This is a genomic window from Stenotrophomonas sp. Steno-Z1 (assembly GCF_056393175.1).
Map to the genome: position 1 here is coordinate 56,817 of NZ_JBWJPB010000001.1, position 917,915 is coordinate 974,731.

At 68.0% G+C, this 917,915-nt stretch carries 774 protein-coding genes, 11 tRNA genes, 1 other RNA gene, 9 pseudogenes and 2 riboswitches (2 of these 797 cut by a window edge); of the genes and pseudogenes, 468 read left to right on the forward strand and 327 right to left on the reverse strand.

All coding sequences use genetic code 11. From position 1 onward, the window contains the following. Nucleotides 1-333, reverse strand: the 5' portion of a protein-coding gene (thiE, locus tag AC06FD_RS00245; protein WP_449336481.1) for a thiamine phosphate synthase. The gene continues 303 nt to the left of window position 1, outside the view; the window shows 333 of its 636 coding nt (coding positions 1-333); its start codon is at nt 331-333; its stop codon lies beyond the left edge, outside the window. A 72-nt stretch (nt 334-405) separates the two neighbouring features. On the opposite strand from thiE, the gene AC06FD_RS00250 reads away from it, so the two are divergent. Continuing rightward, complete coding sequence (locus AC06FD_RS00250; RefSeq protein ID WP_037553342.1) at nt 406-597, forward strand: rubredoxin; 192 nt, start codon at nt 406-408, stop codon at nt 595-597. Nucleotides 598-808: 211 nt separating this feature from the next. Here the strand turns inward: AC06FD_RS00250 and AC06FD_RS00255 are convergent, their stop codons facing one another. The 8 genes from AC06FD_RS00255 to AC06FD_RS00290 all read right to left on the reverse strand — a co-directional run bounded on the left by AC06FD_RS00255 (nt 809) and on the right by AC06FD_RS00290 (nt 4,976). After that, nucleotides 809-1,654 carry a SirB1 family protein gene (locus AC06FD_RS00255; protein WP_259207482.1) on the reverse strand — a complete coding sequence of 282 codons (846 nt, stop codon included), beginning with the start codon at nt 1,652-1,654 and terminating at the stop codon, nt 809-811. A gap of 88 nt (nt 1,655-1,742) precedes the next feature. Beyond that, the gene (locus tag AC06FD_RS00260; RefSeq protein WP_259207800.1) at nt 1,743-2,192 is read right to left on the reverse strand and encodes a DUF192 domain-containing protein; all 450 of its coding nucleotides are present in this window, start codon (nt 2,190-2,192) and stop codon (nt 1,743-1,745) included. 51 nt (nt 2,193-2,243) lie between these two features. Continuing rightward, nucleotides 2,244-2,891, reverse strand: a complete 648-nt coding sequence (rpiA, locus tag AC06FD_RS00265) for a ribose-5-phosphate isomerase RpiA (protein WP_259207480.1) — start codon at nt 2,889-2,891, stop codon at nt 2,244-2,246. 28 nt (nt 2,892-2,919) lie between these two features. Next, nucleotides 2,920-3,396 (reverse strand): EVE domain-containing protein, encoded by a 477-nt coding sequence (locus tag AC06FD_RS00270; RefSeq protein WP_394164565.1) that lies wholly within the window; start codon nt 3,394-3,396, stop codon nt 2,920-2,922. A gap of 8 nt (nt 3,397-3,404) precedes the next feature. Then, on the reverse strand, nt 3,405-4,007 hold the full coding sequence (locus tag AC06FD_RS00275) for a 5-formyltetrahydrofolate cyclo-ligase (RefSeq protein ID WP_478076709.1): 603 nt from the start codon (nt 4,005-4,007) through the stop codon (nt 3,405-3,407). Nucleotides 4,008-4,086: 79 nt separating this feature from the next. Then, a non-coding RNA gene (gene ssrS, locus AC06FD_RS00280) (6S RNA) lies at nt 4,087-4,271 on the reverse strand. 190 nt (nt 4,272-4,461) lie between these two features. Beyond that, nucleotides 4,462-4,758, reverse strand: coding sequence for a cell division protein ZapA (locus AC06FD_RS00285; RefSeq protein WP_259207475.1), 297 nt, complete (start codon nt 4,756-4,758; stop codon nt 4,462-4,464). Next, the gene (locus AC06FD_RS00290; protein ID WP_038686482.1) at nt 4,755-4,976 is read right to left on the reverse strand and encodes a TIGR02449 family protein; all 222 of its coding nucleotides are present in this window, start codon (nt 4,974-4,976) and stop codon (nt 4,755-4,757) included. The genes AC06FD_RS00285 and AC06FD_RS00290 overlap by 4 nt, the downstream gene beginning before the upstream one ends. Before the next feature lie 187 nt (nt 4,977-5,163). Between AC06FD_RS00290 and AC06FD_RS00295 the strand changes: the two genes are divergently transcribed. After that, nucleotides 5,164-5,712: a UPF0149 family protein gene (locus tag AC06FD_RS00295; RefSeq protein ID WP_259207474.1), complete on the forward strand. Its 549-nt coding sequence runs from the start codon at nt 5,164-5,166 to the stop codon at nt 5,710-5,712. Between the two features lie 7 nt (nt 5,713-5,719). Beyond that, nucleotides 5,720-7,045: an aminopeptidase P N-terminal domain-containing protein gene (locus AC06FD_RS00300; protein ID WP_478077348.1), complete on the forward strand. Its 1,326-nt coding sequence runs from the start codon at nt 5,720-5,722 to the stop codon at nt 7,043-7,045. 297 nt (nt 7,046-7,342) lie between these two features. On the opposite strand, the gene pepQ is transcribed toward AC06FD_RS00300, so the two are convergent. From pepQ to rph, 7 genes are all read right to left on the reverse strand, one after another. Next, nucleotides 7,343-8,671 (reverse strand): Xaa-Pro dipeptidase, encoded by a 1,329-nt coding sequence (gene pepQ, locus AC06FD_RS00305; RefSeq protein WP_478076710.1) that lies wholly within the window; start codon nt 8,669-8,671, stop codon nt 7,343-7,345. Between the two features lie 82 nt (nt 8,672-8,753). Beyond that, entirely contained in the window at nt 8,754-9,107 is a 354-nt protein-coding gene (locus AC06FD_RS00310; protein ID WP_259207472.1) for a PilZ domain-containing protein, read from the reverse strand. Next, the gene (locus AC06FD_RS00315; RefSeq protein WP_478076711.1) at nt 9,104-11,581 is read right to left on the reverse strand and encodes a DUF1631 domain-containing protein; all 2,478 of its coding nucleotides are present in this window, start codon (nt 11,579-11,581) and stop codon (nt 9,104-9,106) included. The genes AC06FD_RS00310 and AC06FD_RS00315 overlap by 4 nt, the downstream gene beginning before the upstream one ends. Nucleotides 11,582-11,867: 286 nt before the next feature. After that, nucleotides 11,868-13,091 (reverse strand): radical SAM family heme chaperone HemW, encoded by a 1,224-nt coding sequence (hemW, locus tag AC06FD_RS00320; protein ID WP_394164562.1) that lies wholly within the window; start codon nt 13,089-13,091, stop codon nt 11,868-11,870. A gap of 58 nt (nt 13,092-13,149) precedes the next feature. Then, nucleotides 13,150-13,746, reverse strand: coding sequence for an RdgB/HAM1 family non-canonical purine NTP pyrophosphatase (gene rdgB, locus AC06FD_RS00325; protein ID WP_478076712.1), 597 nt, complete (start codon nt 13,744-13,746; stop codon nt 13,150-13,152). Continuing rightward, nucleotides 13,743-14,129, reverse strand: coding sequence for a VOC family protein (locus AC06FD_RS00330; RefSeq protein ID WP_394164560.1), 387 nt, complete (start codon nt 14,127-14,129; stop codon nt 13,743-13,745). Before AC06FD_RS00330 ends, rdgB begins: the two co-directional genes overlap by 4 nt. Then, nucleotides 14,126-14,854, reverse strand: a complete 729-nt coding sequence (rph, locus tag AC06FD_RS00335) for a ribonuclease PH (RefSeq protein ID WP_259207464.1) — start codon at nt 14,852-14,854, stop codon at nt 14,126-14,128. Before rph ends, AC06FD_RS00330 begins: the two co-directional genes overlap by 4 nt. A gap of 119 nt (nt 14,855-14,973) precedes the next feature. Between rph and AC06FD_RS00340 the strand changes: the two genes are divergently transcribed. The 4 genes from AC06FD_RS00340 (at nt 14,974) to AC06FD_RS00355 (ending at nt 19,285) form a co-directional block, all read left to right on the forward strand. Further along, nucleotides 14,974-15,834, forward strand: coding sequence for a YicC/YloC family endoribonuclease (locus AC06FD_RS00340; protein ID WP_259207463.1), 861 nt, complete (start codon nt 14,974-14,976; stop codon nt 15,832-15,834). Beyond that, complete coding sequence (gmk, locus tag AC06FD_RS00345) at nt 15,831-16,487, forward strand: guanylate kinase (protein ID WP_259207462.1); 657 nt, start codon at nt 15,831-15,833, stop codon at nt 16,485-16,487. The genes AC06FD_RS00340 and gmk overlap by 4 nt, the downstream gene beginning before the upstream one ends. A 120-nt stretch (nt 16,488-16,607) precedes the next feature. Beyond that, nucleotides 16,608-16,907 (forward strand): DNA-directed RNA polymerase subunit omega, encoded by a 300-nt coding sequence (rpoZ, locus tag AC06FD_RS00350; protein WP_005410877.1) that lies wholly within the window; start codon nt 16,608-16,610, stop codon nt 16,905-16,907. A 218-nt stretch (nt 16,908-17,125) separates the two neighbouring features. Continuing rightward, the gene (locus tag AC06FD_RS00355) at nt 17,126-19,285 is read left to right on the forward strand and encodes a RelA/SpoT family protein (RefSeq protein ID WP_259207450.1); all 2,160 of its coding nucleotides are present in this window, start codon (nt 17,126-17,128) and stop codon (nt 19,283-19,285) included. Between the two features lie 214 nt (nt 19,286-19,499). Here AC06FD_RS00355 and AC06FD_RS00360 read toward each other — a convergent pair whose 3' ends face one another. Then, a complete protein-coding gene (locus AC06FD_RS00360) occupies nt 19,500-19,745 on the reverse strand; it encodes a hypothetical protein (RefSeq protein WP_478076713.1) in 246 nt (81 codons plus the stop codon). A 97-nt stretch (nt 19,746-19,842) separates the two neighbouring features. Here AC06FD_RS00360 and AC06FD_RS00365 point away from each other — a divergent pair, with 97 nt between their 5' ends. The 12 genes from AC06FD_RS00365 (at nt 19,843) to AC06FD_RS00420 (ending at nt 38,634) form a co-directional block, all read left to right on the forward strand. Continuing rightward, the gene (locus AC06FD_RS00365) at nt 19,843-20,235 is read left to right on the forward strand and encodes a RidA family protein (protein WP_259207448.1); all 393 of its coding nucleotides are present in this window, start codon (nt 19,843-19,845) and stop codon (nt 20,233-20,235) included. Between the two features lies 1 nt (nt 20,236). Next, a complete protein-coding gene (recG, locus tag AC06FD_RS00370) occupies nt 20,237-22,348 on the forward strand; it encodes an ATP-dependent DNA helicase RecG (protein ID WP_259207446.1) in 2,112 nt (703 codons plus the stop codon). A gap of 165 nt (nt 22,349-22,513) precedes the next feature. After that, complete coding sequence (locus AC06FD_RS00375; RefSeq protein ID WP_259207443.1) at nt 22,514-23,449, forward strand: nucleoside hydrolase; 936 nt, start codon at nt 22,514-22,516, stop codon at nt 23,447-23,449. A 112-nt stretch (nt 23,450-23,561) separates the two neighbouring features. Beyond that, nucleotides 23,562-23,822: a type B 50S ribosomal protein L31 gene (locus tag AC06FD_RS00380; RefSeq protein WP_259207440.1), complete on the forward strand. Its 261-nt coding sequence runs from the start codon at nt 23,562-23,564 to the stop codon at nt 23,820-23,822. 354 nt (nt 23,823-24,176) lie between these two features. Further along, nucleotides 24,177-25,454, forward strand: coding sequence for a citrate synthase (locus AC06FD_RS00385; protein WP_088432680.1), 1,278 nt, complete (start codon nt 24,177-24,179; stop codon nt 25,452-25,454). 733 nt (nt 25,455-26,187) lie between these two features. Further along, the gene (locus AC06FD_RS00390; RefSeq protein ID WP_478076714.1) at nt 26,188-26,706 is read left to right on the forward strand and encodes a CS1 type fimbrial major subunit; all 519 of its coding nucleotides are present in this window, start codon (nt 26,188-26,190) and stop codon (nt 26,704-26,706) included. Nucleotides 26,707-26,765: 59 nt separating this feature from the next. Then, nucleotides 26,766-29,480: a TcfC E-set like domain-containing protein gene (locus AC06FD_RS00395; protein ID WP_478076715.1), complete on the forward strand. Its 2,715-nt coding sequence runs from the start codon at nt 26,766-26,768 to the stop codon at nt 29,478-29,480. Nucleotides 29,481-29,605: 125 nt separating this feature from the next. Further along, nucleotides 29,606-30,607, forward strand: a complete 1,002-nt coding sequence (locus tag AC06FD_RS00400; protein ID WP_478076716.1) for a CfaE/CblD family pilus tip adhesin — start codon at nt 29,606-29,608, stop codon at nt 30,605-30,607. A 23-nt stretch (nt 30,608-30,630) separates the two neighbouring features. After that, a complete protein-coding gene (locus tag AC06FD_RS00405) occupies nt 30,631-31,347 on the forward strand; it encodes a pilus assembly protein (RefSeq protein WP_478076717.1) in 717 nt (238 codons plus the stop codon). 131 nt (nt 31,348-31,478) lie between these two features. Continuing rightward, nucleotides 31,479-37,277, forward strand: coding sequence for an ESPR-type extended signal peptide-containing protein (locus tag AC06FD_RS00410; RefSeq protein ID WP_478076718.1), 5,799 nt, complete (start codon nt 31,479-31,481; stop codon nt 37,275-37,277). A 92-nt stretch (nt 37,278-37,369) separates the two neighbouring features. Beyond that, entirely contained in the window at nt 37,370-37,801 is a 432-nt protein-coding gene (locus AC06FD_RS00415) for a hypothetical protein (RefSeq protein WP_478076719.1), read from the forward strand. Then, a complete protein-coding gene (locus AC06FD_RS00420) occupies nt 37,801-38,634 on the forward strand; it encodes a hypothetical protein (RefSeq protein ID WP_478076720.1) in 834 nt (277 codons plus the stop codon). The genes AC06FD_RS00415 and AC06FD_RS00420 overlap by 1 nt, the downstream gene beginning before the upstream one ends. Nucleotides 38,635-38,728: 94 nt before the next feature. Here AC06FD_RS00420 and AC06FD_RS00425 read toward each other — a convergent pair whose 3' ends face one another. Together AC06FD_RS00425 and AC06FD_RS00430 are read right to left on the reverse strand one after the other, a co-directional pair. After that, nucleotides 38,729-39,373 carry a hypothetical protein gene (locus tag AC06FD_RS00425; protein WP_478076721.1) on the reverse strand — a complete coding sequence of 215 codons (645 nt, stop codon included), beginning with the start codon at nt 39,371-39,373 and terminating at the stop codon, nt 38,729-38,731. A gap of 280 nt (nt 39,374-39,653) precedes the next feature. Further along, nucleotides 39,654-42,080: a penicillin-binding protein 1A gene (locus AC06FD_RS00430; protein ID WP_394161287.1), complete on the reverse strand. Its 2,427-nt coding sequence runs from the start codon at nt 42,078-42,080 to the stop codon at nt 39,654-39,656. A gap of 223 nt (nt 42,081-42,303) precedes the next feature. On the opposite strand from AC06FD_RS00430, the gene AC06FD_RS00435 reads away from it, so the two are divergent. The 13 genes from AC06FD_RS00435 (at nt 42,304) to tkt (ending at nt 57,963) form a co-directional block, all read left to right on the forward strand. Continuing rightward, the gene (locus AC06FD_RS00435; RefSeq protein ID WP_345780465.1) at nt 42,304-43,362 is read left to right on the forward strand and encodes a pilus assembly protein PilM; all 1,059 of its coding nucleotides are present in this window, start codon (nt 42,304-42,306) and stop codon (nt 43,360-43,362) included. Further along, nucleotides 43,362-44,186, forward strand: coding sequence for a PilN domain-containing protein (locus AC06FD_RS00440; RefSeq protein WP_259206499.1), 825 nt, complete (start codon nt 43,362-43,364; stop codon nt 44,184-44,186). The genes AC06FD_RS00435 and AC06FD_RS00440 overlap by 1 nt, the downstream gene beginning before the upstream one ends. Beyond that, nucleotides 44,183-44,869 carry a type IV pilus inner membrane component PilO gene (locus AC06FD_RS00445; protein WP_259206498.1) on the forward strand — a complete coding sequence of 229 codons (687 nt, stop codon included), beginning with the start codon at nt 44,183-44,185 and terminating at the stop codon, nt 44,867-44,869. Before AC06FD_RS00440 ends, AC06FD_RS00445 begins: the two co-directional genes overlap by 4 nt. After that, a complete protein-coding gene (locus AC06FD_RS00450; protein WP_259206497.1) occupies nt 44,866-45,399 on the forward strand; it encodes a pilus assembly protein PilP in 534 nt (177 codons plus the stop codon). The genes AC06FD_RS00445 and AC06FD_RS00450 overlap by 4 nt, the downstream gene beginning before the upstream one ends. Before the next feature lie 20 nt (nt 45,400-45,419). Further along, nucleotides 45,420-47,387 (forward strand): type IV pilus secretin PilQ, encoded by a 1,968-nt coding sequence (locus AC06FD_RS00455; RefSeq protein WP_259206496.1) that lies wholly within the window; start codon nt 45,420-45,422, stop codon nt 47,385-47,387. A gap of 139 nt (nt 47,388-47,526) precedes the next feature. After that, nucleotides 47,527-48,561 (forward strand): AAA family ATPase, encoded by a 1,035-nt coding sequence (locus tag AC06FD_RS00460; protein ID WP_394161284.1) that lies wholly within the window; start codon nt 47,527-47,529, stop codon nt 48,559-48,561. Nucleotides 48,562-48,566: 5 nt separating this feature from the next. Next, nucleotides 48,567-49,493 carry a DUF58 domain-containing protein gene (locus AC06FD_RS00465; protein ID WP_478076722.1) on the forward strand — a complete coding sequence of 309 codons (927 nt, stop codon included), beginning with the start codon at nt 48,567-48,569 and terminating at the stop codon, nt 49,491-49,493. Beyond that, the gene (locus AC06FD_RS00470; RefSeq protein WP_478076723.1) at nt 49,490-49,951 is read left to right on the forward strand and encodes a DUF4381 domain-containing protein; all 462 of its coding nucleotides are present in this window, start codon (nt 49,490-49,492) and stop codon (nt 49,949-49,951) included. The genes AC06FD_RS00465 and AC06FD_RS00470 overlap by 4 nt, the downstream gene beginning before the upstream one ends. An 80-nt stretch (nt 49,952-50,031) precedes the next feature. Beyond that, on the forward strand, nt 50,032-50,979 hold the full coding sequence (locus AC06FD_RS00475) for a vWA domain-containing protein (protein WP_478077349.1): 948 nt from the start codon (nt 50,032-50,034) through the stop codon (nt 50,977-50,979). Continuing rightward, on the forward strand, nt 50,976-52,715 hold the full coding sequence (locus AC06FD_RS00480) for a VWA domain-containing protein (RefSeq protein ID WP_478077350.1): 1,740 nt from the start codon (nt 50,976-50,978) through the stop codon (nt 52,713-52,715). The genes AC06FD_RS00475 and AC06FD_RS00480 overlap by 4 nt, the downstream gene beginning before the upstream one ends. After that, complete coding sequence (locus AC06FD_RS00485) at nt 52,712-54,412, forward strand: BatD family protein (RefSeq protein WP_478076724.1); 1,701 nt, start codon at nt 52,712-52,714, stop codon at nt 54,410-54,412. The genes AC06FD_RS00480 and AC06FD_RS00485 overlap by 4 nt, the downstream gene beginning before the upstream one ends. A 66-nt stretch (nt 54,413-54,478) precedes the next feature. After that, nucleotides 54,479-55,801, forward strand: a complete 1,323-nt coding sequence (locus AC06FD_RS00490; RefSeq protein WP_478076725.1) for a dicarboxylate/amino acid:cation symporter — start codon at nt 54,479-54,481, stop codon at nt 55,799-55,801. A 161-nt stretch (nt 55,802-55,962) separates the two neighbouring features. Further along, nucleotides 55,963-57,963, forward strand: coding sequence for a transketolase (gene tkt / locus AC06FD_RS00495; protein WP_478076726.1), 2,001 nt, complete (start codon nt 55,963-55,965; stop codon nt 57,961-57,963). 601 nt (nt 57,964-58,564) lie between these two features. Here the strand turns inward: tkt and AC06FD_RS00500 are convergent. Together AC06FD_RS00500 and AC06FD_RS00505 are read right to left on the reverse strand one after the other, a co-directional pair. Then, entirely contained in the window at nt 58,565-60,523 is a 1,959-nt protein-coding gene (locus tag AC06FD_RS00500; RefSeq protein WP_478076727.1) for an acetyl-CoA hydrolase/transferase C-terminal domain-containing protein, read from the reverse strand. Nucleotides 60,524-60,554: 31 nt separating this feature from the next. Continuing rightward, the gene (locus AC06FD_RS00505; protein ID WP_478076728.1) at nt 60,555-61,112 is read right to left on the reverse strand and encodes a flavin reductase family protein; all 558 of its coding nucleotides are present in this window, start codon (nt 61,110-61,112) and stop codon (nt 60,555-60,557) included. 118 nt (nt 61,113-61,230) lie between these two features. Between AC06FD_RS00505 and AC06FD_RS00510 the strand changes: the two genes are divergently transcribed. The 3 genes from AC06FD_RS00510 to AC06FD_RS00520 are packed head-to-tail and all read left to right on the forward strand — an operon-like array spanning nt 61,231 to nt 63,387. Beyond that, nucleotides 61,231-61,596 carry a BlaI/MecI/CopY family transcriptional regulator gene (locus AC06FD_RS00510; protein ID WP_478076729.1) on the forward strand — a complete coding sequence of 122 codons (366 nt, stop codon included), beginning with the start codon at nt 61,231-61,233 and terminating at the stop codon, nt 61,594-61,596. Continuing rightward, a complete protein-coding gene (locus tag AC06FD_RS00515; RefSeq protein ID WP_478076730.1) occupies nt 61,589-62,824 on the forward strand; it encodes a M56 family metallopeptidase in 1,236 nt (411 codons plus the stop codon). Before AC06FD_RS00510 ends, AC06FD_RS00515 begins: the two co-directional genes overlap by 8 nt. Before the next feature lie 14 nt (nt 62,825-62,838). Then, a complete protein-coding gene (locus AC06FD_RS00520; RefSeq protein ID WP_478076731.1) occupies nt 62,839-63,387 on the forward strand; it encodes a hypothetical protein in 549 nt (182 codons plus the stop codon). A 73-nt stretch (nt 63,388-63,460) separates the two neighbouring features. Here the strand turns inward: AC06FD_RS00520 and AC06FD_RS00525 are convergent, their stop codons facing one another. Together AC06FD_RS00525 and AC06FD_RS00530 are read right to left on the reverse strand one after the other, a co-directional pair. Then, the gene (locus AC06FD_RS00525) at nt 63,461-64,270 is read right to left on the reverse strand and encodes an MBL fold metallo-hydrolase (RefSeq protein WP_259206475.1); all 810 of its coding nucleotides are present in this window, start codon (nt 64,268-64,270) and stop codon (nt 63,461-63,463) included. A 10-nt stretch (nt 64,271-64,280) separates the two neighbouring features. Then, nucleotides 64,281-65,096, reverse strand: a complete 816-nt coding sequence (locus AC06FD_RS00530; protein WP_394161263.1) for a S1/P1 nuclease — start codon at nt 65,094-65,096, stop codon at nt 64,281-64,283. Nucleotides 65,097-65,202: 106 nt separating this feature from the next. On the opposite strand from AC06FD_RS00530, the gene AC06FD_RS00535 reads away from it, so the two are divergent. Continuing rightward, nucleotides 65,203-65,904: an aspartate/glutamate racemase family protein gene (locus AC06FD_RS00535; RefSeq protein WP_478077351.1), complete on the forward strand. Its 702-nt coding sequence runs from the start codon at nt 65,203-65,205 to the stop codon at nt 65,902-65,904. 571 nt (nt 65,905-66,475) lie between these two features. On the opposite strand, the gene AC06FD_RS00540 is transcribed toward AC06FD_RS00535, so the two are convergent. Continuing rightward, nucleotides 66,476-67,105: an OmpW/AlkL family protein gene (locus tag AC06FD_RS00540; RefSeq protein WP_449334668.1), complete on the reverse strand. Its 630-nt coding sequence runs from the start codon at nt 67,103-67,105 to the stop codon at nt 66,476-66,478. Between the two features lie 199 nt (nt 67,106-67,304). Between AC06FD_RS00540 and gap the strand changes: the two genes are divergently transcribed. The 8 genes from gap (at nt 67,305) to AC06FD_RS00580 (ending at nt 79,001) form a co-directional block, all read left to right on the forward strand. Further along, a complete protein-coding gene (gene gap, locus AC06FD_RS00545) occupies nt 67,305-68,309 on the forward strand; it encodes a type I glyceraldehyde-3-phosphate dehydrogenase (RefSeq protein WP_478076732.1) in 1,005 nt (334 codons plus the stop codon). A 186-nt stretch (nt 68,310-68,495) separates the two neighbouring features. Continuing rightward, nucleotides 68,496-71,162: a DUF2339 domain-containing protein gene (locus AC06FD_RS00550; RefSeq protein ID WP_478076733.1), complete on the forward strand. Its 2,667-nt coding sequence runs from the start codon at nt 68,496-68,498 to the stop codon at nt 71,160-71,162. Nucleotides 71,163-71,167: 5 nt separating this feature from the next. Further along, nucleotides 71,168-72,526 carry a DUF3999 domain-containing protein gene (locus AC06FD_RS00555; protein WP_478077352.1) on the forward strand — a complete coding sequence of 453 codons (1,359 nt, stop codon included), beginning with the start codon at nt 71,168-71,170 and terminating at the stop codon, nt 72,524-72,526. Between the two features lie 232 nt (nt 72,527-72,758). Continuing rightward, nucleotides 72,759-73,934 (forward strand): phosphoglycerate kinase, encoded by a 1,176-nt coding sequence (locus AC06FD_RS00560; RefSeq protein ID WP_478076734.1) that lies wholly within the window; start codon nt 72,759-72,761, stop codon nt 73,932-73,934. Continuing rightward, complete coding sequence (locus tag AC06FD_RS00565) at nt 73,934-74,602, forward strand: HAD hydrolase-like protein (RefSeq protein ID WP_394161256.1); 669 nt, start codon at nt 73,934-73,936, stop codon at nt 74,600-74,602. The genes AC06FD_RS00560 and AC06FD_RS00565 overlap by 1 nt, the downstream gene beginning before the upstream one ends. Before the next feature lie 213 nt (nt 74,603-74,815). Further along, nucleotides 74,816-76,282, forward strand: coding sequence for a pyruvate kinase (gene pyk, locus AC06FD_RS00570; RefSeq protein ID WP_259206466.1), 1,467 nt, complete (start codon nt 74,816-74,818; stop codon nt 76,280-76,282). Nucleotides 76,283-76,448: 166 nt separating this feature from the next. Further along, the gene (locus tag AC06FD_RS00575; protein ID WP_259206465.1) at nt 76,449-77,453 is read left to right on the forward strand and encodes a class I fructose-bisphosphate aldolase; all 1,005 of its coding nucleotides are present in this window, start codon (nt 76,449-76,451) and stop codon (nt 77,451-77,453) included. A 219-nt stretch (nt 77,454-77,672) separates the two neighbouring features. Continuing rightward, the gene (locus tag AC06FD_RS00580) at nt 77,673-79,001 is read left to right on the forward strand and encodes a M1 family metallopeptidase (protein WP_478076735.1); all 1,329 of its coding nucleotides are present in this window, start codon (nt 77,673-77,675) and stop codon (nt 78,999-79,001) included. A 190-nt stretch (nt 79,002-79,191) separates the two neighbouring features. Here AC06FD_RS00580 and AC06FD_RS00585 read toward each other — a convergent pair. Beyond that, nucleotides 79,192-79,713, reverse strand: a pseudogene (locus AC06FD_RS00585) (O-acetyl-ADP-ribose deacetylase); the annotation flags it as partial. Between the two features lie 245 nt (nt 79,714-79,958). Continuing rightward, nucleotides 79,959-80,918, reverse strand: a complete 960-nt coding sequence (gene cysK, locus AC06FD_RS00590; protein ID WP_259206461.1) for a cysteine synthase A — start codon at nt 80,916-80,918, stop codon at nt 79,959-79,961. Nucleotides 80,919-81,167: 249 nt separating this feature from the next. On the opposite strand from cysK, the gene AC06FD_RS00595 reads away from it, so the two are divergent. From AC06FD_RS00595 to AC06FD_RS00630, 8 genes are all read left to right on the forward strand, one after another. Continuing rightward, on the forward strand, nt 81,168-82,151 hold the full coding sequence (locus tag AC06FD_RS00595; RefSeq protein ID WP_478076736.1) for a LysR family transcriptional regulator: 984 nt from the start codon (nt 81,168-81,170) through the stop codon (nt 82,149-82,151). A 248-nt stretch (nt 82,152-82,399) separates the two neighbouring features. Continuing rightward, the gene (locus AC06FD_RS00600) at nt 82,400-82,849 is read left to right on the forward strand and encodes a hypothetical protein (protein WP_478077353.1); all 450 of its coding nucleotides are present in this window, start codon (nt 82,400-82,402) and stop codon (nt 82,847-82,849) included. A gap of 71 nt (nt 82,850-82,920) precedes the next feature. Next, a complete protein-coding gene (locus AC06FD_RS00605; RefSeq protein WP_478076737.1) occupies nt 82,921-84,978 on the forward strand; it encodes a TonB-dependent copper receptor in 2,058 nt (685 codons plus the stop codon). Nucleotides 84,979-85,291: 313 nt separating this feature from the next. Continuing rightward, nucleotides 85,292-86,362 carry an efflux RND transporter periplasmic adaptor subunit gene (locus tag AC06FD_RS00610; RefSeq protein WP_478076738.1) on the forward strand — a complete coding sequence of 357 codons (1,071 nt, stop codon included), beginning with the start codon at nt 85,292-85,294 and terminating at the stop codon, nt 86,360-86,362. Further along, the gene (locus AC06FD_RS00615) at nt 86,359-89,484 is read left to right on the forward strand and encodes an efflux RND transporter permease subunit (RefSeq protein WP_478076739.1); all 3,126 of its coding nucleotides are present in this window, start codon (nt 86,359-86,361) and stop codon (nt 89,482-89,484) included. Before AC06FD_RS00610 ends, AC06FD_RS00615 begins: the two co-directional genes overlap by 4 nt. Beyond that, nucleotides 89,477-90,019 carry a GNAT family N-acetyltransferase gene (locus tag AC06FD_RS00620; protein WP_478076740.1) on the forward strand — a complete coding sequence of 181 codons (543 nt, stop codon included), beginning with the start codon at nt 89,477-89,479 and terminating at the stop codon, nt 90,017-90,019. Before AC06FD_RS00615 ends, AC06FD_RS00620 begins: the two co-directional genes overlap by 8 nt. A gap of 144 nt (nt 90,020-90,163) precedes the next feature. Next, nucleotides 90,164-91,681 carry an alanine/glycine:cation symporter family protein gene (locus tag AC06FD_RS00625; protein ID WP_478076741.1) on the forward strand — a complete coding sequence of 506 codons (1,518 nt, stop codon included), beginning with the start codon at nt 90,164-90,166 and terminating at the stop codon, nt 91,679-91,681. Further along, nucleotides 91,674-92,513 (forward strand): TrmH family RNA methyltransferase, encoded by an 840-nt coding sequence (locus AC06FD_RS00630; protein ID WP_394161242.1) that lies wholly within the window; start codon nt 91,674-91,676, stop codon nt 92,511-92,513. The genes AC06FD_RS00625 and AC06FD_RS00630 overlap by 8 nt, the downstream gene beginning before the upstream one ends. Nucleotides 92,514-93,089: 576 nt before the next feature. Here the strand turns inward: AC06FD_RS00630 and AC06FD_RS00635 are convergent. The 4 genes from AC06FD_RS00635 to AC06FD_RS00650 form a co-directional block, all read right to left on the reverse strand. Next, a complete protein-coding gene (locus tag AC06FD_RS00635; protein WP_259206453.1) occupies nt 93,090-94,511 on the reverse strand; it encodes a M28 family peptidase in 1,422 nt (473 codons plus the stop codon). 232 nt (nt 94,512-94,743) lie between these two features. After that, nucleotides 94,744-95,148: a large-conductance mechanosensitive channel protein MscL gene (gene mscL / locus AC06FD_RS00640; protein WP_259206452.1), complete on the reverse strand. Its 405-nt coding sequence runs from the start codon at nt 95,146-95,148 to the stop codon at nt 94,744-94,746. A gap of 55 nt (nt 95,149-95,203) precedes the next feature. Beyond that, nucleotides 95,204-95,911: a fumarylacetoacetate hydrolase family protein gene (locus AC06FD_RS00645; protein ID WP_259206451.1), complete on the reverse strand. Its 708-nt coding sequence runs from the start codon at nt 95,909-95,911 to the stop codon at nt 95,204-95,206. Between the two features lie 128 nt (nt 95,912-96,039). Next, complete coding sequence (locus tag AC06FD_RS00650; RefSeq protein ID WP_259206450.1) at nt 96,040-96,318, reverse strand: hypothetical protein; 279 nt, start codon at nt 96,316-96,318, stop codon at nt 96,040-96,042. A 182-nt stretch (nt 96,319-96,500) separates the two neighbouring features. On the opposite strand from AC06FD_RS00650, the gene AC06FD_RS00655 reads away from it, so the two are divergent. Next, nucleotides 96,501-96,842, forward strand: a complete 342-nt coding sequence (locus AC06FD_RS00655; RefSeq protein ID WP_259206448.1) for a Rieske (2Fe-2S) protein — start codon at nt 96,501-96,503, stop codon at nt 96,840-96,842. Nucleotides 96,843-96,952: 110 nt separating this feature from the next. On the opposite strand, the gene AC06FD_RS00660 is transcribed toward AC06FD_RS00655, so the two are convergent. Genes AC06FD_RS00660 through thiS form a run of 4 tightly spaced genes read right to left on the reverse strand, consistent with a single transcriptional unit; the run spans nt 96,953 to nt 100,599 of the window. Continuing rightward, a complete protein-coding gene (locus tag AC06FD_RS00660; RefSeq protein WP_478076742.1) occupies nt 96,953-98,800 on the reverse strand; it encodes an SLC13 family permease in 1,848 nt (615 codons plus the stop codon). A gap of 27 nt (nt 98,801-98,827) precedes the next feature. Next, complete coding sequence (gene trmB, locus AC06FD_RS00665; protein WP_259206444.1) at nt 98,828-99,562, reverse strand: tRNA (guanosine(46)-N7)-methyltransferase TrmB; 735 nt, start codon at nt 99,560-99,562, stop codon at nt 98,828-98,830. Next, nucleotides 99,562-100,356, reverse strand: a complete 795-nt coding sequence (locus AC06FD_RS00670; RefSeq protein ID WP_259206443.1) for a thiazole synthase — start codon at nt 100,354-100,356, stop codon at nt 99,562-99,564. Before AC06FD_RS00670 ends, trmB begins: the two co-directional genes overlap by 1 nt. A 42-nt stretch (nt 100,357-100,398) precedes the next feature. Beyond that, complete coding sequence (gene thiS, locus AC06FD_RS00675) at nt 100,399-100,599, reverse strand: sulfur carrier protein ThiS (protein ID WP_259206441.1); 201 nt, start codon at nt 100,597-100,599, stop codon at nt 100,399-100,401. Nucleotides 100,600-100,832: 233 nt separating this feature from the next. Here thiS and AC06FD_RS00680 point away from each other — a divergent pair, with 233 nt between their 5' ends. The 7 genes from AC06FD_RS00680 to AC06FD_RS00710 all read left to right on the forward strand — a co-directional run bounded on the left by AC06FD_RS00680 (nt 100,833) and on the right by AC06FD_RS00710 (nt 110,786). Beyond that, entirely contained in the window at nt 100,833-102,641 is a 1,809-nt protein-coding gene (locus AC06FD_RS00680; protein WP_478077354.1) for an autotransporter outer membrane beta-barrel domain-containing protein, read from the forward strand. Nucleotides 102,642-102,767: 126 nt separating this feature from the next. Then, nucleotides 102,768-102,841: transfer RNA gene (locus AC06FD_RS00685), tRNA-Gly, on the forward strand. Between the two features lie 610 nt (nt 102,842-103,451). Then, nucleotides 103,452-104,024: a hypothetical protein gene (locus AC06FD_RS00690; protein ID WP_478076743.1), complete on the forward strand. Its 573-nt coding sequence runs from the start codon at nt 103,452-103,454 to the stop codon at nt 104,022-104,024. A 265-nt stretch (nt 104,025-104,289) separates the two neighbouring features. After that, nucleotides 104,290-108,957 (forward strand): RHS repeat-associated core domain-containing protein, encoded by a 4,668-nt coding sequence (locus tag AC06FD_RS00695; protein ID WP_478076744.1) that lies wholly within the window; start codon nt 104,290-104,292, stop codon nt 108,955-108,957. A 2-nt stretch (nt 108,958-108,959) separates the two neighbouring features. Continuing rightward, nucleotides 108,960-109,172, forward strand: a complete 213-nt coding sequence (locus AC06FD_RS00700) for a hypothetical protein (protein ID WP_478076745.1) — start codon at nt 108,960-108,962, stop codon at nt 109,170-109,172. 248 nt (nt 109,173-109,420) lie between these two features. Further along, nucleotides 109,421-109,969 (forward strand): MobA/MobL family protein, encoded by a 549-nt coding sequence (locus AC06FD_RS00705; RefSeq protein ID WP_478076746.1) that lies wholly within the window; start codon nt 109,421-109,423, stop codon nt 109,967-109,969. 133 nt (nt 109,970-110,102) lie between these two features. Then, nucleotides 110,103-110,786, forward strand: a complete 684-nt coding sequence (locus AC06FD_RS00710) for a hypothetical protein (RefSeq protein ID WP_478076747.1) — start codon at nt 110,103-110,105, stop codon at nt 110,784-110,786. Between the two features lie 393 nt (nt 110,787-111,179). Here AC06FD_RS00710 and AC06FD_RS00715 read toward each other — a convergent pair whose 3' ends face one another. From AC06FD_RS00715 to AC06FD_RS00735, 5 genes and pseudogenes are all read right to left on the reverse strand, one after another. Then, a complete protein-coding gene (locus AC06FD_RS00715; protein WP_478076748.1) occupies nt 111,180-113,168 on the reverse strand; it encodes an ATP-dependent nuclease in 1,989 nt (662 codons plus the stop codon). Nucleotides 113,169-113,229: 61 nt separating this feature from the next. Then, nucleotides 113,230-113,595 (reverse strand): hypothetical protein, encoded by a 366-nt coding sequence (locus AC06FD_RS00720; protein WP_478076749.1) that lies wholly within the window; start codon nt 113,593-113,595, stop codon nt 113,230-113,232. Between the two features lie 660 nt (nt 113,596-114,255). Beyond that, nucleotides 114,256-115,276: pseudogene (locus tag AC06FD_RS00725) on the reverse strand (tyrosine-type recombinase/integrase). Beyond that, nucleotides 115,200-115,688 (reverse strand): hypothetical protein, encoded by a 489-nt coding sequence (locus AC06FD_RS00730; RefSeq protein WP_478076750.1) that lies wholly within the window; start codon nt 115,686-115,688, stop codon nt 115,200-115,202. The pseudogene AC06FD_RS00725 and the gene AC06FD_RS00730 overlap by 77 nt, the downstream one beginning before the upstream one ends. Next, nucleotides 115,685-116,104: a hypothetical protein gene (locus tag AC06FD_RS00735; protein WP_478076751.1), complete on the reverse strand. Its 420-nt coding sequence runs from the start codon at nt 116,102-116,104 to the stop codon at nt 115,685-115,687. The genes AC06FD_RS00730 and AC06FD_RS00735 overlap by 4 nt, the downstream gene beginning before the upstream one ends. Before the next feature lie 568 nt (nt 116,105-116,672). Here AC06FD_RS00735 and AC06FD_RS00740 point away from each other — a divergent pair. From AC06FD_RS00740 to AC06FD_RS00755, 4 genes and pseudogenes are all read left to right on the forward strand, one after another. Then, nucleotides 116,673-117,032, forward strand: a pseudogene (locus AC06FD_RS00740) (competence protein CoiA family protein); the annotation flags it as partial. Nucleotides 117,033-117,100: 68 nt separating this feature from the next. Then, nucleotides 117,101-117,964, forward strand: a complete 864-nt coding sequence (locus tag AC06FD_RS00745) for a hypothetical protein (protein WP_478077383.1) — start codon at nt 117,101-117,103, stop codon at nt 117,962-117,964. Nucleotides 117,965-118,282: 318 nt separating this feature from the next. After that, the gene (locus AC06FD_RS00750) at nt 118,283-119,038 is read left to right on the forward strand and encodes a hypothetical protein (protein ID WP_478076752.1); all 756 of its coding nucleotides are present in this window, start codon (nt 118,283-118,285) and stop codon (nt 119,036-119,038) included. Beyond that, complete coding sequence (locus AC06FD_RS00755) at nt 119,035-119,565, forward strand: hypothetical protein (RefSeq protein ID WP_478076753.1); 531 nt, start codon at nt 119,035-119,037, stop codon at nt 119,563-119,565. Before AC06FD_RS00750 ends, AC06FD_RS00755 begins: the two co-directional genes overlap by 4 nt. A gap of 615 nt (nt 119,566-120,180) precedes the next feature. Here the strand turns inward: AC06FD_RS00755 and AC06FD_RS00760 are convergent. The 4 genes from AC06FD_RS00760 to AC06FD_RS00775 form a co-directional block, all read right to left on the reverse strand. After that, nucleotides 120,181-120,876: a hypothetical protein gene (locus AC06FD_RS00760; RefSeq protein WP_478076754.1), complete on the reverse strand. Its 696-nt coding sequence runs from the start codon at nt 120,874-120,876 to the stop codon at nt 120,181-120,183. Nucleotides 120,877-121,138: 262 nt separating this feature from the next. Further along, nucleotides 121,139-121,873 carry a hypothetical protein gene (locus AC06FD_RS00765; protein ID WP_478076755.1) on the reverse strand — a complete coding sequence of 245 codons (735 nt, stop codon included), beginning with the start codon at nt 121,871-121,873 and terminating at the stop codon, nt 121,139-121,141. Beyond that, on the reverse strand, nt 121,870-122,331 hold the full coding sequence (locus AC06FD_RS00770; protein ID WP_478076756.1) for a hypothetical protein: 462 nt from the start codon (nt 122,329-122,331) through the stop codon (nt 121,870-121,872). Before AC06FD_RS00770 ends, AC06FD_RS00765 begins: the two co-directional genes overlap by 4 nt. Nucleotides 122,332-122,508: 177 nt before the next feature. Further along, nucleotides 122,509-123,246, reverse strand: coding sequence for a hypothetical protein (locus tag AC06FD_RS00775; RefSeq protein WP_478076757.1), 738 nt, complete (start codon nt 123,244-123,246; stop codon nt 122,509-122,511). A gap of 290 nt (nt 123,247-123,536) precedes the next feature. Between AC06FD_RS00775 and rimK the strand changes: the two genes are divergently transcribed. The 4 genes from rimK (at nt 123,537) to AC06FD_RS00795 (ending at nt 127,311) form a co-directional block, all read left to right on the forward strand. Continuing rightward, nucleotides 123,537-124,430 carry a 30S ribosomal protein S6--L-glutamate ligase gene (rimK, locus tag AC06FD_RS00780; RefSeq protein WP_478076758.1) on the forward strand — a complete coding sequence of 298 codons (894 nt, stop codon included), beginning with the start codon at nt 123,537-123,539 and terminating at the stop codon, nt 124,428-124,430. Between the two features lie 261 nt (nt 124,431-124,691). After that, entirely contained in the window at nt 124,692-125,162 is a 471-nt protein-coding gene (locus AC06FD_RS00785) for a protein kinase family protein (RefSeq protein WP_259206437.1), read from the forward strand. A gap of 144 nt (nt 125,163-125,306) precedes the next feature. Next, a complete protein-coding gene (locus tag AC06FD_RS00790) occupies nt 125,307-125,984 on the forward strand; it encodes a response regulator transcription factor (RefSeq protein WP_017356179.1) in 678 nt (225 codons plus the stop codon). Then, nucleotides 125,947-127,311, forward strand: a complete 1,365-nt coding sequence (locus AC06FD_RS00795; protein ID WP_259206435.1) for a sensor histidine kinase — start codon at nt 125,947-125,949, stop codon at nt 127,309-127,311. Before AC06FD_RS00790 ends, AC06FD_RS00795 begins: the two co-directional genes overlap by 38 nt. A 66-nt stretch (nt 127,312-127,377) precedes the next feature. Here AC06FD_RS00795 and coaE read toward each other — a convergent pair whose 3' ends face one another. From coaE to AC06FD_RS00810, 3 genes are read right to left on the reverse strand one after another with little or no spacing between them, the layout of a single operon-like run. Continuing rightward, the gene (gene coaE / locus AC06FD_RS00800; RefSeq protein WP_259206433.1) at nt 127,378-127,998 is read right to left on the reverse strand and encodes a dephospho-CoA kinase; all 621 of its coding nucleotides are present in this window, start codon (nt 127,996-127,998) and stop codon (nt 127,378-127,380) included. 10 nt (nt 127,999-128,008) lie between these two features. Continuing rightward, on the reverse strand, nt 128,009-128,872 hold the full coding sequence (locus tag AC06FD_RS00805) for a prepilin peptidase (protein WP_259206432.1): 864 nt from the start codon (nt 128,870-128,872) through the stop codon (nt 128,009-128,011). A gap of 7 nt (nt 128,873-128,879) precedes the next feature. Continuing rightward, nucleotides 128,880-130,136 carry a type II secretion system F family protein gene (locus AC06FD_RS00810; RefSeq protein ID WP_259206431.1) on the reverse strand — a complete coding sequence of 419 codons (1,257 nt, stop codon included), beginning with the start codon at nt 130,134-130,136 and terminating at the stop codon, nt 128,880-128,882. A gap of 358 nt (nt 130,137-130,494) precedes the next feature. On the opposite strand from AC06FD_RS00810, the gene AC06FD_RS00815 reads away from it, so the two are divergent. From AC06FD_RS00815 to AC06FD_RS00825, 3 genes are all read left to right on the forward strand, one after another. Further along, nucleotides 130,495-130,908: a pilin gene (locus tag AC06FD_RS00815; protein ID WP_394161220.1), complete on the forward strand. Its 414-nt coding sequence runs from the start codon at nt 130,495-130,497 to the stop codon at nt 130,906-130,908. Between the two features lie 91 nt (nt 130,909-130,999). After that, the gene (locus AC06FD_RS00820) at nt 131,000-131,404 is read left to right on the forward strand and encodes a pilin (protein WP_259206429.1); all 405 of its coding nucleotides are present in this window, start codon (nt 131,000-131,002) and stop codon (nt 131,402-131,404) included. A 27-nt stretch (nt 131,405-131,431) separates the two neighbouring features. Next, on the forward strand, nt 131,432-133,333 hold the full coding sequence (locus AC06FD_RS00825) for a hypothetical protein (protein WP_478076759.1): 1,902 nt from the start codon (nt 131,432-131,434) through the stop codon (nt 133,331-133,333). A 23-nt stretch (nt 133,334-133,356) separates the two neighbouring features. Here AC06FD_RS00825 and AC06FD_RS00830 read toward each other — a convergent pair whose 3' ends face one another. Next, nucleotides 133,357-134,469 (reverse strand): glycosyltransferase family 4 protein, encoded by a 1,113-nt coding sequence (locus tag AC06FD_RS00830; RefSeq protein ID WP_478076760.1) that lies wholly within the window; start codon nt 134,467-134,469, stop codon nt 133,357-133,359. Nucleotides 134,470-134,601: 132 nt separating this feature from the next. Between AC06FD_RS00830 and AC06FD_RS00835 the strand changes: the two genes are divergently transcribed. Together AC06FD_RS00835 and AC06FD_RS00840 are read left to right on the forward strand one after the other, a co-directional pair. Then, nucleotides 134,602-135,453, forward strand: a complete 852-nt coding sequence (locus AC06FD_RS00835) for an FkbM family methyltransferase (protein WP_478076761.1) — start codon at nt 134,602-134,604, stop codon at nt 135,451-135,453. Beyond that, nucleotides 135,450-136,577 (forward strand): glycosyltransferase, encoded by a 1,128-nt coding sequence (locus AC06FD_RS00840; protein WP_478076762.1) that lies wholly within the window; start codon nt 135,450-135,452, stop codon nt 136,575-136,577. The genes AC06FD_RS00835 and AC06FD_RS00840 overlap by 4 nt, the downstream gene beginning before the upstream one ends. Here the strand turns inward: AC06FD_RS00840 and AC06FD_RS00845 are convergent. The 3 genes from AC06FD_RS00845 to AC06FD_RS00855 form a co-directional block, all read right to left on the reverse strand. Then, on the reverse strand, nt 136,534-137,697 hold the full coding sequence (locus AC06FD_RS00845) for a lipopolysaccharide biosynthesis protein (RefSeq protein WP_478076763.1): 1,164 nt from the start codon (nt 137,695-137,697) through the stop codon (nt 136,534-136,536). The two genes, AC06FD_RS00840 and AC06FD_RS00845, sit on opposite strands and share 44 nt — an antisense overlap. Before the next feature lie 92 nt (nt 137,698-137,789). Then, nucleotides 137,790-139,055 carry a glycosyltransferase family 4 protein gene (locus AC06FD_RS00850; RefSeq protein WP_449334650.1) on the reverse strand — a complete coding sequence of 422 codons (1,266 nt, stop codon included), beginning with the start codon at nt 139,053-139,055 and terminating at the stop codon, nt 137,790-137,792. After that, the gene (locus AC06FD_RS00855) at nt 139,052-139,927 is read right to left on the reverse strand and encodes a glycosyltransferase family 2 protein (protein ID WP_449334649.1); all 876 of its coding nucleotides are present in this window, start codon (nt 139,925-139,927) and stop codon (nt 139,052-139,054) included. The genes AC06FD_RS00850 and AC06FD_RS00855 overlap by 4 nt, the downstream gene beginning before the upstream one ends. Nucleotides 139,928-140,084: 157 nt before the next feature. Here AC06FD_RS00855 and pilB point away from each other — a divergent pair, with 157 nt between their 5' ends. Continuing rightward, nucleotides 140,085-141,812, forward strand: coding sequence for a type IV-A pilus assembly ATPase PilB (gene pilB, locus AC06FD_RS00860; protein ID WP_259206419.1), 1,728 nt, complete (start codon nt 140,085-140,087; stop codon nt 141,810-141,812). Nucleotides 141,813-141,915: 103 nt separating this feature from the next. On the opposite strand, the gene AC06FD_RS00865 is transcribed toward pilB, so the two are convergent. Next, nucleotides 141,916-143,298 (reverse strand): sigma-54-dependent transcriptional regulator, encoded by a 1,383-nt coding sequence (locus AC06FD_RS00865; RefSeq protein WP_259206418.1) that lies wholly within the window; start codon nt 143,296-143,298, stop codon nt 141,916-141,918. Nucleotides 143,299-143,371: 73 nt separating this feature from the next. Continuing rightward, nucleotides 143,372-144,985 (reverse strand): sensor histidine kinase, encoded by a 1,614-nt coding sequence (locus AC06FD_RS00870; RefSeq protein ID WP_259206526.1) that lies wholly within the window; start codon nt 144,983-144,985, stop codon nt 143,372-143,374. 352 nt (nt 144,986-145,337) lie between these two features. Between AC06FD_RS00870 and sucC the strand changes: the two genes are divergently transcribed. The 4 genes from sucC to AC06FD_RS00890 all read left to right on the forward strand — a co-directional run bounded on the left by sucC (nt 145,338) and on the right by AC06FD_RS00890 (nt 151,293). Continuing rightward, nucleotides 145,338-146,507 (forward strand): ADP-forming succinate--CoA ligase subunit beta, encoded by a 1,170-nt coding sequence (sucC, locus tag AC06FD_RS00875; protein ID WP_259206417.1) that lies wholly within the window; start codon nt 145,338-145,340, stop codon nt 146,505-146,507. 175 nt (nt 146,508-146,682) lie between these two features. After that, a complete protein-coding gene (gene sucD / locus AC06FD_RS00880) occupies nt 146,683-147,558 on the forward strand; it encodes a succinate--CoA ligase subunit alpha (protein ID WP_128097080.1) in 876 nt (291 codons plus the stop codon). Between the two features lie 81 nt (nt 147,559-147,639). After that, on the forward strand, nt 147,640-149,559 hold the full coding sequence (locus tag AC06FD_RS00885; protein WP_478076764.1) for an acyltransferase family protein: 1,920 nt from the start codon (nt 147,640-147,642) through the stop codon (nt 149,557-149,559). Nucleotides 149,560-149,658: 99 nt separating this feature from the next. Continuing rightward, nucleotides 149,659-151,293, forward strand: coding sequence for an NAD+ synthase (locus tag AC06FD_RS00890; RefSeq protein WP_259206414.1), 1,635 nt, complete (start codon nt 149,659-149,661; stop codon nt 151,291-151,293). A gap of 626 nt (nt 151,294-151,919) precedes the next feature. Here the strand turns inward: AC06FD_RS00890 and AC06FD_RS00895 are convergent. Next, entirely contained in the window at nt 151,920-152,804 is an 885-nt protein-coding gene (locus tag AC06FD_RS00895) for an outer membrane protein assembly factor BamD (protein ID WP_259206413.1), read from the reverse strand. A 116-nt stretch (nt 152,805-152,920) separates the two neighbouring features. Here AC06FD_RS00895 and rluD point away from each other — a divergent pair, with 116 nt between their 5' ends. The 3 genes from rluD to AC06FD_RS00910 are packed head-to-tail and all read left to right on the forward strand — an operon-like array spanning nt 152,921 to nt 155,119. Then, nucleotides 152,921-153,916, forward strand: a complete 996-nt coding sequence (gene rluD / locus AC06FD_RS00900) for a 23S rRNA pseudouridine(1911/1915/1917) synthase RluD (RefSeq protein WP_478076765.1) — start codon at nt 152,921-152,923, stop codon at nt 153,914-153,916. Further along, nucleotides 153,916-154,695, forward strand: coding sequence for a peptidoglycan editing factor PgeF (gene pgeF, locus AC06FD_RS00905; RefSeq protein ID WP_478076766.1), 780 nt, complete (start codon nt 153,916-153,918; stop codon nt 154,693-154,695). The genes rluD and pgeF overlap by 1 nt, the downstream gene beginning before the upstream one ends. Before the next feature lie 4 nt (nt 154,696-154,699). Beyond that, on the forward strand, nt 154,700-155,119 hold the full coding sequence (locus AC06FD_RS00910) for a thiol-disulfide oxidoreductase DCC family protein (RefSeq protein WP_478076767.1): 420 nt from the start codon (nt 154,700-154,702) through the stop codon (nt 155,117-155,119). A gap of 125 nt (nt 155,120-155,244) precedes the next feature. Here the strand turns inward: AC06FD_RS00910 and otsA are convergent, their stop codons facing one another. From otsA to AC06FD_RS00930, 4 genes are all read right to left on the reverse strand, one after another. Next, complete coding sequence (gene otsA, locus AC06FD_RS00915) at nt 155,245-156,609, reverse strand: alpha,alpha-trehalose-phosphate synthase (UDP-forming) (RefSeq protein WP_259206406.1); 1,365 nt, start codon at nt 156,607-156,609, stop codon at nt 155,245-155,247. Continuing rightward, entirely contained in the window at nt 156,606-158,387 is a 1,782-nt protein-coding gene (locus tag AC06FD_RS00920) for a glycoside hydrolase family 15 protein (protein ID WP_259206403.1), read from the reverse strand. The genes otsA and AC06FD_RS00920 overlap by 4 nt, the downstream gene beginning before the upstream one ends. A 68-nt stretch (nt 158,388-158,455) precedes the next feature. Then, entirely contained in the window at nt 158,456-159,214 is a 759-nt protein-coding gene (gene otsB, locus AC06FD_RS00925) for a trehalose-phosphatase (RefSeq protein WP_478076768.1), read from the reverse strand. A 677-nt stretch (nt 159,215-159,891) separates the two neighbouring features. Then, nucleotides 159,892-162,342: a TonB-dependent receptor plug domain-containing protein gene (locus AC06FD_RS00930; protein WP_478076769.1), complete on the reverse strand. Its 2,451-nt coding sequence runs from the start codon at nt 162,340-162,342 to the stop codon at nt 159,892-159,894. A gap of 238 nt (nt 162,343-162,580) precedes the next feature. On the opposite strand from AC06FD_RS00930, the gene AC06FD_RS00935 reads away from it, so the two are divergent. The 4 genes from AC06FD_RS00935 to AC06FD_RS00950 all read left to right on the forward strand — a co-directional run bounded on the left by AC06FD_RS00935 (nt 162,581) and on the right by AC06FD_RS00950 (nt 167,596). Continuing rightward, entirely contained in the window at nt 162,581-163,063 is a 483-nt protein-coding gene (locus tag AC06FD_RS00935; protein WP_478076770.1) for a DUF3574 domain-containing protein, read from the forward strand. A 35-nt stretch (nt 163,064-163,098) separates the two neighbouring features. Further along, nucleotides 163,099-163,959 carry an XAC2610-related protein gene (locus tag AC06FD_RS00940; protein WP_478076771.1) on the forward strand — a complete coding sequence of 287 codons (861 nt, stop codon included), beginning with the start codon at nt 163,099-163,101 and terminating at the stop codon, nt 163,957-163,959. Nucleotides 163,960-164,066: 107 nt separating this feature from the next. Then, nucleotides 164,067-165,788 (forward strand): thiamine pyrophosphate-dependent enzyme, encoded by a 1,722-nt coding sequence (locus AC06FD_RS00945; RefSeq protein WP_259206393.1) that lies wholly within the window; start codon nt 164,067-164,069, stop codon nt 165,786-165,788. 218 nt (nt 165,789-166,006) lie between these two features. Continuing rightward, nucleotides 166,007-167,596 (forward strand): SulP family inorganic anion transporter, encoded by a 1,590-nt coding sequence (locus tag AC06FD_RS00950; protein ID WP_259206392.1) that lies wholly within the window; start codon nt 166,007-166,009, stop codon nt 167,594-167,596. A gap of 106 nt (nt 167,597-167,702) precedes the next feature. Here the strand turns inward: AC06FD_RS00950 and AC06FD_RS00955 are convergent, their stop codons facing one another. After that, on the reverse strand, nt 167,703-168,413 hold the full coding sequence (locus AC06FD_RS00955; protein WP_394161194.1) for a glutathione S-transferase: 711 nt from the start codon (nt 168,411-168,413) through the stop codon (nt 167,703-167,705). Nucleotides 168,414-168,533: 120 nt separating this feature from the next. Between AC06FD_RS00955 and AC06FD_RS00960 the strand changes: the two genes are divergently transcribed. Next, a complete protein-coding gene (locus AC06FD_RS00960; protein ID WP_478076772.1) occupies nt 168,534-169,874 on the forward strand; it encodes a retropepsin-like aspartic protease in 1,341 nt (446 codons plus the stop codon). Here the strand turns inward: AC06FD_RS00960 and AC06FD_RS00965 are convergent. The 4 genes from AC06FD_RS00965 to AC06FD_RS00980 form a co-directional block, all read right to left on the reverse strand. Further along, nucleotides 169,869-170,981: a cytochrome-c peroxidase gene (locus tag AC06FD_RS00965; protein WP_478076773.1), complete on the reverse strand. Its 1,113-nt coding sequence runs from the start codon at nt 170,979-170,981 to the stop codon at nt 169,869-169,871. The two genes, AC06FD_RS00960 and AC06FD_RS00965, sit on opposite strands and share 6 nt — an antisense overlap. Nucleotides 170,982-171,030: 49 nt before the next feature. Then, nucleotides 171,031-173,799, reverse strand: coding sequence for a secretin and TonB N-terminal domain-containing protein (locus AC06FD_RS00970; protein WP_478076774.1), 2,769 nt, complete (start codon nt 173,797-173,799; stop codon nt 171,031-171,033). Between the two features lie 87 nt (nt 173,800-173,886). After that, complete coding sequence (locus tag AC06FD_RS00975; RefSeq protein ID WP_478076775.1) at nt 173,887-174,858, reverse strand: FecR domain-containing protein; 972 nt, start codon at nt 174,856-174,858, stop codon at nt 173,887-173,889. Further along, nucleotides 174,848-175,342, reverse strand: a complete 495-nt coding sequence (locus AC06FD_RS00980) for a sigma-70 family RNA polymerase sigma factor (RefSeq protein ID WP_478076776.1) — start codon at nt 175,340-175,342, stop codon at nt 174,848-174,850. The genes AC06FD_RS00975 and AC06FD_RS00980 overlap by 11 nt, the downstream gene beginning before the upstream one ends. Before the next feature lie 182 nt (nt 175,343-175,524). On the opposite strand from AC06FD_RS00980, the gene clpB reads away from it, so the two are divergent. Further along, complete coding sequence (gene clpB, locus AC06FD_RS00985) at nt 175,525-178,110, forward strand: ATP-dependent chaperone ClpB (protein ID WP_259206383.1); 2,586 nt, start codon at nt 175,525-175,527, stop codon at nt 178,108-178,110. A gap of 267 nt (nt 178,111-178,377) precedes the next feature. On the opposite strand, the gene AC06FD_RS00990 is transcribed toward clpB, so the two are convergent. Next, nucleotides 178,378-179,028 carry a hypothetical protein gene (locus tag AC06FD_RS00990; protein ID WP_478076777.1) on the reverse strand — a complete coding sequence of 217 codons (651 nt, stop codon included), beginning with the start codon at nt 179,026-179,028 and terminating at the stop codon, nt 178,378-178,380. 229 nt (nt 179,029-179,257) lie between these two features. Between AC06FD_RS00990 and AC06FD_RS00995 the strand changes: the two genes are divergently transcribed. Further along, complete coding sequence (locus AC06FD_RS00995) at nt 179,258-179,830, forward strand: hypothetical protein (protein ID WP_478076778.1); 573 nt, start codon at nt 179,258-179,260, stop codon at nt 179,828-179,830. 123 nt (nt 179,831-179,953) lie between these two features. Continuing rightward, nucleotides 179,954-181,267, forward strand: coding sequence for an O-acetylhomoserine aminocarboxypropyltransferase/cysteine synthase family protein (locus AC06FD_RS01000; protein WP_259206380.1), 1,314 nt, complete (start codon nt 179,954-179,956; stop codon nt 181,265-181,267). 104 nt (nt 181,268-181,371) lie between these two features. On the opposite strand, the gene ybaL is transcribed toward AC06FD_RS01000, so the two are convergent. Then, on the reverse strand, nt 181,372-183,072 hold the full coding sequence (gene ybaL, locus AC06FD_RS01005) for a YbaL family putative K(+) efflux transporter (protein WP_478076779.1): 1,701 nt from the start codon (nt 183,070-183,072) through the stop codon (nt 181,372-181,374). Nucleotides 183,073-183,290: 218 nt separating this feature from the next. Further along, nucleotides 183,291-185,684, reverse strand: coding sequence for a TonB-dependent receptor plug domain-containing protein (locus tag AC06FD_RS01010; protein WP_259206377.1), 2,394 nt, complete (start codon nt 185,682-185,684; stop codon nt 183,291-183,293). 356 nt (nt 185,685-186,040) lie between these two features. On the opposite strand from AC06FD_RS01010, the gene AC06FD_RS01015 reads away from it, so the two are divergent. Continuing rightward, nucleotides 186,041-187,897 carry an ABC-F family ATP-binding cassette domain-containing protein gene (locus AC06FD_RS01015; protein WP_478076780.1) on the forward strand — a complete coding sequence of 619 codons (1,857 nt, stop codon included), beginning with the start codon at nt 186,041-186,043 and terminating at the stop codon, nt 187,895-187,897. A 117-nt stretch (nt 187,898-188,014) separates the two neighbouring features. On the opposite strand, the gene AC06FD_RS01020 is transcribed toward AC06FD_RS01015, so the two are convergent. Further along, on the reverse strand, nt 188,015-188,887 hold the full coding sequence (locus tag AC06FD_RS01020) for a LysR family transcriptional regulator (RefSeq protein ID WP_478047254.1): 873 nt from the start codon (nt 188,885-188,887) through the stop codon (nt 188,015-188,017). Nucleotides 188,888-189,093: 206 nt separating this feature from the next. Here AC06FD_RS01020 and blaL2 point away from each other — a divergent pair, with 206 nt between their 5' ends. After that, a complete protein-coding gene (blaL2, locus tag AC06FD_RS01025) occupies nt 189,094-189,996 on the forward strand; it encodes a L2 family extended-spectrum class A beta-lactamase (protein ID WP_449334631.1) in 903 nt (300 codons plus the stop codon). A 39-nt stretch (nt 189,997-190,035) separates the two neighbouring features. Here the strand turns inward: blaL2 and ggpS are convergent, their stop codons facing one another. Together ggpS and AC06FD_RS01035 are read right to left on the reverse strand one after the other, a co-directional pair. Then, the gene (gene ggpS, locus AC06FD_RS01030) at nt 190,036-192,321 is read right to left on the reverse strand and encodes a glucosylglycerol-phosphate synthase (RefSeq protein WP_478077355.1); all 2,286 of its coding nucleotides are present in this window, start codon (nt 192,319-192,321) and stop codon (nt 190,036-190,038) included. Nucleotides 192,322-192,344: 23 nt separating this feature from the next. Then, nucleotides 192,345-193,610, reverse strand: coding sequence for an MFS transporter (locus AC06FD_RS01035; RefSeq protein WP_478047252.1), 1,266 nt, complete (start codon nt 193,608-193,610; stop codon nt 192,345-192,347). A 222-nt stretch (nt 193,611-193,832) separates the two neighbouring features. On the opposite strand from AC06FD_RS01035, the gene AC06FD_RS01040 reads away from it, so the two are divergent. Both AC06FD_RS01040 and AC06FD_RS01045 read left to right on the forward strand, forming a co-directional pair. Then, nucleotides 193,833-195,404: an ArnT family glycosyltransferase gene (locus AC06FD_RS01040; protein ID WP_478076781.1), complete on the forward strand. Its 1,572-nt coding sequence runs from the start codon at nt 193,833-193,835 to the stop codon at nt 195,402-195,404. 61 nt (nt 195,405-195,465) lie between these two features. Then, nucleotides 195,466-196,095: a hypothetical protein gene (locus AC06FD_RS01045; protein ID WP_478076782.1), complete on the forward strand. Its 630-nt coding sequence runs from the start codon at nt 195,466-195,468 to the stop codon at nt 196,093-196,095. Nucleotides 196,096-196,164: 69 nt separating this feature from the next. Here the strand turns inward: AC06FD_RS01045 and AC06FD_RS01050 are convergent, their stop codons facing one another. Next, nucleotides 196,165-196,860, reverse strand: coding sequence for a DUF3011 domain-containing protein (locus AC06FD_RS01050; RefSeq protein WP_394161301.1), 696 nt, complete (start codon nt 196,858-196,860; stop codon nt 196,165-196,167). Between the two features lie 468 nt (nt 196,861-197,328). Between AC06FD_RS01050 and aspS the strand changes: the two genes are divergently transcribed. The 25 genes and pseudogenes from aspS (at nt 197,329) to AC06FD_RS01175 (ending at nt 218,897) form a co-directional block, all read left to right on the forward strand. Then, nucleotides 197,329-199,080 carry an aspartate--tRNA ligase gene (aspS, locus tag AC06FD_RS01055; protein ID WP_394161165.1) on the forward strand — a complete coding sequence of 584 codons (1,752 nt, stop codon included), beginning with the start codon at nt 197,329-197,331 and terminating at the stop codon, nt 199,078-199,080. Nucleotides 199,081-199,110: 30 nt separating this feature from the next. Continuing rightward, the gene (locus AC06FD_RS01060) at nt 199,111-199,446 is read left to right on the forward strand and encodes a DNA primase (protein WP_259206364.1); all 336 of its coding nucleotides are present in this window, start codon (nt 199,111-199,113) and stop codon (nt 199,444-199,446) included. A 19-nt stretch (nt 199,447-199,465) separates the two neighbouring features. Then, nucleotides 199,466-199,990, forward strand: coding sequence for a GNAT family N-acetyltransferase (locus AC06FD_RS01065; protein ID WP_259206363.1), 525 nt, complete (start codon nt 199,466-199,468; stop codon nt 199,988-199,990). A gap of 142 nt (nt 199,991-200,132) precedes the next feature. After that, entirely contained in the window at nt 200,133-200,765 is a 633-nt protein-coding gene (locus AC06FD_RS01070; protein WP_259206361.1) for an esterase/lipase family protein, read from the forward strand. Nucleotides 200,766-200,847: 82 nt separating this feature from the next. Continuing rightward, nucleotides 200,848-201,579, forward strand: coding sequence for a YebC/PmpR family DNA-binding transcriptional regulator (locus AC06FD_RS01075; RefSeq protein ID WP_259206359.1), 732 nt, complete (start codon nt 200,848-200,850; stop codon nt 201,577-201,579). 129 nt (nt 201,580-201,708) lie between these two features. Beyond that, on the forward strand, nt 201,709-202,230 hold the full coding sequence (gene ruvC, locus AC06FD_RS01080) for a crossover junction endodeoxyribonuclease RuvC (RefSeq protein WP_259206357.1): 522 nt from the start codon (nt 201,709-201,711) through the stop codon (nt 202,228-202,230). Between the two features lie 10 nt (nt 202,231-202,240). Continuing rightward, nucleotides 202,241-202,831 carry a Holliday junction branch migration protein RuvA gene (ruvA, locus tag AC06FD_RS01085; RefSeq protein ID WP_259206356.1) on the forward strand — a complete coding sequence of 197 codons (591 nt, stop codon included), beginning with the start codon at nt 202,241-202,243 and terminating at the stop codon, nt 202,829-202,831. Between the two features lie 49 nt (nt 202,832-202,880). Beyond that, entirely contained in the window at nt 202,881-204,800 is a 1,920-nt protein-coding gene (locus tag AC06FD_RS01090; protein WP_449334629.1) for a potassium transporter Kup, read from the forward strand. A gap of 540 nt (nt 204,801-205,340) precedes the next feature. Beyond that, on the forward strand, nt 205,341-206,381 hold the full coding sequence (gene ruvB, locus AC06FD_RS01095; RefSeq protein ID WP_259206352.1) for a Holliday junction branch migration DNA helicase RuvB: 1,041 nt from the start codon (nt 205,341-205,343) through the stop codon (nt 206,379-206,381). Further along, nucleotides 206,371-206,802 carry a tol-pal system-associated acyl-CoA thioesterase gene (gene ybgC / locus AC06FD_RS01100; RefSeq protein ID WP_478076783.1) on the forward strand — a complete coding sequence of 144 codons (432 nt, stop codon included), beginning with the start codon at nt 206,371-206,373 and terminating at the stop codon, nt 206,800-206,802. The genes ruvB and ybgC overlap by 11 nt, the downstream gene beginning before the upstream one ends. 10 nt (nt 206,803-206,812) lie before the next feature. Next, nucleotides 206,813-207,592 carry a protein TolQ gene (gene tolQ, locus AC06FD_RS01105; protein WP_259206347.1) on the forward strand — a complete coding sequence of 260 codons (780 nt, stop codon included), beginning with the start codon at nt 206,813-206,815 and terminating at the stop codon, nt 207,590-207,592. 24 nt (nt 207,593-207,616) lie between these two features. Then, a complete protein-coding gene (tolR, locus tag AC06FD_RS01110) occupies nt 207,617-208,045 on the forward strand; it encodes a protein TolR (RefSeq protein ID WP_259206344.1) in 429 nt (142 codons plus the stop codon). Beyond that, nucleotides 208,035-209,096: a cell envelope integrity protein TolA gene (tolA, locus tag AC06FD_RS01115; protein ID WP_394161152.1), complete on the forward strand. Its 1,062-nt coding sequence runs from the start codon at nt 208,035-208,037 to the stop codon at nt 209,094-209,096. The genes tolR and tolA overlap by 11 nt, the downstream gene beginning before the upstream one ends. A gap of 45 nt (nt 209,097-209,141) precedes the next feature. Then, nucleotides 209,142-209,564 (forward strand): hypothetical protein, encoded by a 423-nt coding sequence (locus AC06FD_RS01120; protein ID WP_478076784.1) that lies wholly within the window; start codon nt 209,142-209,144, stop codon nt 209,562-209,564. A 120-nt stretch (nt 209,565-209,684) separates the two neighbouring features. After that, nucleotides 209,685-211,004: a Tol-Pal system beta propeller repeat protein TolB gene (gene tolB, locus AC06FD_RS01125; RefSeq protein ID WP_259206339.1), complete on the forward strand. Its 1,320-nt coding sequence runs from the start codon at nt 209,685-209,687 to the stop codon at nt 211,002-211,004. Between the two features lie 65 nt (nt 211,005-211,069). Further along, nucleotides 211,070-211,588: a peptidoglycan-associated lipoprotein Pal gene (gene pal, locus AC06FD_RS01130; RefSeq protein ID WP_259206338.1), complete on the forward strand. Its 519-nt coding sequence runs from the start codon at nt 211,070-211,072 to the stop codon at nt 211,586-211,588. A gap of 3 nt (nt 211,589-211,591) precedes the next feature. Then, complete coding sequence (ybgF, locus tag AC06FD_RS01135) at nt 211,592-212,401, forward strand: tol-pal system protein YbgF (protein ID WP_259206337.1); 810 nt, start codon at nt 211,592-211,594, stop codon at nt 212,399-212,401. Between the two features lie 132 nt (nt 212,402-212,533). After that, complete coding sequence (gene queE / locus AC06FD_RS01140; protein WP_259206336.1) at nt 212,534-213,232, forward strand: 7-carboxy-7-deazaguanine synthase QueE; 699 nt, start codon at nt 212,534-212,536, stop codon at nt 213,230-213,232. Between the two features lie 96 nt (nt 213,233-213,328). Beyond that, nucleotides 213,329-213,994, forward strand: a complete 666-nt coding sequence (gene queC, locus AC06FD_RS01145; RefSeq protein WP_259206335.1) for a 7-cyano-7-deazaguanine synthase QueC — start codon at nt 213,329-213,331, stop codon at nt 213,992-213,994. Between the two features lie 75 nt (nt 213,995-214,069). Further along, nucleotides 214,070-214,145, forward strand: a tRNA-Lys gene (locus AC06FD_RS01150). 261 nt (nt 214,146-214,406) lie between these two features. After that, a pseudogene (locus tag AC06FD_RS01155) lies at nt 214,407-215,012 on the forward strand (phage portal protein); the annotation flags it as partial. 334 nt (nt 215,013-215,346) lie between these two features. Then, nucleotides 215,347-216,183 carry a hypothetical protein gene (locus AC06FD_RS01160; protein ID WP_157804813.1) on the forward strand — a complete coding sequence of 279 codons (837 nt, stop codon included), beginning with the start codon at nt 215,347-215,349 and terminating at the stop codon, nt 216,181-216,183. Nucleotides 216,184-216,197: 14 nt separating this feature from the next. Beyond that, nucleotides 216,198-217,199 carry a zinc metalloprotease gene (locus AC06FD_RS01165; protein WP_478076785.1) on the forward strand — a complete coding sequence of 334 codons (1,002 nt, stop codon included), beginning with the start codon at nt 216,198-216,200 and terminating at the stop codon, nt 217,197-217,199. 1,375 nt (nt 217,200-218,574) lie between these two features. Continuing rightward, nucleotides 218,575-218,706, forward strand: a complete 132-nt coding sequence (locus AC06FD_RS01170) for a hypothetical protein (RefSeq protein ID WP_478076786.1) — start codon at nt 218,575-218,577, stop codon at nt 218,704-218,706. Between the two features lie 11 nt (nt 218,707-218,717). After that, on the forward strand, nt 218,718-218,897 hold the full coding sequence (locus tag AC06FD_RS01175) for a DNA methyltransferase (protein ID WP_478076787.1): 180 nt from the start codon (nt 218,718-218,720) through the stop codon (nt 218,895-218,897). A 17-nt stretch (nt 218,898-218,914) separates the two neighbouring features. Here the strand turns inward: AC06FD_RS01175 and AC06FD_RS01180 are convergent, their stop codons facing one another. The 3 genes from AC06FD_RS01180 to AC06FD_RS01190 form a co-directional block, all read right to left on the reverse strand. Next, on the reverse strand, nt 218,915-219,985 hold the full coding sequence (locus tag AC06FD_RS01180) for an acyltransferase family protein (protein WP_478076788.1): 1,071 nt from the start codon (nt 219,983-219,985) through the stop codon (nt 218,915-218,917). Between the two features lie 581 nt (nt 219,986-220,566). After that, nucleotides 220,567-221,394: a hypothetical protein gene (locus AC06FD_RS01185; protein ID WP_478076789.1), complete on the reverse strand. Its 828-nt coding sequence runs from the start codon at nt 221,392-221,394 to the stop codon at nt 220,567-220,569. A gap of 281 nt (nt 221,395-221,675) precedes the next feature. Beyond that, nucleotides 221,676-222,548, reverse strand: coding sequence for a hypothetical protein (locus AC06FD_RS01190; RefSeq protein ID WP_478076790.1), 873 nt, complete (start codon nt 222,546-222,548; stop codon nt 221,676-221,678). Nucleotides 222,549-222,686: 138 nt separating this feature from the next. Between AC06FD_RS01190 and AC06FD_RS01195 the strand changes: the two genes are divergently transcribed. Both AC06FD_RS01195 and AC06FD_RS01200 read left to right on the forward strand, forming a co-directional pair. Next, complete coding sequence (locus AC06FD_RS01195) at nt 222,687-223,124, forward strand: hypothetical protein (protein ID WP_478076791.1); 438 nt, start codon at nt 222,687-222,689, stop codon at nt 223,122-223,124. A gap of 94 nt (nt 223,125-223,218) precedes the next feature. Then, nucleotides 223,219-224,109 carry an NAD-dependent epimerase/dehydratase family protein gene (locus AC06FD_RS01200; protein ID WP_478076792.1) on the forward strand — a complete coding sequence of 297 codons (891 nt, stop codon included), beginning with the start codon at nt 223,219-223,221 and terminating at the stop codon, nt 224,107-224,109. Nucleotides 224,110-224,120: 11 nt separating this feature from the next. On the opposite strand, the gene AC06FD_RS01205 is transcribed toward AC06FD_RS01200, so the two are convergent. After that, complete coding sequence (locus tag AC06FD_RS01205) at nt 224,121-225,563, reverse strand: S41 family peptidase (RefSeq protein WP_478076793.1); 1,443 nt, start codon at nt 225,561-225,563, stop codon at nt 224,121-224,123. A gap of 293 nt (nt 225,564-225,856) precedes the next feature. Beyond that, entirely contained in the window at nt 225,857-226,012 is a 156-nt protein-coding gene (locus AC06FD_RS01210; RefSeq protein ID WP_259206320.1) for a hypothetical protein, read from the reverse strand. A 279-nt stretch (nt 226,013-226,291) separates the two neighbouring features. Here AC06FD_RS01210 and AC06FD_RS01215 point away from each other — a divergent pair, with 279 nt between their 5' ends. Then, complete coding sequence (locus tag AC06FD_RS01215; RefSeq protein ID WP_478076794.1) at nt 226,292-226,966, forward strand: MliC family protein; 675 nt, start codon at nt 226,292-226,294, stop codon at nt 226,964-226,966. Between the two features lie 28 nt (nt 226,967-226,994). On the opposite strand, the gene AC06FD_RS01220 is transcribed toward AC06FD_RS01215, so the two are convergent. The 3 genes from AC06FD_RS01220 to AC06FD_RS01230 form a co-directional block, all read right to left on the reverse strand. Continuing rightward, nucleotides 226,995-227,657, reverse strand: a complete 663-nt coding sequence (locus AC06FD_RS01220) for a DUF3011 domain-containing protein (protein WP_478076795.1) — start codon at nt 227,655-227,657, stop codon at nt 226,995-226,997. A gap of 462 nt (nt 227,658-228,119) precedes the next feature. After that, nucleotides 228,120-228,521: a response regulator gene (locus AC06FD_RS01225; RefSeq protein WP_394161131.1), complete on the reverse strand. Its 402-nt coding sequence runs from the start codon at nt 228,519-228,521 to the stop codon at nt 228,120-228,122. Between the two features lie 85 nt (nt 228,522-228,606). Beyond that, nucleotides 228,607-229,371 (reverse strand): CPBP family glutamic-type intramembrane protease, encoded by a 765-nt coding sequence (locus AC06FD_RS01230; RefSeq protein WP_478076796.1) that lies wholly within the window; start codon nt 229,369-229,371, stop codon nt 228,607-228,609. A gap of 162 nt (nt 229,372-229,533) precedes the next feature. Between AC06FD_RS01230 and AC06FD_RS01235 the strand changes: the two genes are divergently transcribed. Next, nucleotides 229,534-229,833, forward strand: a complete 300-nt coding sequence (locus AC06FD_RS01235) for a TFIIB-type zinc ribbon-containing protein (protein WP_259206312.1) — start codon at nt 229,534-229,536, stop codon at nt 229,831-229,833. A 21-nt stretch (nt 229,834-229,854) separates the two neighbouring features. On the opposite strand, the gene AC06FD_RS01240 is transcribed toward AC06FD_RS01235, so the two are convergent. From AC06FD_RS01240 to AC06FD_RS01265, 6 genes are all read right to left on the reverse strand, one after another. Next, a complete protein-coding gene (locus AC06FD_RS01240; RefSeq protein ID WP_478076797.1) occupies nt 229,855-230,367 on the reverse strand; it encodes an N-acetyltransferase family protein in 513 nt (170 codons plus the stop codon). A gap of 268 nt (nt 230,368-230,635) precedes the next feature. Further along, nucleotides 230,636-231,760 (reverse strand): copper resistance protein B, encoded by a 1,125-nt coding sequence (locus AC06FD_RS01245; RefSeq protein WP_478076798.1) that lies wholly within the window; start codon nt 231,758-231,760, stop codon nt 230,636-230,638. Beyond that, a complete protein-coding gene (locus tag AC06FD_RS01250; RefSeq protein WP_394161125.1) occupies nt 231,757-233,556 on the reverse strand; it encodes a copper resistance system multicopper oxidase in 1,800 nt (599 codons plus the stop codon). The genes AC06FD_RS01245 and AC06FD_RS01250 overlap by 4 nt, the downstream gene beginning before the upstream one ends. Nucleotides 233,557-233,652: 96 nt before the next feature. Further along, entirely contained in the window at nt 233,653-234,045 is a 393-nt protein-coding gene (locus AC06FD_RS01255) for a CopL family metal-binding regulatory protein (protein ID WP_449334618.1), read from the reverse strand. 95 nt (nt 234,046-234,140) lie between these two features. After that, nucleotides 234,141-235,943 (reverse strand): DNA helicase RecQ, encoded by a 1,803-nt coding sequence (gene recQ, locus AC06FD_RS01260; RefSeq protein ID WP_259206307.1) that lies wholly within the window; start codon nt 235,941-235,943, stop codon nt 234,141-234,143. A gap of 763 nt (nt 235,944-236,706) precedes the next feature. Then, nucleotides 236,707-237,258: a Dps family protein gene (locus AC06FD_RS01265; protein WP_478076799.1), complete on the reverse strand. Its 552-nt coding sequence runs from the start codon at nt 237,256-237,258 to the stop codon at nt 236,707-236,709. A gap of 89 nt (nt 237,259-237,347) precedes the next feature. On the opposite strand from AC06FD_RS01265, the gene hrpA reads away from it, so the two are divergent. Continuing rightward, nucleotides 237,348-241,445: an ATP-dependent RNA helicase HrpA gene (gene hrpA, locus AC06FD_RS01270; RefSeq protein ID WP_478076800.1), complete on the forward strand. Its 4,098-nt coding sequence runs from the start codon at nt 237,348-237,350 to the stop codon at nt 241,443-241,445. 51 nt (nt 241,446-241,496) lie between these two features. On the opposite strand, the gene AC06FD_RS01275 is transcribed toward hrpA, so the two are convergent. Then, complete coding sequence (locus AC06FD_RS01275; RefSeq protein WP_259206304.1) at nt 241,497-242,021, reverse strand: hypothetical protein; 525 nt, start codon at nt 242,019-242,021, stop codon at nt 241,497-241,499. Between the two features lie 170 nt (nt 242,022-242,191). On the opposite strand from AC06FD_RS01275, the gene AC06FD_RS01280 reads away from it, so the two are divergent. Beyond that, the gene (locus tag AC06FD_RS01280; RefSeq protein ID WP_478076801.1) at nt 242,192-244,372 is read left to right on the forward strand and encodes a RelA/SpoT family protein; all 2,181 of its coding nucleotides are present in this window, start codon (nt 242,192-242,194) and stop codon (nt 244,370-244,372) included. A gap of 29 nt (nt 244,373-244,401) precedes the next feature. Next, nucleotides 244,402-245,958 (forward strand): tetratricopeptide repeat protein, encoded by a 1,557-nt coding sequence (locus AC06FD_RS01285; protein ID WP_478076802.1) that lies wholly within the window; start codon nt 244,402-244,404, stop codon nt 245,956-245,958. A gap of 4 nt (nt 245,959-245,962) precedes the next feature. On the opposite strand, the gene AC06FD_RS01290 is transcribed toward AC06FD_RS01285, so the two are convergent. Next, nucleotides 245,963-248,062: a glycosyltransferase gene (locus tag AC06FD_RS01290; RefSeq protein ID WP_478076803.1), complete on the reverse strand. Its 2,100-nt coding sequence runs from the start codon at nt 248,060-248,062 to the stop codon at nt 245,963-245,965. Between the two features lie 104 nt (nt 248,063-248,166). On the opposite strand from AC06FD_RS01290, the gene mrcB reads away from it, so the two are divergent. From mrcB to tsaB, 4 genes are read left to right on the forward strand one after another with little or no spacing between them, the layout of a single operon-like run. Then, a complete protein-coding gene (mrcB, locus tag AC06FD_RS01295; protein ID WP_259206297.1) occupies nt 248,167-250,605 on the forward strand; it encodes a penicillin-binding protein 1B in 2,439 nt (812 codons plus the stop codon). 22 nt (nt 250,606-250,627) lie between these two features. Further along, nucleotides 250,628-251,158 carry a tetratricopeptide repeat protein gene (locus AC06FD_RS01300; protein ID WP_259206295.1) on the forward strand — a complete coding sequence of 177 codons (531 nt, stop codon included), beginning with the start codon at nt 250,628-250,630 and terminating at the stop codon, nt 251,156-251,158. Nucleotides 251,159-251,195: 37 nt separating this feature from the next. Further along, complete coding sequence (locus tag AC06FD_RS01305; RefSeq protein ID WP_259206294.1) at nt 251,196-253,259, forward strand: DNA repair helicase YoaA; 2,064 nt, start codon at nt 251,196-251,198, stop codon at nt 253,257-253,259. Between the two features lie 5 nt (nt 253,260-253,264). After that, nucleotides 253,265-253,972: a tRNA (adenosine(37)-N6)-threonylcarbamoyltransferase complex dimerization subunit type 1 TsaB gene (tsaB, locus tag AC06FD_RS01310; RefSeq protein ID WP_259206292.1), complete on the forward strand. Its 708-nt coding sequence runs from the start codon at nt 253,265-253,267 to the stop codon at nt 253,970-253,972. Between the two features lie 98 nt (nt 253,973-254,070). Here tsaB and AC06FD_RS01315 read toward each other — a convergent pair whose 3' ends face one another. Continuing rightward, nucleotides 254,071-254,958, reverse strand: coding sequence for an energy transducer TonB family protein (locus tag AC06FD_RS01315; protein ID WP_259206290.1), 888 nt, complete (start codon nt 254,956-254,958; stop codon nt 254,071-254,073). Next, on the reverse strand, nt 254,955-255,905 hold the full coding sequence (gshB, locus tag AC06FD_RS01320) for a glutathione synthase (protein ID WP_259206289.1): 951 nt from the start codon (nt 255,903-255,905) through the stop codon (nt 254,955-254,957). The genes AC06FD_RS01315 and gshB overlap by 4 nt, the downstream gene beginning before the upstream one ends. A gap of 250 nt (nt 255,906-256,155) precedes the next feature. Between gshB and pilG the strand changes: the two genes are divergently transcribed. From pilG to AC06FD_RS01355, 7 genes are all read left to right on the forward strand, one after another. Then, nucleotides 256,156-256,557, forward strand: coding sequence for a twitching motility response regulator PilG (gene pilG, locus AC06FD_RS01325; protein ID WP_017356958.1), 402 nt, complete (start codon nt 256,156-256,158; stop codon nt 256,555-256,557). An 18-nt stretch (nt 256,558-256,575) separates the two neighbouring features. Beyond that, the gene (locus AC06FD_RS01330) at nt 256,576-256,938 is read left to right on the forward strand and encodes a response regulator transcription factor (protein ID WP_259206287.1); all 363 of its coding nucleotides are present in this window, start codon (nt 256,576-256,578) and stop codon (nt 256,936-256,938) included. After that, a complete protein-coding gene (locus AC06FD_RS01335) occupies nt 256,938-257,468 on the forward strand; it encodes a chemotaxis protein CheW (protein WP_259206286.1) in 531 nt (176 codons plus the stop codon). The genes AC06FD_RS01330 and AC06FD_RS01335 overlap by 1 nt, the downstream gene beginning before the upstream one ends. Nucleotides 257,469-257,511: 43 nt before the next feature. After that, entirely contained in the window at nt 257,512-259,548 is a 2,037-nt protein-coding gene (locus AC06FD_RS01340) for a methyl-accepting chemotaxis protein (RefSeq protein ID WP_259206284.1), read from the forward strand. Between the two features lie 94 nt (nt 259,549-259,642). Then, nucleotides 259,643-266,680 (forward strand): hybrid sensor histidine kinase/response regulator, encoded by a 7,038-nt coding sequence (locus tag AC06FD_RS01345; RefSeq protein ID WP_478076804.1) that lies wholly within the window; start codon nt 259,643-259,645, stop codon nt 266,678-266,680. Further along, the gene (locus tag AC06FD_RS01350) at nt 266,667-267,977 is read left to right on the forward strand and encodes a chemotaxis protein CheB (protein ID WP_478076805.1); all 1,311 of its coding nucleotides are present in this window, start codon (nt 266,667-266,669) and stop codon (nt 267,975-267,977) included. The genes AC06FD_RS01345 and AC06FD_RS01350 overlap by 14 nt, the downstream gene beginning before the upstream one ends. A gap of 34 nt (nt 267,978-268,011) precedes the next feature. Further along, nucleotides 268,012-268,485: a chemotaxis protein CheW gene (locus AC06FD_RS01355; RefSeq protein ID WP_259206278.1), complete on the forward strand. Its 474-nt coding sequence runs from the start codon at nt 268,012-268,014 to the stop codon at nt 268,483-268,485. A 288-nt stretch (nt 268,486-268,773) separates the two neighbouring features. On the opposite strand, the gene AC06FD_RS01360 is transcribed toward AC06FD_RS01355, so the two are convergent. Further along, nucleotides 268,774-269,508 (reverse strand): 16S rRNA (uracil(1498)-N(3))-methyltransferase, encoded by a 735-nt coding sequence (locus AC06FD_RS01360; protein WP_478076806.1) that lies wholly within the window; start codon nt 269,506-269,508, stop codon nt 268,774-268,776. Next, complete coding sequence (gene bioA, locus AC06FD_RS01365) at nt 269,499-270,890, reverse strand: adenosylmethionine--8-amino-7-oxononanoate transaminase (protein WP_478076807.1); 1,392 nt, start codon at nt 270,888-270,890, stop codon at nt 269,499-269,501. The genes AC06FD_RS01360 and bioA overlap by 10 nt, the downstream gene beginning before the upstream one ends. 50 nt (nt 270,891-270,940) lie before the next feature. On the opposite strand from bioA, the gene nudE reads away from it, so the two are divergent. The 11 genes from nudE to AC06FD_RS01420 all read left to right on the forward strand — a co-directional run bounded on the left by nudE (nt 270,941) and on the right by AC06FD_RS01420 (nt 278,484). Continuing rightward, nucleotides 270,941-271,489 carry an ADP compounds hydrolase NudE gene (gene nudE / locus AC06FD_RS01370; protein ID WP_259206275.1) on the forward strand — a complete coding sequence of 183 codons (549 nt, stop codon included), beginning with the start codon at nt 270,941-270,943 and terminating at the stop codon, nt 271,487-271,489. After that, entirely contained in the window at nt 271,486-272,289 is an 804-nt protein-coding gene (gene cysQ / locus AC06FD_RS01375; RefSeq protein ID WP_259206274.1) for a 3'(2'),5'-bisphosphate nucleotidase CysQ, read from the forward strand. Before nudE ends, cysQ begins: the two co-directional genes overlap by 4 nt. A gap of 20 nt (nt 272,290-272,309) precedes the next feature. After that, complete coding sequence (mazG, locus tag AC06FD_RS01380; RefSeq protein ID WP_478076808.1) at nt 272,310-273,122, forward strand: nucleoside triphosphate pyrophosphohydrolase; 813 nt, start codon at nt 272,310-272,312, stop codon at nt 273,120-273,122. Next, complete coding sequence (locus AC06FD_RS01385; protein ID WP_259206272.1) at nt 273,119-273,442, forward strand: YnfA family protein; 324 nt, start codon at nt 273,119-273,121, stop codon at nt 273,440-273,442. The genes mazG and AC06FD_RS01385 overlap by 4 nt, the downstream gene beginning before the upstream one ends. Before the next feature lie 109 nt (nt 273,443-273,551). Continuing rightward, on the forward strand, nt 273,552-273,854 hold the full coding sequence (locus AC06FD_RS01390) for an Mpo1-like protein (RefSeq protein WP_478076809.1): 303 nt from the start codon (nt 273,552-273,554) through the stop codon (nt 273,852-273,854). A 50-nt stretch (nt 273,855-273,904) separates the two neighbouring features. Next, on the forward strand, nt 273,905-274,867 hold the full coding sequence (locus AC06FD_RS01395; protein ID WP_259206269.1) for an SPFH domain-containing protein: 963 nt from the start codon (nt 273,905-273,907) through the stop codon (nt 274,865-274,867). A gap of 1 nt (nt 274,868) precedes the next feature. Beyond that, complete coding sequence (locus AC06FD_RS01400; protein WP_259206267.1) at nt 274,869-275,300, forward strand: NfeD family protein; 432 nt, start codon at nt 274,869-274,871, stop codon at nt 275,298-275,300. Nucleotides 275,301-275,375: 75 nt separating this feature from the next. Further along, a complete protein-coding gene (gene gcvT / locus AC06FD_RS01405) occupies nt 275,376-276,488 on the forward strand; it encodes a glycine cleavage system aminomethyltransferase GcvT (RefSeq protein WP_259206264.1) in 1,113 nt (370 codons plus the stop codon). An 89-nt stretch (nt 276,489-276,577) separates the two neighbouring features. Then, nucleotides 276,578-276,973, forward strand: a complete 396-nt coding sequence (gene gcvH / locus AC06FD_RS01410) for a glycine cleavage system protein GcvH (RefSeq protein WP_259206262.1) — start codon at nt 276,578-276,580, stop codon at nt 276,971-276,973. 216 nt (nt 276,974-277,189) lie between these two features. Beyond that, the gene (locus tag AC06FD_RS01415; protein WP_478076810.1) at nt 277,190-277,549 is read left to right on the forward strand and encodes a hypothetical protein; all 360 of its coding nucleotides are present in this window, start codon (nt 277,190-277,192) and stop codon (nt 277,547-277,549) included. Between the two features lie 383 nt (nt 277,550-277,932). Continuing rightward, a complete protein-coding gene (locus AC06FD_RS01420; RefSeq protein ID WP_128097885.1) occupies nt 277,933-278,484 on the forward strand; it encodes a histone in 552 nt (183 codons plus the stop codon). Nucleotides 278,485-278,934: 450 nt separating this feature from the next. Here AC06FD_RS01420 and AC06FD_RS01425 read toward each other — a convergent pair whose 3' ends face one another. Further along, nucleotides 278,935-280,308, reverse strand: a complete 1,374-nt coding sequence (locus tag AC06FD_RS01425; RefSeq protein WP_478076811.1) for a serine hydrolase domain-containing protein — start codon at nt 280,306-280,308, stop codon at nt 278,935-278,937. A 154-nt stretch (nt 280,309-280,462) separates the two neighbouring features. Continuing rightward, nucleotides 280,463-282,055 carry a GMC family oxidoreductase gene (locus AC06FD_RS01430; protein ID WP_478076812.1) on the reverse strand — a complete coding sequence of 531 codons (1,593 nt, stop codon included), beginning with the start codon at nt 282,053-282,055 and terminating at the stop codon, nt 280,463-280,465. Nucleotides 282,056-282,270: 215 nt separating this feature from the next. On the opposite strand from AC06FD_RS01430, the gene AC06FD_RS01435 reads away from it, so the two are divergent. Both AC06FD_RS01435 and AC06FD_RS01440 read left to right on the forward strand, forming a co-directional pair. After that, nucleotides 282,271-283,605 carry an NTP/NDP exchange transporter gene (locus AC06FD_RS01435; protein WP_478076813.1) on the forward strand — a complete coding sequence of 445 codons (1,335 nt, stop codon included), beginning with the start codon at nt 282,271-282,273 and terminating at the stop codon, nt 283,603-283,605. Nucleotides 283,606-283,633: 28 nt separating this feature from the next. Continuing rightward, a complete protein-coding gene (locus AC06FD_RS01440) occupies nt 283,634-283,990 on the forward strand; it encodes a DUF1304 domain-containing protein (protein ID WP_394161084.1) in 357 nt (118 codons plus the stop codon). Between the two features lie 42 nt (nt 283,991-284,032). Here the strand turns inward: AC06FD_RS01440 and AC06FD_RS01445 are convergent, their stop codons facing one another. The 3 genes from AC06FD_RS01445 to AC06FD_RS01455 form a co-directional block, all read right to left on the reverse strand. Next, nucleotides 284,033-284,503 carry a hotdog fold domain-containing protein gene (locus AC06FD_RS01445; protein ID WP_394161082.1) on the reverse strand — a complete coding sequence of 157 codons (471 nt, stop codon included), beginning with the start codon at nt 284,501-284,503 and terminating at the stop codon, nt 284,033-284,035. A 62-nt stretch (nt 284,504-284,565) separates the two neighbouring features. After that, nucleotides 284,566-287,046 carry an acyl-CoA dehydrogenase gene (locus AC06FD_RS01450; RefSeq protein ID WP_259206249.1) on the reverse strand — a complete coding sequence of 827 codons (2,481 nt, stop codon included), beginning with the start codon at nt 287,044-287,046 and terminating at the stop codon, nt 284,566-284,568. After that, complete coding sequence (locus AC06FD_RS01455) at nt 287,043-287,963, reverse strand: alpha/beta fold hydrolase (protein WP_259206248.1); 921 nt, start codon at nt 287,961-287,963, stop codon at nt 287,043-287,045. Before AC06FD_RS01455 ends, AC06FD_RS01450 begins: the two co-directional genes overlap by 4 nt. 165 nt (nt 287,964-288,128) lie before the next feature. Here AC06FD_RS01455 and AC06FD_RS01460 point away from each other — a divergent pair, with 165 nt between their 5' ends. Further along, nucleotides 288,129-288,731: a TetR/AcrR family transcriptional regulator gene (locus tag AC06FD_RS01460; RefSeq protein ID WP_259206247.1), complete on the forward strand. Its 603-nt coding sequence runs from the start codon at nt 288,129-288,131 to the stop codon at nt 288,729-288,731. 145 nt (nt 288,732-288,876) lie between these two features. Here the strand turns inward: AC06FD_RS01460 and AC06FD_RS01465 are convergent, their stop codons facing one another. From AC06FD_RS01465 to hslO, 3 genes are all read right to left on the reverse strand, one after another. After that, complete coding sequence (locus tag AC06FD_RS01465) at nt 288,877-291,837, reverse strand: TonB-dependent receptor plug domain-containing protein (protein WP_478076814.1); 2,961 nt, start codon at nt 291,835-291,837, stop codon at nt 288,877-288,879. 540 nt (nt 291,838-292,377) lie between these two features. Next, on the reverse strand, nt 292,378-293,238 hold the full coding sequence (locus AC06FD_RS01470) for an XOO1806 family protein (protein WP_478076815.1): 861 nt from the start codon (nt 293,236-293,238) through the stop codon (nt 292,378-292,380). Nucleotides 293,239-293,357: 119 nt separating this feature from the next. Further along, on the reverse strand, nt 293,358-294,254 hold the full coding sequence (gene hslO, locus AC06FD_RS01475) for an Hsp33 family molecular chaperone HslO (protein WP_478076816.1): 897 nt from the start codon (nt 294,252-294,254) through the stop codon (nt 293,358-293,360). A gap of 79 nt (nt 294,255-294,333) precedes the next feature. On the opposite strand from hslO, the gene mtgA reads away from it, so the two are divergent. From mtgA to AC06FD_RS01490, 3 genes are read left to right on the forward strand one after another with little or no spacing between them, the layout of a single operon-like run. Beyond that, nucleotides 294,334-295,083 carry a monofunctional biosynthetic peptidoglycan transglycosylase gene (gene mtgA / locus AC06FD_RS01480; protein WP_259206242.1) on the forward strand — a complete coding sequence of 250 codons (750 nt, stop codon included), beginning with the start codon at nt 294,334-294,336 and terminating at the stop codon, nt 295,081-295,083. A 39-nt stretch (nt 295,084-295,122) separates the two neighbouring features. Next, nucleotides 295,123-296,142: a glycosyltransferase family 2 protein gene (locus AC06FD_RS01485; RefSeq protein ID WP_394161076.1), complete on the forward strand. Its 1,020-nt coding sequence runs from the start codon at nt 295,123-295,125 to the stop codon at nt 296,140-296,142. After that, nucleotides 296,102-296,533, forward strand: coding sequence for a CBS domain-containing protein (locus AC06FD_RS01490; protein WP_259206239.1), 432 nt, complete (start codon nt 296,102-296,104; stop codon nt 296,531-296,533). Before AC06FD_RS01485 ends, AC06FD_RS01490 begins: the two co-directional genes overlap by 41 nt. 84 nt (nt 296,534-296,617) lie before the next feature. Here AC06FD_RS01490 and AC06FD_RS01495 read toward each other — a convergent pair whose 3' ends face one another. The 4 genes from AC06FD_RS01495 to AC06FD_RS01510 form a co-directional block, all read right to left on the reverse strand. Beyond that, complete coding sequence (locus AC06FD_RS01495) at nt 296,618-298,603, reverse strand: AsmA family protein (protein ID WP_478076817.1); 1,986 nt, start codon at nt 298,601-298,603, stop codon at nt 296,618-296,620. 96 nt (nt 298,604-298,699) lie between these two features. Then, nucleotides 298,700-299,335 carry a PAQR family membrane homeostasis protein TrhA gene (gene trhA, locus AC06FD_RS01500; RefSeq protein ID WP_449335887.1) on the reverse strand — a complete coding sequence of 212 codons (636 nt, stop codon included), beginning with the start codon at nt 299,333-299,335 and terminating at the stop codon, nt 298,700-298,702. Nucleotides 299,336-299,427: 92 nt separating this feature from the next. Next, complete coding sequence (locus tag AC06FD_RS01505) at nt 299,428-301,032, reverse strand: peptide chain release factor 3 (RefSeq protein ID WP_259206237.1); 1,605 nt, start codon at nt 301,030-301,032, stop codon at nt 299,428-299,430. A gap of 76 nt (nt 301,033-301,108) precedes the next feature. Then, entirely contained in the window at nt 301,109-302,014 is a 906-nt protein-coding gene (locus tag AC06FD_RS01510; protein ID WP_478076818.1) for a M23 family metallopeptidase, read from the reverse strand. 291 nt (nt 302,015-302,305) lie between these two features. Between AC06FD_RS01510 and AC06FD_RS01515 the strand changes: the two genes are divergently transcribed. The 4 genes from AC06FD_RS01515 to AC06FD_RS01530 all read left to right on the forward strand — a co-directional run bounded on the left by AC06FD_RS01515 (nt 302,306) and on the right by AC06FD_RS01530 (nt 308,883). Continuing rightward, nucleotides 302,306-305,248: an autotransporter family protein gene (locus AC06FD_RS01515; RefSeq protein WP_478076819.1), complete on the forward strand. Its 2,943-nt coding sequence runs from the start codon at nt 302,306-302,308 to the stop codon at nt 305,246-305,248. Between the two features lie 93 nt (nt 305,249-305,341). Further along, nucleotides 305,342-305,462: riboswitch (SAM riboswitch) on the forward strand. 78 nt (nt 305,463-305,540) lie between these two features. Then, the gene (metX, locus tag AC06FD_RS01520) at nt 305,541-306,572 is read left to right on the forward strand and encodes a homoserine O-succinyltransferase MetX (protein WP_259206235.1); all 1,032 of its coding nucleotides are present in this window, start codon (nt 305,541-305,543) and stop codon (nt 306,570-306,572) included. Continuing rightward, nucleotides 306,569-307,813: an O-succinylhomoserine (thiol)-lyase gene (locus AC06FD_RS01525; protein WP_478076820.1), complete on the forward strand. Its 1,245-nt coding sequence runs from the start codon at nt 306,569-306,571 to the stop codon at nt 307,811-307,813. The genes metX (AC06FD_RS01520) and AC06FD_RS01525 overlap by 4 nt, the downstream gene beginning before the upstream one ends. Beyond that, a complete protein-coding gene (locus AC06FD_RS01530) occupies nt 307,810-308,883 on the forward strand; it encodes a homoserine dehydrogenase family protein (protein ID WP_478047218.1) in 1,074 nt (357 codons plus the stop codon). Before AC06FD_RS01525 ends, AC06FD_RS01530 begins: the two co-directional genes overlap by 4 nt. 492 nt (nt 308,884-309,375) lie before the next feature. Here AC06FD_RS01530 and AC06FD_RS01535 read toward each other — a convergent pair whose 3' ends face one another. Both AC06FD_RS01535 and AC06FD_RS01540 read right to left on the reverse strand, forming a co-directional pair. Further along, nucleotides 309,376-310,377 (reverse strand): alpha/beta fold hydrolase, encoded by a 1,002-nt coding sequence (locus tag AC06FD_RS01535; RefSeq protein ID WP_478076821.1) that lies wholly within the window; start codon nt 310,375-310,377, stop codon nt 309,376-309,378. Nucleotides 310,378-310,588: 211 nt separating this feature from the next. Further along, nucleotides 310,589-311,971, reverse strand: coding sequence for an L-serine ammonia-lyase (locus tag AC06FD_RS01540; RefSeq protein WP_259206231.1), 1,383 nt, complete (start codon nt 311,969-311,971; stop codon nt 310,589-310,591). Nucleotides 311,972-312,068: 97 nt separating this feature from the next. Between AC06FD_RS01540 and AC06FD_RS01545 the strand changes: the two genes are divergently transcribed. Then, a complete protein-coding gene (locus tag AC06FD_RS01545; RefSeq protein WP_394161059.1) occupies nt 312,069-312,296 on the forward strand; it encodes a glutaredoxin family protein in 228 nt (75 codons plus the stop codon). Nucleotides 312,297-312,510: 214 nt separating this feature from the next. Here AC06FD_RS01545 and AC06FD_RS01550 read toward each other — a convergent pair whose 3' ends face one another. Genes AC06FD_RS01550 through AC06FD_RS01560 form a run of 3 tightly spaced genes read right to left on the reverse strand, consistent with a single transcriptional unit; the run spans nt 312,511 to nt 314,368 of the window. Continuing rightward, a complete protein-coding gene (locus tag AC06FD_RS01550; protein ID WP_394161057.1) occupies nt 312,511-313,077 on the reverse strand; it encodes a YceI family protein in 567 nt (188 codons plus the stop codon). Between the two features lie 2 nt (nt 313,078-313,079). Next, on the reverse strand, nt 313,080-313,652 hold the full coding sequence (locus AC06FD_RS01555) for a cytochrome b (protein WP_259206228.1): 573 nt from the start codon (nt 313,650-313,652) through the stop codon (nt 313,080-313,082). Next, entirely contained in the window at nt 313,649-314,368 is a 720-nt protein-coding gene (locus tag AC06FD_RS01560; protein ID WP_259206227.1) for a YceI family protein, read from the reverse strand. Before AC06FD_RS01560 ends, AC06FD_RS01555 begins: the two co-directional genes overlap by 4 nt. A 225-nt stretch (nt 314,369-314,593) precedes the next feature. On the opposite strand from AC06FD_RS01560, the gene AC06FD_RS01565 reads away from it, so the two are divergent. The 4 genes from AC06FD_RS01565 (at nt 314,594) to AC06FD_RS01580 (ending at nt 328,623) form a co-directional block, all read left to right on the forward strand. Then, nucleotides 314,594-318,157, forward strand: a complete 3,564-nt coding sequence (locus tag AC06FD_RS01565) for a sensor histidine kinase (RefSeq protein ID WP_478076822.1) — start codon at nt 314,594-314,596, stop codon at nt 318,155-318,157. A 162-nt stretch (nt 318,158-318,319) separates the two neighbouring features. Continuing rightward, on the forward strand, nt 318,320-321,793 hold the full coding sequence (locus tag AC06FD_RS01570; RefSeq protein WP_478076823.1) for a sensor histidine kinase: 3,474 nt from the start codon (nt 318,320-318,322) through the stop codon (nt 321,791-321,793). Beyond that, on the forward strand, nt 321,790-324,960 hold the full coding sequence (locus tag AC06FD_RS01575) for a hybrid sensor histidine kinase/response regulator (protein ID WP_478076824.1): 3,171 nt from the start codon (nt 321,790-321,792) through the stop codon (nt 324,958-324,960). Before AC06FD_RS01570 ends, AC06FD_RS01575 begins: the two co-directional genes overlap by 4 nt. Before the next feature lie 123 nt (nt 324,961-325,083). Continuing rightward, nucleotides 325,084-328,623: a hybrid sensor histidine kinase/response regulator gene (locus tag AC06FD_RS01580; protein WP_394161047.1), complete on the forward strand. Its 3,540-nt coding sequence runs from the start codon at nt 325,084-325,086 to the stop codon at nt 328,621-328,623. Nucleotides 328,624-328,677: 54 nt separating this feature from the next. Here AC06FD_RS01580 and mdtD read toward each other — a convergent pair whose 3' ends face one another. From mdtD to AC06FD_RS01605, 5 genes are all read right to left on the reverse strand, one after another. Beyond that, a complete protein-coding gene (gene mdtD, locus AC06FD_RS01585) occupies nt 328,678-330,081 on the reverse strand; it encodes a multidrug transporter subunit MdtD (RefSeq protein WP_259206224.1) in 1,404 nt (467 codons plus the stop codon). Nucleotides 330,082-330,874: 793 nt separating this feature from the next. Further along, nucleotides 330,875-331,951 (reverse strand): uroporphyrinogen decarboxylase, encoded by a 1,077-nt coding sequence (gene hemE, locus AC06FD_RS01590; RefSeq protein WP_259206222.1) that lies wholly within the window; start codon nt 331,949-331,951, stop codon nt 330,875-330,877. A gap of 61 nt (nt 331,952-332,012) precedes the next feature. Continuing rightward, nucleotides 332,013-332,264: a WGR domain-containing protein gene (locus AC06FD_RS01595; protein ID WP_259206221.1), complete on the reverse strand. Its 252-nt coding sequence runs from the start codon at nt 332,262-332,264 to the stop codon at nt 332,013-332,015. 71 nt (nt 332,265-332,335) lie between these two features. After that, on the reverse strand, nt 332,336-333,442 hold the full coding sequence (gene aroB, locus AC06FD_RS01600; RefSeq protein WP_478076825.1) for a 3-dehydroquinate synthase: 1,107 nt from the start codon (nt 333,440-333,442) through the stop codon (nt 332,336-332,338). Then, entirely contained in the window at nt 333,439-333,981 is a 543-nt protein-coding gene (locus AC06FD_RS01605) for a shikimate kinase (RefSeq protein WP_259206218.1), read from the reverse strand. The genes aroB and AC06FD_RS01605 overlap by 4 nt, the downstream gene beginning before the upstream one ends. Nucleotides 333,982-334,076: 95 nt before the next feature. On the opposite strand from AC06FD_RS01605, the gene AC06FD_RS01610 reads away from it, so the two are divergent. Beyond that, complete coding sequence (locus AC06FD_RS01610) at nt 334,077-334,280, forward strand: dodecin family protein (protein WP_019186071.1); 204 nt, start codon at nt 334,077-334,079, stop codon at nt 334,278-334,280. Here AC06FD_RS01610 and AC06FD_RS01615 read toward each other — a convergent pair. After that, the gene (locus tag AC06FD_RS01615) at nt 334,273-335,100 is read right to left on the reverse strand and encodes a kinase (protein ID WP_478076826.1); all 828 of its coding nucleotides are present in this window, start codon (nt 335,098-335,100) and stop codon (nt 334,273-334,275) included. The two genes, AC06FD_RS01610 and AC06FD_RS01615, sit on opposite strands and share 8 nt — an antisense overlap. A 41-nt stretch (nt 335,101-335,141) precedes the next feature. Here AC06FD_RS01615 and pdxH point away from each other — a divergent pair, with 41 nt between their 5' ends. Beyond that, nucleotides 335,142-335,741: a pyridoxamine 5'-phosphate oxidase gene (pdxH, locus tag AC06FD_RS01620; protein WP_478076827.1), complete on the forward strand. Its 600-nt coding sequence runs from the start codon at nt 335,142-335,144 to the stop codon at nt 335,739-335,741. 211 nt (nt 335,742-335,952) lie between these two features. Here pdxH and prpR read toward each other — a convergent pair whose 3' ends face one another. After that, on the reverse strand, nt 335,953-337,545 hold the full coding sequence (gene prpR, locus AC06FD_RS01625; RefSeq protein WP_478077356.1) for a propionate catabolism operon regulatory protein PrpR: 1,593 nt from the start codon (nt 337,543-337,545) through the stop codon (nt 335,953-335,955). Nucleotides 337,546-337,708: 163 nt separating this feature from the next. On the opposite strand from prpR, the gene prpB reads away from it, so the two are divergent. From prpB to pbpC, 7 genes are all read left to right on the forward strand, one after another. Beyond that, a complete protein-coding gene (gene prpB, locus AC06FD_RS01630) occupies nt 337,709-338,599 on the forward strand; it encodes a methylisocitrate lyase (RefSeq protein ID WP_259206207.1) in 891 nt (296 codons plus the stop codon). Nucleotides 338,600-338,628: 29 nt separating this feature from the next. Beyond that, a complete protein-coding gene (gene prpC, locus AC06FD_RS01635; RefSeq protein WP_259206206.1) occupies nt 338,629-339,786 on the forward strand; it encodes a bifunctional 2-methylcitrate synthase/citrate synthase in 1,158 nt (385 codons plus the stop codon). Nucleotides 339,787-339,925: 139 nt separating this feature from the next. Further along, nucleotides 339,926-342,541 (forward strand): Fe/S-dependent 2-methylisocitrate dehydratase AcnD, encoded by a 2,616-nt coding sequence (gene acnD / locus AC06FD_RS01640; protein WP_394161035.1) that lies wholly within the window; start codon nt 339,926-339,928, stop codon nt 342,539-342,541. 56 nt (nt 342,542-342,597) lie between these two features. After that, complete coding sequence (gene prpF / locus AC06FD_RS01645; protein ID WP_478076828.1) at nt 342,598-343,788, forward strand: 2-methylaconitate cis-trans isomerase PrpF; 1,191 nt, start codon at nt 342,598-342,600, stop codon at nt 343,786-343,788. A gap of 18 nt (nt 343,789-343,806) precedes the next feature. Then, nucleotides 343,807-345,264 (forward strand): bifunctional 2-methylcitrate dehydratase/aconitate hydratase, encoded by a 1,458-nt coding sequence (locus AC06FD_RS01650; RefSeq protein WP_478076829.1) that lies wholly within the window; start codon nt 343,807-343,809, stop codon nt 345,262-345,264. Nucleotides 345,265-346,982: 1,718 nt separating this feature from the next. Next, nucleotides 346,983-351,902 carry an alpha-2-macroglobulin family protein gene (locus AC06FD_RS01655; RefSeq protein WP_478076830.1) on the forward strand — a complete coding sequence of 1,640 codons (4,920 nt, stop codon included), beginning with the start codon at nt 346,983-346,985 and terminating at the stop codon, nt 351,900-351,902. A 55-nt stretch (nt 351,903-351,957) separates the two neighbouring features. Continuing rightward, nucleotides 351,958-354,333 (forward strand): penicillin-binding protein 1C, encoded by a 2,376-nt coding sequence (gene pbpC / locus AC06FD_RS01660; protein ID WP_478076831.1) that lies wholly within the window; start codon nt 351,958-351,960, stop codon nt 354,331-354,333. Between the two features lie 83 nt (nt 354,334-354,416). Here pbpC and AC06FD_RS01665 read toward each other — a convergent pair whose 3' ends face one another. After that, on the reverse strand, nt 354,417-355,019 hold the full coding sequence (locus AC06FD_RS01665) for a ferritin-like domain-containing protein (RefSeq protein ID WP_259206194.1): 603 nt from the start codon (nt 355,017-355,019) through the stop codon (nt 354,417-354,419). A gap of 29 nt (nt 355,020-355,048) precedes the next feature. Then, complete coding sequence (locus AC06FD_RS01670) at nt 355,049-355,531, reverse strand: redoxin family protein (RefSeq protein ID WP_478076832.1); 483 nt, start codon at nt 355,529-355,531, stop codon at nt 355,049-355,051. 247 nt (nt 355,532-355,778) lie between these two features. Between AC06FD_RS01670 and AC06FD_RS01675 the strand changes: the two genes are divergently transcribed. Beyond that, the gene (locus tag AC06FD_RS01675) at nt 355,779-356,672 is read left to right on the forward strand and encodes a DnaJ C-terminal domain-containing protein (protein ID WP_259206188.1); all 894 of its coding nucleotides are present in this window, start codon (nt 355,779-355,781) and stop codon (nt 356,670-356,672) included. Between the two features lie 115 nt (nt 356,673-356,787). Here the strand turns inward: AC06FD_RS01675 and pilH are convergent, their stop codons facing one another. Both pilH and AC06FD_RS01685 read right to left on the reverse strand, forming a co-directional pair. Then, nucleotides 356,788-357,171: a twitching motility response regulator PilH gene (gene pilH, locus AC06FD_RS01680; protein ID WP_259206187.1), complete on the reverse strand. Its 384-nt coding sequence runs from the start codon at nt 357,169-357,171 to the stop codon at nt 356,788-356,790. 90 nt (nt 357,172-357,261) lie between these two features. Beyond that, complete coding sequence (locus AC06FD_RS01685) at nt 357,262-358,257, reverse strand: YhdH/YhfP family quinone oxidoreductase (protein WP_478076833.1); 996 nt, start codon at nt 358,255-358,257, stop codon at nt 357,262-357,264. Nucleotides 358,258-358,450: 193 nt separating this feature from the next. Here AC06FD_RS01685 and hflK point away from each other — a divergent pair, with 193 nt between their 5' ends. The 7 genes from hflK to AC06FD_RS01720 all read left to right on the forward strand — a co-directional run bounded on the left by hflK (nt 358,451) and on the right by AC06FD_RS01720 (nt 365,739). Beyond that, entirely contained in the window at nt 358,451-359,575 is a 1,125-nt protein-coding gene (hflK, locus tag AC06FD_RS01690) for an FtsH protease activity modulator HflK (RefSeq protein ID WP_259206185.1), read from the forward strand. After that, on the forward strand, nt 359,572-360,435 hold the full coding sequence (hflC, locus tag AC06FD_RS01695) for a protease modulator HflC (RefSeq protein ID WP_259206182.1): 864 nt from the start codon (nt 359,572-359,574) through the stop codon (nt 360,433-360,435). Before hflK ends, hflC begins: the two co-directional genes overlap by 4 nt. Nucleotides 360,436-360,526: 91 nt before the next feature. Then, nucleotides 360,527-360,712 (forward strand): DUF2065 domain-containing protein, encoded by a 186-nt coding sequence (locus AC06FD_RS01700; protein ID WP_449336233.1) that lies wholly within the window; start codon nt 360,527-360,529, stop codon nt 360,710-360,712. A gap of 279 nt (nt 360,713-360,991) precedes the next feature. Beyond that, nucleotides 360,992-362,284, forward strand: a complete 1,293-nt coding sequence (locus tag AC06FD_RS01705) for an adenylosuccinate synthase (RefSeq protein WP_259206180.1) — start codon at nt 360,992-360,994, stop codon at nt 362,282-362,284. Between the two features lie 211 nt (nt 362,285-362,495). After that, the gene (locus AC06FD_RS01710; RefSeq protein ID WP_478076834.1) at nt 362,496-363,095 is read left to right on the forward strand and encodes a transcriptional regulator; all 600 of its coding nucleotides are present in this window, start codon (nt 362,496-362,498) and stop codon (nt 363,093-363,095) included. After that, on the forward strand, nt 363,058-363,471 hold the full coding sequence (locus AC06FD_RS01715) for a hypothetical protein (protein ID WP_259206176.1): 414 nt from the start codon (nt 363,058-363,060) through the stop codon (nt 363,469-363,471). The genes AC06FD_RS01710 and AC06FD_RS01715 overlap by 38 nt, the downstream gene beginning before the upstream one ends. 141 nt (nt 363,472-363,612) lie before the next feature. Further along, on the forward strand, nt 363,613-365,739 hold the full coding sequence (locus tag AC06FD_RS01720) for a methyl-accepting chemotaxis protein (RefSeq protein ID WP_478076835.1): 2,127 nt from the start codon (nt 363,613-363,615) through the stop codon (nt 365,737-365,739). Between the two features lie 399 nt (nt 365,740-366,138). On the opposite strand, the gene AC06FD_RS01725 is transcribed toward AC06FD_RS01720, so the two are convergent. Together AC06FD_RS01725 and AC06FD_RS01730 are read right to left on the reverse strand one after the other, a co-directional pair. Next, nucleotides 366,139-366,504 (reverse strand): hypothetical protein, encoded by a 366-nt coding sequence (locus tag AC06FD_RS01725; RefSeq protein ID WP_259206172.1) that lies wholly within the window; start codon nt 366,502-366,504, stop codon nt 366,139-366,141. 69 nt (nt 366,505-366,573) lie between these two features. Next, nucleotides 366,574-367,113, reverse strand: a complete 540-nt coding sequence (locus tag AC06FD_RS01730; protein ID WP_478076836.1) for a hypothetical protein — start codon at nt 367,111-367,113, stop codon at nt 366,574-366,576. A 145-nt stretch (nt 367,114-367,258) separates the two neighbouring features. On the opposite strand from AC06FD_RS01730, the gene AC06FD_RS01735 reads away from it, so the two are divergent. After that, on the forward strand, nt 367,259-368,071 hold the full coding sequence (locus AC06FD_RS01735; RefSeq protein WP_478076837.1) for a hypothetical protein: 813 nt from the start codon (nt 367,259-367,261) through the stop codon (nt 368,069-368,071). Nucleotides 368,072-368,152: 81 nt separating this feature from the next. Here the strand turns inward: AC06FD_RS01735 and AC06FD_RS01740 are convergent. Together AC06FD_RS01740 and AC06FD_RS01745 are read right to left on the reverse strand one after the other, a co-directional pair. Further along, a pseudogene (locus AC06FD_RS01740) lies at nt 368,153-368,383 on the reverse strand (HupB); the annotation flags it as partial. A 29-nt stretch (nt 368,384-368,412) separates the two neighbouring features. Beyond that, entirely contained in the window at nt 368,413-370,497 is a 2,085-nt protein-coding gene (locus tag AC06FD_RS01745; RefSeq protein ID WP_478076838.1) for a catalase, read from the reverse strand. Between the two features lie 178 nt (nt 370,498-370,675). Here AC06FD_RS01745 and AC06FD_RS01750 point away from each other — a divergent pair, with 178 nt between their 5' ends. Together AC06FD_RS01750 and AC06FD_RS01755 are read left to right on the forward strand one after the other, a co-directional pair. After that, the gene (locus AC06FD_RS01750) at nt 370,676-371,386 is read left to right on the forward strand and encodes an AraC family transcriptional regulator (RefSeq protein ID WP_259206164.1); all 711 of its coding nucleotides are present in this window, start codon (nt 370,676-370,678) and stop codon (nt 371,384-371,386) included. A gap of 81 nt (nt 371,387-371,467) precedes the next feature. Further along, the gene (locus AC06FD_RS01755; protein ID WP_478076839.1) at nt 371,468-372,862 is read left to right on the forward strand and encodes an amino acid permease; all 1,395 of its coding nucleotides are present in this window, start codon (nt 371,468-371,470) and stop codon (nt 372,860-372,862) included. A 1,444-nt stretch (nt 372,863-374,306) separates the two neighbouring features. On the opposite strand, the gene gcvP is transcribed toward AC06FD_RS01755, so the two are convergent. Further along, a complete protein-coding gene (gcvP, locus tag AC06FD_RS01760; protein WP_478076840.1) occupies nt 374,307-377,201 on the reverse strand; it encodes an aminomethyl-transferring glycine dehydrogenase in 2,895 nt (964 codons plus the stop codon). An 88-nt stretch (nt 377,202-377,289) separates the two neighbouring features. Continuing rightward, nucleotides 377,290-377,391, reverse strand: a riboswitch (glycine riboswitch). A 279-nt stretch (nt 377,392-377,670) separates the two neighbouring features. Here gcvP and AC06FD_RS01765 point away from each other — a divergent pair. The 3 genes from AC06FD_RS01765 to AC06FD_RS01775 all read left to right on the forward strand — a co-directional run bounded on the left by AC06FD_RS01765 (nt 377,671) and on the right by AC06FD_RS01775 (nt 380,423). Next, nucleotides 377,671-378,894, forward strand: coding sequence for a multidrug effflux MFS transporter (locus AC06FD_RS01765; RefSeq protein ID WP_259206155.1), 1,224 nt, complete (start codon nt 377,671-377,673; stop codon nt 378,892-378,894). A 163-nt stretch (nt 378,895-379,057) separates the two neighbouring features. Continuing rightward, entirely contained in the window at nt 379,058-379,951 is an 894-nt protein-coding gene (locus tag AC06FD_RS01770; protein WP_478076841.1) for a siderophore-interacting protein, read from the forward strand. A 79-nt stretch (nt 379,952-380,030) separates the two neighbouring features. Next, on the forward strand, nt 380,031-380,423 hold the full coding sequence (locus AC06FD_RS01775) for a hypothetical protein (protein ID WP_259206151.1): 393 nt from the start codon (nt 380,031-380,033) through the stop codon (nt 380,421-380,423). Nucleotides 380,424-380,954: 531 nt separating this feature from the next. On the opposite strand, the gene AC06FD_RS01780 is transcribed toward AC06FD_RS01775, so the two are convergent. From AC06FD_RS01780 to AC06FD_RS01795, 4 genes are all read right to left on the reverse strand, one after another. Then, on the reverse strand, nt 380,955-382,949 hold the full coding sequence (locus tag AC06FD_RS01780; protein WP_478076842.1) for a M2 family metallopeptidase: 1,995 nt from the start codon (nt 382,947-382,949) through the stop codon (nt 380,955-380,957). Nucleotides 382,950-383,564: 615 nt separating this feature from the next. Continuing rightward, the gene (locus AC06FD_RS01785) at nt 383,565-385,217 is read right to left on the reverse strand and encodes a phosphoethanolamine transferase (protein ID WP_478076843.1); all 1,653 of its coding nucleotides are present in this window, start codon (nt 385,215-385,217) and stop codon (nt 383,565-383,567) included. Continuing rightward, nucleotides 385,214-385,987: a phosphatase PAP2 family protein gene (locus tag AC06FD_RS01790; protein WP_478076844.1), complete on the reverse strand. Its 774-nt coding sequence runs from the start codon at nt 385,985-385,987 to the stop codon at nt 385,214-385,216. Before AC06FD_RS01790 ends, AC06FD_RS01785 begins: the two co-directional genes overlap by 4 nt. Nucleotides 385,988-386,098: 111 nt before the next feature. Beyond that, nucleotides 386,099-387,808, reverse strand: coding sequence for an ArnT family glycosyltransferase (locus tag AC06FD_RS01795; protein ID WP_478076845.1), 1,710 nt, complete (start codon nt 387,806-387,808; stop codon nt 386,099-386,101). Between the two features lie 129 nt (nt 387,809-387,937). Here AC06FD_RS01795 and AC06FD_RS01800 point away from each other — a divergent pair, with 129 nt between their 5' ends. From AC06FD_RS01800 to AC06FD_RS01815, 4 genes are all read left to right on the forward strand, one after another. Next, the gene (locus AC06FD_RS01800; RefSeq protein WP_394160990.1) at nt 387,938-388,639 is read left to right on the forward strand and encodes a response regulator transcription factor; all 702 of its coding nucleotides are present in this window, start codon (nt 387,938-387,940) and stop codon (nt 388,637-388,639) included. Next, complete coding sequence (locus tag AC06FD_RS01805) at nt 388,626-389,933, forward strand: sensor histidine kinase (protein ID WP_478076846.1); 1,308 nt, start codon at nt 388,626-388,628, stop codon at nt 389,931-389,933. Before AC06FD_RS01800 ends, AC06FD_RS01805 begins: the two co-directional genes overlap by 14 nt. A gap of 110 nt (nt 389,934-390,043) precedes the next feature. Next, entirely contained in the window at nt 390,044-391,294 is a 1,251-nt protein-coding gene (locus tag AC06FD_RS01810; RefSeq protein ID WP_478076847.1) for a DUF819 family protein, read from the forward strand. A gap of 180 nt (nt 391,295-391,474) precedes the next feature. After that, complete coding sequence (locus tag AC06FD_RS01815; protein WP_478076848.1) at nt 391,475-392,614, forward strand: DUF3103 family protein; 1,140 nt, start codon at nt 391,475-391,477, stop codon at nt 392,612-392,614. A gap of 98 nt (nt 392,615-392,712) precedes the next feature. Here the strand turns inward: AC06FD_RS01815 and AC06FD_RS01820 are convergent, their stop codons facing one another. Both AC06FD_RS01820 and AC06FD_RS01825 read right to left on the reverse strand, forming a co-directional pair. Beyond that, a complete protein-coding gene (locus AC06FD_RS01820) occupies nt 392,713-392,937 on the reverse strand; it encodes a YbdD/YjiX family protein (protein ID WP_256775765.1) in 225 nt (74 codons plus the stop codon). Further along, on the reverse strand, nt 392,937-395,018 hold the full coding sequence (locus tag AC06FD_RS01825) for a carbon starvation CstA family protein (RefSeq protein ID WP_259206123.1): 2,082 nt from the start codon (nt 395,016-395,018) through the stop codon (nt 392,937-392,939). Before AC06FD_RS01825 ends, AC06FD_RS01820 begins: the two co-directional genes overlap by 1 nt. A 263-nt stretch (nt 395,019-395,281) precedes the next feature. On the opposite strand from AC06FD_RS01825, the gene AC06FD_RS01830 reads away from it, so the two are divergent. Continuing rightward, the gene (locus tag AC06FD_RS01830; RefSeq protein WP_449336311.1) at nt 395,282-396,133 is read left to right on the forward strand and encodes a pirin family protein; all 852 of its coding nucleotides are present in this window, start codon (nt 395,282-395,284) and stop codon (nt 396,131-396,133) included. 185 nt (nt 396,134-396,318) lie between these two features. On the opposite strand, the gene AC06FD_RS01835 is transcribed toward AC06FD_RS01830, so the two are convergent. The 4 genes from AC06FD_RS01835 to AC06FD_RS01850 form a co-directional block, all read right to left on the reverse strand. Continuing rightward, the gene (locus tag AC06FD_RS01835) at nt 396,319-396,780 is read right to left on the reverse strand and encodes a hypothetical protein (RefSeq protein WP_259206120.1); all 462 of its coding nucleotides are present in this window, start codon (nt 396,778-396,780) and stop codon (nt 396,319-396,321) included. A 231-nt stretch (nt 396,781-397,011) separates the two neighbouring features. Then, nucleotides 397,012-397,734 (reverse strand): aquaporin Z, encoded by a 723-nt coding sequence (aqpZ, locus tag AC06FD_RS01840; protein ID WP_478076850.1) that lies wholly within the window; start codon nt 397,732-397,734, stop codon nt 397,012-397,014. A gap of 104 nt (nt 397,735-397,838) precedes the next feature. Further along, entirely contained in the window at nt 397,839-398,702 is an 864-nt protein-coding gene (locus AC06FD_RS01845) for a pirin family protein (RefSeq protein WP_478076851.1), read from the reverse strand. A gap of 710 nt (nt 398,703-399,412) precedes the next feature. Then, complete coding sequence (locus tag AC06FD_RS01850; protein ID WP_478076852.1) at nt 399,413-401,476, reverse strand: 3-hydroxyacyl-CoA dehydrogenase NAD-binding domain-containing protein; 2,064 nt, start codon at nt 401,474-401,476, stop codon at nt 399,413-399,415. 237 nt (nt 401,477-401,713) lie between these two features. Here AC06FD_RS01850 and rpoE point away from each other — a divergent pair, with 237 nt between their 5' ends. From rpoE to recO, 9 genes are all read left to right on the forward strand, one after another. Continuing rightward, nucleotides 401,714-402,334, forward strand: a complete 621-nt coding sequence (rpoE, locus tag AC06FD_RS01855) for an RNA polymerase sigma factor RpoE (protein ID WP_259206109.1) — start codon at nt 401,714-401,716, stop codon at nt 402,332-402,334. A gap of 8 nt (nt 402,335-402,342) precedes the next feature. Continuing rightward, on the forward strand, nt 402,343-403,245 hold the full coding sequence (locus AC06FD_RS01860; protein WP_478076853.1) for a sigma-E factor negative regulatory protein: 903 nt from the start codon (nt 402,343-402,345) through the stop codon (nt 403,243-403,245). 97 nt (nt 403,246-403,342) lie between these two features. Continuing rightward, a complete protein-coding gene (locus tag AC06FD_RS01865; protein WP_478076854.1) occupies nt 403,343-404,869 on the forward strand; it encodes a DegQ family serine endoprotease in 1,527 nt (508 codons plus the stop codon). Between the two features lie 168 nt (nt 404,870-405,037). Beyond that, nucleotides 405,038-406,828 (forward strand): translation elongation factor 4, encoded by a 1,791-nt coding sequence (gene lepA / locus AC06FD_RS01870; protein ID WP_259206518.1) that lies wholly within the window; start codon nt 405,038-405,040, stop codon nt 406,826-406,828. Between the two features lie 99 nt (nt 406,829-406,927). Then, nucleotides 406,928-407,722, forward strand: coding sequence for a signal peptidase I (gene lepB, locus AC06FD_RS01875; RefSeq protein ID WP_259206103.1), 795 nt, complete (start codon nt 406,928-406,930; stop codon nt 407,720-407,722). Between the two features lie 32 nt (nt 407,723-407,754). Next, nucleotides 407,755-408,138 carry a DUF4845 domain-containing protein gene (locus tag AC06FD_RS01880; RefSeq protein WP_478076855.1) on the forward strand — a complete coding sequence of 128 codons (384 nt, stop codon included), beginning with the start codon at nt 407,755-407,757 and terminating at the stop codon, nt 408,136-408,138. Then, complete coding sequence (gene rnc / locus AC06FD_RS01885) at nt 408,128-408,808, forward strand: ribonuclease III (RefSeq protein ID WP_259206094.1); 681 nt, start codon at nt 408,128-408,130, stop codon at nt 408,806-408,808. Before AC06FD_RS01880 ends, rnc begins: the two co-directional genes overlap by 11 nt. After that, nucleotides 408,805-409,701: a GTPase Era gene (gene era, locus AC06FD_RS01890; RefSeq protein ID WP_259206089.1), complete on the forward strand. Its 897-nt coding sequence runs from the start codon at nt 408,805-408,807 to the stop codon at nt 409,699-409,701. Before rnc ends, era begins: the two co-directional genes overlap by 4 nt. A 67-nt stretch (nt 409,702-409,768) precedes the next feature. Beyond that, complete coding sequence (gene recO, locus AC06FD_RS01895; protein WP_259206087.1) at nt 409,769-410,491, forward strand: DNA repair protein RecO; 723 nt, start codon at nt 409,769-409,771, stop codon at nt 410,489-410,491. A 363-nt stretch (nt 410,492-410,854) separates the two neighbouring features. Here recO and AC06FD_RS01900 read toward each other — a convergent pair whose 3' ends face one another. Continuing rightward, complete coding sequence (locus AC06FD_RS01900; protein ID WP_259206084.1) at nt 410,855-411,580, reverse strand: response regulator; 726 nt, start codon at nt 411,578-411,580, stop codon at nt 410,855-410,857. Nucleotides 411,581-411,718: 138 nt separating this feature from the next. Between AC06FD_RS01900 and rlmD the strand changes: the two genes are divergently transcribed. After that, nucleotides 411,719-413,053 carry a 23S rRNA (uracil(1939)-C(5))-methyltransferase RlmD gene (rlmD, locus tag AC06FD_RS01905; protein WP_394160969.1) on the forward strand — a complete coding sequence of 445 codons (1,335 nt, stop codon included), beginning with the start codon at nt 411,719-411,721 and terminating at the stop codon, nt 413,051-413,053. Between the two features lie 58 nt (nt 413,054-413,111). Here rlmD and AC06FD_RS01910 read toward each other — a convergent pair whose 3' ends face one another. Beyond that, nucleotides 413,112-413,744: a hypothetical protein gene (locus tag AC06FD_RS01910; protein ID WP_478076856.1), complete on the reverse strand. Its 633-nt coding sequence runs from the start codon at nt 413,742-413,744 to the stop codon at nt 413,112-413,114. 60 nt (nt 413,745-413,804) lie between these two features. Here AC06FD_RS01910 and AC06FD_RS01915 point away from each other — a divergent pair, with 60 nt between their 5' ends. The 8 genes from AC06FD_RS01915 (at nt 413,805) to AC06FD_RS01950 (ending at nt 419,639) form a co-directional block, all read left to right on the forward strand. Then, complete coding sequence (locus AC06FD_RS01915) at nt 413,805-414,308, forward strand: CYTH domain-containing protein (RefSeq protein WP_259206071.1); 504 nt, start codon at nt 413,805-413,807, stop codon at nt 414,306-414,308. Nucleotides 414,309-414,351: 43 nt separating this feature from the next. After that, complete coding sequence (locus AC06FD_RS01920; protein ID WP_478076857.1) at nt 414,352-415,041, forward strand: DsbA family oxidoreductase; 690 nt, start codon at nt 414,352-414,354, stop codon at nt 415,039-415,041. 97 nt (nt 415,042-415,138) lie between these two features. Then, nucleotides 415,139-416,146: a beta-N-acetylhexosaminidase gene (nagZ, locus tag AC06FD_RS01925; protein ID WP_259206067.1), complete on the forward strand. Its 1,008-nt coding sequence runs from the start codon at nt 415,139-415,141 to the stop codon at nt 416,144-416,146. Further along, nucleotides 416,146-416,700: a hypoxanthine-guanine phosphoribosyltransferase gene (locus AC06FD_RS01930; RefSeq protein ID WP_259206064.1), complete on the forward strand. Its 555-nt coding sequence runs from the start codon at nt 416,146-416,148 to the stop codon at nt 416,698-416,700. Before nagZ ends, AC06FD_RS01930 begins: the two co-directional genes overlap by 1 nt. Continuing rightward, nucleotides 416,700-417,446, forward strand: a complete 747-nt coding sequence (locus AC06FD_RS01935) for an S-methyl-5'-thioinosine phosphorylase (RefSeq protein WP_259206061.1) — start codon at nt 416,700-416,702, stop codon at nt 417,444-417,446. Before AC06FD_RS01930 ends, AC06FD_RS01935 begins: the two co-directional genes overlap by 1 nt. Nucleotides 417,447-417,534: 88 nt before the next feature. Then, nucleotides 417,535-417,744: a transcription antiterminator/RNA stability regulator CspE gene (gene cspE, locus AC06FD_RS01940; RefSeq protein ID WP_259206060.1), complete on the forward strand. Its 210-nt coding sequence runs from the start codon at nt 417,535-417,537 to the stop codon at nt 417,742-417,744. Between the two features lie 118 nt (nt 417,745-417,862). After that, complete coding sequence (locus AC06FD_RS01945) at nt 417,863-419,110, forward strand: FAD-dependent oxidoreductase (protein ID WP_478076858.1); 1,248 nt, start codon at nt 417,863-417,865, stop codon at nt 419,108-419,110. Between the two features lie 259 nt (nt 419,111-419,369). After that, on the forward strand, nt 419,370-419,639 hold the full coding sequence (locus tag AC06FD_RS01950; protein ID WP_394160959.1) for a hypothetical protein: 270 nt from the start codon (nt 419,370-419,372) through the stop codon (nt 419,637-419,639). A gap of 1 nt (nt 419,640) precedes the next feature. Here AC06FD_RS01950 and pdeM read toward each other — a convergent pair whose 3' ends face one another. From pdeM to AC06FD_RS01970, 4 genes are read right to left on the reverse strand one after another with little or no spacing between them, the layout of a single operon-like run. Then, on the reverse strand, nt 419,641-420,291 hold the full coding sequence (gene pdeM, locus AC06FD_RS01955) for a ligase-associated DNA damage response endonuclease PdeM (protein ID WP_259206047.1): 651 nt from the start codon (nt 420,289-420,291) through the stop codon (nt 419,641-419,643). Then, complete coding sequence (locus AC06FD_RS01960; protein ID WP_478077357.1) at nt 420,281-422,728, reverse strand: ligase-associated DNA damage response DEXH box helicase; 2,448 nt, start codon at nt 422,726-422,728, stop codon at nt 420,281-420,283. Before AC06FD_RS01960 ends, pdeM begins: the two co-directional genes overlap by 11 nt. A 14-nt stretch (nt 422,729-422,742) precedes the next feature. Continuing rightward, on the reverse strand, nt 422,743-424,347 hold the full coding sequence (locus AC06FD_RS01965; protein WP_478076859.1) for an ATP-dependent DNA ligase: 1,605 nt from the start codon (nt 424,345-424,347) through the stop codon (nt 422,743-422,745). Further along, nucleotides 424,344-425,351, reverse strand: coding sequence for a ligase-associated DNA damage response exonuclease (locus AC06FD_RS01970; protein WP_259206041.1), 1,008 nt, complete (start codon nt 425,349-425,351; stop codon nt 424,344-424,346). Before AC06FD_RS01970 ends, AC06FD_RS01965 begins: the two co-directional genes overlap by 4 nt. A 110-nt stretch (nt 425,352-425,461) precedes the next feature. Here AC06FD_RS01970 and AC06FD_RS01975 point away from each other — a divergent pair, with 110 nt between their 5' ends. Further along, nucleotides 425,462-427,093: an isovaleryl-CoA dehydrogenase gene (locus tag AC06FD_RS01975; protein WP_394160951.1), complete on the forward strand. Its 1,632-nt coding sequence runs from the start codon at nt 425,462-425,464 to the stop codon at nt 427,091-427,093. A 119-nt stretch (nt 427,094-427,212) separates the two neighbouring features. Here the strand turns inward: AC06FD_RS01975 and AC06FD_RS01980 are convergent, their stop codons facing one another. From AC06FD_RS01980 to AC06FD_RS01990, 3 genes are all read right to left on the reverse strand, one after another. Further along, nucleotides 427,213-427,617, reverse strand: a complete 405-nt coding sequence (locus AC06FD_RS01980) for a hypothetical protein (RefSeq protein WP_259206035.1) — start codon at nt 427,615-427,617, stop codon at nt 427,213-427,215. A 227-nt stretch (nt 427,618-427,844) separates the two neighbouring features. After that, nucleotides 427,845-428,186 (reverse strand): hypothetical protein, encoded by a 342-nt coding sequence (locus tag AC06FD_RS01985; protein ID WP_259206034.1) that lies wholly within the window; start codon nt 428,184-428,186, stop codon nt 427,845-427,847. Between the two features lie 124 nt (nt 428,187-428,310). Continuing rightward, nucleotides 428,311-429,486 carry a thiolase family protein gene (locus tag AC06FD_RS01990; RefSeq protein ID WP_259206033.1) on the reverse strand — a complete coding sequence of 392 codons (1,176 nt, stop codon included), beginning with the start codon at nt 429,484-429,486 and terminating at the stop codon, nt 428,311-428,313. A 303-nt stretch (nt 429,487-429,789) separates the two neighbouring features. Here AC06FD_RS01990 and AC06FD_RS01995 point away from each other — a divergent pair, with 303 nt between their 5' ends. After that, nucleotides 429,790-432,636, forward strand: coding sequence for a S8 family serine peptidase (locus AC06FD_RS01995; protein WP_478076860.1), 2,847 nt, complete (start codon nt 429,790-429,792; stop codon nt 432,634-432,636). Between the two features lie 117 nt (nt 432,637-432,753). Here the strand turns inward: AC06FD_RS01995 and AC06FD_RS02000 are convergent, their stop codons facing one another. After that, nucleotides 432,754-433,851 carry a Glu/Leu/Phe/Val dehydrogenase dimerization domain-containing protein gene (locus AC06FD_RS02000; protein ID WP_259206029.1) on the reverse strand — a complete coding sequence of 366 codons (1,098 nt, stop codon included), beginning with the start codon at nt 433,849-433,851 and terminating at the stop codon, nt 432,754-432,756. Nucleotides 433,852-434,195: 344 nt separating this feature from the next. On the opposite strand from AC06FD_RS02000, the gene AC06FD_RS02005 reads away from it, so the two are divergent. Then, a complete protein-coding gene (locus AC06FD_RS02005) occupies nt 434,196-435,275 on the forward strand; it encodes an HDOD domain-containing protein (protein ID WP_478077358.1) in 1,080 nt (359 codons plus the stop codon). A gap of 39 nt (nt 435,276-435,314) precedes the next feature. On the opposite strand, the gene AC06FD_RS02010 is transcribed toward AC06FD_RS02005, so the two are convergent. The 3 genes from AC06FD_RS02010 to AC06FD_RS02020 form a co-directional block, all read right to left on the reverse strand. After that, a complete protein-coding gene (locus AC06FD_RS02010) occupies nt 435,315-436,892 on the reverse strand; it encodes a phospholipase D family protein (protein WP_478076861.1) in 1,578 nt (525 codons plus the stop codon). Nucleotides 436,893-436,947: 55 nt separating this feature from the next. After that, the gene (locus tag AC06FD_RS02015) at nt 436,948-437,658 is read right to left on the reverse strand and encodes an rRNA pseudouridine synthase (RefSeq protein WP_449336010.1); all 711 of its coding nucleotides are present in this window, start codon (nt 437,656-437,658) and stop codon (nt 436,948-436,950) included. Nucleotides 437,659-438,431: 773 nt separating this feature from the next. Further along, nucleotides 438,432-438,929, reverse strand: a complete 498-nt coding sequence (locus AC06FD_RS02020; RefSeq protein ID WP_478076862.1) for a YgjP-like metallopeptidase domain-containing protein — start codon at nt 438,927-438,929, stop codon at nt 438,432-438,434. Nucleotides 438,930-439,002: 73 nt separating this feature from the next. Here AC06FD_RS02020 and AC06FD_RS02025 point away from each other — a divergent pair, with 73 nt between their 5' ends. Together AC06FD_RS02025 and AC06FD_RS02030 are read left to right on the forward strand one after the other, a co-directional pair. Then, a complete protein-coding gene (locus tag AC06FD_RS02025; RefSeq protein WP_259206023.1) occupies nt 439,003-439,554 on the forward strand; it encodes a DUF2058 domain-containing protein in 552 nt (183 codons plus the stop codon). 109 nt (nt 439,555-439,663) lie between these two features. Further along, the gene (locus AC06FD_RS02030) at nt 439,664-439,930 is read left to right on the forward strand and encodes a DksA/TraR family C4-type zinc finger protein (protein WP_259206020.1); all 267 of its coding nucleotides are present in this window, start codon (nt 439,664-439,666) and stop codon (nt 439,928-439,930) included. A 51-nt stretch (nt 439,931-439,981) separates the two neighbouring features. On the opposite strand, the gene AC06FD_RS02035 is transcribed toward AC06FD_RS02030, so the two are convergent. Together AC06FD_RS02035 and AC06FD_RS02040 are read right to left on the reverse strand one after the other, a co-directional pair. Beyond that, on the reverse strand, nt 439,982-440,563 hold the full coding sequence (locus AC06FD_RS02035) for a mechanosensitive ion channel family protein (protein ID WP_259206014.1): 582 nt from the start codon (nt 440,561-440,563) through the stop codon (nt 439,982-439,984). An 84-nt stretch (nt 440,564-440,647) separates the two neighbouring features. Further along, nucleotides 440,648-440,824 carry a hypothetical protein gene (locus AC06FD_RS02040; protein ID WP_478076863.1) on the reverse strand — a complete coding sequence of 59 codons (177 nt, stop codon included), beginning with the start codon at nt 440,822-440,824 and terminating at the stop codon, nt 440,648-440,650. Nucleotides 440,825-440,959: 135 nt separating this feature from the next. Between AC06FD_RS02040 and AC06FD_RS02045 the strand changes: the two genes are divergently transcribed. From AC06FD_RS02045 to AC06FD_RS02055, 3 genes are read left to right on the forward strand one after another with little or no spacing between them, the layout of a single operon-like run. After that, on the forward strand, nt 440,960-441,544 hold the full coding sequence (locus tag AC06FD_RS02045) for an RNA polymerase sigma factor (RefSeq protein WP_478076864.1): 585 nt from the start codon (nt 440,960-440,962) through the stop codon (nt 441,542-441,544). Further along, on the forward strand, nt 441,541-442,074 hold the full coding sequence (locus AC06FD_RS02050) for a hypothetical protein (protein ID WP_478076865.1): 534 nt from the start codon (nt 441,541-441,543) through the stop codon (nt 442,072-442,074). Before AC06FD_RS02045 ends, AC06FD_RS02050 begins: the two co-directional genes overlap by 4 nt. Before the next feature lie 15 nt (nt 442,075-442,089). Then, nucleotides 442,090-442,971: a DUF4097 family beta strand repeat-containing protein gene (locus AC06FD_RS02055; protein WP_478076866.1), complete on the forward strand. Its 882-nt coding sequence runs from the start codon at nt 442,090-442,092 to the stop codon at nt 442,969-442,971. Between the two features lie 48 nt (nt 442,972-443,019). Here AC06FD_RS02055 and AC06FD_RS02060 read toward each other — a convergent pair whose 3' ends face one another. From AC06FD_RS02060 to AC06FD_RS02070, 3 genes are all read right to left on the reverse strand, one after another. Next, on the reverse strand, nt 443,020-443,199 hold the full coding sequence (locus tag AC06FD_RS02060; protein WP_259206007.1) for a hypothetical protein: 180 nt from the start codon (nt 443,197-443,199) through the stop codon (nt 443,020-443,022). Between the two features lie 17 nt (nt 443,200-443,216). Continuing rightward, nucleotides 443,217-443,510 (reverse strand): YkgJ family cysteine cluster protein, encoded by a 294-nt coding sequence (locus tag AC06FD_RS02065; protein WP_310439728.1) that lies wholly within the window; start codon nt 443,508-443,510, stop codon nt 443,217-443,219. Nucleotides 443,511-443,918: 408 nt separating this feature from the next. Continuing rightward, complete coding sequence (locus AC06FD_RS02070) at nt 443,919-445,274, reverse strand: Hsp70 family protein (protein WP_394160932.1); 1,356 nt, start codon at nt 445,272-445,274, stop codon at nt 443,919-443,921. Between the two features lie 115 nt (nt 445,275-445,389). Between AC06FD_RS02070 and AC06FD_RS02075 the strand changes: the two genes are divergently transcribed. Next, nucleotides 445,390-445,725, forward strand: coding sequence for a zinc ribbon domain-containing protein YjdM (locus AC06FD_RS02075; RefSeq protein ID WP_259205999.1), 336 nt, complete (start codon nt 445,390-445,392; stop codon nt 445,723-445,725). 7 nt (nt 445,726-445,732) lie between these two features. Here the strand turns inward: AC06FD_RS02075 and AC06FD_RS02080 are convergent, their stop codons facing one another. Further along, a complete protein-coding gene (locus AC06FD_RS02080) occupies nt 445,733-446,899 on the reverse strand; it encodes a tetratricopeptide repeat protein (RefSeq protein WP_478076867.1) in 1,167 nt (388 codons plus the stop codon). Between the two features lie 234 nt (nt 446,900-447,133). On the opposite strand from AC06FD_RS02080, the gene AC06FD_RS02085 reads away from it, so the two are divergent. The 4 genes from AC06FD_RS02085 to AC06FD_RS02100 all read left to right on the forward strand — a co-directional run bounded on the left by AC06FD_RS02085 (nt 447,134) and on the right by AC06FD_RS02100 (nt 450,052). After that, entirely contained in the window at nt 447,134-447,733 is a 600-nt protein-coding gene (locus tag AC06FD_RS02085; protein ID WP_478076868.1) for an HD domain-containing protein, read from the forward strand. A 38-nt stretch (nt 447,734-447,771) separates the two neighbouring features. Continuing rightward, nucleotides 447,772-447,954: an oxidoreductase-like domain-containing protein gene (locus AC06FD_RS02090; RefSeq protein WP_259205991.1), complete on the forward strand. Its 183-nt coding sequence runs from the start codon at nt 447,772-447,774 to the stop codon at nt 447,952-447,954. 36 nt (nt 447,955-447,990) lie between these two features. Then, nucleotides 447,991-448,620, forward strand: coding sequence for a DUF998 domain-containing protein (locus AC06FD_RS02095; RefSeq protein ID WP_259205988.1), 630 nt, complete (start codon nt 447,991-447,993; stop codon nt 448,618-448,620). 88 nt (nt 448,621-448,708) lie between these two features. Next, nucleotides 448,709-450,052, forward strand: coding sequence for a virulence factor family protein (locus AC06FD_RS02100; RefSeq protein ID WP_394160925.1), 1,344 nt, complete (start codon nt 448,709-448,711; stop codon nt 450,050-450,052). 369 nt (nt 450,053-450,421) lie between these two features. Here the strand turns inward: AC06FD_RS02100 and mprF are convergent, their stop codons facing one another. Beyond that, nucleotides 450,422-452,980 carry a bifunctional lysylphosphatidylglycerol flippase/synthetase MprF gene (mprF, locus tag AC06FD_RS02105; RefSeq protein WP_449334750.1) on the reverse strand — a complete coding sequence of 853 codons (2,559 nt, stop codon included), beginning with the start codon at nt 452,978-452,980 and terminating at the stop codon, nt 450,422-450,424. A gap of 193 nt (nt 452,981-453,173) precedes the next feature. Between mprF and AC06FD_RS02110 the strand changes: the two genes are divergently transcribed. Continuing rightward, nucleotides 453,174-453,521, forward strand: a complete 348-nt coding sequence (locus AC06FD_RS02110) for a RidA family protein (RefSeq protein WP_259205980.1) — start codon at nt 453,174-453,176, stop codon at nt 453,519-453,521. 70 nt (nt 453,522-453,591) lie between these two features. Here AC06FD_RS02110 and rnfB read toward each other — a convergent pair whose 3' ends face one another. The 8 genes from rnfB to AC06FD_RS02150 form a co-directional block, all read right to left on the reverse strand. After that, nucleotides 453,592-454,011, reverse strand: coding sequence for an Rnf electron transport complex subunit RnfB (rnfB, locus tag AC06FD_RS02115; protein ID WP_478076869.1), 420 nt, complete (start codon nt 454,009-454,011; stop codon nt 453,592-453,594). Nucleotides 454,012-454,036: 25 nt separating this feature from the next. Further along, nucleotides 454,037-454,630, reverse strand: a complete 594-nt coding sequence (locus AC06FD_RS02120) for an HAD family hydrolase (RefSeq protein ID WP_478047174.1) — start codon at nt 454,628-454,630, stop codon at nt 454,037-454,039. A gap of 61 nt (nt 454,631-454,691) precedes the next feature. Further along, nucleotides 454,692-456,758: a methionine--tRNA ligase gene (gene metG, locus AC06FD_RS02125; RefSeq protein ID WP_259205972.1), complete on the reverse strand. Its 2,067-nt coding sequence runs from the start codon at nt 456,756-456,758 to the stop codon at nt 454,692-454,694. Nucleotides 456,759-457,307: 549 nt separating this feature from the next. Continuing rightward, on the reverse strand, nt 457,308-457,751 hold the full coding sequence (locus tag AC06FD_RS02130; protein WP_259205970.1) for a DUF2147 domain-containing protein: 444 nt from the start codon (nt 457,749-457,751) through the stop codon (nt 457,308-457,310). 98 nt (nt 457,752-457,849) lie between these two features. After that, nucleotides 457,850-458,269 carry an SMU1112c/YaeR family gloxylase I-like metalloprotein gene (gene gloA2, locus AC06FD_RS02135; RefSeq protein ID WP_478076870.1) on the reverse strand — a complete coding sequence of 140 codons (420 nt, stop codon included), beginning with the start codon at nt 458,267-458,269 and terminating at the stop codon, nt 457,850-457,852. Next, nucleotides 458,266-459,354 (reverse strand): serine hydrolase domain-containing protein, encoded by a 1,089-nt coding sequence (locus AC06FD_RS02140; protein ID WP_478076871.1) that lies wholly within the window; start codon nt 459,352-459,354, stop codon nt 458,266-458,268. Before AC06FD_RS02140 ends, gloA2 begins: the two co-directional genes overlap by 4 nt. Nucleotides 459,355-459,374: 20 nt before the next feature. Next, complete coding sequence (locus tag AC06FD_RS02145) at nt 459,375-461,300, reverse strand: DUF885 domain-containing protein (RefSeq protein ID WP_478047171.1); 1,926 nt, start codon at nt 461,298-461,300, stop codon at nt 459,375-459,377. A 133-nt stretch (nt 461,301-461,433) separates the two neighbouring features. Next, nucleotides 461,434-462,111, reverse strand: coding sequence for a DUF502 domain-containing protein (locus AC06FD_RS02150; RefSeq protein WP_478076872.1), 678 nt, complete (start codon nt 462,109-462,111; stop codon nt 461,434-461,436). A 78-nt stretch (nt 462,112-462,189) separates the two neighbouring features. On the opposite strand from AC06FD_RS02150, the gene AC06FD_RS02155 reads away from it, so the two are divergent. Then, nucleotides 462,190-463,497, forward strand: coding sequence for a hypothetical protein (locus tag AC06FD_RS02155; RefSeq protein ID WP_478076873.1), 1,308 nt, complete (start codon nt 462,190-462,192; stop codon nt 463,495-463,497). 64 nt (nt 463,498-463,561) lie between these two features. Here AC06FD_RS02155 and AC06FD_RS02160 read toward each other — a convergent pair whose 3' ends face one another. The 4 genes from AC06FD_RS02160 to trxA all read right to left on the reverse strand — a co-directional run bounded on the left by AC06FD_RS02160 (nt 463,562) and on the right by trxA (nt 468,474). Further along, complete coding sequence (locus AC06FD_RS02160; RefSeq protein WP_478076874.1) at nt 463,562-464,041, reverse strand: DUF4442 domain-containing protein; 480 nt, start codon at nt 464,039-464,041, stop codon at nt 463,562-463,564. Between the two features lie 69 nt (nt 464,042-464,110). Continuing rightward, the gene (locus tag AC06FD_RS02165) at nt 464,111-465,748 is read right to left on the reverse strand and encodes a CHASE2 domain-containing protein (protein ID WP_478076875.1); all 1,638 of its coding nucleotides are present in this window, start codon (nt 465,746-465,748) and stop codon (nt 464,111-464,113) included. After that, nucleotides 465,745-467,403, reverse strand: coding sequence for a FecR family protein (locus AC06FD_RS02170; protein ID WP_478076876.1), 1,659 nt, complete (start codon nt 467,401-467,403; stop codon nt 465,745-465,747). Before AC06FD_RS02170 ends, AC06FD_RS02165 begins: the two co-directional genes overlap by 4 nt. 213 nt (nt 467,404-467,616) lie before the next feature. Beyond that, the gene (gene trxA / locus AC06FD_RS02175) at nt 467,617-468,474 is read right to left on the reverse strand and encodes a thioredoxin (protein WP_478076877.1); all 858 of its coding nucleotides are present in this window, start codon (nt 468,472-468,474) and stop codon (nt 467,617-467,619) included. A 127-nt stretch (nt 468,475-468,601) separates the two neighbouring features. Between trxA and AC06FD_RS02180 the strand changes: the two genes are divergently transcribed. The 8 genes from AC06FD_RS02180 (at nt 468,602) to AC06FD_RS02215 (ending at nt 475,638) form a co-directional block, all read left to right on the forward strand. Then, nucleotides 468,602-469,207, forward strand: a complete 606-nt coding sequence (locus AC06FD_RS02180) for a DUF998 domain-containing protein (RefSeq protein WP_478076878.1) — start codon at nt 468,602-468,604, stop codon at nt 469,205-469,207. Between the two features lie 160 nt (nt 469,208-469,367). After that, complete coding sequence (leuS, locus tag AC06FD_RS02185; RefSeq protein WP_259205892.1) at nt 469,368-472,007, forward strand: leucine--tRNA ligase; 2,640 nt, start codon at nt 469,368-469,370, stop codon at nt 472,005-472,007. A 91-nt stretch (nt 472,008-472,098) separates the two neighbouring features. Next, a complete protein-coding gene (locus AC06FD_RS02190) occupies nt 472,099-472,686 on the forward strand; it encodes an LPS-assembly lipoprotein LptE (protein WP_259205872.1) in 588 nt (195 codons plus the stop codon). Between the two features lie 30 nt (nt 472,687-472,716). Continuing rightward, nucleotides 472,717-473,754 (forward strand): DNA polymerase III subunit delta, encoded by a 1,038-nt coding sequence (gene holA / locus AC06FD_RS02195; RefSeq protein ID WP_259205865.1) that lies wholly within the window; start codon nt 472,717-472,719, stop codon nt 473,752-473,754. A 5-nt stretch (nt 473,755-473,759) separates the two neighbouring features. Next, nucleotides 473,760-474,425: a nicotinate-nucleotide adenylyltransferase gene (nadD, locus tag AC06FD_RS02200; RefSeq protein ID WP_478076879.1), complete on the forward strand. Its 666-nt coding sequence runs from the start codon at nt 473,760-473,762 to the stop codon at nt 474,423-474,425. A 97-nt stretch (nt 474,426-474,522) separates the two neighbouring features. Continuing rightward, a complete protein-coding gene (rsfS, locus tag AC06FD_RS02205) occupies nt 474,523-474,924 on the forward strand; it encodes a ribosome silencing factor (RefSeq protein ID WP_259205851.1) in 402 nt (133 codons plus the stop codon). 85 nt (nt 474,925-475,009) lie between these two features. Then, nucleotides 475,010-475,480, forward strand: a complete 471-nt coding sequence (gene rlmH, locus AC06FD_RS02210; protein WP_394160896.1) for a 23S rRNA (pseudouridine(1915)-N(3))-methyltransferase RlmH — start codon at nt 475,010-475,012, stop codon at nt 475,478-475,480. Nucleotides 475,481-475,561: 81 nt separating this feature from the next. Continuing rightward, nucleotides 475,562-475,638: transfer RNA gene (locus tag AC06FD_RS02215), tRNA-Asn, on the forward strand. Nucleotides 475,639-475,800: 162 nt separating this feature from the next. On the opposite strand, the gene AC06FD_RS02220 is transcribed toward AC06FD_RS02215, so the two are convergent. From AC06FD_RS02220 to AC06FD_RS02230, 3 genes are all read right to left on the reverse strand, one after another. Further along, nucleotides 475,801-478,593, reverse strand: coding sequence for a TonB-dependent receptor (locus AC06FD_RS02220; protein ID WP_478076880.1), 2,793 nt, complete (start codon nt 478,591-478,593; stop codon nt 475,801-475,803). A 183-nt stretch (nt 478,594-478,776) separates the two neighbouring features. Further along, a complete protein-coding gene (locus AC06FD_RS02225; protein WP_259205824.1) occupies nt 478,777-479,439 on the reverse strand; it encodes an energy transducer TonB in 663 nt (220 codons plus the stop codon). Nucleotides 479,440-479,663: 224 nt separating this feature from the next. Beyond that, nucleotides 479,664-480,398 (reverse strand): SIMPL domain-containing protein, encoded by a 735-nt coding sequence (locus AC06FD_RS02230; protein WP_259205823.1) that lies wholly within the window; start codon nt 480,396-480,398, stop codon nt 479,664-479,666. A 129-nt stretch (nt 480,399-480,527) separates the two neighbouring features. On the opposite strand from AC06FD_RS02230, the gene AC06FD_RS02235 reads away from it, so the two are divergent. Genes AC06FD_RS02235 through tldD form a run of 4 tightly spaced genes read left to right on the forward strand, consistent with a single transcriptional unit; the run spans nt 480,528 to nt 488,010 of the window. Next, entirely contained in the window at nt 480,528-481,112 is a 585-nt protein-coding gene (locus AC06FD_RS02235) for a Maf-like protein (RefSeq protein ID WP_394160891.1), read from the forward strand. Then, entirely contained in the window at nt 481,105-482,592 is a 1,488-nt protein-coding gene (gene rng, locus AC06FD_RS02240; protein WP_259205821.1) for a ribonuclease G, read from the forward strand. Before AC06FD_RS02235 ends, rng begins: the two co-directional genes overlap by 8 nt. 45 nt (nt 482,593-482,637) lie before the next feature. Beyond that, on the forward strand, nt 482,638-486,510 hold the full coding sequence (locus tag AC06FD_RS02245) for a YhdP family protein (protein ID WP_478076881.1): 3,873 nt from the start codon (nt 482,638-482,640) through the stop codon (nt 486,508-486,510). 54 nt (nt 486,511-486,564) lie between these two features. Beyond that, complete coding sequence (gene tldD / locus AC06FD_RS02250; RefSeq protein WP_259205814.1) at nt 486,565-488,010, forward strand: metalloprotease TldD; 1,446 nt, start codon at nt 486,565-486,567, stop codon at nt 488,008-488,010. Nucleotides 488,011-488,090: 80 nt separating this feature from the next. Here tldD and yjgA read toward each other — a convergent pair whose 3' ends face one another. After that, nucleotides 488,091-488,696: a ribosome biogenesis factor YjgA gene (gene yjgA / locus AC06FD_RS02255; protein ID WP_394160886.1), complete on the reverse strand. Its 606-nt coding sequence runs from the start codon at nt 488,694-488,696 to the stop codon at nt 488,091-488,093. A 68-nt stretch (nt 488,697-488,764) separates the two neighbouring features. Between yjgA and pmbA the strand changes: the two genes are divergently transcribed. Together pmbA and AC06FD_RS02265 are read left to right on the forward strand one after the other, a co-directional pair. Next, on the forward strand, nt 488,765-490,132 hold the full coding sequence (gene pmbA, locus AC06FD_RS02260; RefSeq protein WP_259205811.1) for a metalloprotease PmbA: 1,368 nt from the start codon (nt 488,765-488,767) through the stop codon (nt 490,130-490,132). A gap of 76 nt (nt 490,133-490,208) precedes the next feature. Beyond that, entirely contained in the window at nt 490,209-490,586 is a 378-nt protein-coding gene (locus AC06FD_RS02265; RefSeq protein WP_478076882.1) for a DUF4870 domain-containing protein, read from the forward strand. Nucleotides 490,587-490,751: 165 nt separating this feature from the next. Here the strand turns inward: AC06FD_RS02265 and AC06FD_RS02270 are convergent, their stop codons facing one another. From AC06FD_RS02270 to AC06FD_RS02290, 5 genes are all read right to left on the reverse strand, one after another. Continuing rightward, nucleotides 490,752-491,630 (reverse strand): polyprenyl synthetase family protein, encoded by an 879-nt coding sequence (locus AC06FD_RS02270; protein ID WP_478076883.1) that lies wholly within the window; start codon nt 491,628-491,630, stop codon nt 490,752-490,754. Then, on the reverse strand, nt 491,620-491,880 hold the full coding sequence (locus tag AC06FD_RS02275; protein ID WP_259205806.1) for an exodeoxyribonuclease VII small subunit: 261 nt from the start codon (nt 491,878-491,880) through the stop codon (nt 491,620-491,622). Before AC06FD_RS02275 ends, AC06FD_RS02270 begins: the two co-directional genes overlap by 11 nt. A gap of 36 nt (nt 491,881-491,916) precedes the next feature. Continuing rightward, nucleotides 491,917-493,203 carry a tRNA lysidine(34) synthetase TilS gene (gene tilS / locus AC06FD_RS02280; protein ID WP_478076884.1) on the reverse strand — a complete coding sequence of 429 codons (1,287 nt, stop codon included), beginning with the start codon at nt 493,201-493,203 and terminating at the stop codon, nt 491,917-491,919. Nucleotides 493,204-493,270: 67 nt separating this feature from the next. Continuing rightward, nucleotides 493,271-493,831 carry a WG repeat-containing protein gene (locus AC06FD_RS02285; RefSeq protein ID WP_478076885.1) on the reverse strand — a complete coding sequence of 187 codons (561 nt, stop codon included), beginning with the start codon at nt 493,829-493,831 and terminating at the stop codon, nt 493,271-493,273. Further along, the gene (locus AC06FD_RS02290) at nt 493,831-495,540 is read right to left on the reverse strand and encodes an alkaline phosphatase (RefSeq protein WP_478076886.1); all 1,710 of its coding nucleotides are present in this window, start codon (nt 495,538-495,540) and stop codon (nt 493,831-493,833) included. Before AC06FD_RS02290 ends, AC06FD_RS02285 begins: the two co-directional genes overlap by 1 nt. Nucleotides 495,541-495,689: 149 nt before the next feature. Between AC06FD_RS02290 and AC06FD_RS02295 the strand changes: the two genes are divergently transcribed. The 7 genes from AC06FD_RS02295 (at nt 495,690) to AC06FD_RS02325 (ending at nt 502,975) form a co-directional block, all read left to right on the forward strand. Beyond that, complete coding sequence (locus tag AC06FD_RS02295) at nt 495,690-497,018, forward strand: dicarboxylate/amino acid:cation symporter (protein ID WP_259205796.1); 1,329 nt, start codon at nt 495,690-495,692, stop codon at nt 497,016-497,018. A gap of 320 nt (nt 497,019-497,338) precedes the next feature. After that, nucleotides 497,339-497,869: a hypothetical protein gene (locus AC06FD_RS02300; RefSeq protein ID WP_478076887.1), complete on the forward strand. Its 531-nt coding sequence runs from the start codon at nt 497,339-497,341 to the stop codon at nt 497,867-497,869. Next, nucleotides 497,866-498,498, forward strand: coding sequence for a hypothetical protein (locus tag AC06FD_RS02305; protein ID WP_259205794.1), 633 nt, complete (start codon nt 497,866-497,868; stop codon nt 498,496-498,498). Before AC06FD_RS02300 ends, AC06FD_RS02305 begins: the two co-directional genes overlap by 4 nt. Before the next feature lie 44 nt (nt 498,499-498,542). Then, a complete protein-coding gene (locus AC06FD_RS02310; RefSeq protein WP_394160875.1) occupies nt 498,543-500,021 on the forward strand; it encodes an adhesin in 1,479 nt (492 codons plus the stop codon). A gap of 137 nt (nt 500,022-500,158) precedes the next feature. Continuing rightward, on the forward strand, nt 500,159-500,857 hold the full coding sequence (locus tag AC06FD_RS02315; protein ID WP_259205791.1) for a C39 family peptidase: 699 nt from the start codon (nt 500,159-500,161) through the stop codon (nt 500,855-500,857). Between the two features lie 8 nt (nt 500,858-500,865). Beyond that, nucleotides 500,866-501,624, forward strand: a complete 759-nt coding sequence (locus AC06FD_RS02320) for a hypothetical protein (protein WP_259205790.1) — start codon at nt 500,866-500,868, stop codon at nt 501,622-501,624. A gap of 46 nt (nt 501,625-501,670) precedes the next feature. Further along, the gene (locus tag AC06FD_RS02325; protein WP_478076888.1) at nt 501,671-502,975 is read left to right on the forward strand and encodes a hypothetical protein; all 1,305 of its coding nucleotides are present in this window, start codon (nt 501,671-501,673) and stop codon (nt 502,973-502,975) included. A gap of 222 nt (nt 502,976-503,197) precedes the next feature. Here AC06FD_RS02325 and AC06FD_RS02330 read toward each other — a convergent pair whose 3' ends face one another. The 3 genes from AC06FD_RS02330 to AC06FD_RS02340 form a co-directional block, all read right to left on the reverse strand. Beyond that, a complete protein-coding gene (locus tag AC06FD_RS02330) occupies nt 503,198-504,535 on the reverse strand; it encodes a sigma-54 interaction domain-containing protein (protein WP_478076889.1) in 1,338 nt (445 codons plus the stop codon). Between the two features lie 262 nt (nt 504,536-504,797). Further along, a complete protein-coding gene (locus AC06FD_RS02335; RefSeq protein WP_478076890.1) occupies nt 504,798-505,574 on the reverse strand; it encodes a C40 family peptidase in 777 nt (258 codons plus the stop codon). Between the two features lie 131 nt (nt 505,575-505,705). After that, complete coding sequence (locus tag AC06FD_RS02340) at nt 505,706-506,245, reverse strand: C40 family peptidase (RefSeq protein WP_478076891.1); 540 nt, start codon at nt 506,243-506,245, stop codon at nt 505,706-505,708. Nucleotides 506,246-506,355: 110 nt separating this feature from the next. On the opposite strand from AC06FD_RS02340, the gene AC06FD_RS02345 reads away from it, so the two are divergent. From AC06FD_RS02345 to AC06FD_RS02375, 7 genes are all read left to right on the forward strand, one after another. Further along, nucleotides 506,356-506,835: an FKBP-type peptidyl-prolyl cis-trans isomerase gene (locus AC06FD_RS02345; RefSeq protein WP_259205787.1), complete on the forward strand. Its 480-nt coding sequence runs from the start codon at nt 506,356-506,358 to the stop codon at nt 506,833-506,835. Between the two features lie 148 nt (nt 506,836-506,983). Further along, complete coding sequence (locus AC06FD_RS02350) at nt 506,984-508,213, forward strand: DUF418 domain-containing protein (RefSeq protein ID WP_394160864.1); 1,230 nt, start codon at nt 506,984-506,986, stop codon at nt 508,211-508,213. A 141-nt stretch (nt 508,214-508,354) separates the two neighbouring features. After that, the gene (gene gorA / locus AC06FD_RS02355; protein ID WP_478076892.1) at nt 508,355-509,710 is read left to right on the forward strand and encodes a glutathione-disulfide reductase; all 1,356 of its coding nucleotides are present in this window, start codon (nt 508,355-508,357) and stop codon (nt 509,708-509,710) included. Nucleotides 509,711-509,828: 118 nt separating this feature from the next. Then, complete coding sequence (locus tag AC06FD_RS02360; RefSeq protein WP_478076893.1) at nt 509,829-510,749, forward strand: DMT family transporter; 921 nt, start codon at nt 509,829-509,831, stop codon at nt 510,747-510,749. Next, entirely contained in the window at nt 510,656-511,111 is a 456-nt protein-coding gene (locus AC06FD_RS02365; protein ID WP_394160858.1) for an MGMT family protein, read from the forward strand. Before AC06FD_RS02360 ends, AC06FD_RS02365 begins: the two co-directional genes overlap by 94 nt. Nucleotides 511,112-511,154: 43 nt before the next feature. Then, nucleotides 511,155-511,826 carry a rhomboid family intramembrane serine protease gene (locus AC06FD_RS02370; protein ID WP_259205779.1) on the forward strand — a complete coding sequence of 224 codons (672 nt, stop codon included), beginning with the start codon at nt 511,155-511,157 and terminating at the stop codon, nt 511,824-511,826. Nucleotides 511,827-511,873: 47 nt separating this feature from the next. Continuing rightward, a complete protein-coding gene (locus AC06FD_RS02375; RefSeq protein ID WP_478076894.1) occupies nt 511,874-513,535 on the forward strand; it encodes an SDR family oxidoreductase in 1,662 nt (553 codons plus the stop codon). Between the two features lie 88 nt (nt 513,536-513,623). Here AC06FD_RS02375 and AC06FD_RS02380 read toward each other — a convergent pair whose 3' ends face one another. Continuing rightward, entirely contained in the window at nt 513,624-515,633 is a 2,010-nt protein-coding gene (locus tag AC06FD_RS02380) for a M13 family metallopeptidase (RefSeq protein WP_259205776.1), read from the reverse strand. A gap of 141 nt (nt 515,634-515,774) precedes the next feature. Next, nucleotides 515,775-517,886: a M13 family metallopeptidase gene (locus tag AC06FD_RS02385; protein WP_449334774.1), complete on the reverse strand. Its 2,112-nt coding sequence runs from the start codon at nt 517,884-517,886 to the stop codon at nt 515,775-515,777. Between the two features lie 231 nt (nt 517,887-518,117). On the opposite strand from AC06FD_RS02385, the gene AC06FD_RS02390 reads away from it, so the two are divergent. After that, on the forward strand, nt 518,118-519,716 hold the full coding sequence (locus AC06FD_RS02390; RefSeq protein ID WP_478076895.1) for a phytoene desaturase family protein: 1,599 nt from the start codon (nt 518,118-518,120) through the stop codon (nt 519,714-519,716). Nucleotides 519,717-519,742: 26 nt separating this feature from the next. On the opposite strand, the gene AC06FD_RS02395 is transcribed toward AC06FD_RS02390, so the two are convergent. The 4 genes from AC06FD_RS02395 to AC06FD_RS02410 all read right to left on the reverse strand — a co-directional run bounded on the left by AC06FD_RS02395 (nt 519,743) and on the right by AC06FD_RS02410 (nt 528,934). Then, the gene (locus AC06FD_RS02395; RefSeq protein ID WP_478076896.1) at nt 519,743-520,564 is read right to left on the reverse strand and encodes an SEL1-like repeat protein; all 822 of its coding nucleotides are present in this window, start codon (nt 520,562-520,564) and stop codon (nt 519,743-519,745) included. A 142-nt stretch (nt 520,565-520,706) separates the two neighbouring features. Further along, nucleotides 520,707-522,686, reverse strand: a complete 1,980-nt coding sequence (locus AC06FD_RS02400) for an alpha/beta hydrolase family protein (protein WP_478076897.1) — start codon at nt 522,684-522,686, stop codon at nt 520,707-520,709. 114 nt (nt 522,687-522,800) lie between these two features. Continuing rightward, entirely contained in the window at nt 522,801-525,653 is a 2,853-nt protein-coding gene (locus AC06FD_RS02405) for a TonB-dependent receptor domain-containing protein (protein WP_478076898.1), read from the reverse strand. A gap of 479 nt (nt 525,654-526,132) precedes the next feature. Continuing rightward, the gene (locus AC06FD_RS02410) at nt 526,133-528,934 is read right to left on the reverse strand and encodes a TonB-dependent receptor plug domain-containing protein (RefSeq protein ID WP_259205766.1); all 2,802 of its coding nucleotides are present in this window, start codon (nt 528,932-528,934) and stop codon (nt 526,133-526,135) included. 207 nt (nt 528,935-529,141) lie between these two features. Between AC06FD_RS02410 and apbC the strand changes: the two genes are divergently transcribed. After that, nucleotides 529,142-529,999, forward strand: coding sequence for an iron-sulfur cluster carrier protein ApbC (gene apbC / locus AC06FD_RS02415; RefSeq protein WP_259205763.1), 858 nt, complete (start codon nt 529,142-529,144; stop codon nt 529,997-529,999). 164 nt (nt 530,000-530,163) lie between these two features. Beyond that, the gene (gene dcd / locus AC06FD_RS02420; protein WP_088433273.1) at nt 530,164-530,736 is read left to right on the forward strand and encodes a dCTP deaminase; all 573 of its coding nucleotides are present in this window, start codon (nt 530,164-530,166) and stop codon (nt 530,734-530,736) included. A gap of 229 nt (nt 530,737-530,965) precedes the next feature. Here dcd and AC06FD_RS02425 read toward each other — a convergent pair whose 3' ends face one another. Genes AC06FD_RS02425 through AC06FD_RS02435 form a run of 3 tightly spaced genes read right to left on the reverse strand, consistent with a single transcriptional unit; the run spans nt 530,966 to nt 532,239 of the window. Continuing rightward, a complete protein-coding gene (locus tag AC06FD_RS02425) occupies nt 530,966-531,133 on the reverse strand; it encodes a LiaI-LiaF-like domain-containing protein (RefSeq protein ID WP_259205760.1) in 168 nt (55 codons plus the stop codon). A 15-nt stretch (nt 531,134-531,148) separates the two neighbouring features. Then, on the reverse strand, nt 531,149-531,571 hold the full coding sequence (locus AC06FD_RS02430) for an HIT domain-containing protein (protein ID WP_259205759.1): 423 nt from the start codon (nt 531,569-531,571) through the stop codon (nt 531,149-531,151). Next, nucleotides 531,568-532,239 carry a dienelactone hydrolase family protein gene (locus AC06FD_RS02435; protein ID WP_478076899.1) on the reverse strand — a complete coding sequence of 224 codons (672 nt, stop codon included), beginning with the start codon at nt 532,237-532,239 and terminating at the stop codon, nt 531,568-531,570. The genes AC06FD_RS02430 and AC06FD_RS02435 overlap by 4 nt, the downstream gene beginning before the upstream one ends. A gap of 204 nt (nt 532,240-532,443) precedes the next feature. Between AC06FD_RS02435 and rimO the strand changes: the two genes are divergently transcribed. Together rimO and AC06FD_RS02445 are read left to right on the forward strand one after the other, a co-directional pair. Then, a complete protein-coding gene (rimO, locus tag AC06FD_RS02440; protein ID WP_259205751.1) occupies nt 532,444-533,808 on the forward strand; it encodes a 30S ribosomal protein S12 methylthiotransferase RimO in 1,365 nt (454 codons plus the stop codon). Beyond that, nucleotides 533,805-534,653 carry a DUF3025 domain-containing protein gene (locus AC06FD_RS02445; protein WP_478076900.1) on the forward strand — a complete coding sequence of 283 codons (849 nt, stop codon included), beginning with the start codon at nt 533,805-533,807 and terminating at the stop codon, nt 534,651-534,653. The genes rimO and AC06FD_RS02445 overlap by 4 nt, the downstream gene beginning before the upstream one ends. Nucleotides 534,654-534,741: 88 nt before the next feature. Here AC06FD_RS02445 and greB read toward each other — a convergent pair whose 3' ends face one another. Continuing rightward, nucleotides 534,742-535,248: a transcription elongation factor GreB gene (gene greB / locus AC06FD_RS02450; protein WP_478076901.1), complete on the reverse strand. Its 507-nt coding sequence runs from the start codon at nt 535,246-535,248 to the stop codon at nt 534,742-534,744. 55 nt (nt 535,249-535,303) lie between these two features. After that, nucleotides 535,304-536,809: a helicase HerA-like domain-containing protein gene (locus AC06FD_RS02455; RefSeq protein WP_478076902.1), complete on the reverse strand. Its 1,506-nt coding sequence runs from the start codon at nt 536,807-536,809 to the stop codon at nt 535,304-535,306. A 147-nt stretch (nt 536,810-536,956) separates the two neighbouring features. Here AC06FD_RS02455 and AC06FD_RS02460 point away from each other — a divergent pair, with 147 nt between their 5' ends. Together AC06FD_RS02460 and AC06FD_RS02465 are read left to right on the forward strand one after the other, a co-directional pair. Beyond that, the gene (locus AC06FD_RS02460) at nt 536,957-538,567 is read left to right on the forward strand and encodes a transglycosylase SLT domain-containing protein (RefSeq protein ID WP_394160835.1); all 1,611 of its coding nucleotides are present in this window, start codon (nt 536,957-536,959) and stop codon (nt 538,565-538,567) included. A gap of 120 nt (nt 538,568-538,687) precedes the next feature. Then, a complete protein-coding gene (locus AC06FD_RS02465; RefSeq protein ID WP_394160833.1) occupies nt 538,688-539,029 on the forward strand; it encodes a ribonuclease E inhibitor RraB in 342 nt (113 codons plus the stop codon). Nucleotides 539,030-539,123: 94 nt separating this feature from the next. On the opposite strand, the gene asd is transcribed toward AC06FD_RS02465, so the two are convergent. Together asd and AC06FD_RS02475 are read right to left on the reverse strand one after the other, a co-directional pair. Further along, a complete protein-coding gene (asd, locus tag AC06FD_RS02470; RefSeq protein WP_259205734.1) occupies nt 539,124-539,966 on the reverse strand; it encodes an archaetidylserine decarboxylase in 843 nt (280 codons plus the stop codon). Then, nucleotides 539,963-540,613 (reverse strand): SCO family protein, encoded by a 651-nt coding sequence (locus tag AC06FD_RS02475; RefSeq protein WP_259205722.1) that lies wholly within the window; start codon nt 540,611-540,613, stop codon nt 539,963-539,965. The genes asd and AC06FD_RS02475 overlap by 4 nt, the downstream gene beginning before the upstream one ends. Nucleotides 540,614-540,837: 224 nt before the next feature. Here AC06FD_RS02475 and prmB point away from each other — a divergent pair, with 224 nt between their 5' ends. The 14 genes from prmB to AC06FD_RS02545 all read left to right on the forward strand — a co-directional run bounded on the left by prmB (nt 540,838) and on the right by AC06FD_RS02545 (nt 560,616). After that, nucleotides 540,838-541,767 carry a 50S ribosomal protein L3 N(5)-glutamine methyltransferase gene (prmB, locus tag AC06FD_RS02480; RefSeq protein WP_394160830.1) on the forward strand — a complete coding sequence of 310 codons (930 nt, stop codon included), beginning with the start codon at nt 540,838-540,840 and terminating at the stop codon, nt 541,765-541,767. Further along, nucleotides 541,764-542,867, forward strand: a complete 1,104-nt coding sequence (gene aroC / locus AC06FD_RS02485; protein ID WP_478047147.1) for a chorismate synthase — start codon at nt 541,764-541,766, stop codon at nt 542,865-542,867. The genes prmB and aroC overlap by 4 nt, the downstream gene beginning before the upstream one ends. After that, a complete protein-coding gene (locus AC06FD_RS02490) occupies nt 542,860-543,915 on the forward strand; it encodes a 2-hydroxyacid dehydrogenase (RefSeq protein WP_478076903.1) in 1,056 nt (351 codons plus the stop codon). The genes aroC and AC06FD_RS02490 overlap by 8 nt, the downstream gene beginning before the upstream one ends. 206 nt (nt 543,916-544,121) lie before the next feature. Then, nucleotides 544,122-545,147, forward strand: coding sequence for an aspartate-semialdehyde dehydrogenase (locus tag AC06FD_RS02495; protein WP_478076904.1), 1,026 nt, complete (start codon nt 544,122-544,124; stop codon nt 545,145-545,147). An 88-nt stretch (nt 545,148-545,235) separates the two neighbouring features. After that, complete coding sequence (locus AC06FD_RS02500; protein ID WP_478076905.1) at nt 545,236-547,218, forward strand: motility hub landmark protein FimV; 1,983 nt, start codon at nt 545,236-545,238, stop codon at nt 547,216-547,218. Then, nucleotides 547,215-547,595 (forward strand): VOC family protein, encoded by a 381-nt coding sequence (locus AC06FD_RS02505; protein WP_259205674.1) that lies wholly within the window; start codon nt 547,215-547,217, stop codon nt 547,593-547,595. Before AC06FD_RS02500 ends, AC06FD_RS02505 begins: the two co-directional genes overlap by 4 nt. A gap of 48 nt (nt 547,596-547,643) precedes the next feature. Next, nucleotides 547,644-548,417, forward strand: a complete 774-nt coding sequence (gene truA, locus AC06FD_RS02510) for a tRNA pseudouridine(38-40) synthase TruA (protein ID WP_449334783.1) — start codon at nt 547,644-547,646, stop codon at nt 548,415-548,417. Beyond that, complete coding sequence (locus AC06FD_RS02515) at nt 548,414-549,070, forward strand: phosphoribosylanthranilate isomerase (RefSeq protein WP_259205657.1); 657 nt, start codon at nt 548,414-548,416, stop codon at nt 549,068-549,070. The genes truA and AC06FD_RS02515 overlap by 4 nt, the downstream gene beginning before the upstream one ends. Nucleotides 549,071-549,295: 225 nt before the next feature. Beyond that, nucleotides 549,296-549,976, forward strand: coding sequence for a hypothetical protein (locus AC06FD_RS02520; RefSeq protein ID WP_478076906.1), 681 nt, complete (start codon nt 549,296-549,298; stop codon nt 549,974-549,976). Beyond that, a complete protein-coding gene (locus tag AC06FD_RS02525) occupies nt 549,973-551,991 on the forward strand; it encodes a hypothetical protein (protein WP_394160816.1) in 2,019 nt (672 codons plus the stop codon). Before AC06FD_RS02520 ends, AC06FD_RS02525 begins: the two co-directional genes overlap by 4 nt. Nucleotides 551,992-552,109: 118 nt before the next feature. Beyond that, complete coding sequence (locus AC06FD_RS02530; protein ID WP_478076907.1) at nt 552,110-557,467, forward strand: DNA repair ATPase; 5,358 nt, start codon at nt 552,110-552,112, stop codon at nt 557,465-557,467. After that, nucleotides 557,464-558,186, forward strand: coding sequence for a hypothetical protein (locus AC06FD_RS02535; protein ID WP_478076908.1), 723 nt, complete (start codon nt 557,464-557,466; stop codon nt 558,184-558,186). Before AC06FD_RS02530 ends, AC06FD_RS02535 begins: the two co-directional genes overlap by 4 nt. A gap of 58 nt (nt 558,187-558,244) precedes the next feature. Further along, the gene (locus tag AC06FD_RS02540) at nt 558,245-559,345 is read left to right on the forward strand and encodes a toxic anion resistance protein (protein ID WP_478076909.1); all 1,101 of its coding nucleotides are present in this window, start codon (nt 558,245-558,247) and stop codon (nt 559,343-559,345) included. 824 nt (nt 559,346-560,169) lie between these two features. After that, nucleotides 560,170-560,616 carry an REP-associated tyrosine transposase gene (locus AC06FD_RS02545; RefSeq protein WP_449334787.1) on the forward strand — a complete coding sequence of 149 codons (447 nt, stop codon included), beginning with the start codon at nt 560,170-560,172 and terminating at the stop codon, nt 560,614-560,616. A 594-nt stretch (nt 560,617-561,210) separates the two neighbouring features. Here AC06FD_RS02545 and AC06FD_RS02550 read toward each other — a convergent pair. Further along, on the reverse strand, nt 561,211-562,104 hold the full coding sequence (locus AC06FD_RS02550) for a LysR family transcriptional regulator (RefSeq protein WP_394160806.1): 894 nt from the start codon (nt 562,102-562,104) through the stop codon (nt 561,211-561,213). 95 nt (nt 562,105-562,199) lie between these two features. Here AC06FD_RS02550 and trpB point away from each other — a divergent pair, with 95 nt between their 5' ends. From trpB to glmM, 5 genes are all read left to right on the forward strand, one after another. Continuing rightward, nucleotides 562,200-563,417, forward strand: coding sequence for a tryptophan synthase subunit beta (trpB, locus tag AC06FD_RS02555; protein ID WP_259205629.1), 1,218 nt, complete (start codon nt 562,200-562,202; stop codon nt 563,415-563,417). Further along, nucleotides 563,414-564,106 (forward strand): hypothetical protein, encoded by a 693-nt coding sequence (locus AC06FD_RS02560; protein WP_478076910.1) that lies wholly within the window; start codon nt 563,414-563,416, stop codon nt 564,104-564,106. The genes trpB and AC06FD_RS02560 overlap by 4 nt, the downstream gene beginning before the upstream one ends. 1 nt (nt 564,107) lies before the next feature. After that, complete coding sequence (trpA, locus tag AC06FD_RS02565) at nt 564,108-564,920, forward strand: tryptophan synthase subunit alpha (RefSeq protein WP_478076911.1); 813 nt, start codon at nt 564,108-564,110, stop codon at nt 564,918-564,920. Nucleotides 564,921-565,058: 138 nt separating this feature from the next. After that, on the forward strand, nt 565,059-565,943 hold the full coding sequence (accD, locus tag AC06FD_RS02570; RefSeq protein WP_259205613.1) for an acetyl-CoA carboxylase, carboxyltransferase subunit beta: 885 nt from the start codon (nt 565,059-565,061) through the stop codon (nt 565,941-565,943). Continuing rightward, nucleotides 565,943-567,310, forward strand: coding sequence for a phosphoglucosamine mutase (gene glmM / locus AC06FD_RS02575; RefSeq protein ID WP_259205603.1), 1,368 nt, complete (start codon nt 565,943-565,945; stop codon nt 567,308-567,310). Before accD ends, glmM begins: the two co-directional genes overlap by 1 nt. Nucleotides 567,311-567,417: 107 nt before the next feature. On the opposite strand, the gene AC06FD_RS02580 is transcribed toward glmM, so the two are convergent. Continuing rightward, the gene (locus AC06FD_RS02580; protein ID WP_478076912.1) at nt 567,418-568,272 is read right to left on the reverse strand and encodes a polysaccharide deacetylase family protein; all 855 of its coding nucleotides are present in this window, start codon (nt 568,270-568,272) and stop codon (nt 567,418-567,420) included. After that, nucleotides 568,259-569,551, reverse strand: a complete 1,293-nt coding sequence (locus AC06FD_RS02585; RefSeq protein WP_478076913.1) for a glycosyltransferase family 4 protein — start codon at nt 569,549-569,551, stop codon at nt 568,259-568,261. The genes AC06FD_RS02580 and AC06FD_RS02585 overlap by 14 nt, the downstream gene beginning before the upstream one ends. Nucleotides 569,552-569,744: 193 nt before the next feature. Between AC06FD_RS02585 and AC06FD_RS02590 the strand changes: the two genes are divergently transcribed. The 28 genes from AC06FD_RS02590 (at nt 569,745) to pnp (ending at nt 598,923) form a co-directional block, all read left to right on the forward strand. Next, entirely contained in the window at nt 569,745-570,680 is a 936-nt protein-coding gene (locus AC06FD_RS02590; protein ID WP_259205595.1) for an isopenicillin N synthase family dioxygenase, read from the forward strand. Between the two features lie 667 nt (nt 570,681-571,347). Continuing rightward, complete coding sequence (gene tpiA, locus AC06FD_RS02595) at nt 571,348-572,103, forward strand: triose-phosphate isomerase (protein ID WP_478076914.1); 756 nt, start codon at nt 571,348-571,350, stop codon at nt 572,101-572,103. Nucleotides 572,104-572,157: 54 nt separating this feature from the next. Then, entirely contained in the window at nt 572,158-572,598 is a 441-nt protein-coding gene (gene secG / locus AC06FD_RS02600) for a preprotein translocase subunit SecG (protein ID WP_394160791.1), read from the forward strand. A 63-nt stretch (nt 572,599-572,661) separates the two neighbouring features. Then, nucleotides 572,662-572,746 (forward strand) — tRNA-Leu (locus AC06FD_RS02605). A gap of 113 nt (nt 572,747-572,859) precedes the next feature. Then, entirely contained in the window at nt 572,860-573,216 is a 357-nt protein-coding gene (locus tag AC06FD_RS02610) for an NADH-quinone oxidoreductase subunit A (RefSeq protein WP_038691968.1), read from the forward strand. After that, nucleotides 573,207-573,761 (forward strand): NuoB/complex I 20 kDa subunit family protein, encoded by a 555-nt coding sequence (locus AC06FD_RS02615; RefSeq protein WP_259205588.1) that lies wholly within the window; start codon nt 573,207-573,209, stop codon nt 573,759-573,761. Before AC06FD_RS02610 ends, AC06FD_RS02615 begins: the two co-directional genes overlap by 10 nt. A 32-nt stretch (nt 573,762-573,793) precedes the next feature. Next, the gene (locus tag AC06FD_RS02620; RefSeq protein ID WP_478076915.1) at nt 573,794-574,546 is read left to right on the forward strand and encodes an NADH-quinone oxidoreductase subunit C; all 753 of its coding nucleotides are present in this window, start codon (nt 573,794-573,796) and stop codon (nt 574,544-574,546) included. Nucleotides 574,547-574,635: 89 nt separating this feature from the next. Next, nucleotides 574,636-575,865: an NADH-quinone oxidoreductase subunit D gene (locus AC06FD_RS02625; RefSeq protein ID WP_259206509.1), complete on the forward strand. Its 1,230-nt coding sequence runs from the start codon at nt 574,636-574,638 to the stop codon at nt 575,863-575,865. A gap of 94 nt (nt 575,866-575,959) precedes the next feature. Further along, nucleotides 575,960-576,487 (forward strand): NADH-quinone oxidoreductase subunit NuoE, encoded by a 528-nt coding sequence (nuoE, locus tag AC06FD_RS02630; RefSeq protein ID WP_121038421.1) that lies wholly within the window; start codon nt 575,960-575,962, stop codon nt 576,485-576,487. Between the two features lie 3 nt (nt 576,488-576,490). Beyond that, on the forward strand, nt 576,491-577,831 hold the full coding sequence (nuoF, locus tag AC06FD_RS02635; protein ID WP_259205581.1) for an NADH-quinone oxidoreductase subunit NuoF: 1,341 nt from the start codon (nt 576,491-576,493) through the stop codon (nt 577,829-577,831). Then, on the forward strand, nt 577,828-580,062 hold the full coding sequence (nuoG, locus tag AC06FD_RS02640) for an NADH-quinone oxidoreductase subunit NuoG (RefSeq protein ID WP_478076916.1): 2,235 nt from the start codon (nt 577,828-577,830) through the stop codon (nt 580,060-580,062). Before nuoF ends, nuoG begins: the two co-directional genes overlap by 4 nt. Continuing rightward, nucleotides 580,059-581,150 (forward strand): NADH-quinone oxidoreductase subunit NuoH, encoded by a 1,092-nt coding sequence (nuoH, locus tag AC06FD_RS02645; protein ID WP_394160785.1) that lies wholly within the window; start codon nt 580,059-580,061, stop codon nt 581,148-581,150. Before nuoG ends, nuoH begins: the two co-directional genes overlap by 4 nt. A gap of 3 nt (nt 581,151-581,153) precedes the next feature. Then, complete coding sequence (nuoI, locus tag AC06FD_RS02650; protein ID WP_038687244.1) at nt 581,154-581,642, forward strand: NADH-quinone oxidoreductase subunit NuoI; 489 nt, start codon at nt 581,154-581,156, stop codon at nt 581,640-581,642. A 6-nt stretch (nt 581,643-581,648) separates the two neighbouring features. Further along, the gene (locus tag AC06FD_RS02655) at nt 581,649-582,308 is read left to right on the forward strand and encodes an NADH-quinone oxidoreductase subunit J (RefSeq protein WP_259205557.1); all 660 of its coding nucleotides are present in this window, start codon (nt 581,649-581,651) and stop codon (nt 582,306-582,308) included. After that, nucleotides 582,305-582,610 carry an NADH-quinone oxidoreductase subunit NuoK gene (nuoK, locus tag AC06FD_RS02660; RefSeq protein WP_017355932.1) on the forward strand — a complete coding sequence of 102 codons (306 nt, stop codon included), beginning with the start codon at nt 582,305-582,307 and terminating at the stop codon, nt 582,608-582,610. The genes AC06FD_RS02655 and nuoK overlap by 4 nt, the downstream gene beginning before the upstream one ends. 7 nt (nt 582,611-582,617) lie before the next feature. Next, nucleotides 582,618-584,813, forward strand: a complete 2,196-nt coding sequence (gene nuoL / locus AC06FD_RS02665; RefSeq protein WP_478076917.1) for an NADH-quinone oxidoreductase subunit L — start codon at nt 582,618-582,620, stop codon at nt 584,811-584,813. Nucleotides 584,814-584,836: 23 nt separating this feature from the next. Further along, a complete protein-coding gene (locus AC06FD_RS02670; RefSeq protein ID WP_478076918.1) occupies nt 584,837-586,345 on the forward strand; it encodes an NADH-quinone oxidoreductase subunit M in 1,509 nt (502 codons plus the stop codon). A 36-nt stretch (nt 586,346-586,381) separates the two neighbouring features. After that, the gene (gene nuoN / locus AC06FD_RS02675; protein ID WP_259205511.1) at nt 586,382-587,842 is read left to right on the forward strand and encodes an NADH-quinone oxidoreductase subunit NuoN; all 1,461 of its coding nucleotides are present in this window, start codon (nt 586,382-586,384) and stop codon (nt 587,840-587,842) included. Between the two features lie 121 nt (nt 587,843-587,963). After that, nucleotides 587,964-588,040 (forward strand) — tRNA-Met (locus AC06FD_RS02680). A 188-nt stretch (nt 588,041-588,228) separates the two neighbouring features. Further along, nucleotides 588,229-588,597: a hypothetical protein gene (locus tag AC06FD_RS02685; RefSeq protein WP_478076919.1), complete on the forward strand. Its 369-nt coding sequence runs from the start codon at nt 588,229-588,231 to the stop codon at nt 588,595-588,597. Nucleotides 588,598-588,730: 133 nt separating this feature from the next. Next, a tRNA-Met gene (locus AC06FD_RS02690) sits at nt 588,731-588,807 on the forward strand. 1,048 nt (nt 588,808-589,855) lie between these two features. Beyond that, nucleotides 589,856-590,446 carry a ribosome maturation factor RimP gene (rimP, locus tag AC06FD_RS02695; RefSeq protein ID WP_259205485.1) on the forward strand — a complete coding sequence of 197 codons (591 nt, stop codon included), beginning with the start codon at nt 589,856-589,858 and terminating at the stop codon, nt 590,444-590,446. A 4-nt stretch (nt 590,447-590,450) separates the two neighbouring features. Further along, nucleotides 590,451-591,962 (forward strand): transcription termination factor NusA, encoded by a 1,512-nt coding sequence (nusA, locus tag AC06FD_RS02700; protein WP_259205483.1) that lies wholly within the window; start codon nt 590,451-590,453, stop codon nt 591,960-591,962. A gap of 95 nt (nt 591,963-592,057) precedes the next feature. Continuing rightward, entirely contained in the window at nt 592,058-594,697 is a 2,640-nt protein-coding gene (gene infB / locus AC06FD_RS02705) for a translation initiation factor IF-2 (RefSeq protein ID WP_259205476.1), read from the forward strand. 78 nt (nt 594,698-594,775) lie between these two features. Continuing rightward, nucleotides 594,776-595,198 (forward strand): 30S ribosome-binding factor RbfA, encoded by a 423-nt coding sequence (rbfA, locus tag AC06FD_RS02710; protein WP_259205468.1) that lies wholly within the window; start codon nt 594,776-594,778, stop codon nt 595,196-595,198. Between the two features lie 119 nt (nt 595,199-595,317). Then, nucleotides 595,318-596,229: a tRNA pseudouridine(55) synthase TruB gene (gene truB, locus AC06FD_RS02715; protein ID WP_478076920.1), complete on the forward strand. Its 912-nt coding sequence runs from the start codon at nt 595,318-595,320 to the stop codon at nt 596,227-596,229. Between the two features lie 174 nt (nt 596,230-596,403). After that, nucleotides 596,404-596,664 (forward strand): 30S ribosomal protein S15, encoded by a 261-nt coding sequence (rpsO, locus tag AC06FD_RS02720; protein ID WP_038687260.1) that lies wholly within the window; start codon nt 596,404-596,406, stop codon nt 596,662-596,664. A 150-nt stretch (nt 596,665-596,814) separates the two neighbouring features. Beyond that, nucleotides 596,815-598,923 (forward strand): polyribonucleotide nucleotidyltransferase, encoded by a 2,109-nt coding sequence (gene pnp / locus AC06FD_RS02725; RefSeq protein WP_259205453.1) that lies wholly within the window; start codon nt 596,815-596,817, stop codon nt 598,921-598,923. A gap of 111 nt (nt 598,924-599,034) precedes the next feature. On the opposite strand, the gene AC06FD_RS02730 is transcribed toward pnp, so the two are convergent. After that, entirely contained in the window at nt 599,035-600,069 is a 1,035-nt protein-coding gene (locus AC06FD_RS02730) for a tetratricopeptide repeat protein (protein WP_478076921.1), read from the reverse strand. Nucleotides 600,070-600,320: 251 nt separating this feature from the next. On the opposite strand from AC06FD_RS02730, the gene AC06FD_RS02735 reads away from it, so the two are divergent. After that, complete coding sequence (locus AC06FD_RS02735) at nt 600,321-601,496, forward strand: glycoside hydrolase family 18 protein (protein WP_478076922.1); 1,176 nt, start codon at nt 600,321-600,323, stop codon at nt 601,494-601,496. Here the strand turns inward: AC06FD_RS02735 and AC06FD_RS02740 are convergent. After that, nucleotides 601,493-601,876 (reverse strand): VOC family protein, encoded by a 384-nt coding sequence (locus tag AC06FD_RS02740; RefSeq protein WP_478077359.1) that lies wholly within the window; start codon nt 601,874-601,876, stop codon nt 601,493-601,495. The genes AC06FD_RS02735 and AC06FD_RS02740 overlap by 4 nt on opposite strands. A gap of 142 nt (nt 601,877-602,018) precedes the next feature. Here AC06FD_RS02740 and AC06FD_RS02745 point away from each other — a divergent pair, with 142 nt between their 5' ends. After that, nucleotides 602,019-603,590 carry a winged helix-turn-helix domain-containing protein gene (locus AC06FD_RS02745; protein ID WP_478076923.1) on the forward strand — a complete coding sequence of 524 codons (1,572 nt, stop codon included), beginning with the start codon at nt 602,019-602,021 and terminating at the stop codon, nt 603,588-603,590. Here AC06FD_RS02745 and AC06FD_RS02750 read toward each other — a convergent pair. The 4 genes from AC06FD_RS02750 to AC06FD_RS02765 form a co-directional block, all read right to left on the reverse strand. Continuing rightward, a complete protein-coding gene (locus AC06FD_RS02750) occupies nt 603,559-604,635 on the reverse strand; it encodes a serine hydrolase domain-containing protein (protein ID WP_259205427.1) in 1,077 nt (358 codons plus the stop codon). The genes AC06FD_RS02745 and AC06FD_RS02750 overlap by 32 nt on opposite strands. An 85-nt stretch (nt 604,636-604,720) precedes the next feature. Further along, on the reverse strand, nt 604,721-606,304 hold the full coding sequence (locus tag AC06FD_RS02755; RefSeq protein ID WP_478076924.1) for a PepSY-associated TM helix domain-containing protein: 1,584 nt from the start codon (nt 606,302-606,304) through the stop codon (nt 604,721-604,723). 10 nt (nt 606,305-606,314) lie between these two features. After that, a complete protein-coding gene (locus tag AC06FD_RS02760) occupies nt 606,315-606,578 on the reverse strand; it encodes a hypothetical protein (protein WP_394162389.1) in 264 nt (87 codons plus the stop codon). Further along, nucleotides 606,578-606,886 carry a hypothetical protein gene (locus AC06FD_RS02765; RefSeq protein WP_259205417.1) on the reverse strand — a complete coding sequence of 103 codons (309 nt, stop codon included), beginning with the start codon at nt 606,884-606,886 and terminating at the stop codon, nt 606,578-606,580. The genes AC06FD_RS02760 and AC06FD_RS02765 overlap by 1 nt, the downstream gene beginning before the upstream one ends. Nucleotides 606,887-607,274: 388 nt before the next feature. Here AC06FD_RS02765 and thrS point away from each other — a divergent pair, with 388 nt between their 5' ends. The 9 genes from thrS to AC06FD_RS02810 all read left to right on the forward strand — a co-directional run bounded on the left by thrS (nt 607,275) and on the right by AC06FD_RS02810 (nt 615,249). Continuing rightward, complete coding sequence (thrS, locus tag AC06FD_RS02770; protein ID WP_259205415.1) at nt 607,275-609,179, forward strand: threonine--tRNA ligase; 1,905 nt, start codon at nt 607,275-607,277, stop codon at nt 609,177-609,179. A gap of 48 nt (nt 609,180-609,227) precedes the next feature. Continuing rightward, nucleotides 609,228-609,767 carry a translation initiation factor IF-3 gene (infC, locus tag AC06FD_RS02775; RefSeq protein WP_172407481.1) on the forward strand — a complete coding sequence of 180 codons (540 nt, stop codon included), beginning with the start codon at nt 609,228-609,230 and terminating at the stop codon, nt 609,765-609,767. A gap of 441 nt (nt 609,768-610,208) precedes the next feature. Further along, nucleotides 610,209-610,406, forward strand: a complete 198-nt coding sequence (gene rpmI / locus AC06FD_RS02780; protein ID WP_017355265.1) for a 50S ribosomal protein L35 — start codon at nt 610,209-610,211, stop codon at nt 610,404-610,406. Nucleotides 610,407-610,416: 10 nt separating this feature from the next. Continuing rightward, complete coding sequence (gene rplT, locus AC06FD_RS02785; protein WP_017355264.1) at nt 610,417-610,776, forward strand: 50S ribosomal protein L20; 360 nt, start codon at nt 610,417-610,419, stop codon at nt 610,774-610,776. Nucleotides 610,777-610,971: 195 nt separating this feature from the next. Then, nucleotides 610,972-611,967: a phenylalanine--tRNA ligase subunit alpha gene (gene pheS / locus AC06FD_RS02790; RefSeq protein WP_259205411.1), complete on the forward strand. Its 996-nt coding sequence runs from the start codon at nt 610,972-610,974 to the stop codon at nt 611,965-611,967. 93 nt (nt 611,968-612,060) lie between these two features. Continuing rightward, nucleotides 612,061-614,442, forward strand: coding sequence for a phenylalanine--tRNA ligase subunit beta (pheT, locus tag AC06FD_RS02795; protein ID WP_478076925.1), 2,382 nt, complete (start codon nt 612,061-612,063; stop codon nt 614,440-614,442). 26 nt (nt 614,443-614,468) lie between these two features. After that, the gene (locus AC06FD_RS02800) at nt 614,469-614,768 is read left to right on the forward strand and encodes an integration host factor subunit alpha (RefSeq protein WP_005410432.1); all 300 of its coding nucleotides are present in this window, start codon (nt 614,469-614,471) and stop codon (nt 614,766-614,768) included. Next, nucleotides 614,749-615,105 carry a MerR family transcriptional regulator gene (locus AC06FD_RS02805; protein ID WP_068853353.1) on the forward strand — a complete coding sequence of 119 codons (357 nt, stop codon included), beginning with the start codon at nt 614,749-614,751 and terminating at the stop codon, nt 615,103-615,105. The genes AC06FD_RS02800 and AC06FD_RS02805 overlap by 20 nt, the downstream gene beginning before the upstream one ends. Before the next feature lie 67 nt (nt 615,106-615,172). Next, a tRNA-Pro gene (locus tag AC06FD_RS02810) sits at nt 615,173-615,249 on the forward strand. Nucleotides 615,250-615,353: 104 nt separating this feature from the next. Here the strand turns inward: AC06FD_RS02810 and AC06FD_RS02815 are convergent. Continuing rightward, entirely contained in the window at nt 615,354-615,938 is a 585-nt protein-coding gene (locus AC06FD_RS02815) for a TetR/AcrR family transcriptional regulator (protein ID WP_478076926.1), read from the reverse strand. Continuing rightward, complete coding sequence (locus AC06FD_RS02820; RefSeq protein WP_345780464.1) at nt 615,938-616,282, reverse strand: DMT family transporter; 345 nt, start codon at nt 616,280-616,282, stop codon at nt 615,938-615,940. The genes AC06FD_RS02815 and AC06FD_RS02820 overlap by 1 nt, the downstream gene beginning before the upstream one ends. A 185-nt stretch (nt 616,283-616,467) precedes the next feature. Here AC06FD_RS02820 and AC06FD_RS02825 point away from each other — a divergent pair, with 185 nt between their 5' ends. Together AC06FD_RS02825 and panB are read left to right on the forward strand one after the other, a co-directional pair. After that, complete coding sequence (locus AC06FD_RS02825) at nt 616,468-616,779, forward strand: hypothetical protein (RefSeq protein WP_394162398.1); 312 nt, start codon at nt 616,468-616,470, stop codon at nt 616,777-616,779. Between the two features lie 106 nt (nt 616,780-616,885). Further along, entirely contained in the window at nt 616,886-617,737 is an 852-nt protein-coding gene (gene panB / locus AC06FD_RS02830; RefSeq protein WP_259205155.1) for a 3-methyl-2-oxobutanoate hydroxymethyltransferase, read from the forward strand. A gap of 337 nt (nt 617,738-618,074) precedes the next feature. Here the strand turns inward: panB and AC06FD_RS02835 are convergent, their stop codons facing one another. Further along, entirely contained in the window at nt 618,075-618,548 is a 474-nt protein-coding gene (locus AC06FD_RS02835) for a hypothetical protein (RefSeq protein ID WP_478076927.1), read from the reverse strand. Between the two features lie 124 nt (nt 618,549-618,672). Between AC06FD_RS02835 and AC06FD_RS02840 the strand changes: the two genes are divergently transcribed. Both AC06FD_RS02840 and AC06FD_RS02845 read left to right on the forward strand, forming a co-directional pair. Next, nucleotides 618,673-619,128, forward strand: a complete 456-nt coding sequence (locus AC06FD_RS02840; protein ID WP_478076928.1) for a GNAT family N-acetyltransferase — start codon at nt 618,673-618,675, stop codon at nt 619,126-619,128. A gap of 108 nt (nt 619,129-619,236) precedes the next feature. Next, a complete protein-coding gene (locus tag AC06FD_RS02845) occupies nt 619,237-619,410 on the forward strand; it encodes a DUF1328 domain-containing protein (RefSeq protein ID WP_259205127.1) in 174 nt (57 codons plus the stop codon). Nucleotides 619,411-619,489: 79 nt separating this feature from the next. Here the strand turns inward: AC06FD_RS02845 and AC06FD_RS02850 are convergent, their stop codons facing one another. From AC06FD_RS02850 to AC06FD_RS02865, 4 genes are all read right to left on the reverse strand, one after another. After that, on the reverse strand, nt 619,490-620,260 hold the full coding sequence (locus tag AC06FD_RS02850; RefSeq protein ID WP_478076929.1) for a transporter: 771 nt from the start codon (nt 620,258-620,260) through the stop codon (nt 619,490-619,492). Between the two features lie 75 nt (nt 620,261-620,335). Beyond that, entirely contained in the window at nt 620,336-620,761 is a 426-nt protein-coding gene (locus AC06FD_RS02855) for a hypothetical protein (protein WP_478076930.1), read from the reverse strand. Nucleotides 620,762-620,802: 41 nt separating this feature from the next. Continuing rightward, nucleotides 620,803-621,042 carry a hypothetical protein gene (locus AC06FD_RS02860; protein WP_478076931.1) on the reverse strand — a complete coding sequence of 80 codons (240 nt, stop codon included), beginning with the start codon at nt 621,040-621,042 and terminating at the stop codon, nt 620,803-620,805. 1 nt (nt 621,043) lies between these two features. Further along, complete coding sequence (locus AC06FD_RS02865; RefSeq protein ID WP_449335403.1) at nt 621,044-621,880, reverse strand: MipA/OmpV family protein; 837 nt, start codon at nt 621,878-621,880, stop codon at nt 621,044-621,046. A gap of 119 nt (nt 621,881-621,999) precedes the next feature. Between AC06FD_RS02865 and AC06FD_RS02870 the strand changes: the two genes are divergently transcribed. Then, a complete protein-coding gene (locus tag AC06FD_RS02870) occupies nt 622,000-622,674 on the forward strand; it encodes a response regulator transcription factor (RefSeq protein WP_259205093.1) in 675 nt (224 codons plus the stop codon). Next, complete coding sequence (locus tag AC06FD_RS02875; RefSeq protein WP_394162412.1) at nt 622,671-624,026, forward strand: sensor histidine kinase; 1,356 nt, start codon at nt 622,671-622,673, stop codon at nt 624,024-624,026. The genes AC06FD_RS02870 and AC06FD_RS02875 overlap by 4 nt, the downstream gene beginning before the upstream one ends. Nucleotides 624,027-624,077: 51 nt before the next feature. Here AC06FD_RS02875 and AC06FD_RS02880 read toward each other — a convergent pair whose 3' ends face one another. Beyond that, the gene (locus AC06FD_RS02880) at nt 624,078-624,359 is read right to left on the reverse strand and encodes a peptidase (protein ID WP_478076932.1); all 282 of its coding nucleotides are present in this window, start codon (nt 624,357-624,359) and stop codon (nt 624,078-624,080) included. Between the two features lie 125 nt (nt 624,360-624,484). On the opposite strand from AC06FD_RS02880, the gene AC06FD_RS02885 reads away from it, so the two are divergent. Further along, complete coding sequence (locus AC06FD_RS02885) at nt 624,485-625,549, forward strand: linear amide C-N hydrolase (RefSeq protein ID WP_478076933.1); 1,065 nt, start codon at nt 624,485-624,487, stop codon at nt 625,547-625,549. 323 nt (nt 625,550-625,872) lie between these two features. Here the strand turns inward: AC06FD_RS02885 and AC06FD_RS02890 are convergent, their stop codons facing one another. Beyond that, complete coding sequence (locus tag AC06FD_RS02890) at nt 625,873-626,310, reverse strand: MarR family winged helix-turn-helix transcriptional regulator (RefSeq protein WP_259205081.1); 438 nt, start codon at nt 626,308-626,310, stop codon at nt 625,873-625,875. A gap of 78 nt (nt 626,311-626,388) precedes the next feature. Here AC06FD_RS02890 and AC06FD_RS02895 point away from each other — a divergent pair, with 78 nt between their 5' ends. The 3 genes from AC06FD_RS02895 (at nt 626,389) to AC06FD_RS02905 (ending at nt 628,596) form a co-directional block, all read left to right on the forward strand. After that, nucleotides 626,389-627,492, forward strand: coding sequence for an FAD-dependent oxidoreductase (locus AC06FD_RS02895; protein ID WP_478076934.1), 1,104 nt, complete (start codon nt 626,389-626,391; stop codon nt 627,490-627,492). A gap of 184 nt (nt 627,493-627,676) precedes the next feature. Then, nucleotides 627,677-628,219 carry a DUF3011 domain-containing protein gene (locus tag AC06FD_RS02900; protein ID WP_259205071.1) on the forward strand — a complete coding sequence of 181 codons (543 nt, stop codon included), beginning with the start codon at nt 627,677-627,679 and terminating at the stop codon, nt 628,217-628,219. Nucleotides 628,220-628,392: 173 nt separating this feature from the next. Next, entirely contained in the window at nt 628,393-628,596 is a 204-nt protein-coding gene (locus AC06FD_RS02905; protein WP_259205065.1) for a hypothetical protein, read from the forward strand. 102 nt (nt 628,597-628,698) lie between these two features. On the opposite strand, the gene dxs is transcribed toward AC06FD_RS02905, so the two are convergent. From dxs to AC06FD_RS02925, 4 genes are all read right to left on the reverse strand, one after another. Next, complete coding sequence (gene dxs, locus AC06FD_RS02910) at nt 628,699-630,609, reverse strand: 1-deoxy-D-xylulose-5-phosphate synthase (protein WP_394162420.1); 1,911 nt, start codon at nt 630,607-630,609, stop codon at nt 628,699-628,701. A gap of 114 nt (nt 630,610-630,723) precedes the next feature. Then, nucleotides 630,724-631,383, reverse strand: coding sequence for an HNH endonuclease (locus tag AC06FD_RS02915; RefSeq protein ID WP_478076935.1), 660 nt, complete (start codon nt 631,381-631,383; stop codon nt 630,724-630,726). 281 nt (nt 631,384-631,664) lie between these two features. After that, entirely contained in the window at nt 631,665-633,458 is a 1,794-nt protein-coding gene (locus tag AC06FD_RS02920) for an acyl-CoA dehydrogenase C-terminal domain-containing protein (RefSeq protein ID WP_478076936.1), read from the reverse strand. A 44-nt stretch (nt 633,459-633,502) separates the two neighbouring features. Further along, entirely contained in the window at nt 633,503-633,991 is a 489-nt protein-coding gene (locus tag AC06FD_RS02925; RefSeq protein WP_259205050.1) for an LEA/WHy family protein, read from the reverse strand. 1,097 nt (nt 633,992-635,088) lie between these two features. On the opposite strand from AC06FD_RS02925, the gene AC06FD_RS02930 reads away from it, so the two are divergent. The 5 genes from AC06FD_RS02930 (at nt 635,089) to AC06FD_RS02950 (ending at nt 643,349) form a co-directional block, all read left to right on the forward strand. Beyond that, nucleotides 635,089-638,448 carry a TonB-dependent receptor gene (locus AC06FD_RS02930; RefSeq protein WP_478076937.1) on the forward strand — a complete coding sequence of 1,120 codons (3,360 nt, stop codon included), beginning with the start codon at nt 635,089-635,091 and terminating at the stop codon, nt 638,446-638,448. A 61-nt stretch (nt 638,449-638,509) separates the two neighbouring features. Next, nucleotides 638,510-639,094, forward strand: coding sequence for an RNA polymerase sigma factor (locus tag AC06FD_RS02935; RefSeq protein WP_394162428.1), 585 nt, complete (start codon nt 638,510-638,512; stop codon nt 639,092-639,094). Further along, on the forward strand, nt 639,078-640,079 hold the full coding sequence (locus tag AC06FD_RS02940; RefSeq protein ID WP_449335396.1) for a FecR family protein: 1,002 nt from the start codon (nt 639,078-639,080) through the stop codon (nt 640,077-640,079). Before AC06FD_RS02935 ends, AC06FD_RS02940 begins: the two co-directional genes overlap by 17 nt. A gap of 14 nt (nt 640,080-640,093) precedes the next feature. Continuing rightward, the gene (locus AC06FD_RS02945) at nt 640,094-641,896 is read left to right on the forward strand and encodes an amidohydrolase family protein (protein WP_478047116.1); all 1,803 of its coding nucleotides are present in this window, start codon (nt 640,094-640,096) and stop codon (nt 641,894-641,896) included. A 1-nt stretch (nt 641,897) separates the two neighbouring features. Next, nucleotides 641,898-643,349: an amidohydrolase gene (locus AC06FD_RS02950; protein ID WP_478076938.1), complete on the forward strand. Its 1,452-nt coding sequence runs from the start codon at nt 641,898-641,900 to the stop codon at nt 643,347-643,349. Between the two features lie 16 nt (nt 643,350-643,365). Here AC06FD_RS02950 and AC06FD_RS02955 read toward each other — a convergent pair whose 3' ends face one another. The 3 genes from AC06FD_RS02955 to AC06FD_RS02965 form a co-directional block, all read right to left on the reverse strand. Then, the gene (locus AC06FD_RS02955) at nt 643,366-643,914 is read right to left on the reverse strand and encodes a lipocalin family protein (RefSeq protein WP_478076939.1); all 549 of its coding nucleotides are present in this window, start codon (nt 643,912-643,914) and stop codon (nt 643,366-643,368) included. A gap of 317 nt (nt 643,915-644,231) precedes the next feature. Further along, nucleotides 644,232-644,307: transfer RNA gene (locus AC06FD_RS02960), tRNA-Phe, on the reverse strand. 194 nt (nt 644,308-644,501) lie between these two features. Further along, a complete protein-coding gene (locus AC06FD_RS02965) occupies nt 644,502-645,677 on the reverse strand; it encodes a YbfB/YjiJ family MFS transporter (RefSeq protein ID WP_394162438.1) in 1,176 nt (391 codons plus the stop codon). Between the two features lie 82 nt (nt 645,678-645,759). Between AC06FD_RS02965 and AC06FD_RS02970 the strand changes: the two genes are divergently transcribed. Beyond that, nucleotides 645,760-646,566, forward strand: a complete 807-nt coding sequence (locus tag AC06FD_RS02970) for an AraC family transcriptional regulator (protein ID WP_478076940.1) — start codon at nt 645,760-645,762, stop codon at nt 646,564-646,566. A 48-nt stretch (nt 646,567-646,614) separates the two neighbouring features. Further along, the gene (locus tag AC06FD_RS02975; protein ID WP_394162440.1) at nt 646,615-647,352 is read left to right on the forward strand and encodes a hypothetical protein; all 738 of its coding nucleotides are present in this window, start codon (nt 646,615-646,617) and stop codon (nt 647,350-647,352) included. An 18-nt stretch (nt 647,353-647,370) separates the two neighbouring features. Here the strand turns inward: AC06FD_RS02975 and AC06FD_RS02980 are convergent, their stop codons facing one another. Further along, nucleotides 647,371-647,790, reverse strand: coding sequence for a hypothetical protein (locus tag AC06FD_RS02980; RefSeq protein WP_478076941.1), 420 nt, complete (start codon nt 647,788-647,790; stop codon nt 647,371-647,373). A 221-nt stretch (nt 647,791-648,011) separates the two neighbouring features. Here AC06FD_RS02980 and AC06FD_RS02985 point away from each other — a divergent pair, with 221 nt between their 5' ends. Both AC06FD_RS02985 and AC06FD_RS02990 read left to right on the forward strand, forming a co-directional pair. Then, nucleotides 648,012-649,034 carry an NADP-dependent oxidoreductase gene (locus AC06FD_RS02985; protein WP_478076942.1) on the forward strand — a complete coding sequence of 341 codons (1,023 nt, stop codon included), beginning with the start codon at nt 648,012-648,014 and terminating at the stop codon, nt 649,032-649,034. 85 nt (nt 649,035-649,119) lie between these two features. Continuing rightward, nucleotides 649,120-649,284, forward strand: a complete 165-nt coding sequence (locus AC06FD_RS02990) for a hypothetical protein (RefSeq protein WP_259203491.1) — start codon at nt 649,120-649,122, stop codon at nt 649,282-649,284. A gap of 84 nt (nt 649,285-649,368) precedes the next feature. Here the strand turns inward: AC06FD_RS02990 and AC06FD_RS02995 are convergent. Then, a tRNA-Ala gene (locus AC06FD_RS02995) sits at nt 649,369-649,444 on the reverse strand. Between the two features lie 337 nt (nt 649,445-649,781). Between AC06FD_RS02995 and AC06FD_RS03000 the strand changes: the two genes are divergently transcribed. The 3 genes from AC06FD_RS03000 to AC06FD_RS03010 all read left to right on the forward strand — a co-directional run bounded on the left by AC06FD_RS03000 (nt 649,782) and on the right by AC06FD_RS03010 (nt 656,272). Beyond that, on the forward strand, nt 649,782-652,331 hold the full coding sequence (locus AC06FD_RS03000; RefSeq protein WP_478076943.1) for a Cache 3/Cache 2 fusion domain-containing protein: 2,550 nt from the start codon (nt 649,782-649,784) through the stop codon (nt 652,329-652,331). Between the two features lie 318 nt (nt 652,332-652,649). Beyond that, entirely contained in the window at nt 652,650-654,947 is a 2,298-nt protein-coding gene (locus AC06FD_RS03005) for a TonB-dependent receptor (RefSeq protein WP_394162682.1), read from the forward strand. A gap of 191 nt (nt 654,948-655,138) precedes the next feature. Then, on the forward strand, nt 655,139-656,272 hold the full coding sequence (locus AC06FD_RS03010) for a hypothetical protein (protein ID WP_478076944.1): 1,134 nt from the start codon (nt 655,139-655,141) through the stop codon (nt 656,270-656,272). A gap of 121 nt (nt 656,273-656,393) precedes the next feature. On the opposite strand, the gene rnd is transcribed toward AC06FD_RS03010, so the two are convergent. Then, nucleotides 656,394-657,470 carry a ribonuclease D gene (rnd, locus tag AC06FD_RS03015; protein WP_478076945.1) on the reverse strand — a complete coding sequence of 359 codons (1,077 nt, stop codon included), beginning with the start codon at nt 657,468-657,470 and terminating at the stop codon, nt 656,394-656,396. Between the two features lie 149 nt (nt 657,471-657,619). Here rnd and AC06FD_RS03020 point away from each other — a divergent pair, with 149 nt between their 5' ends. Both AC06FD_RS03020 and AC06FD_RS03025 read left to right on the forward strand, forming a co-directional pair. Continuing rightward, the gene (locus tag AC06FD_RS03020; protein ID WP_259203484.1) at nt 657,620-659,500 is read left to right on the forward strand and encodes a formylglycine-generating enzyme family protein; all 1,881 of its coding nucleotides are present in this window, start codon (nt 657,620-657,622) and stop codon (nt 659,498-659,500) included. A 95-nt stretch (nt 659,501-659,595) separates the two neighbouring features. After that, the gene (locus tag AC06FD_RS03025; protein WP_478076946.1) at nt 659,596-660,498 is read left to right on the forward strand and encodes a M48 family metallopeptidase; all 903 of its coding nucleotides are present in this window, start codon (nt 659,596-659,598) and stop codon (nt 660,496-660,498) included. Nucleotides 660,499-660,517: 19 nt separating this feature from the next. On the opposite strand, the gene xseA is transcribed toward AC06FD_RS03025, so the two are convergent. Together xseA and queG are read right to left on the reverse strand one after the other, a co-directional pair. Continuing rightward, nucleotides 660,518-661,858, reverse strand: a complete 1,341-nt coding sequence (xseA, locus tag AC06FD_RS03030) for an exodeoxyribonuclease VII large subunit (protein ID WP_259203480.1) — start codon at nt 661,856-661,858, stop codon at nt 660,518-660,520. Nucleotides 661,859-661,903: 45 nt separating this feature from the next. Continuing rightward, a complete protein-coding gene (gene queG, locus AC06FD_RS03035; RefSeq protein ID WP_259203478.1) occupies nt 661,904-662,992 on the reverse strand; it encodes a tRNA epoxyqueuosine(34) reductase QueG in 1,089 nt (362 codons plus the stop codon). A 23-nt stretch (nt 662,993-663,015) separates the two neighbouring features. Here queG and AC06FD_RS03040 point away from each other — a divergent pair, with 23 nt between their 5' ends. The 6 genes from AC06FD_RS03040 (at nt 663,016) to AC06FD_RS03065 (ending at nt 670,660) form a co-directional block, all read left to right on the forward strand. After that, nucleotides 663,016-664,503 (forward strand): NAD(P)H-hydrate dehydratase, encoded by a 1,488-nt coding sequence (locus AC06FD_RS03040; RefSeq protein ID WP_478076947.1) that lies wholly within the window; start codon nt 663,016-663,018, stop codon nt 664,501-664,503. Continuing rightward, a complete protein-coding gene (gene tsaE, locus AC06FD_RS03045; protein WP_394162458.1) occupies nt 664,500-664,982 on the forward strand; it encodes a tRNA (adenosine(37)-N6)-threonylcarbamoyltransferase complex ATPase subunit type 1 TsaE in 483 nt (160 codons plus the stop codon). The genes AC06FD_RS03040 and tsaE overlap by 4 nt, the downstream gene beginning before the upstream one ends. A gap of 88 nt (nt 664,983-665,070) precedes the next feature. Continuing rightward, the gene (locus AC06FD_RS03050; protein ID WP_478076948.1) at nt 665,071-666,642 is read left to right on the forward strand and encodes an N-acetylmuramoyl-L-alanine amidase; all 1,572 of its coding nucleotides are present in this window, start codon (nt 665,071-665,073) and stop codon (nt 666,640-666,642) included. 248 nt (nt 666,643-666,890) lie between these two features. After that, a complete protein-coding gene (mutL, locus tag AC06FD_RS03055) occupies nt 666,891-668,759 on the forward strand; it encodes a DNA mismatch repair endonuclease MutL (protein WP_478076949.1) in 1,869 nt (622 codons plus the stop codon). Between the two features lie 17 nt (nt 668,760-668,776). After that, nucleotides 668,777-669,706 (forward strand): DUF1684 domain-containing protein, encoded by a 930-nt coding sequence (locus AC06FD_RS03060; RefSeq protein WP_449336492.1) that lies wholly within the window; start codon nt 668,777-668,779, stop codon nt 669,704-669,706. Between the two features lie 3 nt (nt 669,707-669,709). Then, nucleotides 669,710-670,660, forward strand: coding sequence for a TraB/GumN family protein (locus AC06FD_RS03065; protein WP_478076950.1), 951 nt, complete (start codon nt 669,710-669,712; stop codon nt 670,658-670,660). A gap of 74 nt (nt 670,661-670,734) precedes the next feature. Here AC06FD_RS03065 and phaR read toward each other — a convergent pair whose 3' ends face one another. The 3 genes from phaR to gluQRS form a co-directional block, all read right to left on the reverse strand. Further along, a complete protein-coding gene (phaR, locus tag AC06FD_RS03070; RefSeq protein ID WP_259203470.1) occupies nt 670,735-671,256 on the reverse strand; it encodes a polyhydroxyalkanoate synthesis repressor PhaR in 522 nt (173 codons plus the stop codon). 361 nt (nt 671,257-671,617) lie between these two features. Continuing rightward, on the reverse strand, nt 671,618-672,358 hold the full coding sequence (phbB, locus tag AC06FD_RS03075; RefSeq protein WP_159497296.1) for an acetoacetyl-CoA reductase: 741 nt from the start codon (nt 672,356-672,358) through the stop codon (nt 671,618-671,620). A gap of 71 nt (nt 672,359-672,429) precedes the next feature. Further along, nucleotides 672,430-673,314, reverse strand: a complete 885-nt coding sequence (gluQRS, locus tag AC06FD_RS03080) for a tRNA glutamyl-Q(34) synthetase GluQRS (protein WP_259203469.1) — start codon at nt 673,312-673,314, stop codon at nt 672,430-672,432. Nucleotides 673,315-673,407: 93 nt separating this feature from the next. Between gluQRS and htpX the strand changes: the two genes are divergently transcribed. Then, entirely contained in the window at nt 673,408-674,280 is an 873-nt protein-coding gene (gene htpX, locus AC06FD_RS03085; RefSeq protein ID WP_449336494.1) for a protease HtpX, read from the forward strand. Nucleotides 674,281-674,736: 456 nt separating this feature from the next. Here htpX and AC06FD_RS03090 read toward each other — a convergent pair whose 3' ends face one another. Beyond that, entirely contained in the window at nt 674,737-675,564 is an 828-nt protein-coding gene (locus AC06FD_RS03090) for an inositol monophosphatase family protein (RefSeq protein WP_259203467.1), read from the reverse strand. A gap of 121 nt (nt 675,565-675,685) precedes the next feature. Between AC06FD_RS03090 and AC06FD_RS03095 the strand changes: the two genes are divergently transcribed. The 3 genes from AC06FD_RS03095 to AC06FD_RS03105 all read left to right on the forward strand — a co-directional run bounded on the left by AC06FD_RS03095 (nt 675,686) and on the right by AC06FD_RS03105 (nt 679,566). Further along, complete coding sequence (locus tag AC06FD_RS03095; RefSeq protein ID WP_478076951.1) at nt 675,686-676,456, forward strand: RNA methyltransferase; 771 nt, start codon at nt 675,686-675,688, stop codon at nt 676,454-676,456. A 63-nt stretch (nt 676,457-676,519) separates the two neighbouring features. Continuing rightward, nucleotides 676,520-677,443 (forward strand): phosphate/phosphite/phosphonate ABC transporter substrate-binding protein, encoded by a 924-nt coding sequence (locus tag AC06FD_RS03100; protein ID WP_449336158.1) that lies wholly within the window; start codon nt 676,520-676,522, stop codon nt 677,441-677,443. After that, nucleotides 677,440-679,566 carry a putative bifunctional diguanylate cyclase/phosphodiesterase gene (locus AC06FD_RS03105; protein ID WP_259203464.1) on the forward strand — a complete coding sequence of 709 codons (2,127 nt, stop codon included), beginning with the start codon at nt 677,440-677,442 and terminating at the stop codon, nt 679,564-679,566. The genes AC06FD_RS03100 and AC06FD_RS03105 overlap by 4 nt, the downstream gene beginning before the upstream one ends. A 55-nt stretch (nt 679,567-679,621) precedes the next feature. Here the strand turns inward: AC06FD_RS03105 and epmB are convergent, their stop codons facing one another. After that, nucleotides 679,622-680,650, reverse strand: a complete 1,029-nt coding sequence (epmB, locus tag AC06FD_RS03110; RefSeq protein ID WP_259203463.1) for an EF-P beta-lysylation protein EpmB — start codon at nt 680,648-680,650, stop codon at nt 679,622-679,624. 100 nt (nt 680,651-680,750) lie between these two features. On the opposite strand from epmB, the gene efp reads away from it, so the two are divergent. The 5 genes from efp (at nt 680,751) to AC06FD_RS03135 (ending at nt 685,235) form a co-directional block, all read left to right on the forward strand. Further along, on the forward strand, nt 680,751-681,320 hold the full coding sequence (gene efp, locus AC06FD_RS03115) for an elongation factor P (RefSeq protein WP_259203462.1): 570 nt from the start codon (nt 680,751-680,753) through the stop codon (nt 681,318-681,320). A gap of 318 nt (nt 681,321-681,638) precedes the next feature. Continuing rightward, on the forward strand, nt 681,639-682,982 hold the full coding sequence (locus AC06FD_RS03120; protein WP_259203461.1) for a TRZ/ATZ family hydrolase: 1,344 nt from the start codon (nt 681,639-681,641) through the stop codon (nt 682,980-682,982). 16 nt (nt 682,983-682,998) lie between these two features. Beyond that, nucleotides 682,999-683,727, forward strand: a complete 729-nt coding sequence (gene ubiG / locus AC06FD_RS03125; RefSeq protein ID WP_394162474.1) for a bifunctional 2-polyprenyl-6-hydroxyphenol methylase/3-demethylubiquinol 3-O-methyltransferase UbiG — start codon at nt 682,999-683,001, stop codon at nt 683,725-683,727. Then, nucleotides 683,720-684,400, forward strand: a complete 681-nt coding sequence (locus AC06FD_RS03130) for a phosphoglycolate phosphatase (protein ID WP_478076952.1) — start codon at nt 683,720-683,722, stop codon at nt 684,398-684,400. The genes ubiG and AC06FD_RS03130 overlap by 8 nt, the downstream gene beginning before the upstream one ends. Nucleotides 684,401-684,527: 127 nt before the next feature. Continuing rightward, nucleotides 684,528-685,235 (forward strand): squalene/phytoene synthase family protein, encoded by a 708-nt coding sequence (locus AC06FD_RS03135; RefSeq protein WP_449336149.1) that lies wholly within the window; start codon nt 684,528-684,530, stop codon nt 685,233-685,235. 251 nt (nt 685,236-685,486) lie between these two features. Here the strand turns inward: AC06FD_RS03135 and AC06FD_RS03140 are convergent, their stop codons facing one another. Genes AC06FD_RS03140 through yidD form a run of 3 tightly spaced genes read right to left on the reverse strand, consistent with a single transcriptional unit; the run spans nt 685,487 to nt 687,937 of the window. After that, a complete protein-coding gene (locus AC06FD_RS03140) occupies nt 685,487-686,332 on the reverse strand; it encodes a M23 family metallopeptidase (protein ID WP_478076953.1) in 846 nt (281 codons plus the stop codon). Next, the gene (locus tag AC06FD_RS03145) at nt 686,332-687,678 is read right to left on the reverse strand and encodes a dihydroorotase (RefSeq protein WP_259203455.1); all 1,347 of its coding nucleotides are present in this window, start codon (nt 687,676-687,678) and stop codon (nt 686,332-686,334) included. Before AC06FD_RS03145 ends, AC06FD_RS03140 begins: the two co-directional genes overlap by 1 nt. Nucleotide 687,679: 1 nt before the next feature. Continuing rightward, nucleotides 687,680-687,937 (reverse strand): membrane protein insertion efficiency factor YidD, encoded by a 258-nt coding sequence (yidD, locus tag AC06FD_RS03150; protein WP_121038212.1) that lies wholly within the window; start codon nt 687,935-687,937, stop codon nt 687,680-687,682. A 271-nt stretch (nt 687,938-688,208) separates the two neighbouring features. On the opposite strand from yidD, the gene dksA reads away from it, so the two are divergent. After that, nucleotides 688,209-689,468 (forward strand): RNA polymerase-binding protein DksA, encoded by a 1,260-nt coding sequence (gene dksA / locus AC06FD_RS03155; RefSeq protein WP_394162481.1) that lies wholly within the window; start codon nt 688,209-688,211, stop codon nt 689,466-689,468. 363 nt (nt 689,469-689,831) lie between these two features. On the opposite strand, the gene AC06FD_RS03160 is transcribed toward dksA, so the two are convergent. From AC06FD_RS03160 to cysS, 3 genes are all read right to left on the reverse strand, one after another. Beyond that, entirely contained in the window at nt 689,832-691,082 is a 1,251-nt protein-coding gene (locus AC06FD_RS03160; protein ID WP_478076954.1) for an MFS transporter, read from the reverse strand. Beyond that, nucleotides 691,079-691,528, reverse strand: a complete 450-nt coding sequence (locus AC06FD_RS03165; RefSeq protein WP_259203449.1) for a SufE family protein — start codon at nt 691,526-691,528, stop codon at nt 691,079-691,081. The genes AC06FD_RS03160 and AC06FD_RS03165 overlap by 4 nt, the downstream gene beginning before the upstream one ends. A 121-nt stretch (nt 691,529-691,649) precedes the next feature. Further along, on the reverse strand, nt 691,650-693,020 hold the full coding sequence (cysS, locus tag AC06FD_RS03170; protein WP_478076955.1) for a cysteine--tRNA ligase: 1,371 nt from the start codon (nt 693,018-693,020) through the stop codon (nt 691,650-691,652). Nucleotides 693,021-693,209: 189 nt separating this feature from the next. Here cysS and AC06FD_RS03175 point away from each other — a divergent pair, with 189 nt between their 5' ends. The 11 genes from AC06FD_RS03175 (at nt 693,210) to AC06FD_RS03225 (ending at nt 704,807) form a co-directional block, all read left to right on the forward strand. Then, nucleotides 693,210-693,773 (forward strand): hypothetical protein, encoded by a 564-nt coding sequence (locus AC06FD_RS03175; protein WP_394162487.1) that lies wholly within the window; start codon nt 693,210-693,212, stop codon nt 693,771-693,773. Nucleotides 693,774-694,110: 337 nt separating this feature from the next. Further along, nucleotides 694,111-695,121: an N-acetylornithine carbamoyltransferase gene (locus tag AC06FD_RS03180; RefSeq protein WP_478076956.1), complete on the forward strand. Its 1,011-nt coding sequence runs from the start codon at nt 694,111-694,113 to the stop codon at nt 695,119-695,121. 120 nt (nt 695,122-695,241) lie between these two features. Continuing rightward, nucleotides 695,242-696,435 (forward strand): argininosuccinate synthase, encoded by a 1,194-nt coding sequence (locus tag AC06FD_RS03185; protein ID WP_259203443.1) that lies wholly within the window; start codon nt 695,242-695,244, stop codon nt 696,433-696,435. 91 nt (nt 696,436-696,526) lie between these two features. Continuing rightward, on the forward strand, nt 696,527-697,615 hold the full coding sequence (locus AC06FD_RS03190) for an acetylornithine deacetylase (RefSeq protein WP_394162491.1): 1,089 nt from the start codon (nt 696,527-696,529) through the stop codon (nt 697,613-697,615). Between the two features lie 73 nt (nt 697,616-697,688). Next, a complete protein-coding gene (locus AC06FD_RS03195; protein WP_259203441.1) occupies nt 697,689-699,014 on the forward strand; it encodes an acetylglutamate kinase in 1,326 nt (441 codons plus the stop codon). A gap of 5 nt (nt 699,015-699,019) precedes the next feature. After that, on the forward strand, nt 699,020-699,619 hold the full coding sequence (locus tag AC06FD_RS03200) for a GNAT family N-acetyltransferase (RefSeq protein WP_478076957.1): 600 nt from the start codon (nt 699,020-699,022) through the stop codon (nt 699,617-699,619). Beyond that, nucleotides 699,616-700,569: an N-acetyl-gamma-glutamyl-phosphate reductase gene (gene argC / locus AC06FD_RS03205; protein WP_394162495.1), complete on the forward strand. Its 954-nt coding sequence runs from the start codon at nt 699,616-699,618 to the stop codon at nt 700,567-700,569. Before AC06FD_RS03200 ends, argC begins: the two co-directional genes overlap by 4 nt. A 74-nt stretch (nt 700,570-700,643) precedes the next feature. Then, the gene (argH, locus tag AC06FD_RS03210; protein WP_449336155.1) at nt 700,644-701,939 is read left to right on the forward strand and encodes an argininosuccinate lyase; all 1,296 of its coding nucleotides are present in this window, start codon (nt 700,644-700,646) and stop codon (nt 701,937-701,939) included. 70 nt (nt 701,940-702,009) lie between these two features. Beyond that, nucleotides 702,010-702,270, forward strand: coding sequence for a YciI family protein (locus AC06FD_RS03215; RefSeq protein WP_394162499.1), 261 nt, complete (start codon nt 702,010-702,012; stop codon nt 702,268-702,270). An 11-nt stretch (nt 702,271-702,281) separates the two neighbouring features. After that, nucleotides 702,282-703,430, forward strand: a complete 1,149-nt coding sequence (proB, locus tag AC06FD_RS03220; protein WP_478076958.1) for a glutamate 5-kinase — start codon at nt 702,282-702,284, stop codon at nt 703,428-703,430. Nucleotides 703,431-703,544: 114 nt separating this feature from the next. After that, nucleotides 703,545-704,807: a glutamate-5-semialdehyde dehydrogenase gene (locus AC06FD_RS03225; protein WP_478076959.1), complete on the forward strand. Its 1,263-nt coding sequence runs from the start codon at nt 703,545-703,547 to the stop codon at nt 704,805-704,807. Nucleotides 704,808-704,889: 82 nt separating this feature from the next. Here the strand turns inward: AC06FD_RS03225 and AC06FD_RS03230 are convergent, their stop codons facing one another. From AC06FD_RS03230 to AC06FD_RS03255, 6 genes are all read right to left on the reverse strand, one after another. Then, a complete protein-coding gene (locus AC06FD_RS03230; RefSeq protein WP_478076960.1) occupies nt 704,890-706,101 on the reverse strand; it encodes a CynX/NimT family MFS transporter in 1,212 nt (403 codons plus the stop codon). A gap of 378 nt (nt 706,102-706,479) precedes the next feature. Continuing rightward, nucleotides 706,480-706,556: transfer RNA gene (locus tag AC06FD_RS03235), tRNA-Pro, on the reverse strand. Between the two features lie 139 nt (nt 706,557-706,695). Beyond that, a tRNA-Pro gene (locus tag AC06FD_RS03240) sits at nt 706,696-706,772 on the reverse strand. Nucleotides 706,773-706,828: 56 nt separating this feature from the next. Then, nucleotides 706,829-706,942: a cytochrome bd-I oxidase subunit CydX gene (cydX, locus tag AC06FD_RS03245; RefSeq protein ID WP_259203427.1), complete on the reverse strand. Its 114-nt coding sequence runs from the start codon at nt 706,940-706,942 to the stop codon at nt 706,829-706,831. A gap of 53 nt (nt 706,943-706,995) precedes the next feature. Further along, complete coding sequence (gene cydB / locus AC06FD_RS03250) at nt 706,996-708,150, reverse strand: cytochrome d ubiquinol oxidase subunit II (protein ID WP_478076961.1); 1,155 nt, start codon at nt 708,148-708,150, stop codon at nt 706,996-706,998. Between the two features lie 15 nt (nt 708,151-708,165). After that, a complete protein-coding gene (locus tag AC06FD_RS03255; protein ID WP_259203425.1) occupies nt 708,166-709,749 on the reverse strand; it encodes a cytochrome ubiquinol oxidase subunit I in 1,584 nt (527 codons plus the stop codon). A gap of 228 nt (nt 709,750-709,977) precedes the next feature. Here AC06FD_RS03255 and cydD point away from each other — a divergent pair, with 228 nt between their 5' ends. The 3 genes from cydD to AC06FD_RS03270 all read left to right on the forward strand — a co-directional run bounded on the left by cydD (nt 709,978) and on the right by AC06FD_RS03270 (nt 715,073). After that, a complete protein-coding gene (gene cydD, locus AC06FD_RS03260; RefSeq protein WP_478076962.1) occupies nt 709,978-711,708 on the forward strand; it encodes a thiol reductant ABC exporter subunit CydD in 1,731 nt (576 codons plus the stop codon). After that, on the forward strand, nt 711,705-713,390 hold the full coding sequence (cydC, locus tag AC06FD_RS03265) for a thiol reductant ABC exporter subunit CydC (protein WP_478076963.1): 1,686 nt from the start codon (nt 711,705-711,707) through the stop codon (nt 713,388-713,390). The genes cydD and cydC overlap by 4 nt, the downstream gene beginning before the upstream one ends. Nucleotides 713,391-713,741: 351 nt before the next feature. Further along, the gene (locus AC06FD_RS03270) at nt 713,742-715,073 is read left to right on the forward strand and encodes a S41 family peptidase (RefSeq protein WP_478076964.1); all 1,332 of its coding nucleotides are present in this window, start codon (nt 713,742-713,744) and stop codon (nt 715,071-715,073) included. Nucleotides 715,074-715,159: 86 nt separating this feature from the next. Here the strand turns inward: AC06FD_RS03270 and AC06FD_RS03275 are convergent, their stop codons facing one another. Then, nucleotides 715,160-715,564, reverse strand: coding sequence for a hypothetical protein (locus AC06FD_RS03275; protein ID WP_478076965.1), 405 nt, complete (start codon nt 715,562-715,564; stop codon nt 715,160-715,162). A 272-nt stretch (nt 715,565-715,836) separates the two neighbouring features. Between AC06FD_RS03275 and AC06FD_RS03280 the strand changes: the two genes are divergently transcribed. Next, nucleotides 715,837-716,106 carry a hypothetical protein gene (locus tag AC06FD_RS03280; RefSeq protein ID WP_259203414.1) on the forward strand — a complete coding sequence of 90 codons (270 nt, stop codon included), beginning with the start codon at nt 715,837-715,839 and terminating at the stop codon, nt 716,104-716,106. A gap of 147 nt (nt 716,107-716,253) precedes the next feature. Further along, nucleotides 716,254-716,934, forward strand: coding sequence for a L,D-transpeptidase family protein (locus tag AC06FD_RS03285; RefSeq protein WP_394162686.1), 681 nt, complete (start codon nt 716,254-716,256; stop codon nt 716,932-716,934). Nucleotides 716,935-716,999: 65 nt separating this feature from the next. Here the strand turns inward: AC06FD_RS03285 and AC06FD_RS03290 are convergent, their stop codons facing one another. Next, the gene (locus AC06FD_RS03290) at nt 717,000-717,905 is read right to left on the reverse strand and encodes a LysR substrate-binding domain-containing protein (protein WP_259203413.1); all 906 of its coding nucleotides are present in this window, start codon (nt 717,903-717,905) and stop codon (nt 717,000-717,002) included. Between the two features lie 132 nt (nt 717,906-718,037). On the opposite strand from AC06FD_RS03290, the gene AC06FD_RS03295 reads away from it, so the two are divergent. The 5 genes and pseudogenes from AC06FD_RS03295 (at nt 718,038) to AC06FD_RS03315 (ending at nt 721,385) form a co-directional block, all read left to right on the forward strand. After that, nucleotides 718,038-718,589, forward strand: a complete 552-nt coding sequence (locus AC06FD_RS03295) for a hypothetical protein (RefSeq protein WP_478076966.1) — start codon at nt 718,038-718,040, stop codon at nt 718,587-718,589. A 1-nt stretch (nt 718,590) separates the two neighbouring features. Further along, a complete protein-coding gene (locus tag AC06FD_RS03300) occupies nt 718,591-718,920 on the forward strand; it encodes a hypothetical protein (protein ID WP_478076967.1) in 330 nt (109 codons plus the stop codon). Between the two features lie 6 nt (nt 718,921-718,926). Beyond that, on the forward strand, nt 718,927-719,784 hold the full coding sequence (locus AC06FD_RS03305; protein ID WP_478076968.1) for an MBL fold metallo-hydrolase: 858 nt from the start codon (nt 718,927-718,929) through the stop codon (nt 719,782-719,784). A 7-nt stretch (nt 719,785-719,791) separates the two neighbouring features. After that, nucleotides 719,792-720,097: pseudogene (locus AC06FD_RS03310) on the forward strand (transcriptional regulator). Nucleotides 720,098-720,188: 91 nt separating this feature from the next. Further along, nucleotides 720,189-721,385: a sensor histidine kinase gene (locus AC06FD_RS03315; protein WP_478076969.1), complete on the forward strand. Its 1,197-nt coding sequence runs from the start codon at nt 720,189-720,191 to the stop codon at nt 721,383-721,385. A 302-nt stretch (nt 721,386-721,687) separates the two neighbouring features. On the opposite strand, the gene AC06FD_RS03320 is transcribed toward AC06FD_RS03315, so the two are convergent. From AC06FD_RS03320 to ccmA, 11 genes are all read right to left on the reverse strand, one after another. Further along, nucleotides 721,688-722,290 (reverse strand): DUF1294 domain-containing protein, encoded by a 603-nt coding sequence (locus AC06FD_RS03320; RefSeq protein WP_449335908.1) that lies wholly within the window; start codon nt 722,288-722,290, stop codon nt 721,688-721,690. Nucleotides 722,291-722,298: 8 nt separating this feature from the next. Continuing rightward, nucleotides 722,299-723,411: a homoserine O-acetyltransferase MetX gene (gene metX / locus AC06FD_RS03325; RefSeq protein WP_394162534.1), complete on the reverse strand. Its 1,113-nt coding sequence runs from the start codon at nt 723,409-723,411 to the stop codon at nt 722,299-722,301. A 67-nt stretch (nt 723,412-723,478) separates the two neighbouring features. Then, nucleotides 723,479-724,471: a tetratricopeptide repeat protein gene (locus tag AC06FD_RS03330; protein WP_478077360.1), complete on the reverse strand. Its 993-nt coding sequence runs from the start codon at nt 724,469-724,471 to the stop codon at nt 723,479-723,481. 11 nt (nt 724,472-724,482) lie between these two features. Further along, on the reverse strand, nt 724,483-724,968 hold the full coding sequence (locus AC06FD_RS03335) for a cytochrome c-type biogenesis protein (RefSeq protein ID WP_394162538.1): 486 nt from the start codon (nt 724,966-724,968) through the stop codon (nt 724,483-724,485). Further along, nucleotides 724,931-725,455 carry a DsbE family thiol:disulfide interchange protein gene (locus AC06FD_RS03340; protein WP_394162692.1) on the reverse strand — a complete coding sequence of 175 codons (525 nt, stop codon included), beginning with the start codon at nt 725,453-725,455 and terminating at the stop codon, nt 724,931-724,933. Before AC06FD_RS03340 ends, AC06FD_RS03335 begins: the two co-directional genes overlap by 38 nt. Before the next feature lie 102 nt (nt 725,456-725,557). Beyond that, the gene (locus AC06FD_RS03345; RefSeq protein ID WP_478076970.1) at nt 725,558-727,471 is read right to left on the reverse strand and encodes a heme lyase CcmF/NrfE family subunit; all 1,914 of its coding nucleotides are present in this window, start codon (nt 727,469-727,471) and stop codon (nt 725,558-725,560) included. Continuing rightward, nucleotides 727,472-727,933: a cytochrome c maturation protein CcmE gene (gene ccmE, locus AC06FD_RS03350; RefSeq protein ID WP_259203385.1), complete on the reverse strand. Its 462-nt coding sequence runs from the start codon at nt 727,931-727,933 to the stop codon at nt 727,472-727,474. After that, nucleotides 727,930-728,115, reverse strand: a complete 186-nt coding sequence (locus AC06FD_RS03355; RefSeq protein WP_394162543.1) for a heme exporter protein CcmD — start codon at nt 728,113-728,115, stop codon at nt 727,930-727,932. The genes ccmE and AC06FD_RS03355 overlap by 4 nt, the downstream gene beginning before the upstream one ends. Then, nucleotides 728,112-728,888 (reverse strand): heme ABC transporter permease CcmC, encoded by a 777-nt coding sequence (gene ccmC / locus AC06FD_RS03360; protein WP_394162545.1) that lies wholly within the window; start codon nt 728,886-728,888, stop codon nt 728,112-728,114. The genes AC06FD_RS03355 and ccmC overlap by 4 nt, the downstream gene beginning before the upstream one ends. A 96-nt stretch (nt 728,889-728,984) precedes the next feature. Continuing rightward, on the reverse strand, nt 728,985-729,680 hold the full coding sequence (gene ccmB / locus AC06FD_RS03365; RefSeq protein ID WP_478076971.1) for a heme exporter protein CcmB: 696 nt from the start codon (nt 729,678-729,680) through the stop codon (nt 728,985-728,987). After that, nucleotides 729,677-730,339 (reverse strand): heme ABC exporter ATP-binding protein CcmA, encoded by a 663-nt coding sequence (ccmA, locus tag AC06FD_RS03370; protein ID WP_394162547.1) that lies wholly within the window; start codon nt 730,337-730,339, stop codon nt 729,677-729,679. Before ccmA ends, ccmB begins: the two co-directional genes overlap by 4 nt. A 54-nt stretch (nt 730,340-730,393) precedes the next feature. Here ccmA and AC06FD_RS03375 point away from each other — a divergent pair, with 54 nt between their 5' ends. The 3 genes from AC06FD_RS03375 to AC06FD_RS03385 all read left to right on the forward strand — a co-directional run bounded on the left by AC06FD_RS03375 (nt 730,394) and on the right by AC06FD_RS03385 (nt 732,902). After that, nucleotides 730,394-731,542, forward strand: a complete 1,149-nt coding sequence (locus AC06FD_RS03375) for a pyridoxal phosphate-dependent aminotransferase (RefSeq protein ID WP_478076972.1) — start codon at nt 730,394-730,396, stop codon at nt 731,540-731,542. Further along, nucleotides 731,542-732,375, forward strand: a complete 834-nt coding sequence (locus AC06FD_RS03380; RefSeq protein ID WP_478076973.1) for an amidohydrolase — start codon at nt 731,542-731,544, stop codon at nt 732,373-732,375. The genes AC06FD_RS03375 and AC06FD_RS03380 overlap by 1 nt, the downstream gene beginning before the upstream one ends. A gap of 92 nt (nt 732,376-732,467) precedes the next feature. Next, nucleotides 732,468-732,902 carry a hypothetical protein gene (locus AC06FD_RS03385; protein ID WP_259203378.1) on the forward strand — a complete coding sequence of 145 codons (435 nt, stop codon included), beginning with the start codon at nt 732,468-732,470 and terminating at the stop codon, nt 732,900-732,902. A gap of 186 nt (nt 732,903-733,088) precedes the next feature. Here AC06FD_RS03385 and AC06FD_RS03390 read toward each other — a convergent pair whose 3' ends face one another. The 3 genes from AC06FD_RS03390 to AC06FD_RS03400 are packed head-to-tail and all read right to left on the reverse strand — an operon-like array spanning nt 733,089 to nt 736,860. Continuing rightward, on the reverse strand, nt 733,089-734,909 hold the full coding sequence (locus AC06FD_RS03390) for a pseudouridine synthase (protein ID WP_478076974.1): 1,821 nt from the start codon (nt 734,907-734,909) through the stop codon (nt 733,089-733,091). After that, nucleotides 734,902-735,939, reverse strand: coding sequence for an SMC-Scp complex subunit ScpB (scpB, locus tag AC06FD_RS03395; RefSeq protein WP_478076975.1), 1,038 nt, complete (start codon nt 735,937-735,939; stop codon nt 734,902-734,904). Before scpB ends, AC06FD_RS03390 begins: the two co-directional genes overlap by 8 nt. A gap of 15 nt (nt 735,940-735,954) precedes the next feature. Continuing rightward, on the reverse strand, nt 735,955-736,860 hold the full coding sequence (locus AC06FD_RS03400; RefSeq protein WP_259203373.1) for a segregation and condensation protein A: 906 nt from the start codon (nt 736,858-736,860) through the stop codon (nt 735,955-735,957). A gap of 349 nt (nt 736,861-737,209) precedes the next feature. Here AC06FD_RS03400 and AC06FD_RS03405 point away from each other — a divergent pair, with 349 nt between their 5' ends. The 10 genes from AC06FD_RS03405 (at nt 737,210) to AC06FD_RS03450 (ending at nt 751,129) form a co-directional block, all read left to right on the forward strand. After that, nucleotides 737,210-737,509, forward strand: coding sequence for a YciI family protein (locus AC06FD_RS03405; RefSeq protein WP_259203371.1), 300 nt, complete (start codon nt 737,210-737,212; stop codon nt 737,507-737,509). After that, on the forward strand, nt 737,506-737,775 hold the full coding sequence (locus AC06FD_RS03410) for a BolA family protein (RefSeq protein ID WP_259203369.1): 270 nt from the start codon (nt 737,506-737,508) through the stop codon (nt 737,773-737,775). Before AC06FD_RS03405 ends, AC06FD_RS03410 begins: the two co-directional genes overlap by 4 nt. Before the next feature lie 149 nt (nt 737,776-737,924). Next, complete coding sequence (locus tag AC06FD_RS03415) at nt 737,925-738,962, forward strand: LacI family DNA-binding transcriptional regulator (protein ID WP_259203368.1); 1,038 nt, start codon at nt 737,925-737,927, stop codon at nt 738,960-738,962. Between the two features lie 90 nt (nt 738,963-739,052). Next, a complete protein-coding gene (locus tag AC06FD_RS03420; RefSeq protein ID WP_259203367.1) occupies nt 739,053-742,112 on the forward strand; it encodes a TonB-dependent receptor in 3,060 nt (1,019 codons plus the stop codon). Nucleotides 742,113-742,346: 234 nt separating this feature from the next. Next, complete coding sequence (locus tag AC06FD_RS03425) at nt 742,347-743,960, forward strand: glucoamylase family protein (RefSeq protein WP_394162555.1); 1,614 nt, start codon at nt 742,347-742,349, stop codon at nt 743,958-743,960. 27 nt (nt 743,961-743,987) lie between these two features. Then, nucleotides 743,988-745,307, forward strand: coding sequence for a sugar ABC transporter substrate-binding protein (locus AC06FD_RS03430; RefSeq protein ID WP_478077361.1), 1,320 nt, complete (start codon nt 743,988-743,990; stop codon nt 745,305-745,307). Further along, a complete protein-coding gene (locus AC06FD_RS03435; RefSeq protein WP_259203365.1) occupies nt 745,304-746,185 on the forward strand; it encodes a carbohydrate ABC transporter permease in 882 nt (293 codons plus the stop codon). Before AC06FD_RS03430 ends, AC06FD_RS03435 begins: the two co-directional genes overlap by 4 nt. Further along, entirely contained in the window at nt 746,182-747,018 is an 837-nt protein-coding gene (locus AC06FD_RS03440; RefSeq protein ID WP_259203364.1) for a carbohydrate ABC transporter permease, read from the forward strand. The genes AC06FD_RS03435 and AC06FD_RS03440 overlap by 4 nt, the downstream gene beginning before the upstream one ends. Nucleotides 747,019-747,065: 47 nt before the next feature. Next, nucleotides 747,066-750,200 carry a discoidin domain-containing protein gene (locus tag AC06FD_RS03445; RefSeq protein WP_478077362.1) on the forward strand — a complete coding sequence of 1,045 codons (3,135 nt, stop codon included), beginning with the start codon at nt 747,066-747,068 and terminating at the stop codon, nt 750,198-750,200. 53 nt (nt 750,201-750,253) lie between these two features. Continuing rightward, the gene (locus AC06FD_RS03450; RefSeq protein WP_478077363.1) at nt 750,254-751,129 is read left to right on the forward strand and encodes an endonuclease/exonuclease/phosphatase family protein; all 876 of its coding nucleotides are present in this window, start codon (nt 750,254-750,256) and stop codon (nt 751,127-751,129) included. A gap of 72 nt (nt 751,130-751,201) precedes the next feature. Here the strand turns inward: AC06FD_RS03450 and AC06FD_RS03455 are convergent, their stop codons facing one another. Both AC06FD_RS03455 and AC06FD_RS03460 read right to left on the reverse strand, forming a co-directional pair. Further along, nucleotides 751,202-751,648: a hypothetical protein gene (locus tag AC06FD_RS03455; protein ID WP_478076976.1), complete on the reverse strand. Its 447-nt coding sequence runs from the start codon at nt 751,646-751,648 to the stop codon at nt 751,202-751,204. A gap of 60 nt (nt 751,649-751,708) precedes the next feature. Continuing rightward, entirely contained in the window at nt 751,709-755,152 is a 3,444-nt protein-coding gene (locus AC06FD_RS03460; protein ID WP_478076977.1) for an Rne/Rng family ribonuclease, read from the reverse strand. 407 nt (nt 755,153-755,559) lie between these two features. Here AC06FD_RS03460 and AC06FD_RS03465 point away from each other — a divergent pair, with 407 nt between their 5' ends. Then, nucleotides 755,560-756,537, forward strand: a complete 978-nt coding sequence (locus AC06FD_RS03465) for an RluA family pseudouridine synthase (protein ID WP_478047073.1) — start codon at nt 755,560-755,562, stop codon at nt 756,535-756,537. Nucleotides 756,538-756,579: 42 nt separating this feature from the next. On the opposite strand, the gene zupT is transcribed toward AC06FD_RS03465, so the two are convergent. The 3 genes from zupT to AC06FD_RS03480 all read right to left on the reverse strand — a co-directional run bounded on the left by zupT (nt 756,580) and on the right by AC06FD_RS03480 (nt 758,241). Then, nucleotides 756,580-757,389 (reverse strand): zinc transporter ZupT, encoded by an 810-nt coding sequence (gene zupT / locus AC06FD_RS03470; RefSeq protein WP_259203357.1) that lies wholly within the window; start codon nt 757,387-757,389, stop codon nt 756,580-756,582. Between the two features lie 89 nt (nt 757,390-757,478). Further along, nucleotides 757,479-757,895 (reverse strand): energy transducer TonB, encoded by a 417-nt coding sequence (locus AC06FD_RS03475; RefSeq protein WP_259203356.1) that lies wholly within the window; start codon nt 757,893-757,895, stop codon nt 757,479-757,481. A gap of 4 nt (nt 757,896-757,899) precedes the next feature. Continuing rightward, on the reverse strand, nt 757,900-758,241 hold the full coding sequence (locus tag AC06FD_RS03480; RefSeq protein WP_259203355.1) for a 4a-hydroxytetrahydrobiopterin dehydratase: 342 nt from the start codon (nt 758,239-758,241) through the stop codon (nt 757,900-757,902). A gap of 102 nt (nt 758,242-758,343) precedes the next feature. Here AC06FD_RS03480 and AC06FD_RS03485 point away from each other — a divergent pair, with 102 nt between their 5' ends. Continuing rightward, nucleotides 758,344-758,943: an NfuA family Fe-S biogenesis protein gene (locus tag AC06FD_RS03485; RefSeq protein ID WP_259203354.1), complete on the forward strand. Its 600-nt coding sequence runs from the start codon at nt 758,344-758,346 to the stop codon at nt 758,941-758,943. Nucleotides 758,944-758,952: 9 nt separating this feature from the next. Beyond that, nucleotides 758,953-760,668 carry a hypothetical protein gene (locus AC06FD_RS03490; protein ID WP_478076978.1) on the forward strand — a complete coding sequence of 572 codons (1,716 nt, stop codon included), beginning with the start codon at nt 758,953-758,955 and terminating at the stop codon, nt 760,666-760,668. 22 nt (nt 760,669-760,690) lie between these two features. On the opposite strand, the gene AC06FD_RS03495 is transcribed toward AC06FD_RS03490, so the two are convergent. Both AC06FD_RS03495 and AC06FD_RS03500 read right to left on the reverse strand, forming a co-directional pair. Next, nucleotides 760,691-761,131: a barstar family protein gene (locus AC06FD_RS03495; protein ID WP_394162565.1), complete on the reverse strand. Its 441-nt coding sequence runs from the start codon at nt 761,129-761,131 to the stop codon at nt 760,691-760,693. Further along, a complete protein-coding gene (locus AC06FD_RS03500) occupies nt 761,128-761,589 on the reverse strand; it encodes a guanyl-specific ribonuclease (RefSeq protein ID WP_478076979.1) in 462 nt (153 codons plus the stop codon). Before AC06FD_RS03500 ends, AC06FD_RS03495 begins: the two co-directional genes overlap by 4 nt. Before the next feature lie 246 nt (nt 761,590-761,835). On the opposite strand from AC06FD_RS03500, the gene AC06FD_RS03505 reads away from it, so the two are divergent. After that, on the forward strand, nt 761,836-762,447 hold the full coding sequence (locus AC06FD_RS03505) for a superoxide dismutase (protein WP_259203346.1): 612 nt from the start codon (nt 761,836-761,838) through the stop codon (nt 762,445-762,447). A gap of 103 nt (nt 762,448-762,550) precedes the next feature. Here AC06FD_RS03505 and AC06FD_RS03510 read toward each other — a convergent pair whose 3' ends face one another. Beyond that, on the reverse strand, nt 762,551-763,402 hold the full coding sequence (locus tag AC06FD_RS03510; RefSeq protein WP_394162569.1) for an endonuclease/exonuclease/phosphatase family protein: 852 nt from the start codon (nt 763,400-763,402) through the stop codon (nt 762,551-762,553). Between the two features lie 174 nt (nt 763,403-763,576). On the opposite strand from AC06FD_RS03510, the gene AC06FD_RS03515 reads away from it, so the two are divergent. Further along, the gene (locus AC06FD_RS03515; RefSeq protein ID WP_259203341.1) at nt 763,577-765,139 is read left to right on the forward strand and encodes a POT-type proton-dependent oligopeptide transporter; all 1,563 of its coding nucleotides are present in this window, start codon (nt 763,577-763,579) and stop codon (nt 765,137-765,139) included. Between the two features lie 8 nt (nt 765,140-765,147). Beyond that, nucleotides 765,148-765,771 carry a rhomboid family intramembrane serine protease gene (locus tag AC06FD_RS03520; protein WP_259203338.1) on the forward strand — a complete coding sequence of 208 codons (624 nt, stop codon included), beginning with the start codon at nt 765,148-765,150 and terminating at the stop codon, nt 765,769-765,771. 162 nt (nt 765,772-765,933) lie between these two features. Here AC06FD_RS03520 and AC06FD_RS03525 read toward each other — a convergent pair whose 3' ends face one another. Continuing rightward, nucleotides 765,934-766,110 (reverse strand): hypothetical protein, encoded by a 177-nt coding sequence (locus AC06FD_RS03525; RefSeq protein WP_478076980.1) that lies wholly within the window; start codon nt 766,108-766,110, stop codon nt 765,934-765,936. Nucleotides 766,111-766,323: 213 nt separating this feature from the next. On the opposite strand from AC06FD_RS03525, the gene AC06FD_RS03530 reads away from it, so the two are divergent. The 8 genes and pseudogenes from AC06FD_RS03530 to AC06FD_RS03565 all read left to right on the forward strand — a co-directional run bounded on the left by AC06FD_RS03530 (nt 766,324) and on the right by AC06FD_RS03565 (nt 773,791). Next, nucleotides 766,324-766,626, forward strand: coding sequence for a GNAT family N-acetyltransferase (locus AC06FD_RS03530; RefSeq protein ID WP_259203336.1), 303 nt, complete (start codon nt 766,324-766,326; stop codon nt 766,624-766,626). 63 nt (nt 766,627-766,689) lie between these two features. After that, nucleotides 766,690-767,553: a DUF3298 and DUF4163 domain-containing protein gene (locus tag AC06FD_RS03535; protein WP_449335731.1), complete on the forward strand. Its 864-nt coding sequence runs from the start codon at nt 766,690-766,692 to the stop codon at nt 767,551-767,553. Nucleotides 767,554-767,567: 14 nt separating this feature from the next. Further along, complete coding sequence (cfa, locus tag AC06FD_RS03540; protein ID WP_478076981.1) at nt 767,568-768,686, forward strand: cyclopropane fatty acyl phospholipid synthase; 1,119 nt, start codon at nt 767,568-767,570, stop codon at nt 768,684-768,686. Nucleotides 768,687-768,883: 197 nt separating this feature from the next. Further along, entirely contained in the window at nt 768,884-769,699 is an 816-nt protein-coding gene (locus AC06FD_RS03545) for a DUF6869 domain-containing protein (protein WP_478076982.1), read from the forward strand. Nucleotides 769,700-771,390: 1,691 nt separating this feature from the next. Further along, nucleotides 771,391-771,567 (forward strand): annotated as a pseudogene (locus AC06FD_RS03550) (integrase core domain-containing protein); the annotation flags it as partial. Between the two features lie 46 nt (nt 771,568-771,613). Continuing rightward, on the forward strand, nt 771,614-772,552 hold the full coding sequence (locus AC06FD_RS03555; RefSeq protein WP_478076983.1) for an RHS repeat domain-containing protein: 939 nt from the start codon (nt 771,614-771,616) through the stop codon (nt 772,550-772,552). A gap of 1 nt (nt 772,553) precedes the next feature. Continuing rightward, nucleotides 772,554-773,024 (forward strand): hypothetical protein, encoded by a 471-nt coding sequence (locus AC06FD_RS03560; protein WP_478076984.1) that lies wholly within the window; start codon nt 772,554-772,556, stop codon nt 773,022-773,024. 431 nt (nt 773,025-773,455) lie between these two features. Further along, on the forward strand, nt 773,456-773,791 hold the full coding sequence (locus AC06FD_RS03565; RefSeq protein WP_259203330.1) for a hypothetical protein: 336 nt from the start codon (nt 773,456-773,458) through the stop codon (nt 773,789-773,791). Between the two features lie 102 nt (nt 773,792-773,893). On the opposite strand, the gene AC06FD_RS03570 is transcribed toward AC06FD_RS03565, so the two are convergent. The 4 genes and pseudogenes from AC06FD_RS03570 to AC06FD_RS03585 form a co-directional block, all read right to left on the reverse strand. Continuing rightward, nucleotides 773,894-774,148, reverse strand: a complete 255-nt coding sequence (locus tag AC06FD_RS03570; protein ID WP_478076985.1) for a hypothetical protein — start codon at nt 774,146-774,148, stop codon at nt 773,894-773,896. A 198-nt stretch (nt 774,149-774,346) separates the two neighbouring features. Next, nucleotides 774,347-774,608, reverse strand: a pseudogene (locus tag AC06FD_RS03575) (transposase); the annotation flags it as partial. Nucleotides 774,609-774,746: 138 nt separating this feature from the next. Beyond that, entirely contained in the window at nt 774,747-775,478 is a 732-nt protein-coding gene (locus AC06FD_RS03580) for a hypothetical protein (RefSeq protein WP_478076986.1), read from the reverse strand. A 317-nt stretch (nt 775,479-775,795) separates the two neighbouring features. Beyond that, the gene (locus AC06FD_RS03585) at nt 775,796-777,967 is read right to left on the reverse strand and encodes a M3 family metallopeptidase (RefSeq protein WP_449335723.1); all 2,172 of its coding nucleotides are present in this window, start codon (nt 777,965-777,967) and stop codon (nt 775,796-775,798) included. A 165-nt stretch (nt 777,968-778,132) separates the two neighbouring features. On the opposite strand from AC06FD_RS03585, the gene AC06FD_RS03590 reads away from it, so the two are divergent. Then, nucleotides 778,133-778,618 (forward strand): glutathione peroxidase, encoded by a 486-nt coding sequence (locus tag AC06FD_RS03590; protein WP_259203322.1) that lies wholly within the window; start codon nt 778,133-778,135, stop codon nt 778,616-778,618. Nucleotides 778,619-778,697: 79 nt separating this feature from the next. Here the strand turns inward: AC06FD_RS03590 and AC06FD_RS03595 are convergent, their stop codons facing one another. The 5 genes from AC06FD_RS03595 to AC06FD_RS03615 all read right to left on the reverse strand — a co-directional run bounded on the left by AC06FD_RS03595 (nt 778,698) and on the right by AC06FD_RS03615 (nt 783,691). Next, nucleotides 778,698-779,243 (reverse strand): TlpA family protein disulfide reductase, encoded by a 546-nt coding sequence (locus AC06FD_RS03595; protein ID WP_478076987.1) that lies wholly within the window; start codon nt 779,241-779,243, stop codon nt 778,698-778,700. Nucleotides 779,244-779,400: 157 nt separating this feature from the next. Then, nucleotides 779,401-780,180 carry a ferredoxin--NADP reductase gene (locus tag AC06FD_RS03600; protein WP_019185907.1) on the reverse strand — a complete coding sequence of 260 codons (780 nt, stop codon included), beginning with the start codon at nt 780,178-780,180 and terminating at the stop codon, nt 779,401-779,403. Nucleotides 780,181-780,274: 94 nt separating this feature from the next. Beyond that, nucleotides 780,275-782,146, reverse strand: coding sequence for an ABC transporter ATP-binding protein (locus AC06FD_RS03605; protein WP_478076988.1), 1,872 nt, complete (start codon nt 782,144-782,146; stop codon nt 780,275-780,277). A gap of 169 nt (nt 782,147-782,315) precedes the next feature. Continuing rightward, nucleotides 782,316-782,759 (reverse strand): carboxymuconolactone decarboxylase family protein, encoded by a 444-nt coding sequence (locus tag AC06FD_RS03610; protein WP_256775565.1) that lies wholly within the window; start codon nt 782,757-782,759, stop codon nt 782,316-782,318. Between the two features lie 35 nt (nt 782,760-782,794). Beyond that, nucleotides 782,795-783,691: an RNA polymerase sigma-70 factor gene (locus tag AC06FD_RS03615; protein WP_478076989.1), complete on the reverse strand. Its 897-nt coding sequence runs from the start codon at nt 783,689-783,691 to the stop codon at nt 782,795-782,797. Nucleotides 783,692-783,863: 172 nt separating this feature from the next. On the opposite strand from AC06FD_RS03615, the gene AC06FD_RS03620 reads away from it, so the two are divergent. Next, the gene (locus AC06FD_RS03620) at nt 783,864-785,381 is read left to right on the forward strand and encodes a fumarate hydratase (protein WP_259203312.1); all 1,518 of its coding nucleotides are present in this window, start codon (nt 783,864-783,866) and stop codon (nt 785,379-785,381) included. Nucleotides 785,382-785,540: 159 nt separating this feature from the next. Here the strand turns inward: AC06FD_RS03620 and AC06FD_RS03625 are convergent, their stop codons facing one another. Next, nucleotides 785,541-786,176: a LysE family translocator gene (locus AC06FD_RS03625; RefSeq protein ID WP_478076990.1), complete on the reverse strand. Its 636-nt coding sequence runs from the start codon at nt 786,174-786,176 to the stop codon at nt 785,541-785,543. A gap of 153 nt (nt 786,177-786,329) precedes the next feature. On the opposite strand from AC06FD_RS03625, the gene AC06FD_RS03630 reads away from it, so the two are divergent. Together AC06FD_RS03630 and AC06FD_RS03635 are read left to right on the forward strand one after the other, a co-directional pair. After that, the gene (locus AC06FD_RS03630; protein ID WP_259203310.1) at nt 786,330-786,965 is read left to right on the forward strand and encodes a glutathione S-transferase family protein; all 636 of its coding nucleotides are present in this window, start codon (nt 786,330-786,332) and stop codon (nt 786,963-786,965) included. Between the two features lie 67 nt (nt 786,966-787,032). After that, nucleotides 787,033-787,380, forward strand: coding sequence for a hypothetical protein (locus tag AC06FD_RS03635; protein ID WP_478076991.1), 348 nt, complete (start codon nt 787,033-787,035; stop codon nt 787,378-787,380). Nucleotides 787,381-787,388: 8 nt separating this feature from the next. Here AC06FD_RS03635 and arsC read toward each other — a convergent pair whose 3' ends face one another. From arsC to AC06FD_RS03650, 3 genes are all read right to left on the reverse strand, one after another. Then, nucleotides 787,389-787,742 (reverse strand): arsenate reductase (glutaredoxin), encoded by a 354-nt coding sequence (gene arsC / locus AC06FD_RS03640; RefSeq protein ID WP_449335717.1) that lies wholly within the window; start codon nt 787,740-787,742, stop codon nt 787,389-787,391. Next, nucleotides 787,742-788,905, reverse strand: a complete 1,164-nt coding sequence (locus AC06FD_RS03645; protein ID WP_478076992.1) for a phospholipase A — start codon at nt 788,903-788,905, stop codon at nt 787,742-787,744. Before AC06FD_RS03645 ends, arsC begins: the two co-directional genes overlap by 1 nt. Before the next feature lie 158 nt (nt 788,906-789,063). Then, nucleotides 789,064-789,549, reverse strand: a complete 486-nt coding sequence (locus AC06FD_RS03650) for a DUF456 domain-containing protein (RefSeq protein ID WP_478076993.1) — start codon at nt 789,547-789,549, stop codon at nt 789,064-789,066. 232 nt (nt 789,550-789,781) lie between these two features. Here AC06FD_RS03650 and AC06FD_RS03655 point away from each other — a divergent pair, with 232 nt between their 5' ends. Continuing rightward, nucleotides 789,782-789,985: a cold-shock protein gene (locus AC06FD_RS03655; protein WP_019185917.1), complete on the forward strand. Its 204-nt coding sequence runs from the start codon at nt 789,782-789,784 to the stop codon at nt 789,983-789,985. Nucleotides 789,986-790,076: 91 nt separating this feature from the next. Here AC06FD_RS03655 and AC06FD_RS03660 read toward each other — a convergent pair whose 3' ends face one another. Further along, nucleotides 790,077-790,559 carry a glycine zipper 2TM domain-containing protein gene (locus AC06FD_RS03660; protein ID WP_259203303.1) on the reverse strand — a complete coding sequence of 161 codons (483 nt, stop codon included), beginning with the start codon at nt 790,557-790,559 and terminating at the stop codon, nt 790,077-790,079. Nucleotides 790,560-790,677: 118 nt separating this feature from the next. After that, nucleotides 790,678-791,115: a hypothetical protein gene (locus tag AC06FD_RS03665; protein WP_259203301.1), complete on the reverse strand. Its 438-nt coding sequence runs from the start codon at nt 791,113-791,115 to the stop codon at nt 790,678-790,680. A gap of 94 nt (nt 791,116-791,209) precedes the next feature. Between AC06FD_RS03665 and AC06FD_RS03670 the strand changes: the two genes are divergently transcribed. Further along, on the forward strand, nt 791,210-792,019 hold the full coding sequence (locus tag AC06FD_RS03670) for a tRNA threonylcarbamoyladenosine dehydratase (RefSeq protein WP_259203300.1): 810 nt from the start codon (nt 791,210-791,212) through the stop codon (nt 792,017-792,019). A 96-nt stretch (nt 792,020-792,115) separates the two neighbouring features. Here the strand turns inward: AC06FD_RS03670 and AC06FD_RS03675 are convergent, their stop codons facing one another. Beyond that, a complete protein-coding gene (locus AC06FD_RS03675) occupies nt 792,116-792,883 on the reverse strand; it encodes a TatD family hydrolase (RefSeq protein WP_478076994.1) in 768 nt (255 codons plus the stop codon). Beyond that, a complete protein-coding gene (locus AC06FD_RS03680; RefSeq protein WP_259203294.1) occupies nt 792,880-793,104 on the reverse strand; it encodes a DUF6116 family protein in 225 nt (74 codons plus the stop codon). The genes AC06FD_RS03675 and AC06FD_RS03680 overlap by 4 nt, the downstream gene beginning before the upstream one ends. 161 nt (nt 793,105-793,265) lie before the next feature. Between AC06FD_RS03680 and AC06FD_RS03685 the strand changes: the two genes are divergently transcribed. The 9 genes from AC06FD_RS03685 to AC06FD_RS03725 all read left to right on the forward strand — a co-directional run bounded on the left by AC06FD_RS03685 (nt 793,266) and on the right by AC06FD_RS03725 (nt 804,398). Continuing rightward, on the forward strand, nt 793,266-794,096 hold the full coding sequence (locus AC06FD_RS03685; RefSeq protein ID WP_478076995.1) for a glycine zipper 2TM domain-containing protein: 831 nt from the start codon (nt 793,266-793,268) through the stop codon (nt 794,094-794,096). A 163-nt stretch (nt 794,097-794,259) separates the two neighbouring features. Further along, nucleotides 794,260-794,805: a GNAT family N-acetyltransferase gene (locus AC06FD_RS03690; protein ID WP_449335714.1), complete on the forward strand. Its 546-nt coding sequence runs from the start codon at nt 794,260-794,262 to the stop codon at nt 794,803-794,805. A gap of 92 nt (nt 794,806-794,897) precedes the next feature. Then, nucleotides 794,898-797,177 carry a transketolase C-terminal domain-containing protein gene (locus tag AC06FD_RS03695; RefSeq protein ID WP_478076996.1) on the forward strand — a complete coding sequence of 760 codons (2,280 nt, stop codon included), beginning with the start codon at nt 794,898-794,900 and terminating at the stop codon, nt 797,175-797,177. Between the two features lie 3 nt (nt 797,178-797,180). Next, nucleotides 797,181-799,124, forward strand: a complete 1,944-nt coding sequence (gene asnB / locus AC06FD_RS03700; protein WP_478076997.1) for an asparagine synthase (glutamine-hydrolyzing) — start codon at nt 797,181-797,183, stop codon at nt 799,122-799,124. A gap of 884 nt (nt 799,125-800,008) precedes the next feature. After that, nucleotides 800,009-800,569, forward strand: a complete 561-nt coding sequence (locus AC06FD_RS03705) for an NADPH-dependent FMN reductase (RefSeq protein ID WP_478076998.1) — start codon at nt 800,009-800,011, stop codon at nt 800,567-800,569. A gap of 204 nt (nt 800,570-800,773) precedes the next feature. Then, the gene (locus AC06FD_RS03710) at nt 800,774-802,198 is read left to right on the forward strand and encodes a replicative DNA helicase (RefSeq protein ID WP_259203287.1); all 1,425 of its coding nucleotides are present in this window, start codon (nt 800,774-800,776) and stop codon (nt 802,196-802,198) included. 728 nt (nt 802,199-802,926) lie between these two features. Beyond that, nucleotides 802,927-803,139 carry a hypothetical protein gene (locus AC06FD_RS03715; RefSeq protein ID WP_478076999.1) on the forward strand — a complete coding sequence of 71 codons (213 nt, stop codon included), beginning with the start codon at nt 802,927-802,929 and terminating at the stop codon, nt 803,137-803,139. Further along, the gene (locus AC06FD_RS03720; RefSeq protein WP_478077000.1) at nt 803,136-803,399 is read left to right on the forward strand and encodes a hypothetical protein; all 264 of its coding nucleotides are present in this window, start codon (nt 803,136-803,138) and stop codon (nt 803,397-803,399) included. Before AC06FD_RS03715 ends, AC06FD_RS03720 begins: the two co-directional genes overlap by 4 nt. A gap of 123 nt (nt 803,400-803,522) precedes the next feature. Then, nucleotides 803,523-804,398, forward strand: a complete 876-nt coding sequence (locus tag AC06FD_RS03725; protein ID WP_478077001.1) for a YwqG family protein — start codon at nt 803,523-803,525, stop codon at nt 804,396-804,398. Between the two features lie 160 nt (nt 804,399-804,558). On the opposite strand, the gene lpdA is transcribed toward AC06FD_RS03725, so the two are convergent. The 7 genes from lpdA to AC06FD_RS03760 form a co-directional block, all read right to left on the reverse strand. After that, nucleotides 804,559-805,995, reverse strand: coding sequence for a dihydrolipoyl dehydrogenase (gene lpdA / locus AC06FD_RS03730; RefSeq protein ID WP_259203284.1), 1,437 nt, complete (start codon nt 805,993-805,995; stop codon nt 804,559-804,561). Between the two features lie 129 nt (nt 805,996-806,124). Further along, on the reverse strand, nt 806,125-807,333 hold the full coding sequence (gene sucB, locus AC06FD_RS03735; RefSeq protein WP_259203283.1) for a dihydrolipoyllysine-residue succinyltransferase: 1,209 nt from the start codon (nt 807,331-807,333) through the stop codon (nt 806,125-806,127). Nucleotides 807,334-807,376: 43 nt separating this feature from the next. Further along, a complete protein-coding gene (locus AC06FD_RS03740; RefSeq protein WP_478077002.1) occupies nt 807,377-810,208 on the reverse strand; it encodes a 2-oxoglutarate dehydrogenase E1 component in 2,832 nt (943 codons plus the stop codon). Nucleotides 810,209-810,393: 185 nt separating this feature from the next. Then, entirely contained in the window at nt 810,394-811,299 is a 906-nt protein-coding gene (locus AC06FD_RS03745; protein ID WP_478077003.1) for a GNAT family N-acetyltransferase, read from the reverse strand. Between the two features lie 2 nt (nt 811,300-811,301). Then, complete coding sequence (locus AC06FD_RS03750; RefSeq protein ID WP_259203277.1) at nt 811,302-812,717, reverse strand: ribosomal protein uL16 3-hydroxylase; 1,416 nt, start codon at nt 812,715-812,717, stop codon at nt 811,302-811,304. Nucleotides 812,718-813,036: 319 nt separating this feature from the next. Continuing rightward, nucleotides 813,037-814,404 carry an adenylosuccinate lyase gene (purB, locus tag AC06FD_RS03755; protein WP_394162630.1) on the reverse strand — a complete coding sequence of 456 codons (1,368 nt, stop codon included), beginning with the start codon at nt 814,402-814,404 and terminating at the stop codon, nt 813,037-813,039. 36 nt (nt 814,405-814,440) lie between these two features. Next, nucleotides 814,441-815,763: a hemolysin family protein gene (locus AC06FD_RS03760; RefSeq protein WP_478077004.1), complete on the reverse strand. Its 1,323-nt coding sequence runs from the start codon at nt 815,761-815,763 to the stop codon at nt 814,441-814,443. A 270-nt stretch (nt 815,764-816,033) separates the two neighbouring features. On the opposite strand from AC06FD_RS03760, the gene AC06FD_RS03765 reads away from it, so the two are divergent. After that, nucleotides 816,034-817,446 (forward strand): class II fumarate hydratase, encoded by a 1,413-nt coding sequence (locus AC06FD_RS03765; protein WP_478077005.1) that lies wholly within the window; start codon nt 816,034-816,036, stop codon nt 817,444-817,446. Nucleotides 817,447-817,910: 464 nt separating this feature from the next. Here AC06FD_RS03765 and AC06FD_RS03770 read toward each other — a convergent pair whose 3' ends face one another. The 7 genes from AC06FD_RS03770 to AC06FD_RS03800 form a co-directional block, all read right to left on the reverse strand. Continuing rightward, the gene (locus AC06FD_RS03770; RefSeq protein ID WP_259203272.1) at nt 817,911-818,336 is read right to left on the reverse strand and encodes a hypothetical protein; all 426 of its coding nucleotides are present in this window, start codon (nt 818,334-818,336) and stop codon (nt 817,911-817,913) included. A gap of 94 nt (nt 818,337-818,430) precedes the next feature. Then, nucleotides 818,431-819,027 carry a DUF2884 family protein gene (locus AC06FD_RS03775; protein WP_449335655.1) on the reverse strand — a complete coding sequence of 199 codons (597 nt, stop codon included), beginning with the start codon at nt 819,025-819,027 and terminating at the stop codon, nt 818,431-818,433. A 29-nt stretch (nt 819,028-819,056) separates the two neighbouring features. Further along, a complete protein-coding gene (locus AC06FD_RS03780) occupies nt 819,057-819,938 on the reverse strand; it encodes a GIN domain-containing protein (RefSeq protein WP_449335654.1) in 882 nt (293 codons plus the stop codon). A gap of 38 nt (nt 819,939-819,976) precedes the next feature. Beyond that, nucleotides 819,977-821,005, reverse strand: a complete 1,029-nt coding sequence (locus tag AC06FD_RS03785) for an ABC-2 transporter permease (RefSeq protein WP_259203267.1) — start codon at nt 821,003-821,005, stop codon at nt 819,977-819,979. Next, entirely contained in the window at nt 821,002-821,877 is an 876-nt protein-coding gene (locus AC06FD_RS03790; protein ID WP_259203266.1) for an ABC transporter ATP-binding protein, read from the reverse strand. Before AC06FD_RS03790 ends, AC06FD_RS03785 begins: the two co-directional genes overlap by 4 nt. After that, nucleotides 821,874-822,236 (reverse strand): GntR family transcriptional regulator, encoded by a 363-nt coding sequence (locus AC06FD_RS03795; protein WP_019185943.1) that lies wholly within the window; start codon nt 822,234-822,236, stop codon nt 821,874-821,876. Before AC06FD_RS03795 ends, AC06FD_RS03790 begins: the two co-directional genes overlap by 4 nt. A 2-nt stretch (nt 822,237-822,238) precedes the next feature. Then, the gene (locus AC06FD_RS03800) at nt 822,239-822,493 is read right to left on the reverse strand and encodes a hypothetical protein (protein ID WP_259203265.1); all 255 of its coding nucleotides are present in this window, start codon (nt 822,491-822,493) and stop codon (nt 822,239-822,241) included. Nucleotides 822,494-823,030: 537 nt separating this feature from the next. Here AC06FD_RS03800 and AC06FD_RS03805 point away from each other — a divergent pair. The 6 genes from AC06FD_RS03805 to AC06FD_RS03830 all read left to right on the forward strand — a co-directional run bounded on the left by AC06FD_RS03805 (nt 823,031) and on the right by AC06FD_RS03830 (nt 829,073). Next, nucleotides 823,031-823,567, forward strand: coding sequence for a glutathione peroxidase (locus tag AC06FD_RS03805; RefSeq protein ID WP_394162700.1), 537 nt, complete (start codon nt 823,031-823,033; stop codon nt 823,565-823,567). A gap of 84 nt (nt 823,568-823,651) precedes the next feature. Continuing rightward, complete coding sequence (locus tag AC06FD_RS03810) at nt 823,652-824,632, forward strand: FKBP-type peptidyl-prolyl cis-trans isomerase N-terminal domain-containing protein (RefSeq protein WP_259203260.1); 981 nt, start codon at nt 823,652-823,654, stop codon at nt 824,630-824,632. 23 nt (nt 824,633-824,655) lie between these two features. Further along, nucleotides 824,656-826,005 carry a UDP-glucose dehydrogenase family protein gene (locus AC06FD_RS03815; protein WP_259203257.1) on the forward strand — a complete coding sequence of 450 codons (1,350 nt, stop codon included), beginning with the start codon at nt 824,656-824,658 and terminating at the stop codon, nt 826,003-826,005. Then, nucleotides 825,998-826,237 (forward strand): SlyX family protein, encoded by a 240-nt coding sequence (locus tag AC06FD_RS03820; protein ID WP_259203255.1) that lies wholly within the window; start codon nt 825,998-826,000, stop codon nt 826,235-826,237. Before AC06FD_RS03815 ends, AC06FD_RS03820 begins: the two co-directional genes overlap by 8 nt. Before the next feature lie 13 nt (nt 826,238-826,250). Continuing rightward, a complete protein-coding gene (locus AC06FD_RS03825) occupies nt 826,251-826,949 on the forward strand; it encodes a DUF2058 domain-containing protein (RefSeq protein ID WP_259203254.1) in 699 nt (232 codons plus the stop codon). 48 nt (nt 826,950-826,997) lie between these two features. Further along, on the forward strand, nt 826,998-829,073 hold the full coding sequence (locus tag AC06FD_RS03830; RefSeq protein WP_478077006.1) for an acyltransferase family protein: 2,076 nt from the start codon (nt 826,998-827,000) through the stop codon (nt 829,071-829,073). A gap of 55 nt (nt 829,074-829,128) precedes the next feature. On the opposite strand, the gene AC06FD_RS03835 is transcribed toward AC06FD_RS03830, so the two are convergent. The 5 genes from AC06FD_RS03835 to AC06FD_RS03855 all read right to left on the reverse strand — a co-directional run bounded on the left by AC06FD_RS03835 (nt 829,129) and on the right by AC06FD_RS03855 (nt 836,618). Further along, on the reverse strand, nt 829,129-830,463 hold the full coding sequence (locus tag AC06FD_RS03835) for an amidohydrolase family protein (protein WP_478077007.1): 1,335 nt from the start codon (nt 830,461-830,463) through the stop codon (nt 829,129-829,131). A gap of 89 nt (nt 830,464-830,552) precedes the next feature. Then, nucleotides 830,553-831,743: an MFS transporter gene (locus AC06FD_RS03840; RefSeq protein ID WP_478047042.1), complete on the reverse strand. Its 1,191-nt coding sequence runs from the start codon at nt 831,741-831,743 to the stop codon at nt 830,553-830,555. Between the two features lie 91 nt (nt 831,744-831,834). Further along, nucleotides 831,835-834,519, reverse strand: coding sequence for a methionine synthase (gene metH / locus AC06FD_RS03845; protein WP_259203247.1), 2,685 nt, complete (start codon nt 834,517-834,519; stop codon nt 831,835-831,837). A 57-nt stretch (nt 834,520-834,576) separates the two neighbouring features. Continuing rightward, on the reverse strand, nt 834,577-835,680 hold the full coding sequence (locus AC06FD_RS03850; RefSeq protein WP_478077008.1) for a homocysteine S-methyltransferase family protein: 1,104 nt from the start codon (nt 835,678-835,680) through the stop codon (nt 834,577-834,579). 8 nt (nt 835,681-835,688) lie between these two features. Beyond that, on the reverse strand, nt 835,689-836,618 hold the full coding sequence (locus tag AC06FD_RS03855; RefSeq protein ID WP_070208802.1) for an ArsR/SmtB family transcription factor: 930 nt from the start codon (nt 836,616-836,618) through the stop codon (nt 835,689-835,691). Between the two features lie 148 nt (nt 836,619-836,766). Here AC06FD_RS03855 and AC06FD_RS03860 point away from each other — a divergent pair, with 148 nt between their 5' ends. Further along, a complete protein-coding gene (locus tag AC06FD_RS03860) occupies nt 836,767-837,915 on the forward strand; it encodes an acyl-CoA dehydrogenase family protein (protein WP_259203242.1) in 1,149 nt (382 codons plus the stop codon). A gap of 81 nt (nt 837,916-837,996) precedes the next feature. Here AC06FD_RS03860 and AC06FD_RS03865 read toward each other — a convergent pair whose 3' ends face one another. After that, nucleotides 837,997-838,899: a hypothetical protein gene (locus tag AC06FD_RS03865; protein WP_478077009.1), complete on the reverse strand. Its 903-nt coding sequence runs from the start codon at nt 838,897-838,899 to the stop codon at nt 837,997-837,999. Between the two features lie 238 nt (nt 838,900-839,137). Here AC06FD_RS03865 and AC06FD_RS03870 point away from each other — a divergent pair, with 238 nt between their 5' ends. Then, nucleotides 839,138-839,431 carry a hypothetical protein gene (locus AC06FD_RS03870; RefSeq protein WP_478047040.1) on the forward strand — a complete coding sequence of 98 codons (294 nt, stop codon included), beginning with the start codon at nt 839,138-839,140 and terminating at the stop codon, nt 839,429-839,431. A 720-nt stretch (nt 839,432-840,151) separates the two neighbouring features. On the opposite strand, the gene AC06FD_RS03875 is transcribed toward AC06FD_RS03870, so the two are convergent. Genes AC06FD_RS03875 through AC06FD_RS03885 form a run of 3 tightly spaced genes read right to left on the reverse strand, consistent with a single transcriptional unit; the run spans nt 840,152 to nt 845,265 of the window. After that, nucleotides 840,152-843,325, reverse strand: coding sequence for a multidrug efflux RND transporter permease subunit (locus AC06FD_RS03875; protein ID WP_259203238.1), 3,174 nt, complete (start codon nt 843,323-843,325; stop codon nt 840,152-840,154). 15 nt (nt 843,326-843,340) lie between these two features. Next, nucleotides 843,341-844,606, reverse strand: coding sequence for an efflux RND transporter periplasmic adaptor subunit (locus AC06FD_RS03880; RefSeq protein ID WP_259203237.1), 1,266 nt, complete (start codon nt 844,604-844,606; stop codon nt 843,341-843,343). Next, nucleotides 844,606-845,265 carry a TetR/AcrR family transcriptional regulator gene (locus AC06FD_RS03885; RefSeq protein WP_259203235.1) on the reverse strand — a complete coding sequence of 220 codons (660 nt, stop codon included), beginning with the start codon at nt 845,263-845,265 and terminating at the stop codon, nt 844,606-844,608. The genes AC06FD_RS03880 and AC06FD_RS03885 overlap by 1 nt, the downstream gene beginning before the upstream one ends. A gap of 344 nt (nt 845,266-845,609) precedes the next feature. On the opposite strand from AC06FD_RS03885, the pseudogene AC06FD_RS03890 reads away from it, so the two are divergent. From AC06FD_RS03890 to AC06FD_RS03900, 3 genes and pseudogenes are all read left to right on the forward strand, one after another. Continuing rightward, nucleotides 845,610-850,505, forward strand: a pseudogene (locus AC06FD_RS03890) (NAD-glutamate dehydrogenase); the annotation flags it as partial. 192 nt (nt 850,506-850,697) lie between these two features. Then, the gene (locus AC06FD_RS03895; RefSeq protein ID WP_478047038.1) at nt 850,698-851,468 is read left to right on the forward strand and encodes an NAD kinase; all 771 of its coding nucleotides are present in this window, start codon (nt 850,698-850,700) and stop codon (nt 851,466-851,468) included. Between the two features lie 79 nt (nt 851,469-851,547). Next, a complete protein-coding gene (locus tag AC06FD_RS03900; protein ID WP_259203230.1) occupies nt 851,548-852,495 on the forward strand; it encodes a 5'-nucleotidase in 948 nt (315 codons plus the stop codon). A gap of 29 nt (nt 852,496-852,524) precedes the next feature. Here the strand turns inward: AC06FD_RS03900 and AC06FD_RS03905 are convergent, their stop codons facing one another. From AC06FD_RS03905 to asnS, 12 genes are all read right to left on the reverse strand, one after another. Continuing rightward, nucleotides 852,525-853,100 (reverse strand): DUF2939 domain-containing protein, encoded by a 576-nt coding sequence (locus tag AC06FD_RS03905; protein ID WP_478077010.1) that lies wholly within the window; start codon nt 853,098-853,100, stop codon nt 852,525-852,527. Nucleotides 853,101-853,165: 65 nt separating this feature from the next. Then, nucleotides 853,166-854,149, reverse strand: coding sequence for an aldo/keto reductase (locus AC06FD_RS03910; RefSeq protein WP_478047036.1), 984 nt, complete (start codon nt 854,147-854,149; stop codon nt 853,166-853,168). Nucleotides 854,150-854,154: 5 nt separating this feature from the next. Next, the gene (locus AC06FD_RS03915; protein WP_478077011.1) at nt 854,155-854,841 is read right to left on the reverse strand and encodes a DUF2461 domain-containing protein; all 687 of its coding nucleotides are present in this window, start codon (nt 854,839-854,841) and stop codon (nt 854,155-854,157) included. After that, a complete protein-coding gene (gene sbcB / locus AC06FD_RS03920) occupies nt 854,838-856,277 on the reverse strand; it encodes an exodeoxyribonuclease I (protein ID WP_394162660.1) in 1,440 nt (479 codons plus the stop codon). The genes AC06FD_RS03915 and sbcB overlap by 4 nt, the downstream gene beginning before the upstream one ends. Then, nucleotides 856,277-857,644, reverse strand: coding sequence for an FAD-dependent oxidoreductase (locus AC06FD_RS03925; protein ID WP_394162661.1), 1,368 nt, complete (start codon nt 857,642-857,644; stop codon nt 856,277-856,279). Before AC06FD_RS03925 ends, sbcB begins: the two co-directional genes overlap by 1 nt. 31 nt (nt 857,645-857,675) lie before the next feature. Beyond that, nucleotides 857,676-858,953: a kynureninase gene (gene kynU, locus AC06FD_RS03930; protein WP_478077012.1), complete on the reverse strand. Its 1,278-nt coding sequence runs from the start codon at nt 858,951-858,953 to the stop codon at nt 857,676-857,678. A gap of 884 nt (nt 858,954-859,837) precedes the next feature. Continuing rightward, complete coding sequence (locus AC06FD_RS03935) at nt 859,838-860,368, reverse strand: 3-hydroxyanthranilate 3,4-dioxygenase (protein ID WP_259203215.1); 531 nt, start codon at nt 860,366-860,368, stop codon at nt 859,838-859,840. A 25-nt stretch (nt 860,369-860,393) separates the two neighbouring features. Beyond that, on the reverse strand, nt 860,394-861,056 hold the full coding sequence (gene can / locus AC06FD_RS03940; protein WP_259203213.1) for a carbonate dehydratase: 663 nt from the start codon (nt 861,054-861,056) through the stop codon (nt 860,394-860,396). A 73-nt stretch (nt 861,057-861,129) separates the two neighbouring features. Then, on the reverse strand, nt 861,130-861,840 hold the full coding sequence (locus tag AC06FD_RS03945; RefSeq protein ID WP_478077013.1) for an FMN-binding negative transcriptional regulator: 711 nt from the start codon (nt 861,838-861,840) through the stop codon (nt 861,130-861,132). A 6-nt stretch (nt 861,841-861,846) separates the two neighbouring features. Continuing rightward, nucleotides 861,847-862,161 (reverse strand): hypothetical protein, encoded by a 315-nt coding sequence (locus tag AC06FD_RS03950; protein ID WP_259203211.1) that lies wholly within the window; start codon nt 862,159-862,161, stop codon nt 861,847-861,849. Beyond that, complete coding sequence (locus AC06FD_RS03955) at nt 862,158-862,463, reverse strand: hypothetical protein (protein WP_259203208.1); 306 nt, start codon at nt 862,461-862,463, stop codon at nt 862,158-862,160. Before AC06FD_RS03955 ends, AC06FD_RS03950 begins: the two co-directional genes overlap by 4 nt. Before the next feature lie 37 nt (nt 862,464-862,500). Further along, a complete protein-coding gene (asnS, locus tag AC06FD_RS03960) occupies nt 862,501-863,895 on the reverse strand; it encodes an asparagine--tRNA ligase (RefSeq protein ID WP_259203206.1) in 1,395 nt (464 codons plus the stop codon). A 186-nt stretch (nt 863,896-864,081) separates the two neighbouring features. On the opposite strand from asnS, the gene AC06FD_RS03965 reads away from it, so the two are divergent. The 7 genes from AC06FD_RS03965 to zipA all read left to right on the forward strand — a co-directional run bounded on the left by AC06FD_RS03965 (nt 864,082) and on the right by zipA (nt 871,596). Beyond that, nucleotides 864,082-864,420, forward strand: a complete 339-nt coding sequence (locus tag AC06FD_RS03965) for a HesB/IscA family protein (RefSeq protein WP_394162670.1) — start codon at nt 864,082-864,084, stop codon at nt 864,418-864,420. 58 nt (nt 864,421-864,478) lie between these two features. Continuing rightward, nucleotides 864,479-865,027, forward strand: a complete 549-nt coding sequence (locus AC06FD_RS03970) for a CbrC family protein (protein ID WP_478077014.1) — start codon at nt 864,479-864,481, stop codon at nt 865,025-865,027. Nucleotides 865,028-865,240: 213 nt separating this feature from the next. Beyond that, a complete protein-coding gene (gene rpsF, locus AC06FD_RS03975) occupies nt 865,241-865,678 on the forward strand; it encodes a 30S ribosomal protein S6 (protein WP_259203201.1) in 438 nt (145 codons plus the stop codon). An 11-nt stretch (nt 865,679-865,689) separates the two neighbouring features. Then, nucleotides 865,690-865,920, forward strand: coding sequence for a 30S ribosomal protein S18 (gene rpsR, locus AC06FD_RS03980; RefSeq protein ID WP_002804494.1), 231 nt, complete (start codon nt 865,690-865,692; stop codon nt 865,918-865,920). A gap of 152 nt (nt 865,921-866,072) precedes the next feature. After that, nucleotides 866,073-866,525: a 50S ribosomal protein L9 gene (gene rplI / locus AC06FD_RS03985; RefSeq protein ID WP_259203194.1), complete on the forward strand. Its 453-nt coding sequence runs from the start codon at nt 866,073-866,075 to the stop codon at nt 866,523-866,525. A 784-nt stretch (nt 866,526-867,309) separates the two neighbouring features. Further along, a complete protein-coding gene (smc, locus tag AC06FD_RS03990; protein ID WP_394162675.1) occupies nt 867,310-870,813 on the forward strand; it encodes a chromosome segregation protein SMC in 3,504 nt (1,167 codons plus the stop codon). Nucleotides 870,814-870,858: 45 nt separating this feature from the next. After that, nucleotides 870,859-871,596: a cell division protein ZipA gene (gene zipA / locus AC06FD_RS03995; RefSeq protein WP_449335346.1), complete on the forward strand. Its 738-nt coding sequence runs from the start codon at nt 870,859-870,861 to the stop codon at nt 871,594-871,596. Nucleotides 871,597-871,761: 165 nt separating this feature from the next. Here the strand turns inward: zipA and AC06FD_RS04000 are convergent, their stop codons facing one another. Together AC06FD_RS04000 and AC06FD_RS04005 are read right to left on the reverse strand one after the other, a co-directional pair. Further along, complete coding sequence (locus AC06FD_RS04000; protein WP_478077016.1) at nt 871,762-872,217, reverse strand: REP-associated tyrosine transposase; 456 nt, start codon at nt 872,215-872,217, stop codon at nt 871,762-871,764. Nucleotides 872,218-872,849: 632 nt separating this feature from the next. Next, nucleotides 872,850-873,956 (reverse strand): pyridoxal phosphate-dependent aminotransferase, encoded by a 1,107-nt coding sequence (locus AC06FD_RS04005; RefSeq protein WP_478077017.1) that lies wholly within the window; start codon nt 873,954-873,956, stop codon nt 872,850-872,852. 143 nt (nt 873,957-874,099) lie between these two features. On the opposite strand from AC06FD_RS04005, the gene ligA reads away from it, so the two are divergent. From ligA to AC06FD_RS04050, 9 genes are all read left to right on the forward strand, one after another. Continuing rightward, nucleotides 874,100-876,562 carry an NAD-dependent DNA ligase LigA gene (ligA, locus tag AC06FD_RS04010; RefSeq protein ID WP_478077018.1) on the forward strand — a complete coding sequence of 821 codons (2,463 nt, stop codon included), beginning with the start codon at nt 874,100-874,102 and terminating at the stop codon, nt 876,560-876,562. A gap of 9 nt (nt 876,563-876,571) precedes the next feature. Beyond that, the gene (locus AC06FD_RS04015) at nt 876,572-877,057 is read left to right on the forward strand and encodes a GNAT family N-acetyltransferase (protein WP_259203186.1); all 486 of its coding nucleotides are present in this window, start codon (nt 876,572-876,574) and stop codon (nt 877,055-877,057) included. Beyond that, nucleotides 877,054-877,998, forward strand: coding sequence for an EF-P lysine aminoacylase EpmA (gene epmA, locus AC06FD_RS04020; RefSeq protein ID WP_449335342.1), 945 nt, complete (start codon nt 877,054-877,056; stop codon nt 877,996-877,998). The genes AC06FD_RS04015 and epmA overlap by 4 nt, the downstream gene beginning before the upstream one ends. Nucleotides 877,999-878,130: 132 nt before the next feature. Beyond that, nucleotides 878,131-878,874: a DUF3011 domain-containing protein gene (locus AC06FD_RS04025; protein WP_259203183.1), complete on the forward strand. Its 744-nt coding sequence runs from the start codon at nt 878,131-878,133 to the stop codon at nt 878,872-878,874. Between the two features lie 43 nt (nt 878,875-878,917). Next, a complete protein-coding gene (mtnA, locus tag AC06FD_RS04030) occupies nt 878,918-879,979 on the forward strand; it encodes an S-methyl-5-thioribose-1-phosphate isomerase (protein ID WP_478077019.1) in 1,062 nt (353 codons plus the stop codon). A 349-nt stretch (nt 879,980-880,328) separates the two neighbouring features. Next, the gene (gene gyrA / locus AC06FD_RS04035) at nt 880,329-883,046 is read left to right on the forward strand and encodes a DNA gyrase subunit A (protein ID WP_478077020.1); all 2,718 of its coding nucleotides are present in this window, start codon (nt 880,329-880,331) and stop codon (nt 883,044-883,046) included. 228 nt (nt 883,047-883,274) lie between these two features. Beyond that, nucleotides 883,275-885,794, forward strand: a complete 2,520-nt coding sequence (locus AC06FD_RS04040) for a membrane-bound PQQ-dependent dehydrogenase, glucose/quinate/shikimate family (protein ID WP_478077021.1) — start codon at nt 883,275-883,277, stop codon at nt 885,792-885,794. Between the two features lie 60 nt (nt 885,795-885,854). Next, the gene (locus AC06FD_RS04045) at nt 885,855-886,361 is read left to right on the forward strand and encodes a DUF4952 domain-containing protein (RefSeq protein ID WP_478077022.1); all 507 of its coding nucleotides are present in this window, start codon (nt 885,855-885,857) and stop codon (nt 886,359-886,361) included. A gap of 61 nt (nt 886,362-886,422) precedes the next feature. Further along, the gene (locus AC06FD_RS04050) at nt 886,423-886,812 is read left to right on the forward strand and encodes an energy transducer TonB family protein (RefSeq protein WP_259203175.1); all 390 of its coding nucleotides are present in this window, start codon (nt 886,423-886,425) and stop codon (nt 886,810-886,812) included. 15 nt (nt 886,813-886,827) lie between these two features. Here AC06FD_RS04050 and AC06FD_RS04055 read toward each other — a convergent pair whose 3' ends face one another. Both AC06FD_RS04055 and AC06FD_RS04060 read right to left on the reverse strand, forming a co-directional pair. After that, nucleotides 886,828-887,220, reverse strand: coding sequence for a DUF3037 domain-containing protein (locus AC06FD_RS04055; protein WP_478077023.1), 393 nt, complete (start codon nt 887,218-887,220; stop codon nt 886,828-886,830). Beyond that, a complete protein-coding gene (locus AC06FD_RS04060) occupies nt 887,198-887,974 on the reverse strand; it encodes a HipA family kinase (RefSeq protein ID WP_259203173.1) in 777 nt (258 codons plus the stop codon). The genes AC06FD_RS04055 and AC06FD_RS04060 overlap by 23 nt, the downstream gene beginning before the upstream one ends. A 628-nt stretch (nt 887,975-888,602) precedes the next feature. Between AC06FD_RS04060 and AC06FD_RS04065 the strand changes: the two genes are divergently transcribed. From AC06FD_RS04065 to AC06FD_RS04075, 3 genes are all read left to right on the forward strand, one after another. After that, nucleotides 888,603-889,835: a cytochrome P450 gene (locus tag AC06FD_RS04065; protein WP_478077024.1), complete on the forward strand. Its 1,233-nt coding sequence runs from the start codon at nt 888,603-888,605 to the stop codon at nt 889,833-889,835. 145 nt (nt 889,836-889,980) lie between these two features. Further along, nucleotides 889,981-890,463 (forward strand): LuxR family transcriptional regulator, encoded by a 483-nt coding sequence (locus AC06FD_RS04070; protein WP_259203170.1) that lies wholly within the window; start codon nt 889,981-889,983, stop codon nt 890,461-890,463. Nucleotides 890,464-890,566: 103 nt separating this feature from the next. Next, the gene (locus AC06FD_RS04075) at nt 890,567-890,935 is read left to right on the forward strand and encodes a hypothetical protein (RefSeq protein ID WP_478077025.1); all 369 of its coding nucleotides are present in this window, start codon (nt 890,567-890,569) and stop codon (nt 890,933-890,935) included. 344 nt (nt 890,936-891,279) lie between these two features. On the opposite strand, the gene AC06FD_RS04080 is transcribed toward AC06FD_RS04075, so the two are convergent. After that, the gene (locus AC06FD_RS04080; RefSeq protein ID WP_394163320.1) at nt 891,280-891,408 is read right to left on the reverse strand and encodes a hypothetical protein; all 129 of its coding nucleotides are present in this window, start codon (nt 891,406-891,408) and stop codon (nt 891,280-891,282) included. A gap of 322 nt (nt 891,409-891,730) precedes the next feature. On the opposite strand from AC06FD_RS04080, the gene AC06FD_RS04085 reads away from it, so the two are divergent. The 4 genes from AC06FD_RS04085 to AC06FD_RS04100 all read left to right on the forward strand — a co-directional run bounded on the left by AC06FD_RS04085 (nt 891,731) and on the right by AC06FD_RS04100 (nt 897,070). Further along, a complete protein-coding gene (locus AC06FD_RS04085) occupies nt 891,731-892,036 on the forward strand; it encodes a hypothetical protein (protein WP_394163602.1) in 306 nt (101 codons plus the stop codon). Nucleotides 892,037-892,181: 145 nt separating this feature from the next. Continuing rightward, nucleotides 892,182-894,644, forward strand: a complete 2,463-nt coding sequence (locus AC06FD_RS04090) for a S9 family peptidase (RefSeq protein ID WP_478077026.1) — start codon at nt 892,182-892,184, stop codon at nt 894,642-894,644. Nucleotides 894,645-894,908: 264 nt separating this feature from the next. Next, nucleotides 894,909-896,141: a patatin-like phospholipase family protein gene (locus tag AC06FD_RS04095; protein WP_478077027.1), complete on the forward strand. Its 1,233-nt coding sequence runs from the start codon at nt 894,909-894,911 to the stop codon at nt 896,139-896,141. Nucleotides 896,142-896,362: 221 nt separating this feature from the next. Next, on the forward strand, nt 896,363-897,070 hold the full coding sequence (locus tag AC06FD_RS04100) for a hypothetical protein (RefSeq protein ID WP_478077028.1): 708 nt from the start codon (nt 896,363-896,365) through the stop codon (nt 897,068-897,070). A gap of 15 nt (nt 897,071-897,085) precedes the next feature. On the opposite strand, the gene AC06FD_RS04105 is transcribed toward AC06FD_RS04100, so the two are convergent. Further along, complete coding sequence (locus tag AC06FD_RS04105) at nt 897,086-898,063, reverse strand: hypothetical protein (protein WP_449335334.1); 978 nt, start codon at nt 898,061-898,063, stop codon at nt 897,086-897,088. A 143-nt stretch (nt 898,064-898,206) separates the two neighbouring features. Here AC06FD_RS04105 and AC06FD_RS04110 point away from each other — a divergent pair, with 143 nt between their 5' ends. The 5 genes from AC06FD_RS04110 (at nt 898,207) to AC06FD_RS04130 (ending at nt 902,752) form a co-directional block, all read left to right on the forward strand. Then, nucleotides 898,207-898,890 (forward strand): HAD family hydrolase, encoded by a 684-nt coding sequence (locus tag AC06FD_RS04110; RefSeq protein WP_478077029.1) that lies wholly within the window; start codon nt 898,207-898,209, stop codon nt 898,888-898,890. Between the two features lie 98 nt (nt 898,891-898,988). Next, nucleotides 898,989-900,011, forward strand: a complete 1,023-nt coding sequence (locus AC06FD_RS04115) for a glycosyltransferase (protein ID WP_478077030.1) — start codon at nt 898,989-898,991, stop codon at nt 900,009-900,011. Between the two features lie 22 nt (nt 900,012-900,033). Beyond that, nucleotides 900,034-901,137, forward strand: coding sequence for a CDP-glycerol glycerophosphotransferase family protein (locus AC06FD_RS04120; protein ID WP_478077031.1), 1,104 nt, complete (start codon nt 900,034-900,036; stop codon nt 901,135-901,137). Nucleotides 901,138-901,168: 31 nt separating this feature from the next. Further along, complete coding sequence (locus AC06FD_RS04125; RefSeq protein ID WP_478077032.1) at nt 901,169-901,954, forward strand: SGNH/GDSL hydrolase family protein; 786 nt, start codon at nt 901,169-901,171, stop codon at nt 901,952-901,954. Nucleotides 901,955-902,020: 66 nt separating this feature from the next. Then, nucleotides 902,021-902,752, forward strand: a complete 732-nt coding sequence (locus AC06FD_RS04130; RefSeq protein ID WP_478077033.1) for a hypothetical protein — start codon at nt 902,021-902,023, stop codon at nt 902,750-902,752. Between the two features lie 12 nt (nt 902,753-902,764). Here the strand turns inward: AC06FD_RS04130 and AC06FD_RS04135 are convergent, their stop codons facing one another. Continuing rightward, nucleotides 902,765-903,307, reverse strand: a complete 543-nt coding sequence (locus AC06FD_RS04135) for a thioesterase family protein (protein ID WP_478077034.1) — start codon at nt 903,305-903,307, stop codon at nt 902,765-902,767. A 68-nt stretch (nt 903,308-903,375) separates the two neighbouring features. Here AC06FD_RS04135 and AC06FD_RS04140 point away from each other — a divergent pair, with 68 nt between their 5' ends. Then, nucleotides 903,376-903,960 (forward strand): TetR/AcrR family transcriptional regulator, encoded by a 585-nt coding sequence (locus AC06FD_RS04140; RefSeq protein ID WP_478077035.1) that lies wholly within the window; start codon nt 903,376-903,378, stop codon nt 903,958-903,960. A 20-nt stretch (nt 903,961-903,980) separates the two neighbouring features. Here the strand turns inward: AC06FD_RS04140 and AC06FD_RS04145 are convergent, their stop codons facing one another. Continuing rightward, nucleotides 903,981-904,658, reverse strand: a complete 678-nt coding sequence (locus AC06FD_RS04145) for a MarC family protein (protein WP_478077036.1) — start codon at nt 904,656-904,658, stop codon at nt 903,981-903,983. 249 nt (nt 904,659-904,907) lie between these two features. Between AC06FD_RS04145 and AC06FD_RS04150 the strand changes: the two genes are divergently transcribed. From AC06FD_RS04150 to AC06FD_RS04165, 4 genes are read left to right on the forward strand one after another with little or no spacing between them, the layout of a single operon-like run. After that, nucleotides 904,908-905,270 carry a hypothetical protein gene (locus AC06FD_RS04150; protein ID WP_259203154.1) on the forward strand — a complete coding sequence of 121 codons (363 nt, stop codon included), beginning with the start codon at nt 904,908-904,910 and terminating at the stop codon, nt 905,268-905,270. A 36-nt stretch (nt 905,271-905,306) separates the two neighbouring features. Further along, complete coding sequence (locus tag AC06FD_RS04155; protein ID WP_478077037.1) at nt 905,307-906,887, forward strand: multicopper oxidase family protein; 1,581 nt, start codon at nt 905,307-905,309, stop codon at nt 906,885-906,887. Next, on the forward strand, nt 906,887-908,032 hold the full coding sequence (locus AC06FD_RS04160) for a hypothetical protein (protein ID WP_478077038.1): 1,146 nt from the start codon (nt 906,887-906,889) through the stop codon (nt 908,030-908,032). Before AC06FD_RS04155 ends, AC06FD_RS04160 begins: the two co-directional genes overlap by 1 nt. A 1-nt stretch (nt 908,033) precedes the next feature. Then, a complete protein-coding gene (locus tag AC06FD_RS04165; protein ID WP_478077039.1) occupies nt 908,034-908,645 on the forward strand; it encodes an SCO family protein in 612 nt (203 codons plus the stop codon). Between the two features lie 66 nt (nt 908,646-908,711). On the opposite strand, the gene AC06FD_RS04170 is transcribed toward AC06FD_RS04165, so the two are convergent. Next, entirely contained in the window at nt 908,712-908,990 is a 279-nt protein-coding gene (locus AC06FD_RS04170) for a hypothetical protein (RefSeq protein ID WP_259203149.1), read from the reverse strand. 311 nt (nt 908,991-909,301) lie between these two features. Between AC06FD_RS04170 and AC06FD_RS04175 the strand changes: the two genes are divergently transcribed. The 4 genes from AC06FD_RS04175 (at nt 909,302) to AC06FD_RS04190 (ending at nt 911,671) form a co-directional block, all read left to right on the forward strand. Then, nucleotides 909,302-910,057: a cyclic nucleotide-binding domain-containing protein gene (locus AC06FD_RS04175; RefSeq protein WP_478077040.1), complete on the forward strand. Its 756-nt coding sequence runs from the start codon at nt 909,302-909,304 to the stop codon at nt 910,055-910,057. Between the two features lie 92 nt (nt 910,058-910,149). Further along, nucleotides 910,150-910,530, forward strand: a complete 381-nt coding sequence (locus AC06FD_RS04180; protein ID WP_478077364.1) for a VOC family protein — start codon at nt 910,150-910,152, stop codon at nt 910,528-910,530. Beyond that, nucleotides 910,527-911,306, forward strand: a complete 780-nt coding sequence (locus tag AC06FD_RS04185; protein ID WP_478077041.1) for a hypothetical protein — start codon at nt 910,527-910,529, stop codon at nt 911,304-911,306. Before AC06FD_RS04180 ends, AC06FD_RS04185 begins: the two co-directional genes overlap by 4 nt. A 20-nt stretch (nt 911,307-911,326) precedes the next feature. Continuing rightward, on the forward strand, nt 911,327-911,671 hold the full coding sequence (locus AC06FD_RS04190; RefSeq protein WP_478077042.1) for a hypothetical protein: 345 nt from the start codon (nt 911,327-911,329) through the stop codon (nt 911,669-911,671). Here AC06FD_RS04190 and AC06FD_RS04195 read toward each other — a convergent pair whose 3' ends face one another. From AC06FD_RS04195 to hutG, 5 genes are all read right to left on the reverse strand, one after another. Continuing rightward, a complete protein-coding gene (locus AC06FD_RS04195; protein ID WP_478077043.1) occupies nt 911,672-912,058 on the reverse strand; it encodes an EF-hand domain-containing protein in 387 nt (128 codons plus the stop codon). A gap of 155 nt (nt 912,059-912,213) precedes the next feature. Next, entirely contained in the window at nt 912,214-913,122 is a 909-nt protein-coding gene (locus AC06FD_RS04200; RefSeq protein ID WP_478077044.1) for a hypothetical protein, read from the reverse strand. 65 nt (nt 913,123-913,187) lie between these two features. Continuing rightward, entirely contained in the window at nt 913,188-915,296 is a 2,109-nt protein-coding gene (locus AC06FD_RS04205) for a TonB-dependent receptor family protein (protein ID WP_478077045.1), read from the reverse strand. Nucleotides 915,297-916,200: 904 nt separating this feature from the next. Further along, nucleotides 916,201-917,868 (reverse strand): urocanate hydratase, encoded by a 1,668-nt coding sequence (gene hutU / locus AC06FD_RS04210; protein WP_478047008.1) that lies wholly within the window; start codon nt 917,866-917,868, stop codon nt 916,201-916,203. After that, on the reverse strand, nt 917,865-917,915 hold the 3' end of the coding sequence (hutG, locus tag AC06FD_RS04215) for an N-formylglutamate deformylase (protein WP_478077046.1). The gene runs 804 nt beyond the window's last position; the window shows 51 of its 855 coding nt (coding positions 805-855); its start codon lies off the right edge, out of view; the stop codon is at nt 917,865-917,867. Before hutG ends, hutU begins: the two co-directional genes overlap by 4 nt.

Below are 917,915 nucleotides of genomic sequence, written 5' to 3' on the forward strand. Positions count from 1 at the left end.
GATGATGGCATCCGGCCCGAGCAGCGCCCGTGCGGCGCCGATGTCGCCATCGGTGCCGCCCAGGTGCACGCCGGCAGCGCCCACGGCCTGGGCCAGCAGGGGATCGTCGTTGATGATCAGCGGCACGCCGTGTTCGGCGCACAGCGCCTGCAGGGCGGTGGCCTGCGCCCGCTTCAGTGCGGCGTCGGCGCTCTTGTTGCGGTACTGCAGCCAGGTGGCGCCAGCGGCCAGCAGCGGCGCGGTGCGCGCCAGCAGGCGCGCGGTGTCGGCATCGTCCGGGGTGATCAGGTAAACGCCGCGTGCGCGGGGCGTGGAGGCTGAAGCTGGAGTCATCGGTGGCTACCGGTAGTACGACGGGAGTGGGACAATGGCCTTCGCCAGTTCTTGCCCAGCCGTGATTATCCAATGACCGATGCCACCGCCACCACCTTCCGCACCTGGATGTGCGTTGTCTGCGGGTTCCTGTACAGGGAAGAGGACGGCCTGCCCGAAGAAGGCATCGCGCCGGGCACGCGCTGGGAAGACATTCCCGATACCTGGACCTGCCCGGACTGCGGCGTGACCAAGGACGATTTCGAGATGGTCGAGGTCGATTGAGGGCAGCGGCCTGGTTCCTTGGCCTGCGGGGGAAAGCAGCCGAGCATGGCTCGGCTCTACCCGGTCGCAGCCAATGTTCCGTTCGGCCGGTAATGCCGAGCATGGCTCGGCTCTACCCGGTCGCAGCCAATGTTGCCTTCCCCAGGTAGTGCCGAGCCATGCTCGGCAACCCGGCAACCCGGCAACCCGGCAACCCGGCAACCGACGTCCCTCAATGCAGGCGCGGTGCCCGCCCGCCGATCTCCACCAGCTTCTCGCGCACCCACTGGGCATCGCTGGCCTGGCCGTTGCGCTGCAGGTACAGGCCCAGATCGCGGTGGGCGCCGGCCTGGTAGTCCAGGTGCAGGTAGGCCAGGCCACGATCGCGCAGGGCGTCGTCCTGTTCCGGGGCCAGCTTGAGCAGGCGGTCGGCGCTGCGCGCGGCGCGGTCCCATTCACCGCGTTCGACGTAGACGCCATGCAGGTTGCGCAGCATCCGCATCAGGATCGCGCGCGCGGGCGCGGCGTCCAGGATCTGGGCCAGCACGTGGTCGTCCGGGGTTTCCCCGCCGAGGTGCGAGCGGGCGCGTTCGCGCAGTTCCTCCACGTCCAGCGGGCGCCCGCCATTGAAGGGGTCCATCACCAGCATGCCGTCATCCACCGGCAGCCGCACCAGGAAATGCCCGGGGAAGGACACCCCGTCCAGCGGGATGCCCAGTCGGCGCGCGACTTCCATCTGCACCAGCGCCAGTGAGATCGGGTTGCCGAGGCGGCGCTCGAACACCTGGTTGAGGTAGCTGTTGCGCGGGTCGTAGTACTCGCCGTGGTCGCCGCCGTAGCCCAGTTCGTCGAACAGGTGGCGGTTGACCGCGGCGATCTTCAGCGGCCAGTGCTCGATGGTGTCCACTTCGGTGCGCAGGTGGTCGGCATGGCTCTGCAGCACCGCGTCGTAGACCTTCGGGTCCAGGTCCGGGTACTCGTCACGCGCGATCAGCAGCGCGGTGGGCAACAGCGGCAGCGCCTCGTCGTCCAGTTCGGCCAGCGAATCCCACGTCGGCAATGTGATCTGCCCCTGCATGGCGACAGACTGGCGTCAAACGCGGCCGGATTCAAGCGTCCCGGCGTGAAAGCGCCGGGCGCGCCTGTCTTCCACGCAGCGCGTGGATCTAGCGGTCGGAGATGCCCGGGCCGAAGGTGATCTGGGTCCCATCCTGCAGTCCCAGCTTTTCCGCCTGGCCGGCGTTGAGCTCGAGCACGTAACGCGCCGGGCCGCTGCTCGGGTAGGGCGGGCAACGATCGCCCGCCGAGCACGGCGGCACGTCGCGCTGCTGGCTGACCAGGCGGCGCTGGTCGTCGAAGTACAGGATGTCCAGCGCGATCTTGGTGTTCTTCATCCAGTACGCCTGCAGTTCTTCGCGCTCGTGCAGGAACAGCATGCCGTGGTCGGCCGGCATCTGGTCGCGGAACATCAGCCCGCGTGCGCGGCTGGCGTCATCCACGGCCAGCTCCACCTGGTAGCGGGCACCGCCCAGTTCCACCCAGTGGCGGGCGCCGCTGCTGGCGCAGCCGGTCAAGGTCATCAGGAGCAGCAGCGACAGCAGGCGGGTCAGCGACATCGGGTCTACCTCGAAGTTGGGGAAGCCGGCCATCGCGGGCCGGCCGCCGGATCAGAACACCTTGGGCGGCTGCCCACCGACGATCACCACGTCGGCCGGGCGCCGCGCGAACAGCCCCACGCAGACCACGCCGGGCAGCTGGTTGAGCTCGCGCTCGAGCTTGACCGGGTCGGTGATCTGCAGGTGGTGGATGTCCAGGATCGCGTTGCCGTTGTCGGTAACCACGCCTTCGCGCCAGGCCGGCTGGCCGCCGGTCATGTCCATGATGCGGCGGGCGACCAGGCTGCGGGCCATCGGGATCACTTCCACCGGCAGCGGGAAACGCCCCAGCACCGGCACCTGCTTGCTCGGGTCGACGATGCAGACGAAGCGCTCGCTGGCTTCGGCGATGATCTTCTCGCGGGTCAGCGCGGCGCCACCGCCCTTGATCAGGCACTTGTTGCCGTCGCATTCGTCGGCCCCGTCCACGTACAGCGACAGGTTGCCGGTGTGGTTGAGCTCCATCACCTCGATGCCGTGCTCGCGCAGGCGCGCGGTGCTCTGCTCCGAGCTGGACACGGTGCCCTTGATACGGTGCTGGATGCGGGCCAGGCCATCGATGAAATAGGCAACGGTGGAGCCGGTGCCGACCCCGACGATCATGCCGTCTTCGACGTATTCCAGGGCTTTTTCGGCAGCCAGGCGCTTGGCTTCGGACATGGCGGGCAACTCTTGAGGGAAAGGGGGATCAGTGCTTTTCCAGCGACAGCAGCAGCTTCCACTGCGCTGCGGTCACCGGCAGGATCGAGAGGCGGTTGCCGCGCGCGGTCAGCGGGAAACCTTCGCCCAGCGCATCGGCATGCAGCTTGATCTCGTCCAGGGAAATGGTGTCGCGCAGTTTGCGCTCGAAGGCCACGTCCACCAGCATCCAGCGCGGTTCTTCGCGGGTGGCCTTGGGGTCGTAGTAATCGGATTTCGGGTTGAACTGGGTGTCGTCCGGGTAGGCTTCGCTGGCAACCGTGGCCAGGCCCACGATGCCCGGCACCTTGGTGTTGGAGTGGTAGAACAGGACCCCATCGCCGACCTTCATGCCATCGCGCATGAAATTGCGCGCCTGGTAGTTGCGCACGCCGTTCCAGGGCTCACGGCCCACGCGTTGCAGATCATCGATGGAAAAGGCGTCCGGTTCGGACTTCATCAGCCAGTAGCGCTTGCGTGCGGTCATCCGTCTTTCTATCGCGAGGGGTAGCGGCCAGCGGCCGATACGGGAACAAGGGTGGACGCGTCGGTGCAGATCGCATCCACCGCGACATCCCAGGGCTGTACCGGCAGGTCATCGACCTGCTGCACCGAGAAGCCGACCCCGACCAGCCACGGCGGGGCCGGGCGCTGGTGGCGGAATGCGAAGCTGCGATCATACCAGCCGCCTCCCATGCCCAGGCGTCGGCCCAGCGCATCGAAACCCACCAGCGGTGCGACCACCAACGCCATCTGTTCCGGGGCGAGGGTAGCCTCGGCGGCGACGTCGGGCTCGGGAATGCCATAGCGGTTGGCGCCCAGCGGCTGGCCAGGGCGCCACGGTGCAAAGCGCAGGGTGTCGCCGGCGAGGACCGGCAGGCAGTAGGTCAGCGATGGCGGCAGTTGCATCTGCCAGCGGTGCAGGGCGATCTCGCCATCCATCGCCCAGTAGCCCGCAACGAAGCCTTCGGCCGGGGCGAACGGTAGCTGCAACAGGGAATCGGCCAGGTGCTCGGCCGCGGCCAGGCGCTGGGTGGCGGGGATGTCGCGGCGGCGTTGACGCAGCTGCTGGCGCAGTGCGGAGCGCGGGTCGGTCATGCCTGGGTCCGGGGCGTGGTGCGGGCGCGGATAAAACAAGAGCGACGCCCCGGTGGGACGTCGCTCTTGCAGGAATACTGCATTCTCCGCGGTGACGATGCGTGCGAAACGACCTTGAACCCGGGGTTCAAGTGGGTACGCTGGGACTCCTTCGGGCTTCCCGCTACAAGGCGGACTTGCACTCCCGGCGCCGTCGCGCACCCGTGGTCGTAATTAAGGGACAAGGCGAATGTTTGCACACGCCGTCGTTCACAGCAGAGAACGCGTCGCCATTATAGCCAAGCACGCGCCGAGGGGGAGGCCGTTCGTCGGTCGAATTACACCTGAATTCAGATCGATGATGGCCATGCGATGGTCTTGTGCAATGGAACATCGCGTGGAACACCGCAGCGCCGACGGTGGGTCGGCTTGCCCATGCCAGTGATCCCGGTACAGCCGACCGTTGGGCGGCTGCTCACGCCCCGTCGATCGCCCGATCCAGCCGCCGGTTCAGATCGGCCAGGGTCTGCTGCAGGGCCACGGCCTGGCGGGCGTGTTCATCGCGCAGCTGCTGCAGTTCATGGGCCAGGTTGAGCGCGGCCAGCACGGCGACGCGGTCCACGGCGGCCATGCGGTTGCTGCCGCGGATCTCGCGCATCTTGGCGTCCAGCAGGCGCGCGGCAGCCGTGAGGATCTCGCGCTCTTCGGCGCCCACGCCCACGGTGTACTCGCGGTCGAGGATGCGGACACTGACCGGCTCGGTCTGGCTCATGTGTGCTGCTCCAGGGACTTGAGGCGGGTGATCATCGCTTCGACCCGGGAGCGGGCCTGCTCGTTCTTGGCCAACAGCTGCGAGCGCTCGGCCACCAGCTGTTCCTGCTGGTGGCGCAGGCTGCGGTTTTCCTCGGCCAGGCGCTGGTTGCGCTCCAGCAACGCCTCCACCCGGGCGGCGAAGGCCTGCAATTGGGTGATGGCGTCGGAAGGTTCCATGTTCGGCACGATAGGCAAGGGCGGTGGAGCCGGTCAAGCGAATAATGACGGGGCGGGCGGGCACCGCCGCCCGGGCGCCCGGCAGCGGCGATCACGCCCCGGAGCGTACGGTCGGATTGCTACACTGTGAAGCTGCCAGAGCCCCGCCCGCGGTGGCCTTGGCGCCTTTTTCCGATCGAGCCCCAAGATGACCGAACTACCGAGTGTCAATGACGTGAACCTGGCCAGCCAGGCATTGGGCCTGGGCGCCAATGCCGCTGAACTGCACGGCGGCCTGTGCGGCTGGCTGTCCGCCGGCGGCGCGCCAGTGCGCGAATGGCCGGCCCGGGTGCTGGCCGATGACAACCTGCCGCTGCCGGCCGAGGGCGATGCGCTCTCGCAGCTGCTGCAGGCCAGCGTGGCCCAGCTGGAAGACCGCGATTTCGCCTTCGAACTGCTGCTGAGCGATGCCAATGACACCGCCGCGCAGGCCGATGCCCTGTTCACCTGGGCGCGTGCCTTCCTGGGCGGCTTCGGGCTGGGCTCGGGCGGGCGCCGACCGGCGCTGTCGGAGGAGGGCGAGGAAGCCCTGAACGACCTGGCCAAGCTGGCCCAGGCCTCCAGCGAGGATTTCGAGAGCGGCAACGACGATGATGAAGACGCGTTGGCCGAGATCGAGGAGTTCATCCGCGTGGCGGTGCTGTTGCTGCACGGCGACTGCGTGATGGCGGCGCGCCATCGGCAGCGCCTGAACTGAGATGGATATCCGGCAGCTGACCGGCATCTCCGCCGCCGAATACCGTCGTCGTCGCCAGCAGTTGATGGAGATGGCCGGCGACGATGCCATCCTGGTCCTGCCCGCCGCATCCGAGCGGGTGCGCAGCCTGGATACGCATTACCCGTTCCGCCAGGATTCGGACTTCTGGTACCTGAGCGGCTTCCCGGAACCGGAGGCCGTGCTGGTGCTGATTCCGGGCCGGCGCCACGGTGAGGTGATCCTGTTCTGCCGCGAGCGCGACCCCGACCGCGAAGCCTGGGATGGCGCGCGCGCCGGCCAGGAAGGGGCGGTGTCGCAGTACGGGATGGACGATGCGTATCCGATCGACGATCTGGACGACATCCTGCCCGGCCTGCTGGAAGGGCGCTCGCGGGTGTACTACCACTTCGGTCGCGATGCCGAGTTCGATCTCAAGCTGATCGGCTGGGTCAACCGGGTGCGCTCGCAGGTGCGCCACGGTGCGCAGCCACCGCACGAATTCCTCGAGCTGGGCCACCTGCTGCATGAGCAGCGGCTGTTCAAGTCCAGTGCGGAGATCGCGCTGATGCAGCGCGCCGCCGACATCAGCGTACAGGCGCATCGGGTGGCGATGCGGGTGGCCCGGCCCGGCATCCACGAGTACGAACTGCAGGCCGACCTGGAGCGCGAGTTCCGCGCCCACGATGCGTGCGCGGCCTATTCGAGCATCGTCGGTGCCGGTGCCAACGGCTGCATCCTGCACTACCGCGACAACGCGGCGCGCTCACGCGATGGCGACCTGGTGCTGATCGATGCCGGTGCCGAGTATCGCGGCTACGCCAGCGACATCACCCGGACCTTCCCGGTCAACGGCCGCTTCAGTGCCGAGCAGCGCGCGCTGCACGATCTGGTCGGCGCGGCGCAGGCGGCCGCGCTGGCCGAAGCCAGGCCGGGCAATGCCTATGAGGCGGGGCATCTGGCCGCGGTGCAGACCCTGACCGAGGGCCTGCTGCAGTTGGGGCTGCTCAAGGGAACGCTGGAAGAGAACATTGCCGAGGGCCATTACCAGCGTTTCTACCGGCACAAGACCGGGCATTGGCTGGGCCTGGACGTGCATGACGTGGGCGATTACCGCCTGGCTGGCGACTCGCGCATGCTCGAGCCGGGCATGGTGTTCACCATCGAACCGGGCCTGTACGTTTCTGCGGACGATCGCAGCGTGGAGGCGCGCTGGCGCGGCATCGGCATCCGTACCGAAGACGACGTACTGATCACCGACGACGGCCACCAGGTGCTGACCGCGGCATTGGCGCGCAGCGCCGATGAGATCGAAGCAGTGATGGCGGATCGCTGACGCGGGGAGCGGGTGTTGCGCGCAGCCACCCATGGGGTGGCTCTACGGTGGGTGTGCGTGCAGCCACCCATGGGGTGGCTCTACGGGTTGGGTGTGCGTGTAGCCACCCATGGGGTGGCTCTACGGGTTGGGTGTGCGTGCAGCCACCCATGGGGTGGCTCTACGGGTTGGGTGTGCGTGCAGCCACCCATGGGGTGGCTCTACGGGTTGGGTGTGCGTGCAGCCACCCATGGGGTGGCTCTACGGATTGGGTGTGCGTGTAGCCACCCATGGGGTGGCTCTAGGCGCCGGCCCGCTTCAATCGGCGGCTGCGAAAGCCGGGCGGGTCAGGTTGTCCGCGTCGGCCTCGGTGCACAGCACTTCGTCCTCGATGCGGATGCCCCCATACGGGCGGAAGAAATCGACCCGTGCCCAGTCGATGCTGTCGCCATGGCCGGCCTGCTTCACTTCGTCCAGCAGCATATCGATGAAGTACACGCCCGGCTCGATGGTGACCACCATGCCCGGCTCCAGCACGCGGGTCAGGCGCAGGTAGGGGTGGCCCTGCGGGCGCTCGATGCGACCACCGCGGTCGCTGGCGGCGAAGCCGGCCACGTCGTGTACCTGCAAGCCGATCAGGTGGCCCAGGCCATGCGGGAAGAAGGCCGCGCTGACGCCGGTGGCCAGGGCCGCTTCCGGCGACACCTTGAGCACGCCGAAGTCCTTCAGGATGCCCATCAGCGACAGGTGCGCGTCCACGTGCAGCTGCTTGTAATCGACGCCGGCGCGCACACCGGCGGCCATCTGCTGCTGGGCCGCGTCGACCGCGTCGATCATCGCCTGGAATTCGTCGTGGCCACCGGCCGCGTAGGTGCGGGTGATGTCGCTGGCGTAGCCGTGCGCGCTGGCGCCGGCATCGATCAGGAAGCTGCGCAGCGGGGACGGCGCGCTGCGGCCCAGGTCGGTGTAATGCAGGACCGCGGCATGTTCATTGAGGCCGATGATGTTGCCGTACGGCAGTTCATTGGCGTCCTGGCCGACAGCACTGCAGTAGGCCATGTGGATGTCGAACTCGCTGGCGCCGGCGCGGAAGGCGGTCTCGGCGGCACGGTGGCCACGCACGCCCAGGCGCTGGGCCTGGCGCATCAGCGCGATCTCGTAAGGCGTCTTGTAGCCGCGCTGCCAGTCCAGGTAGTGCAGCACCGGCTCGGGATTGTTCGGCGCGAAAGCGCCCAGCGTGCTCTGCGGTTCGCCCAGGATCGCGCAGCGCGCCGGGTCCTTGGGCAGCAGTGCCAGCGCCTGCTCGGCGCTGCGGATGATGTGGATGTCGACGTGCTCCACCCACCAGCCGTTGGGTGCATCCGGCACCACGTGCCAGTAGTCGAACGGTTGGAAGAAGATCAGCGCCGGGCGCTGGCCGGGGGTGTAGACCAGCCAGCTGTTGGGCAGCTTGGTCAGCGGCAGCCAGGCCTTGAAGTTCGGGTTGACCGCATAGGGGTAATCGCGGTCATCGAACACCTGGTAATGCTGGGTGCCGCTGGGAATCACCAGATGGTCGAAACCGCCGCGCGCCAGCGCTTCGTCGGCGCGCTGGCGAAGCACGCTGACGTGATGGGAATACAGGGCGCCGAGGTCTGGCTGGTTCATCGCGGGGGCTCGTTCGACAGTGCGGAGTGCAGCCCCTGATTCTGCCGCAATCGCGGCCATCGCGCTGTGCCGGAACCGGCACTCAGACCGCCGAAGTTTCCTGTGCGATCCAGTCCCGCAGGCGTTCGCGATGGTCGCGGCTGAGGGTCAGGAAACGGAAGCCCACCCAGGCCTGGCCGGGGGCGTGGGTCTGTTCGCTCCACAGCAGGTGCGCGCCCACGTCCAGCGCCAGCGGTTGGCCCTGCGGGCCGGGGATGGCGAACTGCAACTGGTACAGCGCGTCCTCGTGCATCGGGACCGAGGCCAGCATCAGCATGCCGGTCTCGGACACATTGCCCAGGCGCCCGATCACGGCCTCGGCCAGCATGTCGGTGACGGGGACCAGTTCGGCGACCTGGCGGCGCGGCGCCCGGCGGGTATCGGTATCGGTGCTCACTGCGCGCTCTCCACGGTGGGGGCGTTGCCGGCCAGCGAACGCAGCGTGCGCAGCGTGGCCTGCCAGGCCCGGTCGATCAGGCGGCTCTTGTCTTCGCTGACGAGCCGGACCTGGCCATGCGCCATCAGCCTGGCCAGCGCGTCCAGCGAATGTTCGCCGACCTTCTGCCCGCGCGGATTGACGAACAACGCGTTGTCGGTGACCAGGCTGTACCAGGACAGGCGCTGGCGGCGCAGGTCGCCCTGCTGGTTGGTGGTGAACTCGAACCAGGTGCCGAACGGCAGCGTACGCAGCTGCCGGTAGCAGTCTTCTTCGGCCATGTTGCGCGCCAGCGGCGCGACCTTGCGCGCTTCGTTGCCTTCGGCCTGCTCACCCAGCCGGGTGCGCGCGCGGATCCGTGCCGTCAATTCGGTGCGCGAACTGCTGTCGTCTTCGCCGCCGGGGGTGGACAGCCGGCGAGCGATCGCCGCCGCCTCGTCCTGGTGGTAGCCGACCTGGGTCAGCGCGGTTTCCACCTGGCTGCCCAGTTCGCCGTCGCTGGGCGCGCTGCCCGGCGCCTGGCAGGTGACGTCGGCGATGCGTGCGGTTTCCTGCTCGCGCTGCTGCCATTGCTCGGAATCGTCGCCGTGGCGCAGCAGGGTCAGGGTCAACACGTCCGACCAGGCCTGCTTGAGCAGCGACTGCACGAAGCGCGGCGGCTCGGCGCGGGCGCACAGGTGCTCGATGCTGGCCCCGGCCTGTTGCTTGGCGGCCTCCAGGCGTTCCTTGCCGCGCGCGGCCTCCACGTGGCGCCGCTCGGCCAGTTCGGCCTTGTGCGCCAAGGCGCGGAAATGCTGCTGGACATCCTCGTTGGCGGTCTCAAACACCGCTGCGTCGCCCTGGTAGTCGCTGACCACCTGGTCGACCGCGCGGCCCAGCTTCTGCACCAGTTGCGGGTCGACGTCTTCCTCGCCCAGCCAGTTGGCGCCCGCCTCGGCCACGGCATTGAGCAGCTCGCGTGCCGGGTGCTGGTCGCGCACGAAGAAGGCCGGGTCGGACAGGGCCGCGCGGGCCACCGGCACCTGCAGCCGCGCCAGCAGGTCGGCGGCCACGGCGTCCGGGCGGACCTCGCGCTGAATCTGCCCGTACAGCATGTCCAGCAGGTCGAAGGTGTCGTTGTCCTTGACCGTCAGCGCGGCCTGCGGGCCATGGTCGGCGCGCATCTGGGCCAGCAGCGCGTTGTGCAGGTCGGCCATGCTGCGCCGCGCGCCGCCGCTGCCCACGCTCTGCGCCTGCAGCTTGGCCAGGGTGGCATGCACGGCCTCGCTGGCCACGGCGACCGGCGGCGGGGCCGGGGCGGGCGCGGGGGCGCTGGACGGGCCGGGGGCAGGCGCGGTCGCGCCGATCTCGGCCGGACCGCCGGCCGCGCCGGCACCGGTCTGGCCAGCGACGCCGGGCGTGCCGCCGGCACTGGCGTGACGGGCGGCATCCAGCAACTGGTGGAGTGCGGACATGGCCGGCGCGGACAGGTCCTGTGCAGCGGCGCCCACGGCGTCCGCGCCGGACGAAGGGGATGCGGTCGCCGCTGCGGCCACCGGCTCGGCGGCGGCCGGCCGCAGTGACGCAGGCAGGTCGCCCATCGCTTCGCTGGTCATGGCTGCCCAACTGCCGCTTTGGGCCGAGCCGCTCCAGCCGGTCAGCGGGCGGGTCACCTTGCCGCCTTCACGCGGGGTGGCCGTGCGCTCGGGGCCGGTGACGATCCGGCGGGTGGTGGCCGAGCGCGCCAGGTACGGGGTGTAGACCAGCCCGGGCAGGATGCCTTCGTGGCCGAGCAGGATGTTGGCGCGCTCCAGCAGCTCGCCCAGGCGCTCGATCAACTGGCGGTCGAACACGCGGTAAAGCGCCAGTTGGGTTTCCAGCCCAAGCTCGAACTGCTCGCCGAGGCCGCGCACAATCCGGCACAGCACTTGCGGACCGAACGGCATGTCCTCGACGTCGAATTCGGGCCCGGCGGCGAGCACGCCGAAGCGCTGCCCCAGCAGCTGCAGCGCGCTGGCAGAGCGCTGCGATTCGCGGCGGATGATGTCCACCAGCACGATGTCGCGATCGATGTCGGTGTCTGCCACCAGGGTGAGGGTGGTCGCCGACATCGCGGCAGGGGAGACGGCCGGCACGTGGCGCACGCGTGGCTGGCGCAGGTTGGCCAGGGTCTCGGCAAGTTCCTCCAGGAAGCGCGGCGCGAACTGGGCGTTGACCTCGTGCAGGCGCCGGGTCTGGGCGTAGATGTCGGCCTGGATCTGGCTGTTGCGCGCCCGTTCGGCGTCGCGGAACAGCTCGCGTTCCAGTTCCACGATGGTCAGCTTGAGCGGGTTGGCCAGGGTCTGCGCCGCCAGCGCATGCAGGGCTGCCAGCAGCCGGCGCACGCGCGGCGGCGCGGCCACGTGGGCGAAACGGGCCGGATCGGCGTGGGACGATGAAGGTGCGGACGCAGACATCCGTTGTAGTTCCAGCTCCCCTGAGAGCACAGAATCTAACGTTTTCGCCCGGTCACCGCCAGAAGGGATACCCCGACCGTAGCGCCGACCGTTGGTCGGCTGCGTTGCGTGGTCTTGCCGGGCCGGATCACGTCGGCGGATCCGGGGCCGCCGACGGGAGTCGAGGGGCGGAGACGATCAACTCAGGGGATCGGGCGCAGGGATCTGGAGCAGGGGATCTGGAGCAGGGGATCTGGAGCAGGGGATCAGGAGCAGACGATCAAGAGCAGCCGACCAACGGTCGGCTCTACGGGAGGAAGAGTTCGACGACGTCGTTGGTGAAGCGTCGGCCGAGCTCGGTGGGCCGGGCGTGGTCGCCGTCCAGGGTCATCCAGCCGCGCGCGATGGCCGCCTGCAGCGGTGTGGCGATGGCCGCCCGTTCCAGGCCGGTGCGCGATTCGAAATCCTTCAGGGTGAAGCCTTCATGCAGCCGCAGCAGGTTGAGCATGTACTCGAACGGAAGGCGCGGCGCATCGATCACGTCGTCGCCGCCGATCGAGGCTGCGCTGCCGGCAGTGTCCATGAAGGTCTGGGGATGCTTGTGCTTCCAGCGGCGCAGCACGTGTTCTTCGGCACCGCTGCTGATCTTGCCGTGAGCGCCGGCGCCGATCCCCAGGTAATCGCCGAAGCGCCAGTAATTGAGGTTGTGCTGGCTCTGCCGGCCGGGTTTTGCGTACGCGCTGACCTCGTACTGCGCATAGCCGGCCTCGGCCAGCATCCGCTGGCAGTGTTCCTGGATGTCCCACGCCGAATCCTCGTCGGGGATGCCCTGCGGCGGCTTTGCGAAGAACACCGTGTTCGGCTCCAGGGTGAGCTGGTAGTGCGACAGGTGCGTGGGCTGCAGCGCGAAGGCGCGCTCCAGGTCATGCTCGGCCTGCGCAAGCGTCTGCTGCGGCAGCGCGTACATCAGGTCGATGTTGAAGTTGTCGTAGCCGGCGTCCTGCGCCAGCTTCACCGCGCGCTCGGCCTCGCCACTGTCGTGGATGCGGCCCAGGCGCTTGAGCGCTTCGTCGTTGAAGGTCTGGATGCCGAAGCTGATCCGGTTCACCCCGGCGGCGCGGTAGCGGTCGAAGCGGCCGTGCTCGGCGGTGCCCGGGTTGGTCTCCAGGGTCACCTCCAGGTTGGGCGCGAAACGCAGCCGGGCCGAGGCGGCCTGCAGGAAGCGGTCGATCGCCTCGGGCGGGAACAGGCTGGGGGTGCCGCCCCCAAAGAACACGCTGCTGACCACCCGGCCCCAGACCAGCGGCAGGTCCTGGTCCAGGTCGCGGATCAGCGCGTCGATGTACGCCTCGAACGGCAGCTCGCCCTTGGCCGCGTGCGAGTTGAAGTCGCAGTACGGGCACTTGCGCACGCACCACGGCAGGTGCACGTACAGCGACAGCGGCGGCGGGACCAGCCGCGGCGCGTGATCGTGGTCGCCCGGGCAGTGTTCGCCGGGCAGGTGGTCGCAGTGGTCGTGTGGCTGTGGCATGGAATTCAACGGTCGTGCCGGCCGCGGGCCGGCTCTCCAGGCATCATCAGGGAGGGCATTACAGCAAGGCGGGCAATGCCTGCTTGAGCAGCTGCAGGGCGATGGCGCGGTGACTGATGGCGTTCTTCTGGGCCGGCTCCATCTCCGCCGCGGTCAGGCCATGCGCCGGGTCCAGGAACACCGGGTTGTAGCCGAAGCCGTGGCTGCCGCGCAGCTCGTCCACGATCACCCCTTCCCAGCTGCCTTCACAGATCAGCGGCTGCGGGTCGTCGGCGTGGCGCAGCAGCACGATCACCGCGTAGAAGCGCGCGGTGCGGCGTTCGGCCGGGACCCCGCGCAGCGCCTCCAGCAGCTTGGCGTTGTTGGCGGCATCGTTGGTGGGGCTACCGGCATAGCGCGCGCTGTACAGGCCGGGCGCGCCATCGAGCGCATCCACGATCAGGCCCGAGTCGTCGGCCAGCGCCGGCAGCCCGGTGCTCTGGCAGGCATGGCGCGCCTTGATCAGCGCATTCTCGACGAAGGTCAGGCCGGTTTCGGGCACGTCGCTGACGCCCAGCTCGCCCTGCGCGACGATCTGCAGTGGCAGGTCGCCGAGCATGGCCTGCAGTTCCTTCAGCTTGCCGGCGTTGCCGCTGGCCAATACCAGTTTCATCATTTCGGCTCCAGCAGGTCCCAGGTGTTGCCGTAGAGGTCGCGGAACACCGCCACGGTGGCGTACACCTCTTCGCGCGGGGTTTCCAGGAATTCCACGCCCTGGGCGGTCATGGCCGCATGGTCGCGCTGGAAATCATCGGTGTTCAGGAAGAAGCCGACCCGGCCGCCGGTCTGGTTGCCGATCCGCGCACGCTGCTCGTCGGTGCTGGCGCGCGCCAGCAGCAGTGCCGCGGCGCTGCCGTCGGTCGGTCCGACCACCACCCAGCGCTTGTCGCCCTGGTCGATGTCCTCGATCAGGGCGAAACCGAGCTTGCCGGTGTACCAGGCGATTGCCTCGTCATAGTCGGCCACCACCAGGGTGGTCAGGGCGATGCGACGGTTCATGCAGACGCCAGGGCGGCCTGCTGCGCCGCGAACAGATCCTTGATGCCCTTCTCGGCCAGCAGCAGCAGCGCGTCCAGTTCATCGCGACGGAAGGCATGGCCTTCGGCGGTGCCCTGCAGTTCGATGAAGCCGCCGCCATCGTTCATGACCACGTTCATGTCGGTATCGCAGTCGCTGTCCTCGGCGTAGTCCAGGTCCAGCACCGGGGTGCCGCGGTACACGCCCACCGACACGGCCGCGACCGCGCCGAAGATCGGGTTGCGCTTGATGTCGCCGCGCTTGAGCAGGAAGTTGACCGCGTCGACCAGGGCCACGTAGGCGCCGGTGATGGCGGCGGTGCGGGTGCCGCCGTCGGCCTGCAGCACGTCGCAGTCCAGGGTGATGGTGCGCTCGCCGAGCGCGCCGCGGTCGATGCAGGCGCGCAGGGTGCGGCCGATCAGGCGCTGGATCTCCAGGGTGCGGCCGCCCTGCTTGCCACGGGCCGCCTCGCGGTCGTTGCGGGTGTGGGTGGAGCGCGGCAGCATGCCGTACTCGGCGGTGACCCAGCCTTCGCCCTTGCCGCGCAGGAAGCCCGGCACGCGGTTTTCCACGCTGGCGGTGCACAGCACGCGGGTTTCACCGAAGCTGACCAGCACCGAGCCCTCGGCGTGACGGGTGAAGGCGCGCTCGATGCGCACTTCGCGCAGCTGGTCGGCCTGGCGGCCGCTGGGACGGGGATCGGACATGCTTGGCTTCCGTAAGTCAGGGGATGCAGGGCCGCGCCCGGACCGGGGACCGGCAGGCGAGGAGGCTCTGAGAAGACCGCTAGGGTACCATTTGCACTTTGAGAGCACCGGAAACCCGCATGATTCGAAGCATGACCGCCTATGCCGGCGGCGAGCGCGCCACGCGCTGGGGCACGCTGGCCTGTGAGCTGCGCTCGGTCAACCACCGGTTCCTGGAGGTGGGCGTGCGCCTGCCCGAGGAACTGCGTGCGCTGGAGCCGCAACTGCGCGAGCGGGTCGCCGCGCGCTGCAGCCGCGGCAAGATCGACCTGGTCATGCGCCTGCGCGCGCCGGAGGTCACCGGCGCGCTGGTGGTCAACGATGCGCTGCTGGGCCAGCTCGGGGAGCTGGCCACGCGGCTGGCGGCCGGGTTCCCCAGCCTGCAGGTGAGCTTCACCGAACTGCTGCAGGTGCCGGGCGTGATGCAGGGCGAGGCGGTGGACGCCGCCGCACTGCAGGCCGAGGCACTGGCCCTGCTCGAGAGCACCCTGGATGGCTTCGTGGCCGCGCGCGAGCGTGAAGGCGACAAGCTGGCCGCGGCCATCCAGGAGCGCGTGGACGGGGTGGAGCGCATCGCTGCCGAGGTCACCACGCTGATTCCGCTGATCCGCGAAGGCCAGCGCACCAAGCTGGCCGCGCGCCTGGCCGACCTGCCGCACCCGGTCGACCCCGGCCGCGCCGAGCAGGAACTGGTGATGTGGCTGCAGAAGCTGGACGTGGATGAGGAGCTGGACCGGCTCGGCAGCCATATCGTCGAAATCCGCCGGGTGTTCACCCAGCGCGAGCCGGTCGGGCGCCGCCTGGACTTCCTGCTCCAGGAATTCAATCGAGAGGCCAACACGCTCGGGTCCAAGTCGGTGGACAGCCGCACGTCCAACGCCGCGGTCGAACTGAAGGTGCTGATCGACCAGATCCGCGAACAGGTGCAGAACATCGAATGAGCAGCCAGCCCACGCCCGTCGGTGCGCCCGCGCGCGGCACCCTGTACATCGTGGCCGCGCCCTCCGGGGCCGGCAAGAGCAGCATCGTCAATGCCACCCTGGCGCGCGATCCGCAGATCGCGCTGTCGATCTCGTTCACCTCGCGCGCCACGCGCCCGGGTGAGGTCAACGGCGAGCATTACCACTTCGTCAGCGCCGAGGAGTTCGAGCAGATGATCGCCGCCGGCGACTTCTTCGAGCATGCCTGGGTGCACGGCGACTGGAAGGGCACCGCGCGGCAGTCGGTCGAGCCGCAGCTGGCCGCCGGCCAGGACGTCCTGCTGGAGATCGACTGGCAGGGCGCCCAGCAGGTCCGTCAGCTGGTGCCGGGCACGGTCACCGTGTTCATCCTGCCGCCGTCGAAGCAGGCGCTGCAGGACCGCATGCGCAAGCGCGGGCAGGACAGCGAGACGGTGATCGCCCAGCGCCTGGCCGCCGCGCGTGAAGAGATGCTGCACTTCAACGACTTCGACTACGTGATCGTCAACGAGGTCTTCGAGACGGCGGTGGACGAACTGTGCGCCATCTTCACCGCCAGCCGCCTGCGCCGGGAGGCCCAGAAGGTCCGCCACGCGGGCCTGATCCAGGCCCTGTTGACCCAGGATCAGCCCTAACTGACTGATTCCCAAGAGGGTGCTAGCGGGTTGGCTTGATTTTGTCCAGCCCCCGCGAGTACAATCCGTCCCCTTTCCCTCATTCGATTGAGCAACCGTCACTGGTTGCCGGGAGCCCGCATGGCCCGCATCACCGTAGAAGATTGTCTGGAAGTCGTGAACAACCGTTTCGAACTGGTCATGATGGCGTCCAAGCGCGCCCGTCAGCTGGCCAATGGCGTCCAGGCCACCCTGGACAACAGCGAAACCGAAGACAAGCCGACCGTGCTGGCGCTGCGCGAAATTGCCGCCCGCAAGATCGACAACGCCCTGATCGACGAAGTCGAGAAGGCCGAGCGCGAGCGTGCCGAGCGTGAAGCACTGGAATGGGCCGCTGCCGAAGTCGTCGCCGACGAAGACATGTCCAAGAACGACGACTGATCGCCCTGATCGTGCGTTGTTGCCAGAACAGCCCGCCTTGGCGGGCTGTTCTGCGTTTGGGCGCGGCACATCAGGGTGACGCCGCGTCGCGATCGCGGTCGCTCGCCGCAGCGCGCCTCGCGATCACCGGCGGGCGATGACCATGGGGCGACGCATCGGGGGCGATTCCCCTGTTCAGATGTTTGCCGTTATCCCGCCGCTGGCATAGTCTTCCAGCCATGAACCCAGGCCCCACTGCCAAGGTCGCCACGCCCCCCGGCGCGGCCGTACCCGACTATGTCCTCCAGCTCGAACGCGCAGCGCATTACCTGCCGCCCGAGCAGCTGCCGTTGCTGCGCCGTGCCTGGGAAGTGGGTGCCTCCGCGCATGCCGGGCAGACCCGCAAGTCCGGCGAGCCCTACATCACCCATCCGGTCGCCGTGGCGCAGGTGCTGGCCGAGCTCGGCCTGGACGTGGAGGCGCTGATCGCCGCGATCCTGCACGACACCATCGAAGACACGCCGCTGACCCGCGAAGAACTGGCCGCCGAGTTCGGCGAAGCCGTGGCCGAGCTGGTCGACGGGGTCACCAAGCTGGACAAGCTGAAGTTCCGCGACCGCCAGGAAGCGGCCGCCGAGAGCTTCCGCAAGATGCTGCTGGCGATGTCGCGCGACCTGCGCGTGATCATGATCAAGCTGGCCGACCGCCTGCACAACATGCGCACCCTCGGCGCGCAGAGCCGCGAAGCGCGCGGCCGCATCGCCCGCGAAACCCTGGAAATCTACGCCCCGATCGCGCAGCGGCTGGGCATGAGCCTGGTCAAGAGCGAACTGCAGAACCTGGGCTTCAAGGCGCTGTACCCCTGGCGCCACGCGATCCTGGAAAAACACATCCGCAGCCAGCCGGTGGTCCGCCGCGAGGCGATGGCGCAGGTGGAAGTGCAGCTGAGCCAGCGCCTGGCCAAGGAAGGGCTGGAACACCGCCTGGTCAGCCGCATCAAGACCCCGTGGAGCATCTACAACAAGATGCACGACGAGAACAAATCCTTCGACCAGGTCATGGATGTGTTCGGTTTCCGCCTGGTCGTCCGCAACGTGCCCAGCGCTTACCACGCGCTCGGCGCGGTGCACGCCACCTTCAAGCCGCTGGACGGGCGCTTCCGCGACTTCATCGCCATCCCCAAGGCCAACGGCTACCAGTCGCTGCACACGGTGCTGTTCGGGCCGTATGGGTCGCCGATCGAGGTGCAGATCCGCACCGAGGAGATGGACCTGATCGCCGAGCGCGGCGTGGCCGCGCACTGGACCTACAAATTCGGCGGCGACTCGCCCAACAGCGCGCAGAGCCGCGCGCATGCGTGGATCGTGGAACTGATCGACTCGCAGCGCGCCGCCGGCTCGTCGCTGGAGTTCCTGGACAACGTCAAGGTCGACCTGTTCCCGGACGAGGTCTACCTGTTCACCCCGAAGGGCAAGATCCTGGCCCTGCCGCGCAATTCCACCGCGCTGGACTTTGCCTACGCGGTGCACACCGACGTGGGCAACATGGCCGTGGCCTCGCGCGTGGACAAGAAGCTGGTGCCGCTGCGTACCAAGCTGGTCAGTGGACAGACGGTGGAGGTGATCACCGCGCGTTCGGCCACGCCCAAGCCGCAGTGGCTGGAGTTCGTGGTCAGCTCCAAGGCACGCACCGCGATCCGCCACCAGCTCAAACAGCTGGAGCACGAAGACGCGGTGCAGCTGGGCCACCGCATGCTCGACCGCGCGCTGGAGGCGATGGACAGCTCGCTGGAGCGCCTGCCGAAGGGGCGCCTGGATGCGTTCCTGGCCGAACACCGGTATCCCCGCCTGGAGGCCCTGCTGGCCGAAGTGGCGCTGGGCAACTGGATGCCCAACCAGGCCGCGCAGGCACTGATGGCCTATGCCGAATTGCGTGGCGGCGCGCATTCGCGCCATTCGCAGGAAAAGATTCTGATCAACGGCAGCGAGCGTGGCGTGGTCAGTTTCGCCAACTGCTGCCAGCCGATCCCCGGCGACGACATCATGGGCTACCACACCGCCGGCAAGGGCATCGTGGTGCACCGCATGGATTGCCCCAACCTGGCCGAGTTGCGCAAGTCGCCCGAACGTTGGGTGCCGATCGGCTGGGACACCACCGTGTCCGGCGATTACGACACCGCGCTGGTGGTGGAGGTGGAGAACGGCACCGGCGTGCTGGCCCAGCTGGCGGCGGCGATCGCGCAGAGCCACTCCAACATCGAGCGGGTGGACTACCTGGATCGCGATTTCAACGCGGCGGTGCTGGCGTTCAACATCCAGGTCCGCGACCGCAACCATCTGGCCGAGGTCATGCGCAGGCTACGGCGGTTGTCGGTCGTGCAATCGGTCCGCAGGCAATAAGCCGCGTCCCGTGAGACGACGGTCGGTAGAGCCGACCGCCGGTCGGCTGCCCGCACGCCCTGCGGCGATGATCGCCCCACGGTAGAGCCGACCGCCGGTCGGCTACCCGCACACCCCGCGGCAATGCTCGCCCCACGGTAGAGCCGACCGTTGGTCGGCTGCCCGCACACCATGCGGCGATGATCGCCCCACGGTAGAGCCGACCGTTGGTCGGCTACCCGCGCACCCCGCGGCGATGATCGCCAGGGCCGGCCTGCCGGCCAACCGTCTTCGTCATTCTCCAGTCAGCCGACCAACGGTCGGCTCTACCGTGGATCGCGGCGTTGATCGTGGCGTCGATCGCGGGTCGATCGCGCGTCGATCGCGGGTCGATCGTGGCATTGATCGCGGCGTCGATCGTGGCGTTGATCGCGGCGTCGATCGTGGCGTTGATCTCGGCTCTGATCTCGGCTCTGATCACGGCTCTGATCACGGCTCTGATCGCGGCGTTGGATCGCGGCCCCGATCGCGGCTTCGGCGCTACAATTGCGCTCCCCCTTTTGAACCGTGGAGCGTCCATGTCCCGCCAGATCATCACCAGCGCCAAGGCCCCGGCCGCGATCGGCCCGTATTCGCAGGCCGTGCGTGCCGGCAATACCGTGTACTTCTCCGGCCAGATCCCGCTGGACCCGGCCACCGGTGAGATCGTCGGTGCCGGCGACGTTGAAGCCCAGGCGCGCCGCGCCTTCGACAACCTCAAGGCCGTGGCCGAAGAAGCCGGCGGCTCGCTGGACAAGATCGTGCGCCTCGGCCTGTACCTGACCGACCTGGCCGAGTTCGCCAAGGTCAATGCGGTCATGCAGGACTACTTCCAGGCCCCGTTCCCGGCCCGTTCCACCATCGAAGTGTCCGGCCTGCCGAAGGCCGCCAACTTCGAGGTCGATGCGGTGATGGTGCTCGACCAGGCCTGACGTGGCGCGGTCACGGGCTCCTGCACCGGCACTGGCCGCGGCCGGGGAAGCGTCGTTGTCGATGCTTTCCGGGATCGGCCCGGCGGTGGCCACCAAGCTGGAGGCCCGTGGCCTGTCCTCGTTGCAGGACCTGTGGCTGCATCTGCCGCTGCGCTATGAAGACCGCACCCGGCTGACCACCATTGCCCGGTTGCAGCCGGGCGTGGCGGCGCAGGTGGAAGGGCGGGTGAGCGCGGTCGAGCGGGGTTTCCGCGGTCGGCCGGTGCTCAAGGTCGCCCTCGAAGACGATTCCTACGGCACCCTGGTGCTGCGCTTCTTCCACTTCCGCGCCCAGCAGGTATCGCAATTCGCCGTCGGCACGCGCATCCGCTGCTACGGCACCGCCAAGCCCGGGCATCTCGGGCTGGAAATCGTCCATCCCAGCTATCGGGTGATGGGCAGCAACGACGACGACGAACTCGGCGACAGCCTCGATCCGGTTTACCCGGCCATCGAAGGGGTCGGCCCGGCCACGCTGCGCCGGTTCATCGGGCTCGCACTGGACCGGCTGCCGGAGGAGTCCACGCTGGAGCTGCTGCCACCCGACTGGCTGTCCGGGCTGGGCCTGCCCTCGCTGCGCAGCGCGTTGCTGACCGTGCACCGCCCGCCGCCGGACGCCGACCTGGGCGCGCTGGCCGCGGGGCGGCACCCCGCGCAACGCCGCCTGGCGATCGAAGAACTGCTGGCCCACCACCTCAGCCTGCGCCGCCAGCGCATGGCGTTGCAGGCGCACCACGCACCGTCGTTGCGCGGGCAGGGCGCGCTGGTCCGGCAACTGCGCGACAGCCTGCCGTTCCAGCTCACCGGCGCGCAGCAGCGCGTGTTCGAGCAGATCCGCAAGGACCTGGGCAAGGCGCATCCGATGCTGCGCCTGGTGCAGGGCGACGTCGGCTCGGGCAAGACCGTGGTCGCCGCGTTGGCCGCGATGCTGGCGGTGGAGCGCGGCAAGCAGGTCGCCTTGGCGGCGCCGACCGAACTGCTTGCCGAGCAGCATCTGAACAACCTGCGCGCCTGGCTCGAGCCGCTGGGCGTGCGCACCGCGTGGCTGGCCGGCAAGGTCACCGGCAAGGCGCGCAGCAAAGTGCTGGCCGAGGTCGCCTCGGGCGAGGCGCAGGTGGTGGTCGGTACGCACGCATTGATGCAGGACAGCGTGGTATTCAAGGACCTGGCCCTGGCCATCGTCGACGAGCAGCACCGCTTCGGCGTGCATCAGCGTCTTGCGCTGCGCGACAAGGGTGCCGACGGGCGCAGCGTGCCGCACCAGCTGGTGATGACGGCGACGCCCATTCCGCGCACGCTGGCGATGTCCGAGTACGCCGACCTGGATGTCTCGGCCATCGATGAACTGCCGCCGGGCCGCACCCCGGTGCAGACGGTCGCGCTCAACAACGACCGCCGCCCGGAACTGATCCAGCGCATCGCCCTGGCCTGCCGCGAAGGGCAGCAGGTGTACTGGGTATGCACGCTGATCGAGGAGAGCGAGGAACTGGACGCCACGCCCGCCCAGGCCACCTTCGAATCGCTGCAGGCGTTGCTGCCGGGCGTGCGCGTGGGGCTGGTGCACGGGCGGCTGAAGGCCAGCGAGAAACTGGCCACGATGGTGGCGTTCAAGGCCGGCCAGATCGACCTGCTGGTGGCCACCACCGTCATCGAAGTGGGCGTGGACGTGCCCAATGCCTCGTTGATGATCATCGAAAACGCCGAGCGGCTCGGCCTGGCCCAGTTGCACCAGTTGCGCGGGCGGGTAGGGCGGGGCTCGGCGGTATCGCGCTGCGTGCTGCTGTACCAGGCGCCGCTGTCGGCGATGGCGCGCGAGCGCCTGGAAACCATGCGCCAGACCAACGACGGGTTCCTGATCGCCGAAAAGGACCTGGAACTGCGCGGCCCCGGCGAGCTGCTGGGCACCCGCCAGACCGGCCTGGCCGGCTTCCGCATGGCCGACCTGGCCCGCGACGCGGACCTGCTGCCGGGCGTGCATGACCTGGCCGAGCGATTGCTGGCCGAAGCCCCGGACGTGGCCGACAAGATCGTGCGCCGCTGGATCGGCACGGCGGTACGCTACGCCTCGGCATAGCGCCCGCCGCCTGGCTCCCTGCCGGCCGCGAAGCGGGCCCGCCGGTCGCGGCCATGGCAAACCAAGCAGCCGCCCTGCACAGCGCCCCCGGCACCCGATCACCCCCGCCTTGTATTTGTCATGACAGGGTGCGAAAGTCCCTTGCCGATTATCAAGACGGCAACGATGAGCAAGAAGATTCCGCTGTTGATCGACACCGACCCGGGTGTCGATGATGCCCTGGCCCTGTTGATGGCCTTCGCCGATGAGCGCCACGACATCGTCGGCCTGACCATCGCCGCCGGCAACGTTGGCCTGGACCACACGGTCCGCAACGCCCTGAAACTGTGCGAAGTGGCTGGCCGCGAAGACGTGCCGGTCTATGCCGGCACCCCCGATCCGCTCCTGCACCCGTCGGTCGATGCCGCCCACGTGCACGGCGCCGACGGCTTCGGCGATGTGAACCTGCCGGCCGCCAAGCGCCAGGCCGAGGCCGAACACGCCGCCCTGGCGATCCTGCGCCTGTCGCACCAGTACGCCGGCGAGCTGTTCCTGGTCGCGCTCGGTCCGCTGACCAACCTGGCCCTGGCGCTCAAGCTGGACCCGACCCTGCCGCAGCGCGTGAAGCGCTTCCTGGTCATGGGCGGTGCGGTCACCTGCCACGGCAACATCACCCCGGCGGCCGAGTTCAACATCGCCTTCGATCCGGAAGCCGCGCACGTGGTGTTCACCGGCTTCCCGCACATCGAAGTGGCCGACTGGGAAGCCACCGTCGCCCACGGCCTGCTGCACGCCGACGTGGAAAAGTGGCTGGCCGCCGATACCGACAAGGCCCGCTTCTACGAGCTGATCTCGCGCCAGACCCGGTTGTGGTCCGAAGACAGCCGCGGCGAGCGCTGGTTTGCCGCCGATGCCCTGGCCATGGCCTGGGCGCTGCAGCCGGAAGGCGCGCTGCGGGTCGAATCGCGCCCGCTGAACGTGGAACTGGCCGGCGTGCACAGCCGAGGTGCTACCATTGTCGACTGGAACCGCCAGACCGGGCAGCCGGACAACACCCAGCTGCTGATGGCCTACGACCAAGGGCGTTTTGAAGCCCAGGTCCGGGCGGCACTCGGCGCCTGACGGCGCCGCTGCGGCGGACCTTTCGCACGGCTGATGGTCCCGGCTTGCCCTTGGTGGCATCCGGGGCTATAATGCCGCTCTTGACCACCAGCCCTTATTACGGTGCGCGCCCATGAAGGCCGATATTCATCCGAACTACCGCGACGTGGTTTTCCACGACGTTACCTCTGATTTCAAGATTCTGACCCGTTCCACCATGGCCACCAAGGAAACGGTGAAGTGGGAAGACGGCAACGAGTACCCGCTCGTCAAGGTTGAAATTTCCTCGGCTTCGCACCCGTTCTACACGGGCAAGCACAAGGTCATCGACACCAGCGGCCGTATCGACAAGTTCCAGAAGCGTTTCGGCAAGCCGGCGCCGACCGCAGCCTGAGTTGTCGCTGCAGTTGCATGAAAACAACGGTCGCCTCGGCGGCCGTTGTTTTTTGCTGTCTGGCGTATGGAGCGGCCGCGTCGCTCCGCCTCTGTATCTGAACGCCAGCTGGCGACGTCGCCAGGCCGGTGCAACGGTGTGTCCGGACAAAAACGTCCTGATCCGCCGCAGCCCTTGCGCTGCCTGGTGGCATGCACCCGACGCGGGCGCGTACCCGCGTCTACGACTTCCGTCCTAGGGCGGCAGAAATGTTGCTGTGCGATAATGGCGGGATCCACGATAACGATCGTGGACTTCCTTCACGTGCCTGCCCCATGCGCTTGGGCGGGCGCCTTCCCTCGAGGAGCGCACACAGTGTCCGATCTTGATCAGGTCACGCTCAACGCCGGCGACAAGTCGGTTGTTCTGCCAGTCATCAAACCCACGCTCGGCAACGATTGCGTCGATATCTCGAAGCTGACCAAGGAAACCGGTCTCTTCACGTACGACTCCGGCTTCACCGCCACCGCCAGCTGCAAGTCCGCCATCACCTATATCGACGGTGACAAGGGCGTGCTGCTGTATCGCGGCTATCCCATCGAGCAGCTGTCTGAAAAGTCGAGCTACGTCGAAGTGGCCTACCTGCTGATCAATGGCGAGCGTCCGAGCGCCGAGCAGCTGAAGGCCTTCACCGACGAGCTGGCCGCCGAAGCCGATGTGGATCCGTCGATCAACACGCTGATCGGCAGCTTCGCCAAGGATGCCCATCCGATGGCCATCCTGACCGCCGCCATCGCGCAGCTGTCGGGTATCTACCACGCCTCGCTGGACCTGTCCGACGCCGAACAGCGTCGCCACGCCGCGGTGCGCCTGATCGCCAAGGTGCCGACCCTGTCGGCCCTGATCTACCGCCACGGCAAGGGCCTGCCGGCCAACAAGCCGGACACCTCGCTGGATTACGTCAGCCGCTTCCTGAAGCAGACCTTCGAGTCCGCCGATGGCCAGTACGAACTGAACCAGGACGTGGTCAAGGCGCTGGACCTGCTGTTCATCCTGCACGCCGACCACGAGCAGAACGCCTCGACCTCGACCGTGCGCCTGGTCGGTTCGACCGGTGCCAACCCGTATGCGTCGGTTGCCGCGGGCGTCACCGCGCTGTGGGGTCCGGCCCACGGCGGTGCCAACGAAGCCGTGCTGAAGATGCTGGAAGAAATCGGCTCGGCCGACAACGTCGAGTCCGCCGTGCTCAAGGCCAAGGACAAGACCTCCGGCTTCCGCCTGATGGGCTTCGGCCACCGCGTGTACAAGAACTTCGATCCGCGCGCCAAGGTCATCGGTGAGATGACCGGCAAGGTGCTCAAGCAGCTGGGCGTGCAGGATCCGCTGCTGGACGTGGCCGTCAAGCTGGAACAGGCCGCGCTGCAGGACGACTACTTCGTCGCCCGCAAGCTGTACCCGAACGTCGATTTCTACAGCGGCATCATCTACAAGGCGCTGCAGATCCCGACCGAAATGTTCACCGTCATGTTCGCCCTGGGCCGTACCTCCGGCTGGGTCGCGCATTGGCTGGAACAGCAGGTCGATCCGGAAATGAAGATCGGCCGTCCGCGCCAGGTCTACACCGGCAGCGACGTGCGTGACTACCAGGGCTGATCGCCCCGGTTGATCCGCCGATGAAAAACGCCCCCGCAAGGGGGCGTTTTTTTTGGATGACGCGGACTCACCGTCGTCCGCGTCGGGGGCGGGAGCGGCATTGGGATGGGATGCAGATCGACACGGACGATCTCCCCAGGCGCTCCATGGCGGCATACACGCCGGTTGAACGGCATGGCACGGTCGATACCCATCGGATAGCGCCGCGATAGCGACCTGCAGCACGTCCGCGGCCTCGCGCCGCGCTGAGAGTGGCACGTGCACTGGCACGCGGTCGGCAGGAAACCTGATACCCAACGCACCCCGTGTCGGGCGAGGCTATGCGTTGCCGTCTCCGCGGCCTGCATGGCACGGGCGCGCTAGCGCAGATCCGGCGCTGCTGCACTGATTCTGCGCACTTTGCCGGAATGCACTTCAATAGCCTTCGCATACTGAAATGGAGATCGGCTGAAAGACGTCATCCCGCGACGTAATCAGCGGTCATGCCTGCGCTGCAAAACAGCGCCATTCTACGAGCGCCCCCGCAACGCCGTCCCGAAAATGCCGCATCGGATTCATTGCAGTGGCGCTGAACTCCAAAGCCGGTTCCAGAACGACATATCCCATTGATTTTTAAGAATGGTTGAATGGGGCCTGCACGAACTGATTACTAACATGAATGCGCTCTCATCGTCGGCCGCCGGCGGCGAAAGCGCCTCCTGAGTGGAGGCTCCCCAATCCCCAAGGAGCGATCATGTTCAATCATTTCAAGAAGGCCGCCTTGGCTCTGGCGTTGGCCAGTGCCTCGATGTCCGCCCATGCCGTGCAGGCCGATATCACCGTGTGGGCCGACGTCGACCCGACGCTGGCGCTGCTCAAGGCTGACGGCACCCCGCTGACCGACGTGGTCGAGATGTCCTACCGCCCGGGCACCGCCGCTACGGCTGGCCTGACCCCGTGGACCGAGCGCGTGCGCGTGTTCTCCAACGACATCGCCAAGGACATCACCGTCAGCCTGGGCAGCGAAGCCGCCCTGCTGCCGGAATCCACCGGTGGCGCCGCGGCCAAGGTGGACCTGACGGTGAGCCTCAACGGTATCGAACTGGGCACCGCCGGCAAGGATTTCACCGCAGCCACGCTGTACCCGGGTTCGGACATGCCGGGCGCCTCCAAGGCGATGGATCTGCGCATCGAGCAGAAGACCCCGGGCATCATCGCCACCGGCGGCAAGTACAAGGGCATCGTCAGCGTCATCATGGTGCTGAAGTCGTAATCCAGGCTTGAGCGGTGCAGTCGCCGCCCTGGGCGGCGGCTGCGTTGCGGGCAACTGCCATGCACACACACCCACTCTCCCACTCACGCCTTGCGATCGCGCTGTCGCTGGCGCTGGTCTGTGCACCGGTGTGCGCACGGCCGGTGCCGGCCGGCTTCGAAGAGCTTGCGGCCGGACAGATCGAACGCCTGGATGTGCGCTTGATGGGGCGCTCGGCAGGGGTGTGGCCGGTGTTCGTGACGCCGGAAGGCGTGCGTCTGATGGACCCTGAGCCGGTGCTTGCCGCGCTGGAGCTCAGCGAGGACGCCAAGGCCGTTCTTGCGCCTGCGTTGAGTCACACGCTGCCGCGCAATGGCCACCTGGCCTGCCAGAACACGGCACCGGAAGCGGGCTGTGGCTATCTCGCACCGCCGGAAGATCCGGGCACCGTCGGCGTGATCCACGACGAAAGCGAAGGCGTGCTCAATCTCTTCCCGGCGCGGCAGTGGCTGCCGGCGGCAGGACCGGAGCGCGAGCGCTACCACCGCCCCAACGAGCGCGCGCAGAACGCTTTCATCCACCAGCAGATGCTCAACGTCAGCGGTGGCAGCGGCTACATGAGCCTCTCGGCGCTGGGCAACGGTACGGTCGGCGTGCTGCGTAACGCGTACGTCGGCGTGGACTGGAACTACAACCGCCAGCAGAACCGTGGCTATGGCAGCCGCGATGATTTTTCGTTCAACGATTTCTATCTGCGCCATGACGTCGCGCGTACCCATTACGTGCAGGTCGGCCGTATGGATCGACGCAACCTGTCCAGCTCGCAGGGCGGCAACTTCGCCTTCGGCATGCTCCCGCTCGACCGCTTCGAAGGCGCGCGCCTCGGCACGACACAGGCGTATCTCGACCAGGCCGTGGTCGGGCAGGGTAGCCCGCTGACGGTGTTGCTCAGCCGCAACGCCCGGGTGGATGCCTATGACGGCGAGCGCCTGCTGCAGACGTTCTACCTGGAAAGTGGCATCAACGATCTCGATACCACGCGGTTCCCTGCGGGCAGCTACATCGTCAGCCTGCGCATCTTCGAAGATGGCACCCTGGTGCGTACCGAAGATGCGCCCTTCAACAAATCCGGCGTTACCTGGGATGACACCAGCGTGCAGTGGTTCGTGCAGGGCGGCCGCCTGATCACGCGCGATGCGCGCCACCACGAGGGTGCCGTCCAGGCCGGCCTGCGCATGCCGCTGCGGCCCAACCTCGCCATGACGGTCGGCTCGGCCATCGTCGACAAGGTCGCCTATGGCGAGCTCCGCCTGGAGGGCCGCAAGGCCTTCGGCACCCATGAATTCACCGGCAGCAGCGCCATGCTGCGCGGCGATGACGGCAGCCGCGGTCTGCAGCAGCAGGCCAGCTACCGCCACCGCGTGTCCGGCACGGTCTACCACCAGCGCATGCGCGGCGGGGCCTGCACCGGCGACTACCTCAACCCCGAATCGCTGGGCTGCAGCGATGCGTTGAGCGCCTCGCTGTCCGTACCGCTGGCCGGCGGCAACCTCTACTTCGGCTTCACCCGGCGTACCACCTATACCTTGGGCCGCGAGCGCAATGACGTGCCGTGGTTCGATGGCAGCCTGCCGCCCGGCGCGCCGTGGCAACCCGGCGATCGCCAGGGCCAGCTCAGCCGTACCCTGCAGGCCAGCTACAGCCGCACCTCCCAATGGCGTGAGATGAGCATCGCCACGCGCGCCGGCGCATTCACCCAGCACACCGGTGCCACCGAAGGGCCCCGCCGCGATGCCGGCGTGTACTTCAATGTGGCCGTCTCGCGCGTAGTGCGTACGCCCATGACCACCCGCCAGGACCGTGTCGGGGTGGACCTGCAGCACGGGCGCGACGAACAGCCGGAGATCGGCTACCGCATCGGCCGCACCCGCCGCTGGGAATGGGGCACCGGCTATCGGGAGCTGGGCGGCGAGTTCAGCGGGTACAACACGGATCAGAAGAGCGCCAGCGGCAGCCTGCGTCAGCAGGACGACTACGGCGCCACCGCCGCCGCGGTGTCGCATTACCGCAGCCGCCAGCATTCGGACACGGCGTACACCGCCACGCAGACCTCCTCCTTTGCGTGGGGGCGTTCGGGCCTGTTCTGGGGCAGCGAATACGGCAGCGGTGCCGGTGTCGCGGTGCAGGTGCAGAGCCCGGAAGACCTGCAACTGCGCGGCCACGCTGCCGAAGTACGCGTGGCCGGCGCCCGCCGCCAACTGCTGCGCTTCGGCCAGCGCCGCCTGCTGCCGCTGAGCACCTACACCCTCACCCGTGCCGAAGTGCAGGACGTCAGTGCGCACGATGTCGCCGCCGCCGTCCGCGTGGACGGCCAGGGCAGCGGCCAGAACCTGTTCCTGCCCCCTGGAAAGATCTGGATGATGCCGATCGAACTTGACCTCACCTACACCTTCATCGGCAGCGCGCACGACGACGAGGGCATCGCCCTGCAGGGTGCCCGGATTCTCAACGCGCCGCTGCCCACGCTTGGCAACGATGGCGGCTTCATCGCCGATTTCCCGCAGCGCGAACGCACGCTGTATCTGTTGCAGGACAGCCGCCTGATGGAATGTCCGCTGCAGGTGCGCGAGCAGCGCAGCGTGGTGTTGCTGGTGGGCGCGGTGCGCTGCCAGCCCCTGGCGGTGGATCGCCTGCCGGCGAAGATCCAGCAGCAGGTACGCGTGCAGCGGCTGTTGCGCGAGCAGAAGCTGGGTGAGCAGATGCCGTCGGTGGCTGGACGGGGGGCGCAGCTGTGAGCAGGTGGTCACTAACGCTGCTTCTCATCTGCGGACTGTTGCGGTTTGCTTATGCGGAAGCGCAAACAGTCGTTCATCCCGCTGATCGGGTTGAGCGCATAACTCTAAGTTATGACAGGTCGACGATGCCCGCTGATCAGATATTAGTGGCGGAACGAACCATCGTTGGGTACAGCACTGACTACGCACTTAAGTACGGGAACATTCACCTCACGTGTAGATCCGATTCCGACGCATCGACAGGCCGTTGCCCCACGACGGGCACCACGGAGCTTGGTCGTAATCATGGAAGGATTCCCCTTCGCTTTACTGAGCGAAGGAGTGGTCTGCAGGTTGATCTCAGTGTTGATGGCTGGACAGAAAGGCGCTTTGCGACGCCGTCCTGCTATCCCAGTCGTTGGGAGGGCGAGGAACGGAATCTGTGGAGCGCAGGATCTACGGTGTGCGGGCGTGACGGGCCCGCAGGAACCGGCATCTACCTTGGACTGAGTGCAAACGAACTGGGAAAGCTGGTGGCAGGACGTTGGAGCGCCTCACTGGAGATGACACTGCATACCGCGATCGGTATGCCTTCGGTAGCCTCATACGCGTTCACATTTGATCTGACCATCACCGATCACGACCGCGTCAGCATCTACTTCCCCGAGTACGACCAGGCCACGCCGCACGTTGGCTTGAACGTGAAGTACAGCCCATACCCGACGCCCACCATCGCGGGCAAGCGCGAGCTGGAGATGTGCCTCTATGACGGCTTGGGCTCGCAGAGCAGCTATCTGGAAGTAACGATCAGCGATTCCGGGCGGGCAGCACCTGGCCGGCCACCGGACAGGTTCTCTGTCTGGAATGAGGCCGGCGGCGGCGATGAGCGCGAGCGATTGGATTACAAAATCAATCTGCAGCACGCCGGCGTACCGATTTCGATGGAAAACGGCCGCCTGCAGCCGTTGAGCGGCATCGATACCGCTGACCTGCGCCTGGTGGTGCTGCCGGGCATGTCCCAGCCGGTGTACTGCGTGCCCACGCCCTTGACGCTGGAGATGCCGCCTGTGGATGCCTCCACCAAGGCCAGCGGCTACTACTCGGGCAACCTGCGAATCCTGATGAACGTTCCCACCACCACGCCATGACGATCTCCAACCGAGACACCGCAATGAACAGTTTCAACAATCGGTTGAGGGCGCTTTTCCTCCTGCTGGCCGCTGCAGCCGTCGCGCCCGCGCAGGCCAATCTCACCGTGCACCCGATGCGGCTGCCGGTCCACGACGGCCGCGCGGGCCAGATCCGGGTGTACTCGCAGACCAGCAAAGTGCAGTACGTGCAGACGCGCGTACTCCGTCTGGACCAGCCGGGCACGCCGGAGGAGAACGAGGTTGAACTGCGCCCCGGCAACCAGGATGGCGTGGTGGTCACCCCGGGCAAGTTCGTGCTGGCCAGCGGCGGCAACCGCCTGGTGCGGGTGATCCCGCTGGAATCGGTCCGCCAGGAAACGCCCTACCGGGTCTACTTCGAGGGTGTCCCGCCGCCGCAGGATGAGATGACCGACGAGGCGAGTGAAACGCCGACGGCCAACGTGGGCGTGAGCCTGATCTGGGGTGCGCTGGTGCATGTGATCCCCGCGCAACCGGTGCCGGACATGCAGCTGGACGGGGCAGACCTGCACAACAACGGCAATGTCCGCCTGGGCGTGACCAGCATCAAGGCCTGCACCGCACCGACGCAATGCACCGAGCACCCCTTGGAGCGCAGCCTGTATCCGGGCGCGCGGATGGCGCTGCCGTTTGATCCCGCCGGCGTCACGCAGATGATCGTCTCGTACCGCCTCAGCTACCAGGGCTACAAAAACTACACCCGATCCTTGACCCCATGACCCGCTGATCGCACGTCGCCGGCGCACCGCGCGCGACGTCGTCCCATCCCCCGCACCTGCAGCTACGGCAACCGCCGTGGGCGGCAGCGCTTTGCCTGATGTTTCCCCTTCCTCTCCATGGAGCTCCTGCCGTGAATCGAATCTACCGACTGATCTGGAATACCGCCCTGGGCTGCTGGACGGTTGCCAGCGAACACACCAAAGGCCGCGGCAAGCGTGCCAGTGCGGTGCGTCTGGCCGGTGCCGTCGCGGCCGCGGTGCTGGCGCTTCCCGCATACGCGTCAGAGGCCGATGCAGACGCCGATGCCGAGGCGGCGTGGGCGCTGGCGCGCAGCATGCCCCTGGCGTTGCCGATGGCCTTCGCGATGGATGCCGCCGACACCCGAGACCAGCACAGGCAGTATGCGCTGGTCACCGATACCGCGTATCGGGATGCGACACTCAACGGCAACAACCTCGTCGTGGTGGGCTCGCGCTCCAACCTTACCGGCAGCAACTCGGTGGGGTACGGCAATGGGGTCACCCTTGCTGGCAGCTACGCTGTCGCGGTGGGCAACAACGCTTATGTCTCGTCGGATTACGCCACGGCGGTAGGTGCGAGTGCCCGTGCGTACTCCATGTTCAGCACCGCGCTGGGTGCCTATGCCCGCGCCGACGCCATGTCGGCGATCGCGCTTGGCTACGATGCCTACGCGGGCGGTCAATCCAGCATAGCGCTGGGCACTACCGCCAGGGCCACTGGCTTTGATTCCGTGGCGATCGGCTGGGGAACCAATGCAGCGTCCCGGGGCGGCATCGCGATCGGTATCAGCGCGGGCATGGAGAGCAGCGCCACCAATGCCATCTCGCTGGGCAATGCGGCACAGGCAAACGGCTCGCATGCCAGCGCCATTGGCTACGCCGCCAAAGCCGCCGGCGGGAATGCCGTCGCGGCAGGCACGCTGGCGACGGCATCCTCCGAGGGCGCCGTCGCCATCGGTAACCGCGCCGCCGTGGATGCGACCTCGACCAACAGCATGGCGCTGGGCGCCAATGCCAAGGTCGCTGCCAACACGACCGGCGCGGTGGCACTGGGCAACGGTTCGGTGGCCACGGCCACGAACACCGTATCCGTGGGCACCACGTCGTTTCACCGCAAGATCGTCAATGTGGCGGACGGCACGCTCAGCGCGTCCAGCACCGACGCGGTGACCGGCAAGCAGTTGTATGTGACCGATCAGAAGGTCGCTGCGGTGGATGGTCTGATCCGCCAGACGTCGGCAAGCGCCAACGTGCGCATCGGCGCTGAGAACACCGGCACCATCATCGATGTGCGCAACAAAGGCGGTGCAGGCCGCAAGCTGAGCGGCGTCGCCGATGGCGCACTGGCCGATACCAGCTCCGAGGCGGTGAACGGCAAGCAGCTGCTGGCCACCGACCGGAAGGCGGCCACGGCCACGACCACGGCCAACCTGGCCCTCGCCAAGCTGACCAGTGTGCAGACCGCACTGGGCAAGGACAGCGTGGCCACCGGTAATGCGGCCCTCGCACTGGGCAATGAAGCCAAGGCCACCAAGGCCAACGCCACCGCGCTCGGCTATCAGGCCCAGGCGAGCGAACAATACGCGTATGCCTTGGGCTATCAAAGCAAGGCGAGCGGCGGCAGTTCGATCGCAATGGGCTCGCTGGCCAATGCGGCAGCGTCGGCGTCGCTGTCCTTCGGTGACCGATCCAGCGTGAACGCGACAGCGGCCGGCAGTGTCGCGCTGGGCCAGAACGCGAACGTCCAGGCAAATGCGACCAACGCCGTCGCGCTGGGCGCAGGCTCGGCGGCGACCGCCGCAGGCACGGTGTCGGTGGGCAGCGCGGCGCTGAAGCGCAAGATCGTCAACGTTGGCGACGGCCTGGTCGCGGCGGGCAGCACGGAGGCGGTGACCGGCAACCAGCTCAGTACCACCAATGCCAATGTCACCCGCGCGGCCGAGGCCGCCGCCGCGGCCGACACCAAGGCCGCGGCCGCGCTGCTGCGGTTTGCCGGCGACAATGCGTTCATCGGCAAGGATGCCGTGGCCGGGAACAAGGCCACCGCGGTGGGTGCCGGGGCGAAGGCCCGCGGCTCGCACAGCAATGCGATCGGCTTCGAGGCCACCAGCGCCGGCAACAACGCGGTTGCGGTGGGCGTGATGGCCAATGCGACAGCCGCCAATGCCATTGCCATCGGTAATGGCGCCAGCGTGGATGTGTCGTCAGCTGCCGGCACCACGCTGGGGGCATGGTCCAAAGTGGAAGCGGGGGCCAGCAACAGCGTTGCCCTGGGCGCCAACTCGATCGCCAACGCCGCAGACACCGTGTCGGTCGGCAGTTCCAGCATCAAGCGCAAGATCGTCAATGTCGGCGACGGCCTGGTGGCTGACGGCAGTGCCGAGGTGGTGACCGGCCACCAGCTGCACGCGACCAATCAGTCGCTGGTCAAGGTACATGGGCTGATCACCGAAGCATCGACCGCCGGCACCGTGCGCCTGGGCATCTCCAATTCAGGCAACCGTCTGGATGTACGCAATCAGGCCAATGCCAACCGCGTGCTCACTGGACTGGTGGATGGCACGTTGAATGCCAGCAGTACCGAAGCGGTAACGGGCAAGCAGCTGTTCAACACCAATGCCACGGTCAAGGTGGCCGACGACAAGGCGGTGGCCGCGCAGGGGACGGCGGACAAGGCCAAAGGGGACGCTGCAGCGGCACTTGAGCGGATCGCCAGCGCCAAGGCCATCATCGGCACCAAGGCGACCGCGGCGGGCAGCAATGCCAACGCGATGGGCTACGAAGCACAGGCGGCGGGCTCGCACAGCAATGCCGTTGGCTTCCGGGCCAAGACGGCCGGTGCCAATGCCGTCGGCCTCGGCACCCTGGTCGATGCCGCGGCGGACGACGCCATCGCCATGGGTAACCGGACCGTCGTGGATACCGGTGCCAAGGGCGGCATCGCGCTGGGTGCCGGGGCCAAGGTAGAGGCGGGTGCCAGCAATGGCGTCGCCCTCGGCCAGGGTTCGATCGCCACGTCGGGCAATGCGGTATCGGTGGGCAACGCCACCACCAGGCGCAAGATCGTCAATGTGGCCGACGGCCTGGTGGCCGCCAACAGCAATGAAGTCGTGACCGGCGGCCAGCTGAAGACCACCAACGATCTGGTTGCCGCCCAGGCTGCCGCCGTGGCGGCCAATGCCGAGAAGATCGATGGCAACCGCAGCAGCATCGAAGGCAACCTCGCCGGGATCGGAACCAATCGCACGGGGATCGAAACCAATCGCACCGGGATCGAAACCAATCGCACCAGCATCGATACCAACCGCGCCAACATCGGCGTGAACCGCGACGACATTGCCGCGCTGCGCAGTGACCTTGAGGGCTTTGTGCCGGACTTGGAAGGCGCGGTGACGTTCAATGAAGATCGCACGATCGTGGATCTGGATAACGCGCGGATCAGCGGGCTGTCGGCTGGGGATATCAGCCATGCTGGAAGCAAGGATGCGGTGAATGGGGGGCAGTTGTTTGCGACCAACGCACGCGTGGGTGCCATTGAGCAGAAGAACAGGTTGATTGCTATCGGGTTGAGCTCAGAGAGCGAGATAGCGACTGCCGGGGAATATGGGGTCGCGATCGGCGATGCCGCCGAGGCCTCGGGAAATGGAGCACTTGCGCTAGGTAGCTTCTCGATCGCAGCTGCAACTAGCTCAGTTGCGCTGGGACGTGGAGCATACGTGGATGAGTCGGGGTTAGAAGGTTTTGCTCTAGGCACTGGCACTCGAGTTTCCGCCGATTCGGGGCTTGCCGTGGGCGCCAAGAGCATCGTCGAAAGCGGCGCAGAGAACAGCGTTGCGCTTGGCAATAGGTCGGTTGTGACGGAGGTGGACGCCGTTTCAGTCGGTAACGAAACGCTCAAGCGACGAATCGTTAATATCGCCTCGGGCACAGGTGATGATCATGCGACAACGGTGCGGCAACTCAGGTCTGCGTTGGATGGACTCGGCGGAGGAGCCGCGGTAGGCCCAGATGGCGCCGTTACTAAACCGGAGTACGCGCTTGGCACAGGGACCTACAACAACGTAGGCTCCGCGCTTCTGGCGCTCGATTCCGCAATCACCACTACCACCTCCAACATCGACGCGCTGGGCAACCATGTCAACCGACTGTTCCGGGAAGAAGCCAGCACGCGCACAGATGGCGCAGGCCGTCTGGCGCTGGGCGGTGCACAGGGCATGGTGCTGGGCAACGTGGCCGACGGCCGGATTGATGCAGGCAGCCGTGACGCCGTGAATGGTGGGCAGCTGCATGCCACGAACCAGAAGGTGGGCGAGAACCGGAGTGAGATTTCCGATCTGCGCGCAGCACTGGATGGGATGCAGCCGCGCACCGCACGTAGCTTGATGACGGAGGGCGGACCGGTGTTCGACTTCGGTGGCACGCGCCTTTCCGGTGTGGGGGCGGGCGATATCTCGTCGGCGGAGAGCAAGGACGCGGTGAATGGTGGACAGTTGTTTGCCACCAATAAGCGCCTCGAAAAAGTCGCGGAGGGTGCGCGGTACGTCAGTGTTGGCTACGACGAGGAATCTGTCGCGGCGCAGGCTGGCTTCCTGGCGGTTGCAATGGGTGATGGTGCAGAGGCTTCGGTCAACACCGAGGGCGGAACCGCAATCGGAAGTTACGCCAAGGCTCGCGGAAAGAACTCAGTTGCTCTTGGCAGGGCGGCGTCGGTGACAGCCAACGCGGAGGACGCGTTTGCCTTGGGTGGCCGCTCAGAGGTACATGTTGAGAATGGAATTGCATTGGGTGCCGCTAGTCAGGTGCTGGCGGCTGCAAGGGGCAGTGTGGCCCTTGGCTACGGCTCCATTGCGTCTGAAACGAACACGGTGTCAGTAGGCAATTCCCTCACTCAGCGCCGCATCGTCAACGTAGCCAACGGCACCGCAAACCAGGATGCCGCCACCGTCGGCCAGCTCAAGCGCATCGCGTCGGTCTTTGGTGGCAGCGTGGATGCCGACGGCAACCCGGTCACGCCGTCGTTCAACGTGCAGGGTGGCGCGTACCGCACCGTCGGCGATGCGCTCACCGCGCTGGATACCTCGGTGGCGGACAACGAGAAGTCGCTGGCCTCGCTGGATCGCAACTTCAACCGCCTGTTCCAGGAAGACCCCACCCCCCGTACCGACGGCCCCGGTCGCCTGAACCTGGGCGGCGCCCACGGCATGGTCCTGGGCAACGTGGCCAACGGCCTGATCGCCTCCGGCAGCCGCGATGCGGTCAACGGCGGGCAGCTGTATGAGGTGCAGAAGAACCTGCAGGGGCAGATCGACACCCTGGAAGGGCGCGGCGCCGAGCCGGTCGCGATGATGAGCCGGATGGGCGCAGCGGTGGCGATGTCCGCCGATGCACCGGTGACCACCAGCGAGACTGCGCCGGCGCCGTCCCCGGCCCCGGTGGACACCCCGGTCGCCAAGGTCGAAACGCCCGAGCCGGTGGTCAAGGCGGAGGGGGACAGTGCCGTGGCCGTGGGCAGCGAGGGCAAGGAGCGCAGCGTTCGGCACGTGGCCAAGGGCACGGCCGATACCGATGCGGTGAATGTCCGTCAGCTCAACGAGGTGCTCGACCGTGCCAACGAGTACACCGATCTGGCCGTGGACGGCTTGAACAAGCGCCTGGACGGCATGGACAAGCGCTTCAACCGCATGGCGGCGATGAGCAGTGCACAGAGTGCGATGGCGATGAACACCGCCGGCCTGAATACCTACAACCGCCTCGGCGCGGGCGTGGGCCATTCCGATGGCGAATCGGCACTGGCGGTGGGCTACCAGCGGGTGATGAACGAGCGTGGCTCGGCCACCTTCAGCCTCAATGGGGCGTTCACCAACAGCGGCGAGAAGACCGTTGGCGTGGGCGTGGGCATCGGCTGGTAATGCGGGGGAGGGCGGGGCCGCACCACGCGGCGGCCCTGCCTTTGTGTCGCTACACGGCGTGGCGGCGGCATGCCGCCACGCGGAGGGTTTTCATGCAGACCGTGTCCGATCAGATTGCGTTACGCCTGGGCTATCTCAACGTGCTGCAGGGCGTGATCACGCGCCTGGCCAACGGCGCCCTGGCGATCAAGGGCGGCAGCATCGCGGTGATGACGGCGGTGCTGGCCTGTGCGCTGGGCGAGAACGTGCGGTTCCACTGGGCGCTGTTCCTGGCGCCGGCCGCGTTGTTCATGGGTTTCCACGCGTACTTCCTGCAGCAGGAGCGAGCGTTCATCGCGTTGTACAACCACGCCGCGGACCGTCCGCTGGCGGACGTGCTGGGGCTGCGTATCGATGCCGCGCGGCTGCAGGCCGTGCGCGAACCGTTTTTCCAGGTCCTGCGCCGCCCAGCGGTGGTGGGTTTCCATGTCGTTCTGGCTACCTGTTGCGTGGCCATTTTCCTGCTCGCCAACGGAGCGTGCTGATGTTGCTCGACCTGAAAATCAAAAACTTCGCCACGCCGCCGATGGCCGTGGATGCCGCGGCCGTTGCCGCGTTCGAACAGCGCACGCCGTCGCCGCTCGTGGCGTTGGGGTCCTACCTGAAGGGCAAGGACACCCTGCTCGATGCCGACACCGTGCAGAAACACCTGTTTCCCAGCGTGAAGGCCGATGTGTTCCTGTCGCACGCGTCCGGCGATCGCCAGCAGGTGATGCAGCTGGCGGTGGCACTGGAGCGGCTGGGACTTACAGTGTTCGTGGATTCGTGCGTCTGGGGCAACGTGTACGCGCTGCTCAACGACGTGGACGATCATTTCTCCCGCAAGAAGGACGAGCCGGGCAGCTATCACTACCGCAAGGTCACCCGCACCGCTGCCAACGTCTACATGATCCTCAACGCGGCCTTGCAGCGGATGATCGACGGCTGCGAGTTGTTCCTGTACCTGGACAGCCCTGCCGTGCGGATCAAGGACTATGTGGACGGTGGCGACTACATCGGCTCGCCCTGGGTGTTTTCCGAGCTGATGTTCGCGCGCCACGTCGCGCGACGCGGGCGGCCACGACCGTCCTTGGAGGTCTACAACGAAGGGGCGGGCATCAAGGCCGCCGACAGCACCGAGCGGATGGCACGTTTTCTACCGCCGGCGTCGACGCATGCGCTGGAGTGGAAAGTGCTGGCGCGCGCCATGGAAGACATGGCGGGGTTGCCGGCCTCGGCGCGCTGGCGGGATGGCCCATGGTTCCTGGATCACCTGTATCGCAAGTTGTCGTTGAGCGCGCAGGAAAGGCAGTTGCTGGGATGGCCGCCGGCATCGTGATCGATGGCGTGCCGGCCAGCACTCGGTAGACTCGCCCGTCGGGGAGCCTAGTGCCTGCATCCGCGGACCGCGCCTTCGTGCACGGTGGACCGCCTCAACCGGCGAGATAGCCCTCGATTTCAGCTTCGGCCAGCAGCTCGCGCAGCTGCACGGCCGATGCCCGCCGCATCGGCTTCTCATCGATCGCCGATAGCGGTGGTTGGCGCAAGGCGTCGTAGGGCAGCACGGCGATATCGAAGGTCAGCTCTTCGGCGCTGAACACCCATACCGGCACGTCCAGTACGCGCTCGCGGTCCAGCCGCAGGCGGCGCGTACGCGATTCGGCCGGGATGCCGTGTTCGTCGAAGTAACGCTGCACCGCATCGGCGTCGTCGCTGTGCACCTGCAGCTGCACGGGGCTGTTGGCGTCGGCGGTGCCGTCCAGCACCGGGCCGCACAGCCGCGGCGCGAACCCGCGCAGGAACTCCATCGCGCGCAGGGCGGCTTCGCGGCGCTGGCGCAGCTGGCTGCCATGGTCGGCTCCGGCGAACAGACGCTGGTACTCGCGTAGCGCATCTTCGATCTCCGCGTTGCGCGGCAGCGAGGCATCGTCGTGGATGTCCAGCCGGGCGGCGGCCTTGAGTTTGGCCTGGTGGTAGTCGCGGATGCCGCCTTCGGCCATCAGCCGGGCCGCTTCGTGGGCGAGCCGGTGGCGACGCTCGCGGGTCTGGGTGGCTGCATGCTGACGGGCTCGATGCATGACCGGAACTCCTGGGCGACCTGCACGGCAATGTACACCGGCGATGTGACAACGGGGTAGAGCCACCGCATGGCTGCGCCTGCGATAAGGATCACGTGCAGCCACCCATGGGGTGGCTCTACGCTGCGGTCGGGGATTGCGTGCAGCCACCCATGGGGTGGCTCTACGGTGCGTCGGGGATTGCGTGCAGCGGCGATGGCTTGGTCGGCGAAGCAAAAAGGCCGGGCATTGCCCGGCCTGTGCTCGTTCCGGGTGCCGGGGCGTACCCGGCACGGGGGAATCAGAAGATGTCGAAGGCGGCGTCGTCGGCCTGCTGCACATGGGTGTCGAAGCTGAAGTCCTCGATCTTGTCCATGTCTTCCACCTTGACCCATTCGGTGGCTCCGTTGAGGGTGGCCTGGACCATGCCCGACGGCGGGTCGTTCTTGGCGACCGGGGTGTCCTTCAACGCCACGCGCATGTAGTCGATCCAGATCGGCAGCGCTGCCTTGCCGCCGTATTCGCGGTAGCCCAGCGAGCGGAAGTCGTCGCGGCCCACCCAGACGGTGGTGGCGTAGGGCCCGCCGAAGCCGGAGAACCAGGCATCGCGGTGGTCGTTGGTGGAGCCGGTCTTGCCGCCCACGTCCTCGCGGCCAAGCACCTTGGCGGCCGTACCGGTGCCGCGCTGGACCACGTCGCGCATCATCGACACCAGCTGGTAGGCGGTGCGGGCATCGATCGCGCGCGGGGCCACCTTGGCATCCGGGTTGACCGGCTTGGGCGCCTCTACCGGCTGCTGCGGCTTGGCCGCCGCGGTCGCCGCCGGCGCCGGCGCCGCAGCCGCACCGAAGTTGAAGCCGTCCACGACCTGGCTGACCGGGGCGCCGCCGCTGGAACCGGCGCACTCGCGGCAGGCCATGGCCGGGTTTTCCTTGAACACCAGGTTGCCGTCACGGTCGGTGACCTGGTCGATCACCCAGGTATCCACGCGCGAGCCGCCGTTGGCGAACACCGCATAGCCGCGGGCCACCGACAGCGGCGTCAGCGAGGCGGTGCCGAGGGACATCGACAGGTTGGGCGGCAGCTCGGCCTCGGCGAAGCCGAACTCGCTGATGTACTTGCGCGCGTAGTCCACGCCCATGCCATCGAGCAGGCGCACCGAGACCAGGTTGCGCGACTGCACCAGCGCTTCACGCAGGCGCATCGGGCCGCGGAAGCCGCCGCCATCGTTCTGCGGCGACCAGGTCTTGCCGCGACGGTCGCGGAACACCACCGGCGCGTCGAGCACGATCGAGGCCGGGTTGAAGCCCTTGTCGAACGCGGCCGCGTAGATGAAGGGCTTGAAGCTGGAGCCCGGCTGGCGGCGCGCCTGGGTGGCGCGGTTGAACTTGTTGCCGGAGAAGCTGAAGCCGCCGACCAGCGCCTTCAGCGCGCCGCTTTCGGCATCCAGCGAGACCAGCGCGGACTGGCCGCGCGGGATCTGGTCGATCAGCCACTCGCCTTCCTTCTCGCCGGCGCGCACGCGGACCAGGTCGCCGCGGGTCAGCAGCTTGGCCGGGGCCTTGTTGACCCAGCGACTGGCCGCGACCGGCAGCACCAGTTCGCTGCGGTTGGCCAGCACGACCGTGGCGCTGCCGTCGGCAGCGGTGGAGGCCACGATCGCCGGCAGCAGCCCGGACTGGGACGGGATCCCGACCAGCTTGGCGGCCAGGGCCTTGGCGTCGGCGTCGGCGGGCACGTCGAAATGCTGCTCCACCCCGTGCCAGCCATGGCGGTGGTCATACACGCGCAGGCCATCGCGCACGGCGATGTTGGCGGCCGTCTGCAGCTCGGCGTTGATCGTGGTGGTGACGTGGTAGCCCTTGTTGACCACGTCGCCGCCGAAGCGGGCGATCATTTCCTGGCGGACCAGCTCGGCCACGTACGGCGCGTCGACCTGCACCGGCGGCTCGTGCGCGCTGGCGTGCATCGGCACCGCCTTGGCCGCGTCGGCCTCGGCCTGGGAGATGAAGCCCAGGCTGGCCATGCGCTGCAGTACGTAGAAGTCGCGGCGCTCACGGGCGCGCTCGGGGTTGCTGATCGGGTTGCCCGAGGAGGGGAACTTGGGGATGCCGGCCAGCGAGGCCATCTCGTCCAGGTCCAGTTCGCCCAGCTTCTTGCCGTAGTAGAACTCGGCCGCAGCGGCCACGCCGTAGGCGCGGTTGCCGAAGAAACTCTTGTTCAGGTACAGCTCGAAGATCTCGTCCTTGCTCAGCTCGGACTCGATCTTGCGCGCCAGCAGGATCTCGGCCAGCTTGCGGGTGTAGCTGTACTCCGAGCTCAGGAAGAACTGCCGGGCGACCTGCTGGGTGATGGTGGACCCACCCGGCACGCGCTTGTCGTTGGTGGTGGCCAGCAGCCACACCGCGCGCCCGATGCCCTTGTAATCCACGCCCCCGTGCTCGTAGAAGCGGGCGTCCTCGGTGGCCAGGAAGGCCTGCTTGAGGCGCTCGGGGACCTCCTTCATGGTGATCGGGGTGCGCCGGGACTCGCCGAACACCGCCATCAGCTTGCCATCGCTAGCATAGACGTACATGGGCTCCTGCATCTCGATGTCGCGCAGGCTCTGCACGTCCGGAAGCTTGGAGGAAACAGCGTAATAGAGGCCACCTGCGACGGCGGCGCCGATCAGGCCCAGGACCAGGAAGGCGACCAGCAACCAGCGCAGCCAGCGGCGAAAGCGTGTCATCAGTGACAGATTCCGATTGCGAATTTCGTGGCCGCAGAGTATAGATTACGCAAGGGAACGGCTGGGGCCGTTCCTGGGGAGAGCAGGTCGATCATCGTTTGGGGACGTGTGAAACGTGTCGTAGTGCACGTTTTGCCGCGAACGGTTGCGCTTTGCTAAAAAAACGTTATTAATGCGCGGGCGCAGGTTCTGCGTCCAAGTGCCCGTCGGCAGGGGAGAAACCGTGGGGCTTATCCCAAAAAGCCAGTCGCCGCTTATTGGCGTCGACATCAGCTCGACTGCAGTAAAGCTTTTGCAGCTTTCCCGCAGTGGCAATCGTTTCCGCGTGGAACATTACGCTGTGGAACCACTACCGCCGAATGCGGTGGTGGAGAAGAACATCGTTGAGGTCGAGGCTGTCGGAGAGGCTATCCGGCGCGCCGTGAACCGTTCCGGTACCAAGGCCCGGCACGCCGCCGCGGCCGTGGCCGGTTCGGCGGTGATCACCAAATTGATCCCGATGCCGGCCGACCTGGACGAGAACGACATGGAAGCCCAGGTCGAGCTCGAAGCGGTCAACTACATCCCGTACCCGATCGAGGAAGTGAACCTCGACTTCGAAGTGCTGGGCGCCATCCCCAACAACCCGGAGATGGTCCAGGTGCTGTTGGCGGCGTCGCGGTCGGAGAACGTGGAGCTGCGCCAGTCGGCGCTGGAACTGGGCGGCCTGACCGCCAGGGTCATGGACGTGGAGGCCTTCGCGGTCGAAAACGCCTTTGCCCTGGTCGCCAGCGAGCTGCCGATCGCCAGCGACGGCGTGGTGGCCCTGGTGGACATCGGCGCCACCATGACCACCCTGAACGTCCTGCGCGGCGGGCGGAGCCTGTATAGCCGCGAACAGGTGTTCGGTGGCAAGCAGCTCACCGACGAGGTGATGCGCCGCTATGGCCTCACCTACGAGGAGGCTGGCCTGGCCAAGCGCCAGGGCGGGTTGCCGGAAAGCTACGAAATGGAAGTGCTGGAGCCGTTCAAGGAAGCCACGGTCCAGCAGATCAGCCGTCTGCTGCAGTTCTTCTACGCCGGTAGTGAATTCAACCGCGTGGACTACATCGTGCTGGCCGGCGGTTGCGCGGCGCTGGCCGGGCTGCCGGAGATGGTGGAAGAACAGCTGGGCGTGGCCACCGTGGTGGCCAATCCGCTGGCACAGATGACGCTGGGTCCGAAGGTGCAGGCGCATGCCCTGGCCCAGGACGCCCCGGCGCTGATGATTGCCACCGGTCTGGCCCTGAGGAGCTTTGACTGATGGCAAGAATCAATCTATTGCCTTGGCGCGCCGAGCGGCGCAAGCAACGCCAGCGCGACTTCTACGGCATGCTCGGCTTCGCCGCCATCGGCGGGGTCCTGCTGTCGTTGATGATCTGGTTCTACTACGACCGCCAGGTCAGCGGCCAGGCCGAGCGCAACAGCTTCCTCACCGCCGAGATCGCCAAGGTCAAGGACCAGAACAAGGAGATCGACCGGCTTGACCGCCAGAAGGATCGCCTGCTGGCGCGCAAGAAGGTGATCGAGGAGCTGCAGGCCAAGCGCTCGCAGATGGTCCACCTGTTCGACGCGCTGGTGCGCACGATCCCGGACGGGGTGGTGCTGACCGCGCTCAAGCAGGAAGGCGACATCCTCACCCTGGAAGGCCGCACCCAGTCCAACGCCCGGGTCAGCGCGTACATGCGCAACCTGGAAAGCTCGGGCTGGATGAGCAAGCCGGAACTGTCGGTGATCGAAGCCAAGAAGCCTGACCAGAAGGCGGGCACCGTGGGTCCTGTCACCGACATCAGCGCCTTGCCGTACATGTTCGTGGTCAAGGTGACGCTGCCGGCACAGAGCGCACCGGTCGATGGCGTGGCGCCTGATGGCAGCGTGATCGTTCCTGCGGAGACGGCCGACCCGGCCGCCAATCCCGCCGCAGCGCCGGTGGCGCCGTTGTCGCCGGGCACCGCGCCCGCTCCGGCCACCGCACCTGCGACCGATCCGGCCGCTCCGCCCGGCAAGCCCGGCGGCAGCCGTCTCGCTCCGACCGCCGCACCCGCACAACCGGCGGCGTCCAGTACGCCGCAGAAGGGGGCCGCATGAGCCAGAAGATCAACCTCAAAGAGCTGGACTTCAACAACATCGGCAATTGGCCGCAGAAGGCCAAGGTGGTGTTCTGCGTGCTGCTGTCGGCCCTGATCGTGCTGCTGGCCTGGTTCGCCCTGATCAGCGGCAAGCGTGAAGAGCTGGCCGGCCTGGAGCGTACCGAATCCGGCCTGCGCGCCGAGTTCGAGAAGGAGCAGGGGCGTGCGGTCAACCTGGAGCCGCTCAAGCAGCAGCTGAGCCAGATGGAGCAGGTGCTGCAGCAGATGCTGCGCCAGCTGCCCAGCAAGACCGAAATGCCGGACCTGATCATCGACATCTCCCAGACTGCGTTGTCCAGCGGACTGGTCAATGAACTGTTCCAGCCCGGTGCCGAGCAGCCCAAGGAGTTCTACGCCGAGAAGCCGATCGCCCTGCGCATGGTGGGCAGCTACCACCAGTTCGGTGCGTTCGTCAGTGGCGTGGCCTCGCTGCCGCGCGTGGTCATCCTGACCATGCACGACATCAACCTGAAGCCCAAGGACCCCAAGACCGGCATCACCGCGCGCAGCGGTGCGCTGGAGCTGTCCGGCACGGTCAAGACCTACCGTTACCTGGACGAGCTGGAAATGGAAGCGCAGGAAAAGGCAGCCGCCGCCAAAGACGCCAAAGACAAGAAGTCCAAGTCCGGAGGCCGGAAATGAGCCTGGCGATGACCGCACGGATCTGTGGACTGCTGGCGCTGGCCTTGCTGGCCGGCTGCGCGCGCGGGGTGAGCAGTACCCCGGGCGATGCACCGAACCTGGCCAAGTGGGTGGAGGACGTGCGTGCACGTCCGGCGCCGCCGCTGGAGCCCCTGCCGGTGATGCAGCAGTTCGAAACGTTTGAATACTCCGCCCAGGGGATGCGCGATCCGTTCACGGATGCCTGGACCAATCCACAGGGCGGCTCGGGGCTGCGTCCCGATCCGAACCGTCGCAAGGAGCCGCTGGAAGTCTTCCCGCTGGATGCCTTGGACATGGTGGGTTCGATCGGCAACGGGGGCGGGCTGGTCGCGCTGGTGATGGCGCCGGACAAGGTCACCTATCGGGTGCGTCCAGGCGTGTACATGGGGCAGAGCGACGGCCGCGTGACCGGGGTCTTCGAAGACCGGATCGAACTGATTGAACTGGTGCCGGATGGCGCGGGCGGCTGGCTGGAACGGCCTGCATCGCTTGCGCTTGAAGATCAATGATTGATTATGGGGATAGCACGATGACCTTTTCCAATGCCATGCGGCAGCGTCCCAACCGGCGCCCGAAGCTGATCCACCTGTGCGCGCTGGGAGTCGCGCTCATGGTGGCCAATGGCACGCTGCTGGCGGCAACGCCAGTGGCAGCACCCACGCCGGCAGCGGCTGCGCCGGCGATCGCGCCGGCCTCGCTGGCGGTATCCAAGATCGACTTCAAGCGCGGTGAAGACGGCGCCGGCCGCCTGATCCTGAAGTTCGACGGCCAGGGCGCCAGCCCGGACCTGCGGACCCAGGGCAACAACGTCGTCATCGACGTCGGCAACGTGCGCCTGCCGGAGAACCTGCAGAAGTCGATCAACGTGACCGACTTCGCCACGCCGGTGCAGCGCATCGATCCCAAGCCCTATGGCGGCGGTACCCAGCTGGTGCTCAGCACCAACACCGCCTTCGAGTCGCTGGCCTACCAGTCCGGCAACGAGTACGTGGTGGAGATCAGCGCGCGCAAGGAGGCCCCGGCCACCGGTGCGATCAATGCCACCACCGTGAGCCAGGCAGCGGCAGCGGTCGGCCAGCGCGGTTACAGCGGCAAGCCGGTGACCTTCAACTTCCAGGACGTGCCGGTGCGCACCGTGCTGCAGTTGATCGCCGAGGAGTCGAACCTGAATGTCGTTGCCTCCGACAGCGTCGAAGGCAACGTCACCCTGCGCCTGGTCAATGTGCCGTGGGACCAGGCACTGGACATCGTGCTGCGGGCCAAGGGCCTGGACAAGCGTCGCGAAGGCGGCGTGGTGTGGGTTGCCCCGCAGCCGGAACTGGCCAAGTTCGAGCAGGACAAGGAAGACGCCCGCATCGCGATCGAAAACCGCGAAGACCTGGTGACCGATTACATCCAGATCAACTACCACAACGCAGTGCAGATCTTCAAAGCACTGACCGAGGCCAAGGGCATCGGCGGCGGCGGTGGTGGTGGCGGTGGTGGTGGCAGCAGCTCGCAGGAAGACAGTGGCTTCCTGTCCTCGCGCGGTCGCATCGTGGCCGACGAGCGCACCAACACGCTGATGATCAGCGACATCCCGAAGAAGCTGGCGCGCATGCGCGAGCTGATCAACGTCATCGACCGCCCGGTCGACCAGGTGTTGATCGAAAGCCGCATCGTCATCGCCACCGATACCTTCGCGCGCGAACTGGGTGCCAAGTTCGGCATCAGCGGCAGCCGCGACAACGTGTACTTCAGCGGCGACCTGGCGGCGAATGCGGCCACCCGCAGCTCGCAGGTCAATTCGCAGACCGAGTACAACAAGGCGGTCAACGAATGGCTGGCGGGCGGCGGCACGGGCCCGGCACCGGTCAGGACGCCGTCCACGATCACCCGTGGCTTGAACTGGAACCTGCCGGTGGCCGCGGCCAGCAACCCGGGCTCGCTGGCATTGTCGATCCTCAACGCCGGCTACCTGCTGGACGTGGAACTGTCGGCCATGCAGCAGGAGTCGCGTGGTGAAGTGATCTCCAACCCGCGTGTGGTCACCACCAACCAGCGCGAAGCCACGATCAAGCAGGGTAAGGAAATCGGCTACGTCACCATCAGTGGCGGCGGCGGTGTGGGCACGGTTGCCACCCCGAACGTGCAGTTCAAGGAAGTGCTGCTGGAGCTGAAGGTCACCCCGACCATCACCAACGACAACCGCGTGTTCCTGAACATGGCGGTCAAGAAGGATGAAGTCGAGAGCTACATCGTGCTGGAAGGCTACGGCCAGGTGCCGACCATCAACCGCCGCGAAGTGAACACCGCGGTGCTGGTGGAAGACGGCCAGACGGTGGTGATCGGTGGCGTGTACGAGTTCACCGACCGCAACAGCGTGAACAAGGTGCCGTTCCTGGGCGATGTGCCCTTCCTGGGCAACCTGTTCAAGAAGCGCAGCCGCAACAAGGACAAGGCCGAACTGCTGGTCTTCGTCACCCCGAAGGTGCTGCGCGTGGCCAAGACCAACTAAGGCCGCCGCACTACCTGCAGCGAAAGGGCCGCCTCGTGCGGCCCTTTTCGCGTTCAGGCAATCTTGATCCCGCTCCGGGGCCAGCCCTGCCATCATGTCGGCGGAACCTTGCGCACCTCGCGTGGGTCACATGGACGCCATGAACCTGCCTCCCCCGATGCCCGACACCCAGACCGATACCCCCGCCGCCGCCGACGCGTCCCTTGGCCGCCTCCACGATGGCTTCCGCGCGCTGCGCGATGCGCTGTCCAGCGAGATCGTGGGCCAGGCCGCGCTGGTCGACCGCCTGCTGATCGCCCTGCTTGCCGATGGCCACCTGTTGGTGGAAGGCGCGCCGGGGCTGGCCAAGACCACGGCGATCCGCGCACTGGCTGCCCGCCTGGAAGCGGACTTCTCGCGCGTGCAGTTCACCCCGGACCTGCTGCCGGCCGACCTGACCGGCACCGAGATCTGGCGGCCGCAGGAAGGGCGCTTCGAGTTCGTGCCCGGTCCGATCTTCCACCCGATCCTGCTGGCCGACGAGATCAACCGCGCGCCGGCCAAGGTGCAGTCGGCGCTGCTGGAGGCGATGGGCGAGCGCCAGGTCACGGTGGGCCGCCACACCTATGCGCTGCCGGCGCTGTTCCTGGTGATGGCCACGCAGAACCCGATCGAACAGGAAGGCACCTTCCCGCTGCCCGAAGCGCAGTTGGACCGCTTCCTGATGCACGTGCGCATCGGTTATCCGGATTCGGACGCCGAGGCGGAGATCCTGCGGTTGGCGCGCGACCGCGCGCGCGACGCGCTGGGCACGCCGCCGCCGATGCCGGCGCGGATGCCATTGGAGGATGTCTTCGCCGCCCGCAAGGCGGTGCTGTCGCTGCACATGGCGCCGGCGCTGGAACGCTACCTGATCGAGATCGTGCTGGCCTCGCGCGATGCCAGCCGCTACGACCCGGCGCTGGGCCGTCGCATCGCCTGGGGCGCCAGTCCGCGCGGCTCGATCGCGCTGGAGCGCTGCGCCCGCGCCCGCGCCTGGCTTGCCGGCCGCGACTTCGTCACCCCCGATGACGTCCGCAGCGTGGCCCCCGACGTGCTGCGCCACCGCGTGCTGCCCAGCTACGAGGCGACCGCCGAAGGCTGGGATGGCGACCGCCTGGTCGCCGAGCTGCTGGCACGCGTGCCGGCGCCCTGACCCCGATGGGCTCGAACGTGGACGACCCCGCAGGCGCCAGCCAGGGCGACGGCCTGCGCCCCAGCCTGGCCGAACTGGTCGCGCTGCGCCGCAATGCGCATCGCCTCGCACCGGCCCGGCGCGGGCGGCTCGGGCATGCCGGCAGCGCGCCGGCGCCGATGCGCGGCCGCGGCATGGAGTACGCCGAATCGCGTGAGTACGTGGCCGGCGACGATGCGCGGCATATCGACTGGCGCGTTACCGCGCGCACCGGGCGGGCGCATACCAAGCTGTTCCAGGCCGAGCGCGAGCGCTTGACCCTGCTGGTGGCCGACACCGATCCGGTGCTGTATTTCGGCACCCGCGTGCGCTTCAAGTCGGTGCAGGCGGCCCGCGTGGGGGCGATCGCGGCGTGGCTGGCGCAACGCCAGGGCGACCGGCTGGGCGCACTGCGCGGCAGTGCGGTGGAGGCCCCGCTGCCGCCCGCGGGCGGCACCCGCGGCGTGTTGCGCGTGCTCGATGCATTGACCCGCTGGTACGCGCAGCCTCCCGCCGAGGACGCCGGGCTGGACCGGGCGCTCGAACAGGCCTCACGCCTGCTGCGCCCCGGCGCACGCGTGGTGGTGCTGGCCGACCCGGGCCAGGCCGCGGCGATCAGCGTCTCGCGCTGGACCGCCCTGGCGATGCACCACGAAGTCCTGGTGATGCTGCTGGTGGACCCGCTGGAACTCGCCCCGCCGTCGGCGCCGCTGGCCTTCCTGTCGGAGGGCCGCCGCGTGCTGCTCGACCTGGACCGGGCCAGCGTGCGCGAGCACTGGCGCGAACGCTTCGTGGCGCCGCTGGAGGCGCTGCAGAAACAGCTCGCATCACGCCGCATCCAGGTGCATGTGGTGGCCAGCGATGACGCCAGCGACTGCTGGCTGACCCCGATGCCGTCGGCGGTGGTGGCATGAGTACGCCATCGTCACTCCCGCTGCGCGACGTGCACCTGCCGGCGGCGCCGTCGTTGTGGCCGCCGGCCCCGGGCTGGTGGCTGCTGGCGGCCGCGCTGCTCGCCCTGTGCCTGCTGGCCGGCGGGTGGCGGCTGCATCGCCAGCGTCGCCAGCAGCGGTGGGAACGCAGTTTCGACGAGGCGGTGGCGCAGGCCGGCACGCCGGTGGAAACCGTCGCCACGATCGCCGCCCTGTTGCGCCGCGCCGCGCGCCTGCGCCAACCCGGCGCCGAACTGCTGCAGGGTCAGGCGTGGCTGGAATTCCTCGATGCACCGGGCAGCCGCGCCTTCTCCGATGGCGACGGGCGCCTGCTGCTGGACGGCGGCTATCGCCCCCACGTCGATGCCGAGGCAGTGCGCCGGTTGCAGGTGCTGGCCCGCATGCGCTTCCTGGCGCTGGTCTCGGGGCGACGCCGATGATCGCGTTGAACGTGCCGCAGGACCTGGCCGGCGCGTTGCCCGGCTGGCTGTCATGGCTGGACGTGCTGGCCTGGCCATGGATGCTGGCGGCGTTGCCGCTGCCGGTGCTGATGCACTGGTGGCCACAGCGCAATGCCACCGCCGCGGCGCTGCGCGTGCCGTATGCAGCGGCGCAGTTGCAGGCACTGGGCGCGGGCGTGGGCGGGCGCGCGTTCGGGGTCGGTCGCGTGCTGTTGTGGTTGGCGTGGGCATGCCTGTGCGTGGCCGCATCGCGGCCACAGCAACTCGGCGAGGCGGTCACTCCGCCGCAGCAGGGCCGGCAGATGATGCTGGCGGTGGACGTGTCCGGCAGCATGAGCGAGGCGGACATGCTGCTCGGCAACCGGGTCGTGGAGCGCCTGACGGCGGCCAAGGCCGTGTTGGCCGACTTCCTCGACCGCCGGGCCGGCGACCGCGTGGGCCTGCTGATCTTCGGCGAACGCGCCTACACGCTGACCCCGCTGACCAGCGACCTGGCCAGCGTGCGCCAGCAGTTGGGTGACAGCGTGGTCGGCCTTGCCGGGCGCGAGACCGCGATCGGCGATGCGATCGCGCTGGCGGTCAAGCGCCTGCGCGAGCAACCGCAGGGCCAGCGCGTGCTGATCCTGCTCACCGACGGGGTCAGCAACGCTGGCGTCCTCGAGCCGCTGCGCGCGGCCGAGCTGGCCAAGGCCGAAGGCGTGCGCGTGTACACGGTGGCCTTCGGCGGGGATGGGGGCTTCAGCCTGTTCGGGATGACCATCGCCCCCGGCGAGGATCCCGTGGATGAAGCGACCCTGCAGAAAATAGCCGCGCAGACCGGCGGGCGTTCCTTCCGCGCGCGCAACACCGATGAGCTGGCCGGCATCTATGCCGAGCTGCAGCGCCTGGAGCCGGTGGCCTCGGCGGGGCCGGCGGTGCGGCCGCGGATCGAACGCTACGCCTGGCCATTGGCGCTGGCGCTGTTGTTGGGATCATTGGCGTGGCTGTTGCCCAGGCGGTGGGCATGAACATCGACTGGACTGCGCTGCACCTGGTGCGCCCGCAGGCGCTGTGGGCCCTGTTGGCGCTGCCGCTGATCGCGGCGCTGTGGTACTGGCGCCGCCGCCGTGGCAGCGCCTGGCATGGCGCGGTCGATGCGCACCTGCTGCGCCACCTGCTGGTGGCCGGCGGGCAGCGCGCCTGGGGCGGACTGGTGCTGCTGCTGCTCGGCTGGACGCTGGCGGTGTTGGCCCTGGCCGGCCCGAGCTGGCGCCAGGTGGCGCAGCCACTGTGGCAGTCGCCTTCGCCGCTGGTGGTGGCGCTGGACCTGTCCACGCGGATCACCGCGACCGACCTGCCACCCTCGCGCCTGCTGCAGGCGCGCGCCAAGCTGGCCACGCTGCTGCGCGAGCGCCAGGGTGGTGAGGTGGCGCTGCTGGCGTATGCCGACGATGCGTACACCGTGGCGCCGCTGACCGCCGACGCTGCCAACGTGGCGCTGTACCTGGACGCGCTTGGCCCGGACGTGATGCCGCGCGATGGCCAGCGCGCCGAGCGCGCGCTGGATGCCGCGGTCCTGCTGCTGCAGCAGTCCGGCGCACATGACGGCGACATCCTGCTGCTCACCGACCGCGCCGACGCTGCGGCCACCCCGGCGGCCGCGGCGGCACGCCGGCAGGGTATCCGCGTGTCGGTGCTTGGCCTGGGGACACCGGCCGGCGCGGCGTACCGCAGCGGCGATGGCCAGATTGCCCAGGCCAGGCTGGAGGAGGCGTCCCTGCAGGCGATCGCCAGCGCGGGCGGAGGGCGCTACGTGCGCATTGCAAGCGACGATGCCGACCTGAAGCAGCTCGGCGTGCTCACGCCGACGCTCAGCCAGGCCGATCGCCGTGACGGCGATGGGCTGGCCTGGCGCGATGAAGGATTCTGGCTGTTGCCGCCGCTGATGCTGCTCGCGCTGTGGGCGTTCCGTCGTCGCGGGCTGGCGATGGCGCTGGTGCTGTGCACCGCGCTGCCGCTGGCCGCGCCGGCGCCGGTGTACGCCGCCGAGGGCACCTGGTGGCAACGCGCGGACCAGGCCACCCAGGAGCGCCTTGGCGCCGGCGTGGACGCGTACCGGAAGGGCGACTTCAAGGCCGCCCAGCAGCAGTTCGACGGGATCGACACCGCGACCGGCTGGTACAACCTGGGCAACGCGCTGGCGCGCCAGGGCCAATACGACGCGGCTATCGCGGCCTACGACAAGGCCCTGCAGCGGTCGCCGGGGATGGCCGATGCCGTGGCCAACCGCGCCGCGGTGGAGGCCGCGCGCAGGCGCAAGCCGCCGTCGCCGCCGCAGGGCAAGGACGGACAGCCCGCGAAGACCCCGCCGTCGTCGGGGCAGGGCGGACAACCCGGGCAGGATCGGGCACCGCCCAAGCAGCAGGGCAAGCAGGACCCGGGCCAGGTGCCGCCCACGCCAGGGCAGTCACCCGGCACCCCGCAGGAGGCCAAGGGCGAATCCGGGCAGCCGAACCCGGCCGCGCAGGCGCAGGCCGATGCCGCCCAGCGCCAGCGCATGCAGCAGGCGCTGCAGCGGCAGGACACGCCCGGCAAGGCCGGGCAGGACACGGCGGCCCAGCGCCAGGCCGCCGAGACCCCGCAACAGCGCGAACAGCGCCAGGCCGTCGAGGCGTGGATGCGGCGCGTGCCGGACGATCCGGGCAGCCTGTTGCGGGCCAAGTTCCAGCTGGAAAACGAACGCAGGAAACGGGAAGGACGATGAGCATCCACTCCACCACGCGGCGCTGGATGCAGGCCGGTTGCTGGCTGCTGCTGGTGCTGTGCGCCACGGCGCAGGCGCAGACACGGGCCTGGCTTGACCGGCAGGACATCAGCGACACCGATACGGTCACCCTCACTATCGAGAGCGATGCCGCCGGCGCGCCGGATTACGCACCGCTGCGCGCCGATTTCGACCTGAGCGCCCAGACCAGCAGCCGCCAGGTGCAGTGGAGCAATGGCGGGGCCAGCACGCGCAATCTGTTTGCCGTGGTGCTGGCGCCGCGCCGCACGGGCACCCTGCAGATTCCGAGCCTGCAGGTCGGCTCCCAGCGCACCGCGCCGTTGCAGCTGCAGGTGGCTGCCCGGGCCGGGGCCGGGGCGTCGGCGGCGGTGCCGGGCAATGCCGCGGTGTTCATGGAGACCGAGGTCGATGACGCCACGCCGTATGTGCAGCAGAGCGTGGGCGTGGTGGTGCGGCTGTTCTACGTGGCCCAACTGGTGTCCGGCGAACTGGTGCTGGATACCCCCGACGGCGCCTCCATGCAGCGCGTGGGCGAGGACCGCAGCCTGGTGCGCGAGGTCAATGGCCGCCGCTACAACCTGGTCGAGCGCCGCTTCCTGCTGATCCCCGAGCGCAGCGGGCCGTTGCAGGTGCCGGCGGCCCAGTTCAACGGACGTGCGGCCGGGGGGTTCTTCGATGACATGTTCGGTGGCGACGGGCGGCTGCGCGCGAGTGCGCCGGCGCGCACGTTGCAGGTGCAGCCGCAGCCGGCGAGTGCGCCGCAGCCGTGGCTGCCGCTGCACGACCTGCGCCTGCGCTACACCGCCGCGCCCGACAGCGGGCGGGCCGGCGAAGCGGCCACGGTGGTGGTGGAAGCCGTCGCCGTGGGTGCCACCCGTGCGCAGTTCCCGGAGCTGCCCTCGCTGGACGTGGGCCCGGATGCGCAGGTGTTTGCCGAGCCTGCCCAATACGATGAGACCTTCAACGGTGGCACCCCACAGCTCAAACTGACCCGACGCTATTCGATCGTGCCGCGCGGCCCCGGCACCCTGCGCGTACCTGGTCCGCGCATGGCCTGGTGGGACGTGCAGGCGGGCGAGGCACGCGTGACGGCCCTGCCGGACCTGACCCTGGCCGTGGCGGCGGGTGGCGCGGGCGGCTCGGCACCCGCGCCGCTCCCGGTGGATACGCGCTCGGCGCTTCCCGGGCAGGCGCCGGCGGCGTCCAATGCGCTGCCGTTGGCGGCGCTGCCGGCGCCCACCCGGCCCTGGGGCTGGATCGCGGCGGCCTGCTTCGCGTTGCTGTGGCTGCTCACGCTGGCGTGGGGCTGGCGCCGGAGGCGGCATGACGGCCGTCGCGCGCCCGCGCCGGTCGGCGTAGCGGCCGCGCCGGTTGCGCCGGTGTCGCGGGCCGAACTGCGCCGGGCCATGGAAAGCCAGGGCCTGGACGAGATCATCGCGTTGTTGGCGGCGATGGGCCGGGTGCAGGGGCTGGAGGGCGTGATCGGGCGGCTGGCCGACCCCGTCCAGCGTGAGGCCCTGCTGGCCATGCAGCAGGCGCGCTGGTCCGGCCAGGGCGGCGATGTGGCCGCCGCCCGCCAGGCCCTGCGCCGGGCGTTCCATGACGGACCGCACTGGCAGCCGGTCACGGTGGCGGAAAACAATGGGCTGGCGCCTCTATATCCTTCAGGACCTTGATGCGCCGCCGGGCCTGCGGGACCGGCTTTGCTAAGCTGATTCACTTCTTTACAGGAAAGCCGCTACATGACTGAGGCCGCAACGACCCGGAAGAAACTGCCCTTGCACTGGAAAATGGGCATTGGCTTCGCGCTGGGCCTGGTGCTCGGCCTGATCATGCATGCCGCCGGCCCGGGCGTCCCCGGCCTGACCGATGCCGCCAGGGGCGTAATGGCCTGGGTGACCACGCCGCTGTCGGGCCTGTTCCTCAACCTGATCTTCATGCTCATCGTGCCGCTGATCTTCTCGGCGTTGATCATGGGCGTGTCGGAGATGGGCGATATCCGCGCGCTCGGCCGGATCGGCTGGAAGACCCTGGCCTACACGGTGCTGCTGTCGGGCATCGCGGTGGGCATCGGCCTGGTGCTGGTCAACGTGCTCAAGCCCGGCGCCGGCATGGACCCGCAGGTGGCGGCGCAGATGCTGTCGGAGAACGCCGAGCGCAGCAAGGAAATCGTCGCCGGCATCCATGAAACCCCCAAGGGCATGGACATGCTGCTGTCGATCGTGCCCAGCAACGTGCTGCAGGCCGCATCGGACAACGGCGCGATCCTGTCGCTGATGTTCTTCGCGCTGATGTTCGGCATCGGCATGGTGCTGAGCCCGGAAGAAAAGGTCGCGCCGCTGCGCCGCGCCATCGAAGGCGTGTTCGAAGTCTCGATGACCCTGATCAACCTGGTCATCCGCCTGGCGCCGTATGCGGTGGCCTGCTTCATGTTCAACCTGGCCGCGCTGTTCGGCTTCGACCTGATCATCCGCCTGGGCGCATACGTGGGCGTGGTGGTGCTGGCGCTGGGCCTGCACATGGTGGTGACCTACGGCACGGCGGTGTGGCTGTCCGGGCGTTCGCCGCTGTCGTTCTTCCGCGATACCCAGGAAGCGACGGTGATGGCCTTCTCCACCGCCTCCAGCAACGCCACCCTGCCGACCGCGCTGCGCGTGGCCGACCAGATGGGCCTGCCGCAGAAGGTCTCGCGCTTCGTGCTGACGGTGGGCGCCACCGCCAACCAGAACGGCACCGCGTTGTTCGAGGGCGTGACGGTGATCTTCCTGGCGCAGTTCTTCGGCGTGGACCTGAGCATCGGCCAGCAGGTGATGGTGATGGCGGTCTGCATCCTCGGCGGCATCGGCACGGCCGGCGTGCCGTCCGGCTCGCTGCCGGTGGTGGCGATGATCTGCGCCATGGTCGGCGTGAACCCGCTGGGCATCGGCCTGATCCTGGGCGTGAACCACTTCCTGGATATGTGCCGTACCGCCCTCAACGTCACCGGTGACCTGGCCCTGACCACGCTGGTGGCCAAGGGCGAGACCGACGACAGCCCGGTCCCGGTGCAGGTCGGCCGCGACTGACTCCCCGCGGGGCACCGCCGCCGCGCCAGCCCGATCAACGCCCCGCCCCGAGCGGGGCGTTTTTTGTTCAGGAAGCAGACGCACGGCCTGACCCCGCTGGACGTCTGTGGGACAATGGCGCGCCCGCACGTTCGCGGCCGCCTCCCGATTCCGACAGAACCATGACGCAGCCTACCCGCCGCCAGTTGGCCAATGCCATCCGCTTCCTCGCCGCTGATGCGGTAGAAACCGCCAAGTCCGGGCATCCCGGCATGCCGATGGGCATGGCCGATATCGCCGAGGTCCTCTGGAACGACTATCTCCGTCACAACCCGAACAATCCGAAGTGGTTCAACCGCGACCGCTTCGTGTTGTCCAACGGCCACGGCTCGATGCTGCAGTACGCGCTGCTGCACCTGAGCGGTTACGACCTGCCGATCGAACAGCTCAAGCAGTTCCGCCAGCTGGGCAGCAAGACCGCCGGCCACCCGGAACACCATGAAACCCCCGGCGTGGAGACCACCACCGGTCCGCTCGGCCAGGGCCTGGCCAACGCCGTGGGCTTCGCGCTCGCCGAGAAGTTGCTGGCACAGCGGTACAACCGCCCCGAGCACGAGATCGTCGACCACCGCACTTGGGTGTTCCTGGGCGACGGCTGCCTGATGGAAGGCATCTCGCACGAAGCCGCCTCGCTGGCCGGCACCTGGGGCCTGGGCAAGCTGGTCTGCTTCTGGGATGACAACCACATCTCCATCGACGGCAACACCGAGGGCTGGTTCACCGACAACACCCCCGAGCGTTTCGAAGCCTATGGCTGGAACGTGGTGCGCGGCGTCGATGGCCACGATCCGGAGAGCATCAAGGCCGCCATCGACAGCGCCCTGGCCCAGTTCGACAAGCCGACCCTGATCTGCTGCCGCACCACCATCGGCTTCGGTTCGCCGGGCAAGGGCGGCAAGGAATCCAGCCACGGCGCGCCGCTGGGCAAGGACGAGCTGGAGGCCACCCGCAAGCAGCTGGGCTGGAACTACGGTCCGTTCGAGATTCCCGAAGAGATCTACGCCGGCTGGCGTGCCGGCGGTACCGGCACCCTGCGCCAGGCCGAATGGGAACTGCAGTTCGACAAGTACGCCGCGCAGTTCCCGGCCGAAGCCGAAGAGCTGACCCGTCGTTCGCACGGTGAGCTGCCGGCCGATTTCATCGCCAAGGCCGATGCCTACATCGCCAAGGTCCAGGAAGAAGGCCAGACCATCGCCTCGCGCAAGGCCTCGCAGCTGGCGATCGAAGCGTTCGCGCCGCTGCTGCCGGAGCTGGTGGGCGGCTCGGCCGACCTGGCCCACTCCAACCTGACCCTGTGGAAGGCCAGCAAGTCGGTCGCCACCGATGACCCGAACGCCAACTACGTGTATTACGGCGTGCGCGAATTCGGCATGACCGCCATTGCCAATGGCCTGGCCCTGCATGGCGGGTTCATTCCCTTCGACGCCACCTTCCTGGTGTTCAGCGACTACGCCCGCAACGGCGTGCGCATGAGCGCGCTGATCCCGGCGCACGCCATCCACGTCTATACCCACGACTCGATCGGCCTGGGCGAAGACGGCCCGACCCACCAGCCGGTGGAGCACCTGGCCTCGCTGCGCTACATCCCCAACAACGATGTGTGGCGCCCGTGCGATGCGGTCGAGTCGGCGGTCAGCTGGAAGTCGGCGATCACCCGCACCGACGGCCCGAGCTGCCTGGTGTTCAGCCGCCAGAACCTGCCGCACCAGCCGCGCAGCACCGAGCAGGTCGCGCAGATCGCGCGCGGTGGCTACGTGCTGGCCGACGCCGAAGGCGGCGTGCCCGACGTGATCCTGATCGGTACCGGTTCGGAAGTGGGCCTGGCCGTGGCCGCCAAGGCCGAGCTGGATGCTGCGGGGATCAAGACCCGCGTGGTGTCCATGCCGTCCACCGACGTGTTCGATCGCCAGGACGCGGCGTATCGCGAGTCGGTGCTGCCCAACGCGGTGCGCAAGCGCGTGGCGGTGGAAGCCGGCGTCACCGGTTTCTGGCGCCAGTACGTGGGCCTGGACGGTGCGGTGGTCGGTATCGACACCTTCGGTGCCTCGGCCCCGGCCGAAGCGTTGTACAAGCACTTCGGCATCACCACCGACCACGTGGTGGCCGCTGCCAAGGCGCTCTGATGCACTGAGTGCCGTTGCAGGGTTTGCAGCAGAAGGCCGGGGATTTCCCCGGCCTTCTGCGTTTCCGGGAGAGCAGCCGAGCATGGCTCGGCTCTACCACCCCCCGATCGATGCACGGCCCGGGGTAGAGCCGAGCCATGCTCGGCTGCTCCAGACGACGCGCCTTGTCACCCTGGGGACGATGCGCGGCTCGCCGGTAGAGCCGAGCCATGCTCGGCTGCGCCAGACGACGCGCGTTGTCACCCTTGGGACGATGCGCGGATCGCCGGTAGAGCCGAGCCATGCCCGGCTGCGCCAGACGATGCGCCTTGTCACCCTGGGGACGATGCGCGGATCGCCGGTAGAGCCGAGCCATGCTCGGCTGCGCCAGACGATGCGCCTTGTCACCCTGGGGACGATGCGCGGATCGCCGGTAGAGCCGAGCCATGCTCGGCTGCGCCAGACGATGCGCCTTGTCACCCTGGGGACGATGCGTGGCTCGGCGGTAGAGCCGAGCCACGCTCGGCTGCTCCAGACGACGCGCCTTGTCACCCTGGGACGATGCGTGGCTCGCCGGTAGAGCCGAGCCATGCTCGGCTGCGCCAGACGACGCGCCCCGCGCTCAGGCGGCTGCCGTCCGCGCCAACGCCAACCGCACCAACCGCGCTTCGATCCGCTCGCCAAAACTCGTCGGTGCATCCAGTCCCATCCGCTGCAGGTACACCGCATCGCCATCGCCGGCCGGCTGGGTCAAGGCGGCCAGGACCGTGCGCAGCTTGCTGCCGCGCGTCTGCGTGTTCTGCTTCAACCAGCCCAAGGCCTTGACCAGGTGCTGTTCGACCTCGGTGAAGTCGCTGCCCAGCGGGTAGTCGGGCAACAGGCCCGATTGGCGGAACGGGGCCAACGCGGCACTGACGGCCGTGGCACTGTTGCGCCGTTGCCAGTGCTCGGGCGCGGCGAAGGCGGCGTCCAGCTTCTTCGATGCCTTGGCCGTCTGCAGCAGCTCCGCCTGGAAGGCCGCATCGGTGATCCCGGCCATGCCGATCACGCAGTCCTCGTCGGTGAGGTTGCGCAGGTCGGCAATGCCGTACTCGTTGATGTAGATGTCGCGCAGGTGCCGCGGGATGGTGGTGTGGCCGTAATTCCAGCGCACGTTGGACTGCAGCCGGCCCTTGTCCTCGCGCACGGCGCGGAACATCAACGCGCTGCGTGCCTCCGGCAGCGCGTGCGCCATCGCCACGAAGTTGTACTGGCCGCCCACGCCGGACACCACGCGGCCGTCTTCCAGGGCGTCGGATACTGCCGCGCCCAATGCGGTGGCGATCATGCACGAGTTGAAGAAGCGGGCATGGCGGCGCTGCAGGCGTTCGAGCACTTCATCGCCGCCGTAGAGCTGGTTGATCTCGCTGATCCGGCGCATGCCGATGGCCCGGCGTTCGTCGTCGGGCAGGTCGCGCAGCCACTGGTAGAACTCCGGCGAGCCCAGGTAGAACGCACCATGCAGGTACTCGCCCTCGGCGGCGAGGGTGGCGTGGTCGATGGTCAGGGTGCTGCCGTTCTCGATGCGCTGCATCAGGGCCACGTCATCGTGCACCTTGCGCCGGATCACGCCGGTCTGGACGAGGCGGCGGAAACCTTCGTTGAGCATTTCGCTGCAGCCGTACAGGCCGATCTCGAACGGCTCCAGGCCACCGCATTCGCGCACGGTGGGGTGGCTGGACAGGGTCGGGTCGAGCGCGTGCAGCAGCTGCCGGTAGCGCGCGTTGTCGGTATGCCGCAGCACCAGCGCATGGCTGATCGCATCGGCGAGGGTGCCGATGCCGATCTGCAGCGTGCCACCGTCGCGGACCAGCGCGCTGGCGTACAGGCCGATGGCGTAGTCGGCGTCGCTCACCGGCTGCCGCGGCAGGCCGAACAGGTCGGGGTAGGGCGGTGGCGGGCTGATCACCAGGTCGAAGAAGCTCACATCCACCGTGGCCGAGCCGGCCAGGTACGGCAGCTGCGGGTCGATCTCGGCGATCATCAACGGGCGCGGCAGGCCGCGCGCGACCATCGCATCGAGCGTGTCCTGGGTGATGTCGTTGTTGCACGACAGCGACAGCCGCCGGTCATCCGGGCGCACCGCCACCTTCTGCATGATCGCGTGCGGCGCGCGCTGGGCCACCGCATCGGCCGCGTGGGTGTAATTGAGGCTGGTGTAGCTGCGCTGGGCCTGCGAGGAAGTGAGCAGCGCGCCGGACTGCATGTAGAACTCCTCCACCTGCACGTGCGCGGGCAGGCGGTCGCGGGCAACGGCGTCGGCATAGGCCAGGCGCGGGAAATCCTCACCGAAGTGGCGCGCGGCGAACGGCGCCAGGAAGCGCGCCTCCAGCCCGGTGCCGCTGGGCTTGGGCGGGTTCAACGACAGCGCGGTGTAGATCTGCAGCGGGCGCGACGGATCGTTCTCCACCCGCGCATACAGCGCGTTGAGCAACCGGTGCGGCTTGCCCAGCGCCAGCGGCGCGCCGATGCGCAACGGGCCCTCCACGCGCTGCAGCAGCCAGTCGGTCGCCGCGTCGAGGTCGGTGAGGTGTTCGGTCATCCAGCGCCATCCTGCAGGTATATGCGGGCCATTACAGCATCTCGGGCTTGAACAGACGGCGACGCGAGACTTCATCGCCGGACAGCATGAACTGGCCATCGCCCCGGTAGTGCACGGTGCGAGGCACCTTCGGCGTGCGCGCGACGTGCGCCTTGACCACCTCCCAGATGAACATGCCATGCCGCGAGACCTGGCTGCGGTCGGCCAGCCGGCACTCGAAGCTGGCATGGCACTGGGCCAAGAGCGGTGCCGCCACCGCGCTGGCGGCGACGGTCTCCAGGCCGAAGTGCTCGAACTTGTCGATCGCCGCGCCGCTGCTGTTGCCGATGCCCACGACGGTGTCGAGCATGGCGGCCGTGGGAACATTGATGACGCATTCGCCACTGCGGCGGATCAGCTCGAAGCTGTGGTTGCCGCTGGAAATCATGGTCGCCACCCGCGAGGGAGTGAATGCCAGCACCATGTGCCAGCCGAGCGTCATGACGTTGCGCTGGTCTTTCCAGGCCGAGGTGACCAGCACGATCGGGCCGGGTTCAAGGAAGCGGCGCACGTCCTCGACCGGGTAGTCGAATTTTCGGTAGCGTCTCATCGAGGGCTCCGTGGGGCGTCGCCCGATGCTGGCAGCGAGGGGATGAACCGGCTGTCGAAGGGGTTGACACGGGGTTCGATTACGTGCGTAATCGGTTCATCGATTACGGATGTAAATGATGAGCCAGATCAGCGAAGCAGAAGCCGTGGTGATGGATGTGCTCTGGAGCGAGCATCCGTTGGGCGCCGATGAGGTCGTGGCCGCGCTGGCCGGGCGTGGCTGGGCCGAACCCACCATCAAGACCTTGCTCAACAGGCTGCTCACCAAGGGCGCGATCAGTGCCAGCCGCGATGGGCGCCGCTACCTCTATTCGCCGGTACTGCAGCGCCAGGCCTGGGTGGCCGAGCAGAGCAGCGGCCTGCTGGACAAGCTGTTCGATGGCCGCGTGGCGCCGCTGGTCGCCCATTTCAGCCAGCGCGGGGAACTCAGTGCGCAGGACATCGCCGAGCTGAAGGCGCTCATCGAGGGACTGGACCATGACTGAGCTGCTCACCGAACTGATGCAGGCCAGCGTGTGGCTGGCGATCGCGGTGCTGCTGCTGGCCGCGTCGCGCCCGTTGCTGCTGGCCTTGGGCGGGGCGGCGCTGGTCTATCGCAGCTGGTGGTGCGTGCCGGTGCTGCTGCTGACCTTGCACCTGCCGTTGCCGGTGGCGCCGTTGGCCGATGCGCTGCCGATGCTTGCTGCCGCCGCGGCCTGGAGCGCGCCGGTCGTGGCCCCGGCCGCGCCTGCCTGGCCGTGGCTGCTGCTGGTGGCGTGGGCACTCGGCGCGCTGGGCAACGGCGCCATCGCCTGGCGCGCGCAACGCCGCTTCGAGCGCGCCCTGGGCACGCTGCGGCCGCGTGCCGACGGCAGTTGGCAGGCCAGCGCCGATCCCGGCTTGCCCGCCCTGGTCGGCCTGTGGGCACCGCGCATCGTGGTGGGCCCGGGGTTCGAGGCGGATTTCAGCGCGGCCGAACAGGCCCTGATCCTGCAGCACGAGCGCAGCCATCGCCGCCATGGTGACCCGTGGGCCAACCTCGCACTCCTCGTGTTGCGCTGCGTGTTCTGGTTCCACCCGCTGTTGCCCTGGGCCGCGCGTCGTTTCCTGCGCGACCAGGAGCTGGCCTGCGATGCACGCACCATCGATCCACACCCGGCCCAGCGCCGGCTTTACGCCAACGCGCTGCTGAAGGCGCAGTTGGTCCACCCGGTTGCGCCGATGGCCTGCCACTGGCGCAGCCAACCGATGTTGAAGGAGCGTATTGCCATGTTGAAGGAACACAAGCGGAAGGCACTGCCGTGGATGACCGGGCAGGTGCTGGTGGTGGGGATGAGCCTGGGTCTGGCGGCGGTGGCGTGGGCCAGCAAGGGCGGGATCGACACCGCGTCGATCGAAGCGGACCCGGCGGCGCTGGCCAACCAGGCCGATACGGCCGCAGCCGTCGACGTGCCGGCCAAGACCCGCGACATGGCGCCGCCGAGCTATCCCAGCGCTGCGTTCGAGCAGGGTCTGTCGGGCAAGGTGGTGCTGCGGGTGGAGGTGGATGCCGAGGGCAAGGCCGGCGAGGTGCGCGTGCTCAGTTCCACGCCGGCCGGCGTGTTCGACGCGGCCTCGATCGCCGCGGCGAAAAAATGGACCTTCGAGCCGGCGCGCCGGGACGGCAAGGCGGTGGCCTCCGCGCTGAAGATCCCGATGACCTTCCAGATGAACGAGACGGGGCCGGCGCCGTGAGGCAGGCGCTCCCCTTGCTGGCCGTTGCGTGCCTGCTGGTCGGCTGCGCAAGCCGACCGTCGGTCACCACGGTGGACACCCGCAGCGAGAACGTGGCGCTACAGCGGCTGCACGCCGATGGCGGCGACGGTGCAGGCCAGGTGCAGCCGTATCGGCTGCTGCCCAGCCAGGGCTACCGCATGCCGCAGTTGTACGCGGCGCAGGACCCGGTGGTCGGGGCACGCGACCCACGTCGCGAGCTGCCGCCCACCGTGGTGTGCCTGCAGGTGGTGGTGACGGCGGAAGGCAAGGTGGACCGCAGCGTGGCCCTGGCCGATCGCCCCGAATGCACCGCCGGCACCGCAGCGGAAAATGCGCCGTTGCTGCAGGCAGCGCAGGAGGCGGTGGCGCACTGGCTGTTTTCCCCGGCGGCGGTCTGTCACTACGCTGCCGGCGTCGTCCCCGACAACAAAGGGCATTGCGACGGCGCGCAGCGGATCGAGCCGGTGCCGGTAAGCCTGCTGTACGCCTTCACGTTTGAAATCGTGCACGGCCAGCACACGGTGCATAGCCAGGGGCGCTGATCACCGTCGTGGCGGCCGGTGGCCGGCAACCGCATCAACCGATCATCGCTTGGTTGCCGGCCAGCGGCCGACACTAGGATCGGCCGGGGCCGCCTTGGATATTGGCTTTCACCGAGGGATGCATCAGTTTCGGCTCGGCCAGCGTTGCATCACGGGCCCGCCGCGTGGCGACGAAGTCGGCTTCGCTGACGCCCTCAGCCAGGTGGATGTTGCGCGCGCGCTGTGCACCGATGGTGGTTTCGTTGGCGACCTCGCGACCACCCGGGCCGTAGTCGTGGCAGATGAACACGCGGGTGGCGTCGGGCAGGGCCAGCAGGCGCTGGATCGAGCGGTACAACTGTGCGGCATCGCCGCCCGGGAAGTCGCAGCGGGCGGTGCCGCCATCAGGCATGAACAGCGAGTCGCCGGTGAACAGCGCATCGCCGATGCGATAGGCCACGCTGTCGCTGGTGTGGCCAGGCACGGCGATCACCTCTGCATCCACCGCGCCGAGCGCGAAGCGTTCGCCATCGGCGAACAGGTGGTCGAACTGCGAGCCGTCGGTGGGCACGTCCAGCGCATAGCGGGGGGCGAACGTGCGCTGTACCTGCACGATGCCGTTGCCCATCGCCAGCGTGGCCGCCGGCCAGTGCTGCTTGAGCCAGCGGCCGGCACTGACGTGGTCGGCGTGGGCGTGGGTTTCCAGCAGCCAGCGCACCTGCAGGCCGCCGTCACGGACATGCGCGAGCAGCGGTTGCAGGGGCCCGGCGCCGAGTGCGTCGGTGTCCGGGTCGTAGTCCAGCACGGGGTCGATCACCGCCGCCTGCAGGGTCGCCGGATCGTGCACCACGTAGCTGAAGGTATGGCTGTCGGGGTGGAAGAAACTGGCGACGTGCAGTGACATGGGGGTGGCCTCAGCGTTTGCCCAGCGTGGCGTTGAGCAGCACCGCCAGGCGTTCGCCGGCCAGGCGCAGCTCCTGTTCCGCGATCGGGCGATAGGTCGCGGTGTATTCGGGACCCAGCGTACGCCTGGTCGGGTAAACGCCAGGTGCAATGGCGATACGGCAGCTGGCTTCGGCCCACTCGACCGCGTCGGTGGCGATGCTGGAGCGCTTGCCCACCTTGGGCGCGGGCAGGGCCATCAGGCGCTTGAAATACTGGTCGTCGTCCAGCTTCTGCTCGTTGAGCATGCCGCTGTCCCACAGCGAATGCAGGTTGGTGCCCCGGTTGTTGAACTGCACCTGGAAGTCGTTGCCGCCCTTGTCATGGCCGTACCCGGCGTGCATCGGCTGGTGGATGTCACCGGCGAAATGGACGACGAACTTCAGCGCCTGGGCGCGTTCGGCATCGGACTTGCTGCGGTCGCCGAGGATGGCGGTCTGGGCCTTGAGCGCCTCGACCACGCAGTTGCCATCGGTGCAGTGCTTCTGCACCTGGTAGTGGCAGTCGTCCTCGCCGATGTTGACGTAGTGCCAGCCCGCCGAGCGCTTGCCCAGGCCCGGGTCCTTGGCGCGCAGCTGGTCGGCCCATGGGGCGATGGCATGCAGGGTGGGGTCCGGCTCGCCGGCCAGCAGGCGATCCACGTCGGCCTGGGCCTGTGGGGTGAGCCGGGTTTCGGCGATGCGGGCGACCAGCCGGTGGCCTTGCGCACCCCAGGCCAGGGCGTCGGTGGAGACGAAGGTGAGGGCCAGCGCGAGGGCAGTGGCGGGGAGCAGGGAGGCAATTTTCATCGCCCGCATTCTAGCGGGCTGCCCGCGGGCGCGGCTTGGCCGGATCTGGCCGGCGGCGTGCTGGCGGGGGTACGCTGGGCGCTGGATCGACGGCGGGAGCAGCGGGATGCAGAAGGTCTTGGGGCTGATCGGCGGGATGAGCTGGGAGAGTTCGGCGCACTACTACCGGATGATCAACGAGCAGGTGCGCGATGCGCTGGGCGGCATGCATTCGGCGCGGTTGCTGCTGTGGTCGTTCGATTTCGCCGACATCGAGGCCATGCAGCGCGCCGGGGACTGGACGGCGGCGACGCAGGCGATGGTGGAGGTGGCACGGCGGCTGGAGGGCGCGGGCGCGACGGCGGTGGTGATCTGCACCAACACGATGCACCGGATGGCCGAGGAGGTGCAGGCGGCGATCGACGTGCCGCTGCTGCACATCGCCGATCCGGTGGGTGAGGCGATCCGGGCGTTGGGGCTGACGCGGGTGGGCCTGCTCGGAACGGCTTTCACGATGGAGCAGGATTTCTACCGGGTGCGGTTGGCGCAGCGGTATGGGCTGGAGGTGCTCATACCGGAGGCGGACGACCGCGCACAGGTGCATCGGATCATCTACGAGGAACTGGTGCAGGGGCAGGTGCTGGATGCATCGCGCGAGGTGTACCGGGCGGTGATGCAGCGTGTGGTGGATAACGGCGCGCAGGCGGTTATCCTCGGCTGCACGGAGATCATGCTGCTGGTGGGCGATGACGATGCAACCGTGCCGTTGTTCGATACGGCGGCCCTGCATGCGCAGGCGGCGGCACAGCACCTGCTCTCCTCCCCGTAGAGCCACCCCATGGGTGGCTGCTCGCAGCGCCGGATCGAACAAAGGTGCTCCACCCATCCGCATGGCGCGCTGTGGACCCTTGCTGGCGCGCGGCGGTCGGTGGGTCGGGGGCTGGGGCCCTATGCCCTTTCCGGCGAATGTCCTCCGGCGTCGGCCTGCGGCCGCCCCCTCCTCCTTTATTTCGCCTCCAAGGGCATAGGGCCCCAGCCCCCGACCCACCGACGGCCATCAAAAAAGCCGGGCGCCTCACCTGCGCCGCAAGCCGAGCCCCGTAGCGGTCGGTAGGCTCCTGGGCAAAATAAAGGAGGAGGCCGCTTGGCGGCCGGCGGACATTTGCACCAGGAGCCTACCGGCCGCTACGGGGCCCTCATGCTCGCGACAACGCCGATCGGAGACGCCAGCCGATCACTCTGCACACCCGGCAACACGCGTAGCGCCTCAAGTCATCTGCCACGCCCTGTGGAACAGAACGCAACTTCCCTTGCGAGAAGCGCAAAAAAAATCCCCGGCCGAAGCCGGGGAAAAACGCTTGCTGCGAGGGGTGTTGCGCTGTTGGGTTCCGATCCGCCGATCAGAACTTGAACACGTAGGACACGCCGTAAGCCAGCGGGTCGATGTTGACCGTACCGATCTTTTCGCCGTTGAGCTTGACCTTGCTGTCGATGTCCATCCAGCGCACATCGACGCGCAGCGCGCCCTTGTCGCTGATCGCGACGTCCAGGCCCGCATGCGCGGCCAGGCCCCAGGAGTCGTCCAGCTTCAGTTTGTTGCCGGCCAGCGCGCCGCCGGTCTTCTCGCTGAAGAACGTCGTGTAGTTGATACCCGCGCCAACGAACGGGGACACCTTGCCCTTGCTGTTGAAGTGGTACTGCAGCGAGATCACCGGCGGCAGGTGCTTGGTGCTGCCCACGTTGCCCAGGCCGGCGATGTTGATGTCGTGCTTGAACGGCAGCGCGGCCAGCAGCTCGATGCCCAGGTTGTCGGCGATGAAGTATTCACCGGTGATGGTCGGCTTGATGTCGTTGTCGACGTCCACCTTCAGGGTGCCACCGGCCAGCGAGCCGTTGTTGGACTTCGGGGCGACCTGGTGCACGCCGGCACTGATGGTCCAGTCGCCCTTGGACTGGGCCATGGCCGGCGCGGCGGCCAGGGCGAGCGCGGCGGCCAGGCTGGCCAGCAGGAGGGGGGAGGTATTGCGCATGAGGGTGTCTCGTTGCGGGTGGAATGGGGCAAGTTTTCCCTTGCCGGGCCGGGCGCGCCTTGATCCGGATCAATCCACGGGCCGGGCCGTGTAACCGCTTCCGATTTATCGCCCGGGGGCCTGCCCCGGTTCGGCCCTGCTAGAATGGGTATCCCTTTCCATCGGCGCCGCACCGTCGCGGCTGCAGGAGCGTGTGAACATGGCAATCAAGGTTGGCATCAACGGTTTCGGTCGCATCGGTCGCAACGTGCTGCGTTCGGCCGTGCTGAATTTCGGCAATGACATCGAAATCGTCGCCATCAACGATCTGCTGGAGCCGGACTACCTGGCCTACATGCTGAAGTACGACTCCGTGCACGGCCGCTTCAAGGCCGACGTCGAGGTGTCCGGCAGCGACCTGCTGGTCAACGGCAAGAAGATCCGCCTGACCCAGGAGCGCGACCCGGCCAACCTGAAGTGGGACGAGGTCGGCGTGGACGTCGTCATCGAATCCACCGGCCTGTTCCTGACCAAGGACACCGCGCAGAAGCACATCGACGCGGGCGCCAAGAAGGTGATCCTGTCGGCGCCGTCCAAGGACGACACCCCCATGTTCGTGTTCGGCGTGAACGACAAGACCTACGCCGGCCAGGCCATCGTCTCCAACGCCTCGTGCACCACCAACTGCCTGGCCCCGCTGGCCAAGGTCATCAATGACAAGTGGGGCATCAAGCGCGGCCTGATGACCACCGTGCATGCGGCCACCGCCACCCAGAAGACCGTCGATGGCCCGTCCAACAAGGACTGGCGCGGCGGCCGTGGCATCCTGGAGAACATCATTCCGTCCTCCACCGGCGCAGCCAAGGCCGTCGGCGTGGTGATCCCGGAATTGAACAAGAAGCTCACCGGCATGAGCTTCCGCGTGCCGACCTCGGACGTGTCGGTGGTCGACCTCACCGTCGAGCTGGAAAAGGAAGCCACCTACGCCGAGATCTGCGCCGAAGTGAAGGCACAGAGCGAAGGCGCGCTGAAGGGCATCCTGGGCTACACCGAAGACAAGGTCGTGGCCACCGACTTCCGTGGCGAGACCCACACCTCGGTGTTCGATGCCGACGCCGGCATCGCCCTGGACAGCACCTTCGTCAAGCTGGTGTCCTGGTACGACAACGAGTGGGGCTACTCCAACAAGTGCCTGGAAATGGCCAAGGTTGTCGCCGGCAAGTAAGCGCGGCACGCCAGCGCTGAACACCGCGAACCCCGGCCCCGTGCCGGGGTTCGTCGTTTGTGGGCCCTGGCATGCCGGGCAGGGGGGGGCACCCCGCAGCCGCCGCCGATCCATTAGCATGGCCGCGTGCCACCGGCATGGCGTCGGCAGGATGCCGCCGGGGCTCCCCTTTGAGGATGGCGTGGAATGGAAGCTCTGATTGTCCTGCTGGCGGTGGTGGTACTGCTGATCCCGGTGTTGCTGGTGGTGGCGTTGGTGATGATCGCCGGCCTGCGCCGGCGCGTGTCCGCGCTGGAAAGCCAGCAGTTCCCCGCCAGTGCGCGGCCATCGGCCGAAGTGCCGGTCAGCACGCCGCTGGGCTGGGCCGAGACTCCCTATCGCGCGCCGCCGCCAGCGGCCGCCGAACCGCCACCCGAACCGGCGGTGATGGCCGCGCCATTGGCCGCGGCCCCGGCGCCGCCCCGTCGTCCGCCGCCGTTGCCGGCGTCCGCACCCATACCGGTGGCGGCCAGTGCCCCCGTCCCGCCTGCACCGCCACAGGGCCCGGGCATCGGCGAACGGATCATCGGTGCGATCAAACACTGGTTCACCGAGGGCAACGTGCCGGTCAAGATCGGCATGCTGGTGCTGCTGGCCGGCGTTGCCGCGCTGCTCAAGTACGCCAGCGACCAGGGCTGGTTGAACGCGCCCATCGAGCTGCGCCTGGCTGCGATCGCCGCGGGTGCGCTGGCGGGGCTGGTGTTCGGCTGGATCCAGCGCGATCGCCGGCGCCTGTTCGCGCTGGCCCTGCAGGGCGGGGCGATCGGCATCCTGCTGCTGACGATCTTCGCCGCGTTCAAGCGCTACGACCTGATCGAGGCGCTGCCCGCGTTTGCGATGAGCGTGCTGCTGATCGCCGGCATGGGCGTGCTGGCGGTGGTGCAGAACTCGCGCACGCTGGCGGTACTGGGCATCCTGGCCGGCTTCATGGCGCCGATCTGGCTGTCCACCGGCAGTGGCAACCATGTCGCGCTGTTCTCCTATTACGCCGTGCTCAACGCCGCGATCCTGGCCATTGCCTGGTGGCGTCCGTGGCGGGTGCTCAACCTGCTCGGGTTTGCCTTCACCTTCGGCATCGGCACCGCCTGGGGCGTGCTGCAGTACAACGCCGACAAGTTCAGCAGTACCGAGCCGTTCCTGCTGTTGTTCTTCGCCTTCTACCTGCTGATTCCGATCCTGTACGCGCGGCGCCAGCCGGCGGAGAAGCGCGATCTCGTCGATGGCAGCCTGGTGTTCGGCACGCCCCTGATCGCGTTCTCGCTGCAGGCCGGCATGCTGCACGATGACCGCCTGCTGCTGGCGCTGTGCGCGCTGGGGCTGGCCGCGTTGTATGCGGTGCTCGGCTGGGCGCTGATCCGCCGCGCGCGCTATGCCGCGCTCGGCCAGTCGCACGCGGTATTGGCGGTGGGCTTTGCCACGCTGGCGGTGCCGCTGGCGCTGTCGGCGCGTGCCACCGCCAGCGTGTTCGCGCTGGAAGGTGCCGGGCTGGTGTGGCTGGGCCTGCGCCAGAAGCGCTGGCTGCCGCAGATCGCCGGCGCACTGCTGCAGCTGGGCGCGGCCTTCGGGTTCGTGGTGGGCGCCGACTACTGGCACGCCGATGCCACCGCGATCGCCAACCCGACCTTCATGAGCGGGCTGCTGCTGGCACTGGCCGGCTTCGCCTCGGCCGCCTGCTACCGAAGGGCGCGCCAGGATTCGCCGGCCGTCGTCTACTACCTGTGGGGCCTGGTGTGGTGGCTGGGCGGTATCGCCCACGAGGTCGGTCGCTTCGTGGCACGCGACAGCCGTCCCGACGCGCTGCTGATCGCGGTCGCGGTCACCGCGTGGCTTGCCGCCGAGTGGCATCGCCGCGCGCCGGCCCGCGCGCTGGTGCTGACCACGCTGGCCATGCTGCTCAGCGCCTTCCCGCTGGTGCTGTGGCAGGGTGAGGCGCACCAGCAGCCCTTCGCCGGCTATGGCGCGCTGGCCTGGGCGGTGTTCGCCGTGCTCGGCGTGCGCAGCCTGTGGTGCCTGCGTGGCGGCCAGGACCGCACCGCGCTCGCGGCGCAGTTCACCTGGTGGCTGCTGTGGCCGACGGTGGTCTCGCTGGCCTGCATGTGGCTGGCCGACCGCTTCGCGCTGGCGCAGGGCTGGTCGGTGGCGCTGGCGCTGCTGCCCTGGCTGCTGGTCACCGCCACCGCGCTGCTGCGCTGGCCGTGGCTGGCGCTGCCGCTGGGGGCGCGCTTCGACCCACTGCGCACCGCGCTGGGCACCACGCTGTTCGCGGTGCTGGGCGTGAGCTGGGTGTGCCTGCTGGCCGCGCGTGGCGCCGCCGCCCCATTGCCGTGGGTGCCGCTGCTCAACCCGATGGAACTGGCGCAGCTGGCCGTGCTGGCGCTGGCCGCGCGCTGGCTATGGGTGGGGCCAGCGCCGTCGGGCGTGCGCAGCATGCGCGTGCCGTTGCTGGCGATCGCCGGCTTCATCCTGCTCACCAGCACCACCCTGCATACCGTGCACCACTGGGGCGCGGTGCCGTGGAACGACGCGCTGTGGTCCTCCACGCTGGCCCAGACCAGCCTGACCGTGGTCTGGAGCGTGCTGGGCGTGATCAGCTGGGTATGGGGCTCGCGCCGCGGCCAGCGCATCCTGTGGCTGGTCGGTGCGGTGTTGATGGGCGTGGTACTGGCCAAGCTGGTGCTGATCGACCGCCAGCACCTGGGCAACCTGCTGGGCATTTCCTCCTTCATCGCCTACGGCCTGCTGTGCACGGTCGTGGGTTACCTCGCGCCGGCGCCGCCGCGCGCACTGGAACCCTCCGTGGAGCCACATCCGTGAACCGAATGCGCATCCTGATCGCGGCGCTGTCGCTGGCCGTTCTTCCGTCCCTGGCACTGGCCGCCGACGCGCGGCAGGCGTATCGCCAACAGTGGCCATTGCAGTTGTCGCAGCCGCAGGCCGGTGCGTACCGGGTCCTGCTGGACGAGGCGGTGTACCGCAGTGCGGTGTCGCCCCAGCTGGCCGACGTGCAGGTGTTCAATGCCCAGGGCCAGGCACTGCCGACGACCCTGCTGGCGGCCGACCAGCCGCTGGCACGCGAGGCGCACTGGCAGACGCTGACGTGGTTCCCGTTGCCGGCGCTGGCGGGCGCGGCCGCCGATGACCTGCAGCTGCTGACCGAGCGCAATACCGATGGCAGCGTGCGCCGGGTGGAAGCGCGCCTGGGGCGCAGCGGCGCGGCCAGCACGCAGGCGGCCGGTTGGCTGGTCGATGCCAGTGCGTTGCAGGTGGGCGTGCAGGCGCTGCGGTTGGACTGGCAGACGCAGACGGCGTTGCAGGCGCGGGTGCGGGTGGAGGCCAGCGACGACCTGCGGCAGTGGCAGCGCATCACCGACGAGGTGCCGCTGGTGGATTTGCAGCACGATGGGAAGCGCCTGCAGCAGCGGCGCATTGAGATCGGGCACCAGGCAAAGTACTTCCGGATCCTGCCGATGGGCGCCGACGCGCTGCCGGCATTGTCGGCGGTACAGGCCGAGCTGGTGCCGGCGGCGCAGTCGGTCGACTGGCGCTGGCAGTCGCTGACGGGCACGGCGGGCAAGCCGGGTGAGTTCGAGTACCGCCTGGAGGGTCGCTTTCCCATTGCCCAGGTGGACATCGCCACGGCCGACAACAGCGTGGTGCAGTGGACGTTGCTGAGTCGCGATGATGCCAACCAGCCGTGGCAGGTGCGCGCCGGTCCGTGGGTGGCCTATCAGGTGCAGGATGCGGCGCAGCGGCGTCAGTCGCAGACGCAGTCGTTGCCGGTGCCCAGTCGTGATCGTTACTGGAAGCTGGTGGCGGGGCAGGCGCAGCCGAGCGTGGCACCGACGTTGAAGCTGGGCTATCAGCCGGAAGCGCTGGTGTTCCTGAGCCAGGGCGCGGGGCCGTACAGCGTGGCAGCGGGCAGTGTGCGCGCGGCGCGCAGCGATGCGCCGGTGGGCACGGTGATCGCGCAGTTGCGTGAGCAGCAGGGGGCGCAGTGGCAGCCGGCACTGGCGACGTTGCAGGGGCCGGCGCAGGTGCTGGCCGGCGACGCGGCGGTGGCAGCGCAGCGCGACTGGAAGCGCTGGCTGCTGTGGGGGTTGCTGGTGCTGGGCGTGCTGGTGGTGGGTGGTTTTGCGGTGAGCGTGCTGCGGCAGAAGCCGGGCGGTGCTGCGGGGTGACCGATCGGCCGGTTCCTGCGGCAAAGGCAGTGAAACGGCTTGGGAGCAGCGCCTTGGTGTCGTACCGTCCGGCGCGCTCGGCCTCCGGCTCCGGTCTCAATGTTGCTTCGGTATTGGCGTGCGCAATCCTGAAGAAAAAAGACCGGAAATTTGCGATGCGCCCGCGCAGCCGGGACAATGGGCGTCTGCGCCGTGCGCGGCGCCCTTTCCTTTTCCAGCCAAAGAGTTGCCCATGTCCATCGTTCGCATGACCGACCTCGATCTCTCCGGCAAGCGCGTGCTGATCCGCCAGGACCTCAACGTGCCGATCGAGAATGGCAGCATCACCTCCGAACAGCGCATCACTGCATCGCTGCCGACGCTGAAGCTGGCGCTGGAGAAGGGCGCGGCGGTGATGGTCATGTCGCACTTGGGGCGGCCGAAGGAAGGCGTGTGGAGCGAGGCCGATTCGCTGGCGCCGGTGGCGCTGCGCCTGTCCAGCCTGCTTGGCGTGGACGTGCCGCTGGTGCGCGACTGGGTCGACGGCGTCGACGTCGCGCCGGGCTCGATCGTGCTGCTGGAAAACTGCCGCATGAATGTCGGCGAAGGCAAGGACGACGAAGCGCTGGCGAAGAAGTATGCCGCGCTGTGCGATGTGTTCGTGATGGATGCCTTCGGTACCGCGCACCGCGCGCAGGCCTCCACCCACGGCGTGATCCGCTTCGCCCCGGTCGCCGCTGGCGGCCCGCTGCTGATGGCCGAGCTGGATGCACTGGCCAAGGCCCTGCATGCCCCGGCAACGCCGCTGCTGGCGATCGTGGCCGGCAGCAAGGTCAGCACCAAGCTTGAGCTGCTCTCCAGCCTGGTCGGCAAGGTCGACCAGCTGATCGTCGGTGGCGGCATCGCCAACACCTTCATTGCGGCCGCCGGGCATCCGGTCGGCAAGTCGCTGTACGAGCCGGACCTGCTGGAGACGGCGAAGAAGATCGTCGCCGATGCCAAGGCGCGCGGCGCCGAGATCCCGCTGCCGACCGACGTGGTGGTGGCCAAGCAGTTCCTGCCCGATGCCGAGGCCACGGTGAAGGCGCTGGCCGATGTCGCCGAGGATGACCTGATCCTGGACATCGGCCCGGACACCGCCCGGCACTATGCCGGGTTGATCGCCAAGGCGGGCACCGTGGTCTGGAACGGCCCGGTCGGTGTGTTCGAGTTCGAGGCCTTCAGCCACGGCACCCAGGCACTGGCGCAGGCGATTGCCGCCTCGCAGGCGTTCTCCATTGCCGGCGGCGGCGACACCCTGGCCGCGGTGGACAAGTACGACATCGCCGATCAGATCAGCTACATCTCCACCGGCGGCGGCGCGTTCCTGGAGTTCCTGGAAGGCAAGACCCTGCCGGCCGTGGCCGCGCTCGACGCACGGGGCGCCTGATGGGCACGCTGGGACGTTTCGCCGATCCCGGCCGGGACGTCCTGTTCTTCGACCTCGACGGCACGCTGATCGATTCGGCCGTCGGCATCACCCAGTGCGTGGCGCATGCGCTCACGCAGATGGGCCAGCCGGTGCCGCCGCAGGACGCGCTGCGGCGCTGGATCGGCCCGTCGCTGCGCACCAGCTTCGCGCCGCTGTTCGCCGATCCGGCCGATGTCGAGCAGGCGGTGACGTATTACCGCGAGCGTTTCGACGTGGTCGGCTGGCGTGAACACGCGGTCTACCCGCGCATCGGCGAGGTCGTGCAGGCGCTGCACGGCCGCGGCCACCGCATGGCCATCGTCACCGCCAAGAACGAGCCGCATGCGCGGCGCATCATCGACCACCTGCCGTTCGGCAGCTGCTTCGAGGACGTGATCGGGGCCACCCTCGACGGCAGCCGCAGCGAGAAGCCGCAGCTGGTGGCCGAGGCGCTGCAGCGGCTGTCGCTGGTCCCGCAGCAGTGCTGGATGATCGGCGACCGGCGCATGGATATCGCCGGTGCGCGTCATCACGCCATGCGCAATATCGGCGTGTTGTGGGGTTTTGGCGGGGCTGAAGAGCTGCAGGAAGCCGGTGCGCAGCATCTGGCCAACACGCCGGATGACCTGCTGACCGTGCTCGCCTGAGGCAGTCGGCGGCGTCCCGTACGCCGCCGCATGTCCTGCGCAAAGCCAATCGTGCCGGGGCTTGTCGCCATTCGCGCGTCAGCCGGTGTCCGCGCGGCAGTCCGATGCTGTCTGCGGGACATCGGACAAACCCAGACACCGCAAGGCTGTAAACGTATTCATGGGACGTGAAGGGTGTGCTAATTTCGATCCTTTCCCGGGAGCCCATTTACCATGATTGAGCGTCAGCGCCGTACCAAGATCCTTGCCACCCTCGGACCGGCAACCGACCCGCCGGGCGTGCTGGAGGATCTCTTCCGCGCCGGCGTGAACGTGGTTCGCCTCAACTTCAGCCACGGTGATCCGTCCGGCCAGGCCAAGCGCGCGGCCGACGTGCGCGCCGCCGCCCAGCGGGTGGGCGTGGAAGTGGGCATCCTGGCCGACCTGCCGGGCCCGAAGATCCGCATCGAACGGTTTGCCGAAGGCAAGATCCACCTCAAGGCGGGCGATCGCTTCGACCTGGTGGCCTCGCCCAACGCACCGGCCGGTGACACCACCCAGGTGGGGGTGAGCTACCTCGGCCTGCCGCAGGACGTGGTGGCCGGTGACGTGCTGCTGCTCGACGACGGCCTGATGCAGCTGCAGGTGATCGAGGTGCAGGGCGAGCGCATCATCAACACCGTGCTCAACGATGGCGTGCTGTCCGACCGCAAGGGCCTGAACAAGCAGGGCGGTGGCCTGTCGCTGGGCGCGCTGACCGAGCGCGACAAGGAACTGATCGGCATCGTGGCCAAGATTGGCGTGGACTTCATCGCCGTCTCGTTCTGCCGCAATGCGCAGGACATGAACGATGCGCGCGCCATCGCCGAATCGCACGGCTGCTACGCCGCGCTGGTGTCCAAGATCGAGCGCACCGAAGCCATCGAGAACCTGGAAGAGATCGTCGACGCCAGCGATGTGGTGATGGTGGCCCGTGGCGACCTCGGCGTGGAAATCGGCGATGCCGAACTGCCGGGGCTGCAGAAAAAGATCATCAAGGCCTCGCTGGCCCAGAACAAGGTGGTGATCACCGCCACGCAGATGCTGCAGTCGATGGTCGAAAGCCCGATCCCGACCCGTGCCGAAGTGCTGGACGTGGCCAACTCGGTCATCGACGGCACCGATGCGGTGATGCTGTCGGCCGAAACCGCCGCCGGCGCCTATCCGGTCAAGGCGGTCGAAGCGATGGCCCGCATCTGCCTGGGTGCCGAACGCCAGTTCCAGACCGAGACCGACTTCGGCGCCTCGCCGCGCAACCTCGAACGTGCCGACCAGGCCATCGCCATGGCGACCATGTTCCTGTCCCAGCACGTGGGCGTGCGCGCGATCGTGGCGATGACCGAATCCGGCGGCACCGCGCGCTACCTGTCGCGCTTCCGTGCCTCGGCGCCGGTGTTCGCGGTGACCCGCCATGACGGCGCCCGCCGCCAGATGGCGCTGATGCGCGATGTGTTCCCGATCAACTTCGACAGCCGCGGTTTCACCCCGCGCGAAGCCGCCCGCGGCAGCATCCGCCTGCTGGTGGAAGCCAACCAGCTGCAGGCCGGCGACCGCGTGGTGTTCACCAGCGGTGAGCACATGGAAACCCATGGCGCCACCAACACGCTGCGCCTGCTGGAAGTGGGCGAAGACGGGCGCGCCAGCGGCCTGGGCGACCTGTAACGGAACGGCCGGGCGACGCCCGGCGGTGCAGCACGCGGCGGCGCGGCGGAAACGTCGCGCCGTCCTGCATTGGGAAACTGAAAGCGGTTCCAGACTCCGTGGACGGCCAGTTCACGGGAGGGGCGGTCTATAATCAGCGTTTTCCCGCACCCGCCACAGGAAATACATGAGCATCGAACAGCTGGCCGAAACCGCCCAGGCCATGGTCGCCCCGGGCAAGGGCATCATCGCGATCGACGAATCCACCGGCACCATCGGCAAGCGCTTCGCCAGCGTCGGCCTGGAAAACACCGAAGAGAACCGTCGCGCCTACCGCGAAATGCTGCTGACCACGCCGAAGCTGAACGAGCATGTCTCCGGCGCGATCCTGTACGACGAAACCATCCGCCAGTCGACCAAGGATGGCGTGCCGTTCGCCAAGTACATGGCCGACAACGGCATCATCCCGGGCATCAAGGTCGACAAGGGCGCCCACGCGCTGGCCGGCTGCCCCGGTGAGCTGGTGACCGAAGGCCTGGACGGCCTGCGCGAGCGCCTGCAGGAGTACTACAAGCTGGGTGCGCGCTTTGCCAAGTGGCGTGCGGTGATCAACATCGGCGAGAGCATTCCGTCGGGCACCTGCATCGAGTCCAACGCGCACGCGCTGGCCCGCTACGCCGCGCTGTGCCAGGAATGCGGCCTGGTGCCGATGGTCGAGCCGGAAGTGATCATGGACGGCGACCACGACATCGAGACCTGCTACGAAGTCACCGAAGCGACCCTGCGTTCGCTGTTCGACGCGCTGTACCAGCAGAACGTGCTGCTGGAAGGCACCATCCTGAAGGCCTCGATGGTCATCTCGGGCAAGGGCTGCGAAGAGCAGGCCGACGTCGAGGAAGTGGCCGAGTCGACCGTGATGTGCCTCAAGAGCACCGTGCCGGCGATCCTGCCGGGCGTGGTGTTCCTGTCCGGTGGCCAGAGCGACGAGCAGTCCACTGCGCATCTGAATGCCATGAACCAGATGGGCAACCTGCCGTGGCCGCTGAGCTTCTCCTACGGCCGCGCCATGCAGCAGGCCGCGCTGAAGCTGTGGGCCAAGGACACCAAGGCCAACATCGCCAAGGCGCAGCAGACGGTCTACGACCGTGCCAAGGAAAATGGCCAGGCGGCACTGGGCAAGTGGAACGGCTGATACCGGCCTGACCGCGCACGAAGAAACGCCGGCCTCGCGCCGGCGTTTTTTTGGGCGTAGAGCCACCCCATGGGTGGCTTCGCGCGGTGCCTGGGAGGCCGCGTGCAGTCCCAAGCCGGCTGCGCGGTGCCTGATCGCCAACAGGAAGCAGCCACGCACGGCGTGGCTCTACCCGTCGCGGTCTGGCACGATGCGATCCACATTGCCGGGATGGATGCCATGTTCGTGCGACGCTGCGTTGGGGTGTTGGCGTTACCGCTGCTGTTGGGTTGCTGCGTGGTGCACGCTGCGCCGCCACGCGGTTTCGACGTACTGCACTACAGCGTGGCGCTGGTGCCTGATATCGCGGCCAAGCGCGTGCAAGGGCAGCAGACCGTCCGGTTCAAGGCGGAGCAGGTGCTGTCCACGCTCACCCTCGACGCGGGCACACTCGAGGTCACGTCGGTGACGCAGGACGGTCGTGCCCTTGCCTTTGCGCAGGCCGGCCAGCAGCTGCACATCACCTTGGCCACGCCGCTGCAGCGCGGTGCGTCGGCCGAGCTGCAGATTCGCTACCACGGGGCCCCGGCATTCGGCCTGACGTTCGCCCCGGAGCGCGAGGAGGTCTACACGCTCTTCTCCACCAGCCAGTGGATGCCGTCGGTGGATGCGCCCGACGAGCGTGCCACGCTCGATCTCGCGGTGACCCTGCCGCCGGCGCTGCTGGCCGCCGGCACCGGGCGCGCGCTGCCCACCCGCACGCTGGCCGACGGACGCATCGAGCATCGCTGGCGGCTGGACACACCGATGCCCGGTTATGTGTACGGTTTCGCGGCAGGCCGCTACCAGCAGGCCACGCAGCAGCATGGCCCGGTGCAACTGCGCTACCTGTCGGTGGAGCGCTCGCCGGCGCAGCTGCGCACGGTATTCGCGCGCACCGGCGACATGCTCGATTTCTTCGCCGAGCGCGCGGGCCTGCCGTATCGCGGTGATTACCAGCAGGCCCTGGTGGCCAGCACCATCGGGCAGGAGATGGCCGGCCTGTCGCTGATGTCCGAAGCGTATGGCCAGGACGTGCTCGACGATGCCGACCAGATCGCGTTGATGGCGCACGAGGCCGCGCACCAATGGTGGGGCAACCGGGTCACCTGTGCCGGCTGGGAGCATTTCTGGCTCAATGAGGGCATGGCCAACTTCATGACCGCTGCCTACCTGCAGCAGGCGCAGGGCGAGGCCGCGTACCAGGCGCAGGTGGACGGCTGGCGCACGCGCCTGGACGCGCTGCGGGCCAAGGGCGCGGACCACGCGCTGGTGTATGCCGATTGGGATGCACCGACGGCCGATGACCGCGCGGTGGTCTACCGCAAGGGCGCCTATGTGCTGCACCTGTTGCGCGGCGAGCTCGGCGATGCAGTGTTCTGGCGCGGGCTGCGCGCGTATACCGTGGCCAACGACGGGCGCTCGGTGGTCACCGCCGATTTCCAGCGGGCGATGGAGGCGGCTGCAGGACATTCACTGCAGCCGTTCTTCGACGAATGGGTCTACACCGCTGGAAAAGTGGCTCAGTAACGGAGCTGCAGCGCCGATAAGCCCCGCGGGCGGCAGAGCGCGGCCAGGCGCGGATTCACACACGGGGACGCGGCCCCTGCATCGGCATCCAGTAACGGCCCAGCCGTTTCCTCAGTGCGCCGCCGCCGGCGGCAGCCCCAGATCCAGCGAGGGCAGCAACGGTGAGGGGGGGCGGTTCGATCGGCTGGCCCTGTGCGGCCAGCGCCGACTGGTAGGCCTTGTACGTGGCCGCGTTGTAGGCCACCAGGATGATCCGGCGCGGTTCGCGGTGCGAACGCTGCCAAGCCACGGTCTCGGTGGCGGCGATCTGCGCGGCCTGGTGCAGCGGGTAGCCGAACACCCCGCAGCTGATCGCCGGGAAGGCAATGGAATGCAGGCCCAGCTTCTCGGCCAGTTGCAGGGATTTCCAGTAGCAGTTGGCCAGCAGCGCGGGCTCATCGCGCTGGCCGTCCTGCCAGACCGGGCCCACGGTATGGATGACGTGCCGAGCGGGCAGGTCATGGCCGGCAGTGGCGCGCACTTCGCCGGTAGGGCAGCGCACGCCCAGCCGGATCTGCGGCAGCGCCTCGCACTCGGCCAGCAGGCGCGGGCCGGCCGCACGATGGATCGCGCCGTCCACACCGCCCCCGCCGAGCAGGGATTCGTTGGCCGCATTGACGATCGCATCCACCGCCAGGGTCGTGATGTCGCCCTGCCACACTTCGATCTTCATGCGTACCACTCCTGACTGAAACCGGGTCCATGCAACGGGATGTCGCCTTGTTACTGCACCGTACCGGGCAGCAGGTAGACAGTGCGTCATCGTCGTCTCAGGCAGTGCGACCCGGCATGCACCGCCCTGCATTCACACCATGCGGGGCACCGGCTTCACCGTAGATGAAGCCGATGGCGACACCTGAATACGAAGACGCCCACCGGAGGGTGGGCGTCCGAGCGTGCCTGGTAACAACGCGGCGGTCAGGGCAGACCGGCCAGCCAGTCGTCGTCGGAGCCTTCGTTGATGTCGGCGAACAGCGGGGTGGAGAAGTAGCGTTCGCCGGTGTCCGGCAACATCGCCAGGATGACGCTGCCTTTCTCGGCGCGGGCGGCGATGTCCAATGCGCTGGCCACCGTGGCACCCGCGGAAATGCCGACGAAGATCCCTTCCTCGGCCGCCAGCCGCCGCGAGGTCTCGATCGCGCGGGCGTCGTCGATGCTCAGCAGCTCATCATAGACGCCACGGTTGAGCACCTCCGGCACGAAGTCCGGGGTCCAGCCCTGGATCTTGTGCGGCTTCCATTCCTCGCCCTTGAGCAGGGCCGCGCCGGCCGGCTCGGTGGCGACGATCCGGGTCTCCGGCCGGGCCACCTTGAGCACCTCGCCGACGCCGGTCAGGGTGCCGCCGGTGCCCCAACCGGTGACGAAGTAATCCAGCCGCTTGCCGGCGAAGTCGCGCAGGATCTCCGGCGCGGTGGTGTTGCGGTGGTAGGCCGGGTTGGCCGGGTTGGCGAACTGGCTGGCGAGGAACCAGCCATGCTCGTCGGCCAGTTCCTTCGCGCGGCGCACCATGCCCGAGCCGCGCTCGGCGGCCGGGGTCAGGATCACCTTCGCGCCGTAGGCGCGCATCAGCTTGCGGCGTTCGATGGAGAAGGTCTCCACCATCGTGGCCACGAACTTGTAGCCGCGGGCGGCGGCCACCATGGCCAGCGCCACCCCGGTGTTGCCCGAGGTGGCCTCCACGATGGTGTCGCCGGGCTTGAGCACGCCGCGCGCCTCGGCGTCGAGGATGATCGCCAGCGCCAGGCGGTCCTTGACCGAGCCGCCGGGGTTGAACGACTCGACCTTGGCGTAGAGGCTGACGTGGTCGGGGGCGATGCGGTTCAGGCGGACCACCGGGGTGTTGCCGATGGTGTCCAGGATCGAGTTGTAGAGGGCCATGGGATGCTCCGAAGAAGACCGTTCACCGCGGCCGGCGCGGCAGGGGGGAGGGCAGGCCGGCGGCGGCAGCGCCGCGCGGTCTCCGGGACGGCGGGCGCCGGCCCCGGGTGCTCCGGCAGACCGTAGCCCCGGCATATGCCCCCGGGAAATGACCTGATACCCTTCATAAACAACATTTGGTTATAAGCTGGTGACGGCAATTGCCCTACAGTCGGATTGCCCTTCCTTCGCCTGCCGTGCCGCACGCCCATGACGCTGACCCAACTCCGTTATCTGGTGGCCATCGCCGACGCCGAGCTCAACATCACGCTGGCGGCCTCGCGCGTGCATGCCACCCAGCCTGGCCTGTCCAAGCAGCTCAAGCAGCTGGAGGATGAGCTGGGTTTCCTGTTGTTCGTGCGCAAGGGGCGCAGCCTCGAAGCGGTGACGCCGGCCGGGGTGGAAGTGATCGGCCGTGCCCGCGCGGTGCTCTCCGAAGCCAACAACATCCGCACCTACGCGGCCAACCAGCGCCGCGAGAGCCAGGGCCAGTTGATCCTCACCACCACCCACACCCAGGCGCGCTTCGTGCTGCCGCCGGCCGTGGCGAAGATCAAGCAGGCCTATCCGCAGGTCAGCGTGCACCTGCAGCAGGCCGCCGAAAGCGATGCGCTGGACCTGCTCAGCCAGGGCGATGCGGATATCGCGATCATCTCCACGGCGGGCGCCGAACCGACCGCGGGCCTGGCCATTCCGCTGTACCGCTGGCGCCGGCTGGTGCTGGTCCCGCGTGGCCATGCACTGGATCGCCCGGGCCCGGCGCCGGACCTGCAGGCGCTGGCCACCCAGCCGCTGATCAGCTACGAATCCTCCACCCGCGGCAGCTCGTCGCTGCAGCGGGCCTTCGCCAGTGCCGGCCTGACCCCGGACATCGCGCTGACCGCGCTGGATGCCGACCTGATCAAGACCTACGTGCGGACCGGGCTGGGCGTCGGCCTGCTGGCGGAAATGGCGGTCAACGCCAGCGACGAGGACCTGCGTGCCTGGCCGGCGCCGGCCCCGATCGATGAATGCATCGCCTGGGCGGTGCTGCCGCGCGACCGCGTGCTGCGCGATTACGCGCTGGAACTGGTGCACGTGCTGGCCCCGCAGATCGACACGCGCGACCTGCGCCGGGTGATCGACGGCAACCAGGAGGCCAACTGGCCGCTGCCACCGACCTGGGAATCGCTGACGCAGACCATCACCGTCTGAGAAGCGACGGTGATGGCCGCGCATGCTTCCTCTCCCCCGCGCCGTTGGCGCGCCGCCCTTCAGCAGAAGGGGGCTTTTCTCCAGAGGGGGTGAGGGGTTCGGTGGGCGCTTCGAACGCGCCGCTGCGACGGTTGGTCGCAGGGCGCCGGGCTGCCCGGCCTAGGGTCGGGCGCTACCATGAGGGGGTGAACGTCCGCCGTCGCCCGTATGCCGTCTTTCTTCAGCTTGCCTTCGTGGCGACGCTGCTGATGGTGCTGGCGCCGCTGGTCAGCCGCTGGCAGCAGGCGCACGCCGACGCGCCGGTGATGCGCATGCCAACCGGGATGACCCACGCGATGCCGGTGCCGTTGGATGTCCACGCCGGGCACGTCATGGCGCATCAGGACATGCAGCATGACGGCACGCAGCACGACGGCGCGCAGCACCATCACATGCCGACGCAGCCGATGCCGGTGCACGCGATGCAGGGCGCTCACGAGCAAGCGGCACCGTCGCCGCCGATGAGCGAGCACGCCGGGCATGGCGACGCCTGCGAGTACTGCATGATGGCCTCGCGGCTGATGCCGTGGCTGGCGGTGCTGATCCTGCTGTTGCCGGCGATGCCGGTCATCGCACCGCGCGTGCGGCGCGCGGTGCCCACGCCACGCAGCCTGCGCTGGCCCGCCCACGCCGCGCGCGGCCCGCCCGCGCGCTCCTGAAAACCACCGCCCTTCCTGCCCGTGTCGCCGTGATGGCGGCGCGCGCCTGCGTGCTTTTCTGGAGTTTCACCATGACTGTTGCTTCCCGCAGCGCGGGCGCACTGACGCGCCTGTCTGTTTCCCTGTCGCTGGCCCTGGCGGCGCTGCCGCTGCATGCCGCCAATGACGACGCCCGCACCCTCGATGCGCTGGTGGTCACGGCCACGGCGCCGTCCTCGCCGCTGCACTGGGTCACCGATCCCCGCCTGCCGCGCCAGCCGGTGCCGGCCAGCGATGGTGCCGACTACCTCAAGACCGTGCCCGGCTTCGCGGCCATCCGCAATGGCGGCACCAACGGCGACCCGGTGCTGCGCGGCATGTTCGGCTCACGCCTGAACATCGTCAGCAACGAAGGCAACCTGATCGGCGCGTGTCCGTCGCGCATGGATAACCCGCTGTCCTACATCGCCCCGGAAACGTTCGACCGGCTGACCATCATCAAGGGGCCGCAGAGCGTGCGCTGGGGCGCAGGCGCGTCGGCCGGCACGGTGCGCTTCGAACGCGATACCCCGCGCTTCGATGCCCCGGGCATCGACCTCGACGCCAGTGCGCTGGTCGGCGCGCGCAACCGCAACGACCAGGTGCTGGATCTCACCGCCGGGGCCTCGCAAGGCTATGTGCGGGTCAACGGCAACCGCTCCGAAGCGGGCGACTACAAGGACGGCAACAGCGAGGTGGTGCCGTCGAAGTGGCGCAAGTGGAACAGCGACGTCGCCGTCGGCTGGACCCCCGATGCCGACACCGTGCTGGAACTGTCGGCCGGCACCGGCGACGCGCTCGCCCGCTATGCCGGCCGCGGCATGGATGGCGCCGCGTTCAAGCGCACCAGCTATGCGGCGCGGTTCGAGAAGGACAACCTGCCCGGCGCGTGGGACACGCTGCTGGCCAATGTCTATTACAACGACGCCGACCACCTGATGGACAACTACACGCTGCGCACGCCCAACCCGGACAGCAGCATGCCGATGCCGATGGCGGCCAATGTCGATCGACGCACGACGGGCGGCCGCATCGCCTCGGAGTGGCGCTGGCAGGACGTCGCCGTCGTGGCCGGTATCGATGCGCAGGACAGCCGCCACCGCAGCCGCAGCGGCATGGGCCGCAACAGCTATCGCCAGCAGCCCTGGAGCACCGACGCGCGCTTCGCGAACCTCGGCGCCTTCACTGAAATCACCCTCGGCGAGGGCACCGCGCAGCGCTGGGTCGGCGGCCTGCGCATCGACCGCGCCGAGGTCACCGACGAGCGCGGTAGCGCCGGGATGATGGCCCTGCCCAATCCGACCGGGGGGCAGCAGCGCCGCGAAAACCTGGGCAGTGGTTTCCTGCGCATCGAGCGTGATCTCGCCCCGGCACTGACCTGGTATGCCGGCATCGGTCACAGCGAACGCATGCCCGACTACTGGGAGCTGTTTTCCCCGGACAGCGGGCCGATGGGCGCGGCCAACGCGTTCGCCGGCATCCAGCCGGAGAAAACCACCCAGCTCGACCTCGGCCTGCAGTACCGCAGCGACCGCGTCGACGCATGGGTATCGGCCTATGCCGGCCGCCTGCAGGACTACATCCTGTTCACCTACCTCGACGGCGGCATGATGGGCAGTATGACCCGGGCCGACAACGTGGATGCCCGCATCGCCGGTGCCGAAGCGGGTGCTCAGTTCCTGCTCGGCCGGCAGTGGACGCTCGGTGGCACGCTCGCCTATGCCTGGGGGGAGAACCGCAGTGACGGCCGGCCGCTGCCGCAGATGCCCCCGCTCGAAGCCCGGCTCAGCGCGAGCTGGGAAGGCACGCGCTGGCGCCTGGGGGCGCTCGCCCGCGCCGTCAGCCACCAGCATCGTGTCGCCGACAACCAGGGCAATGTCGTCGCCCGCGACCTCGGGCCCAGCGCTGGCTTCGCCACGCTGGCGCTCAACGCCGGCTACCGCATCAGCGACGCCCTGCAGCTCAGCGCCGGCGTCGACAATCTGTTCGACCGCGCCTACAGCGAGCACCTCAACCTGGCCGGCAGCGCCGATTTCGGCTTCCCGGCCGACCCGGTCCGGATCAATGAGCCGGGCAGGTCGATGTGGATGAAGGTGAACGTCCGGTATTGAGCAGCGGCGGGTGTCGGCTGTTGGGCGGTACCCGTGTGCCCGGTTTTGCGTGCAGCCGACCAACGGTCGGCTCTACGGGGTGCAGCCGACCAACGGTCGGCTCTACGGGCGCAGCCGACCAACGGTCGGCTCTACGAGGGGGTCAATCGACATGCTCTGACACACGCCGACATATCCGTCGGGCCCCCCAGCACGAAAGGCATTGCCTCCGTCACCGGTCGTTGCGCGGCCGCCGGTAAACGCTTGGCACATATGCCCGGGCAGCCCCGGCCCTTACACTCGGCGGTCGTGGGATTTAACGGGATTTTTCCAAATGTTGGGACGCATCACAGCGCGCATCGCCGCTGGCCTCACCCTCGCCGTCCTGGCCGGGTGCAGCAGCAAGGACGACACCGCGCGCCGGCAGGCAGACGCCGTACCGGTCACCACCCAGGTGGTGCAGACCTCCGCATGGAACGACACCCTCCAGGCCCTGGGCACCGCCAAGGCCCGCGAATCGGTCACGATCACCGCCAAAGTCAGCGAGATCATCGAAACCGTCCATTTCGACAGCGGCCAGCAGGTCAACGCCGGTACGCCGCTGGTGACCCTGCGCGGCCAGGCCCAGGAAGCGGCCCTGCTGCAGGCCCAGGCCACCTTCGCCGAGGCCGACCAGCTGTACAAGCGCCAGCGCGAGCTGGCCGCCCAGCAACTGGTGGCCAGCGCCACCCTGGACACCCAGCGCGCCATCCGCGATGCCGCCGAGGCGCGCGTGCGTGAAATGCAGTCGGACATCGGCGACCGCCGCGTGCGCGCGCCGTTCGCCGGCGTGCTGGGCATCCGCCAGGTCAGTGCCGGCTCGCTGGTCACCCCCAGCACCACCATCGCCACGCTCGACGACATCGAACGCATGCACGTCGACTTCCAGGTGCCCGAGGCCGAACTGGCCAGCCTTGGCAACGGCGACAAGGTCACCGCCACCAGCGTCGCCTACCCGGGCCGCAGCTTTGAAGGCGTGGTGGCCACCATCGACACCCGCGTCGACCCCGGCACCCGCGCGGTCACGGTCCGCGCCGACTTCATCAACGCCGACCACGCCCTGCGCCCGGGCATGCTGCTGGACATCCGCATGTTCCGCCCCGAACGCCAGGCGCTGGTCATTCCCGAGATCGCCGTGGTCCAGGTCGGTCGCGACTCGTTCGTCTACCGGGTCAAGGCCGACCACAGCGTCGAGCGCATCGACGTCAGCAGCGGCGCCCGCCGTGCCGGCGTGGTCGAAATCCGCAGCGGCCTCAAGCCCGGCGACCGCATCGTCGTGGACGGCACCGGCAAGCTGCGCCCCGGCCTGAAGGTCGATGACCGTCCCGCCACCGCGCCTGCCACGCCTGCGGACCGCGCCGGATGAAGCTCTCCGACGTTTCCATCCAGCGCCCGGTATTCGCCGTGGTGATGAGCCTGCTGCTCGTCGTGCTGGGCATCATGTCCTTTACCCGCCTGACCCTGCGCGAACTGCCCGCGATCGACCCGCCGATCGTCTCGGTCTCGGTCGACTACACCGGCGCGTCGGCAGCGGTCATCGAGAGCCGCATCACCCAGGTGCTGGAAGACGCGCTGGCCGGCATCGAGGGCATCGACACCATCAACGCGCGCAGCTCCAACGGGCGCGCGCAGGTCAGCATCGAGTTCACCTCCAACCGCGACATCGAAGCGGCGGCCAACGATGTCCGCGACGCGGTCAGCCGCGTCGCCGACCGCATGCCCGAAGAGGCGCGCCCACCGGAAATCGCCAAGGTCGAGAGCGACGCCGATCCGATCATCTGGTTCAACATGACCTCTTCCAGCATGGACACGCTGGAATTGAGCGACTATGCCGACCGCTACGTGGTCGACCGCTTCTCCAGCCTGGATGGCGTCGCCCAGGTCCGCATCGGCGGGCGCCAGCGCTATGCCATGCGCATCTGGCTCGACCGCGACCAGCTCGCCGCGCGTGGCCTCACCGTCGGCGATGTCGAAACCGCGTTGCGCAACGAGAACGTCGAACTGCCGGCCGGCCGGATCGAATCGACCGACCGCGATTTCACCCTGCGCGTGGAGCGCAACTACGTCAAACCCGAGGATTTCGCCACCATCCCGCTGGGCAAGGGCAGCGATGGCTACGTGGTCCGAATGGGCGACGTGGCGAAGATCGAGCTGGCCTCGTCCGAGCGCCGGGCCTACTACCGCAGCAACGGCGAGCCGGGCATCGGCCTGGGCATCGTCAAGACCTCCACCGCCAACTCGCTGGACGTGGCGCGCACCGCACGCGCCGAGGCCGAGCGGGTCGGGCAGACGCTGCCCGAGGGCACCCACATCTTCGTGGCCTTCGACAACACCACCTTCATCGAGGCGGCCGTCGACCGGGTGTACGCCACCCTGGTGGAAGCCATGCTGCTGGTGCTGGCGGTGATCTGGCTGTTCCTCGGCAGCTTCCGCGCCGCGCTGATTCCCGCGGTGACGGTGCCGGTGTGCCTGGTAGCGGCGTTCATCGCGCTGTATGCCTTCGGTTTCTCGATCAACCTGCTCACCCTGCTGGCGCTGGTGCTGTGCATCGGCCTGGTGGTCGATGACGCCATCGTGGTGGTGGAAAACGTGCAACGCCGCATCGACCTGGGCGAACCCCCGCTGGTGGCCTCCAAGCGCGGTACCGCGCAGGTCGCCTTCGCGGTGATCGCCACCACCGCCGTGCTGGTCGCGGTGTTCCTGCCGGTCGGCTTCCTGGAAGGCAACACCGGGCGCCTGTTCCGCGAACTGGCCGTCGCCCTCGCGGCCGCCGTGGCGTTGTCGGCGTTCGTCTCGCTCACTCTGACCCCGATGATGGCCTCCAAGCTGCTCAAGCCGCATACCGGCCAGCCGCCCCGGGGCCTGCACGGGCTGATCAACCGCAACCTGGACCGCGTCTCGGCGGCCTACGGGCGCGTGCTCGACGCGCACGTCGGGCGCACCTGGCTCTACGTGGTGGTCATGCTGCTGTCGCTGCTGGCCAGCGCCCTGCTGCTCAGGATACTGCCCTCCGAGCTGGCCCCGGCCGAAGACCGCGGCTCGTTCCAGATCATGATCGATGGCCCGGAAGGTGCCGGCTACGATTACACCGTGGCCCAGGTGCAGGAAGTGGAAAAGGTGGTCGCCGGCTTCGTCGGCGAGGACAAGCCGATCGTGCGCGCCAACCCGCGCGTGCCCGGCGGCTTCGGTGCCAGCGAGGAAATGCATACCGGCCGCATCAGCGTGTTCCTGCAGCCGTGGCGCGAACGCCAGTCGGCCACGCCGGACGTGGCTGCCGAGCTGCAGAAGCACCTGGACGGCATGCGCGGCGTGCGCGTGCGCACCCAGGTCGGTGGCGGCCTGGTGCGCAGCCAGGGCCAGCCGTTCCAGATCGTGCTGGGGGGGCCGGAGTACGCCGAGATCGCGCAGTGGCGTGATCGCATGCTCCAGCGCATGGCCGACAACCCGGGCCTGGTCGGCCCGGACTCGGATTACAAGGAAACCCGGCCGCAGATGCGGGTCAACATCGACCGTCAACGTGCGGCAGACCTGGGCGTGTCGGTCACCGCGATCGGCAGCGCGCTGGAAACCATGATGGGCTCGCGCCGGGTCACCACCTTCGTCGACAACGGCGAGGAGTACGACGTGCTGGTCCAGGCCGGCCGAGACGGCCGCGCTTCGCCGGCCGACCTGGCCGCCATCCGGGTGCGTGCCAGCAGCGGCGAGCTGGTGCCGTTGTCGAACCTGGTCACCCTCAGCGAAGTGGCCGAAGCCGGCAACCTCAACCGCTTCAACCGGCTGCGCTCGATCACCATCACCGCTGGCCTGGCCCCGGGGTATCCGCTTGGCGAGGCGATCGCCTGGGCCCAGCAGACCGCGCGCGAGGAGCTTCCGCAGCACGCCCAGCTGGACTGGAAGGGCGAATCGCGGGAATACCAGAATGCCGGCAGCGCGGTGCTGCTCACCTTCGCCATGGCCCTGCTGGTGGTGTACTTGGTGCTGGCCGCGCAGTTCGAGAGCTTCATCCACCCGCTGGTGATCATGCTGACCGTGCCACTGGGCGTGCTCGGCGCACTGCTCGGGCTGTACGTCAGCGGCGGCAGCATCAACCTGTTCAGCCAGATCGGCATCGTCATGCTGGTCGGCCTGGCGGCCAAGAACGGCATCCTGATCGTGGAATTCGCCAACCAGTTGCGCGACGAAGGCCGCGACGTGCACAAGGCCATCGTCGAATCGGCGATGGTGCGGCTGCGCCCCATCCTGATGACCTCCATCGCCACGGTGGTCGGCGCGATCCCGCTGGTGGTGGCCGGTGGCCCGGGTTCGGCCAGCCGCGGCACCATCGGCATCGTGGTGATCTTCGGCGTTACCGTGTCCACGTTCCTGTCGCTGTTCGTGGTGCCGGCGTTCTATTCGCTGCTGGCCCCGTATACGCGATCGCCCGAAGCGGTGGCGCGCGAGCTGGAAAAGCAGGAGGCGGAAACGCCGTCGGTGGGGGGGCATGCCTGAGCTGGCGGCCCCGCGTATCGTCGGTGGGGGCTTCGTGCTGCGCCCGTGGCGCGGCGACGACCTGGAGTCCCTGCTGCGGCACGCCAATGACGAGGCGGTCTCGCGCGGCCTGCGCGACCGCTTCCCGTACCCGTACACCCGCGCTGACGGCGAGGCGTTCCTGTCCGGCCGGGTGCTGGACCTGGATGGCCCGACCCTGGCCATCGAGATCGACGGCCACGCCTGCGGGGGCATCGGTGCCGGCCTGGGCAGCGACACACGCCGGCACAGCGCCGAGATCGGCTACTGGCTCGGGCGCGCGCTGTGGGGGCAGGGCGTCATGCGCCGGGTGGTGGCGGCCTATGTGCCGTGGCTGATGGATCGGTACGATCTGTACCGGCTGCAGGCCGAGGTGCTGGATACCAATGCGGCCTCGGCGCGGGTGCTGCTGGCCAGCGGTTTCGTCGAGGAGGGCACCGCGCGCGGTGCCGTGTTCAAGCGGGGCCGGTTCCACGACCTGCGCCGCTTCGCCCTGCTGCGGGCCCCCGCCAGCTGACGCCCGGCGACGCGTTCATCTTTCATCGCGCCGCACCGGCGTCGGGCGTGGCGCTACCCGTGGCGGCCGTGATCATGGAGAATCGACCCGGTCCCTTCCAGCCGACGGGACGTCCTTCATTTTTCCGCCGACTGGAGAGAGCGCGTGGAAGCAGCCGTACATTTCATCAACAGCATCATCTGGAGCAAGGCGCTGATCGCCGTGTGCCTGGGCGCTGGCCTGTTTTTCAGCGTCCGCACCCGGTTCATGCAGATCCGCGGCTTCTTCGAGATGTGTCGCCTGACCGTCCAGGGTGAGAAATCCGAGGCCGGCGTGTCCTCGTTCCAGGCCCTGGCCATGTCGATGGCCGGGCGCATGGGCATCGGCAACATCGCCGGCGTGGCCACCGCGATCGCCTTCGGCGGCCCCGGTGCGATCTTCTGGATGTGGGTGATGGGCTTCCTGGGCGCGTCCACCTCGTACGTGGAATGCACCCTGGCGCAGATCTACAAGACCAAGGATGCCGAAGGCCGCTACCGAGGCGGCCCGGCGTACTACATCGAAAAAGCGATGGGCATGAAGTGGTACGCCCTGGCCTTCGCCGTGGCCACGATCATCGCCGCCGGCTTCCTGATGCCGGGCGTACAGGCCAACGCGATCGCCGACAGCATCATCAACGCCTGCCGCGGCGGCGCACTGTGCGGCCCGCTGGATGGCCAGGTCATGGGCATGGACGCGGTGCAGGCGCTGAAGCTGGGCATCGGCATCGTGGTCGCGCTGCTGCTGGGCGTGGTCATCTTCGGCGGGGTCAAGCGCATCGCCAACTTCGCCGAAGTGGTGGTGCCGTTCATGGCCGCCGCGTTCATCCTGATGGCCATCGTCATCATGATCATCAACTACGACCGCGTGCCGGAGATGTTCGGCATCATCTTCGACAGCGCCTTCGGCACCCACGCCGCGTTCGGCGCGATGATGGGCCTGGCCGTGGAGTGGGGCATCAAGCGCGGCATCTATGCCAATGAAGCCGGGCAGGGCTCGGGCCCGCACGCCGCCGCCGCCTCGGAGGTCTCGCACCCGGCCAAGCAGGGCTACGTGCAGGCCTTCGCGATCTACTTCGACACCATGATGGTGTGCACCGCCACGGCCTTCCTGATCCTGGCCAGCGGCACCTACAACGTGTATTCGCCGGTGGCAGGCGCCGCGCCGCTGTTCCAGGGCCTGGCCGGCATCCCCGAAGGCGCCGGGTACGCGCAGGCCGGCGTGGAAGCCGTGCTGCCCGGTTGGGGCGCCTCGTTCGTGTCGCTGGCGATCTTCTTCTTCGCCTTCACCACGATCATGGCCTATTACTACATGGCCGAGACCAACCTCAGCTACATCAACCACAACCGCAAGCGGCCGCTGACCGTACTGGTGCTGCGCCTGGGCATCATCGGCATGGTGGTGTTCGGCGCGTTCCACAACGCCACGCTGGCCTGGGCGCTGGGCGACATCGGCGTGGGCCTGATGGCGTGGCTGAACATCATCGCCATCCTGATCGTGCAGAAGCCGGCGATGCTGGCGCTGCGCGATTACGAACGACAGAAGAAGCTCGGCCTGGATCCGACCTTCGACCCCGATGCCTTGGGCATCAAGAACGCCGACTTCTGGCGTCAACGCAAGCTGGAGCTGTCCCGTAGTGAATGATCCCTGGAAAAATGCCCGCCGCCCGTCCTCGCGGCCGCCGCGGGCAACCCCGTTGCCCCCGCGCGAGGGCGGCACGCCGCCACCGCCGGGCCGCGGCAACGACGAGCTGCGCCTGTACGGCTGGAATGCCGTGCAGGCACTGTTCGCCTCGCGCCCGCAGGCGCTGCGCAAGCTGTACCTGGTCGAGGCACTGATCCCGCGCATGCAGCCGGTGCTGAAGTGGTGCGTGGCCAACCGCGTCGGCTATCGCGTCGTGGAGGAGGGAGACCTCAACAAGCTCGCCGCCACCACCCATCACGAAGGGGTCGTGGCCGACGTGCTGCGTGCGCCGATGCTCGAGCTGGGCGAGTGGCTGCAGGCGCTGCCGGCCGGCAAGCCGGTGCTGGCGCTGTGGCTGGACGGGGTGGGCAACCCGCACAACTTCGGCGCGATCCTGCGTTCGGCCGCGCACTTCGGCGTGGCCGGGCTGCTGTTGCCGCCCGGTGCCACGTTGGCGTTGTCCGGCGCGGCCGCGCGCGTGGCCGAGGGCGGTGCCGAGGCGGTGCCGCTGGTGCGGCTGCCGGCCGTGCCGCAGGCCATGTCGCAGTTGCGCGAGGCCGGCTTCGGGCTGGCCGCCACGCTGGTCGACGGTGGCAGTGACCTGTTCGCCAGCGAGGTGCCGGCACGCCTGGTGTATGTGATGGGCGCCGAAGGCGAGGGCATGGACCGCGAGCTGGCGCAGGCATGCGACCAGCAGGTGTCCATTCCCGGTACCGGTGCGGTGGAGAGTCTCAACGTGGCATCGGCGACCGCGGTGCTGCTGTCGCACTGGTACGCGCGTCAGTCGCGCTGATCCGGTGCTGTTTTTCGGGTAGCGCGCGTGCGCGCTCGCCCAACGCGGTGTGAACCACGTCACCGATAACTCGGTGACTACAAGGGATTCGGACTTTTCGCATGGTGAGCGGCTGTAGCGCTGCGTCACAGTGCAAGGCGGTGCTGTGTTGGGTTGGTGAGGAGAGACACCCACCCAGCGCGGCGCTGTTGTCCGGATCGCAGCAAGTCTGTGGCGCTCACCGCGTGGGGTGTGACGAGTCCCGGTAGCCCGGTCGCTTTTGCGGCCGGGCTTTTTTTATTCTTCTGCCATCCGCGGGCAAGCAGAAGCGCGCTCTGGATCTTTTTCCGCGCGGCGGTCGGTGGGTTGGGCGCTGGGCCCCCATGCCCTTGGAGGCGAACGCGCTCGCGACAGACCCGAGCGGACAATCCCCCCGTTCCACTCAGCCCAAGGACTACCCGACCACGCGCTCATGGCCGTGAACCATCCGCCACAACGCGTTGGAACAACGCTCCCCGCGATTGCAGGAAGCGCCTTTTTCAGGACATCGCGATCAACACACGCAAGGCGACGACGCCACGCCGTGGCGCGCGGCGATCATTCGTTGGGCGGGGTGGTCGGCTTGGCTTCGCTGCCGAAGCTGCCGTCGGCTTCCGCGGCCAGGTAGGCGAACACCGTGTACGCGGCCACGTTCTGCGCCAGTGCGGCCGGGTCGATCTTGTCCAGGGTGTCGTCGGCGGTGTGGTGCAGGTTGAAGTAGTCGGTGCCGTCCTGCGCCAGCCACGCCCACGCGCCGCCCTTGGCAGCCAGCGGGCCCACGTCCGGCCCGGGGCCGCCCTTGTCGGGCGCGTACTCGATGCCCAACGGCTTGAGCACGTCGGCGATCTGCCGGGTCGCCTCGCGCGAGTGTTCCGGGTTCGGCGAGCCGGTGTTGAAGGCATAGATGCGGCCGGCGCCGAAGTCGCTTTCGGCGGCGAGCTGGTGCAGCACCACGTCCTTGGCATGCGCTTCGGCGTAGGCCTTGCCGCCATACAGGCCCTGTTCCTCGTTGGCGAAGGCAACCACACGGATGGTGCGCTTGGGCGCCTGCTTGAGCTGGCCGATCAGGTGGCCGGCGGCCATGGTGATGCCTACGCCTGCGCCATCATCGATCGCCCCGGTGCCCAGGTCCCACGAATCCAGGTGACCGCCGATCACCACCACTTCCTTGGGCAGGCTGCGCCCGGTGATCTCGCCGATTACGTTGTAGGAGGTGGCCTTGCCATCCCAGCCGCAATCCAGGCTCAGCTTCAGCGTGGTCCTGCCGCGTGCGACCAGGCGCGCCAACTGGTTGGCATCGGGCACCGACAGCGCGGCCGACGGCACCGGGGTCAGGCCATCGTCGAAACGGGTGATGCCGGTGTGGGGCACGCGATGCGAGTCGGTACCGGCCGAGCGCATCACAAAGCCCACCGCGCCCTTGCGGATCGCTTCGGACGGGCCCTTGCTGCGCACCGCGCCGCCGTTGCCGTAGTCGCGGCCATCGCGGTAGGCGGTCATCTGGTAATCAACGAAGGCGATCTTGCCGGTCAGCGAGCCGGCGGGCGCCGCCTGCAACGCGGCGAGATCGGCGAAGCGCACCACCTCGGCCTCGACCGTGCCGCCCGGGCTGCCGCCCAGCGCGGTGATGGTCAGCGGCTGCGCATGCGTGCCGGTGACCTGCGCGTGCTCGCTGCGGCGCTCCCACTTGGGAAAGGTGACCGGCTCGGTCCATACCTTGTCAAAGCCCAGCGCCTTGAACTTGGCCACGGCCCAGGCCACCGCGCGCGCGTCGGCTTCACCGCCGGCGATGCGCGGGCCGATCTCGGTGGTCAGCGATTCGACCACCTTCCAGCCGGTGTCATCCTTGAGCGCCTGCTCGCGCAGTTCGGCCGCGGTGGCCAGCGACCTGGGCGGCAGGGTGGTGGTGCCGGTCGCCGCGAATGCAGGCGCAGCCAGCAGGGCGAGGGAGGATGCGATGGCAAGGACGCGGCGACGCATGGACAACTCCGGGAAACAGGGGCGGAAGCCTTGGAGCTTAGCAGCCTGCCCGGACCGCACATGGGCGGTAGGTCATGGTTGCGCGGACGCTGTTTTCCATACGCGAAAGCCCCGCCAGGGCGGGGCTTTCGACTGTGCCTCCGACACGCGCCGGAGCGCGGTCCAAGGGCCGGCGCCAGACGATGCCGGGTGGCGGTAGCGCCGGCCAACGGCCGGCACTGCCCGGATCGCCTCAGCGCTTGAGGTTGTCGCGGATCTCGCGCAGCAGCAGCACTTCTTCGGCCGGTGCGGCGGGGGCGGCTTCCTTCTTGCGGGCCAGGCGGTTGATCACCTTGACCACCAGGAAGATGGCGAATGCCACGATCACGAACTGCACCAGCGTGTTGAGGAAGTCACCGTAGCCGATCACCACCGCCGGGATCTCCTTGCCGTCGGCGGCCAGCCGGGCCGGGGCCAGGGTCCAGGCCAGCTGCGAGAAGTCCACGCGTCCGATCAACCAGCCCAGCGGCGGCATGATGATCTTGTCCACCAGCGCGGTGACGATCTTGCCGAACGCCGCACCGATGACGACACCGACCGCCAGGTCGATGACGTTGCCACGCATGGCGAATTCCTTGAACTCGGTAATCATTCCCATCGGGATCTCCTGTGGCGGGTTTATCAAAAGACGGCGCAGGGTAGCGCAGCCGATGTCATCCAGCGATGACGCCGTGGCGCTCGGCCACGTTTTCCAGGCGCGCGCTGAAACGGTCGCCCGGCTTCAATGCCGCCACGCCCGCCGGGGTGCCCATGAACACCAGGTCGCCGGCCTTCAACGCCCACAGCTTGGACAGCTCGTGCAGGATCTCCGGCACGGTCCAGATCATCTGGTCCAGCAGCGACTGCTGGCGCACCTCGCCGTTGATTTCCAGCGACAGGTTGAGTGCGGCGAGGTCGCCCACTTCGCCGGCCGGGACCAGCTCGCTGACCGGTGCGGACTGGTCGAAGCCCTTGGCCGGGTCCCACGGATGGCCCTTGGCCTTGGCGGCGGCCTGCAGATCGCGCCGGGTCAGGTCCAGGCCGACGCCGTAACCGAACACCAGTGCCTCTGCCTGCTCCACCGGCAGTTCGCCGGCCGGCGCATCACGACCGATCGCCACCACCAGTTCCACCTCGTGGTGCAGGTCGGCGGTCGCCGAGGGGTAGGGGATCACATCGTCGTGCCCGACCACGATCGCATCGGCGGGCTTGCTGAAGAACATCGGACGGCCACGGTCGTCGGCAGCCGGCACCGCCGCGCCCATTTCGCGCGCATGGTCGGCAAAGTTGCGCCCGACGCAGTAGATGCGGCGCACCGGGAAGGTGCCGCCACCGGCCACGGGAATGCGCGGTTGTTCGGGCGTGGGGATTACATCGGTCATGCTCGCGTCCTGTCACGAAGGGTCACGGGCAGTCTAGAACGAGCGTGCGCGAGGTGCCACGCCAAACGTGGTGTCATGCGTTGCGCGACAGTATCCGGGGAGGGGCCGCGCAGCCGCGCGGCGCGACCTCAACGCGACAGCGGCAAGGCCTGCTTGCGGACCACGCGGTATTCGGCATCGACCACCTGCGGGTCGCTCTGGCGGCTGGCCTGCTTGCGCTGGGCCAGCAGCTTCCACGCCAGCCCGGCAATGATCATCGCCGCGCCCACGAACACCCCGACAAACACCAGTGCCGCCAGGATCGCCAGGCCCAGCAGGCCCACCGCAACGCGCACCAGCGGATGGCGCGGCTTGCGCGGCGCGAACAGGGTGCGCAACGTGTTGAACTGGAAGAAGCGGTTGTACATGGCGTTTCTTTGGCTGAAGTCAGCGAACCCCGAGTATCCGGGCTGCCCTCTGTCATTGAGTGAAAAACTCGTTAAACGCAGTTCGCGTTCATTTCAAATCAATGACTTGTGTTCATCGCCGAGCCAGCCACATGACGGCGTGAGAGAATGCGCCTCCCTTGTCGCCACCGCCGAACCTGCCCGTGTCCGAGACTGCCGCCGCCCCCTTGATCGCCTTGCAGGCCATTGCCGACGAGGGCTTCGCCGAGGTCGATGCCTGCGTCGACGGCGACAGCGAATCGCTGGTGCTGTATCGCCAGGGCGATCAGGTGCGTGGCTGGCTGAACATCTGCCCGCACGCCGGGCGCCGCCTGGACTGGGCACCGGGCCAGTTCCTCAAGAGCCGCGAGGGCCATCTGGTCTGCGCCGCGCATGGGGCCTCGTTCTCGCTGGACGACGGCAACTGCGTGGCCGGCCCGTGCAAGGGGGATCGCCTGCGTGCGGTGCCGCTGCAGCTGCGCGACGGCCAGGTGTGGCTGGGCTGATGGCGTGCGACAAGTACGGCGCCGGGCACCGATCCGCGCATGGCGTGGCTCCAGCAGCGTGCAGCCACCACGGGCGATGACGTAGATCCACGCCATGCGTGGAGGCCGCCTCAGAACATCAGGTTGATCATTAACACCACCACGATGGTGTAGATCAGCGACAGCGGCGCGCCCACCCGCCACAGTTCGCGCGGGGTGTAGTTGGCCGGGCCAGTGATCATCGAGATCACCGGGTTGGAGGCGGTCATCAGGTTGTTGGACGCCGACAACGCCACGATCAACGCGAATGCGGTCGGGTTGCCGCCGGCCGCCAGGGCCAGGTTGACCGCGATCGGCACCATCACGATGGTCGCCCCCACGTGGCTGATCACCAGCGAGAACATCGTGGTCAGCAGCGCCAGCGCGATTTCCAGCACCCACACCGGAATGCCGGTCGGCAGGCGATCGATGGTGTGGCCGGCGATCCAGGCCGCCGCGCCACTGCTGTCCATCGCCCAGCCCAGCGGGATCAGCCCGGCCATCATGAAGATGGTCTTCCAGTTGATCGAGGCGTAGGCCTCGTCCATGCGCAGCACCCCGGTGAGCAGCATGCCGGCCACCCCCGTCATCAGGGTCAGCGCCACCGGCAGCTTGGAGGTCAGCGCGATCAGGATGGTGATGGCGAAGATGCTCATCGCGATCTTGAACTTGTGCGGGCGCTGCTCGCCCTTGGGGTAGTCGGTGACCACCACGAAGTCGCGGCTCTTGGCCGCCTGCGCCAGGTCGGTCCAGATGCTGTGGAAGACCAGCATGTCGCCGGCGCGCAGCGCCACGTTGCGCACGTCCTCGCGGATCACCTGCTTGTCGCGGTTGATCGCCAGCAGGCTGATGCCACGCTGCTTGCGCAGGCGCAGTTCCGAGGCGGTCTTGCCGATCACATCCGAGGTCGGCGGGATCACCGCTTCGGAAATACCGGCGCGGCTGGGATTGAACAGGTCGCCCAGGTGCTTCAGCCGCGAGGACATGCGCAGGAACTGGTTCTGCGCGAAATCGCCCACCTGCTGGCGCGCGCCCATCACCCCGAGCACGCTGCCCACCCAGATGCGCATCTCCGCCGGCGGCGCAAGGCGGGTGTCGTTGCCGGTCTTCAGGGCCAGCAGCAGCGGTGCATCGTGCACGTTCTCGGCCTCGCCCAGGGTCATGCCGACCAGCGGGCTTTCGGCGGTGACCACCAGCTCGAACACGTCGCCTTCGATGCCGTAGGTCTTGGCGAAGTAGCTCTCGGTGCGCGCGGGGGTGACCCCGTCGTTGGCCAGGGTCTCCTCTTCGACCAGCTTGCGGTCGCCGAAGTGGCGGAAGTACAGCAGCGAGGCGATCAGCAGCGCCACGCCGATCGGCAGCGGCGCGAACATGCGCAGCGGCTCGATGGTGGCAAGGCCCGAGGGCAGGTTGTTGTTGGCCGAGGCCAGTAGATCGTTCAACAGGATCAGCGGCGAGTTGCCGACCATGGTCAGCGCGCCGCCCATCACGATCGCCGCGGCGATCGGCAGCAGCAGGCGCTGCAGGGTCAGCCCGGTACGCGCGGCCAGCCGCGAGGCGACCGGCAGGTACAGCGCCATCACTGAGGGATTCTGCATGAACGACGAGTTCAAGCCGGCGATCGCGGTGGTCATCATCAGCAGGCGGGTTTCCACGCCATGCCCGCGCCGCAGCAGCCACGCCGCCAGCCGGTTCAGCGCGCCGGTGCGGTCCAGGCCCGCACCGAGGATGGTGGTGGCGATGATGCTCATCACCGCGTTACCGGAGAAGCCGCCGAAGATTTCCTCCGGTGCGATCAGTCCGGTCACGCCCAGCACCACCAGCACCACCAGCGCCACCACATCGGCGCGGATGCGCTCGAACAGGAACATCGCCATCGTGAAGCCGACCAGCCCCAGGACGAGCTTCATGTCGGTGGTCAGCGTCAGCGCGGTATCCATGGGGTGGCGCGGTTCCTTGGGCCAGGATCAGGTGCGGTCGTACAGCAGGTCCCACACGCCATGGCCGAGCTTCTGGCCACGGGTCTCGAAGTGCGTCTGCGGACGCCATGCCGGGCGCTCGACCTGGCCGCGCGGGCCGGCGCGGTTGCTCAGCCCGGCGGTGGCATCGAGCACGTCCCACATCTGCTCGGCGTAGTCTTCCCAGTCGGTGGCACAGTGCAGGCGGCCACCGACGCGCAGCTTGCGCACCAGCAGGTCGGCAAAGCCGGGCTGGATCAGGCGGCGCTTGTTGTGGCGCTTCTTGTGCCACGGATCGGGGAAGTAGATGCGTACTTCATCCAGCGCGCCATCGGCGATCTCCTTTTCCAGTACCTCCACCGCATCGTGGTGGTACAGGCGCACGTGGTCGGCGTTGTCGTCGGCCAGGGCATTGAGCAGGCGGCCCACGCCCGGGGCGTGCACTTCCAGGCCGATGTAGTCGCGGCTCGGGTCCTGCTGCGCGGCGAAGCGCAACGCGGCGCCGTTGCCGAAGCCGATCTCCAGCACCTTGTGCGCATCGCGCCCGAAGGTGGCGTCCAGGTCGCGCGGCTCGCCGGTGAAGTCCAGGCCGAAGCGCGGCCAGCGGTCATCGAACGCGCGCTGCTGGGCCGGGGTGAAGCGACCCTGGCGCAGGACGAAGCTGCGCACCTCGCGGCGGCCTTCGGTAATGGTGAAGGGCTTGGCCGGGGCCTTGGCGCCGGCGCTGTCGAAAGGATTGGTCATCAGCCGATCAACCCGTCCACCGGCGAGGACGCACTCGCGTAGCGCTTGCGCGGAATGCGCCCGGCCAGGAAGGCCTCGCGGCCCGCTTCCACGGCCTTGCGCATCGCGCTGGCCATCAGGATCGGGTTGCGGGCGCCGGCGATGGCGGTGTTCATCAGCACGCCGTCACAGCCCAGTTCCATCGCGATCGCCGCGTCGGAGGCGGTGCCCACGCCGGCGTCCACGATGATCGGCACCTTGGCGTCTTCGATGATCTGCAGCAGGTTGTACTTGTTCTGGATGCCCAGGCCCGAGCCGATCGGCGCGGCCAGCGGCATCACCGCGGCGCAGCCGATCTCTTCCAGGCGCTTGGCCAGGATCGGGTCGTCGGAGGTGTAGACCATCACCTCGAAGCCATCCTTCACCAATTGCTCGGCGGCCTTCAGGGTCTGCACCACGTCCGGGTACAGCGTCTTCTGGTCGCCCAGCACTTCCAGCTTGGTCAGGTTGTGCCCGTCCAGCAGCTCACGCGCCAGGCGGCAGGTGCGCACCGCGTCGTCGGCGGTGTAGCAGCCGGCGGTATTGGGCAGGATCGTGTAGCGATCCGGCGGCAGCACATCGAGCAGGTTGGGCTCGCCCGGGTTCTGCCCGATGTTGGTGCGGCGGATCGCCACGGTCACGATCCGGGCCCCGGCGGCATCGGTGGCCAGGCGGGTTTCTTCCAGGTCCTTGAACTTGCCGGTGCCGGTCAGCAGCCGGGAACCGTAGGTCTTGCCGGCGATCACCAGCGAATCAATGGGGGCATTTGCATTCATGCGCGCAATTATCGCCTATCGCGCGGCGCGATGCTGCCTCGCTCAACCGCCACCGAGTGCGTGTACGATCTCGACCCGGTCGCCATCCTGCAACGCGTGCCCGGCATGCCGGCTGCGGGTGACGATCTCGCCATTGACCTCCACCGCGACGCGGCGCTCGAGCAGGTTCTCGACCTGCAACAGGTCCAGGACGGTGGCGGTTTGCGGAAGCTGGCGGGTCTCGCCGTTGAGCACGATGTTCATGACGCCATTGTCCCTCAATGGCGCTGGACTGCGTACCCTTGCAGCCCCCTCCCGGGGCCGCGGAGGCGGCCCCGCCGGGGGCTGGCCGGTCCCCGGGGCATTTCATGCGGCAACGCAGCGTGAATTGGCCCGGGTGCAGTGAAACCATTACACCGTGCGCCGGCGTACGTCGGTGGTTCTCCCACTTCAAGGAGCTTTACATGCTGATCAGCAAGCGTCCCCTGCGTTCCCTCTTGGCCGTGGCCATCGCCCTGGCGGCGGCGCCGGCCATGGCCCAGTCGCCGTACACCAAAACCGTGTTCATCGGCGACAGCCTGACCGACGCAGGGTACTTCCGTCCGCTGCTGCCGGCAGGCGTGCAGCCGGTCACCGGTCAGTTCACCACCAACCCGGGCTGGACCTACGCCCAGTACGTGGCCAACTACTACGGTACCAACGGGTCGGCGCACGGCAACGGGCAGGGCGGTGACAACTATGCCATCGGTGGCGCTCGCGTCGGCGTGGATACCAGCCAGGTGCTGGCCGCGGGCACCCCGGCGGTGCCGGTGTACTCGCTCAAGACCCAGACCGCGCAGTACCTGGCCGCCAACGGCGGCAAGGCAGACCCGAATGCGCTGTACACCGTGTTCGGCGGCGCCAATGACCTGTTCGCCATCCAGGCCGGCGCCCCGCTGGTGTCCACCCTGACCAACGCGGTCACCGACCAGGTCGGCATCGTCGCCACCCTGAAGGGTGCCGGCGCCGAATACATCGTGGTCCCGACCATCCCCGACGTCGGCCTGACCCCGGGCGCGCGCGCCGGTGGCCCCGCCGCGATGGCGGCCGGCACCGCGCTGGCCAAGGCCTACAACGACGCCCTGTTCGGTGGCCTGAAGGCCGCCGGCCTGCAGGTGATCCCGGTGGACACCTTCCACGTGCTGCAGGAAATCGTCGCCAACCCGGGCCAGTACGGCTTCGTCAATGTCACCAACCCGGCCTGCACCACGGCCTCGTCGCTGACCTGCAACCCGACCAGCTACGCCACCCCGACCGCCGCCAGCACCTACGTGTTCGCCGACGGCGTGCACCCCACCAGCGCCACCCATGAGATGCTCGGCCAGTACACCCTGTCGATCCTGGAAGCCCCGCGCAACCAGCAGATCCTGACCCACTCGGCGCAGACCATCGGCCGCTCGCGCGCCGACCAGGTCAGCCTGCACCTGGGTGGCCGTCCGGACGACGGCATGTCCTGGTGGGGCAGCGTGCGTGGCGACATGCAGCGTTACTCGCACGGCGACCTGTACGACGGCATGGCGCCGGCCGGCCTGTTCGGCGTGGATTGGGCGCGTGACGGCCTGGTGCTCGGCGGCTTCGCCGGTTACGGCCGCATGGATGCCGACTTCGGCAACAACAAGGGCGACTTCACCCAGTCCGACACCTCGCTGGGCCTGTTCGCCGGCTGGTACGGCCAGCACGCCTGGGTCAACGGCCAGGTCAGCTACAGCTGGCTGGACTACGACGTCACCCGCAAGGTCCAGCTTGGGCCGGCTACCCGCACCCATGAAGGGTCGCCGGAAGGCAGCAACCTGACCGTGGCACTGAACGCCGGCTACGATTTCGGCGGCCAGTCGCACTTCGAAGGCGGCTTCCGCCACGGCCCGATCGCCGCGGTGATCTGGCAGAAGGTCAAGCTGGACGGCTACGCCGAAAGCAACCCCAGCGCCACCGCGCTGGGCTATGCCAACCAGGACGTCGACTCCACCGTCGGACGCCTCGGCTGGCAGGCGCGCTTCGAAGGCAGCACCGTCACCCCGTACGTGCAGGTCACCTACGACCACGAGTTCGAAGACGGCCAGCAGGCCAGCGCGTGGCTGCAGTCGATGCCGGACGTGGGCATGTACAAGGTGCCGGGCCTGGAGTTCGACAAGGACTACGTGACCGCCGTGATGGGCGCACGCGTCAAGCTGGGCGGCCTGCAGAGCAACATCGGCATGAGCGCCACCACGCTGCAGAAGCGTGCGCGCGACGTGTCGCTGTTCGCCAGCTTCAGCGGCAGCTTCTGATCCACCCTTGCGCAGCGCCCCTTGCCGGGGTGCCGCGCAGGGCCGGCGAAAGCCGGACGCAGCGGGCGGCCCAGTGCCGCCCGTTGCCTTTTGACCACTCCGCCGCATAGACTTGTCCGGCACCGCGCGGGTGTAGCTCAATGGTAGAGCTGTAGCTTCCCAAGCTACTGACGAGGGTTCGATTCCCTTCACCCGCTCCAGTCCAACCGCTCATGCAGCTAAGTGCATGAACGCTAAGGGGCTGAGTCAATAACGCTGCCGTCAAACGACCCTCCCGCAGGTATCGTTTGAGGTATCGCTCCATGCGAAAGTCGCTTCTTCCTTAGCGCCCATCAGGGCGCTACGCCCGCTTGCTTGTTCCGCTTGAGCTGCGATCCCACCTGTGGGGTGTCGCTCCATCTTCCGTGCGTTGGGTTTGCCCGCTGGTGATCGCGCACGACTGACGGCGACCTGCATGCGCGTGGCACGCTCCGATGCCTTCAGGGCGATGCGTGCAGGACGACTCGTGGACAAGAGGGAGCTGGATGAGCCGCTGCGTAGAGCCGTTTTGGGGGCAGCCGCGTGAGCTCACCTTGGAGACCAACTCGCTTCCCAACGGAGAGCGAATTGGGCGGCCCCAGGTTGATACGCCCCATGATGCGGCGCTGCTTGCCAGCGTCTTGGGACTGTGTCCTCCATCGTCAAATGAACGGAGCCAGTGGATCAAACAGCGGGATTAGGCTGGCATAACGAGGTCATGAAAGGCCAGGTGAGTCAGGTCGTAGCGCCCCAAAGGGAGGAGTAACGCTGTCTCAAGCCATTGACTAGCATTTGGATGATCTGCGACGTACCAAGCGCGATCCCAAGCCCATCATTGAAAGCCGCCAGACGCTTCGCATCCTGCTGGGACTCGTTGGGAATCTGCTAGCGGCTTGGCTGACGGTGGATAATCTCAGGGCGCTATTGGACGGCGTGCAGCGCAGGCCGAAGAACGCGACCCAGCGCGCCGAATACCGCACATTGAGCGTCAAGCAGACGGTCGCGCTTTCTAATGCGAACGGGGAGCCTCCGCCTAAGGCATGGGCGTTGAGCAAGCATTGGGATCGAATGGCCGTGTTCTTTCGCCATCTGCACGCTGCCGGAGTGCTGGACCGCGATCTCACGGCCGCAATCGTTCGCCATTCGGCGAAGACCGAAGCGGTAACGGGGCGACCTTTCTTGCATGCAGAGCTCCGAACCTTTCTCGGCGCTAAAGTAAGATTTATATCTCAATGTGAAAATGCGCGCGGAGTAAATGAGTGCGCTGTCGCCTGTAGTAAAAATATTAGGAAGGCTTTTGGGCAATCTCCTAACCCCTCGCGCGGTCCATTTTGTCGCGGCGGCGTTCAATGCCGATATTTATGAAATAACCAGTTTTAGTGATGCAGGGGTTAAGGCCAAGCCGCTAGGTAGATATGTTCCGGCGCTACCTAGCCTTCGTTGAACTTTCGATCTCCGTAATGTGATCAAGTTCTAGGCAGGGCTTGAATATTTCATTGAGTTCGTGGATAAGGGAGGTGCGGCTCGGCCGCATTCCGGACCAAGGACGATCCGAGGTATGACGTGGAAGGCCTTGCCCTCGCGTTCTCGTTCCCTGCCGGCGCGGTGCTCGTCCAGCAAGGAGAACAGGATGTTTTTACGACTGAAGGACCTATCGTGTGCCGCGCTGGCGATCATCGCCCTCGGCTCCATTACCCCCTCTGTGGGGCTGGCTCAGGAAAGCAGAATTGCTTGGCGCATTTCCCAGCCCGCCGGCAACGCATCTGAATTCGAGACACAGCAGGAAGCCGTGGAGGCCATCAAAACGTTGCCCGTGCCTCCGGGAGTGCCGGTTGAGCTCCAGCACTTTTGGGGGGCTGTCAAGACAATCAAGTCCAAGTCAGTGCGCTTCGGGGGTTCGGTATCGATCACGTACTGGATGGGCCTGTTTTCGCCTACCGATCCAGAGTGGTCATACAATTCCCTCTTCGAGACAGAAGCTGAGGCTATCGCAGATTACACGCAGAACGACACCAATCCGTTCTGCCCGGGAGAGTCTTTCGTTCCAACAGGGCCTTGGAGGGATTTTTATCCAGGCATGGAAGGGCGCGTACAAGTGCGTCCTTATCTCTCGACAACAATGTGGGGCGAGAATACGGATGATTCCCCATGTGAGCCCTTCCAGGAAGAATACGAATTTACGAGAACGCGGCGGCAATTCTGTCCCAACGAAATGACGTATTGGTCGGACAAGTACGAGGCCTGTGTCAATGAGGAATTTGTCGCCACCCTCACCTCAAAGACCGTGGAGTGCGACAGCAGCGGGGGTAGCGGTATGTGTGGTGCCGGTAGCGGCCGGGCGAGGTGTGACGGGAGCGTCGGCAACCCCTGCGACGTAAAGACCGGCGAGAAGTATGAGATTGCCGAGGACTTCGACCTCGGATGGATTGCCTTGACACGCCATTATCATTCCGGTGTGTCCACCAGCATCGGTGGCTTCGGTCATGGTTGGACACACTCGCTGGGGGCGCAGTTGACCTTGGATGGGGACGATAGCGTCGGCCTCATCGAGGGTACAGGGTTCCAGCGGCCCTTTAAGAAGGTGGGCCAGGTCTACGAGGCTGCTGACAGTAGCGGTGACCGCCTTGTTCACAACGGCAACTGGAGCCTGTACTCCGCTGGCTCCATCAGCAATTTCGATGTCGATGGGCGCCTGACGGCCCAGCGCTTCCCCGATGGTACCTCGCTGACTTACGTCTACGATGAAAGCGATCGTCTCGCTGCGGTGGCGCATAGCAGCGGGCGCACGCTGGAGTTCGTCTATCAGTCCAATGACTATGAGGCCTTGATCAGCTCGGTCCTGGTCGCGGGTGTCCCCCAAGCGAGCTACACCTATACCGCGCAAGGCCAAGTGGCTACGGTGACCTACGCTGGTGGCGGCGTGCGCACCTATCACTACGAAAACCTTAGCTTCCCCCAGCATCTGACCGGGATCACCGCAGAGGACGGCCAGCGATACAGTACGTTTACCTATGACGCCATCGGTCGCGTCATTTCGAGTCAGCATGCAGGGGGCGCGGACGGAGTGACGCTGGCGTACAGCCCCAATGGCGGCGCGGTGGTCACGGATGCACTTGGCCATCAAACCGACTACTCCCTGACGCCCGGCGGCGATACCGCGCCGCCGCGTAAGGTGTTGGGCACCACCGATTCCCAGGGATCGATAAGTCGTACCTATTACGATGTCAGCGTCGACTTCCGTCGGCGATTGGATACCTACACGGATCGTCGTGGCGTCCAGACCAAGCACACATACGGCGAAGGCACCGATGCGGTGACCGGTCGGCTGGTCGCTACCCACACCGTTACCGAGGCGGTGGGCCTGCCCGAGCAGCGTGTGGTGCAGAGCACGCGTGACAAGGAGACCAACGCCGTTCTCGTTACGACGATAGGTCAACAAGAGACCCGAACCGCTTACAACGCCCGCCGACAGCCAGTGAGCATAACGCTTAAGGATTTGGCTTCCGGGCAGACGCGCGCCACAACCTATGCCTATTGTGAGGCCGCCGACGTGGCCGCAGCGGGCGGCTGCCCGATCGAGGGACTACTGAAAAGCGTCGATGGGCCACGTACGGATGTAGCCGATGTAACCATCTATGCGTATTACGCAGCCGACGACGCCGGTTGCGCCTCCAATGGCACCTGCGCTTACCGCAAGGGCGATCTGCACAGCGTTACCAATGCGCTGGGGCAGACGGTAGAAACCCTGGCCTACGACGCATTTGGTCGTCCGCTTTCGGCAAAGGACGTCAATGGAGTGGTCACGGACTACACCTATCATGCTCGCGGCTGGCCGACCTCGGTAAACGTACGTGGCGCCTCCGCCGCAGCAGATCGGGTGACCCAGCTGAGCTACTGGCCGACCGGGCTTGTGCAGCAGGTTACCGAGCCCGATGGGAGCAGCGTGTCCTATGTCTACGACGCTGCGCAGCGGCTGACCGACATCGAAGACAGCGCGGGGAACACCATCCACTACACGCTGGATAACGTCGGCAAGCGCGTCAAGGAAGACACGCTGGACTCCGGCGGCACGTTGCGGCGCACCCTTGCCCGCGTCCACAACACGCTGGGACAGCTCACCACGCTGAAGGACGCAGGCAATCACGCCACCGCCTTCACCTACGATGCGGATGGCAACCCGCAAACGGCCACGGATGCACTAAGCCGGGTGAGCAGCCAGCAGTACGATCCGCTGAACCGCCTTGCGCGGACATTGCAGGACGTCGGCGGCGTAGCTGCGGAGATCCGCTCGCAGTACAACGCGCTGGACCAAGTTACCCAGGTCACCGACCCAAAGGGCCTCCACACCACTTACGCTTACAACGGTTTCGGTGACCTCACCGGCCAAGTCAGCCCGGATAGTGGTGGGAGCAGCTTCACCTCGGACTCAGCCGGCAATCGCAAAACCGCCACCGACGCGCGGGGAGTGACCACGACCTATCACTACGACGTGCTCAACCGTCTGACCGGTGTCGCCTACCCAGACCCGAGTCTTGACGTGGGCTATAGCTATGACGTGGCCCCGGCGGTTTGCGCGGCCGATGAGCAGTTCGCCAAGGGTCGATTGGGGCAGGTGCTTCACGCCAATGGCAGCACCCTCTACTGCCATGATCGCTTCGGCCAGATCACCCGTAAGGTGCAGACGCTCAATGGTGTGGCGAGCACGCTGCGCTATGCCTACAACAAGTCGGGTCGGTTGACTGCATTGACCTATCCCGATGGCAGCGTGGCTGACTACGTCCGCGACGCACAGGGCCGCATCAGCCAGATCGGCCTGACCCGCCCCAGTCAGGCGCGCCAAGTTGTGGTGAGCAACGTGACATATGCGGCCTTCGGCCCGGCTACTGGCTGGACCTACGGCAACGGACGCCAGTTACAGCGCCCGCTGGACCTCGACTATCGCTCGCAGGCGGTTCACGACCCGGCTGTGGGTGGACTGTCACTAAGCTATGGCTATGATCCAGTGGGTTCGATCACTGAACTGAGGAACGGCGCCAATTCCACCGTACTGGCCAAGTATGCGCACGACACGCTGGGCCGCCTGACCCAGACCCAGGACGGCGCGACCGGCACGCCGATAGAAACCTATGCGTACGACGCCACCGGCAATCGCACGTCGTTAACCACCTCGGCAGGTGCCGTAAGCTACACCTATCCGGCCACCAGTCATCAGCTGACCGCTGTGGACGGCGAAGCTCGCAACCATGATGCTGCGGGCAACACGACCAGCATCGGCGGCAATGCCTTCGCTTACAACGATGCCAACCGCATGAGCGCGGTGAAGCAGGGCAGCGCGGTTCTGGAGAGCTACGCCTACAACCACCGGGGCGAACGAGTGTTGCGCACCGCGACCGGTGGAGGTGTACAGGTAACCCTGTATGGTGAGGCCGGGCAGTGGCTCGGCAACTACTCGGCGACAGGGCAGGCGCAGCAGCAGGCGATCTGGCTGGACAACTACCCGGTGGCGCTTATCAATGCGCCCATAACAGGTGTGCCGGAACTGGCCTACATCCAGCCGGATCACCTTGGCACCCCCCGTGTGGTGATCGACCCGGTACGTAATGTTTCGATCTGGGAGTGGAGCAACAAGAGCGAGGTGTTCGGCAACCAGATCCCGAACTCCGACCGTGACGGGGACGGCGTGGTTTTTAATTTAGCACTGCGGTTCCCGGGGCAACAGGCTACGGAAGCGAGTGGGTTGTTCTACAACAATCAGCGTGAGTACGACCCAACGGTGGGGCGGTACTCGCAGAGTGATCCGATTGGACTGAAAGGGGGAGTTAACACTTTTGCATATGTTGACTCGAATCCGACGATGTTTACTGACGCCAAGGGTTTGGTGAAGAGCAATACTTGTATCACCGCATACATCGCAGGTGGAGCGGTTTGTGGTGGTGTTGCGGGCTACTACGGAGGTGGCGCCCTGGGCGGCGTCGGCGGCGCTGCAGCTTGCATTCCATCAGGTCCTGGCGCTGCGGCCTGTGCTGTCGGGGGCGCCGTTGGTGGAAGCTCAATAGGCGGCGGTGCAGGTTCGGTAGTCGGAGGGTTCCTAGGAGGCCTTGCGGGGCAAGTAATGTGCCCGGATGATGGTGAGGAGGATTGTGAGGCGCTGCTGCGGACTGACACAGATACCTGCAACGGAATCTCTAGGGTGCGTAGCGCAAGAGCTGGTGCCGTTTGTCACGCGTCGGCGACTCAGAGGTACGCTGCATGTCTCAGAGGAAGCCCCATTCCGCCCTTGAATACCTGGAACAACTAGCTATGAATATTTACGATCATCTCGTTTGTGTCGATGAAGATGCCAAGGAATTGGTTGTGTTTCGAGTGGGGGCAGATGGAAGGAGGACCTTGTTCACCAAGGTCCCGCTTCCGAAGGTTGAGGGATGGTCTGCCGAGTGGCAGGATCTTGCGAAAAAGCTTGGTGAGAATCTGCTGATCGACTCTCCGGTGATTCGGCGAATTCTCAATGTCTGAGGCATGAAATCGGTGTGTCTAGAGAATCAGTTGCGCATAGAACGCTTGCGGCGGGCGATACATTTCTAACGGGCGGTGGCGAAGTCTCCCCACACTGAGTGGTCGTCGGGGGGCTGAATTTGTGAGGCTGATCGATTGCGAGTGTGAACCATAACAGGCAGCAAAAGTGCTATAAATAAGGTGTTTTCGAGCTATTGCGCTTCTCAAATCTTGAGCCATAACCAATGGACTAAGACACTGGAAGCCTTATGACTATCGAACACACACGCATCAAAACTTACAGCCGAGCTAAGGGTCATTCCGCCCTCGCCGCCGCCGCCTACCGTGGCGGATTTCTGTTCACTGACCCCACATCCGGTGTCAAATATGACTACCGGGGCAGGGCTGGAATCATCCAGGCCTGCTGCTTGGCACCGTCAGGGTCGCCTGCCTGGGTCAACGATCCTCAGCGTCTCTGGGCCGCAGCAGAGGCAGCAGAGCGTCGTCGCAACAGTACAGTCTGCCGTGACTTCACCATTGCATTGCCGCATGAGCTCAATGAACGAGAGCGTTGGGAACTTGTTCTCGACATGTCGCATGCGCTGATCAAGCGAAATGGCTTTGCGCTACAAGCGAGCCATCACCGGCCAACCAAGGACGATCCTCGCTACTTCTACGCTCACCTATTGGCAACGACTAGGCGCATGGAGGCCTCTGGGCTGGCAGCCAAGACGCGAGTCCTGGACGGGCGTATCAACGGCCAAGGTGAGATTGAGTGGATCCGCGCCATGATCTCCGACCGCATCCATTCCCATTAGCAAGCAGGGAACTGGGAGCTGACGATCAGGCGTCCCCGTTTCGCCCCATGACTCTCTTCCACCTGCCGCAGGTATGAGAAGCATCATCGTTATTTGGATATGCTGCGTTGACGACTACAAGGAAGGGGCAGAAATGGAGTTCGAGAAGATCCGGTCAGCGGTCAGGCTCGCCGAATACGCGGTCGTCAATCGGCGACCGCTTCGAACGAAGGAAGACGCACTACGTGCCCTCTCAGAGGAGATCTTAGTCGGCCCGTGGTTGATCATGAGTGGCCTCGGCATCATTTGGAAGCGTTTGCTCTGGGTCTTCGTCCTGACGTCGATCATCGTGGCCGGTCTTTGCCTTGTCGAGCAGACTTTCAATCCCGTCATGATCCTCGCCGCGCTGACGCTGGGCGTGATCAGCGTCTACTTTGGCCTTCCTACTCGCACAGTCCTTGCTGGTGTCACCGCAAAGTCCATTGGAGAGCTTGCAGGCGCCATTGAAGGACTGGTGAGAGATCAGGGGGAGTTGGAACTCTTGTCGTCTGGGGTGCAGCTCGTAAAGACGCAAACGACCGAACGAATGGCGCGGTTCAACGTCTTCATTGGCATCGTCTGGGGCGCCTTGTTCTGGCTTGCCACGGCACGCGTGCTTTCCCCGACCGTTGCCCCGGATATTTTGCAGACGAGTCTCTTCCCAACCATTGCTGCCGCAAGCTCATTCATCGGGCTGTTTGGGGTCGCAGTTGGCTACGCAGCTGCTGTCCGTGTCGTCTATCAGACGTTGGACTTTGCTCTGTTGGAAGTCAAAGCGACGCTTGGCTTGCGGGTGTAGTGTTGTGCATTTGAGCTGAGCGGTGGTGTGGAAGAGGGGGCGTCCTTTGGATAAGTCCGGAATCGGTCCCCAAGGGAGAATCGCTATTCGTGGTCCTTCGGTGCTCACCGTGCTCGCCGTCCTCCCGGGGTTCTCCAAGGGGGGGGGGGGGCGGCCGAAGGCATCTGCTCTCATCTGGGCCACGGGTCATGGCTCTGCAACGACTAGTGGCCCCATCCGAACCAGCATCGGCAGCGGCAACACCTGGGCGCTTTCGAGCCGTCTATTGATTGACGGGAGGGGAAACGCCCTCTCGCGCCCATCGTGTTCGACGCGTTGGGATGAAGGCTCAGCCTGCCTAGCTGACTATGACGATCCTGCGCCCCTCGTGGGTGCCATCGGCTGACGTGGCGGTCAGGTCATCTGAGGCCCCGCACAAGCCTCAGTGTCCTCAGGGGCGAGGTGCGACCAAATCGCTTGGACAAGGGCTTCCAACGTGGGGGAGCTAACTCCTTTGCCTTTCGCACATGCCAACACCTGATGCATCACTTCCGGAACCTTGTGTGTGTCCTTGCTGGGGGTGAGCCCAAACGGTTCACATGCCTCTGCCAAACACTGCTGATGCAGCTCGGTGCCGAGCTCTGAGATCAGTACTGTTTCAAGGGTGTCGTCAAAATAGGCATAGTTCTTGGCTATCCTGGTTGAGAGCGGCTCATCGTAAGTAGCGTTAGCGTCCGCTAGATGTAGCAGCGCTGGGTTAGCGCCTGCTTCCTTCTTGTTCAGGTCGCAGTCCCATAGGATGAACGTCGGAATTTCTAGCTCGGTGAATACAGCATAGGGCCGATCAAGGTTCAGCTTCCCCTCTACGGGGAGAATTGCGATGCCCGCAGCATGAAAGTCAAGGCCGAGCAGCCGCGCGCATGCTTGAAGCGCAGAACGGTCGCTTCTTCCTTCAACCAGGACGACGCCGTTCGCAAAGAAGCCCTCTGCAAGCTCAGTCCCAAGGATGTGCAATCTCGGGATCAGAGTTGATGCTGTCCAAGATCCAGTTGGCTGGTTTTTTGACTTCTCTAGACGCGCAGCGACATTGGCAAGGCTCAATGACGTGAGCTGCGCCTGCTTAAACTTGCTGTCAGTCGACTTTACTCGCCGCGTAAGCCGCACTTCATTGGCTCGTTCCATTGCAACGAACATCGGTGAGTGAGAGCCAAAGATGATCTGTGGGGGGCCGGTCGCACCAGGTAGGCTCCCGGTGCTCAAACCCCTCAAGACACTTGCTAGGTGACGCTGCTTAGTCGGATGTTGGTATAGCTCCGGTTCCTCAATTGCCAGGATGAGGCTCGGCGCCGCTGGCGGTGTTGTCGAGGGCGCTTCCTCCTCCGATTTTCCGTCGGCAACGGGAGTTTGATGGCTAGTCTTGGCCAGGTGCTGTAGAAGCGTGAAGACAAATGCGCGTTGAAGACCGTGGCCCTGGCGATCCACGGGGCCGCCGAAGCCTTCATCACTCAATGAGACATCTGCGGCAGGCAAGGGCACAGCGATGTCAGCGACTTCGCGCCAAGTTAGCCCCACCGCAGCGTCCCGATACAGGCTTTTAAGGTCGCCAGTTAAGCGGGTTGCGAGCTCGCCAAGTTCAGGCATGTTTGCAGGTTCAACTAGAGCGCGATAGCGCGTCGTCACCTCCTCCTGGAAGGCTCGAACATCCTGTCTTTGAAGGATGGCACTGCGAACAACAATCTCTAGCAACCTTCCAATGGCACTTGCTTTGCCATCAGCAGCATCAAGCGAGGCTTCTCGCACAGCCGGGACGAAGACGAAGCTGGTATGACGCTGAAGCGCGCCTCGCCCCGCGTTCTTGAACCCGAAGAACTGACCATCGTCCCTCAACAGGGCCAAGGCATCGGGATGTTCTTGCTCCCATTGGAGGAGATACCCTTCAATCTGTGCGGCATTGGTTGCATTGGGAAGGTCAGCATAAATAGCGTTCTCTTCCTTGAGAGCCCTGTAAGCGGTCCGCTTCTCAGTCGCAGCACTGATGGCGCGGATGGGAGAGAAGTCCGGATTTTGGAGTGTTGAGCCATAGTATCGCCCTGAGGATGACGTTCCATCGAAGATCCTGGATACAGTCAACGTGCCATCCCGAACTCTACTTTCGAAAGTCTCCTGTTCGGCGCTACTCAGCTCCCCGAAGGTCAGCTCGATCTCTACTTGTAAGGTGGTATCACGGCCAAAGTAGTCATCTGGATCCAGCGCTTTGCTGGTCGAGTAGAACTTCTCAAGAGCTTTCAGGATGCTGGACTTTCCGGCGCCATTGCCCCCGATCAATGCCGTGTGCGCCTCAAAGCTGATGGAGATGTCGCGCAGAGATCGGAAATTCTTGATACGTGCATTTAGCAGTTGCATAGCGCAGGGCATCCTATCCGTGTGTGGTCTCGGCTTGTCGTCTCTAAGGGCGATGGCGAGGCTAAACCTCGCTGTAGATCGTCAGCATGTCCCGATCCCCTCTTTTGTAGCCAGCCTTGGGCGCGGCTGACCGGATTGTTGAGACATGTGCCGAGAAGCTCTTGTCGATGAGCATCAGCTTCCAGCCTGCTCTTTCGCCGCTTACCGAACCGCCGCTCAATTGGTAGACACGCATGCAGAGTTGACCGGTCTTGCTCGTGCCCACCGCATGGACCTCCACCAATCGCGAGAATCCGTCATATCGAAGCTCAAGACAAAGCCCTTGCTCGATTGCCAACAGTGCGGCGTCCTTGGACATGGTTGCTTCCCCCCATTTATATTTCAGGCCGTGGGCGAGAGATGCGGCCGCCAAAATACCGACAGTCATCTGGGCTCTTTTCGCTGCCACTTAATCAATTGCACCACATTTGGGCGGCTGAGTGCGGGCTTGTGCGGGCACCCAGCACGGCGTAGGCTTGGGTATCGTTTGAGGTATCGTTTTTGCCCCGCTTCTTCTGCGTAACTTGAGGCGAGACAGTGACTTAGCGTTGGGTTGGGTATCATCCCTTCACCCGCTCCATGTCCCCCAGTGCTTTAGGGGATTCTGGCCGCTCAGGAGTATCCCAGCCGCTCCGCAATTCCACGTCTTGGATGGCAGATTTCTAGTCCAAGGAGTCGAGGTGGCGCTGCCCGATCCGCGCATCCTCTTCGCTCTCTGCCTCGAACGTCCATAGCCTGGTGACGTCGACAGGCTTGAAATGCTGGAAGTCAACCGAGCCGGACACAGTGCCGTCTTCGTAAGTCCACCGACCAACACAGCCTGATCTATCAAGCTCTAGAGCAACCGCTAGCTTCTGTGCGTCATCGATCGCAGGAAGAAACTTGCCGCCGAACTCCAAGAGCAACGTAGGGAATCCGTATCGCAACATCAGGCGTGCCTCGATTGGGTTGTGGCACGAACGATACCGGACAAAAATCAGTGAATGTGCTTGTAACGGTGCCGTAAGTTCAGCCACCGGCGTGCATTCGTTACGCTCTTGTTCCGCGCCTATCTCGTGGGCGTTGCTTTCGAACCCCTCTCCTTTCGCACGTAAATCTCGGTTGTCGTGACCGATGAGTGCACCAGCTGGGCCTGCGCTTCGCGAATGTCATTGGCCGAATCGGCCTTGTCCGTGCATGCCTTCGCGCGCAGGTCGCGGAACTGAAACTCCCCCTTTGCAATACCGGCGTCGTCGCGAGCCTTGTCAAACCGGTAGCGCAGCGCCGCGCGGCCGAGTGCCAGCCCGCTGTCGTCTACGATCAAGCGCGTGCTGTATGGCTTCGACCTACCGTTGGGCAGCTTCTCGCTCTTCCGCCTGGCGATCCGGTCCAGCAACGTCGCCAGTTCGCCAGTGATCTCCATGAGAACCGTGTTCGTGGACTTCGCCTGCGTGATAGCCAGGCCACGGGGCTTGACCTGCCGCAGATCCATCGACCAGACGTCGCCGACGCGCTGGCCGGTGAGGTATGCAAGGTCCATGGCATCCCGCAGGGAGGCGTCGGCGTGCTGGTAGACCGCCTGAAACACCTCGTCCTCCACGTACACGCCACGGCCGGATTCCTTTTTACGCCGAATGCCCTCACACGGGTTCGGCAGGTCCGTGACCTTTGCCGCGTGCCCAGTTCCAAATGTGCGAGAACAGGGATACTTCCCGGTTGGCGATGACCTTCGATGGGCGCCAGTCCAGGTACTGCCTGATGTTGATCGGTCGGATTGCTTCGAATGGCGCAGGTGGCGCATCGAAGAAGCTGAGCAGCGCGGTGATGCAGCGATTGTTGAGGCGCTGGGTGGTCACTGCCTTGATGGGCACGACCTCGGCCTGGTAGCGCTGCGTGACGTGGCGGAAGGTCACGACGGCGGCAGTGTTCGCATGTTCGAACTCCGCCCACTTCTTGATGGCTACGCCGTAGTCGCTCCCGAGGGGAGTCTCCTTCCGTGGCCCGCCGCCGTGATCATAGTGGTAGTGCACCACGCCGGACTTCTGCCGGCGAGCGCGGAACCGGGGTGGGTGCGCACTGGTGTTGGTCATCAGGTGTGCGGTGACCAGCTGCTGACTGCTGCTGGCTGCCGCTGGCTGTGATCGTGCTGACCGGATTTCGCGCGTCGCGGCCACCACCCTCGTAGAAGCCGCCGTTGGCCTGTTCAAGGAAGGCAGCCATCACGCCTTGGCCGCCGCCACTGGCGACGATGGTTCCGAGCGGTCCCTGGATATCGTTGATGCCGTGGCTGAAGCGCTTACCTGGTGTCTTCCCTTCGCCATGCCCCATCTGCACCAGGCACGGCGCAGCGAGCCCGGGAGCATGCGCAGCGCCGGCCGGGCGCGCTGCGCCTGCACCCGACGTGATGGTCGGCACAGGAGCGGTGGCTGGCGTGCCGATGCTGTCGCCACGGAATTTGACTAGGTGCCGGGCGACCAACGCGGTATCCGCCTTTGCGGTCATCGTGTAGAGCGGATCGGCGCCCGAGCGGGCTCGGACTGCCCGGCCCGGCCGCCCACACCGGCGAGGATGGGGGTGACCACGGAGAAGTGTCCGCCCTTCACCCCGGCGCAAACCGTGCGAAGCGGCTCGTTGCCCGCCATCGTGCGCTGGTTGCTGGCGTTGGCATGCTCCGCAATGAATGCCGCGGCAGGTGCGCTGTTATCCGCGCAGCTAGCCGGCACAGGCACCACGACGGGATCAGCGGTCTGCAGCACATGCCGCATCACGCCCTTGGCGACGCGGCGCATGGTGGCGTCCGCGAGGTCACGTTTCCGCCTGAAGATGGACGGGCAGGGGATGCTGAAGTCCAGGCAGTCGGCGGCGGATACGCGCGGCTTCTGGCCCGGGGCGGTGCCATGACTGGCTTCCAGCCACACGATCGGCTGCCCGTCGATTGATGGCTGGAGGATCGAGACGGCTCTGCGGAGGAGGCCAAAGACGACATAAAGCTATTGGCGTGAATCTAGGTTGGGTGCGACGACCTCTCTCAAGCCCATCGCAAGCTGTCACGCACGCCGTCGCGCGCCGAGGATCCTCTGGATGTCCGAATGGGTTGCCGCATGTGCGGCGCCCTGCAGGGCGAACACTATTTCTTTGGGATGAATGGCCCCCACGGGCTGCAAATCGAACAGCGGCTGATGGCGTTGAAGCGAGTCGATGGGGGGGGGCGGCTGGAAGCGGTGGTCGTCGCAGTCCGATAGCGGCGTCTCAACCAGCGCGACGGGGGCCGGCTAAAGTGGCGGCATGGAGAACATCGTTTACGTGCCCGCCGCAAAGCGGTCCCATGATTTGGTCTGGGATCGGGCGACTGGTGAGTGCCTATCCCTGGAGACCTTCATGGAGGGCCGGGACTATGGGGAGGTCGTTCGGGATGGGCGGCTGGCTGTGGAGTTGGAGGTGCTGGACGGCACCCCGCGGTTCGAATGCCCGCATTGCCACGATGCAATGGGCGTTCGCTCCAAAGCCATCCGCGCACGAAGCGAGGTCCGCTTCTACTTCGATCATCGCACGGCCCGCCACCGGGAAACGTGCACTGGGCTCAAGGGCCATTCACGCCAATCCATCTTGGCGCGCAAGTTCGGACTGTGCAAAGAAGGCGCTTTCCACAAAACACTCAAGCAATGGGTGCGCGACAGCTTGGATGCTGATCCGTCGTTTAGCCAGACGGATTTGGAAAAGCGTTGGTGGGACATCGACGGAGTTCAATGGCGCCAGCCCGACGTCCAGAAGCATCGGGACGGTCAGAAGTGGGCCATTGAGATTCAGCTTTCCACCACGTTTGTCCATGTCATCGCCGAACGAATGAAGTTCTACCGGGAGAACACTGGGCGGATGCTCTGGCTCTTCAAGGACTTGGACACCAAAACTTCCGTTTGTCGGAAGACGACCTGTTCTTCGCCAACAACCGAAACGCGTTTCGGGTCACCCCTGCCACCGTGGCCCGTTCCCAACGTGAGGGCCGTTTCTACCTCGAAGCGGCATGGTTCGAGCCCCGCTTCGAGGACGGAACGATCCAGAATGTGGAGGTGCATCGGGAGGTCCCGTTTGACGACTTGGTGTTCGACACCTGCAGCCGAGGCATCCCCCGGGCTTATGCCTTCGACTACGAAGGGCGCAAAGCCCAGGTAGAGGAGGAGCGGGTGGCTTGGCAGGAGGAGCAAATCTGGGGCCTCCGCCGAGAGGCTTTCGAAACGTTCTGTGTGGCCATGCTCCGGGGCGAGCTCGCTGACCACAAGGAGCGGGATCGCCGATGGGGGGAGCTCCGCCGCTCATTTGCTCAAGTGGGAATCGCGCTGCCGCTGTATGCCAAGGGGAGCGCTGATTTGGAGCGCTTGTTGGTGATCGGTTACTCGATCAAGCACGGTCAGGGACGGCCCATTGGCATCGGCTTTGAGACGCTGGCTGAGTTAGGGCACCACGCCCACAAGGTTTGGCCTAAAAGCCTATGGTTCTACCGCTGCATGCTTCGGGCGCATGGTCAGTTGAAGACTGTATTGCCTCAGGATCGAACCGCAGAGCTACAGGGCAAAATGAGAAGCGTACTCGCCAGCCTAGCCATGGGCGAGAACACGTTCGCGCCCGACCGATCCTGGGACGCGCTCTTGGTTCGCCTGTTCCCCGAAGTCGCATGCTTGTGGGCCGCGGAACCTGGGCAGGTGGCGAAGGCCGCATTGACTAAAACCAAGCAGGATCTGAAGACCGAGGAGACTCCATCATGGAAGACAACGCATCGTTGAAATGGAAGATTGGCCAGACGAGGTAGCCTTCGTGCCTTCGTAGGAAGCCTCTATCTAAAGAGATTTGGGGGCGCCGTGTGCTGCTGTTGGGCGAGTTCAACTACCGCGAAGACGGGTGGGCGTGCGACCCCGGCCTTAGCCACCTCGATTGGTCGGGTGATCGGACCGTTTCACGCCGCACAAGGGGCTAACTTTCTCATCCAATTTCGGCCAGGGAGCAGGGCTGTTGCATCTCAATTTGCTGGGGCTCTTCTTGACACGCTGCGGAGGCTGCATCAGCATTGCTCAAGGAATTTTTAGTGTGATGTAAAGGACTGCATGAATTTCAAAGTCATCGGCATTGCTGCCGTTGCCGTGGTTGGCTTGGCCGCTGTGGGTTGGACGCAGCTGGGGGATAGCGTGAGACCCGTCAAGCGAAGCGAAGCAAGCGCTTCAAGTCCTGCGCCTGGACAAGCTGATGCCACGCCCCAAGCTGCCGACTCAAAATCAGCCGCAGGATCCCAGCGCCAAACCCTGTCCGCTCCTCATCATCCATTCCCGGAAGTGCCGCTTACGCGCGCAGGCATGGATTTCGAGGATGACCCGGGCTTTGCGGAGAGCAAGGCAGAGCAGGAGTGGCTCGACTTGCACGGGTATCCGAACATCAGGCAGTGGGAGACATACACCGCGGCACCCGATGAAAGGCTGCGAGAGGCGGCCGCTGCGGGCGATGCAGTTGCTGGGGTGATGCTCGATGGGAGGCTTTTGCGCACGGACCCCAAGGCCCAACAGCGGCTGGTTGAAGCCGGCGTAGATGGCAACTTGTTCGCGCTGCAGTTGCTTGCGTCCTATCAAGCGGGGAGCCGAAACGGTGATCCTGTGGCTGCCTACGCTGTGTCGCGAGTCAGCGAAATGCGCGGGGACTTGCGTGCCGCCATAGGGCGAGAGGTGATGATGACCACTCCGCTGACGACGGAGCAGCGCATGCTTGGGGAGGCAGAAGCCTTGCGGTTGAATGAAACAATGAACAAGCTCTATTTTGACAAATACGGCGCACCTGCGGAGTTCGTCCCGCGGCCGATAGGTCACTCTTGAAGAGCATATGGATCAACACAGAAGAGAATGGATTCATGAAAATAAGTAAAAAGATTTCGCTTTCCGTCATCGGCCTCGGTGCGGTTGTCGGGGTGGCGTTCGCCTGTGAAGTACTTCCGATGCCGCCTATGGCGCCGCTGAAGGTCACCATGGTTGATATGCCTAAGGCCAGCGATTACAGCAATCCCGCCAATGCGGCGTTCATGAAGAAGCTGGATGGCGCAGCCGAGAAGCTGGTCGGTGCGGCGAACTGGCGGGCAAACGCCTTCCACGGTCACGTCGCGTATTCGTTCAAGATGATGATGATGACCGGCTCCGCCCTTATCTACATCGAGAAGCCCTGCGATAGCTCGGCCGAAGAAATGGCGCAGAAGGCGGCCCAGTCCGTTGGTTCGAACGGCGGTGGCGGTGGTAGTGGTGGCAGCGGTGGTGGTGGCGGTGGCGTGCTGATCGGCGGCGGTTGTTACGGAAGTTGCGGCGGCAAGATGCCTATCGTTGACGTGGGCCCGCCGCAGCAGATCAGCTGAGGGCAGCCTCCCGTGGCGCCCCTGACTGCCCTTTGAGGTGTCAGGGGTGCAGGTGACTTGGAATCGGGCTTAGAGGTCGGGCAGCCAATACGGATGTATACGCCGGCATCCCCGCTGCTGCGATCTAGTCGGTCTTTCAAGAGGTTGTGACTCTACATGCTTCATATGGGCGTCGGTCCACTATTGCTCGACTCTCACTGCTTGTCCCCTGCACGGGGCTTCTGACGTCTCCGTCCCGGCATCATCAAATGCTCGTGGCCACCTCGGGGGCGCGAACCCCCATGTGGAGAGCGAGCAGAGGTGCCCATCAAAGCAGCGGGTCGGTGGTCCATTGGCCGTAAGTGGGCAAAGCAAACATTTGTTCGAGATCGTCCTTGCGCGTCGTGCTCCACTTGTCCACTTCGGGAAGTGACCCCTGCGACGGTGATGGCTTTGACTTCCTTTTTGGAAGCTCGCCTAGTGGACGAATTGGATCGAGAGGGGCGATGTCGGCGGGGGTGTTGAAGACAGTGGGAGGAGGGCGTCGCCCATCGCCTTGCGCATGATCTGGGCAAGAAACGCGTATGCCTCAGTGCCGTCGCGCAGTCTGCGTCCGGGATGCCCTCCATGCGCGGATCAAGTCTCGCTCTGCGCAATTTCCATATTCACGACCGAGGCACAGGTGGGAGCATGGCGCACGTCCACTTTCATGGCCACATAGAGTGTCAACGAAGGACTGACACTCTTATAGAAGGTAATGCGTTGATCGTCGCCAAACGCTGGGACATGCATTCGAAAACCATCATCCACGAGGGGTGACTTGAGTAGCTGGAAGTCCAGACAAACTTCAGCGGGCGCGACGGTCAACTCGATAGCTTGGCCACCGCCATCTGGCGAGAACTTCCAGACCGCCCACGCGTAGGTTCCGGCCCCGACATTTCCCGTTACCCCTCGACGGCGTCCCTCGCTGTCCGGCGGCAGAGCCGTACCCAGAATCTCTTCGACCCGTTGGGGCTCCGAGTCGGCATAGGAGCGAAGGGAAGCTGCGAGCCTGTGGACCTGCTCAATCAGGCTCTGCGGGGTCTGCTCCGCCCCGGGCTCCATGGGAGGATACCCATCCCAGCTCACTGCGGGCCCCGTTTCTGCTGGAATGGCGGCATCTACGATCGCCACTGCATTGTCCTGTTCGCGCTGAATGTCAGCGGCCATGGCATCCTGCATGGATTTTTCCTGGTTGGCTTTCGAAGGCTGCGCACACGCCACGGCCCCCAGCATCAGGGTCCCGGCGATCAGTGCGATGGGAATGCAGCCTCCATTACAAACACTGTCCATTGTCTGCTCACACGCGAAAGGGGTCACTGCCAGTTTAGCCCCGCCCGCCATTCTTCTATTGCGATTTTGAGCGCGCCCCGCTCATTGCCCCAAGAAGCCTTCGCATCCGAGGTACTGGCTGCGCGCAGCTGCGCTTCTTGGATGGGAGATACGTCGGATCGTAGCCCGAACTGGATAAGGACAGCTTCAAGCTGTGCATCAGGCCGCGGCTGCCATATAGAGGCTCCATTATGCTCGATTAACGACGCTATCTCATGCGCGCTCATGGGTGTCCGGGTATGTGATTGGGAACGAACAGCCCAATTTTTCGAACGCATGCAGGATGGGCTTTCCCCTCTGTGGATTGCCTTACTTCAGGGACTATTTGAACGTAAAAGTCATCCTTGTCGTATTCATTTATTCCAGGGAATTTCCCATCTCCGCCGCGCCTGTAGCGAAAGCCCATTCGCGTCAATGCGATGTGGTAGTCGTCATAACTCACGTTGCAAAATGGGAACCTCTGCGGGAATGGGTCTGTCTCGTTCTCGAAGGCGAGTTCAACCCCCCGGCTTTGCCCCGGCATTTCAATCGCATAGCGAATGCTATAGAACCAATCATCTCCTAACGATTGAGTGTAAGACGGATAGATGGGGTCTGAGTCAAGCGTCAGCCCCAGGACCTCCTGGACGTGTTCAACGGTTATGTCGCTCTTTGAACTTACGGCTCCAAGCAGCTTCAAAAAACCCTGCCCAATCTCTTCCGCACTTTTTGCTGGGTTGAGCGCGGCATCAGCTCCCGCGATGGCCATCACTGGCTTCTCCTGAGATGCTCCGGGCAGGGGGGCGGCGTTGTGATTGGCGGCTGGGCTTGCTGGTGTCGAGGCATGTGGTTCCTCGGAATGGGTGGCCGATACCCCCGGCGATCGCCCTTGCGCCACGGTATTGTGAAGAGAGGAAGCGCAAGCGGTGAGCGCGACTGCATGCAGCAGCATGAGCGTATGGCGAACAAATCTGATCATGATGTGTGTAATCCCTCAACGCATTGTGTGTCGCTCCGCAGCTCATCTGGTCGATTCTTCTGCGATTTTGCGTGTTCCGTCTCTGGCAACTGCGCGAACGCCGGAATTGTCCGCCCTCGCATCGTCATCGTCGAAACTAAACGAGACTGGAACATCGAGGTTATCGTAACCTTGGCGTTCTTTATGTCGTAAAGAGAGAGCTGCTGTTCGTAGCGGTTGATGCGCGTGCTGCCCACGGCCTTATCCAACGCCAGCATGTCGCCCAACTGGCGCTGGGAGCCGCCACGCACTGAGCACGCTGGTTTGACCCGGGGTGATGCGTGTCTGGTTGAACTGGCAAGCCGCTGCCTCAATGGCCGGGTTGGCGCCATAAGGGCGTAGGCCGTTTTGTGAGATGACCCAATCGCCACTGCGCTGTCCTGTTCGCGCTGAACGTCAGCGGTGATGGTCTCCCGCATGGATGTCTCCTGCCTGGCGTTCGAAGCCTGCGCACACCTCCCCAGGCGGCTTGATCACCGCGACCAATCGGCTACACCGCATGTCGATGGCCGGCTCGCCGTGGCCGATGTCGCGCGTGTGGCTTCTGACCGCCCCGCAGCGTTGGTACGCACCGGGTCGTTGGAGCTGCTCACGCCCTAGTCGCCAATGACCTCGAAGGCAAACGGATTGTCCGGGTCGGGAAAACGCAGCAGATAGCGCGCAATGCGCGTGCGGCCATCTGGCAGCAGGTAGTCCACCTGCAAGCCGCGCGGGCTGTCTTCCATTCCGGCCCCCAGGTAGGTATTGCTCGGGTAGCTGAAACGGTGGTGCGGCGCGGTCCGAATGGCGGCACACGTGCCAAACAGCGGGGGCAGAATGTATAGGCGCTCCCCATGCAGCAACAGCACCTTGGTGTAACGATCGCCCTTGCCGCTGCTGACGTAGCGCATGTCCAGGCACACCGACGTGCCGTGCTGCCACGCCGTGACGTCCGCCAGGTTCTCCGGGCGGATGGAAGCACCGGTGCGCCATGCCGGCGGGGCGAGGTCGACGGCGCTGCGCAGTGGCCAGCGCCGCGCACCCACAAACATCGTCTGGCCATCGAAAACAACGTCGGGTAGGCCGTCCGTGGGCTCCAGTGCCAGACTGCCTGGCACGGTCCACTGTGCGTCTGCATGGCGACGCATCGCCTGGATCGCCGAGGTGGCCCACAGGCAGTGCCGCGGCGATTCGGTGCAGGGCATGCCCAGTTCGGTTCCCGGGCCCAAGAACAGGTTGCCACCCAACGATCGGTAGAAATCGTCGTAGCCGGTGAACTGCACCGGCCCGGCACCGGTCGTGCCCGACAGGAGAACACTCAACAGGGCCACTGGAGCGAGCGTTGCGGGTTTCATTGGCATGCGTCTGCGGCGGTCGCCGGTCGGGCGTCGAGGGTATCGGTTCGAGGGGGCCAGCGGAACACCGTTACGCCCACACAGCGTGGGCAGCCGCCGACGCACCGCACGGGCGTCTGTTGGAAAGTGAGGCTGTCTTGCCCCCAGGTCGATGAGGGGCCTCCTCCAGGGGGATCGCTCACGCTTTCGTTTCCATGAAACCTTGGCGGCGCCGAGCCTCGCCGATCCTCATCGCAGCGTACCCCGCGCAGGCTATGCTTCGCGTTTTCCGGCCCCGTGCGCCCATCGCGATGAAACTCGCCATCCTGTCCCGCAACAGCAAGCTGTACTCCACGCGCCGGCTGGTGGAAGCCGCGCGCGCGCGCGGCCACACCGTGCGCATCCTCGACCCGCTGCGCTGCTACATGCGGATCGCCGCCGACGGTTTCACCATGCACTACAAGGGGCGGCCGATCACCGGCGTGGATGCGGTCATCCCGCGCATCGGCGCGTCGGTGACCCGTTACGGCACCGCCGTGCTGCGCCAGTTCGAGATGATGGGCGCGCGCACGCCCAATCCGTCCGATGCCATCCTGCGGGCCCGCGACAAGCTGCGCGCGCACCAGATCCTGGCCTCCAAGGGCATCGACATGCCGGTGACCGTGTTCGGCGACAACCCCGACGACACCGTCGACCTGCTGTCCATGCTGGGCCCACCGCCGCACGTGGTGAAGCTCAACGAAGGCACCCAGGGCAGGGGGGTGATCCTGACCGAGAAGGCCAGCGCCTCGCGCGGCATCGTGGAGGCGCTGCGCGGGCTGTATGCCAACTTCCTGATGCAGGAATTCATCGGCGAGGCGCAGGGCGCGGACCTGCGTTGCCTGGTGGTCGGCGACCAGGTGGTGGGGGCGATGCAGCGCCAGGCCCCGGACGGGGACTTCCGCTCCAACCTGCATGCCGGCGGCAGCGCCCGGGCGGCGAAGGCCAGCCGGGCCGAACAGCAGGTCGCGGTGCGGTCGGCCAAGGCGTTGGGGTTGGGCGTGGCGGGCGTGGACCTGATCCGCTCCAGCCGTGGTCCGCTGGTGCTGGAGGTCAACTCCACGCCGGGCCTGGAGGGGATCGAAGCGATCTGCCAGACCGATCTGGCCGGGCGTATCATCGACCACGTTGCCAGCATGAAAAAGCCAACAAATTCAAAGCCTTGAGGGTTTTACGGAAAGCTTCGGCGGATTTAACGAGGCTTTAATCGCCCCCGGCGTAGGCTTCGACGAACCGCAGCTCTGCCCTCCTCAGCAGGATCGGTAATCGGGAACACACTTCAGGCCCAGGCGGTTTCCGTCTGGGCCTTTTTACAGGCCGGCGGCGCCGACCGGGCGCGCCTTTGGACCCCTGCCATCAGTCCCTTGTTCGGCGTTCGGTGGGCTCGTACAGTGGCGCTTCGTTCATGGAAGGATGGAGTTTTGGCGATGCGTCGATATACCGTTTTTCTGCTTGCCCTGTGTGTGGTTGGCTCCGCCGAAGCCAAGCGTGATGATGGGGTGGTCAAGATCACCGAGGGCGAGCCGGTATCGGCCCAGGTGGATCGGGTAAAGGCTGCGCTCAACAGCGAGTCCTACAGCGAGATCAGCCCGGAAGACAAGGGCCGGGTCCAGCAGGCGCTGGGCAGGATCGAGCAGAAGATGGAGGGGCACACCCTCTCCAGCGAGCTGAGTCCGGTTGACCGCACGGCCGTGTTCAATGACCAGGAACTGGTCAACACGGTGATGAGCAAGGCCAAGGAGGACAGCCGGCTGATCTGCCGCCGTGAGCGTGCCACCGGCAGCAACATGTCGCAGAGCGTGTGCACCACCGTGGCGCAGCGGCGCCGGGCCACAGAGAACGGCCGGTCGTTGCTCAATGAGCACCAGCAGTTCAACAATCTCAACCCCGGCAGGTGATTTGACGCTGTCATGGCACGGGCCGGTGTCTACTGTTAACAATGAAGCCTGTATCGTTCAGCAGGCAGCGCAAGGTAATGGCTCGCTGCGGTTTCGGCCGCAGCGACGCTGTCCGGGCCAATCCCTCATGAAACAGAGGTCACAGTGCGAATTCTTGTAATTGAAGACAACAGCGACATCGCCGCCAACCTGGGCGACTACCTAGAAGACCGCGGACACACCGTGGACTTCGCCGCCGACGGCGTGACCGGCCTGCACCTTGCCGTGGTGCACGAATTCGATGCGATCGTGCTGGACCTCAACCTGCCCGGCATGGACGGCATCGAAGTCTGCCGCAAGCTGCGCAACGAAGCGCGCAAGCAGACCCCGGTGTTGATGCTTACCGCGCGCGATTCGCTGGACAACAAGCTGGCCGGCTTCGATTCCGGTGCCGATGACTACCTGATCAAGCCGTTCGCGCTGCAGGAAGTGGAAGTACGCCTGAACGCGCTGTCGCGCCGGGGCAAGGGCGTGCAGACCCGCGTGCTGGAAACCGGCGATCTGGAATACAACCTGGACACGCTGGAAGTGCGCCGCCAGGGCAAGCTGCTGCAGCTCAACCCGACCGCGCTGAAGATCCTGCAGGCCCTGATGGAAGCCGCCCCTGCGGTGGTGACCCGCCAGGAGCTGGAAACCCGCGTGTGGGGCGAAGAACTGCCCGATTCGGATTCGCTGCGCGTGCACATCCACGGCCTGCGTGCGGTGGTGGACAAGCCGTTCGAAGTGCCGCTGATCCAGACCCGCCATGGCATCGGATACCGCATCGCCGCGCCGGAAGCCTGATCCGGTGACGGCCAAGGGGGAGCGTCGCCGCGCGCCATATCGGCGCCGGCTGCGCAGCCGCATCATCGTGTCATTTGCGCTGTTGGGCTTCTGCCTGACGGCGCTGTTTGCGTTTGCCACCAATTGGACCCGCGCGCGGGTGGAAAACCAACTGGTGGAAGACGTGATGAACCGCAATATCGACGAGTACGCGATGCGGTTCCAGCTCGACCCGAGCCGCAGCCCGGATCTGCCGTTCCAGCAGATCCGCGCCTTCGCCTATTCCAAAGACAAATTCGACCGCGTGCGCGAAGAGCGCCCGGAATGGGCGGCCTACGCACCTGGCAATTACAGCGTCAGCGGGGTCGATGAGGAAAATAAGCCGTTCTCCTACAAGCTGGCAGTGCGCAAGACCCCGGAGGCCTGGTTCTTCCTGGCCTACGACATGACCGAAAGCGTGCGCGGGGAGGCGCAGCTCAATCGTGCGCTGTTGATCTCCGTACTTGTCTTCAGCCTGCTGTCCCTGGTGCTGGGCTGGTGGTCGGCGTCCAAAGTGATGAAGCCGGTCTCGGACCTGGCCGCGCGCCTGCGTGCCTACCGTGGTGGCACCAGCGAGCCGGAGCCGCTGGCCCCGCGTTTCCCGGATGACGAAGTGGGCCAGCTGGCCCAGGCCCTGGATGATTATTCTTCGCGGCTGACCGAAGTGGTGCAGCGCGATCGCGAGTTCAACGCCGACGTCAGCCATGAGTTGCGCACACCGTTGGCGGTGATCCGCGGGGCAACCGAGCTGCTGCTGGCCCGGCCCGGCCTGGACGAGAAGGTGCTGCAACGCCTGCAGCGCATCCAGCGCGCCGAACAGCAGTGCACCGACCTGATCGGCTCGCTGCTGCTGCTGTCGCGCAACGAGCGCGGGCAGGGCAGCAGCAACGTGGCGCGGGTGGGCGAGCAACTGCTGGATGCGCACCGCGCCCAGCTCGGTGGCAAGCCCCTCGAGCTGGTGCTGGAGGGCGACCGCGACTTGGTCATCGATGCGCCGGAATCGGCCCTGTCGGTGGCGTTGGGCAACCTGATCGGCAACGCGGTGAAGTATTCGCAGGAAGGCTCAGTGCGCGTGCGCATCACCGGCAACCGGGTCGATGTCATTGACAGTGGCCCGGGCCTGAGTGCGGAAGATGCGGCCAAGCTGTTCCAGCGCGGCTATCGCGGCACCCACGCCGGGCATTCGCAGGGCGGCGGCATTGGCCTGTCGATCGTCAGCCGGCTGTGCGACCTGTACGGCTGGCAGGTGAGCGTGCGCCCGGGCGACCAGCGCGGCGTGGTGGCAACGCTGACGTTTGCACCCGCATAGCGCCACGCCACGCGCGGCTGCCGTTCGAGCCCATCCAGCTGCCGTGCAGCCACCGATGGGGTGGCGCTACGGTTTGGCGGCTGCTGCCAGGGCGCGATAGCGGCGGTCGAGTTGCTCGACCTTGGCCTGCAGGTGGTCCGGGTCGCCGTCGTTGACCACGACGTCATCGGCCAGCGCCAGGCGTGCCTCGCGGCTGGCCTGGGCGGCGATCATGCGGTCGGCCAGCGCGGCGCTGATCCCGTCGCGCCGCAGCAGGCGGGCGTGCTGGACCGCCACCGGGACATCCACCACCAGAATGCGGTCCAGCCAGGGGTACTGCTGGCGGCCGCCGGCTTCGGTGAGCAGTGGGATGGCGGCGATCGCGTACGGCCCGTCGGCCTGCTCGCAGGTCTCGCGCAGCAGCGTGCGGATGGCGGGGTGGGTGATGGCTTCCAGCGCCTGGCGCTCCCGTGCCGAGGCGAAGATGCGCTCGCGCAGGGCGGCCCGGTCAAGCTGGCCGTCGGCCAGCAGGATGCCCGGGCCGAAATGCGCCGCGATCCGGGCCAAGCCTTCGCTACCGGGGGCGACCACCGCACGCGCGGCGACGTCGGCATCGGCGACGGTAATGCCCAGGGCGTCGAACCGCCGGCTCAGTTCGCTTTTGCCGGCGGCGATGCCGCCGGTCAACCCGATGAGGTAGCGCGCCATGGGCCGGCCCTCAACGCAGGCCGGCAAAGCCCATATAGGCGCTGATGATCTGCTCGCCCCACATGAAGACGATCCAGCCGGCAATCGCCAGATAGGGGCCGAACGGGATCGGCGTGGCGCGGTCGCGGCCGCGCGCATACAGCCACACCGAGCCGATGATCGCACCGACCACCGAGGACAGCAGGATGATCGGCAGGATGCCCTTGAGCCCGCACCAGGCGCCCAGCGCGGCCAGCAGCTTGAAGTCGCCGTGGCCCATGCCTTCCTTGCCGGTGATCTGCTTGAACAGCCACCACACCGACCATAGCGACAGATAGCCGGCCAATGCGCCGAGCAGGGCCGGCTTGGCGGGCATGTACAGGTTGTCGCTGGCGGCGATCAGGCCCAGCCACATCAGCGGCAGGGTCAGCTGGTCGGGCAGCAGTTGGGTGCGCAGGTCGATCCCGGACAGGGCGACCAGGAAGCAGCTCAGCACGATCGCGCCGAAGCCTTGCCAGCCGAAGCCGAACTGCCAGACGCTGGCCAACACCAGCAGCGCGGTCAGCAGTTCCACCAGCGGGTACTGGATCGAGATCGGAGCGTGGCAATGGCGGCACTTGCCACGCTGGATCAGCCAGCTGAACAGCGGGATGTTCTCGTACCAGGCCAGCTTGTGCTTGCAGTGCGGGCAGTGCGAGGGCTCGACCACGATCCCCGGCGGCGGCGGCTCGTAAATGTCCGGCTCTTCCAGCACTTCGCGGGCGTCGCGCTTCCACTGCCAGTCCAGCCGCTTGGGCAGGCGCAGGATCACTACATTGAGGAAGCTGCCCAGGAGCAGTCCCAGGCCGGCCGCGGCGGGGTAGCCGAGACCGGGGTGCTGGTCGAGAAATGCCATGTGTGTATCAGACCACCGAAGCGAGTTTGAAGATGGGCAGGTACATGCCGATCACCATGCCGCCGACGATGGTACCAATAACCACCATCACGATCGGTTCCAGCAGGCTGCTCAGCGCGTCCACCGCGTTGTTCACTTCCTGCTCGTAGTACTCGGCCACCTTGAACAGCATGGCGTCCAGCGCGCCGGCCTCTTCGCCGATGCCGGTCATCTGGATGACCATGTGCGGGAACAGGTTGGTCTGCTTCATGGCCATATTGACCGGGTAGCCCACCGACACGTCGTCGCGCATGCGCAGCACGGCTTCCTCATACACCATGTTGCCGGTTGCGCCGGCCACGATGCTCAGGGCCTCCACCAGCGGGACACCCGCCTTGAAGGTCACCGCCGTGGTCCGGGCGAAGCGGGCGATGGCACTGTTGTGCATCAGCTGGCCGATCACCGGTACCTTCAGGATCAGCCGGTCCAGCGTGTGCTGCATCGTCGGCGAGCGCTTGTAGGCGGCGAGGAAGCCGAACACGCTGCCGACCAGGACGATCAGGATCGGCAGCCACCAGGACACCATGAACCGGGACAGGTTCACGATCATCTGGGTGAAGGCAGGCAGCTCGGCGCCGAAGCCCTTGAACACGTCCTCGAACTGCGGCACCACCCAGACCAGCAGGATGCCGCTGACCAGCATGGCCACGGCCATGACCATGATCGGGTAGAACAGGGCCTTCTTGATCTTGCCCTTGAGCGCTTCGATGTTCTCTTTGTAGTTGGCCACCGTGTCCAGCACGGTTTCCAGCACACCGGCGCCTTCACCGGCCTTGACCAGGTTGCGGTACAGCTCGTCGAACTGGACCGGGTGCCGGCTGATCGCCTCATACAGCGAGGAGCCGCCCTCGATGTCGGTGCGGATGGTGTCCACCATCTTCTTCATGCGCGGGTTCTTGTGCCCACTGCCGATGATGTCCAGCGCGCCCACGATGGGCACGCCCGACTTCATCATGGTCGCCATCTGGCGGCTGAAGAAGGCGATGTCCTTGGCGCTGATCTTGGCCCCGGCCGCGCCGAACAGCGGCTTGGGCTTGGGCTTGACCACGGTGGGCGTGATGCCCATCCGGCGCAGCTCCGCGCGCAGCAGGTTCATGTTCTTGGCGGGCTGTTCGCCCTTCATCTTCACGCCCCGCTTGTCGGTCCCCTCCCAGACAAACGGCTGCAACTCCATGGTGCTGCGCGCCACGGGCTCTTTCTTGACTGCACTACGGCTGACAGACATACAGGCTCCCCAGCCACGCCATCCCCAGGCGGGCTATCTGCGCCGCATGTTAGCCGGTTCCGGGGCGCTGTGGCATCCCCAGTTCGGGACGAAGCGTGACCGGGATCCGGGACCCCCACGGTCACAAGGTGACGCAACACGTCACATTGCCGGATTGGTCGCAGATTTCCGTGAAGGGGGTTCCAATCCTGAAGATTGCTGCCATCATTGCGCCGGGGAATGCTGGGGAGCATTGCTGATCACGTTGGCACGCAACCTGCTTTGATCCACCCGCACGGGCGCCAGCCTCGCTCACCGGTCCGCCGGCCCAGGCTTCGACCCAGTGTTCATTTTTTTCCTACCTCTAGGGGATGTACTCATGAAGAAGCAGCAGGGCTTTACCCTGATCGAACTGATGATCGTTGTCGCGATCATCGCCATCCTGGCCGCCATCGCACTGCCGGCTTACCAGAACTACGTCGCCAAGTCGCAGGTCACTGCCGGTCTGGCCGACATCCGTGGCGGCGTGACCGCGTTCGAAGAAGGCATCCAGTCGGGCACCAAGACCGGCGCTGCGACCGTCGCCGACCTGGGCCTGGCCTCCAGCACCCCGCGTTGCGGCATTGCGCCGTCGGGCAACTGGGAAGCCACCTCGGGCCAGAAGATCACCTGCACCCTGAAGGGCAACCCGAAGGTTGCTGGCAAGACCATCGAGCTGGAGCGCAATGGCTCGGGCGCGTGGAACTGCACCGCCGCCACCGAACTGGAAGACTACAAGCCGGCTGGCTGCTAATTCCCAGCGCCAGGCGTATTTGAGGGAAGGGGGCGGTTTCGCCCCCTTTTCTTTTGAAGGGCAACCGAACAGCATCCTATGGGGGGACGCCATGCGTGGGGAGCGTGGTTTTACGTTGATCGAGTTGATGATCGTGGTCGCGATCATCGCGATCCTGGCAGCCATCGCGCTGCCGGCTTATCAGAATTACGTGGCCAAGTCGCAGTTGACGGCGGGCCTGGCCGAAGTGACCGGCGGCCGCACCATGTTCGAGTCGCAGGTGCTGGCCAACAACGTCACCACCTTCAATCTGGCCGACATCGGTCTGCCCAGCAGCACCGCGCGTTGCCGGCTGAGCATGTTGTCCACCGATGAGGGGTACATCCGGTGCACGCTGCGCGGCAGTCCGACCGTGGCCAACAAGACCATCGAGATCGCGCGCAGCCAGTCGGGCGAATGGCGCTGCAAGGCCGACGGGTCGCTGGATGCAAAGCTGCTGCCCGCTGGCTGCAGTTGATCGATCGGACGTCGAGGGAGAAAAGCGTTGTTGAAGGGTGAGCACGCGGTGCGTCGTTGGCAACAGTGGGCTGGGTTGTCGCTGATTGGCCTTTTGGTACTGGCCATTTACTGGCCGGGACTCAGCGGAGCGTTCATCTTCGACGACTACAGCACGATCGTGGAAAACTCCCGGTTGCACGTGGCTACGCTGCAGCCGTCCTTGATCTGGCACGCGGCGACCTCCTTCGATCCGGGTGGAACGTTCGGAGCGCGCCCACTGGCCATGGCGACGTTGGCGATGAACCACGCCGTGGGAGGGTTGAACCCCTGGGGTTACAAGCTCGTGGGGTTGCTCATCCACGCGTGCAACACCGCGCTGGTATGGGTGCTGATCAATACGCTGCTCGCCGCGCCGGCAGCCACCGTTGTGCTGAAGGATCGTACCCGGCACGGTGCGGCGTTTGCGGTGGCGTTGCTTTGGGCCATCCATCCCATCCAGGTGTCCAGCGTCCTGTACGTGGTGCAGCGCATGGAGACGCTGGCCGCGACTTTCATGCTCGCGGCAATGATCTGCTACCTGCGCGGGCGTTTGTGCCAGATTCGATCCGGTTCGGGTTGGCCGTGGCTGTTGGCGACGGTCCTGTTGACTCTGATCGGGTTGCTGTCAAAAGAGACCGCCGTACTCGTGCCGGTGTACGCGCTGGCAATGGAGCTGACGGTCCTTCGATTTGCCGCATCCAACCCCTCGGTAGCGAGGAGGTGGCGTGGCCTCTACAGCGTGGCGGTGATCGGCGGTCTTGTCGTCTTCGTCGCGGTGGTGGTGCCCCATTACTGGTCCGATCACTACCTCGCACGCAACTTCGGTACCTGGGAGCGACTGCTGACCCAGCTGCGGGTACTGCCGATGTACCTGCTGCAGATCGTCCTGCCGACGCCAGGCAATCTCACGTTCTATTACGACAACGTCGTGCCCTCGCGCGGCATGTTGCAGCCGGTGTCCACGTTGCTGGGCGGCTTGCTGCTGTTGGGCCTGCTGGCTACCGCGATATGCACCCGTCGGCGCGCACCGTTGGTGGCACTGGGCATCCTGTGGTTTTTCGTATCGCACCTGCTCACCAGTAATGTCATTGCGCTGGAGCTGGCCTTCGAGCACCGGAACTATCTTGCCCTGCTCGGCGTGCTGCTGGTGGCCTGCGACCTGATCCTTCGCGCACCGGCGGCGGCGCGTCAGCGGGTGTTGCCGGCCGCTGTCCTGGCCATTCTGGTCGGGTCCGCTGGGTTGACCCTCATTCGATCGGCGACGTGGGGCGATCCCCTGCTGCTGGCGACCGAGCTGGTCGTGGAGAATCCGGGGTCGGCGCGCGCCAGTGCGGACCTGGGGGCCATGTATTTCGGGATGTCCGATGGCTATGCGAACTCGCCATTTATTGACATGGCCATCGGTGAGTTCGAACGTGGATCGCAACTTCCCGGCGCATCGATCATCAGTGACCAGGGCTTGATCCTGACGGCGGCACAGAGCGGGCGCGACGTGCCGTCGATCTGGTGGGATCGGCTGGTGTCCAAGGTCCAGACCGGAACGTTGAGCCCGGAGACCACGGGCGCTCTTTTCTCATTGCTGGAAAATCGCTACAAGGGCGTCGCGCTTGATGATCGGCGGCTGGCCGAGGCGTTCCGTGCACTGTTCAAGCGCACTACGCTTCCCCCTTACAGCTATGCCCAGGTGGGCGACTACGCGATGCTGCATGCGCACGACGAAGGGCTGGCCGATGAGATGTTCGTCCAGGCAATCGACAACAGTGTTGCCGATCCCGGGTACGCACGTAAGGTCATCGATGCCCTTAACCGCAAGGGATGGCACCGCCAGGCCGAGCTGGCGCACGCACGGGCGCGCGATCTGGGCCTGCTTGCCGAGCCTGTCGCAGCAGCGCCGGCAGGGGCAAAGTAAACCAAACGGCATTGCTGTCCGGGTTACCGGGGGCGCCGTTGGAGGCACATCGCCAGTAAATCTGCGGTATCGCCTGCCAGCGCCTGCCAGTCGCGTGCCGCTGTAGATGCCGCCTGCCCGTTCGCCGGTGCAGACAGTTGTTGCTGCAGCTTCTGCGCCAGATCGTGCGCGTCCCCGGGTCGATAGCGCTGCGATGGGGCGCCCAGGATCTCGTTGACATCGCCCACCCCGGCGGCAACGACGGGTACGCCACAGGCCAGGGCTTCGCTCAGTTTCAGCGGAAAGCAGTAGCGACCGAAGCTGGAGTCCCGGTTGCAGATGACCGCAACATCCAACGCGTTGACGAGCAGGGGAACCTCCCGCCAGTCCAGGATGCCCAGATCAATGATGCGCGGGTGCCTGTATCGGGAGGGCGTGCCATCGCGCGGTCCTGCGAAGGCCAGGTGGAGGGCAGGATCTGCCTCGGCGAGGAGTTGGAAAGCCTCGAACAGATCTTCGATGCCTCTGTCGGCCTGGATCGCACCGGCACAGCCGATGATCGTCGCGCCAGCAGGAAGTCCGAGCGCACGCCGGCAGTCGCTTCGATCGCGTGCATGGAACACCGCGCTGTTCACGCCGTTACCCACGATGGCGCAGGGTCCCGACGCGGGATAATGCTGTTGGACGTGGCGTGCGAGGGAGTGGCTGACAATGGTCAGTCCGCTCGCCGACCGACAGGCGTCCCGGTAGCGTCGTGAGATGCCCGGAAGGCGGCTCAGCCCGAAATGCTCGTAGTTGTCGTAGAGATCGATCACCACCGGTATGTGCAGGGTACGCCCGATCTCCACCGCCCAGATGGCATGAAGTGCGTCCGAGCTGGCCCAAAGGATATCGGGCTGGCAGTCCGCAATCACGCCAGCCACGGCGCGACGGGCGTGAAAGGGCCCCCACGGCATGGCGTTGGCCGATCGCCAGACCACCCCTGCCGGACTGACATGCCGTCCAAGGTGCGGCCGCGGACGATAGCTGGACGCGAGACCGTGCACGCGATGCCCGAGCCGGGCGAAGCCTTCAGGAATTTCATACAGGCGGCCATACTGATCGGACAGCAGGTCGCGCGCTGAGTATTGGCGTTTGCAGAGGACGAGTATATTCATCGATGCGTTCTGCGGCAGCGGAGCGGTTGGGGTTCTGGGGTGCCGGGGCCCTGCTGGCCAACTACAGTGTGACACGATCTGGGGAGAGAGAATTTGCGGCCGTTGCTACGACTCAGGGGGCTCGCGAACGCGTTGTCCAGCCAGCGCTTTCATCTTTTCCAGACCCTGATGCGACGCGTGTTCCGGCGTGCGCATGCCGTCGTGCAGGTGGACGATTTCGACGGCAATCTCACCCTCGATCTGGACCTGGCCGAGCATATGCAGCGGCGCATCTTCTGGATGGGCTATTACAACCTGCGCCTGGTCGCCCTGTTGAATCGCCTGCTTGCGCCGGGGATGGTGGTGGTGGATGTCGGGGCGAACATCGGGGAGGTCAGCCTGGTCTGTGCCAACCGGGTCGGCGTCAGCGGGCGCGTCATCGCCTTCGAGCCGGTGAAGGCGATTGCCGACGAGCTGGAGCGCAATATCCAGGTCAACGCCCTGCAGGGCGTGGTCGATCTGCGCCGGCAAGGGTTGGCCGATGTAGCCGGCGAGTTCGATATCTACGACTCCTGCGGACAGCACGACGGGGATGAATCGAACCGGGGGCTGGGCAGCCTGCATGGCGACCCGGGGTCGCACCAGGTGCTGGGTCGGATCCAGGTGGAGACGCTGGATCGGCTGGCGGCCACGCTCGCGCTGCAGCGGCTGGATTTCATGAAGGTCGATGTCGAGGGCGGAGAACTGGCCTGCCTGGCGGGTGCCCTGCAGACCGTCGCGCGCTTCCTTCCGGTGATTGCGGTTGAAGTCCATGAGCGGTCGGCGCAGATGGCGGGGTACCGCGGGCGCGACATCCTCGATCTACTGGCTCCCCTGGGGTATCAGTTTCTTCGCCTCGAGGCACGGGGTCGTCTCGTCCCCATCAGCGCCGACGCGCTGGGTGAGTACCAGGACGTCATCTGCGTGGCCGACCCGGCGACGCGGGCAGCGTTGACCGGCGCATGATTGCACTGCTGCTCAGTCGGGTCGAGGCGGGCGGGCTCGAGCGCGTGCAGTTCAATCTCGCCCGCGCCCTTGCAGATCGCGGGCACGCGGTGCAGATCGTTGCCGGTCGCCTGCTGGTTCCGGCCACCAGCGTGGACGAGGTGCACTGCATCGCGCCACGGGGCGCAGGGCAGTTCCTGTGGCGACTGCCTGGCTGGATCAGGCAAAACCGTCCTTCGGTCATAGTGACGACGTCCAACGACGTCGCCGTCTGGCTGCTGTTGCTGCGACGCTGGCTGGGCGCGGATACGGCGGTGGTTGTTACCCAGCATCTGGCCATCTCCGGGCCTCGCTTGGCATCGCGGGGGCTGCGTCGGTTGAAGCTGGCCGGCATACGTTGGGCAATGACGCGCCTGCTGCCGTCGGCGGATGCGATCGTGGCCGTGTCGGCTGCCGTTGCGGCCGACATGCGCGCCGAGCTTGGCCTGGATGGCGTGCCGATCGAGGTGATCCACAACCCGATCGTCGGGGTTGCCGGCCGTGCGGCCGCCGATCTGCCTTGCCCGAAGGCATGGCCGTTCCCGCACGATGGTGTGCCGGTGCTGGTCTTCGTCGGACGACTCGCGCCGGAGAAGCGGTTGGACCTGCTGTTTGCGGCCTTCCTGCAGAGCAGGGCTGCACGGTCCGTCCGCCTGCTTGTACTGGGTACGGGCCCCATCGCCCGCGAGCTTGAGCAATGGCGCCGGCACGCGGGAGTGGAGCAGGACTGCGTGCTGCTGGGGCAGGTGCACGATGTGCTGCCGTGGATCGCCAACAGCGACGTCCTGGTGCTACCGTCCGACTACGAAGGCTTCGGCAACGTGTTGGTGGAGGCCATGCAGTGCGCGACGCAGATCGTGGCGACGGATTGCCCCAGCGGCCCGGCCGAGATACTCGATCACGGTCGATTCGGGCAATTGGTGCCAGTGGGCGACGCGCCTGCATTGGCGGTGGCACTCCAGCGCAGTCTGGACGGTTCCTTCCGGGTGGAGCGGAACGTGTTGCTTGCGCGTGCAGCGGAGTTCTCCATCGATCGTGCCGTGGATGCCTACACGCGAGTGTTCACCGCGGTGCAGTCACGCGCCGTGCCGCCTTCCCGGCGCTGAGCCACAACGTGGCCCACGCCGCCGAGGCCATGCCGATCTCCGCGCAGATCACCATCCAGATTGCTCCGGTCAGGCCGTAGCGCGGAATCAGCCATGCACTCAGGAGTGCCATCGCCAGCAGGCCCATGGCCTCGATCAGTGTCTTGCGCAGCTTGAAGCCGCGTCCCACCAGAACGTTGCACCCGATCTGGCGCAGGCTGTAGCCCAGCACGAACAATCCCATCCAGCGCAGGTCGGGCACGGCAGCGGCAAAGTCCGGTCCGAGCACGTGCGGCAGGAGAGCAGCTCCCCACCACAGCAGCGCTGCGACGATTCCGGTGTAGGCCGCCGCGGCGGCGGTCATGGCCAGCACCAGGCGTCGATGGCGTTCCGGATCCTGGTTTGCACGGAACAACCGTGGCATCGCCGACATCACCATCGCGTCCAGCGGCATGGCGGCGACCGCTGCGATCCGGTAGCAGGCGGCGTACAGGCCGGCCGTAGTGTCGCCACCGGTGCGCAGCACCAGCGATTTGTCGAAGGTCGTTACTGCGGTCGTCGAGGTCCAACTGGCCGCGTGGCCGGCACCATGCCGGAGGTCGCCAGGCTGCATCTGCCAGCGTTGCGGGCGTGGGGCGAGCAGGCGTTTCACCGCCAGCAGCGCGAAGGCGGCTCCGCCCAGCGATGCCAGCAGGTGCAGGAACAGGTAATGGTCGAGGCTATGCGCGATCGGCAGCACGCTGAACGCCACGATCGCGATCAGGCGCAGCAATGCACTCGCGGCCGGTAGCGCGGCGGCCCAGCCCATGCGTTCATGGGCTGCAAACGCGAAGGCGGCGTTGGTGACGTAGGGGAAGGCCAGGATTTCCGAGGCAGCGATGAGGCTGATGCCAGTCAGGGAGATCGACGCGCTGCCCAGCACCGCAGGGAACAACAGCAACGCCAGCGGCAGCGATGTGAATGCACACAGCACCCAGGTCTGTTTCCAATACGGCGAAAACCGCGAAGCATCCGACGCGCTGTATTGATACATCAACATACCGCTGCCGAGGCCGACCAATCCTGCCAATGCCGATGCGGTGCCGGCAATGCCGGAAAAGATGCCGTAGTCCTGAGCACCCAGCCCGCGGGCGGCCACCACGATCCACGCCGCCAGGCATACCAGGCGGACCCCTTGCCACACCATCACCTGCAGCGATGTGCGGGCCAACGAGCCAATGGGCAGGCGCCACTTCATGGGGTGTCCGAGGTCTGCGGCCTGCGTTCGGCCACCATCAGCGCCTCCAACCGGGCCGAGTACCCTGCAGCCACCGCGGCGTGATCAAAGCGCCGCAGCAACGAGGGTCGCAACTGCTGCACCCAGGCGTGTGCCGCCGATGGGTCGTCGAGCAAGGCGTTGATCTGTGCCGCCAGCGAGTCGGCATCACCGGGCTCGGCCAGGTACGGCGGCCACGGGCCGTCCTGCAACTCGCGAATGGCGGGCAGCCGGGTGGTCACCACCGGGCAACCGCAACCGAGCGCCTCGACCATCACCAGCCCCAGGCCTTCCTGATCCCCCGAGCGCGCCTGCACGAAGGGGGTGATCAACATACTGCTGCGCCGATACAGATCGGGCAGCGCGTCCTGCGAGAGAGCGCCAAGGAAACGCACGTGCGCCTGCAGTCCGAGCCTCTCGACCTGTTGCTGGCACGCCACCAGCTCCGGGCCGAAGCCGGCAATGCTGAGCGTGGCGTGGGGATGGCGTTCAAGCACGCGCGGCAGCGCGTCCAGCAGGTGGGTCAGTCCCTTCTTTTCCACCAGGCGCCCGACAAAGAGCAACTGGTGGTCCGCGCGCTGCGTCCGCGCATCGGGCGTGAAGCGATGCTGCAGGTCGACCCCCATGGGGGCGACAGCCAGCGACGCCGGGTCTGCGCCGAGCGCCAGCATCGGCTCGCGCATGGCGTTGCTGACCACCGAGCTGGCCTGCATCCGGCGCATGGCCAGTCGTTTCAGCCCCATGGGCAGCCGACCACGCAGGGCGAACAGGTCGGCACCGTGGGACGTCACCAGGGTCGGCGGCGTGCGGGTGCCAACCGTCTGCAACAGCGCCACCATCAAGGCCTGGGGAAGGATCCAGTGCGCGTGGATCACATCCGGTCGCAGCGTGCGGAGCAGCTGGCGCAGGGACCACAGCTGACCCAGCAGGAAGCCGGGCAACAACAGCGCGGTCCATGGACGATGGCGCAGGTTGCCGACGATGCCTCCGTCGTTGACCAGGCGCTCCCAGCGGGCCGGCGCATAGCGGTAGCGGATGACATCCACCCCCTCCATGCGCTCGCGCGGCAGTGCGCCGCTGGCATGCGGGCATAGCACGGTGACCTCGAAACGGGCGGCCAGGCGCCGGCTCAACTCATGCACAAAGCCTGGCTCGGGGTCGCCGTGCCAGCGCGGATAGGTCGAGGCCAGCACCAGCAGGCGGGGGCGAGGCTTGGCTGCATCGGCGGCAACCGTCCCACTCACTCCGCGTCCCGCCCGTCCCGCGCTGCCAGGTAGGTCAGCCCGGTGATCTGCTCGGAGATCAGCCCGATCAGGAAGATGATCACCGAGGCGCTGAACAGCAGGGTGCTCATGTTGGTGAAGCGGTGCATGGTGGCGAAGGTGTAGCCGTAATAGCCCAGGCCGAGCAGGAAGAAGCCCACCGCGATCGGCGCGAACAGCTTCAGCGGCGAGTACAGGGTGGCGATCTTGAAGATGATCAGCAGGAAGCGGATGCCGTCCTTGATCGGACGGATGTGGCTGCCGTTGCCCACGCGCCTGGCGACCGGGATCGGCACGTAGGCGACCGGGTAGGCGCTGCGGAAGAACGCCATGGTGCTGGTGGTGGGGTAGCTGAAGCCGTTCGGCAGCAGGTGCAGGAACTCGCGGAAGCGCCGGGCACGGGCGGCGCGGAACCCGGAGGTGAGGTCCAGAATCCTGAACCCGGTCATGCGGCTGGCCAGCCAGTTGTAGAAGCGGTTGGCCAGGCCACGGTGGACGCTGGCCTGGCCGCTGCTGTCGCGGGCGCCCACGACCATGTCGTAGCCCTCGGCAAGCCTGCCCAGCAGGGTCTGGATGTGGGCCGGGTCGTGCTGGCCGTCGGCGTCCATGAACACCAGGATCTCGCCGCTGGCGGCGCGGGCGCCGCGCTTGATGGCAGCGCCGTTGCCCATCGAGTACGGGCTGGACAGGACCACGGCGCCATGGCGGCGGCCAATCTCGGCGGTGCTGTCGGTGGAGCCGTCGTCGACCACGATCAGCTCGGCGTGCGGATACAGTTGACGCAATGCCGGCAAGGTGCGGAGCAGGCCTTCTGCTTCGTTCTTGGCGGGCAGGATGATGCTGATGCTTTTCACGTTGTTTCCCCGGTTTCCCCGCGCCAATGTTACCCCGGCACCCCCGTCGCCGGGGGCCGTCGAACGGGTCGGAACGCAGGATCGGAGCAGGCGCGGGACCCCGTCCCATCCCGCAATGCAGTAATCTTCCGCCTATGACATGGGGAGCCTGCATCCAATGAACGCCGTGGTTACTGCCAATCTCGTCGGGATCACCGGCATCGCCCGCCGCCTGGTCCAGGATGGCGCGCTGGACGAAGCCACCGCGCGCGATGCGATGGCCAAGGCCAGCGCGGCCAAGCAGCCGTTGCCGCAGTACTTCGCCGAGAAGAAGCTGGTCACCGCCGCGCAACTGGCCGCCGCCAACGCGCTGGAGTTCGGCATGCCGCTGCTGGACGTATCGGTGTTCGACAGCGCGCAGAATGCGATCAGCCTGGTCAGCGAGGAGTTGCTGCGCAAGCATCACGTCCTGCCGCTGTTCAGGCGTGGCGGCAAGCTGTTCGTGGGCACCAGCGATCCGACCCATTCGCTGGACGAGATCAAGTTCCACACCAACCTGGTGGTCGAGCCGATCCTGGTCGACGAGGAGCAGATCAAGCGCACCCTGGAGCAGTGGCAGTCCCGGCACGACACCCTGGGCGCGTCGCTGGGCGGCGACGACGAGGGCATGGGCGACCTGGATGTGTCCGGCGGCGATGAAGACGGCGCGTCCGGCGACACCGGCCACGATGCCAAGGGCGACGACACCCCGGTGGTGAAGTTCGTCAACAAGGTGCTGGTCGATGCGATCCGCAAAGGCGCCTCGGACATCCATTTCGAGCCCTACGAAGACGATTACCGGGTGCGTTTCCGCATCGACGGCCTGCTCAAGAACGTGGCCAAGGCCCCGGTCAAGCTCAACCAGCGCATCGCCGCGCGCCTGAAGGTGATGTCGCAGCTGGACATCGCCGAAAAGCGGGTGCCGCAGGATGGGCGCATCAAGCTCAACCTGTCCAAGACCAAGCAGATCGACTTCCGCGTCAGTACCTTGCCGACCCTGTTCGGCGAGAAGATCGTGCTGCGTATCCTGGACGGCAGCGCGGCCAAGCTGGGCATCGACAAGCTGGGTTACGAGACCGAGCAGCAGCGGCTGTTCCTGGACGCCATCCACAAGCCGTACGGCATGGTGCTGGTGACCGGGCCGACCGGTTCGGGCAAGACCGTGTCGCTGTATACCGCGCTGGGCATCCTCAACGATGAAACGCGCAACATCTCCACCGCCGAGGATCCGGTGGAAATCCGCCTGCCCGGCGTCAACCAGGTGCAGCAGAACGTCAAGCGCGGTATGACGTTCGCCGCGGCGTTGCGCTCGTTCCTGCGACAGGACCCGGACATCATCATGGTCGGCGAAATCCGCGACCTGGAGACGGCGGAAATCGCGATCAAGGCGGCCCAGACCGGCCACATGGTGCTGTCCACGCTGCATACCAACGATGCGCCGCAGACCATCGCGCGCCTGATGAACATGGGCATCGCCCCGTTCAACATCACCAGCTCGGTGACCCTGGTGATCGCCCAGCGCCTGGCGCGCCGGTTGTGCAGCAACTGCAAGCGTTCGATCGACCTGCCCGCCAACGCTCTGCTGGCCGAGGGCTTCACCCAGGCGCAGATCGACGCGGGCATCCGGCTGTATGAGCCGGTGGGCTGCGAGGAATGCACCGAGGGCTACAAGGGCCGTACCGGTATCTACCAGGTGATGCCGATGAGCGAGGAAATTTCGGTGATCGTTCTGGCGGGCGGCAATGCCATCCAGATCGCCGAAGCCGCGCAGCGGGCCGGCGTGCCCGACCTGCGCCAGTCGGCGCTGATCAAGGCCGCCGCCGGTACCACCAGCCTGGCCGAGATCAACCGCGTCACCAAGGATTGAGCGACGGCGCTGCTTGAACGGACAAGGCCCGCGGATGCGGGCCTTGTCGTTCTGGTTCCTGGTGCAGCCCTGCAGGGCGTGGCGCTGGCGGAAAGGGTGACCCTCAATCCATCCCGAGCTTTTTCAGCTTGTAGCGCAGCGCCCGGAACGTAATCCCCAGCTGCGCCGCCGTCCGCGTCTTGTTCCAGCGGTTCTCCTCCAGGGCCTTCTGGATCGCGGTGCGCTCCATCTGCTCGATGTAGGAGGGCAGGGCACCGTTGCCGGCCGGCAGGTCCACTACCGCTTCTTCCTGCACGGCGGCGGCACCGCCGTGGCGCGCGCTGCCTGGCTGCGGCAGGCGCAGGTCGCTGGCACCGATGCTGTCCGCCTCGGCCAGGGCCAGGGCGCGCTCGAGGATGTTCTCCAGCTCGCGCACGTTGCCCGGGAAGTGGTACTGGGCCAGGGCATCCAGCGCCGAGGGCGCCAGCAGCGGGGTGGCGCGTTCGTGGGTGCGGGCCAGCCGCGCCAGGATCGATGCGGCCAGCTGCGGCAGGTCGCTGCGGCGTTCGCGCAGGGGCGGCACACGCAGTTCGATCACATTGATGCGGTAGTACAGGTCGTGGCGGAAACGGCCGTCCTCGACCAACTCGCCCAGGTCCTTGTGCGTGGCCGAGAGGATGCGGACGTCGACCGGCACCTCGGTGGCCGAGCCGACCGGGCGGATCGATTTCTCCTGTATCGCCCGCAGCAGCTTCACCTGCATCTGCAGGGGCAGTTCGGCGACCTCGTCCAGGAACAGAGTGCCGCCGTGCGCGGCCTGGAACAGGCCGGGCTTGTCGGCGTGGGCGCCGCTGAAGCTGCCCTTCTTGTGCCCGAAGAACTCGCTTTCCATCAATTCGGACGGAATCGCACCGCAGTTGACCGGCACGAACGGGCCGGCGGTACGCGCGCTCTGCGCATGGATGGTGCGTGCGACCAGCTCCTTGCCAACGCCGGATTCCCCGAGGATGTAGACCGGGGCCTGGCTGCGCGAGACCTTGGCGATCGTGCTGCGCAGGCCATCCATCGCCGGCGAGTCCCCGAGCAGGCGCGCGGCCTGCTCGCTGGCCAGCGCGGGCGGGACCACCCGTTCGCTGTTGTTGAGCTCCAGGGCGTGCTTGACCAGCCCGCGCAGCACGGCGATGTCGACCGGCTTGCTGACGAAATCGAAGGCGCCGGCCTTCAGCGCCTCCACGGCCAGGTCCATGCTGCCGAAGGCGGTGATCATCGCCACCGGCGTGCGTGGGTAGTGCTGGGCGATCTCGGTGACCAGCTCGATGCCGTTGCCGTCGGGCAGGCGCATGTCGGTGATGCACAGGTCGTACGGGTTGCTGGCCAGCAGCTCGCGGGCTTCGGCGAGATTGGCTGCGGTGCTGATGCGCAGGCCCATGCGGCCCAGGGTCAGTACCAGCAGTTCGCGGATGTCACGTTCGTCGTCGACGACGAGGGCGCTGCGGTTTTCGTTCATATGGGGGAAAGATAGCCGAGGGCGGTTGAATCCGACAAATGTTTGACGGTGGGCGATGGGGGCGTGCCCCGGTTCATTGCGGCAGCATCGTATGCGGGCCGGACAGGACCAGCCGGAAGCAGGCGCCGCCGGCGGGCACCGACACGTACTCCAGGTTGGCCTGGTTGGCCCGGCACAGCTCGCGGGCGATATACAGGCCCAGGCCGGTGCCGTGCTCGGAGGTGGTGAAGAACGGGCGGAACAGCTGGCTGGCCACCGTCTCGGGGATGCCAGGCCCCCGGTCCATGACGTCGATGACCGCAGCGCGCTCCTGGCGCGCCACGCGCAGCCGCACCCGCGCCGGTTCCTGCCCGATCCGGCCGTACTTGAGTGCGTTGTGCACCAGCACGGTGAGGATCTGGTGGAGGTGGCGCGGGTCGATCAGGGCATGCACCGAGGTCTCGGTGATGATCGGCTCGACGCTGTCGGTTTCCAGGCTCAGGCCCTGCTTGTACTCCAGCACGAAGCGCCGCACGAAGGCCGCCAGGTCCAGGTTCTCCGGGTTGGCGCGCTCGCGCCGGGCCAGGCCGAGCACGCTTTCGACGATGCCGTTGGTGCGCTGGCACTGCTGGTGGATGATCTGCAGCAGGCGGCGGTCGGTATCGCCGATGCCGGTGGATTCCTCCAGCAACTGGGCGGCGTAGTTGATCGCCGCCAGCGGGTTGCGGATCTCGTGGGCCAGGCTGGCCGAAAAGCGTCCCATCGCCGACAGGGTCAACGATTCGGCGCGCCGCGAGACCACGCTGGAGTCGTCCAGGAACACCAGGGTCAGGTCGCTGCCGGCCAGCAGGCGGGCGAACCGGGGCTGCACTTCGGGCTGGTCGGGGGACAGCTGCAGCGGGGTTTCCTCGTTGGTCCAGCCATTGCGCCAGCGCTGCAGGCGCCGGCTCAGGTCCGGGGCGGCACTGCCCAGTTCCAGCTGCCCACTGCCGCCGTTGCCCTCGCCATCGCCGATCAGGGTGGAGGCGGCCTCGTTGGCCAGGGTGATGCGGTTGGCACCATCGACCACCAGCACCCCGGTGCGCATGCGCCGGATGATCAGTTCGTTGATCTCGAACAGGTTGGCGACCTCGTCGCCGCGCTGGTTGGCCAGTTGCTGGTTGCGACGGGCGCGGTTGCCGACTTGGTAGCTGACGAAGGCCAGGGCCAGGTAGCTGGTGATGAACATGGCCAGCTCGGCCAGGGTGCGGGTGGGGTCGCCGCCCTCGACCAGCTTCCACACGTATTCCCCGGCGGTGGCTGCGCTGGCAGTGAGGGCGATGCCCATGCCGAGCGTCAGCGGCAGCAGGGTGGCGGCAGCGGCGACGTTGAACAGCAGCGACATCGAGATGCCCGCGCTGGCGCCGGGCAGGGCATGCGCCAGCAGGGTGGCGGCGATGATGTCCACGGCCACGCCACCGACCACGATCGGGCGCAGCCAGCGTTCGTTGCGGCCCACGGCCAGGATCAGCAGCGACAGCACCAGATAGGCGCCGCTGACCCAGGCGGCCAGGCGTGGGTGGTCGGCGGCACCGACCAGTGCGCTCAGCGGGCTGAACAGCAGGGCGGCGATCACCGCGGCGATCAGTACCCGGTAGAGGGCGAAAAAGTACAGCTCCCGCCTCGGTATCGATTCGATGCGGTCGATCAATGAAGCACTGGGTGACACGCCGGAACTCCCCTTCTGGCTGCCCTGGTGGAGGCGGGCCATGCTCGGCTGCCTTCAACGGCCCGGGCCCGCTCCGTTGAAGGTCCAGTATAGGCAAGCCGCACTGCCGACGGGGCGGCCGGAAGGCCGGGCGTCGCGCATTTGACCCGCCACCCGGCCAGTGCCCCACCCAGGCCGGTGCCGCAACTGCCTGAATGACCGCGAAAAACCGCCGGGTGCCGGGCGGGGCGTCGCACGTCTTTGCGCCTGCGCGCCGGCTCGTCCACAATAGTGGGCCCGCCGCGGTCCGTACCGGCGCCCCGTGAGGGAGCCCTGGAGATGCGTGCGGTCGTTCCTATTCCCACGGTGACGCATGAATTTCCACGAATACCAGTCAAAACAACTGCTTGCCGAGTACGGCATTCCCGTTCCGGCCGGCAAGGTCGCGGCGACCCCGGATGAAGCAGTTGCAGCGGCCAACTCCCTGGGCCAGGGCCCCTGGATGGTCAAGGCGCAGATCCACGCGGGCGGCCGCGGCAAGGCTGGCGGCGTCAAGTTCTGCAAGACCACCGACGATGTGAAGGCCGCTGCGGCCAAGATGCTCGGCACCAAGATGGCCACCTACCAGACCGCCGGCGTCGAGCTGCCGGTCAACCTGGTGCTGGTGACCACCGCTGGCGAGATCGTCAAGGAACTGTACCTGTCGGTACTGGTCGACCGCGGCACCAAGACCATCACCTACATCGCCTCCTCGGAAGGCGGCGTGGAAATCGAGCAGGTCGCTGCTGAAACCCCGGAGCTGATCCACTCGCTCAACGTCGACTTCGTCGAAGGGGTGCAGGGTTACCACGGCCGTGATTTCGGCTTCAAGCTGGGCCTGACCGCCAAGCAGGCCGGCCAGTTCGCCAGCATCATGGTGAACCTGTACCGCCTGTTCAACGAAAAGGACCTGGCCCTGGTTGAAATCAACCCGCTGGCCATCCTGGACGACGGCAACCTGTACGCGCTGGACGGCAAGTTCGACAGCGACGACAACGCCGCGTTCCGTCAGAAGGCCCTGGTCGCCATGCGCGACAAGACCCAGGAAGACGAAACCGAAGTGACCGCTTCGGAGCTGGACATCAATTACGTCACCATGGACGGCAACATCGGCTGCATGGTCAACGGCGCCGGCCTGGCCATGGCCACCATGGACGTCATCAAGCTCAACGGCGGCGAGCCGGCGAACTTCCTGGACGTGGGCGGCGGTGCCAACAAGCAGCGCGTCATCGAAGCCTTCAAGCTGATCCTGTCCTCGGACAAGGTCGAAGGCATCTTCGTCAACATCTTCGGCGGCATCGTCCGCTGCGACATGATTGCCGAGGGCATCATCGCCGCGGTCAAGGAAGTGGGCGTCAAGGTTCCGGTCGTGGTGCGCCTGGAAGGCACCAACGTGGAAGAAGGCAAGCAGCTGCTGCGCGACAGCGGCATGGCCATCATCCCGGCCGACAACATCAACGACGGTGCCAAGAAGGTCGTCGAAGCTGTCAAGAACGCCGCCTAATTTTCCACGGCATCGGATCGCCGGCAGAAGCCTGACATGCCCCCTCGAGTCAAGGGGGCTGGCACTCCGCAACGCGGCGTGACGGGGCTTCTGGTGGCGTGCGGTACGGACATCGACCTGGTCGATGGCTCCTCCTCCGACGCCGGCCCAAATAATTTACGAAGGACTTCAAGACATGTCCGTTTTGATCAACAAGAACACCAAGGTGATCGTGCAGGGCTTCACCGGCCAGCAGGGTACCTTCCACGCCACTCAGATGATCGAGTACGGCACCCAGGTTGTTGGCGGCGTGACCCCCGGCAAGGGCGGCACCACCCACATCGATCTGCCGGTCTTCAACACCGTTGCCGACGCCGTGTCGGCCACCGGTGCTGACGCGTCGGTCATCTACGTGCCGCCGCCGTACGCGGCCGATGCGATCCTGGAAGCCGCGGCTGCCGGTATCAAGGTCATCGTGTGCATCACCGAAGGCATCCCGGTGCTGGACATGCTGCGCGTCAAGAACGTGCTGACCCGCGCGCATCCGGACACCGTGCTGGTCGGTCCGAACTGCCCCGGCGTGATCACCCCGGGCGAGTGCAAGATCGGCATCATGCCGGGCCACATCCACATGCCGGGCAAGATCGGCATCGTGTCGCGTTCGGGCACGCTGACCTATGAAGCGGTCAAGCAGACCACCGAAGTCGGCCTGGGTCAGTCGACCTGCATCGGCATCGGCGGCGACCCGATCAACGGCCTGAACTTCGTCGACTGCCTGAAGCTGTTCAACGAAGATCCGCAGACCCTGGGCATCATCATGGTCGGCGAAATCGGCGGCGACGCTGAAGAAGCCGGTGCGGAGTACATCAAGAACCACGTGAAGAAGCCGGTCGTCGGTTTCATCGCGGGCGCCTCGGCGCCGGCCGGCAAGCGCATGGGCCACGCCGGTGCGATCGCATCGGGCGGCAAGGGCACTGCCGAAGGCAAGTTCGCGGCGATGGAAGCCGCTGGCGTTGTCACCGTCCGTTCGCCGGGCGACCTGGGCGCGGCCATCGCCAAGCTGGTCAAGTAATTCGACCTGCCCTGCGATAGCATCGAAGGCCCGCACGTGTGCGGGCCTTTTTTGTGGGAGAAGGCCATTGATGGGGATCAGGTGATCTTTCGACGCGATATCGAAGGACTGCGCGGGCTTGCGGTCCTGTTGGTCGTCCTGGCCCACGCGGGAGTGGCCCAGCTTCCGGGCGGCTTCGTCGGTGTAGATGTCTTCTTCGTCATTTCGGGCTACTTGATCACCGGCTTGCTGGCTGGGCAACTGAAGCAGGACGGCCGGATCGACCTGTGGGTCTTCTATGGGCGGCGCGTGCGCCGATTGCTGCCTGCGTTCGCGTTGATGGTCACGGTGTCCGGCCTGGCCGCGATATGGCTGCTGCCAGCGGCTGCGTGGGGCCTGCAGGCCGACAGCGGGCGATGGGCGGCGTTGTGGTCATCCAACATCTACTTTGCCTCGGCAGAATTCGATTACTTCTCGCCGGGTGCTTCGGCAAGCCTGTTCCTGCATACCTGGTCGCTGGGTGTCGAAGAACAGTTCTATCTGGTCTGGCCATGGCTGTTATGGGGCGCATGGCGTTGGCGGGGGAGGACGGGGCTCGCGATAGCGTGCTGGATAGTCGCCATCGGCGGCTACCTGCTCGGCATGGCGGCGACGCAGGTGGCCTCCTGGCAGGCCTATTACCAGACGCCCTTCAGGCTGTGGCAACTGGCCGCAGGCGGCGCGATGTGTTTGACGTTCGGCGCGATACGCCTGCGATCGGGGCCATCGCGTGCGGCACGCACGGTGGGCGTGCTGATGCTGCTGGTCGCAGCCGTTCTGTTCGCGCCGGATCGCATCGTGTACCCGGGTGCATGGGCCGCCGTCCCCGTCGTGGGCACCGCGCTCCTCCTGCTGCAGGGTGATCGTGGCACGTCGGTTACGTGGCTGGAGCATCCTTCAGTACGTTTTCTTGGCCGCATCTCCTACAGTTGGTACCTCTGGCATTGGCCGTTGCTGGTTCTTTCCGCATCCTGCTTTGGCAAGTCCGTGGAAGTGGGGTTGATATCGGCTCTGGTATCGCTCTGCGTCGCCTGGGCGACGTGGCACCTGGTGGAACGACCGGCGCTGGCACTTCCCATCGGGGAGGGTCGGCGCTGGGTACTCGCCGGGTTGGGCGGTGCAGTCGTGCTGGCATTCGCAGGCCTGGGGTGGTCGCACGCGGCAGCGGTGCAACAGCCTGCCGGAACGGCGGCGCCGCATCCGCTGCTTCGGACGATCGCCATGCCGGCGCTGTATCAACGACGTGACTGCGATGAATGGTTTCGCGCCGATCGGGTGGTTCCCTGTACGCTGGTGGACCCACCCGGCGAACATCGCCCCACGGTAATGCTGGTGGGCGACAGCGTTGCCGCCCAGTGGTCTCCAGCGTTGGAGGACATTGCCCGGCGCGGGCAGTGGCACCTGGTCGTCCTGACCAAGTCATCGTGCCCGATGGTGGACCACCCCTTCATCTATCAGAGGATCAATCGCCGCTTCGTCGAGTGCGAACGGTGGCGCGACGGTGTCATTGCCTATCTTCGCCAGCATCCGGCCGACCTGCTTATCCTCGGGTCTACCGCGGACTATCCATTTTCACCGCAGGAATGGGAGACCGGCACGCGCAGTCTGCTGACGCGACTGCATGGGATGGCTGGCAGAACCCTCATTCTCGCGCCCACGCCGTTGTTGCCGTTCGATGGCCCACGGTGCGCGACATCGCGGGTGGGGCAATGGACCGACGCTGAACGTCAGTCGCGATGCAGCGTCGACCTCGACTCGGTCAGGGATCGGGTGATCGTCCAACGTCTGCAGGTCGCCGCGCGGGGCGCACGCGGTGTGCGGGTCCTCGATCTCAGCGATGCGGTCTGCCCGGGAGGACGGTGTCGGGCGGAGGACGGTGGAGCACTGATTTATCGGGATGGCCAGCATCTGAATGCCACCTACGTCCGCGGGCTCGGGCCTGAACTGGCCTCGCAGCCTGAGTTCCAGGCGTTGGGGAGGTGAAGGCCGGACGCGTTGGCCAGGTGCCAAGGCGGGTGACCCTCTATTCTGATCAGACGGAACGCCTAGAATGGCGCCAGTATCCTCACAGGCTGGACGTTCATGGCTTCGATCCGCATCGCGATGGCGCAGTTTGATTTCCCGGTGGGCGCGGTGGCGCAGAACACCGACAACATCATCGCGATGATCGCCGAGGCGCGCGACGAGTACGGTGCCGAGCTGGTGGTGTTCCCGGAACTGGCGATCAGCGGCTACCCGCCGGAGGACCTGCTGCTGCGCCCCGGTTTCCTTTACGACTGCGAGCTGGCGCTCAAGCGCATCGCCGCCGCCACGACCGGCATCGCCGCCGTGGTCGGCTGGCCGCAGGCGGCCGGCGCGGTGGTGTACAACGCGGCCAGCGTGCTGCGCGATGGCAAGGTGGAACATACCTACCGCAAGCGCGAACTGCCCAACTATGCGGTGTTCGACGAGCGCCGGTACTTCGACGTGGACCCGGACGGCGGCAGCTGCGTGTTCGCGCTGAAGGGCGTGCCGGTGGGCGTGTTGATCTGCGAGGACCTGTGGTTTGCCGAGCCGCTGGCCGACACCGTGCGCGACGGTGCGCAGCTGGTTCTGGTGCCCAATGCCTCGCCCTACGAGCGCGGCAAGCACGCCCAGCGCGACGCCCTGTTGGCCGAGCGTACCCGCGAAAGCGGCGCTGCGATCGCCTACCTCAACGTGGTCGGTGGCCAGGACGCGCTGGTGTTCGACGGCGCCTCGGTGGTGGCAGACGGCGACGGCACCGTGCACCCGGCCGCGGCCGCCTTCACCGACCAATGGCTGGTGGTGGACTACGACGCCGAAACGCGCCGCTTCCTGCCGCGCGAGTGGATCGATGACGGCGATGAAAGCATGGATGCGCTGGCCTGGCGCGCGGTGACGCGCGGCATCCAGGACTACTGCCGCAAGAACGGCTTCAGGAAGGTCTGGTTGGGCCTGTCCGGCGGGATCGACTCGGCGCTGGTGCTGGCGATGGCGGTCGATGCGCTGGGCGCGGACAACGTGACGGCGGTGCGCCTGCCGTCGCGCTACACCGCCGACATGTCCAACGACCTGGCCGCCGAGCAGTGCCGCGCGCTGGGGGTGAAACTGGAGGCGGTGTCGATCGAACCGGTGTTCGAGGGCCTGATGGCCGCGCTCGGCCCGATGTTCGAGGGCCAGGCGGCCGATGTCACCGAAGAAAACCTGCAGTCGCGCAGCCGCGGGGTGATCCTGATGGCGCTGTCCAACAAGTTCGGCGGGCTGCTGCTGACCACCGGCAACAAGAGTGAATACGCGGTCGGCTACGCCACCATCTACGGCGACATGTGCGGTGGCTACGCGCCGTTGAAGGACCTGTACAAGACCGAGGTGTTCGGCCTGTCCAAGTGGCGCAACACGGTAGGCGGCGCGCCGGTGATCCCGCCGGCGGTGATCAGCCGCCCGCCGTCGGCCGAGCTGCGCGCCAACCAGACCGACCAGGATTCGCTGCCGGCCTACGACGTGCTGGACGGCATCCTGTACCGCTACGTGGACCAGGAGCAGTCGCGCGAGGAGATCGTGGCCGCCGGGTATGCCCCCGAGGTGGTGGACCGGGTGCTGCGCCTGGTGCGCACCAGCGAGTGGAAGCGCCACCAGGCCGCGCCGGGCCCGAAGGTGTCGCGGCGTGCGTTCGGGCGCGAGCGCCGCTATCCGATCAGCAACGGCTACAAGGGCTGAGTCGATGGCGGGCAGGCGCCCGCTATCCGCCCCTGGCGGCCGTCGCCAGGCGTTCGCGGCCCAGGGCGGTCAGCCGGCCGTCGATGCGCGGCTCGGCCTTGGATCAGGCCCCTGGTCAGCTAGCCCAGGGAGGCGTTCACCGCGGCGCCGAGCGGCGCGACGGATGCCGGGTCCCAAGCCACGCGGGGTGAGGTGGACCCGCACTGGCGTGGCCGGTGCCCACCGCGACGTGAAGGCCCACGCCGGGCCGCCGAGCGCGCTGGCGACGCTGGGGCGGCGAGGATGGCCGCGGCCGCATCCTGCGAGTAGGCCTCCGAGACCAGTGTGGTGCGAGAAGGGCTGATGTGGCGGCCGGCGAGGCGCCGGGGCAGCCCCGGCGCAGGCAGGCTGGTCGCGACGCGGCAGGGGGCCGGAATACGCGAGGTCATGCAGGCTCGCAGCGGGCCCGGACGGGCCCGCTGCGAGCGCTGAAGCCTGCGCGGCCAGCGGCCTGGCAAGGACGCCACCCCGGTCACGACTGGGCCGGTTTCGTGCGCTCCTTGGGCTCCCGGGCCTGCTGACCGGCCACGAAAAAGGGCCCCTCGCGGGACCCTTGTTCGTGCAGGACGGCAGGCTCGACCGGGGTCTTACTTGCGTTCCAGCGTCGCGTTGCGCTGACCGGTACTGGCGGACTTCTCGCCGGCGAACGGGTTCAGCTTGCGGATCATCCAGGGGTACTTCGGCCAGTTGCCGGCCAGCCACGGGTGCTGCGGCTGGTTCAGCTCCAGCACGCGGCGGGCGTCGTCGGCCAGGGTCTTGTTGCCCAGGTGGGTGTAAGCCTCGCCCAGGGCGGCGACCGCGTCGTACTGGTAGGCGCTCTGCGGGTAGGTCTCCAGCAGGTAGTTGGCGCGGCCGGCGGCCGACACCCAGGCCTGGCGGCGCAGGTAGTACAGGGCGTTGTCCAGCTCGTGCTGGGCGAACACGTCGCGCAGCTCGAGCATGCGCTTGCGGGCATCGGCGGCGTAACGGCTGTTCGGGTAGCGGTCCACGACGATGTTGAAGTCGGCGTAGGCCTGGCGCGGGGTGGACAGGTCGCGGCGGCTCGGGTCCAGCGACCACACCCGGCGCAGGAACACCGTGTTGCGGTTGCCGTTGGCCAGGCCACGCAGGTAGTACAGGTAGGCGATATTGCGGTGGGTCGGGTAGGTACGGATGAAGCGGTCCACGCTGGACACCGCGTCATCGTGCTTGCCGGCCTTGTACTGGGCGTAGGCGGTCTCGATCATCGCCTGCTCGGTGTACGGACCATAGGGGTACTGGGCGATCAGGCGCCGGAAGCTGGCCTCGGCCCCGCTCCAGTTGCCGCCTTCCATCAGGCGGTGGCTCTTCTCGTAGATCTGTTCGACCGGCTGGCCTTCATCCGGATTATCGCCCTTGGTGCCGCGGTGGCAGCCAGTGGCGACGAGGGCCAGGACCAGCAGCAGGGCGGCGGTGCGGACGGGCGCGGACAGCAAAGAAGAGCGTCGGATCATGGGGTCAGGGCGGGACGCGGCTGGAATACGAAGGGTCGATGATAGCCTAGTGGCCTGTCCCGCGACTGAAACTGGTCGCCCGGACCCCAAAATTGTCTCCTTGCGGTGCTTTCCCCATGTCCGATAACGCTTCTGAATCCGAATCCCCCCGCCAGGCCGTGGTGCCCGACACCGCCGCTGGACGGCGTTTCGATGCCGTGCTGGCCGAGCTGTTCCCTGAATTTTCCCGATCCAAGCTGACCGAGTGGATCAAGTCCGGCGACGTCCTGCTGGACGGCGAGCAGGTCCGCGGGCGCGACCCGGTGCGCGGCGGCGAGGTGGCCAGCCTGCATGTCGTGCTCGACACCCAGACCCATGCCGAGCCGGAGGACATCCCGCTGGAGGTGCTGTACGAGGACGAGCACGTGTTCGTGATCAACAAGCCGGTCGGCCTGGTGGTCCATCCCGGCGCCGGCAACCCCACCGGCACCCTGGTCAACGCGCTGCTGTTCCGCGAGCCGTCGCTGTCGGTGCTGCCGCGCGCGGGCATCGTGCACCGGCTGGACAAGGACACCAGCGGCGTCATGGTGATCGCGCGGACCATCCAGGCGCAGACCGCACTGGTGGAGCAGCTGTCCGCGCGCCAGGTGCACCGCCAGTACCTGGCCATCGTGGTGGGCGCGCTGGTCTCCGGCGGCACCGCCGATGCGGCGATCGACCGCCACCCGCGCGACCGCGTGCGCATGGCGGTGCGCGAAGACGGCAAGGATGCGATCACCCATTACCGCCTGCGCGAGCGCTTCCGCGCGCACACCGCGCTGGAGTGCCGCCTGGAAACCGGGCGTACCCACCAGATCCGCGTGCACATGGCGCACCTGCGCCATCCGATCATCGGCGACCAGCTGTACGGCGGCGCCCTGAAGCTGCCCAAGGGTGCCAGCGATGAACTGGTCGCCCAGCTGCGTGGTTTCAAGCGCCAGGCGCTGCACGCCGAAACGCTGGAGTTCGTGCACCCGATCACCGGTGAAACGATCACCAACAGCGCGCCGCCGCCGGCCGACATGCTGGCGCTGATGCAGGCACTGCGCGAGGACAGCAAGCGCTTCGCCGAACTGGAACGCGGTCGCCGTTGATGCACGCGTCGCTTCCCCTGCTGGTGGCCGATTGGCCTGCACCGCCCCGGGTGCGGGCCTGCACCACGCTGCGGCACGGCGCAGGTGGCTCGTTGCCGCCGTTCGACCAGTTCAACATGGGCAACCGTTACGCGGTGGATGGCGACGACCCGGTGCAGGTGCAGCGCAATCGCGACCTGTTGCAGGCCGGGCTGGCACTGCCATCGGCGCCCCATTGGCTGCGCCAGGTGCACGGCACCACGGTGCTGCGGTTCGATGCGCCCCCCAGCGCCCAGGGCGTGGACGTGGAGCCGACCGCCGATGCATCGGTGACCTCGGTGCCGGGCGTGGTGCTGGCCATCCTCACCGCCGATTGCCTGCCGGTGGTGTTCGCTGCCCGCGACGGCACGGAAGTCGCCGTGGCCCACGCCGGGTGGCGCGGCCTGGCCGACGGCATGCTGGAAGCGACCGTGGCGGCCATGCACACGCCGCCCGCGCAGGTGCAGGCGTGGTTGGGCCCGGCTGCCGGTCCGGCCCACTACGAGGTGGGCGAGGACGTGTTCGCCGCGTTCGTTGATCGCGATGCGGGTGCGCAGGCAGCCTTTGTCGCCACCCGCGCCGGTCACTGGAAGGTTGACCTGTATGCGCTGGCGCGGCGGCGCCTGCACAGCGTCGGGATCGATCCTGCGCAGATCAGGGGCGGTCAGCTGTGCAGCATCGCGGAGCCGCAGCGTTTCTATTCGCACCGGCGCGACCGGCGTACCGGACGCATGGCGACGCTGGCGTGGATGGCGCCCTGAGCGCATGAGCGGCGACGACGCGCGTGCCGAGGGTGCGGTGATCGTGTTCGACGGCGTATGCGCGTTGTGCAGCCGCTGGGTTCGTTTCCTGCTGCGTTTCGACCATCGCGGGCGCTATCGCTTCGCGGCGATGCAGGGCACGCACGGACGTGCGCTGCTGGAGCAGCACGGTTTGGATCCGGAGGATCCGCTGTCGTTCCTGCTGCTCGAGCAGGGCAGGGCCTGGACCGATACCGATGCGATCATGCGGGTGGTGGGCGGGCTGGGCGGCGCGTGGCGGATGGTCATGGTGCTAAGGGTGCTGCCACGGGTGTGGCGCGATGGTGCCTACCGCGTGCTGGCGCGCAACCGCTACCGCTGGTTCGGGCGGCATGACAGTTGCTATCTGCCGACACCCGCGCAGGCGACCCGCTTCCTGGATTGACCCGGGGGCGCAGGCCAGGCCGGCACGTCGCCGGGATCCACGGGGTGTCGACCTGCAGCGGGTCGCCGTCGAAGGTCGACCCTGGCCATCGCCCGGCAGGTGCGGCCGCCGGGCACTCGTCCGCGTCAGCCTTCCAGCGCCTGCAGGTACGTCTGCCGCCAATGGTTGATGTCGTGCGCGCGCAGATGCTCCATCATCGCCTGCCATCGCTCCACGCGTTTGCGCAGGGGCATGGTCGCAGCGGTGGCGATTGCGTCGGCCACGCCGTCCAGGTCATGCGGGTTGACCAGCAGCGCCTGCTTGAGCTCGTCGGCAGCGCCGGCCAGCAACGACAGCACCAGCACGCCCGGGTTCTCCGGGTCCTGCGAGGCCACGTATTCCTTGGCGACCAGGTTCATGCCATCGCGTAGCGGGGTGACCAGGCCCACCGCGGCGGCACGGTAAAAGCCGGTCAGGGTGGCATGGGTGAAGTTCTGGTTGACGTAGCGCAGCGGCGTCCAGTCCGGGGCGGCGTGGCCGCCATTGATGTGCCCGGCGATCTGTTCGAGCTGGCTGCGCAGTTGCCGGTATTCGGTGACATCGCCGCGCGAGACCGGGGCGATCTGCAGGTAGGTCAGGCTGCCGTGCTGGTCCGGGTGGCGCTCCAGGTAGCGCTCGAAGCCCATGAAGCGCTCCGGCAGGCCCTTGGAGTAGTCCAGCCGATCCACCCCGATCGCCAGTTGCCGGTCGCGCAGGCTGTTGCGCAGGTCGCGCACGGCCGGCTTGTTGGCGCCGGCCTTGGCCTGGCGGGCGATGTAGTCGGTGTCGATGCCGATCGGGAAGGCGGCCGCACGGAAGCGGCGCCCACCGGGGGCTTCCAGTTCGCCATCGGCCAGCACCCGGCCGCCGCCGAACAGGCGCACGTAGGACTGGAAGCGATCGGCGTCGCGCTGGGTCTGGAAGCCGACCAGGTCGTAGGCATACAGGCTGGAGAACAGGCGCAGGTGGTCGGGCATGGCCTGCAGCAGGTCGGCCGACGGCATCGGCACGTGCAGGAAGAAGCCGATCCGGCAGCCGATGCCACGCTCGCGCAGCAGCGACGCCAACGGGATCAGGTGGTAATCGTGGATCCAGACGATGTCGTCTTCGCGCAGCAGCGGCGCCAGCTTGTCGGCGAACAACGCATTGACCCGCCGATACGTCTCGCGGGTGGCGCGGTCGTAGTCGACCAGGTCGAGGCGGAAGTGCAGCAACGGCCACAGCGTGCGGTTGGCAAAGCCGTTGTAGTAGCCGTCGACGTCGCGCTTGTTGAGATCCATGGTGACATAGCGGATATCACCCTCGACCTGCTCATGCAGGGTGCCGCTGTTGTCGCGGACCGATTTGCCACTCCAGCCGAACCACACCCCGCCGCGTTCCTTCAGTGCGGCCAGCAGCCCCACCGCGAGCCCGCCCGCGCGTGATTCACCGGGCACGGCGACCCGGTTGGAGACCACCACCAGGCGGCTCATGACGCTTCCTGCCAGCTGCGCGACAGACGCATCGCCGCGGTGATCAGGCCCACATGCGAGTAGGTCTGCGGGAAGTTGCCCCAGGCTTCACCACTGTCGAAGGCCAGGTCTTCGGAGAGCAGGCCGAGATGGTTGCGGCGCTCCAGCAGCATCTCGAACATCTCGCGTGCCTCGTCCAGGCGGCCGATCGCCGCCAGCGCGTCGATGTACCAGAAGGTGCAGATGGTGAAGCTGGTTTCGGGCTCGCCGAAATCATCCGGGGCGACGTAACGGTACAGCGCGTTGCCATGCTTCAGGTCACGCCCGATCGCCTCGACGGTGGCCACGAAGCGCGCGTCACCGGCCTCGATGAAGCCGATGTCCGCCAGCAGCAGCAGCGAGGCATCCAGGCGGTGGCCGCCGAACGTATCGGTGAAGTGGCCGAGCTCCTCGCTCCATGCCTCGCGCAGGATCCGCGCGTGGATGGTGTCGGCGCGCGCGCGCCAGTAATCGGCGCGGTCATCCAGCTTGAGGCGGATGGCGATCTTGCACAGCCGGTCGCAGGCGGCCCAGCACATCGCGCTGGTGTAGGTGTGCACTTCGGTGCGGCCGCGGAACTCCCACAGACCGGCATCGGGCACGTCGTGCAGGGCGAAGGCCTGCTCACCGAGCGGCTCCAGCCGCGCGAAGGTATGCGCATCGCCCGGGTCCTGCAGGCGCTGGTCGAAGAACAACTGGGTGGAGGCCAGCACCACGCTGCCGTAGACATCGTGCTGGCGCTGCACCCAGGCCAGGTTGCCGCGACGCACCGGGCCCATGCCGCGGTAGCCGTCCAGCGACGCCACTTCGGTCTCCTCCAGCTTCGCCTCGAAGCCGATCCCGTACAGTGGCTGCAGGCTGCCATCGGTGGTGGCCAGGTTGAAGATGTAGCCGAGGAACTGCTCCATGGTGCGAGTGGCGCCGAGGCGGTTGAGCGTGCGCACCACGAATGCCGCGTCGCGCAGCCAGCAGTAGCGGTAATCCCAGTTGCGGATGCTGCCCGGCGCCTCGGGAATGGAGGTGGTCATCGCGGCGATGATCGCGCCACTGTCTTCGTACTGGCACAGCTTGAGGGTGATCGCGCTGCGGATCACCGCGTCCTGCCATTCCAGCGGGATGGACAGGTAGCGGACCCATTCGCGCCAGTAGTCGCGGGTGCGCTGGAAGGACTCCTGCACATAGCCGCTGAGCGAGCGGTTCAGCGATTCGTCCACGCCCAGCACCAGGTTGACCGGGTGGCTCAGCACGAAGGGCAGGCCGTCGCGGACGAAGCGCAGCGGCACGTCGGTGGTCAGCCGCAGCACGTGGTCCGGGAGGATCCAGCGGATGTGGTTGCTCCCCCAGGTGGCCTCCGGCACGCGTGCGCCCCAGTCGGCCAGCGGGCGCGCGCGCACGATGATGCGCGGGTTGCCGGCCAGCGGACGCACCTGGCGGATCAGGCTGACGGGACGGTAGAAACGCTCGTTCTGGCGCCAGCGCGGGGCGAAATCGAGGATTTCCAGCGAACCACCGTGCTTGTCGTGCAGGACGGTGCGCAGGATGGCGGTGTTGGTGAGGTAGCTCTGTTCGCTGCCGACCAGGTCTTCCAGTTCGATCGCGAAGTCGCCGCCTTCGTTCTGGTTGGGGCCGAGCAGGGCGCAGAAGGTGGGGTCGCCGTCGAAGGTCGGCAGGCAGCTCCAGACCACGCGTGCGTGCTGGTCGATCAACGCGCCGAAGCTGCCGTTGCCGACCACGCCAAGATTCAGATCAGGTTCTTTCATGGGGAGCGGTGCATCTCGTTCGGGCCGCCCCGCGACAGGGCTGCAGCGGGGCGGCGGCGGTGGGGGAGTCAGTACGCGTTTTCCTGCAGCCAGGCGTGCACGCTGCGGATGTGCGGCAGGGCGAATACCGCGGCGCTGGGGCTGCGCGCGCCGACCAGAACGCTCCAGCCGTGCTGGGCGTTGGCGGCGTTGAAGCCAAATTCGTCGGTGAGGTCGTCGCCGAGGAACACCGGCAGGCGCCCACGGAACGGGGGTTGCTGCATCAGCTGCTGCAGGGCGCGGCCCTTGTCGCTGCCCTCGGGCACGAACTCGACCACGTGGTCGCCCGGTTGCAGCCGGTAGCCGGTATGCCCGCGGATGTGGCGATCGGCGAAGGCACGCACCTCGGCGGCGGCATGCGGCGCGCCGCGCCAGTGCAGGGCCAGGCTGCGGCCCTTGTTTTCGACCAGCACGCCGGGATTGCCGTGCGCGAAACGCATGGCCTGCTGGTGTACGGCGTGCAGCCATTCGCTGGTATCGGTGCTGTTGGCCTGGCTGTCGACGTGGCCATCGGCGTGACGCAGTTCATGACCGTGGAGGCCGGCGGCCGGGAGGTGCAGGGGGGCGAAGAGTTCGTCGAGCTGGTTGAGCGGGCGGCCGCTGATGAGGGCGACGGCGCCTTCAAGGCGATCGCTGATGCGGCCGATGGCGTCGCGGACTTCGGGCAGCAGCGTGACCGCTTCGGGGTCACGCTCAAATTCGATCAGGGTGCCATCCACGTCGAGGAACAACGCACAGGCATCGTCCAGCAGTGGCGGCGACGGACGCGGGGGGAGGTCGTTGGCCATGCGTGCAAACATGCCATTCACGGTGTGATTGTCAGGTCATGGGAGACCGGCCAACCGCCGCCCGTGCTTGACATGGCTTGATCGCAGAGGAAGGCAGCCGACCATGGGTCGGCTCTACCTTGCCTCGTCACCCGCGGGTAGAGCCGACCGTTGGTCGGCTGCACCGATGATCGGAACGCATACCGCACGCGACCCGTAGAGCCGACCGTTGGTCGGCTGCACCAACGGTGCGCGATCCTGGGCCGGCCAATCGCCGGCCGTCCTTGACATGGCTTGAGCGCAGAGGAAGGCAGCCGACCATGGGTCGGCTCTACCTTGCATCATCACCCGCGGGTAGAGCCGGGCCATGCCCGGCTGCACCAACGATCAGAACGTATGCCGCACGCGTCCCGTAGAGCCGACCGTTGGTCGGCTGCACCACCGGTGCGCGATCCTGGGCGGGCCAATCGCCGTCCGTCCTCGACATGGCTTGATCGCAGAGGAAGGCAGCCGACCATGGGTCGGCTCTACCTTGCATCATCACCCGCGGGTAGAGCCGACCGTTGGTCGGCTGCACCAATGATCGGACGCATACCGCACGCGACCCGTAGAGCCGACCGTTGGTCGGCTGCACCAACGATCAGAACGTGTACCGCACGCGACCGGTAGAGCCGACCGTTGGTCGGCTGCACCAACGATCAGAACGTATACCGCACGCGACCGTAATAGTACGCACCATTGCTCCCCACCGGCGACAGCACGTCATACGGCAGGTTGCCGTAGTAGTAGATGTCGTCGTTGGACAGGTCCGAGTAATTGTCGGTCAGGTTCTGCCCGCCCACGGCCACGCTCCACTGCGGGGTGATCTTGAACTCCACTTCCGCATCGAGCTGCCATTCGGCGCCATAGGTCTGGCGCGGGATGAAGCCATCGCCGAAGTTGAACACGCGGGTCACGCTGCCGTAACGGCTGAGCCGGCTGCTCAGCGACCAGCGGTCGTCACTCCAGCTGGCGGCCAGGGCGGCACGGGTGCGTGGGGTGGCGTCGGTGAGGGTGTTGGTCTCCTCCACGCCGAACAGCACGTAGTCCGGGTCCAGCGCCAGCAGGCTGGCCGGCGTGGCCAGCACGTTCTTCAGCGTGGTCTTGGTGTAGGCATAGGTGCCGGTCAGCACCAGTTCGCCATCGCCCAGCGACTGCCGCCAGTTGCTGACCAGTTCGGCACCGCGGGTGCGGGTGTCGGCGGCGTTGACGAAGAAGCTGGCGCTCTGCAGCCCGGCTACGCCGAACTGCTGCTGCACGTAGTCGGTGAGTGCGTCGCCGGTGATGCTCTCCGACAGCGCGATACGGTCGTCGATATCGATCTGGAAGAAGTCCAGCGACACATCGAAGTGGTCGCCGATGCGGCTGGTGAAGCCCAGGCTGGTGTTGAGCGACTTCTCCGGCTTCAGGTCGGCGGCCCCGAGGCCACGGGCGATCGGGTTGTTGACCGACAGCACCCGGCCCTGCACCAGCTGGCCAGCGGCGTTGTAGCCGGTGGACGTGGACTCGTAGCCGATCTGCGCCAGCGAGGGCGCGCGGAAGTTGTTGGAAATCGCCCCGCGCAGCGCGAACGCCGGGGTGAATTCATAGCGCAGGCCCAGCTTGCCGGTGAGCTCGCCGCCGTAGTCGTCGCTGTGTTCGTAACGCGCGGCCAGGTCGCTGGAGAAGTGCTCGCCGAACTGGCTGGACAGGCTGGCATAGGCGCTGGCCACGTCGCGCGACAGCGAGGTGGCGTCCTGCGGGGTCAGGCCACCGCCGGCCTGGGAGCCGGTCGGGCGGTCGGTGAACGGGCCGGCGGCGTAGCTGCTCGGGTCGCCCGGACGGGTCTGGTAGTGGTCGCGGCGTGCTTCCACGCCCAGCCCGAGGCTGTGGCTGATGGTGTCGCCCTGGTTGAACACGCGGCCCAGGTCGAGGTTGGCCACGGTCAGTTCGTTCTGGTAGTCGCCGGTCTTGAAGCGGGTCGGGCTGGTCGGGCCGAGCGAGGCGTTGAGCGAGTTGCGCAGGCGGTAGGTGAAGCTGTTGGTGCCGTAATCCAGGCTGGCGTCGTAGTTCCACTCGCCCCATTGGCCCTTCGCACCGGCCACGGCCTGCACGTCGCGGTTTTCGCCTTCGGAAATCGGGCGGTAACCGTTGGGGTAGACCTGTGCCCAGTTGGCGTCGCTGTCGGGGTAGCGGAAGTAGTTGGCGCCTTCGCTGTCGCGCTGGTTGAACGTACTGAAGAAATAGAACTTGGAGGTCTCACCGAACGGCAGTTCGCTGTTGATCCAGGCGTTGAGGTCACGGGTCTTGCCATCGCCCAGCACATAATTGCGCTTGCCCTGCAGCGCCAGGTTGGTATCGCTCTGGTCCCAAGGCGGGATCTGGTCGAAGCCGGCGCGGTTGGTGCCTTCGTGGTTTTTCAATTCCAGGCCCACGCGCAGGAAACCACCGTCGTCGCCCAGCCGGGTGCCGACCTTGGCGCTGGCGTAGCTGGTCTGGCCATCGGTGATGGTCCGGTCGATCGGCTTGAGGTCGGTGTGGTTGGCGCCGAAGCTGGCCTCGAACGCGCCGCCTTCCGGGGCGTCATCGAGGATCACGTTGATCACCCCGGCCACCGCATCGGAGCCGTACAGCGCGCCGGCGCCATCGCGCAGTACCTCGATGCGCTTGATCGCGCTGATCGGAATCGCGTTGAAGTCGACCGGCGTGGTGCCCTTGCCGATCTTGCTGTCGGTGTTGACCAGCGCGCTGGTGTGGCGGCGCTTGCCGTTCACGAGCACCAGCACCTGGTCCGGCGACAGCCCGCGCAGCTGCGCGGCACGGATGTGGTCGGCCCCGCCGGAGTTGGACTGGCGCGGGAAGTTGAACGAGGGCAGCAGCGCCTGCAGCGCGCTGCCCAGCTCGCCGTTGACCACGCCGGCCTTGCGGATGTCCTCGGCGGTGAGCACGTCCACCGGCGAGGTGGATTCCAGCACCGTGCGGTCGACCGCGCGGGTGCCGGTGACGATCACGGTGTCCAGCGTGGTGGCCGAGCCGGGCGCGTCCTGCGCATGTACGTCCTGGGCGAGCAGGGGGGAGGAGAGGACGAGCGCGATGGCAAGGCCAAGGCGCGACGCGGACGGACGGGACATGCGGACTCCAGCGGGACGACGGGGGGGGAGGGGAGAGCGGGGAGGCGGCGTTGCCGACCAACGGTCGGCACTACCAATCCATCCGGATGAAGCGATATATTATCTTGGCGTGATGGCGGATGTGATGCAAGTCCGATCGCCTATGGTCATCAGCAGATAACGGCTGGTGATCTATGCAGGAACCGGATGTCCTGCACCCTTCTTCCCCCTGTACGCCTGCATTTCCTGGAGTTTTTCGATGAAGTCCTATGCTGTCCTGTTCGCCGTGGCCCTGGCCGCCACTGGCTGCGCCACCGCCGCGCCCACGGCCAAGCCGGCGCCGCCGGCCACCGCCACCGCCACCCTGCAGGGCGATGCCGCCCGCCCCGATGCCGCCGCAGGCTGGGTGCGCAGCGAGCTGTACTTTGGCGTGGGCGAGGAGAGCGGCGCGTCCGAGCGCAAGCAGACGGACGCCATCAGCGAGGCGCAGTGGCGCGATTTCCTCGACAAGCAGGTCACCCCGCGCTTCCCCGATGGCCTGACCGTGTTCGACGCCTACGGCCAGTGGCTGTTCCGCGGCGCGGCCGAGCCCAACCGCCTGCGCACCAAGGTGCTGGTGGTGCTGCACGAGAACACCCCGCAGCGCCGCGCCGACATCGAAGCCATCCGCCTGGCGTGGAAGCAGGCCACCGGCCACCAGTCGGTGCTGTGGGCGCAGCAGGCGGTTGACGTATCGTTCTGATCCAGGGCGCCGCGGTGGCGCCACGCGGAGCGATGATGAAGCACAGGGATGGATGGGCGCTGGCACTGCTGCTGGGTCTTGCGCTGCCGGTCGCGCAGGCGCAGGCGGGCGATCCGGGGCGCCTGCGGTTCGAGCCCGCGCCGGGCGTGCAGGTGCAGGCCGAGGTAGAGGAAGGCGGCGACATCGCCGTCGTGCTGCAGCCTTCGGGCGCGCGCCAGCGGCTGCCGGGGGCGCCCGATGCCGACGGCAATGCCGACCTGACGGCCGAGGACGTGGATTTCGACGGACGCCCGGAGCTGGTCGCGCGGGCGAGCGTGGGCATGGTCAACGAGGCGGTGGCCGTCTACCGCTTCGACCCACGGCGGCAGGCGTTGGTGGCACTGGCGCCGGCCACGCATGACCACGCGCAGTGCGGCGGCCTGATGGGGTTGACCGTGGACGCGGACAACCGCCTGCTGAGCAGCAGCTGCCGCAGTGGCCCGATGTGGTACGTGGACCAGTACCGCTATGACGGCGCGCGCCTGTACCTGTACCGGGCCGAGCGCATGATGACGCTGGGCGACGCGCTGGAGGCCGTCGTGTTCTTCAAGCAGACCGCCGACAGCGGGCCGCTGGCTGTCTGGAGCACGTTCGATCCGGCCGGTCGCGTGCTGGAGACCGCGATCGCCGATGGACTGGCGTCGCCGCGCGGCACCGCGCCGCTGCTGCCGGTCAGCGGCCAGGTGGTGCCCGCGCGCCTGCCGCTGTACACGCGTCCGGGCGACACGGCTACCCGGCGCTACCTGGTCAAGGACGATCGCGTCGAGCTGCTGGATGAGGAGGACGGGTGGGTGAAGCTGCGTTACGCCAACCCCACGCGGGGCGATGTCATCGGCTGGGTGGATGCGCGTCCCTGAGGGCGGTGCACGCATTTCCCGCGTGCCCATGGCCGCGCCGATTCGCACATGGAGATCACTTTCGCGGGTCTACCCTGACGCTTCCCCCAGGTCGTGGACGTTCCCCCATGAGCAAGCGCGTTGCCGAGATCGTGGTTGAAACCCTGCAGGCCGCCGGTGTCCGTCATTGTTACGGCATCGTCGGCGACACCCTCAACTACGTTACCGATGCCATCCACCACAGCGAGATCGAGTGGGTGCACATGCGGCACGAGGAAGTGGCCGCCTTCGCCGCCGGCGCCGAGTCGCTGATCAGTGGGCAGCTCACCGCCTGTGCCGGCTCGTGCGGCCCGGGCGGGCTGCACTTCATCAACGGCGTGTTCGAAACCAACCGCAACCGCGCGCCGATGGTGCTGATCGCCAGCCAAGTGGTCACCGCCGAGCTGGGCATGGAGTTCCCGCAGGAGGTGGATTTCAAGGCGGTGTATGCCAGTTGCAGCGTGTTCTGCGAGCAGGTGTACAGCGCGCAGCAGGCGCGTCGCGTGGTCGCGCTGGCCTGCCAGGCGGCGATCAGCCGGCGCGGCGTAGCGGTGGTGATCCTGCCGGCGGACATCAGCGAGGCCGAGGTCAAGCACGATGTGCCGTTTTCGGTGCACTACACCCAACCGGTGCTGCGCCCCAGCGACGACGAACTGCAGCGTATCGCCGCGCTGATCGGCCAGGGCAAGCGCATCGGCATCTATGCCGGCGCCGGCTGCGAGCATGCCCATGACGCGCTGGTGGCGCTGGGCGAACGGCTCAAGGCACCGATCGCGCATACCTCGCGGGCCAAGGATTTCGTGGAGTACGACAACCCGTACAACATGGGCATGACCGGCATCTTCGGCATCGAGTCGGGCTACCACACGCTGATGGCCTGCGACACGCTGCTGCTGCTCGGCGCCGACTTCGCCTGGGGCCAGTACTACCCGGACAAGGCCACGCTGATCCAGGTCGATCGCGATGGCAGCCACCTTGGCCGCCGCCACCCGGTCAACCTGGGCGTGGTCGGCGACATCGGCCCGACACTGGAGGCCTTGCTGCCGCTGCTGCCGCCGCGCGAGGACCACAGCTTCCTGGACGAGTGCATCAGCCACCGCGACAAGGCGCTGGCCACGCGGGCCAAGGAGGAGGAGCCGGGCGAGGGCGAGCTGATCCACCCGCAGCACCTGACCGCGCTGATCAACCGCTACGCCAGCGACGATGCCCTGTTCACCGCCGACGGCGGGTCGCCGATGGTGTGGATCCTGCGCCACATCCGCGCCAACGGGCGCCGCCGCACGCTGACCAGCCTGCTGCACGGCACGATGGCCAACGCGATGCCGCAGGCCCTCGGCCTGCAGAAGGCCTATCCCGGCCGACAGGTCATCTCGCTGTCCGGCGACGGCGGCATCGCGATGCTGCTCGGCGACCTGCTCACAGCGGTGCAGGAAAACCTGCCGATCAAGGTGGTGGTCTACAACAACAGCTCGCTCAACTTCGTCGAACTGGAGCAGAAGGTCGAGGGCCTGCTGGACAACTACACCGACTTGAAGAACCCCGATTTCGGCCGCCTAGCCGAGGTGATCGGCTTCTACGGGCGCACCGTGACCCGTTCCGAGGACCTGGAGCAGGCGGTAAGGGACTTCCTGGCCCATCCCGGCCCGGCACTCCTGGATGTGCACACCAGCCCGACCGAACTGGTGATGCCGCCGCAGGTGGAAGCCAAGCAGGTGGCCGGCACCGCGCTGTATGCGGCCAAGGCCTTGCTGAGCGGACGGGTAGGCGACGTGCGCGACCTGCTGGCGAACAACTTCCTCAACAAGCCCTGAGGCAACCGCCCGGCGAGTGCCGGCCACTGGCCGGCACGACGCAACGCGGCCCCCGGGGGGCGGGCCGCGCCGCAGCCGCGGGGGCAGGGGGGCACGCCGGAAGGGCCCGCCGGGGCGTAATGCGATGGCGCGTACCCCCGGCGTTCCATCCATGTGCCTGTTGTTGCCGGCGGCGAGGCCCTACCATCGGCTACCCCCTCCCCACGGCAGTACCGCGCATGTCCGCCCCCGCCCCGGTCCGTTCCGGACCCCCTCGCTGGTTCGTCGCCGGCGATTTCAACGGCTTCTTCGGTCTGGTGGTCGACAACCTGTCGATCCTGGGCTTCATCGCGATGGCGCTGGTCGGCATCTTCCAGTTCCCGCCCGACGTGGTATTCGGGCGCATGTTCCCCGGCACGGCGTTCGGCGTGCTGGTCGGCAACGTGCTGTACACCTGGATGGCGCGCCGCCTGGCCATCCGCACCGGGCGCGAGGATGTCACCGCGATGCCGCTGGGCCTGGATGCGCCGACCAGCATCGGCATGGCCCTGCTGGTCCTTGGCCCGGCCTTCCTCGCCTTCAAGGCGCAGGGACTGGCCCCGCACGATGCGGCCATCGCGACCTGGCAGTTGGGCATGGCTTCGCTGGTGATCATGGGCGTGCTGAAGGTGATCCTGTCCTTCTTCGGCGAAGCGGTGACCCGCGCGCTGCCGCGTGCGTCGCTGCTGGGCTCCATCGCCGGTATCGCGATCGTGCTGATGGGCTTCCTGCCGCTGCTGGAAACCCTGCGTTCGCCGATCGTCGGCTTCGTCACCCTGGGCCTGCTGCTCTACGTGCTGATCGCCAAGCGCACGCTGCCGATCCGCGCGCCCGGCGTGCTGGTCGCCTTCGTGTTCGGCACGCTCCTGTACTACGGCCTCGGCCTGGCCGGACTCGGCGCGCCAGGCTTCAAGGTGCCGGACTGGACGCCGCCGCAGGTGGTGCTGCCGTGGCCCACGCTGGGCTTCATCGACGGCCTGCCGACCGCGCTCACCTACCTGCCGCTGCTGCTGCCGTTCGGCCTGCTGATGGTGGTGGGTGGCATCAACGTGTCCGAGAGCGCGCGCGCCGCGGGCGACGACTACCGCACCCGCGACATCCTGTTGGTGGAAGCCGTGGCCACGCTGGTGGCCGGACTGTGCGGCGGCGTCGCGCAGACCACCCCGTACATCGGCCAGCCGGCCTACAAGCACATGGGCGCGCGCAGCGGCTATACGCTGCTGACCGGGCTGTTCGTGGGCATCGGCGGCATGCTCGGGGTGATTTCCGGGCTGGTGCAGTGGCTGCCGCTGGCGGTGCTGGCACCGATCATCGTGTACGTGGCCATCGACATCACCACCCAGGCATTCCAGGCCACCCCGCGCGAGCATGCCGGTGCGATGGTGCTGGGCTTCCTGCCCTCGGTGGCCTACCTACTGGCGATCAAGGCACCGGGCTGGATCGCCCCGGCGCAGCTGGCGGCCATGACCAGCACGCTGGACGGCCATGGCCTGCCGGAGCTGGCGGTGATCTTCACCCTGGGCAATGGCTTCATCATCACCTCGATGTTGTGGATCGCGGCGGTGGTGGCGATGATCGATGGCCGCCTGCTGCGCGCGTCGGGGGTACTGCTCGTGGCCGCGGCGCTGACCCTGTTCGGGCTGATCCACTCGGTGGACCCGCGCGGCGGCATCTACCTGCCGTGGCAGCTGGTGGGCTTGCCGAAGAGCATCATGTGGCAGTTCGCTGGCGCGTACGTGGCGCTGGCCGGGTTGCTGGCGCTGCTGTCGTTGCAGAAACAGGAGCGCTGAACACGGGCGCGGAAAGCGCCGGCCGCTGGCCGGCGCCATGCGGCCGCCGTACCGCCTGGTGGCCGGCCAACGGCCGGCACGATCGATCCGGGTCGATCGGCGTAGATCAGGTCTCGCCATCCAGCGCCGGGTAGTGCCGGAAGATACCGTTGGTGTTGAATGCCAGGCGGCGTTCGGAGGCGAGGTAGGCGGCGATGTTCGGTCGTCGCTCCACCCGGTCCTTGAGCGCGCGCAACAGCGGCAACGTGGGCCACAGCGCCTGCATGCGCCGCGGGAACATGTACTCCAGGCCGCCCAGCACCTGGAACAGCGACAGGTCCACGTAGGAATGTTCGCGCAGCGGATGCCGCTCGCCGTTGTCCTTGAGCACGCGCTCGAAATAGCCGAGGAACTTGGGCATGCGCTCACCGCGCATGCCCGCTGCACGGGCCTTGGCTTCGCGCTTCTGGTCCTCGTAGTACTGCGACATGGAAATCGGGTGGTGGGTGTCGTGCACCTCGGCCACCAGGTCGGCGATGGTCAACTGCAACTGCAGCGCCTGCTGGCGGCGCGAGGCGGCGTCGGGAACCAGGCCGAGGTCGGGACCCAGGTGATCCAGGATCGCCGCGACCTGCGCGATCACTTGCCTGCCACTCTTTACGAACGGCGGCGCGAAGGGCTGCAGGCCGTCCTCCTTGCCGTCCAGGAACGGCTGCATCACCGCATCGCCATGCACCCGCGCCATGTCGGTGTAGGCGGCACCGGCATCCTCCAGCGCCAGCCGGATGAACTCGCCACGCCCCTGGATGCCGGTCCAGTAATAAAGCTCGTAATGCATCGCGGTGCTCCGCAAGGACAGCCCACAGCTTCGGCGCGGGCGTGCAAAGCGCACGTGATCGTGTCGTGGTGGCCGTGATAGGGTCCGGTGCAGGCACACATCGACCACAGGAGTGACACGATGCGGTATTGGGTATGGGCGGCAGGTGCCTTGCTGGCGCCGTGTGTCGCGCACGCACAGGTCAGCGTGTTCAGCGATGGCTACGGCTACAGCCGTGCGGTGATGACCGCGGAGCTCGGCACGCTGCAGAAAATGAGCAAGGCCCCCGGTGCGGCCGGCAAGCTCGGGGGCGCGGGTTACTACCGCGTACGCGGCGAGCTGGAGAATGCCAACCGGGCGGCCCGGGCCTGCCTCGAGGCGGTGGCCGCCAGTTCGCCGGAGACGGTCAAGGGCATGGCCTTCCTCTGCGAGGCCACGCTGGCCGGCAACGCGTTGATCGAGGGCGATATCGCGGGTTGGGCGCGGCACATGCAGCAGGTGCGCAGCGCGTACGCACAGACCATCAAACCGATGCTCAAGAGCGAGGCGGAGATCGCCGACATCGCCCGACCGCGGCTGGAGCGTTTCGTCGACTGGCCACGCAGCGCATGGCCGGTTGCACCGCGCGGCGCGGACGTGGACGTGCCGATCCAGCCCAGCAACGAGCTGGCCTCGCTCACCGCAACGGTCAAGGGCGGCGACGGCCAGGCGCAGTCGCTGACGTTCCTGCTCGATACCGGCGCGGCCCGTTCCCACCTCAGCCGCAGCGCGGCCAAGGCATTGGGGCTGGCGGTGACCGAGGACTTCGTGGTGGTGGACGATGCCCCGGGCAAGGTGCGGATGGCGGGCCTGGTGGCCCCGGCCGACCTGGTCCTCAACGGGGTGACGGTGCGGGAGGTATCGTTCAACAGCGAGGAAGGACGCGAGGTCAACCTGATCGGCCTGGACGTGTTGCGCGCGCTGGGCCGCGTGCGCATTTCCCGGCAGTCGCTGACCCTGCTGGCAGCGCAGACCCCGGTGGACTGCAAGCGGCGCATGGCGACCACGTCGTCGCTGTGGGGACCGTTCTTCCAGCAACGCTACCCGATCCGCAGCGGCGAGAAGAACCAGTTGATGCTGGTCGACACCGGGTTCAATGGCGCGTTCCAGATGCGTGGCGCGCCGCGCAGCGCGGTCCCGGCCGCCTCGATCCGGCGCAAGAACGTGATCACCACCGGCGGCGCCGAGGATATCGAGTACGCCGAGGCGAGCACCCCGGTGATGATCAACGACAAGGTGCTCAACATCCCGGTGGACGTGGCGTTCCAGGCGCCGGACCTGTTTGCCAGCTCGTGGCGGATCGGTTACGGGGTCACCGCGCGCTATGACCTGTACATGGACATGCAGAGCACCTACGGCTGTCTGATCGAGCGACCCGTCGAGCCGTCGCTGCTGCCTGCGCCGACGCCGCGGGCGGCCGCCGCCGGTCAGGCGCGGTCATAGCGTGCGCAGGAACGCCTCGATGGCCTGCAGCTCGTCGCGCTGCAGGCCCAATGGGCGCAGCAGCGGGTCCGGTTGCGGGAACGGTGGGGCACCGGCGGCAGGCATCACGGGCGCACGCGGCTTGCCGCCGCCGACGTTGTAGAACGCCAGCACGCCGTCCAGGCGCGGCAGCATCCCGTTGTGCATGTACGGGGCGGTGCCCGCCACGCCGCGCAGCGACGGGGTGCGGAAGCGGCCGCTGTCGGCAGCATCGCCGGTGACCTCGTAGCGGCCCAGGTCCTGGCGTGCGCGGCCGTGGAGATGCAGGCCCAGGTTGTGGAAGGCGTTGTCGGTAAGCGCCGGCCCGCCGTGGCAGTTCATGCAGCCGCCGCGGGTACGGAACAGGTGCAGGCCGCGCAGCTGCTGGTCATCCAGGGCGCGGGACTGGCCACCGAGGAAGCGGTCGAAGCGGTTGCGGACGGGCGTCAGGCTGCGCTCGAACGCGGCGATGGCCTGGGCCAGCTGCCGGCTGTCCACGCGCTCGTTGCCGAACACCGCGGCGAACTGCCGTCGATAGCTGGCGTCCTGGCGCAGCCGCGCGGCGGCCGCGTCGACGCTGAAGGCCATTTCCCTGGGATCGGCGATGGGCGCGCGTGCCTGGTCTTCCAGCGTCGTTGCGCGCCCGTCCCAGAACAGCGTCTGCGCATGGCCGGCCATCGCCACGCTGGGCGCGTTGCGACGCCCGGGCTGGCGGTCATGTCCGAACGACACGCGCCGGCCATCGGCGAACCCGAGGTCACGCTCGTGGCAACTGGCACAGGCGATCTGGCCGGAACGGGACAGGCGCGGCTCGTTGAACAGGCGTTCGCCGAGGGCGACCTTGCCCGGCGTGGTGGGGTTGTCCCGGGGCTGGGGTGGCAGCGGCAGGGGGGCCAGTTCCTGCCAGTCCACGCCGGGGTCGACGTGGGGGGCAGGCCATTGCGTGCTGGGACGCGCGTACAACCGGCGCAGGCAGTCGGCACCCGGTTCGACCGTGCCCGCTTGGCAGTCCAATGGAACGGCCGGCGCGGCGTCGCGGCGCGCATCGACCGGCAGGCTGCCACCCAGCGCCAGGCACAGGGCAAGCACCGCGGGCAGCCAACGCCGATGGCATGGCCGCCGGCGGCGATTCGCGCAGTCAGAAACGATAGCCAAGCTCCAGCCAGAACTGGCGGCCGGTTTCGTACAGCACCGTGCGGGTGGCACTGCTCGACTCGCCATAGGCGTTGGCCTTGTCGAGCAGGTTCGTCACGTCGACGTTGGCAAAGATGCGGCCGGCGCTGGAGGGCAACGGCTGCTCCCAGGCCAACCGCAGGTCCCACGTCAGCGCGGGCGAATAGGACTGCTGTTCCCACACGCGCGCGGCCTCGCCGTCGAACAGGACGTTCCTGCCGGTATCGCGGATGGCCCGGTAGCCGGCGCGGTAACGCAGCAGGTTGCTCACCGTGAGGTTCCAGCGGTCGATCCGGGTGATCGTGCTCAGGCGCGCGGTCCAGGGGCGGTTGTAGTTGTCCGGCGGCAGATCCCGGTAACGAATGAAGTCGCCGTCGTAGCGGATCCAGGGATTCTGGTAGAACAGATCGGACTGGTCATCGTAGTCGGGAAGGGTGCTGCGCTGATCGGTCCAGTCCAGCGCGAGCAGCGCCGTCGAGCGCGTGCCGCCCCAAGCCAGATTGCGCAGCGGCTGCACGGTGAGCGAGTAGATGTTGGTCTCGGCACGGCCGCCATTGGTCCAGGTGTCGTAGCTGGTGGCCAGCGTCGGGTCGTCGACCTGCTGATCCAGCGTCCGGCCCTGCACCTTGATCACCTGGTCGCGGTACCTGCGGTTGACCGCCTTGAGGTTGACGCGCAGACCTGCCCAGTCCTGGCGCAGGGCCAGCATCAACTCGTCCGCGTATCCGACCCGGTCCAGATCGAAATGGGTGTCGTTGCTGGCCTGGGTGCCCACGGTCCAGTCGCTGTCGAGGCTGGTGCGACGCTCGCTGTTGTAGCGCAGGCGGTTGACGCCGTCGCGCAACCGCCAGGTGGCGATGTCGCGATCGTAGTAGCGGTTGGCGCCCGCCGTGAGCAGGGTGCCGTCGCGGACCGCCCAGCTGGCGGCCAGTCGTGGGGCAACGGTCGTTCGACCGATGTAGGTATCGCGCTCGATGCGCAGGCCGGGGCGCACCGAGACCGGGCCAAAACGCATGTCGTCTTCGACATACATGCCGTAGGTTTCGGTGTCGAAGCCGATCTCACCGGTGGTGTAGCGGGTGCGCCGGGTCAGGTACTGGCCGGGCCAGCCGCTGGCGGTGGTGCCCATCGCGCAGGTCAGGGCATCGGTGACGCCGGCGCGGTTGGTACAGGTGCTGGTGCGCGCCGGCGTGGTGTAGGTGCTGCTCTCGGTCAGCCGCGCGTAGCGGAAGTCATCGCGTTCCAGCAACACGCCGGCACCGAGGCGATGCTCCCCGCCGAATGCCTGGAGGGCATCGGTCTTGAGGTCGAGCTTGTACTGGAGTCGCTTCTGGCGCTGTTCGATATCACCGAATTCACCTTCGAGGGTAAGCGCGGTGGTTCCCCAGTCCTTGCTGGTCGAGCGCGACCAGGTCATGTAGTCGTCCTGCTCGGCATCGCGCGATTGTTCGGTGTCCGACCAGCCCAGTTGCTGCGTCACGGTGCCCCAGTCCGTGGTCCATGCCGCGCGCAACGACGCCAGGGTGCCGCCTGTCTCGATCCGGATGCCGGCACGGCGGATGTTGGAGCGGAAGAACTGGTTCTCCGTTGGCGTGTGGGTCAGCGTGGCATCCACGGTCAGCCGTTCGTTGACGTCCCATACGCCTTTCAGCAGCGATTGGGTGGTTTCGCGCCGCTGCATCGCCTTCTCGCGACCGTAGTCGTCCACGAGGTGGGACGAATAGAAGTACGTCGGGATGGTGGAGCGCTTGCGGGTGAAATTGGCGAGCAGGCCGACACGCTCGCTCGGGTGACCTTCCAGCGTGATGCGGGTGATGGCCTTGTCGAACTCGGGCTGGCCGTCGCCCCACGACGAGGCGTTGGCATAGTTCTCCGCGTCTGCTTCGGCGATGTGGTAACGCGTCCATGCCGACCGCGTGATCTGATGCGAAATGCTGCCCGACAACACGTCGCTGGGGCGGCGCAGCCTGGCGTCGACCACGCCCCCGGAGAAGCCGCCATAGGCGGCCGGGACGTTGCTGTCCAGCACCGTCAGCGTGTCGAGCAGGTCGGTATCGAGGGCCAGCGCCTGGCTGCCACCGGGCGCGGCGAACAGGCGGTAGGGCGACCCTTCCTGGCCCGGATCGATGTCGTTGTTGAAGCTCATGCCATCCACCAGGAAGCTGTTCTGGTAGAACTGCGCTCCGTTGATGCTGATCTCGGCCGGGCTGATGTCGCCCGGCGTATAGCTGCTCAGCTGGGCGTTGTCGAACTGCACGGCGGGGTTGATGCGCAGCATGCTGCCGATGTCGCCGTTGCCCGCGACCTGCGCCTGCAGGTAATCCGCTTCCAGGGCGAGGCCCTCGCTGTAGCGGAACGCCGGCTGGGTGAGTCCGCCGACCTTGAGCGCCGGCATCCGTCCGCGCGGCGCTGGCACTGCGGCGGCAGGCTCCAGGGCGTAGCTGCCATCACGCCGCCGCACCGCCTGCAGGCCGGTGCCATCGAGAAGGCGGGCGAAGCCTTCCTCCAGCGTCGTCCCCGCGGCCAGCGCGGGCGCCTGCCGCCCGGCGGTCAGTGCCGGGTCGAACGCGAGCGCCACGCCGTGCTGGCCGGCCCACCCGGACAGGGCTCGGCCCAGCGGCACCGCGGCGTGGGCCTGGCCAGGCGGCGCGGGCTGGGCATGGACGAAGATCGGGGTGGCCATCAGGGCCAAGGACAGGGCGCTGCGGGCAATCAGGGCAGGACGGGAGGTCATGGAGGGCGATGGAATGAGAAGGATTCCCCTACTTGCCCCGCGAACACGGAAAAAGTGTCACCCGGCGCAGAAACCAGCCGCGAACCCTCAACCCGGTGCGACCACGACCCACCAGCCGCCGGCGCTGCGGTGTATCCGCACGGGGTAGGTGGCTTCGAGCAGGGCGAGGCTGCGCTCGCTGTCGTCCAGCGGGTAGGCGCCGGAAACCGGCATCGCCGCAATCCGGGAATCGCAGCGCAGGACGCCCCGGCGGTATCGGGACAGCGCGGCGAGCACCTCGCCCAGCGGCCGGGCATCGACCTCGAGCATGCCTCTGGTCCAGGCGGCGACGCTGGCATCCAGCGCCTCGCTGGCGTGGCGGCCCGCGGTGTCGAACCAGGCTTGCTGCCCGGATGCCAGCCGCCACGCAGGACGGGTACCTGCGTGGATTTCAAGCACGCCATCGAACAGGGCAAGGCGGGTGCGGTGTGTGGACAGGCGAACGTTGAAGCGCGTGCCGAGTGCACGTACCCGACCGTGTACGGTAACCACCTCGAACGGACGCGCGGGCGCATGACGATCCACGGCGGTGTCCACCTGCAGCTGGCCGCGCTCGAGCCGGAGCCGACGGTGGAGCGGATCGACCTCCACGCGCACCTCGGTGTCGGTGTCCAGCCATAGCGCGCTTCCGTCGGGCAGGATCACGCGACGCCGCTCGCCGATGGCGGTCCGTTCGGCCTGCCCGGGCGAGGGCCGCGCAACCATCTGCCACCCGAGCCAGGCGCCCGGCACCAGCGTCAGCCACAGGCCAATGCGCTTGATCGCTGCGCGACGCTGCCGATCCTGCGGCCGGCCCAGCACCGGCAATGCCCAGTCACCGGGTACCTGCGCCACCAGCGCCTGCAGGTGCCGCGCGCGCTGCCAGGCACGTGCATGGTCGGGGTGTTGCGCACACCAGCGTTCGCAGGCGGCGCGCGTGCCCGGGCTGTCATCGTCATGCAGGCGCAGCAGCCAGTCGGCGGCCTGTTCGAGCGCCTCGCGCGGGAGGGGCTCGCCGCTGCCCGGGTGTTCAGCCGGCATGGGCAAGACAGCCGACCAACGCCCGCTTCATGTGCCGCTTTACCGTGCTCAGCGACAGGTGCAGCCGCTGTGCGATGGCCTCGTAGCGCAGGCCCTCGAACTGGGCCAGCAGGAAGACCTGGCGCGCCGCCATGGGCAGGCCATCGAGCATCGCATCGATCTGCTGCAGCGCTTCACGCACCAGCGCCTGGTCTTCCAGCGACGGCACCACCCCCTCCGGCAGGGCGGCCAGTTGGTCCAGGTAGGCGCGCTCCAGCGATTGCCGGCGGAACCAGTTGGCGGCCAGTCCGCGTGCCACGGTGGTGAGGAACGCGCGGGGTTCGCGCAGGGCGGCCAGGTCGCGGTCCTGGAGCAGGCGGATGAAGGTGTCCTGGGTGAGATCGGCGGCGGTCTCGCGGCAGCCCACGCGCCCGCTCAGCCAGCCATGCAGCCAACTGCGGTGGTCCCGGTAAAGGGTGACCAGGTGCTCGCGCTGTGCCTGCATGGGAGTGCCTTGGGAGCGCGGACGGCGCCGCACCCGTATTGATGGGAATGAGAATGATTCGCAAGTATGGCAATACCGACGCTGTATTGCCAGTGCCGATTTGTCTTGAATCACTGCGCGACAACCGCATATCCGTTACATCTGCCAGCCACGCTGGCCATGACACGAAAGAGGAACTCCCCATGCGGATGGACAAACTCACCTCGCGTTTCCAGCAGGCGCTGGCCGACGCGCAGTCGCTGGCCGTGGGCCGCGACCACAACATCATCGAGCCGGTGCACGTGTTCACCGCCTTGCTGGACCAGCAGGGCGGCAGCACGCGCCCGCTGCTGTCCCAGGCCGGCGTCAACGTGCCGGTGCTGCGCGAACGCCTCAACGAGGCGCTCGATGCGCTGCCGAAGGTCTCCGGGCAGGAAGGCAACCTGTCCATCGGCAACGACCTCAACCGTCTGCTCAACAACACCGACAAGCTGGCCCAGCAGCACGGCGATGCCTTCATCGCCAGCGAGTGGTTCGTGCTGGCCGCACTGGACGACAGCGGCACGCTGGGCATGGCGCTGCGCGCCGCCGGTGCCGACAAGACCCGCATCGACGCGGCGATCGACAAGATCCGCGGCGGTGAAAGCGTGCAGTCGGAAAACGCCGAAGAACAGCGCCAGGCGCTGGAGAAGTACACCATCGACCTGACCGCGCGCGCCGAGAGCGGCAAGCTGGACCCGGTGATCGGCCGCGACGAAGAGATCCGCCGCACCATCCAGGTGCTGCAGCGCCGGACAAAGAACAACCCCGTGCTGATCGGCGAACCCGGCGTGGGCAAGACCGCGATCGTGGAAGGCCTGGCCCAGCGCATCATCAACGACGAAGTGCCCGAAGGCCTGCGCGGCAAGCGCGTGCTGTCGCTGGACATGGGCGCGCTGATCGCCGGCGCCAAGTTCCGCGGCGAATTCGAAGAGCGCCTCAAGGCCGTGCTCAACGACCTGGCCAAGAGCGAAGGGCAGGTGATCCTGTTCATCGACGAGCTGCACACCATGGTCGGCGCGGGCAAGGCCGATGGCGCGATGGATGCCGGCAACATGCTCAAGCCGGCGCTGGCCCGTGGCGAACTGCACTGCGTGGGTGCGACCACCCTGGACGAGTACCGCAAGTACATCGAGAAGGATGCCGCGCTGGAGCGCCGCTTCCAGAAGGTGCTGGTGGGCGAGCCCAGCGTGGAGGACACCATTGCGATCCTGCGCGGGCTCAAGGAAAAGTACGCCGTGCACCATGGCGTGGAAATCACCGACCCGGCGATCGTCGCGGCCGCCACGCTGTCGCATCGTTACATCGCCGACCGCCAGCTGCCGGACAAGGCCATCGACCTGATGGACGAAGCCGCCTCGCGCATCCGCATGGAAATCGACTCCAAGCCGGAGGAGCTTGATCGCCTGGAGCGTCGCGTGATCCAGCTGAAGATCCAGCGCGAGATGCTCAGGAAGGAGAAGGACGAGGCCTCGCGGCAGCGCCTGGCCGACCTGGAGAGCGATATCGATGCGCTGGAGCGCGAGTTCTCCGACCTCAACGAAATCTGGAAGTCGGAGAAGGCCACGCTGCAGGGCGCCACCCGGATCAAGGAGCAGATCGAGCAGGCCAGGCTGGAGCTGGAATCGGCCCAGCGCCGGCAGGATTTTGGCCGCATGAGCGAGATCCAGTACGGGCAGTTGCCGCAGCTGGAGAAGCAGTTGGCCGCGGCGCAGCAAGTGGAGACCACCGAATTCAAGCTGGTCCAGGACCGGGTCACCGCCGAGGAGATCGCCGAAGTGGTTTCGCGCTGGACCGGTATCCCGGTCAACCGCATGCTGGAAGGCGAGCGCGACAAGCTGCTGCGCATGGAAGACATGCTGCATGACCGCGTGGTGGGCCAGGAAGAGGCGATCAAGGTGGTGTCCGATGCCGTGCGTCGTTCGCGCGCCGGGCTCTCCGATCCGGATCGTCCCAGCGGCTCGTTCCTGTTCCTGGGCCCCACCGGCGTGGGCAAGACCGAGCTCTGCAAGGCGCTGGCCGAGTTCCTGTTCGACAGCACCGACGCGATGATCCGCATCGACATGAGCGAGTTCATGGAGAAGCACAGCGTGGCCCGCCTGATCGGTGCGCCCCCGGGCTACGTGGGCTACGAAGAGGGCGGCTACCTCACCGAGGCGGTGCGCCGTCGCCCGTATTCGCTGATCCTGCTGGATGAGGTGGAGAAGGCGCACCCGGACGTGTTCAACATCCTGCTGCAGGTGCTCGACGATGGCCGCCTCACCGACGGTCAGGGCCGCACCGTGGACTTCCGCAACACCGTCATCGTGATGACGTCCAACCTGGGCTCGCACCAGATCCAGGACATGAGCGGCGATGACAGCCCGGAGGCCTACACGCAGATGAAGGCCGCGGTGATGGGCGTGGTCCAGGCGCACTTCCGCCCGGAGTTCATCAACCGCCTGGACGACATCGTGGTGTTCCACCCGCTGGACAAGGTGCAGATCAAGCAGATCGCCCGCATCCAGATGCAGGGCCTGGAGAAGCGGCTGGCCGAGCGCAACCTGCGCATCGAGGTGAGCGATGCGGCGTTCCAGCTGCTGGGCAACGTCGGCTTCGATCCGGTCTACGGCGCGCGCCCGCTCAAGCGTGCGATCCAGTCGCAGCTGGAAAACCCGCTGGCGCAGAAGATCCTGTCCGGCGAGTTCCTCAGCGGCGACGTGATCCAGGTCGATGCGGCCGAGGGCAAGCTGGTGTTCGTGAAGGGCTGAGCCCGGCGCACGTGAACACGCCCCTGCCTACGGGCGGGGGCGTACTTCGCGGTACGGGCCCTCGGTGCCGAATCCGCGCCCGCGCGACCGTGAATGTCCTCGTTGCGGCGCCCTGATCTCTCGCTCCCTTTTCTCCGGAGCAGGTGTCTCTGCGTGCGATGGCTTTCTACGTGATGCCATCCACTTTGACGGGAGCGTTTTTCCCATCGTGGCCCATGGTCGGTGAGGTATGTGCGACGTCGGATAGTTTGACGTGGGTCCTTGGATTCATTTCAGGCGTGCTTTGCTGGCTGCAGCCATATGAATGCTGAAGGCTTCTTGCTTGAGCGCTTGTGCAAGCGAATCGAGCTCGTCTTCGCTGATGCTGTTCGCCAGGTAGGGCCTTCCATCGTCCTGTGCATGGACATGCCTTGGCAGGTAGCGTGTCACCACGCCTTGCTCCAGCGCTTCACTTGTGGAGCTCGCGCGGAAGTAGACGCGCTCATTGACATCGGGTAATTCGAAATCGGCCCAAGCCAGCGCCAGCTCCCAGCGGCAGGGGCCGCGCCCGTAGTAATCCTTCTCGGACATCTGATCGAGAAACAGGACGAAAGAATACTTGCCATCACCGAGGTCCCTGACCGGCAAGGTGACCGCGTAAGTTGCTGGCGCCTGCTGCACACCTTGAAGGTTGGTGACCTCCGGCAGACAGTTCTGGTTGGCCACGTGGTAAGAGGCGCGTGCTTGATGTGCCTCCAGGCCGTTGGGCCCGTTTTCCACCTTGATGAGGATTTCAACCGCATCCTTGGGGTGCGGATCAAGCGCATAGGGTGGATACGTTGGCTCAGAGCAGCCTGCTAGCAGAAGAGCGGCCAACACGACTGCGCCCGTGCTCAGGCGCCGCCGCATTCTTTGAACCACTGGGGCAGTTGCGTTCATTGCCACTCCGGGACGGGTCTGTGCCCACCCTGTTCGATGTCAGGCCTGTCGAGAGAATTGTGCGCGATTCCAAGCCGGCAGAAGGGTAGGGATTCTCTGAAATTGCGCCCTGCGAGACGCGGTTTCCCCTGCATCCCCCCTTGCCGCGCTAGGCTTCCTTCGCCCCACTGGCCCGTGGTTTCCAGGCCGCTGAGGATCAAGACGGATATTCACTCCACAAGGATTGCCCATGTCTCGCACGTTGCCCCTCGCCGGCTGCCTTGCCACTCTCTTGTCGATGCTGGCAACGGCCCACGCACAGGAGGCCGCCACCGCAGCAAGTTCCGAAGTGTTACTGCGCCCCACCACCGCGGACTATGTGCAGGGCTATGAGGCGACCCAGCCCGGCTCCGGCAACCGGATCCTCGAGTTCGTTCCCAAGGGGCAGGACGTGCAGCACTGGACGGAATTGCTCACCGTGCAGCAGTTCCGCGACTCGGCGCACGTGCCGCCGCGCGAATTCCTGGACATCATCGGCAAGGGCTGGATGCAGGCCTGCCCGGAGGCCAGCGTGACCTTGATCCTTGAGGACGTGGAGAACGGCTATCCGATTGCGGTGGCGCAGATGATCTGCCCCAACAACGCGCAGACAGGCAAGCCGGAGTACACCTGGCTCAAGGGCATCCAGGGCCAGGCCAGTCTGTACGTGGTGCAGAAGGCCTTCCGTTTCGTCCCGGATCGCGAGCAGATGACCACCTGGGTGCGTTACCTCAGCCAGGTGAAGGTCTGCAATGAGAAGGACGCGCAGCACTCCTGTCCCTGATGCAGCGGTGCCGGCCGCAGCGTAGATCACCGCCGCTTACAAGCCCATGCGTAATCGGCATGAGCCGACGCGTGCGGCGGTGCTGTGCTGCGCTATCGTCCGCATTCAACCGGAGGAGGCGTGATGGCAGAGCACGGTAGTCAAGGGCAGGCCCCAGCACCGCAGTGGAAGGCGGAAACCATCGCCGTCCACGGCGGCTACACCCCGGACCCCACCACCCGCGCGGTGGCGGTCCCGATCTACCAGACCGTGGCCTATGCCTTCGACGATACCCAGCACGGTGCGGACCTGTTCGATCTGAAGGTGCCGGGCAATATCTACACGCGCATCATGAACCCCACCACCGACGTGCTGGAGCAGCGCATCGCCGCGCTCGAAGGCGGTATCGGCGCACTCGCGCTGGCCTCGGGGCAGGCCGCCATCACCTACGCGATCCAGACCATCGCCGAAGCCGGTGACAACATCGTCTCCTCCAGCGCGCTGTATGGCGGCACCTACAACCTGTTCGCGCATACCCTGCCGCAGTTCGGCATCCAGACCCGCTTCGCCGCCTACGACGACCCGGACGCCTTCGCCGCGCTGATCGACGAACGCACCAAGGCGGTGTTCGTCGAGTCGATCGGCAACCCGCGCGGCAACATCACCGATATCGAAGCGGTGGCCAGGATCGCCCATGCGCATGGGGTGCCGGTGATCGTCGACAACACCGTGGCCACCCCGTACCTGCAGCGCTCGTTCGACTTCGGTGCCGACATCGTGGTGCATTCGCTGACCAAGTACCTGGGCGGCCATGGCACCAGCCTGGGCGGGGCGATCGTCGACGCCGGACGCTTTCCGTGGGCCGAGCACAAGCAGCGCTTCCCGCGCTTGAACGAGCCCGACGTGAGTTACCACGGCGTGGTCTACACCGAGGCGCTTGGCCCGGCGGCCTATATCGGGCGTGCACGTGTGGTGCCGCTGCGCAACACCGGTGCGGCGATCTCGCCCTTCAATGCCTTCCTGATCCTGCAAGGGATCGAGACCCTGGCGCTGCGCATGGACCGGATCAACGCCAACACGCTGGCGGTGGCCGCGTTCCTGCGCGACCACGCCAAGGTCGACTGGGTGAACTACGCGGCGCTGCCCGATCACCCTGAGCATGCCTTGGTGCAGAAGTACCTGCGCGGCCACGGCTCCGGCGTGCTCACCTTCGGTCTGCCCGGCGGGCGTGCGGCCGGCGCGCGCTTCCTGGATGCACTGCAGTTGTTCACCCGGCTGGTGAACCTGGGCGATGCCAAGTCGCTGGCCACGCATCCGGCCTCCACCACGCACCGGCAACTGGATGCGGCCGAGCTGCAGAGGGCCGGCGTGAGTGAAGACACCGTTCGCCTGTCCATCGGCATCGAACACATCGACGACCTGCTGGCCGATCTGGCCCAGGCCCTGTCCAAGGCGTAGAGGCGGGACCCACGGCGGTCGGTGCGGGCCGACCGCCGTGGGGTTTTTGCGCAGGATCGGTCACGCGCGGAGCCCGAATGCGACGCGACACGCCGCCAGCGGCGTTACACCACCGGGATGCTGTGCTTGCCCAGAGTGCGGTACGGCGGGGTGGCCATCACCATCTCGGCCAGCGAATACGCCAGTTCGCGTTCGGCCATCACCGTGCCGTCGGCGCCGTGCTCGAGCAGATGCTTCACTTCGGCATCGCTGTGCGCGCGGGCCAGCAGGGTCAGCCCCGGGTTGAGCGCGCGCAGCTTGGCCAGGGTTTCGCCCGCTTCCAGCGGCTGCGGGATGGCCAGCACCGCGATCTTGGCGCGCTCGGGATGGGCCTCGGCCAGCACCTTGTCCGAGGCGGCACTGCCGCGGATGCCGGGCAGGCCGGCCGCGTGCGCCTCGGCCACGTGTTCCTTGTTGTCGTCGATCACCAGCACCGGTACCCCGCGATCGCGCAGTACCTGGGCCAGCGCACTGCCGACACGGCCGTAGCCGATCACGATGGCGTGGTCGTGCAGGTCCAGCGACGGCCCGGGCGGCAGTTCGATCTCGACGGCGGTCGGGGTGGTTTCCTGGTGCTTGGCCAGCCAACGGTCGAGCAGCCCGAACACCAGCGGGTTGAGCATGATCGAGATCAGCGCACCGGCCAGCACCAGCGCCTGGCCGGTGGGCGGCAGGATCTTCAGGGTCACGCCGAGGCCGGCGATGATGAAGGCGAATTCGCCGATCTGCGCCAGGCTAGCCGAAATGGTCAGCGCGGTGCCGGTGGGGTGCCCGAACGCGCGCACGATCACGAACGCGGCGGCGGACTTGCCGAACATGATGATCGCCGCGGTCGCCAATACCTGCCACGGGTGCTCGATCAGGATCGCCGGATTGAACAGCATGCCCACCGAGACGAAGAACAGCACCGCGAACGCATCGCGCAGCGGCAGCGAATCATTGGCCGCCTTGTGGCTCAGCTCCGATTCGTTGAGCAGCATGCCGGCGAAGAATGCACCGAGCGCAAACGACACCCCGAACAGCATCGCCGAGCCGAAGGCCACGCCCAGCGCGATCGCCAGCACGGCCAGGGTGAACAGCTCGCGCGAGCCGGTACCGGCGATGCGCTCGAGGATCCACGGGATCACCCGGCGCCCGACCACCAGCATTACCGCCACGAACAGGCCCAGCTGCACGAAGGTCCAGCCGATGCTGGCCAGCACGCTGCCGATGGTATGGGTTTCATTGGCCGCATCCGGGCCGAACACGCCGGCCAGGACCGGCATCATCACCAGGGCCAGGACGCAGGCCAGGTCTTCCACGATCAGCCAGCCGATCGCGATCTTGCCGCGCGTGGTTTCCAGCAGGCGCCGTTCTTCCATCGCGCGCAGCAGCACCACGGTACTTGCGGTGGCCAGCGAGAAACCGAACACCACGCCGTAGATCACCGGCCAGCCCATCAACGCGGCCAAGCCCCAGCCGAGCAGGGTGGCGACCAGGATCTGGCCGATCGCACCCGGGATGGCGATCGCCTTGACCTCCATCAGGTCTTTCAGCGAGAAATGCAGGCCAACGCCGAACATCAGCAGCATCACCCCGATCTCGGCCAGCTGGTTGGCCAGCGCCTGGTCGGCCACGAAGCCAGGGGTGAACGGCCCTACGCAGATGCCCGCAACCAGATAACCGACCAGGGGAGACAAACGCAGCTTGTTGGCCAGCGCGCCCAGGATGAAGGCGAGCCCAAGGCCAACGGCGACGATGTTGATCAGGTCGGTGTCATGGTGCATCGGGGCTCGCAGAAATAGGGGATGTCCCGATTTTCACCGATGCGGCCGATCCGGGCAAACACTGCGTGCGGCGATGCTGGTATGTCCCCATGGTCAGGTGATGTGCTGTCCCGGACAAAGGACGGGGGGAGCGATGAATGCGCAGATCCCCGTATTTGCACGGCCCAAACGCACATGCCCCGGTGTACCGGGGCATGGCGGTCATCAGGCAGAGGTGTTTACCACTTGTAGGTCACGCGGCCATACACGTACGCGCCATTGAACCCGTACGGCGAGTAGTTGCTGTACGGCAACATGCCCCAGGTGGAGTTCTGCAGGTCCACGGTGCGGTCGGGGTACTCGTCCAGCAGGTTGTCCGCGCCCAGGGTCAGTGCCCAGTTCTCGCTCGGCTTGTAGCTGACCGACGCGTCCAGCACCCACGAGGCGTCGTAGGTCTGGTCACGCAGTGCGGTGGCCGAGTTGCGCACGGTGAAGCTGCCGTAGCGCGTGGCGGCCAGGTTCAGGTCCCAATGGTCGCTGCGCCAGGTGCCGCTGAGGATGGTCTTGTCGCGCGGGTAGCTGTCCTCGATGCGGCCGATCTCATCGCGACCGATCAGCGACTGGGTGATGCCCAGCGTGCCGAACACCGGCGGCGAGGCGATGAACTTCTTGACCTCGGTTTCGTTGTAGCTGTAGGCCGCGGTCAGTTCCAGGGTGCTGGCGCTGAAGGGAATGCTGTAGCTGGACACCGCATCCACGCCACGGGTGCGGGTATCCACGCCGTTGGTGAAGTAGGAGAACGCGGTGACGCCCGGCAGGCCCAGCCCGCTGAGCAGCGAGTTGGCCGCCGCATTGGTGGTGATGTTGGTGGACAGCACGATGCGGTCGTCGATGTCGATCTGGTACGCATCCACCGTCAGGTACAGGCGTTCGACCGGCTGCAGCACCAGGCCCAGGCTGTAGGACGTGGAACTTTCGGCCTTGAGCGGGCTGGCCCCCAGTGCCTGCGCGGCCTGGCTGGTGGTGGGGAAGGTGCCGCGTTCGACGAAGGCGCCGTTGACGATCGTGCTGGTTACCGCCTGGTAGCTCTGCTGGGCCAGCGACGGCGCGCGGAAGCCGGAGGACGCGGTGGCGCGCAGGGCGACCTTGTCGGTGAACGCGTAGCGCGCCGACAGCTTGCCGGAGAACTTGTCGCCGAAGTCCGAATAGTCTTCGTAGCGACCGGTCAGGCCGGCCGAGAACTTGTCGGTGAGGTCTGCCTCCAGCCCGGCATACACCGCGTAGTTGTGGCGGTCGTTGGACACTGCGTTGAGCGGGGTGAATCCACCGAAGCCCTGCGCACCGCTGCCGAAGTACGAATTGGCTTCACCGGCGGACTGTTCCCACTTTTCGCGGCGGTACTCGCCGCCGAAGGACAGCGTGACCGGGTAGGCCAGGCCCCAGTCCAGCGACTTGGTCAGATCGGCGTTGACGATGTCCTGGGTGTACTTCAGCGCACCGTCGTAGAACGAGCGCGGACTGGTCAGGCCGAGGCTGTAGTTGATGCTGTTGCGGGTGTGGAAGTCGATCGTGTTCTCGCCGTGGTTGGCGCTCACGTCCCAGGTCCAGCCGTTGTCGGTGTCGCCCTTGACCCCGGCCACCAGCGAGCGGTCCTTGGAGTACTGGTTGATCTGCGGCACGAAGCCGTCCGGATAGGTCTGCGCCAGCAGCGCGCCCTGGCCACTGTTGGTGCGCGAGCGGTAGAACGCGAACGAGGTGATGTCGCGGTTGCTGGCCATCGCCGTGGCATAGGCCGAGACATGGTCGTTGAACTGGAAGCTGGCGTTGACCGACGCGGCGGTGGCGTCCACCTGCGGGTCGCCCACGACGAAGGTCTTCTGGCCGATATCGGGGAAGTTGCCGGTGTTGGGCGTGGTGCCCAGGTACGGACCGGCGCGGTTGCTTTCATCCTGCTGCAGGATCTGCCCGGCCACGTGCACGCTGCCGCGACCGTCGGCGAAACCGATCCCGGCATCGCCGGAGATCTGGTACTTGTTGCCGTCGCCGGCCGAGTACTGGCCCGCATCCACGGCCAGGCTGCCGCCGGAGGCGGAGCCCTTGAGCACGATGTTGACCACGCCGGCGATGGCGTCCGAGCCGTACTGGGCCGAGGCGCCGTCGCGCAGCACTTCCACGCGCTCGATGGCCGCGATCGGGATCGCATTGATGTCCACTGCCGACGAGCCGCGGCCGATGCTGCCGTTGACGTTGATCTGCGCCGAGGTATGCCGGCGCTTGCCGTTGACCAGCACCAGCACCTGGTCCGGGGAGAGGCCGCGCAACTGGGCCGGGCGGATGCCGCTGGTGCCGTCGGTCAGCGCCGGGCGCGGGAAGTTCAGCGAGGGCAGGGCACGCGCCAGTGCGGTGGCCAGCTCGGTGGTGCCGGTGGACTGCAGGGCTTCGGGGGTGATGATGTCGATCGGGGACTGCGACTCGGCCACGGTGCGGTCGGCCACCCGGGTGCCGGTGACGATGATGGTGTCCAGCGTATTGGCCGCGGTGCGCGCAGGCGCGTCCTGGGCCAGGGCGGCGAAGCTGGACGCGCCGAGGACGACAGCGACGGCGGCGGCGAGCGTACTGGTCTTGCGGTTCATCAGGGTGGGGCTCCGGTAGGAATGGCGCGGCACCGGAACGACATCGCGACGGGGTGGGGCGGGGTCGGCGAAGGCGGGTGTTGCGGTGCGCAATAAACGAATTAACGGGATATTCATCGCTTGTCAAATGCCTGCCATAATCCAAAAAACGTTGCAGCAGCAACCATTTACGTGAATATGCAGGTCAGTTGGCGGGTTCAACGGGAGGGTCCCGGGGAAGCGCGGGCAGGGTCGTGGGAGAGAGAACGAGACCTGCCGCGCATCCCGGGGCGCGTCAAGTATTCGTTAACGTTAGAATTACGTCGCAGGAAGGGTGCTTACCAGCACATTCCATTCCGTTATATGGACCCCCCAAGATGATTTCCCTTCGTAACTTCGCCTTGCGCCGTGGCGAGCGGCTGCTGTTGTCCAATGTCGACCTGACCCTGCACGCGGGGTACCGCGTCGGCGTGGTCGGCCGCAACGGGGCCGGCAAGTCCAGCCTGTTCGCCGCCGTGAAGGGTGAGCTGGAGGCGGACAAGGGTGATGTCGACCTGCCCGGCAAGGTCCGCATCGCCAGCGTCGCCCAGGAAACCCCGTCGCTGCCGGATCCGGCGCTGCAGTTCGTGCTGGAGGGCGACACCGAGGTGGCCGCCGTCATGCGCATGGAGGCCGATGCGGCCGCGCGCGAAGATTGGGAGGCGGTCGCCACCGCGCACCAGAAGATGGCCGAGATCGGCGCCTATGACGCCGAAGCGCGGGCGGGCAAGCTGCTGCACGGCCTGGGCTTCCCGGCCGAGACGCACTCGCGGGCCGTGTCCTCGTTCTCCGGCGGCTGGCGCGTGCGCCTGAACCTGGCGCGCGCGCTGATGATGCCCAGCGACCTGCTGCTGCTCGACGAACCGACCAACCACCTCGATCTGGACGCGGTGTTCTGGCTGGAACAGTGGCTGCTCAAGTACCCGGGCACCCTGTTGCTGATCTCGCATGACCGCGAGTTCCTCGACAACGTGGCCACCCACACGCTGCACCTGCATGGCGGTGGCGCCAAGCTGTACCCGGGCGGCTATACCGACTTCGAGCGCCAGCGCGCCGAACAGCTGCGCCAGCAGCAGATCGCGCACGACAAGGAACAGGCCGAGCGCGCCCACCTGCAGAGCTTCATCGACCGCTTCAAGGCGCAGGCCAGCAAGGCCGCCCAGGCGCAGAGCCGCATGAAGCGCCTGGCCAAGCTGGCCGGCACCGAGGCGGTGCGCGCCGAGCGCGAGTTCCGCATCGAGTTCTCGCCGCCGGCCAAGCTGCCGTTCTCGCTGATCCGCCTCAACCACGTCGACGCCGGTTACGGCGCCGATTCGGTGATCCTGCACAACGTGGGCTTCGGCCTGGAAGCCGGCCAGCGCATCGGCCTGCTGGGCCCGAACGGCGCGGGCAAGACCACGCTGGTGAAGACGCTTGTCGGTGAGCTGGCCCCGCTGAGTGGCGAGCGCGCCGCGCACCCGGACCTGCGCATCGGCTACTTCGCCCAGCACACGGTGGAGTCGCTGCACGAAGGCCAGTCGCCGATGGAGCACTTCCGCGACCTGGACCGGGATGCACCGAACCAGACCTTCCGCGATTTCCTCGGCAAGTGGAATTTCGCCGGGGATCGTGCGTTCGAACCGGTGGATGGCTTCTCCGGCGGCGAGCGTGCGCGCTTGGCCCTGTCGCTGATCGCCTACCAGCAGCCCAACGTACTGCTGCTCGACGAACCGACCAACCACCTTGACCTGGAAATGCGCGAAGCGCTGGCCGAAGCGCTGGCCGACTTCGAGGGCGCGATCGTGATGGTCTCGCATGACCGCCACCTGATCGGCCTGGTCTGCGACACCTTCTGGCGCGTGGCCGATGGCGTGGTCGAGCCGTTCGACGGCGACCTGGACGCGTATGCGGCGTGGCTGCGCTCGCGGCCCGCCGCACAGGGCACCAAGCAGAAGATGGCCGCCGCCGCGCCGGAACCGGTGCCGCCGCCGCCGCCGCTGCCGGCCCGGAAGCCGGCCAACCCGCACAAGCTGGCCGCTGCCGAAGCCAAGGTGGGCGAACTGGAAGCCCTGTTGGCCGACCTGGACCGCCAGCTGGCCGACCCGGCCAATTACGCCGATTCGACCCGCATGGCCGTGCTTGGCCGTGACCGCGAAGCGACCGCCACCCTGCTCGGCAAGGCCGAGCAGGCGTGGATGGAATTGCTGGACGCCTGATCGCGGTGGGTGATGCGGCACGCGGGGACGTGCCGCATCCTGCGTAGATCCACGCCATGCGTGGATGCGCCGGGCGGCGGCGTTGCGCCGGCCACGCATGGCGTGGCCCTATGCGGTTCAGCGCGTGGGATCCTGTGTTTCCAACCATGCCCGGAACCGCCGCGCGGCGTCGCTCTCGGCGCGTGAGCGCAAGCGCGTCAGCCAGTACCGCCCCAGCTCGAGCGTCGGCGTAAACGGCTGCACCAGCCGCCCCTGCGCCAGGTCCTGCTCGAACATCTTCAGCGGCAGCAGGGCCACGCCGGCCCCGGACGCCGCCGCGCTGGCCAGGGTCAACGAGGAATCGAACACCGGCCCGCGCGCCTCCAGTTCGGCCACCCCCGCGACCTGCAGCCAACGCGGCCACTCGTCGCTGCGATAGGACCGCAGCAGCGTCACGTTGGCTAGGTCACGCGGATGCCGCAGCGCGCGCGCCACCGCGGGTGCGCACAGCGGCGCGAACGGTGCGTCCAGCACCGGCGTGCAGACCTGGCCCTGCCAGTCGCCATCGCCGAAGCGGATGGCCATGTCCAGGCCCTCGCCGGCCAGGTCGATGCGGTTGTTGTGGGTCTGCACGCGCAGCTCGATGTCCGGGTGCAGGGCGGCAAAGCCCGCCAGGCGTGGCAGCAGCCAACCGGTGGCAAACGTGCCGACTACGCCCACCCCGAGGACCTCGCGGAAGTGCCCGCCGACGAACCGGTCCAGGCTCACGGCGATGCGGTCGAACGCCTCGTTGAGCACCGGGTACAGTCGCGCGCCTTCGTCGGTGAGCGCCACCCCGCGTGGCAGCCGGTTGAACAGCGACACCCCGAGGCGGTCCTCCAGCGCCCGGATCTGGTGGCTCAGCGCCGCCTGGCTGACGCACAGCTCGAGCGCGGCTCGGGTGAAGTTCTGGTGGCGCGCGGCCGCCTCGAAGGCACGCAGTGCGTTGAGTGGCAGCTGGGGGCGGATCATGGGCGAGCCGTGAGAAGGGATGATGGATGATCGCATTGATTCGGCGACCTGCACCCGCCCGGGGGCGATAGGGTCACGCTCTCGATCCAGCGGCGCCGCGTTCACTGCGGCGAGGCATTATCCTGGCTAATGGCTCTCCCTGAAAATGCTCGCTGGTTCGTCGCGGCCACGGCGTGAATACTTCCGCCTCCCCTTGGAGATCCCACATGCTCGCTCGACGACAGTTCCTGCATTGGACCGGGGCCGCCGCTGCCTCGGCGCTGGCCGCTTCCGCGCTCGCCAAGGTGCCGCCCGTCGCGCCCGCGCCGGCGGCGGCCGCCAAGGACTTCGCGGCGCTGGAGGCCGCCAGCGGCGGTCGCCTCGGCGTGACCCTGCTGGATACCGGCAGCGGGCAGCGCATCGGCCACCGCCAGGACGAGCGCTTCCCGATGTGCAGCACCTTCAAGTTCGCGTTGTGCGCGACCGTCCTGTACCAGGCGGATGCCGGTGCGCTGGCGCTGGATCGGCGGGTGCCGGTGCGCCAGCAGGACATGCTCTCGCATGCACCGGTCACCACCCGGCATATCGGCAAGGACCTGAGCGTGCGCGACCTGTGCCGGGCCACGATGGTCACCAGCGACAATCCTGCGGCCAACCTGCTGCTCGGCGTGGTCGGTGGGCCACCGGCGGTGACCCGCTTCCTGCGGGACACCGGCGATGCGGTGACCCGCAACGATCGGCTGGAGCCGGACATGAATCGCTTTGCGCCGGGCGATCCGCGCGACACCACCAGCCCGGCGGCGATGGCCGCCAGCCTGCACCGCCTGGTACTGGGGCCGGTGCTGGCGCCGGCCTCCCGCCAGCAACTGGCCGATTGGCTGATCGACAACGAAACCGGTGACGCGCGCCTTCGCGCGGGGCTGTCCAAGGCGTGGCGGGTGGGCGACAAGACCGGGAGCAATGGCGAAGACACCACCAACGACATCGCGATCCTGTGGCCCGTGGCCGGCGGCGCACCGTGGGTGCTGACCAGCTACCTGCAGGGCGCCACCGTGGACGATGCCGGCCGCAACGACGTGCTGCGCCAGGTGGCCGTGCTCGCCGAGCAACGCATCCGCGCAGGGGGCTGATCCCCGCCGCAGGCCGGCGTCAGCCACGCCCGGGCCGGGTTACGCGTCGGCGTGGCTGGTGCGCACCGCCTCCAGGAAATCGCGGCCCCAGCGGTCCACGTCGTAATACTCCACGCTGCCGAACAGCTGGCGCATGCGACCGGTGGCTTCCTCGTCGGGCATCGACAGTGCCTGCAGCAGCCCGGCGGTGAGGTCGGCCGGATCGTGCGGATTGGTCAGCACCGCGCCCTTGAGTTCAGCCGCCGCGCCGGCAAATTCGCTCAGCACCAGCACGCCGCTGCTGCCTTCGATGCCATGGGTGGCGACGAATTCCTTGGCCACCAGGTTGAGCCCATCGCGCAGCGGGGTGATCCACATCACCTGCGCGGCCGCGTAATGCGCCACCACCTGCTCGAACGGCAATGCCTGGGCGAAGAACCGCACCGGGGTCCAGTCCAGGCGTGAAAAACGGCCGTTGATGCGGCCCACCGCCTGTTCGATCTGGTTCTGCAGCGTGCGATACACGGTCATTTCGCGGGCCGCCGGCACGCATACCATCAGCAGGGTGACCTTGCCCTGGCGCTCGGGGTGCTGTTCGAGCAGGCGCTCGAAGGCTTCCAGCTTGGCCAGCGTGCCCTTGGTGTAATCCAGCCGCTCCACCGACAGCACCAGCTTGCGCGCGCCGATCTCACGTCGCAGCTTGAAGATGTCGTTGCGCACATCGCTGCGGGCCAGCACGCTATGGATGCGGCGCAGGTCGGTGCCGACCGGGTGCGCGCCCAGCGCGATCTCGCGGTCGCCCACGCGCAGGCGCGTGGTCATGGTGTCCAGGCCCACCGCGCAGCCGTAGGTGAGGAAGCGCGGCGCGCAGCTTTCCCAGGCCAGTCGCTCCGTCGGTACCGCACCGCGCACCACGTCCACGAAGTTCTCCACCTGGCGCGGGATGTGGAACCCGATGTAGTCGCACGACAACAGGCTGCCGATGATCTCGCGCCGCCACGGCACCACGTTGAACACGTCGGCCGAGGGGAAGTAGGTGTGGTGGAAGAAGGCGATTTTCAGGTCCGGGCGCAGCTCGCGCAGCGTGGCCGGCACCATCCACAGGTTGTAGTCGTGGATCCATACGGTGGCGCCGTGCGCGGCTTCGGCGGCGGTGGCCTCGGCGAACTTGCGGTTGACCTTGAGGAACACCTGCCAGTCGTCTTCGCGGAAGCGCGCACGTTCCCAGAACACATGCAGCATCGGCCAGAACGCTTCCTTGGAGAAGCGCTTGTAGAAGATGTCCACCTCCTGCTTGCTCAGCGGCACGCGTGCGGCGGTCAGGGTGGGGTAGCGCTCGGCGTCCACGGCCATGTGGGTCTGGAACGGGCCGCGCTTGGGCTCGTCGATCCCCCACGCAACCCACGAGCCTTTCTGGCCGCCTTCGAAAAAGCTCAGCAGCGAGGGAATGATGCCGTTCGGCGAGCGCGGCGGGCGTTGCACCAGCACGCCGTCTTCCATGACTTCATCGAACGGCATGCGGTGGTAGACCATCACCAGGTCGGCACCGTCGGCACGCGCCTGCACCGGTGGGTACAGGAAGGCATCGTCGGCGGGCAGCAGGCCGAAGTGCTCGATCGCTTCGAGAATGCCGCCGCAGCCGGGCGCCTGCGCGTGGAAGGTGTGCGTGAGGTCGGCGGTCGCCGCGGTCAGTGCCGGCTCCGAATCGCCCACGCATACGCCGCGGAAACCGGAGGTATACATCGACAGATCGTTGAGGGTGTCGCCGGCCACCAGGATGCGGTCGCGCGGCAGTTCCAGCAGGCGCGCAAGCGCGGCCAGGGTGCGGCCCTTGTCGGTGTCCGGCGGCAGGATGTCCAGGTAGCGGTCGGCCGAATACAGCACATCGCAGCCCAGCGCCTGTGCGGCCGCCTGGATCTGCGAGCGCAGGGGCGCCAGCGTCTGTGGATCGCAGAAATACGAGCAGCGGCGTTCCTGCGGCACATCCTGGCGCTGCAGCGCGGTGAACGGCCGCATCGCCGCCGCGACGGCCTGTTCGCCGGGCCAGTGCGCGTCGATCATCGATTGCAGGGGCTGCAGCGGCTGCAGGGTGCGGCCGTCGACCACCGTGGCGCCGACATCGCAGACCACGTAGTCCGGGCGCGGAATGGCCGGGTCGGAGAGCAGGGGCATCACCGCTTCCAGGCCGCGGCCGGTGATGAAGATCAGGGCGATACCGGGGTGCTGGTCGACCAGCCGGTACAGGCGATGGCGCGCGGCGGCATCGCCGGCGAGAAAGGTGCCATCCAGGTCGGTGGCGAGGATGAGGTGCGGTGCCGACCGGGCCGGCGGTGTACGGGTGGGAATCGCAGGGGTCGGTGTCGATACAGTCAATGCACTTCCTTATCGGAACGGAGGGGAGAGGGGGTGTCCGGCGGTGGGCCGGCATCGGTTTCGGGCATCATTTCCAGCGCCGAGGGCGTGGTGCGCAGCATCAGCCGGAAGCCGACCGGGTGCGTGCGCAGGCGCTGGAAGCGCAGCAGGCGGGCGGTGGTGAACGCGGCCAGCGCCACCAGCACCAGCGCGAAATACAGCGGCAGCGCGGCCGGCCCGAAGCGCTGCATCGCCGCGCCGGCCAGCGCCGGGCCAAGCGCGGCGCCCACGCCGTGCACCAGCAGCAGGCTGGAGCAACCCGACAGCAGGTGCGCGCGCGGCAGGTAGTCGAGCATGTGCGCCACCGCGAACGGATACAGCGCGAAGGCGAGCCCGCCATACAGGAAGAACAACCCGAACAGCAGGTGGGTCTGCACCTGGATCATCGGCAGCGAGGCGACCACGGCGATGCCGGCGGCGGCAAGGCTGAGCGCCACCAGCCCGCTGCGGCGGTCGTGGCCGTTGCTGATGTGGCCCAGCGGCCATTGCAGCAACGCGCCGCCCAGGATCGCGGTGAGCATGAACAAGGCCACGCCGTTGCGGTCCAGGCCCACCGCGCCTGCATACACCGGCAGCAGCCCCCAGAACGCCCCCATCGCCAGCCCGGACAGGCCCGCCGCGACGGTGGCCACCGGCGCCATCGCATACAACCGGCGCAGCGCCAGGCGGGTGACCACCGGCACTTCCGGTTGCCGCAGCCGGGTCGCGGTCACCGGCAACACCGCCGCGCAGATCAGGATCGCGGTCAGCATGAACATGGCCATCGCGCTGGCGTCGCCCAGCATCAACAGCACCTGGCCCAGCGCCAACGCCGACAGGTTGACCACCATGTACAGCGAGAACGCACGGCTGCGCCGGGCCGGCTCCGGTTCGGCGTTGAGCCAGCTTTCGATGACGGTGTACAACCCGACCAGCGCGATGCCGGTGGCAACGCGCAGCACGCCCCAACCGAGCGGATTGATCCACAGCGGATGCAGCAGCACCGCGATCGCGGCAAGGGCGGCGAAGAAGGCGAAGGCGCGGATATGCCCGATCCGGCCGATCAGCGAGGGCGCAAAGAAGGTGCCGACGAAAAACCCGGCGAAGTAGCCGGACATCACCAGCCCCAGCGTGCCGGCGCCGAACCCGGCCTGGCCGCCGCGTACCGCCAGAAGGGTGCCCAGAAGCCCGCTGCCCGTGAGGAGCAACGCGACGCCGCAGAGCAGGGCGGTCAGCCGCCACATGCGGGCAGCCTCGGTGGAAATGAAAAAGCGAACACCTGATCCACCCTACCACAGCCCACTTGAAGGCTGCGCCAGCGTGGGGCGACGCACGCGTCGCGTGCGGGTTGCGCTGCCGGGATGAACGCTGGAAACTCCGCGGGCCCCGCGCGGCCGTCGCCTGCGTGCCGGCCCTTGTCATTTTCTTCTCCCGGCCCGCCGGGTGGTTCAACAGGAGTAGCAGGTGTGATCCAGGACATCGATTCGAAGCGCAGCCACGTGCCGGGCAAGATCCTGCTGTACTTCGCCGCGGTCATGCTGGTGGCGCTGCTCGTCTACGGCTGGTCGATGCCGCCGGTGGACGCGTCCGGTTTCCGCCAGACCCAGACGGCGCTGTCCATCGATTGGATCGCGCGTGGCTTCCCGGTGTTGAGCTACATCACCCCGGTGATCGGCGCGCCGTGGTCGATTCCCTTCGAGTTCCCGTTGTACCAGTGGCTGGCCGCGATCCTGGCCAACGCCACTGGCATGGGGATCGACAACAGCGCGCGGCTGGTGTCGGCGGTGTTCCACGTTGGCTGCGTGGTCATGGTGTACCGCGTCGTGCTGGCGATCCGCGCCGATCGCGCGTTGGCGCTGTGCATCGCCGGCGCCTTCGCCGCCTCGCCGTATGCACTTTTCTGGGGTCGATCGGTGATGATCGAGTCCACCGCGGTGTTCTTCGGCCTGGTCTTCGTCTGGGCGCTGGCGCGGCTGCGCGAAGCGCCGTTGGGGTATCCGCGCATGCTCGGGCTGGGCCTGGTCGCGGTGCTGTCGGCGGTACTGTCGGCGCTGGTCAAGGTCACCACGTTCTTCGGGTTTGCCGCGTTCGTTGCCCTGGCCTTCGCCTGGCTGGCGGTGCGCGAGCACGGCTGGCGCCCGGAGTGGCTGGCCCGGCAGTGGCCGCTGTTGGCCTGGGGCGCGTTGTCGGCGCTGGCGGTAGTGGCGGTGATGACCCAGTGGCTCACGCATGCCGACACGCTCAAGGCGCAATCACCGTTGGGCCATGAGATCACCTCCAGCGCGCTGTCGGCCTGGAATTACGGCACGCTGCAGCAGAAGCTGGACCCGGCCACCTGGTGGGGAACGGTGTTCAAGAAGCGCTTCTCCGGCGCGGTCGGCTCGAACTGGGTGTTCCTGGTGTTCCTGGTCGTCGGCCTGTGCGCGCGCCCGATCCGGGCGGCGGTGCTGGTGCTGCTGGTGGCCTACCTGGCGCCGGTGGCGGTGTTCACCAACCTGCACATCGCCCATCCGTACTACCAGGCCGCCACCATCGTGTTCGCCACCTCCATCGTCGGCCTGGTGGTGTGGTGGAGCATCCAGCGCGCCCAGGCCAGCGGCAAGACGACGCGGCCGATCTGGCTGGTCGGCTTCCTGTGCCTGCTGTCGTTGGGCACCCTGGGGGGCAGCTACTTCAAGCGCATGAAGGAGGCCCGCGAGCCGGGCCAGGTGGCGCAGATCGCCGCCGTGGTCAAGGCGGCAACGCCCGAGGACAGCGTCATCGTCGGCTTCGGCCAGGACTGGTCCTCCGAGCTGCCGTACCTGGCCGGCCGGCGTGCGGTGATGGTGCCCGACTGGGCCCCGACCACCGCGCTGGCCTCGATGGCCGCGTCGGATGCGGCGCTGGGGGGGCTCCCGCTCGGCGCGCTGGTGGAGTGCCCCAACGCCATTGGCAGCGATCCGGCGCGCAGTGCGCACCTGCAGCAGATCATCGCCAGGTACAGCGCTGGCGTCAGCGTGCAGACCGTGGGGCAGTGCCAGGTCTGGCTGCACCGCTGAGCGCATGCGCTGGCCGGCGCCGTGGTTTGCGCCGGCCGTCCTGCGCCGTTAGGGTGGGGGCATGAATGTTTCCGTCGTCGCTCCCGCTGTTCTCCTGCTGGCGCTGGCCGCCTGTTCCCGCCACCCCGATGCGGTGCCGCACGACATCGCCAATGCGCCGGCCGATGCCTTCCTGGCCGCGGTCGCCGCGCATTGCGGCAAGGCCTATGAAGGCCGGGTGATCGCCAACGAACCGCGCACCGATGCGCCCGATCCCTTCGACGGCAAGCGCTTGGTCATGCACGTGCGGGGCTGCGAGGACACCGCGCATGAGCTGCGCATCCCGTTCCACGTGGGCGACGACCACTCGCGCACCTGGGTGATCAGCCGCACCGAGCACGGCCTGCGCCTGAAGCACGACCATCGGCATGCCGACGGCAGCCCGGACGCGGTGACGATGTACGGCGGCGACAGCGCGCCACCCGGCACCGCGCAGCGCCAGTCCTTTCCGGTCGATGCCGACTCGGTGGCGATGTTCCGCAAGGCCGACATGCTGCCGTCGGTACACAACACCTGGGCGATGGAGATCGAGCCGGACCAGCGCTTCGTCTACGAGCTGACCCGGCCCGGCGGGCGGCGTTTCCAGGTCGAGTTCGACCTGCGCAGACCCGTCGCGCTGCCCCCGCCACCGTGGGGCAGCACCGCACGCTAGTGCCGGCCGCTGGCCGGCTCCTGGCCTGGCTGCCGGTTGGCTGCCGCCCAACCGGCCCGCTTCAACCGCTCAACGCACCCCGAATCGCGCACGGCAGCCGTTGCTGACCCACAGACTGCCATTGGTGTAGCCCCAGCTGCGGCCTTCCACGCAGGCACTGCCGGACAACTGCTGGAGCAGCACCGGGCGGCCCTGGCGGGCTTCCCAGGCACAGGTCTGCTGGCGGTTGCTGTTGCTGCTGCAGGTCACGCTGTAGTTGCTGTTGCCGCCACCATTGCCGCCACCATTGCCGCCACCCCAGCCACCGCGGGCCTCGGCGAACTCGCCGCGGCACCCGCGATTGACCCAGATCGCGCCATTGCGCACGCCCCAGGTCTGGCCCTCCACGCAGGCCGAGCCGGACACCTGCCGCACCAGCGTCGCATTGCGCCAGCCGGTGTTGCAGGTGCGTTCGCGGTTGTCCTGGCTTTCGCAGCGGATGGTGCCGCCGGTGCTGCCACCGTTGCCGCCGCCCCAGTTGCCGCCGTTGCCACGGCCTTCGACGAAGTCGGCCCGACAGCCGCCGCTCACCCACACCGTGCCGTTGCGCGAGCCCCAGGTGCGGCCCTCCTGGCAGGCGGTGCCGGAGATCTGCCGCGACAGCCGGGCGCTGCGCCAGCCGGTGTTGCAGACGCGCTCGCGGTTGTTCTGGCTTTCGCAGCGCACCGTGCCGTTGTTGCCGCCACTGCCGCCGCCGTTCCAGCCACCGCCACCGCCACCGGTCAGCGAGGTGGCGATGTCCTGCTTGATCCGCGAGAAGCCCCAGCCGGAATTGACCTGGGCCAGGTAGAAGCGCAGCTGGTCGTCGGGGATGCGCCGGCCGTTGGACTGGTCGGCGTACTCCTGGGTGATCACCCGCGAACGGTCGCTGGAGGACAACTGCGCCAGGTTCTCGGGCGCGTAGGCGCGGGTGCTCATCTGGGCCTGTACGGCCGGGGCGCTGCAGCCCAGTGCGAGGGCCAGGCAGGCAATCGTGAGGCGACGGTTCATGGCGACATCCCCTTGCGGTCGTTGGTGCGCGGACTATAGGAAGGGGGCGGGTTCACGGGGCGTGATGCCCGCCAGCCCCCGGCCCGGCCCCAGGCGGGGCAGGGGGCGGCGCCGGCCGATTTGCCCCGGCGCAGGCTACGCCGCAGAATAAAGGGCTGTCCGGCGCAACCTGGTGCCGGCATTCTCCTGCGGAGCTTTACCCCCATGCGTACCCACTTCTGTGGCCTGGTCGACGAGACCCTGATTGGCCAAACCGTTACCCTCGCCGGCTGGACCGACGTTGCCCGCAACCAGGGCGGCGTGTGCTTCATCGATCTGCGCGATCATGAAGGCATCGTGCAGGTGACGGTGGAAGTCGACAACGCGGCCGTGTTCGCCGTGGCCGCCAGCCTGGGCTACGAGGACGTGCTGCAGGTGGAAGGCGTGGTGCGTGCGCGCCATGCGGTCAACGACAAGATCCGCACCGGCAAGGTGGAAGTGATCGCCACGGCCATCACCGTCCTCAACAAGGCCGAGCCGCTGCCGTTCCACGCCCACGAGAACCCGGGCGAGGAAACCCGCCTGAAGTACCGTTACCTGGACCTGCGCCGCCCGGAAATGCAGCGCATGCAGCGCACCCGCATCAAGCTGGTACAGGCCCTGCGCCGCCACCTGGACGCCACCGGCTTCCAGGACATCGAAACCCCGATCCTGACCAAGGCCACCCCGGAAGGCGCGCGCGACTTCCTGGTCCCCGCGCGCATGCACCCGGGCGAGTTCTACGCCCTGCCGCAGAGCCCGCAGCTGTTCAAGCAGATCCTGATGGTGGCCGGCTTCGACCGCTACTACCAGATCGCGCGCTGCTTCCGCGACGAGGCCCTGCGCGCCGACCGCCAGCTGGAATTCACCCAGCTGGACATGGAGTTCGCCTTCGTCCGCGAGCAGGATGTGCAGGACTTCGTGGAAGGCATGATCCGCGCCATCTTCAAGGAAGTGGTCGACGTGGAGCTGGCCGCCAGCTTCCCGCGCATGACCTGGGCCGAGGCGATGCGTCGCTACGGGTCGGACAAGCCGGACCTGCGCATCGCGCTGGAACTGGTGGACGTGGCCGAGCTGGTCAAGACCAGCGAGTTCCCGGTGTTCACCGCCGCCGCCAATGATGCCGACGGCCGTGTCGCTGCGCTGCGCATCCCGGGCGGGGCCACGCTGAGCCGCAAGCAGATCGACGAGTACGCCGCGCATGCCGCCAAGTACGGCGCCAAGGGCCTGGCCTACATCAAGATCGCCGACAACGGCGAAGTCAGCTCGCCGATCGCCAAGTTCTTCAGCGAAGACGCCTTCGCCGCGCTGGTCGCCCACGTCGGGGCCGGCAACGGCGACATCGTGTTCTTCGGCGCCGGTGGCTACAACAAGGTGTCCGACTTCATGGGCGCGCTGCGCCTGAAGGCCGGCAAGGACTTCAACCTGGTCGCCGACGGCTGGGCACCGCTGTGGGTCACCGACTTCCCGATGTTCGAATACGACGACGAAGCCCAGCGCTACGTCGCCCTGCATCACCCCTTCACCGCCCCGGCGGTGGACGACATCGCCGACCTGCGCGCCAATGCGAAGACCGCCGTGTCGCGCGGCTATGACATGGTGCTCAACGGCAACGAGATCGGCGGCGGTTCGATCCGTATCCACCGCTCGGACATGCAGAGCGCGGTGTTCGAACTGCTCGGCATCGGTGCCGAAGAGGCCGAGGGCAAGTTCGGCTTCCTGCTCGATGCCCTGCGTTTCGGCGCGCCGCCGCACGGTGGCATCGCCTTCGGCATCGACCGCATCGCCGCGCTGATGGCCGGCACCGAGTCGATCCGCGATGTCATCCCGTTCCCCAAGACCACCGGTGCGCAGTGCCTGATGACCGGCGCCCCGTCGCCGATCCCGGACGAGCAGCTGGCCGAAGTGCACGTCCAGGTTCGCCCGCGCAAGAACTGATCCACACCTACCGACCCGGAGAGCCAGGCAATGAGCGAGTTCGCGTTTTCGCTGGAGTGGGAAAAGCTGGGCAATGAAGGCGCCGACGCCAACCTGATCACCGAACGCGCCCGCGTGTTCGGTGGCTGGCTGGTGCGCGTGGGCACCAACCCGGCCGCCATGGCCTTGACCTTCGTGCAGGACGGCGAAGGCCGTTGGGATGGCGAGGACTTCGGCGTGGAAGATTACGAAGAAGACGAGGAAGACGACCTCGACGAGGACGAAGAGGACGAGGACGAAGAAGAAGGCGACGAGGACGAGTACGAGGACGAGGAAGAAGAGGAGGGCGACGAGGAAGACGACGCCCCCCACGGAGCGCAGGCCTGAGGCCTGCCCGGACCTGACCGTGTACGCCATCCGCCGCGCCACCGTCGACGATGCACCGACCCTGTCGGTGCTCGCTACGCGGACCTTCGTGGAGACCTTCGGGCATCTCTATCCCGCGCAGGACCTGCAGGATTTCCTGGACGAGGCCTATGCGGTCGACCGCCAGCACACCATCCTGGCCCACCCGGACTATGCGGTATGGCTGCTGGAGCGGGACGGGGTGGCCGTGGGCCATGCGGCGGCTGGCCCCTGCGGCCTGCCGCACCCGGACGTGCAGCCCGGCGATCGCGAACTCAAGCGCCTGTACCTGATCAAGGACGAGCAGAGCTGTGGTTGGGGCAGCCGGTTGCTGGAAACCGCGCTGGACTGGCTCGAACGCGACGGCCCGCGCACGCTGTGGCTGGGCGTGTGGTCGGAGAACTTCGGCGCGCAGCGGTTCTACGCGCGCTATGGGTTCAGCAAGGTGGGTACCTATGAATTCCCGGTCGGCAGCGTCCGTGACCTGGAGTTCATCCTGCGCCGCCCGCCCGGCCCGGCGCGCTGACCCCCGGCGTTCAGCACCACAACCGAATGGACCGCAACGGCTTCACTTGCCGTTGGCCGGTCCATTCGTCTAATGGGGGCATCGCGCCGAATCGACGCATCATGCTCCCTGCCTTGCACGTCCCCCCTTCCAGGCCCGCCCCATGACTCCCCCCGTTTTACTGCTGCACGGCATCTGGAACGCCCGCGCGTGGGTCGGCCCGCTGGCCTGGCGCCTGCGCGCCCGCGGCTTCAGCGTCGATACCTTCGGCTACTCCAGCGTCTTCGGCGGGCCCGACGTGGCCGTGCCGCAACTGCTGGAGCGCCTCAAGGGCTCCGGCCCGGTCTCGCTGGTCGGGCACAGCCTGGGCGGGCTGGTGGCGCTGGAAGCGTTGCGGCAGCAGCCGGACCTGCCGGTCTCGCGGGTGGTCTGCCTCGGTTCGCCCCTGCGCGGCAGTGGCACCGCCCGCTCGCTGGCCGAACACGGCTGGTCGCTGGCGCTGGGCCGCAGCAGCGACCTGCTGCTGGATGGCCTGCCGGCCTGGGAGGGCCGGGCCAAGGTGGGCCTGATCGCCGGCTCCGTGCCGCACGGGCTGGGCAGCCTGCTGGGCGCGATCGGCACCGCCTCCGACGGCACCGTGGCCCTGGACGAGACCCAGCTGCCGGGCCTGGCCGACCATTGCGTGGTCGCCGCCAGCCACAGCGGCCTGGTGTTCTCCCCGGACGCAGCGCGCCAGACCGCCGCCTTCCTGCGCGATGGCCAGTTCCGCCACGACCGGGCCGCCCACGCCGCCTGAGCCCGGGGCCGGGCTAACACGGTACAGGCGGGGGATCAGGTAGAATCCGCGCCCTGTTCCTCACGCAAGCACGGAAACACCCATGGGTAGAGGCCCCTCGATCGAGAACCGCAAAAACGCGTCTGACGCGAAGCGCGGCAAGATTTTCACCAAGATCATCCGCGAGATCGGCGTTGCCGCGCGCGGCGGTGGAGGCGACCCCAACAACAACCCGCGGCTGCGGGTTGCCATGGACAAGGGCCTGGCCTCGAACATGTCCAAGGACGTGATCGAACGCGCCATCAAGAAGGCCACCGGCGAGCTGGAAGGCGTGGAATACGAGGAGATCCGCTACGAGGGCTATGCCCCCGGTGGCGTGGCCGTGATCGTGGACTGCCTGACCGACAACCGCGTGCGCACCGTGGCCGATGTCCGCCACGCGTTCAGCAAGTGCGGCGGCAACATGGGCACCGAAGGCTCGGTGTCCTTCATGTTCAAGCGCGTGGGCGTGCTGCATTTCGCCTCGGGCGCCAATGAAGAAGCCATCACCGAAGCGGCCATCGAGGCCGGCGCCGACGACATCGTGGTCTATCCGGAGGATGGCGCGATCGACGTGCTCACCGCCGCCGACAGCTACCACGCGGTCAAGGATGCGATGGACGCGGCCAAGCTGACCCCGGACCACGCCGAACTGACCTTCCGTGCCGACAACGACATCAAGGTCGAGGGCGACACCGCCCTGCAGGTCAAGAAGCTGCTGGACATGCTCGAAGACCTGGACGACGTGCAGGACGTGTTTTCCAACGCCGATCTCGGCGCGGACGCCTACGCCTGAACGGACGCCCCACCGGTCGCTTTGCGCGACCGGTGAGCGGACAATGCGGACCATGATGACTCCAGCCGTTTCCTGCCATCGCCGCCGCAGCCGTTCGTCCCGGGCCATGCCCGGCCGCGTGCGTGCCGCATGACCCGCATCCTCGGCATCGACCCCGGTTCGCAGCGCACCGGGGTGGGCATCATTGATGTCGACGCCACCGGCAAGGTGGTGCACGTGCACCACCTGCCGCTGGTCCTGCTGGGCGCCGACGATTTTCCCCAGCGCATGAAGCTGCTGGTGCTGGGCCTGAACGCCCTGGTCGAGGAATACCGGCCGGACGAGGTGGCGATCGAGCGGGTGTTCATGGCCCGCAACCCCGATTCGGCGCTCAAGCTGGGCCAGGCGCGCGGCGCGGCGATCTCCGCCGTGGTCATGCGCGACCTGCCGGTGAGCGAGTACGCCGCCACCGAGATCAAGCTGGCCGTGGTCGGTCGCGGCGGCGCGGAAAAGCAACAGGTCCAACACATGGTCGGGCTTATGCTCAACCTCAAAACCAAGCTGCAGGCCGACGCCGCCGATGCGTTGGCCGTGGCCATCACCCACGCCCACGTACGGGCCACGGCGCAGCGCCTGGGCGTCAACGCCCGCATGGCCTGGAGCCGCAAATGAGGAACACTGCATGATTGGTCGTCTGCGCGGGATCGTGGCCTACAAGGCGCCGCCGTGGCTGCTGGTCGACGTCAATGGCGTCGGTTACGAGCTGGAGGCGCCGATGAGCACCTTCTACGACCTGCCCGAGCTGGGCCGCGAGGTCACGCTGTTCACCCATTACGCGCAGAAGGAAGACAGCGTCTCGCTGTACGGCTTCCTGCGCGAGGGCGAACGGCGGCTGTTCCGCGACGTGCAGAAGGTCAGCGGGATCGGCGCCAAGATCGCGCTGGCGGTGCTGTCCGGGGTGAGCGTGGACGAGTTCGCGCGCATGCTGCAGGCCGGTGACATCACTGCGCTGACCCGCATCCCCGGCATCGGCAAGAAGACCGCCGAGCGCATGGTGCTGGAGCTGCGCGACCGCGCGGCCAATTTCGGTGGCGGCGGAGCGCCGATCGCGGGGGCCGCGCCGGCCACCGACCCGGTGTCCGAGGCGACCGTGGCGCTGCAGCAGCTGGGCTACAAGCCGGCCGAGGCCGCGCGCATGGCGCGCGATGCCAACGCCGAGGGCGACGATGTCGCCACCGTCATCCGCAAGGCCCTGCAGGCCGCGCTGCGCTGAGCCGCGCGCCGCCTCTTCCCTGATCCCGACCGCGCCCGCCCGGAGCCCCATGTCCCCCTCTCCCACCCAGCACGACAGCGGCCACGCCGCGCACGGCCACGCGCCGGCGGCCGGCGGCATGGCGCTGATGATCGGCGCCATCGGCGTGGTCTTCGGCGACATCGGCACCAGCCCGTTGTACACGCTTAAGGAGGCGTTCTCGCCGCACTACGGCCTCAACAGCGACCACGACACGGTGCTGGGCGTGCTGTCGCTGGCGTTCTGGGCGTTGAACATCGTGGTCACGCTCAAGTACGTCACCATCATCATGCGGGCCGACAACGAGGGCGAGGGCGGCATCATGGCCCTGATGGCGCTGACCCAGCGCACCCTGCGCAACGGCTCGCGCTCGGCCTACGTGGTCGGCATCCTGGGCATCTTCGGCGCCTCGCTGTTCTTCGGCGACGGAGTGATCACCCCGGCCATCTCGGTGCTGGGCGCGGTGGAAGGCCTGGAGGTGGCCGCGCCCGGGCTGCATGCGTTCATCGTGCCGATCACGGTGGTGGTACTGCTGGCGGTGTTCGCCGTGCAGCGCTTTGGTACCGAGAAGATCGGCAAGCTGTTCGGCCCGATCACCTCGATCTGGTTCATTTCGCTGGCCGCCATCGGCATCTGGAACATCGTCGATGCGCCCGAAGTGCTCAAGGCGTTCAACCCGATGTGGGCGCTGCGCTTCTTCATGGAGCACGGCTGGCACGGCATCTTCATCCTCGGCGCGGTGGTGCTGGCGGTGACCGGTGGCGAGGCGCTGTATGCGGACATGGGCCACTTCGGGGCCAAGCCGATCCGCCACGCCTGGTACTTCTTCGTGCTGCCGTGCCTGGTGCTGAACTACCTGGGGCAGGGCGCGCTGGTGCTCAACAACCCGGAGGCGGTCAAGAACCCGTTCTTCGAGGCGGTACCGGACTGGGCGCTGTACCCGATGATCATCCTGGCCACCATGGCCGCGGTGATTGCCTCGCAGTCGGTGATCACCGGGGCGTTCTCGGTGTCGCGCCAGGCCATGCAGCTTGGCTACATCCCGCGCATGCGCATCACCCACACCTCGCACGACACCATCGGCCAGATCTACATCCCCGGCATCAACTGGGGCATCGCGGTGATGGTGATCGGGCTGGTGCTGGCCTTCCGCAGCTCGTCCAACCTGGCGGTGGCCTACGGCATCTCGGTGTCGGCGACCATGCTCATCGACACCCTGCTGCTGGCGCTGGTGGCGCGCGCGCTGTGGCCGACCTCCCGCTACTGGATCATCCCGCTGTGCGTGATCTTCTTCGCCATCGACCTGGGCTTCGTGATCGCCAACGGCGCCAAGCTGCTGCAGGGGGCGTGGTTCCCGGTGGTGCTGGGCATCGTGCTGTTCACCATGATGCGCACCTGGCGGCGTGGCCGCGAGCTGCTGCGCGATGAGATCCGCAAGGACGGCATCCGCATCGATACCTTCCTGCCCGGGCTGATGCTGGCCCCGCCGGTACGCGTGCCGGGCACCGCGGTGTTCCTCACCGCCGACCCCACCGTGGCCCCGCATGCGCTGATGCACAACCTCAAGCACAACAAGGTGCTGCACGAGCGCAACGTGTTCCTGCACGTGGTGACCCTGCCGGTGCCGTATGCGCCGGAGGGCCAGCGCCTGAAGATCGAGTCGGTGGGCGATGAGTTCTACCGCATCTACGTGCGCTTCGGCTTCATGGAGACTCCGGACGTGCCGCTGGCCCTGATGCGCTCGTGCGACCACGGCGGCATCTACTTCGATCCGATGGACACCACCTTCTTCGCCAGCCGCGAGACCATCGTGGCCACCGCCAACCGCGGCATGCCGATCTGGCGCGACAAGCTGTTCGCGCTGATGCACCGGAACGCGGCCCCGGCGACCGGCTTCTTCCGGATTCCCGGCAACCGGCTCGTCGAGCTGGGGGCGCAGGTGGAGATTTAATCGCCACCTGCGTCCCAAGGTTTGCTTCGCAAACCTTGGGCCCCGGGCGCATTCCACCTGATCCCCGCGCCTTCGGCGCGCCCCCTTGAAACGCAGTCGCCGTTGGCGCCGGCGTTCCGCGCATTCCACCTGATCCCCGCGCCTTCGGCGCGCCCCCTTGAAACGCAGTCGCCGTTGGCGCCGACGTTCCGCGCATTCCACCTGATCCCCGCGCCTTCGGCGCGCCCCCTTGAACACCAAGGGGGCTCTCCTCCAGGCGCTTGGCGCGAGCTGTGACGAAGAGCCTTTGGGTTGCCTGCCTGGCGGCGCGCGGCGTGGTGGCGAAGGCGGGGTGGGTCCGCTTGCAGGGGCGTGGAGCGCCATGGATGGCGCGACCGAGGCTACAAGGACGTACGTGCGCCGTCCCCCGCAAGGGGGCCCATCCCGCTGTCCCTCAGTACACCGGCTGTTGCCTTGGCTCTTGCCGGGCAGAGCCCGGCGCTACGCGCGGCGCCGGACGCAGCCCGGCCGAACCTCCCTCTTTTGCCGCATAATTGCCGAATGACAGACGACCGCATCATCGGTGCCGGTGCCACCCGCGAAGACGAGGGCACCGATGCCAGCATCCGCCCCAAGCGCATGGCCGATTACCTGGGCCAGGCGCCGGTGCGCGAGCAGCTGTCGATCTACATCGAGGCGACCAAGGCCCGCGGCGACGCGCTCGACCACGTGCTGATCTTCGGGCCGCCGGGGCTGGGCAAGACCACCCTGAGCCATGTGATCGCCAATGAGCTGGGCGTGGCCCTGCGGGTCACCTCGGGGCCGGTCATCGAAAAGGCCGGCGACCTGGCCGCCCTGCTGACCAACCTGCAGCCGCACGACGTGCTGTTCATCGACGAGATCCACCGCCTCTCGCCCGTGGTCGAGGAAGTGCTGTACCCGGCGATGGAAGACTTCCAGATCGACATCATGATCGGCGAGGGCCCCGCGGCCCGCTCGATCAAGATCGACCTGCCGCCGTTCACCCTGATCGGGGCCACCACCCGTGCCGGCCTGCTCACCGCGCCATTGCGCGACCGTTTCGGCATCGTGCACCGGCTCGAGTTCTACACCCCGGACGAGCTGACCAAGATCGTGCGGCGCTCGGCGGCCATCCTCAACATCGACTGCACCGCCGACGGCGCCGCCGAGATCGCGCGGCGCTCGCGCGGCACCCCGCGCATCGCCAACCGGCTGCTGCGCCGGGTCCGCGACTATGCCCAGGTCAAGGCCGCCGGCCACATCGACCAGGACGTGGCGCAGGCGGCCATGCAGATGCTCAAGGTCGACCCGGAAGGCTTCGACGAACTGGACCGGCGCATGCTGCGGACCATGGTCGACTACTTCGATGGTGGCCCGGTCGGCATCGAATCACTGGCCGCGGCGCTGTCCGAGGAACGCGGCACCCTGGAAGACGTGGTCGAACCCTACCTGATCCAGCAGGGCTTCCTGATTCGTACCGCGCGCGGCCGCATGTGCACGCACAAGGCCTACCGGCACATGGGGTTGAAGCCCAAGAACCCGCCCGCGGACCTGTTTGCCGAGGCGATCGATGGTAATTGATCCCCGGTTCAGTTGGCCGACACGCATATATTGGGAAGATACCGACGCTGGCGGGGTGGTCTACCACGCCCGCTACGTGGCCTTCATGGAACGCGCTCGGACCGAATGGATGCGGGCGCTCGGCTTCGGCCAGGAGCGCACGCGCACCGAGCATGGCCTGGTGTTCGCGGTCCGCGCGATGACCATGGACTTCCTCAAGCCGGCGCGCCTGGACGATGCGCTGGAGGTGACCGCCACGCTGGTGCAGTGCAAACGCGCCAGCATGGTGTTCGACCAGCGCGTGTGTCGCGGCGATGAAACGCTGCTGACCGCCCAGGTCAGGATTGCGGCATTGGATGCCTCCACCTTCAAACCACGCGGCATGGACGATGCACTCCTGGCCGCGTTGAAACCCTACGAACTTCAAGTATCCGCACAGTGAGGAACAACGGATGATCGCAATGCTCCTGGCCCTGCAGGCCACGGTGACCGAGGCGCTGCCGCAGGAAGTGACCAGTGCTGCGGCGCAGACGGTCGCGCAGGCCGCGCACGGCGGTGGCATCAACTACCTGGACCTGATGGTCAAGGCCAGCATCCCGGTGAAAATCATCGTGCTGCTGCTGCTGGCCGGCTCGTTCATCAGCTGGGTGATCATCTTCCGCAAGGCGCGCGTGTTCAACGCCGCCAACCGCGAGGCCGACGAGTTCGAAAGCCGCTTCTGGTCCGGTGCGGACCTGGGCAAGCTGTACAGCTCGGCCACCGACCGCAACCGCAAGGTAGGCGGCCTGGAGGCGATCTTCGAAGCCGGCTTCCGCGAGTTCACCCGCCTGCGCGACAAGCGCCGACTGGACGGCCGCGCCCAGCTCGAAGGTGCCCAGCGCGCCATGCGCACGACCTACACCCGCGAAGTGGACCAGCTCGAGCGCAGCCTGGAACTGCTGGCCAACATCGGCTCGACCGCCCCGTACGTGGGCCTGGTCGGCACCGTGTTCGGCATCATGGTGACCATGCACGACATGATCAACAGCGGTGAGCAGGCCGGTATCGCCTCGGTGGCCCCGGGCATTTCCGAAGCGTTGTTCGCCACCGCCATCGGCCTGTTCGTGGCGATCCCGGCGGTGTGGGCCTACAACCGCTTCACCACCCGCGTGGAGCGCATGTCGGTCCGCTTTGAAACCTTCGCAGAAGAGTTCAGCTCGATCCTGCAGCGCCAGAGCGCCGGCGACGAGTAAGCGCCCCGCACCAAGGACCCTGCCATGACTGCTGCCATCGGCCGCCGCAAGCGCCGCAAGCTCAAATCCGAAATCAACGTGGTGCCCTACATCGACGTGATGCTGGTGCTGCTGATCATCTTCATGGTCACCGCGCCGCTGCTCACCCTGAGCTTCGATGTGGACCTGCCCAACTCCCAGGCCAAGGCCCTGGAAAGCAAGCAGGACCCGGTGATCGTCTCGGTCCGCCTGGACGGCCAGCTCAGCCTGAAACTGCCCGACGCCAAGGAACCGGCCCCGATGGAGGCCGGCCAGCTGCAGGCGCAGCTGGGCGCACTCGCCGCGCAGGACAAGAACCTGCGCGTGATCGTGGCCGCCGACAAGGCCGTGGCCTATGAAAAAGTGATCGCGGCCATGGACGTGATCAAGCGCGCCAACGTGGAAAAGGTGGGCCTGGCGACCGATGCACGCTGAAGCCCTGCCACCGCAGCGCCCGTCCGAGGAGAAGTGGGGTCTGCCGATCGCGCTGGCGCTTGGCGTGCACCTGCTGCTGGCGCTGGTGTTCATTGCCGCCTGGCTGTGGTCGCCGCAGCGCACCACCGAGGCCGCCGCCGGCGATCCGGCGATCGAAGCCAGCATGCAGTTGTCCGCCTCCGAGGCGGCTGCCGCGCGCCAGGCGCTGCGTGCCTCGGAAAAGCTGCCGGACCTGCCCGAACCGGTGCTGCCGCCCGAGCCGATCCCCGAAGACACCGTGCCGCCGCCGCAGCCGATCGAGGAGCCGCGTCCGCAGGACGCACCCACGCCGCAGCAGCAACAGGCGCAGGAGCGCGTGGCCCAGCCCGACACCGTCGACCAGGACGCGGTCAACGCCCTGGCGATCTCGGCTGAAAAGGCCAAGCAGGAGCAGGAGGCCAAGCGCCGCCAGGAACAGATCGACCTGACCGAGCGCAAGCGCCAGGAGCAGGCCGAGCAGAAGCTGCGCCTGGCCAAGCAGCAGGAAGAGGCCGATCAGAAGAAGAAGCTGGCCGAGCAGGAGCAGAAGGCCAACGACGCCAAGGCCGACGCCGAACGCGACAAGAAGCTGGCCGAGATCCGCCGCAAGCGCGCCCAGGCCGAAAACGAAGCCAAGCTGGCCGAGCAGAAGCTGCGCCAGGTGACCGCCGCGCGCGCGGCGACCGGCACGGCCGCCACCACCGGCGCCACCGGCGTGGCCAAGCCGGCCTCCGGCGCCGGCGGTACCAGTGATGATCTGTCGGCCAAGTACGCCGCGGCCATCCAGCAGAAGGTGAAGGGGCAGTGGACCCGTCCCGATTCGGTCCCGCTGGGCCAGCGCTGCCAGGTCTCGATCACCCAGATCCCGGGCGGGCAGGTCATCCAGGCCAAGGTCGTGGGCAACTGCGCGTTCGACGAGGCCGGCAAGCGCTCGATCGAGGCGGCGGTGCTCAACGCCCAGCCGCTGCCGTACCGCGGCTTCGAGTCGGTGTTCCAGCGCACGATCAACTTCAACTTCACCGCGCAGGATTGATCCCGCGCGGTCCGTGACCGTCCTGCGACCATCGAGGCCTTCCCGATGAAACCAACCTCCCTGCTTGTGACCCTCGTGGCGCTGGCGTTGCCGTTGCTTTCCCGGGCAGGCACCGCGCCTGCGGGCGCAGATGCCGCCGCCGCCGGCCGCCCCGCGGCCAGCCGCCTCGTGGCTCCGGCCGACGACGAGGCGCTGCGCGCCCGGTACGCCGCTGCGATCCGCGACGCGATCATCGCGCAGTGGTCGATCGGCGCGTCGGTGCCCTCCGGTGCGCGCTGCCGGCTGGCGATCAGGCAGTTGCCGGGTGGGGCGGTGGGCTCGGTCCAGGCCGATCCTGACTGTGAGTTCGACGCGGCCGGGCGGGCCGGGCTCGAGCGTGCCGTCATGCGCGCCCAGCCGTTGCCCTACCGGGGCTTCGAGCGGGTGTTCGAGCGCAGCCTGAACCTCCAGTTCACCGCCCCGCGTTAACGGATGGTGAGTTTCGGGGGCGCGGTGACTCTGCTTTCACGCACCTTTGGTTCATGATTGCGAAACGGTTCACTGCCGCCCTGTTATCCCTCGTTGCTGTTTCCCCCTATTGAGCGATCCATGAAGAAGATGCCTCGCTGGCTTGCCGTATTCGCGGCCCTGTTGTTGCCCTTTGCTGCCGTGGCGCAGCAGAAGGGGCTGGATATCGACATCATCGGCGGCAACGCCTCCGCTACCCCGATCACCGTCGTGCCCATGCCGTACCAGGGCTCGGCCGGTGCGCCGCAGACCGATGTGGCCGCCGTGGTCCGGGCCGATCTGGAGCGCTCAGGCCAGTTCCGCACCCTTCCCGAGGCGCAGATCGTCGAAAAGCCCACCCGTGGTAGCGAGATCCAGTTCGCCACCTGGCGCGCGCTGAAGCAGAACTACATCGTGGTCGGCCGCGTCATGGACGCCGGCGCCGGCGCCTACCGGGTCGAGTACGAGCTGTACGACGTGCCCAAGGGCGAGCGCCTGCTGGGCCTGGCGATGACCGCCCGTGGCAATGCCATGCGCGATGTCGCCCACCAGATGGCCGACGCCATCTACGAGAAGATCACCGGGGTGCGTGGCGCCTTCTGGACCCGCATTGCCTATGTCACCGCCAGCGGCAAGGGCGATGCCATGCGCTATGCGCTGATGGTGGCCGATTCGGATGGCTTCAACCCGCAGACCATCGTCCGCTCGGCCGAGCCGCTGCTGTCCCCGTCGTGGAGCCCGGACGGCAACCGTCTGGCCTACGTCAGCTTCGAGCGGGGCAATTCGGCGATCTACATCCAGAACATCTCCACCGGCGCCCGGGAACTGGTCACCAGCTTCCGCGGCATCAACAGCGCCCCGTCGTTCTCCCCGGACGGCCGTCGCCTGGCCCTGTCGCTGTCGCGCAGCGGCAACCCGGAAATCTACGTGATGGACCTGGGCAGCAAGCAGCTGACCCAGCTGACCAACCACTTCGCCATCGACACCGAGCCGACCTGGAGTGCAGACGGTTCCAGCGTCTATTTCACCTCCGACCGTGGCGGCCGCCCGCAGATCTACCAGGTGCCCTCCAGCGGTGGCAGCGCCTCGCGCGTGACCTTCCAGGGCAACTACAACGCCACCCCGAGCCTGTCCTTCGACGGCAAGAAGCTCGTGGTGGCCCAAGGCAGCGGCAATACCTACAAGATCGCGATGATGGACAGCAGCCTGGGCTCGGCGCGCTGGAGCACGCTGTCGCCGGGGTCGCTGGATGAATCGCCGAGCTTTGCGCCCAACGCAAGCATGGTGTTGTACGCCGCCCGCGAGGGTGGTCGTGGCGTGTTGTATGCCGTTTCGGCCGATGCGCGCGTGCGCCAGCGGCTGGTGCTGGCGGACGGTGATGTTCGTGAGCCTTCTTGGTCGCCATACCGTACAAAGCGCTAACAGAGTGTTAAGATTTCCACCGTATTCATCCCACATCCGGCTTTAGGAGCCTCAAAGGTATCGCCATGAACAAGACCACCCGAGTTCTGCTTGTCTCCCTGCTGTCCGTGGCCGCCCTGGCCGGTTGCTCCAAGAAGGTGAAGGAACAGCCGGCAGCCGCGGTTGATACCGGCTCCTCGTCCACCAGCCCGACCGGCCCGTCGACCTCCGGCCTGTACGGCCCGGGCGACCTGGATACCGATTCCTGCCTCCGCCAGCGCGTGGTGTACTTCGACCTGGACAAGGAAGAAGTGAAGCCGGAATTCCAGGCCATCATGGCTTGCCACGCCAAGTACCTGCGTGACCGTCCGTCCTCGCGCATCACCCTGCAGGGCCACACCGACGAGCGCGGTTCGCGCGCGTACAACCAGGCCCTGGGCGAGCGTCGTGGCAATGGCGTCAACTCCGCCCTGCAGGCCAACGGTGGCTCGGCGTCGCAGCTGACCGTCGTGTCCTACGGCGAAGAGCGTCCGGTCTGCACCGAGTCGGGCGAGTCCTGCTGGTCGCAGAACCGTCGCGTCGAGATCGTGTACACGGCTCAGTAATAGATGCGCTTTCGATTTCTATCGATGATCGTTGCGGCAGCCCTCGTGGCTGCCGCTCCGGCCAATGCGCAGCGGCAGAGCCTGGCCGACCGCGTCGGCTCGCTCGAGCAGCAGGTGCAGAACAACCAGTCCAACATGGACATGCTCAACCAGCTCAACCAGCTCCGCACCCAGGTGCAGGCGCTGCAGTCGCAGGTCGAGCAGTTGCAGCATGACAACGAACAGCTCAAGCAGTCTGCCAAGGACCAGTACCTGGACCTGGACAGCCGCCTGAACCGTCTCGAAGGCGGCGCCCCCGTGCTCCCCGCCGCACCCGCCGCCGCCGCGCCCAAGCCGGCAGCAGCAGCCCCCACTCCGGCAACGGCCGCTTCCGAGCGGCCGCCATCCGTGCATGGCGATGCTGGCAGCCTGGCCGCCAGTGGCGATGAGCGTACCGCGTACAACGTGGCGTTCAATTCGCTCAAGGCGGGCAACTACGACGACTCGGCCCAGCTCTTCCTGAGCTTCCTCGAGTTGTACCCCAACGGCGTCTACACCCCCAATGCCCTGTATTGGCTGGGTGAGAGCTATTACGCCACCCGCAATTTCCCGCTGGCTGAGGCGCAGTTCCGCGACCTCATCTCGCGCTACCCGACCCATGACAAGGCGTCCGGTGGCCTGCTCAAGATCGGCCTGTCGCAGTATGGCGAAGGCAAGGTCGACCAGGCCCAGGCGACGCTGGAACAGGTCGTGTCCACGTATCCGGGCTCGGACGCCGCGCGTACCGCGCAGGACCGCCTGCAGTCGATCCGGCTGGGCCAGCAGATCCGCTGAACGGCGCCGGGTCGCTCCACGCGGCCGTGCCGGTATAATCACCGGTTGCATCCCCCGATATCGGGGCTCCCGTAGAGCCGAGCCATGCTCGGCTATAGCCGTTTCCGCAGCCGTCCCCCAAGAATCACCGCCATGACCGTTTCCTTGTCCGCCGCCGCCGCGCTCCCCAGCGAGATCGTGCAGTCGCCGTTGCCGCGCCTGAAGATCACCGAGATCTTCACCTCGCTGCAGGGCGAAGCCGATACCGCCGGCTGGCCGACCGTGTTCGTGCGCCTGACCGGCTGCCCGCTGCGCTGCAGCTACTGCGACACCGCCTATGCCTTCCATGGCGGCACCTGGTGGGACATCGACGCGATCGTGGCCGAGGTGCTGGCCCAGGGCGTCCACCACGTCTGCGTGACCGGTGGCGAACCGCTGGCGCAGAAGCGCTGCCTGGTGCTGCTGGAAAAGCTGTGCGACGCCGGCCTGGACGTGTCGCTGGAGACCTCCGGTGCGCTGGACGTCAGCGCGGTCGATCCGCGCGTGTCGCGCGTGGTCGACCTCAAGACCCCCGGCTCCGGGGAGATGGCCCGCAACCTGCTGGACAACCTGCCGCTGCTGACCCGCCGCGACCAGATCAAGTTCGTGCTGTGCAGCCGCGAGGACTACGACTGGGCACGCGGCATGGTGGCCGAGCACCGGCTCAACGAGCGCTCGATGGTGTTGTTCTCGCCGAGCAAGGGCCAGGTCAGCCCGCGCGAACTGGCCGACTGGATCGTGGCCGACCGCCTGCCGGTGCGTTTCCAGATGCAGCTGCACAAAATCCTCTGGGACGACGAACCCGGCCGTTGATCCCGGCGAGCGAGCGGTCGCGCGCTACGCCTTTTTTTGAAGTCATCCCGGCGCGGGACAGCGTGCTGGCTCCCGCAACCCACCGGAAACACCCCCATGAAGAAAGCAGTCGTCCTCCTGTCCGGCGGCATGGACTCCGCCGCCGTCATCGCCATCGCCCAGGAACAGGGCTTTGCGGTGCATGCCCTGAGCGTGCGCTATGGCCAGCGCCACACCTCCGAACTCGATGCCGCCGCCGCGGTCGCCAAGGCGCTGGGCGTGGTCGCGCACAAGACCGTCAACGTGGACCTGCGCAGCATCGGCGGTTCGGCGCTGACCGACGACATCGATGTGCCCGACGCGGGCGGCGAGGGCATCCCGGTCACCTACGTGCCGGCACGCAACACGATCATGCTCTCGGTCGCGCTCGGCTGGGCCGAAGTGCTGGGCGCCAACGACATCTTCTGCGGCGTCAATGCGGTCGACTATTCCGGCTATCCGGATTGCCGGCCCGAATTCATCGCCGCCTTCGAGGCGCTGGCCAACCTGGCCACCAAGGCCGGCGTGGAAGGGGCGGGGATCAAGGTCCACGCACCGCTGCAGTTCCTGAGCAAGGCCGACATCGTGCGTGAAGGCGTCCGCCTGGGCGTGGACTTCGGCCTGACCGTGTCCTGCTACAGCGCCGACGACAGCGGCGCGGCCTGCGGCCATTGCGACGCCTGCCGCCTGCGCGCGCAGGGCTTCACCGAGGCCGGCGTGCCCGACCCGACCCGTTACGCCTGATCCCCGCACGGGTACGCCTGGGCGCCAAGATAGGTTAGAATGCGCACCCCCGGCAGCGATGCCGGGGCAAGCAATGGGCCGTTAGCTCAGTCGGTAGAGCAGAAGACTTTTAATCTTTTGGTCGATGGTTCGAATCCATCACGGCCCACCAATTGCATCAACGACTTAGGCGCCCGCAGGGCGCCTTTTTTGTGTCTCCGGAAAAGTTGCCGGAAAATTCAGCGCTTGGGGAGCGGTTTCACGAGCAACACATCTTGATCGTAAAACTGCCGCATCGGTTCAGATTCGTGGCCACCCGAGATATTGTTTTCGCTGTCGGCAAGGCCGTGATGTTTTAGCACGTGTAGGGCAAACCTTTTCGACTCAACTAGCGTCGGAACTCTGTGATCGGGGCGCCGCTGGAACGCTTGTGCCGCTGGCGCAGTACGTCCGCCGAGGGGTGGTCCTTGGAGAGTTCTTCCAAATCCGCGGCTACCGCGAGGAACACGCGTTCAAGCCGGGCAGCGTCTTCCAGCTTCGCGATGCTGACGTGGACCAGGACATCTACGGCATGCCCGAATGGCTGTCGGCAGTGCAGTCGGCGCTGCTCAACGAGTCGGCGACCCTTTTCCGCCGCCGCTACTACGACAACGGGTCCCACGCCGGCTTCATCCTGTACCTGTCCGACGCGAACGTGAACGACGGCGACGTGGACGCAATGCGGCAGGCGCTGAAGGACTCCAAGGGCGTGGGCAACTTCCGCAACCTGTTCCTGCATTCGCCGGGTGGCCAGAAGGATGGCATCAAGCTGATTCCCATCAGCGAGGTGGCGGCAAAAGATGAATTCAGTGGCATCAAGAACGTCACCCGCGACGACATGCTGACCGCGCTGCGGGTCCAGCCGCAGCTTCTTGGCATCGTCGCGCAGAACTCTAGCGGCTTTGGTGATATCGGCAAGGCGGCACAGGTTTGGGCCGCCATGGAGCTGGCCCCGCTGCAGGCGCGCATGACCGCTATCAATGAATGGCTCGGCACGGACGCGGCTATTTCGCCGCGCGGCTCGCGTCGTGAGATGTGTTCAGTTCGATCGTTCGTGCCTGCGCATCGCAGTGCGTCCCTTGTCGCACGCACCAACGGTGCGCCCCGTCGCGGTTCGCCGCAATGGAGGATTAATCCGGCGGCCCGCCTAGGAAAACTCCGACACGGGTGAGAACGTCCCGGGCTATGCTCGCCGGAGCCACTGTCGAACGCCCACGCCCTTCATGCACGGGGCCTCGCTTCGAACGAATGACCGCCGACGCGGTCCGGCCGCCGGTTCAGCACAGCGACCCCAGTCCACGGTACGGACGAACACCTCGCAAGGAGAAAGTGATATGCAACGAACTTTGGTTTTCCTGGCGCTGTTGAGCGGCGCCGCCGTCTCGCTCCCGGCCGCCGTCTCGGCCGCGCCGGCTAACGAACTTGCGCAAGCGCAGTCGCACCAGCAAAAACGCATACAAGCCCTGTCCCGGCGCGATCGCCAAGGCGCGTACGAGGCCTTGGTCGCGACGGGCGACGCGCGACCGCCGGCGCCATTGCGCGACGCCACCGGCCACGTCATCGGCTTGAGCGTCGAGCAGCGGCAGGCCGCGACGCGCGAGGCCGCGATCGATCTGGCGGCGCTGGGCTTCACGGCCGCCGATGTATCGGCCTATCGCAAACGCGATGTGGACCTGTTCGAGCTCGTGCGCAAATTTTTCTCGGGCACGGCCTCGCCCGGCGAGCAAATGGCGATGGCCGACACGGTCGTGATCGCCACCGCCGGGCCGGCCGTGCAAGGGCGAACCCGTTTGGACGGTTTCCTGTCGGCGATTCCGCTGACCGTCGTCGACTCGTTGAAGGGTTCGCGCGCGCCGGGAGACACGGTGTACCTCGCGCGCAAATCCGGGCTCATGCCGGACGGCCTGCTGATGGAGGTGTCGTCCGAAGTCGCTCTCGTTCCCGGCAAGCGTTACCTGCTCGCGCTGTCGAAGAATCTGTACGAGCAGTGGACGGCCGAGGCGCGCAAGCAACCGGAGGCGGCGTTCAGCGCGCTGCCGTTTCTGATCTATGAAGTGTCCGACGGCGGCGCCCTGCTCGCCGGCCCGCAACCGGCGCGTTCGGGCGCGAACCCGAAGGACATCAAGACGGCCGAGCGGCAGCTCCGCACGTTTTCCCTGGACCAGCACTGAGGCAGGAGGCCTTCATGAACATCGAATTTTTGCGCGCCGCCCTGGCGAGCGGGCTGTTCGCGTGCGCGGGTTTCGCCCACGCCGCGCCGGCCGCGGTTAATCAGCAATGGGAGGTGACGTCCGTCCGGGTCGGATTCCACAGTTCCGTGTCGAGCTGTATTTTTTCGGCCATCGGCGCGACCAATGCCTGGAACGCCGTGGGCGCCGACCTGTACCTGCCCACCGACAGTCTGGCGACCCATCCGCGGGTCAGCGAACAGACTCAGGCCTTCAACTACGCGAACATCACCGTCGAAGACGCCGACAACGTCACCCCCGGCGCAGGAATGGAAACACGCACAACGGTCAATCCGAACACGGGGACCATTCTCAACGCCGACATCTACGTCGACCGCAAGCGCATGGATCAGACGCCCGGCGTCACCCAGCTCATCTGCACGACGGCGCCCACCATTCCAGCGGATCGGTTCGACGGAGAGTCCGCGCTCCTGCACGAATTCGGGCATGCAGTGGGATTCGACCACGGCGACGATTCCAACTGCCCGATGTACCCGACCATGCCGGCGGGCCAGGTGAAACGCGTGCTGTGCGAGGCCGAGATGGAGGAGTACCTGTGGGCCTACGGGCTGTCCTTCAAAATCCTGAGCCTCGCCAGCGTCAGCGGGCCGCAAGGGGTGAACATCCCCGCCTCGGTTCACTATCAAGGCAATCCCGCCTTTCCGGTGAAGCGGCAGACGAAGATCGTCCAGTGCGCGTCCGGGTGGACCTGCAGCGATTACAACGGCACCTACACCAGCGCGACGCCCTCGCCGCTGACCTTCAATTTCCGCTGCACGAACACCTCGCCGCTGCCGACCGCGACGTTCCGCTGGCGGACCACGTTGACCGATGCCAATGGCGTCGTCACCAACGCCGTCGAGCACACCAGCACGTGCACGCGGCCGGCGGGTACGGTTGCTAACGCGAGCCGGGCCGGGGACGGCAACAGCGCGAACCGAATCGTCATCACACCGTGAGCCGTCGGACGGGAGCGCGTGGAGCGCGCTCCCGTCCGACGGCGACCGACGCGTCGCCTTCCGCGGCTCGCATGCGGCGAGCCGCGGATTCGTGAAAAGTCAAGCAAGTGGGCGTCGTTGGAAGCCCTCCTTCCTAGTTTAGGTGAGGATTGACGCGCCGGAGTAGGGGGATTCCTACGGACTCTCCTGCTTGCTCCGATTTGCGATCTCCATCTAGAAATAGCGTTAGCAGTGGCTTGTTGGCTCCATAGTCACTGAGACTGCAGCGCCTGGAATGGCCAGCTCGGATTGGCAGAAGGATCTCGTGTGGCATGCTGTCGCTGCAGCAGATTCGATCAGGCCCACGCCGCAGTCAAGATGTGTGCAGTCAGGTACCAGACCGGCCCGCATGCGGTCAGGATCACTGCTTATCGGGAGGCGGCGCGCGCGGACGGGCTGGCCAAGTCGCGTCTGCCACCGCCGTTCGGATGGGATTGCTGGCCGCCGACGGCTGCAGCAGCTCCCTGTCGATCGACAGGAGTGTTGGCGGGGAAGGACGGGCAGCTCGCCGGAAAAATGGCATTCGCAGCCGCGCTACAACGCGGGTTCCACGGGGTTGCATCGGAAAAAATGCGACGCATATGTCATTGATTTTCAGGCGTGAATGTGGAGCCTTTTAATCTTTTGGTCGATGGTTCGAATCCATCACGGCCCACCAATTGCATCAACGACTTAGGCGCCCTCAGGGCGCCTTTTTTGTGTCTTCGAAAAAATTGGCGGAAAATTCAGCCGCTTTATGAGGTTTCACGCGTTGTGGTGAGGGGAAGGCTTGCGCCGTGATGCCACGCGATAGCGAGCATTCCGCCACCGTGCCTCGCGTAACACGTGACGCCCCTTCTATCGATGATGTCCGGTCAAGAACTCAGCGATTGGCCGGTAGGTTCGCGAGCGGCACCTCGTGGTCCTATGCCTGGACTGCTCCGGCCCGTCCAGCGCAAACGTCTCCGACCCGGTGATGGTGCAGGTCAAGCGGTCTCATGACAGCCATCTACCCGGCCGATGCCGGCTGGCGGACCAGGATTGACGCAGTGCTGAAAGATTGGGTGGTGGCGCGCCAAGGTCAGCTGCCGGCGACGGTGGCCATGCGCTCGACAGTCGCGAAGCGTGCGGCAGCAGCTGAGCGTCCTATGGCAGCCAAGAGGTGAGACCCGGCGCGAAGCCTGATGCATCGGTGCTGCAGTACTGCAGATGGCCTGGAAGACGAACAGTAGATCGTCCTCTACATGGGCGCTTGCCGGCAAGAAAGCCGGCGACGATGCCGCCTTCATTGCCGCTGCGATGGCAGCGCGCGATAGGAATCGGGCAGCCGCGAGCTCAACACGCCAAGGCTTGCGAGTTGCTGCGAACGCTGGGCATGTTCCGCCGCCGCGACGACAAAAACGGATGCCGTACCGGCTTCAACCTGCACCTCTCCAATGGGATCGTGCAGAGCGCGCGCAAGCCCGATAAGCACCACATGACCGGCTAGCCACTGACCTGATGCGCAAGTTGGTGGGGATCTGCGAGAAGGGCGGTCGCATCTTCGACCCGTTCGCCGGCTCAGGCACGACGCTGGTCGCTGCTGATCTTGAGGGCTGCCGCTGGACTCGGATCGAGATGACCGACCACTACGCGCAGACGGCTCACAGGCGCTTGGGAGAACCTGCGCCGAATGTCTGACTGATAGGAACGGGCCGCTATGCGGCAGGTTTTCCCTTCGTCCAACGAACGCGATCCGGCAACCTCAGCAGTGGACGCTCAATCCACACGTTGACCAGCCGACCGACCGCGCAGCAGGCGGCGGTGCTGATCGCCACAAACACGACGTGGCCTAGCCAGCCCGGCGCAGGCGCGAATGCCGCCCAAACGCGGCCGATGGCCGAAATGACGAACACATGGCTCAGGTACAAGGAATAGGAGTAGTCGCCCATTCTGATCAGCATCGCAGGCACAGAGAATCGGCCCTTCGCTTCTCGCGTCACTGCCCCCGCGACCAGCAGCACCGAGGCTGTGCCGAACAACGCCACGCGGGTCAGGACACTGATGCTGGGTGGGCCAGCGGCCGGCAGCAGCGCAGCTGCGGCCACTACCAGCACCGCGCCGGACGCCATCAGCGGCAGCGCCATCTGCGCAGGTATGCGTCTCCAGTACAGCCCCAACAACGCGCCCCCGATGAACTCGTACGTCAGCGGGTTTGTCACGATGTAGTGGGCGGGTGTGACCGCACCGGGTGGCATCCAGCTCGCCGCGCCGATCAGGCCCGCCCAAGCAACGAGGCAGGCGGGTACGAACCTTTCTGGAACGGCGGCGACCAGCGCGGCGAACACGAGGTAGAAGTAGGCTTCGTGAACCAGCGTCCAACCAACGGTCAACAGTGGAAGCTGACCGTGTGGGATCAGCAAGTAAGACGCCAGTACGCTCTGCCCTGCGTAGGAGCTATTGACCATTGAAGGCACGAAGGCCATCAGCAGCAGCACCACCGTGGTGAAGAGCCAGTAGAGCGGCAGTACACGCCACGCGCGCTTGATCAGGAACCTCCACCCCTCGCCTGGTCGGGTGTATCGACCGGCACAGATGGTGGTCATTACGAAGCCGGACAGCACGAAGAACAAGTCCACGCCTGCATCCGCATACCGGCCAACTGCATCCAGCACCGAGGGCCCGCCCAGGTACTTCAGTTCAACGCCGCGAAGGTGGAACAGCACCACCGCAAGCGCGGCGATGCCCCGTAGCGCCTGCAGTGAGGCAAGTCGTTGTGATTGGGGCATCTGCTCAGCTCCTGGCGAGGCGGCAGGATCGTGGCGCGCGCGCAGGGGGGACGGAAACGATGGGTGACGCTTTTGCCCGGGTTGCGTGTCGAGAACAGGGGGCAGCCGGTGTGCGCGTTTCTGTTTGTCGGCAATTGCACGGTGCGGGCGAGGTGCTGCTCTTACGCCGCTGAGCTGAGCTGCCTCAGGCACTCAGGTGCAGCATGTGGCCCGATCTACGTGCCACGTGCCACGGCTAGTGGAGTAGTCCAATGGCCCGACTGGGCGTACAGATCTGTGCGGAGTGGGTATTGACGCATCTGACGCGGAACCCGATCGAACGCGCGGGCGAAAGGTCAGCTACATCCCTGCGCGCCCGCTGTCCCCGCCACGCCTGCGCACCTCATGAGGTGGTTTTTCTGCATCGCCCGCACAACTGGCCAATCCCCGCCTACTACGGCTGCATATGCTGCTCGCCGCCCTCGGTCGGCACTACGGAGCCCTGTGAAGAACATGCGTGGCGAACAAGCGCCCATGTGGCGCTTTTTTCGTAGGCGCAGGCAGTAGCTCACCAGCCGACCGGGCGGTGCGGGTCGCGTCCGCTAGTTCGCGGCCTGTTCCCTGGCAAGCCGCTCGCGCGAGCGCGCGTCGCCGAGTGCCGCGCCGCGCTCCAGCAGCAACAGGGCCGCGGCGCGGTCGCCGCCGTGGCCGCGTTCCAGCCGCATCAACGCGGCGTTGTAGGCGGCAATCGCACTGCCTTTGGCGGCGGCGTCCTCGAAGCCGGCCAGGGCCTTGTCCGGGCAGAGGAAGAACACATCGACGCCGGCGGCGGCGCGCATGAGCAGGTCGGAGTCGTCGGCCGGGATACGCGCCTGCACGAAGGCCGGCCAGCCGGCGGCAAGGGCGACCAGCACGTCGGCGCCCCGCGGCAGGAAGTACGGCCCATCGCCCTCGCGGAGGGTGAACGCCTGACGCGTCGTGCGGCGGGTGCCGTCCTGGGCCAGCCAGAGGAAGCCGTCCTCGCCGCTCACCGGGACGCCGCCGAGCGCCGTGGACATGCGGCTGGCGAGTGATGGCGTGCCCGGGGCGGGCGATACGCCGGTCCATGAGCCGAGCAGCTCGACGCGTTGCACCTTGCCGACCAGCTGCGGCCTGGCCGCGGCGGCAACGTCCTCGACCGACAGGATGCGCATCTGCGCGTCGTACATGCGCCATGGGCTGGCCTGCAGGGCGATCGTGAGCACCGTATCGCGGTCGGGCACCGCCTGGGTGTACGCATACACGGTGCTGCCGGCGGGCACGCAGCCGGTGGGGTCCTGCGCCGGGGAACAGCTCGGCACGGTGACCGTGCCCGACAGCGACAAGTGGTGGGTGGTGCAGGCCAGCGCGGCGGGGCTGAGCAGGCAGAGCGCGAGCAGCAGGGGCTTCATCGGCTACGTTCCGTGTAGAGAGTGTCCAGCCGTCATTAAACTCCGCTTTTCGTGCGAGCGCCCGCCGCGGGTCTCCCGCGTCGACCACGCGGACGTTGGGTTGCTGCGCATGATCAGCCCCGGTTGCACGGGCATGCATCGAATCGGAAGACAGTCAGGCGTCGTAGCGCGGCGGCAACGTTTTCGCCGCGGAGATGCCCCGGAGGGGCTGCGCAACCTCGCGCCGGAAGGCCAGCACAGCCACGGCGCACGCTATCGGCCGCCAGTGTGGCCGGCCCGCGTCACATCTGGCACAGCGCGTTGCAGGGCGCGGCGTGGAAGATGGCCGCGGCCTTGCGCAGTTGCGCCTGCTGCGCCACCTCGGCTGCCGCCGCGCTGGCGTCCAGGCGCTCGGCGATGGCCTGGCGCTGCGGCACGCTCAGCATGCGTGCGGTGGCGTCGGCGGTATCGGCCAGTGCCGTTGCCAATGCCTGCTTCAGGTCGGGGCCGTAGCCGGGGACATCGACCATGCGTAGCACGCCCAGATACCCGCGCTGGACGCCGGCCCGCATCGGGGCCGGGTCGATGCGCTCGCTCTCCGCGAGGTCCTGTTTCGCCAGGGTGTCGAGAACCTGCTCCAACAGTGGCGGCATGAACGCAGAGCAGCGCATCACGAACGGCAGCGTCACGGTGAGCTGCGGCTGGAAGCGCAGCCGGTTGCGTTCCATCTGCTCTTCCACGCGGACCGCGAAAGCCTGATGCAGTTGCCCGGGGGCGGGGGCCGTCGGTACCCCAAGCTGGAACAGCTGGTTGTTGGCGTCCTGGGCGCGTCGGCATATGCCCATCAGGCGGTCGAGGTCTTCCGGCCGATACGTGACCTGCTCCAGCAGGCCGCGCTGGTCGGCGATGCGTGCCAGCAGGTCCATCGCGTCCTGGCGGGCCAGCCGCGCCACGGCACCTGCATCCCCGGTCTCCAGCACCAGCAGCCGGAACTGCAGCAGCGCGCGTTCCTGGGCCACGCCGGCATCGTCGAGTGCGTCCGCGGCCGCCGGGCCGGCGAGCAGGGCCAGCGCGCCGGATACGACCCAGCCGGCGATGCGACGGCGCCAGCGCTGCCCGCCTGGTCGAGCAACCGGGAGGGCGCGCGGCGCGGTCCCGGGCAAGCGTCCTTGCATGGTCGAGAGGTTCCTGGAGGAAAGCGAGTCGGGAGCGTAGGCGAGCTGCTCCCGCAGGGCAATGTGCGGCCTGGTCGATCGCCCGCGGCGATGGTGCTAGTCTGCTGCCTCAACCAAACGGACGTTGGTTCACCGACCATGATCAGAATCGGCCGCACGCATACGCGACTGGAATCCGAGGACGGCGAGACGCTCTGCCGGCTTGGCAACGTTCTTGTCCTGGACACGCGCAGGGAGGGCGTGACCATCGCGGCGGTCGGGAACAGTGATGACTGGGAACCCAATCAACTGCCGCTGCCTGCCCATCTGGTCCAGATCGACCTGGTGGCCGCCGCGCTGGAAAAGCATGAGCACGCGGCGACGCTGTGGGAAGGATTCGTCCGGTTTTTCATCACGGCCGGCAGGTTCAAGCGCCCAGTGCCGTTTCGCACGCGGCTCAAGCACCTGTTCGTCAACCCGGTCATCGAGATCCGTGTCGCCATTGGCGACGTGAACGCCCGGGCGGCGGTGTGTGCTGCCATCGAGAATGCCGGCTCCAGGCATGTGCTCCGGGTAACCGGCACCGACGGCGACTGACCGCGGGGCGCGGCGTGGCGTACTCCCTGGCCGCCGACTATGGCTACAATCGAGCCATCCCGGTAGCTCCCGGGCGCTGACCAAGTCCCACACAGTGAAGATTCTGCTGACAGGAAGTTCAGGCCGGGTAGGGCGCGCGATCTTCGGCGCGCTGGCCGCACGGCACGAGGTGGTGGGGGTCGACCGCAACCCCTTCAACACCACCCGGCACGTGGCCGACATCACCGACGCGCGGGCACTGCGTAACGCGCTGGTCGGGGTGGACGCGGTGATCCACTCGGCGGCGCTGCATGCGCCGCACGTCGGGCTGGTCCCGGACAGCGAATTCCAACGCGTCAATGTCGAAGGCACGCGCTCGCTGGCGATGTTGGCGCGCGAGGCCGGGGTGTCGCGCTTCGTCTTCACCAGCACCACCGCGTTGTATGGCCATGCCATCGTGCCGGGGCGCTGCACCTGGATCGACGAACGCACGACGCCGCTGCCGCGCACGGTGTACCACCGTTCCAAGCTGGCGGCCGAGCAGTGGTTGCAGGAGGCGGCCAGCCCGGGGTTCCAGGTGCGGGTGATCCGCATGTCGCGCTGCTTCCCGGAAACGGCCGAGCGCCTGCTGCTGTACCGGCTGCACCGCGGCATCGACGTGCGCGACGTGGCCGACGCGCATGCGGCGGCGCTGCACAACACCGGCCCGATGTTCCAGCGCTATATCGTCAGCGGCGCCACGCCGTTTGGCCCGGAAGACTGCGAACGGCTGGTGACTGAGCCGCGCGTGGTGCTGGCGCGACGCTGCCCGCAGTGGCTGGCCGAGTACGATCGCCGCGGCTGGGCGCTGCCGGTGATCGACCGCATCCACGATGCCACCGCGGCCAGCATCGGCCTGGGCTGGCGAAGCCAGCGTGGCCCGGAAGCGGTGTTGGCGCAGTTGGCCGAGCATTCCATCGAAGTGCTGCCGCATCCGATGCGCGACGCGCCCTGCACGGTTGACTGACACGCCGCGTGTCAGTGCCGGGCCAGGTCCACGCTTACCGCATCCAGCACCCGCTGCGCGCGGGCGCGGGCCGATTCATCGGTGCGCGTGTCGATGGGCAGGTCCGGTGAGATGCCGGCCACTTCGTCGCTGCCATCGGCGCGCAGCCGCACGCAGTTCGGGATGCGTATGCGCAGCTTCGAGTGCGGCAAGGTGCGGGCTGGTGGTGGACTCATGAAGCCGCAGCCGTAGCCGCCGGTCGTGCTCCCGACCACGCGTGCGATGTGGTTGTCCTGCAGCCGTGCGGCGAACATTTCCGCCGAGGAGACGGTCTTCGCATCGGTGAGCACATACACCGGCCCCTGCCAGGCTGCCCAGTGCCGGCGCAGGTCCTGGGCCCAGTCCAGCCGGTGGGCAATCAGGAAATCATTGATGCGGTCCACCGCCGGGGTGGCAAGGGGACCGCCCGAGCTGCCGGCGGCGACCAGGCGCCGGCAGGGCAGGGCCTGCCAGTCGCGCGATGACTGCCACACCCACGTCATGTCGCAGGGCGGCGCCTGCGTGGCGCGCAGGGACGCGGCGAAGCGGTCGCGCTGCTGGACCAGCAGCGGACGCGCGCCTGCGTCGGGATGATGGCGGCGCAGGGCATCGTCGATGCGCTCGTACTGCTCCTGCAGGTAGTCGCGGCCGGCCGCGGACTGGCTGACCCAAAGCGGCGCCGACTGCACCGGCGAGCCGCTGAACAGGCGCGTGAGCGTGTCGCCGCTGTCGTCGCCGCCCGGGTTGGTGCCCACATCCACCAGCACCGCATCCACGCCCTGCTGCTGGAAGCGCCGCAGCGTCGCGGCGATCTCGGCCACCCACGCGTCACTCAACGTGGCCCGCATGTCGTTCACTGTGTCGGCATGCCGCAGTTGCCCCCAGAGGCGGTGGCACAGGCCGGGGTAACGCAGCGCATCGAATTCATGCAGGCGCAGCAGGCCGAGGCGGTGGCCATCCGGCAGCGCGACGACCCCACTGCGCAATGCCGGGTCCGCGCCGCCGGCCGTAGGGTGGTAGCCGGGCAGGGTCTGTAGCGGCACGCTGTAGTCGTGCCGACCTTCGTCCAGTACGCCCAGCGCCGCGCAGCCTGTGGAGGCCTCCAGCGTGCGCGGGTCCACTGCGGCGGGGGCCGATGCGGGCGCCTCGGTTGCCTGCCGATCCAGCAGTTTCAGGTGGCCATCGTGAAACCCGGCCAGGAACGCGCGCAGTGCCTGTTCCGCCTGCGCATCGCTGCCGGCCGTGGTGATGGCCTGCTGTGCATCGCGCTCGAGGGCGGGCAGGTCAACGCCGCTCTGCCCGGACGCCATCCAGGCCAAGTGTGCATAGTCGTTCTGCAGGGTCTGCTTCAGTACCGCCAGATCGCCGCGCCAGGCGTCGCGATCAATGGCGGGGGCGGCGTGGCTGGCAAACGCCATCGACAGCGCGACGGCCATCACCGCTCCTGGCCTCGAGAAGTGTCCTGCCGACATCACCGCGCTCCCTGCCAGGGCGCTGCATGCGCCTGCGAACCTCGATCCTAGCCAACGCGGCACGGTGGCGAAAGGGGCACGCATGGCAGGTCCTGGACGCAACGGTGCATTACGCAGCACGCCTGGCTGCAACAGCGGTATCCACTGCACGCTGTTCGCCCGTGGGCACTGTTCAACGGCTTCCACCACAGAGTGCCGGGAAGAAACACCGACAGCATGAGGCTGCGCGTAGCGCAGCCCCACTCTCTACGCCGCAGTTACTTCTGCTGCTGGTTCTTGCTGGCGTCCTTGGTGTCCTGTTCCTGCTTCTGCTGCCTGGCCAGCGTGTCCTTGCGCTCCTGCTCCTTCTGCTGGTCGGTCTGGGCGGCGGCATTCTTCTGGACGTTGTTTTCGTTGTTCTGCATGTTGGACATTGCATACTCCACTACGACGTTATGTCGTGATATCGATGCTGCGCGCATCGCTGTTACGCAGCGGTCGCATGCGGATGAGGGTGGGGTCAGGGTGGTGCGCAGGCCGTCCTGCCATTCATGTTCACGCTGGATCGCGTCGTCCCGCTCCGCCTGTCCGCCGCAGGCCCGACGGCGCCGTCGCGCATGCACGCCACCGTTGAACTGGCTTGGCCTGCACACGTTGCGGGCACGATTCGGCGCACAATAGCGGGTCTTTCGTCGATCGCTGTTGGAGGTGCCATGAACCGTTTCGTCCTGCTGGGGGTGGGGGCGCTTGCGCTCGCGGCCTGTTCCAAACCTGCGCCGTCCGATACCGCCACGCCCGCACCCGCGCCAGGCACCGCCACGACGACGCCTGTGCCGACCCCCGCGCCCCCCGCCACGGCGGCCGAGCCGACCCTGCAGCCGCCGTCATTCGATTGCGCCAAGGCGCAGTCCGAATCAGAAAAACTGGTCTGTGGTGACGCCCGCCTGGCCGCGCTGGACCGGCAGCTGGCCGCTCTTTACAAGCGCGTGCAGACCAGCCCGGATGAGCTGGATATCGCTGCCGAACAGCGCGGCTGGGTGAAAGGGCGAGATGCCTGCTGGCAGGCCGTGGACCGTCACCGCTGCCTGGTCGAGTCCTACCAGACCCGGATCGTCGAACTGAACATCGGCAGTGGCGGCGTGTCCGCACCGACGCCGGTGAGGTACCAGTGCGATGACGCCAGCAAGCCGGTCAGCGTGGTGTTCTACAACGAACTGGACCCGCAGGCGGCCGTGGTCAGCTGGGGCAAGGACCAGGCGATCGTGTTCCCGGCCCAGGCCGCCAGCGGCAGCCGTTATACCCGCGAGGGCGTGGAGTTCTGGGAGCACCAGGGCGAGGCCACGCTGGACTTCTACGGCACCACGATGAGCTGCAAGGCCGCTGGCTGAGCAGGCCCGGCGGACGTCGCATGCGTGCTCAGCGCACGCGACGGTAGCGCACCTCGTTCTGGCGGTCGCCGACTTCGGTGGTGACGAAGCCGTCGCGGCTCTGGTTGATGTCGAACACGTTGCCGCCCACATTGAGCTGGCCGCCGTTGACCCAGCCGCTCAGGTTCTGCCCGCGCGCCTGTGCGCTCATGCGGCCGTCGCTGTCGATGCGCATGCGGATGTCGGCCCCGTAGATGGGGTTGTAGCCCTCGAACTCGCCGACCATCCAACCGGGAACGTAGGACGTGTGCCGCGGGCCCTGGTAGTTGTCGTCGGTGTAGCGGTCATCCTGCTTGCTCGCGTTGTGGGCCAGCGCGCCGAGGATGGCCGCGCCGATCAGGACGCCGGCGGCGACCTTGGCATCATGGTTGTCGTCGTGGTCATCGTCGCGGGAACCGCCACCGTGCACCCGGAAGGAGGCGCGGCAGCCATCATCGACCCAGACCTCGCGGCGATCGTAGTCCCAGCTGCGGCCCTGGCGGCAGTCGGCGCCGGAGAGTTTGCGGTCCAGGCTGACGTAGCCGGCGCGCGGCAGCGGGCAGGACTGGTAGCGGTTGTCGCGGCTTTCGCAGGTGACGAAATCGTCGGCACGGGCGTCCGACAACGACGCGGCCAGCAGCAGGGGGGCGGTAAGCAGAAGGCGGGTCTGCATGGTGCGGTTCCGGCAGGAGAGGGCACAGAGGAACGATGCCATCCATGGATGAAAACCGGATGAAGGCGTAGGCTTTCCCCGCGGCACAACGCTGCGGTGGCCACAGGGGGCCGGGATGCGCGGTCACGGACGACGAGGCGGGATGGCCTGGCTGCTGCTGGCGACGTGCCTGATGGCGAGCGTGATTGCGGACGCGGGCAACACGCCATGCTCCGGTCGCAAGGGTGGGGTCTCGCACTGCGCCGCAGGCCGGTTCGTCTGCAACGATGGCTCGGTCAGTGCGTCGAAAAAGGTCTGCAGCGCCCCAGGCAACAGCGCGCGGGTCGCCCCGCCTGCCGCGACTGCGGCGGGCAGCTGTCCGTGCAGCGCGGGCGCGCTGTGCACGGGCCCACGGGGTGGCCGCTACTGCCTGACGCCGTCAGGCAACAAGCGCTACACGCCCCGCAACTGAGCGCACCCGCCTCACGCGGCCTGGTCGGTTTCCACGGCACCGAAGCAGGCGCGGATGGCGTCCAGCAGCTCGCTCATCGAGTATGGCTTGGGCAGGAAATGGATGCCCGGGCGCAGCTGTGCGGTGACGTCGGCCGGGTCCAGCCCGGAGGTGACCAGCACCGGCAGGCTGGGCTGGAACGCCTTGATGCGCTCGGCAGCCTCGATCCCGCTCAGGCCGCCCAGGCAGACATCGGTGAACACCAGGTCGAACCGCTCGCCGGCCAGCAGCAGCCCCAGCGCGGCTTCGGCCGAACTCACCGCAGCCACATCGCAGGCCTGGCTTTCCAGCGCCATCCGGCTCAATTCACGGGTGTCTTCGGTGTCTTCAATCAACAGCACGCGCGGTGCAACGTGGCGCTTGGACAACAACATGACGCGGTGTTCCTTGGGGCTGGGGCGGAAAGGGCGCGCAATTATGCGGGGGCCCGTGGTGAGGAGGTCGTGCACGCGGCGCCGGCTACCGCGCCGCGTCCGGTGACGGCCGCAGCCAGCAGGCCAGGGTGAGCACGGCCATTGCCGCAGCGGCGAGGCGCAGCGCAGTGACCTTCCCGTCCAGGGCCATTGCCTCATCGAGGATGAACAGGTTCCAGGCCAGGTTGAGCGACACATGCAGGGCCAGGCCGCTCCACAGCGTGAGCCGGTCGAGGTGGTTCAACCAGGCGAACGCCAGGCCCCCGACGGCGATCAAGACCAGGATCTGCACGGCGCTGGCGCCCCCGTCGATGCCGCCCGCCCCGAACCAATGCACGGCGCCGAACATCACGGCCTGGGGCAGGGCGGCCAGCCATGCAGGCCAGCGCAGTGCGCGGACCAGGAAAACAAAGCCGAGGCCGCGATACAGGATTTCTTCGGCGAGCGGGAACAGCACGGCAAGCAGCAGGAATGCCAACGGCTCGGGTGCCGTATTCAACCGGCCAAGCGCGGCCAGGCCGACCCAGCAGGGCAGGGTGGCCAGCAGCACCAGCAGGGGACCGCGCGCGCCATGCCAGCGCAGGCCGAGGCTGTCCGCCAGCGCCAGGTTACGTGGCTTCAGCAGCCAGGCCAGCAGCACCGCGGTCAGCACCGCCAGCAGGTTGTCGAGCAGGCTGCCGCCGAACGGGATCGGCAGGCGCGAGATGGGCACGCCGATCGCGGCGCTGAGGTCGCGCAGGTTCAGGCCGATTGCCACGCCCAGCAGGGCCAGTAGCGATGCCCACCAACGGGTCTGTCCTGGGAAGGGCATGACGGCATTCCTTGCGGGGGGGCAGGCAATCTGCCGCGTGGACGCCCAGCGAGCGCGCGCCGGAAGTCCCCGTGCCGATGGTCATGGCCGCGGCACGTGTTGCGTTGCAGTCATCCGCGCGCAGGTACAGTCGGGGTTGGAACAGGATGAGGATGCGCGACGATGCAATGCCCCGTATGCAAGACCCAGGCGCTGGTGATGTCCGAGCGCCAGGGCATCGAGATCGATTACTGCCCGCAGTGCCGTGGCGTGTGGCTGGACCGCGGCGAGCTGGACAAGATCATCGAGCGTTCGGCCGGTGCCGCTGCACCCGCGCCGGTGCGCGCCGCGCCGCCACCGCCGCCGACGGCCGTGCAGCACCGTGACACGCGCCACCTGGGCCAGCAGCAGCCCTATGGCGACCAGCACGGCTACCGCAAGAAGAAGAAAGAGAGCTTCCTGTCGGACCTGTTCGACTTCTGAGCCCCGCGCCGGTCCTGCCGATCAGGGCCGGCGCAGGATGAATTCCAGGTCGCGGCTGTCGCCGACCACGAAATCGTAGGTGCCGACCTGGACGCAGCCGTAGCGCGCATAGAAGCGTTGCGCCCCGATGTTTTCCGACCACACGCCCACCCACAGGGTGCGGCGTACCGGCTGGTCGAGCCACGCCAGGAACGCGGCCATCAGCCGCGCGCCGTGGCCGCCGCCCTGGTGGCTGGCCAGGACGTACAGGCGTTTGAGTTCGATGTCGCCCTCGCGGGCATCGGCGTGCGGCAGGCCGTTGGCCCCCGCCGCCAGGTAGCCGATCGCACGGCCGGCATCCTCCAGCAACCACACCGCGCTGCGCGGGTCGTCCAGCTCGGCGCGCTGCGGGGCGACGCTGTAGTGATCCTCGAGGAACGCCTGCAGGTCCTGCGGCGGGTAGGAGTCGCCGAAGGTTTCGGTGTAGGTGGCGATGGCGATCGCCGACAGGGTCTGCGCATCGGCCGGGGTGGCGCGTCGGATCTGCAGGGGCATGGCGGCAGTGAGCGGGCGGCGGGGACGGGGCGCAAAGCGTACGCGATGGACCCTTGATCGCGCGAAAACGGCGCGGCCGATGGCGGAAGTTTCCCGCCGGGGCATCACATCAGTACCCGGGTCGCCAACGAGCAAGGCCCCGGGTGTCGGACAGGTCGCAACCGCGCCACGCGCGGCGGCCTGTGACGCCCCGCCTGGGCCCGTCGGATCCGGCATGCACGACCCCTGTTATCCCGGGCGCCCGCCGCGCCCGGGATCTTTTTTTACCTCAGAACCAGACGCGCACGCCGGCCACCCAGCGGGTGTCGCGGGCGCGTTCGCCCGCGGCCTGGTGGTACTCGGCGGTGTCGCCGAACAGGCGTTCGTGGCTGATGCCGATGTACGGGGCGAAGCGACGGTTGACCTCGTAGCGCAGGCGCAGCCCTGCCTCGACCTTGTTCAAGCCGCTGCCATTGCCGTAGCGCGGATCGTCCTTGGCCGTGAACGTGGCTTCCACCAGCGGCTGCAGGATCAGGCGGTTGGTCAGCAGCAGCTCGTACTCCACTTCCACCGTGGCGGCGACCTGGCCGCCTTCGCCGACGTAGGCGGTCGCCGAGGTTTCGAACTTGTACGGGGCCAGGCCCTGGACGCCGAATGCCGCCCAGGTGCGCGAATCGCCGCGGCCCAGGTCCTGTTTGACGCCCACCAGTACATCCCACCACGGCGATACGCTGCGGCCGTACAGCACTTCCACGTCGGCCGCGTCGGTCCGCCCGCCGCTGCGTTCGCCTTCGCTGCGCAGCCAGACCCGGTGGATGTTGCCGCCGATCCAGCCGCTGGCCTCCCAGGCCTGCCCGTTGCCGTGCTGGCCATCCCAGTGTTCCAGGCGGTTGACCAGCAGCAGGCTGTGGAGGTCGGGGGCGTGCTCCATCGCGCCGTGATCGATCGGCGGGAAGGCGGCGATGCGGTCGGCATCGGTCACCGCCGGGATCGGTTCGCGCGGATCATTGCGGGCAGGCGGCTTGGTCGGGCCGTGGCCCATGGCGGCGTGGTCCATCGTCGAATGGTCGGGGGCACCGTGGTCCGTCCGGGCACGATCCGTCGGGCTGTGATCCACGCTGCCGTGATCGATCTTCGCGTGATCCATCTGGCCATGGTCCACGCTGCCGTGATCGATCTTCGCGTGATCCATCTGGCCGTGGTCCATGGCGCCGTGATCCATCTTCGAGTGATCCATTTCGCCGTGGTCCATGGTGGCGTGGTCCACCGTGTCTGCAGCGACCGTGGGCGCATCGGCGCTGGGCGGCGGGGTCATCGCATGGCCGGCGTGCGACTGCGCCCACGCCGGGGCGGAGATAGCCAGCAGCAAGGCGCTGCTCAGGATCGACATCGCGAACATCGGAGAACGGCTCATTCGTCGATCCTCACTTCGCGCATCATCCCCGCTTCCATGTGGTACAGCAGGTGGCAGTGGTACGCCCAGCGGCCGAGGGCATCGGCGCGCACGCGGTAGCTGCGGCGCGTGCCCGGGGGCATGTCGATGGTGTGCTTGCGAAGCTGGAAGTCACCGTCGGCGTTTTCCAGGTCGCTCCACACGCCGTGCAGGTGGATCGGGTGCTGCATCATGGTGTCGTTGACCAGCACGATGCGCATGCGCTCGCCGTAGTTCAGCCGCAGCGGTTCGGCGCTGGCGAAGGGGATGCCGTCGAAGGACCAGCTGAACTTTTCCATGTGGCCGGTCAGGTGCAGCTCGACCTCGCGGCCGGGTTCGCGGCCATCGGGATCGTCGAAGAGGCTGTGCATCGCGGCATAGGTGAGCACGTGGCGGCCGTTGTCGCGCAGGCCGATGCCGGGATCATCGAGCTTGGGTTCGGTCGCCATGCTCTGCATGTCCACCAGCGGGTTGCCCTGTTCACTGGGCGGATGCCGGGGCGCCCTGGCCGTGCCGCCGTGGGCCGCGTGGCCCATGTGCGCGCCGCAACCGCCTTCCATGCCCTTCATCTGGTGCCCCATGCCGGGCATGTCGTGGCCCATCGTGCCCATGTCATGACCCATGTCGCCCATGGTCAGCAGCGGACGCGGGTCACGTGCGGGAATCGGCGCCTGCAGGCCATGGCGCACGGCCAGGGTGCCGGCGGCGTAGCCGGTGCGGCCCATGTCCTGGCAGAAGAGGGTGAACGCATCCTGGCCGCTGGGTTCGACGATCACATCGAAGGTCTCGGCCGGGGCGATGCGGAATTCATCGATGCTGACCGGATGGATGTACTGGCCGTCGGCGGCGACCACGGTCATCTTCAGGCCGGGGATGCGCACGTCGAAGTAGGTCATCGAGCCGCCGTTGATGAAGCGCAACAGCACCTTCTCGCCGCTGCGGAACAGCCCGGTCCAGTTGCCGGCCGGGGCGGTGCCGTTGAGCAGGTAGGTGTAGGTGTGGGCGTTGATGTCGGAGATGTCGGTCGGGGTCATCCGCATCCGGCCCCACATGCCGCGATCGGCGGTGGCGGCCGCCCAACCGTCCTTGCGTACGTCTCGCAGGAAGTCGGGCAGGGTGCGCTTGTAGTAGTTGTCGAACTCGGCCAGCTTCTTCATGCGCCGGAACAGCGCGCCGGGGTCAAGGTCGGTCCAGTCCGACAGCAGGATCACGTGTTCGCGGTCGAAGCGGTACGGGGCCGGCTGCAGCGGGTCGATGATCAACGCGCCGTACAGGCCGGCCTGTTCCTGGAACATCGAGTGGCTGTGGTACCAGTAGGTGCCGGACTGCTTGAGGGTGAAGCGGTACTGGTAGGCCTCGCCGGGCGCGATGCCGTTGAAGCTCAGCCCGGGCACGCCGTCCATGTTGGCCGGCAGCAGGATGCCGTGCCAATGGATCGAGGTGGGGTGGCCCTGCAGGGTATTGGCCACGCGCACGCTGACGGTGTCGCCCTCGCGCCAGCGCAGGATCGGCGCCGGCAGGCTGCCGTTGACGGTGATTGCCGGGCGGGTGCGGCCGGTGAAATTGGCCAGGGATTCACCGATGCTGAGCTGGACATCCGCGGCAGTGAGCACCTGCGGGGCGCTGGCGACGGCGGGGCCGGCGGCGGCAAAGGCGCGCGCGGGCAGGCCACTGGCGACCAGGCCGGCGACCACGCCACCGGCGGCGGCGCCCTGCACGAACAGGCGGCGCGACGGCATGGGCGGGCTGCCCGTGCCGGGTTGGGTTGGGAAGGACATTGCAACTCCGGATCGAATCGGACGGGCACGTGGGGTGCCGCGGAGCCGTGTGCGCAGGCACACGGGGTCACATCGCTGGGCGCTCGGGGCGCGCGGTCAGCCGATCGGAGGGCGGGTGATGCGGTCCAGCGGCGGCGCTGGCAGTGCTGGGCGCGGCAGGCTCACCGGTGCCAGCGACAGCGGCGGCGGGCTGGGCAGCCAGGCGATGGACGGGGGCAGGCTGGATTGCTGCGCGCAGCTGCGCAGGCAGTCCTTGATCGCGCAGTGGTCGCCGTCGTGCGGCGCCTGGGCGCCGGCATCGATGTGGCTGTGGTGGCCAGGCTGCATCGGCGTTGCGGCCGGTGCGTCGTGGCAGGGCGGGGCCGCCGTTGCGGCAGCGGGCGGGGTGGCCATCGCCAATGCCATGGGCGCGGCCATGGCGGCGTTCAGCCCGTTGAGCAACAGGCTGAGCATCAACACCACGCGCAGGAGCAGGCCACCGGCAGACATGGGGCTTACCCTAGCGCCAAACCGGGCGGTGCGCACCTGCGGCTGAACGCGGTGTTCAACCCTGGACCCGGCTCCGTCAGGGCGCACGCGGGCCATCAGCCCTGCTCGCGGACGATTTCGACCAGGCGCTCACCGTAGCGGGACAGCTTGGTGCCGCCGATGCCGCCGACCCGGCCGAGCGCGTCGACGCTGGTGGGGCGCTGTTCGGCGATGTTGCGCAGGGTGCTGTCGTGGAAGATGACGAAGGCCGGGACATTCTGTTCCTTGGCCAGTTCGGCGCGCAGGCTGCGCAGCGCGTTGAACAGGGCCAGGTCCTCGGGCAGCACGGACAGGCCGGTGCGCTGGCCGCTGCGGTCGCGCTCGCGGGTCTTGGGGCTTTCGCGCCGCATCATGACCTTGCGCTGGCCCTTGAGGACCTCGCGGCTGCCGTCGGTGAGGCGCAGGCCGCCGTAGGCTTCGCTGTCCACTTCGAGCAGGCTGGCGGCCACCAGCTGGCGGAACACGCTGCGCCAGGTGCGGGCGTCGAGGTCCTTGCCGATGCCGTAGGTGCTCAGTTCGCTGTGCCCGAACTGGCGGATCTTGTCGTTCTCGCCGCCGCGCAGGATGTCGATGAGGTGGCCGACGCCGAAGCGCTGGCCACTGCGGTAGACGCAGCTGAGGGCTTTCTGCGCGGCGACGCTGGCATCCCATGCATCGGGTGGGGTGAGGCAGTTGTCGCAGTTGCCGCAGGGCTGGGGGTAGGTTTCACCGAACCCGGCCAGCAGGACCTGGCGGCGGCACTGCATGGATTCGCAGTAGCCGAGCAGGTGGTCGAGTTTGTTGCGCTCCAGGCTCTTGCGTTCTTCGCCGGCCTCGGACTGCTCGATCATCTGCTTGAGCAGGACGACATCGCCCAGGCCGTAGCAGAGCCAGGCGTCGGCCGGTTCGCCGTCGCGTCCGGCGCGGCCGGTTTCCTGGTAATAGCCTTCCATGGACTTGGGCAGGTCGGTGTGGGCGACGAAGCGCACGTCGGGTTTGTCGATGCCCATGCCGAAGGCGATGGTGGCGCACATGACGATGCCGTCCTCGCGCAGGAAGCGGCGCTGGTTGGCGGCGCGCACGTCGGCGGGGAGGCCGGCATGGTAGGGCAGGGCGTTCATGCCCTCCTTGCACAGGAATTCGGCGGTTTCTTCGACTTTGCGCCGCGACATGCAGTAGACGATGCCGGCCTGTTCGCGGTGGACCTTGAGGAAGTCGAGCAGCTGGCGCTTGGCGTTGTCCTTCTGGACGACGGTGTAGCGGATGTTGGGGCGGTCGAAGGAGCTGACGAAATGCTGGGCACCGGTGAGGTCGAGCCGCTCGGCGATTTCGCGCTGGGTGGGCGGGTCGGCGGTGGCGGTGAGGGCGATGCGCGGGACGTCGGGCCAGCGTTCGTGGAGGACGGTGAGCTGGCGGTACTCGGGGCGGAAGTCGTGGCCCCACTGGGAGACGCAGTGGGCTTCGTCGATGGCGAACAGGGCGATGCGGCTGCGCGAGAGCAGGGACAGGAAGCGGCCGGTGAGCAGGCGTTCGGGGGCGACATAGAGCATGTCGAGCTCGCCGGCGAGGAGTTCGCGTTCGACCCGGGCGGCGGTCTCGCCATCGAGGGTGGAATTGAGGAATTCGGCACGGACGCCGAGCTGGCGCAGGGCTTCGACCTGGTCCTGCATGAGGGCGATGAGCGGGGAGATGACGATGCCGGTGCCGTCGCGGAGCAGGGACGGCACCTGGTAGCACAGCGACTTGCCGCCGCCGGTGGGCATCAATACGAGCGCGTCATTGCCGGCAGCGACATGTTCGACGATCGCTTGCTGCGGACCGCGGAAATCGTCGTAACCAAAGATGCGGCTGAGCAGGTCGTGCGCGGGGCGGGAAGACATCGGGCTAGTTTACCCCGGCGGGCGGGTTGGCCGTGTCCTCCAACAGAGGATCAGTGGGTAGGGGCTTGCCTTCGGGCCTCACGAGCCGCAGCGCAAGCCAAAGCCAGAGCCAAGGCCAAAGCCAAAGCCAAAGCCAAGGCCCATCGTCTCTGTGCTGATGGTTGGCGCGGGGTGGGTGGGTTGGCGGGACACGCCGTAAATCCATCCCTGGAGGCTCGTGGGCACCATCCATGGCGCCCAACGGTCCCGCCAACCCACCCACCCCACGCCCCGACAGTTGGCTGGTGCGTATGGGAGGGTGGGGCAACGGCGAATGCGGGCCGGCGTTGGTGCTGGATCCAGAGCAACGGGGCAAAAGCAAAGAGCAAAAGGGGGGAAGGGGCCAAGAGCCAAGAGCAAAAGGCCAAGAGCAAAAGGCAAAAGGAGAAGGCAAAGGGCAGGAGGTGGAGCCAGATCCACAGCCAACGGCGAAGACAAAGGGCAACGTGCAGAGCCACTGCCGAATCCGGGTCCAGAATTTTGTCTTCCATCCAGCAAAGGAGGGCCCATAACGCAGAACAGGCGCCACCGGGCGCCTGTTCTGCATGCTTTTCTCTCTTCCCAACCGCCGGATGCACATCCATCTGGGCGAGGGTCCGAGCCCCTTGCCGGGACCGTCGGGCGCCATGGATGGCGCCCGCGAGCCCCCAAGGATGGGTTTACGGCGTGTCCCGGCAAGGGGGTTGGACCCTCGCCGCGCGCAGATGCCAGAAGCGCAAACGCTTTACTGCAACAAAGAACGCAGCATCCAGGCGTACTTTTCGTGCGTCTGCAGGCGCTGGGTCATCAGATCCTCGGTCGGCGCGTCGTCGGCGTCGTCGGCCACGTCCAGCACCTTGCGGGCGGTGCGGCACACGGCCTCGTTGGCCGCGACCAACTGGCGTACCATCTCACGCCAGTCCGCGCTGTCGGTCAGGCCCGGCTCCTCGGCGATCGAGGTCAGGGCCGCGAACTCGCGGTAGGAGCCCGGGGCATTGAAGCCCAATGCGCGGATGCGTTCAGCGACGTCGTCCAGGGCTGCCCACTGCTCGGTGTACTGGGTCTCGAACATGGTGTGCAACGAGTTGAACATCGACCCGGTGACATTCCAATGGAAGTTGTGCGTCTTCAGGTAGAGCGTGAACGCGTCCGCCTGGAAGGATGCCAGCCCATCGGCAATCTTCTTGCGATCGCCTTCCTTGATCCCGATATCGATGTTCGGGGCCGACGAGGCGGCCGATGCCAGCTTCTGCTTACCGGTCTGGGTCTTCTTGGCCGGTGTCTTGGTCTTCGCCATGGGGATGATCCTCCTTGTGGATTGGATGGCCTTCACAATAGATCAGACTACGCTTTCAGTAGTGATCAAAGTTCTAAACGATTCGATTGATGAGCACTATCGACAAACAAAATCTTCCACGCCTGCGCGAACAGCGCGCCGCGATTGACGGGGCCATGAGCCGCGACCGCGGCCGCTTGCTCGGGATGCTCTCGCGCTGGCAGTCCAAGCCCGCCGATGCAGGCGTGGCCGCCGCGTTCGAGCAGGCCTTGCAGGCGTCGGTGCAGCGGCGCGAGACGCGCGCGCGGCACCTGCCGGCGATCAGTCTGGACGATAGCCTGCCCATTGCGCGTGAAGCTGAACGCATCACGGCCTTGATCCGCGATCACCAGGTCGTGGTGATCGCCGGTGAAACCGGCTCGGGCAAGACCACCCAGCTGCCCAAACTGTGCCTGGCCGCCGGCCGCGGCGTGGCCGGGATGATCGGCTGCACCCAGCCGCGACGGATTGCCGCGCGTGCGGTGGCTACCCGCGTGGCGCAGGAGCTGAACACCGAGCTGGGCACGGTGGTCGGCTACCAGGTGCGCTTCACCGACCGGGTGGGGGATGACACCCGCATCAAGTTCATGACCGACGGCATCCTGCTGGCGGAAATCAGCAGCGACCGCTGGCTGTCGCAGTACGACACGATCATCGTCGACGAAGCGCACGAGCGCAGCCTCAACATCGACTTCCTGCTGGGCTATCTCAAGCAGCTGCTGCACAAGCGCCCCGACCTGAAGCTGATCGTCACCTCGGCCACCATCGATACCTCGCGTTTCGCCGAGCATTTCAACGATGCCCCGGTGATCAGCGTCGAGGGCCGCACCTTCCCGGTCGAGGTGCGCTATCGACCGCTGGAAGGCGAGGGCGGTGGCGATGAGGACGGTGGGCGCGACGGCGAACGCACCGTCAACGACGCCATCGTGGCGGCAGTGGATGAGATCACCCGCATCGATCCGCGCGGCGACATCCTGATGTTCTTCCCCGGCGAGCGCGAGATCCGCGACGCGCACCAGGCGCTGGAACGGCGCAAGTACCGCGAGACCGAGGTGCTGCCGCTGTACGCGCGGCTGTCGGTCAAGGACCAGGACGAGGTCTTCAACCCGGGCGGCAAGCGCCGCATCGTGCTGGCCACCAACGTGGCAGAAACCTCGTTGACCGTGCCGCGCATCCGCTACGTGGTCGATCCGGGCCTGGCCCGGGTCAAGCGCTACAGCCCGCGCCAGAAACTGGACCGCCTGCATATCGAGGCGGTGTCCCAGGCCAGCGCGAACCAGCGCAAGGGCCGCTGCGGGCGTGTCTCCGAAGGCATCTGCTACCGGCTGTACTCGGAAGCCGATTTCCTCTCGCGCGCCGAGTTCACCGATCCGGAAATCCGTCGCTCCAGCCTGTCCGGGGTGATCCTGCGCATGCTGCAGCTGGGCCTGGGCCGGATCGAGGACTTCCCGTTCCTGGAAGCGCCCGACGAGCGTGCCATCGCCGATGGCTGGCAGCAGCTGGGCGAACTGGGCGCGGTGGATGCCGAGCGCCGGCTGACCCCGGTCGGCCGCCAGATGGCGCGCCTGCCGGTGGACGTCAAGCTGGCCCGCATGCTGGTGGCCGCCCAAGCGCAGGGCTGCCTGCGGCCGATGCTGGTGATCGCCTCGTTCCTGGGCATCCAGGACCCGCGCGAGCGTCCGCCGGAAGCGCGCGGCGCAGCCGATGCCGCCCACGCGCTGTTCGCCGACGGGCGCTCGGAGTTCGTCGGCGTGCTGCGCTTGTGGGACGGCTATCGCCAGGCCCACGAAGAGCTGACCCAGTCCAAGTTGCGCGGGTGGTGCGAACGGCACTTCCTGGGGTTCCTGCGCATGCGCGAGTGGCGCGAGCTGCATCGCCAGCTGCGCGTGCTGTGCGAGGAACTGGGCTGGACCGAGGAGCCGGCGGCGACGTCGTTGGCCCCGCTGCTGGCCGGGTCGTCCGCGCCGGCGCCGGCGCGCGACGACGACGCCCGGATCAAGGCGACCCGCGGTCAGCAGCATCGCGCCGCGCGCTTGGCCCGCGAGGGCAAGACCGAACCGGTGGCGGCCCCGGCCGCCGCGCCGGTGGCCGATGCGCGCGACGCCGGGGGCGGGTTCACCGAGAAGGTGCGCGCGGCCGCCTACCAGACCCTGCATCGCGCGCTGATCGCCGGCCTGCCGACGCAGATCGGCCACCGCAGCGACAAGGGCGATTTCCTGGCCCCGCGCCAGCGCCGCTTCCTGCCGTTCCCCGGTTCGGTGCTGGCCAAGCGGCCGCCGCCGTGGCTGCTGACGGCCACGCTGCTGGACACCCAGAAAATCTGGGGCCTGACCAACGCCGCGATCGAGCCGGACTGGGTGATCGCCGAGCTGCCGCACCTGCTGCTGCGCAAGCATTTCGATCCGCACTGGTCGCGTGCCCAGGGGCAGGTGCTGGCCTCCGAGCAGATCAGCCTGTTCGGTCTGGTGCTGGCACCGAAGAAGCCGGTGCACTACGGCCGCATCGCGCCGGGCGAGGCGCATGACATCTTCGTGCGCCAGGGCCTGGTGACCGGTGAGATCAATACCCGCGCCAGCGTCATCGCCGACAACCTCAAGGTGCTCGAACAGGCTCGGGAAGAGGAGGCCAAGCTGCGCCGCGCCGGCATCGTGGCCGACGAGGCCTGGCAGGCACGCTGGTACCTGGACCGGGTGCCGGCGGAGATCCATTCGGCCACCGCGCTGGACACCTGGTGGAAGGGGCTGGCCCCGGACAAGCGCCGCGGGTTGGCCTGGACCCTGGCCGACCTGTTGCCCGGCGAGGGCAGCGATGCCGAGCGCTATCCCAAGTACCTGCCGCTGGGGGATGCGCGGTTGGCGCTGCATTACCGCTTCGAGCCCGGCAGCGAGGACGACGGGGTCAGCCTGGATGTGCCGTTGCACCTGCTCAACGCGCTGGATGCGGCGCGCCTGTCGTGGTTGGCGCCCGGCTTCGTGGCCGACAAGGCGTCGGCGCTGATCCGCGGCCTGCCCAAGGCGATGCGCCGCAACTACGTGCCCGCGCCGGACTTCGGCCGCGCGTTCGCCGAGGCCTTCCCCGATCCCAGCGCCGACGACATCCGCGGCGAGCTGGCGCGGTTCCTGTCGCGTGCCACCGGCGCACAGGTGGCCGCCACCGATTTCGACGATGCCGCGCTGGAAGCGCACCTGCGCATGAACCTGCGCCTGTTCGATGCGGGCGGAAAGCTGCTGGCCAGTTCGCGTGACCTGGACGCGCTGCGCGCGCGCTTCGGCGACAAGGCCGGCGAAGCCTTCGCCGCGCGCGCCGGGCGGGCATTGGCGGTAGAGGGCCTGCGCGACTTCCCGGCCACGCCGATTCCGCTGCAGGTGCCTGGCGAAGCCGGCGTGCCGGCGTACCCGGCACTGGTGGACGAGGGCGACACCGCCGCGCTGCGCATCTTCGCCGACCGCAACGAAGCAGCCGAACAGCATCCGCGTGGCGTGCGCCGGTTGCTGGAAATCGCCCTGGCCGACAAGGCCAAGCAGGCGCGCAAGCAGCTGCCGGTGCCGCCCAAGACCGGGCTGCTGTACGCCGCGATCGAGTCGCAGGAGCGGCTGCGCGGCGACCTGGTCGATGCGGCGATGAACGCCGTGTTGGCCGAAGGCCTGGCGGAGATTCGCGATCCGGCGGCCTACGCGCAGCGTCGCGACGCGGCCGCCAAGGGTTTGTTCGCCGAGGCGATGGCCCGGCTCACGCTGGCGGAGAACATCCTGGCCCACGTGGCGGAATTGAAGCCGCTGCTGGAATCGCCGCTGATGGGGTGGGCGCGCGGCAACCTGGATGACCTGGAGCAGCAGCTGGCCGCGCTGGTGCATCCCGGGTTCCTGCGTGAGACACCCGCCGATGCACTGGCCCAGTACCCGCGCTACCTGCGCGCGATGATCCTGCGCAGCGAGCGGGCCAAGCGCGATCCACCGCGCGACCAGGCGCGCATGCTGGAGCTGCGGCCGTTCATCGATGCCTTGGCCGAGGCCGACGTGCGCGGGTTGCGCCAGCGTCCGCAGTGGCAGGCCCTGCGTTGGGACCTGGAGGAACTGCGGGTGTCGCTGTTCGCGCAGGAACTGGGGGCCAGGAGCGGCATCTCGGCCAAGAAACTGGCCCAGCGCATGGCCGCGTTGCGCCAGGCCTGAGTGCGCTGGCTGCGCCCCGTGCCCGATGGGCGGGGGCGCAGCGGCGTGCGCTTACTTGGTGCGGCGCACCTTGGCGCGCGTGTTGACGCCTTCCACGCGCATGTACCAGACGCCGGCCACGCCGGGGGTGATCGAGACGGCAGGGTCGGTCTTGCGCACGGCCGAGAGCGTGGTGCCGTCGGTCTGTTCCCATTCCTGGGCGTTGGCCAGCACATAGGTGCGGCCCTTGCCGAAGCCACGGAATTCGCCCGGCAGGGTGCTGGTGATCGGCTCGTTGCTGCCGAAGTCGAAGAAGCCGCGGTTCTTGACGATCACTTCCTGGCGGCCTTCTTCGCGGGCTTCCTCGCGCGCCTGCTGGCGCGCGTCGGCGGTCACCGCCGCCACTTTGCCCTGCAGCCAGCCGTTGAGCGCCGCCAGTTGGGCCGGGCTGAGCGTGTCCAGGCCGGCGGCCTTGAACTCGGCCGGCGACATCTGCTGCTGCAGATCCCCCTCGACCACGCGCTGGGCCAGGGCCGGACTGGCCAGGCTGAGCAGGACGGCCGCACTGGCCAACAAACGTAGACGGGAAAAGCGCATGGCAGGTCTCCGGAGGTTTGCCGCAGTGTAGGGCCAGAGGCGGGCGTTGAGGGGAACGCAGCCGGGGCGTGCGGGCGTGATTGGCGACGTGGCGCGCGCAGCAGGCATGAGCTGATGCGTGCCGGTGCGATGGTTTTGATTGTCCGGACGCGGTCGCGGCGCTAGTGTAGATGCCTCTGTCTTGCCTGCATGATGCTGTGAACCGCGCTTCTGTCCCCGGCCTGGATGCCTTGTTGAACCGACCCTCGGCCGCGTCGCTGCCGCCCGCGCTGCGCGAGGCGCTGCTGCTGCGCTGGCAGCTGCCCGAGGCCGATCCGCAGATGCGCAGCAGTTGGTCGGTGCTGGCCGACACGCTGGATGCGCTGGCCCTGTTGTCGGCCGACGAAAGCGCGCTGCTGGCGGCGGTGCTGTTCGACCTGCCGTGGCTGCGCGCGGGGCTGGACGGGTTGCCGCTCGGCGCGTTGAAACCGGCCGTGGCCGGGTTGCTGGAAGGCCAGGATGCCGCCGACCAGGTCTGGGCGCTGCATGCCGGCCGCGATGCCGGGCGCAACAGCGAAGGCCTGCGCCGGCTGCTGCTGTCGATCATCCAGGACCTGCGGGTGGTGCCGGTCCTGCTGGCGCGCCAGTTGGCGCGCATGCGCGGCGCCGACCGCCTGCCCGAGGAAGAACGCCGCGCGCTGGCCCAGCTCACCCGCGACATCCATGCCCCGCTGGCCAACCGGTTGGGCATCTGGCAGTTGAAGTGGGAACTGGAAGACCTGGCCTTCCGCCACCTGGAACCGGAGACCTACCGGCGCATCGCGCGCGAGGTGGATGAAACCCGGCTGGCGCGCGAGCGCTACGTGGAGACAGTCAAGAAGGCGCTCTCGCGCGAACTGCTCGCGCAGGGTATCAGTGCCGAGGTCAGCGGCCGCCCGAAGCACATCTACAGCATCTGGCGGAAGATGCAGAAGAAGAAGCTGGCCTTCGAGCAGCTTTACGACATCCGCGCGGTGCGGGTGATGGTGCAGGACGTGGCCGCCTGCTACGCCGCACTCGGGGTGGTGCATTCGCTGTGGGCACCGGTGCCCAGCGAGTTCGACGATTACATCGCCCGGCCCAAGGCCAACGACTACCGCTCGCTGCACACCGCGGTGATCGGCCCGGAAGGGCGCACCATCGAAGTGCAGATCCGCAGCCATGACATGCACGCCCAGGCCGAGCTCGGCGTGGCCGCGCACTGGCGCTACAAGGAAGGCAGCAAGGGCGCGGAAAAGGCCTTCGACCGCAAGATCACCTGGATGCGCCAGTTGCTGGAGCATTCCCAGGACGGCGCGGCTGGCGAACTGGCCGGCGCACTGGATGCCGAGCTGACCGAAGACCGCGTCTACGCGCTCAGTCCCAAGGACGAGGTGATGGACCTGCCGCAGGGGGCCACGCCGCTGGATTTCGCCTACCACGTGCACACGATGGTCGGGCATCGCTGCCGCGGCGCGAAGGTCAACGGGCGCATCGTGCCGTTGACCTACCGGCTGCGCAGCGGCGACCGCGTGGAGATCCTGACCGGCAAGGAGGCCGACCCCCGTCGCGACTGGCTGCTGGCCTCCAACGGCTTTCTGGCCAGCAACCGCTCGCGCGAGAAGGTGCGTGGCTGGTTCCACAAACTCGACCGCGCGCGCAACGTGCAGGCCGGGCGCGACCTGCTTGACCGCGAACTGAAGCGGCTGGGCCTGCAGCATGCCGACCTGGGCATCGCGGCGAAGAAGTTCCATGCCGACAGCGTCGATGACCTGTACATCCAGGTGGCGCTCGGCGACACCGGGCCCAACCAGGTCAGCCGCGCGCTGCTCGAAGCCGAACGCGCGGCCACCCAGCCGGCGGCGCCGGCGTTGCCGCGGCCGACCGCGCGCCGCGACAGCCTGGGCATGTCCAAGTTCACCGTGCAGGGCGTGGGCAATCTGCTGGTGCAGCTGGCGCGATGCTGCCAGCCGGTGGCCGGCGAACCGATCGTCGGCTACCTCACCCGGACCCGCGGGGTCACCGTGCATCGCACCGACTGCGCTGCGCTGGCGCGGCTGCAGGCGACCAGCCCGCAGCGGATCCTGCCGGTGGAGTGGGGCCAGGCCGGCGGTGGCTACGAAGTGGACGTCGTGGTCGATGCGGTGGACCGACGCTGGCTGCTCAAGGACATCACCAACCTGATCGCGCAGGAAGATGCCTACGTGCTGGATATCCACAGCGACAACGTGCGCAACAGTGGCCGCGCGCACCTGCGACTGCGCCTGAAGGTCAGCGACTACGGCCAGCTTTCCACGCTGCTGGGCAAGCTCGATGCCTTGCCCGGGGTGAGCGAAGCGCGACGTCTAGGCTGACCTCACGTGACGCACGCTAGGCTCAAGGAATGAGTCGCCCCCCAGACCACGAGGATGCCGCGCACGCCGCGTTGCGCCGGGTGCGCCGCGAGGGCCGCTGGTGGTGGCTGCAGGCGCGGCATGCCCGGCATGTGTGGCGTTGGGTGCTGCCGATGGCGGTGCTGCTGTTCCTGGCGCTGGTCCTGCTGCGTGCGCCGCTGGCCAACTGGTTCTGGAACGAACCGCAGATCGAACAGCTGCTCGACCAGGGCGACCGCGCGCTGGCCGCCGGTCGGCTGAGCGTGGCCGACGGCAGCGGCGCGCGCGAGTCCTACCAGGCCGCGTTGGCGCTGGACGGCGACCGCAGCGAGGCGCGCACCGGCCTGGCACGCACCGCGCAGGCGGCCCTGCAACAGGCGCGCGATGCGTTGGCCGCCGGCGACCTGGACGCTGCCCGCGCGCGACTGGCGCTGGCGCGCGACCTGCAGGTGCCGCAGCGCGAGGCCGAACAGGTGGCCCAGCAGCTGCGCCAGCGAGGCAACGCCCACGCCGGTGTGGCGGTACTGCTGGGCCGGGCCGAAGCGGCGTTGCAGGCGCAGCGCCTGGATGCTGGGCCGGACAGCGCACTGCCGTTGTTCCAGCAGGTGCTGGCGGTGGCGCCCAACCAACTGCGTGCGCTGGAAGGGCGCGAGGATGCCTTGTCCGATCTGCTGCAGCAGGCGCGTGTTGCCTGCCAGGCAGGCGAGCTGGCGGGCGCGGCGGCGTTGCTGGACAGCGCGCGTCGCTACGACCCGGGGCACGTGGACCTGCCCGCCACCCAGGAAGCGCTCAACAACGCGTTGGAAAAACGCCTGCAGCAGGCCAACCAGGCGCTGCGCAGGCAACGCTGGGACAGTGCCGCCGCCGATTTCCAGGCGGTGCTGGCGGCGGTGCCCGACGATACGGTCGCGCGCCAGGGGCTGCAGCGGGTGATTGACGCGCAGTTGGCCAATGCCGTGCGCCTGGCAGGCGATTTCCGTTTCGCGCCGGCCGAACAGGCGCTGGCCACGGCGCAGGACCTGGGCGCCTCCGAGCGCGCGCTGGCCACGGCGCGGCAGGCCGTGGTCCAGTCGCGCCAGGCCGAGCAGGCACTGCAGGCGCCCGGTGCGCCGCGCGCGCAGCGCGAGCGGCGCCTGCGCGGGTTGCTGACCCGCATCGTCGAGGCCGAGGCGCGCGGCCAGTTCCTGTCGCCGCCCGGCCGCAGCGCCTACGATGCGCTGCGCGAAGCACAGGCGTTGGCCGCCTACGATCCGCGCGTGCGCGCCGCCGCCCAGCGCCTGCTGCCGGCGAGCCGCCGCTGTTTCGAAGACCGGCTGCGTGAGAACCGGGTCCAGGCGGCCGGCGCCTGCCTGGATGCCTGGCAGACCCTGGCTCCGGGTGACATGACCTTGCCGGCGGCGCGCCGGCGCCTGGCCCAGCGTTGGCTGGCGATCGGCAGTGAGCGGCTGGGCGCGGGCGACCTGGCGTTCGCCCAGCAGGCCCTGCAGCAGGCGCGGCACTGGCAACCGGACCTGGCCGAACTGGGCGATTTCGAGCAGCGCCTGCGCAACGCAGGCGGCCCGGGCTGAGGCCTCAGCCCAGGAACACCCGCTGTACGGTGTCGCGCGCGGCATCCAGCGAGAAGTGGTCGGCCACGTTGCGCCGCCCGGCGCTGGACAGCTGTTGCCACAGCACCGGGTCCTGGTACAGGCGCACCACGGCGGCGGCGAATGCCTCCGCGTCGTCGGCCACCAGCACGTCCTGGCCGTCCTGCAGGTGCATGCCTTCCACGGCGCAGGTGGTGGCGACCACCGGCTGCCCGTGGGCCATGCTCAGGTTGACCTTGCCCTTGACCCCGGCGCCGAAGCGCAGCGGGGCCACCGCGATGCGGACCTGGTCCATGTAGGGCGTCACCACCGGTACGAACCCGTGGATCTCCACCCCCGGCTGGGTGGCGGCCAACGCGCGCAGCGCATCGGGCACGTCCGCGCCGATGCAGTGGAAGCGGACCTCGGGCAACTGCGCGCGGATGCGTGCGAACACCTCGCCGATGAACCACTGCATGGCGTCCACGTTCGGCGGGTGGCGGAAGCCGCCGACGAACACCAGGTCGTGGCGGTGGGCCCAGTCTTCGCCGCCCGCGGCCACTTCATGCAGGTTGGAGATGAGTTCGACGGTCACCCCGGGGGCGTCGATCCGCAATTGCTCGCGCTCGGCCGCGCTGACCAGCACGGTCACATCGGTGGCGGCCATCACCGCCAGCTCGCGCGCGCGGGTGCGTTCGGCATCGCGCAGCAGCCCGGCGTTGCCGGCCAGTTCGGCGCCGCGTCGTTCGCGCAGGTAGTGCAGGTCGACCGTGTCGAACACCGTGCGCGCCTGCGGGGCGTAGCTGCGCAGCAGCGGCAGGCATTCACTGGCCACGTGGTGGCGCACCATCATCACCACCGCAAAGCGCGGGCCATGCTCGCGCAGCCACGGGCCGATGCCCTGCAGGAACGGCGCATGCCAGACCTCCACGCCCAGCTGCTGCAGCGCCTCGGTGGCCGCGCCGGCGTGTTCGCGCCGGGTCGGCACGAACACCACGTGGGCACCGCCGTCGACCAGCATGCGGATCAGGTTGTACTGGCGCAGCGAGCCGGAATCGCGGTCCGGTTGTGGCACCGCCTCGTCCAGGATCAGCACCTGGCGCTGGTGGCGGTGCAGCAGGGCGGGCGAGGGGACGCTGCCCACGGGCGGCTGCGCACGCAGCGCCTGCGCCCATTTGTCGGCGAACACGCCCTGGTTGCGGACTTGGTAGGCCTTGACCCCGCTGCTGGTATCGGTGCCGTTGCTGGTGCCTTCGTCGTGCACCACGCGGCTGGCCGGTTGCACCAGCACGCGATAGCCGGCGGCGCGCACCGCGAAGGCCAGGTCGGTGTCTTCGTAGTAGGCCGGGCGGTAGCGGGTGTCGAAGCCGCCCAGCGCGTCCCACAGCGCGCGCGGGATCATCAGCGCCGCACCGGAGCAGTAGTCGGCATCGCGCAGGGCGCTGTAGCGCGGGTCTTCGGCCGATTCGAAGCGGCCGTAGCTCCAGCCGCTGCCATCCTGGAAGACCACGCCGCCGGCTTCCTGCAGGCGCCCGTCCGGATACAGCAGCTGGGCGCCGACCAGGCCGACCCGGGGCACGGCGGTGAAGGTGGCCAGCAGCGCATCCAGCCAGCCGGGCTGGGGCACGGTGTCGTTGTTGAGCAGCACGACGTAACGGCCCAGCGCGCGCGCGACGCCGTCATTGCAGGCCTCGATGAAGCCGCCGTTGCGCTCGCGCACGACATAGCTCAGCCCCTGGACCTGGGGCATCCACGTGGCGGTCTGGTCGCTGCTGCCGTCGTCCACCACCAGGATTTCGCAGGGCACCTGCGGCGGGTGCGCGGCCAGCGCCCGCAGGCAGGCCAAGGTGTGCGCGGCCTGGTTGTAGACCGGGATGACGATGCTCACCACCGGCGCGGCACTGGCCGGCAGCGTGAACGGGGCGAAGGGTTCGGCGGCAGGCAGGTACAGCGGCGCGCGGCGCGGCGGCGGCAGGGTCTGGGTATGCACGCGGATGCGCTGCCAGGTGGCGCGCCAGCCGCGGGTACGCAGGCTGGCCAGGCTGCGGTGGAACAGACCGACCATTCGGTTCAGGAAGTAGCGTGCATCGGCCAAGGACATCGACATCCCGTTGCAACTCCAGCTTAAGCGGGGGAACCCGTGAGAACGCGCCGCTTGCGGTGGCTGCGTTAGACTCGCCGGAATTCATAATCTCCCATTCTCGCATCCCCGTGCCCCGACGCTACGATTCCGACGACATCGACGAGTTCGAAGACGACACCGAAAGCCGTGGCCCGCTGTGGCGGCGACGGTTGATTACCTGGGGCATGGCGGCAGTCGCGCTGGCACTGGGTTTCCTGATCCCCTATACCGTCTACCTGAACAAACAGGTCACCCAGCGCTTCGGCGAGCTGCGCTGGCAGATCCCCACCCGGGTGTACGCGCGACCGCTGGCGCTGGCACCGGGGGTGGCGATGGACGCGGCCACGTTGAAGACCGAGCTGGCCGCCGCCGCCTATCGTGATGACGCCATCGGCAAGTCGGCCGGCACCTTCAGCCAGGACGGTGGCCGCTTCGTCATTTCCAGCCGCGGCTACAACGACGTCGATGGCCGGATCGCCCCGCGTCGGGTCGAACTGAGCCTGTCCGGTGGCCAGATCGCCTCGCTGCGCGATGCCGACAGCCGCAAGGCGCTCAAGGCCACGCGCCTGGATCCGGCGCGCATCGCCACGCTGTACGGCCAGAAGCAGGAAGAACGGCGGCTGGTGCGCATCGAGGAGACCCCCGAGCTGCTGGTCACCGGCCTGCAGGCGGTGGAGGACAAGGACTTCAACCGCCACCACGGCATCGACCTGAGCGGCATCGCCCGCGCGATCTGGGTGACCGTGCGTTCCGGCGGCCAGAGCCGCCAGGGTGCCTCCACGCTCACCCAGCAGCTGGCCCGCAGCGGCCTGCTCGGCATCGGCAAGGAACAGACGGTCACCCGCAAGTTCAACGAGGTGCTGTACGCGCTGATCATGGAGGCGCGCTACGACAAGCGCACCATCCTGGAGGCGTACCTCAACCAGGTGTACCTGGGCCAGCGTGGCAGCCAGGCCATCCACGGCATGTCCTCCGGCGCCGAGTTCTGGTTCGGGCGCGATCTGTCCTCGCTCAATACCGAGCACGTGGCGCTGCTGATCGGCCTGGTCAAGGGCCCGTCCTACTACGACCCGCGGCGCAATCCCGAGCGCGCGCTGGACCGTCGCAACTTCGTGCTGGGCAAGCTGCACGAGAGCCAGCTGATCGACGACGCCGAGTACCAGCGCGCGCTGAAGGCGCCGCTGGGCGTGCCCAAGACCCCGGGCCTGATCGCGGCCAATCGCTTCCCGGCCTACGTGGACCTGGTGCGTCGCCAGCTCGGCCATGACTACCCCGAATCGGTGCTGCAGGGGGCCGGCCTGAGCGTGATGACCGGCATGGCACCGTCGGCGCAGGCCTATGCCGAAGGCGCGGTCACCAAGACGATCAAGTCGCTGGAGAGCAAGAAGCGGCCCGAGCTGCAGGCCGGGATGGTGCTCACCGATGTGCACAACGGCGACGTGCTCGCCGTGGTCGGCAGCCGCGACGTGGCCGAGCCGGGCTTCAACCGCGCCATCGAGGCCCAGCGCCCGGTCGGCTCGCTGCTCAAGCCGTTCGTGTACCTGCTGGCGCTGGCCCAGCCGGATCGCTACTCGCTGGCCACCTGGGTGGACGATTCGCCGGTGACGGTGCAGCTGGGGCGCGGCCGCAACTGGTCGCCCGGCAACGCCGACAACCGCAGCCATGGCACGGTGCGGTTGATCGATGCGCTGGCCCATTCCTACAACCAGGCCACGGTCCGGGTGGGCATGCAGGTGGGCCCGGAGCGGGTGACCCAGCTCATCCACGTGCTGGCCGGGATCAAAGCCGACCCGAATCCGGCGGTGATCCTCGGCTCGACCGACCAGAGCCCGTATGCGATGGCCCAGCTGTACCAGTTCCTGGCCTCCGGCGGCGAGATCCAGCCGCTGCATGCGGTGCGCGGCGTGCTCGATCCGCAGGGCAAGCTCATGAAGCGCTACGACAAGAGCCCGGCGCCGGCGCAGGAAGGCGACTCGATCGCCGCCAACCTGATCAGCATCGGCCTGCAGCAGGTGGTGGCCAGCGGCACCGCGCAGCGCCTGAACGCCGACGGCCTCGGCCGCCTGCAGCCGGCCGGCAAGACCGGTACCACCAACGATGGGCGTGACAGCTGGTATGCCGGCTACACCGGTGACCACCTGGCGGTGATCTGGATGGGCAACGACCAGAACGAGCAGGCCGGGCTGTATGGCGCCACCGGTTCGATGCGGGTCTGGTCGAGCATCTTCCAGCGCCTGCCGAGCGCGCCGCTGAAGGTCAACAACAAGGGCCTGGACTGGCAGTACGTGGAGGCCAGCGGCACCGCCTCCACCGACGAGGCGTGTCCCGGCGCGCGCCGCTTCCCGTTCGTGGTCGGTTACGCGCCGGCCTTCGCCGCCTGCGCACCGCCGGCCGCCCTGCCCGAAGGCGAGGGCGGCGAAGCTGGCAGCGAAGGCGGCGGCTGGCGCAGCTGGTTCGGCCTGGACAAGAAGCCCGAGCCGGCCGCCGAGCCGGCCCCGGCGGCTGCATCGACTCCCCCCGCGCGATGATTCCGGAACGAGGCCGGCCCGCATGACCACCCGAACCCTGATCCGTTCCACCGCCGTGCTCGCCCTGAGCCTGTCCCTCGCGGCCTGTGTCACCCCGGCCGCGCCAGTGAAGGCGCCGGTGGACACCACCACGCCGGCCCAGCGCATGGCCGCGGTGGAGGCCGTCGCCGCCGGCTCGGATGCCAAGGAACTGGCCGTGCAGCCACTGCGCGACGCCGAGATCGAAGACCTGCGCATGACCGCACAGGCCAAGCGCCAGGCCAACGACCTGGCCGGTGCCGCCGAGGCGCTGAACCAGGCGCTGCTGGTGTCCGACGGCGATCCGTCGATCCTGCAGGAGCGCGCCGAGATCGCGCTGCTGCAGGGCGATTGGGCGCGCGCTGAAACGCTGGCGCGCAAGGCCGTGGAGCTGGGCTCCAGGACCGGCCCGCTGTGCCGCCGCCACTGGGCCACCATCGAGCAGTCGCGACTGGCCCGCGGCGAAAAGGAAAACGCGGTGTCCGCGCACGCGCAGCTGGAAGGCTGCACGGTGCCGGGGATCAAGCGGTATTGACCTCATGCCGGCCGTTGGCCGGCATTGACCTCCGTCCATGTCCCGCCTTGCCCATGCCAGCCGCGACGCCCTCAGCGAGGGCGGTACGCTCGCCAGCCAGCTGGATGCCTTCGTCGCACGACCGGCCCAGCTGCGCCTGACCGCGGCCATCGCCGAGGCCTTCGACCAGCGCGACGTGCTGCTCGCCGAGGCCGGCACCGGCACCGGCAAGACCTACGCCTACCTGGTGCCGGCATTGTTGTCGGGATTGAAGACGATCATCTCCACCGGCACCCGCGCGCTGCAGGACCAGCTCTACCATCGCGACCTGCCACGCGTGCGTGCCGCGCTCGGGGTCGGCCACAGCAGCGCGCTGCTGAAGGGCCGGTCCAACTACCTGTGCCGTTATCGGCTGCAGCAGGCGCGGGGCGAGCCGCGCTTCAGTTCGCCCGAACAGGTGGCGCAGTTCCAGCGCATCCTGGCCTGGTCCGGGCGCAGCCGTTTCGGCGACATGGCCGAGCTGGAGGCGCTGCCCGAGGACTCGCCGCTGTACCCGATGGTGACCTCCACGGTCGACAACTGCCTGGGTACCGAGTGCCCGTTCTGGAACGACTGCTTCGTGGTGCAGGCGCGGCAGCGCGCGCAGGCCGCCGACGTGGTGGTGGTCAACCACCACCTGCTGCTGGCCGACCTGGCGCTCAAGCAGGAGGGCTTCGGCGAAATCCTGCCGGGCGCGCAGGCGTTCGTGATCGACGAGGCGCACCAGTTGCCCGAGCTGGCCGCCAACTTCTTCGGCGAAGGCTTCGGCATGCGCCCGTGGCAGGAACTGGCCCGCGACTGCCTGGCCGAAAGCCGCAGCGTGGCCGGCGCGCAGGCGGCCCTGCAGGGCCCGGCGGCGACGCTGGAGCAGGTCCTGCGCGACCTGCGCACCGGCATGGACGGGCTGCCCCCGCGCGGTACCCAGTGGCGCGCGCTGGCGGTGCCGCAGGTGCGCGATGGCTTCGATGCGGCAATGAGCGCGCTGGTGACCCTGCGCGATGCGCTCAACGGCGTGCGCGAGGCCTCGCCGGGGCTGGATGCCTGCCATGCGCGCGCGATGGAAGCGGTGTCGCGGTTGTCGCGCTGGCTCGGCGATGACGCGCCCCTGCTGGATTTCGACAGCGACCCCGAGCAGGCGCCGCCGGCGGCGGACGTGCTGTGGTACGAACTCACCCCGCGCGGCTTCCGCTGCCAGCGCACGCCGATGGACGTGTCCGGGCCATTGCGCGAACACCGCCAGCGCTCGATGGCGGCCTGGGTGTTCACCTCGGCCACGCTGACCGTGGACGGCGGCTTTGCACATATTTCCCAGCGGCTGGGCCTGGACGATCCGGTCACGCTGCTGCAGCCCAGCCCGTTCGACTGGGCCACCCAGGCCTTGTGCTACCTGCCCACCGACCTGCCTGACCCGGCCGCGCGCGGATTCGGCACCGCGTTGATCCGCGCGCTGACGCCGGTGCTGGAGGCCTCGCAGGGCCGCGCGTTCCTGCTGTTCGCCTCGCACCGCGCGCTGCGCGAGGCCGCCGAGGCGCTGCGCGATGCGCCCTGGCCGCTGTTCGTGCAGGGCGAGGCCCCGCGCGGGACGCTGCTGCAGCGCTTCCGTGAGTCCGGCAACGGCGTGCTGTTGGGGTCGGCCAGTTTCCGCGAAGGCGTGGACGTGGTCGGCGATGCGCTCAGCGTGGTGGTCATCGACAAGCTGCCGTTCGCCGCGCCGGACGACCCGGTATTCGAGGCCCGGCTGGACGCGATCCGCCGCGACGGCGGCAATCCGTTCCGCGATGAACAACTGCCGCAGGCGGTGATCGCGCTCAAGCAGGGCGTGGGGCGGTTGATCCGCAGCGAGACCGACCGCGGCGTGCTGGTGCTGTGCGACCCGCGCCTGCTCAGCCGAAGCTACGGCCGGATCTTCCTGGACTCGCTGCCACCTTTCCGGCGCACCCGCGCGCTGGACGATGTCCGCGGCTTCTTTGCGCCACAATGGCCGCCTGCCGATGAACCGCCGGCGCCGGTTGCCGCGGCGGCGCCGGCTGCCGTGCCCGTGCTTTCTGCCGCCCCCGATGACTTCCCCACTTCCCTGTTCTGACCGCCATGAAACTGCTCGCCTTTGAAACCGCCACCGAAGCCTGTTCCGTCGCCCTGCACGTGGATGGGCAGGTGCTGGAGCGGTTCGAGATCGCCCCGCGCCGGCATGCCGAGCTGAGCCTGCCGTGGGCCGAGGCGCTGCTGGCCGAGGCCGGCGTGGCGCGTTCGCAGCTGGATGCGGTGGCGCTCAGTCGTGGCCCCGGCGCGTTCACCGGTGTACGCCTGGCGATCGCGATCGCCCAGGGCATCGCGCTGGCCCTGGACCGCCCGCTGGTGGCGGTCTCCACCCTGCAGGTGCTGGCGTTGCGCGCCCCGGCCGACGCCGACCACGTGCTGAGCAGCATCGATGCGCGCATGGGCGAGGTGTACGTGGCCCGCCAGGTCCGCGTGGACGGGCAGTGGCGGTTGCAGGGCGAGGAAACCGTGTGTGCACCGGAGGCGGTGACGTTGCCTGATGGCACGCGCTGGTTCGGCGTGGGGACCGGCTTCGGCGCGGCCGACGGGCTGCTGGCCGATCGCCTGGCCGCTCAGCTCGACGGGGTGGACGCACAGGCATTGCCGCATGCGTCGGATGTGCTGGCGCTGGCGGTGCCGGCGTTCGCGCGAGGCGAGGGCATGGCCCCGGAGCGGGTGGAGCCGGCGTACCTGCGCGACAACGTCGCCTTGACCCTGGTCGAGCAGCAGGCGGCGCGGGCGGCGAAGCAGCAGTCCTAGGAAAGCCACAGCCACGCATGGCGTCGCTGCACGGGGCATGGCGCCGCGAGCGGTAGAGCCACGCCATGCGTGGCTGCACCGTCCGGTGGTGCTGCCGGTCAGCGGTCGTCGCGCAGCGTGCCGCCGGGCAGGAACGCCCAGGTCCGGGTGACCTGCAGGATGTCCACGCCGTCGTCGGTCTTGGGCAAGGGCGGGAACGGCTGGGCCAGGCGCACCACGCGCAGCGCGGCCTCATCCAGCAGCGGCGTGCCGCTGCTGCGCAGGATACGCGCGCTTTCCACGCTGCCGTCGCGGCGCACGCCGACGGTGATCACCACCTGACCACCCAGGCGGCGCTGGCGCGCCTCGTCGGGATAGTTGAGGTTGCCCACGCGCTCGGCGCGATCCACCCAGGCGCGCAGGTAGTTGGCATAGGCGTACTCGCGGGTACTGGCCGAGACGAACTTGCGGTTGGGCCGCTTGGCGTACTGCGCCGAGCGCAGGTGGACCTCGGCGGCAAGCCGGGCCATCTCCGCGTCGCGCTGCTCGCGCGCATTCAATGGCGCCTCCGGCAGCGGGTGTTCCGGCAGCGGCTGCGGCTGCGCAGTGGCCACCTGCTCGGTGCTGTTGCGGCTGGCCACCACCCGCGCCTGCGGCGGGGGCGGGCTGGCCGCGTCCTGGCGCTGCTGCGGCACCGGCGACAGCCCGGCCTGCGGCTGCGGCACGATCCCGGCCTGGTTGTCGCGCGGGCGCTGCGCCTTGTCGTGGTCGCCGCCGCCCTGCTGGTTGGCCTGGGCCAGGAAATCGGCCTGCCGGGGCGTCAGCGGGGTCTGGGTCTGGCTGAAGATCACGTCCAGGGTCGGCACCAGCGCGGCCTTGTCGCTGACCGCGAAGCCCACCCCCAGGATCAACAGCGCATGCACCAGCAGCGACAGCGCCAGGGTCGCACCCAGGCGCTGCGACTCGCGCGCCCGCAGCGGCAGCAGCGGCTCGACCGTCGCATTCATCGCGGCAGGCCGGCCTCGATCGCGTCGAACAGGGTGCCGGCGATGTTCAGCCCGAACTGCGCATCCAGCTCACGCACGCAGGTGGGGCTGGTGACGTTGACCTCGGTCAGGTAGTCGCCGATCACGTCCAGGCCGACGAAGCGCATGCCGCGGCGCTTCATCTCCGGCCCGACCTGGGCGGCGATCCAGCGGTCGCGCTCGCTCAGTGGGCGGCCTTCGCCGCGGCCACCGGCGGCCAGGTTGCCGCGGAATTCGTCGCCCTGCGGGATCCGCGCCAGGCAGTAGTCCACCGGTTCGCCATCCACCAGCAGGATGCGCTTGTCGCCGGCGGTGATGTCCGGGATGAACTTCTGCGCCAGGGCCAGCGTGCGCTCGCCGTCGGTCAGGGTTTCCAGGATCACGTTGAGGTTGGGGTCACCGGTGCCGCTGCGGAAGATCGAACGCCCGCCCATGCCATCCAGCGGCTTGAGTACGGCCTGGCCGTGTTCGAGCACGAAGGCCTTCAGGTCGGCGTTGCGGCGGCTGACCAGGGTCGGCGGACAGCACTGCGGGAACAGCAGGGCGGCCAGCTTCTCGTTGAAATCGCGCAGCCCCTGGGGGTCGTTGACCACCAGGGCACCGGCCTGCTGGGCCACGCTGAGGACGTGGGTGTCGTAGATGAATTCGGCATCCACCGGCGGGTCCTTGCGCATCAGCACGACCTGGCCGGGGCCGAACACGGTCTGGCTGAATTCGCCCAGGGTGAACCAGTCGGCCTTGTCCTCGCGGACCTGCAGCGGCGCCGTACGCGCCACCGCCTGGCCGTCGCGCAGGGCCAGCCCGCCGGGGCTGACGTAGTGCAGGGCGTGGCCGCGGCGCTGGGCTTCCAGCAGCATGGCGAAGGTGGTGTCCTTGGCAATCTTGATGTGGGCGATGGGGTCCATCACCACGATGACGTTCAACGGCATGGTCGCAACCTGGCAGGCAGGGCGATGATGGTAGCCGCAACCGCGCCCGCCTGCCTGCCCCGGACCGGCGCAACGCAGTGTCCGGCGACCGCCCCGGTTTGCGCAAAACCGGCCGTTGCCGCCGCCGCCGCCCCGGCTGCGGCTTGGCTGAAGTGATGGCGCTTGAAGCCTGCGCCGGAAGTGCGATATAGATACGCTTTCGCAGCGGCGCCGGACCAAAGCAGAAGCGTCGCGCGCTCGGGGAAAGGTAATGACTGAAAACATGGCTGCGGGTGGGGAACTCGCAGGGCTCAGGGTCATGGTCATCGATGATTCGAAGACCATTCGCAGGACCGCGGAAACACTGCTCAAGCGCGAAGGCTGCGAGGTGGTGACCGCGACCGATGGTTTCGAGGCGTTGGCCAAGATTGCCGACCAACAGCCCCAGATCATCTTCGTGGACATCATGATGCCGCGTCTGGACGGGTATCAGACCTGCGCGCTGATCAAGGGAAACCAGCTGTTCAAGTCGACCCCGGTGATCATGCTGTCCTCCAAGGACGGCCTGTTCGACAAGGCGCGCGGGCGCATCGTGGGCTCGGAGCAGTACCTGACCAAGCCTTTCACGCGTGAAGAACTGCTGGGTGCCATCCGCACATACGTAAACGCCTGACCAGGGGGGAAAGGCACAATGGCTCGAATCGTTCTGATCGAGGATTCACCGACCGACCGTGCGGTGTTCACGCAGTGGTTGACCAAGGCCGGGCATGAGGTTCTCGAAGCGGACAACGCCGAGGACGGGCTGGTGCTTGTCCGCGAGCAGTCGCCGCAGCTGGTCCTGATGGACGTCGTGCTTCCGGGCATGAGCGGTTTCCAGGCCACCCGCGCGATGGCCCGGGATGCGGCGATCAAGCACATCCCGGTGGTAATCGTCAGCACCAAGGCGATGGAGACCGACAAGGCGTGGGGGCTGCGCCAGGGGGCCGCCGACTACATCGTCAAACCGCCGCGCGAGGAGGAACTGATCGCGCGGATCAACGAGCTGGTGGTCTGATGCGTTCTCCTTTCGACATCCTCGAAGCCTACGAACGGCGCAGCCTGGCCCATGCGGTGCAGCTGCCCGAGCGGCAGTTCGCGCAGGACCTGTGGCGTGGCGTCGGCTACCGCGTGGGCAAGCGTCGGCTGGTCTCGGATTTCCGCGAGGTGGTGGAAATCGTGCCGATGCCGCCGATCACCCCGGTCCCCGGCGCCCAGCCGTGGCTGCTGGGCGTGGGCAACCTGCGCGGCAACCTGTTCCCGGTGGTCGACCTGAAGTACTTCCTGGAAGGCGAGCGCACGGTGCAGCAGGAAGGCCAGCGCGTGCTGATCATGCGCCAGGCCGGCGGCGACGTCGCCCTGACCATCGATGAACTGTTCGGCCAGCGCAGCTTCGAGCTGGAGCAGGACATCGTCGCCGGCGACATCGCCAGCGGCCGCTACGCCCATTTCATCGACCGCGCCTTCCACGGCGACGGCCACGACTGGGGCGTGTTCTCGTTGTCGCTGTTGTCGCGTACTCCCGAATTCAGGCAGGCCGCAGCCTGAGCGCTGTGGTCTGTCTCACCGCATTGAAGATCGAGGTTGAACGATGAGTACTGCTTCGGAATCCGCCAAGGCCGGCAAGCTCGGGTCGGTGGGAACCAATTTCTGGCTGGGCCTGCTGGCCCTGTCGATGATCGTGTTCGGCGTCAATACCGGCGTGGCCACCTGGCAGGGCAGTCGCCTGGCCGGCGCCAGTACCGGCGCGGCCGACCTGCAGGTGCTGTCACAGCAGCTGGCCAACCAGGGCCGTGAGGCGGTCTCGGGCAACGCCCAGGCGTTCACCGCGTTCAAGGACACCAAGACCCGCATCGAGAGCACGGTGAGCAGCCTGCAGGGCCGCTACGGCGCCGAAGCCAACGTGTCCGGGCCGCTCAACCAGCTCAGCCAGACCTGGGAGCCGCTCGGCAAGAGCGCGGCCCAGCTGGTGGCCAGCGAGCCGGCGGTGCTGGCCCTGGCCGGCAACGCCAACAACTTCGTCAACGGCGTGCCGGCACTGCAGGCACAGCTCAATGAAGTGGTGCGCGCGATGTCGGCCGGCGGTGCGCCGGCCTCGCAGGTGTACAACGCGCTGCAGCAGGTCGTGGTGGTGGGCTCGATGGCCCGCCGCGTGACCGAAATGCGCGCCGGTGGCGGCAGTGCCGCTGCCGCGGGCGACGCGCTGGCACGCGACTCGGTGGTGTTCACCCAGGTGCTGGACGCGCTGCGCAACGGCAACGAGGAGCTGGGCATCGCCCCGGTCCGCAACGCCGGTGCCCTGGCCGCGCTGGAGCAGTCCCAGAAGCAGTGGGACACCATGAAAAAGGACGCCGACGCCATCCTGGCCAGTTCGCGCCAGCTGTTCTCCGCGCAGTCCTCGGCGGCGGCGCTGACCGGTGGCTCGACCAAGATGCTGGACGACAGCAAGAAGCTGTTCGAAGCCTTCTCCTCGTTCGGTTCGGTGCGCGACACCCGCCTGTTCCCGAACTTCTGGCTGGGCGTGATCTCCGGCGCGCTGTCGCTGATCGCCATCATCGGCTTCGTCAGCAGCACCGTGCGCAGCCGCTCGCGCGAGCAGGACCTGCGCTACCAGACCCAGGTGGAGTTCAACAGCCGCAACCAGCAGGCCATCATGCGGCTGCTGGACGAAATCAGCTCGCTGGGTGAAGGCGACCTGACGGTCAAGGCCTCGGTGACCGAGGACATGACCGGCGCCATCGCCGACGCCATCAACTACGCCGTGGACGAACTGCGCCACCTGGTCACCACGATCAACGACACCTCGGCCAAGGTCGCGCTGTCCACCCAGGAAACCCAGGCCACGGCCATGCAGCTGGCCGAAGCGGCCGGCCACCAGGCCAACCAGATCACCTCGGCGTCGGACCGCATCGGCGAAATCGCGTCGAGCATCGAGCAGGTGTCGCGCAACTCGGCCGAGTCGGCCGACGTGGCACAGCGCTCGGTGGTGATCGCCGCCGAGGGCGCCGGCGTGGTCCGCGAGACCATCCAGGGCATGGACCAGATCCGCGACCAGATCCAGGAAACCTCCAAGCGCATCAAGCGCCTGGGCGAGTCCTCGCAGGAAATCGGCTCGATCGTGGAACTGATCAACGACATTTCCGAGCAGACCAACATCCTGGCGTTGAACGCCGCGGTGCAGGCGGCCTCGGCCGGTGAGGCCGGTCGCGGTTTCGCCGTGGTGGCCGACGAAGTGCAGCGCCTGGCAGAACGTACCTCCGGCGCCACCCGACGCATCGAAGGCCTGGTCCAGGCCATTCAGGCCGATACCAACGAGGCGGTCAGCTCGATGGAGCAGACCACCGCCGAGGTGGTGTCCGGCGCACGCCTGGCCGAGGACGCCGGTACCGCACTGACCGAAATCGAACGCGTGTCCAACGCGCTCAACAACCTCATCAAGAACATCTCGATCGCCGCCCAGCAGCAGTCGTCGGCCGCGTCGGACATCACCCGCACCATGGGCGTGATCCGTCAGATTACCGGCCAGACCTCGCAGGGCGCGGGACAGACCGCCGAGTCGATCGGTCATTTGGCACAGCTGGCGGCCGACCTGCGCCGCTCGGTTGCCGACTTCAAGCTGCCGGCGTGAGCCGCGGGCAGGGCGGAGAGGGAAGGAATCAGCAGATGATGCATCGCCAGACGCAACAGCACGACACGCGCGCCCACCTGCCGGGAGTTTCGGCATGAGCACGCTGCGCGATGCCATGAGCCACGCTGCCCTGGGCTGGGTCAAGCCGGAGCTGGACGAGACCCTGCGCCAGGTGCGCAACGAGGTCGAGTACTACGTGGAAGACCCTGCCGACGGCAGCCGCATGCGCTTCTGCGCCGGGTACCTGCACCAGGTGCAGGGCACCTTGCGCATGGTGGAGCTGTACGCCCCGGCGATGGTGGCCGAGGAGATGGAGCAGCTGGCCAATGCCATCGGCGCCGGCCAGGTGCCCGACCGCGACGAAGCCTGCGCCACCCTGATGCGCGGCAGCGTGTTGCTGCCCGACTATCTGGAGCGCCTGCAGAACGGCCACCGCGACATCCCGATCGTGCTGCTGCCGCTGCTCAACGACATCCGCTCGGCGCGCGCCGCACCGGGCATCAATGAAAGCGTGCTGTTCGCCTTCGCCCCGGACAGCGTCAGCGCCACCGAGGCCGAGCTCGACCATGCGCGCGGCAGCCTGAGCGGGCGCAACCGCGAGCTGCTCGACACGGTCGGCAATGCGGTCAAGGAAGAACTGCTGCGGATCAAGGACGCGCTGGACCTGCACCTGCGCACCGGCGGCGAGCCGGTGCAGCTGCAGACCCAGGTCAATGAACTGGGCGCGGTCGCCGACACCTTGGGCATGATGGGCCTGGGCGTGGCCCGTGGCGTGGTCGTGCAGCAGCGCGATGCGCTGCGTGGCGTGGTCGACGGCCAGCAGCAGATCGATGAAGGCCTGCTGCTGGATATCGCCGGCGCGCTGCTCTACGTGGACGCCTCGCTGGACGACCAGGTCGCCCACCTGGGCGCCGGCGGCAGTGGCGAGGACGACCCGAGTGCGGTCGAGAACCGGCGCACGGTGGAAGTACTGGCGCATGAAGCGATCGCCAACTTCGCCGCGGCGCGCGAGCATTTCGTCGCGTTCATCGAAACCAACTGGAACCACCAGCAGCTGCAGGAAGTGCCGCGCCTGCTCGGCGAGGTCGCCGGCGCGCTGCGCATGCTCGACCTGGCCACCCCGGCCGACTACCTGCAGGGCGTGCGCCAGTACATCGCGGTGGAACTGATCGGGCGCCAGCGCGTGCCCAGCGGTCGCCAGCTCGATACGCTGGCCGATGCCATGGCCAGCCTGGAGTACTACCTCGAAGCCCTGCGCGAACGCCGCCCGGGGCGCGAGGAAATCCTCGACATCACCCGCACCAGCCTGGAGACGCTGCGCTACTGGCCGCTGCCCGACGCGCATGCCGCTGCCGCCGATGCCAGCGCCGAAGCGCTGCCGGTCGCGCCGGAAGCGATCGAGCTGGCCCCGTGGGAAGCGCCGTCGGCCGACCTGGTCGACATCGCGGTCACGCCGGCCGCACCGGCCCCGGGCAGCGTGCCGCCCTCGTTGCCGGACATCACCTTCGACCCGCTGCCGGCAGCCGCCGACGCCTCCTCGCTGGTGTTCGCCGCCTCCACCGCGAGCGCGCCGGAAAGCGCCCAGTGGACGCTGTCGCAAGCTGCCGACCGCGACGAAGGCGCAGGCGCCTTCGGCCATTTCGATCCGGTGATCGCCGAAGACAGCAGTGCAACCCGCTGGGACGCGCTGCCGCCGATGCATGCGGCGCTTGACGCATTGGATGCGGTCCACGCCGATACGGGCGCCCCGGCCGATACCGCTGCCGAGCCGCTGACCGAACCGACCGTCGCAGCGGCCGCATTCGCCGGCGGCTTCGACCCGGTGGCCGCCGAGCATGATGCGCTGGAGATCAGCGACGAGCCGATCGAATTCACCTTCGATGCGCCGCTGCACAATGCCGGCGACGTGCTCTCGCTGCAGGTGGATGACGCCCCGACGGTGCAGGTGATGGACGCTTCGGGCGATGCCATGCCGGCCCTCGGTGTGCAGCGCCTGCCGTCGTTCCTGCAGGCCAGCGAGGCCCGCGAGACCCAGGCCAGCGAGAGCCAGGCCAGCGAGACCCAGGCCAGCGAGACCCAGGCCGACCGTGGCGACGTGCTGGCGACCCAGCCCGACGACGCGGTGGCATCGATCGGGATCGAGCATGCCGACGCGTGGACGGTCGAACCGACCGAACCCGCTGATGCGATCGAGATCGAGCATCTCGAGGCCGTCGAAGCCGTCGAGGCCGTCGAGGCCATCGCGGACGAACCGACCGACGCCACCGAGAGCGTCGACGCCTTCGACGCCATCGAGGCAGCCGAGGCAACCGAACAGACCGAACAGACCGACACGACCGACACGACCGACACGACCGCACAGGCTGCGGCGCCGATCATCACCCACAGCAGCACCGGGGTGCATGCGGCGGTGATCGGCAAGATCGAACTGGACGACGAGTCGGCCCGCTTCCTCGCCGAGCTCGATGCGGCCGCCGCGCAGTTCAGCACCGAGTCGTCGGTGTCGCCCGCAGCCGAGCCGGTAGCGGCCGAGGCCGCCGCGCAGGACGTGGCCGGCAGCATCGAGGCGGGCTTCGAGGACGATGGCGAGAACATCGACCAGGACATCCGCGAGGTCTTCATCGAAGAGTTCGACGAAGAACTGGTCAACCTCGGCAACCTGTTGCCGGTCTGGCGCGCCGCGCCGGACAACATGGACCGGCTGCGTCCGATCCGCCGCGTGTTCCACACCCTCAAGGGCAGTGGCCGGCTGGTCGGCGCACGCACGCTGGGCGAGTTCAGCTGGAAGATCGAGGGCATGCTCAACCGCGTGCTCGACGGCACGCGTCCGGCCTCGCCGGCGGTGGTGGCCATGGTCACCCAGGCCTACGAGGTGCTGCCGCAACTCAACGCGGCCCTGCGCGGCGAAGGCCGCGTCAGCGCCGATCTGCAGGCCATGCAGGCCATCGCCGACCGCATCGCGGCGGGCGAGGAAACCTTCCATGTGCCGCTGCAGCGCGCGACGCCCGTCGTCGCCGCACCGGTGGATACGCTCGAGACCGTGGTCGAGGCGCCGGTCGTCGACGCGCCCGTCGTCGAGGAAGCCAGCGGCACCCCGGCCAACATCGACGAGGTGCTGCGCGAGATCCTGGAAGCCGAGGTGGACGCCCACCAGGCGACGCTGCAGGCATGGCTGCGTGATGCCAGCGTGGCGCCACTGCCGGTGACCGACGCGCTGCTGCGCGCCGTGCACACCATGAATGGCGCGTTCGCGATGACCGACGTGCCGGAGATCACCGCCGTCACCGGTGGCGCCGAGAGCTTCATCAAGCGCTCGCTGGCCGCCGATGCCACCCCCGACGCCGATGGCGTGCAGGCGCTGTCGGCGACCGCCGCGGCGATCAGCGCCACCATGGACGCGCTGCAGGCCGAATCGCCGCGCATTCCGGTCCAGGCCGCGCTCGCCGCGCGCCTGCATGCACTGGCCGACACCTTGCCCGAGGCGCGCTGGCCGGCGCTGGTGGCCGATGATGACCTGGCGCTGGACGAGGACGACGCGGACACCCTGGCAGGCGAGGAAGCGCACGCAGACGGGCAGGGCAGCGATGCGCTGCTCGACGGCAGCGCCGATGCCGGGCTGCAGCAGGCAGACATCGAGGCCGATGACCTGTCGGTGATCGAACTGGCGACCGTCGAGGCCGAGGATTCCCTCGCGCTCGACGTGCGCGACGCCGCGGACACCCTGGCAGGCGAGGAAGCGCACGCAGACGGGCAGGGCAGCGATGCGCTGCTCGACGGCAGCGCCGATGCCGGGCTGCAGCAGGCTGACATCGAGGCCGATGACCTGTCGGTGATCGAACTGCCGACCGTCGAGGCCGAGGATTCCATCGCGCTCGACGCGCGTGACGCCGACGCAGCGGTGGTGGGCGAATTGACCGGCAGCGATGACCTGTCGGCCTATTTCGATGCCGACCTGCCGGCCAACGCACTGCCGTCCGTGCCGTTCGAGAGCGAAGCGCCGGCCGAGCCGGCCCGCTTCGAGGCGATCGAACTGGCCTCGATGGACGTCGAGGCCATCCACCTTGAGCCGGCCCATGACGACTCCGGCGCGACGCCGGCGGACGCAGCGGCGGGCCTGGAAAGCATCGAGCTGACCGACGCCGAGGACCTGTCGCGCTTCTTCGACGCGGCGGCCACGCCGCGTGCCGACGCCCCGGTCGCCGCCGAGGCGGACGCTGGCGCACCGGTGATCGAGGCGGAGACCCCGCCAACCGCGCGCACGCCGGAGGCGACGCTGTCCGAGGCGCAAGCCGACCTGGACACGCCGGCGTTGGACACCTCCCCGCTCGTCGCCGAGCCGTCCTTCGCGGACGTCGAACTCGACACCGACAGCGAGGCCGACACGCTGGACGACGCGCTGCCGCCGCCGCCGGCGTTCGGCGACGTGGTCGACGAGCAGCAGGCGCTGGATGACGGCCTGACCGTGGTCGACGCCCTTCAGACCGACGATGCCGGCGACAACGTGCTGGGCCTGGACGCCGGTGACGCCGCGCAGGACCACCGCAGCGAAGCCGACGCCTTCGTCGAGGACGCGGGCGACACCGACCTGGACGCCGCGGTACCGGCGCCGTTCTTCGAGCTGGAAGACGCACCGCTGGCCACCGCCGCCGAAAGCGCGGCGCTGGCCTCGCTGCCGGCCGCCAACGACCGGGCCGACGCGCTGGCCGTGGCCGCCGCGGACGCCGCCGACCACCAGGCCGACGCCGACACCGATGAGGCCGAGGCCGACGACGACGGCGCCGACGCGCTGGACTTCAGCGTGCTCGACCAGGAACTGGTCGACATCTTCGTGGAGGAAGGCAAGGACCTGCTCGACCATTGCGATGGCCTGATCAGCGAACTGCGTGCGGCCCCCAACGACCGCGAGGTCATTGCCGGGCTGCAGCGTGACCTGCACACCCTCAAGGGTGGCGCCCGCATGGCCGGGATCAACCCGATCGGCGACCTGGGCCACGGCATCGAATCGTTGCTCGAAGCGGTCGCGGCCAACCGCACCGACATCGACCGCAGCGACGTGCATCTGCTGGAGCGCGGCTTCGACCGCCTGCACCAGATGCTCACCCGCACCGGCCAGCACCGCAGCGTGGCCATGCCCGAGGACCTGATCGCTGCATTCGACCGGCGCACCCTGGGCCGGGTCGAGCCGGTCGTGGCCGTCGATGACAGCGAGGGCGCCGTCGATACCGCCCCGGTGGTGGTCGACCGTGCCGTCGCCGCCGCACCGCTGTCGGCCCCGGTTCCGCTGGAAAGCAGCACCGACGAGGACAGCCTGGCCCGTCCGCAGCAGGAACAGGTGCGCGTGCGCGCCGACCTGCTCGACCGCCTGGTCAACCATGCCGGTGAAGTGGCGATCTACCGCTCGCGGCTGGAACAGCAGCTCGGTGCCTTCCGCGGCGCCATGGGCGAACTGGACCGTACCAATGCGCGTCTGCGCGACCAGCTGCGCCGCCTGGATCTGGAAACCGAGGCGCAGATCGTCGCCCGCTACCAGCGCGAACAGGACCAGGCCGACCACAAGTTCGACCCGCTCGAGCTGGACCGCTTCTCCACCCTGCAGCAGCTCAGCCGCGCCCTGAACGAATCGGCGGCCGACTTGAGCGGCCTGCAGGGCGTGCTGGATGACCTGTCGCGCCAGTACGACGTACTGCTGCAACAGCAGTCGCGGGTCAGCTCGGAACTGCAGGACGGCCTGATGCGCGCGCGCATGGTGCCGTTCGACGGCCTGGTGCCGCGCCTGCGCCGCGTGGTCCGCCAGGCCGGCCAGGACACCGGCAAGCAGGTCCACGTCATCCTCGAAGGCACCCACGGCGAACTGGACCGCAACGTGCTCGACCGCATGGTCGCGCCGCTGGAGCACATGCTGCGCAACTCGGTCGCGCACGGCCTGGAGACCCCGGAACAGCGCCGCGCCGCTGGCAAGCCGGAAGAAGGCGAGATCGCCATCCGCCTGCGCCGCGAAGGCTCGGAAATCGTGCTGGAAGTGGCCGACGACGGCGCCGGGCTGGACCGCGAGGCGATCCGTCGCCGTGCCGAACAGCGTGGCCTGGTGCAGGCCGATGCGGTGCTCGGCGACGCCGAACTGGACGCGATGATCTTCTCGCCCGGGTTCAGCACCGCCGACCAGGTCAGCCAGCTGGCGGGCCGCGGCGTGGGCATGGACGTGGTCCACAACGAAGTGCGCCAGCTCGGCGGTTCGGTGGACATCCACTCGGTACGCGGCCAGGGCGTCACCTTCACCCTGCGCCTGCCGCAGACGCTGGCGGTCACCCAGGCGGTGTTCGTGCAGATCGGCGAGACCACCTTCGCCGTGCCGGTGGCCTCGGTCAGCGGTATCGGCCGGATCTCGCGCGAACGCTTCGAGACCGCCAACGGCGGGTACCACTACGGCGGCGAAGAGTTCGCGTTGCACGATCTGGGCACGCTCATCGGCCAGGCCCAGGCCCGCGCCGAAGGCCAGGCCCAGGTGCCGCTGCTGCTGGTTCGCGCCGGCGACCTGCGCGTGGCCGTGGCCATCGACCAGGTGCTCGGCAACCGCGAAATCGTGGTCAAGCCGGTCGGCCTGCAGATCGCCTCGGTGCCGGGTATCTACGGTGCGACCATCACCGGTGATGGCCGGGTCGTGGTCATCCTCGACGTGGCCCCGCTGGTGCGCCGCTTCATCGCCAACCCGCACAAGCCGATCGCCGAGACCACCCAGGTCAGCGACCGCGAGGCGCCGGTGGTGATGGTGGTCGACGACTCGCTGACCATGCGCAAGGTCACCGGCCGCATCCTGGAGCGCCACAACTTCGAAGTGACCGTCGCCCGCGACGGCATCGAAGCGCTGGAGCGCCTGGAAGAACGCGTGCCCGACCTGATGCTGCTGGACATCGAAATGCCGCGCATGGATGGCTATGAGCTGGCCACCGCGATGCGCGCCGATCCGCGCTACAAGGACGTGCCGATCGTGATGATCACCTCGCGCAGTGGCGACAAGCACCGTCAGCGCGCCTTCGAAATCGGTGTCCAGCGTTACCTGGGCAAGCCTTACCAGGAACTGGACCTGATGCGAAACGTGTACGACCTGCTGGGGATCGCCCGTGTCCGCGACTGACCTGCCTTCGCTGTTGTCCGTCGCGCTGCTGGCGCGGGTCGGTCCGGCCCGTGAGCGCCTGCGCGAGGCGCTCGGTCAGGCCGGCGCCACCCTGGTGCTGGAGGAGGATCCCAACGCGCTGGACCTGCAGGTGCTGCGCGATGCGGCGCCGGGTGCGGTGCTGATCGCGCTGGAGCCGGCGATCGAGGATGCGCTGGAGCGGCTGGACCCGGTGCTGGGTTCGCCGTCGCTGACCCTGATCTTCGACGAGGCCGAACTGGCCGCCCGTCGCGAAGGCTGGGAGGCGCAGCGCTGGGCGCGCCACCTGGTGGCCAAGCTGCACGGCCACCTGGACGTGCTGCCGCCGGGGTCGGAACAGGAGGGCCTGCTGCAACCCGAACCGGGCCTGCCGACCACGCCGGCGCAGTTGCATGCCGACGCGCCGCTGGAATTCCATGTCCGCGAGGCGTTCGACGCCGCGGGCGAGGTGCCTGCCGACGGCCTGTACCAGGCGCCAGGTACGCTGAGCGAACCGATGTCGCTGGAAGAAGCGCTGGCGGCGTTGCAGCCGGCGCCCAGCGCGCCGGCCGAGCCGACCCCGGCGCCGGCCGCCGCGCCGCCGGTACCGCTGGGCGACCACAGCAGCTGGTCGCTGGTCGACGATGACGCCGCCGCCCCGGCGCCGGCAATCCCCGTCGCAGGTCGCGAGCCGCCGCCGGCGCCGACCGATTTCGACACGGCACGGCTGTCGCTGGTCGAGCTGGACGCCGAGCGCCCCGCCGACGGTGCCGCCGCGGGTGCGGTGCTGGTACTGGCCGGTATCGGCGGTCCCGATGCGCTGCGCCGCCTGCTGGCGGCCCTGCCCGACGGGCTGGCCACGCCGGTGCTGGTGCACATGCGCCTGGATGGCGGCCGCTACGGCAACCTGGTCAAGCAGATGGCGCGCGTGTCTGCGCTGCCGGTGCTGCTGGCCGAGGCCGAGCTGCCGGTGCAGCCCGGCAACGCCTACATCCTGCCGGACGACGTCGGCCTGGCCGTGCGCAACCAGGGCTTGTACTTCACGGCCGATGCGCAGGGTGTCCAGGTGGGCGCGCTGCCGGCCGCGCACAGCGCGGTGGTGCTGCTCAGTGGTGCCGATGCCAGCCTGGTCGATGCGGTGCTGGGGCTTGCCGCCGACGGTGCGTGGGTGGCCGGGCAGGTCGGTGAAGGCTGCTATGACCCCACCGCCGCCAATGCCGTGGTCGCCGCCGGAATGGACGCGGGCGAGCCGCCGCAACTGGCCCAGAGCATCGTCGAACGTTGGGGCGTGAGCGAGTAATCGCGCGCGCCGTACCACTTCCAGGAATCACGCCATGAGCTACGCCAGCAACGACGAAATCCGCGGAGTATTGATCCAGGCCGGGCACGAGCGCGTGCTGCTGCCCAATGCCACCGTGGCTGAAATGATGTCCAAGGTCGCCGTGCAGACCGTTCCCGACGCGCCGGGCTGGCTGGTCGGGCAGATCGCCTGGCACGGTTGGGACGTGCCGCTGCTGTCCTTCGCGCGGCTGTCCGGGCTTGGCGACGAGCCGGTCACCAGCAACAACAAGGTAGTGGTGCTCAAGGCGCTGGGGGGCAATGCCAAGCGCCCGTACTTCGCGCTGCTCACCCAGACCTTCCCGCAGCTGATCTCGGTGCCGCGCGACGGCCTGCTGGCCGACGCCTCGGAAGAAACCCTGCCGCAGGGCGTGCACATGCGCGTACTGCTCGGCGAACAGAGCGCGCTGCTGCCCGACCTGGATGCACTGGAAGCGGCGTTGGACGAGGCGTACCCGGTCGCGGGGTGAGTCTTCGCATTCGCGAAGGTTCCCCCACGATCTGCGTTGCAGATCGTGGGCCCCCCGTCACATGCCTCCAGATTCCGGCGCCTGACGGCGCGCCCCCTGACTCAAGGGGTTGTTCCACCCGATGCTTATCGGTGTGCTGGCGCACTTCGGCGCCCGTGCCTTCTGCTGCAAGTCGGCACCGCATGTGGCGCGGCGCCCGTATCGACCAACGATCCATACCCACCGAACGCACACGATTCGGCCCTCCAGTAGCGCCACGCCATGCGTGGCTGCCGGTGGCGTTGTTGCTTACCCCAGGTCGCCCAGTCGCGCCTGCACGGCGGCGATCGCGGCCAACCCGGCGGTTTCGGTACGCAGGATGCGCGGCCCCAGCTGCAGGCCCTGGAAACCGGCCTCGGCCAATGCCTGGCGGTCGCGTGGCGACCAGCCACCTTCCGGACCGATGGCGATCACCACGCCACCCGGTGCCGGCGGCAGGGTGGACAGGCGATGCTCGCCGAGCGGGTCCAGGGTCAGTTTGAGGGCGGCCGCCGGCACCTGCCGTGCGGCGTCCAGCAGCGATTGCGGCGCCGCCACCTTGGGCACCCGCGCGCGCCCGGATTGACCACACGCCGACACCACCACGCTGGTCCAGTGCGCCAGCCGCTTTTCGGCGCGCGCCGCATCGAGCTTCACTTCGGTGCGTTCGGCGTTGACCGGCACGATCGCGGCCACGCCCAGTTCGGTGGCCTTCTGCAGGATCAGGTCCATTTTCTCGCCGCGCGCGATGCCCTGCAGCAGCGTGATGTGCAGCGACGATTCGTTGTCCAGCGCGCTCGCCGCCTCGATCCGGACCTGCGCGTCGCGCTTGCCCACCACCACCAGGGTGGCGTGGTAATCGTGCCCATCGCCGTTGAACAGCACGCAGCCGTCGCCCTCGCGCAGACGCAGCACCCGCACCAGGTGGTTGGCCGCTTCCTCGGGCACCGGCAGGGTCTGGCCGACGGCCAGCGGGTGGTCGACATGGCACCGGGTCACGCGCATGCAACGGCCTCCTCGATGGCGGCCAGGGTGGTCTGGGCCAGCAGGTCCAGGTGGTCGTCTTCCACGCAGTACGGCGGCATCCAGTACAGCACGTTGCCCAGCGGCCGCAGTACCACCCCACGCTTGAGCGCGGCCGTATAGGCGTGCAGCCCCACCCGCGCGGCGGCGGGGAAGGGGGTGCGCTTGTCGCCGTTGCGGGTCAGTTCGAAGGCCACCACCATGCCGGCCTGGCGTACGTCGGCCACGTGCGGATGGTCGTTGAACGGCGCCGCCAGCGTGCGCATCACCTCGGCGGTGCTGCGGTTGCGCGCGATCACGTCGTCGCCGGCGAAGATGTCCAGCGTCGCCAGCGCGGCCGCGCAGGCCAGCGGGTTGCCGGTGTAGCTGTGCGAATGCAGGAAGGCGCGCTCGCGCGAGTCATCCAGGAACGCGTCGTACAACGCCTGGGTGGCCAGCACCGCCGACAGCGGCAGGAAGCCGCCGGTCAGGCCCTTGGACAGGCACAGCAGGTCGGGCATCACGCCGGCCTGCTCGCAGGCGAACATCGTGCCGGTGCGGCCGAAGCCGGTGGCGATCTCGTCGGCGATCAGGAAGGCGCCGTTGGCGTCGCACAGTTCGCGGGCGCGCTGCAGGTAGACCGGGTCGTGCATGCGCATGCCGCCGGCGCACTGCAGGCGCGGTTCCAGGATCACCGCGCAGATCTCCCCGGGGTGCTGGTCGAACAGCGTGGCCAAGGCGTCCGCGGCCTGGTGGGCACGCTGCGCCGCGCTCTGCCCGGGTTCGGCCAGGTAGGCGTCCGGCGAGGGCGCGAACAAGGCCTCGGTCAACAGCGGCGCATATACGCGGCGATACAGGGGGATGTCGCCCACCGACAGCGCGCCCAGGGTCTCGCCGTGGTAGCCATTCTCCAGCGCCACGAAGCGGGTACGGTGGGCTTCGCCGCGGTTGCGGAAGTAGTGGAAGGCCATTTTCAGGGCCACTTCGACCCCGGCCGAGCCATTGTCGGCGTAGAACACCTTGGCCAGCGGGTCGCGCCCGGCCTGGCGCGGGGCGATCGCCAGCAGGCGTTCGGCCAGCAGCACCGCCGGTTCATGGCTGAACCCGGCCAGCATCACCTGCTCCAGCTGGGTGGCCTGCCGGGCGATGGCGGCGCCGATCCGCGGCTGCGCATGGCCGAACAGGTTGGTCCACCAGCTGCTCACTGCATCCAGGTAGCGTTTGCCGTCATGATCGAACAGCCACGGGCCTTCACCCCGCGCAATCGGGACCAGTGGCAGGGTCTGGGGATGCTCCCGCATCTGCGTGCACGGGTGCCACAGCACGGCCAGGTCGCGATCGCGCCACTGGTCGGCCAGCGTCAGGGGGGCTGGGTCTGCTAGCATTTCGGGCTCATGAAGACGTTTTCACCAGTCCCCATTCTAGAGATGCTCGCATGAGCCGTCGCCTGCCCATCATCCACAAGGTCACGGACGAGCAGAGCGGGCCGTTCCAGCGCCAGCATCTGGACCTGGAATTCTCCAACGGCGAACGCCGCCGCTTCGAGCGCCTGGTCAGCCATGGCCATGGCGCGGTGGTGGTGGTGCCGATGCTGGACGAGGACACCGTGCTGCTGGTGCGCGAGTACGCCGCCGGCGTGCACCGCTACGAACTGGGCCTGGTCAAGGGCCGCATCGATGCCGGCGAAACCCCCGTGCAGGCCGCCAACCGCGAACTGAAGGAAGAGGCCGGCTACGGCGCCCGCCGCCTGGACGTGCTGCGCGCGATGACCCTGGCCCCGACCTACATGAGCCACCAGTCATGGCTGGTCGTGGCGCGCGACCTCTACCCCGAGCGCCTGCCCGGCGACGAACCGGAGGAACTGGACGTAGTGCCGTGGAAGCTGGCCGAGCTGGACCAGCTGATGCTGCGCGAGGACTTCTCCGAAGGGCGTTCACTGGCGGCGCTGTTCATCGCCCGGCAGTGGCTGGGCGGCAGGGAATGATCAAGCTCACCACCGACCTGCGTGAAACCGTCATCGCCATCGCCCAGGATGCGGCCGCTGCGATCATGGCGGTCTACGCCACGCCGTTCGAGGTGGACATCAAGGCCGACCACAGCCCGCTGACCGCCGCCGACCTGGCCGCCAATCGGGTGATCGAGCGCGGCCTGCAGCAGCTCACCCCGGACCTGCCGATCCTGTCCGAGGAATCGGCACAGGTGCCGTGGGACGTTCGCCAGCACTGGGGCGCCTACTGGCTGGTGGATCCGCTCGATGGCACCCGCGAATTCGTCAAGCGCAACGACGAATTCAGCGTCAACATCGCGCTGATCTACCAGGGCGCGCCGGCCTTCGGCGTGGTCCTGGCGCCGGTCAGCGGCATCGCCTGGCACGCCATGCGTGGCGAGCTGGCCTACCGCCGCCAGGGCATGCACGATTCGGTGCTGCGCACCCGCACCCCGGCCACCGCGCCGCTGAAGGTCGCGGCCAGCCGCTCGCACCGCAGCGTGCAGACCCAGGCGATGCTCGACCGCATGGGCGAGATCGAGCTGGTCGCGCAGGGCTCGTCGCTGAAGTTCTGCCGGATCGCCGATGGCACCCTGGACGTGTATCCCCGGCTCGGTCCCACCTCCGAATGGGACACCGCGGCCGGCCAGTGCGTGCTGCACGCGGCCGGCGGCGCGGTGTTGTCGGCAGCCACCGGCAAGCCGTTCCGCTACAACCGCCGGCAGACGCTGTTGAACGGCGATTTCATCGCCCTCGGCGACACCCGCCTGCCCTGGCGCGACTGGTTGCCCGACTGATGCCTGCCCAGGAGCCCCCGATGTCCGCGACTGCCGAACTGGAACGCCTGCTGGCCATCATGGCGCGGCTGCGCGACCCGCAGCAGGGCTGCCCCTGGGACCTGCAGCAGGACTTCGCCAGCATCGCCCCGTACACCATCGAAGAGGCCTACGAGGTCGCCGACGCGATCGACCGCGGCGACCTGGATGACCTGCAGGACGAACTGGGCGACCTGCTGCTGCAGGTGGTGTTCCATGCGCAGATGGCCAGCGAGCGGCAGGCGTTTGCCTTCGCCGACGTGGCCCGCTCGATCAGCGACAAGATGCAGCGGCGGCACCCGCACGTGTTCGCCGAGGCAACGGTCGACGGTGCCGAAGCGGTCAACGCCAACTGGGACGCGATCAAGCGCGCCGAACGCGCGGCCAAGGGGCACACCGATACCTCCGCGCTGGCCGGCATCGCGCGCGGGCTGCCCGAGTGGCAGCGTGCGGTGAAGCTGCAGGCGCGTGCGGCGCGGGTCGGCTTCGACTGGCCGGGCCCGGCGCCGGTGATGGACAAGGTGCGCGAGGAGCTGGACGAAGTGGCAGCGGAATTCGCGCGCGGGCCGGTGGCGGACAACCACGCACGGCTGCAGGAAGAGCTGGGCGACCTGTTGTTCGTCTGCGCCAACCTGGCCCGCCATGCCAAGGTCGACGTCGGCGCCGCGCTGCGCCAGGCCAACCACAAATTCGAGCGTCGGTTCCGCGCGATGGAAGCGCAGGCCGATGCCGCAGGGCAGTCGATGGCCGCACTGGACCTGGACGCGCAGGAACGGCTCTGGCAAAAGGCCAAGGCCGACGAAGCCAAGCCGTGAATACGCTGCTCCTGTTCATCCTCACCGCCGTGGCTGAAATCGTCGGCTGCTACCTGCCGTGGCTGTGGCTGCGCAGGGACGGCAGCGCGTGGCTGCTGCTGCCGGCGGCCGCCAGCCTGGCGTTGTTCGCCTGGTTGCTGACCCTGCATCCGGCGGCCAGCGGCCGCGTGTACGCCGCCTATGGCGGGGTCTATATCGGCACCGCATTGATGTGGCTGTGGTTGGTGGACGGGATCCGCCCCAGCCGCTGGGACCTGCTCGGCGTCGGCCTGTGCCTGGCCGGGATGATGGTGATCATGTTCGCTCCGCGCCCCGCCTGAGCAGGGCAGCGTCGCCCAGCGCCCGGGGCGGCCTGCGGAGCCGGCAACCGGCCGGCACTGCCGGGTGTCCCGCGCTATGCTGGGTGCATCCGGTTCCGCAGGGCGCGCCATGTCCCGCTTCGCCACCTTTCGCCAGTTCTACCCCTTCTATCTGGACGAGCACCGCAATGCCGTCTCGCGACGGCTGCACTTTGTCGGCAGCTGCGGGGTCCTGCTGCTGGTCGCCTTCGCGCTCGTGCGCGGACAACCTCGTTGGCTGCTGGCGGCACTGGTCTGCGGCTATGGCTTTGCCTGGGTCGGCCACGTCTTTTTCCAGAAGAACCGGCCGGCCACCTTCAGGCACCCGTTCTATTCTTTCGCCGGCGACTGGATGATGTTCTGGGACATCCTCCGTGGCCGGATCCGGCTGTAACGGCAGCAACGCCACACCCGGGCGCGGCCCGGCATCAAGGGAGTGATTCGATGTTTCCAACCGTGCTGTTTTCGCTGGTACTGGCCTTCGTGGCCGTGGTCATCCTGTTCAAGGCGGTGCGCATGGTGCCGCAGGGGTATGAGTGGACGGTGGAGCGCTTCGGGCGCTACACCCACACGATGTCGCCCGGCCTGCATTTCCTGATCCCCATCGTGTACGGGGTGGGGCGCAAGGTGAACATGATGGAACAGGTGCTGGACGTGCCCGGCCAGGAGGTGATCACCAAGGACAACGCCGCGGTGCGCGTGGACGGGGTGGTGTTCTTCCAGGTGCTGGACGCGGCCAAGGCCGCCTACGAGGTGTCCGTGCTGGAGGTGGCGATGATCGCCCTGGTGCAGACCAACATCCGCACCGTGATCGGTTCGATGGACCTGGATGAATCGCTCAGCCAGCGCGAGGTGATCAACGCCAAGCTGTTGAACGTGGTCGACCACGCCACCAACCCGTGGGGCGTGAAGGTCAACCGGATCGAAATCCGCGACATCCAGCCGCCACGCGACCTGCTCGATGCCATGGCGCGGCAGATGAAGGCCGAGCGCGAGAAGCGCGCGCAGATCCTGGAGGCGGAGGGCTCGCGGCAATCGGAGATCCTGCGCGCCGAAGGCGAGAAGCAGGCCACCGTGCTCGAAGCCGAGGGCCGCAAGGAGGCTGCCTTCCGCGATGCCGAGGCGCGCGAGCGCTCGGCCGAAGCCGAAGCCAACGCAACCCGGATGGTGTCCGAAGCCATCGCCCAGGGCGACGTGCAGGCGATCAATTACTTCATCGCGCAGAAGTACGTGGAGGCGTTCAAGGAACTGGCGACCTCGCCGAACCAGAAGCTGGTGCTGATGCCGATGGAGGCCAGCGGGGTGATCGGCTCCATCGCCGGCGTCGCCGAGCTGGCACGCGAGGCGTTTGCCAAGCAGGAAGACAAGCGCACCCCGCGCGCCGTTCCGCCGCGGGTAGGAGGCTGAGATGCGCTGGGAAGTCGTCGGCTGGGGCGCACTGGCGCTGGTCCTGTTCGCCGCCGAGGCGCTGGCCCCGGGCGCCTTCATGTTGTGGATCGGGATCGGTGCGGCGGCGGTGTTCGTCCTGGTTGCGGTGGTCGCCGATGTTCCGTTGCTGTGGCAGGTGGTTGCCTTCGTGCTGCTCAGCGTGGTGTCCATCCAGTGCTATCGGCGCTGGGGACGCGGGCGCGACCGGCAGAGCGATGCGCCGTTGCTGAACCGGCGTGCCGAACAGCTGATCGGTCGCGTGGTGGAACTGGACCAGGCCATCGTCGCCGGCAAGGGCCGGGCCAAGGTCGATGATGCGTTCTGGCAGGTGGAGGGGCCGGACCTGCCGGCCGGCAGCGCGGTGCGCGTGGTGGCGGTGCAGGGCATGGCGTTGAAGGTGCAGCAGGTCTGACGCAACGCCGCAGGCGTTGTGAAGACGGTTCTGGGATAATGGCTGTCTTGCCTTCATTCCCCCGGAAAAACGGTCATGACCCAGAAGACGCTTCTCAACGACACCCACCGCGCGCTCGGCGCCAAGATGGTCGATTTCGGTGGCTGGGACATGCCCATCCATTACGGTTCGCAGCTGGACGAGCACCACCTGGTGCGCAGCGATGCGGGCATGTTCGACGTCAGCCACATGACCGTGGTCGACCTGCGCGGCGCGCAGGTCAAGCCGTTCCTGCGCACGCTGCTGGCCAACTCGGTGGACAAGCTCAAGGCCACCGGCAAGGCACTGTACTCGTGCATGCTCAATCCGCGCGGCGGGGTCATCGACGACCTGATCGTGTACTACCTGGCCGACGATTTCTTCCGCATGGTGGTCAACGCCTCCACCCGCGAGAAGGACCTGGCCTGGATCCGTGAGCAGGCCGCCGCCTTCGACGTGCAGGTCACCGAGCGCGAGGACCTGGCCATCATCGCGGTGCAGGGCCCGACCGCGCGCGCCAAGGTGATCGGCCTGGTGGGCGAGGGCGACCGCGCCGCGCTGGAAAAGCTCGGCCGTTTCGCCGCGCTCGAGGCGACCGCCGCCAGCGGCACCCCGCTGTTCGTGGCGCGCACCGGCTACACCGGCGAAGACGGTTTCGAGATCCTGCTGCCGCAGGCCGACGTGGTCGCGTTCTGGACGGCGCTGGCCGCCGCCGGCGTGCGCCCGGCGGGCCTGGGCGCGCGCGACACACTGCGCCTGGAAGCCGGCATGAACCTGTATGGCCAGGACATGGACGAAGCGATCACCCCGTACGAGGCGGCGCTGGCCTGGACGGTGGCGCTGGACGAAGACCGCCCCTTCATCGGCCGCGACGTGCTGGAGGCGCAGAAGGCGGCCGGCGACGCACGCCAGATGATCGGCCTGGTGATGGACGAGAAGGGCGTGCTGCGCCACGGCCAGGCGGTACTCACCGCCAGCGGCCAGGGCGAGATCCTGTCCGGCACGTTCTCCCCCACGCTGGGCAAGGGCATCGCCTTCGCGCGCGTGCCGGCCGGTGAACTGGGCCAGGTGCACGTGGACATCCGCGGCAAGCAGGTACCCGTGCGCGTGGTGAAGTTCCCGTTCGTGCGCGACGGCCAGGCCCAGCCGGGCGTGCTCGTCGAGGCCTGATTTTTTCATGGCGCCGGCCTGTCAGTGGTCGGCGCCGCTGGTTACACTACCCCCGTTTCTTGACCCCTGATATTCCTCGGAGCAGTCCCATGAGCGAGATCCCCGGCGACCTCAAATTCCTCAAGTCCCATGAGTGGGCACGTGTCGAAGGCAATGGCCGCGTCACCGTCGGTATTTCCGACCACGCCCAGGGCCTGCTTGGCGACCTGGTGTACGTCGAACTGCCGGCGGTGGGCGACGAAGTGAAGGCCGGCCAGCAGGCCGCCGTGGTCGAGTCGGTCAAGGCCGCCTCGGACGTGTACAGCCCGGTCACCGGCACCGTGGTCGAGGTCAATTCGGCGCTGTCGGACAAGCCGGAAACCATCAACGAAGACGCGTACGGCGAAGGCTGGATCTACGTGGTCGAGTTCTCCGCGAACGACGAGTTGAACGACCTGCTGGGCCCGGACGAGTACGCCGAACTGCTGGAAGACGACGAGCACTGATCGTCGCCTGCTCGAAGCAACGGCCGCCTGGTGCGGCCGTTTTTTTTGCCCGCGCGCCGGCCGCGGCGGTCGACAACGGGCGGTGCTTCCGCGCCTGGATCGGGCGTGCACGTTTCTGCTGTTATGCGTACGTGATGAAAAACCACCGCGATGCGCGCCGCTGGCGATCGGTCGGCGTGCTCATGCGCAACCGTTCGGTCGGCGTCCGCGGTGGTCATGAGCATGCCGTCGGGTGTCGCCGCGCGCGCATCGGACGCCAGCGCGATGGTCGCGCGCGGTGCGCGCGGCGTCTTCGGCAGGGGCGAACCGAACGGTCGCGACGGTCAGAAAGTTTGCGCATTTGCGCAAATCGGGTGTCAAAAAGCGATCGAAGATGTGAAAAGTTTTCGGGTCCGTTTGGGTGCCGTGTGGGTAGGCATTCGGGCGTTGGTCAACGCGCGTGCGGGGGCGATGGCGCGCATGCGCCGCGTGCGTGCCGAAAATACGAAAGTGCTTCTTTTAAGCGGTTTTCTTTTCGCGCGGGCTGCGCACTGCGTGCCGGTGCGGTGCGTGCGTGGTGTCGCGGCGCGCCGCTGACGGCGTTTGCAGCGGGGTTGGGGACGCCGTCGCGGAGACGCTCCATGTGAAAATTTTTCGCCTGGGTTGTTGACAGTGAAAAAAACCGTGATTAGGTTTCGCCACAGCAGACCTTGCTGCGAACAGAGTGAGCAGAATCGACATCCAGTCGCGAAGCACAACCTGGACATCCACCTCGCGTCAGAAGACGGTGGAGATGGCGTCGCTTCCCCCGGCGAACTCCAAGGCCCCTTCCCATTCGATACCTGCCCGGCCACCTGCGGTGGGTATCCCCGTATCCGTCACGACGCGCTTGACGCGACGGCGGTCCCCGCGATGTCCCACTGCGGGTTTGCTTTACCTGGGCGTTTCAACTCCATAGATCACTGACGAGGAGCCATCCCATGGCAACCAAGAAAGCTGCGAAGAAAAAGCCGGCCGCCAAAAAGGCCGTCAAGAAGGTAGCCAAGAAAGCCGCTGCCAAGAAGGCCGTCAAGAAGGTAGCCAAGAAGGCGGCTGCCAAGAAGACGGTGAAGAAGGCAGCCAAGAAGGCGACCGCCCGCAAGGCAGTGAAGAAGACGGCAAAGAAGGCAGTCCGCAAGGTCGCCAAGAAGGCCGCCGCCAAGAAGACCGCGAAGAAGGCAGTAAAGAAGACGGCGAAGAAGGCGGTCCGCAAGGTCGCCAAGAAGGCCGCCGCCAAGAAGACCGCGAAGAAGGCCGTCCGCAAGGTTGCCAAGAAGGCTACGGCCAAGAAGGCTGCCAAGAAGACCGCCAAGAAAGCCGTCCGCAAGGTAGCCAAGAAGGCCACCGCGAAGAAGGCCACCGCACGCAAGGCGCCGGCCAAGAAGGCGGCCGCCAAGAAGGCGGTGAAGAAAGTCGCAAAGCGCAAGCCGGCCGTTCGCAAGAAGAAGGCCGCTCCGGTCGCCCTGCCGGCAACCCCGGCACCGCTGATCTAAGTCGTTCCCGATAGCCGTACCTGAAACCCCCTTCCCTGGCAGCCCAGCGGGGAGGGGGTTTTTTTATGCCTGCACAGTCTCCCGGTAGCGCACGCGAAGGGTAGAGCCGAGCCACGCTCGGCTGCCGTTGCGTTGCCGTCGCCGTCGCCGTTGCCGTCGCCGTTGCCGTCGCCGTTGCCGTCGCCGTTGCCGTTGCCGTTGCCGTTGCCGTTGCCGTTGCCGTCGCCGTTGCCGTCGCCGTTGCCGTCGCCGTTGCCGTTGCCGCTGCCGCTGCCTTTGCCCTTGCCCTTGCCGTGCTTACCCCGCGCTTCGGGCAGTGCCGGCCGTCAGCCGGCTCCCGGCAATGCCTGCCGCTCCCCGACGCTGCAGACGCCCCATGTCGGGCGGATCGGTTGGACCAAAAAAAAGGCGGCCATGCGGCCGCCTCCTTGATTCACGCCAGGCCCGCGATCAACGCGGCGAGGCCACCGCGCGGTTGGACGACACGCCCTTGCGCTTGGTCGCCGGTGCGCCGTCTTCGGCCATCAGGCTGTCGCTGCCGAAGTCGGTGTCCACGTCCAGCCAGCGCTGGGTCGGCAGGCCCATCGCCTGGTCCAAGATGGTCGGCAGCAGGCCGCTGGGCAGGCTGCTTTCGCCGTTCCACATGATGGCGATGCCGAGATCGCGCTCGGGCACCAGCGCGACCAGACCGCGATAGCCCTGGACGGCACCGGCGTGGAAGACCACCTCATGCCCGGCGTAGTCGAAGTTGCGCCAGCCCAGTGCATAGCCGGCCGAGTGCAGGCGCTCGCGGCGCCAGCCCGAACGCATTTCGCCCGGGGTGTTGATCAGGGTCGAATGCAGCGTGGCCAGCAGCGGGGCGGGCAGCACGTCGGGGCGGTGGCCGGTATGCGCCAACAGCCATTGCGCCATGTCGCTGGCACTGGCGTTGACGCCGGCGGCGGGGGCGAGGCGGTAGTAGGTGGGCTTGGGATTGAGCGACACCCACCCATTGCGGCTGCGCACGTGCGGGCGGGCCCAGCGCGAACTGGCCTGGATGCCGGCCAGGCCGAGGCTGGCATCGTCCATGCCCAGCGGCTTGAACAGGCGGCGCTCGACCGACTGCTCGTAGAAGCTGCCGGAGGCGGCGTAGACGACGTCGCCGATCAGGCTGAAGGCCACGTTCTGGTACGCATAGCAATCGCCCGGCAGGCACTTGAGCGAGGTCGAGGCCAGCTTGTGGGTGAGGGTGTAGTACTCGGCGTTGGCTTCCACGTCGCGGTCGTAGGCGTTGTAGGACAGGCCAACGCGGTGGCTGAGCAGGTCGGCCACGGTCAGGCGCTCGGTTGCCTCCGGCGTGCTCAGCTGGAAGCCTGGCACGTAGTCGGTGACCTTGCTGTCCCAGCGCAGCGTGCCATCGTTGACCAGCAGGCCGGCCATGGTGCCGGCGAACGCCTTGGACAGCGACGCCAGGCGGAACACCGTGTGCGCATCGACCATCTGCGGGTTGTTGACGTCGGTCACGCCGTAACCGCGCGCGCTGAGGACGCGGCCGCCCTGGACGATCGCCACCGCCATGCCCGGCACGCGCTCACCGTAGGTGAGCTGCTGGGCCATCGATTCGATCGCGGCGACGTTGAAGCCCTGCGCCGGCGGCAGCACCTGCGGGTTGGCCGCCGTGGCGCGATACGCGGCCGGTTGGGTGTGCGGGATCGCCGCGGCGTTCTCGATGTTGACGGGGAACGCGGGGGTCTGGGCAGTGGAAGACATTGCGATGGGCATCAACATGCCCAGCAACCCGGTTGCCGCCGAACGGATCGGTCGGCGCCTGCTGTTCTGATTCATCGTTTGGGGCCCGTGCGCAACTGCTGTAGGGGATTCTAGCGCCGGTTTTCCCGATTGCACAAACCAAGCGAAGATGAATGCGTATCTGGTTGAAAAGGCGCGCTTTTTGCATCACCCGGTCATGTCCGGCCGGGGCCCGCCGGCGCAGCCCTGTTCAGGCGTTCGCGGCCGCCTCGATGATCCACGCCGCGGCGCGTTCGGCCAGCATGATCGTGGGGGCATTGGTGTTGCCGCTGACCAGGCTCGGCATTACCGAGGCATCCACCACCCGTAACCGGCGCAGGCCGTGCACGCGCAGCTGTGGGTCGACCACGGCCTCGGCATGGGTGCCCATCGCGCAGGTGCCGACCGGGTGGTAGATGGACTCGGCCTTGGCGCGGATGAAGGCGACCAGGGCCGCATCGTCCAGGTTGTCGCCGGGCGGAAAGATCGGTGCGCCACGCCAACGGTCGAAGGCGGGCTGGCCCAGGATCGCCGCGGACATGCGCACGCATTCCTTCATCATCGCCAGGTCCACGCCCTCGGGATCGCCCAGGTAGTTGGCCTCGATCCGCGGCGGCGAGGTCGGGTCGGCGTCGCGCAGGCGGATCCGACCCCGGCTGCGCGGGTGCAGCGCGCAGGCATGCAGGGTGTAGCCATCGCCGGGCAGGCGGTGGCGGCCATGGTCATCGAGCATGGCGGGCACGAAGTGGAACTGCACATCGGCGCGTGCGTCGCTGGCCAGCGCGGAGCGGGCGAAGCCGCCGGCTTCGGCGATGTTGCTGGTGCCGGCGCCGCGATGGCCGCGCAGGAAATAATCGACGGCGATGCGCAACTGGTTGCTGCGGTCGTAGCTCACCCCGGGATGGGTGTGGACCAGGGTGCAGATGTCCAGGTGGTCCTGCAGGTTGCCCCCCACCCCGGGCAGGTCCGCGCGCGGGCTGATGCCGTGCCCGCGCAGTGCCCTGGCCGCGCCGACGCCGGACAGCATCAACAGCTGCGGCGAGTGGACCGCACCGCCGCAGAGGATTACTTCGTTGCGGGCGGCGGCATGCCGGTGCTGGCGACCGTGGCGGTAGTACACGCCGGTCGCGGCGTCACCACGGAAGCTGAGCACGGTGGCACGCGCGCCGGTCAGCACGGTCAGGTTGCGGCGCGCGCGCGCGGGGCGCAGGTACGCGGTCGCGCTGGAACAGCGCGCGCCATCGCGCTGGGTGACCTGGTACAGGCCCACGCCGAGCTGCCGCGTGCCGTTGAAGTCGTCGTTGCGGGCGTGCCCGGCCTCCGTGGCGGCCGCCAGGAACGCGTCGGACAGGGGGTTGTGGTGGCGCAGGTCGGACACCGACAGCGGCCCCGCATCGCCGTGCAGCGCGCTGGCGCCGCGGCTGTTGGCTTCGCTGCGCACGAACCACGGCAGCACCTGCGCCCAGTCCCAGCCGGTGGCTCCGGCGGCGGCCCAGCCGTCGTAATCGGCGGCCACCCCGCGCACGTAGCACATCGCATTGATCGAACTGGAGCCGCCGAGCACCTTGCCGCGCGGCCACCACAGGCGGCGCCCGTCCAGGGCGGGCTCGGGCTCGGTGTCCAGGTTCCAGTTGATGCGCCGGTTGTTGACCAGGCGGGCCAGGCCGGCCGGCATGTGGATGAAGGGATTGCGGTCGCGCGGCCCGGCTTCGAGCAGCAGCACCCGGCAGTGCGGGTCGGCGCTGAGCCGGTTGGCCAGCACGCACCCGGCCGACCCGGCGCCCACGATGATGTAGTCGTACATGGTTCCCCTCGAAGACGGACCGCTCCCCAACGGTGCCCTGCGAGCATAGGGCAGGGCGGCCGGCAGCGGGGACCGGATTGCGGCCACGCTGCGTTGCGCGGATGAGCCGGCAAAGGCTGGCGATGTTGCGGTGCATCGTTTACCTTGCGCGCTCTGCTGCCGGGAGTTGCCACGATGCCGCCGTTGTCACGCCGCCCGAACCGGGAGTGGGTGCGATGAGTGCTGCAGCACCGGCACCGGTGCGGTCGGGACTGCGCGGGGCGCTGCGGCAATCCCCGCCCCTGATCTGGGCGTGCCTGTACTTCTTCTGCCTGCTCAGCGGCTACTACGTGCTGCGCCCGGTGCGCGAGGCGATGGCCGCGTCGGCCGACCCGAGCGCGGTGTTCCCGCCGTGGCTGATCGACTGGTTCAGCGCGCACGGCATCGCCCTGCAGGACTTCGTGCTGCAGGTCCTGTTCACTTGCGTGTTCCTGATCATGCTGGTGCTGCAACCGCTGTACGGCGCGGTGGTCAGCCGCTATCCGCGGCGGGTGTTCCTGCCGGCGGTGTACGTCTTCTTCATCGTTTGCCTGCTCGGGTTCTATCTGCTGTTCGACAGCGGCGTGCCCGGGCGCGGCATGGCGTTCTTCTTCTGGGCGGCGGTGTTCAACCTGTTCGCGGTCGCGGTGTTCTGGAGCTTCATGGCCGACGTGTTCTCCAACACGCAGGCACGTGCGGTGTACGGCTACATCGGTGCCGCCGGCACCGTGGGCGCCTTCCTGGGGCCGATCATCACCTCGGCGCTGGTGCAGCGGATCGGCATCGCCAACCTGATGCTGGTCTCGGCCGGCTTCCTCACCGCCTGCCTGGGGTGCATCTGGCGACTGCGGCTATGGGCCGTGGCGCGCGAGCAGGAGCAGCAGCTGGCCTCGGGCGAAACCCCGATGGGCGGCAGCGTGCTGGACGGCCTGAAGCTGATCGCGCGCGAACCGCTGCTGCGCTGGCTGGCGGTGCTGGTACTGTTCGGGGTGGGCATCGGCACGCTGCTGTACAACGAGCAGGCCTCGATCGTGCGCCGCCTGTACACCGACCCCGCGGCCAGCACGGCGTTCTTCTCGCGGGTGGACCTGGCGGTCAATGCGCTCACCCTGCTGCTGCAGCTGGGCCTGACCCGCTGGCTGTTGTCGCGCCACGGCATCGCCCCGGCGCTGCTGATCCCCGGCTTTGCGATCATCGTCGGCTTCTCGGTGCTGGCCGCCTCGCCGTTGCCGATGCTGGTGGCGCTGGTACAGATCATGACCCGCGCCAGCGAGTTCTCGCTGGCCAAGCCCGCACGCGAGACGATCTTCACCCGTGTGGACCGCCAATGGCGCTACAAGGCCGGCGCGGCGATCGACACCGTGGTGTACCGCGGCGCGGACCTGACCTTCGCCTGGGTGCACAAGGGGCTGTCGCTGTTCGGGTCGCACGCGGTGTTCGTCGGCGGCCTGGTGGTGGCCACTGCGATGACCACGGCCGCGTTCGGCCTGCTGCGCGAAGAAAAGAAGCTGCCCGGCGAACGGCCGGAGTAAGCTCTGCTCAACTCATCGAGGCCTGCCCATGTACTGGACCGCACTTTCCCTGACCCTGCTGGTCGCCTTGCTGCACGTGTACTTCCTGGTCCTGGAAATGTTCCTGTGGACGCGCCCGCTGGGCCTGAAGACCTTCCGCAATACGCCGGAGAAGGCCGAGACCACCCGCGTGCTGGCGGCCAACCAGGGCCTGTACAACGGCTTCCTGGCCGCAGGCCTGTTCTGGGGCGTGTTCGATCACCTGCCGATGCTGGTCAACTTCATGCTCGGCTGCGTGATCGTGGCCGGCTGCTACGGCGCCTGGAGCGTGAACAAGCGGATCTTCTTCATCCAGGCCGTGCCGGCCCTGCTGGCCGTGGCCGCGTGGTGGATGGTGCCGGCCTGACCGGTGCCACCGGCCCCTCGATGGGGGGCGCGGTGGCAACGATCAACGCTTGAGCGGCGACACCCACATCTGGATGTGCGCGTCGAACACCGGGGTGCCGGCGTCGTCGCGCACCTGCACATGGACCGGCAGCGCGTAACCGGCGTCGGCGGCCACGATGGGCTGGGCCGGCGTGGCCACGGCATGCTGGGTTCCGGTGGCCTTGGCCAGGTACGTCACCTCCATGCCCTTGGGGATCCAACGCATGCCCCTGGGCAGCGACGCATCCACCATCAGCCCGGCGGTGAGCTCGGCCAGGTTGCACAGCGCGATCGCGTGCACGGTGCCGATATGGTTGGTGACCTTGCGGCGATGCGCGATGCGGCCCTCGCAGCGACCGTTCTCGAGCAGGGTGATGCGCGGGGCGATGCTGGCGAAGTAGGGCGCCTTGAAGCACACCGCGCGCGAGAACAGCCAGGTGCCGGCAGGCCAGCGCTGCAGCCGTTGGTAGAGGTTCAACAGGGGAGCGGACATGGACGTCTCTCAAAAAAACGGCGGACCGAAGTCCGCCGTGGTTGCTTACATGGCTGCTTGGATTACGCCGCTTCCTGCGACTGCTGGTCCTTGCGTTCGCGGTCGTAGTAGCCGGCCGAACGCAGCTCGTGCGGATCGAAATCGTCCACCGTGATCGTTTCCAGGGTCAGCGCGCGCAGCTCTTCCAGCAGCGTGCGCTCGTCCTGGGTGATCACGCCTTCGGCCACGGCTTCGTCCAGCTGGGTGGTGAAGTCCAGGGCTTCGATGCCCTTGGTCTTGACCGCCTTGATGAACTTGCGCTCGACCGGCTCGGCCATGATCGCCTTGGACAGGTAGCTGTTGATGCGGCCACCCGGGTTGTTCTCGCACGGGGTCAGGAACACGCCACTGGCCAGACGGTCGCGGGCTTCGTTGGGCGCCATCAGCAGCGCGGCCACGCGGTGGCCCAGGCGATCGCCCGGTGCTTCGGCGCGGCGGCCGAACGGGAAGATCAGCAGCCACATCAGCCAGCCGATCGGACGGATCGGGAAGTTGCGCAGGGCCGCCGACAGCGAGGTCTCGATCGTGTGCACGCTGTCATGGAAGGCCCAGGCCAGCAGCGGCTGGTCGGCGACGGGGGCGCCTTCGTCGTGGTAACGCTTGAGCATGGCGCTGGTCATGTAGATGTGGCTCAGCACATCGCCCAGGCGGCCGGACAGCGATTCCTTGAACTTCAGCTTGCCGCCGAGCGTCATCATCGAGATGTCGGCCATCAGCGCCAGGTTGGCCGAGTAACGGTCCAGCTTGCGGAAGTAGCGGCGGGTGTAGGCATCGCCCGGGGCCGCGCCGAAGCGGGCGCCGGTCAGGCCGAACCAGAACGAACGCACGGCGTTGGAGATGCCGAAGCGGATGTGGCCGAACAGGCTGCGGTCGAAGTCCTGCAGGCCGGCCTTGGTGTCCGGATCCTGCGCGGCCTTCATTTCCTTCAGCACCCACGGATGGCACAGGATCGCACCCTGGCCGAAGATCAGCAGGCTGCGGGTCATGATGTTGGCACCCTCCACCGTGATCGCGATCGGCGCGGCCTGCCAGCTGCGGCCGGCGAAGTTGCGCGGCCCCAGGATGATGCCCTTGCCGCCGATCACGTCCATCATGTCCGAGATCACCTCGCGGCTCATGGTGGTGCAGTGGTACTTGGCGATCGCCGACGGTACCGACGGCACATCGCCGCGGTCCACAGCAGCGGCGGTGGCCTGGCACAGCGCGCTGATCGCATACGCCTTGCCACCGATCCGGGCCAGCGCTTCTTCCACGCCCTCGAAGCGCCCGACCGACAGGCCGAACTGCTTGCGGATGCGTGCGTACGCGCCGGTGATCACCGCGCCCGCCTTGGCACCACCACTGGCGGTGGAGGGCAGGGTGATCGAGCGGCCCACGGCCAGGCACTCGTTGAGCATGTTCCAGCCCTTGCCGGCCTTCTCGGCGCCGCCGATCAGCTGGGTGAGCGGAATGAACACGTCCTTGCCGCGGATCGGACCGTTCTGGAAGGTCGAGTTGAGCGGGAAGTGGCGCCGGCCGATTTCCACGCCGGCAGTGTCACGCGGCAGCAGCGCCAGGGTGATGCCGATATCGCGGGTGCTGCCGATCAGGCCGTCCGGATCGTACATGCGGAACGCCAGGCCGATCAGCGTGGCCACCGGCGCCAGGGTGATATAGCGCTTGTCGAAGGTGAGCTTGACGCCGAGCACCTGCTCGCCGTTCCACTCGCCCTTGCAGACGATGCCGTAATCGGGGATCGAGGTGGCATCGGAGCCCGCGAACGGACCGGTCAGGCCGAAGCAGGGCACTTCGCGGCCATCGGCCAGGCGCGGCAGGTACTGGTCCTTCTGCGCCTGGGTGCCGTAATGGTTGAGCAGCTCACCCGGGCCGAGCGAGTTGGGCACGCCAACGGTGGAGCTGACCACGCTCGACACCGAGGCCAGCTTCTGGATCACCTTGTGGTGGGCCAGCGCGCTGAAGCCCAGGCCGCCGTATTCCTTCGGGATGATCATGCCGAAGAACTTGTTCTTCTTGATGAAGCTCCACAGTTCCGGCGGCAGGTCGGCGTAGACGTGGGTGATTTCCCAGTCGTTGACCATCTTGCACAGCTCTTCGACCGGGCCATCCAGGAAGGCCTGTTCCTCGGCGGTGAGCTGCGGCTTGGGGTAGTTAAGCAGGATGTTCCAGTCCGGGTCACCGGTGAACAGCTGGCCTTCGAAACCGACCGAACCGGTTTCCAGCGCGATGCGCTCGGTCTGCGACAGCGGCGGCAGCACCTTGCGGAACACCTTCATCATCGGTGCGGTCAGCAGCGGCTTGCGGATGAAGGGCAGCAGCAGCGGCACGGCGATGACCGCCACGATGGCGGCGGCGACGAGGGTGGCGGTCTGGTTGACGTACGGAATGAACCAGCAGGCGGCCAGCAGCACGAGGCTGACGATCGTCCAGGTGATCAGCCGCATCCGATGGTAGGCGACGAAGGCGCCCGCCAGCAGGATGGCCAGGAAGGGAACGACAATGCTCATGAGCGTGCTCCGGTGACGTGCTCGGTAGTGGCGGACTGTGCCACGGCGGAGGCCGAGGGCAACACGTCCAGATAGTCCAACACAGTAGCGGTAAAGGCGTTGTTGTCGTCACCGGCGACCATGTGCGTGGCCTCCGGCAACTGCACATGGCGCGCATGCGGCACCAACGCGAGGAATTCGGCCACCGTCTGCGGGGTGACCAGGGTGCTGCGCCCGCCGCTGACCAGCAGCAACGGGCATTTCACCTGGCGCGCCGCCTCGGCGAGCGCGTCCTGGTGCTGTTCGCTGTCGCGTGCCAGTTCGGCGACCAGGCGCGGGTCCCAGTGCCAGCGCCAACGGCCGTGGCCGTCCTCGCGCAGCAGCGCGCGCAGGGAATCGTCGGACTTGCGCGGGCGGTGCGGCATGTAGGCCGAGATCACATCGGCGGCCTGCGACAGGGAGGCGAAACCGTCCGGGTGGGCGGTCATGAACATCAGGATGCGTTCGACCCCGGCGGTATCCCAGCGCGGAGTGATGTCCACCAGCACCATCGCCGAGAACAGGCCCGGCCAGCGCGATTCGGCCAGCAGCCCGAACAGGCCGCCCATCGAGGCGGCGACCAGGATCGGCGGCTGCGGTTGTTCGCCGGCCAGCACGATCAGGTCATCGGCGAACTGTTCGCCGTGGTAGGCACGTTCGGCCGGGTTCCAGTCCGAGTCGCCGTGGCCGCGCGCATCATAGGCAAGCGTCTGGTAACCGGCCGCCGCCAGCGAGTGGGCGGTGGCATTCCACGCATGCCGGGTCTGGCCGAAGCCATGGGCGAACAGCACCGTGCCACGGCGCCCCGGCGAGGAGCGGGTAGCGGCCAGCACGGCGTCATGCGCGCCGGTCAGTCGCTCATCTTCAAAACGGGGCAGGGTAGCGGAAGGATTGACCATACTCGCTAGTATGGACCTGGCCGGTGGCATGTCAATACTTGGGGGTATGGTGATGGCGGCCGTGGTCCGCGAACGCCGCCATGGCAGGGCTGGCGAGGGCCCGGGCATGGTCCCGCGCCGCGCTTTTGGCGGACACGGACCCCGGCGTATGGTTAAATCGTCGGCATGAATGAACCTGACGCTTCCGCCGGCGAGCCACGTGCCGGCCGCAACAGCCGCCTGAGCGCGGAAGACTGGGCCCAGGCCGCCCTGGACCTCATTGCAGAACAAGGCGTTGGTGCGGTGGCGGTCGAGCCGCTGGCGCGTCGCCTCGGGGTGACCAAGGGCAGTTTCTACTGGCATTTCCCGTCCCGCGATGCGCTGCTGCAGGCCGCGTTGGAGCGCTGGGAGCTGTTCGAGCAGGAGCAGGTCTTCGGCAGCCTCGAAGACGTGCCGGACCCGCGCGTGCGCCTGCGGCAGCTGTTCCAGGTGGTGGCCCACGAAGTGCAGCCGCACATCATCTACAGCGAGCTGCTCAAGGCGCTGGACCACCCGATGGTGCGCCCGGTGATCGACCGCGTGTCGCACCGCCGCCTGGAGTATCTGGTGGCCTCCTTCCGCCAGGCCGGCCTGAGCCGTACCGATGCGCAGCACCGCGCGCGCCTGGCCTATGCGGCCTACGTCGGCTTCCTGCAGTTGTCGCTGCAGTTGCAGCAGCCCAAGCAGGCGCGCGAGGATTTCGAGGCGTATGTGGAACACGTGATCGAGACACTGATCCCGATCGGCTGAAGTAGTGCCGGGTTGCAAGCGAAAAGGCCGCGGAGACGCGGCCTTTTTCGTGTCCGGCCGCTGCGCACGATGTACGTGGGCCGGAAAAGACAACGGCCCCTTTCGGGGCCGTTGCTTCAGGACATCAGATCGCGTGCAGCGGCGATCAGAAGCGCTGGGTGTACTGCATGAAGAAGTAACGGTCGAAGTCCAGCATCGGATCGATCGAACCGGAGCTGTTGTTGGTCTGCGAGTAGCTCATCGGCGGCTGCTTGTTGAAGATGTTGCGCGCACCGACGGTGACCGTGCCATTCCACGGCGCGGCCCAGCTGACCGAGACGTCCTGGTAGGAGATCGAGCCCTTCTTGTTGGCACCTTCGCCGCCGCCCCAGCCACCGTTCGGGGTCAGGTAGGTCGGGTCGTTGCACTGCTCGGCCGAACCATCGAAGCAGAAGTCGCGGTAACCGCCGTAGTAGCGCATGTTCCACTGTGCCGACAGGTCACCCTTGGCCCAGTTGACGCCCAGGGTGGCGCGCACGCGCGGGAAGTTCCAGTAGCCGGCGTAGTTGTCCCAGTCGGCCGTGGCATCGCTCTTCTGGCGGTAGGCCACCAGGTAGTTGCTGTCCAGGTGGACCGAGAACTGACCGACCGCGAACTCCGGCAGGCGGTAGTTGGCGCCGAAGTTGTAGCCTTCGGTTTCCAGCGAACCCAGGTTGGTGTTGCCGCGGCTCAGCGAAACGACCTGGCCACTGGCAGCGTCACGGGTGTAGTTACAGAACGAATCGACGCCGTTGTAGCACTGCTGCAGGACGTAGGTCGCCGACACGGCGGTGATCACGTTGTCGATGGTGATCTTGTACCAGTCCAGCGAGAAGTCCAGACCCTGGACCCAGCGCGGGCTGAACACCAGGCCGACGGTGCGGGTCTTGCTGTATTCCGGCTCCAGATCCGCGTTACCCACACCGGCCTGGAACGGCGCGATGCTCTGGCTTTCGCGGGCGGCAACCGGCGCGCCTGCGCTGTCTTCCTGGCGGAAGTTGGCCGGCAGGCCTTCGCCGGCGCAGCGGGCAGCCGCGGTCGCGTTACCGGTACGGATACCCAGCAGCGAGTCGCACGGATCGGTGAAGTAATCGAAGGTCTGCGAACCGCCACCGAAGGTGTCGTCCAGGGTCGGGGCGCGGAAGCCCTTGCCGTAGGTGGCGCGGACCAGCAGGTCTTCGACCGGCTTCCAGGTCAGGCTGAACTTGCTGTTGGTGGTGTCACCGAAACGGTCGTAGTCGGAGTAGCGGCTGGCCACGTCGAACGACAGTTCCTTGGCGAACGGCAGATCCTTCAGGACCGGGATCATCAGCTCCAGGTAGACTTCATCGGTCTTGTAGCGGCCGCTGGTGGCGCCGGCAGCAAGATCGGTGGTGTAACCGGCAGCGGACAGCTGATCCGGGTAGTCATAGCCTTCCACGGTGCGGTGTTCCACGCCCGCTGCGAAGGCGAATTCGCCCGCGCCGCCCGGCATGTCGAACAGGCCGCCGGTGATGTTGGCGAAGTACTGCTTGCTGACGCTCTGCTGGGTCGCCTGGCTGATGGTGTTGACGTACTTCAGCGCATCGGCGGTGGAGGCCGACGGGCCGCCCAGGATGTTGAACGGGGTGCACTGGCCGGCCGACAGGCTGGTGCCCAGCGCGATCGGGTTCAGTGCGCTGCCGCACTGGACCACGCCCTGGCTGTTCAGGAACGACGGGCCCAGGGCCTTTTCGAGGGCCAGCAGGTTGATGTTGCCGGTGCTGATCTGGGTGACATCGAACTTGTTGTAGTTCATGCCGACGTCCCAGTTCCAGCCGTGGGAGCCGACGTCGAAGGCACCTTCAAACGCGCCGTCGAAGTGGTAGGACTTCACGTTGTTCTGCGAGACGCGCGGAATCTCGATGGTACGGCGGTACCAGTCGGTGATTTCGATGCCCACCGGGTTGTAGTAGCTGTCGGCGCTGATGTAGACCGGGTAGGTCGGCTGCGCGTTGGCGCTCAGCGGGTAGCCGGCGACCTGGCGGGTCGAGTCGCGCTCGGAGTACATCACGGTCGACTTGAAGCTGATATTCGGATTGAACTCGTAGCCCACCGAGGTGAAGATCGACTTGGTCTCCGACTCCTGCTGCAGCATCATCTGCTGGGTGGAGTTGAAGCGGTCGTCGCGGGTCACGCCGGCGTGGTAGTTGGCGATGTTGCGCGAGTCCGCGCCGACGCCGACGCCATCGAAGGTGCCGGTGTGGTTGATGACCTGCATGTTCGGCGTCCAGACGCCGTCAGCGGCACCGACGATATCGCCATCGTCGTTGAGGTAGTTGCCGGCGCCCGGGGTGCCTTCGGCGCGCGGATCGGAGAAGCGACCCCACGGACCGGTGGCGCTCAGGCCGGCGTACGGGAAGTTCGGGCCGTAGGTGTAGCGGGTCAGCTCACGGTCCTTGGCCCACACCGGATCTTCCTTGGTGTAGCTGGCGCCGAACACGATCGAGGCACGCTCGCCGGTGGTGCCGGCGGTGAACGAGTACGACTGCTTCTGGCCATCGCCGCGACCGTTCTGGCCGATCAGCGCGGAGGCTTCAGCGCCTTCGAAGTTCGAGCGCATGATGATGTTGACCACGCCGGCGACGGCATCGGAGCCGTAGATCGCCGAGGCGCCGTCCTTCAGCACTTCGATGCGCTCGATCAGCGCGCTCGGAATGGTGGACAGATCGGTGTAGCCGGCCAGGCTGGAGGTCCAGCGCTTGCCGTTGACGAGAACCAGGGTGCGGTTCTCGTTCAGGTTGTACAGGTTGACGTACTGGCCGCCCTGTTCCGGGTTGGAGGTCAGCACCGCAGCCTTGCTGAAGTTCTGGGTGCCCGACACCGACAGGTTCTGCAGGATGTCGCCGACACTGACCAGGCCCGACTTCTTGATGTCCTCGGAGGACACGGTGAAGATCGGCTGCGCGGTTTCCACGTCGACCGAACGGATGCGCGAACCGGTGACCTGGATGCGATCCAGGTTGGTTGCGCCGGTGGCCTCCTGGGCCTGGGCGGTGCCGCCGGCGGCGGCGCTCGCGACCAGCGCGACAATCACCGCGTCGCGCAGCTTGTTGGACTTAAAGTTCATTGCTCTCTCTCTCCAAGGGAATCTTGGGTATTCACTGGGGTGTTTGCCTGTAGCGGCACCAAAACGGCAGCGCCAACAACCACGAGGCTGACTCGATAGTAACTGCGGATTCCCAAGAATTAAAGTCGCGTTAATACAGGCTGTGAGCGACTTCACCTGTTCCAAACTCCTTCCAAATCAATCACATCACCCTACACATTGCCCAATTTCGTCTCGTTGGTTAAGCAATGGTGAAGAAAATAGTTGCAATTGATTTGTCACGGTTTGTATCAACGCGTGTCTCATCACGTCACTGGGCACGGTCATGCCTTGACGCCCGCAGCCAATGCATGTCACCGCGCGGGCGCGAAAGCCCATTGAAATCAGGCATCAACGCCATTGCTGCGGCATCGCCGACCGGTCCACCGACAGGCCGCGGTGCCTGAAGGGGGTCACCCTGCGCGTCGTGGGTGCCTCGCGCGCAGAAGGAAGAACCAAAAAAAAACGCGCCGGCGGGCGCGTTTCTTTCGACACACTCCGGGCGCGCCGGGTGCGGGGGGCTCAGAGATCCTGTTCGTAACGGACGTACGGCACGGTGCCTTCGTCGGTGCTCTCGTTACGCGGTGCGAACGGGTTCTTGCCACGGGTAATGACGTTTTCGGCGCCGACGGTGAGCTGGCCACTCCACGGCGTCCGCCAGGTCAGGCCAACGCCCAGGCCTTCCCACTTGCCGGGCTGACCCGGCACATCGACCACGCGGCCGATGATGTTGCCGCTGAAGTTGCCGTAGCCGGCACCGATGGTGAGGCTCTTGCTGTCCCAGCGGTCCACGATGGCCGGCGAGGCGTCGGACAGCGGGACCAGGCGCGCCTTGGCGTAGGTGCCGCCAATGGACACGAAGCCTTCGCGGCCGATGTTCTTCTGGCCGAACACGGTCAGGTCATTCTGCTCGGCGCGCAGCGCCGGCGACTTGTTCGGCGCTGCCAGCCAGGCCGGCAGGGTGTCGCGGCCGCTGCCGGCAGTGATGCCGACACGCCCGCCCGGGCGATTGAAGGCCGCGGTGCCGGTGACCCGGCGGCTGATTGAGGCGGTGTCGTCGTCGTCGCCCAGGCTGGCCAGCATGCAATGGCTGGCCAGGCCGCTGATGCTGGTGCCGCGGCTGCTGTTGCAGAGCAGGCCCAGCGAATCGCCGGAGGACAACCCGAAGGCGGCATCCAGCGAGCTGCGGCCGAAATGCCAGCGTGCCCCGGCCGACTGTTCGCCGGTGGGCTCCAGGTACAGCAGGGCCTCGACCTTGCCGCTGCCCTTGTTCCACACCGGCAGCACCGTGCTGTCCTGGCGGGGCTTGGTCTGCGCATGCGCGCCCGGGATCGCGGCGAGGGCGATCACAAGGGCCAGCGGTAGACGCAGAAGGGAGCGCATGGGAACTCTCAGACAGCAGGGGTGAGCACAAGTTCCCGCCGAAGCGGGAGATTGATCCTAGGGTGTTTATGATTTCTTAACAAGTCTTGGTTCTCCCCAGAACAAAACTCGTGCGGCGATTACTGAAGCCGTTCAGGTGCCGGCGCGGATACGGCGGGATCGCTGAACAGTATGGCGAATTCCGTCAAGGGAAAGTGATACTCCCGTCCGCAGAATTCGCAGCGCACTTCCACCGCCCCGGTCGGCTCGGCGGCGGCGCGGGCCTCGGCTTCCCCCAGCGACTGCAGCATGCCCTCGACCCGCTCGCGCGAGCAGGAGCAGTCGAAGCGCAGGGGGCGTTCGCCCAGCAGTTCCGGCTTCTCTTCATGGAACAGACGGTGCAGCAGCACGTTGCCGGCCACCTCCAGCAGTTCCTGCTTGCCCAGGGTCTCGAACAGCGCACTGGCACGCGACCAGCCGTCGTGGTCGCCTTCGTCCCCCGGCAGCTTCTGCAGCAGCAGGCCGGCGGCACGCTCGCCATCGGCGGCCAGCAGCAGGCGGGTGGGCAGCTGCTCGGACTGGCGGAAGTAGTCTTCAAAGGCCTCGTCCAGGCCTGCGGCGGTCAGCCCGACCAGGCTCTGGTAGCGCTGCGGTTCGCGCGGGTCCAGGCCGGGGTTCTCGATGGTGATCGCCAGCAGGGCGTCGTCGCCCAGCGCGGTCAGGTCGCGCGGCGCGTCGCCACCGCCCTCGGCCAGCTGCACGATCCCGCGCAGGGTGCCGGCGGCGGTGCATTCGGCGAACAGGGTGCGCATGGCCGTGTTGCTGCGCAGCTGGATCGACAGGCGTCCGTCGACCTTGGTGTGGCCGGTGAACAGCGCCGAGGCCACGCTGGCCTCGCCGAGCAGCTCGGCGGCGGCCGGCGGGTAGGTGGCGTGGGACAGGATCTCGCGCCAGGTGGCATCGAGGTGCACGTGCACGCCGCGGACGCCGGCATCGGGAAGCAGGAAACGGACAAGGGTGTCGGATTGGGCGGTCATCGGTTCGGTGGCTGCGCTTAAAGGGGGGCGGTTGCCGGATAATGCGCCGACAATCGTGCAAGCAAAGGATGCACCACTAATGGGGGCAGAGCGCAGCAACCTCAAGGCCGAGCCAGGCCTGGACCCGTCGCGTCCGCGGCGTTGGCACTGGAAGCGCCTGTTGTGGCTGCCGGTGCTGTTCGCCGCCTTCAGCGTGCTGCAGGTGCTGGTGCTGCGGTTCGTCGACCCGCCGCTGTCCACGGTGATGCTGTGGCGCTACGGCGAGGCGCTCGGCCAGGGCGAGTGGGACTACCGGCTTCATTACCAGTGGCGCGACCTGGACCAGATGGCCCCGAGCCTGCCCATCTCCCTGGTGGCCGCCGAAGACCAGCGCTTCCCGGAGCACAATGGCTTCGATCTGCAGGCGATAGAGAAGGCGCGCGACCACAACGCCAAGGGCGGGCGCCTGCGCGGGGCCAGTACGATCAGCCAGCAGGTGGCCAAGAACCTGTTCCTGTGGCAGGGACGCAGCTGGGTCCGCAAGGGCCTGGAGGTCTGGTACACGGTCCTGATCGAGGCGCTGTGGCCGAAGGCGCGCATCCTGGAGATGTACGCCAACATCGCCGAGTTCGGTGATGGCATCTACGGCGCGCAGGCGGCGGCCCGCCAGTACTGGGGCAAGGACGCGGCGCGCCTGAGCGCGGCGGAAAGCGCGCGGTTGGCGGCCGTGCTGCCCGCGCCTCGCCGCTACAACGCAGCCAGGCCGGGCCCGTACGTGCAGCGGCGCGCGGCCTGGATCCAGCGCCAGGCGCGGCAGCTGGGCGGTCACGCCTACCTCGGCGAGGATTGAGCATTCATGCAGGTGATGGGCTGACGCTACAATCGCCGCATGAATCCCCAGCGCCTGACCGTCGTCGTTGCCGCCCACAATGAGGCCCTGGTCCTGCCGATGCTGCACCCGCGCCTGCGCGCGGTGCTTGACGGCCTGGCGGGCATCGACGGCCGCGTGCTGTATGTGGATGACGGCAGTACCGACACCACCTGGGCGGTGATGCAGGCCCTGGCCGAGGCCGATGCCTCGGTCGGTCTGTTGCGCCTGTCGCGCAATTTCGGCAAGGAGGCGGCACTGACCGCCGGGCTGGATTTCGTCGACGACGGCGCGGTGATGATCCTCGATGCCGATGGCCAGGACCCGCCCGAGCTGATCCCCGACTTCGTCGCGTTGTGGCAACAGGGCTACGACAACGTGTACGGCACGCGCCTGGTACGGGACGGCGAAAGCTGGCTCAAGCGTTCCACTGCCAAGGTGTTCTATCGGGTGATCGGGCGCTTGTCGAAAACGCCGATCCCCGCCGACACCGGTGATTTCCGGCTGCTGTCGCCGCGCGCGCTGGCCGCCCTGGGCCAGCTGCGTGAACGCCACCGGTTCATGAAGGGGCTGTTCGGCTGGGTCGGGTTCCGGCGCAAGGCGTTGCCCTACCACCGCCATGCGCGGCTGGTGGGGGAGAGCAAGTTCGGGCTGTGGAAGCTGTGGAACTTCGCGCTGGAGGGGATCACCGGGTTTTCCACCGCGCCCTTGCGGATCACCACCTACCTGGGCCTGGCCGCTGCCGGCTTCGCGTTCGTGTTCGCCATGTGGATCGTGGCCAAGGCCGCGCTGTACGGCGACCGGGTGGCGGGCTGGCCGACCATGATGGCGGTGATCCTGTTCCTGGGCGGGGTGCAGCTGATCGCGCTGGGCCTGATCGGGGAATACCTGGGGCGTTTGTACGAGGAATCCAAGCAGCGCCCGCTGTACCTGGTTGACACCTGGCATGCACCGTTCGTGGCAGACTCGGGCCTGCATCCCATCGGTGGAGAGCAGCGAGATGACCACGGTACGGCAGCTGTTGGAAGGCAAGTCCCCTGAGGTTTTCGCGGTCGCCCCGGACGCGGCGGTGATCGACGCGATCCGGTTGATGGCCGACAAGGGCATCGGCGCGGTGGTGGTGATGGACGGCCGGCAACTGGTCGGCATCCTGTCCGAGCGCGATTACGCGCGCAAGATCGTCCTGCACGAACGTTCCTCGCGGACCACGCGGGTGAGCGACATCATGACCGCCAAGGTGGTGACGGTGGCAATGACCGAACAGGTCGAGCACTGCCTGCAACTGGTCACCGACTTCCGCATCCGGCACCTGCCGGTGGTGGAGGCGGGCAGCGTGGTCGGGGTGATCTCGATCGGTGACCTGGTCAAGTCGGTGATCGACGAACAGGCGCAGAAGCTGGACCAGCTGCAGCAGTACATCGTGGCCGGGTGACCTGCACGCGCGCCGCACGTGCGGCGCCGTGACGACGATCGAGCCGGCTGGCGCGGGTATCCGGGCAGCATGCGCCAGCCCGCGTTACTTCGCGTAGCGGCCGCCGCAGTTGGTGTCCTTGCCGGGGCCGGTTTCCAGGGTGGCCAGCAGCGCGGCTGGCGGGGTGATGGTGGCCAGGGTGACGGCGATCGCGCCGCGCAGGCCCAGCGCCTTGAAGTCCGGGCGGAACGAGGGATCCTTGAACGACCCACCGATCCGCAGCGGCGAGCGCAGGGCGAGGATGCTGATGTCCTTCGGGCGCGGGCGCAGCAGCAGGTCCAGCTGTTCCTGCCTGAGATCCACGGTGCCACTGCCGACGATCAGCGTATCGCTGGTGTCGAAGGCGAGCGCGCGCGAGGTCATCACGCCGTTGTCCACGCCGAAGTCGCCGAACGCGCAACGCAGCGGAATCTGCTTGTCGCCGGTGAACAGGAATTTCAGCGACTCGGCGACGTCCAGGCCGGCCAGTTCCATGATCAGGTTGCCGACATGCCCGCGGCCGATGCCGACGGCGACGTTGCCGTCGGAGCTGCCGAGCATGGCGGCCACCGAGTTGCCGCTGCCGGCCAGGTCGACGTCACCGCTGACGCCGCCGGAGGCCTGTTCGGCCAGCTTGGAATCGGGCATCAGCTTGCCGAGCTGGATGTTGCGCAGGCTGGCCTTCAATTGCGTGGAAATGGTGTCCTTGCGCGCGTCCATGCGGATGGTGCTGCGGATGTCGCCGCCAGCGACGCCGAAGTTGAGCGGGTCCAGGCGCAGCAGGCCGGCGTCGAGCTTGAGGTGGGCGTCCATGTCGTCCAGCGGCAGCGCGGGCGAATTGATGCGCTGTGCCTTCCAGCGCACGTCGGCATCCATGGCGCGCAGCTTGGTGAGGTTGTACGGCGTGTCGGGCAGGATCCGGGTGCGGGCGGCGAGGGCAGCCGCCTTGGCCTTCTGTTCGGCGTTGGCGGTTTCGCCGGCGCCGGTGCGCGGCGGGGCCCCGATGAAGCCGGCGAGGTCATCGAAGTCCAGGCGCTTGGACACCAGGTCGGCCTTGAGGAACGGGCGTGCGCCGCCGACATCGATCTGCGCGGTGCCGCCGAGGTCGCTGTCGCCGGCGGTGCCGGTGAAGTCTTCGTAGCGCCAGATGTCGTTGTCGCGCTTGAGCCGGCCGTTGAGGCGGTATGGCGGGGTGGAGGGCATGGCCACCCCGATCAGCGGGAACAGGTCTTCCATGTCCTGGCCGCTGAGCATCAGCTGCAGGTTGAACACGCGCAGCGCGAACGGGTTGGTGAGGGTGCCGCTGGCGATGGCGTGGGTGCCACCGGCGCGTCCGTCCAGATGGATGCGGAACGGGTGGTCGCTGTTGGTCAGTTCCAGCGGTGATTCGGTGTTGCCGTCCAGCGAGAAGGCGTTGCCCTTCCAGCGGCCCTTGCCCTTGACCAGCAGCGGCGGCGCGCTGTCTTCGTTCCGCGGCTTGCCGCTGTTGAGGGCGACCAGCACGTCGGTGCGGCCGGCGGCGTCGAGGAACTGCAGGCGGCCATCATCGATGCGCAGGCGCTGCAGTTGCGGCGGGTTGCCGGTGGACGGCCCGAGGAAGTCCCAGTTGCCGGGGGTGTCCTTGCCGGGCCCGGTTTCGAGGAGGAGGTCCGGGCGGGTGAGGCGCACCTCGGGAATGTGGACCTGGCCGCGCAGCAGGGGCCAGACGCGGAGGGCTATTTCAACGCGGTCGGCGCTGGCCATCTGCGGCGTCTTGGCCCAGTCGGCATTGGCGAAGGTGATGCGGTCGGCGCGGATCGTCGTGGTGCGGCCAAGGTCGACGTCGAGGTCGCCATTGATGTGCAATGCGCGACCGGTCTTGGCCTGTACGGCGCGCTCCACCGGGCCCTTGAACCAGTTCCAGTCCCAGAGCGCGATCAACAGCAGCAGGGCCGCGAACAGGAACAAGAGGAGGGCAAGCCAGCGCTGCCCGCGCTTGCCAGGACGCTGCCAGCGCCAACGGCGGGCGGCAGGGGACGGAGCAGGGGAGTCAACAGTGTTCACGCGCTCCATCCTTGCCTGTTCATCGTGCAGGGAGCGCGAAGCATTGGTAAGGATGGTGTCAGGGCGGGGTGTTTTTTGCTTTGAAGGCGCTGGATCAAGCCCCCCTCAAAGAATCTGCGCCGTCACCGCAACGAAATGACAGACGCTGCCGCCGATCACGAACAGGTGCCAGATCGCGTGCGAGTAGGGGATCGATTCGCGGTGGTAGAAATAGGTGCCCAGCGTGTAGGACAGGCCGCCGGCAAGCAGCCAGCCCAGCGTCCAGCCATCGATCGAGGCCCACATCGGCTTGATCGCCACCATCACCATCCAGCCCATTGCGATGTAGATGATCGTCGACAACAGCTTGAAGCGGCCGGTGAAGAACAGTTTGAAGATCACCCCGGCAAAGGCCAGCGCCCAGATCGCGGTGAACATGCCCCAGCCCCACGGACCGCCACGCAGCCCGATCAGGGTGAACGGCGTGTACGTGCCGGCGATCAGCAGGTAGATCGCGCAATGGTCGAACACCTTCAGGCGACCCTTGACGACCGGGTGCTGGACCGCGTGGTACAGGGTGGAGGCGGTGTACAACAGCAGCAGCGCTACCCCGAACACGATTGCGCTGGCCAACTGCCAGCCATCGCCGTAGATCGCGGCCAAGGTGATCAGCACCGCACTGGCGGCGAGCGCGGCCACCGCGCCGAGCCCGTGGGTCAGCGCGCTGGCGATTTCTTCACGTACCGAAGCAACTGTAGTCATGGCGATCGACAATGCGGGGAGGGGGGGACCCGCTCCCCCCTATCATCGCCGCGTTGGCGCGCGCATGCACGCGCGCCTGTTCAGTCGCCGTGTCAGGACACCGAAATACTGTGTGCCGCTTCGCGCGTGGCGGCGAAGCGCACATCCGGCGCGCGTTCCTGCGCCAGCTGCAGGTTGACCCGCGTCGGCGCCAGGTACACCAGGTGCCCGGCGGCGTCGATGCTGAGGTTGCCCGCGTTCTTCTCGCGGAATTCCTCCAGCTTCTTCTCGTTGCTGCAGGTCACCCAGCGCGCGGTGGTGACGCTGACCGGCTCGAAGGTGGCTTCCACGCCGTACTCGTCCTTCAGGCGGTAGGCGGCCACGTCGAACTGCAGCACGCCGACTGCACCCAGGATCAGGTCGTTGCTCATCAGCGGGCGGAAGAACTGCGTGGCGCCTTCCTCGGACAGCTGGGCCAGGCCCTTCTGCAGCTGCTTGAGCTTGAGCGGATCACGCAGGCGCGCGCGGCGGAACAGCTCCGGGGCGAAGTTCGGGATCCCGGTGAAGCTGACGGCCTCGCCTTCGGTGAAGGTGTCGCCGATGGAGATGGTGCCGTGGTTGTGGATGCCGATCACATCGCCCGGCCACGCCTCGGCGGCGATCTCGCGATCGCTGGCCATGAAGGTCAGCGCGTTGGCCAGCTTCATTTCCTTGCCGGTACGCACGTGGAAGGTCTTCATGCCGGCCACGAAGCGGCCCGAGCAGACCCGCATGAAGGCCACGCGGTCACGGTGCTGCGGGTCCATGTTGGCCTGGATCTTGAACACGAAGCCGGTCAGCTTGGATTCTTCCGGGGCGATCACCCGGCCGGTGGTGGCACGGGCCTGCGGCGACGGCGCGTGCTCGACGAAGAAGTCCAGCAGCGGCTGCACGCCGAAATTGTTCACGCCCGAGCCGAAGAACACCGGGGTCTGCTTGCCGGCCAGGTAGGCCGCCAGGTCGAACGGGTGGCTGGCGCCCTGCACCAGCTCCAGCTCGTCGCGCAGGTCGGCCAGCATGCGCTCGCCGATCTTTTCGGCCAGGCCCGGCGAGTCGATCGACGGGAAGATGGTCGAATCCTGGCGGGTGAAGTTGCGGCCCTGTTCGTACAGGTGCACTTCGCCGCTGATCAGGTGGACCACGCCCTTCAGGCGCTGGCCCATGCCGATCGGCCAGGTCACCGGCGCGCACTGGATGCCGAGCACGCTCTCGACCTCGTCCAGCAGGTCGATCGGCTCCTTGCCCTCGCGGTCGAGCTTGTTGATGAAGGTCATGATCGGGGTGTCGCGCAGGCGGCACACTTCCATCAGCTTGATGGTGCGCTCTTCCACGCCCTTGGCCACGTCGATCACCATCAGCGCCGAGTCCACCGCGGTGAGCACGCGGTAGGTGTCCTCGCCGAAGTCGGCGTGGCCGGGGGTGTCGAGCAGGTTGACGATCTTGCCCTCGTAGGGGAACTGCATCACCGAGGAGGTGACCGAGATCCCGCGCTCCTTTTCCAGCGCCATCCAGTCGGACGTGGCGTGGCGGGCGGCCTTGCGGCCCTTCACCGAGCCGGCCATCTGGATCGCACCGCCGAACAGCAACAGCTTTTCGGTCAGCGTGGTCTTGCCGGCGTCAGGGTGGGAAATGATGGCGAAGGTGCGGCGGCGCGCGGCTTCGTTGGCGACTTCGGACATGGCGTGACGCGCCCGCCCGGGGCGCTTTTCTTGGAGATGAGCCGTCCAGTATAGCGGGGGCTGGGCGCAACCGGGGTCAGGGGGCGCCCGGCGCGCCGTCGCTGTCGCTCTCGCGGGCGAAGTGCAGCTCGCCCTGCGGGGCCACGATCCGCACCGGCACCGAACGCAGCTGCATGCCGCGATTGGCCTGGACCACGAAGTGCAGGTGCGGGGCCGTGCTGTAGCCGGTGTTGCCGGACAAGCCGATGCGCTGGCCGGCCTCGACCCGCTGGCCGCCGCGCACCAGCACGCCGTTGGCCTGCAGGTGGGCGTAGACGGCCATGCTGCCGTCCTCGTGCAGGACCCGGATGAAGTTGGCACGCTCGCGGTCGCGGCTCGGATCGCGGCCGTTTTCGTGGAAGTTGCCCTGCACCTGCATGACCCGGCCGGCGCGCGCGGCCAGGACCGGCGTGCCTTCGGCGAGGGCGAAGTCGACCGCGTCGCGGTTCTCGGCATCGGTGTGGCTGAAGCGCCCGCGCGGGGCCTGGGTGACCTGGAAGCGCCTGGCGTCGAACGGCAGCAGGTAGGCGACGTCCTGCGGGCTGGCGGCCGGGTCGCCGGGCACCGCATCCAGCAGCAGGTCCAGCCGCGGCACCTCGGCCGGGAGCTGCAGGCGCGAGACCACCACGCTGGCCGAGCCCGCCAGCACCGTCTGCAGCGGCAGGCCCGGCAGGGCGGCGGCGCCGGTCGGCTGGCGCAGCGCGACCTGGACCGGGCCGAACAGGTGGTTGTCCACCCGTGCCTGCCAGTGGCCGCCGCCGCCGTCGAGCCTGACCGTGGCGATGCCGGCACCGCTGCTGGTGGTCGACGCTGGCGCGTTGGTCTGCTCCACCAGGCCCCAGCCGGCCCGCCACGAAGGTGCGGACGGCGCGGCGGTGGCCAGGCCGGTGAGCGGAAACAGCATCAACAGCATGGCGTGGCGCATGAGCATGGCGTGGCGCATGGCGGGGATCCGATGAAGTGGGGCGACTGTACGCAACCGCTGCCGTTTACGAAAGCACCGGCGTTGCACTGGTAGGGGACTCTTTCACCGTCAACTCACCCACCACGGCTGAGACTGATGAAACCAGCGCGCCGAGGAGGGTGGTGATTCGGCCTGGTTCCCAGCTCGGTTTCGTACAAGTTGCATGGTGGTTGCCTGACCCAGGCTGGACCATCCCCTGCCGTTGGCCTGCGGCTCACATCCACTGCAGGGCGCTGTGACGCATTCCTTGCCTGATCCAGGGAGTGAACCATGACCACCGATGCCCGAACGTTGCTTTGCCTGCGCCCGTTGGCTGGCGCGATACTGCTGTGGTGTTCCGCCGCGGGGGCAGCGGCCGACAATCCGCAGGTAGCAAATCGCGTCCACCTCGACGTTCCGCCGGGCACTTACACCGCATCGACCGGTTCGGTATTCACGGCATTCGGCCAAGGGGGCTCGATCAGCGGCCGGGATTCCTTGCTGATGGCGACGGCTGAAGGCGGGGCCGGGCGCGGCATCACCGCATTCGGCGACGGCAGCCTGGTCGAGCTAGCCAACAGCCGCATCGTCGTTACCGGTTTTTCCGGCGTCGGGATAGATGCGCAGTTCGGCGGCGAGGTGCGCATTACGGGCACGCGGGTCGAGATCCAGAAGCGTGGCTCTGGCGTCACTATTTTTAACGACAGTATCGGCAGCCTGACCGACAGCAGCATCATCATGGAGGATGCAGGCGTTGCAATCTTGAATTCGGGTGCGCTTTCACTGCTCCGCACGTCAGTGGAGACCCGCGCGGTGGGCGCCGTCGGCCTGAGTGCCAATGGCACCTCCACCCGTGTCGTTGACAGCCAGCTGCGGACGACAGGCGATTCCGCGCCTGCCATTGATGCTGCGGCAAACATCTCTGTCCAGATCAGCGGCAGCACGCTGCAGACGGCAGGCGATCGCAGCTACGGTATCAGCGTCCGCTCGGGAGCCACTGTGGACATCACCGGCGGAACGATAACGACCACCGGCAATGATGCATCCGGCATCCAGATGCTGGTTTTCAATCCAACGCTGAGCACGCTGCGCCTGGAGGGGGTCGGCATCCGGACCTCCGGGCAGCGCTCGTCCGGTATCCAGCTCAACAACGCGGCCCAGCTGACGATGATCGGCGGCAGCATCGACAGCGTCGGCTCGGCCGTGGTTGCCGCTGACGACAGCGCCCTGTTCACCGGCGCGCGATTGGCGTCCTCCGGCGACGGGGCCTCCGCCCTGCGCATGACCACGGCAGGCGGCGCATTCCAGCTCATCGATACCCAGGTGCAGGCCTCCGGCGTGGGCAGCTGGGCGGCGGACGTGGCCGGCACGTTCAGCCTGGCTGGCGGCAGCCTGGAAAGCGCGCAGTACGGTGCGTTCCGCAGCGCTGGCGGGAGTATCACGCTCTCGGCAGGCGCAAGGGCGAGCGGTGGCAACGGGCACCTGTTCGACCAGGCCACCGCGACCCCCACCACGCTGACGATGGACGGTGGGGTACAGGCAACCGGGGGTATCGGTTTTGTGCCCGGCCTGCCGGCCGGCACGTTCGCAGCGGCCACCACGGTGGCGCTTGCCAACGATTCGGTCTGGACCGGTGCTACGACCGGCACTGTCGCCCAGTTGTCGATCGCCAGCGGTAGCCGTTGGCGACTCACCGACAGTTCGGACGTGCAGGCGCTGCACCTCGACGGCGGCACGGTCGCGTTCTCCGCGCCGGTGGCCGACGACTTCAAGACGCTACGCGTGGATGGCGATCTGACCGGTGCCGGTACCTTCGCGATCAACGCCCGGCTCGGCGCCGACGGTGCGCCGCGTGACCTGCTGCATGTGGTGGGCGATACCCGCGGCGCGTTCGGTCTGCAGGTCGACAACGCGGGCGGGGCCGGCGGTCTCACTGCCGAGGGCATCCGTGTGGTCCAGGTGGATGGTGCATCCGAGGGTCGCTTTGCCCTGGCCGGTCGCGCCGTCGGGGGGGCGTATGAGTACTTCCTGTTCAAGGGCCGGCCGACTGTCGCCGACGGCAACTGGTACCTGCGTTCGGAGTTCGTACCGTCGCCGCCCGACCCCTGCGACAGCGATCCAGCCGGACCGGGCTGCACCCCGCCGCCCGATCCGGCCCCCTGCGATGCCAACCCGGCGCTGCCGGGTTGCCCGCCACCGACCGACCCCTGCCTGGCCGATCCGGCGCTGCCGGCGTGCCGGCCCCCGCCGCCGATCTGCGAGCAGGACCCGACCCTGCCGGCGTGCCGGCCAACGCCGATCTACCGCCCGGAACTGGCCGCCTACCTGGCCAACACGACGGCGGCGATCGAGCTGTTCCAGTACTCGCTGCATGCGCAGACCGGCGCTGGGACCGGTCGCACCAACGGCGCGCTTGATCGTGGAGTCTGGTTGCGGGTGGGCGGCCAGCAGGGCCGGTTGCCAAGGCAGGCGGACCAATTGTCGGCGTCGCTGGAACGCTCGGTGGTGAGTATCGGGTCGGACCTGTGGACGCGGGCCGACGGCCGGGCGGCATGGGGCGCGATGGCGGCGCACGGCGTGGCCACGGCCAGCACGGTCTCGCTGCTGACCGGCTACACCGCGCGCGGGCATGTGCAGGGCGTGGCGGTGGGACTGTATGGCCTGTGGGAGCAGGGCAGCGTGGATGGCACTGGCGCCTTCGCCGATGGCTGGATACAGGTGGGCCGCTACCGCAACCGCGTGAATGGCGAAGACGCGGCGCCCGAACGCTACGACACCCGGACCTGGGCCGGATCGCTGGAAGGCGGCTACCGCTGGCACCTCGCGGCCTCCGACACCCGCGCGCTGCTGCTGGAGCCACGTTTCCAGGCCACCTACACCCGTCTGCGCGGCCACGACCATGGCGAAGCGAACGGAACGATCATCGGCGGACTGGACCAGGCGGTGTGGGGGGGAGAGGTCGGACTTCGGCTGGCATGGCTGGATACCGCCGGACCGATGCGCGTGCAGCCATTCATCGGCGTGAATGCCCTGCGCGAGAGCCGTGCCGCCGCGCTGACGCTGGATCAGATTGGCTTTGCCACGGCGCGGCCCCAGAACCGGTACGAGGTCCAGATGGGATTCGAGCTGGCCCTCGCTTCGGGTTGGAGCGGTGCCGGCCAGGTGTCGCTGCAGCGCGGTGCCGACGGTTTCCGGCAGCAGTCCGGTGAACTGGGGCTGCGCTACCGCTGGTAGCGGCGAAGGGCGCGCGCGGCTGATGACAAAAAACTATATCGCTTCATCCAGATGAAACGATTGACATGCGCGAAAAGGGCTGGCATCGTGGCTCCACCATCGAGACCGGCAGAGGGACAGGCCCTTTGAAGCCGGGGCAGCCCGCAGACGCGCAAGCGACCTGCGTAGGTGCCAAATCCTGCGGAGACCGTTGGCGTCTTCCGAAAGATGGTTCGACCCGTGCACCGTGCGTGCACCTCGAACGCGAGCTCCGCGAAAGCTCGATGGCCGTTTTCCTACTTTGGATACCGCCATGGGTTTCGCCACCGCTACCGCTGTTGCCACCGACGCCTTCGCCCCGATCAGCGTCCCGCTCGACGCCCACCCGCACGCCGTGCGCGGCGAGATCGCCGCGGTGCTGTCGATGCGCCACGCCGGGGTGCGCCCGGTGCGCCTGCGTTATGAGCTGGTCGGCCGTGCCGGCGCGCCGGTGGTGGTCCTTGCCGGTGGCATCTCCGCCCACCGCCACGTGGCCGCCAACGTGGACTTCCCCGAAAAGGGCTGGGCCGACGGGCTGGTTGCCCCGGGTCGCGCGCTGGACCCGGCGTCGCTGCGCGTGCTGGCGTTCGACTTCATCGGCGCCGACGGGGCGCTGGACGTGCCGATCGACACTGCCGACCAGGCCGATGCGCTGGCCCTGCTGCTCGACCATCTCGGCATCGCCCAGCTGCAGTGCTTCGTCGGCTATTCCTACGGCGCACTGGTGGGCCAGCAGTTCGCCATCCGCCATCGCCAGCGCCTGCTGAAGCTGGTCGCCGTCAGCGGCGCGCACCGCCCGCATCCGTATGCCGCCGCCTGGCGCGCGCTGCAGCGGCGTGCGGTGGCGCTGGGCCAGCTGCAGTGCGCCGAAAGCCATGGGCTGGCGCTGGCCCGCCAGTTCGCGATGCTCAGCTACCGCACCCCGGAGGAGTTCGGCGAACGTTTCGATGCGCCGCCGGAACTGGTCAACGGCCGCGTGCGCGTGGCCGCCGAGGACTATCTGGACGCGGCCGGCGCGCAGTACGTGGCGCGCACCGCAGTGGATGCGTACCTGCGGCTGTCCGAATCGATCGACCTGCACCGCGTCGACCCCGCCGCGCTGCTCGTGCCCACCGTGGTGGTCGCCGTGGAAGGCGATCGCCTGGTGCCGCTGGCCGACTGCGTCGGCCTGGTTGAAGGGCTGGGCCCGCGCGGCAGCCTGCGCGTGCTGCGCTCGCCCTATGGCCACGACGCCTTCCTCAAAGAAACCGATCGCATCGACGCGATCCTCGCCACCGCCATCCGTTCCCTGGGAGAAACCGCATGAGCCAGTCCACCGGTACCGAGCCGACCTGTAGCCGCGTCACCGCCGCCGTGCGTGCCGGCATCGACCGCGACACCGCCCACGGCGCGGTGACCCCGCCGATCGTGCTGTCCTCCAACTTCAGCTTCGATGGCTTCGGCAACAAGCGCCAGTACGACTACACGCGCAGCGGCAACCCGACCCGCGACCTGCTGGGCGAGGCCCTGGCCGAGCTGGAAGGCGGCGCGGGCGGGGTGATCACCTCCACCGGCATGGGCGCGATCAACCTGGTGCTCAATGCGCTGCTGCAGCCGGGCGACACCCTCGTGGTGCCGCACGACGCCTACGGCGGCAGCTGGCGGCTGTTCAACGCGCTGGCGAAGAAGGGCCACTTCGGCCTGATCACCGCCGACCTGACCGACCCGCGCTCGCTGGCCGACGCGCTGGCGCAGTCGCCGACGCTGGTGCTGATCGAGACCCCGTCCAACCCGCTGCTGCGCATCACCGACCTGCGTTTCGTCATCGATGCCGCGCACAGGGCCGGGGCCAAGGTGGTGGTGGACAACACCTTCCTGTCGCCGGCCTTGCAGCAGCCGATCGCCTTCGGCGCGGACGTGGTGCTGCATTCGACCACCAAGTACATCAACGGCCACAGCGACGTGGTCGGCGGCGCGGTGATCGCACGCGATCCGGCGGTGCACGAGCAGCTGGTGTGGTGGGCCAACGCCCTGGGCCTGACCGGCTCGCCGTTCGATGCCTTCCTGACCCTGCGTGGCCTGCGCACGCTGGGCGCGCGCCTGCGTGCGCACCAGGAGAACACCGCCGAGGTGGTCGACCTGCTGGTGGCCAGCGACGCGGTCGCCAAGGTGTATTACCCGGGCCTGGCCGACCATCCCGGGCACGCGATCGCGGCGCGCCAGCAGGACGGCTTCGGCGCGATGCTGTCCTTCGAGCTGGCCTCGTGCCCGGGCGATGACCCGCACGCGGCGGTGCGCGCCTTCGTCGATGGCCTGCGCTGTTTCACCCTGGCCGAGTCGCTGGGTGGGGTGGAGAGCCTGGTCGCGCATCCGGCCACCATGACCCACGCGGCGATGACCCCCGAAGCGCGCACGCACGCCGGCATCAGCGACGGCCTGCTGCGGTTGTCGGTGGGGATCGAGGCGGCCGAGGACCTGGTTGCCGACCTGCGGGCCGGGCTGGAGCGCGCGCAGGCGGTGATCGACCTGCACGCCAAGGCGGCGCTGCGCAAACAGGTGGATGCATGAGCGCGGTGCTGGACCTGCATCCGCCTGCCGCGCGCGGGCGGCGGCTGGCGCTGCTCGGCACCGGCACGGTCGGCACCGCCTTCGTGCAGCGCTACCAGTCGCTGCAGGCGCGTGGCCTGCTGCTGCCCGCGTTCTCCTGGCTGGCCAATTCACGCACGGCGCGCGCCTGCGAACAGGCCCCCGAGCACGAACTGCAGCAGGCCAACCTGGCCACGCGCGGGGCGCCGGCCCTGCAGCCGTGGGCCGAGGCGGAAGGCCTGCAGCGCGGCGACGTGGTCGTGGATGCGACCGCCAGCGACGAGGTGGCCCACTGGCACGAACACTGGCTGGCGCGCGGCGTGCACGTGGTCACCGCCAACAAGCTGGGGCGCGGCGCGCAACTGGCGCGCGCGCAGGCGATCGCCGACAGTGGCCACGGCGGCGCGGCGCATTACGGCGACAGCGCCACCGTGGGCGCGGGGCTGCCATTGCTGAGCAGCCTGCGTTCGCTGGTGGCCGGTGGCGACCGCATCCATCGCGTGGAAGGCGTGCTGTCCGGGTCGTTGGCCTGGCTGTTCCACCACTACGATGGGCAGCGGGCGTTTTCCGCGTGGGTGCGCGAGGCCGCAACGGCGGGCTACACCGAGCCGGACCCGCGCGTGGACCTGTCCGGCGAGGACGTCCGCCGCAAGCTGCTGATCCTCGCGCGGGCCAGCGGCATCGCGCTGCGTGCCGAGCAGGTGCAGGTGGATTCGCTGGTGCCGGCGGCGCTGGCGCAGCTGGCGCCAGCCGATGCGCTGGCGCAGCTGTCGCTGCTGGACGCGCCGTTGCAGCAGGCCTGGCAGCAGGCACGCGGGCAGGGCGGCTGCCTGCGCTTCGTTGGTGGTTTCGACCATGACGGTGCCTCGGTGGGCCTGCGCATCCTGCCGCAGGACCACCCCCTGGCCGGCGGCGCACAGACCGACAACCGCGTCGCCATCCACAGCGATCGCTACCAGGCCCAGCCGCTGCTGATCCAGGGCCCGGGGGCCGGCGCCGACGTCACCGCGGCAGCACTGCTGGATGACGTGCTGGCGATCGTGCGTCGATAGACAATGTGTCGCTGGTGGCAGGTAGAACCGAGCCACGCTCGGCTGCCGTTAGCGCGATGGACGCCCTCACGGGCAGGTAGAGCCGAGCCAAGCTCGGCTGCCGTTCGCGCGATAGACGACCGCACCGACAGGTAGAGCCGAGCCACGCTCGGCTGCCGTTCGCACGATGGCCGACCTCACAAGCAGGTAGAGCCGAGCCACGCTCGGCTGCCGTTAGCGGGATAGACGACCGCATCGACGGGTAGAGCCGAGCCACGCTCGGCTGCCGTTCGCGCGATAGACGACCGCATCGACGGGTAGAGCCGAGCCACGCTCGGCTGCCGTTCGCGCGATAGACGACCGCATCGACAGGTAGAGCCGAGCCACGCTCGGCTGCCGTTCGCACGATAGACGACCGCACCGACAGGTAGAGCCGAGCCACGCTCGGCTGCCGTTCGCGCGATAGACGACCACACCGACGGCGCCAGAGATGCAGCCGAGCATGGCTCGGCTCTACCGGTGGGCGTCCTTCAGCGCCTTCAGCAACGCTGCGTTGAATCGCTTCGGGTCCTGCACCTGCGGCGAGTGGCCCAGATCGTCGAAGCTCACCAGCGTGGCCCCGGGGATGGCGGCGGCCGCCGCCTTGCCCAGCGCTGGATAATCGCCCAGCGTGGCCTTCAACGCGGGAGGGGCGAGGTCGCGGCCGATCGCGGTGCGGTCGGTCTGGCCGATGAACAGGGTGGTCGGAACGGTGATCCGCGGCAGTTCGTAGACCACCGGCTGGTTGAACACCATGTCCGAGGTAAGCGCCTGGCTCCAGGCCACGGCCTGCTTGCCCGGGCCGTCGTACATGCGTGACTGCATGCTTACCCACTGCGCGTACGCGGGCTTCCATTGGCCGTTGTAGTACACCTCGAGCTGGTACTTTTTGATGCTGTCGAAGCTGGTCTTCAATTCGCCGGCATACCAGGCATCCACGCTGCGCCACGGCACGCCCTTGGCCTTCCAGTCTTCCAGCCCGATCGGGTTGACCAGCGCCAGGTGGCGCAGCTGCTGCGGGTACATCAGCGCATAGCGCGCGGCGAGCATGCCGCCCATCGAATGGCCGACCAGGTCGACCGTCGCCGCGTCCAGGCCGAGGTGGGCGAGCAGGGCGTGGGTGTTGGCGGCGAGCTGGCCAAACGAATACTGGTAGCGCTCGGGCTTGCTGGATTTGCAGAAGCCGATCTGGTCCGGGGCGATCACCCGGTAGCCGGCGGCGGTGAGCGCGGCGATGCTGTCCTTCCAGGTGGCCGCGCAGAAATTCTTGCCGTGCAGCAGGACCACGGTGCCGATCGGTGTGCCGCGCGGGGCAACGTCCAGATAGGCCATCTCCAATGGCTGGCGCTGCGATTCGAACGCGAAGATCTTGACCGGGTAGGGGTAGTCGAAGCCTTCCAGGCGCGGGCCGTAGGTGTCGGCGGCGAGGGAAGTCAGCGGCAGGCAGGCGAGCAGGGCGGCGGCCAGGATGCGCATGGCGGTCTCCGGAGGGGGAAGCCCGACTTTACTCGAGCCGCCGCGATGACGCTGCCGCGTAGAGCCGACCGTTGGTCGGCTGCATTTCCCCGCGATGGTGGAGCAGCCGACCAACGGTCGGCTCTACGTGGCGATTCGAGCAGCCGACCGGCGGTCGGCTCTACCCGGGGATCCGAGCAGCCAACCAACGGTCGGCTCTACCGGGGGCGGCTCAGCACTCGATGACGTTGACCGCGAGGCCGCCGCGGCTGGTTTCCTTGTACTTGTCCTGCATGTCGCGGCCGGTGTCGCGCATGGTCTTGATGACCTTGTCCAGCGAGACCTTGTGCTTGCCGTCGCCGCGCATGGCCATGCGCGAGGCGTTGATCGCCTTGACCGCGCCCATCGCATTGCGCTCGATGCAGGGGATCTGCACCAGCCCACCGATCGGGTCGCAGGTAAGGCCGAGGTTGTGTTCCATGCCGATCTCGGCGGCATTCTCGATCTGGCTGGGGTTGCCGCCCAGCGCGGCCACCAGGCCACCGGCGGCCATCGAGCAGGCCACGCCCACTTCGCCCTGGCAGCCGACTTCGGCGCCGGAGATGGAGGCGTTTTCCTTGTACAGGATGCCGATCGCCGCCGAGGTCAGCAGGAAGTCGAAGATGCGTTGTTCGTTGGCGCCGGGGCAGAATCGGTCGAAGTAATGCAGCACCGCCGGCAGTACGCCGGCCGCACCGTTGGTCGGCGCAGTGACCACGCGGCCACCGGCGGCGTTTTCTTCATTGACCGCCAGGGCGTACAGGTTCACCCAGTCCAGCGTGGTCAGCGGGTCGCGCATGCCCGCTTCCGGCTTGGACGACAGCTCGCGGTACAACGCCGGTGCGCGACGCGACACATGCAGGCCGCCGGGCAGGGTGCCTTCCTGGCGGATGCCGCGGGCCACGCAGGCCTGCATCGCGCCCCAGATCTCGCGCAACTGCTCGCGGATCTCGTCTTCGCTGCGCCAGCACTTCTCGTTCTCGAACATCATCTGGGCGATGCTCAGCCCGCTGCGCGCGGTCTGCGCGAGCAGTTCGTCGCCGCTCTTGAACGGATACGGCAAGGGGGTTTCATCGGGGACGATGCGGTCGTCGGCGGCATCGTCCTGGTTGACCACGAAGCCGCCGCCCACCGAGTAGTAGTCGCGGGTGGCGATCACCTGTTCGTCGGCGTCATAGGCGGTGAAGCGCATGCCGTTGGTGTGGTAGGGCAGCTTCTGGCGCTTGTTCAGCCCCAGGTCGCGCTTCTCGTCGAAGGCGATTTCGTGGGTGCCCATCAGGCGGATGCGCTTGCTGCCGCGGATGCGGTCCAGCGTTTCGGGGATGATGTCGGGGTCGATCAGGTTCGGGCGCTGGCCTTCCAGGCCGAGCAGCACGGCCTTGTCGGTGCCATGGCCGCGCCCGGTCAGTGCGAGCGAGCCATACACGTCGGCACGGATGCGCACCACGTCCTGCAGCCTGCCCGGGTCCAGCAACCAGCGGTGCACGAAGCGTTCGGCAGCCTTCATTGGTCCCACGGTATGCGAGGAGCTCGGGCCAATGCCGATCTTGAAAACGTCGAACGTGCTGACAGCCATGATTGCCAAACTGCGGGTATCGGATGGAGCGCTATTCTATGCTGTCGCAGGCGCCGACCTTGATTGCGGCGCAACATTTCCCAAGGCGGGTGGGCCGGTGTTTACCTTGTTCCAGCGTGATGACTGCCATCTGTGCGACCAGGCCCTGGCGGTGCTGGCACAGGCCCGCGTGCCCGGACTGGACAGTGTGTTCATCGATGACGAGCCGGCCCTGGAGGCCCGCTACGGCCTGCGCGTGCCGGTGCTGCGGGACGCGCAGGGGCGCGAGCTGGACTGGCCGTTCGACGTGAAGACGTTGCAGGCCTGGACCGGAATGAACGCGTAGAGCCGACCGTTGGTCGGCTGCCCTGAAACCCGGGCTGCCCTGAAACCCGGGCTGCCCTGAAACCCCGCCTGCCTTGACCGCCCCGGCTGTTTGACCGCTTTGCCTGCCCCGGCTGCCGTGACGGCGCGAGGAGCGAGGGCAGCCGACCAACGGTCGGCTCTACGGGGTTGGATCCTCTTTACGCAGCGCCGGCCAGCGGCCGGCGCATCCCGTCTTACTTCGCTTTCAGCACGACCTTGGTGCTGATCGCGGTTTCGTTGGGGATGGTCTTGGTGTCGGTCCAGTCGCCGCCGCCCACGCCGAAGTCCAGACGCTTGACCGTGGCCTTGCCGCTCAGCACCGGCTGCGCGCCCGGGGTCCAGGTGAAGGTAAGCGTGACCGGCTTGCTCACCCCGCGCAGTTCCAGCGTGCCGTCGGCGGCGTACTGGTTGTTGCCCAGCGAGCGGAAGGTGGTGGCGCTGTACTTGGCCTGGGCAAACTTGCCGACGTTGAAGAAGTCCGGCCCCTGCAGGGTGGAATCACGGTCGCTGTTGCCGCTCTTGGCGCCGGCCAGCGGGATGGTCACGTCCAGCCGGGAACCGTCCAGCTTGGCCGGGTCGAAGCTGAGCTTGGTGTCGAAGCCGGGGAAGGTGCCGGTGAACACTTCACCGTCGTACTTGGTGGCAAACACCAGCACCGAGCCGGGAGCCTGCACGTAGTCGGCGGCCAGCACCGGTGCGGTGGCCATCAGCCCGGCAAGGGCGGCGGCGACGGCCGCGGGAGTGGTGAGCTTGATGTTCATGGTCAATCCTTCTGGGGGGAGGCAAGCCAGCCCTGCGGCAGCATGCGCGCAAGGGTGGCATCGCGTTGGTAAAAATGGTGGTAAAGCGCGGCGCCGGCATGCGCCAGCACCACGGCGATCAGCAGCCAGAAGCCCCATTCGTGGATGGCGTGGGAGACCTGGGTCAGGCCCGGGTCCGGCCCACTGAGCTTGGGCACGTCGACCAGGCCGAACCAGCGGAACGGGCGCAGCCCGCTGGCCGAGTCGTACAGCCAGCCCGACAGCGGGATGGCGAACATCAACACGTACAGCAGCCAATGCGTGGCCGATGCGATGCGCTCCTGCCAGGTCGGCGTGCCGGGCACCGGCTGCGGTGCCCCGGCGTACAGCCGCCAGCCGAGCCGGGCCGCCACCAGCACCAGCACGGTGATGCCCACCGACTTGTGCAGGGTGTAGATCCAGAAGTACTTCGGCGTCTTGGGGAACTCACCCATGGTCAGCCCGAGGATGCCCATGGCAAGGATCAGCAGGGCGATCAACCAGTGCAGGGTCTGGCTGACGCCTCCCCAACGGGTCGCGGTGTTCAGGGCTGTCATGGCGTGGTCTCCTGGACCGGCGGTGGGGATGGGGCGTTGGAGGGGGACTGCGGCGATGGAGTTCCCTCGGCATCGACCGGCGGTGTGTCCTGCGGATCAGCGGCAGAGCGGTCACGCACGGCCTCGGCCTCGATGCGCAGGTCCACCGCGTCGCCGATCATCGACGGCCAGCCCGCCACGCCGAAGGCGCTGCGGCTGAGCGTGGCGGTGGCGGAAAACCCGGCGGTGCGGCGGAACGGCGGCAGTGGATGGCGCTTGAGTGCATTGAGGGTGACCGCCAGGGTGACTTCGCGGGTCACGCCATGCAGGGTGAGCTGGCCGACGACGTTGGCGTGCCCGGCATCGATCGGTTCCACCCGGGTGGACACGAAACGCGCCTCGGGGAAACGTTCGCCATCGAGCAGGTTGCGCGCCAGGGTAGCGGTGTTCCACTTCGCATCGCCCAGGTCCAGGCGCTGGATCGGGACGGTCACGTTGAGCGTGGCCGAGGCCCAGTCCTGCGGGTCGAACACCAGCACGCCTTCGCTGCCCGACACGGTGCCCAGCGCATGCGAGAAGCCGGCATGCTCCACCGCGAACAGCACGCGGGTATGCACCGGATCGAGCCGGTAGGAATCGGGCGCGGCCAGCGCCGCCAGCGGGGTGGCGCACAGCAGCAGGGCAAGGGTCAGGCGCTGGATCACGGGCCGGGCTCCATGGAGGTCTGGGCCGATCATACGCACAGCGCCGTCATGCCCAGCAGTGCCATGGCTGCAACAGATCGTGGTGGGCCCGGAAACAGCGCTGCATGCGGTGCGGCGTGGTGCGGGCCGCGATCACAACGAGGTGTTCCAGCGGTGTCGGCATCGGTGCGGGCGAGCTCCCGCGCCGCCCCCACGCGCCGGCCGCGCGGGCGCGCGCGCAGGCGCTGTGGGACAATCAGCCGCTACAGGGAGATCTGGATGGCGATGGGGACGCGTAGCGGGTGCGCGGGCATCGTGTTGCTGCTACTGGGCATGTGCACGGTACCGGCAGCGTCGTGGGCCGCGGGGACAACGGCAGGAACAGCGGTAGAGACGCCGCGCATGCGCCGGCTCGGTGCCGCCGAAGGCATGCCCTCGCGCATGGTGCTGGCATTGGCCCAGGACCGCCAGGGCTACGTCTGGGCCGCCACCGATGATGGCCTGGCGCGCGTGGACGGCGTCGGCCTGCGCGTGTGGCGGCATGACCCCGGCGATCCCGACTCGATTCCCGGCAACGAAGTCGAAACCCTGCTGGTGGACCCGCTGGACCGGGTCTGGGTGGGGGCCAACGGCGTCGGCCTGAGCATGCTGGGCCCGGGCCGCGAACGCTTCGAGCGCTTCCCCGACCTCAACGCGCGCTGCGACGGCCAGTTCTGGGCGCTGGCGTATGCGGCCAAGTCGCTGTGGATCGGCACCAACCGGCACGGCATCTGCCGCCGCGAGGAAGACGGCACGTTGGTGCAGTACCACGCCGACCCGGCCGACCCGGCCAGCCTGCCCGATGACACCATCTATACGCTGCTGGCCGACCCGCAGGGGCGGGTATGGGTGGGCACCGGCAGCGGCGTGGCGCGCTGGGACGGCAAGCGCTTTACCCGGATCGCGCCGGACCAGCTGGGCGGCAAGAGCGTGTTCCGGCTGACCCGCGAACCCGACGGCACGGTCTGGGCCGGCACCCAGGAGGGGCTGTTCCGGATCGACGCCGACGACAGCGTGCGCAAGGCGCCCTGGACCCTGAGCGCGGACGTGCGCGCGGCCACGGTGGTCCATGATCGCAACGGCGGCTACTGGCTGGGTACCGCCGATGGCCTGTACCGCGGCGACCAGGACACGGCTCACCTGTTGGCCGGCGATGCCGGCAGCGGCTTCCTCACCGCACGCAGCGGCGTGCTGGACATGCTGCAGGACCATGAAGGCGGCCTGTGGATCGCCATGCTCACCCAGGGCCTGGCCTACCTGCCACCGGACTGGAAGCGCTTCTCCACCTGGTACCAGCTCGACGGCAAGCCGCTGGACAGCGTGTACCTGCTCAGTGCCGCCGCGGCCGACAACACCTTCTACATCGCCGGCGCGCACGGCATCTACCAGTTGGACGCGCGCGGCACGCTGCGCCAGATCGCCGACGACACCCGCCTGGGCGTGGGCGCCAACTGGTCGCTGTTGCCGCGCGCCGATGGCGCGTTGTGGATCGGCCGTGCCGGTCGCCTGGGCCTGTACCAGCCGCGTACCGGGCAGCTGCGCGAGTGGAGGATCGGTGGCGGCTCGGATGTGCGCCAGCGCATCGACCTGATCCGCCAGGCGCCGAACGGCGAGCTGTGGCTGTCGATCATGAACTTCGGCATCCAGCGCCGCGATGCCGACGGCAAGGTGCTGGACACCATCCGTATCGACGAAGGGCGCGGACTGACCGAAAACCCGGTCGAACAGATGCTGTTCGACCCGCGTGGACAGCTCTGGATCATGGGGGACATGGGCCTGCTGCGGTGGAGCGAGGGACGCTTCGAGCAGGTCCCGGGCATCTCGCGCGGCAGCATCTTCGACATCGCCTGGGCCGGTCCCGACGAGCTCTGGCTGGCGCGCAACGGTGCATTGGAACGTTACCGCTGGGACGGCCTGAGCATGACCCTGCGCGAACGCGTCGGCGCGGCCGAGGGCCTGCCGGCGGTGTCGATGGGCGGGGTGGTGATCGGCCGCAAGGGGCAGGTGTGGGCGACCACGCCACGTGGGCTGGTGCGCTGGGACGGCCCCCAGCGCCGGTTGCGCATCTATGGCGAGCGCGATGGCCTGCCGGACGTGGAGTTCAGCGGTCGCCCGCCGGTGCGCGCGGCCAATGGCCGGGTACTGGCGGTCACCGCGACCGGGTTGGTCAGCTTCGATCCGGACGCGCCGGACCTGCCGATACCGCCCTCGCAGCTGGTGATCGACAACGTGCAGGTGCGTCGCGACGATGCGCAGGGGCAGCAGTCACTGCCGCCGGATGCGCCGATCGTGCTGGGCCCGCAGGACCGCGACCTGATCATCACCGCGCGCCTGCTGTCCTTCGCCAATCCGCAGGGCAACCGCTACCGCTACCGGGTCTCGGGGTACGACCAGAACTGGGTGATGCAGGCGGCCGACGGCGAGCGGATGCTGTCGCGGCTGCCATCGGGGCAGTACGCCATCGATGTGCAGGCGGCCACGCCGCAGGGGCAGTGGACGCCCGCGCGCACGCTCAGCGTGGAGGTGCTGCCGCCGTGGTGGCGCAGCGGCTGGGCGATCGTGGCCTACGTGCTGATGTGGCTGCTGCTGGTGGCCGCGCTGGCCTATGTGGCGCGGGTGCGCCTGCGCCGACGCCAGCAATGGCAGCTGACCGTGCACAAGCAACAGATCGCCGAGCAGGCCTCTCAGGCCAAGAGCCAGTTCCTGGCCACGCTCGGGCACGAAGTGCGCACGCCGATGACCGGCGTGCTGGGCATGAGCGAACTGCTGCTGGCCACGCCGCTGGACGAACTGCAGCGCGGCTATGCCGCCTCGATCCAGCATGCGGGCACCCACCTTCTGCGCCTGGTCAACGACGCGCTGGACCTGGCGCGCATCGAGGCGGGGCGGCTGGAGCTGGACATCCGTCCCTTCGACCTGATGTCGATGCTGGCCCAGGTGCAGGCCCTGATGGAGCCGATGGCGCATCACCGCGGGCTGGCCTTCGAGCGCAGCTTCGATCTGCCGGGGCCGGTGCAGGTGAGTGGCGATGAAATGCGCGTGCGCCAGATCCTGATGAACCTGCTCGGCAACGCGATCAAGTTCACCGAGCGCGGCCACGTCGGGCTGGGCGTCACCCTGCTCGAGGGCGGCCTGGGCGTGGCGTTCGAGGTCTCCGACACCGGGCCGGGCATCAACGCCGACCAGCAGCAGCGCTTGTTCCATCGTTTCGAACAGGCCGATGGCCCGCGCACCGCGTCGCGCTACGGCGGCAGCGGGCTGGGGCTGGCGATCTGCCAGGAACTGGCGGTGGCGATGGGCGGGCGGATTGCCATCGACAGTCGTCCCGGCCATGGCGCGCGCTTTACCGTGCAGTTGCCCTTGCCGTGGTCGCTGCACGGCAGCGCGGTGCCCGTTGATGCCCAGGACACCGCGCGGATCGCGTTGCCGCCGCTGCGGATACTGCTGGTGGAAGACGACCCCACCGTGGCCAAGGTGATTACCGGGCTGTTGCGGGCACGCGGCCATGAGGTGTTGCACGTGCTGCATGGGCTGGCGGCATTGTCCGAAGTGTCGGCCGGTCGTTTCGACGTGGGCCTGCTCGACCTGGACCTGCCGGCGCTGGATGGCATCGCCATCGCGGGGCAATTGCGTGCGATGGGCTACGAGCTGCCGTTGATCGCGGTCACGGCCCGCTCCGATGCCTATGCCGAGCAGCAGGTGCTGGAGAGCGGATTCGACGGGTTCCTGCGCAAGCCGGTCACCGGCGACCTGCTGGTCGATGCGATCGCCAAGGCGCGTGCACTGCGACAGGCCGACGCCTGAAACGGCACGGTCGCGCTGCAAAATAGGCGGCCTGTTTTGATCGGCTCGGTTCGATGTGAACTGGCGCTGGAAAAAGTGTGATCTGCCGCAGTTGCGGGCCGCCTCGCGCGGCGCGAACGCTTTATCGTCGCCCCGATGATTGTGATGGGGTGGATGTAGGTCGTGGCCTGGAAGGTGGCACGGGCGTGCGCAGGCGCGTTCCGGTTGGCAGTGCTGCTGGCCGCGGCGCCGTATGTGATGGCCTCGAACGTGCTCGACCTGCCGTGGCCGCGCCCGTTGGAACGCAGGGATGGCTTCACCGGGATCGGTGTCCGCGCGATGGCCGAAGATGCCACGGGCTATCTGTGGATGGCCGGCAGCGACGGACTGCTGCGGTTCGACGGACGCCGGGCACGGGTCTGGCGGCGCGAGGACGGTTTGATCGATGAGGCGCTGTACGCGCTGCACATCGATGCCCGCGACCGCCTGTGGCTGGGCACGGCGTCGCACGGGCTGGTGATGATGTCCGCCGACCGGCAGCGTTTCGAGCATCTGCCCGACCATGCACCGCGCGCGCTGCGCCACGGTGCCATCCGCGCGATCGCCAGCGATCACACCGGCGCGCTGTGGGTGATCGGTGCGGACCGCCAACTGTACCGGCGCCTGGCTGACGGCCTGGCGTGGCAGCCGGTGGCGGTGGACGCCGCGGCGGCGACCGCATTGGCCCGTGATCGCGATGGCGTCGTATGGGTGGGGACCGACCATGGCGCGCGCCGTCTGCGCGGTGGGCGCGCCGAGCGGATGGGCGCGCTCGCTGGTGCGGTCACCGCGCTGTGGGCCGATCCGCGCGGCGGCGTGCATGTGGCCAGCGCCGCGGGGTGGGCGCTGCTCGACGGCACCGGGCAGGCGCATCCGCAGCCGGTCCGCGGGCAGCCACTGCTGCGCAGCGAGGAGGGTGCGTTGTGGTTGCAGCAGGACACCGGGCTGGTTCTGCAGGAGGGCGTGCGCACCCAGGCGATTCCCCTGCGCCCCTTGCACGGTCCGCGCACCGACGGGGTGGAGATGCGCCAGGCCTTGCAGGATCGGCACGGCGATATCTGGTTGCTCAGCCGCGCCCATGGCCTCTGGCGCTTGCCGGCGCATTGGCGTGCATTCACCGCGCTGCCGAGCGCCGAAGATGGCCTGCCCGGCCTGCGCAGCCACTACGCGCTGGCCCTGGCCGGCGCCGCGGACGGGCGATTGTGGGTGGCCGGCAGCCAGGGGCGCCTGCAGCGGATCGACCTGCGCACCGGTGCCAGCAGCGATCACCTTGAATACGCGCACGCCGGTTTCAGTGCGACCGCGGTCGGCATGGCCGAAGACAGCCAACACCGGCTGTGGCTTGCCAGTGGCGGGCAGATGCTGCGCTACGACGCGGTGCGCAGGACCGTCCGGCGCTGGCCACTGGGCCTGGCACCCGGCAACGCGGCGTTGCAGCTGCAGGCCTGCGCCGACGGCAGCGTGTGGCTGGCCCATCCGATGCAGATCCAGCAGTGGTCCGCACAGGGCGTGCGCGAACGTGCGCAGTCGCCGCAGGCACTCGGCCTGGCCGCTGGCATGGCGACGCGGCAATTGCTGTGCGATCGCGAGGGCCGGTTGTGGGCCACCGACCGGGACGGGCTGAAGCTGTGGGACGCCACGCGCGGGCGCTTCAGCGCCGCCGAGCCGCCGGGGCCCGCGGTGGCGGCCGTCGCCGAAGCCGACGATGGCAGCCTGTGGCTCAGCCGGCAGGATGTGCTGGAGCGCTACCGCTGGGACGGCGATGCGTTGCAGCGCATCGATCGCATCGACGCGGCGGTCGGGTACCCGCAGGTGCGTGCAGAGGCGCTGGTGGTGGACGCCCGCGGGATCGTCTGGGCGGGCGCCGCGCGCGGCCTGGTCCGGCTCGATCCCGCGCACCGCCAGGTGCGTGTGCTGGGCAGCGCCGATGGCCTGCCCGCGCAGGAAATCCTTGGCCAACGGCTGGTTCGCCTGCGCAACGGGGTGCTGGCCGCCGCGGTGCGCGAGGGCGGGCTGCTGCTGCACGAGCCCGGCAGCATGCCGCAGCGCCCGGCGCCGCCCGCACTGGTGGTCAACGCGGTGCGGCTGCAGCGCAACGACACGGCCGTGAGCCTGCGCCCGGACAGCGAACCGATCCTGCTGGGCAGCGGCGATCGCAACATCCAGGTGGCGGTGAACCTGCTGGGGCGCGGCGATCCCGATCGCATCCAGTACCGCTTCCGCCTGCCCGGGCACGATTGCGACTGGATCGATACCGGCGCGGTCGCCCAGCGCATCTTCGACAGGCTGCCGGTCGGCGAGCATCGCCTGTTGATCCAGGCACGCCACGGCGAGGGGACTTGGTCGTCGGCGCACGTTGTGCTCGGGGTCGCCCCCGCGTGGTGGCAGACCCCTGCGGGCAGGCTGGGGCTGGTGGTGGCGGCGTTGCTGGTGCTGCTGGCAGGCGGGCGCGGGGTGCGCTGCCTGCTGCGGCGGCGGCAGCGGCGCGATGCCTTGCGGGGGCGCTACCGCAGCGCCGAACAGGCCTCGGCCGAGCGCACCCGCTTCCTTGGGCAACTGGGGCAGCGCATCCGTCTGCCGATGACCGCCGTGTCCGGTTGGAGCGCGTTGCTGCTCGACGGCCCGCTGTCGCCCCGGCAACGCGCGCAGGTGGACAGCCTGCACCAGGCGGGGCTGCACCTGGTACAGCTGGTGGACGACGCGCTTGACCTGGCCAGCATCGAAGCCGGGCGCGTGCACCTGCAGCCGGCGCCGTTCGTCCCGGCGCTGTTGTTGCAGGATCTGCACGCGCTGTTGCAGCCGGTGGCGCAGGCCAAGTCGCTGCGGCTGGAATGGCACAGCACGCTTGCCGCGGATTGCTGGCTGCACGGCGATGCGCGCCGGCTGCGGCAGATCCTGTTGAACCTGGTCGGCAATGCGCTCAAGTTCACCCGGCACGGGCGGGTCGAGGTCGCTGCGCGCCGCGGCGATGGCGGTGACGGGCTGGTGCTGGTGGTGACCGACACCGGGCCCGGAATGACGGCCGCCCAGCTGCAGCGCCTGTTCCAGCGTTTCGAGCAGGCCGACGGCGCGGCCACGCTGGCGCGCCACGGTGGCAGCGGCCTGGGGTTGGCGATCAGCCGCGAACTGGCGCAGGCGATGGGCGGTGACATCGAGGTTCACAGCCAACCCGGCAACGGCAGTTGCTTCCAGGTCTGGCTGCCGCTGGCAGACGCGCGTGCGCCGCTGCTGGCTGCTGCGGGTGAGACCGGCCCGGTGGTGGCCCTGCGGGTGCTGCTGCTGTGGCACGGGCCGACCGCGGAGGTCATCGCCGCGCTGCTGGCGGCGCAGGGGCTGGAGGTGAGCTGCCCGGACCTGCACGCAGGCGAGCGACCGCAATGGCAGGGCCCGCACTGGGACCTGGTGGTGGCCGACCCGGACCGGCGCATCGACGCCGCGCCGATCGGCGCGCTGCTGTCGCAACGGCTGCCGGGCGTGGCGCGGCTGGCGCTGACTGCACGCGCCGATACCGGTGCCGAGCGTGACGCCTTGGCCGCCGGATTCGATGCTTTCCTGCGGCTGCCACTGGAACGTCGCGCATTGCGCGCCGCGTTGATGCACTGCATGGCGTCGCGATGAACGCCCGCGTGTGCCGTCGTGCGGGATGGGGCTGGGTGCTGCTGCTGTTGGCCGCGCTGATCTGCGAAGGTGCGGCGCAACCGCTGGAAGCGGTGCGCTTCACCACGGCCGACGGCCTTCCGTCCAATGCAGTGCACCAGGTGGTGCAGGACCGCCACGGCTACCTGTGGTTCGCCACCGAGGATGGGCTGGCGCGCTTCGACGGACGCCACTTCCGTGTCTGGCAGCGTGAGCAGGGGCTGGCTGGCACGGTGCTGACCCGGCTTGCGCTGGATGCGCAGGACCGCCTGTGGATCGGCACCGCGCAGGGGGCGGTGATGCGCCTGTCCGCCGACCGCACGCGGATCGACCCGGTGGTCGGCGTGCGTGGCGCGGCGATCAGCGCGCTGCTGGCCGACGGCGACGGGGTGTGGTTTGGCGTGCGTGGCGGCGGGTTGTACCAGTGGCAGGCGCCGCACCGGCTGCGCCATTACCTGCCCACCCTGCGCGGTGATGGCGTGCCCGCTGGCGATGTGGAACACCTCCAGCCCCATCCTGCCGGCGGGGTCTGGGTCGGTACCAGCGGCGGGCTTGCCCTGTGGCGCGACGGCCGCTTCCGGCGCCCCGCGGCGCCAGGCCTGGCCACGGCGGCGATCACCGGGATGGCCGGTGATGCGGCCGGCACGCTGTGGATCAGCACTGCGACCGGACGATGGCGCAGCGAGGGCGACAGTGCGGTGCAGATCGTGGCGGGGCCCGCGGGGCCGCGCGTGTTGGGCATGGGCGCGGACGGCGCGCAGTGGCTGGCCGATGGGGGACGGGTGTGGCGGCAAGCGGGCGACGGCAGCGCAGTGGCAGAGGTCGGCCTGGCGGTGGTGGGACGCGAGGCACCGCCGCACCTGCAGAGCGTGTTCGAAGACCGCCAGGGAGGGGCGTGGTTGTTGGGGCGGTACCTGGGCGTGTGGCGGCTGCCGCCGCTCTGGCAGCACTTCCGCGCGCAACCGGCGCCGGCCCGGCGACAGGGCGTGGATGGCGTGATTGCCGCGGCCGGCAGGATCCGCGCTGAGCTGGCCTGTGAGGGCGGCCAACAATGGCGGCTCCATGGCGAGCGGCTGGAACGGCGCGTCGCCGGCGGGAACTGGCAGCGCGTACGCTGGCCCCTGGCGGGCAGTGCGGCCGAACACGGCGCGGTGTCGCTGCACTGCATGCCCGAGGGCGGCGTATGGCTGGGGGGCCGGCACGGCCTGCTGCGCTGGGACGGCGAGCGCCTGGTGAGCGTGGAGGGCGCGTCCGGGGAGGTCAACGCGCTGCACGTGGCTGCGGATGGCGCGCTGTGGGTCGCCGTGCCCGGTGCGCTGCAGCGCTACGCCTGGCACGACCAGGCATTGCAGCCCGGTCTACGGCTTGATCACCGCGATGGCGTGCCGGCCGGCCAGCTGCACGCCATCGCCACCGATGCCGCCGGCGTGGTGTGGGCAACCTCCGGCAGCGGCCTGTTGAGGATCGCGCCGGACCGCCGCGAGGTGCGTGCGTACTCGCGCGATGACGGCATTCCCGAGGCCGTGCTGCAGGCGGGCCTGCAGGCGCAGGGCACGCAGATGCTGGCGATCGGCCGCAACCGGGCCACGCTGGCCTTCGCACCGGACGCGCTGGAGCGTCCCGCCTCGCCACCCGCGCTGGTGATCGAACGCGTGCAGTTGCGGCGCGGTGGCCAGCGGATCAGCGTGCCGGTACTGCCACCGCTGCGCCTGCATGCCGATGACCGTGACATCCAGATCACCGCGCGGGTGTTGTCCGCGCAGCTGGACCCGCGCCAGCAGTATCGCTTCCGGCTGCGCGACGGCGCGCAGCGCTGGAGCCATACGCGCAGCCGCGGCACGATCGGTTTTCCGCAGCTTGCACCGGGCGCGCATGTGCTGCAGTACCAGCAGCGCGGCGGCGATGGGCACTGGTCGACGGTGCAGGAACTGCCGCTGCAGGTGCAGCGCACGGGCTGGCAGCATCCGCTGGTACACCTGCTGCGCGCGCTCGCGTTGATCGGGGTGTGCGGGGTGGCCGGCTGGCTGTGCCGGCGCGCGCTGGCCCAGGCACGGCGGCGGCGCACGGCGCTGCAGCGGCGACGCTGGGCCGAGCAGTCGGCGCAGGCCAAGGCACGCTACCTGGCAACCTTCGGGCATGAACTGCGCACGCCCCTGACCGGGGTGCTGGGGATGAGCGAACTGTTGCTGGCCGACGTACAGGACCGCGTGCAGGCGCAGCGTCTGCGGCGCATCCAGGAGGCGGCCCGCGCGTTGCTGGGGATCGTCGACCAGGCGTTGGACGATGCGCGCATCCAGGCCGGGCGATTGCCCTTGCAGTCCGCCCGCGTGGATCTGCTGGCAGTGCTGCAGGGCTGGCAGCGCTGGGCATGCGAGGCGTTGCCCGTGCAGGGTAGCGGCCTCACCCTGCAGGCGCACCTGCCGGGCCAGCGCTGGGTGCAGGCGGACCCGCACCGATTGCGGCAGTTGCTGGAGAGCGCGCTGCAGGCCGTGGTCGAGGCGTGGCGGGCCGGCCCGCTGATTGCGCGGGTCGCCTGGCTGCCCGGGCGGGCCGGCATCCTGCTGGAGATCCTGGCGCCGGTGCGCGCCGTGGCCCGGTCCGCTGGCGTGGTATCCGGCGCGGCCCTGGTGCGGGCGCAGGCCTGTGCCCGCGCGCAGCACGGCCACCTGCGGCTGCACGCGGTGCCGGGCGGCGGCGGACGGCTGGTGCTGAGCCTGCCGCTGGCCGCCGCCGATGCGGGCGACCGTGCCGACCGGGTCGACACAGGCCCCACGGGCGACGGCGCGTGCGAGGGCAGGGTGCTGCTGGTCGAGGACGATCCGCTGGTGGCCGAGGTCCACGCCGGGCTGCTGGCCGCGCGCGGGGTGCAGGTGGTCGTCGCCGCGCACGCGCTGGCCGGGCTGTCCGAGCTGGCCACGGCCGACGTCGACATGCTGCTGCTCGACCTGGACCTGCCGGGCATGGATGGCTGGCAACTGCTGCAGGTGCTCCAGGCGCAGCACTGCCAGGTGCCGGTCGTGGTGCTCACCGCCCGGGCCGACCCCGACCTGGCCGAGCGCGTGGCCACCGCCGGGGCGGTGGGCCTGCTGCACAAGCCCGCCGCTGGCGACGCGCTGCATGCCGTGGTGCGGCAGGTCCTGCGCCGCTGAGCGGATCGTCGCCACGCGGCGAACCGTTTACCATGCGGGCCTGGCCCCAGGCTTCGGCACGCCGCGTCCACGCGGCTTCGATCCGCTGGCGCGCCTTCCACGGACGACTCGGGAGATCCATTGGTGGTGCCTTTGCGTTGGCTGCTCCTGATCGGGATCGCATGGCTCTGGCCGTTGCTCGGCCATGCCCAGCCGGTGCCGCCAACGCCGCGCCAGCTGACCGTGTTCGATGGCCTGCCGTCCAACACGGTCAACCGCATGGCCGAGGATGGCTACGGCTACCTGTGGATCGCCACCAACGATGGCCTGGCGCGCTACGACGGCCGCACCTACCGGGTATGGCGCGCAGAGGATGGCCTGCGCGACAACCACGTGTGGAGCGTGCACGTGGACGCACGCAACCAGCTGTGGATCGGCACCGAGAATGCCGGGCTGGCGATGATGTCGGCCGACCGCCGCGAACTGCGCTTCTTCGACCGCGCCAGCCACCCGGTGATCGGCAGCAACACCATCTGGAGCATCACCTCCACCGCCGATGGCGCCGTCTGGTTCGGCACCTATGAAGGGGGCCTGCATCGGCTGGACCGCAGCGGCAACGTGACCCGCTACATGCCCGAGCATGGCAACCCGCGCAGCCTGCCCGCCGCGTCGGTCACCCAGTTGGCCACCACCCGCGATGGCAGCCTGTGGGTGGGCACCAAGGCGGGGCTGGCGCGCTGGACCGGGCGCGACTTCGAGCGCATCGCCAGCCGCGACATCCCGCACGAGATCATCAACGGGCTCACCGCCGAACTGGACGGCAGCCTGTGGATCGGCACCAACTCGGGGGTGAAGGTGCGGCGTCCGGACGGCCAGTTCGAGCCTGCACCGTGGCAGGTGACGCCCGGCGACCAGGTGCTGGGCATGATGCTGCGCGATGAGCAGGGCGGGTACTGGCTGGATACCCGTTCCGGCCTGGGCCGCGCCTACGACAATCAATACCAGCAGGTGCCGCTGTACAGCGCGGTGGCGCGCGGCCAGGTGCGACCGAACTGGACCGGTGCCTACGAGGACCGCGAAGGCGGCATCTGGCTGGCCAGCATCAATGGCGGGCTGTGGCACCTGCTGCCGCGCTGGTGGCAGTTCTCGGTGCTGTCGCGGCTGGAGGACGATCCGGGGTCGTTGCGCAATGCCTATGTGCTGGGCATGGGCGCGGCCGCCGATGGCGGGGTCTGGACGGTGGGCACGCACGGTGCGCTGGACAAGTTCGATCCGGTCACCGGCACCGTCACCCAGCATCGCACTTGGGTGGATGGCACCGAGTGGCTGCAGTCGGTGCTCGAGGACCCGCGCGGGCAGGTCTGGATCGGCTCCAACAACGCATTGCTGCGCTATGACCCCCGGCAGGACGCACTACGTCGCTGGGGCCGTGATGCGGCGGTGGATGCGGCCATGGAGGGCCAGGTGGAATCGCTGGCGCTGTGCGATGGCGGGCGGGTATGGAGCGCCGCCTCGACCGGGCTGCAGCAGCGCGACCTGGACGGCCGCGTGCTGCATCGGATCGTGAGCGGCCACGCCGGGCTGGCCGCGGGCCAGTTGGCGTTGGACCTGGTCTGCGGCAGCCAGGACCATCTGTGGGTGGCCACCAACCAGGGCCTGCTGCAATGGGTGCCGGCACGGTCGCGCTTCGAGCCGGTGCCGGGGGCGCCGCCGGCGGCGATCCATGCGCTGGCCATCGCCGATGACCAGAGCGTGTGGCTGTCCGAGGAAGGGCGCCTGAGCCAGTACCGCTGGCAGAACGGGCGCCTGTTGCTGCAGGCCGTGATCGGCGGCGGTGCCGGCTATCCGGAAGTGTCGGCCACCGGGCTGGTGGTCGATGCCCAGGGCGTGATCTGGGCCGCCAGTGCGCGCGGCCTGATCCGGGTCGACCCGCAGATGGGCAACGTGCGCCTGTATGGCGTGCACGACGGCCTGCCGAGCCAGGAGTTCCGCCGCAGCACGCTGACCCGTACCGCCAGCGGTCGCATCGCCGGGGGCACCCCGGCCGGGGTGGTGGTGTTCGATCCACGCCAGGTCCGCCCGTCCAACCGGCGCGCGCCGCTGGTGATCGAGCGCGTGGAAGTGCGCCGCGGCGACCGCGTCGCCGACCTCACCCACCTGACCCCGCTGGAGATCGCCGACGCCGACCGCGACCTGCGGATCGTGGCGCGGTTGCTGTCCTTCGCCGATTCGTCCTCCAACAACTACCGCTATCGGCTGGCCGGGTACGACCCGGACTGGGTGGAAGTGGGCCCGGCCGGCGAGCGTGTGTTCTCGCGGCTGCCGCCCGGGCGTTACCGGCTGGAAGTGCAGGCGCGTTCGGCCGACCAGGTGTGGTCGCGGGTGCAGTCGCTGGAGTTCCGGGTGCAGCCGCCGTGGTGGCGCAGCCTGTCCGGGCTGCTGGTGATGACCTCGATGGCGCTGCTGCTGATGAGCCTGTTCGCCTGGTTGTACCGGCGCCGCCTGCAGCGCAAGCATGCCTATCAGCTGGCCCTGCACAAGCAGGAGCTGGCCGAGCAGGCATCGGCGGCCAAGACCCGCTTCCTGGCCAACCTGGGCCATGAGGTGCGCACGCCGATGACCGGGGTGCTGGGCATGAGCGAGCTGCTGCTGGGCTCTGCGCTGGACCCGCAGCAGCGCAGCTGGACGGCGTCGATCCGGCATGCCGGCGAGCACCTGCTGCACCTGGTCAACGACGCGCTGGACCTGGCCCGGATCGAATCGGGCCGGCTGCAGTTGCAGGCGCAGCCCTTCGACGTGCACAACGTGGTGGACGATGCCTGCACGCTGATGGCCGCGCTGGCCGAGCAGAAGCACCTGCGCTTCGTGGTCGACAACCAGTTGCCGGCGGGGTTGGGCAGTGTCGGCGATGCGGTGCGCGTGCGGCAGATCCTGCTCAACCTGCTGGGCAACGCGGTCAAGTTCACCACCCACGGCGAGGTGCGCCTGACGGCGACCACGCTTGCGGCCGACCGTGGCCTGCATTTCGAGGTGTCCGACACGGGCCCGGGGATCAGCAGCGACCAGCAGCAGCGCCTGTTCCGCCGCTTCGAGCAGGCCGACGGCGCACGCACGGCGGCGCAGTACGGCGGCAGCGGGCTGGGCCTGGCGATCTGCCGCGAACTGGCGTTGGCGATGCAGGGCCAGATTGGGGTGGAGAGCCAGCTCGGGGTTGGCACGCGCTTCAGCGTGACCCTGCCGTTGCCGCTGCACATCGCCGCGGTATCGAGCGGGCTCGACGGCCAGGGCCTGGGACAGCGGCTGCCGCCGTTGCGGATCCTGCTGGTGGAAGACGACGCCACCGTGGCCAGCGTGATCACCGGTCTGCTGGGCGCGCGCGGGCACCACATGGTGCATGCCGAACACGCACTGGCGGCGTTGCGCGAGGTCAGCGAGGCGCCGTTCGACGTGGCGCTGCTGGACCTGGACCTGCCGGGCCTGGGCGGGATCGAACTGGCCGGGCACCTGCACAACCAGGGCTATGACATGCCGATGATCGCGGTGACCGCGCGCACCGATCCGGACATCGAACAGCAGGTCCGTGCGGCCGGGTTCCGCGGCTTCCTGCGCAAGCCGGTGACCGGCGAACTGCTCGTGGACGCGATTGCGCGCGCACTGCGGGCTGCGCGCGGGCAGGGGCAGTGATCGGCCGCCGGAGCGGCGGTTCGCAACGGTCATCGGGCCAACGGCCCGCGACTACTACTCGGCAACCTCCTCCACATCGCGCGGGGAGGGGCGGGTGTCGGGCAGCTGCCAGAAGATGACGGTGGAAGTGAGGGTAATGGCACCGACGCAGACGAAGGTGGCATGCAGGGCGGCGGTGGCACCGCGCAGCGCGTCGAGATGATCGAAGGCGGCCAGCAGGCTGCCGGCGGCGGCCGCACCGAAACCGGTCGCCAGCATCATCACCATCGACAGCAGGCTGTTGCCGGCGCTGGCGAAGTCGCGGTCCAGGTCACGCAGGGTGACGGTGTTCATGACGGTGAACTGCAGCGAATTGACCGCGCCGAACAAGGCCAGCTGGATGACGCGCACCCACAACGGCTGGCCGGGGGTCATGAAGATGAAACTGGCCATGGCCAGGCCGACCAGCACGGTGTTGACCATGAGCACGCGACGGTAGCCGAAGCGTTCGACCAGTTTGACCGCGTAGCGCTTGGAGAGCATGCCCGCGGCGGCCACGGGGATCATGAGCAGGCCGGCATTCATCGGGCTCATGCCCATGCCGACCTGCAGCAGCAAAGGGATCAGCAGCGGCATGGCGCTGCTGCCGATCCGCGAGAACAGGTTGCCGAGGATGCCGATGCGGTAGCTGGGCACGTGGAACAGGGCCAGCGAAAACAGCGGTGCCGTCGAGTTGGCGGCATGCAGCCAGTAGCCGACCAGGGCGGCGAGGCCGGCAACGGTCATCAGCATGACCAGGGCGTGCGGGGTAGCCATGCCGGAGATGCCGTCCAGGGCGAGGGAGAGCACGACCATGCCGAAGGCGAGCATGAGGTAGCCGGCGATGTCGAAGCGGGTGCGGTGTTCGGCGTAGTGGTCGGGCATGACCTTCATGGCGGCGATGTAGCCGATGACGCCGATGGGCAGGTTGATCAGGAAGACCCAGTGCCAGGAGGCGACTTCGACCAGCCAGCCGCCGAGGGTCGGGCCGATGAGCGGGCCGATCAGGGCGGGGATGGCGATGAAGCTCATGGCGCGCAGGAATTCTTCGCGCGAGACCGAGCGCATGACGGCGAGGCGGCCGACCGGCAGCAGCATGGCGCCACCAATACCCTGCAGGACGCGGGCGCCCACCAATTGGTGCAGGGTCTGGGCGAGGGCGCAAGCGAGCGAGCCGAGGGTGAACAGGATGATGGCCACGAGGAAGGTGCGGCGGGTACCGAAGCGGTCGGCGATCCAACCGGAGGCGGGGATGAACGTGGCGACGGCGAGGGCGTAGCTGAAGACCACCGACTGCATCTGCAGGGGGCTTTCGCCGAGGCTGCGGGCCATGGCGGGGAGGGCGGTGTTGACGATGGTGGAATCCAGCATCTGCATGAAGATCGCCAGCGATACCAGCCACAACAGGGGCCGGATCGAGGCGTAGCTGCTGGTCGTCATCGTGCGCACCCTCATCAACGAGGAGCACATGATCGCCGATGTGGGGTCAGGGCGCGGTCAAGGCGGTGTTTCGGACCGGTTCGGCAAAGCCGGCGATCGCGTGGATCGTGATGCCGCGCTGCGCGCGGTATCCACGCATGGCGTGGATCTACGGTGTTTTTTACGTCGCGGGTCATTGCTGGGGCGGTGTGGACGCGGATTCCATCGTAGATCCACGCCATGCGTGGATGCTCTCCGTTCCGGCGCCATGAACCCGGGCGGTCCTCTTCGGCCGGGATTGAACGTCGGGCGGGCTGATTGCGCCGTGGCCGCCCGGGCTTCGGCGGGCGTTGCCGCGCTGCGCGCGGTATCCACGCATGGCGTGGATCTACGGGGTTTTTACGTCGCGGGTCATTGCTGGAGCGGTGTGCACGCGGATTCCATCGTAGATCCACGCCATGCGTGGATGCTCTCCGTTCCGGCGCCATGAGCCCCGGCGGTCTTCTTCGGCCGGGGGTGAACGTCGGACGGTCTGATTGCGCCGCGGCCGCCTGGGCTTCGGCTGGCGTTGCCGCGCTGCGCGCGGTATCCACGCATGGCGTGGATCTACGGGGTTTTTCCGTCGCGGGTCATTGGCGGGCGGTATCCACGCATGGCGTGGATCTACGGGGTTTTTCCGTCGCGGGTCATTTGGCGCGCGGTATCCACGCATGGCGTGGATCTACGGGGTTTTTACCTTGCGGTCATTCGCGTAGATCCACGCCATGCGTGGATGCATTCCGTTCCGGTGCTGCGCGGTCACCGCTGGGTGGCGTTACGGGCGCTGGCTGATGCGGTGCACGGCGTCCACCAGCACGCCGACGTGGTCGGGATTCATGTCCGGGGACATGCCGTGGCCGAGGTTGAAGACGTGGCCCTCGCGGGAACCGCCGTTGCCCTGGGCGTAGCTGTCGAGCACGCGGCCGGCGGCGCGTTCGATGGCGTCCGGGTTGCCGTAGAGGGTGGCCGGGTCGAGGTTGCCCTGCAGGGCGACGCGGCCGCCGGTGCGGGCCACGGCGTCGGACAGGTCCAGGGTCCAGTCGACGCCGAGGGCGTCGGCGCCGGTGTTGGCCAGGTCGGCCAGGTGCAGGCCGGTGCCCTTGCCGAACAGGATCAGCGGGGTGCGCTGGTCGCCCTGGCCGCGCTCGAGTTCCTGCGCGATGCGGGTGAGGTAGCGCAGCGAGAATTCACGGTACATGCCGGGGCTGAGCACGCCCCCCCAGGTGTCGAACACCTGCAGGACCTGGGCGCCGGCGGCGCGCTGGGCCGACAGGTAGGCAATGACCGCATCGGTCACCACCGAGAGCAACTGGTGCAGGGCGGCCGGTTCGTTCAGGGCCATCGCCTTGATGCGGGCGAAGTCCTTGCTGCCGCCGCCTTCGACCATGTAGCAGGCCAGCGTCCAGGGGCTGCCGGAGAAGCCGATCAGCGGGACCTTGCCGTCCAGTTCGCGGCGGATCACCCGCACCGCGTCCATCACATAGCGCAGTTCGGTTTCCATGTCCGGCACGGCCAGTTTGGCGATGGCGGCAGCGTCGCGCACGGGATGGCGGAACTTGGGGCCTTCGCCGTCGACGAAGTACAGCTCCAGGCCCATCGCGTCGGGAATGGTGAGGATGTCCGAGAACAGGATCGCGGCATCCAGGTCGAAGCGACGCAGCGGTTGCAGGGTGACTTCGCAGGCGATGTCCGGGTTCTTGGCCATGGCCAGGAAGCTGCCGGCCTTGGCGCGGGTGGCGCGGTACTCGGGCAGGTAGCGGCCGGCCTGGCGCATCAGCCAGACGGGGGTGCAGTCCACCGGTTCGCGGCGCAGGGCGCGCAGCAGGCGATCATGGCGGGAGGGGCTGGTCACGGAACGCTTCCTTGGGATCTGGTGGCGCGGGGCCGAATGGGGTGAGTGCGGCGGTGGCCGCTCAGTGCGGCGGATCGCCGCTGGTGTAGGTCACTTCGTAGCCGCGGTGCAGGTGCGCATCGCGCGCCTTGTCGAACGCGGCCAGCGCCAGGTCTTCCTCCAGGTACAGCTCGCGGCGCAGTTGCCCGCGCCCGCCGATCGGGCCGGACTCGAGCAGCAGCTCCCAGCCACCGAACAGGTCCGGTTGCAGGGTGAGCTGGAGATAGCGGGCCGGATCGGCACCGCGGGCGTGTTGGTGCAGGAAGACGCGCATGCCCCGATTGTAGCCGTGAACGCCGGAGGCGGCCGTCAGCGACGGGGCAGGTGCGGCGGAACGTCGCAGGCTCAGCCGGCGGCGAGCACGCGCAGCACGTCGGCCTCGTCGACATCGCCGACCACTTCGGCGCGGCCGATCCCACGCCACAACACCAGGCGCAGGCGCCCGGCGACGTTCTTCTTGTCCAGCCGCATCCGCGCCAACAGCGCCTCGGCGGCCAGGCCGGCGGGAATGGCCACTGGCAGTTCGTAGTGCAGCAGCAGGTCGCGCAGCTGCGCGGTATCGGCCTCGCTGCTCATGCCCAGCTGGGCGGACAGGCGCGCGGCCAGCACCATGCCCACGGCAACCGCTTCGCCATGGTTGAGATTGTCGTTGCCGGGCGCACCGTAGCCCTGTTCGGTCTCGATGGCATGGCCGAAGGTATGGCCGAGGTTGAGCAGGGCGCGTTCGCCCTTCTCCAGCGGGTCGCGGGCCACGATGTCGGCCTTGTGTTCGCAGCTGCGCGCGATCGCCTGGGCCAGCGCGGCGTCATCGCCGGCCAGCAGCGCCGTACGCTCGGCCTGCAGCCACTGGAAGAAGAGCGGGTCGCCGATGGCGCCGTACTTGATCACCTCGGCCAGCCCGGCACGCAGTTCGCGGGGCGGCAGGGTGCGCAATGCCGCGGTATCGGCGATCACCGCGCGCGGCGGATGGAACGCGCCGACCAGGTTCTTGCCTTCTGGGATGTCCACCGCGGTCTTGCCGCCCACCGAGGAGTCGACCATCGCCAGCAGCGAGGTGGGCAGCTGTATGCAGTCCACCCCACGCATCCAGCACGCTGCCGCAAAGCCGGCCAGGTCGCCGACGACACCGCCGCCGAGGGCCAGCACGCAGGCATCGCGGGTGGCGCCGAGGGCGGCCAGCGCGGTGATCGCCGCGCCGAAGTTGGCCAGGGTCTTGGAGGCTTCGCCGGCGGGCAGCACCAGTTCGCCGACCCGCAGGTCCGGGCGGGCAGCGAGCAGGGCCGACTTCACCCCGGCCAGGTACAGCGGGGCCACCGAGGAATCGCTGAGCAGTAGCACGTGGCGGCCGCGCACATGCTGGGCCAGCAGCGCGCCCTGGCAGAGCAGGCCCGGGCCGATGTGGATGGTGTAGGGGGTATCGCCGCCAACGGCGACGGTGCGGGGGGAGGTCATGCGGAGGTGTCCTGTCGCTGCCATTGCGCCGCCAGGCGCAGGACCAGCTGCGCGGTGGCGTCGGCGGGGGTGTAAAGATCGGTGTCCAGGGTCAGGTCGGCCAGCTCGCGGTACAACGGGTCGCGCAGGGCCGCCATCTCGTGCAGCACCTGTTCGCGGTCCGGGCGCTGCAGCAGCGGCCGGGTGCGGTCGCGCGCCAGCCGCTCCAGCTGGGCGGCCACGCTGACCCGCAGGTAGACCACGAAGCCGCGGCGCGCGATCGTGGCGCGGTTGCCGGCATCCAGCACTGCCCCGCCGCCGGTGGAGACCAGCTGGTTGCGCCCGTCCAGCACGGCCTGCAGCACCTGCCGCTCATGCTGGCGGAAGCCGGCTTCGCCGGAGTGCTCGAAGATCGTGGGAATGCTGGCGCCGGCGGCATCGACGATGGCCTGGTCGGCATCGACGAAGTCCAGCGTGAAGCGCTCGGCAAGGCGGCGCCCGATGCAGGTTTTGCCGGCGCCCATCGGGCCGATCAGGATCAGGTTCGGAGCGGGATTCATTACCCGCGATCCTAACATCTCCGTGCCGCGGCCTTTACGCGCCGGCCCCCATGGTGGATGGCGCGGAATCTCCCGCGCGCAACCGGAGCCTGTCCATGTCAGTGGCCAAAATCATCGAGATCAACGCCTCCTCCAAGACCAGCGTCGAAGACGCGGTACGCAGTGGCCTGAAGAAGGTGTCCGAGACGGTCAAGGGCATCCAGGGCGCCTGGATCAACGAGACCAAGGTGGTCACCGACGGCGAGGGCAACATCACCGAGTGGCGGGTGAACCTGCGGGTGACCTTCCTGGTCAGCTGAGTGGCCGCACCTGTCGCTGGTCATCCAGTGCGATGACCCGGTCGGCCAGCGCCGGCAGGGTGCGCAGCGCCTGGCGGCTCACCCGCTCGTAGTACTGCACGAACCGCTCCAGCTGGGCGCGGCTTATGCTGCTGCGTTCGGGTTGGGCGGCCTGCAGATGTTGTTCCTGCTGCCAGCGCCAGCGCGGCACCACGGCGAAATCCGGCGGTTGCAGGAACCACAGCCGGTCGCAGCGCCGCCACAGGGCCGGGTAGTCCTCGGCCAGGGCCTGGTTGCACCAGCGCCGCCAGCGCCCATCGGCGTCGGCGTCGCGTTCGAGCGCGTTCAACGGCGGTTCCAGCGCATCCTCGGCCTGTGCCGGGGTGCCCAGGAACCAGCCTTCGAACACCAGCAGGTCCAGCGCGGCGTCCACGCGCGGCCAGTCGGCGGGCGCTACGCGTTCGTCGGCCAGTTTGTCGAAGCGCGGCAACACCACCGGCTGGCGCGCGGCGATCGCCGCCAAGGTGGCGTGCGCCAGTGGCAGGTCGTGGGTGCCGGGCGGGCCGCGGGTAAGCAGCAACGGGTGCACCTGCCGTGCCAGTCGCTGGCGCTGGGCGCGGGTGAGGTAGAAATCGTCGATGGACAGCGTGGCCGCGCGCAGGCCGCGTTGGCCGGCCAGGGCCACCACCTGCGCGGCCAGCGTCGATTTGCCGCTGCCCTGCAGGCCGCTGATCGCCAATACTGGCACTCCCGTGCCCGCCGCCAGCGCTTCGTCCAGTGCCTGGGCGACCAGTGCATCGGGAAATCCCTTGTTGCGGGGCATGTACGCGTTGGCAGGCATGCGGTGACAATAAACCCAAATCGAATGGCAAGAAACCAACCATGACCGATCTGTATACCGAAGCACTGTCCACCTTCGCCGCGCTGTTCGAGGAGGCCCGGCACAGCGCGGAAGTCGAACCCAATGCGATGACCGTCGCCACCGCCGACAACAGCGGCCAGCCGTCGGCGCGCACCGTGCTGCTCAAGGCGTTCGATGCACGCGGCTTCGTCTTCTACACCCACCTGGACAGCCACAAGGGGCGCGAGCTGCGTACCAATCCGCGTGCGGCGCTGCTGTTCCTGTGGCGCAGCCTGCGGGAAGCGGGCATCCAGGTGCGGATCGAAGGCAGCGTCGAGCAGGTGGGCGATGCCGAAGCCGATGCGTACTTCGCCTCGCGGCCGCGCATGAGCCAGATCGGCGCGTGGGCCTCGCTGCAATCGAAGACGTTGGCCTCGCGCGAGGAATTCGACGCGCGCGTGGCCACCGCCGAGGCCAGTTTCGCCGATCGCGAGGTGCCGCGCCCGGACGGCTGGAGCGGGTTGCGCGTGGTGCCGCAGCGGATCGAGTTCTGGTACGGCGCGCAGTTCCGCCTGCACGAGCGCTGGTGCTATGAGCGCGATGCCGACGGGCAATGGACCAAGCGGTTGCTGTTCCCCTGACCGCCGGCAGCCCGGGCACGGCATCGGGATCTGGGTAGCCCCTCGCCGATCGCGACGCGCGGTGCTGCGGGCGCGCGCTGGGCACCGCCGCAGGCCAAGTGCGGCATGGTCAACCGTTGTGCGGCAGTGCGCGGCATGCGCGCGCCCTCACGCCGGGGTGGGACGTGGCGGTGGGCAGCGGCCGATGGGCGTGGGAAGCGCCCTCGACGCGCTAGCCGAGCCCGGCCTCGCGCAGCCGTCGCCACAGGGTGGTGCGGGAAATGCCCAGTTCGGCGGCCAATCGGGCCCGGTTGCCGTCAAAGCGCGCCAGCAAGCTCGGCAGGCTGTCCGCGCCTGCGGCCGGGGGCGCGCGGGCAGGCACTGCAGCGCCTGCCCGACCCGTGGCGTCCAGTTCCGGCAGCCACGCCAGCATCGTCGCTGCTGACAATGCGCCGCGCTCGGGCGGCCAGTGGATGCGCAGGCGATCCACCATGTTGCGCAGTTCGCGCACGTTGCCCGGCCACGGGTACTCGCGCAGCCGTGCCAGCGCCTCCACCGACAGCGGTGCATCGGTGCCGGCCAACTGGCGGAAGAAGTGGGCGACCAGCAGCGGGACATCCTCGTGGCGTTCGTGCAGGGTCGGCAGCGCGATCCGCAACGCAGCCAGGCGGTAGTAGAGATCGCGCCGGAAGCGCTGCGCGTCCACCAGCGTCTCCAGGGTCTGCAGCGTGGCGGCCACCACGCGCACGTCCACCGCAGTCGGCTCGGTAGCGCCCACGCGCAGTACTTCGCGTTCTTCCAGCACCCGCAACAGCCGGGTCTGCAGCGGCAGCGGCAGTTCGCCGATCTCATCGAGGAACAGGGTGCCGCCCTCGGCGGCTTCGACCAGGCCGACGCGCCCGCCGCGCCGGGCGCCGGTGAACGCCCCTTCGTTGTAACCGAACAGCTCCGCTTCCAGCAGGGATTCGCTGATCGCCCCGCAGTTCAGTGCGACGAAGCGGCCCCGGCGGCCACTGGCGGCATGCAGTTGCCGCGCCACCAGTTCCTTGCCGGTGCCGGTGGCGCCGGTGATCAGCACGGTGCTGTCGTAGGGCGCATACAGTGCGATGCGCTCGCGCACCTGCTGCATCGCTGCGCTGTCACCGAGCAGGGCGTGGTCGGTATCGCGCTGCCTGGCCGGTGCCCGCCGCCGTGGTGATGGCGCGCCGGAGCGGGCCAGGGTCTGGGTCAGCTCCAGCGCGTGTTCGAACGCCTGCCGTACTGAATCGGCCGAGTACAGCAGCACCCCGGGCAGGCCCACCTGCTCGGCATGGTCGATGGCCATGCCGGTGCCCACGATCACTTCGATGCCGTTGGCGCGCAGGTCGGCGATGCAGTCGCGCGCGTCTTCGCGGGTGACGAAGCGGCGATGTTCGATGTCCAGCCCGAAGCTGTGTTGGAAGCTGCCGAAGGTCGGCACATCGGTGGCATGGGTGACCAGGCCGATCCGCGGGGCGATCCGGCGCGCGCGCGCCAGCGCTTCCATCAGGTCGAAACCGTTGGCCTGGATCGGCACCAGCGGCACCTCCAGCCGGCTGCGCAGGTAGGCCGCATTCGAGCCGCCGGCGATCACCACGTCGCAGTGTTCGCGGCGCAGGCGCTGGCCGATCACATCCACCGCCTCCTCGAAGCCAAGGTTGATCGGCACGATGCGCGCGCGGCGGTCGAACTCCGGGATCACATCGCCGAGCAGCCCGGTCAGGCGCGACACGCTGACGGTCCAGATCACCGGAAGCTGGCCGGCATCCGGGTCAGACAGGCGTGAACGGTGGCGGGGCAGGCTGATCGACATGGCGATGTTTCAATGTTTCAGTTGCAGCCATGGTACAGATGTTTCAATGTTTCAAGGTGAAACGCCGCGGTCACGGTGATGTCGCAATGAAATCAGACACTTGCAAGCTGGCACGGCCCTTGCGCCTGTCACCCCGTCAACCACGATGGAATGCCGCATGAGCACCCCTGTTTCCTCCGCTGGCGCCCGGTTCCGCGCCGCCCTGGCTGCCGAATCGCCGTTGCAGGTGATCGGCGCGATCAACGCCAACCACGCCCTGCTGGCCCAGCGCGCCGGCTACCGGGCGATCTACCTGTCCGGCGGCGGCGTCGCGGCCGGCTCGCTGGGCCTGCCGGACCTGGGCATCAACACCCTGGAAGACGTATTGATCGACGTGCGCCGCATCACCGATGTGTGCGACCTGCCGCTGATGGTGGACATCGACACCGGCTTCGGGCCGAGCGCGTTCAACATCGCGCGCACCGTGAAGTCGTTGATCAAGGCCGGCGCGGCGGCCTGCCATATCGAGGACCAGGTCGGCGCCAAGCGCTGTGGCCACCGCCCCGGCAAGGAAATCGTCACCCAGGGCGAGATGGTCGACCGGGTCAAGGCCGCCGCCGATGCCAAGACCGACCCGGACTTCTTCCTGATCGCGCGTACCGACGCCATCCAGGTGGACGGGGTGGACGCGGCCATCGAGCGCGCCATCGCCTGCGTGGAGGCCGGCGCCGACGGCATCTTCGCCGAGGCTGCCTATGACCTGGCCACCTATCGCCGCTTCGTCGACGCGGTGAAGGTGCCGGTGCTGGCCAACATCACCGAGTTCGGCAAGACCCCGCTGTTCACCCGCGATGAACTGGCCTCGGCCGGCGTCGCCATCCAGCTGTTCCCGCTGTCTGCGTTCCGCGCCGCCAACAAGGCCGCCGAGAACGTGTATGCGACCATCCGCCGCGACGGCCACCAGCGTAATGTGGTCGATGCGATGCAGACGCGCGAAGAACTGTACGACCGTATCGGCTACCACGCCTTCGAGCAGCAGCTCGACGCGCTGTTCGCCGCCAAGAAGTAACCCGGCACCATTTGTTTTCTGGAGGGATCATGAGCGAAGCAACCACCGCCCCCGGCTTCAAGCCGAAGAAATCCGTCGCCCTGTCCGGCACCGCTGCGGGCAACACCGCGCTGTGCACGGTGGGCCGCAGTGGCAACGACCTGCACTACCGCGGCTATGACATCCTGGACCTGGCCAACACCAGCGAGTTCGAGGAGATCGCCCACCTGCTGGTGCATGGCAAGCTGCCCACCCGCGCCGAGCTGGTGGCCTACAAGGCCAAGCTGAAGTCGCTGCGCGGCATCCCGGCCGCGGTCAAGGCCGCGCTGGAAGAGCTGCCGCCGTCGGCGCACCCGATGGACGTGATGCGCACCGGCGTGTCGGTGCTCGGCTGCGTGTCGCCGGAGAAGGACGACCACAACCACCCCGGCGCGCGCGACATCGCCGACAAGCTGATGGCCTGCCTCGGCTCGATGCTGCTCTACTGGTACCACTGGAGCCATAACGGCCGCGCCATCGACGTGGAGACCGACGATGACTCCATCGGCGGCCACTTCCTGCACCTGCTGCACGGTGAGAAGCCGCAGGATTCGTGGGTGAAGGCGATGCACACCTCGCTGATCCTGTACGCCGAGCACGAGTTCAACGCCTCCACCTTCGCCTGCCGCGTCATCGCCGGCACCGGCAGCGACATGTACAGCTGCATCACCGGCGGCATCGGCGCGCTGCGTGGCCCCAAGCACGGTGGCGCCAATGAAGTGGCCTTCGAAGTGCAGAAGCGCTATGACAGCCCCGATGACGCCGAGGCCGACATCAAGGCCCGGGTCGAGCGCAAGGAAGTGGTGATCGGCTTCGGCCATCCGGTGTATACGGTCAGCGATCCGCGCAACAACGTGATCAAGGAAGTGGCGCGCGAGCTGTCGGCCGAGCAGCAGAACGTGAAGATGTTCGACATCGCCGAGCGCCTGGAAACGGTGATGTGGGACATCAAGAAGATGTTCCCGAACCTGGACTGGTTCAGCGCGGTCAGCTACCACATGATGGGCGTGCCGACGGCGATGTTCACCCCGCTGTTCGTCATCGCGCGCACCTCCGGCTGGAGCGCGCACATCATCGAACAGCGCATCGACGGCAAGATCATCCGCCCCAGCGCCAACTACACCGGCCCGGAAGACCAGGCCTTCGTGCCGATCGACCAGCGCAGGTAAGACCGACGTACCGCACCCGTTCGCGGGTGCTTTGCGGAGCAGGCCGGCGCGATGCCGGTCTGCTCCGTTGCGGCGTCGCTACTCCTTCTTTGCCGGTGTCACGACGCCCCGGCCCGCCAACAAGCAGCTATCGCCAGCCATGAATACTCAGTACCGCAAGAACCTCCCCGGCACGTCGCTGGACTATTTCGATACCCGCGCCGCCGTCGATGCCCTCCAGCCCGGTGCCTATGCCACGCTGCCGTATACCTCGCGCGTGCTGGCCGAAAACCTGGTGCGCCGCTGCGACCCGGCCACGCTGGAGCCCTCGCTGCGCCAGCTGATCGAGCGCCGCCAGGACCTGGATTTCCCGTGGTTCCCGGCACGCGTGGTGTGCCATGACATTCTCGGCCAGACCGCCCTGGTCGATCTGGCCGGCCTGCGCGACGCCATCGCCGATGCCGGCGGTGACCCGGCGCAGATCAATCCGGTGGTCCCGACCCAGCTGATCGTCGATCACTCGCTGGCGGTGGAATTCCCGGGCTTCGACAAGGCGGCGTTCGAGAAGAACCGCGCCGTCGAGGACCGCCGCAATGAAGACCGGTTCCACTTCATCAACTGGACCAAGAAGGCGTTCAAGAACGTCGACGTGATTCCGCCGGGCAACGGGATCATGCACCAGATCAACCTGGAGAAGATGTCGCCGGTGGTGCAGGTGCGCGATGGCGTGGCCTTCCCCGATACCTGCGTGGGCACGGACAGCCATACCCCGCACGTGGACGCCCTGGGTGTCATCGCCATCGGCGTGGGCGGCCTGGAAGCGGAGAGCGTGATGCTCGGCCGTGCCTCGTGGATGCGCCTGCCCGACATCATCGGCGTGGAACTCACCGGCCGCCCGCAGCCGGGCATCACCTGCACCGACGTGGTGCTGGCGCTGACCGAGTTCCTGCGCAAGGAGCGTGTGGTCGGTGCATGGATCGAGTTCTACGGCGAGGGCGCCAATGCGCTGACCATTGGCGATCGCGCCACCATCTCCAACATGACGCCGGAGTTCGGCGCCACCGCGGCGATGTTCTACATCGACCAGCAGACCCTGGACTACCTGCGCCTGACCGGCCGCGAAGACGCCCAGGTTGCCCTGGTGGAAACCTACGCCAAGGCCACCGGCCTGTGGGCCGACGATCTGGTCACCGCGCAGTACGAGCGCGTGCTGCAGTTCGACCTGTCCACCGTGGTGCGCAACATGGCCGGCCCGTCCAACCCGCACAAGCGCGTGGCGACCACCGACCTGGCCGCCCGCGGCATCGCCGACGAAGGCAAGCTGGCCTCGGGCAAGCTGGAACAGGCCGATGGCCTGATGCCCGACGGCGCGGTGATCATCGCCGCGATCACCAGCTGCACCAACACCAGCAACCCGCGCAACGTGATCTCCGCCGCCTTGCTGGCGCGCAACGCCAACCGCGCCGGCCTGACCCGCAAGCCGTGGGTGAAGAGTTCGCTGGCGCCCGGTTCCAAGGCGGTGCAGCTGTATCTGGAAGAAGCCGGCCTGCTGACCGAACTGGAGCAGATGGGCTTTGGCATCGTCGCCTTCGCCTGCACCACCTGCAACGGCATGAGCGGCGCGCTGGACCCGAAGATCCAGCAGGAAGTGATCGACCGCGACCTGTATGCCACCGCCGTTCTCTCGGGCAACCGCAACTTCGACGGCCGCATCCACCCGTACGCCAAGCAGGCGTTCCTGGCCTCGCCGCCGCTGGTGGTGGCCTACGCGATCGCCGGCACCGTGCGCTTCGACATCGAGAAGGATGCGCTCGGCCACGACGCCGACGGCCACCCGATCACGCTGAAGGACCTGTGGCCGAGCGACGCCGAGATCGATGCAGTGGTCAAGGCCTGCGTCAAGCCGGAGCAGTTCCGCAAGGTCTACGACCCGATGTTCACCTTCAAGGTGGAACACGGTGCACCGATCAGCCCGCTGTACGACTGGCGCCCGCAGAGCACCTACATCCGCCGCCCGCCGTATTGGGAAGGTGCGCTGGCCGGTGCCCGCAGCCTGACCGGCATGCGCCCGCTAGCGGTGCTCGGCGACAACATCACCACCGACCACCTGTCGCCGTCCAACGCGATCATGGCCAGCAGCGCGGCCGGCGAATACCTGGCGAAGATGGGCCTGCCCGAGGAAGACTTCAATTCCTACGCGACCCACCGTGGCGACCACCTCACCGCGCAGCGGGCGACGTTTGCCAACCCGAAGCTGATCAACGAGATGGCCGTGGTCGATGGCCAGGTCAAGCAGGGGTCGCTGGCGCGCGTGGAGCCGGAAGGCGAGGTCACCCGCATGTGGGAAGCGATCGAAACCTACATGGAGCGCAAGCAGCCGCTGATCATCATCGCCGGTGCCGACTACGGCCAGGGCAGCTCGCGCGACTGGGCCGCCAAGGGCGTGCGCCTGGCCGGCGTGGAGGCGATCGCGGCCGAAGGCTTCGAGCGCATCCACCGCACCAACCTGATCGGCATGGGCGTGCTGCCGCTGGAGTTCAAGGAAGGCGTCAACCGCAAGACGCTGGGCATCGACGGTACCGAAACCTTCGACGTGCTGGGCGAGCGCGTGCCGCGCGCCGAGCTGACCCTGGTCATCCATCGCCGCAACGGGGAACAGCTGCGGGTGCCGGTCACCTGCCGTCTGGATACCGCTGAAGAGGTCTCCATCTACGAGGCGGGCGGCGTGCTGCAGCGGTTCGCCCAGGACTTCCTGGAATCGGCGCAGGTCGCCTGATTCCCTCCGCATCGCGACGGCCCGGCGACGGGCCGTCTTTCCATCAGGACTTCGACATGGCGTTTCTCCCCCAGCTCCGCATCCCCGCCACCTACCTGCGCGGGGGCACCAGCAAAGGTGTCTTCTTCAGGCTGACCGACCTGCCTGCCGCTGCGCAGGTGCCTGGCCCGGCGCGCGATGCCCTGCTGATGCGCGTGATCGGCTCGCCGGACCCGTATGCCAAGCACACCGACGGCATGGGCGGGGCCACCTCCAGCACCAGCAAGTGCGTCATCATCGCCGCCGCGTCGGTGCCGGAGCATGACGTGGACTACCTGTACGGCCAGGTCGCGATCGAGACCGCGTTCGTGGACTGGAGCGGTAACTGCGGCAACCTCAGCACCGCGGTCGGCCCGTTCGCGATCAGCAACGGGTTCATCGACCCGGCGCGCATCCCGCACAACGGCACCTGCACGGTACGCATCTGGCAGGCCAACATCGGCAAGACCATTCTGGCGCACGTGCCGATCGTGGATGGCCAGGTGCAGGAAAGCGGTGATTTCGAGCTGGACGGGGTGACTTTCCCGGCCGCGGAGATCCGGCTGGAGTTCCTCGATCCCTCCGACGATGGCGAAGGCGAGGGCGGGTCGATGTTCCCCACCGGCAACTTGGTGGACACCCTGGACGTGCCCGGCGTGGGCAGCTTCCCGGTGACGATGATCACCGCCGGCATTCCCACCATCTTCCTCAACGCCGCCGACCTGGGCTACACCGGTACCGAGCTGCAGCCGGCGATCAACGAGGACAAGGCCGCGCTGGCCCGCTTCGAAGCGATCCGCGCGCACGGCGCGGTGCGCATGGGCCTGATCGACAGCATCGACCAGGCCGCCACCCGCCAGCACACGCCCAAGGTGGTCTTCGTCGCCCCGGCCCAGGACTACGTGTCCTCCAGCGGCAAGCAGATTGCCGCCGGCGCGATCGACCTGCACGCCCGCGCGCTGTCGATGGGCAAGCTGCACCACGCGATGATGGGCACGGCGGCGGTGGCGATCGGCACGGCGGCGGCGATCCCGGGCACGCTAGTCAACCTGGCCGCGGGCGGTGGCGCGCGCGAGGCGGTCACCTTCGGGCATCCCTCCGGCACGCTGCGGGTGGGCGCCGAAGCGCGCCTCGTTGACGGTCAGTGGACGGTCACCAAGGCCATCATGAGCCGCAGTGCACGCGTCTTGATGGAAGGCGCGGTGCGGGTACCCGCCGACACGCTATAGCTTCAACAGGAGATCACGATGTCCGGTCACGACCGCAACGCGAACCAACGGCCGCCGTGGGATGCGGTCATGACCGACATCGTCGACTACGTGCGCGACTACCGGGTGGAGTCGCCGCTGGCCTACACCACCGCGCGCCACTGCCTGATCGATTCGCTGGGCTGTGGCTTGGCCGCGCTCGCGTTCCCGGCCTGCAGCAAACTGCTCGGACCGCTGGTACCCGGGATGCGCGTGGTCAACGGCGCGCGCGTGCCGGGAACCCGCTTCGAGCTGGACCCGGTGCAGGGCGCCTTCAACATCGGCGCGATGGTGCGCTGGCTGGACTTCAACGACACCTGGCTGGCCGCCGAATGGGGCCATCCGTCCGACAACCTGGGCGGCATCCTGGCCACCGCCGACTGGCTCAGCCGTAACGCCGAGGCATTGCGGCGACCGCCGCTGACCATGCGTGACGTGCTGGCCGCGATGGTCAAGGCGCATGAGATCCAGGGCTGCCTGGCGCTGGAGAACGCCTTCAACCGGGTCGGGCTGGATCACGTGGTGCTGGTCAAGGTTGCCTCCACCGCCGTGGTGGCGCACCTGCTGGGCCTGGACCGCGAACGCATGCTCAACGCGGTCTCGCTGGCCTGGGTCGACGGCCAGTCGCTGCGCACCTACCGCCACGCGCCCAACACCGGCTCGCGCAAGAGCTGGGCGGCCGGGGATGCGACCAGCCGCGCGGTGCGGCTGTCGTTGATGGCTGCAGCCGGCGAGATGGGGTACCCCAGCGCGCTCACCGCGCCCACCTGGGGCTTTTACGACGTCTCCTTCGGCGGCCAGCCGTTCCGCTTCCAGCGCCCCTATGGCAGCTACGTGATGGAGAACGTGCTGTTCAAGATCAGTCATCCGGCCGAGTTTCATGGGCAGACCGCAGTGGAAGCGGCGATGCAGGTGCATGCGCGCATGCGCGCGGCGGGCCGGCGCTGCGAGGACATCGCCCACATCACCCTGCGCACCCAGCAGGCCTGCCTGCGCATCATCGACAAGCCCGGCCCGCTGCATAACCCGGCCGATCGCGACCATTGCGTGCAGTACATGGTGGCCATCGCGCTGATCTTCGGCCGGTTGGTCGCCGAGGACTACGAGGACGATGTCGCCGCTGACCCGCGCATCGATCCGCTGCGCGCGAAGATCACCTGCGTGGAGGAGCCGCGCTACACCGCCGACTACCTGGACCCCGACAAGCGCAGCATCGCCAACGCGCTGGAGGTGGTGTTCGCCGACGGCAGCCACCTCGACGCCGCCGTCGAGTACCCGCTGGGCCACGCCCGCCGCCGCGCCGAAGGCATCCCGCTGCTGGAGGACAAGTTCCGCGCCCACCTGGCCGCCACCTTCCCGACCCGGCAGCAGCGCCGCATCCTCGATGCCTCGCTCGACCCCGTGGTGCTGGAGGCGATGCCGGTGCACGACTATGTGGAGCTGTACGTAGCCGGGTAGCGCCGAGCCATGCTCGGCTGCCCGTTGCGAGGCAGGGACCGGGTAGAGCCGAGCCATGCTCGGCTGCTCGTCGCGGGGCAGGCACCGGGTAGAGCCGAGCCATGCTCGGCTGCTCTCGCCGGCCGAGTTCGCGTACGCCGGCCATCCGGCGTCTGCCCGCGTTTCAACCTCGGCGAAGCCGCATCGGTCGGCAGGGGAAAGGCTTCGGGCGATTTGCCGCGCTGGCGCGCGGGTGCCGAGCATGGCTCGGCACTACCGGTGCGCGTCGGGTGCCCGGGCGACGGCACCGCTCGGTTCCTGGACGCGGGCGGCACCCGGGTAGAGCCGAGCCATGCTCGGCTGCTCTTGCCGGCCGAGTTCGCGTACGCCGGCCATCCGACGTGTGCCCGCGTTTCAACCTCGGTAAAGCCGCATCGGTCTGCAGGGGCAAGGCTTCGGGCGGGTTTGTCGCGCTGGCGCGCGGGTGCCGAGCATGGCTCGGCACTACCGGTGCGCGTCGGGTGCCCGGGCGACGGCACCGCTTGGTTCCTGGACGCGGGCAGGCACCCGGTAGAGCCGAGCCATGCTCGGCTGCTCTTGCCGGCCGAGTTCGCGTACGCCGGCCATCCGGCGCCTGCCCGCGTTTCAACCTCGGTAAAGCCGCATCGGTCTGCAGGGGCAAGGCTTCGGGCGGGTTTGTCGCGCTGGCGCGCGGGTGCCGAGCATGGCTCGGCACTACCGGTGCGCGTCGGGGTGCCCGGGTGACGGCACCGCTCGGTTCCTGGACGCGGGCAGGCACCCGGGTAGAGCCGAGCCATGCTCGGCTGCTCTTGCCTGCCGAGTTCGCGTACGCCGGCCATCCACCGCCTGCCCGCGTTTCAACCTCGGTAAAGCCGCATGGGTCGGCTGGGGAAAGGCTTCGGGCGGTTTGCCGCGCTGGCGCGCGGTTGCCGAGCACGGCTCGGCACTACCGGTGCGCGCAGGGTTGCCTGGGTTACGGTGTCGCTCGGCTGCTGGACGCGGGCGGCACCCGGGTAGAGCCGAGCCATGCTCGGCTGCTCTTGCCTGCGGACTTGGCATACGCGGGACATCAAGCTGCCCGCATTTCAACCTCGGTGAACCCGCACCCGTCGGCCGGGGAACGGCTTCGGGCGGTTTGCCGCGCTGGCGCGCGGCTGCCGAGCATGGCTCGGCACTACCGGTGCGCGTCGGGGTGCCCGGGTGACGGCACCGCTCGGTTCCTGGACGCGGGCAGGCACCCGGGTAGAGCCGAGCCATGCTCGGCTGCTCTTGCCGGCCGAGTTCGCGTACGCCGGCCATCCGACGTGTGCCCGCGTTTCAGCCTCGGCGAAGCCGCGTCGGTCGGCTGGGGAAAAGGCTTCGGGCGGTTTGCCGCGCTGGCGCGCGGGTGCCGAGCATGGCTCGGCACTACCGGTGCGCGTCGGGGTGCCCGGGCGACGGCGCCGCTCGACCGCTTGTCGCGGAAGGCACCCGGGTAGAGCCGAGCCATGCTCGGCTGCTCTTGCCGGCCGAGTTCGCGTACGCCGGCCATCCGGCGCTTGCCCGCGTTTCAACCTCGGTAAAGCCGCATGGGGCGGCTAGGGAAAGGCTCCGGAGGGTTTCCCGCGCTGGCGCGCGGTTGCCGAGCATGGCTCGGCACTACCGGTGCGCGTCGGGCGACGGCGCCGTTCGGGGCGGCCCGGCCCTTATACTGGCCGCCTTGTTCAAGGAGCGACATCATGGCTATCCGCAGTCGGGTCGGGCAGTGGGGCTGGAAGGGAATCGTGGGGCTGGCGCTGGCCGCCGGCCTGGCCGTCGGTATTGGCGGCTGCAAGCGCAACGAGAGCGGGCAGTTGCCCACACCCTCCGGTGCGCCGATCGCGGCCAAGGCCGAGAAGGTGAGCGGATTCACCCTGGTGCGGGCCTATCCCGACCAGAAGGGCGACGGCGTCTCGCTGGCGCTGGAATTCTCGCGGCCGCTGGTGGGGACCCAGGACTTCGACAAACTCGTCCGCTTCGCCGAAAAGGTGGGCACCGAGGACAGCAGCTGGACGCTCTCCGATGACGGCCTGACCCTGCGCTACCCGTTCGTGGAGGCGGCCAAGGAGTACAACCTGATCGTCTCGCCCGACCTGCTCGCCGCCGACGGTAGCCGGATCGGCAAGGAACTGCGCCAGAAGGTGTTCAGCGGCGAGCTCAAGCCGGTCGCCGGCTTCGCCTCGCAGGGCAGCGTGCTGCCGGCCAAGGACAGCCGCGGCCTGCCGGTGGTGTCGGTGAACGTGCAGGAAGTGGACGTGGAGTTCCTGCGCGTGCGCGAGAAGGAACTGCCGCGCTTCTTCAGCCAGTACCAGCGCGGCGGGCGCCGTGGCAGCTGGGAACTGGACAGCGAGTACGGCGACAAGACCCCGATGTCGCAGCTGGCCGAGCCGGTGTACGTCAATCGTTTCGTGCTGGGTGGCAAGCAGAACGAGCGCGTCCTGACCTACCTGCCCACCCAGGACATCAAGGAGCTGCAGGAGCCGGGCCTGTACTTCGCGGTGATGAAGCGCAGCGGCTCGTTCGACAGCGAGTTCGACACCGCCTTCTTCACCGTCAGCGACATCGGCCTGCACACCCGCGCCTACAAGGACAAGCTGTTCGTGCACACCGCCTCGCTGCAGAGTGGCGCGGCGCTGAAGAAGATCGAGCTGCGCATCCTCGATGGAAAGGGCGAGGTGGTGCTCAAGGGCAACACCGATGGCAATGGCAACGCGCTGCTCAATTACACCCTGGATGCCAGCCACGTGCTGATCGCCAGCAGCGGCGCGGACACCTCGATGCTGCCGTTCAACCAGCCCGCGCTGGACCTGAGCGAGTTCGCGGTGGCCGGTCGCGACAATGCCTGGTTCGACGTGTTCGCCTGGTCCGGGCGCGACCTGTACCGCCCCGGTGAAACCGTGCGCATCTCCGCGCTGCTGCGCGACAACGATGGCAAGCCGACCAAACCGCAGCCGGTGTTCCTGCGCCTGAAGCAGCCCGATGGCAAGACCTTCCGCGAGACCCGCCTGCAGCCGGGCGAGCAGGGCTACCTGAGCTTCGAGCAGCTGATCCCGGCCGAAGCGCCGACCGGGCGCTGGCAGGTGGAATTCCGCACCAATCCGGCCAGCAAGGACGCCATCCAGGGCATGACCCTGCGCATCGAGGAGTTCCTGCCCGAGCGCATGAAGCTGGACCTGGACAGCGCGCAGAAGACCCTCAAGCCCGGCGAGCCGCTCAAGCTGATCGCCGATGCGGCCTACCTGTATGGCGCGCCGGCCGACGGCAACCGCTTCACCGCGCGCCTGGCCGTGGCCGCCGAGCAGTCCCCGGTGGAATCGCTGCCGGGCTACTTCTTCGGCGACCCGACCACCGAGCTGCCGCGTGAAGCGCGCGACATCATCGACACCGAATTCCCCGCCGACGGCAAGCTGCGCCAGGACGTGGCCCTGCCCGACGAGGTCAAGCCGACCGCGCCGATCGCGGTGGTGCTGTCCGGCAGCGTGTACGAAACCGGCGGCCGCACCGTCACCCGCACCCTCAAGCGGGTGATGTGGCCGGCGCCGGTGCTGGTGGGCGTGCGCCCGCTGTTCAATCCCGACGACGGCGCCGATGCCAACGGCAACGCCCGCTTCGAGCTGATGCGCGTGGACGCGGGCGGCAAGCCGCAGCCGGCCAAAGGCCTGAAGGTCACCCTGGTGCGCGAGCTGCGCGACTACCACTGGACCTTCAACGACAACCGCTGGGACTACGACTTCACCCGGCGCTTCGAGAACAAGGAAACCCGCACCGTCGATGCCGGCAGTGCGGCGGTGGCCATCGATGTCCCGGTGGAGTGGGGCGAGTACCGCCTGGACGTGTTCGATCCGGCCACCGGGCTGACCAGCCGCTATCCGTTCCGCGCCGGCTGGAGCTGGAACGACGACAACCGTGGCCTGGATGCCCGCCCGGACAAGATCAAGCTGGGCCTGGACAAGACCGGCTACAAGGCCGGCGACACCGTGCGCGTCACCGTCACCCCGCCGCACGCCGGCAAGGGCATCCTGATGGTGGAAAGCGACAAGATGCTGTACGTGCAGGAGATCGACGCCAAGCCGGGCAGCACCTTCGACATCCCGGTCAGTGCCGAGTGGGAACGCCACGACGTCTACATCACCGCGCTGGTGTTCCGTGGCGGCAGCGCGCCCAGCAAGATCACCCCGGCCCGCGCGGTCGGCGTGGTGCACGTGCCGATGGATCGCAAGGCGCGCCAGGTCGCGGTGGGCCTGTCGGTGCCCAAGCAGATGCGCCCCGAGCAGACCCTGCCGGTGGCGGTGAGCGCACCGCAGCTGGCGGGCAAGGTCGCGCACGTGACCGTCTCGGCGGTGGACGTGGGCATCCTCAACATCACCCGCTTCCCGGTACCCGATGCGGCCGGCCACTTCTTCGCGCAGCGGCGCCTGGGCGTGGATGCCTATGACATCTACAGCCGGGTGATCGAGAGCTTCGACGGCAGCAGCGGCAAGCTCAAGTTTGGTGGCGACATGGCGCTGGCGGCGATGCCGCAGGCCAAGCGACCGACTGCGCGGGTGCAGACCGTGGACCTGTTCTCCGGCCCGGTGAAGCTCGATGCCAAGGGCATCGCCCGGATCGCGCTGAAGGTGCCCGATTTCAACGGCACCCTGCGCGTCTCCGCGGTGGTCTACTCCGATGACCAGTACGGCAAGCGCGACATGGAGACCGTGGTGCGCGCGCCGATCCTGGCCGAAGCCAGCATGCCGCGGGTCCTGGCCCCGGGCGACCGCAGCACGGTCACCCTGGATGTGCAGAACTTCACCGGCAAGCCCGGCGAGTTCAAGGTGCAGGTCGATGGCATCGGCCCGCTCACCCTGGGCGAACCCAGCCGCACCCTGCAGCTCAAGGCCGACGCCAAGAGCACGCTGAGCTTCCCGCTGAGCGCGCGCGAGGGCTACACCGTGGCCAAGGTGCGGGTGCGGGTGGACGGCAACGGCTTCAAGGTGGACCGCCGCTATGACCTGCCGGTGCGCGCGGCCTGGCCGCAGGTACTGCGTGCGCAGACCCGTACGCTGGACCCGCTGGCGGCCGTGGAGATGGGCACCGGCCTGGCCGATGGCCTGATGGACGACTCGGTGACCGCGCGGATGCTGGTCAGCGCGTTGCCGCCGATCCCGTTTGCCAGCGCGCTCAATGGCGCGTTGAAATACCCCTACGGCTGCGCCGAGCAGACCACCAGCAAGGGGTATGCCGCGCTGATGCTGGACGAGGCGACCTCGGCCATGCTCGGTGCCGACGGCCTGGATGCCAAGAGCCGCCGCGAACGCATGGAAGGCGCGTTCGGCCGGCTGGCCTCGATGCAGGTGGCCAACGGCAACTTCTCGATGTGGGGCGACGACGGCTACGTCAATCCGTGGCTGACCCCGTACATCGCCGAGTTCCTGCTCGATGCCAAGGACGCCGGCTTCGCGGTGCCCGATGGGGTGCTGCAGAAGGCATTGAACCGCCTGAGCGAAGACCTGTTGTCCGGCGGCAACCAGTTCTACGGCGAGGACCGCCGCGAGAACCTGAAGTTCGCCAACCAGGCGTATTCCGGTTACGTGCTGGCCCGGGTCAACCGTGCCCCGCTGGGCACGCTGCGCGCGCTGTACGACAACGAGCGTGGCAAGGCGCTGACCGGCCTGCCGCTGGTCCACCTGGGCATCGCGTTGTCGCTGCAGGGCGATCACAAGCGTGGCGATGCCGCCATTGCCGCCGGCTTCGCCAAGCCGAGCAGCGAGCGTCCGCAGTACTTCGGCGACTACGGCAGTGCGGTGCGCGACGATGCGTTGATGATCGCGCTGCTGCACGAGCGCAAGTTGTCCAAGCCGGCCTATGACGCACGCGCGGTCGACCTGGGACGGGCGCTGGACGCGCGCCGCAACAGTGGCTGGATGTGGCTGAGCACCCAGGAACAGGTCGCCATCGCGCGCCTGGGCAAGGCGCTGGCGGCCAACCAGAAGAAGCTGGTGTCCGGCGAGCTGGCGGTGGGCGGCGAGGTGGAGGCGATTGCCGCGCGCCGCATGTTCGGGCGCAGCTTCGACTACGCCGCGCTGGCCAAGGGCGTGCGTTTCAGCCCGCAGGGCGAGCCGCCGATGTTCGCCAGCCTGGAAGTGGCCGGCATCCCGCGCACTGCGCCGGAGCCGGACAACCGCCACCTGGGCGTGGAACGCACCTGGTACACCACCGACGGCAAGCCGTGGACGCCGCGCGCGCTCAAGGAAGGCGAGGCGCTCATCGTACGGGTCAGCATCACCCCCAACCTGGACATGCCCGATGCGCTGCTCACCGACCTGCTGCCGGCGGGCCTGGAGATCGAGAACTTCAACCTCGGCGATGCCAAACAGTGGGCCGACGTGGTGGTGGACGGACTCAATGTCAACGACCGCGGCGATGCGGCCACGCTGCGCCACGAGGAGTTCCGCGACGACCGCTACGTGGCCGCGCTGAAGCTGTCCAAGGGCAGCACCGCCAAGGTGTTCTACCTGGTGCGCGCGGTCACCCCGGGCACCTATACCGTGCCGCCGCCGCTGGTGGAGGACATGTACCGCCCCGACCTGCGCGGGGTGGGGCGCAGCAACCCGACCACGCTGACCGTGGTCCAGCCCTGAGCCGGGCGCGGGCCGTCGCTCCGGCGATGGCCCGCACGTTGCCGGCGTCGATGTGATGAAGTCTTTCCTTTCCCCGCGCTTCACCGGTCCTGCGCGGCGCTGGCTGTTGCCTGCGCTGCGGTGGGGCACCGCCGTACTGCTGGCCCTGCTGCTGGTGCTGGACCTGGCGTTCCCGACGCCGCTGCCCAAGGCGCGCGACACCAGCACGCTGGTGGTGGCGCGCGACGGCACGCCGCTGCGCGCGTTCGCCGACGGCGACGGCGTCTGGCGCTATCCGGCAGCGGCCGACAGCGTCTCCCCGCTGTACCTGCAGGCCTTGCTCAACTATGAAGACCGCTGGTTCTGGCGGCACCCGGGCATCAATCCCTGGGGCATGCTGCGCGCCGGCAAGCAATGGCTGCTGCAGGGCCGGATCGTGTCCGGCGGGTCGACCCTGACCATGCAGGTGGCACGCATCCTGGACCCGCATTCGCGCACGCCGTGGGGCAAGGTCAAGCAGATGCTGCGCGCGGTGCAGCTGGAAGTGCACCTGAGCAAGGCGCAGATCCTGGCGCTGTACCTGGAGCGCGCGCCGTACGGCGGCACCATCGAAGGCGTGGAGGCGGCGAGCTGGGCCTACCTCGGCAAGCCGGCCGCACGCCTGTCCCAGGCCGAAGCCGCGCTGCTGGCGGTGCTGCCACAGGCGCCCAGCCGGCTGCGTCCGGATCGCCACCCCGAAGCGGCGCAGCGCGCCCGCGACAAGGTGCTGGAACGGATGGTGTCCCTGGGCGTGTGGACGCGCGAAGACGTGGATGACGCGCGCATCGAACCCGTGGTCACCCGCGCGTTGCAGCCCCCGCTGCATGCCGCCCTGCTGGCCCAGCGCCTGCGCACGGCACAGCCACGCGCGGCGCGGATCGAAAGCACCCTGGACATCGACCTGCAGCGCACCCTGGAAGAGCGGGTGTCCTCGTATTTCTCGCAGTTGCCCGAGCGCACCTCCGCCGCGCTGCTGGTGGTGGACAACCGCACCCTGGAAGCGCGCGCCTACGTGGGCTCGGTGGCCTTCGGCGACAAGCAGCGGCTTGGCCACGTGGACATGGTGCAGGCTTGGCGATCGCCAGGCTCCACGCTCAAGCCGTTCCTGTACGGGATGGCCCTGGATGACGGGCTGATCCATTCGGAAAGCCTGATGGTGGACGCCCCACAGGCCTTCGGGGGCTACCGCCCGGGCAATTTCGATGCGGCGTTCAACGGCCCGGTGAGTTCGGCCACCGCGTTGCGGCTGTCGCTCAACGTGCCGGCGGTGGACCTGCTGGACCGGGTCGGCTCGGCACGCTTTGCCGCGCGGCTGTCGCATGCCGGCATCAACCTGCGCTTCCCGCACGGCAGTGCGCCCAACCTGTCGCTGATCCTGGGCGGCACCGGCGCGCGGCTGGAGGACCTGGTCGGCGCATTTGCCGCTTTCAACCGCAACGGCATCGCCGGGCGCGTGCGCTACACCGCGGCCGATCCGGTGATCGAACGCCGACTGATGTCGCCGGGTGCGGCCTGGATTACCCGCGAGGTGCTCGAATCCAATCCGCGCCCCGGCTACGGCAGCGGCACCTTCGATGTGACCGGGCGCCCGCGCGTGGCCTGGAAGACCGGCACCAGCTACGGCTACCGCGACGCGTGGGCGATCGGCGGCACCCGTCACTACACGGTGGGCGTGTGGGTGGGACGGCCGGATGGCACGCCGCTGCCGGGGCAGTACGGCGCGGTGACCGCGTTGCCGTTGATGTTCGAGGTGGTGGACAGCCTGCCACGCCAGGCCGGCGATGCCAGCGCGGCGGCGACGCCGGCGAACGTGACCCGCGAGACGATCTGCTGGCCGACCGGTGAACTCGCCGAACGCACCGAAGACGCGCTATGCCAGCGTCGCCTCGATGCCTTCATCCTGGACGGTGTGGTGCCACCGACGTTTGCCGAGCGCGATGCGCGCCTGTGGCAGCCCGGCCGCCAGCGCTTCAACGTGGATGCACGCACCGGGTTGCGGCTGTCGCCGGATTGCCGCCTCCCGCATGAGATCGAGACGCGCGAGATCGCGCGCTGGCCCGCCTTGCTGTCGCCCTGGCTGCCGCAGGCGCAGCGGCATGCGGCGCAGTTGCCGGCGCTGTCGCCGGACTGCAGCGAAGATGGCCGCGAGAGCGGTGGCAGCCTGCACATCGATGGCCTCAACGACCGCGCCACGCTGGCGCGCGCGCCCAATGCCGAACACGGCGTGCGCCTGCAGCTGCGAGCGTTGGGCAATGACAACAGCGTGGACTGGTTGCTGGACGGGCGCTGGATCGCGCGTACCGAAGGCGCGCGCCTGTTCCAGCGTGACTTCGAGGAAGTGGGCGAGCATACGCTCACCGCACTGGCCGCCGATGGCGCCTGGACCCAGGTGCGGTTCCGCATCCTGCGCTGACGTGCCCGCCGCAGGTCACGCGCTAGGGCCGGCCAACGGCCGGCACCAGCGTTCCGGGGTGCCGCGGGGCTGTGATCGCGGGGTTATTCCCCGATCCACCCATCCAGCAGGTCGGCGAACTCGTCGGCGTGTTCCTCTTCCTGCGCCAGGATCTCTTCGAGGATGCGCTTGGTGGTGGTGTCCTTGTCGCCCACGAAGTTGATCATCTCGCGATAGCTGTCGATGGCGATGCGTTCGGCGATCAGGTTCTCGCGGACCATGTCGCGCAGGTCCTTGCCTTCCTTGTACTCGGCATGCGAGCGCGCGGTCAGCGTGGCCGGGTTGAGGTCCGGTTCGCCACCGAGCTGGACGATGCGTTCGGCCAGCTTGCCGGCGTGCGCCTGCTCCTGCTGGGCGTGTTCGAGGAACTCGGCCTTGACCGCGTCGGCGAGCATGCCCTTGGCCATGAAATAGTGGCGGTAATAACGCAGCACGCACACATACTCGGTGGCCAGGGCATCGTTGAGCAGCTTGATGACCGCCTGGCGATCGGCGGTGTAGCTGTCGGTGATCGCACCATCCTCGATGTCCTTGCGCGCCTTGGCGCGCAGCGTGGCGGTATCGCTGATGCCCGGCGGCCGTGCGGCGTCCTGGGCGGGGTGATCGTTGGCGGCGGGTTGCGGGGTGTGCTTGGCTGGCTTTGACATGGCTGGCCGGGTTCCTTTGGTGCGTGGGTTCAGCTGGGCAGATGCGCCAGCACGTAAGTTGCCGAGGACACCTCGAACTGGCCGGGGTCCTCGATGAAGGCCTGCCGCACCACGCCGTCCTCGACATACAGCGCGAAGCGGCGCGAGCGCAGGCCCATTCCCGAGCTGCTGGCATCCATTTCCAGGCCGAGCGCGCGGGTCAATTCACCATTGCCGTCGGACAGCATCTGCAGGCCATCGGGCACATGCTGGCTTTCGCCCCAGGCCTTCATCACGAACGGATCGTTGACCGCCATGCAGAACACGTCGATACCGCGATGGCGGAAATCGGCGAAGTGCTCCACATAGCCGGGCAGGTGGCGGGCCGAACAGGTCGGGGTGAACGCGCCGGGTACCCCGAACAGCACCGCGCGGCGGCCGTCGAACAGGGCATGGGTATCGACGGTCTCAATGCCCTCGCGGATACGCTTGAGGGTGACTTCGGGAATGCGGTCGCCTGCTTGGATGGTCATGCGGACTCCTTGGACGCGCCCAGCGTAGTGAGCGGGGTGGGATGGCGGCGTCAAAACGTTGAAAACCGGTGCTGCAGACCCATGTCAACGGCAACGCGGTTCAGCAGGGGCCAGCATGGGCGCCCTGCGGCGTGGGCGCATTGCGCAGGATCATGCCGGGGCGTCACGGCACGGCCGGCGCCAGCCGCTAGAATTGTCGGGACGGTGCCCGCCGGCGCGGGCGACCGAACTTATTCGAGGTGTATCGATGGAATTCAAGGATTACTACGCCACGCTCGGGGTGGAACCGAGCGCGGGCGACGCGGAAATCAAGACCGCCTACCGCCGGCTGGCGCGCAAGTACCATCCCGACGTCAGCAAGGAGGCCGGCGCGGAAGACAAGTTCAAGGCCGTCAACGAGGCCTATGAAGCGCTGCGCGACCCGCAGAAGCGCGCCGCCTACGACCAGCTCAAGGCGCAGGGCTACCGGCCCGGCGAGGAGTTCCATGCGCCGCCGAACTACGGCGGCGGGCAGGGCTTCGACTATGAGGAAGTGTTTGGCGGCGGGGCCGGCGGTGGCGGCTTCAGCGACTTTTTCGAGAGCCTGTTCGCGCGCCAGCGCGGCGGTGGCGGCCGCGCCAGTGGTTTCGGCGGCGCCAGCCAGGGCCCGCAGCCCACCCGCGACACCCGCGCCAAGCTGTCGGTGCCACTGGAGGCCGCCCACCAGGGTGACAGCCTGCGCATCAACGTCAACGGCAAGCAGCTGGATGTGCGCGTGCCCAAGGGCATCCGCCCGGGCCAGGTGATCCGCCTGACCGGGCAGGGCACCGGCGGCGGCAACCTGCTGCTGGAAGTGGAGTACGCCGAGCACCCGCAGTTCGAGGTGGACGGCCGCAACATCCTGTACACCCTGCAGGTGACGCCGTGGCAGGCCGCACTCGGCACCAGCATCAGCGTGCCCACGCTGGGCGGCTCGGTGGAGTTGAAGGTGCCGGCCGAGTCCGATGCCGGGCGCAAGCTGCGCCTGCGTGGGCGGGGCCTGCCGGGCAATCCCGACGGCGACCAGATCGTCGAACTGGAAATCGTGGCCCCGGCGCCCACCGAAGAAGCGCAGAAAAAGGCCTACAAGGCGCTGGCCAAGGCATTTGGCGAGAAGGTCTGATCGACGGGCGTACCGGCCAACGGTCGGTACGTGCCGCAGGTGGGTACCGGCCGACGGCGGGTACCTGCGGGCGCTGCATGCCGACCCGGCGTCGGCATGCGGCGCGCCGCGGCGCTTACGGCGCCGGCGGTTCCTGGTTGCTGAAGACCCGCTCCAGCACCTCGGACAGCTCGTCCTCGGAGAACGGCTTGGTGATGTAGGCCTTGGCGCCCTGGCGCATGCCCCACATGCGGTCGGTGTCCTGGTCCTTGGTGGTCACCAGGATCACCGGGATGTGCTTGGTGCTGGCATCGCGGGCCAGTGTGCGGGTGGCCTGGAAACCGTTGAGGTTGGGCATCACCACATCCATCAGCACCAGGTCCGGCAGCTGCGCCTTGGCCGCTTCCACGCCGGCCGCACCATCGGTGGCGGTCAGGATCTGGTGCCCGAGCTTTTCGACGATGCGCTGTATCCCCAGCAGCTGCGACGGTGAATCGTCGACGATCAGAATGCGTGCCATGTTGTTCCCCATGTGATGCCCAGCAGTGTAGTGCTGCCCGCGCATGGCCGGGAAGCTCCCGGCCTGCCGTCCGTCGCCTGCCTGCGACGCTCAGTCGATCCGCACCACGGTGCGCCCCAGCGAGCCGCCGGCCAGCATCGCCTCGAACACCGCCGGCAGCCCGTCCAGGGCCACTTCGCGCGTGCAGATCGCCGCCAGGTGGCGTGGCTTCCACTCGCCGGCGAGACGTTGCCAGACCTGCTCGCGCAACGCGCGCGGGGCCGCTGCCGAGGACACCCCGAGCAATGACACGCCGCGCAGGATGAAGGGCATGACCGTCATGTCCAGCGCCGGGCTGGCCGCCAACCCGGCGCTGACCACGCTGCCGTAGGGCACGGTCTGCGCCAGCAGGCTGGCGAGCATCGGCCCACCGGCATTGTCCAGGCCGCCACCGAAGCGCGCCGATTCCAGCGGGCGGGCCGAGGCCAGCGCGTCGCGCGGCAGCACCTGGCTGGCGCCCAGGCCGCGCAGGAAGTCGGCCTGGTCGGCCTTGCCACTGATCGCGTGCACCTCGAAGCCGGCGCGGCTGAAGATGGCCACTGCCAGCGAGCCGACCCCGCCGGTCGCGCCGGTGACCGCCAGCGGCCCGTGGGCCGGGGTGAGCCGGTTGTCGGTCATGCGCAGCAGCGCCAGCGCGGCGGTGAAGCCGGCGGTGCCCAGCACCATCGCCTCGCGCGGGCTCAGGCCGGCGGGCTGGGCGATCACCGCGGCCGATTCCAGCCGGACGTACTGGCTGTAGCCGCCATCGCGGGTCTCGCTGAGCCCGCAGCCGGTGGCCAGCACCGCATCGCCCTCGCGGTACGCGGGGTCGGTCGAGGCCACCACCGTGCCGGCCACGTCGATCCCGCCCACCAGCGGGAACCGACGCAGGATCCGGCCCTGGCCGGTGCCGGCCAGGGCGTCCTTGTAGTTCACCGAGGACCAGTGCGCGCGGATCACCACCTCGCCCGGGTTGAGCTGGTCCAGCGCGACCGACTCGATGCCGCTGCGGTGGCCGTTGTCGTCCTGGTGGATGCGGAAGGCGTTGAACCGGTCGGGGATAGCCATGAAGATGCCTGACAGGGGAAGGATGGACCACCTTACCCGCAGTGGCCCCCGGCGGCGGCGCGGGATGAATCGCGCCCCGCTGCGGCCTTGCCCTTCCAATCCTGTCGATCGGCCCCATCTTGTAGAATCGAGCAGGATTCACGGTTGACGGTGCGGAATGACCCGCAGGCAACCTTTCACTGATGGAGCGTGCATGGCCTGGAATACACCCGGCGGCAACAAGGGCGGACAAGGTCCCGACGAGAATCGACGGGGGCCGTTCGGTCCCCGCGGCAGCGGCAACGGGGGCGGTTGGGGCGGTTTTCCCGGTCCGCTCAAGGACATGTTCGACGGCAACGTCCTGCGATGGGTCGCCGGCGCGGTGGTCCTGCTGCTGGTGTTCTCCAGCTTCCAGTTGATCGGCGAACAGGAACGCGGGGTCGTGCTGCGCTTCGGCCAGTTCTCGCGGATCCTGCAGCCCGGTCCCAATATCAAGCTGCCGTGGCCGATCGAGTCGGTCGACAAGGTCAACGCCACCCAGATCAAGACCTTCAGCAGCCAGGTGCCGGTGCTGACCCGTGACGAGAACATCGTCAACGTGTCGGTCAACGTGCAGTACCGCATCGACGATCCGCGCCTGTACCTGTTCGGCACGGTCGCGGCCGACCAGGTGCTGGAGCAGTCCGCGCAGAGCGCGGTGCGTGAGCAGGTCGGCCGTGCCGACCTCAACGCGGTGCTCAACAACCGCGGCCCGCTGGCCGTGGTCGCCGAAGAGCGCCTGCAGGCAGCGCTGAAGGCTTATCGCACCGGTCTGTCGGTGACCGGGCTGACCCTGCCCGACGCGCGTCCGCCGGAAGAAGTGAAGCCGGCCTTCGACGAGGTCAACGGCGCCCAGCAGGTCAAGGAACGCCTGATCAACGAAGCCCAGGCCTACGCGGCCAAGGTGGTCCCGGAAGCCCGCGGCCAGGCCTCGCGTGCCCGCACCACTGCCGAAGGCTACAAGCAGGCCGTGGTCTCCAAGGCCCAGGGTGATGCCGAGCGCTTCAGCCTGCTGCAGGTCCAGTACAAGGACGCCCCGGAGGTCACCCGCAAGCGGCTGTGGCTGGAAACGGTGGAGCAGGTGCTGGGCCAGAACCGCAAGATCATCGGTGGCGACGGCCGCCAGCTGATCTACGTGCCGATGCCGGCCGACAACCGTACCGGTGCCGCCCCGGCCGCCCCGGCCATTACCCCGGAAGTGATGCTGCCGTCGCTGCCGGCCAGCACCCCGGTGGACGGTGTACGCAACACCGAGCGCCCGACCACCCGCCCGACCGGTCGTGAAGGAGTCAGCCGATGAAGAGTTCCCTTTGGATCGGGCTGGCCGTGGCCGCCCTGCTGGCCCTGCTGGGCTCGGTGTACGTGGTCCGTGAGGACCAGACCGCGATGGTGCTCAACCTGGGCAAGGTGGTCCGTGCGGACATCAAGCCGGGCCTGCACTTCAAGGTGCCGCTGGTGGAGACCGTGCGGGTGTTCGACCGTCGCTTCCAGGTGCTCGACACCGCGCCGGCGCGCTACTTCACTGCCGAGCAGAAGGACGTCAGCGTCGACTTCTTCGCCATCGGCTACATCTCCGACGTGCGCGACTATTACCGCGCCACCGGCGGTGATGCCAGCGTGGCCAACGCCCGCCTGGCGCCGATCATCACCGACTCGCTGCGCAACCAGATCAACTCGCGCACGCTGCAGCAGCTGGTCTCCGGTGACCGCAGCGAACTGATCGCCAACCAGCTGACCGGCATCAACACCTCGGTCAAGGACCTGGGCATGCAGATCATCGACCTGCGCATCAAGCAGATCGACCTGCCCACCGACAGCCAGGTGATCAACGATGTGTACGAGCGCATGCGCGCCCAGCGCAAGCAGGAAGCGGCCAAGCTGCGCGCCGAGGGTGAGGAGCAGTCGCTGACCATCCGTGCCCAGGCCGACCGCGACAGCACCGTGATCGTGGCCGAAGCAGAACGCGATGCGCAGCAGATGCGCGGTACCGGCGATGCCGAAGCCGCCCGCATCTACGGCAAGGCCGGCGCGGCCGATCCGTCGTTCTACGCGTTCTACCGCAGCCTGGAGGCGTATCGCGGTTCGATGGCCGACGGCAACGGCGTGATCGTGCTCGACAAGAACGACCCGTTCCTGCAGTACCTCAAGAACGATCGCTGAGGCGACATCGCCAGGGTCGCGTCCGCTCGATCCTGCGTCCACGGGGCCCGGTCACACAACCGGGCCCCGTGCTTTTTCCGGAGTTGCATGCATGAAAGACCTGTTTTCGGCCGTGTGTCTGGTCGCCGTCCTCGAAGGCCTGTTCCTGTTCGCCGCACCACGGGCCTGGAAGCGCATGGCCGAACACCTGTTGATGCTGCCCAGCGTCGCCCTGCGCCGCTGGGGCGGGGTGATCCTGCTGGCCGGCCTGACCACCTTGTGGTGGCTGAAACACTAGGCGGCGCGGCCGCGACCGGATCGGTGCCGGCCCCCTGGCCGGGCGCGACAGCGCAGGGCTGAGCGGCGGGTGAAGACGGCCGCGGCCAGGGTGGCACCGGACCCCGGAAACCCGGATAATGCACAAAAGCCGGACGGGCCTCCCCGTTCGGCTTTTTCCGTGTCTGGGCCTTCCATCGCCGGCCGCTCCCCGTTTGGAGCCGCCACCCCCGCGCTGGCCAGCCCTGCCATGGTTTACCCGTCCGCGGCCCCGATGGCCGCAACATATGAGGAGCCCATCATGGGTCAGTCTGTCGTAGTGCTTGGTGCCCAGTGGGGCGATGAAGGCAAGGGCAAGATCGTCGATCTGCTCACCGAGGAAATCGGTGCCGTAGTGCGTTTCCAGGGCGGCCACAATGCCGGCCACACCCTTGTCATCAATGGCAAGAAGACCGTGCTGCACCTGATCCCGTCGGGCATCCTGCGTGCCGACGCGCTGTGCCTGATCGGCAATGGCGTGGTGATCTCCCCGGCTGCCCTGCAGAAGGAAATCGCCGAGCTGGAAACCTCCGGCGTGGAAGTGCGTTCGCGCCTGAAGATCTCCCCGGCCGCGCCGCTGATCATGCCGTACCACATCGCCCTGGACCAGGCGCGCGAACGCGCTGCCGGTGGCAAGGCGATCGGCACCACCGGCCGTGGCATCGGCCCGGCGTACGAAGACAAGGTGGCGCGCCGCGGCATCCGCATCGCCGACCTGCATTACCCCAAGCAGCTGGAAGAACTCCTGCGCACCGCGCTGGATTACCACAACTTCGTGCTGACCAATTACCTGAAGACCGACGCGGTCGACTTCCAGAAGACCTACGACGAAGCGCTGGCCTTCGGCGAGTACGTCGAGCCGATGAAGTCCGACGTCGCCGGCATCCTGCACGACCTGCGCAAGCAGGGTAAGCGCGTGCTGTTCGAAGGCGCCCAGGGCGCGCTGCTGGACATCGACCACGGCACCTACCCGTACGTCACCAGCTCCAACACCACCGTCGGCGGCGCACTGGCCGGTGCCGGCGTGGGCGCGGACGCGATCGACTACGTGCTGGGCATCGCCAAGGCCTACGCGACCCGCGTCGGCGGCGGCCCGTTCCCGACCGAGCTGGATGACGAAATCGGCCAGGGCATCCGTGATCGCGGCGCCGAGTACGGCGCCTCGACCGGCCGTCCGCGTCGCTGCGGCTGGATGGACATCGTCGCGCTCAAGCGCGCCGTGGCCATCAACGGCATCAGCGGCCTGTGCATCACCAAGCTGGACGTGCTGGACGGCATGGAAAAGCTGAAGGTCTGCATCGCCTACGAATACCGCGGCAAGCGCACCGAATACGCGCCGCTGGACGCGCAGGGCTGGGAAGAGTGCACCCCGGTGTACCTGGAGTTCCCGGGCTGGACCGAGAACACCCATGGCATCACCAACTGGGACGACCTGCCGCCGGCCGCCCGCGCCTACCTGCGCGCGCTGGAAGAGCTGGCGGGCTGCCCGGTGAGCATCGTCTCCACCGGCCCGGACCGCGACCACACCATGGTCCTGCAGGATCCGTTCGCCTGAGCCCCGGTCGTGCCGAGCCATGCTCGGCACCGCCAACCGGCCATGCGTAACGCAACAGGGAAAAGCCCCGCGAACGCGGGGCTTTTTCGTTGTGCCAGGGCCACGCGCCTGGAACCTGAGCTGCTTGCAAATACCCAATATGGGTATTAACGTACCCAATATGGGTACTAAATCTCCCGCACCTCGCCTTCCGTCCAACCGATCATCTGGCTTGGCTGACGCTCTGTTCACCCAGACCCAGCAACGCGTGTTGGGGATGTTGTTCGGACAGCCGCATCGCGCGTTCGGGGTAGCGGAGCTGATTGCATCGATCGGCGCGGGCTCCGGTGCGGTGCAGCGGGAGTTGGCCAAGCTGGCCGCTGCCGGCTTGGTCAGCGTCAGGGCATCGGGTAACCAGAAGCGCTACCAAGCCAGCGCCGAGTCTCCGATCCATGACGAACTGGTGGCGATCGTGCAGAAGACCGTCGGTCTGGCCGCGCCACTGTGCGAGGCGTTGCTGCCGCTGCAGGAGCAGATCGCCGCCGCGTTCGTGTACGGCTCCATTGCCAAGCGTACCGATACCGCACGCAGCGACATCGATCTCATGATCCTGTCCGACACGCTCGGCTATGCCGAAGTGATGCAAGCGTTGGATGGGGCCGAGGGGCGGCTGGGGCGACCGGTGCATCCGACGCTGTATTCAAGCGCTGAATTCACATCGCGGGTTCACGATCAAAATTCCTTCTTGATGCGCGTGCTGGAGCAGCCCAAGATCTGGGTCATTGGAGAACATGATGATCTCAGCGCTGGACAATCTGGCCGGACCGGGTAAATCCCTCAGCGCCGAACGGCCTGATCCGCGGGAAATCGCAGGGTTGCAGCGATCAGGACTGGCCCGGTTGCACGATGCACGCAATACCTCGCTTTCCCTGGAGAGCCGCTTCGACCTGGCCTACAACGCGGCGCACGCGCTGTGTTTGAGCGCGCTGCGACAACACGGCTTTCGGCCGGCGCAGCGCTACATTGTTTTCCAGGTCCTTCCGCATACGCTCGGCTTGGGGCCAGAGGTATGGCGTGTGCTGGACAAGTGCCATCAGCAGCGCAATGTCGCCGAGTACGAGGGCGAACTGGACGTCAGTGAGCGCCTGGTGCTGGATTTGATCATCGCCTGCGACCAGGTGCGCCGGGCAATGGGGCTGAACGACTGAGCGGGCGCCCGCGGCCTGGTGCTGAGCCCATCAGCCACATCCACCCCAAAAGTGAACCGACGCCGTTCCGTTAAGACTACGTGATCAAGAACGCGCCCGCGTGGGCCGATAACCCGGCACCCCCCACGTTTGGATGCAGTCATGGATTTCTTGAGGAACGTCAGCGTCGTCTGGCGTCTAGGTATGGGCTTCGGCCTGTTGTTGCTGCTGGTCGCGGCCGTGGTCGCCACCGGTGCCACCGGCAGCGCGGTGCAGAAGCATGCGATGCAGGACGTGGTCGACGTCGGCGTGGCCAAGGTGCGGCTGCTGTCGGAGATGCTCGACGCAAACAACCAGATGATGGTGGTGCGCCGCGAGATGCTGATCCGCCAGGGGCAGGACCGCGACGCCGACGAGGCGCGCATCGCCGACCTGGTCAAGCGCTACGAGGCCAGCTGGACCGCCTACCAGGCGCTGCCGGGCGATGCTGCGGGCAAGAAGATCGGTGAGCAGATCGCGGCCAGGCGTGCGGTCGCGCGCCCGTTGAACAAGCAGACCAGCGAGCTGATGGGGCAGGGCGACTTCCCCGCGGCGGTCGCCCTCACCCTGGGCCCGGTGCAGGAAGCGGCCAACGGCTGGAACAAGGCGCTCGCCAACGGCGTGGCGTATGAGGAAAAGGAAAGCCGCGCGGCAGCCGCCGAGGCGATCCGTCTGGGCGAACGCACCCTGCTGCAGCTGCTGGTCCTGGGCGGGATCGCGCTGCTGGTCGGCATCGCCGCCTCCGTGCTGATCGGACGCAGCCTGACCGGGCCGCTGGCACGTGCGGTGGGCCTGGCCGACCGCATGGCCCGTGGCGAGCTGGACCAGGACTTCCGCCTGGGCGGACGCGATGAACTGACCCTGCTCGGCAATGCCATGGGCAGCGTGCGCCAGAACGTGCAGGCCGCGATCACCGCGCAGTTGCAGATGGCGCAGCAGCACGAAGCCGGTGCGATCAGCTACCGCATGGATGCCGCCGCACTGCCGGGCGACTACGGGCGCATGCTGCGCGCGACCAACGAGCTGGTCGGCTCGCACGTGGACGTGCAGTCGCACATGGTCGATGTGATGGGCGAGTACGCCATCGGCGAGCTCAGCCGCGACCTCGACAGTTACCCGGGCGAGAAGGCGCTGCTGACCGGCACCATGGCCACGGTCAAGGCCAGCCTGATGGCGATCAACCAGCAGATCGACACCCTGGCCAGCGCCGCGCGCGCCGGCGATTTCTCGGTGCGTGGCGATGAGGCCGCGTTCCAGTTCCAGTTCCGCGCGATGGTCGCCAACCTCAACGGCATGATGGCCAGCTCGCAGTCCAGCATCGCCGACCTGTCCCAGGTGCTGCGCGCGATTTCCACCGGCGACCTGACCTCGCGCATGACCGGCCACTACGAGGGCGTGTTCGCACAGATGCGCGACGACGCCAATGTCACCGCCGCGCAGCTGACCGGCATCGTCCAGCAGATCCAGGGCGCGGCCGGCAGCATCAACGACGCCGCGCAGGAACTGGCCGCCGGCCACAACGATCTGTCGCGCCGCACCGAACAGCAGGCCGCCAACCTGGAAGAGGCGGCCGCCTCGATGGAAGAGCTGACGTCCACCGTGCGCCAGAACGCCGAACTGGCCAACCAGGCCGACCACGAAGCGCACGCGGCCGGTGCCGCGGTACGCGCCACCGAGCAGGCGATCGCGCAGATGGCCAAGGTCATGAGCGAGATCGACACCTCCTCGGCGCGCATCGGCGAGATTTCCTCGGTGATCGATGGGATCGCGTTCCAGACCAACATCCTGGCCTTGAACGCGGCGGTGGAAGCTGCCCGCGCCGGCGAGAACGGCCGCGGTTTCGCCGTGGTCGCCAGCGAAGTGCGCACCCTGGCCCAGCGCGCCGGCACCGCGGCCAAGGAGATCAAGGACCTGATCGACGCGTCCAGCGAGAAGGTCAGGACCGGGCTCAGCGTTACCGTGGAATCGGAGGCGGCGATCGCGCGCCTGACCCAGGCCAGCGCGCGCACCAACCAGTTGATGAGCGATATCGCTGCCGCCACCAAGGAGCAGGCCGCGGGCATCGAACAGGTCAACCAGGTGGTGGTGCAGATGGACCAGGTGACCCAGCAGAACGCGGCCCTGGTCGAAGAGGCCACCGCGGCCAGCCGCTCGCTGGAGCAGCAGGCGCACGCGCTCACCGAATCGGTGGCCGTGTTCAAGTTGGAGCAGGGCCACCCGCTGCGTACGGCGGCCAAACGCGCGGCCTGACCGCGCGGTATCGACGCGCGCCGGAGGCGTGGTGCATGCCCCCCGCGTGCGTGGCGCCGGCCACGCGCGCGTTCTCAGCGACGACAGGCAGTGCGGGCGACGGGGCAACGTGACCTCGCCCGGCCCGGCCCGGATGGCCCGTCCCACGACCCGGTGAGGTTGGTGCCGCGCCTGCGGGCGCTGGACGCGTTGCAGGGTGAAGGGTGCCCGCTCAAGGCCAGCGTAGCTGGGCGGGCCGGCCATGTGGCGCAGCACCGCCGGATCGGTCTGCGTCGGGGAGGGCTGCGACGCGCATGGGTACCGGGCATCGCAACGGAACTCACCCCGATCCGCGCGCAGGCGTTCGACCGGACCGCACATCCATGTATGCCCCGGCCCGGGTCCAGCGCCCTGAGCGCATCACCCCGGGAGCATCAGCCGCGGCAGGTAGAACCAGGTCACCAGCAGCATCAGGCTGCAGAACAGGGCACTGAAGTAGTTCAGTGCGGCCAGTGTGGCCAGCACGAAGGCGCGATGCGGTGCGCCGCGCTGCGCGCGCCAGACGTACAGGGCGGCCAGCAGCGTGGCCACGCCGACGCCGCAGAGCAGCAGCGGCGACTGCGGCAGCCACTGCGCGTTGAAGCGGGTCATGAGCGGGAGGTGGCCGCCCGGGCCGGTCAGGGACGCGGCCGGAAACAGTGCCAGCACGCCGGACAGGTGCGAGGCGGTGACCAGCACCGCGATCAGGCTGGAGAGGTACAGGAACGCGCCGATCCAACGGGTCATGCTGTTTTCCTTGGGTCTCGATGCTGGCGATGCAGCGTTCGCTGCGAGCGCGACGGTGCCGAGGCGGCGTCAGCGAACATTGAAGGTGGCCTGCAGCGGTAATGCCACGCCGCGGTTGGCGTCGGTCAGGGTGATCCTCACCGTCCAGGTGCCGCGCGGGTCGGTGGCTTCGGCAAGGAAGCGCACGCCCTCGGAGGACAGGTAGATCAGGCCCGGATCGGCCCCGGGCCGGCCCTGGAAGCAGGGCAGGTCGCGCTGGTCCATGGTCGCGCTGCCATCCGGGCGGTTGACCCGCACGTCGCAGCGCACGTTGCTGGTGCCATCGGCGCCGGGCAGCGGATTGGACAGGAAGGCCACGATGTACAGTTCGCCGCCGTTGCGCACGTCCTGGGCGGCCTCGAAGCGCGGTTGGTCGCCGGTGGTGGCGTCCCAGATGGCGCGCCATTGCGGGTTGTCGGTGACCACCAGGCTGGCGCTGAAGCCACGCGCGGCGGCACTGGCCGAGCGCTGCGCCATCGGCGTGCCGTCGGCATTGCGCCAGGCGCTCTGGGCCAGGCCGTTGAAGGGCAACAACAGGGCCATCATGGCCAACAGCAACGGACTGCGCATGCGTGCTCCTCGGGGGGCCGCGGGTGGCGGCGTGCAGGGAGTATCGCCGATGCCGGGCCGTCCATGCCAAGGCCGGGGCCCCCAAGGCCGCCTTCCACCCCGTGCCGATATCGGCGATGCTCTGGCCGGGGCGACAGGGGACGATATGGACAACCGGGAACAGGGCGACATCCACGGCGATGTGCCGGCCATCGCGCACCTCGGTGCCGCGCCGCTGCCGGCGCCGGCCGACGGCACGCCCACCGACTGGTCGGTGCTGCCGGCGGTGCGGGGCAATGAAGACTCGGTGGTGATGGAACTGTGGCGGCTGCTGCGCCAGGAACCGGCGCTGATCGTGAGCGCCGGCTACGTGCTGCTGTCGCTGCTCGGCCTGTGGTCGAGCTACTTCTTCTACCTGCGCTTCCAGTTGTCGATCCTGGATTACCTGCAGATCAGCGACTTCCTGGTCGCCGGCCTGCGCGATCCGGCCTATGCCGGCATCCTGGGCGGCGGCATGCTGCTGGCGATCCTGGTGACCTGGCCGGACACGCTGCGCCGGCGCAACCCGGACAAGGTAGAGGCGCTGCGGGCGCGGCACTGGGCATGGCGCGTGGTGTTCTCGCGCTCCTGGCTCACCAGTTGGGACATTTCCGGGCTGCGCCCGTTGACCGGCGTGTCCGTGGCGGTGGTCTGCTACATGGCCCTCGGCGCGGCGATCTACTCGCTGAACAAGGCCGAGAACATCCGCGATGCCGGGCAGGGCACCCGGGTGGTGGTCCACCTCGCCGGTGATGGTGCGCCGCTGCCGGGCGACGCGCGGCTGCTCGGCAGCAGCAGTGCGTTCGTGTTCCTGTGGTGGCCGCAGCAGCATCGTGCGGAGGCCGTGCCGATCTCGGCGATCAAACGCATGCAGTCGGTGGTGGTGCCACCAACGGGCGCCGTTGCGCCGGCGCCAAGGCCGGTCGCCGCCGCACGCTGAGCCCCGCGCCCGGCGGGCAATGCGCGTGGATGCTGCAGCCCGGGGCTGCAGCATCCACGCGTTGTTTCAGCGCGCGATCTTCTTCTTCGTTGCGGTCTTGCTGGCCGGAGTCTTCTTCGTGGCTGTCTTCTTCACCGCTGCCTTGCTGGCCGGCGCATGCTTCTTGCCGCCGCCGTCCTGCTTGTTCACCGTCGCCCAGGCGATGCGCGCGGCGGCGTCCTCGCCGCGCCCCTGTTCCTTCTCGCTCTCTTCGATGTGTTCGGCCTGGCGCTTCTGCGCGTCGGTATAACCGGATTTGTCACCGCGGGGCATGCGCGCGCTCCTGTGATCGTCGAATGGGCTCAGGCCAGCGTGCGCACCTTCGGCTCGCGTGCCCACTGCCGGGTGCCTGCGGCCGCGAGGAAGCCCTTGGCATCCTCGGCCTCGACCACGCCGGCATCGTTGCCCACGCGCGCGGCCTTGAGCAGGGCCTGCGCGCCCTCATCGGCGGCGATCGCCTTCAGGTGCGCCCATGCGTCGGCCACGAAATCGATCGCCGCCGATTCCTTCTGCAACCGCTTGGCCGCGTCGTTGCTGAGCACCACCGCCACCGCGTCGAACACCACCGACGGCGTGCCGGCAAGCTGGCCATCGGCCGCCAGCGTCTTGCCATCGCTGAGCTTGCCCCCGCCGATCTTCGGCGCGACCAGCTTGACCTTGGCCCCGGCTTTTTCCGCGGCCTTGCGCAGGTTGTTGATCAGCCCCGCATCCGAGCCTTCGTCGAACAGGATGCCGATGCAGCGCCCTTTCAGCAGGTCCTTGGTGCGGCCGATCACGCGGACTTCCGGCGCCCGCGGGAAATCCTTGGCCGGGGTGGCGGTCGGTGCCGGATCCGGCAGGGCCGGCATCGCCAGGCCGGCAGCGACCCGTTTGGCCAGCGACTCGTCGATGTTGCGCAGGTGGCTCACGGTGCGCTCGCGCACCTTGACCGTTTCCACCTTGGACAGCTCGAACACCAGTGCCGAGGCCAGGTGCGCCTGCTCGGGCACTTCCAGGCTGCGGAAGAACATCCGCGCCTGGCTGTAGTGGTCGGCGAAGCTGGCCGCGCGCACGCGCCCCTTCACCCCATCGTCGGGCGCGGTGGCGTGGCTGGGGAAGCCGTCGCGCGTCTCGCGCGGGCTGTCGTCCTGCAGCGAGCTGGGGTCGTACGCTACCCGGCCCTTGGGAATGCCCATCTGCATGTGGCCATCGCGCTGGTGATTGGCGAACGGGCACTTGGGCGCGTTGACCGGGATCTGGTGGAAATTGGGGCCACCGAGGCGGCTGAGCTGGGTGTCCAGGTAGGAGAACAGCCGCCCCTGCAGCAGCGGATCGTTGCTGAAGTCGATGCCCGGCGGCACGTTGGCCGGGCAATAGGCCACCTGCTCGGTCTCGGCGAAGAAATTGTCCGGCCAGCGATCCAGCACCATCCGCCCGATCACGGTCAGCGGCACCAGCGACTCGGGAATGATCTTGGTCGGGTCCAGGTGGTCGAACGGGAACGCCTCGGCCTCTTCCTCGCTGAACAGCTGCACCGCCAGCTCCCACTCTGGGAAATCGCCGCCGGTGATCGCCTCGAACAGGTCGCGGCGGTGGAAGTCGTTGTCGGCGCCCTGCAGCTTTACTGCCTCGTCCCACACCGTGGACTGGATGCCTTGCTTGGGCCGCCAATGGAACTTCACGAAGGTCGACCCACCCGCGTCGTCGAGCAGGCGGAAGCTGTGGATGCCGAAGCCTTCTATCGTGCGCAGCGAGCGCGGGATGGTGCGGTCGCTCATCGCCCACATGATCATGTGCATCGACTCGGGCATCAGCGAGACGAAATCCCAGAAAGTGTCGTGCGCGCTGGCCGCCTGCGGGAAGGCGCGGTCCGGTTCCATCTTCACCGCGTGGATCAGGTCGGGGAACTTGATCGCATCCTGGATGAAGAACACCGGGATGTTGTTGCCCACCAGGTCCCAGTTGCCTTCCTTGGTATAGAACTTCACCGCGAAGCCGCGCACGTCGCGCGGGGTGTCCACCGAACCGGCGCCGCCGGCCACCGTGGAGAAGCGGGTGAACACGGGGGTGCGCACGCCGACCTCGGTGAGCACGCGCGCGCGGGTGAACTCGTGCAGCGAGCGGGTCAGCTCGAAGTAGCCGTGGGCCGCGCTGCCGCGCGCGTGCACGATGCGCTCGGGGATGCGCTCATGGTCGAAGTGGGTGATCTTCTCGCGCAGGATGAAGTCTTCCAGCAACGTCGGCCCGCGCGGGGTATCGCGCAGCGAGTTCTGGTTGTCGGCCACCGGGATGCCCTGGTTGGTGGTCAGCGCGGGATGGCCGGCGCCGGCGTGCTGGTGCAGTTCGTCACCCTCGCCACGGCTGTCGGTGGGCGGGGCGGGTTTGGTGCGGGGCTTGCTGGCGGCCATGAGGCACTCCGGGGGCTGGCGTGGGTTCAACGCCTCACAGTGGCGGTGTCCGCGTTAATCGCCAGTGCGAAAACCGGGCGGGGCATGCACCCACGCTTCACATGCGGCCGCCGGGCGCTGGGTCGGGCGCGGCCAGGCGCGTATCCTTGCCGGGTGTCCATCCGCCTCCCGCTGCCGCATGCGCGTTGAACCCGCCGACATCGAAGCCCTGTTTGATGCGATCCCCGACGTGCTGTTCTTCATGAAGGACCGCGACGGGCGCTATACGCACATCAACCAGACCATGCTGCGCCGGCTGGGGCTGAAGTCGCGCAAGGAGGTGATCGGGCGCACCGCCGCGGAAATCTATCCCACCGGGCTGGGGGCCGACTACGCCACCCAGGACGAGCAGGTGCTGGGCGGCCGGGTGATCGAGAACCTGATGGAGCTGCACCTGTTCGCCAACCGCGAGCCGGGTTGGTGCCTGACCTGCAAGCGGCCGCTGCTGGTCGATGGCCAGGTCAAGGGCCTGATCGGCATCTCGCGCGACCTGGGCCAGAAAGACAGCCTGGGCACCCAGTACGAGCAGCTGCGACTGGCGCTGGCCCATCTGAACGCGCATTACGCCGAGAACGTCCGCATGCAGACCCTGCTGGACATCACCGGGTTCTCGCTGTCCAAGCTGGAGCGCACCTTCCGCAAGGTGTTCCAGATGACGCCGCAGCAGGTGCTCACGCGCCTGCGCATCCAGATGGCGGTGCACCTGCTGCACGGGCCGGACAGCATCGCCAGCATCGGCCAGGCCTGCGGGTTTACCGACCAGAGCGCGTTCACCCGCAAGTTCAAGGCCGAGGTCGGGGTCTCCCCGCGCGGCTACCGGGCGCAGATCGGCGAGCGCAGCGAAGCCTGAGGCCGGCCGGGCCGTGTGGCCTATCCCGCCGGCCGGCTGGACAGGGTATCGTGTCGCACCTGTTGCCCGCCTGCGATTCCGATGCCCGCATCCCAGACTCCGCCGCCCGCCACCACGCCCGCCGATACCCGCCTGGGCCACGCGCTCAAGCCCCGCCAGCTGATCATGATGGGCCTGGGCAGCGCGATCGGCGCCGGCCTGTTCCTGGGCTCCGGCGTCGGCGTGCAGGCCGCCGGGCCGGCGGTGCTGCTGTCCTATCTGGTCGCCGGTGCGCTGGTGATCATCGTGATGAACGCGCTCGGCGAAATGGCCGCGGCCAAGCCGACCAGCGGCGCGTTCTCGGTGTATGCCGCCGACGCCATGGGCGCCACCGCCGGGGCCACCGTAGGCTGGTTGTGGTGGGTGCAGCTGGTGATCGTGATCGCGGCCGAGGCGGTGGGGGCGGCCGGGTTGCTGGCCACGGTCTGGCCGGTGGTGCCGGTGCCGATGGCGGCGCTGGCCTTCATGCTGTTCTTCACCGCGATCAACCTGCTCGGGGTGAAGAATTTCGGCGAGTTCGAATTCTGGTTCGCGATCCTCAAGGTGGTGGCGATCATCGCCTTCATCCTGATCGGCGTCGCGCTGTTGATGGGTTGGCTGCCGGACGTGGCCTCGCCGGGCCTGTCCAACTTCACCGACCACGGCGGCTTCGCGCCCAAGGGCCTGGCCGGCGTCGGCGCGGCGCTGCTGGTGGTGGTGTTCGCCTTCGGCGGCACCGAGATCGTGGCGGTGGCCGCCGCCGAAACCGAAGACCCCGAGCGCAGCATCGCCCGCGCCATCCGCACCGTGGCCTGGCGCATCCTGGTGTTCTACATCGGCTCGCTGAGCGTGATCATCGCGGTGGTGCCGTGGACCAGCGAAGCGCTGAAGTCGCCGTTCGCCGCCGTGCTGCAGGTGGCCAACATCCCGGGGGCGGCCACGGCGATCACCTTGATCGCGGTGATTGCGCTGCTGTCGGCGCTCAACGCCAACCTGTATGGCGCCTCGCGCATGATGTACTCGCTGGCCCAGCGCCAGGAAGCGCCGGCGGTGCTGGGCTGGGCCGACCCGCGCCAGGTGCCGATCATCGCGGTCCTGGCCAGCGTACTGTTCGGCTTTGCCGCCACCGTGATGGAGCTGCTGTTCCCGGACAGGGTGCTGCCGGTGCTGCTCAACATCGTCGGTTCCACCTGCCTGCTGGTGTGGACGATCTCGCTGCTGTCCCAGCTGATCCTGCGCCACCGCGCCAACCGCGACGGCACCCGCCTGCCGTTCCGGATGGCCGGCTACCCGTACCTCACCTTGATCGGCCTGGGCGTGCTCGCGCTGATCTTCGGCCTGCTGCTCTCCGAATCGCACACCCGCCTGCAGTTCCTGTCGATGGCCGCGCTCACCGCGGTGATCGCGATCAGCAGCGAAATCGCCCGACGCGTGCGCCGAAAGAACGGCGAGGCCTGACGCACCAGCCCCGCCCATGGCTCGTGGCTCGTGGCGTCCCACGGTGGATCCACGCCAATGACCGCGACGTAAAAACCGTAGATCCACGCCATGCGTGGATGCGGCCCCAGCAATGGCCCGCGACGTAAAAACACCGTAGATCCACGCCATGCGTGGATACCGCGCGCCAATGGCCCCGACGGAAAAACCCCGTAGATCCACGCCATGCGTGGATACCGCGCGCCAATGGCCCCCGACGGAAAAACCCCGTAGATCCACGCCATGCGTGGATACCGCGCGCAGCGCGGCAAAGCCCACCGAAGCCGCGCGACCACGGCGCAACCAAACCGCCCGACTTTCACCCCCAGCCGAAGAAGACCGTCCCCGGGTTCATGACGCCGGAACGGAGAGCATCCACGCATGGCGTGGATCTACGATTGGATCCGCATACATACCGCCCGGCCAAAATCCCATGACGTTCCACCGTAGATCCACGCCATGCGTGGATACCGCGCGCAGCGCGGCAAAGCCAGCCGAAGCCGCGCGACCACGGCGCAACCAACCCGTCCGACGTTCAACCCCGGCCGAAGAAGACCGTCCGGGTTCATGGCGCCGGAACGGAGAGCATCCACGCATGGCGTGAATCTACGATTGATCCGCGTCCATACGGCCCCGCCAATGACCCGCGACGTTCCACCGTAGATCCACGCCATGCGTGGATACCGCGCGAAGCGCGGCAACGCCCGCCGACGCCCAGCGACCACGGCGCAACCAGACCGTCCGACGTTCACCCCAGGCCGAAGAAGACCGTCCGGGTTCATGGCGCCGGAACGAAGAGCATCCACGCATGGCGTGGATCTACGATTGATCCGCGTGCACACCGCCCGGCCAAAACCCCATGACGTTCCACCGTAGATCCACGCCATGCGTGGATACCGCGCGCAGCGCGGCAAAGCCAGCCGAAGCCGCGCGACCACGGCGCAACCAAACCGTCCGACGTTCAACCCCGGCCGAAGAAGACCGTCCGGGTTCATGGCGCCGGAACGGAGAGCATCCACGCATGGCGTGGATCTACGATTGATCCGCGTCCATACGGCCCCGCCAATGACCCGCGACGTTCCACCGTAGATCCACGCCATGCGTGGATACCGCGCGAAGCGCGGCAACGCCCAGCGACCACGGCGCAACCAGACCGCCCGACGTTCACCCCCAGCCGAAGAAGACCGCCCGGGTTCATGGCGCCGGAACGAAGAGCATCCACGCATGGCGTGGATCATGATCGATCTGTGTGGATACCGCCCGAACAATGACCCGCGACGTAAAAACACCGTAGATCCACGCCATGCGTGGATACCGCGCGCAGCGCGGCAAACCCCCTCCGCAGCACACGACCCACGCACCGCCCCGCAACAAAAAAACGGCCCGCTTGCGCGGGCCGTCCTTCGTTGCAGCCGGGCGGGGTGGCTCAGACCTCCACGCCCTCGTCTTCCTTGTACGCATCCACCGGGATGCACGCACACATCACGTTCTTGTCGCCGTACACGTTGTCCACGCGCGCCACCGGCGGCCAGTACTTCTGCTGGCGCAGGCTCGCCAGCGGGAAGGCCGCCAGCTCGCGCGGGTAGGCGTGCGCCCACTCGCTGGCCGACACCGCGGTGGCGGTGTGCGGGGCGTGCTTGAGCGGGTTGTCCTCGCGGTCCAGGCGGCCGTCCTCGATCGCGGCAATCTCTTCGCGGATCTGGATCATCGCGTTGATGAAGCGGTCCAGCTCGTGCAGCGATTCGCTCTCGGTCGGTTCCACCATCAGCGTGCCGGCGACCGGGAAGCTCAGGGTCGGGGCATGGAAGCCGAAATCGATCAGGCGCTTGGCCACGTCCTCGGCGCCGATGCCGGAGGTCTTCTCCAGCGGTCGCACGTCCAGGATGCACTCGTGCGCCACCAGCCCGTTGCGGCCGGTGTACAGGGTCTTGAAGTGCGGGGCCAGGCGCTTGGCGATGTAGTTGGCGTTGAGCAGCGCGACCTGGGTCGCCTTGCGCAGGCCGGCGGTGCCCATCAGGGTGATGTACATCCAGCTGATCGGCAGGATCGAGGCGCTGCCGAAGCTGGCCGCGCTGACCATGCCGACATCGCCTTCGCCGCCCAGCACCTTGGGCAGGAACGGGGCGAGGTGCGACTTGACCGCACACGGGCCGACGCCCGGGCCGCCGCCGCCGTGCGGGATGCAGAAGGTCTTGTGCAGGTTCAGGTGCGACACGTCCGAGCCCCACTTGCCGGGCTTGGCCACGCCGACCAGGGCGTTCATGTTGGCGCCGTCGGTGTACACCTGGCCACCGTGCTTGTGCACGATCTCGCAGATGTCCACCACCTCTTCCTCGAACACGCCGTGCGTGGACGGGTAGGTGATCATCAGCGCGGCCAGGCGGTCGCTGTACTTCTCCGCATTGACGCGGATGTCATCCAGGTCGACGTTGCCGTTGGCATCGGTCTTGGTCACCACGACCTTCATGCCGCACATCTGCGCCGAGGCCGGGTTGGTGCCGTGCGCCGAATCCGGAATCAGGCAGACATCGCGGTGGCCTTCGCCGCGCGAGCGGTGATAGGCGCGGATCGCCAGCAGGCCGGCGTACTCGCCCTGCGCGCCGGAGTTCGGCTGCAGGCTCACAGCGTCATAGCCGGTGCACTCCACCAGCATCGCTTCCAGCCCGTCGATCAGTTCCTTGTAGCCGGTGGCCTGGTCGGCCGGGGCCAGCGGGTGGATGTTGGCGAACTCCGGCCAGGTCACCGGGATCATCTCGGCGGTGGCGTTGAGCTTCATGGTGCAGCTGCCCAGCGGGATCATGGTGCGATCCATCGCCAGGTCCTTGTCCGCCAGCGAACGCAGGTAACGCAGCAGTTCGTGCTCGCTGTGGTGGGTGTTGAACACCGGGTGGGTCAGGAAGGCGCTGGTGCGCACCAGGCCGGCCGGCAGTGCATCGGCGGTGGCCGCATCGAGCGCCTCCACATCGACGCTGGCACCGAACAGCTCGCCCAGCGCGATGATGTCGGCGCGGGTGGCGGTTTCATCCAGGCTGATGCCGACCGCGTCGCTGTCGATCGCGCGCAGGTTGATGCGCGCGGCCGCGGCCTTGGCGTGGATCGCCTTGGCGTCGATGCCCTTGACGTGCAGGGTGTCGAAGAAGTGCTCGCCCACGTTGACGCCGGCGCCGCGCAGTGCCGCGGCCAGGATCGCGGCCAGGCGATGGGTGCGGCGGGCGATGCGGGTCAGGCCGTCCGGGCCGTGGTAAACGGCATACATCGAGGCCATCACCGCCAGCAGCACCTGCGCGGTGCAGATGTTGGAGGTGGCCTTCTCGCGACGGATGTGCTGCTCGCGCGTCTGCAGGGTGAGGCGGTAGGCAGGATTGCCCTGCGCATCCACCGACACGCCGATCAGGCGGCCCGGCATCGAGCGCTTGTAGGCGTCGCGGCAGGCCATGAAGGCGGCATGTGGGCCGCCGAAACCGAACGGCACGCCGAAACGCTGCGAGTTGCCGACCACGATGTCCGCGCCCCATTCGCCGGGCGCGGCGATCAGGGTCAGGGCGAGCAGATCGGTGGCCACGGCCACCAGGCCGCCACGCGCGTGCACGGCGTCGGCCAGTGCCTTGTAGTCGCCGATATGGCCGAAGGTGTCCGGGTACTGCAGCAGAACGCCGTAGGCTTCGGCGTCCATCGCCTCGGCCGGGGTGCCCACGCGCAGCACGATGCCGAGCGGTTCCGCGCGGGTGCGCAGCAGTTCCAGCGTCTGCGGGTGCACGGCGTCGTGCACGAAGAAGGTGTCGGACTTGCTCTTGGCCGAGCGCTTGGCCAGGGTCATCGCTTCGGCGGCGGCGGTGGCTTCATCCAGCAGCGAGGCGTTGGCGATCTCCATGCCGGTCAGATCGGCGCACAGGGTCTGGAAGTTGATCAGCGCTTCCATGCGGCCCTGCGAAATCTCGGCCTGGTACGGGGTGTAGGCGGTGTACCACGCCGGGTTCTCCAGCACGTTGCGCAGGATGACGTTCGGGGTGAGCGTGCCGTAGTAGCCCTGGCCGATGAAGGTGCGGAACACCTGGTTCTTGTCGGCGATGGCGCGGATCTTGGCCAGCGCCTGCACTTCGGTCAGCGACTCGGGCAGGTCCAGCGGTGCCGGCGACTTGATCCCGGCCGGGACGATCGCATCGGTCAGCGCGTCCAGCGAGCCGTGGCCGACCACGTCGAGCATCTGCGCGATTTCGGCGTCGTTGGGGCCGATGTGGCGTTCGACGAACGCGTGGCTGTGTTCAAGCTCGCGCAGGGTAGGGGCACGCTGGGCGGAGGTATTCGGGGACATGGCTGGCATCTCGGAGAGTGGGCACGCACGTTCGGAAGGCGGCCGGGTCGAGGTGCTTCGCAGACGCGCGCGAACCACCGGACCTTGCGGTCTTCCTGGGTGCCCCTCTGTCCTTTTGCCTGAGAGTTTAAAAGCGCGCATCTGCGTGCTTCGTGCCCCTTCGGCGCCGGCAGTGGCCGGTCTCTCCAGAGTTTTGCTGCGGGTGGTATCGGGCCTGAGCGATTACGGGCGTTGCGCCTTCGGCAGCGGGTGTCCGCTTCTCCCACCATGGTGCCCGGCGATTATAGCCCAGCGTCCCCGCCGGCAACGGCCTTATGGCACATGAATGAGGGCCGCCGGAGCTGCGTCGATGGCCTTGTCGGCATGGTGCCGGGGCCGGCAAAGGCCTATGATGGCCGGATCCTCGTATTCATCTGGCGCCGCCCGTTCCGGGCTGGCGCCCGCCGTGCGTTCACGCATGGCCCAGACGGAAGACCGCATGACGCCCGCCTCGCCCTCGACCCGCCGCCTGGCCCTGCTGCTCGCAGGCCTGGCGATGTTCGGTCCGTTCTCCATCGACACCATTTTCCCGGCCTTCCTGCTGCTCGGCGAGCGCATGCAGGTCGACCAGGTGGCGGTGCAGCAGACCATCAGCGTGTACCTGCTGTTCTATGGCCTGATGAGCCTGGCCCACGGCCCGTTGTCCGATGCGTTCGGGCGCAGGCGGGTGATCATCGGTGGGCTGGTGCTGTTCATCGGTGCCTCGATCGGCTGCGCGCTGTCGCGCGACATGACCACGCTGCTGGTGTTCCGCGCCCTGCAGGGCGTCACCGCGGGGGTCGGGGTGATCGTCGGCCGCGCGGTGATCCGCGACCTCTACCACGGGGCCGACGCGCAGCGGCTGATGAGCCAGGTGTCGATGATCTTCGGCGTCGCCCCGGCGATCGCGCCGATCATCGGCGGCTGGATACTGCTCGGCGGCGGCGACTGGCCGCTGATCTTCTGGTTCCTGGTGCTGTTCGGCGTGGTCCTGCTGCTCGCCACCGGCAAGTGGCTGCCGGAAACCCACCCGGTGGAGGCGCGCACGCCGCTGTCGATGCGCGAACTGCTGCGCAGCTATGTGCGGATGGGCTCCAACCCGCGCCTGCTGCGCCTGGCCGCCGCCGGTGCATTCAATTTCTCCGGCATCTTCCTGTACATCGCCTCGGCGCCGGTGTTCGTGATGCAGCACCTCAAGCTGGGCGAGGGCGGCTTTGCGTGGCTGTTCATTCCCACCATTGGCGGCATGACGATGGGCTCGTTCCTGTCCGGTCGCATGGCCGGGCGCCTCACCGCGCAGCGCCAGATCGCGATCGGCTTCGGCCTGTGCGCGGTGTCGGCGCTGCTCAACCTGGGCTACGTGTTCTCGGTGCCGCAGATCATGCTGCCGTGGGCCGTGCTGCCGATCTTCCTCGGCGGCGTCGGCATGGCGCTGATCTTCCCGATCCTGGCGCTGGCGGTGCTGGACATGTACCCGCACCAGCGCGGGTTGGCCTCGTCGATGCAGATGTTCATCCAGTTGATGATCAACACCGTGGTGGCCGGCGTGGTCTCGCCGCTGCTCAGCGCCAGGCCGGTGCATCTGGCGCTGGGTTACGCCGGCTTCTTCGCCATCGGCGCCTCGTTCTGGTACTGGGAACGGCACCGCGAGCGGCGTCGCGACGTGCTCACCCCGATCGAGTAAGCCGTGTGCACGCCACGCGTGCGCGCCGTGCACGCGTGGCGAGGCCGGCATTGCCACGCCGCGGCACCGGCGTATCCTGTGCGCTCGCCAGCCAGTTCGTGTACCACGACAGCCAATACGCTCCCCTGCGGACCCCGTGTCCGCCGCACTCCAGGGTGATTGCATGGCTGCACAGCCGACCTACCGCCTGTTCGACGTCGCGCTCAAGCAGCGCACCGTCCTCTCCCCGTCGCTGACCCGCATGGTCTTTGCCGCGCCCGACGTGGCCAACATGAAGACCGAGGGGCCTGACCAGCGCATCAAGGTGTTTTTCCCGTTGCCCGGCCAGGAGGCGCCCGACGTGCCGCAGGGCGCGGACTGGTACGCCCGCTACCGCGCGCTCCCCGAGGGCGAGCGCGCGCCGATGCGCACCTACACCCTCCGTGCGCTGCGCCCCGAACTGGGCGAGGTGGACGTCGATTTCGTCCTGCACGGCGAGACCGGCCCCGCATCGCGCTGGGCCATGCACGCCCGCATCGGCGACCGCATCGGCCTGCTGGCGCCGGACGCGCAGGTGGCCGAAAGCAGCCAGGGCTGCGAATGGAAGCCGCCGGCCGGCGTGCGACGCGTCCTGCTGGTGGCCGACGACACCGCATTGCCGGCCGTGGCCGGGATCCTCGAGGCGCTGGCGCAGTGGCCGCATCCGCCGCAGGTGCAGGCGTTCCTGGAAGTGCAGCACGAGGCGGACGTGCTGCCGCTGGCGGCCCCGCTGGGGGCGCAGTTGTTCTGGCTGGTACGCGAGGGCGCCGCACACGGGCAGCGGCTGCAGGAGGCGGTGCGCGCGCGGATCGGGTCCGCCGCAACCCGCAGCGCCGACCAGACGCTGGCCGAGATCGATATCGACCAGGACATCCTCTGGGAGCAGGCCAGTGCCGAAGCCACCGGCCTGTACGCCTGGGTGGCAGGGGAGGCCGGCGCGGTGATGGCCATCCGCCGCCACCTGGTGAAGGACTGCGGCATCGACAAACGGTCCATCACGTTCATGGGCTATTGGCGCCACGGCAAGGTCCTCGACTGAGCCGTCAGGGCCAGCATCGGCGGGCCCGCCAGGGCCCGTGCGGTATCCTTGGCACTTTGCCGCAGTCCGGATTTCCCCCATGTCCACCACCTCCAAACTGCGCCGCGACATCCGCCGGCGCCGCGAAACCCAGGCCGCCAACCGCGAGCAGGCCAACGCCACGCCGGTTGAACCGCATGCGGAACTGCGCGACCAGCAGCGCACGCTGCTGGCCGGCATCGTCCGCCGGGATGGCGAGTGGGTGCTGGGCATGGATGGCCGCATCGCCGGCCAGACCCCCAGTGCAGCGCGGGTGCTGGCCTTGATCATGCAGGCCGCCGAACTGCACGAACGTGAAGGCACGCCGGTGCGACTGGTGTATTCCGATGCCTTGAAGGATGCCGCGCATGCCGAAGCAACGGCCGACGGCAAGGATTTCGAGCAGTTCAAGGTGGAGCTTGCCGCCAGCCTGAAGCGCCCGGCGCATTCCTGAGCGGGCGCCACGCGACGCGTGGGTGCTTTTCGTGCCGATGCGGATGACGTCTGAGGCCTGACGTGCGTTGCGCATTGCACGTTGCCGAGCATGGCTCGGCACTACAGATTCGATAGCACCCGTAGAGCCACGCCATGCGTGGCTGCTTTTCGTGCCGATGACGTCTGAGGCCTGACGTACGGTGCGGGTTGCGCGTTGCCGAGCATGGCTCGGCACTACAGATTCGATAGCACCGTAGAGCCACGCCATGCGTGGCTGCCTTTCGCGCCGATGCCGATGACGTCTGACGTCCGACGTCCGACGTCTGAGGCCTGACGTGCGTTGCGCTTTGCATGTTGCCGAGCATGGCTCGGCACTACAGATTCGATAGCACCCGTAGAGCCACGCCATGCGTGGCCGCCTTTCGCGCCGATGCCGATGACGTCTGAGGCCTGCCGTGCATTGCGCGTTGCCAAGCATGGCTCGGCACTACCGATCGAAAAAAAGCCGGCGCTTGGGCCGGCTTTTTGGATCATCGACGTGCGCGAACGGTCAGCGTGCCGCTGCTGCCGCCGCTGCCGGCTTGGCCGCCGCGGTCGCGCCCGGGGCCTTCCAGCCGCACATCTGGCCCTGGTTCTGCTGCTTGAGCCACTCGTTGACCGGGGTGAAGTACTCGATCATCGGGCCGGCATCGAGCTTGTCGCCGCCGGTGATCTCACGCAGCGTGGCCTGCCACGGCTGGCTGGCGCCCTTGCTCAGCATCGCCCAGAACTTCTGCCCGGCTTCCTTGTTGCCGTAGAAGCTGCACTGGTGCAACGGCCCCTTGTAGCCGGACGCATCGCACAGGCCCTTGTAGAACTGGAACTGCAGGATCCGCGCCAGGAAGTAGCGGGTGTACGGGGTGTTGCCCGGCACGTGGTACTTGGCGCCCGGGTCGAAGAACTCTTCGCCGCGTGCGCTGGCCGGGGCCACGCCCTGGTACTTGGCCTTCAGCTCCCACCACGCCTGGTTGTAGTGGTCCGGTGTGATCGAGCCATCGAACACGCCCCAGCGCCAGCGGTCGATCATCAGCCCGAACGGCAGGAACGACACGCCGCTCAGGGCCATGCGCATCTGCGCGTTGATGGTCGCCTCGCGGCTTTCCTGCGGCTTGTCCACCAGCCCGATCGAGTTGAGGTACTGCGGGGTCATCGCCAGCACGATGGTGTCGCCGATCGCTTCGTGGAAGCCATCGTTGGCGCCGCCTTGGAACAGCGGCGGCAGCGGGTTGTAGGCCAGGTCGTAATAGATGTGGCCCAGCTCGTGGTAGATCGTGGTGAAGTTCTCCTCGGTCGGCTTGATGCACATCTTGGTGCGCACGTCGCCGTCCATGTTCATGTCCCACGCGCTGGCATGGCAGACCACGTCGCGGTCCAGCGGCTTGATGAACTGGGTCTTGTCCCAGTACGACTTGGGCAGCGCGGGCATGCCCAGCGACACATAGAAGTCCTGTGCGCGCTCGGTCATCTGCTTGGCGGTGCGCAGCTCGGCCTCGCGCTGCGCCTTGTACAGCGCTTCCACGTTCGCACCGCTGCCGGCCTTGGCCAGCGCGCCACTCAGGTTGGCCTGGTACTGCTTTTCCAGCGCGGCGGTGATGTCCAGGCTGCCGGCGCCGGGGTAGGGTTCCAGCTGGTCCCACAGGTTGGACCAGTCCTGCTGCCACATGTTGCCCAGCAGGTGGGCGGCGATCAGGCCGCCCTCGGTCTCGGCCTTGTCCTTGCCGTAGGTCGTGTCGAGCTTGTTGCGCGCGTAGCAGTGCAGCTGTTCGTACATCGGCTTGACCTGTTCCCACAGGCGGTCGGTTTCCGGGCCGATCTGTTCCGGCGGCATGTCATAGCCGCTGCGCCACATCTGGCCGGCATCGGCGAAGCCCATTTCCTTGGCACCTTCGTTGACCAGGCCGACGAAGCGCTGGTAATCGGCGCGCATCGGCTTGGTGGTGGCGTGCCAGCCCTGCCAGGCATCCAGTTGCTTGTCGTAGTCGCGGCTGCTGGCCAGGACCTGCTCGAGGTCGCCGAGCTGGCGGCAGCTCTGCGGGTTGGCGGCGTCGGTGCAGTACTTGCCCGACCCGTACGCGCCTTCCATGCGGCTGGCGATGCGGGTCAGCTCGGAGAGCTTGGCCGGGTCGCGCGGCGCCGGCATGGAGGTCATCAGCTTGAGCAGGTGGATCTGGCGCTTGGTGTCCTCGCTCATCGGCTGGCCGTCATAGGTGCCGGCCTGGGTGATCCAGCCGTTGAGGACGGTCAGCCAGCGCTCGTTGGCCTTGGCCGCCACGCGCTCGGAATCCTCGTTGATGTAGGTCGAGGACAGCCACTGCGCCGAGGTCATTTCCGGGTACATGGCCTTGTACTCGGCGTTGACGCGGGCGATGAACTGGTCAGCGGTTTCGCCCGGCTTGGCGCTGGTCGCGGCTGGCGCATCGGCCGGGGTGGGTTCCTTCTGGCAGGCCGCCAGCGTCAGTGCGGCAGCACCGACAGCCAGGGCCAGCAGGAGCGGGCGGTGGTTCACGGGGACATCCTTGGGTGGTGACAGACCGGCGAAGGCTAGTGAAGCGCCGGTCGCACCGCAAGGGGCAGGGCAGCACGGTCCCGGCAGACCGGATAGCGTCAACGTCGGCGGCGAGGTGTCACTGCATCTTGGTTCGGGTCGGCGCGGGCGGGTTGTCGGGACCCGCCGTGAACCCCGCTCCGCCGTCCGGCCCAGCCGCTGGCGGCTGGGCGTTCGGGCACGCGCGAAGCAGGGCATCGCAAGCGGAGCACCCTCACCCTTGGGGTCTCGATATGCGCCCTCCATGGCGCATAACGGTGCCGCCAACCCACCCACACCGCCCCGTCGACAGTGGGTCGGTGCGCATGGAGAAACAACGGCGTTCCGAACGAACGTTGGCTGTCCCAGCGAATGCTCCCGCGTTCGCCCGCCTATCCGACAACACAATCTGTGGGGGCGAGGCAGGCCATACCGTAGCGGGACCGTCGGGCGCCATGGAGGGCGCACGTCGAGCCCCCAGGGATGGGTTTACGGCGCGTCCCGCGACGGTATGGCCTGCCTCGCCCCAAACGGAAGAGCGAAAAGCTGACAGCTCTCCACTTCAGGCGCCGGACACTCAACCACGCGTTGAACGGGTCAAACCTCGCACCCAGCAAACAGATCGCGGTCACGCGCATACACCGACGTCTTGACCTGCATCAATCCCAGGACCGACGGGAACAGGTTGTCGTGGTCGGTGTACTTGCCCGCGCGCTCGCGCACGCAGGCCAGGTTGAGCCCGCGGTTGGCCGCGAACGAGGGCGAGAACCACATGGTCATCGGCACCCGGGTCTGCTCCTGCGGGGCGATCGCATAGGGAACGCCGTGCAGGTACAGCCCCTTCTCGCCCAGCGATTCGCCATGGTCGGACAGGTAGATCATCGCCGTGTCGTAGTCGTCCATGCCCTTCAGGGTGCCGATCGTGCGCGACAGCAAGTGGTCGGTGTACAGCAGCGCATTGTCGTAACTGTTGGTGATCTCCTCGCGGCTGCACTTGCCCAGGTCCGGGGTGTCGCAGGTGGGGGTGAAGCGGCGGAAGCGCGCCGGATACCGTTCGAAATAACTCGGCCCGTGGTTGCCCAGCTGATGCAGCACCACCACCCGGTCGCCGGGTCTGGCGCGCACCTGCGCGGCCAGCGCGTCGATCAGGATCTCGTCCATGCAGCGGCCGTTGGCGCACAATTGCGGGTTCTTCGCATCATCCAGCGGCTGCATCGCCAGGCCGTCGCAGACACCCTTGCAGCCGGACTGGTTGTCACGCCACAAGGTCGTGATGCCGGCGTGTTCCAGCACGTGCAGCAGCGACTGGTGCGCGCGGATCTTCTTTTCGTCGTAGTCGTGGCGGCCGTACGGCGAGAACAGGCACGGCAGCGATACCTCGGTGCTGGTGCCACAGGCGTGCATGTCCGGGAAATTGATCACGCTGGCCTGTGCCAGTTCCGGCGTGGTCTGTTTGGCGTAGCCGTTGAGCCCCCAGTTCTGCGCACGGGCGGTCTCGCCCATCACGATCACCAGCAGCCGCGGCCGGCTGCCCGCCGCGCGCGGCGTGGCCTGGGCATCGGTGCCGATCGGCAGCTTCGGCGCGCGCTGGATCGGGTTGTCACCCCGCAATGCCTTGGGCAGGCCCAGCAGGACATTGCCGGGCGTGGCCAGGTAGCGCACTTCGCGCTGGTTGCGCATCAACGCCGACATCTCCTGGAAGGACAGCATCGCCCCGCCCAGGGCCACCAGCAGCGACGCCAGCAGGAACCCGGCACGCCACAACAGCGCCTTGCCCCAGCTGCGCTTCACCAGTTGCACCCGCCACAACACCAGCATCGGCAGCAGCGCCAGCAACAGCAGCGGGGCGATCAGCGCCGGGGTCATCAGCTCCCGGCTTTCCTTGTGGTCGGTCGCCAGCACGTTGCGCAGCATGTCCGCATCCAGGTAGATGTGGTAGCTGCCCATGTAGTGCGCCGCCATCGCCGTGCACAGCAGCAGCACGCCCACCACCCCCTTCGCATTCCAGCGCCAGACCAGCAGCCCCATCAGCAGGCAGTGCGCCCCCACGAGGAACAGCAGCAGCGAGGTCGCAAAGCGCAGGCTGCCGGGATGGGTGGCCATCGCGCTGTGCCAGAACAGCCCATTGCACGCCAGCGCGAAGAACACGCTGGTGACCACGATCAGGGTTTCGGTCGACCATTGCGGACGCCAGCTGCGCCACCTTGCCCGTTCACCCAGGCGCGCGGCGCGCGATACCGATGCATTCATGCCTGCTCTCCCGCTGGCATCGTCCGATGGGGACTCCGGGAGCGTTGCAGCAGCGGTTGCACGGCCAGGTACAGCGATAGCGACACCAGCCAGCAGGTGGCCAGCGTCCACAGGTCATGCGACAGGAAGTGCGCGCCGCGCAGTTGCTGCGACAGGCCGAACACGCCGCCGGCGACCAACCCCACCGCCAGCCCGCGCCAACGCCACGCCGGGCGCACCATCAGGGCGAAGAAGTACAGGCTGATCCAGGCGAACCCCGCGCTGGAGTGGCCGGCGGGAAAACACAGGCCACGGGCCATGGCGTGCGGTCGTGAAGCGAACAGGCCGATGTACTCGCGCGTGCCGCCATAGCGGGCCAGGTCCCACGGGCAGTCCATGTTGGTGACCGACTTGAGCCACGACACCACGCCGGTGCCCAAGGCGACGGCGAGCACCAGGTACAGCAGCGGCCAGCGCCAGGCCGCCAGGCGCTGGCCGCGCCACGCCTGGGTGCACAGCACCATGGCGACCAGCGCCGCCGCCGTGCTGGTCCACTTGCCCACCCGGTGCACCAGATGCGCGGTCACCCAGGCGTTCTGCAACGCCCAGTGCTGGCCCTCCAGGCGATACCACTGGTCGGCCACCCACTGGTCGCCCCCGAGGCTCATCAACAGCGTGCTGAGTACCAGGGTGGCCAGCAACGGCTGCAGCAGGTGCGCGCGCAGGAAGCGCGGGTCGCGCAGGGCCGGCGCCTTGGCCAGGGGGAGGGAGACAGCGGGCACTGAGGACATGGGCGAGGAGGTCGGCGGGATGATCCGCGGCCATGGTCGTCAGCGCGTTGTCGGAGACTGGTCGGAGCGGTGTTGGCCATCGGTTAAACCGCGGCCAGGGACGACATTCGTTCAGTCCTGCCCGTCGTCGGCCGCGTCCGACGGCAGATGCGACTGGCAGCCACTGCGATAGGCGGCGCCCGGCACCAGCACCCAGCGATTGCGGTTGCTGCTGCCGATGGCAATGGTCCGCGTGCGGTCCACGCACGGGCTCACCGCCTCGTCCAGCACCAGCAGCCAGCGCCGTCCCGGTGCCTGCGCAAGCCACGGCCCGGCATCCTGCCATTGCTGGTCCCACGGGCGCTTGAAGCCGAATTCGGCAACCTTGCGGTCGGCCTGCAGCAGGTTCTGTTCGCGCCAGGCCACCAGCCCCAGTTCCGCGTCCGGCCCGATCCGTTGCCCCACGCGCTGCATCAACGCGGAGGCGGAGCTGTACGGGTCCAGCGCCGGCATCAGTCCCCAGCCATACAGGTTCCAGAGCAGCAACGCGGTCAGCACCACCAGCAGCCCCGCGCGGCGCTGGCGCAGCCACAGGGCCAACCCACCCAGCAGCACGCCGAAGCCAAGCAGCCAGCCGCCCAACAGCGGTAGCAGGCTGTCGGGCATCTCACGCCGGGCCAGTTGTGCGTGTGCCCATGCGCTGCCCGCGAGCAGTTGCCCGCCGATCACCAGCGCGGCCACCGCGAGCACGACCACGTAGGCAAGCAGCAGCCAGCGCGGGCCCGTGCGGCGCAGCAGGCCCGGCAGCAGGGGCGCGGCGGCCGCGCACAGCAGGGGCAGCATCGGGAAGATGTAGACCTCGCGCTTGCCCGGGCTGGCGCTGAAGAACAGCAGGACCAGCACCGCCCAGCCCAGCAGCAGCCAGTAGCGCCCGTCCAGCCGCTTCAGGCGCCGCCACCAGGCCGGCAGAAGGGCCGGCAGCAACAGGCTGCCGGGCAGCCACAGCGTGGCCATCACCTGCAGGTAGTACCAGGCCGGTTGCACGTGGTGCCAGGCATTGGCGTAGCGGGTACCGGTCTGCTTGAACAGCAGTTCGCGTGCATATGCCTGCAGGGTCGGGTCGGGGTCCAGCAGGAGGGCGATCCCGAGCGGTGCCAGCCATACCGCCGTGCCCAGCAGGAACGCCGGCAGCAGCCACCACAGCGCCGGCCCGCGCCCGCGCCGGCCGTCGTCCACGCCGCGCATGCGCCAGCGCCACAGCGCCCACGGCAGCAGCACCAGCAGCGGCAGGAAGCCCACCCCCTTGGTGACCGTGCCGAGCCCGGCGGCGGCGCCGGCGATCCACAGCGCACGCCGGTTGGGGGCCTCGAGCAGGTGCCGCATCAGGCCCCACGTGGCCAGCGTGGTCATGCCCACCAGCACCATGTCGATCTGCGCGCGCTTGGCCATCAGGCCGAACTGCAGGCAGCTGAACAAGGCGAGCACTGCCCACCCGGCCACCCGTCGGTTCCACAGCCGTCGCGCCAGGTCCCAGGTCAGCCAGAGGGTCAGGAGGGCCGCCAGCAGCGAAGGCACCAGGAAGGCCAGGTTCCAGCCGCCGAACACGGCGTGGCTGGCCGCCTGCATCCACATGAAGACCGGCGGCTTCTCCGCATAGAGCTCGCTGCCCCGGTGCGGCAGCAGCCAGTGGCCGCTGTCCACCATCGCGCGGGCGGCCAGCACGAAGCGTGGCTCGTCCGGCGGGGAGGGCTGGCGCATGCCGATCCCGGCCAGCAGGGCCAGCACGATGCCCGCGCAGAGCAGGATCCGCCAGCGGTGGCGCAGCAACGATGCGTCGGGCATGTCAGGGCTCTTCGGCAAAACCGCCACTGTCTCCCCGACAGCGTAGGAAAAGCGTCGGAACGGCCCATTGCGACCGGATTCCGACATGGATCGGGCTACCATGCGCCGATCCGTCCACGAGAGTCTGCCATGCGGCTCCTTGTCATTGAAGACAACCGCCAGCTCGTCGCCAACCTGTTCGACTACTTCGAATCGCGGGGCCACGTGCTGGACGTCGCGCCGGACGGCGTCACCGGCCTGCACCTGGCGGTGAGCCACGCCTACGACGCGGTCATCCTGGACTGGATGCTGCCGCGCATGGAGGGGCCGGAAGTGTTGCGCCGGCTGCGCGCCGAACATGGTTCGGAAGTGCCGGTGATCATGCTCACCGCGCGCGATGAGCTGCCCGACAAGATCGCCGGCTTCCGCGCCGGCGCCGACGACTACCTGACCAAGCCGTTCGCGCTGCCCGAGCTGGAAGTGCGCCTGGAGGCGCTGATGGTCCGTGCGCATGGGCGCAATCCGCGCAAGGTACTGGAAGTGGCCGATCTCAAGCTGGACCTGGCCACGCTGGACGCCTATCGCGACGGCAAGGTGCTGCACCTGTACCCGGCCTGCCGCAAGCTGCTGGAAGTGCTGATGCGCGCCAGCCCCGCCGCGGTGACCCGGCAGCAGCTGGAGTTCGCCCTGTGGGGGGATGAGCCGCCGGATGGCGACCTGCTGCGTTCGCATGTGTACGAGCTGCGTCGCAGCGTGGACGGCGCCTCCGCGCAGAAGTTGATCCACACCCTGCCGCGCGTGGGCTACCGGCTGGGCCTGGTCGGCACGGATGCCAGCAATGAAACCGCGTAAGCCCGCGCCCCTGCATCGCCGCCTGGTGTGGTGGCTGCTGGCGTACCTGGCGATGATCTCGATCGCCGTCTTCAGCGTCGGCAACTACGTGCACGAACACGCCGAGCATTCGGCCTGGCGCGCGCTGCTCAATTCCGAGCTGGACAGCATCGTCAACCACATCGAGCACGAACCGCATTACCGCTGGCAGGACTCGGACACGCTGCGGCTGTTCACCATCGACGGTAGCGCCGGCGTTCCCGAGAGCCTGCGCACGCTGCATCCCGGGCTGCACGACGGCGTGCTGGTCAACGATCGCGCGAGTGCGGTCATGGTCCGCGATACCGGGCGCCTGGGCCGGCTGGCGCTGGTGCTGGATATCAACGATTTCCACGAACTGGAGGAATTCGCCACGCGCTGGGTGATGCTGGCCGGCGTGGTGATGATCATCGTGACCGTGCTGATGGCGTCGTTCGGTGTCAGCCGGCTGGTGCGTCCGCTCAGCTCGCTGGCCACGCGCATCGACCACCTCAAGCCCGGGGTGCCGGGGCAGCGGGTGGTGGTGGACCCGCGCGGCAGTTCGGAGTTGTATGTGATCGCCGATGCGGTCAACGACTACCTGGCCCGCAACGAGCAGTTCGTCGAACGCGAGCGCGCCTTCATCACCACCACCAGCCATGAGCTGCGCACCCCGATCGCGGTGATCACCGGCGCGGCCGAACTGGCGTTGGGCCAGCCCGCCCTGCCGGACCGCGCGCGGGTACAGATGCAGCGGGTGCATCGCACCGCGCAGGGCGTGGAGCAGCTGATCCAGCTGCTGTTGGTGCTGGCGCGCGATCCGGCACGCTTGGTCGCGCTCGGCGAGCGCATCGCGCTGCACCAGCTGGTGCCGGACATCATCGAGGACCACCGCCACCTGATGGGCGACAAGGACCTGCGCATCGAGGTCGACGTGCTGGCACCGGTGGAGATCTTCGCGCCGCTGGGCGTGGTGCAGGCAGCCATCGGCAACCTGCTGCGCAATGCGATCGAGAACAGCGGCCGCGGCACCATCCACATCCAGTTGTCGCCCGCGGCCGTGGTCACGCTGCAGGACCCCGGCCACGGCATGAGCCCGGAGGAGATCGCCGCGGTGCATGCGCGGATGGCGCGCGGCGATCGCAACGAGCAGGGCGGCATCGGCCTGGAGCTCATCGCCAAGCTCTGCGATCACCTCGGTTGGGCGCTGCAGATCGAACCCTGCGCGCCGCGTGGCACCCGCGTCATCCTCGACCTGGGCGCATCGCTGCCCGGCGGCAGGCCTGCGCCGACGTAGCGCGGCGCGCGCTGCAGCGCAGGGTGGCGCAGCGTGAAGATGATGTTAACCTCTGGATCGCGCCGCTTTATGCGGCGCTTTTTTTTCTTCGATCGACAGAGGATGGCAAGATGCCGACCGAAACCAGTACCGCCCTGATCAGCAGCGACATCGTCGGACTTGGCCTCATCGCGGCCACGCTTGCGGTGATTTTCTGGGCCGCCAGTGGCCCGACGCCGCTGCTGAAGAAGATCTTCGCCTGGGTGCCAGCGCTGCTGCTGTGCTACTTCATCCCGGCCATCTACAACACCACCGGCCTCATCGATGGCCACAACACCGCGCTGTACAACCCGATCGCACGCGACGTGCTGCTGCCTGCCGCGCTGGTGCTGCTGACCCTGTCGATCGACCTCAAGGGCGTCATCAAGCTCGGTCCCAAGCTGCTGATCATGTTCTGCGTCGGTACGCTGGGCATCATGCTTGGCGCGGTGGTGTCGTTCCAGCTGATGTCCTGGATCCACCCGGAAACCGTGGCCGGCGACACCTGGGCCGGCATGGCCGCACTGGCCGGCAGCTGGATCGGTGGCGGTGCCAACATGGTGGCGATGCGCGAAGTGTTCGGCACCGACGCCACCACCTTCGGGCAGTTCGCGGTGGTCGACGTGGCGTGCGCCAGCCTGTGGATGGCCGTGCTGCTGTTCCTGGCCAACCGCGCCCAGCAGATCGATACCCGCAACGGTGCCGACACCCGCGCCATCGATGAAATGAAGGCGCGGATTTCGGCTTACGAGGCGCAGAACGCCCGGATTCCCACCCTGACCGACCTGATGGTGATCGTCGGCGTTGCGCTGGGGGGCGTCGGCCTGGCGCATGCCATCGCCGCGCCGCTGAGAGGCTGGTTCAAGGCCAACATCAGTTGGGCCAGCCAGTTCAGCCTGGACAGCGCATTCGTCTGGGTGGTGCTGCTGTCCACGGCACTGGGCCTGGGCCTCAGCTTCACCCGTGCGCGCCGGCTCGAATCGGCCGGGGCCTCGCGGCTGGGCACGGTGTTCCTGTATTTCCTGATCGCCTGCATCGGCATGCAGATGGACCTGCTCTCGCTGCTGGATCGCCCGTGGCTGTTCGCGCTCGGCGCGATCTGGATGCTCACCCACATCCTGGTGCTGTGGATCGCCGCCAAGCTGCTGCGCGCGCCGCTGTTCTTCTTCGCCATCGGCTCGCAGGGCAACATCGGCGCGGCCGCCTCGGCACCGGTCGTGGCCGCCGCGTTCCATCCCAGCCTGGCGCCGGTCGGCGTGCTGCTGGGCACCGTCGGCTATGCCACCGGCACCGGCCTGGCCTACGTCACCGGCCTGATCCTGAAATGGATGGCCGGGGCCTGATCCGTTCGGGGATTCGCACGTTCCGCAGGAAAACCCCGCGCTGCGGTTGAACTGTGGATTGGTTATCGGTCGTTGCCGCGATTGCCCCGTAAGGTGCGGTCGATGCGCCGCCGTATGGTTGAGGAGCATCACGGATGGCAGTCACCGCCGATGGCAATCGGCATCCAGACAGGATGTTGCATGAAACCGCAGACCCTATTCCGCTACTGCGCCGCCGCGCTGGTCATGTTGGCCAGCGCAGCGGCATCTGCCCAGGTCACCCGCGCCGAGCGCGCCGATGTCCATGGCCTCACCGATGCCAGCGCCCGTGAGGTAGCCACGCTCATCGCCCAACCGGGCTTCGCCACGGCCGTGACCGGGACCCTGGCCGACCGCCCCGAACGCGGCGTTGCCTTGTCCGGGGTCATGGCGCGTTTCGACCCCGGCGCCCGCACCCAGGCCGCGCGGACGCTGGCCGCGCAGGACCGCCAGTTGCGCCAGCGCAAGGGCCTGCCGGCTGACGGCGCCGACCTGTTGCAGGTACGGGCCTATGTGCCGGCCGGCCGCAGGCTCGCCGATCTGCCGGCGTCGCAGCTGTGGGTGGCGGTGTTGCCGCGCGGCGACGACCGCCACTGGACCACGCTGACCGCATACGACGCGCAGGGCCGCAGCCACGTGCTCGACGCTCGCATCGCCCCCACCTTCCCGGTCCTGATCGTCGACATCGACACACGCAGGGCGGTGCAGGAGGGCATGGCCGTGGTCAACGCCGGGCTGCAGGCGCGCGGCCTGCAATCCCCGGACCGGATCCGCGTGGCGGCCGATGGCACGGCCTCGCTGGACCTCACCCGGCTCGATCGCATCCGCCTGGCCGATGACCAGGAGCCCTGGGCGCTCGGCGGCGCGGAGGTGTTCGCGGTGGTCTCCGGCCTGCAGATCGGTGCGGCCGAGCCGGAAATGGCGACGGTCACCCTACCGTGGCTGGATCACGACAACACCGACTACACGCCTGGGCAGCCGCTGGTGATCTGGGGCAACTACCGTTTCGATGCAGCCAACGTGCAGTTCTTCGAGGACGACGGCGATACCAACTACCAGGCGCTGCTGATCGCACTGACCGATGGCGTCAAGGCCGCGCTCGGTGTGTTCGTGCCGGAGTACGCGGTGGTCGCCGACATTGCCGGGGCCATCCTCAAGGCGATGCCGACATCGTGGTTCGCCAACGATACCGATTACCTGGACAGCCTCTACCTGCTGCGCCGTGGCGAGAATTACCCCGATCGCATGGGCGCGGCCAACAACGCCAAGGTGACGCTGTCGGCGGTGACCCTCACCGAGTGATGCGCGCGCGGCCGGTGTCGGCGCGGATCGCATCGCAGCCCAGAAAAAAACGGCGGCGCTTTCGCGCCGCCGTTGTCTGTTTCAGTCGCACGCCCGGCTCAACAGCAGCGGCCGCCATTCCTGCCGCCGTAGCGCGCCTCCTGGCGCTCGCGGAAGAAGGTCTTGTAGTCCATCGGCACGCGGTCCGGGTGGTTCTCCAGCACATGGCGCACGTAGTTGTCGTAGTCGGGAATGCCGCAGCACAGGCGCGCGGTCTGCACCAGGCGCCGCCACAACCGGCGATGCGCCTGGTACTGCCCAACGGGAACCAGTTCGGTACTCATCACAGGTCCGCCATCTGGTGCGGCTGCAGTGCCACGTACGGGGTTTCCTTGTCAGTGCGCTGCGGGGTGCGTCGCGCCTGCACGATGGTCTTGATCGCATAGAACAGGATCGAGAACACCACGAACAGGAACAGCACCGTCAGGCTCGTATTGACGTAGGCATTGACCACGATCTGGTGCATCTGGTCCAGGCTCTTGGCCGGCGCGGTGATGGTGCCGGTGGCGATCGCGTCCTGGAACTTGTGCGCCTGCGCCAGGAAGCCCTGGGCCGGATTCTTGTCGAAGATCTTGATCAACCCGGCGTAGGTGGTGCAGATCAGCAGCCACACCGCCGGCACGCCGGTCACCCAGGCAAAGCGCTCGCGCTTCATCTTGAACAGCACCACCGTGCCGAGCATCAGCGCGATACCGGCCAGCATCTGGTTGGAGATGCCGAACAGCGGCCACAGGGTTTGGATGCCGCCGAAGGGATCCTTGACGCCGGTGTACAGCAGGTAGCCCCACAGCGCCACGCAGCCAGCCGTGGCGATGATGTTGGCCGTCCACGACTCGGTCTTCTTCAGCGCGGGGATGAAGTTGCCCAGCAGGTCCTGCAGCATGAAGCGACCGGCACGGGTACCGGCGTCGACCGCGGTCAGGATGAACAGCGCTTCGAACAGGATCGCGAAGTGGTACCAGAACGCCATCATCGCGTTGCTGCCGCTGGGGATGGCCTGGTGCAGGATCTGCGCGATGCCCACCGCCAGCGTCGGCGCGCCGCCGGCACGGTGCAGGATGGTCGGCTCGCCGATCGCCACCGCCGTGGCCTCCAGCTGCTCGGGGGTGATCGCAAAGCCCCAGGTGGTGGAGATGTAGTGCGCGGCCGACACCGCATCCGGACCGATCACCGATGCCGGGCTGTTCATCGCGAAGTAGATGCCCGGATCGATGATCGAGGCCGCCACCAGCGCCATCACCGCGACGAAGGATTCCATCAGCATGCCGCCGTAGCCGATGTAGCGCATGTGGCGCTCATTGGCCAACAGCTTGGGCGTGGTGCCCGAGGCGATCAGCGCGTGGAAACCGGAGACCGCGCCGCAGGCGATGGTGATGAACAGGAACGGGAACATCCCGCCCTTCCACACCGGGCCGTCACCGCTGGCCGCGAACTGGGTCAGCGCCGGCATCTTCAGTTCCGGCATCACGATCAGGATGCCGATCGCCAGCGCCACGATGGTGCCGATCTTGAGGAAGGTGGACAGATAGTCGCGCGGGGCCAGCAGCAGCCACACCGGCAGTACCGAGGCGACGAAGCCGTAGCCGATCAGCATCCAGGTGATCTGGATGCCGGTGAAGGTGAAGGCCGGGCCCCAGGTCGGATCGGCGGCGACCTTGCCGCCGAACCAGATCGCGGCCAGCAGCAGGATCAACCCCACCACCGAGATCTCGCCGATCTTGCCGGGCCGGATGTAGCGCATGTACACGCCCATCAGGATCGCGATGGGCATCGTCGCGATCACCGTGAACATGCCCCACGGACTCTCGGCCAGCGCCTTGACCACCACCATCGCCAGCACCGCCAGGATGATGATCATGATCAGGAAGGCGCCGAACAAGGCGATGGTGCCGGGTACCTGGCCCATTTCCTCGCGCACCAGGTCACCCAGCGAACGCCCGTTGCGGCGGCTGGAGATGAACAGCACCATGAAGTCCTGCACCGCGCCGGCGAGCACTACACCGACGACCAGCCACAACAGGCCGGGCAGGTAGCCCATCTGTGCGGCGAGGACCGGGCCGACCAGCGGGCCGGCGCCGGCGATGGCGGCGAAATGGTGGCCGAACAGCACGTGTTTGTTGGTCGGGACGTAGTCCAGGCCATCGTTGTTGAGTACCGCCGGGGTGGCCCGGGTCGGATCCAGCTGCATCACCTTGTCGGCGATGAACAGACTGTAGAAACGGTAGGCGATCAGGTAGATCGACACCGCCGCGACGACGATCCACAACGCGTTGATGTGTTCGCCGCGGCGTAGTGCGACTACGCCCAGACAGAACGCACCGAGCAGCGCGAGCACCGCCCAGCCGAGCTTGGAAAAACCTTTCATGAGATTGCGTCTCCCTGGAGATCGTCGTAAGAGTCTGCCCTGGCACCGACGGGGTCAATGCAAACGCAGGTGCTTGCCGCTAGTACTTTGGTCGTAGGTCGCAACGGGATCGACGCCGCGGCGCGGCCACCGGCTGCGTCCACGCCGGCCTCTGCACGGGCTGCGAACGCCACGGCTGGAACAATCGGTTGCGGGCGTGGCGATTGGCCCTTGGGCGGTGTGCGCCCATCTTGTTGGCTGGTGTTCTTCTTGCAGGAGTGGAAATGAGCAGCCCAACCCCCGTGCGCGTGCAGCGCACCATCCGTGGCATGGCCACCTCCGACGGTGCCGGCGTGCGCCTGACCCGGGTGATCGGTGGCCCGTCGCTGCCCGACCTGGACCCATTCCTGCTGCTGGACGAGTTCGGCACCGACCGGGCGGAGGACTACATCGCCGGCTTCCCGAGCCATCCGCATCGGGGCTTCGAGACGGTCACCTACATGCTCGACGGGCGCATGCGGCACAAGGACAACCATGGCAACGAAGGCCTGCTTACCCCGGGCAGCGTGCAGTGGATGACCGCCGGGCGCGGGCTGGTGCATTCGGAAATGCCCGAGCAGGAATCGGGGCAGATGCGCGGCTTCCAGTTGTGGGTGAACCTGCCGGCGCGCGACAAGATGACCGACCCCAAGTACCAGGAATTCGCGCCGGAGCGCATTCCGGTCGCCACCCCGGCGGCGGGCGTGCAGGTGAAGGTGATTGCGGGCCAGGTCGGTGACGTGGCCGGGCCGATCGCGCAGCCGGCGACCGATCCGGTCTACCTGGACATCACCCTGGCCGCAGACGCGCGCTGGGACTACGCGCTGCCCGAGGGGCACAACGCGTTTGCCTACGTGTTCGAAGGCGGGGTGACGGTAGGGCAGGGCGAGGACGCGCGCCCAGTGGCGCGCCAGGAACTGGCGGTGCTGGGCGGTGGCGAGCTGCTCCAGCTGCAGGCCGGTGCCGAGGGGACGCGTCTGATCCTGGTGGCCGGGCGCCCGTTGCGCGAACCCGTGATGCGCCACGGTCCGTTCGTGATGAACACCCGGCAGGAACTGATGCAGGCCTTCGTCGATTTCCAGGAAGGCCGCTTCTGACGTCTGTGTCACGGGGGTAGAGCCGAGCCATGCTCGGCTGCTTCCCATTCCGGTGCCGACCTTGCGGGCAGCCGCAGGGCAGCCGCCGGGCAGGATGACCCCACGCGCCGAGCATCGCTCGGCGCTACCAGTGAGGTCGACGCCGTGGGTGACGCGCGGGGATGGCGGCGTCATCCCCATCCCCGTCAGCGCCCTGCGGCAACCGCCGTCGGGTTCAGGTTCATGCCCTGGGTCAATGTCTGCAGCGAACCCAGCTCCTGCGCATCGCCGGCGTACAGCGAGATCTGCGCGTAGCGGTTCTTGTCGAATTTCACCACCGTGATGCGGCGGTTTGCATAGCCCGGGGGCTCCTGGCCGCCCAGGTCGGGCTGGTACCAGTACAGCGATTCGCCCGCGAACACGCCTTTTTCCTGGCGCAGTGGCCGGGTCAGCGGCACGTCCGGGTTGCGCGCGCTGAGCAGCAGGCTCAACACCTCGCGACCGTCGCCGGTGGTGGCCTTGCACAGCAGGAAATCGGCTTGCGCCTGCTGCTGCCATTGCAGGCCGCTGCTGGCGGGAAGGGACGGACATTCGGTCGGCGACTGGGCCGACGCGGCCGCAGCGGACAACGACAGGCTCAGGCACAGGGCAGCGCGCAGGATGTTCATTGGTTCCCCCAAGGTCGGAATGGCCGCACGGTCGCCTGGCAGGTGATTCCGGTGGCCGCAGACAACCCATGCCGACAGTGCGCCATCCCCGTGCGCGTCCGGAACCCCCCGTCTGCCAAGTGACGACGCGGTGATTCTGACCTTAACGGAATGTGACTGGATCTACAAATAACCGTTTCAAGTGATCCCAATGGTGGCCGGGAGCCCCAGGCGGCCCCCGGCCGGAAACACTCAGCGCGGCTCTGCCCCGATCCACTTGTAGGCGATGCCGCCGATCATCCCGCCCAGCAACGGGGCCAGCCAGAACAGCCACAGCTGGCCCAGCGCACCACTGCCGGCAAAGACGGCCACGGCGGTGGAGCGGGCCGGGTTTACCGAGGTGTTGGTCACCGGGATGCTGATCAGGTGGATCAGGGTCAGGGCCAGGCCGATGGCGATCGGCGCGAAACCTGCCGGGGCCTTGCCGTGGGTGGCGCCCATGATCACCACCAGGAACACGGCGGTGAGCACCACTTCGCACAGGAACGCGGCGGCCACGCTGTAGCCGCCGGGTGAGAGCGCGCCGTAGCCATTGCTGGCAAACGCACCGGCCTGGCTGCCATCGATGGCGAAGCCGGGCGCGCCGGAGGCAACCTGCAGGAGGATGGCGCCGGCGAGCAGTCCGCCCAGCACCTGGGCGACGATGTAGGGCAGCAGGTCGCGGGCGGGGAAGCGGCCGCCGGCCCACAGGCCCACGCTGACCGCCGGGTTGAAGTGCGCGCCGGAGACGTGGCCGAACGCGTAGGCGCCGGTCAGTACGGTCAGGCCGAAGGCCAGTGCCACGCCAAGGAAACCGATGCCCAGCGGATTGCCATCACCGCCGAACTTGGCCGCCAGCACGGCGCTGCCGCAGCCGCCAAGGACCAGCCAGAACGTGCCGAGGAACTCCGCGGCCAGACGTTTGCCCATGCTCATCGATCGTTCTCCACGAGATGCCCGGGTCGGGCAGGCAGAACGTAGCTGAATCACGGTTCATCTGGGTGAAGGCGTCGTCAAGACGCCGACCAACGGTTGTCCGCTCAGTAGCTGGGCAGCGGAATGAACTCCTTGTCGTCGCCGGGGATGGTGCCGAAGCGGCCCGCGTCCCAGTCCTGTTTGGCCTGTTCGATGCGCTCCTGCGAGCTGGAGACGAAGTTCCACCACAGATGGCGCGGGGCATCGAGCGGCTCGCCCCCCATCAGCATCGCCTTCACCGGGGTCTTGGCGCGCAGGCGGCCGCGCGCATTGTGCTCGGGGATGATCAGGTGCTGGGCAGGCAGGTCCACGCCGTCCAGCTGCGCTTCGCCTTCAAGGATGTAGAGCGAGCGCTCCACGTGGCCGGTGTCCAGGTCGATTTCCGCACCGGGGTCCAGGTCGATGGCCACGTTGAGGGTGTCGGCGAACACCTTCACCGGGGATTCCTCGCCGTAGGCTCGGCCGGCGATGATGCGCAGCCAGGCGCCGTCGCGGCGCTGCTGGGGCAGGGTAACGGCGGCATGGTGGTAGAACGCCGGGTCGGTTTCTTCGGCGCTTTTGGGCAGGGCCAGCCAGGTCTGCATACCGTGGATGGGGTGGTCGTGTTCGCGTTCCGGCGGCGGGGTACGTTCGGAGTGGGCGATGCCGCGGCCGGCGGTCATCCAGTTGACGTCGCCGGGGCGGATCACCTGGTCCGAGCCGAGGGTGTCGCGGTGGCCGATGGCACCGGACCAGAGGAAGGTGACGGTGGCCAGGCCGATATGCGGGTGCGGGCGGACATCGATGCCGGTGCCGGGGGCGAGGACGGCCGGGCCCATCTGGTCGACGAACACGAACGGCCCGACGCTGCGCGCCTGCAGGGTGGGCACGGCGCGGCGCACCTGCAGGCCGCCGATGTCGTGGACGCGGGGGGCGATGATGGTGGTCATGCGGGCTTTCTCGCTGGCGTGGGCAGGGGTGCAGGATGGCACGCAGGCGGGGCCGCCGCATGCCCCACCCGGGTAACAGGGTGTTGCGCTGGGCGCCCCAAAAAAATCAGCGTTCTTCTGCCTTCCGCATGGCAAGTGGAGGCGTGCGTTGACGCTTTCCAGGCGCGGCGGTGGGTGGATCGGGCGCTGGGACCAGATGAGCCTGGTTTCCCCCATACGTACCGCAAGCGAGCCCCGTAGCAGCCGGTAGGCCCCTGGGCAAAATAAAGGAGGAGGCCGCCCCGCGGCCGGGGGACACTACGCCAGGGGCCTACCGGCTGCTACGGGGCCCCTCACGCTCGCGACAGACCCGAGCGAAGACAGAGCCCGGCACTGCTCGTCCACCCGCGCGTCGTGCCGACTCTGCGAACGCCCTTGCAACAAGACGCTTCCCTCAGGTGGGAGAAGAACCAAAAGCAAGGCAGGAGGCCACCCCGCGGCCGGGGGACATTTGCACCAGGCGCCTACCGGCCGCGACGGGTCCCCGACGCTCGCGGCAGACCCGAGCGGAGACGCCACCGCAGTCTCACTACGCCTCACTACCCGATGACGCCCACATCGCCGTGCGCCCTCTGCTGCCGTTGGAACAAGATTCCTCTCCAGTGGGAGAAGAACCAAAAACAACGCCACCTTTCGGTGGCGTCGTCAGTGCAACGTTGTCGGCAGGAAACTCAGACCGCCGGCTCGCGCAACACGGCATCGTCCCAGCCCGGGCGCGGGGCGAAGCGATCGCCGTGGCGCTGCTGCAGCACCTTCAAACGTTCCACCAGCGCATCGGCGCCGGTGGCGCGGATGTACTGGATCGGACCGCCGCGGAACGGCGCGAAACCGGTGCCGAAGATCACGCCGGCATCCAGCAGGTCGGCATCGGCGACCACCCCGTCATGCAGGCACGCCACCGCTTCGTTGAGCAGCGGCAGGATCAGCCGGTCTTCCAGGTCGGCGGGGGCCTGGTAGTTGGCCGGCACGTCGGGCTTCTGCGCGCGCCCGTTTTCCCACTTATAGATGCCCTGGCCATCCTTCTTCCCGCGCTTGCCCTGCTCGACAGTCTGCAGCGCAGCCGGAATCTGCAGCCCCAGGAAGGGGGCCAGTTCCTTGCCCACGCCCGCGGCCACGTCAAGGCCGACGGTGTCGAGCAGCTCGATCGGGCCCATCGGCATGCCGAACTTCACTGCCGCCTTGTCGATGACCGGACCGGGAATGCCCTCGGCGTACGCGGTGGCGGCTTCCAGCATGTACGGGAACAGCACGCGGTTGACCAGGAAGCCCGGGGTACCCGCCACCGGCACCGGGAACTTGCCCAGTGCCTTGCAGAACGCGGCCAGGCGGCGCTCTGTTTCCGGCGCCATCCCGTCGTGATGGATGATCTCCACCAGCGGCATCTGCGCGACCGGATTGAAGTAGTGCAGGCCGGCAAACTGCGCCGGGCGCTCGATGTGGTCGCGCAGTTCGATCAGCGGGATCGAGGAGGTATTGGTGGTCAGCAGCGCGTCGGCCTTCATCTTCGGCTCCAGCGTCTGGTACAGCGACCGCTTGGCCTGCGGATCCTCGATGATCGCCTCGATCACCAGGTCGGCCAGGGCCACGCCTTCGCCGGCCAGGTCGGCCTTGAGCCGGGCGGCCACGGCCGGGCGCTTGCTGTCGTCCTTCACCTTCTTGGCAAACAGCGCCTGCGCACGTTCCATCGCCGGATCGATGAAGCGCTGCTCGCGGTCCTGCAGGGTCACGTTGAAGCCCTTGAAGGCCGACCACGCGGCGATGTCGCCGCCCATCACGCCGGCACCCACCACGTGCACGTGGCGGATGGCGTGGTCCTTGCTACCGAGTGCCTTGAGGCGTTCGGTGAGGAAGAAGATCCGGATCAGGTTGCGTGCGGTGGGCGTGCTGGCCAGCTTCACCACCGCGCGGCGCTCGGCGTCCAGGCGCACCTGGATCGGGCTGCCCCCCGTGCGTGCCCAGGTGTTGATCAGCGCGTACGGCGCCGGGTAGTGGTCCTTCTTCGCCTTGCGCGCGACCTGCTTGGCCATCTGCGGCGCCAGCAGCCTGCGCGCCAGCCAGGTGTTGGTTGCCCAGGCGGTCGCGCGCTGCTTGAACGGGCGGGTGGTCCCGGTCAGCGCCAGGGCCACCGCCGTATCCAGCAGCACCGCCGGGGCGACGACCTTGTCGACCAGGCCGATGCCGCGCGCGGCCGATGCCGACAGGGTGCGGCCGGTCAGCATCATGTCCATCGCCGCCGGAGCGCCCACCAGCTGCGGCAGGCGCGAGCTGCCGCCCCAGCCGGGGAAGATGCCGAGCTGGGTTTCAGGCAGGCCGATGCGGGTGGAAGCGTCATTGGAGGCCACCCGGTAGCGGCAGGCCAGGGCCAGTTCGGTGCCGCCGCCCAAGCAGTGGCCGTGGATGGCCGCCACGGTCGGGCAGGGCAGTTCGGCCAGCTTCTGGTACGTGCTCTGGCCGCGGCGGATGGCGTCGTTGACGGTGCCGCGACGGTCGAATTCCTGGAACTCCTTCAGGTCGGCACCGGCGATGAACCCGGCCGGCTTGATCGACTGGATCACCACCGCCTTGGGTGGGTCCATGCCGATGCGTTCGATCAGGTCACCCAGTTCCAGCAATACGTCCTGGGACATGGCGTTGACGCTGCTGTCCTGGCGGTCGAGGCTGAGCACCACGACACCATCATCACGGATCTGCGGGTGCCAATGTGCGAAGCGGAGCCCATCGAAGCCTGAAAGCATGGGGACGTTCCATCCGGTTGTGTATGGAGAAGGGGGCTATGATCCAGAGGTTGTTTCCTCCCCGTCAAATCCCTATAGCAGGGGAAGGGCAGGCCCGGATCATTGCCGTGAACGGGAACCTTAACGGAACGGTGGTTAAAAGCTGGTGCGGCGTCGTGTGATCGGTCGCTGAACTTTTCCCGGGATTGGCAGTCTCATTGCTCGACGTCGGTCGGGCTGACAGGAGTGCGGCCCCACATGGCCGAGGTTGAAACACCACAGGAGCTGGACCTGGAGCTGGTCCGGCGCGTGCAGCGCGGCGAGAGTGCGGCGTTCGATGTCCTGGTGCGCAAGTACCAGCATCGGATCGTGGCACTGATCGGGCGCTACATCGCCGACTGGAGTGAATGTCAGGACGTCGCCCAGGACACGTTCGTCCGCGCGTATCGCGCGATCGGAAGTTTCCGTGGCGATGCCCAGTTCTATACCTGGTTGCACCGGATTGCCGTGAACACTGCCAAGAACCATCTCGCCGCCCACAACCGCCGCCCGCCCACCGATGACATCGACATCGGGGACGCCGAGCAGTTCGACAGCGGTACCCGCCTGCGCGACACCGACACGCCGGAACGCGAGTTGATGCGCCAGGAGCTGGAACAGACGGTGATGAAGGCCGTCTCGGCGCTGCCGGAAGAACTGCGATCGGCCATCACCCTGCGCGAGGTGGATGGGCTGAGCTATGACGAGATCGCGCAGAAGATGGGGTGCCCGATCGGCACCGTGCGCTCGCGGATCTTCCGTGCGCGCGAGGCGATCGACACCGAACTTCGGCCACTGCTGGACATCGGCAGTGCCACCCGCGAGAAGAGCCGCGTATGAGCCAACACATGCCTACCCCTGGATCCACCGGCGCCGCGCCGGACAAACTTGATGCCCATAACCGACAGCAGCTGTCGGCCTTGATCGACGGCGAGCTGTCGGCCGACGAGGCGCGCTTCATGCTGCGCCGGCTCGAGCACGACGATGCACTGGCCGGCTGCCACGAGCGCTGGCAGCTGCTGGGCGACGTGCTGCGCGGCCAGGCCTGCGCGCCGGCACCGCTGGACTTTGCCGGGCGTGTGCGCCTGGCCGTGGCCGAGGAGCCGCTTCCGCAGCGCGTCAGACCCGATGCCGAACGCCGCAGCGAGGTCCGCCGCAGTGGTTGGCGGCGGTGGGGCGGTGGCGCCGCCCTGGCCGCATCGGTGGCGGCAGTGGCGATGTTCATGACCCGCGAGCAGTTGCCGGCGCCGACCCCGCTGCAACCGGCGGCCACCGCCGTCATCGCCAGCCAGGCGGAACGGCCGACCCCGGTGCCGACCCCGGCCCCGGCATCGCCGCCTGCGCCGGTGCAGTCCGCTGTGGCGGTGGCCGCGGTGCCGGCGGCGGCAGTCGCCGCGGCTGGCCGCCGCCAGGACGTGGCCGCGGTCCGTCGCGCCAGCGCCACGCGCACCCAGCAGGCCGCGCGCAGCGCCGCCGAGCGGAGTGCCGAGCCGCAACGCGCACTGGCCAGCCAGACGCCGCTGGCGCCCGGCCTGCCGGTCGCTACGGCCACGGCCCGCCAGCTGCCGTTCGGCGACGTTGCCAGCCTGCAGGCCAAGCCGTGGCCGCGCTCGACCCTGGCCCCCGCCGCCGGTGGGGCGCTCAATGCGAGTTTCTCCACGCAGGAGCCGCAGGCCGCGTTCTACCCGTTCGAGCCGCGCCTGCAGGAGGTCGACCCGGCCGCCCCCGCGCCGCGCCGGCATCGCGACTGAGTCCTGCCGTCGCGCCCCGTTCCCGCTCCCCCGTGTCCGGCCACCTGGCCGGAACGGCCCCGCTTTTCCCACGTCCCGATCCGGAGGCTGACGCCCGATGACTCCCCGCATGCGTAGCCAGGCCATGACCCTGCTGGCCCTGACCCTGCCGTTGATGGCCTGCGCCCAGGCGCCGGCACCTGCCGCTCCCGCCGCCCCGGCCCCCGCCGCCTCGCCGCGCGCCCCCGCGCCGCAGCTGGTCAGCGGCCTGCCGGACTTCACCAACCTGGTCGAACAGGTCGGTCCCGGCGTGGTCAACGTCGAAACCACCATCGTGCGCAGCAACCGCCCGGCCCGCGGCATGGGCCCGGGGGGCGACGATGAGATGCCCGAATTCTTCCGGCGCTTCTTCGGCCCGGACTTCCAGATGCCGGGGCAGCGCCCCGGTGGCCAGGACGACAGTCCGCGCATCCAGGGCCGTGGCATGGGCTCGGGCTTCATCATCTCCGCCGACGGCTACGTGCTGACCAACTACCACGTGGTCGCCGATGCCAGCGAAGTGAAGGTCAAGCTCGGCGACCGCCGCGAGTTCACCGCCAAGGTGGTCGGCAGCGACCAGCAGTACGACGTGGCCCTGCTCAAGATCGACGGCAAGAACCTGCCGACCGTGCGCGTCGGCGATTCCAATACGCTCAAGCCGGGGCAGTGGGTGGTCGCGATCGGCTCGCCGTTCGGCCTGGATCACTCGGTCACCGCCGGCGTGGTCAGCGCGGTCGGGCGCAGCACCGGTGGTGCGGATCAGCGCTACGTGCCGTTCATCCAGACCGACGTGGCCATCAACCAGGGCAATTCGGGCGGTCCACTGCTCAATACCCGCGGCGAAGTGGTCGGCATCAATTCGCAGATCTTCTCTGCGTCCGGCGGCTACATGGGCATCAGCTTCGCGATCCCGATCGACCTGGCGATGGGCGCGGTGGAGCAGATCAAGAAGACCGGCCGGGTCAGCCGCGGTCAGCTCGGTGCAGCGGTCGGTCCGATCGATGGCCTCAAGGCACAGGGTCTGGGCCTACCGGACAGCCGCGGTGCGCTGGTCAACGAAGTGGTCCCGGGCAGCGCAGCGCTCAAGGCCGGCATCGAGCCGGGTGACGTGATCCGCTCGGTCAATGGCAGCCCGATCACTACCTTCAGTGACCTGCCGCCGGCCATTGGCGCGCTGCCGCCGGGCAGCAAGGTCCGCCTGAGCGTGCTGCGCGATGGCAAGGAGCGGGAGATCACCGCCACCCTGACCGAGCTCGCCGAGGACGCCGAGCGGGGCGCCACCCGTCCGGCCGCGGAAGCGGCCAAGCCGGAAACCGGCGCCAACGCCCTGCTGGGGCTGGAGGTGGCGGATCTGACCGCCGCGCAGCGCCAGCAGCTGGGCCTGTCGGCGGGTGAGGGTGTCCGCATCACCCGGGTCAACGGCCAGTCCGCGCGTGACGCCGGCCTGTCGCCGGGCCTGGTGGTGCTGCAGGTCGGCCGGACCCCGGTCGGCAGCGTGGCCGCGCTGAACAAGGCGCTGGGCAGTTACAGCAAGGGTGACGTGGTCATGTTGCTGGTCCGTGCCAACGGCAACAGCGCCTTCGTGGCGGTCAAGGCCGGGCAGTAAGCCCGCCCCGCCTGTGTTTCCGGGCCCGCTTCGGCGGGCCCGGTCGTTTCTGGGGGGGGCGTTGGCGACAATCGCAGCCGGGCCCACGCGGGATCGGGCCGGCCATGCGATAATCCGCAGTCATCCTGACGACGCGACGCGCCGCCGCCACCTATGTCTTCTGATTCGATGCGGTTCATCCGCAACTTCTCCATCATCGCCCACGTCGACCACGGCAAGTCCACGCTGGCCGATCGCATCATCCAGCTTTGCGGCGGCCTCCAGGCCCGCGAAATGGAGGCGCAGGTGCTCGACTCCAACCCGATCGAGCGCGAGCGTGGCATCACCATCAAGGCCCAGTCGGTCTCGCTGCCGTATGTCGCAAAAGACGGCCAGACCTACCACCTGAACTTCATCGACACCCCCGGGCACGTCGACTTCTCCTATGAAGTCAGCCGCTCGCTGGCCGCCTGCGAAGGCGCGCTGCTGGTGGTCGATGCGGCCCAGGGCGTGGAAGCGCAGTCGGTCGCCAACTGCTACACGGCGGTCGAGCAGGGGCTGGAAGTGGTGCCGGTGATCAACAAGATCGACCTGCCCACCGCCGACATCGACCGGGCCAAGGCCGAGATCGAGGCCGTCATCGGCATCGACGCCACCGACGCGGTCGCGGTCAGTGCCAAGACCGGCCTGAACGTGGTCGACGTGCTGGAGGCGATCGTGCATCGCATCCCGCCGCCGGTGCCGCGCGATACCGACAAGCTGCAGGCGCTGATCATCGACTCGTGGTTCGACAACTACCTGGGCGTGGTCTCGCTGGTGCGCGTGATGCAGGGCCAGATCAAGGCCGGCGACAAGCTGCAGGTGATGTCCACCGGCCGCACCCACCAGGTCGACAACGTCGGCGTGTTCACCCCCAAGCGCAAGGTGCTGCCGGCGCTGCGTGCCGGTGAAGTGGGCTGGGTCACGGCCAGCATCAAGGACGTGCACGGCGCGCCGGTGGGCGACACCCTGACCCTGGCCGCCGACCCGGCCGCCAAGCCGCTGCCGGGCTTCCAGGAAATGCAGCCGCGCGTGTTCGCCGGCCTGTTCCCGGTCGACGCCGAGGACTACCCGGATCTGCGCGAGGCGCTGGACAAGCTGCGCCTGAACGACGCGGCGCTGCGCTTCGAGCCGGAAAGCTCCGAGGCGATGGGCTTCGGCTTCCGTTGCGGCTTCCTGGGCATGCTGCACATGGAAATCGTGCAGGAGCGCCTGGAGCGCGAGTACAACCTGGACCTGATCAGCACCGCGCCGACCGTGGTCTACGAGGTGCTCAAGACCGACGGCACGATCATCAACATGGACAACCCGGCCAAGCTGCCGCCGGTGAACCATGTGCAGGAGATCCGCGAGCCGATCATCCGTGCCAACGTGCTCACCCCCGAGGAGTACATCGGCAACATCATCAAGCTGTGCGAAGAGAAGCGCGGCAGCCAGATCGGCATCAACTACCTGGGCAGCCAGGTGCAGATCAGCTATGAGCTGCCGATGGCCGAGGTGGTGCTGGACTTCTTCGACAAGCTCAAGTCGGTCAGCCGGGGCTACGCCTCGCTGGATTACCACTTCGTGCGCTTCGATGCCGGCCCGTTCGTCCGCGTGGACGTGCTGATCAATGGCGACAAGGTCGACGCACTGTCGCTGATCGTGCACCGCAGCCATGCCGACCGCCGCGGCCGCGAGCTGTGCGAGAAGATGAAGGAACTGATCCCGCGCCAGCAGTTCGACGTGGCCATCCAGGCCGCCGTCGGCTCGCAGATCATCTCCCGCACCACGGTCAAGGCCATGCGCAAGAACGTGCTGGCCAAGTGCTATGGTGGCGACGTTTCGCGCAAGAAGAAGCTGTTGGAGAAGCAGAAGGAAGGCAAGAAGCGCATGAAGCAGGTCGGCCGCGTGGAAATCCCGCAGGAAGCCTTCCTGGCCGTGCTGCAGATGGACAAGTAAGGCTGGACGGCATCTCCCGCGCCGCGCGGCACCGCCCTGGTGCCGCCGGGCGCGCAGGACAGGCATCCGCACCGCTGCAACCGTTCCCAAGGACACTGCATGAAATTGTTTGAGATCCTCCTGGTCGTATTGACGCTGGGCTCGGGCCTGGTCCTGCTGGCCGACCGCCTGTACTTCGCCAAACGGCGTGCCGCCCGTGCCTCGCTGCTGGACACCGAGCCGGTGCTGGTGGACTACGCGCGCGCGTTCTTCCCGGTGCTGGCGATCGTGCTGGTGGTGCGCAGCTTCATCGCAGAGCCCTACAAGATCCCGTCCAGCTCGATGATGCCCAACCTGCTGATCGGCGATTTCATCCTGGTCAACAAGTTCTCCTACGGCCTGCGCCTGCCGCTGAACAACGCCAAGGTCGTGCCGCTGGGCGAGCCCAAGCGTGGCGACGTGGTGGTGTTCCACTTCCCGGGCCATTCGGACAACGATCCGGCCAAGGGCGAGAACTTCATCAAGCGCGTGATCGGCGTGCCGGGCGACCAGATCGTGTTCCAGGGCAACGGCCTGATCCTCAACGGCGAGCCGGTCAAATACGACAACAAGGGCCTGTACGCCGGTCACCGTGGCCAGGGCGAGGGCAGCCAGCTGCTGGTCGAGCACCTGCCGGGCCGCACCCACACCGTGCTGGAGACCGAGTACCCGCGTGGCGAAGGCCAGTGGACCGTGCCGGCCGGCAAGTACCTGGTGATGGGCGACAACCGTGACAACAGCGATGATGGCCGCTTCTGGGGCCTGCTGCCGGAGGAAAATCTCCGCGGCAAGGCGTTCCTGATCTGGCTGAACTGCTCGGGCTGGTTCTGCAAGGACGGTTTCGAGCCGTCGCGGATCGGTACGGGTATCAATTGATCCATGGCACAGGCGTATCTGGGGAGAACGCAATGAAGACGATGAACACGCAGCGCGGCATGACCTTGACCTCGTTCCTGGTGGTGCTGATCGTGATTGGTTTCGGCCTGTACATCGGCATGAAACTGTTCCCGATGTACCAGGAGTACCACGCGGTACGTTCGGCGCTCAAGGGCCTGGCCAAGGAGCCGGGCGTGGGCAAGATGGAACCGGCGCGCGTGCAGGACATGTTCTTCAAGCGCCTGAACATCAGCTACTCGGAAAATGTGAAGCCGGCCAACGTCAAGTTCGATCGCATCGACGGTGGCTGGAACATGAAGGTCGACTACGAGGTCCGCCGCGAACTCATCGGCAACCTCGACGTAGTGGGCAAATTTGATACGAACCAGGAATTGACCCTCAACGGTGTCGACTAAGACTTTCCAACGCGGTGACCGCATCGGTCACGCCTTCCAGGATCCGGGCCTGCTCCAGCAGGCCCTGACGCATCGCAGTGCCGGGTCGCCGAACAACGAGCGGCTGGAGTTCCTTGGCGACAGCATCGTCAACATGATGGTGGCCCAGGCGCTGTACCAGCGCTGGCCCAAGGCCGATGAAGGCGCGCTCACCCGTGCCCGCGCCGAACTGGTGCGCGAAGGCGCGCTGGCGGTGATCGCCCGCACCCTCGAGCTGGGCGACCGGCTGATCCTGGGGCCTGGTGAAATGAAGACCGGCGGCCATCGCCGCGATTCGATCCTGGCCGACGCCCTGGAGGCGGTGGTGGCGGCGATCTACCTCGACGCCGGCTTCGCGGCCTGCCAGCAGGTGGTGCTGCCCTGGTTCGGTCCCTCGATGGAGGCGCTGCCGGCCACCGGCAAGCCCGAGAAGGACCCCAAGACCCGCCTGCAGGAATGGCTGCAGGCCCGACAGAGGACGCTGCCGCTGTACGAGCTGTTGTCAGAGTCGGGTGACGACCATGCCAAGACCTTCCGGGTACGCTGCGGCGTAGCCGATCCCGCTGTCAGCACCGAAGGCGAAGGTGCCTCGCGACGGCTGGCCGAACAACAGGCGGCTGCGGCCGCCCTCGAGCAACTGGATTCCAAGTGAGCGAAGCAACCTCCCATCATTGCGGCAGCGTGGCGGTCATCGGCCGCCCCAACGTCGGCAAATCCACCCTGACCAACGCCCTGGTGGGCGCCAAGGTCAGCATCGTGTCCAACCGTCCGCAGACCACGCGGCACCGGCTGCTCGGCATCGCCAGCTACCCGGAAGGGCAGTTGGTGCTGGTGGACACGCCCGGCCTGCACCGGGTGCAGAAACGCGCCATGAACCGGGTCATGAACCGCGCCGCGCGCGGTTCGCTGGAAGGCGTGGACGCGGGCATGCTGGTGATCGAAGCCGGGCGCTGGGACGAGGAGGACACCCTGGCCTTCAACGTGCTCAGTGACTCGGGCATCCCGGTGGTGCTGGTGGTCAACAAGGTCGACCGCCTGAAGGACAAGGCCGCGCTGCTGCCGTTCCTGCAGCAGGTCACCGAAGGCCGCACGTTCGCCGCCGTTCATCCCATTTCGGCGCAGAAGCGCAATGGCCTGGAAGCCCTGGTGCGCGACCTGCTGAAGCTGCTGCCGGAAGCGCCGCCGATGTTCGGCGAAGATGAGATCACCGACCGCAGCCAGCGCTTCCTGGCCGGCGAACTGGTCCGCGAGCAGTTGATGCGTCAGCTGGGCGAGGAACTGCCGTACGCCACCACGGTGGAGATCGAGCGCTTCGTCGAGGACGGCAACCTGCTGCGCATCGGCGCGGTGATCTGGGTCGAGCGCGAGGGCCAGAAGGCGATCGTGATCGGCAAGGGCGGCACCCGCCTGAAGGACATCGGCGCCAAGTCGCGCATGCAGATGGAACGGCTGTTCGGCGCCAAGGTGTTCCTGGAGACCTGGGTGCGCGTGCGTGAAGGCTGGTCCGACGACGAAGCCGCGCTGAAGGCGTTCGGCTACGAATAAGCCGGGCAGGCGTGTCGTCCACCGACGGCCGCCGGCCTGCCACCTGCCTGCCGTGGACGGCTGAGCCATGCGCATCGACGACGAACCCGCTTTCGTGCTGCATGCCAGGGCCTGGCGGGAGACCAGCCTGCTGGTGGAAGTCCTGACCGAGCAGCACGGCCGGCTCGGGCTGCTCGCGCGTGGCGTCAGCAGCCCGCGCAGCCAGGCGCTGCGCGCGGCCCTGCAACCGCTGCAGTGGATCCGTTTCAGCGCCGTGCAACGCGGTGAACTGGCCCAGTTGCGCGGCGCCGAGGCACTCGATGCCGCGCCGCGGCTCGGTGGCGATGCCATGCTGGCCGGCTTCTACATCAGTGAACTGATCATGCGGCTGGCGCCCCGCCAGGATCCGCTGCCCGAGCTTTACGACCACTACGGCCTGGTGCGGCAACGGCTGCGCGACGGTGAGCCGCTGGCCTGGACCCTGCGCCGGTTCGAGCGCGACCTGCTCGACGTCCTCGGCGTTGGCTTCGACCTGGCCCATGGCAGCGATGGCGAGCCGGTCGACCCGGCCGCCCGCTACGAACTGGATCCGCAGGAGGGGCCGCGCCGCCTGCTCAGCGAGCGGGGGGCCGACCCGCGCCGGGGCACGGCGACCGGCAGCGCCTTGCTGGCCCTGGCCGAGGATCGCCTGCCGGGGGCCGACGACCTGGCCAGCCTGCGCCGGAGCATGCGCGCGGTGCTGCTGCACCACCTGGGCGGGCGCGGCCTGAAGTCGTGGGAAATGCTCGAGGACCTGTCGCGCCGCCGCTGACCGGGCGGAAAGGGCACGCCATCGCGGCCCGGTAGAGCCGGGCCACGCCCGGCTACGTGCGGTCCCGGTAGAGCCAGCCCATGCCCGGCCAAGTGCAGTCCCGGTAGAGCCGGGCCATGCCCGGCTACGTGCGATCCCGGTAGAGCCAGCCCATGCCGGGCCAAGTGCGTTCCCGGTAGAGCCGGGCCATGCCCGGCTACGTGCAGTCCCGGTAGAGCGGGGCCATGCCCGGCCAAGTGCAGTCCCGGTAGAGCCGGGCCATGCCCGGCTACGTGCGATCCCGGTAGAGCCAGCCCATGCCCGGCTACGTGCAGTCCCGGTAGAGCCGGGCCATGCCCGGCTGCCTCGGCCTCACCCTCGTCCTCAATGCAACAATGATTCCACCGCCGCACGGAACTGGGTATGCGCCCCGCTGGACTGCGGCGCCTGGTGCAGCTGTCGCACCGCCCGGGCCAGCCGCGCCGCACCGACGAAGCCGCAACTGGCCTGGAGCCGGTGCAACTGCCCGTGCAGCGCACGCACGTCCTCTTGCAGCAAGGCCTGTGCGACCGCGTCGCGGACCCCGGGCAACTCGGCCAGGAACAGCTCGCGCAGGGCGATCAGGTGATGGCGCTGGCCATTCAGGGCCGCCAGGGCGGTGATCTCGTCCCAGTCCTGGCGTTCGCCTTCGGCGCTGCCGCCGATGGGGGACGGGGCGCTGCCGGGGCTGTTGACCAGCGCCCGACGCACCGCCTTGAGCAGTTGTTCGCCGGTGAGCGGCTTGACCAGCGTTTCGCTGAAGCCGGCATCGCGCAGGCGCGCGTGCATGCTGGTATCGCCGTCGGCGGTATGCGCCAGCGCCGGGGTGTCCGGCCGCGAGCGGCGCAGCTGCTCCAGCAACTGGGTGCCGTTGCCGTCAGGCAGGTTCACGTCGATCAGCCACAGGTCGTGCTGGCCGCTGCGTGCGCGGTCCATCGCCGACGCCAGCGAATCGGCGGTATCCACCTCGGCGGGCAGGGTCTCCAGCGCGGCCTTGAAGAAGCCGCGACTGATGGTGTCGTCCTCGACGAGCAGGAATCGGGGCATGGGATCCCGCGGGGTCATCTGCATTGGGGCTGCCTCCATGTCAGCTATGCACCATATTAAACATGCCGACGCCCGCTGCAAGCGGTTCCAACCGGGTTGGCGGCAGTCCGAGCCACGTATCTGCGACAATACGCACCCTTTTTGCCCGCAGCCTGTTGCCACGTGGCCCGATCCCGCTCCCGCCTCGACCGTACCCCCTTCCAGACCGACATCCTCGACCTCAGCCACGATGGCCGTGGCGTGGCCCGCCGCGACGGCGAGGGTAGCAAGGTCACCTTCATCACCGGCGCGCTGCCGGGCGAAGTGGTGACCGCCGAACCGACTGCCCGCAACCGCCACTTCGACGAGGCGCGCACCCTGGAGGTGCTGCAGCCGTCGGCGCAGCGGGTGACCCCCCGGTGCCCGCATTTCGGCGTCTGCGCCGGCTGCGTGCTGCAGCACCTGGAGGAGTCCCAGCAGATCGTGGCCAAACAGCGCGTGCTGATGGACAACCTGACCCGGATCGGCCACGTCAGCCCCGGCACGGTGTTGCCGCCGCTGGTCGGCGAGAGCTGGGGTTACCGCCGCAAGGGGCGGTTCTCGGTGCGTCGGGTGGAAAAGAAGGACAAGACCCTGGTCGGCTTCCGCGAGCAGGACCCGCGCTTCGTGGCCGACCTGTCGCAGTGCCTGACCGTGATCCCGGAGATCGGCAGCAAGGTGGGCGCCATGGCGACCTTCATCGAGACCCTGGACGGCAAGCGCGATATCCCGCAGATCGAGTTCATCGCCGGCGATGACGCGATCATGCTGACCATCCGCCACATGCAGCCGCTCAGCGACGCCGACCGCGCCGCATGGACCGCCTTCGGGCAGGAACATGGCTTTGCCATTTCGCTGCAGCCCGGCGGCGTGGAATCGGTGCAGCCCCTGTGGCCGGCCGAGGTGCCCCTGTCGTTCAAGCTGGCCCCGTGGGACGTGGAGCTGGCGTTCCGCCCGCTGGACTTCATCCAGGTCAACGCCTCGCTCAACGTGAAGATGATCGCGCTGGCGCTGGACCTGCTCGACGCCGGCCCGGACGAGCGCGTGCTCGACCTGTTCTGCGGGCTGGGCAACTTCACCCTGCCGCTGGCGCGTACCGTGCGCGAAGTGGTCGGCGTGGAGGGCGAGGCCGGGCTGGTGGCGCGCGCCAAGGAAAACGCGGCGCGCAACGGCCTGGACAACGCGCAGTTCTTTGCCGCCGACCTCACCCAGGACCAGCGCCAGACCCCGTGGATGCGCCAGGGCTTCGACAAGCTGCTGCTGGATCCGCCGCGGTCGGGCGCCATCGAGGTGCTGCAGCAGCTGCCGCTGAAGCAGTTCAAGCGCATCGTGTACGTGAGCTGCCACCCGGGCTCGCTGGCGCGCGATGCCGGCTACCTGGTCAACGAGCAGGGCTTCACCCTGGTCAGCGCCGGTGCGATGGACATGTTCCCGCACACCGCCCACGTGGAAAGCATCGCGGTGTTCGAAAAGCGCTGAGCCGCGCCTGCGCTCGAGCCGCCGATGCCGCGCATCGGCGCTCGGCCCACCCGGCGCCTCACTGCGCCGGCGCGTTCACCCAGTGGCCGTCCCGCCAGGCGAACGCCATGGTCTGGTGGCCGCGTTCGCCGCCGGCACCGGCGCTGACATCGCACTCGATCACCGGCGCGTCATCGCCGACCGCGCAGTCCTGCACGCCGAACACCTCGGCCTCGCGCATCGCCAGCGCCAGGTCCTGGCGCGTGCCCGCATCCTGCTCGCGTGCCAGGCGGGCCGCGAAGCGTTCGCGCAGCAGCACCTGTACCCGCGCCAGCGGCGGCACCGGCACCGGCAACGCACGCTGCGCGTACTGCAGTTCCCATGCCTCGCCCACGCGACTGAAACGCAGCAGGCGATGCACCACCTCCGGCCCGGCCTGGGCCGAGCCGATGCAGTCCACGCTCGGCACTGCCGCATCGGCGGCCGGCAGGCAGCCGGACAGGGCCAGCAGGCGCGGGCGGAACGCGTCGGCGATCAGGCGACGGGTGGGGCTCTCCGGGCGCTCGGCGATGGCCTCCTCGAACAGACGGTCCATCGCAGCCTGGGCCTGGGCCACGGTCGGATCGGGCATGCCAGCGGCCTGCGCGGCGGGCAGCGCCATCAGCAGCATCGGCAGGGCGGCCAGCGGCGGGAAACGGGGGCAGCGTGGCATCGGGGGACCGGCTCGTTGGAAAGGGCGCGCAGTGTAGGCCGCGCGCGCCATAATGCGCGCATGGGCATTGAAATCGAACGCAAATACCGGGTCACCGGCGATGGCTGGCGCACTGCCGCGCACGCGGTGATCCCGATGGCGCAGGGCTACATCAACGACACCGCCGCGCTGGACAGTGGCGCGCAGAAGGCCTCGGTGCGCGTGCGCATCCAGGGCGAGCAGGCCTTCCTCAACCTGAAGTCGCGCGAGATCGGCCACACCCGGCAGGAGTTCGACTACCCGATTCCCGTCGAGGATGCGCGCGCGCTGCTGGCGCTGTGCGTGGGCGGGCTGATCGACAAGCGCCGGCACCTGGTTCACCACGCCGGGCTGGTCTGGGAAGTGGACGAATTCCTCGGCGACAACGCCGGTCTGGTGGTGGCCGAAGTCGAACTGGACCACGCCGACCAGGCCATCGACCTGCCGGACTGGGCGGGTGCCGAAGTCACCGACCAGGTCCGCTACTACAACCTGGCCCTGGCCGCGCACCCGTTCGCGCGCTGGTCGGCCGCTGAACGCGGCTGAGCCCCGCCTTGCATTCGGCCAGGGCGGCCCACAGTGTGGTGGCATGAAAATCGAAATCTGGTCCGACGTGGTGTGCCCCTGGTGCTGGATCGGCAAGCAGCGTTTCGAGCAGGGCCTGGCCCTGCTCGGCGACGAGGCGCCGCAGGTCGAGGTGACCTGGCGTCCGTTCCTGCTCGACCCGGACGCGGGCACCACCCCGGTGCCGCTGCGCGAGGCGTACCAGGCCAAGTTCGGCAGTGCCGAGCGCACCGCGCAGATCCTTACCCAGACCCAGGCCACCGCGCGTGCCGAAGGCCTGCCAATGGACTTCGACCAGGGCCAGGTGCGGGTGACCACGCTGCCCGCGCATCGGCTGATGTGGTTGGCCGGGCGTGAAGGCGTGCAGGCGGCCGTCGGCGAGGCGCTGTTCCGGGCCCATTTCGTCCATGGCCGCAACCTGGCCGAGCCGCAGACCCTGATCGAGGCCGCCGCCGCCGGGGGGATCCCGGCCGAGCGGGTCACTGCGCTGCTGGCCGGCGAGGAGGGTCGGGAGGAGATCGACGCCCAGCTCGCCCGGGCCCAGGCGTTGGGCATCCAGTCGGTGCCGACCTTCGTGGTCAACGACCGTTACGCGCTCCAGGGCGCCCAGCCGCCGGAAGCGTTTGCCCAGGCGCTGCGCCAGATTGCCGCCGAAACGGCCCAGCCTGCCGGGCCCGCCGGTGGCGATCGCTGCGACGTGGACGGTTGCGCCTGAGTGAATGCGCCCAGGGCCGCAGCCGTGGCCTAGCGCGTGTGCGTTCTGCGACAATGCGGCGGTGCGCCATCACGGCGCCCCGTATTGGAGATCGACCATGCTCGTGATCGGCGTCGCCGGGACCGAACTCACCGCCCAGGAACGCGCGTGGCTGCAGCACGACGCCGTGGCCGGGGTGATCCTGTTCAAGCGCAATTTCGCCTCGCGCCAGCAGGTGGCCGAGCTGTCGGCCGCGATCCGCGCCGCCGCACCGCGCCCGCAGTTGATCTGCGTGGACCAGGAAGGGGGGCGGGTGCAGCGCTTCCGCGATGGCTACAGCGCGCTGCCGCCGCTGCACGGCTTCGATGCGCTGTACCGGCAGGATCCTGAGGCGGCGCTGGCCCTGGCCGAGCAGCACGCCTGGCTGATGGCCAGCGAGGTGCGCGCCAGTGGCGTGGACCTGAGCTTCGCCCCGGTGGTCGACCTCGGCCGCGGCAACCTGGCCATCGGCGATCGCGCCTTCAGCGCCGATCCGCAGGTGGTGGCGGCGTTCACCGCCGCCTACGTGCGCGGCATGCACAGCGTAGGCATGGCCGCCACCCTCAAGCACTTCCCCGGCCATGGCACGGTGCGCGAAGACACCCATTTCAACGATGCCTCCGACCCGCGCTCGCTGGACGAGCTGCGCGCGCTGGACCTGGTGCCGTTCGCCGCCGGCATCGATGCCGGCGCCGATGCGGTGATGATGGCCCACGTGGTCTACCCGCAGGTGGCCCCGGAGCCGGCCGGCTACTCGCCGCGCTGGATCCAGCAGATCCTGCGCGGGGAGATGGGCTTCGGCGGCGTGGTGTTCTCCGATGACATCGGCATGGCGGCCTCGTTCTCCGCCGGCGGCGTGAAGGCGCGCGTGGATGCGCACCTGGATGCCGGCTGCGACGTGGTGCTGGTCTGCCACCCCGAACTGGTCGAAGAATCGCTGCGCGCGGTCGAACCGCGCACCCTCAATACCGCCGCGCTGCTGGGCCTGATCGGCCGCGGCGCGCTTGGCTGGGATGGCCTGCTGGCCGATGCCCGCCACGGCGCCACCCAATCCCGTTTGCTTGACACCCTTGGAAGAACCGTCTGATGCCCAACCTCACCATTTCCCAGGCCCTGGCCAAGGCCGACCTGCTGGTCGACCGCCCCACCATCGACACGGCCATCGCCGGCATCGCCGACGCCATCGCGCGCGACTACAAGGGCGAAGTGCCGCTGTTCCTGTCGATCATGCACGGCGCGCTGCCGTTCGCCGGCCAGCTCGCGCTGGAACTGGGCGCACGCGGCCAGGACGTGCAGTTCGATTACCTGCACGCCACCCGCTACCGCGGTGAAACCACCGGCGGCGACCTGGTCTGGAAGCACAAGCCGGCCACCGCGCTGTTCGGCCGCCGCGTGCTGCTGGTCGACGACATCCTCGACGAAGGCTACACGCTGCAGGGCGTGCGCACCTGGTGCCTGGAGCAGGGCGCCACCGACGTGCGCATCGCCGCACTCACGGTGAAGAAGCACGACCGCGCGCTGCCGGACGTGAAAGCCGACTACGCCGGCATCGAACTGCCGGACCGCTACGTGTTCGGGTTCGGCATGGACGTCAACGAGACCCTGCGCTGCGTGCCGGCCATCTACGCGATGAAGGAATGATGGAACACATTGCACTGGCCGTCATTGGCGGCACCGGCGTGTACAAGCTGGCCCAGCTCGACGATGTCAGCAGCCACCAGGTGGAAACGCGTTACGGCACCCCGTCCGGCCCGATCCGGGTCGGCACGCTGCTCGGCCAGCGCGTGGCGTTCCTCGCCCGCCATGGCGAGGGCCATTCGCTGCCGCCGCACAAGATCAACTACCGCGCCAACCTCGCTGCGCTGCAGCAGATCGGCGCCACGCGGGTGCTCGCGCTCAATACGGTGGGCGGCATCACCGACCAGTTCGGCCCGCGCGTCCTGGCCTGCCCGGACCAGTTGATCGATTACACCTGGGGCCGCATCTCGACACTGAGTGAAGAACCCGGCAGCGAGGTGCTGCACGTGGACTTCGGCCATCCGTACACGCCGATGCTGCGCAGCAAGGTGCTGGCCGCGGCCAAGGTCACCGGCGTGCGCCTGCACGACGGCGGCTGTTACGGCGCCACCCAGGGGCCGCGGTTGGAGACCAATGCGGAAATCGCGCGGATGCGCCGCGATGGCTGCGACCTGGTCGGCATGACCGGCATGCCCGAAGCGAGCCTGGCGCGTGAGCTGGGGCTGGACTACGCGTGTCTGGCGATCGTGGCCAACTGGGCCGCCGGCTGTGGCGATGGCGATGAAATCACGATGGCCGAGGTGTTGGCGAACGTGGATGCCGCCTCGGCCGGATTGCCGGAACTGGTCGGCGAATTGGCGCGGGGGTGATTGTCATTGCGGAGCAAGCTTTGCATACTCCGCCAGTGCGCTGGTTGAGCGTACACCACCCATTCATTGAAGAAGGTCTCGCATCACCATGCCGAACGGTACCGTCAAGTGGTTCAACGACGCCAAGGGATTTGGCTTTATTTCGCCGGAGGACGGCAGCGCCGACGTCTTCGCGCACTTCTCCGCGATCAACTCCAAGGGCTTCCGCAGTCTGCAGGAAGGCCAGCGTGTCACGTATGACGTGACCCAGGGCCCGAAGGGCGCCCAAGCCTCGAACATCGTGCCGGCGGCTGAGTAATTCTTCGCGCCGTGCATTGAAAACCCCGCTTCGGCGGGGTTTTTTTTAGCGGTCGCCGCGCAGGCTGTCGGTCGCTGACCCGCGCAGCGCGTGATGTAGATCACGAATAAGGACATCCATGACACAACGACGGACCATCGCCATCGTCGGCTACGGGACGGCGGGGCAAGCGCTTGCCGTGCTGCTTTCACGCGATCATCACGACGTGCACGTTTTCGAACGCGTCGCGGAGCCGGGCCCGGTGGGTGCCGGCTTCCTGCTGCAGCCCAGTGGCCTGGAGGTGTTGTGGCAGATGGGGCTGCTGCCGCAGGTGCTCGCACACGGCGCGCCGGTGCGACGCCTGTATGGCGACACTCCGTGCGGCCGTACCGTGATGGAGATGGGCTACGCCAGCCTGGACCCCCGCCTGCATGGGGTCGGCATGCAGCGTGGCGCGCTGTTCGCGTTGCTGGCCGATGCATGGACACATCCGCAGAACCTTCAGGCCGGCACGGGCATCGTCGACGTGGATGCCGACCAGGGGCGCGTGCGCGACGCGCGCGGTCACTGGCATGGGCCGTACGACCTGGTGATCGCCGCCGACGGTTCGGCCTCGGCCCTGCGCACGCACGTGCAGGGCACCCGGCTGGATCGCGAATACCCGTGGGGCGCGCTGTGGTGCCTGCTGCCGGGCGGCGATTGGGCGCACCCCGACGAGCTGCGCCAGCGCTACGTGGCGGCGCGCAAGATGATCGGCTTGTTGCCGGTGGGCACGCGACCCGGCAATGACGTGCCGCAGTTGAGTTTCTTCTGGAGCCTGCCGCGTGACCAGTTCGCGCAGTGGGAACGTGACGGCCTGCAGCGCTGGCTCGATGAGATCGCCACCTTGTGGCCGCAGGCGCACGCGCGGCTGGGCGGCATCGGCGACGGCGCGCAGCTGGCGCGCGCCGGCTACCGCGACGCGGTGATGACGCGCTGGAGCCGTGGCCGGCTGGTGCTGGCCGGCGATGCCGCGCATGCCATGAGCCCGCAGCTGGGACAGGGCGCGAACATGGCCCTGCGCGACGCGCTGGCGTTGCGCGATGCGTTGCGCGTCCACTCCAACCGCGACGCCGCGCTGCAGGCCTATGCCGCGCAGCGGCGCGCGCACGTGGCGATCTATCACTTCTGGAGCCGCTGGTTGACGCCCTTGTTCCAGTCCGAGCGGGACATGGCCGCGCGTGCGCGCGACCTGTTGCTCAAGCCACTGGGCGACCTGCCGGGCGGACGCGGGCACATGCTGCGCGTGCTCAGCGGCACCCAGCGTGGCTGGCTCGGCAAGCTCGGGTTGTCGCCCGGCTTCATCGAGGCGATGGCCACGCACACCCAGGCGCGCACGCCCGGGTAACCGCCGCAGCGGCCTGCCTGCGCCGTCGGTGAAGAGCCGATTAACATTCATTGACGGTGGACTCACCCTGGATCTGCGACAAGGGAAGGGCAGACGCAGCCGCGTGTGCTCCTGTCGCCCACCGCCACGACCATCGTGCCGGCGAGGCCACCGCTACCCTTTGGATGCCCTGGAGCCACACCTTGCCAAGCGCAGGGTGGCGTGCGGCGACTGCGCCCCCGGTCCGCGATGGACCGATCGCACCCCGAAGGAGATCGACATGTTGTTCCCGGCCGAAGCCCTGGATGCTGAAATCTGCAAACTGCGCGGACTACTGCAGATGCTGCATGAGGATCAGCCCGACATGATGGACGATGTATTCGAATTCCACGTCACCAGCCTGATCACCCACGCCGCGCCAGACCAGCACGCGCGCATCCGCGCCGCGGCACGCGCGATGATGGGCGAGATCCTGCGGCAACCGGTGCGGCCCCGGCCGCAGACCCCGGACATCCGGCTGATGCCGGACGTGCTGGTCCCGGCGATGTAGCTCATGCGCTGCGGGCGGGCAGGGCGATGGCGTGGTCTTCCACGCACGCCACCAGCTGCTCGCCCGGTGCCAGCACCGGGGCCACCCCGGCAGTGAACCGCGACCATGCCGGCAGCACGCTCAGGCGCTCGCGCAGCCAGAACGCCGGCCAGCGTCGCTGCATGCCCGGCAGCTTGGCCAACGGATGGATGTGTCCGCACAGCACGTGCAGCGACGGATGCGGCTCTGGATCGTGGCGCAGCAGGAAGGGGCCCGCCTCCAGCCGTTCGCCGAGCAGCGTGATGCCCAGATCGGCCTTGGGCAGGGCACGGTCGTGATTGCCGGTGAGCGCGCCGATCTCGACGTCCGCATGCAGTTCGCGCCAGCCCTGCCATTGCCGGTACCACGCGCTGCGATGCGCGACGCCGTGCAGCACATCGCCCAGGATCCACAGCGACGCCACCGCGTGCTGGTTCAGCAGCACCGACAGGCGCTGCAGATCGTCGCCGGTTCCGCCGCTGGGCAGTCCGATCCCCGCCCGCCGGAACACATCGGCCTTGCCCAGGTGCAGGTCGGCGATCAGCAGTGCCTTGCGTGCGGGCCAGTAGAGCGCACGCGCGCCGAGCAGCAGCACCGGCTCCCCGGCGATCGTGGTCGGCAGTTCAGGGGCCATGGCGTGTCTCCAGTTGCCGTGCAGCGCGCTGCACGCGGGTTTTCCAGTCTTCGTTGCTCAGCTGGCCGCGCAGGCGTTCCGCCCACAGCGGGAACGACAGCGGTCCGAGACTGGTGGGCGCCTGCAGGCTCAATGTCCGCGCCTGGCAGCGTTGCAGCGTGGTGGCCAGGCTGGTCATGTCCAGCTGCGCATGCAGGACCTCGCGCTCGGCAAGCGCAAGCAGGATGTGGTCGGGGTCGTGCTGGCGCAGCACGTCATACAACAGCCCGCTGGATGCCTGCAGCTGGCGCAGGCTGCGTGGGGTGCGGCCGGGCAGTGCAGGCACCAGCAGGCCGGACACGCGCGCGATGTCGCGGAACTGGCGCCGTGCCAGCTCGCCGAGATTGAGGCTGTCGCGCAGGTCCTCGAACAGATGCGCCGGCTCCAGCAGCGCGCGCACGCCGGGTGCGTCCAGTTCGACCGCGCGGGCCGGTGCCAGCACGAAACCGTAGTCGTTGGCCGCGTAGCCGATCGTGTTGGCCTGCAGCCGCGTCAGCCGCATCGCCATCAGGGCGGCCACGCCTTCGTTGACCTGGCGCCCGGCGAAGGGGTACACGAACACGAACTGGCCCTCGCGCCGGCGCACCACTTCCACCAGCAGCCGCGTGGGCGAGGGCAGTTCGGACAGCCGCGACTGCAGCGCCAGCAACGGTGCCAGCCAGCGCATCTCCGGCGAAGGCGCCGGCGCGTCGAACACCGCCTCCATTTCATGCCCCAACGCGTCGGACAAGGGCAGGCGGCCGCCCTGCCAGCGCGGCACCAGGCCATCGCCGCCCTTGGCCAGGCGCACGTAGGCCGTCAGGTTCTCCAGGCGCACCAGCTCCAACAGGCGGCCGGCGAACTGGAAGCGGTCGCCCGGGCGCAGGCGCCCGACGAACTGTTCTTCCACGGCGCCCAGGCGGCCACCACGCAGGAACTGCACCACCGCGCTGCCATCGCTGGTGATGGTGCCGATCGACAGCCGGTGGCGCAGGGCGACGCGGCGGTCGTGCACGCGATACACGCCGTCGTCGTCGAGGACGACCTTGTGGAAGTCCGGGTACTGCGCCAGCGCGCGGCCGCCCTGCACGATGAAGTCGAGCACCGCCTGCCAGTGCGCGTGATCGAGCGCGGCGAATGCATGCGTGCGCCGGACCTGTTCAAACAGGGCGTCGGCCTGGAAGCCACCACCAAGCGCGCAGCTCACGCAGTGCTGCGCCAGCACGTCCAGCGACAAGGTCGGGGGATGCCGTGCCTCGATCACCCCGGTGGCCAGCGCGCGCCGTGCCGCGGCGTATTCGACCAGCTCCAGCGCATGCGACGGCACGCACACGATGTGCCCGGATTCGCCCGGGCGATGGCGGGCGCGGCCGGCGCGCTGCAGCAGCCGCGCGATGCCCTTGGGGCTGCCGATCTGCAGCACCTGGTCCACGGCCGGGAAGTCCACGCCCAGGTCCAGGCTGGAGGTGGCCACCACGCAGCGCAGCCGTCCCTCGCGCAGGCCCTGCTCGGCATCGCGCCGCAGGGCGGGGTCCAGCGACCCATGGTGCAGCGCGAGCGTGGCCGGGTCTTCGGGCCATACCGCCGACAGCGCCTGGTGCCACAGCTCGGCGTGTGCGCGGGTGTTGGTGAACAGCAGGCTGGTGCCGACGGCCAGCAGTTTTTCCAGCACGCGCTGCAACTGCGACAGGCCCAGGTGGCCCGCCCACGGGAAACGTTCGCCATGCGCCGGCAGCAGGGTCTCCACGCTGACCGGCCGCGGCCGCGCGCCGGCTACCAGCGGTGCATCGGGCAGGTCCGGCAGCAGCACCTCGCGCGCCTGGTCCAGGTTGCCCAGCGTCGCCGACAGCCCCCACAGCTGCAGCGCGGGCAGGGCATCGCGCAGCCGGCGCAGGTTCAACTGCAGCAGGACGCCGCGCTTGTTGCCCAGCAGTTCGTGCCATTCGTCGACCACCACGCAGCGCAGCTGGCGCATCTTCGCCAGGCCGTCGGGATAGCTGAGCAGCAGCGCCAGCGATTCGGGCGTGGTCACCAGCACGTCCACGCGGCCCTCGCGCGCCAGCCGCTTGTCGCGGGCGCTGGCGTCGCCGGTGCGCAGGCCCACCTGCCAGTCCAGGCCGAGCGCCGCCAGCGGCTCGCGCAGGGCGCGCGCGGTGTCGCTGGCGAGTGCGCGCAGCGGGGTGATCCACAGCACCTGCAGCGCCGGTACCGGCGTGCGTGCACGGCCGGTGCGCACGACCGGCAGCGGATCGGCCAGGGCCTGCAGCAGCGGCCCGCCAAACATCGCCAAGGTCTTGCCGCTGCCAGTGGGCGTGTGCAGCAGCCCGGACGCACCGGCCAGGTAGTGGCGCCACATCGCCTTCTGGAACGGCAGCGGCGTCCAGCCGCGGCTGTCGAACCACGCGGCCAGCCGCGCCATCGCCTCGCGCCGGGTCACCGCGCCAGCGCCTGCAGCTGGGCAAGCGTGTCTGCTTCGCTGGCCGGCTTGTCCTGACGCCAGCGCAGGATGCGCGGGAAGCGCACCGCGATGCCCGACTTGTGCCGGCTGCTGCGGTTGACGGCTTCGAAGCCCAGTTCGAACACCTGCTCGCCGCGCACGCTGCGCACCGGCCCGAAGCGCTCCACGGTGTTGGCGCGTATCCAGCGGTCCAGGGCGAGGATTTCCTTGTCGTCCAGGCCCGAATAGGCCTTGGCCACCGGCACCAGTCTGTCGCCGTCCCACACCCCGAAGGTGTAGTCGGTGTACAGCGTGCTGCGCCGGCCGTGACCGGCCTGTGCGTAGATCATCACCGCATCGATGGTGAGCGGATCGATCTTCCACTTCCACCAGTCGCCGCGTCGCCGACCACTCTGGTAGGGCGAATCGTGGCGCTTGAGCATCAACCCTTCCACCCCACGCTCGCGCGCGAGCACGCGCTGCGCCGCTGCCGCCGGCCAGTCGCTCGCCTCGACCGTGGGCGACAGCGCGATCCGCGGGTCCGCCAGTGGCGCCAGCAGCGCCGCCAGCCGCGTGCGTCGCGCGTGCAGCGGCTGCGCGCGCAGGTCCTCGCCATCGGCTTCGAGCAGATCGTAGGCCAACACGCGCACCGGCGTGTCGCGCAGGGTCTTGGGCCCCGGCTTGCGGCGCTGGATGCGGGTCTGCAGCGCGGTGAATGGCAGCGGGTGCTCGTCGCCATCGCGCCAGGCCAGCAGCTCGCCGTCGATCACGCAGCCATCGGGCAGTGCCATCGCGGCTGCCTCGATCTCGGGGAAGCGCCCATCCAGGCGCTCCTCGCCGCGCGACCACAGGGCCACTTCTCCCTGGCGGCGCAGCAGCTGCAGGCGGATGCCGTCCCACTTCCATTCCAGGGTCCAGTCGGTGATCGGCCCCAGCCGCTCGACCTCGACTTCGAGCGGGGAGGCGAGGAAGAACGGATACGGTTGCTGCCGGTCCTCCGGCCGCTCCTCGGGCGACAGCAGCGCTGCCAGCAGCCCGGGCGAGGGCACCCATTCGCCCAGCATGCGCTGGGCGATGCGCGCGATGTCGATGCCGGACAGGTCGGCCAGCGCCTGCTGCACCACGCGCTGCGACACGCCCACCCGCAGCGCGCCGGTCAGCAGCTTGTTGAAGACCAGGCGTTCGCCGGCAGGCAGCTGGCGCCAGCCGGCCACCACCGCCGCGCGGCGTACCGGATCGTCCTGGTTGGCCACGGCCAGCAGGTGCGCTTCGATCCAGTCGGCCAGGGGCCGGTCGACGCCGCGTTCGGGCGGATCATCGAGCAGCAGGGTCAGGGTCTCGGCGAGATCGCCGACCTGGTCGTAGCTGTCGTTGACCAACCATGCAGGCAGGCCGGATTCTTCGCTGATCCACGCGCGCAGTTCGGCGCTGGCGGCGATCTTGCGGCGCGCGCCGCCGACCTTGCCGCCGCTGAGCAGGTACAGCGCCCAGGCAGCGTCGTGCGGGCGTGCATCGCGGAAGTAGGCGACCAGCGCGGCGCGCTTGTCGAGTGTCGCGGTGCTGCGGTCCAGGCGCTGGTAGAGCGCGGCGAATGCCTTCATTCCTCGCTCCCGAAATCGGTCCGGAAGGCTTCGGCGGCCACGCCGCGCTCGCGCAGGAAGGGGATCAGGGCGTCGGTGTTGCCATGGGTGGCGATCACCCGCCGCGCACCGGTCTGCGCGATGGTCTGCAGCAGCGCCGGCCAGTCGGCATGGTCGGAGACCACGAAACCGCGGTCGTAATTGCGGCGGCGACGGTTGCCGCGCAGGCGCATCCAGCCCGACGCAAAGCCGAGCTGGTGCTTGCCGAAGCGGCGCAGCCACGGCGTGCCGGCGGCCGAGGGCGGGGCCAGGATCAGCTTGCCGGCGGCATCCGGCTGCCGGCCCTGCTCGGCCACGGTGTGGGTCTCGAGCATGGGGATGCCGGCCTGCCGGTACACCGCCACGCCGTTGGCGATGGCACCGTGCAGCCACGCCGGCTGGTCGTCCAGCGGCAGCAGCTCGGCCAGGATCCGCTGCGCCTTGCCCAGCGCGTAGCACAGCAGGATCGCCGCCTCGCCGCGCGCGGCGCATTCATGCCGCCAGGCCACGATGTCCGCGGCGACCTCGGCGGTGTCCTGCCAGCGATAGATGGGCAGCGCAAACGTGGCCTCGGTGATGAACACGTCGCAGGGCACCACCTCGAACGGTGCGCAGGTTGGATCGGGTTGGCGCTTGTAGTCGCCGGAGGCGACCCAGACCTGCTCGCCATCATCGATGCGTACCTGCGCCGAGCCCAGCACATGCCCGGCCGAATGCAGCGACACCTCCACCCCGCCCAGCCGGAACGCATGGCCGTAATCGTGCGCCTGCAGTGGCACCTCGCCCAGGCGCCAGCGCAGGATCGGCACGCTCTGCGTACTGCAGTAGTACTGCCCCATGCCGCCGCGCGCGTGGTCGCCGTGGCCGTGGGTGATCACCGCGCGCGGCACCGGCCGCCACGGATCGATGTGGAAATCCCCTGCCGGGCAGTACAGGCCTTCTGGTCGCAGGACCACCAGATCGTTGTGCGTGGAAGTCGGGCTCATGCGCTGCACTGTGCCGCCGCGCTCGTGCAGGAGGTGAGAATCCGCCTGAACGGCGAGTGGCGCGGCAATGCGGCAGAATCGACTCAACCCCAGGCCAGGAGGCCGCTGCGATGACGTCCGAACCGACCGCCTTCGACACCCACGCGGTATTCAACCAGCCACCCCCGTTCGCCGGTCGCAACCTGTGGGCCGATGACGTGGCCCTGGTGGCGGCGGTGCAGCGCGAAGGAGGCGCCGAGTTCGCTGCGCGCCTGGCGCAGTACGGCGGGCTGGCCGGTGATCTGCTGTACCAGCTTGGCTTCGATGCCAACCGCGATCGGCCACGGCTGCGTACCCACGACGCGCAGGGCCATCGCATCGATACGGTGGAATTCCATCCGGCCTACCACCGGCTGATGGACGCGGCCAAGAGCCACGGCGTGGCCGGCCTGTCCTGGTACGACGGCAGCCCGGGCGCGCACGTGGCGCGCGCGGCGTTGAGCTACCTGCACCACCAGGCCGAGGCGGGCACCAGTTGCCCGCTGACCATGACCCACGCGGCGGTGGCGGTGCTGCGCCAGCACCCGGCGTTGGCCGAGTGGGCCGACAAGGCGGCGGCACCGCACTACGATCCGCGCGACGTGCCGATCGCCGACAAGCACGGCATCACCCTGGGCATGGGCATGACCGAGAAGCAGGGGGGCTCGGACGTGCGCGCCAACACCACCCGTGCCGAGCCGCAGGCTGACGGGAGCTACCAGCTGATCGGGCACAAGTGGTTTTTCTCCGCGCCGATGTCCGATGGTTTCCTGGTGCTCGCGCAGGCGCCCGGTGGGCTGAGCTGCTTCCTGATGCCGCGGCGACTCGAAGACGGCAACCGCAACGCGTTCCGGCTGATGCGGCTGAAGGACAAGCTGGGCGACTGGTCCAACGCCTCCAGCGAAGTGGAGCTGTGCGGTGCCTGGGCGCGCCTGGTCGGCGAGGAAGGGCGCGGGGTGTCCACCATCATCGGCATGGTGATGATGACCCGCCTGGATTGCATGCTGGGTGCGGCGGCGGAGATGCGCATGGCACTGGCCCAGGCGCTGCACCACACCCGTCACCGGCAGGCATTCGGCAAACGCCTGTGCGACCACGCGCTGATGGCCAACGTGCTGGCCGACCTGGCGATCGAATCCGAAGCGGCCACGACCTTCGCCCTGCGCGTGGCGCGCGCGGTGGATCGCGCCGGCACCGATGCGGATGAAGCGGCGTTCGCGCGCGTCGCCACCGCGGTTGGAAAATACTGGGTGTGCAAACGCGCAGCGGTGTTCGTCAACGAGGCGCAGGAATGCCTGGGCGGTGCGGGCTACGTGGAGGAATCGATACTGCCGCGGCTGTATCGGCAGGCCCCGTTGAATTCGATCTGGGAAGGCAGTGGCAACATCCAGTGCCTGGACGTGCTGCGCGCGCTGTCGCGCGATGCGCAGGTGCTGCCGGTGCTGGAGGCCGAGCTGGGCAATGTCGGCGGTCGCGATCCGATCTATGACGCGGCGCTACAGGCCCTGCGCGCGACGCTGGCGGCGACGCCGGCGGAAGCGCAGGCGCGCCGCGTCACCGAGCAGTTGGCGCTGCTGTTGCAGGCGGCCGTCCTGCTGCGCGCCGACAGCCCGAATGCAGCGGCCTTCATCCGCTCGCGCCTGGGTGGTGACCATGCGATGGCCTTCGGCACATTGCCGGATGACCTGGATGTCGCCGCGGTACTGACGCGCGCGCTGCCGTGAGCCGGTCCCGCCCCGCACGCCGGCGGTGACCTGCCAGCCACGTTCCCGCGGACGGGGCACACCAAAAAAAAAACGCCCCTTCCTGTGAAGGGGCGTTCGGGTGCTGCGCCGGCGATGACTCAGTGCTTGGCTTCGTCGGCGTTTTTCTTGGCCTCATCGGCCACGTCGCGGGCCTTGTCGGCCACCTTCTGCGCGGCATCGGCGGTGGCATCGCTGGCGTGGGCGCCCGCATCCTTGGCCGCGGTCTTGGCCTCGCCGGCAGCTTCCGACGTGGCGGCGGCGGCACGGTCGAGCGCCTGCTGGGTATCGGCCGCGGCACGCTCGGAGGCGGCGGCGGCGTCATCGGCGGCATTGCGGGTGGAGGCAGCGGCCTGGTCGACCGCCTCGCGCGCAGCGGCGTTGGCGCTGTCGGCGGCCTGCGCGGCGTCCTGGCGGGCCTGTTCGGCTTCCGGGCCCTTGCAGGCGGCCAGGCCGAGCAGCAGGGAGGCAGCCAGCAGGGAAGTGGTCAGCGGACGGATGGTCATGGCGGTCTCCAATACGGGAATCGTAGGGGAGGCCAGCGTATTCATGCCGTCGTGAAGACCCGGTGGGCACCGCCGCCGCGCCTGAACGAACGGGGGCCGGGGCAGGCCGTTGGGGGCAGATGGCGTAGGGAGAGACCGTGGGTCGGTACGCGTCCGACCGACGCGCCCAAAGAAAAAGCCGCTGGCGAACCAGCGGCTTCTTCAGACTTGCTTGAAGAAAGAAGTGATTACTTCTTGGCTTCTTCAGCAGCGTCCTTGGCCTGCTCGGCGGTGGCTTCACCGGCCTTGGCAGCGTCGGCAGCGTTGCCGGCAGCAGCGTCGGTGGCAGCGCCAGCAGCCTGGGCAGCGGCATCGGCCGAAGCGTCAGCAGCGGTGGTGGCGGTGTCGGCGGCAGCCTGGGCAGCGTCGGCGGTCTGGGCGCCAGCAGCAGCGGCCTGGTCGGCAGCGACCTGGGCGTCGGCGGCAGCTTCGTTGGCCGAAGCAGCAGCGTCAGCAGCCTGTTCCTGCTTGGAGCAGGCGGTCAGAGCCAGGCCCAGGGCCATCGCGATCAGCAGCTTGTTGATGCTCATTTGTGTGAATCCTCGTCGTTAGATTAGGCAACGCGCTATTGCGCGCCCGGCAACATGATGACAAGCCAAGATTGGCTGTCAAGCGATCGCGCATTCATTTTTGCGAAATGCGCGTTAAATCTAATCAAATCAATTCGATGGCAATGGCCGTTGCTTCGCCGCCGCCAATGCAGAGCGTAGCGATGCCGCGCTTTCCGCCGCGCTTGCGCAAGGCGTTCACCAGGGTGACCACCAGCCGCGCGCCCGAAGCCCCGATCGGATGCCCCAATGCGCAGGCGCCGCCATTCACGTTGACCTTCTCGTGCGGGATGCCCAGTTCGCGGATCGGGGCCATGGCCACCACCGCGAAGGCTTCGTTGATCTCGAACAGGTCGACTTGGTCGATGCTCCAGCCGGTTTTTTCCAGCAGTTTGTGCAGCGCGCCGATCGGGGCGGTGGTGAACCACTCCGGCGCCTGCGAATGGGTGGCGTGGGCCACGATCCGGGCCAGCGGCTGCAGGCCGCGCGCGGCCGCGTCCTCCTCGGCCAGCAGGACCACCGCGGCGGCGCCGTCGGAGATGCTGGAGGAGCTGGCGGCGGTGACCGTGCCGTCCTTCTTGAAGGCCGGGCGCAGGGTCGGGATCTTGGCGACGTCCGAACGACCCGGCTGCTCGTCCTGCGCAAACTCGACCTCGCCCTTGCGGGTGGACACCTTCACCGCGACGATTTCATCGTCGAACGCCCCGCTGGCCTGCGCAGCCTGCGCGCGGCGCACCGATTCGATGGCGAAGGCGTCCTGCTCCTCGCGGCTGACCTGGTACTTCTCCACCGCGCTTTCGGCGAATTCGCCCATGGCCTTGCCGTCGTAGGCGTTGACCAGGCCGTCGTGGGCCATGTGGTCGACCGCCTGGAAATTGCCGAAGCGGTTGCCGGTGCGCGAGTTGGGGAGCATGTGCGGCGCATTGGACATCGACTCCATGCCGCCGGCCACCACGATGCTGGCCGAGCCGGCCTTGATCAGGTCATGGCCGAGCATGATCGCCTTCATGCCCGAGCCGCACACCTTGTTGAGCGTGGTCGCGCCGGTGGCCAGCGGGATCCCGGCGGCGATGGCCGCCTGGCGGGCCGGCGCCTGGCCGAGGTTGGCCGGCAGCACGCAGCCCATGATCACTTCGGAGACATCCGCAGCCGGCACCCCGGACTGCTGCAGTGCCGCGGCGATCGCGGCGGCGCCCAGGGTAGGGGTGGGGACACCGTTGAACTGGCCCAGGAAGGACCCGATGGCGGTGCGTTTGGCGGCGGCGATGACGATGTTGGACATGGCAATCTCGTTGGTGCGTGAGCGATATACGAAATGGGCGCGCGGGCCTCGAGGCCCAATGCGCGTCCCGGCAGACTGCGTGGGGTGGCCCAGTATAGGGGGTCGCGGTTTTCCACCGGTGTCGATGGGGAGCGCCGCCGCCTTGGCCGTTCCCATTAGTGGGACGGCGTGCCATTGGCGACACGGGCTTTTCCCGGCACACTGCGCTGCACCGGCCAGCTACGCAGGCATGGCACTTGCCGCCGGTCAGGTCCAGGAGGACCGACCGGGCGGGAGATTTCATACGTCAATGGGGATGCAAGGATGAACAAGGCAGTAGTGGGGCGGACTCTTCTGGTCACTGCATTGGCTGCGGCGCTGGGCGCCTGCGGCGGTGGTGGCGGTGGCAACAACGTGCGGGTCGATCCGCCACCGACGACGCCGCCAACGACGCCTCCCCCGACCACCCCGACGCCGCCCAAGCCGGCCGAGCCGGCATTCGACGCGCATCTCACCATCACCCAGGCGGGCGCGGCGCGCACGGCCGGGCTGGATGGCACCGGCGTGCGCATCGGCGTGGTCGACTCGGGCGTGATGCGCAACCATCCGGCGCTGGCCGGCCGGGTGCTGGCCAATTACAGCTACGTGGATGCGCGCACCAACAACCTCAACGTGGACGACGTGGTCGGCCATGGCACCGCGGTGGCCGAACTGGCCGCCGGCAAGGCGGTGGGTTCCTGGCCGGGCGGCATCGCGCCGGGGGCGCAGATCGTGTCCGCACGCATCATCGCCGACACCCGGCCGACCGACGACGGCAGCGGCAACGGCAATGAAGTCAACGGCGCGCTGGGTCTGGCCGGGGTCCACCAGGACCTTATCAGCCAGGGCGTTAAGGTGATGAACAACTCCTGGGGCGGCCTGTACTGGACCAACACGGCGGCGACCGCGCCGATCGCGCAGGAATACCGTCCCTTCATCCTGAGCAACGGCGGGCTGGTGGTGTTCGCCACCGGCAACGAGAGCAAGCCCAACCCGTCCAGCATGGCTGCACTGCCGAGCCAGGCCGGCCCGAACGGCACGCTGCCGGCGGCCGATCTGGAACGTGGCTGGTTGAGCGTCACCGCGGTGGATTCGACCGACCCGAGCAAGCTGGCCACCTACGCCAACGCGTGCGGCGTGGCCGCGCGTTACTGCCTGGCCGCGCCCGGTGCGGCGGTCTACGTGGACCCGGCCTACACCAGCGGCACGCCGAAGTACCTGTGGAACTACGGCACCTCCTTCGCCGCGCCGCTGGTCTCCGGCGCTGCCGCGCTGGTGTGGCAGAAGTACCCGTACTTCAGCAACGACCTGGTGCGCCAGACCCTGCTCGGCACCGCCACCGATCTTGGCCCGGCCGGCGTGGACAGCACCTTCGGCTACGGCCTGCTCAACATCGCCAAGGCGATCAACGGCCCGGCCCGGTTCGACTGGGGCAACACCACCGTCAACGTCAACCAGACCTCGCTCAACTCGGTGTGGAGCAACAACATCAGCGGTAGCGGCGGCCTGATCAAGCAGGGCGTCGGCGCGCTCGGCCTGTCCGGCACCAACACCTACACCGGCGAGACCCGCATCGAGCAGGGCACCATCGCGCTGCGTAGCGGCGGCTCGCTGACCTCCAACGTGACCGTGGTGGCCAACGCCAACGGCCCGAACGCGTCCGCGCTGCAGTTCCTGTCCGGCGACGGGCGGGTCAAGGGCAACGTCGACAACGGCGGCAGCGTGATCCTGCGCGACGCCAATACCACCGCCACCATCGACGGCAATTACACCCAGCGCGCCGGTGCGCAGCTGATGATCGCGCTGGGCGGCAGCCCGCTCAATGTCACCGGCACCGCGGCGCTGGCGGGCAACGTGCACGTCAGCAGCATCCTCGCCGGCTACGTGCCGGCGGCGGGGCGGACCCAGACGGTGCTGCAGGCCGGCCAGATCAGCGGGCAGTTCGCCGGGGTCACCCACAGCCTCACCCAGGCCACGCTGCTGCAGATGTCGCTGCAGCAGACCAGCACCGCGGTCACCTTGACCACCGACCAGATCAACGTGGTGTCGGCCAGCGTCAACGCCGGGTTTGGCAGCGCTGCGTTGGCCTCCGCGGCACGCGTGGAGTCTGCGTTCGAGGTGCTCGATCGCGGCGGCTTGGCGGGCAGCGGCTTCGCCGACGGTGCAGGCGAACTGCAGCGCGTCCAGGGCAACCAGGCGCTGCAGGACAGCCTGGACAGTTTGTCCGGCAAGGCGCATGCGCTGGCCACCGCCGCCACCTTCGACAGCATCGACCTCAACCGGCGTGCGCTGTCCGAACGCTTTGGCCAGGTGCAGGGCGTACCGCGTCTGCGTGGTGCCTGGCAGAGCCAGCTCGGCGACGTCGGGCAGGGCAGCTTCTCGGCCAGCGGCGCCGAGACACGCGGCTGGATGATGGGCCAGGACGCGGCCTTCGGCAGCAACGGCGTGCTGGGCTTCGCCTTCGGCGAAACCCGCACCCACAACAACCGCGACTGGGGCAGCGACCGCGGCCGTGACCGCCAGTCGCAGGCGCAGCTGTACGCCGGCTGGAACGCGGGCCGTGCCTATGCCCTGGGCCAGGTGGGCGCCGGCCTGTTCCATCGTGAGATCGATCGCCAGCTGCTGCTGGGTGCCGGTCAGTACGGGGTCAATGCGCGCTACGGCGGCAGCTTCAGTGCGGCCAGCGTGGAAACCGGCTACCGCTTCGGCGACGCTCGATCCTCGCTCACCCCGTACCTCGGTGCGGATTACGCGCGGGTGGACAACGACCGCTTCACCGAACAGGGCGGCCTCGGCTTCGGCCTGCGTACCGAAGGCAACCTGAGCACGCGCAGCCAGGCCCTGGCGGGCGTGCGTGCCGAGCGGCAGTGGGGCAGTTGGTCGCTGCGCGGTTACGCCGAATGGCAGCAACGGCTGTCCAGCACCGGCCTTGCCCAGGACGCCAGCTTCGTCGGCGTCGACGCCTGGGCACCGCTGGCCGGCCTGCAACCGGCGCGCTCTGGCGGTCTGTTCGGGCTGTCGGTGGAATCGTGGCTGACCCGCAACAGCCGCGTGGCCTTCGGCTACGACCAGCGCTTCGGCCCGCGCGGTGACCTCAGCCAGGTCGCCTTGCGCTACTCGGCCGCATTCTGAGCCTTGGCGGGCGCGGGGCCGGATCGGCGCCGTGCCCACGGGCTCGGAGGCATGGGTTGAGAACGAAAAAGGGCGCGATCACCTCGCGCCCTTTTTCATTGCCGTGCCCGGCGGCGATCAGCTGCCGCGCAGGGTTCCCAGTCGCGGGGTGGCGCGGCCCAGCGGCATCTTCAACTTGCCGATCGACTGGATCCGGGTCTCGGCGATCTGGTCGGCCGCGCGCTGCGGCGCGATGCCCTCGCGCTCGGACAGCGCGAAGATCCTGCCGAGGTTGTGGTAGATGCTGCGGATCAGGCGCATGGCGCGCTCACGGTTGTAACCGTCGATCTCCAGCGATACGTTCATCACGCCCCCGGCGTTGACCGCATAGTCGGGTGCATACAGGATGCCGCGGGCGTGCAGCTCATCGCCCACCTCCAGGCTCGACAACTGGTTGTTGGCGGTGCCGCAGACGATCTTGCACTTCAACCGCGGCAGGGTCTGCGGGTTGATCGCCCCTTCCAGCGCGCAGGGCGCGAACACGTCGGCGCTGACATCGTAGATATCGTCCGGCTTGACCGCCTCGGCGCCGTACTCGGTGACGGCGCGCTCGACCCGCGTACTGTCCAGGTCGGTGACGAACAGCTTGGCGCCCCGGTCGCGCAGCAGCTTCACCAGCTCCATGCCGATATGGCCCAGGCCCTGCACCGCGATGCTGGCCTTGCCCACTTCCTCGTGGCCGAGCTTGTGCTGCATGGAGGCCATCAGCGCCTGCAGTGCGCCATAGGCGGTGAACGGGGCGGGATCGCCGGAGCCGCCATGGACCTGGTGCACGCCGGTGACGTACTCGCTCTCCAGGTAGATGTTCTCCATGTCGTTGACGTCGGTGCCGACGTCTTCGGCGGTGATGTAGCGTCCGCCGAGCGAATCCACATACCGCCCGAACGCGCGGAACAGCACTTCGCTCTTGTCCTGGCGCGGGTCACCGATGATCACCGCCTTGCCACCGCCCACGTTCAGCCCGGCCAGCGCGTTCTTGTAGGTCATGGTGCGGCTCAGTCGCAGCGCATCGGCCAGCGCATCGTCGGTGCTGGCGTAGGGGCGCATGCGCACGCCGCCCAAGGCCGGGCCGAGGGTGGTGTTGTGGATGGCGATGATCGCCCTCAGGCCGGCATCGCGGTTGTGGCAGAACACCACTTGTTCGTGACCGGAAGATTCGAGGGTTTCAAATAACATGGTGGCTCCGATGGTGCGAACGGTGGCGAACAGCGGCGAACGAACCAGCAAAAGGTGGGTTGCAAAACAAAAAAAGCGACTTCGTCTGATCGGGTGACGGGTCGCGCGGCGCCATTCTAGTGCATTCCGCCGGAGGGCGTTGTCAGCATCCGGAACGACCCTGCCGGGCGTCCTGCCACGGACCCGCGGGAAGGCGGCATTAAAGTTGCTGAAGATGGCGCCGATGCCGTGGCAACGGTGCGCAGTACCAGCAATGCCAGGACGGACGACGTGGGTGCAGGGGCGACAAGACAAATACGGTGCCGGCCAGGACGGTGGCGTTGATGACGATGGCCGTGATCGTGATGGCGACAGGACTGTTGGCGGCGGCCGCGCTGGGGGTGGGCATCGCCCGCCGGCGTGGCCGCGGCGGGGCCGTGGCCGCGACGGGGACCGGCGCGCGCGGGATCGCGCCTGCGGCCGCGGCGACCGAGGTCGAGGTCGCCGCGGGCGACATCCTGCAATCGGGCCTGCATGCGCTGGCGCTGGTCTCGCGCAGCGGCGTGGCCGATGCCGGCGGGTGCGCCGATGAGGCGGCGCTGCAGGCTGCGGTGGTGGCTGCGCTGGAGCAGCGCGACTGGTCGGCGCGGCACCTGCCACGGCGACCGCAGCTGTTGCCGCAGCTGATCCAGACGGTCAACGACAGCGACGCCTCGGCGCGTGCCATGGCGGCGATCATCGGCCAGGATCCGGTGCTGACCGGCAACCTGCTGCGGATCGCCAACAGCCCGGTGTATCGCCTGCAGGCCAAGCCGGTGGACAGCCTGCAGCGGGCGGTAACCCTGGTCGGCACCGACGGCATCCGCCAGATAATCAGCGCGGTGCTGGTGCAGCCGGTGATGCAGGTGCAGTGCGTGGCTTTCCCGCAGTTCGGCACGGTGATCTGGGAACACGCGCTGCTGGCCTCGCGCGCGGCGGCCGACCATGCGCGGCTGGTCACCCATGACGATGCGTTTGCCGCGCAGTGGCTGGGGCTGACCCAGGGCCTGGGGGCGGCGCTGGTGATGCGCCACCTGCTGGATGTCTGCGCCGCGCAGGGTGACGCGGCGCCGTCGCGCGCGCTGGCCGCGCACCTGCTGGACGCCTGGACGTTGCCGGTGGCCAGCCGGATCGCGGCGGCGTGGGAGCTGCCGCCGGCGGTGCACGAGGCATTGCTGCGCGAGGGCGACAACGCCCAGGCGGGGTTGTCGGCCAGTCTGCGCTTTGCGCGCGCGGCGGCGGCGGCCAGCCTGCTGTGCCGGCATGGTCGGATCGGCCAGGCCCAGGCACTGGCGATCCTGGAGCAGCAGCACGCCACGCCGGCGCACGCGCTGCACTGGATCTGGCGGCGCCTGCATGGGCGGGGAGTGGAAACCCTGGACGCCGACGAGCGGGTCGAGGGTTGATGGAGGCCACGCATGGCGTGGCACGACGCTACGGTGGGGTTACAACTGCGATTCCAGGGGCAGCCAGCTGATCGCGCGGGCACTGGCGCGCAACCAGAAGGAGGCGTCCGGCTCGCGGTCGAGCAGCACCGGCGGCTGCGCGTCGCGGTCCAGCCAGCGCACCTGGCCCCGGCTGTCCAGGGTGACCCAGTAACTTTGCCCGGGGTCGGCCAGGCGCAGGTACTCGCTGCGCAGTTGCGCGGCCAGCCAGGGGTCGTCGAACAGGACGCCCATCTCGGTGTTGAGATAGGCCGAGCGCGGGTCGAGGTTGAACGAGCCGACGAAGCCGCGTCGATCATCGATCATGAAGGCTTTGGTGTGCAGGCTGGCGCCGCTGCTGCCGAACAGGCCGCCGCCATCGGTGTGGCCGTGGGCCTTCAGTTCGTACAGGTGCACGCCGCTGCGCAGCAACGGCGCGCGGTAGTGCATGTAGCCGCCATGCACGGCGGCCACGTCGTTGGCGGCCAGGGAGTTGGTCACCACCGCCACCGTGGCGCCGCGCTGGACCATCGCGGCCATGCCGGCGGTGCCTTCCTCGCCGGGCACGAAGTAGGGGGAGATCAGCAATGCCTTGTGCCGGGTGGCCTGCAGTTCGCGCACCAGGCGGGTGACCAGCCAGTCGGCCTGGTCGTCGCGGCGGTGCTTCATCGGCGGGTCGGACGCGATCTCCACGTTGGCCGACCAGTGCAGGTCGACCGTGTCGCGGTAGTACGAACGCGCCGACTCCGATTGCGCGACCCGGCGCAGATAGGGTTGGGCGGCGTCCAGCCGGGCTTCGTGCGCGGACTCGCGCACCAGCAGGCGCAGCTGTGCCGGGGTGTAGAACGCCAGTGCCGAGATCGGCACGGCGGTGTCGCTGTTCCAGTACTCGTCGAAGATGGTGTTGGCCTGGGCCACGGCCGTGCCGGCGACCAGCAGGTCGAGGTCGCGGAAGTTCACGTCCGGGCGGGCGCTGAAGTATTCCTCGCCGATGTTGCGGCCGCCGACGATGGCGACGCGGCCATCGGCGATCCACGCCTTGTTGTGCATGCGATGGTTGACGCTGAAGAAGCGCTGCACCATCTCCACCAGGCGCCACAGGCCGTTGCGGTTGCGGAACGGGTTGTAGAGGCGGATCTCGATGTTGGGATGCTCGTCGAGCGCCATCATCAGGGCATCCTTGTCCTGGGCATTCATGTCATCGAGCAGGATGCGCACGCGTACGCCACGTTCGGCGGCCTGGTACAGCTCCTGGGCCATGAGGTGGCCGATGAGGTCGTCGTGCCAGATGTAGTACTGCAGGTCCAGGCTGCGCCCGGCATGGCGGGTGATGACGGCGCGGGCGGCGTATGCGTCCAGGCCATCGGCGAGGAAGGCGACGCCGGTCTGGCCGGGGTGTTCGGCCTGCAGGCGCACGAGTTCGCGGTCGATGGCGGTCTGCTCGGGCCCCGGGGCGAGGACGCTGCTGCGTGGGCCGAGGGCACGGGGGGTGAGGTGGTCGGCCAGCAGCAGGCCGCTGAGGGCGAGCAGCACGAGCAGGGTCAGTGCGATTGCCAGCCAGCGCAGGAGCCGGCGCCAGAGCGGTGTGTGGGTGGTCATACGGCGATGCTAAGCGGGTACGGCCTGCACGGCGAGTGCAGGCGCGCTGGGCGGCTCAGAAGCGCTCGTCGGGGGCGAGATAGCGCCACTGGCCCGGCGCAAGTTTGCCCATGGCGACGCGGCCGATGCGCAGGCGGCGGACGCTGATGACGTCCAGGCCGACCTGGCGGCACATGTCGCGCAGCTGGCCGGGCTGGACCGGTTTGATGGCGAAGCGCAGGCGGGTTTCGTTCTGCCAGCTGACCTTGCACGGTGGCAGGGGCCAGTTGCGGAAGCTGAGGCCGTGGGCGAGGCGCTTCATGCCGTAGGGCGCCAGTTCGCCGCTGACTTCGACGAGGTATTCCTGTTCGAGGGTGGCGCCACGGTCCTTGAGGTGGGAGACGATGCGGCCGTCCTGGCTGACCACGACCAGGCCGCTGTCTTCGTCGGCCAGTGGCATGACCAGTTGGAGGGCGTGGAAATGGCGCTGGAGGAGGGTGACGCCGGTGGCGTCCAGTTCGCTGCGGCTGTCCGGGGTGACGAGGGCGCAGAGTTCGTCGGCGCGCATGCCGGCCGGTTTGTGCAGGAGCATGCTGACCGTTTCGGCGCGGGTGGCTTCGGCGTTTTCGCGCAGGACGATGGTTTCGTCGGTGACGAGCGTCTGCGGTTGTTCGACGACGTTGCCGTCCACGGTGACCCAGCCGCCTTCGATGTAGCGTTGGGCGTCGCCACGGGAGCAGCCGATGAGGCTGGTGAGGCGTTTGTCGAGGCGGATCGGGTCGGTCATCGGGTGGGCTGCGGAAAGCGGGGTGCGGGCGGGGAGTGTACTGGGTGGGGGGAGGTGATGGGCTGAAGGTGGGGGATTGGAGCCAGAGCCTGAGCCAGAGCCAGAGCCAGAGCCAGAGCCACACAGCTACAGCTACAGCTACAGCTACAGCTACAGCTACAGCTACAGCTACAGCTACAGCTACAGCTACAGCTACAGCCTTGGGGGCGGTGGGTGGCGGGCTGGCCTGGCGTGGGTGGGTTGGCGGGACACGCTGCAAGTACGTCCATGTAAGCTCTTTTTGCGCCATCCATGGCGCAAAACGGTCCCGCCAACCCACCCACGCCAGGCCCTGACAGTGGGCCGGTGGCCATTGGAAACGCGGGGCGGTGGACCTTGGAAACGACGGGGCGGATGTGCATGGCGCCTGCGTCAGTGGGCGCTGGCCCCAGGTGGGTGGGGAAGAGGTGCAGGTCGGATGCGAGGTGTTGGTGCGTGGGTGGGACGCGCGGTTAACCCACCCACGCCAGGCCCTGACAGTGGGCCGGTGGCCATTGGAAACGCGGGGCGGTCACACTTGGAAGCGCCGGGGCGGATGTGCATGGCGCCTGCGTCAGTGGGCGCTGGCCTCAGGTGGGTGGGGAAGAGGCGCAGGTCGGATGCGGGCTGTGGGTGCGTGGGTGCGACGCGCGATGAACGCACCCACGCCAGGCCCTGACAGCGGGCCGGTGGCCATTGGAAACGCGGGGCGGTGGACCTTGGAAACGCCGGGGCGGATGCGCGGGGCGCCTGCGTCAGTCGGTGCTGCCGTCCAGGTGGGTGAGGTAGAGGCGCAGGTCGAATTCGAGCTGGTGGTAGTCCGCTTCCATGTGGGTGCAGAGCTGGTAGAAGGCCTTGTTGTGGTCCGATTCCTTGAGGTGGGCCAGTTCGTGCACGACGATCATTTTGAGGAAGGGGGCGGGCGCGTCGCGGAAGACGGTGGCGATGCGGATTTCGCGGCTGGCCTTGAGCTTGCTGCCCTGGACTCGCGACACCGTGGTGTGGGTGCCCAGCGCGTGTTTGAGGACCTGCAGCCTGCTGTCGTAGATCACCTTGGACAGCGGGGCCGATTGGCGCAGGTAGCGCTCTTTGAGGCCCTGGGTGTAGTCGTACAGTTGTCGGTCGTTGCGCACGGTGTGGAGGTCGGCGTAGCGGCGCTGCAGCCAGGGGCCGAGGCGGTCGCCCGCGATCAGGTCGCGGACCTGCTGTTGCAGGGCCTCGGGGTAGCCGGCGAGGTACTTCAGGGCTGCCATGGGCGACGGTTGGGGCCGGGCGGGCGGACCAGTATGATGGCCCCCGCAATCCCGCAACAACAGATGCAAGGCAATGGCGAAGGCGAATCCGCTGCAGGAGCAGCTGCTCAAGGCTGGGCTGGTCAAGAAGTCCCAGGTGTCCCAGGCCGCGCGTGAACAGGTGAAGGCCCGTCACGGCAAGGCCCCGGTGGCGCCCAGCGAAAGCCAGCGCGAGACCGAGCGGCTGCGTGCCGAGAAGGCTGAACGCGACCGTGCGCTGGAGGCCGAGCGCAAGGAAAAGGCGCGCGCGCAGGAACTGCAGGCGCAGGTGCGGCAGATCATCGAGACCAACAAGGTCAAGCGCGAAGGCGAGAGCGAGTATCGCTTCAACGACGGCACGCTGATCCGCACGATGCTGGTGAATGCGGTGCTGCGGCGCCAGTTGGCCTCCGGTGCGCTGGTGATCGCGCGCTTCGGCGAGGGGTTCGAGCTGCTGCCGCGCGCGGCGGCGGACAAGGTGCGCGAACGGGATGCCAGCGCGATCGTGCTGGACAACGCGCAGCCCGCTGTGGAGCCGAGCACCGGCAACGCCGAGGATGACGCCTACTACGCGCAGTTCCAGGTGCCCGACGACCTGGTCTGGTAAGCGCCGGCTGAAGCATTCACGCGGCGTGCGCCCTGTTCAGGTGCACGTCGGCCGCGCCTGCGTGGCCGGGTCTATGCTGGGGGTCTGACACCGGCATGGGAGACACATCATGGCGACAGGTTGGGCAGGCGACGGCGCGGTCCAGGACCAGATCGATGCGACCGTGGACGAGGCCATCCAGCGCGCCCGCGCGCACCTCCGGGAGGGCCCCGGATTGACCCATTGCGAACACTGCGATGCCCCGATTCCCGAGGCGCGGCGCAAGGCCGTGCCCGGTGTGCGCCTGTGCGTGCGCTGCCAGGAAGCGGACGACGCCGCACAGCAGGGCGGCGCCGCCTACAACCGGCGTGGCAGCAAGGACAGCCAGCTGCGCTAGGTCGCGATCATCGGCCACTGCGGCCATGCCGGTCGCACCGGCGACGCGCGCTCAGCCGTCGCCCTGGATCCCGCCCGGGGCCTGCGCCGGATCGCGCCAGCGGCGCACGGTGCGCTGGAAGAACATGTTGTTGGGAATCTGCAGCACGGTGCCTTCGTGGTTGCCGTCGGTTTCCTGCAGGGTGGTGTAGATCAGGTTGACGTCGATCACCCGCCCCTTCAGCCCCGGCTTCTCGCCGTTTTCCAGCAGTTCGATGTAGTCGTGCAGGCGGAACGGGCGCGTGGTGAAGATCAACAAGGTGCAGAAAATATTGGAGAGCACGCTCCAGGCGGCGAAGAAGGCCACCGCACCCACGGCCGCAAATCCGGTGAATGCCGTCCACAGCACGGTGGCCGAGACCCCGACGATGTTGAGCACCACCAGCAGTACGGTGAAATACACCACGAAGCTGAAGACCCGGCGCGCGCCCATGACCATTTCCGGCGGCAGCGTGTAGTGCTCGCCGATGCGGCGGATCAGCCGTCGTGCGATCAGGCGCAGCAGCCACGCCGCGAGCAGGGTGAGCACGATCTGCAGGGCAGGCACGCCGTAGTGCAGCCATTCGTGGGTCCAGGTGGGCAGGTGGTCTTTCATGCGAAGCGCGGATCCTTGCAGCGATACTGCGATAAACGTCTATCTTAATGCGCTGGCTGCAAGGGCTGGTCAATCCGGTCAGGGCTACGGGTGCGCCTCCAGGCGCGCGATCAGGGCCGATACGCAGCGCGGCGCATGTCCGGTGAACCGCACGCAGAGATCCGCCTGCGGCGCAAGGGTGACGCGCAGGGTCAGCGGGCTTCCGGGCAGGGTGCAACTGGTGGCCATGGCCAGCAGCAAGGCGAGGCAACTGGTGGGCATGGTGGGGTCCTTGGCTAACGCCGGCGGGGGGATGTCAGCTTGGATGCGGCCGGCGGCAGCAGGGTTTAAAGGCCTCGCCGAAACGCCCGTGCGGCCTGCTTTAAACCTTTTCGCCGGTGCCTGCATCCAACGGATATGCTCAACGCCTCCATGCCCGCTCCCTGCGTCCCGACCGAGGCCGATGCCATCGATGACCATGCCCTGGTCCGCGCGGCGGTCGGCGGTGACACGCTGGCCTACGAGCGCATCTACCGGCGTCATTCGCCGCGCGTGTATGCCGTGTTGTGGCGACTCTGCGGCGGCCAGGCGGCACGCGCCGAGGATGCGTTGCAGGAAGCATTCCTGCAGGCCTGGAAGGCGCTGCCGGGCTTTCGCTTCGACAGCAGCCTGGGCACCTGGCTGCACCGGCTGGGCGTGAATGCGGCGCTGATGGAACTGCGCGCCAACGCCGCCTGGCAGGCCTGCGACGCCGGTGAGGAGGGCTGGGACAGCGTGGCCGCGCTGGCGTCGGTGGAGCGGTGCGCGGGCACCACACTGGACCTGGAGCGCGCGCTGGACACCCTGCCGCCGCGCGCCCGTGCCGTGCTGGTGCTGCACGACATCGAAGGCTGGAAACACCAGGAAATCGCCACGCAGTTGCAGATGGCCGTGGGCAGCTCGAAGGCTCAGTTGCACCGTGCGCGCGGTTTGTTGCGCGCACGCTTGGGAGAAACCGCATGAACGACTACGACGACACCACACCCCACGATCCGGAGCATGCCGCGCTGCAGGCGCGGCTGCGGGCGCTGCCTGCCGAGCGGGTGCCACCGGCGCGGGTCTGGCAGGCCATCGCCACGCAGTTGCCGCCGATGCCGCGGCCGTCCGCCGACGTGCAGCGGCCGCGGGCGACGCGCGCACCGCGCCGGCGCTGGCCGCTTCGCGTGGGGCTGGGTCTGGCGGCGGCGCTGGGGGTGCTGATGGTGGTGCCGATGCCGGCGCCACGGACGCCCCCGCCGACGCTGGTCCAGCGCCAGGCCGAGGCGATGGCCGCCGAATACCAGCAGGCGATGGCGGCGCTGCCGCCGACGCAGGTGGGCGGCGACTGGCAGCCGGCGTTGCATGAGCTGGACAGCAGCGCCGACCACATCCGCGCGGCGATCGCCGAGAACCCGCGTTCGCGCGTATTGCTTTCGCAGTTGCAGCGCACCTATGCGCTGCGCCTTGAACTTACCCAGCAGGCGGTGATGGCCGCCGCTGGCCTGCCATCCTGAAAGAGGAGTGACACCATGCACACATCATTGCGTCTGATCGCCGCCCTGGGCCTGCTGCTGCCGTTGGCGGCGCAGGCCGCCACCCGCGTGGACGAGCGCGCGCCGCTGGGCGCGGGGGGCCGCGTCGAGTTGAGCAACATCGCCGGCAAGGTCAGCGTGCGCGGCTGGGACCGCAACGAGGTGGCGTTGAGTGGTTCGATGGCCGACGGCCTGACGCTCAAGCAGGACCGCAGTACCAACCGGGTGCGCTGGGAAGTGGTGTATCCGCGCAACGGCAACAACGGCGGGGCGACGCTGGAGCTGCGGGTGCCGCGTGCGGTGGAGGTGCAGCTGGGCACGGTGAGCGCGGATATCGACGTGGCCGAGGTGAACGTGCGGCGGCTGCAGGCCAACGCGGTGAGCGGCGATATCGCCGCGACCGGGCGCAGCGGCGAGACCGCGTTGACCACGGTGAGCGGCAGCATCCGCTCGCAGGTGCAGACGCCGCGCCTGGACCTGCGCGCGGTGAGCGGTTCGGTGCAGGCAACGGGCGGCTCGGGCGAGGTGGCGGCCGAGACCGTGTCGGGCAGCATCAAACTGGACGCGGGGCGGGTGCAGCGGCTGGGCGCTGAAGCGGTCTCGGGCAGCCTGAACGTGGCGGCCGCGGGATTGGCGCCGGGCGGGAAGGTGACGCTGCAGACGGTAAGCGGGTCGATCGGGCTGCAGTTGCCGCGCTCGGTGTCGGCGCAGCTGAGCGTGAAGACCTTCAGTGGCGACATCCAGTCCGATGCCGGCACGGTCGAGCGGCCGCGCTATGGGCCGGGCCGCAGCCTGGAGGCGAAACTGGGTGGGGGCGATGGGGACATCACGATCAACGCGCACTCGGGCAACGTGCGGGTGGGGCTGGGCGCGCGCTGAGTGCGGCCACCGCACCGGCGCGAGGCCGGTGCGGACGGCTGCAGGTCATCAGCCGGCTTTCTTCAGTGCCAGGGTGTTGCCCAGCACTTCGATCTTGCCACCACTCTTGCGGAACGCGGCCAGGTCGGCTGCGATGCTGGCGCTGTTGACGGCCGTGCTGGAACCCTGCTTACGGTCAACGCGAACGGTGTTGCCTGCCTTGGGGGAGGTCTTTGGCGTACGGGCCATGGATGCTCCTGTCATGGTTAAAACGTGGATAAAATCGTCGACAGATCGTGCTGTTGTCGACGGTAGTCCTGCCGCACGAGGCGGCAGTCATCGCCGCCCATGTCAAACTGGCGGCAGATGGCGGGACGCTGCGAATAGATGGTGCAGCGCAGGTGATAGGGGTCGATGGCCGCGCACCAGCCTTCATCGTTGCGGGCCATGACGGTGCGGCCGGCCTCGTCGGTATCGAGGAGGTAGCCGGGGACGCTGTCGCTGGGCATGACGGTGACGGACATCCGGCAACAGACTGCGTCACAACGGCGGCAGTCGATGGGGTCGGGTTCGGCAGCGGCAACTGGGGCTGGTACAACCAGGCGTTCGCCCAATCGAATCTCTCTTGGCGGCTCGGGGGCACTGCGCGCTGGGAACGAGCCGGATCACAGCGTAAAAGCGATCCCAGCGCCCGGGACGAATCCGAAGGCGGCAGCATCGAGAAGGACGGTGGCCTGTACGAGGCCCGGATGACATGCGCATTGCGCACTGAAGCCGAAAGATGATAGCGCTTCCGGCGTAACGTTTTGTTAATACGCTGCCCGGGCCGGGCGGAAGCCCTTGTGCCGCCTGGGTTTCAGCCGGTGGCCAGATCCACTATGTGGGGGCAGGGGCGCGCAAAACAACCCCTCCGCCCCATGCGGCGCCGCACCCGCAGCCTTACCGTGCCGGCCGCCGCCGACGACGCCTCAACCAGCCGCGGCCCACGCCAACCCATGCACGACGCCGAAGGACGGGTTGCCGCGCACCAGCGTCGCCCCCGGGAACGCCGCGGCCACCGCCTCCTGCAGGTAGCCGGCGCGCGACATGCCGCCGGTCAGGAACACCGCGGCCGGATCGTGGCCGATATCGGCGCGGACCTGCTCCAGCAGCGTGGCCAGCTCGCCCAGGTAGTTGCCGGCGGCCGCTTCCAGCCGCGAACGGTCCACCTGCACCGCCATCCCGCGCTCGATGAAATCCAGCGCGCTGTCGTGGCGGGTCTCGCTGCTCAGCCCGATCTTGCAACGTTCCACTTCGCGGTACAGGCGCGCCGTGTTGCCGGTGTCCTGCAGTGCCTGCATCCGCTTGCCCCACGGCGCTTCGGCGTCGCGGTAGTTGTGCTGGCGGAAATCGCGCTGGCGGGTCATGTCCTGCACCATCGCCGCCTCCACGTAGTGGTGGGCGGGAATGCGGCTGACGCCACGGCCGAACAGCGGCATGTACGCGCCCAGGCTCAGGGCCAGGTCGATATCGGTACCGCCGCGCGCGATGCCCCAGGCGCGGTGGATCTTCGGTGCCTGCGTGCCGCCGACGCGCGCATGCGCGATGTCGGTGGTGCCGCCGCCGATGTCCACCACGATCGCCTCGTGCTCCTGCGCGCTTTCGGCGTGGTAATGCATGGCCGCGGCCGCCGGCTCTTCCAGGAAATCCACGTCGTCGAAGCCGGCTGCGATCGCGGCGGTGTGCAGGATCTCCAGCGCCTGGTCGTTGCCGGCCGCGCCGATCGAACTGCGGAACTGCACCGGGCGGCCCAGCGTGGCCGTGCGCACCGGCTGGTCGAGCTGGCGCGAGGCGGTCAGGCGGATGTGTTCGAGGATGTGCGTGGCGATGCCGGTGATGGTCTGGCGCGCGCGCGGGTGCAGGTTGTAGCCGAGCATCGACTTGGGGCTCTGCACCAGGTTGCCTTCGTTCTCTTCGAAGTAGGCTTCCAGCGCGTCGTCGCCGTACACCGCGTTCTGCAGCAGCTTGGTCGAACTGAGCGGCGCACGCATCTGCTCTTCCATCCATTGCCGCCGCACCACGCGCAGTGCCTCGCGGCGCAGCGCATCGGGCGTGCGCTCCTGCCCGGCGGCACGCGCATCGCGGGCGGCTGCGTCGATCAGCCGGGCCAGGTCGTGCTCCAGCGCCGGGGTCAGCTCGAAGTCGTTCGGGTCGCGCATCACCTCGGGGAAGTACACCGTGGTGCGGAACTGCTCGGCCTGGCCAAACTGGATCGGCACCACGCTGCCGTCCACCACGGCGGCGGCGGCGGAGTTGCTGGTGCCAAAGTCGATGCCGATTTTCATGCGGGGCCGGGCGGTGGTCGGGGGGCGCGCACTTTGCGGCAAGCGGGCGGGCGGTGCAAGGGCCGGAGGGGAGGGCGGTTACAATGGGGATTGTTCAGATTCCCAAGGCGTCACCATGTCCACCGCTCCTGCCTGCCCCCAATGCACCCTCGAAAACACCTACGCCGATGGCGCGCTGTGGATCTGCGCCGACTGCGGCCATGAGTGGACCACGGCCGAAGCCAGCGGCGAAGGCCTGGTGGTGCGCGACAGCAACGGCAACGTGCTGGCCAGCGGTGACACCGTCACCGTGATCAAGGACCTGAAGGTGAAGGGCTCCTCGATCCCGCTCAAGCAGGGCACCGTGATCCGCAACATCCGCCTGGTGGAAGACGACGCCGAGCACATCGAAGGCAACTCGGAGAAGATCAAGGGTCTGGTGCTGAAGACCTGCTTCCTCAAGAAGGCCTGAGCCCGGCTCAGTTGGCCGCGGCGTCGTGCTGGCGCCAGCGCGCCAGGCTCTCCATCTTGGCCTGGTAGCGGGCCTTGAGCGCGCCGGCATCGTCGCCGGCCAGGTCGCGCGCGCGGGCCATTTCGCGGGAGGCGCGGCGGTTGTCGCCGGCCAGGAAGTATGCGCGGGCCAGCCCGAAATGGAACTGGTGCGCGGTCTCGTACAGGGCCACCGCGCGCCGGTAATACCGGATCGCCGCGGCGTAGTCGTGGCGTTGCTCGGCCGCGTTGCCGAGGCGGAACTGCACGAACGGGTCGTCGCGCTGCACCTGCTGCAGGCGGTTGGCCAGCAACGTGGCCTGGCGGCTGTCGCCCAGCCGCCGGTACAGCGCGGCGGCGTTGGTCAGGCTGGGCGCATTGCGCGGCTTGAGCTGCAGCGCGGTGCGATAGTCATGCTCGGCCTGGGCCAGGTTGCCGCTGCGTGCGTCGAGTACGCCCAGGTTGTTCCAGCCCGAAACGAAGGCCGGATCCTGCGCGAGCGCGGCCTGGAAGTAGGCGCGTGCCTGCACCGCGTCGCCGTCGGTCATGTGCATGGCGCCGCGGTTGTTGTAGAAGTGCGCCAGCGCGCGTGCCGGGCTGACCGGCTGCGGGCCGTAGCGGTCGTAGAGCACGTTGCGGTCCAGGTCCACCACCGCGATGCGACCGTTGATGTTCACCCCGGCGTTGACGTGGCCGACGCTGTAGATGACGCCCTGGTCCTGGTACCAGGTCACCACCTGCGCCACTTCCTGCACGCGCGCGTCGATGCCGGCCGCACGCGCCAGGGTCACGAACAGCAGGGTGAAGGACAGGCAGTTGGCGCGGTGGTTCTGCCAGGTCTCGGTCAGCGTCTGGGTGGCATACGGGTCGTAGGTCAACGCCATGCCGTCGTCATCGAAGATCAGGTGCACCAGGCGTTCGATGCGTTGCTCACGCGCGTAGCCGGGCGCGATCACCCGCTGCTGAAGCAGCGCCTGCAGCGGCGGGGGAATGGCCAGTATCTGCGCGGGGCTGGGCGGTGGAGCTGGCGCCGGCGCCGGCGCGATGGCGGCGGCCGGCGGTGGGGCCGGTGGTTCGGCGGAGGTGGCAGGCATGGCGACGGCCAGCCCCATCGCGATCAGGCCCCGCAGCAACAGCGTTGATCTGCACACGGACATCGCGCCCACCTCGCCGGGGACTGCCCCGCTCGGGCCAGTCTAGGCCGGGGCAGGCGCCGCGGCATGCCGTTTGTCGGCCCGTTCGGCCATCCACAGCCGGTGTGGACCAGGGCCGGGCAAACCTGTGGATAAACCAGCAGACCCACGCTGCGGCAAGGCCTGCACCGGGGTGGTCAAAAAACCGCCAGGCGAGGCCCTCTTGCCAGCCGCCGATCCGGTCGCCACTGTGGGCGCATGCGCTTCGAACCGATGACCCTGCCCGCGACGATGCAGGCCGACCTGGAGGCCGCCTACGCGATGCCGCCGCGGGCGTATCACAACTTTTCCCACGTGCAGGCGGTGCTGCGGCACTGCCAGGACGTGGCTGACGGCCCGGGCTGGCGACAGCCGCGCGAGGTGCAGTTGGCCGCGCTGTACCACGATGCGATCTACGACGCCGGCCGCAGCGACAATGAGGCGCGTTCGGCGGCGATGGCACGGCAGGCGATCGAACGCTGGCTGCCGGCGGCCGGGATCGACGTGGCGCGGGTGGTGCAGCTGATCGAGCTGACGGCGCGCCATGGTGCGCTGGCGGCGGCGGACATCGATGACGAGGCCGCATTGTTCCTGGATTGCGACATGGCCGTCCTGGGCGCGCCGGCGGCGGTATTCGATGCCTACGACCAGGGGATCGCCGAAGAGTACGCCGGACACGTCCCGGGATTCCTGTTCCGCCTCAACCGCCGTCGTTTTCTCAAGCAACTGCTGCTCAAGCCACGCATTTTCCTGAGTGGCTTCTTCCATGAGCGGCTGGATCGGGCCGCGCGCGCCAACCTGCGTCGCCGCATCGGATAATGGCGGCCGGTTTTCCTTCCACCCCGTCCTGCCTGCCCATGTCCCAGCCTGCTGCGCCGCCCACCGATCCCCGCCCGCAACCGCCCGAGGAACCGGGCCCGAACGAGTGCTGCGGCAGCGGGTGCCCGTTGTGCGTGCTGGACCTGTACAGCGATGAGCTGCAGCGCTATCGCGCCGCGCTGGCCGCCTGGATGCTGCGCCACCCCGATGCCGACGCCTGAGCCGGGAGCCCACCGTCGATGACGGATCATCACCCCATGGCAACCGGCCGCGCGCGGGCGCACGGCGCAATCGCGCTGGCGGCCCTGTGTGCGTTGGTGCTGTTTACCGCCACCGCGCTGTGGACCCAGTGGGCACGCCAGGACCTGGACTGGGTGCAGGCCACCTTGAGCCTTTACCTGCACGGTCCCTGGGGCCTGGCGCTGCGCAGCGCGTATTGCGTGCTGGCCGTGGCGATCATGCTGCTGGCGTGGTCGCTGCATGCCGCCAGCCGCTCTCCGCGGCGCAGTGCGGCGGCGCCGCTGCTGTTCTGGATGGCGGCCTGCGGATTGATGGGCGTGGCGATCGGCGACAGTTGGTTGCCCACGCACGCGCCGTTGCTGGCGCCGCTGGTGCATGGCCTGGCGGCCAACACCGCCTTTCTGTGCGTGAGCGTGGCGATGCTGCTGCAGAGCTGGTACCTGCGCGCCGACCCGCGTTGGTCGCGGTGGGCGGGCGCGGCGTGGGGGTGGGCGTGGCTGTGTTTCGTGCTGCTGTGGCTGCACGTGTTGTGGCGTGGCCCGCCACGCGGGGCCGGGCAGAAGCTGGTGATCGCCGCGGTGGTGCTGTGGCTGCTGGCCGTGGCGCTGCAGGCCTGGCGTCAGTCGCGGCCGCCCGCGCCGCGCTGAGTGGCGCCCGGCGTGCGGCCAGCCTGTGTACATGCCGTTGCCGGGGGACCGGCGTATCGTGGCGGGGACTCTTTCAGGATATGTGACGATGCGGGCAGCCGGGTGGGGGAAGGTGCTGGGTCTGGTGATCGGCGGGTGGGCGTCGGCGGCGTTGGCCGCGGCCCCGCAGCAGGTGAGCCACGGACGCTTCCAGCAGGTGCCGGTGTACGTGCCGGACGGTCGCCCCCAGCGGGTGGTGGTGTGGTTCGACGGCGGCCGCGAACAGGCGCGCACGGCCGAGCGGATCGATGCGCTGCGCCTGCAGGGCGCGCTGGTGGCCCGGGTCGACGTGGCCAGGCTGCACCAGGTCCTCGCACGCGAAGGCGGCGGAAGCTGCGCGTTCGGCGCGGGCGATGTGGAGAACTTCTCGCGCTGGTTCCAGGCTTACCTGCACGTGCCCGGCTATCACCTGCCGCTGATCGGTGGCGATGGCGAGGGGGCCGAGCTGGCCTACGCGGTGGCCGCCCAGGCCGATACGCAGGTGTTCGCCGGGCTGCTCACCACCGGCTTCTGCCCTGACCACGCGCGCGAGCGCAAGGTCTGCGGGGCCGGGTCCAGCCATGGCCGGCTGCAGCCGGCCGAGTTGAATTTCCCCTGGCTGGACGCGGCCGGCGGCAACCATTGCACGGTCGGCAATGCCGCCGCCTTCGTGCGCAAGGTGGCGATGGGCCGCCAGTTCCAGCGCACCGGCGGTGGCGATGAACTGCCCGGCCTGCTGGCAGCCGCCGAGGTGATCGGCGCGCAGAAGGGGGTGAGCCTGGCGCCGCCGCCGGATGCGCTCAAGGGCCTGCCGGTGGTGGAGGTGGATGCCAGCAAGCCCGGCGATACCTTCGCGATCTTCGTGTCCGGCGATGGCGGTTGGGCCGGCCTGGACAAGGAAGTGGCGGCGGCATTGGCCGAAGGCGGCGTGCCGGTGGTTGGCGTGGATTCGTTGCGCTACTTCTGGACCGCACGTACGCCGGAAGGCTTCGCCCGCGACCTGGAACGGATTGCCGCGCACTACAGCCAGCAGTGGCAGCGCAAACGCGTGGTGCTGGTCGGGTTTTCGCAGGGTGCCGATGTGCTGCCGGCCGCCATCAACCAGCTCTCCCCGGCCGTGCGCGACAGCGTGGCGATGATCGGGTTGATGTCGGTGGGCAGGAACGCCGATTACGAATTCCACGTCAGCAACTGGCTGGGTGGCGGCGGTGGTGGGCTGCCGATCGCACCGGAGATCGCCAAACTGCCGTCGGGCAAAACGCTGTGCCTGTACGGCGAGGACGACGACGACGCGCTGTGCCCGTCGCTGCCGGCGGGCCATGCACAGGTCATCAAGCTGCCCGGCGACCATCACTTCAAGGGCGACTACGACCGCCTGGCGCAGACGCTGCTGGAGCATCTGCCGGCGCGGTAGAGCCGACCGTTGGTCGGCTGATCCGATGCGTGGTGTTACCGCAGCCGACCAACGGTCGGCTCTACCGGTGCGCTGCGGATTGCGGCAGCCGACCAACGGTCGGCTCTACCGGTGCGCTGCGAGTTACGGCAGTCGACCTACGGTCGGCTCTACCGGTGCGCTGCGAACTGCTGCAGCCGACCAACGGTCGGCTCTACCGGTGCGCTGCGAATTACGGCAGCCGACCAACGGTCGGCTCTACCGGTGCGTTGCGAATTGCGGCAGCCGACCAACGGTCGGCTCTACCGGTGCGCTGCGAATTGCGGCAGCCGACCAACGGTCGGCTCTACCGGCGCGTTGCGAATTGCGGCCGCCGACCAACGGTCGGCCCTACCGGCGTGGGTCCAGCGAGATCAGCCGGGTGGCATCGAGCAGCGCGGCGGGCAGGTGCACGCCGCCCGGCGCGGCCAGGTAGCGGGCACGCCACTGCGGGGCGAACTTGGACTTGAAGCGGCGCAGGCCGCTGAAGCCGTAGAAACGCTCGCCATGACGGGCCACGATGTTCGCAAAGCGGTTCCAGCGGCCGGCCAGGCGATGCTGTGCCAGCCCGGACAACGGCGCCATGCCCAATGAGAAGCGGTGGAAGCCGTTGGCACGGCCCCACAGGAACAACTCGATGAACAGGAAATCCATGGTGCCCTTGGGCGCATCGTCGACATGCCGCATCAGGTCCACCGACAGTTCGTTGCCGGCCGGTGCCTGCCACAGGTTGGCGAAGGCGACGATGCGGCCGTCCGCTTCCACCAGCGCGACCGGGAAGCGCACCAGGTAGTCCGGGTCGAAGCTGCCCAGCGAGAAGCCCTTTTCGTCGCCGGCCTTGTCGTCCAGCCATTCCTGCGAGATCGACGCCAGCGCCGGCAGCAACGCCGGTACCTCCGCCGGCTGGGCCACGCGGAAGCTCAGCCCGCCGCGCTTGCCGCGGTTCCAGGCCTGGCGCAGGTCGGCGCGCTCGCGCCCCTCCAGGCCGAAGTCCTGCAACGGCACCATGGCTTCCTCGCCCAGCTTGACCAGGGTCAGGCCGAGGTCGAGGTAGGTCTGCCAGTAGGCTTCGCCGACCTGGTAGAACACCGGGCGCAGGCCGAGCCGGTCGGCTTCCTCGCGGAAGCGCCAGATCAGCCCGCGGGCGACGTCCGGCGGGCCGACCGGGTCGCCCATCGCGATGAGCGAACCGCCGTAGCGCTGCATCATCACGAAGCCGCGCTGATCGGCATCGCGCAGCACCGCCTTGTCGGCGGTCAGCACCAGGCAGGCCTGGGTGTCTTCGGCGGCGGCCAGGATCGGCGCCAGCGCGTCCAGGGTCGCCGCATCGGCCGGTGGCAGCGGGCTGCGCGTGCTGTGCAGCAAGCGGGCCAGGCCGAAGATCGTCAGCGCGATCGCCACCACCAGCAGCGCCCGCAGCGCGCGCGGTGCGTTGCCCTGCAGTGCGAATTCCCACCACAACTCGTTCTGGTATTCGACGTGGCTGTAGACGAAGAACAGCAGCCAGATCACCGCCACCAGCACCAGGCCGAGGTTGCGGATCCACGGCCACGACCAGGCTTCGTCGAGCAGCGCGCCCTGGCGGTAGAACTCGCGGCGCGACGCCCACAGGGCCATCGCCACCAGCAGCGCGGACAGCGCGATCAGCACCTGGCCGCCGCGCAGCCAGATCGGCAGCGGTGCGATCACGCAGATGCCCAGGGCGAGCATCCACGCCGCATGGCTGCGCCGCTGCAGGCCCTGGCCGATCAGCAGCAACGCCACGCCTGCCAGGCTGCCGAGCAGGTGCGAGGTTTCCAGGATCGGCAGCGACGCATTGAGCAGGTGCCGGCGCGGCGTCGGCAGGGTGCCATCGATCACCAACGCGGCGCCCACGCTGAACACCGCCAGCGCGATGATCTGCGGCAGCCACGGGCGCAGTGCGGTCCAGCCGGCCCGGGTGGCCCCGGCGCCCACCCGCAGCGGCTTGCGCATGGCCGGGCCGAGCGCGAGCAGTGTGGCCAGCAGCAACGGCAGCACGTAATAGGTGACGCGGTAGATCAGCGCGGCGGCCAGCACCGCCGCGGGGGCCACCTGCGGCAGCAGCTTGAGCAGGCTCCACTCGAACACGCCCAGCCCGGCCGGCACGCTGGAGATCAAGCCGGCCAGCACGGCCACCAGGTACAGGCCGACGAAGCCGGGCAGGCCGGTCGGGGTGTCCATCGGCAGCAGCACGTAGAACGCCGCGCTGGCCAGCACCAGTTCGACCACGCTCAGCGCGGTAACCCCGAGCATGGTGCGGCGGTCGGGCAGCCACAGGCCGTGGCCGCGGACGCTGAAGGTGCGGCCCTCGCGCCCCACCAGCAGCAACGTGCCGAGGTAGCCGAGCAGGCCGACGATGCCGAACACGCGCACCGCCTGCACGGACACGGGCAGCGCCAGCGCGGCGGCGCCCGGTTCGAGGATGAAGGCCAGGGCCAGCAGCAGCCATGCGCCGAACACGAAGCCCAGCGTGCTCATCAGCACCACCTGGCCGATTTCGCCCAGGCTCAGGCCGGCGCCACCGTAGCCGCGCAGGCGCACCGCGCCGCCGGTGAGCGCGGCAAAGCCGAGGGTTTGGCCAAGCGTGTGGGCGAGGAAGGCGGTGATCCCCACGCGGGCCGGGTGCAGTTGCTTGCCGCTGCGGCGCAGGCCGATCGCATCGAAGCCGATCAGGCAGGCGTAGCTGGCCAGGCCGAGCACCACGGTCAGCGCGATCTGCCCGGCGCCGAGGTGGCGGAAGGCATCGCGGATGGCGCGATAGCCGTGTTCGTCGAATTCGTTGGCCAGCCCGCGCAGGGCCAGGGCCAGGATCGCCAGGCTGAAGATCACGGTGGCCGCGCGGCGCCAGGCGAGGCGGGCCGGGGCCGGAGCAGGGGTTGTTTCGGTCATCGGTACAGCGTGCTCCGGGGCAGGCGATGAAAGAGTCAAGGCCCGCGATGCGGGCCTGCGCGCGCATCGTGCGCCTGATGCGCAGCGTTGCCAAGACCATGCGCTGTGCCTGCCGTGGCCGCAATGATCGCGGGCAAGGACAGGTGCACGCCGCATCGGTGACAATGCCGTATCACCCAGAGGAGCCATCGCCATGTTGGAACGTTTCGACGTAGGTCCGCGCATGTCCGAAATGACCGTCCACAACAAGGTCGCCTATCTGTCCGGGCAGATCCCCGAGGACACCAGCCAGGACATCACCGGGCAGACCCGGCAGGTGCTGGCCGAGATCGACAAGCTGCTGGCGCTGGTGGCCAGCGACAAGCAGCACATCCTGCGCGCGGAAGTGTTCCTGGCCGACATCAACGACTTCGCCGGCATGAACGCCGCGTGGGATGAGTGGGTGGTGGCGGGCATGACCCCGGCGCGTGCGACGGTGGAGGCCAAGCTGGCCGACGCGAGCTGGAAGGTGGAGATCGTGGTCACCGCCGCCTTGCCGTAACCGGCCGCCGGGCATGGCTCGGCGCCCTCCATGCACATCCGCCGCGCCGCGCGATGCGCGCGGCGACGCGTCAGGGCGCGGCGATCAGCGCGATGCAGTCCACCGGACACGGTGGAATGCACAGCTCGCAGCCGGTGCACAGGTCGGCGATGACGGTGTGCATGTACTTGGCCCCGCCAACGATGGCGTCCACCGGGCAGGCCTGGATGCACTTGGTGCAGCCGATGCAGTCTGCCTCGACGATCAGCGCGACCTGGGCGGGGGTGTATTGGCCGCGGCTGCGGTCGAACGGCACCGCGGCCACGCCCAGCGCATGCGCCAATGCGCGCGCGCCCGCGTCACCGCCAGGCGGGCAATGGTCCACGCCGACCTCGCCGCGGGCCATCGCGTCGGCATAGGGGCGACAGCCGTCGAAACCGCACTGGCCACATTGGGTCTGCGGCAACAGGCGGTCGAGGCGTTCGATCAGGGCGGTGCTGGGGCTGGGCATGCGTGGCGTCGGCTGCGCGGGGACATCATGGGGTGAGGGGTTTGCCGCGATACCAGCGGTCGTGGGCGAGGGCCAGCATGGGGCGGTCCTCGCGACTGTCGCCGTAGGCGTGGATGCGCTGGTAGCGTGACAGGTCGTAGCGGTGGCGGATGTGTTCGGCTTTGCGCGGGCCACAGTCACCGTCGGCGTAGCGGCCGGTCAGGCGCCCGTCGCGGCTTTCCAGCCGGTTGCAGATCAGGTCCAGGCCGAGCGATTCGCACCAGGGCCGCAGGTACAGGTCCAGCGAGCCGGACACGATCACCACGGTGTGGCGCTGCTGCAGGTGCCAGCGGATCTGTTCCAGCATCTGCGGGCGCACCACCTCGGGCAGCACGTCGCGGGCGTAGCCGACGGCCTGGGTGGCGATGTCGTCAACATGGCGGTTGCTGAAGGTCAGCCGGGTGACGCGGGCACGGATGCGTTCGGCCGAGATCAGCCTGAGCCGGTAGGCCAGCAGCCACGGCCCGACCTTCCACCAGGCCTGGGCCAGTTGCTCGGGCGTGGCGACGCGGCGCAGGAAGCGGCCATAGGTATCGCAGGTGGTGACCGTGTGGTCGAAATCGAACAGCGCCAGTTCCAAACCGCACCTCCCTCCGTGCAGGCCAGCAGGACGGGGCGGCCGGGCCGCCCCATCGTTGCGATCAGCGCACCGGCATGCCGGGCTGGGCGCTGCTGTCGGCGTCGAGCAGGGCCAGGTCGCCGCCGTCGAAGCCGGCCGACAGGATCATGCCTTCGCTCAGGCCGAAGCGCATCTTGCGCGGGGCCAGGTTGGCGATGAACACCACGCTGCGGCCGACCAGCTTGTCCGGCTCGCCGTAGCTGGCGCGGATGCCGGAGAAGATCTGGCGCTTGCCCAGGTCGCCGGCATCCAGTTCGAAGCGCAGCAGCTTGTCCGAGCCGTCGACGAACTCGCAGGCCAGCACCTTGCCGATGCGCAGGTCGAGCTTGGCGAAGTCGTCGATGCCGATATACGCCGGGCCATCGGTGGCCGCCGGCGCAGCGGCCGGTGCGGGCGCCGGCTTGGCGGGCTTGGCCGGGGCGGCAGGCGCGGCGGCGGCGAGGGTGTCCTTGGAGGCGTCAGTCATGGCGTCGATCATTTTCGGGTCGATTCGGGTGAACAGCGGGGCGTACACGGCAATGGTGTGCGCGGTGAGCGGGCGGGCGATGTCGGTCCAGTCCTGCACCGGTGCGGCGAGGAAGGCCTCGGCCTGGGCGGCGGTGGCCGGCAGGATCGGCTTGAGCGCGGTGACCAGCACGCGGAACAGGTTCAGGCCCTGGGTGCAGACCGATTGCAGCTGTGCGTCGGCGCCGTCCTGCTTGGCGATGACCCATGGCTTCTGGTCGTCGATGTAGCGGTTGGCTTCGTCGGCGAGGGTCATCGTGAGGCGCACGGCGGCGGCCGGGTCGTTGCGCTCGTAGGCCTCGCGGATGGGGGCGAGGGCGGCGACGAAGCGGTCGTACTGCGCGGCATCGGGCAGGGCGGCGGCGAGGCGGCCGTCGAAGCGCTTGCTGATGAAGCCGGCGCACCGGCTGGCCAGGTTGACGAACTTGCCGACCAGGTCGGCGTTGACGCGCGCGATGAAGTCGCCAAGATTGAGGTCGAGGTCTTCGACGCCGCCACCGGACTTGGCGGCGAAGTAGTAGCGCAGGGCTTCGGCTTCGAGGCCGACATCGAGGTAGGTGCGCGCCATGACGAAGGTGCCGCGCGACTTGGACATCTTGGCGCCGTCGACCATCAGGTAGCCGTTGACGTGCAGGCGGGTCGGCGCGCGGTGGCCGGTGCCGTGCAGGACCGCGGGCCAGAACAGGCCGTGGAAATTGACGATGTCCTTGCCGATGAAATGGTGCAGTTCGGTGCTGGTGCCGGCGCGCAGGTGGGCGTCGAAGTCTTCGCCGTTCCTGTCGCAGAGGGTCTTGAAGCTGGAGAGGTAGCCGATCGGGGCATCCAGCCAGACGTAGAAGTACTTGCCGGGCTGGCCGGGGATCTCGAAGCCGAAGTAGGGCGCGTCGCGGGAAATGTCCCAGGCGCGCAGGCCGCCGTCGGCGTTGAGCCACTCGCCGAGCTTGGCCTTGACGCCGGGCAGGGCGACGTCGCCGGCGAGCCAGTCGCGCAGGAAGGCGTCGAAGTGGCCGACCTCGAAGAAGAAATGTTCGGAGTCGCGCAGTTCCGGGGTGGCACCGGAGATGACCGAGCGCGGGTCCTTGAGTTCGGTGGGGGCGTAGGTGGCGCCGCACACTTCGCAGTTGTCGCCGTACTGGTCCGGGCTGCTGCACACCGGGCAGATGCCCTTGATGTAGCGGTCGGGCAGGAACATGCCCTTGGCCGGGTCGTAGAACTGGGCGACGGAGCGGCGCGCGATGTGGCCTTCGGCCTCAAGCTTGAGGTAGAAGGCTTCGGTGAGGGCCTTGTTGGCGGCCGAGTTGGTGGAATCGTAGTGGTCGAAGGCAACGCCGAACGCGGCAAAGTCGCGTTCGTGGCTGGCCTGGATGTTGGCGATGAAGGCCTCCGGGGTCACGCCGGCCTTTTCGGCGGCGAGCATGATGGGGGTGCCATGGGTGTCATCGGCGCAGACGAACCAGGTCTTGCCGCCGCTCATTCGCCGCGCGCGTACCCAGATGTCAGCCTGGATGTAGCCGACCAGGTGGCCCAGGTGGAGCGGGCCGTTGGCGTAGGGCAGGGCGGTGGTGACGAGAGCGGTGCGGGTCATGGTCTGCGTTGTTGCCTTGGGGACTGGGGATTATCGCATGGAGGGGGTGGGCGCCTGCGGCGGGCGTTTCTTTTGCGGGCAATGGCTGGAGCTGAAGCAGAAGCTGGAGCAGAAGCTGGAGCCGAAGCCGAAGCCGAAGCTGGGGCGCCGTTGGGGTGTCGGGCTGGGTCGGCGGGGGTGGGGCGCAGGGACACGCCGCAAGTACGTCCATGTAGGCTCGTATAGCGCCATCCATGGCGCTATACGGTCCCTGCGCCCCACCCCCGCCGACCCCTGACAGTGGATGGGGCCTCTTTTTTGGGGCAGGGCTTGAGTCGACGGCTACGGCAACGGCAACGGCTTCAGTGACGGGGTGCGGGCTGGAGACGTGGGGGGTGTCTGGTGCTGGGCTGCGAGGGGTTGGAATGGATGGGCGGGTGGGGGGAGGAAATGCAAAAGGCCGAAGCGGTGTTGCCGCTTCGGCCTTTTTTGTTTCCCGGCCGGCTATGCCGATGGCTGCGGGCTGGGGGCGCTGGTTCGGGGGTGCGACGCCTGGCCAAGCCGCGATGGTTACTCGCGCACCCAGGTCTGCGAGCGGCAGATGAAGGCGATGCAGCCGGAGACGTCGAGCTTGGCGCCGCCGGTCTGCAGCTTGGCCTTGGACTTGTAGGTCTTGCCGTTGCCCGGGTCCAGGATGGTGCCGCCAGCCCAGGCGTTGCTGCCGTCGGCCTTGAGGTTCCACAGGATCGTCATGCCCTTGACCGGCTTGTTCTTGTTGGCGCCCTCGCAGCCGTCGCAGACCGGATTGGGGCCCTTGTCCGAATGCAGTATCTCCACCACCTTTCCGGTCAGGGTGCCGTTGGTGGCCTGGGTGATCTCTACGATCGACTTCACCTTGCCGGTCTTGTCGTCGATCGTCTTCCAGCGGCCGACGGCGCCATCGGCGGCACTGGCCGACATCGCGGCCATCATCAGCGGCAGTGCCAGCAGCAGGGTCTTCAAAGTCTTGCGCATGGTTCCCCTCCCAGGGAGTTCGTGAATGCCGACGCAGGGCCGGTACAGGCCGACTGTATACCCATTCGCTCCGGTACGGAACGCACCGCCGGCGCTGTTCAGCCGGCCTCGGCCGGGATCTCGTACAGCTCCAGGGGCAGTCCGTCCGGGTCGGCGAAGAAGGTGAAGCGGCGGCCGGTGTATTCGTCGGTACGGATCGGCTCGCAGGTTACGTCGGCGGCGGCCAGGCGGGCGATCATCGGTTCCAGCGCCGCTACCCGGAACGCCAGATGGCGTAGCCCCTGCGCCTCCGGGCGGCTGGGTCGAGGCGGCGCCCCCGGGAACGAGAACAGCTCCAGTTGGCCGCCGTCGGGCAGGGCCAGGTCGAGCTTCCAGGAATCGCGCGCGGCGCGGTAGTTTTCGTCCAGCACCCGCAGCCCCAGCACCTGGGTGTAGAAGGCCTTGGAACGGGCGTAGTCCGCGCCGATCACCGCGACGTGGTGGATGCCGAGCAGCAAGGGAGTGTCGAGGTGGGTCATTGCAGGGTGTCCAGCCAGCGCTGGGCGATCTGCAGCGCCAGCGGATAGGGTTCGGGGCCGTCGCGGTTGGTCAGGATGATCACGCTCAGGCGGTGCGCGGGGTAACGCAGGATCACGCTGCGGAAGCCGATGCTTTCGCCGCTGTGCCAGTGCGCCTCGCCGTTGAGCCGCCAGCCGAAACCGTAGAACGGCGCGCCGGGTTCGTTGGTGCGGGTAGCCGGTGCGAACGCCTGCCGCAGCGAAGCGATGCCGAGCAGGCGCGGGTCGTAGAGCGCGGCATCCCAGCGCGCAAGATCATCCAGCGACGCGTAGATGCCACCGTCGCCGAGCACCGCGCTGGTCGGGCTCTGGTCGGTACGCTGCCAGCGTCCGTCGATCTCGCTGTAGCCATAGGCGCGTGCCGCGACATCATCCACGCCGTCCTGGTGCGCGACGGCGTGCGCCATGCCCAACGGCTGGAAGATCCGTGCGCGCAGGAACGTGGCGAAGTCCTGCCCGGATGCCTGGCCCACCACCAGCGCCAGCAGGGCGTAGCCGCTGTTGCTGTAGCGGTAGCGGCTGCCCGGCACGAACAACGTGCGGTCCTGGCGCTCCAGCAGGTGCAGCACGTCGAGGTCGCGCACCTGCGCGGTCGCATCGCGGGGCATCAGGTCTTCGTAGTCCAGCAGTCCGCTGGTATGGCTGAGCAGGTGGCGCAGGGTGATCGTATCGGCGGCCGCCGGCAGCGAAGGCAACCAGCGCTTGACCCGGTCGTCCAGCGAGAGGGCGCCCTCCTGTGCCAGCAGCAGGATCGCCGTCGCGGTGAACTGCTTGCTGACCGAGGCCAGGCGGAAGTTGGTCTGCGCCGTCACCGGCGTGCCGTCTTCGACCACCGCCAGCCCGTAGCCGCGGCGGAACACCGGCTGGCCGTCGTGCAGCACCAGCACCGCCGCACCGGGGACCTGGCCGTCGTAGCGCTGCAGCAGCGCATCGATGCCCGGGTCCGGTGGACCCGGGCGAGGGCCGCCCGCTGCGTCGGCGGCGCCGAGCAGGCCCGTGCACAGCAGGGCGATCCAGCCGAATCGATGGGCAACCGCGCGCTGCATGGCCGGCTCCCTCGTCGTGCTCAGGGAGCGGGCGTGGCAGCCGGCGTACCGGCGGTCTCGCTGGCGATCCAGCGCTGCAGCTTGGCATCGAGGATGTCCAGCGGCATCGAACCGTCGCGCAGCACCTCTTCGTGGAAACGGCGCAGGTCGAAGCGCGGCCCCAGCGCCGCCTTGGCACGGTCGCGCAGCTCGAACATCTTCAGCTCGCCCAGTCCGTTGGGCAGGGTCTGCCCGGGCAGGGCCATGAAGCGTTCGACTTCGGCGGTGGCATCCTCGCTGGGCAGGTCGGCGGTCTTGACCAGGTAGTCCACCGCCTGGCGCTTGCTCCAGCCCTGCGCGTGCAGGCCGGTATCGGCCACCATGCGCGCGGCGCGGGTCAGCGCGGCCTGCAGGTAGCCGATGCGCTCGTACGGATCCTGGTACACGCCCAACGGCTCGCCCAGCGATTCGGCGTACAGGCCCCAGCCCTCGATGAAGGCGATATCGCCGCCGAGGCGACGGAAGCGCGGCAGCTTGTCCAGTTCCTGCTGCAGGCCCAGCTGCACGTGGTGGCCGGGGAGGCCCTCGTGCAGGAACTGCATCGGGGCCGCCCAGCGCCGGCGCGTGGGCAGGTTGGCGGTGTTGACGTACAGGATGCCCGGGCGCAGGCCATCGGGCAGCGGCGGCTGGTAGCTGACCGCCGCGGCGCTGGCGGCGCGCTCGGGCTCGACCGCGTGCACCTCCATCGGGGCCTTGGGCAGCGTGCCCAGCAGCGCCGGGAGGCGGCTGCCGACCTGGGCCTGCAGCTGCTTGTAGCGGTTCAGCACCGCCTCGGCGTTGGCGTACTGGAAGCTCTTGTCGGTGCGCATGTTACGCAGCACCTTCTGCTGCGAACCGCGGATCCGGTTGTCCTTGAGGGTGCTGGCGATCTGCCCCTGCAGGGTGGCCACGCGCTGCTCGGCCAGGGTGTGGATCTGCGCGGCATCCAGGGTGGAGGCGCTGCTCTGCACGATGTTCTGCGCATACCACGCCTGCCCGTTCGGCAAGGCGCCCAGGCCGTCGCTGCTGCGCGTGGCCGGGAGGTACTCGGTGGCGATGAAGCCGCGCAATGCGCGGTAGGCGGGCATGATCCGGTACTCGATCATGCGCTTGTACTCGGCGCTGATCCGCGCCTTGTCCGCCGCCGGGAAATCGTCGGGCATGTTGCGTACCGGTGCCCAGAAGATCGATTCCTCGGCCGTCGGCTTGATCACCGCATCCAACTGCGGCAGCACTTTTTCCATCAGGTCGCGCGGCTGCACCACGCCGGCCGCCATGCCCTGGCGCATGTTGGCCACGGCCTGGTCGAACAGCGGGGCGATGCCCAGCGAACGCTTGGACCAGGTGTCGTAATCCTTGACCGTGTTGAACGGCTGGGCACCCGAGCCGGAGCCGAGGATGGCCATGATGCTGCCCAGGTTGTAGTACTGGCTGATCGGCAGCATCCAGCTGGGATACTGCTCGGCGGCCACCGACATGCGCGCATCGCGCACGAAGATCTGGTAGCTCAGCAGGTCCTGCCCGGTCAGGCCGTCGGCGCCGATCTTTTCCACCTTGCCCAGCCATTCCACGGTGAAGTCGTGGGATTGCTGGCGGTACGCGGCCGAAAGGATGTTGGGCAACTGGTCGTTGTGGCGGGTGTCGCCCTGGAACGTGGCCTGCAGCGGGTTGAGCCGCATCGACGCATCCCAGTATTCATCGTAGATGCGGTTGAGCTGGGCGGCCTTGCTCTGTTGGCGCACCAGCGGCTGGCGGGCGGGGGCGGCCGCGGGGCGCGCGCGCGGCTTGGCCTTGGGCTTGGCCGCCTGCCGGGTCTGCGCGGCGGCAGGCCGGTTGGCCTTCTTCTTGGCGGCTTCAGCCGGGGCGGCGGTGCTGAACACCAGCAGGGCGGCGATGGCGAGCGCCAGGGCGCGGGCGGGGTGGGGCATCGGCTGTTTCCGTAACACTACACAGACCCGGGAGCTTGCCCGATCCGGGCCCGTACGGCCAGCCTCGGGGCGGACGGGCCACCGCCACGCCGGGGCGGCGTTCATGCCCGCCGCCACGCTGCACCGTCGTGGCCTAGCGGTCCCCGGCGCGGGTGAAGGGCACGCTTTCCGGGGCCACCGCACCGCCGGAGATGATGAAGCTCATGGCCTGGTCCACCGTCCAGTCGGTGGGGGTCAGCAGTTCCACCGGGACGATTTCCAGGTAACCGGAGGTGGGGTTGGGCGTGGTCGGCACGTAGACCGCGGCCAGCTCGCGATCGGTGCCCTGTTCACGGATCACCCGGGTGACCAGGCCGACCGACTTCATGTCGCGGTGCGGGAAGTCGATCAGGACCACGCGCTGGGTGCTGCCCGGTTCGGTCTGGAGCATGTCCAGCAGCTTCTTGGCGCTGTCGTAGATGATGCTGGCCAGCGGAATGCGCTTGATCACCGCACCGAACCAGCGCAACAGGCGCTGGCCGATCACCCGCCGGCTGAGCACGCCCACGCTGAGGATCACGAGCAGGGTGGCCGCCAGCCCGATCAGGTTCTGCGTCCACTCGACCTTGATCCAGCCCAGGTAATGGGGGAACGAGGCGGCGATCTGCTCGGAGAGCGGCACCACCACGGGGCTGGAAATGCCCGACAACAGCACGAAGACGAATTTGACCACCACCCAGGTCAGCCAGATCGGCAGCAGGGTCAGCAGGCCGGTCAGGAACAGGCGCTGCAGGGAGGGGCGCGGAACGAGTTGGGGGGCTTCGGGCGACATCGGCGCATTGTAGCGGTGCAGCCGCCCGGATTACCCTGCCGGCCACCGCAGGATGCGGCGCGCTGGGGGAATGCTGTGTTGAAGGGAATGAAGTGGGTGGGGATGACCGTGCTGGGGACGGTCGTGCTGGTGCTGGTCGCGGTGCTGGTGTCCTGGCTGCTGCCGGTGCCGGCAGCGGAGCGTGCCGCACTGGCGGCGATGGACGCCGCGCCACGCGGGCAGGTGCCTGAGCGCAATGCGTTCCCGCCGGTGTGGCTGCTGCCGTATGACGGCATCGATCCGGCCCAGGTCCATGCGCTGACCGCAGAAGACGCGCAGCGTTTCGCGCAGGCGATCAGCGCGCAGACGCCGCAGGGGTGGTCGAACAGCGTCGCCGAAGGGCGCTACCCCAAGGCCACGGCGGCCACCGGCTGGTGCGGGCTCGATACCGAGAGCTGCCTGGGCGAGGTCCGTGACCAGGCGGCGGCCGTGGCGCAGGCGCATGCGGGGCATGACGGGCTGCATGCCCGGATCAGCGCCGTAGGCCGCAACGACCATTACCGCAACCTGTTCCCCGGTGACATCGCGATGCCGTTCCCGCCGATGCAGGTGTTGCTGGAGCGTCTCTCGCTGCATGCGTTGGCGCACGTGCAGGGCGACAGTCGACGCGCCCTGCAGGGCGTCTGCGAGGACATCGGCACCGGGCGCATGTTGATGCGCAGCAGCGACAGCCTGCTGGTGGCGATGGTGGGGAGCGCCATGGCCGCCCGCAACGCGGCGCTGTTCACCGAGATCCTGTCCGAACTGCCGGCCGACGTGCCGCTTCCAGCGATCTGCCCGCAGGTGCTGGGGGCGCCGACGGTGGCCGAGCTGGACATGTGCGTGCCGATGCGCGGTGAGTTTGGCTACCAGCGTGCTGCCGGCGCACGACTGCCGCACGCGCAGTCGCGCTGGCTGTACGACGTGGAGAAGACCCAGGCGCGCGCCGCCGCGCTGCTGTCGCGCAGCTGTGCGCCCGAGGTGCAGCAGCAGATCCGCGAGGACCGCCGGGTGCGGCTGGCCGAACCACCGTCGGAGTGGTCCCTGGCGTGCGTGGCCAATGTGGCGGGGTGCATGACCCAGGTCATGGTTGCGCCGACGTATGTCGGTTACAACTGGCGCATGCAGGACGCCGGTGCGCAGCTGCGACTGGCTGCAGCGATGCTGTGGCTGCGCGGGCAGCCCAACGACGGCCACGGTGCGATGGCCACGCTGGCGCGCTTGCCCGCGGCGCTGGGCAGTGCGCAGCGTCCGCTGCAGCCGGCCGCGGATGGTCGCAGCGTGCAGGTGAAACGCTACGGGCGGCCATCGAAAGATGCGCCTGCGATGCTCCGCGCGCGGTTGCCGTTGCCCTGGCAGCCGCAGTGAGCGCATCGGCGCGTGGGGTCGCGCAGGGCGGCGCCGAGGCCGCCGTGCGTCGCCGCGGAGTGGACTACGGCATGTCTGCCGGTGGCTTGGGCGTGCGTGCGTCCGGCTTGAGCCGCAGGTAGACCTGCTTGCGCACCCGCGCCACCACCTCGCCCTGCGCATCCACGATGTCGTTGCTGAACCAGTGCAGGTACTTTTCGCCGCCTGCGGTGGCCGCACGCAGCGTATCCAGCAGTGCCTCGTCGAGATGGAACTCGGCCGTCACGGTGCCGCGCCCGGGCTTGATGAATTCGATCGCGCCGGCGCGGTCCCACACGTAGTAGTCGCGGCCCAGGTTGTGCATCACCGTGAGCATCCAGAACGGGTCGGTCATCGCAAACAGGCTGCCGCCGAAATGGGTGCCGACGTAGTTGCGGTTCCACGGGCGCATGCGCAGTTCGACGCGCACGTGGCGGTAGTCGTCGCTGACCTCGGTGACGTGGATGCCGGTGAACAGGAACGGAGGCCACAGGTTCATGCCGCGGCGGAAGAGGCTGGCCTTCATCGGGATCACATCGGAAGGGAGGGTGCCCCGGAGTCTACCATTCGCAAGCGTATGGTCAGGGAGCGGTGTTCACCGGAGGTCCGGCTCGCCCTCGTCGACCGCGTAGCCGTCGCGCCCGGCGGCCTTGGCCTTGTACAGCGCCGCATCGGCGCCCTCGAAGAAGTGCCGTGGTTCGCTGGCGGTCGCGGGCACCCGCGTGTAGATGCCCACGGTCAAGGTGATCTGCAGGGTCTGCCCGTGCCCCACCGCGACCTCCATCGCGCGCGTGCGCGCCAGCAGGTCGTCCACCACCTGCACCGCGCCCTCGGCGGCGGTGTCGGGCAGGATCAGGGCGAATTCGTCGCCGCCGAAGCGGGCGGCCATGTCGCGCGGACGCCGCGCATGCGCGCCGATCTCCTCGGCGATCCGGCGCAGCACGGTGTCGCCGACGTGGTGGCCGTGCAGGTCGTTGTGGTGTTTGAAATGATCCACGTCGATCAGCACCAGGCTCAGCGGCCGGCCACTGCGCCGCCCGGCATCGTGTTCCTGCTGCAGGACCTGCTCGAAACGCAGGCGATTGCCGAGCCCGGTGAGGGCATCGCTGTTGGCCTGGCGGTGCCAGGCGCTGATCCGCCACAGCACCCAGGCCGCGATCACCGCGAGCATGCCGGTCAGCGCGGCCGCCGGTGCGAACCACAGGTTGCCGGCACGCAGCAGCACGAAGCTGAGCAGCAGCGTGACCGGCAGTGCCAGCAACGCACTGGCGGCGGCACGCGGCAGGGTCAGGCCGAGGCAGCACAGCGCCACCAGCAGCCCACTGAGCAGGTCCTGCCAGAGCGTGGGCGGCAGCTGGATGACCTTGTCGTCGAGCAGCATCGAAGCCACGTTGGCCTGGTACTCGCTGCCGCTCATCCAGCGCTCGCGGGTGGTCGGCGTGAGCAGTCGCGGCGCGATGCCGCTGGCGGTCGTGCCCACCAGCACCAGCCGCCCGCGCAGCAGCGCCGGATCGACCTCGCCGTTGAGCACGTCCACGTAGGACACCTGCGGGAAGCGCTCGGGCGGGCCGGCGTAGCGCACGCGCACGTAATGGTTGCGCCGCCACTGGTACGGCGAGGACTGCGCCGGCGCGGTATCGCGCAGCCCCGGCAGCGGGCCGCGCACGTCGGCCAGGGCCAGTCCCAGCGCTGGCCAGTGCGGTGAACCGATGCCGGCGGTGAGGTAAAGCCCGCGCGCGATGCCGTCGGCATCCACGTCGATGTCACTGTGGCCCAGGGTGGCCGCGTTGGCGGCGATCAACGGGATCGGCAGCAGCTCCTCGGCCATGCGTGGCCCGCTGGCCGGGGCTGCCAGCACGGGCAGGACGACGTGCCCGTTGCGGCGGATCGCCGCTGCCAGGTCGGCATCCTGCGCCGCATCCTGGCGGTCCGGCTCGGACAGCATCAGGTCCAGCACCACGCGCGTGCTGCCAGCGTCGGTGAGGCGGTCGAGCAGGCGCGCGTGGGTCGAGCGCGGCCATGGCCACTGCCCGATCTGCTGCAGGCTGTTGTCGTCGATCGCCACGATCAGCAGGCGCGGATCGGGCCGGTAGTCCCAGCCGCCGACGTAGGCGTCGTACACCGCTTCATCCTGCTGCCAGAACCACTGCCAGTGGCTGGCCGCCACGACCAGCGCGCCAACCAGCACCGACAGCACGATGCGCCATGGCCAGGACAGGGCCAATGGCCTCACAGCAGCAGCCACAGCAGCAGCGCGCCGCCGCCGGCGCCGTAACAGGTGCGGCACGGCAGCTCGATCCGTTGCGCCGGCGAAAACGCGCCGGCGTAGCCGTCATCATCGATGTACTGCACGCGCACGTGCAGGGTGCCGTGCCAGGGGCGCTTGAGCGAGACCTCCGGTTGCGCCACTTCACGGTCCAGCAGCGGCTGGGCGAAATCGCCGCGGCGATCCAGTTGCACGCGATAGCGCTGGCCGGGCTCGCCCGCCTGCCAGCGCAGGGTCAGTTGGCCCTTGGCGGCCTGCGGCGGTTGCAACGCCGGGTCGATCGGGGCATCGCTGATGGTGAGCGCCACCGGCTGCCCGAAACGACCGCGATGGCCGTCGCCGTCGCGCGAGGCGACGCGCCAGAAGTAGCTGCCCGCGGCCAGGTCCGTGGCGGGGCGCAGGTGGGTGCCGCGGCTTTCCTGTTCCAGCACCGGCGCCAGGAACTGCGCATCACGCGCGATCTGCAGCACCGTCGAGCGGGCCTGCTCGACCTTGCTCCACTGGAAGCGCGGCCGCGCGCTGCGGACGGTTTCCTGGTTGACCGGCCGCACCGTGAGTGGCGCCGCGGGCTGGTCGCGCACCACCATGTCCTGTTCGGCATCCAGGCCTTCCACCCCGTCGGCGCTGATCGCCCGGACCAGCACGCGCAGCGCGCCGGGCGGCAGGTCGGGGATGGTCAGGGTGGTGGCCTCGGTCTGCTCGGCGAATAGCAGGATCTCGGGCTGGTCGGCCCGCACCACCTCGACCCGGTACTGTGCCGCGGTGGCAACCGCCGACCAGGCCAGCACCGCCGGCAGCGCATCCAGGCGCAGCTGCGCCACATCCAGCCGCGGTGCCGGCAACAGGGCCTCGGCGGCGCCGGGGCGCGTATCCAGTGACTCACTGCGGGTGGCCTGGCCGGGGTTGACCAGGCGTGCGCCGCGGCGGTTGCCGACCTGCACCCGGCCCTGCAGCACTTCGGTGGACGCGACGTGCCCGGGCTCGCCGGCGCTGACCCGGAACACCGTGCCACGCACGCTGCTGGTGGCGGTGGGGGCATCGATGATGTAACGCGAAGCGGGCCCCTTGGCGGGGGTGACCCGGTTGCTGGTACGGCCCTGTTCCAGGCGTACGCGGGTGTCGACCATGCCGGTGCGGCCGTAGCGGCTCAGCTGGTCCAGGCGCAGCCGCGAGTGCTCGCGCAACTGCAGGCGCGATTCATCGGCGAAGGCGAGGGTGACGCTGGCATCGGCACCGGTCACCAGGTGCTGGCCGATGGTCAGCAGCTGGCCCTCGACCACGTCGCGCAGCGCGGCCTGCCCGGCATCGCCGAACTGGACCTTGCCGCGCGTGGCCAGGACGCGTGCGGGGGCCGGTTGCACGGCCAGCCAGGCCACCGGGAAACGCAGTTGGCTGCCCGGCGGCAACCGGTAGGGATCGGCCACGCGGTTGTGCGCCTGCAGCTGTTCCCACGGCACCGAGGGCTTCAGGTAGCGCCCGCCAAGGTCCCACAAGGTATCGCCGGGCCGGACCCGGTAGGTCCAGTCCTGGGCCAGCGACGGGAACGCGGCGGCCAGCAATGCCAACAGCAGCAGGCGGCTCAGCCAGGGAAGGTGCGTCAGGCGGGTGGAACTCACGGTCATCAGGGCCCTGCAGGACGGGGCGCAGCCCTGCGACCCCGATGGCCCAGACCTCATCCCCCCGAATGGATCGCGGCATCCAACGTGCCACGCGGCATTATTGCCCGGTGGCCGTGCAGGGTTTCTGAACGTGATCGAGATCACGTCCAGAAGTCGCGAAATCCATAACAGCGCGCGTGTCGGGTCCGGCTGGCCGGCCCGACGCGCCGGCGGCGATCAGAACAGCAGCGACGCCATGCGGCGACGGTAGCGGCCGACCAGGTCATCGTCGTCGATCACCTTGAAGGCATCGATCAGCAGCTTGCGCGGCAGGCCATCGGCATGGCTGCGGTCGCGCCGCAGCATCTCCAGGAACTGCTCCAGCGCGGCTTCGTCCTCGCCACCCAGCAGCAGCTGCACGCCACGCAGGTGGCGTGCCTGCAGGTCATCACCGTCCTGCTGGATGCGTGCCTCCAGGCTGTCGGCCGAAGGTGCATCGCGCAGCGCGTTGGCGAAGTCCAGTCGCGCACGGGCGCGCACGGCACGGTCATCGGTGGCCAGGTTGGCCGGCAGTGCGTCGATCAGGCTGCTGGCCTCGTCGCTGGCGCCGGTCTGCAGCAGCGCAAGGGCCAGGTCGAGCTTGAGTTCGTCCTTGTCCGGTTCGGCGACGATGGCCGCGCGCAGCACGTCCACCTGCGCCTGCGGGTCCAGCGGGGCAAGCGCCGCCGGTGCTTCCTCCACCGGCGCGGCCGGGGTCACCCCGTGCTGGGCCAGGAATTCGCGGATCTGGCCTTCGGGCAAGGCGCCGGGGAAGCCATCCACCAGCTGGCCACCCTTGACCAGGAACACGGTGGGCACCGACCGGATCTGGAATGCCGCGGCGATCTGCTGTTCCTGGTCGACGTCGACCTTGGCCAGCTCGAATGCGCCGTGGTACTCGCCGGCCAGTTTCTCCAGCATGGGGCCCAAGGTCTTGCAGGGCTCGCACCAGGTAGCCCAGAAATCCACCAGGACCGGTGTCTGCAGGGACTTCTGCAGGACCTCGGCCTCGAAGGTGGCCGTGGTGGCGTCGAAGACGTGCGGCAATTCGCTCATGGTCGGCAATCACGATTAAAGATGTACGCAGTGTATGGGTGCGTGTGTCGCTGGACGCAACCCCGCTGCCCGCGATCGGTGCAAACCGGAGACAATGCGGCGTCCTGAACCGCGCTGGCAGAATTCCATGCACACCTTGCACCGCATCGATCGCGCCATCGGCGTCCTGGCCGCCCTGCTGTTCGTGGCCGCCGTGGCCGGGTTCGGGCTGGCCTTGCCGGGCTACGACGCGATGCGCCACCCGGTCGCGCTGCTGGGGGCGATCGGGGTGCCGCATGCGCAGGCCTTCAGCGTGCTGGGGTTCGTGCTGCCCGGCGTGCTGGCCAGCGCGGTGGCGGTGCGCCTGCTGCTGCGGGTGCCACGCACCGCGCCCTGGTCCATGCGCGTGGGCGTGCAGTTGCTGATGCTGGCGGGGGTGGGCTTTGCGGCCATGGGCGTATTGCCGCTGGACGCCAGCGACATCCAAAGCCCGGCCAGCCAGTACCACGCCAGCGCCTGGATGGTCTGGGTGCTGGCATTCGTGCCGGGCACGCTGATGTATGGCCTGGGCGCGCTGCGGCTGCCGGGCTGGCGCGCCCAGGCCCTGCTGCACCTGGGCTGCGGCGCGGCGATGCTGCTGGCCGCGTTCGTGCTGCAGCAGTGGTTGCCGGCGCCGCTGGCCCAGCGGTTGGCCTTCGCCTGCTGGGCGGTGTGGCTGGTGGCGGCACTGCCGCTGGCGCGCCGGCAGGGCTGAGCACGCGCACACCGGCCCCCGCGCCGAATCGGCAGGGCCGGGAAAACCCTTGCCGATTCAACGGGATGAGGGGTTTGCGGGGGAGGGTAGGTGCGCTCGATTGGAGCCCCATGCCGCACTGCGGTACCCTGTCCCGCTTTGCCGCCGCACTAGCGTTTCCATGACCAGCGTCGAACCCAACGTTTACGATCCGCAGCAGGTTGAATCCGCCGCCCAGAAGTTCTGGGATGCCACCCGTGCCTTCGAGGTCACCGAGACTTCGGACAAGCCGAAGTACTACTGCCTCTCGATGCTGCCGTATCCGTCCGGTGCGCTGCACATGGGCCACGTGCGCAACTACACGATCGGTGACGTGATCAGCCGCTACAAGCGGATGACCGGCCATAACGTGCTGCAGCCGATGGGCTGGGATGCCTTCGGCCTGCCGGCCGAAAACGCGGCGATCAAGAACAAGACCGCGCCGGCCAAGTGGACCTACGCCAACATCGAGCACATGCGTGGCCAGTTCAAGGCCATGGGCTATGCGATCGACTGGTCGCGCGAGTTCGCCACCTGCACCCCCGAGTACTACGTGCACGAGCAGCGCATGTTCACCCGGCTGATGCGCAAGGGCCTGGCCTACCGCCGCAACGCGGTGGTGAACTGGGACCCGGTCGACCAGACCGTGCTGGCCAACGAACAGGTCATCGACGGCCGCGGCTGGCGCTCCGGCGCCCTGGTGGAAAAGCGCGAGATCCCGCAGTGGTTCCTGCGCATCACCGATTACGCCCAGGAACTGCTGGACGGCCTGGACGAACTGCCGGGCTGGCCCGATTCGGTCAAGACCATGCAGCGCAACTGGATCGGCCGCTCGGAAGGACTGGAGATCCAGTTCGACGTGCGTGACGCCGACGGCAGCGCGCTGGACCCGCTGCGCGTGTTCACCACCCGTCCGGACACCGTGATGGGCGTGACCTTCGTGTCGATCGCCGGCGAACACCCGCTGGCCCAGCACGCGGCGAAGTCGAACCCGGCATTGGCCGCGCTGCTGGCCGAGATGAAGCAGGGCGGCGTCTCCGAAGCCGAACTGGAAACCCAGGAAAAGCGCGGCATGGATACCGGCCTGCGCGCCATCCATCCGGTCACCGGTGCCCAGGTGCCGGTGTGGGTCGCCAACTTCGTGCTGATGGGCTACGGCACCGGCGCGGTCATGGCCGTCCCCGGCCACGACCAGCGCGACAACGAATTCGCCAACAAGTACGGCCTGCCGATCCGCCAGGTCATCGCGTTGAAGTCGCTGCGCAAGGAAGAAAGCGCGTACGACGCCACGCGCTGGCAGGACTGGTACGGCGACAAGACCCGTGACACCGAGCTGGTCAACTCCGAGGAGTTCGACGGCCTGGACTTCCAGGGCGCCTTCGAGGCACTGGCCGAGCGTTTCGAGCGCAAGGCCCAGGGCCAGCGCCGGGTCAACTACCGCCTGCGCGATTGGGGCGTGAGCCGCCAGCGTTACTGGGGCTGCCCGATCCCGGTGATCTACTGCCCCAAGTGCGGCGCCTTGCCGGTGCCGGAAGAGCAGCTGCCGGTGGTGCTGCCGGAGAACGTCAACTTCGTCGGCACCGGTTCGCCGATCAAGGCCGATCCGGAATGGCGCAAGACCACCTGCCCGGACTGCGGCGGCGCGGCCGAGCGCGAGACCGACACCTTCGACACCTTCATGGAGTCGAGCTGGTACTACGCGCGCTACACCTCGCCGGGTGCCCGCGACGCGGTGGACAAGCGCGGCAACTACTGGCTGCCGGTGGACCAGTACATCGGCGGCATCGAGCACGCGATCCTGCACCTGATGTACTTCCGCTTCTTCCACAAGCTGCTGCGTGATGCGCGCATGGTGGACAGCAACGAACCGGCGCAGAACCTGCTGTGCCAGGGCATGGTGATCGCCGAGACCTACTACCGGCCGAACCCGGACGGCTCCAAGGACTGGATCAACCCGGCCGATGTGGACGTGCAGCGCGACGAGCGCGGCCGCATCACCGGCGCCACCCTGATCGCCGACGGCCAGCCGGTGGTGATCGGTGGCACCGAGAAGATGTCCAAGTCCAAGAACAACGGCGTGGACCCGCAGGTGATGGTGAGCAAGTACGGCGCCGATACGGTGCGCCTGTTCTCGATGTTCGCCGCCCCGCCGGAACAGTCGCTGGAGTGGAACGAAGCCGGCGTGGACGGCATGGCCCGCTTCCTGCGCCGCTTGTGGGCGCAGGTGCAGAAGCATGCCGCCGAAGGCGCCGCCCCGGCGCTGGACCTGGCCGCGCTGACCGCCGAGCAGAAGGCGCTGCGTCGCAAGACCCACGAAACCATCGGCAAGGTCGGCGACGACTACGGCCGTCGCCACAGCTTCAACACCGCCATTGCCGCGGTGATGGAACTGATGAACGCCCTGGCAAAGTTCGACGATGCCAGCGAACAGGGCCGCGCGGTTCGCCAGGAGGCGCTGCGCGCCACCGTGCTGCTGCTCAACCCGATCACCCCGCATGCCAGCCACGCGTTGTGGCAGGTGCTGGGCCATGGCGAAGAACTGCTGGAAGACCAGGCGTTCCCGCAGGCCGACCCCGCCGCGCTGGTGCGCGATGCGGTCACCCTGGCGGTGCAGGTCAACGGCAAGCTGCGCGGCACCATCGAGGTGGCTGCCGATGCGCCGCGCGACCAGATCGAGGCGATGGGCCTGGCCGAGCCGAATGCGGCCAAGTTCCTGGACGGCCTGACCGTGCGCAAGATCATCATCGTGCCCGGCAAGATCGTCAACATCGTGGCCGCTTGACGGCGGCCACCGGTCTCAAGTCACGTTCACGCGGCATCGGGCATCTTCTATGCCTGTTGCCGCGCCTGCCCGGCTCCCCCAGACTGTGCCCATGACCCGATTCCTGCTTGCCTTCGTCCTGACCGCGACCCTTGCCGGGTGCGGCTTCCATATGCGCAACAAGCTGATGCTGCCGGCCGACACCGCCGCGGTGCAGGTGGTGTCCAGTGCGCCTTACAGCGAACTGGCCAAGTTGCTGCGTCGCGGCCTGCAGGCGTCGGGCGCGCAGATCGCCGACCCGGACAGCAAGGACAAGGCCGCGCAGTTGCAGGTGATGTCCGAGCGTTGGGGGGATCTGCCGATCGCCATCGATGCGCAGGGCCGCGCGCAGGAATACAGCCTGCGCTACGCGGTGATCTTCAAGTTCCTGCGCGAGGACGGCAGCGAGCTGGTCCCGCAGCAGGTGATCGAACTGTCGCGCGACTACGTGTCCCCGCCCACCGACGCCACCGGTACCACCACCGAGCGCGAGATCCTCGCCGACGAACTGCGGCGTGAAATGTCGGCCTCGATCATGCGCCGCATCGACAGCGTGGTCCGTGCCGAACTGGACGGCCGCGTGCCGGCCAAGCCGGCCGCCGCGCCGGTGCAGCCTCCGGTCGAGCCGGCCGTGCAGCCGCCGGCCGCGCAGGGTCGCTGACCGGTCCGCCTGCGGACCGGCCGCGCCAGGATGGAACTGCGCCCCGAACAACTCGCCAGCCAGCCGGCCAGCCAGGCGTTGGCGCCGGTGTACCTGATCGCCGGCCCGGAAACCCTGCGCGTGCTGGAGGCCGCCGATGCGGTGCGCGCCCGCGCGCGCGCCGACGGCATCGACGAGCGTGAAGTATTCGATGCCGACGGCCGCGATTTCGACTGGAACCAGGTCGAGGGCAGCTTCAACGCGCCCAGCCTGTTCAGCGCACGCCGGCTGATGGAGGTGCGCCTGCCCAGCGGCAAGCCGGGCAAGGACGGTGCCGAGGTGATCAGCCAGTTCTGCGCCAACCCGGCGCCGGACGTGGTGTTGATGATCACCTGCAACGAATGGAGCAAGGCCCACCAGGGCAAGTGGGCCGAGGCGGTCAACCGCGTCGGCGTGCTGTCGGTGGCCTGGGCGATCAAGCCGCACGAACTGCCCGACTGGATCGAGCGGCGCCTGCGTGGCAAGGGCCTGCGCGCCGATCCGGCCGCGGTGCAGCGCCTGGCCGAGCGGGTGGAAGGCAACCTGCTGGCCGCCGCCCAGGAGATCGACAAGCTGGCGCTGCTGGCGGCCGGGCAGACCCTGGACGTTGACACCATGGAGTCGCTGGTGGCCGATGCGGCCCGCTACGACGTGTTCCGCCTGCTGGAGGCCAGCTTCTCCGGGCAACCGGCGGCGGTGCTGCGGATGCTGGCCGGGCTGCGCGGTGAGGGCGAGGCCGTGGCCGCGCTGATGCCGATGGTGATCCGCGAACTGCTCTCCACGGCAGGCCTGGCCCGGGTCCAGGCCCGCGGCGGCAACCTCGCCGCGGAGATGAAGAGCCGCGGCATCTGGGAGTCGCGCCAGGCGCCGTTCAAGCGCGCGCTGCAGCGCCACCCCGAGCCCAAGCGCTGGGACCGGTTCGTGGCCGAGGCCGGCCTGGTCGACCGCATGGCCAAGGGCCGCGCCGATGGCGATCCGTGGTTGGGCGTGGAACGCCTGCTGCTGGCGGTGGCCGAGGCCCGCGCGGTGCGCCTGCTGGCTCGCGCCTGAGCGGCATGCGCCTGCGCATCCATTACGGCGGCACGTTCGATCCGGTCCACCTGGGACACATGGCGATCGCGCGGGCCGCGCGCGATCAGCTGCAGGTGGCCGTGCGCCTGATGCCGGCCGCCGACCCGCCGCACCGGGCACTGCCCGGCGCCGATGCCGAACAGCGTGCCCGGATGCTGGCCCTGGCCATCGGCGATGAACCCGGCCTGCAGCTGGACCGGCGCGAGCTGGACCGGGCCGCGCGCCAGCCGGGGGTGCCGTCCTACAGCGTGGATACCCTGCGTGAGCTGCGCGCCGAGCTCGGCCCGCGGCAGCCGCTGGCGTGGCTGGTGGGGGCCGACAGCCTGCTCGGGCTGCCGGGCTGGCACGCGTGGGAGGCGCTGTTCGACCTGGCCCACTTCATCGTCGCCGACCGCCCGGGCAGCCCGCTGGAGCAGGCCCTGCCACCGGTGCTGGCCACCGCGCTGGCCGGCCGCTGGGCCGCGCATGCGCGTGACCTTCAGGAGGCGCCCGCCGGGCGGGTGCTGCGCCTGCAGGCCCCGCTGCGCGAGGAATCGGCCAGTGCGGTGCGCCAGCGGATCGCCACCGGCGGGGACTGGCGGGCCCTGCTGCCGGCGGCCGTGGCCGACTACATCGCCGACCACGGCCTGTACGGTGCGGCGGCGTCGTGAATACGCGCGGGCGCCCGGGCCCGTATAATCGGCCCCACATTTATCGAGTTCACCCGCTTTGAGCAACCAAGCCCAGCCCCAGACCATCAAGGTCCAAATGCCGAATCCGGCGCCCTCCGTCATGCAGCTGCTGGAGTGCGTGCGCAAGGCCACCGAAGAACTGAAGGCCAAGGATCTCGTCGAAATCGACGTGATCGGCAAGTCCAGCGTCGCCGATTACATGGTGATCGCCTCGGGTACCTCCAGCCGCCACGTGAAGTCGATCGCCAATGAAGTGGTCAAGTTCGCCAAGCAGCTGGGCGTGATGCCGCTGGGCGTGGAAGGCGAACGCGAAGCGGAGTGGGTGCTGGTCGACCTGGGCGACGTGGTGGTGCACGTGATGCTGCCGCGCGTGCGTGAGTTCTATGCGCTGGAGCGCTTGTGGACGGTCGGCGACCAGCCGCCGAGCCTGCTGGACGACGCCGATGAAGGCGACGAGTACGACTACGACGCACGCTGAAGCGGCGCGTCGAAGGTCACGATGACGGCGCCGATGGCGCCGTCGTCATTTCAACGGCATCCCCGCTGGTGCCGGGAGACGAGAGATGAAAGCGAAGTTGATCGCCACCGGCGAACGCGCGCCGGCCTGGGTGGCGCAGGGCTTTGCCGAGTACCAGAAGCGGCTGTCGCACTGGTTGCCGTTCGAACTGGTGGAGATCGAGCCGGGCCTGCGCGGCAAGGGCCGCGACGCGCGCCGCGCCACCGATGACGAAGGCAAGCGGGTGATCGCGGCGCTGCCGAAGAATGCCTACGTGGTCGCGTTGGATGTGCCAGGCCGACAGCTCAGTTCGGCGCAGCTGGCACAGCGGCTGGAGCACTGGCGCGGGCAGGGCAGGGACCTGGCGTTCCTGATCGGCGGGCCCGAGGGGCATTCGGCGGAGGTATCGGCGCTGGCAGACGAGAAATGGTCGATCGGCCCGTTGACGCTGCCGCACATGCTGGTGCGGCTGGTGGTGGCCGAGCAGCTGTACCGCGCGGCGGCGATGCTGGCCAACCATCCCTATCACCGGGCCTGAACCAGGCGCTGGTGGCGGACGTGAAGAAAAGCAGCCGAAACGGGTTACATCCTGCGAAAAACGGGCTACAATGCGCACCCCGCCCGAATAGCTCAGCCGGTTAGAGCACTTGACTGTTAATCAGGGGGTCGTTGGTTCGAGTCCAACTTCGGGCGCCAAGTTTTGAAAAGCCTCGCAGCGATGCGAGGCTTTTTTTTTTGCCCGCGTAGAGCCGACCGTTGGTCGGCTGGCCGCGCGCAGCGCGGCAATGATCCAACCCCACGCACCGCCAAAAAAAAGCCCGGGCAATGCCCGGGCTTTTCGTTCCACATCCCGCCAGATCAGTTGAAGGTGTACTTCGCGCCGACGGTGAAGTAGCGGCCGATCGCGCCACTGAAGTGCAGCGGGTTGTAGTTCACCGCACCGTAGGTGGACGGATCCAGTGGCGCGATCCGGTCGAACACGTTCTGCACCGAGGCGTTGAGCTCGAAGGCCTCGGTGACCGCCCAGCGGCCGGACAGGTCGAAGCTGGTGAACGAGGCGATCTTCTCGACCGGCGTACCGTCCTCGTAGAAGGCCAGGTAATCGCCGCCGCGACGGTCCTTGTTCTCCATGCTGTCGATGTAGTTGACCACGCCGCTGATGCTCCAGTCGCCCTGCTTCCAGGTCGTGCCGAAGTTGATGCGGTCCTGCGGGGTGCCGATGCAGTTGGTCACATCGCAGTTGCCGTGGGTGCCCACGTAGTCGACCGTGGTGTCACCTTCGGTACGCTCGAACTTGAGCAGGTGGCTCCACTGCAGGTCCATTTCCAGCTGGCCCGGGCCCAGGTCGAAGGTCTGGCGGATATCGGTATCGATACCGCGCACGCGCGACGAGTTGGCATTCACGTAGGCGGTGTTGACCGCCAGGATCGTGCCGCTGTTGGCCACGCCACCGATGTTGTTGCTGTCACGCAGGACGTTGCCGGCGAGGATCGCGTCGGCGGTGCTGCCCTGGGCGATTTCGTTGGTGCGCTTGATTTCCCACGCATCCACGGTCAGCGAGGTGGTCGAGGTCGGCTGCATCACGATGCCGAAGGAGTAGCTCTTGGACTCTTCCGGCTTCAGTGCCTGGTTGGGACGGGTGATGATCGCCACCGAGCGCGCGGTGCACTCGTTGGCCGGATCGATCGCGCAACGCACCGGATCGCGGGCGTTGGAGAACGCGGCCAGGCCGCCGTCACCGTTTTCGGCCGGGTTCGGCGCGCGGAAGCCTTCGGCGTAGCTGGCACGCAGCGCCAGCCAATCCACCGGATTCCACTTGATGCCCAGCTTCGGCGTGGCCTTGCTGTCGCCGCTTTCGTACTTGTCGAAGCGCACCGCGCCGGTCAGTTCCAACTGCTCCAGCACCGGGGCGGACAGTTCGGCGTAGGCGGCATACACGTTCTGCGTGCCGTCATAGGCCGAGTAGCCCAGGCCGATGATGTCGCCCTGGTCGGTGTAGGTCTGCGGGGTCAGGCTGTTGCTGGTCTTGCGCCACTCGGTACCGAACGCCAGGCCCAGCGGGCCGCCCTTCAGGTCCATCAGGCTGCGCGACACGGTGAAGTTGAACATGTCCAGGCTGGACTTGGCGCGTGCGCTGATGGTCGGGGAGATGTAGTCGTACAGCGCCTGCGAGTTCAGGCCGGCGTTGTCGCCGATCCGCCACACGCCACCCGGGCAGGCCGGGTTGCCCAGGGCGCAACGCACCGCGCTGTAACGCAGGAAGCCCGTGCGCTTGTTGACCAGGTCGGTACCCGAATGCAGGAACGCGGTGTCGTAGGTCCAATCGCCCCAGTCGCCCTTCACGCCCACCAGGAAGCGGTTGAACTCGTTGGTGTTGTCGGTCACGCGCGGGCCCACGTCCCAGGCCGAGTAGCGCAGGCGCGAGGCCTGGCCCGGGATCGGGTTGTCCGGGTGGGTCGGGGACAGCACGGTGGCACCGGCGCCGCTGTTGGCGTTGACCGGGCCGCCGGGATAGCCCCAGCCACCGGACACGCCGGACGGGGTGTTGGAGAAGACGGTTTCCTTCTTGGAGTAGCCGATTTCCGTGTAGATCTCACCGCCTTCACCGAAGGCGAAGCTGGCGCGGCCGAACACGTTGACGTACTTCTCTTCCGGGCTCAGGTCGCGGAACTGCTGGGCCGGATCCCACAGGCAGCCTTGTGCCTGCGCGGTGGCATCGGTCTGGCCGGGGATGGTGGTCAGGCCGGCGCAGCCCGGCAGGGCGACCAGCTGGCCGGCGCTGTTGAATACCGAGCCGTTCGGGCCAGTGCCGCCGGCGGTGCCGCCGGACAGGTAGGCGCCGCCCAGGAACTGCACGTCGGCGGCATCGTAGCCGTAGCGACGGATGTCGCCGGTGCCGATCCACTTGCGGTTCTTGCGGTCGCTGATCTTGATCGCGTCGGTCTTGCCCACGTCCAGGCTGAAGAAGGCGTTCCAGCCATCGCTGTTGATGCCGCCGGTACCGGCGGTCAGGGTGGCCTTCTTGGCATCGCCGTCGCCGTCGCCGGACACGCCGTAGGAGCCGCGCAGGATGGCGCCCTGGAAGTCGTTGCGCAGGATGATGTTGACCACGCCGGCGATCGCATCGGAGCCGTAGATGGCCGAGGCGCCGTCCTTCAGGATGTCGATGCGCTCGACTGCATCCAGCGGAATGGTGCTCAGGTCGGTGAAGACCTTCTGGCCATCATCGGCCAGACCGTAGGTGGCCATGCGGCGGCCGTTCAACAACACCAGCGTGGAGCCGGCGCCCAGGCCGCGCAGCGAGATGCCTGCACCGCCGCCGGCGAAGCCGTTGCCGAAGGTCTTGGGGATGGAGCCCGCACCGTCGGAGGTCAGGGTCTGCAGGTACTCGGCCACCGTGGTCTTGCCGGTGCGGTCGATTTCCTGGCGGGTGACCACCTGGACGGGGGAGGGGGTTTCGGTGTTGGTCCGGGGAATGTTCGACCCGGTCACGGTGATGCGGTCAAGGTTGGTGGCCTGCTCCTGCGCGAACGCGGAGCCGGAGGCCAGTGCGCCGGCCAGCAGCATCACGCTGCCGGTGAGGGCGAGGGATACCGAATGGGCCAGGTTGTTGCGGCGGCTGCTGTTGAGCCGTTGGATCGGGTGTTTCACAGCTTCTCTCCTGACTGGGAAAACCAACGATGACGATGGATCGGCACCAAATGAGTGACGACCGCGACAATCTAGGTTTCCAGCGGGTGACGGAGGTGTGAAAAATTGCTTAATTCGTAACGTTCTGTATCAAACTTTTTCGGAACCGGGGGCCGGCACGGCCGGCCCCCCGGTCACCGGGGGTCAATCCGGCAGCGAGAAGCTCACCGGGACCAGGCCGTCGGCCGGGACCACCTGGCCATCGACCTTGGCCGGCACGAACCGCCAGTGGCGCAGGACCTGCTGGCGGGCGGCGTTGTCCAGCGCCCGCGAGCCGCTGCTGCGCTCGATCACCACGCTGGAGGCGGTGCCGTCCGGTTCCACCCGGACCCGCAGCAGCACCGTGCCCTGTTCGTGGTTGCGCAGCGCCGTCACCGGGTAGGACGGCGGCGGCGCGCTGCGGTACTGCAGCTGCACGCCTTCACCGGCCGGCGCCGGGCCGGGGGCCGGCGGGGTCAGCGACGGGGCCTGGGTGTCGGCGGCCGGCTGCGGCGGCAGGGCCACGGACACGTCTGCGGTGGCGGTCGGCGGCGGCAGCGGGGCCGGCTGCGGCTTGGTCACGGGGGTGCGGGGCTGGACCTCCTGCGCCACCTTCTCGGGGATCACTGGCGGGGCCGGCGGCGGATCCACCGCGGGCACCAGCAGCCGCACCTCGGTGCGTTCACGGGGCAACGGGGCGGCCACGTAGGCGGCCGGGATCAGCAGCAGCATCAGGGCCAGTACGTGAAGGGCCAGCGCGGTGCTCATGCCGAGCACGCGCGAGGCGTCGATGTGCAGCGGGACTACGGGGGGATGCGTACGGACCATGCTCCACTCTCCTTGCCAGATATGCGGGAACATCCAACGTGCAGGCGGGGCCGATGGGGTTGCAGCAGGGGCAGAAGACGGGGCCGCGCAATGACAGCAATACCGGAGCCGGGCGCGGCCCGGAAGTCAGGGGGGCTGTGGGTGTTTGGCTGGCGCTCAGGTAACGGTGCCAGACGGCACGACGGCGCCCGCAGGCGCCGTCGTCGGGCGTACGCCGGGGCGGCTCAGCGGCCCAGGTCGAACACCACGTCCAGGTTCACCGACACGGACGATTCGCCCGGGGAGACCGGGGTGGACACGTCCGCGGCCATCGGCGCGGCGGCCGCGCGCATCATCACCGGACGGAAGTTGCCACCGCCGTTCTCGGAGATGCTCACGATGCGGCGCACGCGCAGGCCCAGCGACTTGGCGTAGGTCTCGGCACGGGCCTGGGCCTTCTTCAGCGCGGCCAGGCGGGCTTCGTCGTAGACCGGCTCGGGCTGGTCGATCTCGAACTGCGGGCCGTTGATCTGGTTGGCGCCCTGCGCGGCCAGCGCATCGAGCACCTTGCCCAGCTTGGCGATGTCGCGCACCTTCAGGCTGACCGTGTTGCTGGCCTGGTAGCCGGTGATCTTCGGCGGCTCGTTTTCCACGTAGCGGTACTGCGGGTTGAGGTTGACCCCGCTGGTCTGCACGTCACGCTCGGCGATGCCGGCGGCCTTGATCGCGGCCAGCACCTTGACCATCTGCTCGGCGTTCTGGCGCATGGCGCTGTTGCCATCCACGGCCTGGGTGACCACGCCGGCCGACAGCGTGGCCACGTCCGGCACGCGCTTGGCCTCGGCGTTGGCCGAGATGTTGAGCAGGGTGCTGTCGGCGGCGACGGCAACGGCGGGCTGGGTCTGTGCGTGGGCGGTCATCGAGGTTCCCAGGGCGAGGGACAGGGCAAGCAGCAGCGGGGACAAAGACGGGCGGCGCATGTGGATCTCCTTGTGAAGGCGGCAGGGTGGTGTCGGGGCGATGAACGCGTCGTGAGGTTTGACGGGGTCGATCACGATTCGGTCGTGTTGCTCGCGATTCAGACAGTGGGCTCAGGTTATGCTTCCTCGATGCTTTATCTTGCCTCTCGATCTCCCCGACGAACCCAACTGCTGGCGCGCCTGGACCGACCGTTCCGCGCGCTGGACCTTGAGGTGCCCGAAGTCCGTGCGGCCGGCGAATCGGCGACCGACTATGTGCAGCGGGTTGCCGCGGACAAGGCGCGGGCCGGGCTGGCATCGGTCCTGGCCACCGATCCGGAGGCCGTGGTGCTGGGCTCGGACACCGAGGTGGTGCTGGATGGCCGGGTGTTCGGCAAGCCGGTCGATGCCGCCGACGCCGCCGCCATGCTGCGCGCGCTGGCCGGGCGCACCCACCAGGTGATGACCGCGGTGGCGCTGGTTGGCCAGGGCCGCGAGGACGGGGTGCTGGTGGTCTCGGAGGTGAGCTTCATCGACATCGATGCGTCCGCGATCGCCGCCTACGTGGCCAGCGGCGAACCGATGGGCAAGGCGGGCGCCTACGCCATCCAGGGCGGCGCCGAACGTTACATCCGCCACCTGGCGGGAAGCTATTCGGGTGTGATGGGATTGCCCCTGCAACAGACCGAGCAGTTGCTGCAGACGTTTGAACTGAAGGGAGTCGCCCATGTCTGAAGAAATCCTGGTCAATGTCACCCCACGGGAAACCCGGGTCGCCGTCATCGAGAACGGCATGTTGCAGGAATTGCACATCGAACGCGGCTGGCGCCGCGGCGTGGTCGGCAACATCTACAAGGGCAAGGTGCAGCGGGTGATGCCGGGCATGCAGGCCGCGTTCGTCGAGGTCGGGCTGGAGCGCGCCGCGTTCCTGCACGCCAACGACGTGATCCGCCCGGCCCCGGTGGCCAGCCCGGATACCGAAGGCACCACCCTGCCGCCGCCGTCCTCGGTGCCGATCGTGGAGCTGCTGCGCGACGGCCAGGACATCGTGGTGCAGGTGGTCAAGGACCCGATCGGGACCAAGGGCGCGCGCCTGACCACCCAGATCAGCATCCCCTCCCGTTACATGGTGCTGCTGCCGCAGTCCAAGGTGGTGGGCGTTTCGGCGCGGATCGAGGACGAGGCCGAACGGGCCCGGCTGAAGGCGCTGGTGACCGAACTGTCGGCCCAGCATGGCGGCTACGGCTACATCGTGCGCACCAACGCCGAGGGCCAGCCGGCCGAGGCGATCGCCGAGGACGTGGCCTACCTGTCGCGGGTCTGGAACGTGGTCGAGCGGCGCGGCCGCGATGCGGCCCCGCTCAGCGTGATCTATGAAGACCTGAGCCTGCCGCTGCGTTCGGTGCGCGACCTGATCCGCAAGGACGTGGACAAGGTCAAGGTGGACTCCAAGGAGACCTTCAACCAGCTGCAGGCGTTCGTGGCCAAGTACATGCCGGTGCTGGCCGAGAAGCTGGAGCTGTACAGCGGCGACCGCCCGATCTTCGACATGTTCGGGGTGGAGGACGAGATCGGCCGCGCGCTGGACAAGCAGGTGCCGCTCAAGTCCGGTGGCTACCTGGTGATCGACCAGACCGAGGCGATGACCACGATCGACGTGAACACCGGTTCGTTCCTGGGCCAACGCAACCTCGAGGAAACGGTGTTCCGCACCAACCTGGAGGCGGCGCAGGCGGTGGCGCGCCAGCTGCGGCTGCGCAACCTCGGCGGCATCATCATCATCGACTTCATCGACATGGACGACGCCGAGCACCGGCGCCAGGTGCTGCGCACGCTGGAAAAGGCGCTGGCGCGCGACCATGCCAAGACCACCGTGTACGACTTCTCGCCGCTGGGCCTGGTCGAGATGACCCGCAAGCGCACCGTGGAAAGCCTGGAGCGGCAGCTGTCCGAGCCGTGCCCGGAGTGCAGCGGACGCGGCTCGATCAAGACCGCCGAGACGGTCACCTACGAGATCTTCCGCGAGATCACCCGCGCCGTGCGCCAGTTCGATGCGGCCCGCCTGCTGGTGATCGCCTCGTCCAAGGTAGTGGCGCGGATCACCGACGAGGAATCCTCGGCGGTGGCCGAACTGGAGGAATTCCTCGGCAAGTCGATCCGTTTCCAGGCCGACGAGCAGTACCTGCAGGAGCAGTTCGATGTCGTGCTGCTCTGACCATCGCACGCTGGCGCGCTCGCGCGCCGGTGCGTCCGCGGCGCGATGAGCACGCCGCTCCGACTGCGACTGCGAAGGATTCGCCGCCATGCCGTGTATGCAATGGCGATCGTGCTGGTGTGCGTGGCGCTGCTGGTGGGCACGGTCAGCCAGCTGCTGCCGTTTGCCGAGCGCCACCCGGACAAGGTGGCGGCCTGGCTGAGCGCGCGCGCCGGCCAGCCGGTGCGTTTCGACCACCTGGATACCGCCTGGACCCGGCGCGGTCCGTTGCTGCAGCTCACCGGGCTGCGCGTCGGTGCAGGCCAGGGCATCGCCATCGGCGAGGCCGAAGTGCTGGTATCGATGTATGCCGGGCTGCTGCCCGGGCATTCGCTGACCGAGCTGCGCCTGCGCGGGCTGGCCCTGGTCCTGCAGCGGGCCGACGATGGCCGCTGGTCGGTGCGCGGCATGCCCGAAGCGGGCAGCGGCGACCCGCTCGATGCGCTGCGCCGGCTGGGCGAGTTGCAGGTGATCGGCGGCAGCCTGCGCGTGGATGCGCCCTCGCTGGGCCTGCAGACCGCGCTGCCACGCATCGACCTGCGCCTGCGGGTGAACGGCCAGCGCCTGCGCGTGGGCGCCCGGGCCTGGGCGGACGAGGCGGGCATGCCACTGACCGCGGTCCTGGATTTCGATCGCACCCACGGCGATGGCCAGGCCTGGCTGTCGGCCGACCCCGCCGACTTCCGCGCCTGGTCGGCGCTGTTGCGGTTCGCCGGAGTGTCGCTGCAGCAGGGCAGTGGCGAGTTGAATGCCTGGGTGGACCTGCGCGACCACCGCCCGGTGATGGTCACTGCCGATGCCGACCTGCGCGACCTGAAGTTGCGCGGTGCGCCGCTGGCCGATGGCAAGCGCCCCGAGCTCACCCTGGATACGCTGCAGCTGCGCGCGCGCTGGCGCTGGGTGCAGGGCGGCTGGCGCGCCGATGCGCCGCTGCTGCGCATCGGCCTGGCCGGCAACGGCGAGGTCCAGCGCCTGGATGGGCTGCTCATCGCCGGTGGCCAGCACATGGCGCTGGCCGGTGACAACATCGATGCCACCGCGCTGCTGCGCGGACTGGCGCTTAGCGACCGGGTCGACCCCGGGCTGCGCGAGTGGCTGCAACGCGCCGCCCCGCATGCGCGCATGACCCAGGTGCGGGTGGCCGGCGAACGCGATGGTGCGCTGTCCATCCAGGGCGAGCTGGCCGATATCGGCTTTGCCCCGTCCGGGCATGCGCCGGGCCTGAGCGGGCTGGGCGGCCACTTCAGCGGCGACGCCGATGGGTTCGCGCTGGACCTGCAGCCGGGCCATGTGATGCATTTCGACTGGCCCAGTGGCTTCGGCGCGCGCCACGACGTGCGCCTGGCCGGGCAGCTGGTCGGCTGGCGCGACGAAGCCGGTGGCTGGCGCTTCGGTACCCCGGCTCTGCGCGTGCAGGGCACCGACTACGCCGCCGACGTGCGCGGCAACGTGTGGTTCCAGGGCGACGGCACGCGGCCATGGCTGCAGCTGGCCGCGCGCATCGACGACGTGCCGATGACCGCGGCCAAGCGCTTCTGGATTCACTCGCAGATGAGCAAGGGCGCCACCGACTGGCTCGACGCCGCGCTGGTCTCCGGGCAGGTGCGCGGCGGTATCGGCCTGGTCAGCGGCGACCTCGATGACTGGCCCTTCGACCGCAACAACGGGCGCTTCGAGGCCACCGGGCATATCAGCAACGGCACCATCCGCTTCCAGCGCGACTGGCCGGCGATGGGCAAGGTGGACGCGGACATCGCCTTCATCGGCCCCGGTTTCGAGCTGCACGGCAGTGGCGATCTGGCCGGCGTGCCGGTCAACCATTTCGACGCCGGCATCGTCGATTTCGGCCAGACCCCGCTGTACGTCAAGGCCACGACCCAGGCCGAGTCCGGCGCGCTGCTGGCCATGCTCAAGCAGAGCCCGCTGCATGCCACCTATGCCGATACGCTGGACAACCTCACCGCCAAGGGCCCGGCCAAGGTGGGCTTCGACCTGCTGCAGCCCATGCATGCGGGCCAACCCGGCGGTCACCTGCAGGGCACGGTCGACCTGGAGGGCGTGGCGCTGACCGAGAAGCGCTTCGCGCTGGCCTTCGATGCGATGCGCGGCCAGGCCCGCTACAGCCGTGACGGGTTCGATGCGGACAAGTTGAGCGTGCGCCACCTGGGCCAGGAGGGGCAGCTCAGCCTGCGTGCCGGCGGCTACGTGCGCGATCCGCAGCAGGCCTTCGAGTCCGAGCTGGGCGCGGCCATGGACGCCGGCCTGCTGCTCGACCGCGCCCCGGAATTGAACTGGCTCAAGCCCTATATCCAGGGCACCTCGCGCTGGACGATCGGGGTGACCCTGCCCAAGGTTGCCGCTGGCGCCAAGACCGAACCGCCCACGCTGCTGACCCTGCACTCGGACCTGGTGGGCACCCGCCTGGACCTGCCGGCGCCGCTGGACAAGGCCGCCACCGTGCCGCTGGCGACCACCGTCAACGCGCAGCTGCCGATGGGCAGCGGCCGGGTCGACGTGGCCTTTGGCCAGCGCCTGGCGCTGGCCGCGCGTACCCACAACAACCAGACCGGCGTGCAGGTCACCCTCGGCAGCGACCGGGTGGACCGCGACCCGCCGGGCAGCGGCCTGGCCGTCAACGGCCGCAGCGGTTCACTGGATGCCCTGGAATGGATCGCGCTCGCCCGCGGCCCCGACGGTGGCGGTGACAAGGACCCGATGCCGCTGCGCCAGGTGGACGTACAGGTCGGGCAGCTGCTGCTGGCCGGCGGCGTGTTCGCGCAGACCCGCCTGCAGTTGCGGCCCACGCCATCGTCGGTGGAGGTGCGCCTGGACGGGCCGTCGCTGGCCGGCACGCTGAGCGTGCCCAATGCCGACGGCGGCACCATCGTGGGCAAGCTCAGCCGGGTGCACTGGCAGTCACTGCCGACCCCGACCAAGGTGCCGGCCGATGGCAGCCTGATCGCACTGCCCAGTGATGCCGCGCTGCCGGCGCGGGTGCAGGCCAGCGCCAACGACACCAACCCGGCGAAGATCCCGCCACTGGCACTGGACATCGAGGACCTGCAGTTCGGCAAGGCCCGGTTGGGCCAGGCGGTACTGCGCACGCGCCCGTTCGGCAACGGCCTGAGCGTGGACCAGCTGCAGTTCCGTGCCCCCAAGCAGGCCATCGACATCCAGGGCCGCTGGCTGGGCATGGGCGATGCCGCCCGCACCCAGGTCAGCGTCGATGTGAAGAGCGAGGACCTGGGCGGGCTGATGCAGAACCTGGACTACGGCGGCCAGCTGCGCGGTGGCCAGGGCCAGATCACGCTGGACGCCGGCTGGCAGGGCGGTCCGTCCGACTTCCAGCTGGGGGCGCTGCAGGGCCACATGCAGGTCACGGCGCGCAACGGCCAGTTGCTGGAGCTGGAGCCCGGGGCGGGCCGCGTCCTCGGCCTGCTCAGCGTGACCCAGCTGCCGCGCCGGTTGATGTTCGACTTCCGCGATTTCTTCTCCAAGGGCTTCGCGTTCAACCAGGTCGATGGCGCGCTGGCGTTCGGCAACGGCATGGCCACCACCGACAAGGTGCTGATCGAAGGGCCGGCCGCCAACATCAGCATCCGCGGCCAGACCGACCTGCGCCGCCAGCAGTTCGACCAGACCATCGACGTGAACCCGCGCTCGGGCAACCTGCTCACCGTGGTCGGCGCGGTGGCCGGCGGCCCGGTGGGCGCGGCGGTGGGCGCGGCGGCCAATGCGGTGCTGGGCAAGCCGCTCGGCGCGATCGGCGCCAAGACCTATCGGGTCACCGGGCCGTGGGCCGAGCCCAAGGTCGAGGTGATCGACCGTGACGATGCGCCGCCGCGCAGCCCGCCGGCGGCCCCACCTCCGGTACGCTGACCCCCTTTCCCGCGCCCGGGTTGCGATAGCCGCCGGCGCCCTCAGATAGATGACATGACCGATAACGCACTGACCCTCGCCAACGACCGCCTGCTCCTGCCCGCCGGGCTGGATGCCGGCAGCCTGGAACGCACCTTCGGCACCCTGCTGGGGCCGGGGATCGATTTTGGTGACCTGTATTTCCAGCACGCCCGGCGCGAAAGCTGGAGCGTGGAAGACGGCATCGTCAAGGACGGTGCGCATTCGATCGAGCAGGGCGTGGGCGTGCGCGCCATTGCCGGGGAGAAGACCGGCTTCGCCTATTCCGACGACATCCACCGCGATGCCCTGCTGGCCGCGGCACAGTCGGCACGCGCGATCTCGCGCGAGGGCGGGGCGCAGCAGGCGCGCTCGCTGGTGCGCGGCAACGCGCGCGCGCTGTACCCGGCGCTGGACCCGATCGACGGCATGGGCAATGAGGCCAAGGTCGAGGTGCTCAAGCGCCTGGACCGCTACCTGCGTGCTGCCGACCCGCGCGTGCAGCAGGTGATGGTGAGCCTGTCCGGCGGCGTGGACACGGTGCTGATCGCCCGCAGCGACGGCGTGCTGGCCGGCGACATCCGCCCGCTGGTGCGGCTCAACGTGCAGGTGATCGTGGAACAGCACGGCCGCCGCGAGTCCGGCTACTCCGGCGGTGGTGGCCGTTTCAGCTATGCCGAACTGTTCGCCGACGACCGGCCCGAGCGCTTCGCCCGCGAGGCGCTGCGCCAGGCGCTGGTCAACCTGGAGGCGATCCCGGCCCCGGCCGGCGTGATGACCGTGGTGCTCGGCCCGGGCTGGCCCGGTGTATTGCTGCATGAAGCTGTCGGTCATGGCCTGGAAGGCGACTTCAACCGCAAGGGCACCAGCGTGTATGCCGGCCGCATCGGCGAGCGGGTGGCCGCCCCGGGCGTGACCATCGTCGACGACGGCACCCTGGACGGGCGCCGTGGCTCGCTCAACATCGATGACGAGGGCCATCCGACCCAGTGCACCACGCTGATCGAGGACGGCATCCTGGTCGGCTACATGCAGGATTCGCTCAACGCGCGGCTGATGGGCGTGGCTCCGACCGGCAACGGCCGGCGCGAGTCGTTCGCGCACATGACCATGCCGCGCATGACCAACACCTACATGCGTGCCGGCCAGCACGATCCGGAAGAAATGATCCGCTCGGTGAAGAAGGGCCTGTACGCCGTCAACTTTGGTGGCGGCCAAGTCGACATCACCAGCGGCAAGTATGTGTTCTCGGCCACCGAGGCCTACCTGATCGAGGACGGCCGGGTCACCGCGCCGGTGAAGGGCGCGACCCTGATCGGCAATGGTCCGGAGACCATGCAGAAGGTGCGCATGATCGGCAACGACCTGGCCCTGGACGAGGGCGTGGGCGTCTGCGGCAAGGATGGCCAGAGCGTGCCGGTCGGCGTGGGCCAGCCCTCGCTGCTGATCGACGGCATCACCGTGGGCGGCACCCAGGCCTGAGCCGGGCGATGGACCTGCCCGCACTGCACGCCCCTGCGGCCGCCAGCCAGGTGCTGGCGCAGCCGCGTGGGCGGCCGGGCTCAGTCGTCGGCGACGTCGTCGGTGTCGGTGTCGGCCGGCGCGTCGAGCGCGTCGTCGGCGGCGTTCAGCCCCTCCAGGCCCAGCGCGGCGGGCAGCAACAGGGTGCGCAGCGTCTGGTAGATCTCGCGGTAGGCGCGCGGCGGCTTGTTTTTCGCCTTCTCGGCCTGGGCGTTGCGGACCAGCGTGCGCAGCTGCTGGCGATCGGCGTGCGGGTACTCGTCCAGCAGCGCGCCCAGCGCCTTGTCGCCGTCCTTGAGCAGGCGCTCGCGCCAGTCTTCCACGCGGTGCATGGCGGCCACTTCGCGGCGCGAGGTTTCGCTGTTGGCATCGAGCGCGTCGCGGATCGCATCCAGCACGGCATCGTCTTCGCGGCGCATGTGCTTGGCCAGGAACGCCAGCTGGCGCTTGTGGGCGATGTGCGCGGTGATGCGCTTGGCCTCGGCGATGTGCGGCAGCAGGTCCTCCGGGACCGGCACGCGGGCCAGCTGGGCCGCCGTCAGCGACACCAGCTTCTCGCCGAGGGCCAGCACGTCCAGGGCATCCCGGCGGTTCTGGCTGCGGCTGATATCAAGGAATTCACCGGTTTCTTCGTCGCGTCCGCGCATCGTCTTATTTCCACATCCAGAACTGTGCCCGGCGTCGCGCCAGGCACTCACCCGTACAGGATAAAGCATTGAACGTGATCTCCCCTGAAGTGACCCCGGCCGACGACAGCCTGCAGCGCCTGGAGCAGCTGGCCGACATCTCCCAGCGCCTGCTGGAACGGGCCCGTGCGCTGGGCGCCAGCCAGGCCGAGGTGAGCTGCAGCGACGAGCGCGGGCTGGACGTGAACGTGCGCCTGGGCGAGGTCGAGACGGTCGAATCCACCCGCGATCGCGGCATTGCGGTGACCGTGTTCTTCGGCCAACGCAAGGGCAGCGCCAGTACTGCCGACCTGCAGGATGCCAGCCTCGAATCGACCGTGGCCCAGGCCTGCGCGATCGCCCGGCACACCGAGGACGACGCCGCCGCCGGGCTGGCCGAGGCCGCGCTGATGGCCCGTGAGTTCCCGGACTTGGACAGCTGGCACCCCTGGGCGCTGGCCGCCGATCACGCGCTGGACCTGGCGCTGGCCTGTGAAGCGGCCGGGCGCGAGGCCGACGGCCGGATCAGCAACTCCGATGGCGCCTCGGCCGCCACCTCGCAGAGCCTGTCGGTGTATGCCAACTCGCACGGGTTCATCGGCCGCGAGCGCAGCAGCCACCATTCGATCGGTTGCGCGCTCATCGCCGGGCAGGGCGACGGCATGCAGCGCGATGGCTGGTACAGCAGCGCGCTGGCGCGGCAGGACCTGGAGTCGCCCGAGGCGATCGGCCGGCGTGCCGCCGAGCGCACCGTGGCCCGGCTGCAGCCGCGCTCGATGGCGACCGCGCAGATGCCGGTGCTGTTCTCCCCGGAGGTGGCGCGCTCGTTGATCGGCCACCTGCTCGGCGCGGTGTCCGGCGGCGCGCTGTACCGGCGCGCCAGTTTCCTGCTCGACAGCGTGGGCACGCAGCTGTTCCCGGACTGGTTCCAGATCGATGAGCAGCCGCTGCTGCGCCGCGGCCTGCGCTCGTCGGCCTTCGACGGCGACGGCGTGGCCACGCGCAATGCGCCGTTGATCACCGACGGCACGCTGCAGCGCTACATCCTGGGCAGCTACTCGGCGCGCAAGCTGGGCCTGGTCACGACCGGCAACGCCGGCGGCGTGCACAATCTCAAGGTCGCGGCCAACGCCGGCGACCTGGTCGCGATCGCCGCGCAGATGGGCGACGGCCTGCTGGTCACCGAGCTGATGGGCCAGGGCGTCAACGGCGTCACCGGCGACTACTCGCGCGGGGCCGGCGGCTTCCGCGTGGAAAACGGCCAGATCAGCTATCCGGTGGACGGCATCACCATCGCCGGCAACCTCAAGGACATGTTCGCCGCCATCGAGGCGGTGGGCAGCGACGTGGACCGCCGCTCGCATGTGCAGGTCGGTTCGATCCTGGTAGGACGAATGACCGTTGCCGGTAACGATTGACGTATTCTATTGGGGCTGCCCAGGCAGGCGGGGAGCCTGCCATGCACCACCCACATAACGCACAAGGAGTTTCCACGTGAGCGATTTCGATAACGTCACCGTACCGCCGCCGGCACCGGCGGGCGATGCCCCGGCCGACCAGCGCACCCTGTCCCTGGTGGCCCACCTGCTCGGCATCTTCACCGGCTTCATCGGTGCGCTGATCATCTGGCTGGTCAACAAGGATGACCCGCAGAAGGGTTTCGTCACCGACCAGGCCAAGGAAGCGCTGAACTTCCAGATCACCGTGGCGATCGCCTACATCGTCTCGACCATCCTGCTGGTGGTGATGATCGGCGCGCTGCTGCTGACCCTGGTGTGGATCGCCAACCTGGTGCTGTGCATCCTGGCCGCGGTCAAGGCCAACAACGGTGAAGCGTATCGCTACCCGTTCACCCTGCGCCTGATCAAGTAAGCCACGCGCAGTGGTGATGCAGAACGCCCGGGATTCCCGGGCGTTTTTTTTGCTTGCGGTGGGGGCCGGGGATGCGCCCGGGCGTGCGGTGCTGGATGCACTGCCGCGCGGCACGGCGACCGATGCCCGCCATGGACGCCGGTCCACGCCGTGCGTGGAGGCGGTTCAGTGATCGCGTTCCACCGCCAACCGCCCCAACGCACGCAGTGCATCGGCGCGTTCGTCGTAGCCGGCCAGGCTGTCGTGCATGCGCTCGCTCAGCGCGGCCAGTTCGGCCTTGGCCCCGTCCATGCCGAGCAGGGCGGGGAAGGTGGACTTGGATTGGGCCTGGTCCTTGCCGGCGGTCTTGCCCAGCTGTTCGGAACTGGCTTCCACGTCGAGGATGTCATCGCGGACCTGGAAGGCCAGGCCCAGTGCGCTGGCGAAGTCGTCCAACTGCAACAGGTCGGACTGCGGTGCCTCGCCGCACAGCGCACCCATGCGCACCGCCGCGCGGATCAGCGCACCGGTCTTGAGCGCGTGCATGCGCTGCAGCGCGTCCAGGCCTTGCGCGTGGCCGGTGGCATCGATATCCAGTGCCTGGCCGCCGCACATCCCGGCGGCGCCGGAGGCATGGGTGAGCGCCTGCAGGCAGTGCACGCGCAGCAGCGCCGGCAGCGCCGCGTCGGCCAGCAGGCCGAACGCGCGGGTCTGCAGCGCATCGCCGGCGAGGATGGCGGTGGCTTCGTCGAAGGCGACGTGGGTGGTGGGCCGGCCACGACGCAGCGCGTCGTCGTCCATGGCCGGCAGGTCGTCATGCACCAGCGAATAGGCATGGACCAGCTCCACCGCCATGGCCGGTGCATCCAGCGCATGTTCGTCGGCCCCGAACACCTGCCCGCTGGCATACACCAGCAGCGGCCGCATGCGCTTGCCGCCGCCGAGCACGGCGTAGCGCATCGCCTGGTGCAGGCGTTGCGGGGCGTGTTCGGGGGAGGGCAGGCTGGCGTCGAGCTGGCTTTCGATGCGGTCGCGCCAACGCGCGAACGTGGACTCAACCATCATGGCCGGGCGGATCGAACGGTTCGGCGGTATCGGGGCGGGCCGGATCGCTGAGCAGGCGCACGCGCAGTTCGGCCTGCTCCAGCGCCTGCTGGCACTGGCGGTACAGGCCGACGCCGCGCTCGTAGGCGCTGAGCGATTGCTCCAGGCTCAGGTCGCCGGCTTCCATCTTCTCCACCAGGTGTTCCAGTTCTTCCAGCGACTGCTCGAAGTGGGCGACCGGGGAGGCTTCGTTGGGGGACTTCTTGGGCATGGCGCAAGTGTGAGCCGCCAATCCGGTGGGGTCAATTCAGGCCGCGCCCGGGGTCCAGCGCAACTGCGCATCGTGTTCATCCAGCCAGTGCTGCAGCGGCGCGGCGATGATCCGGTCGCCCGCGGCCATCAACGCCTCGCCGTCGAACAACAACGGCAACTGGCGGCGCTGCCAGGGCGGCAGGCCGCGTTGTTGCAGCAGGTCCTTGAGCGCGTGCGAATGGCTGCGCCCGGGAAGCTGGATGCGTTCGCCACCGCGGCGCGCGCTGACCTGCAACGGGGTGGCCAGGCGGTGCGCGCCCAGCAGTTCCAGCTGCCCGCCATCGGGCAGGGCCAACGGCGCGCGCCCATCCCAGTGCACGCTCCAGTGCGGCGGCAAGGCCAGCGTGGCCGAGAGCAGGTGCAGCTCGCCGCGCCAGCGGCGGATGCGCGCGCCCTGCCAGGCGAACTGGGCATCGGCATCGTGTGCGGCCGGCAACAGCTCGCGTTCGATCGCCTCCACGCCGGCGGCCGGCAGCGGGGGCAGGCCGCAGTTGCGCACCCATTGGCGCAGCAGGCGGGCCCGGCGTTCGCGCGGCAGTCGCAGCAGCCGCACGCTGTCGAGCACGCCGGGCACGACGCTGCAGCGGCGCAGTGCTTCCTGGTCGGACACGTCCAGCAACTGCTGCGCCTGCGCGCAGAGGGCGGCGCTGCGTGCGAAGGCGGCATCGGCCTGCGGCCAGCGTTGCTGCAGCAGCGGCAGCACGTGCAGGCGCAGGAAATTGCGGTCGGCCGCGTCGCTGGCATTGCTGGGGTCGTCGACCCATTGCAGCGCCTGCGACTGCGCATAGGCCAGCAGCGCCGCGCGCGGCACCTGCAGCAGCGGTCGCCACACCGTACCGGTGGCAAACGGCGCCTCGCTGCGGATCGCGGCCAGCCCATCCACGCCGGACCCGCGCAGGGCGCGCAGCAGGAAGGTCTCGGCCTGGTCATCGCGGTGATGGGCCAGGGCCAGCTGTTCATCCGGGTGCAGGGCGCGGGCGAATGCATCGCGGCGGGCATGCCGCGCGGCCGCTTCCAGGCCGTGGCCGCTGTCGCGGGCCACGTCGACGCCGATCACCTGCAGTTCGATCTTCCAGGCCGTGCAGATCGCCTGGCAGTGCTGCGCCCACGCGTCGGCGGCCGGTTGCAGGCCGTGGTGGACGTGCACCGCCCGCACGCCTGCATCGCGCTGGGCCGGCGACTGGGCCAGCCAATGCAGCAGTACGGTGGAATCGAGTCCACCACTGAAGCCCACCAGGACCGGGCGGGGCGCAGCAGACAGGTTGGGTAATGGCGACGACATCGGTTCGGGCAGGCTCGGGCAGGGAGGCAGTATCGACGCTGCGGGCCAGGCTCGCCACGCACGGGGATCAGGGAGTGGGCGGTTCGGGCACGCGGACGCCCTGGCGATTGATATGGAACCAGTGGCCACCTTCCACCGGCGTGTGGCCCTCGCCGTCAGGCGTGCCGGGGCGGCACCCCTCGCAGACCTGGGCAATGCCATCGGCGAAGGGCCAGGCAAAGTCGAACGTGGCCGGGAAGGCCTGTTCAAGCGCGGGGGTGAAGTAGCCGACGCGTGGGCCGATGCGGCCCCGCAGCAGCCCCTCTTCGACGTAGTCCGGCCCGCTGTCCCAGGTCAGGACGGCCTGGGTGCGGCCGGCACGGGTGACGTAATGAAAGCTGTCGGCGGCGTACACCGCCGCCAGTCCGTCGGCATCGTAAGGGAGGTCGGGCAGGACGTCCGCGGCGATCCGGGGCGCGCCGTCAACCACCTCGCAGCCGGGCAACGGCCACAGCCCGTGTTCCTCGGTGAGGACCCGGCAGGCCGGGCCCTGGGCCAGCGCGTGGCCGGTGCTGGCCAGTCCGGCCATCAATAGCAGGAACCGCACGTGGCGGCCCCTGCTGCGGGCGGCGGAGAGCCGGGCCGGCATCAGTTGGCGTCGGCCTTGCGCTCGAACGCCTTCGGCGTGGGCAGGTCCACCGGCACGCCCTTGGCGTCGCAGGTACCGGCCTCGCACAGGCGCTGGCGCAGGCGCGGGGTGGCCTGCACGATCATGTGGTAGATCGTGTTCTGTTCCATGGTGCCGCGGATGGCTTTGCTGCCCGGGCCACGTGCCCAGATGCCGACGTCTTCGCCGCCATGGGTTTCACTCTTGGTCGGTACCAGCGCTTCCTGCATGTAATCGGGGTGCTCGGTGTCCACGTGGCTCAGGTCCGGTCGGCCGGCGGCCGGGTCGAAGCTGCTCGGGTTGTGCGGGTACACCTTCGGGCCGGCCGGCTGCTGGTTGGTGGCGCCGGTATAGCCGGGGCCGTTGGCATAGCTGAGCGTGGTGTAGGGCAGGCCGAGGCCGTCGCGGGCCACGTCCAGGCCGCCTACGCCGTCTTCGCCGCCCTTGTCCTTGACCTTGCCCAGGATCGGGTTGCCGCGGGCCGGGTAGCCGACGAAGTTCAGGGTGTGCGAGTGGTCGGCGGTGACGATGATCAGGGTGTCCTGGTCGGAGGTCGCCTCGACGGCCGCGCGCACGGCATCGGACAGGGCCACGGTGTCGCTGAGGGCGCGGTACGCGTTGCCGCTGTGGTTGGCATGGTCGATGCGGGCGCCCTCGACCATCAGCACGTAGCCTTCCTTGTGCCGGGACAGGGTGTTGATGGCGGCCTTGGTCAGCTCGGCCAGGCTGGGTTCGCCGGACGGGTCGTCCTTGCGCTCGATCTCGTAACGCATGTGGTCCGGCTCGAACAGGCCCAGCAGCGCCGGGGCATTGCGCGCGGCCTGCAGCTGCTTGGCGTTCCAGACATAGGCGCCCTGCGGGTGGGCCTGCTGCCATTCGGTGACCAGGCTGCGCCCGTCCAGGCGCTGGCCGACCTTGTCGTCATACTCGGGATCGCGCTCTTCCACCGTGGTGAATTCACCGCGGCCGCCGCCCAGGGCGACCAGCGGGCCCCGGCCATAGCGCGCGGTGGACAGAAGCTGCTGGGCGATGTCAGTGCAGCCGGCGGCCTTGGCGGCCTCGGGCACGTCGGTGTCGTTTTCCCAGTTGCGCTCGGGCGAGTGCGCGTAGGTGGCCGCCGGGGTGGCGTGGGTCAGGCGCGCGGTGGACACGATGCCGGTGGCCATGTGCGCGCTGTCGGCCAGCTGCAGCCAGGTCAGCAGGCCCTTGTTCAAGCTGTCCGCGCAATCGCTGCGGGTGCCGGCGCTGACACCGATGGCGCCCATGTGGGTCTTCACGCCGGTGGTGATGGCGGTCATGGTGCCGGCCGAGTCGGGGGTCTGCGAATCGGTGTTGTAGGTCTTGCTGAACGCCGTGGCCGGGAAGCGCTCCCAGGACAGCAGGTTCTCCTCGCCCGGATTGCCGTTGCGCTGGCCCTCGAAGATGCGCGCGGCCGCCACGGTGGTCAGGCTCATGCCGTCACCGAGGAACAGGATGACGTTTTTGGCCTTGCCGTCCATGGCGCCGCTGCCGGCGGCGCGGGCGGCGCCGCTGCGGTACCACCATTGCGGGGTTTCACCCGCCGGATGGGCGATGGCGGGGACATCGACGGCGATCGCGCCGGGGGTACGGGCCGCGGGGGAGGTGCTGGCGCACGCGCCCAGCAACAGGGTGGCGGCGACGGCGGTCACCAGGCAGGTGGTACGGGACATGGACGCGCGTATCTCACATGTGAAACGGGCGTTCATTATGCAGAACCCTGCAAGGCACGCCGATGACACGCTGATTTTCCGTGCGCGCCTCGTTCCCGCGGCCCGGTTGGGCTAATGTGGCGAGCTGTCGAATTCTCTCTGGAAGGCTCATGAAGCTGGTGTCTGCGTGGTTGCGGATCCCGTTCTGGCAACGCGTGCTGGGTGGCTTCGTGCTCGGCGCGCTGGCCGGCTGGCTGCTGGGGCCGGCGGCGGAACTCTGGTTCGGCCCGTTGGGCGAGCTGTACGTGACGCTGATCAAGATGATCGCGGTGCCGCTGGTGTTCTTCGCGGTGATCAACGCGATCTCCTCGCTGCACGGCCAGAAATCGGTGGCCGCGCTGGGCGGGCGCACGTTCCTGTGGTTCATCATCACTGCCGCGCTGGCGGTATGCGTGGGGCTGGCGGTCGGCACGATCATGCAGCCGGGCACCGGCAACCTGAGCCTGAGCATGGACCACGGCTACACCCCGCGCGAAGTGCCGAGCGTGGTCAAGGTGCTGATGGACGTGGTGCCCTCCAACGTGTTCTACGCGCTGACCGGGATCGGCACGCGGGTCAATGCGGCCGGCGAGACGGTCCTGGCGGCCGGGCGCGGGTCGATCCTGCCGGTGATCTTCTTCGCGGGCCTGCTGGGCTTTGCGATGGTGAAGCTGGGCGACAAGGTGGCCGAGGCGCGCAAGCTGACCGGGCAGATGAGCGACATCATGATCCAGGTGACGCGCTTCGTGCTGGAGATGACCCCGCTCGGGACGTTCGGCCTGATCGCCGGGCTGGTGGGCAGCTACGGTTTCGAGAAGCTGCTGCCGCTGGGCAATTTCGTGCTGGCGCTGTACGTGGCCTGCGCGCTGCACATCGTGGTGGTGTACGGCAGTCTGCTGCTGGCGCACGGCCTGAACCCGCTGAAGTTCTTCCGTGGTGCGGCCCCGGGCATGCAGGTGGCGTTTGTTAGTTCGTCCAGCTTTGCCGCGATGCCGGCGGCGATGCGCTCGATCACCCACAACCTGGGCGTGAACAAGGACTATGCCTCGTTCGCGGTGCCGCTGGGGGCGAGCATCAAGATGGACGGCTGCGGGGCGATCTACCCGGCGCTGTGCGCGGTGTTCATCGCGCAGTACACCGGCGTGCCGCTGACGCCGGAACAGTACATCGTGGTGTTGATCGCCTCGGTGCTGGGCAGTTTCGGCACCGCGGGTGTGCCGGGCACGGCGGTGGTGATGGCCACGGTGGTGCTGAGCGCGGCCAACCTGCCGCTGGAGACCATCGGCTACCTGTACGCGATCGACCGCATCCTGGACATGATGCGCACCATGACCAACGTGACCGGGCAGATGCTGGTGCCCGTGCTGGTGGCCAAGGAAACCGGGCTGCTGGACAAGGCGGTCTACGACAACCCGTCCACCAACCTGGGCGTGGACGAACTGGAGGAGCGGTCGTCCTGACCCGCCCGCCAGGGTCGTGTCGAAAAAGCCCGCGGATGCGGGCTTTTTCGTGCGCAGCCGGCACCCGTCACCGAGCTGAGCAGGCACTGTAACGGCTGTATCAGCCGGTGTAACAGCGCTGATACACCGCGCTGCATGCCAGCAACGACGGGCCTGTCGGCGTCGCCACGGCTTGTTCACCGGTGGGTGTTGCCAACGAATCTGTAACATCGTGCCCGCCGCGCGACCCGCCGTGGTGGCGCCAGCCTCCGTGTTTGCTGGGTTCTGCCACTTGGCACGAATGCTGCGTTACCCCTCCGCAAGTTTCGAAGGAGGGCGCCATGGACAGCGTAGTCGCACACCGCATTCGCCACACCGGCCTCTGGCTGATGGCCGTCGTACTGACGGCACCGGTCGCCGCGCACGCCTCGGGTGCGCGCCAGGGCGTCAAGGCGCAGCCGGGTGAAATCGTGCTGCTGCGCGATGTCTCGACCCGGCCCGCCTATCGGCCCGCGCCGCCCGGCATGGCGCTCATCGCCGATCCCTCGCCCAAGCGTGAGGTGGGCCAGGCGCTGGGCACCTCGACCGGCATGGATGAGCTGAGCGAGGACGACTATGCCGCGCTCGGCTCCAACACCGGCAGTGGCGTCGGCCACGCACAGACCACCATCGAGCGGGTCACCGGCAACACGGTCAACTCGACCCTGGGCAAGGTCACCGACAGCGGCATGTTGTCCGGCGGCCAGTTCAGCAATGCCATCGGCGGCCCGATGGGCGCGGTGACCGGTGCCACCCGCGGCATCGGCGACCAGGTACGCGGTGCGCTGGCGCAGTTCCCGCTCGGCCAACCCACGGGCGGGCCCGGCAAATGAACCGCTGGCCACGCCTGGCAGTGCTGGCCCTGGTGCTGTCATCGCCGCTGCATGCGCAGCAGGCCGATGACTACGCGGCCATGCTGTCCTACCTCAATACCAGCCGCATCGACGGCCGTGCGCTGTCCGGCGCCGACGGTGCGATCACCGTCAACATGACCGCCGGCGACCTCAACCAGCAGGCCAACCTGCTCGGGATCGCCAATGGCCAGACCGCCCACATCACCGTCGATGCACGCCAGCGGCAGGCCGGCAACCAGGTGCTGTCCGACGGCGCGATGCATGCCAGCGCGAGCATCGGCGGGCAGGCACTGAACGGCGCCAGCGGCGTCGCCATGATCAACCAGGCCAGCGGCACCGGCAACGCGACGCGCAACGTCGTCACTGCCACGCTGGCGCAACAGGGCATACGCGAGTCGAACGACGAGGCCTTGGCCGCGTCGGGGGCGCTCGCGTCAGCAGGGGGGCAGGGGGCCGTCAACCGCGGTCGGCCGGCCGGAACCCGCAGCGTGGCGGTGGAAGGCACCGCGCTGCAGGGCTTCGACGGCGTCCTGCAACTCAATCAGATCGCGGGATCCGGCAACGCCACCGCAAACCAACTGAGCATCTCGGTGCAGTCCACCCCGTGAGTAGTCACATCCACCCGATTGTCTGTGATGAGAGAGAGGGCACCATGAACACCACCATGCACCGTACCGTATTGGCCATTGCGATCGCAGCCGCGTCCGCATCGGTCGCCGCGCAGGACAACCAGAACCAGAGCGCGTTCATCAACCACCTGCACAACGTGGTTGAAACCCGCACCAACCTCAACACCAACGTCAACACCAACGTCGATACCGATGTCGATACGAACATCGACACCAACATCGAGACCAATACGCGCAACGACAACGATTCGCGTACCTGGAACCGCACCTGGAACAACACCCGCAACAACAACACCACCAGCAACACCACTACCACCAACAACAGCACCACCAACAGCAGCGTGACCCGTACCCGTGACGTGACCGTCAACGAGAACGTCAACAAGACCAGCAACATCCAGGCCGACGAGCGCCAGGAAAAGAACAACCACGGCGTCGATGTGAACCTTGAAAAGGACATGCGCCTGAGTTCGGACGTGAACTTCTCGGGCGACCCGGAAATCACCGGCTCGATCGACCTCGACTCGGCCGCCATCGCGATCATCGACAACCGCCAGTCGATCACCGACAACGCCGCCGCCAACAGCCTGGTGACCAACAGCGCCTCGATCGCCGATGACGTCGGTTCCGATGCCTCGGGCAACCTCGGCTTCAACGTCGCCGCCGGCGACAACAATGCCCAGGACAACGCCGCGTCGCTGTCCGCGGCCGATGCCTCCTTCAGCTTCGGCATGGCCGACGCCGAGGTGTTCGTCAACCAGTACGGCGCCGGCAACACCACCCTCAACTCCGGCGTGACCAATGCCGCGGGCCTGGGCGGCAATGCCTTCAGCAACGCGTCCGGCAACATCGGGGCCAACGTCGCCTCGGGCAACAACAACGAGCAGAAGAACGCGCTCGCCGCGTCGGTGGCCACCAGCGCCTATGCCACCTCGAGCATCAGCTCCAACCAGGTCTCCACCGGCAACGCGGTCAGCAACGCAGGCTACCTGCGCTCGATGACCGACACCGTCGATGTGAGCCTGCGTGGTCGCGTCGCCGGCGGCACGCTGGCCTTCGGTGCCGGCACCTACAGCGGCAGCGGCAACGCCTACCAGAAGGACAACTACTACCTGGATAGCTGGAGTGGTGAACTCGACCATCCGAGTGGCAACGCAACCGGCCACATCGACATGGACAACGAGATCCAGAACGCAACCCCCAACCCGAACCGGGAAGGCGTGGGCGGTATCGCCTTCGATACCGATGAAAGTGGCACCAGCCGGTTCGTCGAACTGGGCGTGGCCGACCTGTATGCCAGCCTGAGCGGGACCGTGTCCACCACCCGTTGGGTGAACGTGGATGCGACCAATACCGCGGCGTTGTCCGGCAGTGCGTTCTCCGGCGCCTCCGGCAACATCGGGGTGAACGTGGCCGCCGGCACCGGCAACCTGCAGGCCAACAGCCTGGCCCTGGCGGTTGCCCAGCCCTCCACCGGGGGCGGTGGCGGCACCGGCGAGTAACACGTTGTCCGTTTTCGCAAGCAGTACGCGTTGAGCGCAACAAACCCGGCCATCCGCCAATGGCCGGGCCCCCGGGGGCCCCTGTCCCATTCTCCCCCTTTGGGGCAGGGGCTCCCTCCTTTTCCGGAGCCAAGCCGATGTGGAAGCACGCACTGTGCGGGTCCTTGATGTTGCTGATGCTGCCGTCCGGCGCCGCGCGCGCCGGCGATATCGGCTTCAGCGGCGTACTGCCCAACGGCGCGGTGCTCACCCAGCGCGTGGAGAGCATGCAGGAACGGCGCTTCCGCAACGTGGTGCGGCAACACACCGACTACAGCTGTGGCGCGGCGGCGCTGGCCACCATCCTGCGTTACGCCTACCACCTGGAGGCGGACGAAGGCACGGTGATCGAAGGCATGATGGGGGTCTCGGACCCGCAACTGGTCCACCAGCGCGGTTTCTCGCTGCTGGACATCAAGCGTTACGTGGAATCGATGGGCATGCGTGGACGCGGCTACCGCGTCAACGAAGAGCGCCTGCGCTCGCTGCGCGTGCCCGGGCTGGTGTTGATGGATGTGCGGGGCTTCCGCCACTTCGTGGTCCTCAAGCAGGTCCGTGACGACGTGGTCGACGTGGCCGACCCGATCCTGGGCAACCGCAGCATTCCGGTCAGCGAATTTCTCCAGGCGTGGCCGTCGCGGGCCGTCTTTGTCGTGATCGGCAGTGATTTCGATCGCAACACGGTGCTGCTGCAGCCCGGTGAACGGCCCAGTGCGCGTTCGCTGTACGCCCGGCAGGGGCCGATCACCGACGCGGAGTTGGTGGACTTCGGCTTTACCCATGCCGACTTGTTCTAGGAGGCACCATGAATATCGCGAAATGGACGCACGGCGTACTGCTGCTCACCCTGCTGGGCGCCGCACCGCTGCATGCGCAGGAAGGACGGCCCGGCAAGGGCCTGAGCGAGATCCCGGATCCGGAACTGAACCTGATGCGCGGCCGCTATACGGTCAACGGCAGCAGCGTGGCCTGGTTCGGGGTGACCATGATCACCCAGTGGAACAGCGGTGGGCAGGCCGCGCGCAGCGCGCTCACCCTGGGCATGGATTTCAGCCAGGGCAGCACGCCCAAGGTCAGCTTCACCCCGTCGGTGACGGTCACCGCCGCCGACGCTCCCTTGCCGGTGACCCCCGGCCGCAGCATCGACGCCAGTGGCCTGCAGAACGTGGCCGGGCTTACCCAGAGCATCCAGGTGGCCGGCGACGGCAACGTGGCCAGCAACACCACCCACCTCACCGTGCGTGACGGCCAGGCGCCGGCACCCGCCAGCGAGGGCCAGCACCTGGCCAGCGTGCAGCAGGGCGGGGTGAGCGCGGTGGCGCAACTGGACGGCAACAACGCCCGGGTCCAGCTGCAGATCGAGGGCGTGGGCGCGGTACAGCAGTGGATCCGCAACGGCAGCGTCGGGCAGAGCATCGCCATCGGCAGTGATGGCCAGGCGGCAAGCAATCGCATGCAGATCGATCTTGTCCGCCAGTCCTTGGCCAACAACGTCCCGCTCAGCCAGAACGTGGCCCAGGCGATGACGCTGGTACGGGGTGTGGGCATGGGACCCGGCCAGTAACGGCACGGCGGGGTGGGGGCGTGACAACACAAGGCAGGCCAAGGCAATGCAGACCACGATTCGAGCAACCCCGCTGGCGCTGGCGGCGCTGGCACTGATGGCGGCCGCCGGCGCGCAGGCGCAGGCCGCACCGGCCGACGAAGCCGACGTCAAGGCGCTGATCACGCAACTGGAAACACTCAAGGCCAACTACGCCCAGGAGGTGCGCCGCCTGCGCGAACTGGACATGCAGGTGCAGGCCATGCAGGCGCGCCTGAGCGGCAAGACCGCGCCGGTGGCCGGTGCGACTGGTGCACCGCCGCCGCTGCCCGCTGGCACGCCGGCCGCGGCGCCCAGCGCCGATGGCTATGCCAGCAGCGCCGCCGAGGCGCAGGAAGCCAAGCAGGCCTCGCGGCGCAGCGTGGACGACGTCAAACAGCAGCAGGCCGCGTTGTTCAGCCGCCGCTTCACCATCGAAAACAGCCTCACCTACGCGCGCTATGACCGCAAGCAGGTCACCCTCAACGGCTTCCTGGCGCTGGATGCGATCTTCCTGGGCAACATCGCCATCGAGAACGTCGAGTCGGACACGCTCACCTACAACCTCGCCGCGCGCTGGGGCGTGAGCCCACGGCTGACGCTGAACCTGGACGTGCCCTACCTGGCACGCAAGACCGTGTTCCAGAAGGGCGGCGCCGGCGGCTCGGCCGCGGCCATCGCGCAGGAGGAGACCACCGGCAACGGCATCGGCGATGTCGGCCTGAGCGGCAACTACCGGCTGTTCGCCGAGCACGGCCGCTGGCCGGAGACGGTGCTTACCGTCGGCGCCACCGCGCCGACCGGGCGCGCGCCCTACGGCGTGGACTGGAAGGTGCTCGAGCGCGACGACGATGATTTCATCCGCTTCGCGGTGCCCGAGCAGCAGCCCACCGGCAACGGGGTGTGGCAGGCCAATGTCGGCGTGTCGGCGGTGAAGACCGCCGACCCGGCGATCCTGTTCGCCAACCTTGGCTACATCCATTCCTTCGCGCGCAGCTTCGATGACCTGGATGCCAATCCGGACACGGTCAACCCGGGCGAGGTGAAGCTGGGCGGTTCGTACTACTTCGGCGCCGGCGTGGCCTTCGCGTTCAACGAGCGCACCAGCCTGAGCATTTCCTTCAGCGACAAGTTGAGCCGCCGTGCCTCCACGCGCTACCGCAACGGGCAGTGGCTCAAGGTGATCGGCAGCGACGCCAATGCCGGCACGCTCAACCTCGGCATTACCTACGCGCTCAACCGCAATACGACGTTGGTGAGCATGCTCGGCATCGGCCTGACCCCGGACGCGCCGGACTTCACGTTGGCCTTCAAGGTGCCGTACATGCTGTGAGCGGAGGCGCTCCATGCATGTGCGGATGCGCATCCCACTCGAACCCTGCGCCTTCGGCGCGCGACCTCCCGTTCCGGGAGGTCCACGCATACCGTCCTGAACCCCGCGCCGTCGGCGCGCGCCCTTCAACAAGAGGCGGGCTGCTGGTCTGATGCAGTTGGGCAATGACGCCGAGGGAGAGGGAGCACCGCCCCGGTGCCCGGGCCGTGTTGTTGGTCTGGCTCAGCGTAGTTCCGGGAGGGCCAGCTGGTGCTTGCGGCAGAGGCGATAGACGGTGACGCGTGAGACCTGCATGTGGCGGGCGCAGGCGGCGATGTTGAAGTCGTTCTGGCGCAGGGCGCGCAGCAGGGTTTCGCGTTCGGCGACCTGGCGTGCGTCATGCAGCATTTTCTGCGGCATCGCCCTCTGCGCCGGGACCAGCTCGAGGTCGGCCGCGCCGATCAGCTCGCCGTCGGCGACGATCGCCGCGCGCTGCACGCGGTTGAGCAGTTCGCGCACGTTGCCCGGCCAGTTGAAGCGCTCCATGGCGAGGGTGGCGTCGCTGCTGAAACCACGCGCGCGGGTCACGTGGCGGTCGCGGAAGCTGGCCAGGAAGTGGTGGGCCAGCAGCATGATGTCGCTGCCACGGTCGCGCAGGGCGGGCATCGGCAGGCGCAGTACGTTGAGCCGGTAGAACAGGTCGCGGCGGAACTGGCCGCGTTCCACCGCCTGTTCCAGGTCGACATGGGTGGCCGCCAGCACGCGCACGTCCACCGCCAGCGGTCGGTTGCTGCCGACCCGCTCGACGGTGCCTTCCTGCAGCACGCGCAGCAGGTTGGTCTGCACATCCAGCGGCAGGTCGCCGATTTCATCGAGGAATACGGTGCCGCCGTTGGCCGTTTCGAACAGGCCCAGGCGGCGGCTGGCCGCGCCGGTGAAGGCGCCGCGCTCGTGGCCAAACAGTTCCGACTGCACCAGCGCGGCCGGGATCGCCCCGCAGTTGACCGCCAGGAAGGGCCGGGCGTGGCGTGGCGACAGAGCATGCAGCGCCTGCGCGGCCAGCTCCTTGCCGGTGCCGGTCTCGCCGGTGATCAATACCGGCAGCTCGACGGGGGCGAATTTGCGGATCGCGCCGCGTGCCACCTGCAGCACGGCGCTGTCACCGATCAGGTGTTGTGGGCCATGGGCAACCGGCGTCTGCGGATCGCCGGCCAGTTGCTGCAGGCGCTGCACGATGCAGCCCAGCGCGACCGGTGCGGTCCAGGTCTCCACGCAGGCCGCCAGCAGCGGCTGCAAGGCCGCCGGGATGGCGTCGCCGCCGGCAGGCAGGATGGCCAGCAGCTTCATGTGGCGGTGCTCGACGAGCAGCGCCTGCAGCCGCGCCAGGTTGGCCGGCACGATGCTGCGCAGGTCCAGCAGCCCGACCACCTGGTCGCTGCCGCGCATGCCGATGGCCACGCAGTCGTCCGTGGCCACGCTGCGTACCTGCCAGCCTGCAGCCGCCAGGGCCACGCGCTCGCTTGCCTGGGGCTGCCCAAACCAGATCACACACCGGGCCGGAAAAACGGGGACTGCCGCCATGCGTCACCTTGTCGACGAAGAGCATGGGCGGAGTCCGATGCGGGTCCGGAAGCCTTGGACGTGCCGCCCCACGTCCGGGTCCGTGGCCTGCCCGGTGGGACCGGCAGGCACTTGGTTCTGCTGTCACTGCTGAAACGATATGAGGGACAACGCGGGTTGGGGGCGGCAGCGGCCATGGCGAGGCGGCCAGGTCGGGCGGCGGCCCATGAAAAAAGCCGCTGCAGGGCAGCGGCTTTCCGGTCGTTACGGTGCCAGCGGTCGGTCAGAGATCGACGCGGCGGGCCTGCATGAACTTGGCGCTCCAGTAGCCGGTGACCAGACTGTCCACGCGGACGTCCTTGCCGGTGCTCGGGGCGTGCAGGAAGCGGCCTTCGCCGACGTAGATGCCGACGTGGTCGACCCGGCCCTTGCGGCCGAAGAACACCAGGTCGCCGGCAGCCAGGGCATTGCGGTCGTTGATCAGCTCGGCTTCGCCATCGTGCGCCATTTCACGCGAGACGCGCGGCAGCTCGATGCCCAGGGCGGTGCGGAAGACGTAGCCGACCAGGCCGCTGCAGTCGAAACCGCTGTCCGGCGAGGTGCCGCCCCAGCGGTACGGGGTGCCCAGCAGGGTCATCGCGCGGCGCAGCAGCGACTGCACCTTGCCGTTGTCGGCAGCGCCGCCGACCACCGCGCCGGTGGCGCCGGTGCTGGCGTCGTAATTGGCGAGCAGGCGGCTCAGGTCACCGGCGAACATCGCCGAGCGGTCCATGAGGGGGATGGTGTCGTTGGCGGCCAGGTGCGGAAGCAGGGCGGCGAGGGTGGCGCTGGCAGCGGCGTCGGCCTTGCTGCGGGCGGGGCCATCAGCCTTGGGCTTGGGCACCGCGGAGGATTCGGGGGTGCTGGCGCCAGCCGGGGCGGCGTCTACAGCGGTGGCCGGTGCGGTCTGTGCCCAGGCCGGCAGGCTGGCCAGGCAGAGCGCAAGGGCGAGGAAAACGGGTCGCGTGCTGCGCTTGGGGGCGGCGGTCTGGCCTGGGTAGTTCCGGTCGGCTGTCGTCACGCGGCGGTCACTGAATAAAAACGATGGGTGATGATGCCGTGTAAGAACGGTGATTAGGTACAAATTTCGTTAATTTTTCGTTTACAACTGTGTGACTTCGATCACAAATTTGGCCCTTGCCCCTGTTCAGCTTAGTGTAGAACGCGTTTCGCGCCCGTGTAGTGGTCCTTCCAGTAGGCCCCGCCGAGCGAGTCGAGCCGGACCGTGCCGCCGGTGCTCGGGGCGTGCACGAAGCGCCCTTCGCCCACGTAGATGCCCACGTGGGAGACGCTGCCGCGGCTGCCGAAGAACACCAGGTCGCCCGGCGCCAGGCGCGTCGGCTCGATCTTCGGGCCCTGTACCGCGGCCAGGTCGCGCGAGGTGCGCGGCAGCTTGAGGTCCAGCATTTCCCGGTAGACGTAGGCGACCAGACCGCTGCAGTCAAAGCCCGACTCGGGCGTGTTGCCGCCGTAGCGGTACGGGGTACCGACCAGGCCGATGGCGCGCATCAGCACCGCGTTGGCGGCCTGCGGGTCGTTTGGCGCCACCGTCGGCCAGACCTGGGTCGAGGCGGGTTGGGCGGCCGGGCGGGTGGCCTTGCCGCCGCCGCAGGCGCTCAACACGAGTACGGCGGCCAGCGCGGCCAGGCGGGCGATGAGGCGGAATGCGGGCGAAACTGGCGTCAGCTGCATGATGTCCGGATAATGCGCCACCTCAGGAGGCCGTCATGATGGCGGCGTATCCGGCGGGCGACAACCCGCCCCACCCGTCTGCCATCGGCAGCGACCAGCCAGAGTTGCGCATGAAGATCGAAAAAGACAGCGTCGTCCGTTTCCATTACACCGTCTCCGAGCAGGGCCAGGAGCCGATCGAGAGCTCCAAGGACCGTGATCCGCTGGCGATCCTGATCGGCCACGGCAACATCATCCCGGGCCTGGAAAACGCCATGATGGACAAGGAAGCCGGCGCCAGCTTCGAAGTGGACGTCAAGGCTGCCGATGCCTACGGCGAACGCCGCGAAGGCCTGACCCAGCGCGTGCCGAAGAAGCACTTCGGCACCAGCAAGCTGATCCCGGGCCAGCAGGTCGTGCTGCAGACCAACTTCGGGCCGCGCGCGGTCACGGTGGAAAAGGTCGGCATGAGCGTGGTCGACGTCGACCTGAACCACCCGATGGCCGGCAAGGACCTGCACTTCGCCGTGGAAATCGTGGATGTGCGTGCTGCCGCCGCCGAAGAGCTGGAGCACGGCCACGTGCACGGCGATGGCGGCCACCAGCACTGAATCCTGCGCCGCGCAGCGGGCTTGCCTAGCCGCTGACACGCAGCACGCAACGGCCCGCTTCGGCGGGCCGTTTGCATGTGCGCGGCCGCGGGATCGGCCACCGCCCCGGCCCGACGGCATAATGGCCGGCCTGGTCCACGGATAGCCTGTGAACACCGTTCCCCTTTCCCTGCAGCCGGTCGCCACCGGCGATCGCATTGCGGTGCTGGACATCCTGCGCGGGTTCGCCCTGCTCGGCATCCTGCTGATGAACATGGAAGCCTTCAGCGGGCCGCTGGACCTGTCCTTCACCGGCATCGACCCGCACTGGCAGGGCCTGGACTACGCGGCGGACGCGGTCATCTACGTGCTGGTGCAGGGCAAGTTCTTCACCCTGTTCTCGCTGCTGTTCGGTGCCGGCTTTGCGATCATGGCCCAGCGTGCCGACGCGGCACGGCGCGCGTTCGCGCCGTTCTACCTGCGCCGCAGCGCGGCCCTGCTGCTGATCGGACTGTGCCACGCGCTGCTGGTCTGGTCCGGCGACATCCTGGTGGTCTACGCCTTGATCTCGCTGCCGCTGCTGGCCTGCCGCGAAGCGCCCACGCGCTGGTTGCCGGTGATGGGCGTGCTGACCTACCTGTGCGCGGCAGCGCTGATGCTGCTGCTGGGGGCGCTGACGGGGCTGGAGGCGCAGCTCCAGCCCGACGGCGCGCAGGTGCAGGCCGCGATCGACAGCGCGCAGCAGACCATCGATCTGCAGCGCCAGGCCTATGCACATGGCACCTATGGCCAGGCGGTGCTGCAGCGCCTGCGCGACCTCGTCACCCAGGTTGGCGCGATCATCGTGGTGGGGCCGGAAGTGCTGGGCATGTTCCTGATCGGCAGCTGGTTCGCGCGCAGCGGCGCGCTGGCCACGCCGGAGCGGTTCACGCGCCTGTACGGCCGGCTGCGCTGGGGCGCGTTGCCGCTGGGCCTGGCGGTGATGCTGGGCAGTGCGATCTGGCAGCCCTACCTGGCGCCGGGCACGTTCACCCCGGCCAGCGGTGCCGCGTTCGCGCTGGCCTCGGTGGCCTCGCTGCTGATGTGCCTGGGCTACCTGGGCTGGATCATGCGCCTGCGCGCCGGGCTGCATTGGCTGGCGCCGATGGGGCGGATGGCGTTGACCCAGTACATCCTCCAATCGCTGGTCTGCACCTGGGTGTTCTACGGCTACGGTCTCGGCGCGTTCGAGCAGATGTCGCGGGCGTGGCAGGTGCCGTTCGCGCTGGCGCTGTTCGCCGTGCAGGTGCTGCTGAGCCACCTGTGGTTGCGCCTGTTCCGCTTCGGCCCGCTGGAGTGGGTGTGGCGGGCGATGACCTACCTGCAGTGGCCGCCACTGCGCAGGGCCGAGCGCGCCTGAGCCGTGCGCGGCGCGCGCTGCGGCCGTTGAACCGGGACCGACCGTGGCGTTGCCATCACGTCTGGCTCGCGAGCGGACATGGCATGCTCGGTCCCTGCATGGGCGCGTGATCGTGCCCCCTTAACGAGTCGAGCGATTCCAATGAGCAAGCATTACGACTATGACCTGATCGTGCTGGGCGGTGGCTCCGGCGGATTGGCCGCGGCATTCCGCGCCGCCCAGCATGGTCAGCGCGTGGCGATGCTGGAGCCGGGTGAACTGGGCGGTACTTGCGTCAACGTGGGCTGCGTGCCGAAGAAGGCGATGTGGCTGGCGGCTGACCTGGCCGGCAGGATCGGCATGGCCGCGGCGATGGGCTTCGACGTCCCGGTGCGGCCGGCGCTGGACTGGAAGGAACTGGTGGTGCATCGCCAGGCCTACATCGCCAACATCCATGCCAGCTACCTGAAGCGGCTGGACGAGAACAAGGTGGTGCGCGTGCCGCGACGTGGGCGCCTGGTCGACGCGCACACGGTGGAGTGCAGCGACGGCGTGCGCATCAGCGCCACGCACATCCTGATCGCCACCGGTGCGCACCCGCAGCGGCCGGACATCCCCGGCGCGGAGCTGGGCGCGGTGTCCGATGATTTCTTCAACCTGTGCAGTGCGCCGGCGCGCGTTGCGATCGTCGGCGGCGGCTATATCGCCGTGGAGCTGGCCGGACTGCTGCAGGCGCTGGGCAGCAAGGTCACGCTGCTGGTGCGCGGGTCGCGGCTGCTGGAGCGCTTCGATGCGGAACTGACCGCGCAGCTGGCCGACAACCTGCGCCACCAGGGCGTGCAGGTGCACTTCGATTACCGGCTGCGCGAGCTGCGCCGCGATGGCGATGGCGTGGTGGCCTACGGTCATGACGGCCCGCACGAAGCGGCCTTCGACCAGCTGTTCTTCGCCACCGGTCGGCGCGGCAACAGCGCCGGCCTGGGCCTGGAAGCGCTGGGAATCGGGGTTGGCGACAAGGGCGAAGTGGAGGTGGATGACGGGCAGACCACGGCGGTGCCCAGCGTGCATGCGGTGGGCGACATTGCCGGCAAGGTCGGGCTGACCCCGGTCGCCATCGCCGCGGCACGCAAACTGATGGATCGCCTGTTCGGCGGCAACCCCAAGGCGAAGATGGACTACGAGAACGTGGCCAGCGTGGTGTTCTCGCATCCGGCGCTGGGCGCGGTGGGGTTGAGCGAGGAAGAAGCACGCGAGAAACACGGCGACGTGCGCGTGTACCGCAGCAACTTCCGCCCCATGCTGCAGGCCCTCTCCGATGGCACCCAGCGCAGCCTGTTCAAGCTGGTCTGCGTGGGCGAGGAAGAGCGGGTGGTCGGCGTGCACCTGCTCGGCGAATCGGCCGATGAGATCCTGCAGGGTTTCGCGCTGGCGGTGAAAATGGGCGTGACCAAGGCCCAGTTCGACGACACCGTGGCGATCCATCCAACCTCGGCGGAAGAAGTGGTCCTGATGCGCTGAAGGCGCGGAGTGCCGCGCCGCGCGTGGCACCCCGGCGGGGCAATCGCCCCGCCCAAGCATGCGACAATCCCGTTCCCCCCGTTGATCCGGCCGCCGCGCGCGGCCGTCTGCCGTGCCGATGCCGCCTGCTGCTTCCCCGCTCCCCACCTCCTCGCACCGCATCGCGGCCGGCGGCATCGCGCTGGCCGCGGTCGGCGCCATCGCGGCGTCCGGCAAGGCGGTCATCGTCAAGCTGGCCTACCGGCATGGCGTGGATGCGACCACCTTGCTGGCGCTGCGCATGCTGATGGCGTTCCCGTTGTTCGCGCTGCTGGCGGCGTGGTCGGCACGGCGCGCCACGGCGCTGACGTGGGGCGATCGCGGCCGCGTGCTGTGGCTGGGCTTCACCGGCTACTACCTGTCCAGCCTGCTCGATTTCCAGGGCCTGCAGTACATCAGCGTGACCCTGGAACGGCTGATCCTGTACCTCAACCCGACCCTGGTGCTGCTGATCAGCCTGGTACTGCTGAAGAAACGGCCGGGGCGCTGGCAGCTGGTCGCGCTGGGGCTGAGCTACCTGGGCGTGCTGCTGGCCTTCGGCCACGACCTGCAGCTGGAAGGCGGGCGCATCGTACTGGGCAGTGCGCTGGTGCTGGCCAGTGCGCTGAGCTATGCGCTGTACCTGTTCGGCAGTGGCCAGGTGGTGGCACGGATCGGCGCGATCCGCCTGACCGCCTACGCCAGTTGCGTGGCCTGCGTGCTGTGCGTGCTGCATTTCGCGCTGCTGCACCCGCTGGCCGCGCTGGGGCAGGCGCCGGCGCCGGTGTACTGGCTGTCGTTGGTCAATGCCACGCTGTGCACGGTGCTGCCGGTGCTGGCGATCATGCTGGCGGTGAAGCGGATCGGCTCGTCGCTGGCCGCGCAGGTGGGTATGCTCGGACCGGTATCCACCATCGTGATGAGTCTATGGCTGCTCGACGAACCCATGGGCCCCTGGCAGATCCTGGGGACGGCACTGGTGCTGGTCGGCGTGCTGCTGGTCAGCCGCGTACGCGCGTGACCCCGCCCGCCGGCGCCGGCGAAGACGCCGCCGCGCAGGCGCGCCAACGCATCCTGGCGGTGATCCGCGCCATCCCGCGCGGGCAGGTGATGGGCTACGGCCAGGTGGCGGCCAAGGCCGGCCTGCCGGGCCGGGCGCGACTGACCGCGCGCGTGCTGGGCATGAACGAGGACCCGGACCTGCCCTGGCACCGGGTGCTGCGCTCGGACGGGCGGATCGCCATGCCCGAGGGGTCGCGGGGCTGGCGCGAGCAGAGCCAGCGCCTGCGTGCCGAAGGCGTGGCGATCGAACGCGGGCGGGTGAAGGCCATGCCGCGCAGCGCCGGCGACGCGCTGGATGCGGCGCTGTGGGGGCCGGACTGAGGGCGCTGCGGCTATGATGGGCATGGTTCCAAAGGATGCCCCCATGTTTCCGCGATTGCCCACCGTCACCAAAGCACTGCTGATCGCCAATGCGGTGCTGTTCCTGCTGCAGCAGCCGTTCCTGCTCGGCTACGGCACCTTCGAGCCGTTCATGCTGCAGCCGCTGCGCGGTGGCTTCGATCCGTTCTCGCCCGGCGGCAATTTCCAGGTATGGCAGCTGCTGACCTATGGCTTCCTGCATGGTGGCGTCATGCACCTGTTGTTCAACATGCTGGCGCTGTACATGTTCGGCGCGCCGCTGGAACAGACCTGGGGCGAGAAGCGTTTCCTGACCTACTACCTGGTGTGCATCGTCGGTGCCGGCCTCTGCCAGCTCGGCGTGGGCGCGATGCTGGCCGACCCGGCGCCGGTGCTGGGCGCGTCCGGTGGCGTGTTCGGTCTGCTGCTGGCCTACGCCATGCTGTTCCCCAACCAGCGGATCATGCTGCTGTTCCCGCCGATTCCGATGAAGGCGCGCACCTTCGTGATCATGATCGGCCTGACCGAACTGGTGATGGGCGCCACCTCGTGGCAGCCGGGCATCGCCCACTTCGCGCACCTCGGCGGCATGCTGTTTGGCTGGCTGCTGATCCGCTACTGGCGCGGGCAACCGCCGTTCAACAAGCGTCCGCCGGGTGGCCCGCGGCGCAAGAACCACCTCAGGAGCGTGCGCTAGCACCCGCCGCCAGCCGCCCGCGACCCCGGAACAAGGATGTGTCCGCAATGAAAATTCTGATCCTCGGCGGCTACGGCGTGTTCGGTGGCCGCCTGGCGGGCCTGCTTGCGGACGTGCCCGGCATCGAACTGCTGATCTGCGGGCGCCGCCTGGACGCGGCCTCGGCCTTCTGCGCCGGTTACGTGGGCATGCCGGCGGTGCGCGCGCTGCAGGTGGACCGGGACCGCATCGAGCCGGTGCTCGCGGCAGAACGGCCGGACCTGCTGGTGGATGCCTCCGGCCCGTTCCAGGAGTACGGCGAGCGTCCCTATCGCGTGATCGAGGCCTGCATCGCCGCACGCATCCCGTACCTGGATTTCGCCGACGGCGCCGATTTCGTGTTCGGCGTGGCCCGCTTCGATGCGCAGGCCAGGGCGGCCGGGGTGTACGTGCTGTCCGGGGTGAGCAGCTTCCCGGTGCTGACGGCCGCCGTGGTGCGGCGGATGGCGCGCGACATGGACATCGTGACCGTCGAGGGCGGTATCGCCCCGTCGCCGCATGCGGGCATCGGGCTCAATGTGATGCGCGCGGTTGTCGGCTACGCCGGCGCACCGGTCAAGCTGCGCCGCAATGGCGCGCCCGGGCATGGCCTGGGGCTGGCCGAGAGCCGGCGGTTCACCGTGGCCGTGCCGGGCAGGGTGCCGCTGCGCAACCTGCATTTCTCGCTGGTGGACGTGCCGGACCTGCAGGTACTGCCGCTGGAGTACCCGGGCATGACCGATATCTGGATCGGTGCGGCGCCGATACCCGAAGCGCTGCACCGCCTCCTCAACCTGCTGGTCAAGGCGCGCGCGCGGTTCGGGCTGCCTTCGCTGGCGCCCCTGTCGCGGCTGTTCTACACCGTGCTCAACCTGATGAAGTTCGGCGAGCATCGGGGCGGCATGTACGTGCGCGCCACCGGCACCCACGCCGGCCGCGAGATGGTGCAGAGCTGGCATCTGCTGGCCGAGGGCGACGGCGGCCCCTACATTCCCTCGATGGCGGTCGAGGCGGTGGTGCGCAAGCTGCTGGTGGGCGAGCGCCCGCACGATGGCGCGCGCCCGGCCACGCACGCGCTGGAACTGGCCGACTACGAGCGCCTGTTCGACGGCCGTTCGATCTTCACCGGCTTCCGTCGCGACGATCCCGATGCCAGCCTGTACCCGGACCTGCTGGGCACGGCCTTCGCCACGCTGCCCGGGCAGGTGCAGGCGCTGCACGCCGCTGCGCACGCGCGGCAATGGCGCGGCGTGGCCGAGGTCCGGCGTGGCACGGGGCTGCTGTCGCGGCTCGTCGGCGGCGTGTTCGGGTTTCCCCCCGCCGGCGCGGACGTGGCGGTCAGCGTGGCCTTCGCGCCGGAGCGCGGTGGCGAGCGCTGGACCCGCGACTTCGCCGGCAAACGGTTTTCCTCGTGGCAGCGGCGCGGGGAGGGCCGAAACGCACGGTTGCTGGTGGAGCGCTTCGGCCTCGTCGATGTCGCGCTGGCGCTGGTGGTGGAGGAGGACCGCCTGCACCTGGTGGCGCGGCGCTGGTCATGCCTGGGCATTCCGTTGCCGACCGCGCTGCTTCCCTCTGGACGCACCTTCGAGACCGAACGCGACGGTCGCTTCGTGTTCGACGTGGAAATCGCCGCGCCGCTGGTCGGCCTGATCGCCGCGTATCGCGGGACGCTGCAGGCCGATCCCGCATAGCCCCGCGCCCGGCGTGCTGACGGGCCGACCCTCCACAACGGAAAAGGGCGCCCGAGGGCGCCCTTCCGATTCACTCAGTCCCGCAGGTTCAGCGCCAGACCTTGATCTGCTCGGCGTCCACGCGCTGCATCGGCTGGCCCGGCTTGCAGCTGAAGGTGGCACCGAAGGCGGGCAGGTTGGACAGCGCGCCGTTGGTGCGCCAGCGGCCCGGGGCCAGCACGTCGGCGGTCAGCCGCTGCGCAGCCTCGTTCGGCGACAGCTGCTGGGCCCACAGGCTGGCCCACGCACGGAAGAAGCCCTGCTGGGTGGCCGGCTTGGCGCTGGGGTCCACCGCCTTGTAGGCCTCCCACGCCAGTTCCAGCCCGGCCACGTCGGCCAGGTTTTCTTCGCGGGTCAGTTCGCCGTTGACCTTGGCGCCCTTGATGCCGGGGAAGTCGTAGCTGCCGTACTGGCTGGCCACGCGGGTGCCGAGCAGCGTCCAGGCGGTCTTGTCGGCCGGGGTCCACCAGCTGCGCAGTTCGCCCTTGGCATCCACCAGCGCGCCCTTGGCATCGATGGCGCGGGTGAGCTCATGCGCCACCAGGGCACCGAAGCTGCCGTACTTGTCGGCGGTATCGGCCTTGGCGTTGAACACCGGGCCCTGCAGCACCGCGGCGGTGACGATCAGGCGGTTCTGCGCGATGTCGTAGGCCAGCGCCGGCTGCTGCGGCAGCACGTCCCAGCGACGGTCGGCGTTGCCCTTGCCGATCCGCTTCATTTCCTCGCGGTGGCGCCAGGTGGAGGCGATCAGCATGTTGCCGCCGAAGCTGCCACGGCCCATCGGCTGCACGCTGTAGTCCAGGTCGCGCAGCGGGGTGCCGATCTCGATCTTCAGCGCGGCCAGCTTGGCCTGGGCTTCGGTCTTGGCCTCGGCGCTCAGCCAGGTGCTGCGCTTGACCGCATCGATCTGCACTTCGCGGATCTTGTCCACGATCACCGCGGCCTGGCGGCGGTCGTCGGCCGACAGGAACTTGCTGGCGTACTCGCGGCCGAGCATCGGGCCGGCGGCGACATTGATCGCATCCAGGGTCTGCTCCCAGCGCGCCGGCGCGATGGTCTCGCCACGGATCACGCGGCCACGGAACTCGAACTCGGCATCGCGATAGGCCTTGGACAGGTACGGTGCCATGGCATCGCCCACGCGCCAGCGCAGGTAGGCCTTCCACTGGTCCGGCTTGATCCGGGTGACCATGCCGTCGAGCTGCTTGAACAGCGCCGGGTCGGCCAGCGAGACCAGGTCGTCGTTGACGCCCTGGACCTTCAGGAACGCGTCCAGCTGCAGGTTGCGGTAGCGGCTGTTGAGGTCCTTGGTGGAGATCGGGGCGTAGTTGTTGAACGGGTTGTTGATCCCGGCCAGCGACTGCGCGTTGCGCGCCAGCTCGGTCTCCAGCGCGATCACCGCCTGCGACTCTTCATCCAGCTTGGCCGCCGGGGTGCCGGTGAGGGCCAGGATCTGCTTGACGTAATTGCGGTAGCGGCCCATCAGCGCGACGGTGTCGGCATCGGTGCGGGTGTAGAACGCCGGGTCCGGCAGGCCCATGCCGCCCTGCATGAAGTAACCGATGTGGCGGTCGAGCGCCTTCAGGTCCACATCCGGGGCGAAGTTGAACGCGACCGGGATGCCGACCTGGTGCAGCGCGGCGATCGACGCCGGGACATCCTTGGCCTTCTTGATGGCGTTGATGCGGGTCAGCAGCGGGGCGATGGGGTTGGAGCCATCGGCTTCCACCGCCGCTTCGTCCAGGCCGCTGGCCCAGAAGTCGCCGAGCAGTTTCTGCACGTTGCCCTGCGGCGCCTTCATCGACGCATCCAGCAGTTCACGCTGTTGCTGGCGGGTCCGCTCGGCCAGTTGGCCCAGCGCCGTGGTGGCGCCGGTCTGCGGTACCGGGTTGGCCTTGAGCCAGGTGGCGTTGGTGGCCTCGTAGAAGTCGCTGCACTGCGCGCTGACGGCCGGCGCGCGTGCGGCCTTCTTCTTCGGCGCAGCATGCGCATCGTGTGCGATGACCAGGGAGGCCAGGCTCAGGCCCAGGGCGATGGCGAGCGGACGGAGGTTGGACATGTAAAGCGAATCCAGCGGGATTGGGATCGCGCGAGTGTACCAAGCAAAGCGAAACGAGCGTGATGGCGCCGGCCCCAAACAACAAAGGCCCGGGATATCCCGGGCCTTTGCCTGCATCACATCACGCGTTGGCGCGTTGGTTTACCAGATGACCACCTGCTGGTCGCCAGCGCGGACCATCGGCGAGCCGGCCTTGCACTGGAAGGCGGCGGCGAAGGTCGGCAGGTTCGACGGCGCGCCCATCGCGCGGAACTGCGCCGGTGCGTGCGGATCGGTGGCCAGGCGGACCTTGGCGTTCTCCGGGGTGTACTTGGTGCGCCACACGGTGGCCCAGTTGAAGAAGAAGCGCTGGTCGCGGCTGAAGCCGTCGACCTTCGGGTCTTCCTTGCCGGCCGACGCCTTCTGCAGCGCGTCGTAGGCGGTGGCCAGGCCGCCCAGGTCGGCGATGTTCTCGCCCAGGGTCAGCTTGCCGTTGACGGCCTGGCCGTCCACCTTGTAACCGTCGAACTGCTTGACCAGCTTGCCGGTCAGGCCGCTGAAGTTCTTGGTGTCCGCCTCGTTCCACCAGTTCTCGAAGTTGCCGGTCGGCCCGAAACGGCTGCCCTGGTCATCGTAACCGTGGGTCATTTCGTGGCCGATGACGGCACCGATGCCGCCGTAGTTGAGCGCGTCGTCCGCCTTGGGATCGAAGAACGGCGGCTGCAGGATGGCGGCCGGGAACACGATCTCGTTCTGCAGCGGGTTGTAGTAGGCGTTGACCGTCTGCGGGGTCATGCCCCACTCGGTCTTGTCCACCGGCTTGCCGATCTTGGACAGGGCGAACTTGTAGTTGAACTCGTTGGCCGCGCGCACGTTGCCGAAGTAGCTGTCGCGACCGGTGCTCAGGCCGTTCCAGTCACGCCACTTGTCCGGGTAGCCGATCTTCGGGGTGAAGGTTTCCCACTTGGCGATCGCCTTGGCCTTGGTCTCGTCGCTCATCCAGGTCAGGCCCTGGATCCGCTCCTTGAGCGCAGCGGCGAGGTTCTTGACCAGTTCTTCCATCTTGGCCTTGGCTTCGGGCGAGAAGGCGACCTTGACGTACAGCTGGCCGAAGGCATCGCCGGCATCGTTTTCGATCGTGCCCAGCACGCGCTTCCAACGCGGCTTCTGTTCCTTCTGGCCGTTGAGGGTCTTGCCGTAGAAGTTGTAGTTCTCGTTGACGAAGGCATCGGCCAGGTACGGCGAGGCGCCGTCCACGGTGTGGAAGCGCAGGTAGGCGCGCCACACCGCCGGGTCGGTGTCGCCCAGCGCCTTGCTCACTTCCTGGTGGAAGGAGGGGATGGCCAGCGAGAACGTCTCCGGGGTCGCGATGCCCTGCGCCTTGAAGAACTCGGTCCAGCTGAAGTTCGGGGTCAGCTTGTCCGCATCGGCCACGGTGACCGGGTTGTAGAACAGCGAGACATCGCGCGACAGCTCGACGCTGGACTTGGAGGCCTTGGCCAGGCGGGTTTCAAACTTCACCACGTCGGCGGCCTGCTTCTCCGCGTCGGCCGTGGCCACGCCGGACAGTTCCAGCACCTTGGCCACGTGGGCCTGGTAGGCCTTGAGCTTGTCGGCATTCTTGGCGTCGGTGTAGTACGTGGTGTCCGGCAGGCCCAGGCCGCCCTGGCTGGCGTAGGCCATGTTCATGCTGGAGTTCTTGAAGTCCGCTTCCGGACCGAACCCGAACAGCACGTTGTCGCCCTTGGCGGCGCTGGTGCGCAGGTAGGCGGCGACGGCGTCCTTGCTCTGCAGGCCGTCGATGGCGGTCAGGTCGGCCTTGATCGGCTCGATGCCCTGGGCGTTGATCTTGGCTTCGTCCATGCCGGTGGCCCAGAAGTCGCCGACGATCTTTTCGATGCCGTTCGGGTTCTTGACCGCCGCGACCTGCTCGGCGAGCTGGTGCTGCACGGCGACCGAGCGCTCGTCCAGGATGGTGAAGGCGCCCCAGCTGGTGCGGTCGGCCGGGATCGCATTGGCGGCCAGCCACTTGCTGTTGACGTAGTCACCGAAGGCGCCGCAGGCGTCCAGGCTGGTGTCCAGGTCGGACGGGTGGAAGGCGTTGTAGGCCGGCAGCTTGCTCTCGTCGAGCTTGTACTCGGTGGCGGCAGCGGTGGCGGCCGGGGCAGCGGTGGAGGCCGCGCCGTCCTTCGCCGGGGTGTCGGTCTTGCCGCAGCCGACCAGCGCGGCCGAAACGGCCAGGGTCAGCAGGACGATCTTGGGATTGCGGATCACGTGGGTTGGCCTCCAGGCCTGGAATGCATCGGGGATGGCCCCCCCACCGGGGGAGCCGTGGGCCAGACGATACGCCGCTGGCTCGACCGGCAAGGGTGTCGAAGGTCATGGCCGATGGCAAGCGCGGCCTGCGTGCCACCGTCGGCCCGATCCGGCATGGTGGGCCGGCTGCCGCGGCAAAGCCCGGCCCGGCCGGCGACACGCCCGGCTGCGGCGGTGTATACAGCGGGCATGGCGAACTCTTCTGCGCAGCCGTGGGACGCGGTGATCATCGGTGCCGGGCACAATGGCCTGGTGTGCGCCGCCTATCTGGCGCGTGCCGGCAAGCGCGTGCTGGTGCTGGAGCGGCGCGGCGTGGTGGGCGGCGCGGCCGTCACCGAGGAATTCCATCCCGGGTTCCGCAACTCGGTGGCGTCCTACACGGTCTCGCTGCTGCAGCCCAAGGTGATCGCCGAGCTGGACCTGGCCGCGCATGGGTTGCGGGTCGTGCCGCGCCGGATCAACAACTTCCTGCCGCTGCCCGGTGACCAGTACCTGCTCGCCGGCGGCGCGCTGACCCAGGCCGAGCTGCAACGCTTCTCGGCCCACGACGCCCGGCAACTGCCCTTGTACGAGCAGCGCCTGGAGGTGTTCGCCGATTTGCTGCGCGCGGTGGCCCTGCAGGCGCCGCCCAACGTCAGCGACGGCCACTGGCTGCAGATGCTGCCGCAGCTGTGGCGGGCAGGGCAGCTCGGGCGGCGGTTGCATGCGCTGGCGCCGGCGCTGCGCCAGGAACTGCTGGACCTGTTCACCATCTCGGCCGCCGAGTACCTGGACCGCTGGTTCGACAGCGAGCCGATCAAGGCCCTGTTCGGCTTCGACGGCGTGGTCGGCAATTACGCCAGTCCGTATGCGCCGGGCACCGCGTACGTGCTGCTGCACCATGCCTTCGGCCAGAGCAACGGGGTCAAGGGCGCATGGGGCCATGCAATCGGTGGCATGGGCGCGATCACCCAGGCGATGGCGCGTTCGGCGATGGCCGCCGGCGCGCAGATCCGCACCGATGCCGGAGTGCGCCGGGTGCTGGTGGAGGGCGGGCGCGCGGTCGGGGTGGAAACACTGCAGGGTGAACGGATCACCGCGCGTGCGGTGGTCTCCAACCTCAACCCCAAGCTGCTCTACGAACAGCTGCTCGGCGCTGGCGAAGTGCCCGCGGCCACGCGCGAGCGGATGGCGAACTGGCGGTGTGGTTCGGGGACGTTCCGCATGAACGTGGCGCTGTCGCGCCTGCCGGACTTCCGCTGCCTGCCCGGGCCCGGCGACCATCTCACCGCCGGGATCATCATCGCGCCCTCGCTGGACTACATGGACCGCGCCTGGGTGGATGCACGCACCCACGGCTGGTCGCGCCAGCCGATCGTGGAGATGCTCATCCCCAGCACGCTGGACGACTCGCTGGCACCGCCCGGCCAGCACGTGGCCAGCCTGTTCTGCCAGCACGTGGCGCCGCAGCTGCCGGGCGGCCGCCACTGGGATGATCATCGCGAGGAGGTGGCCGACCTGATGATCGCCACGGTGGAGCAGCATGCGCCGGGCTTCTCGGCCTCGGTGCTGGGCAGGCAGGTGCTCAGCCCGCTGGACCTGGAGCGCATTTTCGGCCTGGTCGGCGGCGACATCTTCCACGGCGCGCTCAGCCTCAACCAGCTGTTCAGCGCCCGCCCGATGCTGGGCCAAGCCGATTATCGCGGCGCGCTGCCGGGGCTGTACCTGTGCGGGTCCGGCAGCCATCCCGGTGGCGGGGTGACCGGTGCGCCGGGGCACAATGCCGCGCAGGTGATCCTGCGCGGCTGAGGTGGCAGGCTGGTGCCAGCGCGCCGTTACGGAGTCGGATCGTCCAGCGCGGCAGGCTGCAGGTCTTCGGTCTGCGGCTCGCGTGCATTCGGGTCCGGCGTGACCTCAGGAATGCGGGTCTTACGATCATTCTCCGGCTTGACCTGGGTCGCTTCGCCCACATTCACCGTGGCCACGCGCGGCTTGGCCCAGATCGCGTCATGCCACTGCTGGTACTTGTCGGGGTCCCAGTAGCGGTCGTCGTAGAACTTGCTGCCGTCGATCTCTTCCGGGCCGGCCGGGCCGGGCACCACGATCCGCAGGTTGCCCGTGAAGCCGGTGCGGCTGCCGGTGACGTTGCGGCGCTCGCGACGCAGTGCCACGGCGATGCGAGGCTTGGCTGCCGCGTCACCGAAACGGGCGTAGATGGCTTCGCCCTGCGCGATGGCCTGCTCGCGTTGTGCCGGGGTCAACGCCGCCCAGTACCGCTCGCGCAGCTCGACAAAGCCCTGATAGCCACGCTCGGCGGCCAGGTCCATCCAGGCATAGGCCAGAGCGCGGTCGGCGGCGGTGCCGGTGCCGTTCCAGAGCATCTCCGCCACCATCGCCTGTGACGGCTTGTCGGCGTAGAACGCCGCGCGTTGGAAGAATTTGAATGCCGCCTCCTGGTCGCCGGCGGTGCGCTTTTCCATACCGAGCAGGCGGAAGCGCAGGTCGGGATGGCCGCTGAGGAAGCCGGCGGTGATCATCAGTGGATCGGTAGTGGGGTCGGCGGGGATGGCGGCCGTGGGCTTCTTGTCGGCGGCGTGGCCGGCAACCGGGAGCAGGGCCAGCATCGGCAGCAGCAGGGGCAGGGTCCAGCGTTTCATACCGTAGTTCCTTCGGGAAGTCTGGCCGTTCGTTCCATCTTGCACGGGGCGCCGCAACGGCCAACAGCGGCATTGGTCATGGTGACTTCCCCAAGGCGGGGGAAGTTCCCCTGGCGCCCCGGTGCAGGGGCGCCAGGGACGATCATTCCTTCTCGGCCGGCCCACCGATATGGCGGGAGAAGAAGTTCAGCATTTTCGTGTACAGGTTCACCCGGGCCGGGACACCGTAGAAGCCGTGCATTTCACCGGACTGGATGATCATCCCTTCCGGCGGGTTGCCTGCGGCGATCAGGGCCTTGTTCATCAGCTCGGTCTGCTCCGGTGGGGTACGTACGTCGCGTGCACCTGCGGCCAGGTAGACCGGGATCTTCACTTCCCCGGCGCGGCGTGCCGGCGAGTTCCTGGCCCACACCGCCGTATCGGTGCCATGGGTGCGGCGCAGGAAACGCTGGCCCGATTCACGCTCGGGGATGTCGCCCTTCTTGAACATCATGTCGATGTCATACACGCCGACGTAGCCGAACGTGCACTTGAACAGGCCCGGCGCACGGATCGGTGCCATCAGCGAGGAATAACCGCCGAAGCTGCCGCCGTAGATGCACAGGCGGTCCTTGTTGGCGTAGCCGTTGCTGATCGCCCATTGCGTGGCATCGATGATGTCGTTCTGGATCCCGTCGGCCCACTGCTGGTGGCCGGCATCCTGGAATGCCTTGCCGTAGCCGCCTGAGCCCCGGTAGTTGACCTGCAGGACCGCGTAGCCCCGGCTGGCAAACAGCTGGGTTTCCCCGGAATAGCGCCAGTTGTCGCGCGGGCCGATCGGGCCGCCGTGCGGATTGACGATCATCGGCAGGTTCTTGCCGTCCGAGCCCTGCGGCAGGGTCAGGTAGCCGTACACCTGCTTGCCATCGCGCGCCTTGAAGCTGAACGGCTTGACGGTGGCCAGGCGCTTCTTGTCCAGGTGCGGCGCACGCTGCATCAGGAAGCGCGCCTTGCCGGTGTCGCGGTCAAACAGGTACAGCTCCCCCGGATTGGAATCGCTGTACACCGAGACCACGATCTTGCGGCCGTCGGCGGTGTGGCTGGAGAAGTCCACCAGTTCACCGGGGAACGAGGCGGCCAGCGAGCTGTAGAGCGCCGCGTCGGGATGGCTCTCGTCGACCAGGGTGACCTGCGGCGCGCCGGCTTCGGTCATCACCCCGATCAGGCGGTTGTCGTCGGTGGACCAGATGTAATCGGAGACTTCGGCGACCGGATCCTGGAACAGCGAGGTGAATGCACCGGTGCCAGTGTCCAGGGTGCCGATGGCACCGGGGGCCTTGTCGTCGCTCTGGGTGACGTAGACCGTGCCGTCTGCCGTGGCGCGCTCCACCCACAGGTGCTTGCCGTCGGTCTTTGAAGCGTTTACCAGGGTCCACTCGCGCCCGTCGCGACGGTACAGCTCGCTGCGCTCGTCGTACTCGCCTTCCTCGTTGCGGCTGGAGGAGCACACGGCGAAGCGCGGTTCCTTGGCCGCGTCAAGCGCGATGGAGCAGTCGTCCTTGGGGGCGCGCACCAGCACGGTGCGGCGACCGCTGAACGTGTCGACCTGTTCCAGCTGCGTGCCGGCGCCTTCGTTGGAGCGCGGGTAGCGCGCCTGCATGATGACGTTGCGGTCATCGTCCTTGAGCGTGTCGAGCAGGCTGAAGCTCTGGCGGCCCACCGTCTTGCCGCGCTGGGTGGCATCGCGGGTGCCGTAGAAGATCAGGGGCACCGCCTGGCTGCCGTCTGCGTTCACCGCGAACCATTCGCCGGTGGCGAACGGCTGGGCGTAGCCGCCCATCTTCTTGACCGCATTGAACATCAGCCGATCCGGCGAAATCCAGGTGAACTGCCCGATGCTTTTCTTCTCGGGAAGCTGGTTGACCTTGAGAATTTTCAGGTCGCTGGTGCGCAGCACGGCCAGGACGTCCTGGTCGCCGTGGTCCATGGTCACGGCCAGGTACTCGCCGTTGGGCGAGATGCGGACAGTGCCATAGGCCGGATGCTTGACGAAATCTTCGACCGAATAGGTCGTTGCCGCCGAGGCGGTGAGTGCAGGAGAGCCCAGCACGAGAGCGAGCAGGGCGAAGGACAGCTTGTACATCGGAGAACCCCTCGATTCGTCGGGCCATCGTGGCCCGGAGTGCGTTGGAGGCGAGGGCATGCAAACGCAGAGCCCGGCCGAAGCCGGGCTCTGGATGTCACGCCACCTGGCCCATCAGAAGCGGTAGGACAGGCTGAGGTAGTAGCGGCGGCCCAGCGGGTCGGCGCCGATGTAGCTGTTGAAGTACGGGTAAGCGGTGTTGGTGGCGTCTTCGCGGAACTGATTGTTGGTCAGGTTGACCACGGTGAACTCAGCACGCACGTTCGGGCCGAACTTCTTGCTGACCTGCAGGTTGTACAGCATGTAGGGCTTGAGGCGCTCGGTCCAGGCAGCGTTCCAGTTGGAGCCGTAACGGGTACCGAACAGCGTTGCACCCCATTCGTCGCCGGCCCAGCTCAGGCTGCCACGCACGCGGCTGCGCTGGCTGTAGTCGTACAGCGGCAGGTCGCGGTAGTCGACCAGCTCATCCTCGTCGTTCTCCTTGTACTTGTTGGTCAGGACCAGCGAGTAGCCCAGGTCCAGGCCGAAGTCGCCGAGGCGATCGGTGTCCAGCTTGTACTTGAAGGTCGCATCGATACCGCTGGTTTCCAGCAGCGAGGCATTGATGTACGCGGTGTTGATCTGCGAGATGCGGCCGTCCAAGGTGGTGCCCGGGGCGTTGGTACGGGTGATCAGCGAGGTCAGGTTGCGGCAGAAGGCCGAATCAGCCGACTGTTCGAACGCCGAGCCGTCCGGACGCACACCCAGGCGGCAGTTCGCTTCGTTCTGCAGCAGGTAGGTCGAGCTCAGCTGGGTCGCGGCATCCTGCAGACGGATCTTGTAGTAGTCCACCGACATGGACATGGCGTCCATGATGTCCCACACGAAGCCTGCGCCCCACGACTTGCCTTCTTCTTCCTTCAGGTTCGGGTTGCCGGCAATCAGCGACTGCGCCTGGTACAGGGTGATGTCACCGCTGACGTTGCACTGGGCGCGGGTACGGCCCGGGGTGCCCGGAGCCTGGCCAAGGCCGGTGCCCGAACGGCAGCTGTATTCGTCGACGATGGACGCGTAGGAGGCGGCGCCTTCGGCGTAGACCAGCTGCATGTCCGGTGCGCGGAAGCTGGTGGCGTAGGAGCCACGGATCAGCAGGTTGCTGAAGGGACGGAACTCCAGGCCAACGTTGAAGGTCTTGGCATCGTCGACGGCGGTGATGTCGTCGTACTTGTCCCAGCGGCCGGCCAGGTTCATCGACAGGTTGCTCAGGATCGGCACGCGGAACTCGGTGCCGATCGCGTAGCGGTCACGGCTGCCGTGGGTTTCGCCCGAGCTGGTCAGGTTGAAGATGGTCTGGTCGTCCAGCGGACGCAGCTGGTCGGTACGCACGTCGCTGACCAGGTCGGTGGTCTGGCGCATGCCTTCAATGACGGCGGCGAAGCCGACCGGGCCGGCAGGCAGTTCGAAAAGGTCGCCGCTGACGTTGAAGTTGACGGTGGCCGAGGTGGATTCGGCTTCGTTCTTCACGCGGGTGGCGAAGCTCTGGTAGATCTCCGGGGTGATCGGCGAGTTCCAGCGCTGCTGATTCAACGAGTAGATCGGGTAGTTGCCGTTATAGCCCTGCAGCGGGCCCAGGAAGTAGTCGTGCACGGCCTTGGCCAGCAGGCGCGGGCGGTCGGCGGTGTACTCGTACTTGCCGTAGTTGGCGCTGGCTTCCCAATCGAAACGATCGGCGAAGGTACCCTGCGCACCGAAGGTGATGTCCCAGCTCTTTTCGTCGTACTCGGTGCTGGCCGCCTCGTTGCCGCCCAGTTCGAACGGATTGAACACGCGCTGCAGCTGAATCAGATCACGCAGGGTGGAATCGTAGTACGCGCCGGTGGCCGCACCGGCGCGGTTGGCGGTGAAGCGGTCGCCGGAGGTGCCCCAGAACTCGGTGCCGTTGCTGGCCTTCGCGTCGGTCTTGTAGAAGTTCACGCTGCCGAACAGCTGGGTGGACTCGGTGACGTCGAAGGTACCGTAGCCGTAGGCGTTGTAGCTGCGGTTCTTGTTCCACAGCGAGCGCGACGCGACCTGATCGTAGCTGCCGCAGTAGGTGCCGCGGGCAGCGGTGGTCACGGTGGTGTAGCCGAACTTGTCGCACGCAGCAGCGTCATAGATGACGTTCTGGTTGCGCACGTGGCCGTTCAGGCCGCCGGCGCTCAGGCTGGCCAGGGACAGCGACGGGTTGACCGCGATACCCGACGGATTGTTGCGGGTATCGGCCAGGACGTCGCGCTGGGAAGCGAACACCGGCTCGTTCTCGCTGTACTGCAGCGCGTAGGTCGCGCTCCAGCGGTCACCGGTCTTGCCGCCGGTGTATTCGAAGTTGACGCTGTCGCCACCGCCCTCTTCGGTGGTGCCGGCGGTCAGGCGGACCTGCTGACCATCGTAGTTCTTGCGCAGCACGATGTTGACCACGCCGGCCACGGCGTCGGAGCCGTAGATGGCCGAAGCGCCACCCGTCAGCACCTCCACGCGCTCGACGATCGAGCTCGGGATCGACTTGATGTTGACGACGTTGTTGTCGCGGTTGTAGGGCTGCGGGTACTGCGGCGGGCGGCGGCCGTTGATCAGCGTCAGGGTGTAACCCGGGCCCAGGTTGCGCAGGTTCACCACCTGGGCATTGGGCGTGAAGCCGCCCACGGCCAGGTCGCCGGTGAAGGAGCTGGTGGTGTTCTGGGTCAGGGTCTGCAGCATGTCGCCGACAGACTGGAAGCCTTCACGGTCGATATCGGCACGCGTGATAACGGTGACCGGCGCCGGGCCTTCCACGTCGGCGCGCTTGATGCGCGAACCCACCACGGACACGCGGTCCAGGTTGACGGCGTTCTTGCCGCCAGCTTCGTTGCCGGCTTCCTGTGCGAACGCCGGAGCGACGGCCGAAACGACCAGCGCCGATGCCAGCGCAAAGCTCAGCGGGTTGCGGCTGAGCAGCGTGCGATTTGCCATGAATAGTTCCCCTTGAAATCAGTTCTGTGCGCCAGGTGACGGTGAGCAGGCCTTCTTGGCCGAACCGGACACCTTTTTGCTCCCGACGGGCCCGTACCGCTGCCCCCTGTAATCAGCTTCACAAGCCGATGACTCGAAGTTAACACGAGCTTAACTTGCGCTGTCAACTGTTCATCACAGCGTCATAAAGACACGATCGGCAAAACGCCTTGCTGCCGTTGGGTTTGCGCTGAAATCTTCGCAAGTGATTGATTGCAAGGAATTTAGTTGCGCGCGTAACCATCCCCGGTGACCGCGCGCGGTGTCCCTGACTGGCGCTGGGGGACAGTCCGGGCCATACACGGGGCGTTCATTTTCGTAGCTAAGAACAAATCGGAATAAGGACGGTCCTGCCGCCTTCGCCCGGGTCCGCGGCCGACGTGCGGCACAAAAAAAGGCCCCGCCGAAGCGGGGCCTTTCGTCGTGCGCGACGGCGGCGATTACTTGCCGAAGTCGTACTTCATCTGCGCATACACGGCGCGCCCGTAGATGCTGTAGAAGGCGCTGTTGTACGGCGTGCCGGAGGTACCCGGGTAGCTGTATGCCTGGCCTTCGGGCATCTTGTTGAACACGTTGTTGACCATCAGCGACAGGGTCAGGTCATCCTGGGCGCGATAGTTCACGCTCAGGTTGTAGGTGGTGTACGAGCCCCACTTGCCTGCGGCCTTGCCCGACGCGGTGTGCACGTAGTCGTAGCCATTCAGGCCGGCCAGGTAGTTCGGGGTCTTGCCCACGTAGTTGGCGTAGGCGGTGGTGGTGAACCTGCCGAGCGACCAAGCCACGGCGGCATCGCTGCGCACCTTGGCGTAGTTGTCGTAGTTCCACATCGCCACCGGGTTGCCCAGCAGGTCCTGGAAGTCCTCGCCCGGCTCGGACTGCACTTCACGCTTGAGCATGTTGGTGTAGTTGCCCGAGAACTGCAGCGCACCGAAACGGCCGATGTCCTGCAGGTACTTGAAGCCGACGGTGACGGCCTGCAGGTTCTGGCGAGCCACGTTCATCTTCGGCGTGTACAGGCTGCTCAGGTTGCCGGCGGCGTCACGCACCACCCAGTCGGCCACGTTCTGGCAGGTGGCCGAGGCGGCGTTGGGCAGGCTGTTGCGGCAGTAGTACTCGGCCAGCAGCAGCTGGTCGGTGCTGGCCGTGTCGACCTCGTTCTCGATCTTCCAGTTGTAGTAATCGGCCGAGATCGACAGGTTCGCCATCGGGGCCCAGACCAGGCCGGCGTTCCACACATCGGCGGTGATCGGCTCCAGGTCCGGGTTGCCGGCGCGCTCGGAGTACACCGAGACGCTGTTGTCGTAACGGCAGTCGGCGGTGTTGCCCGGCGCATAGCCCAACTGGCCGCAACGGTAGTAGTCGGTCGAGTTGTTGGCGTAGTAGCCGCTGGTGCCCTGGAAGGCATCGGACAGGGTCGGCGCGCGGAAGGCGGTGCCGTACTTGCCGCGGACCAGCAGGCTCTGCAGCGGACGGTATTCCAGGCCCAGGCTGTAGGTGGCCTTGTCGACGGTGTTGTCGGCGATCTTGAACGCGTCATAGCGACCGGAGGCGGTCACGGTGAGCTGTTCCAGCACCGGCATGCGCAGCTCGGAGGTCACCGCGTAGTTGCTGCGGTGGCCATTGCCGGCCACGGCCGACGAACCCCACGCCTGGCCATCGAGCACGCGCTGGTCGGGCGAGTAGTCCCAGCCTTCGCTGCCGCCTTCGACGACGACTGCAAAGCCGGCATCGCCGCCCGGCAGCGTGAACAGCGAGCCGTTGGTGACCTGCGCGCGCGCCAGGTTCTGCCAGGTGCGGCTGCGGTTGTGCGCGTAGCCGGTGAAGCTGGCGAAATCTTCCGGCGAGATCGCCGAGTAGAACGCGCCCCAGTTCGGGTTGTAGATGTCCCAGCCGTCTTCGTTGGTGCCCAGGCTCGGGCCCAGCACGTGTTCGGCGAAGTAGTTGTTGATCGGATCCTGCCAACGCATGAACTTGTTTTCGGTGAGCTTGTACTCACCGCGGGTGAAGCTGGCGCTGTAGTCCCAGTTGCCGGCCGCGCCCTTGGCGCCCAGGGTGACCTGGTAGGAGCGGCTCTCGTCGCTGTTGAGCACGTCGTTGTAGCCCTGGCCACCGATGTCTTCCGGTGCGAAGGCGCGCTGCAGGTTGACCACCTTGCCCGAGGACTGGTCGTAGAAGCCGCCCATGGTGCTCTTGGTGCCCCACCACAGGTAGTTCGAACCGGAGGTGTACTCGGTCTTTTCCTTGCTGTAGAGCAGGTCGGCGAACAGCTGCAGGTTGTCGTTGACGTCGAAGGTCAGCGCGGAATAGAACTGGCCGCTGTCCTTGCCGTTCTTGACGGTCTTGTAGCCGGCGCCATACACCGAGCCGCAGGACAGGCCGGATGCGCGCGTGCCCATCACGGTGGTGCCACCGAACTGGCCGGCGACGCTGGCGCAGTTGCTCGGGTCCATCATGTACAGGCGGTTGGTGTCGGCATCGATGACGGCGAAGTCATTGCCCGGCACCTGCGCGGTGTAGCCGTTGGCGTTGGTGGTGCGGGTGAGGTCGCGCTGGTAGCCCCAGATCGGGTTGCTCGACTCGATCTGCACGTTGACCAGTGCGTTGAAGCGGTCGTCGAACGCGCTGAAGCCATGCGCGGCGCTCAGGCGCACGCTGTTGCCGCCGCCTTCGGTGTAGCTGCCGCCACGCACGGTGACGGTGCCACCGTCCATGCGTTCCTTGAGGATGATGTTGACCACGCCGGCGATCGCATCCGAGCCGTACAGCGACGACTGGCCGCCCGGCAGGACTTCGATGCGCTCGACGATGTCGATCGGGATGCCGCTGATGTTGTTGAACGTGTCGCCGCCGTTGTACAGCGCCGGGTAGGACATCATCGGGCGACCGTTGATCAGGTACTTGGTGTACCCCGGGTTCAGGCCGAACATGCCGGCCGCTTCAGCGCCCTGGGTGAACGAGGCGGAGGTCTGGCCGCCCTGCAGGCCACCGGTGGTCAGCGAGGACTGCTGCAGCACCTCGGCGACGCTGGTGAAGCCGCGGGTCTGGATGTCCTCGGCGGTGATCGACATCACCGGGGTCTGGGTTTCGAGATCGGTCTGCGGAATCAGCGAGCCGGTGACGGTGACTTTGTCGAGCGTCGTGGCCTTTTCCTGTGCCATGGCCGGAGCGGCTGCGGTGGCGATCAGGGCGGAGAACAATGCAGCGGCGAGCGTGTTGCGACGTGCGGTAGAGCTGTAAGTCATCAATAGTCCAAAGTGCAGAAACGAGAACGCACCCACGCCAAGATTCCCTCCCGCAATGCGCGGAAAACGCTGAACGTAGTGCCACTCGAACCTAACATGAACTTAACGAAAATTGCATGGATTGCTAGCAATTGCGATTTCCAGTCAGCGTTGGTCAAGGTTGTATGATGTTTGGCTATTCGTGTCGTTTTCTTTCGGAGTCATGCAGTGAGCAGCAGCCAGACGCGTCGTCCCCATGCCAGCCAGGTGCAGAAGGGCCTCAGCCCGCATCCGCGCATCCGCAACGTGATCGCGGTGGGGTCGGGCAAGGGTGGGGTGGGCAAGTCGACCACCGCGGTCAACCTCGCCGTGGCGCTGGCCAGGCTCGGCGCGCGCGTGGGTCTGCTCGATGCGGACATCTACGGCCCGAGCGTGCCGGCGATGCTGGGCCTGAGCGGCCGCCCGGAGAGTCCGGACAACAAGTCGATCGAGCCGATGCGCGCGTTCGGCGTGGAAACGATGTCGATCGGCTACCTGATCGAGGACGAGACGCCGATGATCTGGCGCGGCCCCATGGCCACCTCGGCGATGACCCAGTTCTTCAATGACACGTTGTGGGATGACCTGGACTACCTGCTGATCGACCTGCCGCCGGGCACCGGCGACATCCAGCTGACCCTGACCCAGAAGATTCCGCTGGCGGGGGCGGTGATCGTGACCACGCCGCAGGACATCGCCACGCTGGACGCGAAGAAGGCGCTGAAAATGTTCGAGAAGGTGGAGGTGCCGGTGCTGGGCATCATCGAGAACATGGCCGTGCATACCTGCAGCAACTGCGGCCAGGTCGAGCACCTGTTCGGCGAGGGCGGCGGTGAGCGCATGGCGGCGCAGTACGGCGTGCCGTTGCTGGGATCGCTGCCGCTGGAGATCGGCATCCGCGAGCAGGGCGATGCGGGCACGCCGATCACCGCGGCAGCGCCGGAGTCGACGGCGGCGCAGGCCTACCTGCGTGCGGCCGAGCGGCTGGTCGAGGAAATGGGCAAGCGTCCGCGCGCGAGCATCCCGATCCTGTCCTCGCTGATCTGAGCGCGGCTGCCCTGGCGGCGCGTGGCGCCCGGCCCGGCTCTGCCGGGCCGTGTCCTGCCCGGGCCAGGGGCGGCGCCGCTGGTCGCGGCGGGGGCGGCTGTTTAGAATCGTGGCCCGGGCGCCCGTTGGCGGTGCCGTTGTTCCTTTCGCACCCAGGACCCCCCATGAGCATCAAGAGTGACCGCTGGATCCGTCAGATGGCCGAGCAGCAGGGCATGATCGAGCCGTTCGAAGCCGGCCAGGTCAAGCAGGCCAATGGCCAGCGCATCGTCAGCTACGGCACCTCCAGCTACGGCTACGACGTGCGCTGCTCGCGCGAGTTCAAGGTGTTCACCAACATCAACTCCACGATCGTGGACCCCAAGCACTTCGATCCGGGCAGTTTCGTGGACATCGTCGGCGACGAGTGCATCATCCCGCCGAACAGCTTTGCGCTGGCGCGCACGGTGGAATACTTCCGCATTCCGCGCGATACGCTGGTGGTGTGCCTGGGCAAGAGCACCTACGCGCGCTGCGGGATCATCGTCAACGTGACCCCGCTGGAACCGGAGTGGGAAGGCCACGTCACGCTGGAATTCAGCAACACCACGCCACTGCCGGCGCGCATCTATGCCAATGAAGGCGTGGCGCAGATGCTGTTCTTCCAGGCCGACAAGGACGACATCTGCGAGACCTCCTACAAGGATCGCGGCGGCAAGTACCAGGGCCAGACCGGCGTCACCCTGCCGCGCACCTGATGACCACGCGGGTGGCGCGGCGCACCTGGTCAATCCCCGGGCGTGCGGCCGCGTCCGGGCCTGGTAGCGCCGACCGTTGGTCGGCTGCCTCTGCGGCTACCGTTACCCATCAATGGTGGCGACCACAAAAAAGCGCGGCGTACGCCGCGCTTTTTTGTGGCCTGGTCCGGAGTCCGGCAGGGTAACCGGACTGTCAGTAGTCTTAAAAGCAGTGGACCAACGGTCCGCTCTACTTGCCGCGACCGAACAGCAACCCGATGCCGACCGCCACCAGGATCACGGGCCACCAGGTAAGGATAAGGCGACCCAAGTTCATGTTGGTCCAGCCCAGGTTGCTGGCCAGCAGGAACAGGCCGACGACGATCAGGACGATGGCAGCGACGAGGTTGGAACGCATCAGGGGCAGGGTCCGCTAGGGCTGGGGCGAATATCCTAGCCGTTCCTTCCAGTAGGCGACACGTTCGGACAGCACCTGGCCATCGTAACGGTGCGCCTGGCCCTGGCCCCACACCGGTCCGGGCCAGGCCGGATCACCGACGTGGCGGCCGATCACGTGGAAGTGCAGCTGGCGCACGATGTTGCCCAGCGAACCGATGTTGATCTTCTCCACCCCATCGGTGCCCTTGAGCGCCTTGCAGGCGCGGTTCAACTCGGTCCGCAGCTTGTCCTGCTGCTCCCCGTCCAGGTCGATCCACTCGGTGATGCCGGCCAGGCGCGGCACCAGGATCAACCAGGGGTACCGCTCGTCGTTCATCAGTCGCACTTGCGACAACGGCCCTTCTGCTACCAGTACGCTATCGGTGGCCAGGCGTGAATCCAGTTCGAACTCGCTCATCCAAGATGCTCCGCAAAGAAGTCCAGGGTGCGTTCCAGCGCCAGGGCGGCGCTGTCTGGATCATACGCATGTCCGACGCTGCGGTTGAAGCCGTGGTCGGCCGGGTAGACGAAGGTGGTCATCTGCGGCAGCTTCTCGCGATGGGCCGCCACCGCCTCCGGCGGGATGCTCTTGTCCTGCGCCCCGAAGTGGAACATCACCGGCGCCTTCGGCGCTTCATCCAAGAACTGCACGTTGCGCGCGCCGTAGTAGCTTACCGAGGGCAGGCCCAGCCGCAGCGCCGACAGCAGCGCGATGCTGCCGCCCCAGCAATAGCCCACCGTGCCGACCTTGCCCGCCGGGGCCAGCCGCGAGGCCGCCGCGCGCACCATCTCCAGGGCCCTCTCCACGCCCAGCGCGTCCACACGCTCGAGCCCCTGCTTCACGCCCTCGGGGGTGTAGGGCAGGGCATCGGGGTCGGCGTCCACCCCGTCGATGAGATCGAAGAACGACGGGGCCAGCACCGCATAGCCCTGCGCCGCAAAGCCCTCGGCCACTTCGCGCATGTGCGGGTTGACGCCGAAGATCTCCTGGATGACCACCAGCCCGGCCCGGGGCTTGCCCTCCGGGGTGGCCTGCCAGGCGCGGACCGGACCGTGATGCGTATCGAGCGTGACCCACTCACCCATGATGCGTGACTCCTGTTGGTTCAGGCATTCATTATCCGGCCCCCACCGGTTAGCGGGATGTCAGCGGCCATGCCGGATCGGGCGGCATCGTCGCGATCCGATTCAGGGGGCGGGGCGCAACGCCGGTATACTTGCCGCCGTTTCCGGCCCCAGGTCCCCACGCCATTCCGGCATGGGCCCAGGCCCCCAGAGTCCCGCGATTCCATGTCCCAGCTGAACCCCAAAGTCGGCTTCGTCAGCCTTGGCTGCCCGAAGGCCCTCGTCGATTCCGAGCGCATCCTTACCCAGCTGCGGTCCGAAGGCTACGACATCGTCCCTTCCTACGATTCGGCCGACGTGGTGGTGGTCAACACCTGCGGCTTCATCGATTCGGCCGTGACCGAGTCGCTGGATGCCATTGGCGAGGCGATGAATGCCAACGGCAAGGTGATCGTCACCGGCTGCCTGGGCAAGCGTCCGGAACAGATCCGCGAGGCCTACCCGAACGTGCTGGCCGTGTCCGGCCCGCAGGACTACCTGAGCGTGATGGAGGCCGTGCATGCCGCGCTGCCGCCCAAGCACGATCCGTTCGTGGACCTGGTGCCCGACTACGGCATCAAGCTGACCCCGCGCCACTACGCGTATCTGAAGATTTCCGAAGGCTGCAACCATAAATGCAGCTTCTGCATCATTCCCTCGATGCGCGGCAAGCTGGTCTCGCGCCCGGTCGATGAAGTGCTGCGCGAAGCCGAGCGGCTGGTGCGCGGCGGCGTGAAGGAACTGCTGGTGGTGTCCCAGGACACCTCGGCCTACGGCGTGGATGTGAAATACGCCGAACGCATGTGGCGCGACAAGGCGTACCAGACCCGGCTGAAGGCACTGTGCGAAGGCCTGTCCGAACTGGACGCCTGGACTCGCATGCATTACGTCTACCCGTACCCGCACGTGGACGAGATCGTGCCGCTGATGGCCGAGAACCGGATCCTGCCGTACCTGGACATCCCGTTCCAGCACGCCAGCCCGCGCATCCTCAAGCTGATGAAGCGCCCGGGCGCGGTCGACAAGACCCTGGAGCGCGTGCAGCGCTGGCGCCAGCTCTGCCCGGACATCACCGTGCGCTCGACCTTCATCGTCGGCTTCCCCGGCGAGACCGAGGCCGAGTTCGAGGAACTGCTGGGCTTCCTGGACGAGGCGCAGCTGGACCGCGTCGGTGCGTTCGCCTACTCGCCGGTGACCGGTGCCACCGCCAACGACCTGCCCGATGCGGTGCCTGAGGAAGTGAAGCAAGAGCGCCTGGCCCGCTTCATGGCCCGCCAGGCGGAGATTTCCGCCGCGCGCCTGGAGGCCAAGATCGGCAGCGTGCAGCAGTGCCTGGTCGATGCGATCGAAGACGGCATCGCGGTGGCTCGTTCCAAGGCCGATGCGCCGGAGATCGATGGCCTGGTGCATATCCAGAATGCCGAGGAAGCCAGGCTGCGCGTGGGTCAGTTCGTCGATGTCGAGATCACCGAGAGCGACGAGCACGACCTGTACGGCGATGCACTGATCGTGGAAACGGCGCGCAAGCCGTTCGATCTGCAGGTGCTGTGACCGCGGCGGCGGTCGATGCCGGTGGCACGCGCCGCCGTTTCATCGCACCGCCGCGTGGCGCGGTGGCCGCGGACGTCTTCGCCCAGCCGCTGTTTGCCGGAGTTTCCCGCTACGCCGATCTGATGACGGCGGCCGACTGGCCGACCGTCGCGGCGCTGGATGCCCGACTGATGCTGCCGGGTCGTCAGCTGGTCGAGCAGGACGAGGCGCTCCTGGCCGACGGCCTGCATTACGAGCAGCGCATTGCCCAGGGCCGCATCGCCACGCGCGCGGAGAACTGGCACGACCTGTTCAACGCGCTGGTGTGGGCGCGCCATCCGGCCATCAAGAAGGCGCTCAACGCGCGCCAATGCCTGCACATCGGCTGCCACGGTCCGCGGCAGCGCAACCGTGCGCAGGCGGCGCTGACCCAGTTCGACGAAACCGGCGTGATCGTGCGCGTCCACGATCCGGCGATGGTGCAGGCCTGGGATCGGCATGACTGGGCGGCGATGTTCGTGGACGGAGCAGGGCGCTGGCGCAGCGGCGAAATCGCCGTGGCGGCGGTGATCGGGCATGCCTTGATGGAGCAGGCCTTGCTGCCGGGGCGTCTGCTGGTGGGCAAGTGCGTGGTGGTGTGCGCCGACGAGGACGCGTGCGCCGTGGCGCAGGTCGCGCAGATGATCGAGAGCGGTTGCATCCTCGACGACCCGCTGGAACTGCGGCCGTTGCCATTGGCCGGCATTCCGGGCTGGCATCGGCGGCAGGATGCGGCGTTTTACCGGCAGGCCGACTACTTCCGGCCGCTGCGCGATGGCCGGTGCTATCCCGCGCCGCACGCCGCCCGCGCCCCACGACGCGGGTGACACGCACACGGCAGGGTAGGTTGCCCAGCACCCGCCGATAGCGCTGCACCACCCGCGGTGACGCGGTGCGTTGAACGGCGCAAACGCCTCAGCCCACGCCGTACTCCACCGCGAGGACCGCAAAGCCGGTGCGCCCGCTGGGCAGTTCCACCTCGAATTCATCCTCCACGCGCTTCTTCAGCAGCGCGCGCGCCAGCGGCGAGTCGATGCTGATCCAGCCGGTGGCGGCGTCGGTCTCGTCCGGGCCGACGATGCGATACCGGCTCACATCGCCGCTGTCCACGTTCTCCAGTTCCACCCATGCCCCGAAGAACACCGCCTGCGGGTCGCTCGGCGTGGTATCGACCACGCGCAGTGATTCCAGCCGCTTGGTCAGGTAGCGCACGCGGCGGTCGATCTCGCCCAGCTGCTTCTTGCGGTAGGTGTACTCGGCGTTCTCCGAGCGGTCGCCTTCGGCGGCCGCGGCGGCCAGTGCCTTGACCACCTCGGGACGGCGCACGCGCCACAGGTCATCCAGCTCATGCTTGAGTCGCTGGTGGCCCTGTGCGGTGATCAGGGCCGTACTTTTTTCCGCAGGGGGGCGCCAACGCGACATCGGGTCTGTCTGTGCTCTTCAAAAGGTGCCGCGGCAGGCGGCGCGGCACCGAGTATCAGCGTTTGCCGCCGAACAGGCCACCCAGGATGCCGCGCACGATCTGGTTGCCCAGCTTGGCGCCGACGGTGCGGGTGGTCTGCTTGGCCATCGTTTCAATCATGCCCTGGCGGCGCTTGGTGCCGAAGATGGCGTCCTTGATCGACTGCCCGAAGCCGCCTTCCTGCTGGTCGTCCTGCTCGCGGGTGCGGGCCTTGGGCGCATCCGCCTGTTCGACCGCCTTCTGCGCGCGCTGGGCCAGCAGTTCGGCGGCCGATTCGCGGTTGATGGCGGTGTCGTAGCGGCTGCCGACCGGGCTGCCGGCACGCACCTGGGCGCGCTCGGCCTCGCTGATCGCGCCCATACGACAGCGCGGCGGTGCAATCTGGGTCTGCTGCACGGGCGAAGGAATGCCCTTGTCCTGCAGCGTCGAGACGAGGGCTTCGCCGGTGCCGAGCTTGGCCAGTACGGCGGCCACGTCCAGCTTCGGATTGGGGACGAAGGTTTCGGCGGCGGTCCGCACCGCCTTCTGGTCGCGCGGGGTGAAGGCACGCAGCGCGTGCTGCACGCGGTTGCCGAGCTGGCCCAGGATATTGGCCGGCACGTCATCGGGGAACTGCGAGCAGAAGTACACGCCCACGCCCTTGGAGCGGATCAGGCGGACCACCTGCTCGATGCGCTGGACCAGCGCCGGCGGGGCGTCGTCGAACAGCAGGTGGGCCTCGTCGAAGATGAAGACCAGCCTGGGCTTGTCCAGGTCGCCCACTTCCGGCAGCGTCTCGAACAGCTCCGACAGCAGCCACAGCAGGAAGGTGGAGTACAGCCGGGGCTTGAGCACCAGCTGGTCGGCGGCCAGGATGCCGATCACGCCACGGCCATCGTGGTTGACCCGCATGATGTCGGCCAGTTCCAGGGCCGGCTCGCCGAAGAAGGCTTCGCCGCCATCCTGGGACAGGCGCAGCAGCGAGCGCTGGATCGCCGCCACGGTCTGCGCGCTGACCAGGCCGTATTCGGTGGAGATGTCCTTGCGCTCGTCGGCGACCAGGCCGAGCAGCGCCCGCAGGTCGTCCAGGTCGAGCAGCAGCAGGCCGCGGTCGTCGGCCAGCTTGAACACGATGTCGAGCACGCCGGACTGGGTGTCGTTGAGTTCCAGGATGCGCGCGAGCAGGGTGGGGCCCATTTCGCTCACGGTGGTGCGCACCGGGTGCCCCAGCTTGCCGTACAGGTCCCAGAAGATGGTGGGGCTGGCCGCGGGCGCGTAGTCGCTCACGCCGATTTCGGCGGCCCGCTGCAGCAGTGCCTCGCTGCCCGCGCCGGGCACGGCCAGGCCGGACACGTCGCCCTTCACGTCGGCCAGGAACACCGGCACACCGATCCGCGAGAAACCTTCGGCCAGGGTCATCAGGGTGGCCGTCTTGCCGGTGCCGGTCGCCCCGGCCACCAGGCCGTGGCGGTTGCCCAGGCGGGGTTGCAGGGTCACGGCGATGTCGTCGGTGATGCCTTTGCCGAGCAGGATCGGATCCATGGTCAACTCGCTGGTGGACGTGCGGTGTGGGGAGGGTATCTGAATAGGCTGGATTCTAAACGTCGGCGCAGGTCCGGCTGCCTGCCGGGTTGCCCCGATGCAAGCGGCGCGGCTACTCTGCCCCTTCTTTCGCACACAGTGCCAAAAATGCCCGTTCCTGTCTTGCTTGTCCGTGGTTGGCCGCTGTTGGCGCTGGCTGCGATGCTGTCGTTCGTGCCCGAGGCACATGCCCAGCGGGTTTCCGCGCGTGATAAGGCCAAGATCGAGGCGCTGGACCAGCGCATGGCCGCCGCCGAAAAGCGCTACCGCGACGCGCTGGTACTGGTGGCCAACGCCGATCCGAAGGGCAAGAACGAAGGCGATGCCGCGCTGGAGGACATGGAGGACGTGATCAGTGCCTGCGTGGCCCAGAAGGGCTGCCAGGTGAGCAACATGCTGCCGGCCTACAAGCGCCTGCTCAAGGACAACGCCGATACCCGCGACAGCGACGACGCCACGCTGGCCAGCGATGGCGGCCTGCTCGAGGCCGACCCGGACCACACCAGTCCGCTCGCCGCCGACGTGCCCGAGGCCGCGCGCGCCGCGGCGCTGTTGAATGACAAGCGCCACGCCTTCGACAGCATGGTCGAGTACAACCCGGCTGTGCAGGCCGGCATCCGTCGCTGGCTGACCGACATGCGCCCGGCGTTGATGACCACCTACGAGAACTACCAGAACCTGCGTGCGGTGATGTGGCCCGAGTGGGAAAAGCGGGGCCTACCCGAAGCGCTGCTGTTCGGGATCATGGCCAAGGAGTCCAATGGCCGCGTGCATGCCTCTTCGCGTGCGGGCGCCGCCGGGCTGATGCAGTTCATGCCCGCTACCGGGCGTCGTTTCGGGCTGGGCCCGGACGGTACCGGGTTCGACACCCGCTTCGATGCACGCAGCGCCGCCGAGGCCAGCGCGACCTATCTCAATGAACGCATGCGCGAGCTCAACGGCAACGTCGAGCTGTCGCTGGCCGGCTACAACGGCGGCGAAGGCCGCGCCGCGCGCGTGTTCAAGCAGAGTGGCGGACAGGGCTTCTGGGTGGACAGCGTGTACAACCAGTTCCCCGGCGAAACCAAGGACTACGTGCCGATGGTGATCGCCGCGGCGTGGATCTACCTGCACCCGCAGCAGTACGGCGTGGAGTTCCCGAAGATCAGCGCGCAGCCGGCCACGATCCGCCTGGCCAAGTCGACCAGCATCTATGAGCTGACCATCTGCCTGGGCAGCGCCGGCACCCGCGACGGTTACATGCGCGCGCTGCGCAACCTCAACCCGCGGTACGAGGCCGACGGCTGGATCCCGGCCGGCACCACGATCAACGCCACCACCCGCATCGCCGGTCTCTACAACCGCTACTGCGTCAGCGGTCCGCGTGCGGACCTGGCGCGCACCTTGATCACCGCCGACCTCAATGCGGCGATCGTGCGGCCGAGCGCGGCCAGCTATACCGGCAACGTGGCGGTGGGCAGCGTGGTGCCGGTGGCGCAGGTGCAGGCCACGGCCGTGGCCGCCACGCCGATCGCGCCGGTGGCCACGCCGGCCGCCAAGCCGAAGGCCAAGGCCAAGCCGGTACGCAGCCACAAGGTCGGCAAGGGCCAGACCCTGGGCGCGATCGCCGACAAGTTCCAGTGCGACGTGCGCGAGCTGGCGCGTGCCAACGGGCTCAAGGCGCCGGCCTACGCGCTCAAGCAGGGGCAGGTGCTCAAGCTGCAGGGCTGCGACAGGTAAGCGCCGCCGGAAAGGAGTAGGCTGCCGGCATTACGCCTGCAGCCCGCGCGCTGCAGCACATCCATCGCCGGCCGGGGCTGCGTGCCACGGCCCACAGGTAGACGCACACAGGACAGCAAGATGGATATCACCGCGATCAACGAGATGTTCGCCAACATCCGCGAGAACACCGATTGGGACCTCAATGGCCCGATGCTGTGGGGCTATTTCTTCGTCAACACCACCCCGGAGCCGCTGACCGGCCTGTCCGAGAAGCTGGTCGGCATGGGCTACACGCTGGTGGAGATCTTCGAACCGGACCTGGAGGAAGGCGAGGCGCCGTACCACGTGCTGCACGTGGAGCGCGCCGAGGTGCACGACGAGGCGTCGCTGGATGCCCGCAACCACGAGTTGCAGGCGCTGGCCGAGGCCAATGGCGTCGAGGATTACGACGGCATGGACGTCGGCCCGGTCGAGATCTGAGCGGATCGGATCACGTTCAATGAAAACGCCCCGGGAAACCGGGGCGTTTTTGATGGTGCGGCGTGGACGCGCGGTTGCCACGCATGGCGCGGTGTTACCGCAGGGTGGCCAGGGGCTGCCCCAGTTGCACGGCATGCTCGGCATCCAGGTGCGGGGCGAACTCGGCCACGCCCGGCGGCAGCAGCACGATGACGGTGGAGCCGTAGTTGAAGCGCGCCATCTCCGCGAACCGTTCCAGGGTGATGCCCTTGTTGCGGTAATCCTTGCGGGTGATGGTGTCGCCGTAGGCAGGAATTTCTTCGCCGCCCCAGACGGTTTCCACGCCGGAGACCAGCAGCGCGCCGACCATCACCGAGACCATCGGGCCGAAGTCGGTATCGAAGTGGCAGACCAGGCGCTCGTTGCGGGCGAACAGGCCCGGCACGGTGTTGACCGCCGCCGGCCCGACGCTGAACAGACGCCCGGGCACGTGCACGGTTTCGCGCAGGGTGCCGGTCCACGGCATGTGCACGCGGTGGTAGTCCTTGGGCGAGAGGTAGACGGTGGCGAACAGGCCGTGGCGGAACACCTCGGCATCGGCGGCATCGCCGAGCAGTTCGGCGGCGGTGAAAGACTGGCCCTTGGCCTGGAAGATGCGGCCGTCCTCGATGGCGCCAAGCTGGCTGATGCGGCCGTCGGCGGGCATCACCAGGGTGCGCGGATCGGGCGCGGGCACGCGTGCGCCGGGCTTGAGGGCGCGGGTGAAGAACTGGTTGAAGGTGGCGTAGCTACGCGGGTCGGGGTTGGCGGCCTCGGCGAGGTTGACGCCGAACTTCTCGGTGACGGTATCGATCAGCCAGCGCGAGATCCGCGGGTTGCTGGAATACGCCAGGCGCCGCGCCATCGAGGACAGCAGGCGGTGGGGCAGGACGTAGCTCAGCGTGGTGGTCAGGCTCATGGTGCGGTTTTCTCGGTCAGCGTCTGCAGGTCGCGGGCAATGGCCTGCGCATTGAAGGGGGGGCGGATCAGGCCGGCGAGTTTGCCGTCCGGGTCCAGCACGGCCAGGCTGGCCGAGTGTTCGAGGGTGTAATCCTCGGGATTCTCGTCGAAGTGCTTGCCGGGCACCTTCTGGAAGACGAAGCCGAGCGAGGTGGCAAAGCGTTCCAGCGAGGGGACGTCGCCGGTGGCGGCGAGGGTGTCCTTGTGGAAGGCGTGGACATATTCGCCCAGGCGGGTGGGGGTGTCGCGCTCGGGATCGACGGAGATGAAGACCAGGCGCGGACGCAGGGTGTCCGGCTGGGCTTCCCACTGCTTCTGGGCCTGGGCGAGGTCGGCCAGGGTGGTCGGGCAGACGTCGGGGCAGAAGGTGAAGCCGAGGAAGACCAGGGTCCAATGGCCCTTGAGCTCGCCGGGGATGAGGCGGGTGCCGTCGGACTGGCCCAGGTTGAAGTCGGGCAGCGGGCGCGGCTGGGGGTAGAAGGTGATCGATTCGGTGGCGGGGCGATCGCTGGCCGGGGAGGGCGCGAACACTTTCTGCGCGGCGACCAGCCCCAGGCCGGCGGCCAGGGCGATGAGCAAAATGATGCCTGCGTTGCGGTTGAACATGGAAAGCCCGTTCCCGGAAGGGGCCACCATGATAGGGGGGGAGGCGCCGCTGGTGGGGTTTTTGGGGTTCTTCCACGCCAGAGGCAGCCGCACCGTCAAAGGCCCTGGTGGGCTGAAAACGGGGAGGGCACCGGAATGGTGGGCCCAACCACTTTCCACTGCAACGGATGCCGGGGGGCATGGGGTCGCCTATAATCGGGGGCCACTTTGTCTGTTGCCTTGCCATGACTGCCGAAACGGCCGCCGAACTCCATACGATCATCGACCTGATCCGCTACGGCACCAGCCGTTTCAATGCCGCCGGGCTCACCTTCGGGCACAGCTACGACAATGCCCTGGACGAAGCCACCCAGCTCGTCCTGCACAGCCTGCACCTCCCGCACGACCTCGGCCCGGCCTATGGTGCCGCCCGTGTCACCACCGCGGAGAAGGCCGAGGTGCTGGCCCTGTTCGAACGCCGCATCAGCGAACGCCTCCCGGCTGCCTACCTGACCGGTGAAGCCTGGTTCGCCGGCCTGAGCTTCAAGAGCGACCGCCGCGCCCTCGTGCCGCGCTCGCCCATCGCCGAACTCATCGAAACCGGCTTTGAACCGTGGCTGGCCGGCCGCGACGTCCATCGCGCCCTGGACCTGTGCACCGGCTCGGGCTGCATCGCCATCGCCATCGGCCACTACTACCCCAATTGGGAAGTGGACGGCGTCGACCTCAGCGACGACGCCCTCGCGCTGGCGCACGAGAACAAGGAACGCCTGCAGGCGCACAACGTCACCCTGCTCAAGTCCGACCTGTTCAACGGTCTCACCGGCCGCCACTACGACCTCATCGTCACCAACCCGCCTTACGTCACCAACGACGAAACCGATGCCCTGCCGCAGGAGTACTCCTACGAGCCGGACATGGGCCTGCGCGCCGGTCCCGATGGCCTGGACCTGGTCCTCAAGATCCTGCGCGACGCCCCGCTGCACCTCAGCGAGGATGGCCTGCTCATCTGCGAAGTGGGCGAGTCCGAACAGCACCTCATCAAGCTGCTGCCGGAAGTCGATTTTGCCTGGGTCGAGTTCAAGGTCGGCCAGATGGGCATTTTTGCCGTCGAATGCCGTGAACTGATCGCCCACAGCGCCCGCATCACCGAACTGGCAGCGCAGCGGCCGTGAGTTCCAACAGCTTCGGCAGACTGCTGACCGTCACCACCTTCGGCGAATCGCACGGTCCGGCGATCGGCTGCGTGATCGATGGCTGCCCGCCCGGGCTGGAGATCAGTGCCGACGAATTCGCCCACGACCTGCAGCGTCGCGCCACCGGCAAGAGCCGGCATACCTCGGCGCGGCGCGAGGCCGATGACATCGAGATCCTGTCCGGCGTGTACGAAGGCCGCACCACCGGCACCCCGATCGCGCTGCTGATCCGCAACACCGACCAGCGCAGCAAGGACTACACAAACATCGCCCAGCAGTTCCGCCCGGGCCACGCCGATTACAGCTACTGGCAGAAGTACGGCATCCGCGACCCGCGCGGTGGCGGACGCTCGTCCGCGCGCGAAACCACCATGCGCGTGGCCGCCGGCGTCGTCGCCAAGAAGTGGCTGCAGCAGCGCTTCGGCGTGACCGTGCGCGGCTACCTTTCGCAGCTGGGCGAGATCACCCCGACCGGGCATGACTGGTCGGCAGTGGAAGAAAACCCGTTCTTCTGGCCGGTCGCCGACCAGGTGCCGGCGCTGGAGAGCTACATGGATGCGCTGCGCAAGTCCGGTGATTCGGTCGGCGCGCGCGTCAACGTGGTCGCCGATGGCGTGCCGCCCGGCTGGGGCGAGCCGATCTACGGCAAGCTCGACGGCGAACTGGCCGCCGCGCTGATGAGCATCAACGCGGTCAAGGGCGTGGAGATCGGCGACGGCTTTGCCAGCGCCGCCCAGCTTGGCACCGAGCACCGCGACCTGATCACCCCGCAGGGCTTTGCCAGCAACCACGCCGGCGGCATCCTCGGCGGCATCTCCACCGGCCAGCAGGTCACCGCCTCGATCGTGCTCAAGCCCACCTCCAGCCTGCGCCTGCCCGGTGCCACGGTGGATGCGGCCGGCAACGCGGTCGATGTCATCACCACCGGCCGCCACGATCCCTGCGTCGGCATCCGCGCCACCCCGATCGCCGAGGCGATGATGGCCCTGGTGCTGATGGACCAGGCACTGCGCCACCGCGCCCAGTGTGGCGATGTCGGCGAGATCACCCCGCGCATCCCGGGCACGATCGATGGCTGATCGGCGCCCCCGGGTCTGGGTCAGCCAGCCGCTGTTCGATGATGTCATCGAGCAGCTCGGGCAGCATTTCGACCTGGACATGACCAGCGACGTCACCCGCTACACGCCGCAGCAGCTGGCCGAACGGCTGGCCGGCGTGGACGGGGCGCTGATCACCCTCAACGAACGCATCGGCGCGGCCGAGATCGGCAACGCGCCGCAGCTGCGCGCGATCGCCAACGTCGGGGTGGGCTACAACAACCTGGACGTCGACGCGCTCAGCGCCGCCGGCATCCTGGCCAGCAACACCCCGGACGTACTCACCGAGACCACCGCCGACCTCGGCTTCGCGCTGCTGATGGCCACCGCGCGCCGCATCACCGAGTCCGAGCGCTGGCTGCGCGATGGCCAGTGGGGCCAGTGGTCGTTCCAGACCATGCTCGGCGCGGACATCCACGGCAGCACGCTGGGCATCCTCGGCATGGGCCGGATCGGGCAGGGCATCGCCCGCCGCGGTGCGCTCGGCTTCGGCATGCGCGTGCTGTACCACAATCGTTCGCGGCTGCCCGAGGCCACCGAGGCCGAGGTCGGCGCGCAGTACGTGGACCTGGACACCCTGCTCGGGCAGGTCGATCACCTGGTGCTGGTGCTGCCCTACAACGCATCCTCGCACCACATCATCGATGCCCCCGCACTGGCGAAGATGAAGCCCACCGCCACCCTGGTGAACATCGCCCGCGGTGGCATCGTCGACGAGCTCGCACTGGCCGACGCCCTGGCCAACGGCCGGCTCGCCGCGGCCGGGCTGGACGTGTTCGAAGGCGAGCCGACGGTACGCCCGGAACTGCTCGCCCTGCACAACATCGTGCTGACCCCGCACATCGGCAGCGCCAGCCAGGCGACGCGCCGGGCGATGGTGCAGCTGGCCGTGGACAACCTGACCGCCGCACTCGGGCAGGGCCCGAACGCCGGCCACCCGCCGAGCGCGATCAACGCTGACGCTGTCGCTGCCGTGAAAACCGGCGGCGCGACCGTGGGCGGCAAGAAAATCGACGACGCAAAACGATAGGGAACCGCGCCGGCCAACAGGCGAGGTTCCCGAACCGGTAGGTACCGACCGTGGGTCGGTACACATCTCCAAGGCACGGCAGGTACCGATCGTTGGTCGGCACGCACATTCAACATTCCGGCAGGTACCGACCGTTGGTCGGTGCCCATCCCCCAAACAAGGCAGGTACCGACCGACGGTCGGTACACCCAACACGAGGTTCCCCCATGAACAATCCAGATCGTCGTTTCCACGTCGCCGTCGTCGGTGCCACCGGTGCCGTCGGCGAAACCATGCTGGCCATCCTGGCCGAGCGCAACTTCCCGATCGCCACGCTGAGCCTGCTGGCGTCTTCGCGTTCGGCCGGTGGCGAGATCGACTTCCAGGGCAGCAAGATCAAGGTCCAGGACCTGAGCACCTTCGATCCGAACGGCGTGGACATCGCGCTGTTCTCCGCCGGTGGCAGCGTCTCCAAGGAGTACGGCCCGACGTTCGCCGCCGCCGGTGCGGTGGTGATCGACAACTCCTCGGCGTTCCGTTACGACGATGACGTGCCGCTGGTGGTCTCCGAAGTCAACCCGGGGGCGCTGAAGCTCCGCCCGCGCGGCATCATCGCCAACCCGAACTGCTCGACCATGCAGATGCTGGTCGCGCTGGCCCCGCTGCACCGCAAGTACCACATCGAGCGCATCAACGTGGCCACCTACCAGTCGGTGTCCGGCGGCGGGCGTTCGGCGCTGGAGGAACTGGGCAAGCAGACCGGCCAGCTGCTCAGCTTCCAGGAAATCGACCCGCAGCGCTTCCCGGTGCAGATCGCCTTCAACCTGATCCCGCACATCGACGACTTCCAGGACAACGGCTTCACCAAGGAAGAAATGAAGCTGGTCTGGGAAACCCGCAAGATCCTCGGCGACGACAGCATCCTGGTGAACCCCACCGCGGTGCGCGTGCCGGTGTTCTACGGCCACTCCGAGGCGGTCACCATCGAAACCCGCGAGAAGGTCACCCCGGACGCGGCGCGCGAGCTGCTCTCGCGCTCGCCCGGCGTGGAAGTGGTGGACCGGCACGAAGCCGGTGGCTACCCGACCCCGGTCACCCACGCCTCGGGCACCGATGCGGTGTATGTCGGCCGCATCCGCGAGGATCTCTCGCACCCGCGCGGCCTGAACCTGTGGATCGTCTCGGACAACATCCGCAAGGGCGCCGCGCTCAATGCGGTGCAGTTGGCCGAACTGGTCGCCGCCGAAGGCTGATCGCGTACCGCCGGTGGCATGGGGATGCCATCGGCGGCTGTACTACAAAACATCGCCGATCACGGGGGGAGCCGTTATATTGGCCGCCATGAAGAACCGGGCTCCGGGCGCACTGCGCCCGCTCAAGTATGTCTCCACGCTGGTGCTGGCCCTCGCCAGCAGCTCCGCCATGGCCCTGGGCCTGGGCGATATCCGCGTGCTGTCCAAGCCCGGCCAGCCATTGCTGGCCGAAATTCCGGTCATTTCGGCCGACCCGGCCGAGCTGCAGAACCTGCGCGTCGCCCTGGCGTCGCCGGTGACGTTCGCCCGGGTGGGGCTGGAACGCCCGGTCGGGCTGGTCAGCGAGCTGCAGTTCGAGCTCACCCGCAACGCGCAGGGCAGGGCGGTGGTCCGGGTCAGCACCCAGGCCCCGGTCACGACCCCCTCGCTCAATTTCCTGATCGAAGCCGATTGGGGCCAGGGCCGCCTGGTCCGTGAGTACTCGGCCCTGGTCGATGCGCCCAACAGCGCGCTGGCCGTGGCCGAACCGGAAATCGTCGCCCCCGCCGGCGCGATGTCCAACGCGATCGTGCGCGACCCGGAACCGGTGCCGGCAGCTGCAGCGGCGGCGGCAACGCCCACCCCGCCAGCCCAGGACACCCCGTCGCGCACCACCCCGGTGCCGCCGCGCAACGCCAGCCCACGTGCCGCCGCACCCGCACCGGCGCCGCCCGCGGCGCGCCTGGCCGCCGATGGCAGCATCACCGTCCAGCGCGGGCAGACCCTGTCGCAGATCGCCGGTGCGATGGCGCGCGAGCAGGGCATCAACCGCAACCAGGCGATGATCGCGCTGTTGCGGGCCAATCCCGAGGCCTTCATCCGTGGCAACGTCAACCTGCTCAAGCAGGGCGCGGTGCTGCGTGGTCCCGCTGGCGACAATGCCACGCCGATCGATGCCAACGAAGCGGCCGCGATCGTGCGCGAGCATGCCGCGCAGTGGCGCCAGTCGCGTGCAGCCATCCCGCAACCGGCCAGCAGCGGCGTCGCCGCCACCCCGGGCCCGGCCACCGCGCCGGCCGCGGCCAGCGGTGCACGCCTGGAGATCGCCCCGGCGGTCGCGGCCACCGACAACAACGCAGGGACAACCACCGGCACCGCCGCCGGCAGTGAGGGTGACATGCTGGGCAACGACCAACTTCGCCAGGCCAAGGAAGACGTGGCCACGCGCGATGCCGAGATCCAGGAACTGCGCGGCCGCGTGGCCGAGCTGGAAAAACTGCAGAAGCAGCAGGACTCCCTGATCGCGATGAAAGACAGCGACCTGGCCGCCGCGCAGCAGCGCCTGGGCCAGGCCCCGGCCACGCGCGAGGGTGGGGGCGCGGGCTGGTACTGGCTGGGCCTGGGCATCCTGCTGCTGGTCGTCGCCGGCTGGGCCGTGGCACGCCGGCGCAAGCCCTCGCCGCTGCCGCCGCTGCGTCGCGATGGCCTGGACGCCGCCGCGCTGGCCGCCGCCGTACCTGCCGCCGACTACGTGGATGAACTGGCCGCCCAGCAGGACGCACCGGTGGCGGACGCGCTGGACAGCGAGGACTACGCCACGCCGCCGGACTACGTGCTCGATGGCCAGCGCCGCGAGCCGGTGTTCAGCCTGGAGCCGGAGCCCGGCCATCGCGCACCGCACGTGGCCCCGGCGGACGACGTGGTCGCCGATGCGGTACCCGTACCGGCCGTGGCCGACATCGACGCCGACACCGACGCCTTCGTCGCGCCGCCGGCGCATGCGCTGGCGGCCGCCGCGCAACCGTCCTTCCGCGGCGTGTTCGAATTCCCCGACGACAGCGCCGCCGCCCACGTCGATCCCGAGGCCGTGGCCGACGAACCGGTGAACGAGACTCCCGCGCACGGCGATGACAGCGGCGCTGCCGACGCGCATGCCATTCCGGCCGCCGGCCGTGATCGACTGGAACTGGCGATCGCCTACCTGGACCTGGGCGATGCCGATACCGCCCGCATCCTGCTGCAGGAAGTGGCCCAGGCCGCCGATCCGCACAGCCAGGCGCAGGCCCGCGAACTGCTGGCGCGGCTGGGATGAGCGCGGCGCCTGCACACCCCGGGCGGGAGCGGCGGCTGGATTACGTGGAGTTCGCCTCCACCGACCCGGCCGCCAGCCGCGCGTTCTTCAGCGCGGTGTTCGGCTGGTCCTTCGTCGATTACGGCCCGGACTACACGGCCTTCGATGATGGCCGCCTGCAGGGCGGGTTCTTCCGCGGCACCCCGTGCACCGCCAGCGCCGGCGCCGGCCTGCTGGTGATCTATGCCGATGACCTGGCGCCGATGGCCGAGGCGGTTGCCGCCCACGGTGGCCGGGTGGTCAAACCGGTGTTCTCCTTTCCTGGCGGCAGCCGCTTCCAGTTCGTCGAGCCCGGTGGCAACGAACTGGCGGTGTGGTCCGAACGCGACCCGGCCTGACCCCCTGGCCGGCCCTGGCCGGTTTCCCCCGACTTACAGAGGTTGACCATGCGCTACGCACTGGGCGTGGAATACGACGGCAGCGACTACAAGGGCTGGCAGCAACTGGGCGAAAGTGGCTGCCCCAGCGTGCAGGCCAGCCTGCAGGAGGCGCTGTCCTCGGTGGCCGATGCGCCCATCCACGTCACCTGCGCCGGGCGCACCGATGCCGGCGTGCACGGCCAATGCCAGGTGGTCCACTTCGATACCGACGTGGTCCGCGATCCGCGCGGCTGGACCCTGGGGACCACCACCCGGTTGCCGCGGTCGATCGCGGTGCGCTGGTGCGCACCGGTGGCCGACGACTTCCATGCGCGGTTCTCGGCCCGGGCCAGACGCTACCGCTACCGCCTGCTCAACCGCCAGGTGCGGCCGGCGCTGGAGCGCCAGACCCTGAGCTGGGAGCGGCGCCCGCTCGATGCGGGGCGGATGCACGCGGCGGCGCAGGCGCTGCTGGGCGAAAACGACTTCAGCGCCTTCCGCAGCATCCAGTGCGAAGCCCTGCATGCCCGTCGCGAGCTGCAGGCCATCAGCGTGCGCCGCGACGGTGAGGTGGTGGAGGTCTGCGTTCAGGCCAATGCATTCCTTCATCACATGGTGCGCAATATCGTCGGTTCACTGATCCTGGTTGGATCCGGGGACAAACCGGTGTCGTGGATGGCCGAGCTGCTGGCCGGCCAGGACCGCACCGTGGCCGGACCGACCGCACCGCCACAGGGATTGGTGTTCGTTGGACCCTTGTACCCCGACAACTGGCACCTGCCCGCCGAGGTCACTTTATGAGCCGCTCTTTCTATCGCACCCGAATCAAGTTCTGCGGCATGACCCGCGCCGGCGACGTACGCCTGGCGGGGGAGCTGGGGGTGGACGCGGTGGGCTTCATCTTCGCCCGCGAGAGCAAGCGCCGGGTCGCGCCGGCCGAGGCGCGTGCGATGCGCCAGGCGATCGCACCGATGGTCGACGTGGTGGCGCTGTTCCGCGACAACAGCAAGGAAGAAGTGCGCGAGGTGCTGCGCACCGTGCGGCCGACCCTGCTGCAGTTCCACGGCGACGAGGACGAGGCGTTCTGCCGCAGCTTCAACATGCCGTACCTGAAGGCCGTGGCGATGGGCGGGCGTGACGACGTCAATGCCCGCCAACTGCAGCTGCGCTTCCCCAGCGCGGCCGGCTTCCTGTTCGACAGCCACGCCCCGGGCGGCGGTGGCGGCACCGGCGTGGCGTTCGACTGGACCCGCCTGCCGACCGGGCTGCACCGGCCGTTCCTGCTCGCCGGCGGGATTACCCCGGACAATGTGTTCGACGCGATCGTGGCCACATTGCCCTGGGGCGTGGACGTGTCCAGCGGGATCGAGTCCGAGCCGGGCATCAAGGACGGCTACAAGATGCGCAAGTTCGTCGAAGAAGTGCGCCGCGCCGACTGCCACGAAGCCGATTGATCGACGGCGGCCCCCCGCAGGGGGCCGGGTCCGGCCATTGCCGACACCCCCCGATGCCCGCCGCGTTTCGCGTGGCGGCGCCGCTATGGGCGTAGCCGCAAATTTCACGTAGCATCGACAGGACATGGCGCGGCCGGCACGGCGCGTAGTCGGGGCACGCCGGAGCGCGTGCCCACAGGAGGCAGCCGGGGGAAAAGTCGGCCGCCATCGCAGGGAAGACACGGAATGAACGAGTTCCTCAACGTCGCGTTGACGTTCCCCACGCTGCCTTACAGCGTCGTGCTGGCGTTTGCCGTGCTGTACTGGATGCTGGCCGCGTGCGGCGTGGTCGATGACGGCATGGCCCACGACGGCATGGACCTGCATCTGGGCGATGACGGTCTGCACGGTATTTCCGGCATGTTCTCGCGACTCGGCCTGGGCGGTGCACCGGTGATGCTGGTGATCGCGCTGCTGGCCTTCTTCGGCTGGACCGCTACCTATTTCGTGCATCTGTTCCTGCTGCAGTCATTGCCGACCCCGGTGCAGTGGCTGGCCGGCAGCGTCACCGCCGTACTCGCGCTGATTCCCGCCGTGCCGCTGAGCGTGATCGTGCTGCGCCCGATCCGGCGGCTGTTGTTGCGCCTGCGCCCGGTCGAGCAGGCCTCGCTGTTGGGCCGGGTGGGCGTGGTCGCCTCGCCCCAGGTCAGCGGCAGCAGCGGCTACGCCACCGTCGATGACGGCGGCGCCGGGCTGATCCTGCAGGTGCGCACGCGCGAAGGCGTGATCCTGACGCGCGGCGAGCGCCTGGTCCTGCTGGACTACGTGGCCGAACACAACCATTACCTGGTGGCGCGTGAAACCGACCACCCCGCGCTTTCCATCCAAGACAGCCTGATTCCGGGCGATAAGGAGATCCATCGATGAGTTTTGCGACCTTGGCCCCGTTCGTGATCGGGGTAGGCATCCTGCTGGTCCTTCTGCTCGGCCTCGCTGGCCTGTTCAAGGCCTTCTACCGCAAGGTGGACCAGGGCGTGGCCCTGATCGTCAACGACATGAGCTCCCAGCCGAAGGTGCACTTCACCGGCGCGTTGATCATCCCGGTGCTGTACCGCGCCGAGCTGATGCGGATCAGCCTGATCACCCTGCAGATCGACCGCCGCGGCAAGGAAGGCCTGATCTGCCGCGACAACATGCGTGCCGACATCGCCGTGGCCTTCTACCTGCGCGTCAATGAAACCCAGGCCGACGTGCTGCGCGTGGCCAAGGCGATCGGCGCCGATCGCGCCTCGGACAAGCATGCGGTGGATGAGCTGTTCAACGCCAAGTTCTCCGAAGCGCTGAAGACGGTCGGCAAGAAGTTCGAGTTCACCGAACTGTTCGAGAAGCGCCAGGAATTCCGCGACGAGATCATCGCGGTGATCGGCAACGACCTCAACGGCTACGCGCTGGAAGACGTGGCCATCGATTACCTTGAGCAGACCCCCAAGCTGCTGCTGGACCAGAACAACATCCTCGACGCGCAGGGCATCCGCAAGATCACCGAGCTCACCGCCACCCACAACGTGGTGACCAACGAGCTGGAGCAGAACGAAAAGCTGGCCATCACCAAGAAGAACGTCGAAGCGCGCGAAGCGCTGCTGGCCCTCGAACGCCAGCAGGCCGAAGCCGAAGCCCGCCAGAAGCGCGAGATCGACACCATCCGCGCGCGCGAGGAGGCCGAGACCGCCAAGGTCCAGGAAGAACAGCGCCAGCTCTCCGAGCAGGCCCGCATCGAAGCGCAGGAAGTGATCGAGATCCGCGAGCAGAACCGCATGCGCGAAGTCGAAGTGGCCGAGCAGAACCGCCAGCGTGCGGTGGCGATCGAAGCCGAGCGGGTCGAGCGTGCACGTCAGCTGGAGCAGGTCACCACCCAGCGCGAAGTGCAGCTGCAGGGCGTGGAGCGCGACAAGGTGGTCGAGTCCGGCAAGATGGACGTGGCCAACATCACCCGCGAGCGCATCGCCATCGACAAGACCGTGGCGCAGGAAGAAGAGCGCATCAAGGAAGTGCGTGAGGTCTCCGAGGCCGATCGCCAGAAGCAGGTGCTGATCCTCGAAGCCGAAGCCCGGGCGCAGGAACAGCTGGTGCGCCAGGTCAAGGAAGCGCAGGCCGGCGAGACCGCGGCCAAGCACCGCGCGGTGGAGATCACCACCCTGGCCCAGGCCGAGCACGAGGCGGCCGGCAAGCAGGCCGACGCCAAGCGCCTGCTCGCCGACGGCACCCGCGCCGAACAGGCCGCGCCCGGCCTGGCCGAGGCGCAGGTGCGCGAAGCCTCCGCGCTGGCCATCGAGAAGGTCGGCATCGCCGAGGCCCGGGTGATCGAGGCCAAGGCCGACGCCAACCTCAAGCAGGGCACCAACGAAGCCCGCGTGCTGGCTGAAAACCTGCAGGCGCAGGCGCAGGGCGAAGAACAGATGGGCCGCGCCCGCGCCACCGCGACCGAGTCGGTCGGCGGCGCCGAGGCCGGCGTGGTGCAGAAGAAGCTGCTCGCCGAAGCCGAGGGCCTGGTGCGCAAGTTCGAGGCGATCGCCTCGCTCAGCGACACCGCGCGTGGCCACGAGGAGTTCCGCATGATGCTCGACAACAGCCTCAAGCAGGCCCTGGCCTCGATCGAAGCCGGCAAGGAAGTCTCGCGCGAGAACGCCGGGGTCATCGCCAGCGCGCTGCGCAATGCCGACATCGACCTGGTCGGTGGCGACGGCGGCATGTTCGAGAACCTCATCAAGGCGGTGTCGCTGGGCAAGTCGATCGAAGGCCTGGCCGACAAGAGCCCGATCGTGCAGGACCTGATGCAGCGCTACCTGGGCGTGAGCCCGCGCCAGGACGCCCCGCGCCAGATCAGCGAAGACACCACGGACACGGTGACCACCGTGACCGCTGCGGTGGTCGAAACCCGCTGACCTCCAACCGAGCGCCGCCCGCGTGGCGCGCCCGACCCTGGCGGTGGCCGTGTGGCCATCGCCACGCCTATCCCGGCCGGTCTGCCCGGCCGGTTGCAATTGAGCCGGAAGGAAGCCGATGTCCGATACCGCCAACCGTCCCGTGCCGTCCGTGCCGGAAGCCACCGCCAGCGTCGACCAGGCGGTCGCCCAGGGCGGCGCCTATGAGGTCCTGCGCCGCCGCCTCGGCGAGCAGGGCAGCCGCCTGCGCACGGTCGCCGATGCCCTGAACCGGCAGCGCCTGGCCGAGTTCGGCGACAGCCGGCTGGAGGTCACCGGACGCTTCCGCATCCGCAGTGAAAACAACTGCGTCGGCCGCGACATCGTGCAGGTCGGCCCCGAGCTGCTGCTGTTCGGCTACAACGTCTTCATCGGCCTCAAGACCCAGACCCGGGTCGAGGACGTGTTCGGCCTGTACCGCCTGGTCCAGGCCAACGATGGCTACGACGTGGTGCCGGTCGACGCCAAGGGCAGCTTCCTGGCCCAGCCCGGCTTCGTGCATGACTTCGGCGAGTTGTATGCCTACTACAAGCATGCCCGGCTGCTGCAGCTGATCGTGATCGGCGACAAGCTGCTGGCGGCCTTCCAGATCGGCGAACGCAGCAGCGATGTGCGCGTGTTCCGCTGGGCACTGGCCAGCGATGGCGAGCTCACCTACCTGGACGCACGTGGCGAGCGCGACATCGCACTGCCGCCGCCGTTCGATTTCGAGTGGACCCGCGCCACCCGCGACATGGCCGTGACCGGTCGCCATGCCCACCTGAACATCCTCGACACCCTGTTCGTGGAGACCACCGGCGGCGACCTGACCATCAAGGTCGAAAACAACACCGAGAGCGGGCAGGGCGTCTACAGCGAACCGGTGGATGACAGCACCCAGTCGCTGGACGATGCCCAGTTCGATTTCGCCCGGGTCGGCTCGCTGATCCTGCTCAAGGTGCTGCCTTACCGCGAAACCGTCTGGCGCGGGCTGATCTACAACACCCTCACCGGCAACATCATCCGCAACGATGCGATCGTCCAGGCCTGCGTGCAGCTGCCCGAGGACCACGGCATCATCTTCCCCGGCGGGTATTACCTGCAGAGCGGCGAGCACAAGGCCTTCGATGCGGCCATGGACGGCATGCAGTTCAAGCGCGCCATCCGCTCGCCCAACGGCGAGGACGTGCTCTACATCTTCTACGAGCGCGAGGGCGGGCGCTCGGCGCTGTTCGTCTACAACACCATCCAGCGCGTGCTGCAGAACCCGGTGTTCGGCCACGGCTACGCTTTCATGCATGACGGGCGCATGGTGCTGTTCCATGCCGAGGGCGACGAGCCGACGCGGATCCACGCCATGCAGGTCTGGCAGACCCCGTTCAGCAGCGACGAATTCGCGGCCAGCCGGCCTCCCGGCAACACCTTCATGGGCCGCATCGGCAATGCCGAGCTGGTCCGTGGCATTTCCAACCTGCTCGACCTGGCACGCACCATCGAAGGCGATGACGTCTCGGTGCAGCGGTACCAGCGCCTGGTGCAGGACACCCGCCGCCTGTTCGATGCCCACCATTGGCTGGACGATGCCGAGTGTGGCGGCGCGGTCAGCCTGCTGCGCGAGATCAGCGGCACCGGCGAGTCGGTGCTGGACGAGTACGAGAAGGTGCAGTCGATCCGCGCCCAGTCGGCGCAGGCGATGGCCCAGGCGCAGGCCACCCAGAAGGCCCTGTTGGCCCGCCTGCAGCCGGAAAACTGGACCGAGGTGCAGTCCTTCGTCGAGGCGCTCAACGCGATCTCGACCCAGCGTGGCCACCTGCTCACCATCCGCGATTACCGCTACATCGACACCGACCTGATCGATGCGATGACCGCCGCGTTGCAGGAGGCGCACCAGCGCATCGGCGCGGCGACCGGCGCGTTCCTGGCCGGCGATGCCGCCCTGGCCCCGCTGGGCGAACGCCTGCAGGCACTGGACGACGCCGCCCAGCAGGCCGGGAGCGCGCGCGTGCTCGACGAGCAGCTGGCCGGGCTGCGCGCGATGTCGGCCGACCTGGACATGCTCTCCGAACTGATGGCCGGGCTGAACGTCGACGATGCCACCGCACGCACCCGCGTGGTCGAGGCCATCTCGGCCATCTATGCGCGCCTCAACCAGACCCGTGCCCGCGCCGAACACCGTCGGCGCACGCTCGGCTCGGCCGAAGCGGTGGCCCAGTTCGCCGCGCAGTTCGCGCTGTTCTCGCAGGCCATCACCAGCGCGCTGGCGATGGCCACCGACCCCGAACGCGCCGACGAACAGATGTCACGGCTGCTGGTGCAGCTGGAGGAACTGGAGAGCCAGTTCGGCGAGCACGAGCAGTTCCTCGGCGACATCCTGGCCAAGCGCGAAGAACTGATCGATGCCTTCGAGGCACACAAGCAGGCGCTGCTGGATGAGCGCCAGCGCAAGGCGCGCTCGGTGCTGGACGCGGCCAATCGCATCCTGGACGGCCTGGCCAAGCGTACCGAGCGCTTCGCCAGTGCCGACGAGCTCAATGCGTTCTTCGCCGGCGATCCGCTGATCCTCAAGCTGCGTGAACTGGCCGAGCGCCTGCGCAGCCTGCGGGACAGCGTCAAGGCCGACGACATCGAGTCACGCCTGAAGGGCGTGCGCGACCAGGCCGTGCGTGCGCTGCGCGACCGCAGTGACCTGTTCGAGGCCGGCGGCAATGTGGTGCGGCTGGGGTCGCGCCACCGCTTCAGCGTCAACACCCAAGCGCTGGACCTGACCATCCTGCCGCGCGGTGACGAGCTGGCCATCCACCTCACCGGCACCGATTACCTCGAGACCCTGCACGACCCCGAACTGGCCGCGCTCAAGCCGTACTGGCAGCTCAGCCTGGATTCGGAATCGGACGCGCTCTACCGTGGCGAGTACCTGGCCGGGAGCGTGCTGCGCGCCGCAATGGAGAACCGTGATGGCCTGGACCTGGCTACCCTGCAGCATGACGCGGCCGTGCCCGCGACGCTGGATCGGGTGGTGCGCGATTTCGCCGCCCCGCGCTATCGGGAAGGCTACGAGCGCGGCATCCACGACCACGACGCCAGCCTGATCCTGCGCGCGCTGCTGCCATTGCAGCAGGCCGCGGGTACCTTGCTGCACGCGCCGCGCGTGCGTGCGTTGGCCATGCTGTTCTGGGCCGCCCGCCAGCGCCGCGAGGATGTCGTGCAGTGGCCGGCACGCCAGGCCGGTGCGGACGCGATCGCACGCCTGTTCGGTTCCGACGAAGGCCAGCTGGCCCTGCGCGCGGAGATGGCATTGGGGCTGGCCGCGTTCAACGAGGAGCACGGCCTGCCGTTCACCGCCGCCGACCATGCGGCCGCGGCCGCTTACCTGGCCGATGAGTTGTCGCGGGGCGAGCCGGTGTTCGCCAGCAGCCGCTACGCCACCGCCCTGGTCGAGGCCCTGGGCCAGCAGCTGCAGGCGGCTGGCCAGCGCGACAGCCTGGAGCGCGCGCTGCAGCGCGAGCAGGACCGCCTGGCCGCGCGCTGGGCGCTGGCAGGGCAGTGGCTGCGCGGGCTGTGCCGGACCCCGGCGCTGGCCGACCACGCCGGCTACGTCGACGAGGCCGCCGCGCTGCTGCTGGTCCAGCGTGCACTGCGCACCCGCGCCAGCGATACCGTCCTGCAGGTCACCGTGGAAGGCCTGCTCGGCGAACACCCGCGCCTGCAACAGGGCCGCCTGGCCCTGTCGCTGGATGACTTCCTGGCGCGCCTGCAGCACCACGGCAGCGTCTTCGTGCCTGCCTTCCACGCCTACCAGGCGGTGCGCCAGCGCATCGTCGCGCGCGAGCGCGACAGCCTGCGCCTGTCCGAGTTCAAGGCGCGGCCGTTGTCCTCGTTCGTCCGCAACAAGCTCATCAACGACGTCTACCTCGGCGTGATCGGCGACAACCTGGCCAAGCAGATGGGCACGGTCGGGGAGAACAAGCGCAGCGACCTGATGGGCCTGCTGATGATGATTTCCCCGCCCGGCTACGGCAAAACCACGTTGATGGAGTACGTGGCGCACCGGCTGGGCCTGGTCTTCATGAAGATCAATGGTCCGGCGCTGGGCCACGAGGTGCGCTCGCTGGATCCCGCGCAGGCGCCGGATGCCACCTCGCGGCAGGAGCTGGAGAAGCTCAACCTGGCGTTGGAGATGGGCAACAACACCATGTTGTATGTCGATGACATCCAGCACACCCACCCGGAGTTCCTGCAGAAGTTCATCTCGCTGTGCGATGGCACCCGTCGCATCGAGGGCGTGTGGCGCGGGCGCACCCGCACCTACGACATGCGCGGCAAGAAGTTCTGCGTGGTGATGGCCGGCAACCCGTACACCGAGTCCGGCGAGGTCTTCAAGATTCCGGACATGCTGGCCAACCGCGCCGACATCTACAACCTCGGCGACGTGCTGGGCGGCATGGAAGATGCGTTCACCCTGAGCTACATCGAGAACAGCCTCACCTCCAATCCGGTCCTGGCGCCCCTGGCCACCCGCGACATGGCCGACCTGTACCTGCTGGTCGAACGCGCGATGGGCAAGGAGGTCTCCACCAACGCGCTCAGCCATGCCTACAGCGGCGCGGAGATCAACGAGATCGTGGCCACCCTGCAGCGCATGCTGCGCGTGCGCGACGTGGTCTACCGGGTCAACCAGCAGTACATCGCCAGTGCCGCGCAGGATGATCGCTACCGCACCGAGCCGCCGTTCCGGTTGCAGGGCAGCTACCGCAACATGAACAAGCTGTCGGAGAAGATCTCGCCGGTGATGAACGAGGCCGAGCTGCAGCAGCTGGTCTCCGACCATTACCAGGGCGAGGCGCAGCTGCTCACCACCGGGGCCGAGGAAAACCTGCTCAAGCTGGCCGAACTGCGTGGCCTTCTGCAGGGCGCCGAGCTGGAACGCTGGCAGCAGATCAAGCGCGACTTCCTGCGCAACAAGGCCATGGGCGCCGACGACAGCGACGTCGGCGGGCGCATGGTGGCGCAGCTGGCCGACATCGCCAGCGCGCTGCAGGTGCCGCCGCCGGTCGCGGCGGCCGAGCAGGAACCGGCGCCGTGGCCGGCGTTGCTGTCGGCGTTGGAGCGGCTGTCGGCGGCGCGTGCCGAGCCGGTCGTCGCGCCGCCCGTCAGCCCCGCGCCGGCGCTGGCCGAGCCGTTGGCCGATGGCCTGCAGGCGGGGCTGGCGCCGTTGCTGCAGTTGCTGGGGCAGTCCCACCAGCAGCAGGTGCGCACCGGCGAGACGCTGGCACTGCTGGCCGGCTGGGTGCGCCAGCAGATGGACGCCGAGCCCGCGGCGCGGCAGCGCGTGCGACCGCGGCGCGCGACCACGCCGGAGGAGCGGGCGCTGGATGAGGCGTTGATGCGGCATTTCTACGGCGAGTCGGCCCGTCCGCCGCGCCTGGATGATGTCGCCGGCGACGACGCCCACGCATGAACACCACGCTGCCCGCGCCGGTCGCCCTCGACACGCCGCAGGCGGCGACGCTCGCGTCGTATGGCGATCCGTTGCTGCGGGCGATCGCACGCCGGGCGGATGCGCAAGGCGCGCTGCACGAGGGTGGCGCGGCGGGTCTGATCGATGCGCTGGCACGACTCGCACTGGCCCTGCAGGCGGCCGATCCGGCGTCGCTGCGCCGCCAGGCCGGCTGGTGGGGGCGCCTGCTCGGCCGCGACGTCGAGCGCCAGCGCGATGCCGACGCGTTGCAGCCGCAACTGGGCGTGCTGCTGCTGCAGGCCGAGGCGTGTGCGGCGCGGGTGCAGGCCGCCGCGGCGCAGCGGCAGGCAGCGGTCGCCACCAGCGAGCAGGCAGCCGCCGCGCTGCAGCAGTGGGTCGATGCCGGCAGCCAGGCGCTGCCCGGCTTGCCGGGCGGCGATGGCGGCGCGCTGCAGGGGGTGCTGGCCCAGCGCCTGGATCACCTGCGCCGCCTGGCCGCCCTGCAGCGCAGCGAAGCGGCCCAGTGGCAGCTGCTGCTGGCGCAGGACGAGGCGTTGCTGGCGCGCTTCCGCCGCATCGCCGACATCCTGTTGCCGGCCTGGAAACAGGCCACGCTGGCGCGGCACGTAAAGGACCAGGCCCAGCGGAGCCAGCGCGCCGCGCAACTGCAGGCCGAGATCGCCGCCGAGGTTGCCTCGGCGCAGGCTAGACTGCGATGAAGACACTGCCCCTACCGGTGCGCCGCCGTCGGCCGCCCAACAGCATGGAGATCCACCGATGACCCAGGACCCGCAGGCCACTTCGACCCTGCCCGTGACCACGGCCGACGTGCTGGACGACGCGACGCTGCAGGCGCTTGGCCTTGGCCAGGACGACCTGCCGAAGATCGAGGAGATCGGGCGTGGGTTGGATGACATCCGGCCCGGCAACCTGCAGGTATTCGGCCGCGACGCCGCCGCCAAGACGGCGGCGTTCTCCAGCCAGCTGCTGGACCAGGTGCGCAACCGCGATCTTGACGCCAGTGGCGACAAGCTGGGCGAGGTGGTGCGCATCGCACGCTCGCTCAAACTCGACGGCCTGGCCGAGCGTTCGAAGGTACCGGTGATCGGCGGCTTGATCGACAAGCTGCGGGCATCCAAGGGCGAGCTGGTGCAGAAGTTCAGCGACACCAACCGCCAGATCGAACAGCTCATGGGGGACGTCGGCAGCCAGCAGGCCCTGATGGGCCAGCGCGTGGTCGAGTTCGACCGCATGCACGAGATCGTCCGCGAGGAGCGCCACGGCCTGGGCCTGCACATCGCCGCCGGCAAGCGCCGGCTCGCCGCGCTGCGTGGCGAACAGCTGGCCGGGCAGGGCCAGGATGATCCGCAGCAGCGCATCCGCCAGGGCGAGCTGGACAACGCGATCCGCCTGCTCGACAAGCGCGTCGGCGACCTGGTGGTCATGCAGCACGCGGCCGACCAGTCGCTGCCCATGATCCGCCTGATCCAGGCCAACGCGATCCTGCTGATCGAGAAATTCAACACCGTCCGCGACATCACCATCCCGTCGTGGAAGCGCCAATTCGCCATCCAGTTGTCGTTGGGCGAGCAGAAGAACGCGGTCGCGCTGTCCAACGCCATCGACGACGCCACCAACGAGATGATGCGTCGCAATGCCGACCTGCTGCGCCAGACCACCGTGGAAACGGCCAAGGCCAACCAGCGTGCGGTGATCGACGTAGCCACCCTGCGCCACGTGCACGAGCAGCTGATCGCCACCGTCGAGGAAGTGCGCACCGTCCACCGCGAGGGCATGCAGCAGCGCCAGCAGGCCGAAGTCGAACTGGCACGTCTGCGCGACGACGTGCAGCAGCGCCTGGCCGCCCCGACCACGTAACCCCACGCCACGCAGCCATCGGATCCACCGGCAAACGCGCCGCGCGTCGCGCGGCATCCACGCATGGCGTGGATCTACGGGATGCCGGATCGCGCGGCCCGGAATATCCCGCCACCGAGCACCGTACATCCACGCCATGCGTGGATGCTCTCCGTCCCGCCATCATGATCCGTCACCGGAAACGCGCCGCGCGCGTCGCGGCATCCACACATGGCGCGGATCTACGGGATGCCAGATCGCGCGGCCCGGTCCATCCCACCACCGACCATCGTTGATCCACGCCACGCGTGGATGCTCTCCGTCCCACCACCATGAACCGTCACCGGAAACGCGCCGCGCGTCGCGCGGCATCCACGCATGGCGTGGATCTACGGGATGCCGGATCGCGCGTCCGGGAACACTCCACCACCGACCATCGTAGATCCACGCCACGCGCGGATGCTCTCCGTCCCACCACCATGAACCGTCACCGAAAACGCGCCGCGCTTTGCGCGGCATCCACGCATGGCGTGGATCTACGGGATGACAGATCGCGCGGCCCGGAATATCCCGCCACCGAGCACCGTAGATCCACGCCATGCGTGGATGCTCTCCGTACCGCCACCATGAACCGTCACCGAAAACGCACCGCGCGTTGCGCGGCATCCACGCATGGCGTGGATCTACGGGGTGCCAGATCGCGCGACCCGGTCCATCCCACCACCAACCATCGTAGATCCACGCCATGCGTGGATCCTCTCCCACCCGACGCTGCATAGTTCGCCGACGCCTGAAGGAGCGGGGTGGCGATACAAGGCCGACAAGCCCGCACGCACCCTTTGCTCATGGCCAGTCCTCGCCTTCGCTACGGTCGTCAATCGCAACCCGGAAGCACGTACCTGTTGACGCTGGTCGTGGCCGGGCGCTGTCGCCTGTTCCTGGATCCCGGCAACGTGGCGCTGGTGGTGGAATCGCTTCGATACGCCGAACGCAATGGTTACAGCCGCAGCACCGCCTGGGTGGTGATGCCTGACCATGTCCATTGGTTGATGGAACTGCGGAGAGGCTCGCTGGCCAGTTGCATGGGCCTGTTGAAATCGCGCAGCGCCAGGCTGCTCAATCTGAGGTTGGGCAGGCAGGGGCAGCTCTGGCAGCATGGCTATCACGACCACGCCCTGCGTGATGACGAGTCGCTTGTCCACGCCGCCCGCTACGTCATGGCCAATCCGATCCGCGCCGGCCTGAGCAGCGCGATCGGCGAGTACCCCCACGCCTGGAGCCGATGGCCGTAGATCCACGCCATGCGTGGATGCTCTCCCTTCCGCCACCATGCACCGTCATCGAAAACGCGCCGCTCGTCGCGCGGCATCCACGCATGGCGTGGATCTACGGGATGTCGATTCGCGCGGCCCGGAACATCCCACCACCGACCATCGTAGATCCACGCCATGCGTGGATGCTCTTCGTTCCGTCACCATGAACCGTCATCGGAAACGCGCCGCGCGTCGCGCGGCATCCACGCATGGCGTGGATCTACGGGACGCCGGATCGCCCGGCCCGGAACATCCCACCACCGACCATCGTAGATCCACGCCATGCGTGGATGCTCTCCGTTCCGCCACCATGAACCGTCACCGGAAACGCGCCGCGCGTGGCGCGGCATCCACGCATGGCGTGGATCTACGCGATCACGGTTCGTTCGGCCCACGCAGGTGTGGATCCCCACGATCGTGGATCGTTCGGCCCATTCCAGCATCCACGCCATCGTGGATCCCCACGCTCGCGCCTCGTCCGGCCTGAACCAATCTCCCCAGGGCGTGGACCCCACATCCGGGATCGCCGGTTGTCCACCCGCGCCCAGACCCACGCGCAACCGCGAGGCCCGGTCAGGCGCGCGCCAGTTGCGCGGCCAGCCACCCGGCCAGCGCATCCACCCGTGGATCGCCCGCGCCCTCCGGCGTCGCCAGCACCCAGAATCCACCGGTGGCGGCAAAGCCCCACGGGGCCAGCAGTCGCCCGGCGGCCAGTTCGTCGGCCACCAGCGGCTCCGGTGCGATCGCCACGCCCAGCCCGGCCACCGCCGCCTCCAGCAGGTAGTACAGGTGTTCGAAGCCGTTGCCGAGCTGCAACCGCGCCGGGTCCAGGCCGTGTGCCAGCGCCCAGGCCGGCCAGGCCTGGGGGCGGGAAGTGGTGTGCAGCAGCGGCTCGCCGAGCAGGGCCGACGGCGGGCGCTGGCGCAGCCGCGCCGCGGCCGGATGCTGCGGGCTCACCACCACGCCCACCCGCTCCGGCGCCAGTTCGCGCACCTGCCAGCCTGGCGGCCACGGCGGCTGGGCCAGCAGCAGCACCGCGTCCAGCGATTGCTGTGCCTCGGTGAAGCTGCCGTCCTGCGCCGACCAGTGCAGCGGCACCTGCGGCAGGTCGGCCTGCAGCACCTGCAGCCGCGGAATCATCCAGCGCGCCAGGATGCTGCCACTGCAGCCCAACACCAGCGCGTCGGCGCGCTGGCGGCGCTGCAGGGCGGCGACCGCCTCACGGATCTGCCCGAACGCGCCGGCGCAGGCCTGCTGCAGGGCCTCGCCGGCCGGGGTCGGGCGCAGCCCGCGGCCATCGCGCTCGAACAGCGCCACGCCCAGATGCTCCTCCAGCACGCGCAGCTGGCGGCTGATCGCCCCATGGGTCACGTGCAGGGACGCGGCCGCACGGCCCACCCCGCCCAGGCGGGCGGTCGCCTCGAAACTGCGCAGGGCGTTCAGGGGCGGCAGGGGGGGCGTGCTCATGTGAGTTTTCCTGACGGGTTGTCGCAGATAATATCGATATTGCTGTCATGACATGTGCGTTAAATTGTCAGCCTGTCTCAACCGGCTGTCGTGCCATGTCCGCATCCCCCATTACCGATTTCCACGCCTACCCCGACGCGAACGGCCATTTCGGCCGCTATGGCGGCAGTTTCGTGGCCGAAACCCTGATCGGGCCGCTGCAGGAGCTGGCCGCCGCGTACGACGCGGCCCGTCGCGATCCGGCGTTCATCGCCGCCTACGACAAGGACCTGACCCACTACGTGGGCCGGCCCAGCCCGATCTACCACGCAGAACGCCTCAGCAAGCAGGTCGGCGGCGCGCAGATCCTGCTCAAGCGCGAAGACCTCAACCACACCGGCGCGCACAAGATCAACAACACCATCGGCCAGGCCCTGCTGGCCGCGCGGATGGGCAAGAAGCGCATCATCGCCGAGACCGGCGCCGGCCAGCACGGCGTGGCCAGCGCCACCGTGGCCGCGCGACTGGGCCTGGAATGCGTGGTGTACATGGGCGCCACCGACATCGAGCGGCAGAAGATCAACGTCTACCGCATGAAGCTGCTCGGCGCGACCGTGGTGCCGGTGACCTCCGGTTCGGCCACGCTCAAGGACGCGCTCAACGAGGCGATGCGCGACTGGGTCACCAACGTGCGCGACACCTTCTACATCATCGGCACGGTCGCCGGCCCGGATCCGTACCCGCGCATGGTGCGCGACTTCAACGCGATCGTTGGCCGTGAAGCCCGCGCGCAGATGTTCACCGATTACGGCCGCCTGCCCGATGCGATCACCGCCTGCGTTGGCGGCGGCAGCAACGCGATCGGCCTGTTCCATGCCTTCCTCAACGACCGCGACGTGCGCATCGTGGGCGCCGAGGCGGCCGGTGACGGCATCGAGACCGGCCGCCACGCCGCCTCCATCGCCGCCGGTCGGCCGGGCGTGCTGCACGGCAACCGCACCTACGTGATCTGCGATGACGACGGCCAGATCATCGAGACCCATTCGGTGTCGGCCGGCCTGGATTACCCGGGCGTGGGTCCCGAGCACGCGTTCCTGGCCGATGCCGGCCGCGCCGAGTACGTCGGCATCACCGATGACGAAGCCCTGGCCGCATTCCACCAGCTGGCCCACAGCGAGGGCATCCTGGCCGCACTGGAATCCAGCCATGCAGTGGCCCAGGCGATCAAGCTGGCGCGCGAGTTGCCCAGCGACAAGCTGGTGCTGTGCAACCTGTCCGGGCGCGGCGACAAGGACGTGCACACCATCGCCGCGCGCGAGGGCCTGATCCTGTGAATCCACTGCTGCGCCAGGGAAGTGCGCTGCTGATCGTGGTCGGCCTGAGTGGCTGCACCGCGCCGGATCCGCCGGTGCTCGCGGCCGCACCTTCGACACCGGCGGCGATCGCCCCGGCGCGGGTGCCGGCGAGCAACGACGATGACATCGCCAATCGTCCCATCCAGGACGATCCTGAGCCGGTACCGGCAAAGGAGGGCACCGATGAACCTGGCCCCGCCGTGGTCTCGGTCGCGCTGGATCATGCCGGTGACATGGTGGTCGGGCAGCGCTTCACTGCCGCCGACGCCGATGCGAACTGGCATTCGGCCGGCCTGAGCGAAGGGGGGCAGCTGGGCGGCTGCGAGTATTACGAGCGCGGCAGCCTGCCCGAGGGCATCTCGATGATGGTCGACGACGACCACGTGCAGCGCTTCGACCTGAGCCTGCTGGACGGTTCGGACGAAACCATCACCCAGGCCGGCCCGTTCGGACTGCGCCTGGGCATGTCGCGCGCCGAGGCGCTCAAGCGCCTGCCCCGGGGCAGCACCCACACACCGCACGCGTACGATCCGGAAACGGGCGAGTACCTCACCTGGCAGGACCCCGGCTCGGATCTGGCGATCCGGCTGGAGATCTTCGAGGGCAAGGTGTCGATGTTGTACTGGGGCGCCAGTGGCGCCGTTGAATTGATTGAAGGATGTGCCTGAAATGTCAGTGGACCGTATCGATGCCTGTTTTGCCCGCCTGCGCGCTTCCCGGCGCAAGGCGCTGATTCCCTTCATCACCGCCGGCGATCCGGGCCTGGATGCGACCGTGCCGGTGATGCATGCGCTGGCGGCGGCCGGTGCCGACGTGATCGAACTCGGCGTGCCGTTCTCCGACCCGATGGCCGATGGCCCCACCATCCAGCGCAGCTCCGAGCGCGCGTTGGCGCGCGGGGCAGGGCTGCGCTACGTCCTGGAAACGGTGGCCGCGTTCCGCCGCGACGATTCCACCACCCCGGTCGTGCTGATGGGCTACCTGAACCCGGTCGAGATCCACGGCACCGCACGCTTCGCCGAGGCGGCCATCGCCGCCGGCGTGGACGGGGTGCTGCTGGTCGACCTGCCGCCCGAGGAAGCCGCTGAAACCCGCGATATCTTCACCGCCGCGGGGCTGGCGCTGATCCTGCTGGCCTCGCCGACGACCGCCGATGCGCGCCTGGACACCCTGTCGACGATGGCCCAGGGCTACCTCTACTACGTCAGCTTCGCCGGCGTGACCGGTGCCTCCGAGCGCCTGGACAGTGGCGCGGCCAGCACGCGCCTGCGTGACCTGCGCCGCCGCTCGACGGTGCCGGTGGTAGCCGGTTTCGGCATCAAGGACGCGGCCAGTGCCGCGGCGATGGCGGTCGAGGCCGATGGCGTGGTGGTCGGCAGCGCGCTGGTGGCGGCCCTGGGCGAGGCCACCGATGCTGCCGATGCCGCGCGGATCGCGGCGGGTTTCCTCACGCCACTGCGACACGCGCTCGACGCCGCCTGAATCACCCAAACGTACGTACCAGAATGGTTTGCGCCAGCCCCCCGGCAACCGCCGGGGGGTGCCCGAGCATGGAAACGGTGAGCTAGACTGTCCGCCTTTGCGGCCCTCGGGCCGCCCTGAACGGAAGTAGCATCCCGCATGAGTTGGCTCAGCAAGTTGATGCCGTCTGGCATCCGCACCGACAACGTCCCCAGCAAGAAGCGCAGCGTCCCCGAGGGCCTGTGGGAAAAGTGCAGCAACTGCGGCAGCGCGCTGTACGGTCCTGAGCTGGAAGAGAACCTGGAAGTCTGTCCCAAGTGTGGCCACCACATGGCCATCCGCGCCCGCGCCCGCCTGGCGTCGCTGTTCGATGCGGACAGCACCACCGAGATCGCCGCGCGCCTGGGACCGACGGACCTGCTCAAGTTCAAGGACCAGAAGAAATACAGCGAGCGCATCAAGGCCTCGCAGAAGAACACCGGCGAGTACGACGCACTGATCGCCATGCAGGGCCTGCTCAAGGGGCGCCCGCTGGTGGCCTCGGCCTTCGACTTCGCCTTCATGGGCGGTTCGATGGGCTCCGTGGTCGGCGAGCGTTTCTCGCTGGCCGCTGAGAAGGCCCTCGACATCGGCGCTCCCTACGTGTGCTTCTCCGCCAGTGGCGGCGCACGCATGCAGGAAGGCCTGTTCTCGCTGATGCAGATGGCCAAGACCTCGGCCGCGCTCGGCAAGCTGCGCGAAGCGGGCCTGCCCTACATCTCGGTGTTGACCCACCCGACCACCGGGGGCGTGTCGGCATCGTTCGCGATGCTGGGCGACATCAACATCGCCGAACCGCAGGCGCTGATCGGCTTCGCCGGCCCGCGCGTGATCGAACAGACCGTGCGCGAGAAGCTGCCGGAAGGCTTCCAACGCTCCGAGTTCCTGCTTGAGCACGGTGCCATCGACCAGATCTGCGACCGCCGCGAAATGCGCGAGCGCCTGGCCGACCTGCTGGCCCTCCTGGGCCGCCAGCCGGCACCGGTCGCGGACGAGGCGGCCTGATGGGGGGCCGCAAGTACTTCGGCACCGACGGCATCCGCGGTCGGGTCGGGCAGGGCGTGATCTCGGCTGACTTCGTGCTGCGCCTGGGCAATGCGCTCGGCCGCGTGCTGACCGAACGCAACGGCCACCGCCCCGGGCACCGCCCGGTGGTGGTGATCGGCAAGGACACGCGCATTTCCGGTTACATGTTCGAAGCCGCGCTGGAGGCCGGCCTGGTTGCCGGCGGCGTGGACGTGCAGCTGCTCGGCCCGATGCCGACCCCGGCCGTGGCGTTCCTCACCCGCACCCTCGGTGCCGACGCCGGCATCGTCATCAGCGCCTCGCACAACCCGCACTACGACAACGGCATCAAGTTCTTCTCCGCCGATGGCGAGAAGCTCGACGATGCCACCGAGCTGGCGCTGGAAGCGGCGCTGGACGGGGCGTTCACCACCGCCGAGTCCGACCGGCTCGGCAAGGCGATGCGCGCGCGCGATGCCGTCGGCCGCTACATCGAGTTCTGCAAGGCCAGCGTGCCGCGCGCCTTCGACCTGCGTGGGCTGAAGATCGTGCTGGACTGCGCGCACGGGGCCACCTACCACATCGCACCGCTGCTGTTCCGCGAGCTGGGGGCGGAGGTGGTCACCATCGGCGCCGAACCCAACGGCGTCAACATCAACGATGGCGTCGGCTCGATGCACATCGACAACCTCGCCGCGAAGGTGCGCGAGGTGGGGGCAGACCTGGGCATCGCCTTCGACGGCGACGGCGACCGCGTGCTGATGGCCGACGACCAGGGCAATCCGGTCGACGGCGACGACCTGCTGTACGTGCTGGCCTCGTCCTGGCAGCGCAATGGCCGCCTGCGCGGCCCGGTGGTGGGCACGCTGATGACCAACTTCGGCCTGGAACAGGCGCTTGAGCGCATCGGCCTGCCGTTCGTGCGCAGCAACGTCGGCGACCGCTACGTGCACCAGGCGCTGGTCGAAGGTGGCGGCGTGCTCGGTGGCGAAGCCTCCGGCCACCTGCTGTGCCTGGACCGCGCCACCACGGGCGATGCCATCGTGAGCGCGCTGCAGGTGCTGGAAGTGCTGCGCCGTGAGGGCCACAGCCTGCGCCAGTCGCTGCAAGGCCTGCACAAGGTGCCGCAGAAGACGGTCAACGTGCGCCTCGGCGATGTGTCGGCCAAGGCCACGGTGCAGGCGGAGACGGTGCAGGCGGCGCTGGTTGCCGCCCAGCAGGCCGTGCAGGGCCGCGGCCGCGCGTTCCTGCGCCCGTCCGGGACCGAGCCGGTGGTGCGTGTCACCGTTGAAGCCGACACGGCCGAGCTGATGCAGTCCACGCTGGACAATCTGTCCAGCGCGGTCAAGGCAGCCGCTGCCGCCTGACGCGCGCCCGGCATGACGGTCGGTGTACCGACCAACGAAAACGCCCCGGGTTTCCGGGGCGTTTTCCGTTGCGGGCTGGCGCGCATGGAGACGCCGGCGTTGCCGGCCTACGGCCCCGGCACCATCTTCTTCTGCCTGGCCTTGAAGCGATTGAACAGCGGCCCGATCAGCGGGTGGTAGCTCCAGGCGATGCGCTTGCGCAGCCAGCTGGCCGGACGGTTGCGGATGGCGAAACGATAGATGTGTTCCGGATCGCCGCCCACCACGTTGCGCCCGAACGGATGCGTCGTATGCAGGTAGCGGAAGCCCTGCGCGCGCGCGACCGGCAGGTAATCCTCGTCGAAATCGCCGTAGGGCCAGCACAGCGTTTCCGAGACCTCGCCCAACTGCTGCTGCAGTACCAGGCGCGCCATCGACAGATCGCGGGTAATGCCCTCGCGCTTCTGCTCGCGGCTGATGTCCTGCTTCATCCAGCGCGTATGCGTGTGCGTGTGGCAATGCACTTCGAACGTGCCGGCGGCGATCATCTCGCGCGCTTCGCTCCAGCGCATCATCACATCATCGGCGCGGCCCTCGCGCAGGATCGCCGCCTCGCAGCCGCGGTGGTCCGGCGTTTCCGGCAGGGTGGCACCGGCCTGGCCGGCATGCGGCCGCGCGGGGCCTTCGCCCATCCAGCCGGTCACCACGAACACCACCGCATGCATGCCGTATTTCTGCAGGATCGGATGCGCGTACACCCAGTTGTCCAGGTAGCCGTCATCGAAGGTGATCACGATCGACCTGCGCGGTACCGGCTTGCCGGCCAGGAAGTCGGCGTACTGCGCCAGGGTCAGCGAGGTCCAGCCGTTGCGGGCCAGCCACGCGATCTGGCTCTCGAAATTCTCCGGCGACACCGTGATCATGCCCGGCGAGGGGCTGACGTGGTGGTGCATCAATACCGGCACGGATCTAGCGTTGGCCATGGCCCAGTTCCTTCAACCACTGGTGGTAGTAGTGTTCGGTCGCTTCGGTATGCCCCGACGGGGTGAAGCGTTGGGCGGTGCGCATCCATTCCCAGCCGGCACGGCCCATGCGCTGGCGCTGCTCGGGGTTCTCGACCAGGGTCTGCAGTGCGTGGCTGAGCGCGCCCCGATCGCCGAGCGGGGCGAGCATAGCATTGCTGCCTTCGAGCACCATCTCCGGTACCCCGCCCACGCGCGTGGCCACGATCGGCACGCCCACGTGGGCCGCTTCCAGGAACACCGTGCCGGCCGCTTCCTTGTGCGTGGCCAGCGCGAAGATATCGAACGCGGCCATCAACCGGCACGCGCCCAGGCGGAAGCCGAGCAGGTGCACCTGCGCTTCCAGGCCGAGCTCGCGGCGCAACGCCACCAGCCTGTCCATCATCGGCTGGCCATCGCCCACGATCACCAGTTGCAGGTTGGGGTGCTGGCGGCAGAGCGGGGCGATCGCGTGCAGCAGGTCGATATGGCCCTTGGGCTCGCGCAACACCGCCACGCAGCCGACCACGATCTGCGCCGCATCAAAACCGAGCTCGCGGCGCACCTCCGCGCGGGTGTCCTGCACGCATTGCCACGGATCCTCGGCGTCGATCTGCGACCACTGCGGCGGCACCGCGATCGGCGGCACGATGCCGATGCGGCCATCGTCCACCCCGCGCGACACCAGCAACTGCTTGACGTAGCTGCTGACGGTCATCACCCGGTGCGGCAGGCCGGTGTAGGTGAGCAGCGAATTGATGGGGCTCATCAAGTGGCGCGAGCGCACGACCAGGCGCGCGCCCCCCAGGCGTGCACCCGCGGCGGCGATCAGGCTGTCGCGGCGGCTGGTGGTGTTGACCACGTCGAATCCATGGCGGGCCACCAGCTGTTTGACCGACCAGATGCCCCGCACCAGCCGCAGCAACCCGCCCATTTTCAGGTAATGCACGGTGAAGCCGGCTTCGCGTGCGGTCTCGCCCAGGCGCGCCCCGGGCTGGCACAGCAGGGACACGTCGTGACCGCGGTCGCGCATGGCCAGCATGTGGCGATAGATATAGATCTCCTGGCCGCCGAATCCCTTGGCGGCCTCGGTGTGCAGGATCTTCAGCGGCGCGAACGCCGCCGGGGCATTCACCGCTGACCTGTCCAAGGCCGGGGTGGCGCGCCGGGGTACGGGCGCGGCGGTCACCGTGCCATGCGCCGTGAGCGCGTGGTTCGGGGACAGGGAAGGGGCGGGAACGCTGGGGTGGAAAGCATCCATGGAGCGGCTCGGGTGGCGCAGGAGGGCAGGGGACGTGGCGGCGGCTGCGTCGGCGACCCGTCCAATCGAGGCGGGCGGCGCATTGTATCGGTTTGTATCTTTGTATCGGCAGTGCCGGTGGTCGGATCTGGCACAATGTTCAGCCGGGCCACAGTGGTGGCCCGCGACCCATCCGAACTAGCCAGGAACCGCTGTGAGCCAGATCCCGACCCTCGATATCACCCGTTTCGATAGTGACCGCGACGCGTTCGTCGCCGAACTGGGCGCGGCCTACCGCGAATGGGGATTCGCGGGCATCCGCAACCACGGCATCCCGCAGGCCGACATCGACGCCGCCTACGAGGTCTTCAAGGCCTTCTTCGCGCTGCCGGAGGAGACCAAGCGCAAGTATCACGTGCCGGGCAGTGGCGGTGCGCGCGGCTACACGGCATTCGGGGTGGAGACGGCCAAGGGCTCGCAGCACTTCGACCTGAAGGAGTTCTGGCACATCGGTCGCGAGATCCCGGATGACTCCAAATACCGGGACGTGATGGCGCCGAACCTGTGGCCGAGCGAGGTCCCGGGCTTCCGCGAGCGCGGCTACGGCCTGTACCAGGCGCTGGACCAGTTGGGCTCGCGGGTGCTGTCGGCATTGGCCCTTCACATCGGCCTGCCGGAAGACTTCTTCGCCGACAAGACCAACAACGGCAATTCGATCCTGCGCCCGATCCACTACCCGCCGATCACCGCGGAGAACATCCCGAACGTGCGCGCCGGCGCGCATGGGGACATCAACTTCATCACGCTGCTGGTGGGGGCGAGCGCGGCCGGGCTGGAAGTGCAGGCGCACGATGGCAAGTGGGTGCCGTTCACGTCGGACGCGGACACGATCGTGGTCAACATCGGCGACATGCTGCAGCGCCTGACCAACCATGTGTACCCGTCGACCATCCACCGCGTGGTCAACCCCCCGGGTGAGCAGGCGCGCCAGCCGCGCTATTCGGTGCCGTTCTTCCTGCACCCGAACCCGGATTATCTGATCGACGTGCTGCCGACCTGCATCACCCCGGAAAACCCGAGCCGCTACCCGGAGCCGATCACGGCCCACGGTTTCCTGGAAGAGCGCCTGCGCGAGATCAAGCTGAAGTAAGCGATCCGTCGGGACAAAAGAGAGGGCCGCCGCAAGGCGGCCTTCTTCATTCCGCGCCGTGCCGGCTTCTGGCTGGCTCCAGGCACTGCTGCCCTGGCTGCATTCGGCTATTCGCTGCCCCGTGCAGGGCGAGCACTGCCATGCCCAGCCGGGACGCGCCGTAAACCCGTCCCCTGGGGGCTCGACGGGCGTCATCCTTGGCGCCTGACGGTCCCGGCAGGGCATGGCAGTGCTCGCCCCCGACAGATTGCCTCGGCGGAGGGCAGGGCAGATTCAACGCCGCCCCGCCGCTTCGTCGCCGTCCCATGCAGGCCGACACATCGTCAGAGGGCGGGCGTGGATGGGTTGGCGGGGCCGTTATGCGCCATGGATGGCGCATAACGAGCCCCATGGGTGAGAGCGCATTGCTTGCGAGGCACTGCCTCGCATGCGTTCGAACGCACAGCCGCCAGCGGCTGGGCCGGGCCGCGGAGCGGGGTTCACGGCGTGTCCCGCCAACCCACCCATCCTCGCCCAGCCCGGGGACGTCCCCTGCTGCCGTTGCCGTTGCTTTTGACTCGAGCCCGCAGCGAAAAATAAATATCCAATTGAAATGTAAGCGTTTTCCCACCAACGCCATTTCGTTTCATCCGTTATCATGGGCGGCTGATACCAATGGAGCACCGCCATGCGCCGCAAGATCGTCGCCGGTAACTGGAAGCTGCACGGCAGCCGCCAATTCGCCACGGACCTGGTCAGCGACCTGGTTGCCAGCCTCCCGTGTGACGGCGTCGACGTGGTGATCCTGCCCCCGCTGCCCTACCTGGGCGAGCTGGTCGAGGCCTTCGAGGGCCGCGCCATCGCTTTCGGCTCGCAGGACGTCAGCTCCAATGAAAAGGGCGCCTACACCGGCGAGGTCTCCGCCGCGATGCTGGCCGAAGTCGGCGCCCGCTATGGCCTGGTCGGGCACTCCGAACGTCGCCAGTACCACGCTGAAAGCAGTGAGCTGGTCGCCCGCAAGTTCGCCGCCGCCCTGCATGCCGGGCTGGTGCCGGTCCTGTGCGTGGGGGAGACCCTCGAGCAGCGCGAGGCGGGCCAGACCGAGCAGGTCATCGCCGGCCAGCTCGCTCCGGTCCTCGATCTGGTCGGCCCGGCCGGCTTCCAGCATGCGGTTGTCGCCTATGAGCCGGTCTGGGCGATCGGCACCGGCCGCACCGCCTCCAAGGAGCAGGCCCAGCAGGTCCATGCGTTCATCCGTGGCGAAGTGGCCAAGCTCGATGCTAGAATCGCTGATTCGTTGCCGATCCTGTACGGCGGCAGCGTGAAGCCCGACAACGCAGGGGAACTGTTCGCGCAGCCCGATGTCGATGGTGGGCTGGTGGGCGGCGCCTCGTTGGTAGCCGCGGACTTCCTGGCCATCGTCTATGCGGCGGCCGGGCGCTAATTCGTAATGTTGCCGGCTGACCGCCGGCACGACATGTCCGAGGACGGATTCGAAATGCTGATGTTGATCCTCAATGTGGTCTACGTGCTGGTGGCGGTCGCCATGATCGCGCTCATCCTGATGCAGCGTGGTTCCGGTGCGGCCGCAGGGTCGGGTTTCGGCGCCGGCGCCTCGGGGACCGTGTTCGGCGCGCGTGGCGCGTCCAACTTCCTGTCCAAGTCGACCAAGTGGCTAGCCGTGGTGTTCTTCGGCATCAGCCTCTTCATGGCCTGGTACGCCAGCCATGGTTCGCGTCCGGCCAGCGGCCAGGACCTCGGCCTGATGTCGGCTCCGGCCGCATCCGCGCCGGCCGCCCCGGCAGGTGAGCTGCCGGCCGTGCCCAAGGCCCCGGAAACCGCTGTCCAGCAGCCGGTTCCGCAGGCAACTGTGCCGGCTCAGGCGGAAACTCCGAAATCTGGTGAAGAAAAGCCTTCGGAAGGCACCCAGACTCGCTGAAGACGGTTACAATATGCGGCGCACTGAGGGAATCCGATAGGAACCCCCTTGCTGCGAACGTAAGCCCAGGTGGCGGAATTGGTAGACGCACTACCTTGAGGTGGTAGCGACGAGAGTCGTAGGGGTTCGAGTCCCCTCTTGGGCACCATTTTGTTTGTAAGCGGGTTCGTCTGGCGCGCAAAGCGCCAGGTAGCGGTATCCGTCCACTCCCCCATGCCAAAGCGCCTGCAGGCGCAGCGGCAGAGGCAAGAGAGAATCGCTGTGCTGGCCGAATATTTGCCGTCTCTGCTGTTTCTGATCGTTGCCACCGGTATCGGCGTATCGCTGATGCTGGTCGGCCGATTCCTCGGTCCACGACGTCCTGATCTGAAAAAGCTCTCGCCGTACGAATGCGGCTTCGAGGCTTTCGAGGACGCGCGCATGAAGTTCGATGTGCGCTACTACCTGATCGCGATCCAGTTCATCGTATTTGACTTGGAAATCATCTTCATCGTGCCGTGGACCCAGGTCTTCATGGAACTGGGCGCACGTTCGCTGGTCACGATGGGCCTCTTCGTAGGCATGCTTTTCCTCGGTTTCATTTACGTCTGGAAGAAGGGAGCGCTGGAATGGGAGTGATTCAGACGCTCGACGGCCTGATGAACAACCCGGTCCCGGAAGGGCGGGTCGACGACATCCTGCGCCCCGAGGGCGACAACCCGCTGCTGGAAAAGGGTTACCTGACCACCAGCGTCGACGCCCTGCTGAACTGGGCGCGTACCGGGTCGATGTGGCCGATGACCTTCGGTCTGGCCTGCTGCGCCGTCGAAATGATGCATGCCGGTGCCGCGCGCCTGGACCTTGACCGCTACGGCGTGGTGTTCCGCCCGTCGCCGCGTCAGTCCGACGTGATGATCGTGGCCGGCACCCTGGTCAACAAGATGGCCCCGGCGCTGCGCAAGGTCTACGACCAGATGCCGGACCCGAAGTGGGTCATCTCCATGGGCAGCTGCGCCAACGGTGGCGGCTACTACCACTACTCCTATGCAGTGGTTCGTGGCTGTGACCGCGTGGTGCCGGTGGACGTTTACGTCCCGGGCTGCCCGCCAACCGCCGAAGCGCTGGTGTACGGGATCCTGCAGTTGCAGAAGAAGATCTGGCGTACGCAGACCATCGCCCGCTGACCTCCCTCCTGACTAGAGCACGCCAAGCCCCCATGGCAGAGCAAGCATCTTCCTTCATCGACCGACTCTCCGCACGTTTTGCTGGTGCGCAGGTCTTCGTGGTCGAACCCCGCGGCGAAGTGACGCTGGAAGTGCCCGCCGCTGACTGGCATGCCACCGCTGTGGCGCTGCGCGACGAATTCGGTTTCGAGCAGGCCGTGGACCTCTGTGGCCTGGACTACCTCGGGTACGGCAGCGACGAATGGGACACGGCCGATGTGTCGTCCCAGGGCTTCAGCCGTGGCGTCGAGGGCAAGTCCGTCGGCCGTTTCGCGTGGGGCGAGTTCCCCACCCGTGAAACCAGCGACGGCGCCCAGCCGCAGCCGATCCCGCTGCAGCGTTTCGCCGTGGTCGCCCAGCTGCGTTCCTACCAGCACAACCTCACCATGCGCATCCGCTGCTTCGCGCCGAACGAGGAACTGCCGGTGGTCGCCTCGCTGACCGACGTCTGGCCGGGCCTGAACTGGTTCGAGCGCGAGGCGTTCGACCTGTATGGCGTGATCTTCGAAGGCCATCCGGACCTGCGCCGGATCCTCACCGACTACGGCTTCGTCGGCCACCCGTTCCGCAAGGATTTCCCGCTGATCGGCAACGTCGAAGTGCGCTACGACGAAGAGAAGAAGCGCGTGATCTACGAGCCGGTCACCTCGGTGGAGCCGCGTGTCGGCGTGCCGCGCGTGATCCGTGACGATGCCCGTTTCCAGACCGCTGCCGGCGAAAGCGCGCAGTCGGAGGCAGTAAAGTGAGTGCTGATCTGAGCAAGCGTGAACCCCAGGCCCACCAGGCCTTTGCGAGCAACCCGGCCGAACTGCGCCAGGAAATCCGCAACTACACCATGAACTTCGGCCCGCAGCATCCGGCCGCGCACGGTGTGCTGCGCCTGATCCTGGAAATGGACGGCGAAACCATCGTGCGTGCCGACCCCCACGTGGGCCTGCTGCACCGGGGTACCGAGAAGCTGGCCGAATCCAAGCCGTTCAACCAGTCGATCGGTTACATGGATCGCCTGGATTACGTGTCGATGATGTGCAACGAGCACGCCTACGTGCGCGCGATCGAAACCCTGATGGGGATCGAGGCGCCGGAGCGTGCGCAGTACATCCGCACCATGTTCGACGAAATCACCCGCATCCTGAACCACCTGATGTGGCTCGGGTCCAACGCGCTCGATCTGGGTGCGATGGCGGTCATGCTGTATGCCTTCCGCGAGCGCGAAGAGCTGATGGACTGCTATGAAGCGGTCTCCGGCGCACGCATGCACGCGGCGTACTACCGTCCGGGCGGCGTCTACCGCGACCTGCCGGACCGCATGCCCAAGTACAAGGAATCGCGCTGGCACAAGGGCAATGCCCTGAAGAACCTCAACGCCTCGCGCGAAGGTTCGCTGCTGGACTTCCTGGAGAACTTCACCGTCGAGTTCCCCAAGCGTGTCGACGAGTACGAAACCCTGCTCACCGACAACCGCATCTGGAAGCAGCGTACCGTCGGCATCGGCGTGGTCACCCCGGAACTGGCCCATGCCTGGGGCATGACCGGTGTGATGCTGCGCGGCTCGGGCGTTGCCTGGGACCTGCGCAAAAAGCAGCCGTACGCCAAGTACGACGCGGTCGATTTCGACATTCCGCTCGGCAAGGAAGGCGACTGCTACGACCGTTACCTGGTCCGCGTGGCCGAGATGCGCGAATCCAACCGCATCATCAAGCAGTGCGTCACCTGGCTCAAGGCCAACCCCGGCCCGGTCATGGTCAAGAACTTCAAGGTCGCTCCGCCCAGCCGCGAGGACATGAAGGACGACATGGAAGCGCTGATCCATCACTTCAAGCTGTTCAGTGAAGGCTACTGCGTCCCGGTCGGCGAAACCTACGCTGCCGTCGAAGCGCCCAAGGGCGAGTTCGGCTGCTACCTGATGTCCGATGGCGCCAACAAGCCGTTCCGCGTGCACCTGCGCGCGCCGGGCTTTGCCCATCTGTCCTCGATCGACTCGATCGTGCGCGGGCACATGCTCGCCGACGTGGTGGCCATGATCGGCACCTACGATCTGGTGTTCGGCGAGGTCGACCGGTGATCCGGCCCGCATGCACGATGCCTGACACCCGCCGGCTGCTGCCGGCGCTGCAGGTTCTGGTTTTTAACGATTTCGTATTCGCTGAGGTCGGCCGATGAAGGCGACAGGTAATTTCGAGGCGGCGCGCGACGTCGACCCGATGGTGGTCTTGAACGACAAGACCCGTGCGCACATCGATCATTGGCTGGCCAAGTTCCCGCCGGATCGCAAGCGCTCGGCTGTCCTGCAGGGCCTGCACGCCGCACAGGAACAGAACGCAGGCTGGCTGACCGACGAGTTGATCGCCGGCGTCGCCAAGTACCTGGACTTGCCGCCGGTATGGGCCTACGAAGTGGCCAGCTTCTACTCGATGTTCGAGCTGGAGAAGGTCGGCCGCCACAACGTCGCCTTCTGCACCAACATCAGCTGCTGGTTGAACGGTGCCGAGGACCTGGTCGCCCACGCCGAGAAGAAGCTCGGCTGCAAGACCGGCCAGTCCACCGCCGACGGCCGCATCTACCTCAAGCGTGAAGAAGAATGCCTGGCCGGTTGCGCCGGTGCGCCGATGATGGTCATCAATGGCCATTACCACGAGCGCCTGACCGTCGAGAAAGTCGACGAGCTGCTGGACGGGTTGGAGTAAGACATGGCACATCATCACGCACCCAGTGGTCCGGTCGGTCCCGCACCGTTGCCGCACCAGGTGGTCTACACCACCCTGCATTACGACACCCCGTGGTCGTATGAGAGCTACCTCAAGACCGGCGGTTACGCCGCGCTGCGCAAGATCCTCGAAGAGAAGATCTCGCCGGAGCAGGTCATCGAGATGGTCAAGCAGTCCAACCTGCGCGGCCGTGGCGGCGCCGGCTTCCCGACCGGCCTGAAGTGGTCCTTCATGCCCAAGGGCACGATGCAGAAGTACATCCTCTGCAACTCGGATGAATCCGAGCCGGGCACCTGCAAGGACCGCGACATCCTGCGCTACAACCCGCATTCGGTCGTGGAAGGCATGGCGATCGCCTGCTACGCCACCGGCTCGACCGTGGGCTACAACTACCTGCGCGGTGAGTTCCACCACGAGCCCTTCGAGAACTTCGAGCAGGCCCTGGCCGACGCGTACGCGAACGGCTGGCTGGGCAAGGACATCCTCGGCAGCGGCGTGGACATCGACATCTACGGTGCGCTCGGCGCCGGCGCCTACATCTGCGGCGAAGAAACCGCGCTGATGGAGTCGCTGGAAGGCAAGAAGGGCCAGCCGCGCTACAAGCCGCCGTTCCCGGCCAACTTCGGCCTGTACGGCAAGCCGTCGACGATCAACAACACCGAGACCTATGCCTCGGTGCCGGCGATCATCCGCAACGGTCCGGAGTGGTTCCAGGGCCTGAGCCTGACCAAGAACGGCGGTCCGAAGATCTTCTCGGTCTCCGGTTGCGTGCAGAAGGGCGGCAACTTCGAAGTGCCGCTCGGCACCACCTTCGACGACCTGCTGGAAATGGCCGGTGGCCTGAAGCCGGGCCGCACCCTCAAGGGCGCGGTCCCGGGCGGCGTCTCGATGCCGGTGCTGAAGGCCGACGAGCTCAAGGGCCTGCAGATGGACTACGACACCCTGCGTGCCCTCGGCACCGGGTTGGGGTCGGGTGCGATCGTGGTGCTGGACGACAGCGTCTGCTGCGTCAAGTTCGCCTGCCGCATCAGCCAGTTCTTCCACAAGGAATCCTGTGGCCAGTGCACCCCGTGCCGCGAAGGCACCGGCTGGATGCACCGCGTGCTCGAGCGCATCGTCGCCGGCAAGGCCACGATGGAAGACCTGCACCAGTTGAAGGCAGTGGCCGGCCAGATCGAAGGCCACACCATCTGCGCGTTCGGTGAAGCGGCGGCATGGCCCATCCAGGGCTTCCTGCGCCAGTTCTGGGACGAATTCGAGTATTACATCGTCAACGGTCATTCGATGGTTGACGGCAAGAAGGTGGAGGCAGCCGCTGCATGAGCGCGCAACCCGTAAATCCGAGCGTGCCACCGGACCACGTGACCGTCGAGATCGACGGCCAGTCGCTGGTCGTGCCCAAGGGCTCGATGATCATCCAGGCCGCCGACAAGGCCGGCATCCCGATCCCGCGCTTCTGCTACCACGAGAAGCTGCCGATCGCGGCCAACTGCCGCATGTGCCTGGTCGACGTGGAAAAGTCGCCCAAGCCGGCGCCGGCCTGCGCCACGCCGGTGATGGATGGCATGAAGGTCGCCACCCGCAGTGAAAAGGCGCTCAAGTTCCAGCGCTCGGTGATGGAATTCCTGCTGATCAACCACCCGCTGGATTGCCCGATCTGCGACCAGGGCGGCGAGTGCGAACTGCAGGACGTTTCGCTGGGCTATGGCCGTTCGGTCAGCCGCTTCAACGAGCGCAAGCGCGTGGTGCCCGACGAGGACATCGGTCCGCTGGTCGCCACCGAGATGACCCGCTGCATCCAGTGCACCCGCTGCGTCCGCTTCACCGCCGACGTTGCCGGTACCTACGAGCTGGGTGGCATGTACCGCGGTGAAAACCTGCAGATCGGCACCTACGACGGCAAGCCGCTGACCACCGAACTGTCCGGCAACGTCGTCGACGTGTGCCCGGTCGGCGCGCTGACCAACAAGGTCTTCCAGTTCCGCGCCCGTCCGTGGGAACTGACCGCGCGCGAATCGCTGGGCTACCACGACGCGATGGGCTCGAACCTGTTCCTGCACGTGCGTCGCGGCGAAGTGCTGCGCGCGGTGCCGCGCGACAACGAGTCGGTCAACGAATGCTGGCTGTCCGATCGCGACCGCTACTCGCACCAGGGCCTGTACAGCGAAGACCGTGCGGTCAAGCCGCTGCGCAAGGTCAACGGCGAGTGGAAGGAAGTGAGCTGGGCCGAAGGCCTGGCTGCGGCCACCGAGATCCTCAAGGCCAACCAGGGCGACCAGCTCGGCGTGCTGGTGCATCCGTCCACCTCCAACGAGGAGGGCGCGCTGCTGGCCCGCCTGGCCACCGGCCTGGGCTCGAGCAACATCGACCACCGCATCAACAACCGCGACTTCTCCGACGCTGCCACCGCCGAGGCCTTTGGCCTGCCGCTGGCCGAGATCGAAGGCGCCGACAGCATCGTGGTGCTGGGCAGCAACATCCGCCATGAGCTGCCGCTGCTGCACGCCCGCCTGCGCAAGGCGCAGACCACGCGCAACGCGAAGATCCACGCGGTCAACCCGGTGGACTTCGATTTCGCGTTCAAGCTGGCCAGCAAGCAGATCGTCGCCCCGTCGGCCTTCATCGACGCGCTCGGCAACGTCGACCTGCGCGATGCGGTCAAGGGCGCCAACAACGCCGTGCTGATCGTCGGTGCGATCGCCGAAAACCACCCGCAGGCCGCCGCGATCCGCGCCGCCGCGCGTGATTTCGCCGCCGCCACCGGCGCCAAGCTGTGCCGCATCCCGCAGGGCGCCAACGCGATCGGCCTGTCCCGTGCCGGCGTGCTGCCGGCCGGCAAGGACGTCAACGCCATGCTGGCCCAGCCGCGCAAGGCCTACGCCATCTACGGCATCGAGCCGGGCCTGGACTTCGCCGACGCCGCCGCTGCCCGCAAGGCACTGGCCGGTGCCCAGGTGGTGGCCTTCAGCCAGTTCGCCTGCGCCTCCACCCGCGACGTGGCCGACGTGATCCTGCCGATCGGCGCGCTGCCGGAAGTGGATGCCACCCTGACCAACCTCGATGGTCGCGAGCAGTCGGCCCGCGCCGGCGGCAAGCTGCCGGGCGAGGCGCGTGAAGGCTGGCGCGTGCTGCGTGCACTGGGCGGCGAGCTGGCCCTGGCCGGTTTCGAGTTCACCGACCTGGCCGGCCTGCGTGCCAGCCTGGCCCCGGTCAGCGTCAGCGTTGCGGCCTCGGCGGCAACGCCGGTGGCGGGCGAGGGCCTGGAAGTGGCCTCGACGGCTGCGATCTACCGCACCGATGCGGTGGTCCGTCGCGCCCAGGCGCTGCAGTCGCATCCGCTCAACAACGCCCCGCGCATCGTGCTCAATGCCGTCGATGCCGCCCGCCTGCAGTTGGCGGAAGGGCAGATGGCCAAGGTCGGTACCGATGCCGGCCGCGCCACGCTGCCGGTGGTGGTCGACGCCCGCGTCGCCGCGGGTGCGGTCTGGATTGAATCGGGCCACGGTGCAACCGCGCCGCTGGGTGCCGCACGCGTAACGGTGGTGGCTGCATGAACGAAATGCTGTTGAACGCGGTCGACCCGCTGCACCAGTGGCTGCTGTCGCTGGGCGAGATCGGCGCGCTGCTCTGGATCATCCTGAAGATCCTGGTGATCGCCATGCCGGTGATCATCTCGGTGGCCTTCTTCGTGGTCTGGGAGCGCAAGCTGATCGGCTGGATGCACGTCCGCCACGGCCCGATGTACGTGGGCATGGGCATCTTCCAGGCCTTCGCCGACGTCTTCAAGCTGCTGTTCAAGGAAATCATCCAGCCGGCCAGCTCGCACAAGGCGATGTTCATCCTTGCGCCGTTGATCACGCTGGCCCCGGCCTTCGCGGCCTGGTCGGTGATTCCCTTCGACGCCAAAATCGTGCTGTCCAACGCCAACGCCGGCCTGCTGTACCTGCTGGCGATGACCTCGCTGGGCGTGTACGGCATCATCCTGGCCGGTTGGGCCTCCAACTCGAAGTACGCGTTCCTGGGTGCGATGCGCGCGTCGGCGCAGATGATCAGCTACGAAATCGCCATGGGCTTCGCCCTGGTCGGCGTGATGATCGCCTCGGGCAGCTTGAACCTGAGCAGCATCGTGATGGCGCAGGCCGGCAGTTCCGGTTTCTTCGACTGGTTCCTGCTGCCGCTGTTCCCGCTGTTCATCGTGTACTGGGTGTCCGGCGTAGCCGAAACCAACCGCGCGCCGTTCGACGTGGTGGAAGGCGAATCGGAAATCGTCGCCGGCCACATGGTCGAGTACTCCGGTGGTGCGTTCGCGCTGTTCTTCCTGGCCGAATACGCCAACATGATCCTGATCAGCTTCCTGATCTCGATCTTCTTCCTCGGCGGCTGGCTGAGCCCGATCCAGGGCTGGGTCACCGCGGACATCTCCCCGTGGATCGACTGGATCTGGAAGGGCGGTTGGCCGTGGCTGCTGCTGAAGGTGTTCTTCTTCGCCAGCGCCTACATCTGGTTCCGTGCCAGCTTCCCGCGCTTCCGTTACGACCAGATCATGCGTCTGGGCTGGAAGGTCTTCATCCCGCTCACCATCGCGTGGATTGCAGTGACGGCGTTGATGGTGTTCTACGGCGTGATCCAGAAGGGCGTCTAAGTGATGAACAGAATTACCCATTACTTCAAAAGCCTGCTGCTGCTTGAGCTGCTCGGCGGTCTGTGGCTGACCCTGAAGTACGCCTTCAAGCCCAAGTACACGCTGATGTACCCGATGGAAAAGTTCCCGCAGTCGCCGCGTTTCCGTGGCCTGCATGCGCTGCGCCGCTACCCCAACGGGGAAGAGCGCTGCATCGCCTGCAAGCTGTGCGAAGCGGTGTGCCCGGCACTGGCCATCACCATCGATTCGGCCAAGCGCGAGGACGGCAGCCGTCGTACCACCCGTTACGACATCGATCTGTTCAAGTGCATCTTCTGCGGCTTCTGCGAAGAAAGCTGCCCGGTGGACTCGATCGTCGAGACCCACATCCTCGAGTACCACTTCGAGAATCGTGGCGAGAACATCGTTACCAAGCCGCAGCTGCTGGCCATCGGTGATCGGCTTGAAGCCGAAATCGCCGAGCGTCGCGCCGCCGATGCCGCTTTCCGCTGAGGTCGAATGATGGATTGGGTAAATATCAGTTTCTGGGTCTTCTCCATCGTGGCGGGCATCTCCGCCGCGGCGGTGATCAGCGTGCGCAATCCGGTCTATGCCGTGTTGTGCCTGATCCTGACCTTCTTCTCCGTGGCCTGCATCTGGATCCTGGTCGGCGCCGAGTTCCTCGGCGTGGCGCTGGTGCTGGTGTACGTCGGCGCGGTCATGGTGCTGTTCCTGTTCGTGGTGATGATGCTGGACATCGACGCCAGCAACCTGCGCGAGGGCTGGGTCCGCTACCTGCCGATCGGCCTGCTGGTCGCCATCACCATGCTGGTGCAGATGCTGGTGCTGATCGGGGTGAAGGGCAGGGCGGTCAATCCGTTCCCGGCCGACAACGCCGCCGCGCTCGCCGCTGACAGCTCCAACATCACCTGGCTGGCGCGCAGCCTGTTCACCGAGTACCTGCTGCCGTTCGAGTTCGCCGCCGTCATCCTGACCGTGGCCGTCGTCGCCGCGGTGATGCTGACCCTGCGCCGCCGTACCGGCCTGAAGACGCAGAACCCGACCGAGCAGACCATGGTCAAGGGCAGCGATCGCCTGCGCGTGGTCAAGATGGACGCCGAAAAGCCGGTGATCCACACCAACACCCGGCCGTCCAGCGACGAGGAGGCAACGCCATGATCACCCTCGGCCATATCCTGGCGCTCGGCGCGCTGCTGTTCTGCATCAGCCTCGCCGGCATCTTCCTCAACCGCAAGAACATCATCGTGCTGCTGATGTCGGTCGAGTTGATGCTGCTGTCGGTCAACATCAATTTCGTCGGGTTCTCGCGTGAACTGGGTGATACGGCCGGACAGCTGTTCGTCTTCTTCATCCTGACCGTGGCCGCGGCCGAGGCCGCCATCGGCCTCGCGATCCTGGTAACCCTGTTCCGTAACCGCCGCACCATCAATGTCGGCGAAGTCGATTCGCTGAAGGGCTGATCCGTAGATGGAAATCACTCTCTCCAAGAGTCTGTTGATCGCAGTGGTGCTCGCACCGCTGATCGGCAGCATCATCGCCGGCCTGTTCGGTCGGCAGGTCGGTCGCATCGGCGCACAGACGGTCACCATCCTGGGCGTCGCCGCCAGCTGCATCATGTCCAGCTACGTGCTGTACATGCTGCTGTGGGGCGGGGCACAGCCGTACAACGCGAACGTCTACACGTTTTTCGAGGTGGGCCAGTACTCGGCGCACGTCGGTTTCATGGTCGACAAGCTCACCGCGATGATGATGGTGGTGGTCACCTTCGTGTCGTTCCTGGTGCACGTGTACACCATCGGCTACATGCAGGATGACCCGGGCTACCAGCGGTTCTTCAGCTACATCTCGCTGTTCACCTTCTCCATGCTCACCCTGGTGATGAGCAACAACTTCCTGCAGCTGTTCTTCGGCTGGGAAGCGGTGGGCCTGGTGTCGTACCTGCTGATCGGTTTCTGGTTCAAGCGCCCGACCGCGATCTTCGCCAACATGAAGGCGTTCCTGGTCAACCGCGTCGGCGACTTCGGCTTCATCCTGGGTATCGCCGGCGTGCTGTGGGTGTTCGGCTCGCTGGACTACGCCACCGTGTTCGCCAACGCGTCGGACATGCTGGTCAACGGCCAGAACTCGCACCTGCAGGTCTGGTCCGGCGCGATCAGCCTGTTCGGCAGCTCGATCCAGATGACCGATGCACCGGTCATCTGGTCGGTGGCCACCATCATCTGCATCTGCCTGTTCATCGGCGCGATGGGCAAGTCGGCCCAGGTGCCGCTGCACGTCTGGCTGCCGGACTCGATGGAAGGCCCGACCCCGATCTCGGCACTGATCCACGCCGCGACCATGGTCACCGCGGGCATCTTCATGGTCACCCGCATGTCGCCGCTGTTCGAGCTGTCGCAGACCGCGCTGAACTTCGTGCTGTTCATCGGTGCCACCACCGCGTTCTTCACCGGCCTGATCGGCATCGTGCAGAACGACATCAAGCGCGTCGTCGCGTACTCCACGCTGTCCCAGCTGGGCTACATGACCGTGGCGCTGGGTGTGTCGGCGTACTCCGCCGCCGTGTTCCACCTGATGACCCACGCCTTCTTCAAGGCGCTGCTGTTCCTGGGTGCCGGCTCGGTCATCATCGCGATGCACCACGAGCAGGACATGCGCAAGATGGGCGGCCTGCGCAAGTACATGCCGATCACCTTCATCACCATGTGGATCGGTACGCTGGCCCTGGTGGGGACGCCGTTCTTCTCCGGCTTCTATTCCAAGGACACCATCATCGAGGCGGCGCAGCACCACGCGCACGTGTCCGACAGCTGGGTCGCTACGTATGGCTACTGGGCGGTGCTGGGCGGCGTGATCGTGACCAGCTTCTACAGCTTCCGCCTGCTGTTCCTGACCTTCCATGGCAAGGAACGCTTCCGCGATGCGCATGACGACCATGGCCACGGCCATGACGACCACCATGCCGACGCGCATGCCGCCGACGCCCACCACGGTGACGCGCACCATGACGACCACGGCCATGGCCACGGTCCGCATGAGCCGCACGAGACTCCGTGGGTGGTCACCCTGCCGCTGATCCTGCTGGCGATCCCCTCGATCGTGATCGGTTTCTTCAGCATCGGTCCGATGCTGTACGGCACGGACTGGGCGGGGCACCATGCCGAGCATGCGATCCCGGGCCAGGTGCACTCGTTCTTCACCGGCATCGTCGATTTCTACGACCCGGCGCGCAACACCATTGGTGCGCTGGCCGAAGAGTTCCACGGCCCGGTCGCGTTCGCGCTGCACGGGATGATGGCCCCGGCCTTCTTCCTCACCGTGGCAGGCTTCCTGCTGGCCGTGCTGTTCTACCTGTGGAAGCCGGAACTGGCAGGCAAGGCCCGCAAGGCCTTCGCGCCGCTGGTGTCGGTGCTGGAGAACAAGTACGGCTTCGACAAGCTCTGGATCGGCGGTTTCGCCGGTGGCGGCATCAAGCTGGGCAAGGTTTCGCGCGCGATCGACACGAACGTGGTCGATGGTGTGGTGGTCAACGGTTCGGCTCGCCTGATCGATCTGGCGGCCAACCTGCTGCGTCGCACCCAATCCGGTTTCCTCTATCACTACGCCTTCGCGATGATCATCGGCCTGATTGCCCTCCTGGGCGTCCTGATGCATTACCTGCGTTGATGACCTGTACGGAATAAGAAGACGTGTCGAACTGGCCTCTACTCAGTGTTCTCATCTGGCTGCCGATCCTCGGCGGTGCCTTGATCCTTGCCATCCGTGACGCCCAAACCGCCCGCTGGGCGTCACTGGGCGTAGCGGTGCTGACCTTCGTGGCCAGCCTGTCGCTGCTCAGCGGCTACGACGGGGGGAACGACGCGCTGCAGTTCGTCGAGACCCGCGCCTGGATCCCCGCCTACGACATCGGCTACAACCTGGGCGTGGATGGCATCGCGATCGCGCTGATCCTGCTGACCACGCTGGTCTCGGTGCTGGCCCTGATCGGTGCCTGGAGCGCGATCGACAAGCGCGTCAACCAGTACGTGGCCGCCTTCCTGATCCTGGAAGGCGTCACGGTCGGCATCTTCGCCGCGACGGACGCGATGCTGTTCTACGTGTTCTTCGAAGCGATGCTGATCCCGATGTTCCTGATCATCGGTGTCTGGGGCGGCCCGCGCCGCATCTACGCCGCGCTGAAGTTCTTCCTGTACACCTTCCTCGGCTCGGTGCTGATGCTGGTGGCCCTGATCTACCTGTACCTGAAGGGCGGCAGCTTCCAGCTGGCAGACCTGTACCAGCTGCAGCTGTCGGGCAAGGAACAGACCTGGATCTTCTTCGCGTTCCTGATCGCGTTTGCGGTCAAGGTGCCGATGTTCCCGGTCCACACCTGGCTGCCCGACGCGCACGTGGAAGCACCGACGGCCGGTTCGGTGATCCTGGCCGCGATCGCGCTGAAGATCGGTGGTTACGGTTTCCTGCGCTTCAACCTGCCGATCGTCCCGGACGCATCGCAGGAATGGGCCTGGCTGGTGATCACGCTGTCGCTGATCGCAGTGATCTACGTCGGCCTGGTCGCGCTGGTCCAGGACGACATGAAGAAGCTGATCGCCTATTCGTCGATCGCGCACATGGGCTTCGTGACCCTGGGCACCTTCATCGCCATGTGGCTGGTGCGTGACGCCGGCAGCCCGGACGCGGCCCGCCTGGGCCTGCAGGGCGCGATGGTGCAGATGGTCTCGCACGGTTTCGTCTCCGGTGCCATGTTCTCCTGCGTGGGCGTGCTGTACGACCGCATGCACAGCCGCCGCATCGCCGATTACGGCGGCGTGGTCAATGTGATGCCGTGGTTCGCCACCTTCGCCATGCTGTTCTTCATGGCCAATGCCGGCCTGCCGGGCACCAGCGGTTTCGTCGGTGAGTTCATGATCATCATGGCCAGCTTCCAGCGTCATCCGGCGCTCGCGCTGGGCGCGGCGAGCACCCTGGTGATCACGGCGGCCTATACGTTGTGGCTGTACAAGCGCGTGTTCTTCGGTGAGGTGGCCAATGCCCATGTCGCCGAGCTGAAGGACATCAACGGTCGCGAATGGCTGGTGCTGGGTGTATTTGCTGTGGGCACCCTTGCCCTGGGCCTGTACCCCAAGCCGCTGACCGACCTGATGGAGCCCTCGATCGCGAAGCTGGCGATGCAGATCGCATCCAGCAAGCTGCTGTAATCGGGCCGTCGAGAGTATTGATTCCAGGATTTGATGATGACCACCTCGCCGCTGTTGCCACTGACCGCCGCCGACCTGCCGCCGCTCGCACCCGAGCTGGTGCTGATCGGCAGCGCGTTCGCCCTGTTGATCCTCGATCTGTTCATCAGTGAGAAGAACAAGATCTGGACCCATCTGCTCTCGGTCGCCGCACTGGCCGGGGTGCTGTTCATGCTCGCCACGGGAGTGGGCGGGCAGGGCGATGTGTTCCACGGCATGTTCGTCCGCGATACCGCGGCGGATGTGATGAAGACCGTGATCGTGCTGTGCAGCGGCCTGACCCTGGTCTATGGCTGGAGCTACCTGCGCGAGCGCAAGCTGTACCAGGGCGAGATCCCGGTGCTTATCCTGTTCGGCACCGCCGGCATGATGATCCTGGTCTCGGCCGGCAGCCTGCTGATGGTGTACCTGGGCCTGGAACTGCTGGCGCTGTGCTCCTACGCGCTGGTGGCCAGCAACCGTGAGAACGGCCTGGCGTCCGAAGCGGCGATGAAGTACATCGTGCTGGGCTCGCTGGCCTCGGGCCTGCTGCTGTACGGCATGTCGCTGATCTACGGCGCCACCGGTTCGCTGCACCTGGACGTGATCCATGCGGCGATCCCGCATTCGGAAGAGAAGGTGCTGCTGCTGACCGGCGCGGTGTTCATGATTGCCGGCGTGGCCTTCAAGCTCGGCGCGGCGCCGTTCCACATGTGGCTGCCGGACGTGTACCAGGGTGCCCCGGCACCGATCGCATTGTTCATCAGCTCGGCGCCGAAGCTGGCCGCGTTCGGCATGGCCTACCGCCTGCTGGAAGTGGGCGTGGGCCCGCTGTCGGACGAGTGGAAGTATCTGATCGGCGGGCTGGCGGCCTTGTCGCTTGTGGTCGGCAACCTGATGGCGATCGCGCAGACCAACCTGAAGCGCATGCTGGCCTACTCGACGGTGTCGCACATCGGCTTCCTGCTGCTGGGCATCGCCGGCGGCGGCGAGCAAGGCTATGCGGCGGCGCTGTTCTACGCGCTGAGCTACGCGATCATGTCCACGGCCGGCTTCGGCGCGATCATCGCGCTGTCGCGCAACGGCTTTGAGGCGGAGAACATCGACGACCTCAAGGGCTTGAACGCTCGCAATCCGTGGATGGCTGGCCTGGTGCTGTGCATCATGGCGTCGATGGCCGGTATTCCGCCGTTCCTGGGCTTCTGGACCAAGCTGGCAGTGCTGGGCGCGGTGATCAACGGCGGCATGCTGTGGTTGGCGATCCTGGGCGTGCTGTGCGCGGTGGTGGGCTGCTTCTACTACCTGCGCGTGATCAAGGTGATGTACTTCGACGAGCCGGTGGGCGAGCCGCTGCCGGCCAACAACGATCGGGTGCTGGGCGTGGTGCTGGGCGTGAATGCCTTGGCGCTGCTGGCCCTGGGCCTGTCGTGGAACCCGATCATGGTGTGGTGCCAGCAGGCATTTGCACATATTTCATAAAAAACGATACAAACGTGCGCAACTCGTGTAATATTCATCTCCTGAGTTGTTGATGCAGCGGTTTCGCCAGAACATCGTTGCTTGGAAGTCCTTCGGGTCTTCCGCACTCATCCGCTTCTGCTGCGGGGTGGAGCAGTCTGGCAGCTCGTCGGGCTCATAACCCGAAGGTCGCAGGTTCAAATCCTGCCCCCGCTACCATATAGCTCCGGTGCAAGCCGGAGGCAGTGGACGAATCAAGCGATCCCGGCGACGGGGTCGCTTTTTTCGTTGTGTGCCCAGTGCAGGCGTAGATGCAGATGCAGATGCAGGTGCAGGTGCAGATGCAGATGCAGATGCAGATGCAGGTGCAGGTGCAGGTGCAGATGCAGATGCAGATGCAGGTGTAGGTGCAGGTGCAGGTGCAGGTGCAGGTGCAGGTGCCGACGCCCATGCCGCTGCCGACGCCGATGGCGATGGCGACGCCGATGCCGATGCCGATGCCGATGGCGATGGCGATCGCGATGGCGATGCCGATGCCGCTGCCGACGCCGCTGCCGATGCCGACGCCGACGCCGACGCCGACGCCGACGCCGATGCCGATGCCGGTGCCGATGCCGATGCCGATGCCGATGCCGGTGCCGGTGCCGATGCCGATGCCGATGCCGGTGCCGATGCCGGTGCCGATGCCGGTGCCGATGCCGATGCCGATGCCGATGCCGGTGCCGATGCCGATGCCGATGCCGACGCCGACGCCGACGCGGTCGAGGGCTGGGTAGAGCCGATCCATGATCGGCTGGCTTTTGCTTTGGCCTTGCCTCTGGCTTCGGATCCGCTCACACGGATCAATTCGGTCATGTTTCAACATGGGGTTGCGCGGGGGTGAAAACTCCCTTACAATTCCGCTTCTGCTGCGGGGTGGAGCAGTCTGGCAGCTCGTCGGGCTCATAACCCGAAGGTCGCAGGTTCAAATCCTGCCCCCGCTACCACAGAAAATCTGCAGTGCAGATGCAGTAGACGAAAAGGCGATCTCGGCGACGAGGTCGCTTTTTTCGTTGTGGGGGTTTGGTTTTTCATTGCGCAGAGCGCAGAGCGCAGAGCGCAGAGCGCAGAGCGAAGGCAGAAGCCTGTTCGCGTGCATGTGGGAGGGTGCTGGCATGGGCGGGACTGCGGGGCGCGCCGCAAGTACGTCCATGTAGGCTCGTTTTGCGCCATCCATGGCGCAAAATCGGCCCCGCAGTCCCACCCATGCCAGCACCTGCGTGGATGGTCGGTGGCCTGGGATGCGGGCTGCATCTGATCACGTTCCTGGGGCAGTCATTGCTTGGCGGTGGGTGGCTGGCTGAGGGGGATTGGGGGATTGGGGGATGGTTGGTTGATTGGTTGGATGGATGGTTGGTGGGGTGGGGCTGGTGTGCTGTCAGCCACCGCCCACGGCTGTTGACCTCAACGACTGACCGTTGATCTGTCCAGGTGGCGGGAGGGGTGGGAGGGCGGGACCGTTTTGCGCCATGGATGGCGCAAATCGAGCCCCCATGGATGGGTTCACGGCGTGTCCCGCCCTCCCGCCCCTCCCGTCACCCGCGACCAGGCCAGCCAAAGAGGCGCTCCCGCTCCGCGTCGGTGCGGGCTCTGGCTCTGGCTCTGGCTCTGGCTGCGGCTCCCGCTCCGCTTCCGCCACCCACCCCGCCTGTTCAGCTTTCGCAACAACCCACCCCAACCATTGCACCAGCGCGGTGCAACGGCTATCATCAGCGGCTTAGCGGACTGCCCATGCGTATCCTGTCAATGGATGTGAATGGGCCCGCAACCGGCTTCCAGGAACGGCAACCTGTACCCAGGCCGCCGTGACCCCCTCGGAAGACTGGGCTCGCAGGAACGCACGCCGCGTGTGTTCCCGCTACCGGAATCCAGCATGACCGGAGTTGTACCGGACAAGGGGCCCAGCGGGCCCTTTGTTGTTTCCGGGGCATGTCCAGTAGAGCCCGGCCAGCGCGACTGGCCAACCCGTATCTCTTTCAACGAACAAGGCAGACTGTGAGCGACAAGGCAACCGAAATCGCGAATCTGCTCGCCCCCACCGTTCAGTCGCTGGGTCTCGAGCTGCTGGGCGTGGAGTACCTGACTGCCCCAGGGGGTGCGACGCTGCGCCTTTACATCGACGTGCCGCTGGCCGAACAGCCCGAGCGTATCGTCAATATCGACGACTGCGAACGCGTCAGCCGCGAAGTGTCCGCACAGCTGGACGTCGAAGACCCGATCAGCGCCAATTACACGCTGGAAGTATCTTCCCCCGGCGTCGATCGGCCGCTGTTCACCGCCGAACAGTTCGAGCGCGCCATCGGCGAATCCGCCAAGGTCACGCTGAAGCTGCCGCAGGATGGTCGCCGTCGTCTGCAGGGCGAGATCCTCGCGGTCGATATCGAACAGGGCAACGTCACCTTCAAGGTCGACAACTCTCCGTTCACCGCCGATGTCGAGAATATCGACAAGGCACGCATCATGCCGGACTGGGCCGCCCTCGGCCTGGCTCCGACCAAACCGACTGGCCCGGCACCCAAGCAGGGTGGCAAGGCGAACAAGAAACCATCCAACGAGCCGGCGGCCAAGAAGCCGCGCGCGGAGTGAGCCAATGAGCAAGGAACTTTTGCTGGTAGTGGATGCGGTCGCCAATGAAAAGGGCGTTCCGCGTGAAGTGATCTTCGAGGCCATCGAGGCAGCACTGGCGTCGGCCGCGAAGAAGCGCTACCCCGATGAAGAAGTGCTGGCCCGTGTGTCGATCGACCACAAGGACGGCAACTACGAAACCTTCCGCCGCTGGGAAGTGGTGGCCGATGACGTGGTGATGGAATCGCCCGACCGCCAGATCCGTCTGATGGATGCCATCGACGAAGCCGAAGGCGTGGAAGTCGGCGACTACATCGAAGAACAGATCGAAAACCCGGACTTCGGCCGCATCGCCGCCCAGGCCGCCAAGCAGGTCATCGTCCAGCGCGTGCGCGAGGCCGAGCGCCAGCAGGTGGTCGACGCGTGGAAGGATCGCGTCGGCGAACTGGTCACCGGCGTGGTCAAGCGTGCCGAGCGCGGCAACATCTATGTCGACCTCGGCGGCAACGCCGAAGCCTTCATCCCGAAGGACAAGGGCATCCCGCGCGATGTCCTGCGCGCCGGCGACCGCGTCCGCGGTTACCTGGCCGAAGTCCGTTCGGAACCGCGTGGCCCGCAGCTGTTCATCAGCCGCGCCGCCCCGGAATTCATGATCGAACTGTTCAAGCTCGAAGTGCCGGAAGTCGGCCAGGGCCTGGTCGAGATCAAGGCCTGCGCACGTGATCCCGGCGACCGCGCCAAGATCGCCGTGCTGGCCCACGACGCGCGTACCGATCCGATCGGTGCCTGCATCGGTATGCGCGGTTCGCGCGTGCAGGCCGTGTCCAACGAGCTCAATGGCGAGCGCGTGGACATCGTGCTGTGGAACGAAAACCCCGCCAACTTCGTCATCAACGCCATGGCGCCTGCAGAAGTGCAGTCGATCATCGTCGACGAGGAAAAGCACTCCATGGACCTGGCCGTCGCTGAAGAGCGCCTGGCCCAGGCGATCGGCAAAGGCGGCCAGAATGTGCGCCTGGCCAGCCGCCTTACCGGTTGGCAGCTCAATGTGATGACCCAGGACCAGGTGACCGCCAAGTCCGAGGCAGAGCAGGGCGTGGCCCGCCAGCTGTTCATGGACAAGCTGGAAGTGGATGAAGAAATCGCTGCCATCCTGGTGACCGAAGGCTTCAACACCGTGGAAGAAATCGCCTACGTCCCGGTCGGCGAACTGCTGGCCGTGGAAGGCTTCGACGAAGACATCGTCGAAGAGCTGCGTGCCCGTGCCCGCGATGCGCTGCTCAACGAAGCGCTGGCGGTGGAAGAAGGTCTGGAAGACGGCTCGCCGTCGGAAGACCTGCTCGCCCTGGAAGGCATGGACGAGGCAACTGCCTACGCCCTGGCCGGTCATGGCGTGCGTACCAGTGAGGACCTGTCGGACCTGGCCGCCGACGAGATCCTCGAGTTCGGCATCGAGGACATGGACCAGGAGCGCGCCGCCGCCCTGATCCTTGCCGCCCGAGCCGAGGAGATCGCCCGCCTGGAGCGCGGCGAATGAGCCAGCGATGAACAGTGCCCTGACCCGCTCAGGGCTTAGACTCCGCGCTGCCTTCGCACGTTTCGAGGGAGCGCCAACCAGATCATAGGATCCGAATGTCGCAGCAAACCACCATCCGCAAGCTTGCCGAACTGGTCAATACGCCGGTCGATAAACTGCTCGTACAACTTGCCGAAGCCGGCATGAAGTTCAGCGGTCCCGACCAGGTCGTGACCAGTACCGAGAAGGTGAAGCTCCTGGGCTTCCTCCGTCGCTCGCACGGCAAGACCGAGCAGCCCGCCGAGAGCACCGACGAGGCCGCCAAGAAGATCACCCTCAACCGTCGCAAGTTGCAGGAAGTGACCGTCAGCGCCGGCCGCAGCAAGACCACCGTCAACGTGGAAGTGCGCCAGAAGCGTACCTACATGAAGGACGCCAGCGGCAAGCCGATGACCGCGGATGAGGAGCGCGCCGACATCCTGCGCAAGCTGGAGGAATCCCGCCAGCGCAATCTGGACGAGCAGCGCGCATTGGCCGAGAAGGACCGTGCGCGTGACGAGGAAATCGCACGCAAGCGCCAGGAAGAGGTAGACGCCAAGGAGCGTGCCGAAGCCGAGCGCAAGGCTGCCGAGGCCGCCGCCGAAGCCGCCCGCAATGCGCCGCCGGCCCCGGTCGCCGCCAAGCCGGCCGCTGCCGCAGACGCCCCGGCCCGTGCCGCGCGTCCGCCGGCGCCGTCGTCGGCCCGTCCGGCGCCGCGTTCGGATGACCGCAGCGCGAACAACAACAACAACCGTCCGGGCGCCAAGCGCGACGACGAGGGTGGCAACCGCTTCGCCGGTCAGCTGCACCTGTCGGCCGCCGATCGCGCCCGTCGCGGCAACAACAGCAACTCGCGCGGTCGTCCGACCGGACGCGTGCAGCACGGCAGCCGCCGTGACAGCAACCAGTCGCGCAGTGGCGGTGGTGCCCATGGCTTCGAACGTCCGGTCGCACCGATCGTGCGTGACGTCACCATCGGCGACACCATCACCGTCGCCGATCTGGCCCAGAAGCTGGCCGTCAAGGGCGGCGATGTGGTCAAGGCGCTGTTCAAGATGGGCGTCATGGCGACCATTACCCAGACCATCGACCACGACACCGCCGCGCTGGTGACCGAAGAACTCGGCCACAACGTGATCCGTGCCAACACCAACGACGCCGAAGACGCGCTGCTGGCGCTGGCCGGTGGCAACCAGGGCGAGCCGGTGGCACGTCCGCCGGTGGTCACCATCATGGGCCACGTCGACCACGGCAAGACCTCGCTGCTGGATTACATCCGCCGCACCAAGGTCGCCACGGGCGAAGCCGGTGGCATCACCCAGCACATCGGTGCGTACCACGTTGAAACGCCGAAGGGCGTGATCAGCTTCCTGGATACCCCGGGCCACGCGGCGTTTACGTCCATGCGTGCCCGCGGTGCCAAGCTGACCGACATCGTGGTGCTGGTGGTGGCAGCCGATGACGGCGTCATGCCGCAGACCAAGGAAGCCATCCAGCACGCCCGTTCGGCGGGTGTGCCGCTGATCGTGGCGATCAACAAGATCGACAAGTCCGGCGCCGATCCGATGCGGGTCAAGAACGAACTGCTCACCGAGCAGGTCGTGTCCGAAGACTTCGGTGGCGACACCCAGATGGTCGAGATCTCGGCCAAGGCTGGTCTGGGCATCGACGACCTGCTGGATGCGATTTCCATCCAGGCCGAACTGCTCGAACTGAAGGCCGTGGCCGACGGCCGCGCCAGCGGCGTGGTCATCGAATCCTCGCTGGACAAGGGCCGTGGCCCGATCGCCACCGTGCTGGTGCAGCAGGGTTCGCTGAAGAAGGGCGATTACCTGGTCTGCGGCATCCAGTACGGCCGCGTGCGCGCCCTGTTCGACGAAACCGGCAAGCAGCCCGACCAGGCTGGCCCGTCGATTCCGGTGCAGGTGCTGGGTCTGTCCGGCGTGCCGGATGCCGGCGATGACTTCGTGGTGGTGGAAGACGAGCGCCTGGCCAAGGACGTCGCGCAGCAGCGCGAAACCAAGCGCCGCGAATCGCGCCTGGTGCAGTCGGCCGGCAGCCGCATGGAAGACATCATGGCGACCCTGGGCAAGGGCGATGGCCAGCAGGTGCTGAACCTGGTGATCAAGGCCGACGTGCAGGGTTCGGTGCAGGCACTGAGCCAGGCCCTGGTCGCGCTGTCCAACGAAGACATCCGCATCAACGTGATCCACTCCGGCGTGGGCGGCATCACCGAGTCGGACGCCAATTCGGCGGTTGCCTCCAAGGCCACCGTGATCGGCTTCAACGTGCGTGCGGATGCCTCGGCCCGTCGCATCATTGAATCCAACGGCGTGGACCTGCGTTACTTCTCGATCATCTATGACGTGATCGACCAGGTGAAGCAGGTGGCGTCCGGTCTGCTCGGCGTGGAAATCCGCGAAGAGATCATCGGTATCGCGCAGGTTCGCGACGTGTTCCGCAGCTCGAAGTTCGGTGCGGTCGCTGGCTGCATGATCATCGAAGGTACGGTCAAGCGCAGCAAGCCGATCCGCGTCCTGCGCGACAGCGTGGTGGTGTTCGAAGGCGAGCTGGAATCGCTGCGTCGCTTCAAGGAGAACGTCGAGGAGGTCCGCAACGGTACCGAATGCGGTATCGGCGTGAAGGCCTACAACGACGTCAAGCCGGGCGACCAGATCGAGTGCTTCGAGCGTATCGAAGTGCCGCGCACGCTGTAATGTTCCAGGCCGGACCGCCCCGCGCGGTCCGGCTCTTTCCGCTTATCCGCATCACCTTTCAAGACGAGTCTGCCTACCGTGCCAAAGACCTTCCATCGAACCGACCGTGTTTCCGCCCAGATCCGCCGTGAACTGGGAACGCTCGTGCACAACGCGGTGCGTGAACACGGCTTGCCTTCGGTGAGCGTCTCCGACGTGGAAATCACCCGTGACATGGCCCATGCCAAGATCTTCGTCACGGCACTGATGCCCGAGCGTTCGGTGGAAGCCATGAAGGGCCTGAAGGAACTGGCCTGGGGCCTGCGCATGGAACTGGCGCGGGCGATGAAGCTGCGCCACGTGCCCGAGTTGCACTTCCACTACGATGATTCGGTGGACCGCGGCGAGCGCATCGACAACATCCTGCGCGACCTGCCCGATACGGTGGCGGCCGAGAAAAGCCGCCAGGCCGACGAGGGCGGGGACGGCGACGCGGACGAGAGCGAAAAGAACGCCGATTGATGGACCAACAGCCCGCAAGGGCTGTTGTCTTATGGGGCGATGCCCGGGTCCACAAGCGACCGCATCGCCGAACGCCGGGAACGCCGGCAGCGCCACATGGCGCCGATCGAAATCATGGCATGGCATCCCGAATCAATTTCCGTCGCCTGGACGGCATCCTGCTGCTCGACAAGCCGACCGGCATGAGCTCCAACGCCGCGCTGCAGATCGCCCGGCGGCTTTACCGCGCCGAGAAGGGCGGCCATACCGGCAGCCTGGACCCCCTCGCCACCGGCCTGCTGCCCCTGTGCTTCGGCGAGGCGACCAAGATCGCCGGGCTGCTGCTGGGCTCGGCCAAGGCATATGACGCCGAGGTGGTGCTGGGGCAGACCACCGACACCGACGATTCGGACGGCACGGTGCTGCGCGAGCGCCCGGTCCCGGCCATCAGCGCGGCCGAGCTGGAGGCGGCGTTGGCGCCGTTGAAGGGGCGCATCCTGCAGCGCGCACCGATCTACTCCGCGCTGAAGCAGGGCGGCGAACCGCTGTATGTGAAGGCCCGACGCGGGGACGTCATCGAGGCGCCCGAGCGCGAGGTGCACGTGCATGCCATCGAGGTGCTGGACCAGCAGCCGGGTCGCCTGAGCCTGCGCGTGACCTGCGGTTCAGGCACGTACATCCGCAGCCTGGCCCGCGACCTGGGCGAGACCCTGGGGTGCGGTGCGCATATCGCCGGGCTGCGCCGGTTGTGGGTGGACCCGTTCCGCGACGCCCCGATGGTGACCCTGGACACTCTGCGCGCCCTGGCCGACCAGGGTGACGAGGCCGGCATGGAGGCCCTGCTGCTGCCGCTGGGCGCGGGCCTGGCGGACTATCCGCGGGTCACCCTGGATGATGAACAGGCACGCCGCTTCTGCGTGGGCCAGCGCCTGCGCAATGCTGACTGGGCGCAGGGCGTGGTCGCGGTCTATGGTCCGGACGGGGCCATCCAGGGGCTGGGGCAGGTTGACGAGACCGGCCTGCTGGCCCCGCAACGCCGCTTCAACTTCTGACCGCGCCTCCGCTGTCCGGGGCATCGGTCCTTGTCCCGGACGGCCGCTACCGTTACAATTTCGCGGCCTTTTCAGGCTCCCCGCGTTCTGCGGGTTCATCCTTTCGTTCACGGCGAGTCGCGCGGTACGTCAATGGGACGTTTCTGCGGGCCACGCATCCAAGAGAAAATAGAAATGTCGATCGACACCCAGAAGGTCATTGAAGACAACAAGCGCAGCGCGGCTGACACCGGCTCCCCGGAAGTCCAGGTCGCCCTGCTGACCGCCCGCATCGAACTGCTGACCGGCCACTTCAAGACCCACAAGAAGGATCACCACAGCCGCCGCGGTCTGCTGCAGATGGTCAACCGCCGCCGCAGCCTGCTCGACTACCTGAAGAAGAAAGACGCTCCGCGTTACAAGGCCCTGATCGAAAAGCTCGGCCTGCGTCGCTAAGCACGAACCCCCACCGCGGCGCAGGAATGCGCCGCGGTTTTGTTTTGGTCGTACCGCATCAAACGCCTGGGCCGGACAACCGGTCACCCGTCGGCGGCAAGGGTCGCCCGCGGTCCATTCGAAGAAAGCATCATCCCAAGGACATCCCCCGTGGCAAAAATCACCAAAACCTTCCAGTACGGCAAGCACACCGTCACGCTTGAAACCGGCGAAATCGCCCGTCAGGCCGGTGGCGCCGTCATCGTCAAGTTCGACGACACCGTGCTGCTGGTCTCCGCCGTGGCTGCCAAGAGCGCGCGTGAGGGCCAGGACTTCTTCCCCCTGACCTGTGACTACCAGGAGAAGTTCTACGCCGGTGGCCGTATCCCGGGTGGCTTCTTCAAGCGCGAAGGCCGCGCGACCGAAAAAGAGACGCTGATTTCGCGCCTGATCGATCGCCCGATCCGTCCGCTGTTCCCGGAAGACTACAAGAACGAAGTGCAGATCATCGCCACGGTGATGTCGCTGAACCCGGATATCGATGGTGACATCGCTGCCCTGATCGGTGCCTCGGCCGCGCTGTCGCTGGCCGGTACCCCGTTCAAGGGTCCGATCGCCGCCGCCAAGGTGGGTTACAAGAACGGTGAGTACATCCTCAACCCGACCGTGACCGAACTGAAGGATTCGGAGCTGGAACTGGTCGTGGCCGGTACCGCCAACGCCGTGCTGATGGTGGAATCCGAAGCCGCGCTGCTGTCCGAAGACGTGATGCTGGGCGCCGTGACCTTCGGTCACCGCGAAATGCAGAAGGTCATCAACGCGATCAACGAGCTGACCGTGGAAGCCGGCACCAAGCCGTCCACCTGGGAAGCCCCGGCCAAGAACGAAGCGCTGATCAGCGCCCTGCAGGAAGCCATCGGCCCGCGCCTGGGCGAAGCCTTCCAGGTGCGCGACAAGCTGCAGCGCCGTGACGCCATCTCGGCGATCAAGAAGGACGTGGTCGAGTCGCTGGCTGGCCGCGTGGCCGCCGAAGGCTGGAACCCGGCCGAGCTGTCGAAGGAATTCGGCGAGCTGGAATACAGCACCATGCGCAACTCGGTGCTGGACACCAAGGTCCGCATCGACGGCCGTGCGCTGGACACCGTCCGCCCGATCGCCGTGAAGACCGGCATCCTGCCGCGTACCCACGGTTCCTCGCTGTTCACCCGCGGTGAAACGCAGGCCATCGTGACCATCACCCTGGGCACCGCCCGCGATGGTCAGGTGATCGACGCCGTGTCCGGTGAGTACAAGGACAACTTCCTGTTCCATTACAACTTCCCGCCCTACTCGGTGGGCGAGACCGGCCGCATGATGGGCCCGAAGCGTCGCGAAATCGGCCACGGCCGCCTCGCCAAGCGCGGCGTGCTGGCAGTGATGCCGTCGCTGGAAGCCTTCCCGTACACCATCCGCGTGGTCTCGGAAATCACCGAATCCAACGGCTCCTCGTCGATGGCCTCGGTCTGCGGTTCGTCGCTGGCCCTGATGGACGCCGGCGTACCGGTCAAGTCGCCGGTGGCGGGTATCGCCATGGGCCTGGTCAAGGAAGGCGAGCGCTTCGTCGTCCTGTCCGACATCCTGGGTGACGAAGATCACCTGGGCGACATGGACTTCAAGGTCGCCGGTACCGCTGAGGGCATCTCCGCCCTGCAGATGGACATCAAGATCGAAGGCATCACCGAAGAGATCATGAAGCAGGCACTGCAGCAGGCCAAGGCTGGCCGTCTGCACATCCTGGGTGAAATGGCCCACGGCCTGACCGCCCCGCGCGAAGAGCTGTCGGACTACGCGCCGCGCCTGCTGACCATCAAGATCCACCCGGACAAGATCCGCGAAGTGATCGGCAAGGGTGGTTCCACCATCCAGGCCATCACCAAGGAAACCGGCACCCAGATCGACATCCAGGATGACGGCACCATCGTCATCGCCTCGGTCAACGCCATCGCCGCGCAGGCGGCCAAGGCCCGCATCGAGCAGATCACCTCGGACGTCGAGCCGGGCCGCATCTACGAAGGCAAGGTCGCCAAGATCATGGACTTCGGTGCGTTCGTCACGATCCTGCCGGGCAAGGACGGTCTGGTCCACGTCTCGCAGATCTCCAGCGAGCGCGTCGAGAAGGTCGGCGACAAGCTGAAGGAAGGCGACGTGGTCAAGGTCAAGGTGCTGGAAGTGGACAAGCAGGGCCGTATCCGCCTGTCCATGAAGGCCGTCGAAGAAGGCGAAGGCGCTGTTGCCGAGTAATCGGCGCACGCTGATCATCCGGTAGCTGGGGGCCCTGGGCCCTCACGCTTTCGAATAAAAAAGCGGGCTTCGGCCCGCTTTTTTTGTGCGTGGTTGCCGGCGCCTGGCCTGCTATGCGCCGGCGTCGTCCGCGCCTGCGTCCTCGTCCTCGTCCTCGTCCTGGCCGTCGGTAACGTCGCGCCACCACACCGTGCCGTCTTCCGGCGCGGTTTCCTCACAGGCCGGGCACTCGATCGCATCCACGCCGCGCCCCGGCCCGGCGGCAACCCAGTCGGCGAGCAGTCGCTCCACCGCGGCCTTGCCCTGTGCACCGATGCCGAGCGTGCGTTCGATCTGCCAATCATCGTTGCTGGCTGCATCGTCCTCGTGCGCACTGTCGCCATCCCCGTGCACGTGGCCAACGCCGTAGCTGCAACGCAGGCACAGCGGGACGATCGAGGCGGTCCAGTCCTCCACGTAACCGATGCCAGGCAGGTCTGCCGCCTGCAGCGTATCGAGGTCGTCGGCCGACGGGCAGCGGATGAACGCCACGAACGTGCGGTGATCCGAGCGCTCGAGGATCTGCAGCGCGTTGAACACCGGCACCACGCCGTCATCGAGCGCGCGCTCGCCGGTCTTGGCCCCATCGTGCAGCACGATGTCGAACAGGCGATGGCCGGATTCGGGCAGTGGGACGTTCAACAGGCGTGCACGCACCACATCGATGCGGCGGGCGAACACCGTCTCGCCGTCGCCCCACGGGTTGAGCCGGACGCCGATCATCCCGAAGTCGCGTTCCACCGGGCCATCGCCCTCGGGAAGGGTAATGCCGCAGTGCGCCCACTGCCGGCGCGCCTCGGCCCAGTCGCCGAGCGCGGTGGCGGCGATGCCGGCGTTCCAGGCCGCGCCCTCATCCAGCTGCGGCTGCAGCGCCTGCGCGTGCAGGTTGTGCTGCAGCGAGGCCGGCCAATCGCGCAGGTACTTGTGCGCCAGGCCGCGCATGTAATGCAGGTAGCCGACGTGCGGGGCGTGCCCGGCCAGCTCGCCGAACAGCGCGCTGGCCTGCTGCAGCTGGCCCTGGTCGAAGGCGGCGTACGCGCGCGCTTCGAGGGCCGCGAGGGCGTCGCTGTCCGGGGCGATGTCGTGTGTGTGATGCGGATCGGTCATGTGCGCTGGGCAGGAAGAACTGCGCTTACCTTACCGCGTTGCAGGCGCCGTCAGCGGCGTCGCAAGCGGACATCGCCAGACACGACGCATGACTCGGGATGGCGTCCCTGGACGCGGCGATGTCGCCTGCGGGAGGGGCGGGGGTGTCCGCTGGACGGAACGGCAGGACAGGGTGCCCAAAGGCGCGCGCGACGGTCGTCGCGCATCGATCCAGCTGCTAACGTGGCCTTGTCGTTGAACGAGGAGAGGCCATGTTCCGTCCTGTCGTGACCGTGCTTGCCGTGTTGATGGCCGGCCTCATGCCGCGGGTCGCGGCCGCCGCCGAACCGTTGCCCAGGGTGATCGGCGCCTACTACCCGGGTGGCTCGGCCGAGCGCTACCCGGTGGCCAGCATCCCCGCCGACACCCTGACCCACCTGTTCTACGCGTTCGCCACGATCGACGACGGGCGCTGCGTCGTGGATGCGCAGGCCGCCGGGCACTTCCAGGCACTGGCTGCGCTCAAGCGCACGCACCCGCGCCTGCACACGCTGATCTCGATCGGCGGCTGGAATGCCGGCGGCTTCTCCGATGCCGCGCTCACCGCCGAGCGTCGCCAACGCTTCGTGGCCTCCTGCGTGACGCTGTTCTTCGAGCAGCACCGCGGCAGTTTCGATGGCGTGGACATCGACTGGGAATTCCCGGTGTACGGCGGCCCGACCGGGATCACCGACCGCCCGCAGGACCGCCGCAACATGACCCTGCTGGTGCAGGAGTTCCGCCGTCAGTTGGACGTGGTCGGCAAGGCGCGCCACGCCCACCTGCTGCTGACCGCCGCGCTTCCGGCCGGCCGCGTGCAGACCGATGGCCCCTACGATCCGGCGCGCAGCTATGCGCTGGAGGAACTGGGCCGCACGCTCGATTTCATCAACCTGATGAGCTACGACATGGGCACCGGCTTCTCCAGCGTGTCCACCTTCAACGCGCCGCTGCGCGAGGTGCCTGCCGATCCGCTGGACCCCGCGCAGCGGCGCTGGAACAACGTCGCCGGCGCGGTGCAGTACTACCGGCAGCACGGCGTGCCAGCCGACAAGCTGGTGCTCGGCGTGCCGTTCTACGGGCGCGGTTTCCGTGTCACCACCGACGCGGCCGATGGCCTGTACCAACCCTACGGCGCTCCGTTCGATGCCGGCGACTGGCGACGCATCCGCAGCGACTTCCTCGACCAGCCCGGCTGGCAGCGGCATTGGCACCCGGTGGCGCAGGCGCCGTGGCTGTACAACGCGGCCGAGCGGATTTTCATCAGCTATGAAGACCCCGCCTCGATTGGCGTGCGCGCCGAGTTTGCCAAGGCGTCCGCGCTGCGGGGCGTGTTCACCTGGGAGCTCACCGGCGACGATGCCGAGGGCAGTCTGCTGCGCGCGATGGCCAGGCCGTTCCAGCCTTAATCCAGGTAGTGCGAGACCTCGATCAGGTTGGCGTCGGGGTCGCGGAAGTACACCGACAGGATCGGGCCGGTAGCGCCCGTGCGCTGCACCGGGCCGTCCTCGATCGCCACGCCCTGCGCGCGCAGGTGGGCCAGGATCTCCTCCATGGTCGCGTAGGTGACCAGGCACAGGTCCGCCGACCCCGGCGTGGGATTCAGCGCCTTCGGCTCGAATTCCCGCCCCGCAGCATGCAGGTTGATCTTCTGCAGGCCGAATCGCAGCGCGGTGCGCCCGGCACCGAAGGTCTCCACCTGCATGCCCAGCACCCGCTGGTAGAAATCAGCCGTGGCGTCGATGTCGGCGACAGTGAGAACCAGGTGGTCGAGGCGGTCGATGTGCAGGTCGGTCATGGTCGTGCGCAGTGCAAGGGAAACCAGTACGTTACGCCCGCCGCCGCCAGCGCGCGGTGAGCGATGGCACGCTGCCTGTCGGGACACCCACGGCACCTGTGTGGCGGGTCGGCGGTGCCCTATGCTTGGCCGCATGGAAACCGTGCGCCTGCTGGACCTGGACATCGACCGCACCGCGCAGGAGGTGCGGCGTGGCGATGCGCTGTTGCCGGTCAGCGGCCTCAGTTGGCGGCTGCTCGATTGCCTGCTGGCCCACGGCACCGACGTGGCGACCTTCGATACCCTCGCCGAGCAGGTCTGGGCCCCGGCGGTGGTCGGCGAAGACGCCATCAGCCAACGGGTGAAGCTGCTCCGCCAGGCGCTCGGCGATGACAGCCGCCAGCCGCGCTACGTCCGCTCGGTGCGTGGCCGCGGCTACCAGTTGTGCGCGCCGTTGCAGCCGGTCGCGCGCGTCGTAGCGGGCCATCCGGGCCCGCGCAGGCGCTGGTGGGCCGCCGGCGCGGCCGCCAGTGCCGCCGTCGCGGCCGTGGTCACGGCGGTCATGGCCTGGCCCAGCGCCGGCCCGCGCTCGCCGGCGGAGCCGCTGCTGCAGCGTGCCGACCACTACGCCGGGATCGGCCAGGCCAGCAACAACACGCGCGCCATCGCGCTGTATCGGCAAGCCCTGCAGATCGACCCGGACCTGCCCGCCGCGCGACGCGGGCTGGCGCGTGCGCTCGCGGCCGATACCTGCCTGTTCAATGGCCCCGCCGAGCAGGCGCAGCAGGCATTGCTCGAAGCGGACCGGGTACTGCGTGCCGCACCCGACGATGCGGCCGCATTCGCCGCGCGGGGGTACGCCCATGACTGCCTCGGATCGATGCCGCGCGCGATGGCCGATTACCAGCACGCAGTCGCGTTGGACCCGGACGATGAGCGCACGCGCGCCTCGTTGGCGTACCTGCAGCAGGAACAGGGCCAGCTGGTGCAGGCGCTGCAGGCCAACCTGGCGTTGCGCGCCCCCGAGCGCGTGCGCTTCCGTGAGGTGCAGGTCGCGCGTGAACTGGAACTGCTCGGTTTCACCGACGCTGCGGCACATCGCCACGAACGCAGCTTCCAGTTGTTTCCCGACAATGTGTTCGCCAACATCGCCTGGCCGCGCAGCCTGCTCCTCAGGGGCGAGGCGGGCAGGGCAGACGAGGCGCTGCAGCAGGCGCTGGCCCGCGGCACCCCGCACCCGCAGTTGTACCGCCTGCAGGGCGAGCTGCGGTTGCTGCAGGGGGATGTGGCGGGGGCGGCGCAGGCGTTCGAACGAAGCCGGCAACTGCGTCCGCAGCAGACGCTGGGGCAGACCCTTGCGGGCCTGTATGGCAACGCGCCGGCGACCCCCGACTGGGTGGCCGGGCGGCTGGCGGCGCTGCAGGGCGAGGCCGGCGATGGCTGGGCGGACGCCGCCATCGAGCGCGCCCTGTTGCACCAGGCCCAGGGCGATGCCGATGCGGCCGTGGACGACCTGCAGCGCGCCGTGGACGCCGGTTTCCGCGACGCCGCCTGGTTGCGGGCAACGCCCTTGTTCACTGCGCTGCACGCTGCGCCGGGGTGGACGCCGCTGTTGGCCCGCATCGAGACCGACGTGGCCGCGCAGCGGGCGCGGGTGCTGGCCGCCGCCTGGCGGCCAGACGATCTCGACGGGCTCAGTGCAGGGCCGGCAACAGGAACTCGGTGAGGATCCGCCGCGACTGCGGATGGGCGTAGTTGCGGTTGTACGCACGGCTGGTGACCACGGCCACCAGCTTCCGCGCCGGGATCACGAACACGTAGTTGCCGCCATTGCCGGACATCGCCCACACCGTGGTTTCGCGACCGTCCACCGGCAGCTTCAGGCCCCACCACTGGTACCCGTAGTCGCTGCCATCCCCGGCGCGGGCCTGCGCGCTGACCATCGCCGCCACGTAGCCGGGCGGAAGCAGTGCCTTGCCCTGCCAGCGGCCGTCGGCCAACACCAGCTCACCCAGGCGCGCCAGGTCGCGGCTGCGGTAGCGCGTGCCGCCACCGCCCATGCCGATGCCTTCCGGGGAGCGGTTCCAATGACTGGCGCGGATCCCCAGCGGGCGCTCCAGCGCCTGTGCGGCGTAGTCGGCCAGGGGCATCCTGGTGGCGCGCTCCAGCACCGCGCCGAGCACGAACGCATTGGCGGTGCAGTAGGCATGGGCGCGGCCATGCGGGCTGTCCTGCGGGCGCGTCATCCACGGCGCGAATCCCTTCACCGGCAGCGCCAGGGCGAAGTCCAGCCAGCGTTCGGTGACGTACATGCGCTCTTCGTTGCCGGCCGAGAACGCATTCTCGTCATCGCACTCCCACAGGCTGCTCATGGTGAGCAGGTCCTCGAGGGTGGTGGCGCGCAGGCGCGGGTCGACCGGGTGGGTGGCGGTGAACGCGGGGAAGTAGTCGTAGACGCGGGCCTTCACCCCGGGCAGGTGGCCATCGCCGATGGCCGCGCCCACCAGCATCGCGGTGACGCTTTTACTGGCCGAGCGCACGTCATGCAGGGTTTCGGGGCCGGCGCCGTTGAAGTAGTGCTCGTAGGCGACCTGTCCGTCCACCATCAGCAGCACGCTGGTGACGTCCTGGATGTCCTTGCCGGCGATCGCCGCCTCCAGCGCGGCTAGTCGGGCCGGGTCGGGCGTGGCGGGGGCTGCCCGGCCGGGCAGCGGCAGGCAGGCGGCCAATGACAGGATCAGGGCGGCGCAGCGGTGGGGACGGGTGTGCATGGTCAGGCTCCTCGAGGTGGAACCCGACTAGGCCATGGGCACGGCTGAAGTGCTGGAAGAACGCCTGAAGGTTTCTGAAGCCCTGTCAGGACAAGGCATTGCCGGGGCGCGGACGCGACCACACGCTGTTCGGCTCGCCATGCAGTGCGCGCCGGCTGCTGGCCCGTGCCATCGCCGCGAACCCGATCGCCATCGCCAGGGCGACCCCATCCACCCAGAACAGCGGCCAGTAGCCGCGCTGCGCGCTGGTCCACAGCCATAGCCCGCTCATCCCCCCATGCACCAGCGGGATCAGCGCGGTGACGATCGCCGCCGCCCACAGCAGCTCGCGTGCAGCCTGCCACGGCGCACGCAGCGCGGCCCACAGGGCGCAGCCGCCCCAGACCAGGAAACAGGTCCAGCGCATGCCGGCGTCGGCTTGGGCCGGGGCGAGGTGCTCCAGCAACTGCACGCTGACGAAGGCCGCCGACACCGCCACGCACAGGCCGATGCAGACCCCCACGGTAGCCCGCGCCATGTTGACCTGCGCGCGTCCCTGCTCCTGCTGGCGACGCTTGCGCCGCGACTCGATCCACAGCAGGTTGCCCGAGTAGAACAGGAACGCGCCGCCCAGCCCCAGCGCGAAGTACAGCCAGGGCACCAGCCCGTTGCCGTACTCGCCGAAATGCAGTGCATAGGCCGCGGCGAGGGTGGCGTGGTTGGCATCGCGCCGGCCCGGCAGCTGGGTGTGCAGCACCTGCCCGGTATTGGCATCCATGGCCACCGCACCCAGCGGCCCCAGCGAGACGCCGCCATCGCCGGTGATCTCGATCACGGCATTGGCATCGCCGGCATTGGCCAGTTTCAGGTAGGCCGGCTCGAAACGCGCCTGGCCCTGGTCGTTGGCCACCGCGATCGCCCGCGCATGCAGCATCGCCAGGCTGCCTGGGCGCACCGGTTGGCCGGCGGCGGCGCGGATCGGGGCGGTGTCCATCGCCGCAGGCAGTGCGGCCAGCAGCTTGCCGTCGTAGATCAGCGGATTGAGCGCGGCCATCTGCAGGAACACCAGGCACAGCAGCGCGCCGGTCACCGCGAACAACAGGTGGAAGGGCAGGCTCAGCACGCCGATCACGTTGTGCGCGTCCTGCCACATCTGCTTGAGGTTGCGGCCGGGCCGCAGCGCGAACAGGTCGCCCAGCAGCTTGGGCAGGTGGATCACCAGCCCGGACAGCAGCGCCAGTCCGTACAGCAGGCTGACCACGCCCATCAGGTAGATCCCGGCCACCGGCAGGCCCAGGGTGTAATGCAGTTCGTTGACCAGTTCGGCCAACCCGGCCTGGGGCGCGGTGGGGCTGCCGTCGTACTGGTCGGCCCAGGCGAACAGCCAGGTGCCCCTGGCGTCCTGCCAGTACGCCACCGATTGCGGCGTTTCGGCGCCGGGGAAGGTCATGCCGATGTGCCTGCGGGCCTCCGGGTGCCGTTCCAGCACGCCGTCCAGCAGCCGCTGCGCATCCTCCAGGGTCTGTGCCGGCCGCTCCATCGCGTGCGGCGATTGCCACAGCGGCAGGTCGTGGTGGAAGACGGTGATCGCACCGGCATAGAACGCCACGAACAACGCGAAGCCGGCGACCAGGCCGACCCAGGTGTGCAGGGTGGTGAACGTACGCAGGGTGAGTGAACTGAACTTCATCGGGACACCCTCACAGCACCCAGTGGTTGGCGCGCAACAGCCACAGCAGCGCGAAGCCGGCCAGCGCACTGCCGCCCAGCCAGGTCCAGGCGCGCAGCCCGGTACGGAAGGCGAAGGCCCAGAGCGCGGCCAGCATCCACGCCGGGATGAAGGCGATCAGGCTCGGCACGATCGCCGACTGCCATGGCCCCGGCGGCAGCCAGGCGAGCAGCCCGGTGACCGCCGCGGCGAGGAAGAAACCGGCCAGCAGGCCGGCCAATGCACGTGCCCACATCAGCGCCGCGCCTCGCGTTCGGGGCGCGTCCAGGCGGCCAGGTAGGGCAGCACCAGCGCGGTCAGCATCCACCCGGCGAGGGTCACGCACAGCCCGGTGGCCAGGCCGAGCTGGCCCATCCACAGCCATAGCGAGGTTGCCGCCGCGACCAGCCCGATCTGCCGGCCCAGGCGCCCGGCACGGCGCAGCCGCGGCCAGCGGCAATGGGGCGAGGCGGCATAGAAGGCCAGCGCCGAGAACGCCGACGCGGCGCCGGCGACGCCGCAGTACAGCAGGGCCAGGGTCGCGCCGTTCAGCACGGGGCGCACATCGAACGCAGGGCGGAAACCATCGCAGGTCCTTGGGAGAAAGCACCGCCGGGCGTCGCACGGCGTGCTGCGCATGGTAATCATTGCGGTTTTGGTCTGCCACACGGCCCCGTTCAGATGCAGGCCGGGCGTGCCGATGGCAGCAAAAAAACCGGGCTTGGTTTAAGATCGACGGCAACACCCTTCAGGCAACAAGGTGGCCCGCGCCCAGCGCCGGTCCAGCGTGCGACATGAGCACTACCATCGCCCACCGCTGAACGCTCCCGACGGCCCCTTGCAGGCGCCTTCGTGGCGCTTTTTTTATGGCCGGCCCGCCTGTCGCCATTGCCCACCTTCCCGCATTCGTCTCCCCGGCCTGCGCTGCAGGCCCACCAGAAAAAGCCCAGTCATGATCGCGATCACGCTCCCCGACGGCAGCCGCCGTGAATTCGAACACCCCGTCAGTGTCATGGACGTCGCCCAGTCGATCGGCGCCGGCCTGGCCAAGGCCACCATCGCCGGTTCGGTGGATGGCGTGCTGGTCGATGCCAGTGACGTGATCGACCGCGATGCCCGCCTGCGCATCATCACTGCCAAGGACGAGGAGGGCGTGGAGATCATCCGCCACTCCAGCGCCCACCTGGTCGGCCATGCGGTCAAGCAGCTGTACCCGGACGTCAAGATGGTGATCGGCCCGGTCATCGCCGAAGGCTTCTACTACGACATCTACTCCGAGCGTCCGTTCACGCCCGAGGACATGGCCGCCATCGAGAAGCGCATGGGCGAGCTGATCGCGCAGGACTACGACGTCATCAAGAAGGTCACCCCGCGCGCGGAGGTCATCGAGATCTTCAAGGCGCGTGGCGAAGACTACAAGCTGCGCCTGATCGAGGACATGTCCCCGGACATCCAGGCCATGGGCATGTATTACCACCAGGAATACGTGGACATGTGCCGCGGCCCGCACGTGCCCAACACGCGCTTCCTGAAGGCCTTCAAGCTGACCCGCATTTCCGGCGCGTACTGGCGCGGCGATGCCAAGAACGAGCAGCTGCAGCGCATCTACGGCACCGCCTGGGCCGACAAGAAGCAGCTCGAGGCCTACATCAAGCGCATCGAAGAAGCCGAAATGCGCGACCACCGCCGCATCGGCAAGCAGCAGGAGCTGTTCCACCTGCAGGAAGAGGCCCCGGGCCTGGTGTTCTGGCACCCGAAGGGCTGGGCGCTGTGGCAGGTGGTCGAGCAGCACATGCGCCGCGTCTACCGTGACAGCGGTTACGGCGAGGTGCGCTGCCCGCAGATCCTGGACGTGTCGCTGTGGCAGAAGTCCGGCCACTGGGACAACTACCAGGAAAACATGTTCTTCACCGAGTCGGAGAAGCGCACCTACGCGGTCAAGCCGATGAACTGCCCGGGCCACATCCAGGTGTTCAACCAGGGCCTGCACAGCTACCGCGACCTGCCGATCCGCTATGGCGAATTCGGTTCGTGCCACCGCAACGAGCCGTCCGGCGCGCTGCACGGCATCCTGCGCGTGCGCGGCTTCACCCAGGACGACGGCCACGTGTTCTGCACCGAGTCGCAGATCGAGGCCGAAGTGACCGCCTTCCACCAGCAGGCGCTGGCGGTCTACACGACCTTCGGCTTCGAGGACATCCAGATCAAGATCGCGCTGCGCCCGGAAAAGCGCCTCGGCGATGACGCCACCTGGGACAAGGCCGAGGGCGCGCTGCGCTCGGCGCTGGGCAGCTGTGGCGTGGAATGGCAGGAGCTGCCGGGCGAGGGCGCCTTCTATGGCCCGAAGATCGAGTACCACCTCAAGGACGCCATCGGCCGTACCTGGCAGCTGGGCACGATGCAGGTCGACTTCATGATGCCCGGCCGCCTCGGCGCCGAGTACGTGGACGAAAACAGCCAGAAGAAGCACCCGGTCATGCTGCACCGGGCCATCGTCGGCTCGATGGAGCGTTTCATCGGCATCCTCATCGAGCACCACGCCGGGTCCTTCCCGTCCTGGCTGGCTCCGACCCAGGTGGTGGTGGCCAATATCACCGATGCGCAGGCTGAATACGTGAACGAAGTCCGGAAAACCCTTGCAGATCAAGGCTTCCGGGTAAATGCCGATTTGCGCAACGAGAAGATCGGATATAAGATTCGCGAGCATACGCTGCAGCGGGTCCCGTACCTGCTGGTGGTCGGCGACCGTGAGAAAGAAAATGGCGCCGTGGCCGTGCGTACGCGCTCGGGCGAAGATCTGGGCAGCATGTCCGTCCAGGCCTTCATCGAGCGGTTGCAGGCAGAACAGTCCGTGTAAGAAAGTCCCGGCCCTGCGGATGATCCGCTCTGGGCCGGTTTGATTCCTCTGGGAGATTGCAATATCAGTACCCCTGACAACAAACAGAACCGCAAGAATCAGGAAATCCGGGTGCCGCGCGTCCGCGTGATCGGCAGTGACGGAGAAATGATTGGCGTGTTGACGCGTGACGAAGCGCTGTCGATGGCCGAAGACGAAGGTCTGGACCTGGTCGAGATTCAGCCGCAGGCTGATCCGCCGGTGTGCAAGATCATGGACTTCGGCAAGTTCAAGTTCGAAGCGCAGAAGAAGGCCAACGAGGCCAAGAAGAAGACCAAGCAGGTCGAGATCAAGGAAGTGAAGTTCCGCCCGGTCACCGATGAAGGCGACTACCAGATCAAGCTGCGCAAGATGCGCGGTTTCCTGGAAGAGGGCGACAAGATCAAGGTCAACATCCGCTTCCGTGGCCGTGAAATGAGCCATCAGGAACTGGGTCGCGAGATGGCCAACCGGATCGAGGGTGATCTGGGCGAGGACATCGTGATCGAGTCCCGTCCGCGCCTCGAAGGCCGGCAGATGGTGATGATGATCGCGCCGAAGAAGAAGTAACCGACCCTCGGCCCCGGCCCGAACGGGCGGGGCGGGCGCAGCGCCGGGCCATGCCCGGCTGCCGGCGCCGCCGGCGTCGTGTGCTTCAGATTCGCGTCACAAGGCAGGGGCGCCTTTTCAGGCGCCTGCTGCCGTTTGCCGTGGTCGCACTCCCCCTGCGGCCTGTACGGTCGGCGTTCCACGCCTGCCGGCGCCGGCAAACCGCCGCCCAATCAAGCGTTTGCAACTGCCCGGCTTCACGGGCATAATGGGCGGCCCCGTTTTGCGGGGGTGCTGTTTTGAACGGTTTCCCGCCCCATAAAGGCACGCTGTTTCAATGGCAACAGGACCGGCCTGGTTCCCATCGGGGATCCCGGGCTTACAAGCAGGCAAGGGCACGGACGGAAAGTGTGGCAATGCCACCGCCCTGGTCAGTGACAAAACATCATCAAGGACATTGCAATGCCCAAGATCAAGACCAACCGGGCGGCGGCCAAGCGTTTCCGCAAGACCGCCTCCGGCAAGTTCAAGGCTGGCCATGCCAACCGTAGCCACATCCTCACGAAGAAGTCGACCAAGCGGAAGCGCAATCTGCGTCAGACGAACCATGTTCGTGCAGAAGACGCAGGCCGTTTGAACCGTATGCTTCCCTACCTCTGAGGACTGACCCATGGCACGAGTAAAGCGTGGCGTACAGGCGCGTCGCCGCCACAAGAAAATCCTGACCCTGGCGAAGGGTTATTACAACGCTCGCCGCAAGGTCTTCCGCGTTGCCAAGCAGGCCGTGATCAAGGCGCAGCAGTACGCCTACATCGGTCGTAAGCAGAAGAAGCGCAATTTCCGTTCGCTGTGGATCACCCGCATCAACGCGGCTGCCCGCATCAACGGCCTGAGCTACAGCCGTTTCATGAACGGCCTGCTCAAGTCCGGCATCACCCTGGACCGCAAGGTTCTGGCTGACATCGCCGTGCACGACGCAGCTGGTTTTGCTGCACTGGCCGAGAAGGCCAAGGGCGCACTGGCGGCATAAGTCCATTCCCCTGCCGTTGCCGTTCACGCGCAACGGCTGTGGGTAAGGCAAATGCATGGGGAAGGGCGCAAGTCCTTCCCCATTCTTTTTTGTGTTGGCGGTGGCCCTCCCGGTGCCATCGATCGACAGCGGTGGCGACGGGGGTCGGCCCGACGCGCATCGCGATGGCATACCGACGCGAGGCTCCGGCTATCCATGAGTGACATCCAATCCCTGACCACCCAGGCACTGGCCGACGTGGCCGCCGCCAGCAGCCCCGACGCGCTGGAAGCCCTGCGCGTGGCCCTGTTGGGCAAGAACGGCAGCATCACCGCCCAGCTCAAGCAGCTCGGCGCATTGCCGGCCGATGAGCGCAAGGCCGCCGGCGAAGCCATCAACCGCTCGCGCGACGCGCTGACCACCGCGCTGGCCGACCGCAAGGCCGTGCTGGACGACGCTGCGCTGGACGCACGCCTGGCCGCCGAAGCGATCGACATCACCCTGCCGGGGCGTCGCGCCGATCGCGCTGGCCTGCACCCGGTCACCCGTACCCTGGAGCGCATCACCGAGATCTTCGGGCGGCTCGGTTACGAGCTCTCCGAAGGCCCGGAAATCGAAGATGACTGGCACAACTTCGAAGCGCTGAACTTCCCGCCGCACCACCCGGCGCGCGCGATGCACGACACCTTCTATTTCGGCGATGGCCGCCTGCTGCGCACGCATACCTCCGGGGTGCAGGTGCGCTACATGGGCGAGCACGCCCCGCCGCTGCGCATGATCGCCGCCGGCAAGGTCTACCGCAGCGACAGCGACCAGACCCATTCGCCGATGTTCCACCAGGTCGAAGGCCTGCTGGTGGATGAGCATTCGACCTTCGCCGACCTCAAGGGCACGCTGTCCGAGTTCGTGCGCGCGTTCTTCGAGCGCGATTTCGAGATGCGCTTCCGTCCCAGCTACTTCCCCTTCGTCGAGCCTGGCGCGGAAGTGGACATCGCCTGGCAGCAGCCCGACGGCAGCACCCGCTGGCTGGAAGTGCTCGGCTGCGGCATGGTCCATCCCAACGTGCTGCGCAACGTGGGCATCGATCCGGAGCGTTACACCGGCTTCGCCTTCGGCCTGGGCGTGGAGCGCTTCGCGATGCTGCGTTACGGGGTCAACGACCTGCGCGCGTTCTTCGAGAACGACGTGCGGTTCCTGAAGCAGTTCGCGTAAGCACGTCGGCGAAGGGCCGGGCCATGCCCGGCTGGATCGGATCCAAGACCATCACGGCCCAGGCGCATGCGCCGGGCCCACCAGGGTGACACCATGAAATTCTCTGAAAACTGGCTGCGCAGCCACGTTCCCGCATCGGCCTCGCGCGAAGAGCTCAGCGCCGTGCTGACCGCCATCGGCCTGGAAGTGGAAGAGGTCACCGCGCTCGGCGCGGGCCTGGACCACGTCGTGGTCGCGCGCATCGTCTCGGCCGAACGTCATCCCGAAGCCGATCGCCTTCAGATCTGCCAGGTCGACGCGGGGCAGGGCGAGCACCTGCAGATCGTCTGCGGCGCGCCGAACGCACGCCCGGGCCTGCTTGCGCCGCTGGCCATGGTGGGCGCGCAGATCGGCACGCTGGCGATCAAGCCGGCCAAGCTGCGCGGCGTGGAGTCCAACGGCATGCTGTGCTCGGCCAAGGAACTGGGCCTGGACAGCGATGCCTCGGGCCTGTTCGAGCTGCCGGCCGATGCGCCGGTCGGCCAGTCGCTGGTCGAGTACCTCGGCCTGCCCGACGCCAGCATCGAGATCAAGCTGACCCCCAACCGTGCCGATTGCTTCAGCATCCGCGGCATCGCCTTCGACGTGGCCGCCGCGTGCGCCAGTGAAGTGGTGCCGTTCACCGCCGCGCCGGTCCCGGCGGTGGGGACGCGCGAACTGACCGTTGCACTGGGCGCAGGCGCCGAGGCGCCGCGTTACGTCGGTCGCGTCATCGAGGGCATCAACGCGCGCGCGGCCACTCCGCTGTGGATGGCCGAGCGCCTGCGTCGCAGTGGCGTGCGCCCGGTGTCGCTGCTGGTGGATATCACCCAGTACGTGATGCTGGAGCTGGGCCAGCCGATGCACGCCTTCGACCTGGGCACCCTGCAGGGCAGCATCGGCGTGCGCCGTTCGCGTGCCGGTGAAGCGCTGAAACTGCTGGACGGCCGCGATGCCGCGCTGGACGACAGCTTCCTGGTCATCACCGACGCCGATCGCCCGATCGCGCTGGCTGGCCTGATGGGCGGCTTCGACACCCGCGTCACCGATGACACCACCGCCGTGTTCCTGGAGGCGGCGCATTTCGCGCCCGCCGCGATCATGGGCCGTGGCCGCAAGCTGGGCCTGCATACCGATGCCGGCCACCGCTTCGAGCGCGGCGTCGACCCGGCGCTGCCGCGTACCGCCATCGAGTACGCCACCCGCCTGGTCCTGGACCTGGCCGGCGGCACCCCGGGCCCGGTCACCGAAGCGCTGCGTGCGGACGACCTGCCGGCGACCGCCACGATCGCTCTGCGCCGTGCGCGCATCGCCCGCGTGCTCGGCATCCAGATCGCCGATGCCGAGGTCGAGCGCATCCTGCGCGCGCTGGGCATGGACGTGGCGGCGGCCGCCGACGGCTGGCAGGTGACCGCGCCGAGCCGCCGGTTCGACATCGCGATCGAAGAAGACCTGATCGAGGAACTGGCCCGCATCCACGGCTACGAGCAGATCCCGACCACGCTGCCGGGCGGCGCATCGCGCATCGCCATGCCCAGCGAGACCCGCCTGGACGACCTCAGCGTCCGCCGCCAGCTGGTCGCGCGGGACCTGCAGGAGACCATCAACTACGCCTTCGTCGACGCCGGCCTGCTGGGCCACTGGCAGTTGCAGGGCGACGTGGTGGCGCTGGCCAACCCGCTGTCGGCCGAACTGGCGGTGATGCGCCCGTCGCTGCTGCCGGGGCTGGTGGCCACGCTGGGCCGCAACGCGGCGCGCCAGCTGGGCCGGGTGCGCCTGTTCGAACTGGGCCGCAGCTTCCACCCGCAGGCCGGCGACGGCCAGCCGGCGCCGCTGGAAACCCAGCGCGTGGCCGCCGCCGTGTGCGGCGATGCAGATCCGCAGCAATGGGGCCTGGCCACCCGCAAAGTCGACTTCCATGACCTCAAGGGCGACCTGGAATCGCTGGCCGCCGCCTCCGGCGCGGTGCTGACCTTCCAGCCCTCGCAGCGCCCGTATGGCCACCCGGCGCGTTCGGCCGATGTGCTCCGCGATGGCGTGGTGCTGGGCTGGATCGGCCAGGTGCACCCGCGCCTGGCCAAGGCCATGGACATCGACGTGGACGTGTTCGCCTTCGAGATGGACCTGGCCCTGCTGGCCGCGCGCCAGCTGCCGCGTGCCAGCGAGCTGTCGCGCTTCCCCTCCGTGCGGCGCGACCTGGCCTTCCTGGTGCCCGAGGCCGTCGCCTGGGCCGACCTGGAGGCCACCCTGCGCCGTGCCGTCGGCCCGTTGCTGCGCCAGGTCACCCTGTTCGACCGCTACGTCGGCCAGGGGGTCGAGCCGGGCTTCAAGAGTCTCGCTATGGGCTTGATTTTGCAGGACAAGTCGCGCACTCTGACGGACCGCGACGTGGATTCGGTAGTGGCCGAGGCGGTCTCTGCCATGGAGCGCGAACACCACGCCCGGATCCGCGGTTGAGCGGGCAGCATGGGGGATAGCAGGCAATGGCATTGACCAAGGCTGAGATGGCCGAAAAGCTGTTCGACGAAGTGGGTCTGAACAAGCGCGAGGCCAAGGAATTTGTCGACGCGTTCTTCGATGTGTTGCGAGAGGCATTGGAACAGGGACGTCAGGTGAAGCTGTCCGGCTTCGGCAATTTCGACCTGCGGCGCAAGAACCAGCGCCCGGGCCGCAACCCGAAGACCGGTGAGGAAATTCCGATTTCCGCCCGCACGGTGGTCACCTTCCGTCCGGGCCAGAAGCTCAAGGAAAGGGTAGAGGCATATGCTGGATCCGGGCAGTAACCGCGAACTTCCGCCGATACCGGCCAAGCGCTACTTCACCATTGGTGAAGTCAGCGAGCTGTGCGACGTCAAGCCGCACGTGCTGCGCTACTGGGAGACCGAATTTCCCAGCCTCGAACCGGCCAAGCGCCGCGGCAACCGACGTTACTACCAGCGCCACGACGTGCTGATGGTGCGCCAGATCCGCGGCCTGCTCTACGAGCAGGGCTACACCATCGGCGGCGCGCGCCTGCGCCTGGAAGGTGCCGGCGCCCGCGACGAATCGGCGCTGAGCAACCAGATCATCAAGCAGACGCGGATGGAGCTGGAAGAAGTGCTTCAATTGCTGCGTCGCTGAACAAATACGCGGATAAAACCGTTATACTCGTCGGCCCGCTGAGAGGCGGGGACATTGCCAGCATCATCGGGGCGTAGCGCAGCCTGGTAGCGCATCTGCCTGGGGGGCAGAGGGTCGTCGGTTCAAATCCGGCCGTCCCGACCAATGTTGGTAAACGATCAAGGGCTTGCACAGCGATGTGCGGGCCCTTTTTCATTGCGTGCGGGAAACACCGCGCGCCGGCACCGCCGCGCGCGCTGGCGCTGCCGTCAACCGCGCGCCACGCCCGCGCCGGCATCCTCGCAGGTGAAGCGCAACACGGCGTCCAGCAGTGCCTCCAGGCCGTCGGTGTCATACGCACCGAAGCCACTGCCCAGCATCTGCAGCCAATAGCCGTCGGCGGCCAGCCGCGCGACCCGCAGCCTGGGGTCGGTGCGCTCGGCGGGGAGCGCGTCCAGGCGGGCGCCGAGCCACTGCCGCCACTGTTCGGCGAACGCCGGTTCCACCAGCGCGGTGAGGGAGAACCTCGCCCAGCTGCGATCGTCCATCTGCATCGCCGCGAACGTGGCCCGCACATACGCGCGCGTGAAGCGCCCGTGGGGCGTCGGGTCGTCGGCGAGCAGCGCGTCTATCGCCACGCCGAACTGCGCCAGGCACTCGGCATACGCGGCCTCGAGAAGCGCCTGGCGGTTGGGGAAATGATGGAACAGCGCGCCCTTGCTGACGCCCGCGCGTGCGGCCACGGCGAGCACGGTGACGCTGCCCAGGCCGGCGTGCACGGCCTCCTGCACGGCCGCATCCAGCAGCGCGGCACGCACGATCTCCGGCTGCCGGCGGCGTGTGCTGGCGCCCATCAGTGCGCCGCCGCCTTAGAGAAGGCGTTGATCATGACCACGCCCGCGACGATCAACGCCACGCCCGTGACGGCCTGCCAGTCCAGCGACTGCTTGAACACGGTCACGCCGATCACCAGGGTGAGCACGATGCCCACGCCGCCCCAGATCGCATAGGCGATGCCCAGCGGCAGCGTCTTCAAGGCATGGCTGAGCAGGTAGAAGGACACCAGGTAGCACAGGGCCATGCCGAGCGTAGGACCGAGCTTGCTGAACTGCTCGGTCTTCTGCAGCAGCAGGGTGCCGGTGACCTCGGCCACGATGGCGCCGGACAGGAACAGGTACGCAGTGATGAGGGGGGACATGATGTCATCCATTGTTAGATACCGACCGGGCGGTATGTTACTTGCCTGCGCGATGAATGGCGGATGACCGCGCATTCACGCGCGCCGCTTTCGGGACGGGCGTTGCGGGTCGTCGGCGCGTCGGCGAGCGCGGCTTCCAGGTGGCGGGCCCGTTGCGAGGGACGACGTAGCGGCTACCATGCCGCATGACTACTTCTCCGGCGGATCCAAACGCACCGCGCCTGCTTGGTTTCGACGTGCCCGACCTGCACAGCCGCGTCGACCACGCCGAGGACGAGGCCATCGTGGCCATGCTCGATGTCGAACCCTCGAGCGCGTGGCTGCAGGTCTTCCATGCCCATGTCGATGCCCTGAAGGGCGAACTCGGCCTGGCCGGGGTGGCCATGGATGGCCGCAGCATCCGCTTCTTCGGCTCCATCGCCGACAGTCGGCGCCTGGCCAATGAGATTACCGGGCTGATCAAGGACGTCGCGCAGGCGCTGTCCAGCCAACGCTGACCCTCCGCACGGCGGACCCGCCACGCGATCGCGCGGCGTGGCGCATGCCGTGCGGTTTCCCGTAGCGCAGCCGACCGACGGTCGGCGTTACATTCAAGGTATTGCCATGAACGAACAACCCCCGCCGTACGCCACTCCCAAGAGCCCATTGGCGCAGGCCAAGCGCGTGCGCATTCCGCACCTGCAGCAGATGAAGGAACGCGGCGAGAAGTGGGCGATGCTGACCGCCTACGACATGTACACCGCGGCGATCTTCGAGGATGCGGGCATCCCGGTGCTGCTGATCGGCGATTCGGCGTCCAACAACGTGCTCGGCAACGACAGCCTGCTGCCGATCACCGTCGATGAGCTGATGCCGCTGGTGCGCGCGGTGAGCCGGTGCACGCGCCGGCCGCTGGTGATTGCCGATCTGCCGTTTGGCTCTTACCAGGCCTCGCCGGAGCAGTGCTTCCACACCGCGGTGCGCTTCATGAAGGAAGGTGGCGCGCATGCGGTGAAGCTGGAAGGCGGGATCGAGATGGTGCCGCAGGTGCGCAAGCTGGTCAGCTCCGGCATCCCGGTGATGGCGCACATCGGCTTCACCCCGCAATCGGAGCACCAGTTGGGCGGCTTCCGCGTGCAGGGCCGTGGCGATAGTGGTCCGGTGCTGGTGGAAGCGGCGCGTGCATTGGAAGCGGCCGGTGCGTTCGCGGTGTTGATCGAGATGGTGCCGGCCGACGTGGCCGCGCAGATTACCGCCGCGGTGTCGGTGCCGACGGTAGGCATCGGCGCGGGCAGCGACTGCGATGCGCAGGTGCTGGTGTGGCAGGACATGGCCGGGCTGCGAACCGGCGCATTGCCGCGTTTCGTCAAGCAATACGCAGACATGCACGGGCTGCTGCAGAAGGCCGCGCGCGAGTTTGCCGCCGAGGTGGAGGCGGGTGTGTTCCCCGGGCCGGAACACGCGTTCCAGTCGTAACCGGCAGGGGCGGAATGCAGCGCGTCGGGTGGCCGTCCTAGCCGATGGCGCGCAGCACTTCTTCGATCAGAACCACGTAGCAGGCCACGAAGTAGAACTTCAGCAAGGCCGGATGTTGCTTGGTGATAAGCGCGCGCATGGGCGTGAGCAGGAAGGAGTGGACGCCTCGATTGTGACGGAGGCGTGAATTTGTGGCAATGATCACAAATTAAACGCGCTTAGCGAGATGATGAACGTTCATGAGGCCATCTCGAACCAGCGCCAAGTGATTGATATTAAAGGGTTCAATCGGAGTTCAATCGCTCCCGGACGGCCCGTCTAGCCGTCCGGAATGCCTTCAGCGTGTCCCTGCCGCGCCGCGCAGCAGCCGGCGCAGGAGCGCCGCGGCCAGGGTGAGCGGCAGGATGATCGGCCACTGCAGGAGGAACAAGCCGGTGGTGACCTCCCATGTTGTCCAGGTAGTGCCGAATACCTGCGCATCCGGCGGTCCGAGGCGGATCACCGCCAGCGTGGCCAGCACGAATGCCAGGTCCTGCCAGACGCGTGGCCGGCGCGGGCGGGCCAGCCGGTCAACCAGGACCAGCGCGGGCAGGACCACCAGGCTGGCCAGCAACGCATGGATCAGCACATCGCCACGTGCGTAGCCGTAGGGAATCGAGGGCCATGTCCAGCCGAGCCGGTCGCTCACAAGGGCGGCGGTCAGCACGCATGCGAAGGTGACCGACGTGGCGGACAGCACGGCAAGATCGATGGCGGCCTGCCACAGCGTGCGTGCGAGCGTCGGTGGTGATGCAGCGGGCAGGGTCGTCATGCGGGCGTGGGCGGTGCGGGCGGCAATCTCAACAGATTTCGCCGTCGCTGTCGCGCCCGGTTTCCCGCGTGGCGTGCGCAACGTCTAGAGTGATCCAACCGACCACGCCATGACGGAGAACAGGATGATCAGGACGTTGCTCGATGCCGACCTGGACGCTGCAAGCGCGGTGTGCATGCGTGCCTTCCTGATGGCCGTGGCGCCGTCGCTGGCAGCGCACGGCGTGGCGACGTTCCGCATGATCGCCGCGCCGGATGGCTTTGCACAGCGCCGTGACCAGGACAACCTGCAACTGGTGTACGACGCGTCGGGACAGTTGCAAGGCGTCGGCGAACTGAAACAGCGCCGCCACGTGGCGATGCTGTTCGTCGACCCGGCATGCCAGCGCCAGGGCGTAGGCGAGGCGTTGTTGGCCGCGCTGGTCGCGCAGGCACGCACCGAGGTGCTCACCGTCAGCGCCTCGTTGCCGTCGGTGGGTTTCTACGCACGCCATGGTTTCCAGTGCGCCGGCGACGTGGCCGAGTCGGCGGGGCTGGTGTACCAGCCGATGCAACGCACGCTGGTCGCAGGGAGCGGCTAAGTCGCACGCTGCTTCACGCCCTTCGTGCGCGCTGTTCACGAGGGCGGGACGGGCGCGCGACTATCGTGACTGCCTGTCAGTCATCCCGTTTCGGGAAAAAGGATCAGCATGATCAAGTGGGCCATCATCTTCGCCATCATCGGCCTCATCGCCGGCGCGCTCGGCTTCGGCGGCCTCGCCGGTGCATCCATCGGCGTGGCCAAGTTCCTGTTCTGGGCCGGCATCATCATCGCCGTGGTGCTGTTCCTGCTGGGCATGACCATCGCCAAGAAGGTCACCTGAGCAAGAAAGTCACCTGAGCCTGGCCAATGCCCGGCGGCAAACGACGAAGGCCTGCGCAGCGATGCGCAGGCCTTCTGCGTTACTGGAAGAAGAACGACACGCCCAGCCCGGCCTGCAGGTCGGGGCTGTCGTGGTCCAGGCCCACATCGAAGGAGGCGTCCAGTTGCACCGTGCGCGCCACCATCCAGGTGAGGCCGGCGCCGGCGATGGCGGTAGACGGCTCGCCGTCGGTATGCGTGAACCCGGCTTCGATGTAACTACTGACGCGGTCGCTCAGTGCCACGCTCAGGCTCGGCGACCAGGTGAAGCTGTCCTCGCCCGCGCCACGGGTGGCATTGGCATACAGCGCGCCGCTCCAGCGGTCGTCAAAGGTGTACTCGTAGCTGGCGCCGAGGGCGTATTGGGTGCCGCCTTCGCTGAAATCGCGGGCGCCGGTGGCGAAACTGCTGCTGGCGAGCAGCGCGAAGGCGTGCCTGTCGGAGGACGAAGGCAGCGCGATCTTCAGCGCCAGGCCGCTGTCGCCGGCACCGTTGATGCTGCGCGAGCGGGCGCCGCGCGGGTCCACCTGAAGGTGGTTCCAGGGCGTGCTGAACACCTGCAGTTCCGCGTGCTCGGCCACGCCGATGCGCAGGTTGAGGTCACTGCTGTACTGGGTGGAACGGGTGCCGTCCTCATCGCGGTCGCGCTCCACGCTGGGCAGGCCCCACTCCAGCGCCACGCTGCCGCGCGGCAGCGTGCTGGGCGAGAAGCCGATGCCGGGGCGGTCGAAGGCGGGGGTCTCCTCGCCGCCGTCCTGCGCCAGGGCAGGTGAGGCGAGCAGCAGCAGGGCCAGGGTGGTGGTCAGGCGCATCGTACGATCTCCGGTAAGCGCGGCAGCTTGGTAGAGCGCGCGCCAAGGGATCGTGAGGGTGGTGACCGAACGCGCTCAGGCGTCTGGCCGGGTCAGGGTCAGCAGTCCATCGAGCAGGCGGTTGGCGCGTGGCCGGCCATCGGCATCGATCGGGTCGGCCAGCGACTGCAGCCAGAAGCCGTGCGCGGCGCGGCGCGCGGCGGTCAGGCGATGGTCGCTGCCTTCGCCGGGATGCTGCAGCAGGCGGCCCTGGATCCAGTGCTTGAGGGCCTGGGCGATCTCGGGATCGGGACGCCCGCGCGGCGCGCCGGGCCCCGCATCGTTGCGGGCCAGGCAGGCGCGGAAGATCGCGGTGACGTAGGCGCGCGAGAAGCGCCCGTGGATGACCGGGTCCGCTGCGATCAATGCCTCCACGGCGTGATCGAAATCGACGAGGGCCTGGGCGAGCAGCGGATCGCCGCTGCTGTCCTGGGTGCTCATCATCGGGAAGGGTCGGCTCATGCGGGCTCCGTCGGGTGGGGCGAAAATACGGACCGGCGCAGCTAGTGCAACGCCGGCGGCGCGGCCTGTGGCAGCCGTGGCGCGGTGTCGCCGGGCTGCAGCAGGAGGTCGTTGAGCAGCGCGATCACCCGCTCGCCTTCGCCGTTGCAGGCCAGCTCGAAGGTGGTCTGCATGCCCAGCGAGGGCAGCGGGGTGTGCAGGATCCAGTCGAGCACCGCCGTCCGGTTCGGCTCGATGCGCAGGGCCATTTCGGCGACGCGGCGTACGATTCCCTGGCGCATGTCAGAACCCGTAGCTGAGCGAGAGCGCGGCCGCGTCCATGTGGTCGCCACGCGTCATCGGGCTGTCCTTGATCGCGTCGGACAGGACGGAGCGACGCAGCGAGGCCGTCGCGGTCCAGTGCGTGCCCAGCGGCATCACTGCGGTCAGGTCGATGTACGGCGAGACGCCACTGCCGGCACGATAGCGGGCCAGGCCGCTGCGGCGCGCTTCGGCGTCGCTGATGCCGAAGTAGTAGTCGTTGAGGGCGCTGCCGGCATAGTTCACGCCGATCCCGGGCATCAGAGTGACCCGGCCGGTGGGCAACGGATAGGCGTACTTGGCGTCTGCGGCGATGCCACCGCCGTGGCCGCTGACCTCGGCCTGCACGTTGGCCTGCACCAGGCCCCACGATGCGTTGTGGCGCAGCGCCACGCCGGCCATCGCGGAGAAGCCGCGGTTGGACAGCTGGCGCAGTTGCAGGTCGTCGCTGTCCTTGCGCTTGAAGCGCATCATGTACGGCGAGGCCATCAGCGAGACTTCGGTCTGTTCGGTGTCGAACACCTTGTAGCCGATGCTGCCACCGCGCAGGTGGAACCTGCGGCCTTCGTAGCTGATGATCGGCGCCGCGACGGTGTCGGTCCCGTAACCGGCATACGGCGATTTCAACGCCACCACGGCCACGCCGAGGCTGCTGCGCGGCTTGGCGCCCGGCGCCTGGGCCATGGCGCTGCCCGCGGCCAGCCAGGCCACGGTCATCAGCGCGAGCGCGAGCAGATAGGGGCCGATGGCCCGCGGGGCGCCGTCGTTGGCGTTGGGGCGGCAGTGGCCTGCCTGGGGGGAGTCTTCCTTGGAACGCACGCGCGTGTACCTGCAACAGTGGGAATGCCAGACAGGCAGGGTGCCGGGGCTACATTGTCGGAACGTTGCGCCGGGCCGCGCGGTACCATCGGCAGCCGTCGACCCTGTCCCCCACGCCCATGCGCATCCTGCTGCTCGAAGACGATCCGGAACTGGCCAATGCCATCCAGGCCAGCCTGGGCCGGCACGGCATGGTGGTGGACGTGGTGGCCAGCATGGCCCAGGCCGGCGAAGCGCTCAAAGCCGGCGTGCACCAGATCCTGCTGCTGGACCGGCAGTTGCCCGATGGCGACGGCGCCAACTTCGTGCGCGTGGCGCGCAGCCTGGTGCCCAACCTGCCGGTGATCATGCTCACCGCGCGCGATTCGGTGGCCGACCGGGTGGTCGGCCTGGACGTGGGCGCCGACGACTACCTGACCAAACCTTTCGCGGTGGAAGAGTTGCTGGCGCGGATCCGCGCGATCTCGCGGCGGCCCTCGCAGATCGCGTTGCCGGTGCTGCTGCTGGGCCGCCTGCAGTTCGATTTCGTCGCACGCGAGGCGACGGTCAATGGCGTGCTGCTGGCGTTGCCGCGCCGGCAGTTGCTGGTGCTCGAAGCGCTGGCGGTACGGCAAGGCCGCACGGTGGCGCGCGCGGCGCTGCTGGAAGCGGTGTACGGTTTCGACGATGCGATCCAGTCCAATGCGCTGGACGCGCACGTGTCCAAGCTGCGCAAGGCGCTGGCCGAGGCGGATGCGCAGGTGGAAATCCACGTCATGCGCGGCATCGGCTACCTGTTGAAGGAGGTGGCATGAAATTCCTCAAGCCCGGGTCGCTGTCCTTCAGCCTTGCCTGGAAGATCATCCTCATCCAGGTGACCATGGTGGCGATGGGGCTGGTCGGCATGGTGCTGATGTATGGCGACAGCGGCGCGGGCTACATCGACTGGAAGATGAGCGAGTCGATCGCCAAGTCGATCCGTGTCGACGGCGATGCGCTGCAGGTGGACTGGGCCGCGCTGGACCGCGCCGCGCAGGACCGACCGGCCACGTTCTGGTTTGCCGCCAGTGACGAGGACGGCCGCCAGCTCACCCACGGCACCGTGCCGGAGGTCTTCCGCCCGCTGGTGGCGCAGCTGCAGTACCTGGAGCCCACCGACATCCGCACGCGCACGCGCGCGGCCGAGCTGGCGATGCGGATCTGGGTCAACGACACGCCGGAGGGACGCGTGCACGTGATGATCGGCGGCATGCCGCATCGCGGGTTGTGGCGGCAGATGCTGGTGGTGATCGGTTACCTCGGTGGCTGGATCACCGTGCCGCTGATCGTGATCACGCTGGTGGTGGCACCGTGGGCGATCCACCGCTCGCTGCGCGGGGTCAACCGTGTGGCCGCGCAGGCGGCGGCGATCCAGATCAACGAGCGTGGCGGCGGCCTGGATACGCACGCGGTGCCGGCGGAGATCTTCCCGCTGGTGGATGCCTTCAATGCCGCCGTGCGGCGCATCGGCGAAAGCTACGACGCGCAGGACCGCTTCCTGGTGGGGGCGGCGCACGAGCTGCGCATGCCGATCGCGATCCTGGCCACGCGCATCGACGACCTGCCGCCGGGGCCGGCACGCTCGCGGCTGCAACGCGACCTGAGCCGACTCAGCAACATCGCCGAGCAGTTGTTGGACCTGCAGCGGCTGGATCACCATCGCAGCCACTCCCAGCGCGTGGACCTGGCCGCGCTCACCCGCGAAGTGGCCGGTGACGTGGCACCGCTCGTGCTCGACGCCGGCTATGCCTTCTCGGTGGATGCACCGGAGGAGCCGGTGTGGGTGCGGGGCGATCCGCATGCGCTGCATCGGGTGGTGGCCAGTCTGTTGCAGAACGCGATCGCCCACGGAGGCGACCGCGGCATGATCGCGGTGGCGCTGCAGCCCGATGGCGTGCTGGCGGTGACCGATGAAGGCTCCGGCGTGCCCGAGCAGGAGCGCCAGGCCATCTTCGAACCGTTCCATCGGTTGCGGCCCAGCGGCAGTGGCAGTGGCCTGGGGTTGTACCTGGCGCGCGAGATCATGCTGCGCCACGGCGGCAGCATTGCGGCAGAAAGCGCAGCCGGCGGCGGCGCGCGCTTCGTGGTGGCATTGGCGGTCGATCGCGGTGCTGCGACGCCGGGCTGAGGCCTGCCCGACTGCGATACGCCCGCACCCGCGGCACCCGCGCGGGGGCGATCAGCGCGACGCGCCCGGGCCATCGTGGCGCGCTGGCGCCGCCGTGCAGTACGCATCGAAGGCGGCCGCGCTGTTGTCGATCTGGCGGGCTTTGGCGAGTTCCCAGGGCCGCTCGCATTGCGCGGTACGCGCGCACCAGCGGTAGCCGGCCGAACCAATGCAGCCGTGGGGGTCACGGTCTGCGCCGGGCATCGGCGGGGCGGGGGAGGGCCCTGCAGCGCCGGGGTGGCTGCAGGCGGTGAGCAGGCTGACCAACAGTACGACGGGAAGGGATCGCCACATGGCCGGAGCTCCTTGTGCAGGTCCGGCCAGCGTAGCGCGTGCAGGGGCGCTGCCGGTTCACTGCCTCATCACCGGGGATGGGCTGTGATCGGGCGCATCACCCCCGCCCTGCCCGGAGACCGCTGATGACGTCTTTCGCGTACGTGCGTCTGTCGCTGCTGGCGCTGGCCCTGTCCGCCGCCACCGCGGTCGCTCCGGCCGCGGCCTGCACCCGCGTGGTCTACCTGGGCGACCACCAGGATGTGATCACCGCGCGGTCGATGGACTGGAAGAGCGACATTGCCACCCATCTGTGGGTGCTGCCGCGCGGCATCGCGCGCACTGGCCAGGCCGGTCGCCATTCCATCCGCTGGACCGCCCGCTACGGCAGCGTGGTCGCCAGCGCGTACGACGTCGCCACCACCGACGGCCTCAACGAGGCCGGGCTGTCGGCCAACCTGCTGTGGCTGGTGGAGTCCGGGTATCCCGCGGCGCGCGGGCGCAAGCCGGGCCTGGCGATCTCGCTGTGGGCGCAGTACATGCTCGACAACTTCGCCACCGTGGCAGAGGCCGTGGCGGCGCTGCAGCGCGAGCCCTACGCGCTGGTGACCGACAGGGTGCCCGGCGAGGCGCGGCTGGCCACCCTGCATCTGTCGCTGTCCGATGCCAGCGGCGACAGCGCCATCATCGAGTACATCGACGGCAAGCAGGTCATCCACCATGACCGCGCCTACCAGGTGATGACCAACTCGCCGGTGTTCGAGCAGCAGTTGGCGCTCAATGCGTACTGGCAGCAGATCGGTGGCACGGTGATGCTGCCTGGCACCAACCGATCGGCCGATCGGTTCGCGCGCGCAACGTTCTACGTCAACGCCATTCCCAAGTCCGAGGACCCGGTGGTGGCGCTGGCCAGTGTGTTCAGCGTGATCCGCAACGTGTCGGTGCCTTACGGCATCACCACCGAAGGCGAGCCCAACATCTCGTCCACGCGGTGGCGCACGGTGGCCGACCACAAGCGAAAGCTGTATTTCTTCGAGTCCGCGCTCACCCCCAACACCTTCTGGGTGGATCTGAACAAGGCCGACTTCAGCGTCGGCGCGCCGGTGCGCAAGCTCGACCTGGGCACCGACCAGCGCAACGTATTCGCCGGTGATGCACTGGCCCGGTTCCAACCCGCGGTCCCATTCGTCTTCCTCGGCACCGGCGACTGACGCCGTAGATTCAGACCAATCCGATATCCCGGCTGCTGTGCCGCCCGTATCGTGCTGCACGTGCGCTTCTTTCCGCACGGATGCGCGCCGCAGGAGCGATCAGCATGGTGATCAGAGTGCAATGCAAGGACCGCCGCTGGCAGGTCATCCACCCGTTGCGTGCCGCCCCGATCGGCTTTGCCAGCGGCGCGGTGGCGTTCGATTTCGCCGACGCGCTGGCCCGTGCGCACCACGACCAGACCGGGCAGGTCAGTGCGGTACGCGTGGAGGCGCTGGGCGCGTTCGTCGATGCGGTGCGTTACGGCGCGGCCGCCGCGACGGACTTACGCGTCGCGGTCGAGGTTGCCACTGAGCCGCTGCAGGAAGCTTGCCAGCAGCATGGTTTCATCGACACTGAAGCCGGCCAGCATGCGGGTGTTGCCGTCGTTGAGGATCTCGCGCGCCTGCGGTAACCGCTGCAGCGCCAGCGGAGTGAGCTCGATGCGCTGCGCGCGCGGGTGGTGGGGATCGGGAAAGCGCTGGATCAGGTGATCGCGCTCCAGCCGTGCCAGGGTCTGCGCCATCGAGGGTTGTTCCACCCGCAGCAGGCGGGCCAGCTCGGCCTGGGTCGCCGCCTTGCCTTGGCGCAGGGCCTCCAGCACCGGCAGGCTGGCCATGCCCAGGCCCAACGGGCGCAGCTCGGTTTCGGCCATCCGGCTCAACTCGCGGGCCACGCGCTTGATCAGGAAAGACGGGACGTTCCTGGGATCGGGACGCTCCATGCGCTCGCTCCGGTCTGTTGACATAGGCGCCTATGATATAGAGCATAGGGTCCTATGTTGAAGCCCTGGAGGCGGTCGATGTCCCCGTTCCCCCGTATTGCCATCGTCGGTGCCGGCCCGGCCGGCCTGCTGTTGGCCTGCCGCCTGCACCAGGCCGGCAGGCCGTTCACCCTCTACGAAGCCGACGGCGCCGCCGATGCGCGCAGCCAGGGCGGCATGCTCGACCTGCATGTGGACACCGGCCAGGCCGCGCTGCGCAGTGCCGGCCTGTTCGAGCGTTTCCAGCAGTGGGCGCGCTACGAAGACCAAGGCATGCGCCTGTTCGATGCCGACGGCCGGCTGCTGCTGGAAGACGACGGCCAGGCCGGCGACCGCCCGGAGATCGACCGCGGCCACCTGCGCGACCTGCTGCTGGCGGCGCTGCCGGCCAACACCGTGCGGTGGGGCCACGCGCTGCAGCAGGCTGCGTTCGAGGGCGAGCAGGTCGAGCTGCGGTTCGGCAACGGCCACGTCCAGCGGCATGACCTGGTGGTCGGCGCCGACGGTGCCTGGTCGAGGCTGCGCCCGCTGCTCACCGGGGTGCGTCCGCTGCATGCGGGTATCACGCTGTACGAGCTCTCGCTGCCGGATGTCGACCGGGCCCATCCGCAGTTGGCGGCGCTGGTCGGGCACGGCACGTTGATCGCCAAACGCGGACAGACCACGTTGTTCGCCCAACGCAATGCCGGGGCCCACGTGCGCGTTTACGCCTCGCTGCCGCAGGTGCTGGGCGAGGGCGACCTGGCGCCCCTGTTGTCGCGCGAGGACCTGCTGGAGCAGTTCGCCGATTGGCATCCCGACCTGCGCCGCCTGATTGCCGAAGCCGGCGACGCCGTGCGGCCGTGGCCGATCCACATGCTGCCGGTGGGCCATCAGTGGACGCATCGCCGGTCGCTCACGCTGGTGGGCGATGCCGCGCACCTGATGCCGCCGGCAGGCGAAGGCGCCAACCTGGCCCTGCGCGACGCGGCCGACCTGGCCGACGCCGTGTGCAGCGAGGCGTGGGAGGTGGCCGTGCCGGCCCATGAGAAGGTGATGATGGCGCGGGCGGCGGTGGCTGCGGCGAGCGCGCAGCGCCTGCTGGTGGCCAGCTCGCCGACGCATCTGCTGGAGGTGCTGGGCGGTGACCCGGCCACGGCCTGACGCGCATCCCGCGGTGGGGCTCGGGCGTGTGACGCGCCCCGGCATGGCCCAGTCAGCCAGGCGTCGGTTACCTAAATAGGGGATGAAATCAGCGACTTTCGGCCTATGTCGCGTCCCCTCGCTTTGCCACATCCTGTGTCCCACCACCACACACGGTTCAGAGGCAGGCATGAGGAGCAACGGGATGAAGCACGGAAAGCGCACGTGGATGTGGGCATTGCTGCCCTCGATGCTGCTGTTGGGCGGCGCGGTGCAGGCGCAGTCGTACGGCGGCTACAGCGATGGCCCGGTACGTTGCGAATCGATCAAGGGCCGCACCCAGCAGTGCGCACTGGATGGCCGTGCCCGGCTGGTCCGGCAGATCTCCGGTACGCCCTGCGTGGAAGGGCAGACCTGGGGCCAGGCCCGCAACGGCGTCTGGGTCACCCAGGGCTGCCGTGCCGAGTTCATCGCCGAAGGCCGCGGCCGGGGCGGCGGCTGGGGCAACAACCACGGCGGTAACAACCATGGCGGCAACAACGGGGGCAATTGGGGCGGGCGTGGCGAGCTGCTGACCTGCGACTCGAACAACCGCCGCCGTCAGCGTTGCACGGCCAACGTGCGCAACGAGGCGCGGCTGATTCGCCAGACCTCGGGCACCGCCTGCGTGGAAGGCAGCACCTGGGGCTGGGACCGCACCGGGATATGGGTCGACGGCGGCTGCCGCGGCGAGTTCATGGTCAACTGATCGACCGGGCCGCTGCCGTGCGTAGATTCAGAAAAATCTGATACAGCGCACAGTTTTGATGGAGTACTGTCCGGGGCGGGAAGCCCCGGCTTCCCTGCCGACAGGGGCCGCCGCGCTGCAATGGCGCGGCCTGGCCGCCTCCGGTATGCCGCCTCATGGAGAGAGAGCATCGCATGCTGATCCGCCTGCAACTGGAGCACCGCCTGTGGCGTGTGCTGCACCCGGATAGACTGGAATCCTTCCGCTTCCACGACAGCGCCAAGGCGTTCGATTTCGCCGATGCGCTGGCACGCCTGCACCACACCGAAACCGGCCACCGCAGCTCGGTGCGGGTGGAAGCCAGCGGCGCGTACGTGGAGGCGGTGCGCTACGGTTGAGGCCCGCGCGGCGGCACACGCGCGGACACCAGAGCGGCCGCGTCGAGACGACGCGGCCGCTTGCCGTGTGGCCCCTACGGACCGTGGGCCGACGGCCCTGGATCAGCCTGCGGCGCTGAGCGGGTGGCCGTTGCCGGCCAGCTGCGGCCAGCGCTTGAGCACCGCCGCACGGATGCCGGCGGCATCGATGCCGGCTTCGGCCAGCAGGTCTTCGCGGCTGGCGTGGTGCTGGAAGCTGTCGGGCAGGCCCAGGTGCAGGATCGACTTGAGCACGTCCTCGGCATTGAACAGCTCGGCTACGCCGGAGCCGGCGCCGCCGGCCACCACGTTGTCTTCGATGGTGACGAAGCCGTCGTGGGTGCGGGCCAGTTCCAGCAGCAGGGCACGATCCAGCGGCTTGATGAAACGCATGTTGACCACGCTCAGGCCCAGTTCGCGGCCCACCGCTTCGGCGGCCGGCACGGTGCTGCCGAAGGCCAGCAGGGCCACGCGGCTGCCCTGCACGCGCAGGTCGGCCTTGCCGATTTCCAGCGTGGACAGATCGGTGCCGGCCGCCACGCCGGTGCCGCTGCCACGCGGGTAGCGCACCGCCGCCGGGCCGGTGTAGGCCAGGCCGGTGCTGAGCATCTGCCTGCATTCGGCTTCATCGGCCGGCGCCATCACCACCATATGCGGCACGCAGCGCAGGAAGCTCAGGTCGAGGTTGCCCGCATGGGTGGCGCCATCGGGGCCGACCACGCCGGCACGATCGATCGCGAACAGCACGTCCAGTTCCTGCACGGCCACGTCATGCACCAGCTGGTCATAGGCGCGCTGCAGGAAGGTGGAGTAGATCGCCACCACCGGCTTGGCGCCCTGGGTGGCCATGCCCGCGGCGAGCGTCACCGCATGCTGCTCGGCAATGGCCACGTCGAAGTACCGGTCCGGGTACTCCTTGCTGAAACGCACCAGGCCCGAGCCTTCGCGCATCGCCGGGGTAATGCCCAGCAGCTTCGGCTCGGCCGCGGCGGCATCGCACAGCCAGTCGCTGAACACATCGGTGTAGGTCGGCTTCTTGGCGCCGCCCTTGGAGACCAGGCCCTTGTCCGGGTCGAACGGGCCCACCGCGTGGTAACCGATCTGGTCACCCTCGGCACGCTCGTAGCCCTTGCCCTTGGTGGTCATCACGTGCAGCAGCTTCAGGCCCTTCAGGCCCTTGAGCGTCTTCAGCGTGGCCACCAGCGCCGGGATGTCGTGGCCATCGATCGGGCCGGTGTAGTGGAAGCCCATTTCCTCGAAGAACGTGGAGGGCACGAACATGCCCTTCCAGTGCTCTTCCCAGCGCTTGACGAAGCGCGCGGTGGGGTTGTTCTTCTTGTCGCCGAGGATCTTCTTGCCGCCTTCGCGCAGCGCGTTGAGCGTGCGGCTGCCGGTGGCGCGGCCGAGCATCTTGGTCAGCCCGCCGACGGCCTCGGAGATGGACATGTTGTTGTCGTTGAGGATCACCAGCAGGTTCGGCTCGTTGTCCATGCCACCGGCATGGTTGAGCGCCTCGTAGGCCATGCCGGCGGTCATCGCGCCGTCGCCGATCACCGCCACGACCTTGCGGTCGTCACCGGCGGCCTGGCGCGCGATGGCCATGCCGAGTGCCGCCGAGATCGAGGTCGAGGAGTGGCCGACGCCAAAGGTGTCGAACTCGCTTTCCTCGCGCTTGGGGAACGGCGCCACGCCGTCCTTCTGCTTGACCGTGTGGATCGCATCGCGACGGCCGGTGAGTATCTTGTGCGGGTAGGTCTGGTGGCCCACGTCCCAGACCAGCTGGTCGATCGGGGTCTGGTAGAGATAGTGCAGTGCCACGGTCAGTTCGATCACGCCCAGCCCGGCGCCGAAGTGGCCGCCACTCTTGCCGACCGACTCGATCAGGTAGGCACGCAGTTCATCCGCGATGGCGGGAAGGTCGGACTCGTCGAACCTGCGCAGGTCATCCGGTGACTGGATGCGCGACAGGCGGGGATAGCGGGCGGAATCGATCATGTTTATCGCGCTTCTTCTGAGCGCCTATTTTCCCCCCCAAACTCGGGTGGGGCAAGCAAACCGCCTTTGCAGTGAGCAAACGGTGAGCGCGCCTGCGACAGTCGGTCGCAGGGCTCAGCCGGCCAGCTTGGAACGTTTGGGCAGTTGCGCCTTCAGGAACGCCATCTGGTCGGCCAGGATGTTGCGGTTGGAGAGGATCATGTGTTCGATCCAGCTGGGGCGGTACGGCACCGCCAGCAGGGGCATGCCCGCCTGCTGCGGGGTACGGTCGCTCTTGCGCGAATTGCAGTGGAAGCAGGCGCTGACCACGTTCTCCCAGACATCCCGGCCGCCCTTGGAGATCGGCATGACGTGGTCGCGGGTCAGCTGCGGGCGGTGGAACTGCTGGCCGCAGTACAGGCACAGGTGCGCGTCGCGGGCGAACAGCGCCTGGTTTGACAGGCTCGGGGTCGGATCGAGCGCGCGCGAGCGGGCGTGGCCGCGCGCGGCGATGATCGGGTGCAGGTCCATGCCGCTGCGCAGCCCGGTCAGTCGGCTGGTGCCGCCGTGGATGTGCAGGCACGGGTCGCCCAGGGTCCAGGCGACGGCATCACGGGCGTAGAGGCAGGCAGCGTCCTGCCAGTTGATCCAGTCCAGCACGCGGCCATGCGCGTCCAGGGACAGCAGGCGCACGCTGCCGGGACGATGCAGGGGGGCGAGGGGCGATACTTCGTCGACCGGGGCGGACGAGGCTCCGGTATCGATCAGACCTAGGCGTGTAGTGTCTGTCTCCATCGGGAAAACAGCTTATACCCGAATCGTTACGAATTGGGTATAGGCGCTTGCGTGCCTGTACCCAATTGGTAACGATTCGGGAGGCATTCCACCTAAACCCCGCGCCCTTGGCGCGCCCCCTTTAACAAAAAGGGGGCTTTTCTCCAGATGGGGTGTCGGTGGTGCCGACCAGCGGTCGGCACCTGCCGGAGTGAAGGTGGTCGCGGTATTCAGTGACCGTTGGTCGGTGGATCGGATTGCCCAATGGCCACCGACCGTGGGTCGGTGGGCCGGTGCGGTGCTCAGGCTTCGCCGAAATGCGCGTCTTCCATGGCCATCAGCGGGGCGGCGCCAGACTGGATCGCGGCGGCGTGGCTGAGGGTGCGCGGGAGGACGCGGGCGAAGTAGAAGCGGGCGGTTTCGCGCTTGGCCTGCTTGAACGCCTCGCTCTGCGCGGAGGCCTCGGCGGCGGCGACGCTGCGGGCCCACCAGTACGCCAGCACCACATAACCCGAATAGAACAGGTAATCGAAGCTGGCCGCGCCGAGTTCGTCCGGGTTGCCGGCCGCGCGCTGCAGGGTGGCCAGGGTCAGCGTGCCCCATTCGTCGGCCTTGGCACGCAGCGGGGCGATGAACTCGGCGAGCGCTTCATTGCCTTCGTTGGCCTGGGCGAAGGCCTCGATCTCGGCCAGCATCAGCTTCAGCCCGGCGCCCTGGCTGGAGGCGGTCTTGCGCCCGATCAGGTCCAGCGCCTGGATGCCGGTGGTGCCTTCGTACAGCGTGGTGATGCGGGCATCGCGGGCCAGCTGTTCCATGCCGTGCTCGCGGATGTAGCCGTGGCCGCCGAAGCACTGCAGGGCGTTGTACGTGTTTTCGATGCCCCATTCGGTCTGGCAGGCCTTGGAGATCGGGGTGAGGAAGCTGACCAGGGTATCGGCGCGCTCGCGCTCGCCGACGTCCTCGGCGTGGTGGGCGACATCGACCAGGGTGGCCGCGTGCAGGGCGAGCAGGCGGCTGCCTTCGACCAGCGACTTGATGGTGAGCAGCATGCGGCGCACGTCCGGGTGGACCAGGATCGGGTCGGCCGGCTTGTCCGGGTTCTTCGGGCCGCTGAGCGAACGCGACTGCAGGCGTTCACGGGCGTACTTGAGGGCGTTCTGGTAGGCACGCTCGGACAGGCCGATGCCTTGCAGTCCGACACCCAGGCGCGCGGTGTTCATCATGGTGAACATGGCCTGCAGGCCCTTGTGCGGCTGGCCGACGAGGTAGCCTTCGGCGCCATCGAAGTTCATCACGCAGGTGACCGAGCCCTTGATGCCCATCTTGTGTTCGATCGAACCGCAGCGCAGCGCATTGCGTTCGCCGACCTTGCCGTCACGGTCGACCTTGAACTTGGGGGTGACGAACAGCGAGATGCCCTTGGCGCCGGCGGGGGCGTCGGGCAGCTTGGCCAGGACCAGGTGCACGATGTTGTCGGTGAGGTCGTGCTCGCCGGCGGTGATGAAGATCTTGGTGCCGGTGATGGCATAGCTGCCGTCGGCGTTCGGTTCGGCCTTGGTCTTGAGCAGGCCGAGGTCGGTGCCGCAGTGCGGTTCGGTCAGGCACATGGTGCCGGTCCAGCGGCCCTCGATCAGCGGCTTGAGGAAGGCGTCCTGCTGCCAGGCTTCGCCGTGCTGCTTGAGCGCTTCGATGGCGCCATGGGAGAGCAGGGGGAAGTTGCCCCAGGCCAGGTTGGCGGCGTTGATCATTTCGTTGAGCGGCACGCCGAGGGTGTGCGGCAGGCCCTGGCCGCCGAGTTCGGGCGCGGCGGTAAGGCCGGTCCAGCCGCCCTCGACGAACTGGGCGTAAGCCTGCTTGAAGCCGGGCGGGGTGGTCACTTCGCCCGTCGCCTGGTCAAGCGCGCAGCCGATTTCGTCGCCGACGCTGTTGAGCGGGGCGAGCACGGTGGCGCTGAAGCGGCCGGCTTCGTCGAGGACGGCATCGACGACGTCGGTGGTGGCATCGGCAAAGCCGAGGCGGGCGAACAGGGGTTCGACCTTGAGCACGTCATGCAGGGCGAAACGGATATCGGAAAGCGGTGCGGTGTAGCTGCTCATCGTCAGGTCTCGATCAGGTGCAAAGGGGGCCGGGGAAGCGGGGGTCAGCGCAGCACGCCGGGCAGGCCGGGGGCCTGGTTGAGGGTGCTGCGGCTGTCGACGTCGAAGCTGCGTTGTTTCTTTTCCTGCGGGGTGGCGCTGACCGTGCCCTTGAGCGCGTACGCGAGGGTGCGATTGCCGGCGAGGGCATCGGCGACGACCAGGCGGGCGCCGGAGGCGGGCTGGAGCTGGAGGGTGATGACGTCGGCGGAGACGCCGCCGATAGAGAGGGCGGGTCGGGTGGCCAGGGTGCCGGCGGTTTCGTCGCCGACGGTGAGGGTGAGGTTGACGTCATCGAAGTGCATGGGCATGGAGCTGAAATTCTGCAGGCGCAGGGCGACGTCCCATCCGCCGTCGGCGCGGACGGTGAGCTGCTGGACGCTGGCGGCCGGGGGCGAGACGCGCTTGACGACGCCGCTGTTGCAGGCGGCAAGGGCGATGGCGGTGGTGGCGGCCAAGGCGATCATCAGGGCGGTACGGAAGCGGTGGTGCATGGGCGCAATCCTCGTGCGGGTGCTGCGTGGGCCAAAGCATACTACGGCGTATGGTGGTTTTGATGGCTTTGGGTGGGTGGGGGGGTTGAGGGTAGTGGGTGTGGGGTGGGTTTTGTTTTTTTCGACGGTGGGGCGGGTGCGACGGCAACGGCGACGGCGACGGCGACGGCAGGGCAACGGCAACCGCAACCGCAACCGCAACGGCAACCGCAACGGCAACCGCAACGGCACAGAGCCAAGGCGGGTTCCGGATCGGTGGGAGGGGGAGGGGGTGGGTGAGTTGGCGGGACACGCCGCAAGTACGTCCGTGTAGGCTCGTTTTGCGCCATCCATGGCGCAAAACCGGTCCCGCCAACTCACCCACCCCCTCCCCACACACATGGCGGGTGCGCATGGGAAGGCGACGGCATTGGGGTGGGGGAGGGAGGGGATGGTGGAGAGCAGGGGACGGGGGAGTGCAGGGAAAGCAGGACAGAGGGGAAGGCAGGACAGAGGGGAAGGCAGGACAGAGGGGAAGGCAGGACAGAGGGGAAGGCAGGACAGAGGGGAAGGCAGGACAGAGGGGAAGGCAGGACAGAGGGAAAGGCAGGGAAGGGGGAAAGGCAGGGAGGGGGGAAGGCAGGGAGGGGGAGAGGCAGGGAGGGGGAGGGAGGGGCAGGGGGACAGGAGGGGCTGGGAGGCTGGGTAGTGCCGAGCCATGCTCGGCAGCTCCAACCGCCAAACGTGTTGCGCGTCCGCGCGCTGAAATGAACCGCCGGCGCTCACCGTTGCGGACCGACCCACTGTCGAGGGGCGGGGCGTAGGGGAGTGCGGGACCGGTTTTGCGCCATGGATGGAGCAGAACGAGCCTGCAGGGACGTACGTGCGGCGTGCCCCGGATTCCCCTGCGCGCCGCCCCACGCCAGAACCGCCCAGCCAAGCGCTTCCAGCGCTTCAGCTGTTCGGCTTCACCGCAAAAAGAAAGAAGCCCGTAAAGTCGACCCAAGGGAACAACGAACATCCACGGCCGATGGCGGAACACGCGCGCCGGTGCATCTGGATTGTTCAGGGGGGTACGAAACATCGCCGCTCATGTTCACTTTCACGGGGAAGTATCCATGCGTTCGTACAAGTTGCAGCCGTTGGCCCGCGCCATCCGCGGAGGCCTGATGGTGTCGGTGCTGGGCATGGTCATGCCCGCGCTGGCCCAGCAGGCCAGTTTCGATATCGCCGGGGGGCGTATCGAGGAAGCATTGCCGGAATTCGCCCGCCAGGCCGGAATCCAGATCATCAGCCCCGCCGTCGGCGATCGCGAGAACGCCGTGGCCGTCGCCGCCCTCAAGGGCCAGATGGACGCCCGCCAGGCACTGGGACAACTGCTGGCCGGGACCGGGCTCAGTGTCGCCTCCGATGATGGCCGTACCATTACACTGCGCGCCGATCGGCCCTTGCTGGCCGCCCTCGGCAGCAGCGGACTGCTGGCCACGCAAGCCGCCGCACCGGTCGCCGTGGCCGACACCCAGGCCCCGCAGCCGGCCCGCGACGCGCCGGTCACCCTCGACTCGGTCACCGTCGTTGGTACCCAGATCAAGGGTGCCAAGAGCGCGGCGTTGCTGCCGGTCGCCACCCTGCAGGCCGAACAGATCGAAGCCACCGGCGCCGTCTCCGGCGACGAGTTGTACCGCTCCATCCCGCAGATGGGCGATGTCTCCTTCAGTGGCACCAACGGCGGCAACAGCTCCAACTATGCGCGCGGCGACATCGCCTCGGTCAACCTGCGCGGGCTCGGCGTCGGCAACACCCTGCTGCTGATCAACGGCCGCCGCACCGTGGTCCACCCCACCAGCCAGGCCGATGGCAACCTCGTCCCCGTGCTGACCTACAACGCCAACACCATCCCCGTTGCCAACCTGCGCCGGGTGGAAGTGCTGCTCGACGGCGCTGCGGCGATCTACGGCACCGACGCGGTGGCCGGCGTGGTCAACAACGTCCTGCGCGACGATGTCGACGGCGGCACCATCAGCGTGCAGCGCGGCATCGGCGAGGGCACGAATCTGCGCGACCTCGGCATCAATGGCCTGGTTGGCAGGAACTCCGAGGACCTGCGCAGCAACATCACGCTGGCCTTCAACTACTACTCCACCACCGGCCTGAACTCGCTGGACCAGGACTGGACCCGCAGTGCCGACCGCGCGCCGGATTTCGTGGGCACCGCGTTCGAGGGATTGAGCGGCACCGACAACCGCAACAGCAACAGCCCGTGGGGTAACTTCACCGCGATCGGTCCGCGCGTGCGCCAGGGCACTACCTTCCTGACCACCGCCGCCGGCGCGTTCCACGTGCAGCCCGGCACCAATGAAGGCTGCAACGCCAGCCTCGGCCAGGGCCTGTGCGTTCAGTCCGGCAGCAAGGCCACCGCCGGTGCCGACCGCAACCTGCTGGACAACCAGCAGGCGCAGTTCCCGCTGTCGATCACGCCCGACGTGCGCCGGGTGAACCTGTTCCTGACCGGCAAGCATGATTTCGACAACGGCATCACCGCCTTCGGCGAAGCCGGTTGGTATCAGTCGGAGGCGCGCAGCCTGCAGTCGGGCGTCAACACCATCGCCGCGCTGCCGATGACCGTGGCCGCCAGCAACTACTGGAATCCCTTCGGTGCCACCCGCCTTCCCGATGGCAGCGTCAATCCGAACCGGCTGGCCAACCTCAACGTCGCCGCGGGCGGCATTCCGGTCAGCATCAGCAGCTACCGCTTCGAACGTCCCACCCAGATCGAGGTGAAAAACACCCAGTTGCGTGCCCTGGGCGGCCTGCGCGGTTTCCACTTCGGCTTCGACTGGGAAACGGCGGCGCTGTATTCCAGGGCCAAGGTGGTGGACACCCAGGATGCGGTCAGCATGACCCTGTTCCAGCAGGCGCTGGCGGATTCCACCTCGGCGGCCTACAACCCGTTCTGCGGTGGCTGCAACGACTACGGCAAGCTCGACCGCTTCTTCTACAAGGCCACCCGCAAGAGCGAGACCGAGCTGTATCTGTGGGACATCAAGGCCTCGCGCCCGGACCTGTTCCGGACCTGGGCCGGCGATGTCGGCATGGCCACCGGGCTGGAAGTGCGCCGGGAAACCCAGCGCGACGACCGCGATGCCCGCGTGGACGGCACCCTCACCTACACCGACAGCATCACCGGTATCGCCTATCCCAGCGACATGTACGGTGTCAGCCCGACCCCGGACACCGAAGGGTCGCGCACCGTCGCCGGCCTGTTCGCCGAGTTCTCGGTGCCGCTGGTGTCGCGTGAGATGGGCATCCCGCTGGTGCGCGCGCTGGACCTGCAGGTGGCCGGCCGCGCCGAGCACTACAGCGATTTCGGCAACGTCACCAAGCCGAAGCTGGCCCTGGGCTGGACCGTCGTCGACGGGCTCACCCTGCGCGCGTCGTGGGCCAAGGGCTTCCGTGCGCCCAACCTGGAACAGGTCAACGCCACGGTGGTGAGCCGCTCCAACACGCGCACCGATTACATCCAGTGCGAAGCGGACGTGCGCTCCGGTGCGCTGGCCTCGATCAATGCCTGCGGCACCACCTACCGCTCGTCCACCACGGCGCGGCGCTCCGGCAACCCGGACCTCAAGCCGGAAACCTCCACCAATACCAGCGCCGGCATCGTGTTCCAGCCGCAGTTCATTCCGGACGACTTCGGCCGCTTCACCTTCGCGGTGGATTACTACAAGTACGCGCAGGAAGGCATCATCGGCCTGTTCGGCGAAGGCAATGGCCTGATCCTGGACTACCTGCTGCGCCAGCAGGGCAGCAGCAATGCCAACGTGGTGCGTGCCGCGCCGACCGCCGATGACATCGCCCGCTTCGCCGGCACCGGGCTGGACCCGGCCGGCAAGGTGCTTTATGTCACCGACCAGTACGTCAACATGCAGCCGCAGACCGTGCGCGGGGTCGATTACAGCCTGGCCTGGAGTTCGCCGGAGACCGGCATCGGCCGCGTCGACATCGGCATCAACGGTACGCGCCTGATCGAGTTCTATCGCGATCGTTCGCCGGCGTTGCAGGCGCTGGAAGATGCAAAGGCCACCGGCCTGGTCGATCCCTCGATCGCCATCACCGGCGGCGGCGACCTGATCGGTGACGGTGGCAATCCCAAGTGGAAATGGAGCGGCAACCTCACCTGGCGCTACCAGAACGTCACCGTCGGCGCGAGCGCGCGCTACGCCAGCAGCTACCATGAAACCAGCCTGACCCTGGCCGATGGCACGCCGTGGACGGTGAAATCGCAGACCCTGGCCAACGCCTTCGTCAAGTACGACTTCAACCGCGAAGGGATGTTCAACGGGGTATCGATCAAGCTGGGGGCCAACAACCTCGCCGACAAGCGACCGCCGGTGTCCGATGACAGCTACGGGTATTCCTCGGCGGTGTACCAGGCCTATCCGCGTTATTGGTATGCGAGCGTGACCAAGGCGTTCTGATCCGCGGTTCCTTCCTTACATCGCTGCCCGGTCGATGCCGGGCAGCGCAGCAGGAGTTTGAATGGGCGCAACATTGGCAGCAGAGCGGGCGTTGTGGTTGGCCGAGCATGTCCTGCCGTGCGAACGGGGGCTGCGCGACTGGCTGCGGCGGCGCATGGCGCAGGCGCAGGACGTGGATGACGTGGTGCAGGAGACCTACGCCATCCTGGCCGCGATGGCCGACGTCTCGCACGTGCGGCAGCCGCGCGCCTATGTCTACCAGGTGGCGCAATCGGTGGTGCTGCAGCAGCTGCGCCGCGCCCAGGTGGTCTCGATGGAGATGGTGGCCGAGTTCGATCGGCTGCCGATCACCGGTGAGGACGCCTCACCGGAACGGCTGGCGTCTTCGCGCCAGGAACTCAACACAGTCACCGCGTTGATCGCGCAGTTGCCGGACAAGTGCCGCCAGGCCTTCATCCTGCGCCGGGTGGAAGGGTTCTCGCAGCGCGAGATCGCCGAACGCATGCAGATCAGCGAGAACACGGTGGAAAAGCACGTATGCAAGGGTATCCGGTTGTTGATGGAGTCGATGAAACAAGGTGCGGGTGAGGCAGGATCCACGGGAAAACCGGACAACACGGAGGCAGTCCATGCAAGGCGGCGCTGAGAACCGGATCGATGACGAGGCCGCGCGCTGGGTGGCGCGCGAGGACCGCGGGCCATTGCCGCCGGAAGAACTGGCCGAGCGCGACCGCTGGCTGGCGTCCGATCGCCGCCACTTCGGGGCTTACGCACGCGCCCATGCGGTGTACGCGCGCACCGGGCGTGCCCGCGCGCTGGGCAGTGCCGATCGGGTGCCGGCGGCCAGGCCCGTCGCCGGGCCGCGGCCGCGCCTGCAGTGGGCGATGGGGCTGGCTGCCTCGCTATGCCTGTTGGTGCTGGGCGTGCACCCGCACACCGACGCCGGTGACTACTACGTCGCCGCCAAGGGCGAGATCCGCCGCGTACCGCTGGCCGACGGCTCGGCGGTGACGCTGGATTCCGGTGCGGCGGTGCGCGTGCATTACACCGACAAGCGCCGCGAGCTCAGCCTGCTGCGCGGCGAGGCCCTGTTCGACGTGGCCAAGAACCGCGCCCGTCCCTTCGTGGTGGTGGCGCGCGATACCGCCGTGACCGCGGTCGGCACCAGCTTCTCGGTCAGCCTCAACGAGCAGCGCACCCGCGGTGTGGAAGTGCTGGTGCGCGAGGGCATCGTGGATGTGGCCAATGCCAGTGGCGCGATCGCACCGACCCGGCTGCTGGCCAACCATCGCGCACTGGCCAATCGCACCCACGGCATCCGCATCGAGAGCGTGGGCCACGACGACCTGGACCAGCAACTGGCCTGGCGCGAAGGCATGCTCTCCTTCAATGGCGACACGCTCTCGGTGGCCGCCGCGCAGTTCCTGCGCTACAGCGATGTGCGCATCATGATCGATGACCCGCTGGTCGGCAGCCGCCGCATCGTCGGGCTGTACTCGGCCAACGACCCGATCGGCTTCGCCCGCAGCGTCGCGCTCAGCCTGGGGCTGGACGTGGAGCAGAAGGGCAACGATGTCTGGTTGCGCACGCCGCACAACGCCTCCTACAGCGCACCGCGCTCACTGCAATGAACCAGGACGCCCGAATGAACTCGACTGTGTTGCGCGCGCGCCGGCTGGCGCTGTTGACCGGGGTGCTGCTGGCCGGCGCCGTCGGGGTGGCCAGCGCGGCCGACGCGGACGTGCTGATCCGCAATGCGATGGTGTTCGACGGCACCGGCCGCGCACCGTTCGCGGCCAGCGTGCTGGTGCAGGACGGACGCATCGCCGCGATTGGAAGCGGGCTCAAGGCGCCGGCGCATACCCGCCAGGTGGACGCGAAAGGCCAGGCCTTGCTGCCCGGCCTGTTCGACCTGCACACGCACTGGACGCCGAACGCGCAGCCGGCCACGCTGCCGCAGATCGCCAACCGGTACCTGGCCGCCGGGGTCACCACGGTCAGCGACTTCCACCAGCCGCCGGAGGCCTATGCGCCGCGCCGGGCATGGCTGCACAGCATCGACGCGCCGGATGTGAAGTTCGCTGCGCGCATGAGCACCCCGTTGGGCCACGGCGCCGACTGGGGCGATGAAAACACCACGCGCTGGGTCAACTCGCCGGAGGCCGCCACGGCGGCGGTCAAGGCGGTGGCCGCGTACGCGCCGGATTTCATCAAGGCGTTCACCGATGGCTGGCGCTACTCCAACGCCGCCGACAACAGCAGCATGGACGAGGAAACGCTCGCCGCGCTGGTCGCCGAAGCCCATCGCCAGCAGCTACGCGTGTTCACCCACACCGTGATGGTCAAGCGTGGCAAGACGGCCGCGCGGGCCGGCGTGGATGCGCTGGCGCACAGCGTGCAGGACGGCCCGGCCGACGCGGCGTTGATCGCGCTGATGAAGCAGCATGGCACCCGCTACGCACCGTCGCTGGCGGTGTACCTGCCCGAACGCGTGGATGGCAGCGGCAAGGCGCGCGCCGGCACCGAGGCGTACCGGCAGCGCGAGGCCAACTTCGCCAACGCGCTGCACAACGTCAAGACCCTGCACGATGCCGGCATTCCGATCGTGCTCGGCACCGATGCCGGCATGACCGGCACCCCGCACGGCGCGTCCACCCTGCGTGAGCTGGAGCTGTTCGTGCAGGCCGGTCTGACCCCGACCGAGGCGCTGCTGGCCGGCACCCGTGACAGCGCCGAGGCCCTGGCGCTGGGCGACCGTGGCAGCATCGAGGTCGGCAAGCGCGCCGACCTGCTGCTGGTCCGGGGGCGGCCGTGGGAGCGCATCAGCGACGTGCGCAACACCGAGCAGGTCTACGTGGCCGGGCGCCAGGTGGTGGGCAAGGGCGTGCGGCAGCCGGCCGGCAACCGTGCCACCGCGCTGCCGCCGCTGGCCATCGACGCGCTCGTCGATGATTTCGAACGCGCCGACCAACGCACCGCGCTGGACACGCTGCGCAATGACGATGCCGACGGCGGCAACGACCGCACCGTGCAGGTCACCGCCGTGATCGACCGCGAGCAGGGCGGCAAGGCGCTCTCGATGCAGGCCCGGCTGTCCAGCAAGGACGATGCGCATGCAGCGGTGATCCTGCCGTTGACGCGCGGGTCGGTGGCACCGGCCGACCTGCGCCGCTGGCACGGCGTGCGCGTGGACGTGCGTGCCGATGCCACGCTGCGGCTGGAGGCACGCGGCCTGGAGGGGCGCCGTTGGAGCGCGCCGCTGGCGACCAGCGGCAGCTGGCAGACGCTCGAGATTCCCTTCACCGCGTTGCGGGGCCAGCCGCCGTACCGCAGCACGGGTCCGCTGCCGGCATGGCGCGGCGACGACGTGCAGCAGTTGCTGTTCTCCGGCACCGGCAGGGCCGGGGAGACGATCTGGTTCGAGATCGACAATGTACGGTTCTACTGAGATGGCGTGGCATTTGCGCATCGCCGTAGCCGTGCTGGTCGGGGCGCTGGCGTTGCCGGCGTCCGCCGCCGATGCGCCAGACAGCGTGCTGGCGGCAGTGGACGCCTACGCCGGCCGCCAGGCCGAGGTCGGGCAGGCGCTGTGGGCGCGGCCCGAGCTGGGTTACCAGGAAGTGCAGGCCTCGACGCTGCTGCAGCAGGAACTGCGCAAGGCCGGGTTCCGCATCGAGGCCGGGGTGGCCGGCATGCCGACCGCGTTCGTGGCCCGTTATGGCACCCGTGGCCAGGGCCCGGTGATCGCGCTGCTGGCCGAGATGGACGCGCTGCCGGGCATGGCGCAGGCGGCCGTGCCGACGCGCAGCCCGCTGCCGGGCCAGGACGCGGGGCAGGCCTGCGGCCACAATCTGTTTGGCGCGGCGGTGGTCGGCGCGGCGCAGGCCGTGGCGCAGTGGCTGAAGGCCAGCGGCAGCGACGGCGAGATACGCGTGTATGGCACCCCGGCCGAGGAAGGCGGCAGTGGCAAGGTCTACCTGACCCGTGCGGGTCTGTTCGACGACGTCGACGTGGCCCTGCACTGGCACCCGGCCTCGGCCAACTCCGCCGCGCAGGGCACCAGCCTGGCCAACATCAGCGGCAAGTTCCGCTTCAAGGGCATCGCCGCGCATGCCGCACTCGCGCCGGATCGCGGGCGTTCGGCGCTCGATGGGGTGGAGGCGCTCAACGACATGGCCAACATGATGCGTGAGCACGTGCCCGACGGCACGCGTATCCATTACGTGATCAGCAATGGCGGTGCCGCCCCCAACGTGGTGCCGGACGCAGCCGAAGCCTATTACTACGTGCGGCATGTGGATCCGGCCGTGGTACGCGATGTGATCGCGCGCCTGCAACTGGCCGCGCGCGGTGCGGCGATGGGCACCGGCACCGAGGCGACATTCGAGCCTACCGGTGGCGTGTACTCGCTGCTGCCCAACGATGTGCTGGGCCAGATCATGCAGCGTTCGCTGCAGCGGGTGGGTGGGGTGATCTACGACGCCGCCGATACCGCGTTCGCGCAGCAACTGCAGCAAAGCCTGCCGCAGCGCCCTGCGCTGGAAAGCGCGGCATCCCTGGAGCCCTACAGCGCCGAGCAGGCCGGCGGCGCCTCCACCGATGTCGGCGATGTCAGCTGGAATGTGCCGACCGTCGGTCTGACTACCGCCACCTGGGTCCCGGGTACACCGGCACACAGCTGGCAGGCGGTGGCCGCCTCGGGGGCGCCGATCGGTGCGAAGGGCGCGCTCAACGCCGCGCGCGTGCTGGCCTTGGCCACGGTAACCCTGTTGCAGTCGCCGCAGACGGTGGCGGCGGCGAAGCAGGAGTTCGCGCAGCGACGTGGCGCGCAGTTCCGCTATGTGCCGCTGCTGGACCGCGCCACGCCGCCGCTGGACTATCGCCAGCGCGCCAAGGAATAAGCCGGCCGGTAGGTGCTCAGTCGAGTGGTGCCATCACCTTCAGCGGTGCCAGGTCGTAGCCCATCGCCTCGGCGCGCGCCTTGAGCCGGGCAAACAGGGCGCTGTCCATGCTCGGCGAGCGCGACAGGATCCACAGGTATTTGTGGGCCGGGTCACCGACCACGGCCCACTGATAGTCCGGATCGAGCGCGATCACCCAGTAGTCGGCCCAGACCAGCGGCACCCACGCCAGCCAGTCCGGTACGAAGCGTACCTGCAGGCGTCCGGGATGGCCCTCGACCGGGCGCGCCACGCCTTCGGCGGCGATGCGCTCGCCATCGGCGATGCGACAGCCGTTGTGCACGCTGATCCGCCCGTCGGCGCGCAGCGCATAGGTAGCGGTGATGTCGCCCACGCACTTTTTCTGGAACGACACCGGCAGGTGCGCGATCTCGTGCCACTGGCCGGCGTAGCGGCCCATGTCCAGGGCGGGCACGGAGGTGACGGGCGCGGCGGCCACGGCGTTCGTCGCAAGGCCAGCCCAGAGCAGCATGCCGGCGGCGAGCAGGGTAGGGCGAAGATGCATGGGAGACCTCTCGGCTGGACGTTCGAGCTTAGGTGCAGGCATGCACGGGCGTGTAAAGGTTCTGTCAGCGCGGAGGGAGCGGGTGACCACAGGCTGGCCAGCCGCTGGCACCGGTAGGACGTGCATCCACGTCGTTACCGTACCGCGTGCGCGGCGTGCGGAGTGCGCGCGTCGCAGCCAACCCGGTGCGTTGATCGGTTTCGCATCGTCCGCGCTTCGCCCTCGACGCTGTCGATCCGGCGCTGCCTGCAGAGCGTCCCGCAACGGAGAGAACACGCAAAAAAAAGACCTGCATTTCTGCAGGTCTTTTCGAATACTGGTGGCCGAGGACGGAATCGAACCGCCGACACGGGGATTTTCAATCCCCTGCTCTACCAACTGAGCTACTCGGCCACTTCATCGCTGCGTTGCCGCTGGCGAGGACGCGAATAATACGGAGGTATGCAGGGTTCGGCAAGCGTTTCGCGAAAAAAATTTCACATTTGTTGCCGCGCGGTACGCAGGCGCAGGCAAGTGCTTGATCCAGCATGCCCGCGTGCCCGGTGCGTGCGCATGAATATCGGTTCAGCACGCACGCCCTGCGCCGCTCAGTGCGTGTCGTCCGGCATGCACCACAGCAGCACGATGCCGATCACCATCATCACCGCCGCCAGCAGCAGTGACGCCTGGTAGGAGCCGCTGTCGCGCGCCAGCGTGCCGGCCAGCGCCGGGGCCACGATCTGGGCCACGCCATAACTGAGGGTGAGGGTGGCCATCGCCTTGGCCGGGTTGTGCGGGTAATGGCGGCCCACCACGGTCAGGGTGAGGCTGACGATGCCGGCGAAGGTGAGCCCGAACAGCAGCGCGCTGCCCAGCCCGGCCGCCAGCCCGTCATCCAGCAGCGGCAGCACGAAGGACACCGCCTGCAGCGCGAAGGCCAGCATCAGCGCGCGGATCAGGCCCATGCGCGCGGCCAGCCGGTCCCAGCCGAACGTGGAGGGCAGGGCGGCCAGGCCGACCACCACCCACACCGCGCTGCCGTGGCCATGGAACGTCGGGGTCTGTTCGAGGATGGCGACGATGAAGGTGGCGCTGACCACGAAGCCGACGCCAGCGCAGAAATAGGCGGCAACCAGCAGCTGTCGCCAGCGCCGCCCGGGCGGCGCCGGGGCGTTGGCATCGGTGTGGCTGGAGATCGCCACCGGCGCGGGCATCCAGTGCCAGGCCGGGACCAGGAACAGCAGGCCCAGCCCACCCAGCCACAGCCACTGGGCGCTGGACCCGGCATGCCCGGCCAGGGCCGCCGTCGCCAGCCCCGAGATCACGATGCCCAACCCCAGCCCGGCGAAGTGCAGGCCCAGGCGAGGCCTTTGCTGCTGCGACAGCAGCCAGTTCAGCACCAGCCCCGAGGCCAGCAGCAGCCCAGCCGTGCTGGACAGGCCGGCGACGAAGCGCAGCGCGCTCCACAGCGCCACGTCGGTGGTGATGCCCATCAGGGCGGTGGCCAGCACCGCCAGCAGCAGGCCGATGCGGTAGAAGTGGAACTTCACGCGCATATCGCCCACCCGCGCCACCAGCAGGGTGCCCAGCAGGTAGCCGAGGTAGTTGAAGGTGGCCAGCCAGCCGCCTTGCGCGGCACTGAGCCCGGCGTCGACCCGCATCAGCGGCAGCAACGGGGTGTAGGCGAAGCGGGCCAGGCCCACGGTGAGGACCAGCGCGCAGATGCCGGCGCCGATGACCTGCCAGGGGCGGGGCGATGGAGAGGGCGGGCGGGAAGCAGGCATCGGCGGTCGGCGGGGTGGGGGACGCAGCGATCCTCGGCGATCCGGGTACGGCTGTCTTTCGATAGAATGACCCATCATGTCGATGAAGCGCCAAACCCGCCCGGCCACCTCCGGCGCTGCCGGTCGCGAGCTGGCCGTGCCACCGTTGCGCGCGCTGCCGTGGCCGGTGGTCGCGCACGGCCGGCAGATGGCCCCCGGTGAGCACTTTCCCCCGCACGTGCATGGCTGGAATCAACTGGCCTTCGCCACCGACGGCGTGCTGCAGGTCACCGCCGCGCACGCGCGGTATGTGATCTCCCCGCAGCAGGCACTGTGGATCCCCACCGGCACGCTGCATCACACCCGCGCGCTGGGCGACGCGTCGTTCCGCAACCTCTATGTGGCCGATGCCATCGCCGCCGGGATGCCGGCGCAGTGCATGGTGCTGGACGTGTCGCCGTTGCTGCGGGCGTTGATCATCGAACTGGACGGCACCCGCGCCGACGACGACGGCCCCTATTACGCCGCGTTGTGCGCGGTGATCGCCGCACAACTGCTGCGCCAGCCCCGCCATGCACGGCACCTGCCCTGGCCGCAGGACGCGCGCCTGCAGCGCTGGTGCCAGGCGCTGTACGACCAGCCCGACGATGAGCGCCCCATGCAGGCATGGGCCGCGCAACTGTGCGTCTCCACCCGCACCCTGGCACGCCACTTCGAGCGCGAGACCGGCATGAGCGTGCGCGCGTGGCGCACAAGGTTGCGCGTGCTGCGCGCGATCGAATGGCTGGCCCAGGGCCGCTCGCCGACCGTGATCGCGCATGCGCTGGGCTACGCCTCGGCATCGGCGTTCAATTACATGTTCCGGGTCGAAATGGGGGTCAGCCCATTGCAATGGCGGCGATCGCGGTGACAATCCTCCCTCGTTCGATGGCGGGTTCGCCGCCTCTGGAGTAACGCCATGCCCGATTGGATGTCACTGCACGATGCCTACGGCAGTGCCGAATCCGCCGGCGCCATGCTGGACGCACTGGATGCCGGTGCGGGGATTGCCGAGGTGGACTGGGACGAACTCTGGTCGCGCCTCTGCCACCAGTCCACGGTCTACACGGCCAGTGTCCACGCGCTGCCGTATCTGCTGCGCGCGGCGCTGAGAGGCTCGCCGGAGACGCGGCTGGAGCCGCTGGTGTTGGCCGGTGCGATCGTCGCGCATGGCGACGACGTACCGGTGGTGCTGCCCGGTCATGCGCAGGTGCTGCAGTCGCTGGACGACTGCACCGTGCAGACCCTGCGACAGCGGCGCGATGCACCCGGTGCGGAGACGGATGTCGTGTACCTGCTGCAGGCCGTGCTTGCGTTCCGCGGCGAACGGCTCTGGTCGCGGCACCTGGCGGGGGTGCTGCAGGGCGAGCTGTCGGGGGTGTGTCCGGCCTGCCGGTCGGATCTGTACATCGTGATCGATGACGCGCAGGCATTCGTCACCGACCAGGAATGGATCGGCGGGCGCAGCGTGCCGACGGCACCGATCGACGGCGGCGACCGTCCCCCGGCGTCCGAGGCGGAGGCCTGGCTGCTGGGCATGGCGCAGACGCATGGCGGCGCGCTCGCCGAGAAGCTGCCGCTGTTGTTCGGCACGTCGCGCTGCACCCACTGCGGGGCGGCGCTGGAGATCGGCGAGGCGGTCCGGCTGGCCAGCTGAGCGCCCGCGCTGCGCGGTTTACGGTGCAGCCGCCGGGGCCGCGACCGCGACCGGGCAGTCCAGGCTCCGCAGCCGCTCGCCATCGAAACGCGCCTGGATCATGCCGTTGCTTTCCTTGGCCAGCGGCCAGCGTGGCTGCGCGGCCGGGCCGGGCAGCGGGTTGCCAAGATGGAAATAGACCGTGGCCCGGGAATCGCCCGGATGGACGGCGGCGCAGCCAACGACAGGCGAGGCCAGGCGGCCGCAGTCGCCCTGCAACAGGCACAGCCGCGTGTGGCACTGGCCCTCGCCCGACCAGCGGCCCTGCGCGGCCCGGCAGCCCGGTTCAGTGCCGAGTACCGCCCAGCAGGCCAGGCCCACTACGGTGATGGCCGAGACCAGCGCCGGCAGCAGGGCGCGCCGCAGGCGCTGGCGCCAATGGACAGGCAATGCGTTCATGGCGTGATGATGCGCCACGCTGCGCGCGCTGACCATGTCGTGGCAGGGCCGCCGTGCCGATGGAACGCTGCAACCCCACCAGGGGCAGCGATCCCCGGCGTGCAAGGCCTGCGCGGGGCGCACTGGCGTGCACCGGTGGAACGCTGTTTTACCCCGCCGCCGCGCGGCGGCCACGGCGCGTAGTTTCGAACCTCCCGTCATACCCGCCCGGAGTTGCACCGATGAATGACCTCACCAATACCCGCGTCGTGCTGGCCTCGCGCCCGCAAGGCGAACCGGTGGCCGCCAATTTCCGCGTGGAGCAGGTGCCCGTGCCGACACCCGGCCCGGGCCAGGTGGTGCTGCGCAATCGTTATCTGTCCCTCGATCCGTACATGCGTGGCCGGATGGAGGAAGGCCCCTCGTACGCGCCGCCGGTAGCGCTGGGCGCGGTGATGGAAGGGCGCACGGTGTCGGAGGTGATCGCCTCGGCGCACCCCGGCCTCGCCGTGGGCGAGCAGGTGCTGGCGACCGGCAACTGGCAGACCCACGCGGTGGTGGATGGCGAGGCCATTACCCGCCGGCTGCATGACACCGGGCTGCCGATCAGTACCGCGCTGGGGGTGCATGGCATGCCAGGTTTCACCGCCTATGCGGGCCTGCAGGAAATCGGCCGGCTGCAAGCGGGGGAAACGCTGGTGGTGGCGGCGGCAAGCGGGCCGGTCGGTGCGACAGTGGGGCAGATCGCCCGGTTGCAGGGCGCGCGCACGGTCGGCATCGCCGGTGGTGAAGCGAAACGCCGTTACCTTGAAACCCTCGGGTTCGACGTGGCCCTGGACCACCGCGCCGAGGATTTCGCCACGCACCTGCGCGCGGCGGTGCCGGACGGCATCGATGTGTACTTCGAGAACGTCGGCGGCCACGTGTTCGAGGCGGTGCTGCCGTTGCTCAACGATTTCGCCCGCATCCCGGTCTGCGGCACCATCGCCACGTACAACGCGCGCGGTGCGGTCCTGCCCGGCCCGGACCGGCTGCCCGGCTTCATGAGCCAGGTGCTGCGCCAACGTCTCACGGTGCGCGGCTTCATCCAGTCCGATTTCAACGCCTTGTTCCCCTCGTTTCTGGAGGAGATGGAGCAGTGGCTGAAGGACGGCCGCGTGCAGTATCGGGAAGACATCGTCGAGGGCCTGGCCAACGCGCCGGAGGCCTTCTTCGGCCTGCTCAAGGGGCGCAACTTCGGCAAGCTGGTGGTCAAGCTGGAGTGACTGCGCACGCGGCGCCGACGCGACCCTGACCCCTGCCTCACGACCGGCGGGCTAGCGTGGCTGCCTCCCCCGACGAGTACAGCGCATGAGCAGCCAAGACAAGCAGCCGGTCCAGCAGGAAGGCGTCAAGGAAAGCCAGCAGGACCGCAAGCAGGACGAAACGGCCCGGCAGCGGCCCGCGCAGACCGACCAGGCGATCCACGATGCGGAAACCCGCCGGCCGCCGCGCAAGGACGATAACCCTGCGTGAGCCGGCGCGACCGCGACCGGCCGGTCGCGGGCATCGCCGGAACGAAAAAAGCCCCGGGAGACCCGGGGCTTTTTTCTGGAATGGTGGTGGAGCCAAGGAGGATCGAACTCCTGACCTCGTCGATGCGAACGACGCGCTCTCCCAGCTGAGCTATGGCCCCACGGATACCGCAACAACCCCGCAGGCACCGCCTCGCGTTGGGCCTAGTCTAGCGCCGTGAATGGGGCGCTGCCAAGACCCGCTGCAATCCCGCACGTACGGGGGCGTGCGTACGCCCTCAAGCGGGCACGACGGCCTCCGTCCTCGGCCGCGCGCTGGAATTCTGAACGTTCGGGTGGATTTGTGAAGAGCCAATTCACGCTTGAACCATATGAAACAAGCACTTGCGTACTGTTCCTAGTACAAAAGGACTAGGCAGGAAAACGTAAAGAGGACCAGAAAGGGTGCCGATAAGAAGTGTGACGAACATCCCACACTTTTCTCCTCGAGTACCAACGATGACGACCCGTGCCGCCACCGTTTTCTCCTCGTCCATCGGCGCGCGCCTCGCGCTGCTGATGGGCATCATCACTGCCGTTGCCTTCGTCGTGCTGGCGGTGCTCATCTATCGCCAGGCCGCGAGCAGCTACCAGCAGCGGGTGCAGGCCGGCCTGCAGTCCTCGACCGCGCTGATGCGCGATTCGGTGGACCTGTACGACCGCACCCTGAGCGACAGCACCGAACGCATGGCCGGCACCTTCCGCGCGCTGCTGCCCGAGGGCGATGCCAGCGTGGACACCGCCCACCCGATGGCGGTCGGCGAGCGCCAGGTGCCGACGCTGCGCCTGGGGGCGCAGGTGATCAACCTGCAGGAGACCGCCGTGGATCGCTTCGCCAGCGCAACCGGCGGCGTGGCGACGGTGTTCGTGCGCGACGGCGAGGATTTCGTGCGGGTGTCCACCTCGCTGCGCAACGCCGAGGGCGCGCGTGCGCTGGGGACCGTGCTCGACCATGCGCATCCGGCGTACCGCAAGCTGCTTGAGGGCGGCCGCTACACCGGGCCGGCGCGCCTGTTCGGGATGGACTACATGACCCATTACATGCCCATCACCGACGCCAACGGCGAGGTGGCCGGCATCGCCTTCGTCGGCCAGAACTACTCCGACGGGCTGACGGCGCTGAAGACCCGGTTGCGCAGCGCGCAGCTCGGCAAGGAAGGCCACTTCCTGGCGGTCGATACCCGTCCCGGCGAACGCCATGGCAGCCTGATCGTCGCACCGGCCGACGAGGGCCAGTCCATCACCGCGCATGTGGACGCCGCCGACCTGCCGGCGCTGGAAGCACTGCTTGCCGGCACCCTCGACCAGGCCACGCTGCACATCCGCGAGCGCGCCGATGGCCCTGCCCAGGCCTACTTCGTCTCGGCCCAGGCGTACGGCCCCTGGCAGTGGGCGGTGCTCGGGCTGGAGCCGGTGTCGGTGCTGCAGAACGTGTTGCACACGCTGATGCTGCGCATCGCGTTGGTGGCCGGGCTGGGCCTGCTGGTGGTAATCGTGGCCCTGCTGGTGGTGGTCAAGCGCATGCTCACCACGCCGCTGGCCCAGGCCGGGCAGGTGGCGCGCGATGTGGCGGCCGGTCGCCTGGACCGGCAGATCGTGGTCGCGCGGCAGGACGAGGTCGGGCAGTTGATGGGCGCACTGCAACAGATGCAGGCCAAGCTGCGCGAGATCATCCAGGCGCAGAACGAAATGAGTCGCCGCCACGCCGATGGCGCGATCAGCCACCGCATCGACGCCAGCCGGTTCGAGGGCGAGTTCGGCACGATGGTGACCGGCACCAATGCACTGGTGGCCGCGCACATCGAGACCAAGATGCGCATGGTCGACCTGGTGCGGTCCTACGCCAGCGGCGACCTGTCGGCGTCGATGGAAGACCTGCCGGGCGAGAAGGCGCTGATCACCGAGGCGGTCAACGGCGTGCGCGGGCGGTTGCTGGCGATCAATGGCGAGATCAAGCGCCTGGTGGCGGCGGCGGCCGCCGGCGACTTCAGCGAGCGCGGCGATGCGGAGGCCTTCGAGTACGATTTCCGCGACATGGTCCAGGGCCTCAATACCCTGATGGTGACCGCCGACCGCAACCTCGCCGCGTTGTCCGGGCTGCTGCGCGCGCTCGCCGCCGGCGACCTGCGTGGCCGCATCGACGGCGAGTTCCAGGGCGTGTTCGCCACCATGCGTGACGATGCCAACGCCACCGTGGCGCAGCTGACCGCCATCGTCGGCGACATCCAGCAGGCGGCGGTATCGGTGTCCAGTGCCTCGGCCGAGATCGCGGCGGGCAATGAGGACCTGTCACGGCGGACCGAGCAGCAGGCGGCCAGCCTGGAAGAATCGGCGGCCTCGCTTGAGGAGCTCACCGCGGCGGTCAAGCAGAACGCCGACCACGCACGTCGCGCCGACCGGCTGGCGACCGACGCGGCCGAGGTGGCCGCGCAGGGCGGGGCGGCGGTGGCGCAGGTGGTGCAGACCATGGCCGGGATCGAAGCGTCCTCGCACCGCATCGCCGACATCACCACGGTCATCGATGGCATTGCCTTCCAGACCAACATCCTGGCGCTCAATGCGGCGGTGGAAGCTGCCCGCGCAGGCGAGGAAGGGCGTGGCTTTGCCGTGGTCGCCTCGGAGGTGCGGGCGCTGGCACAGCGCTCGGCGCAGGCCGCGCGCGAGATCAAGGGCCTGATCGAGGCCTCCGGCAGCCAGGTTGCCGAAGGCAGCCAGTTGGCCAGCCAGGCCGGCCAGACCCTGCAGCGGGTGGTCGCCTCGGTGGGCGAATTGAGTGGCCTGATCGAAGACATCGCCAGCGCCAGCCAGGAGCAGGCCGCGGGCATCGAGCAGGTCAACCAGGGCATCGTGCAGATGGACGGGGTGACCCAGCAGAACGCGGCACTGGTGGAAGAGGCCTCGGCGGCGGCGCGTGCATTGAATGCCCAGTCGGCCGACCTGCAGCAGACAGTGGGCCGTTTCCGACTGGCCGGCAGCCCTCGCGCCGAGCGCCAGTCCGCGGCGGCCTGAGTCCGCGCGGCGGCGCCTGCGGCGTCGTCCGCGGGCGCCGTCGGCCACATCCGGCACATCGTCAAGCCTACCGGGCGCGACGACGAGCGGGCATAATCCGCGCCAGAATCCCGGCGGCTCAGCCAGCAGACCAGGGGAGGGGGATGGACGGCCGTCCCCCGCATCGCCCTGCAACCAGCCTGCAACATCCACGCAATACCGTGCCCCATCGCTGCCCGCGCAGCGGTGTCGATGTTGTTCATCCGCGTGCGCCGCACGCCACCCAGATCCGTACCCCCGAGACCCTGCATGCCTGCCTATCGCACCACCTCCGCGTCGATGTCGTCCCGCCGTTCCACCGCGCTGCCGCGCCGCCATGCACTGGCGCTGGCCTGTGCCACCACCGCGCTGTTCGGCCTGGCCGGCACCGCGATGGCGCAGGACGCCACGCCGACCTCGCTGGATGCCATCACCGTCAACGCCGACCACCGCGAGCGCAACCTGCAGGAAGTGCCGGTCTCGGTCGGCGTGGTCCAGGGCGAGAAGATCCGCGATTACACCGCCGGCGGCGACGACACCCTGCTGGCGCTGTCGGGCAAGGTGCCCAGCTTCTACGCCGAGACCACCACCGGGCGCATCTTCCCGCGCTTCTACATCCGTGGCCTGGGCAACATCGACTTCTACCTGGGTGCCTCGCAGCCGGTCTCGATCATTCAGGACGACGTGGTCCTCGAGCACGTGGTGCTGAAGTCCAACCCGGTCTACGACGTGGACCAGATCGAAGTGCTGCGCGGCCCGCAGGGCACGCTGTTCGGCCGCAACACCACCGCCGGCATCGTCAAGTTCGACACCATCAAGCCGAGCCAGGACGCCAGCGGCCGCGTGCAGGCCAGCTATGGCAGCTACGGCAGCGTGGCCATCGACGGCGGCGTGGGCGGTGCGATCAATGACATCGCCTCGTTCCGCGTGTCGGCGCTGTACCAGCACCGCGATGATTACGTGGACAACACCTACACCGGGCCCAGCGCCGATGGCACGGTCGCGCCGCGCAAGAACGCCATGGGCGGCTTCGACGACCGCAACGTGCGCGCCCAGCTCCTGCTGCAGCCCAGCGACAATTTCTCGCTGCTGGCCTCGGCGCATGCGCGTGACTATGACGGCACCTCCACCCTGTTCCTGCGTGGCGCGGTGACCAAGGGCTCCAACAAGACCGACGTGGCGCGCGACCGCGTGGCTTACGACGAGGCGGACAACAACCCGCAGTCCTACAAGACCTACGGCGGTTCGGTGAAGGCGGTCTACGATTTCGGCAATGTCTCGCTGACCTCGATCACCGCCTACGAGACCACCTCCGGTTACAGCCGCGGCGATACCGACGGCGGCGCCGCGGCCAACTTCCCGGTCAACGGCGTGGCCAACGGCTACGGCCAGTCGATGGGCCAGATCCGCGACCTGGACCAGTGGACCCAGGAAATCCGCCTGGCCAATGGCGACGACAACCGCCTCAAGTGGCAGGTCGGCGCGTTCTACTTCGACGGCCGCGACACCACCGATTTCTACCAGCGCGCCTGGTTCCTGCAGGGCAATGCACGCAACCCGAACAACTGGGTGCGCCTGCGCAACGTCAACACCTCCTGGGCCGGGTTTGGCCAGGTCAGCTATGACGTGACCGACAAGTTCACCCTGACCGCCGGCCTGCGCCAGACCCGCGACGAGAAGCACACCCGCCTGCTCAAGACCGCCGATACCGCCGCCGGCGTGGTGACCTACAAGGGTCGCACCGACGTGGAAATGGCCGACACCACCCCGAGCTGGGACGTGAGCGCGATGTACGCGTTCAACCCGCAGTTCAGCGTGTATGCGCGCGTGGCCCGTGGCTTCCGCGGCCCGACCATCCAGGGTCGCTCTGCGGTGTTCAATGCCGACTTCACCACCGCCGATTCGGAAACCATCCTGTCCTGGGAAGCAGGCATCAAGAGCAGCCTGTGGGACAACCGCCTGCGCGTGAATGCCGCTGCCTTCACCTACGTGGTCAACGACATCCAGCTCAACGGCAACGATTCGGATGGCAACGGCGTGCTGTTCAACGCCGACAAGGCCAAGGCCTACGGCCTGGAAGCGGACATGGAACTGCGCCCGATCCCGAACCTGAGCCTGAGCGCCGGCGTCAGCCTGCTGCACAGCGAAATCCAGGACGACCGCGTCTACGCCCAGGTCTGCGCGCTGAACGGCGCGGTGGTGTGCACGGTGAACGACCCGACCATCAAGGTCGGTGCCAACACCTTCGCCCAGATCAACGGCAACCCGTTGCCGAACGCGCCGAAGTACAACATCAACCTGGCCGCGCGTTACGACGTGCCGGTCAACGACAGCGATGTGTTCTTCGTCTCCACCGACTGGAACAAGCAGGGCTACACCAGCTTCGTGCTGTACGACTCGGCCGAGTTCAACTCCAAGGGCAGTTTCGAAGGCGGCCTGAAGCTGGGTTATTCCGGCAACTACGGTGCGTGGGAAGTGGCGCTGTTCGCACGCAACATCACCAACGAAAAGAACCTCAAGGGCGTGATCGAAAACTACATGGCCGCGGTCTATAACGAACCGCGCACCGTGGGTGTCTCGTTGAACATGAACTGGTAAGCGGCACGTGCCGGCACCGCGATAACGCGGTGCCGGTAGCCGTGCGATGTGTCACCCACAACGCCCTGCACCCGCAGGGCGTTGTCGTTTGCAGGCATCGGCGTTGGCACATCTGCGTGCTATCGTCCGCAGCCGCAGCCGCAGCCGGCGCCTGCGATGTCCGGGTGCCTGGCGTTGAACGGAGCCCGACCATGCTCAAAGAACTGTATGCCCGCTACCGGGACCCGTCCGCCGCCATCGACCTGCTGGCCCGATGCCGGGCGCAGGTGGTGCGCTGGCGCTGGGCCAACGAATCGATGGGGTCGCAGACGCCCTTCTCGCAGGAACACCATGGTGGCCCGGCAACGCGCTGGATCGCCGATGCAAAGGCCAAACCGCAGGTGCATGTGCAGCACGGCCTGGACGCGCACGACCGGGTACTGATCGAGTGCTGGCCCAACGGTCACACCATGGCATGGCTGCACGCACCCGGGGTGCGCCACGGCCTGGGGTTCGATGCCGGTGGCGATATCAACGCGGCGTGGGCGCACCGTGAGCAGGACGGGCGCCTGCTCGCGCTGGATCTCGTCGATGCGGCGCGCGGCTTCAACCAGACCTACCACTGGCAGGGCGGGCAGCTGCAGCGCGTGGTGATCGAAAACTGGTCGTCGGACCAGCCCACCTGGTGGTGCCAGAACGTCTATGCCTACGACGATGCCGGCCAGCTCGATACGATCGTGCTGGAATACCTGGAGGCCGATGGCAGCCCCAGCGGACAGCGGCGCCTGGAGTACCAGCGCCCACGCCCGGGTGAAACCCTGGCAACGCTGGGTGCCGAGGTCGAGCGGCTGTTGATCGAGGCGATCGCGGTGCAACTGCCGCGCATTCCACGCACCGAACCCCTGTATTGCCTGTTGCTGTGCTTCACCGACGAAGACCCCACCGCCGCATGGCCGCCGTTCCTGGTCTGGGGTCGGCAGTCGTATCGAGATGCGGTACTGGCGCGGGGCGAAGACGTGCGCTACTACCTGTGGGCGCCCGACGAGATCCGCCATGCACAGGGCGACGCCGACGAACACTGGTTCGATCTCCCCGCGCTGACCGAGGCATGCCAGCGCCACGGCCAGTACATGGCGCTGCGCCAGAGCCCGGTGTCGGCCAGGCGTGTGCTGAAGCAGGTGGCCGCGTGGCTGGACGCGCCCGAACGCCGTGCGCTGTTGCACACCAGCGAGGATTTCGTGGTGGCCGTGGCCGACAACAGCGGCAACCTTGATCCGCTACCCGGGATGCGCCGTGCGATCGGGCCCGAGCGCTGGGCACGGCTGAAATCACGCGGCTACGTGTGAGGTGCGCGAGGCCGCACGCCCCGGTGCAGCCCGGATGGGCTGCCGGGCGGTGCGGTGTGCATCCGCGCATGGGAGGACGGGGCCAGCAGTCTGCGCTCGCCCCGCGGGCCGATCCGCCGGCTCAGGCCGGCAGCAGCGGGGCCAACACCGGTTCGAGCTGTTCCCGGCGCCATCCCGCCAGTGCCGGCGGCCACTGGCCACTTTCCAGGTAGCTTTCCAGGTGCTTGCGCGAGGCCAGCACGCCGTCGGGCAGGCCGAGCTCGGCGGTACGCGCGCTGACCGCATCCTGCAGCCGCTTCAGCACCTGCTTGTTGCTGTCGTTGGCCGGCAGCGCCAGCGGTGCGTCGGCCTCGTCGTCCAGCGGCGTGTCCAGCGCCTGCCAGACCTGGCTGGCCAGTTTGCGCGGCGCCTTGGGGAAGCTCTCCATCAGCTTTTCCAGTGCCGGGACATCGGCCGGCGGCGTGCGGGCGAGCACCGCCGCCAGTTCGTTGTCCAGGATCCAGCTGCGCGGCTTGTCGCTGGCGCGCGCCTGCACGTCGCGCCAGCGCAGCAGCCGCAGCAGGCGGTGTTGCGCGGGGGCGTCCATGAACTGCGCCGAGCGCATCGCCACGTGCGGCCAGCGGTCTTCGTCATGCTCGACGCTGGCAAGCAGGCGTTCGGCATCGTCGTGCAGCCATTGCCGGCGATCGAGTTCGCCGAGCTTGGCGTCGATCGCATCGTGGATGGCGAACAGGTACTCGACGTCGTCGGCGGCGTAGTCCAGCTGCGCGTCGGACAACGGCCGGCGCATCCAGTCCGAGCGCGTCTCGCCCTTGGCCAGGGTGACGCCGGTGACTGCGTTGACCAGCTTCTGGTAGCCCATGCCGCCGCCGATGCCGGCCAGGGCCGCGCCGATCTGGGTATCGAACAGCGGCCGCGGCAGCACGCCGCAGGCGACCTTGAAGGTCACCAGGTCTTCGCTGGCGCTGTGCATGATCTTCAGGATGGCGGTGTCGGCCAGCCACGGGGCCAGTGCCTCGTTCATGCCGGGGATCAGCGGGTCGATCAGCAGGATCTCATCGCCGACGGCCATCTGCACCAGGGCCAGCTGCGGCCAGTAGGTGCGTTCGCGGATGAATTCGGTGTCCAGCCCGATGCGGGTGGGGCGCTGGCGGTAGCGCTCGTCCAGTTCCGCCGGGGTTTTGATCCAATAAGCCACGTGGGTTCCGTCTACTGCAGGGGGTGCACAGGGTACGCAGGATAACGCGCCGTGCCGGGCGCGCGCGCCGGTATCATGAACCGGTCGTCGTGCGGCTTGCCTGGCCCGTCCCGGTTCGGCCATGCTCGACCCTGGTTGCAAGGAACCCGATGTTGCGCACTTCTGCTCCCTTCCTGCCGTTGCTGGCAGCGCTGCTGCTCGCGCTGGCGGCGTGTTCGGCCGACGCGCCCGCGCCGGCCGCCGCCCCGACGGCGCCCCGGGCGGCCGCGCGTACCGCCGCGGCGGCCGTTCCGCCCGCCGCGCAGGTGACCATCGGCGGAGAGGACGCGGCCGAAACCGTGGCGCGCTGGCAGCCGCCGGCGGTGCAGATCGCCGACGATGCGGTGGCCGCCGCGCGGCGCAAGGCGGCACAGGCGTTCGAACAGGACCGGCTGTACGCCGACGAAGAGGCGGCGATTCCGATCTGGCTGGCGTTGCTGCAGCGCGACGGCAAGGACCGCCAGGCGCTGGCCGGACTCAAGCAGGCACGCTTGCGCCTTCTGGAAGAGGCCGGTGCACTGCTGTCGCGGCCCTTGAAGCAGCGCGAAGCGCTGGCGCAGGCGAGTGACATGGCGCTGGTGCTGCTGGCGATCGCGCCCGAGGATGCGCGCGTGCGCCAACTGCAGTCGCGCGTGGAGATCGCCCAGCGCGTGATCGCGTACAACCGCGCCGGCGAAGACGACCTGCGCGCCGGTCGGGTGGGTGAGGATGGCGATGGCGCGATCCCCAATTTCCGCGAGGCGCTGCGCTTGAACCCGGATGACGTGCGCGCGCGGCAGGGGCTGGCCGCCGCCGAGAGCGCGTTGATCGGCCGGGCCGAAACGGCCGCGCGCGCCGGGGATTTCGCCACTGCCGGCACCTGGCTGGCCGAGGCGGCGAAGGTGCGCGACTCGTCCATCACCATCGCCGATGCGTTCGAACGCGTTGAACGCATCCGGGCCGATACGCTGACCCGGCTTCGCGACGAGGGCCTGCGCGACCTGACCACGCCGCAGGGGCTGAAGCCGGCGCGCGAGAAGCTCGAAGATGCGCTGCGCATTGCCTTGCCGGGCGATCCGGTGGTGGCGCAGTTGCGCGAGCGCATCGAGCTGGTGACCCACTACGGCAGCTTCCGGCCGCGCCAGGTGTTCAGCGATGCGCTGCGCGATGGCGGCCGCGGGCCGCAGATGATCGTGGTGCCGCACGGCGGCTTCCAGATGGGCGCCGGCGACAACGAGCGCGGCGCCACCGATGCCGAAAAGCCTTCGCATTACGTGCGCTTCGAGCGCGGCTTCGCGATGTCGATCACCGAGGTCACCGTGGCCGATTTCCGGCGCTACGTGCTGGCCAGCAACGCACGCCCGCGCGCGACCCGGCGCGGGCACTCGATCGTCTACGACGAACGCAGCGGCAACTTCGTGCGCCACAGCGGGGTGGACTGGCGGTCGGATTACAACGGCGCGCCGGCGATCGCCAATTCGCCGGTCATGCACGTGAGCGTGCGCGATGCCGAGAACTACGCGACCTGGCTGTCCGAGCAGACCGGGCGTTCCTACCGCCTGCCCAGCGAGGCCGAGTTCGAGTATGTGGTGCGCGCCGGCAGCAGCGGCCGTTACCCCTGGGGCGATGCCGGCACGCCGCCGGCCGGGGCGGGCAACTTCACCGGTGCCGAGGACGTCTCCCCGACCGGGCGACGCTGGTACAACGCCTTCGTCGGCTATGGGGATGGCTGGTGGGGGCCGGCGCCGGTCGGCAGTTTCGAGGCCAACGCCTGGGGGGTGCACGATGTGGCCGGCAATCTCAGCGAATGGGTGGCCGATTGCTGGCACGCCAGTTACCGGCGTGCGCCGGCCGATGGCGCGGCCTGGTTCAACCCGGGCTGCCGGCAGCGGGTGATCCGTGGCGGCAACTGGGCCAATGCGCCGGACCAGACCCGGGCGGCGTGGCGGCAATCGCAGGACTCGGATACCACCAGCGCCCGGATCGGCTTCCGCCTGGTCCGCGGTATCTGAGTCGTGCCGGGCGGCACTCACGTCGCGTCCCGCCGCAGCCACTACCATGACGCCGTGCCGGCCAGCGTGCGCCGGTCCCGCCAGGAATCTGCAACATGCGCAACGATCCATTCGGTGGTCAACAACAGGGCCGGGCCCGGCGCCCGGGTATGTTCGGCAACATCCGCTGGTGGGTGCTGCTGGCCTTTGCCGGGTATGCGGCGTTCTACTGGTTCTCCAACCGGGCGGTCGACCCGTACACCGGGGAGAGCGTGCTGATCGACAGTTCGCTCGATGCCAGCGAGGAAAAGGCGCTGGGCCTGCAGGCCTACCAGGAGATCCTGGCCCAGGAGCGGCCGCTGGACCCCAACGCGCAGGTCTCGCGCGACGTGCGCGCGATCGCGCAGCGGCTGATCAGCAAGGTGGACGTGGTGGAGACCGCGCTGGCCGAGGAGCATGGGCTGAAGCCGGCGCACTTTTCGCGCGACTTCGAGTGGGAAGTGAATGTCATCCAGTCCGACCAGGCCAATGCGTTCTGTCTGCCCGGCGGCAAGATGGCCGTCTATACCGGGTTGATCCCGGTGGCGCGCACGGTCGATGCGATGGCGGTGGTGATGGGCCATGAAATCGCGCACGCGCTGCTGCGGCACGGTGCCCAGCGCATGGCCCAGCAGAAGCTGACCCAGATCGGGCAGATGGCCGGCGCGGCCAGCGGCATGGACCCGCAGCAGCAACAGATGGTGATGTCGGCGATGGGCTATGGCTACCTGTTGCCGTATGCGCGCAGCCACGAAACCCAGGCCGATGAGGTCGGGCTGATGCTGGCCGCCGCGGCGTGTTTCGATCCGCGCGAGGCGATCCCGCTGTGGGAGCGCATGGGCCAGAGCAGCGGAGGGCAGGCCCCGCCGGAATTCTCTTCCACCCATCCCAACCCCGGCACCCGCATCCAGAACCTGCAGGCGCTGATGCCCAAGGCGATGGAATACCGGCAGAAATACTGCGAAGGCGCGCGCCCGTGATCCTGGTCGGCGTTCGTGGTCAGCGCGCCGGTTCCTTGACCACGACGTCGATCACCCCGTCCTGCACGCGTGCCTTCAGCGCGTCGCCCGGGCGCACCTGCAACGGTGACCGCACCAGGCTGCCGTCGTCCTCGCGGGTAAGGATGCTGTAACCGCGCGCCACGGTGGCCAACGGGCTGACCGCTTCCATCGAACGGGCCAGGCCGCGCAGGCGCAACTGGTCGCGCTGAAGCTGGCGGTCGATCGCCGCCGCGGCGCGCGGCTGCAGGCGCTGCAGGCGCTCGCGCAGGGCGTCCAGGCGACGCTGCGGATGCCCGTTGCGCAGCACCACGGCGGCATGCCGCAGCTGCGCCTGGCGGCGTTCCTGTTGCTGCCGCCACACGCTGGCCAAGCGCCGCGCCAGGTCCTGCTGGCGGCGTTGCAGCAGTTGCAGGCGCGCCTGCGGGCCTTGTGCATTCAAGCGCAGCAACGCCCGGTCGGCGCGCTGCATCGCCTGGCCCAGGCCATGCCGTTGCAGCTGCACCATCCGCGCCGCCAACCGGCGCACGTGCAGCTGCAGGTCGCGCTTGTCGGGCACCAGCAGCTCGGCGGCCACCGACGGGGTAGGCGCGCGCAGGTCGGCGGCGAAGTCGGCCAGGCTGAAGTCGGTTTCGTGGCCCACCGCCGACACCACCGGGGTCTGGCTGGCGGCGATGGCGCGGGCGAGGTGCTCATCGTTGAAGGCCCACAGGTCTTCCAGCGAGCCACCGCCGCGGGTCAGCAGGATCACGTCGTAGCGCCCGCTGGCATCGGCAGCCCGCAGCAGCGCGGTGATCTGCGCTGCGGCGTTGTCGCCCTGCACCAGGCTCGGCAGCAGGTCCACCTCGAGCAGCGGGAAGCGGCGCGCCAGCACGCTGAGCACGTCGCGCACGGCCGCGCCGGTGGGCGAGGTGATGACGGCCAGGCGGCGTACGTGGGTGGGCAGCGCGCGCTTGCGCTCGGCCGCGAACAGGCCCTCCGCCTCCAGCCGCGCCTTGAGCTGCTCATAGGCGCGGCGCAGCGCGCCTTCGCCGGCTTCCTCCATGTGGTCCAGCACCAGCTGGTACTCGCCACGCGCTTCGTACAGGGTCAGGCGGCCACGCGCGAGTACGCGCATGCCGTCGCGCGGGACGAACTTCAGCCACTGGCTCTTGGGCTTGAACAGCGCCGCGCGGATCTGCGCGCGCGCGTCCTTCAGGGTGAAATACATGTGGCCCGACGCCGGGCGGGTGACGCTGCCCAGTTCGGCCTCCACCCAGATCAGCGGGAAGGCGCCTTCCAGCAGGTCGCGGGCCAGGATGTTGAGCTGGCTGGGCGTGAGGATCTGCGCGCTGCGGTCCATGGTCGGGTCAAACGGTACGAACGGGCGCCCATGGTCGCATACGCGTCACGGCCGCGGGTCGCGCGCGGCGTGCTGCTGCAGCGCCCACTGCACATGTTCGCGCACGATCGGCGAGGCGTGCTCGCGGCGCGCGTGCAGCGCGGCCAGGGTGTCGGCGTGGGTGGGGGCATTGCCCAGCGCCACGGCGATGTTGCGCAACCAGCGCTCGTGCCCGCTGCGCCGGATCGGGCTGCCTTCGGTGCGGCGCAGGAATTCGTCTTCCTCCCACGCGAACAGCTGCGCCAGCGACGCGGTGTCCAGGTCGTTGCGCGCACGGAAATCCGGCTCGTCGGTACGCCGGGCGAACTTGTTCCAGGGGCACACCAGCTGGCAGTCGTCGCAGCCGTAGATGCGGTTGCCCATCAACGGTCGCATCGCTTCGGGGATCGGGCCATCGTGCTCGATGGTCAGGTAGGAGATGCAGCGCCGGGCATCCAGCCGCTGCGGCGCGATGATGGCCTGGGTCGGGCAGACGTCGATGCAGCGCGTGCAGGTGCCGCAGTGCGCCGTGGCCGGGGTGTCCACCGGCAGCGGCAGGTCGATGTAGATCTCGCCCAGGAAGAACCACGAGCCGCCCTGGCGGTCGATCAGGCAGGTGTGCTTGCCGATCCACCCGAGCCCGGCATTGCGGGCCAGCGCGCGCTCCAGCACCGGCGCCGAATCGACGAAGACGCGGTAGCCGAAGGCGCCGATCTCCGCGGCGATCGCATCGGCAAACTTCTGCAGGCGGTTGCGCATCAGCTTGTGGTAATCGCGGCCCAGCGCATAGCGCGCCACGTAGGCACGGTCGCCATCGTGCAGCGTGTCCCAGGCCTGGGCATCGTCCTTGTGGCCGTAGTCCATGCCCACCGAGATCACCCGCACCGTGCCAGGCAGCAGTTCGGCCGGGCGCGCGCGCATCGTGCCGTGCCGCGCCATCCACTCCATCGTGCCGTACAGGCCCTTGCCCAGCCAATCGGCCAGGTGCGCTTCGTCCTCGCCGAGGTCGATGCCGGACACGCCGCAGCGCTGGAAACCGTGCACGCGCGCGATCTCGCGCACGCGCTGGGCGGCGCGGGCCAGGTCGACGGGGGCGGGGAGCGGAACAGCAGACATGGCGACAAGTATAGAATCCCGGCATGCCTGAGCTTGCTGAACTGTTCGATGTAGCCGCCGCGCGCCGGATCGACGCGGAGGCCAGCGCGCGGCTGGGCGACGGCGGGGCGAGCCTGATGGAGCAGGCCGGCCAGGCTGCCTGGCAGTGCCTGCTGGAACGCTGGCCGCAGGCCCGGCGCATCTGCGTGGTGGCCGGGCCCGGCAACAATGGCGGCGACGGCTACGTGCTGGCCCGGCTGGCGCGCCGGGCCGGGCGTCATGTGCAGGTGCTGCGGCTGGCCGGCGACGGCGCCGCCACCCTGCTGGCGCAGGCCGCGCTGCAGGCGTGGCGGGATGCCGGCGGCGAAGAGGCGTGCTTCAGCGGCGCGCTGCCAGCGACTGATGTTGTCGTCGATGCGCTCTACGGACTGGGCCTGAACCGCGCGCCGGCAGGGGATGCGAAGGCGCTGATCGAGACGATCAACGCCGCTGCGCTGCCGGTGCTGTCGCTGGACGTGCCCAGCGGCGTCGCTGCGGGCACCGGCGCGGTGCCCGGCGTGGCCATCCGCGCCCACCTCACCCTGCAGTTCATCGTGAGGCACCGCGGCCTGTACACCGGCGATGCGCTGGAGTACGTGGGCGAGCGCCGGCTGGCGCCGCTGCAGGTGCCCGATGCCGCGCTGACCGACGTGCCGCCTGCAGCCAGTGTCTGGGCGCAGGCGCGCCTGGCGGCGTTGCTGCCGGCGCGGCGCGCCAATACGCACAAGGGCGAATCCGGGCATGTGCTGTGCGTGGGCGGCAACCACGGCAGTGGCGGAGCGGTGATGCTGGCCAGCGAAGCGGCCCTGCGTGCCGGCGCGGGGCTGGTCAGCGTGGCCACCCAGGCCGCCCACGCGGCGCCGTTGCTGGCGCGACTGCCCGAGGCCATGGTGCACGCGGTCGAAAACGCCGGCGACCTGCAGGCGCTGTTTCCGCGCGCCAGGGTGATCGCCATCGGCCCCGGCCTCGGCCAGGACGACTGGGCGCATGAACTGTGGCGGCAGGTGCTGGCCAGCGGCACGCCGCTGGTGATCGATGCCGATGCCCTGAACCTGCTGGCCGCCGCGCCGCAGGTGGTTCACGGCGCCATCCTCACCCCGCACCCGGGTGAGGCCGCACGACTGCTTGGCTGCAGCACCGCGCAGGTGCAGGCGGATCGTTTCGCCGCTGCGCACCAGCTGGCCGAGCGCTTCCACGCGGTGGTCGTGCTGAAGGGGGCCGGCACGCTGGTCGCCGCACCGGGCCAGCGCCCCCGAGTCATCGCGGCGGGCAACCCGGGCATGGCCGTGGGTGGCATGGGCGACCTGTTGACGGGCATCATCGCCGCCCTGCGTGCGCAGGGACTGGACGCCTTCGATGCGGCGAGCGCCGGCGCACTGGTGCATGCGCTGGCCGGCGACAGCGCCGCCGCCCAAGGCCAGCGTGGCCTGCTCCCCACCGACCTGCTGGTGCCGCTGCGCCGCCTGGTCAATCCGGAACCCGACATCGCATGATCACGTTTTTCCTGGCCCAGAGCGACGACACCGACCTGCTTGGGCAGTGGCTGGCCGCCACCCGTCCGCCGCAGGCGGTGATGCAGCTGCAGGGCGACCTCGGCGCGGGCAAGTCCACGCTGGCGCGTGCGCTGCTGCGCGCCCTCGGCGTGCAGGGCGCCATCCGCAGCCCGACCTACACGCTGGTGGAGCGGTACCCGTTGGATGACGGGCACGAGGCCTGGCACCTGGACCTGTACCGCATCGGCCAGGCCGAAGAGCTGGATTTCCTGGGCTTGGACGAGGGCAGCGCCTCGCTGTGGCTGGTCGAATGGCCCGAGCGCGGCGCGGGCGCATTGCCGCCGAGCGACCTGCACGTGGCGCTGGACATTGAAGGGCAGGGCCGTCGCGTCCGTCTCACTGCGACCAGCGACGCGGGTCGTGAATGGCTCGCCCGGCTGCCCCAAGGGGGTGACTTGCAGGCCCTTTCTGTCGGCTGACACTAGGAAACACCGGCAGGTTACGGATTATTAAGGGAAAAGGTGTTGCATTTCATTCAGCGCGGTGATTGAATCCTGACCCATGCCAATGGGGAAACCACTCACCGCCATCTGTGCCGCCGTCGGACTGTGTCTGGCGAGCGCCCTGGCGTGGGCGGGCGAAGTCCGCCAGGTGGGCCTGGAGACCGGTGCCACCGGCACCCGCGCGGAAATCGCGCTGTCCGGGAGTGGCGGTTACAAGACCCTGAGCCTCGCCGGCCCGAACCGCCTGGTGGTCGATTTCCCCGACTCCAGCGCCGTCCGCAATCTCAAGCTGCCCGCGCCCACGGGCGTGGTCACCGCCGTGCGCACCGGCCAGCCGGTGCCCGGTACGTTCAGGGTGGTATTCGACCTGGCCGAATCGGTCGCGCCGTTCCGCCCGCAGATGCTCAAGCAGGGCGATGAATCGCGCCTGGTGATCGAATGGCCGGGCGATGCGCCGGCCAGCGTGGCCCGCAGCGCGCCGTCAGCGCCGCCTGCCAGCGCGCCGACGCCGACGTCGAGCGCGGCACCGGCCACCTCCACCGCGACCACCACGGCCGCCGATGCGGCGCAGGCGCGCAGCGATGCCGCCCGCGCCACCGCGCTGCTCACCGCCTCGGTGCGCCAGCAGGCCAGTGCCACGGCGGCCACGCCGGTGCCCAGCCCGGCGACGCCCGCGGCGACGGCCGCCAACGTCGCAGCGGCCGGCAACGCCAACGCCGCCAGCAACTCGGCCACCCCGGCCGCGATCCTCGCCGGGCAGGCCACCGCGGCCGTCGTGTCGGCGCCCACGCCCGCGCCGGTGGTGACCCCGCCGGCCGAGATCCCGCGCCCGGCCATGCCCAGCGATGCCTCACGCATCAAGATGCGCGCGGGCATGCGCCCGCTGGTGGTGGCGATCGATCCCGGTCATGGCGGCCAGGACCCCGGCGCCGTCGGCCCGACCGGCAAGCGCGAAAAGGACATCACCCTGGCCGTGGCCCGCGAACTGGCCCGCCAGGTCAATGCCACCCCGGGCCTGAAGGCCTACCTGACCCGCGACACCGACGTGTTCATTCCGCTGCCGATGCGCGCGCAGAAGGCGCGCGCGGCAAAGGCCGACATCTTCATCTCGATCCACGCCGATGCCGCCGAAAACCGCGCGGCGACCGGTTCGTCGGTGTATGTCCTGTCCACCAAGGGCGCCTCCTCGCAGCGCGCGCGCTGGCTGGCCGACAAGGAAAACGCCGCCGACCTGGTCGGTGGCGTGCGCCTGCAGCAGACCGAAGGGACCCTGGCTAGCGTGCTGCTGGACCTGGCCCAGAGCGGCTATATGAAGGCCTCTGAAGACGCCGCCGGCCACGTGCTGGGTGGCTTGAAGCGGATCGGCAAGAACCACAAGCCCAACATCGAGCGCGCCAACTTCGCGGTGCTGCGCACCTCGGACATGCCGGCGATGCTGGTGGAAACCGCCTTCATCTCCAATCCGGACGAAGAGCGCCGCCTGATCGACCCGGCATACCAGCGCCAGATCGCCGGTGCGGTACTCGATGGCGTGCACACCTTCTTCAGCCGCCAGCCGCCGCCGGGCACGCTTTACGCCGCCCGCGCCGAAGCCGAGATCGACGCGGCCGGCACCGTGGCGGGCGGAAGCAAGTAATCCGCCCGTAGAGCCGACCGTTGGTCGGCTGCCTTTGGCGATGCCAGCCGACCGTTGGTCGGCTGCCTTTGGCGATGCCAGCCGACCGTTGGTCGGCTCTACGTGCAAGCCGACCAACGGTCGGCTCTACGTGCAAGCCGCGCTGCGGCCAGGCACGGGGCGGCGCTACGCTATCATCTACCGATGAAGTCCTGCCCCCACGTTCCCATCGCCTCCGCCCATGCGTCCTCCGTCGTCCGGAGCCCTGCATGAGCATCCGCCAGCTGCCTGAAATCCTGATCAACCAGATCGCCGCCGGCGAAGTCGTCGAGCGGCCTGCGTCGGTGGTCAAGGAACTGGTGGAAAACGCACTGGATGCCGGCGCCACCCGGGTCGACATCGACCTGGAAGAGGGCGGCGTGCGCTTGATCCGCATCCGTGACGATGGCGGCGGGATCGCCCCGGAAGAGCTGCCGCTGGCGGTGTCGCGCCACGCCACCAGCAAGATCGCCAGCCTGGACGACCTCGAAGCCGTGGCCACGCTCGGTTTTCGTGGCGAAGCGTTGCCGTCGATCGCCTCGGTCAGCCGCTTCACCCTGTCCTCGCGCCGCGCCTGCGACGCGCACGGGTCGGCGCTGCAGATCGAGGGCGGCAAGCTGGGCGACGTCACCCCGCGCGCGCATGCGCCGGGCACCACCGTGGAAGTACGCGAGCTGTTCTACAACGTGCCGGCCCGACGCAAGTTCCTGCGTGCCGAGCGCACCGAACTGGGCCACATCGAGGAATGGCTGCGCTCGCTGGCACTGGCGCGCCCGGACGTGGAACTGCGCGTCTCGCACAACGGCAAGCCGTCGCGTCGTTACAAGCCCGGCGACCTCTACTCCGATGCGCGCCTGGGTGAAACCCTCGGCGAGGATTTCGCCGCGCAGTCGTTGCGCGTGGATCACAGCGGCGCCGGCCTGCGCCTGCATGGCTGGATCGCGCAGCCGCATTACTCGCGCGCCAGCACCGACCAGCAATACCTGTACGTCAACGGGCGGTCGGTGCGCGACCGCAGCGTGGCCCACGCGGTGAAGATGGCGTACGGCGACGTGCTGTTCCACGGCCGGCAACCGGCCTACGTGCTGTTCCTGGAGCTGGACCCGACCCGGGTCGACGTCAACGTGCATCCGGCCAAGCACGAAGTGCGCTTCCGCGACTCGCGGCTGATCCACGATTTCGTTTACCGCACCCTGAAAGAAGCGCTGGCCGAGACCCGCGCCGGCATGACCCAGGCCGGGGTCGGGGCCGACGCGGGCGGGTTGCCGCCTGCGGCCTCGCCGAGCACGGGCTATGCCCCCTCGACAGGCGCTTACGCCCTGGCCGGCAACGGGGCGGGCGGCGGCTTCGGCACGCAGTGGCGGCCGCAGCAATCGCCGTTGGGTCTGCAGGTGGCCGATGCGCCCTCGGCGTATGCCGCGTTGTATGCCGCGCCCGCCGGTGCCGGCGTGTCGGCGGGATTGCCACCGATGCCAAGCGAGCACGGCCTGCCGGTCACCGCCGCCGACAGCGGCGTGCCGCCGCTGGGCTATGCGGTCGCGCAGCTGCACGGGATCTATATCCTGGCCGAGAACGCCGAAGGCCTGATCGTGGTCGACATGCATGCCGCGCATGAGCGGATCGGCTACGAACGCCTGAAGACCGCGCACGACGGCATGGGCCTGCATGCGCAGCCGCTGCTGGTGCCGATCACCCTGGCGGTCGGCGAACGCGACGCCGATACCGCCGAGCGCGAGGCCGACACGTTGGTGGCGTTGGGCTTCGAGATCACCCGCTCCGGCCCTGGCTCGCTGCATGTGCGCAGCATTCCGGCGCTGCTGGCCAATGCCGAGCCCGAGGGCCTGCTGCGCGACGTGCTCACCGACCTGCGCGAACACGGCCAGAGCCGGCGCATCGCCACGGCGCGCGACGAGTTGCTCTCGACCATGGCCTGCCATGGCGCGGTGCGGGCCAACCGGCGCTTGACCGTGCCGGAAATGAACGCGCTGCTGCGCGACATGGAAATCACCGAACGCTCGGGTCAGTGCAATCATGGCCGGCCGACCTGGGCTCGTTTTTCGCTGGCGGAGATCGACCGCTGGTTCCTGCGCGGACGTTGAAGGGGGAAAAAATGCGGATGTGGACGAGGGGACTCGGCGCGGCGATGCTGGCGCTGGGATTGGTCGCGTGTGGGGACACGCCGCCGGCACCGGTCGCGGTGGCCGCCGATCCGGCGTTTGCCGCCGAACAACAGCAGTGGCGCCTGCAGCGCTACCAGGAACTGCACGCCGCCGACGGCTGGACCAGCCTGGTCGGCCTGCATTGGCTGGAATACAAGGCCCATTACATCGGCAGCGGCCCGGGCAGCGGCATCCGCCTGGCGGTCGGGCCGGACAAGCTGGGCATGGTGTCGCGCCAGGGCGACAGCGTGTGGTTCACGCCTGAGCGTGGCGTCGCATTGAGCGTGGACGACACGCCGGTCACCGGGCGCATCCGCTTTTTCAGCGATCGTGACGCCACGCCGACCCTGATCCGCTTCGATGGGGGCAAGGGCCAGTTGAGCCTGATCCATCGTGGCGAGCGCTATGCGCTGCGCGTCAAGCACGCCGACGCGCCGACGCGCGCCAGCTTTGCCGGACTGCAGTACTGGCCGGGCGGGCCGGCGTGGCGGATCAGCGCGCGCTTCATCCCGCACGAGCCCGGCAAGACGATGCCGATCGTGGACATCACCGGGCTCACCACGCAGATGCCCAATGCGGGCACGCTGGAGTTCGAGCGCGATGGCCGCACCTGGCGGCTGGAAGCGCTTGGCGAGCCGGGCCGCGAGCTGTTTGTCATCTTCGCCGACCGTACCAGCGGCCATGGCAGCTACCCGGCCGGGCGTTACCTGGACCTGGCTGCGCCGGATGCCAATGGCCAGGTGCTGGTCGATTTCAACCACGCCTACAATCCGCCGTGTGCGTTCACCCCGTTTGCGACCTGTCCGTTGTCGCCGCCGGAAAACCGCCTGGACCTGCGCGTGGACGCAGGCGAGCAGGCCTATCACGCCCCTGAAGGAGAGGCTTGAACCATGTCGATGCTGTCACGTGTGTTGTCTTCGTTGTTGATCGCCGGTGGCCTGCTCGGGGGCATGGGTGCGGCGCAGGCGCGCGGTGATGCGCCGGCCGCCAAGTCCGGCCCGCCGGTGCCGCTGCTGTGGAAGGTGACCGGCCCCGGCGACAGCCGGTTGTACCTGCTGGGCTCGTTCCACATGCTGCGCGCGCAGGACTATCCGCTGGCCGCGGACGTCGACCAGGCGTTCGCCGCCTCCAGGCGCGTGGTGTTCGAGTTGTCGCCGCAGGACATGGAATCCCCGCAGTTGGCCCAGAAACTGGTGCAGGCGGCGGTGCGCACCGATGGCACCGAACTCAAGCGCGACCTCGACGCTGCCACCTGGACCAAACTGCAGGCCTATGCGGCCGACAACCAGCTGCCGCTGGCCCAGTTGCAGGGGATGAAACCGTGGTTCGTCGGCCTCACCATCACCTTGGGCCAGTTCACCAAGATGGGGCTGGACCCCAACCTCGGCCTGGACCGGCACTTCATGGGCCGCGCGGCCGCCGCGGGCAAGCCGACCGCCGGCCTGGAAGACATCGACACGCAGGTCGGCGTGCTGGCCGGCATGTCGATGCAGGAGCAGCAGCAGATGGTGGCCGAGGCGCTGGACCAGGCCGAGAAGGCCGACGTCGAAGGCCGCCGCCTGCATGACGCGTGGCGCCGTGGCGACGACAAGCTGCTGTGGACCTCGATGGCCGCGGAGATGCGCGGCCAGTACCCGCTGCTGTACAAGCGGATCAACACCGATCGCAACGATGCCTGGGTGCCCAAGCTGCAGCAGTACCTGCAGCCCGGCCAGGGCGGCACGCTGGTGGTGGTGGGCGCGCTGCACCTGCTGGGCAATGACGGCGTGGTGGAAAAGCTGAAGTCCAAGGGCTTTGCGGTCGAGCGCATCTGCACCGGGTGCGCCAAGTCCAAGCGCTGACCGGCGCAGCGGGCGGATATGAAAAAGGCGCAGCCGGTGGGCTGCGCCTTTTCGTTGCCGGTGACCGCAGTGACTCAGCGGCGGGTCTTGGTGCCTGGGCCGGGCGCCGGGGCATCCGGCTTGCCGGTGCCGGTGGAGGTGCCGCCCGGGCGGGGGCCGAAGCCGGTGCCCATGTTGCGCTGGAAGTCCTGCCAAAGCTCGAGGTTGCGCTCGGTCAGCTGGTTCATCATCGCCCACGGGGTCTGGCCGAGGAGGTTGCCCATCTGCTGGCGGAACTGCTGCTGCTGGTCCAGGAAGACCTGCATGCTGCGCTCCAGGTAGTTGCCCATGAAGCCCTGCAGCGAATCGCCGTAGAAGCGGATCAACTGGCTCAGCAACTGGGTGGACAGCATCGGTTCGCCGTCCTGTTCCTGGTCGGCGATGATCTGCAGCAGCACCGACCGGGTCAGGTCGTCGCCGCTCTTGGCGTCGCGGACTTCGAAGTCTTCGCCGTCGAGAATGAGCTGGCGCACGTCCTCGATGGTGATGTAACTGGAAATCTCGGTGTCGTAGAGCCGGCGGTTCGGGTATTTCTTGATAATGCGGTTCGCAGCCATGAAACGGTCACTCAGCACACAGTAGGCGCGCAGCATGGCGCAGTGCAGCAGCACATGCAACCGCCGAAAGGCCCATGCGGCGGGGTATCGCGGCCGATTCGTGTTGCGCAGCATGGATCTGCGCGGGGTGCAGCATTTTCCGGTTCCATGGCGGGGCTGTAGCCGGATGGGCCTGCAAACGTTTTCTCGAACAGCGCCGGCAGCATATTGCCCGCGCGGATTCCGTAGAGCCGACCGTTGGTCGGCTGCTCTATGCGCTGCTGCAAGGCAGCCGACCAACGGTCGGCTCTACGTTGCCGGAAGGCAGCCGACCAACGGTCGGCGCTACGTTGGCCGGGAGGCAGCCGACCAACGGTCGGCTCTACCAGCCCATGTGGTGGCCGCCGTTGATGTCCAGGTTCGAGCCGGTGATCCACGAGGCTTCCTCGTTGACCAGGAAGGCAACGGCGTAGGCGATTTCCTCCGGCTTGCCGAGGCGGCCGGTGGGGATGTCGGCGATGATTTTGGCGCGCACTTCGTCGGGCACGGCCATCACCATGTCGGTGGCCACGTAGCCCGGCGAAATCGTATTGACGGTGATCCCGAAGCCGGCGTTCTCGCGGGCCAGGGAGATGGTGAAACCGTGCATGCCGGCCTTGGCGGCGGCGTAGTTGGCCTGGCCGTACTGCCCCTTCAAGCCGTTGATCGAGCTGATCTGGATGACTCGGCCCCAGCCACGGCGGCGCATGCCTTCGATCACCGGGCGGGTCACGTTGAACACCGAGTTGAGGTTGGTGTTGATGACGTCGTGCCACTGGTCCGCGCGCATGCGATGGAAGGTGGTGTCACGGGTGATGCCGGCGTTGTTGACCAGGATCTCGATCGGGCCCAGTGCCGCTTCCACCGCATGGACCATGGCCTCGGCGGTATCCGGGTCGGCGACGTCGCCGGGAAAGATCGCCACGTCGCAGCCGCGCGCCAGCATCATCTCGCGCCATGCCAGGGCTTTGGCGTGGTCACGGTAATTGGTGGCGACCCGATGGCCCTGGTCGGCCAGGCGTTGGCAGATGGCGGTACCGATGCCGCCGGTTCCGCCGGTGACCAGTGCGACGCGAGATGTCATGAGCAGCTACTCCGAAAGGCAGGGCCAACAAGGGGGAAGGCGATTCTGCAACATCGCTGCGGCGATGGGTATCAGGCCGGCGGCATGGCCGGGCCGATGTCGTGGCGGGGCAGGCGCGCCGGGTCGAACCCCGCGCTGGCACGGGCCAGCAGTGCGGCCGGGCTGCCGTCGGCGGGGAGACAGCCCGGGTCCTGGCCGAGCGCGGCCCAGGCCTGGCGCAGGGCGGGCAGGGGATGGGCCGGGTCGAGCGGGTGCGCGGCCTCGGACTTGGACAGCTTGCGGCCGGTGTCGTCCAGCAGCAGCGGCAGGTGCAGGTAAGCCGGGGTGGGCAGGCCGAGCGCGCGCTGCAACAGGATCTGGCGCGGAGTGGAGTCCAGCAGGTCGGCGCCGCGCACGACATCGGTGATGCCCTGCGCATGATCGTCCACCACCACCGCGAGTTGGTAGGCCCAGTAGCCGTCGGCCCGGCGCAGCACGAAGTCGCCCACCTCGGCGTACACGTCCTGCTGGATCGCGCCGCGCAGTCCGTCCACGAAGGCGACGGTGCTGCCCGGCGGCACGCGCAGCCGGATGGCCGGTTGCGCCCGCGCGCTGCGTGCCACGCAGTGATGGTGGATGCCGCCCGCGTCGGCCAGGTCGCTGCGGCTGCAATGGCAGGCAAAGGCCTTGCCGTCGGCGAGCAGGCGGTCGAGGGCCTGCTGGTAAAGGGCGTCGCGCTGGCGCTGATGCACGATCGGCCCATCGCTGGCCAGGCCCAGGGCGGCCAGGGTGGCCAGTTGCTGGTCAACCGCGCCGGGCACGGTGCGCGGCGGGTCGACGTCCTCGATCCGCACCAGCCACTGCCCACGGGCATGCCGGGCCAGCAGCCAACTGCCCAGCGCCGCCAGCAGGGAGCCGGGGTGCAGGGGACCGGTGGGCGAGGGCGCGAAGCGGCCGCGGTAGGGGGAGATGGACATGAACTATGAATCGTCGGTCAGTTTGCGACTTGAATTCAACATGAAGTCCCCGCAGATTTGCAGTCATCAACCTCCAATGAGCGTTATTTCCCCATGTTCAGTCGTATTGCCCTCTTCCTTCTGACCAACCTTGCCGTGCTGGTCCTGGCGGGCATCGTCATGTCGGTGCTGGGCGTCAACCCGGGCCAGATGAGCGGTCTGCTGGTGATGGCGGCCATCTTCGGCTTTGGCGGTTCCTTCATCTCGCTGCTGCTGTCCAAGTGGATGGCCAAGCGCTCCACCGGTGCGGTGGTGATCACCGAGCCGCGTAATCCGACCGAGCGCTGGCTGCTGGCCACCGTCGAGCGCCAGGCGCGCGAAGCGGGTATCGGGATGCCGGAAGTGGCGGTCTACGATGGCCCGGAAATCAATGCCTTCGCCACCGGTGCCAACCGCAACAAGGCCCTGGTGGCAGTGTCCACCGGGCTGCTGCACAACATGAGCGAGGACGAGGCCGAGGCGGTGCTGGGCCACGAGATCGCGCACGTGGCCAACGGCGACATGATCACCATGGCGTTGCTGCAGGGCGTGCTGAATACCTTCGTCATCGTGCTGGCGCGCATCGTCGGCGGGTTCATCGATAGCGCGATCTCGGGCAACCGCGAGGGCGGTGGCCGCGGCTTCGCCTACTACATCATCGTGTTCGTGCTGGAGATGGTGTTCGGCCTGGGCGCGACGGTGATTTCGATGTGGTTCTCGCGTCACCGCGAGTTCCGTGCCGACGCGGGCGGTGCCCACCTGGCCGGCCGCCAGAAGATGATCGCGGCGCTGGAGCGCCTGAAGCTCAACCACGGCCAGAGCACGCTGCCCACCCAGATCGCGGCATTCGGCATCGCCGGCTCGACCGCGAAGAAGCTCTTCATGAGCCACCCGCCGCTGGAAGATCGCATCGCTGCGCTGAAGGCGGCAGGCGCCACCGTCAGCTGATTCCTGCGCCAGCCACGCTGAAATGAAAACGCCCGGCTTCGGCCGGGCGTTTTTTTGGTTCTTCGTCAAACGCCAGTTCCACCAGCATGAGCGTGGGTGTATCTGCGGGCAAGCCACCAGGTACAGGACAAACGAACCCCATTCGCTGCGTCTCGTCTCGTCTTGCCTTGCTTGCCTGCAAAAAACCACCAGCCAACTGTCTGGGGCGGGGGTGGGTGAGGCCGCGGGGCCCGTTTTGCGCCATGGATGGCGCAAAAGGAGCTTACATGGACGTACTTGCAGCGTGCCCCGCGGCCTCACCCACCCCCGCCCAGCCCGACCCAGGCGCACATCCGCAGCGGTTGACCTGGCCGTTGACGTTGCACTTGCTCACCACCCACCACCCACCAAGGCCGGCCACCCAAACAACAACGGCGCCCGAAGGCGCCGTCGTCGAGGTGTCGCACAAGCGGTGGATCAGAACTTGGCGTCGAACTCTGCCGCGTAGCCGGTGTTGACCAGCACCTTCTGCAGCACGTCGGTGTTCTTCACGTTGCCCGCCACGATCTGCTGGGTCTCCGGGCCGCGGCTGTCCATGCGGGCCGGCGTGGCGCCCTTGAAATCGCAGACCCGACCGCCGGCCTCGCGGACCAGCAGCACGCCGGCGGCGATGTCCCAGGCCTTCACGCCGGCCTCGAAATACGCATCGGCACGACCGCAGGCCACGTAGGCCAGGTCCAAGGCTGCCGAACCGGTGCGGCGCACGTCTTCGGCGTGCACCAGCAGCGCGTCGACCGCCTTCAACTGCGCGCTCGTACGCTGACGCTCGCGCGGGGCGAAACCGGTGTGGATCATCGCCCCGGCCATGTCCTTGCGGTCGGCCACGCGGATGCGACGGTCGTTCAGCACCGCGCCGGCACCCCGGCTGGCGGTGAACAGCTCATTGCGGAGCGGATCGAAGATCACCGCGTCGATCGGCTCGCCGTTCTCGACCAGGGCGATCGACACGCAGTAGTGCGGGAAGCCGCGCAGGTAGTTGCTGGTGCCGTCCAGCGGGTCGATCACCCACATGTACCGGTTCACGGCCTGCACGCCGCCTTCCTCGGCCATGATCCCGTACTCGGGATAGGCGCGCTTGAGTTCCTTGATGATGACCTTTTCCGCATCCGCATCGACTTCACTGGCATAGTCCATGCGCCCCTTCTGCACGACGTTCAACGCCTCGAGCTTGTTGATGTTGCGCAACAGGACGTTGCCGGCGAGGCGGGCGGCCTTGACCATGACGGTGACGGCGGGTTTCTGCATGGCGAAAAGCTCCCGGAAAGGCAGAGTAGGGGGTACTGGCGGGGGAAAAGAGCGGTCCCGGCGCAGAGGCCGGTCGCACAGTTTACCATCTGTGGCTTGTCTGCTCGCGTTTGGCCTGTTCATGTCCATTGAAACCGCTCCTTCCCGTATCCGATTCGTCCTCGTCGGCACCCAGCACCCCGGCAACATGGGCGCCGCGGCGCGCGCCATGAAGACCATGGGCCTGGGCCGGCTGGTCTTGGTAGCCCCGGAAAAGCCGCTGGATGAAGAAGCGTTCAGGCGCTCGGCCGGTGCCGAGGACGTGCTCGGCGATGCCCCGGTCGTGGCTAGCCTGGCCGAGGCCGTCGCCGATTGCACCCTGGTGCTGGGCTGCACCGCCCGCGCCCGCCGCGTCCAGCTTGAAGAGCTGCTGCCCACCGTGGCCGCCCAGCGCGCCCTGGCCAAGGCCGCCGAGCCGGGCGCCGAAGTGGCGTTCGTGTTTGGCCGCGAGCGCACCGGCCTCACCAATGAAGAACTGCAGCTGTGCCACCTGGCCGTGCATATCCCGTCCCACCCCGATTTCAGCTCGCTCAACCTGGCAGCCGCCGTCCAGGTGCTGGCCTATGAGCTGCGCATGGCCGTGCTCGGTGGCGTCGAAGGCGCCGCCCCGGCCGATCCCGAACACCGCGAACAACCGGCCAGCCACGCCCAGGTCGAGGGCCTGTTCGGCCAGCTTGGCCAGACCCTGGACGAAATCGATTTCCACAAGGGCCGCGCCCCGGATTCGGCGATGCGCAAGCTGCGCCGCCTGTTCCTGCGTACCGAACTGAGCGAACAGGAAGTCCGCCTGCTGCGCGGCATCCTCGCCGATGCACAGCGGATGGCGCGATTGGCCAACAATACGCCCGAATGAGCTGACGCAGTTCTCACTTTTTCGGGTAGGCTGTTCGGATTCCTTGGGGGGGGGCGAATGGGAGTGCCGGGTCTGCGATGGCTGTTGCAGGGAGGTCTGCTGTGTCTGGCCATCGCCTTGATGACCGGATCCGCCGCTGCCGGTCCCCACAACGTGCTGGTGCTGGGACGGATCAGCGACAACCCCAAGTCACACTATGCGCAACTGCAGCCCCTGCTCGATTACGTGGTCCCGCGCATGCGCGATGTCGGCATTACCGAAGGTCGCATCCTGATGGCGCCCGACGCCCAGCAGATGGCCAGCTACCTGCGCCGCGGCCGCGTTGACTGGGTCACCGAGACCTCCGGCACCGCCGTGGCGCTGGGCATGCGCAGTGGCGCCCAGCCGCTGCTGCTGACCGAGCGCAGTGGCGTGCGCGACTACCACACCGTGTTCTTCGTGCGCCGCGGCAGCCCGATCGTGTCCCTGGCCGACCTCAAGGGCCACACCCTCGCCTTGCAGAACGTGGCCTCCACCAGTGCCTACCTGGTGCCGGTGATGACGTTGCTGGAGCAGGGCCTGACCCCGGAGATCCTGTTGTCCGCGCGCGATGCGGCCGCCCCCGACACCGTGGGCTATGTGTTCGCGCGCAGCGAGGGCAATATCGCCACGCTGGTCCACAAGGGCGTGGTCGATGCCGGCGCCGTGAGCAGCGTGGACTGGACCGACGGCCATCGGATCCCGGCCAGCTACCTGCGCGACTTCCGCGTGATCCACCGCACCGAGCCGTTCCCGCGGGCAGTGGAAGTGGTGCGCGCCGATCTCGATGCGAAGGTGCGCGAGCGCCTGCAGCAGGTGTTGCTGGAGGCCGCCGGCGATCCGCAGGCGCAGGATGCGTTGCAGACGTTTTTTGGTACGTCCGGGTTCCATCGGGTGGATGCGCAGATGCAGCACCGGTTGGATCAACTGAAACTAGGGCTGGCTCGCGTGCGGATGGAAGTGGAATGAGGCTGTTGGGTTCGGGAATGCAGGCACGCTTCGTGCTGGCGATGAGCGGCGCGATGCTGGTGGTGATCGCGATCGTGGCGGTGGTGCTCGGTCGCCAGGCGGCCATGCAGGATGAGGTCAAGCACCTCAGCGGCAACGTCATCCACGATCTGTTCGACCGCAGCGTGCGCAGTCGCGGCGAAGCCCTGGCGCGCGAGCTGTCCGACGCGCTGGCCAACCCGCTGTATTACAACGACCTGGAACAGGTCGGCGCCCTGGTCCGCAATACCTCGCGGCAGCAGGTGGTGCGCTACGTGCTGGTCTTCGACGAGGACGGCAAGCTGGTCCACGACGGCTCCACCGAGGTGATCGACTTCGGCCGGCCGATGAGCGATCCGCTGGCCGCCGGGGCGGTCGCGGCGCGCGCGCTGGTGGTCCAGGAGTCGCCCAAGGTGCTCGACAACGCGATGCCGATCATGATCGGCAACCAGCGTATCGGCGGGGTCCGGGTAGGCATGGCGCTGGATGACGTGCAGGCCATGGAGCACCGCGCCAACCAGACCCTCGGCGACCGCCTGCAGCAGGTCGGCAAGCGCCACCTGGGCTGGCTGCTGCTGATGCTCGGGCTGCTGCTGGGCATCGGCGTGGGCGTGATCATCTACGTGCAGCGCACCCTGGTCACCCCGATCCGCTTGCTGGCCGCGGCCGCGCGCCAGATCGAGGCGGGCGACTACCGCCCACAGCTGCAGCAGAGCAAGCGCCAGGATGAGGTGGGCGAACTGGTGCGCGCGTTCGGCCGGATGAGCGAGTCGATCGCCCGCCACGACCGCGAAGTGCGGCGCATGGCCTACACCGATGCGCTGACCGGGCTGACCAACCGGCTGGCGTTCCGCGAGGCGCTGGACCATCGGCTGATGGCTGCGCGCGCCTCCAACCACCGTCTGGCGTTGCTGTTTGCCGACATGGACGATTTCAAGCGGGTCAACGACACCCTCGGCCACGAGGCCGGCGACGAGGCGTTGCTGCAGTTCGCCCAGCGCATCAGCACCGCCGTGGCCCAGGCCGGCGGCGACGACGCCCTGCTGGCCCGCTTCGGCGGCGATGAATTCGTGATCCTGCTGGGCGAGGGCGACGTGGCCGCCAGCGCGCGCCAGCTGGCCGAGATCCTGGTGCGCGAGCTGGGCAAGCCGCTGTTCGTGCAGGGCCGGGAGCTGTTCCTGGGCACCTCGATCGGCGTGACCCTGTTCCCCGACGACGCCGCCGATGCGACCACGCTGCTCAAGAACGGCGACATCGCGATGTACCAGGCCAAGATGGCCGGCAAGAACTGCTACCGCTACTACAGCCGGGCCATGGACCATGCGGTCGAGCGCCGCGTGCACATGGAACAGGAGCTGCGCGGGGCGTGGGAGCGCGGTGAGCTGCGCCTGGTCTACCAGCCGATCTTCCGCACCCGCGACCGGCGCATGGTCGGGGTGGAGGTGCTGCTGCGCTGGCAGCACCCGACCCTGGGCACGATCCCGCCGTCGGTGTTCATTGAAGTGGCCGAGCAGAGCGGCCTGATCGAAGTGATCGGCCCCAAGGTGCTGCGCGCGGCCTGCATGGAGGCGGTGCAGTGGCCGCATGGCGTGGACGGCGAAGGCCTGTTCGTGTCGGTCAACGTCTCCCCGCGCCAGTTGCGTGGCGGCGAACTGCCCAGCTTGGTCGCCGACTGCCTGCGCGATACCGGCCTGCCGGCCTCGCGACTGCACCTGGAGCTGACCGAGACAGCGGTGATCGGCGATGAAATGCTGGCCGCGGCCCTGCTCGACAAGCTGCACCGCACCGGGGTGAAGGTGTGGCTGGATGACTTCGGGACCGGCTTCTCGGGCCTGAGCCACCTGCGCCAGGTGCCGGTGGACGGGGTCAAGATCGACAAGAGTTTCGTGGCCGACATGCAGCGCGACCCGGACGACCTGGCCCTCACCACCGCGATCATCGCCATGGCCCACGCCCTGGGCATCACCGTGGTGGCCGAGGGCATCGAGCAGGAAGTGCAGTTCGACCTGCTGGCCCAGCGCGGCTGCGACCTGGCCCAGGGCTACTGGCTGAGCCACCCGATCAGCGCCACCGACGTGGTGCAGATGATCGAATCCGGTATCTAGGGCGCAGATCCACGCCCTGCGTGGATGCCGCCCCCTGCATCACCACCGGGCGCGTTCAGACCGGGCGCTTGCTGCTGTCCCCGGCAATTTCGCGCACCAGCTTCGGCACCAGGTAACCGGACAGCCGCGCGGTCAGCTGCGCGTGCAGGTCCTTGGCGGTGTCATCGCTGACCTCGAAATGGGCCACGCCTTCGACCCGGTCCACCTGGTACAGGTAGTAGGGCAGCACGCCGGCGGCGAAACTGCGCTCGCTCAACGCCTGCAGGGCCTCCAGGGAATCGTTGACCCCGCGCAGCAGCACCGCCTGGTTGAGCAGGGTGGCGCCGGCGCCGCGCAGGCGGCCCATCGCCGCGTCCACGTCGGCATCGAACTCGTTGGCGTGGTTGGCGTGGATCACGAAGGCCAATGGCCACGGCAGGCTGGCCATCCACTGCACCAGGTCCTCGTCCACGCGTTCGGGCAGCACCACCGGCAGCCGGCTGTGGATGCGCAGGCGGCGCAGGTGCGGGATCTGCCGCAGGGCGTCGGTCAGCTCGACCAGCTTGTGGGTCGCCAGCGACAGCGGATCGCCGCCGGACAGGATCACCTCGTCGATGTCCGGGTCCTGGGCGATCGCCTCGACCGCGTCGCGCCAGCCTTCGCGGGCCGCGTTCTCGGTGCCGTAGTCGAAGTGCCGGCGGAAGCAGTAGCGGCAGTTGATCGCGCAGCTGCCGGTGGTCACCAGCAGGGCGCGGCCGCGGTATTTCTGGATCACCCCGGTGGCCTTCCTGGCCAGCCCGTCGCCGACCGCATCCAGGCTGAAGCCCGGCACCACCTGCATTTCATCGCTGACCGGCAGCACCTGGCGCAGCAGCGGGTCGTGGCGGTCGCCATGGCGCATGCGGGCGATGAACCCCTGCGGCACCCGCAACGCGAACTGGCTGGCGGCCTCGGCCGACAGGGGCAGGGCATCCGGGTCCAGGCCGAGCTGTTCCAGCAGCGCGCGCGGGTCGCGGACCGCCTGGCGCCACAGCTGTTGCCAGCGCACGGGGGTGGGCAGGGGCGTGGCGGAAAGCTGCATGGAATGGGGGCCTGCGGTTATCATGTCGGTCAGAAAAACTAGTCACCCCACCGGTGCCGGTGGGTTTTCCATTCTATCCGGCTCGCCGCGCCTGCGCGGCGTTTGCCCATTCAGGAGTTTCAGCATGGCCACTGTTGGCATGAACGACGTCAAGAACGGGATGAAGATCCTGGTCAACAATGAACCGGCGGTCATCACCGAGACCGAGTACGTCAAGCCGGGCAAGGGCCAGGCCTTCACCCGCATGAAGTACCGCTTCATCAAGTCCGGCCGCGTGGTCGAAATGACCATGAAGGCCACCGATGACGTGGAGAAGGCCGACGTCGTCGACACCAACATGGACTTCATGTACAGCGACGGCGAGTACTGGCACTTCATGGACCCGGAAACCTTCGAGCAGGTCCAGGCCACCAAGGCCGGCATGGGCGGCGCGGAGAAGTGGCTCAAGGGTGAGGAAGTCTGCATCGTCACGCTGTGGAACGGCGAGCCGATCTTCGTCCAGCCGCCGAACTTCGTCGAACTGAAAATCACCGAAACCGACCCGGGCGTCCGTGGCGACACCTCCGGCGGCGGCGGCAAGCCGGCCACCCTGGAAACCGGCGCCGTGGTCCGCGTGCCGCTGTTCGTCAACCAGGATGAAATCATCAAGGTCGACACCCGTTCGGGCGAATACTCCGCACGCGCAGGCAAGTAATCCGGCGAAGCCGGATGAGGGTAGAGCCGACCGTTGGTCGGCTGCACCCCCCGGTCGAACTGACCGTTGGTCGGCCATGCCACCCCGTAGAGCCGACCGTTGGTCGGCTGCGCCACCCGGTAGAACCGCCCCTTGGTCGGCGACGCCACCCCGTAGAGCCGACCGTTGGTCGGCTGCCCCACCCGGTAGACCCGACCCTTGGTCGGCGACGGCACCCGTGCAGCCGACCAACGGTCGGCTCTACGTCCAGAGCGTTCCGTTCCAGAGCGTCCCGGTCGCCCACGCCTTCGGGGCGTCCGCCCAGCACAGTGAGCCCGCATGACCGACACCGCACGCATCCCCGAAACCTGTGACCTGCTGATCGAAGCCGGTTACGTGGTCCCGATCGAACCGCATGCGGTGGTGCTGGAAGACCATGCCGTGGCCGTGCGAGGCAGCGAGATCATCGCGATCCTGCCGCGTGCCGAAGCGCGTGCGCGGTTCGCCCCGGTCCGCACCGTGTCGCGTCCGGACGCGGCGCTGATGCCGGGCCTGGTCAACGCGCACACCCACAACCCGATGACCCTGTTGCGCGGCGTCGCCGATGACCTGCCCTTGATGGTGTGGTTGCAGCAGCACATCTGGCCGGTGGAAGCGGCGGTGATCGGGCCGGAGTTCGTGGCCGACGGCACGACCCTGGCGATCGCCGAGATGCTGCGCGGCGGTACCACCTGCGCCAACGAGAACTACTTCTTCTCCGACGTCCAGGCCGCCGTCTACAAGCAGCATGGCTTCCGCGCGCTGGTCGGTGCGGTGATCATCGATTTTCCCACTGCCTGGGCCAAGACCGACGACGAGTACTTCGCCAAGGCCGGCGAACTGCACGACCAGTGGCGCAACGACCCACTTATCGGCACCTCGTTCGCCCCGCACGCACCGTACACGGTCAACGACGCCAATTTCGAACGCGTGCGCATGCTGTCCGACCAGTTGGACATGCAGGTCCACCTGCACACGCATGAGACCGCGCAGGAAATCAGCGACTCGCTCAAGCTGCACGGCCAGCGCCCGCTGGCGCGGCTGGATCGCCTCGGCCTGGTCAACGACCGCCTGATCGCGGTGCACATGACCCAGCTGACCGAGGCGGAAATCCACCTGTGCGCCGAGCGTGGCGTCAGCGTGGTGCATTGCCCCGAATCCAACCTCAAGCTGGCCTCCGGCTTCTGCCCGGCCTGCGCCCTGCAGCGCGCCGGGGTGAACCTGGCCATCGGCACCGACGGCTGCGCCAGCAACAACGACCTGGACATGTTCAGCGAGAACCGCACCGCGGCGATCCTGGCCAAGGCCGTGGCCAACGATGCCACCGCGCTGGATGCGGCCACCACGCTGCGTGCAGCCACCCTGGGCGGCGCCCGCGCGCTGGGCTTCGGCGACCGCATCGGCTCGATCGAGGTCGGCAAGCAGGCCGACCTGGTCTGCGTGGACCTGTCCGCGCTGGAGACCCAGCCGCTGCACCATGTGCTGTCGCAGCTGGTGTATGCCGCCGGCCGTCACCAGGTCAGCGATGTCTGGATCGCCGGGCAGCCCAAGCTGGTCCAGCGCGAGCTGGTCGGCATGGACACCGCCGCGATCGTCGCCAACGCCCGCCAGTGGCGCGAGCGCATCCGCCACATCCGTGCTTGATGCACCAAGGACCCCCATGACTACCCCACACGCTTCCACCAATTTCGATCAGGCCGAACTGGACAAGTTCGCCGCGCTCGCCAATCGCTGGTGGGACAGTGACGGCCCGCAGAAGCCGCTGCATGCCCTCAACCCGGTGCGCCTGCAGTACGTGGCCAGGCGCGTGGCGCTGCGCGGCGCGCGCGTGCTCGACATCGGCTGCGGTGGCGGCCTGCTCAGCGAGGCACTGGCGCGCGAAGGCGCCGAGGTCACCGCGATCGACCTGGCGCCCGAGCTGCTCAAGGTGGCGCGCCTGCACAGCCTGGAATCGGGGGTGACGGTGGACTACCGCCTGCAGGCCGCCGAGGACCTGGCCGCCGAACAGCCCGGCAGCTTCGACGTGGTCACCTGCATGGAGATGCTCGAGCACGTACCCGACCCGGGCGCGATCATCGCCGCCTGCCACCGCCTGCTCAAGCCCGGCGGGCAGCTGTTCCTGTCCACCGTCAACCGCACCCCGGCCGCCTTCGCCGTGGCGATCGTCGGTGCCGAGTACGTGGCGCGGCTGCTGCCCAAGGGCACGCACCACTACCAGGATTTCATCAAGCCGGCCGAGCTGGGCAAGTGGCTGCGCGAGGCCGATTTCAACCTGCGCGATGTCAGCGGCATGGCCTACGAGCCGTGGCGCAACCGCGCACGCTTGAGCAGCCGCACCGACATCAACTACCTGGCCCATGCGGTCAAGCCGGACGCTGCGGGTGTCTGAGTCCGGTTTCCCGCGGGCGGTGTTGTTCGACCTCGATGGCACGCTGCTGGACAGCGCGCCGGACATGCTGGCAACCGCCAATGCGATGCTGGCCGCGCGCGGGCGTGCCCCGATCAGCCTGGACGCGCTGCGCCCGGTGGTCTCCAAGGGCTCTCGGGCGATGGTCTCGGTGGCGTTCCCGGCGTTGGGGCAGGTCGAGCGCGACGCGCTGGTGCCCGAGTTCCTGGACCGCTACGAGGCCCTGATCGGCCAGCACGCGGTGGTGTTCGACGGCGTCGCCGGCATGCTCGATGCGCTGGATGCGGCTGGCTGCGCGTGGGGCATCGTCACCAACAAGCCCGAATACCTGGCCCGCCTGATCGTGCCCCAGCTGGGCTGGGAAGCGCGCTGCAAGGTGCTGATTGGCGGCGATACGCTGGCCCAGCGCAAGCCGCACCCGCTGCCGTTGCTGGTCGCCGCCGAGCGCATGCGGATCGACCCGGCCACCTGCATCTATGTGGGCGACGACGAGCGCGATATCGTGGCCGCCAATGCCGCCGGCATGGCCTCGGTGGCCGCGCTGTGGGGCTACCGGCTGGAGGCCGACGACCCGTTGGCGTGGGGCGCGGAGAGCATGATCGCGCACCCCGCGCAGCTGCAGCGCGGCGACGCCTGGCCGCTGGCGCGCGCCTGACCGCTCGCCAGGCATCGGCGGTTGGCCGATGCGCAGCGCAACCCAGGCATGCACCGGTGATCGGCCCGTGCGTACCCCCGGTAGCCGCCGAGCCTGGCTCGGCCAATTTCTTCCAAGGATTTTCCCCGTGACAACTTCCAGCGCCCTCGACAGTTTCCTGGACAAGTGGCGGACCCGCTGGCCGGAATGGTCGGTGGCCGAGCCGTTCGTTCCCGAGGCCCAGCGCAGCCTGGCCGTGGCGTGGTTTGCGCTGCTGCAGGAGTTCGACGACATCCTCAATACCAACGGCGATCCAACCCCTGCCGACGCAAAGCTGGCCTGGTGGGGCGAAGAACTGCGCAGCTGGGCCGGGCAGCGCTCGCGGCATCCGCTGGGGCGTTTGCTGGAGCCGGTGCGCGCGCCATGGGCGGAACTGGCGCAGGCGCTGCCGGACCTGGTCGAGGCCCGCGCCGCGTCCGTGGCACCGGCCCAGGCGCTGCACGCGCTGCAGGCCTATGCGGGCGCGGTGGCGGCGGTGGAGGCGGTGATGTTCGAGGCGCCGGCGCGCGGCGATGTGACCACCCCCGTGCTGGTGCAGACGCTGGCCCAGCGACTCCAGGAGGCCGGCGTCGCCGCCGTGCCGCGCGCGCTGCTGGACGCTGGCAGCGACACGGCCGCGCAGCGCTGGGCGCAGCACTTGCTGGCGCGGTGGCCGGCGCGCGTCGCCGGCCCGCGCGTGCGCCGCATGTACGCGTCGCTGGCGAGAACGCGGCTGCAGGCGCGTGCGCAGGGCAGCGAGCCCAAGGTCACGCCGCTGCGGACGCTGCTGCGCACGTGGTGGGCCGGTCGGGGCTGATCGCGGCGCGACTTGTTTATAGGGCCGGCACTGGACGGGATTGGCCGCCTGCACGCCGCGGTACAGCGAGGCACTGAGCGCCCCGGCGGCGCGGCACAGTGAGGTGCTGGCGCCCCATGTGCCTCGTCATCTGACGGCGCGGACCGCCAGGGTCGGTTCCCGAACGACTGCCGACCGTGTCGATCGGCGCGGGGATGCACCCTCCCGGCAGCGCTGCACCGGCCGCGCCCAGCACTGCCGGCATGCCGGCATCACTTGCCGCGTTCAAGCACCAGCAGCGGATCGATGCGAGTATCGAACCAGTTCATGCCCCAGTGCAGGTGCGGGCCAGTGGCACGGCCGGTGGCGCCGACCGCGGCGATCACCTGACCCTGCTCGACACGGTCACCCACCTTCACGTCGATCCGCGACAGGTGCAGGAAATTGGAGCTGATGCCGTAACCGTGGTCCAGCAGCAGCGTGCCGCCGGTGAGGTACAGGTCCGGGCCGGCGAAGGTGACCACGCCGGCGGCCGGAGCCTTCACGGGGGTGCCGGTGGGCACCGCGATGTCCATGCCGGAGTGGCCGGCGCCGGGCTGGCCGTTGTACACACGGGCATTGCCGAAGCGCCCGCTGATGCGCCCCTGCACCGGCCAGATGAAGGCCTGCGCGAAATCCGGCCGGTCATCGTCGCGCGCACGCGCGGCGGTCACTTGGGCCTGTTCGCGCTTGATCCGTTCGGCGATCGCCGGGGGCGGGTTGACGGTTTTCGGCGGCACCCCGTTGACCCGCTCGGTCGGCCAGTCGCGCGGGGTGACCGCGATGGTCACGGTGTCGCTGCCGCCGTCCGGGCGTCGCACCTGCACCTGCAGCGGGCCCTTCTCGTCACGGCCGATGCCGAACACCACGCTGCCATAGCCGCTCACCCGCAGCGTGCGGCCGGCGTACTGCACCGTGCTGCCGGCGGGAACCTTGCCGATGACCATTGCGCCCTGCGAGGCGCTGGCCGGAAACACCACCCGGCTGTCGGCCTGGGCGAGGGCGGGCGAGGGCAGCAGCGCGGCCACGCCCGTGGCGCCCGCCCCGAGCAGGCCCAGGCCAAGCAACGTCGCCCGCATCAGCGGTCGAAGCTCAGGCGCTGCCCGTTCGGCGCGCCGACCAGCTGCTCGCCGTCCCACGCCAGCTCGCCATTGATCCAGGTCGAGGCGATCCGCGAGCGGAAGGTCATGCCTTCGAACGGCGACCAGCCGCACTTGGACAGCACGTCCTCGCGCTTGACCGTGAACGGCACGTCCTCCACCAGCACCAGGTCGGCGAAGTAGCCTTCGCGCAGGTAGCCACGCTGGCTCACGTCGAACAGCTGCGCCGGCGCGTGGGCGAACTTCTGCACCACCTGGGTGATCTCCAGCTTGCCTTCGTGTACCAGTTCCAGCGCGGCGACCAGCGCGTACTGCACCAGCGGCAGGCCGGACGGCGCCTGCGGGTAGGGCTTCTGCTTCTCTTCCCAGGTGTGCGGGGCGTGGTCGGTGGCCAGCACGTCGATCACGTCCTCGGCCACCGCGCGGGTGAGCGCTTCGCGGTCGCTGGCTTCCTTGATCGCCGGGTTGCACTTGATCAGGTTGCCCAGCCGCGCGTAATCGCTGCGGTCGAAGCGCAGGAAGTGGATGCAGGTTTCAGCGGTGATCTGCTTGCGGCTGCCGTCGGCGCGGATCAGCGGGCCGCGCTCGAACAGCGTGAGTTCGTCGGCCGTGGAGATGTGCAGCACGTGCAGGCGGGTGCCGTGCTTTTTCGCCAGCGACACGGCCAGCTCGGAGGACTTCAGGCAGGCCTCGCGCGAGCGGATGTCCGGGTGCTGTTCGGCACTGAGCGCATCGCCGTACTTCTCGGCGTACTCCCTGGCCTTGGCATCGATCATCGGGGTGTCTTCGCAATGCGTGATGATCGGGGTGGGCGCGTCGCGGAAGATCGCGTCCAGGGTGTCCGGGTCGTCGACCAGCATGTTGCCGGTCGAAGCGCCCATGAACACCTTGATGCCCGGCGCGGTCTTGGGGTCCAGCGACTGGATGTGGGCCAGGTTGTCGTTGCTGGCGCCCATGTAGAAGCCGTAGTTGGCGCGTGCACGGCCGGCCGCGGCGTCGTACTTGGCCTGCAGGATCTCGGCATTCAAGGTGGGCGGGTTGGTGTTGGGCATGTCCATGAAGCTGGTCAGCCCGCCGGCCACGGCCGCGGCCGATTCGGTGGCGATGTCGCCCTTGTGGGTCAGGCCGGGTTCGCGGAAGTGGACCTGGTCGTCGATCATGCCCGGCAGCAGCCAGCGGCCGGCGGCGTCGACGACGGTTTCGCCCGGACGGGCCTCCAGGCCGGCGCCGATCTGGGCGATGCGCCCGTTCTCGATGCGCAAGTCACCCTGGGTGATGGCGCCTTCGTTGACCAGGCGGGCGTTGACGATGAGCGTGGAGGACATTTCAGTGTTTTCCTGTGCAGCGGCAGGTGGCGTCATGCGCGGCGCGCGGCGGCACCTCGTCGATGCCACCGGGGTGGAAGGGATGGCAGCGGCCCAGCCGGCGCGCAGCCAGCCAGCTGCCGCGCGCGGGGCCATGCGTGGCGATGGCTTGCATGGCGTATTCAGAACAGCTGGGCATGAAGCGGCAGCGCGGCCCCAGCAACGGGCTGATGAAGCGCTTGTAGAAGCGCAGCAGGGCGATGAGCAGGCGGGAGATCACCTGCCAATCTTAGAGCAGTTGGCATGAAGGCCGCATTTGTCGCAGGATGGGCCGTTGGCCCCCTCCGCGTCCACGCGCGTGGCGGGCCGCCCCGGCTGTTGGCCGGGTCAGGTACCGAACTGCGCAAGACGGTCCGCCCCCGCGGTGGATTGGCTGCACGCCTTGCGACTCCGGGGCTGAACGGAGTAGGCGGTGTGGTTGCTGCTGCTGGTCGGGTAGGCTATAAAGGCCCGCTTTCCCGGGCCCCGGGGAATCCAAGGAAGAGCGTTTCGTGGCTGCTAAAAAAACTGCAAAGAAGGCCGTCAAGGCCGCCAAGAAAACCGCCAAGCCTGTTGCTAAGAAGTTGGCGGCCAAGTCCGTTGCCAAGAAACCGGCCTCCAAGCCGGCTGGCAAGCCTGCATCCAAACAACCGGCGGCCAGGACGGCACCCGTGAAAAAACCGGTCGCCAAGACCCCGGCCAAGGCGGTGAAGAAAGCCGTCGCCAAGAAGCCGGTCGTCGCCAAGGCGCCGGCAAAGAAAGCTGCACCGGCCAAGAAGGTCGTGGCCAAGAAGGCCGTGGCCAAGAAGGCAGCGGTGGCCAAGCCGTCCAAGCCGGTCGCCAAGGCGCCGGTGAAGAAGGCCGCACCGGCGACCGTGGCAAAGAAATCCGTGAAGCCGGCCGCTGCCAAGCCGGCTTCCAAGCCTGCACCTGTGAAGAAGGTGGCGGCCAAGCAGCCGCCGGCCAAGCCGGTGAAGGCTGCCAAGACCGCCAGCAAGCCCGTGGCAACCAAGCCGGCCGCAACGCCGGTGGCAGCACCCGTAGTGAAGTCCGCACCGAAGCCGGCATCGCCGGCGCCGGCCAAGTCTGTCCCGGCCAAGAGTGCGGCCACGCCTGTTACCCCTCCGGCCTCCGCGCCGGCGCCGGTGACGGCCGCCCCCGCCTCCAAGGCCCCGCAAAACAAGAATCCCGTGCCCGTTTCGAAATCGCCTGCAAAAACCCCCGCCAAGTCCGAGTCCGCCCCCAAGCCTGTTTCGCGTCCGGTCGGCAAGGTCGCCGTTGCCGTCGCCGCGCGTTCGGCCGCCCCGGCCCCGCGCACCAAGGTGAAGGTGGTGGAATACAAGACTGACGAAGCCACCGGTCGTCCGATCCTGCCCGACGGCTACAAGCCGAGCGCGGAAGAGGAGTACATGAGCCCGCTGCAGCTGGAGTATTTCCGCCAGCGCCTGCAGCACTGGCGCAATGATCTGGTGGAGGAATCCAAGCAGACCATCGCGAACCTGCAGGAAGAAGTGCGCGACATCGGCGATGAAGCCGAACGCGCCACCCGCGAGACCGAAAACTCGCTGGAACTGCGGACCCGCGACCGTTACCGCAAGCTGATCGGCAAGATCAACAGCACGCTGAAGCGTCTGGAAGATGGTGACTACGGTTACTGCGTCGATACGGGCGAGGAAATCGGCCTGGATCGCCTGGAAGCCCGCCTCACCGCCGAACGCACCATCGACGCCCAGGAGCGTTGGGAGCACCTGCAGAAGCAGCAGGGCGACTGATCGCTGGTCGTGGTGAGTGCATGGAAAAACCCGGCTTCGGCCGGGTTTTTTTTGCATGTTGGTCGCGATTGGCGCGTGGATGGGGCAAGGCATCCACGCATGGCGTGGATCTATGGCTGGGTGGATCCTGTGCGGGGCGCGGCGCGGCGCGGCAAGGCATCCACGCATGGCGTGGATCTACGGGTGGGTGGATGCTGTGCGGGGCACGGCGCGGCAAGGCATCCACGCATGGCGTGGATCTACGGGTGGGTGGATGCTGTGCGGGGCGCGGGGCGGGAAGGCATCCACGCATGGCGTGGATCTACGGGTGGGTGGATGCTGTGCGGGGCGCGGCGCGGAAAAGCATCCACGCATGGCGTGGATCTACAGGTCGCCGAGGTTTAGGCGGCGCAGGGTGGGGTTCTTCCAGGCGGTGATGCCGGCCACGCTCAGCACCGCGCAACCGCCCAGCACTACCGCCGGGACCAGGCCGAGCAGCCGGGCCATGGTGCCGGCGTAGAACGCGCCCAGTTCGTTGGAGGAGCTGATGAAGATGCCGTTGATCGAGGAGACCCGGCCGCGCATCGCTTCCGGCGTGGCCAACTGCAGGATCGTCGAGCGGATCACCACCGAGACTCCGTCGAAGGCGCCGTAGAACAGCAGGATCACCGCCGACAGCCAGAAACTGTGCGACAGCCCGAAGCCGATCACGCACAGCCCGAACCCGGCCACCGCAAACAGCAGCACCCGGCCGGCGTTGCGCTGCAGTGGTCGGCGCGCCAGCCACAGCCCCACGCACACCGAGCCCAGCGCCGGTGCCGCACGCAGGATGCCCAGGCCTTCCGGGCCGTGGTGCAGGATCTCGTGCAGGAACGCCGGCAGCATCGCCACCACGCCGCCCAGCAGTACCGAGAACATGTCCAGCGCCATCGCCCCGACCATGATCCGGTTGCCCAGCACGAAGCGGCCGCCCTCGGCGATGCTCTTGAAGATGGGGGCCGCCGGTCCGGTGTGCACCGGCTCGGACACGCGCAGTACGCCCAGGCAGCCCACGGCCAGCAGCGCCACCGACGCGGCCACGCCGTACGCCACGCCCGTGCCGCCCCAGGCCACCAGCACGCCACCCAACGCCGGCCCGGCCACCATGCCGGTCTGGAACATCACCGCGCCGAGCCCGGCGCCGCGCGCGTATTGCGGGCGTTCGAGCACGCGCGCAAACAGCGCGTTGTAGATCGGCGAGAGGAACGCGCGGACCATGCCGGTCATCGCGATCGCCGCATAGATCGGCCATACCCCGTGGAAGGGCAGCCAGCCCTTGGCCACCGCGGTCAGCACCACCGCCGTGAGCACCAGCCCGCTGGCGGCGACCATGCCCAGCCTGCGCCGCGGCAGGTGATCCACCAGGTAACCGGCGAACGGGGCCACGCAGAAGAACGGCAGCACCTCGGCCAGGCCCACCAGGCCCAGCGAGAATGGATTGCGGGTGACCTCGTAGATGTGCCAGCCCACCGTCACCGCGACGATCTGGTAGGACAGCATCGCGCAGATGCGGTAGGCCAGCAGCAGCGAGAAGCCGGGGCGGGCCAGCAGGGCCAGCGCGCCATCGGCACGGTCGGCGGGGGCGTCGGTGCTCACGAGGCGGCGTGCTGCGACTGCGCCGTCTCGCGGATGAAGGCGAGCATGGCGGCCACGCCATTGCTGCGGGTCGGCGACAGGTGGCGCGACAGGCCGATGTCCTGGATGTAGGTCGGTTCGGTGGCCAGGATGTCGGCGGCCGAGCGGCCCGAGTACACCCGCAGCGCCAGGTAGATCAACCCGGAGACGATCGCCGAGTCGCTGATGGCGTGGAAGCGCAGCTGCTGCGCGTTGCCTTCGGGCACGATCCAGACCATCGACTGGCAGCCGAGCAGGCGGTGCTGCTCGGTCTTCCACTCGTCCGGGAATGTGGGCAGCTTGCGGCCCAGATCGATCAGGTACTGGTAGCGCTCGGACCAGTCGCCGAAGAAGGCGAACTCCTCGGCGATGGCGGCCTGGGCCTCGGCGGCGGTGGCTTCAAGCGGGAACGGGGATGCGGTGGTCATGGGGGGGCTCCAGGCCGGTGCGCGCCTTCCGTGGTCTGGCCTTGATGGTTCGGGGGAGGCACCCGGCCATCCGTGGCCGGGTCTGTGTCGAGGGGTGCCCGGCCGCTGGCCGGGCGGCCGTTCAGCGCTTGCGTACCCAGCGCACGCCCTGCGCGGTGTCTTCCAGGACGATGCCCTCGGCGGCAAGCTGGTCGCGGAGGGCATCGGCGCGGGCGAAGTCGCGGGCCTGCTTGGCCGCGCTACGCGCGTCGATCAGGGCCTGGATGCGGGCATCGTCGTCGGCGTCGCCGGGGGCATTGCCGAACCATGCCGCTGGATCCTGCTGCAGCAGCCCCAGCGCGAGGCCGGCGCCGAGCAGCGCGGTCTTCCAGTGCGCCTGTTCGGCCGGGGTCGCCTTGCGCGCCTCGGCGGCGATGCGGGCCAGTTCGGCCAGCGCCTGCGGCGTATTGAGGTCATCGTCCAGCGCCGCCTCGATCTCGGCCGGGATCACCGCCGTCGCCGGCACGTCGGCCAGGTCGCGCAGGGTGCCGTACAGGCGGTCCAGGGTGCGGGTGGACTGCTCGATCAGCGCGTCGGACCAGTCCAGCGGCTGCCGGTAATGGGCCGACAGCAGCGCGTGGCGCAGCGCTTCCGGCGCATGCTTGCGCACCAGGTCGTGGACGCGCTCGATGTTGCCGATCGACTTGCTCATCTTGGCGCCGCCGAAGTTGAGCATGCCGTTGTGCAGCCAGAAGCGGGCGAAGGTCTTGCCGCCGTGGGCGCACTCGCTCTGCGCGATCTCGTTCTCGTGGTGCGGGAACTGCAGGTCCACGCCGCCGGCGTGGATGTCGATGGTCGGGCCCAGGTGGGCGGCGGCCATGGCCGAGCACTCGATGTGCCAGCCCGGGCGGCCCCGGCCCCAAGGCGAGTCCCAGCCGGGCAGGTCGTCGCTGGAGGGTTTCCACAGCACGAAATCGCCGGGGTCGCGCTTGTACGGGGCCACGTCCACCCGCGCGCCGGCCAGCATCTCGTCCGGATCACGGCGGGAAAGCTTGCCGTAGTCGGCATAGGAGGCAACCGAGAACAGCACGTGGCCCTCGGCGGCATAGGCATGCCCGGCGGCGACCAGTTGTTCGATCATCGTCACGATCTGCGGGATGTGCGCGGTGGCTTCCGGCTCGATGTCCGGCGGGGCCACGCCCAGCGCCCCCATGTCCTCGCGGTAGGCGGCGGCGAAGCGGTCGGTGATGGTCGAGATCGGCACGCCCTGTTCACGCGCGGCGGCGTTGATCTTGTCATCCACGTCGGTGATGTTGCGGGCGTAGCGCAGGCTTCCGAAACGGCGCCGCAGCAGGGCCGCCAGCACCCCGAAGACCACCGGGCCACGGGCGTTGCCGATGTGGACGTAGTTGTAGACCGTGGGGCCGCAGACATACAGGGTCGGACAGGTCGGATCGAGCGGGGTGAACGGTTCGAGCTGGCGAGTCAGGTTGTTGTGCAGGCGCAGGGTCATGGGGTCGGTGGTGGGGAGGGAAGGGGGGCAAGCCCTCGATTTTAGATCACATCGCGGCCCAGCGCCGGGGCCCGCCGCCTGTCCCGCACGGTAACCGGCTATGGGCAGAATCGTCGCGGAAGGGTAATGTTCAGCCCCTTGTGCCTGGCACTGCCTAAACTATCCGCCTTGTCCTCTAACCTGTTGCCAATGAAATCCACTTCGTTGTTGACGCTGGCCTGCCTGCTGGGAGGTGCCGCCTTCATGGCGTGTGCCCAGGACGGCGAGGTCCGTAACCGGGTGGTGATCGTGGAGAACGTCAAGTTCGACTACGCGCAGGTGCTCAACGTCGAGCCGGTGTTCCAGACGTTGCGCGCCACCCGCACCGAAGAGCATTGCGAGCCGGTCTCCACGCGCACGCTGGCCCCGGTCAACGTGACCGGCGAGGAACCCCAGGAGGACAAGGGCCGTTTCGGCCGCTTCATGGACTCGGTGCGCTCGATCTTCCGCCGTGAAGACGGCACCGAGGAAGAGCTGCCGGTGGCCGAAGCCCCGGCCCCGGCCGCCAACAACGGCCCGCTGCTCACCCGCGAATGCCGGATCATTCCGGTCGGCCGCGAGTTCCGCCGCCCCATCGCCTACGACGTGGATTACGTCTACAAGGGCACCAAGTACCGCTCGCGGCTCCCGGAGGATCCGGGCAACCGGCTCAAGATCCGCGTCTCGATCACCCCGTGGATCGGCGCCGAGCAGGGCAGCGCGGCCAATCCGTGAGGCCCGCGGCCTGAATATTCCCTTCAGGCCTTGCACCCACCCCGTACGCATGCAAAGATTGGCGGCCATGAAACTCACCGACTTCCAGCACGACACCAGCGCCGCCCGTATGGCGACCGGCATGACGTCGCGTGCCCGCCGACCGGAACCCCACATTTTCGCTGGGTAACCGGAGCTTCGTGCTGTCTGTTCGGAAAACCCAGCCCCCGCGCTGGGTTTTTTCGTTTCTACGATCTGAAAAGTTTCATCTGTATGTGTTTGTTTGAGCCCTGAACGCGCCCCGGCGCCCCCAACCTCCGCCGGCAACGGTGGAAAACCAGCCGCAAAGGATCGATCGATGTCCCTGAAGCACTTCCTGAACACCCAGGATTGGAGCCGCACCGACCTGGATGCCCTGCTGACCCAGGCCGCGCTGTTCAAGCGCAACAAACTGGGCGAGGAGCTCAAGGGCAAATCGATTGCCCTGGTGTTCTTCAACCCGTCCATGCGCACCCGCACCAGCTTCGAGCTGGGGGCGTTCCAGCTGGGCGGCCACGCGATCGTGCTGCAGCCGGGCAAGGATGCATGGCCGATCGAGTTCAACCTGGGCTCGGTGATGGACGGGGATACCGAAGAGCACATCGCCGAAGTGGCCCGGGTGCTGGGCCGCTACGTCGACCTGATCGGCGTGCGCGCGTTCCCGAAGTTCATCGACTGGACCAAGGACCGCGAGGACGAGGTGCTCAAGAGCTTCGCCAAGTACTCGCCGGTGCCGGTGATCAACATGGAAACCATCACCCACCCGTGCCAGGAACTGGCCCACGTGATGGCGCTGCAGGAACACTTCGGTACCCAGGACCTGCGCGGCAAGAAGTACGTGCTGACCTGGACCTACCACCCCAAGCCGCTCAACACCGCCGTGGCCAACTCGGCGCTGACCATCGCCACCCGCATGGGCATGGACGTGACCCTGCTGTGCCCGACCCCGGACTACGTGCTCGATGAGCGCTACATGGGCTGGGCCGAGCAGAACGTGGCCGAGAGCGGCGGTTCGCTGCAGGTCAGCCACGACATCGCCAGCGCCTACGCCGGCGCCGACGTGGTGTACGCCAAGAGCTGGGGCGCGCTGCCGTTCTTCGGCAACTGGGAACCGGAAAAGCCCATCCGCGACCAGTACAAGCACTTCATCGTGGACGAGGCCAAGATGGCCTTGAGCAACAACGGCGTCTTCAGCCACTGCCTGCCGCTGCGCCGCAACGTGAAGGCCACCGACGGGGTAATGGACTCGGCGCAGTGCATCGCCATCAACGAGGCCGAGAACCGCCTGCACGTGCAGAAGGCGATCATGTCGGCGTTGATCGGCCGGTAACGCCAACCAGGGGTAGGGCCGACCGTGGGTCGGCTGCTCTCCAACCGGCGCATCGAACATTCCAGCCGACCAACGGTCGGCTCTACCGAATTCCCATCCCTCTACTGGACCCTTACCCCCATGAGCAATAAAGACATCGTCCTGGCCTTCTCCGGCGGACTCGACACCAGCTTCTGCGTGCCTTACCTGCAGGAGCGTGGCTACAACGTGCACACCGTGTTCGCCGATACCGGCGGCGTGGATGACGAAGAGCGCGATTTCATCGAGAAGCGCGCCGCCGAGCTGGGCGTGACCAGCCATGTCACCGTCGACGGCGGCCCGGCCATCTGGAACGGCTTCGTCAAGCCGTTCGTGTGGGCCGGCGAAGGCTACCAGGGCCAGTACCCGCTGCTGGTGTCCGACCGCTACCTGATCGTGGATGCCGCACTCAAGCGCGCCGCCGAACTGGGCACCAACATCATCGCCCACGGCTGCACCGGCATGGGCAACGACCAGGTCCGCTTCGACCTGGCCGTGAAGGCACTGGGCGACTACCAGATCGTCGCCCCGATCCGCGAGATCCAGAAGGAACACACCCAGACCCGCGCCTACGAGCAGAAGTACCTGGAAGAGCGCGGCTTCGGCGTGCGCGCCAAGCAGCAGGCCTACACCATCAACGAAAACCTGCTCGGCCTGACCATGTCCGGCGGCGAGATCGACCGGTGGGAAGCTCCGGGCGAAGGCGCCCGCGGCTGGTGCGCGCCGCGCAGCGCGTGGCCGATCGAGCCGCTGACCGTCAAGCTGAAGTTCGTCGCAGGCGAGGCGGTCGAGCTGGACGGCAAGGCACTGCCGGGTGAGCAGATCCTGGCCAAGCTCAACAAGCTGTTCGCCCCGTACGGCGTCGGTCGTGGCGTGTACACCGGCGATACCGTGATCGGCCTGAAGGGCCGCATCGTGTTCGAGGCCCCGGGCCTGGTCTCGTTGCTGGCCGCGCACCGCGCGCTGGAAGATGCGGTGCTGACCAAGCAGCAGAACCGCTTCAAGCCGGACGTGGCGCGCAAGTGGGTGGAGCTGGTGTACGAAGGCTTCTACCACGACCCGCTCAAGACCGACATCGAAGCCTTCCTGAAGTCCTCGCAGGCCAAGGTCAACGGCGAAGTGGTGCTGGAAACCCGCGGTGGCCGCGTCGATGCGGTGGCGGTGAAGTCGCCGCACCTGCTCAACACCAAGGGCGCTACCTACGCGCAGTCGGCCGACTGGGGCGTGGAAGAAGCCGAAGGCTTCATCAAGCTGTTCGGCATGAGCTCCACGTTGTACGCGCAGGTGAATCGCTGAGGCGATCGAGTGATCTTGCCGGCGGATTTTAAGTCCGCCGGCGCCGAATTTTCGCGCCATGGCCCTGGCCATGGCGAAGGACCCCCGACACATGCTGGAACAGACGCTCACCCACCTGCAGGCCCTGGTGTCGTTCGACACGCGCAATCCGCCGCGTGCGATCACCACCGGCGGCATCTTCGATTACCTGCGCGCCAACCTGCCCGGGTTCAACGTGGAGGTGATCGACCATGGCGACGGCGCGGTCAGCCTGTACGCCGTGCGCGGGACGCCGAAGTACCTGTTCAACGTGCACCTGGATACCGTGCCGGACTCGCCGCACTGGAGCGCCGATCCGCACGTGATGCGGCGCGCGGAAGACCGGGTGATCGGGCTGGGCGTGTGCGACATCAAGGGCGCTGCTGCTGCGCTGGTGGCCGCTGCGAATGCCAGCGAGGGCGATGCCGCGTTCCTGTTCTCCAGCGACGAGGAGGCCAACGACCCGCGTTGCATCGCAGCCTTCCTCGCCCGTGGCATTCCGTACGACGCGGTGCTGGTCGCCGAGCCCACGATGAGCGAGGCGGTGCTCGCGCACCGTGGCATCAGCTCGGTGCTGATGCAGTTCAAGGGCCGGGCAGGGCATGCGTCGGGCAAGCAGGATGCGGCGGCGAGCGCGCTGCACCAGGCCATGCGCTGGGGCAACCGCGCGCTGGACCATGTGGACTCGCTGGCGCATGCACGCTTCGGCGGGCTGACGGGCCTGCGCTTCAACATCGGTCGGGTGGAAGGCGGCATCAAGGCCAACATGATCGCCCCGGCTGCCGAAGTGCGGTTCGGGTTCCGCCCGCTGCCGTCGATGGACATCGATGCGCTGCTGGCCACCTTTGCCGGGTTCGCCGAGCCGGAGGCCGCGGTATTCACCGAGACCTTCCGCGGCCCGAGTTTCCCGGCCGGTGACATCGCCGAAGCGGAAAACCGCCGGCTCGCCGCGCGAGATGTGGCCGACGCGCTGGATATCCCGATCGGCAATGCGGTGGACTTCTGGACCGAAGCCTCGCTGTTTTCCGCCGGTGGTTACACCACGCTGGTGTATGGCCCGGGCGACATCGCCCAGGCCCACACCGCCGATGAGTTCGTGACGCTGGAGCAGCTGCAGCGCTACGCCGACGCGGTACACCGCATCATCGCCCAAGGCGCCTGATTCCATGACGCCGTCGTGGCCTGCCACTGACGGATCCCCCATCGCGGCCGCGGCCGCCTGTGACGATACCGAAATGCCTTCTTCCCAGCCCCACCGCCAGACCCGTCAGACCATCGTGCGCCTGCTCTCGAGCATGGCCAGCGCGAAGGAGATCAGCCAGTACCTCAAGCGTTTTTCGCAGCTGGACGCCAAACGCTTCGCCGTGGTCAAGGTCGGCGGCGCGGTGCTGCGCGACGACCTGGAGGCGCTGACGTCCTCGCTGTCGTTCCTGCAGGAAGTCGGCCTGACCCCGATCGTGCTGCACGGCGCCGGTCCGCAGCTGGACGCCGAGCTGTCGGCGGCGGGCATCGTCAAGGAAACCGTCAACGGCCTGCGCGTGACCTCGCCGGAAGGCCTGGCGATCGTGCGCCGGGTGTTCCAGGCCTCCAACCTGCAACTGGTCGAAGCCCTGCAGCAGAACGGTGCGCGTGCCACGTCCATCACCGGCGGCGTGTTCGAGGCCGAGTACCTGGACCAGGCCACCTACGGGCTGGTCGGCGAGGTCAAGAAGGTCAACCTGGCCCCGATCGAAGCCAGCCTCCGCGCCGGTTCCATCCCGGTGATCACCAGCCTGGGCGAAACCCGCTGCGGGCAGATCCTCAACGTCAACGCCGATTTCGCCGCCAACGAGCTGGTCCAGGAACTGCAGCCGTACAAGATCATCTTCCTCACCGGCACCGGCGGCCTGCTCGACGAGGAGGGCAAGGTGATCGACTCGATCAACCTGTCCACCGAGTACGACCACCTGATCGCCCAGCCGTGGATCCACGGCGGCATGAAGGTCAAGATCGAACAGATCAAGGACCTGCTGGACCGGCTGCCGCTGGAGTCCTCGGTCTCGATCACCCGCCCGGCCGACCTGGCCAAGGAACTGTTCACCCACAAGGGCTCGGGCACGCTGGTGCGCAAGGGCGAGAAGGTGCTGCGCGCCACCGCCTGGGAGGAACTGGACCTGCCGCGCCTGAAGCAGCTGATCGAATCCAGCTTCGGCCGCACGCTGGTGGCGGACTACTTCGACAAGACCCGTCTGCTGCGTGCCTACGTGAGCGAGAACTACCGCGCCGCGGTGATCCTCACCGACGAGGCCGAAGGCGTGTACCTGGACAAGTTCGCCGTGCTCGATGATGCCCAGGGCGAAGGCCTGGGCCGAGCGGTGTGGAACGTGATGCTGGATGAAACCCCGCAGCTGTTCTGGCGCTCGCGCCATGGCAACCCGATCAACCACTTCTACTACGCCGAATCGGATGGTTGCTACAAGCAGGGGACCTGGAAGGTGTTCTGGTTCGGCGCCGATGGGTTCGAGCGCATCCGCACCTACGTTGAACACTGCGCCGCGCGCAGCCCCAGCCTGGAGGGCTGACCCCCATGAATCACGCCGATTGGACCAAAGTCCCCACCCTGGCCGGCACGCACGCGCGGCTGGAGCCGCTGCAGATGGCGCACATCGACGGGCTGCGTGGCGCGCTGGGCGACGGCACGCTGTCCAGCCTCTGGTACACCCAGGTGCCCAGCGCCAAGAGCATGACCGGCTACGTGCAGGCCGCGCTGCAGGCGCAGGCCGAGGGCAAGGCGCTGCCGTTCGTGGTCCTCAATGCCGCCGATGAAGTGGTCGGCACCACCCGTTACTACGGCATGGAAGAGGACGTGCCCAGGCTGAGCATCGGCTACACCTGGTATGGCGAGGCCGCCCAGCGCACCGGCGTGAACACCGAAACCAAGCTGATGCTGCTCACCCACGCCTTCGAGCGGCTGAACTGCCTGAGCGTGGTGTTCGAAACCAGCTGGTTCAATTTCGCCTCGCGCACCGCGATCGCGCGGCTGGGCGCCAAGCAGGACGGCGTGCTGCGCAACCACAAGCGCCACCCCGACGGCACCCCGCGCGACACCGTCATCTTCTCCATCATCGACGCGGAATGGCAGGGCGTGAAGCGCCACCTGCAGCACCGCCTGGACGCACACGCATGAGCACTACCTCTTTCACCGTCGGCATCGTCGGCGCCCGCGGCCATACCGGCGCCGAGCTGATCAAGCTGATCGCCGCGCACCCGAACCTGCAGCTGGGCTTCGTATCCTCGCGCGAGCTGGCTGGTCAACGCGTGGCCGACCACCATGCCGACTGGCAGGGCGAGCTGCAGTTCGAGAACCTGGACGCCGACGCGGTCGCCGCCAAGGGCATGGACGCGGTGATCCTGGCGCTGCCCAATGGCTTGGCCGCACCGTTCGTGGCGGCGCTGGATGCGGCCAGGCCAGAGACGGTGATCGTGGACCTCTCGGCCGATCACCGCTTCGAGCCGAGCTGGTTCTACGGCCTGCCCGAGCTGACCCGTGGCGATTACCTGGGCCAGAAACACATCAGCAACCCGGGCTGCTATGCAACCGCCATGCAGCTGGCGATCAGCCCGCTGCTCAAGCAGTTGGCGGGCCCGCCGCAGTGCTTCGGGGTGTCCGGCTATTCCGGCGCCGGCACCACGCCCTCGGACAAGAACAACCCCGAGCTGCTGCGCGACAACCTGATGCCCTACGCGCTCACCAACCACGTGCACGAGCGCGAAGTGACCGCGCACCTGCGCGTGCCGGTGGAATTCATGCCGCACGTGGCCCCGCATTTCCGCGGCATCACCATGACCGTCAACCTGTGGCTCAACACCGTGGTCAAGCGCGAGGACGTGATCGCGCTGTACCAGGCGTATTACGCCCACGAGGGCTTGATCGAGGTGCTCGACGAGGCACCGTGGGTGAGCCGGATCGCCGGCCGGCATGGCGCGCAGATCGGCGGTTTCGACGTGGCCCCCGGCGGCAAGCGGGTGGTGGTGGTGGCGACCCTGGACAACCTGCTCAAGGGCGCGGCCACCCAGGCCATGCAGAACCTCAACCTGGCCCTGGGCCTGGACGAACTGGCCTCGATCCCGCACTGAACCTTATCCGCTGCGCACCCGACCCCGGGTGCGCGCGTACAACCCGGCGGACGATTCCGCCTACGGAGCAAGACATGGCAGACCTTCTGTGGCAGAAGCCCGGCGTGGCGGTGGACGCCAAGATCCAGACCTTCCTGGCCGGCGATGATGTGATCCTGGACCGCGAGTTCTTCCTGTACGACGTGGCCGCCAGCAAGGCGCACGCACAGGGCCTGCAGCACATCGGCATCCTGTCCGGCGACGAGCTGGACGGCCTGCTGCGCGAGCTGGACGTGCTGGGCGAGGACTTCCGCAGTGGCGCCTTCGTGCTGGACGAGCGCTTCGAGGACTGCCATTCGGCGATCGAAGCGCGGCTGACCGAACGCCTCGGCGACGCCGGCCGCAAGATCCACACCGGGCGCAGCCGCAACGACCAGATCCTGGTCGCCACCCGGCTGTGGCTGAAGGACAAGCTGCTGCAGGTGGCCGGCCTGAGCCGGGAGATCGCCAAGGTCGCACTCGACCGCGCCGAGGCCGAAAAGGACCTACCGGTGCCGGGCTACACCCACATCCAGCGCGCCGTGGTGTCCTCGGCGGGCATGTGGTGGGCCGGCTGGGCCGAGGCGTTCATCGACAATGCCATCCGCGCGCACGACACCTTCGCGCTGATCGATGCCAATCCGCTGGGCACCGCCGCCGGCTACGGCGTCAACCTGCCGCTGGACCGCGCCCACACCACCGCCGCGCTGGGCTTTGCGCGCATGCAGGTCTCGCCGATCTATGCGCAGCTCTCGCGCGGCAAGTTCGAGCTGGCCGCCCTGGAAGCCCTGGGCGGGGCCACCCTGGACCTGCGCCGCATCGCGTGGGACCTGTCGCTGTTCACCAGCGGCGAGTTCGGCTTCGTCGCGCTGCCGGCGCAGTACACCACCGGCAGCTCGATCATGCCCAACAAGCGCAATCCGGACGTCATCGAACTGATGCGCGCCACCCATGCCAGCGTGGCCGCGGCGCGCACCGAGATCGAACAGCTGCTGTCGCTGCCGTCCGGTTACCACCGCGACCTGCAGAGCAGCAAGGGCGCCATCTTCCACGGCTTCGGCCGTGGCCTGGCCGCGCTGGAGCTGTTGCCGGCGCTGCTGGCCAACCTGGAATGGCGCGATGACAAGCTGCGCGCCGCCATCGACTCGGGCATGTATGCCACCGACGTGGCGGTGGAAGCGGCCGTGGCCGGCGTACCGTTCCGCGAGGCCTACAAGGCCGCGGCCGCCGGTGCCGACAGTGCAGGGCAGGGGCGCACGCCCGAAGGCAGCCTGGCCGCGCGCGTCTCGCCCGGTGCCGCCGCCGACCTGCGGCTGGACGAGCTGCGTGCCCGTTGGGCCGCACTGGTGTGATCACGACGGCGACCGCAAGGTCGCCGTTTCTTCATCGTCGTGCCGGGCCCGCCCGGCCAAGGGAAACTGCATGAAAACCTGTTACCTGGTCCTGGTCACGCGGACCCCGGCGTTCCGCGACGAGGTGGGCGCCGAGCACGCGCGTTTCCTCGACGAGGTGCGCGCCCGCGGCCAGCTGCTGCTGACCGGCGGTTTCAGCGACAAGCGCGGCGGTGCCTACGTGCTGCAGGACATCGCCGACCTGGCCGCCGCGCAGGCGCTGGTGGACACCGACCCGTTGCTGGTACACGGCAGCGCCACCGCCCGCATCCACGAATGGAACACGCGCTGAGGCGCACACCGATGACGCTGCCCGTGCATTCGCCGTTCCCCGAACAACCCGTCCCGGCGTGGAAGCGCGCGGTGCTCAAGGTCGGCAGCAGCCTGCTCGCCGCCGACGGTGGTGGCCTGTCGCCACGCCACGCACTGGGGCTGGCGCAGTTCGTCTCGGCCAATGTGCTGGCCGGGCGCGAGGTGGTGATCGTTTCCTCCGGCGCGGTGGCCGCCGGCCGCGCCATCGTGCCGCGCGCGCTGGAAGCCGGTGCGGCCATGGCGGCGCGCCAGGCGCTGGCGGCGCTGGGCCAGGCACAGCTGATCGGGCTGTGGCAGCGCTTCTTCGAGCGCCCGGTGGCGCAGGTGCTGCTCACCCACGACGACCTGCGCAATCGCCGTCGCTACCTCAATGCGCGCGCTACCCTCAATGAGCTGCTGCGGTTGGGCGCGCTGCCGGTGGTCAACGAGAACGACACCGTCTCGGTGGACGAGCTCAAGCTGGGCGACAACGACAACCTCGCCGCCACCGTGGCCGCGCTGATCGATGCCGACGTGCTGTTCATCGCCACCGACATCGATGGTCTGTACAGCGCCGACCCGCGCCGCGACCCGCAGGCGCGTCCGATCCATGACGTGCCCGAGCTCACCGGCGAGGTGCTGGCGATGGCCGGTGGCGCCGGCAGTGGGGCGGGCACCGGCGGCATGCATACCAAGCTGGAGGCCGCCGCCAAGGCCGGCCGGGCCGGCATCGACACCTGCCTGTTCAACGGCCGCGACAGCGAGGTGGTCCGCGCATTGGCGCAGGGGCGCCTGTTCGGCACGCGCATCCACGCCGCGCAGACCCGCGTGGCCGCCCGCAAGTACTGGCTGCGGCATGCGCCGCTGGAGCCGGGCGCGATCCTGGTCGACGACGGCGCGGCAACTGCGCTGCGCGACAAGGGCGCCTCGCTGCTGCCCGGTGGCGTGCGCGGCGCGGACGGGGACTTCCGCCGTGGCGACATGGTCGAAGTACGTCTGTGCGATGCCAGTGGCGAGGTACGGTTGGCGCGGGGCGTGAGCCAGTATTCGGCCAGCGACATCCGCCGCATCGCCGGCCGCCATTCGCGCGACATTGAAAGCGTGCTCGGCTACAACTACGGTGGCAACGTGATCCATCGCGACGACCTGGTGCTGCTGTGATCGGCGCCTTGGGATGTCGCGCGACGCACTGCGTGGCGGCGCACCCGGGCATCGTTCGAGACTCCGCAGCCACGCATGGCGTGGCCCTACGCTGCTTTTTCCGAGGATATTGAGATGGTCGCCAGCTCCCCCTCCGACATCCGCGCCCAGGCGCTGGCCTGCCGCGACGCGGCCCAGCAACTGGCGCAGCTGTCCTCCACCGCCAAGGCGGCGCTGCTGGAGGCGATGGCCGCCGCACTGGAGGCCGATGCCGATGCGATCCTCGCCGCAAACGCGCGCGACCTCGCCGCCGCGAGCGAAAAGGGCGTCGGCACCGCGATGCTGGATCGCCTGGCGCTGAACCCGCAGCGCCTGGCCGGCATCGCCGCGGCCCTGCGTGAGGTCGCCGCGCTGCCGGACCCGGTCGGCACGATCACCCGCGACGACGTGCGCCCCAACGGCATCCGCGTGCAGAAGGTGCGCGTGCCACTGGGCGTGATCGCCATGATCTACGAGGCGCGCCCGAACGTGACCGCCGATGCAGCGGCGCTGTGCATCAAGGCGGGCAACGGCGTGATCCTGCGCGGCGGTTCGGAGGCGATCCATTCCAATACCGCCATTGCCGCCGCACTCAAGCGCGCACTGCGCGAGGCCGGCGTGGCCGATGCCGCGCTGACCCTGGTCGACGACCTGCGCCGCGAGACCATGCTGGAACTGCTGCAGCTCAACGACCTGGTGGACCTGGCGATCCCGCGCGGGGGCGAAGGCCTGATCCGCTTCGTGGCCGAGCACGCGCGCGTGCCGGTGATCAAGCACTACAAGGGCGTGTGCCACCTGTACGTGGACCGCGCGGCCGATGTGGAGAGTGCGCTGGCGCTACTGGTGGACGGAAAATGCAGCCGGCCGTCGGCCTGCAACTCGCTGGAGACACTGTTGGTGCACGCCGACAGCGCCGCGACCTTCCTGCCGTTGGCCGACGCGGCACTGCGCGCGCGTGGCGTGCAACTGCGTGCCGATGACCGTGCGCGCCAGTGGCTCGCCGATGCGCAGCCGGCCACCGACGAGGATTACGCCGCCGAGTACCTGGACCTGGTCATCGCCGTGCGCGTGGTCGACGACCTCGAGCAGGCGCTGGCGCATATCCAGCAATACAGCTCGGACCACACCGAGGTGATCGCCACCGAAGACCCGCAGGCAGCCGAACGTTTCGTGCACGCGCTGCGCTCGGCGGTGGTGATGGTCAACGCGTCCTCGCGCTTCTCCGACGGCGGTGAGCTCGGCCTCGGCGCGGAGATCGGCATCTCCACCACGCGCCTGCACGCCTACGGCCCGATGGGCCTGGAGGCGCTCACGGTCGAGCGCTTCGTGGTGCGCGGCGAAGGCCAGACCCGCGCGTAAAGGGTAGAGCCGGCCATTGGCCGGCTCCCTCGGATGCAACGCACGCGCTGTCGGCCGACGGCGGGCGCTGCCCGTGGTCAGATCACCACTGGTCTTCGAGCTTCTGCGGCTTGCAGGCCACCCACGAGGCGGCCAGCAGCACCAGCGCGCAGAACACCAGGAACCCGAACGGCAGGTACCACGCGCCGCTGATCGCGTGCAGCCAGCCGAACAGGAACGGCCCCAGGCAGCTGAAGGCATAGCCGACGCCCTGCATGAAACCGGACAACGCCGCCGAGCCGGCCGGGGTGCGGGTGCGCAGGTTGATCAGGGTCAGCGCCAGCGGGAAGGTGGACGGGCCGATGCCGAGCAGGATCGCCCACAGCCACGGCGCCTTCATCGGCGCGAACAGCAGCCCGGCGAACGCGATCAGGAACGCGGAAAAGCCGATCAGCACCAGCGGGAACGGGTTGCGCAGGCGCACGGCCAGGGCTGGCATGGTCAGCGACGGCAGCAGGCCGCAGGCGGCGAAGATGGCCACCATGATCCCGCCGAAGCCCGGGCTGGCACCGGCTTCCACCACGATCCTCGGCAACCAGGTGAACATCGAGTAGGTCATCAGCGAGGTCATGCCGAACATCAGCGTCATGCCCCAGCCCAGCGGCGTGCGCCAGACCTTGCCGTGCGGCTGCGCGGCCGGATCGGCGGCGGTGTCCAGCGGGTCCGGGTGCGGGCGGCGCCGGGCCAGCATCAGCCACGGCAGCGCGGCGGCCAGGGCGAGGATCGACCAGATGCCGAGCGACACGCGCCAGCCGGCGCTTTCGGCCAGCGGCACGGCGAGCAGGGCCGGCATCATCGTGCCGACCTGCAGCACGGTGATGTACAGCGTGCTGACGGTGCCGACGCGGTTGGCGAAGTAGCGCTTCACCAGCGGCGGCACCACCACGTTGCCGATGCCCATGCCGGCCAGCGCGACGATGGAGCCGAACAGCAGGCTGCCAATGCCGCCGGCCATCGAGCGCAGCAGCAGGCCCACGGTGGCCAGGCCCATGGCGAGCAGGGCGGTGCGTTCCAGCCCGATGCGACGGGCCACCATCGGCGTGGTAACGCCGAACAGCGCGAACGAGGCCGTGGGCAGCATGCCGAGCACACCGGTCATCGTGGTGCCGAAGCCGAAGGTCGTGCCGAGCAGGTCCAGCAGCGGGGTCACCGAGGTAACCGCGGTGCGCAGGTTCAGCGCAGCCAGCAGGATGGCGGCAAAGGCCAGCATGCGTCCGCGCAACAGGGACGAGGCAGGGGGATCGGTTGGCGTCATGGGCGTGGATCTCGTGCAGGTGGCGCAACACCGTGGGGGCGGATGTGCGGAAACGCCGCCGCCGGCGCAGGGCCGGTGGCAGCGTGGATTCAATGGCAAGGATGGGGCAGGCCGCGCGCATCCCGAAGGCGGGCATTGTACCTGCGCGGTCTGTCCGGGCGATGAAACGCGGTCATGCCACGCAGGGCCGGGGCGGGTGGGAGATCAGGAACACCGCGCTGAACGCGACACCCTTCCATGACGGTAGAGCCGAGCCACGCTCGGCTGCCCTTCGCGCGGCGAACGCACCGGCTGACATACCCGCAAAGGCACGCAGAACGACAAACACAAAAAAGCCCGGAGGACGTGAGTCTTCCAGGCTTCAATGTGACCAGTAACTGGTCGGGGAGACAGGATTCGAACCTGCGACCTCTACGTCCCGAACGTAGCGCTCTACCAGACTGAGCTACACCCCGTAAGGAGCCGCCTATTGTAGCCATCCCCGCATTCGGCGGCAAGGGGGATGTTTCATTCACCTTCGGTGCCGTGTCACCACGGCCTTAGACACAAAAGCCTGGAAATCGTGTTTCCAGGCTTCGATGCGACCACCAGAAGTGGTCGGGGAGACAGGATTCGAACCTGCGACCTCTACGTCCCGAACGTAGCGCTCTACCAGACTGAGCTACACCCCGAAGGAGCCGCCAAGAATACGGTGTGAAGGCCGTATCGGCAACCTTTTTTTACAGTTTCAACGCTGCTCGTCGTCCAGCCGGCTGGTTTCGCGGGCTTCGAACCACATGCCGTTGAGGATGGCCACGACCGAGGCCAGGCCGGCGCCGAGGATCCAGGCGAAGTACCACATGGTCAATCTCCTATGTGCGGGGGTGGGGGCCGGCCGCTGGCCGGCGCAGGGGATCAATACGCGTTGGGGTTGTCGCCCATTTCCTCGGCGGTCGTCTTGCCCTTCAACACGCGGTACACCCAGGTGGTGTAGGCCAGGATGATGGGCAGGAAGATGGCCGTGGCGATCAGCATGATCCACAGCGTGAGGTGGCTGGACGAGCTGTCCCAGACGGTCAGGCTGGAGGTGGGCTGGCTGGAGGAGGGCAGCAGGAACGGGAAGATCGCAAAGCCGACGGTGAGGATGATGCCGGCGATGGACGTGCCCGAGGCGATGAACGCCAGGCCGCCACGGCGGGCACGCAGCAGCACCGCACTGGCCAGCGCACCGAGCAGGCCAAGCACCGGGAACACCAGGGTGGCGGGCATGCTGCTGTAGTTGCGCAGCCAGCCACCGACCACGGTGCCGATTTCGGCGGTCTTCAGCAGCGGGTTGGTCGGGCCGTCGGTGACCACCTGCGAGGTGATCTGGTAGCCGGGCAGGCCGAAGGCCACCCACGCGCCGGCGGCGGCGAACAACACGAAGCTGACCAGCGCCGCGACACTGCCGTAACGGGCCGCCCGCTCGGCCACCGGGCCGTCGGTCTTGATCACCAGCATTGCCGCGCCATGCGAGACCAGCATGGCGACGCTGACCAGGCCGGCCACCAACGCGAACGGGGTAAGCAGGCCGAAGAACGAGCCGGTGTAGAAGATGCGCATGCTGTCATCGAAGTGGAACGGCACGCCCAGCAGCACGTTGCCCACGGCCACGCCGGCGATCAGGCCCGGCAGCAGGCCACCCACGAACAGCACGCGGTCCCAGTTGTCGCGCCAGCGCTTGGACGGCATCTTGCTGCGGTACTTGAAGCCGACCGGCCGCAGGATCAGGCCGAACAGCATGGCAAACACCGCCAGGTAGAAGCCGGAGAAGCTGACCGCGTACAGCGGCGGCCAGGCGGCGAAGATCGCGCCACCGCCCAGCACCAGCCATACCTGGTTGCCTTCCCAGACCGGGCCGACGGTGTTGATCACCAGCCGGCGTTCGTCGTCGGTCCTGGCCACGAACGGCAGCAGGGTGCCGACGCCGAGGTCGAAACCGTCCATGACCGCCCAGCCGATCAGCAGGATGCCGAGCAGCAGCCACCAGATCACGCGGAGCGTGGTGTAATCAAGTGCAATGAAGTCCATCTGGATTCTCCTGCCTCAGGCTTGGCCGGGGGCGGCGGCAATGGGGGTAACGGGGCGGATGTCGGCCTGCAGGGTGGGCAGGATGTCGTCGGGGCCCTTGCGGATCGCCTTCAGCATCAGCTTGACCTCGATCACCAGCAGCACCGTGTACAGCGCGGTGAACACCGCCAGCGTGGTCAGGATTTCATGCAGTGCCAGGCCCGATGCGGCATAGAAGGTGGGCAGCACGCCGTCCACCGCCCACGGCTGGCGACCGTACTCGGCCACGAACCAGCCGCACTCGATCGCGATCCACGGTGCCGGCAGCGACCACACGGCCAGCTTCAGGAACCAGCGCTTGTCCTGGAAGCTGTTCCTGCAGGAGAAGTAGAAGGCCACCGCGAAGAATGCGATCAGGTAGAAGCCCAGGCCCGCCATGATGCGGAAGGTCCAGAACAGCGGGGCAACGCGCGGCACGGTATCCATCGCCGCCTTGGAGATTTCTTCCGGTGTGGCGTTGAGGATGTCCTCGCGGTACCGCTTGAGCAGCAGCCCATGGCCAAGATCCTGCCAGTGGCGGTCGAACATCTCACGCGCTTCGAGGTCGTTCTTGTCCTTGCGCACGCGCTCCAGCGCACCGTAGGCGAGCTGGCCGCCGCGGATGCGGTTCTCGGCGCGGCCCACCAGTTCCAGGATGCCGGGGATCGGCTGGTCCAGCGAACGGGTGGCGATCAGCCCCATCAGGTACGGGATCTTGATCGCGTAATCATTGGCGTGGGTGCTCTGGTTGGGGATGCCGAAGGCGGTGAAGTCGGCCGGGGCACGCTCGGTTTCCCACATCGCCTCGATCGCGGCCAGCTTCATCTTCTGGTGTTCGCTGGCGGCATACCCGCTCTCGTCACCCAGCACCACCACCGACAGCGACGACAGCAGGCCGAACGCGGCAGCCACCGCGAACGAGCGGCGGGCCATGTCCTTGTACTTGTTGCGCAGCAGGTACAGCGCACTGATGGACATCACGAAGATCGCGCCGGTCACGTAGCCGGCACTGACGGTATGCACGAACTTGGCCTGCGCCACCGGGTTGAACAGCACCGCGGCGAAGTCGACCACTTCCATGCGCATCGTTTCCGGGTTGAACACCGCACCGGTCGGGTTCTGCATCCAGCCGTTGGCGATCAGGATCCACACCGCCGACAGGTTGGTGCCCAGCGCCATCAGCCAGGTCACGGTGAGGTGCTTGACCGCGCTCAGGCGCTTCCAGCCGAAGAAGAACAGGCCGATGAAGGTGGCTTCCAGGAAGAACGCCATCAGCCCTTCGATCGCCAGCGGCGCACCGAAGATGTCGCCGACGTAATGGCTGTAGTACGACCAGTTCATGCCGAACTGGAATTCCATCACCAGGCCGGTGGCCACGCCGATGGCGAAGTTGATGCCGAACAGCGTGCCCCAGAACAGGGTCATCTGCCGCCAGACCTGTTTGCGGGTCATGACGTACACGCTCTCCATGATGGCCACCAGGAAGGACAGGCCAAGCGTGAGCGGGACGAATAGGAAGTGGTACATCGCGGTCAGGGCGAATTGCAGCCGTGACAGTTCTACGACTGTCTGATCAATCATGGCCTGGCTACCTCGTTGGGTTTTGCCGTTTCAGGTGGCGGGAAGGGGTCTACGGAGTGAATTCTGTGACCAGCAACTTCAAACAGCCTTGATTCAGATCAATGTACAAACGGTTCCACGAGGGAATCGTATGCGATCGGCGCAGCCTGCGACCGCTTGCCGCACGGGGGCCATCCCGGCACCCACTACAATCGACCGGAACCTCCCTGTGTCCCTCTGTGAGCTGTCTTGAGCATACCCCCTGACGCGAGCCCTGCCGATACCGCCGCCCTGCGCCGCCAGCGCCTGCACTGGCTGGGCAGCCTGGCGGTCGCCGCGCGCAGCCGCCAGCGCCTGGCCGCGCTGTGCATCTGCCTGTCCGGTGCGCTGTTGATCGGGCAGGCGGCGGCAATCGCCTGGTTGATCCAGGCCGTGCTGGTGCAGCATCGCCCCTTGGCCAGCGCGGTGCCGGTGCTGGTCGCGCTGCTGGCGGTGCTTGTCATCCGCGCGCTGCTGGGCAGTGCCACCCAGGCGGCGGCGGGCGAGGTGGCCGACACCGCGCGGCTGGCGCTGCGCGAGCGGGTCTACCGGCGGCTGCTGGCGCGCGGCCCGCTGTGGCTGCGCCAGCAGCGCACCGGTGAGCTGGGCGAGCTGATGCTCACCCATGCCGATGCAGTCGAGAATTATTACGCCGGCTACCAGCCGGTCCGCATCGAAGTGGTGGTGGTGCCCCTGCTGATCGTGCTGGCCGTGGCCTGGACCGACTGGGTGGTGGCGCTGATCCTGGTGTTCACCGCGCCGCTGGCGCCGTTCTTCATGATGCTGGTCGGCTGGGGCGCCGAAGCGGCCGGGCGTGCCCAGCTGGGTGAGCTGGCGCGGATGAGCGGGCACTTCGCCGACCGCATCAAGGGCCTGGGCCTGCTGCGCCTGTATGGCCGGGGCGAGGCCGAGCTGGATGGCGTGGCCGCCGCCGCCGAAGGCGTGCGCGAGCGCACCATGAAAGTGCTGCGGATCGCATTCCTCTCCTCCACGGTGCTGGAGTTTTTCGCCTCGATCAGCGTGGCGATGGTCGCGCTGTACTTCGGGCTGAGCTACCTGGGGCTGATGTCGCTGCATGCGCAGGTGCCCACGCTGGGCGTGGGGATGTTCTGCCTGCTGTTGGCCCCGGAGTTCTACGCGCCGCTGCGGCGCCTGGCCGCGCACTACCACGATCGTGCCAACGCGCTGGCCGCTGCGGCCGAGGTTGAGCGCCTGCTCGGCGAACTGCCCGCCGCTGAGACCGCCGTCGACGCACCAGCGGCGGTGCCGCGTGCACCGGAGCTGCTGGAACAGCACGCGCCGCCGGTGCAGGTGCGCGACCTGGTGCTGCGCCCCGTGGGAGCGCGGCACGATGTGATCCAGGGGCTGTCTTTCCAGATCGAGCCCGGCCAGCGCCTGGCGCTGGTCGGCCCCAGTGGCAGCGGCAAGAGCACGCTGCTGGAGGCGCTGGCCGGCTGGCTGCCGCCGCAGTCGGGCAGCATCGTGCTGCGCCCGGGCATGGACGTGGGGTATGCGGGCCAGCGCCCGTATCTGTTCCACGGCAGCATCGCCGACAACCTGCGCCTGGCCGACCCGGGGGCCACCGATGCGCACCTGCGTGCGGTGGCCGAGGCCGCGCAGGTGATGCGCTTTGCCGAGGCACTGCCCGACGGGCTGGACACGGTGATCGGTGAGCGCGGCGTCGGCCTGTCCGGCGGCGAAGCACGGCGGATCGGGCTGGCGCGGTTGCTGCTGCGCGACCCGCAGCTGCTGCTGCTCGACGAGCCCACCGCGTTCCTCGACCCGGACACCGAGGCCGACCTGCTGCGCACCCTCGCCGCCTTCGCACGCGGCCGCGCAGTGGTCATCGCCACCCACAGCGAGGTCGCGATGCGCTGGGCCGATACCCGCCTCACCCTCACCGCCGGCGGCACGGCACTGGCCACGGAGGCCTCGCCATGAGCACCCCGCGCATCCACACCCCGCGCACCGATTCCCTGCGCGGCGTCTTCGCCCGCCATCGCGGTCGCCTGCTGCTGACCGTGCTGCTGCTGTGGATCACCATGCTGGCCGGCACCGCGCTGCTCGGCCTGTCCGGCGGCTTCCTCACCGCAGCGGCGCTGGCCGGCGCGGCCGGGCTCGGCAGTGGGTTCAACTTCTTCTCCCCATCGGCGGGCATCCGCGGCCTGACCATGGCGCGGATCGCCTCGCGCTATTTCGAGAAGCTGGTCGGCCACGATGTCACCCTGCGCATCGCACGCGACCTGCGCGTGTGGTTCTTCCGTCGCGCGCTGCCGCTGGCACCGGCGCGGCTGGCCGGCGTGCGCACCGGGGAGCTGCTGGCACGGCTGATGTCGGACATCGGCGAAGTGGATGGCCTGCTGGTCCGTGCGATCGGCCCGCTGCTGGCGTTGGGCGGCATTTCGCTGGCGGCGGTGGTCTCGGCCGCGCTGATCCATCCGCCGGCCGCGCTGCTGCTGGCGGTGTTGGCGCTGCTGATCGGCATCGGCGTGCCGTGGCTGACCGTGCGCGGCGCGGGTGGCGAGGAGCGCGACCGCGCATGGCATCGTGCGCAGCTGCGCGCGCAGGCGTTCGAAGGGTTGGAAGGTGCAGCCGACCTCACCGCGCTGCAGGCGCGCGAGCACTGGAACCAGCGCGTGCTGGTGGCCGCCAAACAGTTGAGATCGCGCGACCGTCGCCGTCGCTGGCGGCTGATCGGCGGCAATGCACTGCATGGCCTGTGCGCGGCGGCCGGGTTGCTGGCGATGGTGTGGGTGGCGTTGCTTGGCTTCCAGCGCGGCGCCATCGATGCGGCCATGGCGGCCGCGCTGGTGTTCCTCACCGTGGCGTTGCTGGAGCTGTGGGCGGGCATCGGCCTGGCCTGGCAGTCGTGGCTGTCCGGCCGGGTGGCGGCGGTGCGGCTGGAGCAGATCGTCGAGCAGGCCCCCGGCGTGGCCGAGCCACGCGATCCGGTACCGCTGCCTGCGGAGGCGGCCTTGCTCAGCGTCGAACACGTCACCTTCCAGTGGCCGGGGCAGGCACGCCGGGTCCTGGATGAGGTGCAGCTGCAGCTGCGCCCGGGCGAGCGCATCGCCATCCGCGGCGACAGTGGCAGCGGCAAGACCACGCTGTCCTCGCTGCTGCTGCGGCTGTGGGACCCGGCCTCGGGCTACGTCCGCTACGGCGGCGTCGACATCCGCCAGTTCAGCCAGGCCGAGTGGCATCGCCAGATCGCCTGGCTGCCGCAGAATGCGCCGGTGTTTGCCGGCAGCATCGCCGACAACCTGCGCCTGGGCGACCCGCAGGCCAGCGACGCGCAGCTGTGGCAGGTGCTAACCGACGTGCGCCTGCAGGCCTGGGCCGACCAGCTGGGGGGGCTGCACGCCTGGGTCGGCGAGAACGGCGCGACCATGTCCGCCGGCCAGGCCCGGCGGTTGGCGCTGGCGCGCGCGCTGCTGCGTGGCTCGCCGATCCTGCTGCTGGACGAGCCCACCGACGGCCTGGACGTGGATACCGCGCATGCATTGCTGCATGACATGGTGGCGGCGCTGGGTGGGCGCAGTCTGTTGATGATCACCCACGACGTATTGCCCGAGGGCATCGTGCATCGCAGCTATCGGCTGCGCGAGGGGCGGCTGGGGTAGGGGAGGGCTGGCCGGCCATGGCCAACTATCCTGGCCCCGAGTTCGACAGCCGCGTCGATCGTGCGCGGCTGCGCGACGCCGCATTCGATCGTTGCGACACGCAGGAGGGCGTGCTGTTCCGAACATCCTCGCCACTGATGCACGCGCTCGATCCGGATGCCGGTTTTTCCGCGTGGCAGTCGCAGTTGAAGCACGCATGCGCAGACGGTACATTCCACGCTGCCTGGCACCGAGTGACATCCTCGGAATCCGTCGTGATCCGAAAGACCCGCTCCCCTGCGGATGTCGGGATGTCGACGGCCGTACAGGTGAACCAAGGATGGTTTTTCAACCCGGACAAGGACGTTGCCCATGCCCCGCACCGCGATGTTTCTCCTTCTTGCGCTGCTCAGCAGTGGCGCGTCAGCGGACACCGTCTGGACGGGCACCAGCCCACTCTCGGTCACCCGCGGTGCGGGCGACATCCTGGAAACGCGCGGCGGCGCCATCACCCTGTCGGCCGAATCCACCGGTGATAAGGCATTCGTCGGCGCCATCACCTCGCTGGACGCCGGTCCGTTCCAGGGGCGGGAGGCGCGCCTGGCCGGCAGCGTGCAGGTAACCGATGGCAACGGCATCGCCACGCTCTGGATCCGTGCGGATGGCCCGACAGGGCGTTTGGCCTTCGCGAGTTCGGGGGACGAGCCGGTGCATCTGGCTGACGGCGCACAAGCGAGGGAACTGCGGCTCTATATCCCTTCGGGAACGACCCATCTCAAGCTGGGGGCCACCCTGAACAGCCCCGGGCGTGTCGCAGTCGAGCATCTCACGCTGACGGCGCAGGATGCGCCGTCGGGCGGCGTATCGGCCTATGACGTGGTCGCGTATGCCCTTGCCACGATTCGCGCCAACGCCTTGAACGCCGACAAGGTTGACTGGCCGACCGTGCAGCAGGCGCAGCTGACGCCGGAGCTGAAACAACGTCCCGCCCAGGAGGCGTACGGCAGGATACGCAAGGTCCTGGACGCGCTGGCAGATCGCCACAGCTTCCTCCAGTCTCCCAACGAAGCCTTGGCATACCGCCAACGAGCCGTGGCGACGCGGGCCATCGAGGTGAGGCCGATGCAGGACCTCGGCTACGTACTGGTGCCCGGCCTGCGCGGGACCGATGCAGCCGCCGGTGAAGCCTTCGCGACCGGACTATGCGAGCAGATCGCGCGGCTGGCCCCAACGTCCACCAAGGGCTGGATCCTCGATCTTCGCCAGAACACCGGCGGCAACATGTGGCCCATGCTCAGCGGCGTGCACGCGCTGCTGGGCGATGGCGAGGTCGGTGCATTCCGCGATCGCAACGGGGTGGCGACATCGTGGCGCGCCCGCGCGCCCAAGGCGTGCGGTGGCGACATGGCCCACCATCGTGTGGCAGTGCTGGTGGGGCCGAAGACGGGGAGCTCCGGCGAGGCGGTGGCCGTGTCGTTCAGGGCCCGTCCGGGCACCCGCTTCTTCGGGCAGCCGACCGCGGGTCTTGCCACTGCCAACCGCGGCTATCCGCTCCCGGATGGCGGCGCCCTGCGGCTGACCAGGGCGATGATGCTCGATCGCTCGGGTGTGGCCTACCCACATGGCATACAGCCCGAGCAGCCTGTGCCCAGCGATCAGGACGCCATCGAGGCAGCGGCAGCATGGCTGCGTTCAATGCCCTGATCCAATAACGCAGCACGGTGCGCTCCTGATGGGTCAGGGGAGGGCAGGTGCGTCCACGTCGCCCGCCGTAGCGCGCGCCTGCGCACTCAGAGCTTGCCGGCCGCCATGTAGCGATGCACGCCCCGTGCGACGAGCAACCGCAGTTCGTCCAGCAGGACCGGGTCATTGACCGTCATGTTGAAGCAGGATTTCCCGTGCATGTGTTTCTTCAGAAGCGGGCTGATCGCCACCAGCAGTTCGGGGAAGTCGTAGACGGGCATGAAGTGGAATGCACATCTGCTGCCGGACATCTTTACCGCGGCAAAGAACTGCGCCTTGCCGTTGGCGGCGGCGTGCATGCCGTTGGCGTAGAAGTGCGCGTCGTCGTCGTGCACGACGACAAGATGATCCTTGTACGGGAGCAGCAGATCCCGCAACGCGGCGAACAGACCCGGCGACGTCGGTCCGTGCGCCGTATCTGTCTGGGTGGCTGAAGCGCGTGGGTGTTTCATGGGTGGCCCGGATCAGCGCGCAGGTGGGGATCGAAGAGAGTGACAGACGAGGCAGTCTGGCAGGGTCACCGCCAGCGACCCATCTGGCCGAAATCAGCCGCAATGGACGTTCGCGGCGGGTCGCGCAGCACCCGCGTATTCAGGCTCCGTCACGGCGGATTTCGCGTCCTTCACGCCCCCTCTACTTCCTCCAACTGTAGCTGAAAGCGTTTCCTGACTCGGGCGAAAAGCCGGCTATATTCCGGAGACCCCAGACGAAAGGAGGGTGTGCAATGTCCCTTAACAAGCAGCATTTGACGATGGCTCGTAGTTTCGGTGTGGCGATTGTCGTCGCCGTCGGACTCAGCTCCTGCGCCACCTACAAAGACGAATTTGCAACGATCAACTCACGCCTCGACCAGCTCGATGTGAAGGTGCAGGGCGCCGCCCAGAGCGCCGAGTCCGCCAATCAGTCCGCCCAACAGGCCAACCAGCGTCTGGATCAGATCGAAGGCCGCGTCCAGCAGCTCGAACAGGCCCCGCGACGCAAGCCGCGCGGTTGATCGCTCCTGCACCACGTGTGAAAAACGCTTGAATCGGGGACCGGTGGCCGCTTCTGGCCACTGGTCCCCCTGAGCCACACGCGCTTCATTCCGAGGACCCTTCCCATCCGTACGCACTCTTACATTGCACGCCATGCTGCGCTGGCCCTGGCGCTGGCATTGACCAGCGTCGGTGCGGCCAGCGCGGCAGACAACGCCACGCAACCTGTGGCCGCCGTTGATGAGCTTCCGCAGGGCCAGGACGTGTCCGATACCGTGATCGAACTGGCCGGCTGGGTAGTGGCCAGCAAGGACAGCCAAGGCTATCCGTTCGCGGTCATGGACAAGGCCGCTGCACAGATCCTGGTGTTTGGTGGTGATGGCAAGCTTCGCGGCGCAGCACCCGCGCTGTTCGGCTCGGCTACCGGCGACCACTCCGCCCCGGGCGTTGCCGGCCTCGCGCTGCGCGAGATTCCGGGGCGCGATCGCACTACACCGGCCGGTCGTTTCGTCGGCGGCTACGGCCCCTCCATCGATGCCGGCCGCGTGCTGTGGGTGGACTACGATTCCGCCGTGTCCATCCACCCGACGCCGCCGGGCACGCCGGCAGAGAAGCGCGCCGAACGCCTCGCGTCGCCCACGCCGGATGACAACCGCGTCACCCATGGCTGCATCAACGTGTCCTCGGAGTTCTACGAGCGCGTCGTGCGGTCCACGTTCGAGCGCGGCGGTGTGTTCTACGTTCTGCCGGACAACGCGTCGATGGCAGAGACCTTCCCGGAGTTCGCGCAGAGCCGCGCGACGGCGCAGCACGAGGATGGAAAGCGGGAGCGCTCCGGACGCCATTGAGTGCTGGTTGCCCGAGCGCACCGCCGCGCTCTCCCTGCGCCGCAGGCCACGCGCTGCAGGGCCGCTCAAGCCTCCCGGTCGGCGCCCGGCTTGCCCGCCACGTCCAGTAGCCAGTGCGCAAACACCTGCACCGGGCCGGCCGTCAGGCCGATTGGCTCGGGCAGTACCAGGCAGAAGGTCTTTGATACGCGCGTGGGGTGCGCCCACGGCGCGACCAGGCGCCCCTGTTCCAGTTCCGCCTCCACGTACAGGCGCGGGACCAAGGCAACGCCCAACCCGGCCAGCGCCGCCTCGATCAGCATCGCGTGCAGGTCGTAGCGCGCGCCTACCGCGGGATTGGTGAGGAGCACGCCTGTCTCCTCGGCATAGCGCTGCCAGGCGTCAGGGCTGTGCCGCCTGTGCAGACGCGGCAGCGTGTCCAATGCGGGCAAGCGCTTGCGCCCGCCGAGCAGCGAGGGGTGGCAAACCGGCAAAAGCACTTCCTGCAGCAGCGGATAGGTCCGCATGCCCGCCCACGCTGGATGCTCGAAGTGCACGGCGGCATCGACCCCGCTTCCTGCCAGCGCAAACGGTTCGGTGCGCTCGGACAGATGCACGGTGATGTTGGGATGCAGTCGGCTAAAACCGGCCAGGCGGGGGATGAGCCAGCGCATCGCGAACGTCGGTGTAACGGCGATGTCCAGGCTCGCGGCGTTCTCCGGCTGGCCCATCAGGTATTGGCTGTCCCGGTCCAGCCGGTCCAGCAGCTCACGGACCTGGCCGGCGTAGCGCGCGCCATTGGGCAGCAGGCGGACACGATTGCCGATGCGTTCGAACAGCGCGACCCCCAGGAACGACTCCAGCCTGCCGATCTGGCGGCTGATGGCGCCTTCGGTCAGCGAAAGCTCTTCCGCGGCCCGCGCGAAGCTGCCATGGCGGGCAGCCGCTTCGAAGGCGGTCAGGGCGGCGCTGCTGGGGATTTTTCTGCGCATGAAGGGCGTCCAGCGTGACGTTGTGTCACGGAAGCATACCGATTTATCGCTTTTGCGCCTGAAAAGGCAGGCCTAGCATGATGGAACGTCAATGAGGGCCGGGCGCTGGGCCCGGGCCAGGAGAGCACGTCCATGATCTACGCCGTCGAATGCAACTTTGCCGATCCTGCCAGTGAGGCGGAGTGGAACCACTTCTACAGCCTGCAGAAACTGCCCGCACTCATTTCCGTGCGCGGCTTCCACACCTCGCAACGCTTCAGGGCATCCGGTCCCGGCTGCCCCGCTTACCTCGCCCTGCACACGATCGACGGCCTTGAGGTTCTGCTGGGCGAGGAGTACGCCCGGAAGGGCGGTGGCAATTTCGCGCGCTGGCAGCGGCACATCACCCAGTGGCGCCGCACTCTGTACGACAGCCCGGGCCGGGCGCCGGCCATCGAACCGGGCGGGTATCTGCTGGTGAGCCACGCGGGGCCGGGCCCGCTGACGGCGATGGGGATCACCTCGCAGGCGCTGCATGCCGTTGCCCTCGACTGCATGCCTGCACGACTCTGGCTGGCATCGGTTGCGCAGGCGGGAGCGCCGGGCGTGGATACCCTGCCCGAGGGCGTGCACGCCTATGTGCCGCTGACCGGGCAGCTGAACAGCCCGCAGGGTGCTGCACCCCGTGCACTGGAGCCGCGCTGACATGCCCGGGCTGACGATCTACTTCACCGAGCAACGCATGCCGGCGCACACCCATCTGGCGGCGCTCACCGAACGATGCACGCAGTTGTGTACCGACCTGCTTGGGGCGGCCCTGGACAACGTGCACATCCAGTACCTGGGCGCGCGTCACGGGCGCGGCTACCCGGCGTCCGCGGAACTGACCTTCCGTCTTTCGCCGGCGAGAACGCCAGCGCTCATGGACGAATTCATGCGTCAGCTCGCGCTGGCGATCCAACAGCATGCAGGGATGGCGGCGCGTATCCGTTGCTTTGGCTGCACCCCCGCGTCACTGCACGCCCGGAACGGATGACCGACCATGAATACAACCCTGCCTGGACCGGCCCTGCCTGCGCAGCAGACGGGCGACTTTTTCATCCAGGCCCTCAGTGATGGCCACCTGCCTGGCAGCCTGGAGCTCCTTTCCCACATCGACCCGGCCGATGCCCTCCAGCTGCAGGCACGCGCAGGTGTGCACGATCCGGCGTCGATCCACATCAACGCCTATCTCGTGCGCGGGCAGGGCCGCACGATGCTCATCGATGCCGGCGCTGGCGGCGTAAAGGGATGGGGTGGGCAGCTGACGGCCAACCTCGCGCGGGCGGGTGTGCAGCCTGCCGAGGTGGACGCCGTGCTGCTGACGCATGCCCATCCTGACCATGTCGGCGGCCTGCTCGACGCGCAGGGCGGGCCGGTCTTCGCCAACGCGGAACTGCTGATCCACCCACGCGAGCTGGCCTTCTGGGAGGACGATGCCCACCTTGCGCGGAGCAACGCGCGCGCACGCGGCAACTTCCTGCTGGCACGCCAGGTCGTCGCCCGGTATCGCCACCATCTTCGGGTCGCGGGGGAAGGCGAGGTGCTGCCTGGCATGCACATGCTGCCGCTACCCGGGCATAGCGCAGGGCACGTGGGCTACCGCATCGAGTCGGACGGGCGAAGCGCGTTGATCTGGGGCGATATCGTGCATTTTCCGCATATCCAGATAGCCCGCCCTGCGGTATCCATCGCATTCGACCAGGACCCGCTGCTGGCGGCCGCCACACGCTCACGGCTTCTGGATGTTGTCAGCGCCGATGGGCTGGAGGTCGCCGGCATGCACCTGGGGGAGCTTGGCTTCGCACGCATCCACCGCGTGGGAAACGGGTTCGGCATCAGGTACGAAGACCGGCGCTAGCCACGCAATGACGGGTAGGGCCGCTGGCGTCGCCGAGCTGCCCTGCTGCATGGCGACACCGTTGCGTCTGTTCTTCTTTGTCCGCTGTGTCGAGGTGAGTCGGCCGTGGGCGGCCCGGAGGCGGCCACCGGCAGTCGACAGCCGGCCTTGTCACAGCAACTGGCTGAACTGCGCAAGCAGCCGTGGGTTGCCACGCGAAGCGAGCCTCGTTCAATCCTCCACCGGACGTCGCCCCCCAGTGGCTGCCTTGCTCACGGCCCTGTATCGACGAAGGGCTCGCTTGCCTCCGTCGGGACACCCACCGGGCCCCTGAGTGCCCAGCCCGACTGGCCCGCACGCCTGCGGACCTGCCAACGCACGGGTTCCCCCATGAGATAATGCGCCACCGACCCAACCTGTCACGCATGGACACCCTGACCGACCCTGATCTGCTGAACGACATCGCTGAGATCGGTCGAATCCAGGCGGTGCCGCGAATCCTCGAAACCGTAGCCCACATCACGGGTTCGCGATTCGCCGCTATTGCCCGCGTGACCGAGACAACCTGGACGGCGTGCGCCACACTCGACACCCTGGGTTTCGGGCTGGTTCCAGGTGGTCAACTGGTGCTCGAAACCACCATCTGCGACGAAATCAGGCGGTCTTCGACCTCCGTCGTATTCGCGAATGCGAGCGCACACCCGCTTTACTCCACGCATCACACGCCCCGGATCTACGGGCTTGAGAGCTACGCGTCCGTTCCCATCCATCGGCCGGACGGGACCTTCTTCGGCACGCTGTGCGCCATCGACTCGGCGCCAGGCAACTTCGACGAAGCCCATGTCCAGCGCTCGATGGAGTTGCTTGCCGAGCTGATTGGAAACTACCTGGACAAGGAAGATCGCCTGCTGCAGGCCGAGAGTGCACTCTCCGATGCGCACCGCGCTGCCGACTTGCGCGATCAGTTCATCGCGGTTCTGGGACACGACCTGCGCAGCCCTCTCCAGGCGATCAGCATCGCCGCAGACTCGCTGAGCATTGACGCGAATTCCGAGCGTCAGCATCGCATGCTCGCGCACATCGCGTCAGGCGTGACCAGGATGGACGGGCTGATCAACGACGTGCTTGATTTCGCCAGAGGGCGCCTGGGTGGCGGCATTCCCATCTCGCTGCAGGCAACCAGCACGCTGGACGCGGAACTGAAACGGGTGGTGGACGAGGTAGCCATCGCCACTGGGTGCCAGGATATCCAGGTTCAGATACGGCTCGAAGGGACTGTGGTCTGCGACCCCAGCAGGCTGTCACAACTGCTGGCCAATCTGCTGACAAACGCGGCCCAGCATGGCGAACGTTCGTCCCCCATCACGTTGAACGTTCACTGCGCGCCCAATGGGTTCATCCTGGAGGTGCACAACGCCGGCGTCATTCCGTCCAGCAGCATGGACACAATTTTCAGCCCGTTTTCGCGCGAAAAGGGCGAGCGCCCGCGACCTGGTCTCGGTCTTGGCATCTACATCGCATCGGAAATTGCGAGGTCCCATGGCGGCACACTGAGTGTGCAGTCGAATGAGGCCGCCGGGACATTGTTCACGTTCCAGATGCCGAACGCTACGCTGCCGTAAAGGGTGATTCTGACGCAGCGGCAGGTCATGGCGCGCGCCCGAAAGTCGTCGCCCTGGCTGAGTGGCTCGCCGCCGGAATCCCGGCCAACCAAGGGTGATCCCGCCTTCGTGCGCGTTCAACGTCTCCTGGACAACGGATAAACCCAATCCGCTTTCCTCCGCGCCGCGTCCGATCACCTGGTAGAAACGGTCGAAGACGTGCAGTGATGTCCGTTCGGTCGGGCGTTACACAAGGCTCTGCCGGGTCGGGCGCCGGGGGAGTCGGGCGCCCGATGGCTGCGCCACCCACGCCTGGCGTGGATCTACCGAGCGATGTCGTGCAGTAGCCAGGCCAGCCCGACCAGGTTGATCACCACTATCAGCCAGAACATCTGCTGGAAGGAGGCCTTGCGGTTCTTGTGGCGCAGCAGCGACTGGGCAAGCAGGGCGCCTGGCCAGCCGCCGAGGAGTGCGAGCAGCTGCAGGGTCTTTTCGGGGGTGCGGCGGCGGTCGGCCTGCGCGGCGGATTTGTCGTGCGAGTAGGCCAGGAACGTAACGACGCTGGCGCCCAGGTAGGCGGCCGGCAACCATGTCGGCCAGTGCATCCACGCCGTCAGCGCACCCAGGCAGGCAAGGAAGAGCAGTGCGATGGCCTTGCGAGGGAGGATGTCGCGCCCCGTCCGTTCGGCCGAAGGGCGGGTGCGTGCGCCACCACGCTGCAGCGCGAAGCGCACCTGGGCCGCGTTCGGCCGCCCTTGCGCATCGCGCTCGGCCACATAGGTGATGACATCGCCGAGTGCCGGGCGCCGATCGCGGGCGGCAAATGCGCGGATATGCACGAAACAGCGCTCGCCGCCGCCATTGGGCTGCACGAAGCCGAAGCCGCGTGCGTCGTCCCACTCACTGAGCTTTCCCTGCAGTCGCATGTCTGTCCTTAGAGCGTGGAAAGGAACTCGCCGACCGCAGGCCCGAACCGCGCGAAGTCGACCAGGAACGCATCATGGCCCTGCGGCGAATCCAGGCCGATGAAGCGCGCATCGGCGCCCCCGGCACGCAGGCCGTCGGCAATCTGTTGCTGCTGCTGCACCGGGAACAGGATGTCGGTGTTGGCGCCGATCGCCAGCGCTTTGTCGACCTTGATCCTGGCCAGCCCGGCCAGGACATCGCCGTCGGCGTATTCGGCCAGGTCGAACCAGTCCATCGAGCGGCTCAGGTACAGGTAGCAGTTGGGGTCGAAAAAGCGCACGAACCGACGCGCGTGGCCTTCCAGGTAGCTTTCCACCTGGAATTCCAGCCCGAACGGGTCATCGTCGGCCTGGTCCGAATCCAGCCGCACGCGGCCGAAGCGGCCGTCCCACTCCAGCGCGGACCGGTAGGTGATCACGCCGAGCTTGCGCGCCATGCGCATGCCCGATTCGGGGTAGCTGGCGTCGTCGTAGCGGCCGGCATCCCACTTGGGGTCCAGGCGGATCGCCTCGCGCTGCAGGGAGCGGATCGCGATGGAGAAGGGCAGGGCCTGCGCACTGCCGGAGATATTGATGTGGCTGCGGGCGATGCCCGGGTGCAGCAGCAACAGCGCCAGCGCGGTCATGCCGCCCATCGAGTTGCCGATGACGCAGGCCAGCTGGTGGATGCCCAGCGCGCGCACCACCTCCACCGCCGCACGCGCGCCGTCTTCAATGGACAACTCGGGGAAGCCGAGGCGGTACAGCTGGCCGGTGGCCGGATCGATCGTGGCCGGGCCGGTGGAGCCCTTGCAGCTGCCCAGCGAGTTCACGCAGACCACGAACCAGCGCTCGGTATCGATCGCCTTGCCCGGGCCGAGCATGCCTTCCCACCAGCCAGCCGCGGGGTTGTCCGCGTTGGCGGCAGCGTGCGCGTCCGGCGACAGGCCGGTGACGATCAGGATTGCGTTGCCCGCATCGGCATCCAGCGTGCCCCAGGTTTCAAACGCCACATGCGCGCCGATCAGTTGGCCACCGCGCTTGAACGGGAACGGCGAGGGCAGGGCGTGGTAGCGGGTACCGGGGGGGATGAATTCAGTCATGCGGCCATTTTAGCCGGGTCCGTGCCACGCGCCGCACCGCTGGCGGCACGCAGCATCGCAGCGCCGCTCATGGCCCGCCAATCACCAACGGCACCGGCCCGGCATGCGGCAGGCGAACGCGGACGATCGGGGAATCGACATCGCCGTCCTGGCGATTGGCCTGGCCGGATGCGGACAGGCGCGCAAACACCTCCACCTCCGGATGCGCAGAGAGCGGCTGGGTCGGCATGGGGCTGTCGGCATCGTCCAGCGTGACCTGCAGCGGCAGCTCGGCCAGCGCGTGCTTCTGCACGGCCACCGGCATCGGCGGGCCGCCCGGCACGCGGGCGATGACGAACACCCGGGCGTCGGCAGGCACCTGCAGCCGTGCGGCGAAGGCGGGCGCCAGGCTCACCGTGACGGCGAGCGAAGGCGACGCGCTGGCGGCCTGCGCGGCGGCCGGCAGGCCGGCCTTGTCGCGGGCAACCGCAATCTGCGCGCGCAGGGCCTTGGCCGCGCCCGGCGCAAGCCTGGGCAGCAATGCCTCCCACGTCGCGGCAGCCTCGGCATCCTGGCCGCGCTGGCGCAGCGCGATGCCGATCAGCCAGCCGGCACGTTCGCCGTCGGGGGCGAGCTGTTGGGCGTGGCGCAGCCATTGCAGCGCGGTGTCGTCGAACGTCCTCGTCGGGTCGGCCTGGGCACGCGCCTGCGCCGCTTCCACCAGGACCTCCGGTTCGTCGGGGGCCAACTGCACCGCCCGCGCATAGGCCGCGTTGGCCTCGGCCAGGTTGCCCAGTGCCTGCTGCGAGCGGCCGAGCAACGCCCAGCCATCGGCGCGCTGAGGGTCGCGCGCCAAGGCCTGCTGCAACTGCGCCACGCCGGCCGCCAGGGTGGCCGGTTCGCCCGTGTCCGGCGCCTGCGTGGCAGCCTGGGGCGTGCCCACCAGGGAATACAAACCGTAGCCGGCCAGGCCGAGTGCCACCACCAGTGCGATGAAGGGCGCGCGCCGGCTGCTGGCGCGCAGCGGCCACAGCACCGCCAGTCCGACCGCACCTGCCGCCAGTGCCGCGGCCGTTGGCAACCAGGACCCGCTCACCAGCGCGCCTCGTTGTCGTCCATCGGTTGCAGCTGGCGGCTGCGGCGACGCACCACCCACACCAGCACGCCGGCACCGGCCACCAGCAGCACGACGGGGCCGAACCAGAGCACGCTGTTGCGTGCATCCATGGCGGGGCGATACAGCACGAAGTCGCCGTAGCGCTCGACCAGGAACTGCTTGATCTGGGCGTCGTCGCGGCCCTGCTGCATCAGCGCGAGTACTTCGCGGCGCAGGTCGTGGGCGATCTGCGCGTTGGAATCGGCCAGCGACTGGTTCTGGCACTGCACGCAGCGCAGCTCGGCGGCCAACGCATGGAAGCGCGCCTCTTCGGCGGCGCTGCGGTAGTGCAGCGGGGTGGGGTCGGAGACGGCCTGGGCCAGTGCCGCCCAAGGCAGCAGCAACGCGGCGAGCAGCAGCCCGCCGCGCAGCCAGCCGTGCAGGTCAGGGCGCGGCGGGAAGGCGGTTCTGGGCGTTGGCATTGGCGCGCTCCACCTTCTCCAGTTCGGGGATCAGCTGGGTGTCGATCACCCGCTGGCTGAGGGCACCGCTGTATTTCCAGCGCACCACGCCGCTGGCATCGACCAGGAAAGTCTCCGGCGCGGCGGTCACGCCCCAGTCGATGGCGGTGCGGCCTTCGATGTCGGTGAGCACCAGCACGAACGGATTGCCCAGTTGTTCCAGCCAGCGCAGCGCATCGGCCGGTTCGTCCTTCCAGTTGTAGCCGATCACCCGCACGCGCTTGGTCTCGGCGAAGCGGGTCAGGATCGGGTGCTCCTCACGGCACGCCGCGCACCAGCTGCCCCACACGTTGAGCACGTAGGGCGCGCCGCGCAGTTCGGTGCTGCTCACCTTGAGGGTCGGGTCGTGCAGCACCGGCAGCGTGAATGCCGGGGCCGGCTTGCCGATCAGCGCCGAGGGCAGTACATCGCGGTCCGGCGCGCCGGATTTCATCACTCCGTATACCATCAGCCCGAGCAGCCCGAAGAAGAACAGCACGCCGATGACGATGGCCACGGGCGGCAACGGACGGGAAGCGGGACGCGGATCGGACACGGGGAACTCCAGGACTCAGGGACGACGGAAACGACGGTCGGCGGCGGTGACGAAGCCACCCAGTGCCATCAACAGGGCGCCCAGCCAGATCCAGCGGACGAACGGTTTGACGTGCACGCGCACCGCCCAGGCATTGTTGCCCAGCGGCTCGCCCAGCGCCACGTACACGTCGCCATTGAGGCGGGCATGGATGCCGGCCTCGGTCATCATCTGGCCGCCGCTGGCATAGGCACGTTTTTCCGGGTGCAGCAGCGCCACCTCGCGATCATCGCGCAGCACCCGCACATGGCCACGATCGGCGCTGTAATTGGGGCCCTGCTGGTGGTCCACGCCCTCGAAGCGCAGTTCATAGCCCGCCACCTGGAGCGTCTGCCCCGGCGACAGCGCGACCTCGCGCTGCACGTTCAGCGCTTCCACCAGCAGCGCGCCGGCCAGGAACACCGCCACGCCACCATGGGCCAGCAGCATGCCGACCATCTCGGCGTTGAAGCGGCCGTTGCCGCGCAGCCGGCTCCAGACGAAACGGGCCGTGCCGAGCGCTACCCAGGCCGCCGCGGTCACGCCGGCGGCGGTCTTGAGTGCGCCCTGGGGCGCCATGAAATAGGCAATCCCACCCAGCAGCAGGGCCAGCACGGCCCACGGCGCCAGCATCGCCAGCGCACGCGAGGGCTGGTCGCGCTGCCAGTTCACCAGCGGGCCGAACGGCAACAGCGCCACCAGCGGGGCCATCAGCAGCAGGAACAGGGTGCCGAAGTAGGGCGGCCCGACCGACACCTTGCCAAGCCCCAGCGCATCGGCCAGCAGCGGGTACAGGGTGCCCAGCAGCACCATCGCGCAGGCCGCGGCGAGCAGCAGGTTGTTGGCCAGCAGCAGCGTCTCCCGCGAGGTTGGCATGAAGCCGCGGCGCGGGTCGTCGTTGCCCAGCGCGCCGGCGCGCAGTGCGTACAGCAGCAGCGCGCCGCCGATGACGAGGGCAAGGAAGATCAGGATGAAGGTGCCGCGCGAGGGATCGGCGGCGAACGAATGCACGCTGGTCAGCACGCCCGAGCGCACCAGGAAGGTGCCCAGCAGCGACAGCGCGAACGCGGCGATGGCCAGCAGCAGTGTCCAGCTGGCGAAGCTGCCGCGCTTTTCGGTGACCGCCTGCGAGTGGATCAGGGCGGCGCCGGCCAGCCACGGCATGAAGCTCGCGTTCTCCACCGGGTCCCAGAACCACCAGCCGCCCCAGCCCAGTTCGTAATACGCCCACCAGCTGCCGAGTGCGATGCCCAGGGTCAGAAAGCCCCAGGCCACGTTGGTCCACGGCCGCGTCCAGCGCAGCCAGCGTGCATCCACGCGGCCATCCAGCAGCGCGGCGATGGCGAAGGCGAACGGCACGGCGAAGCCGACGTAGCCCAGGTACAGCATCGGCGGGTGGATGATCAGCCCGGGGTCCTGCAGCAGCGGGTTGAGATCGTGGCCTTCCAGCGGTGCCGGCAGCAGGCGGGCGAAGGGATTGGAGGTGAAGATCAGGAAGGCGAGGAAGCCGATGCCGATGATGCCGAGTACGCCCAGCACGCGGGCCAGCACCTCGATCGGCAGGCGCTTCGACCACAGCGCGACGGCGCCGTTCCACAGCGCCAGCACCAGCGCCCACAACAACAGCGAGCCTTCATGCGCGCCCCACACCGCCGAGTAGCGGTAGGCAAGCGGCAGCAGCGAATTGGAGTTCTCGGCCACGTAGCGCACCGAGAAGTCCTGGGTGACGAATGCGGCGGTGAGCACGCCGAACGCGCCCAGCAGCAGGGCCAGCTGCGCGAACGCGGCGGGCCGCGCCACCGCCATCCACGTCGCGCGGCCGCGCTGGGCCCCCCACAGCGGCAACACGGCCTGCAGCACCGCCATCAGCAGGGCGGTCACCAGCAGGATCTGCCCCAGTTCGGGCAGCACTCAGCGCGCCTCGGGTGCGGTCACGGGCACGTCGTGCTTGCTGTGCGCCTGGCCCATCTTGTCGGCCACTTCCTTGGGAATGTAATTCTCGTCGTGCTTGGCCAGCACTTCATCGGCGATGAAACGGCCGTCCTGCAGGCGGCCCATGGCGACCACGGCAGTGCCTTCGCGGAACATGTCCGGCAGGATCCGCGACGTGCTCACCGGCAGGGTGGCATCGCCGTCGGTCACCACGAAATGCGCTTCCAGCGAACCGCTGGCGCGCTGGAACGAGCCCTTCACCACCATCCCGCCGAGGCGGAACCGCGACTGCGGATCGACATCGCCGCGCAGCACCTCGGCCGGGGTGTAGAGGTAGGCGATATTGCGTTGCAGGGCGAAGGCCACCAGCGTGGTGGCCAGGCCGGAGGCGAGCAGCAGCAACAGCACCCAGACCATGCGGCGGCGCTGTACCGGGGTCATCGGCTCAGCTCCGGGGCCAACGTGGCGCCGGGTTGCGGCTTGGCGCGCGCCTGAAGCCGCTGCTGGCGGTGCCGGGCCTGCCAGCGCGCCAGGCGCAGGCGCAGCCAGGACCCGAACGCATCGCAGCACAGCACCAGCACGAACACCGCGAAGGCGGCAATGATGAAGGGCAGGTGGGTCATCGCGGCATCTCCCCGGCAGTGCTGGCGGCACCGCCGCCGATGCGTTCGCCCACCCAGGCCTTGCCGGCCTCGCGCAGCAGGTTGTCGGCGCGCGCCTTGGCCAGCAGCGAGCCGGCGAACCACAGCTTGGTGCCTACCACCATCCACCACAGCGGTGCGATCAGCTCCGGGCGGATGGCGTTGTCACCGAACACGTTGACCGACTGGCGCTGGTGCAGCCCGCCCCACCAGTCCACCGAGTAACGGATCACCGGCAGCAGGCCGACGCCGACGATGGCCAGCAGCCCGGCCGCGCGCGCGGCGCTGCGACGGTCTTCGATGGCGTAGTACAGGCCGATCACGCCGAGATAGAGGAACAGCAGGATCAGCTCGCTGGTCATGCGCGGGTCCCAGTCCCACCACGTGCCCCAGGTGCCCTTGCCCCAGATGCTGCCGGTGAGCAGCGTGATCAGGGTGAAGCCGGCGCCCATCGGCGCGCAGGCCATCGCCAGGATCTCGCAGATCTTGATCCGCCAGACCAGCGCGATGGCCGCGTACAGCGCCATCAGCGCGAACACGAACAGGCTCATCCACGCGCTGGGCACGTGGATGTAGATGATGCGGAAGGCGTCGCCCTGGTTCTGCTCCGGCGGTGTCACGAACAGGCCCTGCCAGATCCCGAGCAGCAGCACCGGCACCGCCGCCACGTAGAACACGCGCGACCAGCGCGCGGCGAAGCGATCGAAGGTGGGCGGCGAAGCGGTTTGGTGGAACCAGCGGACAATCGGATGCATACGGCGGTGGTTATCCAACGAAGGGCGACGATTCAACGGACGTGGAGCGGCTTGTTGAACGATGACGCTGGAAACGGTGGTGCGGTGGACGATGGCTCAATGCAGGGAAATCCGGATGGCCGCGGCGGTGGCCAGCGGTGCCAGCACCAGGGCGACCACCAGGCCGGCGCCGAGCAGCAGCAGCGCGCCGACCGGATCCTGCCCGCGCGCGGCTGCCGCCACGCTGCCCGCACCGAACACCAGCACCGGTACGTACAGCGGCAACGCCAGCAACGCCACGAGAATACCAGAGCGCCGGATACCGACGGTCAGTGCGGCAACCACGCCACCGATCAGGCTCAACAGCGGTGTTCCCAGTACCAACGATGCCAGCAGGATGGGCAGTTGGTCATGCGGCAGATGCAGCATTTCGGCCAGCAGCGGCGCCATGAGGATCAGCGGCCCGGCGGTGGTCGCCCAGTGCAGCAGCACCCGCACCAGCACCAGCCAGGCCAGCGGCACCGGGGCCAGCAGCCACTGTTCGAGCGAGCCGTCCTCGGCATCGCTGCGGAACAGCGAGTCCAGCGACAACTGGCCGGCCAGCAGCACCGCCAGCCACAGCACCGCCGCGCCCACCTGCGGCATCAACTGCGGCTCGCGGCCCAGGGCAAGGGCGAACAGCACCACCACCAGTACCGCGAACATCAGCGGCTGCAGCGCATCGCCGCGGCGCCGCCAGAGCAGGCGCAGGTCGCGTACCACCAGCGCGCGGGCGGTCTGCCACAGGCCGGGTTCGGTACCGGGCGCGATCATGCCGCTGCTCCCAGGCTGAGCAGGCGGGTCTGCACCGGCGGCGCCGCGTAGGCGCCGTGGGTCGTCACCAGCGCCGCGCCGCCGCTGCGCAGGTGCGCCGAAATCATCCGGTTGACCAGGTTGATGCCCTCCAGGTCCAGGTTGGCGTAGGGCTCGTCCAGCAGCCACAGGGGCGCCGGCGACAGCCAGATGCGGGCCAGGGCCAGCCGACGCTTCTGCCCGGCCGAGAGTTGCCGCACCAGGGTGTCCTCGTAGCCGGCCAGGCCGACGATGGCCAGCGCGTTGCCGGGCATCTGCCGGGTGCGCCGCCCGTGCAGGCCGCACAGGAAGTTCAGGTTCTCCAGCGTGTCCAGGTCGGCTTTGAGGGCGGGCAGGTGGCTCAGGTACGCCACGAACTGCGACCGTTCCTTGTGCCCGGCGGGCCGGCCATCGATCTGCACCTGCCCGGCGTCGGCGCGCAGCAGGCCGGCCAGCACCCGCAGCAGGGTGGTCTTGCCGGCGCCATTGTCGCCCTGCACCAGCAGCGCCTCGCCAGCGTCGATGTGGAAATCGAGCGGGCCGAACACCGGCTCATCGTTGCGACTGAAGGCGAGGCCCTGGGCGGCCAGCAACGGAGGAGCGTTCAAGGGTCGGGTCTTTGCGGCGGGAAGGGCGGTCATTGTATCGGGGGTTTTGCGTACACTGCCCTTTCCCCCTTTTCGCCTTCCCTGCCGATGCAACCGCAAACCAAGCTGCCCAAGGTGGGCACCACCATTTTCACCGTGATGTCCCAGCTGGCTGCCGAGCATGGCGCCGTGAACCTGGGCCAGGGGTTTCCGGACTTCTCCGCGCCGCAGCGGCTGCTGGATGAAACCATCAAGGCCATGCAGGGCGGGTTGAACCAGTACCCGCCGATGACCGGGGTGGCCCCGCTGCGCCAGGCCATCGCGCAGAAGTCGCTGGACCTGTACGGGGCCCAGGTCGACCCGGACGCCGAAATCACGGTGACCAGTGGCGCCACGGAGGCGATCTTCAACGCCATCCACGCCGTGGTGCGCCCGGGCGAGGAAGTGATCGTGCTGGACCCGGCCTATGACTGCTACGAGCCGGCCATCGACCTGGCCGGCGCGCGCGCCGTGCACGTGCCGCTGGACCCGCAGACCTTCGCGGTCGATTGGGACCGCGTGCGCGCGGCGATCACCCCGCGCACCCGCCTGCTGATGGTCAACACCCCGCACAATCCCTCCGGCGCGATGCTGACCGCCGATGACATGCAGGCGTTGGCCGACGTGCTGCGCGGCACCGGCATCTACCTGATCTCGGACGAGGTCTACGAACACATCATCTACGACGGCCGCCGCCATGAGTCGGCGCTGCGTTACCCGGAACTCCGTGAGCGCGCGTTCGTGATCTCCAGTTTCGGCAAGACCTACCACTGCACCGGCTGGAAGATCGGCTATGCGATCGCGCCGCCGGCGATGAGTGGCGAGTTCCGCAAGGTGCACCAGTACAACACCTTCACCAGCTTCGGCCCGGCCCAGTATGGGTTTGCCGCGATGATCCGTTACGAGCCCGAACACCACCTGGAACTGGGCGCGTTCTACCAGGCCAAGCGCGACCGCTTCCGCGAGCAGTTGCTGGGCACCCGCCTGACCCCACTGCCGGTGCCGGGCGGTTACTTCCAACTGGTGGATTATTCCGCGATCAGCGACCTGCCCGACCATGAGTTCGTGAAGTGGCTGACCATTGAAAAGGGCGTGGCCGCGATCCCGCTGTCGCCGTTCTACGAAACTGCGCCGGCCAGCCAGCGCCTGGTGCGGCTGTGCTTCGCCAAGAACGAGGCCACCCTGGACGCGGCGATCGAACGCCTGCAGGTGCTGTAATGAGTACAGCCATCGAGCGCTGCGACCTGCGCATCTCCCTGGTCCAGGGCAACACCCGCTGGCACGATCCCGCCGGCAATCGCGATTACTACGGCGCGCTGCTGGCGCCGTTGGCCGGGCAGACCGATCTGGTCATCCTGCCGGAGACCTTCACCAGTGGATTCTCGAACGAGGCCATCGACAAGGCCGAGGGCATGGACGGCCCGACCGTGGCGTGGATCCGCGAACAGGCGGCACGGCTGGGCGCGGCGGTCACCGGGAGCGTGCAACTGCGGGCGGGGCAGGGCGTGTTCAACCGCCTGTTGTGGGCCACGCCCGATGGCGAGCTGCAGCACTACGACAAGCGCCACCTGTTCCGTTACGGCAACGAGCACCTGCGCTATGCCGCCGGCAGCGAGCGCCTGAGCGTGGACTGGAAGGGCTGGCGGATCAATCCGCAGGTCTGCTACGACCTGCGTTTCCCGGTCTTCTGCCGCAACCGCTTCGACGTGGAGCGCCCCGGCGAGCTGGATTTCGACCTGCAGATTTTCGTCGCCAACTGGCCCTCGGCGCGTGCGTATCCGTGGCGCACGCTGCTGCGTGCACGTGCGATCGAAAACCTCTGCTATGTCGCGGCGGTCAACCGCATCGGCGTGGATGGCAACGACCTGCACTACGCCGGCGACAGCGCGGTGATCGATTTCCTCGGCCAGCCGCAGGTGGAAGTGCGTGAGGTGGAGCAGGTGGTCACCAGCACCATTTCCGCCGCCGCGCTGGCCGCGCACCGCGCCCGTTTCCCGGCGATGCTCGATGCCGACGCGTTCACCCTCGACGGGCCGGTCGACGCAGGCTGAACGGACGCCTGATGGCTGCGTGTGGCCTCATCCGGGCCACACGCCGGCGCTGCTAGATTCGCCTCGTCACCCACTGAGTACGAGCGGACCGCATGAAGAAGTTTTCCCTGGCATTGATCGCACTGGCCGGCCTGTCCACGGCCTCGGCCGCGCAGGCCGCCGGCAACATCGACTGCGAACTGCACTACAACCTGGCCGGTTGGTCGGTGCTGTACAAGACCGCGTCCGGCACCGGCACCATCAGCTGCGACAACGGCGCGCGCATCCCGGTCAAGATCACCGTCAAGGGCGGCGGGCTCACCGTGGGCAAGTCCAAGATCGTCGATGGCAAGGGCAAGTTCTCCGGCGCCTATTCGCTCGACGACCTGATCGGTTCGTACGCCTCGGTGGAAGCGCATGCCGGCGCGGACAAATCCAGCAACGCGCAGGTGATGACCAAGGGCGATGTGTCGCTGGCCCTGGCCGGCACCGGCAAGGGCTGGGACCTGGGCGTAGGCCTGGGCAAGTTCACGATCGAGCGTCGTTGAGTCAAGCGCGCCATTGAGGCAAGGGTGGCCCGGCGAACGGCATCCACGCATGGCGTGGATCCACGCGCGACGGCATGCAGTTCTCCGTGGTGCACGCAGCGCTGCCCGTAGCGTCACGCGATGCGTGGATCCACAACGAAAAACCCCGGCTCACGCCGGGGTTTTTTGATCTCAGCGTATCAGCGATCAGCCGCCGCGCGGGCCGCCACCACGGTGACCGCTGCCGCCCGGGCCGCGGCTGCCGCCGGGCCGGCCGCCCGGGCCGCCGGGACCACGACCGCCGGGGCCACCCGGGCCGCGGTTGCCGCCCGGACCACCCGGGCCACGGTTACCACCGGGGCCGCGTGCGCTGGCGCCGCCCGGACCACGGGCACCGGGGCCACCCGGGCCACGATTGCCACCCGGACCACCCGGGCCGCGGTTACCCGCCGGACGCGCGCTGCCGTACGGGCTGACGCCCGGGTTGGCATGGTCGGACGGGAAGCTCGGGGCATTGCCCGGGTGACCGTACGGGTGGCGGGACGCGCCCTGGCCACCCTGGCCACCGCGGTTGCCACCGGCACCGGCACCGGCCGGACGGCCCTGGCCGCCGTAGCCGCCACGACTCTCGCCACCACGGTTCTCACCGCCGTAACCACCACCGCCGCCATAGGGGCCGCGGCCTTCAGCGCCGCCACCGTAGCTGCCACGCCCCGGGCCGCCTGCGCCGCCCGGACCCTTCGGCTTGCCGTAGGGACGGCCCTGGCCGCCGGCACCCGCGCCGGCACCCGGACCCCGCGCGCCCGGCCCACGGGCAGCGCCCGGGCCGGCATTGCGGTGGCCGCTCGGGCCGGTGCTGACACCGTCCGGCACGTACCAGCTGCGGAACGCGGCCGGGTTGCCTTCCGGCAGCGCGCGGTTGCCCTTGTCCGGGCGCGCCTTGAACGGGCGCTGCGACTGCTTGGCCGCCGCTTCACCGCTGACCGTCAGGCCACCCTTGAAGCCGCCGCCCTTGCCGCCGCGGCCACGGCCGCGTTCTTCGCGCACGTTGTCGAAACGACGCAGTTCGCGGCCTTCATCGGCCGAGTTGTGGCCGTTGACGTAGGCGTTGCTGCGAGCACCGTCGCGCGACACGCGCACGGTGGTCTTGGCGGCGCGACGCTGGCCGATCACCGGCTGCAGGGTCAGCGCCGACGGCGCGCCTTCTTCCAGCTTCAGTTCGGCGCGCAGCGCTTCGACCTGCTTGGCCGGCAGTTCCACCGACTGGCCGCGCAGCAGTTCGCGCGGCAGGCTCACCTTGCCGTAGCGGGTGCGCTTGAGGCGGCTGACCTGGCAGCCCTGCGATTCCCACAGGCGGCGCACTTCGCGGTTGCGGCCTTCCTTGACGACTACGCGGAACCAGTCATGCGAATCGGTGCCGCCAATGCGTTCGATCTCGTCGAACTTGGCCGGACCGTCTTCCAGCGCCACGCCACGGGCGAGGCGGTCGACGATGTTGTCCGGCACTTTCTCCTCGCCTTCCGGGGCGCGCACGCGCACCACGTACTCGCGTTCGACCTCGTAGGAGGGGTGCATCATCGCGTTGGCCAGCTCACCGTCGGTGGTCGCCAGCAGCAGGCCGGTGGTGTTGATGTCCAGGCGGCCGATCGCGATCCAGCGCGCGCCCTTGAGGGCAGGCAGCGCTTCGAACACGGTCGGGCGACCTTCGGGATCTTCGCGCGTGGTCACTTCGCCTTCCGGCTTGTTGTAGGCCAGCACGCGGGAGGTTTCGGTCAGCGCGGTGGCGACGAAGCCACGGCCGTCCAGTTCGACCTTGTCGCCGCTCTTGATCGACTGGCCGGTCTGCGCGACCTCGCCGTTGACCTTGACCAGGCCATCGGCGATGCGCTGTTCCAGCGCGCGGCGCGAACCCAGGCCGGCCTGCGCCAGCACTTTGTGCAGGCGCTCTTCGAGCTTGGGCTGTTCGGAGGCGGTTTCGCGCTTGAGCGAAAGCTTGTTCAACGACGGCTTGCGGGGGGTGTCACTCATTTACTTGGCTCCGGCCGGCGACGGGTGCGTCGGCCTCTGGTTCGGGATCGGCTTCGTCAACAGCCACGGTCGTCTTCGCGACGGCGTTGTTTTCGGTTTCGTTCTGGGGCGCCGCGCGCTCTCCCGGCGCGGTATCGGGTTCGCCATCGCTGGCGGTCGTATCCGCGTCGTCGTCGGCGAGCGACAACGGCGCATGGGATGGGGTATCGGTGTCGTCCGCGTCGGCGGACGCATCACCATTGTCCGGGTCTGCGGGGTGCTCCGCCAGCCGTGCCGAGGCCAGCGCCACGCGGGCTGCCAGGCGCGCGGCGACCGGGTCCACCGGGTCTGCGGGATCTGCAGAATCCGACGGCTCCGACGGCTTCGACGGCTCCGACGGCGCCGGGGTGGCGTCGTCATTGGCCGCGTCGGTGTCCGGCTCGGCCTCCGGTGTCGCAGCGCCGGCAGCCAGGCGACCGGCCGGCTGGCCCTCGCTGTCCAGCGGCAGCTGCGGCTCCAGCTCGCCCAGGTCGCGCAGTTCGGACAGCGGCGGCAGTTCGTCCAGGCGCTTGAGCCCGAAGTAATCCAGGAAGCCCTTGGTGGTGCCGAACAGTGCCGGCTTGCCGGGCACGTCGCGATGGCCGATCACGCGGATCCATTCGCGCTCTTCCAGCGCCTGGATGATGTTGCTGCTCACCGCCACGCCGCGCACCTGTTCGATCTCGCCGCGGGTGATCGGCTGGCGATAGGCGATCAGCGCCAGGGTTTCCAGGGTGGCGCGGGTATAGCGGGTCTTGCGTTCGGTCCACAGCCGGGTGATGTAGCCGTGCACTTCACTGGTGACCTGGAAGCGGAAGCCGGAGGCCACCTCGACCAGTTCCACGCCCCGCTGCGCGCAGCCTTCGCGCAGCAGTTCCAGCGCGCGTTCGATGCTGCCCGGCGGTGCCGGTTCCTCTTCCGGGAACAGGCCCTGCAGCTGCGCCAGGGTCAGCGGCTGGCTGGAGGCCAGCAGCGCGCCTTCGACAATGCGGTTGATCAGCGGTTGATCCATGCGTGGGTCGGGTGCTCAGTCGGATTCGTTGGCGGCGTCGGCGTCGTCGAACTCGCTGTTGAACTGCAGCGGTTCGTTGGTGTTGCCGGCGGCCAGGGACTTGACGTAGATCGGCGCCAGCGGTGCTTCCTGGACGATGTCCAGCAGCTGTTCCTTGGCCAGTTCGAGCAGGGCCAGGAAGGTGACCAGCACCCCCAGCTTGCCTTCCTCGGCGGTGAACAGCGTTTCAAACCGGTAGAACCGGCCGTCCTCCAGGCGCCCCAGCACGTCGCCCATGCGTTGGCGCACGCTCAGCGCCTCGCGCTTGATCGCGTGGCCGGTGAACAGCTCGGCGCGCTTGAGCACGTCGTGCAGCGCCATCAGCATTTCCTTCAGGTCCACCGGCGGCGGCAGCTTCACCGCGGCCCGGTCGGGCACGAAGGCATGGGCCAGGCTGGTGTCGCGATCCTGGCGGGGCAGGGCGTCGATGTCTTCGGCGGCCTGCTTGAAGCGTTCGTACTCCTGCAGCCGGCGCACCAGCTCGGCGCGCGGGTCGGCTTCCTCGCCTTCCACGCTCGGCGGCCGCGGCAGCAGCATCCGCGACTTCACCTCTGCCAGGATCGCCGCCATCACCAGGTACTCGGCCGCCAGTTCGAAGCGCAGCTCCTGCATGACGTTGATGTACTCGACGTACTGGCGGGTGATCTCGGCCACCGGGATGTCCAGGATGTCCAGGTTCTGCCGGCGGATCAGGTACAGCAACAGGTCCAGCGGGCCTTCGAAGGCATCCAGGATGACTTCCAGCGCATCCGGCGGGATGTACAGGTCCTGCGGAATCTGCAGGACCGGTTGACCATGCACCACGGCCAGCGGCATTTCCTGCTGCTGTGGAGCGGTCGGCCGGGTTTGCGGGTTCGCGTCGAGCGCGAGTTCGGAAGTCATCTAGTTGACGTCAGTATTGCAACGGACCGGTCGCCGTGCCGTGCCCGCGGCCGGAACATTCCGGGCGGTACGAAGGCTGGCATGACATGACACGCCTGCGTCGGCGCGGTTCCACACTTCAAACAGCAAGGCGCGCCGCGATGGGCAGCGACAGGACTACGGGGAGGTCGTCTACGTGGACTGGTGTGGGGCAGCGGGTCGGTCGTCGGGTGGCGGTGAAGCCGTCTGCCGACGGGGCTGCTGCGTCCAGCCACGTGCAATGGACCCAAGAGTACGGGTTCAGGCCGGCAGTGTCCAGCGAGGCGGGCTAGAATCGTCGGGTTCGTTTAGCTGAACCCTGGAGTTGCCTGTGTGGTACGTGATTGAAGGCTATGACGGCGCCGATGTGCTGGCCGCCCGTATGTCGGTGCGCGAGGCGCACCTGGCCCGTTTGACCGCCCTGCGCGATGCAGGCCGGCTGCTGCTGGCCGGGCCGTGCCCGGCGATCGACAGCGAGGACCCGGGCCCGGCCGGTTTCAGTGGCAGCGTGGTGATCGCCGCCTTCGATTCGCTCGACCAGGCCCAGGCCTGGGCCGATGCCGATCCCTACGTGGCCGCCGGGGTCTATACCCGCGTACAGGTGCGCCCGTTCCGCAAGGTGCTGCCGTGAACCGGGTCGAGCGCATCCGCGCGGCCCTGCAGCAGGCGCTGGACCCGGAACTGCTGGAGGTGGAGGACGACAGCCACCGCCATGCCGGGCATGAGGGCGCGCGCGACGGTCGCGGCCATTTCAACGTGCATGTGGTCAGCGCCGCGTTCGAAGGGAAGCTGCCACTTGCGCGCCACCGGGCGGTCTATGCCGCCTTGGGCAGCATGATGGACACCGATATCCATGCGCTGTCCATCCGCGCCGAAGTGCCAGCCAAAAACGGCTGAAAGCCTTGTCCTGCCTTGTCCTGGCGAGTCCCTCCGGGGACCGCCAGGGACAGCGTTGCGTTACCGCCGTGCGACATTGGCCTAACGTAGTGTTTACATTCAGGATTGAAAACGCTTACATTCCGCGCCAAGCCCCAGATCTCTAAGCCGTGGAGGGCGGCGAAGTGAACAAGGCAGCCATCACAATCAAAGATGTAGCCCGCGAAGCCCGGGTCTCCGTGGCCACGGTGTCGCGTGCGCTCAATGGACATGAAAATGTCGCCGAACCGGTGCGCAAGCTGGTGCTGGAGGTGGCCGCGCGCCTGCGCTATACCCCGCATGCGGCCGCGCGCAGCCTGAGCAGCCGGCGCACCAACACCATTGGCGTGGTCCTGCCGGACCTGTACGGCGAGTTCTTCTCCGAGCTGATGCGCGGCATCGACCAGGTGGCCCGCGAGCGCCGCCAGCACCTGCTGGTGTCCAGCTACCACGGCGACCAGGAGCAGCAGGGCGCGGCCCTGCGCGCGATGCGTGGCCGCGTGGACGGCCTGCTGGTGCTGTCGCCCTATGCCGAGAGCCCGGGGTTCCTCACCGACAACCTGCCGCAGGCGCTGCCCACGGTCCTGATCAATACCTACCTGCCCGAGCAGGATCATCCGGTGCTGAGCATCGATGACCATGCCGGCGCGATGGCCATGACCCGCCATCTGCTCGATGTCGGCCATCGCCGCATCGCCTTCATTTCCGGCCCGGATCTCAACTTCGATGCCCGCGAGCGCCTGCGTGGTTTCCGTGACGCGCTGGCCGCGTTCGGTGCCGACGCCGCCGGCATCGAGTTGCCCGGCGACTTTGACGAAGCCTCCGGCCATCGCGCCGGACAGGAGTTGCTGGCAGCCGGTGCGCTGCCCGATGCGGTGTTCGCCGCCAACGACATGATGGCGCTGGGCTGCCTGTATGCGTTCGCGCAGGCAGGCGTGCGGGTGCCGGCCGATGTCGCCCTGGCGGGCTTCGATGACATTCCGCTGGCGCGTTTCGTTCACCCATCGTTGACCACGATGCAGGTGAGTATCGCCGAGCTCGGCGATAAGGCGATGACGCGTCTGTTGCAGTTGATGGACGGCAACAACACGGAAGCGGCCGGTGACAAGCAGACGCTTGTGCCGCGCCTGATCGTGCGTGATTCAAGCAAACCCAGAAACGAGCCGTAGGTTACGACCGTTGGTCGTGACGCCTTAAAACAACGCAATAAATAAAACGACAGGGGCCGCAACGACGGCCACCACCACCCGGAGATTCACATGACGTATTCCAATCACCGCAATCGCACGCCGGCTCGCAGCCTGCTGACGAGCGCATTGGTCACCTGCCTGATGCTGGGCGCCGCCCCGAGCGTGATGGCGCAGTCGGCCACCTCTTCGCTGCGCGGCCAGGTCGCCCAGGCCGAGGCCGGCACCGAAGTGACCGCGACCAACCTGGCCAGCGGCACCGTGCGCCGCGCGACCACCCGTGCCGACGGCAGCTACTCGCTGATGGGCCTGGATCCGGGCACCTACGACGTCGTGGCCAATGGCCAGACCCAGAAGGTGACGGTGACCGTGGCCTCGGCCGCGACCCTGAACTTCGGCGGCGCGCCGGCCAACGGCAGCACCGCCAACGCCACCAACCTGGATACGGTCAACGTGGTCGCCCCGACCCTGTTGCAGGAAGTGCGTACCTCCGAAGTGGGCAAGACGGTCAGCCTGCAGCAGATCCAGACCACCCCGCAGGTGTCGCGCAACTTCCTGGAATTCGCCGACGCGGTCCCGGGCATGATCTTCACCCGTGATGCCAAGGGCAACACCTCGCTGCGCGGCGGTGCCACCAATGCCGACGGCACCAACGTCTACATCGACGGCGTGGGCCAGAAGAGCTACGTCAAGGGCGGCGGCGTGGCCGGCCAGTCCGGCAGCGCCGGCAACCCGTTCCCGCAGCTGGCCATCGGTGAATACAAGGTCATCAGCGGCAACTACAAGGCCGAGTACGGCCAGGTCTCCAGCGCGGCCGTGACCGCGGCGACCAAGTCCGGTACCAACGAGTTCAAGGGTGAAACCTTCTACCGTTACACCAACGAAGACATGCGCGCCAAGACCCCGGCCGAGCGCCAGGCTGGCCAGACCAAGGAGGCATCGGCCGAGAAGGAATACGGTTTTGCATTGGGTGGCCCGATCATCCAGGACAAGGCCCACTTCTTCGTGACCTATGAAGCCAAGCGCTTCGACCTGCCGGTCACCATCGCGCCGGAAGGCTCGGTCACCAACCGCGTCGGCCTGCTGCCGGCAGACGCCGCCGCCGGCCTCGGCCCGTCCAGCCAGCCGTTCGAGCAGGACCTGATCTTCGCCAAGATCGACTTCGAGCCGACCGACAACGATCGCATCGAGCTGAGCTTCCAGGACCGCGACGAGACCCAGCAGCAGTTCAGCGGCCAGACCGCGCCGGAAGCCGGCCGTGAAGTGGTCAACACCGATCGTCGTTACGCGCTGCGCTGGAACCACAGCGGTGAGCGTTACTACAACGAAATGATGCTCACCCACGAAGATTCCTTCAACAACCCGACCCCGCTGACCCTGGGCAACGGCTTCACCTACACCGCGCCGGACGGCACCGAAGACCGCACCCTGGTGAAGATCGGCGGCGCCTCGGCGCTGGATTCGCAGGTGAAGGGCCAGAAGGGCTGGGCGATCGAAGACAACCTGACCCTGGATGGCATCCAGTGGGCCGGTGACCACACCATCAAGATGGGCGCCAAGTACAAGCAGATCGACCTGTACGCCTCCGATGCGGCGCAGATCAATCCGCAGTTCACCTACTCGTTGGGCGATCCGGACTTCCCGTCCGACATCCCGTACAAGGCGCAGTTCGTCAAGCCGGTGACCGGCGTGTCGGGCGTGTCCGGCGAAGTGCGTTCGAAGTCCAAGCAGATCGGCCTGTTCATCCAGGACGACTGGCAGGTCAACGACCACCTGCAGCTGAACATCGGCCTGCGCTGGGACTACGAAAAGACCCCGGCCTACCTGGACTTCGTGACCCCGCAGGCCGTGGTCGACGCGATCTACTCGCAGGATCCGCGCGCTGCTGCCGGCCAGACCTACGCCGATTCGCTGGCGCTGGGCGGGCTGGACATCAGCAACTACATCAGCAACGGCCACAACCGCAAGGCATTCAAGGATGCCTGGCAGCCGCGCCTGGGCTTCTCGTATGACATCAACGCCGACGAGCAGCACGTGATCCACGGTGGCGCCGGTCGTTCCTACGATCGCGACCTGTTCGACAACCTGCAGCTGGAAACCACCAAGCTGGCCCTGCCGCAGCCGACCATCTACTTCCGCAACCCGGCCACCGGCAGCTGCCTCAATGGCCAGGCCGCCTGCTATGACTGGAACCCGAACCTGCTCAACGGCATCGGCAACCTGCAGAGCCTGGTGGGCTCCACCAGCAATGCCGGCCTGGAAGTGGATCTGCTCAACAACAACCTGAAGGTGCCGTACTCCGACCAGTTCAGCCTGGGCATGAGCAACCAGGTCGGTGACTGGCTGACCGATGCCACCATCTCCCGTACGCTTAGCTATGACGGCTTCGCCTTCACGCTGGGCAACCGCTACCCGACCGGCCAGTTCTTCGATGACCCGCGCCTGTGCGGTGGCACCGACCCGGGCCTGAGCCAGGCCTGGAGCTGCAACGTGCCGGGCTTCGGCAGCCTGATCATCGGCCAGCAGGGCATCAAGACCCGCGCAACGCAGGTGCTGCTGTCGGCGCAGAAGCCGTTCACCCAGGAAAGCGGCTGGGGCTCCTCGATCGCCTATACCTGGACGACCGCGCGCCACAACCGCGACATCAATGAGAAGTACGCCTTCGACCGCGGCCTGATCGGCGACTACCCGACCATCCGCTCCAACGGCGCGCCGCGCCACCGCCTGGTGGTCACCGGTTCGTACGCGGGCTTCTGGGGCATCACCTTCGGCGGCAAGGTCACCCTGGCCACCCCTACCGCGGTGAACGACTGGTACCCGGTCACCCAGTCGACCGGTTACGACCTGCCGACCCCGGGCGCCGCGGTGCCCAACGGCAATGGCAAGTTCCTGCTCGGTGGCAAGATCTTCGGCTACCGTTCGGTCGACCTGCAGGCCACCAAGACGTTCAAGATGCCGGGCGATACCGAGCTGTACGCGCGTATCGACATCATCAACATCTTCAACTTCGACAACTTCTCCAACTACAACTACACCAAGACCAACGGCAAGCTGCTGGCCAGCTACAACGAGACCGGCGACATCGTCGGTACCCCGCGCCAGGTCAAGGCGGAAGTCGGCTTCCGCTTCTGATGTCCGCATCACCCTGCAACGCCTTCACCGGCGTTGCAGGGGCAGCACCGCCGGCCGGCCCAGGCCGACCGGCGGACTGCACAGGCGCTTGCCGTCCCCGGATGGGCAAGCGCGTGTGCGGTCGGTGGAACGGCATCCGCCCTGGCGGATTTTTTTGGATCGTGATCTGTAAACGATTTCAGCTTGGTTGAGGCTATGCTCTCCAGCACGAACATGCGCAAAAGGTGGTGGTGGATGAATGCATCTCGGATGGTGTCGCTGGCGTTGCTGTCCGTGGCCATCGCCGGTTGCCAGCAGCAGGCGCCGCAAACCCCGGCGAAACCCAAGCCGCCGGTGATCCTGGTCGAGGCCGACGTGCCGCCGCGCCCGATGAAGCCGGAACTGCCGCCGCTGTTCGACGATATCGAGCGCCGCACCTTCCAGTTCTTCTGGGACACCACCAACGAGGTCAACGGGCTGAGCCCGGACCGGTATCCGTCGCGCCCGTTCGCCAGCATCGCCTCGGTCGGCTACGCGCTCACCGCCTATCCGATCGGCGTGGAAAACGGCTGGGTCAGCCGTACCCAGGCGGTCGACCGCACCCTGCTTACGCTGAAGTTCTTCCGCGACCTGCCGATGGGGCCGCAGCGCACCGGCAAGGGCGGCTACAAGGGCTTTTACTACCACTTCCTGGACATGCAGCAGGGCGCCCGCTACGACAGCTGGGTGGAACTCTCCAGCGTGGATACCGCGCTGCTGATGATGGGCGTGCTGTTCGCGCAGTCCTATTACACCGGTGACGACGCGCGCGAGAAGGAAATCCGCGAGATCGCCGACACCCTGTACAAGCGCGTGGACTGGCCGTGGCTGCAGCAGCGTGCGCCGCTGATCTCGATGGGCTGGTTCCCCGAGAGCGGTTTCATCGACCACGACTGGATGGGCTACAACGAGGCGATGATGGTCTACATCCTCGCGCTCGGCTCGCCGACCCATCCGGTCAGCCCGGATGCCTGGACGGTGTGGACGCGCACCTACGACAACGACTGGGGCGTCTACCAGGGCCAGGAATACCTGTCCTTCGGGCCGCTGTTCGGACACCAGTACACGCACGTGTGGGTGGACTTCCGCGACATCCAGGATGCCTACATGCGCGAGCGCGGCAGCACCTACTTCCTCAACAGCCGCTCGGCCGCGCTGGCCCAGCGCGAATACGCCATCGCCAACCCGATGAACTGGAAGGACTACGGCGAGAACGTGTGGGGCCTGACCGCCAGCGATGGCCCGCAGAACACCACCCAGGAATACCGCGGCGAGCAGCGCCAGTTCCGCCATTACTCTTCGCGCGGCGCCGGCCTGCGCGAGAACTTCGACGACGGCACGATCGCCCCGACCGCGGCGATCGCCTCGGTGGTGTTCGCCCCGGAGGAAGTGATCCCGGCCACGCTGGAGATGCACAAGCGCTACGGCGACTACATCTATTCCAGCTACGGGTTCCTGGATTCGTTCAACCCCAGCTTCAACTACGACATCCCGATCAAGACCGGCCGGATGGTGCCTGATCGTGGCTGGGTGGCAAGCGATTACATCGGCATCGACCAGGGCCCGATCCTGACCATGATCGCCAATTACCGGAACGATTTCGTCTGGGACGTGATGAAGAAGAACGCGCACATCCGCAAGGGCCTGGAACGCGCGGGCTTCAGCGGTGGCTGGTTGACCCCCGAAGGCGAGGACCAGCCGATGGAACTGCAGAAAGATGAAAAGGCCGCTTCGGCACGCTCGGTCGGCATCGCCGAATCGCGCGCGGCGGCGGCCCAGGAACAGAAGAACAATTCCAACACCAACCGCAACCAGCAGCAGGGGAAGTAAGCAGTGCCATTGTCGTCGCGCCCGAAGCTGGGGTTGAGTCTGTTGCTGCTGCTGGTCGGCAGCGTGATGTTGGGTGGCTGCCGCAAGGAGCCGGAGGGGGTCACCGTGCGCTTCTGGGCCATGGGCCGGGAGGCCGAGGTGGTCAGTGGCCTGATCAGCGAGTTCGAAGCGGAAAACCCGGGCATCCACGTGGATGTGCAGAACATCCCGTGGACCGCCGCGCACGAGAAGCTGTTGACCGCGTTCGCCGCCGACGGCCTGCCGGATGTGTGCCAGCTCGGCAACACCTGGATCCCCGAGTTCGCCGAACTCAATACGCTGGTGCCGCTGCAGCCGTACGTGGCGCAGTCCAAGGTGGTGGACCCTGCCGATTACTTCCAGGGCATCTGGGATACCAACGTCGTGCATGACGAGCTGGTCGGCGTGCCGTGGTACGTCGATACGCGCCTGCTGTATTACCGCAAGGACCTGCTCGCCCAGGCCGGCTACGACCACCCCCCGCGCACCTGGGAGGAGTGGAACCAGATGATGGCCGCCATCAAGAAGATGCAGGGGCCCAAGCGCTACGCGGTGCTGATGCCGATCAACGAGTTCGAGCAGCAGCTGTCCTTCGCCCTGCAGCAGCCCGATCCGCTGCTGCGCGATGAGGACACCCGCGGCAACTTCAGCAGCCCGGGCTTCCGCAAGACGCTGGGTTTCTACGAAAACATGTTCGCCCAGGGCTGGGCACCGCGCATGTCCGAGACCCAGATCTCCAACGTCTGGGACGAGTTCTTCCGCGGCTTCAACGTGTTCTACCTGTCCGGCCCGTGGAATATCCGCGAGTTCAAGAAGCTGCAGCCCAAGGAACTGGAAGGCAAGTGGGGCACCGCCGCGCTGCCCGGTCCGGATGGCCCGGGCGCGGGCATCGCCGGTGGCACCAGCCTGGTGATCTTCCGCTCCTCGCAGCAGAAGGAAGCCTCGTGGAAGCTGATCGAGTTCCTGTCGCGCCCGGCGATCCAGGAGCGCTTCCATTCCATCATCGGCGACCTGCCGCCGCGGCGCAGCACCTGGGACTACCCCTCGCTGGCCAACGACCCGCTGGCGCAGCCGTTCCGCGACCAGCTGGAACGCGTCAAGCCCACCCCGAAGGTGCTGGAGTGGGAGCGGATCGTGCAGGAAATGCGGATCATCACCGAACAGGTGGTGCGTGGTGGCCTCGACCAGGATGTAGCAGTGAAGGAACTGGACAAGCGCGTGAACAAGGTCCTCGCCAAGCGCCGTTGGATGCATGAACGCGATGCGCAGGAGAAGGCCGCCGGTACCGGCGTGCATTCCAGCGCCGTGGCCACGGGAGCAGCGCAATGAAGCAGCGTTCGCTCGCCGGCTGGATGTTCGCCGGCCCCGCCATCCTGGTCATCGGCGTGTTCTTCGGCCTGCCGGTGTTCTCGGCGCTGGCGCTGAGCATCACCGACTTCGACCTGTACTCGCTGGCCGACAGCGGCAACCTGCGCTTCGTCGGGCTGGGCAACTACATCGACCTGCTGCAGACCCCGATGTTCTGGAAGTCGCTGTGGAATACCACCTACTTCGTGATCGTCGGCGTGCCGATGTCGATCGCGGTGTCGCTGGGCGCGGCGATCCTGCTCAACGCCCCGGCGGCCCGCTTCAAGGCGCTGTTCCGCACCGCGTTGTTCGCCCCGGTGGTGACCACGCTGGTGGCGGTGGCGGTGATCTGGCGCTACCTGTTCCATACCAGTTACGGCCTGGTCAACTACGGCCTGGGCCACCTGGGGATCAGTCCGATCGACTGGCTCGGCGACCCCAACTGGGCCATGCCGACCATCATGCTGTTCGCGGTATGGAAGAACTTCGGCTACAACATGGTGATCTTCCTGGCCGGCCTGCAGGCGATCCCGCATGACCTGTACGAGGCCGCGCGCATCGACGGCGCCTCGCGCTGGAAGCAGTTCCTGCACATCACCCTGCCGATGCTGGGGCCGGTGCTGCTGGTGGTCGGGGTGATTACCGTGTCCGGCTACTTCCAGCTGTTCGCCGAACCCTACGTGATGACCCGCGGCGACCCACTGCAGAGCACCGTGAGCGTGCTGTACTTCATGTTCGAGGAAGGCTTCAAGTGGTGGAACCTGGGACGCGCCTCCGCAGTGGCGTTCCTGCTGTTCCTGATCATCCTGGCCGTGACCAGCGTCATGCTGCGTTTCGGCCGCAAGAGGCAGTTGGTATGAGTCGTGAAATCGGCCAGTCGCGCTGGCATGCATGGTGGATCAATGGCGGCCTGACCGTGCTGGCGCTGGTCAGCCTGGCGCCGTTGCTGTGGATGCTCTCGGTGTCGTTCATGCCCACCGGCGAGGCGGCGCATTTCCCGCCGCCGCTGCTGCCGTCCTCGGTGACCACCGCCAACTACCACGAGTTGTTCGCGCGCACCGGCATGGGCAACAACTTCATCAACAGCCTGGGCGTCTCGCTGGCGATCACGCTGGGCTCGCTGCTGCTCAACACCATGGCCGGCTATGCGTTCGCCAAGCTGCGCTTCGCAGGCCGCGAGCGCATCTTCCAGGTGCTGCTGGCCGCACTGGTGATCCCGGCGCAGGTGGCGATGCTGCCGCTGTTCCTGCTGATGAAGCAGCTGGGCCTGGTCAACAGCTTCGGCGGGGTGGTGGTGCCGGCGCTGGCCAGCGTGTTCGGCATCTTCCTGGTGCGCCAGTACGCGCGTTCCATCCCCGATGAGCTGCTGGAAGCGGCGCGCATGGACGGGGCAGGGGAGATGCGCATCTTCTTCCAGATCGTGCTGCCGATGCTCAAGCCGGTGCTGGTGACGCTGTCGATCTTCACCTTCATGGGCGCCTGGAACGATTTCATGTGGCCATTGATCGTGCTGACCGACCAGGAGCACTACACTTTGCCGGTCGCCCTGGCCACCCTGTCGCGCGAACACATCATGGACGTCGAGATGATGATGGCCGGTGCGGTGGTCACGGTGGTGCCGGTGCTGCTGCTGTTCCTGGCATTGCAGCGTTACTACATCCAAGGTCTGCTGCTGGGGAGTGTCAAAGGGTGAAACATGCCGTCGTCGCGGTGGGTCTGGGTCTTGGGCTGATGTGGTCGATGGCGGCCCCGGCCGCCGCGCCGGCACCGTTGCCGGCACCGAAGGTGCTGGACAGCTTCGACGACATGGCGCCCTGGAAACTGGTGGTGTCCGACCAGGTCAGCGGCTCGCTGCGCAGCGTGATCGGCAGTGGCGGCGGGCGCGCGCTGTGCGTGGACTACGACTTCCACGACGTCTCCGGGTACGTGGGCATCCGCCGCGAGCTGGGCATCGAGTACCCGGCCAATTACCAGTTCGGCCTGCAGCTGCGCGGCGACTCGCCGGCCAACGACCTGCAGTTCAAGCTGATCGACGCCAGCGGCGACAACGTGTGGTGGGTCAACCGGCCCGGCTACATCTTCCCCAAGGCCTGGAGCAGCGTGCAGTACCGCGCGCGCCAGATCGAGAAGGCCTGGGGGCCGTCGAAGGAAACCTCGCTCGCCCGCAGCGCCGCGATTGAATTCACGATCTACAGCAAGGTCGGGGGCAAGGGCACGGTGTGCTTCGACCGCCTGACCCTGCAGGGCCTGCCGCCGATGGATACCTCGGCGTTGACGCCGTCGGTGATCGCCGACACCGCCCCCGCGCTGCAGAGCCGCATTGCCGATGGCAAGCCCGACACGGTGTGGATCAGTGGCGGCGTGGCCGAGCAGACCATCAGCCTGGACCTGCACAAGGTGCGCGAGTTCGGCGGTGCGGTGATCCAGTGGTTGCCGGGGCTGGAAGCCACCCGTTACGTGGTGCGCACCTCCCAGGACGGGCGCAGCTGGAAGGAAGTGCGCGAGGTGGTCGGCGGTGGCGGAGACCGCGACTGGCTGGCGTTGCCCGATACCGAGGCACGCTACCTGCGTTTCGACCTGAAGGGCGGGCCGAGCTGGCGTTACGGCATCCGGGACATCAGCCTCAAGCCGCTCGATTTCGCCGATACCCCCAACGATTTCATCCGCTCGGTCGGTGCCGACCTGCCGCGCGGTTCGGTGCCCCGTGGCTTCAGTGGCGAACAGCCGTACTGGACGCTGCTGGGCCTGGACGGCGGGCGCGAACAGGCCCTGATCGGCGAAGACGGCGCGCTGGAAGTGGCCAAGGCCAGCTTCAGCGTCGAGCCGTTCGTGCAGGTCGATGGCAAGAAGCTGCTGAGCTGGGCCGACGTGACCAGCACGCAGTCGCTGCAGGACGACTACCTGCCGATCGCCAGCGTCGACTGGGCCCACGACAAGGCCGCGCTGCGGGTGACCGGCTTCGTGCAGGGCACGCCCGACAAGGCCCAGCTGATCGGCCGCTACACCCTGCGCAACCCGGACAAGGTGGCCCACGAGTACACCCTGGCCCTGGCCGTGCGGCCCTGGCAGGTCAACCCGCCGACCCAGTTCCTCAACACCGTGGGCGGCGTGAGCCGCATCGACAACCTGTCGGTGGACGCCACCGACGTCGAGGTCAACGGCACGCCGCGCCTGTACCCGGCGCAGGCCCCGGATGCCACCTTCGCCACCACCTTCGACGGCAAGCTGGACGTGGTGCACCTGGCCAGCGGCAAGCTGCCGGGCACCACCGAAGTGCGCGACCCCACCGGCCTGGCCTCCGGCGCGCTGCTGTACCGCTGGAAGCTGGAGCCGGGCCAGAGCCGCGAGATCGCGGTGGTGCTGCCGCAGACCGGCAGCTGGACCATGCCCAAGGACTTCGACGCCGCCAAGGCGCAGCAGGCCGTGGCCTCGATGTGGCGGACCAAGCTGGACCAGGTCAGCCTGCAGCTCCCGGCGGCCGGCAAGCCGTTGGCCGATACCCTGCGCACCGCGCTGGCACACATGCTGATCTCGCGGATCGGGCCAAGCATCCAGCCGGGCACGCGCTCCTATTCCCGCAGCTGGATCCGCGACGGCGCGATGATCTCCGAAGGCCTGTTGCGCATGGGCCGCAGCGACGCGGTGCGCGAGTACGTCACCTGGTACGCCCCGCATCAGTTCGAGAACGGCAAGGTGCCGTGCTGCGTCGACCCGCGCGGCAGCGACCCGGTGCCGGAGAACGACAGCCACGGCGAGCTGATCTTCAACATCGCCGAGTACTGGCGCTACACCGGCGACAGCACCTTCCTGGAACTGATGTGGCCGCACGTGCAGGGCGCCTATGGCTACATGGAACGGTTGCGGCTCAGCGAGCGCACCGAGGAGAACCGTGCGCGCAACCCGGCCTTCTACGGGATGATGCCGGTGTCGATCAGCCACGAAGGCTACTCGGCCAAGCCGATGCATTCGTACTGGGACAACTTCTGGGCATTGCGCGGCTACAAGGACGCCGCGGTGATCGCCAGCACGCTGGGCAAGGTCGACGCGCTGCAGATCAGCGAGTCGCGCGACCAGTTCCGTGACGACCTGCAGGCCTCGTTGCTGGCCGCCGTGCAGCTGCACAAGATCGACTACCTGCCCGGTGCTGCCGAGCTGGGTGATTTCGACGCCACCTCCACCACCATCGCGCTGGCCCCCGGTGGCGAGCAGGGCCGCCTGCCGCAGCCGTACCTGGACAACACCTTCGAGCGCTACTGGAAGCAGTTCGAAGAGCGTCGCGACGGCAAGCGCGAGTGGAAGGATTACACCCCCTACGAGTGGCGCAACGTGGCCGCGTTCGTGCGCCTGGGCTGGCGCGACCGCGCCTGGCAGGCCACCGAGTTCTTCTTCAAGGATCGCGCGCCGCAGGCCTGGAACCAGTGGGCCGAAGTGGTCTCGCACACGCCGCGCAAGCCGTTCTTCGTCGGCGACCTGCCGCATGCCTGGGTGGCCTCGGACTTCGTGCGCTCGGCGCTGGACATGTTCGCCTACAACCGCGATGTCGACGACAGCCTGGTGCTGGCCGCCGGCGTGCCGACGCGCTGGCTGGACGGCAAGGGCGTGGCGATCAAGGGCCTGCGCACCCCCAACGGCCAGCTCAGCTATGCGCTGAGCCGCAGCGACAAGCAGCTGGTGCTGGAGGTCTCGGCCGGGTTGGTGCCACCGCACGGCGGGGTGATCCTGCCGTGGCCCTACAGTGGCGAGCCGGGCGAGACCCGGGTCAATGGCGAACCGGCGCAATGGCTCAACGGTGAGCTGCGCATCACCCAGGTGCCGGCCAAGGTCGAGATCGAGGTGCCGTCGGCGGTCCGTCGCGCAGAGCGCAAGGCCCCGTAATGTCGACCGCGTCCCCGCCTGCACGCCTGCGTCGTGCCTTTGTCCATGGCGTGCTGCTGGCTTCGCTGCTGGCAGGCGCGGCGCACGCGGCCGGGCAGGCCGCAGCGGCGGTCACGCCTGCGCCGCCGTCGGCCGTGGCCAGCGCCGCCCCGGGCATGAGCATGGTCACCTTCAACCTGCACCACGACCGCGAGGACTGGCCGGCACGGCGCAAGGTGATCCTGCGCGAACTGCAGGCGCTTCGCCCAGATGCGATCGCGCTGCAGGAAGTGATCCAGAAGCCCCATGTGCGCAACCAGGCCGCGTGGCTGGCGCGCAAGCTGGGCTACGACTACCAGTTCGTCTCCACCGACCCGCCGGGCCGCTTCAAGCGTTACGGCAACGCCCTGCTGACCCGGCGCCCGGTGCTGGCGCGCAACGAGCACCTGCTGGCCCCGCGCGGCGACTACCGCACCGTGGCGCACCTGCGCATCGACGTCGACGGCCAGCCGGTCAACGTGTATGCCACCCACCTCAACGAACGCTCGGACGACAGCGGCAGCCGCATCCGAGGCGAGCAGGTGGCCGACCTGCTGGCGTTCATCGCCAGCACCGCCGGCACCGCGCCGGTGGTGATCGCCGGCGACTTCAACGCGCTGGTCGATGCCGGTGACCTGAGCGCGCTGCGCAACCAGTACGGTGACAGTTTCGGCAGCGTGCACGTCAACAACGAACTGGCCCAGGTCAGTACGCTCAACCGCCACTACTACGACGCGCCGTCGCGCATCGACCACATCTTCTTCCAGCAGGACCGGCTGCTCGCACGCGAGGCCAAAATCCTGTTCGACCAGCCCTACGCCGACGGCCGCTGGGCCTCGGACCACTACGGCGTATGGACGCGCCTGCAGTTCGCGCCCAGCCCGGGCAGCCCGGCTGCCACCACGCCCTGAGCCGCTCCTGCGGCAGCGCCAGCGCCACGCCATGCGCGGCGAACCTGCGCCGGAAGCGCGCGACCGGCCCCGTTACGGAATCGCGTGCTCGCTGATCTTCTCCCAGGTCACGCCATCGCGGGTGCGCCAGGTGCCGCCCGTGGCGCAGCAGCCTCCCGCACCCACTGCCATGCGCCCCAGCACCGCGATCACCATGCCGTCTTCGTGGCGCATTGACTGTCGATCGCAACTGCTGAAAAACGGGTAGGGCGGCGGTGCCAGCACCTCGGTGAGGGTGACGGCCTGTTCGGGGCCGCGCGTGACCCGGAACACCTTGCAGTCCTGCACCAGCAGTTCAACGTCCACACCCGCGAGCCGACCCACGAAGAGATCCTCCGGCGCGGCATCGCGCACCCGGATGGCCGCGTCACTGAGTGGCGCAGGGGCGGGCTGGCAGGCCGACAGCACCGCCAGCATCGCGATGCACGGCATGAGGCGCGCGTGTCGATCCATGCGCCGAGCATGCCACAGCCACGCCATGCTCCACATGCAGACAGCGGCCCGAAGGCCGCTGTCTGGTACTACGTGACGCGTGGCGGATCAGGCCTTGTCGTTCTTGTCCTGATCCTGCTTGGCGTCTTCATCGGCCTGCGCGACATCGGTGGGGATGTCCTCGCGCGCCTCGGCCTGCGCCGCGTGGGCGGCGGCATCGGTGCTGGCCGGGGCGTCGCTGGCGGCGCTGCCGAACAGCTGGCCGTTGTGCACCACCGGGGCAGCCGGAGCGGCTTCGACGCGTGCCACCGGCGCTGCCGGTGCCACCTTCTCCGGCGTGGCCGGGATCGGGTCGACCGCATCGAGCATGCTCGACTGGACCGGACGGGCCTGCTGGCCTGCATCGGTGGCCACCGGTGCCGCGTCGACCACCGGGGCGGCGTCGACAGCCTTCGGGGTTTCCACGACCGGGGCAGCTTCGACAGCCTTCGGGGTTTCCACGACCGGAGCAGCTTCGGCAGCCTTCGGGGTTTCCACGACCGGGGCAGCTTCGACAGCCTTCGGGGTTTCAACCACCGGGGCGGCTTCGACAGCCTTCGGGGCTTCCACCACCGGAGCGGCTTCGACAGCCTTCGGGGTTTCAACCACCGGAGCGGCTTCGACAGCCTTCGGGGTTTCCACCACCGGGGCCGCTTCGACAGCCTTCGGCGATTCCACGACCGGGGCGGCTTCGACGGCCTTCGGCGTCGCGACCACGGCCGGCGCCGGCGTCGGCGATTCCACGAACGGCACGCGGTCGGTGTAGGACGGCGCGGCGGCTTCCGCGGCCGGGCTGGCCTCGGCGTGACCGGCGGTCACCACCGGGCTGCTGACCACTGCCAGCGGCGCGGCGGCGGCGACGGCAGCCACCGGGGCCGGGCGCGGGGCCTGGACCGGTGCGGCAGCCGGCGCGGAGCCGGTTTCATCGTCGAATTCAAACTCCGGCTGCGGCTGGCCGTTGTTGGCCACGGCACGCTCGGCCTGGACGGTATCGCCACCGTCCTGCTCGCCGTCCTGCTCGTCGGACTCATCGTCCAGACCGTTGTCATCGCTCAGTCCATCGCCGCCGGCAGCGGCGTCACCGTTGCCGCGACGACGACGACGGCCACCGCGACGGCCGCGACGGCGACGCGAGCCGCCTTCGCCATTGGCGTCGTCGCCGTTGCCCGGGGCATCGGTCTGCTCGCCGGTATCGGCGGCCAGCACTGCCTCATCGCCAGCGACCGCCGCAGTCGTTGCGTCGTTGTCCAGCGTCGGTGCCTTCGGCGCCACCGCTTCGGCAACGCCGACGGCAGCGGCGGCGACCACGGCCGCGTCGGTGACCGGCGCGGTGTTGACCGGCTTGGGCGCGTCGGCCTGCGGCTGGCGGGCCGGCTTCTCGCTGGCGGCCGGCTTGTCGCCGTCTGCCTGCTGCGGCTTGCCCTGCGGCGGATTCTGCTTCTGCTTCAACTTCGGCTGCTGCTGCTCATTGCGCGGCGGCTTGGGCTGCTGCTCACCGCGTGGCTTGCCCTGGCCCGGTGCCTGCACCTGGGCGGCGTTGCCGGCCACCGGTGCGGCCACGTCCTGGCGACGCTCGTCGCGGCGCTCGTTCTTGCCGCCACGTTCGCCACGCTCACCGCGGTCCTTGTTGCCACGACCCTGGCCCTGGCCTTGGCTCTGGCCGTTGCCGCCGCGCTCACCGCGCTCGTCACGACGACCGTTGCGGTCCTTGTTGCGATCCTTGTTGCGGTTGTTGCGGTTGCCATCCTGGGCCGGGCGGGCGCTGGGCTGCGGTGCGGCGGCCGGGGCCGGTTCGCCACCGAAGATGCGCTTGAGCCAGCCGACCACGCCAGTGGCGGCCGGGGCGGCCACCACGACAGGCGCGACCGGCGCCGGTGCGGCTTCGGGTTCCGGAACGTCGCGCACCGGAGCGGGCTGGCTGTGCTTGACCTGGGTCACCACCGGGGCGACCGGGATGTTCAGCTGGGCCTTGGTCAGGGCGTGCACCGGCAGCTTGCGCGGCGTGCCGCGCTGGTAGCTCGGCTTGCCGCTTTCTTCGCCCAGTTCGTTCTCGCGCAGGCGGGTCACTTCGTAGTGCGGGGTGTGCAGCTGCTCGTCGGCGACGATCACGATCGGCGCGTCATGGCGCTGTTCGATCTCGCGCAGCGCGCTGCGCTTCTCGTTGAGCAGGTAGTTGGCGATCTCGACCGGGGCCTGGACCAGCACCTGCCCGGTGTTCTCCTTCATCGCATGCTCTTCGGCCACGCGGATGATCGACAGCGACAGCGACTCAACGCTGCGCATGCGGCCATGGCCATCGCAACGCGGGCACACGATCTGGCTGGATTCGCCCAGGCTCGGACGCAGGCGCTGGCGGCTCATTTCCATCAGGCCGAAGCGCGAGATGCGGCCCAGCTGCACGCGCGCACGGTCGTACTTGAGCGCGTTCTGCAGGCGGTTCTCGACTTCACGCTGGTGCTTGTTGGAGGCCATGTCGATGAAATCGATGACCACCAGGCCGCCCAGGTCGCGCAGGCGCAGCTGGCGGGCCACTTCTTCGGCCGCTTCCAAGTTGGTCTGGAAGGCGGTGTCCTCGATGTCGCTGCCCTTGGTGGCGCGCGAGGAGTTGACGTCGATGGCGGTCAGCGCTTCGGTCTGGTCGACCACGATCGAGCCGCCCGACGGCAGGCGCACGTTGCGCTCATACGCGCCTTCAATCTGCGATTCGATCTGGAAGCGGTTGAACAGCGGGATGTCGTCGGTGTAGTGCTTGAGCTTGCGCAGGGTCTGCGGCATCACCTGCTGCATGAACTCGCGGGCGGTGTCGTACAGCTCCTGGGTATCGACCAGGATCTCGCCGACATCCGAGCGCAGGTAGTCACGCAGGGCACGCACGATCAGGCGCGACTCCTGGTAGATCAGGAACGCGGCCGGCTTGGTCAGCGCCGCTTCGGCGATCGACTTCCACACCTGCAGCAGGTAATCCAGGTCCCACTGCAGCTCTTCGGCATCGCGGCCGACGCCGGCGGTGCGGATGATCACGCCCATGTCGTCGGGGATGTTCAGCTTGTCCAGCGCTTCCTTCAGCGCGGCGCGGTCTTCGCCCTCGATGCGACGCGACACGCCACCGGCGGTGGGCGAGTTCGGCATCAGCACCATGTAGCGGCCAGCCAGGGAGATGAACGTGGTCAGGGCGGCGCCCTTGTTGCCACGCTCTTCCTTGTCCACCTGGACCACCACTTCCTGGCCCTCGCGCAGCAGCTCGCGGATGCCGGCCTTGTTCGGGTCGACGCCAGCCTGGAAGTAATCGCGGGAGATTTCCTTCAGCGGCAGGAAGCCGTGGCGGTCGGCCCCGTACTCGACGAAGGCCGCTTCCAGCGACGGCTCAAGGCGCGTGATGCGGCCCTTGTAGATGTTCGACTTCTTCTGTTCCTTGGACGGCTGTTCGATGTCGATGTCGTACAGCGTCTGGCCATCCACGATGGCTACCCGCAGCTCTTCAGCCTGCGTGGCATTGATCAGCATTCGCTTCATTCTTGCGTTCCTCGCGCGCTGCTACCGCGCGGAACGCCATGGGGTTTCGCTTCTGGTCACGCTTCGACGCCCATCGCGCAGGCGCGGGGAGGGCGGCTTGGGTTTCCAGCGCTACGACACCACGGCAGGCCGCGGGAGCGCTTCATTTTGTTTTGGTTTGGGTGTAACGGGCCGGAGGCAGCTGTCAGACAGGCTGGAGCGCCACAGGGACATGTTTTTTCAGCACAGACGCTTGTCAGGCATCCGGCGATGGCCGGGACCGCCGGTGAGCCGCTAACATGGCCGCCCCGGGGGCGGTGGCTGCGCACTGTGCCGGAATCGCGGGAAGTCGGGCTTCTGGCCCAGAGCAACTTCCAACGAAATCAATCCCTTATCTCGCCCGCCGAGTGTAACAGAATAAAAGGCCAATGACCGTTACCGAGCCCACCCCCAAAGCCGCTGAAGCCATGACCAGCGTACGTATCATCACTGTCCCGGCCGATCGCGCCGGGCAACGCCTGGACAACTTCCTGCTCGGCCAGCTCAAGGGTGCACCGCGCAGCCTGATCTACAAGCTGGTGCGCAGCGGCCAGGTGCGGGTCAACGGCGGCCGCGCCAAGGCCGAGCGCAAGCTCGAGCCGGGCGACGAGGTGCGGGTGCCGCCGGTTCGTCTCACTGAGGAAGGAGACAAGGCCGGCCCGCCCGCCGCGTTCATGAAGCGTCTGGAAGATGCCATCGTGTTCGAGGACGATCGGCTGCTGGCACTGAACAAGCCCTCGGGCGTGGCCAGCCACGGAGGCAGCGGGATCAGCTTCGGCGCCATCGAGACCCTGCGTGCGCTGCGCCCGGGCAAGACCCTGGAGCTGGTGCACCGGCTGGATCGCGATACCTCGGGTCTGTTGATCGTGGCCAAGAAGCGCTCGGCGCTGAGCGAGTTGCAGGCGCTGTTGCGTGAAGACCACGGCGCCGGCATCCGCAAGCGCTACCTGACCCTGCTTGTCGGGCGGATGCCCGACGGCACCATGACCGTGGATGCCCCGCTGCACGTGGGGCTGCGCCAGGGGGGCGAGCGCCATGTCCAGGTCAACCCGATCGGCAAGGCGTCGATCAGCCACTTCAGCGTGCTGGAGCGCAAGGGTGGCCATTCCTACTGCGAGGTGCGTATCGAAACCGGGCGCACCCACCAGATCCGCGTGCATGCCCAGCACCTGGGTCATCCGGTCGCCGCTGATGACAAGTACGGCGATCCGGACGTCAACAAGCGGCTGCGCGAGCAGATCGGGCTCAAGCGCCTGTTCCTGCATGCGGCCACGCTGGAGTTCGCCCTGGATGACGGTCGCACCCCGTACCTGCTCAACGCGCCGCTGGCCGATGAACTGGTCGAGGTCCTCAACCGCCTGAAGTAACCGCGCCCGGTCCTGCCGGCCGGCGCCAGCGCCGGTTCCGGCTCACCATTTGAACAGCACCAGGCTGATCGCCAGGCTGCCCATCCCCGCCACCAGCCCGTACACGGTCTCGTGGCCCTTGGCGTATCGCTTGGCCGCCGGCAGCAGTTCGTCCAGGGCCAGGAACACCATCACCCCGGAGATCAGGCCGAACACCCAGCCGAAGGTGGCGTGGTTGAGCATGCCCGACAGGGCGAAATAGCCGATCGCCGCGCCGATCGGCTCGGCCAGGCCGGACAGCAGGCTGGCCCCGAATGCGTACCCTTTGTTCTGCGTGGCGAAATACACCGGCACCGCGATCGCGATGCCCTCGGGGATGTTGTGGATGGCGATCGCGAAGGCCAGCGGCATGCCCACCGCCGGGCTTTCCAGGGTGGCGAAGAAGGTGGCCAGGCCCTCGGGGAAGTTGTGCGCGGTGATCGCGATCGCGGTCAGCATGCCGACCCGCTTGATGTAGGCCTTGTTGTTGTCGCGGAACAGCGGGTCCTGCTTGTCCAGGCTCTCGTGCGGGTTGGGCACCAGGTGGTCGATCACCACGATCAGCAGTACCCCGACCAGGAACGCGGCCGTGCCGTAGGCGAACCCCAGCCGGGCGTCGTAGGCCTGGGTGAACGAATCGATCGCCTTGTTGAGGATCTCGGTCAGCGAGACGAACACCATCGCGCCGCCGGCGAAGGCCAGCCCGAACGCCAGCAGGCGAGGATTGGGGCGGCGCGAGAACAGCACCATCAGGCTGCCCAGGCCCGTGGCCAGGCCGGCGGCCAGGGTCACGCCGAGGGCGACCCAGACGTGTTCAGCGGATATGTCTAGCATGTGCCACAGCGTCCTTGTAGAAGTGCAACGCGCCCCGGGCGGGGCGCGCGAAGGCGAGGCTGGCTGCGGCTGACCTCAATATGGGGGCATCAACCGCCGCGGCGGAGCCGCTCTTCGACCGCGAAGCACTCGTCGGGCTTGGGCTGCGGCGGATTGAAGCTCACCGGCACTTGGATCGTGGTGGACACGGTCTGGCCATTGCGGGTGGCGGCCTTGAACTCCCAGCCTTCCACCGCCTTGCGGGCCTGCTCGTCGAGCTGGGCATTGCCGCTGCCGCTCACCTGCGCCACCTGGCTGGGCTTGCCGGTGGCGGCGATCACCACCTTGAACGTGCTGGTGCCGCCGATGCCCTGGCAGGCCAGTTCGATCGGGTACTGCGGCGGCGGAGTCTTCACCGCGGCCACGTCGGTGGGCGCGGCCACCGGCGCCTCGGGGGCGGCGGGTTGGTTGCAGCCGCTCAAGGCGGCGAGGGCGATGCTGGACAATACGAGGGTCTGCAGTTTCATGGGGTCACTCCGTCAGGGCCGAAGCCTTGGCTGCACAGATGAAGTCGTTTTCGCTCAGGCCGCCCACGTCATGGGTGGAGAAGCGCACCACGGCACGGTCGTAATGCACGCCCAGGTCGGGGTGGTGGTCCTCGCGATGGGCCACCCAGGCCAGGGCGTTCACGAAGGCCATGGTCCGGTGGTAGTCCTGGAAGCGGAAGGTGCGGGTGAGCGCCTGGCCGTGCTCGGCCAGCTCCCAGCCCGGGACCTGCGCCAGCAGCTCGGCTACCCGGGCCTCGCCGAGCTTGTGGTCGCTGCCCTTGCGCGGTACGCAACGGGCCTGTGCCAGCGGAATCCGGTCGGCCATGAAATCCTCCACTCCCTTTCTTCTTGCAAGATGCCTGAACGATGCGCCGGCCAGTGTATAAACCGAATGAGCGCATAACATGTGATTGGCTAGAATAGCCCGATGATCCAGATATCCGACACTGCCCAGACCTATTTCCGCAAGCTGATCGAGCGTGAGGGCGTGCCCGGCATGGGCGTGCGTCTCAGCGCCGTCGATGCGGGCACCCCGCGCGCCGATGCCCGCTTGGAGTTCGCCGAGCCCGCCGAACTGCTCGGTGACGAGTGGGCGGTGGACTGCGACGGCTTCACCCTGTACGTCGATGCGCCCAGCGTCGGCTGGCTCGACGGGGCCGACATCGACATCGTCAGCAATGCCGCCGGCGGCCAGCAGCTGACCATCAAGGCGCCCAAGATCAAGGGCGAAGCGCCCGGTGACGCGTCTTCGCTGGTCGAGCGCGTGCGCTGGGTCGTGGAAAACGAAGTGAACCCGCAGCTGGCCTCGCATGGCGGGAAGGTTGCCGTGCAGGAAGTCTCGGCCGACGGCGTGGTGCTGCTGCGCTTCGGCGGCGGCTGCCAGGGCTGCGGCATGGCCGATGTAACCCTCAAGCAGGGCATCGAGAAGACCCTGATGGGGCGTGTTCCCGGCATCACCGCGGTACGCGACGCGACCGACCACGACAGTGGCAACGCGCCGTACATCCCGCGCGGCACGGCCGCCTGATCGCGCTGCGTGCCACTGCGCCGGGCTGACGACATCCTCGCTTGGCTGCTGGCTCGCCAGCCGGACAAGCGCATCCTCGAAAAAACCACGGGCCTCCCCTACGGGTGGGGCCTCTGGCTGCGCGCGTTGACCCCCTTGCCGCGTCCGTTCCGCTCCAGCGAGGTCATCGCCACGCTGATCGACCGCCCGTTGCCCGGGTCGCCTGGCCGGCTGCCGCAGCTGGGGTTCCTGCAGTCGGTGCGGCGCCTGCTGTGGCAGGGATGGGACCCGGCACCGCGTGACCAGCGCTGGATGCGCTGGAGCTCGGCGGCCCTCAGCCTGCTGCTGCACGTGGTGTTTGCCGCCTTGCTGTTGTGGGTGGCGCTGATCCGTCCGCCAACCGAGCCGGAGCAGGGTGGGGAAAGTGGGCGCATGCAGGTCGAGCTGGTCGGCCGCGGCACCCCGCAGGAGGACGGCGGTGGCGAGCCCGCGCCGGCCGCCGCCGCTGCCCCGACCGCGGCCAGCGCACCGCCCCGTCCGCCCACCCCCGCCGCCGAGCGCCCCACCGCCGTGGCCACCGCGCCGCAGCCCCGTGCCGAGGCCGCACCGCCAAGCGAGCCGCAGCCGGCGCCGGCGACCCCGCCGGTGGAGCAGCCGGTGCAGGCCACCGAAGTGGCCGAGGCCACCACCGATTTCGTGGTGCCCCCGACCAGCGTGCCGCGCACCGAGGTGCGGGTGGTGCCGCGCCAGGTGCAGGACGTGCAGGTCATCGAGCGCCAGGTCACCGTGGTCGATGCGCCGACACCGCGTCCCAGCACACCGACGCCGCGCCCGCTGGACCCGCAGCTGCGCACGCCGCAGCTGGCGGTGCGCGAGCGCGAAGTGAGCGTGGTCGAGGCGCCGGCTACCCAGGTAACGGTGCCCGGGCCGCGCGTCGAGGTGACCCTGCCGCAGCGCGACCTGCAGGTGCGCGAGCGTGAGATCCAGCCGGTGACCGCGCCGTCGGTAGCGATGGCCAGCGTGCCGCAGCGCGAGGTCAGCGTGGCCCCCCGCACACCGCAGGTGGCCGTCCGCGAGCGCAGCGTGCCCACGCCGGCCGATCGTCCGGCGCCGGTGGCGCCCACGTCCAGCGCGGCGACCGCAACGGCGAGCGCGCCCGCTGCCAGCCGGGCGCCGTCACCCAGTACGGCCCGCGCCGCGGCGCCCGCCGCCCGTCCGGCGGTGAACCCCGGCGATTGGGCCACGCCCACGCGTGGCGACGACTGGGGCGCGGCCAACCATCCGCAGGATGCCGACCTCAACGGGCGCGCGGTCAGTGCCACCGGCAAGAGCGGCGGCAGCCTGTTCAATGCCGACGGCAGCGTGCGCGTGCCCGGCCAGGACGGCAAGGGCGACACCGAACGCGGCGCGCCGGGCGGTGACAAGGATGGCTGGACCAAGGAGCGCATCGCGCAATCGGGAACCTGGCTCAAGCGTCCGCCCTACGACTACACGCCGACGTCGTTCGACAAGTACTGGGCGCCCAACGAATCGTTGCTTGCCGAGTGGGTCCGCAAGGGCATCAAGGCGGTGGAAATCCCGATCCCGGGCACCAGCTCGTCCATTTCCTGCGTGGTCTCGATCCTGCAGTTCGGTGGCGGCTGCGGCCTGAGCGACCCGAACATGCAGGATCAGCCGGCCGTCGCGCGGCCGCCGCCGGACATCCCGTTCAAGAAAGAACTGCAGGAAGACAACGGCAGCCGCTGAAGCAGCCACGCATGGCGTGGCGTTAGGGCTCGGCGCCCGCTTCCGTGTCTGCATCCTGCAGGGCGACGAACGCCCAGAACGGCACGTTGCTCTCGCTCCAGTAGCCGCTGGCGTCGTCGAGCACATCCAGCAACGTGTCGAAGTCGGCGCCGGCATGCGCACGCAGCGCGTCGGCATCGTTGAAGAACAGCGCATAGCCGTTGGCCGGCAACCAGGCCAGGTCACGCAGGTTGTCGGTGAGTGCATCCCAGTTGCCGCCGAAGCCGGTCGGGAAATCCAGGCGCGCTGCCAGCCGCATCAGCAGGGTGCGCTTGTCCTGGCAGCCGTCCAGGTCGATCTGCACCACGCGCAGGCCGGCATCGCGCATCGCCGCCGACAACGGACCGACGTCGCCATTGCCGATCGCATACACGCCGGCATTGTTGATGTCGTGCAGGCCCAACTCGAATCCATCATGGTTCATTTCCAGCTCCCGGCCGGTGGTACGTCAAAACTGCGGAAGGTTTCGTAGTGGTCGTCGGTGTAGAACCAGCCGGTGGGCGGAGTGCCACCGGTGACGATGCGACGCGCACCGCGGTTGCCGGCACCCGGGGTGTCGACGGTGTACTCGTGGTAGTAGCCGCGCGGGCGCGGCGGCAGGTGCTGCTCGCGGTTGCCGAACACGCTGCCGTCCTGGCGGTGCGGGAACGGGCCGCCCTGCTGGATCAGCGCGATGGTGTGCCGGGCCTCGGCCGGCAGGAACGCCGGCAGGGCCTGCCGCGCAGGCGCGGGGCCGTCGTCCGGGACCGTAGCGGCCGGTGGCGTGGCGCCGGTCAGCGACGGAGCGAACTGGGGCGGAGGCGGGCGCTGCGAAAATTTGATCGCGGCCAGGCCGCCGATCAGCAGCACGATGGCGACCAGCAACAGCAGGGGCTTGCGCATGGGCAGGGACGGGCAGGGGACAGGCCACTACTGTAGCGTCAACGACCTTCGCCACGATGAGGCGCAGCGCAACAGCGGCGGATGCGCGGCAGCGTCGCCGTCACCGCTGCATCACATCGCCTGCACAGCTGCATGCGCAGGACCAAGTTTCCTTTACATGGCCCTTGGTAAGCTTGCCGGCCATCCCCATCATCGTCAGCGCAACGCCCGGTCTTCGCCGGGTGAGTGAGCTACCAGGAGAACCACATGGCCTACACCCTCCCCAAGCTGTCCTACGCCTACGACGCCCTTGAGCCGCATATCGACGCGGCCACGATGGAAATCCATCACACCAAGCACCACCAGACCTACATCAACAACGTCAACGCTGCGCTGGAAGGCACCGAATACGCCGACCTGCCGATCGAAGAGCTGGTGAAGAAGACCAAGTCGCTGCCGGAGAACCTGCAGGGCCCGGTGCGCAACAACGGTGGCGGCCACGCCAACCACAGCCTGTTCTGGACGGTCATGTCGCCCAACGGCGGCGGCGCCCCGGTCGGCGATGTCGGCAAGGCGATCGAATCGCAGCTGGGCGGCGTGGAGAAGTTCAAGGAAGCCTTCACCAAGGCTGCGCTGACCCGCTTCGGCAGCGGCTGGGCCTGGCTGAGCGTGACCCCGGACAAGAAGATCGTGGTGGAAAGCAGCGCCAACCAGGACAGCCCGCTGATGGACGGCAATACCCCGATCCTGGCGCTGGACGTGTGGGAACACGCCTACTACCTGAAGTACCAGAACCGTCGCCCGGAATACATCGGCGCGTTCTTCAACGTGGTCGACTGGAACGAAGTCGAGCGTCGTTACCAGGCGGCCATCGCCTGAGCGATCCTGCCGGGTAGGTAAGCCGACGGCCAGGCAGCAATGCCTGGCCGTCGTCGTTTCTGTCGTCGTGTGTGCCAGCGTGGTCCGACGCGCGCCCCGCAGGTCAGGGCGCGCTGACCGGCGCGGGCGACTGCAGCCGCAGCGTGGCCATGACGCCCAGCCGCAGCGGGCCGGCCTCGGTGCCGCCGGTGTCTGGCGGCGGCAGCTTGAGAGCCTGCTGGCCGAGCCCGTCGAAATGCTTGACCTGGAAGAGCACGTCCAGGCCATGCCCGCGTGCGCTGCCGGCCACCGACGGCGGATCCACCCGCTCGCCGGGATTGCGCCGGGCCGGCTGGAACCCCGGCGCGCTGCTGACCAGTTCGGCGGTGTCGGCGGAGAAGTCGCCGGCGATCAGCGAGGGCAGGCCTTCGGCGGTGGCACCGATCCAGGTCATCAGGTCGCTCGCCTGGTGGCGGCGCACCTGCGGCTCGTCCGGGTCCGGGCGCAGCCGCGCCACGTAGATGTTGACCAGTTCTTCCTTCAGCTTCACCCGCAGCATCCCCGCCGCGCTGTACTGGCCCGGCGGATGCAGCAGGGTAACGCCGTCCTCGCTGACCGGCAGCCGGGTCAGCATGGCACTGCCACGCCGCAAGGGCTGGCTGGGCGGATCGGCGGTGACGAAGTCGCAGCTGTAGCGCAGCCGGGTGGCCAGCCAGCACGCCGGGTTGCGCCCCTGCGCCTGCAGTACCCGCTGCACCGCGATCACGTCCGGCTGCAGGGCTTCCAGCATCTGCAGCACCTGATCGCGGCGCTGCTCCCACTGGCCTTCGTCCAGGGTGGGCAGCTCCAGGGTGGCCACCGTGAGCAGCCGCTCGCCGGCCTCGTCCTGACGCGCATGGGCCTGTGCGACCGTGGTGGCCAGCAGCAACAGCAGCAGCCAGCCGGGGCAACGTCCTGTAACAGCAGGGGGAATCATGCGCATAACGATAAGTTTACGCTTTGGCCGTCGACGCTTCGTGACTTCCGTTGCGATCTGTTGCGATCGCCTGCCATGTTCGGCGAGTGCTGTCACGTAGGGCCGCAGCGTGCGCCGGTGGGCCCCCTTCCGGTAAGCTCGCACCCTTTCGTATTTGCAGGACAGCCCCATAGGATGAGCACGATCGCAGCCGCCAGCGCAGGCAAGGGAAAGATGCCGCGCCAGATTCCGTACATCATTGGCAACGAGGCCTGCGAGCGGTTCAGTTTCTATGGGATGCGCAACATCCTGGTGCAGTTCCTGATCACCTCGCTGCTGCTGCAGGAGATCACCGCCGAAGGCCGTGCCGGCGAGGCCAAGGACATCATGCACAGCTTCATGATCGGCGTGTATTTCTTCCCGCTGCTCGGTGGCTGGCTGGCCGACAAGTTCTTCGGCAAGTACCACACCATCCTCTGGTTCAGCCTGATCTACTGCGCCGGCCACGCCTGCCTGGCCGTGTTCGAAGACAGCCGCCAGGGCTTTTTCCTGGGCCTGGGCCTGATCGCGCTCGGTGCCGGTGGCATCAAGCCGCTGGTGGCTTCGTTCATGGGTGACCAGTTCGACCAGAGCAACAAGCACCTGGCCAAGGTCGTGTTCGACGCGTTCTACTGGATCATCAACTTCGGCTCGTTGTTCGCCTCCCTGCTGATCCCGCTGGCCCTGAAGAACCTGGGCCCGCAGTGGGCGTTCGGCATCCCCGGCATCCTGATGTTCGTGGCCACCTTCGTGTTCTGGCTGGGCCGCAAGCGTTACGTGCTGGTGCCGCTGCCGCCGAAGGACCCGCATTCGTTCGGCAATGTGGTGCGCACCGCACTGTCGGCGCAGGTGCCGGGCAAGGGCCGCCCTGGCCGTACCCTGGCCATCCTCGGTGCGGTGCTGGCGGTGGCCTCGATGGGCCTGGTCGGCAGCCTCGGCATCGTGATCTGCCTGTGCATCGCGCTGGTGCTGCTGTTGGCCGGTATCGGCGGTGGCACCTGGATCCAGCTGGATCGCGCCCGCGCCGTGCACCCGGCCGAGGCGGTCGAGGGCGTGCGCTCGGTGCTGCGCGTGCTGGTGATCTTCGCCCTGACCACGCCGTTCTTCTCGCTGTTCGACCAGAAAGCCTCCACCTGGGTGCTGCAGGGCCAGCAGATGGCCATGCCGAGCTGGTTCACCGCCTCGCAGATGCAGGCGCTCAACCCGCTGCTGGTGATGCTGCTCATCCCGTTCAACAACCTGGTGCTGTACCCGGCGCTGCGCCGCTTCGGTTTCGAGCCCACCGCGCTGCGCCGGATGACCGCCGGTATCGCCTTCAGCGGCCTGGCCTGGATCGTGGTCGGTGGCATCCAGGTGATGATGGACGGCGGCAACGTCATGTCCATCTTCTGGCAGATGCTGCCCTACGCGCTGCTGACCTTCGGCGAGGTGCTGGTCTCGGCCACCGGCCTGGAGTTTGCCTACAGCCAGGCCCCGCAGGCCATGAAGGGCGTGGTGATGAGCTTCTGGAACCTGACCACCACCATCGGCAACCTGTGGGTGCTGCTGTCCAACGCGGCGGTGCGCAACGACACGGTGACCCACAAGATCGCCAGTACCGGCCTGAGTGAGGCGGCGTTCCTGATGTTCTTCTTCGCCGGGTTCGCCTTCGTGGCGGCGTTGGCCTTCGGTTGGTATGCCAGGCGCTATCGTATGGTCGACAACTACCGTACGGCCTGAGCCCTGACATGACCCCCGTCAACCTGCTGCTGATCGCCATCACCGTCATCGTGTCGTGGATGGCGTTCAAGAACCGCGCCCTCGGCGACCGCCTGATCCTGTGGCCGCCGGCGATCGACCGCCATCGCCAGTACGACCGGTTGGTGACCTACGGGTTCATCCACGCCGACCTGCCGCACCTGGCGTTCAACATGATCACGCTGTTCTTCTTCGGCGGCCAGATCGAATCGCTGATGCTGGCCCTGACCGGCAGTTACTTCACCTATCCGGCGTTCTATCTCGGCGCGCTGGTGGTGTCGATCCTGCCCAGCTACCTGAAGAACCAGAAGAATCCCAACTACCTCAGCCTGGGTGCGTCGGGGGCGGTATCGGCGGTGCTGTTCGCCTTCATCCTGCTCAGTCCGTGGAGCGTGATCTTCGTGTTCTTCATCCCGGCGCCGGCGATCGTGTATGCCGCGTTCTACGTCGGCTACAGCATCTGGATGGACAAGCGCGGTGGCGACCGCATCAACCACAGCGCGCACCTGGCCGGGGCCGCGTTCGGGGTGATCTTCATGTTGGCGATGCGCCCGGCGATCTTCGATCACTTCCTGCGCGAGCTGAGCAACCCGAGCTTCCGTCCGCTGGGGTGAGCGGGGCCATCGGGTGCCGACCAACGGTCGCCACCCACCGGGACCGGGTTCACCGGCAACCCACGGCAGGCCACGACCGCTGGCCGTGACGCAGTCCGGACGGCCCCTCGGCCGCCCCGGGGCAGGGCACGACCGGCGGCCGTGCCACTGCGAAACGACGCGTTACGCCGCTTTCTTGCCTTCCGCGCCGTAGGCGCTCAGCAGGCGGGCATACACTTCGCTGTCGATCTGGTCGAACTCCCAGCCTTCGGTCTGGCCGTTGACGGCCAGCTGGAACAGGCCTTCAAGCAACGAGCTGTCGGCATCGGCCGGGGCCGGGGAGGCGGTTGCGTTGTCCATGTGGACCTCCTTGTAAAGCAGATTCGGGCAGGCAGGTGTCGCAAAACTCGTGCCAGCTTTCACGCCCTGTCCGTTATCGATATCGGCTTGAATCGCCGTAGCTTTAGGGCCGGATGTGACGCGCAGCGTCGCTGCTTGCCCCTGTTCAGGCTTCACGCGATCATGGCGCCATGCTGCGCACTATCGCGTCAGTCGCCGCAGGAGACATCGCCCATGGCTTCGGTCACCCCGCCCGGATTGGCGTACGAGGTGGAGCACGATCTGGCCAACCACCGGTTCCAGGCCCGCATCCAGGGGCACCTGGCGCTGCTGGATTACCAGATCAAGCGGAAGCGGATGGTCATCACCCATACCGAGGTACCCGAGCCCATCGGCGGGCGGGGCATCGCCGGGGAGTTGACCAAGGTGGCCCTGCGCTATGCGCGCGAGCACAAATACAAAGTGGTGCCGGCCTGTGCGTACGCCGAGGCGTTCATGCAGCGGCACACGGAATACGATGATTTGCTGGCCGGATGAATGCGGCCGGCGATGCTTCAGGGACGAACGATCATGATGACCGGTTTCAACAAGGGGATTGCAATGAACAGCGTAGTAAACCGTCGCGCGCTGCGCGCCAGCGCCCTGGCTTTGGCCGTGGGCGTGGTGCTGCTGGCAGGGTGCAAGCGCGACGAAGGCGACACCACCGCCGCACCTGCCGCCGCTACCAGCGCGGCGCAGCCGGCCGACATCGACACCGCGGCCACCCCGGCGGCGCCGGTGGAGCTGCGCGATGTCATCGAGAACACGCCGCAGGCCGTGGTCGGGATCAGCTATCCGACCGACCTCGCGCGCTACCCGGGGTTGGCCAAGGCCCTGGCCGACTATGCCAGCGCCGCCCGCGGCGAACTGCAGCAGGCCGTCGACGGCCTGGGCAACGACAAGCCGAGCATGCCGTATGAGTTGTCGCTGAGCTTCGAGAAGGTGCTGGAAACCCCGCAGTTGGTGGTGGTCAGCGCCGACGGCAGCCGGTATACCGGCGGCGCCCACGGCGAGCCGCTGGTGGCCCGTTTCGTGTGGTTGCCCGAGCAGCAGCAGATGCTCACCGCCGACAAGCTGGTGGCCGACGCCAAGGGCTGGAAGGCGGTCAGCGATTACATTGCCGACCAGCTGCGCGAGCGCGTGGCTACCCGCCTGAGCAGCGAGGACATGGATCCGGGCCAGTTGCAGGAATCGCTGCGCAGTGCCAGCCGGATGATCGCCGACGGCACCGAGCCCAGCGCGGACAACTTCAGCCAGTTCCAGCCGCTGACCGGTACTGACGGCAAGATCAGCGCGGTACGCTTCGTGTTCCCGCCGTACCAGGTCGGGCCGTACTCGGATGGCACGCAGACCGTGGATGTCCCGGCCAGCGTGCTGGCACCGCATGTCGGCACGGCCTACGCGGGGTTGTTCGCCCAGGGCTGATCGACGGAGGCGGTGTGGACGCGGGACTGCAACGACGAGTAACGCTGTTGCTGCACGAGGCCGGCATCACCGTCGACGGTGACCAGCCCCACGACATCCACGTACACGATCCGCGTTTCTATGCGCGAGTCATCGCCCAGGGCTCGCTCGGCCTGGGCGAAAGCTACATGGACGGCCAGTGGGATGCCGCCTCGCTGGACGGCTTCCTGCACCAGCTGATGCTGGCCCACCTCGACGAGCGCGTGCACGGTTGGCGCGAACTGGCCGACGCGCTCAAGGCGCGTCTGTTCAACCTGCAGGCCGGCAGCGGCAGTTTCGAGGTCGGCCGGCGCCACTACGACCTCGGCAACGACCTCTACCAGGCCATGCTCGGCCAGCGCCTGGTCTATAGCTGTGGCTACTGGCGCGACGCGGTGGACCTGGACGCGGCGCAGGAGGCCAAGCTCGACCTGATCTGCCGCAAACTCGGCCTGCGCCCGGGCCAGCACGTGCTGGATATCGGCTGCGGCTGGGGCGAGGCGCTGAAGTTCGCCGCCGAGCGCTATGGCGCGTCCGGGGTGGGCATCACCATCTCGCAGGAGCAGGCCGACTACGCGCGCCAGCTGTGCGCTGGCCTGCCCATCGAGATCCGCCTGCAGGATTACCACGACGTCGAAGAGACCTTCGACGCGATTTTCTCGGTCGGCATGTTCGAGCATGTCGGCGACAAGAACTACCGCGGCTATTTCGAGATGGCGCGGCGCTGTCTGCATCCGCACGGCCTGTTCCTGCTGCATTCGATCGGCGGCAATATTTCCCGGCACCGCACCGACCCGTGGATCGCCCGCTACATCTTCCCCAACTCGATGCTGCCCTCTGCGGTGCAGATCACCACCGCGTACGAAGGCCTGTTCGTGCTGGAGGATTGGCACAGCTTCGGCCCGGACTACGACCGCACGCTGCAGGCGTGGCGATTGAACATCGAACAGGCCTGGGGCGACCTCGACCCAAATCGCTACGACGCGCGCTTCAAGCGCATGTGGCGGTTCTACCTGGCCGCGTCGATGGCCAGTTTCCGCTGCCGGCACGCGCAGCTATGGCAGCTGGTGCTGTCGCCCAACGGCGTCCCGGGCGGGTACATCGCACCGCGGTAAGGCAAGAGCCACGGGCCGTCTCCCACGCGTCTCCGCGTAGAGCCACGCGATGCGTGGCTGGGCGAAGCCAATCCTCCCAAACTGCAATGACCTTGGCAGCGATCGCCAGCGCGTCTCCCTGCACACGCCGAAAACTGCGATACGCAGGCTCCAATCCAATCATCAATTTGGATCCGTCAGGGCTGAGCACGCTCTCGATGTGCGCCCGTCCCGAGAATGTTCTGGGCCGCGCAGCCGCGGGAATTGGTTCATCTGGAAGCGCTGGAACGTCCTCATCCGGCTTCGGTGCAGCCGGTGTTGCAGCTCCGGCATCGCTGGCGAGAGATGGCGCAAAGACTCATGATGACTGCCCCTTGCAGGATATGTGTGAAAAAATCCATGCGACGATCAGGACCATCCTGGCAGTCATGAAGAAAAGGTATCGGGGATATGCGCCAGGATGGCATGGACCTGTTCACTGCTCGGCCAACCGGAAAGATGTCATGGGCGGGCAGCAGCAACAGTTCCGATCTTGGCAGGTGCATCTTCGCGGGTACCTTGAGGTGGCAGACGCGATGAACTGCAAAGGTTATCCTTCCGACGCTTGGGAGTGGGCAACGAAGCCAGTCCCGACTCAGCCTGCACCGAGGTGGTTTTTGATGGAATTTTTGAACCGCCATGCTTTGGCAAGTGCTTGGGTTGCCTTGCAGGGCGCCACTGATGATTCCGCTCTACAAAGCGATTCCCAATGGTCTGCCATTCAGCTCAATATGATGTGTATTGAGGATCCTGAACAGGCATGGAGAGTGGTTGTAGAGATATTTGAATTGAGCTCCGACCCTTGGGTGCTGGAAAATCTGGGGGCTGGCCCTGTGGAAACGCTGTTGAGCTTGCATGGCCAATTTGCACTGAACGCTATTGAATCGTACATGTCGGAGAAGAGGGCTTTTTTGGGTGTCTTGGCCCACGTGTGGCGCGACGCACTGTCGCCGGAAGTCGCACAAGGATTGATGTCTCTAACCAAGAGACGGTGAGCGCGCGAATTCATCTGGGATTGGTAATGTATGAATGATCAAATGTTCGAGAGGGATGATCTGCACGATGCCTTGCTTCACCGCATCTGCATTGACTTGTCATCCCGTTTGGTCGAAATAGAGATGGCGTACTACGCTTCAAGCAATGACAGGCAAAGGACGCCGGGAGTTCTTCGAATAGAAGGGGTCGGCTCGCTCTCCGCAATCCTGGGTTTGATGTCCCTTGAATCGCATGCCAAATTTGGCAATTTTGTCTCTTGGGTTCCATCTGCGCGTGGCCATGGATATCTCTATCTTGCGAACGGCTGCATTCAGGTGGCATACGAGAGGTACGAGATCTGCTGAATTGGGCGTAGGTGTATCCAGCGTGGCGGCGAATTGTGCCTTTGCCAATAGCGTCGTGGAACGGCCAAAAAGTCCGGTTCTATCGCACTGAATGACGCCTCTGCTGTAGCTCCAGCCGCAGCCTTGCGATGTACGGCAGAACCGAGGTGTTGGGCGCAGTTCAGATCCACACTGTGGTCGCACGCGGGAGTTCTTGCGGCGAAGGCCGCCGGCTGGACCTCAGCTACGATTTGGGCTGGCGCCCGAAGGCTCCGCGCAGGCCAATTACCGACACAACGCGGCAGGCCAGCGCGTGTTGCAGCAGGTGGGTACTGAAAAGACGCCGTACCTGCATGGTGAGGGAGGCGAATGGTTCGGCCAGTATGGTGCAAACGGTGCCCCGGAACAGCAGGTCGTATAGCCAGGTTCCCGGCCTGTCGGACTGATTCAGGCGGGTAAGGTGCTCCATATCGAGTCCGACCATCTCGGGTCGCCGCGTGCATTGATCGATCCGCAGCGGGATGTCTCTGTATGGCGCTGGAGCCTGCTTGGTTGCGCATGGAATTGCTCGTGGCAACTGGGGTTTTGAAGGAGCCAAGTACAATTTCCACTTGGAATCGGAGTGCGTTAACGGAAAAGGGGGTATCGTTGACTTGGATGCCTACTGGTTCGGTGCCGGTTGTGGTGCTCCAGTTACATATACAATTTCAAGGGTGGTGCTTGAGGATGGCGCGGCGGACGTGAACCCCGAACATCTGATTGGCCCTCCTGTCCTTTACGGTGGCGGTCTCTCGCTTAGCGGCGGGGCAAGCTGCTCAGACTTGATGCTCGGATCGGCGCGATCTGAGCTTTCGTGGGCTGGGCAATGCGGCGTCGACGCTTCCTTCTACGCCCATCCAAAAGGTATCTCAATGTTTGATGGGCATCCTCAGGTCATCAATTACGGGCGTGGTTTCTAGAAGCAATGTATGAACTGGTTCCGTACATCTTCTACTGCATGGTAGTTAACGTGCTTAGTCGAACCTGTGCGATAGTCATGGCCAAGCGGGAGCGCGACAGAACATCCGGTGAAGAGCAGCTTGCTGCTCTCCCGGCCCTGCCATCGCGGGACTCAATGGAAATGCGCGACGCATTCTTCGGGTGCGTTGCCATCATTAGGGAGCGGAGATTTAGAAGTCCGATCGCTATTGTTGCGTCCATTCACCTTTGCTCGCAGGCTGCGTTCGTCATGATGCTTCTCGCTATGGGCTTCGTTCCGTTGTTGCAGTATTTCCTGGATGGCTGATAACGGACAAGACGCTGCACCTGAAGGGCAAGGGCGGCGAATGGCTCGGCCCCGGCCCAGCAGGTCGTGCGGTTGGGGTCTCAACGAATGCCTCAACGGGCACTGGTTCCCGACATTGCGTCATGCCCATACCAGCATTGAAAGCTGGTGGCGCGATTACAACGGAGAAAGACCCAAGCGAGCGCTTGGCGGGGCAACACTACCCGGTACGCCGCGCAGTTGGCGGCGAAGAAGGGATAACGTCGGCACCGGACGCTAGACCCCCGCTACTCAAGCTGGGGTTACGTCGCGACCATTTGCAGCAGATGGATACTGAAAAGACGCTGCACCTGCATGGTGAGGGGGGCGAGTGGCTCGGCAGCTATGGTGCGACCGGTACTCCGGCACAGCAGGTCGCGTGGTTGGGGTCTCAACCAGTCGGCCTGATTCAAGCGGGCAAGCTGCTATACATCCAGTCAGATCACTTGGGTTCGCCGCGCGTAGTGGTCGATCCGCAGCGGGATGTCGCTGTGTGGCGCTGGAGCGTTCTGGGAGAGCCTTTTGGATCAGGCATACCGGCCGAGGATCCAGATCAGGATGGAATCCTACAGTTCTTTGATCTTCGCTTCCCCGGTCAGCGCATGGATTCGGCCTCTGGGTTGAGCTACAACTATTTTCGAGACTATGAGCCAAGTACGGGGCGCTACGTTCAGAGTGATCCCATCGGCCTAAATGGCGGTGGTTCCACATACGGCTATGTGGGAGCGGACCCTGGAGGATCTACAGACTCCTACGGCTTGCAGCGCTTGAGACCCGCTCACGTGTCCAATCCCGGCCCCATCGGTGGATACGACTATTACCATGATCGTTACTACAGTAACGGTTATCAGTACTCAGGGTTTGAATGCTCTGACCTTGACGCCTTGGCAGGGGCCGTCGGCCTTGCATTTCGGTTGTCCCGTCCAGGGGAGTGGGCTGATCCGAATGGATTCAATAGAGTCCTTCTGGGTGGTCTGCTCACCGGCGCTTTTGGCTCGACTCAAGAGTCTCGCGCAAATCGCGATCCGGCAGTCCTGAAGCCGGTCAATCCCGGAAGGAATTGTGAAGGGGAGTGCAAGCCCTGTCCTCCGGGGGTCCGGTGGTACGTGAACAGGCCTGGGCATGGCCACGCAAACGGCTACTGGCATACGATCAACTACAATCAGGATCCAATGTCCTGCATGTGCTATCCAGATCGACCGAGCGGCGGTCTCCAGGGGAACTAGCATGAAGAACGTTAACTCGCAGATGCAGAGATTTAGAGAGGCAAGTCGACATATCTGGAATTCGTACCTGATGCCTGGCGAAGGCGTCGTCGACATAGCTGTCGAAGACTCTTTTCGCGAAATTGAGCGGGCGCTGCTGCAGAGTATGGTGCTCGATGGAAGTGCAGCGGCAGATCATTACCGGCGATCCGCCATTAGCGGGCTTTTTGTGAAGCCCAAGCTCGGGTTCCCAGAGGTGCCGGTCCAGTTGGCTAGTGCAGGGCTCGAAGGAAACACGTACTGGAGCAAGGTTGAGCTGGTTGCTGCTGCAGATCTTCCCAGGCTTGAGTTCTTGGATTTCTTTGACTGGATGCACTACGGGTATATCGACTACGGCATCGTTCGTGCAGTCGAGTGCGGCTCTGGACGGCGGGTATTGATCGAGAATATGTACTGTGATTTTTGGTGGCGATGTCCCCCCGAGATTGAGTAGCGAAGCGGTTTGGAGTCCAATCCTCAATCAAAAGGAGATTGGACGTGAAGAAGCCTCGATCGGGGTCAGCACGAGCAAGCGCTTGCGCCGCTGCGCCGGGCGCTGGCGTTGGGCAGCCGGGACAGAAATGCATATTTCAACGTGGGGGTGGCGTTGATCAACCTGAGCGAGCCGGCACTCGCGAAGACGGCGTTCACCCAAGCCTGCGCGCTGTCGGCATTGCCGTGCACGTGGGAAGCGTACTTTGATCCACAAGCCCATTGGAAGTAAGCGTTGGCTCAAGCGACGCGTTTTGCATGGAGGCCGCCGGGGAAACCCGGCGGCCTTTTTTGCGTGCGCACGTTGCCGGCACGCCACCTGCGGCGCTTATCTAGCGCGACGGCAGAGGGAAAGGCATGATGACGCCAGCTTCTACACCCCAAGGAACGGATATGACCCTTCACCGCATCAAGATGCTTCTTGCCGGCAGCCTGCTTGCCCTCGCCCTGACTCCCATTGCATCGGCACAGACGCGCGATGCCACCGCGATGCTGCAGGAATCGGTCGCCAAGGCCGTGGCCTGCCGCGGCGAGTTTGGCGACGACTGGGACCAGGTGGTGCGTGACGCACTGGACACGCTGGAAAGCCACCTGCTGGAGCAGGACCCGGACATGTCCAAGGTGGACATGGATGTGATCTACACCGAGGCGCTGGAAGGCGGCAAGACGATGAAGATGACGCCGGCGCTGCGCGCGTATTGCGAGCAGGCGATGGCGGCGGGGGGCTGAGGCGGGCGCGGCCCTTTTGCGGCGGAACGCGAATACCCCGATCAACAAAAAGGGCCATCACGCGCGGCCCGGCGTCGCCGAGCCGCGCGTGATGACGCCTTGTCACGGCCCCTCATCCATGGCTTTGAAGGCATAGAGCCTCGACAGGATGTAGTAGCCAAGGCCCGCCAGTTCCTGATCATCAAACGCCAACCGGTCAAACTGCGCTGCATTGACTTCCTTCAGCGTCACGATTTCGCGTTGATGCCATGCCGCAGGCTGGGATTGTCCTTCCTGAAGATCATCAAGCCGAATGAACATCCGGCCGTGCTCGTGGGTCAGGCGGACAAGGACGCCACGCTTCGGTTTGGTTGACATCACGATCTCTCCATCGCGTAGAGGGTGCATTCACAGGTCAACTCGGTGGCCGAGGCAGTTCGCTTCCCTCATGCATTAATCCGCCTCCCCCCACGATTTACTGCCCCGCCAACTGCACGCGCGACTGAGAACCCCGTCAACCGGTAGAACCACCCCATGGGTGGCTGCTCCCGACCGCGAACGCCACGCCACGCCCAGCACCAGCAGCCTGCGCGCCGGTACGGTCACCATTTTTTCGCAACGCGTACTTGATGACGCCGTTCTCGACAACCTGTTCCGCGAGTAGCTTCCTCAGACGCATTCTTTCAGCGTCCAGGTACTTGAGCCGCTTGGCGTAGGGCACGCTCATGCCGCCGAACTTGCTGCGTCAAAGGTAATACAAGGCCTCGCTGAAGCCGTGCTGGCGGCATAGGCCATTGATTGATATACGAGCCTCGGCTTCGCGCAGGAAGCCGATAATCCGTTCTTCGGAAAAGACTTCTTCACGTCAAATCTCCTTGTGATTGAGCCCTTGTGATTGAGCATTGGCCTTCAAACTGGACCTGCTAGGACTCCGCGTACAACTCGACACCACTAACATCGGAAACCAGAGGGGTGTCTACGAGTCTCCACCCAGCTCACTACACTCAGACAACAGGATGGTGAGCGAGCGCGGATCGACGTACATTGAGAGCTCCTGAGTTTTACCCGCCCACCAATCAGCGAGCAGCTCAACGTCAAACGGGCCGTACTGTAGACGACAAGTGGCGCGTGCCACTTCCTGCAAGAGCACATTGGGGGCATAGGCAGAACTCGCGTAGTCCTCGAGCCTTCCAGCAAGACCACCAAATTTGCCATCGAGCTCCACGTCCCACCTGCTTTCAGGCTGGAATGGAATCTCACCGACACCGAGCAGCTCCAGAGTTTTGATCACCGCGAGTACCACTCCCTCGCCCAATGCAGCGTGAGCGTCAGCCCCGAAACCGCAGGCCATCTCACGAATCAGAACCGCCTTGAGCGCCCACCTCTGCTCCCGGGAGAGCAGCGAATGGCCGGTTAACGAACTCACCAGCGTACGAAAATCCCGCGACTCTCGTTCATTCAAGCTCGGCCTCAGCTCCTTGACGAACCGATCAAAGGTCGCCGCCTTTCTGGTCGGCGAAAGATCCACGAAATAGTAGTCATCGGCTTCCGAAAGAATGCCCGATGCGGCGCGCCTAGCGACATTTTTCGTCTGCTCTATTGAAGCCTGTCCGCCACTCCATTGCCCCAAGGAAACGATCCAGGTCGAGAACCAGTCGGTTGAGAGCAAGAAGATGACGTCATCAGCCTCATCAATATCATGAAGCAACTCAATATCCTCGCGGCATGCCCGGCAGCCCACCATATGCCGCATCAAAGACCCCGAAGGGCAGGTGGCAATTATTCACAAGTGCTTTTTCAATCAGCTTCTTAAGCCGATTCTGCCATTTTCGAATCTGCTGCCCGGGCCCATCCCATGAGCCAGGGCAGCTAGGGCCGAGCGCTGGATTTGGCACCTGTCGGGCTGGATTGTACATATTGCACTTGTCAAATGGGGGGGGGCGGGATCCTCTCACGTGATCGGCAACAAAAAACCGCCCGGCAATGCCGGGCGGTCCTGTTTACATGCGTCGTTGAATCGAACGCTTATTTCTTGCCATCACCACCGGTCAAACCACGCTTCTCCAGCAGCGGTTCGATCTGCGGCTCATGCCCGGCGAAGGTGCGGAACAGCTCCATCGCATCCACGCTGCCGCCCTTGGACAGCAGGGTCTGGCGGAAATGGTCGCCGTTCTTGCGGCTCAGGCCGCCGTTCTCGCGGAACCACTTCTGGGTGTTGGCGTCGAGCACTTCCGACCAGATGTAGGCGTAGTAGCCGGCCGAGTAGCCGCCCATGATGTGGCTGAAGTACGGGGTCTTGTAGCGCGGCGGAACCGGCGCGTAGTAGATGCCGTCCTTCTCCAGCGCGGCGCGCTCGAAGGCCATCACGTCCTTTGCGGCCGGGACCTGGTCCGGACCGATCTGGTGCCAGCGCTGGTCGAGCATGGCCGCACCGAGATACTCGGTGGTGGCAAAGCCCTGGTTGAACTTGGCCGCGGCGATCACCTTGTCCAGCAGCGCCTGCGGCATGGCGGTGCCGTTCTGGTAGTGCTTGGCGTAGTTCTTCAGGATGGCCGGGTTGTCCGACCACATTTCATTGACCTGCGAGGGGAACTCGACGAAGTCGCGCGGCACGGCGGTGCCCGAGAAGTACGGGTACTTCACGTTGGAGAACATGCCGTGCAGGGCGTGGCCGAACTCGTGGAAGGTGGTGGTCACTTCATCCCAGGTCAGCAGCGACGGCTGGCCGGCCGGCGGCTTGGGGATGTTGAGGTGGTTGGCGACCACCGGCTTGAAGCCGGTCAACTCGGACTGGGACACATACGAGTTCATCCACGCACCGCCACGCTTGGAGGCGCGTGCGTAGGGGTCGAAGATGAAGATCGCCAGCTGGCTGCCGTCGGCGTCGAACACGTCATAGACGGTGACGTCCTCGTGGTAGACCGGCAGGTCGGTGCGCTGCTTGAAGGTCAGGCCGTATTCCTGGTTGGCGGCGAAGAACACGCCGTTCTCCAGCACGTTCTTCAGCTCGAAGTACGGCTTGAGCTGGGATTCGTCGAAGTTGTACTTGGCCTGGCGCACCTTCTCGCTGTAGAAGGCCCAGTCCCACGCTTCGAGCTGGAAGGTCGGCTTGCCGGCGGCCTTCTGTTCCTTGTCGATCATGGCCTGCAGGTCGGCCGCTTCGCGCTTGGCGTTGGCGACGGCGGCCGGGGCGAGCTGGCCGAGCATGGCGTTGACCGCTTCGGGGGTCTTGGCGGTCTGGTTGGTCAGGTTGTAGGCGGCGAAGTTGGCAAAGCCCATCAGCTTGGCCTTGTCGGCGCGCAGCTGCATGATGCGCGAGACCAGCGCGGTGTTGTCGAACTCACCGCCGCGGCTGCCGCGGGTGATCGAGGCTTCGTAGATCTTCTTGCGCAGGTCGCGGTTGCGCAGGTTGGTCAGCGGCGGCTGGCCGGTGGTGTTGAGCAGCGCGATGACGTACTTGCCGTCCAGCTTGCGGGCCTTGGCGGCTTCGGCGGCAGCGGCGATCTGCTCGTCGGACAGGCCGTCGAGCTGCTTGACGTCGTCCACGACCACGGCCGAGGCGTTCACTTCGTTCTGCACGTTCTGGCTGAACTTGGTGCCCAGGTTGGCCAGCTCGGCGTTCATCGCCTTGAGCTTGGTCTTGTCGGCTTCGTTGAGCTTGGCGCCCGAGCGGACGTAGCTGTCGTAGTACTTCTCGACCAGGCGCACGCCTTCGGCGTCGAGGCCGAGCTGGGTGCGGGTGTCGTACAGGGCTTGGATGCGGGCGAACAGCTTGCCGTTGAGGGCGATGGCATCGCTGTGCGCGGCGAACTTGGCCGAGTAGTCGGCCTGCAGCTTCTTGCGCGCGTCGTTGGTGTCGGCGCCGACCAGGCTGAAGAACACGGTGGTGGCGCGGTCCAGGGTGTCACCGCTCTTTTCCAGGGCGATGAGGGTGTTGTCGAAGGTCGGCTTGGCCTTGTTGTTGGCGATCGCGTCCACTTCCTTCAGCTGCTGCGCCATGCCGGCGTCGAAGGCCGGGGCGAAGTCGCTGTCCTTGATCTTGTCGAACTGCGGGTAGTGCAGCGGCAGTGGGCTGTCGGCGAAGAACGGGTTGGCCTGCTGGGCGGCCGCGGCGGCGGGGGCGGCGGCAACGGCGGAATAGGCGGGCAGGGCAAGGCCGAGGGTCACGGCGACGGCAAGGGCAAGACGGGTGGTCAAGGGGAATTCTCCGGTCAGACAAGTGCCCGAGGGTAACCCGGGGCGACGGCGGCGGGCTTGTGTCGAAAGGCATGTTGCCCACGCAGCGGGATCCGGTCGGCGGCCGTTGACCCGCCCCGACGCCCGGCGGCGCTAAGATGCCCGTCTACCGCCTGAGCCGATCCCATGACTACTGCCTTCGATTTTTCCTTCGTTGACCTCGCCGGCGAACCGCAGGCGCTGGAGCAGTATCAGGGCCAGGTCCTGTTGCTGGTGAATGTGGCCAGCAAGTGCGGGTTTACCCCGCAGTACGAAGGGCTGGAAGCGCTGTGGCGGGAATTCGGGCCGCGCGGGCTGGTGGTGATCGGCTTCCCCTGCGATCAGTTCGGCCACCAGGAACCGGGCGATGCCGAGGAGATCCGCGCGTTCTGTTCGTTGACCTACGCGGTGGACTTCCCGCTGTCGGAGAAGGTCGAGGTCAACGGCGAGGGTGCCCATCCGCTGTGGCAATGGTTGAAGGCGGAAAAATCCGGGGTGCTCGGCACGCGCGGGATCAAGTGGAACTTCAGCAAGTTCCTGATCGGCCGCGACGGCCAGGTACTGCAGCGCTACGCCCCGACCGACAAGCCCGAATCACTGCGCGGCGACATCGAGGCCGCGCTGGCCGGGTAATGCCGGTCGTTGGCCGGCCGCTCGCATCAATGATCGCCGCGCGCCCACCGACGCAGGGCGCGGTGCGGCGGGACGCGTATCAGCCGCCGGCCTGCCGGTTGCGCACGTCCTCGGGCAGCAGCGCCAGGATGTCCTGGACGATCTCCGGCAGGCTCTGTTCGGAGTAGCCGCGATGCACGCGCGCGATGCGGCCGTCGTGGCCGATGATGAACATGTGCGGGATCGCCTGGATGCCGTATTCGTCGCTGACCACGCCCTTGGCGTCGTGGATGTAGTCCAGCGGCGGGGCGGTGCGGCTGCGGGCGATGGCGGCGAAATCGTTGCGCGGTTCCTTGAGATTCACCGCATACACCTGCAGCGCGTCATGCCCGATCACCTTCTGCAGGTGGCCCAGGATCGGCAGCTCCTTGCGGCACGGGCCACACCAGGACGCCCAGAAGGTGACGATGACGATCTTGCCGCGCTGGCTGGCCAGGTCGACGACGTTGCCCTCGCGGTCCTTGCCGAGGATCTGCGGCGGGATGTCGCCGGCTTTCGGGGATGGATTGGTGGGCGCGGCAGCGTGGGCGGCCAGGCCCGCGGCAAGCAGCACGCAGGCGAGGGCGGGGCGGATCTTCCTGATCATCGGGCGCGGTTCCAGGTCAGGCCCGGCCGGTGCCGGGCTGACGCGGAATATAGCCGAACGGGGGCCTGGCGGGTTGGCGGGGGACCCGGGCAGCGGTCGGCGGTCCCGTGGACGGCCCCAGCCACGCATGGCGTGGCTCTACCGGTGCGCCACGCGCTTACTTCTCGACGAACGCGCGCTCGAACACGTAATGGCCCGGGGTACCGATGCGCGGGGAGGTCTGGAAGCCGCGGCTGTCCAGCACGGTGCGCAGGTCGGCCAGCATCTGCGGGCTGCCGCAGATCATGGCGCGATCGTTTTCCGGGTCCAGCGGCGGCAGGCCGAGGGTCTTCTGCATTTCCCCGCTTTCCATCAGCGAGGTCAGCCGGCCCTGGTTGGGGAAGGCTTCACGGGTGACGGCCGGGTAGTACAGCAGCTTGTCGCCGATCATCTCGCCGAGGAATTCGTGCTCGCGCAGTTCCTTCTCGAACAGGTCGCGGTAGGCGAGGTCCTTTTCGTAGCGCACGCCGTGGGTGAGGATCACCTTGTCGAAACGCTCGTAGGTTTCCGGGTCCTTGATCACCGACAGCCACGGCGCCAGGCCGGTGCCGGTGCCCAGCAGGTACAGGTGCTTGCCCGGGTGCAGGTCGCTGATCAGCAGGGTGCCGGTGGGCTTCTTGCCGACCAGCACCTTGTCGCCCGGCTTGATGTGCTGCAGGCGCGAGGTGAGCGGGCCGTCCTGGACCTTGATGCTGAAGAACTCCAGGTTCTCCTCCCAGTTGGCACTGGCGATGGAGTACGCACGCAGCAGCGGGCGCGCCTCGGTTTCCAGGCCGATCATCACGAACTGGCCGTTCTCGAAGCGGAAGCCGCTGTCGCGGGTCGTGGTGAAGCTGAAGTAGGCGTCGGTCCAGTGACGGACCTCAAGCACCGTTTCGGCGCCGAAAGCGGAAGACATGGGGGTGGGGTCTGATCTGTGTTGTCGGGCCCAGTTTATCTCAAATGAGATAAATTCTCATTGACTGGCCGGAAAGGCAGGTGGAATGGGGGTTTCAACGGTACCCGGCGGCCTGCAGCTCGAACAATTCGGCATAGCGGCCGCCCTGGGTCATCAGGTCGGCATGGGTGCCGCTGGCCTCGATCCGGCCGTCGGCCAGCACCAGGATGCGGTCGGCCATGCGCACCGAGGAGAACCGGTGCGAGATGAGCACGGCGGTGCGCTGTTCGGACAGTTCCTTGAAGCGCTGGAATACCTCGAACTCGCTGCGTGCATCCAGCGCCGCGGTGGGCTCGTCCAGGATCATCACCTGTGCATCGCGCATGTAGGCTCGGGCGATGGCGATCTTCTGCCACTGCCCGCCGGACAGGTCCACGCCCTGCTTGAAGCGCCGGCCGATGAGCTGCTCGTAGCCGTGGGGCAGGGCGTTGATGACCTCGTCGGCCATGCCGCGGCGGGCGGCATCGCGGATGCGCGCGTCGTCGGTCATCGCCTCGACCAGGCCCACCCCGATGTTCTCGCCGGCGCTCAGGTTGTAGCGCACGAAGTCCTGGAAGATCACCCCCATGTTGGCGCGCAGGTCGTCCAGGTCGTAATCGCGCAGGTCGCGGCCGTCGAGCAGGATGCGGCCTTCGTCGGGGTCGTACAGGCGTGCCAGCAGCTTCACCAGGGTGGTCTTGCCGGCGCCGTTCTCGCCGACCAGCGCCAGTACCTCGCCGGCGCGCAGCTCGAAGTCCAGGTGGCGCACCGCCCAGCGCTCCGCCTCCGGGTAGCGGAAGCCCACGTCCTCGAACACGAAGCCCTGCCGGATCGGCTGCGGGATCGCCACGGCATCGGTGCGCGAGTGGATTTCCGGCTGGATCTGGAAGAACGAGAACAGGTCGTCCAGGTACAGCGCCTGCCCGGCCACCTGCGAGAAGCCGATCAGCAGGCCTTCCAGCAACTGGCGCAGGCGCAGGAAGCTGCCGGCCAGGAAGGTGAGGTCGCCGATCGAGAAGTCGCCGCGCACGGTGCGCCAGGCGATGTACGCGTAGGCCGTGTAATACCCCAGCGTGCCCAGCGCGGCCAGCAGGGTGCCCCAGAACGCGCGCTTGCGCGCCAGTGCGCGGTTGGCGTGGAAGAACTTGTCGGCCAGGAATTTGTAACGCTCGATCAGGAAGCGGTGGAGGTTGAAGATCTTCACCTCCTTGGCGGTTTCCACGCTGGCGCCGATCTGGCGCAGGTAGTCGAGCTGGCGGCGCTCGGGCGTCCACTGGAAGTTGAGCGAGTAGCCGGCCGCGTTGAAGTGCGATTCGCCGATGAAGGCCGGCACCAGCGCCACCGCCAGCAGCAGGATCAGCCACGGTGCGTACACCAGCAGGCCCACCGCCAGGCTGGCCACGGTGATGCTGTCCTGCACCTGGCCGAAGAGCTGGCTCATCAGGTTCATCCGGCCCATGGTCTGGCGCCGCGCACGGTCCAGCTTGTCCTGCAGGTCGGGATCTTCGAAATCTTCCAGGTCGAGTTCGGCGGCATGCTCCATCAGCCGCACGCTGGTGACGTTGGTGAACAGCTCGGAGAGCAGCGTGTCGGCGTAGTTGACCATCCGGCCGAGCAGGTCCGAGCCGATCGCCAGGCCGAACTCCAGCGCCAGCAGGCCCAGCAGCGGATTGAGCAGGCCGCTGGACAGCGCCTCGCCGAACGGCGGGAAGCCGGCCTCGTGCTGGCTCAGGTGCAGGGCGGCATCGATGATGAGCTTGCCGACGTAGAGCATCGCCACCGGCAGCAGGGCGCGGATCAGGCGCAGTCCCAGGCTCGCGGATGCCAGCCAGGGACTGGTCTGCCAGACCTGGCGCAGGAACGGGGGCAGGTTGCGCATCGCCTGGAAGCGTTCGCGCAGGCTGGGATTCTTCTGGCCGGCAGCGCCGGCGGCGAGGGAGGCGGGCATGGCCGCCATTCTGCCTTGGGGCATGTCAACGGATGGGATAAGCCCGGAGAAGCGCCCCCTGAGTCAGGGGGCGGCCGCGAAGCGGCGGGAGTGTGGCTAGCGGCAAGAGCGGCGCACGTTTTGCGCAGCACCGCGTGGGCGCGGCAGCGTGCATGCGATGGCGCGTACCCTACGGCAGCGGCGGCAGCAGCCCGGCGCCCAGCCGGTTCCACGCATTGATCACTGCTACCCCCACGCTGAGATCGCTGATGCCCTTTTCATCGAAATGGGGCGCCAGTGCATCGAACGCCGCATCGGACGGCGCCCCATCGGGCAAGCGGGTCAGGGCCTCGGCCCAGCCCAGCGCCGCGCGTTCGCGCGCGTCGAAGAAGCGGCTCTCGTGCCACGCCGGCAGCGTATCCAGCTTGCGCGGCTCGATGCCGCCCTTGCGCAGGGCCGTGCCGTGCATGTCCATGCAGTAGCCACAGCCGTTGATCTGCGAGACGCGCAGGAACACCAGCTCCATCAGCGTCGGGTCGATCGAGCTGTCATGCACGGCCTTGCTGGTGGCCAGCAGGCCTTTGATTGCCTCGTTGGCCAGACGGAAATACGGAACGCGGGGCGAGGTGGACATCACGGACTCCATGACGGCCACGCTGGCCGTCTTCATCAGGAGGACGCGCCCGCATCACCCGCTGTGACAAGTGCGGTCAGTTTTTCCGGATTGAGCACGCTCAATACCTGCGCGATCCGCTCACCGTCGATGCTGACCAGGGTGATCGAGTGCAGGTGCGCACCCTGGAAGCGCAGGATCGCGGGCTCGCCGTTGACGTAGCCGAGCCGGGCCGGGTGCGCGCCGTTGCGCCGCGCGATGGCCCAGTACAGTTGCGCGATGCGCTCGGCGCCGAGCAGGGGGCGGAGCGCCGCGGTGACCCGTCCACCGCCGTCGGACACCATCTCGGCGTTGGCGTGCAGCAGCGACAGGATCGCGGCCTGGTCGCCGCGCTGGGAGGCCTCCATGAAGCGGGTGAGCAGGTCGCGGTGCTGCGCCGGCGAGACGTCGAAGCGTGGTTTGCCAGCCTGCAGGCGCTGGCGCGCGCGATGCACCAGTTGGCGGCAGTTGGCCGGGCTGTGCTCCAGCAGCGGGGCGATCTCGGGGTAGTCGTAGTCGAACACGTCCTTGAGCAGGAACGCGGCGCGCTCGTCCGGCTTCAGTTGTTCGAGCAGGGCCAGGAAGGCCACCGAGACCTCATCGGCCAACGCGTGCCGCTGGGCCGGGTCGTGCAGCGGATCCGGATCCAGCGCGATCTCCAGCGGTTCGGGCAGCCACGGGCCCACGTACTGGACCCTGGCGTTGCGCATGGCGCGCAGCCGGTCCAGCCCCAGCCGGGTGGTGGCGGTCACCAGCCAGCCCTCCGGGTCGCGGATCGCGGCGGTGTCGGCGCCCTGCCAGCGAAGCCAGGCGTCCTGGACGATGTCCTCGGCGTCGCTGCGGCTGCCCAGCAGGCGGTAGGCCAAGGCGAACAGGCGGGGGCGGTGGGTCTGGAAGGTATCGGTCGGGGTCATGCCGGGAGGACGCCGCCGGGGGCGCGGTTGTGACGGGGCTGGGACCACTGTGCCGCAGACGGCGCGCCGTGGCGATGCCGGGTGTCGCCCCACGACCGATGCCCCTTGGCGGCGCGAGGGGGGGTAAAATGATGGGCTGAATCCCCGCCAGCCTCCAGCAAGCGAGCAAGTCGTGACATCGATCAAGCAGGAAGACCTCATCCAGTCCATCGCCGACGCGCTGCAGTACATCTCGTACTACCACCCGGTCGATTACATCAAGAGCCTCTCCGCCGCCTATGAGCGCGAGGAGTCGCCGGCTGCCAAGGAGGCAATGGCCCAGATCCTGATCAACTCGCGGATGTGCGCCGAAGGCCACCGCCCGATCTGCCAGGACACCGGCATCGTCACCGTGTTCCTGGAAATCGGCATGAACGTCCGCTGGGACGACGCCACCATGGGCGTGGAAGACATGGCCAACGAAGGCGTGCGCCGCGCCTACAACCATCCGGACAACAAGCTGCGCGCCTCGGTGCTGGCCGATCCGGCGGGCAAGCGCACCAATACCAGGGACAACACGCCGGGCGTGGTCAACGTCAAGGTGGTGCCGGGCGACCACGTCGAGGTCATCGTGGCGGCCAAGGGCGGCGGCTCGGAAGCCAAGAGCAAGTTCGCCATGCTCAATCCGTCCGACTCGATCGTGGACTGGGTGCTCAAGACCGTGCCGACCATGGGCGCTGGCTGGTGCCCGCCGGGCATGCTCGGGATCGGCATCGGCGGCACCGCCGAGAAGGCGATGCTGCTGGCCAAAGAGTCGCTGATGGAGCCGATCGACATCAACGAACTGAAGGCCCGTGGCGCCTCCAACCGCGCCGAAGAACTGCGCTTGGAGCTGTTCGACAAGGTCAACGCGCTGGGCATCGGCGCGCAGGGCCTGGGCGGCCTGACCACCGTGCTGGACATCAAGGTCAAGGACTTCCCGACCCACGCGGCCAACCTGCCGGTGGCGATGATCCCCAACTGCGCCGCCACCCGCCACGCACACTTCACCCTAGATGGCAGCGGCCCGGTGATGCTCGATCCGCCGTCGCTGGAAGACTGGCCGCAGATCACCTACGACGCGTCCAAGGGCACCCGCGTCGATCTGGACACGATCACCCCGGAAGACGTCGCCAGCTGGACGCCCGGCCAGACCCTGCTGCTCAACGGCAAGCTGCTGACCGGTCGCGATGCCGCGCACAAGCGCATGGTGGAAATGCTGGACAAGGGCGAGCCGCTGCCGGTCGACCTCAAGGGCCGCTTCATCTACTACGTGGGCCCGGTCGATCCGGTGCGCGACGAAGTGGTGGGCCCGGCTGGCCCGACCACCGCCACCCGCATGGACAAGTTCACCCGCCAGGTGCTGGAACAGACCGGCCTGCTGGGCATGGTCGGCAAGGCCGAGCGCGGCCCGGCCGCGATCGAGGCGATCCGTGACAACAAGTCGGCCTACCTGATGGCGGTCGGTGGCTCGGCCTACCTCGTCTCCAAGGCGATCAAGGCGGCCAAGGTGGTCGGCTTCGCCGACCTGGGCATGGAGGCCATCTACGAGTTCACCGTGCAGGACATGCCGGTGACCGTGGCGGTGGATTCCACCGGCGAGTCGGTGCACATCACCGGCCCGCGCGAATGGCAGGCCCGCATCGGCAAGATCCCGGTGGTGGTGGCCTGACCCGTTGGGGGCCGACTGTCAGTCGGCACCGCGATGGCAGAGAACGGCGCCTTCGGGCGCCGTTTCTGGTTGCGTATGCCGGCGGCGTCGCGCGGCGCGGTGTGCGCGATGGATCGCGCCAGGATCGGCCGGCGCGTCGGCCGGCGGGTCGGCCCGCGCTCAGCGTCGCGCGTCCACCAGCATCCGCACCGCCAGCCCGCCCAGCACCGTGCCCATCAGCCCCCGTTGCAGCGTCTGCCAGCGAGGGCGCCCGGCCAGCAACGTGGCGATGCTGCCGGCAGCCAGCACGATCAGCGCGTTGACGCCCAGGCTGGTGGCAATCTGCACCAGCCCCAGCGCCACCGATTGCGCCATCACGCTGCCGTGCCCGTGGGGCTGGATGAACTGCGGCAGCAACGACAGGTACATCACCGCGATCTTGGGGTTGAGCAGGGCGGTGAACAGGCCCATCGAAAACAGTCGGCGCGGGCTGTCGCGCGCCAGCTCGCGCAGTTCGAACGGCGAGCGACCACCGGGCCGCAGCGCCTGCCAGGCCAGGTACAGCAGGTACAGCGCGCCGGCGATGCGCAGCGCGTCGTAGGCATGCGGCACCGCCATCAACAACGCGGTGATGCCGAGCGCGGCGCACAGCAGGTACACCAGGAACCCGACGGCGATCCCGGACAGCGACACCAGCCCGGCCGCGCGTCCCTGGCAGATCGAGCGCGATACCAGGTAGAGCATGTTCGGGCCCGGGGTGAGCACCATGCCCAGCGAAAGCAGGCCGAAGGCGAGCAGGTGGGAGAGGTCGGGCATGCCGCGCTCCAGTGCGCAAGGGGGTGTCGCATGCTAGGCCGGTGGCCGCATCGCCGACAGCCACAGCGGGGCGTCCGGCGCTGGCCGATCTGTATCCATCGTAGGCCGCCACAGCGGGCATAATCGGCAGCGTCCCCCCAACAGGCGCCGCGCATGCCGACCACCTTGTATGGCTCCTCCAGCACCGCATCGCTGGTGGTGCACTGGTTGTTGATCGAACTGGGCATCGAGCACGAGCTGGTGCTGCTCGACTTCGACACCCGCGAGCAGAAGTCGGCCGCGTACCTGGCGCTGAACCCGGCCGGCGTGGTGCCCACCCTGGTGCTGGATGGGCAGGTGCTGACCGAAGCGGCGGCGATCGCGCTGCACCTGGCCGACCTGCACCCGCAGGCCGGCCTGCTGCCGCCGGTGGGCAGCCCGCAACGCGGCGAGGCGTATCGTTGGATGTTCTGGTGTGCCAACACCGTGCAGCCTGCCTACCGCGCGTGGTTTTACGCCGATGAAATGGCCGGTGCGGAGAACAGCGAGGCCACCCGACAGCATGCGCGGCAACGCCTGGAAGCGGCGTGGCAACGCCTGGCCGACCACCTGCAGGGCGCTGGCCCGTATGTGCTGGGCGACCAGCTGAGCGTGGTCGATTTCATGCTGGTGATGCTGCTGCGCTGGTCGCGCAACATGCCCACCCCGGGCGATCGCTGGCCGGTGCTGAAGGCCTACGCCGACCGCCTCAAGGCGCGCCCGGCCTTCATCGAGGTGTACCGCCGCGAAGGCATCACCGACTGGCGCTGAGCCGGTGGCGACTGCGTGCGCCGGAGGCGTTTGATAACCTCGCGATGGATCCAACAGGGAGCGACACATGCCAAGGATGCTTCTGGTCACCGTACTGGCGCTGCTGTGCAGCGCCTGCAGCAGCGGCGGCGACCGCTACGATCCGCCCGGCCTGCGCGAGGTGACGGCCGCCAACCAATGCATGGAGCAGTGCCAGCGTCATTTCGACAGCTGCATGACCAGCTCCTCGAGCGTCGACAGCAGCGACCGTTGCGGCGCCGGCGTGGCGACGCAGCGCGATACCCGCTGCGGCACGATCGACAACCCGGACCTCCGCAAGCGCTGCCAGGCCAGTGCCGACTACTGCCGCAACCGCTTGCCCGCGCTCACCTGCGGCGAAAACCGCAGCCGCTGCGTGAGCCGCTGCGGCGGTTGAGGCGCGGCTTACGCCGGCAGGATCTCCAGCACCGTTTCCGGTGGCCGGCACAGGCGGACGCCCTGGGGGGTACGCACGATCGGGCGATTGATCAGTTCCGGGTGCTGCAGCATCGCCTCGATCAACGCGGCATCGTCCAGCAGCGGATTGGCCAGCCCGAGGTCGGCGTACGCCGCCTCCTTGTCGCGCAGCAGCCTGCGTGCCCCCGTCCCCATGGCGCCCACCAGCGCCTGCAGCGTGGCGCGGTCCGGCGGGTCCTTCAGGTACTCGATGACGGTGGGTTCGATGCCCCGCCCGCGCAGGATCTCCAGGGCCCCGCGCGAGTTGCTGCAACGCGGGTTGTGCCAGATCGTCACCGCCATCAATACCACTCCAGCAGCGACACGCCGAGGCCGATGTAGGTGGCCTTGTGGTTGTAGTCGATCATGCTCTCGCCGTAGCCATCGAACACCTGCACGTGGCCGCGCAGCAGGTTGCTGATCGGGAAGCCGTAATCGAGCTGCACCGCCCCGTGCGAACGGTCGCCGCCGCGCAGCGAATGGCGCGCCATCAACGAGACTTCGTGGCCGTTGCGGTTCCAGGTCAGGGTCGCGTCGCCACGGCCCATGTAATCCTCGATGTCCGGGTTGTTGTCGTCCTTGCGGTCTTCCGGCAGGCGATACCAGGGGCGCAGCACCAGCGCCCAGTTCTCGCGGTCCAGGCCGATGGTGGCGATCACCCGGTTCCAGCTGCGCGACAGCGGATCGGCACGGCCATTGGACATGTGGTTGACGCCGATCCCGCTCATGCGCCCACGCCAGCCACCGATCGAGTAGCCGTTGCGGAACAGCATCATGATTTCAGGTTCGTAATTGGTTTCGCGGAACGGGCGCGAGTTCTCGGCGTTGTAGGCCTGCCAGCGCGAACTCTGGGTGTACCCGGCCCAGATGTCGCCGTTGTCGCCGAACAGGTTCTCCACCACCTTGGTCTTGAAGCTCAGCTGGAACTTCAGCTCGTTGCTGTCCAGCAGCTGCGGCGTGGCCACCGTGTTGGCCGGGTTCGGCGACTGCGGCGTCTGGTTCTTGTCGCTGGTCCAGAACGCCGGCAGCAGGTACACCGGCTTGTAGGCACGCAACTGGAACGCGCCCAGCTTGGAGTCCTGGGCCAGTTCCCAGCGGCTGTCCAGCAACGAACCCTTGCCCGCGTTGGCCAGCGCCTGGTCGTGACCGTCGCTCTTGAACAGCTCGCCCAGGCGCTGCTTGGCACGCTGGGTGGCCGGTGCATCGGCCTCGGCGCTGCGCGCTGCCTGGCGTTCTTCGCGACGGGCTTCCTGGGCAGCGGTGGCCGCCGCGTCGGCCGCCACGGTTACGCCGCGGGTGTGGCCGAACAGCTTGTCGTAGCACGCCAGGCGCGCCGCGTCGGTATCCACCAGGGCGCAGGCTTCCGGCGAGGCCGGCGTGGGCGCGGCTTCCTGCGCGGCCAGCGGCAGGCTCGGGCTGGCCAGGGCCAGGGCGGTGAACAGGGCAGTGCGGGGGCGCAGGATCATCATGAAAGCGAGGCCAGGTGGCGAGAATGAATGGGGTCGACCGGGACAGTGTGGCCGCTGGCCCTGGATCCCGCCAGCGGACATGCGTCGCAGCCCTCCGCGCGTTTATGCCGGGCGGTGGTGTGCTCGGGGCGTGAAGCCTGTCGCAGCGGTCGGACTCAGAGCCACCAGGCGAAGGCGAACAGTCCCAGCATCGCCACCACCAGGGCCATTTTCAGCGCCACCCCCAGCAGGATGCCCAGCCAGGTGGCCAGGCCCACCTGGGTCGACCGGCCGAGCTCGCGGGTGTGCCAGTACTCGCCGGCCAGCGCACCCAGCAGCGGGCCGGCCAGCAGGCCGATCGGCATGAAGAACACCCCGATGATGCTGCCGATGAAGGTGCCCCAGAGGGCCTTGCTGCTGGCGCCCACCCGTTGCGCGCCGACCACGGTGGCCAGGATGTCCACCGCGAACGACAGCACGGTGAGCAGGCCGAGCAGGGTGAGCGGCAACCAGCCCACGTGGACGAAGCCATCGGTCCAGGCCACCAGCAGCAGCCCGGCAAACACCAGCGGGATGCCGGGCAGGGCGGGCAGCACCACGCCCGCGATGCCGATCAGGACCAGCATCAGGGCTAGCAGATAGAAGATGAATGAATAGTCCATGCTGTACCGTATGGTATAGGAAACAGGGTTGACATCCGAAAGGATTTGCCAGTTGATTTTTCGTTTTGCCCGGGTTAAGTTGCAGACGCTGAGCTTGGCAAGGTCACCGTGGATCGTGGCCTGATGATGGTAGATCTTCCGGATCCGCTGCATCGTTGCACCTCGCTTCCCCCTTGCTGTCAGCCGCCTGTACCGGCGTATCCAACAACAAGACAGTTAGGGAGTAGCTAAGATGGCTGAGAAGGGCACCGTCAAGTGGTTCAACGACGCGAAGGGTTTTGGGTTCATCAGCCGTGAAAGCGGCGAAGATGTGTTCGTGCACTTCCGTGCGATCGAATCCCAGGGCTTCAAGAGCCTGAAGGAAGGTCAAGCGGTGGAGTTCGAAGTGGTCACCGGCCAGAAGGGCCTGCAGGCCGACAAGGTGAAGCCGCTCTAAGCGCACACCGCATGCCAGCATGCATGCAACACGAAAAGGGCCCGCGCAAGCGGGCCCTTTTTTTATTCGGCGGCGGTGGGGCCAGGCGCGATCAGCGCAGGATCACCTTGCCGTTGACCACGCGCACGTAGGTGTTCTCGCGGATGCCGCCGAGGTCACGCTGGTTGACCACCACAGTGCGACCGTCGTCCATGCGCACGGTGATGTCGAAGGTATCGCTGGTCACATTCTTCTGGATCTGGTTGCCGGCCAGCGCACCACCCACCGCGCCCGCTGCGGCGGCGACGTTCTGGTTGCCCTTGCTGCCGCCGGTATGGTCGGAGATTTCATGGCCGGCCACGGCACCGACGATGCCGCCGAGGATCGCACCGGTGGCCGACGGCGCAGTGCGCCCGGAGGCGACCTGGTTGATGCGGGTCACCATGCCGCAGTCGGCGCAGCGGCCGTTGTTGTAGCCGTTGTTGTTGCCATAACCGTTGTTGTAACCACTGCTGCCGTAGCCGGGCGAGGTGGTCGCGCAGCCAGCCAGTGCGACGGTGGCGACGGCGGCGGCAGCGATGAGTTGGATCTTCATGGTGGTTCTCCTGGCCAGAGGGGTGGTCGAATGCGTCTGGGGCGCATGCCGCAGATCCTGTCCTGTGCTACGTGAACAGCGCGCCAATCTCCCGCCGCCAGCGTGGCTGGCAGATGAATCAGCGGAAATCCTGGTGGCAGGCCTGGCAGTCGGACTGGATCTTCTCGACCAGCTCGCCCATGGCGATGCAATCGGCCGGGGGCGCCGCCAGCGCCTGGTTGAGGGTGGCGCGCAGGCGGCTGGCGTGCTGCTGGAAGCCCTGGCTGTCCTTCAGGGTGGGGAACGCCAGGTCGACGTCGTTGGACAGCGACCGCAGCGTCTGCAGGCGCGGCACGCTGTCGGCCAGGCTGCAGCGGTTTTGTGCCTGGGCATCGTGCAGCAGCTGCACCTGCCGGTTCATCACGTGCATGAGCGCATCGGGGAACGGGTCCTGGCGGGCCTGGATCGCACGCGCGACCATGATCGTGGCGACCAGGCCGACCAGCAGCCCGAGCACGCCCACCAGCAGGTAGCGATAGGCGGCGGAGTGACGGCGGGGCGGGGCGGGCTGGTTCATGCGGTGGCGTCCTTGAGGGTGGCTGCCGCCGATCTTACGGTGCGTCCTGTGGGTGCGGCGTACGGGTCGGCCGGGGGGAGGGTAAAATTCGCGGATGAACGACGTATTGCGCGAACGATTTGCCGGCATCGACCGGCTGTATGGGGCAGGCACCGTGGACCAGCTGTCGACCCGCCGGGTGGCGGTGGTCGGCATGGGCGGGGTCGGCTCGTGGGTGGTCGAAGCGCTGGCGCGCACGGCGGTGGGGCATATGACCCTGATCGATGCCGACGACATCTGCGTGTCCAACACCAACCGCCAGCTGCCGGCGCTGGCCGGCCAATACGGGCGCAACAAGGCCGAGGCGATGGCCGAGCGCTGCCATGCGATCAATCCGGACATCCAGGTGGATGCGATCGCCTCGTTCCTGACCGTGTCGAACATGGTGGAACTGCTGGACCGCGATTTCGACCTGGTGATCGATGCCTGCGACAGTTTCCGGGTCAAGGTGGAAACCATCGCCTGGTGCCGCCGACGCAAGCTGCCGATCCTCACCGTGGGCGCGGCCGGCGGGCGTACCGATCCGACGCTGGTGCGCATCCGCGATGTGTCGCGCACCGAGCACGACGCGATGATGGCGTTGATCCGCAAGAAGCTGCGCAGCGATTTCAACTTCCCCAAGAACGCCTCGCGCTACTTCGGCGTGCCCGCGGTGTATTCGCTGGAGAACGTGAAGTACCCGCAGGCCGATGGCAGCGTGTGCGGCATCCGCCCGAACCTCGGGGCGGACGCGGCGTTGAAGCTGGACTGCGGCGCCGGCCTCGGCGCGGCCACCCACATCACCGGGGCGTTCGCGTTCGCCGCGGTGGGCAAGGCGCTGGAGATGCTGTTGAAGAAGCCGGCGGCGGCCGCCAAGGCCGATTGAAACCCGCGTGCTTGGTAGAGCCGACCGTTGGTCGGCTGCCGTTGCGTGAACCACCGGTCGGCTGCCGTTGCGCCGACAGCCGACCAACGGTCGGCGCTACGCTGCCAGGCCAAAGAGTGCGCGCGCATTGGCCGTCGTCTGCGCGGCAATCTCCTCGGCCGGCTGCCCGCGCAGCCGCGCCACCGTTTCCAGGATCACCGGTAGCCGCGAAGGCTCGTTGCGTTCGCCGCGGATGCCGGCATCGGGCTGGTCCGGCGCATCGGTTTCCAGCAGCAATTGCTCCAGCGGCATCCGTGCCACCAGCCGTTGCAGCCGCTGCGCACGGTCGTAGGTCAACGGACCGCCAAGACCCAGCAGAAAACCCAGTTTGTGCAGTTGCGCGGCCTGCTCCGGACTGCCCGGGAAGCTGTGGACGACGCCACGCAGCCCGCCCACCTGCCTGATTGCCGCGATCACCGCATCGACCGCGCGCCGTGCATGCACGATGACCGGCAGGTCGAACTCGCGGGCCAGGCGCAGTTGCCCCACGAAATACTGCTGTTGCAGCTCCGCATCCAGCCCCTCGACGAAGAAATCCAGCCCGCATTCGCCGACCGCGCACGGGCGCTCGCGCTCGATCCAGGCGCGCAGTTCGTCAAGATGCCCGGCACGGTGCTCGGCCAGGAACATCGGGTGCAGCCCGTAGGCCGGATGCAGTCCCTCGGCCGACTGGCAGGTCTGGCGCAGCTTGGGCCAGCTGGCGGCGGTCACCGCCGGCACGATCTGCGTACCCACCCCGGCCGCACGTGCCCGCGCGACCACCTCGGCGCGATCGGCATCAAACTCGCCGGCGTCGAGGTGGCAATGGCTGTCGACCAGGATCACGCGCGGCGTTTGCGCGGCAGGGCGGGCGGCACCGCTGCGCTGCGATTCTTCCAGTTGGCCAGCAGCAGCGTGCCCAGGCCCAGCAGGATCTCGTCCACGAACGGCACCGGATCGGGAATGAACAGGGTCAGCGCGAACAGGCCGGCGGTCAGCTTGAACAGCGTGGGGTAGCGCAACCGGCGCGCCCATTCCAGCATCGGCAGCAGCAGGGGATTGGCCATGACGCACTCCTCGGACAGATGCTGTAAACGCTATCACGAGCCCCATCGACACAGAACCTGAATGGGTAAGGGGGGCGTGCACGCACTGTGGAGATTCCGTTCAGGCACCGCATGCTGGAATCCGCTCAAGAACGTTGCGGATCGCCCGCAGGGAGCCGGATATGAAAAGTACTACCACCACTGCTTTGGTCGCTGCTGGCGCGCTGCTCGTCGGCGGCATCGCCACCGCTGCCTTCATGAAGAGTGGCTCGTCCGCCCCCGATCCGGTGACGGCGACGCAGACCCGGCCCACCCTGGACACCACCCCGCTGGCCGACGATGGCGCCCGCACCGATGCCGTCGCGGTGGACAACAAGGCCGGCAAGCTGGAGTACGCCGACATCGTCAAGGTCGATCCGCTGACCAGGAAGGAGAAGGCCTACGCCACGGTGATCGGTACCGAGCCGGTGCGCGAAACCTCCACCACCCAGACCCCGCATGAAGTCTGCGAGGACGTGGTCGTGCAGGAACGCCTGCCCGAGCGCGATGGCAACGTCGGCGGCACCGTGGCCGGTGCCGTCATCGGTGGCCTGCTCGGCAATCAGGTCGGCGGCGGCAACGGCCGCAAGGCCGCGACTGCCGCTGGCGCGGTGGCCGGTGGCCTGATCGGCAACACGGTCGACAAGCGCCACGTCGGTGGCCGCGTGGTCAACCGGACCGAGCGCCAGTGCCATACCGAAACGGCGACCTCCGAGTCGACCAAGGTCACCGGCTACAACGTGACCTACCGCAATGAAGACGGCACCACCGGCACGATGCGCATGGCCAGCAAGCCGGGCAACCGCATTCCGATGGGCACCAGCAACGCGGTCACCGGCTACAACGTGACCTACCGCTACGACGGCGCCGAGAAGACCGTGAAGATGGACAACAAGCCGAGCAGCGATCGCCTGCCGGTGATCGATGGCCAGCTGGTCACCCAGACTGCGGCACTGGATTCGAACAAGCAGTGATGTTTCGCGCCGCTTGATGGGGCGAGCAACAGGCCGGCCTAGTCCGGCCTGTTGCGTTTTGCTGTGGCGGCCGGCGCGACCGGCGGGCCCGATCAATGACATCCATTGGCCTGCGCGCGCAGCGTCTGCGAAGATCGATGCCGGCATGGCACAGGGCATGGGCATGAGCATCTTCGATCTGCAACTGGAAACCGACCGATTGATCCTGCGCCCGCCGCGGGCAGAGGATTTCGACGCGTTCCTGCGCTTCTGCACCGACCCGGAGGTCATGCAGCACCTCGGTGGCGTGCAGGCGCCATCGCAGGCCTGGCGCAGTTTCTGCTGCCTGGCCGGCAGTTGGCACCTGTACGGTTTTTCGATGTTTTCGGTGATCGAAAAGAGCAGCGGTGACTGGGTCGGTCGGATGGGGCCGTGGCAGCCGCTGGACTGGCCGGGCACCGAAGTCGGCTGGAGCATCCGCCGTGAAAGCTGGGGCAAGGGCTACGCGCCCGAAGCCGCCGTGGCCAGCATCGAGTGGGCGTTCGACACGCTGGGCTGGGACGAGGTGATCCACACCATCGATGCGGCCAACGAGAACTCCAAGGTCGTCGCGCGCAAGCTCGGCAGCACGCTGCTGCGGATGGGTGAACTGCCGCCCCCGCACGGTGGCAAACCGATCGAAATCTGGGGCCAGTCGCGCGGCCAATGGCGGGCGCGCCGCGGCCCCTGATGGCCATGCTGCACCCGCGCTTGGCAAGCGGCGCGGGTTGCGGCCAGACTCCCGGCGTGGTCGATTTGGCCGCGCGTCACGGAGGCTGATGGATGTTTGCCGTGGTTCCCGATCCGATTCCCGCCCGCATGAAGGCCCTCAACCGGGCCGAGATCTGCGACGCCAACTTCATCGATTTCGTGCAGCAGTGGCAGGGCGATCCGACGCCGCGGCCAGCGCCGGACGCGCCGATCCTGCCGGGCAGCACGCTGGATGCGCAGGGCTTCGATGCGCTGTTCGAGTCGCAGCTGATCAGCCGCCACCTGGACCTGATGGCGCGCGTGCTGCGCGTGCAGAACAAGGTCTTCTACACCATCGGCTCGTCCGGCCACGAGGGCAATGCGCTGGTGGCGCGGCTGGCGCGGCACACCGATCCGGCGTTTCTGCACTACCGCTCGGGCGCGTTCATGGCCGAGCGCTTCCGCCAGTTGCCGGGCATGGACCCGGTGCTGGATGCGGCCCTGTCCTTCGCCGCCAGTTGCGATGATCCGGCCAGCGGCGGGCGGCACAAGGTGTGGGGCAGCAAGCCGTTGTGGGTGCTGCCGCAGACCTCCACCATCGCCTCGCACCTGCCCAAGGCGCTGGGCACGGCCATGGCGATCGAAAGCGCGCGGCGGATCGGGCACGCGCTGCCGATTCCCGAAGACAGCGTGGTGATCTGCTCCTTCGGCGATGCCTCCTCCAACCATGCCACCGCGCAGACCGCGTTCAACACCGCCGCCTGGGCGGCTTACCAGCGACTGCCGGCACCGGTGCTGTTCGTCTGCGAAGACAACGGCATCGGTATCTCGGTGAAGACCCCGGACGGCTGGATCGCGCAGAACTTCAGCCACCGTCCGGGGCTGGACTACTTCTTTGCCGATGGCCTGGACCTGGCCAGCGGCCATGCCCAGGTGCAGCGCGCGCTGGAGCACTGCCGGCGCACGCGGCGGCCGACCTTCCTGCATCTGCGCACCACGCGGTTGATGGGCCATGCCGGTACCGATTTCGAGATCGAGTGGCGGCCGCTGCCGGAGCTGTGCGCGGCCGAAGCGGCCGATCCCCTGCTGCGCTCGGCGCAGATCGCCCTCGAATCGGGCTGGATGGACGGCGCGCAGGTGCTGCAGCGCTACGAAGCGATGCGTACGCGCTGTTTTGCCGCGGCTGAAGAAGCCGACCGCCGGCCCAAGCTGGATGGCCTGGCGCAGATCCTGGCCCCGCTGGCGCCGTACTCGCCGGCGGCCGTGCAGGCCGAGGCAGGCCGCGTGGCCGCTGCCGAAGCGCGCCTGGCCGCGTTCGGCAGCGAGGCGCAGTTGCCCGAGCGGCAGCCGCCGCGGCACCTGGCGATCCAGATCAACCAGGGCCTGCACGAACTCATGGCGAAGTACCCGTCCACGCTGTTGTTCGGCGAAGACGTGGCGCAGAAGGGCGGGGTGTATACCGTCAGCAGGGGCCTGCTCAAGGCGTTCGGTCCGCGCCGGGTGTTCAACACGCTGCTGGATGAAACCATGATCCTGGGCATGGCCCAGGGCCTGGCGAACCTGGGCATGCTGCCGATCCCGGAGATCCAGTACCTGGCGTACCTGCACAACGCGGCCGACCAGTTGCGCGGTGAGGCGTGTTCGCTGCAGTTCTTCTCCAACGACCAGTACCGCAACCCGATGTTGGTGCGTATTGCCGGGCTGGGCTACCAGAAGGGGTTTGGCGGCCATTTCCACAACGACAACTCGATCGCCGCGCTGCGCGACATCCCGGGGCTGGTGGTGGGCTGCCCGTCGCGTGGCGACGACGCGGCGATGATGTTGCGCACCCTGGTCGCGCTGGCCCAGGTCGACGGACGGGTGTCGGTGTTCCTGGAGCCCATCGCGCTGTACATGACCAAGGACCTGTACGCGCCCGGCGACGGCCAGTGGCTGTTCGCCTACCCGCCGCCGGAGCAGACGATGCTGCCCGGCGAGGGCCGGGTGTACGACCCCGAGGCCAGCGACCTGGTGATCTTCACCTATGGCAATGGCGTGCCGATGAGCCTGCGCGCAGCGCGCACCCTCCAGTCCGAGCTGGGCTGGCAGGTGCGGGTGGTGGACCTGCGCTGGCTGGTGCCGCTCAATGCCGGTTTCATCGCCCAACAGGCGGCCGATGCCCAGCGGGTGCTGGTGGTCGATGAAGGCCGGCACAGCGCGGGGGTGGGGGAGGGCGTCATCACCGCGCTGGTCGAGGCGGGGCTGGGCCACCTGCCGCTGCAGCGCGTTTGCGGCGCCGACACCTATACGCCACTGGCAGGGGCAGCAATGTGCGTGCTTCCAAGCGACAATGCACTGGTAAGCGCCGCCCGGGTACTGGCGCAGGACCTCTGACGCATGTGTGGATTGGCAGGAATGCTGCTGCCGGCTCCGGTAATGGAGCCGGCCGTACTGGAACAGCTGGCGCGACGCATGGGCGACGCGTTGATCCACCGTGGCCCGGATGACAGCGGGGTGTGGGCCGATGCCAGCGGCGGCGTCGCGCTGGCGCACCGACGGCTGAGCATCCTGGACCTGTCCCCGCTGGGCCACCAGCCGATGGCGTCCAACGACGGGCGCTACGTGCTCGCCTACAACGGCGAGGTCTACAATTTCGCCGCCCTGCGCGCCGACCTGGAGGCCCTGGGGCATACCTTCCGCGGCCATTCCGACACCGAGGTGCTGCTGGCCGCGTTCGTGGCCTGGGGCCTGGATGCCACCCTGCAGCGCGCCAATGGCATGTTCGCCATCGCGCTGTGGGATCGCGCCGAGCAATGCCTGTGGCTGGCCCGCGACCGGGTCGGCAAGAAGCCGCTGTACTACGGCTGGGCCGGCGAGGCACTGGTGTTCGGCTCGGAGCTGAAGGCGCTGTGGCAACACCCGCACTTCGACAACGACATCGACCGCGATGCGCTGACCCTGCTGCTGAAGCTGGATTACATCCCCGCGCCGCACTGCATCCACGCGCGCTGCTTCAAGCTGATGCCCGGCCGGGTGCTGCGGCTGGATGCGGCCACGGTGGCCGCCGGTGCCGACGCTCACCGGCCGGACCAGCAGCAGGTACCGTTCTGGAACGCGCGCGAGCGCATGCAGCAGGCCCTGGCGCAGCCGTTCGTCGGCAGCGATGCCGAGGCCGAGTCGCAGCTGGATGGTGTGCTGCGTGATGCAGTGGCGTTGCGCATGGTGGCCGACGTGCCGGTCGGGGTGTTCCTGTCCGGCGGGACCGATTCATCGGTGGTGGCCGCGTTGATGCAGGCGCAGTCGAGCACGCCGATCCACAGTTTCAGCATCGGCTTCGAGGGCTCCCACCACGACGAGGCGCCGCTGGCCAAGGCGTTGGCGCAGCACCTGGGCACCGACCACACCGAGCTGTACGTCAGCGGGGCCGACGCGCTGGCGGTGGTGCCGCAGTTGCCGGCCATGTTCGATGAGCCCTTCGCCGACGCCTCGCAGGTGCCCACCGCGCTGGTGGCGAAGCTGGCGCGCGGCTCGGTGACCGTGGCGCTGTCGGGCGATGGCGGCGATGAGCTGTTCTTCGGTTATAGCCGCTACCAGCGCGCACTGCGCAACTGGGCGATGCTGGGCAGGGTGCCGGCGCCCCTGCGGCGCTGGATGGCCGCCCATTCCACCACCCAGGGCGAGGCCTCGCGTACCGGCGGGTTGGCCGCGTTGCTGGCCGAAACCGGGGCGCGGGGGATCGGCGATGTGTACCGCAACCGGATCTCGCGCTGGCGCGATCCGGCTGCGGCGGTGAAGGGAGCTGCCGGGGCGGGCAGCTTCTATGACCTCGCCGACCCGCTGCATGGCGCCGGCTCACCGGCCGATGCGATGATGCTGGCCGACTTCAACACCTATTTGCCTGATGACCTGCTGTGCAAGGTGGACCGCACCAGCATGGCGGTCAGCCTGGAGGCACGCGCACCGCTGCTGGACTGGCGCGTGGCCGAGTTCGCCTGGTCGCTGCCGCTGTCGATGAAGCACCGCGATGGCGTGAGCAAGTACCTGCTCAAGCGGGTGCTTGGCCGCTATGTACCGCAGGACATGGTGCACCGCCCCAAGCGCGGCTTCGGCGCGCCGGTCAGCGAGTGGCTCAAGGGCGACCTGCGCGGTTGGGCCGATGAACTGCTCGACCCGGCCCGGCTGGCGGCCGAAGGAGTCTTCAACGTCGAGGCGGTGGTGCCGCTGTGGCAGCAGTTCCAGCAGGGCGAGCGCAAATGGCACACGCACCTGTGGAACGTGCTGATGTTCCAGGCCTGGCAGGCGCATTGGCGCCACGTCCGCGCCGGGGTCGAACGCGGCTGACATTGCGCGCAGCCACCCATGGGGTGGCTCTACGAGGGAAGGCCGGCGGTCTGCCCCCCCGCGTAGAGCCACGCCATGCGTGGCCGGGGCCGCCGACGACGCCTGACCAACAGGCAGCCCACAGGTTGGCACCACTCGGGGAAAGCCCCACAGTCGTGAACCCCCGTAGAGCGACGCCATGCGTGGCTGGGACCGCCGACCACGCCTGACCAACACGCAGCCCGCACAGGATGGCGCCACGGAGGAAAGCCCCCACAGTCATGGACCCCGCGTAGAGCCACGCCATGCGTGGCTCGGGCCGCCGACGCCTGACCAACAGACAGGCCCCCAGCGTGGCACCACGCGGGGAAAGCCCCCGCATTCATGGACCCCGCGTAGAGCCACGCCATGCGCGGCTGGGGCCGCCGACCACGCCTGACCAACAGGCAGCCCGAAAGGTTGGCACCAGGCGAGGAAAGCCCCACAGTCGTGAACCGCCGTAGAGCCACGCCATGCGTGGCTGCGACCGCCGACGACGCCTGACCAACAGACAGCCCCCAGGGTGGCACCACCCAAGGAAAGCCCCACAGTCATGGACCCCCCGTAGAGCCACGCCATGCGTGGCTGGGACCGCCGACGACGCCTGACCAACAGGCAGCCCCCACAAGTTGGCGCCACGGAGGAAAGCCCCCACAGTCATGGCCCCCCGTAGAGCCACGCCATGCGTGGCTGGGACCGCCGACCACGCCTGACCAACAGGCAGCTCCCCACGAGCCGGCACCACCCGGCCCCCAATCAACCACAGCCCCCCCGTACAGCCACGCCATGCACGGCGGCCTCACCTTCACCGTTGCCGAAGGTTGCGCCGCCTAGGCTGGACCTTTCCCCCAACGGAGACACCCCCCATGGTCGAAGTGAAGATCGCGGTACTGGTCGGCAGCCTGCGCAAGGGCTCGCACAACAATGCGCTCGCCCACGCGCTGGAAAAGCTCGCGGCCGGCAAGGCGCGTTTCGAGCACGTCGACATCGGCGACCTGCCGCTCTACAATCAGGATCTCGACAAGAATTACCCCGCCCAGGCGATACGCCTGAAAAAGCAGATCCGTGATGCCGACGCGGTCTTGTTCGTCACCCCCGAGTACAACCGCTCGATCCCCGGCGTGCTCAAGAACGCCATCGACTTCGGCTCACGCCCCTACGGCGACAGCGCCTTCGCCGGCAAGCCGGCGGCCGTGGTCGGTGCCTCGATCGGGGTCATCGGCACCGCGCTGGCCCAGCAGCACCTGCGCAACGTGCTGGCCTACCTGGACATGCCCGTGCTGGGCCAGCCGGAGGTGTTCCTGCAGGTCAAGGACGGACTGATCGACGAGGCGGGCAACATCAGCAACGCGGGCACGCAGACGTTCCTGCAGGGGTTCATCGACACCTTCCTGGCCTGGATCGCCACCCACGGCGGTCAGCATTGAGCCGGGTGCTTCTGCGATAATGGCAGGACGACGGGCGCCGCAACGGCGCCTGTCGCACTAAATGCGACGCTTGCGGCCGATGCTGCCGGCACTACCGGTATGCCCAGCTCATCCACCGCTTATCCACAGGGTTGTGCATGGCTGGGGCGGTCGCTACGTGCCTACCATGCCCCATGCTCCGCACTGCAGGAAGTACACCCCCACATGTCTGCCCGTTCTGGCTTCCGTTCCGACCGCAAAGACCGCGGTGACCGCTTCGACCGCGACGAATCGCGGATCGACCAGTTGCGCGTGCCGCCGCATTCGATCGAGGCCGAACAGGCGGTGCTGGGCGGGTTGATGCTGGCACCGGAGAGCTACGACCGGGTCAACGACCAGCTGACCGAGACCGACTTCTACCGCCGCGATCACCAGATGATCTACCGCGCGATCCGCGAGTTGTCCGAGCGCGATCGTCCGTTCGATGCGGTGACCCTGGGCGAGTGGTTCGAATCGCAGGGCCGGATGGAGCTGGTGGGTGATGGCGCCTACCTGATCGAACTGGCCAGCACCACGCCGTCGGCGGCCAACATTGCCGCCTACGCCGAGATCGTGCGCGACAAGGCGGTGCTGCGCCAGCTGATCCAGGTCGGCACCGATATCGTCAACGACGGCTTCCAGCCCGAAGGCCGCGAAAGCAGCGAGCTGCTCTCGGCGGCGGAAAAGTCGGTGTTCGCGATCGCCGAGCAGGGCGCACGTGGCCGCACCGATTTCGTGGCGATGCCCGGCGCGCTGAAGGACGCCTTCGAAGAGCTGCGCAACCGCTTCGAGAACGGTGGCAACATCACCGGCCTGCCGACCGGCTATGCCGACTTCGATGCGATGACCTCCGGCCTGCAGCCGACCGACCTGATCATCCTGGCCGCGCGTCCGGCCATGGGCAAGACCACCTTCGCACTGAACATCGCCGAATACGCCGCGATCAAGTCCAAGAAGGGCGTGGCGGTGTTCTCGATGGAAATGTCCGCCTCGCAGCTGGCGATGCGCTTGATTTCCTCCAACGGCCGCATCAACGCCCAGCGCCTGCGTACCGGCCAGCTGGAAGATGAGGACTGGAGCCGGGTCACCGGCGCGATCCGGATGCTGAAGGAAACCAAGATCTTCATCGACGACACGCCAGGCGTGTCGCCGGAAATCCTGCGCTCCAAGTGCCGCCGCCTCAAGCGCGAGCACGACCTGGGCCTGATCGTGATCGACTACCTGCAGCTGATGAGCGTGCCGGGCAACAGCGAAAACCGCGCGACGGAAATCTCGGAGATCTCGCGTTCGTTGAAGGGCCTGGCCAAGGAGCTCAACGTGCCGGTGATCGCGCTGTCCCAGCTCAACCGCTCGCTGGAAACGCGTACCGACAAGCGCCCGGTGATGGCCGACCTTCGTGAATCCGGCGCTATCGAGCAGGACGCGGACATGATCGTGTTCATCTACCGCGACGACTACTACAACAAGGAAAACTCGCCGGACAAAGGCCTGGCCGAGATCATCATCGGCAAGCACCGAGGTGGTCCGACCGGCTCGTGCAAACTCAAGTTCTTTGGCGAATACACCCGCTTCGACAACCTGTCGCACGATTCGGTGGGGTCGTTCGAGTAACGGCGCAGGCCCTGCGGTGGTGTTGGCCGTGGGCTGCACTCTGGCGAATCGGGTGAAGGCGAATCCGGCGAATCCAACCCGGAAGGTGACGACCGTTGGTCGGTACGCCGCGGCACCGGTCCCGGAGCAGGGTAGAGCCGAGCCATGCTCGGCTGCTCTTCCTGCAGCGCGCCGGGCGCGTCAGCCGAGCATGGCTCGGCTCTACCTCCGCGTGTAGGCAGCCGAGCATGGCTCGGCTCTACCCCCTTCTACCTTGGCGGTGGTGTTGGCTGCGGACTGCACTCCGGTGAATCGGGTGAATCCAACCCGGGAGGTGACGACCGTTGGGCGGTACGCCGCGGCACCGGTCCCGGAGCAGGGTAGAGCCGAGCCATGCTCGGCTGCTCTTCCGGCAGCGCTCCGGGTGCGTCAGCCGAGCGTGGCTCGGCTCTACCTCGCCTCTGGTCAGCCGAGCATGGCTCGGCTCTACCTCGCCTTTGGTCAGCCGAGCGTGGCTCGGCTCTACCTCGCCTCTGGCCAGCCGAGCATGGCTCGGCTCTACCTCCACGTGTAGGCAGCCGAGCATGGCTCGGCTCTGCCCCCTTCCGCTGTGTCGTGCTGTTATTCATCCGCGTATTCCCACGTTCGTCGGCGCTGGTCGATGTTCGTCGCATGCGGCTTGCCGGCCGATCGGCGCGGTCGCAGTGTAGAGCCGTGGGCAATGACGCCCCGTGCGGTGGAGACCGATGATGAAGACCCTGTTCGCGCTGGGCGTGTGGTGCCTGCTGTTCGTGCTGTGCTGGCCGCTGGCGATCCTGGCGTTGGTGGCCTGGCCGTTCGTGTGGCTGCTGAGCCTGCCGTTCCGCCTGGTCGGGATCACCTTCTCGGCGTTGTTCGCGTTCCTGCGCGCGCTGTTCATGCTGCCGGCGCGACTGCTGGGCGGCGGCCCGGTGGCCGCATGAGCCGGCTGTGCGCTGGACTGGTCGCGCTGTGGTTGGCGGCGCCTGCGTTCGCCGCCGAACCGCCCAAGGCGTGGGTGGAACGGCAGCAACCTGGTCAGGTGGGTGCCGAGCCTGCGGCTGGCAAGGACGCGCCGAAGCAACACTGCCGGGTGGTGAAGGAATGGAAAGTGGGCGAGGTGGTCGCGCAGCATCGGGTCTGTGAGGACGCGCCGAAGGTGCCGGCTGCGGCCGCGCCGGAGACGATCCGGACACGTACGTGATGTCGATGGGCACGGCCGGTGGCCGGCTTGTGGACATTGCGTGGAGCCGGCCAGCGGCCCGCTCTACCGGTTTTGTCGGTGCTGCGCCTAGACTGCTGTCTGCTTTCAGACAGGGAGGTGGTCATGACGCTGACTCAACAGGAATTCACGGCGCTCTGCGCATCGCATGGGTTCGGCGCGCATGTCGGCGTGCTGCGGCCGTGGCTGCGGCCGCGCGTAGGGTTCAGTCGCCGCGCGGAGACGGATGCACCGATCGGCGCATCGCGGATCGGCGGCGGGCCGGATGTCCCCGCCGGCTTTGAATGGCCTAACCACAAGGGCAGGGCGCTGGACTTCCTGCTGCAGATCAACCTGGCCGACGTGCAGGGTCTGCAGTGCGGGCTGGATCTGCCCGCACAGGGCGTGCTGTCGTTCTTCTACGACACCGAGACGCAACCGTGGGGCTATGACCCGGCCGATCGCAGCGGGCATGTCATCGGCCTGTTCGACGCGGACGGGTTGCGGCGCCTGCCTCCGCCGGATGCGGAGGCCGCGTTGGTGCCGTCCGCGTTGGCGTTCCATCAGGCCTGGAGCCTGCCGCATTCGTTTACGTCCGAGGGCGAAGAGGTGGCGCAGGCGCTGCGTGACGCCGGGCTGGGCTGGGACGACGCGGCCGAGGAGGGCTACTACGCACTGGTGGAGGATATCGCCGACTTGGGCTCCCCGACGCCGCGCGAGCGGCACGGTCTGGGCGGGTGGTCGCATAACGTGCAGGGCGACATGGCACTGGAAGCGCAGCTGGTCAGCCATGGCTTGTATTGCGGCGACCCGAGCGGATATGGCGATCCCCGCGCCGCTGCGCTGGCGGCTGGTGTGGCCGACTGGGCGATGCTGCTGCAGCTGGATTCGGACGACGAGGCGATGTGGGGCGATTCGGGAAAGCTGTACGCCTGGGTCCGCCGGCAGGACCTGGCCGCGCGGGATCTGTCGCAGACCTGGCTGGGCTTGCAGTGCTGCTGACAAAATCGCGCCGGCGCTACCAGAGAGGGTCGACGCGCCGCCAGCAGCCCGGACCACCGGAGCCATGTTCGAGGCGCCGCCGGCAGTGGTTGGCACCGGGCAAGCACGCACAAAAAACCCCGCCTTGGCGGGGTTTTTCGTTACACGATCCGCAGGGCGATCAGTTCGCCTTGTGGATGGCGCGCTTGCTCACGGCCATGGCGGCGTCGTGCACGGCTTCGGACAGCGACGGGTGGGCGTGGCAGATGCGCGCCAGGTCGTCGGCCGAGCCGCTGAACTCCATGGTCAGCACGCCTTCGTGGACCAGTTCGGAGACGTTGGCGCCGACCAGGTGCATGCCCAGGATGCGATCGGTTTCGGCATGCGCCAGCACCTTCACGAAACCGGCCGGCTCGATCATCGCCACGGCACGGCCGTTGGCGGCGAACGGGAAGCTGCCGGCCTTGTACGGGATGCCTTCGGCCTTCAACTGCTGCTCGGTCTTGCCGACCCAGGCCAGCTCCGGCTCGGTGTAGATGACCCACGGGATGGTGTCGAAGTTGACGTGGCCCGGCAGGCCCGCGATCAGTTCGGCCACCGCGATGCCTTCCTCGAAGCCCTTGTGCGCCAGCATCGGCCCGCGCACGCAGTCACCGACCGCCCAGACGCCATCCACGCCGGTGTGGCAGTGGTCGTCCACTTCGATCTGGCCGCGCTCGTTGATCTTGACGCCGGTGCCTTCGGCCAGCAGGCCCTTGGTGGCGGCGCGACGGCCGACGGCCACCAGCAGCTTGTCCACGATCAGGCTCTTCTCGCCTTCGGCGTCGGTGTAGGTCAGGGCGACTTCCTTCTTCTTGCCCTTGGCGGTCACTTCGGCCTTGGAGACCTTGGCCCCCAGGCGGATGTCCAGGCCCTGCTTCTTGAATTCCTTGGCGGCCGCCTTGGCCACCTCGGTATCGGCGGCGGCCAGGAAGTCCGGCAGGGCTTCCAGGATGGTCACTTCCGAACCCAGGCGCTTCCAGACGCTGCCCAGTTCCAGGCCGATCACGCCGGCGCCGATCACGGCCAGGCGGGCGGGGACCTCGGTGAAGTCCAGGCCGCCGACGTTGTCGACGATGGTCTCGCCGTCGAACTTGGCGAACGGCAGTTCGATCGAATCCGAACCGGCGGCGATGATCACGTTGGTGCCCTTGAGCTCGACGATGGCGCCGTCGTGCTGGGTGACCTTGACCACGTTGCCCGGCTGCAGCTCACCGAAGCCGTAATAGGCGGTGACTTTGTTGGCCTTGAACAGCATGCCGATGCCGCCGGTGAACTGCTTGACGATCTTGTCCTTGCGGCCAACCATCGCTTCGACGTCGATCTTGGCATCCTTGAAGCTGATGCCGTGGTCGCCAAAGATGTGGCCCATGTTCCAGAACTGGCGCGAGGAATCCAGCAGCGCCTTGGACGGAATGCAGCCCACGCGCAGGCAGGTGCCACCGAGGGCCGGCTTGCCGTCCTTGCCCAGGGCAGCGTCGATGCAGGCGGTCTTCAGACCCAGCTGCGCGGCGCGGATGGCGGCATGGTAGCCGGCCGGGCCGGCACCGATGACGACGACGTCGAATTGTTCAGCCATTGAGATATTCCTTGTTGCAGTCCCGAGCTTCGGTCGAAGCCGGTGGCGCGCAGGCGCCGGGGAGAGAGCAGGGTGCACCGTGCCGTAAAACCAATACCCCTCCGCGCAGGCGCGGAGGGGTAGGCGGTCTTACAGGCCGAACAGCATGCGGCCCGGGTTTTCCAGCTGGTTCTTGATGTCCACCAGGAACTGCACCGAGTCCTTGCCATCGATGATGCGGTGGTCGTAGGACAGCGCCAGGTACATCATCGGCGCGATCACGACCTGGCCGTTCTGGGCGATCGGACGCTCCTTGATGGCGTGCATGCCCAGGATGGCGCTCTGCGGCGGGTTGATGATCGGGGTCGACAGCAGCGAGCCGAAGGTGCCGCCGTTGGTCACGGTGAAGGTGCCGCCCTGCAGTTCTTCCAGGCTCAGCTTGCCGTCACGGGCCTTCTTGGCGTAGTCGGCGATGGTCTTCTCGATGTCGGCAAACGACATGCGCTCGACGTTGCGCAGCACCGGGGTGACCAGGCCCTTGTCGGTCGACACGGCGATGGAGATGTCCGAGTAGCCATGATAGATGACGTCGTCGCCGTCGATCGAGGCGTTGACCAGCGGGAAGCGCTGCAGCGCGTTGGCGGCGGCCTTCACGAAGAAACTCATGAAGCCGAGCTTGATGCCATGGGCCTTGACGAACTCGTCCTGCAGGTCCTTGCGCGCGGCCGAGACCTTGGACAGGTCGACCTCGTTGAAGGTGGTCAGCATGGCCGTGCTGTTCTTGGACTGCATCAGGCGCTCGGCGATGCGCTTGCGGATGCGGGTCATCGGCACGCGTTCTTCCGGACGTGCGCCACCGGCCTTGCCGGCGCCGCCGTTGCGGGCGAAGTTGACGATGTCTTCCTTGGTCACCGCGCCGCGACGGCCGGTGCCGTCCACGTCGGCCGGGTTCACGCCTTCGGTGATCGCGGTGAAGCGGGCACCCGGGGGCAGGGCATCGGCGGAGGACTTGGCGGCCGGGGCCGGCGCGGCGGCAGCGGCCGGCGCAGCGGCAGCAGGTGCTGCGGCTGCCGGGGCGGCCTCGGCCTTCTTCTCTTCCGCAGCCGGGGCAGCCGCCGCGGCGCCTTCTTCGATGACGGCCACGACCTGGCTGGAGGTCACGGTGGCGCCCACCTCGAACTTGATCTCCTTCAGCACGCCATCGACCGGCGACGGCACTTCCAGGACGACCTTGTCGGTTTCCAGATCAAGCAGGTTTTCATCGCGCTTGACGGCATCGCCGACCTTCTTGTGCCAGGTGGCGATGGTGCCGTCGGCGACGGATTCGGGCAGTACCGGGGCTTTGACTTCGGTGGCCATGCGGGAGCTTCCTGGTTTGTCTTTTCTAGAATGAGGGAGGGGGTTATTCAGCGACCGAGTCGTTGAACGGGTTGACCAGGGCATCGGCGATCAGCTTCTGCTGTTCGATGATGTGGTCCGCCATGTGTCCAGCGGCCGGCGACGCCGAACGGGCGCGACCTGCGTAATGGATGCTCTGGCCATCGGCCAGGCAGGCCTGCAGGTGGTGGCGGATCTGGTACCAGGCACCCTGGTTCTGCGGCTCTTCCTGACACCACACCACATCGGCCGCCTTGCCGTACTTCTTCAGTTCTGCGGCCAGGGCCACGCGCGGGAACGGGTACAGCTGTTCGACGCGGATGATGGCCACATCGTCCTGGCCACGCTTGGTCTGGTCTTCCAGCAGGTCGTAGTAGACCTTGCCCGAGCACAGCACCACGCGCTTGACCTTCTTGGCCTCCGCGTTGGCATCGCCGATCAGGTGCTGGAACTCGCCATTGGCCAGTTCTTCCAGGCTGGACACCGCCAGCTTGTGGCGCAGCAGCGACTTGGGCGACATCACGATCAGCGGCTTCCGGGTGGTCATGCGCATCTGGCGACGCAGCATGTGGTACGCCTGCGCCGGGGTCGACGGCACGCACACCAGCATGTTCTCCAGCGCGCACAACTGCAGGAAACGCTCCAGGCGTGCGGAGCTGTGCTCCGGGCCCTGGCCTTCGTAACCGTGCGGCAGCAGCAGGGTCAGGCCGGTGATGCGGCCCCACTTGGCTTCGCCGGCAGCGATGAACTGATCGATCACCACCTGGGCGCCGTTGGCGAAGTCGCCGAACTGGCCTTCCCAGATGCACAGGGTGTTCGGATCGGTGGTGGAGAAGCCGTACTCATAGGCCATCACCGCTTCTTCGCTGAGCAGCGAATCGATGATGGTGGCCTGTTCCGGCGACTCGACCAGCTGGCGCAGCGGCAGGTAGTAGTTGTCGGTCTTCTGGTCGTGCAGGATCGCGTGGCGGTGGGTGAACGTACCGCGGCCGACGTCCTGGCCGACCAGGCGCAGGCTGTTGCCTTCGTCCAGGACGGTGGCGTAAGCCAGGTTTTCGGCAAAGCCCCAGTCGCCCGGGATCTCGCCGGCAGCCATCTTGCGACGGTCGTCGTACACCTTGGCCACGCGCGAGTGCAGTTCCACGCCTTCGGGCACGGTGTTGATCAGCGTGGCGAGCTGCTTGACCTTCTCCATGCCGACGGCGGTGGAGACCGCGTCGGAGAGCTTGCCGTTGAGCAGCTTGGGCCAATCGACGTACATCCTGCTGGTGGCCGGGGTCTTTTCGACCTGGGCCAGCTCGGTGGTCACTTCACCGGCATCGAGCTTGTTGCGGTAGGCATCGACCATCGCCTTGCCGCCGCCCGCTTCGATCACGCCGGCAGCTTCCAGCGCCGCGGCGTACAGCTCGCGGGTGGTCTGGTGCTTGCGGATCACCTGGTACATCAGCGGCTGGGTGATCGCCGGTTCGTCGGCCTCGTTGTGGCCCCAACGGCGGTAGCACATCAGATCGATGACCACGTCCTTGGCGAACTTCTGGCGGAACTCGAAGGCCAGCTGCGCGGCGAACACGACCGCTTCCGGGTCATCCCCGTTCACGTGCAGCACCGGCGCGGCGATCATCTTGGCCACGTCGGTGGCATAGCGCGTGGAGCGCGTGTCCAGCGGGTTGGAGGTGGTGAAACCGACCTGGTTGTTGACCACGATGTGCACCGTGCCACCGACGGCGAAGCCGCGGGCCTGGGACATCTGGAACAGCTCCATCACCACGCCCTGGCCGGAGAAGGCCGCGTCGCCGTGGATCAGGACCGGCATCACCTGCTTGCGGGCGGTATCGCCACGACGTTCCTGGCGCGAGCGCACGCTGCCGGCCACGACCGGGTCGGCGATTTCCAGGTGCGACGGGTTGAACGCCAGCGCCAGGTGGACGGCGCCGCCCGGGGTGGAGACGTCGGCGGAGAAGCCCATGTGGTACTTCACGTCACCGGCCGAGGCGTGGTCGTCGTGCTCGAACTTGCCTTCGAACTCGTCGAACAGCTTGCGCGGGCTCTTGCCCAGCGTGTTGACCAGCACGTTCAGGCGGCCGCGGTGGGCCATGCCGATCACCACGTCCTTGACGCCATCCTTGCCGGCGTCACGGATGATGGTGTCCATCATCGGGATCAGCGCATCGCCGCCTTCCAGCGAGAAACGCTTCTGGCCGACGTACTTGGTGTGCAGGTAGCGCTCCAGGCCTTCGGCCGCGGTCAGGCGCTCCAGGGTGCGGCGCTGGGTGTCGGCATCCAGGTTGTAGTTGCCACCGGCCGTTTCCAGGCGCTGGTACAGCCACTGGCGCTGCTCGACCTCGGAGATGTGCATGAATTCCGCACCGATCGAGCCGGTGTAGGTCTTCTTCAGGCGCTCCAGCAGGTCGCGCAGTTTCATCCGCGGCTGGCCGGCGATGCCGCCGGTGCTGAACTCGCTGCCCAGGTCGCTCTCGGACAGGCTGTGGAACGGCAGCCCCAGGTCCGGCGGGTTGGTCGGCGGGGTCAGGCCCAGCGGGTCCAGGCGGGCACCGAGGTGGCCACGCGAACGGTAGGCGGTGATCAGACGGCCGACATTGCGCTCGCGCTCATCGCCGGCACCGGTGGCAGAACCGCTGTTGACAGCGTTCTTGGCAGCGTCGGTGATGTGGGCGATGACGGCCGAGTGCGGAATGTCACCGGCTTCGCGGCCCTTGAAGCCGTCGAAGTAGGTCTTCCATTTGGGATCGACACTGTCCGGAGAAACGAGGTACTGCTCGTACAGATCCTCGATATAGGAGGCGTTGCCGCCGGCGAGCTGCGAAGACTGCGCAAACTGCTTCAGTAGATTGTCCACGATGGAGGGTCGGATTCGCTTGTGGGGTAAGGCTTCGATGATCCGGCAGGGAAAAGTGAATAGCCCTGCGCGGGCGGTATCTAACTCCACAAATTGTACCCCCATCGGGACAGGAAGGGGCACCGCGGCGGCCGTGGCAGGACCTGCGGTGTCATTCCCAGACAGGTTCGAGCCCGTGGCGTGAGCTACAGGCCGATGGCCCGTAGTTCGCTGCATTCCCGCGAACGTTCCCATACGCGCTGCAAACCGTCCTGCAACGGTCGCGAACGTGCTGGCAGCGAGAGCCCTGCCTCGCCATCGAAACGCTGGCCGCTGAGACGAAAGTAGTAGTCGCCGGCATCGTTGAGCAGGCAGGCCGAGGCCAGTGCGCGGTCGATCGGGTCGGTTGGCTGGCGCAGGCGGAACACGCTGGGCAGCCGCTGCAGCAGCCCCAGCAGGGGTGAACCGGCGTGGGCGATGGCCGCTGGGTCGTGGACGATCAGCCAGGCCTGCTTGTCGTGGCGGGCGGTGGCGAAGCGGCGCAGGGCCTCCAGCACCGGCGGGGCGTCAAGCAGGCCGGGGTCGAGCTGGCGGCTGTGTATCCACACCTGGCGGCGGGCACGGTGGACCACGGCGGTGGTGATCGCCACCGCCTCCTCGGCATTATCGATCTGGGCCGCCCCTGTCAGCACCCGGCGCATGTGCTGGTGGGCGATGCCCGCTTCCTCGAACACCTCGCCGTGCGGCAGGAAGCCCTGCCGGGTATAGAACACCCGGGCCGGCAGCTGGGCATGCAGGGTCACCTCGGGCCAGCCGCGGGCCCGGGCCACCTCGACCAGGGCCAGCAGCAGCGCTTCGCCGACGCCGTGGCCGCGCCAATCGGCCAGCACGGCCATCCGGCCGATCCGGCCATCCGGGGTGAGCCGGCCGGCCCCGACCGGCGTGCCGTCGCCGCTACGCGCCAGGACGTGCACGCTGAGCGGGTCGAGCGCGTCGATCTCCAGGTGGGCCAGCACCTGTTGTTCGTCAACGAACACGCGGTGCCGGACCCGGTGCAGCGCGTCGCGCTGGGCCGGGTAGGGGACGATCTCGACCTGGATGCCGGTGGCCATGCTCAGGCGGGCTTGCCGTCGTCCTGGTCGTCGCTGTCGTCGAAATCGACGATCACTTCGATGCCGTCCTCATGGATGGTCACTTCGTGGACGTCGGGCTGGGCGTCGTCGACCTCGACCGCGGCGGTGCCGTCGACGACGGCGTCGTCGGCGAAGGTGCCGTCCTCGTCCTCGTACTCCGCCTCGTCCTCGTCTTCGTCATCGAAGGCCTGGGCGTCGAACAGCTGGTAATAGCCGCCGGAGACCAGGTCCTGGACGGCATCGCGGCCCTTGGCCGAGAGCTTCTGGTAGAGCGCGGCGCCGAGCTGCTCGGTCGCGGCCAGCACCTGCGCGTCCTTGACCGGCAGGGCGAACTCCAGGCCGCTGCAGTACAGGCTTGCCCCGCGCTTGGCGCGGCGCCAGGCCATGCGCGCCCACGGATGGCGCTGCAGGTCCAGGCCAGCGGCCAGTGCGGCCTCGATCTCCTCGCGCGGCACAGGCTCACCGCCGGGCATCACCTCGCCGGCAGCGCGGTAGGTGGTGATGAAGCGGCCGAACCAGTCGCCCAGCTTGTCCGGGTCGTTCATGCGGATGGCGTTGAGCGCGTCGACCACGCGGTTCATGGCCACCACGTCGATTTCGTTCGGGTCCTCGGGCAGGGTGAGGTCCGGATCCTGGTAGCGGATGGATTCGTCGGCGCCCTCGATCAGGGTGTCCAGGTAGTCGCTGATCAGCTCGGCCGAGGCGGGCGCGCGCATGCCGAAGGAGAAGGTCAGGCAGGGATCTTCGGCCACGCCGTTATGCGGGACGTTGGGCGGCAGGTAGAGCATGTCGCCGGGGGCCAGCACCCAGTCATGGGTGGGCTTGAAGCGTCGCAGCAGCTTCAGCTCGACGTCGTCGCGGAAGTCCAGCGGCGGGCGCTTGCCCTTGGTCGATTCGCTGGCGTCGATCTGCCAGCGGCGATGGCCATGGGCCTGCAGCAGGAACACGTCGTACTGGTCGACATGGGCGCCGACCGAGCCGCCGGTGGCGGCGAAGCTGATCATCACATCGTCCATGCGCCAGCGCGGCAGGAAGTCGAAGTGGCCGATCAGGGCGCGTACGTCCGGGTCCCACTTGTCGACGTCCTGGACCAGCAGGGTCCAGTCGTGGTCGGGCATGCCGGGAAATTCCTCTTCCTGGAACGGGCCGCTGCGCACGGTCCAGCCATCGGTGGCGCGATCGTGGGTGATCAGGCGGGCCAGGGCGGTTTCCTCGCAGGCCAGGCCGGCCAGGTCTTCGGGCTGGACGGGGGTCTGGAAATCGGGGAAGGCGGCGCGGATCAGCAGCGGGCGCTTCTGCCAGTAGTCGCGCAGGAACACGGCGGCGGGCATGCCGAGCGGGAGGCCGGGACGGGCCTGGATTTCGATGACGGGGGTCTTGGTCTTGCGGGCAGCCATGGGGGAATCCTTGGAGCGTATAGACGGAAAACGGGGCGCGGCGCGGGCCGGCGCGAGCGGGGCTATTGTCCGCTGGTTGGCGCGGATGTGCACCTGCGGTGGGGTGTCGCGGGGTGGGGCGTTGGTCGTGGCGCGGCGATGCGCGGGGTACGGTCGATTCCAACCGACGGCCGATGCGGTGCGTGCGCCCGGGTCACGCAGTGCAGGGATCGAATCCTGCGGTGGCGCCGGGCCATGCCCGGCTGCGCGGTCGGCCACAACGAAAAAGGGACGCTGGTGGCGCCAGCGTCCCTTCCATGTCACACGGTGGGCGCGATCGTCAGATCGCCTTGGCCAGGTCCGCGGCCAGGCCGATGTAGCCGCCCGGGGTCAGGGCGCGCAGGCCCTGCTTGGCGTCTTCGGGCAGGTCCAGCGACTCGACGAAGGCCTGCATCGACTCGGCGGTGATGCCCTGGCCGCGGGTGAGGGCCTTGAGCTGCTCGTACGGGTTGGGCAGGCCATGGCGACGCATCACGGTCTGCACGGCCTCGGCCAGCACTTCCCACGACGCGTCGAGGTCGGCGTCCAGGCGCTCCGGGTTGACGGTCAGCTTGCCCAGGCCCTTGGCCAGCGAGTCCAGGGCCACCTGGGTGTGGCCGAAGGCGGTGCCGACCGCGCGCAGGACGGTGGAATCGGTGAGGTCGCGCTGCCAGCGGCTGATCGGCAGCTTGGCGCTGAAATGCTCGAACAGCGCGTTGGCGATGCCGAAGTTGCCTTCGGCGTTTTCGAAATCGATCGGGTTGACCTTGTGCGGCATGGTCGAGGAGCCGACCTCGCCTTCCTTGAGCTTCTGCTTGAAGTAGCCCAGCGAGATGTAGCCCCAGATATCGCGGGCCAGGTCGATCAGGATGATGTTGGCGCGGCGCGCGGCATCGCCGATCTCGGCGACGTTGTCGTGCGGTTCGATCTGGGTGGTGTACGGGTTGAACACCAGGCCGAGGCTTTCCACGAAGCGCTTGGCGAAGGCCGGCCAGTCCACCGCCGGGTAGGCGATGACGTGGGCGTTGTAGTTGCCCACGGCGCCATTGATCTTGCCGGTCAGCTCGACCGCGGCGATCTGGCGGCGCTGGCGCTCCAGGCGGGCGACCACGTTGGCCACTTCCTTGCCCAGGGTGGTGGGCGAGGCGGTCTGGCCGTGGGTGCGCGAGAGCATCGGCTGGCTGGCCTGGGCGTGGGCGAGGGCGCGCAGCGTGGCGGTCACGCCGTCCAGGCTGGGCAGCAGCACGTCGCGACGGGCCTGCTCCAGGATCAGGCCGTAGCTGAGATTGTTGATGTCTTCGCTGGTGCAGGCGAAATGCACGAATTCCAGCGCGGGCCCCAGCTCGGCGTCGGCCTTGAGCTGTTCCTTGATGAAGTACTCCACGGCCTTGACGTCGTGGTTGGTGGTGCGCTCGATCTCCTTGACCCGCGCGGCGTGGGCCGGGGCGAAGTCATCGGCCAGGGCGCGCAGGCGGGCGGTGGCGGCGGCCGAGAACGGCGCCAGTTCGACGATGCCCGGCTCGTTGGCCAGTGCCAGCAGCCATTCCACTTCGACCTTCACGCGGGCCTTGATGAGGCCGTATTCGGAGAAGATCGGGCGCAGCGCGTCGACCTTGCCGGCGTAGCGGCCATCGAGCGGGGACAGGGCGAGCAGGGCGAATTCGGACATGGCAGGCGCGGGGCTATGACGGCGGGGGCCGTCATTCTACGCTGCCCCGGGGGCCTCGGCCTGTGCCATGCGTACGGTGACGGCCTGGATGCGGTGCCCGGCCATGCGCTTGACCGTGAACTGGTGCCCGTCGATCTCCAGCTGCTCGCCCTCGTCGGGCAGGCGCTGGAGCTGGTGGACGATCAGCCCGCCGACCGAATTGAGGTGTTCGGGCGCCTCCAGGTCGTGGCCGAGCAGGCGCTCCAGGCGGAAGATCGAGGTCGAGCCGGCGACCAGCAGGCTGCCATCGGCGCCGCGGGTGGGCGCGTCCTTGACGATGTGCGGGTGCTCGTCCTCGATATCGCCCACCACCACCTCCAGCAGGTCCTCCAGGGTGAAGAAGCCCAGGATGCGGCCGTGCTCTTCCACGCACAGCGCCAGGTGGGTGGTGCCGGTGCGGAAGCGTTCGAGCACGCTGGGTACCGGGGTCTCCAGTGCGATCAGGTTGGCCGGGCGCAGCAGCGCGCGCAGGTCGTTGGTGGGGTTGCCACGGGCGATCTCGACCAGCAGATCCTTCATGTGCAGGATGCCCAGCACATCCTCGCCGTCGCGGTCGAACCACGGGTAACGGCTGTAGCGGCTTTCGGCGAACTCGGCCATCACCTCGGCCAGCGCCATGCCGTCGCGGAACGAACGCATGTGGTCGCGCGGGCGCATCAGGTCGCCGGCCACCAGTTCAGGCAGCTCCAGCGCATGGCTCATCAGGGTCAGGCCGTGGTCGGGCGCGCTGTCGGTGGGCTGTTGGCGGCCGACGATCAGCTTGAGCTCTTCGCGCGAGTAGCGGTGCGAGGTGTGCTCCACGTCGCCCCAGCCGGCCAGCCGCAGCAGCGCGTTGGCGCTGTTGTTGAGCAGCCAGATGGCCGGGTACATCGCCCAGTAGAACAGGTACAACGGCGCGGCGGTCCACAGCGACATGCGGTCCGGGCGACGGATCGCCATCGATTTCGGCGCCAGTTCGCCCAGCACGATGTGCAGGAACGAAATCACGCTGAAGGCGATGATGAAGGAGGTCAGCTGCGAGGCCTCCGCGCCCATGCCCAGCGCGTCGAACAGCGGCTGCAGCAGGTGCGCGAAGGCCGGCTCGCCGACCCAGCCCAGGCCCAGCGAGGACAGGGTGATGCCGAGCTGGCAGGCCGAAAGATAGGCATCCAGGTGCGAGTGCACGTTGAGCAGCAGGCGCCCGCGCCAGCCGTGGCTCTCGGCCAGGCCCACGGCCTGGGTGTGGCGCAGCTTGACCAGGGCGAACTCGGCGGCCACGAAGAAGCCGTTGAGCAGCACCAGGCCGAAGGCAAGCAGCAGCAGGAGCAGGTTGCCGATCATCGGCGGACCCCGGTCAACGGCGCGGCAGGCGCGGTGACGGAAGGGGCGGGGCACTGCGCATGGGCAGGCCAGGGACTACTGTGGGGGTCGTCACCCATGGGGGCGGAAGGCTTTCTGAATGAACACGAATCCCAAGTCTAGCCGATCACCCGCGCCCTTGGGTTTCGGTCCGCCTTGGGAGTATCGTGCCGAGAGCCGCCAGCCAGGGAATCAGGCCCGTTGCCAGCCGCAGGTTCCCTTTCCAAACCGAAAGAAACGCGGAGTGATGCAATGAGCAAGGGTTTCAGGATCGAACACGACAGCATGGGCGAGCTGCAGGTGCCCAATGATGCGTTGTGGGGCGCGCAGACGCAGCGGGCGGTGAACAATTTCCCGGTGTCCGGGCAGCGCATGCCGCGTGGTTTCATCCGCGCGCTGGGGCTGGTCAAGGGCGCGGCGGCGGCGGTGAACGTCGAACTGGGCCACCTGCCGAAGAACATCGGCAAGGCGATCGAGGCGGCTGCGGCGGAGGTGGCCAGTGGCCAGCACGACGCGCATTTCCCGATCGATGTGTACCAGACCGGTTCGGGCACGTCCTCGAACATGAACGCCAACGAGGTCATCGCCACGCTGGCCAACCGCGCCGGCAAGGCGGGCAAGCTGGCCGTGCACCCCAATGACCACGTCAACCAGGGGCAGAGCTCCAACGATGTGATTCCCACCGCGCTGCGCGTATCGGCGCTTCTGGGCGTGCAGGAACAGCTGCTGCCGGCGCTGGTGCACCTGCGCAAGACCATCGACAAGAAGGGCCGCAGCCTGCGCAAGGTGGTCAAGACCGGCCGCACCCACCTGATGGACGCGATGCCGCTGACCTTCGAGCAGGAGTTCGGTGCGTGGTCGGCGCAGTTGGCCTCGGCGCAGGAGCGCATCGAGGACAGTCTGAAGCGGCTGCGCCGGTTGCCGCTGGGTGGCACGGCGATCGGGACCGGGATCAACGCCGATCCGCGCTTCGGCGAACGCGTGACCAAGCTGCTCAAGCAGCAGACCGGTGTGAAGTTCGACAGTGCCGAGAACAAGTTCGAGGGGCTGGCCGCGCAGGACGACGCGGTGGAAGTGTCGGGCCAGCTCAATGCGCTGGCGGTGGCGTTGATCAAGATCGCCAACGACCTGCGCTGGATGAATGCCGGTCCGCTGGCCGGCCTGGGCGAGATCGAACTGCCGGCATTGCAGCCGGGCAGCTCGATCATGCCGGGCAAGGTCAACCCGGTCATTCCCGAAGCGACGGTGATGGTGTGCGCGCAGGTGATCGGCCACCACACCGCGATCACCGTGGCGGGGCAGACCGGCAATTTCCAGTTGAACGTGACGCTGCCGTTGATCGCGGCCAACCTGTTGGACGGGATCGGGCTGCTGGCCAACATCTCGCGGCTGCTGGCGGATACGGCGATCGCGGGGCTGAAGGTGCGCGAGGACCGCGTCCGCGAGGCGTTGGACCGCAATCCGATCCTGGTGACGGCGTTGAACCCGATCATCGGCTACGAGAAGGCGGCGGCGATCGCCAAGCGCGCGTACAAGGAGCAGCGCCCGGTGCTGGACGTGGCCAAGGAAGACAGTGGCCTGTCCGAGGCCGAGTTGCGCACCCTGCTCGATCCGGCAGCACTGACCGCCGGCGGCATCCATGCCGGCAGTAGCGGCGGCGGCTGACGCCCAGGCCAAGAACGAAAAAACGGGCCGAAAGGCCCGTTTTTTTTGGCTCTCCTGCCAGCGGCGGGTAGCGGCTTGTTGCATGGCGGATGGCGTCCGGCGATGCGCGCGTGGCGGAAGTGTCCGGGTCACGCGTGAGGGGGGCGGGTCTCCGTTCGGGCGTGCCGCGCGCGTGGGGGTTCCATAGCGGCCGGTAGGCCCCTTGCGTAGTGTCCCCCGGCCTGGCGGCCTCCTCCTTTATTTTGCCCGGGAGCCTACCGGCCGCTGCGGGGCTAGGCTTGCGGCAAGAAGGTAGACGCCAAGGCTGTTTTGACGCTGGGCGGTGGGTCGGGCGCTGGGCCCCCATGCCCTTGGAGGCGAAATAAAGGGGGAGGTGTCGGCCGCAGGCCGACGCCGGAGGACATTCGCCGGAAAGGGCATGGGGGCCCAGCGCCCGCCCCACCGACCCCCGCGCGATCAGACCGTCAGTGCCGATCGGCCTGCAGGTTGTCGAAGGTCTCGGTGTAGTCCTTGAACTCCGGAATCCGCTGCACCAGGTCCGGCGGGATCGGCTGCATGCCCTCGGGGACCTGGATCTTGACCGAACGCTTGGCCGGGTCCGGCGGGGCATCGGTGAGGGTGTTCTGGCGCAGCACCTGGAGCTGGCCGAACATCCCCTGCAGCAGCGCCTGCTGGCTGGCGTCCAGCGGGATCTCGATCTCGTCGATCTTCATGTGGCCGTTGGGCAGCACGATGATGTTCGGCGCCGGCGCGCGGCGCACGGTGAGCATGCCGTCGCTGACGGTGATCTTCGGCTTGCCGCGCTCGGCGCGGTGGTTGCGGTATTCCTGGTCGCAACCGGTGGCGGCCACGCAGAACAGGGCGAACAGGAGCAGGCACAGCTTCTTCATGGGCAGGTGGCAGACATGAAAAGGGGGAGGACCATTCTAGTCCTCCCCCCTTGCCTGCGGGCCGGGCTGCGACCCAACGTCGCAGCGGTGGCGCTTACTTGCCGCAGTCGTCGATGTCGCTCTGGTCCATCGTGGCGTAGGGCTTGAAGGCCGGCAGTTCGGCCGCCAGCGCCTGTTGCTTGGCCATCATCCCCGGCAGCAGGGCGCACAGCTTCCTGGCCTGCGCCTCGATCTTGCCGGCCTCGGCGTTGACCCGCGCTTCGATGCCCTGGGTATCCCCGGCGAGGATGCCCTTGAGCGCCTCGCCGGCCGCGCTCACGCCCAGGTTGGCCCCGGCCACGCCGATGTCCATGCCGGCCCCGGCCAGGGCCTCGACCTGCTTGCGGTAGTCCACCAGCAGTGCGCGCTGGCTGGCGGTGGTGGTCACCGTCCTGCCGTTGATCAGCAGCTCGCCCTGCGGGGTGATCTCGGCCTTGTCCGACTGGCCGTTGGAAATGCTGATGTTCTTCTTGGCGATCTCCGCGCGGGCCTTGTCGGTGGCCTCCTGCACGGTCCTGCCCACCGACGTGGTCTCGGCCGTGGGTGAGGCACCCTTGCCCGAAGCGGTGGCGGCCTTGTCGGCATCGTGGTTGCCACAGGCCGCCAGCGGCAGGCACAGCAGCAGGGTGGGCAGCAGCAGTCGGGTGGTCATGCGCGCATTCCTTGGGATGAAAGTAGAGGTCACTTGCCGCGGGGCAACTGCACGCGGCCGCCCACGCCGCTGTGGCGGATGTCGCCACTGCCGCTGTTGGCCACGGTGAGGTTGCCGCCGACATCGCGCGCGGTGACATCGCCGGAGCCATGCCGCTCCACGCTGACATTGCCGCCGACGCCACGGATTTCCAGATCGCCCGAACCCACGTTGCCGACGCTGACGTTGGCCTTCACCTCGCGCAGGTCGACATCGCCCGAGCCCACCGTGCCCAGCTCCACGTTGCCCTGCACACCATGCAGCGTCAGGTCGCCGGAGCCGACCGTGCCGATCGTGGCGTTGCCGCGTACGTTGCGTGCCTTGAAGTCACCCGAGCCGACCGACAGCACGTTGAGTGCGCCGGCACCGTCGAGATCCACGTCGCCGGAGCCGATCGCCGCGGTGACCAGGCCCTTGATGTCACGCAGCGTGATGTCGCCCGAGCCGACGTCGGCACTGAGCGAGTGCGCGCCGCTGACGCTGGCGTCGCCGGAACCCACCTTCATCTGTACCAGCAGGGTGTCCGGCACGCTGCCGCGCAGGTCCAGGTAGGCGTAGTTGCCGCCGGTGGTGACGTGGTTGCGGCCTTCGCGCAGCAGCCGCACCACCAGCTTGCCGTCCACTTTGTGCTGGGTCACGGTCAGCTCGCGCAGCCAGTCGGCGTTGGACGCGCAGGCGCGTCCGCCGAGCTGGGCCGGGCCGGGCCCGGCGGTCAGCACCAGGTCGTGCTGGTTGACCTCGAACACCACGGCCTTGGCACCGGCCAGGTCGAGCTTGAGCTCGCGTGGTGCGTTGAACTTGCATTGCGGTTCGTCGGCCAGCGCGGACAGCGGCAGCAACAGCAGGGAAGCGACGGCGAGGGTGCGGATCATGTGCGACTCCTGGGAACGGTGGGTCGAAGGGCGGGCGGTCAGATTTCGCCGGCGCGGCGGCGCAGGCGGATGGCGACGATGATGAACACCACGCCGATCGCGGCGCCGATCCAGATGTCCGGCACGCTCAGTGCCAGCAGCTGGTTGGACGGGGCCAGCGCGGCGACCAGGTTGTCGCGGTCGCCGATCACCGCGCGCAGCTGGTCGGTGCGGTAGAACACATCGCTGCCCGGCAGGGTGCCCAGCAGCAGGCGGCCCACGATGTTCTTCCAGAACCAGCCGCTGGTGCTGCCGAAGGCGCCCATCAGGTGGGTGGTGCTGACGATGATGCCGGCGAACAGCGGCAGCATCACCGCCCACAGGAACGGCTTGGTCTTGGCCCAGGCCGAGCACAGCAGCAGCCAGCCCACGCTCGGCAGCGCCCACAACAGGTAGACCGGGATCCAGGACAGGTGGCCGGCGACGATGCTCAACGGACTGGCCGGCCCCCAGATCAGGGTCATCGGGTTGCCGCCGTGCGCCAGCACCACCACGCTGATGATCAGCAGGAAGCCGAACATGGTCAGGATCGAGGCGAACACCGCGATCACCGGCGCCACCAGCAACGCGCTCACCGCCTTGGACAGCACTGTCTGGGTATCGGACAGCGGCAGCGACTTCCAGAACAGGATGCTGCGGTCGCGACGGTCGTCGTAAAGGGCGCCCAGGCAGTAGAAGAAGACCACGAAGGCCAGCACGATGAATGGCCACAGCGAGCTGAGGATCAAGGTCAGGTCGAGCCCGTTGGCCAGGTTGTGCAGGGCCTCCGCGTCGAGCTTCTGGGTGAGCAGGGCCAGGTCGAGCCCGTTGACGTTGACGTTTTCATCGTCGATGACGAAGTTGCCGCTCTTGGCGGCACGATGCATCGCCAGCAGGCCGAACAGGATCCCGACCAGGCTCATTACCAGCGAAATCGCCCCGGCGATCAGGGGGGCATACAGGAACCCGCCGCGGTTCTCCCAGTACTCGCGCTTGAGCATCCACTTGAAGGTGCTGGCCTTGCTGATGGGGTGGTGGACGGTGTTCATGCGTAGGTTCCCTTCATGATGGCCACGAACAGGTCCGCCAGCCCGGGGCTGCGGATCTCGCCCAAGGGCGTGAGCTGGGCGCGTGGCACCCCGTCATACAGCAGCACCGTCTTGCCGAACGGCAGCGAGCGTTCGTCGATCGGCTGCAGCGCGCGCGCGGCCTCCAGCGTCTCGGCCGACACCAGCACTTCGCTGTAGCGCTCGCCGATGTCCTCCATGTCGGTGGTCAGCACGATGCGGCCGTCGCGGATGAACATGACATCGGTGAGGATGTGTTCGATCTCCTCGACCTGGTGGGTGGTGACGATGATGGTCTTCTGTTCGTCGAAGTAGTCTTCCAGCAGGCGCTGGTAAAACTCCTTGCGGTACAGGATGTCCAGGCCCAGGGTCGGCTCGTCCAGCACCAGGACCTTGGCATCGATGGCCATCACCAGGGCCAGGTGCAGCTGCACGATCATGCCCTTGGACAATTCGCGCACGCGCTGCCTGGGCTGCAGCTTGGTCGAGGCCAGGAAGCGTTCGCAGCGGGCGCGGTCGAAGCGCGGGTGGGTCCCGGCGACGAAGTCGATCGCCTCGCGCACCTTCATCCAGCGCGGCAGCACGGCCACGTCGGCGATGAAGCACACCTCGTTCATCAGCGCATTGCGCTGCACGGCCGGGTCCAGCCCGAGCACCTGCAGCTCGCCTTCCACCGTGGTCAGGCCGAGCAGGGCCTTGAGCAGGGTGGTCTTGCCGGCGCCGTTGGGGCCGATCAGGCCGGTGATCCGGCCGGGGGCGATGGTGAAGCTGGTGTTGTCCAGCGCCAGGGTCTGTTTGTAGGCCTTGCGCAGGCCGCGGGCGGAGATGACGACATCACTTGCAACGGCATTCATGAGGATTTCCCCTGGGGCAGCAATTCGTCGAGATTCAGGCCCAGGCGTTGGATGCGCTCCAGCACCAGCGGCCATTCTTCATTGAGGAACCGGTCGCGCTCGCTGCTGCGCAGCTGCGTGGCCGCTTCCTCGGTCATGAACATGCCCAGCCCGCGGCGCTTCTCGACCAGGCCTTCGTCAGCCAGTTCCTGGTAAGCGCGCGATACGGTGATGGGGTTGAGCTGGTACTCGGCGGCGACCTGCCGGACCGAGGGCAGGGCGTCGCCAGGCTTGATGATGCCGTCAAGCATCATGGCGATCACGCGTTCCTTCAGCTGACGGTAGATCGGAGCACCATCGCTCCATTGGATATCGCTCATGGTCAGCTCCGTGGGTTCAGCGACTGTGCGAATGAGAAGTAAGGCATGGACAGGGAGCTGTGCAGCCGGCGGGGGGGCGTGGGGGCGCCGTCGGCGGTCCCTGCCTCGATGATCGCGCCTGCGTCCTGCGGGCCTTCGAACGCACCGGTGGCGGCACTGCTGCCGACCTCACCGGCGGGGGTGCCCAACCAGCCGAGCAACAGCAGCGCGGAGGCGGCGGTAACGGCTCTGGTGGACTGGCGGCGCATGCGGTTCATGGGCTTCCCCTGCATCAGGTGACTGGTGTTGTATGCAACTATAACACCGGCACGCCGAAGTGCAACGGGTCCATGCCCCCAACTGATGGCAGGGGCATGCCACTGCGCCCTGGGGTTGTTCAAGTGATTGATTTGAAATGGATTCAATCGATTTCGCCTGGCGGCTGGGGTGCCGCCTTCGTTCAGCCTCATCGATGGTAGGGCAGGTCACGTGGCTATTCAGGTGAATGCAGCCGCTGGTGGCGTCGCGTGGACAGACCGCCAGATTCGGCAATTCCGTCACGGGTGACGCTGGAAACCATCGCATCGCTGTATGCGCGGCCAGGCCTATCGCGGCCAGGGGGACGGCCGCGATGGGGCAAAAGTGCCGGTGATATAGTGCGAAACGGCCCGTTGCCGGCCGTGCGCCGCTGCGCCCGGCGCACGGGGTACCCATCCCGTTCGACCCTTTCGTGGAGTCTTGCAATGCCCCAGATCCGTCCCGAGTCGTCCCCGCGCCGCGCTGCCCTGGGCCGTGCCCGCCGTTGGGGTGCCACGCTGTTGCTGGGCGGGTTGCTGGCCGCCACCGGCGCCCATGCGGCCGGGCTGCTGGACCTGAGCTACCGGCCGCTGGCCGGCAAGGCCGAGGTCAACCTGCAGAAGCAGTACGGCGGCAAGGTGCTGCTGGTGGTCAACACCGCCAGCAAGTGCGGCTTCACCCCGCAGTACGAAGGCCTGGAGGCGCTGCAGCAGAAATATTCCGCGCGCGGTTTCTCGGTGCTTGGTTTCCCGTCCAACGACTTCAAGGGCCAGGAGCCCGGGAGTGAGGCGCAGATCCAGGAATTCTGCACGCTGACCTATGGCGTCAAGTTCCCGATGTTCCAGAAGGTGCAGGTGACCGGCAAGGATGCCACGCCGTTGTACCAGCGCCTGGCGGCGGCCACCGGCGTGGAGCCGGGATGGAATTTCCACAAATACCTGATCGCGCGCGATGGCCGGGTGGTTGCGCAGTTCCCCAGCAAGGTCAAGCCGGATGATGCCGGGCTGGTCGCGGCGATCGAACGTGAGCTGTCCGTCACGCCGGCAAAGCGCTGACAACCTCGACATCTCGCACGTGCGTGCGACAATGATCGCTTTCGCGCCGACGTCGGCGTCCAGTCACTTCCAGGAAAGCAGCGAATGAAGATGGGAATGCGCGGCGCCGCGGCGTCGGTTCTGATTCTGGCGATGGGTGCCACCGGTACCGTGATGTCGCAACAACCGGCCGCGCCTGCGGCTGCCAAGGAGACTTCCGCTTTGAACTCCCAACGGGAAAAGCTCGGCTACGCCATCGGCATCGATGTGGCCAACTCGTTCGCTCCGATCTCCAGCGAGATCGATCTGGCGGCGCTGCGTCGCGCGGTGACCAATGCCTTTGAAGGCAAGCAGCCGCTGATCAGCCAGGAAGAAGCCCAGAAGACCGACGGCGCGCTGCGCCAGGCCATGGCCGCCAAGAGCGGCCAGCCGGTGCCGGGCGTTGCCCCGGGTACCCCGGCGCCGAAGGTGGACCGTGAAAAGGTCGGCCTGATGCTGGGCAGCTATGCGGTCGGCCCGTCGCTGGCCCCGCTGAAGGACGACCTGGACCTGGACGCGCTGTTCGACGCGATCGGTACCACCTTCAACAAGGGCGCCACCAAGATGACGCCGGAGCAGGCCAAGGCCACGCTGGAAGGCTTCATGGCCGGCAAGCAGGCCGAAATGCAGGCCCAGGCGGCCGCCAAGGCCGGCACCAACCGCACCGAAGGCAACGCCTTCCTGGCCAAGAACAAGACCGTGCCGGGCGTGGTGACCACCGCGTCGGGCCTGCAGTACCAGGTGCTGCGTCCGGGGTCGGGCGAGCGTCCGCTGCCGACCAGCAAGGTGCGCGTGAACTACGAGGGCAAGCTGCTGGACGGCACCGTCTTCGACAGTAGCTACGAGCGCGGCCAGCCGATCGAGTTCGGCCTGGACCAGGTCATCAAGGGCTGGTCCGAAGGCGTGTCGCTGATGCCGACCGGCGCCAAGTACCGCTTCTGGATCCCGGGCGAGCTGGCCTATGGCGAACAGGGTACGCCGGGCGGTCCGATCGGTCCGAACGCGACGCTGACCTTCGACGTCGAACTGCTCAACGTCCTTCCGTAATCGGAATTGGAGTCACCACGGACATGCGTGTAGCGATTTTCGGTACCGGCTACGTCGGGTTGGTCACGGGTACCTGCCTGGCCGATGTGGGTCATCAGGTGGTCTGCGTCGATATCGACCAGGCCAAGGTCGACGGCCTCAACCGTGGTGTCATCCCGATCTACGAGCCGGGCCTGGAGCCGATGGTCAAGGCCAACCACGCCGCGTCGCGGCTGGCCTTCACCAGCGATGCTGCCAGCGCGATCACGCATGGCCAGGTGATCTTCATCGCCGTGGGCACGCCACCGGACGAGGACGGCAGTGCCGACCTGCAGTACGTGTTGGCGGTGGCCCGCACGATCGGCACGCACATGCGCGTGCCGACCGTGGTGGTGAACAAGTCGACCGTGCCGGTAGGCACGGCCGACAAAGTGCGCGCGGCCATTGCCGAGGTGCTGGCCGCACGTGGGGTGGAGATCGCGTTCGACGTGGTCTCCAACCCGGAATTCCTGAAGGAGGGCGACGCGGTCGCCGACTGCATGCGGCCGGACCGCATCGTGGTGGGTGCCTCCAACCCCGATTCGGTGGCGTTGATGCGCCGCCTGTACGCGCCGTTCAACCGCAACCACGACCGCGTGGTGGAGATGGACGTGCGCTCGGCGGAGCTGACCAAGTACGCCGCCAACGCGATGCTGGCCACCAAGATTTCGTTCATGAATGAAATCGCCAACATCGCCGAGAAGGTCGGTGCGGATGTGGAACAGGTTCGCCAGGGCATCGGTTCGGACCCGCGCATCGGCTGGCATTTCATCTACCCGGGCGCCGGTTACGGTGGCTCGTGTTTCCCCAAGGACGTGCAGGCGCTGGCGCGCACCGCGCAGCAGTACGGCCATGAGCCGAAGCTGCTCAATGCGGTGGAGGCGGTCAACGATGCGCAGAAGGGGCATCTTTACCAGTTGATCCAGCGCCATTACGACCGTGGCGAGGATGAAGGCGTGCGCGGCAAGACCTTCGCGGTCTGGGGCCTGGCCTTCAAGCCCAACACCGACGACATGCGCGAAGCCTCCAGCCGGCGGCTGCTGGCGCAGTTGTGGGAAGCGGGCGCCACGGTGCGGGCCTATGACCCGGAAGCCACCGAGGAAGCGCGCCGCATTTTCGGCGAGCGCGAGGACCTGGTGTTCTGCGAGCACGCCTACGATGCGCTGGAAGGCGCCGATGCGCTGGTCGTGGTGACCGAATGGAAGCAGTTCCGCAGCCCGGATTTCGCCCGGTTGCGCGAGATGCTCAACGATGCGGTCGTGTTCGACGGCCGCAACCTGTACGACCCGCAGGAGATCGAAGCCGCGGGCCTGGCCTATTACGGCATTGGCCGGGGACGTTCGCTGCATGCATGATTCCACCCCCTCATCGCGTGAGCAGGCGCTGGAAGCGCGCCTGGTCGAGCTGGAAATGCGCGTGTCCTTCCAGGAGCAGGCCCTGGCCGAGCTGAGTGAAGCCCTGGCCGATGCACGCATCGAAGGCAGCCGCAACGCCGACTTGACCCGCCTGCTGCTGGAGGACCTGGGCAAGGTCCGCAACGCGCTGTATTCCGATTCGGGCGAAGAACCACCGCCCCCGCACTACTGATCGACCCAACGTCATGAGCGATACACTCCGCGACCAGCTGCTGGGCCTGGGCTTCAAAGCCGCGCCCAAGCCCGAACGCAAACCCGAACGCAAGCCCGATGCCCGCCGCGATGGCCGCCCGGGCAACAAACCGCAGGGCGCCCGTCCACCGGCCAAGCCCGGCGATGCCGCGCGTCCGCCGCGCGAAGGCGACGCCGCACGGCGTGCCGCGCACGGCAAGGGCCGTCCCGGCGGCGCCCGTCCCGGCCAGGGCCAGAATTCCGGCCAGGGCAAGCCGCGCTCGCGCGAGGACATCGACCTGGCCAAGGCCTACGCGATCCGCGCGCAGAAGGAAAAGGACGACCGCATCGAAGCCGAGCGCGTGAAGCAGGAAGAGGCACGCCTGCGTCGTGAAGCCAAGGCCAAGCTCGACGTGCTGCTGGAAGGCAAATCGTTGAACGATGCCGCGGCCGAGATCGCGCGCCACTTCAACTACGGCGGCAAGATCAAGCGCGTCTACGTCACCGCCGAACAGCTCAAGGCGCTCAACGCCGGCGAACTGGGCGTGCTGCAGCAGAACGGACGCTACCTGCTGGTGACCGCGGCCGTGCTCGACGAGGCCGAAGCGGTGTTCGCCCCGTCGGTAGCCCTGCGCGTGGACCCCAATGCCACCGCCGACGAAGACCCCTACGCCGATCCGGCTTACCAGGTCCCCGACGACCTGGTCTGGTGATTCCATCCGGGTCGCGGCCACCGCGACCCTTTCGTTGCAGGGATGCGCATGACGGCTGACCCCAGTCACGGCTACGTGCCGCATATCGACGGGCTGCGTGCCATCGCGGTGCTGGCGGTGATCCTGTTCCACCTCGACCCGGCCTGGTTGCCCGGTGGGTTCACCGGGGTGGACGTCTTCTTCGTCATCTCCGGCTTCGTGGTCAGTGCCTCGGTACACCGGCTGCCGCCGTTGCCGCTGCGCCCGTCGCTGCAGCGCTTCTATTCGCGCCGACTGCGCCGCATCGCGCCGGCCTTGGTGGCCTGCCTGCTGGTGTCCGGCGTCGCCAGCGTGTTGTTGATTCCACAGTCGTGGTTGAGCGAAGCCAGCGACATGACCGGGCTCATGGCCTTCGTCGGCTTGAGCAACTGGGTGCTGGTGGGCGTGGGCAGCGACTACTTCGCGCCACGCGCGGAGTTCAATCCATTCACCCATACCTGGTCGCTGGGCGTGGAAGAGCAGTTCTACCTGCTGTTCCCGCTGTTGTTCCTCGCCTGGAGCCGCGGTGGGCGCGGGCGCCTGCTGAGCGTGGGGCTGTTCGCGCTGGCGAGCATGCTGTCGATCGGCCACGCCGTGTATGCCGGCAGCCATCCCGAGCAGGCGGTGCGGGCGTTCTATGCCACCACCACCCGGTTCTGGCAGTTGGGTGCGGGCGTGCTGCTGTTCCAGGTGCTGCACCTGCGCCATCATGACGCCGGCAGCGTGCCGGCGCCGGGGCGTGCCCGCGTGGCGTGGTCGCTGCTGGCCGTGGCGGCGCTGGTGGCGCTGGGCTGGACCCTGTGGTCGGCACGGGCCGGGCACTCGCCCTGGCCGGACGGACTGTGGGCCGTGCTGGCCAGTGCCGGGCTGCTGCTGGCACTGCATTTCCACCCGCGCGCGCTGGTTGGCCGGCTGCTCTCCAGCCCGCCACTGCGCCGGATCGGGCTGCTCTCCTATTCGTTGTACCTGTGGCATTGGCCGGTGTTCGTGCTGATGCGCTGGACGGTGGGCCTGGACACCCCCGGCCAGCGGGTGTTCGCCACGTTGCTGGTGGCCGTGTTGGCCTGGGCGTCCTGGCGCTGGGTGGAGCGGCCGTTCCGCGGCCCCTTGGCGCAGCGCCTTGGCGCGCCCCGCTGGGTGCTGGTCGGCGTCGCGACGCTGGCACTGGCCGGTGGCCTGCAGGCGTTGCTGTATTGGCAGTCGCCGCATCTTTCCCTGAGCACGGTGAGCCGCCATCCGCTGGACTGGTATCCCGATGGCGAATCCGTGGCCGCCGATTACCCGGGCTGCACGCTGCAGGTGGGCAAGGAGCGCTTCGAGGGGGGGCGTGCGCGCACGTTCTCACGCGGCGACTGCGTTCGCCCGGTGCCGGCGGGGATGCCGCGCAACGTGTTCGTGGCCGGCGATTCGCATGCGATGGCCTATAACGAACTGCTGCGCCGGCTGGCGCTGGAGACCGGTGCGACCGTGTGGCAGTACGGGCGGGGCGGTTGCCCGCAGTTGGGCCTGCAGGAGTGGCGGTGGGCCGCGCCGGATTGCCAGGCATACGACGCCGCCGTGCGGGCCGACATCGCCCGCCGCGCCGCACCCGGTGATGTCGTGCTGCTGGTCTCGCTGCGGGTGCCGCGCCTGTCCGACCAGTTCATCCTGTTCGACGCGCGCGAGCAGCGCGACAGCGAACACAGCGAGCAGGGCTATGCCGGGCGTGCGGCCGAAGCCGAGCGTGCCATCGCCGATTGGCGCCCGCTCGCCGACGCCGGCGTGCGCGTGGTGCTGGAGGCGCCCAAGCCGGTGCTGCCGGCGCCGCCTTACCGGTGCTCGGACCGCTTCAATGCCGCCAATGCGGTATGTCGCAATGGCCTGCAGGTGCAGCGCGCCTGGATGGAAGACTATCGCGCCCCGGCCCTGGTGGCGCTGCAACAGGTCGCGTCGGGGCTCCCCGGCGCGGTGATCTGGGACCCGTTGCCGATCCTGTGCGACGCCGACGCCTGCCGCGCCCAACGCGATGGCCGCCCGCTGTTCTTCGATGGCGACCATCTGAGCGGCTATGGCAATCGGCTGCTGCTGCCGTCGTTGCAGGCCATGCTGGCAACCCGCCCGCGATAACGGAGCGGGGTGCGTCGTGGATATTCGCGGCGTCATGGCGCCGCGAAGGCATCCATCATTCCGTGATCGGCCCAGCCACCTGCCGACCGGCCTGCCAGACCGCATCGATGCGCTGGCTGTTGGCGATATCGGCCAGCGGATCGGCATCCAGCACCAGCAGGTCGGCGCGTTTGCCGGCGGCAATGCGACCGCGGTCGGATAACCCGAGCAGGTCGGCAGCCTGGGCGGTGGCGGTCCGCAACGCTTCGGTCGGGGTCAGCCCGGCCTCTACCAGCAACTGCAGTTCGCGATGTTCGGCAAACCCGATCACCCGCTGCGGCATCGCGCCGGCATCGGTACCAAAGCCGAGCCGGACCCCGGTCGCGTGCAGCCGGCGCAGGTTGTCCAGGTTGGTTGCCACCGCGTTGCGTGCAGCGGGTATGTCGCTGCCTGCCAGCTGCGCACGTTGCCAGGCCGGCTGCGACCAGCGCGCCAGCACATCGGCGGGCAACGCCGTGCGCAGGAACGGCTGCTGCAGGTACTGCGGATGCTCGGCATACCAGTAGTTGGCCTCGTCGATGGCGACGGTGGCGATGTACCAGGTGCCCTGGTCACGCATTCTGCGCGCGAGCATCGGGTCCACCGCACGGTCGCGGATGCCGTGGGCGAGGATGTCCACCTGCGCGTCGACCAGCTCGCGTGCCTGCGCCAGGTCGTGGATGTGCGCAGCGACCTTGAGGCCGCGCGCATGCGCTTCGGCAATCGCCGCGCGATACACCTCCGGGGTCATCATCGGCCGCTTGCCGCCCATGTCGTCCACCCACAGCTTGATCAGGTCCACGCCATCGGCCTGTTGGGTGGCCACCGCCGCGCGTGCCTCCTCGGCGTTGCGCGGGCGCGCCACGGGATCGTGGCTCAGGCCCATGCTGTCGGCCGGGGGCGCACCGTCCGGCACCCCGATGCCGCCGCCGGCGCCGTACAGCTGGGCGCCCAGTGCGGGGTCGGCATTGACTGCCGTGCGGATGGCGAAGAAGTCCGCGCCGTTCATGCCCAGCGCGGTCACCGTGGTGATGCCGTAGCGCTGGAACTGGCGCAGGTCGCGCACCACGTTGTCCTGGGTGTAGAACCGGTCGCCGTGGTCCAGGCCCTGGGTGTTGCCGACGTGCGCGTGGTCGCTGACCAGCCCCGGCAGCAGGGTCTTGCCGGTGTAGTCGATGCGGCGCGCGCCGGTAGCCGCGGCCGGCAGCGGCGTGCCGACATGCACGATGCGGGCGCCGTCGATCAGTACCGGGGTGACCCCGAGGTCACGCTGGCCGTCGAATACACGGGCGTTCTCGAGCAGGATCGGTTCGGCGGCGGCAGGCAGGGCGACGGCGGCAAGCAGCAGGGCCCACAGGCGGGTCGATCGCATCGGCGGCTCCAGTCAGGGGGAGGCTTGAGCCTACCCCATCCGGGGGACCGGGTTGCCGGCCGGCGGCCGGCGCTACCAGCGGCGGGCGATCAACGCCTGCGCGCGCGCAGCAACGGCAGGCTGATCGCGAAGAAACACAGCAACGCGCCGGCCAGCGCAAAGCCACTGCCGGCCAGGAACGCGGTGCGGCCCTGGTCGATGTTCCACAACTGGCCGGCGATCAACGCCCCCAGCACGCCGCCCACGCCAGACGAAAACCCGTACAGCAAGCCCTGGCCATGGCCGTTGAGGCGGCCGGGGAAGTAGGTGGCCAGCATCTGCATCGCGGCGGCGAAGAAGGCCGCAAACCCCAGCGCATGCGCGGTCTGGGCCACCAGCATCACCGGCAGGTTGTCCGGGAAGAGGGCGGTGACGGCCCAGCGCACGGTGGAACTGAGCAGGGCGATCAGCAGCATCCAGCTCGCGTCGTAGCGGCGGAAGAAGCGGCCGATGGTGAAGAACACGCCCACCTCGAACACCACCCCGACCGTCCACAACACGCCCAGCGTGGAGGTGGCATAGCCATGGTGGTCCATGTAGACCGAGAAGAAGGTGTAATACGGGCCGAACGACAGCTGCTCCATGAACGCGGCAAGGAAGAAGGCCAGCACCTGCGGCTTGCGCACGATCTGCCAGAAGCCGGTGGCGTCGCCATCACGGCGCTGCAGGTTGCGCGCGTAGTGGTTGGCAAAGCCCGAGGCGGTGAGCAGGCCGAACAGCGGCAGCATCAGCCACGGCAGCAGGTGTGCGTTGCCGGCGCCGCCGTGGCCCTCGATGATCCAGCCGAACAGCATCACCACGGCGATGAAGCCCAGCGAACCCCAGACCCGGATCAGGCCGTAGCGATGGCTGTCGCTGCCGAGGTGGGTGAGGGTGATCGATTCGAACTGCGGCATCACCGCGTTGTAGAAGAAGCAGAACGCGATCATGGCCGGGTACAGCCACGGTTGCGGCAGCGGCAGCAGGAACGCGCAGAAGGTGAGCAGGGTGAGCACGCAGCCGATGCGCAGCCAGAAGATCGGGCGCGGCGAGGCGGCGGCGATCGAGGTCCAGGTGGTGGGCGCGACGATGCGGGTGGCATACCACAGGCCCATCATCACGCTGATCGCGGTGACGCTCATGCCGCGGGAGGTGAGGAACAGGCTCCAGTACGGCGTGAACGCGCCGAGCGCGGCGTAGTAGAAGAGATAGAAAGACGACAGGCGAACGGCCGGAACGGCGTCGCGGGTGGAGGCGGTCATGCAGGGTCCCGGTTGTTGCGCGCACCCCGCAACGCCGGGTGCCTACAGATGCATTATGACCGCAGCACCCCGCCGCGGGTGGGCGTGCGACTCACTCCGGATCGTAATCCAGGTTCGAGGCCAGCCAGCGTTCGGCCTGCACGCGGTCCACGCCCTTGCGCTTGGCGTAGTCGCTGACCTGTTCGCGGGTGACCCGGCCCACCACGAAATACTGGCTCTGCGGGTGGCTGAAGTAATAGCCGGACACCGCTGCGGTGGGCAGCATCGCAAAGCTCTCGGTCAGGTGCATGTCGGCGTTGCGCTCGGCGTCGAGCAGGCGGAACAGGGTGGCCTTTTCGCTGTGCTCGGGGCAGGCCGGATAGCCCGGGGCCGGGCGGATGCCGCTGTACTTCTCGGCGATCAGGGCCTCGTTGTCCAGCTGTTCGTCCGGCTGGTAGCCCCAGTAGTCGGTACGCACGTGCTGGTGCAGGCGCTCGGCGAGCGCTTCGGCGAAGCGGTCGGCCAGGGCCTTGAGCAGGATCGCGTTGTAGTCGTCGTGGTCGGCCTCGAAGCGCGCCACGTGCGCATCGATGCCGATGCCGGCGGTGACCGCGAAGGCGCCGATCCAGTCCTGCTTGCCGCTGTCGGCCGGGGCGATGAAGTCGGCCAGGCAGAAGTCCGGGCGTTCGACCGGCTTGTCCACCTGCTGGCGCAGGAAGTGCAGGGTGGTCTCGCCATCCGGGTGCTGTACGCGCACGTCATCGCCGACGCTGTTGGCCGGCCACAGCCCGAACACCGCCTTGGCGGTCAGCCATTTCTCGCCGACGATGCGGTCGAGCATCGCGCGTGCATCACGGTACAGTTCGCTGGCCTGGGGGCCGACGATCTCGTCGGTGAGGATGGCCGGGAACTTGCCGGCCAGCTCCCAGGCCTGGAAGAACGGGGTCCAGTCGATCACCTCGACCAGGTCGGCCAGCGGGTAGTCGTCCAGCACATGCAGGCCGGGCTTGCGCGGCGCCGGGGGCGTGTACGCGGCCCAGTCGCCCTGGAAGCGCTGCGCGCGCGCCTTGGCCAGGGGAACCAGGCGCTTGGCATCGCCGCGGTTGCGATGGCGCTGGCGGATATCGGCGTAGTCGGCCTCGTTGGCGGCCACGAACGCGTCGCGCAGCTCGCGGGAGATCAGCGACTGGGCCACGCCCACCGCGCGCGAGGCATCCTTCACCCACACCGTGGGTGCCTTGTAATGGGGATCGATCTTCAGTGCCGTGTGCGCCCGCGAGGTGGTGGCGCCGCCGATCATCAGCGGCAGGGTGAAACCCTGGCGCTCCATTTCGCGGGCGACGTGGCTCATTTCCTCCAGCGACGGGGTGATCAGACCGGACAAGCCGATGATGTCGGCGTTCTCGGCGCGCGCCGCGTCGAGGATCTTCTGCGCCGGCACCATCACGCCGAGGTCGATCACCTCGAAGTTGTTGCAGGCCAGGACCACGCCGACGATGTTCTTGCCGATGTCATGCACGTCGCCCTTCACCGTGGCCATGATGATCTTGCCGTTGCTCTTGGCGGTATCGCCGCTGCGCGCCTTCTCGGCCTCGATGTAGGGCAGCAGGTAGGCCACGGCCTTCTTCATGACGCGTGCGGACTTGACCACCTGCGGCAGGAACATCTTGCCCGCGCCGAACAGGTCGCCGACGATGTTCATGCCATCCATCAGCGGGCCTTCGATCACGTCCAGCGGGCGGCTGGAGCGGATCCGAGCCTCTTCGGTATCGGCCTCCACCCAGGCGTCCAGGCCGTGCACCAGGGCGTGCGCCAGACGCGCGTCGATCGGCTTCTCGCGCCAGGCCAGGTCTTCGCCCTTGACCTCGCCCTTTTTGCCCTTGTAGCGCTCGGCGATCTCCAGCAGGCGCTCGGTGCCGTCGCGGCGACGGTTGAGGATCACATCCTCCACGCGCTCGCGCAGTTCCGCATCGAGGTCGTCGTAGATCGGCATCGCGCCGGCGTTGACGATGCCCATGTCCATGCCCGCCGCGATCGCGTGGTACAGGAACACCGCGTGGATCGCCTGGCGCACCGTCTCGTTGCCGCGGAAGGAGAACGACACGTTGGAGACGCCGCCGGAGACATGGCAATGCGGCAGGGTGCGCTTGATGATGCGGGTGGCTTCGATGAAGTCGACGGCGTAGTTGTCGTGCTCTTCGATGCCGGTGGCCACGGCGAAGATGTTGGGATCGAAGATGATGTCCTGCGGCGGGAACCCGACCTGGTCGACCAGGATCCGGTAGGCGCGGGTACAGATCTCCACCTTGCGCGCGCAGGTATCGGCCTGCCCGTCCTCGTCAAAGGCCATCACCACCGCCGCCGCGCCGTAGCGCAGCACCTTGCGCGCCTGTTCGATGAACTGCGCCTCGCCTTCCTTGAGCGAGATCGAGTTGACCACGCTCTTGCCCTGCAGGCACTTCAGCCCGGCTTCGATCACGCTCCACTTGGAGGAATCGACCATCACCGGAATGCGCGCGATGTCCGGCTCGGACATGATCAGGTTCAGATAGCGGGTCATCGCCTTTTCCGAATCGATCAGGCCCTCGTCCATGTTGACGTCGAGGATCTGCGCGCCGTTGGCCACCTGCTGGCGTGCCACTTCCACGGCCTCTTCGTAGCGCTCTTCCTTGACCAGCTTGCGGAACTGCGCGCTGCCGGTGACGTTGGTGCGCTCGCCGATGTTGATGAACAACAGGTCCGGCGTAATCACCAACGGTTCGAGGCCGGACAGGCGGGTGTGGCGGGAAGACGTCATGGGCGGGCGGGCATCGGTTGGCGAAGGGGGATCAAACGCATGCGGACAACACGGCGCTCACGCGGCATCGTCCAGCGCGGCGGCAGGCAGGGCACGGGGAGGCAGGTCGGCCACCGCGTCGGCGATGGCGCGGATATGCGCCGGCGTGGTGCCGCAGCAGCCGCCGACCAGGTTGAGCAGCCCGGCGCTGGCGAACTCGCGTAGGGTGCCCGCCATTTCCTCGGGGGTTTCGTCGTATTCGCCGAAGGCATTGGGCAGGCCCGCATTGGGGTGCGCGCTGACCAGGCAGTCGGCCACGATCGACAGGGTTTCCACGTGCGGGCGCATGTCGGTGGCGCCGAGCGCGCAGTTGAGCCCGACCGACAGCGGCCGGCTGTGCGCGACCGAGGCATAGAAGGCCTCGGCGGTCTGCCCCGACAGCGTGCGCCCGGAGGCATCGGTAATGGTGCCGGAGATCATGATCGGCAGGCGTGCACCGCGGGCGTCGAAGGCCTCTTCGATGGCGAACAGGGCTGCCTTGGCGTTGAGCGTGTCGAAGATGGTTTCGACCATGAGCGTGTCCGCGCCGCCGTCGATCAGGCCGTCGATGGCTTCGCGGTAGGTCTCGCGCAGCGCGTCGAAGCTGGTGTTGCGGAAGCCGGGGTCGTTGACGTCCGGGCTGATCGAGGCGGTGCGGCTGGTCGGGCCCAGCACGCCGATCACGAAGCGCGGCTTGCCCGGCGTGGTCGCCGCCACGGCATCGCAGCAGGCGCGCGCGACCGCGGCACCGGCCTTGTTGAGCTCGTACACCAGGTGTTCCAGGTGGTAGTCGGCCTGGCTGACCGAGGTGGCGTTGAAGGTATTGGTTTCCACCAGGTCGGCGCCGGCCTCCAGGTAGGCGGTGTGGATCCCGGCGATCACCTCCGGCTTGCTGAGCAGCAGCAGGTCGTTGTTGCCCTTGAGGTCGTGGCCTTCCGGCGGGGTGCCATGGTCGCAGCCGGGGCCATGGGCGTGTGCGCTGTCGTAGCCGGCGACGAAGCGCTCGCCACGGTAGTCGGCCTCCTCCAGCCCATGGCGCTGGATCATGGTGCCCATCGCGCCATCGATGATCAGGATGCGCCGGGCAAGCGCGTCCTGCAGGGCATGGACGCGGTCGGGATGCAGCCAGGGAAGGGGTGACATGGCGGGCCTCAGGGCTTGCTGGCGATCAGCGAAATGACTTCGAAATGCGGCGGCCGCTTCTCGCGGGTCACCGTTTCCAGGCTGGAGACGACCAGCCCGGCCTTCTCGGCGAACTTGCGCAGTTCCTTGTCCGAGAAGCCCAGGTTGACGTGGCCATAGGCCTCCACGGCAGCCTTGTGTTCATGCCGTGCCAGGCTGCACAGCAGCAGCCTGCCACCGGAGCGCAGCACGCGCGCACCCTCGGCCACGGCCTGGGCCGGCTTGGCCGCATAGGTCAGCGCGTGCATCAGCACGACCAGGTCGAAGCTGCGGTCCTTGAATGGGAGCGCGTGCATGTCGCCTTCGCGCACTTCCACGTTGGCCAGGCGGCGCAGGCGCTCGCTGGCGGCCGCCACCACGCGTGCGCTGGTGTCGATGCAGACGTAGCGCTTGGCATGCGGGGCGACCAGTTCGGCCAGCACGCCATCGCCGGAGGCGATATCGAGCACGTCGCCGGTTTCCAGCAGGGGCAGGGCGGTGCGCGCCAGCGCTTCCCAGGTACGGCCGGGCGAGTAGTGCCGCTCCATGTCGCCGGCCACGCTGTCGGCCCAGTTCTGGTCGGCGGCGCGGCTGGCGAGCACGGCGGCCACCCGTTCAGCATCCTGGCGCAGCAGGGGGTCGTCGCTGCCGGTGCTCAGCGCGTGCCACAATGCGCGCTGCGCCGGGTCCAGCGCGGCGTCATCGAAGCGGTAATACGCCGAGACGCCGGCGCGCCGGTCGCGCACCAGGCCCGCTTCCTTGAGCCGGGCCAGGTGGGTGGACACGCGTGGCTGGGCCAGCGTGGTGATGGCCGACAGCTCGGCCACGGTCAGTTCTTCCTGCTCCAGCAGGGTCAGCAGGCGCACACGGGTGGCGTCGGCGAATACTTTCAGCCGGACTGACCAATCCTCGAGATCCATAAATATCTACCTATCGCGATATAGAGATATTTTCGTCCCTGGGCCGGTGCGGGGTCAAGTCAGCCGGGATCGACCCGCCCCCGGTACAATCGCCCCACCGGGGCGCGCACTGCGCGGCCCTATCACCATATGTTCCTGGGAGGGTGTTGTGGATTTCAGCTTTACCGAAGAGCAGTTGATGCTGCAGGACGTCGCGCGTCGCATCGCGCAGGAAAAGATCGCGCCCAGCGCCGAACATCATGACCGTACCGGCGAATTCCCGCTGGAGAACATCCGCCTGCTGGGCGAGAACGGGCTGATGGGCATCGAAGTGCCGGCCGAGTATGGCGGCGCGGGCATGGACCCGATCGCCTACGTGCTGGCGATGGTGGAGGTCGCCGCCGGCGACGCCGCTCATTCGACCATCATGTCGGTCAACAACTCGCTGTTCTGCAACGGCATCCTCACCCACGGCACCGAAGCGCAGAAGCAGACCTACGTGCGCGCCATCGCCGAAGGCGAGGCCATCGGCGCGTTCGCGCTGACCGAGCCGCAGTCCGGGTCGGACGCCACCGCCATGCGTTGCCGCGCGGTCAAGCAGGCCGACGGCACGTTCGTGATCAACGGCAAGAAGAGCTGGATCACCTCCGGCCCGGTCGCCAAATATATCGTGCTGTTCGCGATGACCGACCCGGACCAGGGCGCGCGCGGCATCACGGCGTTCATGATCGACACCGACAAGGCTGGCTTCCACCGCGGCAAGACCGAGCCGAAGCTGGGCATCCGCGCCTCGGCCACCTGCGAGATCGAGTTCCAGGACTACGTGGCCAGCGCCGACGACGTGCTGGGCAAGGAGGGCGAGGGCTTCAAGATCGCCATGGGCGTGCTCGACGCCGGCCGCATCGGCATCGCCTCGCAGGCGATTGGTATTGCCCGCGCGGCGTATGAAGCCACCCTGGAGTACGTGAAGGACCGCAAGGCCTTTGGTGCCGCCATCGGTACCTTCCAGATGACCCAGGCCAAGATCGCCGACATGAAGTGCAAGCTGGACGCAGCGCTGCTGCTGACCCTGCGCGCGGCCTGGGTCAAGGGGCAGGGCAAGCGCTTCAGCAACGAAGCGGCGATTGCCAAGCTGACCGCGTCCGAAGCGGCGATGTGGATCACCCACCAGGCCGTGCAGATCCACGGCGGCATGGGCTACTCCAAGGAAATGCCGCTGGAGCGTTACTTCCGTGATGCCAAGATCACCGAGATCTACGAGGGCACCTCGGAGATCCAGCGGCTGGTGATCGCGCGCAACGAGACCGGGTTGCGCTGAGTCATGTGACGGCGTTCCCGCGTGGGGACGCCGTCCGCGCCTTGGAGGCTGTTGACCAGAACATTGCTTGGCCGCTCCGTGTCAGCGGCCGCTGCAGGCAAGTGTCTGGCCATTCCATGTGCATCGCAGCTGCAAGGCTGTTAGTCCCACATTGTCGACATGTACGCCATAGAGCTTGGCTGCCTGCAGCCAGTTTTCGATCGCGTGGCGATCCTGGAAGTGATAGTCGCCGCCGAAGATGTCGGGTGCTTCCGGGCCAGTGGCGGCTGCATCGGGAATGGGATTCCCCTGCGCATCGCGGCTCTTGCCTTTGACATACTGCGCTTGGTGGACGGAGTCCGGCTCCAGCTTAAGCAGGGTCTGTGATCCGTCCCGCCAAGTGACGGCGTAGGTGACGGAGCTGACACCAAACAGGCGACTGACAAAGCTCAATCCTACCGATGACAGTGTGGTGGAAAGCGAATTCCACACGGTGCTGCCGGTCGTAGCGCCGGAGAACGCGCTGCCAATACGCGTTTCAAGCTGCGATCGCGTGGTGGCGGACTGGACGACATCGTAAGCGGTGAGGCCCTTGAAATCCTCCGGAAACGAAATGCCATTGGCGCCGCCGGGATCGTCGGGATGGACCGGGATGACCGCGCCGTTGCCGCCTGCCTGTGGGGTGACCGCAGCACCTGCCGCGCCGTGTGATTCGGCAAGGGCCATGACGCGCAGGAAGGCGTCGTTCACCGGCGCGGGGATCTGGGTCGGGAGTGCGCGGTAGCGCTTCAGTTCCCGGTCGTACTCGACCTCATAGCCGCTGATCTTCACCTGCAGCAAGTCGACCACGAGCGTGGTTCCCGCGCCGGACCCTACGGCGGCCTGCTTCGGGTTGGCGCAGTTGTCGCACACGACAACACCGCCTGCGTGCGCGGGGAACACCACCGCCAGCCAAGGAACCAGCAGGGCTGCGGGCCAGTGTGGGTTGAATCCAGAACGTGCCATGCCTGTTCTCCCTCTCTGTGCAGTGAATCGATCATCGGATATGGATGGGAAGCTCTTTGTAGCGTGGCTGCTCACACGAAGTTGTGTTGCGGCGTACAGAAAATGCGGTGCGTGTTGATTGCGACATCGTTTGCGCGCGCGCCGCGCCCAAGACCGAGGCGCCACGCGGATCGCCACGGGCATCTCCAGCGCTGTACGATGCCCGGCCGCAACTCAACACAACGCCCCAGGAAACCTCATGCTCATCTACCGAGGCGCAGGATTTCTGACCCTGCTCACGCCCATCGCCACCTTGCTGCTGCTGATGTGGCTGTGGCCCGATCCAGCCGTTGCCAAAGGCAATACCTCGCTGACCCAGCTTCTGCTTGGATTCGGCAGTGGTGCGGCACTCAATGTGCTGCTGGGTCTGGTGCTCAATCGCGGCCCGCGCGCGGCTGGCGAGCATGCCCGCCACCATTTCTTTTTCCTGCCGATGCAGTGGCCATCGCTGGCCATCGTCGTCGCGTGCGTAGTGGTGGCGCTGCTTCGCTGACGCGTCGCCGGATCACCGTGGGCGCTGTGTTGTTCGGGGTCATGCGTTACAGCGCCGACGAGCGCTATCGGCGGTCGTCTGGGAACCGACCCCACCCCCGCAAGGCGTGCGCGTGGGGGTTGGTTGCGCGCGTCAGGATCGCGCTCGGGCGCCGGAGGTAGGGTCGAACTTTGCTCGACGGCACGCAGAGCCCCGCGTTCGGTAACGACATGACGCCAGCATGGAGGCAATGCAGCCCCATATGGCGTGACACCCTGTTGAGATCGGCACAAAAAAGGGACTTCTCCCATCCGAGGGGAGCCTCTTTTTACAAGGGCCGTCGCAGAGTGAACACGACGCTGTTACGAGTGGGACGGGGTAGGGTCGGCGGCGTGTGTGGATCGGGCTGTGCCTCCGCTTGGGCCTGTCGCGCGCGTGAGGGCCCCTTGGCGGCCGGTAGGCCCCTGGCGGAGTGTCCTCCGGCCTGGCGGCCTCCCTCTTTACTTTGCCCAGGAGCCTACCGGCCGCTAAGGGGCTCGGCTTGCGGTAAGCAGGCCGAAGCAAGGCTTTTCTGATACTGGTCGGTGGATCGGGCGCAGAGACCCCAGCGCCCGATCCTCCGACCGCCGCGCGGCAAAGGATTGAGCGCGCACTTCGTGCTTGCCCCGCATACGGGTGAAGACCCAAAAAAAAGCCCCGGCGTGAGCCGGGGCTTTTCGTTTCAGCAGCGTACTGCCCGGATCAACGATCCGGACGGTGCGCCGTGTTGGCTTCGCCCTGGCGTTCCAGGAACTCCTTGGACGGTTCGTCCAGCTTGTCGCCCAGCATGCGGCGGACCACGATGAAGAACACCGGGATCATCAGCAGGCCCAGGAAGGTGGCGAACACCATGCCGCCGATCACGCCGGTACCGATGGCGTGACGGGCATTGGCGCCGGCGCCGGTGGAGATGGCCATCGGCACCACGCCCAGGATGAACGCGAAGGAGGTCATCAGGATCGGGCGGAAGCGCAGGCGGGAGGCCTCGATGGTGGCCTCGCGCAGGGTCTTGCCCGCCGCACGCTGCTCCACCGCGAACTCCACGATCAGGATCGCGTTCTTGGCCGCCAGGCCGATCACCGTGATCAGGCCGATCTTGAAGTACAGATCGTTGGGCAGGCCGCGCGCCAGCGAGAACGCCAGTGCACCGAGCACGCCCAGCGGCACCACCAGCAGCACCGCCACCGGGATCGACCAGCTTTCATACAGCGCGGCCAGGCACAGGAACACCACCACGATGGACAGCACCAGCAGCAGCGTGGCGGCGTTGCCGGCCAGGATTTCCTGGTAGGACATGCCGGACCAGTCGTAGCCGAAGCCGGCCGGCAGGTCGTCGCTGACGATCCGCTCCATCGCCTGCATCGCCTCACCCGAGCTGCGCCCCGGTGCCTGCGAACCGACGATATTGACCGCCGAGTAACCGTTGTAGCGGCTCAGCGACGGCGGTGCGGACACCCAGTCGGACTTCACCACGGTGCTCAACGGGATCATCGCCGGGGTGCCGTCCGCGTTGGTCTGCAGGCTGCTGGGCGTATAGAAGCTGTTGAGCGATTCGGCACCGGTGCGGTACGGGCCATCGGCCTGCATCGTCACCCGCTTGATGCGGCCTTCGTAGAAGAAGTCGTTGACGTACACCGGGGCCAGCATCAGCTGGATGGTGCTGTACACGTCCGACACCGACAGGCCCATGGTCTGGGCCTGCACGCGGTCCACGTGCAACTGCAGCTGCGGTGCGTTTTCCAGCCCGTTGGGGCGCACGCCGGTGAGCAGGTCGCTCTCCTGCGCCGCCTTGCCGAGCAGGATGTTGCGCGCCTGCGTCAGCTGTTCATAGCCGGCGCCGCCACGGTCCTGCAGCCACATGTCGAAGCCGCCGAACTGGCCCAGGCCCTGCACGGTGGGCAGGTTGACCACGAAGATCTGCGCTTCCTTGATGCCATAGAAGGCACCGTTCATCTTCTGGATGAACTCGGGCACGGTGACCTTGCGATCCGCCCAGGGCTTGAGGCGGATGAAGCCCATGCCCACGTTTTCGCCCGAGCCGACGAAGCTGAAACCGGCCACCTGCAGCATGCCCTCGAACCCTTCCTGGTCCTTGAGCACGCCCCGCATCTGTGCGAAGGCCTGGTTGGTCTGGGCCTTGGTCGAGCCCGGCGGCAGCTGCACGATCGCCAGGGCGTAGCCCTGGTCTTCCTCGGGCAGGAAGCTGCCCGGCATGCGGGTGAACAGGAAACCGCACAGCACGGTGAGCACCACGAACAGGATCATCCAGCGCGGCGCATGGCGCACCGCCGAGGTGATGTGGCCCACGTAGGTGCCACTGATCTTGTCGTAGTACTTGTTGAAGGTGCGGTAGACGACGTTGGGCTTGTCGCTGTGGGTCGGCTTGAGGAACGTCGCGCACAGTGCGGGGGTGAAGCCCAGCGCCAGAAACGCGGAGAAGCCCATCGCGATGGCGATGGTCAGCGCGAACTGCTTGTAGATCTCGCCGGCGGCACCGCCCTGCAGCGCGGACGGGATGAACACCGCCGCCAGCACCACGGTGATGGCCACCACCGCGCCGGTGATCTGGGTCATGGCCTTCTGGGTAGCGGCCTTGGGCGGCAGCTTCTCCTCGGTCATGATCCGCTCGACGTTCTCGATCACCACGATGGCGTCATCGACCACGATGCCGATCGCCAGCACCATCGCAAACAGGGTGAGCTGGTTGATGGTGAAGCCGATGACGCTCATGCCCAGGAAGGTACCGAGCAGGGCCACCGGGATGACCAGGGTCGGGATCAGGGTTGCGCGGAAGTTCTGCAGGAAGATCAGCATCACCAGGAACACCAGTGCCACTGCTTCGATCAGCGTCTTGACCACTTCCTCGATGGAGATCTTCACGAAGGTGGTGCTGTCGTACGGCGAGAACCAGCTGACACCGGCCGGGAAGCTCGGGGCCAGTTCGTCCATCTTGGCGGTGACCGCGTTGGCCACGTTCAGGGCGTTGGCGCCCGGCAGCAGCTGGATCGCGAAGGCACCGGTCGGCTTGCCGTTGTACTGGGTGTCAAAGCCGTAGTTGTTGGCACCGAAGGCGATGCGTGCGATGTCCTTGAGCATCACCCGCGAACCATCCGCGTTGGCGCGCAGGATGATGTTCTCGAATTCCTGCGGCGAGCTGAAGCGGCCTTCGGCCGACACCGTGGCCGTGAAGTAATGCCCCTCCGGCGACGGATCGGCACCCAGCGAACCGGCCGCGAACTGCACGTTCTGGTCCTTGATCGCGGCCAGCACCTGGCTGGCCGACAGGCCGTAGCCCTGCATCTTTTCCGGGTTGAGCCAGATGTTCATGGCGTACTCGGAGCCGAACTGCTGGGTGCTGCCGACGCCGGGGATGCGCGAGATCTGGTCGAGCACGCGCGAGCCGACGATGTCGTTCAGCGCGTCACGGTCGATCGACGCGGTGTCCGACTGCAATGCCACCACCATCAGGAAGCCGGCGTTGGCCTTGGCCACCACCACGCCCTGCTGGGTGACTTCGGTCGGCAGGCGCGGCGTGGCCAGCGACACCTTGTTCTGCACCTGCACCTGGGCGATGTCCGCGTCGGTGCCGGTCTCGAAGGTGAGGGTGATGGTGACGCGGCCGTTGGACGCGGAGGACGAGCTGAAATACAGCAGGTGATCGATACCGGTCAGCTGCTGCTCGATCACCTGGGTGACCGACTTTTCGGCGGTGTCGGCGCTGGCGCCGGGGTAGGTGGCGCTCACCGTCACCTGGGGCGGTGCGATGCTGGGGTAGGACTCTACGCCCAGCCCGAGGATCGAGATCACGCCGGACAGCGAGATCAGGATCGCGACCACCCAGGCGAATACCGGGTGTTCAATGAAAAATTTAGGCATGACGGAGGGTTCCCGTTATTGCTTGTTCGATTCGGCAGCCGGGGCCGCGTCGGCCTTGTCGGCAGTCGCGTCGGCGGGTTTTGCAGCGGCGTCGGGCTTGGCGGCGGCCGGTGCGGCTCCCCCCGCGGCCGGGGCCTGGCCGTTGGCTGCGGCGCTGGCCGGATCCCACGGCTTGGCCGTGGCCGGCGCCCCTTCCTTGACCTTCTGCACGCCCGCCACGATCACCTTGTCGCCCGCATCAAGACCGCCACTGACCAGCCAGTTGCCGCCCTGCTGGCCCTCGCTCTTGACGTTCTTGCGCGCCACCTTGCCGTCCTTGCCGACCACCAGCACGTAGCCGCCGGTGGTATCGCGCTGGAGCGCCTGCAACGGCACCAGGAACGCGTTGTTGCGCTCGCCGAGGGTGGCCTGGAAGCTGACGAAGGCACCCGGCAGCAGGATCTGCTGCGGGTTGGGCAGTACCGCGCGCAGCGAGACCGCGCCGGTGGTGGGGTCGACGGTGGTCGAGGAGAAGTCCAGCGTGCCCGGCTGGTCGTAGAGGGTGCCGTCGGCCAGCTTGACCTGCACGGTGGATTTGCCGTCCCCGCTCAGCGCCAGCTGGCCCTTGGCCTGCGCGGCGCGCATCTGGGTCAGTTCGTCCACGCTCATGGAGAAGTTGACGTACAGCGGGTCCAGCTGGTCCACGGTGGTCAGCAGGGTGACATCGCCCTGGCCGACCAGCGCGCCTTCGGTGACCTGCTGCTTGCCGGCGCGGCCGCTGATCGGCGAGGTCACTTCGGCATAGCCGAGGTTGATCTTCGCGCTGGTCAGCGCCGCCTGGGCCTGCTGCACGGCCGCCGCAGCGGTGCGCTCGGTGGCTTCTGCTGCGTCCAGGTCGGACTTGGAGACGTACTTCTGCGGCGCCAGCGAACGGGCGCGGTTGGCGGCGGCCTTGGCGTTGGCGTAGGTGGCCTGCGCGGACGCCAGCTCGGCCTGCGACGCGTTCAAGGAGGCACGCAGCGGGGCCGGGTCGATCAGGAACAGGACCTGGCCCTGCTTGACGTCGGCGCCTTCCTGGTAGACGCGCTTGAGCAGCACCCCGGGCACGCGGGCGCGGACGTCGGCGCTGCGGTAGGGCGACAGGCGGCCGACCAGCTCACGCTGCAACGGCAGGGTCTGCGGCTTGGCATCGATCACGCCCACTTCCGGCGGCGGGGGCGTCTGTTGCTCTGGCTTCTTGCAAGCGGTCAGTGCGACAGCAACTGCGCAGGTCAGGGCAAGGCTGCGGAGTGGGGCGATCATCAGGAAAAACTCCGGTGTTGGTTTGAATGCGATGCCGCGGCGGTCTCCGGCACGGCGAACGCGCGCAGGAAGCTGTCAACGGAGAATTCGGCCCAGCGGCGGCGCACGGTGGCGTCAGCGCGGTGGGGGGTGTGGAAGCGCTGTTTCTCGAAATCCAAGCCGGCGATCATGCTCAATAGCAGTTCGGCCATGAAGTGCGGGTCGTCATGCCCCAACTGGCCCAGCGCGGTGCGCGCCTGGAGCCATTCAGCGACGTGAAGAACGAGCGCGCCCGCCCCGTCGCGGTACAGGGCGCGGGCTTCCTGCGGGAAATGCGGGGAGTCGGCGGCGATCAGTCGCCGGGCCTGGGCCACGTGCGGCTGGTTGCAGTGCTCCAGGTAGTCGGTGGCGAACTGCAGCAGGCTGCCGCGCAGGTCGCCCTGGTCCAGGCTGTGCAGGCCGGCCGTGGCCCGGCTGACATGCCGCTGCATGACCCGGCGCAGCAGTTCCTGCTTGCTGCCGTAGCGGCTGTAGAGGGTCTGCTTGGAGCAGCCGGCCTGCTGGGCCACCGCATCCATGCTGATCTGCATGCCCTGGGTGGAGAACAGATCGCGCACGGCATCGAACACGCGCTGATCGCGCGCATCCAGGGTGCTGGCGGCGGGGTGGGGGGGATTCACGCGATGGACTATACCGTCCAGTTCAGAATTGGAGAAGCCTTGTGTTTGCCGCGGATTTGATACCCATCGTCAAGTTGCCACGGAAGTGGCCGATGCTTGCCTGCGTGGATCTCCTACGCGAGCGTCCGTACTCGTGCGGATTGACCATCGCGACGTAAACGCCACCCAACCCGATTTGCCTTATTCCGTCCTGCAGCAAGGTATTTTTGTGCGGTAGGCCTACAATTTCATTTTCCCAACTGAGCAACACGCACCGCTCTGCCATGAAACCGCAAAAACCAGCAGCCAAGACCGTGAAAAACAAATCCAAACCAGCCGATACGCAGACTGTTTCGCCAGTGGGCTTCTCGCTGGAGCCGGTGTACACGGCCTTGCGCAAGCGCTACCCGGCGGCCGGGCAGGCCGAGGCAGTGGCTTTCGCCGCCGACTTCTACAAGCGCATGGAGGCGGACGAGTTCCCCCACCACACCGCCGAGGAGTGGGCTGCGCTGGCGGCGGACACGCTGGAATTCGCGCGTGTCCGCAAGCCGGGCAAGGCCAATGTCCGCGTGTTCAACCCGAGCCTGAAGGCCAACGGGTGGGAATCGCCGCATACGGTGCTGCAGATCGTCAATGACGACATGCCGTTCCTGGTCGACACGGTGACCATGTCGCTGGCCGAGCATGGCATCGGCGTGCACGTGCTGGGCCACCCGGTGATCCGCTTCGCGCGCGACAAGGCCGGCAAGCTCAGCGGCGTCAGCGAGGGCAACGCCGAGTCGGTGATGCTGCTGGAAATCGACCGCCAGCCGGCCGATGCCATGGCCGACGTCGAGCAGGCGATCGTCAAGGCGCTGGACGAGGTGCGTGCCATCGTCCACGACTGGGACGCGATGCGTGCCAAGGCGCAGAGCCTGGCCGAGGACCTCGGCAGCCGCCAGCTCCCGATCGATGCCGCCTCGCGCGCCGAAGCGCAGGAATTCCTGCGCTGGGCCGCCGACAACCACTTCACCTTCTTCGGCTACCGCGAATACCGCGTGGAGAAGCAGGGCAAGGAAGAGGTGCTGGCACCGCTCAATGAAACCGGCCTGGGCCTGATGCGCGGCAAGGACAAGTCCGCCGCCCGTCCGGTCAAGACCCTGGCCGCGCAGGGCCTCAACGCCACCACCGGGTTGAAGGACGCGCTGATCCTGACCAAGACCAATGCCCGTTCGCGCGTGCACCGCGCCGGCTACATGGACTACATCGGCGTGCTGGAATTCGACGCCAAGGGCAAGATCATCGGCGAGCAGCGCTTCCTCGGCCTGTTCACCTCCAGCGCCTACAACCGCCGCCCGTGGGAGATCCCGCTGGTGCGCCAGCGCCACGAATACGTGATGACCCAGTCCGGCCTGGCGCCGAGCAGCCACAGCGGCAAGGCCCTGCGCCACATCCTGGAAACCCTGCCGCGCGAAGAGCTGTTCCAGTCCAGCGAGGACGAGCTGTTCCGCACCGCGATGGGCGTGCTGGGCCTGCAGGAGCGCGTGCGCAGCCGGCTGTTCCTGCGCCGCGACAAGTACAGCCGCTTCATCTCCGCGCTGGTCTACCTGCCGCGCGAACGCTTCAACACCGATGTGCGCCTGCGCATCGAAGCCATGCTCAAGGACGCCCTGCAGGGCGAATACGTGGACAGCTCGGTGGTGCTCGGCGAATCGCCGCTGGCCCAGGTGCACCTGATCGTGCGCCCGAAGGCTGGCCAGACCCTGGAAGTGGACACCAGCGTGCTGGAACAGAAGCTGGCCCAGGTGCTGCGCAACTGGCAGGACGACCTGCGTGAAGCGCTGGTGGCCCGCCACGGCGAAAGCGAAGGCCTGCGCATTGCCGCGCGTATCGGCAAGGCATTGCCGGCCGGCTACATCGAAGACTCCAGCACCGAGATCGCGGCCAACGACGTCAGCCAGCTCGACGCGCTGACCGGTCCGGACGACCTGCGCCTGAGCCTGCAGGCCGTGCAGCGCGACGGCGGTGACGGCCTGCGCCTGAAGCTGTATCGCCAGCTGGACGACATCCCGCTGTCGGACGCGCTGCCGATGATGGAAAACATGGGCCTGCGCGTGATCGCCGAGCGTCCGTACCGCCTGACGGTCGACAACGCCCCGGTCTACGTACAGGACTTCGAGGTCGAATCGGTGGCCGGTGCCATCGACGCGCCGAGCGTGGATGCCGCCTTCGGCGAAACCTTCGCCCGCGTGTGGCACGGCGATGCCGAGAACGACGGCTTCAACCGCCTCGTGCTGGCTGCCGGCCTGCATTGGCGCCAGGTCGCCATGCTGCGTGGCTACTGCAAGTACCTGCTGCAGACCGGCGTGCCGTTCTCGCAGGCCTATGTGGAAGGCACCTTCACCCGCTACCCGCTGCTGGCGCGCCTGCTGGTGGAGCTGTTCGAAGCCCGCTTCGACCCGGCCACCGGGCATGAGAGCAAGGAGGCCATCGCCGAGGGCCAGGCCCAGCTGCGTGCGCACCTGACCGTGCTCGCCGGCGGCGACGAGGCCACCCTGAAGGTGCTCAAGACCGTGGTCGATGCGCGCAAGGGCGACCGTGCCGCGCAGATGGATGCCGCGCGTGACGCGCTGGTCAAGCTGATGGACCGCGTCTCCAGCCTGGACGAGGACCGCATCCTGCGCAGCTTCATGGGCGTGATCGATGCGACCCTGCGTACCAGCTACTACCAGACCGATGCCGATGGCCGTCCGGGCCATGTCATCAGCTTCAAGTTCGATTCGGCGCTGGTGCCGGACCTGCCCAAGCCGCGCCCGTACCGCGAAATCTTCGTGTACGGCCCGCGCGTAGAAGGTACCCACCTGCGTTTCGGTGCCGTGGCCCGTGGCGGCCTGCGCTGGTCGGACCGTCGCGAAGACTTCCGCACCGAGGTGCTGGGCTTGGTCAAGGCGCAGATGGTCAAGAACACGGTCATCGTGCCGGTGGGCGCGAAGGGCGGCTTCTTCGCCAAGACTCCGCCGGTGAACGGCGACCGTGATGCGGTGTTCGCCAACGGCGTGGCCTGCTACAAGCTGTTCATCCAGGGCCTGCTGGACATCACCGACAACATCGTCAACAACAAGATCGTGCCGCCGGTGGACGTGGTCCGCCACGACATGGACGACCCGTACTTGGTGGTGGCCGCCGACAAGGGCACCGCGACCTTCTCCGACATCGCCAACGGCCTGGCCATCGCGCACGGCTTCTGGATGGGCGATGCGTTCGCCTCCGGTGGTTCGGTCGGTTACGACCACAAGGGCATGGGCATCACCGCGCGCGGTGCGTGGGAGTCGGTCAAGCGCCACTTCCGTGCCCTGGGCCGTGACAGCCAGAGCCAGGACTTCACCACGGTGGGCGTGGGCGACATGTCCGGCGACGTGTTCGGCAACGGCATGCTGCTGTCGCGCCACATCCGCCTGGTGGCCGCGTTCGACCACCGCCACATCTTCCTGGACCCGAACCCGGATGCGGCCAGCACGTTCGTCGAGCGCGAGCGCCTGTTCACCGTGCCGCGCTCCAGCTGGGCCGACTACGATGCCAAGCTGATCAGCAAGGGCGGTGGCATCTACCCGCGCTCGCTGAAGTCGATCGAGATCACCCCGCAGGTGCGCGAGGCGTTGGGCCTGGACGATAACGTCAAGGCGCTGTCGCCGAACGACCTGATGAGCGCCATCCTCAAGGCGCCGGTGGACCTGCTGTGGAATGGCGGCATCGGCACCTACGTCAAGGCCTCGACCGAGCAGCACAGCGATGTGGGCGACCGCGCCAACAACGCACTGCGCGTCAACGGTGGCGAGCTGCGCTGCAAGGTCGTGGGCGAGGGCGGCAACCTGGGCATGACCCAGCTCGGCCGCATCGAGGCCGCCCAGGCCGGCGTGCTGCTCAACACCGACTTCATCGACAACTCGGCCGGCGTGGATACCTCCGACCACGAAGTCAACATCAAGATCCTGCTCAATGACGTGGTCCGGGCCAAGAAGTTGACCGTCGAACAGCGCAACAAGCTGCTGGCGTCGATGACCGACGAAGTGGCCGCGCTGGTGCTCAACGACAACTACCGCCAGAACCAGGCCCTGAGCCTTATGGAGCGGATGGCGGTCAAGCGCCTGGGCTCCAAGCAGCACTTCATCCGTACGCTGGAGCAGCAGGGCCTGCTCGATCGCCAGATCGAGTTCCTGCCCTCCGACGCCGAGCTGTCCGCGCGCAAGGCGCGTGGCCAGGGCCTGACCCGGCCGGAGCTGTCGGTGCTGCTGTCCTATTCCAAGCTGGTCGCGTTCGCCCAGCTGCTGGATTCGGACATCCCCGAAGACCCGTACCTGTCCAAGGAACTGCAGCGCTACTTCCCCACGCCGCTGCAGAAGAAGTACGCCGACGCGATGGAACGTCACCGCCTGAAGCGCGAAATCATCGCCACGGCCGTGACCAACCAGACCATCAACCGGATGGGTGCCACCTTCCTGATGCGCATGCAGGAAGACACCGGCCGCAGCATCGCCGAGGTCGCCAAGGCCTACACGATCAGCCGTGAAACGCTGGACGCGCGCGCCCTGTGGGCCCAGATCGACGCCCTCGACGGCACGCTGCCGGAGTCGGTGCAGATCGACGCGCTGGAAGTGATCTGGAAGCTGCAGCGTTCGTTCGTGCGCTGGCTGCTGTCGCGCCCGGGTGCGATGCCAGGCATCACCGAGGCGGTCAACCGCTACCAGGCGGCCTTCAACGACATCCGCGTCGCCTCCGGCGTGCTGCCCGATTCCCAGCGCCCGGCCTACGAGGCCAGCGTGGCCGAGTGGAAGGAAAAGGGCCTGCCGCCGGCACTGGCGCAGCAGTTGTCCGAGCTGCAGTTCCTGGAACCGGCGTTCGACATCATCGAACTGGCGCGTACCCGCAAGCTCAAGCCGGTGGATGTGTCCAAGATCCACTTCCGCCTGGGCGATGCCCTGCAGCTGCCGTGGTTGTTCGAGCAGATCGACGCGCTGGAGGTCAATGGCCGCTGGCACGCCGTGGCCCGTGGCGTGCTGCGCGACGAGCTGGCCGCCCATCACCGCAACCTGGCTGCCCAGGTGCTGTCGATGAAGGGCGGCAGTGCCGAAGCCAAGGTGGCCGCGTGGATCGGTCGTGACGACAGCAGCCTGCGCTTCACGCTGTCGATGCTGGCCGAACTGGCCGAGCAGAAGACCTTGGACTACCCGACGGTGTCGGTTGCCGTCCAGCGTCTGGGCCAATTGGCGGCCCATGGCGCGTAAGCGATAGCGCCGGGCGCTGCCCGGTGGCATGAAAAGGAAACGGCCCCGCAATCGCGGGGCCGTTTTCGTTTCCGGTCGTGGTGCTCGCCGCTGCCCGGCAATCGCATCGACCCGACGGCGGATGGGCGGACCCGGCCAGCGGCCGGCACGACCGGGTATGCTCTTGCTGGCATACCCCACCCGGATCCACCGATGAGCGACACCCCCCGTATCGCCTTCCTGGCCAGCAACACCGAGGCCGCGCAGCAGGCCCTGGCCGTCATGCTGGCCCGGCATGGCACGTGCGCGCCCGAGCAGGCCGATGTGCTGTGCCCGCTCGGCGGCGATGGCTTCATGCTGCAGACCCTGCATCGCTACGCGGCGCTGGGCAAGCCGGTGTTCGGGATGAAGCTGGGCACGGTGGGTTTCCTGATGAACCAGTTCCGTGATGACGACCTGCCGGCACGCCTGGCGGCGGCCGAGCCGGCCAATCTGCGCCCGCTGGAGATGCTGGCGCTGACCGAATCGGGCACCACCACCGGGTCGCTGGCGTACAACGATGTGTCGCTGCTGCGCCAGACCCGCCAGGCCGCGCACATCGGCGTGGACCTCAATGGCCAGGAGCGGGTGGCCGAGCTGATCGGCGATGGCGTGCTGGTGGCCACCCCGGCCGGCAGCACCGCCTACAACTATTCCGCGCACGGCCCGATCCTGCCGCTGGGCTCGCACACCATCGCGCTCACCCCGCTGGCCCCGTACCGCCCGCGTCGCTGGCGTGGGGCGATCCTCAAGGCCGACACCGAAGTGCGCTTCCGCGTGCTGGACCCCTACAAGCGCCCGGTCAGCGTGACCGCCGACTCGCACGAAACCCGCGACGTGGTGGAAGTGACCATCCGCGAGTCGCGCGAGCGCCGGGTGACGCTGCTGTTCGACCAGGAGCACAACCTGGAAGACCGCATCCTCAGCGAACAGTTCATGTTCTGAGCCCACCCGGGCGTGATGGCCGCGCACTGTGGGACAATGGCTGGCCGGCCGCTGCGGCCGCATTGGATTGCTGAGTGCCATGGGCGACAACACCCCCCGTCTGCTGACCGTCGCGGTGACCTCGCGCGCGCTGTTCGACCTGGAAGAAGGCCACGCGCTGTTCGAGGCCGAAGGCGTGGACGCCTACGCCGAGTACCAGCGCAAGCACGAGGACGACGTACTGCGCCCCGGCGTGGCGTTCCCGGTAGTGCGCAAGCTGTTGGCGCTCAACCAGGGCCAGTCGCCGGAGTCGCCGCGCGTGGAAGTGATCCTGCTTTCGCGCAACTCGGCCGACACCGGCCTGCGCATCTTCAATTCCATCCAGCACTACGGCCTGGGCATCATCCGCGCCACGTTCACTGCCGGCGAGCCGACCTGGCCCTACGTGAAGCCGTTCGGTACCGACTTGTTCCTGTCGGCCAACCCGGAATCGGTGCGCCGCGCGCTGCTGCACGGCATCGCGGCGGCCACCATCCTGCCCAAGCCGCCAGGCGAGACCATCGCCGCGGCCGAGCAGGTCGACCTGGGCCGGCCGCTGGGCCAGCTGCGGATCGCCTTCGATGGCGATGCGGTGATCTTCGGCGATGAGAGCGAGCGCATCTCGCGCGAGCAGGGCGTGGAAGCGTTTGGCCGGCACGAGCGCGAGAACGCGCGCGAGCCGCTCAGCGGCGGCCCGTTCCGCAACTTCCTCTCCGCCCTGCACACCCTGCAGGCCGTGTTCCCCTCGGGCGAGGATGCCCCGATCCGCACCGCGCTGGTCACCGCGCGTTCGGCGCCGGCGCACGAGCGGGTGATCCGCACGCTGCGCGAGTGGGGCGTGCGCCTGGATGAAGCGCTGTTCCTGGGCGGGCGGCACAAGGGGCCGTTCCTGGAAGCGTTCGGGGCCGACATCTTCTTCGACGATTCGCAGCACAACATCGACAGCGCCCGCCAGCACCAGCGCGTGGCCGCCGGCCACGTACCGCATGGCGTCGCGAACGACGGCTGACCTATCGCCGCGGCGGGCCGCGGCCGTGCTTACCGGAGCGGCAGGCCCGACGGCACATCCGGCGCGCTGACCAGCGGCAGGCGGATGTCGACCAGCTTCCAGCGCAGGCCGGAGCGCTGCAGCACGAAAACCACGGGGGTGCCATCCGGGGTGTGGGTGGTGGCGGTGAAGCGCGACAACGACTCGAAGCGATGCGTGGCGCCCTGCAGCGGCCGTGCCTTGCGCGGTGCCGCGTACGCGTCGCTGCTTTCCAGGTCGTTGCGGGCGCGTTTCCACAGGGTGTGGCCTTCCAGCAGCGCGCCGATCCCGGTCGGGGTGACCATCGCGTCCACCGCGGTGCCGGTGAGCGTTTCGCTGGCCGACAGCAGCAGCGCGCCGATGACGTTGGACTGCACGTCAGCGCCAGCGCGGCGGACCACGTAGTCGTTGAGCTGCGCGCGCAGGTTGGCCCGCAGCATCGGGAAGTCCACGTAGCGGTCGAGCTTGGCGGTGTCGCGGGTTTCGATGGCCTGCGACAGGCCGTGCACGGTGAGGTAGGGGCCACTGAAAAACACGCCTGCCAACAGCAGCAGCAGGGCCAGCAGCAACCAGAGAAGCTTTTTCATCACATCACGCATCTGCAGGGCATCGGGTTGAGCTTGCCGCAGTGGGTGTCGGGAAATGTGAAGGCTTACTGGCTTGGCGATCGCCCTGACTGGAAGGCGGCCACCAGGCGCGCGCGCTCGTCCGCTTGCAGTGCGTCCACCCGCGTGTCCAGGACCTGCGCCAGGTTGCCGATGCGGGTGGTGCCGAGCACGCCGCTGGCGATCGCCGGGTTCTGCAGCACGTAGGCGAATGCGGTCTGCGCGGGCGTCTGCGACCGCACCGTGGCGACCGCGCGCTGCATCGTGCGCGCACTGCGCATCAGTTCGCGGCTGGACGGCTTCAACCACGCGCGGGCGAGGTACCACGCGTCGGCCAGGCGCGGCACCCGCGGCCGTGCGGGCAGCAGGTGGCCCTGGGCCAGCACGGTGCCGGCCAGGACGCCGATGCCCGCCGCGTGCATGGCCGCGATCAGCGGTTCGCGGTCCTGCTGCAGGGCGTTGTAGTCGATCAGCGCGACATCGAACATGCCGGGGTGGGCGGCCATGAACTGCATGGTGCCGGCCGTGTGGGTATTGATGCCGAGCAGGCGGAACATGCCGTTGCGGCGCATGCGCGCCAGTGCCGAGAGCAACTCGTCGGTGATCTGTGGCACGCCGATGCCGTGCAGCTGGAAGATGTCCAGGTGGTCGCAGTGCAGGTTGCGCAGCGAGGCGGCGCAGCTGCGCTCGATGGCCTCCGGGGAAAAATCGCGGTGTTCGGCACCGCTTACCCCGGCCTGCCCGGTGAGGGTGCCGGCCTTGCTGGAGATCACCAGCCCATCGCGCGGGTGCGCGGCGAACGCGCGCTGGAGGATGCGCCCCAGCCGCGGCTCGGCATTGAAGGCGGCGTAATTGTGGCCGGTGTCGAACAGGTTGACGCCGCGCTCCAGCGCGTAGCGCACGATGCGCTCGGCCTGGTCTTCGGCGAAACGGCGATGGCCCCAGAAGCCCGAGCAGCCCAGCGCGACCTGCGATACCTGCAGGCCGCTGCGGCCGAGCGGGCGCAGCGCCACGGGAGACGGCGTCGGCATGCGGCTCAGAACTCCAGGTCCAGCGCGGCGCACAGGTAGTCCACGAACGGCCCCAGCGTGACCAGGTCGGCGGCGATGGTCTGGCGCAGGCGCGGGCCGGTCATGGTGGCGTCGTCCAGCGCGCGCCAGAACACCCAGTTGCGGTGTTTGAGGTCGTCGATGAACTCGAAGTCCGGCTCGAAGCCGCGCGGGGCACGCACCAGCTTTTCGCTTTCCTCGAAGTCGAACTTCTTCCGCAGCACCGGCGAGTGCGCGGCGGCCTTCCAGCTGCCCGGGTTGTCGACGATGAAATGCCGCACCTTGCGCTGCGTGGCCGGCTCGGGATGCCACAGGCCGGCACCGACGAAGCTTTCGCCTGGCTGCAGGTGGATGTAGAACGACGGCGCGGGTACCTGCCTGCGGCGCTCATGGAACAGGCGCGCGCCCTGCCAGCTCTTGTAGGGCGATTTGTCGTTGGAGAAGCGCGCGTCGCGGTAGATGCGGAACAGCGAGCCACCCACGCCGCGCGGGTCGGCGCGGAAATGCTCGCTGACTGCGGCCAGGTCGGGCTGCAGGTCGGCGATCAGGCGCAGGAACGGCTGGCGCACGTGCTCCTCGTACTGCGGTTTGTGCTCGTTGAACCAGGTCTTGTCGTTGTTGCGGGCCAGCCCACGCAGGAACGTGAAGCTCTTGGGGGTGAAATAGCTGCTCACAGGCTCTGCTCCAGGTGGGTGCCCCAGTCGCGCAACTGTTGCAGCAGGGCGAGCCGGGCCGGGTCGGCGGCGTGCTCGGTGGCCAGTGCATCCAGTTGTTGGCGGAACTGCGGCAGGTTCTGCTCGCCCAGCGCGGTGTCGCCGAGCAGGCGCTGGCGACGATAGTCGTTCCAGCGTGAGTGCTCGGTCGCGTCCAGGGTGTCCAGATGATTGCGTGCGCGGTAGCGGAACAGCAGCTCGGGCATGCGCGGATCGCGCAGGCGCTCGGCGAAGCTGGCCAGTTCGGCCGGTGGACTCGTGCGGATGCGGGCCATCAATGCCTTGTCGCCGTCGGCCAGGAAACCGTCGTACAGCGAGGCATCCACGTCGCTTGGGGGCAGCGCACGTTCGCCGCCGAACACCTGGCGGGCCTTCTCGGCCAATGCCGGTCCCAGCTCGCGCAGGCGCGCTGCCTTGGCTTCGATGGCGGCCACGTCCAGGCCAAGGCGCGCATGGTCGGCGGCGCGCAGGTGGTTCCAGGCGACCAGCGCAGGCACCTTGTTGACGTGTACTTCCTTGAGCGGCACGCGCTGTTCGCCCTCGGCAAGGTCGGCGGCGCGGGTGTACAGGCGCGCGGCGATGGTCTCGGCGGGCAATGCCAGCAGCGCGTCGACGTCGCCGTCCAGGTCGAACACGATGACCCGGTTGCTGATGTACGGATGGCGTGCCAGCGGCAGCACCGGGGCGGCGCACAGGCGCTGGGCCGGATAGCGCATCGAGATGTGCAGGACCGGCTGCATCGCCTCCACGTCGAGCAGGCTGGCCACGAAGCGCTTGTCGCGCAGCTTCAGGGCGTAGTCCCACAGCCGCGGCTGCGCCTGCTTGAACAGGCGTGCCATGCCGATGGTGGCGTACACGTCCGACAGCGCTTCATGGGCATCGCCCTGGCGCACGTCGTTGGCGGTGGCCAGGTGCTCGAGTTTGAACGAGGTGGCGCCATCTTCGCGCTGCGGCCACGCCACGCCCTCGGGGCGCAGCGCGTGCAGCAGGCGCATCATGTCCAGCAGGTCCCAACGCGAATTGCCGTTGCGCCACTCACGCTCGTAGGGATCGTAGAAGTTGCGGAACAACCCGTGGCGTACGAACTCATCGTCGAAGCGCAGCGTGTTGTAGCCCAGCGAGCAGGTGCCCGGTCGCGCCATCAGGTCGTTGATGCGCGAAAACGCGTCGGCCTCGCTGACGCCGGTGGCGAGCGCGTGCTGCGGGGTGATGCCGGTGATCAGCGTGGCCACCGGCGAGGGCAGCAGGTCGTCGGCCGGCTTGACGTAGAAGCTGACCGGCGCCTCGATGATGTTCAGCTCGGCATCGGTACGGATCGCGGCGAACTGCGCGATGCGGGTGCGCCGAGGATCCTGGCCGAAGGTCTCCAGGTCGTAGAACAGGAAGCTGTCTGCCATCAGTGTGCGCCCTCCAGCACCGGCAACTGCGCGTGCACGATCCGCTCCAGCGCCGGCCAGTCGATGTGGTCCAGGCTGTCATGCCCGGCGGTGGCGTCCTCCAGGATGCGCCGCTGCAGGTCGGTGCGCGCCAGCGCCACCGCATACGGTGTGTGCAGGAAGGTCACCATGGTGTAGTGCGGCACGAAGCGGGTCGGCCAGCGTGCCTGCAGCGCCTGTTCGAGCTCGCGCTGGAGCAGGAACGCCGGATCGGCCACGCGGTCGCGCATCTCCAGGTAGTTCTCTAGCGCCATCTGCTGGATCGCCTCGGCATTCGGCTTGCGGTCGGCCTCGAACGCGGCGAAGGCCGCGGCCAGCGAATCCTGCGCCAGCAGGTGGCCGGCCAGCGCCACGCAGTCCTCGAACGCGCAGTTCATGCCCTGGCCGTGGAACGGCACCATCGCATGCGCGGCATCGCCGAGCAGCACGGCGCGGCCCTGCAGGTGCCAGTGGGTGAGGTGCAGCGTGCCGAGCAGGCCCGGCGGATGTTCTTCCCAGTCGCGGCGCAGGTTGGGGATCAGCGCCAGCGCATCGGGGAAGTCGCGCGCGAACAGCGCCTCGGCTTCGGCGCCCGTGGTGGTGGTGGCGAAGCTGGGCTCGCCCGTGTTGGGCAGGAACAGGGTGACGGTGAAGGTGCCTTCGTCGTTGGGCAGGGCGATGCACATGTAATGCCCGCGCGGCCAGATGTGCAGGGCGTTGGCCTCGATGCGGAAGCCACCGTCGGCGGTCGGCGGGATCTCCAGCTCCTTGTAGGAGTGGTCCAGGAACTCGATGCGCTCGTCCAGCGGCTGCTTGCGGTTCATCGCCGCGCGCAGCGCCGAGCCGGCACCGTCGGCGCCGATCAGGGTGTCGAAGCGGATGTCATGCGGCTGGTCGTCGCGGTCGTCGATGAAGCGGGCGTAGCCGGCATCGAAATCCACGGTGTGCAGGCGGCGGTGGAAGTGCACCTGCGCGCCGGCGTCCTCGGCCAGCTGCAGCAGCGTGGTGTTGAGGTCCTTGCGGTGGATCGACCAGATCACCTCGCTGTCGTCGCGGCCGTAGCGCTGCAACTGCGGCTCGCCCTGGCGGGGATGCACCATCCGGCCGCGCATCATCACGGCCTTGGCCATGACCGCGTCTTCCACGCCCGCCTGGCGCAGCGCATTGCGCCCGCGTTCGGCCAGCGCCAGGTTGATCGAACGGCCGGACTCGTAGTCGCTGATGCGCGGGTCGCCGCGGCGCTCGTAGAGGGTGATGCGCCAGCCTTGGCGCGACAGCAGGATGGCGAGCAGGGAGCCGGCCAGGCCGGCGCCGATGATGCTCAGCGAGCGTGAGGGGGTAGCGATCAAGTCGGTGTCCGCAAGGGGGAGGGAGCGCGGCTTAGTGGCCGGCCCAGGCGCCCACTTCGTCGATGAAGTGGTGCAGGTCCTGGTAACGGTTGTAGAGCGGGGTGGGCGAGATGCGGATGACGTCGGGCTCGCGCCAGTCGCCGAGCACGCCCACGGTCTGCAGGTACTCGAACAGGCTGCGCCCACGCTCGCGCCCGCCGACCACGCGCAGCGAGAGCTGGCAGCCGCGACGCTCGGGTTCGCTGGGGGTGAGCACCTCCAGCACGCCGGCCAGACGGGCGCGCACCAGCGCATCCAGCAGCCCGGTGAGGCGCAACGATTTGGCGCGCAGCGCGGCGATACCGCCGGCCTTGTCGACCACGTCCAGGGCCGCGCGCAGCGGCGCCAGCCCCAGCACCGGCGGGTTGCTCAACTGCCAGCCTTCGGCGCCGATGGCGGGCACGAACTGCGGGGCCATCTTGAAGCGGGTAGCCTCTTCGTGTCCCCACCACCCGGCAAAACGCGGCAGGGTGGTGTCGCGGTGGTGGCGTTCATGGACGAAGCAGCCGGCCACGGCGCCCGGGCCGGCGTTGAGGTACTTGTAATGGCACCAGACCGCGAAGTCGGGCGCGATGTCATGCAGGTGCAGGGGCACGTTGCCGACCGAGTGCGCCAGGTCGAAACCGACCCGGGCGCCCTGCAGGCGGGCCATGCGGGTGATCGCCTCCAGGTCGAACACCTGGCCGCTGCGGTACTGCACGCCGGGCCACAGCACCAGCGCCAGGCGCGGGCCGTGTTGGGTGATCGCACGCTCGATGGCCTGCAGGGAAATCGTGCCGTTGGGTTCGTCGGGCTGCACCTCGATGAGGTCGGTGGCCGGGTCGAAGCCATGGAAGCGGATCTGCGATTCGACCGCGTGGCGATCGGTCGGAAACGCGCCGGCTTCGATCAGGATCGCCGGGCGCTGCGCGCTGGGGCGGTAGAAGCTGACCATCATCAGGTGCAGGTTGACGCTGAGGGTGTTCATGGCGACCACTTCAGTGGGCAACGCGCCCACGACGCGGGCGAGCTGTTCGCTGACCAGACGGTGGTAGCGCAGCCACTGGGTGTCACCGGTGAAGTGGCCCTCGACGGCCAGGCTGGCCCATTTGTCCATCACCTCCTGCACCGCCGCGCGCGCAGCCCGCGGCTGCAGGCCAAGCGAATTGCCGACGAAGTAGACCTGGTCGCGATGGTTGTGCTGCGGGAACACGAACTCGCTGCGGATGGCGCGCAGGGGATCGGCGGCGTCCAGGGCAACGGCATGGGTGCGGCTGAGAATGTCGGACATGGTGCGACCAGCGGTGACAGTGACCGACAGTTTATCCGGTGGTGGGGGTGTGGGGTGTCGTGGGGTGTGTGTTGGTAAAGGCAGCCGCAACAGCAATGGCGTCCTGTCGGGGTCGTCGGCTGGGCTGGCGCGGTGCGGGTGGGGTGCCGGGACACGCAGCAAACCCCGCGCCGCGCTCCGCCCCAGCCGCTGGCGCCTGTGCGTTCGGGCGCTTGCGAGGCGGTGCCTCGCAAGCAAAGCGCCCTCACGCCCGGGGGCTCGGCGTTGCCATTCATGGCAACACACGGTCCCGGCAACGCACACGCACACGCACACGCACAAGCAGTGGGTCGGTTTCCATGGGAAATGCCGGAAATGCCGGAAATGCCGGAAATGCCGGAAATGCCGGAAACGCTGGAGACGCCGGGAACGCCGGGAACGCCCGGAAACGCTCGGAACGCCGGGAAACGCGGGGAACGCCGGAATACGGGAACTGCGGAAAACGCTGGGAACGCTGGAACGCCGGAACGCCGGAACGCCCGGAAACGCTCGGAACGCCGGGAAACGTGGGGAACGGCGAAAATACGGGAAACGCTGGGAACGTCGGAACGCGGAACGCCGGAAACGCCGGAAACGCCGGAAACGTCGGAAACGTCGGAAACGATCGGAACGCCGGAACGCCGGAACGCCGGGGAACGCGGCAAACGCGGAAAAAACGCGGGGAAAACGCGGAAAAAGCTTGGTAGAGCCGAGCCATGCTCGGCTGCTCTTCATTCAGAGGTCATGCTGCCATCGCCTGAAGAAGAGGTATCGGCACTCGATAGAGGATCGACCCTACCGGCCCCTTCTCCCCCGCATCTGCCAGCCCACAAAACGCGCACATGCATCCATCCGCGTGCGAGTCCTCACCCCTCAACCGCCACCGCACTGCCCGGCAACGGGTCCACGTGCCCGCACGCATCACACGTCCGCAGATCCAGCGACGACTGGTAGCGCGCGAAGACCTTCGGCAGGTCGGTCTCGATGTTCTCCAGCGCGAAGTATTCTTCATACAGCTTGTGGTTGCAGCGCTCGCAGTACCACAGCAGCCCATCGCGCTCGTGCGCCAGCCGCTTGCGCTCCACCACCAGGCCCACGCCGCCAGCCGGGCGGCGCGGCGAGTGCGGCACCTTGCCCGGCAGCAGGAAAATCTCGCCGGCACGGATCGGAATGTCGCGCACTGCGCCATCCTCCTGCACCTTCAGCGTCATCTCGCCTTCAAGCTGATAGAACCACTCGGGGCCCTCGTCGTAATGGAAGTCGGTGCGGCTGTTCGGGCCGCCCACCACCATCACGATGAAGTCGCCGTCCTCGATCATCTTGTTGCCGACCGGCGGCTTGAGCAGGTGCCGGTGTTCTTCGATCCAGCCCAGCAGATTGATCGGCATCGGGAGCATGGCGCAAGGTCCGTAGTGGGGGAGGTCAGTCGCGCTTGCCGCGACGCGGAACGTGCGCCAGCGCCCGCTCATAGGCCGGCTGCAGGTCTTCCGGCGCACCGACGTCGATGCCCATCTCGCGCACCCGCCCGTCCTTCAGGCTGTACACCCAGCCGTGCACCATCAGCTTCTGGCCGCGCGCCCAGGCGTCCTGCACGATCGTCGATCGGCAGGCATTGACCACCTGCTCGATCACGTTCAGTTCGCACAGCCGCGCGTGCTTCAGCTCCGGGTCGTCGATCGCATCCATGATCGACGCGTGCTTCTGTGCCACGTCGCCCACGTGACGCAGCCAGTTGTCGGCCAGGCCCACGCGCGTGTTGTGCAGGGTGGCGTGCACGCCGCCGCAGCCGTAGTGGCCCACGATCAGGATGTGCTTCACCTTCAACTGGTCCACCGCGTACTGGATCACGCTCAGGCAGTTCAGATCGGTATGCACGACCACGTTGGCCACGTTGCGATGCACGAACACTTCGCCCGGCGCCATGCCGATGATCTGGTTGGCCGGCACGCGGGAATCCGAGCAGCCGATCCACAGGTATTCCGGGTGCTGCTGCTTGGCCAGCTGGTGGAAAAACTCCGGGTCTTCTTTTTCGATCCGGTCCGCCCATTCGCGGTTGTTCTGCAGCAGCTTGTGGATGTCTTTCATCGTGCGGGGTCCCTGACGTCGGGTGGGGGCAAGGCGCGGCCAGGCCGGCCGCGTCGTCGCAGGAGGGGGGAGGTCAGTCGGCGGCGGTGCCGCCCTCGCGGCGCCAGCGCATCCACTGCGCCAGCTCGCGTGACGCCGGGGCGTCCAGTGCCGACAGCGCGTCGATCACGCTGGACTGGTTGGCCTCGGGATGGTTCTGGCTGAGTTTGAGTTTGATCTGCACCTGCGCCGGGCGGAAACGGAAACCGACAATGCCGCCGAGCATGCGCTGTTGGCGCGGCTCGATCGGCAGCAGGTCCCAGTCGCCGCCGACCTGCGCTTCGTAGTGCGCGCTCAGGCCGTCCAGCATCGCGATCAGTGCCTCATCATCGGTGACCGGCTCCAGTACGCCGCGCAGTTCCGCGGCGGCGTAATTCCAGGTCGGCACACGCGCCTGTGCGGCCTTGTGTTCACCCCGTCCCTGGCGCTCACCCTGCGGGCCAGCCTTCGGCTGTCCAACGCCGTTCCTGACGGCGTTGTCCGGATACCAGCCGGGGGAGACATACGCATGCGGGCCGTGCACGAGCATCAACGCGGGGCCGGCATGGCCTGCCTGCGGGTTGGGCTTGGCCCAGTGGCCTTCGATCAGGATGCCATCGGCGTCGCGCCGGTACAGCACCGGCATCCGCGTGGCCTGCGGCAGTCCGTCGGCGCCGGTGGTGACCAGGGTGACGAACGCATCGCGCGCCAGCAGCCGGTCCAGCCAGATCAGGTCGGTCTCGACGAAGGCGGACGGGATGAACATCGTCGGTTACGCGCGGGCGCCCAGGCTCTGGATCATGCGGCCGTGCAGGGCATCGTCGCTGTCGGCCTGCGGCGGCTGCACTTCATGCAGCGAGAAGCCGCGGATCAGGGCGTCTTCTTCGTCCAGGCCGTCGTAGGCGACGAACTCGGCGTCGAACAGTTGCGAACGCGCGGTGTCTTCGCTGTCGTAGCTCAGCGTGTTGCCGTCGCTGTCCAGCACCTCGGCGGTGCCGGCGGGGCGCACGCGCAGACGGGCCCAGATCAGCGTGTTGCCCAGGCTGGCCAGGAACCACTCGTCGCGGTGGGTGGGGGTGTCGTTCATATCAATACCATCGAAAGCAGCCAGAGCAGGGCAGCCATGCCCAGTCCGGCCAGCAGGGTCAGCAGCGACACCCAGGCCGGTGTCGCCAGCCCGGACAGCGCCCGGTCGGGGGTCTGCCGGTAGTCACGGCCGAGCAGCCAGCGCAGCGCGTCCGGGCGCAGGAACGCGCCGCTGCCGAAGCGTTCGGCCAGCGGCGGGTGGCGGTCGCGGATGTGGATCAGGGTCAGCGGCCAGAAGATCACGAAGGCACTGAACCCGGCGATCGCCACGCCGACGAAACACAGCGCGAAGAACAGGGTCATGGGTCAGGGCCTCCTTGGATGGACCAGCGCGCGTGGATCAGAACTCGGCGGTACCCGGTGCGCGCGGGTAGGGGATCGCGTCGCGGATATTGCCCAGCCCGCACACGTACACCACCAGGCGCTCAAAGCCCAGGCCGAAACCAGCGTGCGGGACCGACCCGTAGCGGCGGAAATCGCGGTACCAGCCGTAATGCGCCGGGTCCAGGCCGAACTGCGCCATGCGCGCGTCCAGCACGTCCAGGCGCTCTTCGCGCTGGCTGCCGCCGATGATCTCGCCGATGCCCGGTGCCAGCACGTCCATCGCCGCGACGGTCTTGCCGTCGTCGTTCAGGCGCATGTAGAACGCCTTGATGTGCTCGGGGTAGTTGGTCACCACCACCGGGCGGCCGATGTGCTCCTCGGTCAGCCAGCGCTCGTGTTCGGTCTGCAGGTCCAGGCCCCATTCGACCGGGAAGTCGAACTTCTTGTCGGCCTTCTGCAGCAGCTTGACCGCCTCCGAGTAGTCGATCTGCTCGAACGGGGCATTGATGAACGCTTCCAGCTTGGTGATCGCGTTCTTGTCCACGCGCTCGGCCAGGAAGGCCAGGTCGTCGCCGCGCTCGTCGAGCACCGCGCGGAACAGGTACTTCAGGAACTGCTCGGCCAGGCGCGCGTCTTCGGCCAGGTCGGCGAAGGCGATTTCCGGCTCGATCATCCAGAATTCCGCCAGGTGGCGGGTGGTGTTGGAGTTCTCGGCGCGGAAGGTCGGGCCGAACGTGTAGACCTTGCTCAGCGCCAGGCAGTAGGCCTCCACGTTGAGCTGGCCGGACACGGTCAGGAAGGTTTCCTTGCCGAAGAAGTCACGGCTGAAATCGACCTCGCCCTTGTCGTTGCGCGGCAGGTTGGCCATGTCCAGGGTCGAGACCCGGAACATCTGGCCGGCGCCTTCGGCATCGGAGGTGGTGATGATCGGGGTGCTGATCCAGTTGAACCCGTTCTGGTGGAAGAACCGGTGTACCGCCTGGGACAGGCAGTTGCGGATGCGGGTGACCGCGCCGAACAGGTTGGTGCGCGGGCGCAGGTGCGCCACTTCGCGCAGGAACTCGGCGCTCATCGGCTTGGGCTGGATCGGGTAGGTCAGCGGGTCGTCGACCAGGCCGACGATCTCGATGTCGTGGGCCTGGATTTCGAACGACTGGCCCTTGCCCTGGGACTTCACCAGCGTGCCGCGGGCGATCACCGAGCAGCCCGGGGTCAGGCTCTTGATGTCGTCGAAATTGGGCAGGGTGTCATTGGCCACCACCTGGATGGGGGCGAAGCAGGAGCCATCGGTGACATTGACGAAGGCCAGCGCCGCAGAGCCGCGTACCGTACGAACCCACCCGCGTACTGTTGCCTCGCCGCCTTCCGGGATCTTCCCGGCAAGCGCATGTTCAACGCTGACCACCGTCATGACTTGAATCCTCTGTTGATCGACTCGATCTCTGAACACGGAGTTTAACGGGTGCGGTGTTCGGCTTGCGAGGCATTTTTCGCGCGCTCTCCGGGGCTGCGCGCCATGTGAACCGCAGCGACGGCCGTCGAAGCCGGGCCGCGCCATACCCTCTATAATGATCACGATCCGCTGGAGTTGCCTGTCATGGCCGTAAGCCTTACCCCTGTTGCCTTTGCCCGTGTGCAGAAGTTCGTCGAGCAGACCCCCGGCGCGCTGGGCCTGCGTTTCGGCGTGACCCGCACCGGCTGTTCCGGCTGGGGCCACATCACCGACCTGGCCCGCGATGAGCGCGATGGCGACACCGTCTTCGAGCAGGATGGGGTCCGCATCTACGTGGATGCCACCAGCCTGGCGCTGGTCGACGGCACCGAGATCGACTTCGGCAAGCACGGGCTGAGCGAGACCTTCACGTTCAGGAACCCGAACGCGACCGCTGAATGCGGCTGCGGCGAGAGCTTCACCACCGAGGCCGACAAGGCCTGAGCCGGGCAGGGGTGCGCCCGGCCTTGGCGCGGCAGGTTGGCCGCAGCGTCCGCCTGCCATGACCGAACGGCCCGTGTTCCGGTATCAGCCCAATGCCTACTCGATATCGTTCGAGGAGGTCGAGGGTGTCTGCGACTGCTGCACGCAGCGCCGTTCGGTGCGATACCGGGGCTCGTTCTACTGTGCCGGGGAGACGCCAGGCTACCTGTGCCCCTGGTGCATCGCCGATGGCTCGGCCGCCGCCCGATTCTCGGGTGAGTTCATCGGCTGGGCCGATATCGAAGGGGTGTCCCCCGATCCGGCCGATCCGCCGCCCGCGATTCCCCGCGAGCTGCTGTTGGAACTATGCGATCGGACGCCGAGCTACCCTGCGTGGCAGCAGGCGGTCTGGTTGACTCATTGCGACCGCCCGTGCGCCTTCCTTGGGTATGCAGGGGCTGACGATCTGGCGCCGTACCTGGACCAGGTCCTGCCTGACATCCGCGAGGTGAGCCCTCGCGATCCCGACGGGGTGCTGAAACACCTCAGTCGCGATGGGGCGATGGCGGGCTGCCTTTTTCAGTGCCTGCAGTGCGGCCAGCATCGACTGCATGTCGATATAAGTTAGGGTAAGTTGCTGAAAACATTCGGTAATGCGTATTCTCGGCGGCGCGCGATCTTCGGCCTGCGCCCGTGAACGCTGCTGTGGTTTCCGTGACAGCGCATCTGTGCCATAATTTGCGGCTTCCTGCCTGATTCCGGGCAGGACCCTTGCCCCACCGCGTTCACCTGCGGGGGGCTGTCCGGCCCCCAAAGGGCCACATCCGAAAGGTAAAAACACATGAGTCGTCATTACGAAGTCGTGTTCCTGGTCCATCCGGACCAGAGCGAACAGGTCCCGGCCATGATCGAGCGCTACAAGGCGCTGGTCGAGAACGGCAGCGGCACCATCCACCGTCTGGAAGACTGGGGCCGTCGTCAGCTGGCCTACCCGATCCAGAACCTGGTGAAGGCCCACTACGTCATGCTCAACATCGAGTGCGACCAGGCCGTGCTGAGCGAGCTGGTGGAAAGCTTCCGCTTCAACGACGCCGTGCTGCGCAACCTCGTCATCAAGCGTGACGAAGCCGACACCGAGCAGTCGCTGATCATGAAGAGCAAGGACGAGAAGGGTGACAAGCCCGAGCGTGGCGAGCGTCGTCGTCGTGATGACGAAGAAGGTGAAACCACCCCCGCCGCTGACACCGATGCCGGCGAAGACGCCGCTTCGGCCGCTTAAGGAGCACTGACATGTCCAAGTTCTTCCGTCGCCGCAAGTTCTGCAAGTTCACGGCCGAAGGTGTCAAGGAGATCGATTACAAGGATCTCAACACCCTGCGCCAGTACCTGACCGAGAACGGCAAGATCGTGCCGAGCCGCGTCACCGGTACCAAGTCGAAGTACCAGCGCCAGCTGGCAACGGCCGTCAAGCGCGCCCGTTTCCTGGCCCTGATCCCGTACACCGACAACCACGACGTGTGATGAAAGCCGGCGGCTTCGGTCGCCGCTTTCGTGGACCTGGCCGCCCGCGCTGCAGAGCGTCGGGCGGTTTCACGGTCTACCGTTCGGATATTCGGACAGCCATCCGCTGCGGGGCCCTGCCTCGCTAACGAATACATATTTGGAGTTACACCATGAAGCTGATTCTTCTTCAGAAGGTCACCAACCTCGGCGGTCTGGGCGATCTGGTCGACGTGAAGCCGGGCTACGGCCGCAACTTCCTCGTCCCGACCGGCAAGGCCGTTCCGGCCACCAGCACCAACGTTGCCGAATTCGAAGCCAAGCGCGCCGAATACGAAGCCAAGGCCCAGTCGATCCACGCTGACGCCGAAGCCCGCAAGGCGAAGCTGGAAGGCAAGAGCGTCACGATCGCCGCCAATGCGTCGACCGAAGGCAAGCTGTACGGTTCGGTTGGCCCGCGCGATATCGCCGAAGCCTTCACCGCTGCCGGCCTGCCGCTGGAAAAGAGCGAAGTGATCCTGGGCGAAGGCGCCTTCCGCAACGTGGGCGAGTACGAGGTGACTGTTCACCTGCACGCCGACGTCGAAACCACCGTCAAGGTGGTGGTGGAAGCCGAAAAGGCCTGATCCCTGCCGAAAGGCTGGAATCGCTGAAACGGGTGCCCGCGAGGGTGCCCGTTTTTGTTTATGGGGTGGGGTTTTTTTAGAAGCGGACGGCCAAAGCCAAGGCTACGGCACGCGCTGGCGCCTTGGCTTTCCGGGGGAGGGTGGCGGGTAGCCTTGGCCGGGACACGCCGTAAACCCGTCCATGGGGGCTCGATGTGCGCCTTGCGCGCTCGTGCAATCCTGCACAAGCGGCAAGACCGGGGTTGGGCGTCCGGCCCAACCCGTCCGGCGCATGCGCCGGACCCATGGCGCACAACGGTCCCGGCCAAGGCTACCCGCCACCCTCTGCAGGGGATATCGGTGTGGGCGGTTGGGGTGGGGCTACGGCGGTGCCGACGTCACTGGCGGGGTAGTGAGAAATGGATGTTGAGGAGGCGAGCGGGTAAATAGGAGCGGCAAAGGCAGCCACGCATGGCGTGGCGCTACGCTCTCCCGCACCCTCTCGCTTTGCCGGACCGCGGAGCGGGGTTTACGGCGTGTCCCGCGCCCCCTCCCGCACCGCCCCGCGTGCGGCGCAGGTGAGAAGCCGTGCTCTGGCTCTGGCGCTGGCTCCGCGCCTTGACGCCTTCAAGCATTCAAAAACCCCCAACCCCCAGCAAACAGCTGCCCCGTTATACTCAGGCTATCGCGTCGCCCTTGGGGCCATTGAAACCCAGCAACATCAATGGCTTGAAGGTGGGAATCGCCCCGACATCCACCCTGGCGGGGGTCGCTTCAGGCCCTCGCCCCGGAAACCAACCCCGCCATGCGTCTGTCCACGATCAAGCTGTCCGGCTTCAAGTCCTTCGTCGATCCGACCACGCTCCACCTGCCGACCAACATGACCGGCGTGGTGGGGCCCAATGGCTGTGGCAAGTCCAACATCATCGACGCCGTGCGCTGGGTCATGGGCGAAAGCTCGGCCAGCCGCCTGCGTGGCGATTCGCTCACCGACGTCATTTTCTCCGGCTCCTCCGCGCGCAAGCCGGTCTCCCAGGCGACCGTCGAACTTATTTTCGACAATACCGACCACACCATTTCCGGCGAGTACGCCTCGTTCAACGAAATCTCGGTCAAGCGCCAGGTCAGCCGCGACGGCAGCAGCAACTATTATCTCAACGGCACCAAGTGCCGGCGTCGCGACATCACCGACCTGTTCCTCGGCACCGGCCTGGGGCCGCGCAGTTACTCCATCATCGAACAGGGCATGATCAGCCAGATCATCGAAGCCCGCCCCGAAGACCTGCGCGTCTACCTGGAAGAGGCCGCCGGCATCTCCAAGTACAAGGAGCGCCGCAAGGAAACCGAAACCCGCATCCGGCATACCCGCGAAAACCTCGACCGCCTCGGCGACCTCCGCGAGGAAATCGGCAAGCAGCTCGAACACCTCAAGCGCCAGGCCCGCCAGGCCGAGCAGTACCAGGCGTTGCAGGAAGAGCGCCGGGTCAAGGATGCCGAGTGGAAGGCGCTGGAATATCGCGGCCTCGATGGCCGCCTCAGTGGCCTGCGCGAAGCGCTCTCGCAGGAAGAAACCCGCCTGCAGCAGTTCATCGCCGAACAACGTGACGCCGAAGCGCGTATCGAAACCAGCCGCGTGCGCCGCGAGGAAGCCGCCGATGCGCTCAGCACCGCACAGGCCGAGGTCTACCAGGTGGGCAGCACGCTGGCCCGCCTCGAGCAGCAGATCCAGCACCAGCACGAAATGGCGCAGCGCCTGAACAAGGCGCGCGACGAAGCACAGCAGGCCCTGGCCGAACTTGGCCAGCACATCAGCGGCGACGAAGCCAAGCTGGCCGTATTGCGCGAGTCGGTGGACGAGGCCGAGCCGCGACTGGAACAACTGCAGGAAGAAAACGAGATCAAGCAGGAAGCCCTGCGCGATGCCGAAGCCCGCCTCGCCGACTGGCAGCAGCGTTGGGAAGCCCACACCCGCAGCACCTCCGAGGCCTCGCGCGCCGGCGAAGTCGAGCGCACCCGCGTGGACTACCTCGATCGCCAGGTGCTGGAGGCCGACCGCCGCCGTGAAGCGCTCAGCGCCGAACGCACCGGCCTGGACCTGGACGCGTTGGCCGAGGTGTTCGAGGAACTGCACCTGCAGCATGAAGCCCAGAAGGAGTCGCTGGACGGGCTCACCGAACTGGTCGAGCAACGCAAGCAGGCCGTGGCCGCACTGCAGGACCGCCAGCGAACGGGCCAGACCGAACTGGCCGAGATCCGCAAGCAGGCCCAGGCCGCGCGCGGCCGCCTGTCGTCACTGGAAACCCTGCAGCAGGCCGCCCTCGGCCAGGAGCAGGGCGCCGCCGTGGCGTGGCTGAAATCGCGCGGGCTGGATTCCGGCGCGCGCGTGGGCGAGCGCCTCACCGTCGAAAGCGGTTGGGAAAACGCGGTGGAAAGCGCGCTCGGCCAGCTCATCGAAGGCGTGCTGGTGGCCGCTCCCGAGCAACTGGTCGGCGAACTGGCCGAGCTCGGTGACGGCCGCATCGCGCTGGTGTCCGACAGCCAGGAGGCGCTCAATGTCGCGCCCACCTCGCTGGCGGCCAAGGTGCAGGGGCCGACCGCGATCCGTCGCCTGCTCGCGCGCCTGCACGCGGCGGACGACCTGGATGCGGCGCGTGCGCTGCAACCCACGCTGGCCGAAGGCGATTCGGTCATCACCCGCGGCGGCGAACGCCTGGGCGAAGGCTGGGTGCGCGTGTCGCGCTCCGGCGCGGCCAAGCAGGGCGCGCTGCTGCGCGAGCGCGAGATCGTCACCCTGCGCGCGCAGATCGATACCCTGCAGGAGCGCGAAGCCGCGCTGGAACAACAGCTCTCCGCCTTCCGCGAACAGTTGCTGGCCGGCGAGCAGCATCGCGAGGACGCGCAGCGCCAGCTCTACCAGGCCCATCGCAGCGTCTCCGAACTCGGTGGCCAGCTGCAGAGCCAGCAGGGCAAGGTCGAGGCCGCCCGGACCCGCATCGACCGCATCGAAGGCGAGCTGGTGCAGTTGCTGGAAACCCTCGATACCGGCCGCGAGCAGGTGCGCGAAGCACGCGCACGCCTCGACGATGCGGTTACCAGCATGGGCGACCTGGAGGCGGTGCGCGCCGCGCTGGAAGGCGAGCGCCGCCAACTCACCGATGCCCGCGACCAGGCGCGCGACCAGGCCCGCAACGTGCGCGAGAGCGCGCACTCGCTGGCCCTCACCCTGGAATCGCAGCGCACCCAGATCGCCTCGCTGAGCCAGGCGCTGGAGCGCATGAGCACCCAGCGTGGCCAGCTCGACACCCGCCTGGGCGAGCTGCATTCGCAGCTGGACCAGGGCGACTCGCCGGTGCAGAGCCTGCAGGCCGAGCACCAGAACGCGCTGAGCGAACGCGTCCGTGCCGACCGCGTGCTGGGCGAGGCGCGGACGCTGCTGGACGGCATCGATGCGGAACTGCGCAATTTCGAACAGACCCGACACAAGCGCGACGAGCAGGCCCTGGCCCAGCGCGAGCGGATTTCCCAGCGCAAACTCGACCAGCAGGCGCTGGTGCTGAGCGCCGAGCAGCTGTCGGCGTCGGTGGAGAAGGCCGGGTTCGTGCTGCAGGACGTGATCAATACGCTGCCCGAAGAGGCGCGGGTGTCCGATTGGGAACAGACGGTGCACCAGATCGACGGGCGCATGCGTCGCCTGGAGCCGGTCAACCTGGCCGCCATCCAGGAGTACGGCGAAGCCTCGCAGCGCTCGGAGTACCTGGACGCGCAGAACACCGACCTGACCACCGCGCTGGAAACCCTGGAAGACGCGATCCGCAAGATCGACCGCGAGACCCGGGGCCGCTTCAAGGACACCTTCGACCGTGTCAACGCCGGCGTGCAGCAGCTGTACCCACGCCTGTTCGGCGGTGGCCATGCCTACCTTGAACTCACCGGTGAAGACCTTCTCGACACCGGTGTCGCCATCATGGCGCGGCCGCCGGGCAAGCGCGTGTCGAGCATCTCGCTGCTGTCCGGTGGCGAGAAGGCGATGACGGCGGTGGCGCTGGTGTTTGCGATCTTCCAGCTCAACCCCGCGCCGTTCTGCCTGCTGGACGAGGTGGACGCGCCGCTGGACGAAGCCAACGTCGGCCGCCTCGCCAACATGGTCAAGGAGATGAGCGAGAAGGTGCAGTTCCTGTTCGTGAGCCACAACAAGGCCACGATGGAAGCCGCGCACCAGCTCTCGGGCGTCACCATGCGCGAGCCGGGCGTCAGCCGACTGGTCAGCGTGGACCTGGAAGAGGCGGCACGATTGGCGGGCGCCGCCTGACGTGCCATGCTTACCTGAACGTATTTAGCCGGAGACCCCCACCGAATGTCCGACATGGCACTGCTCCGCATCGGCATCCTGGCCGCCGGCCTGCTGTTGATCGCCGCGATCTTCCTGTTTGGCCGCCCGAAGAAGAAATCGCAGGGTCGCCGCGTCGACGCGGCCGATACCGGCGCCGGCGCGCGTCGTGAGCCGAGCCTGGGCGAAGGCGACAGCGCCGAGGCCGGCCGTGATGGCGTCCCCGGCGACGACGGGGTGACCCAGGCCGAGCTGGGCCTGTCCGATGTCGACGGCGCCGCCGCCAGCGACCTGGGCAAGCGCGCCAACCAGGATTTCGACAAGATCGTGTCGCTGTTCGTGGCCGCCCGCGCCGGCGAGCAGTTGCGCGGCGAGGACATCGTGGTGGCTGCGGAGAAGACCGGCCTGGTGTTTGGCCACATGAACGTGTTCCACCGCCTGGTCGAAGGCCACCCTGAGCGCGGTCCGATCTTCTCGATGGCCAGCATCATGAAGCCGGGCAGCTTCGACATGGCCAACATCCGCGAGATGGAAACCCCGGCCATCGCGTTTTTCCTGACCTTGCCGGCGCCGCTCACCGCGCTGGATGCGTGGGAGAAAATGCTGCCCACCGTGCAGCGCATGGGCGAACTGCTCGACGGCGTGGTGCTGGATGACAGCCGCGCTACGCTCGGCCGCCAGCGTGTCGCGCACATCCGTGACGAACTGCGCGCCTATGATCGCCAGCACCAGGCCCCGCCGCTGACCAAAGCCCCGCGCTGGTAAGGCGATCGGGTGTGGTGCAGCCGAGCATGGCTCGGCTCTACCTTGGGGGAAGGGTGGCGGCGTGCAGCGACGGACGCTGGTGTAGCTGAGCGTGGCTCGGCTCTACCCGGCAAAGGGCGTAGCGGCAGACGGTAGAGCCGAGCCATGCTCGGCTGATGGTCGAGCTCATTCCTGCAATGGCCAACGGCACCATGCATGGGGGTATTCCCCCAGTCTGTCGGCCAGTCCCGCCCTAAGGGGATTGGCGGCGATGTAGACCGCATGCCGGCGGAGCGATTCATCGCCCCGCACCGCGTGGTCGAAGTACCCTGGCTGCCACAGCGACGCCCCGCGTCCGAGCGTCTGGTTCAGCAGCCGGCCGCTGCGGGACTTGAACATCTGCATGCAGGCGGCAAGCGTCCCGCTGCGTAACTGGAACATCCAGTGCACAGGGTCGGGCATCACCACCCATGCCAGTGAACACGTGCGTTTCGTGCCTTCGACAAATCGCAGGGCATCGATGATGACCGCGGCGTTTGCGGGTACTGCGAGAAGATGCGCTCTCCCCAGCGTCACGGTGGTGACCACATAGACCTGGGCGATTTCGGAGTGACGTCCAATCTGCAGTCGAGGGCTGGTCATCGCCACACGTTGCCCGTGTGGCAGCCACGCGTTGATCGGCCTGGTGCCTGATCTGCTGTCGGGAATCTGTGCGATGTCGTCTCGCGATCAGCCGAGCATGGCTCGGCTCTACCGATGAAGGGGCGTCGCGGCGGCCGATCAGCCGAGCATGGCTCGGCTCTACCGATGATGGGGCGTCGCGGCGGCCGATCAGCCGAGCATGGCTCGGCTCTACCGATGAAGGGGCGTCGCGGCGGGCGATCAGCCGGGCATGGCTCGGCTCTACCGATGAAGAGGCGTCGCGGCGGGCGATCAGCCGAGCATGGCTCGGCTCTACCGATGATGGGGCGTCGCGGCGGCCGATCAGCCGAGCATGGCTCGGCTCTACCGATGATGGGGCGTCGCGGCGGCCGATCAGCCGAGCATGGCTCGGCTCTACCGATGAAGGGGCGTCGCGGCGGGCGATCAGCCGGGCATGGCTCGGCTCTACCGATGAAGAGGCGTCGCGGCGGGCGATCAGCCGAGCATGGCTCGGCTCTACCGATGATGGGGCGTCGCGGCGGGCGATCAGCCGAGCATGGCTCGGCTCTACCGTAGGAGGGGGTGTCGCCGTGGGCGGGGTAGAGCCGAGCCATGCTCGGCTGCGTGGACCGTCAGGGCGAGGCGCTCACCACCGCCGCGAACGCGTCGCGGAACCGGGCCATCTCCGCTTCGGTACCCACCGTCACCCGCACCCGCTGCGGCCAGATCGGCCAGCTGCGGCCGATCACTACGCCGCGCTCTGCCATCGCAGCAATGAACGCGGTGCCGTCGCGCTTTACATCGACCACGAAACAATTCGCTTCGGACGGCACGCAGCTGAAGCCGCGCGCGCCCAGCCAGCCGACGGTGGCCTGGCGTACGCGGGTGTTCTCGGCCTTGCGCTGCGCGACCAGCGTGGGTTCGCGCAGGCTCGCCAACCCGGCGGCCAGGGCCGTCACCGTCAACGGGTTGTCGCCCAGGCTGGCCAGCTCGCGCAGGCGGTCCGGGTGGGCGGCGGCCACGCCCAGGCGCAGCCCGGCCATGCCGTACAGCTTGGAAAACGTGCGCAGCACGATCAGATCCTCGCGCTGCATCACCTGGCCGATCACCGAGCGCTGGTCGCTGTACTGCAGGTAGGCTTCGTCGACCAGCACGCGGGTCTGCGCCGGCTTGTTGGCGAGCAACCAGGCGATGTCCGCCGCCGGGGTGATCGAGCCGGTCGGGTTGTTGGGATTGCACAGGTACAGCAGGCCAGCATTGATCCGTGCCGCGGCAGCGGCCATCGCACGCACGTCGTGCGCGCCGTCTGCGCGCAGCGCGATTTTCGCCACCGTGGCGCCACGTGCGGCAGCGAGGTCGCCGAGTGCCTCGAAGGTCGGGTCGGCCACCACCAGCCCGGCGCTGGACGAGGTCCACAGGATCGCCGCGCGGTTCAGCGGTTCGCTGGAGCCTGGGTATAGCCGCACCTGCGCCGTGCCCAGGCCCTCCTGCTGGGCGAACAGATCGCGCAGTTCACCGGCCAGCCCGAACAGGTAGCGGCCGCTGCCGGCCACGATGTCGCGTGCGGCCACCTGCGCGGCCGGGGCCGGGCCGTACGGGCATTCGTTGAAGTTGAGCAGGACCGGGGCGTCTGCCGCGGTGCGCGGTGCGGCTGCCGCCGCGCCAGGCACACCCAGCCCGGCCAGGGCCAGGCCGGTGCCGGCCAGTTGCAGGAACGAGCGGCGGGAGGGGGCGGTCACGGTCACGGGACACCTGCAGTGAGGGACTCCGCGCACGCTAGCGCCGTGGTCGGGTAACGGCAATAGTCCGGGCGCCGAACTGCGGGGTGGCTGGCGCAGCCGACAGGCCATAAAATCTACTGCCCCGTCAGGATGCTTCCCGCATGAGCCCCAGCCCCGCTGAACGTGCCGAGGTGCTGCGCCGCCAGATCGACGAAGCCGGCAAGGCCTACCACGAGCGCGACGAGCAGCTGATTCCGGATGCCGACTACGATCGGCTGGTCCGCGAGCTGGAGGCGCTGGAAGCAGCCCATCCCGATCTGGTCCAGGCCGATTCGCCCACCCAGCGCGTGGGCGGCAAGGCATCGTCGCGGTTTGCCGAAGTGCGCCACGCGGTGCCGATGTTGTCGCTGGGCAACGCCTTCAGCGACGAGGAAGTGCAGGATTTCGTGCGCCGCATCGGCGAGCGCCTGCGCCGCGATGCGCTGTATTTTTCCGCCGAACCCAAGCTCGATGGCCTGGCGATCAGCCTGCGCTACGAGAACGGCCGCTTCGTGCAGGGCGCTACCCGCGGCGACGGTGCGACCGGCGAGGACGTCAGCGCCAACCTGCGCCAGATCGAGGTGATTCCCCAGTCGCTTGCCGGTGAGGGGTGGCCGCAGGTGCTGGAGGTGCGCGGCGAGGTGTACATGGCGCGCGCCGATTTCGAGGCCTACAACGCGCAGGCTCGACTGCATGAAGGCAAGGTGCTGGCCAACCCGCGCAACGCCGCCGCCGGCTCGCTGCGCCAGCTCGACCCGAAGATGAGCGCCAGGCGCAAACTGAGCTTCTACGCCTACGGCACCGGACAGGTGCAGGGCGGCGAGCTGCCGGCCACGCACTCGGCCACGCTGGCGCAGCTGCGCGCGTGGGGCTTCCCGGTCAGCGACCTGTGCAAGGTGGTGGAGGGCAGCGACGGCCTGTTGGCCTACTACCGCGATATCGGCGAGCGCCGCGATGGCCTGGCCTTCGATATCGATGGCGTGGTCTACAAGCTGGACGACCGCGCCGGCCAGGAGCAGATGGGCTTCGTCTCGCGCGCACCGCGTTGGGCGATCGCGCACAAGTTCCCGGCCCAGGAGCAGACCACCACGGTGGAAGCCATCGAGATCCAGATCGGCCGCACCGGCGCCGCCACCCCGGTGGCGCGGCTGGCCCCGGTCGCGGTGGCCGGGGTGATCGTCTCCAACGCCACCCTGCACAATGCCGATCAGATCGCACGCCTCGACGTGCGCGTGGGCGATACGGTCATCGTGCGCCGCGCCGGCGATGTGATCCCCGAAGTGGTCAGCGTCATCGCCGACCGTCGCCCGGATGGCGCCACGCCGTGGCGCATGCCCAGCCAGTGCCCGGTGTGCGGCTCGGAGATCGTGCGCGAAGAGGACGCGGCCGCGTGGCGCTGCTCGGGCGAGCTGAGCTGCCCGGCGCAGCGCAAGGAGGCCATCGCCCACTTCGCCTCACGTCGCGCGATGGATATCGACGGCCTCGGCGGCAAGTACATCGAAACGCTGGTCGACGCCGGCATCGTGCGTGGCGTGGCCGACCTGTACCGGCTCACGCGCGACCAGCTGCTGCAGCTCAAGCTGGTGCTCGACGCCGAATCGCCGGAGGCGCTGGCCGCGCAGATCGGCCTGCACCTGCCGCCGGAAGGCAGTGGCGAGTACCTGCGCCGCATCCTCCAACTGGACGGCACTGACGACCGCTGGCGCGCGCAGGCGCTGGCGATGCCGGCCGCGTTCACCTGGAACACGAAGAAGATCGCGACCCGATGGGCCGACAACCTGATCGCGGCGATCGACGCCAGCCGCGACACCACCCTGGAGCGGCTGCTGTTCGCGCTCGGCATCGAGCACGTGGGCGAGAGCACCGCCAAGGCGCTGGCGACCTGGTTCGGCGACCTGGAGCTGATCCGGCAACTGCCGTGGCCGCTGTTCAAGCGCGTGCCCGACATCGGCGGTGAAGTGGCGCGCTCGCTGGGCCACTTCTTCGAGCAGGCCGGCAACCAGGACGCGATCAATGCCTTGCTGCAGGTCGGCCAGGTGCGCATCACCGATACCCATGCGCCGTCGGCCAAGCTGCGCGAGGGCCTGGATTTCGCGCAGGTGCTGGTTGAATCCGAAATTCCCGGGATCACCCGCCTGCGCGCCGAAAAGCTGGTGGCCATGCTGCCCGATGCCGCCGCCGTGCTGGATGCCGAGGCAGTGCGGTTCGTGGCCGCCGGGTTGCCCAACGAGGTCGCCCTGGGCCTGGCCAATTGGCTGGACAGCGACGGCCACGGGCCGATGCTGCTCAAGGCCGAACAGTGCCGCCAGCAGTTGCTGGCACGCGCACCGGAACAGGTCGAGCAGGTGGCCGGCCCGCTTGATGGCCAGACCGTGGTGCTCACCGGCACCCTGGCGCAGATGACCCGCGATGAAGCCAAGGCGCGGCTGGAAGCACTGGGCGCGAAGGTCTCCGGGAGCGTGTCGAAGAAAACTGCGTTCGTGGTCGCCGGCACCGAGGCGGGCTCCAAGCTGGCCAAGGCCGGCGAGCTCGGCATCGAGGTCTGGGACGAAGATCGTCTGGTCGCCTTCCTGGCGCAGCACTGAGAGGCCCGCATGCACACCGTCCCGTTGGATTTCCGCGTTGCCACCGTCGCCGATACCGAGCTGCTGATCGGCCTGATGCGCGCGTTCTATGCCGAAGACAAGCTCGACTTCGACAACGATCGGGTGCGCCGCGCGCTCGCCGCGTTGCTGGAAGAGCCGCGCAATGGCGAAGTGCTGTTGTGGTTGGCCGAAGATGGCCACGTGGTCGGCTATGCCGCGTTGGCGATGGGCTTCAGCCTGGAGCAGGGCGGTCATTTCGCGCTGCTCGACGAGCTGTATCTGCAGCATGACGCGCGCGGCCGCGGCCGCGGCAAGCAGGCGCTGGCGATCCTCGAACAGCGCGCCAACGCGCGCGGCGTGGCGCGCATGCGGCTGGAAGTGAACCATCACAACGAGCTGGCGCGGCGGCTCTACCTGGCCACCGGCTACGTCGACGATACCCGCGACCTGCTGACCCTGCCGCTGGCCGAGCGGCTGAAGGACGCGCGCGCATGATCGCGGCCCTGCGCCAGCGTGCCGCGCTCAATGCGCTGATCCGTGGCTTCTTCGCCGAGCGCGACGTGCTGGAAGTGGAAACCCCGATCCTGTCGGCGGCCGGCAACACCGAGCCGAACATCGACAGCTTCCAGACCCGCTTCAGCGGCCACGTGGACGCCGGCACCGCGCAGCGTTGGCTGCGCACCTCGCCCGAGTACCCGCTCAAGCGCCTGCTGGCCGCGGGCGTGGGCGACTGCTACGAGCTGGGCCGGGTGTTCCGCAACGGCGAAGCCGGCGGCCGCCACAATCCCGAGTTCACCATGCTGGAGTGGTACCGCGTGGGTTGGGACCACCACCGGCTCATCGAGGAGACCGTCGCGCTGGTGCATGCCGCGCTCGGCCTGGTGCAGCGCACCGCGCGCGTGCACGTCATCGACTACCGCAGCCTGTACCGACAGCACGCCGGCGTGGATCCGTTCGAGGCCAGCCTGGCGCAGCTGCAGGCCCCGCTGGCCGACGTGCGCATCGATGCGGACGGGCTGACCCGCGATGACTGGCTGGACCTTCTGATGACCCACTGCATCCAACCGCATTTCGATGACGACTGCATGACGGTGGTGCACGACTGGCCGGCCAGCCAGGCAGCGCTGGCGCGGGTGCGACCGGGCACGCCGCCGTTGGCTGAACGATTCGAGCTGTACCTGGGAGCGGTGGAGCTGGCCAACGGCTACCACGAGCTGAACGATGCAGCTGAACAACGTGCGCGCTTCGAACGCGACCACGCCACCCGCCGTCGTCGTGGCGACGTGCTGCCGCCGCTGGACGAGCACCTGCTCGCCGCGCTGCCCTCGCTGCCGGCCTGTGCCGGGGTGGCGGTGGGCGTGGACCGCCTGCTGATGGCGATGAACCGCACCGGTCGGATTGCTGACGTGCTGGCGATCGAGTTCGCGCGGGCCTGAACGGTTTTGCCGGCCGTTTGCGCCGGTTTTCGACGCACGGGTGTCTTGCGCGCCCTGCATGATGATGCTCTGATCACACCGGATGTCCGAAGGTGGTCATGTGATCGTTCTGGTGCGGCGGGGACTGTGTTGATGAAGCTGTTGGATGTAGCCGACCTGCCGTCGTGGAACGCGCCGCGTTGGACGTGGACGTGGTGGACGCTGGTGCTGTGCAGTACGGCGTTGCCGCTGCACGCAAGCGCGGCCGAGACCGGCTATGCCGGCCAGGTGGTGCGCTGCGAATCGCGTGACATGGAGTGGGTGCACTGCGACATGCCGGTGGCCAATGGCGTCGACCTGGTCCGCCAGTTGTCCGGCAACAGCTGCGTGCGTGGCACCGAATGGGGGACCGACCGTTCCGGGGTATGGGTGACGCTGGGCTGTCGCGGCGAGTTCCGCAGCCGCGTTGCCGCCGGTGCCGGTCAGGCGCGCAACGTGCGCCGCGTCCTGCGCTGCGAATCCAACGGCCGCCCGCAGAACTGCCCCGTGGTGCTGCAGGGCGCCCCCGTGCGGCTGCTACGGCAGTTGTCCTCGATGCCGTGCCGCGAAGGCCATAGCTGGGGCGTGCGCCGCAATGAAGTGTGGGTGACGCGTGGCTGCCAGGGTGATTTCGAGATCGGCGCCGCCGACGGCACCGGCTTCCTGGACATGCCGCGCACGCTGGTCTGCGAATCCAAGTCGCGCCAGCGCCGCTTCTGCGGGGCCACCATCAGCAAGGGCGTGCGCCTGTCCAGGCAGCTCTCCGGCAGCGCCTGCGAGGAAGGCCGCGGCTGGGGCTGGGATGCGCGCGGGGTGTGGGTGGACAACGGCTGCCGGGCCGAGTTCCAGGTCAACTGAGCCCGGATATGGCGGCGCGCACGCGCGCCGCTACAATGGGCGGATGAACGCATCCACCGACATCGACTACGCCCGCTACGACCATATCCGCCCGATCCTGTGGACCGGCGATTCCCTGCAACTGCTCGACCAGCGCAAGCTGCCGTTCGTGGTGGAACACGTGGAATGCCGTGACAGCGATGCCGTGGCCGAGGCCATCCATGCGCTGACCGTGCGCGGCGCGCCGGCGATCGGCATTGCCGCCGCCTGGGGCGTGGTGCTGGCCGCCGGTACGGTGCAGGCCGATGACGGTGCCCAGGCGCTGGCCAAGCTGGAGCCGGCGTTGCAGCGGCTGAATGCCTCGCGCCCGACCGCGGTCAACCTGGCGTGGGCGCTGGCGCGGATGCGCCGCGCCCTGGCCGCGGCCGGCGCCGACTGGCAGCAGGTATTGGCCAATGAAGCCCAGGCCATCGCCGACGAAGACCTGGCCGCCAACCGCCACATGGGCGCGCTGGGCGCCGGCCTGATCGAGGCCGGCAGCGGCGTGTTGACCCACTGCAACACCGGCTCGCTGGCCACTGCCGGGTTCGGTACCGCGCTGGGCGTGATCCGCGCCGGCATGGCCCAGCACCGCATCGCCAAGGTCTTCGCCGGCGAGACCCGGCCGTGGCTGCAGGGTGCGCGCCTGACCGTGTGGGAGCTGCAGCAGGACGGCATCGACGCCACCCTGATCGCCGACTCGGCCGCCTCGCACCTGATGAAGACCGGGGCGGTGCAGTGGGTGATCGTCGGTGCGGACCGCATCTGCGCCAATGGCGATACCGCCAACAAGATCGGCACCTACCAGCTGGCCATCGCCGCCCGCCACCACGGGGTCAGGTTCATGGTGGTGGCCCCGTCCTCCACGGTGGACATGGACACTGCCGACGGCGAGCAGATCGAGATCGAGCAGCGCGATCCGGGTGAGCTGTACGGGGTAGGGGGCACGCGCACCGTGGCCGAGGGCATCGCCGCCTGGAACCCGGTGTTCGACGTCACCCCGGGCAGCCTGATCGATGCGATCGTGACCGAGCGTGGGGTCATCCTGAACCCGACGGTGGCCAACATGCAGGCCGCCTTCGGCTGAGCGGGAGCTTGGCCGGGGCGCGGACCCCGGCGCGAATGGCGGGCGGTGTAACGGGAAGCGGCCACCGGCCAGCGCCGCGCGCGAAGGCCGGCTGCGGCGGCGCCCCGCACCCCTTTGGCTGCGCGGACCGGCTGCCGCTGCGGCCAGCGCCCGGGCAGTGCCGGCCGGTCGCCGGCAGGCGGGCGCGCAACGCCCCGTAAGTTCCTGATTCTTGCCGGTAAAACCCCTGTAAAAGCAGGCGGAAAACGGCCCGTTGTGGTAGACTCCAACGGTTAATCGAGATTCCGACGCGGCCGCCCCGAAAGGGCTGGCGCGGCGGACTGGACCGCACCCAGACAACGGAACCCGAATGGCAGAAACCGCCAAGGAAATCATCCAGGTCAACCTGGAAGACGAGATGCGCAAGAGTTACCTCGATTACGCGATGAGCGTGATCGTGGGCCGCGCACTCCCGGATGCGCGCGATGGCCTCAAGCCGGTGCATCGTCGCGTGCTGTTTGCGATGAGTGAACTCAACGCGCACGCCAACAAGCCTTACTTCAAGTCGGCGCGTATCGTCGGTGACGTCATCGGTAAGTACCACCCGCATGGCGATCAGTCGGTGTACGACACCCTGGTGCGCCTGGCGCAGCCGTTCTCGCTGCGCTACATGCTGGTCGATGGCCAGGGTAACTTCGGTTCGGTCGACGGCGACTCCGCCGCGGCAATGCGTTACACCGAAGCGCGCATGTCCAAGCTCACCCATGAGCTGATGGCCGACCTGGACAAGGAAACCGTCGATTTCCAGCCCAACTACGACGAAAAGGAACTGGAGCCGACGGTCATGCCGACCCGGTTCCCGAACCTGCTGGTCAATGGTTCGGCCGGCATCGCGGTGGGCATGGCCACCAATATCCCGCCGCACAACCTGACCGAATCGATCAACGCCTGCATCGCGCTGATCGACAATCCCGAGATCGACGTCGACGGCCTGATGGAGTACATCCCGGGCCCGGACTTCCCGACCGCGGGCATCATCAACGGTACCGCCGGCATCGTCGCCGGCTACCGGACCGGGCGTGGCCGGGTGCGCATCCGCGCCAAGGCGGAGATCGAAGTGGCCGACAACGGCCGCGAGTCGATCATCGTCACCGAGATCCCGTACCAGGTGAACAAGGCCCGGTTGATCGAGAAGATCGCCGAGCTGGTCAAGGAAAAGAAGCTCGAAGGCATCAGCGAACTGCGCGATGAGTCCGACAAGGACGGCATGCGCATCTTCATCGAGATCAAGCGCGGCGAGTCGGCGGAAGTTGTGTTGAACAACCTCTACCAGCAGACCCAGATGGAGTCGGTGTTCGGCATCAACATGGTGGCGCTGGTCGATGGCCGCCCGCAGTTGATGAACCTCAAGCAGATGCTCGAGGCCTTCGTGCGCCACCGCCGCGAAGTGGTCACCCGTCGCACCGTGTTCGAGCTGCGCAAGGCGCGCGCCCGTGCGCACGTGCTGGAAGGCCTGACCGTCGCGCTGGCCAACATCGACGAGATGATCGAGCTGATCAAGACCTCGCCCAACCCCACCGAGGCCCGCGAACGCATGCTCGCGCGCCTGTGGGAGCCGGGCCTGGTCGGGTCGATGCTGGGCGCTGCGGGCGCGGAAACCTCGCGCCCGGAAGACCTGCCCAAGGGCGTGGGCCTGATCACCGGCGGCTACCAGCTGACCGAGATCCAGGCCACCCAGATCCTGGAAATGCGCCTGCACCGCCTGACCGGGCTGGAGCAGGACCGCCTGACCGAAGAGTACAAGCAGCTGCTGGAAACCATCGCCGGGCTGATCCACATCCTGGAAGATCCGGACCGCCTGCTGCAGGTGATCCGCGAAGAGCTGATCAACGTGCGCACCGAGTTCGGCGACGAGCGCCGCACCGAGATCCGCCACAGCGAAGAAGACCTGGACATCCTCGACCTGATCGCCCCGGAAGACGTGGTGGTCACCCTGTCGCACGCCGGTTACGTCAAGCGCCAGCCGGTCAGCGCCTACCGCGCACAGCGCCGCGGCGGTCGTGGCCGCAGCGCCGCGTCGACCAAGGAAGAGGATTTCATCGAGCAGTTGTGGCTGGTCAACACCCACGACACGCTGCTGACCTTCACCAGCGCCGGCAAGGTGTTCTGGCTGCCGGTGCACCAGTTGCCCGAAGCCGGTTCCAACGCCCGTGGCCGCCCCATCATCAACTGGATTCCGCTGGAACCCGGTGAGCGGGTGCAGGCGGTGTTGCCGGTGCGCGAGTACGCCGAACGCCAGTTCGTGTTCTTCGCCACCCGCAACGGCACGGTCAAGAAGACCCCGCTCAGCGAGTTCGCCTTCCGCCTGGCGCGCGGCAAGATCGCGATCAACCTCGACGAGGGCGATGCGCTGGTCGGCGTCGGCCTGACCGATGGCGACCGCGACATCCTGCTGTTCGCCTCCAACGGCAAGACCGTGCGCTTCGGCGAGGACAAGGTCCGCTCGATGGGCCGCACCGCCACCGGCGTGCGCGGCATCAAGATGGCCAAGGGCGAGGAAGTGGTCAGCCTGATCGTGGCCGAGAGTGCCGGCGGCAACGAGGACGAGAACGAGGATGACGGCAACGTCGAAGAAATCGCGATCGAAAACGGCGACGCCGTGATCGAGGTCGGTGACGACGACAACATGCTGTACATCCTGACCGCCACCGAGAACGGCTACGGCAAGCGCACCCCGCTGCCGGACTACCCGCGCAAGGGCCGTGGCACGCAGGGCGTGATCGGCATCCAGACCACCGAGCGCAACGGCAAGCTGGTGAGCGCGGTGCTGATGGGCGCGGCCGACGAAGTGCTGTTGATCTCCGATGGCGGCACGCTGGTGCGCACCCGCGGTTCGGAAATCAGCCGCGTGGGTCGTAACACCCAGGGCGTCACCCTGATCCGCCTGTCCAAGGACGAGAAGCTCCAGGCCGTCGAGCGCATGGATGCCTCGATCGAAGACGAAGAACTGGCGGTGGATGCGGTGCCGCCTGTCGAAGGCAGCGTCGAGATCGCACCGGTCGCCGGTGACGAGACCCCGCAGGGCTGATCGCAGCGCCTTGCGGTACCACGACAACGCCGGCCTCGTGCCGGCGTTGTCGTTTCCGCGCCGGGTGCGGCCGCGACGCACCTTGCCGATCGTGGCGGCCGGGCGAAAGAACGCATGCACTTCACGGGCACGGTGGGATAACGGCACCCGAACCAGCGGACGTTTGCGTCCGCGATGGCCTTCCCCCTGCAGTCGGAGCCGCTCCGGCTGTGCCGCCAGGAGCGCACGATGTCCGCCTCACCCCACGCCGTCCCCCCCGATTCCTCATCCGCCGTGCGACGCCCGCGCCACGGCCTGGTTACCGTCTTGTCGCTCGTGCTGGTGCTGCTCGGCCTGGTGCTGGGCGGGCTGGGCGCGTGGCTGGCCACCCTCGGTGGCTCCTGGTACTACCTGCTCGCCGGTATCGGGCTGCTCGTGTCCGGCGTGCTGCTGTGGGGCAACCGGCGTGCCGGAGCGCTGTGGTTCGGCGCGGTGTTCGTGGGCACGCTGCTGTGGACCGCGTGGGAGTCGGGCAGCGACTACTGGCGTTGGGTGCCGCGGCTTGGACTGATCGTCGGCATCGGCTTCGTGCTCGCGTTGCTGCTGCCCACGCTGGACCGGCCGTTCACCCGGCGGCTCTCGCGCAGCCTGGCCGGCGTGCTGGCGGCGGTGTTCGTGGCGGCGTTCGTGCTGGCCTTCGTGCCGCACGGCATCACCGCGGCCAATGGTGACTTCCCCGAGCCGATGACCAGTGCCGGGCTCGCGCCCACCGCCGATGCGCCGTTGCAGCCGGCCGACAAGCCGGCCGACGGCGATTGGGCCGCCTACGGGCGCAACAACGCCGCCACCCGTTTCTCGCCACTGCAGCAGATCACCCCGGACAACGTCGGCACGCTCGAACAGGCCTGGCTGTTCCGCACCGGCGACCTGCCCGAGAAGCGCTGGGGCGCGGAGACCACGCCGCTCAAGGTGGGCGACACGCTGTACCTGTGCACCGCGCGCAACCAGTTGGTGGCGCTCAATGCCGCCGACGGCACCGAGCGCTGGCGCTTCGACCCGAAGATCAAGGACAAGTCGATTCCGTACACGGCGGCCTGCCGTGGCGTGTCGTACTACGAAGTGCCGGCCATCGCGCAGCAGGCCGCCGATGCGGACGTTGCCGCCGACCTGGCCAATGCCGCGCCGGGCGTGCCGGTGCTGACCCAGCTGCCGCGCAGTGCCTGCGCGGCGCGCATCATCGAAGGCACCCTGGATGGCCGCCTGATCGCGGTGGATGCCGCCACCGGCAAGCCGTGCGCCGGCTTCGGCAACAACGGGCAGGTCGACATCACCCTGGGCATGGGCGACAGCCCGGCCGGCTATGTGTCCATCACCTCGCCGCCGGCGATCGTGCAGGGCGTGGTCGTCACCGGCCACCAGGTGCTCGACGGCCAGCGTCGCGATGCGCCGTCCGGGGTGATCCAGGCCTATGACGCGGTGACCGGCAAGCTGCGCTGGGCCTGGGACATGGACCAGCCGGAACTGACCGGCCTGCCGGCGCAGGGCAGGACCTACACCCGGGGTACCCCCAACATGTGGACCACCGCCACCGGCGATGACCAGCTTGGCCTGGTCTACCTGCCGATGGGCAATTCGGCCGGCGACTACTGGAGTGGCTCGCGCACCGAGAACCAGAACAAGTACGCCACCTCGCTGGTCGCCATCGACGTCAACACCGGCAAGCCGGCCTGGCATTTCCAGGCGGTGCGCAAGGACGTGTGGGACTACGACATGGGTTCGCAGGCCACGCTGGTCGATTACCCCACCGCCGCCGGCAAGGTGCCGGCGATCCTGCTGCCGACCAAGCAGGGCGACATGTATGTGCTCGACCGCCGCACCGGCCAGCTGCTGACACCGGCCGAGGAGCGCAAGGTGCCCGCCGGTGGCGTGGAGCCCGGGCAGCGCTCGCCCACCCAGCTGTTCTCGCTGTACCACACGCTGCGCAAGCCGGACCTCACCGAGCGCGACATGTGGGGCATCACCCCGATCGACCAGTTGGTCTGCCGCATCCAGTTCCGCAAGGCCAGCTACGAAGGGTTCTACACCCCGCCCACCGCCGACCGCCATTCCATCGAGTATCCCGGCTACAACGGCGGCTCGGACTGGGGCAGCGTGTCGGTGGATCCGCGGCGTGGCGTGATCGTGGCCAACTACAACGACATGCCCAACTACAACCTGCTGGTGCCGCGCGCCAAGGCCGACAAGCTGGGATGGGTGCCGCGCGAGGAGGTGCGCGCCGACAAGGGCGGTGCCGAAGGCGCGGGCGACCCGCAGGTGGGCACGCCGTATGCGATCGACGTCAACGCCGGCTGGCGCCTGCCGTTCACCAAGCTGCTGTGCAAGCAGCCGCCGTACGGTGGCATCCGCGCGGTCGACCTGCGCACCGGCAAGACGCTGTGGGACCGCCCGTTCGGCAGTGCGCGCGGCAATGGCCCGTTCGGCATCCGCTCCGGCCTGCCGATCGAGATCGGCACGCCCAACAACGGCGGCTCGGTGGTCACCGCCAGCGGCCTGATCTTCATCGCCGCGGCTACTGATGACCTGCTGCGCGCGATCGACCTGAAGACCGGCAAGGAGCTGTGGCACGCCAAGCTGCCGGCCGGCGGCCAGGCCAACCCGATGATCTACGCGTTCGGCGGGCGCCAGTACGTGGTGATCATGGCCGGCGGACATCACTTCATGGAAACCCCCGCGGGCGATTACGTGATTGCCTACGCGTTGCCGAAGTAAGCGGCGTCGGTTGGGCGCATCGATTACGATGCGCCCACCTCCCGCATCTCACCAGCACCCATGAGCACGACCCGCGCCGCGCACCTGGTATCGCTCTCGTTGTGCGGCGTGCTCGCGCTGACCGGCCACGCCGCCGCCGGCACCCAGGACGCGGACGCGGCGCTGGCGGAGTGGGAGGCGCATGGCCGCGGCGACGGGCTGGCGCGGCCCGATACCCAGTGCCAGGACTTCCTGCTGGCCCTGGGCCGCAAACCGGCCACCATCGAGTACCTGGGCTGCGAGCAGGACGACGCCTCCTACCTGCAACCGATGACCGCGCGCTACCGGGTGAGCGGGGCGTCCGCGGTCGCGGTGGAGGCCTACCTGCACCAGACCTTCGGCATGCCCATGTTGACCTATGTCTGCTGCGGCTGGAGCAGCGGTGCGCCGTATGCATGGCGTGCGGGCCCCGATGCAGTGGGCTACGACATCGGCATGGGGGTGGAGACCGTGCGTTATCCGCGCGAGCAGTGGGCGCGGATTCCCGGTTTCGAGATCCGCGTGGGCGTGGTGAGGCGCAGTCCCTAGGACCGGGGCGCAGGTTGCAGGTACTCTTGGGCCTTCGGTTCACTGGCACACAAGGAAGACCATGCACCTGTCCCTGTTGCGCACCACCGTGGTGGCGCTTGTCCTGGCCCTCAGTCCCGCCGCCCTCGCTGCCGAGGGGGCGCCCCTGGAACTGACGCCCGCCGAAGGGCTCACTTACTGGACGCCGGCGCCGGGTACGTTCACGCCCAGGACGATGGCCGACCCCGAGCGCGTTGCGTTCGCCGACGAAGTCACCCTGGCCTACACGATCACCGCGCGCGGTCGTACCACCAACGTGCAGGTGATCGACGCCACGCCCGCGGGCGCGCACACCGGCTGGGCGGTCAGCGCGATCAAGGCCATGCGTTTCGAGCCGACCGCGCGCAATGCGGCGCGTACGCCGATCCGCAGCCAGATCACCAGTCGTTGGGATGGGCCGGCCCCGAAGTAGGCCCCACCGCAGGCGTCAGCGCGGGACCCGCACCATGCGGTTGAGCAGATGCTCCACCACGCCTGCAGGCTCGACGGTCCGGCCCACGTGCGTGCTGGACATCTGCACCACCGAACTGCGCTTGGCGGTGAGGAAGTGGAAGCGGGCACGTGCCGGCAGCTGCGCGATCGGGCCCGCGTCGGCATCGCCGCGGCAGATCGCCACGATCGCATCCAGCCACGGCTGCAGCGCGTCCAGGTCCAGCGCCGGCGCGAAGGCATGCAGGCGCGCCGGATCGATGTCGATGGCCGCTTCCAGGTGCCTGGCCCCGGGACACGACACGATCACCCCGACGTTGATGAACTCCTCGCGTTCGACGCGGGGCACCACGCGGATCACCGCGTAGTCATACGTGTGCAGCGTGGGCACGGACGGCCTCCTGGACGAAGACGGCACGCACCTGCAGGCGGCGCTTGAGATAGGTCACATAGGCCTGGCGATACGCCGCCGGGCTGTCGAAATACGGCTCATCCACCAGCCAGCTGTCCGGCACCAGACCGACGATGCGTTCGATCTCGGCATCGGTGAGCAGGGCCGCCAGCGCGGCATCGGCCTCGGCGATCTTCGTGGCGAACGGCAGCAGCACATGGTCGCGGATCAGCACGAAGGGCTTCTCGCAGGCATCCCCGGCGTTGGCCCAGTCGTGGTGGAAGTACATCGCCGCGCCGTGGTCGATCAGGTACAGCGTGCGGTGCCACACCATCAGGTTGGGGTTGCGCGCGGTGCGGTCCACGTTGCTGGTGAGCGCATCGAACCACACGATCCGCGAGGCCAGGTCGGCGTCCACCGGCATCGCCGCCGGGTCGTAGTTGATCGCCCCGGGCAGGTAGTCGCTGCCCAGGTTGAGCCCCTCGCTGGCACGGATCAGGTCCTGGATCTCCGGGTCTGGCTCGGTGCGGGCGAACTCACGGTCCAGTTCCACGAACACGATCTCCGGGATCGGCAGCCCCACGCTGCGCGCCATTTCCCCGGCGATCAGCTCGGCGATCAGCGCCTTGGGGCCTTGCCCGGCCCCACGGAACTTGAGCACGACCATGCCATCGTCGTCGGTCTCGACCACGGCGGGCAGGGAGCCGCCTTCGCGGAGGGGGGTGATGTAGCGCAGGGCGTGCACGGTTCGCATGGGGGCATTCTAGCGTGTGGCATCCATGGCCGAAGCACGGGAAGACGCCGTGGTGCGCATGATGCGGGTCGCTGGCGGGGGCATGCCGTGGTTGTGTACTCGCCGAGCCGAGCCGAGCCGAGCCGAGCCGTGGCGGTCGGGCATGCGTGATGGGCTTCCCGGAGCCGCTCCATGGACGACCTCGCGTTGCCGCCAGCGGCGCGCGGCCGGTTGGACGCGCTCGGCGCGAGTCGGTGTTCTGAGGTCTGCGCCGTCGCCTGAAAGGGCGTCGAAATGTGATGAGTTTCTCGTTGAATATGAGTGCTCGTCAGTGAAATTTGGGCGATTCCGATGTGCTTCGTGTTAATCGGGTGAAATATCGATCGCCCCGGGTTTTGCGTGTTACAAGAGGGCGCCAGGCAAGCCTTGCCTGGTATTCGATGTTGGGACCACGACGAAACTAAGGAGTCATACCATGGCTAATCTTGTTCGCGCCTTGCAGGTTTCCCTCAATCTGCGTTCGCACAGTCCGACCCAGAGCATCCGTTCGAAGTACATCTACTGGATCATCTTCTAAGCGCAGCGGTTTTCGCGTGTTTTCATGAACCTCCAGGGGTGGTCGATGGCCACCCCTGGCTTCGGAGGGCATATGGCGGATCGCAGCGCAGGCACGGAAGTCATTTCGATCGATGATCTGCTGGAACGGGTCCGCCAGGAAGGCCCGGTGCTCAATTTCCAGAATGATGTGGTGGGTATTTTCGACCCGGCCCTGGCGGTGAAAGTCGACAAGGCGAACACCGACCAGCACACGGTGCCCGATTCGCTGATCGATTATCTCGGGCTGCGTGGATCCGCGCCGCCGGTGGCGTGGCGCGAGGTGCGCGCGCTGCTCAGCGAGCAGGGCGGTCGCCTGGCTGCACCCGAGCAGATGCGTGCGCTGTATCTGCGCATGCACGCCTTCCTGTCCCGGCGCTGCGGTGCGGTCCAGGACCTGAGCGAGCTCAGCTGGTGGGCGATTTCCGAGCCGCTGCTGCCCTTGCTGATCGATGGCATGGATGCGCGCGATACCGATGCGCTGATCGGCGAGCAGAAGACCCGCTACAGTGGCATCGTGCTGCAGGATTTCGGCTTCTTCCGCCGCCTGCTGAATCTCCACCTGTCGCGCAAGGCGGCGCGCACGGTGGTGCGCCATATCAAACGGCGCGTGCGCGATACCGACGTGCATGACGATTTCCTGCAGTCGCTGCTGCCCCTGGTCGGCCGTATCGGCGTGGATCGCGTGGCCTACCTCATTTCGACCGTGCTGGCCGGTATGTCCGGGCTGCCCGGGATCACCGCCGCGAGCCTGCTGTATGCACTGCACCGCTTCCCCGAGTGGCAGCAACGAATCCGTGCCGAGACCAGCGCACTCAGCCTCGAGTCGCTGTACACGCTGCCGATGCGCGAGCTGCCGTGTACGTCGCGTTTCATCAAGGAGACGATCCGGGTGTGGCCGGGGCTGTTCGCGCTGCGGCGCCCCGCCTGGCACGACATCGAGGCCGAAGGCGTGTCCATCAGGAAGGGCGCAGCCTACGAGCTGTCCTCGTACTACCAGCATCATTCCCCCGAATTCTGGGATCAGCCCGACGTGTTCGATCCGGACCGCTGGCTGCCATCGCGCCGGCAGCCCAACAAGGGTGCTTACGTGCCCTTCGGGTTTTCCTCGCGCGCGTGTATCGGCAGTGCGGTCGGGCACGCGCAGCTGGTGCTGTTCTGTGCGTTGATCACCCGTGACTTTGACATCCGGGTCCAGGCCGAGCCCGCCCCGTGGATGAAACTGGAGGGGTTTGCCATTCCAATCGATTTCAAGGGCGTGGTGACGCCGCGCGCGCGTGCTGGCTGACGGCACGCACGACGCATGCCGCTGGCGGCCGCTGGCGGACGCTGGGCCGCCTTGGCGGGTGGGTGGGCATCGTGCGCTGCGTCTTGACCGGCCCACGAGTGGGGTCTAGAAGGCAGGGGTCAACCCGGTTCGCAGTGGAGGTCGTATGAAGAACGTCATTGCCGCATCGCTCGCCCTGTTGCTGCTGCAGGCCTCCTCGACATTTGCCGCGCCCCCGACGGTTTCACCGCTGGCAGGGCGCTGGACGCTGGATGTGGCAACGTTGCCGATGCCTGCGGAGGCGCGACCGCAGAGCGTCACTCTGGAGTTCGCGGAAGTGCCCGGCGGCAAATGGTCCTCCCGGGTCGCCATCGTCGAGCACAGCGGCAATCGGCTGGACGCTGCCTCCACGATGCTGCTGGATGGCACGCCCGCCCCGGCCACCGGCACCTATCCGGTGGACCGCGTAGCGGCAAAAATGCCGGCGCCCGGGGTATTGGTGGTGCAGTTCATCTACCAGAACATTCCGCGCTCCACCCGCGTGTACACCGTGAGCGCCGACGGCAAGGTCCTGACCGAAACCGAGGCCTATTTCCGGGACGGCCAGCCGGTGCTGCGAACGGCACATTTCGATCGCGCCAGGCAATGACGGCCCCCCCAGCCGTAGCGGCCTGACGGTCTCCGCTTCGGGCGGATTGGCAAGCGGTGGCGGGCATGCCATCTTGCCGGCCACACAGGCGCGGGGCGAGACGATGGGGAAGGGATATGCGTATCTGGCGCTGACGGTCATCGGTGCGCTGATGCTGTGGGCAACCGGTCAGTTCGACGAAGTGGCCGGTGGCACCAACGTGAGAGCGCGCGAGGCTTACTGGCAGGAGCAGGTGGACGATGCCGCGCTGCGGGGGCAATCCCGTGCGGCGGTGGACGCATTCGCGGCCACCCACCACCTGGTGCTTCAGTGCGAGAAGACCGCTGTTGCCTCGCACCTCACCGAGTGCCTGGTGGACGATCCGCAGGCCAAAGGCGGTACCGCCACGCACCCGGTGACCCTGCAACTGGCGTTCATGTTCCAGGGCGACACCTTGCACACGTTTGCCGCCAGCCCGCGATCGCTGGAGTAGCGGGTCCCCGAGCAGTGCGTCACTGCATCCTAAGCGCGAGTACGCAGGAACGGGGCAATCTTTCGGATCATGCGGCGTTCGGTTCACGGATGGAATCCATCTCAACTGAGAGGCCAGGTCGGTGAGGCCGCTCGTGTATTACTCGTCCATGCTCTCCGTGGACGGTCTCTCGCTTGAAGCCGGCGGCCTCCAGTTCGGAGGCGACGTAGTCAACGTCGTTACTGCAGATCGGTGTCGCTGACGTGTCTCTGCGTGCACTGCCATCCAGGAACTCGACATCCAGCCGCGCCCGTGACTCGCCCGCATTTCTCAGTACCAGGGCAAAGCCCCCCTGTGAAGTGAGGCTAGCGCTGAAGCCGGATGTTCCCGAGCCGAATGGTCTTGCCGGTTTGCTTCATGGCTGTCGAAAGCTGCACGGTCGTCATCGCGCTGATCGATTTCGTCGTCCTGATCAGGTTCAGCAGGCGCGTCACCCACTGCTCGGGAGTGAAAGCGCCTGACGGTGCATCTTGAGCAGAAAGCGGTGCCGGATGCGTTCGCGTGTGATCAGCGGGCGAAGACGCCGCTGTACTCGCACAGGCACAGAAGGCGGATACACAGAGGGCAACCGTCCAAGGCCGCGAAAACACGTACCCCAACATGAGCGATCCTTGCGTGATGAACGCTGACCGTAGGGCCGGCCAGGTGAAGCGCAGGTTAAGCCGAAACGCACGTGCGCAATAGCGCGCGCAACTGGTCTAGGATGTCCGTGAACATCGCGGAGGTGCACGCATGAACGACACAGCGACTCACGCAATGCCGCCCTTGGATGGCCCCAAGGCCGAGCAGATGATCGGCAAGGTGGTACTGGTCGGTGTCACCCGCTACGGCGGCGATGGCCAGGTGCAGGGACTGCAGCAATATGCTGGCAGGGTGCTGCGGATCAGTTTCGACGAAGGCGTGGTGCTGGCCGACGATGTCGACGGGCACGAGCGTTATCTGCCGCCGATGCTGGACAACTACGTGGCCGCCGAGCCGGGCGAGTACCGGATGCTTTCCACGGGGGCCACGGTGGTCGATCCGGACTATGTGGTGACCTGGGACCTGCACGCGCGGCAGTAACGGGGCAGGGGGACCCGACGCCGTCGAGGGGCTGCCTTTGCGGCGTCGGGCGGCTAGCACTTCCGGCCCATCCCCGAGTGCGCCGGTGGTGCTAGATTCGGCGGATGCCCGTTCGCGGGTAACCACCACCACACAGGGGACAGGAATGCTCATCCGTCGTACCTCGCTGGCCGCGGCCGTCGCCGTTGCCACCCTCGGCCTGCTGGCCGCCGCGCCGGCCTTCGCCGGCTATGACAAACCGCCGGAGCACCTGCTCAAGGTGCTCAAGGCACCGCCGCCGCCCGTGCCCAGCCTGGACCCCAGCGGCCAGCGCCTGCTGCTGACCACCGCGCGGACCTATCCGTCGATCGAGCGCGTCGCCCAGCCGTACCTCAAGCTGGCCGGCGTGCGCCTGGAGCCGAAGAACCGCAGCCGCCACGATACCCAGGGTGGCTATGGGATCCCGGCCTGCGTGGCCGATTTCACCCTGGTGGATGTGGGCACCGCCAAGCACACCAAGGTGGTGCTGCCGCAGGGCTGCGCGGGTGCGGCGCAATGGTCCGCGGACGGCCAGCGCTTCGCGTTCCAGAACGCGGTGGATACCGCGGTGCAGCTGTGGGTGGGCGATGCGGTGACCGGGCAGGTCAAGCAGATTCCCAACGTACAGCTCAACCCGATCTTCGGCGGCACGGTGCAGTGGCTGGGCGGTGGCCAGCAGCTGCTGGTGAAGCTGGTGCCCCCCAACCAGGGCCCGGCACCGTCCAGTGGCACCGGCGCGGGCGGCCCGGACGTGCAGGAGTCGCTGGGCAGCAGCGGCGAGAGCAGCACCTACGAGGCACGCGATACGCTTACCAGCGCGCACGATGAGCAGCTGTTCGCCTATTACGGCGCCTCGCAGCTGGCGGTGGTGGATGTCGCCGCCGGCAGCGTGCGCACGGTCGGTGCGCCGGCCCTGTACGACGGGGTCAACGCCGCGCCCGATGGCGTGCACGTGCTGACGGAAACCTTGAAGGCACCGTTCTCGCATGCGGTGACGTACCAGCGGTTCGCCAATGACGTGGCGGTGCTCGACCTGGGCACCGGCCGCAGTACGCCGATCGCCAGCCTGCCGTTGTCCGACCGCGTGCCGGTGCATGGCGTGCCGGAAGGCCCGCGCGAGTTCGACTGGCGCTCCACCGACCCGGCCACGCTGGTCTACGCCGAAGCGCTGGACAAGGGCGACTGGAAGGTAACGGTGCCGCATCGCGACCGCGTGCTGTCGCTGAAGGCACCGTTCACCGGCAAACCGCAGGAAATCGCCCGTACCGCACAGCGCTTCGAAGGCATCGCCTGGAGCGCCGATCCGGCGGTGTCGTTCCTGTTCGAGAACGACGAGAACCGGCATTGGCGCCAGACCCGCATCGTCGATGTGGACCAGCCGAACAAGGAAGGCCGCCTGCTGTGGGACCTGTCCAGCGACGAGCAGTACGCCGACCCGGGCAACCTGGTGTTCAAGCGCCTGCCCAACGGGGCCCCGGTGGTGCGCCAGGACGGCGCGTTCGTGTTCCTGCGCGGGCAGGGTGCCTCGCCGCAAGGTGATCGCCCGTTCCTGGACCGCCTGGACCTGGGCTCGCTGAAGACCGAGCGCCTGTTCCGCAGCGGTGCCGATGCGTATGAGCAGGTGCTGGGCCTGACCGCCACGCCCGGCCGCTACCTGACCTGGCACCAGTCGGTGATGGACCCGCCGAACGCCTTCGTGCGCCAGCAGGGCGAGCGCGCAACGGCGGCGAAGGACGGTGAGGCGCAGTACGCCTCCACCGCCACCGCGCTGACCCGACTCACCGACCCGACCCCGGAAGTGCGCCAGATCCAGAAGCGGCTGGTGACCTACAAGCGCGCCGATGGGGTGGACCTGTCCTTCACCCTGTACACCCCGCCGGGCTACAAGGAAGGCCAGCGCGTGCCGGCAATCCTGTACGCCTATCCGGCCGATTTCGCCAACGCCGCGCAGGCCGGGCAGGTCTCCGGGTCGCAGCAGACCTTCACCCGCCTGGCGCCGTACCGGCTGATGCTGCTGGCCGGCTACGCGATCATCGACAACGCCTCGTTCCCGATCGTGGGCGATCCGAAGAACGCCTACGACACCTACTTGGAACAGCTGGAAGCCGACGCCAAGGCGGCGGTGGACAAGGCGGTGGACCTGGGCGTGGTGGACCGCAACCGGATCGGCGTGACCGGGCACAGCCACGGTGGCCTGATGACCGCCAACCTGATCGCGCACACCACCCTGTTCAAGGCCGGCGTGGCTACCAGCGGGTCGTACAACAAGACCTTCACCCCGTTCGGCTTCCAGAACGAGCGTCGCTCGGTGTGGCAGGCACAGGACGTGTACCTGAAGGCCTCGCCGTTCTTCTACGCCGACAAGATCAAGCTGCCGCTGCTGCTGGTCCACGGCGAGGATGACGCCAACCCGGGCACCGAGCCGTTCCAGTCGCGCAAGCTGTACCAGGCGATCCGTGGCAACGGCGGCACCACCCGCCTGGTGATGCTGCCCAATGAGCCGCATTGGTACACCGCGCTGGAATCCAACGAGCAACTGGTCTACGAAATGCTCAACTGGTTCGACACCTACGTGAAGAACGCCCGCTGACGTAGCGCGTGGGTCGACGGTCCCGCTGCACCCGATCGGCCGCCCCGCAATGGGCGGCCGATTTTCATTCGTCTGGACGCCGCCGCGCGTGGCAGGCAGAGTGCTGCTGGAAAAACGGTGCTGGGGTGCACCGGAGGGAGAGGGCGGATGGATCGAATCGCACGACGAATGCGGGCACGCTTGCGCCGGCTGCTGGCCCTCGGCGCGCTACTGTGCGCGCCGGCATGGGGCGGGGCGCAGCAGGCAGATGCGGCTTCCCAGCCAATGCCAGAACCCGGCGCGCGCCCGCGCACCTGCCTGGTCCTCGGTGGTGGCGGTGCGCGTGGCGCGGCACATATCGGCGTGCTCAAGGTGCTGGAGCGCGAGCACGTGCCGATCGACTGCATCGTCGGCACCTCGATGGGCGCGGTGGTGGGCGGGCTGTACGCCTCCGGCTACAGCGCCGACGAGATCGAGCTGGTGCTCGATCGGATCGACTGGGCCGAGGTGCTGCACGACAAGCCGCCGCGCAACGAGCGCAGCATGCGCCGCAAGGAGGATGACCTGCGCCTGCTGGGCGGCGTGGAGGTGGGCCTGAGCAATGGCAGGATCGCGTTTCCGCGCGGGCTGATCCAGGGCCAGAAGCTGGAGATGCTGCTGCGCCGGCTGCTGCTGCCCACCTGGCAGGTCCGCGATTTCGACCGGTTGCCGATCCCCTTCCGCGCAGTTGCCACCGATATCGTCAACGGCGACAAAGTGGTGTTTGCCGAGGGCGACCTGGCGCTGGCGATCCGCGCCAGCATGTCGGTGCCGGGCGTGTTCGCACCGGTGCGCTACCAGGATCGCCTGTTGGTCGATGGCGGCGTGGTGGACAACGTGCCCATCGACGAAGCGCGACGCCTGGGTGCCCAGCGCCTGATCGTTTCGCGGGTGGGCACGCCACTGATGACCGAGGCGCAACTGGACTCGCCCCTGGCGATCAGCCACCAGATGGCCAGCGTGTTGATGCAGCGCGAGGTGCTGGCGCAGTTGGCCACGCTGGGGCCGCAGGACCTGCTGATCACGCCGCCGCTGGGCGACATGGGCAGCCAGGATTTCAACCGCTCGCCACAGGCTGTGGGCATTGGCGAGCAGGCCGCGCAGGCCAGCGTGGTGGATGTCCGTCGCTACCAGGTGGACGCGGAACGCTATGCCGCCTTCCAGCATCGCCACCGGCCGCCGGCCTACGCGGCACCGATTGTGGCCTTCGTGGAGGTGCTGCAGGGCGACACCCGCACGGCGCGGTATCTCCAGCAGCGCATGCAGCCGCAGATCGGCCAGCCGTTGGCGCCGGAGAAGGTGGAGCAGCAGGTGGCCACCGCCTATGGTGAGGGCCGCTATGAGCAGGTGCAGTGGCGGCTGGACGAGCGCGAGGGGCGCCAGGGCCTGGTGCTGGCGCCACAGGACAAGCGCTGGGGGCCGGATTTCCTGCACTTCGCATTGCGCCTGTCCGATGATTTCGACGGCAGCAGCAACTAACAGCTGATCAGCGAGCTGACCCGTACCGGCTTGAGCGAGCAGGGCGCCGAGCTCAAGCTGCGGGTCGGGCTGGGCGAGGTGGAGGAGGCATTCGCCGAGTATTACCGCCCCTTCGGCCGCAGTGGCCGGCATGCGCTGTCGACCTATGCCAAGTACCGCGCCACCGACCTCGACCTGGCCTTGATGGGGGGCGGGGCGCTGGCCGAGTTTCGTTACAGCCAGTGGCTGGGGGCCTGCGCTGGGCGTATTCGCCGCACCCGGACTGGGAGTTCGCCACCTTCCTTGAGCGTGGGCAGGAGCGCCTGCGCCTGGATGTGGGCAATCCCACCGAATTGGGCAACTACCGCGCCGACATGGGCAGCGTTGGCTGGCAGGTGCGTCACGATTCCATCGACAGTTCCGCCTTTCCCAGCCGCGGCCAGCGCCTGTCGCTGACCCGCCAGCACTACCTGGACAGCCTGGGCACCGATGATTCGGCGGCCGTTACCCGGCTGCAATGGGACGGAGCGTGGTCGCACGGCCGCAACCGCTGGCTGGGCGGCGTGCGCGCGTCGTCGGCGCACGGAGGCGACGATCTGCTGGCTACCTATGGTTTCCTCGGCGGGCTGGGCAACCTTTCCGGCTATCCGGAAGAGGCGATTTTCGCGCCACAGACCGCACTGGCGCGGGTGGTGTATTACCGCCGGGTGGCCCACGCCGACTCGCTGCTGACCATCCCGCTGTATGTCGGCGGCAGCCTGGAATGGGGCGGTTTCTGGCGCAGCCGCAACCAGGTGGACATCGACGGCATGCAGACCGCCGGCAGCGTCTTCGTCGGCGCCGACACCTTCCTGGGCCCGGTGTTCCTGGGTTATGGACGTGCCCAGGGTGGGCACGATGCGTTCTATCTCACCTTCGGCTCGCTGCTGCGCACGCTGGACGGGTTCTGAGCGCGGCCGCCGGCATCAGCCCAGCGGCAACGGCTCGTAGGCGCGGGCGATGCGGTCGTGCAGGGCGCGTACCGCTTCGGCCTTGGCATCCACCCGGCGCTCGTCGCCGAAGGCGCGCAGGAACAGGCAGGCCGCATGACCCTGCGCCTTGTGTTCGTAGTCGGCGATCCATTGCAGGCGACCGGGCAGGAACGCCTGCTCGGCCGACCACGCCGCCACTGGCGGACGGATGCGCCGGCGCATGCCGATGCGCCATGGTTTGGGCGTGAGCCGCGCGCGGAAGCAATGCTGCACCCGGCACATGCGGGCATAGAGTTTGTCGGTCTGCAGGGCATCGAACAGGCCCTGCACGGCAGGGTCGTGCGCGGAGAAGGTGGCGTGCATCGCCAGCAGGCGCAGCCCGGCCGGCGTGCGGTAGGCGCGCAGGTGCCAGCCTGGATGCTGCCGGGTGAAGTCCTCCACCCGGGCCAGCGCGCGCGCCTCCAGCTGCGCGTCGCGGTGGTTGGCGCGCTTGAAGGCCAGCACCACCGCATTCACCGCCACCAGCACTGCGCTGCCGAGGGCCAGGCCGGCCATCCAGTTCCAGACGTTGCCGGCCGCGATCGCGACCCCGGCCCAGAGCACGCAGGCCAGCAGCGTGGGAATGACGCAGCCGGCCGGGCCCGGGCGGTGGTCGATGTCGGCGAAGAGCACGTCCGGGGTGTTCAGGCACAGCGCGCCGTAGCTGTTGCGGGTGATGACGACGTCGCCCTGGCGCTCGACGATCTGCTCGCGGATCGGGACGCCTTCCACGCCGTACTTGGTGCGGCGTTCCTGGTGCGGTAGCGGCTGCCCGGCGGCGATGGCATGCAGCGCCTCCAGCGCGCGCGCGTCGGCATGGGCCTGCGCGGCGGCGACGCTGTCGTCGGACCAGCCGAAGCGGCGCACGATCAGCCGCCTGCGGTTGTACCGCACTTCATGCCGGGCCTCTGCCCAGTACTCGGGAACGATCATGACGGTCCTTGTCGCGGAGAAGAAACTGCGCCGAAGTCTGCCACGTCGGACACGCCCGCGGCACATCCGCGGCGGTCGGCGGGGCTTGCTGGATTCCCTGGCACCCATGCAAGAATGCCGGTCGGCAACCAGGAGGGCCGCCGATGCTGCACGCCGACGTGGTGGTATTCGATTTCGATCTGACCCTGACCCGCTGGGAAACAGCGGCGCGCTTCTTCAAGGCGGCCTTGCGGGCACAACCGTGGCGGATGGCGGTGGTCGTGCTGGCCGCGCCGGTGCTGTTGCCGCTGCTGGCGCTGCGTCGCACCCGACGGCTGCCGGTGCGGTTCGCGGTATGGATGGCGACCTTCGGCCGCAGCGGGACGCAACTGGACCGGTTGGCGCAGGCGCATGCGGACGCGGTGTTCGCGGCGGGCGAGGCGGTGTTCATCGAGGACGCGGTGGCGTGCCTGCGCACTCACCTGGCCAACGGCGACCGCGTGGTCATCGCGACCGGCTGCTGGGAGCCATTGGCACGCGCGCTGCTGGCGCGCGGTGGCCTGGCCGAGGTGCCGCTGGTGGCCTCCACGTTGCGCCCGTGGCTGGGCGGCTGGGTGAGCGACCAGCATTGCCTGGGCCCCAACAAGATCCCGCTGCTGACCGCGCGCGGCTACCCGCCACCGTGGGCGATGGCCTATACCGACCACCACGCCGACCTGCCGTTGCTGCGCAACAGCGTGCAGTGGTGCCTGGTGAGCCCGAAGCCCGGGTGCGTGCGTCGCATCGAACAGGCACTGCAGGTGCGTGCGCCGATACTGCCGTGGCGTGGCCAGGCGGCCGTACGCTGACGCTTGCATCGGGCCGGCGCGTCAGCCGATGATGCGGCAGGGAAACGACGACCCGCGCCGACCATGCCGGCGGTGCCGCGGCGATCGAGGGCAAGGATGTGGCCAAGCTGCGTGTCATCACCCGCGACAACGGCGCTGGATTGAGCCGCGATCTGGCGATCGTGGCCGACGTGCTGCGGGCCGGTCACCAGGTTGCCGCAGTGGGCCTGGGGCGCCATCGCTGGCGTAACCACGTGTACCAGTGGTGGACGCGCGCCGCCTGCCGGGTGCGCGGCCGCTTCGACGTGCAGGTATCGCTGGAGCGCATCTATGCACCCACCCTGGGATGCGCCGCGCGCAACCTGCTGATCCCCAACCCGGAGTGGTTCGCGCCCGACTGGGTTGCCTTGCTGCCGCGGTTCGAACGGGTGCTGTGCAAGACCCGGCATGCCGAAACCCTGTTCGCACAGCTGGGCTGCGCGACGCTGTATACGGGCTTCACCTGTGCGGACCGCTTCGATCCCGCGGTGCCGCGCGTGCCCGCGTTCTTCCACCTCGCCGGGCGCAGCACGGCCAAGGGCACGGCGGTGCTGCTGGACACCTGGGCACGCCACCCGGAGTGGCCGCCATTGACGGTCGTGCAGCGCCACCGGCATGCCCGCGCCGCAGCGGTCGCATCCAACATCGTGCTGCATCCCGGGTATCTCGACGATGCCGTCCTGCGCAGCCTGCAGAATGCGCACCGCTTCCACATCTGCCCGTCCGAGGCGGAAGGCTATGGGCATTCGATCGCCGAGGCGATGAGCGTCGGCGCGGTGGTGCTGACCACCGACGCGGCACCGATGAACGAGCTGGTCGACGCCGACTGTGGCGTGTTGCTCGCCTGCACGCCGGGGGCGCCGATGGGGCTGACCCAGCGCCATCGCGTGGATGCCGCGGCGATCGAAGCCGGCGTGGCGCGCGTGCTGCAGTTGAGCGAGGGGCAATGCAGTGCGCTGGGGCAGGCGGCCCGCGCCCGCTTCCTGGAACGCGACGCCGCGTTCCGTGAACGCCTGGGTGCGGTGCTCTACGAACCGCCACGCCTGCCCACCGATGCCCTGGCGGACACAGCGCTGCCAACCGCTGCCAGCGTCCTTTCCTGACCTGCGCATGGCGGCCACGTTGATGCCCACTGCCGTCCCGCCGCCGCACGCGCCCCGGCGCTGGGTGATGCTCGCCTCGGAGGCGTACGCGCTGCCGATCCTGCGCCCGTTGGCGGCGTGCGCGCAGGCACGCGGTCACCAGGTGCTGTGGCTGGCACCGGACGCGGTGGCCGCGCGCCTGCAACCGGGCGAGCAGCGGATTGGCAGTGGCAGGCAGTTGCGCGCGTTCAAGCCGCACGCGGTGTTTGCCACCGTGAACCGGATCCCGCCGTTCTTCCCCGGCCTGCAGGTGCAGCTGTTCCACGGATTGAACCTGCACAAGCGCGACCCGGCGCAGGGCCAGTTCCGCATGCTGGGTCTGTTCGACCTGTACTGCTCGCACGGACCGGCCACCACCGCACCACTGCGGCAGTTGGCGGCCCAGCGCCGGGACTTCGGGGTGGTCGAGACAGGGTGGCCGAAACTGGATGCGCTGTTCGCTGCGCCCGGCACGCAGGTGCAGGCACTGCTTGCGGCGGCAGGCGGGCGGCCGCGGGTGATGTACGCCTCCACGTTCAATGCGCCCCTGAGCCAGGCGAGCCGATGCCTGCCGGTGCTGGAGGCGCTCATCGCGCGCGGCGACCGGTATTGGCTGCTGACCCTGCACCCGATGTCGCCCCCCGCGGTGCGCGAGCGCTACCGCGCGCTGGCCGGCCCGAATGCGTGCTATCTGGAGGCCGAGCACGTGGTGGCCATGATGCAGGCCGCCGACGTGCTGGTCTGCGACACCTCCTCGGTGGTGGAAGAGTTCATCCTGCTCGACAAGCCGGTGGTGACCGTCTGCCACCGCCAACCACAGCCGTGCATGCACGACGTGCGCTCGCCGGACGAGATCGATGCAGCGATCGACGCGGCATTGGCAATGCCCGGGGCAGCGGCACAGGCGCGGCGCGCGTATGCGATGCAGATCCACCCCGCAACCGACGCGCGGGCGGCCGAGCGCGTGCTGGCCGCGGTCGAACAGCGCCTCTGCAGCGGCGATGCGGGGTTACGTCGGCGCGCCAGACGGCCGTTCCGACGCTGGTGGCGATCCTGGACCCTGTGGCGCGCCCTGCTGCCCGGCAAGGGCACCACGACCCCATGCTAGGCTGGTGGTGATCCCCGTCGGAGTGTCCCGGATGCCTTCATTGCCGCATGCCCTGGTCGCCGTCGCGACGCTGTCGCTGCTGATCCCCGCCGCATACGCCGACGGCCCGGCGGTCAACCCGCTGTTGCGCACGCCGGTGCAGGAGCTGACTCCCGCGCAGGTGGACGGCATGCAGCAGCGCCTGCTCGACTGGCCCCAATTGCAGCGCTACCGCGCCGAGAATGCCGCGCTGCCCGCCGCCGCGCCAGGCCAGCCACGCGTAGTGTTTTTCGGCGACTCCATCACCGAAGGTTGGGGCCGCACCGGCAGTGCGTCGTTCTTCCCGGGCAAGGGATACGTGAACCGCGGTATCAGCGGCCAGACCACCGCGCAGATGCTGCTGCGGTTCCGCCAGGACGTGGTGGCGCTGCAACCCGCGGTGGTGGTGATCCTGGCCGGCACCAATGACATCGCGGGCAATACCGGCCCGAGCACGCAGGCGATGATCGAAGACAACCTGCGGTCGATGGTGGAACTGGCCAAGGCGCATGGCATCGCGGTGGTACTGGCCTCGGTGCTGCCGGTCAGTGACTACCCCTGGCAGCCGGGCGTGCAGCCGGCACCGAAGGTGCGCGCGCTCAACGCGGCGCTGCGGCAGTACGCCGATGCGCAGGGCCTGGTGTACCTGGACTACTACGACGCGCTGGCCAACGGCGATGGCGGCCTGGATGCGGCATTGGCCGCCGACGGCGTGCATCCCACCGCGGCTGGCTATGCGCGCATGGCGCCCCTGGCCGAGGCCGCCGTGGCCCGGGCGCTGCACGCACGGCGGCGCTGATGCGGTAGATTCCCGGGGAGCCGGGCGGCGCTGTGTCGCCGGGCAGGGAGCAACGAGGACAAGGGAATGCACGAACGACTGCAGGCGCGCCTGGCCGGCGTGGGGAGGGGCGTGTTGACGGCCCTGGCCATGACCATGACCGCTGCGAACGCGGGGAGCCCGCAGGCGGAGGCCGCGCCGATCACGCGCGCGGCGGTGCAGGGCACCACGCTGGCCGGCTGGACGGAACAGTGGTGGCGGTGGGCGGCGGCGCGGCCGATTGCGCCGTACATGGACCCCGACGGCCGCCTGTGCGACATCGACCAGGACGGGCCGGTGTGGTTCCTGGCGGGTACCAACGGTCGTTTCCAGCCGCGTCGCGAGTGCGTGATTCCCGAAGGCAAGCACCTGCTGCTGCCGATCATCAACATGGTGATCTTCGCGTCGCCCGGGCGGCGTGAGTGCACGGCGCTGCAGGCGCGCGCGGCGGTCAACAACGAGCACCTGCTCAGCGCGGTGGTCCTCCTGGATGGGCAGCCGCTGGGCGACATGCGGGCGCACCGGGTGTCCAGCAACGGCTGTTTCCGCCTCGATCCGGAGGATGACACCTCGGCGCTGGCCGCAGCCGACGGCTACTGGCTGATGCTCACGCCATTGCCGCGCGGCCGCCACACCCTCAGCGTGGGCGCGAACTACGGCGCGCCCGACGGCAAGGCCTACAGCACGATGAAGCAGACCTTCGAGTACGTGCTGCACGTGGGCGGCAGGAGCCAGAGGGTGCAGGTCGAGCAGGTGCGGCCGGTGCGCGCGGCACCGTGACGCGAGGGCGGCTCAGGCGTCGTCCTGCTTGAGCGCGGCGTCGGCCGCCAGCAAGGCGTCGGCGGCCTTGCCGAGCGGCGGGGAGGGCACATCCTCGGCGCCGATGGACTGCATCATGCGCGGCATGTCCACGAAGCGGCGCTGGCGACGGTCGTAGATGCCGGTCACCAGCAGGGCGCGGGTGGCGATCGTGTCCTCACCCAACAGTACCCGTTGCTCCATGATCACCCGCGTGCCCACCCAGCCGACCAGGCGCGTTTCCAGGGTGAAGCGCTGGAACGGCTTGAGCTCGCGGCGGAACTGGATGGTGCCGGCGCCCACGATCGGCGCCCACTTCTCGCGCAGCGCCACCCGGCCCAGGCCCATGCGCAGGATCAGGTCCAGCCGGCCCAGGTCGAAGATGTTCCAGTAGCGCCCGTTGGTCATGTGCAGGTTGCTGTCCAGGTCGTTGGGCAGCACCCGGAACGGCAGTCTGGAGACCCCGAACGGTGCCGCCAGGCGCGGGCGGAAGTAACTACACAGGAGCAGGTAGAGCAGGCGGAACCAGAGATTCATGCGGAATATGACGACTGTAATAGAGCGGATACGCTAGGCTATGACGACTGTCTTAGCAAGGAGGGGCCATGGGACCGCGAACGACCGATGCACCGCAACGTGTGGTCGCCGCCGCAGCGGACATGCTCGCGCGGGTGGGGCTCAACGCCACCAGCATCCGCGAGGTGACCAAGGCGGCCCACGCGCCACTCGGCTCGACCTACCATCACTTCCCCGGTGGCAAGCAGGAACTGTTGGCCCGCGCCACCACGTTGGCCGGTGACAAGGTGGATGCCCTGCTCGAAAAGCTGCTGCAGGAGGGCGCCGCATCGGGTATCGCGCAGTTCCTGCAGTTGTGGCGCGAGCGCCTGCTGCGCAGCAACTTCGATGCCGGCTGCCCGGTGCTGGCCGCGTCGGTGGAAGCGCCGGTGGAGGCGGTGCCGAGCCAGGCACGGGGGGCGGCGGCGGTGGTGTTCGCACGCTGGGAGCAGCGGCTTGGCAACGCGCTGATCGAGGCCGGCCACGCCCCCGCGCAGGCGGCCGTGCAGGCGACCATGATCATCGCCGGCGTGGAGGGCGCGGTGGCGATGTGCCGGGCGATGCAGGACATCGGGCCGTTTGATCGGGTGGCCACGCAGTTGCTGGCGCTGGCGGAGGCGCCCCGCACGGCATGAGTACGCGCCATCGGGGTGCTTCAATGCACGCCCGGCAGCCCCAGTAGCTCAGACAATCCCAGCCAGCCGATCTGCACGCCGATGCACAGCAGCACGAATGCCAGCAGCCGCAACACGACCTGGGTACCGGTGCGCCCGAGCAGCGATTGCAGGCGGCCGGCATAGCGCATGCACAGGTAGATCAGCACGCACAACGCGACCAGCGCACTGGCCGCGGCAGCGACATGCACCGTCTCCGGTCCTTCGGCAGGGGAGCTCGTGCCCACCGCAATGGCCACCGCGATCGAGCCGGGACCGACCGTGAGCGGCAGCGTGAAGGGGTAGAACAACTGCGATTCCAACGTGGCGTCGACGTCCTCCCGTGCCTCCGCCTGCGCCGCGCCGGCGAGCGTGCCGTGTTCGCTCTGCGCCGGGGCCTGCAGCAGGCGCCAGCCGGTGGCGGCGATCACCAGGCCACCGGCCAGCCGCAGCACCGGAATGGAAATGCCGAAGAACGAGAGCACGTAAGCGCCGATTCCGATGGATGCAGCGAGCATCACCAGGCTGTTGAACGCGACCGCACGCGCCACCCGCGCGCGCTGGGCCACGGTGGCGTCAGGCAGGAGGCCGAGCACCAGCAATGCCGCCCCGGGCGGATTGATCACCGGCAGCAGGCTGGTGAAGATCACCAGGAAGGTATGGCTGAAGTCATTCCACATGGCAGGCAGGAGGCGCAGCGGCGCGCGTGCGGGACCAGTGCGCACCATGCCGCGCAGGCAGTGAAGGTGGCTTGATCCTGGTCAAGCCCGCGGCCACCACGTCCGCGCGTCGCCGACGGCTGAATGCGCGCGCCCGGCCGCATGATCCGCGTCGGCTTGATCCAGGTCATGAAGTGGGCGGATGGCACTCGCTAAGGTCGGGCTGACCCGTGCCCGGAGCGTTTCCGGACGCTGCCAGCGAGAACGCCAATGGCCCCGGTTCCGTCGCCCCCACCTGACCCGTCACTGCCACGCAATGCGCATCTGGACGAGGACATCTGCGTCCACATTTTCACCACGTCGGCCGCGATGCTGGGCGTGTGCATGACCGTGGTCGGGGTGCTGCACGTGGTCACAGTGCTGCGCAAGGTGGACACCCTGGGCGATGACCTGCTCAGCATCGATTCGCTGATCTACCTGGCCTCGTGCCTGTGTGCCTATGGCGCGCTGCGCACACGCAGGCGCAAGCGCAACCGGATGCTGGAGGTGATGGCCGACTGGCTGTTCCTGGCCGGGTTGGCGCTGAGTGCCGTCGCCACCGGCTTCATCACCTGGGCCATTGCCGGTACCTGATCCCACCCCCGGAACCGTCGCCTAGCAGGTACATCCATGGATCATCCCGCCATTCCCCCGCATCCGTCACGCACACGACGGCTGCACGATCTTTACGCCGTGGTGCTGATCGGCACGCTGCTGTGGACCGGGGCCACCGTGGCCCAATCCCCGCTGGACACCGCCGCACCCGGCGCGCTGCTGCAGTCGCCGGCGGAAATCCGCTACGGGGCCGACGGCATCAGCAAGGGCACGTTGCGCCCGGCGATGTCGGCGGTGTCGGTAGGCGGGCAACCCTATCGCGCGCTGGTGTTCAACGGGGACTACGACGCGCCGCTGATCCGCACCCGTCCCGGTGGCACGGTGTCGATCACGCTGGACAACCAGATGGACGAGAAGACCAACCTGCATTTCCACGGGATGACCGTCACCCCACTGGACTCGGGCGACAGCATCTTCCGCGAGGTCGGCCCGCACGAAAAGGGTCTGTACCGCTTCAAGCTGCCACCCGACCACAGTCCTGGCGCTTACTGGTACCACAGCCATTTCCACGGCGGCGCGCAGCGTCAGGTGGAATCGGGCATCGCCGGGCCGATCCTGGTCGACGGCCTCCTGGATCCGTTCCCGGAACTGAAGGGCATCACGGAACGCGTGCTGGTCCTGCGCAACTTCCAGAAGACCCTGACCGGCAGGCTGGCCAGCGAAATCGTCACCAGCGCACCGTCCATCCGCACCGTCAACGGGCAAGCCGATCCAGTGATCACGATCCAGCCGGGCGAAACCCAGCTGTGGCACCTGATGAACATCTCGGCCAACCAGTATTTCCGGATCCGCATCAACGGCCAGAACGTGCAGATCCTCTCGCGCGACGGCAACACGGTGAACAAGCGGGTGATGACCGACGAACTGCTGATCGGGCCGTCGGCACGCTTCAGCATCCTGGTGGTGGGCGCCCCTACGGGCGACCATGCCGTGGAGTTGGCCGCCGGCAACACCGGTGCGGCCGGCGATCAGTACAAGGGCGCGCGCATCGCCACGCTGCGGGTGACCGGTGCGGCCCTGGCAACACGCAGCATTTCCAGTGCATACCCGGTGCTGGAGGACCTGGGCAAGGTGAAGGTCGCCAACGTCCGCCAGTTCGCCTTCCAGGATTCGGCCACCGACGGCGATGCATTCCTGATCAATGGCGAGCGCTTCGATCCGCGCCGCGTGAATACCACCGTCAAGCTGGGCGATGTGGAGGAGTGGAGGCTGTACAACCCCTCCCAGGAACTGCACCAGTTCCATATCCATCAGACCGATTTCCAGGTGGTGGCGATCAACGACAAGCCGGTGCCGTTCAGCGGCTACCGCGATACGGTGTTCATCCCCGCGCGCGGCTCGATCACAGTGCGCATCCCGTTCCGTGACCCGGTGATGCTGGGCAAGTTCGTCTACCACTGCCACATCCTCGAACACGAAGACGGCGGGATGATGCAGGTGATCCAGGTGGTACGCCCCGAGGATTATGCGCAGGCGGTAAAGCTGGCGCCGCTGGGGGGCATCTACGGCGACAACCAGACCTGCAGCTACCTCACGAACAGCGGGCGCGAGTTCACCCTGCCGGCCAATGTGCAGCTGCCTCCGGAGGGTCCGTGATGGACGCACTATGCAGACGCAGCCTGGCGCTGGGCATCGTGGGCGGGTTGGCCGTGCTGTCCGGCGAGGCCCGTGCCGACAAGGGGTATTACCCCAATTTCGGCATGGATTACAGCGCGGTGATGCAGTATGACGTCAGCCGCATCGAGGGCGATGGGGCCATCGCGCCGCGCGACACCACCGATTTCTACCCTGACATCCAGAGCAGTTTCTACGTGCGGTTCAGCCCCAACGACCAGATCCGGCTGTCCACCGAACTCAACCCGATCAACCCGCCGGGCGCGGGTGAGAAACGCACCTTCGGTGACATCGGCCTGGTGGTCAATGAGCTCAATTACTACGCGCTCACCCAGCACACGCAGCTGCAGGTGGGCAAACTGCAGGTGCCGTTCGGGCGCGCGATGGATGCCGCACCGGGGCTGTATACCAGTGATTTCGTCTCGACCTACGATCTGGGCGGCGTGCTCGGCGCAACCTACGCGTATCGCTGGTTCGGCCAGAGGCTGGGGATGCTGCAGGGCGGGGTCAATCTCTACACCGCCGACACCACCGAGTTGAGCCGGCCGTTCTTCCGTAGTGGTGGGCGCGCCCAGCGTGCCGACGGCGGCCCGGCCAACACCGGCAAACTGAATTCCTACGCGTTGACGGTGAACTGGGATGCGATTCCCGCACTGCCGTTCCTGGAACTGCAGGCCGGCTACATGCGAAACCGCGCCGGGCCGGCGCAGCCAGGCACCGGGCCTGCCGACGATGAAGTGATCCGCATCGTCTCAGCGCGCTACATCTGGGCACCCGATTCCAGCGCCGACCTGGACACCACGTTGCGCGGCCGCTACGTCGACGTCGTACCGCTGCTGGAGTACGCGGCCGTGCAGAACGAAGACGCCGTCGCCGGCAACGACACCCGCTACCTCACCACCTCGGTCACGATCGATTATGGCCGCTGGGTCGTGGGCGCCACCCGCACCGACAAACGGCGGCCGTGGGCACCGGGAGCCGGACGGCACGACTACCTCAACGAACTGAGTTGCGGCTACCGGGTGACCGGTCAATTGACCGTTGCCCTGTCCGTCGGCAGCCAGTCGCGGGGTGGACAGGATTCCAACCTGGTCGGCTTCGCACTGACGTACAGTGGAGCGCACTGACATGGAACGATCCCGATGGCAGGCCCTCGCGGCTGCTCTTGTGGTGTCGCTGCTGCTGATGTCACCGCTGGCGGCGCAGAGCCCGCCGCGGACTGGCGGCGCGTTCAAACTTACCGACCAGAGTGGACGCGAGGTCACCGAGCGCAGCTTCCAAGGCAAACCGGCGCTGCTGTATTTCGGGTTTACCTCCTGCCCGGATGTGTGTCCCACCGACCTGGCGCGCGTGGCGCGCATTGCCCGGCGCGTGCGGTCGCTGGGCGGGCCATCGTTGGTCCCGATCTTCGTCAGCGTTGATCCCGCCCGCGATACACCGGCCAGGATGAAGGCCTACGTGTCGGTATTCGGGCCGGACTTCGTGGGGCTGACCGGCACACCGGCGCAGATTGCCGAGGTCACCGACCGCTACCACGTGTATTACCAGAAGGTTCCGTATGGCAGTCGCGGACAGTACATGATGGACCATTCCACCTTCCTGTTCCTGCTCGACCGCGAAGGCCGCTATGTCGACCACTTCGGCCGTACCGCAGACGAGGCGCAGGTGGCCCGCCGGATCGTCACCGCCCTGGCCGCCACTCCGCCGCGTGCACGCTCGACATCCATGGCAGGCATGTAGCCTCGCGACGCCTGCGTGACCCGCCTGCCGGCCTCCGCGACGGCCAGGCCGCAGAGGCCTGGTTCATTACGGTCGTCCGTTGTTGTTGGCGACATTCGCCGCCTGGCGCAGCTCCTGGTCGGCCTGGATCAGCAGTTCGCGTGCGCGTCCGGCATGGCCGCCCAGGCGTGAGTCGTTGTCCTGTTGTGCCACGCCGATCAGTTGATACGCCTGCACGATGTGCTCCTGGGCGGCGCGCAGGTTGCCGTGACGCTCGCCGATGTTGACGGTGGGCTGCTGGGCCTGGCTTGCGCCAGCCGCAGCGAGGATCAGTGCCAGCGATATGAGGCGGAACGTGCGGTTCATGGGAAAGGCTCCAGAGATGGGCGGGGACGGGGTAAGCGACGGCGATGTGCCCGGTACCCACACGTTAGGTCGACGGGCCGGGTTGGCACTTGATGTGGGTCAAGCGACGGAGCGATGGCCCTGGCGGGGGTTTCGGTCGGCCAAACGCTTCATCCAACCGCGCCGGATAAGCTGAATGTGGGTGACCAGTAGAAATACTGGTGGTGGCGACATTGCACCGCGGCATCGCACAAAATAACCTGCTAGCGGTGGCACGGTTGGCTGCAATGGGGTGGGGAAGGGGGCGGCATCCAGAGCTGGAGATCTCGACCATGGCCAGGAGTGTTGTCACGCCGTCGGCGCGCTGCTGGGAGTGCGACGCCTGCCCGCTGGGTCCGGCGTGCTTTTCCGGAGCGGTGGGCGCGGACCTGTTGGGTGAGCTGGATGCGTTGATCGAGCACGCCGCCCCGGCGCATGCCGGGAGTTTCCTGTTCCACCAGGGCGACCCGTTCCGGTGCATCTCGGTGGTCCGATTGGGCACGGTCAAGACCTACGCGGTCGATCGCGCAGGCCGCGAGCAGATCCTGGGGTTCCACATGCCCGGCGATGTCATCGGCTTCAGCGCCATCGACGAGGGCCGCTATCCGTGCAACGCCGTGGCGCTGGATACGGTGACGGTGTGCAGGTTGCCCTTCCAGCGTGCGCTGGACCTGACCACCCGGATGCCTGCACTGCAGGCGCGGTTGTTCGGCATGATGAGCCGCGAGATCGCGCGCGCGGCGCGGTTGTCGTGCAGCACCAACGCCGACGAGCGCCTGGCTGCGTTCCTGATCGGCATGGCCGATCGCATGGCCGCGCGCGGCTACTCCTCCACCCACTGGCAGCTCACCATGTCGCGAATGGATATCGCCAGCTATCTGCGCCTGGCACCGGAGACGTTGAGCCGCTTGCTGCGCCGGTTCCAGGCTGAAGGGCTGGTCATGGTCGACGGGCGCGAAGTGGAAGTGCGGGGACGTGAACGCCTGCAGGCGCTTGCCACCGCCGATCACGCGCCTTGCCTGGTCCCGGCCACCATCCGGGCGGCGTAGCGGTTCAGCGCGTGGGGGTGCGTGTTCACGGACGTCTGCAACGGCCCTAGAATGCGGGCATGCATTCCGCATCCCACGGCAAGGACGTCCTCGTGCTGCATCATGTTTCACTTGGGGTCCGCGACCTCGCCTTGGCCGGCGCGTTCTACGATGCCGTGCTGGGTGCACTGGGCTATCGCCGTGTGTTCGAGGACGACACCGCGATTGGCTATGGGCGGGTCGACGATGAGGACCTGCTGTGCTTGAAGCTGCACGATGATGCGGCCGCGCCTGGACCGGGTTTCCATCTTGCCTTCAGTGCGCCCACGCGCACTGCCGTCAATGCCTTCCATCACGCCGCGCTGCTCGCCGGCGGCCAGGACAACGGCGCGGCTGGATTGCGCCCGGACTATGGCGATCACTACTACGCCGCCTTCGTGATCGATCCCGATGGCCATCGCATCGAAGCGGTGACCAAGCAGGCGGATGCGTGAAGCGGCGCGTACCACGGCCCAGCCACCCGCTGCTGCTGCCGTTGACCCGCGGCAGCGAAATCGCGCGTGCCCGCCAGCAGCTCCAGCGCGGCGGCTGGCCGCGCCTGCAGATGGCGGCCATCGTGCTGGTCACCGGCGTCGCCGGGCTGCTGGCCTCGCACCTGCTGCGAGTGGGCGGCATCGATACGATGCTGCTGCGCTATCCGCTGGCGGTGCTGCTGGCGTATGCCATCTTCCTGCTGCTGATGTGGGCATGGTTGCGCTGGCGCGGCGATGTCGCTGCCGATGCGGTGCTCCCGGATGCCGGTGGGGCGGGCGGTTCCGCCGCACCCGGCGCGGGACCGGACTGGTTCGGCAGTGGCGGTCGCTCCGGTGGCGGCGGTGCCTCCGCCTCGTGGGGCGAGGGGAGCACGTCCAGCAGCGCCAGCGATGGCGCGATGCTGGACCTTGCCGATGACGAAGCAGGTCTACCGATCCTCGCGCTGCTTGGTGTCGTGGCTGTCGTGGCTGCCGCCGTGGTGGCGGCCAGTTGGGTGGTCTGGACAGCGCCGGTGCTCATGGCCGAACTGCTGGTCGATGCGGCCATCGCCGGCGGCCTGTACCGGCGCATGCAGGGCATGCAGGCGCAGGGCTGGTGGCGGTTGTGCCTTGCGCATACCGTTTGGCCACTGCTCGGCGTACTGCTGTTCTTCGCCGCGCTCGGCTGGATCGCGCAGGAGATCGCACCGCACGCCACTACCTTGGTGGATGTGCTGCAGACCTTACGGGATACATGACCATGGCAGGAGTGACGACATTGACCGCCTACCGCGCCGTTGGGGCGGGCGCACTGGTGGTGGGTCTGGCCACCAGTGGGGTGACCGCACTGCTGACGACCCTGATGGGGGCCGTGATCCTGCCACGGTTGCTGGCCCCCCTGCAGGCGCAGGGCATGGCGCCGCCGTCGTTCACCACTGCATTCGCCGCGGGCTACCCGGTGGCGTGGTTGGGGCCCTTGGTGGTGTTGCTGGTCTGGCGCTTCGGCGGCATGCATGGGCGCTGGCTGGCCGGCGTGGTCGGCCTGGCCTCGATGCTGGTCGCCGGCAGCATCGCGGTGGTGGCGATGTACCTGGCGGTCTTTGCGCAGGCCAGTGCGATCTGACTACCGGCGGAACCCGCTCTGGAACTCGGCCAGATCCAGCTGCTCGTCGTGGTTGGTATCCAGGCCCTCGAAGCGCATTTGCGCGAACCGGCCCGCTTCCTCGCCACTGAGGTCGCCATCGCCGTTGAGGTCGGCCACGCGCAGACGGTCGGCCGCAGAGAGCTGCCCATCCCGATCCGGGCCCAGCGCGGCCTGCAGTTCATCCAGACTGATCCGGTAGTTCTGGTTGGTGTCCAGTTCGCGGAACACCGCACCGCTGTCGTACTCGTCCGCACTGAGCGTGCCGTCGTGGTTGCGGTCCAGCAACGCGAAGCGGGTGGTCGCCGCGGTGGGCGTGTCCTGGGCGTGGCCAGGGCCACGGCACACACCGCCAGCGTAAGCGCGCACAGGGCGCGTGTTGCGGAGGAGATCACGGCAGGCTCCAGCGACGGGAATGCCGCCAGTGTCGAGCAGGCGCGCAGCGCGCACCACGGCAAATCCCCGCGGATCGGCCCAGTACTTTTACTGGTTGCACGCCGGTGGCACGGGCGCCGACCGCGCCGTCATTCCGGGGTGATGTCCCGCCAGTGCGTGCCGTCGAAGCTGCGCACCTGGGCAGCGGTCACCCAGAGCAACACTCCATCGGCACTGGAGAGGTGCCCGCCGCCCTGCGGATCCGGCGTCACGTCCACTGGCGAGAGGACCTGGCCCTGGAGCTGGAACAGGGCGCCCGCCTCGCTGCACAGGTACACACGGCCGAATGCGGGCGCGATGCCGCAGAACGTGTGTTCGCCGTGCGCGTGCGCCACCGCGTGCGCGCGCGCGCCGTCGATCACAAGGACGGTGCCACGGTCGCCCGCCGCCACGTAGCCGTCGGCGCTGCGGCAGACGCAATGCAGCGCCTCGTCGGTGGCAGTGGGCAATGCCGACCAGTCCGCGCTGGTCCGGCGCCATAGCGCACCGCCGCTGCCCACCGCGAGCAGGTCGTGCTGGCCGCTGCCATCAAGGTCATGCACGCTGCTCGGATCACCGCTGCCTGCACCGACCCGGCAGCCAGCGTCGCAGCGCGCCCAAGCCGCCTCATCCAGCGCACGCCGATGCACCTGGCGGCCCGCACCAAACGCATACAGCACGCCATCGATCTGGCGCACGCCACGCAGTCGGCGCAGGCGGTTGGGCCAGGAAGCAGGATCCTCGTCGCCGATGCGGTCTTCGGCCGCACCGTCGTCATCGGTCCACTCGACATACCCTTCCTCACCCACGGTGACCGCCGTGTCCACCCCCTCCAGCGGTACGCCCACCAGACCGGCCAGGCGCTGTTCGAACGACCAGGTATCGAGCGCGTCCCCCTGGCGGGCGAACAGGATCGCGTGGGGCACGTCCTGCTCCTCCAGCTCCAGCGCGACCCCGGCGATGTACAGGCGGTCGCGGCGCAGCACCGCGCCATGGGTATAGCCAAAACGTCCGGTCATCCACGTGCTCCCTGCGCTCGATGTGAGCCGGCGATCATAACGCGGCCAACGCTGCGCTCAGGCGGTCACTCGAACCGCCAGCGCACGCCGGCATACACGCCACGGCCTTCGCCCGGGGTCGAGCGCGCCACATCCTTTCCGGCATCGTTGTAGCCCGGCGTCACCGTGGCGGCGTAATGGCGGTCGCCGATATTGCGCAGCTCGGCCCAGGCCTGCCAGCGTCCACCGGGCGCGTCATAGCCCACCCGGCTGCCAACGATCACGTGGCTGTCGGCGCTGACACTGTTGGCGTAGTCCACGAACATCTTCGAGGCGTACTCGGTGTTGAGCGCTGCATAGAAGCCGGTCGGGTGGTCGTAGCGCAGCTCGGCCTGGTAGTAATGGCGCGGCAAGCCCGGCAGGCGATTGCTGCCGAACACGGCGTCATGGCGATAACGGAAGTCGCTGAAGGTGTACGCCTGGCGCAGCGCCAGGCGGCCCTCGCGGCCTTCCCACAGCGTGCTGTCCAGCCCCGCTTCCAGGCCGCGATGCACGGTCGGGCTGGCGTTGTTCTCGGCCACGAACAGGTTCGGTACCGGCATTACCTCCACGGTAAGCAGTTCGTGCAACACGCGGGCGTAATAGCCGGTCAGCTCCCAGCGGCCCAGCGCGCTGTCGCCGCGCGCGCCCAGTTCCAGCGTGGTGGCGGTCTGGTTGTCCAGCGGCACGGGCGCGCGCTGGCGGCCGGTGGAGGCGCCATGACCCGGGCCGAAGTACTGGTTCGAGCCCCAGATCATCGACCACGGATGGGCCGGCTCGACCGAGCGGCTCAGGTTGCCGAACCACTGCAGTTGCGGGGTCTGCTGCCAGGTGACACCCAGCCGCGGTGCGTAATCCCACTGCTGCTCGCGCAGGCGCTCGGGCGTGGCCGGCCAGGTGACCTGCACATCGCGGCGGGTATTGATCAGCGCCAGCCCGGTCTGCAGGTGCAGCGCCTCGGTGAGTGCCAGGTCGTTGCCGACGCGCAGGGTGCTGTCGGTGCCGTGGTGCGAGAAATCGCGCGTGTGCGTCCCGGCGGCATAGCCGTTGCTGGCAAATCGCAGGGTCTCGCGCACGTCCGCATCGAGGTCGTGGGTGACGCGCAGGCCGAGGGTGGTCACGCTGTCGCGGCCGAACAGTACATGCCGGTGGCGGTAGTCGAGTGTGGCGTTAAGGTTGCTGTAGTCCAGCTGCTGCCGGTACAGGCTCTCGTTCAAGTCCATCGGGTACGTGTGGTACACCAGCCCGGCCTGCAGCGAAGAAGCTTCGTCGATCTGCCAGCTGGTCATGTTGCCGATCCAGGTGCTGCCCGGCTGCGGACGGCGCGCGTCGATGGCCAGGTTGGCCGGATTGGCCGCGCGCGGATCGTTGCGGATCTGGTCGCGGGTCAGGCGCCCGGGCGTTTCGTGATTGGTCTCGCGGTAACGCACGAAGAAGCGGGTTTCCAGCTGCGGGGTGATCTGCCAGCCGAGGTTGGCCATCGCCCCCTTGCCGTCGCTGGCGGCGTGGCGCTGGTAGCCGTCGGCCTCGGTATCGGTGTAGGCCAGGTAGTAGTCGACATCGCCGCTCACCCCGCCATAGCCGATGCTGCGCTTCTGGTAGCCACGGCTGCCGGCTTCGTACTGCACGTCCAGGCCGGCCGAATCGCGCCCACTGCGGCTCACGTAATTGATGGCACCGCCCAGCGACAACGTGCCGCGCTCGAACCCATTGGCACCCCGCAGCACCTCGGCCCGGCTCAGCCACAGCGGCTCAAGCAGCTCATACGGCGTGCCCCCCGGGCCGGTCAGTGGCAGGCCATCCAGCGACGCTGAAATCCCCGAGGCATGCGCGCCCGGACCCCGGTTGATGCCCGAGCCACGGATCGAAACCTTGGCGCCTTCATTGCCCGGCGACTGCGCACTGACGCCCGGCTGGTAGGCCAGCACATCGGCGCTGGTGGACAGGCGGCGGTCGGCGTTGGTCAGGTCCACCACGTTGCTGGCGCCGGGAACGCGCTTGAGCGCCGCGCGGGCCTGCTCGGTCTCGCTGGCGGCGGTCACGTTGACCACGTCGAGGGTGGTGGCCTGGGGGGCGGCGCGGGCGGTGGCCGACAGTGCGGCGGCGACGACCAGGGAGATCCGGGTAAGGGCAGGGCGATGCGACAGCAGGGACATGGGGAGGGCTGTAAACTAAAAAACTGGCGCGCAAGTTAACAGGTGTTGCCTGAAAGGTCACCCGTCATGGGCGTATGGCGGTGATTGAGTGCCGGGGTTGCAGTGCAGAGCCATGCCACGCGTGGCTGCCGAAGCCGGTGCAATCGGGGCTCCTGGGGTGGCGATCTGCGTGTAAGGCGCAGCCACGCATGGCGTGGCTCTACGGTGCGCGGACCGGTCTGTCGGGGCATTTCGTTGCACCACGTAGAGCCACCCCATGGGTGGCTGCACGCGGTGCCGGACGCAAGGTGCAGCCACGCATGGCGTGGCTCTACGATGCGCGCGCCGGTCTGTCGGGGCATTTCGTTGCACCACGTAGAGCCACCCCATGGGTGGCTGCACGCGGTGCCGGATTGAAGCGCAGCCACGCATGGCGTGGCTCTACGGTGCGCGGACCGGTCTGTCGTGGCGTTTCGTTGCATCACGTAGAGCCACCCCATGGGTGGCTGCGCGCGGTGCCGGATTGAAGCGCAGCCACGCATGGCGTGGCTCTACGGTGCGCGCGCCGGTATGTCGTGGCGTTTCGTTGCACCACGTAGAGCCACCCCATGGGTGGCTGCGCGCGGTGCCGGATTGAAGCGCAGCCACGCATGGCGTGGCTCTACGGTGCGCGGACCGGTCTGTCGTGGCGTTTCGTTGCATCACGTAGAGCCACCCCATGGGTGGCTGCGCGCGGTGCCGATTGAAGCGCAGCCACGCATGGCGTGGCTCTACGGTGCGCGGACCGGTGTGTCGTGGCGTTTCGTTGCATCACGTAGAGCCACCCCATGGGTGGCTGCACGCGGTGCCGGATGCAAGGCGCAGCCACGCATGGCGTGGCTCTACGTGGCGGCAGGTGCTGGCCGGTGGTCGAGACCCGCGTGCCTTAGCCCAGAATCCCCGGCAGATCCAGGCCCTTCTCCTTCGCGCACTCCACCGCGATGTCGTACCCGGCGTCGGCGTGCCGCATCACGCCCGTGGCCGGGTCGTTCCACAGCACGCGCGCGATGCGCTTGGCGGCCGCTTCGGTGCCGTCGCAGACGATCACCATGCCGGCATGCTGCGAGAAGCCCATGCCCACGCCACCGCCGTGGTGCAGTGACACCCACGTGGCGCCGCTGGCGGTGTTGAGCAACGCGTTGAGGAGGGGCCAGTCGGACACCGCATCGGAACCGTCGGCCATCGCCTCGGTTTCGCGGTTCGGCGAGGCGACGCTGCCGCTGTCGAGGTGGTCGCGGCCGATCACCACCGGCGCCTTCAGCTCGCCGCTGGCGACCATCTCGTTGAAGGCCAGTCCCAGCCGGTCGCGATCGCCCAGGCCCACCCAGCAGATGCGCGCGGGCAGGCCCTGGAACTTGATCTTCTCGGCGGCCATGTCGAGCCAGCGGTGCAGGTGCGGGTTGTCCGGAATCAACTCCTTGACCTTCGCATCGGTCTTGGCGATGTCTTCCGGGTCGCCGCTGAGCGCGGCCCAGCGGAACGGGCCGATGCCCCGGCAGAACAGCGGCCGAATGTAGGCCGGGACGAAACCGGGGAAGTCGAAGGCATCCTCGACGCCTTCTTCCAGCGCCATCTGGCGCAGGTTGTTGCCGTAGTCCACGGTCGGCACGCCGAGCGCGTGGAAGGCGAGCATGGCGCGGATGTGGTTGGCCATCGATGCGCGCGCGGCGGCTTCGACCTCCTTGGGAGCGGACACGCGCTTGTCGTCCCATTCCTCGACGGTCCAGCCCTGCGGCAGGTAGCCGTTGACCGGGTCGTGGGCGGAAGTCTGGTCGGTCAGCAGGTCCGGCTTGACTCCGCGCACCAGCAGTTCGTCCAGCACGTCGGCGACATTGCCGAGCAGGCCGACCGACAGCGGCTTCTTGGCCGTGCACGATTCCTCGATCAGGCGCAGCGCTTCATCCAGGTCGTCGGTCCAGGTATCCAGGTAGCCGGTGCGCAGACGCATTTCGATACTGCTCTTGCGGCATTCCACGGCGAGGCACGACGCACCGGCCATCACCGCCGCCAGCGGTTGCGCGCCCCCCATGCCGCCCAACCCACCGGTGAACAGCCACTTGCCGGCCAGGCTGCCGTCGTAATGCTGGCGGCCCATCTCCACGAAGGTTTCGTAGGTGCCCTGCACGATGCCCTGGGCGCCGATGTAGATCCAGCTGCCGGCGGTCATCTGGCCGTACATCGCCAGGCCCTTCCTATCCAGCTCGTTGAAGTGGTCCCAGTTGGCCCAGCGCGGCACCAGGTTGGAGTTGGCGATCAGCACGCGCGGCGCGTCCACGTGGGTGCGGAACACGCCCACGGGCTTGCCCGACTGCACCAGCAGGGTCTGGTCGTCGTCCAGGCGCGTGAGCGTCGCCACGATGGCATCGAAGCTCTCCCAGTCGCGCGCGGCGCGGCCGATGCCGCCGTACACCACCAGTTCCTGCGGGCGCTCGGCCACGTCCGGATGCAGGTTGTTCATGAGCATGCGCAGCGGTGCTTCGGTGAGCCAGCTCTTGGCGGTGAGCGTGCTGCCGGTGGGCGCGATGATGGTGCGGGACGGGTCGTTGCGGGTCATGCGGCGCTCCGGTTCGTAGCAAATGCAAGGCAGGCGTTGAGCACCTG

Excerpts from the sequence above, each read along its gene's own strand:
- AC06FD_RS00250 (WP_037553342.1), top strand. The coding sequence starts at position 406 with ATGACCGATGCCACCGCCACCACCTTCCGCACCTGGATGTGCGTTGTC.
- AC06FD_RS00255 (WP_259207482.1), bottom strand. The coding sequence starts at position 1,654 with ATGCAGGGGCAGATCACATTGCCGACGTGGGATTCGCTGGCCGAACTG.
- AC06FD_RS00260 (WP_259207800.1), bottom strand. The coding sequence starts at position 2,192 with ATGTCGCTGACCCGCCTGCTGTCGCTGCTGCTCCTGATGACCTTGACC.
- rpiA (WP_259207480.1), bottom strand. The coding sequence starts at position 2,891 with ATGTCCGAAGCCAAGCGCCTGGCTGCCGAAAAAGCCCTGGAATACGTC.
- AC06FD_RS00270 (WP_394164565.1), bottom strand. The coding sequence starts at position 3,396 with ATGACCGCACGCAAGCGCTACTGGCTGATGAAGTCCGAACCGGACGCC.
- AC06FD_RS00275 (WP_478076709.1), bottom strand. The coding sequence starts at position 4,007 with ATGACCGACCCGCGCTCCGCACTGCGCCAGCAGCTGCGTCAACGCCGC.
- AC06FD_RS00285 (WP_259207475.1), bottom strand. The coding sequence starts at position 4,758 with ATGAGCCAGACCGAGCCGGTCAGTGTCCGCATCCTCGACCGCGAGTAC.
- AC06FD_RS00290 (WP_038686482.1), bottom strand. The coding sequence starts at position 4,976 with ATGGAACCTTCCGACGCCATCACCCAATTGCAGGCCTTCGCCGCCCGG.
- AC06FD_RS00295 (WP_259207474.1), top strand. The coding sequence starts at position 5,164 with ATGACCGAACTACCGAGTGTCAATGACGTGAACCTGGCCAGCCAGGCA.
- pepQ (WP_478076710.1), bottom strand. The coding sequence starts at position 8,671 with ATGAACCAGCCAGACCTCGGCGCCCTGTATTCCCATCACGTCAGCGTG.
- AC06FD_RS00315 (WP_478076711.1), bottom strand. The coding sequence starts at position 11,581 with ATGTCTGCGTCCGCACCTTCATCGTCCCACGCCGATCCGGCCCGTTTC.
- hemW (WP_394164562.1), bottom strand. The coding sequence starts at position 13,091 with ATGCCACAGCCACACGACCACTGCGACCACCTGCCCGGCGAACACTGC.
- rdgB (WP_478076712.1), bottom strand. The coding sequence starts at position 13,746 with ATGATGAAACTGGTATTGGCCAGCGGCAACGCCGGCAAGCTGAAGGAA.
- AC06FD_RS00330 (WP_394164560.1), bottom strand. The coding sequence starts at position 14,129 with ATGAACCGTCGCATCGCCCTGACCACCCTGGTGGTGGCCGACTATGAC.
- rph (WP_259207464.1), bottom strand. The coding sequence starts at position 14,854 with ATGTCCGATCCCCGTCCCAGCGGCCGCCAGGCCGACCAGCTGCGCGAA.
- AC06FD_RS00340 (WP_259207463.1), top strand. The coding sequence starts at position 14,974 with ATGATTCGAAGCATGACCGCCTATGCCGGCGGCGAGCGCGCCACGCGC.
- gmk (WP_259207462.1), top strand. The coding sequence starts at position 15,831 with ATGAGCAGCCAGCCCACGCCCGTCGGTGCGCCCGCGCGCGGCACCCTG.
- rpoZ (WP_005410877.1), top strand. The coding sequence starts at position 16,608 with ATGGCCCGCATCACCGTAGAAGATTGTCTGGAAGTCGTGAACAACCGT.
- AC06FD_RS00355 (WP_259207450.1), top strand. The coding sequence starts at position 17,126 with ATGAACCCAGGCCCCACTGCCAAGGTCGCCACGCCCCCCGGCGCGGCC.
- AC06FD_RS00365 (WP_259207448.1), top strand. The coding sequence starts at position 19,843 with ATGTCCCGCCAGATCATCACCAGCGCCAAGGCCCCGGCCGCGATCGGC.
- AC06FD_RS00375 (WP_259207443.1), top strand. The coding sequence starts at position 22,514 with ATGAGCAAGAAGATTCCGCTGTTGATCGACACCGACCCGGGTGTCGAT.
- AC06FD_RS00380 (WP_259207440.1), top strand. The coding sequence starts at position 23,562 with ATGAAGGCCGATATTCATCCGAACTACCGCGACGTGGTTTTCCACGAC.
- AC06FD_RS00390 (WP_478076714.1), top strand. The coding sequence starts at position 26,188 with ATGTTCAATCATTTCAAGAAGGCCGCCTTGGCTCTGGCGTTGGCCAGT.
- AC06FD_RS00395 (WP_478076715.1), top strand. The coding sequence starts at position 26,766 with ATGCACACACACCCACTCTCCCACTCACGCCTTGCGATCGCGCTGTCG.
- AC06FD_RS00400 (WP_478076716.1), top strand. The coding sequence starts at position 29,606 with ATGCCCGCTGATCAGATATTAGTGGCGGAACGAACCATCGTTGGGTAC.
- AC06FD_RS00405 (WP_478076717.1), top strand. The coding sequence starts at position 30,631 with ATGAACAGTTTCAACAATCGGTTGAGGGCGCTTTTCCTCCTGCTGGCC.
- AC06FD_RS00415 (WP_478076719.1), top strand. The coding sequence starts at position 37,370 with ATGCAGACCGTGTCCGATCAGATTGCGTTACGCCTGGGCTATCTCAAC.
- AC06FD_RS00420 (WP_478076720.1), top strand. The coding sequence starts at position 37,801 with ATGTTGCTCGACCTGAAAATCAAAAACTTCGCCACGCCGCCGATGGCC.
- AC06FD_RS00425 (WP_478076721.1), bottom strand. The coding sequence starts at position 39,373 with ATGCATCGAGCCCGTCAGCATGCAGCCACCCAGACCCGCGAGCGTCGC.
- AC06FD_RS00430 (WP_394161287.1), bottom strand. The coding sequence starts at position 42,080 with ATGACACGCTTTCGCCGCTGGCTGCGCTGGTTGCTGGTCGCCTTCCTG.
- AC06FD_RS00440 (WP_259206499.1), top strand. The coding sequence starts at position 43,362 with ATGGCAAGAATCAATCTATTGCCTTGGCGCGCCGAGCGGCGCAAGCAA.
- AC06FD_RS00445 (WP_259206498.1), top strand. The coding sequence starts at position 44,183 with ATGAGCCAGAAGATCAACCTCAAAGAGCTGGACTTCAACAACATCGGC.
- AC06FD_RS00450 (WP_259206497.1), top strand. The coding sequence starts at position 44,866 with ATGAGCCTGGCGATGACCGCACGGATCTGTGGACTGCTGGCGCTGGCC.
- AC06FD_RS00455 (WP_259206496.1), top strand. The coding sequence starts at position 45,420 with ATGACCTTTTCCAATGCCATGCGGCAGCGTCCCAACCGGCGCCCGAAG.
- AC06FD_RS00460 (WP_394161284.1), top strand. The coding sequence starts at position 47,527 with ATGAACCTGCCTCCCCCGATGCCCGACACCCAGACCGATACCCCCGCC.
- AC06FD_RS00465 (WP_478076722.1), top strand. The coding sequence starts at position 48,567 with ATGGGCTCGAACGTGGACGACCCCGCAGGCGCCAGCCAGGGCGACGGC.
- AC06FD_RS00470 (WP_478076723.1), top strand. The coding sequence starts at position 49,490 with ATGAGTACGCCATCGTCACTCCCGCTGCGCGACGTGCACCTGCCGGCG.
- AC06FD_RS00475 (WP_478077349.1), top strand. The coding sequence starts at position 50,032 with ATGCTGGCGGCGTTGCCGCTGCCGGTGCTGATGCACTGGTGGCCACAG.
- AC06FD_RS00480 (WP_478077350.1), top strand. The coding sequence starts at position 50,976 with ATGAACATCGACTGGACTGCGCTGCACCTGGTGCGCCCGCAGGCGCTG.
- AC06FD_RS00485 (WP_478076724.1), top strand. The coding sequence starts at position 52,712 with ATGAGCATCCACTCCACCACGCGGCGCTGGATGCAGGCCGGTTGCTGG.
- AC06FD_RS00490 (WP_478076725.1), top strand. The coding sequence starts at position 54,479 with ATGACTGAGGCCGCAACGACCCGGAAGAAACTGCCCTTGCACTGGAAA.
- tkt (WP_478076726.1), top strand. The coding sequence starts at position 55,963 with ATGACGCAGCCTACCCGCCGCCAGTTGGCCAATGCCATCCGCTTCCTC.
- AC06FD_RS00500 (WP_478076727.1), bottom strand. The coding sequence starts at position 60,523 with ATGACCGAACACCTCACCGACCTCGACGCGGCGACCGACTGGCTGCTG.
- AC06FD_RS00505 (WP_478076728.1), bottom strand. The coding sequence starts at position 61,112 with ATGAGACGCTACCGAAAATTCGACTACCCGGTCGAGGACGTGCGCCGC.
- AC06FD_RS00510 (WP_478076729.1), top strand. The coding sequence starts at position 61,231 with ATGAGCCAGATCAGCGAAGCAGAAGCCGTGGTGATGGATGTGCTCTGG.
- AC06FD_RS00515 (WP_478076730.1), top strand. The coding sequence starts at position 61,589 with ATGACTGAGCTGCTCACCGAACTGATGCAGGCCAGCGTGTGGCTGGCG.
- AC06FD_RS00525 (WP_259206475.1), bottom strand. The coding sequence starts at position 64,270 with ATGTCACTGCACGTCGCCAGTTTCTTCCACCCCGACAGCCATACCTTC.
- AC06FD_RS00530 (WP_394161263.1), bottom strand. The coding sequence starts at position 65,096 with ATGAAAATTGCCTCCCTGCTCCCCGCCACTGCCCTCGCGCTGGCCCTC.
- AC06FD_RS00535 (WP_478077351.1), top strand. The coding sequence starts at position 65,203 with ATGCAGAAGGTCTTGGGGCTGATCGGCGGGATGAGCTGGGAGAGTTCG.
- AC06FD_RS00540 (WP_449334668.1), bottom strand. The coding sequence starts at position 67,105 with ATGCGCAATACCTCCCCCCTCCTGCTGGCCAGCCTGGCCGCCGCGCTC.
- gap (WP_478076732.1), top strand. The coding sequence starts at position 67,305 with ATGGCAATCAAGGTTGGCATCAACGGTTTCGGTCGCATCGGTCGCAAC.
- AC06FD_RS00550 (WP_478076733.1), top strand. The coding sequence starts at position 68,496 with ATGGAAGCTCTGATTGTCCTGCTGGCGGTGGTGGTACTGCTGATCCCG.
- AC06FD_RS00555 (WP_478077352.1), top strand. The coding sequence starts at position 71,168 with ATGCGCATCCTGATCGCGGCGCTGTCGCTGGCCGTTCTTCCGTCCCTG.
- AC06FD_RS00560 (WP_478076734.1), top strand. The coding sequence starts at position 72,759 with ATGTCCATCGTTCGCATGACCGACCTCGATCTCTCCGGCAAGCGCGTG.
- AC06FD_RS00565 (WP_394161256.1), top strand. The coding sequence starts at position 73,934 with ATGGGCACGCTGGGACGTTTCGCCGATCCCGGCCGGGACGTCCTGTTC.
- pyk (WP_259206466.1), top strand. The coding sequence starts at position 74,816 with ATGATTGAGCGTCAGCGCCGTACCAAGATCCTTGCCACCCTCGGACCG.
- AC06FD_RS00575 (WP_259206465.1), top strand. The coding sequence starts at position 76,449 with ATGAGCATCGAACAGCTGGCCGAAACCGCCCAGGCCATGGTCGCCCCG.
- AC06FD_RS00580 (WP_478076735.1), top strand. The coding sequence starts at position 77,673 with ATGTTCGTGCGACGCTGCGTTGGGGTGTTGGCGTTACCGCTGCTGTTG.
- cysK (WP_259206461.1), bottom strand. The coding sequence starts at position 80,918 with ATGGCCCTCTACAACTCGATCCTGGACACCATCGGCAACACCCCGGTG.
- AC06FD_RS00595 (WP_478076736.1), top strand. The coding sequence starts at position 81,168 with ATGACGCTGACCCAACTCCGTTATCTGGTGGCCATCGCCGACGCCGAG.
- AC06FD_RS00600 (WP_478077353.1), top strand. The coding sequence starts at position 82,400 with ATGGTGCTGGCGCCGCTGGTCAGCCGCTGGCAGCAGGCGCACGCCGAC.
- AC06FD_RS00605 (WP_478076737.1), top strand. The coding sequence starts at position 82,921 with ATGACTGTTGCTTCCCGCAGCGCGGGCGCACTGACGCGCCTGTCTGTT.
- AC06FD_RS00610 (WP_478076738.1), top strand. The coding sequence starts at position 85,292 with ATGTTGGGACGCATCACAGCGCGCATCGCCGCTGGCCTCACCCTCGCC.
- AC06FD_RS00615 (WP_478076739.1), top strand. The coding sequence starts at position 86,359 with ATGAAGCTCTCCGACGTTTCCATCCAGCGCCCGGTATTCGCCGTGGTG.
- AC06FD_RS00620 (WP_478076740.1), top strand. The coding sequence starts at position 89,477 with ATGCCTGAGCTGGCGGCCCCGCGTATCGTCGGTGGGGGCTTCGTGCTG.
- AC06FD_RS00635 (WP_259206453.1), bottom strand. The coding sequence starts at position 94,511 with ATGCGTCGCCGCGTCCTTGCCATCGCATCCTCCCTCGCCCTGCTGGCT.
- mscL (WP_259206452.1), bottom strand. The coding sequence starts at position 95,148 with ATGGGAATGATTACCGAGTTCAAGGAATTCGCCATGCGTGGCAACGTC.
- AC06FD_RS00645 (WP_259206451.1), bottom strand. The coding sequence starts at position 95,911 with ATGACCGATGTAATCCCCACGCCCGAACAACCGCGCATTCCCGTGGCC.
- AC06FD_RS00650 (WP_259206450.1), bottom strand. The coding sequence starts at position 96,318 with ATGTACAACCGCTTCTTCCAGTTCAACACGTTGCGCACCCTGTTCGCG.
- AC06FD_RS00660 (WP_478076742.1), bottom strand. The coding sequence starts at position 98,800 with ATGGATACCGCGCTGACGCTGACCACCGACATGAAGCTCGTCCTGGGG.
- trmB (WP_259206444.1), bottom strand. The coding sequence starts at position 99,562 with ATGACCAATCCTTTCGACAGCGCCGGCGCCAAGGCCCCGGCCAAGCCC.
- AC06FD_RS00670 (WP_259206443.1), bottom strand. The coding sequence starts at position 100,356 with ATGAATGCAAATGCCCCCATTGATTCGCTGGTGATCGCCGGCAAGACC.
- thiS (WP_259206441.1), bottom strand. The coding sequence starts at position 100,599 with ATGAACATCGTGCTCAACGGCGAGACCCGCCAGCTTCCGCAAACCGCC.
- AC06FD_RS00695 (WP_478076744.1), top strand. The coding sequence starts at position 104,290 with ATGTTTTTACGACTGAAGGACCTATCGTGTGCCGCGCTGGCGATCATC.
- AC06FD_RS00700 (WP_478076745.1), top strand. The coding sequence starts at position 108,960 with ATGAATATTTACGATCATCTCGTTTGTGTCGATGAAGATGCCAAGGAA.
- AC06FD_RS00705 (WP_478076746.1), top strand. The coding sequence starts at position 109,421 with ATGACTATCGAACACACACGCATCAAAACTTACAGCCGAGCTAAGGGT.
- AC06FD_RS00710 (WP_478076747.1), top strand. The coding sequence starts at position 110,103 with ATGGAGTTCGAGAAGATCCGGTCAGCGGTCAGGCTCGCCGAATACGCG.
- AC06FD_RS00715 (WP_478076748.1), bottom strand. The coding sequence starts at position 113,168 with ATGCAACTGCTAAATGCACGTATCAAGAATTTCCGATCTCTGCGCGAC.
- AC06FD_RS00720 (WP_478076749.1), bottom strand. The coding sequence starts at position 113,595 with ATGACTGTCGGTATTTTGGCGGCCGCATCTCTCGCCCACGGCCTGAAA.
- AC06FD_RS00730 (WP_478076750.1), bottom strand. The coding sequence starts at position 115,688 with ATGACCGCAAAGGCGGATACCGCGTTGGTCGCCCGGCACCTAGTCAAA.
- AC06FD_RS00750 (WP_478076752.1), top strand. The coding sequence starts at position 118,283 with ATGAATTTCAAAGTCATCGGCATTGCTGCCGTTGCCGTGGTTGGCTTG.
- AC06FD_RS00760 (WP_478076754.1), bottom strand. The coding sequence starts at position 120,876 with ATGGACAGTGTTTGTAATGGAGGCTGCATTCCCATCGCACTGATCGCC.
- AC06FD_RS00765 (WP_478076755.1), bottom strand. The coding sequence starts at position 121,873 with ATGATCAGATTTGTTCGCCATACGCTCATGCTGCTGCATGCAGTCGCG.
- AC06FD_RS00770 (WP_478076756.1), bottom strand. The coding sequence starts at position 122,331 with ATGCGGGAGACCATCACCGCTGACGTTCAGCGCGAACAGGACAGCGCA.
- AC06FD_RS00775 (WP_478076757.1), bottom strand. The coding sequence starts at position 123,246 with ATGAAACCCGCAACGCTCGCTCCAGTGGCCCTGTTGAGTGTTCTCCTG.
- rimK (WP_478076758.1), top strand. The coding sequence starts at position 123,537 with ATGAAACTCGCCATCCTGTCCCGCAACAGCAAGCTGTACTCCACGCGC.
- AC06FD_RS00785 (WP_259206437.1), top strand. The coding sequence starts at position 124,692 with ATGCGTCGATATACCGTTTTTCTGCTTGCCCTGTGTGTGGTTGGCTCC.
- AC06FD_RS00795 (WP_259206435.1), top strand. The coding sequence starts at position 125,947 with ATGGCATCGGATACCGCATCGCCGCGCCGGAAGCCTGATCCGGTGACG.
- coaE (WP_259206433.1), bottom strand. The coding sequence starts at position 127,998 with ATGGCGCGCTACCTCATCGGGTTGACCGGCGGCATCGCCGCCGGCAAA.
- AC06FD_RS00805 (WP_259206432.1), bottom strand. The coding sequence starts at position 128,872 with ATGGCATTTCTCGACCAGCACCCCGGTCTCGGCTACCCCGCCGCGGCC.
- AC06FD_RS00810 (WP_259206431.1), bottom strand. The coding sequence starts at position 130,136 with ATGTCTGTCAGCCGTAGTGCAGTCAAGAAAGAGCCCGTGGCGCGCAGC.
- AC06FD_RS00815 (WP_394161220.1), top strand. The coding sequence starts at position 130,495 with ATGAAGAAGCAGCAGGGCTTTACCCTGATCGAACTGATGATCGTTGTC.
- AC06FD_RS00820 (WP_259206429.1), top strand. The coding sequence starts at position 131,000 with ATGCGTGGGGAGCGTGGTTTTACGTTGATCGAGTTGATGATCGTGGTC.
- AC06FD_RS00830 (WP_478076760.1), bottom strand. The coding sequence starts at position 134,469 with ATGAATATACTCGTCCTCTGCAAACGCCAATACTCAGCGCGCGACCTG.
- AC06FD_RS00840 (WP_478076762.1), top strand. The coding sequence starts at position 135,450 with ATGATTGCACTGCTGCTCAGTCGGGTCGAGGCGGGCGGGCTCGAGCGC.
- pilB (WP_259206419.1), top strand. The coding sequence starts at position 140,085 with ATGAACGCCGTGGTTACTGCCAATCTCGTCGGGATCACCGGCATCGCC.
- AC06FD_RS00865 (WP_259206418.1), bottom strand. The coding sequence starts at position 143,298 with ATGAACGAAAACCGCAGCGCCCTCGTCGTCGACGACGAACGTGACATC.
- sucC (WP_259206417.1), top strand. The coding sequence starts at position 145,338 with ATGAATTTCCACGAATACCAGTCAAAACAACTGCTTGCCGAGTACGGC.
- sucD (WP_128097080.1), top strand. The coding sequence starts at position 146,683 with ATGTCCGTTTTGATCAACAAGAACACCAAGGTGATCGTGCAGGGCTTC.
- AC06FD_RS00890 (WP_259206414.1), top strand. The coding sequence starts at position 149,659 with ATGGCTTCGATCCGCATCGCGATGGCGCAGTTTGATTTCCCGGTGGGC.
- AC06FD_RS00895 (WP_259206413.1), bottom strand. The coding sequence starts at position 152,804 with ATGATCCGACGCTCTTCTTTGCTGTCCGCGCCCGTCCGCACCGCCGCC.
- rluD (WP_478076765.1), top strand. The coding sequence starts at position 152,921 with ATGTCCGATAACGCTTCTGAATCCGAATCCCCCCGCCAGGCCGTGGTG.
- pgeF (WP_478076766.1), top strand. The coding sequence starts at position 153,916 with ATGCACGCGTCGCTTCCCCTGCTGGTGGCCGATTGGCCTGCACCGCCC.
- AC06FD_RS00910 (WP_478076767.1), top strand. The coding sequence starts at position 154,700 with ATGAGCGGCGACGACGCGCGTGCCGAGGGTGCGGTGATCGTGTTCGAC.
- otsA (WP_259206406.1), bottom strand. The coding sequence starts at position 156,609 with ATGAGCCGCCTGGTGGTGGTCTCCAACCGGGTCGCCGTGCCCGGTGAA.
- AC06FD_RS00920 (WP_259206403.1), bottom strand. The coding sequence starts at position 158,387 with ATGAAAGAACCTGATCTGAATCTTGGCGTGGTCGGCAACGGCAGCTTC.
- otsB (WP_478076768.1), bottom strand. The coding sequence starts at position 159,214 with ATGGCCAACGACCTCCCCCCGCGTCCGTCGCCGCCACTGCTGGACGAT.
- AC06FD_RS00930 (WP_478076769.1), bottom strand. The coding sequence starts at position 162,342 with ATGTCCCGTCCGTCCGCGTCGCGCCTTGGCCTTGCCATCGCGCTCGTC.
- AC06FD_RS00935 (WP_478076770.1), top strand. The coding sequence starts at position 162,581 with ATGAAGTCCTATGCTGTCCTGTTCGCCGTGGCCCTGGCCGCCACTGGC.
- AC06FD_RS00940 (WP_478076771.1), top strand. The coding sequence starts at position 163,099 with ATGAAGCACAGGGATGGATGGGCGCTGGCACTGCTGCTGGGTCTTGCG.
- AC06FD_RS00945 (WP_259206393.1), top strand. The coding sequence starts at position 164,067 with ATGAGCAAGCGCGTTGCCGAGATCGTGGTTGAAACCCTGCAGGCCGCC.
- AC06FD_RS00950 (WP_259206392.1), top strand. The coding sequence starts at position 166,007 with ATGTCCGCCCCCGCCCCGGTCCGTTCCGGACCCCCTCGCTGGTTCGTC.
- AC06FD_RS00955 (WP_394161194.1), bottom strand. The coding sequence starts at position 168,413 with ATGCATTACGAGCTTTATTACTGGACCGGCATCCAGGGGCGTGGCGAG.
- AC06FD_RS00960 (WP_478076772.1), top strand. The coding sequence starts at position 168,534 with ATGCGGTATTGGGTATGGGCGGCAGGTGCCTTGCTGGCGCCGTGTGTC.
- AC06FD_RS00970 (WP_478076774.1), bottom strand. The coding sequence starts at position 173,799 with ATGACCTCCCGTCCTGCCCTGATTGCCCGCAGCGCCCTGTCCTTGGCC.
- AC06FD_RS00975 (WP_478076775.1), bottom strand. The coding sequence starts at position 174,858 with ATGCCGGCTGAACACCCGGGCAGCGGCGAGCCCCTCCCGCGCGAGGCG.
- AC06FD_RS00980 (WP_478076776.1), bottom strand. The coding sequence starts at position 175,342 with ATGCAGGCACAGCGCGAGCACCTGGTCACCCTTTACCGGGACCACCGC.
- clpB (WP_259206383.1), top strand. The coding sequence starts at position 175,525 with ATGCGGATGGACAAACTCACCTCGCGTTTCCAGCAGGCGCTGGCCGAC.
- AC06FD_RS00990 (WP_478076777.1), bottom strand. The coding sequence starts at position 179,028 with ATGAACGCAACTGCCCCAGTGGTTCAAAGAATGCGGCGGCGCCTGAGC.
- AC06FD_RS00995 (WP_478076778.1), top strand. The coding sequence starts at position 179,258 with ATGTCTCGCACGTTGCCCCTCGCCGGCTGCCTTGCCACTCTCTTGTCG.
- AC06FD_RS01000 (WP_259206380.1), top strand. The coding sequence starts at position 179,954 with ATGGCAGAGCACGGTAGTCAAGGGCAGGCCCCAGCACCGCAGTGGAAG.
- ybaL (WP_478076779.1), bottom strand. The coding sequence starts at position 183,072 with ATGCACCATGACACCGACCTGATCAACATCGTCGCCGTTGGCCTTGGG.
- AC06FD_RS01010 (WP_259206377.1), bottom strand. The coding sequence starts at position 185,684 with ATGAACCGCAAGACCAGTACGCTCGCCGCCGCCGTCGCTGTCGTCCTC.
- AC06FD_RS01015 (WP_478076780.1), top strand. The coding sequence starts at position 186,041 with ATGATTTCCCTTCGTAACTTCGCCTTGCGCCGTGGCGAGCGGCTGCTG.
- AC06FD_RS01020 (WP_478047254.1), bottom strand. The coding sequence starts at position 188,887 with ATGATCCGCCCCCAGCTGCCACTCAACGCACTGCGTGCCTTCGAGGCG.
- blaL2 (WP_449334631.1), top strand. The coding sequence starts at position 189,094 with ATGCTCGCTCGACGACAGTTCCTGCATTGGACCGGGGCCGCCGCTGCC.
- AC06FD_RS01035 (WP_478047252.1), bottom strand. The coding sequence starts at position 193,610 with ATGTGGCGGCTGACCGCCCTGCTCTGCGGCGTCGCGTTGCTCCTCACG.
- AC06FD_RS01045 (WP_478076782.1), top strand. The coding sequence starts at position 195,466 with ATGAATGTTTCCGTCGTCGCTCCCGCTGTTCTCCTGCTGGCGCTGGCC.
- aspS (WP_394161165.1), top strand. The coding sequence starts at position 197,329 with ATGCGTACCCACTTCTGTGGCCTGGTCGACGAGACCCTGATTGGCCAA.
- AC06FD_RS01060 (WP_259206364.1), top strand. The coding sequence starts at position 199,111 with ATGAGCGAGTTCGCGTTTTCGCTGGAGTGGGAAAAGCTGGGCAATGAA.
- AC06FD_RS01070 (WP_259206361.1), top strand. The coding sequence starts at position 200,133 with ATGACTCCCCCCGTTTTACTGCTGCACGGCATCTGGAACGCCCGCGCG.
- AC06FD_RS01075 (WP_259206359.1), top strand. The coding sequence starts at position 200,848 with ATGGGTAGAGGCCCCTCGATCGAGAACCGCAAAAACGCGTCTGACGCG.
- ruvC (WP_259206357.1), top strand. The coding sequence starts at position 201,709 with ATGACCCGCATCCTCGGCATCGACCCCGGTTCGCAGCGCACCGGGGTG.
- ruvA (WP_259206356.1), top strand. The coding sequence starts at position 202,241 with ATGATTGGTCGTCTGCGCGGGATCGTGGCCTACAAGGCGCCGCCGTGG.
- AC06FD_RS01090 (WP_449334629.1), top strand. The coding sequence starts at position 202,881 with ATGTCCCCCTCTCCCACCCAGCACGACAGCGGCCACGCCGCGCACGGC.
- ruvB (WP_259206352.1), top strand. The coding sequence starts at position 205,341 with ATGACAGACGACCGCATCATCGGTGCCGGTGCCACCCGCGAAGACGAG.
- ybgC (WP_478076783.1), top strand. The coding sequence starts at position 206,371 with ATGGTAATTGATCCCCGGTTCAGTTGGCCGACACGCATATATTGGGAA.
- tolQ (WP_259206347.1), top strand. The coding sequence starts at position 206,813 with ATGATCGCAATGCTCCTGGCCCTGCAGGCCACGGTGACCGAGGCGCTG.
- tolR (WP_259206344.1), top strand. The coding sequence starts at position 207,617 with ATGACTGCTGCCATCGGCCGCCGCAAGCGCCGCAAGCTCAAATCCGAA.
- tolA (WP_394161152.1), top strand. The coding sequence starts at position 208,035 with ATGCACGCTGAAGCCCTGCCACCGCAGCGCCCGTCCGAGGAGAAGTGG.
- AC06FD_RS01120 (WP_478076784.1), top strand. The coding sequence starts at position 209,142 with ATGAAACCAACCTCCCTGCTTGTGACCCTCGTGGCGCTGGCGTTGCCG.
- tolB (WP_259206339.1), top strand. The coding sequence starts at position 209,685 with ATGAAGAAGATGCCTCGCTGGCTTGCCGTATTCGCGGCCCTGTTGTTG.
- pal (WP_259206338.1), top strand. The coding sequence starts at position 211,070 with ATGAACAAGACCACCCGAGTTCTGCTTGTCTCCCTGCTGTCCGTGGCC.
- ybgF (WP_259206337.1), top strand. The coding sequence starts at position 211,592 with ATGCGCTTTCGATTTCTATCGATGATCGTTGCGGCAGCCCTCGTGGCT.
- queE (WP_259206336.1), top strand. The coding sequence starts at position 212,534 with ATGACCGTTTCCTTGTCCGCCGCCGCCGCGCTCCCCAGCGAGATCGTG.
- queC (WP_259206335.1), top strand. The coding sequence starts at position 213,329 with ATGAAGAAAGCAGTCGTCCTCCTGTCCGGCGGCATGGACTCCGCCGCC.
- AC06FD_RS01160 (WP_157804813.1), top strand. The coding sequence starts at position 215,347 with ATGCAACGAACTTTGGTTTTCCTGGCGCTGTTGAGCGGCGCCGCCGTC.
- AC06FD_RS01165 (WP_478076785.1), top strand. The coding sequence starts at position 216,198 with ATGAACATCGAATTTTTGCGCGCCGCCCTGGCGAGCGGGCTGTTCGCG.
- AC06FD_RS01175 (WP_478076787.1), top strand. The coding sequence starts at position 218,718 with ATGCGCAAGTTGGTGGGGATCTGCGAGAAGGGCGGTCGCATCTTCGAC.
- AC06FD_RS01180 (WP_478076788.1), bottom strand. The coding sequence starts at position 219,985 with ATGCCCCAATCACAACGACTTGCCTCACTGCAGGCGCTACGGGGCATC.
- AC06FD_RS01185 (WP_478076789.1), bottom strand. The coding sequence starts at position 221,394 with ATGAAGCCCCTGCTGCTCGCGCTCTGCCTGCTCAGCCCCGCCGCGCTG.
- AC06FD_RS01190 (WP_478076790.1), bottom strand. The coding sequence starts at position 222,548 with ATGCAAGGACGCTTGCCCGGGACCGCGCCGCGCGCCCTCCCGGTTGCT.
- AC06FD_RS01195 (WP_478076791.1), top strand. The coding sequence starts at position 222,687 with ATGATCAGAATCGGCCGCACGCATACGCGACTGGAATCCGAGGACGGC.
- AC06FD_RS01205 (WP_478076793.1), bottom strand. The coding sequence starts at position 225,563 with ATGGCCGTCGCGCTGTCGATGGCGTTTGCCAGCCACGCCGCCCCCGCC.
- AC06FD_RS01210 (WP_259206320.1), bottom strand. The coding sequence starts at position 226,012 with ATGTCCAACATGCAGAACAACGAAAACAACGTCCAGAAGAATGCCGCC.
- AC06FD_RS01215 (WP_478076794.1), top strand. The coding sequence starts at position 226,292 with ATGAACCGTTTCGTCCTGCTGGGGGTGGGGGCGCTTGCGCTCGCGGCC.
- AC06FD_RS01220 (WP_478076795.1), bottom strand. The coding sequence starts at position 227,657 with ATGCAGACCCGCCTTCTGCTTACCGCCCCCCTGCTGCTGGCCGCGTCG.
- AC06FD_RS01225 (WP_394161131.1), bottom strand. The coding sequence starts at position 228,521 with ATGTTGTTGTCCAAGCGCCACGTTGCACCGCGCGTGCTGTTGATTGAA.
- AC06FD_RS01230 (WP_478076796.1), bottom strand. The coding sequence starts at position 229,371 with ATGCCCTTCCCAGGACAGACCCGTTGGTGGGCATCGCTACTGGCCCTG.
- AC06FD_RS01235 (WP_259206312.1), top strand. The coding sequence starts at position 229,534 with ATGCAATGCCCCGTATGCAAGACCCAGGCGCTGGTGATGTCCGAGCGC.
- AC06FD_RS01240 (WP_478076797.1), bottom strand. The coding sequence starts at position 230,367 with ATGCCCCTGCAGATCCGACGCGCCACCCCGGCCGATGCGCAGACCCTG.
- AC06FD_RS01245 (WP_478076798.1), bottom strand. The coding sequence starts at position 231,760 with ATGAGCCGTTCTCCGATGTTCGCGATGTCGATCCTGAGCAGCGCCTTG.
- AC06FD_RS01250 (WP_394161125.1), bottom strand. The coding sequence starts at position 233,556 with ATGTCCTTCCCAACCCAACCCGGCACGGGCAGCCCGCCCATGCCGTCG.
- AC06FD_RS01255 (WP_449334618.1), bottom strand. The coding sequence starts at position 234,045 with ATGTCTGCCGGTGGCCTGCTCCTGCGCGTGGTGTTGATGCTCAGCCTG.
- recQ (WP_259206307.1), bottom strand. The coding sequence starts at position 235,943 with ATGTCTTCCCGCCCCGCGCACGACCTGCTCAGCCGCATCTTTGGTTAC.
- AC06FD_RS01265 (WP_478076799.1), bottom strand. The coding sequence starts at position 237,258 with ATGGCGAAGACCAAGACACCGGCCAAGAAGACCCAGACCGGTAAGCAG.
- hrpA (WP_478076800.1), top strand. The coding sequence starts at position 237,348 with ATGAGCACTATCGACAAACAAAATCTTCCACGCCTGCGCGAACAGCGC.
- AC06FD_RS01275 (WP_259206304.1), bottom strand. The coding sequence starts at position 242,021 with ATGCGCTTTTCCCGTCTACGTTTGTTGGCCAGTGCGGCCGTCCTGCTC.
- AC06FD_RS01280 (WP_478076801.1), top strand. The coding sequence starts at position 242,192 with ATGCCTCTGTCTTGCCTGCATGATGCTGTGAACCGCGCTTCTGTCCCC.
- AC06FD_RS01285 (WP_478076802.1), top strand. The coding sequence starts at position 244,402 with ATGAGTCGCCCCCCAGACCACGAGGATGCCGCGCACGCCGCGTTGCGC.
- AC06FD_RS01290 (WP_478076803.1), bottom strand. The coding sequence starts at position 248,062 with ATGTCGATGTCCTTGGCCGATGCACGCTACTTCCTGAACCGAATGGTC.
- AC06FD_RS01300 (WP_259206295.1), top strand. The coding sequence starts at position 250,628 with ATGACCACCCGAACCCTGATCCGTTCCACCGCCGTGCTCGCCCTGAGC.
- AC06FD_RS01305 (WP_259206294.1), top strand. The coding sequence starts at position 251,196 with ATGTCCCGCCTTGCCCATGCCAGCCGCGACGCCCTCAGCGAGGGCGGT.
- tsaB (WP_259206292.1), top strand. The coding sequence starts at position 253,265 with ATGAAACTGCTCGCCTTTGAAACCGCCACCGAAGCCTGTTCCGTCGCC.
- AC06FD_RS01315 (WP_259206290.1), bottom strand. The coding sequence starts at position 254,958 with ATGAATGCGACGGTCGAGCCGCTGCTGCCGCTGCGGGCGCGCGAGTCG.
- gshB (WP_259206289.1), bottom strand. The coding sequence starts at position 255,905 with ATGCCGTTGAACGTCATCGTGGTGATGGACCCCATCGCCCACATCAAG.
- pilG (WP_017356958.1), top strand. The coding sequence starts at position 256,156 with ATGACTGAAAACATGGCTGCGGGTGGGGAACTCGCAGGGCTCAGGGTC.
- AC06FD_RS01330 (WP_259206287.1), top strand. The coding sequence starts at position 256,576 with ATGGCTCGAATCGTTCTGATCGAGGATTCACCGACCGACCGTGCGGTG.
- AC06FD_RS01335 (WP_259206286.1), top strand. The coding sequence starts at position 256,938 with ATGCGTTCTCCTTTCGACATCCTCGAAGCCTACGAACGGCGCAGCCTG.
- AC06FD_RS01340 (WP_259206284.1), top strand. The coding sequence starts at position 257,512 with ATGAGTACTGCTTCGGAATCCGCCAAGGCCGGCAAGCTCGGGTCGGTG.
- AC06FD_RS01345 (WP_478076804.1), top strand. The coding sequence starts at position 259,643 with ATGAGCACGCTGCGCGATGCCATGAGCCACGCTGCCCTGGGCTGGGTC.
- AC06FD_RS01355 (WP_259206278.1), top strand. The coding sequence starts at position 268,012 with ATGAGCTACGCCAGCAACGACGAAATCCGCGGAGTATTGATCCAGGCC.
- AC06FD_RS01360 (WP_478076806.1), bottom strand. The coding sequence starts at position 269,508 with ATGCGCGTGACCCGGTGCCATGTCGACCACCCGCTGGCCGTCGGCCAG.
- bioA (WP_478076807.1), bottom strand. The coding sequence starts at position 270,890 with ATGCTAGCAGACCCAGCCCCCCTGACGCTGGCCGACCAGTGGCGCGAT.
- nudE (WP_259206275.1), top strand. The coding sequence starts at position 270,941 with ATGAGCCGTCGCCTGCCCATCATCCACAAGGTCACGGACGAGCAGAGC.
- cysQ (WP_259206274.1), top strand. The coding sequence starts at position 271,486 with ATGATCAAGCTCACCACCGACCTGCGTGAAACCGTCATCGCCATCGCC.
- mazG (WP_478076808.1), top strand. The coding sequence starts at position 272,310 with ATGTCCGCGACTGCCGAACTGGAACGCCTGCTGGCCATCATGGCGCGG.
- AC06FD_RS01390 (WP_478076809.1), top strand. The coding sequence starts at position 273,552 with ATGTCCCGCTTCGCCACCTTTCGCCAGTTCTACCCCTTCTATCTGGAC.
- AC06FD_RS01395 (WP_259206269.1), top strand. The coding sequence starts at position 273,905 with ATGTTTCCAACCGTGCTGTTTTCGCTGGTACTGGCCTTCGTGGCCGTG.
- AC06FD_RS01400 (WP_259206267.1), top strand. The coding sequence starts at position 274,869 with ATGCGCTGGGAAGTCGTCGGCTGGGGCGCACTGGCGCTGGTCCTGTTC.
- gcvT (WP_259206264.1), top strand. The coding sequence starts at position 275,376 with ATGACCCAGAAGACGCTTCTCAACGACACCCACCGCGCGCTCGGCGCC.
- gcvH (WP_259206262.1), top strand. The coding sequence starts at position 276,578 with ATGAGCGAGATCCCCGGCGACCTCAAATTCCTCAAGTCCCATGAGTGG.
- AC06FD_RS01415 (WP_478076810.1), top strand. The coding sequence starts at position 277,190 with ATGAGCATGCCGTCGGGTGTCGCCGCGCGCGCATCGGACGCCAGCGCG.
- AC06FD_RS01420 (WP_128097885.1), top strand. The coding sequence starts at position 277,933 with ATGGCAACCAAGAAAGCTGCGAAGAAAAAGCCGGCCGCCAAAAAGGCC.
- AC06FD_RS01425 (WP_478076811.1), bottom strand. The coding sequence starts at position 280,308 with ATGAATCAGAACAGCAGGCGCCGACCGATCCGTTCGGCGGCAACCGGG.
- AC06FD_RS01430 (WP_478076812.1), bottom strand. The coding sequence starts at position 282,055 with ATGTACGACTACATCATCGTGGGCGCCGGGTCGGCCGGGTGCGTGCTG.
- AC06FD_RS01435 (WP_478076813.1), top strand. The coding sequence starts at position 282,271 with ATGAGTGCTGCAGCACCGGCACCGGTGCGGTCGGGACTGCGCGGGGCG.
- AC06FD_RS01440 (WP_394161084.1), top strand. The coding sequence starts at position 283,634 with ATGTACTGGACCGCACTTTCCCTGACCCTGCTGGTCGCCTTGCTGCAC.
- AC06FD_RS01445 (WP_394161082.1), bottom strand. The coding sequence starts at position 284,503 with ATGTCCGCTCCCCTGTTGAACCTCTACCAACGGCTGCAGCGCTGGCCT.
- AC06FD_RS01450 (WP_259206249.1), bottom strand. The coding sequence starts at position 287,046 with ATGAGCATTGTCGTTCCCTTCCTGGCCATCCTGCTGGCGGGCGCCTTC.
- AC06FD_RS01455 (WP_259206248.1), bottom strand. The coding sequence starts at position 287,963 with ATGGTCAATCCTTCCGCTACCCTGCCCCGTTTTGAAGATGAGCGACTG.
- AC06FD_RS01460 (WP_259206247.1), top strand. The coding sequence starts at position 288,129 with ATGAATGAACCTGACGCTTCCGCCGGCGAGCCACGTGCCGGCCGCAAC.
- AC06FD_RS01465 (WP_478076814.1), bottom strand. The coding sequence starts at position 291,837 with ATGAACTTTAAGTCCAACAAGCTGCGCGACGCGGTGATTGTCGCGCTG.
- AC06FD_RS01470 (WP_478076815.1), bottom strand. The coding sequence starts at position 293,238 with ATGCGCTCCCTTCTGCGTCTACCGCTGGCCCTTGTGATCGCCCTCGCC.
- hslO (WP_478076816.1), bottom strand. The coding sequence starts at position 294,254 with ATGACCGCCCAATCCGACACCCTTGTCCGTTTCCTGCTTCCCGATGCC.
- mtgA (WP_259206242.1), top strand. The coding sequence starts at position 294,334 with ATGGGGGCAGAGCGCAGCAACCTCAAGGCCGAGCCAGGCCTGGACCCG.
- AC06FD_RS01485 (WP_394161076.1), top strand. The coding sequence starts at position 295,123 with ATGAATCCCCAGCGCCTGACCGTCGTCGTTGCCGCCCACAATGAGGCC.
- AC06FD_RS01490 (WP_259206239.1), top strand. The coding sequence starts at position 296,102 with ATGACCACGGTACGGCAGCTGTTGGAAGGCAAGTCCCCTGAGGTTTTC.
- AC06FD_RS01495 (WP_478076817.1), bottom strand. The coding sequence starts at position 298,603 with ATGGAGCGCGTGAACACTGTTGACTCCCCTGCTCCGTCCCCTGCCGCC.
- trhA (WP_449335887.1), bottom strand. The coding sequence starts at position 299,335 with ATGACTACAGTTGCTTCGGTACGTGAAGAAATCGCCAGCGCGCTGACC.
- AC06FD_RS01505 (WP_259206237.1), bottom strand. The coding sequence starts at position 301,032 with ATGTCCGAAGTCGCCAACGAAGCCGCGCGCCGCCGCACCTTCGCCATC.
- AC06FD_RS01510 (WP_478076818.1), bottom strand. The coding sequence starts at position 302,014 with ATGCGCCACGCCATGCTCATGCGCCACGCCATGCTGTTGATGCTGTTT.
- AC06FD_RS01515 (WP_478076819.1), top strand. The coding sequence starts at position 302,306 with ATGACCACCGATGCCCGAACGTTGCTTTGCCTGCGCCCGTTGGCTGGC.
- metX (WP_259206235.1), top strand. The coding sequence starts at position 305,541 with ATGGGTTTCGCCACCGCTACCGCTGTTGCCACCGACGCCTTCGCCCCG.
- AC06FD_RS01525 (WP_478076820.1), top strand. The coding sequence starts at position 306,569 with ATGAGCCAGTCCACCGGTACCGAGCCGACCTGTAGCCGCGTCACCGCC.
- AC06FD_RS01530 (WP_478047218.1), top strand. The coding sequence starts at position 307,810 with ATGAGCGCGGTGCTGGACCTGCATCCGCCTGCCGCGCGCGGGCGGCGG.
- AC06FD_RS01535 (WP_478076821.1), bottom strand. The coding sequence starts at position 310,377 with ATGCGCATCCTGGCCGCCGCCCTGCTCGCCTGCCTGCCGCTGACTTCC.
- AC06FD_RS01540 (WP_259206231.1), bottom strand. The coding sequence starts at position 311,971 with ATGGCTGTCAGCACGTTCGACGTTTTCAAGATCGGCATTGGCCCGAGC.
- AC06FD_RS01550 (WP_394161057.1), bottom strand. The coding sequence starts at position 313,077 with ATGAACATCAAGCTCACCACTCCCGCGGCCGTCGCCGCCGCCCTTGCC.
- AC06FD_RS01555 (WP_259206228.1), bottom strand. The coding sequence starts at position 313,652 with ATGACAGCCCTGAACACCGCGACCCGTTGGGGAGGCGTCAGCCAGACC.
- AC06FD_RS01560 (WP_259206227.1), bottom strand. The coding sequence starts at position 314,368 with ATGATCGGCCCAGACCTCCATGGAGCCCGGCCCGTGATCCAGCGCCTG.
- AC06FD_RS01565 (WP_478076822.1), top strand. The coding sequence starts at position 314,594 with ATGGCGATGGGGACGCGTAGCGGGTGCGCGGGCATCGTGTTGCTGCTA.
- AC06FD_RS01575 (WP_478076824.1), top strand. The coding sequence starts at position 321,790 with ATGAACGCCCGCGTGTGCCGTCGTGCGGGATGGGGCTGGGTGCTGCTG.
- mdtD (WP_259206224.1), bottom strand. The coding sequence starts at position 330,081 with ATGACGACCAGCAGCTACGCCTCGATCCGGCCCCTGTTGTGGCTGGTA.
- AC06FD_RS01595 (WP_259206221.1), bottom strand. The coding sequence starts at position 332,264 with ATGCGCGTCTTCCTGCACCAACACGCCCGCGGTGCCGATCCGGCCCGC.
- aroB (WP_478076825.1), bottom strand. The coding sequence starts at position 333,442 with ATGACCTCCCCCCGCACCGTCGCCGTTGGCGGCGATACCCCCTACACC.
- AC06FD_RS01605 (WP_259206218.1), bottom strand. The coding sequence starts at position 333,981 with ATGAATCCCGCTCCGAACCTGATCCTGATCGGCCCGATGGGCGCCGGC.
- AC06FD_RS01610 (WP_019186071.1), top strand. The coding sequence starts at position 334,077 with ATGTCAGTGGCCAAAATCATCGAGATCAACGCCTCCTCCAAGACCAGC.
- AC06FD_RS01615 (WP_478076826.1), bottom strand. The coding sequence starts at position 335,100 with ATGCCTGCCAACGCGTACATGCCCCGCAACAAGGGATTTCCCGATGCA.
- pdxH (WP_478076827.1), top strand. The coding sequence starts at position 335,142 with ATGACCGATCTGTATACCGAAGCACTGTCCACCTTCGCCGCGCTGTTC.
- prpB (WP_259206207.1), top strand. The coding sequence starts at position 337,709 with ATGAGCACCCCTGTTTCCTCCGCTGGCGCCCGGTTCCGCGCCGCCCTG.
- prpC (WP_259206206.1), top strand. The coding sequence starts at position 338,629 with ATGAGCGAAGCAACCACCGCCCCCGGCTTCAAGCCGAAGAAATCCGTC.
- acnD (WP_394161035.1), top strand. The coding sequence starts at position 339,926 with ATGAATACTCAGTACCGCAAGAACCTCCCCGGCACGTCGCTGGACTAT.
- prpF (WP_478076828.1), top strand. The coding sequence starts at position 342,598 with ATGGCGTTTCTCCCCCAGCTCCGCATCCCCGCCACCTACCTGCGCGGG.
- AC06FD_RS01650 (WP_478076829.1), top strand. The coding sequence starts at position 343,807 with ATGTCCGGTCACGACCGCAACGCGAACCAACGGCCGCCGTGGGATGCG.
- AC06FD_RS01655 (WP_478076830.1), top strand. The coding sequence starts at position 346,983 with ATGGCTATCCGCAGTCGGGTCGGGCAGTGGGGCTGGAAGGGAATCGTG.
- pbpC (WP_478076831.1), top strand. The coding sequence starts at position 351,958 with ATGAAGTCTTTCCTTTCCCCGCGCTTCACCGGTCCTGCGCGGCGCTGG.
- AC06FD_RS01665 (WP_259206194.1), bottom strand. The coding sequence starts at position 355,019 with ATGTCAAAGCCAGCCAAGCACACCCCGCAACCCGCCGCCAACGATCAC.
- AC06FD_RS01670 (WP_478076832.1), bottom strand. The coding sequence starts at position 355,531 with ATGACCATCCAAGCAGGCGACCGCATTCCCGAAGTCACCCTCAAGCGT.
- AC06FD_RS01675 (WP_259206188.1), top strand. The coding sequence starts at position 355,779 with ATGGAATTCAAGGATTACTACGCCACGCTCGGGGTGGAACCGAGCGCG.
- pilH (WP_259206187.1), bottom strand. The coding sequence starts at position 357,171 with ATGGCACGCATTCTGATCGTCGACGATTCACCGTCGCAGCTGCTGGGG.
- AC06FD_RS01685 (WP_478076833.1), bottom strand. The coding sequence starts at position 358,257 with ATGGCTATCCCCGACCGGTTCAACGCCTTCCGCATCCACCAGGACGAC.
- hflK (WP_259206185.1), top strand. The coding sequence starts at position 358,451 with ATGGCCTGGAATACACCCGGCGGCAACAAGGGCGGACAAGGTCCCGAC.
- hflC (WP_259206182.1), top strand. The coding sequence starts at position 359,572 with ATGAAGAGTTCCCTTTGGATCGGGCTGGCCGTGGCCGCCCTGCTGGCC.
- AC06FD_RS01700 (WP_449336233.1), top strand. The coding sequence starts at position 360,527 with ATGAAAGACCTGTTTTCGGCCGTGTGTCTGGTCGCCGTCCTCGAAGGC.
- AC06FD_RS01705 (WP_259206180.1), top strand. The coding sequence starts at position 360,992 with ATGGGTCAGTCTGTCGTAGTGCTTGGTGCCCAGTGGGGCGATGAAGGC.
- AC06FD_RS01715 (WP_259206176.1), top strand. The coding sequence starts at position 363,058 with ATGATCTCAGCGCTGGACAATCTGGCCGGACCGGGTAAATCCCTCAGC.
- AC06FD_RS01720 (WP_478076835.1), top strand. The coding sequence starts at position 363,613 with ATGGATTTCTTGAGGAACGTCAGCGTCGTCTGGCGTCTAGGTATGGGC.
- AC06FD_RS01725 (WP_259206172.1), bottom strand. The coding sequence starts at position 366,504 with ATGACCCGTTGGATCGGCGCGTTCCTGTACCTCTCCAGCCTGATCGCG.
- AC06FD_RS01730 (WP_478076836.1), bottom strand. The coding sequence starts at position 367,113 with ATGCGCAGTCCGTTGCTGTTGGCCATGATGGCCCTGTTGTTGCCCTTC.
- AC06FD_RS01735 (WP_478076837.1), top strand. The coding sequence starts at position 367,259 with ATGGACAACCGGGAACAGGGCGACATCCACGGCGATGTGCCGGCCATC.
- AC06FD_RS01745 (WP_478076838.1), bottom strand. The coding sequence starts at position 370,497 with ATGGCCGCCAGCAAGCCCCGCACCAAACCCGCCCCGCCCACCGACAGC.
- AC06FD_RS01750 (WP_259206164.1), top strand. The coding sequence starts at position 370,676 with ATGCGCGTTGAACCCGCCGACATCGAAGCCCTGTTTGATGCGATCCCC.
- AC06FD_RS01755 (WP_478076839.1), top strand. The coding sequence starts at position 371,468 with ATGCCCGCATCCCAGACTCCGCCGCCCGCCACCACGCCCGCCGATACC.
- gcvP (WP_478076840.1), bottom strand. The coding sequence starts at position 377,201 with ATGCCAGCCATGTCCCCGAATACCTCCGCCCAGCGTGCCCCTACCCTG.
- AC06FD_RS01765 (WP_259206155.1), top strand. The coding sequence starts at position 377,671 with ATGACGCCCGCCTCGCCCTCGACCCGCCGCCTGGCCCTGCTGCTCGCA.
- AC06FD_RS01770 (WP_478076841.1), top strand. The coding sequence starts at position 379,058 with ATGGCTGCACAGCCGACCTACCGCCTGTTCGACGTCGCGCTCAAGCAG.
- AC06FD_RS01775 (WP_259206151.1), top strand. The coding sequence starts at position 380,031 with ATGTCCACCACCTCCAAACTGCGCCGCGACATCCGCCGGCGCCGCGAA.
- AC06FD_RS01785 (WP_478076843.1), bottom strand. The coding sequence starts at position 385,217 with ATGAATGCATCGGTATCGCGCGCCGCGCGCCTGGGTGAACGGGCAAGG.
- AC06FD_RS01790 (WP_478076844.1), bottom strand. The coding sequence starts at position 385,987 with ATGTCCTCAGTGCCCGCTGTCTCCCTCCCCCTGGCCAAGGCGCCGGCC.
- AC06FD_RS01795 (WP_478076845.1), bottom strand. The coding sequence starts at position 387,808 with ATGCCCGACGCATCGTTGCTGCGCCACCGCTGGCGGATCCTGCTCTGC.
- AC06FD_RS01800 (WP_394160990.1), top strand. The coding sequence starts at position 387,938 with ATGCGGCTCCTTGTCATTGAAGACAACCGCCAGCTCGTCGCCAACCTG.
- AC06FD_RS01805 (WP_478076846.1), top strand. The coding sequence starts at position 388,626 with ATGAAACCGCGTAAGCCCGCGCCCCTGCATCGCCGCCTGGTGTGGTGG.
- AC06FD_RS01810 (WP_478076847.1), top strand. The coding sequence starts at position 390,044 with ATGCCGACCGAAACCAGTACCGCCCTGATCAGCAGCGACATCGTCGGA.
- AC06FD_RS01815 (WP_478076848.1), top strand. The coding sequence starts at position 391,475 with ATGAAACCGCAGACCCTATTCCGCTACTGCGCCGCCGCGCTGGTCATG.
- AC06FD_RS01820 (WP_256775765.1), bottom strand. The coding sequence starts at position 392,937 with ATGAGTACCGAACTGGTTCCCGTTGGGCAGTACCAGGCGCATCGCCGG.
- AC06FD_RS01825 (WP_259206123.1), bottom strand. The coding sequence starts at position 395,018 with ATGAAAGGTTTTTCCAAGCTCGGCTGGGCGGTGCTCGCGCTGCTCGGT.
- AC06FD_RS01830 (WP_449336311.1), top strand. The coding sequence starts at position 395,282 with ATGAGCAGCCCAACCCCCGTGCGCGTGCAGCGCACCATCCGTGGCATG.
- AC06FD_RS01835 (WP_259206120.1), bottom strand. The coding sequence starts at position 396,780 with ATGAACATCCTGCGCGCTGCCCTGTGCCTGAGCCTGTCGTTGTCCGCT.
- aqpZ (WP_478076850.1), bottom strand. The coding sequence starts at position 397,734 with ATGAGCATGGGCAAACGTCTGGCCGCGGAGTTCCTCGGCACGTTCTGG.
- AC06FD_RS01845 (WP_478076851.1), bottom strand. The coding sequence starts at position 398,702 with ATGACCACCATCATCGCCCCCCGCGTCCACGACATCGGCGGCCTGCAG.
- AC06FD_RS01850 (WP_478076852.1), bottom strand. The coding sequence starts at position 401,476 with ATGCTTTCAGGCTTCGATGGGCTCCGCTTCGCACATTGGCACCCGCAG.
- rpoE (WP_259206109.1), top strand. The coding sequence starts at position 401,714 with ATGGCCGAGGTTGAAACACCACAGGAGCTGGACCTGGAGCTGGTCCGG.
- AC06FD_RS01860 (WP_478076853.1), top strand. The coding sequence starts at position 402,343 with ATGCCTACCCCTGGATCCACCGGCGCCGCGCCGGACAAACTTGATGCC.
- AC06FD_RS01865 (WP_478076854.1), top strand. The coding sequence starts at position 403,343 with ATGACTCCCCGCATGCGTAGCCAGGCCATGACCCTGCTGGCCCTGACC.
- lepA (WP_259206518.1), top strand. The coding sequence starts at position 405,038 with ATGCGGTTCATCCGCAACTTCTCCATCATCGCCCACGTCGACCACGGC.
- lepB (WP_259206103.1), top strand. The coding sequence starts at position 406,928 with ATGAAATTGTTTGAGATCCTCCTGGTCGTATTGACGCTGGGCTCGGGC.
- AC06FD_RS01880 (WP_478076855.1), top strand. The coding sequence starts at position 407,755 with ATGAAGACGATGAACACGCAGCGCGGCATGACCTTGACCTCGTTCCTG.
- recO (WP_259206087.1), top strand. The coding sequence starts at position 409,769 with ATGCGCATCGACGACGAACCCGCTTTCGTGCTGCATGCCAGGGCCTGG.
- AC06FD_RS01900 (WP_259206084.1), bottom strand. The coding sequence starts at position 411,580 with ATGCAGATGACCCCGCGGGATCCCATGCCCCGATTCCTGCTCGTCGAG.
- AC06FD_RS01910 (WP_478076856.1), bottom strand. The coding sequence starts at position 413,744 with ATGCCACGCTGCCCCCGTTTCCCGCCGCTGGCCGCCCTGCCGATGCTG.
- AC06FD_RS01915 (WP_259206071.1), top strand. The coding sequence starts at position 413,805 with ATGGGCATTGAAATCGAACGCAAATACCGGGTCACCGGCGATGGCTGG.
- AC06FD_RS01920 (WP_478076857.1), top strand. The coding sequence starts at position 414,352 with ATGAAAATCGAAATCTGGTCCGACGTGGTGTGCCCCTGGTGCTGGATC.
- nagZ (WP_259206067.1), top strand. The coding sequence starts at position 415,139 with ATGCTCGTGATCGGCGTCGCCGGGACCGAACTCACCGCCCAGGAACGC.
- AC06FD_RS01930 (WP_259206064.1), top strand. The coding sequence starts at position 416,146 with ATGCCCAACCTCACCATTTCCCAGGCCCTGGCCAAGGCCGACCTGCTG.
- AC06FD_RS01935 (WP_259206061.1), top strand. The coding sequence starts at position 416,700 with ATGGAACACATTGCACTGGCCGTCATTGGCGGCACCGGCGTGTACAAG.
- cspE (WP_259206060.1), top strand. The coding sequence starts at position 417,535 with ATGCCGAACGGTACCGTCAAGTGGTTCAACGACGCCAAGGGATTTGGC.
- AC06FD_RS01945 (WP_478076858.1), top strand. The coding sequence starts at position 417,863 with ATGACACAACGACGGACCATCGCCATCGTCGGCTACGGGACGGCGGGG.
- AC06FD_RS01950 (WP_394160959.1), top strand. The coding sequence starts at position 419,370 with ATGTTGTTCCCGGCCGAAGCCCTGGATGCTGAAATCTGCAAACTGCGC.
- pdeM (WP_259206047.1), bottom strand. The coding sequence starts at position 420,291 with ATGGCCCCTGAACTGCCGACCACGATCGCCGGGGAGCCGGTGCTGCTG.
- AC06FD_RS01960 (WP_478077357.1), bottom strand. The coding sequence starts at position 422,728 with ATGGCGCGGCTGGCCGCGTGGTTCGACAGCCGCGGCTGGACGCCGCTG.
- AC06FD_RS01965 (WP_478076859.1), bottom strand. The coding sequence starts at position 424,347 with ATGAAGGCATTCGCCGCGCTCTACCAGCGCCTGGACCGCAGCACCGCG.
- AC06FD_RS01970 (WP_259206041.1), bottom strand. The coding sequence starts at position 425,351 with ATGAGCCCGACTTCCACGCACAACGATCTGGTGGTCCTGCGACCAGAA.
- AC06FD_RS01975 (WP_394160951.1), top strand. The coding sequence starts at position 425,462 with ATGACGTCCGAACCGACCGCCTTCGACACCCACGCGGTATTCAACCAG.
- AC06FD_RS01980 (WP_259206035.1), bottom strand. The coding sequence starts at position 427,617 with ATGACCATCCGTCCGCTGACCACTTCCCTGCTGGCTGCCTCCCTGCTG.
- AC06FD_RS01985 (WP_259206034.1), bottom strand. The coding sequence starts at position 428,186 with ATGAGCATCAACAAGCTGCTGATCGCGATGGCCCTGGGCCTGGCTCTG.
- AC06FD_RS01990 (WP_259206033.1), bottom strand. The coding sequence starts at position 429,486 with ATGTCCAACATCGTCATCGCCGCCGCCAAACGCACCGCCATCGGGTCC.
- AC06FD_RS01995 (WP_478076860.1), top strand. The coding sequence starts at position 429,790 with ATGAACAAGGCAGTAGTGGGGCGGACTCTTCTGGTCACTGCATTGGCT.
- AC06FD_RS02000 (WP_259206029.1), bottom strand. The coding sequence starts at position 433,851 with ATGTTATTTGAAACCCTCGAATCTTCCGGTCACGAACAAGTGGTGTTC.
- AC06FD_RS02005 (WP_478077358.1), top strand. The coding sequence starts at position 434,196 with ATGGCGACAGGACTGTTGGCGGCGGCCGCGCTGGGGGTGGGCATCGCC.
- AC06FD_RS02010 (WP_478076861.1), bottom strand. The coding sequence starts at position 436,892 with ATGACCACCCACACACCGCTCTGGCGCCGGCTCCTGCGCTGGCTGGCA.
- AC06FD_RS02015 (WP_449336010.1), bottom strand. The coding sequence starts at position 437,658 with ATGACCGACCCGATCCGCCTCGACAAACGCCTCACCAGCCTCATCGGC.
- AC06FD_RS02020 (WP_478076862.1), bottom strand. The coding sequence starts at position 438,929 with ATGGCAGCCCTGAAGTACCTCGCCGGCTACCCCGAGGCCCTGCAACAG.
- AC06FD_RS02025 (WP_259206023.1), top strand. The coding sequence starts at position 439,003 with ATGGCGAAGGCGAATCCGCTGCAGGAGCAGCTGCTCAAGGCTGGGCTG.
- AC06FD_RS02030 (WP_259206020.1), top strand. The coding sequence starts at position 439,664 with ATGGCGACAGGTTGGGCAGGCGACGGCGCGGTCCAGGACCAGATCGAT.
- AC06FD_RS02035 (WP_259206014.1), bottom strand. The coding sequence starts at position 440,563 with ATGAAAGACCACCTGCCCACCTGGACCCACGAATGGCTGCACTACGGC.
- AC06FD_RS02040 (WP_478076863.1), bottom strand. The coding sequence starts at position 440,824 with ATGCCCACCAGTTGCCTCGCCTTGCTGCTGGCCATGGCCACCAGTTGC.
- AC06FD_RS02045 (WP_478076864.1), top strand. The coding sequence starts at position 440,960 with ATGCTCAACGCCTCCATGCCCGCTCCCTGCGTCCCGACCGAGGCCGAT.
- AC06FD_RS02050 (WP_478076865.1), top strand. The coding sequence starts at position 441,541 with ATGAACGACTACGACGACACCACACCCCACGATCCGGAGCATGCCGCG.
- AC06FD_RS02055 (WP_478076866.1), top strand. The coding sequence starts at position 442,090 with ATGCACACATCATTGCGTCTGATCGCCGCCCTGGGCCTGCTGCTGCCG.
- AC06FD_RS02060 (WP_259206007.1), bottom strand. The coding sequence starts at position 443,199 with ATGGCCCGTACGCCAAAGACCTCCCCCAAGGCAGGCAACACCGTTCGC.
- AC06FD_RS02070 (WP_394160932.1), bottom strand. The coding sequence starts at position 445,274 with ATGAAAATCGGCATCGACTTTGGCACCAGCAACTCCGCCGCCGCCGCC.
- AC06FD_RS02075 (WP_259205999.1), top strand. The coding sequence starts at position 445,390 with ATGTCCACCGCTCCTGCCTGCCCCCAATGCACCCTCGAAAACACCTAC.
- AC06FD_RS02080 (WP_478076867.1), bottom strand. The coding sequence starts at position 446,899 with ATGTCCGTGTGCAGATCAACGCTGTTGCTGCGGGGCCTGATCGCGATG.
- AC06FD_RS02085 (WP_478076868.1), top strand. The coding sequence starts at position 447,134 with ATGCGCTTCGAACCGATGACCCTGCCCGCGACGATGCAGGCCGACCTG.
- AC06FD_RS02090 (WP_259205991.1), top strand. The coding sequence starts at position 447,772 with ATGTCCCAGCCTGCTGCGCCGCCCACCGATCCCCGCCCGCAACCGCCC.
- AC06FD_RS02095 (WP_259205988.1), top strand. The coding sequence starts at position 447,991 with ATGGCAACCGGCCGCGCGCGGGCGCACGGCGCAATCGCGCTGGCGGCC.
- AC06FD_RS02100 (WP_394160925.1), top strand. The coding sequence starts at position 448,709 with ATGCGGGCAGCCGGGTGGGGGAAGGTGCTGGGTCTGGTGATCGGCGGG.
- mprF (WP_449334750.1), bottom strand. The coding sequence starts at position 452,980 with ATGACCGAAACAACCCCTGCTCCGGCCCCGGCCCGCCTCGCCTGGCGC.
- AC06FD_RS02110 (WP_259205980.1), top strand. The coding sequence starts at position 453,174 with ATGTTGGAACGTTTCGACGTAGGTCCGCGCATGTCCGAAATGACCGTC.
- rnfB (WP_478076869.1), bottom strand. The coding sequence starts at position 454,011 with ATGCCCAGCCCCAGCACCGCCCTGATCGAACGCCTCGACCGCCTGTTG.
- metG (WP_259205972.1), bottom strand. The coding sequence starts at position 456,758 with ATGACCCGCACCGCTCTCGTCACCACCGCCCTGCCCTACGCCAACGGC.
- AC06FD_RS02130 (WP_259205970.1), bottom strand. The coding sequence starts at position 457,751 with ATGCGCAAGACTTTGAAGACCCTGCTGCTGGCACTGCCGCTGATGATG.
- gloA2 (WP_478076870.1), bottom strand. The coding sequence starts at position 458,269 with ATGACCCACCTCGACACTCCCTTGCTGCTCGGCATCCACCACGTCGCG.
- AC06FD_RS02140 (WP_478076871.1), bottom strand. The coding sequence starts at position 459,354 with ATGCAGCGCGCGGTTGCCCATCGATTCGGCTGGATCGCCCTGCTGTGC.
- AC06FD_RS02145 (WP_478047171.1), bottom strand. The coding sequence starts at position 461,300 with ATGCCCCACCCCGCCCGCGCCCTGGCGCTCGCCATCGCCGCCCTGCTG.
- AC06FD_RS02150 (WP_478076872.1), bottom strand. The coding sequence starts at position 462,111 with ATGTCGCCCGAAGCCCCCCAACTCGTTCCGCGCCCCTCCCTGCAGCGC.
- AC06FD_RS02160 (WP_478076874.1), bottom strand. The coding sequence starts at position 464,041 with ATGAAGGCCAGCCTCTTCCGCCGCGGCATGAACCTGTGGCCTCCGTTC.
- AC06FD_RS02170 (WP_478076876.1), bottom strand. The coding sequence starts at position 467,403 with ATGACCGTGAGTTCCACCCGCCTGACGCACCTTCCCTGGCTGAGCCGC.
- trxA (WP_478076877.1), bottom strand. The coding sequence starts at position 468,474 with ATGAGCGAATTGCCGCACGTCTTCGACGCCACCACGGCCACCTTCGAG.
- AC06FD_RS02180 (WP_478076878.1), top strand. The coding sequence starts at position 468,602 with ATGCACACCTTGCACCGCATCGATCGCGCCATCGGCGTCCTGGCCGCC.
- leuS (WP_259205892.1), top strand. The coding sequence starts at position 469,368 with ATGACCAGCGTCGAACCCAACGTTTACGATCCGCAGCAGGTTGAATCC.
- AC06FD_RS02190 (WP_259205872.1), top strand. The coding sequence starts at position 472,099 with ATGACCCGATTCCTGCTTGCCTTCGTCCTGACCGCGACCCTTGCCGGG.
- holA (WP_259205865.1), top strand. The coding sequence starts at position 472,717 with ATGGAACTGCGCCCCGAACAACTCGCCAGCCAGCCGGCCAGCCAGGCG.
- nadD (WP_478076879.1), top strand. The coding sequence starts at position 473,760 with ATGCGCCTGCGCATCCATTACGGCGGCACGTTCGATCCGGTCCACCTG.
- rsfS (WP_259205851.1), top strand. The coding sequence starts at position 474,523 with ATGCCGAATCCGGCGCCCTCCGTCATGCAGCTGCTGGAGTGCGTGCGC.
- rlmH (WP_394160896.1), top strand. The coding sequence starts at position 475,010 with ATGAAAGCGAAGTTGATCGCCACCGGCGAACGCGCGCCGGCCTGGGTG.
- AC06FD_RS02225 (WP_259205824.1), bottom strand. The coding sequence starts at position 479,439 with ATGGTCCGTACGCATCCCCCCGTAGTCCCGCTGCACATCGACGCCTCG.
- AC06FD_RS02230 (WP_259205823.1), bottom strand. The coding sequence starts at position 480,398 with ATGCGCCGCCCGTCTTTGTCCCCGCTGCTGCTTGCCCTGTCCCTCGCC.
- AC06FD_RS02235 (WP_394160891.1), top strand. The coding sequence starts at position 480,528 with ATGCTTTATCTTGCCTCTCGATCTCCCCGACGAACCCAACTGCTGGCG.
- rng (WP_259205821.1), top strand. The coding sequence starts at position 481,105 with ATGTCTGAAGAAATCCTGGTCAATGTCACCCCACGGGAAACCCGGGTC.
- AC06FD_RS02245 (WP_478076881.1), top strand. The coding sequence starts at position 482,638 with ATGAGCACGCCGCTCCGACTGCGACTGCGAAGGATTCGCCGCCATGCC.
- tldD (WP_259205814.1), top strand. The coding sequence starts at position 486,565 with ATGACCGATAACGCACTGACCCTCGCCAACGACCGCCTGCTCCTGCCC.
- yjgA (WP_394160886.1), bottom strand. The coding sequence starts at position 488,696 with ATGCGCGGACGCGACGAAGAAACCGGTGAATTCCTTGATATCAGCCGC.
- AC06FD_RS02270 (WP_478076883.1), bottom strand. The coding sequence starts at position 491,630 with ATGATGGTTGAGTCCACGTTCGCGCGTTGGCGCGACCGCATCGAAAGC.
- AC06FD_RS02275 (WP_259205806.1), bottom strand. The coding sequence starts at position 491,880 with ATGCCCAAGAAGTCCCCCAACGAAGCCTCCCCGGTCGCCCACTTCGAG.
- tilS (WP_478076884.1), bottom strand. The coding sequence starts at position 493,203 with ATGTCGTCGCCATTACCCAACCTGTCTGCTGCGCCCCGCCCGGTCCTG.
- AC06FD_RS02285 (WP_478076885.1), bottom strand. The coding sequence starts at position 493,831 with ATGCCGGCCCGGCTCTCCGCCGCCCGCAGCAGGGGCCGCCACGTGCGG.
- AC06FD_RS02290 (WP_478076886.1), bottom strand. The coding sequence starts at position 495,540 with ATGTCCCGTACCACCTGCCTGGTGACCGCCGTCGCCGCCACCCTGTTG.
- AC06FD_RS02295 (WP_259205796.1), top strand. The coding sequence starts at position 495,690 with ATGAAGCTGGTGTCTGCGTGGTTGCGGATCCCGTTCTGGCAACGCGTG.
- AC06FD_RS02300 (WP_478076887.1), top strand. The coding sequence starts at position 497,339 with ATGGACAGCGTAGTCGCACACCGCATTCGCCACACCGGCCTCTGGCTG.
- AC06FD_RS02305 (WP_259205794.1), top strand. The coding sequence starts at position 497,866 with ATGAACCGCTGGCCACGCCTGGCAGTGCTGGCCCTGGTGCTGTCATCG.
- AC06FD_RS02310 (WP_394160875.1), top strand. The coding sequence starts at position 498,543 with ATGAACACCACCATGCACCGTACCGTATTGGCCATTGCGATCGCAGCC.
- AC06FD_RS02315 (WP_259205791.1), top strand. The coding sequence starts at position 500,159 with ATGTGGAAGCACGCACTGTGCGGGTCCTTGATGTTGCTGATGCTGCCG.
- AC06FD_RS02320 (WP_259205790.1), top strand. The coding sequence starts at position 500,866 with ATGAATATCGCGAAATGGACGCACGGCGTACTGCTGCTCACCCTGCTG.
- AC06FD_RS02325 (WP_478076888.1), top strand. The coding sequence starts at position 501,671 with ATGCAGACCACGATTCGAGCAACCCCGCTGGCGCTGGCGGCGCTGGCA.
- AC06FD_RS02330 (WP_478076889.1), bottom strand. The coding sequence starts at position 504,535 with ATGGCGGCAGTCCCCGTTTTTCCGGCCCGGTGTGTGATCTGGTTTGGG.
- AC06FD_RS02340 (WP_478076891.1), bottom strand. The coding sequence starts at position 506,245 with ATGCAGCTGACGCCAGTTTCGCCCGCATTCCGCCTCATCGCCCGCCTG.
- AC06FD_RS02345 (WP_259205787.1), top strand. The coding sequence starts at position 506,356 with ATGAAGATCGAAAAAGACAGCGTCGTCCGTTTCCATTACACCGTCTCC.
- gorA (WP_478076892.1), top strand. The coding sequence starts at position 508,355 with ATGAGCAAGCATTACGACTATGACCTGATCGTGCTGGGCGGTGGCTCC.
- AC06FD_RS02360 (WP_478076893.1), top strand. The coding sequence starts at position 509,829 with ATGCCGCCTGCTGCTTCCCCGCTCCCCACCTCCTCGCACCGCATCGCG.
- AC06FD_RS02365 (WP_394160858.1), top strand. The coding sequence starts at position 510,656 with ATGGCTGCTCGACGAACCCATGGGCCCCTGGCAGATCCTGGGGACGGC.
- AC06FD_RS02370 (WP_259205779.1), top strand. The coding sequence starts at position 511,155 with ATGTTTCCGCGATTGCCCACCGTCACCAAAGCACTGCTGATCGCCAAT.
- AC06FD_RS02375 (WP_478076894.1), top strand. The coding sequence starts at position 511,874 with ATGAAAATTCTGATCCTCGGCGGCTACGGCGTGTTCGGTGGCCGCCTG.
- AC06FD_RS02380 (WP_259205776.1), bottom strand. The coding sequence starts at position 515,633 with ATGTCCAACCTCCGTCCGCTCGCCATCGCCCTGGGCCTGAGCCTGGCC.
- AC06FD_RS02390 (WP_478076895.1), top strand. The coding sequence starts at position 518,118 with ATGGCGAACTCTTCTGCGCAGCCGTGGGACGCGGTGATCATCGGTGCC.
- AC06FD_RS02395 (WP_478076896.1), bottom strand. The coding sequence starts at position 520,564 with ATGAAACGCTGGACCCTGCCCCTGCTGCTGCCGATGCTGGCCCTGCTC.
- AC06FD_RS02400 (WP_478076897.1), bottom strand. The coding sequence starts at position 522,686 with ATGTACAAGCTGTCCTTCGCCCTGCTCGCTCTCGTGCTGGGCTCTCCT.
- AC06FD_RS02405 (WP_478076898.1), bottom strand. The coding sequence starts at position 525,653 with ATGGCAAATCGCACGCTGCTCAGCCGCAACCCGCTGAGCTTTGCGCTG.
- AC06FD_RS02410 (WP_259205766.1), bottom strand. The coding sequence starts at position 528,934 with ATGACTTACAGCTCTACCGCACGTCGCAACACGCTCGCCGCTGCATTG.
- dcd (WP_088433273.1), top strand. The coding sequence starts at position 530,164 with ATGAGCATCAAGAGTGACCGCTGGATCCGTCAGATGGCCGAGCAGCAG.
- AC06FD_RS02425 (WP_259205760.1), bottom strand. The coding sequence starts at position 531,133 with ATGCGTTCCAACCTCGTCGCTGCCATCGTCCTGATCGTCGTCGGCCTG.
- AC06FD_RS02430 (WP_259205759.1), bottom strand. The coding sequence starts at position 531,571 with ATGAGCGAGTTCGAACTGGATTCACGCCTGGCCACCGATAGCGTACTG.
- AC06FD_RS02435 (WP_478076899.1), bottom strand. The coding sequence starts at position 532,239 with ATGGGTGAGTGGGTCACGCTCGATACGCATCACGGTCCGGTCCGCGCC.
- rimO (WP_259205751.1), top strand. The coding sequence starts at position 532,444 with ATGTCCCAGCTGAACCCCAAAGTCGGCTTCGTCAGCCTTGGCTGCCCG.
- greB (WP_478076901.1), bottom strand. The coding sequence starts at position 535,248 with ATGTCGCGTTGGCGCCCCCCTGCGGAAAAAAGTACGGCCCTGATCACC.
- AC06FD_RS02455 (WP_478076902.1), bottom strand. The coding sequence starts at position 536,809 with ATGGATCCGATCCTGCTCGGCAAAGGCATCACCGACGACATCGCCGTG.
- AC06FD_RS02460 (WP_394160835.1), top strand. The coding sequence starts at position 536,957 with ATGCCCGTTCCTGTCTTGCTTGTCCGTGGTTGGCCGCTGTTGGCGCTG.
- AC06FD_RS02465 (WP_394160833.1), top strand. The coding sequence starts at position 538,688 with ATGGATATCACCGCGATCAACGAGATGTTCGCCAACATCCGCGAGAAC.
- asd (WP_259205734.1), bottom strand. The coding sequence starts at position 539,966 with ATGAGCCTGACCACCACGCTGAGCTACGTCCTGCCCCACCGCCTGCTG.
- AC06FD_RS02475 (WP_259205722.1), bottom strand. The coding sequence starts at position 540,613 with ATGTTCAACCGCAACGCAGGCATCATTTTGCTCATCGCCCTGGCCGCC.
- prmB (WP_394160830.1), top strand. The coding sequence starts at position 540,838 with ATGACTGCCGAAACGGCCGCCGAACTCCATACGATCATCGACCTGATC.
- AC06FD_RS02490 (WP_478076903.1), top strand. The coding sequence starts at position 542,860 with ATGGCTGATCGGCGCCCCCGGGTCTGGGTCAGCCAGCCGCTGTTCGAT.
- AC06FD_RS02495 (WP_478076904.1), top strand. The coding sequence starts at position 544,122 with ATGAACAATCCAGATCGTCGTTTCCACGTCGCCGTCGTCGGTGCCACC.
- AC06FD_RS02500 (WP_478076905.1), top strand. The coding sequence starts at position 545,236 with ATGAAGAACCGGGCTCCGGGCGCACTGCGCCCGCTCAAGTATGTCTCC.
- AC06FD_RS02505 (WP_259205674.1), top strand. The coding sequence starts at position 547,215 with ATGAGCGCGGCGCCTGCACACCCCGGGCGGGAGCGGCGGCTGGATTAC.
- truA (WP_449334783.1), top strand. The coding sequence starts at position 547,644 with ATGCGCTACGCACTGGGCGTGGAATACGACGGCAGCGACTACAAGGGC.
- AC06FD_RS02515 (WP_259205657.1), top strand. The coding sequence starts at position 548,414 with ATGAGCCGCTCTTTCTATCGCACCCGAATCAAGTTCTGCGGCATGACC.
- AC06FD_RS02520 (WP_478076906.1), top strand. The coding sequence starts at position 549,296 with ATGAACGAGTTCCTCAACGTCGCGTTGACGTTCCCCACGCTGCCTTAC.
- AC06FD_RS02525 (WP_394160816.1), top strand. The coding sequence starts at position 549,973 with ATGAGTTTTGCGACCTTGGCCCCGTTCGTGATCGGGGTAGGCATCCTG.
- AC06FD_RS02530 (WP_478076907.1), top strand. The coding sequence starts at position 552,110 with ATGTCCGATACCGCCAACCGTCCCGTGCCGTCCGTGCCGGAAGCCACC.
- AC06FD_RS02535 (WP_478076908.1), top strand. The coding sequence starts at position 557,464 with ATGAACACCACGCTGCCCGCGCCGGTCGCCCTCGACACGCCGCAGGCG.
- AC06FD_RS02540 (WP_478076909.1), top strand. The coding sequence starts at position 558,245 with ATGACCCAGGACCCGCAGGCCACTTCGACCCTGCCCGTGACCACGGCC.
- AC06FD_RS02545 (WP_449334787.1), top strand. The coding sequence starts at position 560,170 with ATGGCCAGTCCTCGCCTTCGCTACGGTCGTCAATCGCAACCCGGAAGC.
- AC06FD_RS02550 (WP_394160806.1), bottom strand. The coding sequence starts at position 562,104 with ATGAGCACGCCCCCCCTGCCGCCCCTGAACGCCCTGCGCAGTTTCGAG.
- trpB (WP_259205629.1), top strand. The coding sequence starts at position 562,200 with ATGTCCGCATCCCCCATTACCGATTTCCACGCCTACCCCGACGCGAAC.
- trpA (WP_478076911.1), top strand. The coding sequence starts at position 564,108 with ATGTCAGTGGACCGTATCGATGCCTGTTTTGCCCGCCTGCGCGCTTCC.
- accD (WP_259205613.1), top strand. The coding sequence starts at position 565,059 with ATGAGTTGGCTCAGCAAGTTGATGCCGTCTGGCATCCGCACCGACAAC.
- glmM (WP_259205603.1), top strand. The coding sequence starts at position 565,943 with ATGGGGGGCCGCAAGTACTTCGGCACCGACGGCATCCGCGGTCGGGTC.
- AC06FD_RS02580 (WP_478076912.1), bottom strand. The coding sequence starts at position 568,272 with ATGGCCAACGCTAGATCCGTGCCGGTATTGATGCACCACCACGTCAGC.
- AC06FD_RS02585 (WP_478076913.1), bottom strand. The coding sequence starts at position 569,551 with ATGGATGCTTTCCACCCCAGCGTTCCCGCCCCTTCCCTGTCCCCGAAC.
- tpiA (WP_478076914.1), top strand. The coding sequence starts at position 571,348 with ATGCGCCGCAAGATCGTCGCCGGTAACTGGAAGCTGCACGGCAGCCGC.
- secG (WP_394160791.1), top strand. The coding sequence starts at position 572,158 with ATGCTGATGTTGATCCTCAATGTGGTCTACGTGCTGGTGGCGGTCGCC.
- AC06FD_RS02615 (WP_259205588.1), top strand. The coding sequence starts at position 573,207 with ATGGGAGTGATTCAGACGCTCGACGGCCTGATGAACAACCCGGTCCCG.
- AC06FD_RS02620 (WP_478076915.1), top strand. The coding sequence starts at position 573,794 with ATGGCAGAGCAAGCATCTTCCTTCATCGACCGACTCTCCGCACGTTTT.
- AC06FD_RS02625 (WP_259206509.1), top strand. The coding sequence starts at position 574,636 with ATGAACTTCGGCCCGCAGCATCCGGCCGCGCACGGTGTGCTGCGCCTG.
- nuoE (WP_121038421.1), top strand. The coding sequence starts at position 575,960 with ATGAAGGCGACAGGTAATTTCGAGGCGGCGCGCGACGTCGACCCGATG.
- nuoF (WP_259205581.1), top strand. The coding sequence starts at position 576,491 with ATGGCACATCATCACGCACCCAGTGGTCCGGTCGGTCCCGCACCGTTG.
- nuoG (WP_478076916.1), top strand. The coding sequence starts at position 577,828 with ATGAGCGCGCAACCCGTAAATCCGAGCGTGCCACCGGACCACGTGACC.
- nuoH (WP_394160785.1), top strand. The coding sequence starts at position 580,059 with ATGAACGAAATGCTGTTGAACGCGGTCGACCCGCTGCACCAGTGGCTG.
- nuoI (WP_038687244.1), top strand. The coding sequence starts at position 581,154 with ATGAACAGAATTACCCATTACTTCAAAAGCCTGCTGCTGCTTGAGCTG.
- AC06FD_RS02655 (WP_259205557.1), top strand. The coding sequence starts at position 581,649 with ATGATGGATTGGGTAAATATCAGTTTCTGGGTCTTCTCCATCGTGGCG.
- nuoK (WP_017355932.1), top strand. The coding sequence starts at position 582,305 with ATGATCACCCTCGGCCATATCCTGGCGCTCGGCGCGCTGCTGTTCTGC.
- nuoL (WP_478076917.1), top strand. The coding sequence starts at position 582,618 with ATGGAAATCACTCTCTCCAAGAGTCTGTTGATCGCAGTGGTGCTCGCA.
- nuoN (WP_259205511.1), top strand. The coding sequence starts at position 586,382 with ATGACCACCTCGCCGCTGTTGCCACTGACCGCCGCCGACCTGCCGCCG.
- nusA (WP_259205483.1), top strand. The coding sequence starts at position 590,451 with ATGAGCAAGGAACTTTTGCTGGTAGTGGATGCGGTCGCCAATGAAAAG.
- infB (WP_259205476.1), top strand. The coding sequence starts at position 592,058 with ATGTCGCAGCAAACCACCATCCGCAAGCTTGCCGAACTGGTCAATACG.
- truB (WP_478076920.1), top strand. The coding sequence starts at position 595,318 with ATGGCATCCCGAATCAATTTCCGTCGCCTGGACGGCATCCTGCTGCTC.
- rpsO (WP_038687260.1), top strand. The coding sequence starts at position 596,404 with ATGTCGATCGACACCCAGAAGGTCATTGAAGACAACAAGCGCAGCGCG.
- AC06FD_RS02730 (WP_478076921.1), bottom strand. The coding sequence starts at position 600,069 with ATGACCGATCCGCATCACACACACGACATCGCCCCGGACAGCGACGCC.
- AC06FD_RS02735 (WP_478076922.1), top strand. The coding sequence starts at position 600,321 with ATGTTCCGTCCTGTCGTGACCGTGCTTGCCGTGTTGATGGCCGGCCTC.
- AC06FD_RS02745 (WP_478076923.1), top strand. The coding sequence starts at position 602,019 with ATGGAAACCGTGCGCCTGCTGGACCTGGACATCGACCGCACCGCGCAG.
- AC06FD_RS02750 (WP_259205427.1), bottom strand. The coding sequence starts at position 604,635 with ATGCACACCCGTCCCCACCGCTGCGCCGCCCTGATCCTGTCATTGGCC.
- AC06FD_RS02755 (WP_478076924.1), bottom strand. The coding sequence starts at position 606,304 with ATGAAGTTCAGTTCACTCACCCTGCGTACGTTCACCACCCTGCACACC.
- AC06FD_RS02760 (WP_394162389.1), bottom strand. The coding sequence starts at position 606,578 with ATGTGGGCACGTGCATTGGCCGGCCTGCTGGCCGGTTTCTTCCTCGCC.
- thrS (WP_259205415.1), top strand. The coding sequence starts at position 607,275 with ATGATCGCGATCACGCTCCCCGACGGCAGCCGCCGTGAATTCGAACAC.
- rpmI (WP_017355265.1), top strand. The coding sequence starts at position 610,209 with ATGCCCAAGATCAAGACCAACCGGGCGGCGGCCAAGCGTTTCCGCAAG.
- rplT (WP_017355264.1), top strand. The coding sequence starts at position 610,417 with ATGGCACGAGTAAAGCGTGGCGTACAGGCGCGTCGCCGCCACAAGAAA.
- pheS (WP_259205411.1), top strand. The coding sequence starts at position 610,972 with ATGAGTGACATCCAATCCCTGACCACCCAGGCACTGGCCGACGTGGCC.
- pheT (WP_478076925.1), top strand. The coding sequence starts at position 612,061 with ATGAAATTCTCTGAAAACTGGCTGCGCAGCCACGTTCCCGCATCGGCC.
- AC06FD_RS02800 (WP_005410432.1), top strand. The coding sequence starts at position 614,469 with ATGGCATTGACCAAGGCTGAGATGGCCGAAAAGCTGTTCGACGAAGTG.
- AC06FD_RS02805 (WP_068853353.1), top strand. The coding sequence starts at position 614,749 with ATGCTGGATCCGGGCAGTAACCGCGAACTTCCGCCGATACCGGCCAAG.
- AC06FD_RS02815 (WP_478076926.1), bottom strand. The coding sequence starts at position 615,938 with ATGGGCGCCAGCACACGCCGCCGGCAGCCGGAGATCGTGCGTGCCGCG.
- AC06FD_RS02820 (WP_345780464.1), bottom strand. The coding sequence starts at position 616,282 with ATGTCCCCCCTCATCACTGCGTACCTGTTCCTGTCCGGCGCCATCGTG.
- AC06FD_RS02825 (WP_394162398.1), top strand. The coding sequence starts at position 616,468 with ATGACTACTTCTCCGGCGGATCCAAACGCACCGCGCCTGCTTGGTTTC.
- panB (WP_259205155.1), top strand. The coding sequence starts at position 616,886 with ATGAACGAACAACCCCCGCCGTACGCCACTCCCAAGAGCCCATTGGCG.
- AC06FD_RS02835 (WP_478076927.1), bottom strand. The coding sequence starts at position 618,548 with ATGACGACCCTGCCCGCTGCATCACCACCGACGCTCGCACGCACGCTG.
- AC06FD_RS02840 (WP_478076928.1), top strand. The coding sequence starts at position 618,673 with ATGATCAGGACGTTGCTCGATGCCGACCTGGACGCTGCAAGCGCGGTG.
- AC06FD_RS02845 (WP_259205127.1), top strand. The coding sequence starts at position 619,237 with ATGATCAAGTGGGCCATCATCTTCGCCATCATCGGCCTCATCGCCGGC.
- AC06FD_RS02850 (WP_478076929.1), bottom strand. The coding sequence starts at position 620,260 with ATGCGCCTGACCACCACCCTGGCCCTGCTGCTGCTCGCCTCACCTGCC.
- AC06FD_RS02855 (WP_478076930.1), bottom strand. The coding sequence starts at position 620,761 with ATGAGCCGACCCTTCCCGATGATGAGCACCCAGGACAGCAGCGGCGAT.
- AC06FD_RS02860 (WP_478076931.1), bottom strand. The coding sequence starts at position 621,042 with ATGCGCCAGGGAATCGTACGCCGCGTCGCCGAAATGGCCCTGCGCATC.
- AC06FD_RS02870 (WP_259205093.1), top strand. The coding sequence starts at position 622,000 with ATGCGCATCCTGCTGCTCGAAGACGATCCGGAACTGGCCAATGCCATC.
- AC06FD_RS02875 (WP_394162412.1), top strand. The coding sequence starts at position 622,671 with ATGAAATTCCTCAAGCCCGGGTCGCTGTCCTTCAGCCTTGCCTGGAAG.
- AC06FD_RS02880 (WP_478076932.1), bottom strand. The coding sequence starts at position 624,359 with ATGTGGCGATCCCTTCCCGTCGTACTGTTGGTCAGCCTGCTCACCGCC.
- AC06FD_RS02885 (WP_478076933.1), top strand. The coding sequence starts at position 624,485 with ATGACGTCTTTCGCGTACGTGCGTCTGTCGCTGCTGGCGCTGGCCCTG.
- AC06FD_RS02890 (WP_259205081.1), bottom strand. The coding sequence starts at position 626,310 with ATGGAGCGTCCCGATCCCAGGAACGTCCCGTCTTTCCTGATCAAGCGC.
- AC06FD_RS02895 (WP_478076934.1), top strand. The coding sequence starts at position 626,389 with ATGTCCCCGTTCCCCCGTATTGCCATCGTCGGTGCCGGCCCGGCCGGC.
- AC06FD_RS02900 (WP_259205071.1), top strand. The coding sequence starts at position 627,677 with ATGAAGCACGGAAAGCGCACGTGGATGTGGGCATTGCTGCCCTCGATG.
- AC06FD_RS02905 (WP_259205065.1), top strand. The coding sequence starts at position 628,393 with ATGCTGATCCGCCTGCAACTGGAGCACCGCCTGTGGCGTGTGCTGCAC.
- dxs (WP_394162420.1), bottom strand. The coding sequence starts at position 630,609 with ATGATCGATTCCGCCCGCTATCCCCGCCTGTCGCGCATCCAGTCACCG.
- AC06FD_RS02915 (WP_478076935.1), bottom strand. The coding sequence starts at position 631,383 with ATGGAGACAGACACTACACGCCTAGGTCTGATCGATACCGGAGCCTCG.
- AC06FD_RS02920 (WP_478076936.1), bottom strand. The coding sequence starts at position 633,458 with ATGAGCAGCTACACCGCACCGCTTTCCGATATCCGTTTCGCCCTGCAT.
- AC06FD_RS02925 (WP_259205050.1), bottom strand. The coding sequence starts at position 633,991 with ATGCACCACCGCTTCCGTACCGCCCTGATGATCGCCTTGGCCGCCACC.
- AC06FD_RS02930 (WP_478076937.1), top strand. The coding sequence starts at position 635,089 with ATGCGTTCGTACAAGTTGCAGCCGTTGGCCCGCGCCATCCGCGGAGGC.
- AC06FD_RS02935 (WP_394162428.1), top strand. The coding sequence starts at position 638,510 with ATGGGCGCAACATTGGCAGCAGAGCGGGCGTTGTGGTTGGCCGAGCAT.
- AC06FD_RS02940 (WP_449335396.1), top strand. The coding sequence starts at position 639,078 with ATGCAAGGCGGCGCTGAGAACCGGATCGATGACGAGGCCGCGCGCTGG.
- AC06FD_RS02945 (WP_478047116.1), top strand. The coding sequence starts at position 640,094 with ATGAACTCGACTGTGTTGCGCGCGCGCCGGCTGGCGCTGTTGACCGGG.
- AC06FD_RS02950 (WP_478076938.1), top strand. The coding sequence starts at position 641,898 with ATGGCGTGGCATTTGCGCATCGCCGTAGCCGTGCTGGTCGGGGCGCTG.
- AC06FD_RS02955 (WP_478076939.1), bottom strand. The coding sequence starts at position 643,914 with ATGCATCTTCGCCCTACCCTGCTCGCCGCCGGCATGCTGCTCTGGGCT.
- AC06FD_RS02965 (WP_394162438.1), bottom strand. The coding sequence starts at position 645,677 with ATGCCTGCTTCCCGCCCGCCCTCTCCATCGCCCCGCCCCTGGCAGGTC.
- AC06FD_RS02970 (WP_478076940.1), top strand. The coding sequence starts at position 645,760 with ATGAAGCGCCAAACCCGCCCGGCCACCTCCGGCGCTGCCGGTCGCGAG.
- AC06FD_RS02975 (WP_394162440.1), top strand. The coding sequence starts at position 646,615 with ATGCCCGATTGGATGTCACTGCACGATGCCTACGGCAGTGCCGAATCC.
- AC06FD_RS02980 (WP_478076941.1), bottom strand. The coding sequence starts at position 647,790 with ATGAACGCATTGCCTGTCCATTGGCGCCAGCGCCTGCGGCGCGCCCTG.
- AC06FD_RS02985 (WP_478076942.1), top strand. The coding sequence starts at position 648,012 with ATGAATGACCTCACCAATACCCGCGTCGTGCTGGCCTCGCGCCCGCAA.
- AC06FD_RS02990 (WP_259203491.1), top strand. The coding sequence starts at position 649,120 with ATGAGCAGCCAAGACAAGCAGCCGGTCCAGCAGGAAGGCGTCAAGGAA.
- AC06FD_RS03000 (WP_478076943.1), top strand. The coding sequence starts at position 649,782 with ATGACGACCCGTGCCGCCACCGTTTTCTCCTCGTCCATCGGCGCGCGC.
- AC06FD_RS03005 (WP_394162682.1), top strand. The coding sequence starts at position 652,650 with ATGTCGTCCCGCCGTTCCACCGCGCTGCCGCGCCGCCATGCACTGGCG.
- AC06FD_RS03010 (WP_478076944.1), top strand. The coding sequence starts at position 655,139 with ATGCTCAAAGAACTGTATGCCCGCTACCGGGACCCGTCCGCCGCCATC.
- AC06FD_RS03020 (WP_259203484.1), top strand. The coding sequence starts at position 657,620 with ATGTTGCGCACTTCTGCTCCCTTCCTGCCGTTGCTGGCAGCGCTGCTG.
- AC06FD_RS03025 (WP_478076946.1), top strand. The coding sequence starts at position 659,596 with ATGCGCAACGATCCATTCGGTGGTCAACAACAGGGCCGGGCCCGGCGC.
- xseA (WP_259203480.1), bottom strand. The coding sequence starts at position 661,858 with ATGGACCGCAGCGCGCAGATCCTCACGCCCAGCCAGCTCAACATCCTG.
- queG (WP_259203478.1), bottom strand. The coding sequence starts at position 662,992 with ATGTCTGCTGTTCCGCTCCCCGCCCCCGTCGACCTGGCCCGCGCCGCC.
- AC06FD_RS03040 (WP_478076947.1), top strand. The coding sequence starts at position 663,016 with ATGCCTGAGCTTGCTGAACTGTTCGATGTAGCCGCCGCGCGCCGGATC.
- tsaE (WP_394162458.1), top strand. The coding sequence starts at position 664,500 with ATGATCACGTTTTTCCTGGCCCAGAGCGACGACACCGACCTGCTTGGG.
- AC06FD_RS03050 (WP_478076948.1), top strand. The coding sequence starts at position 665,071 with ATGGGGAAACCACTCACCGCCATCTGTGCCGCCGTCGGACTGTGTCTG.
- mutL (WP_478076949.1), top strand. The coding sequence starts at position 666,891 with ATGAGCATCCGCCAGCTGCCTGAAATCCTGATCAACCAGATCGCCGCC.
- AC06FD_RS03060 (WP_449336492.1), top strand. The coding sequence starts at position 668,777 with ATGTGGACGAGGGGACTCGGCGCGGCGATGCTGGCGCTGGGATTGGTC.
- AC06FD_RS03065 (WP_478076950.1), top strand. The coding sequence starts at position 669,710 with ATGTCGATGCTGTCACGTGTGTTGTCTTCGTTGTTGATCGCCGGTGGC.
- phaR (WP_259203470.1), bottom strand. The coding sequence starts at position 671,256 with ATGGCTGCGAACCGCATTATCAAGAAATACCCGAACCGCCGGCTCTAC.
- phbB (WP_159497296.1), bottom strand. The coding sequence starts at position 672,358 with ATGACATCTCGCGTCGCACTGGTCACCGGCGGAACCGGCGGCATCGGT.
- gluQRS (WP_259203469.1), bottom strand. The coding sequence starts at position 673,314 with ATGTCCATCTCCCCCTACCGCGGCCGCTTCGCGCCCTCGCCCACCGGT.
- htpX (WP_449336494.1), top strand. The coding sequence starts at position 673,408 with ATGTTCAGTCGTATTGCCCTCTTCCTTCTGACCAACCTTGCCGTGCTG.
- AC06FD_RS03090 (WP_259203467.1), bottom strand. The coding sequence starts at position 675,564 with ATGCAGAAACCCGCCGTCACCGTCATGGTCAAGGCCGCCCGCCTCGCC.
- AC06FD_RS03095 (WP_478076951.1), top strand. The coding sequence starts at position 675,686 with ATGTCCATTGAAACCGCTCCTTCCCGTATCCGATTCGTCCTCGTCGGC.
- AC06FD_RS03105 (WP_259203464.1), top strand. The coding sequence starts at position 677,440 with ATGAGGCTGTTGGGTTCGGGAATGCAGGCACGCTTCGTGCTGGCGATG.
- epmB (WP_259203463.1), bottom strand. The coding sequence starts at position 680,650 with ATGATAACCGCAGGCCCCCATTCCATGCAGCTTTCCGCCACGCCCCTG.
- efp (WP_259203462.1), top strand. The coding sequence starts at position 680,751 with ATGGCCACTGTTGGCATGAACGACGTCAAGAACGGGATGAAGATCCTG.
- AC06FD_RS03120 (WP_259203461.1), top strand. The coding sequence starts at position 681,639 with ATGACCGACACCGCACGCATCCCCGAAACCTGTGACCTGCTGATCGAA.
- ubiG (WP_394162474.1), top strand. The coding sequence starts at position 682,999 with ATGACTACCCCACACGCTTCCACCAATTTCGATCAGGCCGAACTGGAC.
- AC06FD_RS03140 (WP_478076953.1), bottom strand. The coding sequence starts at position 686,332 with ATGCGGGCGACGTTGCTTGGCCTGGGCCTGCTCGGGGCGGGCGCCACG.
- AC06FD_RS03145 (WP_259203455.1), bottom strand. The coding sequence starts at position 687,678 with ATGTCCTCCACGCTCATCGTCAACGCCCGCCTGGTCAACGAAGGCGCC.
- AC06FD_RS03165 (WP_259203449.1), bottom strand. The coding sequence starts at position 691,528 with ATGACCACCGCATCCCCGTTCCCGCTTGAAGCCACCGCCGCCGAGGCC.
- cysS (WP_478076955.1), bottom strand. The coding sequence starts at position 693,020 with ATGACCCTGCGCCTGCACAACAACCTGACTCGCCAGCTCGAACCGTTC.
- AC06FD_RS03175 (WP_394162487.1), top strand. The coding sequence starts at position 693,210 with ATGAAATCCACTTCGTTGTTGACGCTGGCCTGCCTGCTGGGAGGTGCC.
- AC06FD_RS03180 (WP_478076956.1), top strand. The coding sequence starts at position 694,111 with ATGTCCCTGAAGCACTTCCTGAACACCCAGGATTGGAGCCGCACCGAC.
- AC06FD_RS03185 (WP_259203443.1), top strand. The coding sequence starts at position 695,242 with ATGAGCAATAAAGACATCGTCCTGGCCTTCTCCGGCGGACTCGACACC.
- AC06FD_RS03190 (WP_394162491.1), top strand. The coding sequence starts at position 696,527 with ATGCTGGAACAGACGCTCACCCACCTGCAGGCCCTGGTGTCGTTCGAC.
- AC06FD_RS03195 (WP_259203441.1), top strand. The coding sequence starts at position 697,689 with ATGCCTTCTTCCCAGCCCCACCGCCAGACCCGTCAGACCATCGTGCGC.
- AC06FD_RS03200 (WP_478076957.1), top strand. The coding sequence starts at position 699,020 with ATGAATCACGCCGATTGGACCAAAGTCCCCACCCTGGCCGGCACGCAC.
- argC (WP_394162495.1), top strand. The coding sequence starts at position 699,616 with ATGAGCACTACCTCTTTCACCGTCGGCATCGTCGGCGCCCGCGGCCAT.
- argH (WP_449336155.1), top strand. The coding sequence starts at position 700,644 with ATGGCAGACCTTCTGTGGCAGAAGCCCGGCGTGGCGGTGGACGCCAAG.
- AC06FD_RS03215 (WP_394162499.1), top strand. The coding sequence starts at position 702,010 with ATGAAAACCTGTTACCTGGTCCTGGTCACGCGGACCCCGGCGTTCCGC.
- proB (WP_478076958.1), top strand. The coding sequence starts at position 702,282 with ATGACGCTGCCCGTGCATTCGCCGTTCCCCGAACAACCCGTCCCGGCG.
- AC06FD_RS03225 (WP_478076959.1), top strand. The coding sequence starts at position 703,545 with ATGGTCGCCAGCTCCCCCTCCGACATCCGCGCCCAGGCGCTGGCCTGC.
- AC06FD_RS03230 (WP_478076960.1), bottom strand. The coding sequence starts at position 706,101 with ATGACGCCAACCGATCCCCCTGCCTCGTCCCTGTTGCGCGGACGCATG.
- cydX (WP_259203427.1), bottom strand. The coding sequence starts at position 706,942 with ATGTGGTACTTCGCCTGGATCCTCGGCGCCGGCCTGGCCTCGGTCGTG.
- cydB (WP_478076961.1), bottom strand. The coding sequence starts at position 708,150 with ATGGACTTCATTGCACTTGATTACACCACGCTCCGCGTGATCTGGTGG.
- AC06FD_RS03255 (WP_259203425.1), bottom strand. The coding sequence starts at position 709,749 with ATGATTGATCAGACAGTCGTAGAACTGTCACGGCTGCAATTCGCCCTG.
- cydC (WP_478076963.1), top strand. The coding sequence starts at position 711,705 with ATGAGCACCCCGCGCATCCACACCCCGCGCACCGATTCCCTGCGCGGC.
- AC06FD_RS03270 (WP_478076964.1), top strand. The coding sequence starts at position 713,742 with ATGCCCCGCACCGCGATGTTTCTCCTTCTTGCGCTGCTCAGCAGTGGC.
- AC06FD_RS03275 (WP_478076965.1), bottom strand. The coding sequence starts at position 715,564 with ATGAAACACCCACGCGCTTCAGCCACCCAGACAGATACGGCGCACGGA.
- AC06FD_RS03280 (WP_259203414.1), top strand. The coding sequence starts at position 715,837 with ATGTCCCTTAACAAGCAGCATTTGACGATGGCTCGTAGTTTCGGTGTG.
- AC06FD_RS03290 (WP_259203413.1), bottom strand. The coding sequence starts at position 717,905 with ATGCGCAGAAAAATCCCCAGCAGCGCCGCCCTGACCGCCTTCGAAGCG.
- AC06FD_RS03295 (WP_478076966.1), top strand. The coding sequence starts at position 718,038 with ATGATCTACGCCGTCGAATGCAACTTTGCCGATCCTGCCAGTGAGGCG.
- AC06FD_RS03300 (WP_478076967.1), top strand. The coding sequence starts at position 718,591 with ATGCCCGGGCTGACGATCTACTTCACCGAGCAACGCATGCCGGCGCAC.
- AC06FD_RS03305 (WP_478076968.1), top strand. The coding sequence starts at position 718,927 with ATGAATACAACCCTGCCTGGACCGGCCCTGCCTGCGCAGCAGACGGGC.
- AC06FD_RS03315 (WP_478076969.1), top strand. The coding sequence starts at position 720,189 with ATGGACACCCTGACCGACCCTGATCTGCTGAACGACATCGCTGAGATC.
- AC06FD_RS03320 (WP_449335908.1), bottom strand. The coding sequence starts at position 722,290 with ATGCGACTGCAGGGAAAGCTCAGTGAGTGGGACGACGCACGCGGCTTC.
- metX (WP_394162534.1), bottom strand. The coding sequence starts at position 723,411 with ATGACTGAATTCATCCCCCCCGGTACCCGCTACCACGCCCTGCCCTCG.
- AC06FD_RS03335 (WP_394162538.1), bottom strand. The coding sequence starts at position 724,968 with ATGCCAACGCCCAGAACCGCCTTCCCGCCGCGCCCTGACCTGCACGGC.
- AC06FD_RS03340 (WP_394162692.1), bottom strand. The coding sequence starts at position 725,455 with ATGGTATACGGAGTGATGAAATCCGGCGCGCCGGACCGCGATGTACTG.
- ccmE (WP_259203385.1), bottom strand. The coding sequence starts at position 727,933 with ATGACCCCGGTACAGCGCCGCCGCATGGTCTGGGTGCTGTTGCTGCTG.
- AC06FD_RS03355 (WP_394162543.1), bottom strand. The coding sequence starts at position 728,115 with ATGACCCACCTGCCCTTCATCATTGCCGCCTTCGCGGTGTTCGTGCTG.
- ccmC (WP_394162545.1), bottom strand. The coding sequence starts at position 728,888 with ATGCATCCGATTGTCCGCTGGTTCCACCAAACCGCTTCGCCGCCCACC.
- ccmB (WP_478076971.1), bottom strand. The coding sequence starts at position 729,680 with ATGATCGCGCCCGGTACCGAACCCGGCCTGTGGCAGACCGCCCGCGCG.
- ccmA (WP_394162547.1), bottom strand. The coding sequence starts at position 730,339 with ATGACCGCCCTTCCCGCCGCAAAGACCCGACCCTTGAACGCTCCTCCG.
- AC06FD_RS03375 (WP_478076972.1), top strand. The coding sequence starts at position 730,394 with ATGCAACCGCAAACCAAGCTGCCCAAGGTGGGCACCACCATTTTCACC.
- AC06FD_RS03380 (WP_478076973.1), top strand. The coding sequence starts at position 731,542 with ATGAGTACAGCCATCGAGCGCTGCGACCTGCGCATCTCCCTGGTCCAG.
- AC06FD_RS03385 (WP_259203378.1), top strand. The coding sequence starts at position 732,468 with ATGAAGAAGTTTTCCCTGGCATTGATCGCACTGGCCGGCCTGTCCACG.
- AC06FD_RS03390 (WP_478076974.1), bottom strand. The coding sequence starts at position 734,909 with ATGAGTGACACCCCCCGCAAGCCGTCGTTGAACAAGCTTTCGCTCAAG.
- scpB (WP_478076975.1), bottom strand. The coding sequence starts at position 735,939 with ATGGATCAACCGCTGATCAACCGCATTGTCGAAGGCGCGCTGCTGGCC.
- AC06FD_RS03400 (WP_259203373.1), bottom strand. The coding sequence starts at position 736,860 with ATGACTTCCGAACTCGCGCTCGACGCGAACCCGCAAACCCGGCCGACC.
- AC06FD_RS03420 (WP_259203367.1), top strand. The coding sequence starts at position 739,053 with ATGACGTATTCCAATCACCGCAATCGCACGCCGGCTCGCAGCCTGCTG.
- AC06FD_RS03425 (WP_394162555.1), top strand. The coding sequence starts at position 742,347 with ATGAATGCATCTCGGATGGTGTCGCTGGCGTTGCTGTCCGTGGCCATC.
- AC06FD_RS03435 (WP_259203365.1), top strand. The coding sequence starts at position 745,304 with ATGAAGCAGCGTTCGCTCGCCGGCTGGATGTTCGCCGGCCCCGCCATC.
- AC06FD_RS03440 (WP_259203364.1), top strand. The coding sequence starts at position 746,182 with ATGAGTCGTGAAATCGGCCAGTCGCGCTGGCATGCATGGTGGATCAAT.
- AC06FD_RS03445 (WP_478077362.1), top strand. The coding sequence starts at position 747,066 with ATGGCGGCCCCGGCCGCCGCGCCGGCACCGTTGCCGGCACCGAAGGTG.
- AC06FD_RS03455 (WP_478076976.1), bottom strand. The coding sequence starts at position 751,648 with ATGGCGTGGCTGTGGCATGCTCGGCGCATGGATCGACACGCGCGCCTC.
- AC06FD_RS03460 (WP_478076977.1), bottom strand. The coding sequence starts at position 755,152 with ATGAAGCGAATGCTGATCAATGCCACGCAGGCTGAAGAGCTGCGGGTA.
- AC06FD_RS03465 (WP_478047073.1), top strand. The coding sequence starts at position 755,560 with ATGACCGTTACCGAGCCCACCCCCAAAGCCGCTGAAGCCATGACCAGC.
- zupT (WP_259203357.1), bottom strand. The coding sequence starts at position 757,389 with ATGCTAGACATATCCGCTGAACACGTCTGGGTCGCCCTCGGCGTGACC.
- AC06FD_RS03475 (WP_259203356.1), bottom strand. The coding sequence starts at position 757,895 with ATGAAACTGCAGACCCTCGTATTGTCCAGCATCGCCCTCGCCGCCTTG.
- AC06FD_RS03480 (WP_259203355.1), bottom strand. The coding sequence starts at position 758,241 with ATGGCCGACCGGATTCCGCTGGCACAGGCCCGTTGCGTACCGCGCAAG.
- AC06FD_RS03485 (WP_259203354.1), top strand. The coding sequence starts at position 758,344 with ATGATCCAGATATCCGACACTGCCCAGACCTATTTCCGCAAGCTGATC.
- AC06FD_RS03495 (WP_394162565.1), bottom strand. The coding sequence starts at position 761,131 with ATGAACCATGATGGATTCGAGTTGGGCCTGCACGACATCAACAATGCC.
- AC06FD_RS03500 (WP_478076979.1), bottom strand. The coding sequence starts at position 761,589 with ATGCGCAAGCCCCTGCTGTTGCTGGTCGCCATCGTGCTGCTGATCGGC.
- AC06FD_RS03505 (WP_259203346.1), top strand. The coding sequence starts at position 761,836 with ATGGCCTACACCCTCCCCAAGCTGTCCTACGCCTACGACGCCCTTGAG.
- AC06FD_RS03510 (WP_394162569.1), bottom strand. The coding sequence starts at position 763,402 with ATGATTCCCCCTGCTGTTACAGGACGTTGCCCCGGCTGGCTGCTGCTG.
- AC06FD_RS03515 (WP_259203341.1), top strand. The coding sequence starts at position 763,577 with ATGAGCACGATCGCAGCCGCCAGCGCAGGCAAGGGAAAGATGCCGCGC.
- AC06FD_RS03520 (WP_259203338.1), top strand. The coding sequence starts at position 765,148 with ATGACCCCCGTCAACCTGCTGCTGATCGCCATCACCGTCATCGTGTCG.
- AC06FD_RS03525 (WP_478076980.1), bottom strand. The coding sequence starts at position 766,110 with ATGGACAACGCAACCGCCTCCCCGGCCCCGGCCGATGCCGACAGCTCG.
- AC06FD_RS03530 (WP_259203336.1), top strand. The coding sequence starts at position 766,324 with ATGGCTTCGGTCACCCCGCCCGGATTGGCGTACGAGGTGGAGCACGAT.
- AC06FD_RS03535 (WP_449335731.1), top strand. The coding sequence starts at position 766,690 with ATGAACAGCGTAGTAAACCGTCGCGCGCTGCGCGCCAGCGCCCTGGCT.
- AC06FD_RS03545 (WP_478076982.1), top strand. The coding sequence starts at position 768,884 with ATGTGCGCCCGTCCCGAGAATGTTCTGGGCCGCGCAGCCGCGGGAATT.
- AC06FD_RS03555 (WP_478076983.1), top strand. The coding sequence starts at position 771,614 with ATGGATACTGAAAAGACGCTGCACCTGCATGGTGAGGGGGGCGAGTGG.
- AC06FD_RS03560 (WP_478076984.1), top strand. The coding sequence starts at position 772,554 with ATGAAGAACGTTAACTCGCAGATGCAGAGATTTAGAGAGGCAAGTCGA.
- AC06FD_RS03565 (WP_259203330.1), top strand. The coding sequence starts at position 773,456 with ATGACCCTTCACCGCATCAAGATGCTTCTTGCCGGCAGCCTGCTTGCC.
- AC06FD_RS03570 (WP_478076985.1), bottom strand. The coding sequence starts at position 774,148 with ATGTCAACCAAACCGAAGCGTGGCGTCCTTGTCCGCCTGACCCACGAG.
- AC06FD_RS03590 (WP_259203322.1), top strand. The coding sequence starts at position 778,133 with ATGACTACTGCCTTCGATTTTTCCTTCGTTGACCTCGCCGGCGAACCG.
- AC06FD_RS03595 (WP_478076987.1), bottom strand. The coding sequence starts at position 779,243 with ATGATCAGGAAGATCCGCCCCGCCCTCGCCTGCGTGCTGCTTGCCGCG.
- AC06FD_RS03600 (WP_019185907.1), bottom strand. The coding sequence starts at position 780,180 with ATGTCTTCCGCTTTCGGCGCCGAAACGGTGCTTGAGGTCCGTCACTGG.
- AC06FD_RS03605 (WP_478076988.1), bottom strand. The coding sequence starts at position 782,146 with ATGCCCGCCTCCCTCGCCGCCGGCGCTGCCGGCCAGAAGAATCCCAGC.
- AC06FD_RS03610 (WP_256775565.1), bottom strand. The coding sequence starts at position 782,759 with ATGTCCACCTCGCCCCGCGTTCCGTATTTCCGTCTGGCCAACGAGGCA.
- AC06FD_RS03615 (WP_478076989.1), bottom strand. The coding sequence starts at position 783,691 with ATGACCCCGACCGATACCTTCCAGACCCACCGCCCCCGCCTGTTCGCC.
- AC06FD_RS03625 (WP_478076990.1), bottom strand. The coding sequence starts at position 786,176 with ATGCCCGACCTCTCCCACCTGCTCGCCTTCGGCCTGCTTTCGCTGGGC.
- AC06FD_RS03630 (WP_259203310.1), top strand. The coding sequence starts at position 786,330 with ATGCCGACCACCTTGTATGGCTCCTCCAGCACCGCATCGCTGGTGGTG.
- AC06FD_RS03635 (WP_478076991.1), top strand. The coding sequence starts at position 787,033 with ATGCCAAGGATGCTTCTGGTCACCGTACTGGCGCTGCTGTGCAGCGCC.
- arsC (WP_449335717.1), bottom strand. The coding sequence starts at position 787,742 with ATGGCGGTGACGATCTGGCACAACCCGCGTTGCAGCAACTCGCGCGGG.
- AC06FD_RS03645 (WP_478076992.1), bottom strand. The coding sequence starts at position 788,905 with ATGATCCTGCGCCCCCGCACTGCCCTGTTCACCGCCCTGGCCCTGGCC.
- AC06FD_RS03650 (WP_478076993.1), bottom strand. The coding sequence starts at position 789,549 with ATGGACTATTCATTCATCTTCTATCTGCTAGCCCTGATGCTGGTCCTG.
- AC06FD_RS03655 (WP_019185917.1), top strand. The coding sequence starts at position 789,782 with ATGGCTGAGAAGGGCACCGTCAAGTGGTTCAACGACGCGAAGGGTTTT.
- AC06FD_RS03660 (WP_259203303.1), bottom strand. The coding sequence starts at position 790,559 with ATGAAGATCCAACTCATCGCTGCCGCCGCCGTCGCCACCGTCGCACTG.
- AC06FD_RS03665 (WP_259203301.1), bottom strand. The coding sequence starts at position 791,115 with ATGAACCAGCCCGCCCCGCCCCGCCGTCACTCCGCCGCCTATCGCTAC.
- AC06FD_RS03670 (WP_259203300.1), top strand. The coding sequence starts at position 791,210 with ATGAACGACGTATTGCGCGAACGATTTGCCGGCATCGACCGGCTGTAT.
- AC06FD_RS03680 (WP_259203294.1), bottom strand. The coding sequence starts at position 793,104 with ATGGCCAATCCCCTGCTGCTGCCGATGCTGGAATGGGCGCGCCGGTTG.
- AC06FD_RS03685 (WP_478076995.1), top strand. The coding sequence starts at position 793,266 with ATGAAAAGTACTACCACCACTGCTTTGGTCGCTGCTGGCGCGCTGCTC.
- AC06FD_RS03690 (WP_449335714.1), top strand. The coding sequence starts at position 794,260 with ATGAGCATCTTCGATCTGCAACTGGAAACCGACCGATTGATCCTGCGC.
- AC06FD_RS03695 (WP_478076996.1), top strand. The coding sequence starts at position 794,898 with ATGTTTGCCGTGGTTCCCGATCCGATTCCCGCCCGCATGAAGGCCCTC.
- asnB (WP_478076997.1), top strand. The coding sequence starts at position 797,181 with ATGTGTGGATTGGCAGGAATGCTGCTGCCGGCTCCGGTAATGGAGCCG.
- AC06FD_RS03705 (WP_478076998.1), top strand. The coding sequence starts at position 800,009 with ATGGTCGAAGTGAAGATCGCGGTACTGGTCGGCAGCCTGCGCAAGGGC.
- AC06FD_RS03710 (WP_259203287.1), top strand. The coding sequence starts at position 800,774 with ATGTCTGCCCGTTCTGGCTTCCGTTCCGACCGCAAAGACCGCGGTGAC.
- AC06FD_RS03715 (WP_478076999.1), top strand. The coding sequence starts at position 802,927 with ATGAAGACCCTGTTCGCGCTGGGCGTGTGGTGCCTGCTGTTCGTGCTG.
- AC06FD_RS03720 (WP_478077000.1), top strand. The coding sequence starts at position 803,136 with ATGAGCCGGCTGTGCGCTGGACTGGTCGCGCTGTGGTTGGCGGCGCCT.
- AC06FD_RS03725 (WP_478077001.1), top strand. The coding sequence starts at position 803,523 with ATGACGCTGACTCAACAGGAATTCACGGCGCTCTGCGCATCGCATGGG.
- lpdA (WP_259203284.1), bottom strand. The coding sequence starts at position 805,995 with ATGGCTGAACAATTCGACGTCGTCGTCATCGGTGCCGGCCCGGCCGGC.
- sucB (WP_259203283.1), bottom strand. The coding sequence starts at position 807,333 with ATGGCCACCGAAGTCAAAGCCCCGGTACTGCCCGAATCCGTCGCCGAC.
- AC06FD_RS03745 (WP_478077003.1), bottom strand. The coding sequence starts at position 811,299 with ATGGCCACCGGCATCCAGGTCGAGATCGTCCCCTACCCGGCCCAGCGC.
- AC06FD_RS03750 (WP_259203277.1), bottom strand. The coding sequence starts at position 812,717 with ATGGCTGCCCGCAAGACCAAGACCCCCGTCATCGAAATCCAGGCCCGT.
- purB (WP_394162630.1), bottom strand. The coding sequence starts at position 814,404 with ATGTCCGAATTCGCCCTGCTCGCCCTGTCCCCGCTCGATGGCCGCTAC.
- AC06FD_RS03760 (WP_478077004.1), bottom strand. The coding sequence starts at position 815,763 with ATGATCGGCAACCTGCTCCTGCTGCTGCTTGCCTTCGGCCTGGTGCTG.
- AC06FD_RS03765 (WP_478077005.1), top strand. The coding sequence starts at position 816,034 with ATGAGCAAGGGTTTCAGGATCGAACACGACAGCATGGGCGAGCTGCAG.
- AC06FD_RS03770 (WP_259203272.1), bottom strand. The coding sequence starts at position 818,336 with ATGAAGAAGCTGTGCCTGCTCCTGTTCGCCCTGTTCTGCGTGGCCGCC.
- AC06FD_RS03775 (WP_449335655.1), bottom strand. The coding sequence starts at position 819,027 with ATGACCACCCGACTGCTGCTGCCCACCCTGCTGCTGTGCCTGCCGCTG.
- AC06FD_RS03780 (WP_449335654.1), bottom strand. The coding sequence starts at position 819,938 with ATGATCCGCACCCTCGCCGTCGCTTCCCTGCTGTTGCTGCCGCTGTCC.
- AC06FD_RS03785 (WP_259203267.1), bottom strand. The coding sequence starts at position 821,005 with ATGAACACCGTCCACCACCCCATCAGCAAGGCCAGCACCTTCAAGTGG.
- AC06FD_RS03790 (WP_259203266.1), bottom strand. The coding sequence starts at position 821,877 with ATGAATGCCGTTGCAAGTGATGTCGTCATCTCCGCCCGCGGCCTGCGC.
- AC06FD_RS03795 (WP_019185943.1), bottom strand. The coding sequence starts at position 822,236 with ATGAGCGATATCCAATGGAGCGATGGTGCTCCGATCTACCGTCAGCTG.
- AC06FD_RS03800 (WP_259203265.1), bottom strand. The coding sequence starts at position 822,493 with ATGAACCGCATGCGCCGCCAGTCCACCAGAGCCGTTACCGCCGCCTCC.
- AC06FD_RS03810 (WP_259203260.1), top strand. The coding sequence starts at position 823,652 with ATGAAGATGGGAATGCGCGGCGCCGCGGCGTCGGTTCTGATTCTGGCG.
- AC06FD_RS03815 (WP_259203257.1), top strand. The coding sequence starts at position 824,656 with ATGCGTGTAGCGATTTTCGGTACCGGCTACGTCGGGTTGGTCACGGGT.
- AC06FD_RS03820 (WP_259203255.1), top strand. The coding sequence starts at position 825,998 with ATGCATGATTCCACCCCCTCATCGCGTGAGCAGGCGCTGGAAGCGCGC.
- AC06FD_RS03825 (WP_259203254.1), top strand. The coding sequence starts at position 826,251 with ATGAGCGATACACTCCGCGACCAGCTGCTGGGCCTGGGCTTCAAAGCC.
- AC06FD_RS03830 (WP_478077006.1), top strand. The coding sequence starts at position 826,998 with ATGACGGCTGACCCCAGTCACGGCTACGTGCCGCATATCGACGGGCTG.
- AC06FD_RS03835 (WP_478077007.1), bottom strand. The coding sequence starts at position 830,463 with ATGCGATCGACCCGCCTGTGGGCCCTGCTGCTTGCCGCCGTCGCCCTG.
- AC06FD_RS03840 (WP_478047042.1), bottom strand. The coding sequence starts at position 831,743 with ATGACCGCCTCCACCCGCGACGCCGTTCCGGCCGTTCGCCTGTCGTCT.
- metH (WP_259203247.1), bottom strand. The coding sequence starts at position 834,519 with ATGACGTCTTCCCGCCACACCCGCCTGTCCGGCCTCGAACCGTTGGTG.
- AC06FD_RS03850 (WP_478077008.1), bottom strand. The coding sequence starts at position 835,680 with ATGTCACCCCTTCCCTGGCTGCATCCCGACCGCGTCCATGCCCTGCAG.
- AC06FD_RS03855 (WP_070208802.1), bottom strand. The coding sequence starts at position 836,618 with ATGGATCTCGAGGATTGGTCAGTCCGGCTGAAAGTATTCGCCGACGCC.
- AC06FD_RS03865 (WP_478077009.1), bottom strand. The coding sequence starts at position 838,899 with ATGGCACGTTCTGGATTCAACCCACACTGGCCCGCAGCCCTGCTGGTT.
- AC06FD_RS03870 (WP_478047040.1), top strand. The coding sequence starts at position 839,138 with ATGCTCATCTACCGAGGCGCAGGATTTCTGACCCTGCTCACGCCCATC.
- AC06FD_RS03875 (WP_259203238.1), bottom strand. The coding sequence starts at position 843,325 with ATGCCTAAATTTTTCATTGAACACCCGGTATTCGCCTGGGTGGTCGCG.
- AC06FD_RS03880 (WP_259203237.1), bottom strand. The coding sequence starts at position 844,606 with ATGATCGCCCCACTCCGCAGCCTTGCCCTGACCTGCGCAGTTGCTGTC.
- AC06FD_RS03895 (WP_478047038.1), top strand. The coding sequence starts at position 850,698 with ATGAGCGACACCCCCCGTATCGCCTTCCTGGCCAGCAACACCGAGGCC.
- AC06FD_RS03900 (WP_259203230.1), top strand. The coding sequence starts at position 851,548 with ATGGGCGACAACACCCCCCGTCTGCTGACCGTCGCGGTGACCTCGCGC.
- AC06FD_RS03905 (WP_478077010.1), bottom strand. The coding sequence starts at position 853,100 with ATGAAAAAGCTTCTCTGGTTGCTGCTGGCCCTGCTGCTGCTGTTGGCA.
- AC06FD_RS03910 (WP_478047036.1), bottom strand. The coding sequence starts at position 854,149 with ATGCCGACGCCGTCTCCCGTGGCGCTGCGCCCGCTCGGCCGCAGCGGC.
- sbcB (WP_394162660.1), bottom strand. The coding sequence starts at position 856,277 with ATGGCAGACAGCTTCCTGTTCTACGACCTGGAGACCTTCGGCCAGGAT.
- kynU (WP_478077012.1), bottom strand. The coding sequence starts at position 858,953 with ATGTCCGACATTCTCAGCCGCACCCATGCCGTTGCCCTGGACGCCGCC.
- AC06FD_RS03935 (WP_259203215.1), bottom strand. The coding sequence starts at position 860,368 with ATGCTCCCGATGCCGATCAATCTGCTGGGCTGGATCGAAGAACACCGG.
- can (WP_259203213.1), bottom strand. The coding sequence starts at position 861,056 with ATGAAAGACATCCACAAGCTGCTGCAGAACAACCGCGAATGGGCGGAC.
- AC06FD_RS03945 (WP_478077013.1), bottom strand. The coding sequence starts at position 861,840 with ATGTTCATCCCGTCCGCCTTCGTCGAGACCGACCTGATCTGGCTGGAC.
- AC06FD_RS03950 (WP_259203211.1), bottom strand. The coding sequence starts at position 862,161 with ATGAACGACACCCCCACCCACCGCGACGAGTGGTTCCTGGCCAGCCTG.
- AC06FD_RS03955 (WP_259203208.1), bottom strand. The coding sequence starts at position 862,463 with ATGACCCTGTTCTTCGCGCTGTGTTTCGTCGGCGTGGCGATCGCCGGG.
- asnS (WP_259203206.1), bottom strand. The coding sequence starts at position 863,895 with ATGACGGTGGTCAGCGTTGAACATGCGCTTGCCGGGAAGATCCCGGAA.
- AC06FD_RS03965 (WP_394162670.1), top strand. The coding sequence starts at position 864,082 with ATGGCCGTAAGCCTTACCCCTGTTGCCTTTGCCCGTGTGCAGAAGTTC.
- AC06FD_RS03970 (WP_478077014.1), top strand. The coding sequence starts at position 864,479 with ATGACCGAACGGCCCGTGTTCCGGTATCAGCCCAATGCCTACTCGATA.
- rpsF (WP_259203201.1), top strand. The coding sequence starts at position 865,241 with ATGAGTCGTCATTACGAAGTCGTGTTCCTGGTCCATCCGGACCAGAGC.
- rpsR (WP_002804494.1), top strand. The coding sequence starts at position 865,690 with ATGTCCAAGTTCTTCCGTCGCCGCAAGTTCTGCAAGTTCACGGCCGAA.
- rplI (WP_259203194.1), top strand. The coding sequence starts at position 866,073 with ATGAAGCTGATTCTTCTTCAGAAGGTCACCAACCTCGGCGGTCTGGGC.
- smc (WP_394162675.1), top strand. The coding sequence starts at position 867,310 with ATGCGTCTGTCCACGATCAAGCTGTCCGGCTTCAAGTCCTTCGTCGAT.
- zipA (WP_449335346.1), top strand. The coding sequence starts at position 870,859 with ATGTCCGACATGGCACTGCTCCGCATCGGCATCCTGGCCGCCGGCCTG.
- AC06FD_RS04000 (WP_478077016.1), bottom strand. The coding sequence starts at position 872,217 with ATGACCAGCCCTCGACTGCAGATTGGACGTCACTCCGAAATCGCCCAG.
- ligA (WP_478077018.1), top strand. The coding sequence starts at position 874,100 with ATGAGCCCCAGCCCCGCTGAACGTGCCGAGGTGCTGCGCCGCCAGATC.
- AC06FD_RS04015 (WP_259203186.1), top strand. The coding sequence starts at position 876,572 with ATGCACACCGTCCCGTTGGATTTCCGCGTTGCCACCGTCGCCGATACC.
- epmA (WP_449335342.1), top strand. The coding sequence starts at position 877,054 with ATGATCGCGGCCCTGCGCCAGCGTGCCGCGCTCAATGCGCTGATCCGT.
- AC06FD_RS04025 (WP_259203183.1), top strand. The coding sequence starts at position 878,131 with ATGAAGCTGTTGGATGTAGCCGACCTGCCGTCGTGGAACGCGCCGCGT.
- mtnA (WP_478077019.1), top strand. The coding sequence starts at position 878,918 with ATGAACGCATCCACCGACATCGACTACGCCCGCTACGACCATATCCGC.
- gyrA (WP_478077020.1), top strand. The coding sequence starts at position 880,329 with ATGGCAGAAACCGCCAAGGAAATCATCCAGGTCAACCTGGAAGACGAG.
- AC06FD_RS04040 (WP_478077021.1), top strand. The coding sequence starts at position 883,275 with ATGTCCGCCTCACCCCACGCCGTCCCCCCCGATTCCTCATCCGCCGTG.
- AC06FD_RS04045 (WP_478077022.1), top strand. The coding sequence starts at position 885,855 with ATGAGCACGACCCGCGCCGCGCACCTGGTATCGCTCTCGTTGTGCGGC.
- AC06FD_RS04050 (WP_259203175.1), top strand. The coding sequence starts at position 886,423 with ATGCACCTGTCCCTGTTGCGCACCACCGTGGTGGCGCTTGTCCTGGCC.
- AC06FD_RS04060 (WP_259203173.1), bottom strand. The coding sequence starts at position 887,974 with ATGCGAACCGTGCACGCCCTGCGCTACATCACCCCCCTCCGCGAAGGC.
- AC06FD_RS04065 (WP_478077024.1), top strand. The coding sequence starts at position 888,603 with ATGGCGGATCGCAGCGCAGGCACGGAAGTCATTTCGATCGATGATCTG.
- AC06FD_RS04070 (WP_259203170.1), top strand. The coding sequence starts at position 889,981 with ATGAAGAACGTCATTGCCGCATCGCTCGCCCTGTTGCTGCTGCAGGCC.
- AC06FD_RS04075 (WP_478077025.1), top strand. The coding sequence starts at position 890,567 with ATGGGGAAGGGATATGCGTATCTGGCGCTGACGGTCATCGGTGCGCTG.
- AC06FD_RS04085 (WP_394163602.1), top strand. The coding sequence starts at position 891,731 with ATGCCGCCCTTGGATGGCCCCAAGGCCGAGCAGATGATCGGCAAGGTG.
- AC06FD_RS04090 (WP_478077026.1), top strand. The coding sequence starts at position 892,182 with ATGCTCATCCGTCGTACCTCGCTGGCCGCGGCCGTCGCCGTTGCCACC.
- AC06FD_RS04095 (WP_478077027.1), top strand. The coding sequence starts at position 894,909 with ATGCCAGAACCCGGCGCGCGCCCGCGCACCTGCCTGGTCCTCGGTGGT.
- AC06FD_RS04105 (WP_449335334.1), bottom strand. The coding sequence starts at position 898,063 with ATGATCGTTCCCGAGTACTGGGCAGAGGCCCGGCATGAAGTGCGGTAC.
- AC06FD_RS04110 (WP_478077029.1), top strand. The coding sequence starts at position 898,207 with ATGCTGCACGCCGACGTGGTGGTATTCGATTTCGATCTGACCCTGACC.
- AC06FD_RS04120 (WP_478077031.1), top strand. The coding sequence starts at position 900,034 with ATGCCCACTGCCGTCCCGCCGCCGCACGCGCCCCGGCGCTGGGTGATG.
- AC06FD_RS04125 (WP_478077032.1), top strand. The coding sequence starts at position 901,169 with ATGCCTTCATTGCCGCATGCCCTGGTCGCCGTCGCGACGCTGTCGCTG.
- AC06FD_RS04130 (WP_478077033.1), top strand. The coding sequence starts at position 902,021 with ATGCACGAACGACTGCAGGCGCGCCTGGCCGGCGTGGGGAGGGGCGTG.
- AC06FD_RS04135 (WP_478077034.1), bottom strand. The coding sequence starts at position 903,307 with ATGAATCTCTGGTTCCGCCTGCTCTACCTGCTCCTGTGTAGTTACTTC.
- AC06FD_RS04140 (WP_478077035.1), top strand. The coding sequence starts at position 903,376 with ATGGGACCGCGAACGACCGATGCACCGCAACGTGTGGTCGCCGCCGCA.
- AC06FD_RS04145 (WP_478077036.1), bottom strand. The coding sequence starts at position 904,658 with ATGTGGAATGACTTCAGCCATACCTTCCTGGTGATCTTCACCAGCCTG.
- AC06FD_RS04150 (WP_259203154.1), top strand. The coding sequence starts at position 904,908 with ATGGCCCCGGTTCCGTCGCCCCCACCTGACCCGTCACTGCCACGCAAT.
- AC06FD_RS04155 (WP_478077037.1), top strand. The coding sequence starts at position 905,307 with ATGGATCATCCCGCCATTCCCCCGCATCCGTCACGCACACGACGGCTG.
- AC06FD_RS04160 (WP_478077038.1), top strand. The coding sequence starts at position 906,887 with ATGGACGCACTATGCAGACGCAGCCTGGCGCTGGGCATCGTGGGCGGG.
- AC06FD_RS04165 (WP_478077039.1), top strand. The coding sequence starts at position 908,034 with ATGGAACGATCCCGATGGCAGGCCCTCGCGGCTGCTCTTGTGGTGTCG.
- AC06FD_RS04170 (WP_259203149.1), bottom strand. The coding sequence starts at position 908,990 with ATGAACCGCACGTTCCGCCTCATATCGCTGGCACTGATCCTCGCTGCG.
- AC06FD_RS04175 (WP_478077040.1), top strand. The coding sequence starts at position 909,302 with ATGGCCAGGAGTGTTGTCACGCCGTCGGCGCGCTGCTGGGAGTGCGAC.
- AC06FD_RS04200 (WP_478077044.1), bottom strand. The coding sequence starts at position 913,122 with ATGACCGGACGTTTTGGCTATACCCATGGCGCGGTGCTGCGCCGCGAC.
- AC06FD_RS04205 (WP_478077045.1), bottom strand. The coding sequence starts at position 915,296 with ATGTCCCTGCTGTCGCATCGCCCTGCCCTTACCCGGATCTCCCTGGTC.
- hutU (WP_478047008.1), bottom strand. The coding sequence starts at position 917,868 with ATGACCCGCAACGACCCGTCCCGCACCATCATCGCGCCCACCGGCAGC.